The sequence below is a fragment of the Bacteroidia bacterium genome, from assembly GCA_033391075.1.
Lineage (GTDB): Bacteria > Bacteroidota > Bacteroidia > J057 > J057 > JAWPMV01.
Genome location: JAWPMV010000001.1, coordinates 6,803,479 through 7,726,224 on the forward strand (window position 1 = coordinate 6,803,479; position 922,746 = coordinate 7,726,224).

Annotated in this window: 699 protein-coding genes, 1 tRNA gene and 3 pseudogenes (2 of these 703 cut by a window edge); 330 read left to right on the plus strand and 373 right to left on the minus strand. The window is 42.7% G+C overall.

Annotated features, from left to right (window positions below; translation table 11 throughout):
- From R8P61_27240 to R8P61_27250, 3 genes are all read right to left on the minus strand, one after another.
- Nucleotides 1–1,640: the 5' portion of an SMC family ATPase gene (locus R8P61_27240; protein MDW3650801.1), read on the minus strand. The gene continues 1,435 nt to the left of window position 1, outside the view; 1,640 of the gene's 3,075 nt are visible here — the first part of the coding sequence; it begins with the start codon at nt 1,638–1,640; its stop codon lies off the left edge, out of view.
- Nucleotides 1,641–1,651: 11 nt separating this feature from the next.
- Entirely contained in the window at nt 1,652–2,872 is a 1,221-nt protein-coding gene (sbcD, locus tag R8P61_27245; protein MDW3650802.1) for an exonuclease subunit SbcD, read from the minus strand.
- Nucleotides 2,873–2,959: 87 nt separating this feature from the next.
- Complete coding sequence (locus tag R8P61_27250; protein MDW3650803.1) at nt 2,960–4,192, minus strand: pitrilysin family protein; 1,233 nt, start codon at nt 4,190–4,192, stop codon at nt 2,960–2,962.
- A 191-nt stretch (nt 4,193–4,383) separates the two neighbouring features.
- Here R8P61_27250 and R8P61_27255 point away from each other — a divergent pair, with 191 nt between their 5' ends.
- The 3 genes from R8P61_27255 to R8P61_27265 are packed head-to-tail and all read left to right on the plus strand — an operon-like array spanning nt 4,384 to nt 9,319.
- On the plus strand, nt 4,384–7,269 hold the full coding sequence (locus R8P61_27255; GenBank protein ID MDW3650804.1) for an ATP-binding protein: 2,886 nt from the start codon (nt 4,384–4,386) through the stop codon (nt 7,267–7,269).
- Nucleotides 7,270–7,281: 12 nt separating this feature from the next.
- Nucleotides 7,282–8,067, plus strand: a complete 786-nt coding sequence (locus tag R8P61_27260) for a mechanosensitive ion channel (protein ID MDW3650805.1) — start codon at nt 7,282–7,284, stop codon at nt 8,065–8,067.
- Nucleotides 8,068–8,092: 25 nt separating this feature from the next.
- Nucleotides 8,093–9,319: a M28 family peptidase gene (locus R8P61_27265; GenBank protein ID MDW3650806.1), complete on the plus strand. Its 1,227-nt coding sequence runs from the start codon at nt 8,093–8,095 to the stop codon at nt 9,317–9,319.
- A gap of 161 nt (nt 9,320–9,480) precedes the next feature.
- Here the strand turns inward: R8P61_27265 and R8P61_27270 are convergent, their stop codons facing one another.
- The 5 genes from R8P61_27270 to R8P61_27290 all read right to left on the minus strand — a co-directional run bounded on the left by R8P61_27270 (nt 9,481) and on the right by R8P61_27290 (nt 17,679).
- Complete coding sequence (locus R8P61_27270) at nt 9,481–10,791, minus strand: cation:proton antiporter (protein MDW3650807.1); 1,311 nt, start codon at nt 10,789–10,791, stop codon at nt 9,481–9,483.
- Between the two features lie 1,254 nt (nt 10,792–12,045).
- Entirely contained in the window at nt 12,046–13,623 is a 1,578-nt protein-coding gene (locus tag R8P61_27275) for a polyamine aminopropyltransferase (GenBank protein MDW3650808.1), read from the minus strand.
- Nucleotides 13,610–15,790 carry a M48 family metallopeptidase gene (locus R8P61_27280; GenBank protein ID MDW3650809.1) on the minus strand — a complete coding sequence of 727 codons (2,181 nt, stop codon included), beginning with the start codon at nt 15,788–15,790 and terminating at the stop codon, nt 13,610–13,612. Before R8P61_27280 ends, R8P61_27275 begins: the two co-directional genes overlap by 14 nt.
- Nucleotides 15,777–16,268, minus strand: coding sequence for a protease complex subunit PrcB family protein (locus R8P61_27285; protein ID MDW3650810.1), 492 nt, complete (start codon nt 16,266–16,268; stop codon nt 15,777–15,779). The genes R8P61_27280 and R8P61_27285 overlap by 14 nt, the downstream gene beginning before the upstream one ends.
- 73 nt (nt 16,269–16,341) lie before the next feature.
- Complete coding sequence (locus R8P61_27290) at nt 16,342–17,679, minus strand: hypothetical protein (protein ID MDW3650811.1); 1,338 nt, start codon at nt 17,677–17,679, stop codon at nt 16,342–16,344.
- 144 nt (nt 17,680–17,823) lie between these two features.
- Between R8P61_27290 and R8P61_27295 the strand changes: the two genes are divergently transcribed.
- The 5 genes from R8P61_27295 to R8P61_27315 all read left to right on the plus strand — a co-directional run bounded on the left by R8P61_27295 (nt 17,824) and on the right by R8P61_27315 (nt 24,564).
- Complete coding sequence (locus tag R8P61_27295; protein MDW3650812.1) at nt 17,824–18,270, plus strand: 6-phosphogluconate dehydrogenase; 447 nt, start codon at nt 17,824–17,826, stop codon at nt 18,268–18,270.
- 195 nt (nt 18,271–18,465) lie between these two features.
- Complete coding sequence (locus R8P61_27300; protein MDW3650813.1) at nt 18,466–19,146, plus strand: response regulator transcription factor; 681 nt, start codon at nt 18,466–18,468, stop codon at nt 19,144–19,146.
- Nucleotides 19,147–19,281: 135 nt separating this feature from the next.
- On the plus strand, nt 19,282–22,170 hold the full coding sequence (locus tag R8P61_27305) for a TonB-dependent receptor (GenBank protein MDW3650814.1): 2,889 nt from the start codon (nt 19,282–19,284) through the stop codon (nt 22,168–22,170).
- A 119-nt stretch (nt 22,171–22,289) separates the two neighbouring features.
- Nucleotides 22,290–24,011, plus strand: a complete 1,722-nt coding sequence (locus R8P61_27310; protein MDW3650815.1) for a T9SS type A sorting domain-containing protein — start codon at nt 22,290–22,292, stop codon at nt 24,009–24,011.
- A gap of 130 nt (nt 24,012–24,141) precedes the next feature.
- Complete coding sequence (locus R8P61_27315) at nt 24,142–24,564, plus strand: GNAT family N-acetyltransferase (GenBank protein ID MDW3650816.1); 423 nt, start codon at nt 24,142–24,144, stop codon at nt 24,562–24,564.
- Here R8P61_27315 and chrA read toward each other — a convergent pair.
- The 3 genes from chrA to R8P61_27330 are packed head-to-tail and all read right to left on the minus strand — an operon-like array spanning nt 24,561 to nt 27,936.
- Nucleotides 24,561–25,676, minus strand: a complete 1,116-nt coding sequence (chrA, locus tag R8P61_27320; GenBank protein ID MDW3650817.1) for a chromate efflux transporter — start codon at nt 25,674–25,676, stop codon at nt 24,561–24,563. The two genes, R8P61_27315 and chrA, sit on opposite strands and share 4 nt — an antisense overlap.
- A 15-nt stretch (nt 25,677–25,691) precedes the next feature.
- On the minus strand, nt 25,692–26,825 hold the full coding sequence (locus tag R8P61_27325) for a Na/Pi symporter (protein ID MDW3650818.1): 1,134 nt from the start codon (nt 26,823–26,825) through the stop codon (nt 25,692–25,694).
- A gap of 37 nt (nt 26,826–26,862) precedes the next feature.
- Nucleotides 26,863–27,936, minus strand: coding sequence for a porin (locus R8P61_27330; GenBank protein ID MDW3650819.1), 1,074 nt, complete (start codon nt 27,934–27,936; stop codon nt 26,863–26,865).
- A 720-nt stretch (nt 27,937–28,656) separates the two neighbouring features.
- Here R8P61_27330 and R8P61_27335 point away from each other — a divergent pair.
- Entirely contained in the window at nt 28,657–29,931 is a 1,275-nt protein-coding gene (locus R8P61_27335) for a DUF5690 family protein (protein MDW3650820.1), read from the plus strand.
- A 3-nt stretch (nt 29,932–29,934) separates the two neighbouring features.
- On the opposite strand, the gene R8P61_27340 is transcribed toward R8P61_27335, so the two are convergent.
- Nucleotides 29,935–30,435, minus strand: a complete 501-nt coding sequence (locus R8P61_27340) for a hypothetical protein (protein ID MDW3650821.1) — start codon at nt 30,433–30,435, stop codon at nt 29,935–29,937.
- Between the two features lie 79 nt (nt 30,436–30,514).
- Entirely contained in the window at nt 30,515–31,297 is a 783-nt protein-coding gene (locus R8P61_27345; protein MDW3650822.1) for a LytTR family DNA-binding domain-containing protein, read from the minus strand.
- Between R8P61_27345 and R8P61_27350 the strand changes: the two genes are divergently transcribed.
- The 4 genes from R8P61_27350 (at nt 31,296) to R8P61_27365 (ending at nt 36,564) form a co-directional block, all read left to right on the plus strand.
- Nucleotides 31,296–32,531, plus strand: a complete 1,236-nt coding sequence (locus R8P61_27350; protein MDW3650823.1) for a response regulator transcription factor — start codon at nt 31,296–31,298, stop codon at nt 32,529–32,531. The two genes, R8P61_27345 and R8P61_27350, sit on opposite strands and share 2 nt — an antisense overlap.
- A gap of 70 nt (nt 32,532–32,601) precedes the next feature.
- The gene (locus tag R8P61_27355; GenBank protein ID MDW3650824.1) at nt 32,602–34,056 is read left to right on the plus strand and encodes an alpha/beta hydrolase-fold protein; all 1,455 of its coding nucleotides are present in this window, start codon (nt 32,602–32,604) and stop codon (nt 34,054–34,056) included.
- A gap of 54 nt (nt 34,057–34,110) precedes the next feature.
- Entirely contained in the window at nt 34,111–34,833 is a 723-nt protein-coding gene (locus tag R8P61_27360) for a class I SAM-dependent methyltransferase (protein MDW3650825.1), read from the plus strand.
- A 90-nt stretch (nt 34,834–34,923) separates the two neighbouring features.
- Entirely contained in the window at nt 34,924–36,564 is a 1,641-nt protein-coding gene (locus R8P61_27365; GenBank protein ID MDW3650826.1) for a carboxylesterase family protein, read from the plus strand.
- A 57-nt stretch (nt 36,565–36,621) separates the two neighbouring features.
- On the opposite strand, the gene R8P61_27370 is transcribed toward R8P61_27365, so the two are convergent.
- Nucleotides 36,622–37,671, minus strand: coding sequence for a hypothetical protein (locus tag R8P61_27370; GenBank protein ID MDW3650827.1), 1,050 nt, complete (start codon nt 37,669–37,671; stop codon nt 36,622–36,624).
- 269 nt (nt 37,672–37,940) lie between these two features.
- Entirely contained in the window at nt 37,941–38,156 is a 216-nt protein-coding gene (locus R8P61_27375; GenBank protein ID MDW3650828.1) for a hypothetical protein, read from the minus strand.
- Nucleotides 38,157–38,382: 226 nt separating this feature from the next.
- Here R8P61_27375 and R8P61_27380 point away from each other — a divergent pair, with 226 nt between their 5' ends.
- The 6 genes from R8P61_27380 to R8P61_27405 all read left to right on the plus strand — a co-directional run bounded on the left by R8P61_27380 (nt 38,383) and on the right by R8P61_27405 (nt 48,670).
- Nucleotides 38,383–38,958 carry a sigma-70 family RNA polymerase sigma factor gene (locus R8P61_27380; GenBank protein MDW3650829.1) on the plus strand — a complete coding sequence of 192 codons (576 nt, stop codon included), beginning with the start codon at nt 38,383–38,385 and terminating at the stop codon, nt 38,956–38,958.
- Between the two features lie 45 nt (nt 38,959–39,003).
- Nucleotides 39,004–39,873, plus strand: coding sequence for a hypothetical protein (locus tag R8P61_27385; protein MDW3650830.1), 870 nt, complete (start codon nt 39,004–39,006; stop codon nt 39,871–39,873).
- Nucleotides 39,870–40,769, plus strand: a complete 900-nt coding sequence (locus R8P61_27390) for an outer membrane beta-barrel protein (GenBank protein ID MDW3650831.1) — start codon at nt 39,870–39,872, stop codon at nt 40,767–40,769. Before R8P61_27385 ends, R8P61_27390 begins: the two co-directional genes overlap by 4 nt.
- A gap of 104 nt (nt 40,770–40,873) precedes the next feature.
- Nucleotides 40,874–45,019, plus strand: coding sequence for an AAA domain-containing protein (locus R8P61_27395; GenBank protein MDW3650832.1), 4,146 nt, complete (start codon nt 40,874–40,876; stop codon nt 45,017–45,019).
- A 125-nt stretch (nt 45,020–45,144) separates the two neighbouring features.
- Nucleotides 45,145–45,546: a hypothetical protein gene (locus tag R8P61_27400; GenBank protein ID MDW3650833.1), complete on the plus strand. Its 402-nt coding sequence runs from the start codon at nt 45,145–45,147 to the stop codon at nt 45,544–45,546.
- A 31-nt stretch (nt 45,547–45,577) separates the two neighbouring features.
- Entirely contained in the window at nt 45,578–48,670 is a 3,093-nt protein-coding gene (locus tag R8P61_27405; GenBank protein MDW3650834.1) for a hypothetical protein, read from the plus strand.
- Between the two features lie 2 nt (nt 48,671–48,672).
- Here R8P61_27405 and R8P61_27410 read toward each other — a convergent pair whose 3' ends face one another.
- The 6 genes from R8P61_27410 to R8P61_27435 all read right to left on the minus strand — a co-directional run bounded on the left by R8P61_27410 (nt 48,673) and on the right by R8P61_27435 (nt 54,711).
- Nucleotides 48,673–50,004: a hypothetical protein gene (locus tag R8P61_27410; GenBank protein MDW3650835.1), complete on the minus strand. Its 1,332-nt coding sequence runs from the start codon at nt 50,002–50,004 to the stop codon at nt 48,673–48,675.
- Nucleotides 50,005–50,036: 32 nt separating this feature from the next.
- Nucleotides 50,037–51,068 carry a DUF1266 domain-containing protein gene (locus tag R8P61_27415; GenBank protein ID MDW3650836.1) on the minus strand — a complete coding sequence of 344 codons (1,032 nt, stop codon included), beginning with the start codon at nt 51,066–51,068 and terminating at the stop codon, nt 50,037–50,039.
- Between the two features lie 386 nt (nt 51,069–51,454).
- On the minus strand, nt 51,455–52,540 hold the full coding sequence (locus tag R8P61_27420) for a hypothetical protein (protein ID MDW3650837.1): 1,086 nt from the start codon (nt 52,538–52,540) through the stop codon (nt 51,455–51,457).
- 151 nt (nt 52,541–52,691) lie between these two features.
- On the minus strand, nt 52,692–53,267 hold the full coding sequence (locus tag R8P61_27425) for a TetR/AcrR family transcriptional regulator (GenBank protein ID MDW3650838.1): 576 nt from the start codon (nt 53,265–53,267) through the stop codon (nt 52,692–52,694).
- A gap of 67 nt (nt 53,268–53,334) precedes the next feature.
- Complete coding sequence (recO, locus tag R8P61_27430; GenBank protein MDW3650839.1) at nt 53,335–54,069, minus strand: DNA repair protein RecO; 735 nt, start codon at nt 54,067–54,069, stop codon at nt 53,335–53,337.
- Between the two features lie 60 nt (nt 54,070–54,129).
- Entirely contained in the window at nt 54,130–54,711 is a 582-nt protein-coding gene (locus tag R8P61_27435) for a hypothetical protein (GenBank protein ID MDW3650840.1), read from the minus strand.
- 102 nt (nt 54,712–54,813) lie between these two features.
- On the opposite strand from R8P61_27435, the gene R8P61_27440 reads away from it, so the two are divergent.
- On the plus strand, nt 54,814–55,203 hold the full coding sequence (locus R8P61_27440) for a hypothetical protein (GenBank protein ID MDW3650841.1): 390 nt from the start codon (nt 54,814–54,816) through the stop codon (nt 55,201–55,203).
- On the plus strand, nt 55,200–55,649 hold the full coding sequence (locus tag R8P61_27445; protein ID MDW3650842.1) for a hypothetical protein: 450 nt from the start codon (nt 55,200–55,202) through the stop codon (nt 55,647–55,649). The genes R8P61_27440 and R8P61_27445 overlap by 4 nt, the downstream gene beginning before the upstream one ends.
- A 3-nt stretch (nt 55,650–55,652) precedes the next feature.
- Here the strand turns inward: R8P61_27445 and R8P61_27450 are convergent, their stop codons facing one another.
- From R8P61_27450 to R8P61_27460, 3 genes are all read right to left on the minus strand, one after another.
- Nucleotides 55,653–57,950, minus strand: a complete 2,298-nt coding sequence (locus tag R8P61_27450) for a two-component regulator propeller domain-containing protein (protein ID MDW3650843.1) — start codon at nt 57,948–57,950, stop codon at nt 55,653–55,655.
- A 154-nt stretch (nt 57,951–58,104) separates the two neighbouring features.
- Nucleotides 58,105–58,347: a hypothetical protein gene (locus R8P61_27455; GenBank protein MDW3650844.1), complete on the minus strand. Its 243-nt coding sequence runs from the start codon at nt 58,345–58,347 to the stop codon at nt 58,105–58,107.
- A gap of 52 nt (nt 58,348–58,399) precedes the next feature.
- Complete coding sequence (locus R8P61_27460) at nt 58,400–59,263, minus strand: hypothetical protein (protein ID MDW3650845.1); 864 nt, start codon at nt 59,261–59,263, stop codon at nt 58,400–58,402.
- A gap of 404 nt (nt 59,264–59,667) precedes the next feature.
- Between R8P61_27460 and R8P61_27465 the strand changes: the two genes are divergently transcribed.
- Complete coding sequence (locus R8P61_27465) at nt 59,668–60,369, plus strand: ABC transporter ATP-binding protein (GenBank protein MDW3650846.1); 702 nt, start codon at nt 59,668–59,670, stop codon at nt 60,367–60,369.
- A gap of 1 nt (nt 60,370) precedes the next feature.
- On the opposite strand, the gene mgtE is transcribed toward R8P61_27465, so the two are convergent.
- The gene (gene mgtE / locus R8P61_27470; GenBank protein MDW3650847.1) at nt 60,371–61,819 is read right to left on the minus strand and encodes a magnesium transporter; all 1,449 of its coding nucleotides are present in this window, start codon (nt 61,817–61,819) and stop codon (nt 60,371–60,373) included.
- Between the two features lie 306 nt (nt 61,820–62,125).
- Between mgtE and R8P61_27475 the strand changes: the two genes are divergently transcribed.
- Entirely contained in the window at nt 62,126–63,556 is a 1,431-nt protein-coding gene (locus R8P61_27475) for a hypothetical protein (protein ID MDW3650848.1), read from the plus strand.
- Here R8P61_27475 and R8P61_27480 read toward each other — a convergent pair whose 3' ends face one another.
- Nucleotides 63,557–63,721 (minus strand): DUF6728 family protein, encoded by a 165-nt coding sequence (locus R8P61_27480; protein ID MDW3650849.1) that lies wholly within the window; start codon nt 63,719–63,721, stop codon nt 63,557–63,559. It abuts the gene before it with no gap.
- Between the two features lie 58 nt (nt 63,722–63,779).
- Between R8P61_27480 and R8P61_27485 the strand changes: the two genes are divergently transcribed.
- From R8P61_27485 to R8P61_27505, 5 genes are read left to right on the plus strand one after another with little or no spacing between them, the layout of a single operon-like run.
- Nucleotides 63,780–64,550 carry a hypothetical protein gene (locus tag R8P61_27485; protein MDW3650850.1) on the plus strand — a complete coding sequence of 257 codons (771 nt, stop codon included), beginning with the start codon at nt 63,780–63,782 and terminating at the stop codon, nt 64,548–64,550.
- Between the two features lie 7 nt (nt 64,551–64,557).
- Nucleotides 64,558–65,103: a hypothetical protein gene (locus tag R8P61_27490; GenBank protein MDW3650851.1), complete on the plus strand. Its 546-nt coding sequence runs from the start codon at nt 64,558–64,560 to the stop codon at nt 65,101–65,103.
- A gap of 5 nt (nt 65,104–65,108) precedes the next feature.
- Nucleotides 65,109–68,555 carry an ATP-binding protein gene (locus R8P61_27495; GenBank protein MDW3650852.1) on the plus strand — a complete coding sequence of 1,149 codons (3,447 nt, stop codon included), beginning with the start codon at nt 65,109–65,111 and terminating at the stop codon, nt 68,553–68,555.
- Between the two features lie 48 nt (nt 68,556–68,603).
- Complete coding sequence (locus R8P61_27500; protein MDW3650853.1) at nt 68,604–70,607, plus strand: S9 family peptidase; 2,004 nt, start codon at nt 68,604–68,606, stop codon at nt 70,605–70,607.
- A 16-nt stretch (nt 70,608–70,623) separates the two neighbouring features.
- Entirely contained in the window at nt 70,624–71,151 is a 528-nt protein-coding gene (locus R8P61_27505; protein ID MDW3650854.1) for a hypothetical protein, read from the plus strand.
- A gap of 81 nt (nt 71,152–71,232) precedes the next feature.
- On the opposite strand, the gene R8P61_27510 is transcribed toward R8P61_27505, so the two are convergent.
- The 3 genes from R8P61_27510 to R8P61_27520 form a co-directional block, all read right to left on the minus strand.
- On the minus strand, nt 71,233–71,547 hold the full coding sequence (locus tag R8P61_27510; GenBank protein MDW3650855.1) for a hypothetical protein: 315 nt from the start codon (nt 71,545–71,547) through the stop codon (nt 71,233–71,235).
- A 38-nt stretch (nt 71,548–71,585) separates the two neighbouring features.
- Nucleotides 71,586–72,245 (minus strand): peptidoglycan-binding domain-containing protein, encoded by a 660-nt coding sequence (locus tag R8P61_27515; GenBank protein ID MDW3650856.1) that lies wholly within the window; start codon nt 72,243–72,245, stop codon nt 71,586–71,588.
- Nucleotides 72,246–72,376: 131 nt separating this feature from the next.
- The gene (locus tag R8P61_27520) at nt 72,377–74,776 is read right to left on the minus strand and encodes a TonB-dependent receptor (protein ID MDW3650857.1); all 2,400 of its coding nucleotides are present in this window, start codon (nt 74,774–74,776) and stop codon (nt 72,377–72,379) included.
- A 121-nt stretch (nt 74,777–74,897) separates the two neighbouring features.
- Between R8P61_27520 and R8P61_27525 the strand changes: the two genes are divergently transcribed.
- The 3 genes from R8P61_27525 (at nt 74,898) to R8P61_27535 (ending at nt 78,145) form a co-directional block, all read left to right on the plus strand.
- On the plus strand, nt 74,898–75,536 hold the full coding sequence (locus tag R8P61_27525) for a winged helix DNA-binding protein (protein MDW3650858.1): 639 nt from the start codon (nt 74,898–74,900) through the stop codon (nt 75,534–75,536).
- Nucleotides 75,537–75,795: 259 nt separating this feature from the next.
- On the plus strand, nt 75,796–76,401 hold the full coding sequence (locus tag R8P61_27530) for a LysE family transporter (GenBank protein ID MDW3650859.1): 606 nt from the start codon (nt 75,796–75,798) through the stop codon (nt 76,399–76,401).
- Between the two features lie 247 nt (nt 76,402–76,648).
- A complete protein-coding gene (locus R8P61_27535) occupies nt 76,649–78,145 on the plus strand; it encodes a sodium:solute symporter (GenBank protein ID MDW3650860.1) in 1,497 nt (498 codons plus the stop codon).
- 282 nt (nt 78,146–78,427) lie between these two features.
- On the opposite strand, the gene R8P61_27540 is transcribed toward R8P61_27535, so the two are convergent.
- Nucleotides 78,428–79,324, minus strand: coding sequence for an energy transducer TonB (locus R8P61_27540; GenBank protein MDW3650861.1), 897 nt, complete (start codon nt 79,322–79,324; stop codon nt 78,428–78,430).
- 53 nt (nt 79,325–79,377) lie between these two features.
- Nucleotides 79,378–79,794: a hypothetical protein gene (locus tag R8P61_27545; GenBank protein MDW3650862.1), complete on the minus strand. Its 417-nt coding sequence runs from the start codon at nt 79,792–79,794 to the stop codon at nt 79,378–79,380.
- A gap of 195 nt (nt 79,795–79,989) precedes the next feature.
- On the opposite strand from R8P61_27545, the gene dacB reads away from it, so the two are divergent.
- Complete coding sequence (dacB, locus tag R8P61_27550) at nt 79,990–81,447, plus strand: D-alanyl-D-alanine carboxypeptidase/D-alanyl-D-alanine-endopeptidase (GenBank protein MDW3650863.1); 1,458 nt, start codon at nt 79,990–79,992, stop codon at nt 81,445–81,447.
- A gap of 112 nt (nt 81,448–81,559) precedes the next feature.
- Here dacB and R8P61_27555 read toward each other — a convergent pair whose 3' ends face one another.
- Nucleotides 81,560–82,825, minus strand: coding sequence for a 6-phosphofructokinase (locus R8P61_27555; protein ID MDW3650864.1), 1,266 nt, complete (start codon nt 82,823–82,825; stop codon nt 81,560–81,562).
- 116 nt (nt 82,826–82,941) lie between these two features.
- Nucleotides 82,942–83,622 (minus strand): FKBP-type peptidyl-prolyl cis-trans isomerase N-terminal domain-containing protein, encoded by a 681-nt coding sequence (locus R8P61_27560; protein MDW3650865.1) that lies wholly within the window; start codon nt 83,620–83,622, stop codon nt 82,942–82,944.
- A gap of 108 nt (nt 83,623–83,730) precedes the next feature.
- On the opposite strand from R8P61_27560, the gene R8P61_27565 reads away from it, so the two are divergent.
- On the plus strand, nt 83,731–85,011 hold the full coding sequence (locus tag R8P61_27565) for a DUF5706 domain-containing protein (GenBank protein MDW3650866.1): 1,281 nt from the start codon (nt 83,731–83,733) through the stop codon (nt 85,009–85,011).
- 5 nt (nt 85,012–85,016) lie between these two features.
- On the opposite strand, the gene R8P61_27570 is transcribed toward R8P61_27565, so the two are convergent.
- Nucleotides 85,017–85,463 carry a regulatory protein RecX gene (locus R8P61_27570; protein MDW3650867.1) on the minus strand — a complete coding sequence of 149 codons (447 nt, stop codon included), beginning with the start codon at nt 85,461–85,463 and terminating at the stop codon, nt 85,017–85,019.
- A gap of 102 nt (nt 85,464–85,565) precedes the next feature.
- On the opposite strand from R8P61_27570, the gene R8P61_27575 reads away from it, so the two are divergent.
- The 3 genes from R8P61_27575 to R8P61_27585 all read left to right on the plus strand — a co-directional run bounded on the left by R8P61_27575 (nt 85,566) and on the right by R8P61_27585 (nt 90,005).
- Nucleotides 85,566–85,997: a hypothetical protein gene (locus R8P61_27575; protein MDW3650868.1), complete on the plus strand. Its 432-nt coding sequence runs from the start codon at nt 85,566–85,568 to the stop codon at nt 85,995–85,997.
- 148 nt (nt 85,998–86,145) lie between these two features.
- Nucleotides 86,146–87,540 carry a class II fumarate hydratase gene (gene fumC, locus R8P61_27580; protein MDW3650869.1) on the plus strand — a complete coding sequence of 465 codons (1,395 nt, stop codon included), beginning with the start codon at nt 86,146–86,148 and terminating at the stop codon, nt 87,538–87,540.
- Nucleotides 87,541–87,731: 191 nt separating this feature from the next.
- On the plus strand, nt 87,732–90,005 hold the full coding sequence (locus tag R8P61_27585; protein MDW3650870.1) for a hypothetical protein: 2,274 nt from the start codon (nt 87,732–87,734) through the stop codon (nt 90,003–90,005).
- Between the two features lie 84 nt (nt 90,006–90,089).
- Here the strand turns inward: R8P61_27585 and R8P61_27590 are convergent, their stop codons facing one another.
- Complete coding sequence (locus R8P61_27590) at nt 90,090–90,419, minus strand: nucleotide pyrophosphohydrolase (protein MDW3650871.1); 330 nt, start codon at nt 90,417–90,419, stop codon at nt 90,090–90,092.
- A gap of 23 nt (nt 90,420–90,442) precedes the next feature.
- The gene (locus R8P61_27595; protein MDW3650872.1) at nt 90,443–91,855 is read right to left on the minus strand and encodes an agmatine deiminase family protein; all 1,413 of its coding nucleotides are present in this window, start codon (nt 91,853–91,855) and stop codon (nt 90,443–90,445) included.
- A 256-nt stretch (nt 91,856–92,111) separates the two neighbouring features.
- On the opposite strand from R8P61_27595, the gene R8P61_27600 reads away from it, so the two are divergent.
- From R8P61_27600 to R8P61_27625, 6 genes are all read left to right on the plus strand, one after another.
- On the plus strand, nt 92,112–92,879 hold the full coding sequence (locus R8P61_27600) for a geranylgeranylglyceryl/heptaprenylglyceryl phosphate synthase (GenBank protein MDW3650873.1): 768 nt from the start codon (nt 92,112–92,114) through the stop codon (nt 92,877–92,879).
- 19 nt (nt 92,880–92,898) lie between these two features.
- Entirely contained in the window at nt 92,899–93,315 is a 417-nt protein-coding gene (locus R8P61_27605) for a hypothetical protein (GenBank protein ID MDW3650874.1), read from the plus strand.
- An 89-nt stretch (nt 93,316–93,404) separates the two neighbouring features.
- Entirely contained in the window at nt 93,405–94,016 is a 612-nt protein-coding gene (locus R8P61_27610) for a fumarylacetoacetate hydrolase family protein (protein MDW3650875.1), read from the plus strand.
- Nucleotides 94,006–95,961 (plus strand): peptidoglycan DD-metalloendopeptidase family protein, encoded by a 1,956-nt coding sequence (locus R8P61_27615; protein MDW3650876.1) that lies wholly within the window; start codon nt 94,006–94,008, stop codon nt 95,959–95,961. The genes R8P61_27610 and R8P61_27615 overlap by 11 nt, the downstream gene beginning before the upstream one ends.
- 382 nt (nt 95,962–96,343) lie before the next feature.
- The gene (locus R8P61_27620) at nt 96,344–97,438 is read left to right on the plus strand and encodes a hypothetical protein (protein MDW3650877.1); all 1,095 of its coding nucleotides are present in this window, start codon (nt 96,344–96,346) and stop codon (nt 97,436–97,438) included.
- Nucleotides 97,439–97,466: 28 nt separating this feature from the next.
- Nucleotides 97,467–98,363 (plus strand): EamA family transporter, encoded by an 897-nt coding sequence (locus R8P61_27625; protein MDW3650878.1) that lies wholly within the window; start codon nt 97,467–97,469, stop codon nt 98,361–98,363.
- Here R8P61_27625 and R8P61_27630 read toward each other — a convergent pair.
- From R8P61_27630 to R8P61_27640, 3 genes are all read right to left on the minus strand, one after another.
- Nucleotides 98,360–100,123 carry an Ig-like domain-containing protein gene (locus R8P61_27630; GenBank protein ID MDW3650879.1) on the minus strand — a complete coding sequence of 588 codons (1,764 nt, stop codon included), beginning with the start codon at nt 100,121–100,123 and terminating at the stop codon, nt 98,360–98,362. The two genes, R8P61_27625 and R8P61_27630, sit on opposite strands and share 4 nt — an antisense overlap.
- A gap of 76 nt (nt 100,124–100,199) precedes the next feature.
- The gene (locus R8P61_27635) at nt 100,200–100,694 is read right to left on the minus strand and encodes a hypothetical protein (GenBank protein ID MDW3650880.1); all 495 of its coding nucleotides are present in this window, start codon (nt 100,692–100,694) and stop codon (nt 100,200–100,202) included.
- A 66-nt stretch (nt 100,695–100,760) separates the two neighbouring features.
- Nucleotides 100,761–101,375 carry a hypothetical protein gene (locus R8P61_27640; protein ID MDW3650881.1) on the minus strand — a complete coding sequence of 205 codons (615 nt, stop codon included), beginning with the start codon at nt 101,373–101,375 and terminating at the stop codon, nt 100,761–100,763.
- Nucleotides 101,376–101,632: 257 nt separating this feature from the next.
- Between R8P61_27640 and porU the strand changes: the two genes are divergently transcribed.
- The 3 genes from porU (at nt 101,633) to R8P61_27655 (ending at nt 107,480) form a co-directional block, all read left to right on the plus strand.
- On the plus strand, nt 101,633–105,106 hold the full coding sequence (gene porU / locus R8P61_27645) for a type IX secretion system sortase PorU (protein MDW3650882.1): 3,474 nt from the start codon (nt 101,633–101,635) through the stop codon (nt 105,104–105,106).
- 377 nt (nt 105,107–105,483) lie between these two features.
- Nucleotides 105,484–106,608 (plus strand): type IX secretion system outer membrane channel protein PorV, encoded by a 1,125-nt coding sequence (gene porV / locus R8P61_27650; protein ID MDW3650883.1) that lies wholly within the window; start codon nt 105,484–105,486, stop codon nt 106,606–106,608.
- Nucleotides 106,609–106,739: 131 nt separating this feature from the next.
- Nucleotides 106,740–107,480: a shikimate dehydrogenase gene (locus tag R8P61_27655; GenBank protein MDW3650884.1), complete on the plus strand. Its 741-nt coding sequence runs from the start codon at nt 106,740–106,742 to the stop codon at nt 107,478–107,480.
- Between the two features lie 215 nt (nt 107,481–107,695).
- On the opposite strand, the gene R8P61_27660 is transcribed toward R8P61_27655, so the two are convergent.
- Nucleotides 107,696–109,669: an ATP-binding protein gene (locus R8P61_27660; protein ID MDW3650885.1), complete on the minus strand. Its 1,974-nt coding sequence runs from the start codon at nt 109,667–109,669 to the stop codon at nt 107,696–107,698.
- A gap of 520 nt (nt 109,670–110,189) precedes the next feature.
- Between R8P61_27660 and R8P61_27665 the strand changes: the two genes are divergently transcribed.
- The gene (locus R8P61_27665; protein MDW3650886.1) at nt 110,190–117,317 is read left to right on the plus strand and encodes a tetratricopeptide repeat protein; all 7,128 of its coding nucleotides are present in this window, start codon (nt 110,190–110,192) and stop codon (nt 117,315–117,317) included.
- On the opposite strand, the gene R8P61_27670 is transcribed toward R8P61_27665, so the two are convergent.
- Nucleotides 117,314–117,835 (minus strand): HD domain-containing protein, encoded by a 522-nt coding sequence (locus R8P61_27670; protein MDW3650887.1) that lies wholly within the window; start codon nt 117,833–117,835, stop codon nt 117,314–117,316. The two genes, R8P61_27665 and R8P61_27670, sit on opposite strands and share 4 nt — an antisense overlap.
- Nucleotides 117,836–118,072: 237 nt before the next feature.
- Between R8P61_27670 and R8P61_27675 the strand changes: the two genes are divergently transcribed.
- Both R8P61_27675 and rlmB read left to right on the plus strand, forming a co-directional pair.
- The gene (locus R8P61_27675) at nt 118,073–121,186 is read left to right on the plus strand and encodes a DUF2723 domain-containing protein (GenBank protein MDW3650888.1); all 3,114 of its coding nucleotides are present in this window, start codon (nt 118,073–118,075) and stop codon (nt 121,184–121,186) included.
- Nucleotide 121,187: 1 nt separating this feature from the next.
- Entirely contained in the window at nt 121,188–121,937 is a 750-nt protein-coding gene (gene rlmB / locus R8P61_27680; protein ID MDW3650889.1) for a 23S rRNA (guanosine(2251)-2'-O)-methyltransferase RlmB, read from the plus strand.
- 92 nt (nt 121,938–122,029) lie between these two features.
- Here rlmB and R8P61_27685 read toward each other — a convergent pair whose 3' ends face one another.
- Both R8P61_27685 and R8P61_27690 read right to left on the minus strand, forming a co-directional pair.
- Nucleotides 122,030–122,923, minus strand: coding sequence for an MBL fold metallo-hydrolase (locus tag R8P61_27685; protein MDW3650890.1), 894 nt, complete (start codon nt 122,921–122,923; stop codon nt 122,030–122,032).
- A gap of 26 nt (nt 122,924–122,949) precedes the next feature.
- Nucleotides 122,950–125,241 (minus strand): FG-GAP-like repeat-containing protein, encoded by a 2,292-nt coding sequence (locus R8P61_27690; GenBank protein MDW3650891.1) that lies wholly within the window; start codon nt 125,239–125,241, stop codon nt 122,950–122,952.
- 92 nt (nt 125,242–125,333) lie between these two features.
- On the opposite strand from R8P61_27690, the gene murF reads away from it, so the two are divergent.
- Entirely contained in the window at nt 125,334–126,665 is a 1,332-nt protein-coding gene (gene murF, locus R8P61_27695; GenBank protein ID MDW3650892.1) for a UDP-N-acetylmuramoyl-tripeptide--D-alanyl-D-alanine ligase, read from the plus strand.
- 2 nt (nt 126,666–126,667) lie between these two features.
- On the opposite strand, the gene R8P61_27700 is transcribed toward murF, so the two are convergent.
- The 6 genes from R8P61_27700 to R8P61_27725 form a co-directional block, all read right to left on the minus strand.
- Complete coding sequence (locus R8P61_27700; GenBank protein MDW3650893.1) at nt 126,668–127,135, minus strand: hypothetical protein; 468 nt, start codon at nt 127,133–127,135, stop codon at nt 126,668–126,670.
- On the minus strand, nt 127,116–128,477 hold the full coding sequence (gene ricT / locus R8P61_27705; GenBank protein ID MDW3650894.1) for a regulatory iron-sulfur-containing complex subunit RicT: 1,362 nt from the start codon (nt 128,475–128,477) through the stop codon (nt 127,116–127,118). Before ricT ends, R8P61_27700 begins: the two co-directional genes overlap by 20 nt.
- A gap of 472 nt (nt 128,478–128,949) precedes the next feature.
- Nucleotides 128,950–129,963, minus strand: coding sequence for a hypothetical protein (locus tag R8P61_27710; GenBank protein MDW3650895.1), 1,014 nt, complete (start codon nt 129,961–129,963; stop codon nt 128,950–128,952).
- 81 nt (nt 129,964–130,044) lie between these two features.
- On the minus strand, nt 130,045–131,172 hold the full coding sequence (locus tag R8P61_27715) for a hypothetical protein (protein ID MDW3650896.1): 1,128 nt from the start codon (nt 131,170–131,172) through the stop codon (nt 130,045–130,047).
- Nucleotides 131,173–131,183: 11 nt separating this feature from the next.
- On the minus strand, nt 131,184–131,894 hold the full coding sequence (gene deoC, locus R8P61_27720) for a deoxyribose-phosphate aldolase (GenBank protein MDW3650897.1): 711 nt from the start codon (nt 131,892–131,894) through the stop codon (nt 131,184–131,186).
- A 79-nt stretch (nt 131,895–131,973) separates the two neighbouring features.
- Complete coding sequence (locus R8P61_27725) at nt 131,974–132,870, minus strand: TIGR01777 family oxidoreductase (GenBank protein MDW3650898.1); 897 nt, start codon at nt 132,868–132,870, stop codon at nt 131,974–131,976.
- A gap of 83 nt (nt 132,871–132,953) precedes the next feature.
- On the opposite strand from R8P61_27725, the gene R8P61_27730 reads away from it, so the two are divergent.
- The gene (locus R8P61_27730; protein MDW3650899.1) at nt 132,954–134,024 is read left to right on the plus strand and encodes an alanine--glyoxylate aminotransferase family protein; all 1,071 of its coding nucleotides are present in this window, start codon (nt 132,954–132,956) and stop codon (nt 134,022–134,024) included.
- On the opposite strand, the gene R8P61_27735 is transcribed toward R8P61_27730, so the two are convergent.
- Nucleotides 134,021–134,503, minus strand: a complete 483-nt coding sequence (locus R8P61_27735; protein MDW3650900.1) for a demethoxyubiquinone hydroxylase family protein — start codon at nt 134,501–134,503, stop codon at nt 134,021–134,023. The two genes, R8P61_27730 and R8P61_27735, sit on opposite strands and share 4 nt — an antisense overlap.
- A gap of 269 nt (nt 134,504–134,772) precedes the next feature.
- Between R8P61_27735 and R8P61_27740 the strand changes: the two genes are divergently transcribed.
- The 8 genes from R8P61_27740 to R8P61_27775 all read left to right on the plus strand — a co-directional run bounded on the left by R8P61_27740 (nt 134,773) and on the right by R8P61_27775 (nt 150,068).
- On the plus strand, nt 134,773–139,008 hold the full coding sequence (locus tag R8P61_27740; GenBank protein MDW3650901.1) for a CUB domain-containing protein: 4,236 nt from the start codon (nt 134,773–134,775) through the stop codon (nt 139,006–139,008).
- A gap of 161 nt (nt 139,009–139,169) precedes the next feature.
- Nucleotides 139,170–141,734, plus strand: a complete 2,565-nt coding sequence (locus R8P61_27745; GenBank protein MDW3650902.1) for an adenosylcobalamin-dependent ribonucleoside-diphosphate reductase — start codon at nt 139,170–139,172, stop codon at nt 141,732–141,734.
- A 166-nt stretch (nt 141,735–141,900) separates the two neighbouring features.
- Nucleotides 141,901–144,477, plus strand: coding sequence for a DNA gyrase/topoisomerase IV subunit A (locus R8P61_27750; GenBank protein ID MDW3650903.1), 2,577 nt, complete (start codon nt 141,901–141,903; stop codon nt 144,475–144,477).
- A 114-nt stretch (nt 144,478–144,591) separates the two neighbouring features.
- The gene (locus R8P61_27755) at nt 144,592–145,143 is read left to right on the plus strand and encodes a tetratricopeptide repeat protein (protein MDW3650904.1); all 552 of its coding nucleotides are present in this window, start codon (nt 144,592–144,594) and stop codon (nt 145,141–145,143) included.
- Between the two features lie 170 nt (nt 145,144–145,313).
- Complete coding sequence (locus R8P61_27760) at nt 145,314–146,042, plus strand: hypothetical protein (protein MDW3650905.1); 729 nt, start codon at nt 145,314–145,316, stop codon at nt 146,040–146,042.
- 74 nt (nt 146,043–146,116) lie between these two features.
- Nucleotides 146,117–146,743, plus strand: coding sequence for a hypothetical protein (locus R8P61_27765; protein ID MDW3650906.1), 627 nt, complete (start codon nt 146,117–146,119; stop codon nt 146,741–146,743).
- 141 nt (nt 146,744–146,884) lie between these two features.
- Nucleotides 146,885–147,475 (plus strand): sugar transferase, encoded by a 591-nt coding sequence (locus R8P61_27770; protein MDW3650907.1) that lies wholly within the window; start codon nt 146,885–146,887, stop codon nt 147,473–147,475.
- Nucleotides 147,476–147,545: 70 nt separating this feature from the next.
- On the plus strand, nt 147,546–150,068 hold the full coding sequence (locus R8P61_27775; GenBank protein ID MDW3650908.1) for an outer membrane beta-barrel family protein: 2,523 nt from the start codon (nt 147,546–147,548) through the stop codon (nt 150,066–150,068).
- Here R8P61_27775 and tsaB read toward each other — a convergent pair.
- Nucleotides 150,065–150,778 (minus strand): tRNA (adenosine(37)-N6)-threonylcarbamoyltransferase complex dimerization subunit type 1 TsaB, encoded by a 714-nt coding sequence (gene tsaB, locus R8P61_27780; GenBank protein MDW3650909.1) that lies wholly within the window; start codon nt 150,776–150,778, stop codon nt 150,065–150,067. The genes R8P61_27775 and tsaB overlap by 4 nt on opposite strands.
- Before the next feature lie 26 nt (nt 150,779–150,804).
- On the opposite strand from tsaB, the gene R8P61_27785 reads away from it, so the two are divergent.
- Nucleotides 150,805–152,388, plus strand: coding sequence for an NFACT RNA binding domain-containing protein (locus tag R8P61_27785; GenBank protein MDW3650910.1), 1,584 nt, complete (start codon nt 150,805–150,807; stop codon nt 152,386–152,388).
- Here the strand turns inward: R8P61_27785 and R8P61_27790 are convergent.
- Entirely contained in the window at nt 152,385–153,143 is a 759-nt protein-coding gene (locus tag R8P61_27790) for a hypothetical protein (GenBank protein ID MDW3650911.1), read from the minus strand. The two genes, R8P61_27785 and R8P61_27790, sit on opposite strands and share 4 nt — an antisense overlap.
- A 309-nt stretch (nt 153,144–153,452) precedes the next feature.
- Between R8P61_27790 and R8P61_27795 the strand changes: the two genes are divergently transcribed.
- Together R8P61_27795 and R8P61_27800 are read left to right on the plus strand one after the other, a co-directional pair.
- On the plus strand, nt 153,453–154,277 hold the full coding sequence (locus R8P61_27795; protein ID MDW3650912.1) for a hypothetical protein: 825 nt from the start codon (nt 153,453–153,455) through the stop codon (nt 154,275–154,277).
- 33 nt (nt 154,278–154,310) lie between these two features.
- Nucleotides 154,311–155,081: a hypothetical protein gene (locus R8P61_27800; protein ID MDW3650913.1), complete on the plus strand. Its 771-nt coding sequence runs from the start codon at nt 154,311–154,313 to the stop codon at nt 155,079–155,081.
- Here the strand turns inward: R8P61_27800 and R8P61_27805 are convergent.
- A complete protein-coding gene (locus R8P61_27805; GenBank protein ID MDW3650914.1) occupies nt 155,078–157,069 on the minus strand; it encodes a hypothetical protein in 1,992 nt (663 codons plus the stop codon). The genes R8P61_27800 and R8P61_27805 overlap by 4 nt on opposite strands.
- A gap of 255 nt (nt 157,070–157,324) precedes the next feature.
- Between R8P61_27805 and R8P61_27810 the strand changes: the two genes are divergently transcribed.
- Entirely contained in the window at nt 157,325–159,415 is a 2,091-nt protein-coding gene (locus R8P61_27810) for a hypothetical protein (GenBank protein MDW3650915.1), read from the plus strand.
- Nucleotides 159,416–159,452: 37 nt separating this feature from the next.
- Here the strand turns inward: R8P61_27810 and R8P61_27815 are convergent, their stop codons facing one another.
- From R8P61_27815 to R8P61_27825, 3 genes are all read right to left on the minus strand, one after another.
- The gene (locus tag R8P61_27815) at nt 159,453–160,520 is read right to left on the minus strand and encodes a branched-chain amino acid aminotransferase (GenBank protein MDW3650916.1); all 1,068 of its coding nucleotides are present in this window, start codon (nt 160,518–160,520) and stop codon (nt 159,453–159,455) included.
- Between the two features lie 25 nt (nt 160,521–160,545).
- A complete protein-coding gene (locus R8P61_27820) occupies nt 160,546–160,893 on the minus strand; it encodes a hypothetical protein (GenBank protein MDW3650917.1) in 348 nt (115 codons plus the stop codon).
- Nucleotides 160,894–161,007: 114 nt separating this feature from the next.
- Nucleotides 161,008–162,264, minus strand: coding sequence for a glycosyltransferase N-terminal domain-containing protein (locus tag R8P61_27825; protein ID MDW3650918.1), 1,257 nt, complete (start codon nt 162,262–162,264; stop codon nt 161,008–161,010).
- Nucleotides 162,265–162,662: 398 nt separating this feature from the next.
- On the opposite strand from R8P61_27825, the gene R8P61_27830 reads away from it, so the two are divergent.
- Genes R8P61_27830 through rfbA form a run of 5 tightly spaced genes read left to right on the plus strand, consistent with a single transcriptional unit; the run spans nt 162,663 to nt 167,554 of the window.
- Entirely contained in the window at nt 162,663–163,796 is a 1,134-nt protein-coding gene (locus R8P61_27830; protein ID MDW3650919.1) for a DegT/DnrJ/EryC1/StrS family aminotransferase, read from the plus strand.
- A 30-nt stretch (nt 163,797–163,826) separates the two neighbouring features.
- Nucleotides 163,827–165,170 carry a UDP-glucose/GDP-mannose dehydrogenase family protein gene (locus R8P61_27835; protein ID MDW3650920.1) on the plus strand — a complete coding sequence of 448 codons (1,344 nt, stop codon included), beginning with the start codon at nt 163,827–163,829 and terminating at the stop codon, nt 165,168–165,170.
- Complete coding sequence (locus R8P61_27840) at nt 165,160–166,119, plus strand: UDP-glucuronic acid decarboxylase family protein (GenBank protein ID MDW3650921.1); 960 nt, start codon at nt 165,160–165,162, stop codon at nt 166,117–166,119. Before R8P61_27835 ends, R8P61_27840 begins: the two co-directional genes overlap by 11 nt.
- Nucleotides 166,100–166,654: a dTDP-4-dehydrorhamnose 3,5-epimerase gene (rfbC, locus tag R8P61_27845; GenBank protein ID MDW3650922.1), complete on the plus strand. Its 555-nt coding sequence runs from the start codon at nt 166,100–166,102 to the stop codon at nt 166,652–166,654. The genes R8P61_27840 and rfbC overlap by 20 nt, the downstream gene beginning before the upstream one ends.
- A 21-nt stretch (nt 166,655–166,675) precedes the next feature.
- Nucleotides 166,676–167,554: a glucose-1-phosphate thymidylyltransferase RfbA gene (rfbA, locus tag R8P61_27850; protein MDW3650923.1), complete on the plus strand. Its 879-nt coding sequence runs from the start codon at nt 166,676–166,678 to the stop codon at nt 167,552–167,554.
- Here the strand turns inward: rfbA and R8P61_27855 are convergent, their stop codons facing one another.
- From R8P61_27855 to R8P61_27865, 3 genes are all read right to left on the minus strand, one after another.
- The gene (locus R8P61_27855) at nt 167,555–168,958 is read right to left on the minus strand and encodes a M23/M56 family metallopeptidase (protein ID MDW3650924.1); all 1,404 of its coding nucleotides are present in this window, start codon (nt 168,956–168,958) and stop codon (nt 167,555–167,557) included. It lies immediately after the preceding gene.
- Nucleotides 168,955–169,332 (minus strand): BlaI/MecI/CopY family transcriptional regulator, encoded by a 378-nt coding sequence (locus R8P61_27860; protein ID MDW3650925.1) that lies wholly within the window; start codon nt 169,330–169,332, stop codon nt 168,955–168,957. Before R8P61_27860 ends, R8P61_27855 begins: the two co-directional genes overlap by 4 nt.
- 135 nt (nt 169,333–169,467) lie before the next feature.
- Nucleotides 169,468–170,775, minus strand: a complete 1,308-nt coding sequence (locus R8P61_27865) for an amidohydrolase (GenBank protein ID MDW3650926.1) — start codon at nt 170,773–170,775, stop codon at nt 169,468–169,470.
- A gap of 158 nt (nt 170,776–170,933) precedes the next feature.
- On the opposite strand from R8P61_27865, the gene R8P61_27870 reads away from it, so the two are divergent.
- On the plus strand, nt 170,934–173,513 hold the full coding sequence (locus R8P61_27870; GenBank protein ID MDW3650927.1) for a YfhO family protein: 2,580 nt from the start codon (nt 170,934–170,936) through the stop codon (nt 173,511–173,513).
- Nucleotides 173,514–173,539: 26 nt separating this feature from the next.
- Here R8P61_27870 and R8P61_27875 read toward each other — a convergent pair whose 3' ends face one another.
- A complete protein-coding gene (locus tag R8P61_27875) occupies nt 173,540–178,306 on the minus strand; it encodes a hypothetical protein (protein ID MDW3650928.1) in 4,767 nt (1,588 codons plus the stop codon).
- A gap of 211 nt (nt 178,307–178,517) precedes the next feature.
- Here R8P61_27875 and R8P61_27880 point away from each other — a divergent pair, with 211 nt between their 5' ends.
- Nucleotides 178,518–179,426: an alpha/beta hydrolase gene (locus tag R8P61_27880; protein MDW3650929.1), complete on the plus strand. Its 909-nt coding sequence runs from the start codon at nt 178,518–178,520 to the stop codon at nt 179,424–179,426.
- Nucleotides 179,427–179,428: 2 nt separating this feature from the next.
- Here R8P61_27880 and R8P61_27885 read toward each other — a convergent pair whose 3' ends face one another.
- Nucleotides 179,429–180,649 (minus strand): acyl-CoA dehydrogenase family protein, encoded by a 1,221-nt coding sequence (locus tag R8P61_27885; protein MDW3650930.1) that lies wholly within the window; start codon nt 180,647–180,649, stop codon nt 179,429–179,431.
- Nucleotides 180,650–180,775: 126 nt separating this feature from the next.
- Here R8P61_27885 and R8P61_27890 point away from each other — a divergent pair, with 126 nt between their 5' ends.
- From R8P61_27890 to R8P61_27905, 4 genes are read left to right on the plus strand one after another with little or no spacing between them, the layout of a single operon-like run.
- The gene (locus tag R8P61_27890) at nt 180,776–181,324 is read left to right on the plus strand and encodes a hypothetical protein (protein MDW3650931.1); all 549 of its coding nucleotides are present in this window, start codon (nt 180,776–180,778) and stop codon (nt 181,322–181,324) included.
- Nucleotides 181,325–181,343: 19 nt separating this feature from the next.
- Nucleotides 181,344–181,895: a hypothetical protein gene (locus tag R8P61_27895; protein ID MDW3650932.1), complete on the plus strand. Its 552-nt coding sequence runs from the start codon at nt 181,344–181,346 to the stop codon at nt 181,893–181,895.
- 23 nt (nt 181,896–181,918) lie between these two features.
- Nucleotides 181,919–182,479 carry a hypothetical protein gene (locus R8P61_27900; protein ID MDW3650933.1) on the plus strand — a complete coding sequence of 187 codons (561 nt, stop codon included), beginning with the start codon at nt 181,919–181,921 and terminating at the stop codon, nt 182,477–182,479.
- Nucleotides 182,480–182,514: 35 nt separating this feature from the next.
- Nucleotides 182,515–183,891 carry a glutamine synthetase family protein gene (locus R8P61_27905; protein ID MDW3650934.1) on the plus strand — a complete coding sequence of 459 codons (1,377 nt, stop codon included), beginning with the start codon at nt 182,515–182,517 and terminating at the stop codon, nt 183,889–183,891.
- A 126-nt stretch (nt 183,892–184,017) separates the two neighbouring features.
- Here the strand turns inward: R8P61_27905 and R8P61_27910 are convergent, their stop codons facing one another.
- The 6 genes from R8P61_27910 to R8P61_27935 form a co-directional block, all read right to left on the minus strand.
- Complete coding sequence (locus tag R8P61_27910) at nt 184,018–185,139, minus strand: hypothetical protein (protein MDW3650935.1); 1,122 nt, start codon at nt 185,137–185,139, stop codon at nt 184,018–184,020.
- Between the two features lie 124 nt (nt 185,140–185,263).
- A complete protein-coding gene (locus tag R8P61_27915) occupies nt 185,264–187,987 on the minus strand; it encodes a TonB-dependent receptor (GenBank protein ID MDW3650936.1) in 2,724 nt (907 codons plus the stop codon).
- A 19-nt stretch (nt 187,988–188,006) separates the two neighbouring features.
- Entirely contained in the window at nt 188,007–188,960 is a 954-nt protein-coding gene (locus R8P61_27920; GenBank protein ID MDW3650937.1) for a FecR domain-containing protein, read from the minus strand.
- Nucleotides 188,961–189,101: 141 nt separating this feature from the next.
- Entirely contained in the window at nt 189,102–190,271 is a 1,170-nt protein-coding gene (locus R8P61_27925) for a hypothetical protein (protein MDW3650938.1), read from the minus strand.
- 19 nt (nt 190,272–190,290) lie between these two features.
- Nucleotides 190,291–191,451 (minus strand): hypothetical protein, encoded by a 1,161-nt coding sequence (locus R8P61_27930; GenBank protein MDW3650939.1) that lies wholly within the window; start codon nt 191,449–191,451, stop codon nt 190,291–190,293.
- A 61-nt stretch (nt 191,452–191,512) separates the two neighbouring features.
- The gene (locus R8P61_27935; GenBank protein MDW3650940.1) at nt 191,513–192,448 is read right to left on the minus strand and encodes an isoaspartyl peptidase/L-asparaginase; all 936 of its coding nucleotides are present in this window, start codon (nt 192,446–192,448) and stop codon (nt 191,513–191,515) included.
- Between the two features lie 51 nt (nt 192,449–192,499).
- Between R8P61_27935 and R8P61_27940 the strand changes: the two genes are divergently transcribed.
- Nucleotides 192,500–194,530 carry a Na+/H+ antiporter NhaC family protein gene (locus R8P61_27940; GenBank protein ID MDW3650941.1) on the plus strand — a complete coding sequence of 677 codons (2,031 nt, stop codon included), beginning with the start codon at nt 192,500–192,502 and terminating at the stop codon, nt 194,528–194,530.
- A gap of 5 nt (nt 194,531–194,535) precedes the next feature.
- Here the strand turns inward: R8P61_27940 and R8P61_27945 are convergent, their stop codons facing one another.
- A complete protein-coding gene (locus R8P61_27945; GenBank protein ID MDW3650942.1) occupies nt 194,536–195,630 on the minus strand; it encodes an adenylate/guanylate cyclase domain-containing protein in 1,095 nt (364 codons plus the stop codon).
- Nucleotides 195,623–196,699: an ATP-binding protein gene (locus tag R8P61_27950; protein MDW3650943.1), complete on the minus strand. Its 1,077-nt coding sequence runs from the start codon at nt 196,697–196,699 to the stop codon at nt 195,623–195,625. Before R8P61_27950 ends, R8P61_27945 begins: the two co-directional genes overlap by 8 nt.
- A gap of 972 nt (nt 196,700–197,671) precedes the next feature.
- On the opposite strand from R8P61_27950, the gene R8P61_27955 reads away from it, so the two are divergent.
- The 4 genes from R8P61_27955 (at nt 197,672) to R8P61_27970 (ending at nt 204,703) form a co-directional block, all read left to right on the plus strand.
- Nucleotides 197,672–200,017, plus strand: coding sequence for a PSD1 and planctomycete cytochrome C domain-containing protein (locus tag R8P61_27955; GenBank protein MDW3650944.1), 2,346 nt, complete (start codon nt 197,672–197,674; stop codon nt 200,015–200,017).
- A 21-nt stretch (nt 200,018–200,038) separates the two neighbouring features.
- Nucleotides 200,039–201,493: a DUF1501 domain-containing protein gene (locus R8P61_27960; GenBank protein ID MDW3650945.1), complete on the plus strand. Its 1,455-nt coding sequence runs from the start codon at nt 200,039–200,041 to the stop codon at nt 201,491–201,493.
- The gene (locus tag R8P61_27965; GenBank protein MDW3650946.1) at nt 201,490–203,640 is read left to right on the plus strand and encodes a c-type cytochrome domain-containing protein; all 2,151 of its coding nucleotides are present in this window, start codon (nt 201,490–201,492) and stop codon (nt 203,638–203,640) included. Before R8P61_27960 ends, R8P61_27965 begins: the two co-directional genes overlap by 4 nt.
- Before the next feature lie 76 nt (nt 203,641–203,716).
- Nucleotides 203,717–204,703 carry an MvaI/BcnI family restriction endonuclease gene (locus R8P61_27970; protein MDW3650947.1) on the plus strand — a complete coding sequence of 329 codons (987 nt, stop codon included), beginning with the start codon at nt 203,717–203,719 and terminating at the stop codon, nt 204,701–204,703.
- Between the two features lie 16 nt (nt 204,704–204,719).
- On the opposite strand, the gene uvrB is transcribed toward R8P61_27970, so the two are convergent.
- From uvrB to R8P61_27990, 4 genes are all read right to left on the minus strand, one after another.
- Nucleotides 204,720–206,744, minus strand: a complete 2,025-nt coding sequence (gene uvrB / locus R8P61_27975) for an excinuclease ABC subunit UvrB (protein MDW3650948.1) — start codon at nt 206,742–206,744, stop codon at nt 204,720–204,722.
- A gap of 289 nt (nt 206,745–207,033) precedes the next feature.
- Nucleotides 207,034–208,701, minus strand: a complete 1,668-nt coding sequence (locus tag R8P61_27980; protein ID MDW3650949.1) for a VWA domain-containing protein — start codon at nt 208,699–208,701, stop codon at nt 207,034–207,036.
- Nucleotides 208,702–208,873: 172 nt separating this feature from the next.
- The gene (locus tag R8P61_27985; GenBank protein ID MDW3650950.1) at nt 208,874–209,848 is read right to left on the minus strand and encodes an SdiA-regulated domain-containing protein; all 975 of its coding nucleotides are present in this window, start codon (nt 209,846–209,848) and stop codon (nt 208,874–208,876) included.
- A 143-nt stretch (nt 209,849–209,991) separates the two neighbouring features.
- Nucleotides 209,992–210,351 carry an Hpt domain-containing protein gene (locus tag R8P61_27990; GenBank protein ID MDW3650951.1) on the minus strand — a complete coding sequence of 120 codons (360 nt, stop codon included), beginning with the start codon at nt 210,349–210,351 and terminating at the stop codon, nt 209,992–209,994.
- A 308-nt stretch (nt 210,352–210,659) separates the two neighbouring features.
- Here R8P61_27990 and R8P61_27995 point away from each other — a divergent pair, with 308 nt between their 5' ends.
- Entirely contained in the window at nt 210,660–211,847 is a 1,188-nt protein-coding gene (locus R8P61_27995; GenBank protein ID MDW3650952.1) for a sigma-54 dependent transcriptional regulator, read from the plus strand.
- Between the two features lie 251 nt (nt 211,848–212,098).
- Here the strand turns inward: R8P61_27995 and R8P61_28000 are convergent, their stop codons facing one another.
- The 6 genes from R8P61_28000 to R8P61_28025 form a co-directional block, all read right to left on the minus strand.
- Entirely contained in the window at nt 212,099–214,024 is a 1,926-nt protein-coding gene (locus tag R8P61_28000) for an AAA domain-containing protein (GenBank protein MDW3650953.1), read from the minus strand.
- Entirely contained in the window at nt 214,024–215,157 is a 1,134-nt protein-coding gene (gene dnaJ, locus R8P61_28005; GenBank protein ID MDW3650954.1) for a molecular chaperone DnaJ, read from the minus strand. Before dnaJ ends, R8P61_28000 begins: the two co-directional genes overlap by 1 nt.
- A 5-nt stretch (nt 215,158–215,162) precedes the next feature.
- The gene (locus R8P61_28010) at nt 215,163–215,813 is read right to left on the minus strand and encodes a nucleotide exchange factor GrpE (GenBank protein MDW3650955.1); all 651 of its coding nucleotides are present in this window, start codon (nt 215,811–215,813) and stop codon (nt 215,163–215,165) included.
- 184 nt (nt 215,814–215,997) lie between these two features.
- Nucleotides 215,998–216,555: a DUF255 domain-containing protein gene (locus R8P61_28015; protein ID MDW3650956.1), complete on the minus strand. Its 558-nt coding sequence runs from the start codon at nt 216,553–216,555 to the stop codon at nt 215,998–216,000.
- Nucleotides 216,556–216,721: 166 nt separating this feature from the next.
- Nucleotides 216,722–218,032: a UDP-N-acetylglucosamine 1-carboxyvinyltransferase gene (murA, locus tag R8P61_28020; GenBank protein MDW3650957.1), complete on the minus strand. Its 1,311-nt coding sequence runs from the start codon at nt 218,030–218,032 to the stop codon at nt 216,722–216,724.
- Nucleotides 218,033–218,094: 62 nt separating this feature from the next.
- Complete coding sequence (locus R8P61_28025) at nt 218,095–218,736, minus strand: DUF4290 domain-containing protein (GenBank protein ID MDW3650958.1); 642 nt, start codon at nt 218,734–218,736, stop codon at nt 218,095–218,097.
- Nucleotides 218,737–219,019: 283 nt separating this feature from the next.
- On the opposite strand from R8P61_28025, the gene R8P61_28030 reads away from it, so the two are divergent.
- Nucleotides 219,020–221,707, plus strand: a complete 2,688-nt coding sequence (locus tag R8P61_28030; protein MDW3650959.1) for a COR domain-containing protein — start codon at nt 219,020–219,022, stop codon at nt 221,705–221,707.
- Nucleotides 221,708–221,759: 52 nt separating this feature from the next.
- Here the strand turns inward: R8P61_28030 and R8P61_28035 are convergent, their stop codons facing one another.
- The 6 genes from R8P61_28035 to R8P61_28060 form a co-directional block, all read right to left on the minus strand.
- Nucleotides 221,760–222,362 (minus strand): superoxide dismutase, encoded by a 603-nt coding sequence (locus R8P61_28035; protein MDW3650960.1) that lies wholly within the window; start codon nt 222,360–222,362, stop codon nt 221,760–221,762.
- 46 nt (nt 222,363–222,408) lie between these two features.
- Nucleotides 222,409–222,798 carry a hypothetical protein gene (locus R8P61_28040; GenBank protein ID MDW3650961.1) on the minus strand — a complete coding sequence of 130 codons (390 nt, stop codon included), beginning with the start codon at nt 222,796–222,798 and terminating at the stop codon, nt 222,409–222,411.
- 76 nt (nt 222,799–222,874) lie between these two features.
- A complete protein-coding gene (locus R8P61_28045) occupies nt 222,875–225,202 on the minus strand; it encodes a response regulator (protein ID MDW3650962.1) in 2,328 nt (775 codons plus the stop codon).
- A gap of 1 nt (nt 225,203) precedes the next feature.
- Nucleotides 225,204–225,899 carry a CheR family methyltransferase gene (locus R8P61_28050; protein ID MDW3650963.1) on the minus strand — a complete coding sequence of 232 codons (696 nt, stop codon included), beginning with the start codon at nt 225,897–225,899 and terminating at the stop codon, nt 225,204–225,206.
- Nucleotides 225,896–229,084: a response regulator gene (locus R8P61_28055; GenBank protein ID MDW3650964.1), complete on the minus strand. Its 3,189-nt coding sequence runs from the start codon at nt 229,082–229,084 to the stop codon at nt 225,896–225,898. The genes R8P61_28050 and R8P61_28055 overlap by 4 nt, the downstream gene beginning before the upstream one ends.
- A complete protein-coding gene (locus R8P61_28060; protein ID MDW3650965.1) occupies nt 229,060–229,734 on the minus strand; it encodes an AhpC/TSA family protein in 675 nt (224 codons plus the stop codon). The genes R8P61_28055 and R8P61_28060 overlap by 25 nt, the downstream gene beginning before the upstream one ends.
- 179 nt (nt 229,735–229,913) lie before the next feature.
- Here R8P61_28060 and R8P61_28065 point away from each other — a divergent pair, with 179 nt between their 5' ends.
- The 6 genes from R8P61_28065 to R8P61_28090 all read left to right on the plus strand — a co-directional run bounded on the left by R8P61_28065 (nt 229,914) and on the right by R8P61_28090 (nt 240,032).
- Nucleotides 229,914–233,153 (plus strand): HEAT repeat domain-containing protein, encoded by a 3,240-nt coding sequence (locus R8P61_28065; GenBank protein ID MDW3650966.1) that lies wholly within the window; start codon nt 229,914–229,916, stop codon nt 233,151–233,153.
- A gap of 50 nt (nt 233,154–233,203) precedes the next feature.
- Complete coding sequence (locus R8P61_28070; GenBank protein ID MDW3650967.1) at nt 233,204–234,043, plus strand: alpha/beta hydrolase; 840 nt, start codon at nt 233,204–233,206, stop codon at nt 234,041–234,043.
- 59 nt (nt 234,044–234,102) lie between these two features.
- On the plus strand, nt 234,103–234,921 hold the full coding sequence (locus R8P61_28075; GenBank protein ID MDW3650968.1) for an alpha/beta fold hydrolase: 819 nt from the start codon (nt 234,103–234,105) through the stop codon (nt 234,919–234,921).
- 20 nt (nt 234,922–234,941) lie between these two features.
- Nucleotides 234,942–236,717, plus strand: coding sequence for a long-chain fatty acid--CoA ligase (locus tag R8P61_28080; protein MDW3650969.1), 1,776 nt, complete (start codon nt 234,942–234,944; stop codon nt 236,715–236,717).
- A gap of 151 nt (nt 236,718–236,868) precedes the next feature.
- Nucleotides 236,869–238,179 carry a M20/M25/M40 family metallo-hydrolase gene (locus R8P61_28085; protein MDW3650970.1) on the plus strand — a complete coding sequence of 437 codons (1,311 nt, stop codon included), beginning with the start codon at nt 236,869–236,871 and terminating at the stop codon, nt 238,177–238,179.
- Between the two features lie 269 nt (nt 238,180–238,448).
- Nucleotides 238,449–240,032, plus strand: a complete 1,584-nt coding sequence (locus R8P61_28090; protein ID MDW3650971.1) for an amidohydrolase family protein — start codon at nt 238,449–238,451, stop codon at nt 240,030–240,032.
- 269 nt (nt 240,033–240,301) lie between these two features.
- Here the strand turns inward: R8P61_28090 and sprA are convergent, their stop codons facing one another.
- From sprA to R8P61_28105, 3 genes are all read right to left on the minus strand, one after another.
- The gene (sprA, locus tag R8P61_28095) at nt 240,302–247,705 is read right to left on the minus strand and encodes a cell surface protein SprA (protein ID MDW3650972.1); all 7,404 of its coding nucleotides are present in this window, start codon (nt 247,703–247,705) and stop codon (nt 240,302–240,304) included.
- Between the two features lie 334 nt (nt 247,706–248,039).
- Nucleotides 248,040–248,633, minus strand: coding sequence for a Holliday junction branch migration protein RuvA (ruvA, locus tag R8P61_28100; GenBank protein ID MDW3650973.1), 594 nt, complete (start codon nt 248,631–248,633; stop codon nt 248,040–248,042).
- Nucleotides 248,634–248,659: 26 nt separating this feature from the next.
- Nucleotides 248,660–249,415 carry a porin family protein gene (locus tag R8P61_28105; protein ID MDW3650974.1) on the minus strand — a complete coding sequence of 252 codons (756 nt, stop codon included), beginning with the start codon at nt 249,413–249,415 and terminating at the stop codon, nt 248,660–248,662.
- 198 nt (nt 249,416–249,613) lie between these two features.
- Between R8P61_28105 and R8P61_28110 the strand changes: the two genes are divergently transcribed.
- The 4 genes from R8P61_28110 to R8P61_28125 all read left to right on the plus strand — a co-directional run bounded on the left by R8P61_28110 (nt 249,614) and on the right by R8P61_28125 (nt 255,154).
- Nucleotides 249,614–250,717, plus strand: a complete 1,104-nt coding sequence (locus R8P61_28110) for an anhydro-N-acetylmuramic acid kinase (protein ID MDW3650975.1) — start codon at nt 249,614–249,616, stop codon at nt 250,715–250,717.
- Between the two features lie 100 nt (nt 250,718–250,817).
- Complete coding sequence (locus R8P61_28115) at nt 250,818–251,606, plus strand: DUF547 domain-containing protein (protein MDW3650976.1); 789 nt, start codon at nt 250,818–250,820, stop codon at nt 251,604–251,606.
- Between the two features lie 45 nt (nt 251,607–251,651).
- Nucleotides 251,652–253,160 (plus strand): FAD/NAD(P)-binding oxidoreductase, encoded by a 1,509-nt coding sequence (locus R8P61_28120; protein ID MDW3650977.1) that lies wholly within the window; start codon nt 251,652–251,654, stop codon nt 253,158–253,160.
- 35 nt (nt 253,161–253,195) lie between these two features.
- Entirely contained in the window at nt 253,196–255,154 is a 1,959-nt protein-coding gene (locus tag R8P61_28125; GenBank protein ID MDW3650978.1) for a 4Fe-4S binding protein, read from the plus strand.
- Nucleotides 255,155–255,475: 321 nt separating this feature from the next.
- Here the strand turns inward: R8P61_28125 and R8P61_28130 are convergent, their stop codons facing one another.
- A complete protein-coding gene (locus R8P61_28130; protein MDW3650979.1) occupies nt 255,476–256,159 on the minus strand; it encodes a DUF2461 domain-containing protein in 684 nt (227 codons plus the stop codon).
- Nucleotides 256,160–256,380: 221 nt separating this feature from the next.
- Entirely contained in the window at nt 256,381–256,749 is a 369-nt protein-coding gene (locus R8P61_28135) for a hypothetical protein (GenBank protein MDW3650980.1), read from the minus strand.
- Between the two features lie 230 nt (nt 256,750–256,979).
- Between R8P61_28135 and R8P61_28140 the strand changes: the two genes are divergently transcribed.
- The gene (locus R8P61_28140) at nt 256,980–259,268 is read left to right on the plus strand and encodes a hypothetical protein (GenBank protein ID MDW3650981.1); all 2,289 of its coding nucleotides are present in this window, start codon (nt 256,980–256,982) and stop codon (nt 259,266–259,268) included.
- A 302-nt stretch (nt 259,269–259,570) separates the two neighbouring features.
- Here R8P61_28140 and R8P61_28145 read toward each other — a convergent pair whose 3' ends face one another.
- Entirely contained in the window at nt 259,571–260,647 is a 1,077-nt protein-coding gene (locus R8P61_28145) for a nucleotide-binding protein (GenBank protein MDW3650982.1), read from the minus strand.
- Between the two features lie 130 nt (nt 260,648–260,777).
- Complete coding sequence (locus R8P61_28150; GenBank protein MDW3650983.1) at nt 260,778–261,446, minus strand: DUF2461 domain-containing protein; 669 nt, start codon at nt 261,444–261,446, stop codon at nt 260,778–260,780.
- 271 nt (nt 261,447–261,717) lie between these two features.
- Here R8P61_28150 and R8P61_28155 point away from each other — a divergent pair, with 271 nt between their 5' ends.
- Nucleotides 261,718–266,994, plus strand: coding sequence for a T9SS type A sorting domain-containing protein (locus tag R8P61_28155; protein MDW3650984.1), 5,277 nt, complete (start codon nt 261,718–261,720; stop codon nt 266,992–266,994).
- An 89-nt stretch (nt 266,995–267,083) separates the two neighbouring features.
- On the opposite strand, the gene R8P61_28160 is transcribed toward R8P61_28155, so the two are convergent.
- On the minus strand, nt 267,084–267,545 hold the full coding sequence (locus R8P61_28160; GenBank protein ID MDW3650985.1) for a hypothetical protein: 462 nt from the start codon (nt 267,543–267,545) through the stop codon (nt 267,084–267,086).
- Nucleotides 267,546–267,569: 24 nt separating this feature from the next.
- On the minus strand, nt 267,570–269,081 hold the full coding sequence (locus tag R8P61_28165; GenBank protein MDW3650986.1) for a T9SS type A sorting domain-containing protein: 1,512 nt from the start codon (nt 269,079–269,081) through the stop codon (nt 267,570–267,572).
- Nucleotides 269,082–269,216: 135 nt separating this feature from the next.
- Between R8P61_28165 and R8P61_28170 the strand changes: the two are divergent.
- Nucleotides 269,217–270,272: pseudogene (locus R8P61_28170) on the plus strand (YifB family Mg chelatase-like AAA ATPase).
- Here R8P61_28170 and R8P61_28175 read toward each other — a convergent pair.
- The 9 genes from R8P61_28175 to R8P61_28215 form a co-directional block, all read right to left on the minus strand.
- Nucleotides 270,265–271,773 (minus strand): recombinase family protein, encoded by a 1,509-nt coding sequence (locus R8P61_28175; protein MDW3650987.1) that lies wholly within the window; start codon nt 271,771–271,773, stop codon nt 270,265–270,267. The pseudogene R8P61_28170 and the gene R8P61_28175 overlap by 8 nt on opposite strands.
- A gap of 5 nt (nt 271,774–271,778) precedes the next feature.
- Nucleotides 271,779–272,147: a hypothetical protein gene (locus tag R8P61_28180; protein MDW3650988.1), complete on the minus strand. Its 369-nt coding sequence runs from the start codon at nt 272,145–272,147 to the stop codon at nt 271,779–271,781.
- A 2-nt stretch (nt 272,148–272,149) separates the two neighbouring features.
- Nucleotides 272,150–272,443 (minus strand): type II toxin-antitoxin system HigB family toxin, encoded by a 294-nt coding sequence (locus R8P61_28185; protein MDW3650989.1) that lies wholly within the window; start codon nt 272,441–272,443, stop codon nt 272,150–272,152.
- An 88-nt stretch (nt 272,444–272,531) separates the two neighbouring features.
- A complete protein-coding gene (locus R8P61_28190) occupies nt 272,532–273,602 on the minus strand; it encodes a hypothetical protein (GenBank protein ID MDW3650990.1) in 1,071 nt (356 codons plus the stop codon).
- A gap of 135 nt (nt 273,603–273,737) precedes the next feature.
- Nucleotides 273,738–273,920 (minus strand): helix-turn-helix domain-containing protein, encoded by a 183-nt coding sequence (locus tag R8P61_28195; GenBank protein MDW3650991.1) that lies wholly within the window; start codon nt 273,918–273,920, stop codon nt 273,738–273,740.
- 209 nt (nt 273,921–274,129) lie between these two features.
- The gene (locus R8P61_28200; protein ID MDW3650992.1) at nt 274,130–274,519 is read right to left on the minus strand and encodes a replication protein; all 390 of its coding nucleotides are present in this window, start codon (nt 274,517–274,519) and stop codon (nt 274,130–274,132) included.
- A gap of 30 nt (nt 274,520–274,549) precedes the next feature.
- A complete protein-coding gene (locus R8P61_28205; GenBank protein MDW3650993.1) occupies nt 274,550–274,747 on the minus strand; it encodes a hypothetical protein in 198 nt (65 codons plus the stop codon).
- A gap of 38 nt (nt 274,748–274,785) precedes the next feature.
- Nucleotides 274,786–274,935, minus strand: a complete 150-nt coding sequence (locus R8P61_28210; GenBank protein MDW3650994.1) for a hypothetical protein — start codon at nt 274,933–274,935, stop codon at nt 274,786–274,788.
- A 181-nt stretch (nt 274,936–275,116) separates the two neighbouring features.
- Nucleotides 275,117–276,367, minus strand: coding sequence for a hypothetical protein (locus tag R8P61_28215; GenBank protein MDW3650995.1), 1,251 nt, complete (start codon nt 276,365–276,367; stop codon nt 275,117–275,119).
- 141 nt (nt 276,368–276,508) lie between these two features.
- Here R8P61_28215 and R8P61_28220 point away from each other — a divergent pair, with 141 nt between their 5' ends.
- On the plus strand, nt 276,509–278,230 hold the full coding sequence (locus R8P61_28220; protein ID MDW3650996.1) for a recombinase family protein: 1,722 nt from the start codon (nt 276,509–276,511) through the stop codon (nt 278,228–278,230).
- Between the two features lie 87 nt (nt 278,231–278,317).
- Here R8P61_28220 and R8P61_28225 read toward each other — a convergent pair whose 3' ends face one another.
- Complete coding sequence (locus R8P61_28225) at nt 278,318–279,997, minus strand: ATP-dependent helicase (protein MDW3650997.1); 1,680 nt, start codon at nt 279,995–279,997, stop codon at nt 278,318–278,320.
- Nucleotides 279,994–281,739 carry an AAA family ATPase gene (locus R8P61_28230; protein ID MDW3650998.1) on the minus strand — a complete coding sequence of 582 codons (1,746 nt, stop codon included), beginning with the start codon at nt 281,737–281,739 and terminating at the stop codon, nt 279,994–279,996. Before R8P61_28230 ends, R8P61_28225 begins: the two co-directional genes overlap by 4 nt.
- A 279-nt stretch (nt 281,740–282,018) precedes the next feature.
- Between R8P61_28230 and R8P61_28235 the strand changes: the two genes are divergently transcribed.
- From R8P61_28235 to R8P61_28245, 3 genes are all read left to right on the plus strand, one after another.
- Nucleotides 282,019–282,915 carry a zincin-like metallopeptidase domain-containing protein gene (locus R8P61_28235; protein MDW3650999.1) on the plus strand — a complete coding sequence of 299 codons (897 nt, stop codon included), beginning with the start codon at nt 282,019–282,021 and terminating at the stop codon, nt 282,913–282,915.
- Between the two features lie 122 nt (nt 282,916–283,037).
- Nucleotides 283,038–283,871 carry a restriction endonuclease gene (locus R8P61_28240; protein MDW3651000.1) on the plus strand — a complete coding sequence of 278 codons (834 nt, stop codon included), beginning with the start codon at nt 283,038–283,040 and terminating at the stop codon, nt 283,869–283,871.
- Nucleotides 283,872–284,035: 164 nt separating this feature from the next.
- Nucleotides 284,036–284,659, plus strand: a complete 624-nt coding sequence (locus R8P61_28245; protein MDW3651001.1) for a hypothetical protein — start codon at nt 284,036–284,038, stop codon at nt 284,657–284,659.
- A gap of 194 nt (nt 284,660–284,853) precedes the next feature.
- Here R8P61_28245 and R8P61_28250 read toward each other — a convergent pair whose 3' ends face one another.
- Nucleotides 284,854–285,300, minus strand: coding sequence for a hypothetical protein (locus R8P61_28250; protein ID MDW3651002.1), 447 nt, complete (start codon nt 285,298–285,300; stop codon nt 284,854–284,856).
- On the minus strand, nt 285,290–285,757 hold the full coding sequence (locus R8P61_28255; protein MDW3651003.1) for a hypothetical protein: 468 nt from the start codon (nt 285,755–285,757) through the stop codon (nt 285,290–285,292). The genes R8P61_28250 and R8P61_28255 overlap by 11 nt, the downstream gene beginning before the upstream one ends.
- A gap of 125 nt (nt 285,758–285,882) precedes the next feature.
- Here R8P61_28255 and R8P61_28260 point away from each other — a divergent pair, with 125 nt between their 5' ends.
- Nucleotides 285,883–286,149: a helix-turn-helix transcriptional regulator gene (locus tag R8P61_28260; GenBank protein ID MDW3651004.1), complete on the plus strand. Its 267-nt coding sequence runs from the start codon at nt 285,883–285,885 to the stop codon at nt 286,147–286,149.
- Between the two features lie 468 nt (nt 286,150–286,617).
- On the opposite strand, the gene R8P61_28265 is transcribed toward R8P61_28260, so the two are convergent.
- Complete coding sequence (locus tag R8P61_28265) at nt 286,618–291,837, minus strand: PKD domain-containing protein (protein MDW3651005.1); 5,220 nt, start codon at nt 291,835–291,837, stop codon at nt 286,618–286,620.
- A gap of 90 nt (nt 291,838–291,927) precedes the next feature.
- On the opposite strand from R8P61_28265, the gene R8P61_28270 reads away from it, so the two are divergent.
- Together R8P61_28270 and R8P61_28275 are read left to right on the plus strand one after the other, a co-directional pair.
- Nucleotides 291,928–292,614 (plus strand): hypothetical protein, encoded by a 687-nt coding sequence (locus tag R8P61_28270; protein ID MDW3651006.1) that lies wholly within the window; start codon nt 291,928–291,930, stop codon nt 292,612–292,614.
- Nucleotides 292,615–292,792: 178 nt separating this feature from the next.
- Nucleotides 292,793–293,569 (plus strand): hypothetical protein, encoded by a 777-nt coding sequence (locus R8P61_28275; protein ID MDW3651007.1) that lies wholly within the window; start codon nt 292,793–292,795, stop codon nt 293,567–293,569.
- On the opposite strand, the gene R8P61_28280 is transcribed toward R8P61_28275, so the two are convergent.
- Complete coding sequence (locus R8P61_28280; GenBank protein ID MDW3651008.1) at nt 293,561–294,259, minus strand: MBL fold metallo-hydrolase; 699 nt, start codon at nt 294,257–294,259, stop codon at nt 293,561–293,563. The genes R8P61_28275 and R8P61_28280 overlap by 9 nt on opposite strands.
- Before the next feature lie 205 nt (nt 294,260–294,464).
- On the opposite strand from R8P61_28280, the gene R8P61_28285 reads away from it, so the two are divergent.
- Nucleotides 294,465–295,286, plus strand: coding sequence for a hypothetical protein (locus tag R8P61_28285; GenBank protein MDW3651009.1), 822 nt, complete (start codon nt 294,465–294,467; stop codon nt 295,284–295,286).
- A 13-nt stretch (nt 295,287–295,299) separates the two neighbouring features.
- On the opposite strand, the gene R8P61_28290 is transcribed toward R8P61_28285, so the two are convergent.
- Entirely contained in the window at nt 295,300–296,934 is a 1,635-nt protein-coding gene (locus R8P61_28290) for a hypothetical protein (protein ID MDW3651010.1), read from the minus strand.
- 196 nt (nt 296,935–297,130) lie between these two features.
- Between R8P61_28290 and R8P61_28295 the strand changes: the two genes are divergently transcribed.
- A complete protein-coding gene (locus R8P61_28295) occupies nt 297,131–297,823 on the plus strand; it encodes a hypothetical protein (protein ID MDW3651011.1) in 693 nt (230 codons plus the stop codon).
- Between the two features lie 329 nt (nt 297,824–298,152).
- On the opposite strand, the gene R8P61_28300 is transcribed toward R8P61_28295, so the two are convergent.
- From R8P61_28300 to R8P61_28350, 11 genes and pseudogenes are all read right to left on the minus strand, one after another.
- Nucleotides 298,153–298,458 (minus strand): M48 family metallopeptidase, encoded by a 306-nt coding sequence (locus R8P61_28300; GenBank protein ID MDW3651012.1) that lies wholly within the window; start codon nt 298,456–298,458, stop codon nt 298,153–298,155.
- A gap of 5 nt (nt 298,459–298,463) precedes the next feature.
- The gene (locus tag R8P61_28305) at nt 298,464–301,388 is read right to left on the minus strand and encodes an HsdR family type I site-specific deoxyribonuclease (GenBank protein MDW3651013.1); all 2,925 of its coding nucleotides are present in this window, start codon (nt 301,386–301,388) and stop codon (nt 298,464–298,466) included.
- A complete protein-coding gene (locus R8P61_28310) occupies nt 301,381–302,559 on the minus strand; it encodes a restriction endonuclease subunit S (GenBank protein MDW3651014.1) in 1,179 nt (392 codons plus the stop codon). The genes R8P61_28305 and R8P61_28310 overlap by 8 nt, the downstream gene beginning before the upstream one ends.
- Nucleotides 302,556–304,124: a class I SAM-dependent DNA methyltransferase gene (locus R8P61_28315; GenBank protein ID MDW3651015.1), complete on the minus strand. Its 1,569-nt coding sequence runs from the start codon at nt 304,122–304,124 to the stop codon at nt 302,556–302,558. The genes R8P61_28310 and R8P61_28315 overlap by 4 nt, the downstream gene beginning before the upstream one ends.
- 2 nt (nt 304,125–304,126) lie before the next feature.
- Nucleotides 304,127–304,447: pseudogene (locus R8P61_28320) on the minus strand (GxxExxY protein).
- Between the two features lie 112 nt (nt 304,448–304,559).
- On the minus strand, nt 304,560–305,342 hold the full coding sequence (locus tag R8P61_28325) for a relaxase/mobilization nuclease domain-containing protein (protein MDW3651016.1): 783 nt from the start codon (nt 305,340–305,342) through the stop codon (nt 304,560–304,562).
- Between the two features lie 35 nt (nt 305,343–305,377).
- Nucleotides 305,378–305,860, minus strand: a complete 483-nt coding sequence (locus R8P61_28330) for a hypothetical protein (protein MDW3651017.1) — start codon at nt 305,858–305,860, stop codon at nt 305,378–305,380.
- 12 nt (nt 305,861–305,872) lie between these two features.
- Nucleotides 305,873–307,258: a type IV secretory system conjugative DNA transfer family protein gene (locus R8P61_28335; protein ID MDW3651018.1), complete on the minus strand. Its 1,386-nt coding sequence runs from the start codon at nt 307,256–307,258 to the stop codon at nt 305,873–305,875.
- A 49-nt stretch (nt 307,259–307,307) separates the two neighbouring features.
- On the minus strand, nt 307,308–308,408 hold the full coding sequence (locus tag R8P61_28340; protein MDW3651019.1) for a hypothetical protein: 1,101 nt from the start codon (nt 308,406–308,408) through the stop codon (nt 307,308–307,310).
- Nucleotides 308,405–309,688 carry a hypothetical protein gene (locus tag R8P61_28345; protein ID MDW3651020.1) on the minus strand — a complete coding sequence of 428 codons (1,284 nt, stop codon included), beginning with the start codon at nt 309,686–309,688 and terminating at the stop codon, nt 308,405–308,407. Before R8P61_28345 ends, R8P61_28340 begins: the two co-directional genes overlap by 4 nt.
- Nucleotides 309,689–309,801: 113 nt before the next feature.
- A complete protein-coding gene (locus tag R8P61_28350; protein MDW3651021.1) occupies nt 309,802–310,083 on the minus strand; it encodes a helix-turn-helix domain-containing protein in 282 nt (93 codons plus the stop codon).
- Nucleotides 310,084–310,198: 115 nt separating this feature from the next.
- Between R8P61_28350 and R8P61_28355 the strand changes: the two genes are divergently transcribed.
- The 11 genes from R8P61_28355 to R8P61_28405 all read left to right on the plus strand — a co-directional run bounded on the left by R8P61_28355 (nt 310,199) and on the right by R8P61_28405 (nt 322,120).
- Entirely contained in the window at nt 310,199–310,702 is a 504-nt protein-coding gene (locus R8P61_28355) for a hypothetical protein (GenBank protein MDW3651022.1), read from the plus strand.
- 2 nt (nt 310,703–310,704) lie between these two features.
- Entirely contained in the window at nt 310,705–313,809 is a 3,105-nt protein-coding gene (locus tag R8P61_28360) for a type IV secretion system DNA-binding domain-containing protein (protein ID MDW3651023.1), read from the plus strand.
- A gap of 401 nt (nt 313,810–314,210) precedes the next feature.
- On the plus strand, nt 314,211–314,714 hold the full coding sequence (locus R8P61_28365; GenBank protein ID MDW3651024.1) for an ATP-binding protein: 504 nt from the start codon (nt 314,211–314,213) through the stop codon (nt 314,712–314,714).
- Between the two features lie 154 nt (nt 314,715–314,868).
- Nucleotides 314,869–315,303 (plus strand): MarR family transcriptional regulator, encoded by a 435-nt coding sequence (locus R8P61_28370; GenBank protein ID MDW3651025.1) that lies wholly within the window; start codon nt 314,869–314,871, stop codon nt 315,301–315,303.
- Between the two features lie 84 nt (nt 315,304–315,387).
- Entirely contained in the window at nt 315,388–315,927 is a 540-nt protein-coding gene (locus tag R8P61_28375) for a cytochrome b/b6 domain-containing protein (protein ID MDW3651026.1), read from the plus strand.
- A gap of 35 nt (nt 315,928–315,962) precedes the next feature.
- Nucleotides 315,963–316,442, plus strand: a complete 480-nt coding sequence (locus tag R8P61_28380) for an anthrone oxygenase family protein (protein MDW3651027.1) — start codon at nt 315,963–315,965, stop codon at nt 316,440–316,442.
- A gap of 220 nt (nt 316,443–316,662) precedes the next feature.
- Complete coding sequence (locus tag R8P61_28385; protein MDW3651028.1) at nt 316,663–317,082, plus strand: antibiotic biosynthesis monooxygenase family protein; 420 nt, start codon at nt 316,663–316,665, stop codon at nt 317,080–317,082.
- 221 nt (nt 317,083–317,303) lie between these two features.
- On the plus strand, nt 317,304–318,008 hold the full coding sequence (locus R8P61_28390) for a sulfatase-like hydrolase/transferase (protein MDW3651029.1): 705 nt from the start codon (nt 317,304–317,306) through the stop codon (nt 318,006–318,008).
- 72 nt (nt 318,009–318,080) lie between these two features.
- Nucleotides 318,081–318,920 (plus strand): sulfatase-like hydrolase/transferase, encoded by an 840-nt coding sequence (locus R8P61_28395; protein MDW3651030.1) that lies wholly within the window; start codon nt 318,081–318,083, stop codon nt 318,918–318,920.
- A gap of 88 nt (nt 318,921–319,008) precedes the next feature.
- Nucleotides 319,009–320,553, plus strand: coding sequence for a T9SS type A sorting domain-containing protein (locus tag R8P61_28400; protein MDW3651031.1), 1,545 nt, complete (start codon nt 319,009–319,011; stop codon nt 320,551–320,553).
- A gap of 22 nt (nt 320,554–320,575) precedes the next feature.
- Nucleotides 320,576–322,120: a T9SS type A sorting domain-containing protein gene (locus R8P61_28405; protein ID MDW3651032.1), complete on the plus strand. Its 1,545-nt coding sequence runs from the start codon at nt 320,576–320,578 to the stop codon at nt 322,118–322,120.
- An 18-nt stretch (nt 322,121–322,138) separates the two neighbouring features.
- Here the strand turns inward: R8P61_28405 and R8P61_28410 are convergent, their stop codons facing one another.
- From R8P61_28410 to R8P61_28460, 11 genes are all read right to left on the minus strand, one after another.
- A complete protein-coding gene (locus tag R8P61_28410) occupies nt 322,139–322,615 on the minus strand; it encodes a DinB family protein (protein ID MDW3651033.1) in 477 nt (158 codons plus the stop codon).
- A 27-nt stretch (nt 322,616–322,642) separates the two neighbouring features.
- The gene (locus R8P61_28415; protein MDW3651034.1) at nt 322,643–324,826 is read right to left on the minus strand and encodes a molybdopterin cofactor-binding domain-containing protein; all 2,184 of its coding nucleotides are present in this window, start codon (nt 324,824–324,826) and stop codon (nt 322,643–322,645) included.
- 19 nt (nt 324,827–324,845) lie between these two features.
- The gene (locus R8P61_28420) at nt 324,846–325,721 is read right to left on the minus strand and encodes a phosphatase PAP2 family protein (GenBank protein MDW3651035.1); all 876 of its coding nucleotides are present in this window, start codon (nt 325,719–325,721) and stop codon (nt 324,846–324,848) included.
- 94 nt (nt 325,722–325,815) lie between these two features.
- Nucleotides 325,816–326,139 carry a metalloregulator ArsR/SmtB family transcription factor gene (locus R8P61_28425; protein ID MDW3651036.1) on the minus strand — a complete coding sequence of 108 codons (324 nt, stop codon included), beginning with the start codon at nt 326,137–326,139 and terminating at the stop codon, nt 325,816–325,818.
- Between the two features lie 9 nt (nt 326,140–326,148).
- The gene (locus R8P61_28430; GenBank protein MDW3651037.1) at nt 326,149–326,589 is read right to left on the minus strand and encodes an SRPBCC family protein; all 441 of its coding nucleotides are present in this window, start codon (nt 326,587–326,589) and stop codon (nt 326,149–326,151) included.
- Between the two features lie 114 nt (nt 326,590–326,703).
- Nucleotides 326,704–327,252, minus strand: a complete 549-nt coding sequence (locus R8P61_28435) for a DinB family protein (protein ID MDW3651038.1) — start codon at nt 327,250–327,252, stop codon at nt 326,704–326,706.
- 79 nt (nt 327,253–327,331) lie between these two features.
- Nucleotides 327,332–327,823, minus strand: coding sequence for a T9SS type A sorting domain-containing protein (locus tag R8P61_28440; protein MDW3651039.1), 492 nt, complete (start codon nt 327,821–327,823; stop codon nt 327,332–327,334).
- Nucleotides 327,824–327,827: 4 nt separating this feature from the next.
- Nucleotides 327,828–329,900, minus strand: coding sequence for a tail fiber domain-containing protein (locus tag R8P61_28445; GenBank protein MDW3651040.1), 2,073 nt, complete (start codon nt 329,898–329,900; stop codon nt 327,828–327,830).
- Nucleotides 329,901–330,018: 118 nt separating this feature from the next.
- A complete protein-coding gene (locus tag R8P61_28450) occupies nt 330,019–330,597 on the minus strand; it encodes a YceI family protein (GenBank protein MDW3651041.1) in 579 nt (192 codons plus the stop codon).
- Nucleotides 330,598–330,616: 19 nt separating this feature from the next.
- Nucleotides 330,617–331,105: a hypothetical protein gene (locus R8P61_28455; GenBank protein ID MDW3651042.1), complete on the minus strand. Its 489-nt coding sequence runs from the start codon at nt 331,103–331,105 to the stop codon at nt 330,617–330,619.
- A 151-nt stretch (nt 331,106–331,256) separates the two neighbouring features.
- Nucleotides 331,257–332,165, minus strand: a complete 909-nt coding sequence (locus tag R8P61_28460; protein ID MDW3651043.1) for an SPFH domain-containing protein — start codon at nt 332,163–332,165, stop codon at nt 331,257–331,259.
- A gap of 221 nt (nt 332,166–332,386) precedes the next feature.
- Between R8P61_28460 and R8P61_28465 the strand changes: the two genes are divergently transcribed.
- From R8P61_28465 to R8P61_28475, 3 genes are all read left to right on the plus strand, one after another.
- Complete coding sequence (locus R8P61_28465; GenBank protein MDW3651044.1) at nt 332,387–333,190, plus strand: hypothetical protein; 804 nt, start codon at nt 332,387–332,389, stop codon at nt 333,188–333,190.
- 726 nt (nt 333,191–333,916) lie between these two features.
- Nucleotides 333,917–335,125: a hypothetical protein gene (locus tag R8P61_28470; protein MDW3651045.1), complete on the plus strand. Its 1,209-nt coding sequence runs from the start codon at nt 333,917–333,919 to the stop codon at nt 335,123–335,125.
- Between the two features lie 62 nt (nt 335,126–335,187).
- The gene (locus R8P61_28475; protein MDW3651046.1) at nt 335,188–336,645 is read left to right on the plus strand and encodes an alpha/beta hydrolase-fold protein; all 1,458 of its coding nucleotides are present in this window, start codon (nt 335,188–335,190) and stop codon (nt 336,643–336,645) included.
- Nucleotides 336,646–336,698: 53 nt separating this feature from the next.
- Here the strand turns inward: R8P61_28475 and pbpC are convergent, their stop codons facing one another.
- Both pbpC and R8P61_28485 read right to left on the minus strand, forming a co-directional pair.
- A complete protein-coding gene (gene pbpC, locus R8P61_28480; GenBank protein ID MDW3651047.1) occupies nt 336,699–339,092 on the minus strand; it encodes a penicillin-binding protein 1C in 2,394 nt (797 codons plus the stop codon).
- A gap of 33 nt (nt 339,093–339,125) precedes the next feature.
- Nucleotides 339,126–344,765 carry a hypothetical protein gene (locus R8P61_28485; protein ID MDW3651048.1) on the minus strand — a complete coding sequence of 1,880 codons (5,640 nt, stop codon included), beginning with the start codon at nt 344,763–344,765 and terminating at the stop codon, nt 339,126–339,128.
- Nucleotides 344,766–344,950: 185 nt separating this feature from the next.
- Here R8P61_28485 and R8P61_28490 point away from each other — a divergent pair, with 185 nt between their 5' ends.
- Nucleotides 344,951–346,639, plus strand: coding sequence for a formylglycine-generating enzyme family protein (locus R8P61_28490; protein ID MDW3651049.1), 1,689 nt, complete (start codon nt 344,951–344,953; stop codon nt 346,637–346,639).
- Nucleotides 346,640–346,651: 12 nt separating this feature from the next.
- Here R8P61_28490 and R8P61_28495 read toward each other — a convergent pair whose 3' ends face one another.
- Both R8P61_28495 and R8P61_28500 read right to left on the minus strand, forming a co-directional pair.
- Nucleotides 346,652–347,809: a hypothetical protein gene (locus tag R8P61_28495; protein ID MDW3651050.1), complete on the minus strand. Its 1,158-nt coding sequence runs from the start codon at nt 347,807–347,809 to the stop codon at nt 346,652–346,654.
- 4 nt (nt 347,810–347,813) lie between these two features.
- Nucleotides 347,814–348,443, minus strand: a complete 630-nt coding sequence (locus tag R8P61_28500; GenBank protein MDW3651051.1) for a DUF4230 domain-containing protein — start codon at nt 348,441–348,443, stop codon at nt 347,814–347,816.
- 134 nt (nt 348,444–348,577) lie between these two features.
- On the opposite strand from R8P61_28500, the gene R8P61_28505 reads away from it, so the two are divergent.
- A complete protein-coding gene (locus tag R8P61_28505) occupies nt 348,578–349,465 on the plus strand; it encodes an alpha/beta hydrolase (protein MDW3651052.1) in 888 nt (295 codons plus the stop codon).
- Nucleotides 349,466–349,504: 39 nt separating this feature from the next.
- Here R8P61_28505 and R8P61_28510 read toward each other — a convergent pair whose 3' ends face one another.
- Both R8P61_28510 and R8P61_28515 read right to left on the minus strand, forming a co-directional pair.
- The gene (locus R8P61_28510) at nt 349,505–352,594 is read right to left on the minus strand and encodes a hypothetical protein (protein ID MDW3651053.1); all 3,090 of its coding nucleotides are present in this window, start codon (nt 352,592–352,594) and stop codon (nt 349,505–349,507) included.
- Nucleotides 352,595–352,772: 178 nt separating this feature from the next.
- On the minus strand, nt 352,773–353,360 hold the full coding sequence (locus R8P61_28515) for a methyltransferase domain-containing protein (GenBank protein MDW3651054.1): 588 nt from the start codon (nt 353,358–353,360) through the stop codon (nt 352,773–352,775).
- Nucleotides 353,361–353,496: 136 nt separating this feature from the next.
- Between R8P61_28515 and R8P61_28520 the strand changes: the two genes are divergently transcribed.
- Together R8P61_28520 and R8P61_28525 are read left to right on the plus strand one after the other, a co-directional pair.
- Entirely contained in the window at nt 353,497–354,228 is a 732-nt protein-coding gene (locus R8P61_28520; GenBank protein MDW3651055.1) for a porin family protein, read from the plus strand.
- A gap of 13 nt (nt 354,229–354,241) precedes the next feature.
- Complete coding sequence (locus tag R8P61_28525) at nt 354,242–354,880, plus strand: hypothetical protein (protein ID MDW3651056.1); 639 nt, start codon at nt 354,242–354,244, stop codon at nt 354,878–354,880.
- Between the two features lie 34 nt (nt 354,881–354,914).
- On the opposite strand, the gene R8P61_28530 is transcribed toward R8P61_28525, so the two are convergent.
- From R8P61_28530 to R8P61_28545, 4 genes are all read right to left on the minus strand, one after another.
- Complete coding sequence (locus R8P61_28530) at nt 354,915–355,532, minus strand: hypothetical protein (GenBank protein ID MDW3651057.1); 618 nt, start codon at nt 355,530–355,532, stop codon at nt 354,915–354,917.
- Nucleotides 355,533–355,753: 221 nt separating this feature from the next.
- Nucleotides 355,754–356,473, minus strand: coding sequence for a class I SAM-dependent methyltransferase (locus R8P61_28535; GenBank protein ID MDW3651058.1), 720 nt, complete (start codon nt 356,471–356,473; stop codon nt 355,754–355,756).
- A gap of 194 nt (nt 356,474–356,667) precedes the next feature.
- Complete coding sequence (locus R8P61_28540) at nt 356,668–359,070, minus strand: LamG-like jellyroll fold domain-containing protein (protein ID MDW3651059.1); 2,403 nt, start codon at nt 359,068–359,070, stop codon at nt 356,668–356,670.
- Nucleotides 359,071–359,157: 87 nt separating this feature from the next.
- Nucleotides 359,158–361,539, minus strand: a complete 2,382-nt coding sequence (locus R8P61_28545; protein MDW3651060.1) for a LamG-like jellyroll fold domain-containing protein — start codon at nt 361,537–361,539, stop codon at nt 359,158–359,160.
- A 124-nt stretch (nt 361,540–361,663) separates the two neighbouring features.
- Between R8P61_28545 and R8P61_28550 the strand changes: the two genes are divergently transcribed.
- The 11 genes from R8P61_28550 to R8P61_28600 all read left to right on the plus strand — a co-directional run bounded on the left by R8P61_28550 (nt 361,664) and on the right by R8P61_28600 (nt 375,017).
- The gene (locus tag R8P61_28550) at nt 361,664–362,911 is read left to right on the plus strand and encodes a hypothetical protein (GenBank protein MDW3651061.1); all 1,248 of its coding nucleotides are present in this window, start codon (nt 361,664–361,666) and stop codon (nt 362,909–362,911) included.
- 484 nt (nt 362,912–363,395) lie between these two features.
- On the plus strand, nt 363,396–364,169 hold the full coding sequence (locus R8P61_28555; protein ID MDW3651062.1) for a sulfotransferase: 774 nt from the start codon (nt 363,396–363,398) through the stop codon (nt 364,167–364,169).
- A gap of 10 nt (nt 364,170–364,179) precedes the next feature.
- Nucleotides 364,180–365,175, plus strand: a complete 996-nt coding sequence (locus tag R8P61_28560; protein MDW3651063.1) for an SDR family oxidoreductase — start codon at nt 364,180–364,182, stop codon at nt 365,173–365,175.
- A gap of 61 nt (nt 365,176–365,236) precedes the next feature.
- Entirely contained in the window at nt 365,237–366,295 is a 1,059-nt protein-coding gene (locus R8P61_28565) for a DegT/DnrJ/EryC1/StrS family aminotransferase (GenBank protein MDW3651064.1), read from the plus strand.
- 8 nt (nt 366,296–366,303) lie between these two features.
- A complete protein-coding gene (locus R8P61_28570; protein ID MDW3651065.1) occupies nt 366,304–367,326 on the plus strand; it encodes a methyltransferase domain-containing protein in 1,023 nt (340 codons plus the stop codon).
- 3 nt (nt 367,327–367,329) lie between these two features.
- A complete protein-coding gene (locus R8P61_28575; GenBank protein MDW3651066.1) occupies nt 367,330–368,322 on the plus strand; it encodes a GDP-mannose 4,6-dehydratase in 993 nt (330 codons plus the stop codon).
- A gap of 17 nt (nt 368,323–368,339) precedes the next feature.
- The gene (locus tag R8P61_28580; protein MDW3651067.1) at nt 368,340–369,857 is read left to right on the plus strand and encodes a PfkB family carbohydrate kinase; all 1,518 of its coding nucleotides are present in this window, start codon (nt 368,340–368,342) and stop codon (nt 369,855–369,857) included.
- A 6-nt stretch (nt 369,858–369,863) separates the two neighbouring features.
- The gene (locus R8P61_28585; protein MDW3651068.1) at nt 369,864–371,345 is read left to right on the plus strand and encodes a polysaccharide biosynthesis C-terminal domain-containing protein; all 1,482 of its coding nucleotides are present in this window, start codon (nt 369,864–369,866) and stop codon (nt 371,343–371,345) included.
- A gap of 59 nt (nt 371,346–371,404) precedes the next feature.
- On the plus strand, nt 371,405–372,019 hold the full coding sequence (locus R8P61_28590; GenBank protein ID MDW3651069.1) for an SIS domain-containing protein: 615 nt from the start codon (nt 371,405–371,407) through the stop codon (nt 372,017–372,019).
- 165 nt (nt 372,020–372,184) lie between these two features.
- Nucleotides 372,185–374,269, plus strand: coding sequence for a tetratricopeptide repeat protein (locus R8P61_28595; protein ID MDW3651070.1), 2,085 nt, complete (start codon nt 372,185–372,187; stop codon nt 374,267–374,269).
- Nucleotides 374,270–374,426: 157 nt separating this feature from the next.
- Nucleotides 374,427–375,017, plus strand: a complete 591-nt coding sequence (locus R8P61_28600) for a DUF2911 domain-containing protein (protein ID MDW3651071.1) — start codon at nt 374,427–374,429, stop codon at nt 375,015–375,017.
- Nucleotides 375,018–375,077: 60 nt separating this feature from the next.
- Here the strand turns inward: R8P61_28600 and R8P61_28605 are convergent, their stop codons facing one another.
- The 3 genes from R8P61_28605 to R8P61_28615 all read right to left on the minus strand — a co-directional run bounded on the left by R8P61_28605 (nt 375,078) and on the right by R8P61_28615 (nt 378,424).
- Nucleotides 375,078–375,476 carry a hypothetical protein gene (locus tag R8P61_28605; GenBank protein MDW3651072.1) on the minus strand — a complete coding sequence of 133 codons (399 nt, stop codon included), beginning with the start codon at nt 375,474–375,476 and terminating at the stop codon, nt 375,078–375,080.
- Nucleotides 375,477–375,479: 3 nt separating this feature from the next.
- Nucleotides 375,480–377,954, minus strand: coding sequence for a penicillin acylase family protein (locus tag R8P61_28610; protein ID MDW3651073.1), 2,475 nt, complete (start codon nt 377,952–377,954; stop codon nt 375,480–375,482).
- A gap of 143 nt (nt 377,955–378,097) precedes the next feature.
- Nucleotides 378,098–378,424 (minus strand): iron-sulfur cluster assembly accessory protein, encoded by a 327-nt coding sequence (locus R8P61_28615; GenBank protein MDW3651074.1) that lies wholly within the window; start codon nt 378,422–378,424, stop codon nt 378,098–378,100.
- A 200-nt stretch (nt 378,425–378,624) separates the two neighbouring features.
- On the opposite strand from R8P61_28615, the gene R8P61_28620 reads away from it, so the two are divergent.
- On the plus strand, nt 378,625–380,505 hold the full coding sequence (locus R8P61_28620) for a DNA topoisomerase IV subunit B (protein MDW3651075.1): 1,881 nt from the start codon (nt 378,625–378,627) through the stop codon (nt 380,503–380,505).
- Nucleotides 380,506–380,913: 408 nt separating this feature from the next.
- Nucleotides 380,914–383,955: a serine hydrolase gene (locus R8P61_28625; GenBank protein MDW3651076.1), complete on the plus strand. Its 3,042-nt coding sequence runs from the start codon at nt 380,914–380,916 to the stop codon at nt 383,953–383,955.
- An 85-nt stretch (nt 383,956–384,040) separates the two neighbouring features.
- Here R8P61_28625 and R8P61_28630 read toward each other — a convergent pair whose 3' ends face one another.
- Both R8P61_28630 and R8P61_28635 read right to left on the minus strand, forming a co-directional pair.
- Nucleotides 384,041–384,346: a type II toxin-antitoxin system RelE/ParE family toxin gene (locus tag R8P61_28630; GenBank protein ID MDW3651077.1), complete on the minus strand. Its 306-nt coding sequence runs from the start codon at nt 384,344–384,346 to the stop codon at nt 384,041–384,043.
- Entirely contained in the window at nt 384,310–384,621 is a 312-nt protein-coding gene (locus tag R8P61_28635) for a hypothetical protein (GenBank protein MDW3651078.1), read from the minus strand. The genes R8P61_28630 and R8P61_28635 overlap by 37 nt, the downstream gene beginning before the upstream one ends.
- A 133-nt stretch (nt 384,622–384,754) precedes the next feature.
- Here R8P61_28635 and R8P61_28640 point away from each other — a divergent pair, with 133 nt between their 5' ends.
- From R8P61_28640 to R8P61_28650, 3 genes are read left to right on the plus strand one after another with little or no spacing between them, the layout of a single operon-like run.
- Nucleotides 384,755–385,843 carry a complex I subunit 1 family protein gene (locus tag R8P61_28640; GenBank protein MDW3651079.1) on the plus strand — a complete coding sequence of 363 codons (1,089 nt, stop codon included), beginning with the start codon at nt 384,755–384,757 and terminating at the stop codon, nt 385,841–385,843.
- Between the two features lie 2 nt (nt 385,844–385,845).
- Entirely contained in the window at nt 385,846–386,244 is a 399-nt protein-coding gene (locus R8P61_28645; protein ID MDW3651080.1) for a hypothetical protein, read from the plus strand.
- Nucleotides 386,244–386,951 (plus strand): NADH-quinone oxidoreductase subunit I, encoded by a 708-nt coding sequence (locus tag R8P61_28650; GenBank protein MDW3651081.1) that lies wholly within the window; start codon nt 386,244–386,246, stop codon nt 386,949–386,951. The genes R8P61_28645 and R8P61_28650 overlap by 1 nt, the downstream gene beginning before the upstream one ends.
- Before the next feature lie 299 nt (nt 386,952–387,250).
- Here the strand turns inward: R8P61_28650 and R8P61_28655 are convergent, their stop codons facing one another.
- The 3 genes from R8P61_28655 to R8P61_28665 form a co-directional block, all read right to left on the minus strand.
- Complete coding sequence (locus R8P61_28655) at nt 387,251–387,958, minus strand: hypothetical protein (GenBank protein MDW3651082.1); 708 nt, start codon at nt 387,956–387,958, stop codon at nt 387,251–387,253.
- On the minus strand, nt 387,939–388,481 hold the full coding sequence (locus R8P61_28660) for a hypothetical protein (GenBank protein MDW3651083.1): 543 nt from the start codon (nt 388,479–388,481) through the stop codon (nt 387,939–387,941). Before R8P61_28660 ends, R8P61_28655 begins: the two co-directional genes overlap by 20 nt.
- A 136-nt stretch (nt 388,482–388,617) precedes the next feature.
- Nucleotides 388,618–389,283 carry a nitroreductase family protein gene (locus R8P61_28665; protein ID MDW3651084.1) on the minus strand — a complete coding sequence of 222 codons (666 nt, stop codon included), beginning with the start codon at nt 389,281–389,283 and terminating at the stop codon, nt 388,618–388,620.
- Nucleotides 389,284–389,352: 69 nt separating this feature from the next.
- On the opposite strand from R8P61_28665, the gene R8P61_28670 reads away from it, so the two are divergent.
- From R8P61_28670 to R8P61_28700, 7 genes are all read left to right on the plus strand, one after another.
- Nucleotides 389,353–390,144 (plus strand): SDR family oxidoreductase, encoded by a 792-nt coding sequence (locus R8P61_28670; GenBank protein MDW3651085.1) that lies wholly within the window; start codon nt 389,353–389,355, stop codon nt 390,142–390,144.
- A gap of 67 nt (nt 390,145–390,211) precedes the next feature.
- A complete protein-coding gene (locus tag R8P61_28675) occupies nt 390,212–390,778 on the plus strand; it encodes a hypothetical protein (protein ID MDW3651086.1) in 567 nt (188 codons plus the stop codon).
- Between the two features lie 38 nt (nt 390,779–390,816).
- Nucleotides 390,817–392,424, plus strand: coding sequence for a glycosyltransferase family 39 protein (locus tag R8P61_28680; GenBank protein ID MDW3651087.1), 1,608 nt, complete (start codon nt 390,817–390,819; stop codon nt 392,422–392,424).
- Nucleotides 392,425–392,430: 6 nt separating this feature from the next.
- On the plus strand, nt 392,431–393,387 hold the full coding sequence (locus R8P61_28685) for a glycosyltransferase family 2 protein (protein ID MDW3651088.1): 957 nt from the start codon (nt 392,431–392,433) through the stop codon (nt 393,385–393,387).
- Nucleotides 393,353–394,207: a lysylphosphatidylglycerol synthase transmembrane domain-containing protein gene (locus R8P61_28690; GenBank protein ID MDW3651089.1), complete on the plus strand. Its 855-nt coding sequence runs from the start codon at nt 393,353–393,355 to the stop codon at nt 394,205–394,207. Before R8P61_28685 ends, R8P61_28690 begins: the two co-directional genes overlap by 35 nt.
- Before the next feature lie 62 nt (nt 394,208–394,269).
- Nucleotides 394,270–394,749, plus strand: coding sequence for a peroxiredoxin (locus R8P61_28695; protein MDW3651090.1), 480 nt, complete (start codon nt 394,270–394,272; stop codon nt 394,747–394,749).
- 99 nt (nt 394,750–394,848) lie between these two features.
- Nucleotides 394,849–395,904: a DUF1611 domain-containing protein gene (locus tag R8P61_28700; protein ID MDW3651091.1), complete on the plus strand. Its 1,056-nt coding sequence runs from the start codon at nt 394,849–394,851 to the stop codon at nt 395,902–395,904.
- A gap of 212 nt (nt 395,905–396,116) precedes the next feature.
- Here the strand turns inward: R8P61_28700 and R8P61_28705 are convergent, their stop codons facing one another.
- Genes R8P61_28705 through R8P61_28715 form a run of 3 tightly spaced genes read right to left on the minus strand, consistent with a single transcriptional unit; the run spans nt 396,117 to nt 400,420 of the window.
- Nucleotides 396,117–398,456 carry a putative porin gene (locus tag R8P61_28705; protein ID MDW3651092.1) on the minus strand — a complete coding sequence of 780 codons (2,340 nt, stop codon included), beginning with the start codon at nt 398,454–398,456 and terminating at the stop codon, nt 396,117–396,119.
- Nucleotides 398,457–398,513: 57 nt separating this feature from the next.
- A complete protein-coding gene (locus R8P61_28710) occupies nt 398,514–399,326 on the minus strand; it encodes a purine-nucleoside phosphorylase (GenBank protein ID MDW3651093.1) in 813 nt (270 codons plus the stop codon).
- A gap of 35 nt (nt 399,327–399,361) precedes the next feature.
- On the minus strand, nt 399,362–400,420 hold the full coding sequence (locus R8P61_28715) for a M42 family metallopeptidase (GenBank protein MDW3651094.1): 1,059 nt from the start codon (nt 400,418–400,420) through the stop codon (nt 399,362–399,364).
- A 154-nt stretch (nt 400,421–400,574) separates the two neighbouring features.
- Between R8P61_28715 and R8P61_28720 the strand changes: the two genes are divergently transcribed.
- The 5 genes from R8P61_28720 to R8P61_28740 all read left to right on the plus strand — a co-directional run bounded on the left by R8P61_28720 (nt 400,575) and on the right by R8P61_28740 (nt 405,575).
- Entirely contained in the window at nt 400,575–401,366 is a 792-nt protein-coding gene (locus R8P61_28720; GenBank protein ID MDW3651095.1) for an OmpA family protein, read from the plus strand.
- 126 nt (nt 401,367–401,492) lie between these two features.
- Nucleotides 401,493–403,832 carry an MMPL family transporter gene (locus R8P61_28725; protein ID MDW3651096.1) on the plus strand — a complete coding sequence of 780 codons (2,340 nt, stop codon included), beginning with the start codon at nt 401,493–401,495 and terminating at the stop codon, nt 403,830–403,832.
- A 5-nt stretch (nt 403,833–403,837) separates the two neighbouring features.
- Complete coding sequence (locus R8P61_28730; protein MDW3651097.1) at nt 403,838–404,335, plus strand: acetyl-CoA carboxylase biotin carboxyl carrier protein subunit; 498 nt, start codon at nt 403,838–403,840, stop codon at nt 404,333–404,335.
- A gap of 112 nt (nt 404,336–404,447) precedes the next feature.
- Complete coding sequence (locus R8P61_28735; protein MDW3651098.1) at nt 404,448–404,963, plus strand: GNAT family N-acetyltransferase; 516 nt, start codon at nt 404,448–404,450, stop codon at nt 404,961–404,963.
- 300 nt (nt 404,964–405,263) lie between these two features.
- Nucleotides 405,264–405,575, plus strand: a complete 312-nt coding sequence (locus R8P61_28740; protein MDW3651099.1) for a gliding motility-associated C-terminal domain-containing protein — start codon at nt 405,264–405,266, stop codon at nt 405,573–405,575.
- Between the two features lie 56 nt (nt 405,576–405,631).
- On the opposite strand, the gene R8P61_28745 is transcribed toward R8P61_28740, so the two are convergent.
- A complete protein-coding gene (locus R8P61_28745) occupies nt 405,632–406,345 on the minus strand; it encodes an RsmE family RNA methyltransferase (GenBank protein ID MDW3651100.1) in 714 nt (237 codons plus the stop codon).
- Nucleotides 406,346–406,394: 49 nt separating this feature from the next.
- Here R8P61_28745 and R8P61_28750 point away from each other — a divergent pair, with 49 nt between their 5' ends.
- The 8 genes from R8P61_28750 to R8P61_28785 all read left to right on the plus strand — a co-directional run bounded on the left by R8P61_28750 (nt 406,395) and on the right by R8P61_28785 (nt 416,942).
- On the plus strand, nt 406,395–407,969 hold the full coding sequence (locus R8P61_28750; protein MDW3651101.1) for a hypothetical protein: 1,575 nt from the start codon (nt 406,395–406,397) through the stop codon (nt 407,967–407,969).
- Between the two features lie 180 nt (nt 407,970–408,149).
- Nucleotides 408,150–408,929 (plus strand): uroporphyrinogen-III synthase, encoded by a 780-nt coding sequence (locus R8P61_28755; protein ID MDW3651102.1) that lies wholly within the window; start codon nt 408,150–408,152, stop codon nt 408,927–408,929.
- 150 nt (nt 408,930–409,079) lie between these two features.
- Entirely contained in the window at nt 409,080–410,090 is a 1,011-nt protein-coding gene (locus R8P61_28760; protein ID MDW3651103.1) for a type IX secretion system membrane protein PorP/SprF, read from the plus strand.
- Between the two features lie 194 nt (nt 410,091–410,284).
- Nucleotides 410,285–411,367, plus strand: coding sequence for an SUMF1/EgtB/PvdO family nonheme iron enzyme (locus tag R8P61_28765; protein MDW3651104.1), 1,083 nt, complete (start codon nt 410,285–410,287; stop codon nt 411,365–411,367).
- Between the two features lie 137 nt (nt 411,368–411,504).
- Nucleotides 411,505–412,284, plus strand: a complete 780-nt coding sequence (gene gldL, locus R8P61_28770; protein ID MDW3651105.1) for a gliding motility protein GldL — start codon at nt 411,505–411,507, stop codon at nt 412,282–412,284.
- A gap of 93 nt (nt 412,285–412,377) precedes the next feature.
- Entirely contained in the window at nt 412,378–414,027 is a 1,650-nt protein-coding gene (locus R8P61_28775) for a GldM family protein (GenBank protein ID MDW3651106.1), read from the plus strand.
- A gap of 87 nt (nt 414,028–414,114) precedes the next feature.
- On the plus strand, nt 414,115–414,963 hold the full coding sequence (locus tag R8P61_28780; protein ID MDW3651107.1) for a hypothetical protein: 849 nt from the start codon (nt 414,115–414,117) through the stop codon (nt 414,961–414,963).
- A 305-nt stretch (nt 414,964–415,268) separates the two neighbouring features.
- The gene (locus R8P61_28785; GenBank protein MDW3651108.1) at nt 415,269–416,942 is read left to right on the plus strand and encodes a GldM family protein; all 1,674 of its coding nucleotides are present in this window, start codon (nt 415,269–415,271) and stop codon (nt 416,940–416,942) included.
- Nucleotides 416,943–417,363: 421 nt separating this feature from the next.
- Here R8P61_28785 and uvrC read toward each other — a convergent pair whose 3' ends face one another.
- From uvrC to R8P61_28805, 4 genes are all read right to left on the minus strand, one after another.
- The gene (uvrC, locus tag R8P61_28790) at nt 417,364–419,178 is read right to left on the minus strand and encodes an excinuclease ABC subunit UvrC (protein ID MDW3651109.1); all 1,815 of its coding nucleotides are present in this window, start codon (nt 419,176–419,178) and stop codon (nt 417,364–417,366) included.
- Nucleotides 419,179–419,212: 34 nt separating this feature from the next.
- On the minus strand, nt 419,213–421,528 hold the full coding sequence (locus R8P61_28795) for a transglycosylase domain-containing protein (GenBank protein ID MDW3651110.1): 2,316 nt from the start codon (nt 421,526–421,528) through the stop codon (nt 419,213–419,215).
- 339 nt (nt 421,529–421,867) lie between these two features.
- Nucleotides 421,868–422,437, minus strand: coding sequence for a hypothetical protein (locus tag R8P61_28800; GenBank protein MDW3651111.1), 570 nt, complete (start codon nt 422,435–422,437; stop codon nt 421,868–421,870).
- A gap of 94 nt (nt 422,438–422,531) precedes the next feature.
- Nucleotides 422,532–425,249, minus strand: coding sequence for a tetratricopeptide repeat protein (locus R8P61_28805; GenBank protein MDW3651112.1), 2,718 nt, complete (start codon nt 425,247–425,249; stop codon nt 422,532–422,534).
- Nucleotides 425,250–425,326: 77 nt separating this feature from the next.
- Here R8P61_28805 and R8P61_28810 point away from each other — a divergent pair, with 77 nt between their 5' ends.
- The 10 genes from R8P61_28810 to atpG all read left to right on the plus strand — a co-directional run bounded on the left by R8P61_28810 (nt 425,327) and on the right by atpG (nt 432,509).
- Nucleotides 425,327–426,238, plus strand: a complete 912-nt coding sequence (locus R8P61_28810) for a M23 family metallopeptidase (GenBank protein MDW3651113.1) — start codon at nt 425,327–425,329, stop codon at nt 426,236–426,238.
- Nucleotides 426,239–426,322: 84 nt separating this feature from the next.
- Nucleotides 426,323–426,763, plus strand: coding sequence for a polymer-forming cytoskeletal protein (locus R8P61_28815; protein ID MDW3651114.1), 441 nt, complete (start codon nt 426,323–426,325; stop codon nt 426,761–426,763).
- Nucleotides 426,763–426,975 (plus strand): AtpZ/AtpI family protein, encoded by a 213-nt coding sequence (locus R8P61_28820; protein ID MDW3651115.1) that lies wholly within the window; start codon nt 426,763–426,765, stop codon nt 426,973–426,975. Before R8P61_28815 ends, R8P61_28820 begins: the two co-directional genes overlap by 1 nt.
- A gap of 15 nt (nt 426,976–426,990) precedes the next feature.
- On the plus strand, nt 426,991–427,365 hold the full coding sequence (locus R8P61_28825; protein ID MDW3651116.1) for a hypothetical protein: 375 nt from the start codon (nt 426,991–426,993) through the stop codon (nt 427,363–427,365).
- Between the two features lie 46 nt (nt 427,366–427,411).
- Nucleotides 427,412–428,530 (plus strand): F0F1 ATP synthase subunit A, encoded by a 1,119-nt coding sequence (gene atpB / locus R8P61_28830; GenBank protein MDW3651117.1) that lies wholly within the window; start codon nt 427,412–427,414, stop codon nt 428,528–428,530.
- Between the two features lie 29 nt (nt 428,531–428,559).
- The gene (gene atpE, locus R8P61_28835; GenBank protein MDW3651118.1) at nt 428,560–428,799 is read left to right on the plus strand and encodes an ATP synthase F0 subunit C; all 240 of its coding nucleotides are present in this window, start codon (nt 428,560–428,562) and stop codon (nt 428,797–428,799) included.
- A gap of 85 nt (nt 428,800–428,884) precedes the next feature.
- Nucleotides 428,885–429,379 (plus strand): F0F1 ATP synthase subunit B, encoded by a 495-nt coding sequence (atpF, locus tag R8P61_28840; GenBank protein ID MDW3651119.1) that lies wholly within the window; start codon nt 428,885–428,887, stop codon nt 429,377–429,379.
- Between the two features lie 24 nt (nt 429,380–429,403).
- On the plus strand, nt 429,404–429,946 hold the full coding sequence (atpH, locus tag R8P61_28845) for an ATP synthase F1 subunit delta (protein MDW3651120.1): 543 nt from the start codon (nt 429,404–429,406) through the stop codon (nt 429,944–429,946).
- Between the two features lie 89 nt (nt 429,947–430,035).
- On the plus strand, nt 430,036–431,613 hold the full coding sequence (gene atpA / locus R8P61_28850) for a F0F1 ATP synthase subunit alpha (protein MDW3651121.1): 1,578 nt from the start codon (nt 430,036–430,038) through the stop codon (nt 431,611–431,613).
- Entirely contained in the window at nt 431,613–432,509 is an 897-nt protein-coding gene (atpG, locus tag R8P61_28855) for an ATP synthase F1 subunit gamma (GenBank protein MDW3651122.1), read from the plus strand. The genes atpA and atpG overlap by 1 nt, the downstream gene beginning before the upstream one ends.
- Before the next feature lie 233 nt (nt 432,510–432,742).
- Here atpG and R8P61_28860 read toward each other — a convergent pair whose 3' ends face one another.
- The gene (locus tag R8P61_28860; protein MDW3651123.1) at nt 432,743–433,708 is read right to left on the minus strand and encodes a transposase; all 966 of its coding nucleotides are present in this window, start codon (nt 433,706–433,708) and stop codon (nt 432,743–432,745) included.
- Nucleotides 433,709–434,051: 343 nt separating this feature from the next.
- Here R8P61_28860 and R8P61_28865 point away from each other — a divergent pair, with 343 nt between their 5' ends.
- The 8 genes from R8P61_28865 to R8P61_28900 all read left to right on the plus strand — a co-directional run bounded on the left by R8P61_28865 (nt 434,052) and on the right by R8P61_28900 (nt 442,103).
- Nucleotides 434,052–435,299 carry a hypothetical protein gene (locus R8P61_28865; protein ID MDW3651124.1) on the plus strand — a complete coding sequence of 416 codons (1,248 nt, stop codon included), beginning with the start codon at nt 434,052–434,054 and terminating at the stop codon, nt 435,297–435,299.
- Nucleotides 435,300–435,369: 70 nt separating this feature from the next.
- A complete protein-coding gene (locus tag R8P61_28870; GenBank protein ID MDW3651125.1) occupies nt 435,370–435,852 on the plus strand; it encodes a sigma-70 family RNA polymerase sigma factor in 483 nt (160 codons plus the stop codon).
- On the plus strand, nt 435,849–436,436 hold the full coding sequence (locus R8P61_28875; protein MDW3651126.1) for a hypothetical protein: 588 nt from the start codon (nt 435,849–435,851) through the stop codon (nt 436,434–436,436). The genes R8P61_28870 and R8P61_28875 overlap by 4 nt, the downstream gene beginning before the upstream one ends.
- A 155-nt stretch (nt 436,437–436,591) precedes the next feature.
- On the plus strand, nt 436,592–437,704 hold the full coding sequence (locus R8P61_28880) for a helix-turn-helix domain-containing protein (GenBank protein ID MDW3651127.1): 1,113 nt from the start codon (nt 436,592–436,594) through the stop codon (nt 437,702–437,704).
- Between the two features lie 108 nt (nt 437,705–437,812).
- Complete coding sequence (locus R8P61_28885; protein ID MDW3651128.1) at nt 437,813–438,226, plus strand: DUF1761 domain-containing protein; 414 nt, start codon at nt 437,813–437,815, stop codon at nt 438,224–438,226.
- Nucleotides 438,227–438,357: 131 nt separating this feature from the next.
- Nucleotides 438,358–439,200 carry an alpha/beta hydrolase gene (locus R8P61_28890; protein MDW3651129.1) on the plus strand — a complete coding sequence of 281 codons (843 nt, stop codon included), beginning with the start codon at nt 438,358–438,360 and terminating at the stop codon, nt 439,198–439,200.
- 74 nt (nt 439,201–439,274) lie between these two features.
- Nucleotides 439,275–441,281, plus strand: a complete 2,007-nt coding sequence (locus tag R8P61_28895; protein ID MDW3651130.1) for a S41 family peptidase — start codon at nt 439,275–439,277, stop codon at nt 441,279–441,281.
- A 6-nt stretch (nt 441,282–441,287) separates the two neighbouring features.
- On the plus strand, nt 441,288–442,103 hold the full coding sequence (locus tag R8P61_28900) for an MBL fold metallo-hydrolase (GenBank protein ID MDW3651131.1): 816 nt from the start codon (nt 441,288–441,290) through the stop codon (nt 442,101–442,103).
- A gap of 29 nt (nt 442,104–442,132) precedes the next feature.
- On the opposite strand, the gene R8P61_28905 is transcribed toward R8P61_28900, so the two are convergent.
- Nucleotides 442,133–442,759, minus strand: a complete 627-nt coding sequence (locus R8P61_28905; protein MDW3651132.1) for a DsbA family protein — start codon at nt 442,757–442,759, stop codon at nt 442,133–442,135.
- 149 nt (nt 442,760–442,908) lie between these two features.
- Here R8P61_28905 and R8P61_28910 point away from each other — a divergent pair, with 149 nt between their 5' ends.
- The 7 genes from R8P61_28910 to R8P61_28940 all read left to right on the plus strand — a co-directional run bounded on the left by R8P61_28910 (nt 442,909) and on the right by R8P61_28940 (nt 450,393).
- Nucleotides 442,909–444,105, plus strand: a complete 1,197-nt coding sequence (locus R8P61_28910) for an acyl-CoA dehydrogenase family protein (protein MDW3651133.1) — start codon at nt 442,909–442,911, stop codon at nt 444,103–444,105.
- Between the two features lie 26 nt (nt 444,106–444,131).
- Nucleotides 444,132–445,241 carry an acyl-CoA dehydrogenase family protein gene (locus R8P61_28915; GenBank protein ID MDW3651134.1) on the plus strand — a complete coding sequence of 370 codons (1,110 nt, stop codon included), beginning with the start codon at nt 444,132–444,134 and terminating at the stop codon, nt 445,239–445,241.
- Between the two features lie 137 nt (nt 445,242–445,378).
- Nucleotides 445,379–446,041 (plus strand): hypothetical protein, encoded by a 663-nt coding sequence (locus tag R8P61_28920; GenBank protein ID MDW3651135.1) that lies wholly within the window; start codon nt 445,379–445,381, stop codon nt 446,039–446,041.
- Nucleotides 446,042–446,071: 30 nt separating this feature from the next.
- Nucleotides 446,072–447,289: a S41 family peptidase gene (locus R8P61_28925; protein ID MDW3651136.1), complete on the plus strand. Its 1,218-nt coding sequence runs from the start codon at nt 446,072–446,074 to the stop codon at nt 447,287–447,289.
- 27 nt (nt 447,290–447,316) lie between these two features.
- Nucleotides 447,317–447,901, plus strand: a complete 585-nt coding sequence (locus R8P61_28930) for a hypothetical protein (protein MDW3651137.1) — start codon at nt 447,317–447,319, stop codon at nt 447,899–447,901.
- Between the two features lie 13 nt (nt 447,902–447,914).
- Nucleotides 447,915–448,430: a GNAT family protein gene (locus R8P61_28935; protein MDW3651138.1), complete on the plus strand. Its 516-nt coding sequence runs from the start codon at nt 447,915–447,917 to the stop codon at nt 448,428–448,430.
- 115 nt (nt 448,431–448,545) lie between these two features.
- Nucleotides 448,546–450,393 (plus strand): CotH kinase family protein, encoded by a 1,848-nt coding sequence (locus R8P61_28940; protein ID MDW3651139.1) that lies wholly within the window; start codon nt 448,546–448,548, stop codon nt 450,391–450,393.
- Here the strand turns inward: R8P61_28940 and R8P61_28945 are convergent.
- Nucleotides 450,390–451,010: a bifunctional precorrin-2 dehydrogenase/sirohydrochlorin ferrochelatase gene (locus R8P61_28945; GenBank protein ID MDW3651140.1), complete on the minus strand. Its 621-nt coding sequence runs from the start codon at nt 451,008–451,010 to the stop codon at nt 450,390–450,392. The genes R8P61_28940 and R8P61_28945 overlap by 4 nt on opposite strands.
- Nucleotides 451,011–451,091: 81 nt before the next feature.
- Here R8P61_28945 and R8P61_28950 point away from each other — a divergent pair, with 81 nt between their 5' ends.
- On the plus strand, nt 451,092–451,976 hold the full coding sequence (locus R8P61_28950; GenBank protein MDW3651141.1) for a hypothetical protein: 885 nt from the start codon (nt 451,092–451,094) through the stop codon (nt 451,974–451,976).
- Here R8P61_28950 and R8P61_28955 read toward each other — a convergent pair whose 3' ends face one another.
- From R8P61_28955 to R8P61_29005, 11 genes are all read right to left on the minus strand, one after another.
- On the minus strand, nt 451,977–452,249 hold the full coding sequence (locus R8P61_28955; GenBank protein ID MDW3651142.1) for a hypothetical protein: 273 nt from the start codon (nt 452,247–452,249) through the stop codon (nt 451,977–451,979).
- 22 nt (nt 452,250–452,271) lie between these two features.
- On the minus strand, nt 452,272–453,204 hold the full coding sequence (locus R8P61_28960; GenBank protein ID MDW3651143.1) for an NAD-dependent epimerase/dehydratase family protein: 933 nt from the start codon (nt 453,202–453,204) through the stop codon (nt 452,272–452,274).
- Between the two features lie 113 nt (nt 453,205–453,317).
- Nucleotides 453,318–454,991, minus strand: a complete 1,674-nt coding sequence (locus tag R8P61_28965; protein ID MDW3651144.1) for a DUF3556 domain-containing protein — start codon at nt 454,989–454,991, stop codon at nt 453,318–453,320.
- Between the two features lie 955 nt (nt 454,992–455,946).
- Nucleotides 455,947–457,470 carry a hypothetical protein gene (locus R8P61_28970; protein MDW3651145.1) on the minus strand — a complete coding sequence of 508 codons (1,524 nt, stop codon included), beginning with the start codon at nt 457,468–457,470 and terminating at the stop codon, nt 455,947–455,949.
- Between the two features lie 357 nt (nt 457,471–457,827).
- Nucleotides 457,828–458,487 carry an endonuclease V gene (locus R8P61_28975; protein MDW3651146.1) on the minus strand — a complete coding sequence of 220 codons (660 nt, stop codon included), beginning with the start codon at nt 458,485–458,487 and terminating at the stop codon, nt 457,828–457,830.
- 25 nt (nt 458,488–458,512) lie between these two features.
- A complete protein-coding gene (locus R8P61_28980; GenBank protein MDW3651147.1) occupies nt 458,513–458,914 on the minus strand; it encodes an ACT domain-containing protein in 402 nt (133 codons plus the stop codon).
- On the minus strand, nt 458,915–459,904 hold the full coding sequence (locus R8P61_28985; GenBank protein MDW3651148.1) for a tetratricopeptide repeat protein: 990 nt from the start codon (nt 459,902–459,904) through the stop codon (nt 458,915–458,917).
- Nucleotides 459,905–460,021: 117 nt separating this feature from the next.
- Nucleotides 460,022–461,227 (minus strand): serine hydrolase domain-containing protein, encoded by a 1,206-nt coding sequence (locus R8P61_28990; GenBank protein MDW3651149.1) that lies wholly within the window; start codon nt 461,225–461,227, stop codon nt 460,022–460,024.
- A 130-nt stretch (nt 461,228–461,357) separates the two neighbouring features.
- The gene (locus R8P61_28995) at nt 461,358–462,812 is read right to left on the minus strand and encodes a glutamate synthase subunit beta (protein MDW3651150.1); all 1,455 of its coding nucleotides are present in this window, start codon (nt 462,810–462,812) and stop codon (nt 461,358–461,360) included.
- Nucleotides 462,813–462,816: 4 nt separating this feature from the next.
- Nucleotides 462,817–467,364 (minus strand): glutamate synthase large subunit, encoded by a 4,548-nt coding sequence (gene gltB, locus R8P61_29000; protein MDW3651151.1) that lies wholly within the window; start codon nt 467,362–467,364, stop codon nt 462,817–462,819.
- Between the two features lie 394 nt (nt 467,365–467,758).
- The gene (locus tag R8P61_29005; protein ID MDW3651152.1) at nt 467,759–468,772 is read right to left on the minus strand and encodes a glutamine synthetase beta-grasp domain-containing protein; all 1,014 of its coding nucleotides are present in this window, start codon (nt 468,770–468,772) and stop codon (nt 467,759–467,761) included.
- 836 nt (nt 468,773–469,608) lie between these two features.
- On the opposite strand from R8P61_29005, the gene R8P61_29010 reads away from it, so the two are divergent.
- From R8P61_29010 to R8P61_29035, 6 genes are all read left to right on the plus strand, one after another.
- A complete protein-coding gene (locus R8P61_29010) occupies nt 469,609–470,937 on the plus strand; it encodes an ammonium transporter (GenBank protein ID MDW3651153.1) in 1,329 nt (442 codons plus the stop codon).
- Nucleotides 470,938–471,080: 143 nt separating this feature from the next.
- On the plus strand, nt 471,081–472,091 hold the full coding sequence (locus R8P61_29015; GenBank protein ID MDW3651154.1) for an outer membrane beta-barrel protein: 1,011 nt from the start codon (nt 471,081–471,083) through the stop codon (nt 472,089–472,091).
- Between the two features lie 167 nt (nt 472,092–472,258).
- Nucleotides 472,259–473,512, plus strand: a complete 1,254-nt coding sequence (locus R8P61_29020) for a hybrid sensor histidine kinase/response regulator (GenBank protein ID MDW3651155.1) — start codon at nt 472,259–472,261, stop codon at nt 473,510–473,512.
- Between the two features lie 57 nt (nt 473,513–473,569).
- Nucleotides 473,570–473,986 carry a response regulator gene (locus tag R8P61_29025; protein ID MDW3651156.1) on the plus strand — a complete coding sequence of 139 codons (417 nt, stop codon included), beginning with the start codon at nt 473,570–473,572 and terminating at the stop codon, nt 473,984–473,986.
- Between the two features lie 3 nt (nt 473,987–473,989).
- A complete protein-coding gene (locus R8P61_29030; protein ID MDW3651157.1) occupies nt 473,990–475,753 on the plus strand; it encodes an ATP-binding protein in 1,764 nt (587 codons plus the stop codon).
- A gap of 15 nt (nt 475,754–475,768) precedes the next feature.
- Nucleotides 475,769–476,506: a response regulator gene (locus tag R8P61_29035; protein ID MDW3651158.1), complete on the plus strand. Its 738-nt coding sequence runs from the start codon at nt 475,769–475,771 to the stop codon at nt 476,504–476,506.
- A 12-nt stretch (nt 476,507–476,518) separates the two neighbouring features.
- On the opposite strand, the gene R8P61_29040 is transcribed toward R8P61_29035, so the two are convergent.
- The 7 genes from R8P61_29040 to R8P61_29070 all read right to left on the minus strand — a co-directional run bounded on the left by R8P61_29040 (nt 476,519) and on the right by R8P61_29070 (nt 483,740).
- Nucleotides 476,519–477,457: a sugar phosphate isomerase/epimerase family protein gene (locus R8P61_29040; protein MDW3651159.1), complete on the minus strand. Its 939-nt coding sequence runs from the start codon at nt 477,455–477,457 to the stop codon at nt 476,519–476,521.
- Nucleotides 477,458–477,511: 54 nt separating this feature from the next.
- On the minus strand, nt 477,512–478,816 hold the full coding sequence (locus tag R8P61_29045; GenBank protein ID MDW3651160.1) for a Gfo/Idh/MocA family oxidoreductase: 1,305 nt from the start codon (nt 478,814–478,816) through the stop codon (nt 477,512–477,514).
- A 274-nt stretch (nt 478,817–479,090) separates the two neighbouring features.
- Complete coding sequence (locus R8P61_29050) at nt 479,091–480,431, minus strand: hypothetical protein (GenBank protein ID MDW3651161.1); 1,341 nt, start codon at nt 480,429–480,431, stop codon at nt 479,091–479,093.
- A gap of 18 nt (nt 480,432–480,449) precedes the next feature.
- Complete coding sequence (locus R8P61_29055) at nt 480,450–481,244, minus strand: hypothetical protein (protein ID MDW3651162.1); 795 nt, start codon at nt 481,242–481,244, stop codon at nt 480,450–480,452.
- A complete protein-coding gene (locus R8P61_29060; GenBank protein MDW3651163.1) occupies nt 481,234–481,836 on the minus strand; it encodes an RNA polymerase sigma factor in 603 nt (200 codons plus the stop codon). The genes R8P61_29055 and R8P61_29060 overlap by 11 nt, the downstream gene beginning before the upstream one ends.
- Nucleotides 481,837–482,161: 325 nt before the next feature.
- Nucleotides 482,162–483,316 (minus strand): hypothetical protein, encoded by a 1,155-nt coding sequence (locus tag R8P61_29065; protein MDW3651164.1) that lies wholly within the window; start codon nt 483,314–483,316, stop codon nt 482,162–482,164.
- 229 nt (nt 483,317–483,545) lie between these two features.
- Nucleotides 483,546–483,740, minus strand: a complete 195-nt coding sequence (locus R8P61_29070) for a hypothetical protein (GenBank protein MDW3651165.1) — start codon at nt 483,738–483,740, stop codon at nt 483,546–483,548.
- Between the two features lie 453 nt (nt 483,741–484,193).
- Between R8P61_29070 and R8P61_29075 the strand changes: the two genes are divergently transcribed.
- Both R8P61_29075 and R8P61_29080 read left to right on the plus strand, forming a co-directional pair.
- Nucleotides 484,194–486,737 (plus strand): zinc-dependent metalloprotease, encoded by a 2,544-nt coding sequence (locus tag R8P61_29075; GenBank protein MDW3651166.1) that lies wholly within the window; start codon nt 484,194–484,196, stop codon nt 486,735–486,737.
- A gap of 167 nt (nt 486,738–486,904) precedes the next feature.
- Entirely contained in the window at nt 486,905–487,273 is a 369-nt protein-coding gene (locus R8P61_29080) for a DUF559 domain-containing protein (GenBank protein ID MDW3651167.1), read from the plus strand.
- A 364-nt stretch (nt 487,274–487,637) separates the two neighbouring features.
- Here the strand turns inward: R8P61_29080 and R8P61_29085 are convergent, their stop codons facing one another.
- The 22 genes from R8P61_29085 to R8P61_29190 form a co-directional block, all read right to left on the minus strand.
- Nucleotides 487,638–488,090, minus strand: coding sequence for a GreA/GreB family elongation factor (locus R8P61_29085; protein MDW3651168.1), 453 nt, complete (start codon nt 488,088–488,090; stop codon nt 487,638–487,640).
- Between the two features lie 38 nt (nt 488,091–488,128).
- A complete protein-coding gene (locus tag R8P61_29090; protein ID MDW3651169.1) occupies nt 488,129–490,231 on the minus strand; it encodes an adenylate/guanylate cyclase domain-containing protein in 2,103 nt (700 codons plus the stop codon).
- A gap of 88 nt (nt 490,232–490,319) precedes the next feature.
- On the minus strand, nt 490,320–491,051 hold the full coding sequence (locus R8P61_29095; GenBank protein MDW3651170.1) for an L-type lectin-domain containing protein: 732 nt from the start codon (nt 491,049–491,051) through the stop codon (nt 490,320–490,322).
- 403 nt (nt 491,052–491,454) lie between these two features.
- Nucleotides 491,455–492,090: a 3'-5' exonuclease gene (locus R8P61_29100; protein ID MDW3651171.1), complete on the minus strand. Its 636-nt coding sequence runs from the start codon at nt 492,088–492,090 to the stop codon at nt 491,455–491,457.
- Between the two features lie 175 nt (nt 492,091–492,265).
- Nucleotides 492,266–494,272 (minus strand): adenylate/guanylate cyclase domain-containing protein, encoded by a 2,007-nt coding sequence (locus R8P61_29105; protein MDW3651172.1) that lies wholly within the window; start codon nt 494,270–494,272, stop codon nt 492,266–492,268.
- A gap of 74 nt (nt 494,273–494,346) precedes the next feature.
- Nucleotides 494,347–496,737 (minus strand): adenylate/guanylate cyclase domain-containing protein, encoded by a 2,391-nt coding sequence (locus tag R8P61_29110; GenBank protein MDW3651173.1) that lies wholly within the window; start codon nt 496,735–496,737, stop codon nt 494,347–494,349.
- Between the two features lie 19 nt (nt 496,738–496,756).
- A complete protein-coding gene (locus R8P61_29115) occupies nt 496,757–498,844 on the minus strand; it encodes an adenylate/guanylate cyclase domain-containing protein (protein ID MDW3651174.1) in 2,088 nt (695 codons plus the stop codon).
- A 46-nt stretch (nt 498,845–498,890) separates the two neighbouring features.
- Complete coding sequence (locus R8P61_29120; GenBank protein MDW3651175.1) at nt 498,891–500,930, minus strand: adenylate/guanylate cyclase domain-containing protein; 2,040 nt, start codon at nt 500,928–500,930, stop codon at nt 498,891–498,893.
- Nucleotides 500,931–501,022: 92 nt separating this feature from the next.
- Entirely contained in the window at nt 501,023–503,101 is a 2,079-nt protein-coding gene (locus R8P61_29125) for an adenylate/guanylate cyclase domain-containing protein (GenBank protein ID MDW3651176.1), read from the minus strand.
- Between the two features lie 23 nt (nt 503,102–503,124).
- Complete coding sequence (locus tag R8P61_29130; protein MDW3651177.1) at nt 503,125–505,200, minus strand: adenylate/guanylate cyclase domain-containing protein; 2,076 nt, start codon at nt 505,198–505,200, stop codon at nt 503,125–503,127.
- Between the two features lie 75 nt (nt 505,201–505,275).
- Entirely contained in the window at nt 505,276–506,244 is a 969-nt protein-coding gene (locus R8P61_29135) for a HAMP domain-containing sensor histidine kinase (GenBank protein ID MDW3651178.1), read from the minus strand.
- A gap of 1 nt (nt 506,245) precedes the next feature.
- The gene (locus R8P61_29140; GenBank protein ID MDW3651179.1) at nt 506,246–507,400 is read right to left on the minus strand and encodes an FIST C-terminal domain-containing protein; all 1,155 of its coding nucleotides are present in this window, start codon (nt 507,398–507,400) and stop codon (nt 506,246–506,248) included.
- A gap of 20 nt (nt 507,401–507,420) precedes the next feature.
- A complete protein-coding gene (locus R8P61_29145) occupies nt 507,421–508,563 on the minus strand; it encodes an FIST N-terminal domain-containing protein (protein ID MDW3651180.1) in 1,143 nt (380 codons plus the stop codon).
- A 273-nt stretch (nt 508,564–508,836) separates the two neighbouring features.
- Nucleotides 508,837–509,988, minus strand: coding sequence for an FIST C-terminal domain-containing protein (locus tag R8P61_29150; GenBank protein ID MDW3651181.1), 1,152 nt, complete (start codon nt 509,986–509,988; stop codon nt 508,837–508,839).
- A 368-nt stretch (nt 509,989–510,356) separates the two neighbouring features.
- Entirely contained in the window at nt 510,357–512,045 is a 1,689-nt protein-coding gene (locus R8P61_29155; protein MDW3651182.1) for an adenylate/guanylate cyclase domain-containing protein, read from the minus strand.
- Between the two features lie 45 nt (nt 512,046–512,090).
- Nucleotides 512,091–512,468, minus strand: coding sequence for a response regulator (locus tag R8P61_29160; protein ID MDW3651183.1), 378 nt, complete (start codon nt 512,466–512,468; stop codon nt 512,091–512,093).
- 21 nt (nt 512,469–512,489) lie between these two features.
- Complete coding sequence (locus R8P61_29165) at nt 512,490–512,867, minus strand: response regulator (GenBank protein MDW3651184.1); 378 nt, start codon at nt 512,865–512,867, stop codon at nt 512,490–512,492.
- Between the two features lie 201 nt (nt 512,868–513,068).
- Nucleotides 513,069–515,099, minus strand: coding sequence for an adenylate/guanylate cyclase domain-containing protein (locus R8P61_29170; GenBank protein ID MDW3651185.1), 2,031 nt, complete (start codon nt 515,097–515,099; stop codon nt 513,069–513,071).
- 66 nt (nt 515,100–515,165) lie between these two features.
- Complete coding sequence (locus R8P61_29175) at nt 515,166–517,400, minus strand: adenylate/guanylate cyclase domain-containing protein (GenBank protein MDW3651186.1); 2,235 nt, start codon at nt 517,398–517,400, stop codon at nt 515,166–515,168.
- 66 nt (nt 517,401–517,466) lie between these two features.
- Nucleotides 517,467–519,695: an adenylate/guanylate cyclase domain-containing protein gene (locus tag R8P61_29180; protein MDW3651187.1), complete on the minus strand. Its 2,229-nt coding sequence runs from the start codon at nt 519,693–519,695 to the stop codon at nt 517,467–517,469.
- Between the two features lie 165 nt (nt 519,696–519,860).
- Nucleotides 519,861–521,918: an adenylate/guanylate cyclase domain-containing protein gene (locus R8P61_29185; protein MDW3651188.1), complete on the minus strand. Its 2,058-nt coding sequence runs from the start codon at nt 521,916–521,918 to the stop codon at nt 519,861–519,863.
- A gap of 9 nt (nt 521,919–521,927) precedes the next feature.
- A complete protein-coding gene (locus R8P61_29190) occupies nt 521,928–522,983 on the minus strand; it encodes a Fic family protein (GenBank protein ID MDW3651189.1) in 1,056 nt (351 codons plus the stop codon).
- Nucleotides 522,984–523,277: 294 nt separating this feature from the next.
- Here R8P61_29190 and R8P61_29195 point away from each other — a divergent pair, with 294 nt between their 5' ends.
- Nucleotides 523,278–524,414 (plus strand): CotH kinase family protein, encoded by a 1,137-nt coding sequence (locus tag R8P61_29195; GenBank protein MDW3651190.1) that lies wholly within the window; start codon nt 523,278–523,280, stop codon nt 524,412–524,414.
- A gap of 34 nt (nt 524,415–524,448) precedes the next feature.
- On the opposite strand, the gene R8P61_29200 is transcribed toward R8P61_29195, so the two are convergent.
- Entirely contained in the window at nt 524,449–526,350 is a 1,902-nt protein-coding gene (locus R8P61_29200; GenBank protein MDW3651191.1) for a CocE/NonD family hydrolase, read from the minus strand.
- 269 nt (nt 526,351–526,619) lie between these two features.
- Nucleotides 526,620–527,336, minus strand: coding sequence for an L-type lectin-domain containing protein (locus tag R8P61_29205; GenBank protein MDW3651192.1), 717 nt, complete (start codon nt 527,334–527,336; stop codon nt 526,620–526,622).
- Nucleotides 527,337–527,557: 221 nt separating this feature from the next.
- Here R8P61_29205 and R8P61_29210 point away from each other — a divergent pair, with 221 nt between their 5' ends.
- The 12 genes from R8P61_29210 (at nt 527,558) to R8P61_29265 (ending at nt 540,529) form a co-directional block, all read left to right on the plus strand.
- The gene (locus R8P61_29210; protein ID MDW3651193.1) at nt 527,558–528,739 is read left to right on the plus strand and encodes a cytochrome-c peroxidase; all 1,182 of its coding nucleotides are present in this window, start codon (nt 527,558–527,560) and stop codon (nt 528,737–528,739) included.
- 452 nt (nt 528,740–529,191) lie between these two features.
- Nucleotides 529,192–530,292 (plus strand): DUF5009 domain-containing protein, encoded by a 1,101-nt coding sequence (locus R8P61_29215; GenBank protein ID MDW3651194.1) that lies wholly within the window; start codon nt 529,192–529,194, stop codon nt 530,290–530,292.
- A gap of 29 nt (nt 530,293–530,321) precedes the next feature.
- A complete protein-coding gene (locus R8P61_29220) occupies nt 530,322–532,136 on the plus strand; it encodes a gamma-glutamyltransferase (protein MDW3651195.1) in 1,815 nt (604 codons plus the stop codon).
- A 307-nt stretch (nt 532,137–532,443) separates the two neighbouring features.
- Nucleotides 532,444–533,121: a response regulator transcription factor gene (locus R8P61_29225; protein ID MDW3651196.1), complete on the plus strand. Its 678-nt coding sequence runs from the start codon at nt 532,444–532,446 to the stop codon at nt 533,119–533,121.
- Entirely contained in the window at nt 533,118–534,407 is a 1,290-nt protein-coding gene (locus R8P61_29230) for a HAMP domain-containing sensor histidine kinase (protein MDW3651197.1), read from the plus strand. Before R8P61_29225 ends, R8P61_29230 begins: the two co-directional genes overlap by 4 nt.
- A gap of 77 nt (nt 534,408–534,484) precedes the next feature.
- Entirely contained in the window at nt 534,485–534,805 is a 321-nt protein-coding gene (locus R8P61_29235; protein MDW3651198.1) for an RNA-binding protein, read from the plus strand.
- A gap of 40 nt (nt 534,806–534,845) precedes the next feature.
- Nucleotides 534,846–535,232: a TraR/DksA C4-type zinc finger protein gene (locus R8P61_29240; GenBank protein ID MDW3651199.1), complete on the plus strand. Its 387-nt coding sequence runs from the start codon at nt 534,846–534,848 to the stop codon at nt 535,230–535,232.
- A gap of 48 nt (nt 535,233–535,280) precedes the next feature.
- Complete coding sequence (locus R8P61_29245; protein MDW3651200.1) at nt 535,281–535,646, plus strand: RNA-binding protein; 366 nt, start codon at nt 535,281–535,283, stop codon at nt 535,644–535,646.
- 233 nt (nt 535,647–535,879) lie between these two features.
- Nucleotides 535,880–536,914: a hypothetical protein gene (locus R8P61_29250; protein ID MDW3651201.1), complete on the plus strand. Its 1,035-nt coding sequence runs from the start codon at nt 535,880–535,882 to the stop codon at nt 536,912–536,914.
- A gap of 197 nt (nt 536,915–537,111) precedes the next feature.
- Nucleotides 537,112–538,557 (plus strand): hypothetical protein, encoded by a 1,446-nt coding sequence (locus tag R8P61_29255; protein ID MDW3651202.1) that lies wholly within the window; start codon nt 537,112–537,114, stop codon nt 538,555–538,557.
- Between the two features lie 3 nt (nt 538,558–538,560).
- The gene (locus R8P61_29260) at nt 538,561–539,574 is read left to right on the plus strand and encodes a hypothetical protein (protein ID MDW3651203.1); all 1,014 of its coding nucleotides are present in this window, start codon (nt 538,561–538,563) and stop codon (nt 539,572–539,574) included.
- Nucleotides 539,546–540,529: a succinylglutamate desuccinylase/aspartoacylase family protein gene (locus tag R8P61_29265; GenBank protein MDW3651204.1), complete on the plus strand. Its 984-nt coding sequence runs from the start codon at nt 539,546–539,548 to the stop codon at nt 540,527–540,529. The genes R8P61_29260 and R8P61_29265 overlap by 29 nt, the downstream gene beginning before the upstream one ends.
- A 119-nt stretch (nt 540,530–540,648) precedes the next feature.
- On the opposite strand, the gene R8P61_29270 is transcribed toward R8P61_29265, so the two are convergent.
- Both R8P61_29270 and R8P61_29275 read right to left on the minus strand, forming a co-directional pair.
- Nucleotides 540,649–547,659, minus strand: coding sequence for a hypothetical protein (locus R8P61_29270; GenBank protein MDW3651205.1), 7,011 nt, complete (start codon nt 547,657–547,659; stop codon nt 540,649–540,651).
- Nucleotides 547,660–547,739: 80 nt separating this feature from the next.
- Nucleotides 547,740–548,570: a hypothetical protein gene (locus R8P61_29275; protein MDW3651206.1), complete on the minus strand. Its 831-nt coding sequence runs from the start codon at nt 548,568–548,570 to the stop codon at nt 547,740–547,742.
- A 536-nt stretch (nt 548,571–549,106) separates the two neighbouring features.
- Between R8P61_29275 and R8P61_29280 the strand changes: the two genes are divergently transcribed.
- Nucleotides 549,107–551,668, plus strand: a complete 2,562-nt coding sequence (locus R8P61_29280; protein ID MDW3651207.1) for a DUF5686 family protein — start codon at nt 549,107–549,109, stop codon at nt 551,666–551,668.
- Between the two features lie 231 nt (nt 551,669–551,899).
- Here R8P61_29280 and R8P61_29285 read toward each other — a convergent pair whose 3' ends face one another.
- The 4 genes from R8P61_29285 to R8P61_29300 form a co-directional block, all read right to left on the minus strand.
- Nucleotides 551,900–554,953, minus strand: a complete 3,054-nt coding sequence (locus tag R8P61_29285; protein MDW3651208.1) for a hypothetical protein — start codon at nt 554,951–554,953, stop codon at nt 551,900–551,902.
- 103 nt (nt 554,954–555,056) lie between these two features.
- A complete protein-coding gene (locus R8P61_29290) occupies nt 555,057–555,773 on the minus strand; it encodes an SDR family oxidoreductase (protein ID MDW3651209.1) in 717 nt (238 codons plus the stop codon).
- An 84-nt stretch (nt 555,774–555,857) separates the two neighbouring features.
- On the minus strand, nt 555,858–556,580 hold the full coding sequence (locus tag R8P61_29295; GenBank protein MDW3651210.1) for a class I SAM-dependent methyltransferase: 723 nt from the start codon (nt 556,578–556,580) through the stop codon (nt 555,858–555,860).
- A 126-nt stretch (nt 556,581–556,706) separates the two neighbouring features.
- On the minus strand, nt 556,707–557,633 hold the full coding sequence (locus R8P61_29300) for a hypothetical protein (protein ID MDW3651211.1): 927 nt from the start codon (nt 557,631–557,633) through the stop codon (nt 556,707–556,709).
- A 95-nt stretch (nt 557,634–557,728) separates the two neighbouring features.
- Between R8P61_29300 and R8P61_29305 the strand changes: the two genes are divergently transcribed.
- Nucleotides 557,729–557,977: a hypothetical protein gene (locus R8P61_29305; GenBank protein ID MDW3651212.1), complete on the plus strand. Its 249-nt coding sequence runs from the start codon at nt 557,729–557,731 to the stop codon at nt 557,975–557,977.
- Here the strand turns inward: R8P61_29305 and R8P61_29310 are convergent.
- The gene (locus R8P61_29310) at nt 557,948–558,730 is read right to left on the minus strand and encodes an outer membrane beta-barrel protein (GenBank protein MDW3651213.1); all 783 of its coding nucleotides are present in this window, start codon (nt 558,728–558,730) and stop codon (nt 557,948–557,950) included. The genes R8P61_29305 and R8P61_29310 overlap by 30 nt on opposite strands.
- Nucleotides 558,731–558,829: 99 nt before the next feature.
- On the opposite strand from R8P61_29310, the gene R8P61_29315 reads away from it, so the two are divergent.
- The 3 genes from R8P61_29315 to ung all read left to right on the plus strand — a co-directional run bounded on the left by R8P61_29315 (nt 558,830) and on the right by ung (nt 560,567).
- Nucleotides 558,830–559,279 carry an NUDIX domain-containing protein gene (locus R8P61_29315; protein MDW3651214.1) on the plus strand — a complete coding sequence of 150 codons (450 nt, stop codon included), beginning with the start codon at nt 558,830–558,832 and terminating at the stop codon, nt 559,277–559,279.
- A 63-nt stretch (nt 559,280–559,342) separates the two neighbouring features.
- Entirely contained in the window at nt 559,343–559,855 is a 513-nt protein-coding gene (locus tag R8P61_29320) for a hypothetical protein (GenBank protein ID MDW3651215.1), read from the plus strand.
- 28 nt (nt 559,856–559,883) lie between these two features.
- Nucleotides 559,884–560,567: a uracil-DNA glycosylase gene (gene ung / locus R8P61_29325; GenBank protein ID MDW3651216.1), complete on the plus strand. Its 684-nt coding sequence runs from the start codon at nt 559,884–559,886 to the stop codon at nt 560,565–560,567.
- 20 nt (nt 560,568–560,587) lie between these two features.
- Here ung and R8P61_29330 read toward each other — a convergent pair whose 3' ends face one another.
- On the minus strand, nt 560,588–561,979 hold the full coding sequence (locus tag R8P61_29330) for a polymer-forming cytoskeletal protein (GenBank protein ID MDW3651217.1): 1,392 nt from the start codon (nt 561,977–561,979) through the stop codon (nt 560,588–560,590).
- Between the two features lie 197 nt (nt 561,980–562,176).
- On the opposite strand from R8P61_29330, the pseudogene serA reads away from it, so the two are divergent.
- Nucleotides 562,177–563,403, plus strand: a pseudogene (gene serA / locus R8P61_29335) (phosphoglycerate dehydrogenase).
- Nucleotides 563,404–563,466: 63 nt separating this feature from the next.
- On the opposite strand, the gene R8P61_29340 reads toward serA, so the two are convergent.
- The 8 genes from R8P61_29340 to R8P61_29375 all read right to left on the minus strand — a co-directional run bounded on the left by R8P61_29340 (nt 563,467) and on the right by R8P61_29375 (nt 571,158).
- A complete protein-coding gene (locus R8P61_29340) occupies nt 563,467–564,228 on the minus strand; it encodes a hypothetical protein (protein MDW3651218.1) in 762 nt (253 codons plus the stop codon).
- Between the two features lie 152 nt (nt 564,229–564,380).
- Nucleotides 564,381–565,400 (minus strand): Holliday junction branch migration DNA helicase RuvB, encoded by a 1,020-nt coding sequence (gene ruvB, locus R8P61_29345; GenBank protein ID MDW3651219.1) that lies wholly within the window; start codon nt 565,398–565,400, stop codon nt 564,381–564,383.
- Between the two features lie 79 nt (nt 565,401–565,479).
- A complete protein-coding gene (locus R8P61_29350; GenBank protein ID MDW3651220.1) occupies nt 565,480–566,814 on the minus strand; it encodes an alkaline phosphatase D family protein in 1,335 nt (444 codons plus the stop codon).
- A gap of 10 nt (nt 566,815–566,824) precedes the next feature.
- The gene (locus tag R8P61_29355; GenBank protein ID MDW3651221.1) at nt 566,825–567,340 is read right to left on the minus strand and encodes a shikimate kinase; all 516 of its coding nucleotides are present in this window, start codon (nt 567,338–567,340) and stop codon (nt 566,825–566,827) included.
- Nucleotides 567,341–567,383: 43 nt separating this feature from the next.
- Nucleotides 567,384–568,247, minus strand: coding sequence for a DUF4943 family protein (locus tag R8P61_29360; GenBank protein MDW3651222.1), 864 nt, complete (start codon nt 568,245–568,247; stop codon nt 567,384–567,386).
- Nucleotides 568,248–568,321: 74 nt separating this feature from the next.
- Nucleotides 568,322–569,515, minus strand: coding sequence for a hypothetical protein (locus R8P61_29365; GenBank protein MDW3651223.1), 1,194 nt, complete (start codon nt 569,513–569,515; stop codon nt 568,322–568,324).
- A gap of 21 nt (nt 569,516–569,536) precedes the next feature.
- Nucleotides 569,537–570,148, minus strand: coding sequence for a DUF3137 domain-containing protein (locus R8P61_29370; GenBank protein ID MDW3651224.1), 612 nt, complete (start codon nt 570,146–570,148; stop codon nt 569,537–569,539).
- Complete coding sequence (locus R8P61_29375; GenBank protein ID MDW3651225.1) at nt 570,145–571,158, minus strand: PorV/PorQ family protein; 1,014 nt, start codon at nt 571,156–571,158, stop codon at nt 570,145–570,147. The genes R8P61_29370 and R8P61_29375 overlap by 4 nt, the downstream gene beginning before the upstream one ends.
- Nucleotides 571,159–571,200: 42 nt before the next feature.
- On the opposite strand from R8P61_29375, the gene R8P61_29380 reads away from it, so the two are divergent.
- The gene (locus R8P61_29380; protein MDW3651226.1) at nt 571,201–571,704 is read left to right on the plus strand and encodes a cupin domain-containing protein; all 504 of its coding nucleotides are present in this window, start codon (nt 571,201–571,203) and stop codon (nt 571,702–571,704) included.
- A gap of 147 nt (nt 571,705–571,851) precedes the next feature.
- Here R8P61_29380 and R8P61_29385 read toward each other — a convergent pair whose 3' ends face one another.
- Both R8P61_29385 and R8P61_29390 read right to left on the minus strand, forming a co-directional pair.
- Nucleotides 571,852–573,327, minus strand: coding sequence for an alpha-L-fucosidase (locus R8P61_29385; GenBank protein MDW3651227.1), 1,476 nt, complete (start codon nt 573,325–573,327; stop codon nt 571,852–571,854).
- An 81-nt stretch (nt 573,328–573,408) separates the two neighbouring features.
- Nucleotides 573,409–573,867 (minus strand): peroxiredoxin, encoded by a 459-nt coding sequence (locus tag R8P61_29390; protein MDW3651228.1) that lies wholly within the window; start codon nt 573,865–573,867, stop codon nt 573,409–573,411.
- A gap of 189 nt (nt 573,868–574,056) precedes the next feature.
- Here R8P61_29390 and R8P61_29395 point away from each other — a divergent pair, with 189 nt between their 5' ends.
- Nucleotides 574,057–574,485 (plus strand): GNAT family N-acetyltransferase, encoded by a 429-nt coding sequence (locus R8P61_29395; GenBank protein MDW3651229.1) that lies wholly within the window; start codon nt 574,057–574,059, stop codon nt 574,483–574,485.
- 151 nt (nt 574,486–574,636) lie between these two features.
- On the opposite strand, the gene R8P61_29400 is transcribed toward R8P61_29395, so the two are convergent.
- Nucleotides 574,637–575,923: an aminotransferase class V-fold PLP-dependent enzyme gene (locus R8P61_29400; protein ID MDW3651230.1), complete on the minus strand. Its 1,287-nt coding sequence runs from the start codon at nt 575,921–575,923 to the stop codon at nt 574,637–574,639.
- Between the two features lie 90 nt (nt 575,924–576,013).
- On the opposite strand from R8P61_29400, the gene R8P61_29405 reads away from it, so the two are divergent.
- A complete protein-coding gene (locus tag R8P61_29405) occupies nt 576,014–576,553 on the plus strand; it encodes a GNAT family N-acetyltransferase (protein MDW3651231.1) in 540 nt (179 codons plus the stop codon).
- 4 nt (nt 576,554–576,557) lie between these two features.
- Here R8P61_29405 and R8P61_29410 read toward each other — a convergent pair whose 3' ends face one another.
- Complete coding sequence (locus R8P61_29410; GenBank protein MDW3651232.1) at nt 576,558–577,421, minus strand: N-acetylmuramoyl-L-alanine amidase; 864 nt, start codon at nt 577,419–577,421, stop codon at nt 576,558–576,560.
- Nucleotides 577,422–577,589: 168 nt separating this feature from the next.
- Between R8P61_29410 and R8P61_29415 the strand changes: the two genes are divergently transcribed.
- The gene (locus tag R8P61_29415; protein MDW3651233.1) at nt 577,590–578,927 is read left to right on the plus strand and encodes an amidohydrolase family protein; all 1,338 of its coding nucleotides are present in this window, start codon (nt 577,590–577,592) and stop codon (nt 578,925–578,927) included.
- Between the two features lie 121 nt (nt 578,928–579,048).
- Here the strand turns inward: R8P61_29415 and R8P61_29420 are convergent, their stop codons facing one another.
- Together R8P61_29420 and R8P61_29425 are read right to left on the minus strand one after the other, a co-directional pair.
- Entirely contained in the window at nt 579,049–579,840 is a 792-nt protein-coding gene (locus tag R8P61_29420; GenBank protein MDW3651234.1) for a membrane or secreted protein, read from the minus strand.
- Nucleotides 579,841–580,072: 232 nt separating this feature from the next.
- A complete protein-coding gene (locus R8P61_29425; GenBank protein ID MDW3651235.1) occupies nt 580,073–581,125 on the minus strand; it encodes a DUF547 domain-containing protein in 1,053 nt (350 codons plus the stop codon).
- Between the two features lie 126 nt (nt 581,126–581,251).
- Between R8P61_29425 and R8P61_29430 the strand changes: the two genes are divergently transcribed.
- Together R8P61_29430 and R8P61_29435 are read left to right on the plus strand one after the other, a co-directional pair.
- Nucleotides 581,252–582,895, plus strand: a complete 1,644-nt coding sequence (locus R8P61_29430) for a T9SS type A sorting domain-containing protein (GenBank protein MDW3651236.1) — start codon at nt 581,252–581,254, stop codon at nt 582,893–582,895.
- 190 nt (nt 582,896–583,085) lie between these two features.
- Nucleotides 583,086–584,741: a T9SS type A sorting domain-containing protein gene (locus tag R8P61_29435; protein MDW3651237.1), complete on the plus strand. Its 1,656-nt coding sequence runs from the start codon at nt 583,086–583,088 to the stop codon at nt 584,739–584,741.
- A 36-nt stretch (nt 584,742–584,777) separates the two neighbouring features.
- Here the strand turns inward: R8P61_29435 and R8P61_29440 are convergent, their stop codons facing one another.
- Together R8P61_29440 and R8P61_29445 are read right to left on the minus strand one after the other, a co-directional pair.
- Nucleotides 584,778–586,265 (minus strand): HAMP domain-containing sensor histidine kinase, encoded by a 1,488-nt coding sequence (locus R8P61_29440; protein ID MDW3651238.1) that lies wholly within the window; start codon nt 586,263–586,265, stop codon nt 584,778–584,780.
- A gap of 9 nt (nt 586,266–586,274) precedes the next feature.
- Complete coding sequence (locus R8P61_29445) at nt 586,275–586,979, minus strand: response regulator transcription factor (protein ID MDW3651239.1); 705 nt, start codon at nt 586,977–586,979, stop codon at nt 586,275–586,277.
- A gap of 168 nt (nt 586,980–587,147) precedes the next feature.
- Here R8P61_29445 and R8P61_29450 point away from each other — a divergent pair, with 168 nt between their 5' ends.
- Complete coding sequence (locus R8P61_29450) at nt 587,148–590,609, plus strand: T9SS type A sorting domain-containing protein (GenBank protein MDW3651240.1); 3,462 nt, start codon at nt 587,148–587,150, stop codon at nt 590,607–590,609.
- 413 nt (nt 590,610–591,022) lie between these two features.
- Here the strand turns inward: R8P61_29450 and R8P61_29455 are convergent, their stop codons facing one another.
- Nucleotides 591,023–591,886, minus strand: coding sequence for a hypothetical protein (locus R8P61_29455; GenBank protein ID MDW3651241.1), 864 nt, complete (start codon nt 591,884–591,886; stop codon nt 591,023–591,025).
- A 321-nt stretch (nt 591,887–592,207) separates the two neighbouring features.
- Nucleotides 592,208–592,990 (minus strand): RDD family protein, encoded by a 783-nt coding sequence (locus tag R8P61_29460; GenBank protein MDW3651242.1) that lies wholly within the window; start codon nt 592,988–592,990, stop codon nt 592,208–592,210.
- Between the two features lie 87 nt (nt 592,991–593,077).
- On the opposite strand from R8P61_29460, the gene R8P61_29465 reads away from it, so the two are divergent.
- Genes R8P61_29465 through R8P61_29490 form a run of 6 tightly spaced genes read left to right on the plus strand, consistent with a single transcriptional unit; the run spans nt 593,078 to nt 599,545 of the window.
- On the plus strand, nt 593,078–594,079 hold the full coding sequence (locus tag R8P61_29465) for a stage II sporulation protein M (protein ID MDW3651243.1): 1,002 nt from the start codon (nt 593,078–593,080) through the stop codon (nt 594,077–594,079).
- 39 nt (nt 594,080–594,118) lie between these two features.
- Nucleotides 594,119–594,796 carry a hypothetical protein gene (locus R8P61_29470; GenBank protein MDW3651244.1) on the plus strand — a complete coding sequence of 226 codons (678 nt, stop codon included), beginning with the start codon at nt 594,119–594,121 and terminating at the stop codon, nt 594,794–594,796.
- Between the two features lies 1 nt (nt 594,797).
- Entirely contained in the window at nt 594,798–596,015 is a 1,218-nt protein-coding gene (locus R8P61_29475; protein MDW3651245.1) for a hypothetical protein, read from the plus strand.
- Between the two features lie 44 nt (nt 596,016–596,059).
- On the plus strand, nt 596,060–597,160 hold the full coding sequence (locus tag R8P61_29480) for a MoxR family ATPase (GenBank protein ID MDW3651246.1): 1,101 nt from the start codon (nt 596,060–596,062) through the stop codon (nt 597,158–597,160).
- A 17-nt stretch (nt 597,161–597,177) separates the two neighbouring features.
- Nucleotides 597,178–598,512 (plus strand): DUF58 domain-containing protein, encoded by a 1,335-nt coding sequence (locus tag R8P61_29485; GenBank protein MDW3651247.1) that lies wholly within the window; start codon nt 597,178–597,180, stop codon nt 598,510–598,512.
- 49 nt (nt 598,513–598,561) lie between these two features.
- The gene (locus R8P61_29490; protein MDW3651248.1) at nt 598,562–599,545 is read left to right on the plus strand and encodes an aldo/keto reductase; all 984 of its coding nucleotides are present in this window, start codon (nt 598,562–598,564) and stop codon (nt 599,543–599,545) included.
- Between the two features lie 3 nt (nt 599,546–599,548).
- Here the strand turns inward: R8P61_29490 and R8P61_29495 are convergent, their stop codons facing one another.
- Together R8P61_29495 and R8P61_29500 are read right to left on the minus strand one after the other, a co-directional pair.
- Nucleotides 599,549–600,727, minus strand: a complete 1,179-nt coding sequence (locus tag R8P61_29495; protein MDW3651249.1) for a hypothetical protein — start codon at nt 600,725–600,727, stop codon at nt 599,549–599,551.
- A 194-nt stretch (nt 600,728–600,921) separates the two neighbouring features.
- A complete protein-coding gene (locus R8P61_29500) occupies nt 600,922–601,260 on the minus strand; it encodes a helix-turn-helix transcriptional regulator (protein ID MDW3651250.1) in 339 nt (112 codons plus the stop codon).
- Between the two features lie 195 nt (nt 601,261–601,455).
- Here R8P61_29500 and R8P61_29505 point away from each other — a divergent pair, with 195 nt between their 5' ends.
- Genes R8P61_29505 through R8P61_29520 form a run of 4 tightly spaced genes read left to right on the plus strand, consistent with a single transcriptional unit; the run spans nt 601,456 to nt 607,836 of the window.
- Nucleotides 601,456–604,848 (plus strand): ThuA domain-containing protein, encoded by a 3,393-nt coding sequence (locus tag R8P61_29505; protein MDW3651251.1) that lies wholly within the window; start codon nt 601,456–601,458, stop codon nt 604,846–604,848.
- Nucleotides 604,849–604,905: 57 nt separating this feature from the next.
- Nucleotides 604,906–605,679 (plus strand): 5'/3'-nucleotidase SurE, encoded by a 774-nt coding sequence (gene surE, locus R8P61_29510; GenBank protein ID MDW3651252.1) that lies wholly within the window; start codon nt 604,906–604,908, stop codon nt 605,677–605,679.
- Entirely contained in the window at nt 605,676–606,773 is a 1,098-nt protein-coding gene (lpxB, locus tag R8P61_29515) for a lipid-A-disaccharide synthase (GenBank protein MDW3651253.1), read from the plus strand. Before surE ends, lpxB begins: the two co-directional genes overlap by 4 nt.
- Before the next feature lie 4 nt (nt 606,774–606,777).
- Nucleotides 606,778–607,836 carry an FAD-binding oxidoreductase gene (locus tag R8P61_29520; GenBank protein MDW3651254.1) on the plus strand — a complete coding sequence of 353 codons (1,059 nt, stop codon included), beginning with the start codon at nt 606,778–606,780 and terminating at the stop codon, nt 607,834–607,836.
- Here the strand turns inward: R8P61_29520 and R8P61_29525 are convergent.
- From R8P61_29525 to R8P61_29535, 3 genes are read right to left on the minus strand one after another with little or no spacing between them, the layout of a single operon-like run.
- The gene (locus R8P61_29525; GenBank protein ID MDW3651255.1) at nt 607,831–609,282 is read right to left on the minus strand and encodes an ATP-binding cassette domain-containing protein; all 1,452 of its coding nucleotides are present in this window, start codon (nt 609,280–609,282) and stop codon (nt 607,831–607,833) included. The two genes, R8P61_29520 and R8P61_29525, sit on opposite strands and share 6 nt — an antisense overlap.
- Nucleotides 609,283–609,294: 12 nt before the next feature.
- Nucleotides 609,295–610,593 carry a replication-associated recombination protein A gene (locus R8P61_29530; GenBank protein ID MDW3651256.1) on the minus strand — a complete coding sequence of 433 codons (1,299 nt, stop codon included), beginning with the start codon at nt 610,591–610,593 and terminating at the stop codon, nt 609,295–609,297.
- A 54-nt stretch (nt 610,594–610,647) separates the two neighbouring features.
- A complete protein-coding gene (locus tag R8P61_29535) occupies nt 610,648–612,729 on the minus strand; it encodes an ATP-binding protein (GenBank protein ID MDW3651257.1) in 2,082 nt (693 codons plus the stop codon).
- Between the two features lie 206 nt (nt 612,730–612,935).
- On the opposite strand from R8P61_29535, the gene gcvT reads away from it, so the two are divergent.
- Nucleotides 612,936–614,036, plus strand: coding sequence for a glycine cleavage system aminomethyltransferase GcvT (gcvT, locus tag R8P61_29540; GenBank protein MDW3651258.1), 1,101 nt, complete (start codon nt 612,936–612,938; stop codon nt 614,034–614,036).
- Nucleotides 614,037–614,135: 99 nt separating this feature from the next.
- On the opposite strand, the gene R8P61_29545 is transcribed toward gcvT, so the two are convergent.
- Complete coding sequence (locus R8P61_29545) at nt 614,136–615,686, minus strand: glycoside hydrolase family 92 protein (protein MDW3651259.1); 1,551 nt, start codon at nt 615,684–615,686, stop codon at nt 614,136–614,138.
- Nucleotides 615,687–615,730: 44 nt separating this feature from the next.
- Here R8P61_29545 and R8P61_29550 point away from each other — a divergent pair, with 44 nt between their 5' ends.
- Nucleotides 615,731–616,270 carry a GNAT family N-acetyltransferase gene (locus tag R8P61_29550; GenBank protein ID MDW3651260.1) on the plus strand — a complete coding sequence of 180 codons (540 nt, stop codon included), beginning with the start codon at nt 615,731–615,733 and terminating at the stop codon, nt 616,268–616,270.
- A gap of 119 nt (nt 616,271–616,389) precedes the next feature.
- Here the strand turns inward: R8P61_29550 and R8P61_29555 are convergent, their stop codons facing one another.
- The gene (locus R8P61_29555; GenBank protein MDW3651261.1) at nt 616,390–617,070 is read right to left on the minus strand and encodes a hypothetical protein; all 681 of its coding nucleotides are present in this window, start codon (nt 617,068–617,070) and stop codon (nt 616,390–616,392) included.
- A 511-nt stretch (nt 617,071–617,581) separates the two neighbouring features.
- Here R8P61_29555 and R8P61_29560 point away from each other — a divergent pair.
- Nucleotides 617,582–630,919 (plus strand): PKD domain-containing protein, encoded by a 13,338-nt coding sequence (locus R8P61_29560; protein ID MDW3651262.1) that lies wholly within the window; start codon nt 617,582–617,584, stop codon nt 630,917–630,919.
- 417 nt (nt 630,920–631,336) lie between these two features.
- Here the strand turns inward: R8P61_29560 and R8P61_29565 are convergent, their stop codons facing one another.
- Nucleotides 631,337–631,882 (minus strand): hypothetical protein, encoded by a 546-nt coding sequence (locus tag R8P61_29565; GenBank protein ID MDW3651263.1) that lies wholly within the window; start codon nt 631,880–631,882, stop codon nt 631,337–631,339.
- A 140-nt stretch (nt 631,883–632,022) separates the two neighbouring features.
- On the opposite strand from R8P61_29565, the gene R8P61_29570 reads away from it, so the two are divergent.
- Nucleotides 632,023–632,107 (plus strand) — tRNA-Leu (locus tag R8P61_29570).
- A gap of 34 nt (nt 632,108–632,141) precedes the next feature.
- Here R8P61_29570 and R8P61_29575 read toward each other — a convergent pair.
- From R8P61_29575 to R8P61_29595, 5 genes are all read right to left on the minus strand, one after another.
- Nucleotides 632,142–633,683 carry a C1 family peptidase gene (locus R8P61_29575; protein MDW3651264.1) on the minus strand — a complete coding sequence of 514 codons (1,542 nt, stop codon included), beginning with the start codon at nt 633,681–633,683 and terminating at the stop codon, nt 632,142–632,144.
- 99 nt (nt 633,684–633,782) lie between these two features.
- Nucleotides 633,783–635,336 carry a caspase family protein gene (locus R8P61_29580; protein MDW3651265.1) on the minus strand — a complete coding sequence of 518 codons (1,554 nt, stop codon included), beginning with the start codon at nt 635,334–635,336 and terminating at the stop codon, nt 633,783–633,785.
- 206 nt (nt 635,337–635,542) lie between these two features.
- A complete protein-coding gene (locus R8P61_29585; GenBank protein ID MDW3651266.1) occupies nt 635,543–636,655 on the minus strand; it encodes a DUF819 family protein in 1,113 nt (370 codons plus the stop codon).
- Nucleotides 636,656–638,260 carry a M1 family metallopeptidase gene (locus R8P61_29590; GenBank protein ID MDW3651267.1) on the minus strand — a complete coding sequence of 535 codons (1,605 nt, stop codon included), beginning with the start codon at nt 638,258–638,260 and terminating at the stop codon, nt 636,656–636,658.
- Between the two features lie 526 nt (nt 638,261–638,786).
- Nucleotides 638,787–639,275, minus strand: coding sequence for a hypothetical protein (locus tag R8P61_29595; GenBank protein MDW3651268.1), 489 nt, complete (start codon nt 639,273–639,275; stop codon nt 638,787–638,789).
- A 57-nt stretch (nt 639,276–639,332) separates the two neighbouring features.
- On the opposite strand from R8P61_29595, the gene R8P61_29600 reads away from it, so the two are divergent.
- Nucleotides 639,333–642,146 (plus strand): TonB-dependent receptor, encoded by a 2,814-nt coding sequence (locus tag R8P61_29600; GenBank protein MDW3651269.1) that lies wholly within the window; start codon nt 639,333–639,335, stop codon nt 642,144–642,146.
- Here the strand turns inward: R8P61_29600 and R8P61_29605 are convergent.
- The 7 genes from R8P61_29605 to R8P61_29635 all read right to left on the minus strand — a co-directional run bounded on the left by R8P61_29605 (nt 642,143) and on the right by R8P61_29635 (nt 648,252).
- Nucleotides 642,143–642,685 carry a hypothetical protein gene (locus R8P61_29605; GenBank protein ID MDW3651270.1) on the minus strand — a complete coding sequence of 181 codons (543 nt, stop codon included), beginning with the start codon at nt 642,683–642,685 and terminating at the stop codon, nt 642,143–642,145. The genes R8P61_29600 and R8P61_29605 overlap by 4 nt on opposite strands.
- A 130-nt stretch (nt 642,686–642,815) precedes the next feature.
- Entirely contained in the window at nt 642,816–644,240 is a 1,425-nt protein-coding gene (locus tag R8P61_29610; protein MDW3651271.1) for a radical SAM protein, read from the minus strand.
- 16 nt (nt 644,241–644,256) lie between these two features.
- Nucleotides 644,257–644,916 carry a DUF1361 domain-containing protein gene (locus R8P61_29615; protein MDW3651272.1) on the minus strand — a complete coding sequence of 220 codons (660 nt, stop codon included), beginning with the start codon at nt 644,914–644,916 and terminating at the stop codon, nt 644,257–644,259.
- A 91-nt stretch (nt 644,917–645,007) separates the two neighbouring features.
- A complete protein-coding gene (locus R8P61_29620; GenBank protein ID MDW3651273.1) occupies nt 645,008–645,754 on the minus strand; it encodes a hypothetical protein in 747 nt (248 codons plus the stop codon).
- Between the two features lie 84 nt (nt 645,755–645,838).
- Nucleotides 645,839–647,215 carry a cell envelope integrity protein CreD gene (creD, locus tag R8P61_29625; GenBank protein ID MDW3651274.1) on the minus strand — a complete coding sequence of 459 codons (1,377 nt, stop codon included), beginning with the start codon at nt 647,213–647,215 and terminating at the stop codon, nt 645,839–645,841.
- Nucleotides 647,216–647,311: 96 nt separating this feature from the next.
- Complete coding sequence (locus R8P61_29630; protein ID MDW3651275.1) at nt 647,312–647,629, minus strand: transcriptional regulator; 318 nt, start codon at nt 647,627–647,629, stop codon at nt 647,312–647,314.
- Nucleotides 647,626–648,252, minus strand: a complete 627-nt coding sequence (locus R8P61_29635; GenBank protein ID MDW3651276.1) for a hypothetical protein — start codon at nt 648,250–648,252, stop codon at nt 647,626–647,628. Before R8P61_29635 ends, R8P61_29630 begins: the two co-directional genes overlap by 4 nt.
- A 163-nt stretch (nt 648,253–648,415) precedes the next feature.
- Between R8P61_29635 and R8P61_29640 the strand changes: the two genes are divergently transcribed.
- From R8P61_29640 to R8P61_29650, 3 genes are all read left to right on the plus strand, one after another.
- Nucleotides 648,416–650,476 (plus strand): CARDB domain-containing protein, encoded by a 2,061-nt coding sequence (locus R8P61_29640; GenBank protein MDW3651277.1) that lies wholly within the window; start codon nt 648,416–648,418, stop codon nt 650,474–650,476.
- A gap of 87 nt (nt 650,477–650,563) precedes the next feature.
- Nucleotides 650,564–651,625 (plus strand): 23S rRNA (adenine(2503)-C(2))-methyltransferase RlmN, encoded by a 1,062-nt coding sequence (gene rlmN, locus R8P61_29645; GenBank protein ID MDW3651278.1) that lies wholly within the window; start codon nt 650,564–650,566, stop codon nt 651,623–651,625.
- A 120-nt stretch (nt 651,626–651,745) separates the two neighbouring features.
- Nucleotides 651,746–652,390 carry a CoA pyrophosphatase gene (locus R8P61_29650; GenBank protein ID MDW3651279.1) on the plus strand — a complete coding sequence of 215 codons (645 nt, stop codon included), beginning with the start codon at nt 651,746–651,748 and terminating at the stop codon, nt 652,388–652,390.
- On the opposite strand, the gene R8P61_29655 is transcribed toward R8P61_29650, so the two are convergent.
- Both R8P61_29655 and R8P61_29660 read right to left on the minus strand, forming a co-directional pair.
- Nucleotides 652,350–653,417, minus strand: coding sequence for an alpha/beta hydrolase (locus tag R8P61_29655; GenBank protein MDW3651280.1), 1,068 nt, complete (start codon nt 653,415–653,417; stop codon nt 652,350–652,352). The genes R8P61_29650 and R8P61_29655 overlap by 41 nt on opposite strands.
- 27 nt (nt 653,418–653,444) lie before the next feature.
- On the minus strand, nt 653,445–656,192 hold the full coding sequence (locus R8P61_29660) for a pitrilysin family protein (protein MDW3651281.1): 2,748 nt from the start codon (nt 656,190–656,192) through the stop codon (nt 653,445–653,447).
- Between the two features lie 190 nt (nt 656,193–656,382).
- On the opposite strand from R8P61_29660, the gene R8P61_29665 reads away from it, so the two are divergent.
- The 3 genes from R8P61_29665 to R8P61_29675 all read left to right on the plus strand — a co-directional run bounded on the left by R8P61_29665 (nt 656,383) and on the right by R8P61_29675 (nt 661,663).
- A complete protein-coding gene (locus tag R8P61_29665; protein MDW3651282.1) occupies nt 656,383–659,145 on the plus strand; it encodes a DUF1553 domain-containing protein in 2,763 nt (920 codons plus the stop codon).
- Between the two features lie 2 nt (nt 659,146–659,147).
- Complete coding sequence (locus R8P61_29670; GenBank protein MDW3651283.1) at nt 659,148–660,644, plus strand: DUF1501 domain-containing protein; 1,497 nt, start codon at nt 659,148–659,150, stop codon at nt 660,642–660,644.
- A 98-nt stretch (nt 660,645–660,742) separates the two neighbouring features.
- Complete coding sequence (locus R8P61_29675) at nt 660,743–661,663, plus strand: TIM barrel protein (GenBank protein MDW3651284.1); 921 nt, start codon at nt 660,743–660,745, stop codon at nt 661,661–661,663.
- Nucleotides 661,664–661,697: 34 nt separating this feature from the next.
- Here R8P61_29675 and R8P61_29680 read toward each other — a convergent pair whose 3' ends face one another.
- Nucleotides 661,698–663,806 (minus strand): adenylate/guanylate cyclase domain-containing protein, encoded by a 2,109-nt coding sequence (locus tag R8P61_29680; protein MDW3651285.1) that lies wholly within the window; start codon nt 663,804–663,806, stop codon nt 661,698–661,700.
- Between the two features lie 229 nt (nt 663,807–664,035).
- On the opposite strand from R8P61_29680, the gene R8P61_29685 reads away from it, so the two are divergent.
- On the plus strand, nt 664,036–665,982 hold the full coding sequence (locus R8P61_29685; GenBank protein MDW3651286.1) for a hypothetical protein: 1,947 nt from the start codon (nt 664,036–664,038) through the stop codon (nt 665,980–665,982).
- Nucleotides 665,983–666,054: 72 nt separating this feature from the next.
- Here R8P61_29685 and R8P61_29690 read toward each other — a convergent pair whose 3' ends face one another.
- Nucleotides 666,055–666,810: a class I SAM-dependent methyltransferase gene (locus R8P61_29690; GenBank protein MDW3651287.1), complete on the minus strand. Its 756-nt coding sequence runs from the start codon at nt 666,808–666,810 to the stop codon at nt 666,055–666,057.
- Nucleotides 666,811–666,934: 124 nt separating this feature from the next.
- On the opposite strand from R8P61_29690, the gene R8P61_29695 reads away from it, so the two are divergent.
- Complete coding sequence (locus R8P61_29695; protein MDW3651288.1) at nt 666,935–669,154, plus strand: carbohydrate binding family 9 domain-containing protein; 2,220 nt, start codon at nt 666,935–666,937, stop codon at nt 669,152–669,154.
- Between the two features lie 11 nt (nt 669,155–669,165).
- On the opposite strand, the gene R8P61_29700 is transcribed toward R8P61_29695, so the two are convergent.
- Nucleotides 669,166–669,891: a tetratricopeptide repeat protein gene (locus R8P61_29700; GenBank protein MDW3651289.1), complete on the minus strand. Its 726-nt coding sequence runs from the start codon at nt 669,889–669,891 to the stop codon at nt 669,166–669,168.
- A complete protein-coding gene (locus R8P61_29705) occupies nt 669,888–670,448 on the minus strand; it encodes a sigma-70 family RNA polymerase sigma factor (protein MDW3651290.1) in 561 nt (186 codons plus the stop codon). Before R8P61_29705 ends, R8P61_29700 begins: the two co-directional genes overlap by 4 nt.
- A 144-nt stretch (nt 670,449–670,592) precedes the next feature.
- On the opposite strand from R8P61_29705, the gene R8P61_29710 reads away from it, so the two are divergent.
- From R8P61_29710 to R8P61_29720, 3 genes are read left to right on the plus strand one after another with little or no spacing between them, the layout of a single operon-like run.
- A complete protein-coding gene (locus tag R8P61_29710) occupies nt 670,593–672,050 on the plus strand; it encodes a hypothetical protein (GenBank protein MDW3651291.1) in 1,458 nt (485 codons plus the stop codon).
- Nucleotides 672,051–672,058: 8 nt separating this feature from the next.
- On the plus strand, nt 672,059–673,105 hold the full coding sequence (locus R8P61_29715; GenBank protein ID MDW3651292.1) for a T9SS type A sorting domain-containing protein: 1,047 nt from the start codon (nt 672,059–672,061) through the stop codon (nt 673,103–673,105).
- A 48-nt stretch (nt 673,106–673,153) separates the two neighbouring features.
- On the plus strand, nt 673,154–676,183 hold the full coding sequence (locus R8P61_29720) for a CHAT domain-containing protein (GenBank protein MDW3651293.1): 3,030 nt from the start codon (nt 673,154–673,156) through the stop codon (nt 676,181–676,183).
- A gap of 167 nt (nt 676,184–676,350) precedes the next feature.
- On the opposite strand, the gene ggt is transcribed toward R8P61_29720, so the two are convergent.
- Nucleotides 676,351–678,057, minus strand: coding sequence for a gamma-glutamyltransferase (ggt, locus tag R8P61_29725; GenBank protein ID MDW3651294.1), 1,707 nt, complete (start codon nt 678,055–678,057; stop codon nt 676,351–676,353).
- Between the two features lie 352 nt (nt 678,058–678,409).
- Between ggt and R8P61_29730 the strand changes: the two genes are divergently transcribed.
- Nucleotides 678,410–680,566, plus strand: a complete 2,157-nt coding sequence (locus R8P61_29730; GenBank protein MDW3651295.1) for an MAC/perforin domain-containing protein — start codon at nt 678,410–678,412, stop codon at nt 680,564–680,566.
- 385 nt (nt 680,567–680,951) lie between these two features.
- Entirely contained in the window at nt 680,952–682,094 is a 1,143-nt protein-coding gene (locus tag R8P61_29735; GenBank protein ID MDW3651296.1) for an alpha/beta hydrolase-fold protein, read from the plus strand.
- Between the two features lie 86 nt (nt 682,095–682,180).
- On the opposite strand, the gene R8P61_29740 is transcribed toward R8P61_29735, so the two are convergent.
- On the minus strand, nt 682,181–683,587 hold the full coding sequence (locus R8P61_29740) for an aminotransferase class V-fold PLP-dependent enzyme (protein MDW3651297.1): 1,407 nt from the start codon (nt 683,585–683,587) through the stop codon (nt 682,181–682,183).
- Between the two features lie 177 nt (nt 683,588–683,764).
- Here R8P61_29740 and R8P61_29745 point away from each other — a divergent pair, with 177 nt between their 5' ends.
- The 4 genes from R8P61_29745 to R8P61_29760 all read left to right on the plus strand — a co-directional run bounded on the left by R8P61_29745 (nt 683,765) and on the right by R8P61_29760 (nt 689,872).
- Nucleotides 683,765–686,140 (plus strand): TonB-dependent receptor, encoded by a 2,376-nt coding sequence (locus tag R8P61_29745; protein ID MDW3651298.1) that lies wholly within the window; start codon nt 683,765–683,767, stop codon nt 686,138–686,140.
- 190 nt (nt 686,141–686,330) lie between these two features.
- The gene (locus tag R8P61_29750; protein MDW3651299.1) at nt 686,331–687,416 is read left to right on the plus strand and encodes a histidine kinase; all 1,086 of its coding nucleotides are present in this window, start codon (nt 686,331–686,333) and stop codon (nt 687,414–687,416) included.
- 15 nt (nt 687,417–687,431) lie between these two features.
- A complete protein-coding gene (locus R8P61_29755; protein ID MDW3651300.1) occupies nt 687,432–688,190 on the plus strand; it encodes a LytTR family DNA-binding domain-containing protein in 759 nt (252 codons plus the stop codon).
- A gap of 116 nt (nt 688,191–688,306) precedes the next feature.
- Nucleotides 688,307–689,872: an SAM-dependent methyltransferase gene (locus tag R8P61_29760; protein ID MDW3651301.1), complete on the plus strand. Its 1,566-nt coding sequence runs from the start codon at nt 688,307–688,309 to the stop codon at nt 689,870–689,872.
- Nucleotides 689,873–689,876: 4 nt separating this feature from the next.
- On the opposite strand, the gene R8P61_29765 is transcribed toward R8P61_29760, so the two are convergent.
- The gene (locus R8P61_29765) at nt 689,877–691,184 is read right to left on the minus strand and encodes a hypothetical protein (protein ID MDW3651302.1); all 1,308 of its coding nucleotides are present in this window, start codon (nt 691,182–691,184) and stop codon (nt 689,877–689,879) included.
- A 108-nt stretch (nt 691,185–691,292) separates the two neighbouring features.
- Between R8P61_29765 and R8P61_29770 the strand changes: the two genes are divergently transcribed.
- Nucleotides 691,293–691,928 (plus strand): CoA pyrophosphatase, encoded by a 636-nt coding sequence (locus R8P61_29770; GenBank protein MDW3651303.1) that lies wholly within the window; start codon nt 691,293–691,295, stop codon nt 691,926–691,928.
- A gap of 36 nt (nt 691,929–691,964) precedes the next feature.
- Here R8P61_29770 and R8P61_29775 read toward each other — a convergent pair whose 3' ends face one another.
- Entirely contained in the window at nt 691,965–692,633 is a 669-nt protein-coding gene (locus R8P61_29775; protein MDW3651304.1) for a polysaccharide deacetylase family protein, read from the minus strand.
- Entirely contained in the window at nt 692,633–693,493 is an 861-nt protein-coding gene (locus tag R8P61_29780) for a hydroxymethylglutaryl-CoA lyase (protein MDW3651305.1), read from the minus strand. The genes R8P61_29775 and R8P61_29780 overlap by 1 nt, the downstream gene beginning before the upstream one ends.
- 169 nt (nt 693,494–693,662) lie before the next feature.
- Here R8P61_29780 and R8P61_29785 point away from each other — a divergent pair, with 169 nt between their 5' ends.
- Nucleotides 693,663–694,220 (plus strand): Uma2 family endonuclease, encoded by a 558-nt coding sequence (locus tag R8P61_29785; protein MDW3651306.1) that lies wholly within the window; start codon nt 693,663–693,665, stop codon nt 694,218–694,220.
- Between the two features lie 3 nt (nt 694,221–694,223).
- Here R8P61_29785 and R8P61_29790 read toward each other — a convergent pair whose 3' ends face one another.
- The gene (locus R8P61_29790) at nt 694,224–694,631 is read right to left on the minus strand and encodes a GNAT family N-acetyltransferase (GenBank protein MDW3651307.1); all 408 of its coding nucleotides are present in this window, start codon (nt 694,629–694,631) and stop codon (nt 694,224–694,226) included.
- A gap of 125 nt (nt 694,632–694,756) precedes the next feature.
- Here R8P61_29790 and purL point away from each other — a divergent pair, with 125 nt between their 5' ends.
- From purL to R8P61_29805, 3 genes are all read left to right on the plus strand, one after another.
- Nucleotides 694,757–696,928 (plus strand): phosphoribosylformylglycinamidine synthase subunit PurL, encoded by a 2,172-nt coding sequence (gene purL, locus R8P61_29795; protein ID MDW3651308.1) that lies wholly within the window; start codon nt 694,757–694,759, stop codon nt 696,926–696,928.
- Between the two features lie 189 nt (nt 696,929–697,117).
- Nucleotides 697,118–698,413: a dicarboxylate/amino acid:cation symporter gene (locus R8P61_29800; protein ID MDW3651309.1), complete on the plus strand. Its 1,296-nt coding sequence runs from the start codon at nt 697,118–697,120 to the stop codon at nt 698,411–698,413.
- Between the two features lie 122 nt (nt 698,414–698,535).
- Nucleotides 698,536–699,141, plus strand: coding sequence for a hypothetical protein (locus R8P61_29805; protein ID MDW3651310.1), 606 nt, complete (start codon nt 698,536–698,538; stop codon nt 699,139–699,141).
- A 3-nt stretch (nt 699,142–699,144) separates the two neighbouring features.
- Here R8P61_29805 and R8P61_29810 read toward each other — a convergent pair whose 3' ends face one another.
- Nucleotides 699,145–700,449: an energy transducer TonB gene (locus R8P61_29810; GenBank protein ID MDW3651311.1), complete on the minus strand. Its 1,305-nt coding sequence runs from the start codon at nt 700,447–700,449 to the stop codon at nt 699,145–699,147.
- 160 nt (nt 700,450–700,609) lie between these two features.
- Here R8P61_29810 and typA point away from each other — a divergent pair, with 160 nt between their 5' ends.
- Nucleotides 700,610–702,409 carry a translational GTPase TypA gene (gene typA / locus R8P61_29815; protein ID MDW3651312.1) on the plus strand — a complete coding sequence of 600 codons (1,800 nt, stop codon included), beginning with the start codon at nt 700,610–700,612 and terminating at the stop codon, nt 702,407–702,409.
- A gap of 118 nt (nt 702,410–702,527) precedes the next feature.
- The gene (locus R8P61_29820) at nt 702,528–703,127 is read left to right on the plus strand and encodes an SPOR domain-containing protein (protein ID MDW3651313.1); all 600 of its coding nucleotides are present in this window, start codon (nt 702,528–702,530) and stop codon (nt 703,125–703,127) included.
- On the opposite strand, the gene R8P61_29825 is transcribed toward R8P61_29820, so the two are convergent.
- From R8P61_29825 to R8P61_29840, 4 genes are all read right to left on the minus strand, one after another.
- Nucleotides 703,124–705,046 (minus strand): DUF3857 domain-containing protein, encoded by a 1,923-nt coding sequence (locus tag R8P61_29825; protein MDW3651314.1) that lies wholly within the window; start codon nt 705,044–705,046, stop codon nt 703,124–703,126. The two genes, R8P61_29820 and R8P61_29825, sit on opposite strands and share 4 nt — an antisense overlap.
- 19 nt (nt 705,047–705,065) lie before the next feature.
- Entirely contained in the window at nt 705,066–706,952 is a 1,887-nt protein-coding gene (locus R8P61_29830) for a DUF3857 domain-containing protein (GenBank protein MDW3651315.1), read from the minus strand.
- Between the two features lie 347 nt (nt 706,953–707,299).
- The gene (locus tag R8P61_29835; GenBank protein ID MDW3651316.1) at nt 707,300–708,916 is read right to left on the minus strand and encodes a hypothetical protein; all 1,617 of its coding nucleotides are present in this window, start codon (nt 708,914–708,916) and stop codon (nt 707,300–707,302) included.
- 4 nt (nt 708,917–708,920) lie between these two features.
- Entirely contained in the window at nt 708,921–709,541 is a 621-nt protein-coding gene (locus R8P61_29840) for a sigma-70 family RNA polymerase sigma factor (protein MDW3651317.1), read from the minus strand.
- A gap of 208 nt (nt 709,542–709,749) precedes the next feature.
- On the opposite strand from R8P61_29840, the gene R8P61_29845 reads away from it, so the two are divergent.
- Nucleotides 709,750–711,198, plus strand: coding sequence for a DEAD/DEAH box helicase (locus R8P61_29845; protein MDW3651318.1), 1,449 nt, complete (start codon nt 709,750–709,752; stop codon nt 711,196–711,198).
- 585 nt (nt 711,199–711,783) lie between these two features.
- On the opposite strand, the gene R8P61_29850 is transcribed toward R8P61_29845, so the two are convergent.
- On the minus strand, nt 711,784–711,951 hold the full coding sequence (locus tag R8P61_29850; protein ID MDW3651319.1) for a hypothetical protein: 168 nt from the start codon (nt 711,949–711,951) through the stop codon (nt 711,784–711,786).
- A 177-nt stretch (nt 711,952–712,128) separates the two neighbouring features.
- On the opposite strand from R8P61_29850, the gene R8P61_29855 reads away from it, so the two are divergent.
- Nucleotides 712,129–713,223, plus strand: a complete 1,095-nt coding sequence (locus R8P61_29855; protein ID MDW3651320.1) for an endonuclease/exonuclease/phosphatase family protein — start codon at nt 712,129–712,131, stop codon at nt 713,221–713,223.
- A 26-nt stretch (nt 713,224–713,249) separates the two neighbouring features.
- Here R8P61_29855 and R8P61_29860 read toward each other — a convergent pair whose 3' ends face one another.
- From R8P61_29860 to R8P61_29875, 4 genes are all read right to left on the minus strand, one after another.
- Nucleotides 713,250–715,166, minus strand: coding sequence for a hypothetical protein (locus R8P61_29860; GenBank protein ID MDW3651321.1), 1,917 nt, complete (start codon nt 715,164–715,166; stop codon nt 713,250–713,252).
- A gap of 127 nt (nt 715,167–715,293) precedes the next feature.
- On the minus strand, nt 715,294–717,213 hold the full coding sequence (locus R8P61_29865; GenBank protein ID MDW3651322.1) for a tetratricopeptide repeat protein: 1,920 nt from the start codon (nt 717,211–717,213) through the stop codon (nt 715,294–715,296).
- A gap of 44 nt (nt 717,214–717,257) precedes the next feature.
- A complete protein-coding gene (locus R8P61_29870) occupies nt 717,258–718,310 on the minus strand; it encodes a substrate-binding domain-containing protein (protein ID MDW3651323.1) in 1,053 nt (350 codons plus the stop codon).
- Between the two features lie 116 nt (nt 718,311–718,426).
- Complete coding sequence (locus R8P61_29875; GenBank protein MDW3651324.1) at nt 718,427–719,926, minus strand: NADH-quinone oxidoreductase subunit N; 1,500 nt, start codon at nt 719,924–719,926, stop codon at nt 718,427–718,429.
- 87 nt (nt 719,927–720,013) lie between these two features.
- Here R8P61_29875 and R8P61_29880 point away from each other — a divergent pair, with 87 nt between their 5' ends.
- The gene (locus R8P61_29880) at nt 720,014–720,964 is read left to right on the plus strand and encodes a phosphoribosylaminoimidazolesuccinocarboxamide synthase (protein ID MDW3651325.1); all 951 of its coding nucleotides are present in this window, start codon (nt 720,014–720,016) and stop codon (nt 720,962–720,964) included.
- A gap of 3 nt (nt 720,965–720,967) precedes the next feature.
- Here R8P61_29880 and R8P61_29885 read toward each other — a convergent pair whose 3' ends face one another.
- Nucleotides 720,968–721,561: an outer membrane beta-barrel protein gene (locus R8P61_29885; protein ID MDW3651326.1), complete on the minus strand. Its 594-nt coding sequence runs from the start codon at nt 721,559–721,561 to the stop codon at nt 720,968–720,970.
- A 427-nt stretch (nt 721,562–721,988) separates the two neighbouring features.
- On the opposite strand from R8P61_29885, the gene R8P61_29890 reads away from it, so the two are divergent.
- From R8P61_29890 to R8P61_29930, 9 genes are all read left to right on the plus strand, one after another.
- Nucleotides 721,989–723,095 carry a glycosyltransferase gene (locus R8P61_29890; protein ID MDW3651327.1) on the plus strand — a complete coding sequence of 369 codons (1,107 nt, stop codon included), beginning with the start codon at nt 721,989–721,991 and terminating at the stop codon, nt 723,093–723,095.
- A gap of 597 nt (nt 723,096–723,692) precedes the next feature.
- Nucleotides 723,693–724,877 carry a GTPase HflX gene (gene hflX / locus R8P61_29895; protein ID MDW3651328.1) on the plus strand — a complete coding sequence of 395 codons (1,185 nt, stop codon included), beginning with the start codon at nt 723,693–723,695 and terminating at the stop codon, nt 724,875–724,877.
- A gap of 93 nt (nt 724,878–724,970) precedes the next feature.
- Nucleotides 724,971–725,489, plus strand: a complete 519-nt coding sequence (locus R8P61_29900; GenBank protein ID MDW3651329.1) for a DUF2480 family protein — start codon at nt 724,971–724,973, stop codon at nt 725,487–725,489.
- A gap of 62 nt (nt 725,490–725,551) precedes the next feature.
- On the plus strand, nt 725,552–726,559 hold the full coding sequence (locus tag R8P61_29905) for an SPFH domain-containing protein (protein ID MDW3651330.1): 1,008 nt from the start codon (nt 725,552–725,554) through the stop codon (nt 726,557–726,559).
- A gap of 227 nt (nt 726,560–726,786) precedes the next feature.
- The gene (locus R8P61_29910) at nt 726,787–729,957 is read left to right on the plus strand and encodes a T9SS type A sorting domain-containing protein (GenBank protein MDW3651331.1); all 3,171 of its coding nucleotides are present in this window, start codon (nt 726,787–726,789) and stop codon (nt 729,955–729,957) included.
- Between the two features lie 106 nt (nt 729,958–730,063).
- On the plus strand, nt 730,064–733,204 hold the full coding sequence (locus R8P61_29915) for a T9SS type A sorting domain-containing protein (GenBank protein ID MDW3651332.1): 3,141 nt from the start codon (nt 730,064–730,066) through the stop codon (nt 733,202–733,204).
- Nucleotides 733,205–733,430: 226 nt separating this feature from the next.
- Nucleotides 733,431–736,586 (plus strand): T9SS type A sorting domain-containing protein, encoded by a 3,156-nt coding sequence (locus tag R8P61_29920; GenBank protein MDW3651333.1) that lies wholly within the window; start codon nt 733,431–733,433, stop codon nt 736,584–736,586.
- Between the two features lie 115 nt (nt 736,587–736,701).
- Complete coding sequence (locus R8P61_29925) at nt 736,702–738,561, plus strand: serine hydrolase domain-containing protein (protein ID MDW3651334.1); 1,860 nt, start codon at nt 736,702–736,704, stop codon at nt 738,559–738,561.
- 270 nt (nt 738,562–738,831) lie between these two features.
- Nucleotides 738,832–739,443, plus strand: coding sequence for a diheme cytochrome c-553 (locus R8P61_29930; GenBank protein MDW3651335.1), 612 nt, complete (start codon nt 738,832–738,834; stop codon nt 739,441–739,443).
- Nucleotides 739,444–739,485: 42 nt separating this feature from the next.
- Here R8P61_29930 and R8P61_29935 read toward each other — a convergent pair whose 3' ends face one another.
- On the minus strand, nt 739,486–741,063 hold the full coding sequence (locus R8P61_29935; protein MDW3651336.1) for a neutral/alkaline non-lysosomal ceramidase N-terminal domain-containing protein: 1,578 nt from the start codon (nt 741,061–741,063) through the stop codon (nt 739,486–739,488).
- Between the two features lie 186 nt (nt 741,064–741,249).
- Here R8P61_29935 and R8P61_29940 point away from each other — a divergent pair, with 186 nt between their 5' ends.
- Both R8P61_29940 and R8P61_29945 read left to right on the plus strand, forming a co-directional pair.
- Complete coding sequence (locus tag R8P61_29940) at nt 741,250–741,789, plus strand: heme NO-binding domain-containing protein (GenBank protein MDW3651337.1); 540 nt, start codon at nt 741,250–741,252, stop codon at nt 741,787–741,789.
- 3 nt (nt 741,790–741,792) lie between these two features.
- The gene (locus R8P61_29945) at nt 741,793–743,151 is read left to right on the plus strand and encodes an ATP-binding protein (GenBank protein ID MDW3651338.1); all 1,359 of its coding nucleotides are present in this window, start codon (nt 741,793–741,795) and stop codon (nt 743,149–743,151) included.
- 3 nt (nt 743,152–743,154) lie between these two features.
- Here the strand turns inward: R8P61_29945 and R8P61_29950 are convergent, their stop codons facing one another.
- The 4 genes from R8P61_29950 to R8P61_29965 all read right to left on the minus strand — a co-directional run bounded on the left by R8P61_29950 (nt 743,155) and on the right by R8P61_29965 (nt 750,179).
- On the minus strand, nt 743,155–745,044 hold the full coding sequence (locus R8P61_29950; GenBank protein ID MDW3651339.1) for an ABC-F family ATP-binding cassette domain-containing protein: 1,890 nt from the start codon (nt 745,042–745,044) through the stop codon (nt 743,155–743,157).
- Between the two features lie 719 nt (nt 745,045–745,763).
- Nucleotides 745,764–747,071 carry an amidohydrolase family protein gene (locus tag R8P61_29955; GenBank protein MDW3651340.1) on the minus strand — a complete coding sequence of 436 codons (1,308 nt, stop codon included), beginning with the start codon at nt 747,069–747,071 and terminating at the stop codon, nt 745,764–745,766.
- A 16-nt stretch (nt 747,072–747,087) separates the two neighbouring features.
- Nucleotides 747,088–748,422, minus strand: coding sequence for an amidohydrolase family protein (locus R8P61_29960; GenBank protein MDW3651341.1), 1,335 nt, complete (start codon nt 748,420–748,422; stop codon nt 747,088–747,090).
- Between the two features lie 29 nt (nt 748,423–748,451).
- Nucleotides 748,452–750,179, minus strand: a complete 1,728-nt coding sequence (locus R8P61_29965; GenBank protein ID MDW3651342.1) for an amidohydrolase family protein — start codon at nt 750,177–750,179, stop codon at nt 748,452–748,454.
- A gap of 171 nt (nt 750,180–750,350) precedes the next feature.
- Between R8P61_29965 and nuoK the strand changes: the two genes are divergently transcribed.
- The 3 genes from nuoK to R8P61_29980 all read left to right on the plus strand — a co-directional run bounded on the left by nuoK (nt 750,351) and on the right by R8P61_29980 (nt 754,515).
- Nucleotides 750,351–750,656, plus strand: coding sequence for an NADH-quinone oxidoreductase subunit NuoK (gene nuoK, locus R8P61_29970; GenBank protein ID MDW3651343.1), 306 nt, complete (start codon nt 750,351–750,353; stop codon nt 750,654–750,656).
- A 26-nt stretch (nt 750,657–750,682) separates the two neighbouring features.
- Nucleotides 750,683–752,833: an NADH-quinone oxidoreductase subunit L gene (nuoL, locus tag R8P61_29975; GenBank protein ID MDW3651344.1), complete on the plus strand. Its 2,151-nt coding sequence runs from the start codon at nt 750,683–750,685 to the stop codon at nt 752,831–752,833.
- Between the two features lie 62 nt (nt 752,834–752,895).
- A complete protein-coding gene (locus R8P61_29980; GenBank protein ID MDW3651345.1) occupies nt 752,896–754,515 on the plus strand; it encodes an NADH-quinone oxidoreductase subunit M in 1,620 nt (539 codons plus the stop codon).
- Between the two features lie 317 nt (nt 754,516–754,832).
- Here the strand turns inward: R8P61_29980 and R8P61_29985 are convergent, their stop codons facing one another.
- A complete protein-coding gene (locus R8P61_29985; GenBank protein ID MDW3651346.1) occupies nt 754,833–755,681 on the minus strand; it encodes an alpha/beta fold hydrolase in 849 nt (282 codons plus the stop codon).
- 113 nt (nt 755,682–755,794) lie between these two features.
- Here R8P61_29985 and rfaE2 point away from each other — a divergent pair, with 113 nt between their 5' ends.
- Nucleotides 755,795–756,274: a D-glycero-beta-D-manno-heptose 1-phosphate adenylyltransferase gene (gene rfaE2, locus R8P61_29990; GenBank protein MDW3651347.1), complete on the plus strand. Its 480-nt coding sequence runs from the start codon at nt 755,795–755,797 to the stop codon at nt 756,272–756,274.
- Nucleotides 756,275–756,372: 98 nt separating this feature from the next.
- Here rfaE2 and pdhA read toward each other — a convergent pair whose 3' ends face one another.
- On the minus strand, nt 756,373–757,404 hold the full coding sequence (gene pdhA, locus R8P61_29995) for a pyruvate dehydrogenase (acetyl-transferring) E1 component subunit alpha (protein ID MDW3651348.1): 1,032 nt from the start codon (nt 757,402–757,404) through the stop codon (nt 756,373–756,375).
- A gap of 158 nt (nt 757,405–757,562) precedes the next feature.
- Here pdhA and recF point away from each other — a divergent pair, with 158 nt between their 5' ends.
- The 3 genes from recF (at nt 757,563) to R8P61_30010 (ending at nt 760,806) form a co-directional block, all read left to right on the plus strand.
- Entirely contained in the window at nt 757,563–758,696 is a 1,134-nt protein-coding gene (recF, locus tag R8P61_30000) for a DNA replication/repair protein RecF (GenBank protein ID MDW3651349.1), read from the plus strand.
- A gap of 5 nt (nt 758,697–758,701) precedes the next feature.
- Nucleotides 758,702–758,989: a DUF721 domain-containing protein gene (locus R8P61_30005; GenBank protein ID MDW3651350.1), complete on the plus strand. Its 288-nt coding sequence runs from the start codon at nt 758,702–758,704 to the stop codon at nt 758,987–758,989.
- A gap of 272 nt (nt 758,990–759,261) precedes the next feature.
- Complete coding sequence (locus R8P61_30010) at nt 759,262–760,806, plus strand: PQQ-dependent sugar dehydrogenase (protein MDW3651351.1); 1,545 nt, start codon at nt 759,262–759,264, stop codon at nt 760,804–760,806.
- A 2-nt stretch (nt 760,807–760,808) separates the two neighbouring features.
- On the opposite strand, the gene rsmA is transcribed toward R8P61_30010, so the two are convergent.
- On the minus strand, nt 760,809–761,570 hold the full coding sequence (rsmA, locus tag R8P61_30015; protein MDW3651352.1) for a 16S rRNA (adenine(1518)-N(6)/adenine(1519)-N(6))-dimethyltransferase RsmA: 762 nt from the start codon (nt 761,568–761,570) through the stop codon (nt 760,809–760,811).
- 102 nt (nt 761,571–761,672) lie between these two features.
- Between rsmA and pdxA the strand changes: the two genes are divergently transcribed.
- The 3 genes from pdxA to R8P61_30030 all read left to right on the plus strand — a co-directional run bounded on the left by pdxA (nt 761,673) and on the right by R8P61_30030 (nt 764,411).
- Complete coding sequence (gene pdxA, locus R8P61_30020) at nt 761,673–762,719, plus strand: 4-hydroxythreonine-4-phosphate dehydrogenase PdxA (protein ID MDW3651353.1); 1,047 nt, start codon at nt 761,673–761,675, stop codon at nt 762,717–762,719.
- A 6-nt stretch (nt 762,720–762,725) separates the two neighbouring features.
- Entirely contained in the window at nt 762,726–764,027 is a 1,302-nt protein-coding gene (locus tag R8P61_30025) for a hypothetical protein (protein MDW3651354.1), read from the plus strand.
- Between the two features lie 108 nt (nt 764,028–764,135).
- Nucleotides 764,136–764,411, plus strand: coding sequence for a GlsB/YeaQ/YmgE family stress response membrane protein (locus tag R8P61_30030; protein ID MDW3651355.1), 276 nt, complete (start codon nt 764,136–764,138; stop codon nt 764,409–764,411).
- On the opposite strand, the gene R8P61_30035 is transcribed toward R8P61_30030, so the two are convergent.
- On the minus strand, nt 764,408–765,952 hold the full coding sequence (locus tag R8P61_30035) for a hypothetical protein (GenBank protein ID MDW3651356.1): 1,545 nt from the start codon (nt 765,950–765,952) through the stop codon (nt 764,408–764,410). The genes R8P61_30030 and R8P61_30035 overlap by 4 nt on opposite strands.
- A 144-nt stretch (nt 765,953–766,096) precedes the next feature.
- Between R8P61_30035 and R8P61_30040 the strand changes: the two genes are divergently transcribed.
- Nucleotides 766,097–767,833, plus strand: a complete 1,737-nt coding sequence (locus R8P61_30040) for a M3 family oligoendopeptidase (protein MDW3651357.1) — start codon at nt 766,097–766,099, stop codon at nt 767,831–767,833.
- Here the strand turns inward: R8P61_30040 and R8P61_30045 are convergent.
- The gene (locus R8P61_30045) at nt 767,826–768,329 is read right to left on the minus strand and encodes a hypothetical protein (protein ID MDW3651358.1); all 504 of its coding nucleotides are present in this window, start codon (nt 768,327–768,329) and stop codon (nt 767,826–767,828) included. The genes R8P61_30040 and R8P61_30045 overlap by 8 nt on opposite strands.
- Nucleotides 768,330–768,532: 203 nt before the next feature.
- Between R8P61_30045 and R8P61_30050 the strand changes: the two genes are divergently transcribed.
- Complete coding sequence (locus tag R8P61_30050; GenBank protein ID MDW3651359.1) at nt 768,533–770,203, plus strand: S41 family peptidase; 1,671 nt, start codon at nt 768,533–768,535, stop codon at nt 770,201–770,203.
- Between the two features lie 584 nt (nt 770,204–770,787).
- Complete coding sequence (locus R8P61_30055) at nt 770,788–771,414, plus strand: TetR/AcrR family transcriptional regulator (protein MDW3651360.1); 627 nt, start codon at nt 770,788–770,790, stop codon at nt 771,412–771,414.
- Here R8P61_30055 and R8P61_30060 read toward each other — a convergent pair.
- From R8P61_30060 to rpoN, 4 genes are all read right to left on the minus strand, one after another.
- Nucleotides 771,389–771,802 carry a hypothetical protein gene (locus R8P61_30060; protein MDW3651361.1) on the minus strand — a complete coding sequence of 138 codons (414 nt, stop codon included), beginning with the start codon at nt 771,800–771,802 and terminating at the stop codon, nt 771,389–771,391. The genes R8P61_30055 and R8P61_30060 overlap by 26 nt on opposite strands.
- A 3-nt stretch (nt 771,803–771,805) precedes the next feature.
- Nucleotides 771,806–772,312 (minus strand): GNAT family N-acetyltransferase, encoded by a 507-nt coding sequence (locus R8P61_30065; GenBank protein MDW3651362.1) that lies wholly within the window; start codon nt 772,310–772,312, stop codon nt 771,806–771,808.
- A 1-nt stretch (nt 772,313) separates the two neighbouring features.
- A complete protein-coding gene (locus R8P61_30070) occupies nt 772,314–772,922 on the minus strand; it encodes a hypothetical protein (GenBank protein MDW3651363.1) in 609 nt (202 codons plus the stop codon).
- Between the two features lie 81 nt (nt 772,923–773,003).
- Nucleotides 773,004–774,494, minus strand: a complete 1,491-nt coding sequence (gene rpoN / locus R8P61_30075) for an RNA polymerase factor sigma-54 (protein MDW3651364.1) — start codon at nt 774,492–774,494, stop codon at nt 773,004–773,006.
- A 436-nt stretch (nt 774,495–774,930) separates the two neighbouring features.
- Here rpoN and mscL point away from each other — a divergent pair, with 436 nt between their 5' ends.
- Nucleotides 774,931–775,335 carry a large-conductance mechanosensitive channel protein MscL gene (gene mscL / locus R8P61_30080; protein MDW3651365.1) on the plus strand — a complete coding sequence of 135 codons (405 nt, stop codon included), beginning with the start codon at nt 774,931–774,933 and terminating at the stop codon, nt 775,333–775,335.
- Nucleotides 775,336–775,594: 259 nt separating this feature from the next.
- Nucleotides 775,595–776,725 carry a thioredoxin family protein gene (locus tag R8P61_30085; protein MDW3651366.1) on the plus strand — a complete coding sequence of 377 codons (1,131 nt, stop codon included), beginning with the start codon at nt 775,595–775,597 and terminating at the stop codon, nt 776,723–776,725.
- 7 nt (nt 776,726–776,732) lie between these two features.
- Here R8P61_30085 and R8P61_30090 read toward each other — a convergent pair whose 3' ends face one another.
- Together R8P61_30090 and R8P61_30095 are read right to left on the minus strand one after the other, a co-directional pair.
- Nucleotides 776,733–777,449 carry a pyridoxine 5'-phosphate synthase gene (locus tag R8P61_30090; GenBank protein MDW3651367.1) on the minus strand — a complete coding sequence of 239 codons (717 nt, stop codon included), beginning with the start codon at nt 777,447–777,449 and terminating at the stop codon, nt 776,733–776,735.
- A 77-nt stretch (nt 777,450–777,526) separates the two neighbouring features.
- Nucleotides 777,527–779,035 (minus strand): trypsin-like peptidase domain-containing protein, encoded by a 1,509-nt coding sequence (locus tag R8P61_30095; protein ID MDW3651368.1) that lies wholly within the window; start codon nt 779,033–779,035, stop codon nt 777,527–777,529.
- Between the two features lie 404 nt (nt 779,036–779,439).
- Between R8P61_30095 and R8P61_30100 the strand changes: the two genes are divergently transcribed.
- Both R8P61_30100 and R8P61_30105 read left to right on the plus strand, forming a co-directional pair.
- Nucleotides 779,440–781,044, plus strand: a complete 1,605-nt coding sequence (locus tag R8P61_30100) for a BamA/TamA family outer membrane protein (GenBank protein ID MDW3651369.1) — start codon at nt 779,440–779,442, stop codon at nt 781,042–781,044.
- Nucleotides 781,045–781,272: 228 nt separating this feature from the next.
- Nucleotides 781,273–782,064 (plus strand): 2-phosphosulfolactate phosphatase, encoded by a 792-nt coding sequence (locus R8P61_30105; protein ID MDW3651370.1) that lies wholly within the window; start codon nt 781,273–781,275, stop codon nt 782,062–782,064.
- Nucleotides 782,065–782,211: 147 nt separating this feature from the next.
- On the opposite strand, the gene R8P61_30110 is transcribed toward R8P61_30105, so the two are convergent.
- Nucleotides 782,212–782,508, minus strand: a complete 297-nt coding sequence (locus R8P61_30110) for a hypothetical protein (GenBank protein MDW3651371.1) — start codon at nt 782,506–782,508, stop codon at nt 782,212–782,214.
- 532 nt (nt 782,509–783,040) lie between these two features.
- On the opposite strand from R8P61_30110, the gene R8P61_30115 reads away from it, so the two are divergent.
- Nucleotides 783,041–784,567 (plus strand): PKD domain-containing protein, encoded by a 1,527-nt coding sequence (locus R8P61_30115; GenBank protein ID MDW3651372.1) that lies wholly within the window; start codon nt 783,041–783,043, stop codon nt 784,565–784,567.
- Nucleotides 784,568–784,775: 208 nt separating this feature from the next.
- On the opposite strand, the gene R8P61_30120 is transcribed toward R8P61_30115, so the two are convergent.
- The 11 genes from R8P61_30120 to R8P61_30170 all read right to left on the minus strand — a co-directional run bounded on the left by R8P61_30120 (nt 784,776) and on the right by R8P61_30170 (nt 797,060).
- Complete coding sequence (locus R8P61_30120) at nt 784,776–785,726, minus strand: nitrilase family protein (GenBank protein ID MDW3651373.1); 951 nt, start codon at nt 785,724–785,726, stop codon at nt 784,776–784,778.
- Between the two features lie 8 nt (nt 785,727–785,734).
- Nucleotides 785,735–786,265, minus strand: a complete 531-nt coding sequence (locus R8P61_30125; protein MDW3651374.1) for a hypothetical protein — start codon at nt 786,263–786,265, stop codon at nt 785,735–785,737.
- 9 nt (nt 786,266–786,274) lie between these two features.
- Nucleotides 786,275–787,006, minus strand: a complete 732-nt coding sequence (gene bla, locus R8P61_30130; protein ID MDW3651375.1) for a subclass B1 metallo-beta-lactamase — start codon at nt 787,004–787,006, stop codon at nt 786,275–786,277.
- Nucleotides 787,007–787,013: 7 nt separating this feature from the next.
- A complete protein-coding gene (locus R8P61_30135; protein MDW3651376.1) occupies nt 787,014–787,601 on the minus strand; it encodes a DJ-1/PfpI family protein in 588 nt (195 codons plus the stop codon).
- A 172-nt stretch (nt 787,602–787,773) separates the two neighbouring features.
- Nucleotides 787,774–788,124, minus strand: a complete 351-nt coding sequence (locus R8P61_30140) for a Dabb family protein (GenBank protein ID MDW3651377.1) — start codon at nt 788,122–788,124, stop codon at nt 787,774–787,776.
- Nucleotides 788,125–788,222: 98 nt separating this feature from the next.
- Nucleotides 788,223–789,413, minus strand: coding sequence for a retropepsin-like aspartic protease (locus R8P61_30145; protein MDW3651378.1), 1,191 nt, complete (start codon nt 789,411–789,413; stop codon nt 788,223–788,225).
- Nucleotides 789,414–789,476: 63 nt separating this feature from the next.
- Nucleotides 789,477–790,322 (minus strand): SDR family oxidoreductase, encoded by an 846-nt coding sequence (locus R8P61_30150; GenBank protein MDW3651379.1) that lies wholly within the window; start codon nt 790,320–790,322, stop codon nt 789,477–789,479.
- 479 nt (nt 790,323–790,801) lie between these two features.
- Nucleotides 790,802–791,551 carry a LytTR family DNA-binding domain-containing protein gene (locus R8P61_30155; GenBank protein MDW3651380.1) on the minus strand — a complete coding sequence of 250 codons (750 nt, stop codon included), beginning with the start codon at nt 791,549–791,551 and terminating at the stop codon, nt 790,802–790,804.
- Nucleotides 791,552–791,553: 2 nt separating this feature from the next.
- Nucleotides 791,554–793,677, minus strand: a complete 2,124-nt coding sequence (locus R8P61_30160) for a histidine kinase (protein ID MDW3651381.1) — start codon at nt 793,675–793,677, stop codon at nt 791,554–791,556.
- Between the two features lie 293 nt (nt 793,678–793,970).
- Nucleotides 793,971–795,863 carry a sulfatase-like hydrolase/transferase gene (locus R8P61_30165; protein MDW3651382.1) on the minus strand — a complete coding sequence of 631 codons (1,893 nt, stop codon included), beginning with the start codon at nt 795,861–795,863 and terminating at the stop codon, nt 793,971–793,973.
- A gap of 39 nt (nt 795,864–795,902) precedes the next feature.
- A complete protein-coding gene (locus tag R8P61_30170; GenBank protein ID MDW3651383.1) occupies nt 795,903–797,060 on the minus strand; it encodes a dienelactone hydrolase family protein in 1,158 nt (385 codons plus the stop codon).
- Between the two features lie 101 nt (nt 797,061–797,161).
- Here R8P61_30170 and R8P61_30175 point away from each other — a divergent pair, with 101 nt between their 5' ends.
- Nucleotides 797,162–798,163 (plus strand): 2-oxoglutarate and iron-dependent oxygenase domain-containing protein, encoded by a 1,002-nt coding sequence (locus R8P61_30175; GenBank protein ID MDW3651384.1) that lies wholly within the window; start codon nt 797,162–797,164, stop codon nt 798,161–798,163.
- Nucleotides 798,164–798,210: 47 nt separating this feature from the next.
- Nucleotides 798,211–798,549, plus strand: a complete 339-nt coding sequence (locus tag R8P61_30180; GenBank protein ID MDW3651385.1) for a hypothetical protein — start codon at nt 798,211–798,213, stop codon at nt 798,547–798,549.
- Nucleotides 798,550–798,784: 235 nt separating this feature from the next.
- On the opposite strand, the gene R8P61_30185 is transcribed toward R8P61_30180, so the two are convergent.
- The 8 genes from R8P61_30185 to R8P61_30220 all read right to left on the minus strand — a co-directional run bounded on the left by R8P61_30185 (nt 798,785) and on the right by R8P61_30220 (nt 807,942).
- Nucleotides 798,785–799,564, minus strand: a complete 780-nt coding sequence (locus tag R8P61_30185) for a GNAT family N-acetyltransferase (protein MDW3651386.1) — start codon at nt 799,562–799,564, stop codon at nt 798,785–798,787.
- Between the two features lie 4 nt (nt 799,565–799,568).
- Nucleotides 799,569–800,315 carry a nuclear transport factor 2 family protein gene (locus R8P61_30190; GenBank protein MDW3651387.1) on the minus strand — a complete coding sequence of 249 codons (747 nt, stop codon included), beginning with the start codon at nt 800,313–800,315 and terminating at the stop codon, nt 799,569–799,571.
- Between the two features lie 7 nt (nt 800,316–800,322).
- Nucleotides 800,323–801,105 (minus strand): hypothetical protein, encoded by a 783-nt coding sequence (locus R8P61_30195; GenBank protein ID MDW3651388.1) that lies wholly within the window; start codon nt 801,103–801,105, stop codon nt 800,323–800,325.
- Nucleotides 801,106–801,107: 2 nt separating this feature from the next.
- Nucleotides 801,108–801,644: a DinB family protein gene (locus R8P61_30200; protein ID MDW3651389.1), complete on the minus strand. Its 537-nt coding sequence runs from the start codon at nt 801,642–801,644 to the stop codon at nt 801,108–801,110.
- Between the two features lie 36 nt (nt 801,645–801,680).
- Nucleotides 801,681–802,391: a DUF1080 domain-containing protein gene (locus R8P61_30205; GenBank protein ID MDW3651390.1), complete on the minus strand. Its 711-nt coding sequence runs from the start codon at nt 802,389–802,391 to the stop codon at nt 801,681–801,683.
- Between the two features lie 81 nt (nt 802,392–802,472).
- Nucleotides 802,473–804,743: a DUF5916 domain-containing protein gene (locus R8P61_30210; protein ID MDW3651391.1), complete on the minus strand. Its 2,271-nt coding sequence runs from the start codon at nt 804,741–804,743 to the stop codon at nt 802,473–802,475.
- A 155-nt stretch (nt 804,744–804,898) separates the two neighbouring features.
- Complete coding sequence (locus R8P61_30215; protein MDW3651392.1) at nt 804,899–806,344, minus strand: S41 family peptidase; 1,446 nt, start codon at nt 806,342–806,344, stop codon at nt 804,899–804,901.
- 353 nt (nt 806,345–806,697) lie between these two features.
- On the minus strand, nt 806,698–807,942 hold the full coding sequence (locus R8P61_30220) for an erythromycin esterase family protein (protein ID MDW3651393.1): 1,245 nt from the start codon (nt 807,940–807,942) through the stop codon (nt 806,698–806,700).
- 128 nt (nt 807,943–808,070) lie between these two features.
- On the opposite strand from R8P61_30220, the gene R8P61_30225 reads away from it, so the two are divergent.
- Both R8P61_30225 and R8P61_30230 read left to right on the plus strand, forming a co-directional pair.
- Nucleotides 808,071–808,634, plus strand: a complete 564-nt coding sequence (locus R8P61_30225) for a sigma-70 family RNA polymerase sigma factor (protein ID MDW3651394.1) — start codon at nt 808,071–808,073, stop codon at nt 808,632–808,634.
- Nucleotides 808,635–808,795: 161 nt separating this feature from the next.
- Nucleotides 808,796–809,257: an Hsp20/alpha crystallin family protein gene (locus R8P61_30230; GenBank protein ID MDW3651395.1), complete on the plus strand. Its 462-nt coding sequence runs from the start codon at nt 808,796–808,798 to the stop codon at nt 809,255–809,257.
- Nucleotides 809,258–809,579: 322 nt separating this feature from the next.
- On the opposite strand, the gene R8P61_30235 is transcribed toward R8P61_30230, so the two are convergent.
- From R8P61_30235 to R8P61_30245, 3 genes are read right to left on the minus strand one after another with little or no spacing between them, the layout of a single operon-like run.
- Nucleotides 809,580–809,897, minus strand: a complete 318-nt coding sequence (locus R8P61_30235; protein MDW3651396.1) for a hypothetical protein — start codon at nt 809,895–809,897, stop codon at nt 809,580–809,582.
- A 39-nt stretch (nt 809,898–809,936) separates the two neighbouring features.
- Nucleotides 809,937–811,244, minus strand: coding sequence for a M24 family metallopeptidase (locus R8P61_30240; protein ID MDW3651397.1), 1,308 nt, complete (start codon nt 811,242–811,244; stop codon nt 809,937–809,939).
- Nucleotides 811,245–811,284: 40 nt separating this feature from the next.
- Nucleotides 811,285–811,722, minus strand: coding sequence for a GNAT family N-acetyltransferase (locus R8P61_30245; protein MDW3651398.1), 438 nt, complete (start codon nt 811,720–811,722; stop codon nt 811,285–811,287).
- A gap of 168 nt (nt 811,723–811,890) precedes the next feature.
- On the opposite strand from R8P61_30245, the gene R8P61_30250 reads away from it, so the two are divergent.
- The gene (locus tag R8P61_30250; GenBank protein ID MDW3651399.1) at nt 811,891–815,070 is read left to right on the plus strand and encodes a HEAT repeat domain-containing protein; all 3,180 of its coding nucleotides are present in this window, start codon (nt 811,891–811,893) and stop codon (nt 815,068–815,070) included.
- A 38-nt stretch (nt 815,071–815,108) separates the two neighbouring features.
- On the opposite strand, the gene R8P61_30255 is transcribed toward R8P61_30250, so the two are convergent.
- Both R8P61_30255 and R8P61_30260 read right to left on the minus strand, forming a co-directional pair.
- Nucleotides 815,109–815,600, minus strand: a complete 492-nt coding sequence (locus R8P61_30255; protein MDW3651400.1) for a YdeI/OmpD-associated family protein — start codon at nt 815,598–815,600, stop codon at nt 815,109–815,111.
- The gene (locus tag R8P61_30260; protein ID MDW3651401.1) at nt 815,597–816,445 is read right to left on the minus strand and encodes a sterol desaturase family protein; all 849 of its coding nucleotides are present in this window, start codon (nt 816,443–816,445) and stop codon (nt 815,597–815,599) included. The genes R8P61_30255 and R8P61_30260 overlap by 4 nt, the downstream gene beginning before the upstream one ends.
- A 236-nt stretch (nt 816,446–816,681) precedes the next feature.
- On the opposite strand from R8P61_30260, the gene R8P61_30265 reads away from it, so the two are divergent.
- A complete protein-coding gene (locus R8P61_30265; GenBank protein ID MDW3651402.1) occupies nt 816,682–818,577 on the plus strand; it encodes a SulP family inorganic anion transporter in 1,896 nt (631 codons plus the stop codon).
- Nucleotides 818,578–818,635: 58 nt separating this feature from the next.
- Here R8P61_30265 and R8P61_30270 read toward each other — a convergent pair whose 3' ends face one another.
- Nucleotides 818,636–819,415 (minus strand): nuclear transport factor 2 family protein, encoded by a 780-nt coding sequence (locus R8P61_30270; GenBank protein ID MDW3651403.1) that lies wholly within the window; start codon nt 819,413–819,415, stop codon nt 818,636–818,638.
- Nucleotides 819,416–819,600: 185 nt separating this feature from the next.
- Nucleotides 819,601–820,446, minus strand: a complete 846-nt coding sequence (locus tag R8P61_30275; protein ID MDW3651404.1) for an AraC family transcriptional regulator — start codon at nt 820,444–820,446, stop codon at nt 819,601–819,603.
- A 141-nt stretch (nt 820,447–820,587) separates the two neighbouring features.
- Here R8P61_30275 and R8P61_30280 point away from each other — a divergent pair, with 141 nt between their 5' ends.
- From R8P61_30280 to R8P61_30290, 3 genes are all read left to right on the plus strand, one after another.
- On the plus strand, nt 820,588–821,565 hold the full coding sequence (locus R8P61_30280) for a phytanoyl-CoA dioxygenase family protein (protein MDW3651405.1): 978 nt from the start codon (nt 820,588–820,590) through the stop codon (nt 821,563–821,565).
- Between the two features lie 71 nt (nt 821,566–821,636).
- Nucleotides 821,637–823,316, plus strand: coding sequence for a sodium:solute symporter (locus R8P61_30285; protein MDW3651406.1), 1,680 nt, complete (start codon nt 821,637–821,639; stop codon nt 823,314–823,316).
- A gap of 11 nt (nt 823,317–823,327) precedes the next feature.
- Nucleotides 823,328–824,122, plus strand: a complete 795-nt coding sequence (locus R8P61_30290; protein ID MDW3651407.1) for an SDR family NAD(P)-dependent oxidoreductase — start codon at nt 823,328–823,330, stop codon at nt 824,120–824,122.
- Nucleotides 824,123–824,170: 48 nt separating this feature from the next.
- Here the strand turns inward: R8P61_30290 and R8P61_30295 are convergent, their stop codons facing one another.
- The 3 genes from R8P61_30295 to R8P61_30305 form a co-directional block, all read right to left on the minus strand.
- Nucleotides 824,171–825,022 (minus strand): hypothetical protein, encoded by an 852-nt coding sequence (locus R8P61_30295; protein ID MDW3651408.1) that lies wholly within the window; start codon nt 825,020–825,022, stop codon nt 824,171–824,173.
- Between the two features lie 183 nt (nt 825,023–825,205).
- On the minus strand, nt 825,206–825,532 hold the full coding sequence (locus R8P61_30300; GenBank protein MDW3651409.1) for a hypothetical protein: 327 nt from the start codon (nt 825,530–825,532) through the stop codon (nt 825,206–825,208).
- Between the two features lie 10 nt (nt 825,533–825,542).
- Complete coding sequence (locus R8P61_30305) at nt 825,543–827,288, minus strand: hypothetical protein (GenBank protein MDW3651410.1); 1,746 nt, start codon at nt 827,286–827,288, stop codon at nt 825,543–825,545.
- A 385-nt stretch (nt 827,289–827,673) separates the two neighbouring features.
- Between R8P61_30305 and R8P61_30310 the strand changes: the two genes are divergently transcribed.
- On the plus strand, nt 827,674–828,612 hold the full coding sequence (locus tag R8P61_30310) for a glycosyltransferase family A protein (GenBank protein MDW3651411.1): 939 nt from the start codon (nt 827,674–827,676) through the stop codon (nt 828,610–828,612).
- Between the two features lie 10 nt (nt 828,613–828,622).
- On the opposite strand, the gene R8P61_30315 is transcribed toward R8P61_30310, so the two are convergent.
- The 7 genes from R8P61_30315 to R8P61_30345 form a co-directional block, all read right to left on the minus strand.
- Complete coding sequence (locus R8P61_30315; GenBank protein MDW3651412.1) at nt 828,623–828,979, minus strand: DUF2834 domain-containing protein; 357 nt, start codon at nt 828,977–828,979, stop codon at nt 828,623–828,625.
- A gap of 34 nt (nt 828,980–829,013) precedes the next feature.
- Nucleotides 829,014–829,682: a Crp/Fnr family transcriptional regulator gene (locus R8P61_30320; protein ID MDW3651413.1), complete on the minus strand. Its 669-nt coding sequence runs from the start codon at nt 829,680–829,682 to the stop codon at nt 829,014–829,016.
- A 34-nt stretch (nt 829,683–829,716) separates the two neighbouring features.
- The gene (locus R8P61_30325) at nt 829,717–832,290 is read right to left on the minus strand and encodes a DUF4132 domain-containing protein (GenBank protein ID MDW3651414.1); all 2,574 of its coding nucleotides are present in this window, start codon (nt 832,288–832,290) and stop codon (nt 829,717–829,719) included.
- An 11-nt stretch (nt 832,291–832,301) separates the two neighbouring features.
- The gene (locus tag R8P61_30330; protein ID MDW3651415.1) at nt 832,302–832,835 is read right to left on the minus strand and encodes a hypothetical protein; all 534 of its coding nucleotides are present in this window, start codon (nt 832,833–832,835) and stop codon (nt 832,302–832,304) included.
- Between the two features lie 532 nt (nt 832,836–833,367).
- Nucleotides 833,368–834,069, minus strand: coding sequence for a YjjG family noncanonical pyrimidine nucleotidase (locus R8P61_30335; GenBank protein MDW3651416.1), 702 nt, complete (start codon nt 834,067–834,069; stop codon nt 833,368–833,370).
- A 35-nt stretch (nt 834,070–834,104) separates the two neighbouring features.
- Entirely contained in the window at nt 834,105–834,590 is a 486-nt protein-coding gene (locus R8P61_30340) for a DUF3806 domain-containing protein (protein ID MDW3651417.1), read from the minus strand.
- Nucleotides 834,591–834,617: 27 nt separating this feature from the next.
- The gene (locus tag R8P61_30345) at nt 834,618–835,229 is read right to left on the minus strand and encodes a hypothetical protein (protein MDW3651418.1); all 612 of its coding nucleotides are present in this window, start codon (nt 835,227–835,229) and stop codon (nt 834,618–834,620) included.
- A gap of 116 nt (nt 835,230–835,345) precedes the next feature.
- On the opposite strand from R8P61_30345, the gene R8P61_30350 reads away from it, so the two are divergent.
- The gene (locus R8P61_30350; GenBank protein ID MDW3651419.1) at nt 835,346–836,572 is read left to right on the plus strand and encodes a M14 family metallopeptidase; all 1,227 of its coding nucleotides are present in this window, start codon (nt 835,346–835,348) and stop codon (nt 836,570–836,572) included.
- 116 nt (nt 836,573–836,688) lie between these two features.
- Here R8P61_30350 and R8P61_30355 read toward each other — a convergent pair whose 3' ends face one another.
- Both R8P61_30355 and R8P61_30360 read right to left on the minus strand, forming a co-directional pair.
- A complete protein-coding gene (locus tag R8P61_30355; GenBank protein MDW3651420.1) occupies nt 836,689–837,228 on the minus strand; it encodes a hypothetical protein in 540 nt (179 codons plus the stop codon).
- A gap of 454 nt (nt 837,229–837,682) precedes the next feature.
- The gene (locus R8P61_30360) at nt 837,683–838,795 is read right to left on the minus strand and encodes a hypothetical protein (protein ID MDW3651421.1); all 1,113 of its coding nucleotides are present in this window, start codon (nt 838,793–838,795) and stop codon (nt 837,683–837,685) included.
- A gap of 99 nt (nt 838,796–838,894) precedes the next feature.
- Between R8P61_30360 and R8P61_30365 the strand changes: the two genes are divergently transcribed.
- The 3 genes from R8P61_30365 to R8P61_30375 all read left to right on the plus strand — a co-directional run bounded on the left by R8P61_30365 (nt 838,895) and on the right by R8P61_30375 (nt 841,732).
- Nucleotides 838,895–839,689, plus strand: a complete 795-nt coding sequence (locus R8P61_30365) for a LytTR family transcriptional regulator DNA-binding domain-containing protein (GenBank protein MDW3651422.1) — start codon at nt 838,895–838,897, stop codon at nt 839,687–839,689.
- Between the two features lie 108 nt (nt 839,690–839,797).
- Nucleotides 839,798–840,589 (plus strand): hypothetical protein, encoded by a 792-nt coding sequence (locus tag R8P61_30370; protein MDW3651423.1) that lies wholly within the window; start codon nt 839,798–839,800, stop codon nt 840,587–840,589.
- Between the two features lie 105 nt (nt 840,590–840,694).
- Complete coding sequence (locus R8P61_30375) at nt 840,695–841,732, plus strand: S41 family peptidase (GenBank protein ID MDW3651424.1); 1,038 nt, start codon at nt 840,695–840,697, stop codon at nt 841,730–841,732.
- A gap of 10 nt (nt 841,733–841,742) precedes the next feature.
- On the opposite strand, the gene R8P61_30380 is transcribed toward R8P61_30375, so the two are convergent.
- Nucleotides 841,743–843,968: a TonB-dependent receptor gene (locus R8P61_30380; protein ID MDW3651425.1), complete on the minus strand. Its 2,226-nt coding sequence runs from the start codon at nt 843,966–843,968 to the stop codon at nt 841,743–841,745.
- A 224-nt stretch (nt 843,969–844,192) separates the two neighbouring features.
- Nucleotides 844,193–845,257: a serine hydrolase domain-containing protein gene (locus tag R8P61_30385; GenBank protein MDW3651426.1), complete on the minus strand. Its 1,065-nt coding sequence runs from the start codon at nt 845,255–845,257 to the stop codon at nt 844,193–844,195.
- A 113-nt stretch (nt 845,258–845,370) separates the two neighbouring features.
- Here R8P61_30385 and R8P61_30390 point away from each other — a divergent pair, with 113 nt between their 5' ends.
- Nucleotides 845,371–846,513 carry a DUF819 family protein gene (locus R8P61_30390; protein ID MDW3651427.1) on the plus strand — a complete coding sequence of 381 codons (1,143 nt, stop codon included), beginning with the start codon at nt 845,371–845,373 and terminating at the stop codon, nt 846,511–846,513.
- Here R8P61_30390 and R8P61_30395 read toward each other — a convergent pair whose 3' ends face one another.
- Nucleotides 846,514–847,209: a DJ-1/PfpI family protein gene (locus tag R8P61_30395; protein MDW3651428.1), complete on the minus strand. Its 696-nt coding sequence runs from the start codon at nt 847,207–847,209 to the stop codon at nt 846,514–846,516.
- Nucleotides 847,210–847,429: 220 nt separating this feature from the next.
- Here R8P61_30395 and R8P61_30400 point away from each other — a divergent pair, with 220 nt between their 5' ends.
- On the plus strand, nt 847,430–847,672 hold the full coding sequence (locus tag R8P61_30400; GenBank protein ID MDW3651429.1) for a UPF0175 family protein: 243 nt from the start codon (nt 847,430–847,432) through the stop codon (nt 847,670–847,672).
- A gap of 1 nt (nt 847,673) precedes the next feature.
- Nucleotides 847,674–848,150: a DUF3368 domain-containing protein gene (locus tag R8P61_30405; GenBank protein MDW3651430.1), complete on the plus strand. Its 477-nt coding sequence runs from the start codon at nt 847,674–847,676 to the stop codon at nt 848,148–848,150.
- A gap of 8 nt (nt 848,151–848,158) precedes the next feature.
- On the opposite strand, the gene R8P61_30410 is transcribed toward R8P61_30405, so the two are convergent.
- The 12 genes from R8P61_30410 to R8P61_30465 form a co-directional block, all read right to left on the minus strand.
- Nucleotides 848,159–848,938, minus strand: a complete 780-nt coding sequence (locus R8P61_30410; protein MDW3651431.1) for an alpha/beta hydrolase — start codon at nt 848,936–848,938, stop codon at nt 848,159–848,161.
- Between the two features lie 254 nt (nt 848,939–849,192).
- Complete coding sequence (locus R8P61_30415) at nt 849,193–850,716, minus strand: hypothetical protein (protein MDW3651432.1); 1,524 nt, start codon at nt 850,714–850,716, stop codon at nt 849,193–849,195.
- A 165-nt stretch (nt 850,717–850,881) separates the two neighbouring features.
- The gene (locus tag R8P61_30420; GenBank protein ID MDW3651433.1) at nt 850,882–851,841 is read right to left on the minus strand and encodes a hypothetical protein; all 960 of its coding nucleotides are present in this window, start codon (nt 851,839–851,841) and stop codon (nt 850,882–850,884) included.
- A gap of 31 nt (nt 851,842–851,872) precedes the next feature.
- Nucleotides 851,873–853,165, minus strand: coding sequence for a tetratricopeptide repeat protein (locus tag R8P61_30425; GenBank protein ID MDW3651434.1), 1,293 nt, complete (start codon nt 853,163–853,165; stop codon nt 851,873–851,875).
- Between the two features lie 46 nt (nt 853,166–853,211).
- A complete protein-coding gene (locus R8P61_30430; protein MDW3651435.1) occupies nt 853,212–853,961 on the minus strand; it encodes a hypothetical protein in 750 nt (249 codons plus the stop codon).
- Between the two features lie 37 nt (nt 853,962–853,998).
- Entirely contained in the window at nt 853,999–854,667 is a 669-nt protein-coding gene (locus R8P61_30435) for an outer membrane beta-barrel protein (GenBank protein MDW3651436.1), read from the minus strand.
- A gap of 73 nt (nt 854,668–854,740) precedes the next feature.
- Complete coding sequence (locus tag R8P61_30440) at nt 854,741–855,478, minus strand: hypothetical protein (GenBank protein MDW3651437.1); 738 nt, start codon at nt 855,476–855,478, stop codon at nt 854,741–854,743.
- Nucleotides 855,479–855,859: 381 nt separating this feature from the next.
- Complete coding sequence (locus tag R8P61_30445) at nt 855,860–856,705, minus strand: hypothetical protein (GenBank protein MDW3651438.1); 846 nt, start codon at nt 856,703–856,705, stop codon at nt 855,860–855,862.
- A 244-nt stretch (nt 856,706–856,949) separates the two neighbouring features.
- Nucleotides 856,950–857,744 carry a PIG-L family deacetylase gene (locus tag R8P61_30450; GenBank protein ID MDW3651439.1) on the minus strand — a complete coding sequence of 265 codons (795 nt, stop codon included), beginning with the start codon at nt 857,742–857,744 and terminating at the stop codon, nt 856,950–856,952.
- Between the two features lie 2 nt (nt 857,745–857,746).
- The gene (locus R8P61_30455) at nt 857,747–858,982 is read right to left on the minus strand and encodes a hypothetical protein (protein ID MDW3651440.1); all 1,236 of its coding nucleotides are present in this window, start codon (nt 858,980–858,982) and stop codon (nt 857,747–857,749) included.
- 178 nt (nt 858,983–859,160) lie between these two features.
- On the minus strand, nt 859,161–860,333 hold the full coding sequence (locus tag R8P61_30460) for a serine hydrolase domain-containing protein (protein MDW3651441.1): 1,173 nt from the start codon (nt 860,331–860,333) through the stop codon (nt 859,161–859,163).
- Nucleotides 860,334–860,670: 337 nt separating this feature from the next.
- Nucleotides 860,671–861,051, minus strand: coding sequence for a hypothetical protein (locus R8P61_30465; GenBank protein MDW3651442.1), 381 nt, complete (start codon nt 861,049–861,051; stop codon nt 860,671–860,673).
- A gap of 329 nt (nt 861,052–861,380) precedes the next feature.
- On the opposite strand from R8P61_30465, the gene R8P61_30470 reads away from it, so the two are divergent.
- A complete protein-coding gene (locus R8P61_30470; GenBank protein ID MDW3651443.1) occupies nt 861,381–862,592 on the plus strand; it encodes a radical SAM protein in 1,212 nt (403 codons plus the stop codon).
- Nucleotides 862,593–862,653: 61 nt separating this feature from the next.
- Nucleotides 862,654–864,276: a hypothetical protein gene (locus R8P61_30475; protein MDW3651444.1), complete on the plus strand. Its 1,623-nt coding sequence runs from the start codon at nt 862,654–862,656 to the stop codon at nt 864,274–864,276.
- Between the two features lie 23 nt (nt 864,277–864,299).
- On the opposite strand, the gene R8P61_30480 is transcribed toward R8P61_30475, so the two are convergent.
- The 5 genes from R8P61_30480 to R8P61_30500 all read right to left on the minus strand — a co-directional run bounded on the left by R8P61_30480 (nt 864,300) and on the right by R8P61_30500 (nt 868,586).
- Nucleotides 864,300–865,661 carry a hypothetical protein gene (locus tag R8P61_30480; GenBank protein MDW3651445.1) on the minus strand — a complete coding sequence of 454 codons (1,362 nt, stop codon included), beginning with the start codon at nt 865,659–865,661 and terminating at the stop codon, nt 864,300–864,302.
- Between the two features lie 117 nt (nt 865,662–865,778).
- Nucleotides 865,779–866,171 carry a hypothetical protein gene (locus R8P61_30485; protein MDW3651446.1) on the minus strand — a complete coding sequence of 131 codons (393 nt, stop codon included), beginning with the start codon at nt 866,169–866,171 and terminating at the stop codon, nt 865,779–865,781.
- 12 nt (nt 866,172–866,183) lie between these two features.
- The gene (locus tag R8P61_30490; GenBank protein MDW3651447.1) at nt 866,184–866,714 is read right to left on the minus strand and encodes a hypothetical protein; all 531 of its coding nucleotides are present in this window, start codon (nt 866,712–866,714) and stop codon (nt 866,184–866,186) included.
- Between the two features lie 263 nt (nt 866,715–866,977).
- Entirely contained in the window at nt 866,978–867,796 is an 819-nt protein-coding gene (locus tag R8P61_30495) for a hypothetical protein (protein ID MDW3651448.1), read from the minus strand.
- A gap of 151 nt (nt 867,797–867,947) precedes the next feature.
- Complete coding sequence (locus tag R8P61_30500; GenBank protein MDW3651449.1) at nt 867,948–868,586, minus strand: class I SAM-dependent methyltransferase; 639 nt, start codon at nt 868,584–868,586, stop codon at nt 867,948–867,950.
- A 289-nt stretch (nt 868,587–868,875) separates the two neighbouring features.
- Here R8P61_30500 and R8P61_30505 point away from each other — a divergent pair, with 289 nt between their 5' ends.
- The gene (locus R8P61_30505) at nt 868,876–869,973 is read left to right on the plus strand and encodes a helix-turn-helix domain-containing protein (GenBank protein ID MDW3651450.1); all 1,098 of its coding nucleotides are present in this window, start codon (nt 868,876–868,878) and stop codon (nt 869,971–869,973) included.
- 93 nt (nt 869,974–870,066) lie between these two features.
- Nucleotides 870,067–870,837 carry a type II CAAX endopeptidase family protein gene (locus R8P61_30510; GenBank protein ID MDW3651451.1) on the plus strand — a complete coding sequence of 257 codons (771 nt, stop codon included), beginning with the start codon at nt 870,067–870,069 and terminating at the stop codon, nt 870,835–870,837.
- Nucleotide 870,838: 1 nt separating this feature from the next.
- On the opposite strand, the gene R8P61_30515 is transcribed toward R8P61_30510, so the two are convergent.
- From R8P61_30515 to R8P61_30535, 5 genes are all read right to left on the minus strand, one after another.
- Nucleotides 870,839–871,198, minus strand: coding sequence for a DUF6713 family protein (locus tag R8P61_30515; protein ID MDW3651452.1), 360 nt, complete (start codon nt 871,196–871,198; stop codon nt 870,839–870,841).
- Nucleotides 871,199–871,282: 84 nt separating this feature from the next.
- Nucleotides 871,283–872,161, minus strand: a complete 879-nt coding sequence (locus tag R8P61_30520) for a pirin family protein (GenBank protein ID MDW3651453.1) — start codon at nt 872,159–872,161, stop codon at nt 871,283–871,285.
- Nucleotides 872,162–872,381: 220 nt separating this feature from the next.
- On the minus strand, nt 872,382–873,248 hold the full coding sequence (locus tag R8P61_30525; GenBank protein MDW3651454.1) for a helix-turn-helix transcriptional regulator: 867 nt from the start codon (nt 873,246–873,248) through the stop codon (nt 872,382–872,384).
- 104 nt (nt 873,249–873,352) lie between these two features.
- Nucleotides 873,353–874,183, minus strand: coding sequence for an alpha/beta hydrolase (locus R8P61_30530; GenBank protein ID MDW3651455.1), 831 nt, complete (start codon nt 874,181–874,183; stop codon nt 873,353–873,355).
- A gap of 8 nt (nt 874,184–874,191) precedes the next feature.
- On the minus strand, nt 874,192–875,028 hold the full coding sequence (locus tag R8P61_30535) for a MaoC family dehydratase (protein MDW3651456.1): 837 nt from the start codon (nt 875,026–875,028) through the stop codon (nt 874,192–874,194).
- A 131-nt stretch (nt 875,029–875,159) separates the two neighbouring features.
- Here R8P61_30535 and R8P61_30540 point away from each other — a divergent pair, with 131 nt between their 5' ends.
- Nucleotides 875,160–876,077 carry an alpha/beta fold hydrolase gene (locus tag R8P61_30540; protein ID MDW3651457.1) on the plus strand — a complete coding sequence of 306 codons (918 nt, stop codon included), beginning with the start codon at nt 875,160–875,162 and terminating at the stop codon, nt 876,075–876,077.
- A 161-nt stretch (nt 876,078–876,238) separates the two neighbouring features.
- Here R8P61_30540 and R8P61_30545 read toward each other — a convergent pair whose 3' ends face one another.
- From R8P61_30545 to R8P61_30565, 5 genes are all read right to left on the minus strand, one after another.
- Entirely contained in the window at nt 876,239–876,784 is a 546-nt protein-coding gene (locus R8P61_30545) for a GNAT family protein (GenBank protein ID MDW3651458.1), read from the minus strand.
- Nucleotides 876,785–876,839: 55 nt separating this feature from the next.
- Nucleotides 876,840–877,475, minus strand: a complete 636-nt coding sequence (locus R8P61_30550) for a hypothetical protein (GenBank protein ID MDW3651459.1) — start codon at nt 877,473–877,475, stop codon at nt 876,840–876,842.
- A gap of 56 nt (nt 877,476–877,531) precedes the next feature.
- On the minus strand, nt 877,532–878,029 hold the full coding sequence (locus R8P61_30555; GenBank protein MDW3651460.1) for a hypothetical protein: 498 nt from the start codon (nt 878,027–878,029) through the stop codon (nt 877,532–877,534).
- A gap of 2 nt (nt 878,030–878,031) precedes the next feature.
- Nucleotides 878,032–878,370, minus strand: a complete 339-nt coding sequence (locus tag R8P61_30560; protein ID MDW3651461.1) for a hypothetical protein — start codon at nt 878,368–878,370, stop codon at nt 878,032–878,034.
- 202 nt (nt 878,371–878,572) lie between these two features.
- Nucleotides 878,573–879,199, minus strand: coding sequence for a hypothetical protein (locus R8P61_30565; protein MDW3651462.1), 627 nt, complete (start codon nt 879,197–879,199; stop codon nt 878,573–878,575).
- A gap of 173 nt (nt 879,200–879,372) precedes the next feature.
- Here R8P61_30565 and R8P61_30570 point away from each other — a divergent pair, with 173 nt between their 5' ends.
- A complete protein-coding gene (locus tag R8P61_30570; GenBank protein MDW3651463.1) occupies nt 879,373–880,176 on the plus strand; it encodes a head GIN domain-containing protein in 804 nt (267 codons plus the stop codon).
- 88 nt (nt 880,177–880,264) lie between these two features.
- Here the strand turns inward: R8P61_30570 and R8P61_30575 are convergent, their stop codons facing one another.
- The 7 genes from R8P61_30575 to R8P61_30605 form a co-directional block, all read right to left on the minus strand.
- Nucleotides 880,265–881,731 carry a S41 family peptidase gene (locus R8P61_30575; GenBank protein ID MDW3651464.1) on the minus strand — a complete coding sequence of 489 codons (1,467 nt, stop codon included), beginning with the start codon at nt 881,729–881,731 and terminating at the stop codon, nt 880,265–880,267.
- Between the two features lie 190 nt (nt 881,732–881,921).
- Nucleotides 881,922–882,611 carry a fatty acid desaturase gene (locus tag R8P61_30580; GenBank protein ID MDW3651465.1) on the minus strand — a complete coding sequence of 230 codons (690 nt, stop codon included), beginning with the start codon at nt 882,609–882,611 and terminating at the stop codon, nt 881,922–881,924.
- Nucleotides 882,608–883,489, minus strand: coding sequence for a 4-hydroxy-3-methylbut-2-enyl diphosphate reductase (locus R8P61_30585; protein ID MDW3651466.1), 882 nt, complete (start codon nt 883,487–883,489; stop codon nt 882,608–882,610). Before R8P61_30585 ends, R8P61_30580 begins: the two co-directional genes overlap by 4 nt.
- Entirely contained in the window at nt 883,482–884,195 is a 714-nt protein-coding gene (locus tag R8P61_30590; protein ID MDW3651467.1) for a lycopene cyclase domain-containing protein, read from the minus strand. The genes R8P61_30585 and R8P61_30590 overlap by 8 nt, the downstream gene beginning before the upstream one ends.
- Nucleotides 884,196–884,198: 3 nt before the next feature.
- Nucleotides 884,199–884,669 (minus strand): hypothetical protein, encoded by a 471-nt coding sequence (locus R8P61_30595; GenBank protein MDW3651468.1) that lies wholly within the window; start codon nt 884,667–884,669, stop codon nt 884,199–884,201.
- A 20-nt stretch (nt 884,670–884,689) separates the two neighbouring features.
- A complete protein-coding gene (locus tag R8P61_30600; protein MDW3651469.1) occupies nt 884,690–885,538 on the minus strand; it encodes a phytoene/squalene synthase family protein in 849 nt (282 codons plus the stop codon).
- Nucleotides 885,539–885,646: 108 nt separating this feature from the next.
- Nucleotides 885,647–886,165 (minus strand): RNA polymerase sigma factor, encoded by a 519-nt coding sequence (locus R8P61_30605; protein ID MDW3651470.1) that lies wholly within the window; start codon nt 886,163–886,165, stop codon nt 885,647–885,649.
- Between the two features lie 320 nt (nt 886,166–886,485).
- Between R8P61_30605 and rsmD the strand changes: the two genes are divergently transcribed.
- Together rsmD and coaD are read left to right on the plus strand one after the other, a co-directional pair.
- Nucleotides 886,486–887,031, plus strand: coding sequence for a 16S rRNA (guanine(966)-N(2))-methyltransferase RsmD (gene rsmD, locus R8P61_30610; GenBank protein MDW3651471.1), 546 nt, complete (start codon nt 886,486–886,488; stop codon nt 887,029–887,031).
- A 127-nt stretch (nt 887,032–887,158) separates the two neighbouring features.
- Nucleotides 887,159–887,635: a pantetheine-phosphate adenylyltransferase gene (gene coaD, locus R8P61_30615; protein ID MDW3651472.1), complete on the plus strand. Its 477-nt coding sequence runs from the start codon at nt 887,159–887,161 to the stop codon at nt 887,633–887,635.
- A gap of 48 nt (nt 887,636–887,683) precedes the next feature.
- On the opposite strand, the gene aspS is transcribed toward coaD, so the two are convergent.
- Both aspS and R8P61_30625 read right to left on the minus strand, forming a co-directional pair.
- The gene (aspS, locus tag R8P61_30620; GenBank protein MDW3651473.1) at nt 887,684–889,453 is read right to left on the minus strand and encodes an aspartate--tRNA ligase; all 1,770 of its coding nucleotides are present in this window, start codon (nt 889,451–889,453) and stop codon (nt 887,684–887,686) included.
- Nucleotides 889,454–889,629: 176 nt separating this feature from the next.
- On the minus strand, nt 889,630–889,989 hold the full coding sequence (locus R8P61_30625; GenBank protein ID MDW3651474.1) for a hypothetical protein: 360 nt from the start codon (nt 889,987–889,989) through the stop codon (nt 889,630–889,632).
- A 262-nt stretch (nt 889,990–890,251) separates the two neighbouring features.
- Here R8P61_30625 and R8P61_30630 point away from each other — a divergent pair, with 262 nt between their 5' ends.
- From R8P61_30630 to R8P61_30640, 3 genes are all read left to right on the plus strand, one after another.
- Entirely contained in the window at nt 890,252–892,558 is a 2,307-nt protein-coding gene (locus R8P61_30630; protein ID MDW3651475.1) for a carotenoid oxygenase family protein, read from the plus strand.
- A gap of 280 nt (nt 892,559–892,838) precedes the next feature.
- A complete protein-coding gene (locus tag R8P61_30635) occupies nt 892,839–898,256 on the plus strand; it encodes an AAA family ATPase (protein ID MDW3651476.1) in 5,418 nt (1,805 codons plus the stop codon).
- 17 nt (nt 898,257–898,273) lie between these two features.
- Complete coding sequence (locus R8P61_30640; GenBank protein ID MDW3651477.1) at nt 898,274–899,356, plus strand: adenylate/guanylate cyclase domain-containing protein; 1,083 nt, start codon at nt 898,274–898,276, stop codon at nt 899,354–899,356.
- A gap of 1 nt (nt 899,357) precedes the next feature.
- Here the strand turns inward: R8P61_30640 and R8P61_30645 are convergent, their stop codons facing one another.
- From R8P61_30645 to R8P61_30655, 3 genes are read right to left on the minus strand one after another with little or no spacing between them, the layout of a single operon-like run.
- Entirely contained in the window at nt 899,358–900,515 is a 1,158-nt protein-coding gene (locus tag R8P61_30645; protein ID MDW3651478.1) for a hypothetical protein, read from the minus strand.
- Between the two features lie 21 nt (nt 900,516–900,536).
- Nucleotides 900,537–901,256, minus strand: coding sequence for a 3'-5' exonuclease (locus tag R8P61_30650; GenBank protein ID MDW3651479.1), 720 nt, complete (start codon nt 901,254–901,256; stop codon nt 900,537–900,539).
- 42 nt (nt 901,257–901,298) lie between these two features.
- Entirely contained in the window at nt 901,299–902,927 is a 1,629-nt protein-coding gene (locus tag R8P61_30655) for a S41 family peptidase (protein MDW3651480.1), read from the minus strand.
- Between the two features lie 72 nt (nt 902,928–902,999).
- Between R8P61_30655 and R8P61_30660 the strand changes: the two genes are divergently transcribed.
- From R8P61_30660 to R8P61_30670, 3 genes are all read left to right on the plus strand, one after another.
- Entirely contained in the window at nt 903,000–903,521 is a 522-nt protein-coding gene (locus R8P61_30660) for a hypothetical protein (GenBank protein ID MDW3651481.1), read from the plus strand.
- 65 nt (nt 903,522–903,586) lie between these two features.
- Complete coding sequence (locus R8P61_30665; protein ID MDW3651482.1) at nt 903,587–904,642, plus strand: outer membrane beta-barrel protein; 1,056 nt, start codon at nt 903,587–903,589, stop codon at nt 904,640–904,642.
- Between the two features lie 49 nt (nt 904,643–904,691).
- Nucleotides 904,692–905,531 (plus strand): outer membrane beta-barrel protein, encoded by an 840-nt coding sequence (locus R8P61_30670; protein ID MDW3651483.1) that lies wholly within the window; start codon nt 904,692–904,694, stop codon nt 905,529–905,531.
- Here the strand turns inward: R8P61_30670 and R8P61_30675 are convergent.
- Nucleotides 905,498–906,268 (minus strand): DUF4905 domain-containing protein, encoded by a 771-nt coding sequence (locus R8P61_30675; protein MDW3651484.1) that lies wholly within the window; start codon nt 906,266–906,268, stop codon nt 905,498–905,500. The genes R8P61_30670 and R8P61_30675 overlap by 34 nt on opposite strands.
- A 46-nt stretch (nt 906,269–906,314) precedes the next feature.
- Entirely contained in the window at nt 906,315–907,130 is an 816-nt protein-coding gene (locus R8P61_30680) for a DUF3822 family protein (GenBank protein ID MDW3651485.1), read from the minus strand.
- Nucleotides 907,131–907,386: 256 nt separating this feature from the next.
- Here R8P61_30680 and R8P61_30685 point away from each other — a divergent pair, with 256 nt between their 5' ends.
- On the plus strand, nt 907,387–908,001 hold the full coding sequence (locus R8P61_30685) for a hypothetical protein (GenBank protein ID MDW3651486.1): 615 nt from the start codon (nt 907,387–907,389) through the stop codon (nt 907,999–908,001).
- 119 nt (nt 908,002–908,120) lie between these two features.
- The gene (locus tag R8P61_30690) at nt 908,121–908,906 is read left to right on the plus strand and encodes a hypothetical protein (protein ID MDW3651487.1); all 786 of its coding nucleotides are present in this window, start codon (nt 908,121–908,123) and stop codon (nt 908,904–908,906) included.
- Nucleotides 908,907–908,909: 3 nt separating this feature from the next.
- On the opposite strand, the gene R8P61_30695 is transcribed toward R8P61_30690, so the two are convergent.
- The gene (locus R8P61_30695) at nt 908,910–909,878 is read right to left on the minus strand and encodes a calcium/sodium antiporter (GenBank protein MDW3651488.1); all 969 of its coding nucleotides are present in this window, start codon (nt 909,876–909,878) and stop codon (nt 908,910–908,912) included.
- Nucleotides 909,879–910,291: 413 nt separating this feature from the next.
- Here R8P61_30695 and R8P61_30700 point away from each other — a divergent pair, with 413 nt between their 5' ends.
- The 3 genes from R8P61_30700 to R8P61_30710 all read left to right on the plus strand — a co-directional run bounded on the left by R8P61_30700 (nt 910,292) and on the right by R8P61_30710 (nt 913,862).
- Complete coding sequence (locus R8P61_30700; GenBank protein MDW3651489.1) at nt 910,292–910,951, plus strand: hypothetical protein; 660 nt, start codon at nt 910,292–910,294, stop codon at nt 910,949–910,951.
- A gap of 73 nt (nt 910,952–911,024) precedes the next feature.
- A complete protein-coding gene (locus R8P61_30705; protein MDW3651490.1) occupies nt 911,025–912,269 on the plus strand; it encodes a nicotinamide-nucleotide amidohydrolase family protein in 1,245 nt (414 codons plus the stop codon).
- Between the two features lie 45 nt (nt 912,270–912,314).
- Entirely contained in the window at nt 912,315–913,862 is a 1,548-nt protein-coding gene (locus R8P61_30710) for a dihydrolipoamide acetyltransferase family protein (protein MDW3651491.1), read from the plus strand.
- 66 nt (nt 913,863–913,928) lie between these two features.
- On the opposite strand, the gene R8P61_30715 is transcribed toward R8P61_30710, so the two are convergent.
- Nucleotides 913,929–915,407: a hypothetical protein gene (locus R8P61_30715; GenBank protein MDW3651492.1), complete on the minus strand. Its 1,479-nt coding sequence runs from the start codon at nt 915,405–915,407 to the stop codon at nt 913,929–913,931.
- A gap of 492 nt (nt 915,408–915,899) precedes the next feature.
- Between R8P61_30715 and R8P61_30720 the strand changes: the two genes are divergently transcribed.
- From R8P61_30720 to R8P61_30750, 7 genes are all read left to right on the plus strand, one after another.
- On the plus strand, nt 915,900–917,888 hold the full coding sequence (locus R8P61_30720; protein ID MDW3651493.1) for a caspase family protein: 1,989 nt from the start codon (nt 915,900–915,902) through the stop codon (nt 917,886–917,888).
- A 56-nt stretch (nt 917,889–917,944) separates the two neighbouring features.
- Nucleotides 917,945–919,108 (plus strand): amidohydrolase family protein, encoded by a 1,164-nt coding sequence (locus R8P61_30725; protein ID MDW3651494.1) that lies wholly within the window; start codon nt 917,945–917,947, stop codon nt 919,106–919,108.
- A gap of 54 nt (nt 919,109–919,162) precedes the next feature.
- The gene (locus R8P61_30730; GenBank protein ID MDW3651495.1) at nt 919,163–919,774 is read left to right on the plus strand and encodes a DUF3109 family protein; all 612 of its coding nucleotides are present in this window, start codon (nt 919,163–919,165) and stop codon (nt 919,772–919,774) included.
- Nucleotides 919,775–919,815: 41 nt separating this feature from the next.
- Entirely contained in the window at nt 919,816–920,388 is a 573-nt protein-coding gene (locus tag R8P61_30735; protein MDW3651496.1) for a Maf family nucleotide pyrophosphatase, read from the plus strand.
- A complete protein-coding gene (locus R8P61_30740; protein MDW3651497.1) occupies nt 920,388–920,834 on the plus strand; it encodes a nucleoside deaminase in 447 nt (148 codons plus the stop codon). Before R8P61_30735 ends, R8P61_30740 begins: the two co-directional genes overlap by 1 nt.
- A 373-nt stretch (nt 920,835–921,207) precedes the next feature.
- Nucleotides 921,208–921,906, plus strand: coding sequence for an energy transducer TonB (locus R8P61_30745; GenBank protein MDW3651498.1), 699 nt, complete (start codon nt 921,208–921,210; stop codon nt 921,904–921,906).
- Between the two features lie 370 nt (nt 921,907–922,276).
- On the plus strand, nt 922,277–922,746 hold the beginning of the coding sequence (locus tag R8P61_30750; protein ID MDW3651499.1) for a TonB family protein. The gene runs 751 nt beyond the window's last position; only the first 470 of its 1,221 coding nucleotides appear in the window; its start codon is at nt 922,277–922,279; its stop codon lies off the right edge, out of view.

The following is a 922,746-nucleotide window of genomic DNA, read 5'->3' on the forward strand; positions in this document are numbered from 1 at the left end:
AATATTTGCTGCTTGCTAAGCAGGATTTGTTCCCGCAAACTTTCTACATCCAATTCTGTATCGGATGAAGTATAAGGAGAGGGGTGATGGACAGAACCACATAAAGGACAGGACTCGCCATCTTTCAATTCTTGGGCATATTTCAATAAATGTATTTGCCCCAATCCTGCTTCTAACTCCTGTTCATGCGCTTCATACTGCTTTTGCAGTTCGCTCAATCTTTGCTTACCAAGTTGAAGTAGTTGATCGGTTTCCAGTTTATACTGACTGATGTGAAGAGGCAGACTTTTTAATAAGGCTGCTTTTTCATCCGCCAGATCCACTTCTTCTTTTTGGATTTCCTCGACTTGTTTGCGATTCAGTTCAAGTTCCTTCTCTCGGCTTTCTTTCTGATTAAACCAATCTTTGAGCTTGATAATTTGCTCCATTTCGGGCCTTTCCTCTCTCAGCTTTCTGATCTCAGCACTTTTATTGGTGAGATCAAGTCGCATTTGTTCCAGGTCCCTCTTTTGCTTATGAGTGAATTCCTCGCCATTTCCGATTCGCTCTTCCAGTTTGCCTATGTTTTGGGCAGATTCTTTGAGCTGTATGACCAGTTCAAATTCTTCTGCTCGTTTCAAATATTGCTCGCGGCTTTCATAATTTGTTTTTACTTGCTGAAAGGCTGCTTCAGCTTTTTCCAATTCTTTAATGTTTTCATCTCTATCCTCTCTTTTCAATTGGAGGTTCTGCTCATTTTTGGAGAAGGATAGCGCATCTTCTGCTCGTTTATCGAGTAGAGGTTTAAAGTCAACCAGACAGGATTCATAGTTTTTAAGCTTCTCTTCTCTTTGCTGAAAACTAGCTTCCTCATTTTCCAATCCCTGCACGAGCAACTTTTGCTTTTCCAGCTCTTCTCCAAGGGCTTTTATTTCCTCAAGCTTATTGAGTTCTTTTGCCAATTTTTCCTGCTCGGATTTTTCTTTTTGAAGTTGAGTTTCAAGCTCTTTCGTTTGGCTTTGCAAATTGCGAAGTGCCTCTTCTGTGATATTTTCGAGTTGCAATAAGAGGGTTTCCTGTCGGGTGATATTTTCTTTATTCTTATTGTCTAAAGAGACCGTTTTCCGATAGAGCTCAAATTTTTCCAGTTTAAAAATCTCTTTGAGCATGCGCGTTCGTTCCGTTTCTGTCAATTGCAGAAACTCCTGAAACTTGCCCTGTGGGATGATGATGGTTCTGCAAAAATTTTCATAAGACAGGCCCGTAATCTCTTCTGCATTTGTAAGCTTGGAGGGAATAAGCTGCTCCCCTTCATACTCATAGACCTTGCGCTCCATAGTTCCGACTTGCTCAAAACGTTTGGAGTTTCGTTTTCCTTCTACCGAAAATTTATAGCGCTTCTCTCCATGGCTGAAATCAAATTCGATGTACAATCTTTTTGATTTCAGATTCATCATATTATAACCTCTTTTATCCTGTTGATTGAGGCGGCTGGATTGACCATAAAGGGCAAAAGTAATGGCTTCAAGTATAGAAGATTTACCCGAACCGGTCGCACCAAAAATCCCGAATATTTGTGCCTGCGTAAGTTGAGTGAAATCAACTTCCTGCATGCCTTGATAGGAATATAGACCTTCTATTTTTAGGTGAATGGGAACCATAATAATGGGATTTATTCTTCGTCCTCTGCCAGAACTTCTTTCAACAAAGCAAGAATACGCTCATTGGGTGCTTGCTCATGTTTGTAATGGAAATAGTCAGTGAATAGCTCTTTGATATCTTTGGATAGATCAACCTCTATGCCTTTGCTCAAGCCTAATTCGGGATTTGCGATGCGGGGAATTATCGAGATAATCCCATCATGGCTTTCATGAAGGGCTTTTCTCTGATCTGCATTCAAATATTCATCTGAAATCAGGGTCAATTCTACCCAGCTATTGGGATGCTCTTTCAACCAATTGATGGCCTCTTCCGTACTCTCTGCGGTATGGCGCAAGAGCTTTCTTCCTTTGGTCAAAGCGATACGTTCGCAGTTTGCAATTCCGCTATCTCCAAATTCGAGCAACATCACATATTTTTCCTGCCCGGCCTCACTCATAGAGTAGGCGAGGGGGCTACTGGAATAGACTACCGGAAAGGGTTCTTTCTGGACATATTGCTGACGGTGCAAATGCCCAAGAGCAGCATACTGAATTTCCTTGGGAAGATTTTCGGTGAAGATTTCCTGGGCACCTCCAATCGTAAGAATAGGCTTCTCATCATCGGGCTCCTCAGGTTTCACCTGCCCCTTCCGAATCATAAATAAATGCGTCATCAGGATATTCACCCCTTGATCATCACAATACTTTTTCGCCAATTTCCCCCAATGTTCTGAAAGGATCTGCCTGAGACTTTCCTCTGCCTTTTCATGGCCCAGATATTTTTTCAATCGGAGTTCATTAGCATAAGGAGTAAGGAGTAAGCGAAGAGGCTTTTCCTGATGAGGAAGTTTTAATTCAATAAAACCTTCATCACTTTTCAAGACTTCAATTCCATTGGGTAGGGCAAAGGGACGAACTTTGCTATTGGGGTAGCCGGACAGAATGATTCCACATTCCTGGGCGAGGGGAACCGGAGCTTCAATTCGATCCGGAGAATCATGATTTCCTGCAATACCTACCACTGCCCGCTGTCCATCATTGGCTAGTCGCTTGAGGGTTCTATAAAATAATTCCAGGGCTTCTATAGAGGGATTGATCTGGTCGAATAAATCCCCTGCGATGAGTACTGCATCTACGTTTTCCTTTTCTGCAATCTCGCATATTTCTTCCAGCACCTTTTTTTGCTCCTCCAGCCGAGAAACATGATCGAGCCGCTTGCCCAAATGCCAATCTGCTGTATGCAATATTTTCATACAGCAAAATAGCTAAATGAATTTTCTAAAGATGGCTGTGAAAAAAAATGTGGATAATTTCGCAGGAAAGAAATTTCGACTAAAATCCTATGCCAGTTTCCTATAACTGATTTCGCTTAAGGTATCTTCCTGGAAAACCTCATTGGCTGCTTCCATAATCTCTTTTGCTCCTACTTCATTGATGGTTTTGAGGAAATCGGAGAAAGAGGTCAGTTTGCCAAAATCCAGAAGATCATTTGACATACCGAGCATCTGTGTAAGCAGGTTTTCATATCCCAGGGTCAACTGTCCCGCCAATTGTTTTTTCGCCTGGCTCAATCGCAAACTTCCCAGGGGACTTTCCCGCAACTGTTTCAATTCTTTAAACACCAGTTTTCGGATCCGCTGGATGTTTTTGTCTTCACAAGCGAAGTAAATTCCCCACATGCCGGAATCCAGATATGGAGAATAGAAGGAATTGATGTTATAGCTCAATCCGTATTTCTCCCTGATATTCAGGTTAAGCCGCGAATTCATCGCGGGTCCTCCCAGCATATTGTTGAGTAAGAGGAAAGGAACATAGAGATCCTTTCTTAAGGCATAAGCCCTCCCACCAATAATGGTATGCGCCTGATCCGTTTCAATCTTTACCTTCTTTTCGCGAATAGGAGCAGTAATTGGACTCAATCTTTTTACCTCACCATTAGGTATTTCCAGGTGCTTGAGATATTTATCAATGATTTTCTCAACCTGTTTGGGTTTTACATTCCCCACGATTCCAAAAATGACCTGATCCTGCACAAAGGAATTACTCAAATGTTCTTTGAGTGCATCCTGCGTAATAGAGCGGATGCTGTTTTTGGTGCCCAATATCGGATGACCCAAACTATGCTTGGGAAAGATCAATTCATCAAAATCCTCAAAAATGGCCTCATCCGGCGAATTTCTATACATGTCAATTTCCTCCGAAATGACCTGTTTTTCTTTATTGATTTCTTTTTCCGGAAAAGTAGAATGAAAGGTAATATCTGTCAGTAATTCACAGGCCCGATCAAAATAATCCGACATTAGAGAAGCATACAGACAAATCTTTTCTTTGCTGGTATAGGCATTTAGATCGCCTCCAACTGACTCCAGATAATTGAGAATATGGAAGGTTTTGCGCTTGGCAGTCCCTTTAAAAATCATATGCTCGATAAAATGAGCGATGCCCATTTTACCTTCTGTATCATCCCTGCTACCCGAATTGATCACATATCCGCAGTGGACTGTGCGCGTATAAGGTATGTATTTATACAGGACCCGTAGTCCGTTGTCTAGTTCGTAAGTTTGAATATCCATCACAAATCTACCACACAAAATAAGGGGAATTGTAGGAATAATGCAGCATTATTTTCCCACAATTTCAAGGTATACGAGAATTTAGGGAAAGCTGTTTTTATTCAAAAGCGGGCTGTATCTTTTTTTGTAAAATTACATCAAAAGCATATAAGCTTTTCCCAATTCCTGATCCTTATGTAAATTGGAGCAGCATGATTGCAGAAGAACAAGTAAGTGAGAAGCTCACAGATCTCTTGCCAGAAGGCCAGGGATTGGAGCAAGAGTTGAATTCCCTGGCTCAAAAATGGGTTGAGGAAAGTCTTTTTGTATTGCTGGATAGTTACAAAGGTTTCTTTAAAAATGCACAGACCATTTTTGAAAGTAACTATGATAGCATCCCCAAATCTTTCACCTCATTAGGGACTGGCAGGATCAGAAAGATCGCATTCAGGACCCTCGAAGATTTGGAGGTGGTAGCTCAGGAATTCAAAGAGGTACAAATAGCTGTCATTGAGCAATACATCCAGGTAGGACTTGCTCATTATATGAAAGGTCTCGATGAACTTGTGAGAAAGGTCCCTGAGCAAGTACAGCTTACCTTCTCTGAAGATGATCTGCGGATTCATGAGGCCGATCCCGGTCGAATCAAATGGAACAAACGCTGGAAGAATGTCAAAAAGAGCATAGGCATTTCTCCCAGGGAAGAGGTACTCTATCAGGTATTGCTGAAAGCAGAGATCAATCAGGTGTATCTCAAAAACCTTCTTTCTTACCTGAAAGCTATAGGAACCAGCTCAGAAGAAATTTGCGATGAGTTTATCCTAAAAGTACAAGACAACTTTCATCAGATAGAACTCCTCTATGATGCCAAAGAAGGAGAAGAACATTTGCTGAAAACAGGACGCAAAAAGATTTCTTCCAATTTCGCCAGCCTTTTTTCTCTGCTTGATGATTTTCAAAAGGGCTACTATACCTGGTTGGAAGAATTTCACTCTATTTTCCAATTCCGTTTCAATTCGGACATCAGAAAACCGGGCTTGAGCAAATTTGTAGACCTGGAAGGAAAAGAGGCACGACTCTGGGAAGAAGAGATCAAAAACTATCCGGCCAATTGGAACTATAATCAACATGTCTTCCATAACCACATCAATGGGTCGATGGAGTTGTGGAAAATCCAGCTTCATCTGGGACGTGTGAGTGATCAGATTGAATCAGGCGTCAAGAAGAGCTTTCTGGAGATTTGCGATAAAAGTATTCAGAAGAATCGGGCGATGATCAAACGGGTGGAAGAAATCATACAGAAAGAAGAATGGGATAAATTGTCTCAGATGGGCACCCATATCGAAGATATGGTTTTCTTCCAGCATGAGGGGATGATAGAAGAACCCATGGCTTCTCTCAGGTATGTCTCTGAGCGTATGCCTTCTTCTATTGAGTTGATTCCCATGGAAAACCTGGAAGCTTTCAAGGCGGGAAAAGTAAATAGAATCGAAACCCTGCCAATTGCCCTTTCCAGCATTGTCAATTTTGTCGTCCGGACTTTCTATATAAATCCCATTGCTAACTATCTGCAGAAATTGCCGGATAGACTAAAGCGGGTTGGCTACCAGGTACAAAATAGCATCAACCTGATCTCCCTCAATTTGGTAGATGAGGCAGATTCAGAAAAAGATCTTTATGACAAGAAGCGCCTGAACTCAGTTCTCAAGCGTTCTATCCAAAAACTGGAGAATGCACAAAAGCTTCTGGATGAGATTGAAGCAGAAACGCGCTCATTTTTGGATGAAAGTGAATCCAAAACTCGCAGCGAACTTACCCCCAGAGAATTGGTGGATCATGCCGCTCAGTTTGATCGGGAGATCAAAGATGAGGAACGTTATGAAGGATTGCTCTGGTTACTCAATGTGATCGGTACCTGGTTTAATAAGCAATATAAATTACTCGGAGCCCTCTGGACCAGTACACAAGATGAACTGGATTCGGTAGAAAGAGAATCTGCTGCTGCTCCTCGTGAAAATATCTACGCTCGTCTCCGCAGCTTTGTGGAGGAAGTAAGTCCGGTAGAAGCATTGGAAAAACTCATTCCTTATTACTATCGACAATTGTTTTTGGGAAGACCCAGTGTGAGTCGTTCATTTCTGCCTGGAAGAGATAGAGAAATGGAGCAAGCCCGAGCGGCAGCCAGAAGGATGCAGAACAAAACGGGGGGAGCTATGATGGTATTGGGAGAACCCTTAACTGGTAAAACCACTTTTTGCGAACATACTGCCGAGTATCTTTTTGAAGGTAAGGTCTATCGCATCAACCCGCCCTTAAATGGATCCATTTTACTCAAGGATTTTACCCATGCTTTCAAACAAGCCGTTCAGGGCAGTGGGAAAATTGAGCAACTGATTGAGTCAACTATACACGGAAGCGTATTTATTCTCAATGATTTGGAACGTTGGTGGGAAAGAAGCCCAAAAGGTTTTACGGTTTTGGATAAACTCGCCAATCTCATCGATACTTATGGCGATGAATATTACTTTATTATCAATTGCAATATTCACACCTTCAACCTCATTTCTCGAATGGGAAATTTCTCTGAGCGTTTCATTACCAGCATCAGATTGGCACCCATGTCGAGGGAGAATATCCAAAGAATTCTACTTTCCCGGCATTACTCAAGTAGCCTGAAATTTATTTATAAGGGACAGGAAGAAAGCCTGCTTAGCAATCGTAAATTGAATAGGCTCTTTCGCAGATATGCAGATATTTCAGCGGGAAATGTGGGCTATGCTTTTCTGATGTGGCTGGCAAATATGGAAAGCTTCAAGCAGGAAAGACTCACCATAAAAGAACCCAAATACCTGGACATGCCAACTTTGTATGATCCGGACTGGTTGATGATGATGTACCAAATCCTGATTCATCAGCGGCTTACCAAAGAGCAGATCAAACGCATATACAGAACCAAAAGTTTGACAGAGATAGAAAACATCCTGGAAAGACTCTTGCGGGCGGGTTTAATTCGCATTCATCAAAACAATGCTTATACCCTCAGTCCCTACATCTATCCTTATCTGGTAAGACAACTTTCTGAAAACAAAATGATATAAAGGGGCAGGAATATGAATGAGCAAGTAATACCGATAGATTCGACTACCAATATATATTTGACGAAAGCCTATCCCTGGGTGGATTCGCTTTTATATAATCCGGGCCAGGTTTCGACTTTGACCTATATCAATCTCCTGTTTTTGGGAGCATTGCTTTTTGCCATATTCTTCCTGATGAGGAAAATGGTGATTCCTTTGATCAAAAGAAGAAGTATCAAATCAGCTTTTGAAAGAGCTCTGCCGGTTGTTGAGGCGATTACGGCCATTATTTTTTCCATTATCAGTATTTTCTATTTGGTTCTTCCTTATCCTTTATTGGGATTAATCATATTAGGAATCGTTATAGCTGGGATTTGGGGCTTTTTGAAAGACTATTTTTCGGGCCTGCTCTTTCGATTTGCCGACAATTTTCATCCCGGCCATCGTATCAAAGTCGGAGAACAAAGTGGAGTGATCAAGCATCTCGGAAGATTGGCCGTCGAGATAGAAGTAGAAAATGGAGAATTGCTCATTATGCCATACAATCGATTGGCAAATACTTCTCTATTAAGAGAATCTCAATCTGAAAAAGTCCTGAGTTATGCTTTTGAATTGGATCTTCCAGAAAAATTGAAACATCCCGATCCTAAAGTTTACCTCAGAAATAAAATTCTGAGTTTGCCCTGGTCAGTCGCTGCGAAAGATCCATTTTTAGAAAAAATATCCGTTGGAGACTCACGTCGGTATCGGGTTGTATTGTATGCATTGAGTGAAAAGTACTTCCCCTTGATGGAGGAAAAATTGAGGAAAGAGGTTTAAGCATTTCCTTCTATAAACTACTACTATGAAAGAATCCTATACAGCCTATGTAGAGGGCGCAATTTCCCTTACCCGCCATGTTTGTCAAACCTGGACCAGTCGCTTGACTGGAAGTCAGGATTGCCTCGAAAGTGCTGATTTCATTGAGGTTGAAATGGCCAAATGTAGCGATCGGGTAGAAAGCCAAAAATTTGAAGTGCATCCAGGAGCCTTTCTCGGGTATATCCGAATTTTGGTAGCGCTTTATCCCATCTCTCTTTTTGCTTTGTGGAAAGGTTATTATTTATTGCTGATGTTGCTGGGACTCTTTTCAGTTATCCTGGTAGTAGCCGAATTCTTCATTTACAAAGAATTTGTTGATCCTTTCTTCCCCAAAAAAATGGGAAAAAATGTAATGGGCATATTGGAACCAGAAGAGGAAGTCAAACAACAAATTATCATCAGCGGACATCACGATTCTGCTCATATATTCAACTTTTTCGTCCACCAACCCAAACTTTATGCCCTGCGCGTACTCGGTAGTATGTCGGGGACTTTTCTTCTGGCCATCTTTGGTGTGCTATTTTTTCTCTGGGATTTTATGGGAGAAATTCCGGAAGGCATGATCCTGACCGCGAAAATACTTTTTGGCCTATTGGCAATCTTCGTGATTCAAATGTGGTTTTTCTATTCCTCTAAAGGTACTCCCGGAGCTGGAGATAATATGGCTTCCTCAGCAACAGCGATGGAAGCAGGCAGATTTTTTAAGGACCAAAGAAGTGGAGGAAAAGGGCTCAAACATACTCGCCTGATTTTGGCAAGTTGGGATTCAGAAGAAGCCGGCCTGAGAGGGGCTCGTGCCTATGTGCGAGAACATAAAGAGATCTTGCAAGCCATTCCGAGTTACAATTTCAATATCGAATGCCTTTACGATTCAAATCAGCTCTTCTATTTGACTACAGATATCAACGGCTTCGTACAATTATCTTCGGAAATGGCCCAGGAATGCAAAGATGTTTCTACGGAATTGGGATATGTTACGGATTTAAAGCCCATCGTTTTTGCAGCGGGGGGAACGGATGCCGCGGAATTTGCCAAGGAAGGCATAGAAGCAACGACCATATTCGGCATGGGTTGGACACCGGAAACCAAATCAGATGCCTATCATACCCTTAAGGATACCATCGAGGCTGTCGATCCGAAAGCCATCGAAGCGACCCTGGATATCATCGCACATTATGTGAGGAAAAAGGATGAGGAAGTAAGCTCTTAATCGAAGATTATTCCATATGTCTTGATTGCTATCAACTCCCGATGATCCTCAGGATGGGCGGATGAATAGCAGAGAAGACTTTGGTTTATTTGGTCCTATTCTTTATTCTCGAATTAGACGAAGGATCGCCCCTTTTCTAAAAAGGGGCAAAATCCTCAGAACTAATTATCCTGAGAATATTTCTCTTCCACCAATTTGGATTGAAATCCTTTATAGATGCGATCTGCTGGAATCACCAAAGGATCTTCCTGCTCAGAAATCGGAACTTTCGCGCTATTCCTTCCATTCACAATCAGGGCAATAGCCATGATGATACTGGTTGCCATGATCACAAATAGTAAGATGCCATCATTGAAATTGTCAATGGCGATATCATCCGGAATGGAGATAAAGAGTAGAACAGTGATCAATCCTCGAGGTGCGATAAATAGCTGAGGGAAAGTATCCTTGATACCCATCAATCTGAAGATGATCCATCGGACCACATAGATAGAGAGGAGTATTGTTCCCCCAACTTTCAGCACTTCCATACTTAACAGAGAAGCCAGGCTGATCGTTATACCGAATATCACAAAGAAGAAAGTCCGTACTACAAAAGCCGTTTCGACAGTAACCGTATGGAAATCTCCCTCTACTTTATGGATCGTTTCTTTATCCAGCCATTTGCTCAACCTTCCCCGGAAGAATAAGTGGCTATTGCTCATGAATAGGCCAAATACCAGGATCATGATCAGCGGAGAAAGGTGATATGTCTTTCCTATTCCATATAATAATGTCAGGATAAAAATGAGGAGAAAGAGCTTTACATGAGACTTTATGTTCTGGAATAAAAAGATCAGAAGATAGCTGGCAACAAGAGAAATCCCTATCGTGATCAGAAAGCTGGCTCCGAAATTAAAGATTGCATCGGAATTGCCACTTTGCGGATCATGTTGGGCATGGATCAAAGCTTCTATGAAATAGAAGAGCATGATTCCCAGAATGTCTGAGAAAGTACTCTCATAAATATGAAACTCTTTTTTATCCTGTACCAAACTTCCGACACTAGGGATGATGATGGCACTACTTAGGATGGAAAGGGGAGTTGCATATAACAAAGAAGTCATCCAATCGATTCCTTCAACGAAATAATGGATGATAGCCGCTGCTGCAAAAGTCGAAGCCAATAAGCCGACAAAGGCTCCCAATAAAGATTTCCAAATGGTCGGGAGTTTGTCCCGTGTCAATTCGAGTTCCAAAGCCGCTTCCAGTACGATCATGATCAGGCCGATGGTACCCATGACGCTCAGGATATCATTCAAAGGTGGCACAGATATACCGAATTGGTCTGCGGCAAATTTTAAGCCTATACCTGCGAAGATCAATAAAAGGACTGCAGGAATATTGGTTCTCTCTGAAAAGGAATTGAAGAGAAATGAAAGGATCACTATTGCGGAAATAATAATGATCGATACGTTAGCGTCTATTTCCATACTATTTAGATGTCGAAATCCAGCTAAAGATACTATAAAAGCTTGATATCAATAAAAGATCTCTTTGCTCTTCTATAAAGTCAACATTCCCCAATAGTTGTCATCTCGAAGCTTGGTTCCGCAATGGCTTGTGTGCTGAGAGATCTTGTATTTTGAATCGAAGTAAAAACAAGATCCTTCGGCGCTCATGTGTTATCGCGCCTTCCCACCTCAGGATGACAGATTCATTTGGCTTTCATCGTACAAAAACCTTGTCATCCCGGCCTTAACACAAGAGCCGGGATCTCTAGCAATCTCAATTATAGCTAGAGATCCCGGATATCTGATAGATTCCAGGATGACAGATTTGTTTGGCTTTTCTCATACAAGCAACTTGTCATCTCGAAGCTTGGTTCCGCAATGGCTTGTGTGCTGAGAGATCATGTATTTTGAATCGAAGTAAAAACCAGATCCTTCGGCGCTCATAGATCCTCGCGCCTTCCCACCTCAGGATGACAGATTTGTTTGGCTTTTCTCATACAAGCAACTTGTCATCTCGAAGCTTGGTTCCGCAATGGCTTGTGTGCTGAGAGATCATGTATTTTGAATCGAAGTAAAAACCAGATCCTTCGGCGCTCATAGATCCTCGCGCCTTCCCACCTCAGGATGACAGATTTGTTTGGCTTTTCTCATACAAGCAACTTGTCATCTCGAAGCTTGGTTCCGCAATGGCTTGTGTGCTGAGAGATCATGTATTTTGAATCGAAGTAAAAACCAGATCCTTCGGCGCTCATAGATCCTCGCGCCTTCCCACCTCAGGATGACAGATTTGTTTGGCTTTTCTCATACAAGCAACTTGTCATCTCGAAGCTTGGTTCCGCAATGGCTTGTGTGCTGAGAGATCATGTATTTTGAATCGAAGTAAAAACCAGATCCTTCGGCGCTCATAGATCCTCGCGCCTTCCCACCTCAGGATGACAGATTTGTTTGGCTTTTCTCATACAAGCAACTTGTCATCTCGAAGCTTGGTTCCGCAATGGCTTGTGTGCTGAGAGATCATGTATTTTGAATCGAAGTAAAAACCAGATCCTTCGGCGCTCATAGATCCTCGCGCCTTCCCACCTCAGGATGACAGATTTGTTTGGCTTTTCTCATACAAGCAACTTGTCATCTCGAAGCTTGGTTCCGCAATGGCTTGTGTGCTGAGAGATCATGTATTTTAAATCGAAGTAAAAACCAGATCCTTCGGCGCTCATAGATCATCGTACCATGAAACTACTCCCACTGACTCCAACTCGACTCATAATACTGAACCAGCTTTTGATTGTGGATCTGATTGATTTCAACCTCCAAAGGCGAAGTATCCTCCGCAAACTCAAAGAGATTGATCAGCATGCCTTTTTTGAGGTATTTTAGCTGAAAGTCGGTCTTTCCTCCAAATAAAACCTTTCCGATTTCTGATTCTGCCTGCAGCTTCAAACTGTCTTTCAATTCCCCAGCATTTTTTAGCTTGCCCGGAACCTTCATGCCCAGGTTGAATCCCCATTGCCCAAAGGATGGTACATTGGCCGAGTAGGGGAGAACCACAGGAAAAACAGTTTCCAGGGTTTTATTGATACACCAGAAAGCCGGTCTCGCGAAATAGGGAGAAGTAGATTGTGTAACCACCACGCCACCTACACTCAAACGGCTATGAATGATCTCATAGAATTCCCGGCTGTAGAGTTTTCCCAGATCGGTATTATTGGGATCGGGCAGGTCGATCAAAATGAGATCATAGATCTCCGAACTTTGCTCCAAATATTTATAAGCATCCCGATTATAGATCTTCACTCGAGGATCATCAAAGGCATTCTCATTGAGTTTGCGGAAAATAGGATGGCGTTTGCCCAAGCGGGTAATTTCCGGATCAAGGTCAATCACTGAAATGCTGTCGATCTGCTCGTGCTTTAGTAATTCCCTTGTTGCCAATCCATCGCCCCCTCCCAATATCAACACCTTTTCGAGATTGAGGGCAAGAGCTGCCGGAATATGGACCAATGGTTCATGATAGCGATACTCATCTCTGGAGGAAAACTGAATATTTCCATCAATAAAGAGTCGGGTATCCTGGTTTCTCTGGGTGATGACAATTCGTTGATAGGCCGATTGCTCACTCATCATGATGGGATCGCGATAGAGAAATTGCTCAAAGAAACCGGTGAGTTGCAGAGAATAAGAAAAACCGGTGATAAGCATGGCGACTATTCCTATGCAAATCCCACCCAATAATTTGCTATGTTTTAGTTCTTCCTGAAAGAGATAAATATTCAAAATAGCAACTGCAATATTGAGCAGGCCGATCACAAAGGCCGTTCGCATGACCCCCAGCAAAGGAAGGAGAATCAATGGAAAGGCCAGAGAGGCGATCAATGATCCCAAATAATCAAAAGAAAGTACCTTGGCCATGGCATCTTTCAGGCTCTCATATTGCCGTACGATTCGAGTAAGAAGAGGAATCTCCAAACCTATCAAAGTTCCTAATAAGCTGATGATGATAAATGCGACCAAATAGAAATAAGGACTCAGCGAATAGACCACATATAATACCAGGGAGGAAAAGCCTCCCACCACCGCGAGTAAAATTTCAAATCGGATAAACCAGTCAAGCAGATTTCTTTTGAAATACTTTGACAGAAAAGATCCTAGTCCCATAAAGGAGAGGAAAAGTCCAATCACAATAGAAAAGTGAAGGATGCTGCTACCCTGAAAATAGGAGGAAATCGTACTGATCAGCAGTTCATATAAGATTCCACAAATGGCGATGATGAGTACCGATCCCAAAAGAATGGGAACCTTATTACTTTTTTCCACGCCTGCTGATTTGGAAGATGAGGTCATAACTTATAGAATTCAACACATCAAACTCGTCTTTCATTTTGATCCATTTCGGGAAATTGAGTTTGGAGCTCCCTTTTTCGATATCATAGATCACCGTATAAAAGAAAGTATCATGTTGAGGACTAAAGTTGTAATATAGGGAATAAGGCAGGGCCGGGGGAAATAAAATTCCTCCACCAAGAAAGAGGGTTTTGTCCTTCCGCTTCTGTGCAATAGAAATCCCTCCTGTCCAGACGAAATATTTGGTTCCGTATTTTTTGCTCAGCCTTTGCATATGATTGTGATTGATGCTCACCAGAGAAAGCTGATCATAGCGATTTTTTTCTTCCACCCATTCGGTCAGCAAACTCAAATCATTGAAGATATCTTCATCTTCTTTTGTCAAGGAATGTTTGCTTAAAATCCGGTGTTTGAGTCCCAGTTTATTGGCGTGTTTTTCCAGAAGATCGATATAACTGATCTCGGCTTTTTCGGAGGAAAGGTATCGGACTGTCTTTTCCTTCCTCTCATCGATTCGCTGAAAACTGGGATTTACAAAGACCACATCTTTCAGCCCCAAACGAAATCCTTTCAGTTCGGCTTTCTTCTCACTATGAGCTTTTTTTCGGCCATATCCTTCTCCGCTTCTTGCTTTCCCCATCCGTAGATTTTCTCCCAATTCCTGTCGGAACATCCGATCTTTCATCAGATCGCTAAAGGCAAATCGGATGTAATTATTGCTTTCAGGATTAAGACTGTCTCCAGCTATTTGGAACCAGGAAATGCTATCCACAAAAAACTGCCCTAAATCCTGTAGAAGATCTCTACCCATCAGGATCAATTCCTTATCCTCGGGATATTTGATATGTTGCTGCCAGGTATGGAGACTTGCCAAAATGCATAACTCCTGATCAGGCATTTTATTTATGATGTGATTGAGTTGGCGGCTTTCCCCTCTTACTTCTTCATGATCTACATGAACATCCCAGAGCCTGCCCACACTGGCATATTTAGCCAAACCATACAAAGACTGCACAACGATCTTTTCCAGAAAAGGATCATCCGGAAAATCTTTCAATAAACTATAGGCACAATAAATAGCCTTTTCATATTGTTGCCTTTGTAAGTAGAGGTAAGAACTTTCATAGCGCGCAACCTTCTGAATTCGTGCAAATCGCTCTTTCTCCAGTACCCAGATTTTTCCTTCTTTTTCTCCATGTTCGGCGATAGCCTCCCGAATGATTTCCTGCCTTTTCTCCGGACTGGGATGGGTGCTGAAAAATGAGAATTCCAGTTCTTCGTTTTCTCCACTGGAATTGAGGGAATCTTCCGTCAGATAATATTCGTCTGGAAATTTCAGGGTTTTACTTTCAAGGAAATCTCTTTCGAAGGGAATATTGGAAAAAGGCATTTCTGAATCTTTCAGGATATCAAATACCTCTATGGCTTCTTCATTTTCATAAGGAGAATTCAGGAAAAGCTCCAAACCGACCAAATCTGCTTCTTTTTCCTTATCCTGAGAGTAATTATTATTCTCAAGTATATCCGCAATATCACTCCGTTTTATGGGTTGGTCCTTTTTGAGTTGTACGCCCTTTTTATGGAGGAAAATATCCAGGGCATGCTGACGAGTAAAATGACTGATCTCATGAGTCAGGATATAGGCCAGTTGAGCTTCACTTCCCAATTGAGCGAGTAGGCCCAAATTGACAAATATTTTCCCATCTGTCGAGGTAAAGGCATTTACGCTTGGAGATTTTACGGTATAAATTTTAAACTTCTTTCTAAGTTCGGGATCCTCCTTCAAGAGAATATCTACAACCTCATTGAGGTATTGAGAAACGGGATCATTGTACAGAATCTTTCCACTGAGCAGCAATTCATTTACATAATAATAACTGCCCTGATAGAATTGTTTTTTTGCATTTCTAACGCTCGCCTTATTATCGGAGATTTCATTGAGTTGACGCTCGTATTTCTCTCGGGAGGAGTAGAGGAAATCATCCGGAATCTTACCGGAGGATTGTAGGCGCTGATAGCTGTTTTGTGAAAATGCAGATGAAAAGAAAAAGAAAAAAGCCAAAGAAAGAGCCCATCGCGAATGGCGATTATATTTACCTGAGCAAATGGAGGAAGAGTTTCCGGGCTTATTTACAATCATCTACACGCTCTTCTACGTTGAATACGGCTTTTTTGATGTTTCCTTTTTCAATTTGAATTACGTGGTAAGGGTAAGTAATGGCCATAGTAGTCATACAGCCTTGTCCGGGAGAGCTTTTTACGACAGATGCATAAACAGTTTCTCCGGCGATTTTGGTATCGGCGATCTCGATGGAATATCCGCCCGAGTTTTTTGTCCCCATACAGGCGGCAAGCACCGAATGCACAGAAAAGTTTATATCAGGTCTTTCGGGAGTCGGACTTTGATTGCTATTCGCTCGGCTCCAGAATTCTGCCCAATCAGAGGCATTGTTTATCAATATATTCTCTTCTGTATCCAGACCAGAGAAAGCAGCCTTGCTGATATCGGTAAATGAGATCGTACTAGCAGCATCAGGCGCATCCGACATGTTCTTTTTGCTCTTGCAGGAAAACAGGCAAAGAGAAAGAATCAGTATGCTTAGGAAATAGGTCCTCATGAGTAAAGCTTGGTTTAGGTTTTCAAAAGTAAATTACAGAAAAAAGAACCTAATGCAGAATTGTCCAGCGAAATCAAGCTAAATATTCCTGCATGTAGGCATAGGTAGGAGTGAATTTTCCTTTCCATAATATGCAGGCATTCGCGATTTCCGGAGGAAGATTTGCTTCCTCGAATTCGACAGCTTGAAGATTTGCTTGTAGCAAAGGTTCAACTAAAGGCTCAAAATTTTCGGAGAACTGATTGGAGGCATCTGCTGGAAATTCACAAGGAAGATTGGTCACAGCCATTACAGCAAATCCCGTTCCGTCAAAGCCTCTTTTACTTTCATTAGTAAGAGGATTGTAGATAAAGACAGGATCGTCTGTCCAGGTTTCAGCTGAAAACTGTATAGCTCCTTCCGGATCACAAGTTATATCACCAATTACTTCCAGTACTTGATTTTTCTGATACCAATCCTTTGCCTGCTCTCTGCTGATCAATCGTGGATACTTCGGTGACCAAATGATGCAATTCATCCACATTGTGCAATAGGGATATACCTGGTCCATGTTGCTTTCGAATAGTTCGGGTTGTTGGAGGTATAAATGAAAGAGATCTTTATGGCTGAGTTTGCCATGCAAAGATTGATGAGAAGCTTTCAATCTATACATATCCGGTATATCGAGTACTAGTTTGTAAATGAAATGTCGAGAGCCATTTTCAAAAGTATCTTTCAATTCAGAGAGAGAAATTTCCTTTGTCGGCAAGCGATCAATGATTTCCTGTGCGCCGGTACTAGTCTTTCCGTTTCCTAAAAATGCGATGATCAAAGGCGGCTTTGAGGCATTTGTTCCTGCTTTCTCAATTTGCGAAGCCAGATCATCCAGCTTTTCGTACAACTCTCCCATATCCTCATAGTCTACCGATTGTTTGAGTTGATTGGGCGGGAGAAAGTCGCTTCGCTTATCCAGGGTCCAAAGGCTATCGGCCATGCCTGCATAGCCCGCGAAATAGGTAAAAGCTGTTAGGACTCTGGGGCCGTTTACATGGGTAATTAATTCATAGTCGATCAGGCTACATTTCTTATCGACCAAAGCCTGAAGCATGGGGCGGTTTTTGATCTGGCCTTTGTGGGTATGACTAAAAAAGAAATAGCATTTTTCATCCAGCAGCTGAGCAATTTCTACCTCCTTCAATCCAAAAATAAAATCAGCAGAAGAAAGGTCTTCCTGGATGATTGCACCGGCTGCTTTATAGGCCTCATCTTTAAACCTTCTTTTCCTTTCTCCCGTCTTTGGATGAAGAGCAGATTGGACCAAACAAGTGTATCCTTTCTGGCTGATCTTTTGCAAGAGGGAAGGGGAGATGGCAACGCGCTCTTCTCCTTTTTTGCTGAGATCTTCTCTCCGGATACCGATGCTGTATTTCATAGGGGGATTTTTCCGCGAATCTAAGGAAAAGCAGCTATTATAAGGAAGCATTTCTCCGGAACTTTCAACAAATCTGGAAAAGCTTTCAATTATAAGTTACTTTTGTAATAAGCCAGAGTCAAAAAAACAATGTAATCAATAGACATGGAGGAAAAAGATTATAAAGTCGAAAATGTTGAGACTCCCGAGGAGCCAACAACCATGACAAAAGTCAAGAAAGGCGTAAAAGGATTTTTTCGCAAGTTTTTACTGTGGAGCCTGATCATACTTGTCGTAGGTGGAGCGGGATATCTGTCCTTCGCTCGCTGGGCCAATTTCAGTAGCGGAGCTCGTTCAGGGAAAGTGATAAAATTTAGCAAAAAAGGCGTAGTCTTCAAGACCTACGAAGGCGAGATAAATACCGGTGATTTTGCCGGAGGAATGTGGGAATTTTCTGTATATCCCGGAAATGATGATATTCAATCAGAACTTCAGGATGCGATGGAAAAAGGCTACGAAGTAAATGTAAAATATAGTGAGCGTTTTGTTAAGATTCCTTTCTGGGGAGATACCAAATACTTCATTTATGATGTTGACCGGGTCGTTCCATAGGTTATTTTTAGATTAACATTTCGTTAAAACAGAGGGAATCCAATATTACGCAGGTATTAAGGATTCCCTCTCTGCCTTTTACAGGCCGATTTTTTCTCTCCAAAAATCCCCGCTTATCAAGACCCTAATTTGGGCTTGTTGAAACTTTATGCTGCTTTTATTTGTATTAGGTTTGAATTGATTGCCTATATACCAATGAGTGCACAGAAAATACTGATTGCGGATGATGAAAAAGATATCCTTGATCTGCTTGAATATAATCTTGAGAAAGGTGGATATGAGGTACTTCGTGCAAACTCTGGGAAGGAGGTATTAGACCTTGTAAAAGATCAATCCCCTGATCTGTTTCTTCTTGACATAGGTATGCCAGACATAGATGGCATACAGCTGTGCTACCAATTGAAAGAGATGTCTCAGCATAAGACCAGCATCATAGCATTCCTGACTGCAAAATTGGAAGAATATGTGGAGGTCGCAGCTTTCGAAGCTGGAGCAGATGATTTCATTATCAAACCGATTAAGCCACGTGCTCTCCTGGCACGGATACGGAATCTTTTTAAGAGAACTTATACAAAAGTCGCAGAAAGAGCTGAATTAAAAATCTTTGACCTTAAAATAAGTCCGGACTCTTATACGGTCTCTCATGCCGGAGATGAGTTTAGTTTATCCAAGCTTGAATTTGATTTATTGTATTTCCTGGCTTCCCATCCGGGCAAAGTTTACAGCCGTGAGCAACTATTGTCATCAGTATGGCCAGATACAATTGTCCAACTAAGGACGATAGATGTGCATATTCGAAAATTGCGCAAACTCATTGGAAAAACCTATATAGATACTGTAAAGGGGGTTGGTTACAAATTCAAAACAAACCGGTAATGTTTCGATAATTCGCCCTTCACATAGCCTTCAAATAGGGTCCCGATACTTAATAATCACTTCATCAGAAACTCATTTTTTCTTTACCGCCTTGTTGAACCTTTGTAAAGATTATTGTTCAACGAGCCTAAAAAAATGAATCTGAAAAAACTTTTAATCTTTAGTTGTCTGTTTTTGTCTTTGCAATTCTTTCTGAATGCTCAGAATGGAATTATCAGAGGAACAGTAACAGATGGCGAATCTGGTGAAGCATTGCTGGGGGCAACTGTGATTGTCTTTCAGGATGGCCAGCAAAAAGGAGGAGCTTATACCGATCTGGAAGGTAAGTTCAACCTCAAACTTCCCGCCGGGGATTATACTGTACAAAGCCGCTTCATTTCATACGTAACCGACACTTCCGAAGTCATTTCATTGGCTGCTGGAGAAACCAAGGTAATGAATGTCTTGATGTTGCCTGAAACTGCAGCCAATGAAGATTTGGCCGTAGATATCGTAGCCAGAAAAAATCAGGCAAGCAATGTTACCCTTTTCAACAAAAAACGTAACGCTATCCAAACCATGGATGGGGTTACTTCCGAACTCTTCCAAAGAACCGGAGCCAATGATGCGGCAGCGGCTGTATCTCAGGTTACGGGTGTTACGGTAGAAGGAGGAAAATATGTGTACGTAAGGGGATTGGGAGATCGCTACAGCAAAACCATTTTGAATGGTGCGGAAATCCCTGGATTGGATCCCAACAGGAATACGGTTCAGATGGACCTTTTCCCCTCCAACCTCATTGACAACATCATTGTCTACAAAACTTTCACTCCTGACCTTCCCGGTAGCTTTACGGGTGGATTGGTAGATGTAAAGACCAAAGATTTTCCGGATAAATTTACCCTCAACGTTTCAGCCTCTAGCGGCTACAACCCCAATGCAAACCTCAATGACAATTTCATTGGAGACATTGAAGGTAGCAGAGATTGGTTGGGTATGGATGACGGAAGCAGAGATCGCCCCTTTATCGCAAATGAAAATGGGAATCTCACAACCATTCCTAACTTTGATACAGACAATGAGATAAAGCAGAACATTGACGAAATTTCAAAATCCTTTGATAAAAACTGGGCGCCTGTAGTAAATCCATCCGGATTGAACCAGTCTTACAGAATTTCAGTAGGTAATCAGTACTTATTTGGAGAGAAAAACAGAGCCTTTGGATTTATTGCCAGCCTTTCTTACAACAATTCATACAGATACATAGAAAACCAAATTGAGAACCGTTGGAGAAATACCAGCAATGCTCAGATTGGTAATATCGCAAACTCGCTCAACTCGGAAATCAACCTTGCAGGGCCTGCTGCTGAACATGAAGTACTTTGGGGCGGTTTGATCAAGCTTTCTTATAAGCCTAGTGAGAACCACAAAGTTTCTTTCAACTATCTCCACAACCAAAGTGGAAACAACAAAGCAAGGACCCTCACAGGAGGTATTCCTAAAGACGATCCGGCCATCACCTTTGAAACGCGTGTAGTTGGTTTCCTTGAAAGAGCCATTGATGTGATGCAATTGCAAGGAGAGCATGCTTTTGCTGAAGGAAAGCTGAAAGCTGATTGGAGTGCTTCTTATGCGATCTCTTCTCAAAACGAACCTGATTTGAGATTCTTCTCAAACAGCCTTATAGCAGAAGATGGAGTTACAAATTATGATGTGGATATCTCTATCTATCCTGAGCCCAACCGTTTCTGGAGAGAGCTGGAGGAAACCAATGGAGATTTCAAATTGAATTTTGAGCTTCCCTTCCTGATCAAGGAAAATGAGAGTAAGCTGAAATTTGGAGGAGCTTATACCTTCAAGGACAGAACTTTCATGGAGAATCGCTACAACATTGCCCTGGGTTCTGATGCCGAAGGATATGAAGGAGATATTGCGGATTATTTCAGAGATAGCAACTTGGGAATTGTTGACACAGTGACTCGTAGAGGCTTTACCCGCTACGATCTGGGACTCTATTATCAGGATGCATCTGAAGCCAGAAACAACTATACCGGTGAGCAGGACATTACTGCTGCCTATGTTATGGGAGTTTTAGGTTTGACTGACAGATTGAAAGTTACCGTAGGTGCGCGTTTAGAATCTACCTTCATTGAAACCATTGCCGGAAACGACTCAATCGGTAGAATTGAAGAGAATGACCTGCTTCCTGCTTTGAGTGGAGTTTTTGCTCTGAATGATAAAATGAACCTGAGAGCGGGATATAGCAGAACTCTGGCGAGACCTACCTTCCGTGAGTTTGCGCCTTTCGCATCCTTTGACTTTGTAAATGACGCCCTGCTCGTAGGTAATCCAAACCTGCAAAGAACCCTGGTAGATAATGCTGACTTGCGCTGGGAATGGTATCCTACCTTCAGCGAATTGGTTTCTGTGAGTTTGTTCTACAAAAACTTTAGCAATCCTATAGAAAGGGTATTGGACCTTAGATCTCAGAACCCTCAGTTTGAATTCAGAAATGTAGATAATGGGCTTGCCTATGGATTGGAAGTCGAATTGAGGAAAAATTTCTCTTTCCTGGCTGAAGGTTTAAGAAAACTAGAGTTGGGTGCCAATGTTGCCTTGATCAATTCAAGAATTGACATTGCTCAGCAGGAGCTGGAAGGCATTCGTGCGATTGATCCGACAAGAGAGGCAAGACGCCCGATGTTTGGACAGTCTCCCTATACAGTAAATGCTGAACTGGCCTATATCGATCCGGAAGTTACCGGCCTTAAGATTAGTCTGAACTATAACATCTTTGGAGAAAGAATCGCAGTAGTAGGGGGAACAGATCCCAATATCTTCGAACAGCCTAGAGGATTGATGAACTTCACCCTCTCCAAAACTTTCAAAAGATTTACTGTTACTGCCAGAGCAAGAAACATTCTGGACCCAGCGTATCTCCTTACCCAGGAATACAATCCAGAAGGATCAAATAACAATCCATTTGTATTCAGAAGCTACCGTTTAGGAAGAACCTTCACGCTGGGAGCGTCTTTCAAATTATAAAGGAAAAGCCACACAGGGTTTAAATCCTGTGTGGCTTTTATACTACACCTGACAAACGAAACGAACCTCCTGAGTTATTCAGGGGTTGAAGAATAATTTCTTACTAAAACTATCGACTAATGAAGAACATTCTTTCTACTTTCCTATTGTTAAGCCTTTGCAGTTTTATGTTTGGGCAAACCAATCCTGAAAAGACAATCACAGGTACTGCTGCTGGTACGGGTACTACCACCTGGTCCAGTGATACTACCTACATCCTGGATGGATTTGTCTTTGTTAATTCAGGAGACACCTTGACTATAGAGGCAGGTACAATTGTTAAAGGTCTGCCAGGACAGGGAGCCAGTGCATCTGCGTTCATTGTAGCACGTGGGGGCTATCTGGACGCTCAGGGAACAAAAGAAAATCCCATCATTTTTACGGCTGAATCTGATGACACCGATAACCCTATTGACTTAGATCCAAATACAACCGGACTTTGGGGAGGAGTGATCATTCTTGGAAACGCCTCTACGAATACCGTTCCCGGAGAACAAGCGATTGAAGGGATTCCTACCACGGAGACGCGAGGACTTTTTGGAGAGCTAAATGGTACTACGGATGATGCCGACAACTCCGGTATCATCACCTTTGTATCTATTCGTCATGGTGGAACTAATATTGGTGGTGGAAATGAGATCAATGGATTCACCATGGGAGGTGTTGGAAGTGGAACTACCATTGATCATGTAGAAGTTGCCTTTAATCAGGATGATGGTTTTGAGTGGTTTGGTGGAACGGTTAACTGTAGCCACCTCATTGCTGCTTTCTGTGGAGATGATTCTTACGATTATGACATGGGATGGAGAGGAAACGTACAGTTTGCTTTCGCTATCCAGTCTCCTGATGCCGGTTCAGATCGTATTGGTGAGCATGATGGAGGAACCAGCCCTGAAACAGGTGCTCCTTTTGCGACTCCTAAATTCTTCAACGTAACCTACATTGGTCGTGGAGATGAGCAGGGAAAGAGAATGCTTACCTTCCGCGATAATGCAGGGGGTGAATACCACAATTCTATTTTTATTGATCAGGATAGAGGAGTTGATTTTGAAATTTTGGGGAACGGTTCAGAAGATAGCTTTGATCGCTTGCTGGCCGGAGAATTGAAATTGCAAAACAACATCTGGTGGAACATCGCAGAAAATAATGCGGATGACATCTGGACCGTTACGCTCGGAAAATTCGGCACCAATGGTCCTGATTCTACCGCTGCAAAAGCAGATTCTTTGGCTCAATTGGCAGCTGGGACTGATTCTGTAAGAGCTATGCTGGCAAGAACAGGTCAAGTTGTTGTTGACCCTGGTTTTCCCGGCCTGGACAGAGTTGATGGAAACAATGGCCTGGATCCTCGTCCAAGAGCCGCTGAAGCGATCTTCGGTCCTATCATGACTCCTATCCCTGCTGACCCATTCTTTACGGAAGTGGATTATCTGGGAGCCTTCGACATTGATCCAGCTGCTTTCTGGGCCAATGAATGGACCTATATGGATCAGCTGGATTACTTCCCCATACCATTAGGTACACTTACCAGTATTGACGAAGAAGATCTGATCAAAACAATAAAAATCTTCCCGAATCCTAGCCACGGACAATTCACAATTTCGGCAACTGAATTGACAGAAGAAACGGTATCCATACAAGTATTTGACATTGCTGGTCGTCTGGTTTTCAAAGGCGAAGAGCGTCCGCTTGTTGGTGAGATCAATAAAAGAATTAATCTTTCTGCAGAGCCTGCTGGTATGTACTTCGTGAAAGTACAGCAAGGTAAAAAACTTGCAACCGGACAACTGAGCCTGCAATAAGGTTTTGGTTTAGATCTGGGACAATTATCAATGAGGTCAGCCTTTTAGAGGCTGGCCTTTCTTTTTTGCCCTTTCCTCAGCTAGCTATTTCCAAAATTGTACGATCTTTAGCTATAAAGCCTACGGAAACATGGAAATATTGGCCAGAAAAGCTCAGGAAAGGGATTTTGAATACCTCTTGAAAATGGATAAACATGTGGAGGAAAGTTGGGTAAGGAGGTGCCTTTCATTGGATGAATATATCATAGGAGAGTTTGGCGGTCAGGCTCGAGCCTTCATGAGATACAGCTTCTTCTGGGGAGATATCCCCTATATGGATATGATTTGGGTGGAGGAAAAGTTTCGGAAGAAAGGAATCGGTTCTGTTATTATAGAGTTTTGGACGAAAGAGATGAAGACGCTCGATAAACGAATCCTCATGACCTCAGCCATGAGCAATGAACCTCCGCCATTGGCCTGGCATAAGCGAAATGGATTTGTCGAATGTGGCCAACTTTGCTTTGGAAGTTTAGAGCCAATTCCTGAAATATTTTTGCTAAAAGAATTGAACTAAATAAAACTGAGCAGCCAACCTAAGACTGCTCCCATCAAAACGATATAGGGAGCCCCAAATTTTTTAGGTCCAAATTGCATAAAAGCTCCTACGGCCAAAACCAATAATGCTCGCCAGTCAAAAGGAGTAAAAACACTTTGTTGTGTCAAAGAGATTAAAACGGCTGCCATAATCCCAAGTGCACTGACATTGACTGCATCCAGAAAAGCTGCTGACCATTCAGAACTTCTCAATTTTGGGATCAAAGGATTTAATACATAAACAAAACAAAAGGAAGGTAAAAAGATCCCAAGTGTTGCCAGTAACGCTCCCCAATATCCTCCGACCTGATAGCCAACAAAGGTTGCGGTAGTAAGCACGGGTCCGGGAGTAAATTGTCCGGCAGCTATGGCATCCAGTAATTGTTGTTGCGTAAGCCATCCCAGATTTTCAACCAACTCTCCTTCCAGATAGGCGACCAGTACATAGCCACTTCCAAAAAGGATCGCTCCGATTTTTAAGAAACTCAGGAATAGCGTCAGGAGTTTTTCATTGGATACCTGTGTGATGCTAAGGATGGGTAAAGCAAATAAGGCAATGGAGTTAAGTTTATTGGCTGCTTGAATCGCAATCATTCCTATAAACCCGCCCAGGAGAATGGCAAAAACTTCATTTAATCCCCAGAGTCCTGCTGCTGCGACTCCTATCCCCAAAATGAGATAAGCTTGCTTTTTTAAGGCCTTCTTTCCCAGTTTAATCAGAGCAGCCAGGATAAGCACCAGAACAGCCGGTTTAATCCCCATCAAAAAAGGCTCAACCTGTGGCAGGTCTCCGTAGGCAACGTAGAAGACTGCAAGTAATAAGGTCATCAATGCCGCAGGGAATATGAAAGAGGCTCCAGCCAGTAACATTCCTGCCAGACCTGCACGATGCAGGCCCAAATGCATGACCATTTCTGTAGAATTCGGGCCTGGAATAAGATTGGTGGCCCCCATGAGATCGAGGAAGTGTTCGCGGCTCATCCATTTGCGTTTGCTCACGAACTCTTCCTCCATCATGGCTATATGTGCAGCCGGACCTCCGAATGCACTCACTCCTAATTTTAGGAATAGGCGAATGATCTCAGGGTACATGGACGAAAGTTAAACTTAGGTTGTCAGGGAAATCAATACAAAAGGAATTACGAAAAAGAATATCACTACATAGCCAACGCCATACAAACGATTCTTTAAAGTCAGATTTCCAAGTCCTTCTGCCAACATAATCGGAATGCGTCTTACCGCATGTATCGGGAATAATATCAACACTCCAAACAAATTGAAGAGCAAATGGGCAAAGGCACAAGCCAGGGCTGCATTTGCTGCTTCACCTCCCAAAAAGAGGGCAGCCATAAGGGCTGTAGTAGTAGTGCCAATATTTGCGCCCATCAGAAAGGGAAAGGCCCTTTCAAGGGTGATTTTGTCAGTGGCAACCAAAGGAACCATCAAGGAACTTGTTACAGAGCTCGACTGAACTGCAGTAGTACTGATTAGTCCCGTCAACAAAGACATAAGAGGTCTTCCGAAAATGTATTTATTCATGTTCTCCTCAATCTTTCCAACCAGGAGACTTCTCAATATCTTACTCAGGAATTGCAAGGAAAAGAATAAAGCAAACAAACCTAAAGGAAGGGTGATATAAGGATTCTTTCCGCAAAGCTCTATGATTCCTTTCGCCGTATCTTTTACAAAAAAGATCGCACTTCCTACTTTCTCTCCTTCCTGAGGACCGATTACTTCCGCCAACCAGAGTGAGGCTGAACTTAAGGCTCCAGTTGTAACTTCAATTGTAAAAACAATTATTACGGTTATGATATTGAAAAAGTCATGGACACTTGCCCCCGCCACAGCTCGTTTGTATTCTTCCTTGTTTCCAATATGACCCAGAGAGACAATAGTACTGGTTACTGAGGTACCAATATTGGCTCCCATGATCATAGGTACGGCATCAATTAAACCCACTTCACCGGAAGCCACCAGTGCCACGATTAGGGTTGTTGTGGTAGAGGAACTCTGAATAATAGCCGTAGCAAGCATCCCTATAAATAGGGAGACAAATGGATTGCTTGTAAGACTGACTAATTCTTCGGCAAATCCTTTACCAAATAATTTAAAGCTGCCGCTCATTAAGTTCAGGGCAACCAAAAATATGAAAAGAATAACCAGAAGCTGACCAATTTTATAGGCCAGATTCATGGAGTTAATTTCTGATTCTTTTAGACCGGGGTTTGTATTAGCAGACATATATTGTTCTTCTTAGCGCTAGATTAGTATTGTTTAATTAGAATTGAGTTTCTATTTGAAACCTTCCAACCACTGTTTCCTGATCGCCATAAGCAGAATGGGTTACATCAGCCTGGACTTTCAATTTATGACCATGGATATATTTAGAGATTCCAAATGTGAGATCTCTTTGATTTTTTCTCAAATCCATGATGTCTTCATGCGGTCTCAAGATGGAATAACGAGCGGCTAGCTCGATGTTATTTTTAAACACGTAGCTGGTTTGAGAAGACAGGCCATAGCCTTTAAATACATACACCGGTTTAGCTGTCAATTCTTCGGAGTCAGTGGTAATAGGATCGTTGGCATGTTTGATGGCATACTCTCCTGTCAAAGAGAATCCCCTGTACTTGAAGACATAATCAATGAATCCGGTATGGATGTCTTTGAGTTCATCAGAAAGAAAATAACTTCCCAATTGCCCCTGAGAGCGTGTGGTATTATTGTTGAAATTATAAGCAGCTCCTATGGCTAGTTTAGGCCTTGACTCTCTGGCCAGGTCCCCTTGAAAATACTCTCCTTTTTTATTGAACAGACCGAATGGCAGGGCTTCCAATCTATAAGAATAGGAAAGACCACCATCTTTGGTATTCGGGTTTTTTGCGATGTTTCTGTTTTTTCCTTCTCCCGAGGTCAGGGCGAACGTATTGCGGACTACAAAATCTCCTTTGGTTGAATGGCTCAACCAAAAACCTGCATCACGATCCGTAGTGAATTTTGAGTTTACAATCGAACGGTCTACAAATTGCAGATTTGCCGATGAAACAATACGCTCACGGTTACCAGGCAATTTGGTTTGACCAAAACCCAATACCCAGTTTCCTGCAAAATTCCATCTCAATACCATATCAAGGATAGGACCGGGATTATCAGTATCATCTCCTCTTTGCGTAGACTCAATATCTCTATTGGTCAGTCCCAATTCTACTTTATAAGTAAAAGAAGGATCAAGGATAAATCCTGAAGCTTTGATCCGTGAACGACGAATCATAAGAGAAGCAGTTCCTCCGTCAGTGCTACCCACCACCTTCTCATACATTGCAAGAGATTGAATCCGAAAATTCAATTTCATAGAAAAAGATTTATCAACCGGGCTGATCAATATTCCTTTTCCGAATGATGCTTTAATCGAGGGAAACTCTTCGGGCATTTGTTGGGGACTAGGGGATTTTGTGGTATCCGAACCTGATTGAACGTTGCTCTTGTTAAGACCGAGATTCTTATAGTTTTTATTGGCTGAACTGAGTGCTTCTTTATTTAATTGTGCACTTACAGTAAAACCACACAGCATTAAGCTAATAAAAAGTGAATAAAATTTAGTCATGATGTTAAGAGAGATTTGATGCTTGGTGTAGTAGTTTTCGATCACTTTTTTTGATCATAGCCGAAAGTATCAGGACTAAGTCAATGAAAAATGATTCAAAAGTTAAATAGATGTTAATTATATGTTTAATAAATTATATTAATGTTAAGTAATAGGCTTTTTGAAATCGATGGGATGAGACGGTTGTATAAGTAAATGGCTTAAATTGAGGTTATTATGGATTTTTGGATATTATATACCTTAACATTTAATTAATCTAGGGCTGGCTGGAATGAGATCTATGTTAAATTAAAATGAAGGCTTACTGTGAGAAAATTCAGCAGAAATCTCAATGGATTTCCTATGTGTTTTTTTAGAATTTTTTTTCTCTTTAGCTAAGCTTACTCTCGCTTTTCTTTCTATTTCCTGGGAATATTTTGATTAGCTACGTTTAAATCCCACCTTATAGATCATTTATCCTAAAGCTCTATGACCAATACTCGAATTCGGGAAAGACTTGAAAAACTGAACCCCAACTGGCTTTCCCTTTTTACTATGCTGATGGCATTTTCCACATACACTTTTATGTATGCCTTCAGAAAGCCTTATACTGCTGCTACTTTTGCTGAGGCTCCCGGCTTTTTGGGATTAGGATTTAAAGAGATATTGGTCATATCACAGGTTGCCGGTTATGCCTTGTCCAAATTCATCGGAATCAAGGTCGTCTCAGAAATGGATAGTGGAAGAAGGGCAAGGATTCTTTTGCTCTTGATAGGAGTTGCAGAATTGGCCCTACTGGGATTTGCCCTCGTACCTCCTCCTTATAGTTTTGTTTTTCTCTTTTTGAATGGACTTCCTTTGGGAATGATCTGGGGATTGACCTTTTCTTATGTGGAGGGGCGAAAACAAACTGAGGTTATTGGCCTGGGGCTATGTGCCAGTTTTATATTTGGTTCAGGCTTTGTGAAGGATGTAGGGAAGTTGTTGATGGAGGCTGGTATCAGTGAGTATTGGATGCCTTTTACCACAGGACTGGTATTTAGTCTGCCCATCATTATTGTCGTTTATCTGCTCAATCAGGTTCCTCCGCCTACTCTGGAAGATGAAGCCGCTCGTACCAAAAGAGTTCCTATGTCTGGTGCCGAGCGAAAAGCTTTCTTTAAGAAGTTTGCTGTGGGACTGATATTGCTGATAATTGCCTATACGGCTTTATCAGCTTATCGGGATTTTAGAGATAATTTCCTGGCGGACATCTGGGGAGAACTTAGCGGGGATGATTATAATTTTTCCCAAACCGAAACCCCTGCCTCTATTATCGTCCTTTTGTGTCTGATGTTGCTTGTATTAGTAAAGGACAATTTCAAAGCCCTCATGTATAATCATGTAGCCATCTTTTTGGGCTTCGTAATGGCAGGACTTTCGACCTGGGCCTTTCAGCAGGAAATGATCAGTGCTTACCTCTGGATATTGATGACAGGCATTGCTACTTATGTAGCCTATATTCCTTTCAATACTATCCTTTTTGATCGCATGATCGCCACCACCCGAGAAGCCAGCAATGTGGGCTTCCTCATTTATTTGGCGGATGCTTTTGGCTATCTCGGCAGCGTATCCGTTTTGCTGTACAAAGACTTTGGTGCCCGCGACCTGAGTTGGGTAGAATTCTTTACGCAATCCAGCTACGCCCTGGCCTGGGTAGGAGGGATAGGAACCCTCCTGGCCATGGGATACTTTGCGAGGAAACTGCGGATGGAAGAATCCTAAGGATTATTTAAAGACATGCTTGAAGTGTCTTTCTGTAAGTCCTTGATCTATCAGCCACTTAGCAAAATCCTCATGCTTTCCTGCTTTAGCATGATGAAGTAGGGTAAACCCATGGGGACCATAAGATTTCAGGTAGTGTGGATAGGTCTTGATGAGAGATTTGACCAAATCCAGATGTCCCAGAAAACAGTGATTGAAAATATCCAGCCGAGCACCTCTTTCAACTAGGATATCTGCAATATCTTTCCTACCCATATGAGAAGCGCCTCCCATGGCAGTTTCAAAATCTCCTTTCTGAGACTGATTCGCGCAATTGAGAATCAGGGGTTTTTCCGTGATGATCTTTTTTACTTTGTCGAAATCATTGTGGGCTGCAAAGACAAATTCCTTGATCTCTTCCAGAGAAAAGTTATTGGCAGTTTTGTCCTGGCTAAAACCTGAAAAGCCTGCGCTTAAGAGGCCTGCTCCCAGCAGGCCTTTTTTGAGAAATGTTTTTCTTTTCATGTGAAATTGCTTTTTCCCAAAATGGAAAAAGCTTTTTATCTCCCAAACGAAAAATCAGCAGGATTTCGTGAATGCGGCTCTATTTGTCGTGAAATCCCAGGGTCTCAAGGATATGTAAATAGGAACCACCAATTTTCAGTTGATGACCCGAACGAAGGAGTAGATAATTTCCTTGTTTATCCTTCATATGTCCTTCGATTTCTGAACGATTGATCAGGTACTTTCTATGGATACGGAGGAAATCAGGAGACAAGTTTTTTTCCATATCCTTCATGCTACTTCTTTTGATCAACATATCACCTGCTCGAAACAAGCGCAAATAATGATCATCGGCTTCGATCCAATGAATAGAACTAATCGGGACTTGCATCTTCTTCCTTCCCAGGCTGGCCTGTATCAAAGCAGGCGCAGGCTCATTTGTCTTTTGACTATGCGCATAAATCCAGATTCCGATTAGCACGATTATATGAAGTAGCGCTTCTCGACTAAAATAATTGCGGGCATATGGGGCACTAAGGATTTCCTCATAATATCCGAAAAGGTAAAGAGAGGCACTGGAACAAAGGTAAAATCCCGTGATCAAAAGGGGAATGAGCAAGACCGCACTCAGGAAATAAAGATTCTTTTTTCTTGTCAGATACTTTCTGGCCAAATACAAACTCAAAGGAAGCAATGGAAAAAACAGCAGCATAGAGTTGACCAGATAGAAGATGGATCGTAAGGGTTTGTAATGCTCATAAGCGCCATAGCGGATGGCGTTCTGGATCATCATAAGAATAAATGCTAATCCCAGGAAGAGATAGGCATACCTAAGAAATTTTGCTTGCTTGATTGCGGATAAATCAACTCCCATTTTTTGCATGAGCAGAAGTATTAAGGGTTTTCAGAAGTTAGGATTATTGCTCGAATCTGTCTGTGGCTTTGATGGGAAAAATCAGAGTTTGGTAGAATTCTTAATCGGCATCCGCCTGAAATTTTGCTACATTTATTCCATGTTATTGAAGGGGAAAAAGATCAGATTTCTGCTATGCCTTATCCTCTTATTGGCGTGTAGTAATATATCTGCTCAATATCTGTTTGAGGGCAGGGTGAATCTGGATGCTAACTGGGATCGAGTAATCTACTTGTCTCAGGTTTATAGCTATAGTGATCTCTATGCGATTGATCGGGAAGCTGTGATCGATAAGGCGGAAATAGATGAAGAGGGGAGCTTTCTGTTTTCCGGCAATGCACTCCCTTCGCAAAATGCGATCTTTCGTCTGCATCTGAGTAGAAGCCCGGAAGAGATCGATTCTTATATCTATAGCCTCTATGAAGAGGGCCCCAACTTCATTCTTTTCGTAGCAAACAATCAGGATACGATTCGCTTTCTGGATTCGGGTACAAAAAGAAGATTTGGCAAAATTGAATCCACAACAAATGAGCAGGCTGGAAAATGGCTGGAATTGGAGGCCCTGAAGTTAAATGCCTATAAGTCTTTTTCATCCGTTTCCAGTGAGGCAAATGAAAAGCGCTTTCGCCAGAAACTAAGAAAAGAATTGAAGGCCTTCGCGAATAAATCTGAGGATGCTATGGCTGCTATGATGAGCATCGAGCACCTCATTCAAAGGGATCGCGAAGAGTATCGATATTTCCTTGAAGACTTTAAACAGGACAAAGGCTTTTACCAAAGACTTATGGATCGACTTCAGCAATCCTATCCCCATAGTGATATGCTCAAGGTCTATAAAGAGGAACTGGATTTCGCGGAAAAATTGTTGGGCAAGAATGATAAATCTGAAGTCTTACCACTTTGGGTCTGCGGATTGATCGGAGCTTTGATTCTCCTCTTACTTTATATGGCCTGGAGATTAGGCAAACTTCAAAAGGAATTGGAGTCCCTTATTTCCCCAAAAATCGACCTCTCCAAATTGAGCAATCAGGAAGAAAAGATTGTGAAACTGATTTCAGAAGGAAAAAGCAATAAAGAAATCGCCGATGAGCTTTCGGTCTCCCATAGCACCATTAAAACGCATGTAAACAACATTTACGCCAAATTGCAAATTGCGAATAGAGCCGAATTAAAGGAACTCTTGAAAAAATCCACCGGGGTCTAGTACCTTTTTCCACCGATAGAAATGCCTGTAAATCCTGATTTGATCCTGTATTTGTGGGAAAAACAAAAACATGAAATCAGGAATTATCGCATGCGTATTTTTATTCATTTCCCTCTCTTCAATTGCCCAGCAAATTGATTCTATCTCATTTGCTTCTTCACATTTGGGAGAGGAAAGATTGATCACCATTTGGAAGCCGGCTGATTATTCTCCCGATAAAAAATACAGCAGCATCTACACCTTTGATGCGGAATGGATGTTTGGATTGCTAACAGGCATGGTGGAATATTACAGTGGGGAAGGTTTGGAGAAAATTCCTCCAAGCATTGTCGTCGGCATTCATTTCAAAGACAGAAATGAAGATATGGGACTTGACTGGGATAGGGGAGGCCTGAATGAGCAGGGCCGCAAGTTCAAAGCCTATGTGGAAGAAGAGCTCATCCCACATATAGAAGCTAGTTATTCGACCTCTGGTTTCTCCAGTATTTTCGGTCACTCTAATTCATCGACCTATCTCAATTATTTCCTATTTCAGGAAGCACCTACCTTCAATGCATATGCACCCATCAGTCAGTATTTGCTGCCGAGAGATAGCAGCCAAATAGCAAAATGGCTCCCTAAGCACATTTGTAAAAAATCTCTCTACTACTTCCTGACTTCTGCAGAAAAGGATGCTCCCTTTCGCCTGCAATCTGGCAATGATCATGAAAGGCTTTTTGAGGAGTTAGCTCCCGAATTTTCCTTTGAGCATATGATCCTTCCCAATGCAGATCATTTGACCATGGCAGCTCAGGCCATCCCATTTGCTCTTGAGGCCTTGTATAAAGATTTTCTGCACATGGATGAGTCCCAGGCAACAGCAATTGCCAATGAGGTGGAAGAGAAAGCCATCCCTTATGTTAGTCGAAAATTGAAGAGGGTAGGAGAGATATTCGGTCTGGAGATGAAATGGAATATCAATGATTATTTTTTTGCCTATGAGATGGCTTCAATACAAAATGATGAGCCTTCAGTTTCCGAAATCACCCAGAAATACAATCAGGAGAATCCGGAAGATAAGTCGATGTATTTCATCGAAGGCCAGGTCTACGAATCCATGAAAAGCCTGCAGAAAGCCAAATCCAGCTATCTTCGCAATTTGCAAATCAATGAAGAGGCCGGATACTTTAGCCACTTTCGCCTGATAGACCTCCTGGATCGAAAACTGAATGAAGCGGAACTTGCCATAGAGGTGGCTGAATTGGGAATCGCGAAAGAACTGGATATCAAACTTCATTATCAATTGGCGAAAGTAGCTGCTAAACATCAGGTGAAAATGAAGTTGGGCTTGAAGCATCTCAAAACATTCGAAGAAAAATATGATTCGTCTATGGGGATAGAGCGGGAGTATATTCATTTGAGGAAAGGCCAATTATTAGGAGGACTTGGACAAAAAGTTAAGGCCCGTGCCGAATTTGAGGAGGCCCTAAAACTCAATCCTGATTTTGAGGCTGCGAAAGAAGCTTTGCGTAACTTCAGTCACTAAGTCTCATCGATTTTCTCTGTAAATTCAGGATGAGTTAAAAACATCACACTTATTATGAAGTACAAATTTCTCATGCTGAATATGCTTATAGCGATAAGCATTGCCTGCAATCCCACCCAACAAAAGCAGGAAGAAGCCCACCATCAGAATGAAGAACATTCACCTAGACATGATGAAAAGGCACATCCCGGAGGCGCCAATGAATACATGCATCAATCCTCTGTAGATAGATTGGTCGAAAGGTTTGAATCTGATGAAAGAAATGCCTATCAGAAACCAGATGAAGTCATCAAATTTCTCGGCGACATTCAGGGAAAAAAGATCATGGATATTGGTGCCGGATCTGGCTACTTTTCTGTACCTCTTGCTCAGGCCGGAGCTAAGGTGATTGCAGCAGATGTGGACGATGAATTTCAAGCTTACATCAAACAAAGAATTGAAAAAAACGGCCTGGAAGATTTGGGAATAGAATTGCGCAAACTTCCCTATGATAGTCCCTCTTTAGAGGCCTCTGAAGTAGATATGGTATTTATTGTTAATACCTATCACCATATAGAAGATCGAGTGCCTTATTTTAAGCAAGTACTTAATGGAATAGCAGATGGTGGAGAGCTGGTGATCATAGATTATTACAAGCATGAAATCCCGGTTGGACCCCCACATGATCACAAGATTGCTAAAGAGGTGGTACTGAAGGAATTGAAAGAAGCCGGTTTCACCCAAATAGAGGAGAATACGGAATTGCTTGAGTATCAATATATCCTCCGAGCAAAATAAAAGAGATCGCAATATGCAAATTAGAGATCCCCGTTTTCGACGGGGATTTTTTGTATCTTGAAAAAAGGATTTATAAAAACTACTCTACATATGGCTTCAAAGCAGAACCCTGTAGTTTCCACTTCACTCGGGAAACTGGAAGGAAAATGGAATAAAGCGGGAAGTATCGCCAGTTTCAATGGCATTCCCTTTGCAAAAGCACCAGTCGGCGATCTCAGATGGAAAGCTCCTCAAGCTCTTGAGGCTTGGGAGGGAATTCGCTCCGCCCATAAATATGGCAATTTTGCCTGGCAAAGAAGGGTCGAGATGTTCGAGTTTATGTTTGCCCTTATGGAAGGACAAGGCTGGAACCCCATCAAGACCTGGTTGCTGAAAACCCTTCTTCGAATTGTACCGGCTCCCAAACAAAATGAGGATTGTTTATATCTCAATATTAAAAGCCCTGATCCAGCTCCGGGAACTAAGCTTCCAGTGATGGTATGGATACATGGAGGAGATCATCAGGATGGAGGAAGTGCAGAGCCATTTTATGTGGGAGAATCATTGGCAAAAGAAGGCACTGTATATGTCTCCATAAATTATCGTCTGGGACTCATGGGATATTTTGCCCATCCTGAATTAAGTGATGAATCCGAGCAGGGAGTATCCGGCAATTATGGAACCCTGGATCAGATTGCGGCTTTGAAGTGGATAAAGGATCATATTGCAGATTTTGGTGGAGATCCTGATAATGTCACCATCTTTGGTGAATCTGCCGGGGGAGAATCTGTAGCTTATATGATGAGCTCTCCTTTGGCTCGGGGACTATTTCACAGAGCCATTATGCAGAGTCCTGCAAATGGAGGCCAAATGACGCAACTCAAGCAGGAGTTTTCCAAGTATATGAGTTCTGAGGATCAAGGGAAGCATTTTGCCAAAACGGCCGGAATCAGTGGAGCCAATCAGCTCGAACAGCTCCGTGCGCTACCAGCCAAAGACCTCCAGAAAATTTGTTCTTCCATGTCTGAATGGGGAAGTTTCTATCCGACCATAGATGGCTATGTTTTGCCTGAAAGTCCGCTGGCTGCCTTTAAGCGAGGAGCTCAGGCGAAAGTTCCCCTAATCATTGGCAGCAATAGAGATGAAGGTACTTTGATCCACTTCTTACTGCCGGGACCTGTACCCGAGTATCGCTACGAGGATTTAAGTGGAGATAAAATGATGGAATGTTTAAAAACAGAATTTCAGGAAGACGTTCCTCGGCTAATGGAATTATATCCGGGCATAGAGCATAGAAAATTTGAATCCGAGCAGGAACTATTGGGGCATGTGATGTTTGGGTCGAAAGCCCGTTACTATGCAGAGAAAGCTTCCGAATCCGGACCTGCTTCTTATTTCTATATGTTCACGCGAGTACCTCCTTCTGAAAAACAGACGGCAGGCTCCTTCCATGCTGCCGAAATCTCATTTGTCCACGGTACCGACTCGCCTCTCTTGCCCATGGATGCCGAGGATAAAAAACTTTCCCGATCTATGATCAAATATTGGACACAGTTTGCGAAGAGTGGAAATCCAAATCTGGAAGGAGAAGTGCAATGGGATACTTTCAACTCCTCAAATCCTCAATGGATGGAATTGGGAGTAAAGGGACATAGCATGAAAGACTCTGATCGAGAAGAGCAATTCAATATTCTGAATCGCCGCATGGAAAGGCAGCTGAAACAGATCGAAAATGTTAAAGAGAAAGCATAAGGATTTGCATAAAAAAAGGGAGAGCTATTAGCTCTCCCTTTTTTAGTGTTGTTGTTCTTAGCTGGTTCTGATTACCTGGATCAGAATTACCAGGAAGATACTTACTACCAGGCCGAGGCTAGCTTTCCATGCATCACCTGCGAGATTTAAGGTGGTCTTTCTACTGAGTTTTTCATCAAGCCTATATCTGATTGCCAGTTCACGACCTGCAAGCAAACCAATAAATACCCAGGTAGTACTCATAGGCACATCATTGAGTTCTTTAAAGAAGAAAAGAACAATTCCATAGATAAAGTCAATGATGGTCGCCGAACGAATATCCGTCGTATTACTTTTAGACAAAACGATTCCCTGAATGGCTCCTCCTCTTTGATAAAAGATATAGCCTAAAAGACCCAAAATGATTCCTAAAGAAATAAGCATTTCAGTTCCACTTACCTGACGTGGGAGATAAGCATATATATTGGCAAAGTCCTGAATCAGCCATTGGGACCAGAGGAAACCGGTAGAAACCCATTGGGCAGCGGTCCAGATTCTAGCTTCCCTGCTACTGAAATTCAATTCGCTACTTGCAAAGCGCTTTTCCAGGCTGCGCGAAATGATAATATATATAATAGCTGCTGCTCCAAAGGCTACGGCATAACCTAATAGAGATTTTACCAGCATCTTGCTAAATGAAGGTGCCTGAAAAAAAGTAATCAGCATATCAAAAATCCCATTTGATTGGCTGAAATCTACTCCCGCAGTACCAAAGAAAGACAGAATCAGGAAAGTCGTACTTACGGGAATACCAAAACGGGTGATTGTCAAAAGCACAACCGGAGGAAGTAAGTACCACCAGGAAAGAGGTTCAGGCATGGGATAGGCTGGATTTTCAAAACCGCCTGACCCCAGCAACCTGCCGTAGGAAACATCCCCATCATTTATCATCCATCCATAAACCAGTGCAAAAGTCAGAATACTGCCTGCATACAGCCAGAGGATATACCAGGGACGCCTTTCATTAGAACTCAGGAAAGTTCCCAGCGTTTGAATTACATCATTACCAACAACAGAATAAGCTGCCATGATGAATCCGGCATACATGACAAAAAGAGAAAAATCCATAGCGAATGATTTTGGGGTGTGAGGCCTGCTTTAAAGCTAGTTAAAAAGTATCTGCTTAGGTTGAAGCGTATATTTGATTACCAGAAATTTCATCTTTTCAGAATGAACCTCAAGATACAATCCCCTTCAGGGAAATGAAATACCTCTACTATACAGCTTTATATTTTAGGTGTTTAAGGAATGGAAAAGCTTCTCAAGACCCCTTTAATAGCGGATTATTAGTACTACACTTACAATTATTTCACATTAACTTAATATAAAACAGAGGCCTAGCTTTCCATCTTCAGCGAATCAACATGGTAATAAATTCCATCAACCGGATGTACTTCATTCAGGATAGAGGGGGAGGGCTGTTTTGGTAAAAACAATTCAGGACTTCCGCTCTCAGGTATTCTATCCAATTTCTCTTCAGAGAAATTACGAGGTTGAAGCAGGAAGCTGATCAATATCAGTAATAGGCAACTCAGCAGGAAATTTCCTTTCATAAAGTGCTTGTTTATAAAGGCTGCAAAAGTAGAGAGGGTGTGTAAAGAATAGCTTAGGCAAATGTTAAGTTTATGTGTAGAAGAGCCCGCCGAAAGAAAAATCACATTTTTTTCAATATGTATGCAACCTTTATACAAACAATTCCTTCTATCCCGTGTATCTTTTATGAAACGCTCTTAAAAGAGATACTATAGAATTAGGAACTTAACACAAGAATTAATTTGCATGCAAACTGCTACCTTTTCTGAAGTAGAGCTTATAGAAGGATGCTGTCGAGGGGAGGCAAAGTATCAGAAAGCCTTATATCAGCGATTTTATCGCTTGATGTTCGGAGTATGCTTGCGCTACACAGACAACCAGGAAGATGCACAGGATATTTTGCAGGAAGGATTTATCAAGGTGTTTAAAAACATCCAATCCTTCAGGAGGCAAGGGTCATTTGAGGGCTGGGTGCGCAGGATTATGGTCCATACATCCATAGAGCATTATCGGAGAAACTCCCGATACTTTATGGTGGACATCGAAGAAGCCAGAAGCCTTCATTTCAATGCGGATGTATTGAGCAATATGAGTAGAAATGAAATATTAGACATTATACAGCAATTGCCCGTGGGATATCGAACCGTCTTTAACCTTTATGTAGTCGAAGGCTATCCCCACCAGGAAATCGCAGATATGCTGCAAATATCAGTCGGAACGTCAAAGTCTCAATTGTCCAGAGCCAAACGAATATTACAGGAAAAAATAACGAGAATGAACGAGGATGATAGTAGGAAAGTAGGGAATGGAGACCTCGTTTAGTTTTAAAGAATTCGCGTCAAATGAATAAGCAAAAAATAAGAAGTTATGCCGAGAAAAGATGACATACAGGGATTGCTCAGTGAACGCTTCCAGAATTTCGAAGCGGAACCACAGATCGATCTTTGGAAAGGAATCGAGGCTGAACTTTACCCGGAGAAAAATAAGAACCGCAAACTGTGGCCCTATTTCTCTGTAGCAGCTTCCATTACCATTCTGATCTTTGCCTGGTTCTACCTGAGTACACCAGCAGAAACAGAATTAGATCCGGGATCCGGTTTCGCTGAAGAGCAGATTTCTACTCCAATAGAAAGAGAAGATCCTGCTACTAAGGGAGAAACAGGAATCATCACGAATGAGGTAGTTCCACAATTAGCTGAAGAAAAGATCACACCCAATACTATCAAGCAAGAAAATCAAGATCAGCTAATAGAAGTGAAGGAAGCCAGTCCTGCTTATAAGGTCGATTATAAACCTCAGCCTTTATTGAAAAAGCAGGAGATTATGGACAAAAACCTGGCTTCTTCAGATGTGCTTCCTCAAGAAGAAAAAATTGAAGTAAAAGAGTCTCAAATCGCTTTGGATATAGCGCCCATCGAAAAAGAATTCATCGCCATGAGTACTGCCGATGTCCGTCAACCCGAAGTAAGCAAAATACCCGTCAGCAGAGCTTTTGACTCACCGGCCGAAGAGTCAGAGGTGAATACTGACAGAAGTCTAAACTTAAAAGATCTTTCTTTCAACAAGATCGTTAGTCTGGCCTCTAATGGAATAGACAAGATCAAAAATGCTTCCCCTGTAAAGGTGTATGAAGAAAAAACTGAGAAAGGAGAATCCAAAGTTTACGAACTCAACCTTTTTAAATTTTCAGTCAGTCACAAGACGCAAAAGCGTAGAAACAAAAAAGTAAGATTATGAAAATCAACAACATTTATATCACAGTAATGATGAGCATCATCATGTGTGTGTTTCTCGGGATGAGCAATGTAGCGGCCCAGGATAAAGAGAAGAAGGATGAAAAGACCGAGCAGGAATCAGAAGATGATTCTACAACAGAAATCAGAGTAGGGAATAAGAAGATCATCATCATCGATGATGATGACGAAACCAGAAGAGTAGTTGTAGAAACCGATGATGATGACGATGATTATGATGAAGAATATGAGCACAAAACGCATCGCCGTAGAAAAGGATCTCATGTAGATGGCCTGGGACTGGATATCGGTATCACCAACTATTTCGCCAATGGCAACTATGGAGTTAATGCCGTTCCCAATGACAACTTCGAATTGAGAGATTTCCGTCCGGCTTCTCACGTAGCTCTTCACATCTTCCCTACAACCGTAAGTTTGATCGGAAGAGGTGCCGTAAACCTCAAGACAGCTTTGACTGTGGACTGGTCTTACTATCACTTTGTAAATGATGTAACCATCGTAGAAGGACAAGAAGAAATCGCTTTCGAAGCCTCTAACGTTTCTTTCGAAAAGAACAACCTGATGGCTCGCTACTTCCAGATTCCGCTCCTGTTGAACTTCAATACCATACCTGGTTCAGATGATGGCTTGAGAGTTTCCTTCGGAGTATATGGGGGTGTATTGTGGAAAGCCCGCACCAAGCAGGTAAGCGATGAGAATGGGAAAGTAAAAATCAATGGAGACTTCTACCTCAATCCTTTCCGTTATGGATTGACTGGACGGATCGACTTCAGATGGTTTGACCTCTATTTCAATTACAACCTGAGTGAAATGTTTGAAGATGGACAAGGCCCTAGTACACAAACATTCACGGCTGGTATCAATGTAATCCACTTCTAAAGATTTCGACTTCGAAATTTCATACATAAAAATGGCGGCAAGGATTTCCTTGCCGCCATTTTTATTATCTCTTCATTTTGTACATTTGATGCAGCAAGATTCGCATGCGTCAGATTATACACACTTACAAACTTCGCCTCACCAATCTCAGCCAGGGAAATCGATCGCTGAAATTGGGGAGATTGAGTAAAAGACGTGATATAGACCTCAAAGATCTGGGATTTCTCGATTCGCAATCTGCGGAAGAGCTGCTGAAGAAGATATTAGCAGGGAAAAGTGTAAATCTGATCAGGAAACTGGACCCGCGCCATGAACCCACCAATCTTGCAGATAGAAGACTCAACAATATTTATCGATCTGTAAATACCCTTTTCGAAGAGACAGGGACTTATGATCTTTTTATTGGATATCCCTTTGTGGAGGGAAAGTTTATTGATGGGAGTATTGTCAGAAGTCCGGTTCTGCTTTTTCCGGTGAGACTGATTAGAAATTTGCAAGGGAGGCCTAGATGGAGATTGGAATGTGTGGAGGGCGAAAGTGTTCAATTTAATCGAACCCTATTTCTGGCTTATGAGCAATACCAGCAAAGCCGGCTGAAAGACGAATTCTGGGAAGAAGAGATCGACCCAAATAATGATTGGCTGGAATGGATCAACGAGCTATATCAAAAAGTAAAAGCCTATGAGTTGGAGGTGAATTTCAATTCACGGCTTTTTGACCAGCAGCTGGATACTTTCCCCGACTACCTCAAGGAGAAAATGGAGTCCTTTCGCTCAGGAGTTCTGACTTTTCAATCTCAAGCGGTACTCGGCATTTTCCCTCAATCTGACTCTGCACTCTTACAGGATTATAACCACCTCGAATCCCATTTGGATGACTTCAAAATGGATGAGTTGTTTGGAAGAGGGGAGGGGATAGCAAGTCCTGATCAGAAAGCAACCTATATAAAAGAAGAAGAGCGATACTTCGTGACCCAGGTGGATCAATCTCAGGAGGCCGCATTATTGCGTATCAAACAAGGTGAATCTCTGGTAATTCATGGCCCTCCCGGAACGGGTAAGTCTCAGGTCATCGTCAATATCCTGGCAGATGCTATGGCCCATGGAAAGAAGGTGCTCCTGGTTTCTCAAAAACGGGCAGCATTGGATGTGGTGTATAAACGTATGCACAATCTGGGGCTATCAAGATTTGCGGTTCTCGTACATGATTATCGACATGATCGGGCTGACATTTACCGCAAAATCAAAAAGCAGATTGATGAGCTCGAGAGTTTCCAAAAGGAGATTCGCGATTTGAATATCACCCAGTGGGAACATGAATACAAACTCATTTCCCGACAAACAGATCAGGCTAGCAGGGATTTTGAAGATCTCTATGATGCCTTGACTCGCCGACAGGATTGTGGCCTATCAGCCCATGAACTGTATCTTCGATCCCGGATAGGAGGCAAATATTTTCCATTCGAAGAACTCGCCCGCCGGATCAATTTGGATCAATTGGCAGTTCTGCTTGAGAAGCTGGGACAACTCATAGACTATGCGGAATTTTTTGAAGAAGAACACTCCTGGTCCAAACGCATTTCTTTCCGCTATTATGGATATGAAGATCAGGAACGCATAGCTGGCTTATTGGAAAAGATTCCTATACATGTGGATCAACTCCATATAGAATACCTCCGACTGAGTCAGCAATTAGGCACCCGCCTCTTGGAAGCTGAATTGAATGCCGAAAGAATAAAGGCTTTTCGTCAGGTAGATATCTATGTCAACAATCACCGGATTCGCGAAGACATGGAGGCCATACATAAGGAAAAGCATAAGCCGGAATCTCTTAAGAAAATCCTTGTAAAATTTGAGGAAGGCATTGATAAGCTAAGGGATAGAAAATACCTGGATGATGGAGATTGGAAGCTCTATGCCGAGCTCATAAAGCATGCAGATAATTTCAAGAAACTTCAGAAGAAATCCTTTCGCATACTCCAATTTGATTTCCTTCGCGCACGCTGGTTTTGGAAGCGGATCTGCAAAAGAAATGAGATCAAACTGGAAGAACTGACGTTTAAAAAGCTTTACAAAGAAGTGGGTCATTTTAAGCGGCTCCACAGACTCTATGCGAAGTATATCGATGATGCCTTTCTCGGTGACTTTCCCCTGTTGGATACACAAGAGGAAAAACAGAAATGGTTGAGGGCAAAGGAGCAACATTTAGAAGCTTATTCCTTCACCCGCAACATTAGCTATTTTCCCAAGCATAAACCGAAATTCAACTTTGGAACCTTTGAAAGCGAGGATTGGAGCCAAAGCATGTTGCAAATCCAGGCGTTGGAAAATTTCAACAAATCTCTGAGTAATTTCGGCCGGGACTGGCAAACGTATTTACATCGCGATCAGATCGGAAAGATTCAGGAAGGAATCAAATCTCCGGAAGAACTAAAGCCTTATTTCAAATCTTTACTGTATCACTTCAAAAAAGATTTCAATGACCTCAAAAATCTGGATGCGCATTTGGCCAGCTTTAGTCCTACTGAAAATCAAGTTTTGGAAATCCTTCGTCCTCAGATAAATAGGACGCTTGAGGAAAAGAGTTTCTTGAATCAGATCAGACAATCTTTTTATTATTACTGGATCGAACATGCAGAACGGATTCAGCCCATACTCAGTGAAGTTAGCGGAAGAGGCTGGAATAGAAAGACAAAGGACTATCAGAACAAGCTTGAACAAGGAAGGCAGAAAGTAACCGAACTTATCCAAAGGAGGATTAAGGAAAATATTATCAGCATCCTGGAATTTAACCGCCTGAAAAATCCCATTACCTATCGTCAGATTCATCACCAGGTCAGCAAAAAAAGGCGGCTTTGGTCGGTGCGTAAATTGGTAAGTGAAAGCTGGGAAAGTGGACTTCAAAAACTCATGCCCTGTTGGATGGCCTCTCCGGAATCTGTAGCGGCTATTTTTCCGATGAAAGCAGATTTTTTCGATGTAGTCATTTTTGATGAGGCTTCTCAGTGTTTTGTGGAAAGGGCCATTCCAGTAATGTTGAGAGCAAAACAATCCGTCATCGCTGGAGATGACAAGCAGCTTCAACCCCTGGATTTGTATAAAGTAAAATATGAGGATGCTGATGCCGAATTTGTGGAAGATGAAATAGCCCTGGAAGTGGAAAGTATTCTGGATTTGGCGAAAACCTCTCTACCAGAGACTCAATTGAATTGGCATTATCGATCTCGGGAAGAGGCTTTGATCAATTTCTCCAATCAGGCATTTTATGAGGGAAAGCTGCAGGTCATTCCTCCAGCCGAGCATGACGCACTTTCACAACCTCCCCTTCAATGGATTTCTGTAGAAGGTTTGTGGCAAAGCAATCGAAATGAAGTTGAAGCTCGCAGAGTTATTGAATTGGTGTTGAAACTCATTCAGCGCCCGGACAATCCTTCCATCGGTATCGTTACCTTCAACTTCCATCAGCAGGAACTTATCAAAGATTTGCTGGACCGTGAATTGGAGTTTCTTTCTCAGGAGGACAAGAAACTTTTCAACCTCCTACAGGCCAGTATGCAGAAAAGTGAAGCGGAGGAATATCAGGGGCTTTTTGTAAAGAATATTGAGAATGTACAGGGGGACGAAAGGGACATCATCATTTTCTCCATCGGCTATGCGAAAAATAAAAAAGGCAAACTGGTCAGCAATTTTGGTTTGCTCAATCAGGCGGGCGGAGAAAATCGATTGAATGTAGCCATCAGTCGCGCCCGAAAAATGAACTATGTAATTTGCTCTTTCCTTCCGCATGAGCTAAACGTCGAGCAAGCGAAACATGATGGCCCTCGCTACCTCAAACAATACCTGCAATATGTGAGGGCAATCAGTGATCATCAAGATGAAGTGGCCCTATCTTTATTAGATGCTCAAAACTCAAAGGATTTGTATAAATTTTCTCCCAATCCCATTGCTGACTTTATGAGCACGAGCCTGGAAAAGCAGGGATATAAGATTAGCCGAAATTTGGGCGATACTTCCTTTAAGCTGGATATCGCGGTACATGATCCTGAAAAAGAAGGAGAATATTTACTGGGAATAGAATGTGAAGGCAGTCAATATTTCAGTGGAGAAAGTGCTAAGGAAAGAGAAGTTTATCGCCCCCTTTTGCTTGCTTCCAAATCCTGGATGGTGCATCGGGTATGGGCAAGAAATTACTGGCTGGATAAAGAAAAAGAGCTGGAAAAGATTCTAAAATTGCTGGAAAAAGAAGAATAGGAGGAAAAAGGAGAATTCTTGAAATGTTTTTCCTAAATCCTCGTACAATATATAAATGGTCTTTTTGACTTTTTGTCTCGACTACTTTATACTAGATTATAGCGTCTAATTTAATCGTATCAACCATGTCTATAGATAAGAGATCCCTTGTATCACTACTCATCCGCCTATCAAAATCTGACGAAAGAATCCACACCAACGAAGCCCGCTTCATTATGGATATAGGCACACAATTAGGACTGGATACTTCCGAGATCACAGAAATTGAAAACAATCCACAAGATTATCCACTAGAGCCTCCCAAATCTGAACAAGATCGGGTGAAGATACTCTATCATCTATTGTTTATGATGAAAATGGATGGAGAGGTTTCAGATGATGAATCCAAACTCATAAATCAAATTGGACTTAAACTGGGATTTAGGCCGGAAATGGTAAATGCCATGATTAAGTTGATCCATGAACATGTAAACACCGATGTTCCTCCAGAGAAAATGTTGGAGATTCTTAAAAGATATCTAAATTAAGTACAATCATTGTCCTTGATCCTAAAACACAATGCCCCAAAGTCCTAATAAGAAGGCCTATAAAGTCATATATCAAATAAAAGCCTCCGGAAAGAACGGAAGGCAAGGAAATTCCGGGAGGGATTATCCTGCAAATCACTATCGGGACGAAGTTTCTAAACGAAAACTTCATGGCGATCCAGGTTTTCATGGAGAACCTGGGAGTCATGCGAAAAACATCTTTATCAGTGCAGAAGTCTGGCAAAAAGATATTGATCCCAATTCGGAATCCAAAATCCCCGTTAAACTCAGTATTCATTACTTCAAGGGACAAATACCTTTGGATCGGAAAAAGGTATTTCTTGAGCTAGCAATGGGGGAGAAGATAGAGATTATCGCACGTGGAGGGGACGGTGGTAAAGGAGGTGATGGAGGACATGGCCTAAATTCTCGGGTTCCACATAGTGCTCCCACGAATGGAGGAAATGCTGGCTCTGGAGGGAATGGTGGAGACGGAGCTCATGTCAGAATAGAAGTTCCTGAATCCCAAACATATTTACTTAGCTATTTTGTTTGCGATGTTTCTGGCGGAGAAACTGGCAAAAAAGGATTGGGGGGAAAAGGAGGCGAATATAAAAATATACATGCCTTAAACGCCTGGCATAATAAAGGGAAAAGAGGAAAAAATGGATCACATGGATTTGATGGAAGAGAAGGGAAAGTAGAATATCAGCTTACTTCTACAAAAGTAAATAGTCCCGAAGTTTATAGCAGGATTCACGAAATAGAAATTGAACGATTTGAGTTTGAAGAAGCTTTTCCTGATGGCATTTATGAGTTCGGAGAGGAAGTACAGATCAGGCATATCGGGATAAAGAATCTTTCTGATATGCCCACCCCTGAGAAAGTCCCTATATGCCTTAGAATCCGTGAGAATGAATGGATCAAGCCTAGTAAGCCTTATATCATCATACCAGCTGGTATAAAAGAAAGAAAGCGAATAAATTTCTTTGATCCTATTTCTTTCCAATTGAGGCATGTAGATCCGCATTTAATTCAGGAAGAGGCACTTATCAAAGAAGTAAGCCTTGAAATTGAAGCTTTCCTTCCCGGAACGGATTTAGAATTTCCTTTAGCCAGAATCCAGCAAACCCTTAAAGTTCAGTATCCGGTCAGGTTGAAATACTTCCGGGTAATCAGAAGTTTGGCACCGGGAGAAAAAGGAAGGATTTCCTGGAGAACCCTCAATCTGATCAGTCCGGAAATTGATTTGGATATTCATAGGCAGAGGATGATGCAAGCGCGTTTTAAGCTTGGAGAATGGGAGGAAAATCTAGCTCAGGAGCAGCCGCTTCAGTTATTAGACCCTCTATTTAAACCGATGTCTATCATTGCCTATCGCTTGTTTGAGATAGATAAGGCAGAAGAATATAAAGATTCCGAATTCTTCTTACAGGTAGAAGGAGAGGCGGATGAATTACAAGATGTAAAAGCCGAGCTGACACTGGAAATAGGGGCTGTGGATAGTCCGCTAAAAGCAAAACCTATACAGATCATTCCGTTTCATATTCGTATAACACGGACTTATAGAAAAACGGAAGCCTCGGATGTACTCCTGGTCTTTCATCACGACATCGATGTGCCGAGTTTGGAGGAAATCAAGAAATTCTATGCAGCTATCGGTTCAAGCATAGACTATTGGGATCTTTCTTATTATGGATTTCTTGATTTGGAGAAGGGCATGGAAAATGGGCGATCTATTTTGGAGGATTTCGAAGGAAAAACCATCCTCATCCTGAATTTCCCTTTCCTCAACCACCAGAGAGAAGAAGTGCTACCATCTTTTTTCCTCAAGCCAGCTCAATTCCACCGCGCAGTGAATGAGTTTGGGATCGAATTTCTCATCATCGGCGAATCACAGTGGCGGCAGGCTACTTTCGTTCAATGGTTCAATCTCCCCAGCATCGCACGAAAGATTTTTAATCGCTATAGATCAGTACAGGACTTTCTGACTTTCCTGGATAATCGAGTGCATGAGATAGCTGATGGGAGTGATGGCTTTTTGCAAAGGCCTTTAGGTATGCTGGCTTTTCCGGAAGACAATATTTCCCATCGCTCCTATGAAATTCTGATCAAGAAAGATGAGTTGCCTCGAAAATATCTCGCCAATTATTCAGAGGAAACCCTGGTAGTAGTTTGTCGAAATCTGGCCCGGGAAATGGAAAGTCGCTTTCCGAAAGAGCAATTCTTCTTTATTTATGAATATGTACAGGAATCGAAAGAAGGCTTTTGGGGAAAGATAGAAGTAAAACAAGGTCCTCATAAGGTGCATGGAGCCAATATGCTTGCCTGGCATTTGGAGAGAAGTATATACGAAGAAACGCATGATGAGACTACTCCCAGTTTGGGCTTCTTCTTATATCTGAGTCTGAGCAATTGGGAGTTTAAGGAAATGTTGCAGGAATTTCTGGCGGGGAAAGCGGGATTTCTCGAAACCGATCGGGCCATAGATGATGCCAGGGACGCAATTCTTTACAGAATCGTATTGGAGTTTATCAATTTGAAGCATTTCCATAGCATTTCTCAAGACGAACTCAAAGAGCAATTGGGATTCTTCAATATGGTTTTTGAACATAATATTGGAGGCTTTGATATTCGATCTCCTCAGACACGTCTGTTTGGTGAATTATGTGTGCATGTCCTTGCATTCATCCAATCGCAAAAGAGTACCAAAGAAAAACTCTACCTCGATAAAGATGATTACCGCTTGTCTCGTTTGATTCAGGGATTGCTTGAATCCTGGGTGGATCGGAATTTTGATGTTTCTCGTGAGTTGAAGCGGATGGATAAAAAACTTTGGCAACGGAACAAAAGAGATGGGAAGGCCTTTAGACTTTCCTTGAGGGAAAGGCGACAAACTCGACTTAGAAATTATGAGTTGAAGGCGATTCGGGAAGGGAAGTCTTTTGCTGAGGCTGCCAGGCAGTATTATCTGAGAAATGTCCAGAATATTTCTGTACAGACCAATTCCATTTACCCTAGACAAAAGTTTGAAGAAATCTGCCGACAATGGAATGAGGTTACGGAAAGATTTGAGGAAATCTCTCAAAAAGAGATTGAGATGCTGGAAATGCTTAAGAAATAATCTTATGTAAGCAGGCTTTCTTTCCCTTCTGTATGTATCCCTTCATAAAGCAGTATCCCCAGGCTTAGCATAATCGGTACGATAAAATAATAATCGATGGGAAGAGCCAGGAAGCTGTAAAAAAATGTCAACATGAGTTTCAGGCTTCCCAGGAGAAAAAGACGGTCGCGGATTTGGTCCTTTTTTCTATAGTACAAAAAGACAAATCCCAACAATAAAATGACTGAGCCGATGAACTGGAGATTCTGAACCGCTCCAGCCTGAGCCTCTGCATCACCTGGCCAGAACTCATAAAAAAGAGCTGCTAAACCTGTGCCTCTATACAAGGCTCCTGGCTTTCCATTGGGACCAAACCAGGGCTCAAACGTCCAGTTTTTCATCGTTACAATTCCATGGTGTTCCAAACCTTGCATAGGCATGGTCCAATCCTTACTCAAAAAAGGAATCACATATAAAATCAACATACCAGCCAGTACGAAACTTCCCAGCTTTACTAAATCAACTTTAGGATGCTTAAGGAGAAAGGGAAGAAAGAGTAGGGGAGCCCAAAAAAGGAGGCTGTAACGAGAAAGTAAGCACGTCAGAAGCGCCAGGCCAAGGAGCCAGACATTTCCGGTCGTTAATGCAACTGCCAGGAAGATATAATAACTGAGGATAAGGAGTTCGACGGTATGGCTAAAGACTACAAAATTATTTCGGACTAAGAGGTAGATAAACAGTCCGGGTAGGATCGCAAGGATACTACTTTGGAAAATGCTTCTTCCTTTTTTGATGGCGATATGGGTGAAAAAAAAGCTGGCAGCTAGCCAAAGTCCCAATACCCACCATCTGTCATCGAAGCCCATGGCTTCTGGTACTACAAAAGGCCCCCAATGTAAAGGCATATAAGGAGAGCGTAGTTCGTAACCAAAATCATGAATAGGCGCATAGGGAAATTCGCCTTGCATAAACCTCCGGGCCATGATTTCAATTTGGGGGATAATATCCGAGTTTTGAGGAGCTATGGCATATTTCTCAAAAAGAGGAAAGAGAATAGGTAACAAAATCAGGATGCCTATAAATGGGAGAGCATATTGGATGATTTTTGCCCAAAGAGGTGCTTGTTCAGCGTTTGAATAGCTACTCTTTTCGATGGCTGGCTGAAAACTTTTCCTTATGGCATATATCCCCATTCCAATTCCTGAGAAAAAAATCAAGCAGGACTGAATCAGGTTCGCATCTGCTTCTTTAGCGGGTTTCCACCAACTTACCAAACCAAATTCCAATACACATACAAGGGCCAGTAAAGTCCATTGGATTTCTTTTGGATGCTTTTGATATAGATTTTGGAGCATAGCTAACTTTCAGCTCTCAATAAGGGGTGAAATTATTGCTTTAACAAGGGCATGTCCCATTTGATTTGGTTCCAGGGACTTCTTTTATCCGAAAGCAGTCGATGAAGGGTCTTTTCATACAGCTTTCCTTTTTTGCTATAATCAATGGCAGACCAAAATTCACGGCCCATTAGATAAGCTTCTCCCATGTCTTTCCAGGAATCATAGCGACTTTGCAAAGCTGTCGCTATTGAATTGAGGTTCTCCCAGGCAGTTTCTTCATCCAGATATCCCGCCAAGTAACCAAGTCCGCAGTTTTCCATGTATCGCAATTGATCCCAGGCCATAAAGCCCTGATTTTTAAGCTTGCTACCTTCTTCCTCGATCATTTCCACTCTTGCTTTTTCTTCAGCTATCTCAGCTTTCGTGGACATGGCATGCTCTCCTCGATTTACCTCTCCCAGATAGTCCTGAATTTCGCTTTGAGAGCTATTCATGATGCGCTGGATGAGTTCGAGAAACTCGGTCCTATGTCCCTCAGTAATCAACCAATCCTGCACTTCGTCAAAATCCTCCTGATCCTGTATATCCCATTCTTTTTTCAAGCGCTTTCGGGCATACTTCATGGAGCTATTGCTGAGTTGCGCGCCGCCGAGTACATAGAGCTTACGGTTCTGAACCCGATAAAGCAGCGCAAGGGCAGCCATGCTCCACATATTGGGGCTGTTTTCTTTGGCTTTGCTATACCTGCGAGGAAGCATGGCAGTTCGTAAACCTGCCTTGGCTGAATTTCGAATCTTGTTAAATCGAATGAGCCACCAAAGTGCTCCCAGCGTGATCAGGCTATACAAAGAGCTATAGAGCCAGCCACCCATTTTATGGAATTCTGTTCCGGCCCAAAAGAGTACCAGGCCTGCGCCTATAAAGCTGGCTAGTACTTTTACATAATATTCGGGATTACGGAGCCCTTGCTCTTTTCCTTCAGATCCGAGGATCTTTTTTTGCCTCACGGCTCGTAGACCCAGATAGAAAAGGAAAATTCCCAGGGCAGCGATGAGGTAAGGAGAAAAAGCAGGTTCGTTCATGTGAAAAGCCGATTTAGCTTGCTTCGATAAAAATACGAATAATATTTAGAGGTGAATGGAAACCTTCCAATCTGAGACCTCAAACAGCCTCTCATTGCGATCCCAATCCTCGGGAGAAGCAATCTCCTTGACTCAGATAAGGTTTTAGTATTTAAGGGGATTGCTTCGGACAAGTTTTGTGCTCGCAATGACAGTTCTGTTATAGAGCAAAAAAAGGAAATGAAGCCCATAATCTGTCATTGCGAACGCAGTGAAGCAATCTCCTTACTTCCAAATAAGTAGGTTGATATCAAGGGGATTGCTTCGCCCAACATTTTGACTCTCAATGACACCGCGGTGTAGATCAAAAAGAAGAGCTCAGCCTGAGCGGAAGGGTAGAGGAGGGCTTAATCCAAATAATCAATCCTGATATCATCAATATGCATCTCCGTACTCGGACCTACCAGGAAGCCAATGGCATTGCCCATGAAGGGTTCGAATTCGAGGATGTCGTGATAAGTTTCATTTACGTAAAGATGGTAGAAATCTCCCGTTTTGCGGATGGTAATTTTATTGAAACCGTCGGGATTGAGGCTGGGGATTTTGTTTTGTGAAGAAACACCTACGGACCAGTTTCCGATGACTCCCGTTCTTTCTCGGTTGAAGCCGAGGAAATAAAAATTGCTGCTATTGTTGCCGCCCCATTGGAACATACTCGTACCGGTTCCGGATACGATTTTGATGTTTGTTTCTATCTCAAAATCTCGTGTCTGATCTATAATTTGATTTCTTTGGACAAAAATGCCTGATTCTGGAGACTTAGACTCAAATATGTACAGTCCATCTCGAATTTCTGCTCTAGATTGAGCTGAATTTCCAACTGTCCAGTTATTGCCATTATCGTCAAAACTTTCGTCCAAAACACTGGCAGTCGAAGTCGTGCTATTGTAGGCGGGCGAATTTTGGGCCCACTCAGGAGTTTCGGCCTGCTCTTCCAAAAATAGTTCGTCCAAATAATAATCCCGTTTGAAGCCAGTCAGGAGAGAGCCGTAAACCTGCTCTCCGGTAGAACGCATCATGCTGGATATATTATTATTGGGCAGAAAGTCATCTCTGTGTTGAAGACGATCCAGAATGCAATGTCCCAATTCATGGAAGACGAGGATCTCACGATGATATACATTGTTTTGCCAGTTGGCAGAAGTAGTATCCAATTCTATATGGGGGACAAATACATTGGCATTGTTGACGGGAGAGGTACAGAGTCCTGCGGCTTGTCCATTATTGAGATTTTCTCCAAAATCAACCCGTAGATTTTCAATATTGATATCGAGGCCTCTTTTACTGGCCTCAAATTCAAATGCATCTATATAAGGTTGAATGAGTTCGGGTACTTCATAAACCGGACCGGGAGCCGGACCTGGATCGCTTTCACAAGCCATCAAAAAAAGAAGTGAACTAAGTACCAGACTCAATAAGGAAGAATGCCGCATAAAAGATATAGATCAGAAGATTTTCAGCTATTTGACTAGCTCAAATCCAATACGTTTAATCAGGGTATTTCAATAGTAACGAAAATAAGGGAGAATCGGCTGCAGGCCAAACCACTTTTTCAATAATAATACACGCTTGTCCAGAATTCTCCTAAACTCCCACCCGAAACTCATCCAGGTACTCTGCCAGCATGTCGAGATTGCTATCAAAAGTCCGTTTATCCAGGTGGGCCTTTGCCATTCCATAATTTCCGGCCAACATTGCCTGAAAAAAAGAAGCAATCTGGACAGGTTTTGCCCTTTCGACGACAAATCCCCTTACTTGCCCTCGGTACAAGGCATCCGAAATGATATCTTTCACGCTGTCCTGCATGATTTCCAGCCTTTTTCGGAAGCCTTCGTCCAGAGGAGACATCTCCAAAGCGAGATTATGAACGGGATCTCCGAGCATCAGGTCCTTCGCTTCGGTTGTGAGCTTGATACCGCTTAAAATAGACTGTAGAAAGCTAACAGGGTTGCCTTCATACTCCAAAAGTGGAAGATAAGGCTTGAGATATTCGGGCTGAATGACTTCTTCCAGGATAGCATACCCCAAAACGGTCTTATTTTTGAAGTGATAGTAAAGGGCACCTTTGGTGACATCCATACTTTTCATCACTACATCAGCTCTCAATCCTTGAAAACCTTTCACGCGCATATCTTCATAAACGCGTTCTAATATTCTCATCCGGGTATCCATATTCAGCAAAATAAGACCATACTTGCTGGTATGCAAAAAATCGACCAAAAATTACTTATTCTCCAAATACTTCTGCAAAGACTTTCATGGTTTGTGGGTATTTGAACCCGTCAATATGAAACTTGTAGTAATCAAAGAGGGTCTTAATGATAAAGCGTTTCATATTGCTGTCGAAAGTAATCTGCTGACAAGAATATGGAGACGGAAGTTCGTCGAGATTGCTATGCATGAAACGATGAAGAAAAGGAGCTACTTCATCTTCATTTTGTTTGGCTTTAGAAAAAATACCAGCACGTATGTCGAAGCTCAACCTCTGTGCTCCCTCACTTTGATCGTGAGGGAAAAAGCCTAAATGCCGGGTATGATGCAGGAGAAAGTAAATGAAGATTTGAATCAGTCTTTTCTCAGATCGATCCAGTTTCGTGATGATATTGTGCAGGAAATTGTAGAGGGCTTCATTTTTCTCCTCTTCTTTTACGGTATCGTAAAAGATTTCCAACATAGCCAGGCCCAGAGAAAGTTTGACGGGTTGGGTCTGCACCTCATTTAAGTAGACCGAGATCTTACTTTCCGTGATCTTGTGCAGACTTCGATTTTCCTTATTGAGAAAGACACATTCGATGATGGAAAGGGGCTGGAAGTAACTGTGCCGACTCTTGGCACGGGTCGAGCGATAGCCTTTGATCAGAAAACTTTTGATCCCAAAATCTTTGGTATAGATGGTGGTGATCAGGTTGGCGTCCTGATGTTTGAGCGTTCGTAATACGATTCCTTCAGTCTTACTTATCAAGTTGGAAAATGAGTTTGTGCTGGAACCTAAAATTAGCAAAAATTCGGCTCTAAAGAATATTTACTGGTTCGACTTAGCCTTCAAGCTATAATTGGCACCCGAAGCGATCAAACTGGGACGGAGTTTATAAGCCAGATCCAGAATTTCTTTTTCCTCTTCATAAATCCCCAGCAGTTTGTCCCGATCTTCTTCTGTATTGATAGCCTTTACTTTACTGACCATAGGAGAAAGTGCATTTTTTGGGAAAAGGATGACTTCTTCTATTTCATATCCTTCCCTTACACTTCCCAAAAGGTCAAGCGGATTGATCAAAACACTTTCTTCTCCTTGCTTGAGAATTGGCGCCAGGATCAATAGCTGAATAGGGTGAAGGAGTTTTTCAATTAAGACTTTATTGGGAACAAGCTTTCCTCTTTCTTCCAGAAAAAACTTCCGCTGATCGGCAGAAAAGGCATTATTATACACCATAGCCTCACTTAACAAAGCCGATATCCGCTTATTGACAAAGCGGGTATCATTGAGCTTTTCCCCAAATTGATCATGAATGAGAATAGCTTTCTCTTCAAATTTGAAGTTGTGGACCAGATCGCGAATCAGCATGCGATCTTTGAGGTTATCTTCTGTGAGGTAAAGGAGCTTCAAAGGATATGGGATTTAAGTGTAAACGAAATTAGGGATTTTAGGGGAGAAATGAACTTTAGGGAATAAATTCATACCTTAATCTCTTAGGCCTAATATGAGAGCATGAGCCACACTGACCAGGACAAAGGAACGGAATACGTATTGCGAATCGCGTTGGGGGTCATAACTCTTCTGCTCATCCTTCCCTGGATCAATTCCATCCTCACTTATTTTTTGGGCTTCTACCTTTTTCCTTCTCTGTATGGCTTTCGTTCGACTACCCTCTTTTACCTTCTTTTGTTAGCCTATTATATATACCTGCTGATAGGTGTCGAAACCATCGGACGAAAATCGAAAACCCTCTGGATTATCCGCTTCATTCTGGTGGGCTTTATCTCTATGCCCATATTCTGGTATTTTTTCGTTTGGAGGAAAGAAGAATACGCCCTCTTTTCGGAGGAAGAAAAAGCCGAGCAATTGAGGGATGAGCTAAATACTGTCGAAGAAGAATGAATTTTAGTGAATCGGACATACAGCTCTATTTCCCCGACTTCATTGCTAAAAGCCTCTCTTTTGATAAAGAAGCATATTTTCGGCAAGAGAATTTTAACAAAGCTCAAACCGAAGAATCCCTCGCCTCTTTAGTAGGAAAGAAAACCGTTTTTGAGTCTCTGCTTCTTTTCTGGATAAAGGCCTATCAAAAGGTATTGATATGGGAGGAGATTCTAGAGGAATGGGAGATCTTTACTCCGCCTATGTTTGTTGTGGATGCAAAGAAGACTTCCGGAGAAGTATTCTCAAGATCGATAAACGATATGTTTAAGAATTTACCCTATCCTCCTGATTTGCTTTTGCCCCCTTACAAAGCCTATCAACTCAAAGATGCCTGGGATCAGCGAATCTATCTGCTTGAAAATGAAGATAAATACCAATTGGTATATTGGGATACAACTTCTTGAAACTTAACGAGCGATCACCGAAAACTTGCCTATACAGGCATTGTCGCCATTGTCATCGGCAATTAAGGCCAGATAAATCCCGGAACGGACCTTTTCCCCTCGCACATCTCTTCCATCCCATACGGCAGTTCCTCCCTGCGACTGAATTTCGCGCACCAATAGGCCGGAAACTGTTGTGATTTTTACAATGGATCCTGTACCAGAGCCTCGAATCGTGATCCCGGATTCTGTATCGGTAAAAGCAGGATTAGGAAAAACAAAAACATCATTACATTCTCTTGATCCGGCAGTGGCATCTCCCTGAAAGCTGATCAGTCCCAAAGAGGTAGCAAAAAATACTTCTCCTGTCGTTTGATCTACTTCGACATCATTCACGACATTTGAAAGAAGCGGGCTGTTTTCTACAGTAAAAGTTTCTATTAATTCATCCCCATCTTCCGAAACCAGAAAAACACCATCATTGGTTGCCAGCCATTTGCGATTGCCTCCATCTACTGCTATGGCATTGATGGTAGCTTCTCCCAAAAGAGGGCGACGATCAAAAACAGGAGGGCGAGCATCAACAATTTGTCTTTGAGAAATGGAAAAGGGATCGAAGAATACCACCACTCCCTGCGTGGTTCCCACCCAAATAAATCCATCCTGGTCTTTGGCTAAAGAGGTAACGGAATTGCTTGGAAGATCGCCTTGATTGATACCAGATTTCAAGGTCAGGGTCCAGTCATCAGAGACATCCAAAGGAGATTGTGCATCATTGTAAACCAAAACACCTTGATCTTCATTGATGATCCACTTACTTCCAAAATCATCCACAATCATATCCACAAAGTGATCATTATTGGGGATGCGGCTGGAATTGGCTGTAAACCATTCGCCTTCCGGGCTCTTTACCATGAGCGGAATTTGGGAAAAATCCAGACTTACCCAAAGATTTCCATTCAGGTCATAGTCCATTCCACTTACCCGGGCATTATCGAGTTTGCTGATATCGCAAGGAGGAGCGATTACAGAGAGATCTGCATTTTCACAATTGTAAAAAGCCTCTTGAATCCCATTTTTTAGCTCAACCAAACCTGTTCCCCAGGACGCCATCACAGCTTTACCTGCTGAATAATCATAAATTCCTCTAGCGAAACTGGTGCTAACTGTAGGATCAAGCGCTCCCGACTCTCCAGACAGTCTTTCCCATCCATTGTCTCGCGTATAATAATATACGCCAAGTCTATTGGGGTCCGTATTGAAAGACTGATTGTAGCCTTTGGGGGCAATGTAAATTTCACCATTTCCTACAGCTATCCGGATGCAGTCATTGGTAGCAGGTCCGGTAGGCGAAAGGCTGAATTTTTCACCATCCAGAAATCCCAGTACACCCTGCCCATTGGTACAAGTGATGTATTTGCCCGGGGAAACAAAGTGAACATCTGTTACTTGTTGTCCATCGCTGAAAAAATCTCTCCTTGAACCATCAAACCCAAAAATCGAACTACGGGTAATGCGCCAGACAGATACGGCATCTTCAGAAAGGGTAAATCCATCTACTTTTTCATTGGAAGGATCAAAAGGTCCCCAGCTTCCATTTTCCCGAATCAATAAGGCATTGGGCGTACGCATCATCATGACGCTGCTATTGGATTCGATCTGCAAAAGATTCAAACTGGAGGTCAAGCCGTCCCGATTATTTTCATCCCGCCAAATAGAGGGGTCTTTTAAGTTGGGGAAATCAGCTGGAGCGGAGTAAAGCCCAAAGTCTTCCAGCAATACCCAAATCCGATTTTCCAGGACACTTACTCCGATCACATTGATCTGTGAAGGCAGGTTCGCAAACTGAGCGACATCTGTTTCTGGTAAGCCATTATTCAGATCATAAATCACCAAACCAAATTCGGTAGCGATATAAAGTTTATCGGACCTTCCGGCAAAGGCATTGATACGTTTTTGGGTGAAAAAGCTGTTTCTCTGAATATCTGTGAAGTATTCAAATTGCCCGGCCTCGCGAAAGACATCTATCATACCATCCGCATAGCCCACAAAAACTCTATCTGCATCGGTATGATAAAAGATGGTGGTAGGATTGATTCCGCTTAAGCCTTCTATGGTTGAGAAAACCTGTGTTTCCCGATTTTCTAGATCATAGCTAAACATGCCTCCTCGGGTGATGGCATATACGATCCCATTTCTGTCAACGGATTTAACACTGGAAGTATGGCTGAGGTAGGAGGTCCAGCTTTCAAGTTCATTTCCCTGTCCTAAGCTAATCAGGGAAAAAGCCAGTATACATATACTGAGAAATAATTTCTTCATGTCTTTGGGCTTCTATGCTTAAAGCATTGCGCAAATCTACAAGAAAGATTGGCCCCTTGCTAGGGATAAATTATTCTCAAAAAAGTCCTGAAAGACGCAGGGCCAGGAAAACCTGGCCCTATTGCGATAGTCGCATTAATGCGAATTGAAGAAATTATTTTAACGAGTAGCGAGAAACGCCTCGATCGTAATCAAAATGCTTTTCCAAAATCCCGCGCGCATAGAGTTTTTGGAGTTTTCTTTCTGCCTGTGAAGGAGAAAGATAGGACCCGGCCGCCAATTCATCCGCAAAAATCTTACCGCCATGATGCTCAATCGTTTCCAGTAGGTCATCTTCCGGCATGATACCGAGATACTTATAATAGAAGCGCGCTATATAGGTTCTAAATGTCTTCACGAAAATAACAGAACTGGGTCACAAAAACTGCACAATAATCATTCCTTAAACTTCAATCACAGGGCCGACTGTATTGTAATTCTAACATTTCATTGAAAAGGAAACAGGAATCTTCTGCGACCAGCCGAATGGTATTTTGAGTTGTTTCTATTCGAAAGTTAACCAGCTTGCTCATTTGGCCACTTTTAAAAGTGTACTCATACAATTCTTCTCCTCTTTCAAAGTTTTTGCTCTTCAATCGTCCGCTATGTTTTTCAAAGGTATAAATGATGTTTCGTTCGCGATCTACATGATAGGCCCGGTCAAAATCATAGTATTTGATGCGGGGAATAAAGGAGCTTTCGCGGAAATAATTGGGCTCTCCAACGATATCCAGTGTTACGACTCCTGTGCGATAATCGATTTCATAATTACTGACCGCCAAAAGGCCCTGCTTCTGGGATAAGACCCATACTGCCCTTTCTTCCAGGGTTCTGACTCCTTTCTTGGATCTTCGCAGGACATAATAAATTTCGTCCTGGATGACATTATCATACTTTTTGTCAATCAGTAGATGATAATGTCGATCAGAGAATTTTACCAGGGTATCTCCCAGATCGGCCTGAGGATCGAGAAAGACATGAGCATTTTGCAACTGCTGCCCAAACTCAACATAATAGGTTTTCGTATTTCCTTGTAACAAAAAACCACTTCCATAGCCCTCAAAGATATTATAGGAGAAAGGAAACATGGGAGCATTATCTCTCAAGCTGGGACTTGGGCTAAAGTGATACCAATTGTTGGCATCCAGGAATACGGTATCCTGCACCAACTCGAAGGGAGCCTGGTTTATAAAGGTTTCATTGCAGGAAGTATGAATGAAACCCATGAGAATCACAATGGCAAGTAACAGGATTTCCTGTAGCGAACGATTCATGGATAGGGAATAAATACCCTTAGGTCTGGGAATAAGCTTAACAAAGCTACGCCTTGTGGCTTTCTTTAACAAAATTGCAAAGCACATTCGAACCTGACACAATCTTAATACGAATGAAAATCGGTGGAATTATTATTAGGAAAGATTTTATCTCAAGTTCTCCTGAATTATTTGGCTTTTTACAGAATGATGTCGAATGGGATAGGAGGATGCCTGATAAATTACTATTTGGATGTTAAGTCGAAAATGGGCGAATGAACCTTAGCCTCAAAGCCATTAAATAAGGAGAGAAAAGAATCTCATTTTCTGCTTTTCTATCCTCTTTATCTGCAAATGACAAAATTGAAGAAACACATATCCAAAAATCCTGTTTACCTTTAAAGTCTCAGTAAAAATCTTATTCCATGGAATCCATCATCCGATTAGAAAATATTCGCAAGACCTATCAAATGGGCCAAATAGAGATTCACGCTTTGCGGAGTGTCTCTTTAGATATTTATCCTAATCAATACCTGGCCATTATGGGTCCTTCCGGTTCAGGAAAATCAACCCTGATGAATGTCCTGGGTTGTCTGGATACTCCGTCAGATGGAAACTACTTTCTAAATGGAACCAATGTAAGCAATATGGATGATGCTGATCTTGCGCACATACGCAATAAAGAGATCGGCTTTGTTTTCCAGACCTTCAATCTCCTGCCTCGCTCGACAGCCCTTGACAATGTAGCTTTACCACTGGTTTATGCAGGATTTAATAAGGGGAAAAGATCTGTAAGAGCTCAGGAAGTTCTAGAAAGTGTTGGATTAGGAGATCGGGTACATCACAAACCCAATGAACTCTCAGGTGGTCAAAGACAAAGAGTAGCCGTCGCACGTGCACTCGTAAATAGCCCTTCTATCATTCTGGCGGATGAGCCTACAGGTAACCTTGATTCCAAGACTTCTTACGAGATCATGGCATTGTTTGATCGTTTGCACAAACAGGGCAATACGATTATTGTGGTTACGCATGAAGAGGATATCGCTCTCTATGCACAAACTGTCGTCCGACTCCGGGACGGAAATATTGAATCTATAAAAGATAATGAAACCCGTACGCAACCCTAGTTTATAGGGGAGGAATAGGCGTGCCCAAATGAAGACCTGCCTGGTTGATTGTATTGACCAATGGCAGCAGGATTTTGCTGGCCAAACCAAAGAGGAGTAAGTAACCGACTATGTCGGTAAAGGCTGTGATCAAAATAGAAGAGGCTACGGCCGGGTCGACCCCTAACCTTTCCAGCATAATCGGAATAAATGAACCGGCAAATCCTGCCAGAATCAAATTCCCAAACATTGCACAGAATACGACGACTCCTACCATGATCTCTAACTCAACATTGTCTTCCAGTTGAGGATTGAAATTGGCATTATATAAGGCAACAGCCATTGCGGCTATGGCTCCGATCATAAATCCATTCATTGCACCTACCGCAATTTCTTTCAAAACTACCCGTAGAGCTTTTCGGGGAGGAATACCATCATTGGAAATCCGCAAGATGGTTACGGCCAAAGTTTGAGTAGCCCCATTTCCTCCTACTCCCGCAATAATCGGCATAAGAGAAGCTACAAGGGCAATCTTTTCAATGGTTCCCGAAAAGAAACCGACCACCAGCATTGCTGTGGAGGCTGTTACCAGATTGACCAACAACCAGGGAATTCTACTCCTGACGGAGTCAAACCAGCCCCCGCGAATTTTTGCGCCTTCTGATACACCGGCAAACTTCAGGGTATCTTCTGTATTTTCTTCTTCTATAACATCCATCACATCATCAAATGTGATGCGACCCAGCAGCCTTTTCTCCGGATCAACTACCGGGAGAGTCGGAAGATTGTATTGAGACATGGCTTTGGCAACTTCCTCCTGATCGGTATCAACCGAAATAGAAATGATGTCCGGATCCATGACGTTTTCTACGATCTCATGATTTCGGGCAAGAAAAAGTGAACGAAACGTAAGATAGCCTTGCAAACAGTGATGGTCGTCAACTACATAGATGGTATAAAAATCATCCATGTCTTCTGATTGCTCGACTACCTGCCTCAATGCCTCTAGCTTGGACATTTTCAAGCCAACAAATACAACTTCAGGATTCATCAATCCCCCCGCGCTCTCCTCATCATACTCCAATAGCTGGGTGATGACCGTTTCTTCTTCATCAGGAACGAAAGAAAGGATACGTTCTTTGGTTTCTTCCGATACCTGGGCTAATAGGTCTGCTGCATCATCCGGCGCGAGTTCTTCGATCAGTTCGGAAGCAACTTGTGGACGCAATAAGGATAAAAGCTTACCTGGATTGGTTTCATCATCCATCTCAGAGATTGCCTCGGAAATGAGGTCTCTGGGAAGCTCTCTTACGATCTGTTTTTGGAGATCCTCAGGAGATTCTTCGAGGAGCATGGCAATCTCCGTAGGGTGTAAGGCACTGATCAACGCCCGAACATGGGTGCTGGAAGTCTTCAACAGGCGTCTTACCCGGTCGACTCTTTTTCGTGGATCAGTGTCTTTGTTTGCCATAGGAAGAGAAAAATCCTAAGGAATGGGTATTAAAATTCAAGTGGAAATTATGGGAGCAAATTACTCTTTTCATTGAGAAAATAACGATCGAAAATCAATTTTTCTGTCAATGAGATCGAGATTTTTACTTATGCAAAATCAGGGCCGAAAATTTCCTCCTTCATTTCCAATAAAGTCCCAAATAAAAGACTTATTGCCGAAAGAATGCAAGAGAAATAGATGTATATGAAGCTTTGAACTAATATCAATCTATTGTTTCTTGATTTTATTGTGCATTTTGTATTGAAAAGAGAAAATAAATAGAACATGAAGTCCCCGGATCTTTGGAATATGGTGGAAAAGTTGGAGAATCGTGAGCTGAGTCGATTCCGGAAATACCTTTCTTCCCCTTATTTCAACAATGATGAAAAACACCTTCAGTTATTTGAAGCCGTTTATGAACAGGTGCAGGAGGGGAGGTGTGATCGCGAAGCACTGGACGCAATTTTATTTCCCTATAAACCCTTTGCCTATACCCGCATCACCAATTTAATCTCGGACCTCAAAAAATTGTTGGAAGGCTTTTTCCTTCAGGAGAATTTGAAGGCTGATCCCATCAGGGAGGAAAGCATGCTGATGGAAGTAATGAATGAACGAGGCCTGAATAAGCTTTTTGGACAAAGCCACACACGTCTGCAGAAAGCTCTGGATAGCACTTCCGTTTCCGCAGAAGAAAATTATCTATATCACTTTTCCTCTGCTTCTCTTGCCTATGAAAATCAGGCGGAACCTGCAGAACTGGATAAAAAAATAAAATCTCTTCATCTTTTTTATGTCATTGCTATGTTGAGGTCTGTTTGCGAAGACCTGAGTCAGGGACCTTTGATAGCAAGCAAAAATGAGAGAATTCCGCATCGATTCTTTGTAGACTATATCGGGAATAATTATCAGTTGTATTGGAAAGAGCGGGAATTGCGCATGTTAATTCGAATACTCCGGATACAGGTCGAAGCTTTTGAGGCCAAACATATTCAATCCTTTTCCAAAGATTGGGAAGCCTATGGTTCTGATTTATCCGATTCTTTTCGAGCCGAATTGATCCGACTTATAGGTAGATCGGAGGAGAAATGGAGAGAAAATGATACAGGAGAAATACAAAAAGAATACCTGAATTTTTATAAAGTGCTGATTGATGGGAACTGGATTTGGGAGCCTACCCAACTGACGAAAGCCTTCGCCCGACAAATCTTTCAATTGGCTTTGCAGGAAAAAGATGCGGAATGCCTCAATTCTTTTCTCCTGAAAATAGAAGGGATTCAAGAATCAGACATCTATCAATCAGGCAATGCCTATTTTCAGGCGGCCTATCTGCATACATATCTGGGAGAATCGAGAGAAGCAGGAAAGACCTTGCGAGATGCATCTTTTGAAGATGCTGTCTTTGGAGAGGATATATTTCGTCTGAATATCCAGCTGAAATATGACTTATATGAAGATCAGGGCTTAGAGAATAGCCTGAATGAATATCAGAAATTATTAAAACGGAATAAAGTTCCTACAGAAACTCGAGAGAACTGGCAGATACTTGAAAAGTTTATTTCGAAACTGCTAAAGCTTCGAACCAGGGCTCAGATCACTCAAGCGGGGCAATTCACAAAGAAGAGAGAAAAATTGGCTGCAGATATCATGCAAGCTGGTGAGTTCCCGATGAAGCAATGGCTACTGGACAAACTCATGAAGATCGGAAAGAAAGGCTAACTACCTTAGGATCGCTCTAACGATCAAGAAGATAATCGCCAGTAGAAAAACCAGGATTGAGATTTTGTTGATCCCATGCATGGCTCTCAAATTGAAATTTTCAGTATCACCTTCTTCTTGCTTCTTGAAAGTGATGTATCCCAGAATTTTCTTCAAAACTTCCATAATCTTCTAACCCTTTTGAGGCTTTTTATGTTTCTTGCAAAGTAGGAAATAAATTCCATTGACTGACAAACAAAGCATAGCTGATTGGATCGGACTCCTTTACCAGGAGCGTAAACTGATTGACTTCCTCCTGGTTCAATCAAAAGAGCGCATACTATTCAGTCAGGATGAACTCCTGCCTTTCTGCCGAAATAATCCTGAAAGATTTCAAAGACTCCTGGATCAGAATCTCCTCATAGAAAAAGGAGGCCGCTTTGCTGCTTCTGCTTATTTATTTGAGTATCAGGGGAAAAGTTCAGATCGATTTTCTACAAATGGATATATGCAATTGCTTATTGAGCAGTTGGGAAACCTACAGAAGGCTAGTGAAGAAAGAGAATCTGTCTGGAAAACATGTTTATATCAATTGGAAGAAGTTTTGTTCAGGAAGGCGGAAGAACTTTCCGTGAAAAGGGATCTCGCAAAGATCCTCGAGTTTCAACAACAAATTCGGCAATTGCGAATCATGCTCCTGGAGGAAAAGAGAGACTTTATGCTGAAGGAGGAATTATCAATCCTTCATCTCGAACTCAGACAAGTCTTGAAGGAACTGGAACATAGCATGCAAAGGATTAGTCAGGAAGCAGAGCTTCCTTTTAATCAAAAGTTAAGAGGCTTGAAAGAAGCAATTGATCAGGAGTTGCCAGCAGTGAAAAGGAAGCTTAAAGAAATGCTGAAAGATCAACACAGTTTTTTTCTGGATCAGGCATTACAGATAAAGCCAAGAATATCTTCTTCTCACTTGGAAGAAGAACAGGCACTATATACATTGACAAAAAATATCCGCTAAACAACGGATGGAACTACCAAAGGATACTCCTCAGATTTTCGAATGGCTCAGCAAAGGGCAATTCCTCAATTCGCATAGTACGAATGAGGATCAGGAACGCTATTATCGTGTGTTGGAAGAGCATATTGAAGCTTATCGTAACTATTTCCAGCAAATCGGTTTCGAGCTGGAGGGCGGAAAAAATTATTTCTACCTGAGTCGAAAAGAATCGAAATCCAGTCTGGAAGATAAACTGCAAAAACTCTCCCGTTACATAAATATCCTTGAGTTTTGTCTGGATGTAGATCCACTTTTTGGAAGAGGTAGTCGCCTAAAGTTAGAAGTATGGTCCGCCAAAATTTCAGAAGATATTTTGCTGAAAAGGAAATTGAAAAAACTGGAGGCCAGAGGGGAAAATGAATATGAAAAACTGAGGCGCATCCTGGACCTCATGTGCAAAGACGGCTTTCTCGAAATAGAAAATGAGCAAGAGAAAATATATCGGGTATTGGCTGCCATTCAATATCTCCAAAACCTAATCGATCAAATCAAGCCAGAAGCATATCATCCTTGAAAGAATTGAGAAAAATAATCCTGATCAATAGTATCCAAGCTTATGTAGAAATTGAGCTTGATACGGCTATTCATTTTCAGGGAGAAGCGGGAAGTGGAAAAACGGATTATTTACAGCTGATTTCAAGTTTCTATACAGGCAGTTTAAAAAATCCTCATTCTCCGGAAAAAGGAATTAGCTATTATCTGCCTCACAGCAATTCCTGGATTATATATGAAGTAGCAGGAGCTAAAGGACTTTTTTCTGTTGCCTTCCATAGAGAAGAAGCGGTTCCAAAGGCATACTTCCTCAATGGAGATTATGAAAAGGAATGTTTTTTCAAAAAAGATAAAGCTCTCGGATGGAAAGAAGTTCAGGCAATTTTGAAAAAACGCAAACTCCACCAGGCCGGCCCCTTTGATTTGGAAGGAAGCTATTGGCAGATTCTTAGTGGTAGCTATCAGGCAAAGGATAAATCGGACTTGAGGAGATACACGATTATGAACTCTTCTAATGCAGATTTCATTCCCCGTGTACTAAGAAGTTTATGGATAGAAGGTCAAATTTCTTTTGAATTGCTAAAGGAAATTTCTTGCTCCCTGGAAGAGGTACAGGATGCCAGAATAGATTTGGAGGAGATAGATAAAGCTTCCAAAAGCTTGCGAAAAGATATTCGCAGTATCAAATCATGGCAAGGCGCGGAAGTAGATATCCAGGAATTACTCAAAGAGGAGAAAAGCCTGGAGCTACTAACTGAAAAAGCAGAAAAGATATTCCAGGAACTTCCCTGGGCTATAGACCTGCATAAAAATGAAAAGCAAGCCTTGAAATCCAAATACGAAAAGGCTCAACAATCATGGGAAGATGTCCAGACGCATGCGGATGAAAGTAGAAGAGAAAGGCTCGATGCGCTCAAAACATTCTACTTGAAGAAGGGAGAATTGAACTATAAATTATCCCTGGCCAAAGAGAAAGACCTTTACTATCAAAAGCAGGATATCCAACAAAAGCTTCACCAATTCTACGAACTCAATCTACGGAAACAGCAAGCAGACCTCCTAAGAGATATGGGGCAGGAAGCAAAAGCCGATCCCCAAAAAACAAAGACCTGGTGGGAAGCCAGTCTAAAAAAAGAAAAAGCATTAGCCGAACTTTCTGAAAAAGCCCTGAGCCAAAAAGAAAGCTTATTGAAGAAATGGGCTTCCGCCAGGACAGATCTTGAATCGGAAAAGAAGTCGCTTAAAAGCCTGGAGGAAAAAAGCGAAAACCTGGCCAAAGCAATGCGAGAGCTAGAGACGGAAAGGGTAAAACTGCTTGGTGAGAACCTGGATTTCTCCAGCGGAAAATATAGGCGCCAAATCCAAAAGGCCCAGGAGGAAAGCATTGAGTTAAAACTTCAAATTCGCTTGAGTGAGGAGCAGAGCAGTGCCTTGCAAAAACGCAAGGAAAAGGAATTTGAAGACCTTGAAAAAGAAGCTAAGGCAATAGAGAAAAAGAGCTTGAATCTCCTCAAAGACAAGCGAAACGTTCATAAAAAGCTAGAATCGCAGATTGCGAATAGTGGAAGGGCCTTTATGGGATGGCTGGAAAAGAATTATCCCGACTGGCAGCAGAGTGTAGGGAAGTTGCTGAAAGAAGAAGTCCTGCTCAGTCCGTTTCTCAGTCCCGGGATCGAACGCATAAATGAACTCTTCTATGGCATTCATCTCGAGCTTTCCGAACTACCTGAATCCAGCTTGAGTCTCGAGCAATTACAGAAGGATAAAGAGCTGTTGGAAAAGGAGATTGCTCAATTGGAAAAAGAACTTGCGCAAAGGCAGCAAACTTATACGAAACAATTAGATACACGGGAGAAATACTATCGCCAAAAATCTCGGGAACTAAAACGCCAGCTTCAAAAAGATGAGTATGCCCTCCAACAATTGGAACTGAGTATAAAAAAGAATGAAGCCGAGATAGACAAGGGAAACCTTCGAAGAGATCAACGCAAAGAAGCAGCCCTGATCAAACTTTCTTATCGAGAGGCTGATTTGGTGGAGGCGATTAAAGAGGCTGAAAAAAGCCATTTACAAGCCCTAAAGAAATGGGAAGAACAAAAAGAGAAATTAGATAAAGCGGAAGAAAAAGCATTCAAGAAATGGGGATCAGATACTGAGAAAGAAAAGGCGAACATTCTTACTGCCTGGCAGACCTTCCAGGATACCAATCCCAAAACTTCTGACATAAGCCATCTGGGGCCGGATATTTTTATTTGGGAAAAATTGCAGAAAGAGCTTCAAGCATATGAATCGGACAAAAGCCAGTTTATAGATCAGTTGGAAGCCTGGGAAGTGGAGGCAGATAATCTGGATATACAAATAGCCAATAGGGAATCTATAGAGAAGCTGAGTGAAGGGGAAAGAAAAAGAAGAAGAGAACTGCTTCAGGAAGAATGGAAGGATGCTCAACAGGCATGGAAGCAATGGCAGAGCCTCGATGAGAAGCTTTCTATATGGCTGAAAGACAATCCGAAAAATATTGATAAGCTAAAGGGAGTTGAAGAGGGTGACATAGAACCCTTAGAAAAACTCTTGACACAGCTAAAGGAAATCCAGAAGGAAAAAAATCTTCGGGAACTACTTCTGAGGAAAAAATTAAGGCAGGCCTTATCCTGTTTTTCAAATGATAATGCCTTCGAACTTGAAGTATACCTGGAAGATGAGGCGGCAGAAAAAAGGCAGCTGACCCAGTTGAAAAAACTTGCCTTGGAAGGCAAATCAGAAGAAATCATCCAAGGCATCCATCAACGACAATCGGAATTTCTGGCTTCTGTCAATGAGCTTTTCTCCAGGCTGCAGCCAGACCTGGCCAAATTGGAGGCCCGACTGGATAAACTGACTAATAGCCTCCAGGAACAGTTTAGTAAGTATTTGGAAACAGAATCGCAATTTGCGATTAGCCATTCGCGCAAAGGAATCTTCCGAAGCCTCACAAATCTTCGAAACTTCTACCTCGAAAATAGAGACCAATTGGGAGGAAGCTCGCTTTTCAATCAAGGGGATAAAGTAGAACTCAATCGACAGGCTTTTGAACTATTAGAAGAAGTAGATCGGCAACTTCAAGCGCTTCCTGACAAAGTTCTGAGTCCCTTTCAAATCCTTGAACTGGAATGGGAAGTTGAAGGCGAAAAGCGACTCAAAAACTTTGGCCAACTTTCCCCTAAATCAAAGAGAGCTATTCATAGCTATCTGGCTAGCTATCTTTTTCAGGAGATCATGGCAGGGGAAAAAGAACTTTCCCTTCATTTCTTCCTGGATGATATCCACGAATTGGATCCCACATTCCTCCAATACCTGCAAGAGCAATTAAAGCAATCACATATAAAGCTTTGCTCTGCCTCCAATCATACAAGCGAATATATTTCCTCCGAGAAACAGCTTCAGCTAAGTGTATCAGAGCAAGGAGAAACTCTCATTATGCCAGCAGAAGCATAGTTGCTCTTCTGTAAATTCTGTATCTTGTTCTTAAAGCAATTACCAGACATGAAAAAACTACTACCTCTATGGGCATTGATCATGGGCACTTGCCTGATCCTTTCCGCCCAAACAGAGTCCGCATCCTGGACCCTGGAACACGCAATGAAATTTCGCAGAATTTCCGGAACCACCTTCAGCCCGGATGGCAAGCATGTCGCCTATGTCGTGCGTACGCCCGTAATGGAAGGGGAAAAATCGGAATACCGATCCAGAATATGGGTAGCCGCTACAGATGGCAGTATGAATGTACCTTATACCCATTCGGAAAGTTCCTCTTTCGCCCCGGCCTTTTCTCCTGACGGAAAATACCTGACTTTCTTAAGCGGAAGAGAGGATAAAACCCAGATTTGGAATATGCGCCTGATGGGGGGAGAAGCGGAGGCTATCACAGAAATGGAAAAAGGAGTTTCTTCTTTTCAATGGTCGCCTGATGGATCGCGCATTGCATTTAGAATGACAGATTTGGATACAGAGGAGGAAAAGAAGGCGAAAAAGGAAAAAAGAGCTGTGATTCTGGTAGATCAGAATTTCAAATATTCTCATTTGTATACGCTCGCCTTTGATGAAAATTCGGAAGAAATGGAAGTACAGCGCTTGACAAATGGAGAGTTTAGCGTTGGTCCCTTTGACTGGTCGCCAGATGGCAGCCAGATTGTTTTTGCTCACCAAAGCGATCCCCGGATCAATACGGGATTCGTGGATGTAGACATTTCTATCGTTCCTGCAGATAGTGGTGCAGTTAGAAGCATCGTTGCACAGCCGGGAGTTGATAGCAATCCGAAATATTCGCCTGATGGAACTCGAATTGCTTTTCAGAGTAGTGGAGGTACTGTGGAAAGGGTGGGTTTATCTGATCTGGCAACAGTTTCCATTAAAGGAGGAAAAATCAGATATCTACCAATTAGCAGAGATCGCAGAGTAAACCTCCTGGATTGGAGTCCGGATGGCTCTGAACTTTACTACAATGAAGCCGATCGTACCAATAGGGCCCTGTTTTCTATCATGGCAAATGGAGGGAAAAGAGCGGCCCTGAAACATACACCCACTAAGGGGGTTTCAGGCTCTGTTGCTATGGACAAAAAGGCTATGCAAATCGCATATGTATATGAGACTCCTGACAAGCCCAGTGAATTATTTCTTTTGAACCCTAAGGACAATTCCAGTAAGCAATTGTCTCAGGTAAATGCGGATGTCGAAATCCCGCCTATGGGCAAAACAGAAGTCATTTCATGGAAATCGAAAGACGGGATGGAGATCGAGGGCATTCTTACCTATCCAGTGGCTTATGAAAAAGGAAAAACCTATCCGCTCATCCTGCAAATTCACGGAGGGCCCGCAGGAGTATTTTCTGAATCCTTTACCGGTAATCCCAGCATTTATACTACTCAGTTTTTTGCCGAAAAGGGATATGCCATCATTCGCCCAAATCCCAGAGGCAGTACTGGCTATGGAAAAGACTTTAGGTACGCGAATGTAAAAGACTGGGGCTATGGCGATTATGAGGATGTGATGAGTGGAGTGGATAAGGTCATTGATATGGGAATCGGAGATGCAAATCAGATGTTTGTCATGGGCTGGTCCTATGGCGGTTATCTGACAAGCTTTCTGGTGACTCGGACAGGCAGATTCAAAGCAGCCAGTATGGGAGCGGGTTTGCCAAATCTCATCAGTATGACCAGTACGACGGACATTCCGGATTATCTGGTCGCGCATATGGGAGGAGAAGAATTTTGGGATGACTACGAAACTTATGAGAAACATTCGGCCATGTACCACATCAAAAATGTAACCACTCCTACGCAAGTAATTCATGGCGCTCGAGATTTGCGGGTACCTACTTCTCAGGGGCAGGAATTTTATGTGGCGCTTTCTCGAAGAGGGATAGATACTGAAATGATTCTTTTGCCTCGGACCCCACATGGACCTCGTGAGCCTAAATTACTGATGGAGGTTTCTCCTCGTATTCTGAATTGGTTTGAGAAGTATAAAAATCAAGATCCTGAACGTTAATTTGTATCTTCGCGATATGCGAATACGACTGTTTTTACTCCTCTGGCTCATTTCTCTCAGCTCCTTTGCCCAGGAATCGGAAAAATCTTTCCCCGATTCCTGGCTAGGGGAGTGGGTAGGCGAATTGGAAATCTATGGCCCTCAGGGGGTCCTCCAGACCCTGGAAATGGAACTACATATCTCCGAGCAGGAAGGGGAGGGGAGCTGGGGCTGGACCATCATCTACAAAGGAGAAACTACGGACGAGCGCAACTATGAACTCCAGCTGAAAGATCCTGCCAAATCTCATTATGTAATTGATGAAAAGAATTCCATCCTATTGGATGGCTACTTCCTGGGGAATACCCTTATTACCCGCTTTTCCGTCAACCGTTCCTTGCTAATGATTAATTACAGCTTTGCGGATGGGCAGATCATTTTTGATGTCTTCTCCGGCTCATTGGATAACAGTATAAAAACAGGAGAAGAAATCACAGAGGTAGAAGAGATTCGTTCGTATCAGATCGGGAATCGCCAGCGAGCGATTTTGAAATTGAAGGAGTGAAAAAATGAAGAAAAAGGAATGAGAAGTGAGAGCTCTACTTCAACACCAACACGCTAAAACACAAACACGCTAACACCTTCTTTATTCTTTGAGAAACTTTTCGCCAAGATTGCTCAGCAATTTCCCTAACTCTTTCCGCTTAACCTGAGTGGATTCCAGTTTTTCGGTCTTTTGGTCCAGCTGCTTGAGCACCTTTTCTATCTGAGTATTAAAGTCAGCCTGCGCCTTTTCCAGATCAGCTTTAAAATCGGCTTTTATCTGAGCCATCTCTTCTGCTGAGTTTTTCTCCTGAGCAGTTAGTCTTTCTTCCAGGCTATCAATGCGAGCAAGCAAGTCATTCATCTCCCCTCCGAAGATGATCTCTTTGATCTGTTGTAACTGACCTATGGAATCCATATTCGCGTTCTTAATAATTCTGGTAAAATTGATTTACCTTATTTCATCAGTTTTAGAAAGGTTTCTATATCTACTATACCGGTCTCGGGTAGTTTTCTCTTTTTTTGAAAAGCTGCTACAGCCTGCTTGGTTTCCTCCCGGAAAATACCATCTATACGGATCTCATTTCCTTTTTTATACAGGCGATCCTGAATTTCCCTGACCGTAGCACTATTGTCTCCGATCTGGGCAATGATGGGATTGATATCTGTACTCAATTGAGAAGTAGAGGCTGAGGCTTGACTTGGAGTAGCAGGCTGGGATGATTGTATGCCTTTCTCCCAACGCGCAATTTCCTCATTACTCATGCCTTTCTCTTTCTGCTCCGCAGATTTTAGCAATTTATTTTCCAGATGTTTGGCAGAAGCAATCAAACTATTATAGGTCCGACCGAATTCTTTTTCCTCTGGATCAGTCATATCTGCCATCTTCACATCTACTCGATGTTCTTTCCAGATATGTCTGGCATAACTGCCTACTTCTTTCGCATTCAGATAATAGCGACTCACCACCTCCGGATTATGATAATTGGGATCGATGGATTCATTGACCTCATAATCATAGTCCGCAGAGACATTATGCTTATAGTAACTCCAAATTTCGAAGAAAGCGATAAGTGGAAGCGTAATGATGATTACGAGATAAAAAAGCCGCTTCATCTAAGAATCAGATTATCAAAAACTTACAGACTGATACGAATGCTATAAATTAAGGATAAGCTTTTGTTATTAGCAAATAAAATATACGATATGAGGATATTTTAGCTTTTACCAGAATAAATCCACAAGTTCTAATAAGTGATGACAATTCCAATGGTCGGTTGAAAGATCCCGAGATCGTCTTCCAGGAATCTCATTTGATATCTACTGGGATCATTGGGATCGATGACAAACTGATCATTTGCATCGCGCTCAGGGAGATAGATCGGAGGACCTGGAATAGAGTATCCATATATGTTCTGTACATCCAGAAAGAGGTTGAAACTCCATTTGTTGAAGAACCACTTTTTATCAACCCGGATGTCTAATTGATGATAATCTGCCAGGCGCAGAGAATTGATCTGCTCATAGTCAGGAAGCTCTGCAAGATTCAGATCCCATACTGATCGTAAACTGGATACATCGAGATTAGCAGGTGTATAAGGAAGGCCCGTAGTCAGGCGCCATTTAGCACCTATTTCCCAATTCCCTTTAAATTTCTTGCCGGCAGTAAGGGCTACGATATGCCTACTGTCCCAGGACGAAGGGACAAAATTCCCATTTTTATCCGTGAACTCACTCCATCCAAGTGTATAGGCAATGATTCCATAAAATCCTTTAAATAAACGCTGTTGAATAAGTACTTCCATTCCATAGGTTCTACCTTCAGAACCAGAGATGGCGGGTTCATTTCCAACTACCCCAAAGTCGCTGCCCACATTGGCCAGAGAAATAGAATCATTGGTCAGAAAAGGATAATTAGAATAGCGTTTGTAGTATCCTTCGATAGAAATCTTGGAGTTTTGAGGAGTGGTAAAAGAAAATCCTCCTACGAATTGATTGTTTCGGATATAACTCAGGTCCCTGTTTTGGAGTTCCTGAGAATCTGTATCTCTATATCCCAAAACGGTATAGGGAGGAATTTGATAGAATATACCTGTATTGAAGTTGGCACTCAATCTTGGAGTTAGCGCAAATGAAGCAGAGAAACGGGGAGAAAATTGCTCAAAAGGATTTCTCATTTCCGCATTGAAACTGCTTCCATCTATCCTGCTTCCTAAAGAAAGCGTCAACCTGTCTTCGATAAAGCTTTTGCTGATCTGGGCGAAAGCACCATATTTGGAGAGATTGAGCTCAGAATCAAAATCTATGGTGAAAAAGGGGCGACGCCAAAAGGTTGAATTATTGTATTTGGCATATTCATAATTCACCCCATAATTCCACTTAAAGCCTTTCGCTCTACCGGTATATTCTGCACGCAACTTATTCTCGATTTCCTGAGAAGTATAATCCAGAATCTTTTCATTGCTTTCATTATTATCGATGAACTTAAAACTCCGATTGTTGAGCATATTTCTACTCGCGACCACAGTCCAGAATCCCTTATCTCCATAATATTTATAGCTCGCCCCTATGGTATAGTTCCACTGGGTCTGGACAGGAAGATTGGCCAGGGTATATTTCTGAAAATCGGTACTGTCGGCTTCCAGGTTGAGTTGGAACTGATCCAATGCTCCCAGGCTGACGATATTCAACTCATGACGCTGTCCAAAACGAAATTTATGTTTGTACTGGTAGTCATTATAGGTGGGGAGGAAAGGAAGTCCCAAAATTTTGAATAGGAATTGCAAGTAGGAGCGTCTTGCCGAAAATAGAAAAGAAGAATTCTCACCACTCGGGCCTTCAACCGTCAGGGCCAGATCACTGGAACCCAGGGTAGCCGTTAATCCTACTCTATCATCTCTGGCCTCTCTCTGCCTGAATTCAAAAACCGAACTAAGTGCATTGCCTCTGTTTGCAGGAAAAGCACCAGAATAAAAATCTACCTCTCCGATGAAATCCACATTGATCAAACCAACAGGCCCACCGGATGCTCCTTGCGTAGCAAAGTGATTAATATTAGGGGTTTCAATCCCATCGATATAAAATCGATTTTCATTAGGCCCACCTCCTCGAATGAGGATGTCATTTCGAAAGCTAACCGTACTTGCCACACCGGGAAGGGACTGGATCACTTTAGAAATATCTCGATTTCCTCCCGGATTTCTCTTGATCTCACTGGTCCCGATAGTTCGAAGCGATAAGGGAGTTTCTTCTTTTACCTTAAATGGGGAGGCAACTATATCAATGGAATCTGCTGTCAGTATTTCTTCGGTCAGGGAAATCTCCAATACATAGGGCTTGGAATTACTGACCTGTACCTCGTATACAATTTCCGTCTTGAAACCACTGTTTCTGACTTCAACATTAAACAAACCCGGCTTCAGTCCCTGGATCTCAAACTTTCCCAGGCTATCGGTATAAGTCCCGAAATTGGTCTCCTGAATTTGAACGATGGCAAAGCCTATGGGCGAACCATTAAGTTCATTGATAACCCGGCCTTTGATGATTCCATTTTGGGCGAAAGTCTTTCCCCCGAAAAAGATGAATGCTAAACAAAAGCAAAAATATATGAAAAGAGAGCGATAACTCGCTTGAACTGTCCTAAACATTTACGACCTTATTTTTAACGAAAAAACCTGCAATCAAAACAGAACAACCCGTAAAATGTTCAGCGCAAAGCTTTTTTTTTCATATTGGTACAATTACGTAGTACTTTCTCGTTAATACAGTATGAATTACCGCCTGCTCAAAGAAATAATTTCCCTGCTCGAAAACTATGAAGATGAAAATCCCGGAAATTCAAGTGAATTAGACGGATTTAGTCGTTGGCTCAGTACCAAAGTGGAACATGAGACCAAAGACGCCCGACTCAAGGAAGCTGCAGAACAAGGAGACACAGCAATTACCATGTTGATATCCTATCTGTATCGCTACACAAAAAATTATTCAAAGAAAGCACTCGAAGACACTCCTTTGTCAACTTTTGATGATTTTGCCTTTCTTGCGACCCTTAGTTATAGTGGTAGCCTGACCAAAACGGAATTGATCCAAATGCACTTGCTGGAGATTACTTCCGGGATAGAGATCATCAAAAGGCTCAGTAAGTATGGCTATTTGACCGCTTTTCAGGATCCAAACGACAAGCGCTCCAAACGAGTGAAATTGACGCCTATGGGGCGTCAGGTTTTGGAAGAAGTAATGGAGAAAATGGACCAGGCAGCCTTTATTTTTTCTGGTAAATTGAGTCTAAAGGAAAGAGCGGACCTCCTTCCAGTTATGCACAAGCTGCATGATTTTCACTCAGAGATCTTCCGAAGAGATCGCAAGAGTAGTTTGGACAAAATAAAGGACAAGTACTTACAAGCCTAAAATCTTCCCCCATTTTATCTTGGCTTCAAAGCAAAAGCGTATGTTATAATTTGAATAAAAAATGCGCTTCATTTTGGCCGCTTTTCTATGATTTCGCAAAAAATCAAATCTGTCTGGCCGGATTATTGGAGTTAAGCATGCAGATTTAAGGATATTTGCAATAAAAAGTGCTTATGGAATTTGAAGAGATGCACATATCCTACTTTCTTTACGGCTGCTTATGGATCTTTTACCCATAATTCAAGGTATACTCGCGGGAATGTTCATTGCGCTCATGTTGGGGCCAGCATTCTTTATCATTATCCGCACGAGTATAGAGAAAGGTTTTCAATACGGGGCACTCTTTGCCTTCGGAGTCTTTCTCAGTGATGCCCTTATTCTGTTTACGGTATTTCTAGGTATGTCTGCATTCTTTGAAAGCATGATCTTTCGAAGGGTCTTTAGCATTATTGGAGGTGCGCTTTTATTGGGGATTGGTATTTACTACCTCAAAAGCAAGTCCACCCAAAGTTGCAAAGATCAGACAGAGAAGATGATTCCCGATAAAAATCATTTCCTGACCTATCCCCTGAGAGGTTTCCTCCTCAATATTCTGAGCCCTACAGCATTTTTGCTATGGATCGGTATGGTAGGAACCATGCAGGTAAATCACGGTTTCGAATCACAGGGAACGATGCTTTTCTTTCTGAGTACCCTGGCTACCATGTTTTGCCTCGATATGATCAAAGCTTATCTCGCTGATAAGTTGAGGTCCTGGTTTGGGGGAAAGCGTTTGACCATGATGAATCAGGCATTCGGAGTCATCATGATTCTGATTTCCATGAGATTACTCTTCTTCTTTTTCTTTCCCGAGACAATGGTATAAGACGCTGGGAGGTATTAGCGTGTTTGGGTATTAGTGTGTTAAGGTTTGTGGTACTAAAATCCAAATCCAACACACCAACACAAGCGTACGTTCAAAGGATCGTATTTAAACTTTTAATAACCCCACTAACACCCCGACATCCTAACACACAAACACCCCAAAGGCTTGTAAGTGTTCCAGCCTTCTGGTTAACTTGTAGTTCTTTGTACGAGAACACTCGAACACCAGAATACAAGAACACCTCCTAATGGACGTCTATACTACTCTCTCAATTGTAATTGCATATTTCGGACTACTATTCGTGGTTTCCTGGTTGACAGGACGAAATGCAGACGATAGTACTTTTTTCTCCGCCAATAAAAGTTCGCCCTGGTATTTGGTTGCTTTCGGTATGATTGGAGCGACCCTTTCGGGCATTACCTTTATCTCTGTGCCCGGAGCGGTAGGAGGGGGGCATTGGGCTTATTTACAATTTGTATTGGGAAATACGGTCGGCTTCATCCTGATCGCCCTGATTTTACTCCCATTATACTACCGACTCAACCTGACTTCTATTTATGGCTATCTCGAACAAAGATTCGGTTTCTATGCCTATAAAACGGGTGCTTTTTATTTTCTCCTGAGTCGGGTTATTGGGGCGAGTTTGCGGATGTACATCGTGGCTTTGGTTCTACAGCTGGCACTCTTTGATCAACTGGGAGTTCCTTTCGCCATGACCGTTCTGATTTCTATTGCACTCATTTATATCTATACCTTTAGAGGGGGAATAAAAACAGTAGTTTGGACCGATACCTTGCAGACCTTTTGTATCCTGCTGGGAGCAGGGATTACGGTTTATATCATCGGAGATAAACTCAATATGGGCATAGGCGAAATGATTTCTACCGTTGCGTCTAGCGAGTATGCAGAAACCTTCTTTTGGGACATCGCCCCTGCCAATAATTTTTTCAAGCAATTTATCAGCGGGATATTTATCACCATCGCCATGGTTGGCCTGGATCAGGACATGATGCAGAAAAACCTGACCTGCCCCAACCTGAAAGATGCGCAGAAGAATGTATATAGCTTTACCTCTGTCTTTCTGATCGCCAATATATTCTTTCTTGGTTTGGGTGCTTTGCTGTATATCTATGGTTTAGAATCCGGCATCCTGCAAATGGCCGAGGGAGATTGTAGTTGGTTGATTAAAGATCCGACGAGCGGAGCCATGGTATGTTTGGAAAAATCTGATCAGTTATTTCCCATTATATCTCTCAACTATCTAGGACCTGTGGCAGGAATTGTTTTTGTGCTGGCGGTAATCGCTGCAGCTTATTCCAGTGCAGACTCTGCTTTGACGGCCTTGACCACTTCTTTCTGTGTAGATATCCTGGATTTTGAGAAAAGGGATGATACGGAGCAAAAAAGAAAGACCCGTTACCTCGTCCATGTGGGATTTGCCTTCATCCTCTTTTTGGTCATCCTTGGCTTTAATGCCTTGAGTGATGATGCAGTTGTTTATGAAATCTTCCGTCTGGCCGGCTATACCTATGGACCTCTGCTCGGGATGTTTGTATTCGGGATGATGACGGATCGAAAAGTGAATGATCAGGCTATTCCATATATCTGTATCGCAGCTCCGGTACTTACTTACCTCATCAATTTGGCAGCTGCCAGCATGGATTTTGGCATTGGCTTTATGTTGTTGGTGGTGAATGGAATCTTAACGATTGCATTGCTCTACGCTTTCCCCGCGAAATCATAGCAGATGATACTTCTCCTTTGCCATGAAGCCCCCAAAAATCCTTTTGCCATCCCGACCTCAGCGGAGGCACCTCGATACCTTGATTTCATTATTCAATGAGATAAAAAGGAGAAAAAGAAAGTAGGTGAAAGGAAATTAGGCCCTTCGACTTCGCTCTGGGTGACACATCTGTGTAATAAAAATCTGTCATCCCGGCCTTAAGCCAAGAGCCGGGATCTCTAGCTAAGAAATGAAGAGCAAGAGATCTCGGATATCAGATTGATTCCGGGATGTCATCTTTGATTAATTCTTCAACTCAAATCGAAAGGGAATATTCATAGCAAAAGGAACAGGCTCCCCTTTCCAAATAGCTGGAACAAAATTAAGCTTTGAAGCCTCTTTTTCAACCTCTTTCAAAAGGATCGGATGAACCTCTTTTATGGCTCTATGGGAAATGTAATTCCCATATTTATCAACAATGATTCTCAATACTACCGTCCCACTTATCCCGGCATCCCTGGCAAGTTGAGGATACTTGAGCACCTTCATAATCTCTTTCAGGTTCACGGGTTCAGGCTCTGAATCAACGTTTTTGCAAAATGTATTCGGAAAATAAGGCGGTTCGCCTATCCCATAATCTCTTTCCCCAGGAAAACAAAAGCAACAAAAATGAACTTCTTCCCCAAATATCAGCGGTAAATCAAAACTAGCTGGGACCTCATACTCAAGGACTTCTTCAACCGAATCAAGCTCAGGAATAATGTATGCTTCTTCAATATCAATAATAGCAGCTACTGACTTTGGATCAAGTATATATTGATCATTTGCTATTCCATCCATCCTGATTTTATGGCGAACTTGAGGCGCAGGTATTTGAAAATTCAGGAGATGTACTTTTGTGCCTTGAGATAAAGCACCGTTGGGTGCAGGAAGGTGCTCAGGAGATTTATAAGGAATTTTGGGCCATCTGCATACTGAAGTTGACATATAGGATCTTTCCTTCTCCCCCACATAAAAATGCAAAACTGCTAAAGGCAGATAAATGGCTAAGCCCCCGACAATAGCGAGGGCAGTCATGCCATACCAGATTTGGTTTTTCTGGAGTTCTTTTCTCCCGTAAACGGGATCAATTTCTTTTGTAGGTTGTGGCTTGCCGTTTTTCAGGACCTGCCAATAGTACCGAAGGAGTGAGGTGATCATGCTTTCTCATTTATGCAATGGAACAATTCAATTCCATGCAGGAGAAAGCGAACCTAGTTTACATCTGAACTGAGCTCATGCCAGATAACAATGCGATTGTTCGATTTTTCATGGATGGAATTACGATGCTTGGGAAGGGGAGGCCTTGGACGAATCGGCTCCGCAAATACACGTGAGCTGTTCATGTGAGTGCTTGTTTGCTGTCTGGGAAAGTTGTGAAAGGAAACTCCTAGTAATAAGGATATCCAAAGTGTAATGCAGGCAAACATAGAACTGAGGGCCAGTCTGTGGAAATTGCGATCCTTCTTTTTCAGGTATTCCCGATAGGCTGGACTTCTCAACGCCATCTCTACCTCCCTCGTAATGGCTTTCATATTACGGTTGCGAATATGGGTCAAGGTTCGGTTAAAACCTCTCCATCCTTTAGACAACAATCCATAAGCCAGGTAAATGAGATCACGAATAATCATTTGGATAATCTAGTGATACGAAAATCCCATTTTCCCAAGTAAATTGAAAAGAACTTTGCTCCCAAAGCTTACCATTGTCGTCCCCATGTAAGAATCTCGAATGGATTTTTTCCCGGGGTTTGTCAAACAGCTTCAGGTTTATTATCTAGACTGCAGATTCGCCCCTATTCCACATATTTCTCTAGAAAAAATCCTATGTATCGACTCATTCTACTTGTTTTATTTTGGATTCCTTCGCTACTTTTTACTCAAAATTCTGCTATTCAATCCGCAATTAATACCTTAGACCGCGATCCCGACATGCGCTCGGCCAATTGGTCTTTTACGGTTTTGGACCTGAGTAGTGGTAAGACCATCGCAAGCCACGATCCCTATTCCAGCTTGAGCACAGCTTCCAGCTTAAAGGCTATTACCACAGCTTCCGCACTCGCTATTTTGGGACCTAACTATAGATATGAAACCTTCATTGAGCATGATGGGCGTTTGGAAGGAGGAATCCTGGAGGGAAATCTATACCTCAGAGGCTCAGGAGATCCCAGTTTAGGTTCAGATAGATTTGGAGAGGAATTGGCGATGGATAAAGTGCTGAATAAGTGGGCCTTGAAATTGAAAGATTCGGGCATACGAGAGATTAGAGGAATGATCATAGGAGATGCTCAGGCATTTTCTACCCAGCTTACACCCGATGAATGGGCATGGGAAGATATTGGAAACTATTACGGAGCGGGAGTAAGTGGGCTAAATCTGCATGAGAACTTATACTACCTCGATTTAAAACCCGGCCCATCTGTCGGTTCTGGTACGAAGGTGATTCGCACTCGTCCGGCGATGAACATCAGTTTTGAAAATGAGTTGAGAACGGCAGGTTCCCGAACCGGAGATAATGCCTATATTTTTGGAGCTCCCTATACCCGTATTCGATATATAAGAGGGACGATACCCGCGGGGCGATCTGTCTTTACTATAAAGGGTTCTATTCCTGATCCTACTCAATTTGCAGCAGAACGCCTGAAGATGGCTTTGGAGAAATGTGGAATCATTGTGGAAGGAGGTGCAAGCTCAGTTAGACATGAGCGTTTGCAGGGAAGGTATAGAGAGAGTAGGAGGAATGTATTGCTCAGCCACAATTCTCCTCGCATGTCTGAGATCGTTTACCATACCAATATGAAAAGCGTCAATCTCTTTGCAGAGGCATTGGCACGAACCATCGCTGTCCATAATGGGAAGTTTGGCGGAAATGAGGAAGCCGTTGATGAAATTATGAACTATTGGTCCGCAAAAGGAATAGATACCAGAGGCATGAATATGCGAGATGGAAGCGGCCTGTCTCCCGGCAATGCAGTTTCCACCTATCAAATGGCGAGTATTCTCCGATATGCTTCCCGTCAAAGTTATTTTGAGACCTTTGAAAAATCTCTTCCCCTGGCCGGCAAATCCGGTTCTCTGAGAAGTATGATGAAAGGGACGATTGCAGAAGGAAAAGTTCGGGCGAAAAGCGGCTACATAGCAGGAGTTAGGAGCTATACAGGCTATGTTCGTACCAGAAGCGGGCAACATTGGGCCTTTAGCATGATCGCCAATAATTATAGCTGTAGTGCAGGAGCTATGAGAAGAAAACTTGAGAAACTCATGGTCGCCATGGCAGGGCAGTAACAAAACAATTGGCATCCCGACCTTGCGTAGGGACCTCAATTACTTGCTCCAAACATCATTAAAACAAAAAAAGCCGCTAGCATGCTAGCGGCTTTTTTTATAGCGATCTTCTTTATGAAGTTTCGATCGTATTTTCCAGCGGTCTCAAAAGACTTGGATCGAAATCCCAGTTGAGAATCTTGTAGAAATCATATTCTTCAGGATCGGGAACCAGAATTTTTGCTTTCTCATAATCAGGCTCACAGAGCACATGGAAATCACTAAAGACCAGTTTGGCGAATTCATTGTCGATGTCAACCAAACGGGGAGGAATCTTTCCACTCTCATCTTTCAGATCATTCAGATACAAAGCCTGAATATCTGCTCTGGAACTGGTAGAAACGATACAACCTGTTTCGCCTCTGTCAAAGAGTTGTTTTACTCCCATTCCCAAAAGCGTACATAGAGTGAGATCATAAGCCACTGGACGGGTACAACGAAGTTCATATCCCATTTCTACCGGACGACTTTTGATCGAAATCCCCAATTCTTTGAGCTTCTTTTGTACGAGTACGTTGAAAATATGGGCTTTACTCACGTTTCCAAGTTCGGGGTGTCCGTGCTCATCATAGGTAAAAGCAATGCCGGAATTTCTGATTTGGTCGTCACTCAGGAAGTGAAATACTCCTTCACTTACCATAGCTACCCCATGACCGATACCTTCAATGCGTCGCTTCATCATAGCGGAAATAATCAGCTTGGTGATCTTATCGAAAGTAATTTCAGTCTTATTGAACATCTCCGGGATGATCATGATCGGAAAGTGGCAGCTTGCACCGATTTCAAAAGCAAGGTGTCCGGCTGAGCGACCCATAGAAGACATTACAAACCAGTTTCCGCTGGTACGCGCATCTTCATATACAGTATTCCCAATTTCCACTCCCGCATTTTTGGCAGAGTTGAAGCCAAAGGTAGGTGTACGACCGGGCAAGGGGAGGTCATTATCGATGGTTTTGGGAACGTGTATATTTTGAACCTTCAGGTCATTTTTCTGGAGGTATTCTGCTAATCGGGTAGCGGTAGAAGCAGTATCATCTCCACCAATAGTTACCAGCAGCTTGATATTGTTATCTTCAAAAAATTTGGAAGAAAATTCGTGATCTTTGGGTTTATAACGACTCATGCGTAGCGTAGATCCTCCTCTAGGGAAAATTCTATCTGCATAGTGAAAATTGATGTGGACCGTTTCTGCTTTACCATTGAACAGATTCTTGTAACCGTCATGGATGCCTACGACACGGTAGCCGTCTTTCAGGAACATCTTGGAGATGGTGCTGATCACAGTATTGATCCCAGGGGCTGGACCACCGGCGCATAATATGGCTATTGACTTTTGCATTTTATAAATAGGATTAAAATAATCAAGCCTTAAATATCCTGATAAAAGAGGATATTAACAATTCAATTTGAGGAAAGCAGTATTCTTGATTTTTTGTTTTGTAAACGGCCTTTTTTTTAAAGGATTTGCAAAACTTTCAGGTCAAAGATAAGCAAGGAATTGGGAGGGATTTGAGAACGACTCTCTTCTCCCCAGGCAAGTTCAGAAGGTATGTAGACTTCCCAGTGGTCTCCAGGCTTCATCAAAGTCAGGGCTTCCTGCAGACCCGGAATCATTTCCGAGAGTTCCAATTCGCGGATACCAGGAGGTGTAAAGACTTCGCCATTTAGGAGGCGACCCTGATAATCAACTTTTACTGTATTATTGATTTGGGGGGGATTTCCATTGCCTTCTTCCAGTATCTTATATTGTAGTCCACTGGCAAGCGTCAAGACATCTTCCTTTAACTCATTTTGGCTAAGGAAGTCTCTTTGAAGGTTTTGATTCACCCGGGCTTTTTGTTCGAGGGCTTCCTGATTATCCCCATTGAGTTGAGCTGCGTAGAAATCCAGAATCATTTCGATCTGTTTATCGCTCAGTTTTAAGGAATCCTTCTGGTATTTATCACGAAATCCCTGATAAATGAGATTGGAATTGAGAGATAAGCCCTGATCCATATAATGTCGGGCAATGTCAGCACCCAAGGCATAGGAAACACTGTCTATGCTTGTTTTTATTTGGACATTATCCGGATGCTCACTTTTGCAGGCAAATAATCCGAATGTCAGGAAAATCAGTAAGGTTAAACGATGCAACATTTATACTAAACTGCTTATCGAAGCGACAAAATAGTAAAAGATCGGCTTCCGCTAAAGTATAAAGCAGTATTTTTGATCTTAGTTTTTAGTCATTAACTTAATGGCATTATGAGCATGGACTTGCAATTGCTAAAAAACGCCGAATCCTTTGTAACAGAGATGCTTGATGAGCATCTGTCCGAGAACCTGACTTACCATAACCTTGACCACACGAAAAATGTGGTAAAGATGGTAGAAGAAATTTCACAACAGAGTGAAGTGAATGCTGAAGAAATCTATCGCCTGAAACTAGCAGCCTGGTTTCATGATGTAGGGTACCTGCACAATTATGATGGACATGAGAAAGAAAGCATAAGAATAGCCGAAGAATACCTTCGTTCTAAGAATGCAGATGAGGAGCTTATCAAAACGGTAAGCAGATTGATAGAAGTAACAGAATTAGAGGTGATGCCTGAGACTCTATTGGAAAAGGTTATCAAGGATGCAGATATGTTTCATCTGGGTAGTCCCAAAGGACTGGTTTATACAGAGGAACTAAGAAATGAATACGAGCATTTTAAGAATACCGTGTACACGGATGAGTCATGGGACAAATTAAATTACAAGTTCTATCGTGACCACGACTACTACACACAGTACGCCAATGAGAAATTTGGGCAGTACAAGTCTGAGAATACCTTGCTATTAAAAAAGAAAGTCAAAAAAGCTAAAAACAAAGTGCAGAAAGAGAAGGAAAAGAAAAACCGCCTGTCAAGAGCTGCGCTGGAAATCCAGGTGAATAGCCTGGAAGAGAAGCTGACAAAGACTAAGAATAAGCTCAAGAAAACCGAGCAGCTCCGCCCGGATCGTGGGATCGAAACCATGTACCGGACAACCTATCGTACCCATATTGCCTTGAGTTCTATCGCGGATAATAAGGCAAACATCTTGCTTTCCATTAGTACCTTATTGATGGGTATTATTTTTACCGAGGTGATCAATGGAATTGGGGAGTTGAAGGAATTGGATAACATCATTGCCTTTCCCATAATGGCTGTCATCATTGTCTGTATGGCAACGATCATTTTTGCGATTCTTGCTACCCGACCCAAAGTAAATTCCGGGGTTTTTACACGAGAAGACATTATCCAGAAGAAAACCAATCTGCTTTTCTTTGGAAATTATCATGGGATGCCCCTGGATGATTATTTATGGGGAGTAGGGGAAATGATGAAAGATGCTGAATATCTATATGGGAGTATGTCGAAGGACCTTTTCTTCTTGGGGAAAGTACTGGCGAAGAAATTCCAATATCTGCGAATCGCTTACAACATATTTATGTACGGGATCATTGTCTCTCTAATGGTGGCCATGCTTGCATATTTGGTTCCTTATCTCTTTAGTAGCTGATCCGCTTAAGGCAGAATTTGCATAATCATATCCCATTCATAGCCTCTGCTTTGTAGGTAGCGAATGATCTTCTGGCGACTTTCAAAAGGAGCAATGGCAGCCCATTGTTTTTGTTTCTTTTCAACTAGACCTTCCAAAATTTTCAGGTAATCCTCTTCTTCTATTTCTGAGGAAAAGGCTTCTGCTATGAGGGAATCACTGACACCTTTCTTTTTCAATTCATAGCGGATTTTCGTTCGGCCCCATTTTTTTACTGTAAATTTCCCACGGGTAAAACTGCGAGCAAAACGAGCCTCATCCCACATCCGATCAGCCGCTAAAAGTTCCATAATTTCCGGAATATCTTTCGGCTCAACTTCCAGAGAAATCAATTTTTCTTCAATTTCCTTGCGGGAACGATCCTGGTAAGCACAATACTTATATATACGGGGAAGGATATCCCTGTTTTTCATAAAGAAAGTTTAGGCTCCGCTTTTTAAATTATTTAAAAAAAGAAAATAATCTGTTTCACTTTGCAGTTTACTATATTTGAACGGCAATCAAAATTCCAAATAATGTTTAAGACACGATTTTTACTTATCGCTATAGTCCTTGTTGCCATACTCGGCACCTCATGCAGAAAGTATGAAGAAGGGCCCAATTTCAGCCTTCGTTCAAAAACAGAGCGCGTAAGCAATGATTGGAACTTCCAAACCATCGCTCGTAACAACATTGATGAATCAGATCTTTATGAAAGATTCAATATGGTATTTACGAAAGAAGGTAAGCTCACCTGGACCATCAAAATGGTAGACCAGGATGAATTTTCAGAAACAGGGAGTTGGGAATTGGCGAGTGTGAATGAGCAGGTGAAAATCACCTTTGACGAAAAGGATATAAATGGAGAAACAAGATTGCTATTTTTGGATATCCTCCTGCTGGAAGAAGACCAGATCAGGTTTCGATATTTGAGAGAAGGAGATTTCTACAATGTCTTCCTCAATTAGAGATTGAAAGAAACATCGCAAACAAGAAATACAGGCGCTTCTTTAGAGGCGCCTTTTTTCATGGAAAAACTTTACCTTTGCAGCCCAAAGGAAGTCGATCTCGTACTTCCTCATCAATCATATATTCAAACCATAAATACTCATATTCATGTCTCAAGCTTTTCGGATAGAAAAAGATACCATGGGCGAGATTCAGGTTCCTGCTGAGAAATATTGGGGGGCCCAAACCCAGCGTTCTCTTCAAAATTTTAAAATCGGTGGTCAGAAAATGCCGATGGAAGTAATCAGGGCCTTTGCTGTCTTGAAAAAATCTGCGGCACTTACCAATTCTGAGTTGGCAGGATTTTCCGAAGAAAAAGCCAAAGTTATCCAGCAGGTGTGCGAGGAAATTGAAGCCGGAAAGCATGATGAGCATTTTCCTCTAGTGGTTTGGCAAACCGGTTCTGGTACCCAATCCAATATGAATGTAAATGAGGTGGTCGCAAATCGCTCTATCGAAATTATGGGAGGAGAGATCGGCAGCAAAAGCCCGATGCATCCCAATGATGACGTGAATAAGTCTCAGTCCTCAAATGACACCTTTCCTACGGCTATGCACATTGCTTCCTACCGCATGATCGTAGACCATACCTTGCCACGCATGCGCAAGCTACATGCGACCCTGGCTACCAAAGCAGAGGCCTTTAGCTCGGTTGTTAAAATCGGTCGTACGCACCTCATGGATGCTACACCCTTGACTTTGGGGCAGGAATTTTCTGGCTATGCGGCTCAGCTAAAGAAAAGTATCGAAACAGTAGAAGATTGTCTCAAACATTTATCTGAGCTTGCGTTGGGAGGAACAGCTGTAGGTACCGGACTAAATACACCCAAAGGATATGCAAATAGAGTAGCTGAGCATATTGCTTCTTTCACAGGACATCCTTTCGTTAGTGCCGAAAATAAGTTCGAAGCTCTATCTGCACATGATGCGATGGTGGAGGCTTCTGGTGCCTTGAAAAGAGCGGCAGTTAGCTTGATGAATATAGGCAACAACATTCGCCTATTAGCTTCTGGTCCTCGTTGTGGAATTGGAGAAATCAACATTCCCGCAAATGAGCCGGGATCTTCTATTATGCCGGGTAAGGTAAATCCTACACAGGCAGAGGCTTTGACTATGGCTTGTGCTCAGGTAATCGGAAATGATGCAGGCGTAGCAGTAGCAGGTTCGCATGGCCATTTCCAACTCAATGTTTTCAAGCCCATGATGGTTTTCAATGTCTTGATGTCAGCTCGATTGATAGGCGATTCCTGCGAATCTTTCAATGACAACCTCGCTGTTGGAATTGAACCCAATCAAAAGAGAATCACCGCAAATCTCAACAATAGTTTGATGCTGGTTACAGCATTAAATACACATATTGGCTACGATAAAGCTGCAAAAATTGCTAAAACTGCGTTTGCAGAAGACAGCACCTTGAAAGAAGCAGCGATTAAGTTGGGATATCTCAACTCTGAAGAATTTGATAAAATCGTTGTGCCTGAAAAAATGGTAGGAGAAAATTAGGATTTGAGCCAACTTCAGCCTCAAATTCTTCGTAATAAAGTTATAAGGATGCTGCTACTGCCTTTGTGCGGTAGCAGTATTTTTTTCCTCTTTAGCTAACGTCCCTACTACCCAGGTAATATTGTTCAACAATAAGCTTCGCCTCAAAGGTGAAAAGAAGATATTTTATGTGAATGAAGCTTTTTTTCTAAATGGGAAACCTCTCCAAAATAGCAGACGCAGTATTTTACTCATTTCCGGTGAGGTTGTTGATACGTCAACTTCATAAACATAAAATCCTGCTCTCATTTTGGGTCCTCCTATTGCTGCTAATGTCCGGTTCTTTAGGTGAAGGATTTGGAGCTGCGTATCTTTTTTTGGAACCCGAATATATGGGGGCCGAAAGTTTTTGGAGCTTTTTCATTCTGGGTTCAACATTAGGAATGTTCCTCTTTGCCTACATGATCACTTTCTATATAAATGAAAGTTATCGCTTTCACTTTGTGGCCTTGAGTAGAAGCCCTTTCTATACTTTCTCCTACAACAATTTTATCATTCCCTTCATTTTCCTGGGATTGTATTTTTATAATTTTTGTTCCTATCATTCCGGATTATCGGGGGGATTGAGTGAGATATTATTTGATAAACTGGGAGGCCTGGTATTGGGGATGTTTGTTGTATTCCTTATTTCAGCCACTTACTTTTTCGCTACCCGGACCCTGATTCACTATTTCGGACAAAAACTGGAAAAGAAATTTGAAGAAGGTCGAAAAGAAAGAGCCAGTCGTTGGATTATTTTAGGTAAAGCACGAGCAGGACTTCGTACGCCTCAACGGACCGATAGTTATATCCAGTTTCCTTTCATCATCCGAAAAGTACGTGCCTTAAAGCCCCGTCAACTCCGGGCTCTGGTTCGTTCGCTCAATCAAAATCATGGAAAACTTATCCTGATCCAGCTGATGATTTTCATTTTGGTTGCAGTCTTGAGTGTATTGGATGATAGCCCGGTTTTCCAGATCCCGGCAGGAGCTTCCCTTCTTCTCCTACTTTCTTTGGCGGTTCTGATGGTAGGCGCTGTAGGTTTCTGGTTTAGAAAATCAGGCATACTGACCCTCTTGGGAGCAGCTATGCTGATCTACTTTGCCAATAATGGAACCTTTTTTACCGGAGAAAATCAAGCTTTCGGCCTGGATTATCAAACAGAAGCTGCTGCCTATGATTTTGAAAATCTGGAAGAGCTGAATAGCGAAGAGAATTACCAGGAGGATCGTGCGAAAACCCTCGAAATGCTGGAAAACTGGAAAGCATCCTATGTTGAAAAGCATGGAGAAGGATTTAAGCCGAGAGCGATATTTGTAACAGCATCCGGAGGAGGATTACGATCTGCTTACTGGACCTTTAGAGTCATGCAGCATCTGGATAGTTTGTCTGAAGGAGAACTTCTGGACGAAACACGCCTGATGTCGGGCGCTTCCGGAGGCATGTACGGTTTGAGTTATTTTCGGGAATTGTATTGGCGCCGGCAATTAGGAGAAACCAATTGTTTGCAGGACGAAGGCTATGCAGAAAATATTTCCAAAGACCTCTTAAACAGAATATTCTTTAAGAAATATGCCGGTCTTATTTTACCAGATCAGTCGGTTGAAATAGCGGGTAAAGTTTATCCAAAGGAAGTCGGCTATTCTTTCGATGATCAGTTGGCCCAGAATATTCCCGAGTTTGCAGGAAGAAAGCTGAGCGATTACAGCCAGCCGGAAAGTGAAGGAATTATTCCCATAGTGGTTTTGGAACCTACCATTATCAATCAGGGGCGTAAGCTGTATATCTCTTCAAGCCCGGCTTCTTTTCTTAGTCGACCAAATCATATTACAGATCGAGCTTTTTCTCGTTCTTCAGGAGTTGAGTTTCGGAGAATGTTTGCTTCGCAATCTGCGGACAGCCTGCATTTTACCACTGCTTTGCGTCTCAATTCAACCTTTCCCTTTATTCTACCCATTGTAGAATTGCCGAGTGAACCCGCTATGCAGGTATTGGATGCCGGAGCCATGGACAATTATGGAACCCAGACAGCAGTAAAATATCTTTTTGAATTTAAGGATTGGTTTGTGGAAAACACTTCCGGAATCGTCTTCATACAGATTCGAGATCATCGACGAGATGATCCCATTTTGGAGCCTTCTCCGGAAGGAATATTTAGCAAACTGGCGACGCCTCTCGGTGGAGGCTATGCTTCCATGATCGAAGCCAAGGATATGTCCAATGACTACCTACTGGAATTTGTTCGGGAGTGGTATGATGGAGATTTGGAATTCATTCCTATCGCCTACAACAAAACCAATAACGAAGACCGAGCATCCATGTCCTGGCACCTGACCTCCAGAGAGAAACTTGACATTGCAAGCTCTTTGCAAGATCCAGTAAATCAGAAGGCTTTCTCTATGATCCAGAGTTTGTATATGCCGAGATTGTTGGCAAGGAGGAAGTAAGACGGTCTTAGCGGTGTGTTTGTGTTTTAGCCTGATAAAAAAGCTACTCTAATACCCCTAACACACAAACACCCTAGTACTACATTAAAGCTCACTATACTTCGTATTCGATCCCTTAGACTTATCCACCGGATACTTAATCCCATTCTTCACAATCTTTTCTTCGACAATTTTTTCCACATCCAGTCCATAACAATCCGCCATAAGAAAAGCATAGGCAAAGACATCGGCTAATTCTTCTTTGAGCTTGGGCAGATCTACTTCCGAAGGATCTTTCCACAGAAAAAGCTCATTCAGTTCAGCCGCTTCTATAGATAGAGCGAGGGCTAGATCTTTCCCATTATGGAATTGTTTCCAATCGCGTTCGTTGCGAAAATCAATCAATTTTTGCTGGAGTTTTTCTAAGGGATTCATCCTGCTAAGGAACAGGAAATTTGTTAGCGGGGCAAGTTTCCCTTTGCTGCTTTTACCTGGAACTCAAAATAGGCTTCGGGAGCTGGTAGGGGACGGACAATCTCTTTACCTGAGAATGCACGGGCCTGGAAGAAATATCGAATCGAACTGCCTTTCTCTTGATAAGGAATGTAGGCAAACCAGGTGTCCGGATCTTTGCTACTGGAAATCATGGGCACTTCTTTGAAGAGCTGATCATCTTCGGTTTTGTAATACAAAGAAGCATATTCGATACCGCTTTGATGTTTTATGCGGGCTTCCAGATAATGATCGCGTTTTGCGAATGTCTGGTCCTCCATAGGACTATGCTGGATCAGGAGAGGTTCACGAACTCCGATATTGGCCGTAACACAGTGGAGAGCCCCCGCAGATTTGATAAGCTGTATAGAGTTAATCCCAATGACCTTATAGCCTGGCAGCGCTTCTCTCAGTATCTCCAAAGCAACACTATCCATAGGAGAATCATACTGAGGGACCAGGAGCATTTTGTTTACAAAAACAGAATTGGTGTAGGTCTGGTACCAGGCACCTGGGCTATCAGGATAATAGCTGCCATCAGCAGGCATTGGAATTCGGACAATCTTCCAGGCTTGTCCGCTGGCAGTTGGAAAATGCTCCAATAAGTATTTTAGATTTGCTTCTATTTGATCCCCATCTGCGATACCCTCAGGATACTGTCCCAAAAGAATGGTTTCCTCATTCAGGAATTTCAAATGCATGTCCAGGTGATGGATGGGATCAAAGGGGAGTTTGGGTAAAGTCAGGTATTGATAGATACCCATTCTCTCCTCAACCAGCTTTTGTATATCCTTGGGAGATTTGAAGTTATGTGCAAAACGACTTAGGCCCCCATTTTCATCCAGAAAAAGGCGAGTAGAAAGCGCAACTCCTCTACCATCTGTCATGAAATTTCCTCCTATATGTACCAGATCATTGGGATATTTTTCCATATCCAGCCGGCCTATTTCCAATTTACTACTGAGTCTTTCCGGCATTCGGTCATCATGGGGTCTGGGGCGATTGTATATCCAGTCCACCAATTGTAGCTCTCCCACTTCCTCCTGGTATGCACTGACTCCGGCATAATCTCGGGTCCAGATGCTATTGAAGGGGGCGTGGAAATAGGAAATATTTGCCAGATCGACTCCTCCTTCTTGCAAAAAATCCTGTACAAAAGTCGAATCTCTACAAACGATGAGAATTTTAGCTTCCTCTTTTCCATGCCTCACAATTTCCCGCAAGGTTTCAAATTCCCTTGCCCAGCTAACAACCAGGTATTCGGTCTCTTCCCATTCAGCCATCATCCGGACTGCTGGCGGATTTTCAGGACTTTGACTGAAAAGCGCGTAAGGAAAGGATAGAAATAGGGTAAGAATGAAAAGAAAAGCCTTCTTCATGAATAAAAAACGTGAATGCCTAATAGGAGGTTTGGCTAAAATGTGTGTAACAGATTCTATTTCTTAGAACGAAACGGAGGCATAGAATCTTTTAAAAGGCAAGGATAATTGAAATATACGAGACTTCATCGGCACTACCCAGACAAAATTTAAGCTTGTTAGAATCGGATTCAAAAAAGAGTACCTGTCTGCCAAATTTTCTTAATTTCGCAGTATAAGCTTACATTAAAGCGACCAGGGCAAGAGGAAACTTCCTATGCACAAAACCCTTCTTACACAACTCAATCAATTCAAAAGCTACGGACGGAAAGCTTTTGCGGTCTTGCTCGACCCGGACTATATTTCCAGGCATGACCTGGGTCCATTCTTGACGCGCGCAGAGGCTTGTGAAGTTGATATGCTCCTGCTCGGGGGGAGTTTGATGGTGGATGGGGATATTGATGAAGCTCTCCGTGAGTTGAAACGCCAAACAGATATTCCCGTTGTACTTTTCCCTGGCTCCATTCAGCAAATTTCTTCTGAAGCGGATGCTATTCTTTTGCTTTCTTTAATTAGTGGAAGAAATCCCGAATTACTAATCGGGCAACACGTAATTGCCGCACCCAAATTGAAAAAGAGCGGCTTGGAAATTCTGCCTACGGGCTATATGTTGATTGAGTCAGGTCGTACCACTACGGCTCATTATGTCAGCAATTCTTTACCTATCCCTTATGATAAAGCGGAAATAGCAGCCTGTACAGCTATGGCTGGAGAGATGTTGGGATTGAAACTCATTTATATGGATGGAGGAAGTGGAGCCGAAAAAAGTATCAGCTCCCCGATGATTGCTGCAGTATCAAAACAAGTTGACTTACCTCTCATCATCGGAGGAGGTATACGCTCAGTAGAGGATGCATCCAGAATATGGGATGCTGGAGCAGATATGATCGTAATTGGAAATGCATTGGAAAAAGGAGAGAGTTTTGAACTCCTGGAAGCTGTGGCAAGCTGTAAATCCGGAAAAAACCAAAAGAAAGCAATATAAAAAGAGTATCTTCGGATATATGAAGTATCTGGCAATATTAACAACCCTCATCGGACTCGCATTTCTTACTTCCTGCGGTCCTACTCCCCCTACAGAAGGCGAAGTTATGGCCCATATAAAGGGTACCTATTGTACTTCTGGGCATAAACTGACCCTGGGAGATATGACATATAGAAATGACTGGACCCAAAAAAGTGCCCTAGGTTCCGGCATTTACAGAGAGTACTGTAAAGGCGCCTATGAACTGGTTCTGGCAGACAATGTATGGACCATCAATTTCAACAAGGCCGATAAACTACAGACCTATCTCAATTCGGATTGCTCAGGTTCTGTCGTGGCCTGGAACCCTGAACAGGGATATGTTTTAGGAGATCCTGGATCTGTCATCCGAGACCTTTTCAACAAAGCTGACCTCAGCAAAGGCCCCTGTAACTAAAAGCATCCACGGAAATTTTGGGATAAGAGCTGCATCTGGTAATTTCGACTGAAAATTACCAGTCATTACCTTCTTATAGCTTTAGATCAATGAAAATAATTTGTGTCGGCAGAAATTATGTAGAGCACGCCCGGGAATTAAATAATCCTGTGCCTGATGAACCTCTGATTTTTTTCAAACCAGATACCTCCGTCCTGCGGAACAATAAGGATTTTTACTATCCGGACTTCACCAAAGATCTTCATTTTGAGTGTGAAATGGTGATTCGTATAGCTCGGGAAGGGAAGTTTATCCAGGAAAAGTTTGTACGAGACTATATAGATGGAGTGGGCGTAGGCATAGACCTTACGGCCAGAGATGTACAATCAAAAGCTAAATCCAAGGGTTGGCCCTGGACCCTGGCAAAAGGATTTAATGATGCGGCTCCGGTTTCCAATTTTCTGCCTATCGAAGACTTTCCGGATTTGCAGAAAGTAAATTTTCGCTGTGATATCAATGGTGAAATCCGACAAGAGGGAAACACCGCCAACATGATCTTTCAGGTTGATACCCTCCTTGCCTACATCAGCAAATTTATTACTGTCAAAAAAGGTGACCTTATCTTTACCGGTACTCCTAAAGGAGTAGGACCTCTCAAGGTCGATGACCACATTGAAGCCTATTTGGAAGGACAAAAACTCATGGATTTTCATGTCAGGTAAATACTGGATTAGCCTCTTCGCCTGTTTCTCCCTTGCCTTAGTATTCTGGGCCTTTGGTCCCCAGGAAGATGATTATGTATTTCCCATCAAAACTCACCGTGCACTTTCCGGCACATTCGGTGAATTGCGGCCCGATCATTTTCATTCGGGCATAGATATCAAAACCGGGGGAAGAAGTGGCGCTCCTTTATATGCTATTGATGATGCCTATGTGTATCGGATAAAAGTCCATCCTTATGGATTTGGAAAAGCCATCTACCTCAGACATGCAGATGGTCGTTTTTCTGTTTTTGGCCATATGTCCCGCTTCAATGATGAACTGGAAGACTATGCCTACGAACGGCAAATGACAAGTAAAGAATATACCCAGGAAATTTACCTGAGCAGGAATGAATTGACGGTGGAAAAAGGAGAGCTCATTGGCTATAGTGGCAACTCAGGTTCCTCCTTTGGCCCTCATTTGCATTTTGAGATCAGAGATCCGGAGGAGAGAATCATGAATCCCCTGGCCTGGTACAAGCCCAATGTTTCGGATACAAAGAAACCCATAGTTCAGAATATAGCCTTTGAACCCATAGATGCAGATTCACGTGTAAGAGGAGAATTCAGAAAACTGGTTCTTACGCCTGAAGGGAGCAATGGAAATTATCGGATTCCTTCCATCATTTCTGTTAAAGGAAGAGTAGGCATCGAATACCGGGCCTATGATCTTCTGAATGCAGCTGGCAATCATTGTGGAATCAATCGGGCGCGTATGTATCTCGATGGAGAAATGATCTATGAGTTTGATTTGCGGAAATACGCTTTTGACGAAAAAAGATACATCAATCTCCATATTGATTATCAATACTACCAGCAAAAGAGACAGCGTTTTGAAAAAGCCTATCTCGACTTTGGCAATGAATTCCCTGCGAATATCTACGACCTGGGAAGAGGAATGATCGAATTACAGGATGATCAGGTTCACGAATTTCGTTTGGTCCTGAATGATCTGCATGGAAATACAACTACGGTACAGGGGAAAATGAAAAAAGATCAGAGCGATCCTTTAGCCCAAAAACCAAGCTACTACCAAAGTCCTCGAGTAAGTCATGAGGTCAAAAGGAATGTACTCCGATTGACTGCCAGCCGTGCACATAAAAGTTATGAAGAGGGTTTGATCTACGAAAACCAATATGGAGAAAGTAAGCGCATCATGCCTGCCTATGTAAAAGGGGGCAAAATGGTCTTTCTACTTCCTCTCAATCGATATGACTATCCCAAAGTCATCCGTGATGATATTGGCAAACTGGATCTGAAAATGAACTTTCAGGAAGAGATTCTTCCGAATAAAAATAATCTTGTCAAGCACGAAGGGGTTCAGCTTTTGTTTCCCTATGATGCCGTATTCGAACCCCTGCACCTGGAGGTAAATAAAAAGCCGGGCAATTCTAGCATGTATGGAGATGTGTATGAGGTTGGAGATAAAGAGATACCCTTATTCAAATCCTATCTGGTAAGTTTTAAAGTAGGAGAGGAAATCGACCGCACCCATTTGGTAGTCGCCCATAAAGTCAAAGGAGAATGGAAATTTCTCGGAAATACTATGGGAGAAGATGATAATGTATATGCCAGTACACGGGAGTTTGGATCTTTTAGCTTGATGGCGGATAGTACAGCTCCAATCATCGAGCCAGTCAATTTTAGCAATGGAAGCAGCATATCACGCTCTCAAAGAAATCTGGTCTTGCGGGTAGATGATAGTTTCTCTGGCATAGCTCATGAAGATATCTACTGCACCCTGGATGGAGAATGGATGCTTTTCGAATATAATTTCAAACGCAATACCATTACCCACGACTTCAGAAGAAAACGACCCGCTCCGGGAAGCTATACCCTGAAAGTACAGGTGCAGGATGAAGCCAGCAATGTCAAGATCAAAGAATACAGGATCAGAATCCAATAATAAACCTCTTATCGAATCTCCTTTAGGTAAAGATATTTATTGGGGGTAAGTAGAAAATACGAGATTCTGAAACATCTTCCGCCTTCCCTTCTTGATAGGAATGTCCTTAAAAAGGAATAGAGAAACCTATTCTTGCAGAAGCTGCTTTCCTCCCATTTTATGTTCTGTCTATATTAACTAATTGATTATTAGAATTTTACGGTACATGGCTTCTAGCGATAGATGGTTTTCTTCCTCAGTCATTTTTGTTCCGAAAGAATGTAATAAATCCATTTCCCCTTAACATTGCTGTTTGTCAAGAATGAAGAATAATCAATTCTGAAAATATTCGATTTATCGTCTAATTCGAATTGTTAATCAAAACTTTTATTCTTCCTTGTTGATGAAAACGTATTATTGGTTGGAAATTTGGACCGATCCTGGCAAACACGAGAAAGTGAGTAAAATTATGGATCATGCTCCCGCTAAAGAGCCTCGATCTATTTTGAAGTTTTTCGAAGAAGAACAAAATGAAGAACCCCAGTGGTATAAACTGGAATCTTTTCTGGATATCATAGATGAGAAATATGCTAAACTGGCGAAAACAGGGATTGAGCGCAAGGATATATCTATATGGATAAATTGTGCCTATGATGATGAAAGCTGTGACATTTCACTTGATCCTGCGACTTTGTTGCGCCTGGGAGAAGATGGAATTCGGCCATGCATTACCTGTTGGAAAGGAGATGCCTGGGATGACTTTTTAGAGGCAGATCTCAAGCCCAGTGCTCGACATGTAGATATTGAAGATATCTGGATCGAAAGAGAAGGAGAGGGGGAGCAGATGATGTCAGGGAAGGCCGAAGTTACTATTGGCTTTGATGATGGGAGTGTATGGACCGCAAATTTTGTGACCTTCCAGTATATGAGAAGCCTGCTCAGAAACGGGATCAACAATGGGAAATACCTGAAAGGGAGTTATTTCTGGGATAAAAACAGTATCCTGATCGGTTCCTTGAAAAGGGTTCATATAGAGAAAGTGATCATAGAACTTTTGGAACAACAGCATTTTGAATCTGCTTTTGTCCGAAAAGATGTGCTGAATGAATCGGATTCAGAAGTGGGTCTTACCATGATGGAGCTAAGCATCATCCATGAAGAAGGCCTCGAAAAGTCTATAGAAGAAATATTGGGGATCAATGAGCACTACATTCTCAAATCCAACAATTTCTGGAGCCTTAAAAAGGTGAGAGAAGAAGGCGAGCCATTTGTTGATTACCTCAGCTACTTTTTGGACCTTCTGGAAGATAAATACGCGGAACTTGCAAAAGCGGGAATCCAGCGAAAAGATATTCAGATCAATTGGACTCACCAATACGAAGGAAGTTGTAATCTTGAATTGAGGCCTGAAATTCTGGAAAGAATGGGGAAAAATGGCATCGGTCTGAACTTGAGTTGCCGTCAGGCTGCTCCAAGTATTGCCCGCTGCTTGAATTAGGCGCGGAGGTACTTTACCTTTGAAGGCAATGAAACTTGCCTTAACTGAGCGTCAGCGAGCTTACCTGGACATGCACATTTCCATACTCTTTTTTGGATTTGCAGCCATCCTGGGTAAGCTCATTTCTTTGCCGGGTACTACTATCACGTTTTACAGAATGCTGATTACCCTGATCAGTTTATGTTTCTTTCCCGGACTGATCAAAAAATGCCTTTCCCTTCCGAAAAAGACCCTGATCCGATATGCTGGAATAGGGATTCTCATGGCTTTGCACTGGATGTGTTTTTTCGAGTCCATCAAATACGCCAATGCGTCTATCGCCGTTACCTGCATGGCATCGGTAGCTTTCTTCACCTCACTCATCGAACCCATATTTTTCAAGAAAAAGATTCGCCGTCTGGAAATCATGCTGGGATTGATTGTTATCGGCGGTATCCTGATGATTTTTGGATTTACGGGAGAAAAATATGCCCTCGGAATTATACTTGCGCTTATCTCAGCCTTGTTGATTTCTTTGGTGAGCGTGCTAAATAAACAGGCAGTAGCAGACCATGATGTCTATTCCATTACGGCGGTTCAATTCGCGGCAGGCGTTCTGTTCCTTGCGCTACTCATGCCTTTTTATATGCAAGTCTTTCCGGACTTGCCTTACCTCCCCAATGGCTGGGATTGGATATGGTTGCTTGTCCTTTCCCTCCTGGGAACCACTTTGGCCTATACCTTAAATATGCGATCCCTCAAGCATCTTTCGGCCTATATCACCATGCTCTCGATGAACCTCGAGCCTGTCTATGGAATCATCCTTGCCTGGTTGATTTTTAGAGAGGATAAAGACTTGAATTTGGGTTTTTATATAGGGGCTCTTATTATTCTAATAGCCGTTTTTATCCATCCGATGTTAGATAAAAAGGGCAAGGAGAGCTAGTTTCTATTCCCATTCGGAATTCGCGAACCACTACCAGGCCTTCCACCAGGGTTTGTTCTACCGCCCGGAGCACCTGTTGCACCTTCAGCAGTTTCTTCTTTCGGTGGAGGGGGAACAGCAATCCCCATGATGACTTCATGATCTTCAAAATCCCAGTTTTCCCGTATGGAAACGGCATTGGCATCCTGGTAAATTTTTTCCGGTAATCGAGGAGGATTGATAGAACCAGGTGTCCAGACACCATTTTGATCCTCATCTGCTATGATGCGAAATGTATAAGATCCTTTGGGAATATTGGTGAAATTGAAAACGGTATCCTGCAGACTTCTTACAACTTTGTTTTTATCCATAAACTGCAGAATCACAGGACCCCGATATAGGCTATCATTGAAAACGAGCTTTCCACTGATCGTTCCATACTCTTCCTTATCAAACCATTTCATCGTATAGCCATAGGTACTATCACTCAGGGTGCTATCACTTTGCTCGAAAAATGTACCATCGACTTCCAAACGATAGGCTTTTTCCGGGTCCAGATCTTTGGGTGGTTTAATCCACATGTTTATTCCGTCTTCTTCCCATTCCAGGGGATAGCTTTTCCTCAAACTATCTACAGAGCCCGTATCACGTAAGGCAAAGAATTTTCGATCTGCCTCAAAGACTTTTCGATAGGGCAGGAGTTCCCAGACTTCTTTTTCCAGATTGAGTTCCGGCTTTTTCAATAAAGGGTTTTCCGGATCCCGATTTCTATTAGGATTAACCAGCAAAACACTATCCATGCTATTTCCCAAACTATCCTCAACAGAACTAAAATGCAGTTGACTATAATTTTCCTGAGCAATGGGCATATGGATGATCAGCTCTTTATCTGCCTTATTTCTCCAGAGGGTATAATCGGTCAATTCGAGGCTGTCCTGTCCGAGTGTATCTGTGCGATAGAGCTTCATGGCATCCAGTCGGAGGTTTTCACTCACAACCAGAGCCAGTGTATTAGGGTGAGTCCACAGATAACGCCTGAGTTGAGGAGGGCTGTCATCCGGGAGGAATGAATACAGAGTATTTATAGTCTCTTGACTTTTGGTGGTATCCTTGATGTTGAAGCTGGGTAAGGAATCCTCCATGATTGCTACCTTCTCGGAAGGTTGACTATAGGTATTGCTTTGGTCGGCGTCATTCAATCCCAAAATTCGATACGGAGCATTCCGCAAATATTTGAATTCAAATATCCCTTCCTCATTCGCTTTGCTCACATAGGCAGGACGTATTCCCAGAAAATCATTGTCCTTGATACTATCCGCATCGAAAAGGAGTACTTTCATTTCTTTTTCTCCAGTTCCCGCGACAGGACTCAGAATTTTCCCCTTGATCTCCATGCTGTCCAGCTGATCCCCTGTGCTGAATGCCAGGGTAAAAGCTTCCGCAATTTCATTTCCTTCCGTATTGTCTTTCACCCCTGTAAGGGTGATAACATAGGTGGTTGCAGGCCGAAGATCTTCGACAAATTTAATCGTGATCCTTTTTGCATTATCACTACGGATGATCTTGGGTCTTTTGACTAAAGGGGAGATAAATATTTCCTTGTCGAAAGTCGGTGCACGAACGGCTTCATCAAAAAGTATTTTGATTTCTTTGCCCTCAAAATTCAGGGATTGATTTTCCGGGACGGTTTTACTCACCTTGGGAGCGACTTCATCTCGGGGGCCACCTGTAGGAGAAATAGGCTTGGCACAAGTCGCCCAAAATAGACTTAGGACTGCCATAGCAGCTATAAAAGCAGAAAATCTGGATATGTGTGAGGCTTCCTTCAAATTCTTTTATTTCATTTTCGCCTGCAATTTATCCACTTCTGATAAAAAAGAGGCCAATAATTCCTAAAACACTGCCAGAAATCATGGCGGCAGGCTTTATCCAGCGACTAAATGTAGTGGGATCTTCGCCTTTGAATACCTCCGGACTCTTCCTGATTATCTTCCGCAAAGTTTTACCGGAAAGGGTGTCCTGATACACCAGATTTCTTTCCTGTCCACTTATGTTTATCGGAATCTGTATATCTCGAAGGTAGCTTCCTTTGCCTAAAGGGTTGTATAAGATGCTAAAACCATTGATTTGCAGGACATCCTGCTCAGTACTATCGACCATAAGCTTAGGTAAATAATCTTTGAAATATCTTCCCTCGATAGATTTAAAAGACTGGGGATGCAGAGATTCAATTTCCTGTAGCAAAGTCCGATAGATTTCCCCATTGTGTTGCTGAGCCGAGCTATGCGTAGGGAAAAGACAGAAGACTATTCCTAAAGAAATAAAGGAGATCCATGTTAGCAGCCTATCCATGGAGCCGAATATACAAAAAGGCCTTGCATCCTGAGATACAAGGCCTGTATGATTTTGTCAGCTAAACTATTTTTCGAGTTTCTTAAGCAAATCCTTATTGGATTGCTCAAGGATTCTCAGCTGGTCTGCATATTCATTATTTTCCTCAATATTCGATTCAAGCTCTTCGAGTTCTTCAATTTGTTGTGGGATAGCAAGCTCCATTACTGCTATTTGGGTATCCAGCTTTCTGATCCGCTCATTTAAAGCCCTTACTTTTTCTGAATCCTCTATGGGAGCTTCTTCCCAATCTTCCTCTTCAGTATTGTCATCCATCAGGAGTTGACTGATCTCTTTGAGCAGCTTTGTTCTTTTCAATTGTAACTGCTGCAATTCCCTGCTTTGGAGGTTGTACTCGGTACTGGATTTTTGAAATTGATTCTCTAGATAAAAGAGGTGCTCATCAGTCTGAATTTTCCCTTTCTCTAATTGAGTGATCTCCTTTTTGATCTCATTTCTCGCGCTTTCCTGACGAGCTTTGATTCTCTCTAAAATCATTGCCTCTTCTTCTGCTTCAAGGTTTTGAGGGAGTTCCTCCAGTTCTTCATCCTGAACTGTTTGGAGCTTTGTGTCCTGAGCCTGGATAGAAAAAGAAAAGAGTGTGAAAAGAACGAAAGGGCAAAGCAAACGAATGAGTTTCATATAAGTCTTGAAAAGGAATCAAACAAATAATTTTCTTCAGGGGTTAAAGCTATGGATATTCAGAATGTTTTACTACGCAAAATTGGATAATTTATTACCTGTTGTTTTGTGTGGATTCTTTCCTGAGCGCTTTACAAAGTCGGCTGCTTTACATATTAGGCTTTGGGAATATTAGTATATTAGTGCGTTATTTTTACCCACGCTATCTCTGAGATTTTTTCTTATTTGGGACCATTACCCATGCAGACCCTTTGATTATGCGAAAACTGTCTTTACTTATTATTGGCCTTATTCTGGGCGGACTGCATCTGTCTGCTCAGGACTATGCTGCAAACTCTGTACTTAAGGATGGTACCTGGTACAAAATTGCACTAACCGAAACAGGCATATATAAGCTTGACGCAGATTTTTTCTCTGATTTGGGAATAAACCTTTCCAGTATAAATCCTCGAAATATTCAGATTTATGGAAATGGAGGAAGCATTCTTCCCCAGAGCAATAGCGCATATCGACATGATGACCTGGTAGAAAATGCAATTCGCGTTGTGGGGGAAGATGATGGTAGTTTCAGTGGACAGGATCATGTGCTTTTTTATGGCGAAGGTCCACATACCTATGCCTACAATTCCGAAGCCGAACGTTTTCAGCATAAATTTCATACCTATTCTGATACCAATTTCTATTTTCTGAGAATTGGTGAAACAGAGGGTAAGCGTATAGAAGAACTCGCATCCCTAAGCAATCCCACGATCCTCAATCCTGCTTCAAGAGGAATGGACTACCATGAGGTAGAAAAAGAAAATCTCATTAAATCCGGTCGGGTTTGGTTAGGGGAGAAATTTGACCTGGCAACCAGCCGTGTTTTTTCCTTCTATATGCCCGACGCGAAAAGCGGCGGAGACATTCGAGTTTCATTAAGAGTTTCTGCCCGTTCTGATGTAGCCTCTTCTTTTCAAGTGAAAGCAAAAGGAGATACCTATTCTACGGTCAATTTGGCGGCAACCAATATCGGAAACTATCAGGCCCGTCATTATTGGTCAAGAGCTGCTTCCCTGGTCATCCCTCCTTCCGCTATATCGGATGATGATTCATTGCGCATCGAACTTTTTTATAATAAAGGGAGTTCTAGTCGATCTGAAGGTTGGCTGGATTGGTTTGAAATAGATTATGATAAAGAGCTGGATGCTGGCAATTCGGTCATGTATCATTTCTCAGTCGTAGATGATGCGATGGGAGCCGGACAGATTGCGGATATCTCTATTGCAAATAGTGGTTCAGCCTATCAGGTGTGGAACATTAGTGATCCGACTTCAGTAAAAGCACAAGCATTTACTGCCAATGGAAATACACTTTCGTTTGGAGCATCTGCAGAAGGGATCAGGAATTATGTTGCTTTTTCAACTACAACGCATGAACCCATTGCTGCGGAACGAATCGATAATCAGGACCTCCATGGAAGTCCATTGGTAGATTATATAATTATCACCAATCCTGCTTTTCTATCGGAAGCAGAAAGATTAGCCCAATTCCATAATACCCATTATGGAAGAAGTACATTGGTTACTACCGTCCAAAAGATATACAACGAATTTTCCAGTGGAAAGCAGGACGTAACTGCCATACGGGATTTTATCCGAATGTTTTGGGTGCGTTCAGGAGGGATTTCTCCGGGCTTCGTCAATATGTTTGGAGATGGAACCTATATCTATAAAAATGTCAACCAGAATATAAACGCTTCTACCAATTACCTGCCGACTTACCAAAGTCGGGATTCCTGGGATCCTACTTCTTCTTACACCAGTGATGACTTCTTTGTCATCATGGAAGATGATGAAGGTTTTTGGGGAGAAGCATCCGGAATAAATGGAGATGTTCGTTTTGATGTAAATACGATAGACATTCCCATTGGTCGTTTGCCCATAGAAAATAAAGAACAGGCCCAGATCATTGTAGACAAGATCATTCAGTACGCTACGGATCCGGATGGAATCGGCAGGGGAGAATGGCGAAGTCGTATCATGTTAGTGGCTGATCACAAAGAAGGCGAAGGTAATACGCACGTTCGTCAGGCAAATGGCTACAGCAGCCAGATCAATGATGCCAATGCCTGTACCCATCTCGAAAAAATCTATATGGATAATTACGAGATGATCACCACAGCAGGAGTTACTCGTTTCCCGGAAGGGAGACAAGCCTTGTTAGATGGTTTGGATAAAGGGGCATTGATCGTGAATTATACCGGTCATGGAGGGGAACAGGGTTGGTCCAATTCGAGGATATTGGAAAACCCGGATCTTATCAAGATGAAGAATGTGAACAAGCTCCCTGCTGTCATCACAGCAACATGTGAGTTTGGGCGCTATGACAATCCGGAGAAAAGATCAGGAGCGGAAATCATGACGATGATGGAAGATGTAGGGGCTATTGCACTCTTTACCACAGTGCGTTTGGTTTACTCTACTCCCAACCAAACCCTCAATGCAAATTTTTACCGTAACTCCTTCACTTTTGATCAGGATAAAGGAAGAATGCCTGCCATGGGAGAAATCATGATGCGGACGAAAAATGCCACTTTCGTCAGGGGAAATCTGGCAAACATCAATTCCAGAAACTTTACCCTTCTCGGAGATCCCGGACTTCTTTTAAATTATCCAAAACTCAAAGCAAGGATCACAGAGATCAATGGCAGCCAGGTAGTACCTGGTGTAGCAGATTCCTTGAAGTCCCTTTCCAAAGTAAGCATCAAAGGGGTATTGGAAAATGAACTGGGAACTGCACAAATCAATGCCTCTGGAGATATGGATGTGACAGTATTTGATAAACCAAGCCGTTTCACCACCAGACTCTCCAATTATACATTCCGTTGGGAGAAGAATAGAATCTTTAGTGGAAAGACGACTGTGGAAGATGGAGAATTTGAATTCGAATTTGTTGTACCTATCGATGTCTCTTATGAGGATGGAACTGGAAACATGCGCGTTTATTTTTTCAATGACAGCATAGACGGATCAGGATGTTATGACAATTTTTATGTGGGAGGAACCGATGCAAATGCAATCAATGACGACCAAGGTCCTTCGGTTGAGCTCTTCATCAATGATACCAGTTGGGTAAATGGAGGAATCACAGATAAAGATCCCAAAATCTTTGCACGCATATTTGACGAGAATGGAATCAATACGGTGGGAAGTGGTATCGGTCATGAGATCACGGCGGTTTTGGATGAAGATGAATCACAGGTCGTCATTTTGAATGAATTTTACGAAGCTGAGATCAATAACTACAAAAAGGGAAGTGTCGAATATCAGTTGAGAGATTTGGCTATAGGGGAGCATAAGCTTCGCATCCGTGTTTGGGATGTGGCCAATAATGCTGCTGAAGCGACGACCAGCTTTATTGTTTCAGATAATGCCGTAATGGCCCTGGACCAAATTCTCAATTATCCCAATCCTTTTATAGACGAAACCCGCTTCCAGATCGGACATAATCAGGCGGGACAAAATCTGGAACTGGAGATTGAGATTTTAAATACTCAGGGTCAATTGGTGAAAGTACTGACTGCAGACTTCCAGGCCAGCGGTAACTACTACAAAGAGTTGAGCTGGGATGGGCGTTCTGACCAGGGAACTCAAATTGCCGATGGAATCTATATTTACCGGGTGAATTTGAGAAATGCCGAAAATGGAAAAGAGATCAGTACGGTAAATAAAATGGTTCTTTTACGGAAATAGCCTCAAACCCAGGAAAGAAAGAGACCTAAATTCAGGCCTATTCTTTTAAATAGGAGTGGATCTACGTATTTAGCTAAGTAGGGGATAGGGTAAAAATTTTTGCCCCCGCAGCTTTTTCTTGAGCAATTGCGTTATTAAATACAAAATTGTCCACATCAATGTTGATTTTTTGGGAAAAGGTTTATATTTGTTCCAAATCTAAAGTAAGGTTTCACTGATTCTTGCTTCGCTTGAGAAGCAAAAATTATATTACATTTATAAATATTCCAGCTAGTAAACTGTTTGCCTATGAGATAATTGCTACAATTGAACATCAAATTATTTTTTTTAGGTAGCACTTATTTATTATGAGGAAATCATTCATTCTAATAGCTTGCTTGGGGATCCTGCTTGGGTTTTCAAATAGAGTTTTAGCCCAAAATCCTACTACCGGTGCTGAGAGAACCACGAAAACGATCACTACTGCTGTTCCGTTTTTGCTGGTGGCCCCTGATTCCCGCAGTGGAGGTATGGGTGAAGCTGGGGTAGCCATTGCGGATGATGCAAACGCCATGCATTGGAATCCTGCACAACTTGCATTTTTGGACAAACGCATGGGTTTTGCGATGTCTTACTCTCCTTGGTTGAGAGCTTTGGGAATTCCAGACATCAACCTGATGTACCTTTCAGGCTATTTCAATACAGGAGGAAAAGGAGTTGTTGGAGCATCTCTTCGCTATTTCTCTTTAGGAGAAATTCAGTTTACAGATAACCTGGGGCAGCCAACCGGAAGTGGTAAACCCAATGAGTTCGCGCTCGACCTTGCTTATGCACTGCCATTGACTGGCGATCTTTCCGGTTCTATCTCTCTTCGCTTTATCCACAGTGAGCTGGCTTCTAACAACAATGTGCCAACTGCAGATGCAAAGCCTGTGAATTCAGCTGCGGGAGATATCGCTTTTGCGTACAAAAAAGATTTTAAAATGAATGGCGGAAATGGCCCGATTCCTGTTCGTTTCTCGAGTGGAATCAACATTTCTAACATTGGACCTAAGGTCTCATATTCAGCATCTACTGCCAATAAAGACTTCATCCCGATCAACATGAGATTAGGATATGCCTTTAAATTTTTGGTTGATGACTATAACTCTATTACCTTTACCAATGATTTCAATAAATTATTGGTACCTTCTGAAGGTGGAAGATCTGACAAAGCACTGCTGAGTGGGATCTTTGGAAGCTTCGGAGATGCAGAAGGAGGTTTTGGAGAGGAGATCTCTGAATTTAATACATCTGTAGGATTTGAATACTGGTATCGCGAGATTTTTGCCGCGAGAGCAGGTTTCTTCTACGAAGATGCAGAAAAGGGTAATAGAAAATTCATCACCCTTGGAGCTGGCATCCGTTACAATGTATTTGGTTTGCACTTTGCTTACCTGGCGCCTCTGCAGCAAAATCACCCGCTGCAAAACACATTGCGCTTTACATTGACATACGATTTCGAGTCAGCTGGAAACGAGTAAATCCGTGCAACTACTTGGATACATGTTTTCGAACATGAAAAGGGAACTGTGGCGGTTCCCTTTTTTTAATGTCTTAAGGCGCTGATCGCGATCAGCGCCTTAATTGTTTTTAAGGAATTAAGACCTGAGCTATGTTTCGACAATTTGGATTGATTGGGGAAAAACTGGGTCACAGTTTTTCGAAAAAGTACTTCAGTAAAAAATTTGAAGCTCAAGACATTGATGCAGCCTATGAGTTATATGAACTGGCTGAGATTGGAGAATTTGAAAAGTTGAAGAAAACACCTCATCTGAGGGGTTTGAATGTTACGATACCCTATAAAGCAGCCGTTATTCCTTTTTTGGATGAATTGGCACCCGAGGCTGCTGCTATCCAGGCTGTCAATACCATCAAATTTGAAGATGGCAAGCTCATCGGATTCAATTCGGATATCTACGGCTTTTGGAACTCTTTGCTGGATTTTACAAAGGGAGCCGAAATATCGGGGGCCATCATTTTAGGAAATGGAGGGGCGACCCGAGCGGTTATCTATGTACTGGAAGAAAAACTGGGCGTAAAAAATATCAGAATCGCCACTCGCAATCCGCGATCTGCAAATCATCTCTCATATCCTGAGTTAGAGAGTTTGGAGATCGAAAAATTCCCTTTGATCATCAATTCAACTCCTCTGGGTATGTACCCCAATACAGAGGGATGCCCGACTTTCCCCTACCATAAACTCAGCGAGAAACACTGGGCATACGACCTCATATACAATCCGGAAGAAACCTCATTTATGAGGGCTGCTGCCAAGCATGGAGCCCGAAGTAAAAACGGAATTGATATGCTGATCGGTCAGGCTGAGAAATCCTGGGAGTTCTGGAATTCCTGAATACTCTTCATCGTAATGGTAAGTGAATTATTGTCAGGGTGTGCGAGACCGAACCATCTACAAAGAAACTAGCCATCCTGGTTTTCTGTGATTCCTGCTGATTATTTAATAAAGTAATTGAGGTCCCTCCGCAAGGTCGGGATGACAGGATTTTAAAAAATAAAAAAGCAGTGTCATTAGAAAGGACACTGCTTTTTTTATGCTTAATTCTTTTTTTATCGAATTCTAGACTGCAAATCCTGTACGGTCATCAAAACATCTTCACGAGACATTTCTCTGAACTTTGGTGGAAGCAATTCTTTCGAAGTACACTCCAATACTGCAGCATATGTCATCAGCTCAATTTCTTCCGGATAAGTAGGTGGCAGGAAGTCATGGAAAACCTGCGCAATGATATCCACATTTACTTTATCCAGTCCTAAACTGGCTGCTTTGAATTTCGCACGGGTCAGAGCTGCCTCCATATCCGCACCGGACTTGATCGGAATATCCTCAAAGAAGTCCTCATCAAATTCGTCCATGTTCAAATAACTAAGTCCTGTCTTTTTCAACATGACATCCAGAAGCTCACGCTTGTCTTCAATTGATTCAGGGTAGAAAAGTCCGATATGTTCTTCTGCACGACCCTGGCGTTTAAAGTCAACTGGCATAAGGTCGGGCCTCGCAGTTACCAGGAACCAGATGACCTTTCCTCTATTTTCTGAGTTAGACATGAAACTGGCCAACATAGAGAAGATCCGGCTGTTTACTCCACTACCTCCGGAATTGGACCGATTGCCCAAATAAGCATCGGCTTCATCAATCATTACGGCTACAGGAGCCATGGCTTTCAGAATTTTCAACACCTTTTGGAGGTTGCCTTCTGACTGACCAACGTACATACCCCTGAAGTTTTTGAGCATGACCATTGGTACTCCTATATCATTGGCAAAAACGCTAATCATAAAGGTCTTACCCGTACCTACGGGCCCTGAGATCAGATACCCCATTGGCATCACATCGGACCTGCCATTTTTCAAGGCATTGGCCGCATCAAGGAGATGCTTTTTCGCCTGCGTATGACCGGCCACATTTTTCAAGCTGTATTTGGTCTCAACAAACTCCAACAAGCCCCCCGCTTCCTGCTCGATCATTTCCTTCTTCTGTTCTGTCAGCTCTTCATTCGTGAATTTGATCTTGTTTCGAGCTGCCTCATTCATGATCGTATTCAGCTGAACGAGGCTAAGACCTGCTGTATTTTTCGCAAAGACCTCCGCATTCATTTCAAAATGCTTTTTGCTGTCTTTGTGATTTTTGTAGAAATCCTTGATGAATACCAGACGATCTTCCTCTTTAGGATAGGGGAGGGATACGTCAAAAGTAAAAGGATTGCGAATATACTGCGCATTGAGGTTCATGAGGTTTTCCGTCATGACCACAATCGTCATATCAGCATCCAGGAATTTCTTTTCCTTGGCCCACTTTTGCATGAAGACCAGCAGCATATGTTCTTCCGGACGGTAACTGGAATTTTCCGTCATCGGAATGAGGGTCTCTGCATAGTCAATTACAAATGCGATGGACTTGGGCTTAGAGAGATTGGCTTTCAATTTCGCCAGTCGGGCTTTGAGGGTTTCCAGGTCCCCTTTTCTTTTCTTGGCGTCCTCATCAAATTCTGGCAGGGTCATTTTGATAAAGCGGTCAATGATGTCTCCATCTTTGACAGGCTCATCAGTTTCTACCACATTAGAAGGACTTTGAAGATTTGCTTCGACCTCAGAAAACCAGGCATCAATAAAGTCCTGATTGACCATGAGATTGAAATAGGTATCCAGGGTGAAAAATGATCTTGCAGGATTTCGGGTCAATTCTGCAAAATTATTATCTGTTAACTCATCAAAGAGTCTCAGGGTTGATACAAATTCTTTGCGGGTTTTACTGTCTCCGCCAAAAGTGCGATCGTCCTTAAATCTTATCCCTGCTGCGCGATCATAATAAATTACTATGTCTTTGTACTTAAAGAGTTCCTCATTGAGGAAATCTTTAATGAGATAGTAACTGTTCTTTTTATCGCGATTGACCCTCACATAGTCATTGATGTTTCCGTGAAGGATAAATTGAGATACATTTTGAGATAGGTACTTTCTTTGAATATCCTGAACCCACTCAGGCACAACCACCTTGGGTTTAGTCGTCTTAGCTTTAGCCATATTGTGTTTGAGAAATGATTTATATACAATTAACTAGATGGGGAAAAATACTAAAAGTCTCGAAAGGAGCGTATTTTCACTAAGAGCCTTTACGGGAATTTTTCCGTCTGGATGATAAAGATACAAAAAGGCTCGAAAGGTTGGTGATTTTCCCAATTCTCACGCCAATTTCTGTAAATTAAGGGTAAAAGAAAGCTTTTTCTATTTATTCACGTGCTTGATAAGCGAAAATATGCTTTTTTCAGGCCTGGAATTATTTCCTGACTTGGAAGCAGTCGCTTATCCTTTTATTTTGTTATTTTGAAATAAAGCTGATCAAAGATGACTTTCTCGGCATAGATCAAGTCCTAGAAATAGGGACTTTTTTTTCGTCTTTGAACAGATTTAAAGGGGTTATAAAATTGTTTATGGCTTTGTTCAGGCTGAACTAACGTCTGTAATAACCATTTAGGCCTGAACTCTTGGATTCACGAGTACGTAGTATTTTTTTTGTATTCGGCTAAATTCTGCAGAATTACTTATGCCAGCTAGATTTAAACCGCACATTTTTCTTGCCTGTACATTAGCAAGTGAGGAGGGGAAGAGACGATTAGACCCTGCTCAACATTGCGATGACATACTTAGGGTTCTTCAATATTGGATAGATAATGGAGGATGCGAAGTCTTACAGGCCAGACCTGGCTCTAAACTGTACCTGGAGGATGTTCTTGCAAACAAGAACAACAGAAGAGAAGTGGTTGGAATTCACCTCATCGGAGAATTGCAAGATGAGAGCCATTTGCTTTTTAGATCGAGATCCGACCAGCAGTCATATAGCTTTGAGGAGTTTGGAAATAGCCTCAAAGAATTTCCCAAAATTCAGTTTCTATTTTTAAGTGGGATTAATGATCCCAAGCTGATCCACCAGATCCATGCAGCCGGCGTGCCAGCTGTATTTTCTATTAAGGATGCACGACTTTCTCCTACGATAGTCGAGGCATTTTATCTTCAAATGTTGAGGGGGAAATCTGTAAAAGATTCGGTATTAGGATTGGACAGTATTCTAAAAATAGAAATATCCCGACACGAAGTAGACTTTAGTTACCAGTATGGACCCTGGAATGGAAATGATTTACCAAATCCGGGTGCATATGGGTTTTATTATAGAAAGGACAAGTTTAAAAATTTGGGCTGGCGTTTGCGTAGCCCATTACTCATTCCAGGAGCAGAGAAGGATGAAATTGATTCCTACCTGGTAAAACTTTCCCATGAAGATCCTATTGGACGTCTGTTGAAGGAGATTGAAAAGGAAGATGCTTCCAGTTCTAGCTGGAAAGAGCAAGAGAGGGCAATAGATGTGCAGGATCATGTAATCGCAGAAACATTAGATACAATTGAAGAAATAAGTGAGATTGAGTCTGATGATGCAAAAATTGAGGATTTAGCGGAAAAAGCTGAATCTACAGAAGAGGTAAGAGAGGAAGTTGTTTCAGAAGAAACAAGCGAAGCAGAAATAGTAGCAGAAGAAGAGGAAGCTACAGAAGCAGCAGTTGAAGAAGTTGTTTCGGAGGAAGAAACGGAAGCTGAAATCGTAGCAGAGGAAGATGAGACTACTGAAGAAGTTATCGAAGAGCCGGTTTCGGAAGAAGAATCCGAAGCAGAAATAGTAGCGGAAGAAGAGGAGACTGATGAAGAAGCAATCGAAGAACCCGTTTCAGAAGCCGAAGCAGAAATAGTAGCGGAAGAAGAGGAGACTGCTGAAGAAGCAGTTGAAGAAGTTGTTTCGGAGGAAGAAACGGAAGCTGAAATCGTAGCAGAGGAAGATGAGACTACTGAAGAAGTTATCGAAGAGCCGGTTTCGGAAGAAGAAGCCGAAGCAGAAATAGTAGCAGAGGAAGATGAGACTACTGAAGAAGTTATCGAAGAGCCGGTTTCGGAAGAAGAAGCCGAAGCTGAAATAGTAGCGGAAGAAGAGGAGACTGCTGAAGAAGCAGTTGAAGAAGTTGTTTCGGAAGAAGAAGCCGAAGCAGAAATAGTAGCAGAGGAAGAGGAAACTACAGAAGAAGTTATCGAAGAGCCGGTTTCGGAAGAAGAAGCCGAAGCAGAAATAGTAGCAGAGGAAGAGGAAACTACAGAAGAAGTTATCGAAGAGCCGGTTTCGGAAGAAGAAGCCGAAGCTGAAATAGTAGCGGAAGAAGAGGAGACTGCTGAAGAAGCAGTTGAAGAAGTTGTTTCGGAAGAAGAAGCCGAAGCAGAAATAGTAGCAGAGGAAGAGGAAACTACAGAAGAAGTTATCGAAGAGCCGGTTTCGGAAGAAGAAGCCAAAGCAGAAATAGTAGCAGAGGAAGAGGAAACTACAGAAGAAGCAGTTGAGGAAGTTGTTTCAGAAGAGGAAGCCGAGGCGGAAGAAGTAGTAGCGGAAGAGGAAGCTACAGAAGAAACAGTTGAAGAAATTGTTTCGGAAGAAGAGACGGAAGAATTAACTGAGGAGGAGGAAGAAAACATAGGAGGAAGGAAAAAATCTAAATCTTCCAAGAAGAATAAAAGATCGGAAGCCAGGAAAAAACGAAGAGCCAAGCGTCAGAAGAGTTCTAAAAAGGGCTTGCCAACGATCAAACTGGATGTCAGAGAGATTGTTGAGTCTGATGAGAAAGAGGCACTGGCTATAACAAATGAAAAGCTAGAAACTCCCTCTATCGAAACCCATATCGAGGACGGAGCTGAAATAATAAATCCTTTGGTGAATCAGGAAATCCTGGAGGATGCAAAAGCCGTTGAAGAGCTTTCCGAAGCTGATACAGAAAAAGGAAATGAAAAATCCGAAGCTGTAGAAGCTAGTGAAGATTCTAAGGCTGAAGAAGAGTTGATCGAAGAACCAGTTTCGGAAGAAGAAGCTGAAGCAGAAATAGTAGCGGAAGAAGAGGAGACTGATGAAGAAGTAATCGAAGAGCCGGTTTCGGAAGAAGAAACAGAGGCTGAGATCGTAGCAGAAGAAGAGGAGACTGCTGAAGAAGCAATTGAGGAAGTTGTTTCGGAAGAAGAAGCCGAAGCAGAAATAGTAGCGGAAGAAGAGGAAACTGATGAAGAAGCAATTGAGGAAGTTGTTTCGGAAGAAGAAGCCGAAGCAGAAATAGTAGCGGAAGAAGAGGAAACTACAGAAGAAGTTATCGAAGAGCCGGTTTCGGAAGAAGAAGCTGAAGCAGAAATAGTAGCAGAGGAAGAGGAAACTACAGAAGAAGTTATCGAAGAGTCGGTTTCCGAAGAAGAAGCCGAAGCAGAAATAGTAGCAGAGGAAGAGGAAACTACAGAAGAAGTTATCGAAGAGCCGGTTTCCGAAGAAGAAGCCGAAGCAGAAATAGTAGCTGAAGAAGAGGAAACTACAGAAGAAGCAGTTGAGGAAGTTGTTTCAGAAGAAGAGACAGAAGCGGAAGAAGTAGTGGCGGAAGAGGAAACTACAGAAGAAGCCGAAGCAGAAATAGTAGCGGAAGAAGAGGAGACTGCTGAAGAAGCAATCGAAGAACTCGTTTCAGAAGCCGAAGCAGAAATAGTAGCGGAAGAAGAAGAGACTGCTGAAGAAGCAATCGAAGAACCGGTTTCAGAAGAAGAAGCTGAACTTGAGATAGTAGCAGAAGAAGAGGAGACTGCCGAAGAAGTTATTGAAGAGCCAGTTTCGGAAGAAGAAGCTGAACTTGAGATAGTAGCAGAGGAAGAGGAGACTGCCGAAGAAGTTATCGAAGAGCCAGTTTCGGAAGAAGAAGCTGAAGCTGAGATCGTAGCAGAAGAAGAGGAGATTGTTGAAGAAGCAATCGAAGAACCCGTTTCAGAAGAAGCAGCAGAAATAGTAGCGAAAGAAGAAGAGACTGCTGAAGAAGCAATCGAAGAACCGGTTTCAGAAGAAGAAGCTGAACTTGAGATAGTAGCAGAGGAAGAGGAGACTGCCGAAGAAGTTATCGAAGAGCCGGTTTCAGAAGAAGAAGCCGAAGCAGAAATAGTAGCAGAGGAAGAGGAAACTACAGAAGAAGTTATCGAAGAGCCGGTTTCCGAAGAAGAAGCTGAAGCTGAAATCGTAGCAGAGGAAGAGGAAACTACAGAAGAAGTTATCGAAGAGCCGGTTTCCGAAGAAGAAGCCGAAGCAGAAATAGTAGCAGAGGAAGAGGAAACTACAGAAGAAACAATCGAAGAACCGGTTTCCGAAGAAGAAGCTGAACTTGAAATTGTTGCAGAGGAAGAGGAAACTACAGAAGAAGCAATCGAAGAACCGGTTTCCGAAGAAGAAGCTGAACTTGAAATTGTTGCAGAGGAAGAGGAAACTAGAGAAGAAGCAATCGAAGAGCCGGTTTCCGAAGAAGAAGCAGAGGCTGAGATAGAAGAGGAAGAAAAGATTCCGTTCGGTGAATACAGCATTCAGGAACAATTCCCTGATAAGGATATAGAAGCCGATAAAGAAAAATTAAAATCCTTCCTCGCTGAGGAACCCAAAGCAGAGGAACAAGAAGTCAATGTCTTCCAACCGGTAAACGGCAAAGAAGAAGTTGAACTCATATCAGAATCTATCCTCGAAAGAGAATTTGAACCCGTCAATGAGAGACTGGAAAGGGAAGAGCTAGGATATGGGGAGATAGAGGAAGAAGTACAGGAAGTAGAGCCTGTTTTGAGTAGCCCGGTACCAGCAGAGGTTCAGAAGCCTCAACCCAATCCTCAGAAAAGAAGACCTACTCCCGCAAGGAGAGAAGATTCCGGCAGGCCTTCCAATAGGAAGCGACCGGTCAAAAATCGAGTTAATAAAGACATTAGTTCCGCAATTCCTAAAGATCAGGAATTGATGGTTCAGAAAACCCGGAAAAAACGGGTACGTACCCTGGGAATTCTTGGTGGCTTGGTAGCTGCTTCTCTTGCAGGGGCGATGTTTATTTTCGGAGGAGATATTTTTGGACCGAAAGAAGAAGGAATTTTTGCTGCTAATGATGGTTCCTACCACGTTCTCATGCTGCCTTCCTATAATGTCCAAAGCTGTGAACAGGGAGATAATGTATTTGTCGAAAGTTTGCGAGCACGTTTCAAAACACTCAATGGAGAAGAAAACGTTCCGGTTGATTCTCGTTTCGTCGATGTATTGGATTGTAGTGAAATTCAGTCTGTCGCACAAAAACTGGGTAAAAACTGGAATGCGAATCTGGTAGTATGGGGGGAATATGAAGCGAATAATGATTTTACCCTAAATTACTTCACGACCAGCAAACAAGGAGAAAATCTCTTTATGGATGGAAATGTTGGACAGACTACCATCTCCGCAGATTTGATCGAATCTGATCCCGTGCTTGCAAGTAAAAGTCTGGAAAATATTCTCTACTGGGCACTTTCTTATGCTCAGATGGGTCGTGAAAATTATCCGGAAGCCGAACGCTACCTGACCCGGATAAAGCCAGAAAATGAGCTGCAAAGCTCTAGTGTTAGTGCCCTTTTAACCAAATGCTATATAGAGTCCGCTCAATACGAAAAGGCAGTTGGGAATTATGATAATCTAATTGCTCAAAATCCAGCTGATACCAAGGCATATTTTGAAAGAGGAAAAGTCCTGGCTCAAATGGGAGAATTCCCAAGAGCCCTGGAAGACTATAACCATGTCCTCGATCAGGAACCAGAAAACATTCATGTGCTGATGAGCAGAGGGATTTTATATGCGGACCGTGAGCAGTACAATCGTGCGCTTCGTGATTTTGGGAAAGTATTGGATTTGGATGCCAACTTTGCCCCGGTCTTCGTAAATCGTGCCGAAGTCTACATCGACCTCCAGCAGTTTAGCCGAGCGATGAAAGATTATGATTTAGCTATCGAAGCGAATCCTTCTTATGCGCAAAGTTATTACCATAGAGGGATGCTGCATCAGAAACTGGGCAATGATGAAGAAGCGAGAGCTGACATGGCGAGAGCTTTGCAATATCAGTCTGACTTCACTGCTGCGAAATTGTTTGAAGGAGATCTACTGGCAGAAAGAGGTTCAAATAATCGGGCAATCAATGCCTACACACAAATAATTGAGAGCGACCCTTCAGCGGAAGCTTATCATAGAAGAGGGAAAGTTTATAGCGAAGTAGGAAACCATAGCCTGGCTATTAGGGATTTTTCTGAAGCCCTTCAACTTCGTGAAAATCTGGTGGAAGCCAGATTGGATAGAGGGATTGCCTATACAAAATCCGGATCTCTGGATAGAGCTATTGAGGATTTTGGTAGAATTCTCCAATTGAGGCCTTCCTATTCAGCTGCTTATATAGAGCGTGGGAAAGCATATATTGGAAAGGATGAAGGAGAATTAGCCTTATCTGATTTCGAAAATGCCCTCAAGATCAATCCACAAAATGATGAGATTTATCTTCACAGAGGAATCCTCTTTTTCAAAAAAGAGCAATATGAGGAGTCCCTCGATAACCTGAATGAAGCGATTCGGTATAATTCAACTTTCGCAGAAGCCTATATGTATCGAGGCCTTGTGAAAAAAGCGATGAATAGAAATGGAGATGCACTCAGAGATTTTAATCGTGCGATTCTCCTGGAAAATGAATTAGGAGATGCTTACTTCCATAGAGGAGTGATCTATCGTGAGAGAAATAACCAGCGCAGAGCTATACAGGATATGGAGTCTGCTGTTGGAAATGATACCCGTCAAATAGAAGCTTATACCTACCTCGCAGATATGTACAAAGATCATATCGATGGGGGAGAGGTTGTGAAATTATACTCTCAGGCTTTAGCCCTGGATTCAACACGCGCGGATATCTATTACCATCGTGCCAATTACTATTATGAGTTGAAAGACCTCAAACATGCATTGGCCGACTTTAACCGGGCCGTTCAGTTGAGTCCTCCTGAAGATGAAATTATTTATTTCTACAGAGGAAAAGCCAATGCAAAATTGAACAATCTCAATGATGCACTATTAGACTTCAACTCTCTCTTAAGAGCCTATCCGGACTCTGCCCGTTTTTATTCTGAAAGAGCCTTGCTTTATCAGGACATGGGTAAGATCAAAAAGGCAGAAGAAGATTTTGAAACGGCTCTCGCCCTAGAGCCCAATAATCCCGAGATTTTCCTAAGTAAGGGAATCCTCTATATGAACCGTCAAAACTATGACCTCGCATTGGGAGAGTTTGACGCTGCCATTTCTCTTGACCCCAAATACTCTGAAGCTTACAATCGGAGAGGGGAACTGTATTTTGAAATGGAAAAATATGATAAAGCCCTCGCGGATTATAACTATTCGATAGAACTAAATCCGAGAAATGCGGCTGCTTTTAATAATCGGGGAAACCTCGCCAGAAAAGCAGGAGATTACCGCAGAGCCTTCCGGGATTACTCGCAGGCAATAGAATATAATCCGTCTTTGAGTGGTGCTTACTACAACCGCGGATTTATCAGAGCTATGCAAGAGGATTATGCCGATGCTGTTACGGATATAGAAAAGGCCCTGGACCTGGGACCTGCGACCGGAATCCGCTATGGCTTCCTGGCCAAGATCTATGCAAGGCAGCAACAAGATGTTCTTTTCTATAAGAATATCGAACTGGCCCTGGAAAATGATTATCCAACCATTGAATTGGATAAGGATCCTGCTTTCAGGCCTTACAAGACTCAGGAAAGATTTAAAGAATTACTGGAAACTTATCAGAACTAGTCAGAAATTTCTTCACCCATCAATTGATTGAAGAAATTTTCTAAGTCAGTATAGCTACCCGAAAATTCTGCGATGTAGGATTTTCGGCTTTGCATTTCTTCGGTTTTGCGAATATCCTCCAGCTGATCGGTATGGTCCCGGAGGTGACGAAGTAAGGCCGCACTGGCTGCCAGATAAATCTGCCTTCCGGCCTGATCCTTTTTATTTTTCTTGAGTTTCAGGCGTTCCAAATAAGGGGTTTTCAAGCTTTCCGGATCTCGGCTTGCTTGAATATATTGAGAGACTTCTGTCCCAAAAATATCTTCTATTCCCGCTTTCAACTCTTCCTGTATCCTTGGAACCTGATGCAAGGCTCCGGCCATCAGGATTCTTTGATCCTGTACTTTCCCTATATGCCAAAGGATATTTACGGTTTCTATGGCGTGATGCAAGGCCGACATTTCGGTATTGAGCTTCTGATCCTTCATTTGATCTCCGGCAAAACGAAGGGCTTCCAGTATATTTCCTAATTGTTCCATATCTAATCCATCTAAAAGGGGTGTTCAGGGCCAGAAAAAGTGAACGAGCGAAGCCCTGAGGTGTATCAATAAAGTAAGCTTTTCCGAAAGGAGAAAATTCTTGACCCTATTTTGCTGCTAATTCTGAGAATTGAGGTTTTTTTAGCAGAAAGGAATAGGAATTGAGTATATCTAATTACCTTTGTTCCCGGTGAAATTTGGACTTTGCCGCAGCACAAATAGCTTCACGCATCGCAAATGAACTATAATAAGATAAACAACCTGGTTGGTTGGAGTGTGTTTTTAGTTGCACTGCTGGTATATCTGGCAACCGTAGCACCTACAGCCAGCTTTTGGGATTGTGGGGAATTTATTGCCTGCTCAAATGAATTGGAAGTAACACACCCTCCGGGAGCTCCCCTCTTTTTATTGTTGGGGAGGATATTGGCTATGTTGGCCCCCAATCCGGAGACCATTGCTTTTATGGTCAATTTGTTGAGTGTGCTGGCAAGTGCGTTTACGGCATTGTTTACCTGCTGGACAGTTACGATGCTGGCGAAAAAGGGATTGAAGAGAAGTAGTTGGTCGGAGAAAGAAAAAATACTGGGCGGCATGGGTGCTGGAGTTATTGCGGGATTGAGCTGTATTTTCGCTGATTCTATTTGGTTCAATGCAGTAGAAGCAGAAGTTTATGCCCTGAGTTCATTCTTTACAGCGATTGTGGTTTGGTTGATGTTTAAATGGGAAGCCAGGGCTGACGAAGCCGATCATTTGAAATACATCATCCTGATCGCCTATGTGATGGGCCTTTCAACTGGAGTCCATTTGCTCAATTTGCTGACTATTCCAGCTCTCGCACTCGTTTATTTTTTCCGCAAATATGAATTCAACTGGAAAGGAATCATGGCTACCCTAGCCATTTCAACCGGAATTCTGGCTTTCATTCAATATGGAATTTTGCAAACCATGATCAGCCTGGCTGCTGATATGGAGCTGCTCTTTACCGGGACCCAGACCAGAGCAGGAGTAGATACGGGTGGATTGGGAATGGCCATGGGAACTGGAGCTACGGTATTCGCCATGATCATTTTTGCTTTACTGGTAGGCCTGATCGTGTATAGCCAGATTAAAAAGAAGGTGATCCTGAATACGGTTCTGCTTTCTACGGTCATGATACTGGTCGGCTTTTCTTCCTATTCCATCATTTTCATCCGTTCCAATGCCAACCCTCCGGTTGACATGAACAATCCGGAGAATGTCTTCACTTTCCTCAGTTACATGAAACGGGAACAATACGGAGACAGACCCCTCCTCAGAGGACCGATGTACAATGCACAGGTAAAGTTTGACCGCACAACAGGCTATCCGATTTCTGATACAGTCGGCATGAAATATACCTTGCTGGATGGCTCAGGAAAATATGTAGAAGATATCCCCAAAACAGAATATCAATATGAAGATAAGAATGTAGTATTCTTTCCTCGTATGTATAAAACGGATCGTTATGCCATGGGGCCCTATGGCTATACTAACTTTGTAAAAAACAAAGGACAAAATCCGAATAGCCCCTATGACGATAAGCCCACACGTGCCGAAGATCTTCGCTTCTTTTTTCAATACCAGATCGGACATATGTACCTGAGGTACTTCTTCTGGAATTTTGTGGGAAGGGAAAGTGATATTCGCGATGATAGATGGGAATCGGGCCTTGAATTTGCCGATAGCAGTCGCTATATCTATGAGCGCAAAAATAATAAGGCCAAGAATCATTATTTCTTCCTTCCATTTTTTCTGGGCCTCCTGGGAATGGTTTGGCATTTTATCGCAGCGAAAAAAGATGCGAGTATAATCGGCCTTCTTTTCTTCTTTACAGGCATTGCCATTATCGTTTATCTCAATCAATATCCGGCCCAGCCAAGGGAAAGGGATTATTCTTTTGCCGGTTCATTCCAGACTTTTTGTATGTGGATTGGACTGGGGTTCTTATTCTTGCAGGAAGTATTCAGGAAGCATCTGGGAAATAAATCCTTTTATGTGGCTGCTGCCATTGCCCTGATCGCGCCTGTCCTGATGGCGACTCAGAACTGGGATGATCATACGCGCAAAGGAAGATATATCGATATCGAATTTGCCAAGAACCTTCTGAATACTTGTGAAGAAAATGCCATCTTATTTACCGGTGGAGATAATGATACCTTCCCGCTGTGGTACATACAGGAAGTAGAGGGCTATCGTACAGATGTACGTGTGGTTAACCTGGAACTATTGATTTCCGATTGGTACATCGATCAAATGCGTTCGGAAAGAAATGGAACTCCCGGTATCCCGGTGAGTATAGATCAGAAAGATCTGACGGGAGATGCAGGATTGGTGATCAATGGTTTTCAATCACAAAAAATCGCTCTTCCACTAGATCCGATTGAATTGGTCAAAAAAGGGATCTTCAATGCACAGGAAGCCAGCCTGGCTGATTCCGTTATGATCTGGGATTTCAAGGCAAGGGGAAGAGCCGACAATCCCTATATCCTGAGAAAAGACCTCATCATTATGGATGTGATCAAAAATGTGGCTATGGATGGCTGGAAACGTCCCATTTATTTCGCCAACAATATGCAAACGGACAATTACCTCAACCTTATGGATTTCTTCCGGGTTGAAGGCCTGGCATATCGGGTAGTTCCTTTGAAAAAATCGGATAAAACCCTCAATGATCGCTATACGCATGGTACGCTGAGACCTGATATTCTGAAAAGAAATATTACGGAAAAGTTCCTTTATACAGGCTTGGATAATCCGGATGTGTACTTTGATGAGCATATCCGCAACCTGGTCATCAATAATTACCGCAATAATTTTCTCCGCCTCGCGGCTGCTTATGCTGATGGATATAGTAGTCTGGGCAAAGAAATAGCAGAGATAGATAGTTTGATGAAAGAGGAAGGAGCAGATGTCGAAGCATTGGATCATAGTCGTCTGGCAAAAGCTGCCAAAAGACAATCTTATCAGGAACAGGCTGCTGAAGCCATAGCCTTCTCACGACAAGTGATGCCTACAGATGTTGAGCCACAAGGGAATCTCTACCTGGGATTGCAACAAGCACAGGTCCTGGAGACCCTTAAATTGATGGAAGATGCCGCAAGAGAATATGATGAGGTGGCGGAAGTAGGGATCGAGCAATTGCAGGATGATGTAAATATGGGCCAGCCCATTGATCAGAATAATCTCTCTATGCAGATCACTTTATTGGCGATCCGCCATTACATTGAAAATGGAAATGAAGAGAAGGCACAGGCTCTGGCTCAGCGAATTGAAGAGGTCAGTGCATCCCCGATAGGTAAACTGGTAATCGAGCAATTGAAAGGCGGTCAATAAGATGTCAAAAAGTAAGCAACAACATTTGGTCTATGGCATGCATCCCGTTTTGGAAGCCATTTCTGCGGGGAAGTCAGTAGAAAAAATCTGGGTAAAGCAAAGCATGTCTGCCGATCGTCTCTATAGTATTCGAGAAGCTGCAAAAGAAAAAGATATACCGGTTCAATTTGTTCCCGAAGTTCGTCTTCAGCGTTTCGTTCCCAATGGCAATCACCAGGGAGTAGTAGCTATGCTTTCCTCGGTTAGCTATCAGGAGTTGGAGCAAATTATCCTTCAGGTGCAGGAGAAAGGGGAGAAGCCTTTGTTTGTGATGCTGGATGGGGTAAAGGACGTGCGCAACTTTGGCGCCATTGCCCGTACGGCCGAATGTATGGGAGCACATGCGATCATCGTTCCTTCTCAGGGATCAGCTGCCGCCAATGCAGATGCGGTCAAGGTATCGGCAGGTGCGCTAAGCTATCTTCCAGTCTGCCGTGAAGGCAACCTGGTCGATTCTCTCCTGCTTTTACAATCTTATGGGATCAAAACCTATGGCTGTACAGAAAAGGCTTCAGAGACGCTCTATACGGCTGACTTTCGGGAAGCTTGTTGTTTGATCTTTGGTTCGGAAGAAAAAGGGATGAGCAAACAAATTCTCAAACGATCCGACCACCTGATCGGCATTCCTCTTCAAGGTGAAATTTCTTCCCTCAATGTTTCTGTGGCTGTCGGGATGGTCTTATCGGAAACACTCAGGCAAAGACGGGCCTAAACGGATTACAGGGAAACTTATTTTTAAAGAATGCGCGCTGGGGATGAAACGAAAAAACCCTAAGCATAAAAGATGCGCTTATGAAAGTCAGCTTATAAAGCTCCTTCTGATTTTTTCTGCCAGTACCGCATCAAACCTGCTACACTCATATAGGGTGGGTTAGCAGCTTCGTACTTTTTGATTTCAACCTCATCCGTAACGCCTGCTTCTCTCAATTGCTCGCTGGTATAGGCTAAAAAATCCGGCGTAATATCTTTTACTTCTCTTCCGGCTTCCCATTGGGGCTTCATCCATTGGGCCCAGTCATTGATGATAAATTCCAGTCGATCCAGATGTGCTATTGGGTTTTCTTCAATCCCAAAATGTGTGAGATACAGGAGACGAGGATTTTGCTCCTTCAAAATTCGGATAGAATTCATCCAGGCTTCTACATTAATATCCGGGGGAGGGCAGGGGGGAACAACCGGTCCATTGGGAATGCGGCAACCACCTACATCTCCACTAAAGATGATGTCATCTACTTGCCAGGCAATGTGATGGTTAGCATGGCCGGGCGTATGCCAGGCTTTAAAAGTCTTTCCTCCAACTTCTATTTCCTGCTCATCCTCAATGGCAATCAACAATTCCTCCGGAATGGCTTTCATAATTCCCCATAAAGGTTCCATCATATCCCCATAGATGCGCTTCGCAGAACTATACAGACGTTCTGGATCGTGCATATGTTTCCAACCCCTTGGATGGACATAAATGCTTGCTCCTGCTTCTGCAAAGGCCCAGGCAGCTCCTGCATGGTCAAAATGGATATGAGTGAGGAATACATGCTTGATATCCGAAACTTTGTAGCCAATTTTTTCCAACTCTCCTTCCAGATGCGCAAAACGCGAATGAGGTCCGGTTTCAACTAATACAGGGCCATCGGCTGTCTCATAAACATAAACAGCAATAGAGTTTGGGACTTGGAAATGCAGGTCGAGGGTATGAACCATAGGAATCAATATATTTTGGGCGCAAGTTAATTCCTATGGATCAATTTTGATAACCATTGTTGACCTTCACTGCGTACCCGCACATAATAAATGCCTCCGGCCAGAGAAGTCAGGTCAATATCCAGTCGCTTATTATTGCTGCTTTCTCGATAAACTTCCTGTCCCATATTGTTGAGCAGGCTGATCTGTTTTTCGGCAAACAAAATCTGATCTGAATCAAAAATGATCCGCACCCGATCTGAAGCTGGATTGGGAGCCAATCGGAAAGGTATATCTTTTGTCAAATCCGGAAATCCTAGCGAAGTGCTATCTTCCTGATCGCTGATTTCAACGGTATTGAACATATGAAGGCCTCCTCTTTCACTACCGATAATGAAGGTGTAATTGCCGGAAGTATCCAGAATGGCAGCATCTATGGCAGCTTCATCTCCAAAATCTCCATCAAAAAGAATAAAAGAAGGATTGAGGGTATCTGTAAGTGCGCCCGTCAGGTCTTCATAGACTTCGATATATCCATCTTCTGTCGCGAGGATCAATTCAGTGGTATCGTCATTGTCATAGTCAATGAAACGAGGCTTGGTTCTTCCGTAAAACTCATAGCCGGTGGCAATGAATTTTATGTTGATGCCTCCCCATTGCGCAGTGATTTTGCTAAAGGAGAAATTGCTTGAATCTCCAATGTTTTCGTAATAGGCAATCTTTCCAAAGCGATCTCCCGCAAAAAGATCAAGATCACCATCATTGTCATAATCGAAAAGCTCAGGTGCACTCAAGGTTCCGATATCTATAGGAAGTCCGCTAGAATTTAGAATACCCTGGCCTTGTAATTGCAGATCGGCATTTTGTCCGGGAGCGGCTTCATTTTTGTAGTAAGTCAGGGTTCCCAGTGCATTTCCCATAATCATATCCTCATCTCCATCTCCATCCAAATCCCCAAAGGTCATAGCAGCATCCTCAAATTCGAGGAAACGAGTACTTCCATCCATATAATCATCATCTACTAAAGTAAATTCCGGGCGAGTGAGACTCCCGGTATTTTCGAATAGTTGGAGTTGGTAGGTAAAAATGAGGGAGTCAGAAGTTTTCATGATCAAGCCTCTACTCCCAACAAGGAGATCTTCCAGGCCATCATTATTATGGTCAAAGAACACAGGTAAAGAAAAATTCCCAACATCTATATGTTCTTCGGCTATAAATCCTCGGCCCTGAAATCTAAAATCAGGGAAATTATTTTCGCCAAAATTCTTATAGAATACTACGCCATTTTTATTTTCTCCCCCACTAGGTGCATGAGAGCTTGCAAGCAGATCCTTTTTTCCATCATTATCCACATCTGCATAATAAAGGCCTGGAAAAATCTCCACATCTATAGCAGAATCATAGCTGGGGAAATTGGTGAAAGCTGAATCCATAAAGGCCCAATCTTTGGTCCCATTATTTATGACTCCGCTGACTGTAGGAAAGGAAATATCTCCCAAAATGGCATCATAGAGGCTGTCTCCATTTAAGTCGAGGATCAACATAGTTGAACCTACATGGCGCGGATCGATCAAATCCGGATTAGCACCTCCTCTAGGACAATTAACTGTATCTGCTACAAAAAGGGTATTATCCAGATTACTTTCAGAGAAATTACCCCAGCAGTTGGTGGCCATCTGAAACACCATGGTATCGCATCTTCCAAATCGATCCATGGCCAGATTTTGATGATAGGCCCAGAAGTCAAATCCATTTTGCGTGCTGACGATATCCAGATCTCCATCAAAGTCAATATCTATGATACCTGGCATATCGCTATTGATGATAAAAATTTCGCGGGGAGTATTAGGATCCACAGCCTGAGGGTTGACTTCTTTGAGGGGATCGTATTTCAGCACAAAGCCCAAAGAATCTCCATTGAAAATGGTATTCTCATACACTTTGAAATGCTGCCCGACTGAGCCCGAACCACAAATTATATCTGCTCTGTCATCACAATTGTAATCCACTACCTGTGCCCATTTCTGGCATTCGCAATCTTCAAAATTGGCAATGAATCCTGGGTCAAAAACGATGGGATTTGAAGCTGTATCATCGTAGATATAGGGCGTAAACTTTCCTACCTGCCCATCAAAAACAAGTATATCCAGGGTGCCATCCAGGTTGACATCTATGTTGAAAAATTGGGCGTCATTCATTCCTCCTGCCCAGGGATAGAGCAAACGTTTTCCATCCTGATCGATGACCGGGATATTATTGCTGCGCTTGTAATTCTGGGCCGAAATTTGAATAGCTTGAAAAGAAAACAGGATTGTTAGAAGGAAGAAAAGTTTTTTCATCACGCATTTTTGTTGGAAGAAGTTTTCATGGTTTCATTTCAACTAAGCTGAAATGCAATCTATAAATAAGATTCTACTATTTTTGTCACAAATTGAACCTATTTATCCCTACTATGGAAGGTCCGGAATTGTTCCTGCTCTTTAAAAGATTCCCAAGTATCTGCACCGATACAAGAAAGATAAAAGAAGGAGACCTCTTTTTTGCCCTCAAAGGAGATCGATTTGACGGCAACAAATATGCTGAGCAGGCTTTGGAGAAAGGAGCCGCAAGGGCCATCATTGATGATCCGCAATATGCGAAGGAAGGGGATGATCGCTTTGTATGTGTTGAAAATGCGCTCAAAGCCCTACAAGAGCTCGCAAATACCTATCGGAAATCTTTACGCATTCCTGTACTGGGAATTACGGGTAGCAATGGAAAGACCACGACTAAGGAATTGATCAATGCAGTCCTGAGTACAGAGAAAAAAGTATTTGCAACACAGGGAAATCTCAATAATCATATTGGCGTTCCCCTAAGCCTCCTCAGTATTCCCGCAGAAGCAGAAATCGCCATCATCGAAATGGGAACTAATCAGCCAGGCGATATTCAGGAGTTGGTGGAAATTGCTATGCCTGATTTGGGACTTATTACCAATATCGGTTCGGCCCATTTGGAAAGACTCGGAAGTGTCGAAGGCATACGGGAAGAAAAAGGCGCTTTGTTTAGGAAAGTGATGAAGCAGGGAGGATTGATTTTTCTGAATAAAGGCGATGATCATCTGAATCAATTGGTCGGAGACTATCAAAACATCAGAAGCTATGGAAGTCCGAATGCCGACTATCAGTTTGAGATAGAAAGAAATGAAGCCTCAGGTATGGATATGCTCGTTCATGCAAAAGCCTGGGAGCAAAGCCAAAGTTTTCAGTTGCAGCTAAGCGGTTCTTACAATGCTTTGAATGCACTGGCAGCTATCGCCGTAGGAGAGTATTTTGCTTTGTCGAGGGAAAGTATAGCCCACGGACTTTCATCCTATGTTTCCAGCAATAACAGAAGCCAAATTCTACAGAGAGAGAACTATCAGATTTATCTGGATGCCTACAATGCCAATCCTTCTTCGATGAAGGCTTCCATTGAGAATATGTTTGAGATCAGTAAAGGAAAACTCAGCTTGATCCTGGGAGATATGTTTGAGTTGGGCGAAAAGGAAGAAGCGATGCATGCAGAACTGGGAAGTATGATAAATACCCATGTTCCCTATCGATGCATTGGAGTAGGCAGGCTGATGAAAGCTGCCATTGAGCAGATTGATCAGGATGCACACTGGTTTGAGACTGTAGAAGAGGCTCAGCAAAAAGTTGAATCTCTGATCGAGGGCTCAGATTTAGTGATGATAAAGGGTTCCAGAGGTATGGCTTTGGAGCGTCTGCTAGATAAGATTTAGGCTTAGTTAAGGATGCCTACTTTTTCTATCCCACAAAGTTTTTCCTCCCGCATATATTGAGCGACCGAAATGGCATACGTACCAGCTTCGGTGTAAGGAATTTCAATCAAATCATTCAGATCAAAGAGATAGTTAGCTCCACTGGCTTCTACGCTCCATTCTCCCATAGGATCACTTAGGACCTCATTGTGGACAATCTCAGTTTCTTTCCCCTGGGGATCTGTTATCCGTATTTGCAAATAGATATTCTGGAAGCGGTATTCCGGATTAAATTTAAGGTGCAAAGAAAGCTTCCCGGGTCCCTGAAGTTCTTGATCAGCCTCAATTACCTCCTTTACTTCCCAGCAGCCATCCTCAAAACTCCTGCTACTCAGATAATCTCTGTTGTCGCAGGATACCGCCAAGGAAGCCCAGGCAAAGAGGATGATCAGTGCATTTGAAAGAGGAGATTTATTTGCCTTTCTGGTCATTTCTGTTCTGAGGTTTTCTTCTGGGCCCTTTATTTTGTGGGCGATTTTTATTGGGTCTGGAACTGGAAGAATTGCGGTTTTGGCCACCGGATTGTTGCTTCCCGGGCCTCCCTTTGTTCCCGCCTTTATTTCCAGCAGATTCTCTTTGAGAATTGGGCTGGTTTCCTGAGGCTTGTACCTTTTTATTTCTATTGTCTTTTCCCTTGCGGAAATTTCTGTTTTTATTTTTGTGGTGGCCCTTCTTACGCTTGTTCCTTCTTTCAGGTGCAGGAATATTGGTTCCTACGACATCCACAAAGTCATGGTTCAGGTCAGGTCGGGTACTCTCGACAGTTTCGATTTTTGCGAAAGTAGCCTGGGGTTTCTCCCCTTTGTCATTCATGGCTTTGATCCGACTCACTTCCTCTACATCTATGGGATACCAGGAGGTTTCGCCTACATAGCTAAACCACATCTTACGCTTGAAGATGTCTGTCTTCTGGAGAGTCGCTTTTCCTTTGGCTGTCTCAATGAAAGTCACTTCCGGAAACCCTTCCAGGGCATCCATATATACGTCCAACTCATAATTGAGGCAACATTTCAATCGCCCGCAGAGTCCGGATATTTTCATGGGATTGAGGGAAAGATTTTGGTAACGGGCAGCTGAAGTACTGACTGTTTTGAAATCAGTCAGCCAGGTAGAGCAACAAAGCTCCCGGCCACAGGCTCCAATACCTCCTACCAGACCAGCCTCATACCTCAGGCCGATTTGTTTCATCTCAATACGAATTCGGAATTCCCTCGCCAGAACTTTGATCAGTTCCCGAAAGTCCACCCGATGATCGGCTATATAATAGAAAATTGCTTTCGCCCCATCTCCCTGAAATTCGACATCACTGAGCTTCATATCGAGCCCTAATTCTATGATCAATTCTCTCGATCTGGTCAGTGTTTCCTGCTCTCTGGCGCGTACTTTTTTCAGCAACTCCAGGTCTTCCTCATTGGCTTTCCGGTATATTCTGGGAAGTTCTTTGATAGGCTTATTGACCCCTTTCTTTTTCATTTGCAGCTCAGCCATCACTCCACCCAAAGAAAGGATTCCCACATCGTAGCCGCGATCACTTTCGACAACTACATTATCTCCAATATAAAGTCGCAATCCATTTACATTTCTATAAAATGATTTGCGTGTATTTTTAAACCTGATTTCGTAGACATTATCAACTTCTGTATGGCCCGGAGGCAGCATATTGTCTAACCAATCAAAGGTATTCAGCTTATTACATCCACCGGTAGCGCAACCTCCCTGTCTTCCGCATCCATCAGAGGAACAAGTCCCGCTACTACATGATCCACATCCCATAATTCTCCTTGTATATATGTTAAAAGAGGTATGTGCAGCTCAAAAAGCGGCAGTGAAAACATCTATGAAGGAAGGAAAATATAAATACAGGAGGATTATCAAAGAATCCTCGTGATGAGATCAGAAATCAAATAAAGCAGTTCATATGAAAAGGCTTTGCTTGCTTAGGGTATTAACTTAACCCGGTAACGTATTTATATAAAGCTTTCTAAAGGAAAGCAAGAAACTTCAAATCATAGATGGTATCACATCATACCATCGAATCGTTTACACTCTTGTGTTGTGCTTTAAAGAACGATGAACCGGGTTTTTTTACCGAATGAATCCAATAGATTCTATTCACGATTATAAATTCCCAACGTTCATTTTATCTATGTTAAAGTAAGGATTTTTTTCCTTGGGTTGCAAACAGCAGGGATATTTAGGCATTTAAGCTGTAATCGCGAAATGCAAATTCCATACATATTGCGAATTAAACCTCTTCTTCTTTCTCCAGCTGTGTTTTCAGGAAGCGCATATACTTTTTGCTGTTGAATTTTTCTTCGTACAGATCAAAAAGTTCATGAGCAAAATCAGAATTAGTGGCATTTTTCAATTGGCTGAATATCTGGCGGGTGATGAATACGTCATGAGGACCATCTTTCAAATCTTTACTGGCGAGTTCCAGTACCTGTCTCAGATTTTCTTCTTCCTGTCCGGCCTGATTATTTTTTCCCTGGAGTAAAGCCCGGCTAAAATAGTTTTGCAGATAGAGGTAATAATAGTAGGAAAACATCGCATCCTGATTATTCACATTGAGTTGATCCAGGTAATTTTCCGGGACTTCTTTATTGTAGGCCTTTGCCAATTTGAGATAGCCTTTTTGATAAAGGATCTCATTTCTTTCAAAGTGAACAAACCATTCCGGCAAGTCTCCAAATATTTCTTTTTCGTTCAGGTAATTGAGTTCCCGAATAGCCATGGAGTCGAGTTGCTGGCCGAAACCGTTTAGGTCTTCTGATACGAGAATACTTCTCCGGGCCCGCAAATGGACATCTCCAAAAATCTCTGATTTCTCGAGGTAATAATCGCAAATATTTGCGAGCATGCCTTTATAGCGAAGAGAATCGAGTTCCCGATTAAGGGGCGAGTAGTGGAGATTGACACTCAAAGAGGTGTCTCCGGGCATAAGGAGCACTTCAAGAGCTTCATCATTGATATACAGCCTGGCGGGTCTGGGGCTATTTACGGCGAAAGACATGAGAAACTCATTGGAAGCCATACTATCGGCTTCGACCAGGGTTTTTTGTCCTTCCAGAATATTGTTGTATTCACCAAAGACCTCATGAGGCCCACCAAGGCCATCAATGAAGACTTTTACGTAGGTGGTATCGTAGAATTCGTAGCTGGGATTGAAGCCGAGGGTATTCTTTGCCTGATAGGTCAATCCGTATACATAAGCTACCATAGCTCCTGCGATTATCCAGGGTATGACGGCATGTTTCATTAGGTTAATTTGAGTTTAGCTACGAGTTTACAGCAGAGTTTCAAAAATTTCAATACGCAAATGAGGATTACCCTACAAGCCTTACATACTTGATCGCATAATGCGATGAACCTTCAAAGAAAGGTCTGTGAATACCATTTGTGCGTTTGCATTGCCAGAAAGGTATCTGTGGCTATCCTCTAGTTCCCGGGTAATGAGTTCTACTTTAGCAGGATTGACAACTTGAGAGAATTTTTCCTGAAAACCTTTCTCTGCTTCGGTCACTAAAGCGAGTTGAGGAAGCCCCACCTGGTAGAGAAAAGAGTCTCTCATCTTCTTAACCGCAAGCTCAAGAAACAACTTTTGAAATTCTTTATTTTCCTGATAGATCTTTTCGATTTGCTCGAGAATTTTGTCAAACTGACCGGTATAGACAGCCCTCAGCCAATTGGCATATCTGTCTCCCATCTCCTGGCTATGCTCACTCATATACTCACTGGCAGTGGAGATACTTCCTTCGGCAATGCGGGAGAGTTCATCCGCTACACTTTCATCCACTCCTTTTACCTCCATCAAATAATTTTTGATCTGCTCGGCTTGTATCCGGGCAAGGGGAATTCGCTGACAACGAGAATTGATAGTTGTCAGGAGTTTTGAAGGATCACTGCAGGTCAGGATCAGTAGTGTTTTATCCGGAGGTTCTTCCAATAATTTCAAGAAAGCATTGGCTCCTTCCGTATTTATCTGCTCGGCATTCCAGACGATGACAACTTTATAGGGAGCTTCGAAGGCTTTGAGGAAAATACCTCTTTTGAGCGCCCGGATTTCATGCACGCTGATAAAGAGCTGTTTGTTTTCTCCTCCCAGTGCTCTTTGCCATTTTGCATAACTCAAATAGGGATCCGCCGCAAAAGGTTCGCGAAAGTGCTCATAATAATCAGCACTCAAATAACGCTTGCCTCCTTCTGTTTTGGAGATAATGGGCAGGATAAAGCGGACATCCGGATGGATGGCTTTACTGATCTTGATACAATTGCTGCATTTGCCACAACTGTCATTCTCTTCAGGTTGAAGGCAATTCGCGAATTGCGCAATGGCATTTGCAAAGCCCAATTGACCAACTCCTGCAGGGCCTACAAGCATCAGGGCGTGTGCAAGTCGCTCACTTTTGATCGCGTCTAACACCCGTGATTTTGCTTCCTCCTGACCGATGATATCTTTAAATCTCACTTCTTATTGACTTAAGCTCCAAATTTGCTAATCGCTTCTTCTACAATTTTTTCTGTACCCGATGCACCGATTCTGTTGGCGCCCAGTTCTCGAACGCGCAGGGCATCTTCCAAATTTCGTATGCCTCCTGAGGCTTTAATTTTTACTTCTGCTGCACTATGTTTACGCATGAGAATCAGGTCCTCATCCAATGCCCCGATGCTGCTAATATTTCCCTCTATATCTTTTACATAGCCAAAGCCTGTCGAGGTCTTTACATAATCAACTTTCAAATCGCTACAAATCTCACAGAGACGAATTTTGTGATGAGCGATGGGAAGAAAGGCATTTTCGAAGATTACTTTCAGGATTACCCCTTCTGCCTGACAAACATGTTGAACCGCTGCTATATCCGCTTTCACATAGCCCCAATGTTCATCCAGAACTTTGCCTACATTGACCACCATATCAATTTCTTCGGCTCCTTCTTTGATGGCTACCGTAGTTTCATAGGCTTTTACTTCACTGGAATGATTTCCATGTGGAAAGCCGATGACCGTACAAACTTTTACCGGAGAATCTTGCAGTAACTTTGCCGCTAGTGGTACCGCATAAGGTTTGATACATACGGATGCGACCTGGTACTTTTTTGCCAGTTCTATACCTGAGATCAATTGCGCCTCCGTAAGGGTAGGGTGCAAAAGGGCATGGTCAATCATTTCTGCAATTTGCCTGGCTTTCATGATTTGAAGTTACGAGAAAGGAGCTTAAGCTCAAATGGAATGAGGGAGAAATGACTTCGGCGAGACAGGAATTTATGCCTTAAACCAAATCCTGAAGGGCAAGATCAAGTTCGGAATACTCAAATATGTACTTTTCTCTTTGAAGGACGCGGGGAATGGCTTTCTGCCCACCCCAAAGCAAAAGAGATCTTTCTCCTAACAGAAATTGAAGTGCAAATTTGGGAGCCGGGAATGGATCGATTCGATTGAGCGTTTTAGCGAGCTTATTGGAAAAAGTTTTTTGCTCGGTTACTTGTGGAGATACAAGGTTTACCGGACCATTTATATTTTCATTTTCCATACAAAAGATCAGGGATTTGACGATGTCGCTTATGTGAATCCAGGGAAAGCCCTGCTTTCCACTAGCCAAGGTTCCTCCCAGATAAGCTTTATAGATCGGAATCAATTGCTTCAAGGCACCCCCGCCTTTCCCTAGTACAATACCTATCCGAGGGTTCACGGTTCTGCAATTCGCTTTTTGCGATTCTTCTTCCCATTCTTTACACACTTTTGCGGCAAAGTCCTCCCCGGCTTTTCCTTTCTCATCAATCTCCTCATGGTTTTTGACCCCATAGTATCCCACAGCCGAAGCAGAAATAAATACTTTGGGTTTTTTGGGGCTACTATTGATATATTTTACACAGGCCGCAGTTGCACTAATGCGGCTATCCAGGATTTCTTTTTTACGGCTCTCTGACCATTTGCCTTCTGCAATACTGGCTCCCGCCAGATTTATGATCACATCATAAACTCCGATTCCCATAGGCATTTCCTGGCCATTCCACTTGAGGTAGGTGATATATCGATCCTTGCTTTCTCGAGCACTTCGACTGAGTATACTGACTGTATGCCCCAGTTCTGTGAGCTTGGGAACAAGGTGTTTACCAATAAATCCGGTCCCCCCGCTAATCAAAATATTTAGGCCAGAGTCAGACATTTTTAGGGATTTTCAGATGAAGAATATATAATTTCAGGCTATACAAATATTTGTTATTTATTACCTACTTTCCAAATAAAATAATGTTTAAACTATATAGTCCTGGGCCAGTACCGGTTCCGAATTTTGTGCAGGATGCTTTATCCAAAGCGGTTATTCACCACAGAAGTCAGGAATTTGAAGACTTTTATGAAGGCTTTTTGAAAAGTCTTTCCTACATCTTTCAGACCGAACATCAGGTCTGTGCCTGTATGGGAAGTGGCACCTATGGGGTGGAAATGGCTATTTATAGCATGTTTCAGCCTGGAGAGAGGCTGGTAGTGAGTGCAAATGGTAAATTCAGTAAGCGTTGGGCTGATTATGCCCGCTACCTGGGGATGGAGGTACAAGAATTGGCAAATGAATGGGGAGAGGCTCCTGCTTTGAAGGAAGTTATGGATAGCCTGGAGGAGAATCCGCATTTGCAAGGCCTTATCCTGACACATTCTGAAACTTCAACAGGCTCTTTACTGGATTTAGAAGAAATTGCCTTTGAGGTTAAACGAAAATATCCTCACATCCTCATTCTGGTCGATGGAATTACAAGTATCGGCTCCCTGCCTTATTTCCATGATGATTGGGGCATTGATTGTAGTGTGATAGCTTCTCAAAAAGCCCTCATGAATCCGGCTGGCCTGGTAGCCTTTGCCTTTAGTCCACAAGGCAAGGAAAAACTTCGCGAAACTCATCCTTCCGATTTTCAAAATCTCTACAATCACCTCAAAGCTGCTCAAAAGAATAGTTCGGCATTTACTCCACCTGTGCAATTGCTCTTTGGGGTGGATGCTGCCATGAAGCATATGGAAGAAGAAAGCTTGCCTGCCATTTGGAACCGGGTACAACAGACCGCTCGCTATTTCAGAAAGGAGATAGAGGAAATGGGAGGAAAGATATTTCCCAGCCGGCCTACGGACTCATTGACTGCCTTTAGCTTTGAAGGAAAAGATAGTACGGCTATCAAGGAGTTTTTGGAAAAGGAATATAAACTCATCCTTTCCGGAGGTCAGGGTGAATTGAAAGGGATAATCCTTCGGGTATCCCATATGGGATTATTTACACAGAAAGACATGGAAGAGGTCATAAAGGCCTTGAAAAATGCCCTTGAACAATCTTAGCTAGCTCCAGCCAACCATTGTTTTTGCTCTTGCTCCTGGATAAATTTCTTGATTACATCCATAGCATCGGGAGCCGGTTCATTATGGTTGAGTTTTTTGAGTTGTAAAGACTCAATCATCGAACGTAAAGAGGCATCCAGGTGCATTTCCTGTAAATATTTCTTATAGCGCTCTAAAATCCAGAATTCGAGGGTATCCTCGATTTTATTCATAAACTTTAGGGGAAGAAAGGCAGAAAAGAAACCAAATATATGTCCGAGTACGTAAAATGAACGTGCGTACCAGGCCGGACTTATTCCTCTTTTTCTGAGGAGGTCGTGTAGAAAAGCTGTATGGCGAGATTTTCTTTCTCTAAGGTGCCTGATCTTCTCTTGGTCAATCCCGAATTGGCGATACCAGCCCAGTCTCATATTTTCTCTGGCATGAAGATCACGGATAAAGAACTCTGTACGCTTTTTTAAATCTATATTAGACGGCATGTAGTACTTTTAAATTGGCATCTACTTATAAACTTACAAAAGATATTGAAAGTTTAAAAATTAAAAAAACCACATAGGGTTTATTCAATATCTTACGATTTTGTAAGTTTTCGGCTTTATTCTTGCGAAAATATCCCAGAGTCCTGTACTTTCAGGGATTAGGAAGGTTAAAACAGCACCCAAACATGTTCAAAGCGCAGTTTTCATATCTAGTACGACGCATCGCAATATATGTAATTTTATTCATATGTTTTTCCTCCCTTTCTCTGATGCAGAAGGGACTGATCGCGCAGAATGAGTATTCTGCCTATTTCGAGGAAGCCTATGAGAAATATCCCAGCGTCCCACAGGGACTTCTGGAAGCGGTGGCCTACACCAATACCCGCATGAAGCACCTGACCAATCAGGAAAGTTGCCAGGGGCTGCCCCAATATTATAGCATCATGGGGCTGGTGGCAGATGGAAAGGGATATTTTGAGAATAGTTTGCAAAAGGTAGCTGAAAGATCACCCTACACAGAAGAACAGATCATAGAAAGTCCACGAATTGCGATTCTGGCTTATGCAGCTGCTTATTCCTATGAACAAAGAAATAAACGATTAACTACTCGTAATGTAGCTGCTCACCAGGGAATCGTCGAATCTTTAGGCGAAATTCCAGATGATGGCTCTGCCCATAACCGCTATGCTCGTGATCAGCAGTTTTATTGCGTACTAACGGAAATGCAGGATCCTCATGTGGGAATGCGAATGAAATCCCGCCAACTCTTCAATTTTGAATCCATTTTTGGCAAAGAAAATTATAAGGTGCTAAAAGCTCCGGAAGTAAAAGTGGAAAAGGATGGAGTAAGATCAATAGATGGAGATGAATTTACGGTACCTGGAGTTCGTGCTGCGAATTGTACGGTTTCCAAGAGCAAAGCAGACTATAAACCCGCCATTTGGAATCCCGCCAATAAAAATAACTATGGATCGAGAGGAGGAGAAGAGGTTGAGTTTATTACCATTCATACGATACAAGGATCTTATGCCAGTGCAATCGCCTGGTTTAGAAATAGAAATGCGCGCGTTTCTGCCCACTATATCATTCGAGCAATTGATGGACAGGTAACCCAGATGGTCTGTGAAGATGACAAAGCCTTTCACGTAAAAACCGATAATGCGAAAGCTATCGGGATTGAGCATGAAGGTTATATCGAAGACGGAGCTGCCTGGTACACACAGGAAATGTACAGGAGTTCCGCAAGGCTGGTAAATGACATCGCTCACCGTCGCAAGATCAATACCTTGCAGACTTATGGAGGCCCACCGACAAATGGAGTATCTGTCTTAGGAAATACCTGTTGGAAAGTAAAAGGGCACCAGCACTTTCGGGGAAATAATCATATCGATCCGGGACCTTTCTGGGATTGGGACCTCTATTATCGTATGATCAATGAGACGCCCAAGCCTACGACTTTCACCTCCAAAAAAGGAGATATCTATGATAGTGGCGGCGCAAGTAGAAACCACGGAGATCAGGAACGCAAAACTTTTCTGATCAAACCGAAAAATGCTTTTACCATCAATCTTTCCTTCAAAAGTTTTGAATTGGAAGGAACAAAAGACAAGCCCTATGATTACCTGGACATTTATGATGGACAGGATGTAAACGGAAAATTTCTGGGCAGATATACAGGAGAAGATCTTCCTCCAGAGCTCATCGCCAAAAGCGGAGCTGTTTTTATGGAATTTCGTTCAGATTGTCAGGTAAACAAAAAAGGCTGGCACATTGAGTACAGCGCACGTTCCAAAAATCCGGATTGTCCGGCGCCCAGGGATCTGATTGCAAAGAACATTTTCCCCATGGGTGCTACCCTGAGCTGGAAATCCAATAATCAGGCAGATGAATACCTGGTTTACCTCAAACGCAAACTGGAAAAGACCTGGACTTTATACAGAACTAGCAGGAACTATGTCAATGTCACCGGATTGAGTGCCAATGGATTTTACCAATGGCAAGCAGTTGCGGTATGCGATGGAGATAGTTCGGCTTTTATTGGGGCAAATTTTATTACTCCGAATGTACACCGGGGTTCAAAGCCGCAGCAGTATACCATCCGGTTGAATCGGGGAAGATTCAATGATTCGGGTGGAAAGATTGCCGGATATGGGAATAACGAAAATTATGTCTACCGTATCATCCCTCCGGATAAGGGCAAGGTAGAAATGATTTTCAGCAGTTTTGATACGGAAGATGAACTGGATCAGTTGGTCATATATGATGGACTCACTCCTCAATCAAAAATACTGGGTACTTATTCGGGGAGTAGTATTCCTCCCACCATTCGCTCATCCGGCAATGGCCTGACTTTGAGATTCACATCTGACAAACGAAGTGCGGGCAAAGGATGGTTGGCAAGTTGGAAAAGCATAGGAGGAAATGGAAATACAGGAGAGCCTGATCCTTCGCCTCCCATAGTAGACAATGGAGGAAACAATAATAATACGGGAAACAATTCGGGAACTCCACCGGATTCTGGCAACAATGGAGGAAGCGATAATGGAAATACAGGTGGGAATACAGGAGGCCCTTCAACACCACCTATTACTGATCCTGATCCTCCCCTTACTCCTTCAGATCCGCCCGTAGTTATTGATAATAGCAACTTTGATCCGAAACTCAGCTACCATACTGCAGCTCCGCGAACGGAGCCTGATTTAGCTTCTTCTTACAGCAAGAGTTTTACGCTAAAGTTCAATGATAAAGACAGAAGTGGCCGAGGTCTGGCAAATAGATTTTTTACGATTGCTCAGCAAGATGGAGACGCATATCGTTCTCATCCGGAATCCGGTTTCTTCAATGAAAGTTTTGATGCAGGACTGAATGAGGATTGGAAGAGTGTTGCAGGGAGTTGGTCAGTAAAACAGGGAGTCCTGAGCCAAACGGATACCAAGCCTTCCAATACTAATCTTTATACAGCTCTCAGACAAACTGATCGAGACGTATATGTATACAGTTGGAAATCGAAAATGAGTGGGGATGGGAATAATCTCCGTCATGGACTGCATTTCTTTGCGAATAAGCCTAAAAATCCAGATCGGGGGAACTCCTATTTTGTCTGGATCAGAGATGGGGCAAGGGACTATGTGGAAATCTACAAAACTGTCAATGATCAGTTTGACAGAAAAATCCGCAAGGAGATTCAGCTTAAAAGCGGCCAGGTTTATGATTATAAAGTCATTTACAATCCTAAAAAAGGACGGATAGAAGTATATGTGAACAATAAATTCACTGCTTCCTGGGTAGATCGATATCCTTTGGCAAACGGGCAGTACATTTCTCTGAGAAGTGGAAACTGCATCGTAAGCTATGACGATATCCGAGTGTACAAATCCCGACCATCATCCGTAAAAGTGAGTGTGGACGAAGGAAGTAGAAGTATGCTGAAAGGAAATGGCAGATTTCAGGTCTATTCCTTGATCGTAGATAGAAATATACGTTGGTCCAAAGAGGGAGATGCTGTTTCTCAGATTGGAACGATTGCGGCTCCTCCTGCACAGCCCGATCCAACACCTCCGCCAACAGATCCTGATCCGGAACCTCAGCCTACAGAACCAGAACCAGATCCGGAGCCAGCACCTACTGAGCCAGATCCTTCAGATCCTCCTGCAAATACCAATGAAATTGCATTTAAACTCCCGCATGGAAGCAGTGGGCAGACTTTCTTTCTGCCAGTAGATAATCGTTTAGGAGAATGGCGGGCGAATGAGGAGCTGGGCTTTCTGTATGAAGACTTTAGTGCGGGCAGACTTACGCAGGATTGGACACCAGCTAAAGGAAAATGGTCTCAGGAAAATGGACTTCTGTATCAAAGCGATGTTGGAGAAAGCAATTGCAACATTTACATCCCTGTCAATCAAAAAGGCAATCAAAGCTATTTGTATCATTTCAGAGCCCGTTTTCTAACAGAGGGATCAAACAAGCGATTTGGGCTGCACTTCATGGCGGAGAAAGGTCAGTTTGAGGGTGAAAATGGAGCAGCAGACAATCGGGGAGATTCTTACCTGATTTGGTTCAGACATCACAAAGACAAAGCCGATAAAGTTGAAATTTATCATTCCGAAAAAAATATCATGCCGGGACCTAAAAGATCTGCCTTACTACCGGATCAATTCGAACCTCTGGAATGGTACGACATCAAAGTTCTCTATGATGCTCAATCGGGAGTCATTACGACTTACCTGGAAAATCAGGAAGTGCTCAGTTGGAAGTATAGCAAACCAGCTTTTGACAAAGGAAACTTCCTTTCTCTTAGGGTAGGGGATAGCCAGGTTCAGTTTGACAATATCAGGATGTACCAATTGGCTCCTGATACCCGCATCAATCTGAGTTTGGGAATAAACGGAATGATCAGGGGCGATAGTCGTAGCAATACCGAAGCCCGCGTCCTTTCAATCAATCGTGGCAACAGTGGCAAACGCCCCTGGACGAGCCTAAAAGAAGAGGATGTGAAATTGAAATAAGCTGATTGTTAAGGTTTTCCACACTTATCCACATTTTTGTGAATAAGTAAACTGTGAAAAATACAACATCGGAGCTAAACTAGTAGTTCTGAATCCTACCTGGAATCAATTTTTTTTTGTACCATTTCATAACTGTGAACGATTTATCGCTTGATAAAACTATGACTCCATCCCAAACCCACAAAACTAAAGACGCTGCTCTCACGTCATACTCTTACGAAGAGGTCCTTGCTCAAGCCATTGATTATTTTAACGGAGACGAACTCGCCGCCAACGTATGGATCAACAAATATGCTCTCAAGGATTCTTGGGGAAACATATATGATCGCACACCAGAAGACATGCACAACCGTCTGGCTTCGGAATTACATAGAATTGAAAAAAAATACCCCAAACCCTATTCAAGAGAAGAGATTTATGAAGCCTTAAAAGACTTCAAGTACATTGTTCCTCAGGGAGGACCGATGACGGGTATCGGCAACCAGTTCCAGGTAGTTTCTTTGTCTAATTGCTTTGTGATTGGACAAGATGGTTCTGCTGATTCCTATGGAGGGGTGATGAAAATCGACGAAGAACAAGTACAACTGATGAAACGCCGTGGAGGAGTAGGACATGACCTGTCTCACATCCGTCCCAAAGGGAGTCCGGTTATGAACAGTGCCCTGAGTTCTACCGGAGTAGTTCCTTTCATGGAGCGTTATTCAAATTCTACCCGCGAGGTTGCTCAGGATGGCCGCCGCGGAGCTTTGATGCTTTCTATTTCGGTTAAGCACCCGGATGCTGAGCATTTCATCGATGCCAAAATGGATGGAACCAAAGTTACCGGTGCCAATGTATCCGTTCGGATCGACGATGCTTTCATGAAAGCAGTCAAAGAACAAAAAGAGTACAAACAACAATATCCCATCGATGCTAAAAAGCCGATGGTAAGTAAAGAAATCAATGCCAAGGCTTTGTGGGACAAGATCATCCACAATGCCTGGTCTTCTGCTGAACCAGGTATCCTCTTCTGGGATACCGTGACCCGCGAATCTATCCCCGATTGCTATGCAGATCTTGGTTTTAAAACCGTTTCTACGAATCCATGCGGCGAAATTCCTCTTTGTCCGTATGATTCCTGCCGACTCTTAGCAATAAACTTATACAGTTTCGTAGAGAATCCTTTCACCCCAGAAGCAAAATTTGACTTCGAAAAGTTCAAGAAATACGTTTACATGGCGCAGCGCATCATGGACGACATTGTAGATCTTGAAATGGAAAAGATTGACAAGATTCTGGAGAAGATCAATTCTGATCCTGAAGGAGAAGAAATCAAGCGAACAGAAAGAATTCTTTGGGAAAAAATAAAAGACAAGTGTAGAGAAGGAAGAAGAACAGGAGTAGGTATCACAGCAGAAGGTGATATGCTGGCTGCACTTGATCTCCGCTATGGTACTGACGAGGCCCTTGCTTTCTCAGAAAAAGTACATCGCACCCTGGCTGTAAATGCCTATCGTTCTTCTGTTGATATGGCAAAAGATCGTGGAGCTTTCCCGATCTTCGATGCCGAGAGAGAAAAGAACAACCCTTTCATCAAACGTCTTCGCAAGGCCAACAAGAGCCTCTATGATGATATGGTGAAATATGGTCGTAGAAATATCGCCTTATTAACGGTAGCTCCTACAGGAACCACTAGTCTGATGACCCAGACTTCTTCAGGTATTGAGCCCGTATTCCTGGTTTCTTACAAGCGTCGTCGTAAAGTGAATCCTAATGACAAGAGTGTAAAGGTTGACTTTGTCGATGAAGTAGGAGATGCCTGGGAAGAATATCATGTATTCCACCACAAATTCCTGACCTGGTTAGAGGTTAATGGATTTGACCGCGAAGAAGTGGAAAAACTCGATGAAGAAGAATTAACTCATTTGATAGAGAGGTCACCCTACTTTAAAGCCACTTCTAACGATGTGGACTGGGTGAATAAAGTGAAAATGCAAGGTGCAATTCAGAAATGGGTGGACCACTCTATCAGTGTTACCGTAAACGTACCCAATGATATCTCTGAGGAAATGGTCGCCAAGATCTATGAGACAGGTTGGGAAGTGGGTTGTAAAGGAATCACCATCTACCGTGATGGATCTCGTTCTGGTGTATTGATCGCTGATAATAAGCAGGAGAAAGAAGCCAGTGAGTTCCAGGAAACTACGGCTCCCAAGCGTCCTGAAAAACTGGAAGCTCAGGTAGTTCGTTTCCAAAACAACCTGGAGAAATGGGTAGCCGTTGTTGGCTTGCTCAATGACAGACCCTATGAGATCTTTACCGGACGTGCAGAAGATTCTTTCTCTATCCTTTCTCAGGTAGATCAGGGATGGGTGATCAAGAGTAAAGACGAAAAGGCACGCAATCGCTATGATTTCCAGTATGTAGATAAAGATGGTTATAAGATCACTATCGAAGGACTTTCACGGACCTTTGACAAAGAATACTGGAACTACGCCAAGCTGATTTCAGGAGTATTGCGTCATGGTATGCCATTGCCATTCGTAGTACACATGGTAGGTACTTTGCACCTGGATGCAGAATATCTCAACACCTGGAAGAACGGAGTGGTACGGGCTTTGAAGCGTTTTATCGCAGATGGAACCGCTGCGGTTGAAAATGCTTGTACAGAATGTGGACATGATAGCCTCGTGTATCAGGAAGGATGTCTCACCTGTAAGAATTGTGGCTATACAAAATGCGAGTAATCGCATTTTAAGCAATAGATAATCTAACACAAAAAAGCTTTATGGGCGGGAAACTGCTCATAAAGCTTTCCCTGTCTAATAGGATGGTAGAAATTTTGAAATTATAGGAGTTTTTTTTACCATCAGCGACTAGAGTTGCGTTTATAGATGATATAAAGGAGAAACTATGAGTGATAAGTCCCCAAATGGTCAGAACAATGGATCAGAAGCAGTAAGTACACCTGTTGCGGGAATGTATAAAGATTATTTCCTCGATTACGCCTCATATGTAATCCTGGAAAGAGCTGTACCTATGATTGAAGATGGGTTTAAGCCGGTACAGCGGAGAATTATGCACGCCATGAAGGAAATGGATGATGGCCGTTTCCATAAAGTTGCAAATATAATTGGGCAAACCATGCAGTTTCACCCCCATGGGGATGCTGCCATAGGTGATGCCCTGGTCAACCTCGGACAAAAAGACCTGCTCATCGATTGTCAGGGAAACTGGGGAGATACCCGTACAGGTGATAGAGCGGCTGCCGCTCGTTATATCGAAGCAAGGCTTTCCAAATTTGCGCTGGAGGTTTCCTTCAATCCCAAAATCACGGATTGGCAGGCATCTTATGATGGAAGGAAAAAAGAACCGGTTTCTCTTCCTGTAAAATTCCCCATGGTGCTTGCACAGGGAGTAGACGGGATTGCCGTAGGTCTTTCCACCAAAATCCTTCCGCACAATTTTCAGGAACTTATTAAAGCTTCCATCGCTGTCCTGAAAGGTAAGCGGACCAAATTAATGCCCGATTTTCCTAATGGAGGAATGATTGATGCCTCTAATTATAATGGAGGAAAAAGAGGGGGAAAAGTCAGGTGCCGGGCGAATATAGAAGTAAAAGATAAAAGCACCCTGCTGGTCAAAGATATTCCTTATGGAGTAACTACTACTGGATTGATTGACTCCATTATCAAAGCGAATGATAAAGGAAAAATCAAGGTCAGAAAAGTACTCGATAATACAGCAGCTGAAGTCGAAATACAGATTGATTTACCTTCCGGTGTTTCTCCGGATGTTACCATTGATGCGCTATATGCTTTTACAGATTGCGAGGTTTCAATCTCTCCCAATGCCTGTATCATCATAAACGAGACGCCTCACTTCCTGACGGTCGATGAAATCCTCAATCTTTCCACGGATCATACAAAAGAACTGCTCCGCCTGGAATTGGAAGTACGGCTTTCAGAATTGAAAGAGAAATTACTCTTCTCATCTTTGGAAAAAATCTTTATTGAAAATCGCATATATCGGGATATCGAGGAGTGTGAAACCTGGGAAGCGGTTATCGAAACCATCGACAAAGGATTAGATCCTTACAAAAAGCAGTTTTATCGGGAGATAACCGAAGAAGATATCGTCAGATTGACGGAGATACGCATCAAGCGAATTTCAAAATTCAATGCCTTCAAAGCAGATGAGCTTATTCGTTCCCTCGAAGAGCAAATCGCCGAAATTGAGCATCACCTCGCCAATTTGGTAGAATATGCCATTTCTTATTTTGAAGACCTTTTAGCCAAATACGGAAAAGATAAAGAACGTAAGGCTGAATTGATGACTTTCGACAATATCCAGATTACTCAGGTCGCTGTTGCGAATCAAAAACTGTATGTCAATCGCAAAGAAGGATTTGTAGGCTATGGCTTGAAGAAAGATGAATTTGTAAGAGAGTGTTCAGACCTGGACGATGTGATCGTCTTTAGAGGGGATGGAAAATACCTGGTTACCCGTGTGCAGGATAAAGCTTTTGTGGGGAAAGATATCATTCATGTGGATGTCTGGAAGAAAGGGAATGAACGCAAAGTATATCATGCGGTCTATCGCGATCCTAAAGAAGGGAAAAATTACATCAAGAGATTTGCTGTAACGGCTATCACCCGGGATCGAGAATATGACGTTACCAAAGGAAATAAGGGCTCAAAACTGCTCTATTTCCAGGCACACCTCAATAGTGAATCAGAAGTCATTACAGTTAACCTTACGCAAAGTTGTAGAGCCAAAAAGAAAGTCTTTGATTTTGACCTTTCCACACTCGCTATCAAAGGCCGGGCTTCTCAAGGAAACGTACTGAGCAAATATCCAGTTAGAAAGATCATCCAAAAATCTGTTGGAGCTTCAACTCTGGGAGGAAGGAAGATATGGTATGATGAAACGGTAGGTCGTCTGAATGTAAATGAGAGAGGAACCTTCCTTGGTGAATTTGATACAGAGGATCGCATCGTTACCATCTACAAAGATGGAAGCTATGAATTGGGCAATTTCGAGCTCACCAATAGATATGATCTCGGAAAAGTCAGTTTCCTCGTGAAACTTTCCAAAGAACTGGTCTTTACGGCTGTCCACTATGAAGGGAAACAAAAGGAATATTATGTGAAGAGGTTCCAAATCGAGACTAGTACCATGGATAAAAAATTCACCTTCATCAGTGAAGAAGGGGGATCTAAATTGGTATTCGCATCGATAAAAGAAAATCCTCACGTTAGCTATAAAGTCGGTAAAGGAAGAAACAAAGAGCTGGTTGAAAAAAGCCTGGCTGATTTCATCGATGTAAAAGGCTGGAAAGCAATGGGGAATAAGTTGGATAGAAGGCAGGTAAGTGCAGTGAAAGAGTTGGTCGTGAAAGAAGCAGAAAAAGAAAGCCTGAAATCCGGTGAATCTATCGAATGGTCAGGAGATGATCTGAAACCTGATGGACAGGCCGAACTATTTTAATTGTTTGTCAGCTTATAATTATTGACTAATTTAATCGCCAGATCATTTTGTGGCGTAGATAATGTCTCCATGGCATAGAGGAGAAGGAAAATGTACCTGTGAATTTTTATTGTTATGCGTGAAGGAATCTTCCTAATAGCTGTATGCTTGCTTTTTTCCTGCTCTGGTCCAAGTACTCCCAAAGGCTTAAAATCTCAAATCGCTGATCTTGAGCAAAAAATAGATAGCCTTGAAAAGCAAAATAGCCGCGAAAATGTGGCTGTTTTAAACGAAAGTCGCCAGAAACTGGCTATGACTTATGAGAGCTATGCGGATGAGAATAAGGATACAGATAGTATTCAGTCTGAAGAATACCTGGCACTTGCCGCCAGTCTTTATCAAAACACTTTGCAGCAACTCGACAAAGCTTTGGCTTTGAATGATAAAATTATTGCGGATTATCCCGAGAGTGAAAGGGCCATTTTTGCCCTCTTCAATAAAGGCTATATCTACAATAACTATATACGGGATACCAGTATGGCGAAATCGATCTATACAGATTTTATTGCCAAATATCCCAATCATAAGCTGGCTACCGATGCCAGCGTGGAGTTGCAGTTTTTGGGTAAATCTGCGAAAGAAATGCTGGAAGAAATCCAGAAAAGGAATCAGGAGCAGTCAGAATAAGACTGAAAGAGAGAGCGAAAAGTTCGCACTGTTTTATCCAATCTAAATCCCTACATTTGATTGAAATTCATTTAGGGGATTTTACCGAGACTTACATACAAGAATAGGGATTTCGAGCGTTAGTATATTGCTCGACTTCACATGGGTTGATTAATTGTAAATTGATGAGTTTGAATAAGAACGCTTTTTTAGTGCTCTTCATACCTTTTCTTCTCTTTTGGGCATGCGAACCTCCGGGCTTTGATCCGATTCCGCCCAGAGAAAGAACCTACTTGCATGTTCTCAATGCAAATCCTCAATTGCCGGGGGTAGATTTGGAATTCAGAACCTTTGACGAATCTTCACTGATTGCTCAAAATCTGGGTTTTACCCGTTCATGGCCTACTACAGGATATGCTTCTCTGCTTACCGGTGCAGATCCGGAAAATATCAATACTTCTGATAGCAATCGTATCGTATTCATGGATGTTTATCTTCCGAATACTTCGGATTCTGTGGTTCCTACCAGATCTCTCAATCTGAGTGTCGATGGTCGTTCTACCATTTGTTTAATTGATAGCTTCGGCAAACCTCTGCTGGTTAAGACCGTTGATAATTATGCACGACCTGTAGGCAATATCTCGAATGTGCGCTTCCTGAATTTGAATTTTAATGCACTTTCGGTAACATTAGAAACGAAAGAAAGCGGTTTAGAGATAGAAAGGCTGAATTTCCTTAACTATTCCTCCTTTAGTCAAATAGATGCGGGAGCTTATACTTTTTATTTCCGGGATGATTTCTCAGGAAATATTTTGGACTCAATCAGCAATTTTACGATCAAACCGAGACATACATACAGCTTTTACTTTACGCAAGACGGCGGGAAGAATATCGGGGGAGTTGAAATTTTAGAACAATAAACTGAACGCTTATCAATAACCTGCAATCATACCTAAAGATCATTGGCCTGGCTATTTGTCTGACTCTGCTATCCTTGCCCGCTGTGGCACAGCATGGGCAGAGCAAAATTCAGTATAAAGGAGGATGGGGAAGAGCGATGTTTGGAGGAAACTTTCTGAATTTTGATCAGCTAAATCAGAATTTGATTGCCAATGAATACGCATCTTTGCCTTCCAGCCTGCTTTCTGTAGGATTGGGACTTTACAAAGAAAGAGGCCGTTTCATTTATGGCGGTGAATTGTACAACTATATGATTAGCGAAAGCGACCTGGCCAATCAGGATGCTTCTATCGCCTATCATTACGCCATTTTCCGTACCGGTTGGGTTGTCTACCGTCAGGAAAATTCCTTACTCGTTTATCCTAATATTGGAGTAGGTGGCGGATTGGGTATACTAAAGACTCGTCCCAATACGGAGCCTTTACCCGAAAGATTTAATTCGGCAGGACTGATGTTTGATGCTGCGATAAGTTTGAGCAAATTCAAACCCCTGGACCTTGATGGAAAATATCAATTGGAGCTGGGCGTGAGTCTGGGATACATGCGTACCCTCGACAATATGTGGAACATCACGGGCCTTACCCAAACAGATAACTCCATTTCTGTAAATCCGGATGGCTTTTACTTCAAACTTAGCCTCGGAATGGGAAGTCTTCGATAAGTGTGTAGCAATTCTTTATATTTTTTACATTTTTTTCTCCAAAGTCTGAGTAATATTGAGGACTGAGGCGTTAATAAGGCAGGATTCGCAAAAAAAGAACAACATTTCTGTCTGTTGATCCCTCTTTAAAGCTCTGTATTCTTGGCCTATAGAATTCGTGATATCATCATTGCATCTCTGGCACTCATCCTTTTGAGTCCGGTTTTTTTGTTGATCTGTATCAGCCTTTGGCTGACACAGGAACGAATCTTTTTTGTCCAGCAAAGGCCTGGCTTGAATGAAAAGCCTTTCTTCCTCATCAAATTCAGCACCATGGATGATGTAGAGCCAGGTAAGGATGAATTTGATATGCAACTGGATAGACTCACCTTTATAGGGAAATACCTGCGAAGCTGGTCTTTGGACGAATTACCCCAACTGATCAATGTCATGAAGGGAGAAATGAGTTTGGTTGGACCGAGACCTCTCCTCATGGAATACGTTCCCCTCTACACCGAGAAAGAACATAAACGTCATGCAGTTTTGCCAGGGATCACCGGTTGGGCCCAAATAAATGGAAGGAATGCCCTCTCTTTCAAACAGAAGTTTGCCCATGACCTGTGGTATGTAGAAAATCGATCCTTTTGGCTGGACTTCAAGATCATGTTTCTGACTTTTTGGAAAGTCCTCATTCGCGAAGATATCCACGCAAATGATTTTACGACCTCTGCCCGCTATGATGGGACCAATTAAGCATAGCTAAAAGAACCCCTTACTAAATTTTGTGAATAATTTAATCCTATATTCACAAAACCCTTTTTACATGCATAAACTAACTACCTTACTACTAATTCTCCTGTATGGAGGAGTTGAGCTAGTTGCACAATCCGGAAAAATCTCAGCAAGAATAAGCGATGAAGAGGGTTTGCAAAATTTTGCTTTTGCAGAAATCGCCTTATACCAACTCCCTGATAGCAATCTGATAGATGGGACCCTGGCAGATTCTATAGGTAATTTTTCCCTCAAACGCATTCCCAATGGCAGTTTTTATCTTGCTATTTCTTTTTTAGGCTACGAAACGACTTATTCTTCCAGTTTTGAGGTGAAGGCTGGCCAAAGCCTTGATCTGGGGGTATTCAAAATGAAAGCCAATGAGTTGTTATTAGAAGAAATAGAGATCAGTGGCCGGAAAAAATCCAGTTTTCACCAGGCAGATCGACAGATTTTTTCAGCAGATCAATACAGGCAAGCACAAGGAGGATCGGCCAGCGACCTCTTGAAAAATCTTCCCAGCCTGAGCATGGATGCTTTGGGAAATATCTCCCTCCGGGGATCAAGTGGTTTCATCTTGATGGTAAATGGGAAAAGGCTGGAAGGAGACCCTTTGGTTTTTCTCAATCAAATTTCTGCCAATTCGATAGAAAATATTGAGATCATTACAACAGCTTCTGCCAAATACGATCCTGATGGTAAGGCAGGTATTATCAACATCCAGACTCGGCAAAGTGCTTTGAATGGTCTCTATATTCTGGGAAATCTACAGCTAGGTTTGCCCAGTATTGAAGATTATGACAATAAGGAGCAAGCTCGAAGATACGGAGCCGATGTAACAATCAATTATAAAAACGGGAAGTGGGACCTGGCAACTGGCCTGGATTACAGAAGGAATGACATAGGAGGAAGAAGAGTTGGTTATGTGAATACCTATCAAAATGAAATATTAACAGAGTTTCCTTCCTATGGGGAAAGGAGTTTTGATCGTGAATCCTATAGTGCTCGCTTCTCTGCAGTTTATTCCCCAACTAAAAAGCAGTCAATTTCCACTAGCATATATGCCGGAAAGCGAACCCAATACCGAACGGCAGATATCCTCTATGATTTCCAGCAAAGAAGTTTTATCCCGGAAGAAAATTTTTTAGGACCACAAGCTTACTGGGACCTTTATCAGTCTCAGGGGCGGGTATTGGAAGGAAGTCAGCAAATCAGTGAATTAACCTACTTCAATGAAAATCTCAGAGTGAGGAAAGGTGATTTTCTGATTGGCGCCCTGGACTATGATCTGAAGTTTACGGATAACTCAAGCCTGAAATTGTCGGGCCTGTATGAAAGAACTATTTTAGGTGGCCCCACAGACAACAACAGTCTCGCCTGGCCCAATACGAGGGATACCCTTCAACTTCAGGTTAATGATAATGACAATCCCCTGGATGGACTACGTTTGCAGGCAGATTATAGCAGGAAATGGGGGGATTTGAATTGGGAAAGTGGTTATCAATATCGCTACCTTTCCCATCCCGGAGACTTCATTTACCTGGATAAGAATCTCCAAACGGGGGAGTGGATTCCCAATCCCACTTTCACCAATAGAATTGAATTGAAAAGGACGATCCATTCCATTTATAATCAGTTCAGTGGAAAAGAAAATAAACTTTCCTATTCAGGAGGTTTGCGGCTGGAATATATGGATCGAGAAGTTCGCACTGCAAGTCCCGATACCCTATATTCTCTGGATCTCCTGAGCCTTTTCCCCAACCTTAGCCTCAGCTATGATCTGGGCGATGGTTTCTTATTAAAAGGAGGATACAGTAGACGCATTCAGCGCACGACGACTTTTAAGATGACTCCTTTCCCTGAAAGAGAGCATTCAGAAACCCTGGAGCAGGGAGATGCCGAACTTTTGCCAGAATTCGTAAATCAAATTGAAGCCGGTTTGGTAAAAAACTGGGGAGAGGATAATGCATTTCTTAGCCTCTATTATCGGAAAGTTCGAGATGTAATCAATCGGGTGAATAGCATTTACAACGACAGCATCCTAAATCGGATCTATACCAATGCTGGAAATGCCCAGGCATTTGGGCTGGAAATGGGAAGTAGTTTTCACCTTAGTCCCAAATGGAACCTATATCTCGGAGGCAATGTCTATAATTATCGGATAAAAGGGGATCTCTTTGGAGAAAGGATCAACACTTCAAATACGATCTTTAGTTTCAATGCAAGTAGTTCTTATCAATTCAGTTCGAGCTTCGATATTCAGGCAGCCTTCAATTACCTTTCTCGGAGGGTAACAGCTCAGGGAGAAGATTCCCGTTTTTACAATCCCAGCCTGACGATTCGCAAATCCTTTTTGAACAATCGCCTAAGTTTCAATTTGCAATGGACTTTTATCGACATGGGCATACTTGAATCCAATGAGCAAAGAATCACAACCCTGAGAAACAATTTTTATACGACTACCAATTACATTTATGAGGTGGACGTAATAAGAGTAGGCCTGACTTACCGTCTCAATCAGGCATCTAAAAAAGTAAAGCTGATAAAAAGTGAATTTGGGGATAAAGAGTTTTAGAAAAACTTCTTTTTCGATTTAGTCGCTACGAAGCTTTTTAAATAAAATGGCTCGAAACTTCCCAAATCCTCGAAATCTTTTTTCTGGAATTTTGCATACAAGGCCGACCCCATATCACTTGCAGAGGAAAGTCCATTATCGAGGATGATAGCATTTGAAGATTGAGATAAAATAGGCCTGCATTTAGCGGCTCCATCTCCAAGGAAGATCACTTTATGCTCGGATAAAATCTCTTCAAAAGCGCCATTTTCAATGATTTTTGCCTCAATCGGCATTCGCGAATCCAAATTTGAATCAAAAACCTCACAATAGACTTCCATACGCCTGGCATCCAGCATAGGGCAGATAAGCGCATCCAGCTCACGTGCCAGTTTTTGTGCTTTTAGGGCCAACGTATCCAAACTTCCCAGCGCCAGCAAGGGTTTATCCAAAGCCATACACAATCCCTTGGCAGTAGATACGCCAACTCGCAAACCTGTATAAGAACCCGGTCCTTTGCTTACTCCTATGGCAGAAAGTTCAGCAGGTTTTATCTCCAGATAGTCCAGCATTTGCTCGATCATAGGCATAAGCAAACGGGCATGACTTCTGGCCCTGCGCATATCCATCGCAGCCAGGAGTTTTTCTCCCTCGAATACTGCAATTGAGCCAATAGCTGTAGCCGTCTCAATCGCCAGTATTAACGCTTCCCTTTCATCGGCTTGATTCATCTGACAAAAGTAATGAAATTTGCCACATGCATTTTCATCACTATACCCTCCTTCATTTGGCAAAGGCTCTTCAGGAAAAATTCCTGGGGGAGGAGATCTATTCCTGCCTTTCGCAAAATAAGAATGAGCTGGTGATTGAATTGGAAAGCGGATATTTACGGATCGGCTGCCATACACCTTTGACCTATCTGATCCCCGTAGACGATTATAGTCGTGCAAGGAAAAATGTGGTGAATCTTTTCCCTGAGATCATAGGGGCAAAAATCGAAGGGATTGAGGTCGTTGAGTATGAGCGGGTGATGATCCTTGAGCTGGATGGGAAGAGACGATTGATTTTGAAAATGCATGGGATCGGGGCCAATGTATTGCTGGAGCAGGAAGGGGCGATCACTCGCCTGTTTAACCAGCAAAGAGAAGAGGATTGGCAATACCGTCCCCAGGCAGGAGCCTATCATCCTGAATATATCGAGGAAAATCCGGAACAGGATCAGGCATCTATCCTGAAAGCCCTCCGAAAAATTTCACCCATTTTTGATAAAGAATTTGCTGCCCGAACCTTATTTCATATGGATTCGGGCAACTCTTTTTCTGAAGCTTATCATATCGTACAGGAGGAGGTAAAGGAGGCTGTATATTTTGTAAGTAAAAGGAAGGAGAAAGTTAAATTCCTGCTCTTTCCGGAAGCGGAAGGCCTTGGAATTGAAAAAGGGATCATTATTGCCCTGCAGACCTTCCAGAAATGCTATTACCAATTTCAAAGCTATCAGCGAACCTATAAAAGTCTTTCACAGCGATTGCAGAAACCCCTGAAGAAGTTTCGCAAGGTCTATGGCTCTTACGAAAAGAACATTTATAGCCTGGAGCATGACCGAAATCCGGAGGAGTTGGGACATATTTTGATGGCGAATCTGCATGCAATGGAAGCTGGACAGAAATCAGTGAGTCTGCCGGATTTCTATGGAGAGGGAGAAGTGAAAATCAAGCTAGACCCTAAACTTAATCCTCAGGATAATGCACAGGCCTATTACCGAAAGCATAAGCAACGGAAGGCAAAACTTGTCCATTTGAAAGCTCAGATGGATGAGGTAGGGGAGAAGTTACTGGCAGCAGAGACAGATTGGGAGGAATTGCAGGCCTTTACCCATCCCGATGAATTGAGACTGGAAGGAAATAGCTTCAATACGGATGAGTTGAAACGGATGCGAATCTTTTTCAAGGAACAGCAAAAAGAGGAAAGTCAGAAAGCACGAAATCGATATCCATATAGAACGTTTCAGAAGGAAGGCTACGAGATTTTTGTTGGGAAGAACGCCCGTAACAATGATGAGTTGAGTTTCAAATTTGCTTCTAAGGATGATCTCTGGCTGCATGCCAAAGATGTAGCCGGTTCTCATGTGGTGATTCGACAGAGGGCAGGAAAAGCCCTCCCGGGAACGGTGCTCGAATATGCGGCACAATTGGCTGCCTTTTACTCCAAAAGGAAAAACGACAGCCTGGTACCGGTCCTTTATACCCCCAGAAAATATATCAGAAAAAGAAAAGGAGATCCTCCAGGCAAAGTAGCCGTTGATCGGGAATCCGTCATTATGGTAGAACCTATCAGAACCTAAACTTTGAGAGATTCTACTTCTGCTTCTTCCTCCATTTTAGCCTCCTCAAAGACGAGCCAGGGAATGCTGTAATGCGAAGTTCTAATGAGGAATTCGGGCAGATACTGAGAAAGCTGTAGCCAAAAATCCGGTCCGAAGCGTACATAAGAAGCAATCCGAGCGGCAGAGGTAAGAAAGCCCCAAATAGCTGCATAAAATGCACCAGCTTTCACATATTTAGGAATAAACATGGCGATCACTACCAGCATATCCATGGCACCAGCAGCGATCAGGAATTCTGAGGTCCAGGCTGCTTTCATTCCCAGAAATCCCAGGCTGTTTGATACCATCTCATGAAAATGAGGCGGCTGTTCGTAAATAAATCCCAAAGCATACCATCCGTGTCCCAGAAAGGTCAAAGCTATGGCCAGGCGAAAATAGGCATAGAGCCTCTCTTTTGATTCTGATTGTAGGGCAATAGCCAGGAGAGCGGGACTACTGAATTGTAGGGTCAACTCCACCAATTGAGCGATTTGATATCCGGAGCCGATAAATTTAATTATCGCAAGCAGGAAGAAAAATCCTGAGGTTCCCATCAATCCATAAAAGCTTATTTTACTTTCTTTCATCCATACGAAAAGCAGGCCCAAACCAAAGATCAGGAGAAAAACAGGATTGCTGCCCTGAATGAAATGTTTATAGGCACTACCCAGAATTTCGGCGGAGCAGGTGATTCGCAGAATGAGAATAAGGTACTTGGAGGCTTGTACAGGCACGGATCTTAAATTATTAGAGAAGGAAATTAAAGAAGATAATTCACAATTTGGAACGTCCTGCTTATTCTTTGCTGGATAATTAGTGCACTTTGTCGGGAAAAGGAAAAGGATTGGCTTTGAGCCAGCTGTAAATGCAGCACTTAGGGCTCAGATTCCGTCTAGCTTATGAATTTCTACTACATTTAAGGGAAAACACAAAAAAGAGTTTACAGGAATTTAGCCCATTATGGATATGCACAAATATTTCTATTTACAATTCAAGCTTTTCCTGTTAATTTTTGGAACTCAATCATTTATCAAAAAGAACTTATGCCGATACGTAGGATTGCATATGTAAGGCTCCTATTGTTCTTATTCCTTCTCATCGGAATAGCATCAACACTGGAAGCACAAAACAGAGTATATGAAGAAGATGTCATCTACCTGAAAAATGGAAGTGTCCTCAGAGGGGAAATCATCGAATATGAAGTGAAGGATTATGTAAAAATCCGCCTTCGTGAAGGAACGATATTTTCCTACAAAACCAGCGAAATTGAAAAAATCACGCGAGAGGCTTCAAAATTTACTCAATTAAAACTCAGGTATCGTCCGGGATTGACTCCGATTAGGTATATGGAGGAAAAGAAATTCTATCCACATATTTCCTATGCGTTTACTTTCAATGAAACCGGCGACAGGATTCTGACAAATTTCTCTACTCATTTAAGGGCCCTATACAATTTCAGCCGCTTTTTTCAGGCAGGGCTGGGAACCGGTTTTGATTTTTATGAAGGAGGTCTGGTAATACCGGCTTTTATCGAGATACAGGGAGATTTATTGAAGCAAAAAGCTACTCCTTTTTATTTGCTACAAGGAGGTTATGGCTTTGGAACAGGTGGGACGAGGGATCATATTGTATTTGATGGAGGTCTGATGGCACATGCTGCTTTGGGGCTGCACTGGTACACTGCAAACCGTCGCTCCTATTATATCAGCTTGGGCTTCAAGATTCAAAACACCTATCAGGAGTTTCGTGAATTTCCCCCCAACTTTTTCTGTTGTGGTTTTCCGGGAGGAGCTGTGCCTGATCCTCCTTTGGTTATTGGTACAAGACGTTACCAAAAGATCGTCTTACAGTTTGGTTATAACTTTTAGGGCATGTCAGTATCAATCACTAATTCCCCAATCATGAAACGATTAAGCTATACAATTCTCCTGTTTTTCCTGACTTGTTTTATGGCCTCTGCCCAGACCACAGGAAAAATGGAAGATGTTATTGAGTTAAAAGATGGACATGTGATCTATGGATGGATTTTGGAACAAGAAGCTGGAAAGCATGTGAAAATAGAGCTGGTAGGAGGAAGTGTTCTCATCATTGAACAGGAAAAAATCGAATCAATCAGCCGCGATCCCAGTAGATTTCTACGAGTAAAGCGGACGTATAACTATAGGCAAAAGCCGATCTTATATCGCGAACGTGGAGCCTATATGTACCTGAGTTCACATTTCTCCTTTAGAGATGGGAGTGATCGTGATCGGTTGGATGTGGGGATTCATATTCGCACAGGTTACCGCATCGATCGTCTCTTAGGGCTGGGAATCGGGGTAGGAGTAGATAATTATGAAGGAGGGACCTATATGCCGATATACCTGGATCTGAGTGGAGACCTGATGAGAAGTCGTGTTACGCCCCATTATCATGTGTCAGGAGGTTATGCTTTTGCGGTGAATCCCAATTGGCCAAATTCACAAATTGAGGGAGGGCTTATGGCCTTTGCTGCAATTGGATACAAGATTCATACACAGGGAAATCTTGAGTGGACGGTCATGGGAGGATATAAATTCCAGCAGGCAAGCGAAAGACCTAATGCCTTCAGAGGGGGAGTTGTCCCTGGTGAATCTACTTTTCGAAATGTAGAGTATCAGGGATTGACTTTACAATTTTCAGTGGGATTCTAGGATTCCTTGTTCTCACTTATGACAACCTGTTTTTCAAAGGTTTGGCCTTCCCATTCGAGGGATAGCTGGTAAATACCAGGTTTCAATCCACTCCAGCGAACCTGTCTTTTGAATTTTCCCTGGATGTTTCCATAAGTCGCTTCGATCATGGACCTTCCTTGATCGTCGGATAGTTTCATATTGATCTTTGCGGGATGTTCTGATCCTTCAATATTCCCTTCTATAAATAGATGATTGATGGCCGGATTTGGACTAATTTCCAGAGAGCTCCAGATATTGGATGCAATGTCTGGTGCTTCAAATGTAATCGGATCAGATACCGCGGAGCAGCCCGCTTCATTCTTGACGATGAGGGTAAATTCTCCATATTCTTTGGGAATAAGTACGTTGCTGTTCCCATTGGGAATTGCCTGGCCATCATTGAGCCAAATGTATTCATGATAATCTTTCGCAAGCAATTTATCTCCATCCTGCACAAGCTCAGGCTTTGTGGGTGATTCAGAGATTTGGAGTGGGACTTCAACCTCACTTTTACATTCACTTTGCTCAACAATATATCTGACTTTTTGACCTCCGGCTTTTAGTTCTTCCGGAATCAAGAGCCCGGATGCCTGAATGCCTCTTCCTTCATAATATCCTCCCAATGGTTTGCCGCCTTTTATAGAAATGGCAGGTGATCCCAGGCATATAAGATCTACCTGGCGATGGCTAATCTTTGGACTCTCTTTTACAACAATTTCCTGAGCAACCTCTCTCTTGCAGCCCTCTTCTGTGGTATAGATATATTCGATTTTATGTGTTCCTGCACCTACATTCCGGGCAAAAAACTTTCCTTCACTTACTCCACCGCCTCTATATACCCCTCCCAATGGGCTTGCCTGAGTTAATTCAATTTCATTTTCTGTATCACAGACCGCATCCAGTTTCTCAAAGGAAAGCTTGGTGTCTGGTCCTACACTCAGAAATTTGCCTCCATCAATGCTCAGCATCTTCGGATCCGTACTTCTCAGTCTCACTTTATAGTTTGAGCTCTCTTCCAGCTCTTTGGGAATATTTACCCTGACTACTCCACTCGTATCCTGACTTCTTATCGCTCCGATTCGTCTCGCTTTCTTAAAATTCCCTGCTTTATCTGATATCTCAGCAATGATCTCATTGCCTTTACCCAGAATCAATCCCTTAAATTGAAAAGGAATATCAAAACTTTCCTCTCTACAAAGACCCGCCTTATCCCAATCGCTGATCAGGGCAGCTTTTTCTGTACTGACGGTCAAATCTACCTGAATGAAAGAACGGGATTGTTTGGGATCATTGGAAGATATCCATGCATTTCCCTGATAACTCCCATTGTCTATGCCTTCTCCACTTACGATCAGGGAAAGCATCTGACTTTCTCCCGGAGGAAGCACACCCTGAGTAGGCATCATTGCTTGCATCCAGGGCACAGAAACATCGGTGTACAAGCTGTAGTCGAGTTCTGTATTTCCTTTATTCTCTATACTGAAATTGATTTGCTTAAATCCATTTGCCATGAGGGTAGCCGTAAATTCCTTGATAGGAATATGAATTTCAGGCTTTGCTTCCAGCATGACTTCGATAGGGACATACACCAATTCTTCCCTGCTTTTACTATCCTTGATCCGTAAAGTATCACTGTAGATGGCAATCGGTAAAGTGTCTACACGCATCTCCAGAGGAAGCTTCATACTTTCTCCTGCCTTTAAGGTCCCGGATATCTTTTCAGGATACAGCCAATCGTAAGAATGCTGACTGTACCAGGAAATATCCTCCGAACTCAGGTTTTCTATTAAGAGCGTGTCATGACCTTTATGATTGAGGAGGGTGCGGCTAAAAAGCTCATAAGGGGTGACCTTGATCTTTTCTTCGATCTCTTGCTTCTGGCTGGATCTTTCCTGCGAAGGATTATCCTGGGCCTGAATAAAGCCCGCCCATAAAAAGCATAGAATCAGGATTTTGGTCAGGGTCATGTTATAATGCTTAAGCACTAAAATTGGCGAGTCAAGCTTGATGTACCAAAACGAAGCCAAATGTTTTATTACAGAGAATTTTTTAGAAACTTATTTCGTATATGATAAAACTTATACCCTTAATTGCAGCCTTTCTTAACTTTAGTAGCTTACATTTAAGGGAGAAAGCCGTTTATCAATTATTATCGGCCTATTTCTTACGAGAATTGAAGAAAGAATCTTCTTTCGATAGGCCCACATTTCTTGCCAATACATATGAGTATCCAGCATTCTACCTTTTATACAACGCCATCAAGTCTTATTCCATATATATTACTCCTCTGTCTTTGTTTTCAGACACCGATAATAGCATGGGGGCAAAATGAGCAAGCTTCTTATTTTGGGGATGTACACAGCCCAAAAGGGGATCTTCACGTACTTCTGATCTTTGTTCGCTATAGTAGTGCTGATTTGATGAAAGGTTCCAAAAACTGGCCAAATGAAAGTAAGGAGGGAGTCTTACCCAAAATGGCAATAGGAGAGCTTAATGATCTCTTCCACCCTGATCCCAGTTTGCTGGATAGTATTACAGACCGGTTAAATGTCAGTGACTTCTACTATACCATGTCTCATGGGAGTTTCCGCCTTACTGGAGATGTTTTCCCCATTCAGGTGCCGGTAAAATTAATAGGAGAAAATCGGGGCAACTTCTTTGCCCGACAGTCACAAATGAATCAGGCAGCTATCAATTGGATCGCGGAGAATTATCCGGATTTTGATTGGGGTAAATATGATCAGAGAAAAAACAAACCCGCTTATAAGTTTGATAATTCTGAGACGGGTCCGGATGGCGTTCTGGATTATGTGATCTTTATGCACCGTGCGCCCGGCAGTACAGGTATGGGCAGTAGCGGAGGCTTAAGTATTCCCGGCTCTGAGCTCAAGATTCGAAATGGCCATACAGGTATTCGATCCTATTCCAATAAGGAACACAACTGGGAATATTTCAAACATGAGTTTGCCCACAATCTCTATGGATGCCCGCATTATCTGGGAGCCAATGGAGCTGATGGAGATAAATACTATCCCCAAAAAGGCTGGGGCATGATGGCTGCCTGGCATTCGCCCTTTTTTACTGCCAATGCCTGGGAATCCTGGTGGATGGGATGGATGGATATACAGGAAGTGAAAAAGGAGGGAAGGTATAGATTAAAAGATTTTCTGACGGAGAAAGATGCAATCCGGATTCCTATACCGGGAACTCAAGATTACCTCTGGTTGGAAAATCATCAGAAAATTGATCAATGGGACGATAAAGTTTTCTTTAAAGACGAGAGTAAAGGAGAACCGCAATCTGCGAAGGGGATTTATGCCTATGTGGTTGCTGCTCCCGGAGCTGATCGTAACAAGCCCAGGCTGAATCCTTTTAACCGCAAGCACGCCAATATGATCAAGATGCTCAATGCCGAAGGGAATTACGATTATAAATTGACGGGTGAAAGTATGCATACAGGCTATTTCATGAGCCCTGTTCTGGAGAAAGTAGCTCCCAACCCCATTTCGGGACAAAATTCCTTCCAGCGGATTCGTTTGGATTATGATGCTAATGGAAAGATTCAAGTGGGCATGGCCCATGGGAATTCAGATGGAGGTAGCAAAGAAAGTAAGGAACTTTGGACAGAGGTCATCGATGGGAAAGCCGTTTGCCATATCGGATGTACCGGAGATGAAAATGATGCCTTTGGGGAAGGAGATGAGTTGAGTCTTTCGGGGCATCAACCCATCGTCAACTATCCCATTTATAACAAAAAGAAGCAATCACTTTCCCCATATATACTCAATGGCATACAGATAAAGATCGTCAAAGAATACGAAGACGGAAGCTTTGATCTGGATATAAAACTGGATGATTGGGAGATTCGCAATTCGCAAAGATGGTGCGGAAACATCCTTATTCCGGCTTTTGAAGGCCTGCGAAAAATGGTGTTGACAAAGAAAAACAAGATCGAGCTGGATCTTAGTGGGACGCCTATTCGGATAGATAAACATCCTGAAACAGGCACCTTCGCAAATCCCACTTTTCTGGATATTCAAAAAGGAAATGAGTGGATTCTTGAGAAAAAATCTGTCCTGAATATCAAAAGACATTCTAGACTTCGACTCAAAGAAGGCGCGATCATTCGTTTGAAAAAAGGAGCAAAATTGATCATCGAAGACAAAGGAAGTCTGGAATTAATGGAAGGAAGTAGACTGATCCTGGAGAAGGGAAGTCGATTGATCCTGGAAGAAGGATCAAAATTGGAGGAAGGAAAAGAAGGACTTATAGAGCAATCAAAATCGGCCAAAATAATAAAGCAGAACTCCTGATAAGAAGTCCTGCTTTATTTTATATAAAACCGGGATGCTAAACTACATGCATCCAGTTGTGAATATCTTCTGCTTCACCGGCTTTGATAGCAGCCATATGAGACTTGAGCCAGTTGCCTACTTTTCTTTCTGAAATCGGAGGCAGGATCATATCCTCACCAGAGAATCCGATTCTTGCGATATGAGAGATGACAGCTGCTGTACCCACTCCAAATGACTCCTGAAGACGTCCTTCATGATAAGCCGCCTGTATCTCGTAAATAGAGATGGGCCTAACCTCCAGTTTGTATCCTTTATCTTTCAATAACTGGATTACACTGGCACGGGTGATGCCTTCAAGTATAGTTCCGGAAAGTTGTGGAGTCAATACGGTATCATCAACCACGAAAAACATATTCATGGTTCCACATTCCTCTACATACTTCAATTCTTTAGCATCCAGCCAAAGGACATTGTTGTAGCCTTGTGCCTTAGCCAGTTTATCTGGAAATAGCGCTCCGGCATAATTACCAGCTGCTTTGGCCGCTCCGGTACCTCCGGCTACAGCTCTTACGTGATCCTTGCTTACAAGCAAGTCTACAGGCTTGGCATAGAATGGGCCTACCGGACAGGTAAAGACCGTGAAAATATATTCTGAAGAAGGATGTACACCAATAAACTCATCAGAGCCAAAATATAAGGGTCTGAGGTAAAGCGAGCCTTGCTCAGCTGAGGGAATCCATCCGCTGTCAAGTCTGATCAACTCTTCCAGACCATCGATGAAGATCTCTTTAGGGATCTCAGGCATGCATAGTCTATAAGCGGATCGGTTCATCCGTTTCCAGTTTTCTTCGGGGCGAAAGAGAACCGCTTCTCCCTTGATATTGCGAGTAGCTTTCATCCCTTCGAAAACGGACTGGCCATAATTCAGGGCAGTCAGACTAGGAGCTAGTTGCAGTTTACCATAAGGTAGAATTTCCGGACGCTGCCAGGCACCGTCTTTATATTTTGCAACTAACATGTGGTCGCTGAACACTTTCCCAAAAGGAATATTGTTCATGTCCACCTCGCTCAATTTAGATTGGGCGATTCGCTGAACGCTGATGTTTTTTTCCAGGGTTTCCATATACAGGGATTAATAATTTACGTTATCAGTTGATGAAAAAACTACCATTGTAGTCCTTCCCTTTGTATTTGAGCACAAAAGCCCATCTACCATTGCCTTTTAAGCCTTTTTTAGGAATTCTGATTTTATCCACCCCGGATTTGTTACTCACTCTTCCTTTGATCCAGACTTTCTTTTTATCTGGATTAAAGAGGTGCAATTCGATAAAACCAGGGGCATTGATATCATAATTGATTTCCATGTAATCCCCATTGGGAGTACTCGCTTTGATATACAATCTAGGGTCTGCCTTAGTAGCAGCATAGGTGCTTTGCCCATAGACAAAGCTTAGACTTGCAAACAGGAGGGAAACAACGATGAGTAATTCTTTCATAGCTACAAATTAAAGAATAAGAAAGCTGTGTTCAAACCTTCCAGTACGCTGGAGGGCTGAGAGGGGAAAGATTCGTAAGAGAATTATCTAGCTAACGAGTATGAAGCGCCTGGATTATGAGATAAATCCTTTTTCTTTCATCCAGGAAATCACCATTTCGGTGGCCCCACTTCTTTCCGCTATGAAGTCTTTATTGATACGATTGATAGCTGCACGAAGTTCTGCACTTTCCAGCAATCTTTTCAAATGACTTTTCATAGTATGGATGTCCTTTATTTCAAAACATCCCCCCGCTTCTATCATTTCAGCAGCTTCTGGAAACTTATCATGAATCGGACCAATCAAAACGGGACAGCCAAATGTAGCAGCTTCCAGGATATTATGGAGGCCCGTTCCCCAACCGCCTCCTACATAGGCGATATCTCCATAGTGATAAAGCCTGGAGAGCATCCCGATATTATCGATCCAAAGGATGCGATCTTCATCTTTGAGTTCAGAAATTTTGGAAAAACGCTGGCTGATTCGTGGGTATTTCTGCACCCAGGCACTAATTCGTGATTCGCGAATTTCGTGAGCAGCCACAATCATACAAATATCAAGATCTTGACTCAGCTCTTCAAAAGCCTGCATGAGCAACTCTTCTCCTTTAGGCCAGGAACTCCCGGCTATTATACAAAGTCGATCTTTTTTGAATTGCTGGATTTCAGGTATTTCAGAAAAGGCCTCTTTATTTGCCCGTACACGATCATAGCGAGTATCTGAACTTACCATGATTTTATCTGTTCCTGAAAAGTCCTGAATCAGCTCCTTGCTTATTTTGTCCTGGGTAAAGATCATGTAAAATGAACGAAATACTCGTTTGTACAAAGTAGCTAAGGGGCTGGTGAAAAATGAACTTTTTTCCCTAACTCTGGCTGACAGTAAAACGGTGGGTATATTCCGTTTTTCCAGTTCATTTAAATAATTGATCCAAAGTTCGTACTTGACAAAGAAGACCAGATCCGGTTTTAGAATCTCGACAAATTCCCGGGCATTTTTTGCAGTATCGAGGGGGAGGTAGCAGATGTGATCCGCATGCGCATAATTCTTTCTGATCTCATAGCCTGAGGGGGAAAAAAAACTAAGCAAAATCCCGATCTCAGGCTGATTACTTTTCAGGTATTCTATGAGATTTCTGGCTTGCTCAAACTCACCAAGTGAGGCACAGTGAACCCAAATCCATTGAGATTTTTGAGGAAGGTTTTCTCGTAGGGAATTATTCCAGTCATTTCTCCCTTTCACCCACTTTCTAGCCTTGGGATGAAAGGCCGCTGCCAGATGAAGCGCCCATCCATAAAGGTGTATACCCAGGTGATAGAGAAACTTTGTCATAGTAAATGCTCTGCAGGCATAAGTAAGAAAAATGCAGACATCATACAATTAAGTATAGAGAAAGTATTTGCTGAGCTCTGGGAAACGCATGTAAATTCTGCAATGGCCGGGGCTTATGGTCATTTTTACTACTATTTTGGAGCATTTTGAATGATGGAAAGACGTAATAATTGTTTTGTGACTATTAGTATATACCCCGTTTTTTATCCTAAATTCGTGCTTTGAAATATTGTTAAATACCGGGTGTGACGGAAACACAGCTCTAGTAACCATTCAGATATAAAGAATATCTGTTGGCGAAGTATGGCCTGCTATGTCGGCTATATTTGCTACTTTAGCACCGCCCCTCGTTATTTCTCATTCCTTTAAACATTCACCCTGATTAGTTTTACCAGCGTATGAAGATTCGGATGGTTGACACCATTACACAGTACGAAAAAATTAAGGAAGAGGTAGATTCGGCAGTCAGCGAAGTAGTTCAATCAGCTATCTACATTAATGGACCCGTTGTCCAGTCATTTAGAAAAGACCTTGCAGACTTTCTGGATGTTTCACATGTGATCGCATGTGCAAATGGTACAGATGCTTTGCAAGTGGCTCTAATGGCTTTGGACCTAGAGCCAGGAGATGAAGTTATTACTCCTGCCTTCACTTATATTGCTACGGTTGAAGTTATAGCACTTCTCCGTTTAAGGCCTGTATTTGTAGATGTTGAGCCGGATACTTTCAACATGGATGTGAGTAAGATTGAGGCGGCCATTTCAGATCGGACCAAAGTCATATTACCTGTACATTTATTTGGGCAGGCAGCCAATATGGCACCGATTATGGAGATTGCCAGGAAACATGGATTGTCTGTGGTTGAGGATACAGCTCAATCCATAGGTTCTGATTATCATTTTCCGGATGGGAAAGTTGTCAAGACAGGCACCATAGGAGATATTGGAACAACTTCCTTTTACCCTAGCAAAAATCTGGGAGCCTATGGAGATGGAGGAGCCATCTTTTCCGGAAATGATGAATTGGCGAAGAAAATACAGATGATTTGCAATCATGGATCTACCAAAAGGTATTACCATGATTCTATAGGAGTAAATAGCCGTCTGGATGCCATTCAGGCAGCAGTTTTGCAAGTAAAACTCAAGCACCTTGATCGATATAATGCTTCAAGGATAGCTGCTGCAGATAGATATGATGCCTTATTGGCTGATGTTGATGAATTAGAGATCCCTAAAAGGGCATCTAACAGCAAGCATGTCTTCCACCAGTATACCTTAAAAGTAAAGGCGGGAAGGGACTTGAGAGATAAGGTAAAAGCCCAAATGGATGAATGGGGTATTCCTACCATGATTTACTATCCGCTTTGTTGTCATGAACAACCAGCTTATTTGGATTATGGATTTAAAAGGGGGGATTTCCCGGTATCAGAACAATTAACTGCAGAGGTACTCAGTTTACCTATGCACTCTGAACTTGACGAAGAACAACAAAAATATATCGTGGATCATTTGCTCCGCGCTTTACGAACATAATTTTATTATTCACTTAAAAACGGAAATAATATGAAAGTTGCTGTAGTTGGAACCGGCTACGTAGGATTGGTCTCCGGAACATGTTTTGCCGAAGCAGGTAACGACGTCCTGTGCGTTGACAACAACCAGGAAAAGTTAGCCAAGCTGCGTGCAGGCGAGGTGCCTATTTACGAGCCGGGTTTGGAAACCTTGTTTGAAAGAAATACCAAAGAAGGTCGCCTCAACTTCACTGATTCTCTAGCCGAAGCTGTAGAATTTGCTGATATTATCTTCTTAGCTCTACCCACCCCTCCCACAGAAGATGGATCTGCGGATCTGAAATATGTTTTGGGAGTTGCACATGAGATCGGGAATCTGCTCACAGATTACAGAGTTCTCGTCAACAAAAGCACAGTACCAGTAGGAACTGCTGACAAAGTAAGAGCAGCTGTTGCTTCTCAGACTGATGTTGAATTTGATGTGGTTTCAAATCCAGAATTCCTTCGTGAAGGATTCGCCGTACAGGATTTCATGAAACCTGAGCGTATTGTTATCGGTTCTCGTTCTGAAAGAGCTATTGAAATGATGCGCAGATTGTACAAGCCTTTCGTTATGTCCGGAAATCCAATTCTTTTCATGGACGAAAGAAGCGCAGAAGTTACCAAGTATGCAGCTAACTCTTTCCTCGCTACCAAAATCTCTTTCATGAATGAGATTGCGAACCTTTGTGAAAGAGTTGGAGCAGATGTGGATAACGTAAGAAGAGGGATCGGAACAGATTCACGTGTTGGAAATCGTTTCCTTTTCCCTGGAGTAGGATACGGTGGATCTTGTTTCCCCAAAGATGTATCTGCACTTTATAAGACTTCTCAGGAATATGAGTACAATTTCTCTATCCTGGATTCCGTAATGAGAGTGAATGAGATCCAAAAAGGGATCATGGTTGACAAAATCCTTGAGCACTACAATGGTGATTTGAAAGGAAAAGAGTTTGGTGTTTGGGGATTAGCCTTCAAACCTAATACTGACGACATCCGTGAGGCACCCGCATTGGTTATCATCAAAAGATTATTGGACGCTGGAGCAAAGGTAAAAGCCTATGATCCTGAGGCGATGGAGAATGTTAAGCGTTACCACTCGGATTTGGAAATCGAATTTACCAACAACATCTATGAAGCGGCCAGTGGCGTTGATGCCTTGATCCTGGTTACTGAATGGAATGAGTTCCGTACTCCGGATTTTGACAAAATCAAATTGGGTATGAAAGCTCCTGTGGTATTTGATGGAAGAAACGTATATGAACTGGATACTATGTCCAAGCTTGGATTTGCGTATTTCTCTATCGGTAGAAAATCCATAACTAACTCAGCAAGTATTACTGCGAATGAGCAATAAACCAAAAGTATTGATTACAGGGGGAGCCGGATTTTTAGGCTCCCACCTCTGTGATCGTTTTTTAAAAGAAGGGTATGACGTTGTTGCTATGGACAACCTCATCACCGGAAACCTTGCCAACATAGCTCATCTTTTCGGTGTTGACGGTTTTAAGTATGTAAAACACGATGTAACCAACTATACCTTCGTAGAAGGAAGATTGGACTATATCCTGCACTTTGCATCTCCAGCTAGTCCGATAGATTACCTTAAACTTCCTATCCAGACACTCAAAGTGGGCGCGATGGGAACTCACAAAATCCTGGGATTAGCCAAAGAAAAAGGTGCCCGGGTATTGATCGCCAGTACTTCAGAGGTATATGGAGATCCCCTGATTCACCCTCAAACTGAAGACTACTGGGGAAATGTAAATCCCATTGGTTTCAGAGGTGTGTATGACGAAGCCAAACGTTTCATGGAAGCTATGACGATGGCTTATCATCGTTATCATGGAGTGGAAACGCGGATCATCCGTATTTTCAATACCTATGGTCCAAGAATGAGACTCAATGATGGACGTGTACTTCCTGCATTCATGGGACAGGCCTTAAGAGGAGAGGATATCACCGTATTTGGTGATGGAGGTCAAACCCGTAGTTTCTGCTACTGTGATGACCTGGTTGAAGGAATTTATCGCCTTCTCCTAAGCGAAGAAACAGAACCCGTTAATATTGGTAACCCTTCTGAAATAACTATTTTAGATTTTGCCAAAGAAATAATCGAACTTACCGGCTCAAAAAGTAAGATCGTGTTCAAAGACCTTCCACAAGATGATCCAAAAGTACGTAAGCCTGATATTACAAAGGCTCGCAAAGTACTGGGTTGGGAGCCCAAGATCAGCCGTTCAGAAGGTTTAGCGAAGACGCTCGAATATTTCAAAGAGCAAGTTCATGGGGTTCCACAAGTATGAAACTTCCCTTCCGGATCTTTTACTCATTGAGCCGGATGTATTTTCAGATGATCGAGGCTTTTTTATGGAATTGCACAATCGGCATTCCTTTGAGAAGATTGGCCTCGATCATCTTCATTTTTTACAAGACAACCTTTCATCTTCCACCAAAGGCACTTTGCGGGGCCTGCACTTTCAGGGCCCTCCTTTTGAGCAGGGAAAACTGGTAAGTGTACTGCAAGGAGCTGTATTAGATGTTGTGGTTGATATAAGGAAAAATTCTCCGACCTACGGAAAATCTTTTGCGGTAGAGTTAGACTCTGTCGAAAGAAAGATGCTCTACATTCCCGGAGGCTTTGCACATGGTTTTCAGGTGCTTTCTGAAAGCTGTCTGTTTTTTTATAAGTGCACCCAGGTGTACAATAAAAATTCAGAAGGCGGCCTTGCCTGGGATGATCCGGCACTGGAAATTCCCTGGAGAGACATTCCTCCGACCCTGTCGGATAAAGATAGACATCACCCAAAGCTGTCTGATTTTCAGACTCCTTTTGTCTAGCTTTCTTATTAATTTTCATCCATGAAAGGAATTATCCTCGCAGGTGGGTCTGGTACTCGCCTCTACCCGCTGACCATAGCTGTAAGTAAACAGATCATGCCTATCTATGATAAGCCCATGATCTATTATCCTTTATCAACTCTGCTGGCTGCCGGAATACGAGAAATTCTGATTATTTCTACGCCCAGAGATCTCCCGTTCTTTAAGCAATTATTGGGAGACGGTTCCCGGATAGGTGCCTCTTTTTCTTATGCGGTTCAGGAGAATCCTGAAGGCCTGGCTCAGGCATTTATCATCGGAGAGGAATTTGTAGGAGGAGAAGCTGCCGCCCTGATTTTGGGAGACAATATCTTCTATGGAGAACAATTGGCCAATACCCTATTCGAAGCCAGTCAAAAGGTAGAAGAAGAAGGGGGCGGTCGTGTTTTTGCCTATCATGTCTCCAATCCGAGAGCCTATGGAGTGATCGAGTTTGACAAGGAAGGCAAGGCAATCAGCATAGAGGAAAAGCCGGAGCATCCGAAATCTTCCTATGCAGTTCCCGGGGTTTATTTTTATGGATCGGATGTCATAGAAATTGCCAAAAATCTGAAGCCTTCTCCAAGAGGAGAGTTGGAAATCACAGATGTGAATCGGACCTATCTGGAAAGAGGAGATTTAAAAGTTTCTATTTTGGGTAGGGGAACAGCCTGGCTAGACACAGGCACGCATGATTCTTTGATACAGGCGGGAAACTTTGTTCGCATTATAGAGAAGCGGCAGGGATTAAAGATCGGTTGTATCGAGGAAGTGGCTTATCGTATGGGATATATAGATGCCGATCAGTTACGGGAAATTGCCGCACCCCTTGTTAAAAGTGGCTACGGCAAATACCTCATGGAATTACTCGATGAGGCCTGATCACTTCAGGTACGTATTAGGATTCACTCTTTTGCTATCTTTTAGAATCTCAAAATGCAAATGGGGTCCGGTAGAAGCTCCTGAATTACCACTAAGGCCAATTACTTCTCCTTGTTTTACGGTTTGACCTTCTTTCACTTTCATATCTGAAAGCTGAGCATACATGCTTTCGAAGCCGTCGGCATGCTTAAGTCGGATATGTTTTCCATACCCTCCTTTTTGCATTTTTGCAAAAACGACTGTCCCACTTGCACTTGCTTTTACTGGAGTGCCTGTTTCTGCTCTAAGGTCAATCCCAAAATGCCATTTCTTCACTTTTTGAATGGGATGGATTCTTTGTCCCCAATCAGAAACGATCTCAACTTTATCCAGGGGATAGATAAAACCATCTTCTTCTTCAAGCTGAAGACTGAGATCACTTAACAGTAGATAGTACTGATCAAGACTAGCTTGAAGCTGCTCTTCTAAGTCGATCTTTTCCTCAAGCATTTGTGGTTCCAGTGCCAACTCGCAAGCACTTCCAAACATGAGTAGAATTCCCATCAGCGAAGGTAGAATCAAATACCTCAAAGACTGGGTGGGTGTTTTTAATAACATATTGATACGATGTTTAATAGGTGAATAGGCAAATGAATGCAGGGGGAATGCATGTTTTGTTGAATCCTTGTGTACCAATTTTAAAAGCAATCGAGAGTAAGCAAATTTGTTTTCCTGATGGGCAACAGCCGCATCGGCCAAATATTCGTGTAGGTCCTTCATCTCTCTTTTGAGCAAGGACATAAGGGGGAGAAACCAAAAAATAATATGAAGTGCGTCCAGAAATAGCAGGTCCAGGCTGTGTCCTTGCCTCGCATGAACTTCTTCATGTTTGATGATTCGTTCTTGATCTTCCTGATTCAATTCCTGAAGTTCTTGCCCGATGAATATGTAATTGAAAGCGGAGAAGCTTTGAGTCTCAGAGCTATTTACCCAAAAAAGTCCCGATTGGTATGAAACTTTACTTCTGTTGATCAACTGAAAAAGCTTCTTCCAGGAAGTCAAAATCGGAACAGCGATGATACCCAATCCCAAAGCATATATGAATTTTACGAGTAGGCCAAGATTCCAAAGAGAAACTTGTGTCGCCTCACTGGAAATAATGGTCTTTTCCCCTTCATCTTTCCAGACCATCCATTCATCTTCCAGACTTTCGACAAAGCTATATCCTTCTGCCAGACTTGTTCCCGGCTGTAGATTCAAGCTGAAGTTCAGGAGAGGATAAATGAGTGCAAGGCAAAGGAAAGTCAAGAGGAAAATCCGATTTGCCTTGAACTTTGTGTGCTGCTTCAGGAAAAATCTATAAAGGATATAGACGAGGGAAATCCCTATGGAAGCCTTTAAGAGATATATGAAAAAGTAGCTCATGATTTATCCTCCTTTTTTTCGCCTTCATCAATCAGATTCAGGAGCTCTTCCAATTCATTTTTCCCCAATTCCTCTTCCTTGACCATATAGGATACGACAGACTCTATAGATCCTTCGAAATAATTGCTCATCAACTTTCGAAAACTAAATCTTCGATATTCTTCTTTGCTGATTAGCGGATGGTACTGATAAGAACGACCATAAGCCTTATGCCCGATAAATTCTTTTTCTTCCAGTATTCTGACAATGGTAGAAACAGAAGTGTAGGGTGGGGCAGGGGGAGGCATTTCTGCAATGATCTCTTTGACGAAGGCTGCTTCCAGCTTCCAAAGGATCTGCATGATCTTCTCTTCAGCTTTGGTTAATTGTTCCATGTCCCAAAGCTATAACTTAATTTTACGTTAAACAACTTATTTTTAAGTTGATTCATAAAATTTATTGAAAATAAGTAGGGGCAGCTCATGAGCTGCCCCTAGCAAAAAACGGTATATTTCAGGTGGATTACCGCCCTATTTCATCCGCATATAATCCAATGCCATACGTGATAAGCTTCTGACTCCCAGTACAAAACCTCCTTCGTCTATGTAAAAGTCAGGGGTATGGTGAGAAGCTACATCCTGGGCGCGCTTTCCTGCTTCCATTCCTCCCAGAAAAAAATAAACTCCGGGAATTTCTTTTTGAAAAAATGAGAAATCTTCAGCTCCAGTAGTCGCATTCATTTCGATTACCCGATTCTTTCCTGCCACATTTTGTAGAGTGGGAAGCATCATTTTGGTAAGGGCTGGGTCATTGTAGGTAACAGGTGCACCTAAAGGAATATTCACTTCTGCAGTAGTGCCCATACTCTCCGCGATATTGGTAGCGGTGAGGTGAATCTGTTTATGGATTTCCTTTTGCATAGTGGAGTCCAGGGCACGTATAGTTCCTACCATCCGTACTTCTTCAGGGATGATGTTATTTCGAACTCCCCCATGAATCGCCCCGACAGTTACAACTGCTGCATTTTGAGTCAGAGGCATGCGACGACTCACGATGGTTTGCAGTCCGGTAATAATATGGGCGGAAGCAATGATGGGGTCTGCGCCGGCCCAGGGAGATGAACCATGGGTTTGCTTTCCCCGAACAATAATTTCAAAAAAGTCTGCACTGGCCATGATCCCACCTGAGCGATAGGTAATCACATTGACGGGAACTTTGCTGCTGATGTGCAGGCCAAAAATCACATCCACATCCGGATTTTTAAGCGCCCCTTCCTTGACCATCAGTTTTGCACCTCCTTCTTCACCTTGAGGAGCGCCTTCTTCCGCAGGTTGAAAAATGAATTTTATTGTTCCGGGGATTTGTTCTTTCACTTCGCTTAGGATGCTGGCCACTCCCATCAGGATGGCAACATGGCTATCATGTCCACAGGCATGCATGACCCCTACATCCTGGCCGTCAAAGACAGAAGTCACCTTTGAGGCAAAGGGAACAGGCGTCCGCTCCACAACTGGCAGGGCATCCATATCTGCACGCAGGCCTACCACAGGTCCGGGTTTTCCTCCTTTTAGAATACCAATCACTCCTGTATGTGCGACAGCTGTTTGAACTTCGATCCCTAAGGATCTAAGGTGTTTGGCCACATATTCAGCTGTTTTAAATTCCCGATTGGAGAGTTCCGGATTCTGGTGGATATGTCGTCTCCATTTTACCACGGACTCCTCTATTTCCTGAGCGAGTTTATCGATACGCTCATCGAGTTCGTCATATTGAGCGTGTAGCTGTATTGCTGAAACACAGAGAATCAGGCAAAAGAGCTTTCTGAGTAATGAGTTCATAAGTTATTATTGATGTAATCCCTGAAAATAAAGGAAGGCAAACTTGCATCCAAATTCCGGCAAGGTCGCAATTTTGCCTTTTGCCACAATTTTGCCCCCTTTGTTTTGACCTGAGTGGAGGACGTATTAGTTTAGGGTTTTCTAGGAAAAAATCCATTATGGCAAAGAAATCACCCAGGCGTAAGAAAGCAGCGCCTAAGGCCCAAAAGACTTCCCCCAAAGCAAAAGTGGCTGGCTCAGGGATGAAACCCTGGCAGAAGAAATTACTGACACATGGAGGAATCCTCCTGCTTTTTTACATCATCGTCATCGGATATTTCAGACCTATAGTCTTTGATGGACAGGTTGTACGCCAGCATGATATCATAAACTATCAGGGCATGGCAAAAGAAACCATCGACTATCGGATGGAGACAGGTGAAGAGGCGCTTTGGACGACACGCCTTTTCAGTGGGATGCCGACCTATCAGACTTCCACCCGATATACGGGTAATATCTTTTATCTTCTGGATAAATATGTTTTTCGCTTTGGCCTTCCCAGACCTGCGAATTATGTCTTTATCACCTTTGCCGGATTTTATCTCCTTCTACTTGTTTGTGGCCTCAATCCCTGGCTGAGTGCCCTGGGGGCTGCCGCCTATTCCTTATCCTCCTATTTCTTTATTATACATGGTCCGGGGCATACCTCCAAGGCCAATGCTATCGCCTATATGGCACCTGTAATAGCGGGGATCATTCTGACATATCAAGGGCGATTATTATTGGGGGGAGTGGTGACGGCCTTTTTCCTGGCCATGGAAATCTATACGAATCACTTACAGATTACCTACTTCCTCGCAATCATGATTGCTGGATTGGGGATCAGTTATGCTATAGATGCTTTCCGAGAAAATACTATGCCGGCCTTCCTCAAGGCTTCCGGAGTTCTCTTGATAGCAGCTATGGTTGGTGTGGGACCTAATATTGCCAAACTCTGGACTACCTCAGAATACGCATCCGAAACTACCCGGGGAAAATCTGAACTCCCCAATGCAGAAGGAAAACTGGATTCAGGACTGGACCTGGAATATGCCTTCCGTTGGAGTTATGATGTGCCCGAGACACTTACCCTCATGATCGCCAATAGCTATGGAGGAGCAAGTGCAACCAAAGTTACAGATCGAGATTTTACCAGTAGATTTAACCAAAGAGAAATCCAATTGCCGACCTATTGGGGATCTCAACAGATACACTCAACCGCAGGGCCTGTTTATGTTGGTGCCCTGGTATGCTTCCTCTTTGTGCTGGGTTTATTCTTGGTAAATAGCCATCTGAAATGGTGGCTGCTGGGATTGACTTTGCTTTCCTTTATGATGTCATGGGGACGAAATTTTATGGGATTCAATGAATTTCTGTTCAATAACCTTCCCATCTACAACAAATTTCGGGCACCGGCTATGCTGCTCGTAATCGCAGAATTTACCATGCCGCTACTTGGGGCATTGGCGCTACACGAAATTTTCAGCAAAGAAAAGAGTCTGGATAGAAAGAAAGTTGAAAGAAGTATCTATATCGCAGCAGGTCTTACAGGAGGAATTTCTCTCATTTTTGCCCTGATGCCGGAACTCTTTTTCAGCTTTGAAGGTCCCGGAGATGGGGGCTATCTGAATAGAGAAGGAGGGGCTGCTATGCTGGAGATTACCCGAGAGTATCGAGTCAAGATGTTTACGAGTGATGCCTGGAGAACCTTTGGTTTTATAGCTGCGGGTGCTGCCTTACTTTGGCTCTATATAAAAGGGACGATAAAGAATAGAAATCTTGTTTTCGCTGGCTTGGCAGCTATCATTTTGCTGGATATGATTCCGGTGAATTGGCGCTACCTCAATAATGATAATTTCGAAAAAGAAAGAAATTTCCAGGCTGGATTGAATCCTACGCAGGCGGATCAGTTTATTCTTCAGGATCAAGACCCTAACTATCGAGTGATAAATCTATCCGTAAGCACCTGGAATGATGCTATAACTTCCTATCATCACAAATCTATAGGAGGGTATCATGCGGCAAAACTCGGACGCTATCGGGACATGATTAGTCGACATCTGGGTGGAGAAGTGAATGAATTTATTAGCCTGATTCAATCGCAACCGGCTGATTCGGTCTTCCAGGCAGGCATGTCAAGGCTGCAGGTGTTGAATATGCTCAACACTCGCTACTTGATCATTAATCCCAATGCCAGGGCAGTACAAAACCCTTCGGCCATGGGCAATGCCTGGTTTGTATCTAATGTGCAAAAAGTGAATAGCCCATTAGAAGAGATCAATGCCCTTCAGAATTTTGATCCTCGACGCACGGCAGTAGTCGATCAAAATATCTTTGAGGGAGCCTTTGGAAAACAGTTGGAAGGATTCACACCAGCCGGAGGAACTGCCAGAATTACGCAGACCGCGTTTGCCCCTAATCACCTGGTTTATGAATCCAATTCGCAAGCAGATGCTTTAGCCGTTTTCTCAGAAATCTATTATGATCAGGGGAAAGGATGGCAGGCCTATATCGACGGTCAGCCAGTGGATCATATGCGGGCCAACTATATTCTGCGTGCCTTGAAGATTCCTGCTGGGACGCATAAAATTGAATTCAAATTTGAACCTAATTCCTATTATATCGGGAATAATATCTCTTTATTCTTCTCCATTCTCCTTTGGCTGGGAATTGTCTTTGTAGTGTATAAGGAATTGAGGAGGAAAGAAATAATCAAATAGTTAGCAACAAAGCGGAGGAAAATTCCCTAAGGGGAGTAAACCTCAAGAAATACAGGCCCTTTGATCTTTCTTTTAAAGATCAGGGCCTTTTTCTTTTGTGTTAAGCTGAGATCTTTTACGTCAATACTATTGATCCCTTTATCCCTGATCTGCTCCCAGGAAGGCTGTAAAAGCTTCAGAATCGAAGCCTGCCAGTAGGGGCCTGGCCTTTTGCTTCTTAGATTGGCAATTACCCAGGATAGTTTCTCTTCTTTCTTTTCAGCCAGAACCTCCTGCTCATGCAATTGAGTTAAGGCTCGCCAGGAGGCTTGCCAAGCTGGATCAATTTTATAATTCGCCAACCCTTTCCTCAACTCCACATATTTAGCTTTTTCCGCAGTCCAAATGATGGCCTCTGGAACGGGATGCAGGTAGAGACTATCGAGATAATGTAAGGCGTGGGCCATCGTCTGCTGCTGAAAAATACTACTGCTAATCCCCAGGCTTTTCAGGTCTGTTTCCATTGCAAGGAGGGATAGAGTAAAGGCAGGATCAATATCCTTAATACCTTCTTCTATAAAAGCACCATTGGATGTTTGTTTTGCACGGAGTCGATATGCCAAACGTTTTTCCAGTTCATTCAGATAGGAAATCTCCAATTCGCCTTCATAAACCTTTTGGATCCAGGATTGGAACTGAGGATCAAGCTTATCCATTTCTTTCAGAACAGAGATCGCAAAAAGGGCCTCTTGTATAGAGTGGGGATCATGGACATTCACATGGGCAATGAGACTCGGCAAAGAGCGAATGGCAAAAAAGGCAGGATCTCGACTGGCTCGGAAGCGAAATTTCTTTCCTTGCTCTTTGGACTGCAGGTCAATGCGGTACTTTTTCTGCTTGTTGGGAATGCTATAATGCTTGCGCCCCCAAGCATAATTTTGAGCCTGAACAAAGAGAGGAGACTCAAAAGATATCTCGTCTTCCTCGCTTCCTCCTGAAAGCCTGAGTTCATAAACCCCTTCTTTTTCGGGTGCTGTAATTCTGTTTTCCAGCTTGCTTGCTTTGTCCTTTTCAATTTCTACAGAATAGCTTTCTGATTTGTTGTTCAGATGAAGGTCCACCCCTAATTTATTGAGCGTACTGGAAAGTGATAATAAGGTAAAAGACAAGTCTTTAGTTTTGCCTGCCTCAGCCACAGGATCATGCTCCTGGAGTACGATTATAGCTAAGGAATTGGAGTCCTGAAATTCACGATAGGCGAAGGAATTATGTTCATCCATAATCAGGCTCATGAACATCTGAGGATTAATTCCTTTTGTTCTGTTAAAGGGCAGGATTCTTCGCTCTCCTTCCTCAAGGAATTCAAAAGCAAAGGAACTTTCTTGCTTCCAGGCATTTTGACTCTCCCATTTATCCAAAGCCCAATCTACCTGCCTTTGAAAATTGAGATTGACATTGGCAAAGAGATTGATCCATCGGTGGGGAGGAGGGATAGATCTGCGATCGCGGGGGAAACTCAGAACACCATTAGCAGTTTGCTGGAAGAATTCTGAGGCTTCTCTATGATCTGTATTCGGTAGCCAGGAAATAGAGGGATACGCATACAAAGGAAAACTTAAGCTTTCTTCCCAAATTTTACCTCCTGCCAAAGCCGCTCTTGCAGGTTCGAGGTACCGCCTGCTCTGCTCCTGATTTTTTCTTTTTACTGCGCTTGGAAGCCCAAATGAGAAGTCGGCTAATCCCGGGCTGTTTGCAGGGACTTTCGCATAAAAAGCATGCAGGGAAGTCCGGGCTTTCTCCTGAAGTTGGAGGGCTACTGAATGCTTCTCAGAAGCTTCTAAATGATAGTCAGGTTCTGTACCAAGAACGCTTATAAGTTGAGAGACCCAGGTCGCTTCATTCCTGTATATAAAAGAAAAGGAAAGACTGAGATTTCCGATATGATGTTCATCCAAAACAAAGTTTACTTGCTGTCCTTGTTCTCCCGCTTTTAGCAATCCTCTTGTCAAATTCTTTCTGCCTCTATTGATTTGGTATTGTATATCGATTCCTTCCACTTTGCTTTTCAAGGATGCAATCAGGCTATCTCCGGGTCGATATACTTCCTGATTTAAGGAATAGGAAAAAAATTCAGGAATATCGCTATGACTCTTTTTTTTCGCTTTCAGTCGGAAATAATGACGTTTTTGTAGGAGCCTTTTTTCTTTGAAAGGAAGAATCATACGAACCCGATACATTCCAGGCTTCCACTTCTCCGTCTGAAAGGAAATTTTTTCGATACCCTCTTCTGAATTAAGGCTATCCATATAGACGGTATCGACAATGCCCCAGCTTCTGAAGTCATCTTCAAAGCCATAGACATCATCGGGAAAATCTTTCCGATAATCCTCTTCTGAAACCAAATGAAGGTCGGGAATCATCCAACGCCTTTTTCTGTAAATCTCTTTCGGATTTTCCAGGGATTCTATGATGACTTTCCCCTTGAAAGGAAGGTCTTCTCCCAATAAGTTCCGAACCTGAAATTCCAACTTCATTTCTTTTCCTTTCTCCACTTCATCTCCTCCATGGATAGCAAGAGATTTCCCACTTTCACTTATCAGAAGATTATAGCTTTCGATCATCTTTTCTCCTTCCGGATCAGTTGCCACCAGTCGAACTTTGTAAAAGTAGACGGGACGCTGAGCTATGGGGTGACTGGGATCGGGGCGGGTATGGAAAGCAAGTTGAAATTTCCCCAGGGAATCAATGCTTGCATTTCCCTGTTTCACCAGAACTTCCTGATGATGCGGAATGGGTTTCCACCAACTATAATCTCCCCAATCCGGAAATCGAACATCCCGGGTAACGAGATATCGAAGGTCTGCATCCTCCCAAAGAGTTTCAGGAGGCCCCAGCATTTGTCCATATAGGCTAACGGTATCTTTGGGGGCATATGTTTTTTTATCCTGCTGTATCTGCAATCCATAAGGGGATTGATTTCTTTCGACTATATCTATGCCGGCATAAGCAGCTCCGCAAAAAATATAAAGCTTTCCCAGCTGCACATGTAGGGGTAGGGGATAAAGCGCTTCGAATACTCCTTCTGCATTGCTACGAACGGATAAGGTGTCTAGGGAATTTCCATCTTTCGATATGACAAGCTGGAGGCTGCTATCTGCAATAGGAGAAGTATCCTGCTCAAGTGCTCTTCGGATCAGTCCTTTGATGGCGATAAACTCTCCCCGAAAATAGGAGGGACGATCTGTGAAAACATGTGTCTTGGTATTTGCTTTATATAATTTGGGTTCTAATGCTGGGATTCTCAATCTTTCAGTCAGGCTGTCATTCTGCTGGCAAAGGTTTAGTTTCAGGTTTTTGCTGAATAAAGGCTTACGTGCAAAACCTAGTCTTCCTTTGGCATCCGTTTCCAGCTGAATGGTTTTTCCCTTGTCCTTAAATTCGACTTTTACCCCTTCCAGACCTTTTCCGTTTTCCCGGTCTTTTACATAGAAAAATACACTGTCCGCTCTTTGTAGATGGGAGCTGTACAATTGACTGATCTTTATGGGTAAAACTGAGATAAGGCCCTTTTCCTGGTCGAAGTCTTTTCGATTTGAAGCACATAGGGCATAAGTTCCAGTAGGTAATGAAGGAAGTGCAGCTTCGGTTCGGTGAAAGTGAAAATCTCCATCAAAGGCCAAATAGATATCTCCTTTTTTGCTTATCGAAAACTGACGGGCAAAATCCCATCTTAGTGCAGAAGTTTTGAGTTCCGTAAAAGTATCTTCTTTTTCGCTGCTAATCCGATAGAGACGAAAGTAGAGGTGGTTTAAATTGCGATAATTCACCTGCATACGAAATGCTTTCTTGGGCAGGTTGACCTCCTCTGCTGCGATCCGGAGGGCCGGTTTTTCTATCAGAGCAATCAGGGCTTTACATTTGGCAGCTCCCCGACTTTTGGGAAATTCCTGGATGGTAGCCGTAGAAATTTCCCAGGCTTGTTGGTAGTCCCATTTATAGGCATTTCCTCCCAAAGGCTGGAAGTCTCCAGCTATGCTGGTATATACCATGGCCATTTCATATTGAACATCCGCCAGGGCAGAATTGCCGGGATAGGTCTCCATCATGTGTCTGAGGTTACGCACATATCTTCCCGCTTTATCCAATCCACTCGAATATTTCCTTAGCCACTTGATCATCCGTAAGTGTGAATCAATGAGGGCATTATGCGCCTTCTCTTCCAATTGATAGCTGAAAAGCTCTTTGTAAAGATTCAGGCTGATATGGGTATGGTTGAGTGAATCGAGAAGGGGAAAGAGTGCAGAAAGATAGTTCTTCGGGGGCATGATAAGTCCCTGTGCCAGCATCCGAAACTCGGCGGGTGCCGGATTTAGTATACAACGAGGGTCCTCAAAATAATCCAGCGCCCTGTGAACAAGGAAGTCATATAAAGTCGGCCTGAATGAGGGATCTGTATTTCCCGTTCGGGGGAGCTTAACTTTTGATAAATCAATTTTCTTTAGTTCTTCCGAATACTCCAAAGATTGCAGATACAAGGCAGTGGAACTTTCGATGAGTTTAGGAGCAGACCAGCTTTTGAGATCTCCTTCTTCTTCTGTAAGGATGGGTTGAGATTTGAGTGCTTCCAGGTTTTCAATGAAATAGGCGTAATAGAATTCGGCCAAAAGGCTTTGAAGCAGGCTTTTTTGTGGACCGTCTGCTTGCCGAATCATTTCCTGCATCAGACTTGCTTTACGATTGAGGTCTTGTTGAGAGGCAAGCAGGGCATAGCTCTCCGCTAAACTTTGATTGAGGGCCGGATAGCTTTGGCTCATAGACTTTTTGCCCGAAAAAAGGAGGACAAAACATATGAGGCAATAAAGGAGAAATGAATTTGGGCTTTTTCTCATGATTGGGAACAGCTTTCCGGAAAAGTCTAGGTAAATGAAATTAGTATATTAATTTTAGATTCCTACTTTTGAAAACGCCACAGATTGGCAAAAGTTTATCTCATCTCGTTATATCATCAATGACTTGCTCCGGAAGATGAAAAAACTACCTATGCTCTTTAGCTCTCTATTTTTAGTGGCAATCATCGCCTGTGAAGAAACTCCTGCTGAACCGGAACCTCCCACCCCTCCGAAAAGTGGAATAAGCAGGGGAGCTGGAGATATTTCTTTCAGTGATTATAGTCCAATTAGTAATCGTCCCTTGAAGGTTTGGTATTATGCTCCCCAGGATTCCATCAAGGAGCTGGAAGTGGTCTTTGTGATGCATGGTTTGGGACGAAATGGGAGGGATTATCGAGACAATTGGATAGGATTGGCCAATCAATATAATTGTCTAATTCTGGTTCCGGAATTTAGCGATGCTCAGTATCCGGGAAGTAGATCCTATAATCTTGGGAATCTGTTCGATGAAAATGATCAGCCCAATGCAGAGGAGGAATGGTCTTTTTCAATAATGGACGCTTTGTTCTCTCATATTCAGGAAGAGTATTCGGTTCGCGCGGATTCCTTTTACCTTTTCGGCCATTCTGCTGGTTCGCAATTTGTGCATCGATACCTGCTATTTCGCCCGGAAAACAAAGCGAAAATGGCAATTGCTGCAAATGCGGGATGGTATACCCTGCCTAAACTGGATGAGGCTTTTCCGTATGGATTACAAGATGCTCCTGCAACAGAAGAGAACATCCGGAAAGCATTTGCCAAGCGAATGCTGATTCTCTTAGGAACTGAAGATAATGACCCCAATGCTTCCAGTCTGCGTAAAACGCCCGAAGCAAATGCACAGGGAGCCCATCGATTTGCCCGGGGCAATTTTTTCTTTCAACTGGCGAGAGACCAGGCGACTCAGTTGAATACCCCTTTCAACTGGAGCCTGCAAACAGTTGAGGGAGTCGGACACTCCAACTCCCTCATGGCAGCACCTGCTGCGGAACAGTTTTTTAAGTAAATTTATTGAGCTGCCGCTTTGGCTTTGGCAGCTTTTCTTTTGGCTTTCAATTCGGCATGGTAGTCTTTGAAAAGGCCACGTGAGATCATTAGCTTCATGATCTCATTGGTCCCTCCATATATACGAGCTACCCGGGCATCTGCATAGCGACGGGCAATCGCAAATTCCCACATATAGCCATAGCCTCCATGTAATTGTAAGCAGCCATCGACAACTCTTGCCTGCATATCAGAACCGGAAGATTTGGACATCGAAGCTTGTATGGCTGTTAATTTCCCCTCTGCCAGCAGTTGGGTACATCTATCGATGAAGGCCTGATGCATTTGGAGATCCATAGCCATCTCCGCCATTTTGAACTGAGTATTTTGGAACCCACAGATCGGCTGCTTAAATGCTTCGCGGGTTTGGGTATACACGATTGTATCTTCGATCGCTCCTTCCGCAGAGCCTACACTTTGCAATCCGATGGTATGTCTTTCTCTGGGAAGCTCTGTCATCATATGGATAAATCCTTTTCCCTCGATGCCCAGCAGATTTTCCTTGGGAACTTTTACGTCTTCGAAAAACAACTCACAGGTATCCGATTCTTTCAGCCCTAATTTTTTGAATGGTTTTCCTTTCGAAAATCCTTCCATACCTTCTTCCACAATGATGAGGCTGATTCCTTCTTTGGGAGTCCCGGGATTTGTCTTACAAGCCACGATACAGAAATAGGCATTATATCCTATGGTGATAAAAGTCTTTGATCCATTGATCAGGTAATGATCTCCCATATCTGCAGCAGTGGTTCGAATTGCCTGTACATCTGATCCTGTACCGGGCTCAGTCATTCCCAGACATCCTACCCACTCACCACTTGCCATTTTTGGAATAAATTTCTTCTTCTGTTCTTCGGTCCCAAGTTTCAGGATATAAGGAGCAATGATATCAGAATGCATAGAGAAACCTGGAGCATTGGCACCCAGTCGAGAAAATTCTTCTATCAATAAAGCTGCGAAGGTGAAGTCTAATCCACCGCCTCCATACTCTTCTGGCATATCCAGACAAAGCAAACCCAGCTCGCCGGCTTTTAACCAGGCATCCTTATCGCAGTAGCCTTGTTCTTCCCATCTTTCTCTGTGTGGCTCTATGAATTGTTTGTAGTATTCATTGATGGTATCCTTCAGCATTTGATGTTCTTCGCTGGCATAGATGTCCCGTGGTAGTTTTATATCTGCGTACATATCTGAATTTTATAAATAATTGTGGCTAGCCTAATATACTACATCGTCCTATTTTTTTTGTTAAAGCACTTTAACAAAGCTTTGGACCTTAGCTTCATTTTTGAGTCTATACATAAAGCAGAACTTATGGTACACACAATTCTCGATTACAGTTTCGGACGAAAGGGATTATATGGTCTCTATTTTTTTGCCGGAGGTGTGGCTGCCCTTGCTAGTATCTATTTCTATGGTGTATTTGTGGGAGAACTTCCTCCATCGCCATTAATTATCCTTGTATTTCTGTTTATGATCCTCCTTTTATTTTCGAAAGAAGGGATTCGGATCAATACCCAAAAGCAAAACTACCAGTATTACCTACAGCTTTTTTCTTTGAAATGGGGGAAATGGGAATCCTATGAGTCCTATTCTGATATTCTCGTTTTGCGAAGCAAGGAGCTGGAGAGTAAATTTCACCGAAGAAGGAAAGGTCGACTCATTAAAATAGATGCTTTATACGAAGTTTACCTGGCCAATAGGAGTCATTTTGAGATGATCATGATCAAGCAATGTACTGAACGATCCGAGGCGGAGCATTATGCGCATGAGTTTGGGAAAATGACACAAAGAGCCTGGGTACAATACAATCCTGGCTTTAGAAAAACGCAAAAAATATTAGGAGGATATTCACCCGTATAATTTTGAAACACACCCTATCATGAAGAGTTCTATACTTGATTTTAAATTCTCCATTATTGATACCCTAAGCTTCAAAACATTTGCTGCCTTCCTTTTTGGAGTAGCTTTCTTCTATTACAATCCCCATGCAGAGCTTCCAGATAGAAATCTGATGTTCACATCAATCTTCGTCCTGGTAGGCATATTATTATTCGCTATTAGCTTCGGGGTACGAATTGATACGGAGAAAAGAAGGATAAAACACTATATGAGTCTTGCTTTTATCCGCCTTGGATTTTGGAAAGACTACCATGATAATTATGATATCGTTTGTTTGCGCTCCAAACAAAAACATCAGGCATGGTCGGAGGGACGAAATCGTGATATAACGGTTTCAGGTGCTTTAAAACATGAAGTCTATCTCGCAGACCCCCGTCATTTTAACCTCATCCTTTTGCGCTCCTTTAAATCCAATATCCACGCGGAAGAAGCCGCCGATGAACTGGCGGAAAAAATGGGCCTCGAATGGGTACAATATAATCCCGCTCGACAAAGGCCGCGAGTCAGACTGGGAGGCATAATGAAAACATGACATTCACCTAAATAAACACAATCATGAAACACAATCACATCCGAAGCTATAGCTTTGGCAAAAGAGGCTTGCAAGTCCTCAACTTTTTTGGTGCAGCTTTATTTGTTTTGTCTTTGCTCGCCTGGGGAATCAGTTATGAGCGAATGGAAACTCTCCCCCTTTTTCCTGCAATTTTGACAGTTTTAGGTTTGGGATTACTTCTTTCCCGGACTGGGGTGAAAGTTGATCCTGGTGGGGATCGATACAAATACTATTTTCGTTTTCTGGCCCTGACTTTTGGAAGCTGGAAATCCCTGAAAACGTATGGGGAAGTTGTTTTGCTGCGCAGTAAATATCAAAAACAAAAAGCTCGCTACCGTCCTGAGAATGTAGTGTATAATCTATACCTGGGAACCCAAAACCATTTGAAGCTTTTATTCATTTCATCCATTCAGTCGCTGGAAAAAGCAGAGTTGGAAGCTTTGCAGCTTGCCCTGCTATTCAAACGAGATTGGGTAGAATATAATCCGGGCTTCCGTAGACCTCGCAGGATTTTGGGGAATGCAAGTACGGCCGGGCTTGCCATTCCCCCTAAACATCCCTAATATCAGGTTCCATTTCACCAAAGAAAGAAATACCCATGTCAATCAAAGGAAAACTCAGCCTGGAAGAATTGATCCAGGCCGTTCAGGAAGAGCAAATCGAAACAGTAGTAGTTGCTTTCACAGATCATTATGGAAGACTTGTAGGGAAGCGTTTCGATGCTGAATTTTTTCTGGAAAGTTGTGCCCAGGACGGTACCCACGCTTGTGATTACCTCTTGACTACGGACATGGATATGGAGCCCATACCCGGTTATGAATTTGCGAACTGGGAATTGGGATATGGGGACTTTCATTTGGTCCCGGATTTCAATAGCCTACGAAAAGCGAGTTGGCTGGATAAATCTGCCCTGATTCTTTGCAATCTTGAAAATGAAAAGACGCATGCTCCCGTTGCAGAAGCTCCGAGATCTTTGCTCAATCAGCAATTGGTTCGAGCTAATAAATTGGGCTATGGCTGTTTTGCTGCCTCTGAACTGGAGTATTATCTGTTTGAAAATAGCTATAGGGAGGCTCATGAGAAGCATTACCATGAGCTGAAGCCTGCCGGATGGTATCTGGAAGATTATCACATCCTTCAGGGTACGCGAATAGAGCCCTTTACTGCAGCTGCCCGTAGGCATTTGAAAAACTCAGGTGTGCCGGTAGAGAATTCGAAAGGAGAATGGGGACTGGGTCAACATGAATTGAATATTAAATATGCTGAAGCCCTGGAGATGGCTGATCGACATGTGGTTTACAAGCAGTGTTTGAAAGAGGTCGCGGATGGCATGGATTTATCTGTTTCCTTTATGGCTAAATTTCATGCAGATAGGGCCGGTTCCAGTTGCCATATTCATATGAGTTTGTGGGAAGGGGATGAAAATGCCTTTGACGGAGATCAGGAATTTGGTCCGGTGAAAGGTTCCGATGCTTTTCTGTGGTTTCTCGGAGGATGGATCAAGCATGTGGAGGATGTGATGCCTTTTTATGCTCCGACCGTAAATTCCTATAAACGCTATGTGGATGGAAGCTGGGCGCCGACTCGATTGGCCTGGAGCTATGATAATCGTACGGCTGGATTTCGAGTAGTGGGCAGGGGAAAGAGTCTTCGGATCGAATGTCGGATTCCAGGAGCGGATTGCAATCCTTATTTGGCTTATGCGGCTTCTTTGGCTTCCGGTTTGGCGGGAATAGAAAATAAAATTGAACCTCCGGAGATTTTTGAGGGCGATATATATGCCGCTAAGGATTTACCGAGGGTTCCTTATTCATTGGCGGAGGCTACGGAGAAATTCGCAAATAGCGAATTTGCCAAAAAATCCTTTGGAGAAAGCGTGGTAAAGCATTATGCGCATTATTTCCGCACAGAATATGAAGCCTATAATCAATCCGTGACAGATTGGGAGCGCAAGCGATATTTCGAGCGGATATAATCATAAAGAATGGCTCCCGATCCTGCGGAGGGATCTAGCTGCTTTGACTTCGCTCCGTATGACACTATTTAAAAACAAAAAACCCGCATACGATATGCGGGCTTTTTGTTTTATGCAAGATCAGCTTTACTGATATTCAGCGATCTTTATATTTCTTTGATCCCAATACTCATCTGTTTTAAAGCTGTACTGGGTGGGTGCATATTCTCCAACAATATCAACCTTTGCTTTTGAAGGAACCTCCAGTCCCATCAGGTGATAAGATGCATTTACATACATTCTTCTAATGGCTTCGCTAAGCATGTCGGAAGATGAGCCTACGGTTGAGGCAAAAGATTGACCTGTACTTCCTCCGGGCAGGGTATAGCTTTTTGTCCAGGCAATAGGCATCATAGGATCATTGGGGTTAATGACAGATTCATCTCTCATTTTCTTTTCCGTAGCCGCTTCTGTATCGCTATCTTTCATCCCAAAGAAGATATCTGTTTCATCATATTCTCCGGCTCTATTTACCACTTCTCCAAGTACCAAAGCCTGAGCATCTCCGGCCATAGGGAGGCGAATTCCATAGACATCTGTCGAACCCCAGATTTCACCGTCCGCAATTCCTGTCAGGATGGGATGGGTTCCTCCAGCAAATACTCCTCTAGTACTTTGGTGTTTATGATGGCCATGGTGAGAAATCCATTTTTCACCCAATACCAGGCGACCAAATCCACCGGCCCATTCTTCCATTTCCCCTTCATAGAAATTACCATAATGTAGCCATTTGCTGGTCGAATCTTTTACATGAAATGCATGGGTAGCTGTCCGTATACCGATTACAGGTTTTCCCTTCATAAGGTAGGACTGAATATGATTCATCTGCTCATCGGGAAGTTCGCGAAAACGGGTAAATATGATAGCTAAATCTGCATTTTCCAGAGCCTCCAGGCCGGGAATATTATGGAGATAATTGGGATCTACAATGCCGGGATTTTCCGGGTCCTGTGCAAAAAGTACGGTGCAGTCGAACCCATGTTGTTCGGCCAGGATATTTGCCAGCATAGGCAAGGCTTCCTCAGAACGATACTCTTCATCTCCGGTAATAAGAACAATGCGCTTATTTTTTGCCATATCAGCATTAGCACTGACAGAAAGCCATTGGGGAGGTCCCGCAGGTGTTTCTTGCTGGCTGGTTTCGGGGCTGCTCTTACAGGAAAAGAGCATCAGGAGCACAAGGCTCATTAGGTAGTTAGTAGTTTTCATATGTAGAAAAGGCTTTTATAAATTCGAAATCATAAAGAAGAACTAGCTCAAATATAGTTCTTAGCTCAGTCATTTAATATAGCTTTTTAGGATATACTAAATTTGTCAGATTCCTTGTGAAGGATTAAAATAATAACTGGAGGAATACATTGGGGCTCATCCCAAGCATGGTCTTGTCCACGCTGATCAATTTAGGGGCATTATGTCCATAGCGGGCGCGGACAATAGAATATCTTCTGTCGAGGACATTGTAATGGTTGAGGAGGTTGAGTATGGAAAGGCCTGTTTTTGCTTTGAAGCGTCCAAACTCCCATTTATAACTACCAGAGATATCTACTCTTTGGAAGCTAGGTAGTCTGCCGGCATTCAATTCTGAATAGTCAATATCAATCAGAGTTGGGCCAGAGGGCAGAGGTCTGTATTGGTAACCTACTATATCGGTATAGGGCCTTCCTGTAGCATATTGCAAGGTGGCAGAGAAATCCCACTTCCCGACATTCAGCATATTGACCATTTTGATTTGGTGCCTGATGTCGTGGTTGGCAGAAAAATCCCTTCCTTCATTTAATCCATCAAATTGATAGCGGATATCTGCAAGGGTATAACTGATCCAGCCTGTATACTTTCCTACTTTCTTTTGAATAAGCAAATCCAATCCTCTGATCTTGCCATTTCCATGCGTATGCAGGGTATCATTGAACTGTTCGTTGAAAATGGGATCGAAACTGACATCATACATGCTCAAGCCCCGCTGATTCTTTCTGTAAACTTCAACATCCAGGAGGAAGTTGTCAGTCTCATAAGCAGCACCCAATAAGCTCTCGTCTGAACGAAGAACAGGAAGTATATTTCCATCAGAAAGTGTCCAGAATTCTTGTCCGGTTCTGAAAGGATTACTGGCCTCAATCCGATTTACAAATTGATGATGACGTCCGGCCGCAGCTTTCAGTTTCCAGTTTTTGTCAGGTCTGTAAATAATAGAAACTCTCGGCTCAACAAAAGACTTTGCCAGCTTGTCTGAGAATGAATGTCTCAAGCCGTGCTGGATGGTCAGTTTTTTATTGAATTTGAGTCTGTATTGTGCGTAGAAAGAAAGGATGTTGGCAGCTCTGCTGATCCCTCTTTCCAGATCGAGTTCTTTATCTGTTTCCCCTTGCAGGCTACTATTTATCTGTTGGGTGTTTTGAACAGAGACATAATTGCTCTGTACTCCAAATTCCAGCAATTGCTTATCATCAATTTCCCAGCTATTATCAAATCTTAAGCTAATGTCATAAAGATTATTGCTGATCTGCTCATTGAAATTGCTTTCATTATCCAGGGTGTCAATGGCCTGATCCTGGAAGGTATATTCATTTGTATAGGTAGAGTAGGAGAGATTTAATCGGCTGTAATAGCTATCGTTCCATTGCCTTCTCCACCCCAAAGCCGTTCCTGAATTCCTGAGATCCAGAAAATCAGTTGTATTATAATCGACCGGAATTTCATTGACCGCAAACTGGCGGAAGTTGTACTCCAATTGATCGTCTGCGCGATAGTGGCTGACTGTCAGATAATCTCTATTGCTGGGTCTATACGTGAATTTCAGATTGAGGTCCGAGTAGGAGAATAATGGATTGGATTCAAATTGATTATTTCCTCTGCTCAGATTTTGGGCGAAATTGATCAACCCTTGTTGATTGACATTATTGAACAGGCTTTTGGACAAAGAGGATTCTCCCAATTCGGAATAGGATCTCCTACCGGCGATCAGTAATGCACCTTTTCCTTTCAACAAAGGAATTTCTGCAAAAGCACTTGCATTTAAGAGATTGAGGCCGGCTCCTAATTTCAATTCATTAGACTTGAGCGGCTTGCCCGTTACTTCGATGACCCCTGAGGCTCTACCTCCATATTTGGCATCCATTGCACTTCTGTGTAGTACCACTTCCTGAACTGCGTCTGAATTGAAAATACTCAGAAGTCCAAAAAAATGCCCTGCCTGGTAAACCGGCATCCCATCAAAGAGAATCAGATTTTGGTCAGGTGTACCTCCTCTTATATTCAGGCCACTGGAAGATTCGCCTACACTGCTAACTCCCGGCATCAATTGCACTACTCTGAAAACATCAGATTCACCCAGACCGCCTAGCAAGCCGGTTTTGGATGGGTTGATACTAATTGATCCATCTGTATTTGAAACCGAAACACTTTGATTGCTTCCTCTTTCAATAGTAATTCCCTCAAGTGAATGACTGGAGGGAAGTAATTCTATTTGTAATGCCAGATTTCTTGGCAGGTCTTTGACCGCGATCACATAGGACTCATAGCCCACATAAGAAAATTCAACGCTGTCATTCAGGCCTGCAGAAAAGTTAAACCTGAAATTGCCATGGGTATCGGTATTTACTCCTTGCGTTTTATTCTTTATCCGAACAGTTGCCAGTTCCAGTACCTCATTGATATCCTTGGCTTTTACCTGCCCATAGATGCTTCTAAGGCCGGGACTTTTACTGGCTTTGGTAGAAACAGATTTGGGAATAAGTAGATCTTCAGATGAAGTTGTACTGACAATGATAATATGATTCCTCCCCACGGCCTCATAGTCGAGATTCTTGCCCTTCAAAAGGGTATTCATACACTTATCCAGACTTACCTCATTGAGCTTTGCTGTCACCCGGTGGGGATAAATAAGGCTATTATCAAAGGAACAGATAATTCCATGCTTCGATTCGAGGCTTTCCAGCACTTCAGAAAGAGGAGCGTTTTTTACGTCCAGGCTAATACGACTATTGGACTGTGCCCAAATGAAAGGACCAGTCCATAGAAGTACAAGGGTCAATACGTAACAACGGGCCAGTTTCTTCATGCCCCAGAGAAATCGATTTTTATGGAGTCGGTAATATACGAATTTGCTTTTCAGCATCATATATTATTTTCGCGCCTCCAATGACCTTGGTTAAATTTTCTAATTCGGTTTTCAGGTCGTTGCTGAGTACAGTGTAATTGTACTTTTTGCTTATACGGTCATTATCGATTTCAAGATCTATGTTTACATCAAAAATTCTTTCAAATTCTGTCGCAATGTCAGATAGCGGATCATTTCGGAATCTGTACTTGCCACTCATCCACTCAGGAGAAGTGCCATCCAACTCCATTTCGATCTTATTCAGGCTCCCCTTTTCATCAAGCAAAGCAAGTGAACCTGGCGTCAGAACCTGCTCTGAAGCATTGTTTAGAGTGTTTACCCGAACTTTACCTGTATAGCAAGTAGTTTTAAAACTATTACTTCTTGCTTTTACATTAAAGCTGGTTCCTAATACTTCAACATTACCTCGGGGAGTAATTACCGTGAATTTCTCTCCTTTCTTTACTTCAAAAAATGCCTCACCGCTAAGGTTAACGGTTCTGTTTCCATCCCAATCATCAGAAAAACTTACAATGGAACCCGCGTGCATATGCACTAAAGATCCATCGGGAAGTGTAACTGATTCAGTTTGAGCTGCAAGGGTCTGATAGGTTGATGTATCCGGGAGGAATACAAATAAGGCAAAAAGTAGAGCGACAGCTGCTACTGCAGCATAGCTCCATCTGGGCAATACAAATTTCCTAACTGGAGCGTCCATTTTGACAACAGGCGCTTCAGTTAGCTTTGCAGATAAGTCATTCCAAATATCAGCAGGCTCTCGAGTTGCAGGCAACTCCAAGGCTGAACTGGTATCCAGAATGCGCATATATTCGATATATTCAGGGCTTGCCTTCCACTCCGCAAGCTCTGCTTCACTCAACTCTCCGCTCGTCCAACGAGCAAGAAAATTTTCATCAGGCACGAATCTGTTCATAATCTTTTGGTATTCTGGTGTTTATCTGGTGTTTATATGGTTTACAATCCATAAATAAAAAACCCTACCTGATATAGTATTCTTGACGGAATCACTGTATGAACGGTTTCAATCGTGGGTTAAATATGCGAAAAATCCGGGCTATTCGCATCTATTTATCTCTTTATCTGGCTTAATCACCAACATAAATTGGAAATCTTTGCTAATGTTGGGGAAAATATTGACACCTCCTTCCATTTTGCAGAGAGCAAAATCCGTTTTCATGTTTTTTGAGATCCCATCCATGACCTCTGCGAATGCTTCATATTCATCGAAGCGTTCATAAATTCTTCGTAGTCTTCGGAAATATTTAGAAAAACTCAGGACCTGATTTTGAACGGGAGAAAGTTTATCAAAATTGAGCCTTTGGGCGAGGGTGAGGTAGCCCCAATTTATGGCTGGACTGAGTTCCGTATGTATGCCGCCAAATTGTGCATAGAAATTTCCTTTACGGAAGCGTTCATGCTCTTGCAGAAGCCTGAAATTCTGAAATAATCGTTCTTCGCGCTTCTTTTGATCACTATGGGCGTAAATAAAATCTCGTAATAAAGGTGAATCAAAGCCCTGGACCGTATTATCCAGAATCATTTTAAAGAGCCAATACTGATTTCCCCAGTATCTTCTATAGGCTCTTCTTCTTATTTGAACTTCTTTATGGAGTTGGCGAAAGTATTTTCTAAGCTCTTTATCATTTTCCGGAGTAAGTTGATAGCGCATCAGTTGTTCCATCTTTTCCTTTACCCCCGAACTCAATACTTTATTAGGGATGAGCTCATTCAGGGTGTTGACGACCAATTGAGGAGATTGCTCCAGGTCGATCCCAACTACCTGGATTCTGTCGAGGGGAGGAAAACGGAGATTATATGCATAGATTTTTCTAAAAAGCTCAGTAAGCCCATCAGGGCAAACAGGGGGATTATACAAAGCTTTTTTTAGATACCATTCCTTTCCGGTTTTCAGGTACTGATTGATCATGTAGGCATAGGAATAACCTCCTTCTAAAATGAGATTTTTGACCCCTGCATGTCTATGCAAAAAGACGAGAAACTCATATTGGATCTGCGTATTGATGTCCAACCAATGTTCTTCCGCAGTGAAAAAGAATTTATACTGAGCCAGAACAGAATCTAGCATAGGGAGACTATCCATCTTTTGAAGATCGTAGGTATTGAAATAAACTACCTGATCCTCAGGAAGCTGGACTGAGGGAGTTTGGGAATACAAGGAAGCAAAGCAACTACTCAGAATTAATCCGAAAATGATTCTAGTCATCCACATGTATGCATCATACTTATTCGCAACCTTCTTGTTCCAGATCGGGATCTATTAAAATGATGTATTGAAAAGTCTTACTCAATTCTTTAAAAGGGGTCTTATTACCAACCATGCTAAAGAGAACAATGCTATCAGAAAACTTTTTTTCTGCCAAACTCATCATACTTTCCAGCATTTTATATTCACCCGGTTTTTGATAGTCGGAATTTAGTTTCCTAAAGTAGCGAGATATCGTCAATACCTTTCCTTGAACCGGAGAATCTATCGAATAATTGAGGCGATTGGCCAAAGTCGGGAATTCCCATCGAGAGGATGTATTGATATCTGTATGCAGGGCACCAAACTGCGCATAAAATTTGCCTTTTTTCATTTTTTCCTTTGTCAGAAGAAAGTTCGCATACATCCTTTCCTCTCTCTTTTCCCAACTCTTTTTGAAAAAAGTAGCATTAAATATCGTGAAGCGGTAAGCCTGAACTGTATTTTGGGTAATCATTTGAAAAATCTCAAAATCTTTTCCCCAAAAGCTTCGATATTCCTGCTCTTTACGTTTGATATCCTTATTTAATCCTTTGAAAAATTTCTTTACTTCCGCCTTATCATAATACGGAGATTGATGGAGCTCAAGCAGTCGTTGAGTTCGCTTGGCAATCCCAGAAGGAATTTCTTTTGCCGGCAGCATACTATTAATGCTCTGCAAAGAGAGAATAGGGGAGTGCTCGAGATCAATGCCGTGAACCTGAATCCATTCTTCTTTCGGCAAAGTCAAATTGTAGGCTCTGATCCTCTCAAAAAGTTGCCGCTGATCTTTGGGGCAAATCGGAATATCCTCCAGAACTTTCTCCAGCAATCTATAGTCTCCGGTTTCCAGAAATTTATTGATGAGAAAAGCATAAGAATAGCCACCTTCCAATAAAAGATTTCTCACTCCCGCTTTTTGATGGAGGTATTGCAGAAAACTAAATTGAAGTTGACTGTTTACTGCTTTCCAATGCTGTTCTGCTGTAAAGAAAAACTCATTCTCTCTCACCGCTGAATCAAGGAGTCCAAAATTTTGGTGATTGCTATCTGCGGAAAGATTAATAACACGGGAGTAGTTCTCAAAATAAGAACTATCAATTCCCTGACCTGCGACTAAGAAGGGAATGGAAAGCAGCAATAGGGAGGCCAACTTTTTCATTCATTTCCAAGATAGCATTTTCGCAGGGGAAAATCTACTTCAAAACGACACGTTTGATAAATTAATCTGTATCAAAAATCCCAATATAGGGAGGCTTCCCTGCTACGCGGGACGCTCTGTACATTCCTTCGCAATTGAAGGCCAATTCTATATTCCCGGACCTGTCCACAGCGATCAATCCTCCTTTGCCTTGCATGGATTTGAGTTTGATATGCACCAACTCATTAGCAGCTTCTTTTAAAGAAACTCCTTTATATTCCATAAGAGCCGAAAGTCTATGTGCGGCAACTGCTCGCATAAAAGGTTCTCCATGACCTGTACAACAGACGGCACAGGTTTTATTATCTGCATAGGTTCCCGAACCAATTATGGGGCTATCTCCTACGCGACCGTATTGTTTGTTGGTCATACCTCCTGTAGAGGTAGCTGCTGCGAGGTTTCCTTCCTGATCTAGAGCTACTGCCCCAACTGTGCTAAAGTTTCTTTCTCCCTTGTCTGCATGATCCAGCATGGTTATGGGAGTATCTTTGATTCTCAGCCATTGGTCATAACGGAGCTGATCGAAAAAATAGTCAGCTTTTTTGAAGGGTAGTTTATGAAGCCGGGCAAATTTTTCAGCCCCTCTCCCAATCATCATTACATAAGCCGACTCTTCCATTACCTTTCTGGCCAGGCTTATGGGATTTTTTACTCCTCGAATTCCTGCAACTGATCCTGCTTCTAAGGTATCGCCTCTCATGATAGAAGCATCCAACTGATGTTTTCCATCCCCATCAAAAACGGCACCTTTGCCTGCATTGAAGAGGGCATTATCCTCCAGGATTTTTACCGCAATTTCAGTAGCATCCAGCGCACTTCCTCCCTGCTCCAGGAAATCATAGCCTGCTGAAAGCGCTTCTTCCAGTCCTTTCCTATACAAGACCTCTTTTTCCTGAGGCATATGAGAACGTAAAATTGTACCCGAGCCTCCATGAATGGCTATTGCAAATCTTTTCATCTGGCGCGAAGATAATGATCTTTGCCCATTGCCTGGAAATTTTCCTAACTTATGGCAAAGTTTCACTTCTCTATGCGTATTGCTCCTACTACTTACATACTACATAGTTTATACAGACTTCTTTCCCGAGGCCTGTTTCTTTTTTTAATGATTGCTTTTCTCCTGCCTCTTTCTGCTCAGGTGGATAGCCTAAATCAGGAAGAAATTCCTCCTGGATTTTCCTTGCAGGAAGGCAATTATAGTTTGTCCTTGCCTAAGGTTATGCAATCCGGAAAAGAAGCGAGGGCTTATATAAATATCAAGCAAGCTCCTGCAGATTTGACGGAGATTGATATTGAGGTAGGTGGCGAACAGCAAACAGTCACTTTGGCCGATGGCAAAGGAGGGTTTTCCTTTATTCCTGAAAAAGACCAAAAGGAATTGGTATTTCGCTCCGGAGCGCATGAAAAGAAGATAGCAATCCCCGTAGTGAACTTTCCCCCCTGGATGTCCATCCTTCCTCCTCTTATGGCGATCATTTTAGCTTTGATCTTTAGAGAAGTTGTTGTTTCTCTCTTTCTGGGGATCTTTGCGGGCTCTGCAGTATTAGCTTTTTATGCAGGTGAGGGAATAAAAGGCGTCCTGTCCGGTTTTCTGACAGTAATAGATACCTATGTTATAAATGCTTTGATGGATCAAGGCCACCTTTCCATTATTCTTTTCTCTTTATTGATTGGGGGAATGGTAGGAGTGATCTCCAAAAATGGAGGTATGCAAGGCATTGTCAATCGCATTTCTAAAATAGCGACTACTGCCAAGACCGGACAATTTGCTACCTGGCTATTAGGGCTGGTGATTTTCTTTGATGACTATGCCAATACGCTGGTGGTCGGAAATACCATGCGTTCGATTACGGACAAACTGCGAATCTCCAGAGAGAAACTGAGTTACCTGGTGGATTCAACTGCAGCGCCTGTTGCAGCTCTGGCTTTTATTACCACCTGGATCGGAGCAGAATTGGGATATATACAAGGAGGAATTGAAGGACTGGAGAATTTTCCGGAAGGCCAAAGTGCTTATGGGATTTTCATCAATTCGTTGGGATACTCTTTTTATCCCATCATGACCCTGGCATTTATGTTGATGCTCATATTTACCGGGAGAGATTTTGGGCCGATGCTCAATGCGGAAGTCAGGGCTCGGGAAACCGGAGAAGTAAGTCGTCGGGATTCTTCCGGCTCTGAAGAAGATACGCTTAAGCACTTTCAACCTCTGAAAGATATTATCCCTAAAAGCTATAATGCGCTGATCCCGATTTTGGTGTTGGTTATAGGAGTGATTTTAGGTTTGTTTTACACTGGGCATGATGCGGAGGTATGGAATGATGAATCCCAGGGCTTCTTTACTAAGCTTTCGACCATCATTGGTAATTCTGATTCCTATGCAGCTTTGTTGTGGGCTTCTCTTTCTGCTGTAACGGTAGCGATTCTCATGACATTGGCTCAGGGCATGATGTCCCTTCTTCGAGTAATGGATACTATGGTTCATGGTTTCAAAGCCATGTTTGCAGCCATTATCATCCTTACTCTGGCCTGGTCTTTACAAGGAGTTACAGAGGATATGCAGACTGCCGGCTTTCTAACCGAACTATTGGGAGATCAACTTTCCCCTGCATGGATACCAGCCATTGTTTTTGTATTAGCGGCTTTCATCTCATTCTCAACCGGTTCCTCCTGGGGAACCATGGCGATCATGTATCCATTAGTGCTGCCATTGACCTGGGAAGTAGGGATGTCGCAAGGACTGGAAGCAGAGGTTACGCTTCCCTATTTGTACAATGCAGTTTCAGCGGTACTGGCAGGCTCTGTTTTGGGAGATCATTGTTCCCCCATTTCGGATACGACCATTCTGAGTTCGCTGGCATGTTCCTGTAATCATATAGATCATGTAAGGACCCAATTGCCTTATGCACTTACAGTCGGTACAGTCGCTCTGCTTGTTGGGACAATACCCAGTGCCTTTGGATTTCCGATAGGCTTGAGTTTCCTTTTGGGGCTGGGGATTCTTTTCGCTGTAGTACGTTTTGCTGGAAAGCTAAACTAAGAGGATCAAGAGGCAATTTTTCCAAGAAGCTGGTGAATGATGATTTTTTCTCTTTTACCACGGACCTCTACTTCTCCCAGGCTTTTAGCTGATACCAAAGTAGAAACCTGTCGATAAACGGCATCACTAATCAGGACAGAGTTGGGCTTGTCTTTGGTCAGGCCTTCGATTCTCTTCCCTGTATTAACTGTATCCCCAATCACCCCATAATTGATTCGGTCGATAGATCCCATATTTCCGGCGATCACTTTGCCGGCATTTATACCTATACCCAGGTCTATAGTAATTCCGAATTTCTCTTTCAGAGATTTGTTGAGTTCTTCTCGTTTTTCCAACATTTCCAGGGCACAGAAAACGGCATTTTGGCTATTGTTCGGATAGGCGAGGGGAGCGCCAAAAGTAGCATAGACTTCATCTCCTATGAACTGATTGACAGAACCATTATGGCGATCAACTACTGTTGCCATGGTCGAGTAATATTCATTCAGGAGCAGGACTACTTTTTCCGGGGCCAATTCTTCACTCAATGGCGTAAACCCCCGAATATCACAGAAAAGAATCGTTGCCTCCAGAAGTTCACCCTGAATAATGGGACCTTCCTGGCTATTTAAAGCAGAATCAACGACTGGCTTTGGAACATACTTGGAGAAAATAGAAACGGTTTTCTGCAATTCGTCCACACTTCTTTGGAGATCTTTTAGCAATAATTGATTTCTTTCCGCTAAATCATATAACTGCCTGGCATTTTCTATATTCATGCGAATCTCGTCCTTATCCCAGGGCTTGGTGATATATCTGTAAACACCTCCGGCATTGATCGCATTGATGACGGCTTCTACATCTGAGTAACCAGTAAGGATCATCCGAATAGGTTTGGGAAATTCTTTACGAATTGTATCCAATAACTCAACACCGGTCATTTCGGGCATTCGTTGATCGGTAATGACAAGCTGAATTTTATTTTTACGCAAGTAATCAATGGCCTCGGGGCCATTATTAGCCGTATAGATATTGTATTCTCGGCGAAAAGCTGCTTTGAATGCAAAAAGATTTTGTTCTTCGTCGTCGACAAATAGAATTGAAAATTTACCTCTATCCATGATCCTGATGACGTTGATTGACCGGCAAGGTAATGATAAATTCCGTGCCAATCGAGGGGGTACTATTTACTCGAATTTCTCCTTGATGTCTTTCAATAATTTCTTGTGAAATTGAAAGTCCCAGGCCTGTTCCTTCTCCAACATCTTTAGTGGTGAAGAATGGTTCAAAAATATTCTTTTTGACCTCTTCGCTCATGCCTATACCTGTATCCTTGATTGAAATAAAAATCTTATCTCTGTTTTGCTCTGTTTTAATATAAATGTCTCCTTTTCCCTGGATAGCCTGAATGGAATTGGTCAGGATATTCATAAAAACCTGATAGATTTTACCAGGGAGGCATTCGGTGAGTGTTAAATCATCATAGTCCTTGTGTATTCTTATTCTTTCTTTAAAGCGATTATTTAAGAGGATCAGGGTTGAATCCAGTCCCTTATTAATATCAACGAATTTAAAGTCAAATTCATCTAATCTGGAAAAATTTCTTAATCCTGATATAATTTCGCTGGTTCGGGACGCACCTTCTTTGATATCTTCTATAAGTTTATCGATCTCCATCAATAAAAAAGTAAGATCCAGTTTCTTGGCTAGCGCGTTTGCCTTTTCTAAATTTTCTTCTGCTGTTTCTGGTTGTATTTGCTGGTAGGCTCTTAATATAGATTTTAGGTCTTCAAGGTCTAATTTTATGGAATCTATATTAGATTTCACAAAGTTAACAGGATTATTGATTTCATGCGCAATCCCTGCCGTCATTTGACCAATCGAAGCCATTTTTTCCAAATGAACCATTTTACTTTGCGCAGCATCAAGGCTATCCTGTAGGTGAATTGTTTCGGCTTTTTGAGTCTTCAATTCCCTTTTAGTATACTCAAGCTTTTGTTTGATACTTTCATACTTTCCAGCGCTTTCCAGAGCATAGGCTAATTGAGTTGAAAGTCCGGAAAAGACTAAAAAATCAGTTTCTGAAAATGGCCTGGCTTCCTGCTTTGCTTCAAGATAGATGATGCCAAATTGATCCTCAGAAGTCTTTATAGATAAACATAGGACGGATTGAGGACGATTTAGAAGCACATAAGGATCCGATTGGAAAAGTTTCTCTGTATGGAGGCTTGAAATATTCAGATTTTTCCCCTCTTCTAAAGCATAAGAAAGTAGCTTGGCCGGAAAATCTTTCTCAGGATTTGAATGTCCCTCCTCATGGGCCATGATTTCCCGTTTATCTGAGCGCAACTTCAACTTGAATTCTTGTGAATCATCCCATAACAAGATAATCGCATAGCTATTATCTGCATAGCTCATAAGGGTACTCATGATGTTATCCAACAAAAGGGAAAGCTTTTGCTGATGGGCTAATGAAAGAATGCTTTTTCTAATAGAAATCATGGTTTGGATGCAGTGATCCACAGAGAGGAAATGGCCTATATTAAATGTACGTATTTTAGTCGAGATACATTTTATTTGAGAAGGCTAAATTTAATTCATTCGCCAAAAATGTTTTGGTTGACGTCTTTTATGGGATGTAAAGGATGTTGTTATCTTAACTTCCTATTTATCTCAAGGGGAATTTAATTTTGATAAAGCAGGATAGAATTGTCGATTAAGCCCTTCAAGAGAAAGGACTATTTTCTATATTTATAGTAAGATTTCAATTTATCCTCAATCTAGCTTGTTATGAATTACACGCTGCTGAAGAATCTTTGGAAGAACAAGTGCTTCCCGGGAATTTCTTTTAGCTTTCTCTTCGCCGTTTAAGGCCATTCGATTTTGATGAATTTGCCCTAATTAAGCCTTGTGCACGTGCACATTATAAATTATTTTGCTATTATTGTCTAGGATAGGGCAATTTTTCTCCCATAGTGAAATGTTTTTTATCATTCATTTTACATGAGTGATTCATTACATAAAATACATCAGGGAGTGATAATCATCTTTCTTCAAAAGTAGCCAGTTTGATGATTTTCCTCTTCAAATTGTTGTTGACAATCGAGTTCTGATTTTCTTTATCAAAAAGGATATACCTGAAACCGAACATTAAGACTTGCTATGAATTCTACTACACGCATATTTTCTACAGTTCTAGCCAAGAGGAAATGGTTATTATTAGCAATAGTGGCGGTGCTTGCCTGTCTGTGGATCGCAGGATTTAGTTCGGGAGCAAAAGAAGAAGTCCTCCCAGAGGTCGTAGATTACAATTTCCACATCCGTCCCATCCTTTCTGATAAATGCTATACCTGCCATGGTCCGGATGCTAATAAAAGAGAAGCAGGATTGAGATTGGATAAAGAAATGGCGGCCAAAGCAGAGTTAGCGGAATCTCCCGGGAAGTTTGCCATAGTTGCAGGAGACATTTCACAATCAGAATTGGTCCATCGGATTTGGACGGCTGATGAAAACGAACTCATGCCTCCGCCTGAGTCTAATTTGAAACTGACAGAAAGAGAAAGAAGGCTCCTCCAAAAATGGATCGAAGAAGGAGCCGAGTTCAAGCAACATTGGGCCTACATTGCCCCTCAAAAAGAGAAATTGCCGGAAGTAAAGAAGACTTCCTGGGTGAAAAATGAAATCGACCCCTTTGTCCTGCAAAAACTGGACGAACTTGGTTTGGCTCCTAATCCTATGGCAGATAAAGAGCGGCTGCTGAAAAGAGCGGCATTTGACCTTACCGGTTTGCCACCTGGGGTAGATATGCAGGATCGCTTTTTAGCGGATGAAGGTTCAGATGCTTACGAGAAGGTGCTGGATGAATTGATGGAAAGCAAGCATTATGGAGAAAAGATGGCTTTGCATTGGTTGGATGTGGCGCGATATGCAGATTCACATGGATATCAGGATGATGGATTGCGAACGATGTGGCCCTGGAGAGACTGGGTTATCCATGCGTTTAATGAAAACTATTCCTACGAAAAATTCCTAACCTGGCAGCTAGCCGGAGATCTCCTTCCTGATCCCAATAAAGAGATGTTGCTGGCAACGGGTTTCAACCGAAACCACAAGATCACACAGGAAGGAGGCGTAATCGATGAAGAATATCGGATTGAATACGTAACGGATCGAACCAATACCTTCGGCAAGGCATTTTTGGGATTGACATATGAATGTGCCAAATGCCATGACCATAAATATGATCCCATTTCTCAGCAGAATTATTTCGAGGCTTTTGCCTTTTTTAATCAGGTGCCAGAGAAAGGACTATTTGGAACCATAGATGCCAACTTTGCTGATCCTCCCAATATGCAGATCAAGACGGAAGATGTGGAGGAGCTTCTGCACTTTGTCAACAAAAAAGATAGCATGCCTGTCAAAGTCATGATCATGCAGGATTCTGTAGATATGCGTACGACACATATTCTGGATCGCGGAAATTATGATTCACCTACGACAAGGGTCAAGCCTTTTATGCCGGAATTTATTTTCCCTTTTGATAGTACAAAGTTTGAGCAAAATAGATTGGGATTGGCGAAATGGTTGCTGGCGGACGAACATCCGCTTACAGCACGTGTTTTTGTCAATCGGATTTGGCAGGAAATCTTTGGAACAGGCATCGTCAAGTCTTCCGGAGATTTTGGGATGCAGGGAGATTTGCCCACGCATCTGGAATTACTGGATTATCTGGCGGTCGATTTTCGGGAATCGGGCTGGGACATAAAAGCCCTCATGAAAAAGATTCTTATGTCGGCGACCTATATGCAATCCTCCGAAACCGATAAAAGGAAATTGGAACGCGACCCCGACAATCTCTATTTCTCTCGTTTTCCTCGCCGTCGCCTCAATGCCGAATTTGTAAAAGATCATGTGCTGGCAAGTAGTGGTTTGTTGAATCCGGAAATCGGGGGACCTAGTGTGAAACCTTATCAGCCGGATGGCATTTGGGAGTCTGCAACTTCGGGTAGAGGTTTACTCCAAACCTATATACAGGATCATGGAAATGACCTCTATCGAAGAGGGATGTACACCTTTATCAAACGTACGGTTCCGCCTCCATCCATGCTCATGTTTGACGCTTCCAATCGGGATCAATGTGAAGTTCGACGCTTACAAACCAATACGCCTCTTCAGGCTTTGGTGATGTTGAATGATCCTCATAGCCTGGAGGCTTCTCGAGTATTGGCTGAAAAACTCATGCAAGAAGCAAAGCCTTTAGATGAGATGATACAATTAGCCTTTCGCCAAATCGTCTGCCGTAAAGTAAAAGCGGAAGAACTGGAAGTGCTTCAGGAATACTACAAAGAAATGAAAACAAGCTTTGAGGCAGAACCTCAAAGAGCCGATAGCAATCTGATGGTGGGAGAATATCCGCGTTCGCAAATTGAGGATGTTCCCTCTCTGGCTGCTCTGATGCAGGTCATACACACCATTTATAATCTCGAAGAAAGTATCAGTAAAACCTAAACGCTCAACATTTTTCCGATTATGGCTAATCCCTTATTCGAACATAAACTCAATACCAATCGACGGCACTTTCTGAGCAAACTCAGTTTGGGCGTAGGAAGTCTGGCTTTAGGTTCTCTTTTGGTACCTGATATATTTTCGGGCAAAGAAGGAGCAAGTGATAGTTTGCCCTTGGGCTTTTCTCATTTTGCTCCCAAAGCCAAGCGTGTCATTTACCTCTTTCAAAATGGAGCTCCTTCCCAATTGGAAAGTTTCGACTACAAACCCAAGCTCAATGAATTGCATGGGCAGGAACTCCCAGAATCAGTGAGGAATGGACAGCGTTTGACGGGCATGACTTCCGGGCAGAAAAGCTTTCCTTTGATCGGCTCAAAATTTGGTTTCAAACAATATGGTCAATCCGGAGCCTGGGTGAGTGATCTCTTCCCCAATATTGCCAAGATCGTGGACGATATTTGCATCGTTCGCAGTATGCATACAGAAGCGATCAATCATGATCCGGCTTTGACCTTTATGCAAACTGGCGCACAACAAGGAAACCGACCCAGTATCGGTGCCTGGATGAGTTATGGATTGGGGAGTGAAAATAAAAATCTGCCTTCCTTCTGTGTTTTGCTTTCGCGGGGTAGGGGAAATGGGCAAGGGGTTTACTCTAAACTCTGGACCAATGGCTTTTTGGATAGCATCCATCAGGGCGTACAATTTAGTAGTGGAGAAGATCCTGTTCTCTACCTTAACAATCCCAAAGGAGTAAAAGACAGCGAGCGAAGAAATATGCTGGACAAACTCGATCAGCTCAACTCTATGAGTTATGAAGAGTTTGGTGATCCAGAAATTCATGCCAAAATACAGCAATACGAAATGGCTTATCGCATGCAGACGGCGGTGCCAGAAATTACGGATTTAAGTAAAGAACCCGAGCACATCATTCGGATGTATGGGGCGGATTGTCTCATTCCCGGAACCTATGCAGCCAATTGTTTGCTGGCTCGTAAACTTTCGGAATCAGGTGTTCGCTTTGTGCAGTTATACCATCAGGGTTGGGATCAGCATGGAAACCTGGTGGGCGAAATGCCTCTTCAGGCTGAGGATTCCGATCGTGCATCGGCAGCTTTGGTGATGGATCTCAAACAAAGAGGCTTATTGGATGAAACCCTGGTAGTATGGGGCGGAGAGTTTGGCCGAACCAATTATGGACAGGGAGCCTCAAGTCGTGAAAACTATGGGCGTGATCATCATCCAAGAGCCTATAGCATTTGGATGGCTGGCGGAGGTGTAAAGCCGGGTGTGGTGTATGGGGAAACCGATGAAATCGGATACAATATCGTGAAGGACCCGGTGCATGTGCATGATTTCCACGCGACCATGATGCACCTAATGGGACTCAATCACGAACAACTTACCTATAAGCATCTTGGACGTAGATATCGTCTGACAGATGTACATGGAAAAATCGTACCGGGGATATTAGCATGAGTAAAGCAGGATATATAATTAGGCAAGTCGCCTTCGTTTGTCAGATTCTTATTTTGTTTCTCCTTTTTTTTGAGGAAAAGGTCGAGGTACCTCTTTTGCTTCAACCGTTGGGGAGATTGCATCCTTTATTACTGCATTTACCGATTGGTTTTCTGGTATTGCTGGGCTTTCTGGAAGTGATAAAAAAGGAATTCTCAGATGAAGCCTTTTGTAAGCTAAGGAGCATTCTTTTGCATGTCATTGTTCTGACGACTTCGGTTAGTGCACTCATGGGATTTTTCCTTTCTCGCGAGGGAGGCTATGGAGCCGATATGATGGACCTGCATAAATGGACAGGCGTAGGTTTGAGTTTTCTGGCCTATGGACTACTGTATGTGGATCAATTGGTTCCCAAACAAAAATGGATCTATCCTGCGGGACTCATCAGCTCTTTGGTTCTTCTGATTTTTGCCGGACATTTTGGTGCGAGTTTGACACATGGAGAAGATTTTGTCTGGGCGCCTTTACAGGAAGAAGAAGTACAAACCTATGATCCGGAAGCTCCGGCCTATCAAACAGCCATTTACCCTATACTAGAAGCCAAATGTGTCACTTGCCATAAAGAAGAGAAGAGTAAAGGCGATCTCATCATGACTTCAGTAGAAGCCATTTTAAAAGGAGGGGAAGAAGGCCCCATTTGGGAAGCTGGTGATACGGAAAATAGTCTGATAGTTCAGCGCATGTTGTTGCCAGTAGAGGAAAAGAAACATATGCCACCCCGAGGAAAATCTCAGTTGGAGCCGATGGATATTGCCCTCATTTCAGCCTGGATATCTGAGGGAGCAGATATGGAAAAGCCTCTGAAAGCTTTTGAAGAGCAAAGTGAGTTTGCCGCCCTGGCCGAAAAGAAAATCGACCGTTTATATGCCAGTCAGGAGAAGGCCTATAGCTTTGAATTTGCTTCGGATAGAGTAGTGGAGGAAATCAATACGCCCTTTCTGACTCTGGGAAAAAGCAGCTATGATTCTCCGGCTTTATTTGCCAGTTTCTATGTAGCTCAGGAATATGATCCCCTGAAGCTGGAAGAACTAAGCAAAGTTAAAGAACAACTTGTTTCCCTCAATTTGATGAATATGCCCGTCGGAGATGAGGTTATACCCACTATATCGCAATTTGCGAATCTGGAAAAATTGAACCTCAATGGGACGAATGTTAGCGGCGCAAAACTTTCGGAGCTAGCAAAGCTTCCCAAACTCAAATCTCTGGCTTTATCCAGCACAGCAGTTGATGTAAGTTCGCTTCAATCAGTTTTACCTCAATTCCAAAAGCTGGAAGAAGTCTTTCTTTGGAACACTTCTTTTAAAACAGAAGACTTTCAGGGCTTGCAGGAAAGCTATCCGGCTATTGCCTTTTACCAGGGTTTCCTCCCTGACAATACAGAGCGCTTGAAATTATCCATGCCTTCTTTACTCAATAAAAAGAGTGTATTAGCATCCACCGATAAAGTTCGCTTTAAAAATAGCTTTCCTGGTTCTCAAATGAGATACACAATAGACGGAAGCGATCCGGATAGTAGTTCGACCTTGTATGAAGGCCCTTTCGGAATCGAAGGAGTTACGGAAGTTCGGGTACGAGAATTTATGGAGAATTGGGAGAGCAGTGATGTGGCCAGCTTTACCTTTTTTCCTCGAGGGAAAATAGCAGATGCCAGCTTTCTGACCTTCGAACCCAATCCCAAATACAAAGGAAATGGAGCCCAAAATCTTCAGGATGGGGAGAAAGGAGAAGCCGGAAACTTCACAGCCAAAGAATGGCTGGGTTATCAGGACAGTCCTTTCGGTGCTGTATTCAAATTTGATCAGCCGACAGAATTGAGCCGACTTTCACTCAGCTACGCCCTCAATTCCAATGTCTATATCATGGCGCCTACATCGGTAGAGATTTGGGGCGGAAAGGATGAGAATTCACTTCAATTACTCAAGAAGCATAACCTACCTCGCGCCAAAGACTATGAGCCGAATCGCGTAGCCGGAATAGACCTGGCTTTTGATCCGGTTTCTTATACGACTTATAAGGTTGTTGCAAAGCCCTTAAATCCCATGCCTTCCTGGCATAGAGGTGCAGGAGATAAAGGATGGGTCTTTGTAGATGAGGTGTTTTTGTATTGAGTAATGAGAATTAACCTCAATCATTCCCTTTTTACTAATTACTTAAGTTTGGCCCTATTTTTTACGGTTATAGGATATGCCTAAATCTTGGAATGAATATGAGCTAAGAAAAACTATTCAAGAATATTTCCTGCTGTTAGAAAAGAACCAATCAGGGTTAAGCTTTAATAAAAGTAAAGTATATAGAAAATTGCACGAGGATATACCAACTCGTTCAGTAAAATCTATTGAATACAAATTTCAAAATATTAGTGCTGTTCTGTATGAAGAGAAAATTCCCTATCTATCTGGATTAAAACCAAGGTTTAATTACCAAAAATTAATGAGACTAATTGTATTAGAGGAATTAGGTAGTTTAAAAATTAGACCAAAGGAACCTTGGGAGATTTTAACGGATAAGCTAAAAGAAATCAAAGTGAAGGAGCCATTAAAGGTCTTGATAAAAGGTTCCGGAAGGTTTGGTTTAACGATAGAAAAAGAACTAGGCATTTTACAAAATAGTGATAAGAAGGCTGACTTTATGGGAATTGAGTTGAAAACCAAAGCAGGTAAAACTCACCAAACGCTTTTTGCTAGAACTCCCAGTGAATACTTTGCTGTTAGAAGTAAGAGCGAGTTTTTCGATTCCTTTAGCTATTATGATAAGAAGAATGATAGGAAAGCTTTATATACATCTGTATCATCGCTTGGAGATTCCCTGGGTTTCACCTTGGTAGCTTCCAGGAACTGTATAGAAGTTTATAAGGATAATAATTGCTTGATGAAGTATAGCTTAGGGAAACTAGAAGAAGCTTTGTTATCAAAACATTCGCAGACGTTTTTTATTACGGTAAAGAGTTTAAGGAAGGATGATATTGAGCGAATGGAAATACAGAAAGTAGTTTACTGCAAGAAACCTTCTATTGAAAACTTTGTAGAATTGGTTAAAAAAGGGAAGGTTCATCTAGATTTTACTCTATCAGAAAAAAATGGGAAAATAAAAGATCATGGATTTTTATGGAGAATACATCAAGAAGCTATAGAAGAACTATATCAATCCAGAGATGAAATTCAACTAATTTAAGTCTTCATAGCAATCCCTAAAACCTCTTCTCCTTCAAGAGCGCCTGATAGGCATACATCTCATCCCTGAGTCTCGCAGCTTCCACAAAGTTCAACTCTTTGGCAGCAACTTCCATTTCCTTTCGGATATTTGAAATCTTCTTTTTGATTTCATCACCGTCCATGTACTCCGCAGCTTCTTCCGCAACCTGACTTACGTTTTGCTCAAACTCTTCATAGCTGGTGGAGCGATTTCCGAGTGCAGATTGGAAGATGTCTTTTTTAGGGCGAATGACAGTTTTTGGGGTAATGCCGTGTTCTTTATTATAGGCGATCTGTTTTTCTCTTCGATAATCGGTTTCATCCATGAGTTTTTTCATAGAATCGGTGATCCGATCTGCATACAAAATCACTCGGCCTTCGGCATGACGTGCCGCACGACCAGCGGTCTGAATAAGAGCCTGCCCAGATCGTAGAAAGCCTTCTTTATCGGCATCCAAAATGGCGACCAAAGCTACTTCCGGTAAGTCTAGCCCTTCTCTCAAAAGGTTTACCCCCACTAACACATCAAATTTCCCTTCGCGGAGCTCTCGGAGGATGTCCACCCTTTCCAAAGAATCAATATCCGAATGCAAATAACGCGTCTTGATATTGAGGTCGAGGAGATATTGGGTGAGTTCTTCCGACATGCGTTTGGTCAGGGTCGTAACCAATACACGGAAACCTTGCTTTACCACTTCATCTACCTCTTCCAAAAGATCATCTACCTGGTTACTTGCAGGTCTGACTTCGACCGGTGGATCCAGGAGTCCTGTGGGTCTAACGATTTGTTCTACAACCACCCCATCGGCTTTCTCCAACTCATATTCTGAAGGAGTAGCGCTCATGTAGATGGCCTGATTGACGATGGAATTGAATTCCTCAAATTTTTGAGGGCGGTTATCCAAAGCGGAAGGCAATCGGAAACCATGTTCTACGAGGCTGAATTTTCTCGATCTATCGCCATGATACATGGCTCTAACCTGGGGAATGGTTACATGACTTTCATCTATCACCAGCAAAAAATCCTCCGGGAAATAATCGATTAAACAATGCGGACGGCTGCCTGGCTTCCTTCTGGATAGATATCGAGAGTAGTTCTCAATTCCCGAACAGTATCCCAACTCGCGCATCATCTCCATATCGAACTCTGTACGTTCTTTGAGTCGATTGGCTTCCAGGAACATTCCCTGAGCTTCGAAATGATTGACCTTTTCAACCAAATCTTCCTGAATTTCTACCAAAGCCGTATTAAGTGATTCTCTTCTTGTTACGAAAAGGTTGGCAGGGTAAAGGGTGAAGTCCCGCATTTCTTCCTTGCTCTTTCCACTTTCCGGATCAAAGCGCTGAATCCTTTCCACTTCATCCCCAAAAAACATGATCCGTATGCCCCAGTCATCATAAGCCGGATAAATATCGACCGTATCTCCATTAACCCGAAATTTTCCTGGCTCGAGCTTGGTCTGGGTACGACTATAGAATAATCGCACAATGCGATCGAGGAATTGATTCTGGCTAACCTGCTGACCGACATTGGTATAATAGATATTTGAGAGGAAATCCTCTGGTGCACCGATGCCATAAATACAGGAGACCGAGGCAACAACAATCACATCTCTGCGGCCAGAAGCCAAAGCTGTGGTTGCTCTAAGTCTGAGTTTTTCGATGTCTTGATTGATCGAAAGATCTTTTTCAATATAGGTATTGGAGGATGCGATATAGGCTTCCGGTTGGTAGTAATCATAGTAGGAAATGAAGTACTCCACCATATTGTCTGGAAAGAACTCCTTAAATTCTCCGTACAGCTGAGCTGCCAGGGTTTTGTTATGGCTGATGATGAGGGTAGGGCGGTTGAGTTCTTTGATCACATTGGCAACCGTGAAGGTTTTACCAGAACCGGTTACCCCCAGTAATACCTGGTGGCCTTCTCCATTTTCCACTCCTTCGGTAAGTTGGCGGATAGCTTCAGGTTGATCCCCTGCAGGTTTGAAGGGAGATTGTAAGTCGAAAGTATGTTCAGACATAAAAGAAAGGCTCGCGTGTTTGTTTCCCAAATTTACTGAGAAATACGGACAAATCTGTGCATAAAATAGCCGAGCAAGCTGGGCTGTCTTCCCGGAATATTAACAATGAAATGGGAAAAATATTCGGGATCTCTTGCTCCTGCTAGAGATCCCGGATAAATTTTGTCCGCAAACTCTCAAAATTTTCCGGGATGACGGCTTTTTGCGTGGATTTTTAGTGTGTTAATTTTGCATCCTTAAGCGGCAATCCTGATCAGCTGTCTAAGATTATTCGATAGGAAAAATTGGCTTATTGCCTTCTCACACTATTCGCCTCCATGATCAGGACGCTCTTGGCATTTTCGGGCTGGACATGGGAGTAATTTCCTCCGCCTCTTCTTGCGAGTTGAGTCAACTCTTCGGCTACTCTGATATTTTCTAGTTTGTTGAAGAGGAGAACACTAAGGGAAATGGAATTGAGAGATTTCTTGCCTACATATTTCAAGAGACCATCATTGACATCAAAGGCTCCGTCTGAGGCCATGATGATACGGTTATTGCCTCCGGCAATGAAATTCCGTTCGGCAACTTTATAGGCTTCTTTCAGGCCTTGCATGGCCTTGGTTTTGCCTCCGGGACGCATAGACCGGATGGCAGATTTAATTTCTGCTTTGAATAAAGCAGAAGTGGGATTGAGAATAACGCGGGCATCTCCTGAGTAAATGATGATAGATACTTCATCTTCCGGGCGCATTTGATCCACGAGGAAGCTGATAGATTCTTTGAGGAGATTGAGTTTTTCGGGTCGATCCATTGAGGCAGAAACATCAAGGAGGAACACCATATTATTGGAGGCTGCTCCTTGCAGGCTATTAGGGCCTGGAGTTTTCTTTTTCTTATCTGCCAGCATCTGGACTTTGTCAGGAGTAATGACTTTAAATAAAGGCACTTCTTCCATTTCTTTCACGAATACACGATTGGCAAATCCGATGAAGCGATTGTAATAAGCGGCAATCCCGTATTTGTGGTGGTTAAACACAGCCAGCATGCGCTCATTATAGAAATAGTAGGAATTACCATAGACTTCAAAATCTTCCGGCATCCAGCCTTTTTTCGTGTATTCATCGGCGCGGAGTTGAATTTGCTCCGCATATTTGATCATGTGGCCATAGCCACTGCTTTCTACATTATAATACAGGTCTAGTCCCAGGAGATTGGCTCGAGAATTTTCTTTCATACGCTCAGCTACCTCAACAGAGGCTTGCAGCATTCGCGAAAGTTGAGGCAATTTCTTGGGTTGTTCATCTCTTACAGCAAAGAGAATTTCCCGGCTGTAATTCATGATATTCTGCAAACTCTTCAAGGCTGGAGGAATGGGCTCAGATAATTGCTGACACAGCCTTTCCATCTGATCTTTTTGAAACTGAATTTCTCCATACAGTTTCTCCATCTCTTTCAGAATCCCATAGACATGTGTGAGTTCCTTATCCACTCGATATTGTCTGATCCTCACATATTGACTTAAAGAGTCAGTCAGGCCTAATACCGAAATCAAAGAAAAATATAGTTCATCACGATATTTATTGAGAATACTTCTTTGAGGCATGGGAATGTAGCCATTGCCTACAGAAGTTTGTTCGTATAGCTCCCTAAGATCTACGGTGATTCCCCCCTCTGCTGGCTTGGTCGCACAGACCGCTTTCAATTTAGAATTGAAAGCAAAATCACTGACAAACTGACGAGTTTCGAATTTGAGGCTGGAGGATTTTCCCAGCTTATAGAGATTGGCTTCCTTATTGAATCTTTCAAGCTTAACATGAAGATCCCAAAGTAAATGAATAGTCTCGTTGGTAAACTTGACGTAGGAATTTACTGCCTCGTGCTTCTTGTCTAATCGAGAATCACGGGTATTTTGCGCATTTCCTACCAGATTTGCCGCCAGAACAATAAATACAACTACCCAAATGCGTCTACACATAGCCTTGCTAAGATTCAATAATAAGCGTTACGTTCAATTTTCTATTGAAAGTGGATAATTGGGGGAAGATTCAGGTTGGCAATATATACAGCTCTACAGGATAAACGCATCAATCCTGTTTCAATGGTAAATAATAGCCCTTTCCTTTACGATAACATAGTAAGTTTGGTCATTACTCCTTTTGCATATATGTGTATTTTCGTAAGGTCCCAGGTCCCAGACTTCCTTCATTTGAAATGTAAAGATTTCCCTCTTCATCAAAGCACATTCCTTCTGGTTGTGGAAATTTCTTAGAAGGGAGATGTTTTGCCTGGGTGATTTGTTGTAGTCTATTAACTACAAGCAGCATATTACCATTGGAAGCCAGTAAATATATCTCTTTTGTCTTAGGGTGAACAGCGATTGCAGAAGGTCTGAAATGGGAACTTTTGTCCGGATTAAACTTATCTGCAAACTTCTTTTCACTTTTGGACTTTGAATTTTTCTTGAGGAATTTCTTGATATCATCAAGATCTATAACCAGGAAAGGATTGGGCCTAAGGCTTCTGGTTTCCGGATCCCATGATACAATTACCTGTTTGTCTTTATACTTGATCCCCATCAATTTATCAGATTCCTTGCTGGATATAAGGAGCAAGCGAGATTCAGGATCATAGCCCAATCCCTCTGTATCATTTGAGGTAGAAAGGGCCGTCTCATGAGATTCTGTAACGGGAGAATCCGATCGGTAATTATTTACTTCATACACATCCCCATCACTTCTTAGTACATAGGCCGTTTCTCCCAAAATTTCTATTCCTTCAAAATCTCCTGTACGTCTGAATCTATGTTTTGAAACAATCTCTTTTGTATCGGTATCCATGATGAAAATCAGGCCCTGCTCATCCTGAACCATAGCTAGTTCTTTCATGCTAATGGAGGCCAGTCCCGAGACTTCCTGCAGAACGGATGGAAGATCAACGGCCCATTCAGGTTCTGATAAATCATAAGGAAAAGCAGCTGCGGTCAGGACTTTCCTATCATCCATACCTCTACTCTTACTTTCTTCTTTTTGAGAGACTTCTTTACCTTTTGATTTCCCTCCCTCCTCACATGCTCCCGTCGATAAGAGAAGAATGCTGAGAATGCTGCTGATTATGAATTTCATAGATTTCCTTTCTATTGGGTTGTTGCAAGTATAAAGTTAATAAAAAAAGGCGCATACCTCCCTAAAGAGATATGCGTCTATCTTTAAAAGAACGATTTTAAAAGAGCGATAATTCCTTTACGCTAAAAGTAAAGGCTGGATTATTATTGTAAATTCTCTAATTCAACTTTCAAGGCATTCAAAAGAAGGTCGCAAACTTCTTCAAATTCTCTCACCAAATCCATCAACTTTTCCTTCTCTTCCGAACAGGTAGAAATGTGCTCAATATCCTTCATAAGCCTGATAAGATCAGGATTACCTAAAATATTGATGGAAGACTTATACTTATGAGCTGTGGCACCCAAAGGGCCATATTCCCGTGATTGTAGTTGTCCCTTCATTTCCTGTAAAACATCCGGTGATTGATCAACAATGAGTTCCAGAATTTCTATCATAAACTCATTGTCATCGCCGGTGAGCGATCTTAGGTGTCCGAAGTCGAGCGAAAATTTTTCTGCCTGCATATCTGAAAAGTGCTGGATTAACAAATCCCCTGGGGGAGCAATACTATTTTTGTCTGGCTCAGAAGTTCTTATTCAGAGCTTCCCAAATATTGGATGTGTTTTGAAATAAAACAAAATAAAAATATTGGATATTTTACATGATAAAATAATTGATATACAGAAGCAATCGCATTGAAATAAGAGGGCTTGGTTAAAGAGGAAATTATTTTCTGCACTGTAATATTTGCTGTATATAAGACTTTGTTTTGCGAAATAGCTCGGATAGATTGCACACTCATTTAAAAAGAAGACCAATAAGGAAACTTCCCATGCAAAGAAAATTTCTCAATAAAGTATTTGTTATTGAAGACGATATGATCTTTGGTAAAATCTTGCAGAGGGCTCTAATGCAAGAAGATAATTACGATGTTCATGTCTTTCAAAATGGACAAGACTTCTTTGATAATATCCATCTCAACCCGGATATCGTGAGTATAGATTATAATCTTCCCGATATGAATGGTCTGGATATTCTCAAACAGGTTAAAAGATACAATGAAGATATAGCAACCGTAATCCTTTCCGGACAGGATAAAGTTGAAGTTGTGGTTGAAGCCTATACAAATGGTGCAAATAACTACATCATTAAAAATGAAAATGCAGTCGTGGAACTCACCAATGTGGTCAAGAATCTCGGGAAGAATGTGAGTTTGAGGAAAGAGGTAGAGGTGCTTCGCGAGGAGATCATTGACAGAAATAAATACAACAAGATCGTAGGAGAAAGTCAGGGAGTATTGAAGGTCTTGAAGATGATACAGAAGGTGGAGAAGAGCAATATCCTTGTATTGATTACAGGGGAAAGTGGAACCGGAAAAGAGGTTATTGCCAATACGATTCATTATAGTTCTCCCATGGCTCGCAAGCCGTTTGTTCCTGTCAATGTAGCAGCTATTCCCGCCGATCTAATTGAGAGTGAATTATTTGGGCATGAAAAAGGAGCTTTTACCGGAGCCACCGGTCGTAGAATTGGGAAGTTTGAGGAGGCAAATGGAGGAACAATCTTTTTGGATGAAATTGGGGAAATGGAGTTAGGGCTTCAGACAAAATTGCTGCGGGTATTGCAGGAAGGAAAGATCACAAGATTGGGATCCAATAAGGAAATACCCCTTCAGGTAAGGGTCCTGGCTGCGACGAATAAAAATCTGGGAAAAAGGGTGCGTGAAGGATATTTTAGAGAGGATCTTTATTATCGTCTGCAGGGATTCCTGATTCATCTCCCTCCTTTGAGAGAAAGAGGAAATGACATTGTGATTCTGGCCAAGCATTTTCTGGAAAACTTCTGTAAGCAGAATCGCATGCAGACAAAGGTGATCACCAAAGAGGCTTTGGAGTCTATGATGGCACACAGCTGGCCTGGGAATGTGAGAGAATTAAAGGCTTTGGTCGAAAGGGCAGTCCTGATCTCTGACAACAATCAAATTGATGTAGATGATCTGATTTATTCAGACACGATATAATAATGACTCGGAAAATAGTAGATGAAGGGACCTTTAGGTCCCTTTTTTTGTGGAAAGAGTAATTAAGAACAAGGATTAACAAAGACCTTCGGTCTCATTACAAGGGGACGGAAACAGCCCTTCCCTTCACCATTTCTTGCTCTTACTTTCTGATAAAAAGGTATATGCCTTCGAGGGTGTTTGCATGTTTAGAGTTGAAGTCTCAGATGATCCCCTCAGAAGTACAAGAACACGAGAACACTCTTTTCTTTCTACTCCATCCATTCCCAGGCACTGTGGTAGGCATTTATTTCCTCAACATAATCGAGAAAGGCCTGGTAAAAGCCATGCTTACCCAGAGTGGCACTATCACCTATCACCACCAATCTTTTTCTGGCTCGTGTAAGAGCCACATTCATCCTACGAATATCCTTGAGAAAGCCAATCTCTCCTTTAGCATTTGATCTAACGAGGCTGATATAGATAATATCTCTTTCCTGTCCCTGGAAACCATCGACGGTATTTACATTGATGTATTGCTGAAAAGAGCTCAGCATCGGGCTGCTTTGCAGTTGATTTTTTAGCGTTTGGACCTGGGCTTTGTAGGGGGAAATGATGCCTATAGAGAAAGCTTTTTCAAAAGTCTCCGGTACTTCTTCATGGAGTTGGTTGAAAGTAAGAGCCAAATGCTTGAGGAGCAATTGGGCTTCTTCCGGATTAAAGGTGCTTCGGCTATTACTATTGACTTTCTCATCAAAGCCACAGCCAGCTGTATCGATGAAACTAAGCGCAGGGAAGCTAGATCCCAGGAGTCGATATTTTACACTTGGATCTGCTTTCAGTTCTCCATGATAAAACTGGCGTGCAGAAAATTCCATGATCTGCTCATTCATACGGTACTGTTGATCGAGCATGACATCGACTTCCTTACTTTCAATCACATGCTGAAAGAGGCTGATCCCCAATCCCTGTTTTTCTGCTTCGAAACTCTTGACAGTAGGAGGGAGCTGTTGATGATCTCCAGCCATGATGACACGACCCACTTTCTGAATAGGAATCCAGGTAGCAGGAGCCAAAGCCTGTCCCGCTTCATCTATCAAGACTGTATGGAATTTTTTCTTTTGTAGCTGGTTGCTAGCTGCTCCACTGAGGGTAGCCGTGATTACAGGTGTTCGATTGATTACCTGATGAAGGATATAGCCTTCCAGTTTTTTTGCATGTTGTTTGAGTTCCCGGGCTTCCTGCCGGAGTTCCTGCCTTCTCCTTCTTTGTTCCGAACCGAAATTCCGTTTGAACTTCAAGGCCGTTTTTCTGACTGCTTCAGCCTCTTTTCGCATTTTGCGAAGCGCAGGATAATCCGGATGCTCACTGATGGCCCCATCGAGGGTATGTTTTTGAAGGGCTTCATCTACCCGGGCCGGATTTCCCAGACGTACTACATCCATTCCCATCTCAATACACTTCAAAGTCAGGAGATCAACGGCCGTATTGCTGGGGGCACAAACGAGAACCTGATGTTCATGCCTCAGAATTTCTTCAAGAGCATAGATCAAAGTCGTGGTTTTTCCAGTTCCGGGAGGGCCATGGATAATCGCGACATCCTTGGCTTCCAATACCTTTTGAACCGCTCGGTTTTGAGAGGCGTTGAGTTGGGGATGCTTAAAGGTAATTTCCCATTTATGAAATTCGGCTTTTCGACTTCCTAATAAAGTCTCGCGGAGCTCTCGGAGTCTTTGGTTGTCCCCGGGTTTTTGGAGATTGTCTAAAGCCGCTCGCATTTGCTGATAGGTTTTGTCATCAAATTCGAGGTCCATCCCCAATTTTGCTGCATGCAGCCAGTCCGGAATACTCTCACTGCTGAGGGCAATCTTTAATCGCTTTTTCCCCAATAAAGAAATAACTCCGGTAAGTCTGCCTACTTCCTCATCAGCTACGGTCCCAAAAACGGATACAACACTCCCTGATTGAAAATGTCCTCTGGGTTTGGCCTTATCTTCGGGAAGGTCAATCTCGAGGCTATATCGTTCTCCCAAACCCAGCATGATATGCTTGAGATGTAGCGGATACCAGCTTATTCCTTTCTGGATACGTTCTTTGAGAGATCGATCAAGAACCAAAGACTTATACAGCTTCAGGTCTTCTTCCTTTTCTATTTGGAGAAGTTTTAATTGATGGGCAATACTTTCTTTGCTATCCATCAATTGCTAAAGAATTCACGGATTTTGGCAAACAGCCCTTTTTGTTCGGAAGTAGGTTTCGGCACAAAATTGTCCGAGTTTGCGAGCTTTTGGATAATCTTTTTCTCTTCGGAGCTCAGATTTTGCGGAGTCCAAACATTGATATGTACCAGCAAATTACCTACCCCATAGTTGTTGATATTGGGTAAACCTTTGCCTCTTAAACTTACCACCTTGCCTGCATGTGTACCGGGATGGATTTTGATGCGAACTTTTCCATCAAGGGTGGGTACTTCAACTTGTGTACCCAGTGTTGCTTCAGGAAAGCTAATAAACAGCTCATGCAGAAGGTTATCTCCATCTCTTTCAAAGTGATCATGGGCTTTTTCCATAATCTGTACAATGAGATCTCCGGGACTTCCTCCTTTCAAACCTGCGTTTCCTTTTCCTCTGACACTAAGGCTCATACCTTCCTGCACACCCGCGGGGATTTTTACACTCACTACGGACTCTTCCTGAATACGGGCTTTCCCCTCACAGGTACTACATGCCTTGGAAACGATTTTCCCATCTCCCTGGCAAGTAGGGCAGGTTGAAACCACGATCTGCTGGAAGAAGCCTCCTCCCGCTTGCTGGCGTATTTCTCCTGCACCCTGACAAGTGGGACAGGTATTAAATGCGCTACCCTGATCTGCTCCGGTACCGGAACAGCTATTACAGGCATTGTAGCGATTGAGTTTTATTGTTTTTTCTACTCCCTTGGCAATCTGTTCCAGGGTGAGGGTGAGTTTTATGCGAATGTCAGAGCCTCTCTGTCCTCTTCTCCTTCTCGATCTTCCTCCGCCACCAAAGAAATCACCGAAGGGGCTATTGCCGAAAATATCACTGAAGATATCTTCAAATCCCTGTCCGCTGAATCCTCCTCCGGCACCACTTACTCCCGCATGACCAAATCGGTCATATTGCGAACGCTTTTGGTCGTCGCTCAATACCTCATATGCCTCCGCAGCTTCCTTGAACTTCTCAGCGGCACTTTCTTCGGGGTTGATATCCGGGTGGTATTTCTGGGCCAGTTTGCGATAAGCTTTTTTCATCTCATCTTTGCTCGCCCCTTTGTTTACACCCAGGACCTCATAATAATCTCTTTTAGCCATGAGGATTATTCGCCAACTATTACTTTAGAAAATCTAATGATGCGGTCTTTAAACTTATATCCTTTTTCAACCTCGTCAACCACTGCTCCTTTTTTCTCTTCTTCTTCTACGGGAATGCTAGTGATTGCCTCGTGTATTTCCGAATCAAAGTCTTTACCTATACTATCGATAGGCTCAACTCCTATTTTTGAAAACTGTTTTCTGAAATTGGAAGAAACCAGTTCGATTCCTTCTTTTATAGCTGTCAGATTGTCAGTTCCTTCTATTGCTTTCAGGGTCCTGTCAAAATTGTCGAGGATGGGAAGCAATTGAAGAATCAAATCCTGATTGGCGAAACGGATGCCATCTGCAAGCTCTTTGGTTTTTCTCTTACGAAAATTGTCAAAGTCTGCCTGCAAGCGCAATACACGTTCGCTTAGCTGTTTTTTCTCTTCTTCTGACTCCCGTAATTTTAGTTTAAGCTGCGCTATCACTTCAATCGCCTCATCAACACTGGCTATATCTTCTACTTCTTCAGCCTTATTATCCGCCTTCTCTTTTCTCCCTTCAGCTTTTTGCTCCTGACTTTCTTCCTGGAGCTTAGCTGACTGTTCGATTTCCTCTTCTTTTTTGGATTTTTTAGCCGACTTTTTACTCGCTTTGGTCTTATTTTTCATAATGCCTTAGGCTTTTTCCTTTTTAAAGCTTTTCGCTTGCTAATTTAACACAATTTATGCCAATGACATATTGGCAAATATTTCTGTCAGTCTTGTCATGCCTTAGATTTTGCCAATTTTTTAATGCAGAAAAGATCAAGTAGAAGTATACTTGATCTTTTTCTGTGATTTTATGTAAAAGCGCTTAGCTGCTTTTATAATTCTTTTGAAATTGTTGCCAGGTCTGATTGAGATATGCATCTTCTCCCAGGAAATTGAGAATCATAAGCATCTCATCTGGTTTATGATAACCCGGGACATTGGTAATCAGTTTCGAATTGGAATCCAGAAATGAGGTAGTCGGATAAGAAGGTCTTCCCTGCATAAGAGTTACCGCCCACTCATGAATACCGTTTCTGCCTATCTCCGGGCGATGCTTATAGGTTTGCCCATTGATGGTGAACGTGGTGGTGGTTTTCTCTGCATCAAACTTTACCGCATGAAAATTGGCATTGATGTATTTGATCACTTCCCCTTTAGAATAGGTTTCGCGATCCATTACTTTACACCATCTGCACCATACAGTTGTAAAATCTACCAGGATTTTCTTTCCATCCTTTTTTGCCAGTTGAACTGCCTCCTCCATACTCAACCAGGTGATACTTTCCGGCTCATTCTCTTCTACCGGCTGAGCATTGAAACCGGAAAATAACATCCAGGATGCTATCGCGATTCCAGCAAGTATTATAGATAATTTTTTCATGAGAGTATTTTTATTCAGCTACCAGAATTTAGCTTAATAGTAAGACAGGGGAAAGACATTTTTCCCGCATGTTAAACACAAAATTCGAAATAGCTTTGTATGTAATCCCTTGCTAAACAAAGATACGAGATTTTTGGAAATGGGATTTGTCGGCCAGTTAGCAAGCTTATGCTTTGCGCTTAATGTGTGCCCCAAGTGCCTGAAGTCTTCCTTCAATGTTCTGGTATCCTCGATCGATCTGCTCAATATTGTAGATGTTTGAGGTTCCCTGCGCAGACATGGCTGCAATAAGCAGAGAAACTCCTGCACGGATATCCGGACTAGACATCGATATTGCACGTAGTCTTTGCTTTCTTTCCAAACCAATCACGGTAGCTCTATGGGGATCACAAAGGATGATCTTGGCTCCCATGTCGATGAGCTTATCAACAAAGAAAAGGCGACTTTCAAACATCTTCTGATGAATCAATACTGATCCGCGACATTGAGTAGCAAGTACCAGGACGATACTCAATAAGTCTGGAGTAAATCCAGGCCAGGGGTGGTCTGAGATCGTCATGATGCTTCCATCAATGAAAGTCTCGATCTCACAAACCTCTTGTTCTTCGACCACGATATCATCTCCCTCAATCTTCAATTTGACGCCCATGCGTTTAAACATCTCCGGAATGATACCCAGAGAATCTACGCTGGCATTTTTGATACGGATACCACTTTGGGTCATGGCTGCCATTCCAATAAAACTTCCTACCTCAATCATATCGGAAAGCATCCGATGCTCGGTGCCACCCAGTTTTTCTACTCCTTCTATGGTCAGAAGATTGCTTCCTACGCCACTGATTTTTGCTCCCATGCGATTGAGCATCTTGGCGAGTTGTTGTAAATAAGGCTCGCAGGCGGCATGGTAAATGGTGGTTTTTCCCTCAGCCAGAGACGCTGCCATGAGGAGGTTTGCCGTACCGGTAACTGAAGCTTCATCCAGCAACATATAAGTGCCTCTTAGTCGATCTTCTCGACTAACACGAAAGACTCCACTTTCTTCTTTGTATTCAAATTGGGCTCCCAATTGCTGGAATCCCCAAAAATGGGTGTCCAGTCTTCTTCGACCAATTTTATCTCCACCAGGACGGGAAATAAAGGCTTTGCCAAAACGGGCAAGCATTGGACCTACCAACATGATAGAACCTCTAAGGCGGCTGGCACTTTGGTGAAATTCTTTGCTTTCTAAATAATCGAGGTCAACATCATCCGCCTGAAAGGTATAGCTATCAGGACCGTTTTTTGTAACCTTTACTCCAATATCTCTGAGGATTTGAATGAGTCTGTTGACATCTACAATATCCGGTATATTGTCAATTTTTACTGGCTCGGCAGTAAGAAGGGTAGCACAAAGGATTTGCAGGGCTTCATTTTTAGCGCCCTGAGGGATGATGCTTCCAGAGAGCTTATGCCCACCTTCCACTTCGAAATAAGCCATGTTTATCTAGCTTTCTGAGATGAATTATGAATGTTTACCTGAGAATAACGTAGGCAAAGAGATTAATAGTTTCTTCTATGTCTCTTATTCTTGCGATTTCTTTTGTTGTTATTGCGGTTATTCTTCTGGTTTTTCTGTTGGTGATGATGATGAGAAGGAGGTGCTTTGTATATAATGAGCTCTTCTCCTCTTACTTCCAGTTTGCCATCAGATAGGTCTCTGATGTGCTCTGCCAGTACAGATTCTGGAGTACTTTCGCGATCCATATTCCGCAGGAACATTTTCATGGTATTCGCGATGATGTTTATATATTCTTTCTTGATAGGGCCATCTTCCATTTTGGTGGCCTCATCAATCATGAGTTGTACATTCCAACCATATCTACGATATCTGGGTTTGCCTTTAGGATATCCCAAACGCTGCATCCTTTTTTCTTCAGGATCAGGTTTCTCTGGCATATTAAAAGAGGTCTCAACATCCAGATCGTATTCTGCGATCATATATATATGGTCCCAAAGCTTTTGCTTGTAATCAGGTATTTCTCGCAGACTCGGATTGAGGTTGCTCATAATACGCACGATCTCATGGGCAGTTTCTGTCCTGAGTTCTCTATCCTCAATGGTTTTCATGTACTCAACCAGAGACTGAATATTTCTTCCATATTCACGCAAGCGCAAAGGTGCTTCGGAAATCGAATACTTCATGTTAATTGTTAAGTGTAAACGGAGAAGTGCAAACTGCAAAAAAACGCTGTGGGGTAGGTATTTTCCTCTTCCTTGTCTTTCTCCGGTCGCAAATTGCTAAAAAAAGGGCACACTTCAAAAAGCCATTGCCCCGATTCTCATTACTCTCATACGACAAGGAGCAATTTTAGATTCAATTTAATAGAAAGTAACACAGCTGTATATGATTAAATTTCATAAATTATCCGAAGGCCCAAAATAAGGCTGAATATTTGCTCAGCCAGTGTAAAATCCGGATTTGCTTATGTATGAAAACCCTGTTCAGGAAGCCCAAAGAAGAATTGATATATGCAGAAAGAAAAAGTCTGTCAGATTAGATTTGGCTGGCCTGGACCTGGAGAGCATTCCCGATGAGGTTTGGGAACTGGATTGGTTGGTGCAGTTAAATGCTGGACAGGCAGCAGTAGAAGAAGATGGACGAAAGACTTACTATAAGAACAGGATCAAAGATCTTTCACCCAAAATATCCCAACTCAAAAATCTACGATTCCTGGACCTGGGAAATAACCGCCTGCAAAGCTTGCCTGAAAGTATAGGCGAATTGACAGAACTTGAAGGCTTATATCTGGAATACAATCAGCTGATCGCGATTCCCGAATCTATAGGGAACTTATTGAAAATGCGGAGATTAGATCTTCGTTTCAATCAACTCTACCAAATTCCTTATAGCCTGGTTCAGCTTCAATTTCTGGAGAAACGAAAAAAAGGAAGAAAGAGAACCGGACTGGGATTATTTGGAAATCGCTTTGGTCTTCCGGATGAAATTTTCAGTTACAATCCGCCTGAACTCATTTATTATCTTCTGGAAGTACAGGTAGCCCTAAAGAAAAGACAAGCAAAGCCTTTGCATGAAGCAAAACTGATCTTTATCGGATCAGGAGAAGTAGGGAAAACCTCTTTGATCAAAAGATTGCTAGGAAAGCCTTTTGATGAGGATGAAAAGATGACAGAAGGAATCGTGATTTATCCCTGGCAGGCCAAAAAGGGAAGGCATAATATCAAACTCAATATCTGGGATTTTGGAGGTCAGGAAATCATGCATGCCACGCATAGATTTTTCATGACCCGTCGATCCATTTATGTATTGGTCGCCAATCCGAGGATGGAAGATAAATATGGCGATACCGAACTGGAGTATTGGCTCAAACTGATCCATTCTTATGCCGGTTCGGAAATCCCGATCATTGTCTGCATCAATAAGTGCGACATCCATAAGATGGATTTTGGAAAAGGAAGTATCAAAGACAAATATCCCAATATTGTGGGCTTTGTTGAGACCTCAGCCAAAAAGGACATCGGGATCGATCGCCTGGCACGTTTGGTGGGCCTGGCGCTCAAACAAAAATATATGCGGCATGTAGATGATATCATGCTAAAAGGAGATTTGGCCATCAAAAACAAGCTGGAAACGGAGAACCGGGATTATATGGCCTATCCGGACTATGAAGCCTTATGCAAAGAACTTTTCCCCAAAATGCAGGCCTTCCAAAAAGAAAGGCTCTTGCGCCTGCTTCACGATCTGGGAATCATGCTCAATTTTCGAGATGACGAAAAACAGGCATTGGCGGATACGCAGGTATTGAATCCAGAATGGGTAACCAAAGGCGTATATAGCATCATTACTTCTCCCAGACTTATCGAGTGGAAAGGGATACTCAATCTCAAGCAGGTAGGGGAGTTGTTGGATAAAAGGAGTTATCCCGGTCGAAAAGAATGGCAATTCATTGTGGATATCATGGAGAAGTTTGAACTAAGTTTCAGTCTTCCTCATGCCCGGGGCAAATATTTTATTCCCGGAGCCTTTCCAAAAGATCGTCCACGTCGAATGGTCTGGAAACATCCCATTCCCAAGCTTCTTCGCTTCCAATATCATTATGATGTATTGCCGGATGTCATTATTTCTCGTTTCATTTCCAATGTCCACAACCTGGTCAAGGAGCGGAACTTCTGGAGAAATGGGGTGATGATTTCGGAAGAAGGAAAAGAGGCGCTGATTCGTTCTGATCCGGCCGACCGCAGGATTTATATTGCAGTAGGAGGGGAGGGGAATAAAAGAAGTCTCTTAGCAATCGTCAGAAGTGTCTTTAAGCAGATTCATGAAAACCTGGAAGGGATACAGGTGAAGGAATTTATTCCCCTGGATGAGGAGGGCAAAGCCCTGGCGGATTATGAGGCCTTATTGGCACATGAGGAATTGAAAGAGGAATACTACCTGAGTCCGGTTTTGAAAAAGCGCTTTAATGTAAGCCTTCTGCTGGATGGCTATGAATCTCGGGAAAGTAGGGAAGATCGCAGAAAGCGGATAGATGAAGAAAGACAGCACAGCATGACGGAGGAATTGAAAGCCCTCTTTATATCAAAAGCCGAGGAGAACCCTAAGAATAAAATCCTCTTTCTGGCCGCGCATCCCACGGATGAAGGGCGCAATCGCATGGATGAAGAGCATAGAGAAATTCAGGAGAGTTTGCTTCGATCAAATCGGAGACAGGATTTTAGTTTCAGCAGTCGATTTGCCTTGGATAGGAGAGGATTGAGTCGAGCTATTTTGGATGAAAAGCCACAGATCGTTCATTTTTCCGGGGGAGGTGAAAAAGGAAAAGGTATTCTGATGCAGGACAAAAGGGGGAATTTAAAGCCTTTGGGGAAAATTGCGCTGGCCGCTTTGTTTGAACTCTTTGAAGGGGAAATCGAATGTGTCCTCCTCAATGCCTGCTTTAGTCAGAATCAGGCACAAGAAATCTCAAAATACGTTCCTTTTGTAATTGGTATGTCAGCCAGCATTTCGGATGAAGCTGCCATTTTATTTGCCAGTGCTTTTTATGATGCGATAGGAAATGGAAGGGATATTCCCTTTGCTTTTCGCTTTGCGCGAAATAGTCTCGATTTGGAAGACATGCCAGAATCGGCTTTGCCCATCATGATAGAAGGATAAAAAAAGGCTGCGAAATGATCGCAGCCTTTTTATTTGCATATTCCGAACAGGATTATCCTGCGAATTTTTCAGCAACTTTGTCCCAGTTGATGACATTGAAAAATGCAGCAACATAGTCAGGACGACGGTTTTGGTAATTGAGGTAGTATGCATGTTCCCATACATCTATTCCCAATAGAGGAGTACCTTTTTCATCAGCAACATCCATCAAAGGATTGTCCTGATTTGGGGTAGAGGTAACTGCGACCGAACCATCAGCTTTTTTGATAAGCCAGGCCCAACCGGATCCAAAACGAGTGCCAGCAGCGGAAGCAAAAGCCGCTTTGAAATCATCAAAGGAACCAAAAGCAGCATTGATAGCATCAGCCAAAGCACCTGTAGGCGCTCCACCTCCATTTGGGCTCATTACTTCCCAGAATAGGCAGTGGTTGTAATATCCTCCTCCATTGTTTCTTACTCCAGTAGAAGCAGAAGAAACATTAGCAAGAATATCTTCGATGCTTTTTCCAGCCAGGTCTGTGCCCTCGATGGCAGCATTCAATTTATTTGTATATCCGTTATGGTGTTTTCCGTGATGGATCGTCATGGTGCGGGCGTCGATATGTGGCTCAAGCGCATCATGTGCATAAGGAAGTTCGGGGAGTGTAAAAGCCATTGTATTTATATTTATAAATGTTTGAACTTGAATTGAGTTAGCGAAATTAATTTTTTTGTTTAAACGCAACAAATTCCTCGTGCATGAGCAGAATAATAACCGCTGCTACGGCTCCACCCATCACATCTGCCGGGTCTACGGTTGCAATTTCATCTTCGAACCAACCTTTATCCCCTTTGAACACTTTTTCTCCTTCAATTGTTGCAAGAGGTTCCTCTAAAAATTCTTTGCTTCCTTTATAGACCTTATTGCCTTTTACAGTTGCAAAAGGATCTTCAAACCAGGATTTCTTTCCCAGATAAATTTTATCGTCTTTAATGCTTAGAAATGGCTCTTCAAACCAGCCTTTCTCCCCCCAGAAGACTTCATTATCAACCAAAGTGGCAAAAGGTTTTTCCCGCCAGTTCTTTTCGCCTTCGTACATTTTGATTTCCATGAGGGGAATCTACGAAAAGCTGAGCGGATTTTGCATGAAAAATCCGGAGAATAGATAGAATTGTTGAGAACTATGCTTAGCCTTCGGTAAGCTGATTCTCTTCCAATATAGATTGGAATTTTCGGATCATGGCCTGAACCATTTCTTTCAGAAGGAGCACCAGGTCTTTCAAATGCTGATGATCTGCCTTTTCCTCATAGATGGCATCGATCTTATGAATGATTTCCTTGGCACTTTGATAATCGATATAAATGAAGTCCTGCTTAAGTTTTTCTATGGCTTTATTCAGGCCATTTATTGAGCCCTTTGTGCAGGCATCTTCTATCAGTTCCAGAGATTTTGGTGCTTGAGAGATAAAGGTTTGTAGGTATTGGATAACGAATTGCTGACTTCCTCCGGACAGATTGCGTAAGTATTCGAGGTCAATGCGGTCAATTTCATCCCGATTATCATTAAAAAGCTCTGGTCTACCAGATTCGATCAGTCGCTTCATACATTCGAAGAGTTGTATAGGATCAAAGGGTTTACTTTGAATAGCATCCATACCTGCATCTCTGGATTTATCGATGACGCTTGCCATGACATTTGCCGTTAGTGCGATAATGGGGGTTTCCTGATTTTTATTTTCCTGATCTGCCCGAATCATTCGACTTGCTTGGTATCCATCCACATTTGGCATTTGAATGTCCATGAGAATGAGGTCGTATTTCTTCTCCTGGCATTTATTGAAGGCATCCTGGCCGTCTTCTGCCAACTCCAATTCGATCTGCCAGCGTTTTAGGGTCTTTTTGCCTACCATTCGATTGATTTTATTATCATCAACCAGAAGGATCTGTTTCCCTTCAAGACCGGATAATTCAAATGGATTTTTATTTTCAGCTTCATCCTGCAAGGTTTTATTGCTGAATTTGCAACCCAGGGTAAAAATAAAGCTACTCCCTTTTCCAACTTCACTTTCTGCCCATATATTTCCTCTATGCAACTCAACCAGTTTTTTTGAAATGGTTAGGCCAAGGCCTGTGCCTCCAAACTTGCGACTGGTGTCGCTACTCGCTTGCGCAAAACTTTCAAAAATGCTTTTCAACTTTTCCTGAGGAATCCCAATTCCCGTATCCTGAACAGCTATCTTTAATGTAATATCTCCATCTTTCCCTTTTTCGATCTGCGCCAGGACCTTTACTTCTCCCTGAGAAGTAAATTTGATGGCATTGCCAATCAAATTGATAAGAATCTGATTGAGTCTGTGAGGATCTCCAATCAGGAATTCCGGAACATTACTAACTATTTCGAAGTATAATTTCAGGTTCTTTTCCTCCGCCTTTGTCTGCAGCAGGCTTACCACAGTTTGCAGAACTTTTTTCAACTGGAAGTCAATCATTTCCAGAGAAAACTTGCCGGATTCTATTTTGGATAAATCGAGGATGTCATTGATGATTTTGAGCAAAGATTGGGAGGATTGCAAAATGAGATCAACGGTCTCTTTTTGTTCTTCTTCCAGTTGAGACTCTTTCAAAAGCCTTGAAAGGCCCAGAATTCCATTCATCGGAGTCCTTATTTCATGGCTCATATTTGCCAGAAATTCTTCCTTGGCAACCTTTTCTGCTTCAGCTTGTTGTTTGGCCTTGACGATTTCCTGGACGAAATGCCTGCTTGCAGATACATCCCGCGCATTGACAAATAGGAAACCATATTTATGGACTGTCTGGACATTCAGCCAGATATAATCATGCCGGGTATTTCTAAAACGACTCTCAAAATTTATATGCTGATCTCCCTGATCAAAGAAGGTCTTCAAGAGGCTCTTTATGCCATCCAATTCTTCTGGATGCATCAGGTCAAAGAGGCTCAGTCCGATGAGATTTTTCGGTTCGTAGCCGAGAATCTCTGATACTACCGGATTGATCTCTTCTATTTTCATGGTATCGACCGATACCATAGCATTTATATCTCCTGCATTGTCGATACGCAAGGCATAATTTTCCAGTTTTTTATTTTGAGAAAGTAGCCGCTGTCTTTGTCTGTACAACTCGAGGTAGGTATCCAGTTTTGCATTGGTTACCATTGGGTCGAGGGGTTTATAGAGGTAATCAATTGCTCCTGCTTGCAAACCCTTAACGGCATATCTGCTTTCTTTACTGATAGCTGTGACAAAGATGCAGATAATCTCCCGGGTCTTGGTATTGGATTTGAGAAGTTGAACCAGCTCAAACCCATCCATTTCCGGCATTTGCACATCAATGAGAGCTATTGCGAAGGGGATTTCCCAGGCTAACTTGAGGGCTTCATTGCCGGAAGAGGCGGTATAAATTTTAGTTTCTTCTCGCTCAATAACGGCTTCCAGTGCCACAAGATTTGCGGGAATATCATCAACCAGGAGGATATTGATTTTTTCTGAAAAAGACATATCAGAAACTTGTTTTTTGATAAATGGAATAAGCCTTTCGCAGGATTTTCAGATGCTTTTTCAGGGGAGAAAATCGGAGATCCTCAACTCGACCCAAAACCAGAAATCCCATAGGACTCAGGCTGTCGAGCAGTTTTTCCAGGATTTGCAATTGCTTTTCAGGAGGATAGTAGAAGAGTACATTCCGGCAAAAAATACAGGAAAAGGTATTGGGACTGGCTCCCTGTATGATATCGTGTCGGAAAAAATTGAGCTTTTGAAGAATGTCTGCTTTTAGCTCCAGGTATCCAGGACCCGTGGTGAAATAGTCCTCAAATGTCCCTTTTACTCCACTTTCTTTGAAATTGCGCTGATATTGCTCCCGCATCCTTATTCCCAGGCGCCCATTTTTTGCCTGTATCAAACGATGCTGGTAGGTATCTGTGGCGAGGATATCAGTCTTGTTCAGGAGGGCCGCTTCTTGTAAAAGAATGGCCATAGAAAATACTTCTTCCCCAGTCGAACAACCGACATGCCAGATCCTGGGATGAGAAAATGTTTCCAGATAAGGTATGATTTCCTGTCTGATGAGATGGAAGTATGTCGGATCTCTAAACAGTTCGGTCAAACCGGAGATAAGCCCTGACTGCGAATTAATTTCCGGAGAGGTATGGACCGCTCTTTGTGTACTTCCTATGCTTTGTGTTTGTGTCATCATGATTTTTTAAGTAGTTCTTTCATTCGTTCCAATAGCAGCACTGTATCCAGAGGTTTGGACAGGTATTCATCCGCGCCTGCGTCGAGGCAATTTTGTCGATCCTCCGTCATAGCTTTAGCGGTAATAGCGATGATGGGAATCGATTTAAATTCCTCCATTTTTCGGATCCTTTGGATTGCTTCAAAGCCATCCATTTCCGGCATCATTATATCCATGAGGATGATGTCTGGATGGAGTCCCTTTTCCAGTTTCTCTAATGCTTCTTTCCCATTTAGTGCTGTTTCTACTGCGATGCTATTGCTCTCCATGATGGCTGAGATGGCAAAAATATTTCTCATATCATCATCTACCAGAAAGACATTTTTCTCTTTCAATATGCCCGGATCTGTGGAGGGCGTATCAACTTTTTTAGCTTTGGAAATCTTAGGCTTTGCAGCTTTGACGTTTTTCCTGGGTTTGGCTTTCTTTTCAATGACTTCTACTTCCTCCTGCTCATATCCCAATTGGAGATTTATCTCATCTATCAATCTGCGAGAAGATTGAGTAGCTTTCGAGATAATGGTTCGGGTGTACTGGTTGATTTCCTGTTGGATATCTAAGCTGAGATCTTCTGCCGTATGGATGATAACAGGGATCTGCTGAAAGCCTTCCATTTGGCGAATCTCTTTCAAGACATCCAATCCGGTCATGTCGGGAAGGTTGTAGTCAAGGATGACACAGTTTACTGTTTTTTCATCAGCCAAAAGAGTCAGGGTATCCTGCCCATTGAAGGTTTGGCTATAGTGATAATTATGGCGATTCAGCAATTGGCCAAGGGCCTTGTTTTGCAATTCCTGATCTTCAACGATTAGAATATTTGAATTGCTTCTGTCAGTGTTTTTGGATTTGGGGATCACAGGCTTGAAAAGAGATTCCTCATCTCTCGGATTTTGCTCCCCACTAACTGCATTCAAGGGCAGGTAAAGACTAAAGGTACTGCCTTTATGCTCTTCACTTTCCAACTGAACTTCTCCTCCCAATAAATGACTTAACTGGACACAAATCGAAAGCCCTAGGCCCGTTCCTCCGTATTTGCGACTGGTCGAACCATCTGCCTGGCTAAAGGCTTCGAATATTTTGGCTTGTTTTTCTTTAGGGATTCCAATACCGGTATCGGATACCGCAAATGAAACAATGCGATCTGTATTTCTGAGACTTTCGTTTTTATAATTAGCAGAACTGTCGGCCAACTGGATTCCCAACTTTACCGTGCCCTCCTTATTTGTGAACTTGCAGGCGTTTGAGAGTAGATTTTTGATGATTTGTTCCAGTCTTACCCTGTCACTTTCAAAATGATTGGGCAACTTCTCATCTATCTCAATTTCAAAATTGATTCCTTTTTTATCCGCGACATGCTCAAACATCATTTCCATGTCTTTTGCCACCTCTTCAAATCCAACCGCTTCCATCAAAAGGTCCAGTTTCCCGGCTTCAATTTTGGAAAGGTCGAGGATGTCATTGATGAGGGTAAGCAAATCACTTCCTGCCTTGTGAATCACCTGAGCATGCTCGACATCCTTGTCATTGAGACGCTCGCCTTTATTGTCCGCAAGTATGTTGGCAAGAATGAGAATGCTATTAAGCGGGGTCCGCAATTCATGGGACATATTGGCCAGGAATTCAGACTTATAGGTATTGCTGGCTTCTAGTTCCTCTGCTTTTTGGGTCAGTTCTGCTTTCGCGGATTCAATTTCTTCATTCTGCTCGATCAGCGCCTTTTTCTGAACCTCTAACTCCTGCGTTTGAGCTTCAAGTTCGGTATTGGCTTCCAGTAAATTTTCCTGTTGTTGTCTGAGGGCTTGCTCTGACTCTTTTAGCTGATCTGCCTGTGCCTCCAATTTCTGGTTGTTTTCTTCCAGGCTTACTTTCAAGGCGACTGACTCTTCCAGCAATCTCCGGGTTTTTTCCTGAGCTTCTGCATTGGCGAGTGTACTGGCTATTCTAAATGAAGCTTCTTCGAGGAAGTTGAAATGCTTTTCTTCAAAGCCTTCAAAACTGGCAAATTCAACCACTCCTACCAGCTTTTGATCAGCGATCAGTGGCCAGGCCAGTACTTCTTTAGGATGTGCACTACCCAGACTTGAAGAAATGAGGAAATACTCATCTGGAAGATCTTTTACAATAATATATTTCTGTTCCAAAGCTACCTGACCGATAAGGCCTTCTCCAAAGGGTATCTTATTCTTGATGAATTTTCTCTTTTCATATGCGTATCCGGCCAAAAGTTGAAGCATAGGCTCCTCCTCTTTTTCAGTCAGCATGAAAAAGGTGCCCTGCCTGGCATTTAAATGCGTGGAAAGAAGATTGAGAATCTTTTCAATGTATTTCTCCCAACCAATTTCCTGTCCCAGGGTATTTATATCAGCTAATAGACGACTCACTTGCGCAACTCCCTGACTGGAATATTTTTCGGCGGCCTCACGCTCTACATTTTCTTTGAGGAACTGTCGCATTTCCAGCAAGGCTTCGCTCAGAGGGTCCTGGCTGTTTATCAAAATTTCCGAATCAAAATCTCCTTCTTTGATGGTATGAGCGATCTTGAGATTTTCGGATAAAACAAACTCAGCTCTTAAGGCTCTGATTCCATCATGGATGATCTTTTTCTCAGAAAAGTATCCCCACAATCCACAAATGGAAATGATCAATCCTGCCAAACCTGCATGTATAATGAAGGTGGTCAGATCCATATAGGGGAGCTGGGTGAAGTAAATCCCGTCAACCCCTGCGAATTGCATATAGGCAAAAGCCGCATGATGAACGACAATGATTACAAATAGCGGCAATTGTAGCCGCCAGTTGGAATAGGTAATCATCAGGGTACAGGCTACAAATGCGAAAAAGTGCATTTCAAAAAGCCCATGCATCTGATAGATATATTGAGCCATAAAAATGGCCAGGACGGCTGAACCTACGTATTGGTATAAATTTGATTCTGGAAGTAATTTTTTCGTGCCAAAGTAGGCTATTAGAGACATGCTTCCGACTGCTATGGCTACCAACCAGGTGTCATAGACAAAGGCCATTAGTATCCCCAATACAAAACTCCCCAGCAAAAATTTCTGAAGGATGTTGTCTGAGCGTTCATTGGTTGATACAAAGAGCGCCTTTTTTTGTTCGGCGCTTAATGTGAATTGTTCACGTTCCATAAAGAAGGAATTGTGTGTTCATTGTTAGACCAGAAAAAAAGCGATGATAGCGGGTCATTTACCTCTGGCAATTGACAACCGTAGGCCCGACTTGCATAAAAGTCCCAGACGGGAGCCTCATTTCCTCTCAGGAGAAGATTTATGCTGATCTCGGCATAATTGCTACCCGGAAAGGTGCAGAATCTGGCTTTGTTGTAATTGCCCCGATAGTAAAGGGCCTGATTCGCATCGATGATAACTGCCTGAGGGGAAGCATAAACTCCGGTTAGCAATGACCACTTTCCCTCTGTATCCTGGTGAACAGGAATATTTTTGCTCAATAATTTTCGTGTTCTTTCTTCCGAAGCTCCCTCCGGAATGATGATTCTGAAATCCAGTTCTTCTCCGAAGTTTTTTAACAAATACTTGAAGTGATTTGCATTGAAGCGAGAGCAGGGACAATCGGGATTGAAAAAATGAAGAAACTGTGCTTTCTCTGGATTCCACTGGCTGCTAGATAAGGGCAGTTCTATACAACTACCTATAGCAACCTCTTCATAATCATCAGGAATGGGAGTTGGCAGGCTATAACGTAACTCTTCCTGCCAGAATATGTAGATAATCCCAGTGAAGAGTAAAGCAAGCATCCCAAGTACGAAACCTTTTCGCATGTATTACGCGGTTTGCAATAATACAATATGAGTAATATGCACCTCATAAATTGTACAAGCTGTGTTCCGATGTAACACGCGTAAGTTCTGTTAGCAAATTGCAAGCTTAGTAGTTCTGAATAGGAGATAGCTGTTGAAACTTCATTTGGCTCTAAGCGAAAGCCTGTATATTTTTAGTTATGAAATCCGGGAACCTACTACACTACTTTTTCTTATGCTCCCTTATCGGTTTTACGCTAGGGTGTGAGTCTAAGAAGGAAAATAAATTTCCACTCTTTACCTATGCGGATTCCCTGGATTTTCAGAATACCCAGAGTATGGAGCCTAAATTGATGGAAGGCTTTGAAGTTTCCTTATGGGCTCCGGAAAAACTATTGGCAGGTCCGGTCGGAATATCGATAGATCATGATGGAAGCGTTTACCTCTCTGAAACAGCAAGGCGAAAAAGTTCAGACATTGACATCCGGGCCCATCGGGATTGGATGACGGATGATCTGGGTTTATACAATATAGAAGCAACTCGCGACTTTCACCTAAACAAACTTGCCACCGAACTGAGTGATCAAAACGGCTGGCAGGAAGATTTGAATCAGGATAGCATCCACGATTTTCGGGATTTAGAAGTGGAAAGCGAAAGGATTCGGGTGATACGAGACGAAGATGAAGATGGAAAAGCAGATGTGTCTCATGTATTTGCTGAAGAATTCAGAGATATGCTGACTGGAGTAGCGGGAAGTGTCTTGGTACATGATGGAAAAGTCTACCTCACAGCTGCTCCCGATATGTGGCAATTAGAGGATACTGATGGAGACGGAGATTTTGACAAAAAACAATCGCTGAGTCATGGATATGGGATTCATATTGCTTTTGCCGGACACGATATGTCGGGCTTGACCCTGGGTCCCGATGGTAAGATCTATTGGTCTATAGGAGATATTGGGGTGAATACGAGTGATGCAAATGGAAAAAATTGGCCATATCCTCATGAGGGTGCAGTTATGCGAATCAATCCTGATGGGACAGAGTTTGAGGTATTTGCACATGGTCTCCGAAATCCCCAGGAACTGGCTTTCGACAAATACGGTAATCTTATATCGGTTGATAATGATGGAGATCATCGGGGCGAAAGAGAGCGCTATGTTCATATACTGGAGGGCTCCGATACCGGCTGGCGTATTCACTGGCAATTTGGCAAGTACAATGATCCCCAGAATGCTTACAAGATCTGGATGGATGAGAAACTCTATTTGCCTCAATTCCCCGGAAGACCTGCCTACGCATTACCACCATTAGGACTTTCTCCAAATGGGCCTGCAGGATTGGCCTACAATCCCGGTACGGCCCTCAATGAAGACTGGGAGGGTTACTTTTTTGCCTCTTATTTCACCGGTTCTATAGCCAATTCCAAAATTGAAGCCTTTAAACTCAGTCCCAAAGGTGCCTCCTTCCAATTAGAGGATGAGAAATTTGTTATGAATGGTATACAATCCACCGGAGTTAATTTTGGACCAGACGGGACTTTGTATATGGCTGATTGGCTGGAAGGCTATGCGAAAAAAGATATAGGTAGGGTATGGAAACTGGATACAGAAAATAAGCATGCATTGCGTCAGCAAACCCAGGAAATTCTTGCCAAAGGTTTCGGCAAATTAGAACTAGAGGAGTTGGAAAAACTCATGGCACATCCGGATATGCGTATTCGTATGGAGGCTCAGTTTGAATTGGTAAAAAGGAAAGAGTCGACGACTTTGCATAAACTTCTGGATTCCCACGAAAACCAACTGGCTCGCATTCATGCCATTTGGGGCATTGGGCAGTTGGCCAGAAGAAATATTTCAGAGGCTGAGCCTCTGCTTTCCTACCTTGATGATGAAGATGCAGAAGTTCGGGCTCAGCTAGCTAAAGTTATCGGAGATGCCCGTTATACAGCTGCTTTCGATCCCTTACTTGAGCAGTTAAAAGATTCTTCTGCAAGGGCTCAATATTTTGCGGCTGAAGCTTTGGGGAAAATTGGGAAAGCCGAAGCTTTTCAAGGACTGATAGATTTATTGGGCCAAACCGGAGAAAATGATCCCCATTTGCGTCATGGAATTGTGTATGCGCTCTCTCGCATAGGCGTAGAGAAACAATTGGGAGAGCTTTCCTCTCATCCTTCTGAGGCAGTACGAGTAGGAGCAGTTGTCGCCTTACGGGAAATGCGCTCTCCTCAATTGAGTCAATTCCTGAAAGATGATTCCTGGATGGTTATGAATGAAACTGCTCGAGCCATTTATGATGATCGATCTGTTGAGGAATCTCTTGAGGATTTAGCGGCGACTTTAGGGAAAAGTCCGGTCAAAACGGAAGCTTATGTCCGCAGAGCAATCAATGCAAACCTCAGGCTAGGAGGACTTGAGGCTGCCAATCGACTTCGAAACTTTATAGATGATAAAAGTAATGCTGATATACTCAGGGCAGATGCTGTTTGGGCCCTGGCATATTGGACAGATATTCCGGTCTTGGATAGATTGGAAGGTATCTACCGAGAAACGGCTTCTCATTCCCCCAGTGAAATTCTGGCTGCTACGGAAGGATTAGCTGAAATGCTGATGAAGGAAAAAGGAGATATGAAAATTGCTGGAATTGAAATGACAGGAAGGCTGGGAATGACGGAAAAGGATGCAATCTTATTTACGATAGGGACAGATAAGAAAGAAAGCAATGAAGTCAGGGGAGCAAGCTTGCGTTCCCTGATTCGGATGAAAAGTCCCCGAGCAGAATCAGCGATAGAAATGGCTTTGGCTGATAGAGAGGAAAGTCTGAGAAAAGAGGCTCAAAGCCTGATCAATGAATTGGAAATCAAAGAGTCAGAGAAACTGGCGCTTCTGGCGAAAGCACTGGAGTTTGGTAGTACAGGCGAAAGACAAACCATTTTTAAGGGCCTCGGTAAAATTCATACAGAGGATGCCCTGCAATTAATTGCCAGTTGGATGGATAAATTGGAGGCAGGAGAAGTTGCGGATGAAATTCAATTGGATGTCCTGGATGCAGCTATTGCGCAGGAAAATAAGGAATTGGGCCAAAGGGTTAAAACATATTATGAAAGCCTGAATGCGCAGGATGATTTGGGCGAATTTCGGGTGAGTTTAAAAGGAGGCAATGCTCGGAATGGGGGCCGTATTTTCTACATCCACGAAAGCGCCCAATGTATGCGTTGCCATCAATTGGAAGGGGATGCTGTATTGGCAGGACCGGGTTTAGGAGGGATTGCTTCTAAACTCAATCGCCAGCAATTGCTGGAAGCTTTGGTCCTCCCCAGCAAGAGAATTTCTCCCGGCTATGGAAAAGAAGGTCTGCCATCCGCGATGATTCCCATGCAAAATTTCCTCAATAAAAATGAGATCCGTGATGTGGTCGAATTTTTAAATAGCCTGAAATAAATATTAGCTACTGGTCGATTGCCAAAATATCCCTAATTTTGCCCTCCTTCATGGCCGGAAAATTGGGAAATGCATCCATGAAAAACCTGGGAAATAATATGTTTAAAATCCTGCTCATACTTTTTGTCCTTTATGGACTCCTGGTCGCATTATCCTATCTTTTTCAGGACAAAATGGTCTTTCTCCCCACCAAATTGAAAGCCCAATATGCATTTAGCTTTGAAGAAAATTTTGAAGAAATCGTCCTGGATAGATCCGGCGAAAAATTAAGTGGCGTTTACTTTACCCAGCCTGATACCAGCCGAGGATTGATCCTGTATTTTCATGGAAATGCAGATGATCTCCAGCGATGGGGAAATTATGCGGTAGATTTTACCCGTTTGGGATACGAAGTAATGATGATCGACTATCCGGGCTATGGGAAAAGTGAGGGTAAGCCTACGGAGGAAAATTTCTATGAAAGTGCCGTCATTGCCTATGAGTGGGCACATGCCAAATATGCCCCTGAAGATATCATCATTTATGGACGGTCCATTGGTTCAGGGCCGGCAAGCTATCTTGCTAGTCAGAAAGATGCAGGATTACTGATCCTGGAAACTCCTTTCTTTAGCATGAGAGATGTGATCAATCGACGCTTTCGGCTATTCTTCCCTTATCAATTAAAATATCACTTCCCGGTTTTTGAGTACCTGCAAAAGCGAAAAATGGAAGAAGCCCATATTTTCCAGGGAACTGATGATGAAACGGTTCCATATGCCTCTGCAATTAAGCTCCGACCTTTTCTGCCCGATAATTCCCATTTTATTACCATAGAAGGAGGAAGGCATAAAAATCTGGCCGAATTTGAGGAGTTTCATCTGGGACTTCGGAAAATATTGCTTAAGGAATAAAGCTCTTATCCCTATTTTTCCTAAATTCATTGGAGATATAAAGAAGCATGGACTGGATAATGACTACTCTACTTATTATAGGAGGTATTTACCTTCTGCTCTGTGCTTTCTTTTATTTCTTCCAACATCTCTTTTTCTTCCGTCCTGAAATTCTTCCCAGCGGCTTTTCCTATAAATATCCCTTCGATTTTGAAGAACATACTTTCGACATGGAGGATGGGGGAAGCGTCAATAGCATTTATTTTAAAGTGCCTAATAGTCGAGGGGTTGTTTATTATTTAAAAGGCAATTCCAAGAGCATCAAAGGCTGGGGAAAATTCGCCAAGGATTTTCTGGGCAATGGATTTGATTTTTTTATGTTGGATTACAGAGGATTCGGAAAGAGTAGGGGAAAGCGTTCAGAACGGATACTATTCAATGATGCCCAGCATTTATATAAGTGGCTGACTGAACATTATAGAGAAGATCAGATCATTGTCTATGGTCGGTCTCTGGGGAGTGGAATAGGAGCAAGGGTTGCCTCATGGAATCGCCCCAATATGCTGATCCTGGATTCTCCCTATTACAATTTTATCCATAATATGAGTCGCTATGGATTTTATCTGCCTTTAAAGTGGATTCTGAGATACCGACTCCGTACGGACCAATTTATCAAATCCATGAAGTGCCCCGTGCATATCATTCATGGAACGAAAGATTGGCTCATTCCCATTTCCAATAGCAAAAAGCTTCAGGCTTTGGACCCGGAAAAAGTCAGCCTATACGAAGTGGAAGGAGCCGGCCATAATAATCTTCCTGACTTTGGAGAGTACCATCAATTGCTCTACGACCTGATGGATAAGGCTTTCAAAGGCGAAAAAGTTACCTATAATAATTAACCTCACTTAAGCTAGCTGCTTTGAACTGGACCCGCACATTTGAAGTACTTTCTTTTCAATCCACCCACTGCCCAAATTCGCAGGCTTTATTGTCACGGAAAAAGAAAGGCAAGTGGAAAGCCTTAAGTACGGAGGAGTGTTTGAAGAAAAGAGATCGATACAGTGCAGCTCTTTTGGGCCTGGGATTGAAGAAAGGAGATCGGATGATCATTGTGCCGGAATTGGCTAGTGTAAAATGGGTATTGCTCGATATGGCTGCCCAACAAATAGGCGTGATCGTAGTTCCTGTGCATGTAACCTTCACTCCAGATCAGTTTGATCATGTCGCTCAGGAAACGGAAGCCAAGGTTGCTTTTTTTTCCCATGAAGAAGATCGGAAAAGATTGCTGGGAGAAAATGGGAGGAAGATGAAAAGTTATGTAGCACATGGCAAAAAGTCTCAGGAAAATAGCCTGGCTTTTCTTGCTTCTATTGCGGAGGATATAGAGGAAGAGCTGTTAGAAGAACTTCGCGCAGAAATAGAAAAAGATGACCTTTCCTGCATCCTCTACACTTCAGGCACAACCGGAGTTCCCAAAGGCGTCATGTTGACCCACGACAATATTGTTTCCAATGTCAAGGCTGCATTGACGCTTCTTCCAATAGCACATTTAAAAAGATGCCTGAGTTTCCTTCCTTATAGTCATATTTTCGAACGAACTACCATCTATGGATATATAGCCTCAGGTGCGACTTTGTATCTCCCTGCAGATCGGGACGCACTTTTATTTGCCTTTAAAGAAGCGAGGCCTCACTATTTTACAGCTGTTCCCCGAATTTTAGAGAAAATGGTCGAAACCATCCAGGTTTGGAAAGCTGAGCAAAATGTCCTGATCCGAAAGACTGTGGACTGGGCTATTGAGATTGGAAAAAATTATAAAGAAGGAGCGCGCGTCAGGCCGTTTTTCTGGATGCAAAGGCAATTGGCCAAGCTTTTGGTTTTTCGAAGATTTCGGCATGTGAGTGGAGGGCATGTAGAAGCCATATTTACAGGTGCTGCTTATCTTCAACCGGATATAAGCCGGATTTATTCTGCTGCCGGAATAAAGGTTCGTGAAGGCTATGGAATGACCGAAGCTTCTCCCATCATTACTATGAATCGTTTCAGTCCGGGCATGTTTAAATTGGGAACCGTAGGGCTGCCTATTCCCGGAGTAGAAGTTAAAATTGATGATCCGGATGAGGAAGGAGAAGGAGAGATTTTGGTGAAAGGCCCCAATGTGATGAAGGGCTACTATAAACGACCGGAAGAAACGGCACGTGTCCTTTCAGAGGATGGATGGCTTAGAACCGGAGATGTAGGCAAAATTGTCAAAAGAGGCTTCCTCAAAATTACAGACAGGCGCAAGGATATATTCAAAACTTCGGCGGGCAAATACATTGCTCCTCTGGTACTGGAAAATCATATACAGCGATCCGATTTTATTGAGCAAAGCATGATCGTGGGTTTTCAACGCCCTTTTCTTACGGCATTGATAAAACCCAATTTCGAAATGCTACGTTATTGGGCTTCTGAGCACCAGATCCACTGGACCAGCCCTGAGTATATGGTCCTCAATATAAAGATCAAGGGAAAGATTCAGGAAGAGGTCGATAGGCTCAATGAGAATCTTCCCAATTTCCAGAAGATCAGAAAATTTCACCTCTTTCATCAGGAACTTACGCCTGAATCCGGTCTCCTCACCAATACCCTCAAGTTGATGCGACAAAGGATTATAGATCGTTTTGGCAAGGACATCGATGGGATGTACAAGTAAAGCGGGAAATTGCTAGTTTGGGATTGAGTTGGAAAGGAATGAAGAACAAGAACCGAGAATTGGAAAATTGAGCTGGAATAATCCGGATAAAAGGCTTGATTTATCCTTGTTAATGCTAGCCTTTCCATCCCTACATTTAATTTACCTAAACATGATTGCTAATATTTATCGCTATCGAAAGCTAATGCTTCTGGGACTTATTTCCCTTTTTACCTTAAATCTATCTGCACAAAAACTGGACAAGAAAGAGAAGAAAATGGTTCAGTATGTCGATGAACATATGGATGAAGCCATCGACTTTTTAGAAAAAGCTGTCAACATCAATAGCGGTACCCTTCATAAAGAAGGAGTCCAGGAAGTTGGGCGATTATTCAGGCCTGAATTGGAGGCATTGGGGATGGAGGTGACATGGGTAGATATGCCCGAAGAGGTGAACCGAGGCGGACATATGATTGCCGAGCACAAAGGGAGCAAAGGAAAGCGAGTGCTGATGATCGGGCATTTTGATACGGTTTTTGAAAAAGATAGTCCCTTTCAGAAATGGGAGAAGGTGAGTGATAAAAAAGCCAAGGGACCAGGTGCCAATGATATGAAAGGAGGAGACGTAGTGCTCTTATATGCCCTGAAAGCTTTGCATGCAGCAGGTGCTATGGATAATACCCAAATCATCGTCGTATATACCGGCGATGAGGAAAAGCCAGGCTCTCCGCAGACGATCAGCCGAAAAGACTTGATCGAAGCTGGAAAAAGAAGCGATATCGCTTTGGGCTTTGAAGGAGGAAAAGCAGGAAGAGCAGTGGTAGCGAGAAGAGGTTCAAGTGGATGGCAGTTGAGTGTAAAAGGGACCCGCTGGCATTCCTCTCAGATATTTAGCGAGCAGGTGGGAAGTGGTGCGATTTTCGAAATGTCGCGTATTCTGAATGCTTTCCATGAAAAAGTAAAAGGAGAAGAATACCTTACCTTCAATCCCGGAGTAGTATTGGGTGGAACAGGGGTGAATTTTGATAAGGCCAATTCCAAAGGAACGGCTTTCGGCAAAACCAATGTAGTTGCCCAGAGAGTAGTGGTAGATGGAGGAATCCGGACGATCTCTCAGGACCAATTGGACAGAGCTAAAGCCAAAATGAAAGAGATAGTAGAAAATGGAAATCATCCCGGTACTTCTGCAAGCATAGAGTTTTTCGAAGGCTATCCCGCCATGTATCCCAATGAAGAGAATTATGAATTGCTGAAAGTCTATGATAAGATTAGCCAGGACTTAGGCTTTGAAGCCATTGAGCCCTATGATCCGGGAGCTAGAGGAGCAGCTGATATTGCCTTTGTTTCCTTCATTCCTGCTTTAGGAGGATTAGGCTCTTATGGAGCTGGAGGGCATACTTTCAATGAAACCGTCGAACTGGATACTTTTCATATTGCCGTGAAGAGAGCGGCACTATTGCTGTATCGTTTGACACGAGAATAAAACAAAAAACCCTGTCATCCCGGAATCTATCAGATGTCCGGAACCTCTTGCTAATAGATTTTGGCTAGAGATCCCGACCCTTAGATTAAGGCCGGGATGACAGATTTATTTTGATACTTGTATCGCCCTGTCTGAAGCAGGAGCTCATTCTTCTCTTAGGTACATTCCTGAATTTTTACTTAGGATTTACATCATTTTACAATGATCAGCTCCTAAAGTGAAAAATCTCTGATAACTTATTGTTCCCAAATCTTTAAACCCACACTCCTATGAACCGCTTTCTGAAATCTCTTCTGCTTCTGACCTCTCTGGCTTTGGTTATTTCAACTTCCTTCGCTCAAACCAATGCGACCTTCATCAAGGCTGGTAAAGTCTTTGATTCGGAGAAAGGGGAAATGCTTTCAGACTATATCATCAAGATCGAACGGGCCAGGATTTCAGCATTTGGACAGGATATAGAAATCCCGGAACATGCGAAAGTTATAGATCTCTCTGATTATACCTTGATGCCTGGCCTCATCGATGGCCATACTCATCTGATGACCCTTGACAACCTCAAGGACGAAAATCCGATGGCAGATAAACTCTTGTTCGAAGGAGATGCCCTGCGAGTATTGAGAGGAGCCAAACGAGCCAAGTCCTGGTTGGAGAATGGATTTACCAGCGTAAGAGATTTGGGAGATTCCGGACCTTTCCTGGATGTCGCATTGAAAAGAGCGATCAATGAAGGAACAACAGTTGGACCTCGCATGTATGTTTCCGGGCCTATCATTGCTTCTGAAGGAGGGCAGGTGAGAGGTTTGATGAAAAGTCACAGGGATGTGATCGCGGATGAATATACCATCGTAAGAAGTGTGGATGATGCCATCAATGCCGTGCGTGTTCATCTGAATTATGGGGCTGACCTCATCAAGATTTGTGCAAACAATACCCCCAATAATACCAGCCTGACTATAGAGGAAATGAAAGCCATCGTTAAAATGGCCCATCGCTATGGCAAAAAAGTTACAGCCCATGCGACCAATGATCTGGCCATTTGGGAAGCAGTGACTGCAGGCGTGGATGGTATCGAACATGGCTATTCGATTTCAGATACAACCCTGGAATTGATGGCTGAGAAAGGAGTGGTTTTGGTCCCGACAGATATTTCCATTCCTCTTTACCATAAACTTTATGACATCATTGATTTCAAATGGAATCGAGAAAAACAGATCGAAAGAGCGAAAAAGAATCTAAGCGACCGTTTGCAAAGAGCGATCAAAGCCGGAGTTACGATTGTGACGGGTTCGGACAATTACCTGGATTTTGAAATGCCTCAGGGAGAAGCTGCCAAAAATATACTGTTGGCTTATCTGGAAGAAGGGATGGAACCCCTGGACATCCTTCGTTCTTCTACCTATCTGTCTGCAAAATTTATGGGAAAAGAAGATCAGCTGGGAGTCATAAAAGAGGGTGCCTTTGCGGATTTGATTGCTGTAAAAGGAGATGTGGAAACAGACTTTGAGCATGCTATGTTTAATCTGGTTTTTGTCATGAAAGGGGGAGAGATTTATGTAGATACGGAGGCATTTGTTGAGGAAATAAAGGTAACCAAGGAAATGCTTGAAGCCTATGTAGGGAGATATGAGCTTTCTGAGGATTTGGTGATTATCGTTTCTAAAGCAGGTATGCAGTTGAAAGCAAAGGCAGAAGGACGAGAAGAATATGACTTTACACCTAAATCCTCAAAGGTCTTTTATGCCGAAGCCGCAAACATTCAAATCACCTTTAATACCAATGAAGAAGGAAAAGTAATAGGCCTGACTTTATTGGCCGGTGGAGAAGAAACTACAGGACCGAAAGTGGAGGAATAGGAGAAGTGTAAGTATCAAATTCTCAGGTATATCCATACTGTCATCTCGAAGTTTGCAAGTGTATCGGCGCACCTGTCCCTCGCTTTCCCGCTTCGAAATGACGGTATTTTTAGACGAAAATCCTTGAATTTGATATGCTCCTAAAGACGATCTAAGCCCAGCATATTAAATATCTAGAGGATAGCGGTTTTAGTATAGGCAAAGACTAAAAACAAAAATCCCGAAACCTGCCTTAGACAGATCCCGGGATTTCATTTCTTATGTTTTTCCTATTGTGCCAGGGTAAATCTCAACTGGAAACCTCCGCTTGCGAAGGAAGTCCGGAAGGAGTTACTGACATAAGGATTGTTGACGTTTCTTTCGAAGAAAAGCTTCACATTCAATCGGCTATTAACTACATAATCGATAGAAGGTGAGAGGATAAAATTGAAAGCTCCCCGTGTTGTCTCAGGATTCCTTGCAGAAGCCAATTCATCAACTGTGCCCGAAGGTGTCAGGAAGCGATTGGTTTCACGCGTATCTCTCAGGGTCGCACGGAAGCTTATGTTCAAGCTATTGTTCAAACTCACGGGCTTACCTCCCAGGGTAAAGTTCCAGTTCAGCTTATCCTTTCTCCAACCAAAGAGAACCGCTATATCCTGATTTTGCAATTCCGTCAATACCAGGTTACCTACATTGAAGCTGATCTGCCTTCCTTTTTTATAGTCAATAGAAGCAGTCGCTCCATTTTTGAAAGTCATGGTAAGACCCAATAGAGGAGAGAATTGCTCCTGAATCTGCACGATTCGATAGTTATCCAATGCATAAAAGTTGGATACATTTCCGAAGTCATCCGGCTCCAAATCGTCGAAGGCTGAAGAATATCCAAATCCACCGGGATCGAGCGATTTCAGGTTGTTGTTGAAGGTACCGATCGAATAGGTCGCTCGATAGGTATGTTTAAGCGCAATTGCATTAAAGGTATTTTTCAGATCAGGGAAACCGGTCAATACATTATAGTTCAAACTCCAGTTGGGCAAGGGAATCCTCGGTAAGCTGGATAAGGAAATTTTATCTGCTTCATACACCCCATAAGCCGCAAGCAAAGAAGGAATCAATACGTCCTGATTCGTTCCGGGATATCCATTTGCAAAGCCTCCTTTGAGAGGTTCATTTCCGGCCCGGGGATCAAGCTGCCCGATATAAGGGTTCTCTGCTGCCAATCGCTGTGAAATGGCAACCCGATTTTGGGAGAACTCATCAAAGGCCAGCGATTTTTCTCCACCTGTTGTGAATAGTCCTTCCTTAAAGGCTGTACCGATAAAGATATAGGACATAGAAAAACTACCGTTTCTCAGTGGATCAAAATTATCGTAGTTCTGACTGATCGGATCCCAGCGGAAATACTCACTTCCATTTTGCGTGATGCTTCTATTCGCAGTAACATCTATTCTGAAACCGGGGAAGAGTTCTATAGAAGCTCTACCCGTCAGATTGTCCTGCTGATTTTGCATATACAGAGAAGTCAGATTGGTATCCTGGGTGATCCAGAAATTCTCCGCTGCTATCGTTCGAATATCGGCCTGACTACCGAGTATAAAGCCTGCCGTTGGCGCGAGAATGGAACCCCGTTGGCCCGTTACGGGATTGATATAATCCCAGTCGATCCCAAAGTTATCAGTTTGAGGAAGATAACCCGGCAGGATGGTACCATTGTTACTGGCATAGGTGAGGTCTACATTTTTGACACTCAGAGCCAACTTGACAATCTCTTTACCAATAACTTTCAGGAATTTCAGCGGATCTTTTTTGACCGTATCCTCTTCTGCAGCAATATCTGCTTCTGGAGCTTTGGGTTCTTCTCTTTGACCCGGACGTTGCCTTTGCGGAAGATTTCTTCCCTGATTTTTATTCTTACTTTCCTCTAATATGGTCTTGATGGGTTTAAATTTCTTGTAAAAACCATCCAGATTTATTCGAGCATTGGCCTGTACATTTTGAGAGTTACCAATGGTATTTCCCAGTTCCGGATTGGTTTCCGGAGCCTGTTGCCAATTATAAGTACCACTATAATTTACCGTACCATTCAACCAGTCTAAGGGCCGTATTTGACTAAAGGGTAATTGATAGGCAATATTGAAGTTATGGGTAAAATTGGTGGTTCGACCCATATTAATGAGGTTGTTATGCCCTCTCGCTCTATCTCTACCTAAATGGATCAGATTATCGATCAGGGTACCTACCGAATCCCTTTCTCTTTGGGAAGCTGTTTCCCAAAATCCTCTTACCTCATCTACCCTTGATACATTATTGGCTGAGTAGGTGAATTGGAGGTTTCGGGTGAAATTCCATACCAGATTATAGGTCCTGTTGAGGCGGAAGTTTTTGGCGAAAGTTGTATCCACAAATCCTCCGAAAAGAGAGGTCGGACGCATTTGTCGTGCTTCAAACTGCCTGTCTCCTGCAATACTCACAGAAACCGAGGTAGGCACCGGACTGAAGTTGATGAAATGCAGGAATTTAAGTTTATCAAAATTCTTGAAGGGCTGTACCTGTACCTGGGGGAAATTGTATCGATAATTGATCATTCCCCGGTGTTGGGTATTCAATCTCGACTGGATCACCGAGTTTCGAGAGAATTGCTCATTGAAAGCATAAGTGAAGTCAAAGTTTGAAATATCCCAGGGCCAGCTTTTTGGGGGCTTGGCCGGTTTTCCGGTTTCTCCGGGCCTTCCCTGTGATTTTCCTTTTCTCCAGTTATTGAAAGAAATGGATCGGGTCCGGGTGTAGTCCTGAATCTCCTGCAATTTGGCTCGGGCTGATTCCTGGTCTAGTGCCTCGATCAATTTATCGGTTCGTACATCCGCTTCCTGTGGGTTGAACTGGGGATTGATAAAGTGCTCTCCATAGGTAGCATATACCGGAAGGCTGAGTCCCCATTTCTTCGGGAAGAATTTATCCAGGGTAATATTAGCGGAAAGGTCATAGCGATAATTATCCTCCAGTGGACGATTGGAAATCTTTTGTCCCAATGGGCCAAAGCCGGAAGTCTTGAATGCACCTGATGCACTGATAGAGCCCAGATCTGCCAATTGAATGGTTGTATTCAAATTCGCCGCATATCCTTTTTCCCGATCAAAATTTGTCAACCGCAATTCATTCACCCAAACCTCTAAACAAATCCGTTCACCAGTAGGATCTTCCGGATTTCTCACACCGATCATGATATTACGAACATCACTAAGTTTGGGCGTACCTTTTACGTAAATCTTATGCCCTTCTTCCATGGTTGAGTCTCGATACTCATGTCGATAAATCAAGCCGGTTTGGGCGAGATTTCGGTCATTTTTTGCTACAGCAAATTGAGAAAGGGCAAAGTCAAACTCATTCTGCAACAACCATATATTGTCCCGGGTTTGAACACCATCGATGGAAGGCGTCAAAGGGATTTCGTATTCATAATAGTTGAAATCATTATCCAGCCCCAGTCGAATAAAGGCTACCGCATCTCCTCGATCATTGAAGTTGGACGGTCGTACCCCATCTTCGACAGGCTCGGCATGCATAAAGAGCCGGAGTCGGTCATATTGTCGCATGTCATAGGTGACCGTTTTAAACATGGCGCGACCATCTCCATCTTCGAGATCGCAAATATTCAGGGTTAGTGAGCGTTCGTCCTGAAGGAAACCCTGATTGGTATTTCCATTGAGGCTCTGTTGCTCGATACCCGGAGGCAGTACATAGTTGAAGGGCTGCTTGGAAGAGTTCTCTTCCACTGAAACTGTACCGATGTCAAAGCTTGCAAAAGGAGGCTCTGCTGGAGGAGGGGCAATTCCATCTCCTCTTAAATCTCCGGCAAAACGACGCCACTGAGCCGCGATCAATTGGAACTCTGTCATCCGCAGGATCACATCTTCCTCGAAATCGGTCAAATACATACGCATGAAATTGATCGATTTGAAATCTGCGATATCATTTACAGCTCTACCTGTACTGATGGGAATTCTAAACTGGTACCAGGTAACCGGAACCGGACCATTAGGTGTATTTGCATCAGAGTCGATACGGTCCACAATGAAGTTTTGTCCGGGGACCATAGAGCCGGGGCGTAGCTGGATTTTGTATTCCCAGTATTGCTCGGCAAAGTTTAAACTCCCGTTTTCATTCAAGTCTTCTGAATCCGGTTGCTGAGTTGCCTGGGTAACGAAATTGGTTCTTTGTTCCTGAACGGGGGAGTTGTTCTCCATCCCGTTGAACTCAGAATATCTTTCGAGAATACCGGCAGATCTATTTTCATATTCCTCATTTCTAAAGTGGAGGAAGTCATCCGAACTGGGGTCAGTCTGTAGCTCCGAGAAAGCGGCGGGACTCAGGTAGTTTCTCAATGGCCCCAGAAAATTGTCCTGGAAAAAGGTGTCCTCTGATACAGAATTCAACCCATCCAATCCAATATCCTGTGCCTGTCTTTTATCGGGATCATTATCGAAGGCATTTGTAGAGGGGTTACCGATTGAGACCAAACCATAAGGAGTAGGCGTTACATTCGGATTGTCATTGGGTCCGGGAAGACCATTTTCTCTACTCAGGTTTTGATCTGGTAGAACGTCTTCATCTATTAGTCCCAGGTTGAAGTAAAACTCACCTCCCGCATGATTGGGATTTTCCATGAAAGGGTCCATCAACCAGAACTCCACAAATTCTACATTGGTAGCTTCGAAGTCATTGTTAACGTCAATTTCTCTCATTACCCCTGCCCAGTTTTCTGTTGGGCTGGTAAAATCTCCACTATTGGCATCCAGTTTTTGCTGGTCTTTTTGATAGTTGTAAGGTCCCCTTTCTGTCGGCTTATAGTTGAGGTCAAAAGTCAACTGTAAATTTTGTCCGAACGGTCGGGTGGAGGTAGGGAACAATTCAATAGGATCTACCTGACGCGTATAGTTATTGCTTCTATCTTCATCCGGAATTTCTATCCCAAATCCCTGATAAAAGGTTTGGTCAATCTGATACCAGGCAAGTTTCGCCCGGGTATAGTTCTCGGCCAAACTATCTCCCATATAGATTTCTGCTGGATTTCTCAAGGTTTCATTTCCGTCAGGGAAAGAAGCGAGTTTCCATCTTTGTTGTCCTTGCAAACTGAAAGGAGTCGCAGCAGCCTCAAAGTCTTCCAGATAGACAACTCCTCTATCTTGCGAATTTCGGATGGCCTTTGGAACACCGGGAATAAATTGAGCCCCTTCAAAGGCAAAATCTATGTTTGATTTTTCTTTGGTAGTGATGAGGGGAAGTCGGTCTATAGCTTTGGTCAAAAAGTCAGATTCTCCGCTATAGGTTGCATCCAATCCCCAGAGGGTATTATTGGTAGGTTCATCACCCAGGGTCAGCTTTTGGTTGAAAGGCTGCTCCCTCAGGTTCATGGCAGTCAGCCCGAAATTTATGCGATCATTGGGCGCATATTCTGCTCTTGCTCCCAGCAGGGTTTTGGTTTGAACCTGGTATAAAGAAGAACTTTCGTAGTCAACTTTGATTTCCCTTCCAGAAGTCAGGATGGATTGATTGATGATGGTCACCTTTCCACCAAAATAGTCTACCTGATAATCGACATTTTCTGTCAGTCTTTGTCCACCGGCTGTAACGGTCACACTTCCTTCGGCGAGGTTGAATGTATTTAGCGGAATTTCGGCCCCTCCCGCAGAACGATAATATCCTTCCAGGGTGAAGCGGTTAAGCTCTGGAAAATTCTGAATGGCATTGGCCTGGGTTTCATCATACAATTGCTGGAAAACATATTTGGTAACCTCATTCTGATCATTTTCCAGCTGATTCGCCAAATGCGAACCAAAGGGTTCGAGTTTGGGGAAGATGACAAGGCCTCGATCTGAACGAACGGTAACTCCTTCTATATAGTCGAAGAAGTTATCCGGATTGGGTGCAGTATTGTTTGTCAAACGGTCAACCCCCATTACCTGGATCAACTGGCGGTTGGCCACAGCACCAGTTGGGAGGAAGTTGATCTTACCTGCACTGGTTCCTGATTCATATCGGATGTCCAGGAAAAAGTTTTCTGACTTTAGTCCATAGCCAATGTTATAGATATTTTTCATCATCAGGTCCCAGGCCGGATAAGGACTGACCCGTAGGACTGATGGTCTCAACATCTTCACAAAGATCACATCCGAATTGGTCGGATTGGCTGGGACATCATCTCCAAATTCCCCCACCTGAAAGTTTTGACCATTCAGGGTATAGTCAAATGCTACGAAGAGCACCTGACCATTGGGGACAGGAGAATTTAGTGAGATATACCCGAGCTGCGAATTTAACTGATACTCGGTCTGATCCAGTCTCCGCATATTACCCAGGATCTCAAAATCCTCGGTATTCCTCATCTGTACTCCTAATGATTCGATAGCTGATTTCGCAGAGCTTTGTTGGCGTGCTGCAGGAGAGTTAGTTAGAAGGTCAAACAGATTATTGGATTCGTTGTCCGGAAGTCTGACGGAGGTGCTTTGAACAAGGTCTTCATTATAGACCCTACCCTGACCACCGGCTACCGGATTATCATTTTCACCAAGGTCAACAAAACCTACGGCATTTCTTTGGTTTCTGGTTGCTCCCTGCTGCTGTACCCAGACTTCTACCCGGTTGATACGAAGGGTAGAGGAGATGACAGGGAGAGTTCTGAGTGCATCCTCATATCGCGAACGGAAATAATGAGAGAGGAAGAAGTGTCGGTTGGCATCATAGTCTGCAGCTTCCTTTTCAAAAGGAGTTTCGACTGCTCCACCTCCTGCTACTGCAATACTTTCAACTTTGCCTCGCTCCGTAGAAGCAATGGCTGTAACGTAAACAGGCCCAAAGCGCAAACGCGTTTTTAATCCAAAAAGATTTTGGCGCCCCTGGATAAGAGAGTTGCCCAATTGCATGTTTACATTACCCGCTTCAATATCTTGAAGAATCTGATCTTCTGTTCCCTGATGCGCTAGCTTCAATTCGTTTTCAAAATCGAAAGTAGCCTGGGTATCGAAGTTTACATTCAGTTTGAGTTTTTCTCCTATCTGCCCAATTACCCCTAGCTGGATCTGCTGATCGAAATTAAAGGTAGTGGTACTTTGTTGACGGAGTGGAATAGACGGATTCTCTGTCTTATTATTATCAATTGAGAAATCAAGAGTGGCATAACCGGTCGGTCTGATTGAGATCGTTCCGCCTCCAAATACATCAGATAGTTCGTCGATGTTGATATCCAGAGAAAGTCCCCCGCGATTTTCTTCATTTGAGGATGATGCTTGTTCCCGGAAATAGTCTGTTACTCCTTTTTTTCTTCTGTACTCAAGGTAATCTTCAAATGAGATGGTAGAAGGTGGACGGAAATTGATCTTTCCGATCTTCTCATAGATATTATACCCGCCCTCTTCATTGAGTTCGAATGTCTGCTGGAAGTTTCTGGGATTCTTAAGGTAAAGAGGCGTAACACGATCCTGACGTGTAGGATCCCCAACTCTGTTATTAGGGTTTTTTTTCTTCTTTTTGGAAGTATCCTCTACTGCGATTTGGTCCGGGGACCAAAGCTCCAAAGAAGCCTCTTCATGATAGGCAAGGGGCAACTCTTCTTCACGCTGCTCTTGAGTACCGTCTGGATTATAGAAAATAGATCCTATAGCCCAGAGCAGCACAGTGATGCTGATCTTAGACAAAGCGATTACCGATTAAGTTCAGAACTAATTCTTATTTCTTAATAAAATTTCAGGTAAAGCTATGCTTCATAGGCCGCAGTGTGGGAGAGTTGGTTCTTGAATGATATGGGCAAAACTAAAAAATAACCCGTATAAATAAAGGGTAAATCCATTACTCTTGAAATAATTGAGATTGAAAATGAAAATAGATCCCTAAATCCCCAAAGCTATTTCGTTTTGAATATTACAGCGAAGGTAAGTAAAAACTTTCTTTGGACAAGTAAAAGCTTACTATACAGTAAATTAATTCGTTTTTGGTGAAAGTTCGTGTTTTGCGAATACCATTCATGAATGGTCAAGGATTGCGTAATGCCTGTTTAATGATTTGTTCTACAGACAAATCTCCTCCGGCTTCTGAAAGGATTTTATCGATGCGTTTACTCATCTGATTTTTGGGCAAACCGAGGTTAGCAAGCGCAGTCAAAGCTTCCTGTTTTTTGCTGCTTTCTGCCAGCTTTTGTCCTACGCCCGGACTTACGATTTCTCCGTCTAGTTTGATCTTATCCTTGAGTTCCAATACAATACGTCCTGCAGTTTTAGCTCCGATTCCTTTTACCCGTTTTAGTGCCATTGTATCTTCTGACTGAATGGCCATGTACAATTCTTCAGGCGAAATGCTGGAAAGAATCATGATTGCTGTATTTCCGCCAACTCCGGATATGCCGATCAATTGCTCAAAGAGAACTTTCTCCCGGGCATTGCTAAAGCCATATAATACCTGTGCATCTTCTCTAACCTGAAAGTAGGTGAGGAGTTTTACCTTCTCTTTTTCTTTTATCTGGCTAAAGGTATTGAGGGATATTTTTACCAAATAGCCAATGCCATTACATTCAATAATGGCAAAAGAAGGATCGATCTGTGCGAGTTTTCCGTCCAGGTAAGCGATCATACTTCTGTATTGTTAAAGCTTTTGGCTTAGTAGTAGCCGCCTATGGTAAAGGTAATTCCAACCATCAATCCTACACTGAGGGCATTGGTTTCTGCTCTCGAACTGGACCAGAAGGGAACAGTAGTCGTAGAGCCATTTTCTGTAAGCTGGTAACTTACGTCTTTATCTTCGACATCATTGAGGCTGTAATCCAGGCGAAGGTGAAGATTCATAACCGCTTCAGGAGTCAAATATATATCTACTCCCAAATCACCAACTACACTATAATTGATGTCATCGTAGGTACTGAAAGTCGAAGGGAAATTGCTGAAATTATCAGGAATGCCAGGATCAAATTCGGGATTGTCATTATAAGCAAGTCCACGAGAAAGGAAAGAAATCTGAGGACCTGCATACAGGCTTAGCATAACCTTATTATTGAAAGGGTCGGCATTGTAACCAATCATGATAGGAATCTTTACATACTCCAGGCGAGTTACGTATTCATTTCTGAAGAAGTCATCTCTTTTGTCCGTATATCTTCCCCCTTCCTGCGAATACATCACATTGGCACGTATCCCGAAATTGTCATTGAAATTGTAGCCCACGATAGCACCAGCAGCTACTCCACCTAGTACTTCTGTTTGATAAATATCTTCAGCCAAATCCATATCATCCTGATTTAACAGTAGAGATCCTTGTGGCATAAAGAAGCCTCCCAATTTAAAGCCTTCCTGTGCAAAGCTAAATTGAAAAGAAAAGAACAGAATTGTAGTTAAAATAAAAGTCAGCTGCTTGTTCATAGGTCATAGTTTAGTACTTCCAAAAATAGAATTATTTTGACTCGGATCAAAGGGGAGAGGGGAGAGTGTTAGTGTGTTATAGTGCCAGGGTGTTGTAGTTTTCTTTTCAAGAAAATTACTACAACACTAAAACACAACAACACTTTTTTTATCTCACTTTCAGCCATAACTTAAGCTGTTCAATTAAAAGAGGAAACTATGTCAAACTCCTACCAGGGCATTGGTCTCATGTCGGGCACATCTATGGACGGTTTGGATATCGCCTGTTGCACCTTTATTGAAGAAGGAGATAGCTATAGCTTTAGCCTGGATGCTGTGAGGCAGGTGGATTTTGGAGAAACCTGGACGACTCGACTCTTGTGTTTGATGGACCAAAGTGCAGAGGTCTATGCGAAGACAAATGTCTATTTCGGACATTGGATGGGAGAGCAGATTCGGGACTTTATTAAAGACTTTAAGTTAAAGCCCGATTTCGTAGCGACACATGGGCAAACCATTTTTCATCAACCCCATAAGAATTTCACCGCCCAGATTGGAGATGGCGAAAGCATTGTCTCTTATTTGCCCTGTCCCCTGGTGAGCAATTTTCGAAATAAGGACGTTGCACTGGGAGGAGAGGGAGCGCCTCTGATTCCTTTAGTAGAAAAATATCTCTTTCCCCAATACAAACTCTTTCTCAATCTCGGCGGCTTTTCCAATATGACCTTTGGAAAGCTTGCCTTTGATGTTTCACCCTGTAATATTGTTCTGAATCACTTGTATAGAGAATATGCACCGGAAGCGGAAACAGATTATGATCCCGAAGGAGAGACGGCCCGTTCTGGTCAATTGATTCCTGATTTGCTGGAGCAATTGAATGCCCATGCTTATTTCGCCCAAGAAGCCCCAAAATCTCTCGGATGGGAATGGGTCTTGGGTGAAGTCATGCCTGTACTTGCGACTAGAGAAGAGCCAAAAGCCGACCTTATGCATACCTATGCTTTGCATGCCGCACAACAAATCGCGAAAGCTGTGGAAGCATTGGGCGCAAAAGATGAAAAAATCCTGATCACCGGAGGGGGAAGACACAATACATTTCTGATGGAATTGATCGAATCAGAACTAAAGCGTCACCAAATCGAGGTAGATGCATCTATTTCTACTGAGATCATTGATTATAAAGAAGCAATTGGTTTTGCTTTTTTAGGGTTAAGAACCCTCAGAGCCAAACCTACAGTCATGGCATCGGTAACAGGAGCAAAAATTGAGGCAAGCTGTGGTTCGATCCATCTACCCCCAAGCGGAGCAAGGGCTTTTCTGTAATTATGTAAAGCCTGCGACATAATAGAGCAGGGCTTGGGTAAGTTGGCCGACATTCGGAACCTGATCGGGATTCTACTTTTACCGACATAATCACTTCACGATGAAAAAAGTTGTATGGATACTGGCCGGGATGGGAGCTCTTTTGGGCATCCTGTACTATATGGCGTTTCCATCTTACGGCTCCGCACCTATGGGTAATAAAAACAGCAAAGCGCCCGATCACCAGATTTGGGATCAATTATTAAAAGCACATATAAAAGCTGATGGTCTGGTAGACTATCGAGGATTTCAGGCAGACAATGCCCAGCTCGAAACTTACCTGGATCAACTTAGCAATAATGCTCCCACCGATGCCTGGACAGAAGCGGAGAAACTGGCCTACTGGATCAATGCCTATAATGCTTTTACGGTAAAAGTCATTGCCGATAATTATCCGCTCGAAAGCATACGAGAACTTCATCGAGTACCAGGAGTGGCAACTGTCTGGCATGAAGAATTTTTTAAAATTGGAGGCCAGGCGACCAGTTTAAATCAAATTGAACATGGAATCTTGAGAAAGGATTTTGTTGAGCCTCGTATTCATTTTGCCATCAATTGCGCTTCTATGTCTTGTCCGGTTTTGCGTCCGGAGGCATATACAGTAGAAAAACTCGAAGCTCAACTGACAGAACAAGCCCGACTCTTTTTACAACAAGAAATAAGAAATCAGATCAGTCCTGAGGTGGCGAATCTATCCAGCATATTTTCCTGGTTTAAAGGAGACTTTACCAGAGAAGGAAGTTTAGTCGATTATATCAACCAATATTTGGATGAAAAACTTCCGCAAGACGTTGAAATTCAATTTCTTGAATATGATTGGTCGATCAATGCTCATGACCTATCTTTATAAAAGACGAAATATTCGCAAAACAATTGAACCACGCCTAATACGATTATGCACATTGTTATCATTGGAAATGGAATTGCCGGAATCAGTGTGGCAAGACATGTCCGAAAGCTGAGTGATGACGAAATCACGGTTATCTCGGCAGAGACCGATTACTTCTGGTCCCGGACCGCACTCATGTACATTTACATGGGGCACATGAAATTTGAACATACCCAACCTTATGAACCCTGGTTTTGGGAGAAAAACCGCATCAATCTGCTTCGCAACAAAGTTGACAAACTCGAGCCAGATAGTAAGAAACTCTTTTTCGAAGATGGGACAGAATTGAGCTATGATAAACTGGTCCTGGCCACCGGTTCAGAGCCCAATAAATTTGGTTGGCCGGGTCAGGATCTTGAGGGGGTACAAGGAATGTACAGCAAGCAGGACCTGGATAATATGGAGAAATATTCTGAAGGCCTGGAGAGAGCAGTGATTGTAGGAGGAGGATTGATTGGGATCGAAATGGCGGAGATGTTTCATTCTCGTCACATACCGGTAACCTTTCTGGTGCGGGAAAAAAGCTTTTGGAATGGCGTGATGCCCCCTGAAGAGTCCGCGATGATCAATGAAGAGATCAATGATGCACATGGGATCGATCTTCAGTTGCAGACAGAATTGAAAGAAATTCTCAGCGATGAAAATGGTCGGGCAAGGGCAGTCATCACATCCAAAGGAGAGGAGATTCCCTGTCAGTTTGTAGGCCTGACCGCCGGAGTGCATGCGCGGACAGAATTAGCCGAAGGAACTGGCATAGAGAAGGGAAGGGCATTTTTGGTGGATGAATACCTCGAAACGAGTGTAAAAGACATATATGCGGTTGGGGATTGTGCAGAACTCCGGAATCCTGCACCGGGAAGAAGGGGAGTGGAGGCCGTTTGGTACACAGGCAAATTGATGGGTCCTGTGATTGCCAAAACCCTGACGGGAAATCCTACGGTCTATACGCAGCATGAGTGGTTCAACTCTGCCAAGTTCATGGATATGGAGTACCAGGTCTATGGAACGGTGAGAAATCATGTGCAGGAAGGTGAAAGACATTTATTCTGGAAACATCCGGAACTTAATAAAGCGATTCGTATCAATTTCGATGCGGAGCAAGGAAACGTTTTGGGATTCAATCTTATGGGTATTCGCTTCCGTCAGGATGTGTGCCTGGATTGGATTGAGCGGAAAGTCCATGTAGAGGAAGTCTTATCGGAACTTTTTCGCGCCAACTTTGATCCTGAATTCTTTGAGCAATACGAGGATGAGCTCATCCGAACATATAATGAGCTTTTCCCCAGTAAAAATGTAGTGCGAAAGAAGCAATCCCTCAGGCCAATCAGCAAAAGCATAGTGGTCCTGGCTGTCGTGGCGGTAGTGCTCTTTTTAGTTTCTCTGATTTTTGCTCAACCCACAGCGGGGATAGTCAGAGGGCTGGCCAGTTTCTTCCTGATGGTAGGCCTGATAAGGACGATAGAGTTGCTGTATACCGGTTATTCGAGGGGCTTTGAAAATGTGAGGTTCACCTAATTCTTCTTTCAACAAAAAAATACTTGCAAATAGATATGCATACTATCAAAAAAATAGGACTGGGTCTTTTTCTTTTGGCGATGGGGCTCTTTGTGCTGCAGCTCTTCCTGACCGGCTATAAGATCAATGATGAGACCTTGCCAAAAGTGGAAGCGGCCTTGGGTGAAAAAGAATATACGCCTTATGTCGTTCAGTCTCTGGCCCAATGGAAAGACAAAGCTTTAGGAGGAAAATTCTCCTATTTGCCCACCATAAGCGAAGCTTTGCAAAATGCGAACTACGAGATCGCACAGGTATATGGAATTCCTGCTGATCAAATTCCCAATCTGGTCAGTAGCCTGACGAAGGAAGAAAATGGAAAGTTTAAGGTTACGGCCGAAAGTCATGCAGCCCTGAAAGCTCTGCTTCCCGCTGAAGTGGGTGAGTACGTAAGTGGAGGCACGACTTGGCTGATTGATCGTGAGTACGATGACAAAGCGGCATTCACCCAAACCCTTACAGATGAACTATCTAAAAAAGGGAATGAGTTTGCCGCCAACTACCAGGTTTCAGAAGGCTCAATTAAGGACATAAAATTTGAGATCATAAAAGCGACTTCCGGAGGATTCTTTTGGAACAATCGATGGATCTTTTTCCTTCTGATCATCGTTGGGGGTACGATTGGCGCCCTGATGTACATATATCCGGCCTTCTTTGACGGAAATCCAGGTATCAAGCATAACCACATTTATTTCAATTCTGCTACCAATCAGGGATTGATTGGAATAATTGCAGCTGTGTTCCTGATCACTTTTTACATTCTGCTCTATTTCAATCATTTCTGGATAGCGGAATGGATCAGTCTGGCAGATCCGATCGCCAAATTGATCAAAGGACAGCCTGCAGATCGTTGGTTTATGTATGGCTTCCTCTATACCCTGGCTATTTGGGTAATGGGTATTCGGATGTTTGCCAAATATCGCCATAGTCGCTACCATCAAGTGCGTACGGCTTCAATCATGTTCTTCCAAACGGCTTTTGCATTCATTATTCCTGAAATTCTGGTCCTCTTGAATCAGCCCTATATGGACTTGAAAAATGCCTGGCCGCTGAATTACAATTTCTTTTTCGACTACAATATTGACAATCATATCACCGCTGGAAATTTTGGAATCTGGATGCTGGGTTGGGGAATAGCGCTCTTCGCTATTGGGGTGCCACTCTTTACTTATTTCTATGGAAAAAGGTGGTATTGTAGTTGGGTTTGTGGATGTGGAGGATTGGCCGAAACATTGGGAGATCCTTATAGACAGCTATCGGATAAGACTACTGAAGCCTGGCAGATCGAGCGCTTTATCATTCATGGAGTATTGGCTTTTGCGATAATTATGACAAGCCTCGTTTTGTATAGTTATTTCAGTGAAAGTGGAGTCAATTTAAGTTTCAATAAATGGTCTCTACTAGCACTGGTTTGGGCAGTTGGAGCAGGACTCTATGCCTTGCACAGAAGAAAATTCCCTCACATGAGTGGAAGAAAGGTATTGACCGTTGTCCTCGTTTTTGCAGGAGCATTTACCTTGGGAGTATTTACCAATTTCTTCCCCGTCAGCGGAAACAATATCACCTTCAATAGCTTTGATGTGAGAAGTGTATATGGATTTGCGATTGGGTCGATTTTCGCAGGAGTAGTTGGAACGGGTTTCTATCCGGTCATGGGTAATAGAGTATGGTGTCGTTTTGGATGTCCATTAGCGGCTTACCTCGGTTTGGTCCAGAGATTCAAATCTCGTTTCCGTATTACCACCAATGGCGGACAGTGTATCTCTTGTGGTAACTGTTCTACCTATTGTGAAATGGGAATTGATGTGAGGGCTTATGCACAGAAAGGACAGAATATCGTTCGTTCTTCTTGCGTAGGTTGCGGTGTATGTGCGGCTGTTTGTCCCAGAGGCGTACTTTCTTTGGAAAACGACGACAATACGGATACTAGCAGAATGAGTGATGTGAGATACTAAGCTAAGCTTTAACATATATCAGGCTGGCAGCGATGAGTTGTCAGCCTTTCTCTTTGCCACTTTTTTACGGAAAAAAGTGGCGCAAAAACCGGCAAGATTTTAAAGCAGCCCGCATACCGCCCCGACCACCATATCTTACGGGCCCTCACGCTTGTGTAGGTGCTGGGTAGGGTACAAAAAAACAAACATCCAGGCGCGTTGGAGATGGAACGAGAATTTAGGGGATGGAATGTGCGTAGGCTGGCTCTTCTCGTTCCGACTTTTTGCTCCACTTTTTGAGAGAAAAAGTGGAAAGAAACTCAAAATGAGAAATCAAAAAAACTAAACGATTCTATTCCCATTTCCATCAGTCGTCAGCACTTCACTCATATGGTCAAGGAAGGGATGCATAGCGAGAAAAGTATCTCGAATCTTCTCAGCGAAATCGGGAGCTAATACTTCTTCATCACTGAAGTCTCTGTGTAAGAGAAATTGCTTGTGTCTAAGGAGGTCAATCGCAGGATGATCTTTAGAATAGCCTTTGGGCGCAGTTTTAACTTTGTCCCCCGTCAATCTGCCAAATATGTCTTGAAACTGCGACTTGGCAAAAATCCTGCGGTAAGGTTTATCATCTGCAGCGATGTCTTCCCGGATACGTCTCATATCTTCCGAATTGGGACCAAAGAAGCCTCCGGCGGCATAGCTGTTGCCGGGTTTGATATGGAAATAGAATCCACCCCTGAGCAGAGCAGTAGCTCTTTTGAAACGACCACTCCAATGAGATTTATAGGGGGATTTATCCTTGGCAAATCTAACGTCCCGATAAATTCTGAATAAGACTTTTTTACCCGACATAGGGACCAAATTGTCTTCTTCTATCATAAGGTCGTACAAGTCTTCGGCAAAAGCGACCATTTCCTTATGGCTGGACTCATATCTATCCTTATGTTTGGTGAACCATTCACGATTATTGTTTTCCTCCAGGTCATTGAGAAAGTCAAAGGTCGCGGAAGTGATTTGGGACATGAATATTTATACTTAGATCTTTTTTTGTCTGAAAATATTGGGCAAATATCAACAATCTATTTGATTTAATAATAATTGGGTTTGTATGAGATTGCAATCAGGAAGACTTTCATAAAAAAAGAGAAGAAATTCTCGATAACTCTATTTGGGTTTAGAGCAAGGGAGAGAATTTCTTCATTAGTGTGAATAGTGTGCTCGAATTGCTGTAGAAGGGTAGAGTTTTAGATATCAAACTTTACACGGAGCCATGCCTTTAATCTATAATACCCATCTGAGCCTATAGCTCGGCCGACGAGGAGGGCCAAATCAATCCGATAGAATTTGTATTGTGAGCTATGATTGCCAAATCTAACTACAGGAAAATATCGATGATAATCAGCTTCTGATTGATGTAAAGAAAGGAGAATTTTAGGGATCAGGTACTCCACCTTTTTTTCCGGCACACCATATACCATACTTAGCTGGCATTTTGCTAACCACACTTGTTCATCATATAGAGGGAATTCAAGAGGGTATTTCAAATTTTTTTGATAATAAGACTCAAAGGGGCCATCCCTGAGTCTGATGCGGATAAATTGTCTATTATACATATGGATTTAGATTTACACGAGAGAAATATTAAGAGTTTTTCCCTCAACCTAAATGTAGTAGTTGTGCTTTGCTAATGGTAATTATAACCATTAGTTAAATGAATAGTTAAATCTCAGGAATTTCGCAAAAGCTATTATTGTTTTTAGCTAAATGAGTTTTTTTCGCTAAATTCTCTATATAGCTTTTCCCTGACAACAAATTGCCCTTTGTTGATAACTTGCTCGTGCACATGAAAAAGACCATTTTTTTGAAGGAGGAAAATTTCGTTAGACTCAGACAGGGATTGAACGAAAAGCTTAAAAATCACTCTGACAATAAAAATTTAGGAAAATCTGATAAGTTGGCCTATGAAGGGATGGCAACTTATATCAGAGAGGAACTAACTTTATTATTGAAATCTCCGGAATATAATCGGCTTCGAACCCATGAATCCCAAATAAGTTATCATAGTCTATGGACTATACTCTATCAAACGGAAAAGGATCCATCCAAGAGGAAAAGAATGAACAGGATGGTAGTTATGCTTCTTATTCTTTTTGTATTTAAAAGAATTCCCGAGGACATGTTAATTGAAAAAGAAGAGAAGCTAAAGCAGACGGAAAGGAACTATTTCGGCAAAGCTACACTTACTAGTGAGGGATTTCGATATTATGAGGAATTCTCCTTAAAAAAACTGAGGTCGTCTATCCGAAAAGCAAGAGGAGAAATTAAGATTATAGATACTTTTCTGGATAATTGGCGAAAATTAAGAGCTGCTTTAAAGGAAGCAAATAAACAAGGGTGCAGAATCAGAATATTACTTAATGATCCCGGATTTTCTCCCATAGTAGCTAGAAGCATTAGGATTTCTGATATAGGAGGTGGAGAAAAATCCTTAGAATCATCTCTTCAAAAAATCAGAAATGAAATCAAAGATTGGGAAAATCCTGATTTAGTGGAAATTTCTTTACATGATAGTTTGCCTGGATTTAATTTGTTTGGGGTTGACGATATTTATTATATAGGCCTGTTCTGGCATAATACAGAAGCTACTGAAGGACCATTTATGATGGTGAGTAACGCTCAATTTAAAACGAATGTAAATACTCATTTTGAAGATTTATGGGAATATGCAGGCAGGCGAGGAGCAAATACCAAAGGTGGACAAGGTAAAAAGCTAAATCAAAAACTATCTCCTTATGTTGGAAACTGGTTGTTGTACTGTAATAAAGTAGGCAAAGATGAAGAAAGCTTTAATCTTCGCAATATGGAGCATGGGAAGGTTGTCGAAAACTTGTTGAATGTTACTGAAATAAATGGTGAACTATCAGTTAGTTTTGTTTCATATTCTAATGGAGTTTTTAGAGGAAAAGCTTATTTGTGTGAGAGTAATGATTCTTTTTTGGAGATACGGTTAATATCTAAACAAAATGAAGATACACTGCATTTTTTGTTTCATATCGGAAATGGTTTGGAAAATCATCTAATCGGGATTTATAATCATATGTATGTCAAAGCGCCAGTATTAGGCACCGGATTGACGGCTATAGTAAAAATAAATCCCTTTAGAGATCAGGTAGAAGATCTTGGCTCATGGAAGCCTCAAGATGTGGAGGAAATACAGGATCAGAATGTCCAAAAACTACTGCGGTATTTAAGATTCCCTTCTGGGGCAAGATTGGAAACTTTGCAGTCATTTGAGCATCTTCAGAATTTTAAACGATTCAATCTGCCTTCCTTGTTTTCGGGAGTTTATAAGATTTATTCTTACCAGGGAAGTGAAAGTAATCCATATCACCGCTTTATTTCAGAATCCTTAATCAAGATAGACGATTCGCATCAGGTCTTTCACAAAAGGTGTGCGAGTAAATATTCTGAAACAAATGAATACTCCCATTCTGTAGGTCGTGTGCAAGCCTCGAAAGGTGATTCGCTAATTATTAGCATGAAGAGTAAAGATCATGGAAGAATGGGATTTTTTGTAATTAACATCGGTGATTATAAACCCCAAAGTAGAACCTATTATACAGGGGTATTTACGGGAGTAGCTTTAAGAAACCGAAGAGTAGCTATTGGCAGTCGTGTTATCTTGGAATTTCTTGGAAATGATTTATCACTCTATGATCAGAATTCTATTAAAAGATATTCCATATACAAAGATGAAATACAAAGTATACCTGCCGAAGTGAGGGAAAATTTAATGGGGAGGGTGAATAATCTGGTAGGTTTTTTAAAAACACATGGAGCAAGTTCTAAAAAGGCTTTGCTTAAAGAGTCACATGAAGGAGTTGATATGAAACAGGTGTTTTTTGATTCCGCCTGTCAAAGAGCCTTAAGTGATGATGTAAATCAGATAGGAATCGCTGCTAAAATGTATGAAAGAGCTGTCCTTCATGGCTTTAGGCCTATCCATTCTTTTGAAGAAAAATTAGAAGAGTATGAACAGGAAGGTTGGATCAATCAGACTATAAAAAATGGAATTCTTTCAAATAATACTTACAAAAATCTTATGAAAGCTTACAAAGATATGTCTAACTAATAATGCAGATTGGAGCATTTTTTCTAGGCTAGAAAATATGATTTTGTTTCAAAAACCCTCCAGATTTGAAGTATTTAAATTAATTATTTAAATGTTCTAGTATTTCTTTCATGTGGAATGTACTGCTTATACGAGAATTATGTCTGATGACCAACAATACTAGATTATAAGCTGTTATTTAGCATATTTTAGACTAAATATAAAAATAAGTCTATATGAACTTAGCTTACATGTATTTCGGTGGAGGGGCCGATTAAGAAAGGTAAAGTGGAATTGATGAATTACCCCTCTGTTCGATTCTACTATACCTTCTTGCTCGCTAATTTATATTTCCAAAAAACTTGAGTTTCCATTACTGCAGAACCAAACTCTTCTAGTCTATAACTATATCTTTTAAAGTCTCCTTCGACCGCTTCGTCAAGCAATTTTATAGAAGCTACTTTTTTTGATGGAACACCATCCCTTCTTTTTTCTTTTACACTGACAAGAAGTAGATCCCAGGCTTTTGGCAATATTAAGTCAAATCGGATTTTCTTAGCAGTATTCTTTAAAGTAAAATGTGATTTCTTTTTGGGAAACATACCTTCCCAATGACAAGTGTAGGTATAGGTTAATTTTTCACCTTTAGAAAGCTGGTTTCTGAAAAATATTTTAAAATCTTTTTGATTAGGAGCATCATATATGATGTCTGTTGCTAATTCTTTATTGTATTTATCCCAAGCTTTTAGCTTGAGTGCTTCATATGAACTGGTTGAGGTATCGCTAAATATTCTATGTTCCCTCGAACCTACATTATCATGTTTTGCTTCTAATTGTATCATACGGGTTATACTACCATCTCCATCTTGATTTTCTATTTTGATTATGTAATGGGTAAATAAATCAACAATTCCCTCTGGATCTTTACGAAAAAGTGATTTTTCGCGAATTCCCATTTGATTTATTTTACGACCCATTTTGTTTGAAAGTACGCGGAACGATTTTTTTAGCTCAGTAATATTTAAATTAAGTGGTACAGTATCTAGTGTCTTCAGTTCGGAAAACAAACCCAGCTCCTCATCTTTAGGTTTGGCAAGTATGACCCTCTCTATTGAAAGAATTCCAATTATTAAACCTAATGCAAAAAGTAATTTGGGATTTGCATGTGAATTTAATTTGTCTATATCCTCATTTCTAACAATGAAAATGCAAAAGTCTAATTCTTTGGCCTTAGATAAAAAAAAGTCTATCTGAAAAGTATTGTCGAGAAATAAATGGAATTCATTAATACTTGGTTGTAAATCCTGAGATTCCAAAAGGGAAGCAATCGTCTGGGTAAACTTACCTGTCGTATCAGAACTAATGATTGCAATTTTTGGAAATTGAGCAGATGAGGGCATATGTATGGGAGGAGCCGTTAGATTACATTTGACTAATATTTGAGATAAGATATGAATATTATTCAAGAGCTTGAATAACATTTATGCTTTTCTTTCTATATAAGAAAATTGCTTGTCAAAGAAGATAAAGCTATCCCCCCAGCACGCGATCCAGAAAAGCATTCATGTCGTCAGCTACTGCAAACTTCTTCAGCATGGCTTCAATCAGATCATCTTTCAGTAAGGTCTTTTCATCCATTTCAAAACCATAGTAAAATCCTTTGTGAAAAATCAAGGGCTGTTTCTCAGCTGCTTCCCTAAATTCTTTATCAATCCGCTTGTGCTTATCTCCCAGAATTTCCCCATAAACAGAAAGGAATTTTTTGTCGGTCGTCAACTTTTCGAACTCCTCCATATTGTTCACTATTTCGGTACGGACCCGATGGAGGTTTTCCTTCTCCAGCATATAACTGCCCGTATACAGTTTTAGACCTTTGTGATTGACCTGTAGAAAAATGCCAGGGCGGGTGTATTCCTTCTTGCCATAAGCAGAGATCATGGCTTCAAGGTGAGTTTTGTAGGGCGTTTTGTCCTTGCTAAATCGGATATCCCGATTGATTCGCAAAATGAAATCTTTGGCATCATAAGGTATGCTTCCCCATTTATCCTCGAGGGTATTGATGAGGGCTGCTACAAATTCGCGGAAAGGGATTTTTACTTTTTTCTCGTAGAGTTTCTTATTCGCATGAAACCATTCTTTATGGTTGTTTTGCTCAAGCTCGCTGAAAAATCGGATGAAGTCCTGGTCGAAGTAGGCCATGTGTCTGAATTTATGTTGTAAATGATGTTACTAATCTACTAAAAATGAGTAGTAAAGGCATGTGTTTGTGCTATTTGATTTAGCTTTTTTGCTCATTTTTCTTTCATAATGGGGAAAGCGCATTTTCTAAATGGATAGAGATAATCTGATTTTTTCATTAAAAAAGAGTTAGTAAAAACCGTAATTCGGATTTTCCATTTCATGTATTATTTGAATATTGTTTGTAGGCTTAGTGCCGCCAGTGAGGTTCAATCCCGAACAAAATCAAATAATGATTCGCGACAAATCATGGAAACTTGCTCTCATCTTTACTTTTTATGTATTCAGCCTGTCTGATAGCCTTTGGTCACAAATGACCTATCCCGGCGATGTCCAATTGCTGGGCTCTGAGGAGATCGTTTTTGACTGGACTACAGATGCTTGTGAACAGGAAAATATCCCGGATGCTCCTGCAAGAGCTTTTCGGGATGCTGCTGGAAATGTCAACCTGAGCATTTCCCATTACCACAATTATCGCATGCTTGGGGCTGACTTCAATAGTCTGGTTCCGGATTGTAGTCCGACCATGATTTCAGATTTCGACTCCATTCCTCAAAATTTTAATGATTACGAATGGATCGTAAGTACCTACACCCATGACGGCATCAATGTCATGGCGGTGGTACACAATGAACATCACGGCTGGGAATATGCCGGACAGTGCAATGATAATTCCAGTAGCTCCAATTTGAATTGCTGGTATAATACCATGACTTATGCACTTTCGACCGATTCCGGGAAGACCTTCACCCAGGCAGCTGCACCGGATCATTTCCTCTTCGGGGCTCCTTATAAACAGGATACGACGGGTTCCGGAGCGCACGGAATTTTCGAAGGAAGTAACATCATCAAAAGTCCCAAAGACGGTTTCTATTATCGCCTGGTAAAGACAGAGTCTATCGGCCTGCAAGGGGAAGGAACTTCTATAGTCAGAACGGACGATCCCTTTGATCCTCAAAGTTGGAGAGGTTGGGATGGCGAGGGCTTCAATGTAGAATTCGTCAATGCCTATGAACATCCGGAAAGAGATCCTGCAGATCATGTGCTGGCCAGAATAGGGCAGGGCTTTATAGAAAAAATGAATCTCTCAATCTCCTGGAATACTTATTTCAACAAATTCGTTCTGGTAGGGGCCGCACAGAAAAGCAATGTTTGGGGGATTTATTATGCCTTATCTGATGACCTCATTCACTGGACTGCTCGAAAGCGGATCATGCAGGGCAATATGATCATCGACCCAAACCGAAGCAATACAGAAGATATTTTGGGCTATCCCTCTCTCATCGACCATACAGATACAACACGAAACTTTGAAGTGAGTGGACAAGAGGCTCACCTCTATTTTACGCGCTGGCGCCAAAGCAATGGATTGTATGACAGAGATTTGGTACGCATTCCGATCCGCTTCAGTAAACTGGAAGTAAGTGGCTGGACCATCAATGGCACAGGCCAATTTTATGATGCGAATCCCGGTGATGGAATTTGTGCTACTTCTGCAGGGAAATGTAATCTGAATGCGGCCTTTCAGGAATCGAATAGCCGCCTGCCGGGTGATTCAACATTTGTAGCGCAGCTGGACTTTAATACAACAGCTCCCAACATCAAAGCCCAGGATCAACTCTTTGGTTTGACTTATCCCCTGGTGCTGGACGCTACAGATCTGGCAGCATATTCAGCAAATACTACTGATGTTGGACAAGCGATGGATTTGACTCCGGGAGTTACCATCAATTTGAATGGAAATGGAGGAATCGCTTTCGGAGGAAAAAATAGTGGAATACGAGGAATTGCCTTAAGGAATATGTCAGGAGCTGCCGTTTATTTCTCTGCAGATTCTGGTTTTGTAGAAGCTTGTGTGCTTGGATCGTATGCGGCTGGTACAACGGATGAAGTAAGCGCAACGGATGGAAAAGGAGTAAAAATTGAAAATGCTTCTTATGTGCGAATCGGAGGACCTGATCCCGAGGACAGAAATATGATATTGGGAGGAGTTCAAATTATCGGTTCCTCTGCTAGCCACAACAAAGTCGAGGGGAATTACATCGGGACGGACATTCAGGGAGATTCTGTTTTTTATGTGAATTCCAATGGCGTGAGCGTAGAGGATGGAGCCAGTTATACGACTATAGGAGGAAATGATGCAAACAGAGGAAATGTAATTTCCGGACATACCGCTCCTGGGATCGCTCTAAATGGAGCTACTTATACCGATATCATCAATAACCTTATTGGAACAGATGCGAGTGGGACCAAAGATCGGGGAAATCAACGAGCAGGTATCTCTCTGGGAGATAATAGCGAACACATAAATATCATCGGAAATGTAATTGCCAATAATTCTGGAGATGAAGCCGGTATTTGGGCAGTAGCAAATATTGCGAATGTTAGTATAGAAGGAAATTTTATCGGTACAGATCGAAGTGGAATGCTTGATCTCGGAAATGGAGATACTGTGAGCTATGGAGCGGGAATTACTTTTGGAAGTGGTGCACATAATGTGCGAATAGGAGGAACGAATTCCGGGCAGGGCAATGTGATTGCCTACAATCGGGGCCATGGCATCTGGATGTATGGAAATACCGGTAATGCCATCAGTATTTTGGGGAATAGCATCCACAGCAATGGAAGACTAGGCATCGAATTGCCAGAAGTATATTTCCACGATCCCATAGATGACCTGGATGCGGATGGTGGAGCCAATGATTCTCAGAATTTCCCGGAAATACATTCGGCTAGCTTACAGGATACAACGAATGATCTGACCCTCATAGGAGAATTCCACAGTGAAGCGAATAAGACCTTTCACCTGGAATTTTTCCTTAATGCGACTTGTGATGATTATTCTGCAAATGATGGCGGTTTTGGAGAAGGGGAGGAATTGCTGGGAACGGCTTCGGTCACAACAGATGCTAATGGAGACGCAAGCTTCCATTTGAGTTTTGATGGAAGTAATGCTGCGGGGAAAGTAGTTACGGCAACAGCGACCAGTCCGGATCAGAGTACTTCTGAATTCTCACAATGCGTAGCCGTCGCTGCTCCGGAAGCAGAAATGGAGCTATCGACCCATGCATTCCTGGAGACTGTAGCCATGGGAAGTACGGGGACTGATACGCTCATTATTTATAGCATAGGGACAGATGAATTGGATTGGTCCATGCAAGGAACTCAATCCTGGCTCAGTACCCAGCCCTCGAGTGGTAGCATCGCAGGAGGCGACTCTACTTTGGTACTCATTCAATACGATGCAGCCAATCTAACTGATGGAAGCTATAATGATACCCTTTCCCTGCTCAGCAATGATCCCAATCAGCAATTGGTGGAATTGCCGGTGGAAATTTATGCCCAGGCTCAACCGGATATTTATTTTGCCTTTGATACCATAGAGGTTTCCATTCCTAAAGGAGGATCTTTATCCAAATACTATGAGCTGGAAAACAGAGGCTCCGACCCTTTGAGCTGGCAATTGGCAACTCAGGCAGGCATTAGCTGGCTGCATCAGCTTCAGCCCAATTCGGGAAGCATTGATGGGAATTCGACTGGCCAATTTGGATTGAAATATCAGGATACTTCTTTGGTCGCAGGAGTTTATTATGGTGCGGCATGGATTAGCTCTAATGATCCGGATGAAAGCCAAACCCTTTTTACTATCGAACTGACAGTTACAGAAGATTCTACTGCTGGGAGTGGAGGAAATGACGATAAATTTCCAGATGTGCAGATCAATGTGGATACGCTTTTTGCAGTGCTTCCTCAGGGAGGCAGCCAAAGTCTATCCTTCGATATTTTGAACCAGGGCGATACAACTTTGGATTGGAGCCTTCAAGCCAATGCAAATATTTTTTGGATCAATCTTTTGCCCCCAACAAGTGGCTCTATCCCGGCAGGCGGACAAGCAAATGTTCAGCTACAGCTAAATGCTGCCAATGTTACCCCTGGAAACTATTATGCTTCCCTTTTCATCAATACCAATGATCCCGCTGAACCACAAGTTGGGCTAGTAGTGAAAATGAAAGTGGAAGACAATGGAGGAGGAAACGGAGGCAATCCGGAGCTTTTATTTTCTTTAGGAAAAAGCGGATTCTGTCCGGGTGAGCAAATACAGATCAATTATCAGATCAAAAATGCCAGCCCTGGTCCGAATAATCAATATCAGCTCTTTGCTTCGGCTCCTGACGGAGATTTTAGCGAGCCCTTTATGCTGGCTAATATCACATCGCTGGATAGCCTGGGAAGTTTTCAGCTTATGATTCCAGAAGATGCGCCTCAAGGCTCAGCCTATAAGTTGAGATTGCATAGTACCCAACCCGCTTTGATATCACAAGAAGTAGGCGGTATCTCCATTTACAGTTTGCCTTCTGTAAGCCTGGCAGGTTTCGAGGACGTTTGCCAAAACCTAGCCGCCTTCCCATTGACTCAGGGACAACCTGCAGGAGGAGAGTATCTGGGTAGTGGAATAAGCAATGGAGTATTTGATCCTTCGCAGGTGCAGCCAGGTGTTTACACGGTTATGTATAAGTATATAAACAATGAGGGATGTGCCGCAGAAAAGGAAGAACTCTTGAAAGTTGTCGCTGCACCTGAAGTGGACTTTCCCCTGAATAATGAAATCATCTGTGATAATCAGGATCCTATTTTATTAGATATGGCCAGTCCAGCAGGAGGATTTTATAGTGGAAATGGAGTCGAAAACGATATCATAAATCCTGCATTAGCAGGTGTAGGAAGTCATCCGATTCGCTATACCGTAGTACAAAACGGCTGTAGAGATAGTGCAGAAGTAATCCTTACGATTAGCGGAGCACCCAGTGTCTCTTTGGCTCCTTTGGAAAACCTTTGTTATACAGATAATGAAATCAGCCTGCAGGGCAGCCCGGCAGGAGGAACTTATACAGGACCCGGAATCAATAATTCCACTTTCAATCCTATCCTTTCAAATCCCGGCATTCAAATTCTCAGCTACGAATACTCTGACGGAAGTTGTAGTAATACGGCCAGTATTGAAGTGAATGTAGTGGAAAATCCGGCTATTCCCCGCATAGAACAAGTAGGGGATAGTCTCCGAATTTCCGGGACTTATGAAAAAGTAGAATGGTATCGGGATGGACAGTTTTTGGAGGGTGAAAATGGAAATGCAATTTTCCCCCAACTAGGAGGAAGCTATAAAGTCATCGTTTTTGGTGCGGCTCAATGTAGTTCGCAGTCCGAGGATTTCCTCTGGCAGGCAACTTCTATCGATGAAGAATTGCAAAAAGCCTGGAGCATGTATCCCAATCCAGCTAGTGATCAATTGACCATAGAGTGGGATAGAAGTCTCTTTGATTTTGAGGAAGAAGTATCGCTCAGGGTGTTTGATAATATGGGTCGCCTGCTGTATCAATATCAGTTAGGAAGAACGAAATCAAAAATTCGCATTCCTATTGATCAATGGCCTTCAGGGATCTACACGGTGGAGATACGAACAGAAAACCGTATGGCGCAGCGGAGACTGGTTGTGGATGGGACAAAGTAAAAGATGACCTAATGAAAAAGCCCCGAAGAAATGCTCTTCGGGGCTTTGTGTTTTAGTATTAATCAAATTTGTTTCCTTACGATTTTGTATCAAATCTTTTTATAGGTGATTTGTAATGGGAAGGGATCTTGTCTGAGAAAGCTTCCTGGCATTTGAAGTACTCCCAGGCGACCTCTTTGTCTTCCACCGCTGCTGCTGGATTTGAATAAACCAGTATCTCCTCCTGAGCTTGCGGTACTAGGATAAGTAAGCACACCTATGCCACCAAATAAAGAATCGCTAGGGGGAGAAGTTGGCCATGCATCCCATATGGAATCACAATAACAAGAGCACATGCTCAAAAGGCCTATACCTTTAAAAGAATCTTGATTTCCTTGCCCTGTTCCCTGTGTTTCGAATTCAAGAAAGTATTTGAATCCATTGGTGAGCTGTTCTATTCCAGTGATCTTAAATAAAATGGTATCATTGAAAACGGCCTGACCAAAAGCGCTAGCAGTGCTTAGGCAAATGGAGATCAGGCAAAGGCTGCATATATTGATTATTTTTTTCATTGAATTTTGCTTAAAAGTTGGAGATTATTCTCGAATGAGGACCTTGCGTGCATAGCGAATCTCTTGGTTCTCATAAATATTGAGGGTGTAAATTCCGGCAGGTAATTTCTTGTTGATGGAGAAATTACTTCCTCCAGGGATGTTTTTATCCACCAACATTCTTCCCTGCATATCGCTCAGCTTTACTGCATAATTCTTTCCTGCTTCTAGTGCGTCACAGGAAATGGGTGAATATGCGCGATAAGGATTACTCATGTTGCAGCTGAATTGAGGAAGTTTTGGGCGAATGGAAGTAGCTGTTTCTTCAGACCAGAAATGCTGACAACGTTTACTGTTTGTACTATTTTCCCAGGCTGATCCATTCCAGATTTGCTCTCCGGCTTCTTCTATGAGGTTGAAATTGGCATCGTAACGGGCCAATGTGCGGAGCTCTTTCACCCAGGCTGAAGAATTTGCATCCCAGCTCTGTCTGACATCGAGTCGATTTCCTCCATCATTTTCAAAGCCTTGACGATAGCTGTTTACCCAGGCATTATTTACCCAATCCTGTCGATTCCAGCTGATCCAAATTCCCTTGCGGGTATAATCATAGGATTCGCGGCTTTCATCCTTCCAGGAATTTGCCTGGCTATCCCAGCTTTGTAAGAGCATTTCGGACCAGTATCCTCGATTGTCATAGCTGTATTGTTCTCGAAGAACTCTTTCGAAGCCATTGCTTGTTTTTTCCTCATACAGATAACCGTCCCAGCTAAAGCCCTGACTCCCGTAAATGGCCGACTCACGACTCAAGGTGTCCCAGGCATTTCCATTCCAGCTTTGCTCATAGATTTGGGTAAAGAAACCTAGATCATTATAGCTAATCTCTTTGCGGGCAGTATCTAGCCAGGCATTGTTTTCCCATTTGGCTGTACGTACTTCCCCAATATTCCCGTCCTGATCCAGAATCCTTTCTTCTTTCATCAGGTTTGTCCATTGCCCACTCATGTCCACTTCCCGGATGGTAAAACTCATTTGTATTCCATCCGAATCATAGGCCGTGAGTTCTTCATAATCATCCTGCCAGGAACTGCTGGCAACATTCCATTTCTGAAAGAGATAGGAAGTGATTTGGCCATTGGTATAGCTAAATACTTTTCGGCTAAAGTTCTCATAGATAGGGCCCGGTCTTTCTTGCTTAAATACAACCTCAGAGATTTGACCTTCCATGTTGTAGGAATAATAGGCCTTGAACTCCGAGCCGAATTGCTGACCTCCTGCGATTCCTACTCCACATAGGGAAGAATCGAGCCGGAATGAGCCTAAATCTCCATTCGGATCAAATGCATTTCTCAGGTACACTCCGGACCAGAAATAAGGCGGAGTTTGTCCATTGGGGGCGAAATTACCACTGCGTAGTAAGTTCAGGCGAAAGGAAGGGCTTTGTCGGTCTGCAAATTCTTCGCCCTGCGCAAAAGTAGCAGGGATCAGAATAAGAAAAGACAAGATTGCGATCCAACCTATTCGCCACATGCTAGTCATAAGGTTTGGCTGTTTCATAAAGACAGAATTATGCGATGAATTGATAGAATAAGTATACAATTTTTCTTTAGTAGCCTGACAAGTGAAAAATGTAATGTTGACATAGGTCTTTTATTTGGGGTCTTATAGAATAGCAGCTTTAGAAAACACAATATGTTAGTTAGGACTTTCGGGAGTGCGGTTGAAGGAATTCATGCCTCCCAGATCACGATAGAAGTTAATGTTGCTCCAGGGCAGTTCGGCTTGGTCATTGTCGGTTTACCTGACAATGCGGTTAAGGAATCCTGGGCTCGGATTCTGACTGCTTTCCGGAACAATGATCTCATTTTCCCCAGAAGTAAAGTGGTTGTGAATATGGCGCCTGCGGATATTCGGAAGGTAGGTTCGGCTTATGACCTGCCGATTGCACTTGGGGTTTTGGCGGGAGATGGGCAAATCCGTTCAGATATGATCGGGGATTATGTGATTATGGGAGAAATGTCGCTAGATGGGAGTTTGCAAAGCCTTAGAGGGGCGCTTCCCATGGCGATTGAGGCTCGAAAAGCAGGTTTCAAAGGAATCATTCTTCCCACCCAAAATGCAAGCGAAGCAGCTATTGTAAATAAACTGGAGGTGATCGGGGTTGAGAGTTTTGTGGAGGCTGCACAGTTTTTGAATGAGGAAATAGCCATTGAACCTACGCAAAGAGATACACGGGAAATCTTTTTTCAGCAACAGAGATCTTTTGAGCATGACTTTGCAGATGTAAAAGGGCAGGAAAATGTAAAGCGTGCACTCGAAATTGCGGCAGCCGGAGGACATAATGTGATTATGATCGGGCCTCCCGGTGCAGGTAAAACCATGCTTGCCAAAAGATTGCCGAGTATTTTGCCTCCTTTGAGTCTGGAAGAAGCTTTGGAGACCACCAAAATCCATTCTGTAGTAGGGCTATTGTCAGAAAAGGCTGCTTTGGTTGCTGAGCGTCCTTTTCGAAGTCCGCATCATACCATCAGTGATGTGGCATTGGTTGGGGGAGGAGGGAATCCGCAGCCGGGTGAAATCAGTCTGGCCCATAATGGCGTTTTGTTTTTGGATGAATTGCCGGAGTTTAAGCGATCAGTTTTGGAGGTTTTGAGGCAGCCGCTGGAGGAACGAAAGATTACGGTATCCCGAGCAAAAAGCACCGTAGATTTTCCCTGTTCATTCCTTCTTATCAGTTCCGCTAATCCTTGGGGGTGTGTTGCCATTCTGTCATCAATTCAGAGGAATTGAGAAAAAATGGGGTGGTAGCCGGAGAATAGAGGAGGATTATCTCTATTTCACCTTCCGGGTCAATCACAATGGAATCGGTTACCGTTTCTACAAATGATCGTTTCTCTTCAAATGACATCTGGGGCCATTGGTCATAAAACAGCTTCGCGTCAGCGAATACCTGATCGCTTGATTCCAGCTGGACTTTTAGAGCGGTAATCTCTCCTTCCAATAAAGATATCTGAGTTTTGATTTGTTCAGCTTGTTCATAGACGGGTTGATAGTGTTCTTGGAAGGCGTTTTCCGGGATGTGGTTGTTCACCCGTAGGTCAATGATGGTGTCGAGTTTCTGTTTGAGCGTCTTGTATTCTTTCTGAAGAAGGTTGAGTTGGTCTTCTCGTTCGGTGATCATCTCAATGGCTTTACTGAGCCAAACTTGGATTTGTTCATCCGTTACCAGGAAGGATTCCAGGTGATGATGGAAGATGTCTTCTAGGTCTTCTTCTCTGATCTTGTTTCTACACTGGTAGCAGATGTACTTGGGTGAATTTGATGGTACATACATCTTGTGGCCACAACTACACTGGACAATACTGGTGAAGAGATGAGTTCCCTTTTTGGTTCGTGGTTTACGGCTAGCAGTTTGCTCATCCATGATGGCATTGACCTTGTCCCACAGTTCTTCTGAGACAATGGCTGGTGAGTCAACGATTATCCACTCTTTAGGATCTTTGAGATCCCATTGTAAACCTTTACCCCTACTTTTGGTGTAGTTCATTCTCCGTTTACCTTTGGCTACCGGATCACGCAATAATCTATCGACTGAGCTATCAGAGAACTTTCTTCCCTTCCGCGTACGATAGCCTTGTTCGTTGAGCAGTCTGGCAACGGTCTTTTTGCGTTTGTGCTCAGCGTACAACTCAAACATGAGTTTTCTCACCGGAGCTTCGTTATCATCAATAACGAGTTTCTTATCAACATACTTGTAGCCATAAGGCGCTTGTCCGCCGGTCGTTTTACCAAGTTGTGCTCTGATCGGAACTGAAGCCGCGACCCTGGCTGAGATTTCTTCACGTTCCCATTGAGCCATGGCTGCAATGATAGTGTAGAACAAACGGCCGGCAGGACTGGAGGTATCAATCTTTTCTTGGAGCGATACCAGATAAGCATTATAGGATTCAAAGTGCTCAGAGAATGTGAGGAGTTCAGAGGTATTCCTGGCTAATCGAGCCAATTTAGAGAAGATAAGATGGGTAATGCGACCATGAGCGACATCCGCCAGCATTCTTTTCGCCTCAGGATGATCACTGACTGATTTACCACTGACACCTTCTAAGTGATAGACCGTGGTAATCTCCCATCCATTAGCTTTGGCATAGGCTCTTGCACGTTCTTCATGGTGTTCAGGGCTTTCTCCTTTGGCTTGTTCTTCGGTGGATACACGTATCCATATACCAACGCGGGCTGATTCCTTGTTCATATATTTTAATATTCCTTGATGAGAAATTTAGGATCAACCTTGAGGACTTCGGATAAGGTTCGTACCATACTTAAATTCAGTTTGCGTTTGCCGTCTAGGATGTCAGTTACTCGACCCCGATGACCATTAAAGGCTAGCTTAGCCAGATCAGCTCGGCTGAGTCCCATCTGTTCCATCCGGTATGTGATCATCTCAATTGGGTTGGCTTCAGTCAGTGGATACTGCTTGCGTTCATACTCTGAAACCAAAAGCGTTAGGATGTCGAGTTCGTAGTATTCCGGGGTGCCTTCTTCGGCATCCCAAATCTCTTCGATACGCTTGGAGGCTTTATCGACATCAGCATCAGTTAATATAGGGTGAATGACGATTTCCATATCTACACAGTATTAGGATCAATTTTGTCATAGTCAGCATGGGTACCCACAAAGCGCACATACAATCGGCCACCGTTGTAGTGAATAACTACCACCAAGCGATAACTTCCTCCGCCCAGGCGAAAGACCGCTCGATTGTTAGGTAGTATGCTGGCTGATGGGTACATGGCGCGTAAGTCATTGGGTGTTGTCCAGTTTGCTTGTCGGACTTCCTTTATCCATTCGGTAAAGGTTGGTTCAGCATTGGGATGGGATCGAAAGAAATCCCGAATCCGTTTTTCGGTAATGATTCTCATGTATACGGAAGGGTTTAAGTTTTGTTCCCATATTGGGCACATTTAATACAAAACACTCCACCGGGACTGGTATCCAGGTGGAGTGAGATTAGGACTGGTATTCGGCTAACATGCCTTGAGCACGCAGAACCGTCTTGAGCTTTTGAATAGTGGTGCCTCTGATTTGACCTTCAGGGCCATCGTACTGATCAATGACCTGCCGGTTGGTATGTCCAGCCAGGATGAGATCAACCGCTTCTTTCCATTTGGCCAGAAATTGAGCATCGGAGAGAGACATAGCGCTATCCTCCTGACTGCCCTGATAGAAACCGATGGGCATGCCGTGCGTGTGGCCATTTGAGGCATAGCTAGGGGTAGCGCTACCCCTAACGCCACCTGATTGGGTCGCCAAGGCACGATCCACGTAATGCTGGACAATGAAGCAGATCAAAAAGGCAATCGGATAAGCAAACCAGACCAGTCGGATATGGCTCCGTCGCTTGACCGCTACTTCCTCTTCAAAGCGTCCCTGATCAGATTGATGCTCTGCCATAGCTGAGTTCATCAACGTGGTTTGTTGCTGTCTAAGCGCAGAAATATCTGCCGTAAGCGATTGTTGGTACTTACGACCATCTGCCGTGAGATACCCCTTCCAGCAGTAGCCTTTGATACCACAGGAGGTCAGTTGAGTAAGGATGGTTTCCCTTTCCTTGATAGACGCTTGAAGCTTATCAAAGACATGTTCACTGCGGTTCTCCGTAATAGCTTCGGTGGTGATGACGGCCACGTAATCTACCCCCTTGAGATTGGCGTAGATGTCCAGACACAGAAAGCCAATGAGTACTAGGACAACTGCAATAAACATTGGCTCATGGCCTTTGGTCTTGTGATCACGACCAGCAATGTAGTCGAGGATGGTTCCTGTCAGGGATGACATGAGGAGATAGACAGTGATCGCAATTGCGGAAGTGGTAATGATCGGGAGGGCTGATGAACTCCACGGCGTGAATCGTTCCAGAAGCACGCGATAGAAGTTAATCGACATGAAGGCGTTGTAGGCCAGGATCAGTATGGCCATGATAATTCCTGAGCAAAAGACCCAGAAATATCTCCGAATAGTGAGAGAGTTTTTCAGTTTTCCGGTGAAGGCCAGGAAGATGACTTGGAATTGATCAAACATGGGCCACCTCCTTTCTCGTTAAGACGGGAACCTCTGCCTTGCAGAGGCTATCCCAAATGGTTAGCTTTGTCATTGACTTCGGTCATTAAGGCCCCAGTTGTAACGTTTAGCCGACGAGCACTGGGGTCATTAATTTTACAAATCTGTTGTTGTCTCCTCGATAAAGCGGTCAAAGTCTTCCTTTTTGATTACAATCCGACCTTGTTTTTTCTTAGCTGGTAATTTCTTGCCCGCTAATCCTCGCCGTATCCAGGTGTAAATAGTTCTCACGCTAACTCCGGCCATTTTTGCTACTTCATTGGGAGTTAGCTCTGTCATACTAATTAATTAGTCTTACATACTATGAATCATTTGAATCATTTGAATAAAGGTAGTCATTTTGTTGCTGGTGTCCAAAGTCATCATTCAATTTCCCCAACCAATTACCTTTCTTCACCCACATATTCATTCTCTTTTTCTTTTATATATTTTCTTTATATAGCATTCCCTTTTTCCCACTTTTTACGGAAGAAAGTACGCAGAAATGTTTACCGAATGACACAATACTTGTTTCCTTTTTTCACAATCTGGACTGAATGTGTTGAAGATTTTCCCACTAATCCAAAAAAAAGTTTGTGGTGATATTTCCGTTGATTTGGTGTCATGAGAGGATTCCCCTTCTCGTCAGTAACTGTGATAATATTACGGTTAATTAAGCCAGTAATGGCCTGAGAAATGGCTTTGCGTGAGAGACCAGTCAGTTGACTTAATCTCACCTGTGAGAGCCAGACTCGTTTCCGTCTTTGTTTATTTTTTTTATCTATGAGATACCCCAGAGTTTGGCGAACTACAACCAGGAGAACTTTGAGTTCCCCTGGCTTGAGGTCGCGTAGGTACACATCAAATACCTCATTTGGTACGGGAGTAGTGTAGCGCATACGCTGATTATGTAATTAAGCTGATAAGGTTTAGTCAATGACGAGAAGATCGTCGCTGGTATCATTTTGTTCTGGAAGAACAATGAAATCCGTATTGGGAAGGAAGAAAAGCTTGAGATACTTTCCCCCATTATCCGTTACCTTAATTTCACCAATTTTGAACCAACGGGTTTTATCTTCGCCGTTATGACGGTATTCTTTTTTGGAAAAGACTTGATAGAACTTCATGGTTTTGTGAGCACACCCTATAGTTGATAGCGTATTAATTAGTTAGTAATTTCAGCACGCTGAAAAATGGCAAAGAGTCTCATCAGAGAAGCAACCTCTTCCCGTGCCGTAGTTTCGTCAAGGTTCTCATTAAAATCTTCACTCATAATCCGTATATATTCCTCAATGGTTTCATCGGATGGAGTCATCGTAATGAAAATTAGTGTAGTAATCTGCTTGGCCAAGCATGATTTGAGTATGAGAGTTGGAAGCCTTCCAAGACATGGTTTACCCACAAGTAAAAAGCCCTTATCAGGCAAGGGCTTTGATTGTATTCCCCAATTACTCCGTACTTTCAGACTCTTCCCTTTTTCCTACTCCACGTTCTGATTAGCTCAAGTCCTCCCGCAGCCGTACCGTTACACCCGAAATAGGAATGACATATCCATCTTCATCCAATTCAAGTAAACGACTAAACGAATACTTAGTCTTTGCAAAGAATTTGAAACGTTTATCCAAAGTAATATAGCGGTAGGTGCTACGGAAGTCAGATATAGGAGCAAAACCATCTTTAGCCAGGGCATACCAGAGCTTGCCGGATTTCGTCCTTCTGCTCATCACTAATGGCTCATTGTATTGCTCATTTAAGAAGACATACATATGATCCTGGTCTGATGGCTCAATTTCAATAACACTAATACTTTTGTTCCAGAACATGAGGTTATTTTTTGGCTTAGGTGGCACTAGGGTAAATCTCAGATGAGCATCAAGTTCGAGTTGGTCATAACCCCACCAGTGCATGATTTCTGTCTCAGAGCTTTCTGAATCAGGTTTAGGTGGAGCCACCTCAAAACCATCGAGAGTTAATTCTTCCTTTAGCGCCATGGTAATGAGATGTTCAAAGAATGGTAGTTGGTATTCTCCTTTACGCCAAAGATCATATTCATACTTGAATTGCTTGCGAAAGACGTCAGTCAATTGATCTTGTAATTTACCAGAGTTGGTGGTTCGTGAACCCAGGGTATACGCCAAGTGCTTACCTTGTCTGAAGGTGAGGGTTTTGAAAAACTTCTCCAGTAATCGGTTAGTGAATGCATAACCAAAGACACTTTTCCTTCCATTAAGACGTCCAGCTTTGTAGTCTCGGCAATAGGTAGTCAGTGTCTTTCTAAGTTTTCTTTTCTCAACATCTATGAGGCAATGAAAAAATCCAGGTGCTCGCAAAGCATTCTGGATTGAGATGGGTAGTGGTTTTTTGATCAGAATAAATTCTCCATTTCCCTCCTTATTTATGTGATCAGCAAAAGGGCCAGAGATAATGGTATAGACATCTTCAGGAGAAAAATCGGTTGGTACCTCATGGAGATTCCATCTGGTATCAAAGTCTCCGTGAGCGTAAAAGAGCGGATCAAGAATAACCTTTTTGATAGTGATGCCAATGTCAGTCAAGTTGAGCAAACAGATGAAGGTGCGGTAGGCTTCCCATGAATGAGTGATAACCGTATGCGGATACTTAATGGGATAGATGAGATCCGATAAAGGAATGCTCTGCTTGGGATTTTGGCGTAAAAGATGATACGCAATCAGGAGTTTTCTACCCGACCAGAATGGATTTATGGTGCTGTTAAGGATGGCAACCATAAGTTTCAACCAAGACTTTAAGTATATCCCACAATCCCCAAAAAGATCATTGCAAACTGGGAATAGTGACGGTATAACGTGACAGCGTATCGTTATGTGATATGCTTAATTATGAGCACAACCCGATAGCACTTCAAGCATATGCAAACATATGAAAGTGTACGGTATTTCCTCTATGCCAGGAAATCCAGCGATTCAGAAGATCGCCAAATGGCTTCTATCCCCGATCAAATTGAAGTCATGACCCAACTTGCCAAACAACGTGGCATTACTATTACTGACATCATAACCGAATCAAAATCAGCCAAGCAGCCAGGACGTCCTGCGTTTAATGACATGATGAACCGGATTAAGTGCGGTGAAGCTGATGGCCTTTTGTGTTGGAAACTTAATCGACTAGCTCGTAATCCTATTGACGCAGGTGAAGTAAGTTGGCTCCTTCAACGAAGCGTCATTAAGCATATCCAAACTCATGGCCAGGATTACAAACCTACGGATAACGTCCTGATGATGCAGGTCGAGTTTGGGATTGCCAATGAATATGTCAAGAACCTTAGCGCTGACGTTATTCGGGGGTTATCTATGAAAGCGAAGCGAGGCTGGTACCCTAACAACAAAGTTGCTTTGGGATATATCCATAATGCGGGGTATAAGTTGGGAGAACCAGAAATTATCCCTGATCCGAAAAAATATGACCTGGTCAAACATTTGTGGGAACTCATGCTCTCCGGTCAGTGGAGTATTCGTGAACTACAAAAAGAAGCCTATCGGATTGGATTGGTTAACTCAATGGGTAAACCACTTAGTAAAAGTGTCTTTTACCGGATGTTTAATAGCCAGTTTTATGCCGGGTATTTTGACTGGAATCATGGTGAAGAAGGGGTGATTCGCCATAAGGGGAAACATAAGCGTATGATTACCCTGGAAGAGTATGAGCGTGTTCAGATTCTGCTCGGCAAACGTGGTAATCGCATTCGTGGCTCACAGAAGTATGAATTTCGGTACAGAGGACCGTTTAGCTGTGGTGAGTGTGGTGGACATATTACTGCTGAACACAAATTTCAGGTCATTTGTACCCGGTGTAAGAAGAAATTCTCTGCCAAGACTGAATCAAACTGCCCTGTATGTCAGACTAATATTTCTGAGATGATAAATCCCAGTGTAGTGGATAAAACATACTATCGCTGCACCAAAAACGTGGGTCCATGTTCTCAGCCCTGTATAGAAGAAAAGGACCTTGAAGAAAAGATAACTAAAGAACTCAGAAAAATCTCTATCCCTAAGCGGGTTGCCGTTCTCATACAGAAATCGATTGAAAACGTAAAAGGTTCACCAAACCTAAAAATCAAGGAAACCCTTCATCAGAAGCATACCCAGGATAAAAAGAGCCTAGCCAATCTCATCAAGATGAGAATCGAAGGAGAGATTGACCAACGAACCTTCCTTCAGTATAAGGCTGATCTGGAAGTATCACTGATAAAAACTGAAGATAGCCTTCAGTCTGAAGATAAAAAGCAAGCATGGAAAGGTAAGGTGTTTCGCGATCTCTCTATAGCTTCCAATATCCCTAATGATCTATCAAAATTGAATAATTCGGAGGTAAAGTCAGTAATTTCTGAAGTTGCTTCGAACCTAGTGATTGTAGACCGAAAACCCTTATTTTACTTCAAAAAACCGTATTTAGTGTTCCGAGAACTGTATGAGAAGAATAGGGCCAAAATTGATAGCTTCGAACCTAAAAAAGCCCTTGAAAAACAAGGGCTTTCAGGGATGAAGTACTGCTACTTTCCCATAGGGCGGGCTGAACGGGACATTCTTCGAACCCTATACTTAGATTCAAATGATATAAACCCCTTAACTTAATTATTACGCTTAACCAGTTACTTTTATACACTAGATACACTTATGACTGATATGACCTAGCCCCCAACTCTGATCTTGAATAAGTGCTTAAAATGGGCTATCATTCCTCATTTCTTGAAGTTCAGGGTCTCGTCGCCACCATAAAAACTCTGAAGGCCTTCCATCCTTAACTTCAATCTCTGTGCTTTGATACTTTTTCTTATGCCGTTTTGTGCTGGTGCAAAGTACAACGCACTGTTTAGCTCTTGTAATTCCTACGAAATGTAAGGAACCGTCTTGCTGTAGGCGAATAAATTCCGTAGTCCAGGGATTAGTAGATTTATCTACAACTTTTTTTGCAGGAAGACCCCATTCATACAGATCCAAGTGAAAGACGATCTCAAACTCAAGCCCCTTTGATTTATGGAGGGTCATAATATTCACCTGATCCTTCTTAGCGGACATATATCTTTCCAATTCTGGATCGTCATTCAGGCTAACCTTTAGTATTTCTATGGCTTCAAGGGGATCTTCATGTGGTAAAAGTTGCTCGCCAACCTCTTTAAAAAGGTCAATATGATTGAGCAGATTTTCACCACCATCAAATTTTTCCTTAAGATCCTTAATAAGTTTATCTGCCTTATGGGCTCTTACCGGCTGATGATCCCGCCAGATAAACTCTTCAATTGTTCCATACCGAGACACTTGACCGGATACAAGATGCTCCAGTATGCGATTGAATAATCCGGCTGGAGCATCTGCTCTTTCCGAAAGAGGAGTTTTCCTTGAAACCTTGAATTTGATTTCCAGCCCTGAAGCCAAAACATCAAATTTGATGTTTTGATGCACCAACACTGCTACTTGGTTTCTGTCTTGCACACCGAACTTTCCCATGTATTGCGGTATTGCGTCATTGAGCCATTTGGCAATATCGACTTCAGATCCTGTTACCTGTTTTTCAAAAACTCGGATATCAGCATCTTCTTTCGGATGCTCTCCACGCAAGTCCTGACCAGTAAAAAAATACCACGCGTAGTTATTGATTGATCTATGACACCTATGATTTAGCGATAGGTTGAATCCAGCGAAATCATCATGTTCATTAAGTTCCTTAATACATTCGGGCAGACTGAAAATTGCTTGCTTAATATCGCCAACAGCGATTGCCTTGATTCCTAGTTGATGAAGTTCAAGGAACAGTTCATGTTGATCACGCTTTGAATCCTGATATTCATCCACAAAAATGTGGGAGTATCGAGCTTTGATGTAGTTTCTACAAGCGGCTGAACTTTTGAAGACATGGAGGGCCAAGAATCCAATAGACTCAAGTACAAGAACACCTTCTTGGTACAGACCTTTAAACGCCTCAACGTGTCCCTCTAATATGTCTTCATCTTTCTGGATTTCCGGTAGTGCATTTAATTTCTCTTTCCATTCGTCACCTAAGGCCTTCCTTTCAACTATTTCAAACTCATTTGCGGGAGGGCCGAAAATCATTTTTCCAAAAGGGATAATGATTTCAGAAATGAAGAATTTATGAATAGTCCCGAAGAATGAACCCTTCTTATCAAGGCCGTCCCCAATACAACGGTGTTGTAGTTCTGCGCTAGCTTTGTTAGTGTATGATATGGCGATTACCCCCATATAATGAGGAAGATCCTTGAGGATGCCGCGGATTTTCTCTGAAATCGTATAGGTTTTACCGCTCCCAGGGGCCGCCACGACAACACAACTGCTGTCATGGTTGATTACGTTGGATTGTTCATCGGTTGGTGTCTTTTTCTTCATTGCGCTTCAACAATTTCCTTACAACGCTTTAATGGCTCTACAACTTTTTCGGTTTCAAGCGCGTTTAACTCCCCAGATTTTGCGCTGAGGAACCCAAACATATTTACACCCTTCTTGGCTGACATCAGCTTAACGTATTGATCATCAGTTTTACCTGTACCATAATGATTTTCAATAGCTTGTTTCAGTGGCGAATTAACTAAATCTGATTCCAGGTCTTTGTTTGCCAGATAGAAGTCAATTTTACAAAAGGCATCCCTAAAACCATTTATTGCGGTTTCCACTGTAGGATCATCCGGGTTATCAATGTCATTAACAGTCTGGAAAGCAGAATCAATTTGGTTCTTGATTTCCTCAACTTCTACACCATTGGCATTGTAAATATTTTTTCCAACAGAAATACCCCTTGCGTACTGATTCCCATTATTCTTTTTAATTACATCTAGATCTGTTCTAATCACCCAAGGTATATTTAACGAATTGAATAGCTTTATGTATGCCTCGAATCCAATTCCTTCAACGCTCAGCACGCTGATATTATAGAAATCTAAGTCAATCCCTATTTGGCTACCTAATGCCTTGTAAAACATAACTTCAGAAACACCCTCAACCAGTAATACAGCACTACAAAAGAAGGCTTCTGCTGGAAGGATATTCATCCGGTGGGCAAAATCAATGACTGCACCTCCGATATTTTGACCACACCCATCACTCGCAGCCTTTGTATCGGGTTTATTGTTGTATAGCTTTACAATCGAGTCAGGAGAAAACTCACTTGCTATTTGAGGAGAATGGCTTGAGATGAAAAGTTGACTCGAAGTATTGTTAACGAAATAACTGGCAAGCTTCCTCTGTTGGTGAGGGTGAAGGTGGGCTTCGGGTTCTTCTATACAGTAAATGGTTACCTCTTTATCAAAGTCCTCCTGGATCTTATTCTTCGTAGCCCACAAAGCAAAGTAGATCTGATTATTTCTACCAGCCCCTCCAATCGATAATTGGTTATCATTAACCGAGTTGGCCAACTTAATATTCTCAATGAAGTCCTTTGCCTCAGCTTCAACCACCTCGAATACTACTTTATTCCCATGATGGTGGTAAGCGAGCTTCTCCAATTCAGTGTTGAGATGGTCAGTTGAATTTTGAATGTAGGAGAGTTCTTTTACCAAGCTATTTATTTCTCCTAGCTTATTTTTAAGCTCAGCTTGTTTGGTGTCGTCGGCATCGACTACCGCCTGATCGGTCCGTAAAGTCTTTGCATCTTCTAAGAGGTTTTTCTTTTCTCGGCGAATGTAATCGAATAGATCCCGGTTACTATCAATGTACCTCAAGTTAAGAACACGTAGATAATCAGGACGACTGATCGGAGTGAAATTAGTACCATCAGGAGACGCGCTGATTCGAAATGGTTCGTCATTGTTGCCCCGGAATCCTTCATATCTCAGAAATACTTCGTGAGTATCGCTACAATACTTACCTAACTTTGCTACAAGGCAGTCTTCCGTAACATCAATTAGTTTTAGTGTTATCTCGATGGCGTCTGTTTGCTCATGCACGTAAAAGTCAGAATCATCAGGTTTGAGATCTTGATAGGATAATCCAGGATCAAGCAACAAGCGAAATGCCCGAATAAAGTTTGTTTTTCCAATATCATTTGGACCTATGATCAGGGCCTGTTGTGCAAGGTTAATAGTTGCATCCTTAAAATTGCGGAAGCCTTTAATGGTAATTTTTGAAATCTTCATAGGCACGACTACACTCGGTGTTGACTCTTTTGAGAAAAAGGAAATTAATTTCTTATAAGGTATAATTCGGCTCAATAAAGAAAAGGTTCGATCCACCCACCTATACCTAGCTCTAATCGAAACAAAATATTCACATATTGATCTGAAACTGGGCTTCATCTTAAGGTATACTGAAAAGCAAGTGAAGCGTTCGGCGACTAAACGAGGATTCTGAAGATTCCTCGTTCTTTTCATTTGTCAGAAAGCTGATCTCCATTTTTTCACCAAAAATTTATCGTCATGAGACAGCAAAGACAAGCTGGCCAGAAGACTGGTCAGACCGTAGACGTGTATCAGTTTATTACTGATCAGATTGTGAAAGCCTTGGAACAAGGACGGATTCCCTGGAGAAAGACCTGGCAAGGGGTAGGTTATGCCAGAAACTACGTTACCAAGCATATCTATACCGGTATTAACGCCATTCTGACTAATCTTAGTCCGTATGAAGTCCCCTACTTTATCACCCTCAAACAAGCCAATGCTTTGGGCGGTAAAGTCAGACGTGAAGCCAAGAGTCTTCCGATAGTGTACTGGAAGATTTCCTACAAGGACCAGGAAGGCAATATTGTGGTAGATGAAGATAGGTTTGGTCAGGACGATCTGACCAAGCTCTTCTTTGCCCGGTATTATCGGGTCTTCAATATCTCAGATATTGAAGGGATAGACTTTCAGTTACCAGAGACTCCTCATACTCACGATCAGCTTGATCAGTGTGAACGGATCATTGCCAGCATCCCTAATCCACCTACAATCAGATTCGGTGGTAGCGAGCCCTACTATGCTCCACCCATTGATACCGTGCAGATGCCGGTACTCAATCAATTTGAGAGTCCTGAAGCCTACTATGCGACCTTCTTTCATGAGCTGGTACACAGTACTGGGCATGTATCGAGGCTGATGCGCGAAGAAGTGATGGGAACAGTGAAATTTGGTTCACTGATCTACTCCCAGGAAGAGCTGACGGCTGAGATCGGAGCGGCCTTTCTCTGTCGGGTGGTTGGGATTGATAATCCCGCCACCTTCACCAACTCTACCGCCTACATCCAAGGCTGGTTGAGCAAGCTCAAAGATGACAAGAAGTTCATCTTTCAGGCGGCGAGTAAGGCGAAGCGAGCTGTAGAATACATTTTGCCATAAACCTCACATACCCTGGATTCTTGAGTCCAGGGTTTTCTTTGTGTGAACTGAAGATATTGAAGTCCGGGAATTTCCTCTTAACTTTTCTTGCAGCATGAAGGACTTGAAACAACACTGACATTATGAACTGGGAAGAATATGAAGACGTAACCAAATACATCTACGAGACCCTAGGCCATAAAAAGGGAGTTAAGATCGTTGGGCATGGGAAAGATTGTAAAGTAAAAGGCACATCAGGCGTTTTCCATCAAATAGATGTGCTGATCAGTTACAATGATGGAGATAATGACTACTTGATAGCCATAGAATGTAAACACTGGAAAAAAACGGTAAACAAAGACGTCGTTATGAAATTGGTCTGTGTTATTGAAGACGCCAGAATCCATAAGGGTGTAGTCGTTTCTCAAAAGGGTTTTACCAAGGATGCAAGGTTGTTTGCTAAGTATAAAAACATAGACCTGACGGTGCTCAGCGAGCTAGATGAAAAGGATCAAAAGAAAGAGGCGCAAGAACCGAGCTTTGAAATCGGGACGCTCATCGTTATGAACAAGGTTGAACGAAGTCGCCCCGAGATATTGAGTATAACGTTTGATCCACGAAAACCAGAGCTCTCATCTCTACCACCACATCTTTTAATCTTAAGGCAAAAAGATGGCAAAGACACCCCACTTAATCATTACATCGCGACTTTTAAAAAGCAGCTGCATAAGTTAGAGGCGGAGAAAATACTTCAGGAGTATTATGATCTCAAAGAGGGTCATTTGATTAATAAAGCAACCAAAGAGATAGTGCCAATTAGAGGCTTCACCTTGAAAGGCAAACTAACCGTAAAGAACATAAGTGGAAACCGGCAGATAGACATTGTGGATGAAGTTTGGATGAAAATGAAAGTACTGTTTGAAGGCAAATCTTATACTATTTCTAAGACGGGTATGATTAAAGAAGATAGGAAGTAGGGTAGCCTAATTTTTAATGATACCAATTCTAATCTGCCTATTCTTTATCCTCCATTTGTGAATATTTTTCATAGACCGATATAAAATCATTCTATTTATAGTCCCGGTAAAAATATTTTTTCATTAATAATATATTTTATACATTTGGACAAAATATAGACAAAATGAATAAGATACGTTTCAGTGCCATCCTTTTAATAGCTTTATTGCCTTCATCTATATTGTATATCTCAGGGTGTGCTCCAACTTCTCAAAAAATAAGTACACAAACTCTTTTAGTTGAAAGAAATAGCTTGACAATGAGCGCGTTAGAGGGTGATTGCGATGATATTAACGCGGATGTGTGGAAAGAAGATTTGAATTCATTCCTTGATAGCTACAGAAGAGATATAGTTCAATTTCAAAATCAGGCAAAGAAAAAGAAGAATAACTCAAATATACTGACGATCATTGGGACTGCCATAGGATTAACTGGCGGAGTCGTCGGAATTGCAGACTCAGATAGCGAAGCCAAGGTAGCTGAAATTACAAGCCTAACGACAGCCGCTCTTACATCAACTGTGGGGATTGTTGATAGTGGAGTTAAATCTGAAAAACTTAGTGATTGTGCTCAAGAGATAAAAACGGCATTAGACGAGTTTGTAGCAAAATGGCCAATTACTGCAGTACCACGAAATTGTAAGGAGGCTGATGAATATAAAGAAGATAGAGTTAATTTAGCTAAGAGGATTACTGAGGCGAATGATTGTACAACCCCTAGTGCCCAGAAGGTTTTTTCATCTCAGTAAAATTCTCTAAAACTCTTTTTGAGGATTAGTCTTGCCTGGTTGAGCATAGCCAACCCTTTGGCTATGCTGTTAACCTACTGTGAGCATTAGTTAAAAATAGGTGTAATAGCCCCCATTTCTGGTGGGGGCTATTATTGTACTAAAAACCTGGACTACTACATCCAGGCTTTCAAGTGGGGTGGTTATCAGATGTATTAATCTGTAACTAGCTCAAGTGTTCTACGCTTGAGCGCCATAGTAATCCGCAAAGCAATATATTGCTCAATAGACTCTTTCTGTATAACGACTGCATCTTCACCTTCAGGTATATTCAAATTAACTTTATCTTCTGAATTTAGAATATGTCCCTGGACATAATAATCTCCAGCACTATTTTGTGAGATAGGTGAAATAAAATTAGTGTCTTCACAAGTTGGGTAAGTAGTTTTGCACACCATATGAATCCGGTTGGCGATATATCGCTCCATGAATCCTTTCGGGACAACTACAGCATCTTCGCCCTCAGGTATGTCTAGAGCTAGTTTGACTTTTGTGTCCAAAATAAAACCCTGGATGAGATAATCTTCCAGGTCATTTTGGTAAATCGTAGGGCATGAAGAATCTTCGCAGCCCAACGTCGCATGAATAATTTTAACTTTCATCTGTTTGATCTTTTCTTGTTGTTTTTACTTTATGTTGAATTATCTCTTCAATAAATGCTTGGAAGTCTGTTGAGTGAACTTGCTTAACTTCTTCCCAACGCTCTAGAATTGACTCATTGGTGAATAATCGATAAATATCTTTTTTATCTCGCTCCCATAACTCACCCTCGATATGTCCTTTCTTGTGTAGATAATAGTTCTCGAAGGCTTTATTAATCCGAAAAGTATTGATTGATCGCATCAAGTAGTCATCTTTTGGGATACCTTTTTCCTCAGCAAGCAGAGTGAGAATACGCGGATTATCAAGCATAGCTTGGCGATCACGTTGAAAACCTTCAAATTTTCTCACCAGAAAATCAGCTAAGCGTAGCTTTGTATTTCGTCTCAATTCTACTAACCCCAAGACAATAGGGATTATCAGTAGTATTATTTCAATGTTGATCCCGAGTAATTCCATAAAATCACTCTAATTATTCCATACCGCAAAGAACTCGACTAACTTTCCTGTGAATATAGTTAAATCAATTTTTTGCGACAAATATGTCGTATTTTTAATTTTATATTTCCCTCATCTTGCCCTGCATGGGCCCTCAGGATGAAATACAGCTATTTTTAGATACTTTTGGGAAAAGAGTGAAGGAGCTAAGAAACCAAAAAGGGCTAACGCAACATGATTTGGCAGACCGCTCTTATATGGATATTAGGCAGATTCAACGAATAGAAGCTGGAGATATTAATACGTCGATTTGGAATGCACATCTAATTGCAGAAGGTCTGGAGGTACCCATAGATAAGCTATTCCTAAATAAGCTAGAGGATAGCCAAAGTACCCCTCCTCAATCAGACTGAAACCTGGTAGAAATTTCTAATGGAGTTTACTAGATCTATTACCCTTACAGAAATTCGTTCTTTCTTTTTGTCTGAAGAACTGATATCACATCTACTTCAAATCATTTGTAATGAAACAGTCTCAAGACATGTATCAGTTAGTAAATGCTGACATTTAATTTCTTTGCCCATTTCAATGAATAGGTAAAAAGCCTCCCTCCTTTTTAGGTAAATATTTCCCAGTCACAATCTGTTGTAGAAACTCCTTGTGATAAGAAGATTATAGGAGATCTTTGATTTAGGTAAGATCGTGGGCCCTTCGGATAGAGGAGTTGATCGAATGATTTCAGCAATGAAGAATAACCTTATTTGGATTAATACTCTTGGACTACACATTTTTTTAATTTCTTTCACTTAGTTATATAGAAAAAGCCGACCCCTAAAGGTCGACTTTTGATTTCCCTTGATGAGCTAGTCATCTAAAAGAATTTAATGCTCGACTACAAACTTCATATGATGACGATCTTTATCATTACTCAATACGATGAGATATATTCCTTCGGGAAATGATTGTGTATCAATTGAGAATGATTCTGCCCCGCTATGATTAGAGATCTGACTCTTCTGGGACACTAATTGTCCAACCATGTTGTATACACTCACTACTGTTCGGCGTTTATTCTCCTGAGTGTAGTGAATATTAATTTGATCATGAGCAGGATTAGGAAATATATTAAGAAGAGAAAACTCATTGTATTTCCAGTAGACCTCAACTTTGGGGGTATAGTTAAAGTTTCCATCTTGATCGGTTCCTCTTCCACGATATATTGCATAGTTAGTGCCTACCGCTGCATCATAGTGTATAAAAGTAACTGGATATGCAATGCCAATGTCTGGTGAAATAGTCTTTTGTTCTATCTCTTTCCAGATGATTCCGTCTCTAGAGTATTCCAATGTTACTTCTTCATTGTCTTGGTCGAATACGCCTACCAATTCGACTTCAGCATCCGTAGTATTAATAGCATTTGCGGTGATGGAGAGCCAGGAGACGGGAAAAGTTGTTGAGTTAACAGTAAAAGAATCAATAGATGAGCAACCAACTTGGTCGCTGACAGAAACGATATATATTCCGTTTGTTAGACTATCAAGATCTTCAGTGGTTTCCCCATTACTCCAATCATAGATAAATGGCGCATAACCACCATTGACGATTAAATCAATCTCGCCATCAGCGCTACCAGCTCCAGTGTTTGGAATCGTTATCGCGCTCAATCCAATATCTGATACAACTGTAATAAATACCGCGGTATCCTCTACCCCACAAGCATCAGAGGCTGTGAGCATCAAGGTATACGTTCCCGGTGTTGAGTACGTTGGATAAATCCCAGGAAAGCTGGTAGTCGTTACATTACCTTGTCCATCATCCCAAATATATGGGCTGCTAGACGGCGTATTGGTAAAGACGGTATCCATCAGACCAACACAACGTATCAGAGGCAGCGAAAACTCCGGTACCGGACGCGGCGTCACCTTGACCACTATCGTGGTATCAAAGGTCGCCGCTTCACAACCATTGTTATCACTGACCAGCAATGACACATCATAGGTACCTGGATCAGTGTAGGTATGCGTAGCACTGGCTGTGGTAGCAAAGGTACCATCATTCCAGTCCCACAGATAGTCAATCCCTGCCACACTCGAAGCCGCAACCGACAATGTTGTACCAAGGCACAATTCACTATCAGATACATTGGTCAGACTGACCTGGCTAGCCGCGGATGGATTGACGTTAATACTATGGGTAATTACTGTTCCCGCACTATTACACTGTCCGCCATTGATCGTCACGGTTACCGTATACGTTCCGGCTGTAGCGTAGGTATGCTGACGCGAGATGGCATTGCCACTCGATAGCACAGTCCCATCGCCAAAGTCCCAGACGGTATTGGTCGGCGTATTGACGAGATAATCACTGCTCACTGCCAGATCTACCGGCGCTCCCACACAGGTTGTGGTCGGGGCCAAGGTAAAGACAGTTGCACTGGTCGGCGTGTAGGTAGGATCAACGACCCATTCTACAAAGCCATCATTGTCAACCTCGTCTATTTCGACTTCATCATTGTTGGGATCAAGCGCCAGACGCATAAAGTAAATGTCACCTGGCACAAAATTGCATGGTACCGCAAAGGGCACACTCGATGCATTGGGCGGAGGTGATTGTCCCACAGCTAGCGGAGCAAATTTCTTGGTACCGACCAATTGCTGGGTACCAGCGACGGTCGGCTGTGTTCCAAGATAAATACTCACTACCAGACTATCAGACGCATCCGCAATCCCATTGTTGATCGCCGTAAAGGTAATCCCAAAGGATTCACCCGGCTCGATCACTCCTGGACCAGCTCCCGAGGTACCTGCTCCTACCGCAGTAAGGGCATAGTTAGCTCGGGTTGGACTCGAGACAATGTTGTAATTGACTGCCGCACCGTTATTCCAATCATCCGGAGCTTCAGGGATCACATCTTCGTGATCGACCATCAGCCAGAGCTTGCCTTGATTGGCGGCTCCATTGGCGCCTGGTATCACACCATACGTCGCCAGCTGAGCTTGCGTCGGTAGGGTAAAATTGAGCGTACTGGATTGGCTAGAGCCGGTGGTCATGTTGGACAGTTGCGTGGTCGCAACCAACAAGTCACTGGTCGAATCAGGCGTCGAACTATTGATTGAGTAATATACTCTCACATTAGGATCAACGGCCATCATTTTCCTCGTGCTTGTTACTGGCTTGCCTCCCCCGGTATTACCTTGGAAGTTTGAACCAGCGCCATAATCAACGGTAAAATCCATGGCCACGGCTTCGCCTGGTGTGTATGAGCTCTTGTCGAGCGACACATCAGACACAAACAAATCCCCTTCCGGAGATGTCTGGCTTGTCACCGTTACCACTTCAATCACAGTCGAAGCCGCCTGAGTAATCACGGACCAATTGTTGGTCTCGTTACTCTCGGTGACTTGTCCCGAGGCATCAGTCGATACGTGGACCACATAGGATCCCACTGGCAGATTAAAGGCGGTCATGTCTACTCCCGTAAAGGCATAATTGTAATTGCCTGAAGGAGCTAGACCTGGTACCTGAACGTGCCATACGCGGATCGCCTGATCGCGAGGAAAGACACCCGGCGTCGTAAACGTACTGGGTACGAACCACACATCGGTGTAATGGGCTCCGGCTGCACCGGTAGCGCCATTGACATCCAGTATGGTCAGACCATTGGCTGTACTGGCACTGGGCAACGTCGTCACTGTGAGTGCCCCTACTGACGTCAGGTCAGGTAGTGGACCTGGTGCAACTGTTGTCTGTGCGGTCACACTAATCACCACATCGGCATTGGCATTGTCCCAAGCACGCACCCAGATTTTGTCTCCGGCATTGGCTGCCAGAGTCGCTGTCGAGGTATTGCCCGCATTGGTAAAATTGCATGATTGCAACGTCAGTGCATTAGCATTGGGACCAGTATAGATCGCCATTCGTAGATCATTGCTGGGTGTATTGCCTACTTCCGCCGCCGTAATGGTATACGTCTCGGTCGTAGCGACATCACCCACAAACCATACGTCCTTGGCATTGGCCTGACACGCAGGTCGCGCTGGAGCGGTGGTAACGGTAGCACAGGTAATCCCGGCTATGCCCGCTACATTGCTCGTAGCTGTTCCTGGTGTAAATGAGGCCGCCGTGGCTGGCTCATCATGAGGATTACCACTGGCGCAGGTTGCAATCGTTCCACCCACAACATTGACGAGCTGTGAGCTGGTCTTTTGACATCCGGTCGCATCAGTCGCGGTGACATAGTATCTGGTTGTTACGGATGGGCTAACGGTCTGGTTGGCACCAGTAGCCGTGTTGTTGCCCAGCCATTCCCACTGATACGTGATTGGCGCATTACCACCCACTACTCCAGCATCAATTGTGGTGCTGTTACCAGACTGTATTGTCCTGGTACTACCAGGAAAGAGTGTCATGGTATTGGGGTTGAGGGTAATGGTTACCGATTCTTCGTCACAGTTGGTGTTATCGGCTGATACTTTGTAGGTTGCCGAGCTACCGCTAGAGGGCAAATCTACCGTTTGCGGGCTCGGACACCCTGCACACCAGACCGCTCCGTTCGCATCTTTCCAGTCATAACTGGCAGCGCCCGTCGCGGTCAGCACAATCTGCCCACCGGGACATGACGTCAACGAACTCGCCGACAAGGTCACAGGCGCACCCGCTCCCCCACCGGAGGTGTTGGTTGCAGTACAGGTTGCATTGGGTGACCAATAGTAGCGCAGCGTATAGGGCTGAGCCGAAGTCGATCCACCAAAGTTTCCCGTCTCTACTACCTGAATGATCAAGCCATTACATGTAGCCAAAGCTGCATCAAGACAATAGTCTATCAGCTTGCCACCACTCGTCTGACGTGAGGACAAAACATTGCCATTGAGATCAGTAACCACTACATCAAGATCTGGCTCGCCAAGTAATTTGACGGTCAGCTTTCCATCGGTAGTCGCACCATAGAGGTCAATGTAATAGAAATCCTTATCACCATTCGTCCAGTCAACGTAAGCACGCAGTTCATTAATCCCAGAATTCGCAGTACCAACAGCAGGATGAGTAATATTGGCCTGATGACCTGCCATCTCTACTGCAGCAGCAGATTCGTTGGGTTCGAACATTACATCTGTATATTCCAACAACGGTCGATAAGCTCTAATTGACTCACGTACTCTAGTTACCTGTCCATTGGTGAACATACTCAAACAATTATCACTAGCATAGGACATGTAGTTCATAGCCATTGCTGGATAAATTTTTGGAAGAGGAAAACCCACCGATGACAGTGGCCATGGCTCACTAGAGTTAGCACAATTGTAGCCATCTGAAATAGACTTCCCCCCTAACCAACCTTCTGGTGTTGTATCATCAACATGATCACTATTTTGAAGACCATTCTTACCAAAGGTATGTAACAGTCCCAACCAATGTCCTACCTCATGAGTTGGAGTTGAAGTGAGCTGTAACACTGATTGATAATTAATGACCACACCATCCAGAGATGAGTTGGTTGAGCCACACCAAGGGAATTCAGCGTAACCACCGATGGACGGGTAATCATTGATATCAGGATCAATCTGACAACCTCTTAAATCACAAACCCAAATATTGAGCAATTGATCAGGCTCAACAACATCACTACCGCCTGTGGTAGACGATTTAACATTATCTGCACTAGGATTCACACAACCAGCTGTACCATCGGGGGCACGGTAGATCTGAGTGGAAGGGACTGTCATTACACCTCCTCCACCTGGAAATGAAGAGACTGCCGCCATCACGAATTCAATATTCATGTTGCCATTTAATGCAGCGTTTTTTTGAGAGGTGTAATATGGCGTCGTTATAATATCAGTGGGATCAATATCATTGTATTGTTGGTTCATTTTAGCCAACAAATCTTGACATTTGACCACCCAATTATTGGCAGCAATATCACCCGGAGGTAGCACCACATGAAAAGCTACCGGTATGGTAATCTTTTGTGATCCAGGTATTGCTATCGCAGCGATTGACGAGGGTGGATTAATTCCACATCCCGTCTGCGCAGATGAAGTATTGATATCAAGACAGAAACCAACCAATACCATGAATAACCATAAAGTTACTTTCTTCATAAGACCAAATATTTTCTTTTATATGAGAGAACAAAAAATGCTCCGCAGAGGAGCTTTACTTTGAAATATATTTATCATAAAATATACTGCATGTCAAAAAAAACACTGTTCGCATTTTTATTATTTATCCTAATAATTCCTCTCACACCCGTAACTACTTATGCACTGAGCCCTCTACAATCATGCGAACCACCTGGTATTTCTACCACTGAATCCTCTTCAGGCCAGTGGATATATGAATACGCTCATGGCGGTCTGCTACTTAATTTAGACTTAGATTTGGGTGAAGAAATCCATCAACAGCCTGCAAATAATAACTCTCTATCACCACGCAATCTTAATACAATAAAGGCTCAATACGTAGTTGCGCTTTGGGGCGGGCCACAAGATGTTAAGCTTTACAAAAAGATGAAAACTTCATCTTTTAAGAATGAATCAAAGTATACTGATTTCAATAAAGTTGTTTCCGTTAAGGATGGACAGAGTTTTATTTTTCCTACTACTTTCAACAACCAAAAGATTCAAACTTATCAATGTGGAAAATACTCTGTAGATGACTACCTATACCATCTCCTTAGCTCTGACACCACACCTCACCTTGCCCCTCACGTAACTCAAGCAGAGTTTACCGAACTAATGACCGAATTCGTCACAGCTTATGAGACGAAGAATGATATTACTAATAGCGAAATCGATATGACCTTCCCTGCCATCGAAACTGAGTTTCCATTTTTCTATAGAATTTGGCAACAGATAAAAAGTGCATTGAGATTTTAATAGAAATTACGAACGGCAAAGAACAAAAAGCTGTTGAATTGTTTTTTTTTCTACTTCTAAAAACCGAATCAACATTCTTTACTTACGCCATCAATGAGAATAGTTACCAGAATGATTTTCTTTTCAGAATATTCTGAGAATATTTTGAAAAACTGCCTTTTTACCTATCTTAATTACAATGGGAAAGCAGCATCAAAACTTACAGAATCTCACGTTGGAAGAAGCCTCCCGGCTCATTGATAAAAGTATTAAAAGTCTTAAGGATAAACATCGCATCTATATGGGTGAGATTGGAGAAGCAATCAATTATCGTTATTTATCCAAAGCTCGAAACATTAAATATCATCAGAACAAAGGAACTGAAAGAGTTGGTGGAAAAGACCTTCGACAAGTATTGACAGATATATTTAAGACATACAATCTGACATATGATGAAGTCAATGACGACATTCTTTTTGATGACACAGGAAATTCTCAAATGAATGGTACCAATATACGAGAACCAGTAGCATGGTATGTTTTTAATTACTTTACGCAATCAGTAAATAATCTCAATCGAGGGCTTATCATCTTCTATCCTCGAAAAGTAGAATTAATTGTAATTACCCCTAATGATTTTAATTTTAGAATAGCGTGGACAGGTGAGTATAGTTTTCGTGAGCCTTATCTTTTTCTTCATCTACAGATGGCGGATAAGCCTCATATCAAATCAATGTTTACCCTTTACTCTGGCATTACGAAACATTGGCATTCATATTTTATTGGAAATTTCTGTGGTATTCGTGGAGATGGAGCAATGATTGCCGGAAAAGGGTTGTTGGAAAAAGTTGCTGATGAAGAAGCCGCTATGAAAAAAATCAAAGAGGAAGTTGATCCTCGAATTGTACGTTTTGTTGACAATTCAGTAATCACCACAGAAGGTAAGATGATTACGTCCTTGGAGATGCTATCTTAAGAACTGTTCTTTCAATTTCCTTCTCGCATCTTCCCATATCGGTTTACCATGACCGAAACAAGCTTTATGAAAATCAAACTGAGTTACTTTATAAATAGATTGTATAGCTATTTCGGGATCTTCGTTCACTGGGGAGAGACCCAACTTCATGACGTTAGCGCATATGTCTCCGGCAATTAGTATACCTTCTTCTTTAAATAAGAGTGAAATATGGCCTAATGAATGACCAGGTGTATGAACTATATAGATACCACCCAACAGAGAAATTTCATCACCGCTATTGAGTTTTTCTTCAACGGGGGTTGGAGCGATATTTATAGGCACTCTTTGTATTTTTGTAAGGTATACCAATCGATTTATTATTCCTGGTGTAACTACATAAGGCACTCTTCCAGCCCGACCCTCTTCTACCAATTCAGCATCATTGGTATGCATAAATACCGGGGCATTAAAGTATACTTTCGCTTGATGTAGTTCCCCAGTATGATCAGGATGACAATGGGTAACAATAATTCGATTCACATTTTTTCCAGAAAATCCCAATTGATCTATTCCTTTGAGAAGTGTTTTAAAGCTACCACTATAGCCAGTATCGACTATGGTTAATCCATTATCTTCCAAGAGAATGAAGGCATTCACATACTTTAATTTTACCTGGAAAATTCGATCAGAGATTTTCAGAATTGACATGAAATGAGTAAAGCGTTATTCCCAAAGCTGAATTTACCGCTTTTTCTGATCTCTCTATTAATTCTCGAACTTTATCAATAATTTCTATCAGCTATTATTCTCACTCCTTTGAATTTCCATGTGATTTTCGCTGTTTTACTGACAGCCATTGGCTTAGGTTTTGTGGGATAGGGGTAGTATTCTAATTTCACTTCAGTTTTTCTGTATGCGAATTCTATATTCTCTTGGTATTATAGCGATTGTCATCATAGCTTTAAATTTTGCCTACACACGGTTTATACAAGATGAGGATAGTTCTTCTAATGGCAAAGCTGTTGTGCAGAATGTTGCCGATAAAGGTGGTAGGACTATTACCCTTCGTTACCTGAACAAAGCTGAGAATAGATATATCCACGAACCGATTCTGATTCCTTTTGCCCAGGATAAAGAGATAACCCTTGATTTTCGGAAAATAAATATGTATACGATTCACTTTGCTAATTCGGATGCTTCAAAAAGTAATAGTGAAAAAATAGGACGTTATGCTGAGATCCTATCAGGTGATGCGTTAGTGACTTCAAAGTATCATGGTAATAAGGTGCTCTGTAAGCAAGGCTGTACACTGTATGGAAAAAGTGTATCCTTTTTTCGTTCTCAGCATGATGTCGTAAAGGTTCGCGTTGCCTATTGGAGAAAATCAGATAATTTCATACCAAATACCAAGCATAATGTATGGATTAACTGTAATAGTAAGAGTTGTGAAGAAAGCACTACTATCAGATCACGAGAACCGCGATCATTTGATTTTACCTTTCCATCTAATTCACGGAAGAAGTATGAGCACAACATTGTATTTCCCAAGTATTTTCGTAAAGTAAAAGTAACTGGAGTAAAAGGTACCCTAAAAGTATATTGTTGCTCCCGAATACATACTCTATCTCCTGGACAATCAGCTTGGATTAGGAATTCAACTGGTTCACTTATTTTGAAGCTTGCTTCAGACGACCCTCAGGCTACACTCAGTATAGATGTCGCAAAGGTTCAATAACATCCTGCTCTGATTACTTGCGAGATCTTCCGTTACCTTGTTTGAGGGTTGGATTTTTGGCAGTAAAGAAATCATAGATCTGCACAGCTAATAGAATAAGAGCAATAATGAATACGAGATTGAAGGCGTAATCAAAGATTTTCCAACCAAACAGTATCCATTTGAGGAGTTGTAAGGCCCAGTACACGACAAAGAGGATAATGGCTCCAACGACAGAACCCCAGAACATATCTTTAAGGTGATGAGTGGGAATATTTTTTACCAAGTGGCTAAAGGTCGCTTCACGTGCTTGGCGCAAGTTATTGGTCATTGAAGAGAGGTGACGATGAGCGTCTCGTTCTTGTTGGATAAAAGGAAAGATTGAAGTGGTAATGGTTTTTTCCTTCCAGATCGGCCCTGAAGCTATATGTTGGGTAAATTGGTTAATATCAGCTCCATAGCTATCCCCCTCTATATCGGCAGTGAAGTTTTTGAAATGTAGTTTTACAGCTGGACCAAAGTCAGGATCATTAGGAAAAACCGGGTAATGAAGGATTGTCCATTTTAGTTTTTGACTAGCTAATTTGTGTGCATCAAAAGAATCAAGAAGAGTATTCGTCGCTAAAAGCTGTCCGAGATTATGAAAGGTCTGTTTGGCCTTTGATTGAGGAATAATGACCTGTTTCGCTTTTTCATATTCTTTCAATACGGGCACACGATATTTGTCTTTACGAGCAATGAGACGGCCCTGGATAGTTGGATTGTTCCCCAGAGTTTTATCGTTTGCAATCAAGATGCAATACTCTAATTTTTGATTGAGGAGCTTATCTACAGTATTAGCAGCTTCATTATCTTTTCTTAGTCTCACTTCAAGTCTAGCTTTTTCAAATAGGGTGTCGATTCTTTTAGGGAAATATCTGACGGTGGTAGTACAGATATTTAAAGCTTTACTCACGTTGCCCAAAAGAAACTGACACCGGGCTTGCATATTGAAAGCATCTCCAGCGTGTTCTTTGATGATATTTAATGCAATTTCTCCTCCTAATGCCGTCTGGCTACGTCTAGAGGTATCACTGGACTCAGCCAGGGCATATTCCCCTGCCCGTCTGAAGTAGTTTTCAGCCTTGGTGAGATTGGCATGGTGGGGTGAGAAGAAGTGGATTATGCCCATACGATAAAGAGCAAAGTAATCCGCCGGTTCGATCTCGATAGCTTGACTGAAGTTACGATACGCATCATGGAACCGGTCTGGGAATTTGGTGCTGTTATGGAGATGTTTGAAGCCTTCTTTGAGTTTATATTCTCGTTCTTTTTGACTATCAGGAATCGCAAGTCTTTGGATAACGGATTCCAAATATTGATTGGTTCTTTTTGTTTCTTCAACCAGAGCAGCACTGTCGCCCATGATCTGTGAAAGCAGCTCAATCATCACCTCCTGATTATTCCCTAGTCTAGTAAAACCAGCTTGAAGATTTTTCGCGACTACCTCGGTACTTCTAGTAGTGGCGTGGAGCTGTGCCCGAGTGCTTTGGGCGATAAGTTCAGATTGATCATTGATAGCACGCTCTAATTGTTCTTGCCCGCGAGTGAGGTCTTTGAGGTACCGTCCATTTTTGATTTGCTGTTCCCATTGATCAGATGAGGTTAAATCGGGCCAAAATGTTGACATGTGTGCAATGGTTTATATGACGGAGTGGAAAGACCGTTAACTTACATATTTTGAGTTAACGAACCAACAATAATCACCCACAAAGATCATGCAAATCATTCTTTTCCTTTAGATGCCACATGTTTTTACGAACTCGCCCGAATTCGGATAAATAACAGAATACTAGATTCATTGTATTGTTGTAGGAAGGCGATATATGCTACTATCATACTTAATGATAGAAGGTTCTCTACAAAACGGCGATATAGAGTTTAAGGCTTTAAACAATAGTTATGAATTACTTGAAGGACACACATTCCCTGAAGTTGATCCGGGGATTAGAAGTGAGCAGAGGGATCTTCGGGATGAAGGTATTCGTTCAAATCTAAAAAATCAACGAATTGACGAGCAAATGAAAGCCTATATTGATGCAGGCATAGCTACTGAGGTTGATTTCCTTGAACGAGATTCTAATGACGTACACTCTTCAAAAATTGGAGACAAGATATTTAGCCTTAAAATGAAATATCGTGAGCAAGGTCTTGATTTTCAGACTGCCTCAGTATGGAATGAAACTGGTGATGTAACTGGTTATCGATGCTTTACTATCAATAGGGAGCTATCGCAAGAACAGATTGAACGTCAAGAAGAAATCGAATTTATTGCAGAAAAAAGATATCAAAGAGGTTGGCAATATGAAATTGAAGAGAGAGAACGCGGCTATCAGGGCGAAGTAGAAGCTGGAAATATGGTCTATTTAGGACAGCTCAGCGACGCTGAATATTTTTCAATTAGACGTGAGCTTGCTATTCCATTTGGTGATATTGAGACTTTGCCAACTTTTGATGAATTAGGAAATCCAGAATCAGATCAACAAAAAGTTTTTGTCTATGTAAACCCTCAAAACTAATCTATGTTTGCTAGTCAAACTTTTAGTAACTCACTAATGAGCTGATCGAAATATTCGTGGATAATGTATAATCAAAGGACTAATCAAAAACAAGCCTGTCAACACTTTGACAGGCTTGTTTTGTTTTTCTTGAGAAACGTAGACATGAAAGACTTGCCCTGCACACATCTGCTATTGATTGGTGTGCCTCTGGCTTGAGATCCATCTGTTGTTGGGTAAGATGATCTCAGCCACCCCGGCGCCTTTCATGTGCAAGATAGCCACCTGACAACACATTGATGTCGTGTCGGTGTCTGGTGGCATCTTGGCGGGGAATTCCCCCTGCACCCCTAAGATTTTATTGTTTTTACCTTCAAGAATCTTTCTGCCTCTTCATAATCTCCCAAATGTGCACGCATTAAGCTCTTCCAAAGGCGACCATGGTTTGGGACAAAACAATGAAGTATTTCGTGCACAATAACATAATCCACCACATCATTGGAGTATGAGAGCAACTCGTGGTTGAAGGTGAGATGTTTTCGAGTAGAACAAGAGGCCCATTTCCTCTTCATCGGACGCACTGTCGTAGAATTGATATCTGCATCAAGTTTCTCAGCCCAGTGATATACTCTTTCTTTAAAATCAGCTTTAGTCACAAGTCTTAAATCTTATGCGCTTTCTTAATGATGGTGAATAGATGCTCCACAATATCGGTCGCTATATTTGGATCATCTACCTGCGACAACACTGCAAAGGTGACCTTCCGACGTAATTCCCTATAATCCCGCTCACTACTTACCCAGTTCACATGCTCAGTAAAGGCTCCCTTTATTCTTTTGCCTACTTCTTCGGCTTCTCCCACACCCACATCAAGTAACGTTCGATAGAAAAAGAAAGTAAGTCCATCAAAGCCTTTTTTAGACTGCTCCCTTCTGCGGCGGTTATCTTCTTCGATTTGTTTGAATAACTCTTGAAGGGCTTCAGAAGTGGTCATTTGCCGATTCTCAAAGCTTTCTTTAACTGTCTGTGCTCTGTCTGACATGGCAATAAGGAAGGGATCACCACTTTGTTCTTCTGCATTCTTTTCAATACTCTTTACCAAGTTAATGACCTTGGTATTATCGCCACCGGTTTTCTTTTGGATCTGCGAAATGGTGTCTTCATTTATTTCATAAAATTCATTGACCATTTCAATATCCGTAGCCCCTATTTTCTCTTGAACAAGCTCACTGGTCTTTTTTTGGAAATCCCTATCAACGTATACCCGTTTGGCATAAGCCCGGCTTACAACCTGGTAAATTGCACTCAGCGTTCCATAATCATCAATGTATGACCGTAAAAAGGCATCAGGAGAAATAATTTCGTAGAGCATTTCAATCTCTTTGTACTCTTTGAAAAATTCTTTTCGTCGGTCTTTATCACGGAAGTATTCGATCAGACTATCAACATCTTTATCATTAAAATTCTGTTCAATTAATGCCAGGTACTGAGGAGCTTTATCCCGCATTTTCGAGGCGAACAGTGTTTTGAGTAGTTTGATGTCTTTTACAATGGCGTTGATCTCTTCACTATCGAAGGCCAGGGCAGCTTCCAACTTGTCAAAGATCCCGACAAAATCTAATACGAATCCATGAGGTTTGACCATTTCCTGATCCTCATTTTCGTACGGCCTATTAACGCGGGCAATTGCCTGGAGAAGGGTGTGGTCACGCATGGGTTTATCAAGGTACATGGCGTAGAGAATGGGGGCGTCAAAACCAGTAAGAAGTTTTTCGGTCACGATGAGGATTTTCGGTTGCTCTCCATGTTTGGTGAATTCCCGGCGAATACGCCGCTCTTCTCGTTCGTCTATATGAAACTCCTTGAGAAGTTCTTTATCGTTGTTATTTCCAGTATAGACGACAGCTGAATAGTCTCCGGGCAGGTATTTATCAATCGCCTTTTTATACAAAGCACAAGCTTCTCGGTCTACTGCAACCAGAAATGCCTTATACCCTAATGGCTCAACATTCAGCTGATAGTGCTCGGCAACATACTTAGCCACCTTTTCAATTCGATTTCTCCCTTTGAGGAAATTCTTAATATTGACAGCACGATCCAGAATTTTGTTTAGCTCCTCAATGTCTGCCACCCCTTCTGATTCTGCCAAGGCCAAAAATTCATTTTCAAGGTCTTCTACTGGGACCAACATTTCATTGGGAGCCAGATTGTAGTACAGCGGAAGTGTTGTTCCATCAGCAATACTGTCTTTGATTGTGTATTTATGGAGATAGCCCTGGGCGTCATCAACGCCAAAGGTTTTGAATGTACCTTTCCCGTAGGCAGTTTTATCAATTGGTGTCCCGGTAAAGCCAATATATGTGGCATTGGGGATACCAGCCATGAGATAGTTACCCAAGTCGCCTCCAGTAGTACGGTGAGCTTCATCAACCAGTACATAAATATTGGACCGGGTGTTAACGTTAGGCTTGAGATCACGGAATTTATGAATCATAGTCACGACGACACCGCGATAGTCATCACGTAATATCTTCTGAAGCTCTTTAATGTTGTAAGCATGTCTAACATTATTCAACCCCAAAGATGTCAGATTTTTAAGCATCTGGTCTTCTAACTCATTGCGATCAATCAAAAGAAGAATGGTAGGCTTTTCAGATTCAGGAGCCTTGAATAGTAATTCTGCTGCCTTGATCATCGTAAATGTCTTTCCACTACCCTGAGTATGCCACACCAAGCCTCTTGTTTTCTTGGCATCATGCGAACGCTCAACGACGGCCTCAACCGCCTCAGTTTGATGCTGGCGAAGAATGTACTTTTGCATCATCTCATCCTTTTCGGCGAAGATCACGTAATCCTTAACCATTTTAAGGAGTCGTGTCGGTTCACAAAATGATTTTACTTTAGATTCAAGATGTCCGATTTGCTCATCCTTCCAGTTAAAGATATTTCGGCGTACCAAATTCCAGGTTACACCATATGCAAAGCCTATTGATTCTGTTGCAGTAAACAACATTTGAGGAACGAACAATTCTGGAGTCTCACGGTGGTAGCGACGAATTTGATCAACCCCAAGTGCAATGGCTTCGTCTTTGTTGGCATTTTTACACTCGATGACTAAAATCGGCATACCATTAACCAGGAATACTACATCTTCTCGTGTTCCATATCGTCCATTGTTCCAATAGAATTCTTCGGTTACATGAAGTGTATTGTTTTCAAAATTGTCATAATCGATGAGTTTGAGATCGTATTCACGATTTTCTCCAGGATGAAAAAATGTAGCCTCATTACGGAGGTATTGGTGAAAATTTTGATTGCCCCAGATATCGTGATGGAGCCGAGAAAAATCTCCAATCAATGCTCCTTTTGACTCAGTATACTCTGGATTTAGTTGTATAACTTTTTCATATAGGTGATCAGTAAAAAAGGCTGAAGCGTTTTTGGCTTTTTCTGCTGGAGAAGTTTTTGACTGATCAAAACCGCGAAAGGATTCTGCTTCAGAGCGAGGGACAAATGTCCACCCAATTTCCTTGGCATATTTCAAGATGCGAGCTTGGACAGTTTTATGTTCTCCTGGTTTAGGCATAGGCTTCAGACTTTTCTAGTGTATCAAAATCTAAATTACTTACCGAAATTTCTGCGGTCATTAGTTTGTGGAGAAGAGTGCGAAATAAGGATTCAAGAGATTTCTTTTTTTTCTTGTGAACAGATAATTTATCATCAATGGAATCTAAAATTTTAGTCATTTTTATTTGCTCTTCTAGACTTGGAACTGGCACTAAAATACTTCTAAAAGTGTTCCGATTTAATGTTGGGACTGCAACCCCAGATTTGTACTTTTCCAGCTTCAAATTGTTAAGCTGATAATAGCAAAATTTAGGATGGTTCCCGTGAAAATCCTTCACATATAAAACAACATTATGGGCCCAAAAGTCATTAGAATAAAAAGTGGCTTTCCCAGCAGAAGAACCACTCCTTGTAACTGTAACTCCTGGCCCTGTTACATTGGCCTCGTTATGGTATCCAATTATTGAGATTGCTCCAGCAACTGGTATTTCTCCCTTTATAAATTCTTTTTTCGTCAGATCTTTCCCCCTTTGGAGGGTGGTAAATTTATCAAACATTACCAAAGTCCAGCTCTCAGGTATTGGGCCAATCTCTGTCATCTTCTTTGGCTCACTCTTTATTCCCTCTGTGAACAATTTATGCACCAAAGCTTTTTTCAACTCTGATGTTAATTCAATCAGTTGATCTTGCAACTCAATAGCTTGCTGAACTGTAGAAAGGACATATGCTATTCTTCTTTGTTCAAAAATACCTGGAGTGGGAAGCTCTATTTCTTGAAAGTTACTTTTATTCAAGATCGGAAGCGTGGTCTTAACTGAAGCTTGGACCAAAATAGGTCGGTTATAGAGAACTAAATAGTAAATAAAATCAGGATCATAATTTTCATTACATATAATAGCGTTAATCTGTTGGTTAAACGCTGAAACTTCATCAGTTGTCATGCCAATCTTTCCAATATTTCCAATGCATCCCACAAGAACAGCGTTTTTTGGTAAAGTCCTAGCCACTTTTATTCCTTCTTCCGTCAGTAGTTTGTGTGAGGTTTTAATAGATTTCCCTCGATCCAAATCTTTGGGAGAAATAAGTTTATACGAACCACCATAGAATTCCTTTTTTTTGCTACTAGGGGTTGTACCAGTAAGAATTCTCCCGAAATCTTTGATCTTATGCTTGACCCATTTATCTTTCATATACCTAGCTTTTCCAAAATTGAAAATATTTGTCTATTCACATCCTCAGCATCTTCTTCAAGAGTATTTATTTCATCTATTATCTCTCTAATTGGTCTATACTCCTCTGTCTCCCTGGCATGTATATACCGGCTCGGTGAAATATTATAGTCGTTTTTTGCAATTTCTTCTTTGTGTACTATTCGACTTAATTTCTCTTCCTCATCTTTCCAGTTTGTGAAAATGCTACTGATGAGTTTGATTCCTTCATCAGTGATAAAGTTTTTAGGATCTCCTTTTTCGAAGACTTTACTTGCATTAAGTAGGAAGATTTTATCCTTTCGCTCAGCCGGTTTATCCTTTTGAATGAAGACAATAATCCCCGGCGCTGAAGTGTTGTAAAAGAGGTTTTCCGGTAGGTAAATTACCCCCTCGACCAGATCATTATCTACAAACCACTTACGGGCATCTTTTTCTTTGTTCGTGTTGGCATTACCTGATCCACGAGATGCCGCCCCGGTATCAAGGACTACAGCAGCCCGACCATTTTCCTTCAAGCTAGCATAAATATGTTGCATCCAAGCCCAATCAGCATTACCTCCAGGATTTTGACTAAAGCGGTCATAGGGATCATTTTCAAAGAATTCTTCTCCAAGATATGGTAATGAATCCCTATTTTGATTCCACATGGGATTAGCAACTACTCGATCAAATTTCTTAATTCTGTTTCGGTCGATTAATTTTGGATTCTTCATCGTATCTCCCAATTCGATCTCTCCCTCCATATCGTGAACGATCATGTTCATTTGAGCCATTGCCCAGGTCTCGGGGGTAAATTCTTGCCCATACAATTTTAGTGGCGATATTTTGCCTTTACCAGCAAACTTTTCACCCAGGACAATCTGATTTTTAATAAGGAGCCCACCCGACCCACAAGTGGGATCATAAATTTCCATTCCGGGCTCAGGGTCCATTATTTTCGCCATAATAATCCCAACCTCGGTGGGAGTATAAAACTCACCCGCACTCTTTCCGCTGTTTTCTGCGAACTTACGGATAAGGTACTCGTAACTTCGGCCGATAACATCAGGCTCAACATCCTTGATACCCAGCTTCTTTTCGCTAATTTTTTCAATAAGATTTGAAAGGCGATCATCATCAATATCACGCTGCCCATGCGTGGTAGCATTGAAGTCCACACGATCAATTATTCCTTGGAGGGTTGGGTTTTCTTTGGCAATATCACGGAGAATGGTAGTGAGTTGCTCGCCAATTTTACTCGCCAATTTTCTAATCACTGACCACACTGGATCGTCATGATTATCTGGGGTCAAAGGTAGGTAAAAACGAACAAGATCATTATCAAGTTTTACCAAAGCAAATGCCTTTTTCCTGGAACCAACTTCTTTTGCAATACGGTCTAGTTCGTCATCAAATACATCACAGAGACGTTTAGTAAATATAAGAGGAAGAATGTAGTCCTTAAACTTGGGGGCATCTTTCGCTCCTCTGATACTACAGGCTGCACCCCAAATCCATGATTCGAGTGATTTTTGTTCCGTTCCGTTCTTAGTTGTATTCGCCATATCTATTTCATAATCACTTCAAACACCAGATCGTGCTGATCTGGATTCGAGTTTTTTCCTGGCTGTTCAAAATTGATCAACGCACCAGCCTGAGCCTCTAATAGCTCCATGTAATTTCTCAGCTGTTGTACTTCTAGTTTGCCGACATTTCCAACCGCCTTCAATTCCAAAACTACAATCTTTTTGCTAGCTTTTATCACAATGTCCGAAAATCCCTCGCCGACATAGTATTTTTTGTAGGTCATCTCCAGAACCTTCTCTCGTTCATGCTTGTATCCGGCCAAACGGAGACCAACTTCCATGGCTCTTTGATCCACCACTTCACGATGACCAGAGCTTTACTTTTTATATGCATCACAGGCAATTTTCTCCACATCTTTGAGCACCTTATCCATACCAGAAAGTATCTCACGCAACTAATCCCTGGATAGTGCACTACCGGATGGTCTCAATCTCTAATGCTTTCTTTTTGTCGAAAGAATCAAGCTGTATTCCAAGCCGCCTCAGGCGATACTTCCTCCCATCAACTACCACTCCCTGAAATTTTCCCTTCCGGTGATACGAATCAAGTCCGTCAGCTTTAAGTTTTTCCTCAAAGTCAGCGATTGACTTGGATTGTTCTAAGACAGTCTGGACTCGCTGAAAGACTTTTTCCTTGGTGGTCTGCTGGCCGGTATTTAGTTTGTACCAATACTCCCGGTCAGAGAGTTGGGGCGAAGTAGCTCGACCATGAGCAACTACTGACTTACTCAGTTCTGGGTAATATTCCTGCTGGTAGTCCTGGGTGTGTTGTTTGAGCTCACCAAAAGCCTGCTTAGACAACCGCATAGCTTTACCAGATTTATACTCCACGCCACTGACACAGAGATGGACATGATAATGATCTTGGGACAGGTGAATAACACCCATATATAAGCCATTGGGATTGCGCTTGGCTATGTACTCCCTGGTCATGTCTTCTATCCCTTCCAGAGTGAGGTAAGGCGTATCTTCAGGGTGCCAGGAAAGAATTTCATGGGTAAGGATGACACTATTTTTGCGGCGGTGTTGCCGGTAGCTTTCATTGACTTCAAATTCATGAACCCAGGTCTGAATATCATTACCTGAGAGATTATGGAGCATGATCCGGCTATCAGGTACTCGTTCTTCGCTGTGGATCATGTAATTGAGTAATTGACGGAAGGCTTTGTTCTTCCGTGATTTAACTTTGATGATCATGATGATGGTCTATGCCATCAACTAGGGTGTGCTCATTATGATAGTTTTGGTGGGTGGTGGAAAGCATCGTGAATGATGGTTTCCATGTGATTGATCCTCTCAGCCAGATCCAGGTAAGCCTGGTTGAGTTCTGGTAGATTTCGCTTGTGAACATGCCGGGCAATCATGCGAATGTCGGTCTGACACAGACGCAGGCGTTGCTCCAAGCGACTGACTGGTTCACGGTCAGGTACCAGGTAGGTCTGATTGAGATAGGATAAGGCTGCGTGTTTGATGAACGATGGTAGTGAGTAATGATGTTGCTGGGCGGCGTGAGTCAGTTTCAACCAGTCTGGTTTAGCCAAAGTAATGGTTACCTCTGGTCGTTCTTTGCGTTTTTGTTTGCGGTACTTACGTTGATATTGACGTTTGTATTCTTTTTTGACAGCTTCGATAGCTTCTTCATTCCCTGATTCTAAAACTCCTGATTGCTCCAAATATTCCCACATACCGGTATTCCGGCGAATAGGTTTAGGCATAGAAGGATATGATTAGGTGTTGGATAATTGAGTAAGGGCTAACAGTCCTCGTTGTTGGTAGTAGGGTTTGAGGTTTAGTAACATGGGCGGATAGTTTCCCGCCATGAGTAAGCCTTGATTCTGCTTCATGGTGCGGACTTCATCGCGGGTGATCAGTGGTCTGGTCTGAGTGCGTCCCTGGTTATCCTCATACTGGTAGCGTCCTAGTCTCTGCTCCAACTCTTCCGACGATCTCCCAGATTGTCCGGTGAAATAGAGCTTAGCAAAACAGTTACCTGCAATCGTGCTGGCCTCGTATGGCCCGAAATTGTGAACGAGCTGGCTCATCTGCTGTATCCCAAGCAAGATTCCGGCTCGGTACTTTCTCACATTACTGATCACATTGCCCAGTGAAGGCAAATACAACACCCCTGCTTCATCAATCAAACAAAAGACATCCTGGTGCCAGGGTTGTGGCATTCGTACCAGCAATTCCCCGAATAGTTGCTCAAAGAAGAGCGATGATAGCATTGCGTAGTAAGCTTGATCGGTAACGGGATTCTGGATGAACAGTACTGTTTTCTTTAGACGAAATTCGTGCAGAGCAATCGTGTCATGATTGGTTACCTCAGCCACGGCCTCATCGGTGAAGATGTGTAATGCGCTAGATACAGTTGCGATAATGCCCGCTTTGACTTTGTTATCATAGGCTTGGAAAGTCTTGAACTCAGCGCGGAGCGACAAATTATCTGAAGCTTCAACTTTCCTGGTGAAGAAGGCTTCATCACCACTGAGTTGATTGAGATAATGACGCACCTGGCGGAAGGTCTGGCGTTCACGGACTTCAGCTTTGACTAGGGTAATCAGGAGAGTAAGTAAGGCCGTGGCTTGCAGGTTCCAAAAGGGATCACCCTTAACCCCACCTAATGCCGTCCGAATCACCAGACTGGATACCTTGTTAATATCACTGGATGACCTGGCCCGGTAAAGAGGATTGAAACGGTCTGAATGTTTTGGATCGGCGAAGTTTAAAGTCTTGATGATATATCCTCTTCGCTTGAGAGCTGGGGTGGTCAGTTGTGCCAATTCACCACTGGGGTCATGGCAGATATATGAAGCATTCATTCGTAATAGGGATGGAACAAAGACCACTGATGATTTACCAGATCCGGTTGATCCGATCAGGAGGGAATTTTTGTAGGAATCTTCCACTGACAGACTCTTTTCACCCGTCAGACAGAAGCCTTTAAGGTTGCGTTTCAGTAAACTCTTGGGACTACCAAATGAAGCTCCGTAGCCTTGTTTTTTCTTTGGGAGACCATTGGGAAATATCCAGGTAAACAGTGCTTCAAAAAATTTTTCAACGAAAAAGAAGGCCGTATCTACAATGCCTTCAATAAGTCTCAGAATATGGTGCATAAGCCTTGCGCTATGCTTGGGTGTGCAGTATTTATTATATCATAGTAACCTATTCAGGTAGTAGGCCCATTAATCCTCTTATTCCATTTTCCGAAAATTCTTTAGGAATTTTTGTGCTTTGTACTAAATACTCCAGCGTTGCAATAGCAAAATTCACCAGCATTGCATTAGTTGAGACGAGATGATTGCTATATGACCAATCAGTGTTAGTATCAAAATTCATAAATGCTTGTTCTTTAAGGATTATTGGAACTTTGTGTGCGAAATTCGGCTTACTCAAAATTTTTCGTACCAATTCGAGAAACTTTGGCCAATTAGGCAATGAAAGATCCTTTGGTAAATATTCGTCATCTCCCGATTGCTGTGAAAATGCTCGTTTACGTAGCTGATCCCAGTAGGCGTAATTCTCCACTCCACCCCAAATAATAGCTTTTAAATCAGCATCCAATTCATCTTTTGAAAATGAAGTTAAGCTTTGGTTGAAAAGCATCACCACAATTTGGTTCAAGCTAATTGCAAACATCGAAGCACTATCAAGTATGAGGAGTCTATGGTCAGGATTATCTGGATTTAATTCTCTCCACATAGACCGTAAGTTGCTCACTAAAGTTCTCAACTGGACATTGGACTCAGTTTCATTCCAAAAACCAGTTTGGAGATAGTCGATGAGGGTTTCTAGCCTAGGATACTTCCTTCTCAATGCAAAGTATTTATCCCAGTGATCTCCCATTGCCAGAGCACTATTATGCACATTCAGGTAATCAGCTGTCGCCTTGGAGAAAGTTTCAAAATCTGTAACACTAAATAAGTGAATTCCTAGTTCTTCGGCTACAAGTTTATGGTCTTTTTCTAAATTATCCTTTCCCAAGATAATTGTACCCTTTTTTGCATTATAAAAATCCATTACTCCCTTAATCCAAAAAACACGAGTAATAGCAGATATTTTTTTGCTTGATTTACAATCGTAAATGAAAGAAAATAGCTTCCCGTCAGTGTTTGGTACCAAACCGAGCACATCGAGATCGGTCAATTCCTTACGAGAAGTGGAAATCTCTTTTCTTGATTGGAGTTTTACCTCCATCTGAGGGTACCACTCTTTCTGGATCAAGTAACGAACAACATCTTCTTTTATAAATTTATCTTTAATCATGCATTTGCTGCTTTAATAAACAAATTTTCCAATTCTTCCTTATGCTCTTCTGAGAGTGGGACTGTCTCGGTTTGACGCAATTTAGCGGCTGAAATTATTGACTCAATATACGTTTGCTCTTTTTGCAGAGCAATTTGTGCCTCTTCGTTAATCTCAAGTGAAGAAAATCCCCCAGTGTCGAGCATCTCTATAGCTGTGTCTAATGCTTGACGATTCTCTTCGTTTTTAATGAGTTGAAATTGATATCGGTTACCACTTGTCTGAACTAATTTGCCCACTTTCATGACACTAAGGTTTCGATATTGCTCCATAGCTTCAGAATTTGACCCAATAAACCCTCTGCTTCTCAAAGCGTTAAGAATGGCTCTTGGATTACGGATTCGATATTCCTTTGGCAAAAGCTGCCCTTGCCTAACAGCAGCAATCAACGCCATAGCTCGTTCATATATAACCCTATTAGCAGGATTGAGCTTTGTTGATCCAGGTGCCGGAGTAAAGAGAAAGAAATTTTCCCCTTTGTGTTTAGTAGTAATTGAAGGTGGTTTTACTTGTCCATCTTGTGCTAAGCGCTTAAGAAGATTTATTTCATCCTGTGTAACTTTTACGCCATTAATTTCTTCCCTAGTTTCAATTAAGGCTAAAGGCCATCCTTGGGCCTCTTCAATAAGTTTAAGAATCTTTTGAATCTGACTTGAACCTGATTTTGCTACCAAATCGGCATAGAGATCTGCATTTTGAGCAAAAAATATTGGAGACAATAAGACATCTTTGCCACGAGCACGTTTGGTTAGAAGGTATCCTCCCTGTTGACCAATATCAAGCCCACGTTTTACGAGATTTTTCTCTGCGCCTAGATCATACAACGTATCGGAAAAAGTCGGCGCTTGAGAGAGTTTAGTGAGAATAACTAAAGCTAAGTCTTCCGATTCATTATATTGAGTCTCATTTTCGGCATACTCACCCACACGATCATAAATATCTTCAAAAAAAGGAACATCCGGAATTACTGTTTTAATACGAGTTCCTTCAGTATCTAATTTCACAAATTCTATTTCGGCCAGAGCATACAGCAAATTGGGTAATATTATGCCGGGGATGTTGAAGTAATAGGGAGCCGCAAGCTTAAGAATTTCAAACTTGATGGGAGGTAAATCACGGATATGCAAGGAAAGGTTTACCAGCATTCCCACTTTTGTGAGTTCATCATATTCTGGAACTTGTGTTCTACCGAGCGAGGTTGTTATATCATAAGAAACTGATGCTTTTTCTGAACGGTTCATTTGGTTTTGGGAAACATGTTGTTTGTTGTTTGTGAAGGCGCAAGTGTATAATTTTCCAAAATTAGACAAATAATTAATCAAGCCCATGAGTGAACTAGTAAATATATTGACCATTACCGCACGATTTGAATCACAGGCAATGAGTTAAGTACCTCAGACCTTTTAAAAAGCACCCTTCCCCCAAAACGGATAAAGGGAATCTTTCCTTCTCGTTTCTTCGCATGAATATTTTGCGGAGTGGTCTGGAGAAGTTCAGCCACCTGCTTTACGTTGAGCAATTCCTCTAGTGGTAGTTGTCCCGGTATGGGATGATCCTCAAAGTATCTTTCGATCTCTTGGCGGAAGATGTCTCTGAGTTCTTGTTCACTGAATTGGGTGAAAGATACTTTTTCCATAGTGTTTAGTTTTTTGGCAATTACTCAATCTAATGAGGCAGTAGAAACCATCCGCCTTCCTCCCTGCTCCTTTTTTTCATATCTTCCAGACCTCTTTACGCCCTGAAACAACCCTATGGCCAAATACATCTCATCCTGGAATCAATTAGTCGAAGGAATTCCTTACACTCCAGGTGAGTTTTTAACTGCCACAGAGCGTCTCATTGTGTCCCGACAATTGCCCAATGTCAGCATGAGGCGCGTTACGCATGGCAGAGGCAGTTTAGGTAGACGACAGTACCTTCGGGTAAAACACCGGTCTACCTATATTGATATTGGTGCTATGCCCTATGGTGATGGCTTTGCCGTGTCATGGGTACATGAATCAGATCGCAGTGGAGACTTTTACGCGAGGATTTTCAATTTCTTTATCTGGCTATGGGGACTTATCCCCGAAATAGGCAGACGTGCCAATCCAATTATCAAAACCGCTAGGGATTTTGCTCAAAAGGATAAGCGGACACTTTATCACATTGATGATGAAATCATGTTTCAGAAGATGGTGCATGACTGTGTCGTGAAAACCTTAAATGATATTACCGACGGTCGTGGCAGTCGTGGCCAGCGTCCAATATATTAACTATGTCTACTCACCATAGCGACATACTATCCAAACGATTCTATGACTGGGAAGTCTGGGGACGAGGCTGGTTTGTCCATGGTGAACCGATCTTCCCTGAACCCCCGTTTACCCCTTTCCCTGGTCATAGTATTGTCGCTACTAAACCTAAAGACGATACTTTCCGGCACAGTATCAGTAGCTACATTCTCTCTGCTATCAAGAATAGGATAGTAGGTAAGCCGGGAGATAATAGTGAAGAGGAACAATCCGTGGCTTTACCGAAGATATTTCCCGTTGTTGAAGAGTTGACAGAACTGGTCATGGCCATACCGCCAGACTTTACGGTATCTCCATCGGTCATGGAGCAGTTCTTGGTGATGATTGCGAGTACCAAGTCTCCTGTTTCCTTTGAGATCGTTGGTACCCATCAGCATATATTCTTTCAGTTTACCTGTCGGCTGTCTGAGGCAGGCTATGTCAGAAGTCAGCTCAAAGCCTTCTTTCCGCAAGTAGTGGTACAAGTTGCTGATGGTTCGTTGTATGGGGCTTTAGCCAGAGAAGAGTGTCTCAGTGTTACCTTAGAACTAGGACTGACGGAAGAGTTCATGCGTCCTATCAATATGCCAACCCAATTGGACGTTGATCCCTACACCGCTATTGTTGGTATATTGGATGACTTGGACGAACATGAGGTAGCTGCTATTCAGATCCTGTTTCATGGAACAGAACGTCCCTGGGCTGATAGTGTGATCCGGTCAGTAACCACCAGCCGGGGAGAACCGTTCTTTCTCGATGCACCTGAGATGACCACGCTTGCCAAGGAGAAAGTAAGTCAACCACTGATGGCCGTCAATGTACGTTTGATTGCCCAATCAAGAGATGAAGCGGCCTATGATCTGGCCGCATTACTAGGGAATGCTCTGGTGGCAGGTACGGAACGAGTGGGATCAAATGCTCTGCAAGCCTTAGAAGCTGACGGCTTGGAGCATGTTAAATTCCTAACGTCATTGATCGAGCGTACCACCTATCGCACTGGAATGATTCTTAACGTCAGGGAATTGATGGGCTTGGTCCATTTGTCCGGGAATCTGCCGTCGAATAAGCTGGTACAGTTTAGTAAGAGTAAACGAGCACCAGAGATAACAAATATTGAGGAATATGTTATTGGCTACAATCCTCATCAGGGAGAAGCTCATACTGTAGGGCTACCGTTGCCGGTACGACTTCGTCATATTCACCTCGTTGGTGCTACGGGGACGGGTAAATCTACCTTACTCGTCAATCTCATCCTTCAGAACATCCTCAATGAACCTTATGGCGGAGCCGTCCTTGATCCCCATGGTGATCTCATTGACGACATTGTCGCTCAAATTCCAGAACACTTACAGCATAAATTTATCCTGATTGATCCCAGTGATGATCTCTACTCCATTGGGTTTAATCTGTTATCCGCTAACAGTGAACATGAGAAAGTTATGTTGGCCTCTGACTTGGCCGCTAGCTTTAAGGCCCAGACGACCAGTTGGGGTGATCAGATGGATACCGTCCTTCAAAATGCCATTGCAGCTTTCCTTGAGAGTAGTCGCGGCGGCACTCTGATTGATCTGCGACGATTTCTGGTAGATGAGAAATTCAGGAAGCAGTTTCTCACCACGGTTACCGATCCCTTGATCGTCTCCTACTGGGAGAAAGAGTTTCCCAAGTTACGTTCTGGCTCAGTGTCATCACTGTTGTCCCGGATGCAGTTGTTTCTGCGGCCCAAGCCCGTCCGCTACATGCTCATGCAAAAAGAGGGGCTGGACTTTAATCAGGTAATGAATGACGGGTTAATCTTGTTAGTCAAACTCTCACAGGGTCTCATTGGTGAAGAGAATAGTCATCTATTAGGATCAATGATCCTCACCAAACTCTATCAGTCAGCCTTAGGCCGACAAGTCTACGACAAACACGAACGGGTGCCTTTCTTTGTTTACCTGGATGAGTTTCAAAACTTCATTACCCCTACCCTGGAGGGGATACTCTCAGGCGCAAGAAAGTACGGCTTAGGTCTCGTCTTAGCCCATCAGTCGATGGATCAATTGTATCGCCGCAGTCCGGCCGTAGCCAATTCCGTGATTGCTAACGCAGGTACCCGGATATGTTTTCGTCTCGGGGACAATGATGCCAGTAGTTTGCAGAATAGCTTTGCTGACTTTGATGCCAATGATCTGTTGTCGCTCAAGATCGGTGATGCCATAGTTCGTGTGGGTACCAAAGATCAGGATTTTAATCTCAAGACGCTGTTACCGGACAAGGTACCCCTGGCCACTGCCAGAGGGCGGTATCTGTCAGCTCTCCATATATCCAGTCTCACCTTTGGCACACCAATTCGGGAACTGGAAGAGATCCTTCAGCGAGAGTATGCGGGTGATAAAGCTGACAAGTCATCTATCTTTGAAGAGGTAGATTTTACCGAAGTACCCGACGAACCAGAGGTAAAACCAACCAGCAAGCCAAAGCCACCCAAGGAACCCCGATTTCTGTCTGCGCCACCACAGACCAAGACCAAACCAGTTGAGACCACCACTGATCCTGAAACAGCGCGGGAGGAGATCATTAAACGTGCCAAGCAAAAGGCGGAAGAAACTGAGCATCGGAGCCTTCAGATGCACATCAAAAAGGTGGCCGAAGGAATGGGATATTTGTCTGTCATGGAAGCCCCCACACCTGACAGAAAAGGTCGAGTTGATGTCCTGTTAACCAAAGACAAACACACCATTGCCTGTGAGGTAGCCGTAACCACCACCAACCAGCATGAACTGGGTAATATTCAAAAGTGTCTGACAGCGAAGTATTCCCTGGTGGTGGTCGTCTCAGAAAAGCCTAAGCGATTGGAGAACATAAAATCCTTGGTGGCGAAGTCAGTCTCCAAGACCGCCCAGAAGCGGATTCACTATGTGAATAAGGATGGTTTCTTTCAGTTACTCATGGAGTTGAAAGTTAAGTCGAAGAGTACGGAAAAGACGATTAAGGGTTATCGCGTGAAGTCTTCATATAAGGCGGTATCTGGGAAAGATGCACAACGGATGCAGGAACAATTGGCAGATATTTACATGAAGTCCAAAAAGTCAAAGCCCAAAAAATGAGTTGAGCTTGCTGAGCGTTTTGGTAAACGGTGGCTTCTTCCCAAGATTCCGTTCAAGTCGCCACAAGGTATATTCATCTACCCCAATCCGCCTAGCTACTACCTTCTGAGCTACACCTTCATATCGCCTATATCTTCTAATTTTATACCCCCATGATTCGTCATCCGACTCAGGATAATACCCTAAAAAGTTAATGATCTTTGGCCAGTTATGAATATGTGGTTCATTGTGATTTAACTCCCAATTAACCAGACAATCAGGGGTAATACTGAGTTGTTTAGCTACTTGTGTTTGATACAATCCCCGATCCATTCGCACTTTTCGCAAATGATCACCAACGGTATGTAAACTGGCTGGATAGCCGTATGGAGGCGGTTTTTGAGCTTTAATAGACAAGTGGCATTTTGGCAACACAACCTTGTCTCTGCGGATATTTCAACCATCCGACCCGAGACTGTATTTGCAATCCCATGCAAATCCAAAAATACATGGGGAAGATATCCGGTCCACTTATGGATCGCATCGATATGCACATTGAAGTTACTCCCGTTCCTTTTGAAGACCTTTCTTCCATGAGCAAAGGAGAAAGCAGCAAAGTTGTCCGGCAAAGGGTGATTGCTGCTCGTGAAATCCAGCAAGAACGCTTCAAAGATTATCCCGGCATCTATGCCAATGCCATGATGCCTAATCCCATGTTACGCACCTATTGTAAGATCAATAAACAGGGCGAAGCGCTATTGAAACTTGCGATGCAAAAGCTTGATCTTTCAGCCCGAGCCTTTGATCGGATTTTAAAGGTGGCGAGAAGCATAGCGGATTTGGCTGCGGCCAAGGATATTTCTCCTACGCATATTGCGGAGGCGATTCAGTACCGGTCGCTGGATCGGGAGGGGTGGGGGAAATAGGGAAGTTTTTGAAAGGCCTGCTAAAGCCTGTACTGATGAAAAAATGGATAGAGTTGTTTCTCGAATCTAAAGATTGATGTAGCCAAAATTGGCAAATTGCTATCTGTTTATTAAGTATCTTTGACCAAGTTTTAATCAGAAAAACTGGCAAAATATGAAGTCTTTTCTAGATGAATCAACGGGATACCTAACCCACATTACAGCACTTTTATTGAAAAGAGAATTATTTGAAGCCATCAAAAAGTTCAAAATTAATATCACTCCAGAACAGTGGGCCATACTCAATAGATTAAATGAACATCAAGGACTTACGCAAAATGAAGTCGCCAAAATTTCTTTTAAAGACAATGCCAACATCACCCGAATTATTGATAGGCTTGAAGCTAAGGGTTTGGTAGAAAGGAGAGCAAATCCCAAGGATCGAAGAATCTGGAAAATCTATATTACAGATGAAGGGCGAAAAGTTCGAGATTTAATCGAACCCCTGGCCATAGAAGTTCTTAAGAAAGCTACCAAAAATATAGACTCAAAAGAGGTAAAACTATACAATGAGGTGGCCAAAAGAATCGTGGCAAATTTGGAGAGATAATTTTTTTATCTATATATTTGTCACGACAAACATTGTCTAGACAATGTTTTTGGTATCAAGAACTATCTCTTAAACATTGGGTTAATGTCTCGAATACCAATTAAAAATGACATAACTGAAAAGCACTCCAAAGGGGTAATAACTATTCATTGGATAACGGCAAGCTTAATTTTTGTCTTATTCCCACTGGGTAAATACATGGCGGATTTGGCTCCAGAAAACAAACTGGATCTTATCAAAATACATGCAATTTTGGGGATACTAATCTTTAGCCTGACAATCGCCAGAGCGGTTTTGTTTTTTACAGTTAAGCGTCCGAAACACTTAGATACAGGATCAAAATTCAACGACTTATTAGCTGTGTTGATTCACTATTCCTTCTATTCATTGCTGCTGATCCTTGGGACTTCAGGGATTGCAACTATGATATCAGGGGGCTATATCGATGCATTAACAGCTGAACCCGTGATTACAGATCTTATTCGACCAAGAACTGAAATAAGCGCTTTGAAGTATCACAACATTTTAGCCGGGACGCTGATCATTCTTGTTTTCATGCACATCGCTGGTGTAATCAGATTTAATATCAAACATAAAACCAACGCTCTAAAACGAATTACTTGAAAAGAAAGCTGGCAATTGGCCTGAACATTCTTCCTATGAAAAGATTAATATTTTCCATCCAATTATTAGGGATTATCAGCATCGCGGCCTTTGCAGGAGCCATGATTATGCTATACACATCCCTCGTGTCTTTTTGGGAGCAAATACCAGCGGAAGATTTTTTCAACTGGTATTCGAATTACTCCTCAGGAATTGAAGCTACTACAGGCCCCCTGGTAATGCTAAGTTTATTCCTGCCTTTGCTTGCCATCCTCCTGGTAAGGAAGATTCCTCAAAGCAGAATCTATTGGCTTATTTCATTCTTGTTATGCATCGGAATTATGGCAATTACCCTGAGTTACTTTGTTGAGGCAAACACCTCTTTTGCCACAAGATCAATTGAAGCTGCTCATCTAAATGAAAGTATACATAGATGGGGGGATTTGCATCTCCTTAGAATTTCCATGGCCTTGATTTCTGCCGTATTTGCGGGTATTGGGCTTCTAAAATATTTGTCTAATAGCAATGAGGATTAGCATATCTCAGGCTAAGAGAAAAGCATAAATAGGTTTACAGCTACTATGAAAATTGAAAAAATATGGCCCTTTGCTCCTGGAAAATCAACTAAATCATGGAATTGGCAGCAATTCTACTCAAACAGCAATTTCAGCATCTATGTAGTTTCGCAAATTTGAGGGAGTAGCCTGCAGATTGATCAATACTAAGCTAAAAGAAACATGCGTAAATCTATTTCATATGAAAAATATCAAAACAATATCAAGGATTAACCTGATTGCTTTTTTCATTGTTTTAATTTCTTGTAGCGATGGAAAAAATACAGAATCACTAAGTGAAAACAAGTCAATTATGGAAAAGGAAAAATCAGAATTTATCACTCTAATTAACTCTTTTGAAGTACCAAGTGGGAAATTAGAAGAGTCAGTGAAATATTGGGAAGCTTGTCGGGACTTTCTGAAAGTTCAGCCAGGATATGTCTCTACAAAACTTCATCAATCCCTAAAAAATGATGCTAAATTTCAATTGGTAAATGTCGCAATGTGGACCAGTCCTCAGGCTTTTATCAATGCCTCTGATAAAATGAGAAAGGAACTAGGAGTTGCAGCTGTGGAGGGGCTGAAACCTAATGCATCTCTTTACACAGTTATAAGGGAATAGTAACGGGATATAACAGAAGGAAGACTTCGGCCTCTCACTGAAATTGCTTCACAGAAATTCAATTCGCCTTGTTCAGTGCTATACTGTTGGATTATTCCTTTTCCTTCTTCCTCATTCCCCCTTTGTCAAGTCTTTATCTAGTGAAAAATACAGGCAGATCGACAAAGAAGCTGTAAATTATAGGCCATTGCTATAAGAATTCCTCAAAAATCTACAGCTATATGAAGTCTCTTGCTTCTATCATTATTGCGTGCAGAAAACTCTGCCTTTTTCTCCTGACTTCCTTCTGTCTCTTTCTCATGCCACTACAGGCACAGGATAAAAAACCCAACATCATTTTTATCATGTCTGACGACCATACGACTCAGGCAGTGGGCGCCTATGGAAGTCGCTTGGCGCGCCTGAATCCCACGCCTGTCCTAGATAAATTGGCAGCAGAAGGCATGCTCTTCGAACGGGTATTTTGTACAAATTCAATTTGCACACCTAGCCGTGCGACCATTATCAGCGGACAATACCCACAAACCAATGGAGTGCTCGACCTTGATCACCAACTTCCCATCGAAAAACAATATTTGCCCATCGAGATGAAGAAGCTGGGCTATACGACTGCCATGGTTGGCAAATGGCATTTGAAAAATGAGCCCGCCAATTTTGATTACTACAATGTGCTGGTCGGCAAAGGAGGACAGGGAAGCTATTTTGATCCCGTTTTGGCAGATAAGAATAAAGGCAATTGGCCGGATAACAAAGTCGCGCATACAGGCCATTCCACAGACATCATTACAGATCTTAGCCTGAATTATCTCGAGAACAGGGATCGATCCAAGCCCTTTTTTCTCATGCATCACTACAAGGCGCCTCACGATAATTTTGAATATGCCCCCCGCTATGAAGACTACCTGGCCGATGTCGAAATCCCTTAACCCAGCAGCCTATATTCACAGCCCTTTTGGGGTTCGCTGGCTACCCGAGGAGAAGAAGATGCCCTCCGACATTTGATTGGTACTTCGGTATCTCCCAGACATAAGCGCCGCAACTACGTCAACTTTTACAAATACCAGGACCTGGCTGAGAAAGAAGCAACGCATAAGGCGTATCAAACTTATCTGAAACACTACCTCCGTTGCGTAAAAGGGGTGGATGATAATTTGGGCCGACTTTTTGACTACCTGAAAAAAGAAGGTTTGTGGGAAAATACCATCATTATTTATACCGGAGACCAGGGCTTTATGCTGGGAGAGCATGACCTGATTGATAAACGTTGGATGTACGAAGAGTCTATGCGTATGCCTTTCCTTGTGCATTATCCGGAAAAGGTTAAGGCAGGTGCTCGATCAAAACTTCTAATTAACAATGCAGACTTTGCCCCGACTATGCTGGAATTGGCGGGAGGGAAAGTTCCGGACTATATGCAAGGCATGAGTTTCAAGCAGGAATTGCTTGGTCAGGAAATATCCAATTGGCGAGATGCGACCTATTACCGCTATTGGATGCACATGATTCATCATGAAGTGCCCGCTCATTTTGGCATCAGAACGGATCGATACAAACTGATTTTCTACTACAGCTCCCATTATCGATCAGATGAGGAATCGCAGAAGTTTTACTGGTGGAAACAGTATTCACCTGTGAAATCGACAGCTCCTATTGCCTGGGAATTTTACGACCTGGAAAATGATCCGGACGAATTGCACAATCGCTACGATGATCCGGCTTATCAGGACATTATTGCTCGCTTGAAAGTTCAACTAGCCAGGGAGCGTGAAGATTTGAAAGAAGGCGATGAGAATTTTCCCAAGATCAGGGAGGTTGTGGAGAGGAATTGGGAGAACTGAATCGGAGGGTAATCAATATCCCAAATATTCTTAAGGATTAGATGTATAAGAAAGTATATTGGGGAATGAGCTACTCCTAAACCAAGCTATGGATACCAAGATTATTTATGGATTACTCTTTTGCCTGTTTTTCTCGGATATACTCTTTGGACAAGAAGTTAGACTGGATTCTACTTTTGGAACAGGAGGGAAGGTAAGCTATGATTTTGGTAATGCTTATAGTAATGCAAGGGATGTTCTGATTCAGCATGAAGGGAAGATCGTGGTAGGTGGGTATACATTAACGGCGAATAATTCAGACTTTTCTATCCTTAGATTATTGACAAATGGACAGATTGATTCCTCATTTGCCACAAATGGTTATAGGCTTTCAAACTCCCAATTTGATGGGAATGATTATGGCTTCTCCTTTACTCAGCTGTCTGATAGTAGTTTTATTTTGACAGGAGCGTCTCAGACTACTCCAAGTAGGCCTTCCAGTGGAGTTGTCCGATATGATACCAGTGGCGTTCAAAAAATGTTTGTGAATTTTAACGTTGGACCATTAGCTGACTCAACATTCAAAGCAGTAGTTCTTCCAAACGGGAATATTTTAATCGGAGGCTGGGATGGGCTGAATATAGACTTTTGCTTACTAGGGATTTTACCAAACTTATTAGGACCAGATCCCATCTTCGGCACAGAAGCTAAAGTATGTATAAGTGATTCAGAAATGTCGAGAATGTACGACATGGCTTTACAAAGTGATGGTAAAATCCTTGCTGTTGGGGAAAGTAAATTTAGAGGAGAAAAAGACTTTATTATAGCCAGATTTAACTCTGACGGTTCATTAGATTCGAGTTTTGCTGTTCATGGAATTTTTAGACAAGACTTCAATTCAAATAAGGAATCAGCTTTTGTTGTTCTCCCTACTTTCGGAAGTAAAACACTAATAGCTGGCACAGGTAGTTTTAAGGACAGTTTAGGATTCAATATGATTCGTCTGAATTCCTCTGGGCAGCTTGATACGACCTTTGGGGATTCTGGAATAGTTCGAGAAAGTTTTACTCTATATCCCGGAGGTAAATCACTGATCAAATTACCTGATGGGAAGCTTATTGCAGTTGGCTCAAGGTATAACGGAGCAAGCGAAGATTTTGTGTTGGCCGGATTTACTATTGATGGGATTATCGATTCCACTTTCGGCCAAAACGGAATGCTCCTAACTGATTTCGAAGGGACAGATGATAGAGCTTATTCTGTAACCTATGATTCTTCGTCCCATTCCCTTTTTGTAGTAGGGGAAAGTGTAGATGATACGAGTGCAGTATTTGCCATTGCTAAGTACAACTTGGGAGCTCGAGTCGGGCTTGAAACATTCCCTTCGATTATTCAGGAAGCGAAACTGTATCCCAATCCAAGCAAGAGCGGTAGCCAGTTGAAATTTTCACTTCAAAATTCATCTTCTCTCACAATAGATATCCTTGACCTTCAGGGACGATCCCTTCGCAATATTATAAGAGATCAGTTTTTTTACTCAGGAGCTCATGAGGTAGATGTAGCGATGGATGAAATCCCTGCAGGTGTGTATACGCTTCGAATGCTGAGTCGAGCGGGTTTTTCGCAAATAGTTCGCTTTGTTAAATTGCCTTAACCAGCTAATCCCAATCCAAGCTATGAGTACAAAGACTATTTATGGATTACTCATTTTCCTGTTATACTCGGATATACTCTTTGGACAAGAAGTTAGACTGGATTCTACTTTTGGAATAGGAGGGAAGGTAACTTTTGATTTTGGTAATGCCTATAGTTACGCAAGGGATGTTCGTATGCAGTATGCAGGGAAGATAGTGGTAGGCGGATACACCGAAAATCCAGCCAATGATGACTTTGCACTAGTACGATTTGATCAAAATGGAAGTATCGATACGACTTTTGGAATAGGTGGATCTACCACTACTAATTTCCAATTTAATGAGGATGATCAAGCTATGTCCCTTGACATAGCTTCTGATTCAAGTATAATTTTAGTAGGGCCATCTTCCAGAACTTTATCGAACAGCCTGGGATTTTCTTGGTACTATTCTGATGGGAGTATGCGATTCCAAGGAAATATTTCTGCTGGGCCAATATTTGATACTACTTATCAAGTGCTAATCCAGCCAGATGGAAAGATTATTCTTGGAGGCTTTTCATTGTTTAATTCTTTTTTGATTTCAAGAAGATTAGTTAATCCCTTGCAGATAGATTTCTCTTTCGGGGATGAGGGGATTGCACAGATAGATTGTTGCGGGATTAATACAAGTTTAGATTTATTACTTCAACCGGACGGTAAAATACTAAGTATTGGAGTGAATAAAGGCTTCAGTTCTGGAAATAGAAACTTCTCAGTAGGAAGATTTAACTCAGATGGCAGTACCGATTCAAGCTTTAATTCTGTAGGGGTATTTACCCAGGATTTTGGATTCAATTATGAATTGGCCTTCGCTGGGGCTTTAACTTCAAATGGAAAAATCGTTTTGGGCGGATTAGGTGAGTATGATGGGGCATTTGGATTTAATATGATCCAGTTATCGTCCCATGGACAATTAGATACTACTTTTGGAAATTCTGGGATCCTGAGAGCTGATTTTGTGCCTCATTTAGGAGGTGAGTCCTTAGTAATACTTCCTGGGGGAAAAATCATAGCGGTTGGGACCTATACACAAGGCCCTGATGAGGATTTTGCTCTATTGCGTTTCATGCCAAATGGGATAGTAGATTCCACTTTCGGCCAAAACGGAATGCTCCTAACTGATTTCGAAGGGACAGATGATAGAGCTTATTCTGTAACCTATGATTCTTCGTCCCATTCCCTTTTTGTAGTAGGGGAAAGTGTAGATGATACGAGTGCAGTATTTGCTATTGCCAAGTACAACTTAGGAGCTCGAGTCGGGCTTGAAAAATTCCCTTCGATTATTCAGGAAGCGAAACTGTATCCCAATCCCAGCAGGAGTGATAGCCAGTTGAAATTTTCTCTTCATAATTCAGCCTCTCTCACAATAGATATACTTGATCTTCAGGGGCGATCTTTTCGCAATATTACAAGAGATCAGTTTTTTCACTCAGGAGCTCATGAGGTTGATGTAGTGATGGATGAAATCCCTGCAGGTGTGTACTCGCTTCGAATACTGAGTCGAGTGGGTTTTTCGCAAATAGTTCGCTTTGTTAAATTGCCTTAGCCAGCTAATCCTTTTCCCCTACAAAAATCCATCTTCCGTCAGCCACAGCTGCTCAATCCGATACATGTGAAAGTGATCGTGCATGTGCAGGTGGCGCAAAAGAATATAAGCAGTGTATAGTTTGTACTCGGGATGTTTTGCCTGCTTTTTCCAAATGTGCGTGTCAAAGCCGGAAACGACTTCTATCAGGGAAGTTCTGAGTTGCTGAAAGCGGGCGATTTCTTCCTCCATGTTCAGGCGCATGAGTTCGTCAACCGGGGTAGTGGTGCCCGGTAAATAATGCTCGAACTCAATATTCTCCTCTTCTTTGAAGGTTTTGAATCGATTCAGGATCATGGCTTCTGCCTGTGAGAAATGACAGACGTGTTCGTGGATGCTCCACTTGCCGGGAATTCGCTGAACTTTCAGGGATTCTTCCGGAATATCTTTCAGGAGGTTTTCCAGAATGAGGGGTGTTTTCCTGAGGCCATCAATCAGGATGTCTATGTCGGTCATGGGTCGAAGTGATTTTGTAGGCGAAATTTAGCTTTTATTTGGATCGGCAAGCTTCTTAATCGGCAGATTTCTGATACGTTCTCCCTGCAATTGATAGAGCGCATTGCACAAGGCAGGGGCTGCAGAAGGCAAGGTAATCTCTCCCAATCCCTGTGGAGAGATCTTGCTATCAACTATCTCAACGATAATCTCTGGACATTCTGCCATGCGCATCATGCGATAGGTATCAAAGTTTTGATCCACAGCCCTGCCTTTGTCGATCCGCACTTCTCCATACAAGGCATTATTGATGCCGTCTATGATACCTCCTTCTATTTGGGCCAAAGCTCCGGAGCGATTTACCACGATGCCGCAGTCTACAGCTACATATACTTTATCGATGCTAAATCCATTTGCTGTCTTGCTGACTTCCGTAATCTGGCCGACGTAGGAGCCAAACATGAATTGAGCTGCAAATCCGAGATACCTATTTGTGCTTTTTCGATCGTCCCAGGAAGAAAGTTTTCGCACCCTTTTGATGACTTCGCGTAATCGCCCCGTTTCATAGCTTTCATCTCCTTCATCATTCATGGGCAATTCCTGGCTTTCTTCTCCCATCATCTTCAAACGATATTCTATAGGATCTGCCTCAGCTAGTTCTGCCATTTCGTCCAAAAATCCCTGAACTACAAAACAAAAGGCATTGTGTCCGGGACCTCTCCAGGCACCCGTCGAAATGGCCGTATCGATAGGCGTATATTCCACCTTGAAATTCGGAACAAATGAAGCCGGGAATACATAGGGAAAGACTTCACTCAAATGAGGCGACACATTCGATTTTCGATACAAATAGCGGGAGGTGGAAGAGGCATTTAAGTACCAGGCGGACAAATTCCCTTCCTCATCTAGCGCTCCTTTCAATCGATACCTGCCCATCTGACGGTAATAATCATGGGCAATATCATCTTCCCTAGTCCAGAGTATCTGAACCGGATGCTTCAATTGTTGGGACACATAAAGGGCTTCGGCGATATTATCAATCAACAACCTTCGCCCAAATCCTCCTCCATTTCTTTGCTGATGGATGATGTATTGTTCAGGGGAAATGCCTGTGCTTTCCTGCAAGGTTTTGGATCGGGGAAAACCCGGCTGTTGAGTAGCTCCCCAACACTCGGTTTTTTCTTCGCCCACATCGGCCGTATAGTTATGGGGTTCCATAGCCACATGTGCTAAAAAAGGGACCGAATAAGTCGCTTCAATTTGTCTGGAATGCTGACGAAAAGCTCTATTTACATTTCCATCATTACGCACCTTGATTTCTCCCGGTCGATTGATGTTTGCTTCCATCTCTTCTGTCAACTCTTCTGTGCCTCTCAAAAGCTCAGGCGCTTCTTCCCACTCGACCTTCAGGAGTTTTCGAGCTTTGATGGCTGTCCAGCTATCCTTCGCAACTACGGCGATCCCATTTCTCATGCGTGTGGGATTATCGTCTGCCGGTATTTCCAGGACATCAATGACGCCTTCCATATTCTTGCATTCCGTGGCATCAAAGGATTTGACCTTCCCTCCGAAAACGGGAGATTTAGCAATAACGGCCACATAAGCTCCCGGAGGTTTTGCATCTATCCCATACAAGGCTTTGCCGGATACAATTTCATGCGCATCGACAGTAGGAATACTTTTTCCGATGAGTTTGAACTCAGCCGGATCTTTTAGGGGAACTTCCTCAGGAGCTTCAAAAGTAGCCGCCAGCTCTGCCACGTCTCCATAGCTAATGGATCGGCCGGATACTTCATGGAAAATCTTGCCTTCTGAAGTGGTACAACTTTCAGCTTCTACCTGCCAGGTTGAGGCTGCTGCTTTGATAAGCAAATGTCGGGCAGTCGCGCCTACTTTCCGCAAATTCTCCCAATTAGAGCTGATGGCTGTACTTCCCCCAGCAAATTGACCACCTAAATCAGTATTATAACCGGCATGCTCTACTTTAACATCCTCCCAGGCGACATCCAGTTCTTCCGCTATGATCATGGGAAGGGAGGTCATGACTCCCTGCCCGATTTCTGGATTTTTGGCGAGTATGGTAAATGAATTGTCAGAACCGATGCGCAAAAAGGCATTGATCGCATATTCCGAAACGGCTGCTGCTTTGGCTGGCGTACAGGATAATTGAAATTCCAACAAGAGGCCGGTCGAAAGGAGCCCACTGATTTTAATAAAGTTCCGTCTTTGCATAGCGTGTAGGGTAATAGCTTTATTTCCATTCAGATTTCGCTGCGGCAAAATCTTTTTTAAATGCGGGGTTTTCCCACATAAGGCTGAGCATTTTATGGGCAAGGATTCGAGAAGCCTCTTCATCACTGGGGTAATGAATGCCCATAATTTCTCTGGATTCTCCTACTTCATACGCAATATTTAGAAAGTCGATTCTTTTTTCCGGAATTAGTTCGCTCCAAACATAGGCTTGAATGTAGGCCCAGAGGGTATGACCACTGGCAAATGAAGGAGAGGACATATTGGCTAAAGGTTGGAGCCGCTTGTCTAAATGATAGGGCCTGGGGCGGAGTAAATGAAATTTTACTGCAAACTCCATGACGCGCATATCTTTGGTAACTCCTGCCAGTAAACGAGCCGTTGCGGGATAGTTATTAGCTGTGACCTGAGATCCCATAACTGCCCTGCCTTCATAAAATAAATGCTCTCTATTCTTTTCGTAACGCTCATGATTTTCCAGAATATCGATATGGGGCCAGTAGCCAATAGGAGCCAGGAATTCTTTAGATCTTTTTATCTGTGCCTCGGTCCGTTTGTTTTGCCATTCCAGGAGAAACTCCAATTCTGCCTGGGTTTGTTCAGAGCTATTTGCGGGATATTTCATGGACTTCTTCAGCTGGTCTACCTGCTCATCTGTCAGGTATTCAGGAGCAACCATTACATAAATAAGGGCATAACTATAAAGACTACTGGGGAAACTGATTTCATCAAAATGAGCTTTTGCAGGATTGGGTTCTGCGCTTAAAGCAAGCAAATCTTTGTAGTGATTTTTGGCAGCTTCTAAGGGATGAATACCCTGAGCTGAAAGCACATAAAATGATAGGATAAACAAGAGGTATAGCGTGAATTTTTTCATGATAAAAAGATATTAAATCGTATATCGTTAATAGGCGATATGTAAATGTAATATCTTTTATTACAAATCAAAAGGGGAGGAGTTGAAAGCTGGTTTAGCTAACTAATGAATCTTTAAACTGCTGCAGGAGCTCTCGATTGAGGTGGTAGAAAGTAAATTTGTCCTGTATACGGGTGGTGAAGAGGCCGCAGTCTTTCAAAATTTTGACATGCTGGGAAAGGGTGGATTGGGAATAATCAAACATTTCCCTGAGATATTTATTGCAGGTAACATTATCGAGTCCGGTTTCCTGGTCTTTCTCACTTAGAAAGCGAACCAAAGCAACCCGAAGAGGATGGGATAATGCATTCGCGATTTTTGCGATCTCATGATCTTGTTCTGTAATGTAGTCGCTTTTGATTTTAGACCGTATCCTCATGCTGTAAAGCTACTGTTTTTCCACAAACTCTTTAAACTGCTGCATCCATTTTTCTCCTTGTTTGCGATACACACTGGGAAATAATATGGCTATCAATTTGGGCATAAACCATTCCATGCGAACGTACTCATATTCATAATCATAGCGTGTCCGATTCCTGTCTAAAGCAGTGAATTGGCATTTCATGGTATTGTCCATGTGTTTGTGAGAGTAAAATGCTTCGAAGGAGTGCGGAAGCTTATTGGAAGTAATGGTTTCCGTCAGCAGCATTTCCCTCCCTCCATGTTCATAAAACATCTGGGAAACTGCCCCTTCTTTACCCGCCTTACCACTCACTAATTCTTTTTTGACAAAGCCATCCTGGTATTCCGCCAAATAAGCAGGGTCGGCAAAGAATTTTGTAACCACTTCCAGGGGTTTATTGATTTCTTTAGAGCCTTTGTACTTCATAGCTTAAGTCTATTTGGTTAAAAGCAGTCTATAGTACTACCTAATATATGGAAAAGTGTTGAATGCCGACAAATCTCAAAGATCTGCCGGCACTTCTCAGATAGTTATTCTGTACTAAAATAATTTTGCTTTGGGAGGCTCAATACCTTTCACCCGAAAATAGATTGCACACTGACCTCTATGGTGAGTTTGGTGTTCGAAGGCTTTATTCAACCAGGCTTGACGACTGATTTTGAAGGGACCTCTTTCGATCACCTCATCCAATTTCGAAGCATCCATTTCTTCGATGCTTTTTATGACATAATCATAGCATTCGGTCACGATTTTCTTTAGGGCTTCTTTTTCGTGGTATTGTTCTGATTTTTCCAGATTCACATCGGCATAAATCCGTTCCGCTCCAGTACCATTAGAGGCTAAACCGACATTGCCCTGAGAGATGTGTAGCATCTGCACTGAAAAGGAACGTATGCCTTCAACGGGTCGATAAGACATAGCATCTGCCGGCATAGCATCCACATATTCCAGTGTATAGGTTTTAGCGCGCTCCCAATCTTCGATCATCAATTGTTTTGTCGCTTCCTCAGGAATGGATTCCTGGGCAAAAGTGGGATTCGAAATACCAAAAAAGGGGATTAGCAGGAGAAATAGGGATAGTCTTTTCATCGTAATGAATTATAGGTTAATGAAAATATCTCCTCCTGATGTTACAACATTAATTTACGCATTATTTCTGGATTAGGCCTTAAAACCTCTTTTGGAAACGAAAGCTATTCAGAATTTTCCCATTCCCATCTTTCAACAAAAGCATATAGGTTCCCACTGCGTAGTTGCTTACATCAAAGGTATGCTCGCTATTGCTTCCTATTTCTATAGGCAAAGCTTTGCTAACTTTTCGTCCCCTCATATCTATGAACTCAACAGCGATTTTTCTTCTCTCTTCACTCTCTATTTCCAGGATCAGTTTTTCTCGTGTAGGATTGGGATAAAGCCTGAAAGTCGCTTTCCCTAATAAAGGATCAACAGAAGTTGCCCAAAGTTCATCGGGCTGCTGAAATCCTTGTGCGAGGATCAGATCACTTCCACTTGCTGTAGCAATGACACTTTCTCCCAGGGTAGAACTGAGTTGATCATTATTCGAACCTCCTGAGCTGATGACGGATCGGCTGATGCTTTGGCCCTGACAAAGATGAAGACTCAGGAGCAAAGCCATGCTAAGCATTGATTTGAAAAACATAGGATTATTTTTTTAGGAGTGCTTCTAATTGAGTTAAACGGTCTTCCAGACTTTTGATTCGGGCTTCTTGCGTTTCTATGACATCCTGTTGCTCTTGCATGGCAGAAACCATGATCGGAATCAGGCCGGTATAGTTTAAAGCTTTGAAATGGAATCCCTGTCCTTCTTCGGTATCCGATTTCGCTTTATCATAAGCCTGAAAAGAATCATTCACCAATTCTGGCAAGAGATTTTCAATATCCTGAGCTAAAAATCCATGCTGAATGCCTTCGGGGAGGTTCATAAAATCATACTCCTCTCGTTTATACTCATAGCTTTTTGGCCTCAATTTCATGATTGTTCCCAGGCCATTTTGTACCTCGATGATATTCGACTTTAAACGAGCATCAGAAGTTTGATAAGCACCTGTTGCATAGGTATTCCCACTAAAATACCCAGCATATCCATTGGAAGTAGGGGCATAGGCATATACTCCGTAGTTCGCATTGGAAGCATTGTTAGCATAGCCATAGAGGCCATAGCTTAAGTATGAATCAGCATCTGAACTTCTGCCATACACATTATAGAGTCTGGGGAAACCAGAATTGGACTGTTGAGAAAGACCGACCCTGAGCCCATAGTTGTAAGTAGTAGAGGTTGTAGTTCCAAGGTTGTTGTAGAGGTTCATAACCCGGGTACTTTGTTTCCCATTTATTTCCACTGCATAAGCGGGATTTGCATCATTGATTCCCACTCGTCCTCTTGCATTGACTGAAAATATGTCTCCGGCATCGCTATGATACACATTGAATTGGGCGTTGGCTAAATTGGTATCTGTCCTTGCAGCGATGTCCCAGAAATTATTATGAATCGTATTATCCATAGTGATTCTTGAGAAATCAAATTGAGACTCTGTCAGTTTCATATGGCCGGTTCCCGTAGCGCTATTATCCACAATATGCATCCTTGCCTCGGGACTGAAAGTACCTACACCGATTCGTTGCTGTCCTGAAAGTTGCACCTGGAAAACAGGCAGATTATCTCCAATCCAGTTAAAGGCATCCGCCGTATCATTATACTGAATGCCCCAGCTGGAGAAGTTGGGGGAATGGGCGACCAGCATACGTGTGCTATTATTGGTACCTGACTGGAACATTTGGATCATAGGTGCATTTGAACCATTGGAATTCGCAAAACGCAAACTTCCCTGATCGTCTTTCAAAACGATATCTCCGTCTGCACCATGTACCTGGAATTTATCGCCATTTCCTACTGTGAGTGTCGCGATAGGGCTATTGTCTCCGATTCCGACTTTTCCAGTATTGAAATAGAGATTGCTCCCGGAATTATTCCAGGGAGAGGAAAATGAAGCCAGGCTCACCGATCCTCCTCCGAGGGAAAGACTCAAGGTATTTCCGCTCAGGGACATGCTTTGGATTTCATTGGTCGTGCTGGCATCTGCATCATTTACATTGTCGGTAGAGCTGATGGTGAAATTGGGGTAAGTTCCGCTGATGCTGGTCGCTCCATTTCCAGTTAGACTTACACTCTGATCGGGAGCCTCATTGGTGATCACATTCCCTACTACGCTGATCCCCGTTCCTCCTGTATAGGACCGCTCATCTTTGGGCACCCAGGCAGTCCCATCCCAGGCCAAAACCTGCTCATTGAATGGAGGCAAATCACTTACATCTCGCAAATGATTGAGCTGCATATCTGTGGCCACTTTCGCATAGGGCACAGATTCAAAAAGACTTGTATCTAAGGAAACTCCATTCAGTTCTACAATCAGGTAATAATCGTCCTCATTCCAGGCGATGGTATTAAAATCTCCCGACTCAATGAGTCCTTTTCCTATATCCAGATTTACCAGGCCGAGATTATTGGTATTAGGAGTATGTTTTTCCTGATAGACCAAAGTACCGGAGGGACTATTTGCTCGAATTTGAAATCGTAGGTTGATTTGGGTATTGCTGAGGATCGCTCCTCCATTATCACGGGCTACAGCCTGATAGTGAAAGGCTCTATTGCTTTGAGCAATTAAGGCGGGCATAGAGAAAGCAAAGGCAAGCGTAAGGAGAAGTAGGCGGCATCTCATGGGAAAATTTTTATGATGTTCGATTTGTTAGTTGACGGGTATAATAGAAAATAGGAGAAAAAGACAAACTTCTTCTCCTACTAGTGAGCTTTCCCTTGCAAAACGTTACCGTTTTCTTTTAGGGAGTTAGAGCTTCTTTAAAATGAAGGACAAATTCCAATTCAAATTCATCGGCAATGGCCTGTTCCTTCAGATTGGTAAAGACATTGGGGGAATTGAAATAGATACCATATTGGGTTCGATCTATGGTCATACTTCCTGTAAGCCTATAGCTGCCTTGATCCTCAGTAATCTCTATTTGAATCTCTGCAGGATGACTTTGTTTTTTAATGATCAGATTTCCTTTGAGCCTTTGTTTGCCTGCTGTAAACGGGCTGGTCTCAGTCAGGACGAAGGACGCTTCCGGATACTTCTTTACCTCAAAGAAATCTTTGGAACGCAAATGCTTTTGAAGGTCCTTGTTTTCTGCTTCCAGGCTTTTCATATCGATGAGAATATTAGCTGAAAGCAGGCTGCCATTTTCCAGTCTTAGTTGGGCATATTCGGCTTCCAGACTTCCTGAGAGGGAGTAGGCATTGAAGGCTGCTTTACCCGTCCAATTGAGCTGACTCTTTGTGGGCTCCAATTCAAAGTTTTGGGCCAGGCTAAGTTGAGTCAGAATAAAAATAGTGCTGATTGAGAGAATGATATTTTTCATGATAAAATTGTGTTAGAGATTATTCGTAAAGTTTGCCGACCGTATCCAGTTTGCCGATGCCATAGACTTTTTTACCGCTTGAGGTTTTGCCGATGACATACCACATGGCCCAACCTCCTACAAGTCGACTGTCTCTTCTCCAGTTATCGACAAAGGTGTAGGGTTGACCGGCCTTCATTTTGCCTTTGGGAATATTGTAAAGTTTGCAGAAATCTTTGGCGGACATAGCTACTCTGAGGTTCCATTGGTTGTTGTAAAAAATGTAGGCCCCACCTTCCAGAATCTCCACATCCTCTGTTTGAGACATGAGACTGGTATTGTGTTTCCAGAAATAGGTGCCGGCTTCATCAGGATCCGTAGAGGCAAGCACAGGGGATGGAAAGTGTGATACATTGAGTATCGCTTCCATTTCTGCAAATTTGTCCGGTAGAGGAGCTGTCTGTGGGTCTTGAGCAAAGATGCTGAGGGGGAAAATGATCAGGATGATCCATGTGTTTATTCGCTTCATAATGATTGATTTTGAAGCAAAGAAAGGGGCTATATACGCTCCTGGCGTCCTATTTGGAGAAATGAGACCTTTTTGAGGGCCTTGGGTACAAAAGAAAAAGGGCTTGCCTTTCGACAAGCCCAGCTTTCTATGTGTGAATCTAAACGCTATGCTATTCTGCTCCTGTATTGATTACAGGATTTGTGGCACTATCCGAACAAAGGACTACCATCAGATTGCTGACTATATTGGCTTTTTGAGCATTATTCAATTCTACCAATCCTTTTTTGTCCAGTTTCTCGATTGCCATCTCCACCATGCCTACTGATCCTTCAACGATCTTCTTACGGGCAGCTATTATAGCCTGCGCTTGCTGACGCTGTAACATAACTGCAGCGATCTCGGGAGCATAAGACAAATTGGACAGACGTGCTTCCAGAACTTCGATACCGACCATTCTGAGTCTTTCCTTCAACTCTTCTTCCAAGGCCTTGTTTATTTCATCAAATCCCGAACGAAGCGTAATGGTATCTTCATTTTCTGTCAGGTCATCATAGGGATAACTATGAGCGATTTTTCTCAAAGCTGCTTCTGCCTGAATCTTCACAAAGTTCTGATAAGAAAGCTCCGTATTTTTTGAAGCCACTCCTGAAGCCGCATTTATAGTACTTGCTGCTTCAATATCAAAGATAGCTTTGTAGGTATCTACTACTTTCCAGACAACTACAGCGCTGATGAGGATAGGGTTTCCCAATTCATCATTTACCTTGATAATCTGTGATTCCAGGTTTCTCACCCTAAGAGATACTTTCTTTTTGGAATAAAAAGGGTTGACCCAGAAGAATCCATTGTTCTTTACGGTTCCTTTGTACTTACCAAAAAAGAGCAATACCCGCGTTTGATTAGGCTGGACAGTAAATAGTCCAATTAGCCAGATGAGACCAACAAAGCAGAGGAAAAATAAAAGCCCTGCTAAAGCCGGTGAGCCTTGAAAAATTAATAGTAAGGGTGAAAAAATTAAAGCAAGTGCGATAAATAAATGGAGGAATCCATTGTTTTTCAGATTGCGAATTTTTTCCATGGTACGAGTGATTAAGTGTATGTTTCAGGATAAAGATAGTTTAGTATGTTGAATAGTTGGAATTCTAAGAAAAAATCTTTTCAAAACTGCCAATCACGCTTATTAAGTAGGAAGTACACAGCTCTTCGCAAAATCCGAACGGATAAAAATTTTGCCTATTTTTTCCTCTTCAGCCTTCCTAACTTGTAGGTAACATTAACCAAAACTTCTATCATTCAACTATGAAAAGACTCATCATCACAGTCTTCGCGCTAGCGTTGGCTTCCTCCCTCTTCGCACAAAATTCCAAAACCAAACTCTTCGGTATGCCGCTTAAACGCACGGGAATCTCCCTGGGTATAGAGTGGGATAAGGTCCAGAATTTCAGTGCTGTGAGTTTTGAAAGAATGGCGGGTCTACCCAGTCTTTCAGAAGATTTGGGCCTGGATACAGATCAGGCCGACATTTACAGCGGATATTGTGAAAATCCGCATTTGCGCCTTCAAGCTGCCTGGATGACAGCAAATCCTAAAGTAGAACTCCATACTTCTTTATTAGTCGTTGCCAATCGTTATGATGGGCTGACCTTTTATGGAGAAAGTTTGAGTCGCTATGACAATTACCTCACCATGAATTCCTGGGGAAATGAAATTGCTCTGGATGTAGCCCTGGTAAGAAGATTGGAAGCAGGACCTTTTGCCCTTCATGTAGGAGTTGGTGGAAATACCGGATATAGTTTCCTCAATACCATCGATATCACCGGAAGCCTCCAGGCAGAGTCCAGCATTTCTTCTTTAAAATCGTCCGGAATCGGCAGATTGAATGAATCGGATTATGGCGATTTTCACATTTATGATGTGGAAGTAGGAGATGGCATCTCTCAAAGACTTTATGGTCAACTCGGATGGTCCGTTACCATTGCGAAAAGAGTTGAGATTGGCATGGAAGGCCGTTGGGGCTATGGCTACCGCTGGCACTTCGATGGATCACCCGTCAGCACCAACCTGAGATCACTAGGCGGAATTGCGCGTTGGGTACTGAAATAAACAGACGTGACGCTAATAGGATGAGCCCGGATCGAGCTATACGCTCGGTTTTGGGCTTTTTTGTTTTAGAAAGTGCTAGGGTGTTGTAGTGTTATAGTGCGGTTGTTGATCATTTCTTAAACTTTAACACTACAACACTCTTGAACTACAACACTTCTCTTTCATTTAGATTTCCCCTCCCATTCCCACTTATCTATGTCGAAAAGAAAGATTCATTTGCACGAATAATAATAGTTCCTGAACGAATACTTTCTTTTTGGCAACCAATTTGCATTTGTACTATAAAATGAGGCTTGATGTTTATACATTTATTATGTAAAGTCCGAGAAAGACTACGTCAGTTTTTCTGTGACTACCCGAAGATCAAATTTTTGAACCTCTTAACACCCTTTATTATGGACCGATTGTTTTTGAAACAAGTACGTGCAGAAGGAATATGGAGCAGACGGAATTGTTCAGAAATTTACTCTCTTTGAATTCAGCCCACCTTAATGCATTGTCAGCGAGGCGGATAAACAGAGATGAATAAAAGAGAGTAATTCCAAGAACCTCTCCGTTCATCTTTCGCCAGAAATCTACAGGAGTAGATAAGCTGAAATGAAAGAATCAACATATTGACAATGACCAGAAACAGTTTCTGGGGAATTCTTTGCCAAAAAGACGGGGATATGCATTGTTCAGAATCCCGAAGACTGGCCTGAGAAAAAATATTCCCTATATTGAAATATGTTTCTGCTTTTGCAGTATTCTGCCTTTGATTTTAGACTCCTACAGTCTCCACATGTACTTGTTCCTCCGATAAGAAGCTGGCCCATGGTGCAGCCCAATCAGGAGTTTGTCAATAATTTTGGCATCATCCGGGAATCTTATAAAAGTGTGCTTTCTCCGCACTTGCTCCCGGAGGATAATGTATACGTAGATTGTCGAAACAGCCTCAAATTTTCAGATCTCGATCTGGAGGATGATCCTGTTCGCATAAGCGTAAAGATGAGACGCATGGTATTTGACGGTAGGGGAGGCGTGAAGTTTTTTGTCGGCATGGTCTTGCATATGCCGGAGGACATTCCCTTTCCGGAATTGGAGGATGCTCTTCAGTTTGCTTTGCATAAGAAAGTGAGAATTTCTTCTCCCAGTCAAACAGAAAAAGAAGTGAACCTGGCCAATCTTTCTCCTTCTTTCAAAAATCTATACCTACACTCGAGTAGTATTGGAAATGAAGCGTCGGCTGAAGGATACCTGGTCCGGCAGCAAGCTCCTTTATTACTGCTGGATTTATCTTTGAGGGAATTTGAGCATTTTAAGCTAAAGGAGAAATATCAGGAGCATCGCTTTCCTCCGGACCTTCAGCTTTATTATTGTCGAAACCAAATTGCTCAAAAGGCTTTCCACAGTTTCCTGAGCCTTAATTTGGATAAACATGCCTTGAACCGCTTGAATAAATACTACCTCTCCCAACTCAATGGCGAGATAGAAAACTTTCGGAGCCTTCAGTATTTCACGAAACAGGGAATCGCATTTTCCGAACGAGCTAAATTTGAGCTTGATAAGACCTATAGCCGCCTATTTGGCCAACTGCAACCTGAGCAATGGCAAGGAGTCTCCGCAATGTATCAGGCACTCTTTCCCCAACAAATAGAAGCGCTGAAAAATGACTATAAACTTCTAGCTGACTTTGTCGATAAGCAGGCAGAAGTCCAGATTAAAAAACAGCTGAAAGAGATATTGATTGGAGGAGATTTTGACGCGAGTTTTAAACTGGCGGATTCACATAAAGAGCTTTTTGACGAAAGGGGTCAAGGTAATTTGGCGATCCTGGAAGCGAGATATCGCAGAATAGAAAAGGAATTTTTGGAGGGGGTTGTCGAGAATGAAGATAGATGGATCGAGAAAAACCGCATATCCAGTGCCCTGTTGAATCTTTTCCGAAACATTTGAGTAAATTATTGAAAAGGAGCGACTGCTTCTTTCAATGCCAAAACCTACATAACCTAAGCACTATGAAGAAGCTGCTGCTATCTTTTATTCTCATTTTACTTATTTTTTCTCTCTCTGCACAAGAAGGCAAAGACATCAATATTGGTAAATCTTATGTATTAAAGTCTGAAATCCTGAAAGAGGATCGGCCATTCTCTGTGTATTTGCCTGCGGGCTATTCGCCTACAGGAAATCCTACACCTGTTATGTACCTCCTGGATGGAGATTACCATTTTCATCATACAACGGGAGTTGTTCATTTTCTCTCAACGCAGGGACGTATGCCGGAGATGATCGTAGTTGCTATCCCTAATACTACAGATCGTACTCGTGATCTAACGCCTGAGATTCTGAAGGATGAGCAAGCCAAAAAGAATTTCCCCACAGGTGGCCAAGCCAATAAGATGCTGAGCTTCATCAAAGATGAGCTCATTCCCCATATAGCCAAGCAATACAATACGAGCCCTTATACCATGTTGATCGGACACTCTTTTGGAGGAATTTTCGCCGTAAATGCCTTCCTTGAAGAACCCGACCTTTTTGATTCCTATATCTCCATTAGTCCCAGTATGTGGTGGGATAATCAGAGTTTGGTGGAGAAAGCTGAAAAGTTTTTGGATGAAAAGCCGGAGCTGAATACCTACTTCTACATGACAATGGGAAATGAAGGAGGGACTATGTTGGGAGGAGCTATGAAGCTGGCGGCCTTATTTGAAGAGTATGAAGGCGAAGATTTCAATTGGGATTTCAAAGTGATGGAGGAAGAAACCCATGGTTCAGTTCCTCATAGGAGTACTTACTATGGATTGGAGAAGATTTTCAAGGAATGGTACAGCGCTGATGTGGTAGAGCTTTATCAGACAGGGGGAATGGAGGCTTTAGAAAAGCACTATGCTATGATTTCAGAAAAACTGGGATATAGCTGGAAGATAGATGAAGCCCGAATGAATACATTGGGTTATCAATTGATTGGCAAAGGCAAGCTTAGGGAAGCCAAAGAGGTTTTTGCCAGAAATATAAAGGAACACCCCAAATCTTTCAATACCTATGACAGCATGGCCGAAGCCTATATGGCCAATAAGGAGAATGATAAAGCCATTGAGTATTACAAAAAATCTCTGGCAATCAATCCTGGCAATGCCAATGGAGTTGCGATGCTGAAAAAGCTGGGTCTCGACTATGACCCTATGTCCATGAAACTGGATTTGTCTGCCAAGAAGCTGAAGAAATATGAAGGTAAATACAAAACGCCTATGGGAGTTGTTGAGGTGAGTGTCGTTGATGATAAGCTCATGGCTAAAGTCAAAGGCGGATTTCCTCAAACAGAAATGATTCCTTTTCCGGATGAAGTATTCCTCGTCAAATCCTTAAACTCTGTGGTTCAGTTTGAGGTGAATGATAAAGACGAAGTTAATAGCTTTACCGCCCAGCAAGGCATCGGACAGATGATGAAAGGAGTGAGATTGGAAGGAGCGGAATAAAGAATTAATTGTATAATAAAAGCGGGTACAGCTGATCAGATGTACCTGCTTTTTTACTTTCCTTTCTCTACAATTTCGAATTCTTTTTCTAGTATTTCACCAAACTCATCAACGCAAACCAATTTATGCAATCCTAACTGCGGTGCCAGGGGCATTTTATGTTCGTCGCGTGTCTCCCCGAGGAATTCTCCATTTAGGTGCCAGAACACTCGTACAGAAGAAATCTTATGTGCGAGTTCAAAAATTGCATTGCTGCGTTTTCCATCTAAGCCATAGGGGATAAAGATTCTTGCATCGTGCCGAGGGTAGATCCAATCCATAGATGGATTCTGAGTGTTTGCATTACTTACTTCACAACCTTCTCTGAAAGGCGGTGGAGATTTGTAAGCCAAATTCCCTTGAACATAAAACCGTTCCATAGCTGGAGGTAACACAAAAAAGGGCGTGTGCTTGATCTCCGAAGGGGAAATACAAGAGCTATTTACCTGCCAGTTAAGGGAAGGATCCAGATGGAAATTTTTATGATAGGGACATGCAAGCGTTTTTAAACCTGATTTTTGTACCCAGGAGCTATCCCGGGATTCACAAATCGTGGAAGCCCGATATCCACTTTCTTTGCAGACGGGAATTTTTGCCATTTCGTCGAAAGGTTGGAAGAACCATTTATCAGAACGAGGAAGGGCATTGAAAATATCAAATAAAATGGGGGCAGCTGCATGCAAGCCAACCAGGCCAGGTCTTCCTTCACCGTCAGCATTTCCGGCCCAAACGGCTACTACATAATCGGGAGTACAACCCACGGCCCAGGCATCTCTGAAGCCAAAGCTTGTACCCGTTTTCCAGGCAATATTTGCTCGGTGCGACAGCTGGTCTCGAATCTGATCTTCATGGGGTCTCAAAACTTTTTTCATGGCTTCAAAGGTGTGCCAGATTGCTGAAGCGCTTAAGGGAGGATGCTTGACAAGTTTTTCTGAATGCTCAGAGGCCGGAATGGTGGTATAAGAATTTCCTTTCAAATAATTAGGTGGCCGATAAATCTCCGGGTCGTATCTACCGTTGTAATGGGGGTAGTTTTTGAGGGTTCGGGCCATTCCTCCGTACATTTTTGCCAGGTCCCAAAGGCTGGTTTCTGCTCCTCCTAAAATCAAGGTGAGTCCGTAATTTGCGGGAGCTCGATCCAGGGTACTCATGCCGACTTCTTGGAGTTTATGGTGGAATTTAGCGATTCCGTAATCTCTGAGCATATGAACAGCTGGGACATTGAGAGACTGCGCTAACGATTGATCGGCCTGCACGGCGCCTAAAAAGCTTCGGGTAAAGTTTAGGGGGCGGTATCCATTAAAATTGGTAGGGATATCAGGAATAAGGGTTTTGGGGAGAATTTCACCTTCGTGCAAGCGAGAGGCATACAACAATGGTTTCAGGATGCTACCGCTACTTCTTCGCGCCTGGATGATGTCTACAAACCTTCCGTCATCTCCTTTTCCCTGAGGGTTCATGATGTTGCCCGCATAAGCTTTGATGTCTCCACTTTCTACTTCTATGATTAAAGCTGCTGCATTTCCTATGGCATTTTCCCGAAGAATTTTCCCATGGCGTTTTAGAACCTGGTTTACTTTAAGCTGCAATGGTTTGCTGAGAGTTGTATATACCTGGGCACTACTAGCATCCTTTTTTGAACTGTTATGGGTTTGAAGTAGATGAAGTGCGTCCTGAGCAATCGGAAATGTTTTTAAAGGAAGAGGTTCAAATACCGAAAAGGACCACGTAGTTGAATCAATCTCTCCATTTATGTAAAGTTTTCTTAAAAGGGTATTCCTTTTTTTCAATAATTCTTCTCGATTACGATTGGGGTTCACCAATGCGGGACTATTTGGGAGTACTGCCAGCATGGCTGATTCTGCCCAACTTAATTTGGAAGGTTCTATTCCAAAATACCGCCAGGCAGCCGTTTCTAATCCAACTACATTTCCTCCAAAAGGGGCATAGGTACTATAATACCTAAGTATCTCCTTTTTGCTATACCTCAATTCAAGGCGTATAGCTTTTAGTAATTCCAAGATTTTTTCGCCATAGGTTCTTTCTTGCCCTTTTCGAGAAAGTCGGATTAGCTGCATGCTAAGTGTGCTAGCCCCGCTAATAATTTTCCCTTCGCGAATATTCTGATAAATTGCTCTTCCCAGTGCTAGTATATCGACCCCTATATGATGTTCAAAGCGTTTGTCTTCATACGTTTTAAGGCAAATGACAAATTTCTTTGGCACACGTTTAATTAATGGAAATCGCCATTGCTCATCCTTGGCAATAGTTGCACTTAGCAGTTCTCCATTTTCATCATAGAGAACGGATGAATTAGGTTCAATAAAAATAGGTTCAGGAAGGCACTGGTAAAACCAAAGGTTAAATACCAATGACAAAACTATCAGTAGCTTCCATTTTAGGTGCATTCTATCAATCTATATTTTAAGCGAGCAAGTAAATTATTTGGTAATTGAAATTCTTCTTCTTTTACCTCTAATATACATTGAGCTATTGTACTTGGCCTTTAATTCAATTGGAGGAAACTCAAATTCTCCAATGTATCCTGAATTTAATTGGACATAAAAGATTTTTTGAAAATCTGCTTCTTTACCCAGGTTGAAAAAAGTGCTTACCATTTGATCCTTAACTAATTGATGAGTTGGAATACTTCCTGGATTGCATTCCGTTGAAATGATTTGAAAACCAGCAGGAAAATTTTGAATCAGGATAAGGTTATCTATGTCTTTCTGATTTCTACTTCTGACTTTTACCTCTACGATTACATCGGTTCCCTGATCGAAAAAATTGCCCTGGACTTTTTTCCATGTATTTCGGTTAGAATTACACTGCCCCTCATAATAGCTAACTTCCATGTTTAATTCTGATGAGCTCACCGAATCTATGCTTTCCTCCAGATTAATCTGTGGGGAGATCGCTTTAGATCCTTTGTTCTTGAGTTCTAGGGTTTGAATTTTTTGGTTGCCAAGTAAGCGATAAAAATTACCACTTTTAGTACTAATATTTATCCAGGGACCTGCATTTAGGCGATAATCAAACTCCAATGGATTTAAGAAAGATTCAAGGGAATTATAATTCAGGATCGCGATCATGCTCATTGCCATTTCATGACTATTTAATTCATCTTTGCTCAACAGCTTATCTTGTAGAATTTGTAGAAGGGAATCTGCTGGTAAATTATTTCTAATAATGCCCATACTAAATAGCATCAGCGCTTTATCACGGATTTCAGATCCCATGTTTGTTTCCCAGAAATCCATTATACTAATTCTAGCTGAAGAGAAATCACTAATAATACCCTCAGCCTGTTGAGGGCGGCCAATCTCATGGTATGCTGCTGCTAATAACCAATCAGCAAGTGGATGCTCAGAATCCCCAAAATTCAATTGATTCATGGATCTGACTGGTGCCTCTTTTGCAAGAGCTAACAAATACAAGCGGTAGGCCTGCATCAAACGGTCGTTTTGATCCCAACTATATGCCTTTCCTTTTTGAAAGGAAATCCACCTTTGAAAGAAAAAAGGATCTACTTTATATCCTGCCTTTTCAGCCTCCAGCATAAAGTGTCCGGCATAATTCGTCAACCAATCATAATTCTGATATGAATTTTTCCAATAACTAACGGCCCCATTTTCTAATTGATATTCTTGAATCTTTGCAATGCTTGAGTTAATTGCGTTTACATAAGATTTTTGTACCTCTTTATCAATCGAAGGATTAGCAGCTAAATAAATTAGAGGAAAACTTTTTGAAACAATGATCTCAGCATTTGTTTCTGGAGAATTCTTTAATTGAGATAGTCTTCTGTTCCAACCCCGTAAGATAGGGGGATTAACTTCAAGGTATAGATTACTGTTTATGGATTCTTTTGCCCAGGGAATTGTAGCCTTCCAGCTTTCTCCAGGGCTAATGGAAGGCGGATTAATTATTTTACTCTGAACTCTGTTTGGAGAAACAACATTTAAGGCAGTCTCATAACTATCTTTGTTTGAACCGGACCTGACGTTAATTTTTATTCCAGCTGACCCTGTTTTGTTCTTTGTTTTTAAGTTAAAGAATATGGTTTCTGTGCCTGATTCTGAAAATGAAACAAGCTGATTCATTTTTCCATTTGACTCAAATAAACCTGTTGGCTTAAGAAATACTTCCACATCTTTGATTCCATCAACATTGGCAAATACCGTAACGGGGACACTTATTTCCTCATTTGGTCCCATATTGCTCGGTAATTCGCCTAAGACCATCAATGGCAAAGATAATCTGCTGATTTGCTCATCGGATCCATAGGCTTTTCCACTACGGGCGATAAGCATGGTTTTCAAGGTACCTTTTGAGTTCCCAATAGGAATTTTATGGATTCTCTTATTATTTTTTCCCGCTTCTAAAAAGAATGGCCCCTTAAATATTACTACAGGTTTAAATCGGTCTATATCAGCATCCGGTGGTTTCTCTCCCATATCACCTCCTCCAATACTTACTACATTATTTACCGGAGAATTTAAACTGAGGTATTTGTACATATCGAAACTTCGAACCTTTAAGGCTTCTTTCTGGTAGAATGTTTCATAAGGATCAGGGGTTTCAAATTCAGAAATGTCCAACAAACCTTTATCTACTATAGCGAGTGTATAAGTCATGGCTTTTCCAGACCTTTCACTCACTTGAATTGATGCCACTTGATTAGGGCGAAGTTGATTGGGCATACTTATTTCCGGCTCCAGAATAGTATTAGGGTCTTCTACCTGAATGGGAATAATTCCATAAAGCCGAATAGGACGGTCATTTTTTGTCTCTTTATGTCCTTGAATCAAGGTCACATGAGCATATACATTGGGGGACATACTTAAATCTGTCTGAATTCTTGTAGTATTCAATCCAGCATGGGTCTTTTCCCAGAATGAATGTAAAACATTATTTCCTGATTCAAGGCTAATCAGTGCACGTCCATTTTCTGTACCTTCAAAATTGAGTTCAATTTCTTCCCCAAGTTGATATTTGGTTTTCGAAGAAAAAACGTTCAGGACTAGTTCTTCGTTTTCGAGATCAAGCCTTCCTTCATTATCTATTGATGACAATAAAAGCCTGCTTGTATGATTGCTTGATGGATTGCTTACAATTAATTCAAAATAACCTTTTTCACGAATAATAAAGTTCCAACTGGCTCTACCCTTGGCATCCGTTATTAGTTTCTGGCTTAATGATTTATAAGGTTTCGAATTGTGGGCACTGTTGAAATTATTACTACTTCCTTTATAAGCTGTAGAAGTCTGATCATGCCATATGTTTGGGGCGATGCTATTAATATTGACTTCAACTTCTCTGTTTTTTACTCGTCGCCCTTTTGAATCAACCACAACAATATTTGCCATATATTCCATCCACCCGTTTAGGTGGGCTCTTTGGTCTTCCATAACCAGCGTTTTGGGCGGACCTGTCGGAGAAAGGTAGACCCCAACATATTCCGAATGCTGATATACCTTTCGGGTATATCTTCTAAAACTATATCGTCCTCCAGGTTCAAATACCCTGACCTTGTAAATCTCTGAAAGAATACCTGGCCACTTTCGGGCTTCTGGTTCTGATTTTGAAAAGTTTTCTTCAGGTATCCCCGCGTCCAGGATCCCTTGATCATTGGTATGATTCTCAGCCTGTACGGTAGAGAAATATTCTCTGTATTCGCCAAATCTGACATCTTCAAACGAATAATCCGGGAAGGATTCAAAGGAAGTAACCAGCCTTTTTATGGTTACTTCCGTTCGGGATTTTAAGTTTTTTGCGGCGGCTCCCCCATTTAACCAACTAATTCTTAAGGGTTCTTTGAAGGGATCACCCTTAAATTCTAACCGACTAGGGTAGAAGGTCTCAACTTTCAATAATTTATCGAAAACAGTTCCTCCTACTCTTATTCTGAACAAATACTTTCCGGGAACTGCATTTGGACTGGTATACGGGTGGAAAGCGTACACCCCATTTTTCCCTTGATAGGTTTGAGTCTCACTTATCAACAGCTTAGTATGAGGATCATGAAATTGCATGATCACGGGATGCCCTTTTGGTAAGACTTTCTCTTCATCCTCTAAGATGAAACTTATATGCATAGTGTCACCTGGGCGCCATAAGCCTCTTTCTCCGTATATGTATCCTTTTAGCCCCCGATGGTATGTATTACCTCCTATCTTGAATTCAGTTAATTCAAGGGCATTGGCATTGTCGAGTTTCAGATAACCTCTTTGTTTGTCTTTTTTTGCTATCAGTAGAAAAGGCTTATTAGGAATGAGGTTGGGTTTTTTCGGGAAATTGACCACCGCTTTCCCTTCTGCATTTGTTATTCCGTTAGCAATAAATTGCTGTGTATAGTCATAAAGTTCTATTTCAACTCCCTTTACAGGTTCTGTGGTATTTAAATCTGTTACGAAATAGTGCCCTTCATCTTCCCCTTGTTTGGCAATAATTCCCAGGTCAGAAGCTAAAAAAAGGTAGCTCCTAGAGGGTTTTCGACTGGTGTAGTACAATTCATAGCAGGGTTCACTTCTTTGGATTGTCCTCGGTGAGAATAAAATATCATTAAACGAGTCATCATCTTTCCAAACGGTATCTTCAGCGGAAGTATACCTATGTTTATACCAAATTGAGGGAAGTTTTAGCATATCTGCATGCTTCCCGTTTTCCTCAATCACTTCATTACATTGTCCTACATAATGTTCACGGCGATATCCTAAGGTGATCTCATATATTGCTCCTGGGTCAAGATTGACATAGGCTGAAAGATCCAGGGTGAATGGTTGTAATTTTGTGAAGTCCCGACTTGCATAATCTGTTAGAGCAACTGTTTTTCTTAATGCAAGTTTACCAACACGCAGGAGATCTTCATCGTAACGATAAGTGCTGTATTTTGATTCTATACTAACCAGTTCTTGGGTTTGAAGAAACTGGGGAATATTGTTTTCAAATATTTTTATAATCCTAATATCAATTGCCTTCAGATTTCGAGCTTGAAATCTGATAGGGATTAAGTTGCCGGAGCTCGGAATAATCGAATGATGTGGATCACCCAACAATACTACTTCAGGCTCTTTGGATCCGAATGCGAGGGTTTTTGTAAATACTTTTTTTAATGGTGCACCGGATATAGTTTTAATTCCAGGCCTTACCAATAATTTAAAATCGCCATCCAGGTGTTTAGATGGATAGACATGTATACGATTACCCTCTATTCGTGTAGTGGCTTCAACATCAGCCAATTCAATTAAACCTTTTAAGTCCTGATCGAGATCAAGTAGGTCAGAAAATTCAACAGTCAGGTATTGGTCAGGTGCAAAAAAGCTATGTACTTTATGAACAACAAATTTGTCCTTTGAGGGAATTAGAAAATTCTGGCTACCTTCCGTGTCTACGCCCACTTTATTTCCATCCCAGCTTATGGAAAGCTCTTGATCCAAGTCTCCTCGTTTTACTTTCTCTATACTAAAATGATGGGTTTTAAGATCTTTCTGGTGATTCCAATTTATATTCAATTCATCCCCCTTAGCGGTTTCAGCTTGAAGGACGAATTTCACCATAGTTGTGTCAGATTGCTCAGACAAACTAATAACTCCTTCAAGTATTTGCCACTTTTCTCTTCCCTGCTGGCTAGCCTTTAGGGCTTTGAATCTTATATCCATTCGTTTAGGTCCGGTCCAAAAACCAAACTTAAAGTATTCGGGGGCCTGGGCGATGAGATTACTTACCTTTAATTTTCCCTTGTAGAATTGAGCTTCATTTAATGGGGTAGATGGCTCAAAAGCAATGGTTCGTTTATCTATCCAGAACGCTTTTCCCTTTATTTTTGGATCAAAATGAAAGAGTTTTTCATTGATATCCTTTCCTAATTCTTCGGAACTAACCATATCCTCAAGGAATCTCACCTTTAAGATAGAATTAGATGAAAGTTCTCCTGCAGTATATGCGCTTAAGTATGTATCAAATGCAGGATCATAATTCATGTATTCTTCTAAATCGCTGTCCCTATTTAGAATAAGAAATACGGAAAGAAATAGGAGGGCAATAAGGCCCACAGTTAATTTTTTGGTAGTAGTATTCATAACAGGTAAGTCTTCCATTAGATAAAATACCTATTAATATGGGAAACTCATAAATTCCGATTTGATAAAAGGATTTAATTATTCGGAATGATTTTTTTTCTATATTATTAATCTTGAGCTACTATTTCCTATATAAGTAGGCTTTTAGTTAAACAAGGTGATTCAATCATCTACATATATCTGTCATGAAATATGAGCTGATACATGATACCGTAGCCAGCCAGGTATTTGTGAAGGCTTCTATAGAAGCGAGGACTCGACGCAAAGTGGAAAAATTAATCCATGATCGTTTTGAGGCCCATCAACTCCGTGGGGTAAAGCTTAGCCAGGATGATGTCGATGAAATAGGTAAATATCTTGAAGTTGTAAATATTAGTCAGGAAGAAAGAGATTTTGTAGATGAAAGTAAAAGATCTCTGGAAAGAGCCAAATTGCGTTTGCGCTTAGTTATAGGAATTGTAATAGTTGTATTGCTTTCCATTTCAGGTGTTGCATTAACTCAATGGCAAATTGCCGAAGATAAGACCGAAAACCTGACGGAAGCTCAAGAAGAAATTAAACGACAGAATATTGAAATAACAGAAAAAGCCGAAAACCTGAATTCGATAAATATAGAAATAACAGAAAAAAATGAATATGTAGATTCAATAAACGCTAAGCTAGAAATTTCATTAAATGAAGCAAATACCCTTAAGTTACTAGCAGATCAGAAGACTCGGGAGGCAGAATCAAGACTCAAGGACCTTAATCTGGCAAACCGTAATAGAATTAAAGACCTGGTAAATCGCTTGCCCGATGCCTTAAATGCAAGAAATTTTGACGTGGCTACCTTGATAGCTTCTGATGTCTATGAAATAAAAATTGATAAGCAAGATGTGCTTTCAGAACTGCAAGAAGTAGCAGAAGTCATATATTTCTTGAAAGAGGCAGAGAAGTATACCAAAGCAGTTGAAGTTGTTATGAAAACTTCACACAATTATGATTTTTCTCCCCCTAGGCCTGCATTTAAGGATACGTTGAATTGGTTGGAGATGGCCCTAAATCAATTAATATCGAAGGCTGATAACTCAGAATTGGAGAACAAATATTATCCTAAGATGATTCCAATCAAAGGAGCGCGGTTTCGCATGGGGCCGGGAGGAGGGAGAACAAGAGATGCGAAAACGATTGAAGTTGAGGTTTCTGATTTAGAAATTGCAGATACAGAATTAACAGTATTTCAATACTTGTTTTATTGTTTCGCTACAAATACTGATCCTCCGGAAGGTCCAGGATTCAATAATTGGGAACATGATTATCCTGTTGCCTACATTAGTTTATTAGATGCTGCGCGATATTGTAATTGGCTAAGCGCTAGAAAAGGGCTGAGCTCTTATTATATGATTGAAGATGATGATGATCAAGGATTTAGTATAAAAATATCAGCAGCCAAAGAAGGGTATAGATTACCCTCTGAGGCTGAATGGGTATTAGCTGCTAGTTATGGTAATAGTAGGAATATTGATACTGGAGTAAGAGATTATAAATACGCTGGATTATTTCCATACAAGAAGAAAAAATTATCTGATTATGCATGGTTTGAGCAAAACAACGTACAAAAGGTCAGGACTAAAGGTTATATTTCTTACCGGAAAAGAATCTATGACATGAATGGAAATGTTGCTGAATGGTGTTGGAGTAGATTCGGACCTTTGAAAGAGTATAATCAAAAGGTCTCAGAAGTAAATTCAGAAACAGAGGTTGTGGTAAAAGGAGGAAGTTGGGCAAATGATTCGAGAAGATTAGAAATAAGCAATAGATCTACTCATTTCCCCAACTACAAAGACGACAAAATCGGCTTCCGTGTAGTGAGAAGTGTTCCTGAAAGCAAATAAAGTCAAGAGGCTCTACTCCAACCTAATATAATGCTGAAACTTATCGAGCATTTTAAAATCCAGTTTAGGAGAGGCTTTCAATTCAGCGAGCAGTCCATCAAAATCTTTGCTGTGTACAATTTCTACACCGTTTATTCCTTTCTTGTTTTTGGGATCTAGCATCTGCATTAAGCCATATATACTTTCTTCTGCGGAAGATTTAGCCGTTTCGAAAATGTCTTTTTTCAAAGCTTCTTCAATGAGTTCTATCCTTGCAGTTTTTTTAGTTCGACTAATTAGTTTAATAGGAACCTGATTTTTGGCTTTTTTCTCATCCATAGAAAGATTGGGATTTTGGACTTTATCCTTGATCGATACTTGCAAGAGTTCAAAACCTGGAACTCCATTTGTATACGGACCTTGGGGCGGAATAAACCAGGGATTGATATCGGCAGCTAGAATATATGGGTCAAGGCCAGTAATTTGCACGATACCATTAGAGTCAGGTTTGAACTCTTCATTTCCTATGGTTTTTAAGTTATATCCAGCTTTTATCCATCCTCTGCAGAGATAATGTATGTCAATTCTATCTAGAATTTCTGACGCATATTTATCTTTTTCATTAGCTAGTATTGTTTTCCTATTCCCGTTTTCAATAAAAGTTGCCCAGTCTAGATTTGGATTCATCAACTCTTTAAAGAAGTTAATTTCTTCTTCTCTTTTTGCTTTTTTTAGCCTGGGGTTTTTACTGGCTATTCTCAACAGATGCACATAGGTGATCCTTTCCCGCTCTTCCGAATATTCCTCAAAATATGTATAAACCTCCTGCCATACTTTGGCCCTTTCTCTCACTTTTAAATCTTGCCTGTTTCCAAACAATTCTTTTCTGTGAATCTGAAAGAAGAATGGAATCTTTTCTCTGAATGCATTAAAGCTACTCTCAAACGCCTCATCACTATTAGTTTCAAAACCTTCTCGTAATGAATGAATAATTTCACCATAGAACTCTGCACTCATCAATTCTCCAATATCCTTTACTTCTTCTATAGTAAGTGCAGAAGTTCCCAAGCTAAAAGTGGTCTTTACGATGAGTCCTAATCTATTGAGGAAAAATACCAGGATGATTAGACCGACTAATATTCCGCCAAGTATTCGAATTGGACTGCTAAAAAATCCTAAAATCTTTTTCATGGTTCTAATTATTAGTAGGATTAAGGTCACCTAAAGACTTCCTCAATACGTTTAAGCTCTCTTGAAAATATTTTGCCTGATCTAGTGAGATGGGTTCAAATTCAAGGATAACTTCTTTGAACCCCATATTTTTGAATAAGGTGCTTAAAAATAGTCGGGTTTTTTCTTGCCCATTTTCTTCGATATCTACAAAATGTAAATCTCTTCGTATTTCGACTTCAGCAAGTCGAGAAAACGTCTCGATATCTTCGATCTTGAGCTTCCCCTCTGTTAGAACTGTATCTACCTGAAATTTATCAGGAGGGTAAGAGAAATTGAGAATTTCTACGGGGGGAAGTTGAACACGAATAGATTCTCCATTTACTTCTACATCCTGGGGCTTCAGTTTATTTAGATCTATACCTATTTTGACCCGTGCCTCGGTTTGAGCGATAAAATGGGCATCACTCAATTTGATAAAGGCAATTTTCTTTTCCTTAAGACCAAATATATATTTACTGAGGACATATTCTACGGTAGCCAGCTTAGCGGATGCCTGGACCTTACTCACGATCAATCCTCGCGGATCGGAAGGCCCGCAGCCAAGTAGTATCCCTGCCAATGTCAGGCAGAAAAGGGCGTTTCTTATCTTCATGTGGCGTATGATTATTGTATGTGTCTGGGTAAGATAAGAAAAGCTCCAGAAATCTGCTTCATAGTTTGGAAATATTCGGCCATGGTGAGAGAAAGGGCAAATGTGTATCTTGTTAGATCAAATTACCCAATACCATGAATCTAGCCAGCTGGAAAGAAAACGGAAAATACTTCACCTATAAGGGGCAGTATCAAATATTTTATCAAGAGGCCGGGACTGGAGAACCTCTCCTACTGCTCCACGGATTTCCTACTTCTTCCTGGGACTGGAACAAGGTCTGGAACAAATTATTAGCACAAAGATTTCAGCTAATTGCGCCGGATTTTATCGGCTTTGGCTACTCAGATAAACCTCGTGGCTATGCCTATTCGATTTTGGATCAGGCAGATATTGTGGAAGAGCTGATAGATAAAATGGGGATTAAACAGGCCCATGTACTGGCACATGATTATGGAGATACGGTCATGCAAGAGCTCTTGGCCCGGGATATAGATCGACGGGAGAAAGGAGAAGAGGGGATTAAATACCTTTCGGTGGTTTTTCTCAATGGAGGACTTTTTCCAGAAACTCATTTGGCAAGAAGAATTCAAAAATTGCTCTTGAGTCCAATAGGATTTATGTTGACCTGGTTTATGGGTAAAGGGAAATTTCATCAATCATTTGATGAAGTTTTCGGACCAAATACCAAAGCCAGCCAGCAAGAGATCGACGAGTTCTGGGAATTGATCACGGAGCAAAAAGGGCAGCATAACTTTCACCGCCTCATCCATTATATGACGGATCGTATCAATAATCGGGAAAGATGGGTGAAATGTCTGCAGGATTCCCCGGCTCCGATTCGGGTGATCGATGGAGCCTATGATCCGGTTTCCGGTGCGCATATGGTAGCCCGCTATAGAGAACTCGTCCCCAATCCAGATACTGTACTTTTAGACAATATCGGCCACTATCCACAAACCGAGGCTCCGGAAGCTGTCCTGAAACATTATTGGGAATTTTTGGAGCAAATAAAAGCCCGATAAGCAACAAATACTTATCGGGCCAAAAGGAATGATTCCTTTTTATTCTGGCATAATCTCCAAAGCCGAACTTCTCACCATATCCTGAAAAGTTTTAAAATCACCCTTCAGAAAGGAGTCGATCTCTGTAGTGACTTCGCTCAACTGTTTTTCAACTTTCGACAGCGCTTTTTCCTGGCTTTCACTTGGGCGCACCATAGCAGAGAAGAAATAGGTACCAATGCCCTTCAATCGTCCAATCAGGTCATCCGTATCGCCTACAATTCCTTTCTGAGGTTTGGCCATGATCTTTCCATTTAGCATCATCATTTTCTCCTGAAGCTCTTTAGCCGCTCCGAGGATTTTTCCCGCTTCTTCATCCTCTCTCCCTTTCAGAAATGCCATTAGTTTTCCTAGCCCTTTAGTGGCTTTGTCCATGCGGTTGAATTGCTCAGTCGCTTTGCCAATAGCCGTTTGGTATCGATCTTTCAAAGACAGCTGAGTTTTGAATTCTTCCATGCTGATGCTCATGTGCGGATCTGAAAGCACTTTCAAATTCTGGCTGGTTACATTCTCTCCAATTTTAACTTCAACCAAATAATCTCCGGGCAATATTTCTGTACCGCTGGAGAAAAAGCTGGCAAAGGGATCGGGTGGTCCGGGGAAACGAGCGGCTTCTTTCTTCATATCCCAGGCCAAACGATTTACTCCGGGCATAGTGGTAGTTTTTAACTCCCGAACTACTTCTCCTTGAGCATCCTTGATCGTGATAAAAGTAGAGTCTTTGGCAGAAGCTGTTTTGGACCAAAAGGAAAGCATAGCTCCCGGAGCTCTGTTTTGTCCGGCAAATACATCATTAGATCCGGAGAAAAAGGAAGGGAATCCTAAAGCTGCCTGATAAGCATCCGGAGGACTGAACATATGCAATTCCGTATCTGCCATCTTTTTCCCCATACTTGCCATTTCTCTTAAAGGACGAATATCATCCAGAATCCAAACCGAGCGCCCAAAGGTACCCACGACCAAATCATGTTCGCGAGGATGGATCACCATGTCCATGGCTGAAGTCGTAGGGAAATCAGATTTCCATTTCGTCCAACTTTCTCCTCCATTGATGCTGACATATAAACCGAATTCAGTCCCGAGAAAAATGAGGTTCTCTTCATCCGGGTCTTGAGCCACGCTTAAAGTATAGCCCCAGACATCACCGATATTGGTCATCCTTTTCCAGCTCTTTCCATAATTGGAAGTCTTGAATAAATAGGGCGACCAATTGTTGCGACGGTGATCATCGAATACGACAAAAGCTTCCCCTTCTCTATGAGTCGAGGCTTTAATCTGAGCTACCCATGAGCCCTGGGCTAACTCCCGGATATTACCGACGACATTGGTCCAGTTTTTTCCGCCATCTCTGCTGATCTGAACATTGCCATCATCTGATCCTGCCCAAATCACATCCTTTTCAAGGGGACTAGGTTCTATGACAGTCAAAGTAGTAAAGTTCTCAGCAGTTGAATTATCGATGGTCAGACCTCCGGATTCGTATTGCTTTTGTTTTTCAGGATCGTTGGTGGTTAGGTCAGGAGAAATGATCTCCCAACTGTTTCCTTTATCCTGACTTTTGTGGACAAACTGACTGCCAACATAAATGGTAGAAGGATCAAAAGGATCGATGGCCATGGCAGAGTTCCAGTTGAAGCGCAATTTGGTATCATCCGGATCGGCGGGTTTGATGATGCTGATCAGACCGGCCTGTTTATCATAGCGCATAAACATTCCCCCCTGAAAAGTAGAGTATCCATAACGATTATCATCTGGATCAGGAATGACATCAAAACCATCTCCAAAGCCTACGCTTTGAAAATCACTATTGCCGATATTTCCGAGCAACTGCCATTTGTAGGCAGGACCTGACCAGCTGCCATTGTCCTGCAATCCTCCCAATACATTATAAGGAATTTCATTGTCCACGCGGATATGGTAAAACTGTCCAAGGGGAAGATTATGGTGAAAGCGCCAGGATTTTCCTCCATCTGTGCTACTATACAAACCTCCGTCATTTCCGTCGAGGATATTTTTGGGATTATCAGGATCGATCCAAAAGGCATGATGATCACTGTGAACTGAAAACATACCCATCAATGGACGAAAGTTCTTTCCACCATCTTCACTCACAGTAGTCTGAGTAGCAAGGCTGTATACCCGGTTCTCATTTTGCGGATCAACATATATTTCTGCATAATAAAAGGGGCGATCGCCTACTTTGTCCGAAGTCATGCGAAAGGAAAGGCCGCCATTATCAGAGCGATAAAGTGCTGTTTTTTCCGATTCGACCAGGGCATACACCACATTGGGGCTACTGGCAGAAATGGCTAATCCGATACGCCCCCATTCTCCTTTGGGAAGCCCATTAGCTGCGACCCGTGGTGCCCATGTTTCTCCTCCGTCCATCGTTACATGAATGCCTGATCCTTTTCCTCCAGATTTGAAGAAATACGGCCAGCGCTGAAATTGCCACATAGCCACGATGAGCTTATTCGGATTCTGTGGATCCATGACCATTTCGGCAACCCCTGTAGTATCATTTACCGAAAGAATCTGTTTCCAGCTTTCCCCACCATCTACGGATTTATAGACGCCTCGCTCTGTAGTAGGTGCCCAGGCAGGACCTTGCACCCCTGCATAGACCACATCAGGATTATCCGGATGAACGATGACTCGATGGATGTTGCGAGAATCATTTAGGCCCAGGTGTTTCCAGGTTTTTCCTCCATCTATAGACTTATACATTCCATTTCCACTGGATTGGCTATTGCGAGGGTTCCCTTCTCCTGTGCCGACATAGATGATGTTGGGATTCTTTTGGTATATGCTAATGTCTCCGATGGAGGCTACTTTCGCTCCATTGAACATCGGCTTGAAATTGATTCCGCCATTTTCAGATTTCCAGACACCTCCTGTGGCAGTCCCAATGTAGATTTCGGCTTTATTTCTCTCAACTACGTCAATAGAAGTGACCCGCCCGCTCATTCCCGCCGGTCCGATATTTCGGAATTTCAGGGCATTCAGTTTGCTCATGTCCAGCTCCTGGCCCGACAAAGCCATGCATGCCAACAAAAAGATTGTTGTGAATAGTGTGTGTAGTTTTCTCATCGTTTAGATTATCTGCGTGATTAGAGTTAGAATGGGTTTTGCCACTTTTTAGAAATACGGCGCAAAATCGAAACGAAAAAACAAGCCTGCTCAAGTCCATCCGCTGAGTTTTCGTTTCATCCCCAACATGCTTATCTAAGATTAATCTCTTTAAAGCGGTTTTAATTTAATAAGAATTTTAACTTCCCTTTTTAGCGAGCAGACTTGCGAGTGCTTTTTTTCGTCCACTTTTCATTTCTACGATTTTTTCCCGATAGGAAAGGATTCTCAATTCGCGAAATGCATGGAGGAGTTCATTCTTCTGTAGGACATAATCGGTATTCATTTTATTTCCGAGAATTTCATGATCGTCTGTATAGACGGTTTCATAAAATAAGAGCCCCCCTTCCTTTAATGAATATATGATCTTAGGAAAGAGTTCGCGGAAAAGGAAGTTGAAACAGATGATGACTTGATATCCCGCCTGCGGAAAATCTTGTTCTGCGAGATTGACTTGATACCCCTGGATATTCAATCCATCTTTCTTTGCTTCCTCATTCAACCAATCAATCGCTAAATCAGAAACATCTACCGCATCGACCTGAAAGCCGAGTTTTTCCAAATAGAAAGAATTTCGCCCAAATCCGGAAGCAATATCCAGAGCGCTTCCTTTCTCCAACTCCTGCAAAATATCTTCATGTTCTAGTAACCAATCTGAAGCCCCACTTTTGTAGCTGCTCAGTTTCCTGTTTCTATATTTTTCATTCCAACGCTCTCTATCCGTCATGATTTTTTCTCAAAATAGCTTCGAATTTATGTACTAAAATGCCGAATCATCGTTATAAGCTAACACATCTGTCAAGTCCGGGTAATGAAAAAGAATGCTTTGATCGTATTCTTTCGTCCATTTATACTCGAAATTTATGAATCAATTTACCAAAATAATATCCAGCCTCATCTTTATAGTGCTGCTGGGTTCTTCATGGGGGTTTTCTCAAAATGTATCTATTCAAATTGAAGGAGGGGTTTTTCTGGGGAGTCCCTATACCCTGGAAGGAGTTCCCGAAGGTTCCACAGGAGGTCCTCTGATTGGACCTCATGGAGGCCTGTCTTTTTCCTATCATTTTACAGAAAGAATTTCTGCGAGACTGGGGATGCATTATGCGAGGAAGGGGTCAGAATATCTGGTGCCTATTTCTGGCAGAACTCGTGTTGAACGAAGCATTTTTGGGCTGAACTTTGAAATCCCGTTTAACCTTAATTATGAAGGTACGGCAGAAGGGGAGTATAACAATGAATATATTGACCTCCCGTTAAGTTTTGTCTTTAGAAATCGCAAAGGAAATCTTGCTGTAACAGCAGGGCCATATGCTGCATACTTATTGAAAGGCTTTCATAAAGGAACTGTTAACGTTCGGGTAGCAAATCTATTTAATGTAAACGATGAGCCATTTGATCAAAGCGAGCTTATCAGATCCTGGGACTATGGGGTGCATCTTGGGACAGAATTTAGAATCTTAGATAGATTTTATGGATCCGCAAGCGGAATGTTTGCACTCGTATCTGTTTTCTCCGAAAATCCAGAAGGACTGGAAGGAGTCTACCGCAACATCTTTATGCGTGTGGGATTAGCCTACAGAATCGGAAAAAATTAGGATATTGCCTGTTATGAAAGCAGGTGTCATCCCCGATTTCGATTATCAGCGATTTTCTCAATTGAGCCCTAAAGTGCTCAACTTGCTCAAAGATCGCGTATCGAAGTCGGGGGATTTTATTTCTCTCCCTACTCTTCATCTGGAAGATGACATTGAGAACTATGGAAAGCAGCTAAAAATCTTTCGATGTCCAGGCAAATTGGAAGCCGTATGGGATGCCTATACAAAAGGAAAACCACAGGAAGTCTGGAAAGGGCCAATGGTAAATTTTCTGTTCTCATTTTCCGAACGAGACAAAAAACTCTATTATCCGGACGATGAGATGCCTTTATTTCATGTGGGGCAGCAGTTTTATTGCTGGTTAAATATTATGGGGCCGAGGTTGGTGGTAGGCTTTCGATTGATGAAAGTAGATGAAGAGAAGAAAGAATTGGAGATCGCTTATCTGAAAGGGGGGATGTATAGGGGAACGCAAATCCTTTCCTTTGCTCAGGAAGGGGAAGAGACCACCATAACGCATAAGAGTTATTTCCGCAGTGCCAATAGATTGATGGATGCGACTTTGTATCCTTTCTTCCATAAGCTGACAACGGGGGAGCATCACAAAGCGGTAAGAGAAAATTTATTACAAAAAAGTAGGGCTAGCTCATGAGCTACCCCTATCTATATATATCCTAATATTTATCCTAGAAAGTTACTCCGACCGTAAAGGAGGTATTATAATTCACTCCGCTGATCGGTGCAAAAGATAATTCGTTGACTCCTTCCCAGAATCCGGTTTTGAAATCATCAAAGGTGGCATCAAACTCAACTCCTACCAGGAGGATTTTGAAGAGCCTTGCGTTTACTCCTCCAACAACTCCCAATCCGGCTCTTGTATTGCCATTTTGGATATTGTCAAAGTTTTGCTGAATGACGTCTTCGCCTACTACGGTAATCGGGATGAATACGCCTGGATAGAAATCCAGAAAAGCGACCTTAAAGTGTTTTTCAATACCAAATACTCCAGTCAGATCTCTTCTTCTTGCATCATAATCCGTGGTGATTCCATCTCCTACGGTATAGTTGATGTTGTCGAGACCTACTCCTGCACGAAAGGCCCAATTCTTTTTGGTAAAGTAACGGGCATTCAGCAAGAGAGAAGTACTTCCTGCATAATCAATATTTGTATTTCCAGCATTGGTATTATCGATATTGAAATCGCTAATATTTACAACTGCGGAAAAACGTTGGGCTTGGATGGGGGAGAATGTGAGTACGAAAAGACTCACACAGGCTACTAAAGTTTTGAACAAAAATTTCATATCTCTTTTCTGTGTTGTTGACATTCTTACGGCAAAGACCTCGCCTGAATTGTAGAGTTGCGTATATAAACAGCCCACTTCTTTCAAACGTGTCAATGTGACAGCTTTTCGTGTTGGCTTACTTCTGGATGAATTTCCTCTAAGCCAATTTTTGTTCTACTTTGATCTGTGAGGAGTGCAGTTTTGGAGATAATTTTTCTTGAGGGAATGTGTTTTCCTGTTTAGACCTTCTCTTTCTTTTCGTATTTCTCGGCCTTGATGTGAATGTTGAATACCTTATCCGGATACTGTGGGCCGGAAGTTATTTTTGAATCAATGGATTTGGGATGATAAATAGCACAAAGGGTATTGGAAACGTGGTAGATATGTTTGCGTGCTTCTCGGGGAGCTCCGTCCATCATTCCTGCCAGCACTTCCCATTGAGGTTTTTCAAAAGTATTGCCGTAGTCATGCCAAACGATCACAGAGTTCTCATCTTTCAATAATTTGAAGGCATTCTCCGTATCAATTCTCACGCCTTTGTAGGAATGATCTCCGTCGATAAAAATGACATCAAATTTCTTCCCCAGACTCGAGAAGTCAAAGGTATGCGAATTGGCCTGGACGTGATTTACATTAGGAATCCCTTCTGAAAAGAAGCGTTGAAAGCGGGCATCTTCTGTCCATCCTCCTTTTTCCATCTCATCATCCGGCAAGCTTACCGAAGTACATGAATTGGCAAAAGCAGCTACATTGGAAATGCTTTCTCCTCTCCAGGTCCCGATCTCCATATAGTCGCATCCTGCTCTTTCCTTTACCAATAAATTCAATAAAGCAATATCAATTGGTCTGGAAGTACCATCCAGGTAAGTGTAATTGATCACCTGGGACTCAAATCCCGGGATCAAGTCCATGACATTTACATCCGGGAGCCCATGTTTAAGGTGAGCATATGTTTTCAAGACGTAGTTTTTCTTGCTCTGCTCATTTGTGAAATGATATAAATTCTTCAGAAAGGAGCTCAAATCCGTAAAAAGGATTTTCAGGAAGGCAAAAAATAGCTGCGGTTTGTTCATATAAACGAAAACTAATGTCAGGCAGCGAATTTATACATTATTGAAGGAGAATCGCTAATCCAGAACAAATTATTGAGGCCTTATTCTTTCATGAATTTCAGATAGCCGATGTTTTTTTCATCCTCTACCTGGATGATATAGATACCTTTTGGAAGCTCTTTTACTGAAATTTCCAGCTGTTCGCGAAAGGCAGTTTCCTTTTTCAAAACTTGTTGCCCATTCGTATTAAATATGCTGATGTTAAGCTTGCCAGAGTAAAAAAGGGCTTTTCCCAGCAAAAAGGAGTGCCGTACAGGATTGGGATAGAGTTGCCATCCAAATGGGCTGAGTTCCTGGCCATAACTGGAGGCTAAAGAATCAACCATGACTAGCTGACAAAAAGTATCTAAGCAGACATTGAGTTCATCGTAAAATTTCTCGACCGTCAAACAAACATTGTAAGAGCCTGGTAGAAAGTATTGGTGGTCTATGGTATCTGTTTGAAAAACAGATCTCCGGTTTCCGTCGCCAAAATCCCAGCGCCATCTATCGATGCCACTATCAGGCCCAATAGAAGCATCCATAGCCGTCAACACCAATCCATTGCTGGTATAGTCAAAGTTTGCCTGAAGGGTAGTCGTATCACAAGGGGAGGCAAACTGACAGCTTTCCGGATTTACCTGAAAAAAAGAGGTATCCGGGCAGCCCAATGCATTTGTTCGAACAAGCTGAAATAAAGTGGTATCAGTAGGAAAAGCTTGTGGATTCGGACAAGTTGTACAGCTCAATCCAGGAGCTGGAGACCATTGATAGGAACTTGATCCATCGTCTCCATTGAGAATGGCAGTGTCTCCGGAACAGATGTTGAAAGTTTGGAGGTTGTTGTAATCTGCTAGAGTCCTTATTTCATTGATACAAAGTTCACGACTATAAAACCTAATATCATCCATTTTCCCATTAAAAAAATAGAGAGGGCCTGAGCTTGTGAATCCATCATTTCGTCCCAGATTTCCATTGTTGTTGCTGTAAACCATATTTCCCCCAGTTCCGCTATAAGTTCCACAATCATTATTCCCGTTATAATAAATATCCATATCCAGAGGACCTCTGATAATAATTGCAACATGGGTCCAGCTAAAAAGCGGGGCTACACTCGTTCCAAACTTGGTTCGCCTGCCTGCGGGACTCACTGGACCTCCGTCTCCATAAAGAGCACCGGTAATTCCATTTTGATTGCTTACATAGATACCTGTCCGTTGATTTTCAATAAAGTCGTTTCTGAATATGAGATTGAAATCGTGATCTGCCAGTTCGATCCATGCAGTCACTGTAACCGGAAATTGTTGAGGCTTGAATTTTTGATTACTCAATAGATCTATGTAATCATCCACTCCATCAAATTGATAAGCAGAATTAGCGTTCCCAAATCTATCAGTTGTTAATGTTGCTCCAACAGGGGTCCCATGATTCCCATTAGCTGAAACATCCAGAGCATTCCCATCCAAGGGGTAGTGAGCGATAAGACTATCTTGTAAACTAAAAGAGGGATCACAGACACTTAGATTACAATTTCTCACATGCACTTGATAAAAAGTAGTATCTGGACAGCCGCGTGAATTTGTTCTTATAAGTCTGTATGTGGTAGAATCATTTGGACTGGCCGTTGGAGTAGGACAATTCGTGCAACTAAGCCCTTGACTTGGAGACCATTGATAGCTCGCAGATCCATTATCCGCATCCAATATATTTTGAGAGCCCTGGCAGACATTTAAGGTGCTAGTATTTTGATAGTTGGCTAAAAAGCGTAACTCATCAAGACTCAGTTCCCTATTATAAAAGCGAAATTCGTCAATTTTCCCCTTGTAATAAATCAAGCCCCCAGCTCCATTCTGATCATCATCTCTACCAAAGTTTCCATTATTGCTGCTATATGCGAGCGTGCTACCAAATCCACTATAAGTTCCACAATCAAAGTTCCCATCAACATATACATCCATATCTTGTGGCCCTCTGATGATCACGGCTATATGTTTCCATTCCAAAAGAGCCAGGGTAGTGGATCCGCTTACTGATCTACGACTATTGGGGCTAATCACACCTCCATCTCCGTAAGCTGCAACTGTTCGCCCATTTACCATATTCAACCAAATCCCATTGTAGCGATCCTCTTCAAAATCATTCCTAAATACCAGATTGAAATTATAATCCTGCAACTCTATCCAGGTAGAAATAGTTACTGGAAATTGTTGGGGCTTAAATTTTTGATTAGCAAGTAGGTCTATATAATCATCAATTCCATCAAATTGATAGGCAGAATTAGGACTGCCAAATCTATCAGTTGTCAATGCAGCCCCATGTACTGATCCATGATTTCCATTGCCTGAAATATCGAGGACATTGCCATCAAGTGGATAGTGGGCGACAAGGCTATCTTGCAGGCTTAATTGTGCCCATGAAAAATTAAAAAAAAGAAGTAGAATAATACCTGGAACAAATGTTTTCATGATTCCTGAATGTGATGCCTGTACAAAGGCGTTTTTTACTTGAAATAGCTGAACTAGATTTTATTCATTTGATAGCGGAATTTCCTCTTACTCCTTAACAAACTTCAAAAAACCCGTTTTTTCTTTATTTTTAATTTCTAAAATGTATAAACCGGATGCTAGATTTTGAATGTCGATTTCTAGCTTGGCTTCAAAAAAATTCTCTTGGATATCAAGCTCTTTACCTCTGAGATTGTAGACCTTAAGTTGAATTTCCCCTTGATAATCCGCATGTGCTAACATAATGCTTCTTTTAGCAGGATTGGGGTAGAGTTGCCATCCAAATGGGCTGAGTTCTTGACCATAGCTGGAGGCTAAAGAATCCACCATGACTAGCTGACAGAAAGTGTCGAAGCAGACATTGAGCTCATCGTAAAATTTTTCTATGGTCAGGCATACATTGTAAGAGCCTGGCAGAAAATATTGGTGGTCTACGGTATCTGTTTGAAAAACAGACCTCCGGTTTCCATCGCCAAAATCCCAACGCCATCTATCGATGCCACTATCAGGTCCGATGGAGGCATCCATACCCGTAAACACCAATCCATTGCTGGTATAGTCAAAGTTTGCCTGCAGGGTGGTCGTATCACAAGGAGGGATAAACTGACAAACTTCAGGAGTTAATTCGAAAGACAAGGTATCTCGACAATTGAATCCATTATCACGAATGACCTGATATAGAGTGGTATCTGAGGGATAAGCCTGAGGATTAGAACAATTGCTACAACTGAGGTCTTGAGCCGGAGACCAACTATAAGTGCTGGATCCATTATCTACATTCAAACTAGCCGTATCTCCTGTGCAAAAATTCAGAATCGTATAATTGCTGTACTCAGCCAATTCTCTGATTTCATAGATACAAAGTTCGCGATTATATAGTCGGACATCATCTATTTTTCCATGTAGGTAAAGGTCATTTCTGGATGTACCTACTCCTAACATGCCATCAACCAAAGAATAAGCCATAGGACCTCCTGATCCACTATAGGTTCCACAGTCGTTTACCCCGTTTATAAAAATATCCATGTCAAACGATCCTCTGATAACCACTGCTACATGATACCATTGATTGAGATTGAGGGTAGTCGTTCCCGTCTTTGACCTTCTCCAATTAGGACCTGTTGGTCCTCCGTCTCCAAAATGAGCAGAAACTTTTCCATTGACGATATTCATCCAGGGACCGTGATAGGTGCCTAGTATGAAGTCATTTTGGAAAACATTGTTCAGGTCATAATCTCTGATTTCTACCCAGGCCGCTATGGTAACAGGCAAGGCAGGTTTGAATTTGGGATGATTGGCTTGGAGGCTAATAAAATCATCTACTCCATCCAGAAAATAGGCTTCATTTGGATTGCCAAATCGATCTGTAGTCAATACTGCTCCCGTAGCAGTTCCGTCATTCCCAAAACCTGATGCATCCAGGAAATTTCCATTGACAGGATAATGAGCTACCAGGCTGTCTGTAAGGCTGAAAGACGAATCACATGGATTACTTTGACAATTGAGGACATTCACTTCTACGCTAAAGGTGTCAGGACATGCATTTGAAATGCTTCTTATAACCTGATACTCGGTAGAGACTGTTGGATTAGCAATAGGCGTCCGACAAGTAGTACAACTCAATCCTGTGGAAGGAGACCATGAGTAACTATTAGCTGCACCGGCATCAATATTGGCAGAAGTACCTCCACATATACTATAACTTCTTTTGACAGTTATTTCGGACAGCTTCTCTACTTCTTCTGGTCCCAAAGCACGATTATAAAATCGGACATCATCTATTTGGCCATTAAAGAAATTGAGCGGGCCCGGACTGGCAAAATCATCTGATCTACCCAGGTCTCCATTTGACGAACTGTACGCTAAATTTCCGCCGGAACCTGTATAAATTCCACAATCATTTTTGCCATTGATGTAAATATCCATATCCTGGGCTCCGCGGATTACTACCGTAACGTGCGTCCATTGGAATTGTGGCAAAACGCTCGTGCCTCTTTTGGATCTCCGACTAGTGGGAGAAACAGCATTCCCATCTCCAAAGCCTGCAGAGATAATCCCACCTGAGGAATTCATCCAAACCCCGTGATAAAAATTCTCTTCGAAATCATTTCGAAAGACCATGTTGAGATTATAATCATGGAGTTGTATCCAGGCGCTTATGCTGACAGGTAATTGCGGTTTGAATTTTTGGTTGGCTGATAATTCGACATAATCATTGAATCCATCAAATTGCATCGCCGCATTCGGATTGCCATAACGGTCTGCTACCAGAACTGCACCTTGAAGGCTGCCATGATTTGCATTGCCGGAGATATCGAGGGCATTGCCATCAAGTGGATAGTGGGCGACAAGGCTATCTTGTAGCGTAAGTTGAGCTTGTGCAATATGAAAGAATGAGCATACCGCTAGGAGAAGTATTTGTGTTTTCATGAGTAAAAAGGATCTAGTTGGCTGGCTGTAAAAGTAAGAAAGATCAATATTTAAACTAAACAAATTCCTGTAGAATTCTGAGAATCAACAATCTTTTTTAGCTTTGCTCCTCCTATAGAAACGGATGAATAATCTTCTCAGGCAGATCTGGCAAAAAAACCTGATGCGTATAAAGCAGGTATTTTTTATTTCGCTGGATTTCCTCCTGTACTGTTGCTTGCCTACCCCTGAAATTGATCTCTCTTCGAGTTCGGATAAAAGACTGGTGCTTTTTTTAGGAGATAGCCTGCAAGCTCGTATCCCCCGAATGGCCAAATGGCTGCAGAGAAAAGGAAATTATAGCTGTGTTCTGATGACAGCTCAGGGGAAGGGTTTTCAGATTTTCAATACGGAGATTTTTTCTGAGGTCCTTAGCTATCGATCTTCCTGGGATTTGAAAAGGAAGTTAAAGGGCTTAAAAGGAGTGGATCTTATCCATGCCTTTACCATACCCAGTCTTCCCATCAAAATAGCCATTGATCATGCGGATAGTCCCGTGATCATGGATATGCAGGATATGTACGTTAGCTACTTTGGCTTGAAAAGTCCCAAGCTGTATATGCGCCTTGATATGCCAAATGAAGCCTATTCAATTCGCAATGCGCATGGATTGGTAAGCCATAGTATCGAACTCATTAATGCCTGCAAGGAATACGAAATTGAGCAAAGACCGCCCACCTTATTCTTCCCGGTATATGCAGATGAAGATTATGCGATTGAGCCAGAAGAAATAAAACCCCTGGATGAAATTCACATTGTATACGCAGGTTCTATAGCGGGCTCTTTTCAGGACGATCAGCACTTTGGGAGTATGAAGCTGTTCTGGCTGATCGAAGAGTTTGCCCGGCAAAGGATTCATTTTCATATCTATCCTTCCCCCAATATGCGTTTTCGGGACCTTATCTTATCCGAATACCATAAGATTGAGGCAGAAAATCCTTATTTCCATATGCATGAATCGGTCAAACAGGACCAGTTGGCAAAGGAATTGGGACAATATAGTTTCGGATTATTGCCTTTCTTTCTGGAAGATACCTCCCGAACTTTCAACAAATTGGGGAGGGGGAGCAGCCAGAAGTTGTACAATTATATGGAGGCAGCTATACCCGTGATCATCTCTGAAGATTTAGCTTTTCAGGCATGGATGGCTGGGCGTTATGGAGGAGGAGTAAAAGTGAATAAAAAAGACTTTTACCAGATGCGGGAAATCATAGAAGGGATTGATTATGTAGAAAGGCGGAAGGAGATTCTTAAGAATCGGGAAAAGGTCTTTTTGGGGGCTAATATTCCTCGCTTGATTGATTTTTATGAGGAGATTCTTGCTAAGGGATAAAGTTTGATCTTTAAAGAAGTGTTATGGTGTCTTTTTCTTCTTTTCCTTAGATGAAAAGAAGAAAAAATCAAGCTGCTGCAAAGCCAGCACACAGTCCGGCCCCCGCACCCGATGCAGCAGCGGGCCCCCCTCGCGCAAAGGGAAGTGTTGGCGTGTTAGAGTAATAGCGCGTTGGAGTTGAGGTGAATCTAAGTAATAACAATCGCTAGCACCCTAATACACTAACACCTTCCCCTCTTCCCAAGCGCGTTGGCCCTGCAGAGTCCATCGGGAAAAGAGGCGGCAAGTGAGGCTGGCTTTGGGCTCTGCGATTTTTGACTCCAGCTTTTTCTAAAAAAGATGGAAAAACATCTCAAAAAGTGTAATCAAGAAAGAGGGGAAAGAATTACCGAATTACTTTTTAGGAGAAAATCCTACTTCTTATAGTTACCGTAATAAAGAAGTAGAAAAGATTGACTAATTTTGCAGCAAATTTTAAGTATATATGAATGATGGCAATGTCCCTTTGATCGGGGTAGCCTGGTGGCCTCATAGTGGAGGCAGATGGTTTTGCAGAAGTATATTAAATCAGCATCCTAAGGTAATGGGCGCTACCTTCGTGCACCCCTGGTTGTTCTACTCTACAGATATGACCATGGAGCTGGACATAACAGCTCAGGTGCATAAGGCTCGTTCTCTACCAGAATTGAAAAAACATTTGGCAGCTCTTAAAGGGAGCATAGATGCAGGAAGAGTTGAAGGCCTAAGAAGCTATTTTCAATCCATTGCTGACAATTATTTAGAAGAGGGGGGAGAGAAAAGTCATATTGTAGGAGAAATGTGTTTGGGTTCACCTATCCCCAGAGCGCTTGAAGTGGAGGCTTTATTCAAGGCATGGCCCAATTTTAAGCTCATTCATTTGGTAAGAAGTCCTCTGGAAAGCTTTCAGTCATTTGCAGTAAGACATGAGATGGACAGCGATCCGATCAAGGTAGGTGGTAGCTGGTTAAGCTTGAATGCGGGCATTCAGGCCTTCTTTGAAAACAATCCTCAATATGCGAAGCAGTATCATATGGTGAAATATGAGGACCTGCTGACAAATGCAGATGAGACCATAGAAAAGGTATGCGAGTTCACAGAATTAGAAGTGGATCAGTCTCTGTTTAGCAATATGAAACAACGCTGGGGAAGAAATACCAAGCCTGAGACACCTGCCTCGATCTCAAATCAGATCAAAATGGTAGCTGAGACAGGTCTGAAACATTACGGATATTTATAGCAATTAATAGATGGCAGAAAAACAATTTCACAACGTATTCATTACCGGTGGAGCTGGTTATGTAGGCTCTGTACTCGTTCCCAAGCTTTTGGGCAAAGGGTATAAGGTGAGTGTAATTGATCTCATGATCTATGGGGAGGATGTCTTGCCGGAGCATGAGAATCTTACAAAAATCAAAGGAGACATCCGTGACAAAGAATTATTAGCCAAATCAATCCCCGGACATGATGTAGTAATTCACCTCGCTTGTATTTCCAATGATCCCAGTTTTGAATTGAATCCTGAGTTGGGAAAGGAGATCAATCTGGATGCTTTTGAGCCTATGGTCAACATTGCCAAAGATGCCGGAGTAAAGCGATTTATATATGCTTCTTCTTCTTCCGTATATGGGATTAAAGAAACGCCCAATGTGACGGAGGACATGGAATTGGAACCGCTGACGGATTACTCCAAATTCAAAGCCATGTGCGAGGATATTCTGGCGAAATATCAGTCAGAGGATTTTACGACCGTTACCATACGCCCGGCGACTGTATGTGGATACTCTCCTCGCCTTCGCCTCGATCTGGTAGTAAATATCCTCACCAATCTGGCTATCAATAAAGGAAAGATTACGGTTTTCGGGGGAACGCAGCTTAGGCCAAACTTGCATATTGAGGATATGACAGATCTTTACTGCTATCTACTCGAATTACCAAAAGAGCAAGTCGCAGGTGGGATATACAATGCAGGCTACGAAAACCATCCGGTTGCTGAACTTGCAGACATTGTAAAAGAGGTGGTCGGACCCTCTGTCAATATCATTACCACTCCGACAGATGATTTGCGCTCTTATCACGTTTCCTCTGAGAAGATCAAAAAGGAACTGGACTTTGTGCCAAAGCATACCATTGGAGATGCTGTGAAGGACCTAAAGAAAGCGTTTGATGATGGGAAAATTCCAGATTCACTTTCTGACCCTAAATACTTCAATGTAAAATTGATGCAAGACATCGAACTCGAATAATATGGAAGGGATCAAGCAAAAAATACCTTACGTAAATATCGGTGGTCAATTCGCTGGACCCATGAAGCAAGAAATCATGGATGCGGTTGAAAAGGTCATGTCCAGTGGATGGTTTATTTTGGGCCCTGAGGTAAAAGCTTTTGAAGAATCTTTTGCCCAATTATGCGAAACGAAATATGCCGTAGGAGTTGCTGATGGAACAGACGCCCTGATCCTTGTCATGAAAGGCCTTGGACTGGAAGCAGGGGATGAAGTGATCGTTCCTCCCAATTCTTATTTAGCATCTGCTTCCTCCGTAGCATTAGCGGGAGGTACACCGGTATTTGTTGATGTCAATCAACATTACAACCTTGATCCCCAAAAAATAGAAGCAGCTATCACTCCCAAAACCAAAGGGATCATGGCCGTACACCTCACTGGCAGACCAGCAGATATGGACGGAATCAATGCCATAGCTGACAAGCATGGACTCTGGGTGTTGGAAGATGCTGCTCAGGCAGTAGGTGCTACCTATAAAAACAAATCTGTCGGAGGATTGGGGAGAGCAGCAGGCTTTAGTTTGCATCCCCTGAAAAACCTGAATGCAGCAGGAGATGCTGGAGTGATCACCACCAATGATCAGAAACTCTATGAATGGCTGCTAAAAGCTCGGACGCATGGACATCGCAATCGAGATGAATGTGAATTCTGGAGCTTGAATTCAAGACTGGATGCCCTTCAGGCAGCTATTCTTAATGTTAAATTGAAATACCTTCCCGCCTGGAATAAAAGACGCAGGGAGATTGCTGAGATATATCAATCGCGGATTGCGAACTATGTCTGGGTACCTACCGATAATAAAGATGAAGCGGCTGTATACCATACTTTTATCATACAGACAGAAGAAAGAGATGCCTTGAAAAGCTTTCTTGAGGAACAAGGTGTGGATACAAAGATCCATTATCCTGTGCCCATTCACTTACAGGAATCTGCTGCCTATTTAGGGGCTAAAAAAGGAGATTTCCCCATTACAGAAAAGCAGACAGATACTATCCTGAGCCTTCCTGTCTTCCCCGAACTTACAAACGATCAGGTCCACTACATTTGTGATCAGATCCAGGCATTCTTTGAATCAAAATAGCAGTTTACATGGCGTATTTGGAAAATATACTTGATCGCTTCAAAGAGGTTTATGAAAAAGATCGGGCAAAGTACATCCCCAAATGGGTAGCTAGTTGGTCTTACCAGGATAAGAAGCAAACCAAATACGAAGGAGATTTACCGCAGGATTTTTATGAGTTCAATGGAGCCGAGGACTTTCGGAAATGGTTTCATTGGCAATTTTCTGTAGACCGTCCGGATTATTTCAAAGATCCACGTTTGGAAAAATGGCAGGAACTCTCCCGATCATTTGATCAGAGAATATTTGCTACGCATAAGCTCGAATTTCCTGATGTGAAGACCTATGATGCAGTAGTAGGGAGAAATAATTCGCAGGATTATCTCCTTACACATCTCTATCCCGTTCCGGATAGGTATCAAATAAACAGAGTACTCGATTTTGGTGCAGGCTTTGGCCGACAAGCCAATCTCTGGACCCAACTCAATGATGAATTGGTGATGGTATCTATGGATGCTATTCCCAAATCCTATTGCCTGCAACATTTCTACTATAGCCAGGCAGAGTATCCTTTATACGAATATGCTGAAGACCCTGACAACTTCAGGCTTGACCTGGATAAGAAAGGGATATATCACCTTCCTACCTGGCGCCTGGATTTGCTGCCAGACAATTCTTTTGACATGGTGCTCTGTGTACAGGTCTTACCAGAACTTGGAGGGAAATTGGTCAGACATATGATAGAAAATTTCTATCGTATCCTGAAGCCTGGCGGTGCGCTTTACCTTAGAGATAATGACGAAGCCTGGAAGCCTGCCAATAAGATGAATCTGAATCACTATTTGCCGGATCATGGCTTTGATCTGGAATTCAGAGCACATGTGGTAAATAAGAAGGATATCCTGGGGATGCCGAGGATCTGGCGAAAAAAGGATCCAAGGGTAATGGCCAGTCGGGTTCGTACTCAAAAACAAAAATTAAGAGATCTTGCCTGGGAAGCCGATGCGCTCAGTCAGGGAAGATTGCGAAAACTCTATAAAAAATTCTTTTAGCGAATGAAAGCACTCGTAACTGGTGGATGTGGCTTTATTGGGAGCCATTTGGTAGATGCCCTTCTTGAGAGAGGCATGGAAGTTCAGGTCATTGACAACCTTTCCACAGGCAGACTCCTCAATCTCGAACATCAAAAAGAAAACCCTTTACTGAAGGTTAATATCGCAGAGCTTGCCAATTATGGAGAAGTTGATCATCTCTTTGAAGGTGTGGACTGGGTCTTTCATTTAGCAGCTTTGGCTGATATAGTGCCTTCTATACAAAGGCCTTTGGATTATCACAAAGCCAATGTTGATGGAACCATCAATGTGCTGGAAGCTGCCAGAAAAGCCGGAGTCAAAAGACTGGTATATGCTGCCTCTTCTTCCTGCTATGGTATCCCGGATAATTATCCTACACCAGAAACTGCAGAAATTCGTCCGGAATATCCTTATGCAACCACCAAATGGTTGGGAGAACAATACGTACTCAACTGGCACAAGGTCTACAACATGGCCAATACAGCCTTACGTTTTTTCAATGTATATGGGCCACGTTCCAGAACTTCAGGCACCTATGGGGCCGTATTCGGAGTATTCCTTGCCCAAAAGCTGAATAACAAGCCTTTCACGGTAGTTGGAGACGGAACGCAGACAAGAGACTTTACCTATGTTACCGATGTAGCCGCCGCCTGTATTGCAGCTGCTGAGAGCGAAAAAGCCATTGGTCATACCATGAATGTTGGGAGCGGAGGCCATTACTCCGTCAATAAGCTGACCCAACTGCTGGGGGGAGAGGTTACGTATATCCCTAAAAGACCGGGAGAACCGGATTGTACTTTTGCGGATACCACTAAGATCCGGCAAATGCTGGACTGGGAGCCCAAAGTGAGTTTTGAGAAAGGCGTAGGGATCATGATGGAGCATATCGATTATTGGAGAGAAGCTCCACTTTGGGAGCCTGATAGTATAGCAGAAGCCACCAAAGACTGGTTTAAATACCTGGGGGATAAGTAGGAGAGAAGGTTGATACTATGAAAGATAAAATACAGGAACTCGAGCAACTTGCAGAGATCATCGAACAATTGAAGGGTGAAGGAAAAACCGTGATGCATTGTCATGGCTGCTTCGACTTACTTCATATTGGACATATAAAACATTTTGAGGCTGCAAAAGCCGGAGGAGATATATTGATCGTTACCCTTACTCCGGATCATTTGGTGAATAAAGGTCCGGGTAGACCTGCCTTCAATGAGCAAATGAGAATGGAAGCTTTGGCTTCTCTGGAAGTGGTGGATTATGTGGCTTTGAATAAATGGGCAACTTCTATTGAAACCCTAGAACTTCTCAAGCCGAGTTTTTATGTAAAAGGTTCTGAATATAGAGACTTCGAAAAGGACCTTACCGGAAATATCCAAAAAGAGGTTGATGCGATTCGCTCTGTAGATGGAGATATCTATTTTACGGATGAAATCACCTTCTCTTCCTCGAAACTCATCAATGCTCATTTCAATCCCCTGGGAGATGAGGCCCAAAGGCATGTCAATATGCTCAAAGGCAAATACGGAGCAGATGATATCATTGGAATTATCGATGGTCTCTCTGATGCCAAAGTTCTCGTTATCGGAGATACCATCATCGATGAATATTTTTATGTCAGACCTCTGGGAAAATCCTCTAAATCGCCAACTCTTTCCACCCTCTACAAAAGAGCAGAGAAATTTGCCGGTGGAGTATTGGCCATTGCCAATCACCTGAAGGAATTTGCCGGAGATGTACATCTTGTGACCTGTCTGGGAAGAGAAAATGATCAGATGGAAATTATTGAGCCTAAATTGAGCGCTGAGATTTCCACCAAATTTTTCTATCGGGAAGATGGACCTACGCCTACCAAGCGGAGGTATATGACAGAGTTCCTCAATTCCAAGATTTTTGAGGTTACTTATATGAAGGATAGCCATATCCCTCAGGATCTCGAAAAGGAAATCATCAGTTATCTTGAAGGGATCATCAAAGAGTATGATCTGGTCATGATTTCTGACTTTGGACATGGCCTGATTTCCCCTGCTTTGCAAGACTTTTTATGTAAGACAGGAAAATTCGTAGCAGTAAATGCCCAAACCAATAGCAATAATTTCGGGTACAACTATATCACCAAGTATCGGGATGCCGATTACATTTCTATAGATGAAAATGAAATCAGACTTCCTTATGGAGATAAATATGGCGAACTGGAATCTTTGATTACGCGCTTGCATGAAGATACAGCTTGCCCCTCTATCACCATTACTCTGGGACAAAAAGGAGCCGTTTACTCCAAAGATCAGCAATTCAATTTTGCACCCGCCTTTGCGACTAATGTGGTCGATTCGGTAGGTGCGGGAGATGCTGTACTTTCGGTCAGCGCCCTTTGTGCCCTCAAAGCTTGTCCCGGAGACTTATTGCCTTATATTGGAAATTGCGTGGGAGCTTTAGCCGTTCAGATTCTAGGAAATGAGCGCCCGGTAAATCGAACTGAATTGAATAAGATGATCAGCCACATGTTTAAATAGGCGATCATGGGAATAGTCCAGCGACAAAGTTTTTGGAACCTTATCTACACCGCTATCGGGGTTGTCCTGGGAGCTGTAAATAAACTTTTCCTCTATACGGAGTGGCTGAGCAAAGGAGAGTTTGGGCTGATAGAACTCCTGATGGGAGCAGCTATCGTTGGAACGGAATTTTCCCTCCTGGGGGCGGGAAAAATTACCACCCGTTTTTTCCCCTACTTCAAAGACAATAAAGAAAAACAAGGCAAGTTTGTCAGCTTTGTAGCGACCTATGTCTTGCTAGGTTTCCTGCTTTTAGTGGGTATTCTTTTATTGGGGAAAGATATGGTCGTTGAGCAATATGCGGAGAATTCTCCCTTATTCGCTGCCCACTTTCTCTATCTACTTCCATTCTGCTTTGGCTATGCCAGTTTTCGGGTCTTACAAGCCTTTTCCCAGGCATTGCTTAAATCTGTCGTACCCAATTTCGCTTTTCAAGTAGCCATGCGGGTGTATCATACCCTGATCATAGTCATTTACTATTGGGGATGGATGGATTTTGACGCCTTTCTCCTGTCCTATGTATTTGGCTATTGTATTCCCAGTATTATCATTGCCAGCTATTTGATTTGGCTGGGGAAACTTTCCTTTAGTTTCAGCCTTGATTTCTGGGGCAGTCGATTGGCAAAAATTGTCATTGTTTATGGGCTTTTTGTCCTTTTATCTGATGCTTCGGTAGTGATTTTGGGGAAAGTGGATATCCTCATGGTGGGAGATATTCTGGGAGAAAGTCTGGCAGGCTCCTATGGGGTAGCCCTATATATGGCGAATCTGGTCACTACTCCCAAAAGAGCAATTTCGAATATAGTGGCTCCCTTGATTGCCATCAGATATAAAGAGAGGAACTGGAAAGAGATCGGAGAAGTCTATCAAAAGAACTCTATGGCAAATCTCTTGATTGGAGGATTAATATTAATTGGGATATGGGCGAATATCGATAGCTTTTTCGAGCTCTTGCCCAAACACATCGACGGAAGAGATGCTGCAGTAATTCTGGGGATTGGATTCCTGGCCAATATAGCTACCGGACCCAGCAGACAGATTATCATAGTCTCACGGCACTTCCGTTTTGACCTCTACCTCAATGTGATAATGATGTTTGTGGCTATCGTCGGGAATGCTAGCCTGATTCCGATAATTGGTTTAAAAGGCGGGGCACTGGCAACTGCAGCTACCCTTGTCTTCTACAATATTGCTTCCGTCGTTTTTGTCTATGTGAAATTTAAAGTCTTTCCGTATACCTGGCATACCCTTCTGGGAGTGGGAATCTTGCTAGTCGTATTGGTCTTCGGTTTGTATACGCCTATGCCTGAAAATCAAATTTGGGCGATTATACTACGTTCAGCTAGTATGAGCTTCATATTTGGCATCATAGTTTATGGATTGAAATTGCTGCCAGAAGCCAATCAGTTGGTCGATAAGTACCTGGGCCGGAAAGGAATGCCCTCATAATTCCCCCTAAATGCCGCAAGAAAAGCGTAACTTGCGCTTCAAATTTTTAAAGAATAGTAGTGGATATAAAAGAGTTTAGTAATACCTATTTCCAACGTTTTCAGGAAGCTATGGAAGGGATTGAGGCCTCAGATGGGCAGGAGAAAATGCCCTATACCGATGCCATGGTGAAAGTGCAGGAACTTCTGAAAGTCGTGCAGGAAAATAAAAATAAGATCATGATCATTGGCAATGGAGGGAGTGCCGGAGTTGCCAGTCATATGAGTGTGGATTTCTGGAAAAATGGAAATGTACGGGCCATGACCTTCAATGATGCGCCTACCCTTACCTGTGTTTCTAATGACTACACCTATGAGGATGTCTTCCAAATTCCCATTCGTCAATTTGCAGTGGAAGGAGATGTGGTCATTTGTATCAGTAGTTCCGGAGGTTCTGAGAATATCAAAAGGGGAGCTATAGCAGGCAAAGAATGTGGATGCCATGTCATCACCTGCAGCGGCTTTAATCCTGAAAATCCCTTGCGCAGCATGGGAGATCTCAACTTCTATGTTCCTTCCCATTCTTATGGATTTGTGGAAACCCTGCATCAGCTAATTATCCATTCTTTCCTTGACGCAAAGATGTACTGCATTGACAAAAGGGATATTTTTATGCGCAACATGGAGATGGTTTAGGCCATTTTGTCGGGTTTCGCGCAGGATCGATTGGGAAAAAAGAAAAAAGAAGATATATTGATTTAGAGCTAAAAAAGTTCTGGAAAACGCCCGTTACCGAATACCTGTCTCACGGGAAAATTTTGAGTTGCTGATCTGTCTGAATTAAATTGATCCAAGATAGGGATGATCACCTACTGCCAAAAATTAGGTCCTGTAATACTTGTCATTCTTCTTTTGCACCAGGTAGCCTTTGCCCATGGTCCCGATTCGGAAGTGGATAGTCTCAAGCATGCTTATGAGATTGCTCCTACCGATTCCGCAAAATATGAAACTGCAAAATTGCTGATGCGCCAGTTTTTTGAAAATGACGCACAGCAAGGTTTGACTTATGCAGTTATGGCTTTTGATCTCGCCAAAAAACTCGGCAAAACAGATCGATATGCTTTTCATCACAATACCAAAGGACTCTTTCTGGTTAGCCTCGGCAGGTACCAGGAAGCCGTTGATGAATTTGAGCAGGGACTAAAGACCGTCGAACTGATAAGCAAGGAAAAGAGTAAGGCCAATTTTCTCAGTAGCCTGCATGGAAATCTGGGATTGGCTTATGGACATTTAGGAAAACTGGAACAACAGCAAGCCGAGTATATGCAGGCACTGGAGATTGCAGAAGTCCATGGTTTTCAGAGTGCGCAGGCGATATTTACCAATAACCTTTCAAAACTATACCTCGACCTGGGCAATCTCCCGGAGGCAAAGATTTATGTTTATAAGGCACTGGACATCATTAAAGATGTGGATATCCCGGAAGCAAAAGTACTGCCTTATCTGAATTTGGGCTCCTTTTTCCTTGCCCAAAATCAGCCTGATTCTGCCACCAAATATTTCGAAATTGGCCTTAAACATTCCGAGGCTTCAGGTTCATTATTTGATAAAGGAGCTGCTTTGATTCAGCTTAGCGAACACCTGACCGAGCAGGGGCAATATGAAAAAGCCTATTCATATGCCAATCGAGCCATGAAAGTAGCGGAGAAAGTAGGGAATAAGGAACTCCTGATCCTGACTGATCTCGCGATGGCGCGGGTGAAGAGAAAAATGGGCAAACTCCAGGATGCTAGCTTTTGCGCAAATCGTGCCCTGGGAAATTTGGAAGGAGAATCTCCGCTAAATGAGATAAAGATCTATGAGGAACTTGAGAAAATTGCCTTAGAGAAAAAAGATTTCGAGCAGGCTCATGTTATGCAGAAAAAGATTCTGGTGCTGAGAGATACACTTCTGGACCTGGACCGGCAAAAATACATCGCCAATGCAGAGAATCGATTTAAATTAGATAAAATGCGGATTGAGGGGCTTGAGAAAGACCGGCAAATCAGTGAACAAGCGATTAAGCAAAGAAATATTGTTCTGAGTTTTTCCTTGCTAGCACTTTTCCTGGCCGTCATTGCAGCCGCTTTCCTCTTCAGAAATATCCGTCAGAAAAGACAGTATCATATTGCACTGGAAAAGACCGTTAGGCAACGCACAGAAAAGCTGAGTGAATTAAATGCGGAACTGGAACAAGCCAATTTCGAACTTAAAGGATACAACCGAATAGTCTCCCATGATCTCAAGGCTCCTTTACACAATATCAAAGCCCTCCTGGAGATTTTGGAAAGAGAGAACAGCGGATCGGAAGAGAATGTTCGGAATCTGATGTTTATCAATCGTAGTACAGATCAAATCCTGAAACTGCTGGATGATATATCTTCTTTCTACAATTTTGATAAGAGTCAATTAAAAAAGGAAAGCTTCTCCCTCAATACCTTGATGGAGGAAGTAAGCCTCGCATTAAGACCCCTCCTTGAAAGCCAGAAGGCTAATTTCTCTTTTCCTGACTTACCCCATGTTCATTCCTATTGGACTCCTTTATTCCTGACATTTAAAAACCTGGTTGAAAATGGAATTAAATACAATGAGTCAAATGCTCCCCAGGTGAAAATAGATTATCGGGAAGAAAAACATGCCCATGTTTTTTTCGTTACTGATAATGGAATCGGAATTCCCGGAAACCATTTTGAAAAAGTCTTTGAAGCTTTCAAGAGAGTTTCTCCTCATGGAAAATATAAAGGTTCTGGATTGGGATTGTCGATCTCGCAAAAAATGGTACGAGAAATAGAAGGAAGCTTGCTGATTAAAGAATCTTCTTCAGCAGGGACTAAATTTGAAATCAGAATTCCACGCAAAAATGAAATGCCGGATTCCACCAGCAGAAAAGCAAAACTCGCCCATTAAGTGTCAGCTAACTGACCCTAAAGCCGCGATAATTTTTGTGAATTTGCGCTACAATAGAACAAATCCCCCATTAAATACTTTAATTGTTTTAACCGTTAATCCTTAGTCATTTATTGTTGGGTTAATAGCCCTTCTCACAATCAAAATTAATATCCTTATGAAAAAGTTTCTAACACTCGCTTTACTGGTTTTTGCATCTTTTGGGCTTCAGGCTCAAGCTGAAGGCGAAGAATTGAAATTCCCCGGGGTAGACAAAAGTGTAATGGATATGGCTTACTATCCACAAAGAGCTGCTTTTAGAGCCTTTGCCAAAACAGAAGAAGATAAAGCCGCTGCACAGCCCGTTATGCGTGTAGTGTATTCTCGTCCTATGAAAAATGGAAGAACCGTTTTCGGAGAACTTCTGAAGTATGGCGATATGTGGAGAGCTGGTGCCAATGAGTCTACAGAATTATTGTTGATGAAAGACGTAAAAGTTGGTGGAAAAACATTGGAAGCCGGTCGTTATACCATTTATGTGATTCCTAGTGAAGAGGAATGGGAAGTTCACTTCAGCACAGATACGGATGGATGGGGACACTATGCCTTCAAACCTGAAGCTAGTTCCGTCGCCTCTATCACGGTGCCTACTGCTTCAACACCTTCTGAAGTAGAAGCATTTGCGATCATGTTTGAAAAGTCAGACGATGGTGCTCATATGATTATGGCATGGGACAAAACCATGGCACGTGTACCATTTACTTTCTAGGCTTTGCGATAAAGCATAAAAAAAGGGAGCCCTAAGGCTCCCTTTTTTGTTTTGAATCCTTTAGTTTTTGATAGCTTCCCCAAGCAGATTTCCTGTCATGGAAGAAAAGCCACCCAGCAATCCGCCGGTACAAGCTGTGAGCCCAATCATGGCCCAGGCAGGAGAAACCGCTGAGCTTGCACCTCCGCTCAGTAACTCAAATATTTTCTGACTTAGCAGAGAGGCGTTTTGACTGTCCAGCCACCAGGACATTGCTCCCCAGACTATTGCAATAGCGAGAAAGCCTGAAAGAAATGCATAAGCTGGAGCTTTCTTTTTCCCAAAAAGCCTGCGTGGCCGTTTTTCACTCATGATCACCCCAACCGCCAAAGCGACAAGGACGATGATCCACCAGTCAAAGAATTTTAATCCAATAAAGGATAAGGCCGCTATCGATAGGGTTCGTAAGAGAAATTTCATTGTCTATTCTTTTAAGGGGCCGGAGCTAATCGAGACTTCATACAGACGCTTTTCTTCCTGAATATCTGCAGGATTCTGCATGAAATTGAGTTTGTAATAATTTCCAATCGCCCAATCATCGATAAAGCGATCATAATTAGGATCGCCGGGATTTCCACTTTGTCCTCCCGGATAAATACCATAGGCCTCAACCTTATCGCCGAGGGAAACGACCATCCGCCAGGAAGGTCCATGAGAGCCAGAGATTGCATTTAGAGCTGTCCCTGTTCCTGCTGTTGAGATTTTCCTTCGACTGAAAGGAGCGATCGATCTACTCAGGTGATTGATGTTCGTAGGACTATGACGCTCCCAGTTCCAATTGGCAATATCAGCTTCATCCGCTATCAAATTATCAAGGGCTCGATGGAAAGCAGCATTGATAATATAAGTCCGATCAGGAATGACTGAGTCTGCCCGAGTACTGTCTTTTTCATTTTGGTAAAAAGAGTAAAGGGCACTATCTCGCAAGATCCGAATCGTAGTGGTAGAACTTGGCCAGACCAGAGAAATCTCATCTTGTCGGAACTCATCCTCCCAAACGCCAAAGAAAACCTCTCTCCACCAACGATTGTAGAGAGTTGGACCATTTTTATCTCTGTCAAATCTATAATCCCAATTTTTAAGAGACTGGTAAGCTGCCAGCTTTTCTCCCTGAAGAGAAATAGTATCCAGATTTTCTAAGAGAGTAGGTAAGATGTCCGCTGCCTGATTGCTATAGGTGTCTTGCTGAAAGCTTTGCATATCGCGAACACTCACGCTATCTGCTTCCGTAAGCAATTTATTGATCCTTCTTCCTCTATATCCATCAAAATTTCCGGTATAGTAATACGGATAAAGGGGCGAGGTAGGATGCTGATTGGCTGAACTCACAAAGCCCTGGGGAGGATTGAGTACATGAGGATTTTGATCTTGCGGAATATAGTCGTTCCACATGTGTTCCTTACGACTTGCATCCATGATAAAGCGGCCCTGTTCTTCCCATTTATTCACATACTTCCCTTGCTGCCAGATGGCGATATTTCCACTGGCATCTGCAAATACAAAGTTTTGTGCCGGGCACTGATAATGCTGTAGGGCATCGACATAATCTTCATAATTTTTTGATTGAGCCAACTTTAGAAAAGTCAGACTCTCATTGGACTGCTGATGCGCCATCCAGTTGAGGGCAAGTGGCAAAGACTGTTCGCCGAAGTTGCGGTCGTACATGACCGGCCCAACATGGGTGAAAAGCAGGGTGTCTACAAATTGGCCGCCTCCTTTAAATGTGTGAACTTCTTCACGTACACTTACCGGAAGGGTCTGATTGTCGTATTCGTAGTATTCCCGTTTATCAGATGTGAATTTTACCTGATAAAGATCGGCTACATCCTGACCTGCATTGGTCAATCCCCAGGCAATGGAGTCATTGAAACCAATTACAACCCCTGGTGCACCGGGTAAGGAAACTCCATAGGCATTGAGCTGAGGAGAATTTACCTGAACCTCATACCAAATAGAGGGCAGGCTCATATTTAAGTGGGGGTCATTGGCTAGCATGGGACGACCGGTGATGGTCTTATCTCCGGAAACCGCCCAATTATTAGAACCCACAAAGTATTCATTGGGATCGGGAGCAGTATTGGCACCTGCAATCAGCATTTGACCTGGGTCATAATCTGCAGGCGCTGGAGGAGATAGTTTTTTGATACGCCTCCTTCTGATTCGAACGGGATCTGGAATGATCGGTTTGTCATCATAGGGGTACTCCGGATACAAAATATTGAATCGTTCTCTTCCCCAGAGTTTGATCGCATTGGTATAACCAATATCATTGACTCGAAAAGCCAGACTATTAGCCATGTATTTTAGCAAAAGAGCTGATTTATACACAGACCATGCTTCTGGCTTATAGCCGAGCAATTTGTATTCTATCGGTAGGTCTTTCTCTGATAATTGTTGAATGTAGGCATTTACTCCGGCCGCATAGGATTCCATGACGTCCTTTGTTAAAGGATTTTCCAGCATGGCTTTGGAGGACTTTTCCGCTGCGAATGGAATTCCTTTTCTACGATTACTTCTGTCCATTTCCAGCACACGCTCTCCTGGTCCCGGTCCCACAATCTCAGTGAGCCTTCCTGCAGCAGCCATTACCTGAAATTCCATTTGCCATAGACGGTCCTTCGCCGTTATATAACCTTGTATATAGGCCATGTCTTCGAGAGAGCTGGCGAAAATATGGGGAACCCCTCTTTCGTCATACACCACTTTTGCATCCTTGTCGAGTGAAGGAAGAGACAAATTGAGTGGAGCATGTTGATCCTGAGACACTGCATTTTGCCAAAATCCCCTGAAAGGATTGAGGAAATCACCCAAGGCGGGAGCAGGGCCTGCCGGAAAGTATAGGGCAATTGCAATAGCAGCAGTAAATAGAAGCGAGATGAAAAACTTTACCCAACGCATACAGTCGGCAATATAGATTTATGTTAGTCCCTTTGTCTTTGGCTATGCCTTTTTCCTTCGATAAAATGGATCGAAGGATTTACAAAATAAAAAAACCATCCCGAAGGATGGCATTTTATTTCAAAATTCTATGAATTATCGAATTAAACGGAGAAACTTTCTCCGCAAGCGCAGGTTCTGCTGGCATTTGGATTGGCAAAATGAAAGCCTTGTCCATGAAGGCCACCGGAATAATCCAGCTCAGTACCTACCAGGTAAAGCAAACTCTTCATATTGACAAATATCTTGATGCCTTTGTCCTCAATCACCTGATCGCCGGGCAGTTCCTGATTATCAAAATCCAGTTTATAGGTCAATCCGGAGCAACCGCCTCCTTCTACACTTACCCGCAGCCCATAACTCTCATCATAGCCTTCTTTATCTCTCAGGCTTCCAATGTGAGTAAAAGCGTTTTCCGATACCTTGATCATCGGTTCTTGTTGCATATCTCTTCTTTAAAAGGTTTCCACAAAGGTAAATAGGTTTTTTCAATACTCCTTGTACGATTTTTGTCTGGATAAAGTTAATGTGAATAATTTGTTTAAATACTAATTTTTATTGCATTGTATTTCTTTTTATTTTCGCTTTGCTTAGTTTTTTAGCGAACCAACACAGAACAAAAAATCTCAAAATGGCTAAAACTCCAATTTATAACGAGGATAGTATTAAGTCGCTCGATTGGCGCGAGCACATACGCTTGCGTCCGGGTATGTATATCGGAAAGCTGGGAGATGGATCCTCTCAGGATGATGGGGTTTACATTTTGGTGAAAGAGGTGATTGACAACTCGATTGATGAGTATGTGATGGGACATGGAAAGAAAATTGATATCAGCATCAAAGAGGGGGAAGTTGTGATTCGCGATTTTGGGAGAGGGATACCTTTGGGGAAAGTGATTGATTGTGTATCAAAAATAAATACCGGAGGTAAGTATGATTCGGAGGCTTTTAAGAAATCTGTGGGATTGAATGGGGTAGGTACAAAGGCTGTCAATGCCCTTTCAGATTATTTCAGGGTTGAGTCAGTGAGGGATGGAAAAATAAAAGTAGCTGAATTTGAAAAAGGAGACATTGTCAAAGACCATAAAGTTAAAAAATCCAAGGAGGAAAATGGGACAACGGTAATTTTCAGGCCGGATAAAAGCGTATTTAAAAATTATAGATTCAGACCAGAGTATCTGGAAAATCAGATCTGGAATTATGCCTACCTGAATTCAGGTCTTTCCCTTTTTATGAATGGGAAACGCTTTTATTCAAAAAATGGACTGCTTGACCTCCTTCAGAATAAAACAGATCCCGAAGCTATTCGCTATCCGATCATTCATTTGAAAGGATATGACATTGAAGTGGCCTTAACCCATGGCAATAGTTATGGAGAGGAATATTATTCTTTTGTTAATGGCCAATACACTTCTCAGGGAGGAACTCATTTGCAAGCCTTTCGGGAAGCGATTGTTAAAACGGTTAGAGAATTCTACAATAAAAGCTTTGATACTACGGATGTAAGAGCTTCTATCATTGGAGCCATCAGTATTCGTGTACAAGAGCCTGTTTTTGAATCTCAAACCAAGACCAAGCTTGGCTCCCTGAATATTGGCCCGGAAGGTCCAACGGTACGGACCTTTATCAATGACTTCCTGACCAAAGAGCTTGACAATTATCTGCACAAGCATCCCGACGCAGCAGAGGCCCTTTTGAAAAGGATTCTTCAATCGGAAAGAGAGAGAAAAGAAATTGCCGGGATTAAAAAACTGGCAACTCAGAGAGCCAAGAAAGCCAATCTTCATAATAAAAAACTCAGAGATTGCCGGGTTCACTATAGCGATAAGCGCAAGGATGAGGAGAAAAAGCTTAGTACCACCCTGTTTATCACGGAGGGTGACTCTGCCAGTGGTTCTATTACCAAGGCACGAGATGTAGATACCCAGGCTGTATTCAGTTTAAGAGGTAAACCTCTCAACTGTTTTGGGATGAGTAAGAAAGTGGTCTATGAAAATGAAGAACTGAACCTTCTCCAACATGCCCTCAACATTGAGGATGGTTTGGAAAATCTTCGATATAATAATGTAGTGATTGCAACGGATGCAGATGTAGATGGAATGCACATTCGTTTGTTGCTACTTACCTTCTTCCTGCAGTTCTTCCCGGATCTTGTACGCGGAGGGCATCTTTTCATTTTGGAAACACCACTTTTCCGGGTGAGAAATAAAAAGAAAACCTTCTATTGCTATTCGGAAGATGAAAAGCAGAAGGCGATGAAAGAGCTGGGAGGTAAGCCGGAAATTACCCGATTTAAAGGACTGGGAGAAATCTCACCCAGCGAGTTTGGACAATTCATTGGCGAAGACATCAGGCTGATGCCAGTGATGATTCGCCCGGATACCGGCATTGCTGATCTGCTTAAATATTATATGGGTAAGAATACGCCGGATCGTCAACAGTTCATTATCAAAAACCTTCGTCACGAAAAAGATATCGTTGAAGAGAAGGAGCAAGAACTGGAACCCGCTTAAAAAGGAGTTGATCTTACAAGACTCAGAAAATTCAGCCTGAAATATTGACCATTCACGCAAAACTCCTGACAGCTTAAGGGGAGAAAAAGTCCATTCCCTGCATATTAAGGACATTTTTAGGCGTAAATAAACAACCAAAGAGGTGTCGATATCGTATATAAAGTAGCTGAAAAGTGGTAGTATTCTTACACGCTGCCTTACAAACCTCTAGAATTAATTTAAGAAACAAAGAACCCATCTCTGGAATTCGCCTGAGATATACCGTTTATTTTATTTGAAGTTTCGAATGTAGCCCGATTCTTGCACGGTATTTATCGATAGGTAATTTTCAGAAAATTGGAATAAGTCTTTTCGTCATTGCTTTGAACGAGCAAAGAGGCTTCTTGTGCCATTGATTGATGTATAGAAATGCGTAATAGACTCCATGTATTTGGTATGTGGATCGCTGGCTCCATGGTGGCGCTAACAGCGACCTTATACTCTCCAGAAGTAAAGCATAGGACCGTTCCGGTTGCTTTCCTTCAGGCAGAGAGTCGTTGGGCAGATTCTATTGTCCAAAATATGAGCACATCTGCCAAGATCAATCAGATGTTTATCCTGGTTGATTCGGCGAAAGAAGATGTGGCTGATACCAGTCTGTATACCTTCCTCCAGGAACATCAGCCGGGAGGACTACTCTTTAGAAATTACGACCTCAAGACTCAATATTATTCAACAAAAAAAGCGCAGGAAGTAAGTGATGTTCCTTTGCTGATTGGCTTGGATGAAAGGAGTGAAGATCCTAACTGGATTCATTTGCCGGATGCACTGGCACTTTCTTCCATTGAAGATGAGGAACTGCTCAAAGAATTAGGGAAAGGCCTCGGAAAACAAGGCAAAGAATTGGGCCTGGACTTTTTGTTAAGCCCGGCATTTGCACCTGTCTATACGGCCCAAAACCGCAATAGATTGTCTGGAAGGGAGAAAATCCTGAATAAGGGTATTAGCAAGGAAAAACTTCTGGCTGTCCCTAAAGAGGTCAAGGCATTCTTCCCCGGCATATTTGATAGCTTAAAAATCAGAGAGGAATTAGCTCCTTATAAAGCTTTGGCTAAAGCAGGTGCTCCTGCTTTGATGTTGGAGCGAGAGCAACTTTCGCCCATCAAAACTCATTTCCATAAAAAAGGTCTAATTCAGGAATCTTTAAAAGATGAGATCGGTTTTGAAGGATTGTTGATGGTCGACATTTCTGACCTGAATACACAGGATAAGAGTGAATCTTATTTGCGTAAAGCAGTGCAAGTAGGTGTGGATTTATTGATGATAAATAGAGTTCAATTGCCGGATGCACACTTCATAGTTCAGGACATGCTAAATCGAGGTGCGATGGATGTCCAGGATTTGAACAAGCATGTAAAAAGAAGCTTGTTAGCAAGAACCTGGACAGCTAAAAAATCTCATCAAATAGGAAGCGGAGAAGAAGATTCACTTAGCATTGATAAAAGTCAGATTGCTTATCTCAATCAGCGGATATCAAATGCCAAATTGACCTTGCTTCGAGACCGAGAAGGTTTAATTCCCTTTTCTCATTTACGAGACAAGCGAATCCATTTGAGTAGCCTGGGAGAAGAAGTTCCGCACTTGCTTTCAGGTATGAGATCTTATGGACCGGTAAGTAATACCGACTTTAGGCCAGGAGAGAAAAGTCCCTGGGCTGCTTTACCCGTCAGAACATTACGTACCTATAATCCTGTGATTCTTTCATTGTCTGGTCAGGTGCCGGATGAAAGAAGAGATACTGCATTCATCTCCTCTGTAAAAAAGCTTACAGAGGAAACAGATGTAATATTTGTCAACTTCGCTTCTACAGAAGCTTTGGAAGTAATGCCTGAATTTTCCCAGGTATTGCAGGTCTATGGTTCTGACTCTCTTTCTCAGGCACAAACGGCTCAGCTTCTTTTTGGAGGAATTGCGGCAGCGGGTAAACTTCCTGCAGAAGTAGGACCTTATGCCTATGAATCGGGATTGAAGACGGAAATAAGCCGCTTGAAAACAAGTAGACCGGAAGCAGTTGGAATTGATTCAAAAGAGCTGGCTGTCATTGATAGCATCGTATATGAAGGTATAGGCTCCTATGCCATGCCTGGTTGCCAGGTGATGGTGATCAAAGGGGGAAATATAATTTTCAATGAGAGTTATGGCCATCATACCTATGCTCGGAGGAGAGGGGTATTTCCAACGGATATTTATGATCTCGCTTCTGTTACCAAAGTAGCAGCAACTACTATGGCTGCCATGCATATGTATGAAAAAGGCAAGCTGAAGCCAGAGCATAGATTGGGAAGGTTTTTCCGCGATCAAATCGTAATGGTTGATTCCATTAGAGTCCTGGACACCCTGTTTGTAGGGCTGGATAGCGTAATGCGGCAAGATACTGCCTTGCTTGCTAGTTTGGAGCCCAAGGTCGATACACAGTCTCTCTTTGTGAAAGTGTGGATGGGTTCTCGTCCAGGTCCATGGTTAGATACCCTGGAATTGCCGGGAGATTCGGTGATATTGGTGAAGTCTGTTAAGGCAGGTAAGATGAAGAAGCGAGGTTCTGTTTTCCAGGCCAGAATTGGAGAGATGATGTCTCATACTTCCGGTTTGCCAGCAGGATTGCCAATTCGTCGCTTTACCAATTACCAAAGTAAAAGAAGAAAAATAGGCAAGTACGACAGGTACTTTCAGCCGAGAAGAGATAGCTTGTATAGTATACAGGTTGCAGGAGGATTTTACCTCCGAAATGACTACCTCGATTCCCTTTGGCAGGATAGCAAACTGATCGAAATGAGTCCTGCAAAGGAATATGAGTATAGTGATGCCAATATGATTCTGATTCAACAGGCAATAGATTCAATCAATCGTCAGCCGATGGATAGTTTCTTGCAGCGCGTTTATTATGAACGCCTGGGAATGCAGAATACAGCTTTCAGACCTAGAGAAAGGTTTGAAGAAGATCGTCTGATCCCTACAGAATACGACGCTCGCTGGAGAGGTCAGCTATTGAGGGGATATGTACATGATCCTACTTCCGCATTGATGGGAGGAGTCGCTGGGAATGCGGGCTTATTTGCGAATGCTGGCGACCTGGCCATACTATTCCAAATGTTGCTCAATGGAGGAACATATGGAGGCGAACGCTACTTGAGTGCTCGTACGATCAAGACGTTCACCCGAACTCAGGGAGCTCATAGAGGTTATGGCTTTGATAAGCAGCCCGGTGGGCCCTATATCATCGCGGAAAGTGCTTCGCCTCGTACCTATGGACATACCGGATTTACAGGTACCTGCGTATGGGTCGATCCGGATGAAGATCTCATCTTCATTTTCCTCTCCAACCGCATCCATCCTAAATCCAATAACTGGAAACTCAACCAGCTGCGAATCCGTCAACGGATTCACCAGGCGGTTTATGATGCTTTAGACTAAAGCATCAGCGTTTTAGGGTGTTAGTGTGTTAGCGCGAGTATCAAAAAAACCTCGTACCCTAATACCCAAACACCCTAACACATTTTTAAAAAGGAAGCTCACTCTCGTGCAAAACGAGCAGGATCAATACCCGATCGGGTAGGACTTGAAAAATAACACGAAAATCTCCGGCAAGGGAAGCGATCCGATAGTTTTCAGATCCATTTTTTACTCCTTCACATACAGGAAAACGTTCGGCGAATAGAGGGATTTCCCCAAAGACAATATCAAGGAAATCATTCATGAGTTCCTCTGCTTCTCGGGTTGCGCCTTCTTCCAGTAGGTGTGAATAAATGGAATGAATGTGCTCGGAGGCTAATTTTGTAAGTACGACTTCTCTTCTTTCAGCCATTTAGGGTAGCGTGCGAAAAATTCCTCTTTAGTAAGCTCTCCGCTTTCTTTTGATGCACGGATCAGCTCGTTAAATGATGTTAAATCCATAGCTTTTCCACTTCCGTTTGAAATGCGACTGCTTTTAAATACTAATGATTTTTCTGTCTCTTTGGCGCGGCTAACCGCAGCAAGCAGGTGATAGACTTCTTCTGCCAGCTCAGGATGCGTTACGGCATCTATTCTGATTTCAGTAAGCTTGCCAGAGGTGTCTTTAATTACCTGAATTCCATCCATGCAACAAGAATTTATTTCTAATATACGGATTTTAACCCGCTTATGAAAGCAGTGCTAAAGTATATATCTTTGGTACAAATCTGCTGCCATAGAACCTATTTTAATCAACATATCTTACGGTTTTTACCTGCAATTGTTTCTCACGCTAAATGTCGTTCTGATTTATGCGCTGGTAGCAGTATATGCAGAGCGGAAGATTTCTGCCTTTATTCAGGACCGTCTGGGGCCAATGGAAACGGGGCCTTATGGCTTGTTTCAAACCCTGGCAGATGTCCTCAAATTGGTATTAAAAGAACCGATCATCCCGAGTCTGGCAGATAAGAAACTTTTTTTGCTGGCACCGGCTATGATCTTTGTCTCGGTGTTTGCAGCTTTTGCCGTTTTGCCTATAGGTCCGGGGACAGCAGGTTCTGTAACTTCTATTGCACTTCTTTATATCATGGGGATTGTTGCGATAGATGTCATAGGCTTATTGATGGCAGGCTGGGGCTCCAATAATAAATATGCCATGCTGGGATCGAGTAGGGCAGTGGCACAAATCATTTCCTATGAAGTACCTGCTTCCCTTGCTTTGTTGGTAGCCATCATGATGTACGGGAGCCTGGATTTGCAAGAACTTTCCGCAGCTCAGGGTATTTATGCCAGTGAGCCTGTTTATTTTCTGGGAATTTGGGAGGTGACAGAAGTCGGTGGCTTTTTGTCCTGGTCCATTTTCCGCTATCCACATCTCCTAATTGCCTATATCATCTATTTTATAGCTTCTCTGGCGGAATGTAATCGAGCTCCCTTTGATATTCCTGAAGCAGAATCGGAATTGGTAGCTGGCTATCATGTAGAATATGGCGGATTTCAATTCGCCCTGGTTATGCTTTCCGAATATGTGAAAATGTGGATCGTTGGGCTCGTGGCTGCTGTAGTTTTTCTGGGAGGCTGGAATACAATTTTACCCAACCTTTATTTCACCGAAAGTTTTTCACTTCCATTAGCTGATTGGACCTCTGGACCTGCGGATACAGCATCCGGGGCTTTTTGGGGGGCTTTCTGGATATTGGGAAAAAGTCTGCTTGCCGTATTTGTTCATATGTGGATCAGGTGGACTTATCCGCGTTTTCGGGTGGATCAATTGATGCGTTTATGCTGGAAAGTGTTAACCCCGATTGCCCTGGGCCTCTTTTTGATTAGTGGCATCTGGAAACTTTGGGAAGTATATCAACATATCTAGATATGGTGGATACCAAACAACTAAAGGAAAAATACATAGGTTTTAGTAATAAAGAACTGATACGTATAGTGCGAAATCGTACAGATTATACGACTCAGGCAATAGAAGCCATTCAGGAGATTTTGGAAGAAAGGGCCCTCGAAACAGAAGAGATAGACCTCATTTTGGATGAGATCATTGCGGAGGATAAAGTTGAGCAAGCGCTGGAAGAGGAATCCCTGAACTATTGGGAGAAATTGTTGTTGGTATCTATACCTATCATAGGTTTTATCCTGTACCTCATTTTCCGCCTGCGAAATAAAGAGGTTAAATACAGTAAAAGAATTGCTAAAAGTCTCACGTATTCTTTGCTTGGGACTATAATTTTTGCAGTTTTCATTATCGTCTGGATGAATCAATAATGCCAAGAAGAAATAGCTATATCGGAAGTATTTGGGGAGGATTGAAAAATTCCTTTTCCGGCCTGGGGCTGACTTTCCGCCACCTCAAAAAAGGCTATAAAACCCGTACACCTGTCGGGGTGGAAAATGAACGCTATTTTGAAGAAGCAGATCAGAACGTAACCATCCAGTATCCGAAAGAGAAAATTCCCATTCCGGATTTGGGGCGTTATCGTCTCCATATGGAAACAGATGATTGCATCGTCTGTGATAAGTGTGCGCGCATATGTCCGGTTGATTGCATCGATATCGAAAGCTTTAAGGCTGTTGATGATCTGGGCTATACTTCTGATGGTTCAAAAAAGAGACTGGAGCTTCCGGTTTTCGATATTGACATGGCCAAGTGTTGCTTTTGTGGCCTGTGCACCACGGTTTGCCCCACCGAATGCCTGACGATGACCAAAGTATATGATTACAGTGAGTACGATCGGGACAATTTTATGTACCATTTTGGTGCAATGAGTCCTGAGGAAGCTGTTGTAAAAAGGAAAGCCGCTGAAGAAATTCAATTGGCAAAGAAAGCTGCCAGGTCTGCTGAATTATCTGATACCTCCGCTCCCAAACCCAAATTGGGCAAGCCGCTCATGAAGAAACCGAAGATGGGCAAACCGCTCATGAAGAAGCCAAAGATGGATTCGCCTTCTTCTCCTGATAAGGGGGATGAATAAAGCAGGAAGAATTTAAGAATAACGAACAAGGAATGGAGAAGTGAGATTAGAAGTGTTCTGGTGTTCTTGCTTGGGTCAAAGACAAGTCCAAAGACTCAACCCCTATACACCAACACGCCAATACTCCAACACGTTTTAAGATACCTCAAACAATCCTGTCATTGCGAGCCTGTACTATAGGCGAAGCAATCTCCTTGAAATCAAATAAGCTTTTTAAATCAAGGGGATTGCCGCGCTCTTGTTAAGAGCTCGCAATGACACGATGGTTTGTATGTAAATAAGATGTTTTATCTATCTCCCTACGTCCAGGCAGGCTGCAATTGAGTTGCCTCCTTCATGATATGCATGATGCGCTCGATGGCTTCGATATCATTGCCATCAGGTAAGGCATAGCAAATGCCTTCTTCCAAATCATAATCCTGAAGCATTTCCAGAAAAGCGTCTCGGATAAATTTCCTGACTTCATGGAAGGCATTTCCAACTTCCTCTAAAATCTCCAGCCTGCTTCCCAGCAAATAGATGATGTCCTCAAAGTCTTCACTCATGCGAATGTCATCTTTCCCTCTTTGCTGATAGGCTTCGATTTTGGCTGCGAGGTAATAAGCAGCGGGAAATATTTTTATGGCTGTTCCGTCTGGAAGCGGATATGAATTAGCGTGAAAGACTGCTTCTTCATACCATCTATTGGTATACCCGAGGCTTTCTGTAAACATGGGGAGCAAATTTACGGTCAGCTCAGCATGTATCCATGCGTGTTTTTTTCCGCACTCTTCTTCTGGTATATGTATGAAGCCTTTTTTCTCTAATTGTTGTTCCCAGGAGTAAAAACCTCCCAGAGTTGGAGCGGTAATTATGATATCGATGTCGTCTGTAGGCCTGTTTTCATAGGCCGCATGATCTGTGACATAAAGTTCCAGTACGGAGCCTCCCACAAAGACCACGTTATTCAACATTTCTCCCAATACAGTTGCCAGGTTCTGAATTTTATTAATGTTCCTGCTCGGCATAGACCTGTTGCTTAATCTTTTTTTCCAACGCCTCTACTGCGATTTTGTGCTCTCTCGCTCTACCCACACGAATGGCATCAACAAGAGCCAACATTTCGTATAGATTCGGGTCTGTTCGTATGGCTTTTATGATGGAGGGATAAAGAGGGACGATTGACTGTCCACGCATATTTCCTACAGGACTGGGCCATACGTAGGACTCCCTTTCTGAGACGATCAGATCGGACATAGGCTTAGCAGAATGTGCCGTGGGTATACCACGGACCAGAGAACCGGGTTGAGCGGGGAATACATATTTTACTCCATGCTCGAGGAACTCCAAAAGCGAGGTGCGGAACACTTTTTTCTTTGAGCTATCAACCAGTCTCGCAATTTTCGAACGGTTGAGAGCCTCCGCGACCTCGGATTGACTCATATGCAAGGATTTTGCTATATCCGAATAACGCCAGGCCTCATCACCCAAGGATACTACCTTAAGTAAAATGACTATGTCCTGGGGTCTCATTCCATTGTGTTTGCGCATAGCGAGGGTATCTAAATCGCGATTTGCGATTAAAATAGTAAACTATAAAGACTTTTTAATACAAAAATCAGCCCAAACCTAATTCAGCTAAGAGAAATTTGGACTAAATACGAAGAGATATTCGGAAATTCCGCCTTTAGGAATAAAAAACGGCTACTTCTTCCAAATTTTTGCGCGAAAGGTCAGGAACCAGGGCTTCTTCCGGAGGATAGCCTACGGGCATTAGCAAAAATGCCCGTTCGTTGGAAGGCCTGCCGAGAACTTTCCCCAGAAAATCCATAGGGCTAGGCGTATGAGTCAAGGAAACCAGGCCGGCATGGTGAACAGCCGTCAAAAAGAATCCTGCTGCCAATCCTACAGATTCATTTACATAGTAGTGTTTGCTTTTTTCTCCATTCTCCAGTCCATAGGTTTGTTTAAAAAGAATGATCAACCAGGGAGCGGTTTCGAGAAATTCTTTATTCCAATCGGTCTCAAAAACTTCCAGATCTTTGAGCCAATCCTCGGACATTCGCCCATGGTAGTTTTTATATTCCTCTTCTTCTGCGGCAATTCGAATCTTCTTTTTGATCTCCGGATCAGAAACAGCACAAAAAGTCCAGGGCTGCTTATGGGCGCCTGAGGGAGCAGTGGAACCGGCCAGGATCAATTTTTCAATGACCTCTTTGGGGACAGGCTTATCCGAGAATTGTCTGAGACTTCTTCTTTGTTCTAGCCAAAGGTGATAGGTTTCTGCCCTCCTTTTCATGATGGGGGCTTCATAACTTTCTTTTTGATAAGGAATGAATGAAGATACTTCCATGAAGATTGCTTTCTTTTTATTCGGGATTCTGCGGCTAATTTCCGTATTTCAACGCAAAGCTCAAATTACATGAACATCTCTTTATTAGGAAAGCGTGCCTTCGTTTGTGGTAGTACCCAGGGAATCGGTCGTGCAGTAGCTGAAGTTTTGGCGAAACAGGGAGCCTCTCTAACCTTACTGGCCAGAAATGAGGAAAGCCTGAAAGAAGTACAGGCATCATTGACTTCAGGTCCCGATCAGCAACACGACTATCTGGTAGTTGATTTTTCTGATCCTGAGGGATTGAAGCAGAAGGTAGCAGCCTATTTGGATGCAAAAAAAGAAGGAATTCATATCCTGATCAATAATACGGGGGGACCTAAAGGAGGGCCTCTCATAGATGCGAAAGTTGAGGAGTTCTTTGGGGCCTATCGTATGCATCTGGCTTGCAATCATTATTTGGTTCAGGCTTTGGTTCCCGGGATGAAAGAAGCAGGCTATGGCCGAATTATCAATGTTATTTCTACTTCTGTAAAACAACCCATTCCTGGATTGGGGGTCTCTAACACCACAAGAGGAGCAGTTTCTTCCTGGGCAAAAACCCTGGCAGGAGAACTGGCACAATTTGGAATTACGGTAAACAGTGTTTTGCCCGGATTTATCAATACCGGACGCCTGGATTACGTAATACAGACACGCGCCGATAAAGCTGGTCTGAGTTTTGATGAAATGAAGGAAAGTTTTGCCAGCTCTGTCCCGGCCCGTCGAATCGGAAAGCCTCAGGAAATTGCAGAAGTGATCGGCTTTTTGGCTAGTCCCGCTGCTTCCTATGTATGTGGGGTAAATCTGCAAGTAGATGGAGGGCGTACACAAGCCCTTTAGGCCCAATTAGGTCTCAAGTTGAGGAAACGAGATAATACTCGTAAATTCGAAGCGTTACAATCTGAACATGAAAAGAATAATACTTCCCGTTCAATGCCTGCTCATCCTTGTATTCTTACTTACAGGATGTGGTTCTGTTGACCTCTCTTTGATCAATGAGGTGAAAAGATTTGAACCGGAATGGATGAATTTGAGTGAAACGGTGACTTTCATCGAACGCAACCTCAATCTCACCCAAAGGAGGTACGCCAAAGACCTCAAAGAAATCGAACCTTTCATCAAAAATCCTCAATCCAATCAGCGAAATGATCTCTATGGACTCAGATCCCAATACGAGAATATGATGGAGAAGAGAGATGAACTTCAGACAAATTTTGATACCCAGAAAGGAGACTTTGTCTCTACGGTTTCGGAATTTAATAGCTGGGTAAATGATTTGATGAAAAATAAACTGGGAGAAGATGAAGCCTATACCAGTTTTCGCGACTATCGGCAGAAGCATGAAACGATGAAAACTGAAATGAGAGATTTGCAAAACAATCTCATCAAGAATATTCAGGAACACAATGCTATTCTTAAGCGGATCACAGGCAAATTGAAACTCTACAGCAATTTCGATATCAATCCTAAATAATCCACAGGACCATTTCCTAACCCCCTAATTCGGATTCCTTGCAACTCATTAGCTATCTCAGGGAAAACCCAAAGGTGCTTTACTGGATTTGTGCCATACTTGTCCTTCCGGCACTGTTTATAAATCTGGGGCTTACGGCCATCTGGATGGACGAACCCACCCGAGCCCTTGTGGCTATGGAGATGATGCTCTCCGACAATTATGTCACCCCGACCCTCATGGGGGAATATTACTACAACAAACCCCCGCTTTATAATTGGATGCTTATAGGCTTGATGAATCTCTTTGGGGAGAACAATGAATTTATCATCCGCATACCTGCTGCCTTATTCCTTATCGTGTATGGAGTTACGATTTTCCTTACGATCCGAAAGTATCTCAATTGGAAGATAGGCTTTATGACGGCCCTCATGCTGATCACTTGCGGAAGGATGTTGATCTTCGCTTCCTATATCGGACATATCGATATTTTCTACAGCTGGTTGACTTATATGAGCTTCATCGCGATTTACGAATTTTACCAGCGCGAGCAATATCTCTTACTTTTCGTAGTATCCTATTTCCTGGCTGCTTTAGGGTTTATGTGTAAAGCCTTGCCAAGCATAGTTTTTCAGGGAGGAGCCTTGCTGGCATTTTTTATCTACAACAAAGATTTTAAACGACTTTTCAGCTGGCAGCATATTGTCGGAGGAAGCCTCTTTCTAGTTATAGTTGGGATTTACTTTTATGTCTACAATCAATACAATGGACTGGATGTCTATTTCCAAACCTTATGGTTTGAATCCAGCCGCCGAACTCCGATTGAGAAATCATTTCTTGAAAGCATAGGCCATTTATTCAGCTTCCCTTTTGAGACCATCTATCACCTGCTTCCCTGGACTTTGTTTGTAGTTTTTTGCTTTCGAAAGGGATTTTTTAAAAATCTTTTCGCCAACTCTTTCCTAAAGTTTTGTGTCTGGATTTTTCTAGCGAATGTACTCGTTTACTGGGCCTCTCCCGATACACGCCCCCGCTACCTTTTCATGCTCTATCCTTTTATGTTTTGTGTCCTGGCTTATGCCTATGAATCGAGTTTAGAGGATAGAAAAAAATGGGTGAACATCTTCTACTATGTGACTGGAGGTTTAGCGGTAGTTTTGGGATTAGGGGTTTGGGTCGTGCCTTTTGTGGAGGTTTTGCAAAGCCTGGATTTATTATACCTGAAAGTCGCTTTGGTTTCCCTGCTTATCCTGTCAGCCGCTTATCTTTTATTTCGGATGAAAGAGCACCGCTTTGTGCTGCTTGCGATTTGTTTATTGGGAATCCGCTTTGGCTATGACTTCTTTGTTTTCCCTCACCGGCAAATGACCGGTACTTTTGATGGATGGAAGCAAAACGCCCTGGACATTGCGGAGATGACAGAAGGGCAGGAGCTCTATGTTTATCCAACTTTTGAATTCAATCAGGAACTGATCTATTATATCACCCGAGAAAGGGAAGAGATTTTACGCGGAAAAGAAGAACTTCTGCCTGATGCCTTTTATCTTTGCACCGACACCATTTTACAGAGCATGCCTCATGAAGTCTATTATGACTTTATCGAAAGAAGGTATATGACCCATGTAAGTTTGGTGAAATTTACGGGTTTGGAGAATAAAGATCAGTAGTCAGCTATGTGCAAGATCTCAGTAGTCATCACGCTTTACAATGAGGAAGAAAATATTCAACCTCTGTTAAAAGCCTGTTCCGAAGCATTAACAGATATTTCCTACGAACTTATCCTGGTAGATGATGGGAGTACCGACAAAACGGTTTCGGAGATCCATACGCATGCCTATGAGCAGGTCAAACTCATAGAACTGATGCAGAATTATGGGCAAAGTACAGCTATGGCCGCAGGTATAGATGCAGCCAAAGGGGAGTATGTCGTTACCATGGATGGAGATTTGCAAAACGATCCTAGCGATATACCTGCCATGCTGGAAAGGATTGAGAACAGCCGCTACGACATGATAGCGGGGAACCGGGCCAATCGTCAGGATGGATTTATCCTGCGCAAGCTACCCAGCCAACTCGCCAATCGCATGATCCGCTTTCTCACAGGCGTAAAGATCAGAGATTACGGCTGTACCCTCAAGATATTTAAGAGCAAGATCGCCAAAAACCTGGGCTTGTATGGAGAATTGCATCGCTTCATTCCTGTATTGGCAAAGCTTCAGGGAGCAAGAATCGCTCAGATGGATGTGAAACACCATCCTCGTCAATTTGGCGTTTCCAAATACGGCATTGGCCGGACCTTCAAAGTAATCAGCGACCTTATTCTGGTCCTCTTCTTTCAGAAATACCTGCAAAAGCCCATGCATATTTTTGGGCTCTGGGGTTTTCTCATATTTGTTGCCGGTGTGCTCATCAACTTTTATATGGTCTACCTCAAAATCCTGGGGCAGGACATTTGGGGACGTCCCCTCCTGGTCTTGGGATTGATGCTTACCCTGGGAGGGATTCAACTGATTACCATCGGTCTGATCGTGGAGGTCCTTATGCGGACCTATTATGAGTCCCAAAACAAAAAGACCTACGAAATCCGCGAAATCTATGAAGGTAGCGCCAAAGACAAAAAAATGGCTTAAGGCTGCTGCCAAAATTCTGGGAAGTGCCATTTGCTTGTATTACCTCTTCACTCAGATAGAGTGGGAGAGTATACAAGAACAACTATGGGCGATCAGCTTGCCGGGCTTATTGCTTGCGAGTATTTTCTATTTGGCTTCTCATTTCCTTTCTGTTAAACGCTTAGGTCTTCATTTCTTTGCCGAGAATATTGAACTGAGTTACATTCGCAATTTGCGACTCTACTTTCAGGGCATGTTTTACAGCCTTTTTTTACCCGGCATTATCGGAGGAGACGGTTATAAGATGTATTGGCTAAAACAGAAAAAAGAAGTCCCTTTGAAACAATCTTTTCGCAGCCTGTTGATAGATAGGCTAAATGGTTTGTGGGCAATTTTTCTACTATCAGCTGTCCTGATTTCTTTGATTGATCTACCCTTTCGTTTTCAGCTTTCCACAGGAATTGTAGTAGGTACGCTCTATTATGCTGCACACAGAATTTTGAAATTCTATTTTCCTCAATACCTCAAGGTCCTCTTTCCTGCAAGTTTTTATTCTGCACTGATTCAGGCTTCTTTACTTCTCTGTATTTTTTGCCTGCTTTGGGGCTATGGCATTCAGGAGGATTACCTTAGCTATGGACTGATATTTTTTGCCGGAGCATTGGCTTCTGTAATTCCCATTTCGATCGGAGGCCTGGGATTTCGGGAGCTCACCTTTTTATATGGAGCCAGCTATTTTGGTCTGGATGAAGGACTGGCCGTTAGCTTGAGTTTGCTCTTTTATTTCATCACCCTTGCAGTCTCTCTGATTGGTATTGCTGAATTGTGGAAAAATGATTGAGGGTCAAATGAACAAAGCAGCGCTTAGCTGAGTTTTCAGAGAAACAATCACCTTATTAAAATATGGCTGTAGTAGGAACAATAAAATTACTCCCCACTGGCTCTTCTGTACCTGATGTTTCTCTTACAAATCAAGACGGTAAAGCGATCTCTCTGACTGATTTTAAAGGTCAAAAACTGATCGTTTTTATCTATGCAAAAGGAGGAAGTGGTACCTGCCTGAAAGAGACGCTGAATATGAAAGAGGGATATGAAAGCCTAAAAGCCAGAGGCTATGAAGTTGTAGGCCTGAGTCCTGATAAGGAAAAAGCGCAGAAAAGAGAAGTCGAGAAAAGGGAATTGCCTTTTGATCTCATTTCTGATCCGGAAAATAAGTTGATCGAAGCCTTGGGTGGATGGGGCTTGAAGAAAATGTATGGGAGAGAATATATGGGGGTGATTCGCAGCACTTTTCTAATCGATGAGGCAGGCAAAGTAGAGCATGTGATTGAAAAGGTAAAGAGCAAAGAGCATGTAGAGCAAATCCTGCAATTACTCCCTTAAAGAGTGTTAATTCACGCGCAAATACTCTCTAAATAAATTTATTTTCAAAAAAAGTTGGAACATGGTGTTTCTAATTTTCCATCCTCCTATATTGGTGTTATGGATGGAAATGCTATTGTCTTTACGAACGGAAAATTGCAGGACAATGCGGCCAAAACTACCCATGGTCTCATTCGAGGTTCAGCCCGCTACAAGGTGGTGGGAGTGATCGATCCTGTTCATGTCGGCAAGGATGCCGGAGAATTATTGGATGGTGTGCATAGAAACATACCCATTTATCCTAGTGTCTCGGATTTCCTGAATCAATCAGAAGAAAAAGCGGATTACTTCATCATCGGTATTGCCAATGCCGGAGGAAAGCTTGATCCCCATTGGATGCCTGAAATTGAGCGTAGTTTGCAAGCTGGTATGTCTATCGTGAATGGCATGCATGAATTTCTTTCTGAAAAATCAGAAGTCGCTAGCCTTGCCCAAAGCCACAATGCCAGCCTGATTGATGTGCGTAAACCTAAAGTACGCGGAGATCAGAAATTTTGGTCGGCGGAGATTTATGAAGTAAAGTGTCCGATCATTCCGGTTATCGGGACAGATTGTGCGGTAGGCAAGCGTACGACGGCTCGCTTTCTGATGGAGGCATTGGAGGAAAAAGGAATCAAAGCACCTATGGTCTATACCGGTCAGACCGGATGGATGCAGGGCAATGATCATGGATTTGTATTTGACTCTACCCTCAATGATTTTGTCTCCGGGGAACTTGAGCATGCGATCGTTTCCTGTTATCGAGAAAGCAAGCCCGATATGATATTGGTGGAAGGACAATCTGCTTTGAGAAATCCCAGCGGACCCTGTGGCTCTGAGATGTTGATCTCTGGAAATGCCTCTGGCGTAATCCTGGTTCATCCCGAAGGAAGAACCTATTATAAAGGCTGGGATTTCACGGGAAAGAAAATCCATTCTATAGAAAGTGAAATCGAATTGATCCGCATGTATGGAGTTGAAACCCTGGGTGTGGCTTTGAATACAAAACTTGTGAACCTGGAGGAAGCTAAAGCGGCTCAGGCACGCTATACAGAAAGCCTGGGGATTCCTGTTGCCTTACCTGTTGAAGAAGGAGTAGAGGAATTGCTGGCACCTTTGATGGCCTTGTTGAAATAGGAAGGGAAGTGTTCTGGTGTTCATGTTTTAGTTCAAGACTAAACAACAACACACCAATACGTTCTATAGTCCTTCCTACAAGCCTGTCATTGCGAGCCTGTACTACAGGCGAAGCAATCTCCTTCGATCCAATTGCATGTGATGTTCAAGGGGATTGCTTCGCCCAAAGTTTGGACTCGCAATGACAGGACTGTTAAGTTTAATTCTCTTTTCTAATCGTAGAAGGTCCAGCTGGCTCCAAAGCTGAAGGTGCGCTCCAGCATCGGATAAAAAGGAGTGGTATAATACCCCAAATAGGGAAACTGCTCATTTACATGCTGGAAGCGAAACCAAACATAGGTATTGCTTCTGGGCGGATGCAAGACAAAGAATGCATGCACCCGGGGATAGTCAGGAACCAGATAGGGCGTAGGGAAAAACTCACCACTAATGGGATCTACTGTTTGCCCTGCAAAAGAAGAATTGTATTCCAGTTCCACACCTATCCGCAAGCGCTTGGCAATTTTGATATTGCTCCTTTCAAAATAAAGGCTGGCGCTTCCGTAGAACTCCGGTATGGATTCTCCATATAATTGAAGCGGCACATCTCCTTCGACACTTCCATTTTGAACGGCAACTGAGGACTCCAGATAAAAATGTTTAAGCACATTTTGCCTCATCCGCGCTTCCACCCCAATCCAGGTAAGTGCCTGTCCATCTCCTGCCTGACGAACTTCCATACTATCCGAATAGTAAATCAGATTTCCTACCCGAGATAGGAAGGCCTTTATCCCATAATAATTGGGAAGCAGGGTATCCTTATTTACGATTTGGGCCGGGCGGTTATAGTCCAGGCCTATAGAGAGGTGATTGACTTGTTGATTGTTGACAATGGGATTTCCTCGGAACATATTATCCTGAACACCCACATAATATTTTTGGAAGAAAGTCGGATTCACATCTTTTACCTCATACTCTACATTTAGTACCAGGGGTTTGAACTTTTCTATTTCAGGTGAATCCGGATATTTCTCTTTCTTTTTCTTTTCCAGCAACTCTTTGGGCAGATCCATTTTGCTGGTATCGGGTTCCGAGCTGATACTTCCTTTGCCCTTGATTCTGTATCCTTTATTATTAGCTACGGGGAAAATGCTGCCTTTTAATGAAAAACTACGTTGAACATCAAATAGGTCAGAAAAGCGTTGATGGAGTTTTGCCTCTGCTTGTAACCAGGGCATTTGGATGTCTCCATTTACATACTGATCTGTATAATTTTGCTCAAAGTTGATGCTATCATTGCTGAAGGTATATCTTCCATATTTTATTCCTCCATCCAAATGAAGCCTATAGCCTTTTTTATTCTGGATCGTATAGCTGGCTTCCCCAAGAAATTTGAACTGGCTGGTTATGAAAGATTCTGAAATGGTATCTCCATCTGTTACCAGGCTGGGAATGACAGGAACTAAATTTTGGGCGAGCGCAGTATTGTCAAAGGTATTATCCCCAAATCGCTGGTACCCATTTTCAAAAAGAATCTGATTCCTGAAGGTCAATTTGTTTGCCTTCTCCACACTATCACTGACTCCCAACAGGTGGAAATAATGGTCAATATAAAACGTCCGGGCAATCTTAATTCCATCCGCATCAGTAAGAGAAGTCGACCTGTTTTGCTTAAAGAAAGAGTTGTTGTACAAAACCCGCTGATCATTGTTAAGTAGATCAGGAATAAATCCTCCGGCAGTAGTTGGATAAAATCCGTCAAGATTTGCCCGGGGAACACCTCCATTATATTGGTCATTGAGCTGATTGAAGGTACCATTGAAGAATAAATAATAGCGCTTATTCTTTGTATGGTAGTTTCCACTCAGGTACAGATTATAGTGATCCGTAACAAAGTCCCGATAAGCTCCTTCTGTTTGTCTTCTTTTTAAATAGAAAACAGCATTCCAGAGGGGAGTGATATTCTGGGAAAGGGTTACATCCGTGATCTGCAATTCTCTGGCTCCCTGAACATAGTTGACCCGAATGTAGGGGGTATGGGTATCGAAATAGATGACCTGCTGTTCAGGATTGACCATGTAGGGATTGTAGCGACCGAAAATGGGATCAAAATAATAGGGCTGATCCGTGAATCGCTCATTGAGTCCATGATAGGATCGCAGGTAGTATTTTCCGACCTGTCCCAAAGACTGGGTAAAACCGTCGCGACCTTCTATTTCATCCCAAAGGTAAGCCTTTTCATAGCTGGTCCTGTAGCGTTCTGAAAAAGGAAGATGTATGAATAAATCTCTTCGATTTATGAGGCGGGTATTGGGTTTGATTTTTGGTTTTTGCAGAGAATCTCCGCCTGTACTGTCTGGATTGGAGAAGGTAAAACCGCCAGCTCCCTGACCCTGTCCAAATCCACCGGGAGTACCCCCAAAGCTCCGGTTACTTCCAGAAGGATTAAATCCTCCGGAAGAAGAACCTCCAATAGGCCTAATCTGAGCATGACTTTCCCCTAAAGAAATAAAGAGGATAAGCGATAAGCCCAGCCATAATATCCGGAAGTATGTAGGATATAGATTCAACAATACATCTCTATTTATGCAGCAAAGTTACTACTTCCTGGAAAATGGTTGTATCAGCTCCTAGAGTTCTTTGATCAAAGTCGAAAGAAGGTGGGTCAATTTAGGTTCAGCTTCATTGGCCACAGCTATGACATCCTCCAGAGAAATGGGATGCAAATTGTCAGGGTCACCAATATCCGTAATAACGGAGATTGCACATACCCGCATATCCATATGACGCGCAACGATCACTTCAGGAACCGTTGACATACCTACTACATCTCCTCCGATGATCCTCATGTATCGGTATTCTGCACGTGTCTCGAGATTGGGACCGGGAACGCCAACATAGACTCCGATATGCGCACGGATATCATTTTCTTTGGCAATCTCCAGGGCTCTTGCACTCAATTCTTTGTCATACGGTGCACTCATGTCGGGAAAACGCGGGCCGAATTCACTGATATTCGGACCTGTCAGGGGATTGGCAGGTTGAAGATTGATATGGTCATCAATCACCATGAGATCTCCGTTTTGAAAACTCAGGTTGACAGCTCCTGAAGCATTTGAGATAAATAGCGTTTCCACTCCCAGCATTTTCATCATTCGGATCGGGAAAGTGATCTCCTGCATATTATAGCCTTCATAATAATGAAAGCGTCCTTGCATGGCCACTACTTCTTTATCACCGATTTTTCCAAAAATGAGTTTCCCAAAATGACTTTCAACGGTTGATATGGGAAAATGAGGAATAAAATTATAAGGGAGTGCTTTATCCTGATCTATTTCTTCTACTAATCTCCCCAGGCCTGTACCTAAAACTATTCCGATTTTTGGCCTGGATGAGATTTGCTTGCTGACATATTCAAATGCTTCCTGAAGTTTCTCCTGCATGAGTATTTATATTGTAATAAGTGATGAATCAGAGCTTACCATTGGTAGTCAAAGCGGTCGAGTTCTTCTACGCATTTTGCCAATAGATCAATACTTCCCATAATGTCCTCCTTATGGCACATTTCAACTACCGAGTGAATGTGGCGGGTTGGAATAGACACACAGCCCACTATTGCTCCATCTCCACTTCTCTGAATCGCCCCGGTATCCGTTCCTCCGCCTGTCAATAATTCTTTTTGGAAAGTGATTTCATTTCTACCTGCAACTTCTTCCATGTAGCGTACCATACGAGTATCACTGATGACAGATGAGTCCATGATTTTTATCGCAGTTCCTTTACCCAGGACGCAAATATGTTCATGCTCTCCGGCTCCGGGAAGGTCATTGGCGATAGTTGTATCCAGTCCAAAGCCAAAGTCCGGATTGATTTGACGAGTTGCGGTGATCGCTCCTCTCAAGCCGATCTCTTCCTGAACAGTAAATACAGCATAAAAGTCATAGGCAGGTGTTTCCATTTTTCGCAAAGCCTCGATGAGGATGAAAACGGAAACTCTGTTATCCAGAGATTTGGTACAAACGGTTTCTCCGATTTCAACTAAATCTCTTTCCCTCGTCACTTTATCCCCTACAGATACCAGTTCTTTTACTTTCTTTCCAGGCATCCCAAAGTCTATAAAGTAATCCTTGATCTTGGGAGCTTTATTTCTTTCCTCCGGACTCATGATATGGATAGGCTTTGATCCCATAACACCCAGGACATCTTCCTTCCCATGAACAATCACACGTTGGGCCGTCAAGGTTTTGGGGTCGAAACCTCCCAGGGTATGGAAGCGAGCAAAACCATCATCATCCACATGGGTAATGATAAAGGCGATCTCATCCATATGAGCCGCGGCCATAACTTTTTTGGATTCTTTTCCTTTCTTGATGGCAATAACATTTCCCATGTTATCGACTGAAACTTCATCAACGATACCCTTGATTTCTTCCAGTACAATCTCACGTACTCTTTTCTCATCTCCAGGAGCTCCCGGAGTGATACACAACTTTTTTAAGAGTTCTATATTCATTTCCGCTTTTCTGTTGGTTTTCATACGATTTAAATCTTGGCAAAGTAAAGGCAAAAGGAATCAAAAGAAAAGCCCCTGTCAGAATAAAATGAGTAAAGCTGAACTTTTTGGCTCTCTGTAGTTTAGGCGAATTTTTATAGCGCTAAAAAATGGCTATTTTGCCTTTTTACCTCAAATTATGGAGATACTACGTCCCATTTCCTTCCTTCTGCTCGGGGCAATTGGCTTGAGTTCCTGTGTATGGAAACCAAGTTATGACCGACAAAGTTTTCTGGCGGACTCACTTCGATACGAATTAGCTAGAGAAAAGAAGCAAAGGATCGAGCTACAACAGTATGAAGAGGAACTGTATTATCGCTATGTAGAAAAAAGTATTCAGAAAGAAAATCAAGAGGTCCGGCCGAGGAAACAAGTGGATCAAGGATTGGATTTGCCAGATGTGAATACCTTACCTCCGCCAAGCAAGGTAAATACTCCACAAGGTCCGAGTAGGGGAGAAGAAACGGAAAGTTCGTCCTCTGAGGAAGATAACGACCTGCGCGATCTCAATGAAATGATCGCTTTCCCCAATATGAGAGTAAGACCCAGTGGAAACAGTAAGATCATAGATATTCCTCAGGGCGCATTTTTTGCTCCAGGAAGTTCAGATTTGACGGAAAAGGCGAAGGAATACCTGTCTGTCTTTGCAAAAGAAATGGCAGGAAGAGAAGACTATGTGATTGACATTGAGGGCCATACAGATAATACAGAAGAAAGCAAGGAAGAAGGCATCATGGATCGTTGGGATCTGAGTGCTATAAGGGCTACCCGGGTATTGCGAGAATTGGTCAAACAAGGAGTTTCTCCTCACAGAGTGATTGCTTCAGGGAGGGGACAGTTTAAACCTCGGGTTCCCAATGAACCTTCCAGCAATAAAATAAAGAATAGAAGAATAGAAATACGGATTACTCCTTTGCGTCCAAATCCCTAATTTTCAGGCTTTTTCGCGAGCTATTTAAGCAGTCTTTCCTCATAGAATGCTGTAGAATTATTTTACCCAGGCACTTTTCCATATCTGGTATAGTGTCCAAGGGAAAATTTACTACCTTTGCTCCTTATGAACCCCGTTTGGCAGGCCATTGCACGTTTTATCATTCGAAAGCGAATACCTATCCTTATTGTGCTGGGGATCCTGGTCGCCTATATGTGGTCAGTGCGTGCCACAGAATTGGTTCAACGGGTCGCAGATATTATTCTTTCCGACGAAGCCGAACTGGAGGGCTACAATAAACTCAAAGAACATTTTGGTGATGATGCTACTGTCATGGTAGTAAGTCTGGATGGAGACATCTTTGAATACGAAAGGTTTTCAGCTCTCTATGATCTGACTGAAGAGTTGGAGCAGATAGATGGAGTGGAAAATGTGATCAGCCTCACCAAATTGTATGATATTGTAAAGGATACTGCTCGTCGGGGTTTTGCGCTAAAACCCATTGTTGCCACTCGACCTTCCTCCCAAACAGAAGTTGATAGCATCGCCCAACGGATTCGGGAATTATTCTTTTATGAGGGACTGATTCTCAATGACAGTACCCAAACAAGTTTGCTGGCAGTCTCTTTTAATGGAGAGTTGCTGGATACGGATTTTAAGATTCCCCTTTTCCACAATACAAAGGAACCCATTCTCAGGTATGCTGAGAAGTTTAATATAGAACCTCGTTTTGCAGGCATGCCGGTCCTTCGGGTCAATATGCATGAAAATGTAAAGCGAGAACTCTTCCTGTTTCTTGCGCTGGCATTGATCGTGACAGCCATAAGCCTTCTTCTATTTTTTCGCTCCTTTTATAATATGGTCTTTCCGCTTTTAGTAGTGGGAAGTGTAATTATATTTTCAGTGGGACTCATCGGTTTGTTTGGCTATAAAATGAGCCTGATTACCGGCATCATTCCCGCCCTGATTACCGTGATCAGCATTCCAAACTGCGTGTATCTGGTTACCAAATACCATATAGAATTTAAGCGGACCGGGAATAAATTGAAATCCCTGATCCTGGTGATAGAGAAGATCGGCATTGTTACGGTTATGACCAATGCCACAACCGCCGTAGGGCTTGGGGTATTGGCATTTACAGATATAAAACCCTTGCAGGAGTTTGGAGTGGTTGCGGGACTGAGTGTGGTCGCAGCCTTTTTCATTTCACTTCTCCTGATTCCAATAGTGTTTAGCTTCCTTCCCCCTCCGACTGAAATGCAGACCAAGCATTTGGAAAGGCGGTCTCTGGGATTTATCATAAAAAGTCTCAAGAATATTGTAGACAATCACAGATCCCTGGTTTATGTAGTAACTGCAATTTTGGTCGTGTTTTCTTTATGGGGAATGAGTCGGGTACAACCGATTTCCTATATCGCTGATGATGTGCCTGAGGACAGCAAGATCCTGCAAGATTTACGCTATATAGAAAACCGCTTCAATGGAACCATGCCTTTCGAAATCCTCATTGACACCAAGAAGAAAAACGGGGTGATCAGAAGGCGGAATTTGCAATTGATTTCTCAACTGCAGGACAGCCTGTCAAAATACGATGACCTTTCCCGAAGTATAAGCGTAGCGGATTTCTCCAAATTCTTCAATCAGGCCTTTTTCGAAGGCAATCCCATTTTCTACGAACTTCCCAGCAGACATCAATATCCGATGATCCGGGACTATGTGAGAAAGACAGATGTGTTTGATAATGAAGCCTTATCCAAAAGCCTGACGGATGATGATTTGCAACTTACCCGCGTGTCAGCTTCTGTTAGAGATATTGGCTCTTTGGAAATGAAACGTCTGGCAGATTCGGTTCGAAAGGATGTTGCGGCCATATTTGATGAGGAACAATATGATACCTATGTAACCGGTACTTCCCAAATCTTTATCAAGGCAAATGAGGCGCTGATCGAAAATCTATTATGGAGTTTGCTGCTTGCCTTCATTGTGATAGCCATCATCATGGGACTTCTATTCAAGTCTCTACGCATGGTTCTGATAAGTCTGGTTCCCAATATACTCCCATTGCTCATGGTAGCCGGAGTTATGGGCTTCACGGGCATTCACCTCAAACCCTCAACCGCCCTGGTATTTGGGGTAGCATTCGGAATAGCAGTTGATGATTCGATACATTTTCTGGCAAGATTCAGGCTTGCACGGAAATTGGGAGATAGTGTTAGAGGGGCTGTTCGAAACTCTTTCCAGGATACGGGAGTTAGTATGATCTATACCTCTATTATCTTATTCTTTGGCTTTGTATCTTTTACCGCCTCAGATTTTGGAGGGACCAAATCTCTGGGACTATTGACGTCAATGACCCTGGGGATCGCCATGTTTAGCAATCTGTTGATCTTGCCTTCTTTGTTGATCACCTTTTCACAAGAAGAGAAACAAGATCCTGAGGCAGAACTTGAACCCTTTTTCTCTTAAACACCATGACAGAAGCAAATATTTCCGGAAAGACCTTCGTAGTAAAAACAGGAAAAAAAGGATATGTGATTAATGGATCCGAATTAGATCCTGATTTGAAAAAACTACATCCTCGTCTCTGGCATGTTTTGCATAAGAATAGTTCGGTAAAGGTATTTGTAAATAAGGTTGATAAAGAAAAACGCACGGTTGAGCTGGTAGTAAACGGTAAAGCCGTAGAAGTAAAGCTCAAGACCCGAGCTGAACAATTGCTGAAATCCATTGGAATGGAAGGTGCGATGGTAAAAAAGGTCGATTCCCTGCGAGCTCCAATGCCTGGTTTGGTTCACAGTATTCATGTGCAGGAAGGTACAGAAGTAAAAGAAGGAGAGGCGGTCATGATTCTGGAAGCCATGAAGATGGAAAATGTCATCAAATCTCCTACCGATGGCATCATTAGCAAAATCCATGTAAATGAAAAAGACTCTGTAGAAAAGAATGCAATCATGCTAAGCTTTTCCTGAGCAAGTTCTCTTCAAAAATTCTGTCCCATCTTTTCAACTGAAAATATATGTTCCTCTCATAGCCGACATATATAATTTTTCATATATTTGTATATCAAATGTGTGTCCGATTATGTCGAATAGAGTACCTGTGCTGACTTATTATCTGGAAATGCTTGAGGCTCCTGAAAATTATATTTCTCCTCCAGATCAAAAGTTACATATTCTTCAATCAGAAAATCCCTCAATAGATTTTTATCTATACATATATAATAGAGTAGGTTCAAAGTATAACTGGGTGGACCGAAATATCATGTCTCGCGAAGAACTGGCAAAAATCATCAGTTCTGAGGGAGTCGAGATTCATATATTATATGAGTCTGGTTCTCCTGCAGGTTTTGTCGAGCTGGATTTTAGACAGGAAGGTGTGTGTGAGTTGGCTTACTTTGGGCTTCTACCTGAGTATACGGGTATGGGCCTGGGTAAATACTTTTTAGGTTGGGCGATCCGGAAAGCCTGGACCAAAGATATCAATCGTCTCTGGGTTCATACCTGTGAGTTGGATCATCCTGCAGCACTCCCCACTTACCAAAAGGCAGGCTTCAAACTTTATGAGGAAAAAGAGGTGATGCAGGAGAATTCTGACTGAAGCTGACAAAAAAACTGGACACCTTTGTCCTGAGCAGCATACAATTTCCACATGCTATTGGGAGGTTCATCCCTGAAAATTATCCGTTCAGTAAAGACCGAATCACTTTACGCCAAACTAAGCGTAATATTGTAGTGTTGGATCAGGTTAGATTTCAACATTGTCCGGAATACTGTCATGCCCCTGGCAGCTCCGAAGTTATTTCTCATAATATCGAGAATCCTTGTTTTGAAGATGAAAAACTGGCTTAGCGTTTCTTGGTTTACTGGACTTTGTCTCTTGTTGATTTTAAGTTCTTGGGTGAATCCAAAATCCCATTACTCCACATTTACCTCCTGTATATCATATATTCCAACTGCTATCTCTCCAAATGGAGATGGTATCAATGATCAATTCCGCGTACAATGCGAATGTGATCTTGAAACCTATTCCCTGCAGATATTCAATATTTCTGAAGAAGTAGTGTATGCTAGTTCAGATGCGAAAGCTCAATGGAACGGAAAGTTTAAAGGAACTCCCGTGCCCATAGGTAAGTATACCTGGATCATTGAGTATCAGGCTCAGAATGGCCAGAAGGCTTTGAGAGAGGGAGAGTTGGTCTTGATTAGATAAAGATATTTGTTTTCATACGACGAGGGGCTGTTCTCTAGGGGGCAGCCTCATTTTTTTTAATATTCCCGGATAAGTTTTAAGGAAGAAAGGGCATAGATAGCGGCAGTTTCCGTACGTAATCGACTTTCTCCTAAACTGATCAGCGGGATTCCTTTCTTTTTGGCCTTTTCACATTCTTCCGGGCTAAAATCTCCTTCCGGACCGATAATCATGCATATTTCTTCGCTGGCTTTAAGGGTATCTGTATGATGCTGGATCAGATCTTCAGACTCACAAAAGGCCATGAGGCTATAGGCATAGGATTGCTCCTCGACAAAAGAAGAGAAGTCTTTTGCCTCAAGTAATTGAGGAATCCGTGAACGCTTACACTGTTTGCTGGCTGTAAGAAGGAGAGTCTCCAGACGGGGCCTTTTCAGTTTACTTTTGAATTGATCTGTACGCTGACAGATGATCGGTTGTATTTGATCTACTCCCAATTCTACAGCCTTTTCCAGGGCCCATTCGAAGCGGTCCTTTAGGCGGAGAGGGGAAATAGCAAGTATGATTTTACCGGCTTTTTCGCCCCATTCGGGGACTTTAGACAAAATATGAAGTGTACAGGCTTTGGGATTGGCTTCCTCAATTCGGCAGACATACATATTCCCTTTTCCATCAATGCAATGAATCTCATCTCCGGATGTATGTCTAAGTACCTTTATACAGTGACGGCTTTCTTGTTCATCCAGACGTGCCTTTACTTCATCTTCGGTTTGCAGGAGAAAGATTTGCATAATTTTCAGAAAACGTGATAAAGGTATAAAGTTTTTTATTTTTACGGCGATGCGCAGGTCTATATATCCGATTTTCCTTTTCCTATTTAGCCTGGGATTGCTATGCATTCCCGGACCTGCCTATTCCCAGTCCCCTGCTTCCAGCAAGACCTCACCTGATATTAGTCCCCTTTTCCAATACCTCAAGCTCTCCAATAAATGGAAAGAACCCAATGGAATAGAGTGGGAGGTTCCTTTTCAATTTGAAGAAAGCGATCCCCGATCTCTCGTTTATGATTTTCGGATATGTACAGGGCCGCAAGATAGTGTCTATTTGTATTTTGAAGGCCTTGCCTGGGACGCAGAGCTTGAAATAGACAACATCTACCTGGGAACCCACAATGATCCCTTTAAGCCCTGGATCGTAGCGCTGGCAAGCTCCTGGCTTGATAATAGAAAAGTTCAGCTCAAGCTCAGCCTCTCTGCAGGCAGTACGCATCCCAATTATCCCAAAAGTTTTTTGGGAATTTATCGCTCTGTGTATCTATTGGGCCTGGAAGAAAAAGAAAAGCTTACGCGAAATATTCTGCCCTTGAGCAAAAGCCCGGATACCCTGGCAGTTGTAGCTCCTTACTATCAGGCAGATTCCTATATTTTTGATCCGGCTAAAGCTGCAGAAGCGCTTTTGCCTGCCTGTGAAAGCGGGATTCGCGATCTGTACTTTCCTTTTGAGGCTGGAAGAGAATTACAAGCCTTTGCCAGGGAATTAGGATTTAGAGAATACAAAGAATATGACCCTGAACTTACCTATGCCCTGATCAATCAGTATCCTTATGATCGTTCGACTTTTAGCTTCGCGAACAGATTTTGGCTGGATGAAAGCGGTAGAAGACAGGCGGATTATATGGTGTTTGTAAAAGGCGAAAGATCTTTCTTCGAGAAATGGTCTCCCATGTTAGAGCGGTCAACTTTCCTCATACTGCTAATTCTTTTTCCCATCATCAGCCTCTTTTTGATCAAGCTGGCCAATCCCGGCTTTTTCTACGGCTTGCAAGGCCTCCTGATCAATCCTAAGCTTTACATCAGTTCTTCGACAGAGGTCGCTGCCTTTTCCAACCAGGGCCTGCTGTACATTCTTCATTTGCTAAGTATATGCAATGTGGCGGTATGGCTGAGCCTGGGAGTCTATTATATGCAGAGCATCAACAATTGGGAATTCCTGCATATCTTCCGTGAAGAAAGCTTACTTGGGCTTCTTTTCAATGAAGAAGATAGCCTCTTATTCATATTTGCCAAAAGTTTTTCCTTGATGTTGATCTGGTTTGTCCTGAAACAAATTTTGCTTGGTTTTCTCGGCGGGATTTTCAGGATAAAAGCCATGAGACTGGAAATTCTGGGACTGGAAATAGTAGCAGATTATCCCCTTATTCTACTTTTGAGTACTCCATTTGCCCTCTTTTTGTTTATGGATAGTTTTTGGGGAAGAGCCCTCTTTTTCCTGGCCATTTTTATTGCCTTAATTTACTACGTCAGAACCCTGTACGTGCTCTATGTTGGACTGGATCGATTATTTTCCTTTTCCTACACAGTGAAATTTTTGTATATTTGCAGCCTCAATGTAATACCCTATTTCATTCTGCTTTAATAAAGTAGCATAGAAACAGGCTCTGATGGGCAGGCATTTAGCATTCCGATGTATGAAATGCCGAGGATAGGAAAACAGATACGTACACGCATCAAGACCTCCCTGGTAGGACCTGTAATCTGCAAACTTCAAGCAAAACGAGATAGCGTTGAAAGCTAAAAAAATCTTGGCAGATTAAATATGAGTGAGCAGCAAGTAGTAAGCAATCCGGTAAAGAGTATTCTCATTTCACAACCCTCGCCAACAGATCAGAATTCCCCCTATTTCAGACTTGCTAAGAAATGGAATATCAAAATTGATTTCCGGAAATTCATACAGGTAGAAGGGGTAAACCTTAACGAATTTCGAAAACAGGGACTCAATCCTCTGGACTTTACGGGTATTATTTTTACTAGTAAAGTAGCCGTTGATCACTTTTTCAGGTTGATCAACGAGATGCGGGTAGAGATGCCTGCAGATACCAAATACTTTTGCGTAGGTGAAGCAACCTCCAAATACCTCCAAAAATATATCGTCATCCGCAAGCGTAAATTGTTTGTAGGAGAAAGAAGGGCTATTGACCTTATGCCTTATCTCACAAAGCATAAGAATGAGAAGTTCCTTTTCCCTTGTAGCAATGTGCACAGAAAGGAACTTCCCAATCAGATGATCGAAAAGGGAATGGATCTTATCGAGGCAGTTATCTATCGTACGGTCAATGCAGATCTCTCAGATCTGAAAGACATTTATTATGATATGATCTGCTTTTTCTCCCCTTCAGGCATAAAATCTCTGTATAAGAATTTCCCGGATTTCGAACAAAACAAAACCCGGATCGCGGTCTTCGGTCCTACGACTGCAAAAGAGGCCAGATCCCATGATCTCAGGGTAGATGTCGAAGCTCCTAAACCCAATATGCCCTCCATGACAGCCGCTATAGAGCGCTATCTGAGAGATATAGGGCAGGAGGACGCTCTGTAACTTTTTTTGATCCTTGTATTAGGGGAAAAAAGGGGTGAAAAAAAACTTAGTAAAAAAGTTCGGATTCTCGGTAGGGTAAAAGCCGCTTATTTGGTTAAATTAAAATAAAAGGGCATCTTTATAGGATATATTTCCCTATCACTAACTAACATGAGAATCTTTGTTTTAGTAGCTATTTTGCTGGGTGCCCTGACTTTTTCTGCGGTCGGACAGACGTTTGTACAGAACACGATGCATCCGTTTAGTCGTTTTCTTTACAATCCCGCTGCAGCTGGTACAAAAATGCCAGGTACAGAATACAGAAGTACTTTGACACTATTAGGACGACAGCAATGGCTGGGCCTCGATGGAGCTCCCCGATTGATCAGTGCTATGTACAGCACACCCCTTCAGGGGATCAGTAGTGCAGTTGGCGCATCAATTATTCGCGATGAGCAAGGACCTCTTTCGACAACTGGCCTGAATGTTGCGTATGCATATCAGTTGAAATTCGGAGAAGAGTCTGGTGCAGCCAGATTGAGTTTTGGAATAAATGGAGGATTTTTACAAAAATCATTAAATGGAGAATTCATTTATGATAACAGAGCCGGAGATGATCCGGTAGTTCCTCTAGGTACCTTTTCATCAAGTACAGTTGTTCCAAGTCTGGGTGCCGGGATCTTTTATACCGGAACTGATGACAAGTTCTTTGTTGGTTTATCTGGTCAGGATTTACTTGAACCAGAAATTGAAGACCTCCTCCTTACTTCCGGAGTTGGACCAGCTTCAAAGGTGGCACGAAGTTTCTATTTAATGGGTGGTTACACTTTTGATCTGCAAAATGATATGAGTTTACAACCTGTGGTGATGTTAAAAACAGATGGAGTTGGGCAGCCACAGTATGATGTAAGTCTATACTGGAGATATAAGCCGATGGTCTTTGGAGTTTCTAACCGCTTTAATACAAATTCTTATGAGTCTGTAAGTGGAATTTTAGGCTTCAATGTGCTGGATAGGACATTTGTGGGGTATTCATTTGACTTTACCGTTAACGCCCTAAGTAGGGGAAGAGACGTTAACTCACATGAAATAATAGTATCATGGGCCTTTCCGGGAGCTAGTTCAAATCCTGGTAAACTTCAGGATATTGATTCTGAAAGACTCAAAGACCCAATCAACTAAGCGTTCTAAAGTGTGTTAACATTTGTGTGATATTACTTTTAAATAATTCAATAATCTTTATAAAATAGCGTAGTAAATAATGAAGAGGTCAAAATATAGAGCGGCAATTTATATTAGATGATCTTTTTACTTCGTTTTTTTTGCGAGTTAATCATTTCTACTGGATAAATACTTATTTGAAACTTTTCGCAGATATGAAAAAGGCATTTCTCTCACTCACCGTCTTGGCATTCATCGCTTCAGGCTGTGGGCTTTTCGGCGGCAAAGGAACTGGACACCATGGTGAACTGACTGGCGTAACAGACAGACTCGAATGGGATCAGTACCAGCCTATGGGCATGGTATTCGTAACCCCTGGTAGTTTCCACATGGGACAAAATGACCAGGACGTTCCTTACTCCCAAATTGCCCACAATCGCCAGATTACGATCAGTGGGTATTTCATGGATGAATTTGAGATTACTAACAATCAGTATCGTCAATTCGTTTATGGACCTTCTGCTAATGAAGCTAATGCATTCCAGCAAAACGGTGCCCTTGACACTATAGACCCCATTTTGCAGGAAATCATCATTCCCGACACTACTGTCTGGATTCGTGATTTTGCATATGCATACAATGAGCCACTAATGGAAAACTATTTCTGGCATCCTGCTTTCGACAACTATCCGGTTGTTGGAGTAAACTGGTATGCTGCACAGGAATTCTGTAAATGGCGTACCCTTCACCTGAACCAGTACAGAGAAGAGAAAGAATTGCCTGCAATGCCTCGTTTCCGTCTCCCTACAGAAGCTGAATGGGAATATGGTGCAAGAGGTGGATATGAGCACAAAATCTTCCCATGGGAGAGCCCATATCTAAGAAATAGCAAAGGGTGTTTCCTTGCAAACTTTAAACCTGGTAGAGGAGATTACATTGCGGATAATTTTGAATATACGTCTCCTGTTGGAGCTTACTTCCCCAACGAATACGGACTCTGGGATATGCCTGGAAACGTTGCAGAATGGTGTGAAGATGACTTCGAAGAAACAGGTTACAGATATGCACATGATCTAAACCCTGTATACTATGATCGCGATCGCTTCCCGGATGAAGTAAGAATTCCCGGTGGTGGCAAAATCCGCAAAGTTATTCGCGGTGGATCATGGAAAGATATAGGATACTTCCTCTCTTGTGGTACTCGTTCTTTCGAGTATGCAGATACAGCTAAGTCCTTCATTGGATTCCGTACTGCAGTAACAGTTATCGGACGCTCAGGCGCCGCTGGTAACTTCTAAAAAGCAAAATTTCATTGACAGATATTTGAAGAATTAGTAAGAGTGTTGTCTTGTTCGCATGAGGCAAGCAACACTCCTTCAATATCATCTCATAAACAAAAATCAATCATCATCAGGCAAAATTTAAGGAAAGTAAAATGGCAAGAAAAAAAGGTTTATTAAAGTCGCGTGGAGCGCAGGTAACCATGAACTTCATTTATGGTGCCGCTGCAGCAGTGGTAATCGTAGGAGCCCTTTTTAAAATATTACACTGGGAAGGGGCGAATGAAATGCTGATCATCGGAATGTTTACAGAAGCATTCGTATTCTTGATCTCAGCTATCGATCCACCTTCAGAAGAATATGAATGGGAAAGAGTATATCCTGTCCTTGCTGATGACTCTATGGTAGGTGATACATTAGTTGATACTACCTGGACGCAGGATGTAAAAAATCTCGACGGCGCTGTATTTGGAGAACTCTCCACTACACTTACCGGACTCAATGATAATGTATCCAAGCTTTCAAGCGTTACTGACGCTGCTGGTGCAACCAATGAGTATGCAAGCAAAATCAAAGAAGCTTCTAGCAAAATCGAAAGCCTGAATCAAAGCTATTCTATCGCTGTTGATTCTATGTCTGGATTCGCTAATGCTGCAACTGATGCGCAAGCCTACCACGAGCAGGTTCAAACTATCACTCGCAACCTGAGCTCTCTGAACTCTATCTATGAGCTTGAATTGCAAGATGCCAAGACTCACCTGAAGTCTTTGAACCAGTTCTACGCCAGCATGGGTGAAGCTATGCAAAGCATGGCTGAAGCTTCTACGGATGCTCAGCAATACAAAGAAGGAATGGAAGTTCTGAACAAGAATTTGCAGCGCCTGAACAATGTTTACGGTAACATGCTTTCAGCTATGGCTGGTGGTACCAACTAATGCATCCTTTCTCTAATATATTTATTAACCTAAATCAGAAAGGAATAAGTTATGGCATCAGGTAAATTATCACCAAGGCAGAAAATGATCAACATGATGTACCTCGTGTTGCTCGCACTACTTGCCTTGAACGTAAGTGCCGAGATTCTGAATGCCTTCCAGGTATTCAAGGATAAACTGGGCACATCAGCTCTGGAAGCAAATGCAAATTCCGGAGACTTCATGGCATTGATGAAAGAAACCATCAATGAAGAGATCAAGAACGAAGGAAAACGTTCCAATGAAGGCTTGCTGGATACCCTGGATCAAATCAAAGGGCAAACCAGCGAAATCATCGGCAAGATCAATGGACATATTAGCCACCTCGAAAATGAGATCATCAAACGTGATCCAGAAACCAACAAATTGGTAAACCTCGGTGAAACTGAGAAGAACATCCAATATTGGTTAGGACAGGGAGATTCTCAAGAGGCCAATGACGGAAGAGGAGAAGGAGAAGCATACAAGCTTCACCAGGAGTTGGATGGTTATGTAAAATATCTGGTTGACATGTATAATGCTCAACTTAAGGACCAATCTCAAAGACTGAATCTTCCGGAAGAATTGCTCACTTCTGATGCAAAGCCTGAAGACACTCAGGACGGAGAACCCAAAACCTGGGAACTCTTTACTTTCGAAGGTCCTGCTATTGCAAACACTGCAATGCTTGAGAAAATCAAACTGGATATCTACGAAAAAGAAAAATCACTGCTTGACCTGCTCAACTCTCGTTTGGGAGTAGCAACCTTTAAAGCAGATAAAGTTGTTGATATCAACGCACCAATTTCTACCATCGTTCCTGCTGGTTTGCAATTCCAAACCAAGCTATATGTAGCGATGTCTTCCAGCCAAATCCAACCTAAGTTCTCTAGTAGCTCCGGTTCGATCAAAGTTGAAGAAGATGGTGGTGCATTGTTGACCATTGGGGCAAGAGGCGGCTCTATCCCTAAAGGAAGAAACGAAGGAAAACAGTCATACACTTATACTGTTCAGGTACCTAAGGCTACTGGTGGATTCGAAACCATCAATAAAACAGCTGAATTTGTGGTTCGTAAGCCAGAGGTTGTAATTACTTCTGCTGCTATCCAGATCCTGTACTCTCAGTGTGGTAATGATGTAAACATTGATGTTCCTGCTTTGGGAGATCAATACAATCCCTCTGTTTCTGTCAATAATGGATCTGTGATTCCTAATAAAAAATCCAAGAAGAAATTCCGGATTGTACCTACAGGAAGAACTGCAAGAGTTGCTGTTAGCAGTGTTACAAATGGACAGAAGCTCCTGATTGGAAACGTGGATTACAAAGTAATTCGTCCTCCCAAACCAGGAATCGATATGCGTGTAAACGGAAAACAAGTTAAAGGACCTGTTTCTAAATCTAGTAGGGTTCAGGTAAGACTTACTGCTGATGCTGACTTTGCATCTGCGCTTCCTCAAGACGCAAGATATGGAATTGGTAGTGTTGAAGTTAAAGCTCAGCTTTCTCTCGGACCACCAACCACAGTGAATCGTGTAAATACAGCTGGTAAAGATGCCTTGAAGCCCATCAACATTACTATGGGTACACAAGTAAGGCAGGCGCGCGCAGGTACCGCTGTTTACATCATCCTGAATGATATCTATAGAACAAATTTCCAAAACAAACGCATCGTGGATAAGCGTTTCTCTGAAGTAGAGAGAACTCTCCAGGTGGTTGTTAAATAATCTAGATCTGTTGATCAAATACTTTATTGAAATATGAGAAATATCCTGCTTGTCACCATCCTAATTACGGCGTTCAGTCTCCCGGCTTTGGCACAGTTCAAGACTGAAGAAATCCGTCCTGAAGACCACTTTTGGCGTCGCAAGGTTGTAAACCGCATTGACCTCAATGAAAAGGTAAACAGCCCCCTGATCAAACGCGAGAGCAGCTTCTACACAGGAGATAATACTCCTTATGCAGAAACTGATGGATTGATCATGACCCTGTTCAATGGCCTAAAGCAAGGTAAGTTCGTGGCTTTTGACCCCGATAGCCTTGAGAAGCCTATGAGTTATGATGAGGTACTGCAAAAGATCCAGGAGATCGAAGGTAGCCTCGAAGGAGAAGATGATTTTGATTCCGGAGCAGAAGACGACTTTGGTGATGGAGAAGATGGAGAAGGATTCGATGACTTCGATGGGGATGAAGAAGATGACTGGGGATTCGGTGATGAAGGTGATGACGGATTCGGTGGAGACGAACTTGGAGACTCCATTGACGAAGTTGGCAAATCTGCATTTGGTGGAGGTGATTTCGATCCCGCTCCATTTGAAAATGTAGTTCACTTCATCGAAGACAGAATTTTCGACAAGACCCGTTCTGATATGGTGTATGACATCCAGTTGATCGATATCATTTGGACTGATCCAGGCGAAACGCTTCCTGAGAAGCAGCTGATCACTTTCCGTTATGATGATGTTCGCGAAACCCTGGAAAGTGCACAGTGGAAAAACCGTTACAATGATGCTGAGTACAAAACATTGCGTGAAGTATTCGAGCTGCGTTTGTTCCACAGCTATATCATCGACATATCTGGAGAAGGTATCCGCTCACTACATGAATCTGAATACCGTCGTCAAAAGATGGTTGAATTCGAGCACCACCTCTGGAGCTACTAATAGCAGGAAATGATTAAAAAACCCGGCACTGAGAAGATCAGTGTCGGGTTTTTTTATGTGTTCTGGTACTCCTGTGTTCTCGTGTTCTAGTGATTATCCCGAAATCAGAACCCAAAGAACAGGAGAGTGCTAGAACACCTGAGCACTAGAACACAATTTTCCTCCCTCTCCTGTAACCTTTCTGCCCTCCACCATTATGGGAGTATAGCATAATTCAACCACTCATACGAATTTCAAATAAAGTCGAAAAGCCAAGAATCGACCTGGGAGAAGTATGCTCATTAACGAACCATCAGAAAGAAATTATGGCAAATCAAAAAGTATCACCCCGGCAGAAAATGATCAATATGATGTATTTCGTTTTGCTGGCTATGCTCGCAATGAATGTAACCAATGAGGTACTGGATTCTTTTGAGTCGATCCGAGAACGTCTCAAGATTTCAGCGACTCAGGCAGAAAACAACAACCAGGGATTTATCTCCATTATGAATGCTGAAATCGAGCGGCAGATGGAGATCGAGAAAAAAGAAGACAACAAAGGTTTGATCGATACACTGGCCATCGTCCAGGGTATGACAAATGAACTAATGAAATCCCTGGATCAACATGTCTTGGAAATGGAGAAGCTGGCGAAATATGATCCGGAGAAGAAGGAGTTTACCAAGAAAGATGAACTGGACGAAAACTATGTGTATTGGATGGGCGAAACAGAAGAAGCGAATCAAAGAAGGGGAGAGGGAGAAGCATATGACTTGCGGGAAAGTCTCGATCAGTACGCACGGGCATTGACATCCATTTACAACTCACAGGTGAGGGATTCTATGCAAAGAAATCCCTTGTTAAGACAGGATCCTAAAGAAAGCAGTAAAGACCCTGGCAAGCGTTGGGAGCAATATACCTTTGAAGGGCCTGTAGTTGCCAATCTGGCAACTTTGGAAGCTTTACGGGTAGATGTCCTCCAACAGGAGAAAGAGTTATTGGAGGTGCTTAATAATCGTATAGCAGGGAAGATAAATATCATCGTCGATAGTATCGTAGCAATTAGCTCTCCCCTTGCCCAAATCGTTCCTGCAGGTCTCCCTTTTGAGACCCAATTATCCGTAGGGATGGTATCTCGTCAGGTGAAACCCAATTTCAGCAGTCCTTCTGGTAGAGTGAATGTAGATGAGGGAGGAAATACAGCGACTTTGCAAGTGATGGCAAACGCCAGCAATATCCCTGCAGGGAAAGCAGAGGGCATGCAAAGCTATACGGCTAATGTGTATGTACCCAAACCTGATGGGACTTTTGATACTTTGCAGGTTCGTCAGTCCTTCAAAGTTACCAAGCCGGAATTACAGGTATATTCTTTGGCCGTAAACAACCTTTATCGCAACTGTGGAAATGGTTTGAATATAGATGTGCCTGCATTAGGTGTACATTATGATCCTGTAGTAACAGCAAGCAATGCCCAGGTAACGCAGGCCAATGATTCTAAAAAGAAGTTTTTGATCATCCCTAATGGCAGAAGTAGTGTGGTAAGTGTTAGCTCCAGGACTCAGGGAAGGACGCTAAAGATCGATGACAGAAAATACAATGTGATTTCCCCGCCTAAGCCCGAGATCGATTTCCGGGTAAACAGAAGGTCTTATGTAGGCGGTGCTTCTGTTCCTAAAAGCAGTAGCTTTCATGTGAAACTGGTACCTGATGCTGAGTTCAAGCGCTTACTCCCCAGAGATGCTCGTTACCGCATTACCAAAATCAGTATAAAACTTAAAGATGGGCTAAGACCCCCACGTACCCTACGCACAATCAATGTCTCCAATCAAAATGCTTTGGAAATGATCAGTTTGCCGGTTCCTGCAGAAATCAGACAGGCTAGAGCGGGTGATAGAGCATTTTTCGTAATCGAAGGAGTAGAGCGAATCAATTTTAGAGGAGGAACAGAGGAAGTGAAATTATCAGAAAGGGTGAGAACCCTGGCCGTGGACCTTCGATAAAAACCTCGTCATCTCGAAGTTTGGATTTGCGGTGGCATGCAGTGCTGAGAGATCGTGTATTTTATCTCGAACCGAAATACAAGCTCCCTCGGCACACAGGAGCCAAAGCGCATCCTGGCTTCGGGATGACAGGATGTTTTCGTCATCTCGAAGTTTGGATTTGCGGTGGCATGCAGTGCAGAGAGATTGTGTATTTTATCTCGAACCGAAATACAAGCTCCCTCGGCACACAGGAGCCAAAGCGCATCCTGGCTTCGGGATGACAGGATGTTTTCGTCATCTCGAAGTTTGGATTTGCGGTGGCATGCAGTGCTGAGAGATCATGTATTTGAATCGATCCTGAATACAATGTCCCTCGGCACACAGAAGCCAAAGCGCATCCTAGCCTCAGGATGACAGAATGTTTCAAATGAAATGGAATTTAAATTACTCCCTCTTCAATGGCTTTGAGAACAAGCATTGCGCGATGCTTACCTAGTTTGGCTTCCAACTCTTTTTGGCTGGCGGCTTTGAGCTTTTTAACTGACTTGAAGGTTTGCAAAATTTCCTGCTCCGCCTTACTCCCAATGCCTTTGATTTTAGTGAGTTTAGACCGCTGACCATCTGCTTTACTTCGGAGGTTTCTATGGAGGGTAATGGCAAAGCGGTGCGCTTCATTTCGAAGCTGCTGTAATAAGTATAAAGCCGGACTCTTTTTATCAATATGGAGAGGAATGCTATCTCCGACCCGGTAGATTTCCTCCAAACGTTTAGCTATACCGATAATCGGAATTTTATCAATCAAGCCCAGTTTCCGTAAAGAATTAGCCGCACTGCTCAATTGCCCTTTTCCTCCGTCTATCAGAATCAATTTGGGTAAAGGTTGATTTTCATGTAAGAGTCGCTTGTACCTCCGCTCCACGATCTCTTCCATAGAAGCAAAATCATCGGGACCCTCTACCGTTTTTATTTTGAAATGACGATAATCTCGTTTCGAAGGCTTCCCGTTTTTAAAGACCACACAAGATGCTACGGGGGAAGAACCCTGAAAATTAGAGTTATCAAAACACTCGATGTGGTCAGGAGGCTCAGTCATACGAAGTTCTTTCTGCAATTCGTCTACCATGATTTCAGCCTGACTTCTCCTTTTTTTGAAGGTCTGGGTATAGAGTTTTTCGGTTAAAAGGGCCTTACAGTTTTTTAGTGAAAGTTCAATGAGGTGCTTTTTATCTCCTTTCTGTGGGATGGACCAATTGATTCCTTCGGGAATTGCAGCACTGCTCAAGTCGATATTCGCCACCCAATCTGTGAAGAATTCCTGTTCCTGGTCAGCCAGCATTTGAGCCATCCCCGCCATGAGGATTTCCTCTGCTGTCTCCTGATTTTTCTGTTTGAATTCGAAGGAATGGGTTTGAACAATGGCTCCATTTTGAACCTTGAAGTGATTGACGACTGCCAAATGTTGTTCAACTAGAATTGTTATCACTTCCAGGTCATTGACCGAAGAGGAAACAACTCTACTTCTTCTTTTGTAGGCTCGAAGTCTTTCCCATCTTTTCTTAAATAACTCTGCTTTCTCAAACTCATAATTCCCTGCAGCTGCTTGCATCTGTTCTTCCAGCTTTCGCAAAACAGGGCCCAGGTTTCCTCTGAGAATATGTTTAACCTGATCAATCCCTTCCATATAATCCTCTTCGGATTGCAAACCCTCGCAGGGAGCTTTGCAGTTGCCTATCTGGAATTCCAGGCATTTTTTGAATTTGCCTGCCTGTATGTTAGCATCAGTCAGGTGGTAATTGCAGGTTCTGATCTTAACGAAATCCCGGATCAGTCGAAGCATGGTTTTCATATTGGTCACACTAGGGTAGGGACCAAAGTATTGAGAACCATCTTTTATGCGGTTTCTTGTGCTAAAGACTCGTGGGAAACGCTCATTTTTAATGCAGATATAAGGGTAGGTTTTTCCATCCTTTAGAAGGATGTTATATCGGGGCTGATGCGTTTTGATCAGATTGTTTTCTAAGAGGAGGGCTTCGATCTCGCTATTGGTGAGGGTATAGGCGAGGTCTTCGATCCTTTCTACCAAATGCTGTATGCGGTAGCTATGCTTTCTCCCGGACATAAAATAGCTGCTGACCCGCTTACGCAGATCTTTGGCTTTTCCGATGTAAAGGATTTTCCCCGATTTATTGAGGAAACGATAAACACCGGGTGCTTGTGGTAGATTTTTTACTTTGTCGAGAACAGCCGTACTCATGAGGGCCTCCTAATTAGGCTAGGGAACAGGGAAATTAGTCGAAACTATTCAGATCATCTGAACTTTGTGGTAGATTTTTATCCTGAACCAACAATGTTTTTCCTTCTTCATCTCCATCATTGAAGCAGTCGAAGTTGGTTCCATATCCCCGAGGTCTACGGAAACGTGCCTTCTCAAGTTTCAAGCTAGGATCATCATCCACCTTCTGAATAAAGTTTGCCCAAATCGGCATTGCCATATTGGCTCCCTGTCCATTTTTAATATCTCTGAATCGCATCCTGCGATCTGCACATCCTACCCAAACACCAGAAACCATTTCCGGAGTAACAGCTACAAACCATCCATCTGCATGATTCTGCGTAGTTCCGGTTTTGGCACCGATTTCCTGGGTGAAATTATATTCGGTACGAAGGGCATGTGCTGTTCCAGCGGCTTCATCGACTGTACCTTTGAGTAACTCCAGGACACCATAAGCATCCTTTGCATTCATGCCTTCTTTGCTATTAGGCGAAAACTCAACCAAGACATTTCCTTTGCGATCCTCTATACGGGTAACAAATATGGGCTCATTGCTGATCCCCTGATTTGCGAAAGTCGAATAGGCTCCGGTCAACTCAAGAACAGAAAGATCGGCCGTTCCAAGACACAAAGCATAAACAGCTTCGAGGGGACTTTGGATCCCGACTCTTCGTGCAAATCGAACTACATTTTCCGGTCTTACTCTGTCCATCAGACGAGCAGTAACCAGATTGGTAGAAGTTGCGAGAGCTGTACGCAGGGTCATTTTACCTCCATACTTGCCATTTGCATTTTTAGGTGTCCAGGGAGTTCCTTTTCCATCCGTATCCGGGAAGGTCCAGGGTTGATTCAATTCTTCTGTACAGGGAGAAAGGCCCGCTTCTATTGCGGCTCCGTATACAAAAGGTTTGAAGGTAGATCCTACCTGTCTTTTACCTGTTTTTACATGATCATACTGGAAATAGCGATAATCAATACCTCCTACCCAGGCTTTCACCTGACCATTTCTTGGATCAATAGAAACAAATCCAGTTTCTAGATAACGACACATATACTTAATAGAATCCAGAGGACTCAAGGTCGTATCTATTTCTCCTCCCCAACTGAAGAGGGTCATTTCAACTGGCTTATCAAATTCTTCTTTGATTTCCTTTTCTGATTTCCCGGCTTTCATCGCTCTGCGATAGCGGGGAGATTGTATGGTGAGATCCTCAAGAATCTTGGGATCGTATTTATAGGGCTCTTGCCCGTCGATATGCTCGTCAAAGTCTTGTTGCAGTTTAGTCAAGTGCTCTCTAACCGCTGATTCAGCATGTATCTGCATACGTGAATCCAGGCTGGTAAATACCTTTAACCCATCAGCATAAAGGTTGTATTTACTACCATCTGGCTTGGGATTCTTTTCCGCCCAATCCTTCACAAACTCTTTCACAATCTGACGAAAATAAGGAGCAGTACCCTGATAGTGCATTTGGCCTTGAGCTACCGTAACGACCGGCAATTGCTTGATGCTATCGACATCAACTTCTGCAGGATTGAGAAAACCATGTTTTACCATGAGATTGATCACAACATTTCGGCGTTCTTTACTTCGCTCTTTTTTGCGGATCGGATCATACACTCCCTGGCCCTTTAGCATACCTACAACCAGGGCAGATTCCTCTATGCTCAACTCAAGAGCCGTTTTACCAAAGAGTCTTTTTGCTGCCATTTCTACTCCATAGGCATTACCGAAAATGTTGACCGTATTCAAATAGGCCTCCATGATCTCTTGCTTGGTGTACTTTTTCTCTAAAATGGCGGAAACGATGATCTCTTTAACTTTTCTGAAAACCGTACGCTCTCTGCTTACAGCATTGAAGAGGTTACGAGCCAACTGCATAGTGATGGTACTACCCCCACTGGTTGTTCCTGAAAGGTTACGTTTGACCAAAGCTGGAATGGACCAGTAATCCACTCCACTATGATCATAAAAACGTGCGTCCTCCGTTGCGACCAGGGCATTGATCACATGAGGAGACACTTCGTTAAGGTGTATATTCACCCGATTTTCACGGGCGAAGAAGTTGTCCAATACAATCCCATCAGAGGATAGCACCTGCGTAGATAGGGTGGACTGAGGATTTTCGATTTCGTTTAGGGGCGGAAGATACTGTGTAGAAAACAGTATGAAGCCCAAGACCAGCGTTGCCATGCCGGCAATTACTCCCAGAAAGATTTTCCTGGGAAGCTTGTGCTCGGGCAAGAATTCAATGCCTATCCGGGGGGAAGACGGTTTTAGGCGTTTACTCTCATGGCTTATTTCCTTTTCTAATACCGAAAGTTCATTCATGGAAAAACGCTTTTCTTGCGAATTCAAAGATACCACATAATTATAATATATGGTAGAAAGTGTGGATTAGTACCCTACAAATGTGGATAAGGTGTAGGAAGGAGGCTGTTTTTGTCGTCCTTTCGAAGGCAAAGGAGAGCTTGTCTTATTTCTTCGGATAAAAAAATTCGCCAAATCAAATCTCTTTGCCCGAGCAAGGAATTTTCCTTATTCCGCTGGAGGGAGAGGAAATCCATCAATATATGATCTCCATTCTCATGCCAAAGCAGTCAAAATCCAGGAATTATTTCATGAATCGTAAGAAATGGATCTCATGTGCTAAATTCAGTACAGATAATCTCATTTTTGTTCATCGCGATTCTTTTTCCACTCCATTCCTTTTTTCACCAAATAAAGTAATGCTGAGAGCAAAAGAATGAGCTGGGAAATGTAGCTGAGCATACTTTTTAATCCAGTGATCCGGGAAGCATCTGATACTTTTTGTGCATCCAGATCAGGAAAGGCAGCCAGCATTTCAAGGGTGTTGAAGTTTTCTATATAATCAACCAGCATCAATAAAATGGGGAAGAGGGCCAGATAGATCCAGTTTGATTGAGGAGGGCTAATTTTTTTGAGAAAGAAAGCGGTGAGTAAAATGAAAAAAGATCCATAAGCCCAGGGAAAAATCATATCCAGAACTCCCGTAATATTCTTGTGTATTTCCCGTCCTTCTTCTGTGAGTAGGCTAAAGAATTGATGAATTTCCTGCTGGTCATAATTTTTCCGTAAATCTACAATCGGACTGTCCTTTCCTGTGAGGGAATTTATTTCCGTTTGGTAGCTCTGGAAAAGGTAGAGGCAGATGATAAAAGCCAAAAAAGCAGGCAGGATGAATTTCCAGTTAGAGCTAGTAGTGAGTAGCTTTTTCATAAAACGTATTTCGGTTTAGAGCAATCCGAATAAAAACAATAAAGCCCGGATCTGAAAATCCGGGCTTTATCTTTAGGATCAAAATCCTTCTATCTTATTTCCCATTTATAATGTATTCGTAATAATTGATGTAATCAACCATTCGTTTCTGCCCATAGGCTACTTTGAAATTGCTATGGCTGATGTAGAAGACCTTTTCATCCGAACTGGAAATGATCTCTCCAGAGGAGGGGTCTGCTGTGAATGCATCAACATATCCACTGGCATCTTCTACACTTTTAAAAGTACTGATATAGGGGAGGAGATGCGTTTGCTTATACAGGAAGGCAAATACTTTGAATCTGCTTTGTGCATAGGCTTTTTTGTTGAACTCATTGATGAGTTTGGTAGCATCAGCCTTGGAAATTTTTTCCTTTCTCACATACATCAGGACAAATATCTTATCCGTTGGTTTTACCTCGGTGGTAAATCCGCGATAAGCGGGATTATTAGGATCTCTTTTGGGATCGAGATCGACGGATTCAGATTCCCCGGTAGCTTCACTGATCGGCTTTTTATCTTCCGGAATTCCATTCTGGAGATAATTGAGGGTTTTCTGTGCAATGGGAGTAACCTCATGTTCCGGATAGGTATTGACCACCCGCGTGAGGATATTTCTCAAACTATCCTCATCCCCGGTAAATCCATAGGACATTCCTCGAATGTAGTGGAGTTTTGCCAGGTCAATGGCTGGATTGTCATTGAACTGAGATTGCGCCAGCAGGTATTCACTGAAACCTAGAGAAGTTTCATATTGCTTGTCTGCGTAGGCATTAAAGAGGCCTTCATATGCATAAATATAATCCTCTTCATCCTTTTTCAACTCATTGGGGTCTTTACCCAGAATGAGGTATGCATAAATGGTTTTAGGGTATTCATTGATGATAATGCTTCGGTGGACCCTGGCCAGTTTATCTCTTTTTTCAGAGTAAAGTTTAAATAAGGCATAACGGGTACGCAAGGCATATTCAGATTCTTCAAAACGGTCCAATAAGGTATTGAAGGTTTTGATCGCGGAATCAGGCTCATCAAGTCTTTGGCTATAAATCTGCCCCAGTTTGTAAAGGGCTTCCTCTATCATGCCCAAACTCTCTTCTTTCCTTTCCTCTGTGTCGGGAATATCTACATAAAATTTGTAGTTATCTCCATACTTCTCAAGCATGACACTATCAACGGCAATGGTACTACTACCTCCAGGTCCAGCTTCTTCATTATCTCCTCCTATTCCCCCAATTGCAACAGATGTTTTATTACTTCGTCGCCAATGATCTGAATTTTGCCGGTTTCCCCATAACTGTTGAAATTGTATTCGACCATTGCTCACAGATCCGGGATTGTCAAAATACCATCCGCCTGATCCTCCTTGCTGATTATTTCGATTTCTTTGTTGTTGTTGGTTCTGGAGTAAAGGATTAAAGAAAGGGTCATTATTTTTTAATGCTTCCTGTTCTTCCAATTGTCTGGCCAGTTCCTCTTTTTTTCGCTTTTCCTCTTCTTTCACCAAAACATCCACAATCTTATCTACTTCTTCTTTGGGCAAGCTCGCCAGATACAGCATACTGTCCTGATAATGGATGGTATTGATCTGGGTAATGTAGTTTTTGAGGGTTTTTGCTAAAGTGGTGATCTCCTGATATTCGGGAGCATCCTGATTGATAGAGGTAGCGGCACTATCATAATAAGCCTGAGCTGTATTGTAGTCCTGAAGTTCGTAAAAATGAATCTGGCCGATCTTATAATAGGACAGGGCTTTCTGCCGCTGGTTATTCATATTCGATCGGATAGACTCCCTAAGGTATGCAATAGCTTCGTCCTGATTGCCTTTTTTGAGTTCCAGCATCGCAAACTCATAATAGATGCGGTCCTGGTATTCTTCATTCTTCTCATCTTTCAGCAGCTTTTTCAAGTAATCCTGGACAATTTGATCATCATCCTTACCTTCCTGAAAGTCTACATATAAGCGGGCAATCTTCATTTTGGAAATGAAGGTCAGGTAGTAAGTTTCACTGTACTTACTGACCAGTTCAAACTGCTCCAGAGCTTTAGGGAAATTTTCTGTGGCATCATATAATTGCCCTAAAAGGAAATGGGCCCGGGCTTTTCGCATCCGACCCGTGATATATTCTATATGTTCGGTAAGAATTTTTAGGGCAGTGGGATAGTCTTCTTTATCTATGGCGAGTTTGGTTCTGAACAGTCCGAGTTCGTCCAGCATTTTATCTTCCAAAATCACGCTATCTGCATAGAGTAACCTTTCGTCCACAATCTCCGAAGCCACCTCAGGGTTTTCCATTTGGTACTGGGTTTGAGCAATCCAGAACCAGGCCTCAGGTGCGAGTTTGGAGTCGGGGAAAGAGTCCAGAACAAAATCAAAGTTCTGCAAGGCTTTGTAGTAATCCTGCCTGTAGAACCAGCTTTTTCCATTCAGGAGACGGCACTCATCTATGTAGTTTCCATTGGGATGTTTGAAGATCACACGGTCATTTTTCTTGGCGATCTCTTCAAAATCATTTTCAAAGCTTTTTACTTCATCCTTAGATCCGTAGTAAACAACCTCAATAAATCCCTGTTCAGGATATGAATATTGTGATTCAAGCTTCTTTAGTGTTTCTTCATAGAGGTAATTGGCATTATAATACCCGTTGAAGTAGGACAGGGAACTATGATATACCCGTGCAGAAAGAGTCTCTTTCTCTTTTGAGCAGGAAATACAAAAAAGCAAACTTAGTATTAAGAGAAAATTTGTAAGTTTGCCTACGCTCGGTCGTGTCATGTTTACAAATTAAGAAGATTCTTTTTAGAAAAAGAATGCACAAATATATCCATATCCTGTAGCAAGCTAAAACGTTTATGTTGCGAAACTTTTACAAGCAAATAAAAGCGCGATTAACCAAACAATACAGGGTAGAACTAATTGATGATCTCACCCTTTCCCAATCGAAGCAGCTCTTTCTTAAACCTATTACGGTAGGATGGGTTGTGGGTTTATTGTTTTTAGGAATCGTAGGTGGGACAATCGTGATGTTTGTCTTCACACCTGCCTTGCACCAGTTAATCCCAAATTACCGCCCACCTGCAGAAGTAGCGCAGGAGAAGGCGGAGATTGATTCTATGGTGAATGAGATGGAGAAAAAGATCAATGAGTTTGAATTGTATGAAGCAAGTCTCAAGGCCGCTACGGGTACAGATACTTCTGCATTCAATTTTGATCAGAGTCGTTTGGATGAGCTTATTGAGGCACAAGGCAACATTGATCCGGGAACAGGATCTGAAAACTTGGGGGAAATTGTGGAATATGCAGGAAATCCCGATGAAAATGGTGCAGGTCCCACGCAAGTTGTTTATATTACAAAACCGGGTAAAGCCGAGATAGAATCTCAGCAAGCGCTGGTAAATTTGTTCCCCCCCCTCATGGGAACAGTAGAAGATACATTCAGGGTAGGTTCTGGCCACCTGGGGATCGACATTAGCTCAAAGGAAAATTCAATAATCAAGTCTATTTCGGAAGGATTTGTCGTAATTTCCGAATATTCCGTAGAAAATGGCTGGGTTATTGGTGTAGTAAGTAAAGGCAACGTATTGTCCTTTTATAAGCACAATAGCCGCTTGCTCAAAAAAGTAGGTACATACGTCTATAAAGGGGAACCCATTGCGGTCATTGGTAACACGGGGGAAAACTCTACAGGCATACACCTTCACTTAGAAATATGGCATAATGGAATTCCGGTAAATCCGGAGAATTATATAGAAATTAACTCATAGTCAAAACTTCATATGTTCGGAAACAAAAACGATAGTAACCGCACCTCAATGAACTCCTCTAGCTCTTCATCCAAATCATCAGAAATGCGCCGTAATATCATTTCTGAAGGCACAGTCGTCGTAGGTAACATCAATGCAGAGGGCGACCTCCGCGTAGAAGGAAAAGTTATCGGTACCCTGGTTTGTAACTCCAAGCTGGTTGTTAGCGGAACAGGTTATATCGAAGGAAATGTTGATTCTCGTGTAGCTACAGTTGAAGGCGAGATCAAGGGAAACGTGGTTACCCGTGAACTTCTGACCATTGACAAAACAGGTAAAATCTTCGGAGACATTTTCACCCAGAAGCTGGTTGTACAAATGGGTGCTATCTTCACCGGTAGTAGCAAAATGGCCGAAGCTGCCAAAGATATGCTCACAAAAACTCCTGAGCGCGCGAAGGATTTACTGGCCAAGTCTAGCAGCCGTCCGGTAAATACACCTCCTTCTTCTCAGCAGCGTCCAGAGAAAGTGGGCAAAGCTAGCTAATGAAAGAAGACAAAAAGAAAAAAGACGTCACGCAATCTTATATGAAATATGCAGGCCTGGGCTTCGAGTTCCTGGCCTGCGTTCTTGTGTTCATGGGTCTGGGCTATGGCCTGGATCAATGGGTCGGCACAGAAAAACCCTGGTTTTTATTGGTCTGCCTTGTTTTTGGATGCGTTGCGGGTATATATTTGCTGGTCAAAAGACTTAGTTAAGCAAATTACCTTATTGTGAGCATAGCTCGATTCATCCTTTTCTCCCTCCTTATTGCTGCCTTCCTGGTACTTACCGCTTATGTGGCCCAACAATACTGGCTTCCCAGCATAAGTTTTCCTGCAATGTCTATTGCAGTTTTGGTGAGTCTTATCACTACCAATCTTGCCTATTCTATCAATTTTAAGAACCTTTTTAAAGGCAACAGAAGCTTCATTTCTGCCTTGCTTGTGGCTATGACCAGCAAGATGATCATCGGCATCATATCTATCCTCTATGTAGCCATTCAATACACCGATCAAATAAAAGAATACGTTACCGCATACTTTCTTTCGTATTTTGCTTTCACTGCATTTGAAGTTTATAGCTTAATGCGTAAATTGCGCGCCTAATTCAGTATCGCTATATATAAAGCACGAAAAACACTCTTAGATGATTGTGCGTAAGTTACTCTTAATCACGTTATTAATAACGTCTTTCTCTGTAGGCAGCCTATTCGGAAAAGAAGGTGATGAACCTGAAGAATTTGATGCCAAAACCACCATTCTTCATCACGTCCTTGACACCCATGATTGGCATATCACAGATATTCCGACCAGTGATGGATATAAACCCATAGCATTGCACCTCCCCTGGTTCTTTTACAGCAGCCAGGATGGATTTCAATTTGTGGGGAGTACAGAGGGTCTGGTCGAAAAAGGCTACATGGCATTTCATGACCACCTCTATCCTTTAAAAGATGGAGTAAGTGTTCCTATGGATGATCAAGGCCATCCGGACTTTACCGACAAGGAATTTGAAGAATGGGAAAAAGAGAACATTGACCACGAACATGCGGTCTATGATCTGTCAATCACCAAAGCTAGTTTGCACATGCTGCTGGTTGGTATTGTGATGCTCTTCATATTCAATGCTGTTGCGAAAGGATACCGCAGAAATAAAGGAAAGGCGCCTTCTGGCATCCAGTCCTTTTTTGAGCCCATCATCATCTTCATTAGAGATGAGATAGCCAAACCTTATCTTCATGATAAAGCGGCAGGATTCCTTCCTTATCTACTGAGTTTATTCTTCTTTATCTGGTTTGCCAACCTCTTCGGACTGACTCCTTTTAACTCTAATGTTATGGGGAACATTTCCGTTACGGCAGCCTTGGCACTACTGACCTTTATTCTGGTCAATGTAAACGCCAATAAAGATTACTGGATCCACATCTTCAATACACCCGGTGTACCCTGGTGGTTGAAATTTGGATTGCCCCTGATGCCTATCGTGGAAGTGATTGGTGTATTCACCAAGCCTTTCGCCCTCATGATTCGTCTTTTTGCCAACATCTCAGCAGGACACTTTATGGTACTGTCCCTGATCTGTATGATGTTTATTCTCGGTGAAAACGGGCGGCAACCCGGAGGAGCATTTGCGATCATGCCGATCTCCATCGGATTTACCATTGCCATTTATGTACTCGAAGTCGTAGTGGCAATCATTCAGGCATACATCTTCACGCTTCTTACTGCAGTATTCATTGGGATGGCTGTAGAAGAGCATGATCACCACTAGTCAATAGTAACCTTTTTATATATAACCCTATGGGAACTTTTGGAATTTTAGGCGCTGGTATCGGAGCAGGACTTGCTGCGATTGGTGCAGGAATGGGTATCGGTAGACTTACCGCTTCCTCAGTTGAATCTATCGCACGTCAGCCAGAAGCTTCTGGTGATATTCGTGGAGCGATGATTCTGATGGCAGCCTTCATCGAGGGTGTTGCCCTTCTTGGAGAGGTAGTTTGTCTGTTGATCATCTTCCTGAACCCACAAGGCGTCGCTTAAGACACTGAGCAGGATTCCTGGGGAATGCCCAGGGACCTGCCTGGTTTTTACTTTGAATAATAATTAGACCCTATACTATAGATATATGGAACTGTTAATGCCCCAATTGGGATTGTTCACCTGGACCTTGATCATCTTTCTGGTCTTCTTCTTCATTCTGAGGAAAATGGCCTGGAAGCCCATTCTTAATGCGCTTAGTGAGCGTGAAGAAAGCATCGAGAACTCTCTACAGGAAGCTGCCAAAGCACGTGAAGAGATGTCTAAACTCAATGCTGAGAATGAAGCTTTGCTGAAAGAAGCGCGTCAGGAAAAGGACAAAATCCTGAAGGAAGCCAATGCAATGAAAGACCAGATCATTGCTGACGCTAAAAAAGCTGCTGCTGATGTGGCAACTGTAGAGCGTGAAAAAGCCAAAGCTCAAATTGATGCTGAGAAAAATGCAGCACTTGCTGAGATCAAACAGACTGCTGCTACAATAGCAGTACAAGTTTCCGAGCAGATCCTTCGCAAAGAATTCTCAGATAAAGGCGCTCAGTCTGCTTTTGCTGAAAAGCTTATCTCTGAACTAAACAGCAACTAATCCAATACTTCTAATAGAAAAATCATGGTAGAAGATAGAATTGGATATAGATACGCGAAATCCATCTTTGGACTTGCCGAGGAAAAGAAGATGCTCGACAAAGTGCAGACGGATATGGAGACCATTTCACAGGTTTGTACAGCAAGCCCCGATCTGGTAGCTATGCTCAATAGCCCTTTGATCAGCATGGGTAAAAAAGAAAATATCGTTAAGGCGGTATTTGAAAAGATTTTTACTTCTGAATTGGCTCCCTTGCTTACCCAGATGTTGGTGAGAAAAGGACGAGAAATGTATCTGCCTCATGTAGCAAGTGCATTTATCAAACTGTATGATGATTCCAAAGGAGTTGAAAGGGGCACCCTGGTTTCTGCACACAAACTAAGTAGCAAAGAAGAGAAGGCAATCCAGACTGCGATGGAAGAAAAGATCGGTAAGAAACTTGATTTGACGATAGAAGTTGATCCTGAGCTTATCGGTGGCTTCGTATTGAAAGTAGGAGATAAACTCTTCGACGGTAGTGTTTCTTCTTCCTTGAGAAGGATCAAACAAGAACTGACAAAAAGATAAAAATTGACCGGCTTAAAGCAGATTGAAACACACAGATTGTAAGCCGGCACTTTATATAAATATTCAAAATCCAATAATTCTAATTTAATATGGCAGCGGTTAGACCAGACGAAGTTTCTGCAATCTTGCGAGAGCAGCTATCAAACTTCAAATCCGAAGCAGAACTGGAAGAGACCGGGACGGTACTCCAGATCGGTGACGGTATTGCCCGTATATACGGCCTGACTAAAGTACAGGCTGGTGAGTTGATCGAATTTGAAACCGGCCTTAAAGGCATGGTACTTAACCTGGAAGAAGACAATGTAGGTGCGGTACTCTTCGGTGATTCTGAAGGAATCAAAGAAGGAGACAATGTACGCCGTACCGGTAAGATTGCTTCTTTGCAAGTAGGTGAAGGTCTTTTGGGAAGGGTTATCAACCCACTAGGTGAGCCTATCGACGGTAAAGGACCTATTTCTGGAGAACTTTATGAGTCTCCTTATGAGCGTAAAGCTCCCGGGGTAATCTTCCGTGAGCCTGTTACAGAGCCTCTTCAAACAGGATTGAAGTCTATCGACTCCATGATTCCTATCGGTAGAGGACAGCGTGAATTGATCATTGGCGACCGCCAGACTGGAAAGACTGCGATCGCGATTGATACAATCATTAACCAAAAAGAATTTTACGATAAGGGAGAACCCGTATTCTGTGTATATGTAGCGATTGGACAAAAAGCTTCTACTGTAGCACAGGTAGTAAAATCACTGGAAGACGGAGGAGCGATGCCTTATACGGTTATCGTTGCTGCTCCGGCTTCAACTCCCGCTCCTCTTCAATTCTTCGCTCCATTTGCGGGTGCTGCGATTGGAGAATTTTTCCGCGATACCGGTCGCGCTGCTTTGGCCATCTATGATGACCTTTCCAAGCAAGCGGTTGCTTATCGTGAAGTATCCCTCCTGCTTCGTCGTCCTCCTGGTCGTGAGGCATATCCCGGGGATGTATTCTATCTTCACAGCCGTTTATTGGAGCGTGCTGCAAAAGTTATCAATAATGATGAACTGGCCTCTCAAATGAATGATGTTCCTGAGTCTTTCAAAGGAATCGTAAAAGGAGGAGGATCGCTTACTGCACTCCCAATTATCGAAACTCAGGAAGGGGACGTTTCTGCTTATATCCCAACCAACGTAATTTCGATTACAGATGGGCAGATCTTCCTGGAGTCTAACCTTTTCAATGCAGGTATTCGTCCCGCAGTAAACGTAGGTATCTCAGTATCTCGTGTGGGTGGTTCTGCACAGATCAAGCCTATGAAAAAAGTTGCAGGTACCCTAAAACTGAGCCTTGCTCAGTACCGTGAATTGGAAGCATTTGCGCGTTTCGGTTCTGATTTGGATAAAGCAACTCAACTTCAGCTGGAAAGAGGAAAGCGTAACGTACAGCTTCTGATCCAAAAGCAATATAGCCCGGTATCCGTTGAAGAGCAGGTAGCTTCTATCTATGCTGCATCTAAAGGATTTCTGGACAATGTTCCTGTAAATAAAGTAGACGCATTTGAAACGGCACTTATTCAGGAATTGAAACATAATCATGCTTCTGTATTGGAGCAAATCCGCGATAAAAAGTGGACAGACGACATTCAGGCTAAACTATCTGAAGTCGCAGGAGAAGTTGCTAAATCATTTGCATAATGGCGAATCTTAAAGAAATACGACTGCGCATCAAGTCGGTACAGAGTACACAGCAGGTGACCAAGGCCATGAAAATGGTTGCAGCCGCCAAATTGCGTCGTGCTCAGGACCGTATGTTGCAGCTTCGTCCTTATTCTGCCAAACTCTCCGAAATTATCGGCAATGTGGTTTCTTCGGTAAATCCGGAAGAGATCCCAAGCAAATTGGTGGATGTTCGCGAAGTAAACAATATTCTTGTTCTGGTCATTACCTCAAACAGAGGTCTGGCCGGTCCTTTCAATGCCAATATCATCAAAGAAACCGTGGCATTCCTTAAGGAAAAGCATGGCGGTGATTTGGATGCCGGAAAGGTGCAGTTTATGTGCCTGGGGAGAAAAGGACATGAATTTTTCAAGAAGAGAGGCTATGAAGTAAATGGAGATAATTTTGATGTCTTCACTAAACTCTCTTTCGAAAAGGTCAATGAAGTAGTTGACCTTGTATTTGGAAAATTCGAATCAGGAGAAGTTGACAAAGTATATGTCGCTTATAATGAGTTCAAGAATGTAATGTCTCAGATCAAGCGGGTTGAACCTCTGCTTCCTTTAGCCGTCAGTAATTTGGGCGAAGAGGAAGAAGAGAGTAGTACCAAAGCTGATTATATCTTTGAGCCAGACCGGGAAGAAATCCTGATGGAACTGATTCCTAAGGCACTTAGAACTCAGGTCTTTCAAGCAGTATTGGAATCCAATGCTTCTGAGCATGGAGCGAGGATGGTAGCGATGGATACCGCTACAGAAAATGCTGAAGATCTGCTGAAAAGTCTGAAAATTAGCTATAACAAAGCCCGTCAGGCATCTATTACGACTGAGATCCTTGAGATCTCTGCTGGTGCAGCCGCACTGGAGGCGCAATAGATTCGAAATCGAATTAAGAATTATTGGATATATATGCCGATACCGAAAGGTATCGGCATTTTTGTTTTTTGGGTCATCTCGAAGTTTGGGCTGAGGATGACACGACTTTTCCTTATTGGCCTTAAACAGAATTGTCATCCCGGCCTTAATTCAAGAGCCGGGATCTCTGGTAAATATAAGTAAGCAAGAGGTCCCGGACATCTGGTAGATTCCGGGATGTACTGTAGTAAAAGTCAAATAAAATTGGGATTAAATTGAGTTCTATTTTTAGCTACAGCAAAAGCCTGTCTTAAGAGTTTATGAGCAACCGCAACTCTAATGACTTTATGATGTTTACCCTTTTGCTTCATGTTTTCTACCATAGATTGACAAAGAGGATTTACTTTCATCGCGGAAAAGGCTCCCATATAGAGATACTTTCTTGCCAAGGCCTGCCCCATTTTTACGATCCTCTCCTTTCCCTTTACTGAGCTACCCGATGTGAAAATACGAGGACATAATCCCAAATAAGCGACCAATTGTTTGGCAGACTCAAATCGGCTAAAGTCATGGGTAATACAGATCAACAAACAAGCGGTCTTAGGTCCTATACCTGGGATGCTCATAAGCGACTGATAGCTTTGTGAACAATGCTCTTTACTAAGGCTGAGCATCTGTTGCTCCAGCCGCTTGATCGAAGCTTGTAGCTGTTCGATCAGATAAAGCTGCTGACTTCTCACCAAAGGATCCACAATAGGAACTTGATCCATAGCCTCGAGCTGATTACGAAGCATCTGGAGCTGTTTTTGAAATAGGTTAATGCTAGTCAAAAACTGCTGTAAGCGGAGAAAAATAGCCGCTGGAGGCTGCCAGAGCTTAATAAAGCTTCGGTGATCCCGTCCATATTGAGCAATTAAGCGCGCGTCTTGCTGATCGGTCTTGGTTCGCCTTAATTGCATCTGACTGTAGCGGCGAATGACCAGGGGATTAACTACACTTAGTTTAATCCCATGCTGATGTAAACTAAAGGCCAGGGATAAATAATAGGGACCACTTGCTTCCATGACACAGAGATCTCCTTGAGAGAGGACTTCGATAAATTTACAATGGCCCGAAGCAGTATTGGAATAGCTTTTTACCCAGCTTTTCCCACTATCATTAAGACAGACTACTTCAAAGCTTTTTTTGGCAATGTCGATTCCATATACGTTATTATCCATAATCCTATATTTGAGCAGCTCTGATTCGAACTTATCAATCCTACATTCTGGCTCTTAGCCTACTGTACTGTTCTAGTTTTGGATCAGAGGGAGAGGGAAACCAACATCCCGGACGGTTTTTTAAACCAATGACACTTAACGGATTTATCCCCTCTCCTTTTGCTGCTTATTCAAATACCACAAACTAAGAATTCTTTTCTTCCCTAGCTCTTAGGCAAGTATAGGATGACAGACTTTTTCGGGGCGTATTCCCTCCTGGAGCTAAGCGCATAATTGATCCGGCTATCAACATTTTTCTCGAAAATTTCGGATATTCATACAAACTACCTCAATACACCACATCATGAATTGGAACATCTCCCAAAAGATTGCATTCCGCTTTTTTGCCGTTTACATTTTCCTTTTTACCATGTCCAACCAGTTTGTGGCATCGGGGATTTTTGACAAACTCTGGCGAATTGTTGTGCCCTGGTTTGCCAAAAACATCCTGAAGCTGGAAAAAGACATCACTGTATTTACCAATGGCAGCGGAGACACTACCTACAATTTTGTAAGCCTTTTGGTATTTGTCCTCATCGCAGCTATCGTGACGGTAATCTGGACAGCCATTAATCCACAAAAACCTAAAGACTCGAAACTGTTGGATCCCCTGGTGGTTTTGGTGCGCTATTATGTGATTTTCCAGATGGTTACCTATGGATTGGCCAAACTCTTTTACCTCCAATTTCAGGAACCGATGATCTCCCGCCTGATCCAACCTTATGGAGAATCTTCGCCGATGGGATTACTATGGACCTTTATGGGTTTTTCTAAAGGCTATACCATTCTTGCAGGAGCAGCTGAGTTTTTAGGAGGAATTCTTCTCCTTTTTAGAAAGACCCGTACCCTGGGGGCAATGGTAGTTTTTGGGGTGATGCTCAATGTCATGGCGATGAATTTCTTTTATGATGTACCCGTCAAAATCCTTTCTTCCCATCTTGTTTTCTTGAGTGCTTTTCTTTTGGTGCTGGATGGAAAACGTCTCCTTAATTTCCTGATCCTGAATAAAGAAGTTCCCGCCAGAGAAATCCAACATTTTATCACAAATCCCAAAATCAGACGGATCAAAGACTATATCAAATGGGGACTTATTAGCATAGGACTTGGATTTTCCTTTTACCAAATGACAAATTTTGTGAAGCAATTTGGCCAAGCAGCAGAGAAACCCCCGCTCTATGGTTTGCATGAAGTGGAGTCTTTCGAAAGAAATGGGGAAATCATTCCTCCATTAACCACAGATAGCACACGCTGGGATAAATTGATTGTACAAAGAGCCGGAAGTGCACGCGTCCATTTCATGCCCAACAATCGCAAGTTTTACGATTTTAAGCCAGATAGTCTTGAAAATTTTGTCCTGATCAACATCAGCGGGGATACGACTGCTATGATAGACACGCTATTTTTTAGTCAGCCAGATAGTAGCCTTTTAGAACTGGAAGGAATAGTGGCCTCTGATACATTGAAGATACGTCTGAAAAGCCGTCAGAAAAACTCTTTCCTTTTAATGAATCGTGGCTTTCACTGGGTGAGCGAATATCCCCATAATCGATAATCTTAAAAAAAATCTACCTCTTTGTCATATTCCTCAATCCTTTAGTACTAAATAAGTAGAGACACAGGAAATGGATAAAGAGGCAGAACATATATTTCTTCAAACACTGGAAAAAGAGAAGGATCGCATCTTTCGAATCTGTAATACCTATGCGGATGATGCTGAGGATGCCCGAGATCTCTTTCAGGAAGTAGTATATAATTTCTGGAAAACTCTCCCCAATTTTCAAGGAAAGTCCAGCATATCAACCTGGCTATACCGAATTGCCATCAATGTCTGTCTCAAGCAAAAAGCCCGCAAGCGAATTGAAACCATTCGCCATGTGGAAGTAGAGAATTTTGAGGAACGTGTACAGGCAAGTCCACATTTGGAAGCCCTTTACCTGGCGATAAAGAAATTGGATAAGGTGGATCGTGCATTGATCATGCTTTATTTAGAGGAATTGCCCTATAAGGAAATTTCTCAAATCACAGGGCTCACAGAAAACCACATTGCGGTAAAAATGAAAAGAATTCGAGAAAAGTTATCCAGACATATCAAAGCTTTTATATGATGGATCAGGACTTAAAAAACATATGGAAATCTGCCACTCAAGATGAGTTGGTTAAGCTCGATCAACATAAACTGATAGGAGACATGGAAAAACAACATCTGAAATTGGAAAAAGGCATTCGTAAACGAGACCGACTGGAAATTGGGGTAGCTATAGCTCTTATGCCCTTCTTTTTGGCCGCTATATTTTTTCTGTCAAGTACCTTGAGCAAGCTAGGAGCATTTCTCATGCTACCTGCTCTGGGATTCATCATTTATCGCTTAAAGGCTGTGCGTAAATACGAGCCTACTGCCTTTAGCGAATCAACCCATGATTACCTGCATAAGCTCAAGATCTACTATACCATGCAGAGAGATTTGCTGAAAGAAGTTGCCTATTGGTATCTGATTCCTCCTTTTATTTGCATCAGCATGATCTATTGGGGGATATCTTCAACTCCTACAGAAAAATTTATCAATATCGGAGTGGCAGCGGTAATTTATGTAGGGATTTACTTCATGAATCAGGCCGCTGTGCGAAAGAAATTGGATCCCTTTTTAGCGGATATTGAGGAGCAACTCCAAATGTTAAAAACAGATAATTAAATAAGAAAGGAAGCAATTAGCTTCCTTTTTTTATAAACTCAGAAGTCATTTAAAGCTAGAGCCCACCTCTTTCTCTTGGTCCCAATCTGTAATTTTAGAGAGAATGATCATACCAATGTGTAAATTCACTTCCGGACCTATATTTGGAGGCATCGATGGAACTGATTTACAAGTTTGGCGCGTATCATGGCATCTTTCTGGGAATTATCCTCTTCAATTATCAGAGGGAAGGGAAAACAATCTCTAATCGTATCCTGGGGACTGTAATCTTGTTCTTCTCTTTGTGCCTGCTCGAATGGCTTTCGTATTCAACAGGTTTTGCCGAAGAATATCCGCATGTCTTTCTGGCCAGCAATCCCTTATTGTACGCCATAGCTCCCTTACTTTATCTCTATGTAGAAAGTTATCTGGATCGAGCATTTCGATTTGATGGGAAGGCCCTTGCTTTGTCTTTGGCTCCCGGCTTACTTTATATGCTTTTTGCATCTCCTTTTTATTTTTCTTCAGCAGATGAAAAGCTGCAAATTATCCAGCAGGGGAAATTGTTGGAATATATTATCGGAGGCGAAACCTGGTCTTTATTTTATGTTTTGCTGGTAGTGGGCTTTTGTGTGTATAGCTTGAAACGTTTAGGAAAATTGGAGGAAAGTGATCCTCCGGGAGCTGCGAGAAGGATTTGGTTGAAACGCATTATCTGGGCCTACATTCTTTTTGCACTATTAGGCTTTGCTGACTGGGGGATTGCTCAATACTTTCCAGCCTTAAATGTTCCGCGAGGCCTGATCACTTTGAGTATACAAACCCTGATTATCCATGCCACGGCATATTTAGCCATAATAAATCCTCAGGCCCTGCTATCGTTTGAGCAGGACTTTATCCAGAAAAAAGAAGAGAAGTATCAAAAATCTCAGCTGGATGAAGGGAAATCCCAGCTACTTACAGAAGAAATTCGAAACATCCTCAAGGATAAGGATATCTACCTGGACATGGATCTATCTCCCGCATACTTTGCCCAAAAACTAGGGATAAGTAAGCACCAACTGTCCCAGCTACTCAATCAAAAGATGGAAACATCTTTTTCTGACCTCATCAATTCCTATCGGATTGAAGAGGCCAAAAGGCTTATTCGGGAAGAAGGAAATGAAAAATTGAAGCTCTTGCATCTTGCCTTTGATTCCGGCTTTAATAATAAGACCACCTTTCTCCGCAATTTTAAAAAATTTGCAGGCATGACACCCGCCCTTTACAGAGAGAGCCTGAAAAAATAATAGGAAGTGGTAACAGACAATTGGTTGTGCCCTTTTAGAGGAGAGAAATGCAGAAACTTGTATCGCATCTATTGATAAACAGATGCAATCAAATTTCAAGCTAACAAAATGGACACTGTACAAGCATTTTCTCCAAGTATTTTGGGCATCCTACTCGCTGCCCTTTCTTCTTTCATCATTGGTGGTTTATGGTATTCGCCTGCCTTATTCGGGAAATCCTGGATGAAGCTCAATGGCTTTAAAGAAGAGGACCTAAAACCTCAGGCTCGCATTTTTATCTCCACTTTTATTATACAATTACTAGGAGCTCTTTGTCTGGCTTTTTTTCTGGGGAAATCGGACCTTATGTTTAGTGCCATAGTCGGATTGCAGGTGGGCTTATTATGGGTAGCTGGAGGAATGGGAGTAACCTATCTCTTCGAAAGAAAACCCTTAAAGCTCTGGCTGATTAATGGAGGCTATCATATTATCACTTTTATCCTTATGGCTACGATAATCGCAGCATTTCAGTCCGCTCCCTAGAGGAAGTTCTCCTACCTACAAATTTGAGGCAGTATAGGGCCTATTCATAAATCAAGATATGGGCCACAGAAGGGCGAAAGTATCTGATCAATTGCCAGCAAATCTGTATCTTCGGCATTCAGAAAATGCCCATGCTCAAAAAGCTCATTACTCCCAAAAGTGTCGGAAGCTTCCTCAATTTTTTAGCTTTGATTTGGCCCTCAAAAACAGGGGCTATTTCCTTCCGCTTATTCTGTACTCCTCAGAAAGGGCGTAGCTATACGAGCAAAGATGAACGCTTTCTTTCGAAAGCAAAACAGGAGAAAATAGCCTTGTCAGATTTCGAAATCCAGACCTATGAATGGGAAGGAAGTGGCAAGAAAATCCTGCTGGCCCATGGTTGGGACTCTAATGCAGCCCGCTGGAGAGGCCTGATACCCGTTTTACAAAGAGAAAATTATAGCATACTTGCTTTGGATGCACCTGCGCATGGAAGATCAGGTTCCAAGCTGGCAAATGGAGTGATCTATGCGGAGGCGATTGGCAAAGTGATAGAGAAACATAAGCCCGACTATGTTTTGGGGCATTCGTTCGGAGGTATGGCCGCTGCATTTTACTTTGCTGATCCCACTGTTCCGTCAGTGGAAAAATTGATTCTGATGGGTACTCCTTCTCGCCTGTCTACAATTATGGAAAACTTTAATGAGGTGCTTGGGCTAAATGAAAGAAGCCAAAAGGCTACTGCCCGGATTTTCGAAGAAAAGATAGGTTTCCCGATTGAATTTTTTGCGGTAGAGAGATATATCAAAGAAGCGAAAATATCCGGCCTGGTCATGCATGATGTCGGCGATCCGGTTGCCCCTTTTTCTCAAGCCATAGCAATTCAGGAAAACTGGGCGAACTCAACTTTTTATCAAACAGAAGGATTGGGCCATAGCATGCAGGCAGGAAGCGTATTTAAGCGGATTATTGCTGAGTTAAAAGGAAGGGGATAATTGTAAGTCCCTGATTTTTTTCTTTCATTGGGGTTAAGGGAAAGCTTTTTTGTAAAACCCATCAACCTATGATTATGCAAATCTTGTCAACACGAATTGCACAAATCCTTTGTGCCTTATTTTTTGTTTTCCTCCCACTTTTCTCGATTTCTCAGGATATAAATCCCTACGAAAAGAACCTGCATCGATTCGATGAAATGATGTATGTCCTGACCTCAAAGTGGGTAGATAATGAGGAGAAAGCCTGGAAAGAATATCTACAAGCTTTGAAGAAGGAAGGTTTTGAGTTCAAAGAAAACCCCTCCCATTCCTTACAATATTTTCATGATTCTGTTAGCCTGGAAAAGGGGATCCAGCTGAAAAGCTATATCACCTCATCAGGAAAAGAATGGGCCTATGTCCTTTCAGCAGATAATACAGAAGAGATGGTTACTCAATATAAAGCCTATCAAGGTGTGTGGACCCGCAATAGAGAGAAAGGGATAAGGGGAATCGGGGAAAATGCATCCCGTGGAGCGAACAGGAAGTTCGGACAATATATTATGTATCACACGGGAGAAACCCTATCCAGTATTTTTGCTTTTGTCCTGCGCGACAATAAAATGATGGTAGTAGGCATGCAACTCGATTTTCCGGTTCAGGAAAAGTATGACGAACTCAGTCATGAAAAGCGCATAAAAGTCAGAGATAAATATGAGCGCTTTCAAATCCTGTTGGATAAGTTTTCTGATAGTTTTATTCATCCGGATTCATGGCTTAAAAAGCCCCTGAGAGGAAAGCAATTGACAGCCGAACAAAGACTCTATGGATTTACCCAATTCTGGACAGAGGTAAAGTACAATTTTGCCTTTTTCGATCAGGTCCCGGACCTGGATTGGGATAAAGTCCTCTACGAATATTTGCCCATCATCCAGCAAGACCAAAGCAATGAGGAATATTTCAGAACCCTCAAACTGATCTGCGCGAAACTCGGAGATGGACACACCAATATTTATCCCCCAAGAGAAGAGCTTGATTGGCCCGGCATACAGTTGAAAAATTTTGGAGGGAAAGCTTATGTTGTCAATGTGAAAAAAGACTTTGCGGAGGAAATCCCTCTGGGAACAGAAGTCCTTTCTGTGGCGGGAATTTCAACCGATACCTACCTGAAAGAAAAGATTTTCCCCTACATCAGTTCCTCTACCGATCACATCCGATACAATTGGGGGATACGGGATATGCTGGATGGGAAAAAAGGGACAGAAGTGATGCTAGCGCTAAAATTGCCGGACGGAAAATTGAGGGAGAAAAAAATGATTCGGAATAAGGAATTAGGAGGAGACTGGGTAAAAGGAAGGGACCAATGGCAATTATTCAACTTAACCATTACGGAGGATAATTTCGCCCATGTCAAACTCAATAGCTTCGGGCGTGAAAATATTATAGAGGAGTTTGAGAAAAGGCTGGATAGCATCAAAGCCTGTAAAGGCGTGATCATTGACCTGAGGGGAAATGGAGGGGGAAGTTCAACGATTGGCTATGCGATCCTCAATCATTTTACAAAAAAGCCCTATAAAGGCTCTCTTTCTCGGACCCGAGACCATAGAGCGGCTCACAAAGCCTGGGGCAAATTTGTCGATGCAGATACGCCTTTGGAAGATTTGAGTGAATTCGACCAAAGATCAAGGCTTACTTTCAAAGGAGAATACTGGCATGAATTCGAGTTAAGTGAATATCAATCTGATGTCGAAGAAATCATCGACTTGCCCGTGGTGGTATTGATAGGCAATAATACGGCTTCTGCTGCTGAAGACTTTTTGGTGGCTTTGGATCAGGTAGGAATCGCCAAACTCATTGGTTCCCCTACTTTTGGGAGTACCGGCCAGCCTTTAATGATGGATTTGCCCGGAGGAGGAAGCGCTCGTATCTGTACCAAAAGAGATACTTATCCGGATGGGCGGGAGTTTGTAGGCTATGGGATTCAGCCTGATTATAAAGTTGAACAGAGCGTTGAGGATTACCTGACAGAAAAAGATGTGGTGCTCACATATGCGGTCGATTTTCTAAAGAAAAATCCAGGCTTTGCCAAAGACAAAAAATAAATCCTTATGAAAAGATTTCTCCTGATTTTAGCGACACTTCTTTTTCTTTCGGGAGAAATCTTTTCCCAAAAAACCGACAAACTCGACTTTGTTTATGTCGGTAATATGGGCGTTTTGATCAGCAATGGAAAACAAAGTCTGGCTATAGATGCCTTCCATGTTTTCTACAATGAAGCTTATCTAAATCCTTCTCCCGAACAGGTGCGAAGCTTGATGCAAGGTCATTTTCAAAATTATCCGGCAGTCGAAATGGCACTTTTTACCCATGTGCATGGAGATCATTATTACAAAGGATACGGAGCGGACTTTGTTGAGCTAAATGAAAAAAACTGGTTGGTGGCAGCTAATCAAAGTTGTCAGGAAGCGCGCGAAATCCTAATGGGAAAAGGGAGTGGGCAAATCAAAGAGGTGCCTTATGATCATTCCGAACTCTTGCTGGAGAAAGGAGATATCAAAGTAAAAGCCTTTCGACTGGACCACGCTAATCCTTCCCGACATAGTGGGACCCAAAATGTAGCTTATATAGCTACAGTAGGAGGCTGCAAGTCCTTACATGTAGGAGATACGGAATGGGATGCAGTCGAAAATATTTTTCCCCGACATAAAGTTTTAGAAGAAAAAATCGATGTGGCAATTCTTCCTTATTGGATGCTGCTCTACGATGATCCCCTTGGGCATGTGAAAAAATACATCAATCCCCGCAAAATTATCGCCACCCATATTCCTCCCGATCTCTCTGATTCAGATGCAGAAAAGATGAAAGAGCTCTTTCCGGGGATTGTATTATTTCAGAAAATAGGAGAGGACAAATTATCCTGGTAGCTAAGGATTGCTATTGTCCGATATTAGAATCAGACCTGCGCATACAAGCCTTCCAAATCTTTGATCATATCTTCCCCGCTTCGATAGCCTCTGCTCAATAGATAATATTGATCCTCTTTTTGTGCGACCATACTGGGAAATCCTCGGATGCCCATACCTGCTGCCAATTGGAAATCTGCTTTGGTGTTCTCCTTCATTTCCTCTGACTCAAAGAGCTTTTTGAAAAGAGTTGTGTCCAGTTCAAATTGCTCAGCTATTTCCAGATAGGTTTCGACCTTGCCGGTATCTTTATTTTCCTTGTAAAAGGCCTTTTGAACGGCATGATAAAAATCCAGGGCTACTTCAGGCTTTAAGGTACGAGCGGTTTCCACTCCTCTGCATGCAGGTTCTGTATCATAAATGAAATCTCCCTGTTCGAGAATATCATAAGAAAACTCCTGTCCACTTCTCGCTTCCACATGATCCCAATGTTCCCGAAGGAAATTTCCGAGTTCAGACATGGTTTCAGTTCCATTAGGACGTAGGCCTCCCAGGACCAGTTGAAAATCCAATTGAGGAAATGTTGCCAGCACTTTCTCCAATTCCGGCCCAAAGCCATAACACCAGGAGCACATGGGGTCTCCTACATATATCAATTTATTTGCCTTCTCTTCCATATTAGCTGCAATTACAGATTTATTTATCTCCCCAAAAGTAAACCCTCAGACATATAACAGGTTTAAGAAATCCCAGCTGGCTGATTCGCAATTTCCCTTTCCTCTTAGGAATGATTAATTTATGAGAAACCAATTTATTAAGAGAATTTATGAATCCTACTATTGCGGGCGATCTAACTGCTTTTCGTGCAGAAACCCATGCCTGGCTGGATGAAAACTGTCCACAGAGTCAGCGTGCACCAGTAAAGAATGGCTTCGAAGATATTTTTGCCGGGGGACGTAATCCCCATTTCCATAATGAAGACCAGAAAGTCTGGTTCGAACGCATGCGAGATAAAGGCTGGACTGCTCCGACCTGGCCCAAAGCCTATGGAGGTGGAGGTTTGAGTCCTCAGGAAAATAAAGTGCTGGAGGAAGAAATGGCTAAACTGGGTTGTCGTAAACCTTTGTGGAGCTTTGGCCTGATGATGTTGGGGCCGGCACTTCTGCATTATGGATCAGAAGAGCAAAAGCAAAAATACATCCGTGAGATTGTAAACGGAGAGATCTGGTGGAGTCAGGGATATAGTGAGCCGGGATCAGGAAGTGATTTGGCTTCTCTCAAGACCAGTGCGGTCGATATGGGAGATCATTATGTAGTAAATGGTCAGAAAGTATGGACTTCTTATGCGGATAAATCAGATATGATTTTCTGTCTGGTAAGGACTGATCAGGAAGCACCCAAACATTCCGGCATTTCCTTTTTGCTTATCGATATGAGATGGGAAGGAGTAAGTACCCGTCCGATCAAATTGATTTCCGGCAAATCTCCATTCTGTGAGACCTTTTTCGATAATGTAAAAGTGCCTAAAGAGAACATTGTAGGGGAAGTAAATCAGGGTTGGAGCATTGCCAAAAACCTGCTTACCCATGAAAGGACTTCTATTGGTTCACTCTTTAGCAATATTTTCCCCATCCATGAATTTGCCAAAGAAAAAGTTGGTCTGGAGAGTGGAAAACTGGCTGATCCGGTTTTGAGAACAGAAGTAGCGCGATTGATGATCGACTCTCTGGGCTTAAAATATGCGATTGAGCAAACCATAGATGAAGCAAAGGCGGGTCAGCAACCCGGAGCCAAGTCTTCCTATTTCAAATACACAGGTTCGGAATTGAATAAGACCCGAAACGAACTCATGGTAGCTTTAGCGGGCTATGAAGGTTTGCATTGGGGAGAAGATATCAAAGAAGGCAAGATCGCGCGTGATATGTGTCGTACCAAAGGAAACTCCATCGAGGGAGGAACTTCTGAGATTCAATTGAACGTCATTGCCAAGCGTGTACTTGGACTACCCACATTTAAAGGATAATCACCGGAATCAAATAAGAATAACAAATGGCTTTAATACTAAGCGAAGAAGAAAAAATGCTCAAATCCTCCGCGAAGGAGTTTTTGGCAGAAAGAGCTCCGGTGGAAGCTTTGCGCCGATTGAGAGATAGCCAGGATAATTATGGCTATGATCGTAGCCTGTGGAGGGAAATGGCTGAAATGGGCTGGACCGCTCTAACGATAGATGAAGCCTATGGAGGGCTGGGTTTTGGCTATGTAGGCCTCGGACAAATCATGGAGGAATGTGGCCGCACCCTGGCAGCTTCTCCTATGGTTTCTACCGCCTTATTGGGAACTACCGTTATCTCTTTGGGAGGAAGTGAAGCACAAAAGCAGAGTTTACTCCCCGAGATCATGGAAGGCAATATGATTACCGCTCTGGCTTTCGAAGAAAAAAATTCACACAGACCTTTTGATGTATCTACTACTGCTGAAAAGTCTGGAGAGGGCTACAGGATCAGTGGGAAAAAAGTCTTTGTTCTGGATGGTCATGTTGCAGATAAGCTCATCGTATCAGCTATTGCCGATGGAGAGCTAAGTCTTTTCATTGTAGATGCTAAAGCTTCCGGAATCAGCATAGAGCGTAAGTTCATGATGGATAGCCGAAATGCTGCGACGGTAAGCCTTGAGGGAGTAGAAGTAAAAGCAGATGATAGAGTAGGAGGGAAGGACGTTCTGGAGAAAAGTCTGGACATCGCGCGTATCTGCCTTTCGGCTGAGATGGTAGGCTCTATGCAAGAGGCTTTTGATCGGACAATTGCCTACCTGAAAGAGCGTCAGCAATTTGGGGTGCCGATTGGAAGCTTTCAGGCACTACAACACAGAGCGGCTCATATGTTTAGTGAAATTGAACTTTGCAAGGCGATGACTTTGAAGTGCCTGCAAGCCATTGATAAAGAAGATAAACATCTGGCAGCAAAAGCCAGTATGCTCAAAGCCAAAGTAGGGGAGGTCCTCAAATTGGTGAGCAATGAAGGCGTGCAGATGTTTGGAGGAATCGGGGTAACCGATGATGAGGAAATAGGCTTCTTTATGAAGCGTGCCCGTGTTGCCCAGCAAACCTTCGGGGACTATAATTACCACCTCGATCGCTTTGCCAGCATAAATGGATTCTAGCAAATAGATATATACTATCACGAAAAGGTTGAGGTGAGAGTCTCAACCTTTTTTTATTTTAGCCTTCTGATTCCAAAACCGAACCCATGAGATTTTATACGTGTCTATTTTGTTGTCTGCTGTTGATTTCTTGCCAAATGCCAGAAAAAGAAAAGAAATCAGAAGTGGCGGATAAAAATTCTGAGCAGCTTGAGCAAACCCCTATCGAAGAAATGCCGACTATCTCTATACCTGAAGGGATGGAACTTTTGGGGGAAGCAGAAGGCGATTTGAATCAAGATGGTATGCCTGAACGAGTTCATATTTATGATACAGGAGAAGAAGTCGAAATGGGAACCAAAAGAATGCTCTACGTATACCAGGCAGAGGGAGATAAATGGGAGATCTGGCATAAAAGTTCCGGAGCCGTTTTACCCAGTCAGCATGGAGGAATGATGGGAGATCCTTTTGAAGCTGTTCGCATCGAACGCGGATCTCTTGTCCTTGACCATTTTGGGGGGAGTAGGGAAAAATGGAATTATACGCATCGGTTCCGCTATCAGGGAGGTGCTTTTGAGTTGATCGGGGCAAGTGTACGATTTGGGGCTCCCTGCGATTATTGGGATCACTTTGATTATAACCTTTCTACCGGACGTATAGATATAAAAATGGAAACAGAGGATTGTGATAATGAGGACAAGTCTAAGCAGAAATCCTTTACATTCACCGAAAAGAAAGAAAAGCTACCTCAAATGGATGGCTTTTATCCCGGCAATAATGAGGTAGCCCATAGTGAATCCGGCGCCTCTTTCTATTATTAATCCACAAAGATCATTTACAACAAAGCTCACATGATAAAAAAATCGATCCTGATCATCACTTCCCTTATACTGGGATTTTCCAGTCTTTCCGCTCAATCTCTGTACGAAAAAGATTTTGAGTACTTTCTGAAAACCCTGGAAGAAAATTATGCCTATTTCGAAGGCCGGGGAACCAATTGGGAGCGGGTGAAAGAGATTTACATCCCTCGAGTAGAGAAGATCAAGGATCTGAGCAATTTTATCCGGCTGATCGAAGAGATATGGAATGAGTTATACAATGGGCATATGTCCATCAATTTCAATTTGCCTTCTTCCAGCCGATTGCTTCCTCAAGGGGCTGACTTTTGGGTAGAATACAGAAATGGGGAATTTGTGATTGTCGATCTACGAGAGGGATTCAATGCAGAGGAAGTCGGCTTAAAAGCGGGCATGAAGGTTACCCATTTCAATGGGGCTTCGGTCATCCTTGCCTTGCAAAAATACCTGCCCAAATCCTTTACCGATTATGATGCCCGAACGTATGAACATGCTGCGAATGTGCTACTGGCCGGAACCCATGACCAGGACCGAAAGATCACAGCCGTTTGGAAAGGCAAAAGCAAAGACTACTTTCCGGATGTGACACCCAATAGAACCGCAAATTTCCAGATGCCCGGCTTACTTTCCACCGAAAAAATGGAAGGGAATATCGGCTACATACGCATCCACAATAGCCTGGGAAATACCGAATTGATTAAGGAGTTTGATAAGGCCCTGGACGGTATGATGGATACGGAGGCTTTGATTATAGATCTGCGAGAAACAGCTTCCGGAGGAAATACCGTAGTGGCTCGTGGATTGATGGGAAGATTTATTTCGGAGGAAAAGCCGTATCAAAGACACCGTTTCCCCTATGAAGAGAAGTTTTTTGGGATCAAAAGAAGCACCATGGAATACGTTTCTCCGAGAGGAAAAATCTATGATAATCCTTTGGTCGTTTTGGTGAGTCATTGGACTGCCAGCATGGGAGAAGGGATAACAATCGCTTTTGATGCGATGGATAGAGCAAAAATTGTAGGTACCAGGATGGCGGGATTGCTGGGAGCCATCGACTGCTACCAAATGAAAGAAACTTCCATGCAGTTTTGCTTCCCCACCGAACAACTCTTTCACGTAGATGGAACTCCTCGGGAGGATTTTGTGCCGGAGTACTTGATGAAAGGGAGTAAAGATGCCTTAGCCAAAGCCCTGGAATTGCTCAAGAAATAAATGATTTTGCTTTCCTAACTTAGACAGATGAAACTCCCTTGCTTATTCTTACTCTTATTTTTTTTCCTCTTTTCCTGTAGCCCAAAAGAAAAGGAAAAACGAATACTCGGACACCATTTGGATGACTTTCAGGCTTGTATGGATGATCCGGACGAAAGCTTTGATAATATCAGGGATCTTTCTTTGGGCTATTCGCTTTCCTATCCGGAGTACTGGGAGCATGAGACTCGCTCAGATTCACTTTTTGAGGAAATCTCTGCCTATCGACATATCATAGACACCCTCAACTTTGAGATTCTGGATAGTCATAGCATGGCAGTTTCTTATTATGTAGATGAGATTGAGGATTTGGATGAATTTATAGAGGGGTTCATGGGAGCTTTTTCAACAGGTAGACTGCCAATAAATAAAGGGAAAGGCATAGCTTTTGGAAAGGAATGTTATTGGATATTGATTGAAGATGATATGGGAGACTATAAGAATAAAGTTCTTACGCTTATATTTCCGACAAAGGATAAAAAGCATGTAATAATTTATAATTACGCCGCATATTCTACTGATCAATGGTATAACAATATTTGCAATATGCTAGGGTTCAAACAGGATGTTTAGAAAATTTCGATCCATGAAGATCAAAGAGAATCAAGTCTTGCTCCGCTCCCTGAACATGGCGGATGCAGCACCTATGGCTCTTTTGGCCAACAACAAAAAGATTTGGGACAATGTGAGGGACTATATGCCTTATCCCTATCATGAGCAAAATGGGATAGAATTTATAGAAATGGTCCATAAAGAAGATCGTCCATTGACCTTTGGCATTAGTTACAAAGGCCGACTTGCGGGAGTAATTGCTTTGGTAGCCCAGGAAGATATTTATCGGAAAACAGCTGAAGTCGGATATTGGCTGGGAGAACCATTTTGGGGGAAAGGAATTGCGACACAGGCCGTGAAAATGATCACCAAATACGGTTTCGAGCAGATGGGGTTTATCCGCATTTATGCAGGGATTTTCGAATATAATGTAGGCTCGATGCGGGTGTTGGAGAAGAATGGATATGTTAAAGAAGGCATCTTTGAGAAAGCCCTCATCAAAAATGACCAAATCTGGGCTGAGCACCGATACGCTATTCTAAAGCCGTAATTGTCAAGTAAATTTGTGGATTAGATAGGATTTCTTCACAAGTTGTAATATATTGCTATTCAAAGGATTGACTTCCTTTTGGGGTAAAATAATAAACATCTTTGTTCCAGATACTATGCGAAGGACGCTTTCAGGCCTACTACTTCTGCTCATTCCCTTTTGTATTTTTTCCCAAAGCATTTACGATCTGAGTCCGATTCGGTCGATTCAGATTCAATACTATAATCCTGCCTATGATTCTATTCTTCAGTCTCATTGGCAGTTGCAGGATGGGCATCGGGAAATGGCGCGCCTGACGATGGATGGGATTTTGTACGATAGTGTCGGGATTCGGTATAAAGGAAATTCTACTTTCGGCATTACCCAACAACAAGGACTGCCCAAATTTCCCCTCAATATCGACATGAATGAGTATGTCAAAGGGCAGAAATTGCTGGACTCCAAAAAACTCAAACTTGCCAATTCCATTTTTGATCCCACTTTCGTCAAAGAATATTTGGCCTACTCGATCTATCGGAAGTACATGCCTGCTTCCCGGGTCAATTATCTTAGGGTAAATACCAATAATTCATATACCGGATTGTACGTTAACGTAGAACCTGTCAATAAGGATTTTCTCGAACGACATTTTGATTATAAGAAAGGAACCCTCTTTAAGTGTGATCCTATCGCTCAATTTGGTACAACTCCCACCTTAGAGCCGGATCTCAGCTGGCTGGGCACTGATTCGACGGCTTATTTTCAGGGCTATGAACTTAAGTCAGATGAGGGCTGGAATGATCTGGTGGAACTGATAGATGTACTTAACAATCGCCCCAATGATATCGAAACCGTCTTAAATGTCGATCGGGTGCTCTGGTACCTCGCTGTATCTATGGTTATCCCTAATCTGGATATGTACAATGGCTATTTCGTACACAATTTCTATTTGTATAAGCATAAGAATGGTCTCTTTCAGATCATTCCCTGGGACCTGAGTGAGTCTTTTGGAGGAATATTGCTCAATCTGGATTATGTAGATGAAAATGATATTGTTCAATACAGTCCCTTTCATGGTGGAGACCCTTTCGTCAGCCGGCTTCCCCTCGTTCATAAACTCCTCATTCAGGAAGAATATCGTTTGCGGTATGGTGCACATTTGCGAACGGTGATCGAAGAGGTTTATGATACAACTTTACTGGCTACTGAAATCAATCAGATACAGGCAAGTATAGAGTCTCTGGTTATGTCAGATGTGAATCGGGTATTGCCGGATGATGCCTTTAGAGGAAATGTCAGGGAAAACCTGGACTTGCCTATCGTAGAGCTGGGAGGTATTCTCAACATTGTCAATCAGCGCAAACCTTTTTTATTGGGACATCCAGAAATTGCCAAAATAGCACCTCAGATTACAGGAGTTCGTCGCAATATAGAAAGTCCCGAACCCGGAGAAAGTGTGTGGGTAAGAGCTAGCATTGATCAGGCCACAGAAGTATCCCTGATGACGACCATTTCCGAGTACAATTCGCATTTTCTGTCTACGCCTATGTTTGATGATGGACAGCACCAGGACGGAGCGGCCAATGACGGAATCTACGGGGCTGAAATCCCGCACAAGGATTTGGGAACAATTGTCAAGTACTATGTCAAAGCCAGAAATGTTGATGCGATGATGCTGAATCCTCGTCGGGCAGAATATGAATTCTATTCCTATGGTTTGGGAACGACCGGCATCGCTGATGAGCAATTAGAGCCTTTTCAGGTATTTCCCAATCCTGCTAGCAGCCGTATTCAGTTAGATGCAGGGGAGACTTCTTTTTTGAAGGGGAAGCTGATGTTACTGGATTTGAGAGGAAAGCCTGTTTTTGAAAAAGAGATTTCAGGTGCGCCTGGCAGTTTTACTCTGGATCTGCCTCAATTGGCCAAAGGGATTTACCTCATTCATATGGAAGGGAAAATGCCTCAAAGGCTTATGATCCGCTAATCCTGTTTTTTCTGTTCTTCCAGCCAATCCTGGGTGATCTGGTCAAGCATTTTTACTTTGTATTCAAAATCTCCTTTCAGGCGATCTCTGATCTCTTTCATATTGTCGAGTAGCTCCTGCATATTTTCTGTGTCGGGAATTGCTTCAGTGAGGTATTCTCGCATCCGTTTCGAAATGGTTGGAGATTTACCATTGGTGGAAATGGCGATTTTTAGATCTCCTTTTTTTACGACAGAGCCTAAATAAGCATCGCAAAGTTTTGGGGTGTCGGCTACATTGGTGATTATATTACGATTTCGTGTAATAGTTTTGATGCCTTCATGTAACTTCGGATCATCTGTAGCTAAAATCACCAAATCTTTATGGTCCAAATCCCTTTCTTCGAAAGGCCTTTCTATGAGTTCTACAAAGGGATGAGCTTCTGCCAATTCACGTATCTCCTCTTGCAAAATTTCTTTAGCAACAAGGGTGATCCGGGCACGAGGACAATTTTTCAACAAAGCTTCCAGTTTTTCCAGTCCTACATAGCCGCCTCCGACCACCAGGGTGTGGATTTGATCGAGTTTGATGAAGATGGGGAAAAGGGTATTTCCGGAATCCTGGTCCATGAAGCTCATATGAAATCTTATTTTATCTCGCTGAGAGGGTTAAGAATTGAAAACTTAGTCCTAAGTTCACAAAAATTAGAAGCTTTAGCTATGCGAATTCAAATTCTTCTTTTGTCTTTTTTCCTATTGGGCCTGCCTCATCTCTTTGCACAGGAGGAAGCTACAGATTTTAAAAAGCTGACCCGCGTCCCTAAATCAATTCCAGAAATATCCGGGATTTACATTCAGGGAGATAGCATTTGGTCGCATAATGACAGTGGAGGAGATCCGGTTCTCTTTGCTTTTGACGTAGAAGGAAATTTGCTGGACTCAGTTTATATAGAAAAAACCCAAAATCAGGATTGGGAAGAGTTGACCCACGATGAGCTTGGGAATGTGTATATCTGCGATTTTGGGAATAATAACAACCAAAGGGAAAACCTGAGGATTTTCAAGTACCATCCGGATCAGGGCTGGTTGGGAACCATCTTCTTTAAGTTTGAGGACCAGAAATCTTTTCCACCTGCTTCTGATCAAAGGAGGTTTGATGCAGAGGGAGCCTTTTGGTATGAAGATTCCATTTATATCTTTAGTAAAAACCGCAGTGGCTTCTATACCTATATGTATGTGATCCCGGATATCCCAGGCACCTATACGGCCGTTTTAAAGGATAGTATTGATCTTAAAGACCGCATAGTTACGGCAGCTTCTTTGAGCCCTGATAAAAGCAAGATGGCTTTGCTGGGTTATACCCTGGACAGGAAGCATGGTTTTCCCAAATTTCTATCCAGCCTTTTTGTCTTTACGGCTTTCACTCCCGGTAACTTTTGCGATGGAGAGATGCTTCGAATAAAACTTCCGCACCGACAATTTGAGGCGCTAGATTTTAGAACGAATGACCTAATCTACCTTGGGGCAGAAAAAACACCTATTCACAAGCCGATACTTGGAGAAGTTGATCTCACCCAATTGAAATACAGTCCTGCAAAAGAGTAGCTACCAGGTCTTATACCAAACGCGGAATACCTGGTACCAGCGTTCGGTTTGATTGTAGGGAATTTTGAGTTCCGGATCTTCGCTTCCTTCTTCGCTCGGATTATGGATATTGGGGAGAAGAATGGTTTCGATATTGAGGACTTTGAGATTGGGCTCTGTCTCCATCCATTCATTCATTTTTATCTTGGTTTCTTCCAGGGCTTCCATTTCTCTTTTTCCGAAAATATTGGGCCCTGCAGTTACACGGGGAACAAAATCTTTGAAGGTGATCATAAGCAGCTAAATTATTGAATACCTATCCGGAAAAATCCTCTTTGATAATTTTGCGAATGCCTTCCAGATAAGGCGTTGGTTTCATACTAAATTCCAATTCGAATTTACTACTATCAAAAATATAATCGCGATCGTACTGGTAATTCATTTCGGGTAATTCTCGCATGACAGGCACAAAGATGCCAATGAGTTTCAGCATGAAATTGGAGATGGTGCGCACTTTCGCCTTTACCCCAAATTCTTTCGCGATCAATTCTACCCATTGCCTTCCCGTAGGAGGCTGAGGAGCGGTAGGTAAGTGCCAGCTTTCTCCATATGCATCAGGTGTATTCCCGAGTAGGGCTGTAGCTTTAGCTGCATCAGGAACATAGGTATAGGAATGCTTATAATCCAGGTCTTTCATCCACATAGCTTTCTTCCCTTTAGACAAGGGAGTAATCACAGTATCTCGCAAGACTCCATTTCTTTCCAAACCCGGCCCATAAAAATCAGCTGAACGAGCGATCAGGGCTTCCAAACCCTCTTCTCGAACAGCCATCCAAAGCATATCCACAATTTTCTTTCGAATTTTTCCTTTTTCACTGCTGGGATTATGTGGCGTTTCCTCATTCATGGGAGCGAGATGACGAGGATCATACATATAGATATTGTCGAAGAAAACCAGTTTCGCTTTATGGGCAAGACAGGCATTAATGACATTCTTCATTGTAATGGGCCACATGTCGGCCCAGACTTTTATAGAATAGGGATAGCCGACGATGAGGTAAACAATTTTGGAGCCTTTTACAGCTTCCATCACTTCTTCAGCTTTTGTCAAATCTGCTTTTAAAACTTCATCTTCGGGATTTACTTTTTGGGGATTTCTGCTAACCAGTCTGATTTTATCGGTATGTGCTTTCAGGGCTTTCGCCAATTCGTTGCCAACGCTACCGCCGGCTCCAAGGAGGGTTTGCATATAGAGCTTTTAACATAAAGACTTTCGCTACTTGCGAGAGTTTGAATTAACAAAATAAAAGCCCGCTGCCTCCAGCTTTTCTGCTGAAAGTTTTATTTTCATATGGGCCAAAGCTAAAGTTGTTTTTCAAATTGATTCTCTTCTGGCCAGGGTTGAAGGTCAACAATATTATCTATCGCTACCTGCCCTTCCTCCATGAGGCCATCCTTCGCATCCCAGATTCTCCAGTTCATAAAAGGAATCCCCAGAGGCTGAGATTCAACGAAGATGCATCTCAATTCTCCAGACTCCCAATTGCATCGTTTTTGAAGTGCTTTTAGCATTTGTTCGCTATGGAGATGTCCGTCTCCGAAATTCCATCCCAATGCGACTCCCGCTACTAATTCCCCATCTCTCCAGGTATATTCTTCAATATTATCTACTGCCTTGGGGAGTAAGCGATGTAAGGCCCGGGCATGCATATGCATCATGCGAAAACTAATTACCCGTGACAGTAGCATCTCTTTGGTCGATTCATCATAAAAGAGGTCTAGCTGCTTACCTACAGTCTTGGAAGCTTTCACCACATGTTCATCTATTTTTTCTTCTGCATTTCCTTTAAACAACCAAATACTATAGGGCCAGTTACCGGCATAGTACCTCATCGAAATGAGGAAGGAAACAGCTCTGGGGTAAAAATTGCCCAGCAATTGTAGGGCTAAGAGACAGATCAATAAAGCCGTGATCAAAACAGGCGAACTTATCCCAAATATGCTAAGCTCTGCATGCTGGCCAAATAATACATAGGCGCCATAAACCATCATGAAATTCCATTCTATGGGAACTCCCATGGGAATGTTGGAGGTGATAAATAAATGGAAGAGAAACATGACGATCAGGCCGATTTGTACGACTTCCGGACTTCCTCCAAATAAGAGAAGCAAGGGAAAGCCGTATTCCAGTGCAGTCCCTACATGGGCAAGAAAACCACTAAAGCGACTCGCCCGGAGGTCTTCAGGATAATTTTTATAGAGTTTTTTCTTGATCCAGTTGATTCGCATGACGGCGCTATTGCTAAGCATGACGCCTATCACGCCTGGAAAATGGCGATTCAGTTTTGAAGTCGCAGCCCAGAACCATACGCCCCACCAGACGATTTTTGTGCCTGCTATGGCATCCTCTGGAAAGAGAAAACAAAAAGTTGCGATCCAATAATGCTCAGCCCTGGCTGCGAGGAAAATGGTTCTATCTAATAGGCCCAAAAGGGGCAATAGGATCAGTGTGGGAATCAATAGGTCAGGTGTGCCAATGAGATCGGGTGCAATCAGACATCGAATAATCAGGCCTATATGCAATAGGTAAAGTCCTACATCGAGGATATTGCGCTTATCTCCCCCAATCAAGGGAGCATCCGCCAGTAATGGCAACTTGATGGTTGAAGGTCTGGCAAAATGAAGGATTCCGCCAAAAGGGGGAAAGTAGCGAGCGGTCAAGGGTCCACTTCCGGAAGCTAAGCCAATTCCCTCAAACAACATACTCCAGAGGATGGCTTTCAAAAAGGCTTCGGGATGGTACCACCAGGTCGAAATGGTATCCAGGCCACCTAGTTTAGTTGAGAAGGAACAGAATACGGCCCATAACCAGACATAGAGAAGGATCTTCAGGATGTAAAATCCATAAACACTAACAGGGGCACCGTATCCCTGGGTGGCCCAGGCCTGACAGAGCATTTTAACTCGGATTGGGAAGGGTTTTTTCTTCCATTCATCAAAATCGAAAGGAAAGGGCTGAGGGGCTAGTAGTTTCATAGTTCGTAATAGAGTTCCAAACTAATATTACGATAATTTGAGGAATCTTTGGGAATTAATTCCGCATATCTGGCTTTTCTTATTTGAAGGAAGGGCTATGTTTTGAGGTGTATTTCCACCTTTTTTAATAAAGGTGGAGCCAAAAATCGCAGAGCCCAAAGCCAGCCGCACAAGCCGCCCCATTTCCCGATGGGCTCTGCAGGGCCAACGCACTTGTGAAGGGATTGGTTTGTTTCGAATGGTTTATAAAGGCTATTCTAATGGTGTCACAATGAGCGAGGTCGAGCTGTTTCACTCTTCTTTATTTTTTCTTATTGGGTGAAATATAGTCTGAGGTGTATTTCCACCTATTTTAATAAAGGTGGAGCCAAAAATCGCAGAGCCCAAAGCCAGCCGCACATGCCGCCCCATTTCCCGATGGGCTCTGCAGGGCCAACGCACTTGTGAAGGGATTGGTTTGTTTCGAATGGTTTATAAAGGCTATTCTAATGGTGTCACAATGAGCGAGGTCGAGCTGTCTCCCTCTTCTTTATTTTTTCTTATTGGGTGAAATATAGTCTGAGGTGTATTTCCACCTTTTTTAATAAAGGTGGAGCCAAAAATCGCAGAGCCCAAAGCCAGCCACACATGCCGCCCCATTTCCCGATGGGCTCTGCAAGGCCAACGCACCTGGGTAATGGGCATGGGGTTATGTTGATTAAAATACAGAAACCTAACACTCAAACACCCTAATACATTAACACCTTTCCCCATTCGCGCCGGGGCCAGGCTGCTGGAGGGGGGCGGATTGCGGGAGGCTTTGAAGCAGCTTGATTTTTACGATGTCTGTCCTGAATTATATTGAAGGATTTCATCTAAGGAAAAGAAGAAGGAAACAAATATCGACCTATCTATATCGACCGACCTAAAGGCCTCACAAATTTCTATGAAACCATTTTTTAGAAAACAAGCTTTCCTATAGCTTAAAGACCTTATCCAAATAACTTTGTTCCGGTATACGATTTTTACTGGCTTTACTTACGACTACATAGACCAGGCATGCAAATAGAAAAGCCGGAATAATTTCATGTATATCTTTGAGGCTTTCATAACGAAGCCTGAATCCGAAACGCCAGACGATGGTACCTATAATCCCACAAATCATGGATGTAATGGCTCCCAAATCTGTTCCCCATTTGAGGTAAAGTCCTCCAAAAATGGCAGGAAAAAAACTCGCAGCAAATACAGCTCCTGCAAAAGCGGTGAGTTCAACTATGCCTGCAGGAGGATAGAGGGTGATTAAAAAAACCAGGCCACAATAGCCCAACATCGCCCATTTGGTGTTTTTGATAATAGTTTTTTCTGGGATAGGTTTCCAGACATGCCAAATGTCTTTCACAAAGGCAGTTCCTACAATCAAAATAACAGAAGCCAGAGAAGACATGCCTGCAGCAAAAAGGCCTGCTACACAAATCCCGCTAATAAGTTGATTATCTATTTTCTCCAACATAAATCCAATCACCTCATCTGTATGGTTAATCAGATAGGCTGCCTCTTCTGCGGTAGCCATACCATGAACCAGGGCTCCCAGGCCCATCACACAGATCAAAGAGACTCCTAGAAATACAGGCGTCCAGATCATGGCGAACTTCATGCTTTTGGCATTGTCTACTGAGTAGAAACGGATAAGTGATTTTGGATCGGATATCTGCTTCATGCCGATGGAGAGTCCGATTCCCAGGATATAGAGGAAAGAAACCAGAGAACCGAAAGTAACCAGACCGGAGCCCATAGGACTTCCATCTTTGCTCACATGGTCGATATCCGAAATTTTAGTCATCAACTCATCCACCCCTCCTACATAAATGAAAGGTAGCATGACCATCAGAATCGCGACAGCAAACATAATGATCCCTTGTACAGCATCTGTCCAGAGTACACTATACATCCCTCCCCACATGGTATAGGCGCAGGTTATGAAAAGGATAAGGAAAGCACCCCAGGCATAAGGGATGTCCATGACGGATTCCAAAACATGCGCACAGCCTTTGGCTATTCCGACCATGTACCAGATAGTGGCAAAGAGGATGGTGAAAGCAGAAAGGATACGTATGGATTTGGCGAAACCACTCCTATAGCGCAGGTGAAAATAGTCAGGCACGGTAAAAGATTGGAGGATGCTGGATTGATTTCGCATCCGAGGGCCTAGCAGTAGCCAGGCTATGATACAGAATACGGCCCAGATCATGCCGACCCATGCCCAGGAAAGCCCATATTGAAAGGATTTTCCAGACATACCTATATAGGTATTGGTGCTCGCGGAGGTAGAGAAGAAAGCCAGGGAGATAACCCAGCCAGGAATCTCTCGTTTGGCGATATAGTATTCTTTCAAGCCGCTGGAGGCTTTCTTTTTAAAATACCATCCGACATAGAGACAGAAGAAGATATAAATGAGGGTCAGAAGAATGACCAGACCATTTTCAGCCAGATATTCCATCATGATTCTTCCTCCTCTTCTTCAATGGTGAAGTCCATTCGTGAAACAATGAAGGCATTTGTAAGTACCAGGAGAAGAATGCCCCAATAGGGAAATCCGGTCCAGAAATCCATAGTAGTAGTTTTGGATTAAATATACAGGAATTATTTGAGAGACATTTTGACACGAGGTCTTCATCACAAAAAGCTGTGTCATCCCGACCAGAGTGGAGGGACCTCATTTTTTCAGCCTAATACTTTCCCCAACATATGAAGAATTATGAGAAAGGCGGTGGGTGAGGGCTTAGGTCCTTCACGGGGCTCAGGATGACACGGATTGTGTAAGACAAAGGCTCAGAAATGAGTATTTAGTATGCCTGACCTAGGTTAGCAAAATCATAGACTCCTCGATCTCTCCCCTGGAAAATTTCCGTGCTGCCTGATCAGCTCTGCGGATCGGCTCCGGAATTCGGTACTGCCCCCGTATTGACTGGGCGATCTGAAGGGTCGAGCTTTGATTGATGCGGAAGCCTGCGCTGGGGAAAATGGCTTTGATGCCTGTCTGAGAACGTAGGACAGAGCCTATCCATTTGTCTTCTACGATGAGCTTCAGAAAAGCAGTTTCCTTTTCACCCAACTCACTAAAATCCATCTTGACTAAGGTATCTTTTGCAATACCCATACTGCAAAGATTTGCCTTGATCCCGACCCAGCTTGCAAGACCCATGCGACGAGGGTGTGCAGTCCCATGTCCGTCGATGATCAATAGCCGAATCTCATCCGAAATCTTCGCCTGTAGTTTCCGAATGGCTGCCAGCAAAACGGGCCCTTCCCTGAAGGCAAAAAATCCCGGTTTATATGGATGCTTAACCTCTTCCTTACTCAGGTAAATTTGAAAAATTTCTTTTTCCCATTCCATCAAATCCATTGCAACATAGGCCTCATTATCAAGGTATTGAACATCCAGAGTACAGATTAGGTCGCCTTTACTAAGTGTGAATTCCTGATCTTCGTCTGGAATTTCCTGAAGAGCTTGTAGCATTTTAAGCTCTTTTTCATAGTTCATATCAGGCTGCATCTTCGGAGAGCTTTTTAAGGACTTCCAATGCTTTCATGGTATCCTTTTCCCCTACAAAAATATGGTCGTGGTAGTATCCCGCCACTACATTGCAGCTAATATTTGCCTCTCCTAAAGCTTGTGAAAAAGCCGCGGTAAGTCCGACAGCGTCCAGGGCAGAATGAATTTCCAGACTGATCCAGGAAGCCAGAAATTCATAGGCTATTTTGTGCTGCTCAGCTATTGCCTGAGGAAGGATATAAGTGACCCCTTCTTTCTCTATAAAGCTACCGATAGCATGTTTCTGCAAAGCTGGTTTGGCTTCTGGAAATGAGCAAAAGATATAGCTCCCCTCATTGAGATAAGGTTCCATTGAGCTTAGCATCTTATCGAGATCTTTTTCTCCGGCCATCTAGCTTTTCTTTTTTTCCCAGGTTCGTGAACTAATAAAAGCCAGGGGTTTGGTATAAATCAGACTGCGTTTGATCTCCTGATCATCTGGATTGATTTGCAGGGATTCCTTGAAGTAATTTTTTGCCTCCGCAAAGCGCTTATTTTTACTAGCAATCTTACCCAGAAAGTACAGGGTTTGAGCCAGGTTGTTTCCCGGGTTTTTGCGCATGTTTGGCAATACGTAGAGTAAGTCTTCTTTGGCTTCTTTGTACTTTTTGAGATGAAAGTAAATCAGTCCTCGCATGGCTTGCCCTACCTCCAGGCCCGGGCGCATATCCATGAGTTTATCAATGGATTTCTCTGCTTTTTTATAATCGGCATGATCAAAGGAAATTCTTGCCTGGTAAAAAAGGGCTTTGATGTCATTGGGATTAAGCCTTAGCGCTGCTTCTACTTCCCTTTCTGCAGCTGCTTGTTCGTCATTTTGCAAGTGGTGCTCACACTGTTTCATATGACGTTCTACTTTGAAGCTGATGTCAGGACTGCTGGCAGCTGATGCAGTTTTTTGTTTCTGTTCGTATTTATGCTCAAGTGCTGAAAATTTTTCCTTATCCATGAGTTCACCATGTACAACAGCATCCATGAATTCTTTTGGAGGTAGATAGCCAAAAGAATAAACGTAGGTACAGATCATCATAGGGGCGGCATAGTGAACCCCTTTGTAACGAACATGTATTTCTCCATTGTCTCCAGCAAACTTATTCCCTGTATTGTATACATCATCTGCGTACCATGATTCTGATTCCGGGTGTTTTTCGATAGTCGGTTCATGGAAACCTCTGGTAAAGTTTACGCCATATTTATAAGGTTCTGAACACCAGAAAGATAATTTGTTGAAAAACTCCGGCGGAACTTTCCCCTTGGGATACTCATGAGGGGCTTCGAGCCATCCAATGGCTTTAACAGGAAAAGAATAGTAATAATACTGTTTAAGATCAGGTCTATACATGTGTGAATCAGATTGTGGGAGGACTGAAGGAAAGATAGCGTAAAATTAAATATTTGGAATGAAAGATGGAGCAAGAAAGTTCAAATGTAAGTTTCAAGTCTAAGCACAATGAAGTATCTACAAATCTTGAAGAATTTGCTCGTATAGTTCCAGCCATTCGAAAAAATCCGGAACTAATGTGTTTGAGTATGAGCAGGCCGAATTGAATAAAGCGCACACAGCCAGTTTACGATCCGGATCGAGAGCAATTTCACTTCGGAACTCATTTACGTAGCCACCATGATAAAGGAGGGGCTTGTCTTTATAACTCAGAAACCGGAAACCCATAGCATAATGAGAGCTGCTGACGCCCTGCCATTTATTGAAAAAGAGGTCTTTGTCTGAGGTATTGATATAGGGATGGTAAACTTCTGCCAGTACATCCGAACTCACTACATCGGGGCGATTGCCAAATAATACCTGTATCCATGCTGCCATATCCGAGATAGAAGCATTGATTCCTCCGGCTGAAATGGCATTGTAGTATTTAGGAGTTATGGAATCCTGAACCCAGGCTTCCTGCTTTCGATTATATTTGTGAGGGATGGCCTTGTTTCCATGCTGCTTTATGCCTTTGATGTCAGTGGAAGCATCCTGCATACCTGCCGGACCGAGAATTTTCTGTTCGAGCAGGCTTTGGTAGGATAAACCACTGACAGAGTCCAGTACCTCCTCTATCATGGCAAATGCCGCATTTTGGTAGGCATAATATTCGCCCGGATTTCCTTGTAGATAGACATATTTAAAATCCTCCGCTACTTCTCTCGGGCTTTTGAGGGCTTCTATTTGATTGGTGTAAATGTGTCGGGGAAAGCCTATGCTATGGGAAAGCAAATGTTGTACTTCTACTGCTTCCGTTTGTTCCCGGGTTTTGAGTTTGAAGTAGGGCAATATATCTGTTAGAGGAGTATCCCAATCCAGTTTACCTTCCTCTACCATGATGCCTGCCAATACAGCTGCAAAGGCTTTGGAAAGGCTGCCAATCCGAAAAACTGTTTCATTATCGATAGAATCAGGTCTTCCTAATTCCTTTAATCCAAAACTTTCTTCAAACCAGATGGAGGAATCTTTGACTACTATAATAGCTGCGCCTGGACAAGCGGCATTGTTGAGCTGATTCTGGATATGGTTTCTGTAGTGTTGGAAGAATGTGGCTCTTTGTTGTAGAGAGGCATCTTCAATTTGCTCAATGAGCTGCTTTTTTTCCTGATTGACCTCCAGCCCCCCAAAAAAGGCGAGTATAATAGCAGCAAGTGCAATCCCTGAAAGAATGAAATATCGCATAGGTTCCGTTCAGGGAAATTAGGGAAAAAAGGGAGTAATGCGAAGTATTTGAAGGTGTTAGTGTATTAGGGTGTTAGAGTGAATGTAGATTTTCGCTAATACCCTAATACTCAAACACCCTAACACCCCTCTACGCAAGCTGCGTAAGAGACTCCTGCTTGGAAGGCAAACTGCTACTGCCGGAAAGATAGATATCCACGGCTCTGGCAGCTTCTCTTCCTTCGGAAATGGCCCAGACAACCAGAGATTGTCCTCTTCTCATGTCACCAGCAGAGAAAACACCTTTTACAGATGTTTGGTAAAAGTCTGTGCTGACATTACCTCTTTTGTCCAGTTCTACTCCCAGTTTTTCGAGTAGACCTTCTTTCTGAGGGTTGAGAAAGCCAACTGCCAAGAGTGCGAGATCACAAGGGAGAACTTTCTCTGTTCCTTCAATTTCTTTGAATTCGCGACTACCGGGTTTCCACTCAATTTCGACCGTACGCAAAGCTTTGACATGACCCTTTTCGTCTCCGATAAATTCTTTGCTGAGTATGGCCCAACTTCTATCGCATCCTTCATCATGAGAAGAGGAAGTTCTAAGAACCATCGGCCAAAGAGGCCAGGGATTGTCCTCAGAACGATTGAGAGGGGGCTTGCTCAGGAGTTCTATTTGGGTGATGGACTTTGCACCGTGACGATTGGATGTCCCTACGCAGTCCGAACCGGTATCTCCTCCTCCAATGACCACGACATGCTTATCGGCAGCAGATATTTCTCCCAGTTCTTCTGTCCATTCCCCGGATACTTTTTTATTCTGGCGCGTGAGGAATTCCATAGCAGCATGGATTCCTGTCAATTCCCTACCGGGAATGGGAAGATCACGAGGGATGGTTGAACCGCCACAAAGGAGTACGGCATCGAAATCTTCTTTCAGGCTTTCTATGGAAACATCAACACCTACATTGGTATTGCATTGAAATAGTATGCCGCTTTCTTCCATCAATTTGATCCTTCTTTCTACTACCCATTTCTCCAACTTGAAATCCGGAATCCCATATCTCAGAAGTCCGCCCGGAGAAGCAGCTCTCTCAAAGACAGTAACTGCATGGCCCGCTTTTCTCAATTGAGCTGCTGCTGCCAATCCTGCCGGCCCGGAACCTATCACTGCGGTCTTTTTTCCACTTTCTGTGACTTCAATGGGCTTTACCAAATCCAGTTCAAAGGCTTTTTCAATGATGGATTTCTCAATATGCTCTATAGCTACCGGATCTTTATTGATTCCCAACACACAAGAGCCTTCACAAGGGGCCGGACATATCCTCCCGGTAAATTCGGGGAAATTATTTGTGGAGGAAAGGATGGAGTAAGCTAACTCCCAATTGCCTTCATAAACTGCGTCATTGAACTCAGGGATATTATTTCCCAGGGGACAACCGCTATGGCAGAAAGGGACTCCACAGTCCATACATCTTGCTGCCTGTTTAAGGGTATTTTCTTCCGGAAATTCTTTATAGAATTCCTGGTAGTTTTTGATCCGTTCTTCGGGTTTCTCCTGCCTGGGGAGTTCCCGGCCAAATTCCATAAAACCTGTTGGCTTACCCATTTTTCTAGCTTACTTTTTGAAAACTTCCGTTGTTGCCGGCATTTAATACGGCCTTGTAATCTCTTGGCATCACTTTGACAAAGTGTCTGAATGCTTCTTCCCAATCTGTGATGAGCTTTAGGGCTCTTCGACTGCCGGTGAAGGTATAATGCTTGTCGATCATAGATTTCAATAGTTCTTTATCCTCAAAGGATAAGGGATCCAGATCAACGAGTTCTTTATTGCAATTGACTTCGAAATTATTATCCGGGTCATAGATAAAGGCAGTACCCCCACTCATTCCTGCGGCGAAGTTTCTACCTGTTTTTCCTAAAATGATGGCTACTCCTCCGGTCATGTATTCGCAACCGTGATCCCCAACTCCTTCAACTACGGCTTTTACCCCACTATTTCTCACACAGAATCTTTCGCCAGCAATCCCTCTGATAAATGCTTCTCCACTAGTGGCTCCATAAAAGGCTACATTTCCAATCAGGATATTTTTAGAAGGCTCAAAAGGAGATATTTTGGGAGGGTAGACGATGATTTGGGAGCCTGATAATCCTTTGCCCAGATAATCATTGGCTTCACCTTCCAGTTCAAATCGAATTCCCTTAGCTGAGAAGGCGGCGAAGCTCTGGCCAGCAGAGCCATAAAATTTGTAGTGGAGGGTCGCCTCTTTCAGCCCTTTATCCTTAAATCTTTTACTGATTTCATTGGAAAGCATAGTTCCAACGGCCCGATCTGTATTCTCAATCTCAAAGCTTTCAAAAATTGGATTAAGAGATTCCATGGCAGGAATTGCCTTCTCGATCAACTGATGATCCAGAATATGGGCCAATCCGTGGTCCTGCTCGGTGCTTTTATAGAGTCCTGTCTGGTCAGGATTGGGTTCTTTGTATAAAACCGGGCTTAGGTCAAGTGTTCTAGCTTTCCAATTGCTGATGTTATCACGCATTTTCAGCACATCCGCCTGTCCGACCATTTCATCTACCGAACGGAAGCCCAACATGGCCATGTGCTCACGAAAATCTATGGCGAGGAAGGTGAAGAAATTGATTACATCTTCCGGTTTACCTGTAAAGAGTTTTCTCAGATTTGGGTCCTGAGTTGCTACGCCGACAGGGCAGGTATTGAGATGGCATTTGCGCATCATGATACAACCTTCGACGATAAGTGCAGCGGTAGCAACGCCCCATTCTTCAGCACCCAACAGAGTCGCGATGGCAATATCTCTTCCAGTACGTATTTGTCCGTCCGTTTGGATACGGACACGACTTCTCAATTTGTTTTTGACCAGGGTTTGGTGAGCTTCTGCGAGACCAAGTTCCCAGGGAAGTCCTGCATGGCGAACAGAACTGAGGGGAGAGGCACCGGTTCCCCCATCATGTCCGGAAATGAGGATATGATCGGCATGTGCTTTTGCAACTCCGGCTGCAATGGTTCCAACCCCCGCTTCAGAAACCAGTTTTACACTGATTCTGGCAGCGCGATTGGCATTTTTTAGGTCAAAGATGAGTTGGGCCAGGTCTTCTATAGAATAGATATCATGGTGGGGTGGGGGGGAAATGAGGCCTACACCGGGAGTAGCATGCCGGACTCTTCCAATCCAGGCATCAACTTTATGACCGGGCAGTTGGCCGCCTTCTCCGGGCTTTGCCCCCTGGGCCATTTTGATTTGGAGTTCCTCCGCATTGCTCAGGTAAAATGAGGTAACCCCGAAACGTCCGGAAGCTACCTGTTTGATAGCCGATCGTTCCCAATCTCCATTGCTTTTTCTTTGAAAACGAATGGGGTCCTCTCCGCCTTCTCCGCTATTGCTTTTAGCGCCTATGCGGTTCATGGCGATGGCAAGTGTGCTGTGAGCTTCGTGTGAGATAGATCCAAAGGACATGGCGCCTGTGGCGAAGCGCTTCATGATGTCCTCTACTGATTCGACTTCTTCTATAGGAACAGCTGTCCTTTCCGTAAAATCCAGCAAACTTCTCAGCGTAATCGCCTTCTCCATCTGCTGATTGATCTTATTTGCGTATTTCTTATAAAGCTGGTAGTCGTTCTTTTTACTGGAATGCTGGAGTAAATGAATGGTTTCCGGATTAAAAAGGTGGGCTTCGCCCATTCTTTTCCACTGATATACTCCCCCTACTTCCAGACGAGGAAGCGGTACAGGAGCTTGTGGATAGGCCAGTTTATGGCGAACCAGAATTTCTTTTGCCAACTCTTCAAAGCCCAAGCCCGATATTCTGGATATGCTACCACTGAAACAAGTATCTACCACTTCTTTATGCAATCCCAGGATTTCGAATATTTGAGCTCCGTGGTAGGACTGGAGGGTAGAGATTCCCATTTTTGAAAAGACTTTGAGGAGCCCTTTCTGGATCGCATTTGTATAATTTTTATGAAGTTGTTTCTCAGAATATCCTTTGAATGCAGGATGGGTCTTTTGTAAATGGCTGAGGCTATCAAAAGCCAAATAAGGATTGACGGCGATACTTCCGTATCCAATCAATGTAGCGAAGTGATGGACTTCCCGCACATCCGCACTTTCGACAATCAAGGCTGTTACGTGCCGGATATTTTCTTTGATCAGGTAATGATGAATAGCTGCTGCTGCCATCAAAGCAGGAACCGGAGCTTTTTTCTCTCCCGCTTTCCGATCACTCATGATGAGGATATTGGCTCCTCTTTTTAAGGCATCATGGGCTTCTTTACAGATGCGTTTTATGGCATCTTCCAGCTTTTCATCCAATCCAAAGACCAAATCCACCGTTCTGGCCATGTAGTCTCTGTGATTGATATGCCTGATTTTATGTAGGTCAGAGTTACTAAGTACGGGATTGTTGATAGCAATGTGTTTACACTGCTGAGGCGTTTCTGCCAGGACATTTTTTGCACCTCCAATCCAGGTTTGCAATGACATCACCATCTTTTCGCGTATGGGATCGATGGGAGGATTACTTACCTGGGCGAACAATTGCTTGAAGTAATTGCTGATGTGTTGACTTTGGTCAGAAAGGGCAGCCAGGGGCGTGTCAGATCCCATCGAACCGATAGGTTCTTTCCCTGCTTTCCCCATAGGTCCCAGGACAACTTTGAGTTCTTCGGAGGTGATACCAAAGAGTTGTTGTTGCTGAAGAATATCTCCTTTGAAAGGAGCATATGGTTCTTTGTGATTTTGCTTAGGGAGGTTGGCGAGGGTTTCCTTATGCTCATCCAACCATTCCTGGTAAGGTTTTCTGGAGCAGATATCCGCTTTGAGTTCTTCATCGCTAATGATCCTTCCCTGAGAAAGGTCCGCTACAAATATTTTTCCAGGCTGCAGCCTGCCTTTTTTTATCACCTTCTCCGGATCCAGTTTCAGAGCACCTGCTTCTGAGGACATGATGAGTCTATCATCACTGGTTACGGCATATCGGGAAGGTCTGAGACCATTTCTGTCAAGGGTGGCTCCAACGATATTTCCATCTGTAAAGCAAATAGAAGCGGGGCCATCCCAGGGTTCCATCAATGTCGCATGGTATTCGTAAAAGGCTTTTCGAACCGGATCCATCTGTTCATTTCCTTGCCAGGCTTCCGGAATGAGCATCATCATCACATGTGGAAGGGAGCGCCCACTCATCACCAGGAATTCGACAATGCTGTCCAGATTTCTGGAGTCAGATTGTTTGGGATCACATATGGGCTGCATAGCGGCCATTTCCTCCCGGGTAAAGAGCGGAGATTCCATCAGGAATTCTTTTGCCTTCATCCAGTTTACATTTCCCTTGATGGTATTGATCTCACCATTATGGGCGATATAGCGAAAAGGTTGGGCCAGGCGCCATTTAGGAAAGGTATTGGTAGAAAAGCGGGAATGAACCAGAGCCAAAGCTGATTCTACTCTTTCATCCTGTAAGTCAGGGAAATAAGCTCCTACCTGATCCGTACGAAATTGCCCCTTATATATGATGGTTTTGTAGGAAATGGAGGCGATATAAAAATCATCGCCTATATTTTCTATACTTCTATTGATTGTATGTGAGGCTACTCTTCTGAGGATGAATAGCTTTCTTTCCAGTGTCTCTTTATCCCAAGTTTCTTGTCCTTTGAGGAAAAGATGTTCGATTTGGGGTTCCTTTTCGAGTGCTGAAGCCCCAATCTGAGCTTCTTCTGCCAAGGTAGGTAGCTTGCGATAGGCAAGTAAACTAAATCCCAGTTCCTGCAAGGTCTTATTGAGAATCAATCGCGCTTCCTCTCTTTGTTCCTGATCTTTGGGAAAGAAAATGACTCCAACACCATATTTACCAAATTCCGGTAGATGAAATTCCATTTCAACAGATAGTTCCCGGAAAAATCTGTCCGGAACCTGGATGAGGATACCGGCTCCATCTCCAGTTTGGGGGTCATATCCACAGGCTCCTCTATGCTCCATATTTTCGAGCATGAGTAAAGCATCTGCAACGTTTTGGTGTGATTTCTCTCCCTTCAGATGGGCTACAAAACCAATTCCACATGCATCATGTTCGAAAGACGGATGGTAGAGAGAATGTTCAGGATTGTTGGAGACTGTAAGTCCGCGTTGATCACTAGTCATTGCTTCAGATTTGGATATCAGTCAGCCGGTCACTTTCTGAAAAGTTCAAAAAGCGTTATGTCTCCACGGAGGAGATCAAAAAAATACCGGATATCTCTGGAGCCTCCGGTCTGTTCTAAATGGGATTTGGGATGAAAATCTTTTAGAGCAAGGAGGCTCGTAGACCTTATGTTACCTTTGCAAATGCTAATTTATAAAAAAAATACTAAATATTTAAATTATTAATAAAAATGAGTGCATGATATTGTGAAATATGTAATGATTATTAAGGCTTTTTTAATTCTTTTCATAGCCTTTTGGATTTACAGGCTTGGGAAGTGAAGCCATAAAAAAAGGCCCTCCTTGCGGAGAGCCTGATATACTTAAAGATGGTTTTCTTTCTAAAGCATCAGAACTATGCTTTGCTAACTGTTCTGATGATAGCCGCAGCAACTTTGTAAGGATCTGCTGCTGAATTTGGACGACGGTCTTCCAACCATCCTTTCCAGTCATTTTCTACTGTGGCAATTGGAATACGGATAGAAGCTCCACGGTCAGAAATTCCATAGCTAAACTTATCGATAGCCTGGGTTTCGTGCAATCCTGTCAGACGAAGGTGATTTTCAGCACCGTAAACGTCGATACATCTTTGGATCGCTTCATCAGATGCAAAAGATTCACATATTCTGTCATAATCTTCTTTCTTACCGCTAGTACGTAGCAGGGTATTAGAGAAGTTTGCATGCATTCCGCTTCCATTCCAGTCTCCCGATACCGGCTTACAGTGCCAGTTGATGCTGATGCCATATTTTTCAGCAGTTCTTTCCAGCATGAAACGAGCAACCCAGATTTGATCACCTGCTTCTCTTGCTCCTTTTGCAAAAATTTGGAACTCCCACTGACCTGCAGCAACCTCTGCATTTATTCCTTCTACATTGAGACCTGCTTCAAGGGTAGAATCAAGATGCTCTTCTACAATTTCCCTTCCATGTGCATTAGAAGCACCTACACTACAATAGTAAGGTCCTTGTGGTTCCGGATATCCATTTTCTGGAAAGCCTAAAGGCTTATTGGTTTCATTGTCCCAAAGAAAATATTCTTGCTCAAATCCAAACCAGAAATCGTCATTGTCATCGTCTCCGATAGTAGCTCTTCCATTCGTAGAATGAGGAGTACCATCTGCATTTAGTACTTCAGTCATTACCAGGAATCCATTATTGCGGTCCGGATCCGGGAAGATTGCAACGGGCTTAAGTAGACAGTCCGAAGAGCCCCCTTCGGCTTGTTGTGTTGAACTTCCATCGAAAGACCACATTGGGCAATCTTCCAATTTGCCACTAAAGTCTTTTAGGATCTTGGTTTTGCTTCTTAAACCTTGAGTAGGCATTGAACCATCAAGCCATATGTACTCTAGTTTGGATTTTGTCATTTTTGAATAAATTTAAATTATGGGACTTCAAATTTAACAGATTTATAAAATAAATGTCAATTTATTGAATATTTTTCTATTTTCTTTGTGGCAATTATTGACTTTTGCTCTTATTTCAACTTTTGGGATAATTCTTATTATTTATCCTTCCTTCCCAGCCTCAATGCTCCTATTTAGCTTCTATCTTATATATCTGCGTAAAATAAAGGCGGAAATTACACACTGATTGACTGATATATATTAGATAATTGGCCTAAATATTTCATATCCGCGCTCTATCATAGCCTTTTTTGAAATTTCGCAACAAAAGAACGCACTTTTTCTTAAATATCCTATACATCAAGGCTTTTGTGGTGTAAAAAAGTGAAATTGTGAAGAATTGATTGTGTAAAATGGGGTTATTCCTTCAGTTGGTACTTAAAATTGTGAAGAATAGGTCATTATTCTGCTTGCAAATGACCTTGTATGTAATTTTTTCCTAATCTCCTTATTTCTATTTATTACCCTTTAAATGGGTTTTTTTTCTACAAAAGCTAAGCACTTCTTTCAAAATCTGTATATATCGGCGTGGAATAATTTCTTATAAATACCTGTTTATCAGATATTTATTTCTGTTTGTGCCTCCAATTCTCATCTAAGCCTTTTTATTTAATCTGAATTTAGAGGATACACGGATATCCTTACCCGTATTTTAATATTTGCAAAAAAATCATAATAAATTTAAATAATATTAAAAATATGGCTGTATTATTGAAAATAATTTATAATATTTGCATTGTGTTAATCGACTATTAACAAATTCATATTAGAACTACAGAATTTTTCAAGAACTCACTATGGACAAATTAGATTCTTTACAACAGGTCTATGAAGCTAAGCTGGCTGTACTGGAGCAAGGTATTGGAGCTGCCCAGGAAGCTGCAGCAGTAGCAGACATGACCGCGGACAACGTCTGGATGATGTTGGCTACTGCATTGGTTTTTATCATGCACCTGGGATTTGCAGGGGTTGAAGCCGGTTTTGGTCAATCCAAGAATACCGTAAATATCCTGTTTAAAAATACGCTGACACCTGCAATCGGCCTGGTAATGTATGCCCTATTTGGATTTGCAATGATGTATCCGGGAGCATGGACCCTGGATGGGATTCTTGCTTTTGGATTTGGTCTGGATGTACCACTTACAGATGAAGGGGCTTTGGATATGACTTATAATGATAGTTATACTTATTGGACTGATTTCCTTTTTCAGGGAATGTTTGCTGCAACGGCTGCGACCATTGTTTCCGGAGCAGTAGCAGAACGGATTAAACTCAGCAGTTACCTGGTTTTTACGGTATTGTTCGTAGGATTTGTATATCCTATTATCGGTTCCTGGCAATGGGGCGGCGGATTCCTTTCGACACTTGGCGGTGATGATGGAGGATTTTATGATTTCGCCGGTTCTACGCTTGTTCACTCTGTAGGGGGATGGGGAGCTTTGGTTGGTATCGCACTTCTGGGTGCCAGAAAAGGAAAATATGTTGATGGGAAAGTCATTGACAAACCTGGTTCCAGTGTTCCTTTAGCGGTTATTGGTGTCTTCCTTCTTTGGTTAGGATGGTTTGGATTCAATGGTGGATCTGTACTTTCTGCTGATGCTGCAGGTACTTCTTTTGTATTGGTTACTACTTCACTTGCAGCTTGTGCCGGTATGTTTACAGCAGTAATTACGGCATGGTTTGTATTTAAAAGACTGGATTTGGGAATGGCACTGAATGGAACCCTGGCAGGTCTGGTTGGTATTACCGCCGGAGCTGACCTTATGAGTCCCTGGGAAGCTATGTTTATTGGGGGAGTTGCTGGAGTTCTGGTCGTATTGTCTGCGATTACGCTGGACAAATTCTACCTGGATGATGTTGTTGGAGCTGTCTCCGTTCACTTGACTTGTGGAATCTGGGGAACACTCGCAGTGGGTATCCTGGGTAGCAAAGCCGGACTGGATCAGTTTATCTGGCAATTGACAGGTGTAGGTGCCGCAGCCGCTATGGCCTTTGGAAGTGCTTTTGTCATCTTCTTTGTTCTCAAGAAAGCCTTTGGAATCAGAGTTACCGAAGAGCATGAAGAAAGTGGACTTGATAGCCACGAGCACGGTATCCGCGGATACACCATTATTTATGCAGAATAGTTAGTTTTAAAAATAAGAGTAGCAGGGAGAGTAAAGAAAGCTCGCCCCTGTTGCTCATCTCCTTTGCCCTTTTCGAGATGTAAAAATTAGGCCCTCACCCCAAATTACTCATCACGTAATTAAAGCCTAAAAACTTACATACAATGAAAATCATTAGAACATTACTTCTAATCGGGCTCCTTATGCCTGTAATTTCCCTCCAGGCCCAAGACGAAGAAGAAGGTAAATTAAACATCTCAGGTTCCGTTGACACTTATTACAAGTACGATTTCTCCGGAAATGCTAATATCGGAACCAGTTTCGCAGACGAGCAGAATTCTATCTCCATAGGTATGCTTGATCTGATTTTTGAGAAATCATCTGGAAAATCCTCCTTTGTGGGTGAAATAGCTTTCGGTCCCAGAAATGCGGCCTCTGCAGGACCCGGCGAAGACGGGAGTTTCGCACCCAGAATTCAAAACCTCTACTTTTCTCATCAGTTGACAGACGAATTGACCGTGACAGCAGGATACATGGGGACATTTGTGGGATATGAAATCATTTCCCCAACCGGAAATTTCAATTATTCTACTTCCTATCTGTTTACAAACGGCCCTTTCCAAAATGCAGGAGTAAAATTTGAATATGAAATCAGCGATGGGGTAAGCATTATGGCAGGTATTTTCAATCCCTGGAATGTATATGTTGCTCCTTCAGATATCGGTCCCAGTAGCTTTGGTGCTCAACTGGCTCTTTCTCCAGTTGATGGATGGGATGCTTATATCAATTTCGTAACAGGAGGTGAAAGTGGTACCGAAGTAGATCTGACTACGACTTTTCAATTGAGCGATGACTTCATGATAGGCTTGAATGCTGCCAGTTTTAACAATGGTCTTGAAGGCGATCTGGAATCTTCCTTTGCTGGCGCAGCACTTTATTTGAATTTGAGTGTTTCAGAGCTCGTTTCCCTGGGTACACGCTATGAGTACTTCAGTACCAATGCAGACTTTGATGTAAATGCAATTACGTTTTCGGCAAATATTGGAAAAGGTGCCTTGACCTTTATTCCCGAATTGAGGTTTGATGCCGCCAGTACAGAAGCATTTTTAGATGCTGATGGGGCAGCTACAAAAACAGCAACTCAAGCGGTTATTGCAGCTGTTTTCGCTTTCTAAATAAAATATCGGATATCGTTCAGGTTTAGGTTGCCCTTTTATAAGGGCAGCCTTTTTTTCTTTGGATCAGTAAATATATTTGATTTTTGAAATGGAAAGTACTGTAAGCTGTAGTAAGGGATTGTCCTAGATTACTCTGCATCATGCCTTAGATTAGCAAGGTGTATATGACTCTCAATAATCAGAAATACAAAGTCTTTATTGTTGATGACGATCCATTTATTCGTCGTAGCCTGGAAATAAAACTCCATGACAACGACCAATACGATTTGCAAAGTTTCAATAGTGGAGAATCTTGTATTCAGGCGCTTGCTGAAAATCCCGATTTAATCATCATGGATTACAATATGGGCGAGCATGTGATGAATGGAATGGAGGCAATGATCAAGATCAAAGAACTGAGACCTTCGGTAGAAGTAGCCATTCTATCTGCTCAGGATGAAATCCCTGTTGCCGTAGATATTCTAAATAAAGGGGCTATTGAATACCTGAGTAAAGAGCATGTGCTGGATTATGGAATAGAGCGCTCTGTCGCAGAAATAATCCAAAAGAAGGAGTTGCAGGATGAGTTGGTTCGAAAGAATGGAGAAATACGGGAGAAAAACAGGGCGCTGGAAATTGCGCAGGAGGAAGTCCTCAAGGCCAATAAAGAGTTGAAAGAACTCAATGAAGAACTGGATAGAAGGGTGAAAAAGCGGACAGCCGCTCTCGTAAATTCGCTGAACAAACTAAAAGACTCAAAAGAGGAACTGGAGAATTTTGTATATCGAGCATCTCATGACCTCAAGGGGCCTACCGCTCGTCTTTTGGGATTGATCCAACTTTCTCAAATGCTGCCTGATGATCCCTCCAATTTAGGCTATATGGAGGAAGTCATCAAAGGCATGGATAAGATTGTAGAGAATTTCATTTACGTGCATACCCTGCATAGAAATCCGCTCAACAAAAAGGCCATTGATCTTGAGGAATTGGTTGTGGAAAGTTTCGAAAAGCTCAAACTTATTCCCAAAGCGAAGGGGATTCAGTTGAAATATGAAATAGAAGGGGGAAAATACTTTGCCTCTGATCCGCTCCTTTTGAACATCATCCTTCAGAATTTACTGGAGAATGCAATTCATTTCCATAAAGGAGAAAACTGTGCAGATCGATTTGTGAATCTTCGACTTATACAGGATACAGAAAAACTGATCCTGGAGATAGAGGACAATGGGCAGGGAATTGGAAATGATATTCAGCATAAAATATTCCAGATGTTTTACAGAGGCTCCCAGGAATCTCACGGAAATGGTCTAGGGCTTTATTTGGTCGAACATGCAGTCAAGAAGCTTGAGGGGAAAATCTCCATTAAGTCTGAAGTTGGTCGATACAGTAAATTTCGAATTCAGCTCCCCTTAAACTTAGCATCAGAATCAACAAGCTGATTACAATCAGCAATTCCTTTACCATAAAAGATAATAGTTCTCATCCAAAGCGAATAGATGACTTTCAACAGCAACAAACCGATTCTCCTTCTGGAAGATGACCTGGTGGATGTAATGACCTTTAAGCGTGCCGTAAGGGATTTGGCCGTGAAAAATGAATTGATTGTCAAGGGAAATGGGGTGGAAGGCCTCGAATTTCTCGAAAAAGCGCTTGAAATCCCGTGTATGATCCTATTGGATCTCAATATGCCTAAGATGAATGGGCTCGAATTTTTAGAGGAGATCAAAAAGCATCCTCGATTCAGGCATATCCCGGTCATCATTCTCACGACTTCTAAAGAGCAGACAGATCGGATGCAAAGTTTTCAATTGAGTGTCGCGGGTTATATGGTAAAACCAGTAAACTACCAGAATTTCATAAACATGCTTAATACCATTCATCAATATTGGTCACTAAGTGAGTATCCGGAATAAAACATGTTAAAGTTCTGGGAATTTGCAATCAATATGGGGAGTTCGGAGGGAATGACCCAACAGGAAAGGGCACAAATCAGCTTCTTTAATCTAATTTGTATCATCAATTCTTTGGTCCTTTTGGGACTAAGTGTCTTTAACCTCTTCAGCCAGATATACCTTGTCTTGCTCCTTTTGCTTTGGCAAATTTTCGTTTGTGTACTCTGCCTTTACTCAACTGCAAATAATCGATTTGTATTTTCCTATAGGTTTTGGGGATTAAACGGAATAATAGGGACCCTTCTAGGTCTTTATTTTTTGGGGGAAAGCTCAAATCTTGAGATGCTGTTTGTACTCTATTTTTTGATTCTCAGCATTTTCTCTCAATCTCAAAAGGAAACTTTGTTATGGCTGGTGGCTTGTTTTCTGGGAATCTCTTGCAGTTTTCTTATATACGAATTCTTTTCCCCCATCGTCAAATACCCATCCAGCATACTTGTAAAGCTTCCCAATCTGATTTTCTTCCTGGGAATCATTTGTCTACATAGCCTGTTTTACCGAAAAGATACGATCAGAAATCAGCAGCTTTTACAGGAAAATGAAGAGAAATATCAAAGAGAATCAGCCAAACGAAAACAATACTCCCGGGAATTTCAACTAGCCCAAATAGAACTAAAAGAAAATGAGGAGAAGTATCAACTCCTTTTCGATAATGCCTCTGATGGGATTATGCTCCTGGATATACTGGCGTTGAGAATCATTCTTATGAATGACAGTTTCTCTCGACTTCTGAATAAGGAAAAGAAGGAATTGATGGAACTTCCTCTCTCGGATATCATGGATATCTATTTCCCGGAGATAGAGAATAAAGAACAGAAGCTGTTGAGTTTGCAAAAAAGCCTTTCTAAAGGAGAAATTCTGGAGGAAAAGATTTGCCTTTCAGATGAGCAAGGGAAGCGGCTGCATTTACAGCTTTCTGCTATCCCTATGCCGAGATCGCACAAGCACCTCTTAGCCATTTTTATTCGTGATCTCTCTCATGAGGTTCAGGAAGAGGAAAGAATGAAAGCCACTCTCGGAGAATTACAAGAAGTAAATGAGGAGTTAAAGAATTTTGCTTATATCGTTTCTCATGACTTAAAAGCCCCTTTGCGGGCCATAGGTTCTCTTGCTGATTGGTTGGAGGAAGATCATAAAGAACAATTGAATCCGGAGGGACAGGAAATCGTACGTTTGGTGAACTCCCGGGTGGAGCGAATGCACAATCTATTGGAGGGTGTTCTTGCGTATTCCCGGGTGAGTAGAGATAAAGAGGAGAAAGTAGATATCGATACAAAATTGCTAATTGATCAGGTGATTGATAGCCTGGCACCCGAGGAGCATATTGAAATCCTTATTGAAGGAGAATTAGCAGCTTTACATTTTGACCGTACTCGGCTTTTTCAGCTATTTCAAAATCTCATTTCCAATGCAATCAATTTTATGGATAAGGCCCATCCGTTTATCCAAATCGGCTGCGAAATACAAACTGAAGAGGTGCGAATTTGGGTTTCAGATAATGGACCTGGAATAGAAGAAAGTTATTACCATAAAATCTTTCAGGTTTTTCAAACGCTTCAGGCGAGAGATACTTACGAAAGTTTGGGAATGGGGCTTGCTATCGTCAAGAAGATAGTAGATCGATATGAAGGAAGGATTAGCCTTCAGTCTGAAATAGGGGCAGGCTGTTGCTTTGAAATATTTTTTCCCCGTGAAACCGTAGAGGTCCGATCCAGGGTTTCGGTCTGATCAAAATTTAAACAGATGAAGATTCTATACATAGAAGACGATCAGATAGATCAGATGGGCTTTAGCCGCCTCTGCAAAAAGTTGAATGCTGAGATTAGTTATGTTATCGTTGATAGCCTGGAGAGTTTGAAGAAACTGGAAGAGCTGGATTCCTTTGATCTCATTTTCTCAGATATTTTTCTGGGAGATGGGGATATCAATAAAGTACTGGAATTGTTGGGGGAAATTCAGCCTTATATTTTAAGTGGGGAAGCTGATCCTGGCTTTATTCAGGAATTTGTCAAAGCCCCTTTTAAAGGAGTCTATGAGAAACCTTTGACAAAAGAAATTCTGGAAGAGGTCATGGGGCTTAAGTCAGAGGAAACAGAATCGCTAGTAGAGGAAATACGGGAAGAAGACTACACGGCCATCAAACTGGCAAATTTACACCGACTCAGTAAGGGGTCTAATAAGGAAATGATTGAGTTGATGGAAATTGCGCTAGATCTTTTGCCACAAAGACTTGAAGAATTAGAGGAAGGATTTGAAGAGGAAGATTGGGGGAAAGTCCATTTTAGCGCTCATTCGGCGAAAGGAGTAAGTCGCCTGGTAGGAATTCCTGTCTATAATGAACTGGCCGAACTGGATCGCAAAGCAAGAGAAGAAGCTCCTGATCCGGAAGAGTTATTCCATATCTATCAAGGCCTGCTCCCTATCATGAAGCAAGCCTTTGATGAGTTAAATCACTTGAAAAATAAAGTTAGCCTGGCCTGAACATAAGGCTAATTAACGGCTATACACATCATCCATTCGGCGGGAAATGTCAGCCAGTCTCTCGCGATCTCCTCCGCGCATTTCGGCAGATCCCCATCCTGTATACCCCACTTTCTTGAGTGCGGCATTTACCTTTTCCCAATCGCTATTTCCTTCTCCCAATTCGACATTGAAACCTTTCCAGATTCCTTCATCGGTTTGTTTCTTCCGGCTATATTCTTTGATATCCACCTTCATGATTCGGTGTCCCAAAGCTTCCACCCAATGATGGGGCCATCCATAACGAACGATATTACCCACATCAAAATACCAGCCGATCATGTCGCTTTCAAATTCGTCGATATAGCGAGCAGCTTCTACCGGGCTGATCAGGAAATTGTTCCAAACGTTTTCTATCGCAATCTTAATTCCGGTTTCTTTGGCTATGGGTAAGAGTTTTCTGATCTCATCCTGAGAGCGTTTGTAGGCATCAGCATAAGAAATATCATCATTCACCACTCCCGCAACCAGCAAAACCGTAGTCCCTCCATACCTTTTACAGGCCTTAAGGGCAGTTTCCATAGAGGCAGCACATTCGGCCCGTACAGCAGCATCCGGATGTGATAAAGGTTTTTTCCAATGGACAGAATTCACCACACCGGGGATTTCCAGGCCGCTGGCTTCCTTCGCTTCCAAAACTTCTACTTCATCCAAATCATTGGGACTGTCCAGCTCTATTCCATCAAAGCCCAGTTCTTTGACCAGTTTGAATTTTTCCATGACGGAGATTTCCTCCTGGATCATTCCCCATTTCAGGCTCTTTTTGGTAAGGCCTTTTCCTGCCTTTACAGGCATTTCAGTTGTAGAATTTTCGGAGGCTTTTTCTGCTTGAGCTGTCTGGCAGGAATTAAGCAGAAGACTGGCTGAACCCAATCCCAGGGCAGCCTGTTTGAGGAAAGATTTTCGATCCATAGTAGTAGTAGTAAAATTAGCCTGCGACCATAAGCCGCAGGCTATATGCTAATCTTATCTAAACTCAGTTAAACCTGGCTTGGCAACTTCTGCTGTCGGCCAGTCAAATTCCCAGTTGTACTGGTTGATGTTTGGTCCCAGTACTTCTTCAGAATTGAGGGCTTGTTCCCAGGTAATCGTTTTGCCGGTATAAGCTACCATGCGGCCGATAATGGCGAGCAGGGTACTATTGGCCATATATTTATCCAGGATTTGCTCTCCTTTTCTGATGGCTGCAAAAAGCTCATCATGCTCTGTTTGGTACATATTGTTGGACTGTCCTCTGTATTTCCAGGTTTCAGTACCTACAATCTCATGTTTACGACGGATACAATCTGCGACTGCATGTCCTTTGGTCCCCAACATTTCTACATGATAGGCTCTATCAGTATCTTTTTGCTGTCGGGAGAAATGGAAGCCTTTGGCTCCATTTTCATACTCATATACAAGGGCAAAGTGATCGTATACATTTCCGTATTTATCTTCGATTCTGCGCTGGCGTCCACCGGTACCGCTTACTTGCTTGGGAGTAACATCTCCCAAAGCCCATGACATCATATCCAAACTATGAATCGCTTGCTCTGCAATATGGTCTCCACTCAACCAGTTGTAGTAAATCCAGTTGCGAAGCTTATTCTCCATCTCAGACCAGCCTTCCTTACGGGGTTTTTCCCAAAGGTATCCGGTATTATAGGTATTGTAAATGGCTTTGATGTCTCCAATGCTTCCATCGAGGATACGAGAGAAAGTCTCTCTTTTTGGTTCGTGATATCTCCAGCAAAAGCCAGACATAAGGGAAAGGCCTTTTTGTTCGGCAGCATCAATTACCTTAATCACTTTTCTTACTCCTGCAGCATCAACAGCCATGGGTTTTTCACAGAATACATGTTTGTCTGCATCAATACAGGCTCTGAGATGATCTGGACGGAAGGCTGGAGGAGTAGCGAGGAGTACTACATCTACCCCTGATTCCAGGAGTTTTTTATATCCATCAAATCCTATGAACTGTCTTCCTTCATCTACTTTTACCTTATCCGGGTGAGCTTCTGTCAGGTTTTTGAGAGAGCTTTCCATCCGGTCAGGGAAAATATCTGCCATGGCCCAGAGAACTACATTGGGATCGGCATTAAGGGCCTGATTGGCTGCCCCTGAACCGCGACCCCCACATCCGACGAGGCCTACTTTCAGGGTTTCACTATTCATTTCAAATCTGGAAGATCGTCCGAGTGCAATGTTGACAGATAAACCTGTTGCCGCTGTGGCAACGCCTGCCTTTTTGAGGAAATTCCTACGAGTAGTGGTTACTTTATTTGGTTCCATGTTAGTCAGTTATATACATTTTATTACCTAAACTATTAAAAGATTGACTGGACTGCAATAAAAGTCTTTATATACAGAGGCTGTCAGGATCAAAATCCAGGTTGCATTTTTGAGAAAAGAACGGGGGCGGGGAAAGGCAAAGTACAATGAAAAACATCTATGTGCACGTGCACACTTGCAAATATAAGATTTTAAAATGAAAAAAACGCGAGAACTTTCGTCCTCGCGTCAATTCTTACGCTTGTTTGTGAATGAAACGTAATAGGTTCGATATCTATTCGTCTTCGTCATGATCCCAATCATCTCCAAAGTAGAGATAGTTGGAAGAACGAGATTTATCTTTTGCTTGTCCTTTCCCTTTTACATCCATTCTGCTGATGGCTGTATCCAGGCTAATGCTTCGGGTATCATAAGCCTCCAGCACTTTTTGCGGGACATTGATTTCGACAGAAGAAGGGGCCTCACATGCGTTACAGCCGGGAATACCAATCTTTACTGAAAGCCATTCGTCAGTCCCCAAATCTCTGAGGGTGCGTCCATATTCAATCATCGCCTTCTGGACTGCGGGAACCAAAGCCTGATAAACGCTATCTACAATTTTATCATGTCCGCCCGCTTCGATCTTCTTTCCATCAACGATTACCACAGAACCTTTGCCCTTATTTCGGCTTGAATGAAATCCTAGTATGGAACTTTTTACATCAAGGTTATAAACGGCCCCATAGCCAGATAGAATTTCATAATTGACGTTTGCGCGCGAGCTTCCGGTCAATCCAATGGCATATTGTCCTACGATCTCATTTTCCTGATTGTTCAAAGTGGGACTTACCCTGTATTCAGAAACTACATCCTGAAGGATTTGACCCAGGATTTGATAGGACATTCTTTTTTTATCATCTGCCGGCAAGTTCTCAATGCTCAGGGCTTTTTTGAATCCATCTTCAGAGAGATCTTTGCTCCTGAATCTATCTACATCATTTTTGGAAACACTGACGGTTATAGTACCAGGTTTGCGTTCATTTTTCGTTGTTGTGCTCAGTCTTCCGGTAACTGTTACGCTTGCGACCCGAGCTCTGCTGCTACTTCTACTATTTTTATTTCCATAGATCAACATGATCTTCTCATTTTTGGGTAGCTCGCTGGCCAGGTCCCCATAGTTCTGAAGAAAATAGGTCATCAAGTCGATCTTGCTCTGGTCGATTTCGTCCTGAGACATTTTGTCTGAATCTGAATCTGAATCTGTATCAGCATCTGGGGCAACTGCATCTTCCGATTTTTTTACTTCACCATTTTGCCTGATGTAAACGTTCTGCCCGCTCCAGGCTCTGCCATTCAAGCTGATGAAATTTGAGCTATTCCAGTAGAATAGGGGAGTCCGCATAAGGATTCCAAAGCCTTCGATGTACTGTGCATCTGTGCTGCTGGTCCGGACATTGAGTTGGTCTGTATTGGGATTACCGCTACGGAATACCTCATTCAATACCTTTTCCATCATCTTGAGATTTTCTTCCATCCTGGAATCTTTGTCCTGAGCTTGCATCGGCTGCAGTGAGACAAAAGCTAGCATGATGAGAGAAAGGATTCCTGTTCTGCTCATTTTTATTAGTCTATTCATTGTTCTGAAGTTTTTCTGTTAATCTCCTAATTGAGCTCTAAGCTCGGTAAGCAGGTATTTGGTTTCTTCCTGCTGTATGTCGTTTTGTTCTATGATATGATTGAAAGCAACTTCCATAAGTTTGAGGTCCTGTTGCCTTTGTTGTTCAAGAAATTGAGAGAAGTCCGTCAGCAATTGTTCTGTATAAGCTTGCTGGTATTGCTGGGTCTGACTCAGCATATTGACGACCATCTCATAATTCGCATCTCCAATATCTGTTTTCAGTTGAGCCAATTGTGTCTCGCTCATTCCGGGAGCTGTATTTCTTCTGGCCAGCTGTTCTTGTCGGCTTTCGAGCTTTTCTAAAGAAGTGCCCAATTGATAGACTGCCTGAAAGAGAGAGTCACTTTGATTGCTTTGTAGGAGCATATCATTTTGCATTTCCAGCATAGCAATTTTGTCTTTGAGTTCTTCTTCATTTCCTGTAGGAAGGGGAGCTCCAAATTGTATACTAAAGGTCTTTTCTTTGAAACTAACCTGGACTCCAATCAATTTGGCCGATATCATCAAGGCTATACCTGCAGCTGCTGCATGTAGCCAGCGATTCTGGAACCATTTTACAGGGCTTTTCTCCTGAATAATGATATTGGGCATAGGAGGTGTTTTGGGATTGGGTACCTCTTGCATCAATTCACGGGTGCGCTGCAGGGCTTCCCATTCGGCTTGTGCCTCGGGATTTTCCTTCAGGTACTGTTTCATCTGCTCCGCTTCTTTCCCCTCCATTTCCCCGTAGAGAAAACTCATCCATGCCTCCGGACTCGGTTTAAAAGTCATATCGTAAACTATCTTGTGTAATCTGTTTTCTTTCCAAATACAGGCGCATATGTTGCAGGCCTGCGTACAATCTCGATTTGGCTGTATTCTCGGATATCTCAAGAGCTTCCGCTATTTCTCTGAATTTCAATCCCTGGTATTCTTTGAGGATTAAAACGGCTCTTTGCTCCGGCGCCAACTGATCCAATGCCCGTAACACCCAGTGTGAAATATCCTTTCGCAATGTATGGCGATACGGCCCTGTGTAGGTGCTCTCCATCTGCTTCAATTCTGAATCCTCTGCATCGTATTCCCGGATATAGCGGGTATCGCGGGTTTTGTTTCTGCGGTCTTCTTCGTAACAATAATTTGCTGCTATTCGGAAGAGCCAGGATTTGAATCTCGATGGATCGCGTAGCTTCTCGATATTCTTATGGACTGATATAAAAGTTCTTTGAGCAACTTCCTCAGCTGGATTGTGCGGATTTTCTGTTCGGCTTCCTCCTGCAAAGTATTTCCAGGCAAACTGGTAAACATGGGGGTACCAATCCTGCATCAGCTCTTTGAAAGCTGTCTGTGAACCTTTTTTGACTTGAGCTATCAGTTGCTCCATGAGAATATCTTCGTAGCGTCGATTTACTTATTGGATGCAGGTACTTGAAAAAAAGTTTGAGTGGAGAGGAAAAAAATTGAAAGTGTTATGGTTCGGCAGTGTTGTAGTGCTTGGATTATATTAAGATACTAACAACTAAAACACTTCTCAACCCCAACACACCAACACCTCCCCATAACAAAAAAGCACCGGACAAAGTCCGGCGCCATTTCTAGTTTGGTGTGAATTAAAAGGGTTTCTTAAACGAGCTTGCGTGTTTGGGTGTTAGTGTATTAGTGTTGTTGAAATAAACGCTAACACCCTAACACGCGCTCACTCTCATACGCTAATATGCTGCGTAATATCTATTTATATAACGGCTTACCTGGTCAAATATTGGTTTGGTAAACTCTACGAATAAATCTTGTGGCAGAGGATCAGGAGCTGGTCCACGTTTCTTTACACATCTTCTGTCTTCACTATCCAGGGCTCTTTCATCTCCATTGAAGAATCCCCATACATCTTCGTAAACAAAGGTTCCTGCGAATTTCTCCTGGTCGATCAATGAACCATCATAGCTTTCTATTCTCACATCCAGCAATCCACTGGAAGAAACTTCTTTTTCAAAGATGTGTACACTGGCTTTTACGGTACCAAGGACATCTACAACTGAGTCTTCTGCAACTTCTACTTCGCCGATTTTTACATCTTCCTTCACTCGTTCAACGATTCTTTCCTTTACATAAGCCTGACCTACTACAAAGTCATCGAAGCGCATACGAAGGATATGGTCTGCATCTACTCCTCTGCGTCCATAATTATCCGGGGTAATAAAGCGAACAAAAGGTCCTCCTGGATTGTCGCGGATAAAAGCAGACAACTGATTTTCAAAGAATTCATTGCTGATTTCAAACATGCGTGAGTGCATGGGGATCGGAGCAATTTGTACCGTTACGGTAGCTAATTCACGTGCTTCTTCGATCAAACTCTCAGCTCTGCGGTAATTGTCTTGCAGACGAAGTGTTCTTTCAAACTGGTAGAAAGCATCTTTTGCGGCTTGTCTGTCTCCCTCTCTGCCAGCATCCAGGGCATCCTGGCCCAGGGCGTAGCGTACTTCTGCTGCTTTCAGTTTTGCATCTTCATACTCAGGGTAGAAAGATTCAGCATTGCGAATCACTGACTTGGCTGCGGGAGAGCGTTGGATTTCTTTATGCACACGATTCAAGCTTGCATAGTGATCCATAACATCTTCCCAACGGTAGGGGGCATTACTAAGCTTATCGTTTCTGATCTGCTCTTTTATATAAGCCAGGTACTCTGGATAAGCCAGTTTTAGGGTCTCAATAGACTTTTTGTTGCTGGGATTCTTCCGAAGGCGTTCAATGGAATTCAGAACAGCTGTCCGATATTCGCCTTTTTCGTAAGCTTTCTTGGTGCTTTTGCATCCAACAAAAGAAGAGCCTAATAAGAACAAGAGGATAAAGGGTACAATCTGTTTCATAGCAATTGTCTTAAATGGTGGTTATGATGGGGTGTACCCCGTTTTTGTGTGTGACGTTGCAGTTCGTTTAAGGAATTGAGTATACGTGCCAGAATAGTTCGAATTCGTGTATCAATTTCAAAAGGGAAACTACGAAATTTACGGAAGACTCATGAAAAAACAGGGACAATCTGATGATCATCCCTGCAAGTTAAGGCGTTTAAATATGCATTTTTCTTAGGCTACCTTATCATTCGATGTTGTAGAAATCCTTGAGGGATTCGAAACTGACCGGATCTCCGATCTTTTGTACCTCAATCATCATTTCTGTGTAGTCAGGTCTGCTGGAAGTTGCTTCGCTCATCTGCATAGAGTTTTCCATTTGATTGATGGCCTGAACTTCCTTCTTTTCTTCGCGGGCGATTGCATGTGCTAATACTTTCATCTGTTTGTTGTTAAATTGTTTGTTGTTGTTTATGTCCACAAGATGCAGGAAGTCTTTTAATGTATTATAGGTAAATGATTAGCTGGTAGGAGATTTTGAGTGGTTGGTAGGGGTGGCTTAGTGTGTTCAGGTGTTCTGGGGTTCTAGTGTTCAGGTGTTTTTGAAGGGAGAGGTGTTTCAAAACTAAACTACCACACTACATTACCACAAAACATCCACGAATTGGCTTCTACAGCAAAGTTGTTGAGAAAACAGGCATAATTAAAAAGCGTAACAATAACCCTTGCGCACAAGAACACGAGAACACGGCTTTCCCTTTTGCCTATAAAAAAGCTGCTTACATAGTACTTGTCCTATAATATATCGAAGAAGGTAAGCCAGACTACTTTTAGCAGAAAAACATTGCGTATTTTCGAAATGTAATTCTAACGATTCTAATCTAAATCAATCCTAATGAAGCACTTACTCGAAGCAACCTGGATGAAATTCCTGATTGCCATTCTATGTCTTGGGCTATTTGCACAACCTCTTAATGCCCAATCCAAAAAGAAAAAGAAGAAAAAGAAAGGAGAACAGACGGCAGTTACTGTTCCTTCAAAGCCCAAACCTCCTAAGAAAAAGCCTTCTGCCCGTAAGGATAGCATCATGGCTTTTTCCAAAGTTATTCCTAACCACGCTAATACTGACGAAGGACTTTTTACTATTCATGAGCTTAATGGAAAGTACTACTTCGAAATCCCTAAGGATATTTTAGGAAAAGAGATTCTGGTAGTTAGTCGTATTTCCGGTACAGTAAATGGATTTAGTTTTGGAGGAGCTGGTCAAAAAACCCGCCCACAGCAGGTGATCCGCTGGGAAAAGAAAAACAACAAGATGTTGCTTCGTTCTGTTTCCTATTCCAGTGTGGCGGATTTAGATGAGCCGGTGTATGAGTCTGTTCGAAATAACAACTTTGAACCTATCGTAGCCGCTTTTCCTATTAAAGCTTATTCAAAAGATTCCAGTGCATATGTTTTCGAAGTAAATGATCTCTTTGAAAAAGATATCGCCATGATTGGTGCTTTGAATGATGGCCAAAGAAGAAGGTTCAAGGTGAAAGGTCTTGATCCCAGAACCAGTATGATCAACTGGATGAAAAGTTTCCCTCAGAATACTGAGGTAAGACACATCCTCACCTATCGTGCTTCTGATGTTCCCACCGGGACACAAACTGACCTGTTAACGGTAGAAATGAACCAATCCTTCATTTTGCTTCCTGAGAAGCCGATGCAGCCTCGCCTAAGTGATGCCCGTGTTGGATATTTCTCCCTATCTCAACTGAACTATAGTTCTGATAAGCAAAAAGCTGCCAGGCAGACTTTCATTACTCGTTGGAGACTGGAGCCTAAGGATATGGCTGCCTTTAATAGAGGAGAATTGGTAGAACCTATAAAGCCTATTGTATATTATATCGATCCTGCGACTCCTGAAAAATGGCGTCCTTACCTTAAGCAGGGGGTTGAAGATTGGCAGCAGGCTTTCGAGCAAGCTGGCTTCAAAAATGCCATCATTGCCAAAGATCCTCCTACAAAAGAAGAAGATCCGGATTGGAGCCCTGAAGATGTACGTTATTCTGTGATTCGCTATATCACTACCGAGATTCAGAATGCACAGGGACCACACGTTCATGACCCACGTACCGGAGAAATCCTGGAATCTGATATCATGTGGTACCACAACATCCTCAACCTTCTCAGAAACTGGGGATTTGTACAGACTGCTGCAATCAGTGAAGATACGCGTAAAGCAAAATTCACAGATGAGTTTATGGGAAGACTGGTTCGATTTGTTGCTGCCCATGAGGTAGGACATACCCTCGGACTTCCTCACAATATGGGATCAAGTTCTGCTTATCCTGTTGACTCCCTGAGAAGCAAAACTTTCACCGATAAAATGAATACCGCTCCCAGTATCATGGACTATGCACGTTTCAACTATGTTGCTCAACCGGGTGATGGAGTAACCAGCATTTTCCCTGATATCGGTACCTATGACTTGTGGTCCATCGAGTGGGGATACAAGCCTATCCCCAGTGCAAATTCTGCGGAAGAAGAAAGAGCTACCTTGAATAAATGGATTATTTCTCATGCCGGAGATAGACTATACCGCTTTGGTCGTGCAGGTACTGATCCTAGTTCTCAGACTGAAGATTTGGGAGATGATGCGATGAAAGCCAGTACATATGGTATCGCAAACCTGAATCGTATCCTGGACAATCTGGAAGAGTGGTCAACTACTCCCGGAGAAGACTATTCAGATATGAGAGAGCTATATAATAATATATATGGCCAATGGCGTCGTTATATGGGCCATGTTGCCAATAATGTAGGAGGAGTGTATGAATTCTATAAGACCTCTGAACAAGATGGTGCTGTCTATGAATTTGTGCCGAAAGAGAAGCAAGCGCGTGCGGTAAAATTCCTGAATGAAGAACTCTTCGAAACGCCTAGCTGGATCATTCGCGACAATCTTACCAAGAAGTTTGAAAATGCAGGTTCTGTTGAACGTATCACCAATATCCAGAAAGGTGCTTTGAGAAGCTTGCTGGATCCGGGTCGTTTGGCTCGCCTGATCGAATCAGAAGCCAATAACGGAAACAGCAACTACACCATGATCGATCTATTCAAGGATCTGCGTGGAGGTATCTGGTCCGAGTTGAGAACAGGTGAATCGATAGATACTTACAGACGTAATCTTCAGCGTGCACATGTTGAGCAACTGGAGTCGCTGATGACCAGAGAACAAACTCCTATTCCTCCGCAATTCCGTGCTTTCGTTAGACGTACCAATGTTGATGTGAGTACCTCTGATATTCGTCCGGTAGTTCGTGCTGAATTACGTATTCTTCAAGGACAAGTAAGCCGTGCAGTCAGGAGAACTTCTGATTCTATGACCCGTTATCATTTACAAGATATGGGGGAAAGAATTGAAGCTGTACTGAACCCAGATAAAGACTAGATAATTACTTATTGAAATATCTGCCGGGGTCCGTAAGGACTCCGGCTTTTTTTGTGAGCCTCGGGGAACTCACCCCCGTCCCCTCTCTTAGGAAGAGAGGGGTGGATATTTGGATGCGGATGTTGTTATGAGAGTTGAGTGTGGGGTCTTATGGGGGAAAGGGTTTTATGGATTATAAAAGTATTAAGAAGTTGGCCAGGGAATTGAGGAAGAGGCAAACTCGAGCAGAGGCTGTTTTTTGGGAAAAGGTGAGGAATAGGAGGTTTAGGAAGTTGAAGTTTAATCGGCAGTTTGTTATAGGATATGGCTTGGAAGAAGGAGGAAGAGCATATTTTATTGTTGACTTCTATTGCCATGAACTGGAGCTCATTATTGAGATTGATGGTAAGATTCATGAGAAACAGATAGCGTACGATGCACGTAGGGAAAGCATTTTGGAGAGCTTAGGCTTTCAAATTCTGCGATTTAAGAATGAAGAGGTTTTGTATTCTTGGGAAGGAGTGAAAAAACGACTATCCACATTCATCGATTCTTAGGAATCGGCCTGCCGCGCATTTCCATCCTGAGGGGAATGAGTCCTATGCAAAGGAGTCAAATAATCTCCAAGAACCTCAAGATTCCTCAACACATCAAATCCTGGGATTGGCCTGCCGCGCATTCCCATCCTGAGAGGAATAGAGCTCGTACAAAGGAGTCAAATAATCTCCAAAAACCTCAAGATTCCTCAACACATTAAATCCTGGGATTGGCCTGCTGCGCATTCCCATCCTGAGGGGAATGGGGCTCGTGCAAAGGAGTCAAATAATCTCTAAAAACCTCAAGCTTCCTCAATACATCAAATCCTGGGATTGGCCTGCCGCGCATTCCCATCCTGAGGGGAATGGGGCTCGTGCGAAGGGGTCAAATCACCTCCAAAATCTCGATCTCCCTATTCATAAAGCTGATGCTTTCTCCGGCTTTTTTCCCGAGAAGAGCCTTTCCGAGGGGAGAGGCAAGTGATAATACGAAACATGAATTTCCTTCAAACTCTACCTTTCCTAGTGGAACAGAAAAGTAATAGAGATTTTCATTGCTTTTTACCAGACTGCCCAGCACAATTTCCTCCTGATTCTTCCCCGGCTCACATTTTCTCAGCAAGACTTTCATTTGGTTCAATTGCCTCAACAGTAAATTGTTTTTGTCAATCTCCCGCTTATTCATTTCACGCGAAGTCTCAAATTTATCTCCCGCGCTACTTTTGGTATCCTCACTATTTGCCGCCTGAAGCTCGGCCACATATTTCTGGATCCGATCTACCTTATCTGCTAAAACCTGCAGGCACTGTTGATGTATATGTTGTTTAAGTGAAAGCATCTGAATTTTCAGCTAAATACAATGATACAGAAGATTCCTTATTTCTGCATCATCTCCACTCCCGACCAATTGAGGGGAACGCCTTCTTTGCTCAAAGAAAGGGCGCGAGAGAGGTAGAGCTTACTGGCTTTGTCTTCGGGATTGAGGGAAAGGACTTCTTTAAAGGCCTGAATAGCCAACACAAAATTCTGTTCATAATAGGCGGTCATCGCTTCCTGAAAAGTTCGGCTGAGGTTGAGAAATTTCTCCTTTTCTGATGCTGCCAACCAGGATTTGCTCTCATGAACATTTACTGCTTCCTTGCGGCCTTTCACCTGAACTTTACCCAGAAACCTCACCAAGTAATCATCAGGCTCTTCTACCCCGGAAAGCGTCTGTTCTGATAGGACAATAGAAGTTCCATAATGCTTGGTCAAGCCCTCCATGCGAGAGGCTGTATTTACGGTATCGGCCACTACGCTAGCATCCATTCGATCTGCATCTCCGATCACGCCCATCATAAGCTGACCGGTATGTAAGCCGATTCCGATCCTTAAGGCTTCTTCTCGACTTTCATTGAATTCCTCAAGGGTTTGCAGCATCTCCCGAGCAGCGAGCAAAGCATCTTCTGCTTTTTCCGGGAATAATGCCATGATTCCATCCCCATAATACTGATTAACAAAGCCATTATGTTTTTGAATGGCCGGGCCCATTCTGCCTAAATAGGTGTTGAGGAAGTCAAAATTTTCTTTGGGCGTCATTTTCTCAGATAGGCTTGTATAATCTCTGATATCTGAAAAAAGGACAGTGACTTCCTTTTCCACTCCATCACCCAGATTTACATCCAGCACATTGGTATGTCCCAAAGACTTGATAAACTCATGCGGAACAAAGCGTTTGAAGGCTACATTGAGGCTGGAAAGTTTTTCATTGAGGGCTTCCTGAGCGATCCGTTTTTCTCTTTCTGCATCCACTTTCTCCTGCTCTGTCTTTCTGATTCTATATCCCAGTCCCAATGAAAAGAAGATGATCTCAACGACTATGGTAGAAAGGAAGATCATAAAGGTATAGGAAAGCTCGAAAATATGTCCGAGCACTGCCAAACTTAACCCCAATACAATTACGCTTCCGGATCCTCCAATGAAATAAAAGGCCAGGCGATCTTTGGTCCGCGTCAAAGCCACGAAAAAAATGAGGTTGAGGATGACATCCAGCAGCAAAAGGCCAAATTCGATGCCCAATCCTAAGGGGATATTGAAGCTGGTGTAAAAGATCGTTTGTGTGACGATTAGAAATCCACTCTTAATGATAATCACCCAGCTGAGAATTCGGTCCCATTTGGGCAAGAGATTTTTGAGATCAAGAAAGCTTTTGCCGAAAAGGTAATAGAAGATATTGATGGCCGAAAAAGCCAGATGACCGATGGGTACCAAATAGCGAGGATCTCCAAAAGAGGGATAAGTCATGGGCCCCACCGCAAAGAGAACAAATGTCCCCACACAAAGCAGATAGAGGGCATAAAAGAGATAGGCCTTAAAACGAACCGTAATAAAAAGTACCAGATTGTAGAGACACATTATCCCGAAAATTCCCAGAAAAACCAGAATCGTATTTTCCAGGGGAATATGATCATCATCTTTCCACTTAAGCATATCATAGAGCTTAAGATTGACCGGTATGGCCTGATGGTCTATTTCCCAAAGTTTCAGGTACAAGGTCTGAGAACTATGTGCTTTGAGGTATAAGGGAAAATGAATAAAATCTCCCTCATTTACTTCCTTCATTCTGCCTGGCATATTTCTCCCCGAATGAAATACGCTCTCATTCCCAATGGAATCGATGAGATATAAAGTAGCCATTCCCATGGCCTCATTAAAGAGCATCCAATCTGTATGCTGATCCCCTGGGTTGGACAGTTCTACTTTCAGCCAATAGGTATAATCCGGAGATAGGGGAAGGGAGAGTTCGGATAAAGCTTGATAAGAAGAATGATTTTTCGCCTCTTCAATCTCCAGCTTATTCTCTTTGTCCGTGAGAATTTGGACATGCTTATTCAGGTATATGACTTCTTCTCCTGCTTTCAATGCGACCTGGGCATGAAGCGACAAGCCTATTGAAAAGAATAGGAAAAAGAGGAGTCCCCAACTGAGTAAGCGATTCATAATGACGTGAATGGCATGTATTCCTTTCTATAACGATGAAAGTTTATAGTAAGAGGTTGCAAAGGTAGGGAGAAAATGAATGAAAGGACTATCGATCTTTATGAACTTCTGTCCTCCATCTGGGATTGGGTTCTGTGACTTTGGGGCCTTCACTGAGTCGGTCAAAACAGACCTCATGGATGTTGTAGTACCTACCGGTGGCCGCCGTCATACCCCAATACACCAATTCATTTCCGCCAAAAACATCATTCAAAAGATCCACCTGAGCCGAAATCACTTCTTTGTGATCTATCTCAACTGAAAGTTTCTGTTCCTGTGGATTCCAAAGCACCCAAAAGCTGTGGCGGGTGCAGTCCTCGATATTGGGGATGGTATTGGGGCCTGCGAGGTCATTGAAATGTCCCACGCGTCCATTGAGCATGATGCTAAGGTGGTCTTCATCCGGATCATTGAGGTGATAATTGAGCCAGGTATCGATCTCGATGCCTACGGAGGGTCGCAATCCGGAGAAACCGATACCTTCGCCCACATATCCCAGCACATTTCCTTGCGGACAAAAGAGAAATACCATACCATCTGCCCCCAGCTCGTCCTGACATCCGAGCATAATCGAAAGTTCAACAGCAAAGGGTTCTAGGAGGCTTACAGGTTTTTTGTACCAGATCGAACCGGAAGAATATCGTTGTTCTTCTGTCAGGCGAAAACAATCCTCATCGGTGAGGTAGGTATCGCCATTGATAGTAAAATCATCCAGAAAAGGACGTTGCGCAAATACGCCCAATGAGAGTAAGAGGAAACTGATGGAAAGCAGACTTCTCATAGCTAAATGGGTTAAGACAGGATGTGTGTGCGGCGGGCAATAGGAAGTTAGTAAATTTTGTGGAATCAGGCTCAATTATCTGCTTTGCAGGAAGAGGAATTGATGAAGGAAGGGAAGGGGAAATAAAGTAAAAACAAGGAATAAGAAATGATAAGGAAGTGTTCAGGTGTTCTTCTGCGCTCGTACTCCGGTTGCAGGATGAAACTCATGTGAAGACTTAATTCCTACAAGCTAACAACTCTGTCATTGCGAGCCTGTAATGCAGGCGAAGCAATCTCCTTCGATCCAATTGCTTTTGTGGTTCAAGGAGATTACTTCGCCCAGAATTTGGGCTCGCAATGACAAAGTTGTTTAAGCAAGTTTTTTTTTACAAAAAGGGAAGTCGGAAAAAGCTTAAATCCATCTATTGCGAAGAAAAACCGCTGAGAAAACTATGAACCTTACTTTTTGGGGTGCGGGAAAGCTTTTGCATAGTCGCAAAAGAAAGGGGAGGAAGAAGGTATTGAGATTGAAGGTCCTCAATCATTTTCAGCCAAAGTCGGGAGGTCATTTCAGAGTCGGCCAGAGCCCGGTGAAATACATCTTCGGCCTGTATGTTTCGATAGGCGACCAGTGTCCCTAGTTTATGATTGGGAGCTCTTTGGTAGATGCGTCTGGCCAGCAACATGGAACAGGCGATGTTTCCTTTGAAATGAATGCCTACTCTTTCCAATTCTGCTTCCAGAAAACGTTTATCAAAAGAAGCATTATGAGCGACCAAATTGTCATCTCCGATAAAATCTGCAAAGGCTTCCATGACCTCTTCACAGGCAGGTGCATCTCTGAGCAAGTCATTGCTGATGCCGGTATAGCTTTCGATAAAACCGCTGATGCGAAAGCCGGGATTCATCAATTGCTGGAAGCGATCTACCACAACTCCCGCTTTGATTCGTACCGCCCCAATTTCTATGGCCCGATCTCCATAATTGGGAGAAAGGCCCGAGGTTTCGAAGTCAAAAATAACGGCAGTATCAGCAGATGCCTCAGGGAAATGGTGCATAGAGAATCAATTCTGGAACAATATACGAAATCTGCATACAGAAAGATGCTGGGATTGGGTATGTGTTAAATATAGAACATTATGAAGTAGAATTAACGCTCAAAACAGGAAGGGAATTTTGACCTGAATATTGGCGCGGCGTAGGAAAGCAGGGGAAAAATGGGCCAGGAAAATATTAGAGTTTTTCAAGTAGTTCCTGGAAGCGCGGATCATCTAAATATGGCTTTAGGAATCCCGAATTCCTAATTAACGAAAACCCTAAATCTTTCTCTCGAATGGCCTTGTCAAGGTATACCCATGCAGAATCAGATTCTCCAAAAGCCATATAAATATTGGCAATATCCAGGGATATTAAATTGGGCTTATAGGTTTCCAGAATTTTTTGGGCATCCTCTTCCTTTCCCAAATGGAACTTTGCAGCAGCCAGACCATAAGCTGCATAGCCTTTTAAAGAAATCAGCTCTTCAAAAATCGCTTCTGCTTCCTTATACCTTTCCAAATGAATAAGCGCTTCTCCCCGGTGCCGCAAAATACTGGACAGCTTGGGATTATCTTCCAAAACGTCATCCGAAATGGCTAATACTTTTTCAAAATCTCCTGTAACCAGGTTCAAGCGGGAGAATTCAATTTTCTTATTGAGAGAAAAGGGATCATTTTTCGTCATTAGCTCAACTAAACTCAGGGCTTTTTGGGGATTCCCTGCTAAAAGGCTCAGATATGCTTGTATTTCATTAGGCTCAACTATTCCCCTTTCAACTGCAGCTTGATATGTTGATTGTGCGGCTTCTTTATCCCCCTTATACCAAAGGAGATATCGGGCATATTCAAGATATGCTGTGGGAAGATTTGGGTTTAATTGGATAGCTTTCTCTAAATGTAGAGGCACTAAGTCATAAAAGGCCTTTCCTCCGCCATAAATCCCTTTAGAAAAATAGGCCCTCCCGAGCTCAACCCATGCAGAATAATAAAGGGAATCAATTTCAATCGCCTTCTTATAATATTCAATGGTCTTATCTGCATTTCTGGCTCCTTGATTTGCTGATTCCAGCCCCTTTAGGTACCATTCATGAGCCAGAACATTAGTTGTTTGAGTAGCGAGCAAGGCCTGGCTTTCTCCAGGCAGTAAGGTGATTTGTAAACGGTCAATGATTTTATGAGCAATATCTTCCTGAATGGCAAAGATGTCTCCCGGACGCTTATCATATTGGTCGGTCCAAAGGGTAGATTCGTTTTGCGCATCTATCAATTGAACATTAATTCGGATTTTATCTTTGGTTCTACGGATAGAGCCATCTAGCAAAACCGTAGCTGACAATTTTGATCCAATCTCTTTCAGCGATATGGATTGGCCTTTGAAGGAAAAAGAAGAACCCCGACCAAGAACGCTTAAGCCTTTAAGGCTTGCTAAAGCATTAAGGATTTCTTCAGCCGTTCCATCACAAAAATACTCCTGATCTTTTCCCGGACTTAGGTCTCGAAAGGGGAGGACTGCAATGACCGGCTTTTCTGAAACTTTCTGCCTTGCTTTAGGACTATTTGGCTTTGTTGGCCAAAAAATATAGCCAACAATTCCCAGCAATAATAGCAAGGAGGATATACCTAATATTGGAAATCGCTTTACTATGCTCCTACTTTTTCCCTTCGCCAACTTTCCTTGCATGTCCCGCTTTCGAGGCACCACAAATCCCTCATTGGCCAGCGCAAAAACCTCCATGGGCTTCTCCACATTTTTGAACTGAAATTTGCCCAAAGAAGCCATCTCAAATTCGGGATGGGATTTGACATCATGGATCACTCTTTCGGTAACGAGGATCGATCCCGGCACACCCATAGACTCAACACGGGAAGCCAGATTTACGCCATCTCCATAGATGTTGCCCTCAGTGAAAACAATGTCTCCGATATGGATGCCAATGCGTAAAGGAACTTGAGGTTCTTCTTTAAGACTTTCCTGAATGGATTTGGCCGCGTGCATAGCTTCGACAGCTGAATTGAAAACTGCCAGACAACCATCGCCTCGAAATTCGAGAATTTCGCCATTGTTTGCCGAAGCCTGCGCCTCCATGACTTCACTGAATCGATGCACTTTTTTCAGTCCCTCCTTTTCATTTCGCTGCATCATAGCGGTATAACCGACAATGTCAGTAAACATGATGGCAGCAAGACGACGGGATTGGGGCATGGCTTAAAGATAGAAAAATATTGAATCGCTTATCAATTGAGCTACTATAAGTTTTATCGGGAATAGATAGGATTTTATTTCTCTTTTTCCGGGAATAGTTGGTTTAATTCCTCCATCCAGTTTTCGACTAACAATAATTCAGATCGTGTGTGTTTGGTCTCTACACTTTTTTTCATCAGAAATAATTCTCCATCATCCGTGACCTGGAAGGACCTTCCTGAAATATCCAGGTATTCTCCTTCCCATAGCACTCGCGGACTCGCCGGATGGAAACCATTAGTCCAATCTATCGCAACAGAGATCATTTGATTAAAATCAGCGGAGCGGAAAAGGATCTCGTTTCCATGGGAAACCCAAAGAGGTTCCGAGCCTCCATCGTTGGAAATTTTTATTTTTTGGTTATTTCTGGGGAAGGACTGTACATAGATTTCAGAGGTTCCTTCGGATTCGTCTGATTCATAAACCACATACTCTCCATTGGGAGAAAAGTCCAGGAAAAACTGATTTTTTGGAGAATTAGAAATAAGGAAAGGTTTTGCCTGTGGGTCAGATACATTCAATGCCCATAAATCTAACATACTATTGCCATTCACATCTTCATTTTCAAATGCAATATATTTTTTGTCGGAAGACCAGCTACTTGGGAAGACATAATTGTCTTTTTTGATAAGCGTATCTAGCTTTGTGCCATCTAAGGTTTGATCGATAATTGCCCAATGAGATCCCATTTCTATTGAATAGGAAATGGACTTAGCTTGGGGAGATAATATAGTATGGAATTTTGTTTTGGTAAGAAAGGATGGAATTTGTCTTTCCAAATCGTATATCCAGATTTCATGCACCTCACTGAAAAAAGATTTTTGGAATTGGTAAAGCAGGAGATTTTGGTCCTGTGCAAGTATAAAAGGTAAATAATGGTTAGCTGGCAAAGCCAAATTTCCTACTTCTTCTCCCTGGCGGTTGATATATACAAAGCTTCCTTTATCTACAGAGCTACCCGAGACATATAACAGATCCCCCTCTCTGGAAACCGCATATTGAGCCCCATTTCTTACTGACTCAGTACGCACACCCTCTATAACGGGTATGGGAGAGCCGATCAGGCTCAATTGATCAGGGTCAAATCTGGCGGCCATTAATCTCCCCCATTGTGCAAAAATCAAATGTCCGGAAGTCAAATAACTTGGGCTTGAACCTCCAGATAGAACAGGAGTTGATTTTCCTGAAGTAAGATTGATCGCATAGATTTCATTTGCACCATTAGAAAGCAGTATATGGTTGGGATCAGGCAGTGAGGCGAGCCAGAGTTTATTTGCAGAAAAAGGAGAAGTATTAAGCTTGGCGGGAATAATTAGCTTTTGGGCTTGCTCTTCATGTGCAGAGATGCGGACAAGTTGTTGGCCTTCATAATCTACAAAAACGATTTCATCATTTTCCAGCCAAATGCCTGAATAGGGATCTGTTACATCAGTAATTGCTACAGGCTGTGTTCCTGAAAGGGCTACTTTGTACAGCTTCTCATTTGCATAAAATCCAACCCAATCACCATCTGTCGAAAAAAAGGGAAAATACGCACCTTCTGTGCCTGGGATAAGCTGGGTTTCGTAGGAATTCAGCGGTCGTAGTCCCAATTGGGTTCCGTCAGGAGTTTGAGCAACATAGACGATAATCTTCCCATCAGCAGAGATATCGAATGCACGCTGCCCAATGCTATGATGCACTGAGCCAATGAGTGCCAATGAGGCTTTTTCAGGAAGGGAAATAGTAGTACGCCTAAGAGGCTTTTCTACAATCCTTCTTGTATCAGGCTGAATAAACCAACCCATAAATCCTCCTAAGAGAATTGACGAAATCAATAAGCTTATGAGAAAGGTATAAGAAAGCAAAAAGTGGCCTTTCTTGTCGTGGGAAGGGCTTTTGCCTGTTTTGAATTTTCCTGTTAGCTCTGAGCGCTTTGGAACTGGAAAACCCTTATTAGCCACTGCAAATACGCTTACGGCTTCCTCTACATTTTTAAATTCAAAGGAACCCAGGGATAGCAGCTTAAATTCTGGCTGGTTCCGTATTTTACTATATATCTCATGGGAGAGCAGAATCGTCCCTGCTATTCCCATTGATTCGATACGAGAAGCTACATTCACACCATCACCGACGACTTTACCCCCTTCAAAAAAAATCTCCCCTACATGCAGACCTATACGTAAGGGTACGCTTGGCTCCTGTTTCAATTTTTCCTGAATCTGCATAGCACAGCTTGCTGCCGCAGATGCGCTATTGAAGATACTCAAGCTTCCATCTCCATAATACTGTAGCACCTCTCCCTGTTTTATCTTCACTTCTTCTTCGAGGACACTCTGGTGTCTGTTGAGTGAGACAACTGCCTTTGATTCGTCTTGCTGCATCATAGCGGTATAGCCGACAATATCAGTAAACATGATGGCGGCAAGACGGCGGGATTTGGGCATGGATGGGTTTTGTTTGAAGTTACGGAAATCCCACGCGATCAAGCAAATTCTTATAGTGGGGATCGTCATGCAAAGGCTTGGTCAAAGGGTCCATCTTTAGCCAAAGCATTTCGACTTCATGATCCTCGTAGGATTTTTCTAGCCATTCGAAGGCAGTATTCGAATCTCCAATATTTGCATAAATCAATCCAAGAAAAAATGCAGGACTGCCAACCTTTGTTGTATTCCAATTTTCCTGAAGCTGTTTGATGATCAATTCTGTCTCCTTTCTTTGCCCAACTTTGTAGTGTGCTATTGCCTTTTCAGCTAACATATAGGGAGTGTTCATATTTACTCGCATCTGTTCTAGTCCATTTTCGAGCACCTGAATAGCTTCCCCGTATTGATGCAGTTCTAAGTATATTTTTGCCAGGAATTTATAGGTGTCATATTCAAATATGTTCAAGGATTGAGCATACTTTAATTGTTGGATTGCCTTTTGAAAATCTCTTTTGTAAAAAAGACTCATTCCTTTCATTACTTCAAGATGTGGATCAAGTGGGTTGATAATTGAAAGCTCGGCCAGAAGTGTATCTACTTTTCCTAATTGGCCAGCATACATATACAACAAACTCCTTGACGCAAAATAATCTTCTTCCTGATGTTTTTTTGCCTTTTCAAGAGCCTTTTCAGCTCCTGCAAAGTCCCAGTCCAACCATAAGCTTGAATAGGCCTGGTATACATAGGCATCAGAATTATTGGTGTCGAGGGAAATTGCTTTTTGCAGGTAAGGAGATGCTTTTGCTTTGGCAATACCGGGCGTTAAATCTCCCAATGCGGTTCCCCTACTCAAATAGTAATAACCTAGTTCGCTATAAATTGTAGAGAGAGAGGGAGCCAGTTTAAGTGCCGTTTCCAATAATTCACTCGCGTGCTCGAATTCTGAAAAATTCCCATTGGTCAAAATCTTGCGTGCTTTCAAAAAGAGGAGATAGGCTTCCGGATTGAGTTCAATTTCTCGTTTTAAAACCTCCGATTCCTCTGAACTAAGCTTTGCATCAAGTTTTCGGGAGATTTCGTGAGCAACCTCTTGTTGGACTGCAAAGATATCCTCCATGCTCCGATTGAACTCTTCCGCCCAAAGGAGGGAACCACTTTCAGCATGTACCAATTGAGTCGTAATCCTTACTTTATCTTTATCCCTTCTTACACTGCCTTCCAGAATATGGGCCACTCCGAGCTCTCTGGCAATTTCAGTCAAGCTTTTTGCACTCTTTCGGAAAGAAAAGGAGGAAGTCCGGGCAATTACCTTCAAATCGCTGATCCTGGCCAGATTGGTCAGGATATCCTCACTGATTCCATCACTGAAGTATTCCTGGGTGGAATCATTGCTCATATTTCTGAAGGGAAGGACGGCTATAGACTTTTCTATATGGGAAACAGTTTCCCCTTCATTTTTATCCCCAAGATTCAGAAAATTGACCAGTCCCCAAATCAGCAAGCCTCCAATTACTAGTCCTAATGCTGATTTCAAAATCGGCATACTCGTCTTGGAATAAGAAATCTGATCAGTCGGATTGTCAATAGCGTTAGCCTTGCCTTTCATTTGCTCAGCTTTAGGCACCACAAATCCCTCATTCGCCAAAGCAAAAACCTCCATGGGCTTCTCCACATTCTTGAACTGAAATTTCCCCAAAGAAGCCATTTCAAATTCGGGATGAGACTTCACATCATGGATCACTCTTTCCGTCACGAGGATCGAACCCGGCACGCCCATGGACTCGACACGTGAAGCCAGATTTACGCCATCTCCGTAGATATTGCCATCGGTAAATACTATATCTCCGATATGGATGCCAATGCGTAAGGGTACATTGGGTTCTTCTTTAAGACTTTCCTGAATGGATTTTGCCGCATGCATGGCCTCGACTGCGGAATTGAAAACTGCGAGACAACCATCCCCTCGAAATTCGAGGATTTCACCATTATTTGCTGAAGCATTTGCCTCCATCACTTCGCTAAAGCGATGCACTTTTTTCAGCCCTTCCTTTTCATTTCGCTGCATCATGGCGGTATAGCCGGCAATGTCGGTAAACATGATGGCAGCTAGACGTCGGGATTGGGGCATAGATGGGTGAAGTATCTAAAACGGTATTCTTGGCATTGTTAAATTACTATTTACTGACTTTCTCAACAAATGGGCCCCATCGGGGATCTTTATGCATAAAACTAAAGGCTAATTCAAATGGGGCGAAAATGATGCCCGGGTCATATTGCTTAAAAGATCGTTCTAACCATTCAAATGTTTTTTCTACATCTTTGCGATAGCCATAGACCTGTGCAATTTGATAAGCTAAGGAAGAGGAAGAACCTTCGATAAGCTCCTCAAGATAAGTGTCAGCAGCTTCTATATCTCTTTTTTCCCAGGCAACAATGGATAGCGCACATTTTCTCGCACCCTCAAATTTCTCCTTTCGGGCAATAACTTCCGCCTCCTCCAATTTTCCTTGCTCGACCAGGCAGATGGCTAAAGCATAGTTCAAATAACCTGCTTTTGGTTGGAGCATTAACCACTTCCTGAAGGAATCTTCTGCAAGATCAAACCGATGTGCGATATTATTTCCCCAGGCTTTGTTGGCAATGCTTATCCAGGATAGTGGATCGAGTTCCTCAGCTTTATCCAGTAAAGCCAGGCCTTCTTCGAATTCATGATTGAAGCATTTTGCAAGCCCTGTGATACTTATTGCATTGGCATCACCTGGAGCTAATTCTATAGATTTTAGTGCATAAAACAGCGCAGAATCACTTTTGCCTAGCATTTGTATGTAAGTATTAGCCAGGCTTGCGTATGCATATCCTAAGTTTGGACCGAGTTTTATCCCCTTAAGCGCATGTGTTTTTGCGAGCTCATGTAACTTTTTAAAGTCTCTTATGCCTGTAGGAGAATTGCCTCTTCTGGCAAAATCTCTGTCGATGTGTCCCAAGAGAATCCAGGCAGGCGCATAGGAAGAATCACGTTCCAGGCTCCTTAGCACAAGTTCCCGGGCTTTACTGGCATTACTCTCTGTATCAAACTGATGTTTGGCTTGCAAAAAAAGGCGGTAGGCATCTGGAGCCGTTTTTTCGACATTCCATTTATTGGCTTCAATGAGGTTAAGCTTTAGTGATTCCATCACTTCCCGGGCAATATGTTCTTGTATACCGAATACATCCTCCAAGGGCTCTTCCCAATTTTCGGCCCATATGGATTTATCCAATTTTGCCTCAATAAGCTGAACAGATATTTTGACCCTGCCTCCGTACTCTTTGACACTGCCTTCTAAGATATGGTCAACGCCCAGTTTGTTCGCTATCGTAGATAAATCTACCTCTTGTTTTTTGAAGCTAAAGGAGGAAGAGCGAGAGCTTACCTTAAGTTCTGATTCCTTGCTCAAGAGATTTATAACTTCTTCTGCCATTCCATCTCCCAGAAAAGCTTGATCCTGTTTAGGACTCAAATCCAGAAAAGGCATGACGGCTATAGAAGGAGTTTTCGTGGTATCAGGAAGTACCTCTTCACTTCCTTTCCAGTAAATATTCATCCATATTCCTCCAGCTATCAATATGCCAATAAAGCCGGATAAGATGCCTCGAATTAAACGGTGTTTGCCTTGAGTAGCATTTTCTGTTAGGCGTGTTCCTTTACCCGCTAGCTCATCGGGTTTGGGTACAATGAATCCCTCATTGGCCAATGCAAAAACCTCCATGGGCTTCTCTACATTCTTGAACTGAAATTTGCCCAAAGAAGCCATTTCAAATTCGGGATGAGACTTTACATCATGGATAACTCTTTCCGTAACCAAAATCGAACCTGGAACCCCCATAGACTCGACACGCGAAGCCAGATTTACCCCATCTCCGTAGATATTGCCATCGGTGAAAACGATATCTCCGATATGGATGCCAATGCGTAAAGGAACTTGTGGCTCTTTTTGCAAGTTTTCTTGAATAGCTTTTGCGGCATGCATGGCTTCTACGGCAGAATTGAAAACTGCCAGACAACCATCCCCTCGGAATTCGAGGATTTCGCCATTGTTGGAAGCTGCCTTTGCCTCCATCACTTCGCTAAAGCGATGCACTTTTGCCAGTCCCTCCTTTTCGTTTCGTTGCATCATGGCAGTATAGCCGGCGATGTCGGCAAACATGATAGCGGCGAGACGGCGGGATTGGGGCATGTTGGTTAGTTCTAATTCAAGTTAGTTTTTTCAGTTTATGCCCCCAAATTTTCCTTGAAAATGGAGGAGTAGCCTCTTATTTCATGCTGGAATTACGATCGAATTAATTCCAATATAGCCTCTACATCAGCATCATTCAGCTGTCCAAAAGGAGATTGGCGAAGGTAAGCTTCAAAGCGAGGGTCATCCTGGAGAATGTCAAAGACAGGATCAATCAGCAAATGAATATCTGTTGCGGGGAGTTTGTTTATAAGTATTGCAAACATGCGGTCAATATCATGATTTGCACGTGCAAGCAAAAGATCTTCACTCGGAAAGGAATTTCCTTCCACAAGGTACTTCCTCAGCTGAGGAACATTCTCCTGAGTACAGTAACACTTAAATAACATAAACAAAGAAGACTGAGTTGAGTCAATTTGCCAATTCTTATAGTATTCAGCTAATTCATCACACTTCCCCTGAGCAGAAAGAATCACTCTTCCATGCCATAAAATGGTCTTGTTATTGGGAAAGAGTTTTAAGGCTAGATCAAATTGCTCTTTTGCCAATTCATACTCTTGATTTTGGGCCAACATCCGGATATATACACCATGAATGACCGGAGAAAAAGGATTTGTTTCCAATGCTTTCCGAATCAAAAACATAGCTTCCTCTTCTTTTCGAAGCCCGTGAAGCTGTATCGCAGCTCGTTGAAGGGTGTATCCATCCTGTGGATCGATTTCCAGAGCCCTCTTGAAATATGAAAGGGCTTTATTGAAATGACCTCTTTGCCTGGAAACAGAGCCCATGATTTCATAGACCCGTGCAATATTTGGATTAAGCTGAAGCACTTCTTGAGACAGCTCGAAAGCTCTATCATAATACTTCAAGGAATCCGGCACAAAATTGTAGTTTCTTAGCAGATATATAATATTTGCTAACTCGGCTTTTGCATGTGCGAAATGAGAATCTAGTTCAAGGGCCTCTTGAAAGAGTTTTTCTCCAGCTTTCAGACTTTCAAAACTTCGGTCTTGTATCACCAGCCTTCCTCTGAGGTATAATTGATATGCTTCAAGATTATCAGTGAGTTGTTCATTCAGTTTCTGTTCCTCTTCTGGTGAAATCTTGTTTTGAAGCTCTCTTGCAATATTGCGTGCAACTTCCTTTTGGATAGCAAATACATCCTTTAGCTCAAAATCATATTGCTCTGCCCATACGTTTACATCTTCTTTAGCATGAACCAATTGAGTGGAAATACGAATCTGATCGCCCTGTTTTCTAATACTGCCACGTACCACATAATTGACATGAAGTTCCTCTGCAATTTCTCCGAGGTTTTTGTCGCTGCCTTTGTATCTCATGGCAGAAGTCTGGGAAATGACTTTCAGACCACTGAGCTTGGAGAGTTGGATCAAGATATCTTCCGTAATTCCATCACTGAAATAGTCTGTATCTGCTTCTTGGCTTTTATTGCTGAAAGGAAGAACCGCGATGGATTTTTCCAGCTGTTCTATTTCCACATCCATTTGCTTTGTGGAGCGAGAGAAGATTCCCCAGCCAGTAAGGCTCAGAAGTAGCAATCCTATTGCCAAGACACCCATTACTTTGGGCAATTTGTGCTTGGGAGTGCTCGAAAATGAAAGATCAACTTTCTCTCCTTTACCCTGCATTTGCTCTGGGCCGGGCACCACAAAACCCTCATTCGCCAGGGCAAATACCTCCATGGGCTTTTCTACATTCTTGAACTGAAAATTCCCCAAAGAAGTCATCTCAAATTCGGGATGCGATTTTACATCGTGGATGACTCGTTCGGTAACCAGTATCGAACCCGGCACACCCATAGACTCTACACGTGAAGCCAGGTTTACACCATCTCCGTAGATATTGCCATCGGTGAAAACGATATCTCCGATATGAATACCGATGCGTAGAGGTACTTTGGGTTCCTCTTTAAGACTTTCCTGTATGGATTTGGCCGCATGCATGGCTTCTACCGCGGACTTGAAAACGGCCAGACAGCCATCTCCTCGAAATTCGAGGATTTCGCCATTGTTGGAAGCTGCTGCTGCTTCCATCACTTCGCTAAAGCGATGCACTTTTGCCAGTCCCTCCTTTTCGTTTCGTTGCATCATGGCAGTATAGCCGGCAATGTCGGCAAACATGATAGCGGCGAGACGGCGGGATTGGGGCATGGAGGAAAGATATAAAATACTTTTTAATTAGGGCTTTTTAATCTTTCTAGGAGTTGCTGGAATTCTGGATCTTTTCTATAAGGATCAAAAAACATTTCTTTTCGCAAGACGGACTCTAAAGTCGCCATCAATCCATATTCAGACTTTGTTAAGGATTGAGGTGTTTTTATATATTGAGATACGGCAAGATCGAGGTAGTGGAAGAGACTGTCCTCCTGATTTAATCCAGCATAAATGACAGCCAAATCTTTATAATAAGTCAATCTGGGTATCGCCGGGAGTTCTTCTATTTTCTTCAAGGCCTTTTCTCTTTGTCCCGTCTTTCCATAACAATAGCCTAATGGAGCGTGAAGCCAGGGAAGTAAGTAGATAGATTCAAAAAAGGAAATAGCGGTTTCATAATCTCCTTCAGCCTGGGCAATCATTCCTTTTAGTTGGGTGATAGATATTTGATCTTCCGGGAATAGTTGAATCACTTTGGAAAGCTGTTTTCTGGCTTCTTCAAATTGCCTGTTTTTGATTAATAGAGTTATATAGTTGTATTGATACACATATAATAAAGGATCCAACTCTGCTGCTTTCTTTCGTAATTGCAAGGACATTTCATAATCCCCAATACCATCAAAATAGAAGGCAGCTGCATGATTAATACTTGCATCATTCGGTGCAAGCCTTAGTGTTTTCTCAGTCACTTCTTTTTTCTTCTCTAAATCTCCATTCATATGAAAAATCCCCCCAAGTACAGAAAGGGCATTCACATTTTGCTTGTCCAGATCAAGTGCTTTCTTTGCCATTTGTTCGGCCAATGCAAACTTCTTTTCTCTTTCTGAAAAATTGGTTTCTGAAATCTTTGTCGCCTGTATAAAATAAACCGTTGAGAGGTGGGAATAGGCGTTGGTGAAACTACTGTCCAGGGCAATAGAAGATTGTAAGAGTTTTATACTTCGCTCCAATTCCTCTGGTCTACGATTATCGGCTGCTCTTTTCCCTTTTATATAAAGTTGATAGGCTTCTGGGTTGGCAGTTGCAGAAGTTTTTAATTCTGAATTTTCTGAAGGAGTAAGATTGATTTGCAATGCCTGCACAATTTGTTGAGCCACTTCGCTTTGCACCTTAAAAATATCAGCTAAATCCCTATCGTAATTCTCCGACCACAATTGTTGATCTTCTTCAACATGTATAAGACGTACATTGATGCGAGCTTTACCTTCATACATTCTGACACTTCCCTCTACTATGTGTTCAACCCCCAGTTCTTCAGCTATTTCCGGAATCTTTTTATCTGATTCTTTATAATGCATGATAGAGGTTCTCGATATTACCTTTAGCTCCTTAAGTTTAGATAAATAAGTGAGGATATCCTCAGTCATGCCATCAGAAAACATATCGCCCTCGGAATCCTTATTTATATTGACAAAGGGGAGAACTGCCAATGATACTTCCAGTTTAATATCAGATGTATCTTTTACCTCTTTTGATCCCCATATCCCTATCCCGCTTGCACCTAAAAGGGCCAATAAGGCAATAAATATTGCTGAGCGGAATTTGGTTTTTTTCTCCGCTAATTTGCCGCTTAGCTGATTCCTGGGAGGCACCACAAAACCCTCATTTGCCAAGGCGAACACCTCCATAGGCTTCTCCACATTCTTAAACTGAAATTTGCCCAGGGAAGCCGTCTCAAATTCCGGATGACTTTTTATGTCATGAATCACACGCTCTGTAAATAAAATCGAACCTGGCACGCCCATAGATTCGACACGAGAGGCCAGATTTACGCCATCTCCGTAGATGTTGCCATCGGTGAAAACGATATCTCCGATATGGATACCGATGCGTAAAGGAACCTGAGGCTCTTTTTGCAAGTTTTCTTGTATAGCTTTTGCGGCGTGCATGGCTTCTACGGCAGAATTGAAAACTGCCAGACAGCCATCCCCTCGAAATTCGAGGATTTCGCCGTGATTAGAAGCTGCTGCTGCTTCCATCACTTCGCTAAAGCGATGTACTCTCTTTAAACCCTCCTTTTCATTTCGCTGCATCGTAGCGGTATATCCGACTATGTCAGTAAACATGATGGCAGCTAGACGGCGGGATTGGGGCATGGAGACCTAAATTGACAGTATCCTCCGTGAAGATATATAAAAAACCTTGGATAGAAGAGGACTTCTCTTTTTTCTTTAGGAGAACGGAATCGAGAAGAAAAAACTACTCCCTTTTCCTATTTCACTCTCGACCCAGATTCGCCCTTTGTGATGCTCCACAATTTGCTTGCAAATCGGCAAACCGAGTCCGGTGCCTTTGGGTTTGCCAGTCTGATTGTCTTCGACTTGTTTGAAACGTTCGAAGACTTTGTCGAGCTGATTGGCGGGGATGCCGGAGCCCGTGTCTGTAAGCTGGAATCGAATATTCTTTCCCTGACCTTCCGAGGAGGAGGGAAGAGTTACTCTGAGCCTAACCTGACCCGCATCTGTAAATTTTACAGCATTAGAGATGAGGTTGATAAGGACTTGTAGCAAGCGATTCTGGTCGCCGGTTATCTGAGGTAGATCATGAGGAATTTCTTTAATTAATTTCAGCGAAGGTTTTTGTATAAATAGGGAAGAAGTGGCATTGGTGGCTCTTTCAATAAGGTCGGAAGGTTGGAATTCGTCCATATTCCAATCCATTTTACCGGACTCGATCTTGGCGAGGTCGAGCAATTCATTGATCAGGGAGGTTAGCCTGCCTCCTTCAGAGATGATGACTTCATTATTTTTGAGGATTTTTCTCAGGATGTTATGTCGTTTGGGGTCCTCTGTCAAGAAGGGAAGTAGGCGCTTTTCTATGCGTTTTTGGTTGATTTTAGCAAATCCTATGATAGAAGTAAGGGGAGTGCGCAACTCATGATTGACAGTTGAAAGGAATACAGATTTTGCCTTATTGGCTTCTTCAACTGCCTTACGCTTTTCGTCTAATTCATGAATGGTTTCCTCCAGCAAAATGGCAGTAGTTCGCTTGACTCTTTCGGTACGCTGTAGTTTAAAATTGGCAATGGTTAGTTCTTTATCAACAGCTTTTAGCGATTTCTCAAGTTCCTGTCGTTCTTCGGGCTCCAGGTTTTCCTGCTTTTCAATCCATTCCAGGATTTGTTTGAGGTGCGGATTCATATTACTCTTTTTCTTTTAGGGCAAGCCAGCTACAGGTAACACCATGAAAAGCTGCATGTCCTCCTGTTGGGGTTCCAAATTCCCCGCAGGAGAAAAAGCCAATCAAAGGTAAATCCCAAACGGCCTGAATACCCAGAATTTCCTCTTCTACAAGAGGTCCCAGGTTTGCCAACCTTCCAATGCATGAAAATACCATGAGAGCCTCTGCTTCAGGAAGGGATTTCTTTTGGGCTTCACGAGCACTTTCTATCACAGCCTGAACGATATCAAAGTCGGGGGGAAGGGAAAATCGAACTTGAGAACCTTGTGGGACATGTCCCCCACATTGAACTGCTCCAGTTTCACGATTGAATAAAAGAGGAGGATTCATAAGCGGATCCCCATTTGCCTGGATAACCTGCAAAGGATAGGTGACGCCAATCTGGTGAAAGATGTCTTTTTGGTCTTCCATATTGACTTCCAATCCCGTAAATTTTCTAAGTACGTCCAGGGCCGGTTGGTCATCTATAGTGTAAATCCAGCTCCCATCGCTTTGGGTTACGGTCTTGGGTGTTCCCACTGCCCTCCAGCCTGATACTGCCAAGTCTGCAATTTCAATCCTATCCATATCCAGAATCAGACAAATGATCCCTCTTTGGCTTTCCTGTTTTTCGGTAAATACCAGGCAATCATCCTGTATAGGTTTGCCTCCAGCAATTCCTCCAATCAGTCGGGCATTTTTTCCTGCAACAGAAGTAATACCTTCTACCAGGGCTTCACCCGGAGTATCTTGAAAAGAGGCTGCTGAAAGAATATATGCAGGCTGGTCGAAAAAATTCTGGCCTGCTTTTGCAATTAGTTGTGTTTTGGCTATGGTTTGTTCGAATGATTCGCTCTCCACCTCTTCCAATACGATACGAAAGTATTCGGGATTTAAATCCATAAGCATCACAACCACCTGCTCATCTTTTATTCCTTCTTCTGAGAACATTCCCGGAGGATAGGCCCCAAAAATGGCGATCTCTCTTTCCCTCAATACCTGAACGATTTCCTTATGATCGATTTGAGATGGCATAAGGACCATCGCAAGACTTGGACGAAAGCCATCGTCCATGGCAATTGAAAGTGCCAATTTTAATTCATTTGAGTCCTTCCCAGAAATTGATTTAGCCTTCATAAGGGGTATATATTCTTGTCTTATTTTTCTTTTAATCCTACCCAGGCGCAGGTCAGGTTATGGTATTCATGGGTTCCGTGGGTCGCTCGACCAAACTCTCCGTAGGTGAATAAACCTGCCATAGGTGCATCGTAGGTATTCCGCACGCCCTCTATTTCCTCACTGATTAAGGGACCTAGTGCCGCATGACGTCCAACACAAGAAAACATAATAAGCGCATCTGCTTCAGGAAATTCATTTTCTTTTACCCACTGACAGTCATTTACCACTTCTTCGATAATGTCAAAATCAGCCGGAAGAGAAAGTTGAATCTGGTTCCCTTCCGAGACGCTTCCATTGACTTTTATAGCTCCTTTTACCCAATCGATAAGAAGGATGGGTCTGATAATTGGATTTCCTTCATTCCTATGAAGCTGTAAAGGAAAGACATTTGATTCATCAGGCGAAAGAACATCAATGTCATCCACTCGCTTAATCTGATTACCCGTAAATTTTTGAACAAGCTCAAGTGCAGGCTGATGGTCAATCTCGTAAATCCACCAGCCCTCAGACTTGGTTATGGTTTTACGGGTCCCAAGTGGTTTCCATCCATTTATGGCTCGACCTTGCATAGAAATTTTGGTCTGATCAAAGGCCAAAATCAGGATTCCCTGAGAACTGATCCCATCATTGGAAAATACATATGTTTGCTGTACCCGTAAATCATCCCCTGCCATCCCTCCGAAAATCGTTGTATCCTTTCCTGCTGCTGCTTCTATCCCACTTATGACCAATTCTCCATCAATCGTAAGTCCTGTGGCCATGGAGAGAAAGGAAGGCTTAGGAATATCCTGCATAAGTTCCTGGGACATTTCTTTCGATTTCAGACGGGCATCTCCTGTTACTTTGTCTTCAAACTTTAGTGAGAAATAGCTGGGATTGAGTTCCAGCAAGAGCATCACAATGCCTCCATCCAGAATCTCACCATCTATAAATTCTCCTCCTGTTGTAGCCCCAAATATTTGGATGTTTTTTTCATTAAGCAGTTCACAAACGGACTGAATATCCTGCTTATAAGATAGAAAGACCATTGCCAGGTTGGGGGAAAAGTCTGGAGAGATGGAAGTTTCCACGGCAGAGCGTATCTCATCCAGAGAGGTCCCTTTGAGGGATTTCGTTTTCATTGAAGGGCGGTTAAAATGAAGTCAATTAAGAAAAGTTTTCCTTTTTAGGACGCTATATCTTTTTTTCATTAATTTATATTAAATATAGTAAATGATTGAGTCTAATCAGTTGCTTGGGATATACAATCAACCTAATTTTTGTTAAGCTATCTCCGAATGATCAGGAAGCTGCCTCACTACCTAATGGGATGAAATTGGGGAGCTATATTTTGTCCTTATTCTTGCACATCTTGCTTTCCTATCGATTCCAGGATCTATTGAAGTCGTGGATTCCTACAATTTCTTTTCTTTAAATGCGACCCAACTGCAGGTTGTACCATGATGGCCTGCATTTCCGCCTATAGGTGTTCCGAATTCTCCCAAACTGAAAAAGCCAACCATGGGTACCCCCCATACATCTCTTAATCCATCGAGTTCCTCTTCAATCAACGGACCAAGATTACTCAATCGACCTATACAAGAGAATATCAGCATTGCGTCAGCTTCTGGAAGCCGAGTCTTTTTCACTACATGAGCACTTTCTACCACCGTTTCAACAACCTCAAAATCCGGTGGAAGCGAGAATAGGACCTGAGAACCCTGCTGGATTGGGAAACCAAAGAGAACAGCTCCATTTTCACGATTAACCATCATCGGAGGATTCATCACCGGACTCCCTTTGGATTGGATAATTTGCAAAGGATATAAACTGCCTATCTGCTGGAAGATGTCCTTTTGGTCATCCAGGTTAAGCTCCAGACCCGTAAATTTTACCAGCATATCCAGGGCAGGTTGGTCGTCAATTGTAATAATCCATGCGCCTTCACTTTTCGTAACGATTTTAGGGGTACCTGCTGGCTTCCAGCCTGAAACGGCCAAATCTGCTACCTCTACTTTATCCTGATCTATTATCAGGCTGATGATTCCCTTATCACTTTCCTGCTCATGACTAAAGACCAGACATTCATTCAGCACCGGTTTCCCTCCGGCCATTCCTCCAATCAGGGTCGCGTTTTTGCCTGCAATGGAGGTAATGCCTTCTGCCAGCACGGACAAGGGAGTATCATTATAGGAAGCAGCGGAAAGGATAAAAGCGGGGCGGGAGAAGTTTTCCAGACCTGACTGGGCAATAAGTTGTGCTTTTTCGAAAGCTTGTTCATATGAATCTACCTCTTCCACTACGATCCGAAAAAAATCCGGGTTCAAGTCCATAAGGAGGATGACCACCTCATTGCTCGCTAGTCCTCTATCGGTAAATTTACCGGGTGTATTGGCACCAAAAATGGCTATATCCCTTTTCTTCAAAAATTGAACAATTTCTGTATGGCCTAGTTCAACGGGCATAAAAACCACAGCTAGAGTCGGCTGAAAACCATCAACCATGGCTTGCTCAAAAGCTGTCTTAATTTCATCAGGGTTCGGGCCGTAAATAGATTTAGCTTTCATTATATGCAAGATTTTGTTTGTTATTTCTCTTTTAGCTTCTTCAACAGCAATTCAGCTTGTAGTATTCATAGCCTTTCTTGCCGGTATGGTGCTCTGTGATTTGCTTGCAAATCGGCAAACCGAGTCCGACTTGTTGGAAATCTTCGAAGATGTCATTGAGTTGGTTGGCAGATATGCCGTAGCCGGTGGCTGCTAGATATATTTGTAGGGAAATCTTATGAGCTTTTCCTACTGTCTCGCATCAGAACAACTCAAATCAGGATAGATATTCAACCTTTCAGGAAAGTTGAATTAAGGCTAATCCCATAAAAAAACTACTCCCTGTCTACCTGAATCTTTCCACTATAATTCAGCAGGGGAACATGTTATTATTTTGAACTCATCTTTTCCACTCCTGTCCAATTATCCGGAACTCCCCTTTGTAAAAAGCCCTGGGTTCTATGGAGCAGGAGCTTGGCAGTCATATCGCTCGGATTTATGTCCAGAACAGACTTGAGGGCATCTACTGCCTGCTGGAAATTGCGGTCATAATACTCCCGCATAGCTTTTGAGAAGGTTTGTGAGCTCGCGACTTTTTTCTCTACCTGTTCTGGGGAATCTCCATCAAAGCACTCGTACAAGGCTACCGGATCTTTTTTTCCCTTTACCTGTACCTGGCCGAGGTAGCGAAAGTTGAAACTATCATCACCAGGGACAGCTTCACGAGCCGTGATTTTTTTCATGCTTTCTCCACTCAATAATATGTTGACCTGATAATATTTGGTCAGGCTTTCGATACGGGCAGCTGTATTGACCGTATCAGATATAGTGGCAGCTTCCATGCGCTGTATATCTCCAATAATGCCCATGATCAGAGGTCCGGTATGCAGCCCCATGCCTGTACTGACGGCTTTTCGATTTCTTTCTGCCCTTTCCGCATTATAGATGCTAATGGTTTGCTGCATCTGAATGGCCGCACGCAAGGCATCATAGGGATTCTTGGGGAATATAGCCATGATGCCATCTCCCAGGTATTGGTTGACAAAGCCCTTATTTTCATAGATGACCGGACCTATACGGCTGTTGTAGGCGCTGACGAAACGGAAGTTATCTTCAGGGCTCATACTTTCAGCCAAGCTGGTATAGCCCCGGATATCACTGAAAAATACCGTTACGTCTTTTTGCACCTGATCCCCCAACATGACTTCGGTAAGTTTTTCCCGACCTAAGGCACTGATAAATTCGTAGGGTACAAATCGGGTCGTAACCTCATGTATTCTTCGCATGGCTTCTTCTTTTTCCTCGGCTTCCTGAATACGCTTTTGGAATAGCATGGCGCTTTCTATGGCTGAGGCCGATTGCAAAGCAAGGGTGGTAAGCAGTTTTAAGTGACTGGATTTGTATTCGACCGCTTCATGGGTTACAAGAAGAATCATGCCCAGAAGTCGATGTTTGACTTTTAAGGGCGCATAAAGCAAGGAATTAACTGGCTCCTGGTCTTTTCCAAGTGCTGTATGAATATCATTGCGAATATTGGCCTGGCCGCTACTGAGAAATTCTGTAAGCAAAGCTTCTGAGTGGAGATCTCCTTTTGTGAAAAATGTCTCTCCTTTCGAAGCCAGGATATGTGGCTCAGCATCCGTTTCAGGAAGGAAAATTACCGCTCCTCCGCTGGCTTCAATCAATTGTTGTACTTCCTCCAGGGCCGTTTGGGCAATCATTTCTGCATCGAGGGCACTAGCCAGTTTTTCAGAAAAATTGTAGATGAGGTTGATTTCTCTGTAGAGATCCAGTACTTCACTTCCCATCTGCTTTTTCTCAGATTCTTTTTCGAGCAGGTGATTCAATAAGGCAACGATACTCCTTCCATCTGAATTACTGTAGACCCAACCCAGGGTCTCATTTTCATGAATGACAGGGATTTTTTCAGATGAGTCTTCTTGGGGGGCTCCCCATACCCATTTTCCCTGTACATCCTGAACACTAATGGAAATATTGAGGTCTTGTACGATCTCTTGGAGGAGAGTCGCAGTTGGCTTGCGTTTATGTAATAAAGATTTTAGGCTAATTTTGGGCATGAGGCTGTTTACATTTTTCTGTTAACGCTGGCTGTTCTCCATTTCTCAAATTCCCATTACATCTTCTGCGATACTAAGCAGTGCGTCAGGATCGAAAGGCTTGGTCATGTATAAATCGGCCCCTACTTCCAAGCCTTCCTTTCTATCCATTTCCTGCCCCTTTGCAGTAAGCAAAACAATATACACCTCTTCCATTCCCCACTTTTGCTTGACCGTCTGGCAGACTTCGATGCCATTCAGCAAAGGCATCATCACATCCAGAAATACCAATTGTGGTTGTTTATCCTGGATGATATCTAAGGCTTCCTGACCATTTACAGCCTGAAGGAGTTCGACACCTTCATCCTCCAAATCCTCAAGCGTTTGTTCGAGGAGCATTCGGATATGAGGTTCGTCGTCTACGATTAACAATCTTTTTTCCATCATTGATTCCATCTTTTGGGCTTAAATGCCCAGGATTTCTTCGGCCAGAGTTGATACTTCTGTGGGGTCAAAGGGTTTGGTCAGATATCGGTTGGCTCCGGCTTCCAAGCCTTGCTGTCGATCTGCTTCCTGCCCTTTGCCTGTCAGGAGAATGATATATATATCGTCCAGATGTAACTCTTTTTTGACCGTCTGACAGACTTCGACTCCACTCATATGGGGCATGTTGAAATCAAGTAAAACCAATTGGGGTTTTTCTTCCTGAATCGCTGCCAGGGCATCCTTTCCATTGCTGGCAAAGTGTAGTTCTACTCCCTCATCTTCGAGTTCTTCCAGGGTCTGTTCGAGCAGATTGCGAATGTGTACTTCATCATCTGCGATCAATATTTTTTTCGTCATGGTTTTGCGGCCAGTTAATTTGGGTGCAAAAGGATCAGCTTATTCTTAGGAAAGGAATTTACAGCTTCTTTCAAACAGATGGCAGATGCTTGAATAGACTGTATTTTCTATATCATTAAAAGATACAGATTTTTCTGTTCTCAAATCGAAAATTTAGGGAGCTATGGGAATCTTGAATGATTTATTTTGCAATCCTTCCTACTACTTACTCACTTTCTCAACAAATGGCTCCCATCGGGGGTCGGCTTGAATGGAATGAAAGGCTACATCCACAGGAGCATAAAGAGTGCCTGGATCATGATTCTCATAAGATTTTTCCAACCACTCAAAGGCTTTATCAGCATCCTGACGATGGGCATATACTTGTGCGATCTGATAGGAAGAAGAAGATGAAAAGCGTTCTATAAGTTCCGCAAGATAGCTGTCTGCAGCTTGTTGGTCTCCTTTTTTCCAGGCAACAATGGATTGTGCACATTTTCTATATCCCCCTAATCTCTCTTTGCTAGCAAGAACTTCCGCCTCCTCCAGTCTTCCTTGTTGAATCAGGCATTGAGCCAATTGATAATGAACACCCCCCGTATTAGGTTGTAGCCTAATCCATGTTCTGAAGGAAGCCTCTGCAATATCAAAACGATGCGCAGTAGCATTTCCAATGCCTTTAGCGGCAAAACTTGTCCAGGAAAGGGGATCGAGTCGGGCAGCTCTGTCCAGCAAGGGAAGCCCTTCTTTAAATTGGCTATTCTTGCATTTCGTCATTCCCGCTACTCCTAAGGCCTGGGCATCTCCAGGGCCTAGCTCCATGGCTTTTTCCGCATAAAAAAGGGCAGAATCTTTTTTGCCAAACATTCCCGAATAGATGAGTGCCAGGTTAGCATATCCATAGGCTAGCTTTGGGCCAAGCTCTACTCCTTTGCGCGCATGTTTTATGGCAAGATCATATAAATCCTGATAATCCCGGATACCCGTAGGAGAGCCTCCTCTGCTTGCGAAATTCCCATCTATTTGGCCTAATAGAATCCAGGAAGCTGCGTAGAGGGAATCTCGTTCTATGCTCCTTAACACAAGTTCACGAGCTTTACGGGCATTGCTTTCTGTATTGAATTCATGTTTGGCTTGTAAAAAGAGTCGGTAAGCATCTGCTTCTGTTTCTTCGACTTGCCACTTCTGCGCCTCAATCAGATTTATCTTCAGCGCTTGCATCACTTCACGGGCAATATTTTCCTGGATGTCAAATACATCCTCCAATTGTTCTTCCCAACTCTCTGCCCAGATGGTTTTGTCTATTTCTGCCTCGATAAGCTGAACGGATATTTTGATCTTGCCACCATACTCTTTGACGCTGCCTTCTAAAATGTGGTCAACCCCCAATTTATCCGCTATGGTAAATAAATCTACTTCCTGCTTTTTGAAACTAAAGGAAGACGAGCGGGAACTTACTTTGAGCTCTGATTCCTGGCTTAAGAGATTGATGACTTCTTCTGCCATGCCATCTCCTAAAAAGGCCTGATCCTGCTTGGGACTCAGATCCAGAAAAGGCATGACGGCAATGGAGGGTGTTGCTGTGGTATCGGGTTGGACTTCTTCACTTCCTTTCCAGGAAATATTCATCCATATTCCTCCTGCTATGATTATACCCACAAAGCCTACTAATATCCCTCGAATTAAGTTCCGATTGTCCTGATTTCCATTTTCTGCCAAACGTTTTCCTTTACCCGAAATTTCTTCGGCTTTGGGTAAGACAAATCTCTCATTCGCCAAGCCATAAATGGGCATGGGTTCAGCCACATTCTTAAATGAAAAATTGCCCAAAGATTCCAGTTGGAATTCAGGTTTGTTTTTGATTTGCTGGCGAATGCTGCTGGACATCAAAACTGCTCCAGCTGTGCCTATAGACTCAATGCGCGAAGCAATATTTACCCCATCTCCAAAAGTATGCTCTCCGTCTATCGTAATCTCTCCCATATGGATGCCGATCCGAAGAGGAACTTTCCCGCGTATAGCTTCCTGAATTTCCTTTGCACAGCTAACGGCAGCAGAAGCACTATCAAATATGCTCAGGCTACCATCGCCATAGGTTTGGAGGAGTTCGCCGGAATGGCTGGCAATGCGATCTTTAAGGACGGCCTCGAAATCTTTGACAGCGCTCATGGCTGAATCGCGATTGCTCTGCATCATGGCGGTATAGCCGACGATGTCAGTGAACATTATGGCAGCAAGACGGCTTGTGGGCATGTAATTACTCTGAGGTTAATGTCTTAAGTTAGCAAATCACCAGCAATTTTAATGTGATGATAGCATTTATCCCTTCGGCTTCATAAACTTCTCTACAAAGGGCTGATATTCCCGTAAGGGTAGGAAGGCATATTCGAAATCGTAACTGGTATTATAGTAAAATCTTCCTGCATCAAAAGCCTTAACTAAATTCTCTACGGCTTCAGCTTTTTCTCCTAGAGCGGTCTGAATAATGGCTTGCTGATAATATGCCCTTGGGAATTGTTCTACTAATTCATCGAGGAATTGTCGGGCCTTATCTTTTCTACCTTCCTGCGCGTGTATCCAGCCCATTCTAGCGAGACTCCAGGAAGAATTTATTCCGTTTTCCACCAGGTATTCTCCTAATTTTAATGCCTCATCATATTGTCTGGCATGAACCAATGCTTCAAATAAAAGGGTCGAATCATGTAACAAACCTTCCTCAAAATCTGCAATGAGTTCTTCTGCTAACGCTATCTGGCTAAGGCTATCTCCATAAATGGCGAGATAATTGGCCGCAGAGTGTTTGCGCCAGCCTAATACATTTGGAGGGTACTCATATTTCTCCAATTCATTTAGAAAGTAGCTGATACTATCTGCTTCTCCGCGCTTGGCATGATAGAGGCTTCGACTAGTGATGGCATTAGTAGCATAGGTATCCATGGGGACATAGCCCAAGACTTTTCGAGCTTCTGTATCCTTGTCTTTTCGTATTAAATGAAACGCATAGACCCCATGCCACCAGGTATGTGCAACATAATCATTTGGATAATTGGCTGCTTCGATATGGGACATTGCTTCAATTCCTTTCTGAGGAAAATTTCTATATATACACATAAGTCCCATTAGCATATTATTGAATAGATGTCTGGGATCTTTTTTGAATATGCCTTCAATCTCTGGCATTGCCTCATGAGCTTTTCCCGAAACAAGCTTTTTGTTAAAGTCCTGGTACAGTTTTTCATATCCATGTAAGGAAGGAAATCGTCTGTCAATCAATTTGACTACTGAATCTGCTTTACCCCAGATTCCCAAATTGCTCCAACTCCATACATAAAATTGGTAGGGCGAAAAAAAGGTACTATCCAAACTGATAGCTTTTTCAAGCAGTTCTCGGGATTTCAGGTCATCTACATTCCAAAATTCCGAAAAAGCGCGATAGGCTTCAAATGCTTCTAATTTAGGAGCGATTTGATCTGTTACGATTGCGCTACTCGAAAACCTGGTTTTCTTAGCAACAAAAAATCCTAACATTCGTGAACGCAATTCCCCTACTAATTTTCTGGGCTCATCATAAGCTGCTTTAATCTCAGGAAGCACCATGTCCACATCCCCACTTTTTAGATCAATGATCTGACTTTGAATGGATAAAGAATCGCCTTCCTTATAAATATTTCCCCTGATCAATTTTTGCGCTCCCGTACGCGCTCCAAAATCCTCGCTTTGGGCATCTGTATCTTTTAAGTTCTCTCGAATGGTGGTATAGCTCACTACTTTTACATCATCCAGATTCATCATGCCCTGTATGACATGATCGGCAGCCATATCTCCCAGTACATCAAATTTGGGATCATTGGTTTTGTTTTCGAACGGCAGGATGGCGATGCGTGAGGCTTTGATCTCTTCCAGCTTTTCAGTTTCGGTTGGTGTATGAGCAAACATCCAAAACAAGCCTGCACCCAGGACCATGGTTAAAAAACCCAAGCTGGCGATTCTAAAAAGAGACTTTGTTTCCCGATTGTTTACTTGTTCCCCTTTACCTTTCATTTCTGAGGGCTTGGGAACACTAAGCCCCTCATTCCCCAAAGCATAAACGCTCATGGGTTCAATTACATTCTTAAAGGAAAACTTTCCCAGCGATTCCAGTTGGAATTCGGGCTTGTTTTTGATTTGCTGGCGAATGCTGCTGGACATCAATATGGCTCCATCTATGCCTATAGACTCAATGCGCGAAGCTATGTTTACCCCATCTCCAAAAGTATGCTCTCCGTCTATGGTGATCTCTCCCATATGGATGCCGATGCGTAGGGGTACTTTCCCGCGTATAGCTTCCTGAATTTCCTTCGCACAGCTAACGGCTGCAGAAGCACTATCAAATATGCTCAGGCTACCATCGCCATAGGTTTGGAGGAGTTCGCCGGAATGGGAAGCAATGCGATCTTTGAGGACTGCCTCAAATTTTTTTACAGCGGTCATGGCTGAATCGCGATTGCTCTGCATCATGGCAGTATATCCGACGATATCGGTAAACATGATGGCAGCGAGACGGGTGGTGGGCATGTAATTACTCTGAGGTTAATGTCTTAAGTTAGCAAATCATCAGCAATTGTAATATGATGATTGCATTCATCCCTTCGGCTTCATAAACTTCTCTACAAAGGGCTGATATTCCCTTAAGGGCCGAAAAGCATATTCATAATCGTAGCCGGCCTCCCAATAATTCCCTCCCCTGTCAAAAGCCTCGACCAAGTTCTTCGTGGCTTTAGGATGTTCTCCCAAGGCAGTTTGAATCATGGCTTGTTGATAATGTGCTTCTGGAAACTGGTTTTCTAATTGAGCAAGCAACTGCCGGGCCTTATCTTTCCTACCTTCCTGCGCATGTATCCAGCCCATTCTGGCCATTCGCCAATAAGGATTTCTGCCATTTTCCACCAGGTATTCTCCTATTTTTAATGCCTCATCATATTGTCTGGCATGCACCAAGGCTTCAAATAAAAGGGTCGAATCTGTCAGTCCCCCCTCCTCAAAATCCGTAATAAGTTCTTCTCCCAAAGCTATCTGGCTAAGGCTATCTCCATAAATGGCTAGGTAATTGGCAGCAGAGTGTTTGTGCCAGCTTACATAATTTGGCGGGTACTCATATTTCTCCAATTCGTCTAGAAAGTAGCTGATGCTATCTGCTTCTCCGCGCTTGGCATGATAGAGGCTTCGACTATTGAGGGCGACAGGGTGATAGGTATCCATGGGTACATAGCTCAATACCTCCCTGGCTTCTGTATCTCGGTCTTTTCGTATCAAATGAAACGCATAAATTCCATGCCACCAGGTATTTGAAACATAATCATTTGGATAATTTGCTGCTTCGATATGGGACATTGCTTCAATTCCTTTTTGAGGAAAATTTCTATAGATACATATAAGTCCCATTAGCATATTATTGAATAAATGTCTGGGATCTTTTTTAAATATGCCTTCGATCTCTGGCATCGCCTCATGCCCTTTTCCTGAAACAAGCTTTTTATTAAAGTCCTGGTACAGTTTTTCATATCCATGTAAGGATGGAAATCGTCTGTCAATCAATTGGACTACTGAATCTGCCTTGTCCCAGATTCCCGGATTGCTCCAACTCCATACATAAAACTGATAGGGCGAGAAAAAGGTACTATCGATACTGATAGCTTTTTCGAGCAGTTCCCGGGATTTAGGATAATCTACCAACCAAAATTCAAAAAAAGCATCATATGCTTCAAATGCTTCTAATTTAGGAGCGATTTGATCTGTTACGATTGTGCTACTCGAAAACCTGGCTTTCTTAGCAACAAAAAATCCTAACATTCGTGAACGCAATTCCCCCACCAATTTTCTAGGCTCATCATAAGCTGCTTTAATCTCTGGAAGTACCATGTTCACATCCCCACTTTTTAGATCAATGATCTGACTTTGAATGGATAAAGAATCGCCTTCCTTATAAATATTTCCCCTGATCAATTTTTGTGCTCCCGTACGCGCTCCAAAATCCTCGCTTTGGGCATCAACCTGCTTCAAGTTATCGCGAATGGTCGTATAGCTCACGACCTTTATATCATCCAGATTCATCATGCCCTGTATGACATGATCGGCAGCCATATCTCCCAGTACATTAAATTTGGGATCATTGGTTTTGTTTTCAAAAGGCAGGATGGCAATGCGTGAGGCTTTGATCTCTTCGAGTTTATCAGCCTGGGTATTAGAAAACATCCAAAACAAGCCTGCTCCCAGGACCATGGTTAAAAACCCCAAGCTGGCGATTCTAAAAAGAGACTTTGTTTCCCGATTGTTTACTTGTTCCCCTTTACCTTTCATTTCTGAGGGCTTGGGAACATTAAGCCCCTCATTCCCCAAAGCATAAACGCTCATGGGTTCAGTTACATTCTTAAAGGAAAACTTTCCCAGCGATTCCAGTTGGAATTCAGGCTTATTTTTGATTTGCTGGCGAATGCTGCTGGACATCAATATGGCTCCATCGATGCCTATAGACTCAATGCGCGAAGCTATGTTTACCCCATCTCCAAAAGTATGTTCTCCATCTATGGTGATCTCTCCCATATGGATGCCGATGCGAAGAGGAACTTTCCCGCGTATAGCTTCCTGAATTTCCTTCGCACAGCTAACGGCTGCAGAAGCACTATCAAATATGCTCAGACTACCATCGCCATAGGTTTGGAGGAGTTCGCCGAAATGGGAAGCAATGCGATCTTTGAGGACTGCCTCAAATTCTTTGACAGCGCTCATGGCTGAATCGCGATGGCTCTGCATCATGGCAGTATATCCGACGATATCGGTAAACATGATGGCAGCGAGACGGGTGGTGGGCATGTAATTACTCTGAGGTTAATGTCTTAAGTTAGCAAATCATCAGCAATTGTAATATGATGATTGCATTCATCCCTTCGGCTTCATAAACTTCTCTACAAAAGGCTTATAGTTCCACATAGGCCTAAAGCCATATTTTCAAAATAGAAATAATCAGGTCAGTTGAGGTCAAAAGCCTACCTCATGCAAAAGTTTTATATACCGAGGGTTTCCATGCAAAGATTTCAAAGCGGGCTCCATTTTTAGCCAGGTCATTTCCACTTCATGGGCTTCATAGGATTTTTCTAACCAATCCAGGGCAATTTCCACTTTCCCAATCCCTGCAAAGGCCTGCCCAAGAAAGAAAGCGGGATCTCCTCCCGATTTTGATTCCCATTGTTTTTGGAGTTGTTGAAAGATCTTTTCAACTTCCCCATCCTTGCCTTTTTTGTGATAAGCAATAGCTAAATCTGACAATAGGAAAGGAAAGGGATTCCCTGCCCGTTCAATTCCTTTTTCAAGGGTTTTGATAGCGTTTTCAATCTCTCCATTGTGCAGATATGCTTTACCTAAATAGCGATACGCATCAGCAAAGTCCGGATGTTTGTGAACCACATCCTGATAGTAGGGAATGGCTTTCTCGTATTGGGCACTAATAAAATACTTGGGCCCTTCTCTGAACTGATAATAGGCGTTTAGGGGATCCAGGATAACGACTTGTGCTGGAAGATTTCCAATTTTTTCCAAAGCACCCAACTTAGAATATAGGGTATACAAATACATTTTTGAGATCTGATCCCCTAAGGAAATGGCTTTCTTGAAGGCAGCTTCACCAGAATCAAAATCCCATTCAAAAAAAGTAAAGACCAGCCCTTCTATGGAATATATCGAACCGTAATGACTATCTATTTCTTTTGCCTGGTTAAGATAAGAGAGGACTTTTTCTTTGGCTTCCTGGGAAGAAAATGAGCCGAATAAGGTCCCCCTCCAAAAATTAATATGAGCCAGATCACATAGAGCAGGAACATAATTGGGTTCCTTTTCAAGGACCTGCTTCAGCATAGATTCGGCTTTGTCTGAAGCTTCCGAATCTCCTAGCCAGGGATTCTGCTTGGCTTGCAGATACAAGGCATAGACCTCTGGATCATTTGTGTAGGACTTTTCCAACCGTTCTTTCTCGGCTACACTCAATTTTTGATTAACTGCCGTGAATACTTCTTTGGCGATCTCACTTTGAAAGTCAAAAACATCGGATGTTTTACCCTCATAGGGAGAAGGTGCCCATTCCAATTGGTCTTTTAGGGTATTGGTAAGTTGAACATTGATCCGCAACTGATCCTTGCCCCACTGAACACTTCCCTCTAGAATATGGCTTACGCCCAATTCTTCGGCAATTTGATCCAATGGGACTTGCTTTCCCTTAAAATACATAGATGAAGTGCGGGAAATTACTGTGGCACGAGGAATGGCAGAAAGTAGGTTTCGAATTTGGTCTGCAATCCCGTCAGAGAAATAATCTTGTTCGGGATTGTTATTCAAATTATCAAAGGCTAAGACTGCAATAACCGGAGAATTTGTTTCTATATCCTGGCCTGGGGAATTCCCTAGATCCGAAGCAAACCAGATTCCTATTCCGAGGAGAATAGGGATGAGTCCTATAGCGAAGAGCCTGACCCATCCGTTCTTATTATACTTACGAAGCCCTTCTCCCAATTGATGCCCTTTGCCTGTCATCTCGGATTTTTTGGGGACCTTCATGCCCTCATTCCCCAAGGCATAAACGCTCATGGGCTCCATGACATTCTTGAAGGCAAACTTCCCCAGTAATTCCAATTGGAATTCAGGTTTGTTTTTGATTTGCTGGCGAATGCTGCTGGACATCAAAACTGCTCCAGCGGTGCCCATGGATTCGATACGCGAAGCTATGTTTACCCCATCTCCAAAGGTATGTTCTCCATCTATGGTGATCTCCCCCAAATGAATGCCTATGCGAAGCGGCACTTTCCCGCGGATGGCTTCCTGTATTTCCTTTGCACAACTAACGGCTGCAGAGGCACTATCAAATATGCTCAGACTTCCGTCACCATAGGTTTGGAGGAGTTCGCCGGAATGGCTGGCAATGCGATCTTTGAGAACCGCCTCGAAGTCTTTGACTGCGGTTATGGCCGAATCGCGATTGCTCTGCATCATGGCAGTATATCCGACGATATCGGTAAACATGATGGCAGCGAGACGGGTGGTGGGCATGGATTGAAATTATATTTTTCTGTAGGCTGTGCTTTTGCCTTTTCCTGTTTTTTCTATGAGGGATTCACTTTCCAGTAAGCTTAGGTCTCTTTTTAAAGTACTCAGTGAGGCTTCCGGAAATTTTTGAACGGCATCGCCTATTTTGATTACTCCTCTATCTCGAATGAAGGTAAGCATTTTCTCCTGTCTTTCGTTTAAGATTCCTCCAATATTCAAATAGTTTGAATATTTCCGTTCGAGTTTGTGTATTAAGGAGTTTAGGGATTGGAAAAAGAAAAACATCCAATCCTGAATAACTTCTTTGTCAGTAGCTCGGTGTTGTTGAGCATTCATCAAGGCTCGGTAATAGCCAGATTTTTTTTCTTCTACTATATGTTCAAGAGATATATACTGGACAAAGACATAGCCGGCTCGCAATAATAAAAGACTTGTTAGTAGGCGCGATAATCTACCATTGCCATCCTGAAAAGGATGAATGGATAAAAACTCATAGATAGCTGTTCCGATTACAAATAAAGGGTGAAAATTATCTCCAGAAATATGTTCCTGAACCCATGCGATCATTCGCTTCATTTCTATGGGAGTGTCTTTGGGCTCGGTGGTTTTAAACAATACTCTCTTGCTGCCATCTGGATAGCTGGCCACAACCTGATTTGAAAATTGTTTGTACTTACCTCGATGGTGTTGGTCTTTTTCGCTAAACTTTAGTAATTGATTGTGTAGGGTAAGAATATTAGCTTCAGTGAAATCAATGAAATCGTATTGAACTAAAATCAATTCAAGCGCCTCATAATACCCTACTACTTCTTGTTGTTCTCGGGTCTCAAGTGAAGTGATTTCAACTTCCCTCAATAATTTTTCAACTTCTGCATCTGTTAATGTAGCACCTTCAATTCTTGTCGAAGAGCCGATGCTTTGTACACTTGCAATGGACCTGAGCTCCCTGAGATAGCGATTGTCTTTTTTTTCTAATAGCTCCCACCTTCCCTGGAACCTATCTATCCGAGCAGCCAGGGTAAATAACTTTTGGGAAGTTTTAAGGTCAAATTGAAGTTTGTCTTCCATATGTTGAGCCAAGTGTGGGCTAAATTGAGCTGAATATTTTAAATATAGAAATAAATGGGCTAATATGAGCTGTAAAATATAGAAATGAGCTAAAAAGACCTGAATTTGATCTGTGGATATACCTAACAGAAATCCTACTCTCCAATTTTTCCTTCCCTGGGTTTTCAATTGAGCATGCTGAGTTATCTTCAAAAGTAAATGAGAATGTCATTCCCCGCTTAGAGATTGAGTAAAGAGAAGAATTTCGGTTCTTTGAAATTTCTGTCCATCTTTAGAGAGAAAGAACCATACAAAATGAAACGCCTATTGCTCTCCTTCATCTTCCTTTGGATAAGTATATCGCTTTTCGCCCAAAAAGAAGAATCCACATTCCCTACTTTTCACTTCCACCTTCATGCCCTCGATTTTCAAAAACTGATTGAAAGCAAAGGCCAGAAGTTTGAAATCAAACCCATACAGGCCCAGTTGAATGAGGAGGAAATTCAGATCGAAAAGATTCGCATCCGAGGAAAATCTTCTCTCCACTTCAGTCGGAAGAGTTTTAGCATACATCTGTCAAAAAATAAGGAGCTGAAATTTTCCTCTTCATCCAAAGCCTTTCGAAAATTTTACCTGATGAGTTTGTCCATGGACAAATTTGATTACTACAATCGGCTGGCTTTTCAGTGCATGGCTGAGATCGGTATTTTCCCTTTGGACTACCGCTATGCTCAGCTGATGATCAACGAAGAAGATCAGGGGACCTATTTTTTTGTGGAGAAGCCGGATGAATATGTTCTGAAGGATCTCAAAGCAAGTTACCTCATGCGGAGGGGAGAATATAGCCAGGCAGATGATATCGAATGGGCAAAAGGACTCTCTAAGGCTGAGGCAAAATCCTATCAGAAAAAATACCTGGAAATCAAACGAATCTGTAAGCAGTATGAAGGAGGAGAGCTTCAGGAAAAATTGTCCGCATTAATCGATCTTCCTGCCTACATGAAATGGCTGGCCTTCAATTATTGGATCAATAATGGAGACTATAATGATGAGATTTTCTTTTATGTGAAGCATGAAAACTCTGTTCCCCTTTTCTCTATTCTTCCCTGGGACTATGATGACATTTTTGCGGAAGGTCCGCATGAGGGTTGGACAATCCGAAATAAACGAATCAAGGATGCGCTGATCTTTTCCAGTGAGGATTATTTGGGCAGGAAAATCGCCAGCGATCCCATGCTTTATGCTCAATACCTCGAAGTGCTGGAAGAAGTGATTGCGAAACTTTCGGAGGAAAAACTGAAAGAGATTTTCGGAGAAATTAGAGAAGAATTGAAGGAATTGGACAAGTACCAGAAGGGAGATCTCCTGATGGGAAGACTGAAGGACTTAGATGAAAAGTTTGAATTTATGATGGCCAAACGAGCAGAAATGCAATTGATGATGAAGAAATAGATTCCTCATCATCAATTGCACTCATTGCTAAGGCTTATCGTTCGATCTGCTTCTGAACGATCGGTAATCTAATGCTGCTAGGGTGAGCTGCGCTATGGAAAATTTTATTGCGAGCAACAACCGCATCTTTTTCATCGAAGTTATTTCCACCTGTATTCAGGTTGCGGGTGAATCGGGGGAAATTGCTGCTGGAAATTTCGATGCGAATGCGATGCCCTTTTTCAAAATAGTTACTGGTCGACATGGGCGTCATTTCCAGTTTATAGACTTCGCCCTCTTCCATAAAAACTTCCTTATCATAGCCTTCTCTGAATCGAGCTCTTTGAATGGTTTCATCCAGATTGTAGGCTTTCCCATCTGGATACACATCCAAAATCTTGATGGTGAAATCTGTATCCCTGGCATCTGATCCTACAAAAAGGCTCGTTTCGATAAAACCACTGACTTCTATGCCTTCCTCCAGAGGTTCGGAAGTATAGACCAGGATATCATTTCTGACTTCCATTTTTTGTTGGTCGAAAGAACCGCCCTGAATGGCATTGCCTGTACAACAAACATTTCCACCATAGGATTTTACCGGATTCATGGGATCATAGGTGAAAGCATCCTCCGGGGATTTTTTGGAGGGCTTATCGGTCGAAAGTTTGCCATCGCCATAGAGACTATTGGCACTGCCCCCACTGGACAAATAAAAGCTTGTCATCTCAGCTGTCGCGGGTGGCCATTGTTCGGCCTGGTTCCACTTGTTGATGCCCATGGTGTAGTATTGGACCCGAGGCGTTTTTTCTTTAAAGCCATTTTCTTCTCCTTTCAACCACATATCGAACCAGGCATAGATTTGCTCATCATAATTGAGGCGGGCATCTCCGACTGATCGTTCGCCGACGATGGTATTTTCAGTGGCACGTGTATAGCGACAATGTAGGGTAGGGGCAATGACGAGGTATTGATTGTCGGCCACTTCTTTGTCTTCGATATTATTGCGGACGTGATTGAAAAGGGCCAGATTGGGGCTGATAGAAACGTCATACCAGGAGGCGAACCAAAAACTGGGAACGCCAAACCCCATATCGTCATGGTACAAACCGCCTTCGTACCAGCCTTTGTCATTGGGTTTGCGGAGGATCATTTTGTCGTAAACCTCGGCTTTGCCGTTAACGTTTTTGATGATTTCAGTAACGGGCAGGTGCTCCAAGGCTATGGACATATCCACTGGCGGATTTTCGGGAGCCAGATCATAATATCGCGAAATGCGAATCAGGTCTTCCTGAGAAGCCCCAGCGGGAATGCGCGGTTTGAATTTGTCATGTTCTACCCCATAAAGCCAGGAAGTAAAGAGCATCTGTTGAGCGCCTCCTCTATACCAATTGCCTTGTTCGAAGTATTTACCTACTCTTCCCACACCGGCTCCATATCCTTGTGGAACCATGGCTGCATGTGCGGGGTGATCCAAAGCTGCAACCGCCATTTGCCATTCGGCTGTAGAGGAACAACCTAGTGTACCGATTTTCCCATTAGACCAGGATTGTTCTTTCATCCAACTAAAAGCATCGTATCCATCTGTCAGCGGAACTCCCAGTATGTCCCATTCTCCTTCAGAAAAATAGCGCCCTCTTTCATTCTGAACCACATAGGCATAACCTCTCTTTACCGCTTCATACGCTCTTTGAGCTGTACGTGTAGTTTTCTTCCCATCTCTCCATGTATTGAAATTGTAAGGCGTACGGGAGAAAATAATAGGCACGGCTTGATCTGTCTTGGGACGATAAATATCTGTAGCGAGCCTTTTACCATCGCGCATGGGCATCATGACTTTCTGGTCGATGATGGCGATCTCTTCCAGCTTTTCCCAAATGTCGGATTGAGCCATTGATTGGGTAAAGCTGCTAATCAATATGCAGATAAGGACTGCGTAGTAGTGAATAGTTTTTTTCATAAGCGTGTTGATATTTCTAATCTCTATAAAGATACTAAATGGATTTTCTTGTTCTTTTTTGGCAGCAATTCCTTCGATTCCTCAGGACAGGAGTCAGCAAAAACTGCCAAGCTTTTAAAGCAGCCCCTTTGTCCAGCCCCGACCACCAAAACTTACAGGCCAGTGTGCTAAGGTATATTCGTATGGTTTATTTGTATTATTAGATCTACTCAACCAAAAATACCTGCACTTGCGCTTGATACTTGCTCTTGTACTTTTCTTCCTCTCCTTTACCTCACCAACTTCTCGATCTCCGGCGGCAGTTTGCGATCTCCCCACTCGAAGCAAACCTCATGTACATTGCTTGCCCTGCCGGTAGCTGCAGTCATTCCCCAATACACATAAGATTTCCCCTGAAAGACATCCTGAATCAGATCAATATTCTTGCTGATGATTTCTTTGCTGTCGAGCTTAACAGAAAGCCATTTGGCAACTGGATCCCAGGAAACGCCAAAGCTATGTCGTTTACAATCTTCAATATTCTTGATTTTGTAGGGTTGAGTAATCTGGTAATAATGGCCTACCCGTCCGTGAAACATCAGGGCCAGATGATCCTCTGCTGGATCGTACAAATGATTGTTTTGCCAGGTATCTATTTCGATGCCCATAGAGGGAACCAAACCGGCAAATCCCTGTCCTTCTCCTACGTACCCGGTTTGAGATCGACGAGGAGTCATGACGAAGACCATTCCATCTGCTCCTTCTCCATCATTGCAGCCTGCTTTTATCATTAGTTTAAAACTGAAAGGCTTTCGCAAATTGACAGCATGTTTGTACCAGATAGAGCCCGTAGAATAAGGTTCATCTTCGGTTAGTCTCAGACAATTTTCCAGGGTACGATAGGTTTGTCCTTGCGGAATAAAGTCCTGAATTCGCGGACGCCAGTCCGGACTTCCCAGACTAAGCAAAAAGAGGAGTAGGAGAGAAGCAGGAGTAGAAAGGGTCATGACAGCCAGGATTTAGGATTGAGCTTTCTTAAGATACAAAATATCCCAGAGGATTGTTTGTTTATTCTGCTGGATAAAGAGAATGAGAAAAATCAGTTCATAGAAAGAAAATAAACCCCAAATCCTGTGTATTTTTAAGGATAGACATGAGCTACGGAGCTACCCTTTTTCCCAAGATTCTACCCTTTAGCAGGACATCCCTGTTGAAAGGCCTGAACTGTATGATTCTTTTTTCTCTGGCTATGCTTGCCTTTTCTTGCATGGAAGAGGAAGGAAGGAGAAAAAATCGCCCTTCCAAAGCCGAAAGGCATAGACAACTCAGAGATTCCCTGGCTCATTTCTCTGCCTTACCCCAAAAGGTGAAACATCCTGCTGACAATCCATCTTCTCCTGAGAAGATCAAGCTGGGCAGAATTCTCTTTTTTGATCCCATTTTATCCGGTAATAAGGATGTGGCTTGTGCTACTTGCCATCACCCCTCCAATGCCTTTGCGGAAAGTCTGGACATCTCCGTGGGAGTAAATGGGCAGGGCTTTGGGCATAAAAGAAATTTCCAGCAACCCAATGATATTCCCTTTACCAAAAGAAATTCTCAGACGGTATTAAATACAGCTTTCAACGGCATCAATTTCCGAAACCGATATGATCCTGCTCTGGCGCCTATGTTCTGGGATGTTCGGGCAGAAAGTTTAGAAAAACAAGCCCTGGAGCCCATAAAATCCCTGGAAGAAATGAGAGGAAGGGCTTATTCGGAAGATGCGATCCTGGAGGAAGTCATCCATCGACTCAAAGAAATAGAAGAATATCAGGAGCTTTTTTCGGCTGCTTTTGGAAGGAAACATGCGATCACTCAGGAAAACCTCGGCAAGGCTATTGCTTGTTATGAACGTACTTTATTGACCAACAATTCTCGTTTTGACCGATATATGCGAGGAGAAGAATCAGCCATTTCCCTTTCGGAGAAAGAGGGCTTTGATCAATTCATTCAATCAGGTTGTGGGAGTTGTCATAATGGGCCGATGTTCTCGGATTTTCAGGAGCATATTCTGGGGGTGCCCGACAATCCAAAATTGGGCTATAGCGATAGCGGGATTGATAGCACTTACGCCTTTCGAACTCCCAGTCTTCGCAATTTGAGATTCACCTTCCCCTACATGCATAATGGTAGCCTCAAATCCCTCGAAAGAGTCCTGGAATTTTATGAAGACATAGCGGGAGGTAAGGAAAGGAATCCCCTTGTCAGCAAAGCCATGATTGATCCTCTGGCCCGTGAGATTGATTTACGAGTAAAAGAAATGGGCCCCATCATTTCATTCCTCAATACCCTCAATGATGAGAGCTTTGATAAGACAGTTCCGGAAAGGGTTCCTAGTGGATTGTCTGTTGGGGGTAATATTCATTAAGAGTTTCTTCTTCTTTTCCTTAGATGAAAAGAAGCAAAAATCAAGCTGCTGCAAAGCCTCGCGCAGTCCGGCCCCCGCACCCGATGCAGCAGCGGAGCCCCGGCGCGCAGAGGGACGATGTGTTAGGGTATTAGGGTGTTAGTGTATTGGCGTTGAGATTTTATGAATTAATCTTTGATTGATTCCAATTGCTGTAGCCGCAGATTGCTATCTGCGGCAATGAAATCCCGTATCCGCCCATCCCACCACCCAGGCGTGCAGGCTCGGCAGCGCCAATCGGGAAAAGGGGCGGCTGAGGGTGGCTGGTTCTTGGCGCTGCGATTTTTGACTCCATCTTTTTCTAAAAAAGATGGAAATACACCCTAAAAACCCCCTCATCAAAAAACTAAAAAACAGCTAATTGCTAAATAAGCTCCTTATTTCGTAGCTTTTAAAAACAGAGAAAGCTCAAAATGGAACTACCTACTACGCAATCCAATCGTTTGTTGTCCCTGGATTTCTTTCGGGGAATGACCATGTTTTTACTTATTGGCGAATTTACAGGCATATTCGAAGCGCTGGTCGATCCTGTTTTTGAAGGGGGAATCATTCATGCTTTTGCCATGCAATTTCATCACCATCCCTGGAACGGCTTACGATTCTGGGACCTGATTCAGCCTTTTTTCATGTTTATCGTAGGCGTAGCCATTCCTTTTTCGGTGAGAAATCGGGAAAAGAAAGGGGAAGATAATTCGAGCTTAACGAAGCATGCCTTCAAACGAGCTTTATTACTCTTATTGCTCGGTTGGGCCTTGTACTGCATTGGTCCGGGAAGGATCACCTTTCGCTTTCAAAATGTCCTCGCTCAATTATCAGTTACCTATTTGGTCGCCTTTTTATTGAGGAATAAAAGCTGGCAAATCCAGCTGGGCATCAGTTTAGGTATACTACTATTAACGGAGATTATTTACCGGACTTTTGGGGTAGCGGGTTTTGATCAGGCCTATACGCCGGATCAGAATTTTGGTGCATATGTGGATCTCCTCATTTCGGGCGAACTTTCCGGTGGACATTGGGTTTCTTTTAATGCCATTCCTACAACGGCACATAGCATTTGGGGCGTATTGGTGGGTATGCTTTTGATGAGCGATAAAAGCAGTAAAGAAAAACTGAAGGTCTTATTGATTGCAGGTTTTGCAGGAGTGGTTTTGGGTTATGCACTTGATCCCATAATTCCTATCATCAAAAGAATCAGTACAAGTTCATTTGTAATTGTAAGTGGAGGCTGGTCTGTTCTGGCAATGGCTTTATGTTATTGGCTGATCGATGTAAAGGGAGTTAAGAAATGGGTGCCTCCTTTTGCCATCGTAGGTATGAATCCCCTCTTCATTTACCTCTTTGCGCATGTGGGAGGAGCTGCTTTGATTAAAAGTATGGTTAAACCTTTTACCTATGCATTCTCAGGCATCATTACAGAAATAGGCGCCGAGATTTTGACAACCTCCATCGTCTGGTATCTGCTCTGGTACATCTGCTATTGGCTGTACAAAAAAGAAATATTCATCAGAATTTAATCCCTTTCTCCCTGGACAATACTATAGACATGAATAAGCTAATCATTTCCGTCTGGCTGCTCCTTTTCCTTGTAATTCTTCCTTCCTGCGATGCTTCAAAAAAAGCGCTCCAAAATAATTCATCTACAGCTTTGGCCAAGGTAGATCTTTCGCCCTTGAAGTGGGGTAAAGGAGAATTGCAGCGCTATGTCCAAATGGATAATCGCGCTTTTCCTGACAATCCCCTGGCAGTTGGGAAAAATGGAGCGGTGACCAATACCTTTCATGCAGCCGCTTCTCGCGCAGGCTTTGAGGCCCTGAAACAGGGAGGGAGTTCGATGGATGCTGCCATGACGACAGCTTTGACTCAGGTTACTTTAAATGCCGGAGCAGTTATCAGCTTCTTTGGGATTATGAATCTGGTGCATTATGATGCAGCTAGTGGAGAGATTGTGAGCATGGATGCGACCTGGAATTCGGTGCAAAATGAAACTGAACCCATGAGTATCCCGGGGAAAATAGATATCAACGACAAATTTAAAGTCAGTGAGCCTAGCGGAAGAACGGCTTTGGTAGGAGGATTTATGAAGGGCCTGGAAGAAGCACATGCACGTTATGGGAAATTGCCCTTTGAGGAAATTTTCAAACCAGCTATTCATTTAGCAGAAGAGGGATTTGTGATGTCAGAAGCTACAGCCAATATGTTTGAACGCAGGGATGATGTGATTCGAAGACTAGCTGAAACCAAAGCAACTTTAGTAAAAGCCGATGGAAGTGCCTATCAAGCGGGCGATCTTTTTAAACAGCCTACGCTTGCTGGAACTTTGCGCAAAATTGCCCAGGAAGGCTCGGATTATATGTATACAGGAGCCTGGGCGAAAAAGGCGATTGAAGCTATTCAAGCTGATGGAGGAAAAATGACGGAGAAAGATCTTGCAGACTACAAGGTGATCTGGAACGAACCTTTACGGGCACAATATGGAGACTATGAAGTGGCTGTCTTAGGCCCTCCTGTTATGGGCTCGGTCAATCTGCTGGAAGCCTTGAATTTGGCCTATGAAACGGATATTGCTGGCAGCGGTCATTGGTCGAAAAGTGGCGAATCACTGCGAAAGATATCGGATGTTAGCAATTTCTATACCCTGAGTTATATCAATTCAGCTATGCAGGGCATCATTTATCCGGGCATCGACCTTTCTATGGAGTCTCGCGTTCAAAAAGAAACCTCTAAAAAGTTATGGGCCAGTTTTCAGGAAGGTAAACGCCTCATGCCATATGCCGATCCCAATCCCAAGCATTCGGATACGGTAGTGGCCATCGATAAAGATGGCAATATGACTGCAGTTACGCATTCTATCAATTGCATCGTCTGGGGTTCAACCGGGATCATGGTAGATGGCATATCCATCGGCGATGCTGCCTCCTTTCAACAACAACAATTGAATCAAATTAAGCCCGGTGATCGCTTACCTTCGCCTATAGAAGTTGGAATCATCTCGAAAAATGGAAAGCCTGTGCTTCCTTTCGCCTCCATGTCTACCGGTCTACATCAGCAAAGCGTCCAATCCATTCTGAATTTCATGGCTTTTGATATGAATGTAAAAGAGGCAGTAGATGCTCCTTGTATCTTCCTTCCCAAAACGGATTTATCCAATCCTTTGGCTCCTAAATTATATGTACAGCTTATGAAAGGAAGCTTTCCAGAACAGGTAATGGAAGAAAGTGGCTTGCCTATTATTGAACTTCCCGCTTCCGAGAGAAGATACAATCAGGGGCTATGGATTGGGATTTATCGCGATCCGGACACGGGAGAGTTGGAGGCTTGTTCGCCGCCCTATGCGACGGGCAAGGCTCTGGCGTATTGAAAATATTCAGCATAAGGGAGTTAAGTTGAATGAGCAGCATTCGAGAGGAATTGACGGGCATGAATTTGCTCCTAAATATCGCTTATAGCATGGATAGGCGAGAGATCTTTATGGGGGGATAGAAAAACCTTTGGGTTCCTATTAAGGCTAAGGATTTTTCAGGTCTTCTCTAATCTTGTTCGATACCCTGCTTTCATTCGGTAGAAATTCCGGAGGATTGAATAGGAGAAGAAATTTAGACTGCTTGTGTGTAAATCCAATTTTTATCCAGAATTTGGATTTAAACTTGTTGAAACCCGGAAATTCCATGAAGATTCTAGTTGTTGAAGATGAAAAACCTTTGCTTGACGCAATCATCAGGTATTTTAACAAGGATAAAGTTATCTGTGAACGAGCGGAGGATTTTGATAATGGATCTGAAAAGATTGCCTTATATGATTACGATTGTGTGATTCTGGACTTAGGTCTTCCAGATGGACATGGATTAGATCTGGTCAAACAACTAAAAGAAAAGGAAGATGATACAGGGATAATCATTATCTCTGCTAATGGAACGCTCGAATCAAAGATTGATGGATTGCAGATAGGAGCGGATGATTATATCACCAAACCTTTCGCCTTATCCGAACTAAATGCAAGGGTAAAGGCCATCATAAGGCGGAAACAGTATAGAGGAAAGAGCCTTTTCAAAATGAATGAAATAGAGGTTCATATAGAAGAAAGGCGAGTAATCATACTTGGGGAAGAGTTGAAGCTTACCAAGATTGAATACCAGCTTCTTCTTTACCTGATGAGGAATAAAAACCGAATCATAACCAAAAACTCTATTGCTGAACACCTCTGGGGAGATCATATGGACTATGCGGATTCCTATGATTTTATTTATTCGCATATGAAGAATCTCCGTAAAAAACTCCTGGCTTCAGGTTGCCAGGATTATATAAGAACCATGTACGGGGTGGGTTATAAAATGACGGAAGGGTGAGACTAAGTACCATAAATACCCAATACTACATAGGCGCTTTTGTATGTATTCTGATAATCCATGGCCTGATTTCTTATGGGCTGGTAACCTATTTTGTTCACCAAAGACTTGAAAAAGCGCTCTTAAAGGAAAAGCGAACCATTCAACGAGCGATAGATGAAGCAGATAGTATCCCTGATTTTCCGGGTTTTGGTGAAAATGAGTTTAGCATTTCCCTCCAGTATAGTCCTGTTGGAAAGAAAGATATATTTAAAACAGTAAGCCTTTATAGCTCGCGAGATGAAGAGGAATTGGAATACTATGAACTGGCAACTCAAGTTAACAAGGCAAGCTCGGTTTATGAGGTCAGGATAAGAAGGTCTTTGGTTCGAACGCAAGAGTTGATTCTGAGCCTGGTTGCTTCCAGTTTTTTTGCCCTTTTATTAATTCTTTTGTCCTGGTTCCTGTTCTTCAGAAAGCTGGATTTAAAGCTCTGGTCACCGTTTTTCAGTATGCTCCATCAATTGAAGAATATTGACTTAAGAGAAGGCGAGGAAATCAATCTTCCAGAAACCTCGATATGGGAATTTCAACAGTTAAATAATGAAGTCAACAAATTGACAGAAAAGCTGGGGAAAGACTACATGGGACAAAAGCATTTTATAGAAAATGCCTCTCACGAACTTCAAACTCCATTGGCCATTATCAAAACCCAACTGGAACTCATCCTACAATCCGAAAAACTGGACGAAGTAGAGCTTCAGCAAATCGCATCTTGCATAAATGCAGCAGATCGCTTAACCCGAATTAATAAGTCACTCATCAGTATATCTCGGATCGAGAATCTTAATTACATCGAAAAAGATAGGATTTACCTTGAAGAAGTGATTGAGCATAATATGAGCATTTTCCGGATGGAAGCTGAAAGCAAGGAAATAACCATTAACTACGAAATCAATAATCCTTGTGAATTGTTGATTAATGAAACCCTGGCTCATATGCTCGTGCGCAACCTGATCCAGAATGCCATTCGCCACAATATAGAAAAGGGGGAAATTTGGATTATTCTTAATGCCACCTCTCTTATCATAAAGAACACAGGAAAAGTTACAGATACTCCCTCTGAAAAATTCTTTGAGCGCTTTTATAAAAGCTCAGAGTCGGAAGGCTCAATTGGTTTGGGCCTGGCAATTGTGAAAGAGATTTGTGAACGCTACGGTTTTCAGGTTTCCTACGATAGAAGGGATTCTCTTCACGTCTTTTCAATCGACATTCCCTCCCCCAAAAAATCTCCAGAAAAAAATTGAAAAACTCATATTTCTCCAGATTTCATCCAGAATTATTTTTGTGATTGTTTTTCACAAAGGACGTTAATCTGAGAAATATGAAAATTAAAGTGTCCAACCTTCCGTATTCAACCAGCTGGTTCGAATTGCATGATTTGTTTAATGGTTTCGGTGACATAGTCTCCTTGAGGATACAGAATTACTATCAACATAAGTCTGTTGCGAAGATTGCGATTATAGAAATGCGTAACACAGAATGTGCTTTTGAAGCAATTGAAGGTCTTAATGGGGATTATTTCAAGGGGAATATTTTGATACTTGATATTTACGAAAATCAGGGGAAGGAAGAATTACTCACTTTCCTGAGGAGAAGAGTTCAGGGGTTTTTCGGGAGTAAGACAAATCGATATTTAGCTTAATAGCATGACTCTAAAGTTCAATAGTTAACATCCAAGATATATGGAAAACTACCATATCAGATATAGCGATACGGATTTAGCTTATTTCAGTAAAATAATCCGTACGAAGATCAATGAGGCAGAGGAAAGCCTGGCCCAGCTCCTGGATTCATTGGAATCGTCTAATGATCAAACGACTTCGAGGATAAATGGAATAGATGACTACGCTGATTATGCAGATCGGGAATTCCTCTACGTCATGATTGCCCGACAAGAAAAATTTATCTACCAATTGGAAGAGGCTTTGCGAAGAATAGGCAATAAAACCTATGGAATATGCTCCCGAACAGGGAAACTCATAGATAAACGAAGATTACTTCTGGTTCCTCATACAACGATGAGCCTGGAAGCTAAGGAATCAAGATCGCGAGACAGTCTTGCATCATAAAAGACACTTATTAAATCACTTAGCTATTGCTCTAAAATCAGAAATAAGATGAAAATCAATGTATCAAACCTTGACCTTTCTGTATACAAAAGCGATTTGCAGGAATTATTTGAGGAGTTCGGAGAAGTAAGTAGTATCCGAATTTTATCTCCTTACCTTAACAAGCAAAGATCAAAAATGGCAATCGTGGAGATGGAAGATGTCCTAAGTGCGATGGCGGCAATAGAGGACCTTAATGGCGAGCTGTATATGGGTAGGCCTATTGCCGTCCAACCCGAAAGCCGAATCCTTAGTGCCCCCAGACAAGCGCTGGTTTCACAAAGCCTCGATATAGAAAACGATGAGTATGATGATTTATGGGAGCCTGGATATGAAAAGATTAAAAAGAAGGATTACTCGAAATACCTGGAATAGGAATCTTTAGGATTTTGCCCATAGCAGTTCGTGCTTTATAGTCATTGCCATTGATTAAACAGGTGGCTAATTACCCTGATAGAATTTGCATATTAGGGACTTCGTATGGAAACCAGGCAACTGCCTGGTTTTCTTTTTTGCAAGGATTCAATTTTTTCCAGGCAAATAGTATTTCTCCAGAATTTAAACAGAATTGATCTCCTTATTCGAGGGTAATTTAAGATTAACTCAAAATGAGGAAATACAAACTTCTGGTCCTCACAGACCATGCTTTGCATAGAAGTTATGAATCCCTGTATCCGCTTCTTTCAGAAATGGCTATGCATCCTTTATGTGAGCGTATAGACGTAGCGAGTAGAGGTCTACCAGAAAATGATTCTTTTTTTCACGAACATAATTCGGAGGAAATTTTTGTTCATCAGCTAAAAGAAGGATTTGAATTTTCTAATCGGAGACAATTTTTCGGGGCTAAACCTGAGCGGAAGCGTCCTGGATCATATGATTGGATATTACTGAGAATACCTCGCCCCAATCCAGAGCCATTATTTAAATTTATTGCCAGCGTATGGGGAACAGAAAAGGTAATCAATAACCCCTTAAACATCCATGAATTAGGATCGAAAGCTTATTTGTTGAATTTCAAAAAGCTTTGTCCTCCTATGCATCTGACGTATCACCTTGAAGAGATCCTTAAATTCCGGAAGAAATATCCCATTGTCTTGAAGCCGCTCTTTCAATCCGGGGGAAGAGGAATCATTAAAATTGCTGGTAATACCGTATGGGAGGGGAATCAATCCCTCTCCCTGGAGGCCTATTTACCTACGCTGGAACAAAACTCCAGAAATGGCTATTTAATCATGAAATATCTGGAAAATGTGGATGAAGGCGACAAACGTATCATTGTGGTTGATGGAAATATCATGGGTTCTGTCTTAAGAGTACCTCGTGATAACTCATGGCTCTGCAATGCACATCAGGGAGGAATTTCCATTCTTAGTCGAGTAGATCAGGACGAATTGAAAATAATAGAGAAAATAGACCCTGTGATGAAAAAACATGGGATCATATTTTATGGGATAGATACTTTAATGGGGGATCATGGGAAACGGGTACTATCAGAAATCAATGCTTCAAATGCAGGAGGTATTTTACCCGCCGAAATAGTATCCGGAGAAGCCGTGATTAGTCGAACCAGCAAAGCATTGTGGGAATATATACTCTCTAAAGAAAAAATAAAGTTACAGATTCTAGACGCTAACACTCTGTAGTTGTTCATCGGTATGGGCCATTATGGCTCATACCCTTTAAGCCTAATCCGGACCCTTTAGTATAAAATTTCCTTTTACTATACATCAAACCAAATATCCGATAAGCCAATAACAATGCTTAAGGCCCGGGCAATTTTTTTGATGGGAGATTTAATTATGCATTCAAATTTAATTCAGCAAGCATAAAAAATTTACGAATGAAAATCCCTATTATTCGGGCTGTCAATCCTGGAGATTTTGAACCCAGTAATCATTGGTATCCAAAGGCATTAAATGCCCAAATCCATCCGATGGTAGCTTATTTCATGAATTTGAAAGCAGAAAAAGTTATCAAAAGGTACTGCCACCTGAATCCAACTGTTGATAAAAATAAATTAGAAGAAATTATCTCGTACAGGCCCAAATTTTTTCTGCATGCAGGAGTTGATCTATTTCATGTAACAAATACTGCTGGCAACAGAAAGATGGTTGTGATTGAAACAAACTCTAGTCCTTCTGGCCAAAAATCTTTACCTCTTCTTGATGACAACTTAGAACAGGGAGGATATTTGCGATATGTGGAGCAGTCTTTTCTCCCTTATTTAAAAGCTAAAAGGCCGAAGATCAAGGGAGGCTTAGCTGTTTTGTATGATAAAAATGAGATGGAGGCTTCAGGATATGCACATGCTATGGCAGATGTATTTCAGGAGCAGGTCTATTTGGTTCCCTTTTTTCGCTTCGATGAAAATCCACCGGTAAGGTTTACAGATCATGTAATGGAGATACGCCTGGATGACAATAGCTGGCTCCCTATTAGAGCCGCCTTTCGCTATGTTACCCAAAGGCCCTGGAATCGCATCCCGGTTCATACAAGGACGGTCATTTTGAATCCTATTATTACTTGCCTCGCAGGGGGTAGAAACAAAATGATTGCAGCCAAAGCTTATGATCTTTATAATGCGGAGATTGCCCCTTATGGATTACAAATTAGAACCCCTGAAACCATTTGGGACGTCAGAAAAAATGAAATTCCCCTTTGGGTAAAAAAGCTGGGAGGACAGGCGGTAATCAAAGTCCCTTATGGAAATGCAGGGCAAGGAGTTTATACCATTGTAAATGAAGGGGAACTTTATGAATTCATGGAAATGGATTTCTCCTATGATATGTTCATCGTTCAAAGTCTGATTGGGAATTATCAATGGAGCTCGACGGGGAGCAAAGGAAAGTTTTTCCACGTAGGCACGATGCCTGACCGTCGGAATTTTTCTTATGCAGCAGATATCAGGATGATGGTTCATGCAACCAAAGAGGGCATGAAACCACTTGCAGTTTATGCGAGAAGAGCAAGATTACCATTAGTCGATGATTTAGAGGAGGGAAAGAGCTCCTGGGATATCCTTGGAACCAATCTTTCTATCAAACAAGATGACGGTACCTTTACGACGGACAGTTCCCGCTTAATCATGATGGATCGAAAAGACTTCAATCGGCTGGGGATCAGTGTAGATGATCTCATCGAAGGCTACATTCAGTCAGTGCTTGCGACCATCGCCATTGATAAAATGGCCATCACCTTAATCAACCAAAAAGGTCGATTCAAATCCCGTCTGTTTAAATCCCTAAACGATGATCCTTCTTTAGTAGAAGAGATTACATTAGAATAAATTATGGATAGGCAATATTCTTTCTTGGTCCTAACGGACCACGGGCTACACCATGAGCGTAATCCCATTTATAGCTTGCTCCCTCAATTGAGGAAGCATCCCCAGTGTAGCGAAGTGCATGTTGCGAGTAGAACTAATTCCAGGAATGAGAATTTCTTCCAGACTTATTCTTCCTATGTATGTGAAGTACTAGAGATAAAGGAAGGTTTCCGCTTTGATGAAAGCGGAAAACAATTTTTTGATACAGGGATTGTGCGAGAAGTTGATTCCTATGATTGTATTCTTATGCGCCTTCCACGGCCCGTGGAGCGACAATTTATGGAGTTTGTAGCAAAACTGGATCATCAAGTGGTTTTCATCAATCATCCTTTGGGTATAGAGGCAACCAGCAACAAGGCATTTTTGACAAATTTTCCCAAATTATGCCCCCCGATGAAACTCTGCTTTAGTATCAATGAAATCCTAAAGTTCGCCTCGAATTTTCCCATTGTATTGAAACCCCTGAAAGAATACGGAGGAAAGGGCCTCCTGAAAATTGAGCATGATTCACTTTTTGAAGGTGAAACAGAACATCCTACCATAGACTATTTGCTCAAGCACGAATCCTACATCAATACGGAGGGATACCTTGCCATGAAATTTATGAAGAATGTGAGGGAGGGAGACAAAAGGATCGTATTGGTGGGTAGAAATATCATGGGAGCTTCCTTGCGTCTTCCCCCGGAGGGTTCCTGGATATGCAATGTAGCCCAGGGAGGAACCTCAATTGCAGCAGAGCTAACTCCCGGAGAGAAAGAAATTATCTGGCAGATTCTTCCCTTCCTGGAGGAGAGAGGAGTTTTTATCGCGGGGGTTGATACCTTATTGGGAGATCATGGGAAACGAGTCTTATCAGAAATCAATACCCTGAGCGTTGGTGGTTTCCTCAACATTCAGGAGCAAAGCGGCCAGCCTGTTTTAGCGAGAACGGTTCAAAATATCATTGATTATGTCCATCAAAAAAGTAGAAATAGATAAAGATATTTCCATGATTCTGAAATTTGATCTTGAGCAAACCCCCAGGCAGTCCATTAGACATTACTGGTTAAAGATCATTTCGGATGGATTGGGCAGTCCCATTTGTGTTCCTGTAATGGTCGCCAGGGGAAAAAAAGACTTCCCCATTCTGGGTCTTACTGCGGCGGTACATGGAAATGAATTAAATGGGATTCCTGTGATTCAGCGCCTGTTTAATGAGATAGACGTAAGAGAATTAAAGGGCACAATTGTCGGTATTCCCGTTGTGAATATTCCCTCTTTCACCCGAAAGAAAAGAAGATTCAACGATGGAGTCGATCTAAATCATATTATGCCTGGTAAGGTGGATGGAAATGTAAGCGAAGTATATGCGCACAGGTTTATAGAACGCCTTGTAAAGCATTTTGATTATCTGCTGGATCTGCATACGGCCAGTTTCGGACGCATCAATTCCTATTACATTCGAGCAGACATGAAGCATCCCATTACCCGAAAATTGGCATTGTTGCAAAATGCGCAGATCATCGTTCACAATCCACCTTCAGACGGGACCCTCAGGGGAACTGCAGAATCCATGGATATTCCTGCGATTACGCTTGAAGTAGGAAATCCAAATACCTTCCAGAAGAAACTCATTCGTAGCGGGGTCGAAGGAATCCATAATGTTCTTTCCTACCTGGAAATGACCGAAGATGAAATCGAACAACCAGAAAAGGAAGCGGTGATTTGTAAACGTTCTTATTGGATTTATACCGACACAGGAGGATTACTTACAATCCCTGTAAATCTTACGGATCATGTCAAAAAAGGAGATTTAATTGCTAGTCTTAGAGACGTTTTTGGTAACCTCAGCCGAGAATATTTTGCTCCCGAAGACGGTGTTGTAATTGGAAAAAGTATTAGCCCAGTGAATCAATCCGGAGGAAGGATTTTGCATTTGGGAGTTTTGAAGTAGATATAGCGCAATATTTAAAGATCGAGCGTAAAGCTAAAAAGAAACTGCACTTCCCCGGGAGGAGAAGTGCAGCAAATCACAATACGCATACATCTATAATAGATTCTCTTGAGTCGTCATCAATTGTCGAGGATGTAGACCCGCTCGGCTTTCACCCAATTGGCGCTTTGAGCACCCAGGAAGTACAAGCCTTCGGCCAATCCATTGATGTCTAACTCTATATCGTTTCGTCCAACTTCAAGCAGGACGGTTTTCTCTAATACTCTTTGGGCAGCTCCATTGACCAGGCTGATGGTAACTTCCAGCGGTTGACTCACGACAAACTCAACATGGAGGATATCATCCTGACGTAAGGGAATCGGATAGACATTGAATTCCAGTAATTCTCCATCCACTTTCTCAAATTCAATCACCACTACATTGGAGAATTGCTGACTGTTGTCCTCACCGATGGCTTTCACCCGATAGTAATATTTAGTTTCTACCAGTCCTGTATCCAGGTGTGAATATGTCCTCGGATCAGGCGTATCTCCCAGAGAAGCTTGAGTATTGATCTCCTCAAAGATGATACTATCAACAGATCGTTCGAGTATGTATTCCAGCATGTCGTTTTCAGATGAAATCGTCCATTCCAACAATACATCATCTCCCACAATCATTCCTTCCAACCAGAGGTCTGGTGCATTCGGCATTGGGATTTCCCCAGCACAATTACACATTCCGTCTTCTACATCATCAGTCGTCATCGGATCTCCATCATCACAGGCTGTTCCGGCAGGTGGACAACTAGCCCCTACACAATTACAGTTCGCATCGAACATATCATTGAAGGTAGTCGAGTCCCCATCATCACAGACGGTTCCCAGCGGAGGACAAGGCTCACCGACACAATTACACATGCCATCTTCCATGTCATTGATGGTGGTCGAATCGCCATCATCACAAGTCGTTCCAACAGGAGGACAAGTTGCTCCCACACAATTACAGTTTCCATCAAACATGTCATTGAAGGTCGTACTGTCACCATCATCACAAGCTGTTCCCAGCGGAGGACAAACTTCCCCTACACAATTACAGAACCCATCTTCCATATCATTGATGGTAGTTGAATCTCCATCATCGCAGCTAGTGCCCATTGGAGGACAGGGGGTTCCGAGACAGTTACAATTTGCATCGTACATGTCATTGGTAGTCGTCGAATCTCCATCATCACAAGTGGTACCTTCCGGCATACATGGATAGGTGATATTCTTGAGGATCCTCGGGATCAGTTGGCTCGCTTCATCATCCAGATAAACAACTGTACCCGCACTTCCTGACTCATACCAGCTCAAGGTGAAGGGGCGGTTGTTGTCAACAATGTCAAGACAAACGCTTCCGATCAATAAGGAATCCGGTGCAGCTGCAACAGAATCTCCCAATCCCGGTACCGCCAGTTCAATATTATATGAGGCTCTTCCTCCCGCTGGAGTTGTTACGGTTGGGAGTAGGTAAACGGGAGGATCACTGATGTTATCGGATGAATACAAAGGATTCGCCAATACATCCGGATCAAAGTCAAACATAAGGTTTGAGCTTCCCAGTTTACCCGGTCCGTCATATGCCATAAAAATATCTACACAGAAGGTGTTCCCATCTGAAGTCGGATTGCCAAAGCAGAGATCAAATTGGGTAGCCGGAGGCACTGCTACAGGAGTTCCCGCACAATTACACATACCGTCTTCCACATCATTGATCGTCATAGGATTGCCATCATCACAAGTAGTTCCTGCAACAGGACAAGGAGTTCCTACACAATTACAAAGACCATCGTAAAGGTCATTGAAGGTTGTTGAATCCCCATCATCACAAGTCGTACCCGCTGGAGGACAGGGAACTCCTATACAATTACACATGGCATCGTAGGCATCCATGGTAGTCGTTGAATCTCCATCATCACAAGGAGAGCCTACAGGCGGACAATTTGCCGCTATATTCAATCCTTTAAGGGTACCAGCATTCAGAATAGTTGATTCATCATCCAGATAAACAACGGTTCCAACTGTTCCTGATACAAACCAATCTACGAGTACTGCCTGGGTCGTATCCAGACGGTCCAGACAAATGCTACCAATCAGGATTGAGTCCGGAGCTACTGCTACAGAATCACCAAAACCGGTTACCGCCAGTTCGATATTGAATGAACCGCGTCCTGTTGAAGGGCTCGTAACGGTAGGTGTTATATAGAAAGGAGGATCACTGATATTATCAGAGATATATACTGCATTTGCCAAAACAGCCGGATCAAAGTCAAACATCAGGTTTGAACTTCCCAGATTACCCACTCCATTGTAGGACATATAAATGTCTGCACAGAGATTGGTGGTGGTCAAAGTTGGATTGGCAAAACAGAGATTAAACTCAGTGGCTGGTGTTCCCGGAGGGGGTGGAGGTAATGGCGTTCCCGCACAATTACACATACCATCCTCAACATCATTTATGGTATTTGCATTTCCATCATCACAAGTCGTACCTGCGGGTGGACAAGGCGTACCTACACAATTACAATTCGCATCATACATGTCATTGCCGGTCGTTGCATCTCCATCATCACAAGTAGTTCCCTGTGGAGGACAGGAGAAGTCATAAACGAGTGGCTTTAACGTACCTGCAATCAGAAGAGTAGCCTCATCATCGAGATAAACTACCGTTCCTATGGTACCAGACACAAACCAGTCCCAATTAACCGTTTGAGTTGTATCGAGAAGATCCAGGCAAATTCTACCAATCAGGAGGGAATCTGGAGCTACTGCTACAGAATCTCCAAAGCCGGTAACGGCCAGTTCGATATTGAATGAGGCTCTCCCCGCAGAAGGACCCGTAACTGTTGGCGTAATATAGAAAGGAGGATCACTGATGTTGTCAGAAACATACACAGCATTGTTAACCTGAGCGGTATTGAAATCAAACATCAGGTTGGCACTTCCCAGATTACCCACTCCATTGTAAGACATAAAGATGTCTGCACATAGGGTAGTAGCTGTATGAGAAGCATTGCCAAAGCTGAGGTTAAACTCAGTAGCTGGTGTTCCCGGAGGGGGGGGAGGTAATGGCGTTCCCGCACAATTACACATACCATCCTCAACATCATTTATGGTATTTGCATTTCCATCATCACAAGTCGTACCTGCGGGTGGACAAGGTGTCCCTACGCAATTACAATTCGCATCATACATGTCATTGCCGGTCGTCGCATCTCCATCATCACAAGTAGTTCCCTGCGGAGGACAGGAGAAGTCATAAACGAGTGGCTTTAACGTACCTGCAGTAAGGATCGTAGCCTCATCATCGAGATAAACTACCGTTCCTATGGTGCCGGATACAAACCAATCCCAATTAATGGTCTGAGTTGTATCGAGCAGATCCATACAGATTCTACCGATCAATAAAGAATCTGGAGCCACGGATACAGAATCTCCAAATCCAGTAACAGCGAGCTCGATATTGAAAGAGCTTCTACCTGCAGATGGACTGGTAACTGTCGGTGTGATATAGAAAGGAGGATCACTGATGTTGTCAGAAACGTATACAGCATTGTTTACCTGAGCGGTATTGAAATCAAACATCAGATTTGCACTTCCCAATCGGCCATCTCCATTGTAAGACATAAAGATGTCTGCACATAGGGTAGTGGCTGTATGGGAGGCATTACCAAAGCTGAGGTTAAACTCAGTGGCTGGTGTTCCCGGAGGCGGTGGAGGCAATGGCGTTCCCGCACAATTACACATACCATCCTCAACATCATTTATGGTATTTGCATTTCCATCATCACACGTTGTACCTGCGGGAGGACAAGGTGTCCCTACGCAATTACAATTCGCATCATACATATCATTGGTCGTGGTAGAATCCCCATCATCACAAGTGGTTCCCTGTGGAGGGCAAGAGAAATCGTAAACCAATGGACGCAAAGTGCCTGCTGTCAGGATGGTCGTTTCATCGTCAAGATACACGACTGTCCCTACCGTACCAGATACAAACCAATCCCAATTGATGGTCTGAGTTGTATCAAGTAAATCCAGGCATACCCGACCGATCAGGAGAGAATCTGGCGCAACTGCCACAGAATCTCCAAAACCAGTTACGGCCAATTCAATATTAAAAGATGCTCTCCCTGCAGAAGGACCCGTTACCGTTGGCGTAATGTAGAAGGGAGGATCACTGATGTTATCAGAAACATACACAGCATTATTAACCTGAGCCGTATTGAAATCAAACATCAGGTTGGCGCTTCCCAATCGGCCATCGCCATTGTAAGACATAAAGATATCTGCACAAAGCGTAGTGGCTGTATGTGAGGCATTGCCAAAGCTGAGGTTAAACTCAGTGGCTGGTGTACCTGGAGGGGGTGGGGGCAATGGCGTTCCCGCACAATTACACATACCATCCTCAACATCATTTATGGTATTTGCATTTCCATCATCACAAGTTGTACCTGCTACTGGGCATGGAGTACCTACACAAACACAATTCGCATCATACATATCATTGGTCGTGGTAGAATCGCCATCATCACAAGTGGTTCCTTGAGGAGGACAGGCAAAATCATATACCAATGGACGCAGCGTGCCGGCGCTAAGAATGGTGGTTTCATCATCGAGATAAACGACTGTCCCTACCGTACCAGATACAAACCAATCCCAATTGATGGTCTGAGTTGTATCAAGTAAATCCAGGCAAATCCTACCAATCAAGAGAGAATCTGGCGCAACTGCCACAGAATCTCCAAATCCGGTTACGGCCAGTTCAATATTAAAAGATGCTCTTCCTGCTGAAGGACTGGTAACAGTCGGTGTGATATAGAAGGGAGGATCACTGATGTTGTCAGAAACGTATACAGCATTGTTAACCTGGGCCGTATTGAAATCAAACATCAGATTTGCACTACCGAGTTTCCCATCGCCATTGTAAGACATGAAGATGTCTGCGCAAAGCGTAGTGGCTGTATGAGAAGCATTGCCAAAGCTGAGGTTAAACTCAGTGGCTGGCGTACCCGGAGGGGGTGGAGGCAATGGCGTTCCCGCACAATTACACATACCATCCTCAACATCATTTATCGTATTTGCATTTCCATCATCACAAGTCGTTCCTGCTACTGGGCATGGTGTACCTACACAAACACAATTTGCATCATACATATCATTGGTCGTGGTAGAATCGCCATCATCACAAGTGGTTCCTTGTGGAGGACAGGCAAAATCATATACCAATGGACTCAGCGTACCTGCACTCAGGAGAGTTGTTTCATCATCGAGATAAACTACCGTTCCAACGGTACCAGATACAAACCAATCCCAATTGATGGTCTGAGTTGTATCAAGTAAATCCAGGCAGATTCTTCCGATCAGAAGAGAATCCGGAGCAAGCGCTACAGAATCTCCAAAACCAGTTACGGCTAATTCTATATTATAAGAAGCCCTTCCAGTGGCCGGACTGGTAACAGTCGGGATGATATATACTGGAGGATCACTAATATTGTCTGAGATATAAACGGCATTATTGACCTGAGCCGTATTGAAGTCAAACATCAGGTTTGCACTTCCCAATTTTCCTGCTCCGTCAAATGACATATAGATATCCGCACACAGATTTGTTGCTGTATGACTGGCGTTGCTAAAACTTAAATTATAAGTAGTAGCAGCTGGCGCTGGCGGCGGTGGGGGTAAAGGCGTTCCCGCACAATTACACATACCATCCTCAACATCATTTATCGTATTTGCATTTCCATCATCACAAGTTGTACCTGCTGCCGGACAAGGAGTACCCACACAATTACACATCCCATCTTCCAAATCATTGAAGGTGGTTGAATCGCCATCATCACAAACTGTATTGACTGGAGGACAAGGCGTCCCTACACAATTACAATTCGTATCATACACATCATTGGTGGTAGTCGAATCCCCATCATCGCAGACAGTACCTGCCGGAGGACAAGCGAAGTCATATACTAAAGGAGTAAGTGTTCCTCCTGTCAGGATCGTTGTTTCATCATCAAGATAGACAACCGTTCCAACGGTCCCTGAAACAAACCAATCCCAATTGATGGTTTGAGTAGTGTCCAGCAAATCCAGACAAACTCTACCGATAAGTAGAGAATCAGGAGCCACAGCTACAGAATCTCCAAAGCCGGTTACGGCCAGTTCTATATTGAAAGAAGCCCTGCCTGCGGAGGGACTGGTTACGGTCGGTACGATATAAAAAGGAGGATCACTGATATTGTCCGAGATGTATACGGCATTATTAACCTGAGCTGTATTAAAATCAAACATCAGGTTTGCACTTCCCAGTTTACCATCTCCATTGTAAGACATGAATATATCTGCACAAAGCGTAGTGGCTGTATGGGAAGCATTACCAAAGCTGAGGTTAAACTCAGTCGCCGGATTTCCCGGAGGAGGGGGAGGTAAAGGTGTTCCTGCACAATTACAGAAGCCATCTTCCACATCATTTGTGGTATTTGCATTGCCATCATCACAAGCCGTACCTGCGGGAGGACAAGGAGTCCCTACACAATTACAACTTGCATCATACATATCATTGATAGTGGCAGCATTACCATCATCACAGGCGGTTCCTTCCCCAGGACATAAACTGTATGATATGCCTTTTAAAACGCCCGGACTAAGGATAGTCGATTCATCATCGAGATAAACGACAGTTCCGATTGTACCGGATACAAACCAATCGAGATTGATCGTTTGGGTACTGTCAAGAATATCCAGGCAGATATTTCCTATCAAGGTAGAATCGGGGGATCCTGCGATATTATCCCCAAAACCTGTTACTGCCAATTCTATATTGATAGAGGCTCTCCCTGTTGTAGGTTGACTCACATTGGGAACCAGGTAAAAGGGAGGATCAGAAATATTGTCTGACGAAAGGATTGGATTACCGACGACTGCCGGATCAAAATTAAACATCAGATTACAGCTCCCCAATTTGCCGGGATCTGTAAATGACATATATATATCAGCGCAAAACCTGCCATTAGCGGCCGTAGGATTTGCAAATGAAAGGTTTACATTTTGAGCGAATAAGCCAGATACAAGGAAGAATAGAACAAAGCCTAGTATACCTGCTTTTTTCATAAAGAATGAGTTTAGAGAAGCGGTATGAATGGGGCCCGGGAACGGGCTACCCATTCATACCAGAAGCAATACAGATATTCTTAGGGTAGTTGGGCTGCTCTCGAGTTATTGACTCTCCAGTAGTCATTTTTATCGATCGCATTCACAATACCATCCAGATTAAGGTCAGCCTTGATTGTACCATATTGGTAGGTCTGGGCATTTTCCAATCTCCAGTGGTCGTTTTTATCCACTACATTGATAGAACCGTCCTGACTGGCATCTCCGGACCACATACACATGACTCCGTTGATGTCTCTTTGTGCCTGTCCCCCATTGTTATAAGTTGCTGTCGAGTTCAAAGTGAGATCCAGGGTAGGTTCCACTGAGAGATCGAGGGTATTGGCACTCATTACAGAAAGGTGGTTGTAGTGAGCCACTTCTACATAATAGTCTCCATTTGGTGCAACAGGAAAAGTTACTTTTGTATCTCCGAAAGGATCGATCACGTTTCCGTCAGCTTGTAATAAGGCAACTGCAGAATCTACTTTTACAGTCGCGTTGCTTGGGTCGCGGATGATCACTTTGATCCAATCTACGATGGCTTTCGTTCCTGTTACATTAAATGCTCCAGGATAAGCACTGGCACCCATGCCATAAGGATCTGTCGTGCTGATTAGGCTCTGAGACCTTAATTCATCTTTCATAGAACCATTGTCATAGGGTCCTTCCAAAAATACCTTTAATACTACAGCTGTTAGACCAGCCTTCTTTACAGGATTGGGAGAAAGTGAAAATTCAGGGCCGCTTATATAAGCCTCCTCTGGTGAAGGAAATCCACCATTGGAATTAGCTTTTGCAAAGACAGCCATAAGCATGGGGGCGAAGATCAAGAGAATGGCAAGTGATTTTGTAACAGGTTTTGAGAACATTTGCTTGCTTATAGAAGATGATTCTTTTTTCGTTTTTAATTTTTTGAAATTAAAGAACTGAGTTTGTTTGTTGTATGTATGGAACATTTTCTTGACAAAGTGCGTAGGCAGGTGCCAAATTTTGCTCCGAAAAGAACAGATAAAGAGCCTCATAGGCTCAGTTTCTGAAACGCTTGAAAATCGTTTGATCGGATAGATGGGATAGTTGTAAATGAGAATCTTTGAAGGGATGGATTACAGTAGAGCAAGCAATAGGAGAAGTAAAGATTCCCATAACAATAATAAGAAGCAGCAACGGCAATTAAATTGCCAAACAACAGGTCAAAGAAAATTTGTAATTCGTTTTACGGAACAAGTATAGGCAATTAGGATCGGCTCGGGATTGACTATTCCCGTATTTCTAAAGGGCATGTAAGATTCTCCTAAAAATGGTTTGACCGATCACGCGAGAATGATTTTGTAATTATTTCCACCCGCTTACAACTAATTGATAAAGCTGAACGTCTAAGAATCATGAGCCAACAAAAGCGGGCCATATGAATCAGGTTTTACGAGCATTGTCAAGGCTATGGCTTGGCTTATTTATTCTTGTTCTGGCAAGTAGCAATCTCTCTGCGCAGAAAATTTTTGGTAACATTATCAATGAAGAAGGCAAGGCAATTTCCTTTGTGAGAATTTATGTAGAGGATTCACGCTATGGTGCCATTTCCGATGCCAATGGTTTTTATGAATTGGAAGTAAATGAGGGAAATTATCGCCTGATCTTCCAACACCTGAATTATGAAACCGTTTCTCGGGATCTCCAAGTAAAAGAGGAGCTGGAATTGAATATTCAAATGAAAGCCAGCGACCTGCAAATGACTGCCATTGAAATTCAGGCAGGGAAAAGAGATCCCGCCTATGCAATCATGAAAGAAGTGATCGCGAATAAGAAGAACAACCTGAAGCAGTTCAATTCTTATACCTGCCAGACCTACCAAAAAATAAAACTGGAAACTGACACCCTCCCGAGTAAAAAGGAACGCAAACAGGAAGCTGATACCCTGGGAATATCCCTGGAAGAATTGCCGGCTTATGAAATGGATTGGAATGTCTCAAAGCTGATCGAAAGCCAATCGACCATTTATTTCAAAAGACCCAACTCCTATAAAACGGTAGTAAATGCCTTCCGGGATTTTAAAGCCAAGAACTCGACTGCACTTACTGTTACTGTGGTAAATGGAGATGCAACCTATGGGGATTACGATGCAGATATACAGGATCCCTATTTATTCTACACAGATGTTTCCGATGCAGATATAAATTTTTATCGCAACCTGGTGAAAATTCCGGACCTCGGAGATCGTCCGTTCATTTCCCCCCTCAATTCGACTGCCTGGAGATTGACCTATAAATATAAACTGGAGGAAACCTTCTTTGAAGAAGGAAGAGTCAATTATAGAATCAGCGTAAGCCCTCGGAATCGAGATGGGCCCTATTTCAAAGGACAACTATGGATCGAGGATCGGACCTGGGCAATCAAAAAAGTAGAATTGGATGTATTGAAAAGTGGGATGTCCTTTTATGAGGCTTTTAGCATAAGACATAAATACGAGCGAACGGATGACAATAGACGGATTTTGACCGAAGAAGAATATCTCTATGAAATCAAAGAGGGCAGGGGCCGATTCAAAGGAAGTTCATTGGCCATCCATAGCGAATATGAGTTGGATGTAAAGATTCCCAAAAAGGTATTTAAAAATGAGCTGAGGAGGACAGAGAAAGAAGCCTTCGAAAAGACCGCCGATCAATGGGACAAATTGCGCCCCTTTAAGCTAAACTCTCTGGAAAATACCTTTGTCAAAGATCAGGACAGCATCAACCAGTATTTTGCAAGTGCGGAGTATTTGCAGAAAGCGGATTCCGGATACAATCATGTGGGCATTCTGGATATTCTCTTCAATGGAGTCAAACACAGAAATCGCCTCAATGGCATTGACTTTTATATCAATCCCCTGGTTGAGCAAGTTCAGCCTTTAGCAGTAGGAGGGTATCGACATCGCCTGGGAGGAAATATCAGTAAGACTTTCAAAAGAGGCTACCGGATCGGAACCTATGCAGAAATTGATTATGGTTTTAAAAATGAGGACCTAAAAGGGCGGGTGAACCTCAACTATATGTACAATCCCCGAAAGTTCGCGACAGCCTGGATACGCTATGGGAATGAATACGAAATGATCAATGATTTCGAGACCATACAAGCCATCTTTAGTCGGGGCAATTACTTGAATAAGGTTTCATATGGAGTAAGGCATCGAATGGAAGTTACGCATGGTTGGATGTTGGATGTGGACCTGGATTTTGCGGACTATCAAGCCATCGATAATATAGCCTTGTCAGATTGGTCCCAAAGCCTTTTCGGAGAAACCAATATCCCACCGACCTTCGATCCTTTTCGCCAGTTTTTGATTGAAATTGATGTGAAATATACGCCCCATCAAAAATACCAGATGGAGCCTTATCGCAAGATCATTTTGGGGAGTAAATGGCCGACCTTTCGCCTGAAGTATAAAAAAGCTATACCCGGAGTATTTGGGAGTGAAATCAGCTATGATTTTCTTGAGCTCGGATTGGACCACGAATTCAAACCCGGTACCATGGGCATTTCTCGTTGGGTAGTTCGAACTGGGCGTTTCCTGTCCTCGAATAATGTTCGTTTCACTGACTTCAAATTCTTTCGAGGCTCTGATCCCATTTTATTTTTCAATCCCTTGCAGGCCTTTCAATCTTTAGGCCTGACCATCAGTACCAAAAATGCCTACTTCCGTGGCAATTATGTGCATGATTTCAATGGAGTATTGCTGGATAAAATTCCCTTGCTGAAACGAACCCCCCTAATGGTCAGTGGAGGTGCAGGGATGCTTTTGATCGAGGATGGAAGTTTCTTTCACAGTGAAGTTTATGGAGGCCTTCAGTGGCCCTTCCGTATTCGCAGGCAACGCTTCAAGATAGGAGGCTATTTTGTTACCTCCTATAGCAATCAGGAAGGAGCGATTGGTTCGCAATGGAAAGTCGGCATCAGCTTTTATAATGCTGTGAGAAATCGCTGGGAATATTGATTGTATACAATTTATGTCATGCTGAGCGGAGTCGAGGGACCTAATATTTGAGCTCGTTTAAAAAACAAGATCTCTCAGCTCGCTAGTCCAACTCACTGTCAAGCTTCGAGATGACTATTTTTATGTCATCCCGGCCTTAACCCAAGAGCCGGGATCTCTCGCCAACAAAAAACAATCCCGAATACCTGCTTAACAGATATCCGGGACAGCAAGTCCTGAAGGTGCACCTTCTTAATCCTCTTCGCCCATCGTCTTGGGCCATTCCATCTCCTTGAGACTCTCAAATCGTTCCTTCAATTCCTCATAGCGATCAAAAGCATCCTTGCCCGGCGCCTGATCCGCGCGGAGCAACATACTGTAGAGATAGCCTAGCTGATCCACCAATTGAGGAATCTGATAACGACCTTTAGCAGTGGTCAGTTTATTCTTGACCTCATCTATCTTATCAATGGCTTCTTTAGAAGCATCTACTTCTTTTTCTTCCTTAATTTTCTTCTCATAGGATTTCTTCTCTTTAGCCAACTCTTCCTCTATCTTTCTTGCCTCACTCAAGAGATCTCTGATTTTTAAACTTAATTCCTCCTGAGCTACCAAGTCTTCCTGACTGAGGCCGGCTTCACTGAGACGAGGATCTAATTCGATTGCAAAGCTTTTCGTCAGGCTTTGCTCTCCTGCTTTCATCTTCATGCTATACGTTCCCGGAAGCAATTTCGGGCCGCCTCTACCACTACGAGAAGTCTGCTTATGCCAGGGACCGACATGACGCATATCCCAACGGATGCGGTGATGGCCGGGCGTAGTTTTGAGATTGGTGAAAGCGCCTACGGGTCCAAAACCGGTAGCCATGCTTACTCCTTCTTTTTTTGCAGTATCCTTTTTCGCTTTGGGAGGCGTAAAAGTCTGAACAACTTTCCCATTGGCATCCATGATTTCGATTTTCAATTCTTTGGTCGTATCTGCCAGATAATAATCGATATTCATACCGGGAGAAGGATAGTTGGGAACAGCGCGAGAAGAAGTTCCTCGATAAGACATACGAGTCGCTGTGCGCGGAGCAAAAAGTGTAACAGCTGTTAGCTCAGGTTCCATTTTATGCAAAGGGCTCAAATCATCTATGATCCAAAAGCCTCGACCCATGGTTGATACAACCAGATCTTTGCGATAAACCTTCATATCTGTAATAGGCGTCACAGGAAGATTTTGCTGAAATTCCTGCCAGCTTTTTCCGTCATCCATGCTGATAAACATGCCGAATTCTGTACCTGCATATAGGAGCCCTTCTCTATCGGGATCTTCCCTCACTACGCGTACCGGATAATCATTAGGAATGCCATTTTCGCCTGAACTAATTCTTTTCCAGCTACGTCCATAATTTTCTGTCTTGTAGATATAGGGTTCCCAATCTCCTAATTGGTATCTCAGCACGCTTACATAGGCTTTGGCCGGATCATGAGGAGAAGGTTCCACACAATCTACGCGACCTCCATCCGGCAATTTTTTGGGAGTAACATCCTTCCAGTTTTTACCTCCATCTTTTGTCACGTGAACCGGACCATCATTGGCACCTACCCAGATCAATCCTTCATTGATGGGAGATTCTCGGATATCATAAATGGTAGAGTAAAATTCTTCCCCTGTTATGTCTCGGGTAATCGGACTACCGGAAAGCACTTGAGTTTCCGGAGTAAAAGCTGTCAGATCAGGCGAAATGATTTCCCAGGTCTTCCCATCATCAGTACTCTTATGGACGAATTGGGAAGTATGGTAAATCACATCCGGATTGTGAACAGAAACATGAATAGGAGAAACCCGCTGAAAACGGAATTTCAAATCTCGGGGATTTTGTCCGTACATATTAGCAGCACCTACATAGTACTGCATTTCCTGTCCGGTCTTCTTATTGAAGACTCCGAAACGACCTTTGCAATTGGAATAAATGATGTCGGGATTGCCCGGCTTGGGTACAGCAGGCCCTGTCTCACATCCGCCTATGGCTTTCCAATAATTGGTGCCACCGGAAATGGAATTATAAGGAGGTAAACTCGGAACGGTAATCGTGCTATTGTCCTGTTGTCCGGCATAGAGCCAATAGGGTTGTTGATCGTCAACTTCTACCTGATACAGCTCTGCGGTAGATTGATTGTCCTGACGGGACCAGGTGCGCATATTGTCTCGACTAATATTGGCACCTCCATCATTGGCCTGTACGCTGACTAATGTATCATTTGGATTGATCCAGATGTCGTGATTATCTCCATGAGGAGTTCTGATTCTTCTCCAGCTTTTCCCTCCATTTCCTGAGTACCAAAATCCGGTAGAATTTACATAGAGAGCGTTTGGATTTTGGGGATTAACGTCAATGTTGCAATAGTAAAAAGGTCGGTCGAGCAATTCTTTCTTGGTACTTACCAATTCGAAATTTTCACCTCTATCGGTAGACTTGAATACTCCTCCTTCTCCTTGTGGAGCTTCTACCAGGGCCCAGAGGATATCCGGATTGGCTGCAGAGACTGCCATGTCTATTTTTCCAATCAATCCCTTCGGAAGGCCTTTCCCTACTTTTACCCAATTATCTCCACCATCCACAGATTTATAAATACCTCCTACAGTTCCCCCACTTCTGATGGTCCAGGGCTTTCTTTCAACCTGCCACAAGGAAGCATAAATCATATTTGAATTGTCAGGGGCAAATTCGAGATCAACCACCCCGACGGTATCAGAATGGTAAAAGACCTTCTCCCAATTTTTCCCTCCATCCGTAGTGCGATATACTCCTCTTTCCGGATTGGCTTCAAAGGCCTGTCCGATAGCAGCGACAAACACCCGATCGGGGCTGGAAGGATCTATTTCTACCGCTCCAATATGACCGGTATTTTTCAGACCCACATGTTCCCAGCTCTTGCCGGCGTCTGTTGATTTATAAACTCCTTTTCCCGTGATGACATTACTTCTGATTCCATCAGATCCTGTCCCGACATAGAGGACTTTGGGATTGGATTTCGCAGCTCGCAGGGCTCCAATAGAACCTGTTTCAAAATATCCATCGGAGATGTTCCTCCAGCTATAGCCATAGTTCGTCGTTTTCCAAACACCTCCTCCGGTTGCGCCCATATAGAAAGTATTGGGCTGACTTTCGACCCCTGTTACGGTGGTAGACCTTCCTCCTCGGGTTGGACCAATATTCCTATAATCGAGATCCTCTAGCAGATGTTGATTTTCCTGTGCGAATAAGAGGACAGGAAAGAGGCATAATAAGCCTATGCAGTAGTTCTTAAGCGTGCTCATAATTTGCGTTAGCTTTTAGGGACTTAGAGTTAAGCATGAAAAATAGTAGGAGCAAATTTCCGGGGTGGGATTTCGCCCAGCTAAAGGGAGTATTCGACAAATCCTATAATCCCTGCTCATTGGGTAGTACCATCATGACGGGTATGCGGACGTGCGGGGGTTGTTCGAGGATGAATTTCAGGCAGCGAGAAATATCTTCTGGTGCAAGAGCATCTTTGATACCCAACATGTCTTTGGGATGAACTTCAAAATGGTTTTGGAGTTCTGAATCAACCAGTCCGGGCTCAATGACACTGACTTTGATATCGGTACCTGATACTTCCATACGGAGTGCTTCTGAAAGTGCCTCTATGGAAAATTTGGTGCCTGCATAAACGCCAGCCGTAGGGCGAACTTTGGTACCCAGAATACTGGAAATATTGACTAGATGTCCTTTGCCTTTATCCTTGAAATGTTTCAAAGAAGTATAGGCCATTCGGGTTGCCCCTTCTACATTGATACGAATCATTTGACAAAGGACTTCAATATTGACCTTTTCAATGCTTCCTGTATGCATAACCCCTGCATTATTGACAACAATATCGCAGGAACCAAAGGTTTCAACGGCATGTCTAAGCAGCTTGGCTGGCAGTGCAGGTTCGGATATATCACCTGCCATAAAGGCAAGTCCGGGAACTTCTTCTGCTAATTCTTCCAGGCGGGATTGTCTTCTTCCGGTTGCGAGGATTTTGACCCCTTCTGCAGCAAGATCGCGTGCGATAGCACGACCGATCCCACTGGAAGCTCCGGTTACGATGGCTACTTGATTGGCTAATGACATATTGTAAGTATGAGTTTCTTGTTTGAGGATAATATAAAGTCAATTTTTTCCGAGGATTTTGCAAGCAGAAAAGCGGATTTTGACTTAAAGGCGGAATCGAAAATGCTCTTTTGCCTGCTTTCTCCGGATAAAACAAAGTCCAAACTCAAATAGGTCGAGGCTGACACTTACTTCTGGATGAGCAATGATCTCCTTCCAGGCTTTTTTCATTCCTTCTGACCAATAGATATCGTCAAATATGATCATACTTTCATCCGGCATATGTGGCAGCAACAAATGGAAGTATCTAAGGGTCGCATCATGGGTATGATTCCCATCAATAAAGACATAATCTGGCTTCAGCTCTGACAGTGATATTTCAGTCTTTAGCAGGCGGTCAAATTCTCCGATATACTGATTGGCTTTTTTCCCGAAACGCTCAAAATTGGTTTTTGCAATTTCTGCCAGACCAGGATCTCCCTCCATCGTATAAAACTCTCCTCCTTCCAGTGCATGCATTTGGTACAAACTGGAAATACCTATATGCGTCCCAAATTCGAGGCAGCGACTGGGTTGATAAAATTGGCAAAGTCGAAAGAGGAAGTCTCCGCTTTTTCTTCTACGGGAAGCTTTTCGTACCAAATCTCCCAGAGCCCTGGCTTTTGTGTCCGGCCCTTTATCTCCGGAGCCTGCTCCAAAGTCCTGAATTTGCATCTCTCTTTGATCTTTGATCAATTCTTTCCTCAATTGCTCAATAGCAGCAGTTTCCTCAGAAAGATTCGCTCGCAATACCTGCTGATACCATTCAAAAACGAAGGGCGAATGCAAGCTGTAAACACTTTTACAAGTGTACAGATGAAAGAGATAATCTCGAATAAGGCTGATCATAGAAAAGCAAAAGAAAAAGGAAGGGGAATATACCCTTCCTTTTCAGTATGTATGATGTTTTTTGTCTTATTGTTGGCTGGTAACCTTGTAGTCAAAGATCACACGATCCTGAATAAGGATACCTCCTCCGTCATCTACCAGTCTGTTGATCCGCATGATCGCAAATTGAGGTTGTGGGGCTTTGGTCAGCCTCACGATCACATAATCTCCTACTTTCAAAGGAGGAGTTTTGCTGAAAGGAGCCGGATCGGAGAAGAAGGCCTGAGAAAGTGTCTCATGAGTAGCTTCTTCATAGTTGAATCTATCGGCATTGGTTACCACAAAAACTGAATCTTGTCCCAGCAGCATATTGTTGGGAGATTCAAATTGAGGAGCAAATATGCCTCTACCACTTTCAGAAACTTCTTTGATATCAAAGTCCAGCTCATTGTTGTCATTGATAGTCGGCAACATCTTGCGAGCTGTGAAATTGAAGGCAAAGCGATTGGGTACCAAATTGGTCAGGACGGAATCATTTTCAAATTCCAGTACCACAAATTCGGCAGGAGGATCTTCAGGAGGAACAACACTTACCCAAAAGAAAGTACTGGCACTAACTCCTTTTGCATCAATTGCACGGCAGGTATATTTAATGCGATAATAGTCTTCTGCTGCAGTAGGAGGAGTCCCACTGAATATAATGGTTTGAGAAGTTCCGGAAATACTCTGAGGAGCTTCAGAAAAACTCGATACCAATGCATTGTCGGTATCGAATATCTCGCCATCTACTTCGAAGCTGGATAGAGCTTCATTGTCTGCGAGTTGAAGAGTAACCGAGAAAGTTTCTGTCTTTTCGATCAGAAAATTATTGTTCTCAGGGCTAATCAGGGCAATCGCTGGTGGAAGATCTTCCGGTGGAGTCGGATTTAAGGGGTCTTCCTCACAGGATGTGGTTAGGATGCCGGAAAGCATCAAGCCGAAGATGAGAACGATTGTAGTGAAAAAACGGTTCATGTTAGTCGCTTAGGATAGAAGTAGAAGCTTGCAAGCTTGTAAAATTGCTACTAATTTTCAAAGCTTGCAGTTCCCAAGTTAAAAAATGCTTTGCTTTGCTTCAAAAAATAGCCGAAAAATTGAAAAATTTCCTTTTCCTTATTTTCCTTTTGCTGATTATCTCATGCGAATCAAATAGTAGCCAGAAGTCTGACTGGTCTGCAGTTGACAGAAAGATTCGTGAGAAAGATTCTATCAATGCGGCAAAACTGGCCAAAAAAGCTCCTGAAGCAATTCAGGAATTTAGCGGTTACCCGGATATCAAAAGAGATAGCCTACAAAAAGATACTGATCCCAATCTGTAGCGGCTCAAATACAGGATTTAGAAATCCTGCTGGCGTTTGTGGATTGATCACAGTCCCCCCATTTTCATTAAATACATCTGAAAACCTGTAATCCAGATACAAAGCGATCCATTTGAATCCTACTCTGGCAAAGGCTCCATATCTAAGACGCTCAAACTCGGCTTTATCCCCCTCCAGTGCATGAAGATCTTTTATTTTTTCTCTTACCCGTAGCCCATTTTCGTCTTCATATTTGATTTTATAGGAAGCCGCCATCAGGTAACTGGCATATGCTCCCAACTCTACAAAGAAGCGAGGATCTCCATCTTCGTCTCTGGAGAAGTTGAAATAAAAGCTTAAGGGAAGGTCTATATGAGTAAGACTATGCTTCTCAAGACTTAGATTGGTGCTGTCATTGGCAAAGGTCGGAAAGCGCTTGAGATTGGTTTGGTTGTAGTTGAATCCCGTCCAGGAAATACCCGGTGCCAAACGAATATTGGCCAGCTGTCCACCCAAAGGAATTCGAATGCCCCCTCCGATAAAGAAAGTACCAGAACCTGTTCCATTGAGAGGAATGGTATCTGCGGTCCCATTAGTTGTCTGAAGCGTACGATTGAAAACCAGGCTGAAACGACGAGCCGCATCCACGGGTAGATTATCTTCTGATTTTGCTTCCGTTTGCGAAGTCTCGGTTGTATCGCTAATAATCTCCTGCGCCTTCAAGCTCCCTAAACCCAATAAAGCGATCAGCAGGAAATGGATTATATATCTCATTGTCTTAAATTTCGGGCAATTTACTCGATTATTGAGTGAAATCTAATGCAAAAACAAATAAGCACTGAGCTTTAATAACTTCTCGCCTCTATGAATAGTATGTCTGCGCAAGTAAATCGTTTTAATCTCAGGATCTATGGGGTTTATGTCGAAGAAAATAAACTGCTCCTGAGTGATGAGCTTCGTTTTGGGAAATTGATGACGAAACTGCCCGGAGGAGGCCTGGAGTTTGGCGAAGGAATAGAAGATGCCCTTAAACGAGAGTGGATGGAAGAATTGGAGACTGAAGTTGAAGTAGGAGAAATTTTGTATGTAAATCCCTTTTTACAAGTTTCTTCTTTTCGGAAAACGGATCAGGTGATTTGTATGTATTTCAAGGTTTTTCCGATCAGTGAGCTGAAGGTTACGATTAGTGAAAAGAAACATGATTTCCCCCTGAATGGAGAGGATCAACAGTCTTTTAGGTGGAAATCTTTAACTGAACTCGGCGCAGATGATTTTACCTTTCCCATAGACCAGGCCATGATCCCTATCCTGAAGTCTTTGTAGAAATGTTGGAATTTATAAACAGGATAGAGATGCAAGTGGTTTTAGCTATATATTTGTGATAGCATGAATAGTCGAAAAACATACCTGGCTGTACTGGCTTTTCTCTCTTTGAGTCTTTCCGTTTTTGCCTGTCCTTGTGAGGAAGGGCAAGGGCCGGAAGATTTTATTGCGGGTGCCAATCAGATTTTTATAGGAAAGGTGATAGGCGTAAATACCAATTGGATCAGCGGAGGCATGAAGTACACTTTTGTGGTGGAAAAGACCTGGAAGAGAGGATCTGATAGTTTGCTTGTCGTGAATACTGGCTGGGAATATGAATGCGGTTCTCAATTTGAGGATGGGAAGAAATACCTGGTTTATGGCCTGAAAAAATTTAGTTTGAAGACGAATGAGTGCATGGGGAGCAAAGCCCTGGAAGATGCCGGGCCTGACCTGGAATTACTGGGAGAAGGGAATGCCCCGAGAAAGTCGGCCATGGTTCCTATCGCAGGTTGGGGCATGGGTGTGATGGTGCTACTTGCGATACTCTTTTTGGCTTTTGTAATATTTAAGAATAAACTCAGGCCCTCATCCTGACCTCTACTACTTACGAAATAGAAAATACATGTCTCACCCATCAGATTCCGTACAGATTGAAGCCGGATGGAAATCGGCTCTCAAAGAAGAATTTGCCAAAGCCTATTTCCAGGAACTCAAAAACTTTTTGCGCAGTGAAAAACAGGCTGGCCAGCAGATTTATCCACCCGGCAAACTGATTTTCAATGCCTTTGATCTGACACCTTATGATCAGGTAAAAGTAGTGGTAATCGGGCAGGACCCTTATCATGGTCCGGGACAGGCTCATGGCTTATCTTTTTCGGTACCGATGGGCATAGCAACACCTCCTTCGCTTAAAAACATTTACAAGGAACTGAATACAGATGTAGGCATCCAGATTCCCCAACATGGCAATTTGGAAAAATGGGCAGAGCAAGGAGTACTTATGCTTAATGCGATGCTGACTGTACGGGCACGTCAGGCAGGCTCTCACCGTAAGAAAGGCTGGGAGAACTTTACCAGTGCAGTGATTGATGTGCTGAATCGGGAAAAAGAAGGGATTGTATTCTTGTTGTGGGGAAGGTATGCACAGGATAAAGGAGCACTGGTTGATCGAAATAAGCATTTGGTATTGCAAGCACCTCATCCTTCACCCCTCGCCAGAGGAGGTTTCTTTGGCTGCAAGCATTTTTCCCAAACCAATGTCTACCTCCAAAAAACAGGAAAACCTGCCATAGACTGGCAGGTGTAATCCCATTTATATTTTCTAGATCAGGAACCGACCTTTATTTCCTCAGTCTGAGTGGAGTATTGAGAACTGAGGGATAGGGTATAGTTCCCTGCTGGAATATCCGTGAGATCAAGATCAAGCTGGTTGATTGCTTTATCGCCTGCCAGATCAAGTTTCTTTACTTCTGTACCCTGCTCGTCTGTCAGACTGAGTTCCAACTTCTCCTGAGCGGGATTTTTATATCGGAGACTTAGCCTGCTTTCCTCTAGCTCCGCTACCTGCAAAGCAATGCTCTTCTCATCATTTAGCACCATCTCCACTACAGGACCATAGTTTGCCTTTCCCTGACTATTGGTCATTTTGAGGCGATAATAGACCATGCTTTCTCCTTCATACCTTAGTCCTGCATCCAGAAATTTGTATACCTGATCCTCTTTCTCAGAAGCTTCCAGTCTGTCGAGCGAACTAAAATTGTTGTTGTCAAAGGACCTTTGTAGTTCGAAATAGGAAGCCCTGGAACTATTCTCTACCTGCCATTTAAGCTGGGCAAAATCTTCGATGAGTTGAGGCCTGAAAAATTGAAGAACTACCGGCTTCGAACTTTTGAAGCGAGATGCACAGTCCTGAGCCTCGAGGTTTTTATCCAATTCTCCTCCAACGCTGCTGAGCAAACTTCCATTATTATTGAAGCCCTTGTGGCTTATTTCTGCAGCATTTGGAGCTACAATATTGCAATGATTCTGAATGTTTGCTTTTGGTCCCAAAAGTACTTTTTCATAAGATTGTACTATCCCAAAGTTCGTAACTCTCCCATTTATTACAGTGCTCTCTTCCAGGACGAGTCGACCTTTATTTTCAATTTTGCTTTCTTTTCCTAGGTGTACGCTTCCTTCAAAATGAACATCTCCATAATTCTGGATATTCAGTTTTGCATGTAGCTGACTGATATTGGAGAGGAAGGTAATAGAGGCATCCAGGCGATTCAGAATATCGAGTTTTGCATCTCTACCTGGTGCGTGCCTGAATTCTATCTTTCCTTTATTATCCAACTTCAGACCCTTGGCATTGAGGATGTCTTCTATGACGATAAGGCCATGATTATCGATGCTACCTTCTGCCTCCCAAAGACCTATAGGCTGGAAAATCGCGTTTTTATTGACCCTGATAAGGGCGCCTTTTGGCAATTTTTCAATCCTCCCCGTAAATACTTCCCCCATTGGAATACAAAGAGTATCTCCTGCCTGAAGACTTATAGCTGCTTCATTTCCCGGATAGGGAACATTACAACTTGTATTTTGAGAAGGCATACCGACAATCCCATTCCAGATAAGAAGACCTGAAAAGCTGATTCCTACCCAAACTCCCAACAAACCATTGAGTTTTTGAGTGATTCTCTGCTTTGCATTTAATGTGAAAGTATTCTTTCTATCCATAAAGGTGTTTTGATTTATCTAAATTTCCATAACAAAAATAAAACATATACCCTAAGTATATAGCCAGCAGGCGGCTCGAATCTTTCAAGAGTAAGGAAATACCGAAAAATGGAGATAAATGGAGAGATTTGGGCCTTCAATTTTGTGGATGGAAAATTCAGCAATATCCTTACCTTTGCAGCCTTGATAACAATGACAACATGAAAGTCTCTTTTCCAAAAAACAAGATTAAGGTTCTCATTCTGGAGAATATCCACAAGCAGGCGGAGCAAATCTTTGAGACGGAGTCTTATGAGATTGAGATTATCGGCCGTGCACTTTCAGAGGAAGAACTCTGTGAAAAGATCAAGGGGGTATTCATTTTGGGCATCAGGTCCAAAACCCATGTTACCCGCAAAGTATTGGAGTCTGCTAACCGCCTCATGGTGGTAGGTGCTTTTTGTATTGGAACCAATCAGATTGATCTGGAAGCCTGTGCTGAAAAAGGAATCATTGCCTTTAATGCACCCTTTAGCAATACCCGATCGGTAGTAGAACTGGCTATAGGAGAAATCATCATGCTGATGAGGAGAATTCCTCTTATGAGTTCTGGTATGCATTTCGGTAAGTGGAATAAATCTGCTAAGAACAGTTTCGAGATCAGGGGAAAATCCCTGGGAATTGTCGGCTATGGAAATATCGGCTCCCAGCTTTCTGTTTTGGCTGAATCGATGGGAATGAAGGTCTTTTATTATGACCTGGTGGAGAAGTTGGCCCTGGGAAATGCGACTAAAGTGGATTCTCTCGATGAACTTCTTTCTAAAGTAGATGTATTGACCCTCCATGTGGATGGTCGGCCCGGCAATAAGATGATCTTTGGAGAAGAACACTTCAAAGCGATGAAGAGCGGCTCTGTATTTATCAACCTGTCTCGGGGCTTTGTCGTTGAAATCGAAGCTTTGGTAAAGTATCTCAAGAATGGACATATCAGGGGAGCAGCAATAGATGTCTTTCCGCTGGAGCCAAAGAGCAATGAGGAAGAATTTTTGTCAGAATTGAGAGGATTGGAAAATGTGATCCTTACGCCTCATGTTGGAGGAAGTACTGAGGAAGCACAGGTGAATATCGCCGAATATGTTCCCGCCAGGATTATTGACTATATAAATTCCGGAAGTACTTTCGGCAGTGTCAATTTTCCTAACCTACAATTGCCAGCTCAAAATAATAGCCATCGCCTCATTCACATTCACAAGAATGTTCCGGGTATTTTGGCACGGATCAACCAGTTTTTCTCTGATCATAATATCAATATCGCCGGTCAGTATCTGAAGACCAATGAACAGATTGGATATGTGATCACGGATTTGGAGCAGGCCTATCCGGAAGAAATTTTAGATGGCTTGAAGGAAATAGCAGGGACGATCCGATTCAGAGTTTTGTACTAAGAGAAAATTACAGATACAAAAAAGGGGACTCATGTGAGTCCCCTTTTTCATTTCATATGAACATTAAAAAGCATATCCGATAGCAATATGGGTTTTGACGATGGGCCAAGGTAAACCAGTACCTCTGGCATCCAGACTATTTCCATCATTGCTGAGTTGAGCATTTACCAGGGGTAGGGCAGAAATAGCATCGCTGATATCATCAATTAATTGAGGAATATCATCCTGTACAGGTCCGTCGACCGTACCTCTCAGGCGACCGCCCGCAATGGCTAGTCCCAGACCTGCATTCCAGTCAATCAGGAATCCGCTATCCCATATTTTTTGGACCCCTATAGAAAAACCACCTCCAAAACCACTGAAATTGATTTTAGCATCGATGGTTGAGTTTTCTTCTCCATTAGTAGGTTCATAGAGGAAATCTCCGTCTGAGCTATAATTGTAGTACCGAAGGAAAGGCATGAGATAGAAACCATTGCCTACACCACTTTTTCTGCTGGTATAATAGCGCAATTCAGGAGTAATCACATATCCATTGAATTTGCCGGAAGTAAAATTACCAGTGGCTGTAGTTGCTCCATTGGCATCAAAAGTTACATCTGTGTTTTCCAGGCTTCTGGGAATAAAGAGTTTTATCGTACCCCCAATAGTTGTCTGTTCTCCTAATGTTCTTTCATAGCCAAACTGAAAAGCAGAAGGCAGAGGAGCCGGACTTAATTTAAAAGGTGCCCATTTAAAGTTCTGATCCTGGGCAAAGGATTGTACGCTTATCAATAAAGCGAGTACGATGAGGGAAATGGATTGCTTAAGGTGGAAATTCTGCATTGTCTGTTGTTGTTAAAAGTAGATTTGTGTTAAACAGGATGATACAAAGCTAGGGGCAAATTGGGGAATAGAAAACCTCATTGAAAAGGAATCGCTCACGCTTAACAAGCAGACTTGCACACTGAGTTTCTGAGGAGGAGAAAATTAGGGGCTTAGGTGAAAAGCTTACCCTGAGTTGGGTCCGATCCGGGCATGCGATCGAAGTGATGATAGGCTCTCTCAGTGGCCATACGACCTCTGGCTGTTCGTTTGATAAAGCCTTCCATAACCAGATAGGGTTCATAGACTTCTTCAATAGTTTCTGCTTCTTCTCCTATGGCAGCTGCAATTGAATTCAGCCCCACAGGTCCTCCTTTAAACTTATCGATGATCGTCAGCAGAATTTTATTATCCATATCATCCAGACCGGCTTCATCTACTTCCAGAGCAGTAAGGGTAGTCTTTGCGATATCCAAATCAATATTGCCATCTCCTTTTACCTGGGCAAAATCCCGGGTTCTACGGAGAAGTCTATTACCAATCCGGGGCGTTCCTCTGCTTCTTCTCGCAATCTCCAGGGCAGCATCAGCTTTTATGGGGACATTCAAAACAGTTGCTGATCGCTGCAAAATCCGCTGCAGGGTTTCCGCATCATAGTACTCCAGTCGAAAATTGATCCCGAATCTTGCCAGCATAGGGGAGGTTAGTAAGCCTGCCCGGGTAGTAGCTCCTACCAAAGTAAAAGGATTGAGAGAAATTTCGATGCTACGAGCATTGGGACCCGTCTCTACCATGATGTCGATTTTGAAGTCTTCCATGGCGGAGTAGAGGTATTCTTCAATTACGGGAGAAAGGCGATGAATCTCATCAATAAAGAGCACATCCCCTTCCTCCAGATTGGTGAGCAGACCGGCCAAATCTCCTGGCTTTTCCAATACCGGGCCTGAAGTTGTCGTAATCTCCGCGCCCAATTCATTGGCGATGATAAATGAAAGCGTCGTCTTGCCTAATCCCGGAGGTCCATGTAACAGAACATGGTCCAGGGTGTCATTTCTCATCTTGGCAGCTTCAACGAAGATCTTGAGGTTGTCAGTGATCTTTTTCTGGCCCGTAAAATCCAGCAATTCCTGCGGTCGGAGTTGCTTTTCTTCTTCAGAAGGAGTGGATGTTGGATCGAGCCATTCGTTTCGCATAAGCCATTGATTTTTAGCAAAAGCAATTTACAAGCGATTTTTCGCAAATGCAATTAGCATAATGCTAAGTTTTTGTGATTTATTGAGCTTCGAACTTAAAGGACCATAGTTCCTTTCCATCTACATCGAAGTATTTCAATTCTGCCCTTCTCTCGGTACGCTTTCCACTCAATGTCAGGGTGGAAAAATTTCTTTGGCCAAAAAATGAATCTTTTACCCGCAATGTATTAGGTTCATCGAGGGCACTATTGGCACCTGAAGTCAAAGGAGAAGAAGTAATATCATAAATCTTAATGCCATTTTTTTCGAAGAGAGAAAGCTCTGAATGATGACGATCTCCGGTAAGGAAGATGACGTTTTTAATGCCTTCCTCTACAATGGTATTCAGGATGCGGCTTCTTTCAGCAGGTGCGATATTGGAGTAGTTTTCATACAAAGCGGCATCATTTACAACCTGCCCGCCTATCATGACAAATTTGAATCTGGCTTTGGAGCTAATCAGGGCATCGAGGAACCATTCGAGTTGTTCTTCTCCCAGGATACTTCTTGGTGCGCTTTTCTTTCTATTAGGATCACGGAAATAGCGATCATCCAGGATGAAAAATTGTGCATCTCCCCATTCAAAAGAAGTTGTAATACCTCCCATTCCGGGTAATCCATAGGAAGGATTTCCCCAAAATAATTGAAAGGCCTTAGTGGTCATATTCTTACCCCAATAGGTATAATCACTATCATTCGGTCCGTAATCATGATCATCCCAAACAGCATAATTGGCTGTAGAAGCAAGGAGAGGCTGCATTTCTTCTATCTGACGGGTATGGGTGTATCTGTGCACAATTCCCGTTGCAGAGTTCCAATCAGCCTCACGGAGGTAGGTGTTATCTCCCAACCAAAGCATGAGGTCAGGATCTTTTTGGAGAATGCTCTCGAAAATGCGATAGTCTGATCCATAGGGTTTGCCCGGACGATCATAAGCTTCATCATTGATATAGACGCAGCTTCCCATAGCCATCGTAATCTCCGGAGGATCTGTTCTCCATTGCCAAAGTGGAGGAGTTTGGAAAACCATATCATAAGGCCTTTGCACTTCCTTTCCATTGATAAGGAGCCTATAGCTATAAGTTATACCGGGTTGAACCTGGTCGGCGATAAGGTGTGCAGTGAAAGCCTGGTCCTGGCGTGTCTGGTATGCAGGAGTACGATAGATGGGAGATCCCTCACCTGCCGTATATTCTATCTGAACGATAGCCGTTCCATTGGTTTGCACCCAAAGCATGACTTCTCGCATTTCACAGTATCCCACCATAGGTCCTGAAACGAGGACATTATCTGTCGGTGGTAGGCCTTGAGAAAATCCGTTTAGGTGAAAGATCAGGCAAAGGCTGAAGAGAAGAAGACGCTGTTGTATTGACATATATTTTAGGTTATAGAGATGTGTTCAATAGGATGTTATGGATAAAGTCAGGATGCTGTTGTTCAGGCTCCAGATGATACTTTGCCCGAAGATAATAGCTTTCCCTTTTTTCTAAGAGATCTGCAATAAATTCTTTGAGTTCCTCATCACTCAAGTCCCGGATGAGTGGACGCGCTGCTTTTTGAGGAAGTAATCTTTGATAAATGCTTTCAAGGGGTGTTTTCAGGTAAAAACTTTCACCCGCTTGATTCATCATTTTCATATTGTCCCCGAAACAAGGCGTACCTCCGCCACAGGCAATAAGGAGTTTATCGGGATTTGCCATGATCAGGCTCTGCAGGGCCTCTCTTTCAAGCTTTCTGAAAAGTTCCTCACCTCCTTCGTCAAATATAAGTGGAATGGGTTTCCCTGCACGTACGACAATGTAGTTGTCCAGGTCAATAAACGGAACTTGTCCTGCATCCTTTACTGCCCTGCCCAGGGTGGACTTTCCCGATCCCATAAAACCAATGAGAAATCCTATCATGCGGACAAAGGTAGCTAAAATGAATATGACAATACAGGCAGAACTACATCCAACTCAGGCCTTTGCCGGCCAAAGGATTTTTTCGGATGGCGTCCATCCGGGCAGCGGAATCAGCAGGAACTTCTTCCCACCAAATATTGTAGGCTTCCTGAGCCGCTTGTATTTGTTCTACTGAATTGAAGCCGGAGGGATTCCCCCTGCGAGTGCCGAGGACAGGTGCCCGGGAGGGAGGACTTAGGTTGAAATAATCGTCATTGCTTTTGAGTTCCTGCTTTCGCAATGCTTCCACCAACCAAAGAGCCACCAGGCCTGCACGTATGCTGTCCGGGCGATAAGTACTTCGAAGATTTCTTGGGTAATTTTTGATAAAGGTACTATCAGCTCCCTGATTCAGGAGGATAGGCACATCCTCCCAACTGATTTTGGGTAAAAAGGACCATGACCATTCATCTGCTGAAATAGCTGCGATTACCTGACTTATGGGAACCACTGGATACATTTTTTCAAAACGCTCAGGATCGGGTGGGAGAATATTTTCCAGAAATAATTGGACTTCAGTTGAGTCGCTAATTTCCAATTTCGCTTGATGTAAATAATCAGAGCCATCTTCACTCAGGGCTTCTTTATAATGTGCTCTGCTTGCCTGTACCTGGTAGGCATATTGCTCATCAACTTCCAGTAAGAGGCTGCAATTCCCTTCGGTACTTGTATAACAGCTTTGCAAAATTTGAGCTGCACCTCCTTTAGCGGCTCTTAATACATCAACTTTGACACTATCAAGATTTTCCCCTGTAAATATATCCTGAACCTCAACCTTGATATGCATTTGCCTGGGGCCACAGGAGCTCAGGGAGATAAAAAGGAGAGGGATGAGGAGGAAAAAGGAAGTTCTTAATTGACTAATCATTTCGAATCGTAATATATTCTCTTTTTTCGCCATAACTCAAGCGCTTCTGATTCAGACTAATACGAAAAATTGTACTATTCAAAGTCCAGGGTAAGCTTAAATCGCAAAATGCGATTATTCCCTGCATCTGCAACATAAACAATCTGATCCAAATAGGCCACAGCTTTGGGAGTATTGAACTGTGTCAGACCCTGGCCTCTGCCTCCGAAAGAGGCTCGTATATTCTTGTCAGATCTCGATCCGGAAGGAGGGTTTGCTCCCTCTAGTCCTAAACCGTTGAATTGAAATAAAGAATCTTTTTCGCTATCGACCACAAAGATGTAATTCGTTCCATCTCCTGCTACGGTTACATCTGTAGGTTGGGAAAACTTATTGGCTTCGTAAAGAAATCCATCTGCACGAGAAGTATCTCCCACGATAAGATTGGCAACATTGTAGGAAGAACCAAAATCACTTTCATTGAAATTGATTTTCTGAACTCGGAGGGCATTGGTCGCAGAAAAACTGCTGAAGAAGAAATCTCCGGCATCTCTCCGATTGTCGATAGCAGGACTTTGGGGAGGTTGAGCCACAGAGGCAATGCTTTTGGGATCTTTGAAATAGTCCCTGAAGAGGCCCAGATTAGTGGTTACAAATATGGGAGTAACCAGGGTATCCGCATCAAATAATAGTACTGAATTATCTGGACCTCCAAACTGATTAGGAGAATTGGAGATTCCTGAGCGCACGACATAATATTTATTATCCGGCATAGGGGCGATGGCTTCAAAAGCAGCCATTTCATCATTGCTGGTGGGCGTACTTGATTTGAAGAAAAAAGGATGAATAATCGTATTGACTATTCGAGCATTTTCCAATCCGTAGTCTCCGGTTTTATTTAAATCAATCCGATAAATAGCTGGCAGGTTAAATGGGGTGCCATTGATCACAGTGTCTTTTCTGCCAGTAGCGAGGATATCCAATTGTCTGTCCTGGCTAATTTTCCCCAAACCCGGAACGCTGAATCTCCCTAATTCATTTCCTGCCTGATCAAAAGAGATAATTTCCTCTGAACCCGCATCTGCAACATAAATCAATTCATCCCAACCCGGAATGATATCCACCGGATCTACAAATCCTTCCCAAACGGGTTGGATAGGTACATAGGCTACCGTCTGATCGTCGAACTGAGGTTCATCCAGAAAATCTGTAGGGGTTTCCACGCCAAAAAACCCATCACAAGAAGTGAAAAGGAATAACAATAGGAGGCTATAGGATATTGATTTCATGTTTCTTATCTCGGTTGATTTTTATGAATTGGGGAGCGGACCTTCCGGATGTGAAGAACCTATTTCCACCAATTGCTCAAGCAATTCGGCAAAGAGTTCATACAGATCATGCAGCCTGTTTATATTTGATATCAATCCCATGATCTTAAATTCCAGAACACTTAGTCCTTTTTGCTCTTCATCCAGCTTCCAGTCTTCATCTACGATATTTTTTAAATGGATATCTGGTTGCCAGTGAATGAGTTCTCTTAGTCTTTGATTATTGAAAAGGGCTTGTAGCTTTCGCTCATCATTCCCCTGAACGATAAAGGCATCATCAAAAGCCGGATAGCCGATGATCACATCCTGCATACCCATCATTTTTTTGATGCCCTGGTATAATCCTTCCCGATAAATCCGAAAGTAAAAACTATCCGAATTGAGATAGGCAGCTCTCACGCGGGTGATAGTCGCTTTTTTTCCTCTTTTCGGAGCGTCTATTTTTATGATCCAGTTTTTATAGATTGCCCGAATCGTAGGGGTTTTTCTCAGGCCTCTTGTTTTCTCATATTTGAAGTTGGCTCCTGTTTCCAGTGCGAAATTTTTCCAGTTCTTTTGCCAACCGGGCCTTAGGAAAGAGAAAGCGCGACTCATGAGTCTCTGTTTTCGGGATTGATTCTAAATGACAAACCGACCCGGTGCACATTCCCCAAAAACTCTAAAGGATCCAGGGCATAGTCAAATATCAAGGGATGCCTGCCTGCTCTCATGCGCAAGCCTATACCTGCAGTGGGATAGTTTTGATCGGCAACATTGATTTTATATCCCGCCCGAAGAAAGAGAAGATCTTTGTATGAGTACTCTAGTCCCAGGCGAATATTTTCCGAATTATCATTAGGGTGATTGAGCTGTAACATAGCTGTGATGGACTGATCCTGAGTTTCATTTTCCCAGGCTTTTATCGACACGCCCAATTTGAATAGGGCAGGAGCCGGATAAGAATCCAGGCTAATCCCTTTGCGATTGAAGGTTGTATCAATTTCTACTTCTCCACTCAAAGTAGAGTTGGGACCAAAATTTTCCAGCACAACTGCAAATCTCAGGTCCCGGAAATCAGTTTCATACAAAAATCCGAGATCGACAACAAAGGTATTGGCTTGAAATTCTGCCAATTGCTCATGTACATATTTAGCATTTACTCCCCAGCTAAATTGATCGGTCAGGCGTTTGGCATAACTCGCTCCCGCAGTTAAATAATAGGCATAGAAATTTTGTCCTGTTCCTTCTGGCTGGAAGGTTGTTCGAACAGGCATTGGGCCTGAGTTTAATCCACTCAAACTGATGGCAAAATTTCCGGCATTTTTGGTGGGAATATTTGCAGCTAGGAAGGCATAATTGATATCGGCCACCCAAAAGGTATTACTGGCCCCTACACTAAACTGATCTACCTCGGCCAAACTGGCAGGATTATTTGCGATGGCATAAGCATCCCCGGTAAGGGTATTTGAGGCCCCAGCTAAGGCGGCTGCACGTGGGCTTACTTCTATTTTTAGAAAAGTAAGGGCCGATATTCCGGCTCTCTGCCCACCCAATTGGGGGAAGAGTTGTGCAGACAAAGGCAGGCTGCTAATAAGTAATAAGAGCAAAAGGGTATATCTTTGCATAGGCTGCTATTTCGGTATGCTGGCGCAAGTTACGGAACCCTTATGAAAAAGGCTCAATATTGGATAAAACATCTCAGTCTAAATCGCCATCCGGAAGGAGGTTATTATGCAGAATTATTCAGAAGTGAGGCAAAAATCCCAAAGGAGGTCCTTCCTGCACATTATACAGGGGATCGCTCAATGGCTACGCATATTTATTTTTTGCTTGACAAAGAGGGTTTTTCCGCCTTTCATCGCCTGGATTCGGATGAATTATGGCACTTTTATCAAGGGAATCCCCTTCTACTGCATCTCATTTTTGAAGATGGGAGTTATGAGCAAATCAAATTAGGACCTGATTTTGAAGCGGGCGAAAGTTTTTATGCCCGGGTAGCTGGGGGCGTTTATTTTGCTGCAGAAGTAGAAAAAGATCAGGAATATGCACTCGTTGGATGTACGATGGCTCCCGGATTTGATTTTGAAGGCTTTGAATTGCCGAAAGCAGATACGCTTATCGGAAAATTTCCTCAGCATGAGGAATTGATTGAGAGGCTGACGAGGCATTAGACTCATTAAACCCACCGCCTCAAGCCCACACTCCCTTTTCCGTACCGGATAATGGAGTGCACGCAAGCCAGGTATGAAAGGATTGTGGACCTCCCATTTTTTATAAAAAAAGGGGAGGTTTGGAAAGCGCGGAGGGGTTCAGGGAGCTTACTCCTCCGGTGCCATATAGACTTCCCAGTTGGCAATCATAGGAGGGCCTTTGGCAGAAACGAGGTCCAGGATCAATCTATGCGTATAGGCAGGTTTATCCAGTTTGATGATTCTTTTGTATCCAATTGAGCAACCCCAATCCAATAAATCCCATTCTCCTCCGACTCTGGCAGCTACATAAAATGAATCAACCCTTTGTCCTAAAGGAACATATTCCTGCAAAAGAATGCGGTTAAACTGCTTGGGAGTACCCAGTTCCAAAATTGCATAATTGCTATTGCTGGATTTATCGGTTGCCCAATAGGTATCGTAATTTCCATCATTTGCTTGTGTGCCGGTATAATCAGGATGACTTTCGAAGGTGCTATAGGTAGTGACTCTCCTACCTTTTGCAATATCCTCCGGAAAATCTTTTGCTATTGCGGCGGCAAATTCCATCAATCTGGCAGAATCAACAGCTGCGATTTTCCCCCGGGTATCAGCAGGGACATTAAGCAGTAGGTTTGAATTTCGCCCAATAGATTTATAATAGATATCCATAAGCTGCTCCACAGATTTCAACATCGTGTCCTGCTCTGGATGATAATACCAACCCGGACGGATAGAGACATCCACTTCGGAAGGAACCCAATGGGTACCATCATAATGTCCGGTAGTCAATTCTTTATAATCGGGATAACCAGGATAAACTTCTTCTCTACGAAGCAAAGACCAGTTCTCTTTATTTGCAAAGCCTTTTTCATTTCCAACCCATCTGATATCAGGGCCACCGTCACTAAAGATGAGGGCATTGGGCTGCAACTCATGTACCAAAGCAAAAGTCTCGGGCCATTTGTAATAAGCCTTGCGATCCACTTTTCTCATTTCTTTAGCACCCCCATAATATCCATCTCCTCCATTGGCTCCGTCAAACCAAAATTCGAAGACATCTCCATAATTAGTCAGGAGCTCGCGAATTTGATTATGGAAATACTCCAGGTATTCGGCTTCTCCATATTTCTCATGATTCCTGTCCCAGGGAGAAAGATAGAGGCCCATTTTGAGTCCATATTCTTTGCAGGCTTCGGCCAATTCTTTAATTACATCTCCTTTCCCTGCTTTCCAGGGAGAATTTTTGACAGAATGCTCGGTATAAGCAGAAGGCCACAGGCAGAAACCATCGTGATGCTTGGCTGTAAGGATAATTCCTTTCATTCCCGCCTCTTTGGCTATTCTGGCCCATTGGCGTGTATCCAGCTCTGTCGGATTGAAGGTTTCCGGAGATTCGTCTCCATAGCCCCATTCTTTATTGGTAAAGGTATTCATGTTGAAATGCACGAACATATAGTACTGCATCTCATGCCAGGCCATTTGTGCCTGAGTGGGTAAGGGACCTAAAGCTACTGGGGGATCAACAGGGGGAGCTTTTTCTGTTTCCGTTTCGCAGGCCCAAAACATACTACATAATGCGATCAGGAGAACAAATCTGGACATAAGGTTCTGGTTAAATTCTGTATCCTTTCAAAGGGTCTGCAAAATTATGCAAGAGAAAGGCAGAAACGCAAGTATCTTAAATTAAAGGGATTGGATTACCTCGAGGGCTGAGTCAATATGTTTATTGATATTTAATCCGGAGGCAAAACTATGCCTTACGATCCCTTCTTTGTCAATAACGAAAGTTTCTCTTCCCGGGAACAGGCCAAAGAGGGATTTTTTTACCCCAAAGCTTTCTGCTACGGAAAGATCTTTATCACTGAGGAGTTGGAAAGGGAGTTTTCTGTTTTGGATGAATTTGCTATGAGAAGTCGCTCCGTCAGCACTGATGCCAATGACCTCGGCTCCTGCTTCTGTAAAAGCTTCATAACTGTCCCTGAATCCACAGGCTTCTTTTACACAGCCCGGTGTTTCATCTTTTGGATAGAAATAGACCACTAAATGTTTCTTCCCGGTAAAATGGGAAAGACTGACCATCTCACGATCCTGATTGGGCAGATTGAAATCGGGAGCCTTATCTCCCACGGATAATTTTGACATGAATTGCTAGGCTTGAGAGGAATTGATACTTAGATACAATAGGAATAAAGGATGTTTTGTTTAGCTGCTTTACTTTTCAAGTAGAAAAGACAAATATAAATAAGTGTGTAAGAAAAATTAGAAGGGGATAATATTCTACTTTTTGAAGAACAAAGACTAACTTGCAGTTCTTGCAGACATTAGAAGCACATGACGCAAATTATACCACTGGATCGATACAATTGGGAGCTATGCCTGGACATTAAATTGAGTCCTGAACAGGAGACCTTTCTGCCTCCCGTTCTCTATTCTCTTGCACAGGCAAAATTTGAGAATCTCACCCCTTATGGCATTGTAAAAAATGAGAAGATGGTGGGGTTCCTGATGTATGGTGAATTTGGAGATATTTGCTGGGTTAATCGCATCCTGATTGACAAAGACTACCAGGGGATGGGTATAGGAAGTAAAGCCCTGGGGACTCTTCTTGATAAGCTACGGTTGAATTATCGTTGTCGTGAAATCAGGACTTCTTACAGCGCTGATAATAAAGCCGCCTCAGAATTTTTTGGCAATATGGGATTCCGCGAATTGGGCGAGCCCGTGAATAATGAGATCATAGCAGTCTTTGAGGCTCGGTGAGCCTTCCGCTGCAAGCCCGTTTCCCTCAAGAAGGAAACGACCCGCTGATGGCAGCTGGAGTAAAAGCAAATATCATTTATTTCTTTTTTGGCTCGAGCGCACTCCATTATTTGAGCAATAAGGGAGTGTGGGGCGGAGGCGGTGGGTTCCGTCAACTCCCGACCTGCATAATCGCAGCTACAAACTTATCCAAATCCTGGATGCTGGTATACAGATGGGGAGTTACTCGTACTCCCTTTACAGATTTGCGATTGATGGCTACCGTGAAAATTCGGTGCTCCTCAAAAAAGTAGGTAGACAACTCATGAGGACTCATTCCCTCAAGAGCGATATTGGCGATGGCACAACTCCTTTCTTTATCGACCGGCGTATTGATACGGACTTTTGGCAGTTCCCTGACTTTATCTGTCCAGTATCTTTGTAGATACCTCAATCTATCCTGTTTTCGCTCACTTCCGATCATTTCATGAAATTTGAGGGCACTGGATATCGTAAGGGGAGTGGTAACTGGACGGGTACCAATGTGCTCGAATTTCCGAATGCTGTCTTTGGGTGCAGCAACATCCCCATACAAAGGCCAAATCTTGGGTATATGTTCCTTTTTCATATACAACAATCCCGCACCAAGTGGACAACACAACCATTTATGTAAACTGGCCGCATAATAATCTGCGCCAAGATCAGGAATCTTGAAGTTCAGTTGGGCAAAAGCATGAGCACCATCGACAATCACTTCTACGCCATGCACGTGTGCCATATCGCATATCTTTCTGACGGGAAGGATTTGACCCGAAATATTGATCAGATGACTGACCAACATGATACGCGTTTTGGGAGTAATGGCTTTCTCATAAATCCCTAGAATCTCTTCATCACTTTTGGGATGCAAAGGGAGCTCCACATATTTCAGAACAATTCCTCTCCTCTCTGCCTGTTGTTTAAACTGCTCCTGCATACTTCCATAATCCTGGTCGCATAAAATAACTTCCTCTCCTTTCTCAAAATCCATCCCCATGATTACTGTGTTGATGGATTCAGTTGTGTTGCGGGTAATCACAATTTCTTCATGTGTACAGCCTGCCAGATCGGCCAGTTGTTTTTTGACATTGAGGTGATCTTCGAATTGATCGGTTCGCATATAATAAGAAGGAATGTGATTGATCCTTCGGATATTGGCGATTTGTGCTTCCATTACTTCGGTTGCCTGGGGACTGAAATATCCATTTTCCAGGTTGATGAAATGAGGACTGGGGTTAAAGGCCTTTTGCACTTGATACCAGAAGGTGTCGTCTCTGGCAATTTCTTCTGAAGAGAGATGCGCCCTTTTTCTCAGAGCTGCTTCTATATGTTGGGTATGAGATTCATGGAAGAAAGGAAGACTTAGGCTTCCCAATGCAAAAGCTCCCATATTTTGTATAGCTGTTCGGCGAGTGTTCATGATAAGTAGTAGGTAAAAGTCTATAATCAATATACAATCAAGAGAAGAGGAGACAAAGCCTTAAGGCAGATTTGATATATTAGTGCTAGTATGACTGGAAAGAAAGATATCATTCTGGAAACCCCACGTTTGCTGCTCAGGAATTTTTTGGTTTCTGATGCTGAGGATATGTATAAGTTGAACAGCGATTGGGAGGTGATAAAATATACGGGCGATACGGCTTTTGACTCCCTGGAGGCGGCTAAAGATTTTCTCCGAAATTATGATCCTTATTCGAAGACCGGTATGGGGAGATGGCTGGTGATTCGCAAATCAGATCATACTTGCTTAGGATGGTGTGGATTAAAATGGCATGAAGGAGATTGGGTGGATCTTGGCTATCGCTTTTTTAAGAAATACTGGAATCAGGGATATGCTAGCGAATCTTCGATTTACTGTCTGGAATATGGGTTCTCAGAGCTGGAACTGAAGGAGGTATTTGCTACGGTTATGCCTGAAAATGTTGGCTCTGTTCGTGTGCTTGAGAAACTGGGTTTTCAATTTATCAAAGAGATAGATGAAGACTTGATGGGGAAATCTCTGTATTATGGCTTAAATAAAGAGACTTGGGAAACTCAGAACAGATTTTGAAAAATCAACTTATGACCTCTTCCGGCTCCATTTCTTCTTCTTCTGTAAACGCCAGGTAATTTTTGTGTACGTAGCCCAGTAGATTTATCCCATTCCGACTAACCGCGACCCAGTTGGTAAGTTCGGCTCTCTTGTAAATGGTAGATAATACATAAACTTCTTCGCCAGGATTCAATGCATCTACTTTCTGTGAGGAGCTATGGCCCCAGCGCCTGACATTCAAGACATCATGAGAAGCTACATTGATCACTTTATGCCTGAATTTTTTCTCAACATCCAAATCCACACAAGAACGGAGGGTTCCGACATTAAGCGTTGGTCCCGGATCTATCTTGCGGCCCCTTGAGATGTCATCATGGCCCACGATATTTCTAATTGGATACTCCGCCGTCAGAGTTTCTATGAGTTCCTGCAATTTTTCGATTTGAATCCCCTCATATGTTTCCCAATACTGATTCCTTCGATCTGGAGTTCCGTTGGGGTGATCTGCTTTGAAGGCCTTTGCTGTGGGAACAATCTTGCTGCCGATTTCTGAACGAAAAGTCCCATCCTGAATTTTATTTATCGGGCCATAGTTAGACAAAGAGATTCCTATGCTATGAGCGTTTAGGCTTTCCAGGCCCTTCCAATTGCTATAGCCGGCATGACCGATCCTTTTATTGAATGGAGCGCATTGATACAAATCGCCATTTCTATCAATGACAATATGATAGCCAACTCCGGGCCTTTCTCTCCTCAGGAAGTTGATGGTTGAAATAGCACTGGCTCCGGCGGTATTATGGACGACGATATAAGTAGGAAGAATGGTATGGCTATGATTGAGTGCTTCGCGTTTAGCCTGCCTAAGAAAGTGATTCTGAATATCCATTAACAAGTAAGCTTTAGGTATAGTAGTAGCATGGTGTTTCCTGAGGAAACGCTTGACTTGTTAGGGAAATAGATTAGTCTTTGACTTCTGGTCAAGGTAAATATTTCATTTTCTAATGGCAAGTCTTATCCAATATGGCTAATTTGGTTTACCCAAAAAATTAGATCTATGAGAAACTACTATCAATCCCTTTTTTTATTTATCGCATGTTCCTTTCCTTTTCTTATCCAAGCCCAAACCAAGGCATTGGTGGGAGGTACCCTTATCGATGGCTATGGAGGAAAGCCGATTTACAATAGTGTAATAGTTATTGAAGGGGAAAAAATCACTGCCGTAGGGGAGGAGGGGAGTGTTGAAATTCCGAAAAAAGCGGAAATTATTTCGACCGAAGGAATGAGTGTGATGCCCGGTATGTGGGACATGCATGTACACCTGATGATCAATGGTCATTCAGATTATGCGCATTGGGATACCGCTTATCCTGCTGTTTTTAAAGATGTCATTATGCCAGCCTCTGCCAAACAACTCTTATATGCTGGAGTAACCAGTGCTCGAGATTTGGGAGGGCCTTTGGAGGAAAGTCTGGCTGTCAGAGATGCCATCAATTCCGGGAAGATGGAAGGCCCAACTATGTATATGTCTGGACCTTTTATTCAGAAGAAACCTTATCCCGGGACAGAAGCTTTCCGGTGGGGAGTAGAGGGAGCGGATGATGCCAGAGAAAAAGTAAGAACCCTGGCCGAAGCGGGCGTGGATTGTATCAAACTCATTGACCAGGATCAAATGACAATGGAAGAGGTGAAGGCCGTCGTCGATGAAGCTCATAAGCATAATTTGACGGTAGTGGCTCACTCTCATCGGCCAGAAGAAATCCGAATAGGATTGGAAGCGGGAGTTGATTGCTTTGAACATACCGGACTCTCATCTGCTCCTGAATATCCTGCTGATGTCATCGAGATGATCAAGGAAAGAACTGCTCAGATGAATAAGGGCCCACTCTACTGGACACCCACGGTCGAAGGACTTTACAATTACGAATACACCCGCGACAATCCGGAAGCGCTTGACAATGACTGTTGGCATATGGGCATGCCCAAGCATATCATAGATGATATCGAAGCCTCCATCCAGAAGCCAGGGGAGTTGCCTTATTTCCAGTTGACTCCCAGTCGTCGGCCCACCCTCCAAAGAAAAGTCAAACAATTGATCGCAGCTGGAGTGGTACCCATGATTGGTACCGATAGTGGTATCCCTATGAAATTTCATTGCCAATCCACCTGGCATGAGCTGGATGTCTGGGTAAATGAATTTGGCATTGATCCGATGTATACGATCAAAGCTGCAACCTACTGGCCTGCAAAATTGATGGGGGTAGATGATGAAGTCGGGACGATTAGCGAAGGGAAATATGCAGACATCATAGCAGTAAAAGGAGATGTGCTTAGGTATATATCCCTATTGCAAGATGTGAAGATGGTCATCAAGCATGGGAAGAGGTATAAATAGAAGGGTGTTGGAGTTGGTGTGTGCTAGGGTGCGGGAGTTTCGTACTATTACTAACACCAACACGCTAACACCCCAACACATTCAATAAAAAAGGGAGGAAATTTTCCTCCCTCTTTTATTACTAATCATGCAAATTCCAATTCCTCGTCCATATCTCATGGATCGGATTTCCTTTGCTGCTCTTTCCTTTGTGGCTCCAGTCATCTCCTTCGAGACTGGCTTCAAATTCCAGGCTTGCGCCTACGCGGCTTCCATCTCTTGAGAAGAATTCGATATTCTCCGTATACTTCCCATCTTTTACCGTATAGGTTCCGCCTCCTGTACCAAAAAATTGCTTGGTTTTTGCATTGATAGCTGCCCATTGAAAACGGGTTCCTGTCAGCATTTTGATGGTCTTTCTGGGACCTGGACGAGATTGGCGCATTTCTCCATTTCTATATCTCCCACTGATTCGGTATGCGCCGGCCATTTCATTTCCACTATCATCTACACGGCTCATTTCTACCTTGAAAGGACCTTCCGGGCCTTCGCCAGATACAGCAAAAGTATTCTCATCAGGCATTTCAATTTTATAGTCATAGTTCGTGCCGACGTTGGAAGTATCCTGGGTGTCAAAGTCAACTCTTCCGGTCAGGCGATCTCCGTCAATTTTATAAGAGCCACCACCTGCGGCGATAAATTGCTTTTCTTCCAAATTGTAAACAGCAAACATAGAATAGTCATCAGAAATCAACCTCATGACTTTTACTCCTTCCGGCGCTGTCTCTCCATTCATGCTACTGACGAACCAGGCACCCTCGATATTTATTCCGGTGCTAGATTCCGTTGAATTTTGGGGGGAATTGACCCAAATAAATCCCACTGCAGGGATCAGGAGTAATACGAATAATAATTTGAGCTGAATAGATTTCATGTGTTTGAAATTAGGTTCTTAATAATTGCACTTCGGGTGAAGCAAGCTTAGGTTTCTATTTAGAATAATATAGGAGAATTTGAGTTCGAGTGAAAATAAAATAGCTGGCTGTAAGTCTGGGCTCTATCAATTCTCTACTTTCCTCTATAAATGAGATTGACACTGATGAGAAAACCCGGACTAGATCGAAGGATCAAGTCCGGGTGGAAAAACTAAAACAAGATTGGATATATTATTCGTTCAAATTCCAGTTATAAGCTTTGAAAGTGATCTCTGCATCTGGATTGAGTTTTACTTTGGAGTATTTGTTGATGTAATCGATGAGGCTTCCTTTTTTTGTAAAATCTCCTTTATACCATTCGAAAATTTGAGATAGTTCCGCTTTCTCAGGGGTGATTTTATTGTGTCTGGAATCATTGATATAAATGGATGCCAGGCTACCCATTTGAGCAGAAACATTGGCTTCTGTAAAGGCTTTGTTCAACAATTTTGGGCAGGAGAAAGAAGCACAATTCACAGCGAAGTGAATGCGAGAATCAAAATACTTGGCGCGTAGGATGTTGTGCTCAATATCATTGAGGCTATAGGTGCTGCCTCCGATTTTGATGAATTTCTTGTCCCAGGGTTTTCCCAAATTGGTAATGCTTTTGAGTGGATAATTATCTAAAATGGTTTTAACGGTAAAAGCATTATAAGCATTGATCCAATAGGCCCTGATCTTATTTCTGCTCCAATCTGCTTTGGGAGGATTGGCAACCAACAGATCGAGATAGGCCTGGAAGCTGGACATTTCAGATTTAAATCCTTTATAATTTACCTTGCCGGAAGGGCTGACATATTTTTTGAGGAGTTTGTCCCAGGCATCATGAGAAAGCGTCTCTTTGACAGCCTCTTCTTCAATGGGTTCTTTTTTTACCTCTTCTGTTTCAGGAGTTTTTATTACCTTGACTTCCGTTTCCTCCTTAGTTTCTTGCGGGGTGTTCTCAACTGACGTTTGAGTTGTTTTTGGTTCTTTCACTGGAATCTCTTTCAACTCCAGGGGTTCTTTTTGTACATCTTTTAGCTCAGACTTTGTCTGCTCTTTTGGGCTTTCCGCTTCGAGCATTTGTTCATCAGCGGCTTCCTGTACAGTTGTGGGCGTTTCATCCTGATTGTGGGTCAGTTGAACATCCGGGATCGTGATCTTTTCTTCGATCGTGCTTTGTTTGTTATCAACTTCTTTCCCCTGACAGGATATGAAGCTGAAAATGAGGAGTGAAGCAATGAAAATTACTGTATTTCGCATGTCGTTAATATATTGAATGATCTTTTATTTATGTTAGGGTAAAGCAAAGTAAAGCCCTCTCAGCTAAAGTCAAGGTCGTTAGCTTGACAGAATTACATAAGCCTTTAATCTAAAACCTTTCCTTATATGAAATTACTTAACTATTTATCAGGAGCCCTCCTTTGTTTGGTGTTTTGCTTCTGTAATAATGCATTGCAAGCACAGTGTACCCCTGATAGTTCCATAACAAGTACAGGGATATTTCCCGATACGCTGGTAGGAACCTGTGCAGGTCTTCCTTATGAAGAAGTAATCAACCTTGTGATACCCAATGATACCATCGTGGGAGGATTTCCTGCAACAATAGATTCACTAGTATTGGATTCCGTTGCAGGTTTGCCTCCAGGACTTAACTTTTTCTGCCTGAATGGAAGCTGTTCGATAGCTGGAGGATCACGTTCTTGTGTCCTGGTTTCGGGTACACCAACTACCCCAGGAGTTTATCCTATTGATCTATATATAACCGGTCATGTTGTTGTTTTTGGGGCTCCCATTGCGCAGCCTGATACCTTGTTTGCTTTCTATACTCTGACTGTAAATCCTGGTTTGATAACCTCAATCAGTATAACAAATGCGGCTTGTGGCGCCAGCGATGGTTCTGCAACGGCTATGCCCTCAGGTGCAGCTCCATACACCTACGCCTGGAGTACAGGTGCGACTACAGCTACTGCAAGTGGATTGGCTGCTGGTCTTTATTCAGTTACAATTACAGATGCAAATGGTTGTGAGGTAACAGAATCATTGGAAATACAAAACATAGGGAATATTCCAGCTATTAGTGTAAGCAGTTCTGGCTGGGTAGGATGTTCTGAAACGGGTGGAGGAGCGATAGACCTGACAATTAGTGGAGGAATGGCAGCTTATTCTTATGCCTGGTCAAGTGGAGAAACTACAGAAGACCTGAGTGGTCTGGCTGAAGGGATGTATACCGTTACTGTTACAGATGCAAATAATTGTACAGACACGGAGGTGATCAATATCACCCAGCCAAGCGTGATGGACCTGGCTATTGATAGCCAAACGGATCTACTATGTGCGGGAGATAATTCTGGTACAATTACAGCTAGCTTGAGTGGAGGTCAAACACCTTATACCACAAGCTGGGATACCAATCCTGTTTCTACGGGTTTGAGTATTGGGAATCTTTCCGGTGGAACCTATACCCTCACCGTTACAGATGATTTGGGTTGTATCAAAACAGCTGCAGCAACATTGACCGAACCTAGCCCAATTGTCCTAAGTGTAGCTGATACTTCTGAAACCGCTGCTGGTGCAATGAACGGTTCTGCAACGGCTACAGTTAGCGGAGGTACTCCTCCTTATACGTATTCCTGGGACAATGGAGCTGATAGCTCAAGAATTGATAGCCTTATTAGCGGCACCTATATTCTGACGGTTACCGATGCTAATAATTGTGTGGTGAAGGATACAGTAGTAGTACAACAATGGGCTGTGGGGATTGAAGATGAATTGGCTGCGGGGATCAACTCACTCAGTATTTATCCCAATCCAAACCAGGGACAATTTAGCCTGGACCTTTCTCTGCAAAATCCTGAATCTGTTATCATCAGTGTATTTGATCTGAGAGGACAAAAGGTCTTCGAAGAACAGACCGAAAGAGGTCTTCAATTTGAGAAATTGATTCAATTGAATGATGCCGGAAAAGGGATGTATGTATTGCAGATACAAAGCCCCAGAGGCCTGGCTATCCGGAAATTTGTTATAGAATAAATAAACCTACAGAAAAGCGGTGAGGTCTTCGGATTTCACCGCTTTTTTTATAAAATAAATTGTATATTTGGTTAATTTACGCTAAAGCGCTGATGAAAGAATTCAGCCAAATTCCCACCTAAGCAAACGCATTTTTTTAGTTTTTTATCCCCCATTGGATATAAGGCATTACAATTTATTGACCTAACTAATGAAAACGGTTACCATTTTCTTTAAGGAAATTCTGGTGCTTGCTTGCTTGCTTTTTTGCACCAACTTACATGCTCAAATTTGTGTTCCTGATACCTCGGGAAATGCTCAGGGCATTTTCCCTTCAACTCTCCCCAATATATGTTTAAATGAAAGCTATCAGGCGACAATCACTGTTAGAGTACCCGCTGATACGAATATCGTAGTTGGAGGCACAACTTTTTTTGCAATTATTGATTCTCAGGTGATTGATAGTATCAAAGGTCTGCCTCCGGGCATAACATATTCCTGTCAAATGTCAGCTTGTGTAATTTCAGGAGGTTCTGAATCCTGCATTCTGGTTTCAGGTACTGCCAGTCAGGCAGGTACCTATCCCATAGATATTATTTCAACGATCTACGGAACAGTAAGCGGAGTACCCAACACGCTGGTAGATACACAACAGGCATATTATACCATCATCGTTAATACACTAACCGCTACAACTGCCTCTACTCCGGCAGATTGCGATGCGATGAATGGAACTGCCAGTATTACGCCCAGTGGAACGGCACCATATACCTATAGCTGGAATAATGGAGGAACAACGGCTACAATTTCTAACCTTGCTACTGGGCAATATACCGTGACAGTCACGGATGCAAATGCCTGTTCGATTACGGAGACGGTAAGTGTTGGAAATACAGGAGCTGCCCCTCAAATCACAGTAGATAATGTAAGCTGGACGGGTTGTGCGGAAGATGGTTCGGGACAGATTGATTTGACGGTTTCAGGTGGAAGTCCGGCCTACACCTATGCCTGGTCTTCTGGTCAGGATACAGAGGATCTCAGTGCGCTGCCTGCCGGAAATTATCAACTGACTGTTACTGATGCACTCGGTTGTATAGCTATGCAAAGTGTGGAACTTACTGCTCCAGCTACGCTAACAAGCCAGGTATTGATTCAAACCAATAACCTTTGTTCAGGTGAAAATAATGGGTCTATTTCAACCACCATCACCGGAGGAGTCACTCCTTATATGATCAGTTGGAATACGGCTCCTCCTGTAACAGTGGAGACAATCAATAATCTTCCAGCAGGTCAATACACCATGAGAGTTGAAGACGCTATCGGCTGTGTGAAATTATTGAATACAACGATCACTGAACCTCCGGCTCTTGGGATTGTCTTTGAGGATAGTTCTGAAACTGCTGCAGCTGCTATGGATGGTTCTATAGAAGCCGTAGCAAGTGGAGGTACGCCGCCTTATACCTATGCCTGGTCTAATGGAGAAAGTACGGCCTTTATTGATAGCTTGAGTTCTGCCAGTTATAGCCTGACCATAACAGACGCTAATAATTGTGTGTTTACAGATTCTGTGCAATTGGGACAATGGGCAGTTGGAATTGAGAATGAATTCGAAGCAGCTATTTCCGATCTGAGAATCAGTCCTAATCCCTCAAGTGGAATATTCAAGCTGGATCTGGAATTAAGCAAACGACAGGAACTAAAACTGGAAGTTCTGGATTTGCAAGGGAAGCTTCTTTTCGCCAAATCCTTTCCTCAAAGCCTATTGCTTCAGGAAGAAATAAAGCTCGATCGTTTAAATAGCGGTTTATACTTTGTCAGGATAAGCTCTCCGCTGGGTTCTACCAGTAGAAAATTGATGCTTAGATAAATGAAAAAAGGAGAGTCAGATGACTCTCCTTTTTTCTTAAACTCCATTTGCCTGAAGTTGATTATAGAGGGGAAGAGAAAAGAAAAATTCCGCTCCCGAATTTCTTTTGTTGCGAACGTTGATATGCGTTTCGTGGAGTTCGAGGATTTTTTTCACGATGGCTAGTCCCAGACCCACTCCCTCATTGGGTGTGTCATCGGGAGATTTGCCTCTTTGATAGCGTTCAAAAATAAAGGATTGTTTCTCGGCGGGTATTCCCGGACCACTGTCCAATACGCGTATGGTTACACCTTCTTCTCCGTTCTCCAACTGCAGACTTACCTTTCCTCCTTCAGGCGTAAATTTAATCGCATTGTCCAGAAGGTTTTGCAAAACCCTTTCGACCAAAGAAATATCAGCAAAAACCAAAGGAAGCTGATCCGGATGAATAAGTTCGAGGCTGATATTTTTTTTCTTCCCCAAAACCTCATATTTCAATTTTACATCATGAGCTAATTCCGTCAAAAAAAAAGGTTCTTTTTGAGGCTCAATCTGCATAGCATCCAACTTCGTATATTCAAAAAGCTGCTGAATAAGGCGATTGAGTCTATGGCTGCTGCTGGTGATGATATTGAGATACTTCATGCGTTCCTCCTCTCCCAATTCCGTATTCTTGATCATCAGGGTTTCCACATATCCCTGCATGATGGCAAGAGGAGTTCGCAGGTCATGAGATACATTGGCAATCAATTCCTGCCGTAGTTTCTCCACAGATTTGATCTGTTCGATATTGGCTTCCAGCGTATCGGCCATCTCATTGAATGTTTCTGCCAGAGGATGCCAATCCTGAGCTGCGTGCTCATCTATTCGGGCATCCATATCGCCCTCTTTAAATCTGGTTACAGTGGCAAGAACTTCCCGCAAACTTCGGGTTACGTACCAAAGTGCGAACAATCCCAGGGCCAATGCCAGAAAAAGGGAAAGAAAGAAGTAACGGGTGCCCAAATTTATAAAATAGTCGCTTTCGAGGACCCCCGCTACTCCAGCTCTTTTTTCGCTAGCCAGTATGATATAAATGTATCCTTGCAGCTTTTCATCCTGTACAATCTTGGCCGCAGAGAACACATTTTGTTTTTCCGGATGTCTGGGATCGTCTCCCATGATGAAGGGTTTTTCTTCGCTGGCAATAAATTCTTTTAAAGGAGCCAGACTGACCTTCTCCAGTTTGACCACTTTGTAAGGGGCAACATAGGTGATAATGTTTCCGAGCGTATCCAATAGGTAGACTTCTACTGAAGGATTGATCATCATCATCGAATGCATGATGTCCTGCATCGCAGTCGTATCTACCTGCCCGTCCTTGTAAATGGATTTATTTTCCGCAACTGTATACTCCGCAATATTTCCATACAGCTGCTGATTGACTTCGTACATATAATCCCGCTGGATCATGCGCGAGATGAGCAAATAGACCAGCCCCAGACTTGCCAGTGCAAAGAGGAGGGTCATAGCTACCTTGAAAAATAAGGTGTTTTTGAGATTCATGAGAACTTCTTAAGCATTTTCGTTAAAGCGATACCCTATGCCCCAGGAGGTAAGGATATAGCTGGGCTGATTCATATCAGGCTCTATTTTTCTTCTTAGGCGATTGATGTGAGAGTTGACTGTATGTTCATAGCCGTCAAAATCATAGCCCCATACGAGGTTCAGGATGCGACTTCTGTCAAAGCTTTTCCCTGGATGAGAGGCAAGCAAACTCAGGAGCTCAAATTCTTTAGGTGAAAGGTCAATTCTTTCTTCCCTGATGCTAACAGCTCTTTTTTCCAGGTCAATTACCAATTCGCCAAATTGAAGCTTCTGTTTGATCTTTGATTCCTCCTCGCTGGATTTGAGGACTTCCGTTCTTCTTAAAATGGATTTCACCCGTGCCAAAAATTCTCTGACACTAAAAGGCTTGGTCATATAGTCATCAGCCCCCATTTCCAGTCCCAGTACTTTATCGATTTCTTCTGAACGTGCCGTGAGCATCATAATGGGAGTACTTTTCTGTTCCACACGAAGAGTACGGCAAATTTCCAGTCCATCTATACCGGGAAGGTTCAGGTCAAGAATCACCAGATCAAATCTTTCAGCCCTTGCCATTTCCAATCCTTTCTTCCCTTCGAATGCGGTAGAAAGGGCGTATTCATGGTCTTTTAGGTGGATTTCCAGCAAAGAAACGATGTCCGGATCATCCTCAATGATCAATATCTTCTTCATTTTTTGATTTTTCATGCTAAAGTACGCCTCTAATTATCACAAAAATATCACAGAGATGACAAGTATTCTGTTTAATGATGATCCAATCGTGATCATTCTGTGATAATGTAACGATAATTTTGGTCCCTCATCCAATTCTCAAAGCTCAGCACATTTTAAGCTACGCGTATGAAACGAATTTATTCTTTTCTTCTGGTAGCCCTGTTTTGCAGTTTACCCTTTATCTATGGGAAACTTGTGGAACAGGCTAAATTTCTGGACCATCGTTCAGAAACCAGAGTTGCTGCGGTAGAAGTAGATCTATCTACTCCTGCGGCATTTTCAAACACCCTGATGACTTGTGATGGGGGTATGGTAAGCACAAGTTCTGGAGCCGACACAACCTATGTATGCTATGACGGAACAGATCAAATCATTGCTTTCGACAGCACCAACACAAGTATGGACAATTTCCAGTACGTAGTTACCGATGCCAATGGCGTTATCCTGGGGCTTCCTCCGGCAGATATGGTGAATTTCACCGCCGCAGGACCTGGAGAATGCTGGGTGTGGGGACTATCCTATACTGGAAACCTGACCGCTATGGTTGGGGATACTGCAACAAGCATCAATCTGTCTGATGATTGTTTCGACCTCTCCGACAATTTTGTAGTAGTATTGAGAGACACTGTTAGCGGCGGTATCGTCAGTTCTGCTTTTGGAACAGATACAGTCAATGTTTGTATCGATGATGCTACAGCTGCTATTTCATTTAATAGCACTGATGCAGTAGGACCCAACTTCCGGTATGTAGTTACGGATGCCAATGGAGTTATCCTTGGGCTTCCTCCTGCAAATATGGTAGACTTCTCAGGAGCCGGAATCGGCGAGTGCTGGGTATGGGGTCTTTCTTATTCAGGCATGCTAACGGCTCAGCTGGGAGATACGGCTACAGCTGTTGATTTGACCGATGGTTGTTTTGACCTCTCCGACAACTTTGTAGTTGTATTGAGAGATTCAATGCCCATCGATGGAGGCCGGGTTTATACCGAGTCTCAAATGGATACAGTTTACGTTTGTTATGATGGCAGTCAGCAAGTAATTGCTTTCGACAGTTCCATGACCAGCGGACCTAATTTCCAATATGTAGTAACGGATGCAAATGGAACTATCCTGGGATTGCCACCAGCAGACATGGTTGACTTTACAGCAGCTGGTCCTGGTGAGTGCTGGGTTTGGGGACTTTCTTACAGTGGAAACCTCACTGCACAAGCAGGAGACAATGCGACTCAGGTTGCGTTGACTGACGGATGTTTTGAGTTGTCTGAAAACTTTGTAGTAGTATTCAGAGATAGTGTAAGTGGGGGTATCGTGAGTTCTGCTTTTGGAACGGATACGGTTCATGTATGTATCGATGATGCTACACCTGCAGTTTCCTTTTCAAGCATGGATGCGGTTGGACCTAACTTCCGGTATGTCGTTACAGATGACAATGGAGTTATCCTCGGACTTCCTCCTGCAAATACGGTAGACTTCTCTGGTGCTGGCATCGGCGAATGCTGGGTATGGGGACTTTCCTACTCTGGCATGATCACTGCTCAAGTGGGTGATACAGCTACTTCCGTCCCTTTGACTGATGGTTGTTTTGACCTTTCTGACAACTTTGTAGTTGTACTGAGGGATTCCATGCAGATCGACGGTGGACGTGTATACACAGAAGCTTTGCAGGATACGGTTTACGTTTGCTACGATGGTACGCAGCAGGTGATTGCTTTTGATAGCTCTATGACTGCCGGACCTAATTTCCAATATGTAGTTACTGATGCAAATGGAACCATCCTCGGATTGCCACCTGCGGATATGGTTGACTTTACAGCAGCTGGTCCTGGCGAGTGCTGGGTATGGGGGCTTTCCTATACCGGGACCATCACGGCTCAAGCTGGAGACAATGCGACGCAAGTTGCCTTGACCGATGGATGCTTTGAGTTGTCTGAAAACTTTGTAGTAGTCTTCCGAGATTCTGTAAATGGGGGTATGGTAAGTACTGCTATGGGTGAGGATACGGTAAGCGTTTGTATTGATGACAATACGGCAGCTATTGAGTTTGCCAGCATGAATGCTACAGGAGAAAACTTCCAGTATGTAGTAACTGACAACAATGGTATCATCCTCGGATTACCACCCGCAAATATGGTAGACTTTTCCGGAGCCGGTATCGGTGAATGCTGGGTGTGGGGACTTTCCTACACTGGAAATCTCACAGCTATGACCGGACAAGATGCAACTCAGATCGATTTCTCTGATGGTTGTTTTGACCTCTCCGACAACTTTGTAGTTGTATTCAGGGATTCGATTCCTGTAGATGGAGGTATGGTGCTGACTGAAAGTGGTAAGGATACTACCTATATATGCTACGATGGTACTCCACAAGTGATTGCTTTCGATAGCGCAGGAACTGCCGGACCTAACTTCCAATATGTAGTTACAGATGCAAATGGAACTATCCTGGGATTACCACCTGCAGATATGGTTGACTTTACGGCTGCTGGACCTGGTGAGTGCTGGGTATGGGGACTTTCCTATACGGGTACTATTACTGCCATGGCCGGAGACAATGCTACGCAAGTAGCCTTGAGTGATGGCTGTTTTGAATTGTCAGAAAACTTTGTCGTGGTATTCCGCGATTCAGTAAGTGGAGGTATGGTAAGTTCTGCTTTCGGGCAGGATACCGTGAATGTGTGTATCGATGATTCAACTCCTGCAGTGGCTTTCGCAAGCACAGATGCAGTAGGGATGAACTTCAGCTATGTAGTGACAGATGCCAATGGAGTAATCCTCGGCCTGCCACCTGCGAACATGGTTGACTTCTCTGGCGCTGGAATTGGCGAATGTTGGGTATGGGGACTTTCCTATTCAGGAGAAATTACCGCTCAATTGGGAGATACTGCTACAGCGGTTGATCTGGCTTCCGGTTGCTTTGACCTCTCTGATAATTTTGTAGTAGTACTTCGCGACTCTATGGAAATTGACGGAGGAATGGTACTGGCTCAATCAGGAGTTGATACAGTTGAAGTTTGTATTGATGGTTCTGCTCAGCTGGTACGCTTTGATAGCACCGGAACTTCCGGAGCCAATTTCCAATACGTGGTAACTGATGCTTCAGGAAAAATTCTTGGATTGCCTCCGGGTGATCAGGTTGATTTTGGTCCTGCGGGTGTTGGTGAGTGCTGGGTTTGGGGATTGTCCTATACGGGTAATCTGACTGCAGCTGTAGATGACAATGCCTTGGAGGTAGCTCTTAGTGATGGCTGCTTCGAATTGTCAGAAAGCTTCCTCGTCGTACTGAGAGATTCATCTTTCTGTAATGTGGGCATCGAAGACGAATTGGGACTTGAGGATTTCAAAATCTATCCGAATCCGACTACGGACAAGGTGGTGGTTTCTTTCCTCTCTATCCAGCCGATTCGTGAAGATGTAGAACTTCGGGTTTATGATCTGAAAGGACAGCTCCTGGATAGCAGAAGCGTAGCACCCACAGGCTCCAGCAGTTTCGAAGCTGAGGTCGATTTGAGCAGATTCGAAGATGGATTATACCTTATCCAAATTCAAAACAATCAAGGAGTATATCATCAGAAAGTCATAAAAAGATAGTTTTAGTTTTGGTTTAAGGTTTGCCTTTGGCAAAGATGTGTCCCCGACCCATGGGGTCGGGGATCTTTTCCTCAAAACAATACGTGCTGAGCAATTTAGAAATCCCCACCTCTGGTGGGGGTTTTCTTTTTGTCCTGGAACAGTTTATCAACTCTGATTGAGTCCGAAGGAAAGTTCAAGTATCAAAACCAGACTCAAATAAGTATGATACTTGAACTTAATTCGAATGGAATAGTAGCTAGCCTTAGCTATAAAAACTCTTTTCTCAGAAAGACATTCCTCCAAACAAAAAATCCCCAGTCCTCTCGGACCAGGGATTTCCCTTTTAAGGGAAGTGTGATGGTAGTAGTAGTATGTTCTCTTTTAGCGTATTGACAGCTTATCTTTCGTTTCGGTAATGGCGGGGGAGGGCATTACTCATTAGCGATATACTCAAATACCTGAGAGCTGGCATGCTTGATACCCGGAGCCTGGTTGAGCACTCGGTTCATTTGTACCAACATACCATTGTTGTCATAGACGTAGGACATAACTCCCATTTGAACACCGTTTTCTTTCCATTCGGCTTCAATAGGATTACCCGCTACATTGTAGACATAATTGTACTCTACTACATTATTAGTTTCAGTTTCTGTTTTTACCTGCACAAGCAGATCCATATCATTGTATGCATAAGAAACTTTCTTTTTCGTCATTCCGACAGCATCTTCTTCAGATTCACTGGTGGTTCTCCCCAACTCATCATAGGTAAATTTCTGAACTTGTTTCACCTGGTTGTTTTGAAGAAATTTGATTGCCACCAATTGACTGTCCGCATTGTAGATATATCTTCTGGATTCTATGAGCATGACATCATCTTTATTGATCATCTCATAGTTTTTGACCTGATAGATATTCTTGTTCCCATCAAAGCGATAGCCTGCTTTATAGGATTTGTTATAAATCTTGTCTTCTTTCAATTCCCACCGTAAAACTCCCCGATCATTATAATCAAACTCACGAATCTGGCTAGTGTCATTTTTTCCAAGCTCTACAAACTGGATCATTTGTCCCTCTTCGTCAAAAAGAAAGGTGCGGGAAGCATCATGCTTGGCGCTGAGAGAATAAAGACTGGAAAAAGATTTTACATTGATGGCTTTGATGTTGTTACGACGAACAAAACTGCCATCGAAATCCTTGGGATACCAGGATGACTCAGTGATTTTAAAGGGGAATGATTGACCATAAGATACGGTACATATAGCCAATGAGATGAACAGAGTAAATATATTCCTCATAGAGAAAGCAAGGTTAACGTGCTTAATGGGTAACTAACAACTTTTTACAATTGGCCTTCTGGTTGTATTAAAGGGGGGAATTGGGCGATAACTTTTTGTATTGTTCGTGTTAGAAGGAGGTTGGATTTTTGTCCGTCTTATATAAAAAACGAATAAAAACTTTACGCCCTTAGAACACAATACTTTAGGTTAACGCAATGAAGATACAGATTTATTAGGCATAAATTCAAGTGCTATTCAAAATTTTATTTTTTCGAAGTATTTAACTAACAGATAATTATGCTCGTGCTAATTAATTTAGCTGGAAATCTGCACTTCTGCCTATTTTCTCCCAAAAATATGATTATAATCTTGCAATAAAGTTTGCAAAAACTGACGGGGAGGCATGTCTGACTGAATCTTTGCTACTGATTTTACTTTTTCTGATAGTTTTCTGAGCAAACGAGGATTCGAGCTTTTAATTCCTGCATCCAGAACTTCTTTCAGGATGGAGACATCTCTATCTGAAAGTCTTTCGATTTCCGGGAACTTTACTACATAATCCTGACCCGTTTCTACAAAAATAGTATCCCCAAAAGTTGTAACGAGTTTTAACTTGACCACCGTAGTACCTGCAGCTAAATCTCCCAGTCGTTGGTTGTTTTTTGTGATGCCTATGGCAATCAGTCCGACCACTCCGGGAATAAACACACCAAAGCCCCCACCGAAAATGCTGAAAATGTATAGAGAAAACCATACATCAATCATTTTCAGTACCCAGCGAATCAAATAATTGGAGAGGGTTGTAGACTTGCCATCCACCCGTATGGTGCGCAGTTTTAAGGCCATTTTCCCCAGGGTTTGCCCATTGAATAAAAATTCCATCAATAAGCTATAGGCAGCAGCAGGTAGCGTAAGTATCTGAAAGATGGCATTTTGTTTATACCAATAATCCCCTAAAGATTCATCCCCCATAGGACTCGTATTTACCAGATACAAGATCAGGAAGAGGTATAACCAATACAGAATGAAATCTATAAGTCCGGCAAGAATTCTTTCCCCCATATTGGCCACTGGGTATTCCAGTTCAATATTTTGGGTGGTAGGGATAATGATAGTTTTCATGGAAGAATTTTCCTAATTTCACTTTTCAACATACAGCCTGGTCGTCCCATGAGCTTTGACCCAGGACAAATATAGCACAATTATTAGATGAGAGAGCCAGCTTTTCTGCGCCGAAATAAAGATAAATGGCTGGAATATGAAAAAACCTTGTCCTCAGGATATCAGGGAAACTTAGCTCCTGACCGTCTCGCAGAACTTTATGTCCAACTTACCGATGACCTTGCCTATGCAAGGACATTTTATCCCCAAAGCCAAACGGTCAAGTACCTCAATGGTCTTGCTGCCAGGACGCATTTAGCCATCTATAAAAACAAGCGCGAAAAGAGCAATCGATTTGTCAACTTCTGGAAAACAGAATTGCCCCTGATTTATCGGAAGACCCATCGATATATGCTCTACTCTTTTGTCCTCTTTACTTTTACTTTTTTTGTTGGTTTTATCGCAACCCTCGAATCCGATACCTTCGCACGTGCGGTTTTGGGAGATGGTTATGTGGATATGACAATCGAGAATATCGAAAAGGGAGATCCCATGGGCGTTTATAAGGATGACCCTTCCTTTCCCATGTTTGTGTCCATCTCTCTAAATAATATCCGAGTGTCTTTCTTTGCCTTCGTATTGGGCATATTTATATCCTTTGGAACCATGTATATACTCTTCCAAAATGGGATCATGGTGGGCGTATTCTTTGCCTTTTTCCATACCAAAGGTTTGATATGGGAAGCCCTGCCTGTAATATATATTCATGGTACGCTCGAACTTTCAGCTATCGTAATTGCCGGAGGCGCAGGTTTCTTGCTGGGAAATAGTATCCTTTTTCCTGGCACCTTTACTCGACTTCAATCTGTACAAATGGCTGCAAAAGATGGCATCAAAATTCTGATTGGATTAGTTCCGGTATTCCTTATGGCAAGCTGGTTGGAATCTTATATTACGCGTCTGACAGAAATGCCTTTGATCGTGAAGCTCCTGATAATTCTGGTTTCTCTGGCCTTTATTTTAGGGTATTACGTAATTTATCCCATCTATTTGGAGCGGAAAATGGGGCAGATAGCGATAGCCGATTTTTGGGAAAAAACAGCCGAATAGACAATCGTGAAAACAATAAAAATTCTACATATCCTGTGCATGTTTATATTCTTTTCTGGCTTTGAGCTGGAAGCGAAAGAACCTATACAGGATTTTGATAAAGAAAAGCTGGAAGAACTATGGGGAACGGAAGACTTTGATCAGGAAAAGAAAAATGAAGCTGTTCCTTTTTACGGGAAAGAACCCCTACGAAAAGGCTCTCCCAGCAATCAAAGTGGGAGCGGCAATGATCGAAGCATTTCTTCCCGCTCATCTTCCAGTAGCATAGGAGGTGCTGCTTCAACTTTCATGTACCTGATTGCTGCTTTATTTCTTTGTCTGATCGTGTATCTGGTCCTGAAAAGCACCCTCGGAGGCTCAGGTTTGAAAATTCAGGGCGACCAAATTCCCGAATTAGAAGAAGGAGATATTCAATCTTTGGATACGCGAAGCCTTATCGAACAAGCCCTGGATAGAAGCGACTACCGCCAGGCCATTCGTCTTCAATACCTGGATGTGCTCAAAGGGCTGGATGAAAAAAAGTGGATCCATTGGGAGCAGAACAAAACCAATCAGGACTATGTGAAAGAGTTGAATAAATCTAAACATGGGGAAGTCTTTGAGAGATTGACCTTCCATTTCGATTATGCCTGGTACGGAGATTTTCGAGTGGGAAAAGACTTATATGATAAGATTGCCCCGGGATTTAGGGATTTTAAAAAGAGATTAGGAGCCTAAGATGAAGTTTGATAAAAGAACATATCTCTTTATGGGTACTGGAGTCGGATTGATTCTGGTCTTCTATTTCATTGCCTTATTATTTCCGGGGAAAAAGCAGGTGGACTGGAGAGAAAACTTTGAAGGAGACAGAAAAGAACCTTATGGTAGCTATTTATTGAAGAATAGCCTTGCGGATCTTTATGAGCTGGATTCTGTGATCGTGAAAGAAGCATCCATGTTCGAACTCATGGCCCTGCAGGAGCAAAAAGGGGTGAGTATGTTTCTGATGAATAATAAAGTGAATTCAGATTATCTGGAAGTAGAGGAGATGATGCTTTTTGCAGAAAGAGGAAACCACCTCTTTATTGCAGCACGAGAGTTCCCCTACTATTTAGGAGATACCCTTAATTTTGTGATAAAGGAATATTCAGAAGAACAGGATTCTATCCAGTTGCGGTTATCGGAAGACTCTGAGCTTCAGGCTAAATTTCCCAGCTATGGAATGAACTACCTCATACCGGGTATGGAGAAGGAGCTGGAGGTGCTGGTAGAAGACGAGCAGGGAAATCCTACCATGATAAAATACCTGATTGGGAAAGGTAGTCTTACCATCAGCACGACTCCCCGTATTTACTGCAACTACTATATGGTGCAGGATAGCAAAAGGGAGTTTATTTCAACCGCCCTCTCACAATTTCCGGTGCAAGAGGAATTGTGGTGGGATGAATACTACAAGAAAAACAAGTTCAGGTTTCGAGGAAGCTCCGGAGGAGGTGGGGGAGAAAATTCCGTCAGCACAATGGATTATATTTTCTCTCAGGAAGGACTCAAATGGGCCTTTTGGTTGAGTTTGTTGGCGCTGGCGGTTTATGCCATCTTTGAGTCAAAGCGCAAACAGCGAATTATTCCGGTCATCGAGCCCTTACCCAATTTGACCCTGGACTTTACAGAAACGGTTGGCAGGCTTTATTTTAAGTCTTCCGCACATAAAGAAATTGCCGAAAAAAGGGTCCGGGCTCTCCTGGCCTACATTCGCGAACACTACTTTTTGAAAACCGATAAATTTGATGAGAAGTTCCTGGCTTCCCTTTCGGCCAAGTCCAACATTTCTCTAAAGGATGTTCGGGTACTTTTCAGAAGTATAGAAAGAATCAGAAATGCACCTGAGATCTCAGAATCTCAATTAATAGAAATCAACCAATCCATAGACAATTTTTATTCTCTAGGGGCACGATAAGATGCCCATTGGAAGGAAAGCACAGTGTATAAACAGAAAAATCTATGTCAGAAGAACACACAAATCAGGAATTATCAGGGACAGAAGAGCCGACAAACCTTAGCCCACAAACAGAGCAAACAGCTGTAGAACAGGAAGGCGTGAAGCTAGAAGGAGGAACCGAAAATAGCCCTGAAAATGAGTATGCCTTGCGAACCCCTCTGGCCGCTTTCAAGACTACGGTTCAAAAAGTTAAGGATGAGATTGGCCTGGTGATCGTAGGGCAGGAGAAGATGGTGGAACTGATGATGGCAGCTATGCTTGCTGAAGGTCATATATTGATCGAAGGAGTACCGGGAGTCGCAAAAACCCTTGCTTCCAAACTTCTGGCAAGAACTCTGGAAATTCCTTTTTCCAGGATACAATTTACACCGGACCTAATGCCCTCAGATGTGCTTGGAACATCAGTCTTCAATGCCAAAACCACGGATTTTGAATTCCGTCCGGGCCCCATCTTTTCTCAAGTCGTCCTGATTGATGAGATCAACCGTGCTCCCGCCAAGACCCAGGCAGCTTTATTTGAGGTAATGGAAGAACGTCAGGTTACTATGGATGGAACCCGACACATAATGAAAGCTCCTTTCCTCGTTATCGCTACCCAAAATCCCATTGAACAGGAAGGAACTTATCGTCTGCCCGAAGCTCAATTGGATAGATTTATGTTCAAAATTGAAGTGGGATATCCCAGCCCGGAGGAAGAAAGCCGTATCCTGATGCACCACCACAACCGCAAAGGGATCAATGAAATCGAAGCAGTCAATGCGATTCTTTCTGCTGAAAAAATCCTCGAACTCCAGGCATTGGTAAAAGAGCTACACATAGAAGATAAACTGATGAACTATATCGTTCAGATTGTCAATAATACCCGAAACAATAAAGACATCTACCTCGGTGCTTCTCCACGTGCCTCCCTCAACATCATGATGGGAGCCAAAGCCATCGCAGCGATGCGAGGAAGAGATTTCGTTACGCCCGAAGATATTCAGTTTGTAAGCGCGCCTGTATTGAGACACCGCATCGTTCTGACACCTGAAAAAGAAATGGAAGGTGCCAGCACAGAGTCTGTCGTAAAACAAATGGTCGAACAAGTAGAAGTTCCGAGATAATCATTTAAGAATCCGCTTTGAATACATTTTTTAAAAGTCTGTTTCTTCGACCGAGGCTCTTCATAGTCTGGGGGGGACTGATTGCCTTTTTTGTCAGTGCATATCTATTCCCCTTACTTATACCTCTGGCCAAGATTGCGACCATGGTTCTTGCGGCATTTTGCTTTCTGGATGCAGCTCTTTTGTATTTGGGGAAAGGCAAAGTTGTAGGGGAAAGACTTACTCCGGAAAGGTTCTCAAATGGTGATATCAACCTCGTCAAGCTGAAACTGAAGAATGAATATAACTTTCCTGTTCAGTTGGAAGTGATAGATGAGGCACCTGATCAGTTTCAACTCAGGAAATTGAAGTTCTTCTCTAATCTTAAATCAGGAGGAGAAGATCAAGTCGAATACGAACTTAGACCGGTCGAAAGAGGGGAGTACCATTTTGGAGGATTACATGTATTTGTTTCTTCTCCCTTAGGTTTGTTGAAAAGACGCTTTACTTTTGGACAGGATCAGATGGTTCCAACCTATCCCTCTTATATCCAGATGCGCCGCTTTCAGTTTCTCGCCATTTCTCAGAGGCTCAATGATGTCGGAGTAAAGCAAATCCGGAGATTGGGAAACAGTACCGAATTTGAAAAGATAAAAGAGTACGTAAGAGGGGATGACTATCGCACGATCAACTGGAAGGCTACCGCTCGATCCGGAAAATTGATGGTCAATCAGTACATCGATGAGCGGGCCCAATATGTTTACTGTCTCATTGATAAAAGCCGGGGTATGAAAATGCCTTTCGAGGGCATGAGTCTGCTGGATTATGCCATCAATGCCTGTCTTGTACTTAGCAATATTGCCCTCTATCGTCAGGACAGAAGTGGATTGATCACTTTCGCAGAAAAGATTGATGCTTGCTTACCGGCCACCAATAAAATGACCCAGATGAATCGGATTCAGGAGGTGTTGTATAATCAGAAAACCCAATACCTGGAAGCCGATTACGAACGTCTATATACCTTTGTCAAACATAAAATTTCCCAAAGGAGTCTCCTGATCCTCTTTACCAATTTTGAAACCCTGACTGCCGTGAGGCGCCAATTGCCTTACTTACAAAAAATCGCTAAAAACCATCTGTTGGTGGTCGTGTTTTTTGAGAATACCGAACTCAGTGGATTGCTTGAGTCAAATCCTAAAAACACCGAGGAGATTTACATCAAATCCATCGGGGAAAATTTTGCCTTCGAAAAGCAACAAATTGTTAGAGAGTTGGAAAGGAATGGAATTATATCCATCCTTTCACCCCCACAAAGCCTCACAGTCAATACCATCAATAAATACCTCGAGATAAAATCACGGGCCATGATCTGATTGAGGAAAAATCCGTAGTTTTGGGACGCTTTACTCAAAAAAACCTTCAATGAACTACAGAACCCTCGGCAAAACCAAATGGAAAATTTCGGATGTATCCCTTGGCACCTGGCAAGTAGGTGGCAAATGGGGGCAGCCCTTTGATCCAAAACGTGCAAATGAAATTATCCGCACAGCTATAGACAATGGAGTCAACTTCATAGATACAGCGGATGTATACTCAGATGGATTGAGTGAGCAGGCGGTTTCTAAAGCCGTCAAAGAAACCAGTGAAAAAGTATTTATTGCAAGTAAATGTGGCCGAAGATTGAGCCCGCATAATGCCGATGGCTACAATCGGGAAAATATCACCCGATTTGTGGAGGAAAGTTTGCAGCGAATGAAAATTGATACCATCGACCTCATTCAACTTCATTGTCCTCCAACAGAAGTCTTTGAGCGTCCTGAAGTCTTTGGGATTTTGGATGACCTGCGTGAACAGGGAAAAATCAGAAGATATGGAGTGAGTGTTGAAAAAGTCGAGGAAGCGATGAAAGCCATTAAATTTCCCAATGTGGCTACGGTTCAAATCATCTTTAATCTCTTTCGCCTGAAACCAGCTGAGGAATTTTTTGCAGCCGCACAAAAAGCCAATGTGGGCATACTTGCTCGCGTTCCTCTGGCCAGTGGGCTGCTTTCCGGGAAAATGAACCTTGATACCAAATTTGGCGAGCACGATCACCGAAACTTCAACCGCAATGGCGAGGCTTTTGATAAAGGGGAAACCTTTTCAGGAGTCGATTATGCCCTGGGATTGAAGGTGGTGAAAGAATATATCCGCCTTTTTGGGGAAGAATACCTGGTCCAACATGCGCTGAGATGGATCCTCATGCATGAGGCCGTTTCCTGTGTGATTCCTGGCGCAAGTTCTGTAGACCAGGTACTCTCCAATGTCATGGCTTCTGAAATTCCAGCCTTACCTGAATTGGCGATGGAAGATGTGCTCAAGGTTTATGATACACATGTACGTGAGCATGTCCATCACCTTTGGTAAGCTTTATACCCAGGCGATCAATTTCTGATTTTTGACCCTTCTGTATGACCAGAGTAGGCAGAGGATAAATGCCATATTTGTCAAAATGACCTGCAGCCCCAATGCCTGATGATATTTGAACATTCCCAATTCAGCGGCTTTCAGCATCGTGGACTGCATAAGCCCTGTCAGGATAAATGCAGGGAAAATGAGTAGTATTAAGCTAAGGAAGTAAATGCTGAAGTTTTTTCTGCTTTTGTTTATGGAATGGCTGATGGCAGGGAGACTGTTATGCGGCTTGGTATAGAGGTAAACTATTCCACCGATCCAGCATAAACTTACCAGCCCAATCGAAATCCCACTCATCAGTTCGGTGCTAAGGGGAAGTCCGAGGTATTTCATCAAAAAAATGCTGCCATCACCCAGGATTCCAGTAGTAAGTTTAAGTAAAACGTATAAAAATGCTCCTGCCAAGACACAGAGTTTAAGCCGTAGGTTCAATTTGCTTTCCAGATTTTTCTCCCCCAATATTCTATAGTTCCAAAGCTCTTTGAAAAGGAGTATACCGGGCGAAAGATAGAATGAAAACTTCCAGATTAACATATGCCACCCAGTTGAAACAGAGCTACTGCCCGGAGTTCCCAGAAGGGAAGATAATCCAATCTGGAATAAAACCGGCAAGGGCAATAGTAAAATCCCTACCACAAAGAATGCCGGTCGTTTTATAAGTACAGGTATAATTTTGTTGTATAGCCTGAAGGCAAGGTTTTTAAATTGGAAGAGGACATACAGAAATAATACGCTCAGGCCTACACTACATCCATAAAGAAGAAAATTTGCCATTTCTGGTGAAAAATTACTTCCCAGATGGATAAAAGTATTGATGTATAAGGTATTGAAAAAGCTTGAGATCAAAGTCCAGAAAATCAAGCTGAGCGAAATGATCCAGAAATAGTTGATCCAGATATTTTTCTGGTTGGCCTGATAATATTGATCTATCAGTTTTTCGGTATCTCCCAGACTTTCCAGGCTCAATTCATAGGCTTTTTGGTCTGAGTGATCTTCGCGATTTATTTCGTAGGCATCCCTCACATGACTTTCCAGTTCATTGATATTGTCATAGGTAAAGGCTCCGCTTTTGCTAAGTCTGCTGCGTAAAGAATGGAGTGCAAGTTTTATCGAAAAAGAATCGGGGTCTTTCATAAAATTGGAAGGATGATGCAATCGTCTCGTGATTCGATCACAATATGTTGTTCAATGAGTTGAATAATAATTGTTTAAAATTCTCAGCTGGAAGTCTACTCAATTCCAGGCAATCAGTTTTTTATTTAGGGCCCTTTTGAAATTCCATTCACAAGGATTGATCTATAGAAAAATGTATTAGCTTTTCATAGGAGTTAGCTTAAATGGGCTTTCCAAAGCTTATCAAGCATCCCATTGATGAGCTTCCATTGCTGAATCTCCTGCTCCTGGGCTTTTTTGCCTGATTTAGTAATCTGATAATATTTTCTCCTCCTGCCATTTTCTCCCGCTTTCCATTGAGAACTGATCAGGCCTTTCTTTTCCAGTTTGTGTAAAACCGGATAAAGCATGCCATCAGTCCAGGTGATCTTATCACTCGAAAGTAATTTTACCTCCTGAATGATTTCGTATCCATAACTCTCTCCCTTACTGAGGATGCCCAATATGACAGGGATAGAGCTGGCGGCTGTTAAATCTTTAGATATCTTATCCATACCTTGTAGTTCTATGTATATACGCAAGTATACATAGAAGTTCTGGGTATGGCAAGGAGTTTATGAAAAAATGTGTTGTTGTGTTGGTGTTTATCATGGATAATAACTCCTGCACCCCAAGACCTCCGTTGCTTAATCCCAAAAACCGCAGTAATTTAGTATGAATATAAAGGACCTATACTCACGTCTACCTAAATGAAAAAGTTTTTAATCGTTCTCGCCATCTTGGGAGCAATAGCAGCAGCTGCATTCTTCTTCCTCAGAGATACCGGAGAAATCAAGGTGCTCATTTTCTCCAAAACGGAGGGCTTTCGACACGAATCCATAGAGCCCGGAATTGAGGCCATCAAAAAGATGGGAGAGGAAAAAGGCTTTTCCGTAGCTGCTACAGAAGATGCTGCGGTTTTTACGGAAACAGAACTCCAAAAATATAATGTCATCATTTTCCTGAATACCACAGGAGATATACTTGATCAGACTCAGCAAATTGAACTCAATCGGTTTATACAAGCCGGAGGAGGTTGGCTGGGAATCCATGCGGCGGCTGATACCGAATATGATTGGCCCTGGTATGGAGGCCTGGTAGGTGGTTATTTCAAAAGCCATCCCAACAATCCCAATGTTCGCGAAGCCAGCATGAAGGTGCTTGACCAGGGACATCCTGCTACAGAGGGATTACCTACGGATATGAAGCGTACAGATGAGTGGTACAATTACAAAGCCATAGACCCGGATATCAATGTGCTGATCAATTTGGATGAAAGTTCTTATGGAGGTGGAGAAAATGGAGAAGAACATCCCATTACCTGGTACAAAGAATACGATGGTGGCCGTACTTTTTATACTGGTTTTGGACATACCAAGGAAAGCTATCAGGAACCTGAATTCCTCAAATTGCTTTGGGGAGGAATCCAATATGTAGCAGGAGAAGGTCAGCCCGTAAACTTTGATTTGGCAACGGCTGCTCCAGAAGAAAATCGCTTCCGCAAGATCGTTCATGCACAGAATCTCTTCGAACCGATGGAATTGGTGATGCTTCCTAATCGCAAAATCCTTTTTGTAGAAAGAAGAGGAGGCGTCAAAGAATATGATCCCAAGACCAAAGAATTACGATTGGTAAAGGAAATGGATGTCCATTTCGGACATGAAGATGGTTTGCTGGGATTGGCACTTGATCCCAAATATGCTGAGACCAATCAAATATATCTTTTCTATTCGCCTCCCGGAGAGGAAGCCAAGCAGCACGTCTCTCGCTTTATCTATAAGGACGGAGAACTGGATTTGGCATCAGAACAAGTAATCATTGAAATTCCTACCCAAAGGCAAGAATGTTGTCATGCAGCAGGCTCTTTGGAGTTTGGTCCCAATGGGAATCTCTTTATCTCAACAGGCGACAATACCAGTCCTCGTGAGTCAGATGGATTTTCGCCTAGCGATGAGCGGGAAGGAAGAGGACCTTTTGATGCCCAGAAATCTTCTTCTAATACCAATGACCTCCGAGGGAAAATTTTGCGTATCAGACCTACTGCCGATGGATATGAAATCCCGGAAGGTAATCTATTCGCTGCTGACGGATCAGAAGGTAGACCGGAGATTTATGTGATGGGTTGTAGAAATCCTTATCGTATCAGTATAGACCAGCATACAGGAGATCTTTTTTGGGGAGATGTAGGGCCAGATGCGGGAAATCCTATGGAGAATCGAGGACCGCAAGGGCATGATGAAATCAATCGAGCCAAAGGCCCTGGTTTTTTTGGTTGGCCCTATTTCGTAGGAGACAATAAAGCCTATAATGAGTTTGATTTTGCGGACAGCCTTTCTCTGGCTGCTTATGATCCTTTGAAACCGATCAATAATTCACCCAATAATACAGGAGCCCAGGAATTACCTCCTGCTCAGCCTGCAATGGTTTACTATCCTTATTCAGCTTCTCCTGAATTTCCCTTAGTGGGAGATGGTGGACGAAATGCCATGGCTGGACCTGTGTTTTATCTGGAAGATTATCCTGAAAACCCCTATAGATATCCAGAATACTATGATGGAAAATTCTTTGCCTATGACTGGATGAGGGGCTGGATCATGGCCATCAGTTTTGATGAAAATGGTGAGATGCTTCGGATGGAGCCCTTTCTCCCGAATATGAAATTTAATAATCCGGTAGACATCATCTTCGGACCAGATGGTGATATGTGGATGCTGGAGTATGGGACAAACTGGTTCGCCCAGAATACTGATGCCCGACTGGTCCATATCGAATATAGCTCAGGTAATCGCGAACCGGTAGCTGTAATCGAGGCGGAAAAAAGCATCGGTGGCCTGCCGCTCAATCTACAGTTTAAAGGAGAAAATTCTATAGACTATGATGGAGATGTACTCACTTATGCCTGGAGTTTTACTTCGGATGAAGTGCAGAGTACGGAGGCCAATCCTCGCTTTACCTTTGAAAAGGCAGGGACTTATAATGTGAAACTCAAAGTTTCCGATCCGGACGGACTGGTACATCAATCAAGCTTTCAGGTAATGGTAGGAAATGCACTTCCAGAGATCAAGTGGAATATTGCAGGTAATCGTTCCTTCTATTTTGAGGGCCAAAATCTGGAGTATGAAGTTGAAGTATCTGATGAGGAAGATGGAAATATCGTGGAAAGCAATCCTTCGGCCATTACCGTTAGTATGGATTATCTGGCGAAAGGATTTGATATCAATGAAATCAGCCTGGGGCATGAAGCCATGATGGAAAAATCAACGGCCCTGATAGGTAAACAATTGATCTCAAATTATAACTGTAAGGCCTGTCATCAGGAAAAAGAAAAATCTGTCGGACCCACATATACTCAGATTAGCAAGCGTTATAAAGGAGATGATACAGCTATTAAGAATCTGGCCCAAAAGGTGATCAAGGGAGGCAATGGTGTATGGGGCCAATTGGCGATGGCTGCCCATCCTCATGTATCCACAGGAGAAGCCGAACAAATGATTCGCTACATTCTTTCTTTGGAAGGAGAAATTGCGATGCCATCACAGCCATTGAGTGGAAGCCTTGCTCCTGATTTCAAAGAAGAAAATGAAGAAGCAGTATATGTCCTCATGGCCAGCTATACGGATAAGGGAGGAGTGGAGATTGGACCTTTGACCGGAAGAGAAACCCTTATCCTAAAATATCCCAAAATCCATGCGGAGAGCGCAAAGAGCCTCAAAAAGGTGATGAAATTTGAAGTTACCCCTGAGATGGCAGAAGGGATGATCGATGAGCCCATGGAGATTTTGATCGGACGGGATCAGGGATATGCAGAATATGAAGCTTTTGACTTCACTGGTATCCAATCCTTTGACCTTATGGCTATCGCCAACTCCATGTTCATGGATGGAGGAAGTATAGAGTTCAGAATTGATGCTCCTGATGGGAAAGTAATTGGCAGAAAGGAAATAGAGACGAGTCTGGACTTCGATCCGGTTCTGGTACCTATGGCTATTGAGTCGGTAGAGGGTATGCATAAACTCTATGTAGTCTTTCATTCAAATGGAGATGGAATGGCTTGTGTGCTCGACTATTTCTTGCCAAGGATTACAGCTGCACCTGGTTCCTGATAAAGAATATGAGAAAGGCATTGGTGACTCAAAGGGCTGAGTCCTATCTTTGCCTCAATGAAAACGAGACCACATATTCTTATATCCAATGACGATGGGATACTGGCACCCGGTATCCTGAATCTGGCAGAGATTGCCAGCGAGCTGGGCGACATCAGTATTGTTGCTCCTGACAGTGCCCAAAGTGGTATGGGACATGCAATTACCATCGGCAAACCTTTGCGGGTTTATGAAGAAGATTTGCCCGGAGGTTTGCACGGCTTTGCGATCAATGGTACGCCCGCAGATTGTGTAAAACTAGCAACAGGCGTTTTACTGGATAGGGCGCCTGACCTAATCATATCAGGCATCAACCACGGGGCCAATACTTCTGTTAGTACTATTTATTCTGGTACCCTGTCCGCTGCCCGAGAAGGAGCCATTCAGGACATTCCTTCCATTGGTTTCTCTCTTTGCAATTTTCAGCATGATGCAGATATGAGCGCAGCCAAAGCTATTGCGCGTATCATTATCAAAGAAGCACTGGAGCAGAAAATGCCTGCCGGCCAGTGTCTGAATGTAAACATACCTGATTTACCTTTGGACAAACTCAAAGGAATCAAGGTGACCCGCCAGGCAGAAGGTCGTTGGACAGAAGGTTTTGACGAAAGGGTAGATCCTTTTGGACGAAAGTACTACTGGATGACCGGAGAATTTGTACTGACGGACAAAAACAATGGGACGGATATACATGCCATCGAAGCGGGTTATGTTTCCGTAACACCTATAAATCGCGACATGACCAGACATCAGGACCTTCCTTCTTTGTCTGAGTGGACGCTCGAAATATGAAGCTCTATTTCATAGCCGGAGAAGATTCTGGAGATCTTCACAGCAAGAACCTGGTCAGGGCTTTGAAAGCCCAGCTACCCAGCTTGCAAACCCGTGGAGTAGGAGGGGACAAGATGATTGATGCGGGCACTGAATTGATCGCCCATATCAAGGACATCAATTTCATGGGCTTTTGGGAAGTGCTGAAAAACCTTTCTACCATTCGTCGCCTGTTCAAAAAGGTGAAAGCAGACATTCGTATCTGGAAACCTGATGCAGTCGTTTTGGTGGATTATCCCGGCTTCAATTTGCGCATGCTTCCCTTCCTCAAAGAGTTGGGCTTGCCGGTTTACTATTACATCTCGCCTCAACTCTGGGCCTGGAAAAAAGGACGCAAAGAGATCATCCGTCAATACGTAGATAGGATGTTTGTGATCTTGCCTTTTGAGAAAGATTTTTATGCTAAAGAAGGCATTGAAGTTGATTTTGTAGGTCATCCGCTATTAGATGAATTGACCTATAAGCCAGCGGACAAAAAAGAGAGCAAAACCATAGCATTATTGCCAGGAAGCAGGTCGCAGGAGATCAAACGTATGCTTCCCGTCATGCTCAATATGACACATCATTTCCCCGGCTATGATTTTGTGGTTGCAGGAGCTCCTTCTAAAACAGAAGCTTTCTATAAAGATATCATCGGAAATAAACCGGTCGAGCTGCGGATGAAGCAAACCTATAAGATTCTGGAAGAAGCAGATTTTGCATTGGTTACTTCTGGAACGGCTACTCTGGAGACAGCTCTTCACGGCGTACCTCAGGTCGTTTGCTACAAAGGCTCTTTCATTTCCTATCAAATAGGGAAAAGACTGGTTAAGGTGAAATACATCTCTTTGGTCAATCTCATTCTGGATCGCCTTGCGGTCAAAGAATTGATCCAGGGAGAATTCAATGTAGCGAACTTGAAAGCTCAACTGGAGCTCTTGATGGATGAAGGGCATAGGTCAAAGCTTCTAGATGATTATGAGGACCTGAGAGAGAAGTTGGGCAATGAAGGGGCTTCAGAAAGATGTGCAAAATATCTCCTGGGTTATTTGGGAGATGCTGTAGTTCAATCCTAAGCTTATGGAGCGCAAGAGATTCCTGATTGTTGGTGGTGGACTGGCCGGTAGCATGCTGGCTGCTCGACTTTGCCTAAAAGAGCAGGAAGTAGTCCTTCTGGATGATAGAGATCCCCATGCGGCTTCAGCAGTAGCTGCCGGACTCTTCAATGTTATTACGGGTCGCTTCGGAGCTAAGTCCTGGATGGCCGATGCCCTGGTCCCTGAACTCCGCAATTTTCTCGAAATTCCCGTTTTCCAAGAACTGAAATCTTTCGTCCACGACAGCCTCATTTACCGACCTTTTAAAACGGCAGAAGAGTACAACAAATGGACTGCAAGGTCTGAAGAAGATGCCTATAAAGACTGGGCAGATTTTCTCTCCTTTCCTCAATACTCAGACTATATAGAAAATCCCCTGGGAGGCATCATGATCAAGCAATGCGGTTGGTTGGATATCCCCCATTTCCTGGAGCGCTTGCAGCAAATTCTCGTCGATCAATTCCAACTGGAAATTCAGTATGTAGCTTTTGAGGAAGCAGGGCTGGATTTAGGGAAGATGACCTATGGCGATTTTGGTACATTTGATGAGATCATTTTCTGTTCGGGATACAGAAGTAAGGATATTTCCCTTTTTTCTGAACTCCCGATTATTCCCAATAAAGGAGAAGTATTATTGCTCGAAATCCCTGATCTTCGGATTCCTTTTGTTCTGTCTAAAAAAGTTTATCTCATCCCTCAGGGAGATCAAAAGTTCATCTGTGGCTCGACTTATAAAAATCAATTTGACGATCCCCATCCCACACAATCAGGCAAAGAAGAAATCTGTTTTCATCTGGAAAAGGCCCTCAAAGTTCCTTACAAAGTCCTGGAACAAAGAAGTGGGATTCGACCTACTACGCCTAATCGGCGACCGGTATTAGGAACTCACCCTGCGCATGATCACCTTCATTATTTTGGAGGCTTTGGAACCAAAGGCGTTTTGCTTTCTCCTTACTTTTCGAAAAAGATGGCAGAGTATGTATGCGGAGGAAAAGAAGATTTTCTGAAAGAGGTGAGTATCGGGCGCTACCTTTCCTCATAATCCCAACTCCAGATCCACACAATCCGGCGCTTCTTCCTGAAAATGCGAGATAAAGAGAAGCGTATGTCGCTCCGACAGGACTTTATCCAGCAAATATCTACTCCTGTAAATGCTGATTTCATCCAATCCCTGAAAAGGCTCATCCAGTAAAAGCACAGGCGCTGCTTTGACCAGGGCTCTAATAAGTAAGAGCAAACGCTGAGTTCCGGTTGATAGTCTTTCGAAGGATTGGTCAATGATGCTTTCCAATTCAAAATATTGAAAAAGCAGTCGAGCCAACTCTTTGTCTTTTTCTTGAGCTTTTGTTTTCAGGTAGAAAGTATCCGTCATGCCGGTCAAAACCAATTCCCAGGCAGAAATATCTCTATCAAAATAGGCATGGAGTTCAGGAGAAGTAAATCCGATTCGTTTTTTTACGTCCCAGATGCTTTGGCCACTTCCTACTTTTTGGTCGAACAAGAAAATCGAGTTTGCATAGGCCTGGGGATTGTCCGCATAAATGAGGCTGAGCAAAGTGGATTTCCCGGAACCATTCGGCCCGATGATTCGCCATTTCTCTCCGGCTTTCACTTCCCAATTCAAGTCCTTGAGAATTTGCTTGTCCTTATATTGAATATTTACCTCCTCAAATCGGATGATGGAATCGAAGGTTTCTGCCTGTTCTGATTCTTGGTACTTCTTTTTTATTTGGGTCAGGGCTTCCTCATTGATAGAAGGATTATCCTTCTTTTTTAGGAAATTTTTCAGTGGGCCAGCTTCAATTTTTTTATTTGGATAAATATGCAGACGATGATTGATGCTTTTGGGTAAATCCCGATAGTGGCCAGCCAGAACCAGGCTGATATCTTGTGTCTCGACTAAATTATCTAATAGCTCATTTAGAAATTGACGACTTCCGGTGTCCAGACCTATATAGGGATTGTCGAGAATGAGAATCTTGGGCTCCTTTAGCATCACTTTGCAGAGCAACATCTTCCTGGTCTGCCCACTTGACAATTTGATACGCTCCAGTTCGAGTAGGTCAAATATACCAATGGACTGAAGCAGGCCTTCATGCTTACGGATGTCAAAACCTCCATGTTCCAAATACTGCCTGACTGTCAGATGTCCATCCGAATCAAAGGCATTATATCTTTGTTGATAATAATGAACGGCGTTTACACTCCGAAAAAGTCGACCCGTATCCATAAAAGAGATCATCTGGATAGCAGCTTGTCGTTCATCAAAGCTGGGATTATCGCCGAGGAAAGGATAAGTGCGGGAACCAGAAATCAATCTGTGCTTTTGTGCAAGTGCTTCTGCTAGAAAAGATTTTCCTGTGCCCGCATTTCCACTGATTACCCAATGTTCTCCTGGTTTTAATCTCCAGGAAAAGTTTTCAAAAAATATCTGAGAGCCCAAGGCTATAGAAGCCTGATCCAAAACGATCCGATCTTGTGTATGCATAGCGCCTGGCTGTCAGTCTTTGTATTTCTTACCCCATTTATCATCGAGATACTTGCGTATCTTTTTCTCCGATCCAATATCCTTGGGACGGTAGAAGGTCTTTCCACTCATTTCTTCGGGCAGAAATTCCTGGTGATCTTTTTCTCCGTCGAAGTCGTGGGAATATTTATAGCCTTTCCCATAGTTCATATTCTTCATCAGTTTGGTCGGAGCATTTCTTAGATGAAGGGGAACGGGATGGGTAGGAGCATCTTTTACGTATCGCATAGCCTCATTGATGGCTGTATATGCGGCATTACTTTTCTCAGAGCTTGCGAGATAAGTGGCGCATTGAGAAAGAATGATTCGGCCTTCCGGCATACCGATCACATTGATAGATTGGAAACAGGCATTGGCCAGAAGGAGAGCATTGGGATTAGCATTGCCGATATCTTCTGATGCCAGGATGATGAGGCGACGCGCAATAAACTTGATGTCTTCTCCACCGTCCAGCATACGAGCCAGATAATAAACGGCTGCATTGGGATCGCCTCCCCGGATGGATTTTATAAAGGCCGAAATGATGTCATAATGTTGCTCTCCGCTTTTGTCATAGAGGGCTACATGTTCCTGAGCTGCGGCCATCAAGGCCTCATTATTTAGCACAATTTTTTCATCTTCATCAAAGGTATTGACAAAGATTTCCAATAAAGCCAGGCTCTTTCGTGCATCCCCTCCTGCTATCTTATATATGGCGTCAATTTCTTTCAATTCGATATCTCGTTCAGAAAGCACCACATCTTTCTCTATGGCATAGGTCAAGAGTTCTTGTACTTCTTCCAGACTCAAAGACTGGAGGGTATAGACCTGACAACGAGATAAAAGAGCCGCATTAACTTCAAAACTTGGATTTTCTGTGGTTGCGCCGATGAGGGTAATACGCCCTTTTTCGACTGCGCCCAATAAAGAATCCTGTTGCGACTTATTGAAGCGATGAATCTCATCTATGAACAGGATGGTCCCGGGTCTGCCTTCTGCAAATTTGATTACGGCTCGCACGTCCTTTACTCCTGAGCCTACTGCACTCAATTGACGAAAGGGTCTATCAGCAGACTGAGCAATGATTTGTGCCAAAGTAGTTTTGCCAATCCCCGGAGGCCCCCAAAAAATCATGGAGGGAATTCTTTGAGCGTCAATTGCCCGACGAAAGGGGCTACCTTCCTTGAGCAAATGGGTTTGCCCAATTACTTGTTCCAAACTTTGGGGCCTGACTCTCTCGGCCAAAGGGGCCAGATGAGAGGAAGCCGGAATATGTGGCTGAAAGAGGTCCATCTTCTCAATAAGAAGGGAAATTTACGAGAAAAAGAGGAGGGAAAGAAACGAAGCCTAGCTCTTCACTTTGGAGGCATAGGAAAGGATCTTTTGCTTGAGGTCTTTGGGGACGAAAGGCTTACTGGAATAATCGTTCATGCCAGCATTGATGACTTTGTCCCGCACTTGCTCAGAGACTTCAGCACTCAAGGCAATTATTGGTAAGGTGTACCCCAGGGCTCGGATTTCACGGCAAGCATCTATGCCTCCCATAACCGGCATTTGCAGGTCCATTAGAATGAGGTCGAAGTGTTCCCGCTGAATGGCATCGACTGCTTCTTGCCCATTTTTGGCAACGGTGGTTTCAAAGCCCCATTTATCGAGAAATTTACAAGCAATCTTTACATTGACGACATTGTCTTCTGCTAGGAGAATTTTCAGATCGCCTTGATGCTCGACTTCAACAGCATGGCTAGAAGGAATAAAACTTGTTTCAGCTATCTCTTCTCCCAATTCAAGTGGGATATTGAAATAAAAGGTAGTTCCAACCCCGACCCGACTCATCACTTTGATTTCTGAGCCCATGAGTTCCAGGAGCTTTTTGCTAATAGCGAGCCCCAGGCCAGTCCCTCCGTATTTGCGGGTGGTATCTGATTGGGCTTGCGTAAACTGATCGAAGATATGCTCTAGTTTCTCTTCGGGAATTCCTATGCCCGTATCGGTAACCTCAACTTTGATCCACTCGATCTTTCCTTCCGTTTTCAACCTCCTTACCCGTACGACAATTTCTCCTTCTTCTGTAAACTTCAGGGCATTGCCCACTAGATTAGTGATGATTTGTCCCAGTCGAGTAGGATCGCCTTTCACCCAATGGGGGAGAGGTTCCAGAATTTCAGCACGTAAATCCAGTCTTTTTTCCTGTGCCTGATAGGCGAAGGTATTGATGATATTTTGCAACTTGCCTGGTAAGTGGAAGGATACACGTTCCAATTCTATACCACTGGCTTCAATTTTTGAAAAATCAAGGATGTCATTGATCAGGTAGAGGAGGCTTTCTGCGGAATATTGCAGGGTTTGAAGCGTGTCCATCTGATCCTCTCTGGGTTGATCCTGAAAGAGGAGATGTGTAGATCCGATCACTGCATTCATGGGCGTACGGATCTCATGCGTCATCACAGAGAGAAATTGAGACTTGGCGAGATTGGCTTGCTCAGCATCTTCCTTAGCCTTGAGTAATTCCTGCTCTGCTATAAATTCTGTCGTGATATCCTGGCAAACTCCATAAATCCTGTTGATGAGCCCTTCTTCATACTCTCCATATCCTGTAAACCTTACATATCTATGGTTGCCTTTGAAGGTCGTAATCGCTCCCTTCAGGTCAAAAGGGATGCCGGAAAGGATACATTTTTGAACTGCTGCTGTAACCTCTTTGCGCATTTCTTCGGAGAAAGATTGAATGACATCATCTCTCTCAAGTGGTCTGCAATTATCAATTTCCAGGAGATAATATAGCTGGCCAGAACCCCGGAGTAGGTTGTTTTTGATATCGAACTCCCAACTCCCCATATTGGCCATGGCTTGAGCTTTCTCCGAAACCAGTTGGGCTTTTTGTAATTCTGCATTAACCTGCAACAAATCTTCCCGGTTCTTTATCAGACTGTAGAGGATAAGATAAGAGACTCCAAAAACGACCAGAAACAAACTCAGAAATCCTATTCTGTCCTCCGTTGTTGCTTCAATGAAATAAAGGGTAACGAGTGTACTTATCAGGTAAAATAGATGCTGATAATGCATCATTTTTCTGTTGCCGATAGAATATCCCCAGGCAAATAAGGCAACAAATATCCAAACTTCGAGGCGTTCGTTTAGCCCATTGAAATACAGACTTCCGTTTATCCAGATGGCCATGAGTAAAATCACAGAAAAGAAATAGGGATTGTACCTTTCCCAATCTTTTCTGAAGGTGAAGATGACTGCTAAACATTGAAGTAGGACCATGCAAATTCTTACTATGGAAGAATCTATGAATCCGGGGAATAGTTGAGGTAAGGTAAATCCCTCAACAGCAGAGGCCGCGGCTCCCAAGAGAAAGGAACCCCGCATAAAGCTGCGTCTATCGCCTAAAAAGGCATCTATCAATTGGAGAATTTTACCCACAGGAAGCTTAAGTATTCTTGGTAGAGGGGGCAATATTGGAAAAATAGGATAATTTATCTTATGAGAATTCACAAGATACTTACAGCCTTTTTCGTCTGCTGAGAGATGAGCAAAAGGAGACAAAATCCTAAAGAAATCGATTTCGGACTGGTATGTTCGAGGGGTTTATATAAATTTGCGTTCTATCACTCAGACCCCTTAGAAATATGTCAAAGCAAACTGAACTATACAATACCCATAAAGCGCTGGGCGCCAAGTTGATCCCTTTTGCAGGTTATGATATGCCTGTCCGATACACCTCTGACAAAGAGGAACACCTTTCGGTGAGAAATTTTGCCGGAATATTTGATGTTTCTCATATGGGAGAGTTTATTATTCGGGGCCCAAAAGCTTTGGAGTTGATCCAAAAGGTTTCGTCCAATGATGCATCCAAGCTCTATGCGGGCAAGGCGCAGTATTCCTGCATGCCAAACCATGAAGGCGGGATTATTGATGATATCATTGTTTATCAGATCAAGGATGATCAATATATGATCGTGGCGAATGCTGCCAATATCCAAAAAGACTGGGACTGGATCGTTGACACTAATAAAGGTATAGGTGCAGAGCTGATCGATATTTCTGAGCAATCTTCTCTACTGGCAGTTTCTGGTCCAAAGGCTGAAGCGGCTCTTCAAAAATTGACAGATTGGGATCTCAGTGAATTTGGTACCTACGAGTGCCGCAAAGGAACCTTCAATGGGGCAGAGAAATCCCTGATTGCGACTACCGGATATACAGGTGAAAGAACCTTTGAGGTATTTATTTATAATGAGCATGCCAAGCGCATGTGGGATGATATTGTTTCTGCAGGAGAAGAGTTTGGCTTGATTCCTACTGGATTGGGTGCTAGAGATACCCTACGCCTGGAAATGGGTTATATGCTCTATGGAAATGATATCGATGATACCACCTCTCCACTGGAGGCTGGTTTGAGCTGGATCACCAAATTGAAGAAGGGACCTTTCAATGGCTCGGAAGCTATCTCTAAATTGAAAGCTGAGGGATTAAAGCGTAAGCTGGTTGCTTTTAAGATGACTGAAAGAGGTATCCCACGCAAGGATTACGAACTGGCCAAAGATGGAGAAATCATTGGAAAGGTAAGTTCTGGATCTATGAGTCCTGCCCTGAATATCGGTATTGGTATGGGCTATGTGCCGATAGAGCATAGCAAGGCGGGTACTGAGATAGAAGTGATGATCCGTAAGAAAGCGGTAAAGGCAGAAGTTGTACGACCTCCTTTTTTCAAGAGAGAGGAACTGGGCTAGGCTTGCTCGAAATCAAAGTTAGACATCCAAGATTTTTTTTATTGTGAGCCCTGATTTAGGGTGCGGCAATCCCCTTGATTCAAATTATAAATAAACGTTTTATTCGCAGATAACTTCCAATTTCCCTCCCTGGAGGATATCGGAAATCTTTATTTTCAGGTTTTCCAACTTCTTTCCATTGAAAGTAACTGAACTGACTCCTGCGGACCCCTCTGCGGGGCAATCACAGCTGAACTGAAATTCATTTGGCTTAGCTTTATTCAAAACCCAGGAAGTAAATACAGGCTTTTGCAGACCAAGATATTCTACATCAGTATCCAGGGCTTTTAATCCTAAATAACGCAAGACCTCGAGACTTGCTTTTTCTGCCAGATTCATATTTCCCCCACCAAAACCAGAGCTATCCAAATCAGAGGAAGGCCGAATCGCATCATGTTCCTTTGAAAAATGGATATCTTCTTTATTCTCAGGGAATAGCAGATGGAGGAATTTTTCCTGAGGGGAATTCCCATTCTCCCACATACTCAGGTCTCCATAAAAATTGCCGCTTTCCTTTCTTTCGGGAATTCTTTCACCTGAAAAAGAAGGATAAAGCCCATCTGTTCCACTAAAAGTTCGGGGAACTAAACTTGCCCAGAAGAGGCTTTGGTAAAAGTTTTGGATTTCTTGAGGAGAAATCTGGTCCTTTTGCTCAATGGATATCCTGCCTAATAGCTCCTCCCAACTTGCTCTACCTCTTTCTTTTACGCCCGCTATATCCCAATCCGGAATTTCTTTTTTGAGATGTAATCGTGCATCCTGTAGGTCCCAATAGGATCCTGCAATTTTGAATTGGAGACTTTCTGAGCTGTCTAGCGGAAATTCAATATAAAATCCTGCATCGGGATTTGTGCTGATCAATTGTGTCTCTTTGGGCTCTTTGAGTCGGGCTTGCCAGATCCCATAGCCTGTATATATATTATTTGTCTGGATCAGGTAATACATGTTTAAGCCGGGGAATAATGCAGGCATTGAATCCTGAACCCAAATTTCTCCAGAGGCAGGGTAAAAATTGATTTTTGTATAGCTACTGCTTGTATGTGGGCTAATGCCCAGGACCAGGGTGTCCTTTTTGAGGGAATTGAGTTGAAATAATGCGGATCTGCTACTAATGGCAAATTCCAATGTGCTATTTAACTCCGGTAGATTTCCCTGAAATGACACAGGCCCTCCAAAATCTTTATTAAGTGCCTGGGCTCGAAAAGGGAAAGATTTGTCTTTGCTTTGGTTTCCTAATCTTAGCTTAAATGTACCATAGTCTGCAAAGCAACGTTTGAGGTTCCAATGAGTAGGCCTGATCGAAAGGATGCTATCCATTGGGTAGCTAAAATCTCCGAGGCAATCTTTGTAGTCAGGGGAATTTTGGAAAGTCCAATGGGTTTGGCCAAAAGGAAGGCCAAGCAGAGGGATTTCGGGAGCAGGAACGCTTTCTTTTAATTCACGAATTGAATTTTCCCAGGCTAAAGATTGTTTCTCCATGAAGGGATCTACATACTCAATGGGAGCTTTATCTTTTTCACTCAATTCTCTTTCTGTGCAGCTCCCGAAAAAAAAGCAACAAGAGACGGCTATAAGACGGATTATCTGAGCGAAGTTTTGTATCTTATTCATGATAACGATCCTTTCCCTAAGACTAATTTATTTGATTTTATTGTATGAACCTGAGAGAGATTCACATTACCGATGCAGAAGCTTATATAGAGTTGCTTTCTCAACTCGAACGTGAATCTCCTTATGTGTTGTTGGAGGAAGGTGAACGTAAGACGGGGATATTTGAGCAAATGGATGAAATTCGGGAAATTGAAGCTTCCGATAATCAGATCATTTTTGTTGTTGAAGATCGGGACAAACTGGTTGCATGGTGTGGAGCTTTTGGCGAAAAGTACCGACGTGTCCGGCATACGGTTCTTATCGGAATAGGTGTTTTGGAGGCTTACCGAGCTCAGGGATGGGGAACCAAGCTTTTTGAAGCTTTGGAAGAATGGGCCTGGAAACAGGATGTCCGAAGATTGGAGCTCCTGGTTCAAACTGAAAATAAGGCCGGGATTGCGTTGTATAGAAAAATGGGTTTCCAAATCGAAGGGACCAAACGTGAATCCTATAAGATAAATGGAGGTTTTATGGATGAATACCTGATGTCCAAATTGTTGGTCGTTCCTGATCCTCCCCGCAAGAGTAAATTCCCTAAATGGTAAAGTTGTAAAAAGAAAGCGGTGACCGGGCGGCCACCGCTAAAAGTCAATACACGCTAGTTAAATACTCTTCGTGATTCAAGGTTGACAATAAATTAGCACACAATATACAAAGTTTTGTATTATCTTTTGATAATCAATTCTAATTCTTTAATCAATTCGGCTAATTTTTTTCTTTCTCCTTCCAGAAGTTTCGCCTGACTCTCCTGATCGTCCTGGTTTTTCAGGATTGCTTTTTTGGTCTCCTCTATCTGCTTTTCCAATTTTTCAATTTCTTTGACCATATCTTCTTCCTCCTTCTGGAGATCCTTTTCCTCCTTTTCTTCTTTCTCAATCAATTCTTTCTGAGCAAGGATTTTTTCCTGCACTTTGATAGTTGCTACTTCAACTTCAAGGGCATATAAAAATTGCTCGGCTCTTCGCATCTCATCCGGAAATTTTTCTGAACTCCAGAAGTTATTGTTTCCAGGGGAAAGGAATAGAGATACACTTGAAGAGTTATTTCCTGAAGACTCAACGCGATAATAATAATTTAAGGTCGCATCTGAGACTTCGGACAGGACTACGGCTTCATACATATACAAGCCTTTCTTCATGCTCTTGGGTTTCTTCTGGCCAATCTTCTCGAATTTGCTTCTCAGGGCTGCTTCAAGATATTGAGCCTCTTCCTGTATTTCTATGCTGATCCCATTTGCATTGGGAGCAATTCTTTTGTCGAAGTTGTACATACCTTCCTGGCCGAATAACAAAGAACTGCTAAAGAAGAAGGCAAGACTGATAATAGTAATAAGGCTGTTTCTCATTGTAAAGTATTAAATGTGGGCTTTTTCATTCTTATGACGAATCGTCTAATTTCAGGTCACAGTAACTTTTTTCCAAGCTTTTCTGTGTTAATAGAGCATAACCTGCTCATGTCAGAATAATGCTGCTAAAGCAACCAGCATTCCTACATACTCTCCAGACAACTGAATTCAGAACTTTGCATTCCTTTGCCTAAATATTTCTCTTCTTTTTTGGACCAATTTCACAAAGCCTAAAATCATAAATCCTTCAAGTGTCTGATTGCCTGTGAGTTAGAAGGTTTGTCTGGATAAGAGGGATGATGATTTTCTCCAATACGTTACTTCCTGTCGCTTTCTCTTCCTCTATCCATCATTACATAAGGTCCAAAGCCTCCGCAAACAAGGGAGGCCGATTACTTACATAGGGCTGCCAAGAATCACGGCTAATTGGTACTTTTGAAAGGATAAATTCCACCAATTGAAATAAGTAAAACCGAATAGGATAGACCAAATTTTACCTAATAAATCGGATATGAAAATAGTATTGAGAAATGCATTTGCTTCAGTGAAGACGATACTCCTGTTGGGGGTATTCTTTTCTATGGCAGGCATTCAACACAGCTATGCTCAAGTTAATGCTAATTTCTCCCTGTCAGCTACTTCTGGATGTAGTCCTTTATCAGTCACAGGTACAGATCTATCCACCGGCACGGTAAATAGCTGGTTATGGGCCTTTGGGAATGGAAATACCTCTCGGGTCAATTCGGGGGTTATTACTACTTACACCACTCCCGGGACTTATACCATTAGCCTAACGGTCAGAGATACATTGACCGGGGATATAGACACCCACACGGAAACCATTACAGTTTTTGGTGATCCCACGGCGGGTTTTACTGCTGATGTAACGAGCGGTTGTGCTCCGCTGGATGTCACCTTTACAGATGGCACTACTCCGGGAGATGGAACTTTGACCTCCTGGCTCTGGGATTTTGGTGATGGTAATTTAGGAAATACACAAAATCCGACGCATACCTATGCGTCTTCTGGTGATTATACAGTCACCCTGATTGTTCAGGATGTAAATGGTTGTCAGGATTCTCTGGTCAGGAATGATTATATAACGGTTACCGAACTGGCGACAGTAGATTTCAGTGCGCCTGTACAAACGGGCTGTGCACCTCCACTCCTGGTTGATTTTACGGCAAGTGTTACCCCTGCTGATCCAACCTATACTTATCTATGGGATTTTGGGGATGGTGCAACTTCAAATCAAATGAATCCTTCACACTTCTATTCTACGAATGGAAGTTTTACGGTTTCTCTGACTGTTACTGATCCGGGAGGCTGCCAGGAATTGGTTACAAAACCCAATTTTGTCATTATCGATCAACCGATCGCGAATTTTACAGCACTCAGTACCAGTGTTTGTGCAGGTTCCGTTGTCAGTTTTATCAATGGTTCAACAGGAGCTGATTCTTATACCTGGACCTTTGGGGATGGAAATAGCTCAACAGATGTCAACCCTAATCATACCTATGGCGTTCCGGGTACATATTCGGTGAGCTTATTGGCCAACAATTCAGCAGGTTGTAATGATGTAGTGGTACAGACGAATTTGATCACAGTGAATCCGGCTCCTTCGGCCGCTTTTTCCGCTACCAATAATATAGGATGTGAAATTCCTCTTACGGTCAATTTTACAGATAATTCCAGTACGGATGTGATTGCCTGGTCCTGGGATTTGGGGAATGGAGTCATTTCTCCTTCTCAGAATCCAATTACGACCTATTCAACACCTGGATTCTATGACATCAGTTTGACGGTAACGAATACGAATGGCTGTCAGTCAACAGCTACTATTCCAAACTATGTCCAATTGGGAGCTCCCGATGCAGAATTCATTGTGGGACCGACGGAAGGCTGTATGCCTTTGACGGTAAACTTCATAAATACGAGTACCTCTCCTTCCGATCCTATTGTATCCTATGCCTGGAATTTTGGTGATGGAACGATCTCTTCATTGGCCAGTCCTTCTCATGTCTATACCGCAGTTGGACTTTATACGGTTTCTCTGACAGTAACTACAGCCAGTGGTTGCCAGGATCAGGAGATTTTTGCTCCTATAGAAGTAGGGGAGAGACCCAATGCAGATTTTAGTGCAAGTCCTCGTACGGCTTGTGTAAATGAGCAAATCAATTTTACGGATCTCACTACCGGAAACGTGAGTGACTGGTATTGGGATTTTGGAGATGGAGCAGGTTCTAATCAACCAAATCCAACACATCAGTACCAGGATACCGGCCTTTTTGATGTTCGTTTGATTGTTGAATTAAACGGATGTAGAGATACTATAGAAAGACAGGATTACATTCAAATTCAGGGACCGGTTGCGGCCTTCCTGATGTCGCCAACTGCAGCCTGTGATCCACCAACGACAGTAAGTTTTTTCGACAACTCCATCAATGCGAGCACTTATCTCTGGGACTTTGGAGATGGGAATACTTCAACTCAGGCCAATCCAAGCCATACCTATAATACAGTCGGAACCTATACCATTACCCTGACAATTGTAGATAATGTCTCAGGTTGTACCGATCAGATACAGCAGGATCTTCCTGTTACCCGCCCGCAGGCTGCCTTTACCGGTGATTTGACAAAGGGTTGTGTAGATATGACCGTCAATTTTATCAATGGCAGTATAGATGCATCTGCTTATGTATGGGATTTTGGAGATGGAAATACCTCAACTGCAGCAAGTCCTACTCATACCTATACGAGTCCTGGAAATTATACGGTGATGTTGATTGCATCGGATGGCGCATGTTCTGATACCCTGATCCGAAATAACTACATAGAGGCAGTTGCTACCAATGTAGATTTCTCGGTTGATGTAAGCAGTGGATGTGCGCCATTGACGGTAGAGTTTACCGATCTTTCCACGCCTTATCCCGGAGCGAGCATCAACAATGTTACCTGGTTGTTTGGAGATGGAGGAACTGCTACAGGCAGTCCGGTTACCTATGTATATAATAGCGGAGGGAGTTTTGATGTAACGCTCAGGGTAGAGGATTCAGAAGGTTGTGTTACTGAACTTAGCCGATCAGGATTTGTCGCACCAACTTTACCAGAAGCAGAATTTACAACTACAGATACAGTTGCCTGTCCGGGCTCACGGGTAGACTTTACCAATCAGTCTCAGGGGAGCATAGTTAGCTATCAATGGGATTTTGGAGATGGAAGCCCTCTGGCCTCCACGCCCAACCCCAGTCACTTATATACAACGAATGGTTTTTATACCGTAACCCTCACCGTCACAGATGTAAATGGATGTACGGATACAGAGAGCAAAGTTAACTTTCTGAATATAGGCAGACCGACGGCAAGCTTTGTCGCGGATAATACAGTGGCGACCTGTCCACCCATGACAGTGAATTTTACTGATCAGTCCAGTCCGGATGTAGTTTCCTGGTTATGGGATTTTGGAGATGGAAGCACTTCTGTTTTAGCAAATCCCTCCAAGATTTACACCATACCCGGCGACTATGATGTAAGCCTGATGGTGACCAATGCACAAGGATGTACAGATACCCTCTTGATGGATGATCTCATTGATTTGAATGGTCCTACGGGTGCATTTACCTTTACCCCTAATGAAGGTTGTAGGCCCCATACGGTAAACTTTACGGCTACAAGTCCTACGCCCGGATGGACCTATACCTGGGATTTTGGAGATGGAACCGGAGGAAGTGGAACCACGATCAGCCATGAGTATCAAACGGATACGACCATCAACCCCCTCATGTTTGTCGAGGATGATCAGGGATGTAGCGTTTTGGTTACCAATCCCAATAGTGTCGTGATTCGACCCTTACCAGAGCCCAGTTTTATCAGCAATATTACAGAGGTTTGTTTGGGTCAATCTGTGATCTTTACCAATACTTCTACTTCAAAAAGATCCATTACAGATTTCTTGTGGGATTTTGGGGATGGAAATACTTCTACCTCTATCAATCCTACCCATGCTTATGCAGATACGGGAACCTATGATGTCTACCTTCGATTAACTACCGTTGATGGTTGTATCGATACAAGTAGTGTACCCCTTACTATTACTGTGACAAATCCTCCGGATGCGATCTTCACGGCTTCTCCCAATGTGGGATGTGAGCCTTATTTCGTAAGCTTCACCGAAAGTTCTACCGGAGACTATCCTTTGGTAGATTGGGCCTGGAGTTTTGGAGATGGAACTTTGGGAAGCGGGCAGGTTATTGCTCCTCATCAATATACGACTGCTGGCAATTATACAGCTACCTTAAGAGTTACGGATAATAGAGGATGTTCGAGTACCCTTACTCAGCCGATTACGGTTAATCCTCTGCCTCCTGTAGAGTTCTCTGCTTTTAGGTATGGATGTGCTCCGATTACTGTGGCCTTTACAGATGAGACCATTCATCCTTCAACATTGGTTTCCTGGCTTTGGGATTTCGGCGATGGAAATACCTCCACCGTTCAAAACCCTAATCATACGTATACGACGGATGGAACCTATACGGTAAGTCTTACAGCTACGGATATCAATGGCTGTACCTTTACTACGATCAAAACAGATTACATAAAACTGGAGCATCCGCAAGCCAATTTTGTCTCAAATGCGGGCGTAACTTGTCCTCCGCAGGTGGTGAACTTTGTTGATACTTCCGTTCCGGATACAACGATTAGCTGGCGCTGGGATTTCGGAGATGGATCTCCGGTTTCCAATGCTCAGAATCCGACACATACCTATTATTCCAGTCCGGATACCTTCGATGTAAGCCTCATTGTAACCAATATTTTTGGCTGCGCAGATACTATTGTGAAGCCACAGCATGTCATTACCTATGAGCCACCGAATGCGTCTTTTACCATTTCTGATACTTCTGCTTGTGTACCTCAAAATATAGTGGTTGCCAGCACCAGTACCTCCAATGCCAATGGAGTCGCCATTAACGGATATTTCTGGGATTTCGGTACAGGTAGTGGATTAAATTCGCCAACGGCCAGTTTCTTATACAGCACTGCAGGAACTTATTCTATTAGCCTGGAAGTTACGGATGCAAACGGATGTAAAGACACAGCAAGTAAAGTGGTTTACATTCACCCGAATCCGGAGATAGATTTTATTGCAGGTGATACGGTTGGTTGTGCTGTTACAGCTATCAGCTTTACCGGAGTATCTACAGGAGTAAATGCTCCAGTACTTTGGGAGTGGGATTTTGGAGATGGGAAAAGTGGAACAGGTCAGAATCCTACCAATACCTATTTCAATGATGGAACTTATAGTGTCAGTCTAAGGGCAACAGATGCAAATGGTTGTCGGGATTCAGTCACCAAGATAAACTATATTGAACTTGACCATCCAACTGCCGACTTTTCTGTAGATCAATTGCAGACCTGTCCGGGGACGGCAGTTACGTTTAGTGATCTTTCGACCGGAAATTTCCCTATGAGCAGTTGGATTTGGGACTTTGGGGACGGTAGTCCACTTTCATTCGCCCAAAACCCAACGCATACCTATACTGTAGGAGGGACCTATACGGTAAGTCTGGTAGTATCTGATGGAATAAATTGTCGGGATACCCTTACCAGAAATACCTATATACAAGTCTATGATCCTCCGGTAGCAGCATTCAATGTTACTCCGAGTCAGGATTGTATTCCGATGAATGTATCTTTCTCAGATGTTTCTACCAATGGAACAGCAAGTATCGTTTCCTGGGCCTGGGATTTTGGAGATGGAGGAACCTCTTTGGTGCCAAATCCAAATTATTCTTATGCTACAGCCGGAACCTATACGGTAAGCCTCACAGTAACCGATGGAAATGGTTGTCAATCGACGATTTCCAATACCGTAGAAGCTTTACAAACGCCCATTGTGGACTTCATGGCTGATCAACCTTTAGGTTGTGCTCCTCAGGGAATCACCTTCTCAGACCTGACCGTCAGTCCTTATGTGAAAACTTCATATTTCTGGGACTTCGGAGATGGGACAACTTCTACTTCACCTGGTCCCTTTCATCAATACAATAATGATGGAGTATATACGGTGAAATTGATCGTAGAGGATCAAAATGGATGTAGAGACTCGCTTACCAAAAATAATTATATCAGACTTTCGCATCCGGTATCCAATTTTACCTGGGATGCAACAGAAGTTTGTCCTAATGTACCCGTAGGTGTAAGCTTTACAGATGTCTCTATTCCTGATACGACCATAGTGGCCTATGTCTGGGATTTTGGAGATGGGACTACTTCCACTGAAATCAACCCTTCACATTCTTATAGCACTCCCGGAAATTATAGCGTTTCTCTGCGAGTCATCAATGTATTGGGATGTACAGATGATACAGTCCAATCGAACCTGATTGAGGTCCTGAATCCTCCAGCGACGGATTTTTCCATGACTGACTCCGCCAATTGTACCCCCTTAACTATCCAGTTTGGAGATCTTTCGGTACAGGGAGATACAGCCATTTCTTCCTGGAATTGGAACTTTGGAAACGGGGATTTCTCTTTGAGCCAAAATCCGGTTTATACCTGGAATACTTCAGGCGTTTATACGGTCAGTTTGACAACTCGAGACCTAAACGGCTGTGAAACTACAGATAGTGTGCAGGTGCACGCCTTCAATATGCCTGAAGCTAATTTTACTTCCTCTCAGGAAGTCGGCTGTGCACCTCAGAGTGTTTCATTCACCAATACTTCTACTGCACCTTATACCCTGACTTTTTTCAAATGGTATTTTGGCGACGGTGACAGTGCGGTGAATATTGAAAATCCGGTTCACGTATATCCTGTTGATGGCGATTATACAGTAACGCTCATCGTGGGAGATGTAAATGGTTGTACCGATACCTTAGAGAGAACCCATTTCATTCGACTCAGCCATCCAGTAGCTGACTTCAACTTTGATCAAAGTCTGGTTTGTCCAGGAATACCGGTGGGAGTAAGCTTTACTGACACTTCCGTACCGGATACAACCCTATCCACCTGGAGCTGGGATTTTGGAGATGGAACTACTTCCAATTTGCAAAATCCTACCCATTCCTATAGTGCAGGAGGGACCTTTACCGTCAGCCTGATCGTGGAGAATGTATTAGGATGTAGAGATACTTTGATTAGAAGTAGTGCGATTCGCGTACATGATGCTCCGCTTAGCTCATTTACTCTTTCCGATAGTACGGGTTGTGAGCCATTGAGCATAGATTTTACCAATACAACTACCACTGTAATTAATCCCGTTGTTTCCTGGGATTGGCAATTTGGAGATGGAAATAGTTCTTCGCTGAATTCGCCTTCTCATGAATTTGTCAATCATGGCAGCTATACTGTAAGTCTGACTGCAACGGATAATGAAGGCTGTACGGCGACTTATGCAAGGGATGTACTTGTATATGAAAATCCGGTAGCCAATTTTACGGCTAGCGATAGCCTCAGTTGTGCTCCTATCGATATTACATTCATCAGTAGTTCTACAGGAGCAGCAGCTTTGTCTGCCTGGCAATGGGACTTCGGTGATGGCAATACTTCCACTGCGCCCGTTCCGGTAAATACCTATGCAGCAGATGGAATATATGATGTGAGCCTGATTGTAACGGATATCAATGGCTGTACGGACACGCTTGATAAGCCTCAGTATATTAGGCTAAGTCACCCTCAAGCTGAATTTACGGCTGATCTGTTTGAAGTTTGTCCAGGCGAAACCATCCAGTTCACGGATACCTCAGTGCCAGATACAACATTAGCGACATGGAGCTGGAACTTCGGAGATGGAAGCACTTCTTCTGTGCAAAATCCTTCTTATAGTTATTCGACTCCGGGAACCTATACCGTTGAATTGACCATTGAGAATATATTGGGTTGTGGAGATACGGAGACGAAAACAGCCCTTATACGAGTACTCACTCCACCTACTGCAGACTTTATCGTTGCAGATACCATTGGATGTACGCCCTTCCTGGCGACATTCACCGACAACTCACAGGGAAATCCAGATCCGATCGTGAGTTGGCAATGGGATTTGGGAGATGGCAGCACTTCAAGTGCACAGAACCCATTTATCACCTATTCAACTCCTGGTATCTATACCGTGAATCTGACCATTACAGATAGTAAAGGATGTACGGCAACAACAACGAAAAATATGGAAGCAGCTACCTTACCAGTTGCTAACTTCCAGTCCAGTGATTCAGTGGGTTGTGCAGCTTTCATCACCTTTACCGATCAAAGCCTGACAGACTACGGCATTGCCAATTGGATATGGGATTTTGGAGATGGAAATACTTCCACTCAGCAGAGCCCAACGCATAGCTATTTTTCAACCGGTATCTATTCTGTTTCTCTGATGATTGAGGATATAAATGGTTGTAGAGATACCCTGAGTAAGCCGAATCATATCAACCTGACACGTCCGGTTGCGCTCTTTGGCCAAAGCCAGGAAACCATCTGTCCGGGCAGCCCGGTTGAATTCAGAGATGTGTCGATTCCAGACTTCCCATTGGTAGGATGGAATTGGGATTTTGGAGATGGAAATGTTTCGACCAATCGAAATCCTTCCCATGTCTTCACGACTCCGGGGGTTTATACCGTTACGCTGACCATTACCAATAGCAAAGGTTGTACAGATACGGAGACGAGTACAGTTACAGTCCTTACGCCACCTATGGCTGATTTTGGTATACCTGTAGTACAAGGTTGTGTGCCCGTAACCGTGAACTTTGCGGATAGCTCCATTTCAAATAGTGGACCTATATCTAGTTGGAGTTGGGACTTTGGAGATGGTAGTACCGGAAGTACGCCTAATATCACGCATGTATATAACAATCCCGGTACCTACCATGTGACTCTGACAGTTAGTGATGGAAATGGATGTACGGATGATACTGTAAGACAAGTTATTGTAGATCCCCTGCCAACAGTTGCATTCATTGCAGATCAGACGGTGGGCTGTGCTCCGGAAACGATAAACTTTACGAATCAATCCACAGGCGTAAATGCTTTGGTGAGCTTCTTATGGGACTTTGGAGACGGCAATACTTCGACAGCAACTTCTCCTTCTCATACTTATGCAAGCGATGGATTGTATACGGTGAAATTGGTTGTAACCGATATCAACGGTTGTCAGGATTCATTGATAAGAGTGGATTACATTCGCCTAAGACATCCACAGGCAGAATTTACTTATACGCCAGCAAGAGGATGTCCGGGAACAGAAGTTCAGTTTACCGATACTTCTCTTCCGGATACGACTTTGAATTCCTGGTTGTGGGACTTTGGTGATGGCAATACGTCCACACTTAGAAATCCTGCACATGTATACGCAAATGCGGGTATGTATACCGTGAGTTTGACAGTAGGCAATATACTGGGATGTGGGGATACGGAAACCAAAGTGGATATCATTGAGATTCTGCAGCAGCCTAATGTATCCTTTACGCCAGCAGATACGGCGCAGTGTACTCCCTTTGCGCTGCAGTTTATCAATACATCCACTCCTGCAACAGCACCCATCATTGGCTATCAGTGGGATTTTGGAGATGGATTCAGTTCTACCCTCCCAAATCCAGCGCACACCTTCAATACGGCCGGTGTGTATGATGTGCAATTGATCGCCGTTGATGCTAATGGTTGTTTGGATTCTGTGAGCAATCAAATCAATGCAAGGCCGCTGCCAATTCCGAATATCACGGCCAGCGATAGCCTGGGTTGTTCACCTAAGCAGATCAGTTTCTCTGATCAAACCGTACACAGTGCAGTTATCACTGCCTGGAACTGGGACTTTGGAGATGGAAATACCTCTGTGGTACCTTTCCCCGTCCATACCTATAATGCAGACGGAGTATATAGCGTGAGTCTGACCCTTACGGATGAGTTCGGTTGTGTAGGTTCAATCACCAAACCAGATTGGATCAATCTTTCTCATCCTGTAGCAGACTTCAATACCAATTCGGTGCAGGTATGTCCAGGTACGATTGTGAACTTCGGTGACCTTTCGACAGTAGATACGACAATCATTGGCTGGGCCTGGGACTTTGGAGATGGAAATACTTCCAATCAGCAAAACCCCATTCATACCTATACGACACAGGGAAATTATAATATTAGTCTGACGGTAACGGATGTATTTGGATGTAGCCATACTGAAACAAAGAATAGTTTCATACAGGTCTTGGATGCACCGACGGTCAGTTATGCCGTGAACCTGCCCGCAGCTTGTACACCTTTTGAGGTGACATTCACCAATCAGTCTACTCCCAACTCAAGCCCAATCGTAAGTTGGCAATGGGACTTCGGAGATGGAAATGTTGATAATATTGCGAATCCCGTACACAGCTATCAGACACCAGGAGTATATACTCCAGTATTGACAGCAACTGATGGAAATGGATGTTCGGCAAGTTTCTCTCGTCAAGTGGAAGCATGGAGCCTGCCAGAAGTGGCTTTCTTTAGCCCGGACACGCTCGGCTGTTCTCCATTGGATGTGGCCTTCTTTGACCAAACGACAAGCAGTAGTCTGATCACTTCCTGGCAATGGGACTTTGGAGATGGTACGACTTCTAATTCGACCAATCCGGTCCATACCTACAATGCAGATGGAATCTATGATGTTTCTCTGATTGTTCAGGACTTCAATGGATGTACTGATACGCTGGAAAAGGAGCGCTATATCAAGTTGACCAATCCAGTTGCGGAATTTAATTATACACCAAATATCGGTTGCCCCGGTACAGAGGTTCAGTTTACAGATGCTTCTATACCTGATACAACCATTGTCCAGTGGAGATGGGATTTCGGAGATGGTGCGACTTCTCTCCAGAGAAACCCGCTCCATACCTATCAGGTGCCCGGAATCTACTCTGTAAGTCTGACGATCACCAATGCGATCGGTTGTACCGATATTCATCAGAAAAATAATATCATAACGATAGTTGTTCCCCCGGAAGCTGACTTCCTCTTGCCAGATACCTTGAGCTGTACGCCTTTTGCGATGCAGTTGAGAGATCTGAGCCAAACCGTATCCGCTCCGATTGTGGATTGGAATTGGGACTTTGGAAATGGAGACGTTTCTAATGCGCAGGAGCCGAGTTACAGTTATTTGGTCCCCGGAAACTACACCATAGAGTTGACGGTAATCGATGCCAATGGTTGTAGAGATTCCGTGAGCAAAGAAGTGGTAGCAGCATCTGCTCCAATTGCAGAGTTCGGATCTCCGGATACGGTAGGTTGTGCTCCACAGCAGGTGAGATTTGAAGATCAATCCGGTGGTGCTTATCAATTGGTAAGTTGGGAATGGAACTTTGGCGATGGGAATACTTCCATCCAAAGGAATCCGGTACATACCTATACACAGGATGGCAATTATACCGTTAGCCTGATTGTAACAGACCTTAATGGTTGTTCAGATACCCTGATTCGTCAGGATTATATCAGACTCAGCCATCCTCAAGCAGAATTTGTGGCGGATCAATTGGCAGGATGTGAAAATACGCTGGTGAACTTTACCGATACCAGTATAGGTGATACGACTTTGGTTAGATGGAGATGGGACTTTGGAAATGGCATACAATCGGTATTACAAAATCCTTCGCATACTTACAGAAGCTTCGGTCAGTTTGATGTGAAACTGGTCGTCACCAATGTACTGGGATGTAGCGATAGCGTTACGCATGTCCGGGAGATCGATATATACGAGCCTCCGGTAGCAGCTTTCGTAGCAACAGACACGATTGGCTGTGTGCCGATTCAGATAGATTTTGAGGATCAAAGTAGCAGTCCATTTGGTATTGTGAGTTGGGAGTGGTTCCTGGATTCTACCCTTGTAGGACAAACACAGCAGATCTCTCAGTACTTCCCGAATGTTGGAGATTACGAATTGAAATTGCGAGTAGTGGATGCTAATGGTTGTGTGGACTCAACGATACAACTAATTCAGGTGAAACCTATTCCAGTGTCTAATTTTGTAGCATCCGATACACTAGGCTGTGCTGAGGAGACGATTGGATTTACAGATCTGAGTGTACACACGCCTTCACAATGGTTGTGGGAATTTGGAGATGGAAATACTTCTACGGAACAAAGTCCGGTACACACCTATATCAAAGACGGTGTTTACAATGTCAAACTGAGCATCACGGATCAATTTGGTTGTTCGGACGAGCGCGAAAAGATTCGATACATTGAGTTGGATCATCCTACGGCTGACTTCATCGCCACTTACGATCCGGGTTGTCCACCGCTGCCAGTGAAATTCCAGGCAACTGGTTCCGGATTGACAGGCATTGCAAATTGGAGATGGAACTTTGGAGATGGTAATGAAGGGAGCAGCAGAGCAGATACCATAGATTATGTATACCAAACGGCAGGCATTTATGATGTTACCCTGACAGCTACAGATTCGCTGGGTTGTTCAGTAAGCATCACCAAGCCTGAGCTGATCGATGTGATTGGTGATATCATTCCTGATCCGATAAGCGTCCACCGGGTGAGTACCATTGGCAATAATCAAATTCTCATTCAATGGGCCCCACATAATGATGATGACTTCCTGTCTTATACCATCTACCGAGATGATAGTACAGGGTTTGCACCGGTACATACGAGTTTCTCTCTGAATGATACCATGTTTATCGATAATACAGTAGCTGCCAATCTGAACAACTATTGTTACAAAGTGGCTGTTACCAATTATTGTGGATCAGAGTCTTCGCTCAATTTGACACAGGCTCATTGTACAGTAGAATTGACTGCTAATCCTACACCGAGCCAGATCATTCTGAGTTGGACTCCTTATCAGGGATGGCCAGTATCTCAATATGAGATTTACAAGGTTGATTCTTATGATCCGAACAATATGACCTTCCTGGGAGTAGTGCCGGGTGTTGTTACCCAATTCTCAGAGGCTTTGGAAGACTGTTTCAGTGATTTCTCCTATCGCATCAAAGCAATTGGAGGAGCCAGCCACCAGGTTTCATTTAGTGATACCAGCCAGGCAGTCAATTTCCTCGGAATTATCGGACAAGCTAATGAGGTCGTAACTGCTACGGTAGAAAATGATCTGAATGTGAAAGTGAGTTGGAAGCCCTTTACCGTAGAAGATGTGGCCCTGATTTATGTGGAGAAGGAAGATGAGACAGGTGTGCAGACGATTACTGCTACCCTTCCTCCAAGCAGTACAGAATTTGTCGATCAGGATGTGTATGTAGACGAACAATCTTATATCTATCGGGTATATGCTCAGGATAGTTGTGGAAACTCAACTCCGATCAGTAACCTCGGCAAAACGATACTTCTCAGCGTTGAGAAAGATTTGACAGGTGTTTCCCTTAACTGGAGTGCTTATGAGGATTGGAGATTTGGTCCGGATCGATATGAGATTCAGGTTAAGAATGATACAACAGGTGCCTGGGAACTGGTAGATGCCGTTCAGGGAACGCAGACCAGCTATCTGGATACCAAGACACGATTGGATCAACCTGAGTATTGCTACCGAATCCGAGCGATAGAGCGAGGGGGTAATGATGCCATCAGTGTGTCCAATGAAGATTGTATAAGTCTGGGAGATGATATTTACATCGGTAATGCTTTCACTCCGAATGGAGATGGAGTCAATGATGAGTTCAAAATTCTCGGCATACAGGTACAAAACTTCAACCTGAAGATTTTCAGTAGATGGGGAACTCTCCTCTTCGAAACCAATAGCATCGACGATGCCTGGGATGGAACCTATAAAGGGCAACCAGTCGATGAAGGAGCTTACACATTCGTAGCTACAGGAGTGAGTTATGACGGAAAACGATTCCAGTATACCGGAACGGTTACCGTATTGAGATAGTCAAGGTTTTTATATAAACCTGAGGGGGAGCCGATAGGCTTCCCCTTTTTGTTTGAGAATGGTTGATGGTGAGGCTTTGAAAGTTTTATCGAAAACATGCACCTGCATGATTTTAAATTAAGTTCAAGTTCAAGTTCAAGTTCAAGTGTCAAGTTCAAATATCAAGTTCAGGTATTAGCATGATTTGGGTTTGAACTTGACACTTGCATTTGATCTTATCTTCATTTCAATCAAAAGGATGAAGAATGAGCGCCGAGGAATCTTGTAGTTAACTTCTGGGAATACAGGGTTTCTCGGCGCTCAAACCTTCCCGCGACCCAGGCTCGAAATGACCATTGTCTGGTTTAGGATTCAAAAAGAAAGCCCCCACCAAAGGTGGAGGCTATTTTTATACTAAACGACTAGAAATTCTAGCGATCAATATTTCAAATCTCCCATATCCATCGGTCGCAATTTCCAGCGTTTACCAATCTTGTATTTATCCCGTCCGATATACCGAATGATCAGCCCACTGATGAGAATTCCGGTTGCAATCAGGATGCTACTGGCATCGGGTTCCTGATTTTCCAATAAGGTATTGGCAGAAGTAATCAAGATGAGAACTCCTCCTCCTACCATGGCAGTTCCAGAGTACATATTTCGGAAGTAATGCCAATAGGTTTTCTCTCCATTATAAATGGCTTTGATCTCTTTCAAGGGGACATAATCCCGAAAAACATTATTGGTTGCATCCCCTTCATTTTCCATTTTTACAATTTTAACCAGTACCACACTGGAATCATTTACGGATTCTATATAACCCGAATACCTTGCCTGGCTATCATTGCCTTCAATCCTGATAAAATCTCCGGCTTTGAAAAATAGTCGTTTGAACTTCTTGGCATTTTCCAGGGCAAGTACCTTTTGAGCACTTAACTGAGAACTGCACAGAAAAAGGGAAAGCAATAAAATGATCTTGTACATGAATTGAAGCGATTTAGGCCTTGAGCTTAAGATGTGGTTCCTTTATTAGAATAACAGCAATCTTACTGACATTCCCTCTTATATCCGAAAAAATCTTGCATAGAATTAGAAAAATTCTCCTATATTTGTCCTCGAATTTTGCGGATGTGGCGGAATTGGTAGACGCGCTAGATTCAGGTTCTAGTGCCCATTGCGGGCGTGAAGGTTCGAGTCCTTTCATCCGCACAAATGCCAGCCTTCAGGGCTGGCATTCGTGTTTTTACAACTGTCGCCTTGTTTCGATAATGAGGGATACTAATTCTCCCGAATCTTTCAGGGAATTGAAGGCGATCTTCCCATTTTCGTACTGGACATTCCGGGCTGATACCATCTCGCTTCCCAGAGCTTGCTGGACCCTCCGTGTAAGCGTCCCGGAGGCAGCTTCTATTTTTTCCTGAATGCTGGAAATGTTGAGAGGGTTCTTGGCAAAAATCACGCAAAGGTAATCCCGATCAGAATCACTTTCATCCAACTGAATATAATGTCGACTGTCCGGCACATTCATCGGAGCAGATGAACCATCGAGTAAGGCATTTCCTCCATTTTTTTGAGGAAAAAGCTGGACGGTTTTATAGCTGGCATCCGTTCCTAGTACATATACATAGGCGCCATTTGCAGTGGAAAGTTGTATGCGAAATTTTGTTCCTTTTGCATAGCGTTCTTTGGTTCTGTAAAGGTTGCCATATAGGCGGGCTTGCATCTCATCGCCATCAGACCTGATGAGTTTTACCTCACCTGCCAGACCAGATATAGAAGCACTGGCGGTTTTAGTATAGCTGTTTTGCGTTTGTTTTTGATAGGATTTTGGAGCAGACTTTTTAGGACCAGGCTTATTAGCTTGTGTAGCATTAGGTCTGCTTTTAGGAGAAGGATTCTCTTTGCTCGCGATTTGAGGGCGAGAACCCTGAGTCGGGGATCCTTGAGAGCCCATAGGAACATAGGCGTATTTGGCGAAGTGCACAAAATCATCATATTTCACCCAGATGAATCCGCCATTTCCCCAGCCTTGCCCCCAACTATTCATGATTTCAAAAGCGCCTCCAAATTTCTTATTGTCATAACTGACTACACACATCGCATGACCAAAGTATTGGGTGGTATTCAGTTCCTCCGCTCTGTTCCAAACTTCCATGCCATCGGAGCGCTCAAAAGAAGGCGTGCATTTCATCCCAATTATGACCGGACTCCCGTCAGCAATGGCTTTCTTGACAGACAGCAATTTGAGCTTTTGGGGATCTTTCAAAAAAAACAGGCGACTGTAATCATCTATGGTATATCTTTTTGCTACGGGATAAAGACTGGAAGGAATACTTCCCGAGCAGGCATAATCGAAATCTCTCTTGGGCACGACTCCACGCTCTTTCAAACTTCGCAGGGCTTTCTCTATGCTGGTCGGAGTGAAGCAGGATTGATCTGTGCTGATAAGTCTGTAGGTGAAAGCGGGCGAAAATGCATTTACATTGACCGCTCCCCCTTGCTTGATATTGCTGGCTTTATTGTAGAGAATCGTTCGTGCTGCATAGGCACTCGACCAACCTACACAATTGTTGTATTGTCCCTGATTTTGTGGTTTGGGGGCATAGGCTTTGAGAGAGGCTTTATTCGGTAGGCGGGCAGCTGTAGCATCCCTAACCAGAGGAACTGTAATGGCAGAACCTTCATAAGCCACATCATCAAATTCAAGTCCTCCGGCATATTTTTCCTGAGCCATCAGAGGTGATAGTAATATGCAGCAAAGCAGTAGCGAAAAGTAGCTTTTCATAAGGTGGAAGTTTTAAGGAGTAGTGCGGTGGTGTTTTAGTGTTGTAGTTGGCGTGAGGCTAGCTCTTGAACTTCAACCCTACAAAACTATAACACTGTCTCAGTTAACTTTAAAATAAAAATCCCCTTCGATAGAAGAATTTTCCCAGGGGATTTGGGCACCATTGGATTTTATTCGAACCTGAGTTCTGACTTTTTTAAAGACGTCTTCAATTTTAAGGCCGGGAACAGTCAGGGCATTGAGGAGTTCCTGGGTATATAGACCATTTGCTCCCATCCCATCAGCCGCGACAGAACCCGGAGCCGTTGCAAAAGCAATGAAGGTTCCGCTGGGAGCTGCTGTAATATTGAGCCCTTCGCCAGTACGACTTCTCAGCGCCCGGGTATAAGGATTGTTTCTGCAGGCATCCAGAATTACAATATTCATGCGATTGTCTGCATCTTCCATTTCACCCATCACCCGATAAAGTTCGACGGATTCTAATTCGACATCCAGTTCTCGTTCTATTTTGGCACCTACTGGAATAAGGTAATTATTCCCGTTTACCTGCATCCCATGTCCGGCAAAATAAAAGAGACCAATGCCTCCGTTTTGGCTAATGGCTTTCCCAAAATCCCGTATTGCAACTTTCATGTCGCGTTGACTGATGTCGGTATGTAGCATCACATCAAAGCCCAGAGCTTTGAGGGTTTGAGCCATAGATTCCGCATCATTAACCGGATTTCTTAAGGGACCATTATTATATCCACCATTTCCGATGATCAAGGCAGTCCTTTTTTCATCTGCTTTCGCAATGTTACTGAAATTGGCTTGTATACTTTTGCTACTGGAGGCACTCCTTCCGGCTGCATTACTCACAAAGACCTGGAGTTGATTTTTACCTGGTTTTAAGGAAATTTCTCTTCTCAGGCTAAAGTTGCAGGCTTCACTTGGAACAATCTTAAAACCTCGACTTCCCTGTTGCACCTCTCCATTAACATAAAATTCTACCTGCTCCACTTTGCTATCGCTCTGGATGCAAAGGGATACTTCCATTTTAGAATCATTAACCTGAACAGAAGCCTCAACAGGATTCATCCAATTGATGCTTGCTTTTTGGGGCCCCTGCTGCGCATCTATTGGATCAGCATTAGCGGGAGCGGCCTGGGTAAATTGACCGTTTTGCCACTGACCACTTCTCTTTTTTCCAGAAGATGCGATAAAGGTTCCAAAGCCATTTCGCTGATCGTTTACCCAATCTCCTACATAGCTTGATCCATCCTTCCAATAGTAAGTGCCGGTTCCCTGGCGTTTTCCATTCATAAATCCGCCAATGTATCGATCCCCACTTTTATATTCCTTACTTCCTGTTCCCGTCATGCGATTGTTTACAAAAGAACCTCTGTAAACATTGCCATTGGGCCAGGTGTAGGTTCCTCTTCCATGTTTGGAATCTTTCTGCCATTGACCATTGTAATATGCGCCACTGTCATATTGGAGTTTTCCTTTCCCATGCTTCATTCCCTCTCTCCACTCACCGCTATATTGAGAACCATCTCGATAGACATAGGTTCCCTGACCGTTTTCACAGTTTCCACTTACACAGGCACTATTTTGGGCAGAAATAAAAGAAAATGAAAGAATGAGCAAGCAAAAGCTAAGGGACTTTCGCATAGATGTATGCATTTGATATGAGCATGGAGCCGGATTTTTTTAAAAAATACCCTGTTTGCGAGCTATGATAGCTCAACCTTTTCCCTGTCCGACCCCTAAATATAAGAACTGAATAAACAGATTATCACGTATTCAAAAATATTCGAATTTCGTCATAGTCGCAAATCCTTAAGAAAGCACTTATGGCCATTCACGAAGGAATCTAATCAACTCAGGAGATTGAAAATCAGGATGCCTACAAAATTCCCGATTGCGAGATTGATAACTCCGAGGGTCATTCCTGAAAGAACAATCTCTCGATTCTTCATGGCCGTGGCAATAGGTCCGATAAAAGGAGGACCAAAAATTCCGGCAGAATGGGTAATCAAAACGGTGTCGGCATCTATCTTGAAAAGCCAGGCAAAAAAGCTATGAAAGCAAACCGTTCCAAAGGCAATGGTCCCCATAAAGGCAAGGGTTACCGGCACGGCCTGTAGTACCTGAACAAGGTCTACCCTTGAGCCAACAGCGACACAAAAAATCAGGAAAATGTATTCACCGGTATGATAACTCATAGGGAGCTTCTGTATACGGGGGAAAGTGGAAGCGGCAATTCCCAAAACAGCCAAAGCGATAACCACAAAAGTCTCCTCCAGTTTGCCGAAGAACAGGAAACTCATCCCGATGCTTAGGCCCACAACCAGAATGGCCCATCCGAGAGAAGTCAGAATACTTGGGAGGGACCAGGATTTTTTTTCTGCTGTTTCTATTTCGGCCTCTTCTGTTAAGTCTTCATTTTTTTGGGGGAAAGCCGGGAGAAATTTGAGTAAAAGTTTTTGTGCGGCCGTTAATACAAAAATGAGGTAAAGTCCACTAAAACTCAGGTCGCTCAAATTCATCGTATCAAAGAGTTGTGAGGGAGCCTTGATCGCAAATTGAACGGCCGACATATTGGCGGTGCCTCCGGTATAAACGCTGGATGCCATTGCAGCCATAGCTTTGGGGAGCTCGAAGAAGTCCTGCCAGATAAAAGAAGCTGCAACTGCCATGATGGCCACACAGATTACCCAAATGATAAAAGATAAAAGGGTTTTGCCTGCCAACCTTGCCCAATCCTTGAGTTCGCTGGGAAAGAGCAGCAAAGGAATCGCGAGGGCCACAGCAGCTGTTTGCGTTAGCTCACTCATGTGGAGATCGAGAGGAAGTATGTTGCCGAAAAAAATACCCAGGGCATAGCACCAGAAAGCCGGACTTAGCCAGGAAATCAATCTTATCCTTGATTCCGCTCGAATCAAGATCCCAGGTAACAATACAAAAATCAGAAGGGAGAGAACTGACATTTACTTTTTACTAAATGAAGCGAGTACACGGCTATCCGGATCAATTTCTACTGAGTCAGGAGCCTTTTTCATCGGAATTCGAAAGCTGTGCATTTTCTCAGTTAGCGGAAAAGAGTGCCTGCTAGCCTTATCTCCCGTTTTTACTTCAAATTCTATATCCAGATTGAAAACATCTCCTGTTTGCTCTTGCGTGCAGCTAAGGAGCAATTCTTTCTTGGCATCATCATAGGACCATGTCCAACTGAGTGCTGGATTGTAAGCTCTGTATAGCCATTGCTTGAAAAAATTGTCTAAATCTTGTCCACTAATCTTTTCCGCGATCTCCTGAAAATCAGAACTACTGGCATTGCTACCGGCATAGGTTTTATAATAGGATCGGATGATTCTCCAGAAAATCGCATCTCCAACTTCCTCCCTTAGCATATGAAGTACCCAGCCTCCTTTTTGATATGAATTGGCATTGAGGAGAGCCATAAGATTGTCGGCTTGCTTAGGGACAACTCCACTGGGAGGAGCCTGGCTAAGTACCGTCTCTCTATTTTCATTCATGCTCTTTTGTAAGGCCTCAAATCCATATTTATTTTCCAGGAATAATGCCGTGAAATAGGTGGCAAATCCCTCACTAAGCCAGATATGTTGCCAATCTGACTCAGAAGCTGAGTTTCCAAACCACTGATGAGCTACTTCATGGGCGATCAATCCTTCCGAACTTCTTTTTCCATCCACAGAAGCCTCCATGTAAAAGATATTACTGGCATTTTCCATGCCTCCAAATCTGGTTTTCGATTGGACGTTGGCCAGTTTTTCGAAAGGGTAGGGGCCTACGTTTTCGATCATGAAATCCAGGACTTCTTCTGCCAGGGCATAATCAAAAAAACCTGCTTCGCGATCTTGTGGGTATACCCAGGAAGAGAGGGGAATTCCTTCTTGAGTTGAAAGATACTGCACCGCAAATTCGGCTATCCCGATCACCATGACTTTGGTGGCAATCTGAGCCTCGCTTTCCCAATGGTAGAACCTTCTGTTTTTATCCAGATCACTTTCTTCCTTTAATCGACCTGTACCTACGACCTGATATTTTTCCGGAACGATCACTTTGAATGCAACCGTAGCCTTGTCTGAAGGATGATCCACTACGGGAAGCCAATTGCGAGCCCTGTTTGGCCAATTATCTCCGAAAAACGTACGATCCCCATGCTTGTTTTTGCTAATGATCATGCCATCGGCAGGGACGCCTTCGTACTCGATCTCTATAGGATTTGCTGAATCGAAATTTTCTGGCAGATCTACCTTAATGACATCATTTTCATAGGTATAGGTCAGGGGACTGGATAAATAAGTTACAGCCTTTAGCTGCATGCCAGTTGTACCATTGGTTTTCTTTATGAGGTCCAGTTTCAGCGTGCCAATTGTGGGTTCTCGTTCCAAAAATATTTGGGCCTTTCCAAAGAGAGCATCTGCTTCGTCAAAAAACTCCAGTGAGAAACTGTAGTGCTGGATATCGATGCCAGGATCAGGCAACCATTTAGTTTGTGCTTTTGCTGAATTGAGCAGGCAAAAACTAAGAATAATGAGAGAAATAAGCCGAAAAGAAGTCCAATTCATAAAGAGGAAATTAGCTAAAATTCGAAAAATTCTGGGATTGCGATACACCAAACCTAAAGATATTTGTGGGAAACCCAACCTTTTTTGTTAATTAGAGTTTAAAGGAATAGACAAGAGTTCGTGTTTTCCCCCATAAAAGACAAATCGAACTCTGCGATCATTGACAAGCACTGTACTTGAGACACAATATCTACCCACACCAGAACATGCGTCTGTTCTTTATTGGTTACTAAGAGCCTGCAAAACTATCAACGAAATTTAAAATTTTACTCGGTTTCGATCCGTCGATTCTGAGTGCATAAATCATGGTTGACCTCTGTGTACTCACCTGTACATACGTCAACGCGTTCTTGTTAAAGTAAGCAGTTACCCGGATACTTTGGTGTCCGGGTTTTTTTGTAGGTGAGTTTTTTGCTTTTAAAAAGAAAGCTCAGATAAAAGTTCAATTGCAAGGTTCAAGTTCAAGCTCAAATCCCTTCTCTGAACTTGCATTTGACTCTTGAACTTATTTTTAGTTTACCTAATCCTAGGCATCCAGACAATCCAGTATGCTTTTCAGGTGTACAATGGCTGGCAGGAGATTTTTCTCCTCAATCATTTCATTTTCAAGATAGGCCGTTTGTAGGGCTGTAACGATAAAGGCCAATACATGAGATTGGTTGTGGGCTTCGATTATTTCCAGCAAAACATCACCGGATTCATGAACATCCTGAGTTGTATCTATGATTCTTTCATTGTCAAATTGCTTGCTCAGCAATTGACTTTGGGTAATAATGGGAAGCTTTTCTGCATTTTCCGACCTCCTCAGCATCACATAAGCCATCGTAATAATCATTAGATAAGTGGAGGTCTCCAGGCTATTCCATTTATAGGCTTCAACTAGTCCCCGAATGTATTGATTGATCTCTGGTTGCTGCTTGTCGAAGTTTTGCAGCATTTTTCCGATCTTCTTTTCTGAATAATTATCGAAAGTTTTTATCGTAAGATTTACGAGCTCTATGGGAACGCTTTGCATATTCTGTATATTTGCACGGCAAGTTAACGATATTTGCCTGACACTAGCTCAAATCTTATGAAGCACGTCTTCTTTTGCCTCATCCTAAGTGTTTTCTCTTTACATGCCATAGCCCAGTTTGGGACACTGAGTGGTAGTGTAAAAGATGCTGAAACCGGCGATCCCATGGTCGGTGCAACTGTAACGGTTGTTGGAACCTATAAAGGGGCCTTCACAGACAATGCCGGTAACTTCCGGATTTCTGGTATAAAGGCCGGAGATTATACGGTGAAATTTACCTTTGTCGGTTATTCAGAGAAGCAATACAATGGGATTACGATTCCTGCTGGAGGTACAAAAAACCTGAAGGTAGAGCTGAAATCGACCGTAACGACTTTAGGTGAAGTAGAGATTGTCGGAGAAAGAGGCCTGTTGGATCTGGAATCTGGCCAATCCAGTACCAAAATATCTGCGGCAGAACTGGGCGAAATGAGTGTTAACAATGTGCAGGATGTAGTAGCTATGCAGGTAGGAGTCCAGGAAAATCCTGATGGAATTCAGATTAGAGGAGGCCGTGTATATGAAACAGAATATGTGGTGGATGGAGTAAATGCCCAGGATCCCCTGGCAGGAACAGGTTTTGGAGTCGAAGTAAATGCGAAGGCTGTTCAGCAGGTAGAAGTTATTACCGGAGGGGCAGATGCCGAATATGGAGAGGGAAGTTCTGGTGTAATCATAACCAAGATAAAAGAAGGAGGAAAGGTTTTCTCTATCGGAGGAAGCTACAGAAGAGATAATTTGGGTTTCGATCCGAATGGAGGCATGAGTTGGAATACAGATGAAGGCGATTTCTCAATGGGAGGACCTTTAATTCGAAATAAACTCAGCTTCTTTTTCTCGGGAAGTGTGCACCTGAGTGATACCTATTTTGGTTCTCAGGCTCGTCAATTGCATTCCTCTTTGTTTGCAAATGATTCGCTTTGGGCGCCGCGTCAGGACAATCGCTGGTCCAATACTTTGAAATTGGCGTATACGATTCGTCCGGGTTTGAAACTTACCCTGACCAATCAGCATAGTTTAAATATCAATCAAAGTACCCGATCTCTCCAGATTGTGGGGAATGATGCAGTTGTGACACCGGGTTTTCAGTTTCCCTTTAGCCTCAACCTCGACAATGCAAATACCTATACCCACCACTCTAATTTGAGTGTGCTCAATTTGCGGGGGATCATCAATAAACAATGGTCTTTTGATGTAACAGCTGGTCGCCTATTCACCAATTTACGGGCGGATGCAAATGGTCGACTTTTTAGAACAGAAACCGTAGATCAGATACTTGATCCCAGATCTATTGTTACCGACCCAATTTCTGTATTCAATCCTGATGCGCCGGTTGTTTATGTATTCCCGGGTCCGGGCCTGATCAACAATGGAGGGATTGCTACCCTTTGGCACGACCACTACGCAAAAGAACATACCTTCAAAACCAAGTTTACTTTCGTCTCCCAAAACAAGGTGCACTACCTGAGTTTGGGACAAGAACATAAAGAGCAGGAATATCAATGGATAGATGTAACGCAGCCCTGGGTAGGTGCTCCCATTCGAATCAATGATACCCTGACTACTCCTTCAACCCGCCTGGGAAGAAGTAGCGATTTCTGGCGAGTGAATCCTTCTCGCGGAGGAATCTATGTTTCTGATGAAATTCGTTACAAAGGAATCATCGCTGTGATCGGAGCTCGGATCAATTACTGGGCGCCGGGAAAATTTGTGGATGAAAGTGTTGAAAATCCTGCTGCTCCTATTTTGGATGCCATACGGGAGGACTATCGGGAGGAAACGTTTGGACTGCTGGGAAGAAGATGGAAAGCCCGCTTGCTTCCACGTTTGAGAGTATCTTTCCCTGTTACCGACAATAACTCTCTCTACTTTAACTATAGTCATGCGATGCGCCTGCCGCATCCCCGCTTTGTATATGCAGGATTGGATCCCGTGTACCAGGATCGTTCCTTCCTTTCCAATCTGGGTAATCCCAACATCAATCCGGAAGTTTCGGTTTCCTATGAAGTGGGACTCAAATCTCAGCTTTCCAAAGATGTGGCTTTGACCATCACAGCTTTCAATAGTGATCGCTTTGATTACATCGTCAGTAGAAGGGTAGAAGTACGAGATGCAACCGGTCGTTTCGTAGAAAAAACCTTCTTCATCAACCAGGATTTTGCCAGAATCAGAGGATTGGAAGTCGCCTTTACCCAAAGGGTCGGTAAGTGGTTCAGAGGAACCATCAGTGGATCCTATCAGATCGCTACCGGAAAATCCAATACAGCTGCAGAGTCTGCCTTACAAGTTCGTCAACAAGGCTTTGTCAATACCACCAAGGAGCAATTTCTTGCCTGGGATAGACCTTACGATTTGAAATTACTCGTGGTTTTGACACCAGATTCTACCAACAGACTGGGTAATTTCCCTTTGAGAGGATTTAGGGTTACAGCTAGTTCGACCCTGAAGTCAGGTCTTCGTTATACGCCCTTCAGACTATTGCGCATCAATGAGCAATCTGGTCGTCCCGAATATGAGCGTATAGATGATCAGCCTTTCTCCAAAATCGGATCTCCCTGGTTCTGGACAGATATCAAAATCAGCCGCGACATATTTATCGGAAAAAGAGCAAGAGCTTCTCTGAGCTTCGAGTTAAAGAATGCCACCAATTATCGCTCTGCTGCCATTGTAAATGGAGTTACAGGCCGGGCTTATGAATTTGGTGATCCATTGCCGTTGAACTTCCGTGACCCGCTCTATCCAAATCCCCAGGACAGAGGTTTGCCCCCTGATAATCCAGCCAGATTTCTGGCGCCTCGTCAGAGTTTGTTTGGATTGGAATTCAGGTTCTAGTAAACCCAATCTCTTAAAGAAGGACCATTTCCTTTTCCGAATCGGTCTTTTGTGTACTTCTTTCGGATAACAGAAAGAGGTTCATGCATGCATCTGTATAGAGAAAGTCTTTTGATTGAGACTTTACTTTGGCCTTTTTTGTATTCCTGATAAAGGTATTTCCATAAGCCGGGTAGTAAGAGGGCTGAGGAAAGGAAAAGGATACAACTTGCTTTCCTGCTGCCATTCCCCAATAAATAAGCCTGCATCCCCAATTCTTCTTCTGTGCTCATTCCATATCCCAGGATCAGGTGTTTCAAGTCATGTTCTTCAAATTTGGGGATCAGTTCTAACTGATGCTGGTCGAGCATATGGGCCAATTCGAATCCGATAGTATGCACTGGCAAGTCTCGCATATCGGCCAATTTTTGTTGATAATATGTTCCTCCCAGCAAAAACTGCAAGGGTTTTATGACTCCATATAGTTTGCAGTTGTCAATGAAACTTTCTGCAAGCAGGCGGAGGATATTTTTATTCTGAGAGAGGGATAGATTTAGCATATTTCCTACCATTTTTTCAACTCATTGTTGCGCAAGAGTCGATATAAGTGAAAATGAAATTTCAGGCTATAGTAGGCGCGGAAAACACGGTCGAGGAATGAGAAGAGTAAACGTAACAGCATGGGAATTTTCATGATTGTAAATGCAAAGTCTTGGCAGAGTTAATTTTTGAAGGAGTATCAGGTCTTTCTTTTTGGTAATTGACCTTGCTGAGGATGCTTTCCAATACCGGCAACATTTTATTGAGTGCTCCAGAGTTGATCAGCACATTCCACATCGGTTCCAGTTTTTTCCATCCTCCCGAATAGGCGAGATGTTTGATTTTGTGTTTGAGGTTTTCATGGGCAAATGAAGCTTTGAATATGTTTTTCCATGTGTAAAACTCCTTATAAGCCCACCAGTATCCATCTTCCAGTTCTTTAGCTGAAAGCCTGCGTGTTTCGTAGACTACATGTCGAGTATCATAGAGGTCCCAGTCTCGGGTGAGGATGCGATCCTGGGCTTCCATTTCTTCAAATAATGCAGTTCCCGGATAAGGAGTAAGCACATGATAAGTTGCAGTGGTCAGGGAATTTTTTACGCCCCAATCAACCGTTCTTTTAAACACATCCGGGCCATCATCATCGAGACCGAAAACAAAGCTCCCATTGATCATGATTCCGAGACTATGCAAGCGGGCGACTGCTGCTTCATAATCCTTTTTCAGGTTCTGTTTTTTGTTGCTTTGTTTAAGGTTTTCGGGAGAAAAGGTCTCAAATCCTACGAAAAGACTTCGCAATCCAGCTTCAGCCGCTTTTTCGATCAGATTTCCTCGTAAAATAGAATCCACAGTTGCAGCCCCCTGAAAGACTCGATCCATGCCTTTCATCCCTTCAAATAATTCGGCCGCAAACTTTCCATTCCCCAGCAGATGATCATCCAGAAAATACAGATGCTTACCGGGCAATCGATCTATTTCGGCCAGAGCTTTATCCACTTCCTGCACATAAAAACCCTTTCCTCCTTCGAAAAAAGCATCCTTGTAGCAAAAGCTGCAATGATGTGGACAACCCCGAGTCACTACGATGGAATTGGGCACCAGGTATTTGTGGCGCTTGATCAAATCCCGACGAATGGGCGGAACTCCGGTAAGAGTTCTTTTGGCTGAAAAATAGGTCTTTTGCGGCTGACCTTTTTTGTAGTCCTGCAGGAATTGGGGGAAAGTCTCCTCTCCCGGACCGATGAAGATGCTGTCAGCATAGGGCTCGGCTTCTTCAGGCAGAGAACTCACATGCAAACCTCCCAGGCAGATGTAAGCGCCTTTGGCTTTGTAATGCTCGGCCAGTTTGTAGGCCCTGGATGCATTGGTGATGTAGACCTGAATAATTACCAGATCGGGCTCATCATCCAGATTGATATGCTCGACATGTTGATCTTCGAGGATGACGTCCCAGTCATCCTCAACATAGGCGGCCAGGGTGGCGAGTCCCAATGGAGGGAACAAAGAATATTTGATGGGCCTCCAAAGGGGACTCCTGGCTTCAGCTAAAGCGGGTAGAATGAATTTGATGGTCATGATTGTGCTGTAGTTATTAGGTGTATTGGTATTTGTTTGCTTTCAATTCTCTCAGGGCAAAGGCCAGGTAGGCCACTACCAGAAAGGCACCGAAGGCGAGGGTAAATCCGAGGGTATGTTTGTCGGGATGAAGAATGAGCTCTACGATGTTTTGTAAAAGGGCATCAGGACGCGTCATCAGGTCCCAGGAGTTCCAGCGTTCGAACCTGCCGAGGTAAACGCCAAAGCTACATAGGAAGAGCAGGGCAAGGGTTCCGAGCCAGGAAACGGCTTTTCCCATTCGGTGGAACATATATTCCTGCATTTGCTGTAAAGAAGCCAATCCCAGCAAGAGTCCGGTCCATGCAAAAGAGCTAATCAGGGTCAAATCCAGCCAGAAAGGGGCTGCAGAACGAGGCTTAAGGTGAAAATAGTCGGTAATGATGTAAGGGGAATTTGGCAAGAACAAAAGCCAGAGACAAAAGGCCGCCCACATGATCCATCTTTTTTGGACGTTGAAAATGACGACTGCGGTGGAAATGACATAGGGAATCCAGGCCAGGAATAAGTTCCAGATCAGGAAGGCGAAATAAAATTGATTCGCATGCTCAACACGTACCAAATAGATGCCGATACTGAGCAAAGTTGCGAGTATAAGGACCAGGCCCTGCGATTTGTAGGGATATTCTTTTAGCATAATTTTTGTTTACAATTGAAAGGAAGAGGGGAGTGGAGAGGGTTCGGTACTTAAAAAAACTCCATCTCCCCTTCCAAACATCCTTAAATTTTTATGTTGCTTGTTTTTCAGTTTTCGATTCAGAAAATGGATCGTAAGAATGGCGAATGGGTTTTTCTCCACTCAAATCGACATAGTGATAGCTTAGTTGATCCTTGAGGTCAAACTTTCCATCCTTATTGCTATCGGCCAGTGTTTTGAAATATATTCTTTCCGGGCCGGGCAGAAATTTCCAGGAAAGAATTTCTTCCTGCTCATTGCTCAGTTTCATAAAACCCGAACCATCACCTCTGCTTAGATATAGACTTGATACATCTTCTCCATTCCAAAGTTGGTTTTGATTGCTGTCCTGATCAATGAGTTCGTATAGGATATAGTCTTTGCCATTTTTTTCATACAGGCTTTCCAGGAAATTGATATCAAAGATTTTCACTTTCTCCCTTGTCAATGGCTGAAGATGATCTGAGTCAGAATCCTGAAAAACCAAAGCATCTATTTCTCCGCTTATCTTATTCCCAAATCCGTGAGACACATTAAAATCAGCTTCTGATGAACCGGATGAAAATCCTTCAAACTTTTTATAGCTTTCGTTGTAGTGAACTTCTCCCAGGATATGGATCAATTTCCCTCCCGGATGAAATTGAATAGGTAGGTCAGCGATCTGTTTACGCTTCTCGTCCTTATTTACAACCTCCTGAATAGTAGAAGGGGCCTCAGCATAAACAATACTTTTTGATTCTTCTTTGACACAGCCGCTCAGGAAAACCAGGAGCAAACAGGCGAAAATTATTTCTTTCATTTTCTTTTTCTTAGGATGTTCTTTCCCATGCCTCCCCTAAGGGAGGCATAAGAGTATGTTATTTCTTGTTTTATGAGAAGTTTTCTATTCTTCCCCTATAGCCATTTCTTCTAATTCTTCTTCCTCTTTCTTCCCCAATCCATACCAGTCAATTTTGCTGGAGAGCGCCATGACCAGAGCCAGGATGATAAAGAGACAGAGGCTACCTACTAGCAGGGCATAATTTTCCAACTGCAAGAGGACATAATTGACTCCGTAGAGGATGATAAGCAAACCCGCCAGCAGAGGTACAAGCCCTTTATCCTTGATAATGGATTTCGCATAGCCACTAATCAATCCCACAATTGCTGTTGCGCTAATCAGGAAGGCCCAGTTGAAACCAATATGTTCTGATAAGGAAAGCAAGAGTCCATAAAAGAGAACCAGTGCCAATCCGACCAAAATATACTGAATGGGGTGAATGCGTTGTGCATTTTTGATCTCGATAAAGAAGAAGATCAAAAAGGTCAAAGAAATACAAAGGATGGCATATTTAGCCGAACGCATTGACTTTGCATACTCATCTACTGGAATCATGAGGTGTACTCCGAATGCAGATTGAGAAGGGGTATGACTATTACCGATCCATGCTTGTGGGAAGTTGCGGTTGAGGTCGAAGATTTTCCAGTTGGCTTGAAAATGCTCTTCTGAGATGTCGTGCGAATCCGGAATAAAGGCTCCCTTAAAACTGGGGTCTTTCCAGTCCGCATGCATATTTACTTCGGTTTCCTTTCCTAATGGGACGAAATAAAGACTTTGACTTCCATTTAGCTTAAGGTCCATTTCAAAATAAGGAGCCTTACTTCCATCCAGTTTCGCCCATTCAATGTCGGTATTGATGCCACTTCGAGCAAGATCAATCCTTTTTAAGCCTGCTTCAAATTCATATGCTGTTCCCTGCAGATCGATGACCACTTTGTCCTGAATCCCGCGCATATCACTGATCCCTACTTCGATATAGGCTTCATCCCAAAGTACATGAGAAGGATCAATATCAAATTTGGCGAAATCAGGCCACTCAAATTCTCCATCTATGGAGATATGTGATTCATAAACGACTACTTCATAGATTCCTCTTTTTCGATTTTCGGGACTTACTTTGGCATCCATGGAGAGTTTTTTCGGAAGAAAGTGAGCGACTGCTGTATGCTCTCTGGAAATTCCTTTTTCGTCTACTACATAATAGACATAAGGAATATTCAGGTAAGGCCCATTGATTTCCTGGGCATTGGACCAGGATTGAGAAACTTCCTGGACGGCTGTGTCGCGGGCATAGGATCTTTCACGGATCAAATCCTGCACCATAGCAGTAGGGATCAGCAGGATGAGTACCAAAAATCCAATGGTAAAAATGCGTAAAGAGATAGAGCTACGAGCCCATGTTCTGGCCCGGCTGATAGGAGATTGATGTGTATCAGGCATGGTTTTATGGTTTATAATGAAACCTAAAATTCGTTGTTTTAATCAATACCTTGCTTCGCTTTTGAGTAAGCGTAAGGATCTGTTGTTTATTCGCAGCTACTCGCTAATTCCTTTGATAATGTCCTCTAAAGCAGTGAGATGCTCTTCAAAGGCCTTCTTGCCTTTATCCGTCGCTTTGTAGCTGGTCAGGGGTTTATTTTTGATGAATTCTTTTTTGTCAATAATAAATTCTTCTTCCTTTAATTTCTTAACATGACTCGCCAGGTTTCCGTCAGAAACCGCTTTCTCTTTGGTGCTAAGCGCCTCTTTCAAACGGGCATAACTCACCCATTCCTCCACCATCAGCAAGGACATAATCCCTAGCCGAAGCTTACTCTCAAAGAGTTTATTAAATTTCCTAAGTGCCTCCTTCACCTTTCATATTTATAGAACATTATGGCCCCGTACAGGATATGGAGAAAGCCAAATCCTATGGCCCAAAATATAATTCCATATCCGGGCATCATCCCCGCTAATAATCCGAGTCCAATTTCGCTAATTCCCAGATAACGTACCTCCCTTAAGGTATATTTTCCCGCATTCATCAGAGCCATTCCATAAAAAAGCAGGGTCGCTGGTGCTACATGCCCCGGATGGCCGTACCAGGCAAGTTGGACACAAAAGACGGCTCCTGCAACCAAAGGGATGATCAGGTTGAGCAACAATCGTTGTGTAGGTTTGCTCCAGATTTGTTTGCCTACTCTTTTGGTTCGTCTAATTGTGAAAAAAGATGAAACTGCAACGGCTGCCAATAGAATGACCATGGCTATGGCGATCAATTCGAAAAGCTGTTCACGTGTGGCATTGCCGTAAACACGAGCCCCCCATTGATAGATGTTTTGCGAACTCAGGTAATTGTAAGTATAAGCAGCACCAATCAGGGCGACCACTCCGGCTCCTATGCCCGAGAGACCACTCAAAGACACAAAGCGTGTGGAGTCTTCCATCATGCTTCGGATCTGTTTTATGTCTTCTAATTGCTTTTCGTATTCGTGCATAACAAAGTACTTTGTGATACAAAGTTAACAAACGGATTTGATTTTACAAGGTTTCAGGGCGAATAGTTTTTTTTTCTGTTTTAGCTGTAAGGATGATGGAATAATTGAATCTCAGTCGTTTGGGGAGAAAGCTCATTCATAATAGATCAAACACAGAACGCACATGAAAAAATCGAGATTCTTTATTCATCTCATTCTTCTGATCTTTCTGGGATTCTCAACGACTTCCTGCAAGATTGTAAAGAATGTAGAAGATATTACAGAAAACGCCAATGAGATCCTGGAGCAATTGGCGAGTTTAAGCCGAACCATTACCTCCAAAGTAGAAACCGGTGAATTGGAAGAAAGCCTGGGAAACCTGGTGGACGACCGCATTCAAAATCTTTCCAAAACGATAGAGGACCTTCTCATCAATGGAGGAGGATTTCTTTTTGATGAGGTAAATGGTACCCTCAACAATACCTTTGACAATCTTGGGGGCCTGGTCGATGATATAAAAACAGGCATTCTGGACGAATCCGTTCCTGCTATCATCACTCAGCTATCCGGTGAACTCATGGTTCACAGCAATGCCCTGAGAACACATGCCGAGGATTTGATCAATCTCACCTTCGGCAACACCTCTATCATTATCTCTCAGGCTACCGATGCCCTTTTAACAACGATTGCCTGGGTAATAATGGGAGTAGGACTTTTATTGATCATCGTTTTCCTCATTATTTTCGGATCAAAAATGTCCAAAGGCATTCAGACCCTGGTGATCGTATTGATCTCCATTTTTCTGGCTGCACCTCTTTCCTTTTTATTTATTCCGCCGGTGAAAGGCTTTGTACTAAAGTCATTGAATGTCGGGGAACAATTTGAAGCCAGAGGGATCACTCCCAAATTGATTGCCGCGAGTCCGACGGAATATGAGATAGGCACAAATGATAAGCTGACCGTATTCGGGATTCATTTGGAACAGCTCAATATAGACAGCATAGAAGTAGGGCTCTATCAATCTGGCAGCCGCAAGGTGAACTTCAGTAAATCTTCCATTAAAGTGATTACAGCCAATAAGATTATTCTGAGTGATTTTGATAAGTCCAACCTCAATTGGAAGCCCATTAGCTTCAAGGAATTTAATAGCTCCTATCAGAATATGACGCGGACAGCCTTACCGACAGTGAAGTACAATAATTACATCAAAAACATTTATACAGATCGGATTAAGCACAAAATCGAGATTTTCAATAGACCTGTGGGCAATCTGACTCCCATTTCCAGTCCTGTAAACAGACCAGTTCTTTCGCCAGCCACAACAGCAACTTTATCTAATCCCCTGAAAGTAAATACAGATCGCCTGATGCTGGATCGATTCAAGATTAAGGAAGGAGATTATGAATTGCGGATTAGCCGAAAGGGGAGTGGAGAGATTGTTCAGGCAGTACAGCATGTGCGTATTTCCTATCCACCGCCACCACCTCCCAAGCCGGATGTTTATCCCATTCAGATCAGTTGGGAGAATGGTAAGCCGACCAAAGGAGAACGGGCAAAAATCCGAGTGAGATTGGGCGTACTGGAAGGACAGGAAGCAAAGAAAAACATCACCCTCAATTTGAGTTCCAATCCAGCTATCGGAGGATTAGGCAATATCAATGTCAATCGTACAGCCCTTAACAATGTCGGTAATGGCATCCTGACGCTTACTTCTCGTCAACTGACCGTCAATCGCGCAGGGAACCACAATATTCGTTTGAGAGCGGATTCCCAAAACCGAATAGCTGAATCCAATGAAGGCAATAATGAAAAGAACCAGAATCTGCGAGTTGGAGACTATAAGTTTACGGCTACCGTTCGCTTCAGCACCTTTACCTCTCATCAAAATATGGACGATCCTTTTATTGGATCGGATACGGACGAATACCGAATTGACCTCAATACTTCGGTAACGGGTAAAAGCGAATGGAAGATCAATTATAACAAAGATGGGGAGCCGGGAAATAACTATTCCATCAACCAAAGCAGAACCTTCAATTCGCTAAATGAAGGAGACAAGATCAGAATTTATGTAAGCGGGAGAGAAGCGGATAGTGGCTTTAATGGAGGAGATGATCAAATGGGAAATGCAAGTACTACGGTAACGATTCGGAACGATGAAAGCCGAACTGTTCCCATTCTCTTAAAGGCAGACAAATTCACGATACGTGGGGAAGTTGTGTATAGCAAAGTCAGGATAAATTAATTATCAGCCAAAATCCTTGACCAGCGGCCGTGCGAAAGTACGGCCGCATTTTGTATACATAGTTTTTCTTGAGATTAAGCCCTAATTTTGCAGGCGAAAGATTTGGCATTGGCAAAAATCAAAAACATACGAAGTCTGAGTCTGGATCAAATCCAGGAAATTCTCAAAGAATGGGGCGAAGCAAAATTTCGCGCCAGGCAAATCTATGAGTGGCTGTGGAAGAAAGGGGCAGGAAGCTTTGAAGAAATGAGCAACCTCAGCAAAAGCCTGCGTGAGAAGCTGAGCCAGGAGTTTGTCATTGATAAGATTCAAATCGAGGACAGGCAAAGGAGCAATGATGGAACCATAAAATATGCCTTTCGCCTCTCCAATGGGAGTCAGGTAGAAGGGGTTTTGATTCCTACTCCGAAACGAGTTACGGCCTGCGTTTCTTCTCAGGCTGGTTGTAGTCTTGCCTGCAAATTCTGCGCAACGGGTTTTCTCGACCTCAAGCACAATCTACATCATTACGAAATCTTCGACCAGGTTCAGATGCTTCGGGAAGAAGCTGAAAGGGAATATGGTCGCTCTTTGAGCAATATTGTCTATATGGGTATGGGGGAGCCTTTGTTGAATTATCGCAATGTGCTCGGTTCAATCGATAAGATAACCTCAGAAGAAGGTTTGGGGATGTCTCCGAAACGTATTACGGTTTCCACTGCTGGTGTGGCCAAGATGATCAAGCGTTTGGCAGATGATGACATCAAATTTGAATTTGCCTTGAGTCTACATGCTGCAGATGATGAGACGCGCAGCAAAGTTATGCCCATCAATGAGAGCAATTCATTAGAAGCACTCAAAGAAGCCCTGATCTATTTCTACGAGAAAACGAAAACAAGAGTAACCTACGAATATTGTATCTTCAAGGACATCAACGATAGCCTGGAGCATGCAAAGCGCCTGGCAGAATTCAGCCGCATCATCCCTTCCAAGGTAAATGTCATCGAATACAATACCGTGGCTGAAGCCGGCTTTGTCAATACCACCCGCAAACGTATGGATGCCTTCATCAAATACCTCGAAGATGATGGAGTCATCGTCAATGTCCGACGTAGCCGAGGCAAAGATGTAGACGGAGCCTGCGGCCAACTGGCCTTAAAGAATTGGTAGCTTTAAACAATTTTTATTTACTGAGTTTAATGGTAAGGTATGGCGTTTACATTATAATAGTGTAGCGGCCACAAAAATTCGAAGAAAGACTTAGTAATTCTTATCTATTCAAAAGACCTAATGGAAATCTTTCCTCAATTCATCCCCAATCTAAAACAGCGACTACAGGAACCCTTGCCGGGCCTGGAAGTTCAGATGCGTATGGTTCCTGATGAGCGAGGAAGAAAGATTACAATTCCGGATAATGCGCGTAAAGCAGCTGTCATGCTTCTGCTTTATCCGCACGAAAACAAATTTCATATTCCCTTTATCCAAAGAGCCGAAGATGGTCGCGTACATGGAGGACAGATCAGTTTTCCTGGCGGTTCCCATGATAAGACCGATCCTGATTTCGAATTCACTGCTTTGCGAGAGGTGGAGGAAGAGATTGGCGTCCAAAGAGACCGGATCGAAGTGCTTGGTCCTATTTCTCCTATTTACATTCCTCCCAGCAACTTTATTGTTGAGACTTTTGTGGGGGTGGCTAAAGAAAGACCCACCTTTAAACCAGATCCTGTAGAAGTGGCTAGAGTAGTAGAGATTGAAGTTGAAGAATTTCTCAAGCCAGAAAATATTGGCATTCATCGAGTTGACGTATTTGCCGGAAATTTTATTGATGCTCCGGGCTATACTCCTTATGGCAGCAATTTGATTTGGGGCGGAACTTCCATGATCATTGCAGAATTTATGGAGCTTGTGGAGCAAGTGAAGTCTTTATCTCGATAAGGCTTTCGACAAATTTGTCATTTTCCTCATAAACGGGAAGATGCCCGGAGTTTTCAAACCAATAAAAAGCTTTTTGAGGGGCCTCCAAATGATTCAGGTATTCTTCTGCCAGAATAGAGGGCACATGGAAATCATGTCGTCCACCAAATAAAAATACCGGAAGCTCAACTTTAGGTATGTTCCTGAAAAAATCCAGTTCCAGCAATTGAGGGAAGACTTTTTGATCCATTTCCCTTCCTTTGGATGTATAGGTCAGAATTTCTAAAATGCTCATCTCAGGAGAATGAAGGACACATTGCTTTAGTTCATCTCGTATTCCCTCCTTATAGCTACTGCCTTTGTATTTCTGTAAAAGCTCTCTTTGCTGGGCCAACAACTCTCTGGAGCTGCTGTAAAGATTTGCATTCATTCCTCCTAAAACTTCCAAGGCATCCTTGTCATTAGCTTCCTTTGCTTTCTGCAGGCAATACGCATAGGAAATGCTATCAGCTTTTTGTTGATGAACAATCTGCCCCATACCGATATAAGCCTTGTATTTTTCCGGACTTTGCTGCATAGCTTTGAGTCCCAAAACAGTTCCCCAGGAATGACCGAGTAAATAGACATCCACATGTGGGATATTGGCTTTCAGGGCATCCGTCAGGGCAAGTAAATCTTGAGTGAAGTTATCTATAGTAAGTTGAGCGTCCTTTAGCTTACTTGACCTACTTTTTCCTACGCCCCGCTGATCATAGCGAACCACCGTAAACTCATCCAGCAAGCCTTCATCATAACATCTGCCCAACATCATATCCGAATAGCCAGGACCTCCATGTATCATGAGTAAAATGGGATTGGAAAGATCATTTCCTCTGGCTAGTACTCCCGTTTTCTGCCCTCTGATATCCAGATAAAAAAGCCGATCTATGCCACTGGAAGATTGAATGCGTGTCTTGCTGAGTTGACGGTATTGGTAGAAGTTTCTAAGTAAAAAGCTCATGGCCACGAGGACCATGAGCGTAATAAATACATAGAGAATTCTTTTCATATAGCTTCTGATCAAATCTATAGATGATTATCTATTTTCGAGGTCTTTTTGGGACTTTAGAAAATCTCCCGCCTTGACCATATGAACTTTGTTTGCGTCCAGGTACTTTCGCATGGCCTGGTTTACTTTGGAGGAATTAAGTTTAGAAATATTATCAGCTAATTTTTTATCCCAAAAAAGATCGCGTTCATATCCTAAATATTGATTTAAATGTCGTGAAATAAAGTCATCCTGGTTTAGTTGATTTACATCCCTCATTTGCTTCCATGCTGTTTTAGCTTCTTCTACTTCTTCTTCACTGAATCCTTCTGAGGTTACTTTTTCAATTTCTTCTTTAAACGCTTTTTCCAATTTCTCCACATTTTCGGGTGCGTATATCGCAAAAGAAGCGAATGTGCCAATTTTACTGCTAGGAGAAGAACTGAAGTTCCCTCCAACCCCATAACTTAATCCTTCCTTCTCCCTGATCCGTTTGACAAGGCGAGATTGAAAACCTGTACCAAGCATAAAGAAGCCAAGCTCTAAAGCGGGATTATCTTTACTCTCTGGATCGAAGTCAAATTGTTGAATACCAAAAAAGAAAGCATTCGCCTTGTCGGGGGTTTGGATATTTTGGTTGAAAATAGGAAGCTCACTCAGTTCATTTTGGATTTCTTCATAAGCAAGCGGACTCTCCCAATTTCCAAAAAGTTTTTCTAAAAGCTTCTGTGTCTCAGCCAAATCGAAATCACCCACCATACTCAAACGAGCATGTGAGGCACCGTAGAAGTCTTTGTGGAACTTTTTAACTTCATCGAGTTCAACCTCTGTTATCCATTGGATTTCCTCATCAAAATTCGGAACATATCTGGGATCGTCTTTTGGATAAGGGGTCAAATAAGCCTGGATGGATTTTATGGCCTTAAATTGAGGTTCTGTCTTTTGTGATTCAATTATTGAAATTCTTTCCCGCTTAAGCTTGTCAAATTCATGAGCAGGAAATGCAGGGGTTTTCAGGATTTCTGCGACAAGTTCCAGGGTTGAGTTAAGGTTTGGACGACTGCATTGGATGCTGACGGAAAGCAGTTGATTTGAGCCAGATATAGAAACCGATGCTTTTAAATTATCCAATGTATCTTTTAAATCTTCCCTGTTCATCTTGCTTGTTCCTTTATCCAGCATTCCTGCAGTAAGGGAACTAATCGTAGATTTTCCTTTAAGATCATCCAGTCTGCCATTTAGGAGGTTCAGATTGATGTGAATGTTTTGGCCACGAGTCTTTTTAGTTAGAAGGGCAAGTTTCATCCCATTGCCGAGAACATTCCTGCTTGTATTTGCCTCTATATTTTCGATCGTCGGTGCAAAGGCTTCCCCCTGAGCAATATTCTCCTTGCCTTTGTAGTTTTTTACAAGCTCCTCAATTTCAGGAGCTTCAGGTATCTCTACACGATCGGGATTTTCGGTTGGAATAAAGACTCCTACCGTTCGGTTATCTTCTTTGAAATAAGTCCTTGCAACTTCTTGTACTTCTGCATAGCTAATGTTTTCTATTCTATCCCGGTTCAGGAAGAAAAGCCGCCAGTCTCCCATTCCTATCCAATTACTCAATTGAATGCATATATCTTCAGAGGAATTCAGGCTTTGTTCTATATTTTTTAACAAGCTTGTTTTTGCACGTTTTACCTCTGCTTCTGTAGGAGGCTGATCTACTAAATTATCAATGGAGAGTAAGAGTTGCTCCTTAAGTGAATCGATATTTGCATCTTCCAGGCCCAATACAAAATAGCCTGATAAGCCCGGTTCGGCCATTTGCAAATTTAATCCCCCAATTTGTGTGGCAATTTTAGTCTCTACAAGGGCTTTGTACAGGCGACCTGAGGGTTGATTGGTTAATATGCGGGAAACTATGTCTATCCCCGCATAGTCTTGATGATAACCTGCTGGAACATGATAGGCCACCATAGATACTTTGATTGCCCCGGTCCGCTTTAGCTTCACAAACCTTTCTCCGTCCTTCGTAGGATCTTTCGTGTATATTTCAGGTAATACGCGTTCAGGTTTAGGGATAGGAGAGAAATGTTTTTCTACAAGTGCAAGGGCTTCTTTTTCCTCAATTTTGCCGGTTACAATTAAAACTGCATTATCAGGCTGGTAGTATTTTTTATAAAAGGCTTGCAGTCTTTCAATGGGAACATTCTCGATATCTGAGCGACTACCTATGGTAGATTTTCCATAGTTATGCCAGTCATATGCAGTGGAAATAACACGTTTTAAAAGGACTCCTACCGGGTTGTTTTCGCCCATTTCAAATTCATTTCGAACCACTGTCATTTCCGTTTCCAGTTCTTCCGCAGAAATATTTGAATTGACCATCCTGTCTGCTTCCATTTCCAGGATTGCATCAAGGTTATCCTCTGTTGCAGGGAAGGTCTCAAAATAATTGGTTCGGTCAAGCCAGGTAGTTCCATTCCAGCGGTTCCCACGTTTTGAAATCTCTTCTTTGATATCCGCATATTTTTTGGTGCTTTTGAAAAGCATATGTTCCAGCAAATGTGCCATGCCCGTTTCGCCATAGTTCTCATGTTTCGAGCCAACGAGATAGGTGACATTCACGGTTATGGTTTGCTTAGTAGGGTCAGGGAAAAGCAGTACTTTTAGCCCATTGTCAAGCCGATACTCTGTGATGCCTTCGACCGTGGCAATCTTTTTAGGTTCACCTTCATCATGAAGAGAAGGTGATGCCCATGTCCCTATGGCAAATAGAAGTAGAACTGTTAACAGTTTTAGTATTTTCATTTTAGGTGGTATTGGGGGTTGTTTCTTAGATAGTATCTCAGTAAAAAATAATTCATTTTTTATGATTTAAGAAATTTGGCAACAGAATTCCGTGATTTTGTGTTTGTCTCAGTGACTTCCTGGAGGATTTTATCCTTTCCTTTCTCCCCTGATTCATTTTTTTTAATTTATGAATCCAAAAATTACTACTATGCCGGCCCTCAAACTTTCCGGATTTACTAGCTACCTGATTGGAACATCTGTCCTAATCCTTGGCATAGGCCTTTCTGCATGCAATTCCGGCCCCAAAATAGATTACAGCACCCAGGTAAAACCCATCCTGAACAAGAATTGCATCCACTGCCATGGCGGAGTAAAACAAAACGGAGGCTTTAGTCTATTGAACCGGGAATTGGCTATGGCTCCAACGGAATCCGAGCATCCAGCCATCATCCCTTTTGATGCGGATAATAGTGAGTTGATCAAACGACTTACTCATTCCAATCCCGAAAAACGCATGCCTTTTGAGAAGGATGCTTTGGCAGAAAATGAGGTAGAGATTTTGAGGCAATGGATAGAGGAAGGGGCAGAATGGGGTACACATTGGGCCTATGTTCCGCTAAAGGAGGTAGAGGTGCCGAAGGAAACCTTACGAGCTGATATAAATGGAAGTGAAAATTGGGGGGCTAATAGCATCGATGCCTTCATTGCTCAAAAAATGGAGGAAAAGGGACTGAGTCCTAATCCGGAAGCGCAGAAAGAAGTGCTGCTAAGGCGACTGAGTTTTGACCTGACGGGATTGCCAGCTTCGGATGAATTGAGGGAAGCTTTTCTACGAGAAGAAGATCCCATTTCCTACGAGGTAGTAATTGATAGTCTTCTGGCTTCACAAAGCTATGGAGAAAGATGGGCCGCGATGTGGATGGACCTGGCACGCTATGCAGATAGCAAAGGCTTTGAACGTGATTTTTCCCGTACGATTTGGGAGTACCGCGATTATGTCATTCGGTCTTTCAATCAGGACCTGCCCTATGACCAATTCATTATCGAACAAATGGCAGGCGATCTTCTTCCTACTCCCACAGATGCTCAATACATCGCCACAGGCTTTCACCGAAATACCACCACCAATGACGAAGGGGGAACCAATAATGAAGAATTCCGCACCTATGCCATCATCAATCGGGTGAACACGACCTGGGAAGCCCTCATGGGAACTACCTTCAGTTGCACCCAATGCCACGGCCATCCCTACGATCCTATTCCCCATGAGGAGTACTATGAATTCATGGCTTTTCTCAATAATACCCGCGACAATGATACCCATCCTGACTATCCCTGGTTGCGCATGTTTTCAGAAGTAGAAAAGGGAGAATTGGCTTCCCTCAAGAAATGGGTGGGAGCACAAAGTTCGGAGGAGAAAGCAAGTAAGATAGAAGGCTTCCTCAAAACCTGGCAGCCGGTTAGCTATTCTTTGGAAACAGACTCCATGGTCAATGCGGCTTTGTACGACACCAAATATTTGGGCTTTCGATACAAAGGCATGGCTCGTTTTAGACATCTTGACCTAAGTGGAAAGGATGCTTTCTTGATGCGGGTTCTCAGGAATGGAGATGGGGGCAAAATTCGGATTCATATCGATGCTCCCGCTGGAAAGAAAATTTTGGATGCCAAACTGGATAAGTCAAAAGCCATTGCTGATTTCTACCAATTTCCCATTGAAAAAACGACTGGAACACATGACCTATATATCTTCTATGACAATCCTCGTATGGCAAGCAATCCTGATGCGATGGGCTTCCAATTTGATTGGTTCACATTTGTAGAGGATTTGCCGGGTAAAGGGACGGCTTCCTATGCTGAAAATGAAAAGCGCTTTTGGGAACTTATGCAAAGCAAGGCGGATCATAGCCTGATCATGCGAGAGAATCCGGAAGATCGCAGGCGTAAAACCCATGTTTTTGATCGAGGCAATTGGCTGGTAGCTGAACAGGAAGTTCAGCCCGATGTGCCCGGTATTTTGCCTGACTTCCCAGCCGATGCTCCGCGAAATCGTCTGGGACTGGCTCAATGGATCGTCAGTACGGAAAATCCCCTGACTGCCCGAACCATAGTCAATCGACTTTGGGAACAAATTTTTGGACAAGGATTGGCAGAAACGCTTGAAGATCTGGGTAGCCAGGGCATTCCTCCCAGCCATCCGGAACTTCTCGATTATCTGGCCTGGAACTTTATGCATACCCACAATTGGAGCATAAAAGGACTATTAAAAGAAATCCTGCTCTCAGATACCTATCGACAATCCAGTGTGGTGGATGCCCAAAAACGGGACGCTGACCCTTACAATAAATACTATGCCCGAGGAGCTCGTGTCAGACTTTCTGCTGAGCAAATCAGAGATCAGGCTCTGGCCGTAAGTGATTTGTTGAGTGAAAAAATGTACGGCCCGCCCGTCATGCCATATCAACCGGAGGGAGTGTGGGCCGCACCCTATAATTCTCAAGCCTGGAAGATAAGTGAAGGAGAGGATCGTTTCCGTAGAGCGCTTTATACCTTTGTCAAAAGAGGATCCCCCTATCCGGCCATGGAGACTTTCGATGTAGCCAATCGGGAAGTTTGCAGTTCGAGAAGGATTCGGACGAATACGCCTTTGCAAGCCCTGCTAACCCTCAATGATCCGGTTTATGTGGAAGCTGCACAAAACTTTGCAAAATGGATAGAGAAACAAGGCAATTCATCACTGGAAGAAAAGATAAGCATAGCTTATATGCGAGCGGTAGGAAGAGCCATACCAGCAGATAAATTGAAAGTCTTTGGGGATTTATATGAGGCTTCAAAAGAAAATTATGAGCAGGATGAAGAGGAAGCAAAAGAGCTCTTGGGCGAATGGGAAAATGAGGAAGTAGCCCATGCTGCTGCTATGGTCATGCTGGCCAATGCCATGTTTAACCTTGACGAATTTCTTACCAAATAGCCATGAGCAAGAAAAATCATCAATTACCCAAGGAAGCCCTTCATAGAAAGTTGGAGCTGGAAAGCCGGAGGGTGTTCCTCAAGAAAAGCGGTTGGGGACTCGGAGCCCTGGCTTTTTCGGCTATGTTTGGAGGATGTGGATTAAAGATGGAGGAAAATATCCCCACAGCCTTCGATCCGGGCAATCCTTTGGCCTCAAAATTTCCTCCTTTCAATTCCCGGGCGAAATCAGTCATATACATTCATATGGCGGGAGCTCCTTCCCAGTTGGAGCTTTTTGATTACAAGCCTACGCTCGCCAAACTGCATGGACAAGCTTGCCCCGAATCTTTATTGGCCGGCAAGCAGTTTGCTTTTATTCGTGGTGTGCCGAGCATGCTAGGCCCTCAGGCGAAATTCAAGCAAAGAGGAGAATCCGGAGCCTGGATTTCGGAACGTATGCCTTTTTTAGCAGAAATGGCCGATGACATCAGTTTTTTGAAAGCTGTCCATACCGACCAATTCAATCACGCACCCGCACAATTGCTCATGCATACAGGAAGTGCACAAATCGGGCGACCGAGTATAGGTAGCTGGGTTACTTATGGACTGGGTACAGATAATCAGGATTTGCCGGGATTTGTGGTTCTGACTTCCGGGGGAAATAATCCGGATGCCGGTAAGCAAATTTGGGGCAGTGGATTCCTGCCATCTGTCTACCAGGGCGTTCAATGCCGAAGTAAAGGCGAACCCGTCCTTTACCTCAATGATCCTAAAGGCGTAAATAGAGACATTCGAAAAGCTTCTATCGATGCCATCAATGAGGTCAATAAAATGACCCATGAAGAATTTGGTGATCCAGAAACCCTTTCCCGTATTTCTCAATACGAACTGGCCTTTCGTATGCAAACGGCAGTTCCGGGTGTGATGGATATCAATACAGAACCAGATTATATCCATGAAATGTATGGAACGGAACCCGGCAAAGTTTCCTTCGCCAATAATGCATTGCTCGCCCGCAAACTGGTCGAAAATGGGGTTCGTTTTATTCAGCTTTTTGATTGGGGTTGGGATACACATGGAACGGGTCCGGGTGGAGCCTTAAACATTGGCTTTGTTGATAAATGCAATCAAACGGACAGACCTGTAGCTGCCCTCCTGAAAGACCTCAAGCAGAGAGGTTTGTTGGAAGAAACCCTGGTCGTCTGGGGCGGAGAATTTGGGCGTACCCCCATGCAGGAAAACCGAAATGGAGTAGGGCAGAAGTGGGCCGGACGCGATCATCATCCAGATGCCTTTACCATGTGGATGGCCGGTGGTGGCATCAAAGGCGGCATCAGCCATGGCGAAACCGACGAACTCGGCTATAGCGGCATCGCAGGTCAGCAATCGGTTTACGATATCCAAGCAACCATCCTCCATCAATTGGGATTTGATCACGAAAAGTTCACCTATGATTTTCAAGGTAGACCCTTTCGTTTGACCGATGTTGAGGGGGAGGTGATAAGAGAGATAATTTAACGACGTATTAGCGTTATAGGGTGTTAGAGTATTAGTGTGGGAATTTATCCTCACATAAACGCTAATACCCAAACACCCTAACACACAAACACTGCATTATGAGCAACACCCGCAGAAACTTCCTCAAATCTTCCCTCGGCGCAGGAGCATCATTTGCTCTGGGCGCAAGCTCCCTTTTCGAAGAAAACAAAGCTCCCTTTCCCATATCCCGGGACTTTACACTCAAAATCTACGCGACAAACTGGGGCTTTGAAGGCGATACTATGGCCTTTTGTAAAAAAGCCAAGGAGTCTGGTTACGATGGGGTAGAAGTTTGGGCTCCGCGGGGAGAGAAAAAAGTGAAGGATTTTATGGAAGCGGTTGAAAAGCATGGCTTGTCCTACGGTTTCCTTGCAGGGAATTGGGGCAAGACCTATGAGGAAAATCTCAAGGCCTTTCAGGATTATGTGGACTATGCGCTTGAGATGAAACCGGATTTTCTCAATTGTCATTCAGGCAAAGACTATTTTAGTTTTGAGCAGAACCAGGCTTTCATTGAGCATACCACTAAGCGCCATAAGGAAAGCGGTATTCCTATCAGTCATGAGACTCATCGAGGGCGTATTCTTTTTAATGCTCCTTTGGCCCGGAAATTTATCAAAGCCATGCCGGAACTGCGATTGACCCTGGATATCTCTCATTGGACGGTGGTGCATGAGTCATTACTGGAGGATCAGCAGGAAGCAGTTGATTTGGCCTTGGAACGAACAGACCATGTACATTCGCGTGTAGGTTTTCAGGAGGGGCCGCAAGTTCCGGAACCTCGAGCACCGGAATATAAATCAGCCCTGGATGCGCATTTTGCCTGGTGGGACAAAGTCGTGGAACATAAATCCAAAGCAGGTGAAACCCTGACCATGACTACCGAATTTGGCCCTCCCGGATATATGTGGGCCTTGCCTTATACGAAACAGCCTTTGGCAAATTTATGGGAGGTCAATGCGCACATGAAGGATTTGTGGCGGGAGAGGTATGGGTAGTGCGAAACCATATGAAAACTGATTCTTTTGAGAATCAATTAGAAACCTCCAAATACGGAATCCCCCAATCCTGTCCATCAAAGGAGGGGAGATGCATATTCAGTTGGTGAAGGTATTTTTGGAAGCGAGGATTCCCTCGTAAATCATGCCAGAAAGGATCAAATCTGATATACCTTAAGGAAGCAAAATCCTGAGATTGAATGGCTTCTTCCAAATGTTCGAATACTTTATCCGTTTCGCCCAAACTCTTGTAGATGATTGCAAATGCATAGGGAGAGGCCGACCAGCTGGCATCATGTTGAAATTCTAACAGCTTTTTTCTAGCACTGACAGAATCTACTTTTGCCAAAAACTGGAGGTAATGCATATAGTATTGTGTTGACTTTATGGATTTGATAATAGGAAGAAGAGGCTCATATTTTTTTAACGCATGTTCATAGTCTCCCATGCGGAAACTTATAAGTGCAGAACACCAAATAGCCAAAGGGTCTCTTGGAAACAATGATTCAAGTTCGATCAGAATTTTTTGAGAGGAGAGGGTATCTTCTGAATAAAAATAGTACAGACCAAGTTGAATATGTGCCATTGCATTTAGGGGATCAAGATCGAGATTCTTTTGGCAATACATTAGTGCTGAATCTGTAGAAGAACCCTGGAACAAAGAATTGAAGAATAGTCGATAGTATAGAGAGCTCGAAGATGGATTAAGTTCTAATGCCTTCCGTAATAATTTTTCTGCTTTTTGGTAATCATTATCGAAGTCATGATAAACAAAGGTCATCGCTTCAAAAGCTTGATCAAGGGTGCTATCTAGTTCCAATGCTTTTTCAGCAAGCTTCCGAACCTCGGCTGCAAGCTCATGGTCTAAAACTCTGGCAACAGGTTGGTATAACCTGAATTTTGCCATACTCAATTGAGCATATGCTGCTGCAAAAGTTGAATCGAGAAGTATTGCATTTTCAAATTGTTCAATTGCTTGTGGGAAATAGGCCAAATTGGAATAGTGAAGTCCTCTTAGGTATAGGTCATGAGCTTCTTTATCATCCGTAGGCGGTTTGACAAGCTGAAGATTCTCAGAGAAGTTAAATCTTAACTCTAATTGTCCGACAATTGCCTGGGCAATTTCATCTTGAATAAGGAATATATCTTCCAATCGCTTATCGAAACGATCTGACCAAATCTGGGATTCGTTTTCAATATCTATTAGCCTGACATGTATGCGTAAACGATTCCCGCTTTTTTGGACACTCCCTTCCAGGACATTTTTTACCCCCAATTTCTCTCCGACTTCTGTTAAATCTACTTCATCACCTCTAAATTGGAATGAGGAAGTTCTGGCGGATACTTTAAGACCTTTAAGTTGGGTCAAGGCATTAAGTACTTCTTCTGCCATACCATCGCTGAAATATACTTGAGAAGAATCTTCGCTGAGATTTCGAAAAGGGAGTACAGCAATAGATTTTTGTTTTGGGTTAATTTCATCCTCACTCGTATTGCTTGTGGAATTGAAGGCATGAGGCCCAAAATTCCAGCTTAAGATTCCCAAAAAGGCAATAACTGTTGCAATGATCCAGCTTTGCTTCAATAAAGAGAACTTTTTGTGCTTTAATTTCCCCTTCATTTCTCCTCTTCTGGGCACCACAAAGCCTTCATTACTTAAAGCAAAAACCTCCAGGGCTTCTTGTACATTTTTGAATTCGAACCTTCCCAGGGACTGTGTCAGAAATCCCGTTTTATTTTTCAACTGATTCTGAATAGATTTCGACATTAAAACCGCACCGGGTACACCTAGTGATTCTATTCTCGATGCAACATTGACCCCATCTCCAAATATATTTCCTGCCTTATATACGACATCTCCTAAATGAATCCCTATGCGGACGGGAACAAAAGGCTCTGCTTGAAATGCAGATTGCATAGCCATAGCACATGTTACCGCACTGGCAGCGCTTTCAAAGGTTAGTAGGGCTCCATCCCCAAAGTATTGGACAACCTGCCCTTTAGCTTGTACGGTTTCTGCTTCTAAAACCAATTTAAACCGGTTCATCACATTGAGGGCAGTTTCTTCATTCTGCTGCATCATGGCTGTATAGCCTTCGATATCGGCAAAAAGAATGACTGCTAATTTGTGATCGGCGGACATGGGGCATTAGTGAAATCGGGTTAACTCTAAGATAGGCATTTTATTCAGGATTGAAACTTGTTACATTTCTGCTACGGCCTAGTATGCTCATTCATTCTTAAAGGGTTCTGCACCTCTTGAGGCGCCTATTCCATCACAATGTTAGTGCAATCCTTTTACCCTTTGTCAGCTTTTCCTTAAATTCTATTACCTAACATTCGCCTTCCCTCAAATCCTAAGAAACACTCCAATGAAAAGATTACATCTTGCGATCTATCTATTGTCCCTATCCTGTTTTTCAGCCTTGAGCCAGAATCATCCCCTTGATCCGCTTAGCTGGCAGGAATACTGGACCGTCCTGGAAGTTCTCCGAGCTGAGGGACACTTGACCGATGGCACCGGCTTTTCCATGATTAATTTACGAGAACCCGATAAGCAAGCGGTTTGGAAATGGAAAGCAGGCGAGCCTTTCGAAAGAGGGGCCTATGCTACTGTACACGAAGGCAAGACCGCTTATCATGCTGAAATCAACCTGAAAGAAAAGAAACTGGATATCTGGCGGGAATTGGAAGATGCTCAGCCTACCTGGCTGGGACAAGAGTTTGGAAGCATGGTGGATACCATCAAAAAGCATCCCGAAGTAATTGCCGCCATGAAAAAAAGAGGCTACGATGATTTACAATTCATTGATCTTTTTGTATCACCTCCCGGATATTACGGTACGGAAGAGCAGAAAGGCCGGCGCATAGGGCATGCGGGATTTATTGATGTGCAAGGTGTCCGAAACAGCTGGAGTAGAGGAATTGAAGGTCTGGTTGTAGTAGTTGATCTTCGCGAGCAAAAGATCTTGCGCGTAGTAGATGAAGGAGTCGTGCCTCTACCTGAAGAAAATATAGATTATGACCCGGCTTCTATCGGAAAAACCCGTGAAGTTCCCGGACCCATTCATATCTCCCAACCGATGGGAAAAGGATTCAGCCTCGACGGACACATAGTCGAATGGCAAAAGTGGCGATTTCACATCAAAGCGGACCATCGTGTGGGCATGATCATTTCTACGGTAACTTATGGCGAAGGGGAAGATCGTCGCCCCATTCTCTATAAAGGGAATTTGTCAGAAATATTTGTGCCCTATATGGATCCCGCTTTTGACTGGTACCACCGCAATTTCCTGGATGCTGGAGAATATACCCAGGGAGGACTCTGCAAGCCTTTACTCAAAGGCCTGGATGCACCGGATTATGCACACTATATGAATGCACTGGTTTGTGGGGATGACGGTAGACCTGTCCCGGTTCCGCAGATCATTGCCATTTTTGAACGCGAAAGCGGCGATCCCAGTTGGAGACATTATTCTTTTGACATGGAACCGGAAAGTCGTAAGAAACGCGATCTGGTCGTTCGCTCTGCAGCCGTTCTAGGTAATTATGACTATGTATTCGACTGGATTTTTCAACAGGATGGTTCCATACGGGTTCAATTGGGAGCAACAGGTATTGCAGAAGCCAAGCCTGCGATTCAGAAAGACGCCAATGATCCCAATAGAAAAGACGATGATCTCTACGGGCGCTTTGTCGATCCTCATATCGTAGCGGTAAATCACGACCATTATTTCAGCTACCGCATCGATCTGGATGTGGATGGAAGCACCAATAATCTGGTTATGGATCGCCTACGCCAGCGGATGCTCCCAGAAGAACATCCTCGTCGAAGTGTATGGGTACGAGATCCTATGTTTCCCAAGCGAGAAGGGGATGTCAAAGTGAATATTGATCTTCACAAACCTGCCCTTTGGCGGGTGTTAAGTACCAGTCGGAAAAATCACGTGGGCTATCCTACCAGCTATCAACTGATGCCGGGAAAAACCACCAATACCTTGCTGAGTGCGGATGATTTTCCTCGTCGTAGAGCGGGCTTTATCAATCACCACCTTTGGGCAACTCCTTATGATGTCTCAGAGCAATTTGCAGCCGGAGATTATCCGACCCTTTCCCTTCCGGATCAGGGCTTACCCAGTTGGGTAAAAGCCAATCGGTCTATTGAAAATACGGATATCGTACTTTGGTATACTATGGCAATGCACCATATGGTACGGGCGGAAGATTGGCCAGTCATGCCGGTGCTTTGGCACTCATTCGAAATAAGGCCCTTCGATTTTTTCAATGGAAATCCGGCTATGGATTTACCGAGAAATTAATCCTGGAGTATTAGAATCAAGCTAAAAATTCTAAGGAAACTTCTTGCATGTTTATGCCATGCGAGAAGTTTTCTATTTCCCAAAAATCATCAAATGCTGTCGCGGCAACATATCTTTATTTTCAAGTAAGCTTAATCCCACCACTTTCATCTCCTTTACTGCCTGAGCTTCCGTCATTTTATGTCTGGGCTTAATGGGAACTTCAGGATCTTCTCCTCGATATTCGACCAAGGCCAGTTTTCCGTCTGGCTTCAGGGCTTTTACGATACTCTCCATCATTTCTTTGGGGAATGAGAATTCATGATACACATCAACGATCAATACCCAGTCTACAGAATTGGCAGCCAACTTGGAGTCCTTTTCCCCGCCTAATACATACTCCACATTTTCAATTCCATTTTTCTCTTGTTTTGCCCGCATGATCTGAATCATTTCCGGCTGAATGTCCTGAGCGATTACTTTCCCTTCAGAAACCATAAGCGCCATCTGAAAAGCGAAGTATCCCGAGCCTGCTCCAATATCCGCCACTACATCTGTGGGCTTTAATCCCAAAGCCTTGATCATCACACTTCCTTTTTCTTCTGCTTCTCGTTCCGGTCTTTCCAGCCAGGGAGCACCCAGATGCCCCATGACCTGAGAGATTTCTCGCCCCTGGTAGTATTTACCGGTTCCGTCATAACTGGCGGGACCTCGGGTGTACCATTTGGTTTTTGTTGCTTTAGTTGCACTGTCTTCTGAAGCGGGAGCTTGCTGGCTGACCTGAGAGGATTGATTGCAGGCAAAGAATCCTGCGAGAAGAAGGATATAAAGAGGAGCTTTCATATTCATATAAAGCAAGATTTATCCATGATTGTTTCCCGGATTCGATCAGGAATTTCAAAATAAAGATATGCTGTGGCAAATCGTCTGCAAGCCAATTGTCGAGATTGAAAAAAATATCCTATTTGTTAGTATGCATCTCTTGTCTCTCAGGAATCTTTTCCTGCTCCTTTTATTTTCCTTTTTAACTGCTCAAATAAGTTTGGGACAAAGCCTTTCGCCCAAAAATATCCAGGCTTACAAGATTCAGGAAAGTGAGGCTTTGTTTTTGGATGGCCGATTGGAAGAAGATTTTTGGAAGCAAATAGAACCTGCCTTTGACTTCCTTATGCAAGTTCCGGTCGAAGGAGGTGCACCTTCTGAAAGATCAGAAGTACGGATCGCTTATGACAAAAACAACCTCTATATAGCTATCTATTTTTTTGATTCGGAGCCGGATCAGATTAAAGCTTTTCAGAAGAAAAGGGACGCCTCTTTGAGTACAGACGACCGCTTTATGTGGATTCTGGATACCTTTTCAGATGGTCGAAATGCCTATTACTTTGCGATAAATCCGGCAGGAGCGATGCAGGATGGTTTGCTTACGATCGGGCAAGGGAGTAGCCTGAATCTGAACTGGGATGGGATTTGGAGGGCCTGGACCCAAAAAAGGGCGGATGGCTGGTCAGCCGAAATCCGAATTCCCTTTCGGACCCTCAACTTTGATCCCAATGCAGATCGCTGGGGCATCAATTTTCAACGTACGATTAGGCGAAAAAATGAAGAGATTTTGTGGAGCGGGCATTTGAGAAGCCAGGGACTAAACCGACCGCAAAATGCAGGCACTTTATCTGGCCTTTCAGAGATTTCTCAAGGCATTGGTTTGGAATTTGTTCCCTATGCTGCTGGAAGAAGAAACCAGACCATTAGACAAGGGGAACTCCAAACAGAATATTCAAGTGATTTGGGCTTTGACGTCAATTACAATTTGACTCCTCAGCTAAAAGCCTCGATTACCTACAATACAGACTTTGCAGAAACAGAAGTAGATAATCGTCAGATAAACCTCACGCGATTTCCCCTGGTTTTTCCAGAGAAGAGAGATTTTTTTCTTGAAGGCTCCAGTACTTATTCCTTTGCCGCAGCAAGTGGTGTTAGGCCATATTTCAGTAGGACCATCGGTTTATCTGGAGGGCAAACGATTCCAATTATTGGGGGAGTGCGACTGCTGGGTAATGTGGGAAAGAATAATATTGCGGTTCAACATGTGAGGGTCGGAATAAAAGAGCAACTATTCCATGAAGACTTTAGCGTGGCCCGGATTCGAAGGAATATAGGGAAAGAAAGTCGTATAGGATTGGTGTATACACGCAGAACAACCGAAGATGGTCTTGCGAATCAAATCCCATATACAGTTCGGCAAACCATAGGAGCAGACATGGAATTGAATACCTCAACTTTCATGGGGGATAAAAACCTTCAGTTCCAGGGCTTTTTCGTCTACCACAATCCCAAGACAATTGCAGATACCAATAGCCAATTTTTTGACCGAACTTCTCGAGGATTCCGAATCAATTTTCCCAATCGACCCTGGTTCGCTCATGCTTCCTATCGGGAATTCGGGACAGCTTTTGAACCTGCATTGGGTTTTCATCCAAGAGTGGGGTTTCGCCGCTTCCAGCCTTCAGTTGGTTTTAATCCTCTTATAGAAAAAAGTGAGCTCATCAGAGACATCAGCTATGGACTCCGCTTCGAACATTTGATGGATATGAATTGGCAACTCCTAACGCAGGAGATTCGCTTCGAATTTTTTGATTTGACTTTCGAAACGGCAGATCGCATATCTTTTAGCCTGAGTCGGGAATTTGAACGCCTTACTTCCGATTTTGATATCCTTCGAAATCAATCGATCATTATACCTTTGGATGATTATGTAAACTGGGTAGTTAATCTAGAATTGCAGAGTGCTTCCTATAGACGACTTTCTGCCAGGATTGATCTGGATGCCGGAGAATTTTGGTCAGGGACAAGAAGGCAGGCAGCTTTGGCAATCACAGGAAGGCCTACGCCAGGAATCAATGTTACGGCCACTTACATTCTGACGGATGTTTCTTTGGAACAGGGAGATTTCCAAACCAGCTTGTTTCGTTTGAATAGTAGCTTTGATTTTACTCCCTTCATCTCCTTTGCATCCTTCATACAATGGGACAACCTGAGCAAAAGACTAGGCATGAACAATCGTTTTCAATGGATACTTTCTCCTGGCAATGAGTTTTTCATCGTCTATACCCATAATTGGCAAGAACTGCTCGAGCGATATACAACAGAAAATAGCACAGCAACTATGAAACTGGTATTAACGCACAGGTTTTAAGGAAAAAGGCCTCAAATCGCCTCCAGGAGCTCCAGGGCCTTGTTCTTGTAAGTTCTGCTCTCTGTTGTAAGCATTCCCAATATCTCTTTTGCTTGCTCTGTATTTCCTTGTTTCAGATAAGCCAGGGCAAGCTTCCACTGGGCTTGAAGATAAAAGCTGCTATCTTCTCCGATCTGCTGTAAAACATCCATGGCAGCTTCGTCATTTCCGTTTTTGAGTTGAGCAATGCCCAGATGCAAACGGGCGTAGGGCTTTCGGTCAAAATTTTCCTCTTCTAACAATCCCTCTAAAATTGGGATAGCTGCTTCATACTGTTCCTCATTGTACAGACCATTAGCAATCAGGAAAAGAGAATCGCTATCGCTATTTCCTCTTTCCAAAGAAAGGGGATCAAACTGCTCATAGGAAGCATATAATTCTGAAGGATTGAGGGAGGGAGCTTTATCTTGAAACAAAAAGAAGATTAGCAGAAGAGTGATCACGGCTGCAGCCACTAGATAGGCCCTTTTCCAGAGAGGTTTTAGCTTTTTGGGGTTTGATTGATATTGCTGACGAAAGGATGCTTTCAGTTCCTGTTGTCCGAGGGCTTCAATGGCATCCTGAGCCGTTTGAAAAAGTTCCACTTGCTCTGCAAAAGCAGGATCACTTTTGTAGAGCGCCAGAAATTCTTCAAGCTCTTTGCCTGAAAGGCTGCCGGCATGGTATGCCTCAATTCGTGCTAATTCTTCCTGACTCAAATCTTTTTGCCTTTAAGTAACTTCATCAATTTCTCCATGCATCGATAGCGCAAACTTCCAGCAGTATTGGCATTCTTAACCCCTGCTCTTTCTGCAATTTCCTTCATATCCTCATAGCCCCAGAAATAGCGATCCATCAATATTTGCTTGCAGGGTTCTCCCAATTGATCAATATAAGCGATCAAGGCATCAAAGCGTTCTCCGGTGATCAGACTTTGCTCAATACTAGGCGCTTTATCTGATAAATCGGGCAGTTTCTCTGCAGCAATTACTCTATTAGTCGATTTTTTTCGGATACAATCAATGCACCGACGGCTAAAAATGGAATGAAGGTAGGTGGAAAGCTTGCTATCGCCTCTAAATCTGTCCAGTAAAACCTGTTTCCGTAAAGCCAAAATAGCATCCGAAAAAGCATCAAGCGCCTCATCCTCAGAAAGTTGATGCTTGAGCATGGCCCCACGCACCCAGCCCTGATGTCTGGAAAACAACAGATGTAGACTTTTTTCTTGCCTTGAGCCTCCGCTACGGATTGACTGGATGATTTCCCCGTCTGTCATAAGTCTTGAATTTACACAGGGTGCACTATTTTTAAAATTTTTTCTTTTGGCTGTTGATTGAGCTGAGGATGCAGACGACTCAACATTATAGAAACGATTAGCTCCCCCTTATTCCACCGTTCAACCATTTTAATCTGTAAAACAATGCTTAGAATTATTACCGTTCTCGCCTTGCTCTTTAATCTTGCCTGGGGAAATAACATCCAGATCGAAAATGTCAGTCTGGTAGACCAGAATATGAGTGATGATTATTACTTTGTAGAATTTGACCTGAGTTGGGAAAATTCCTGGCGCACTTCAACCTTCGAAAGCAACTATGATGCAGCCTGGGTGTTTGTGAAGTTTACCCCTAAGAATCAGCAATTATGGGAGCACGCGACCTTACATTATGTCAATGGGACCAATGATGGACATCTGGCTCCTTCCGGTGCGACTATCAATACGACTTCAGATGGCGTAGGAATATTTATTTACCGCGATAGTGATGGGATCGGAAATGTAAATTATCAGAATGTTCGCCTTCGCTGGGATTATGGAGCCGATGGGGTAGCTGATGATGAGGTTTTGGAAATATCAGTGTTTGCAGTAGAAATGGTCTATGTTCCACAAGGAGCCTTTTATGCTGGAGACGGTCAGCAGGACTTTGGACAATTGGAGGCAGGAAATAGTGGACAACCTTTCCTTATTACCTCAGAAGCAGCTTTAACCCTTGGAGGTACCAATGTGAATAATTTGAGCAATAACAATACGATCAATATGCTCAATGATGATGATTTTGATTATTCCACTACCCGGACCTTGCCTGCAGATTTCCCCAAAGGATATGACGCTTTCTACTGCATGAAATATGAAGGCTCCCAACAGCAATACGCGGACTTTTTGGCCCATATTACCACTGATCAAAGAAATACTAATGACGGCCCCCTCTACGTAAATGCGGTAAATGTATTTCCGATAGAGGATGGGAATCACTATGCAATCGCCGAACATCCCTGGAGAGCCATGGATTACCTTAGTTGGGCAAATATTGCTGCTTTTCTCGATTGGTCAGGTTTGAGGCCTTTGAGTGAATTGGAATATGAAAAAGCCTGTCGGGGTCCAGAAAATCCGGTAAACAATGAGCTAGCCTGGGGAGATGATTCCTGGTATATAGAAGGCTTGTACACTTTGCAAAACGCTGGTACTGCAAATGAGACGATTGTGGGTCTTGGGGAAAATGTAGGGAATGCAAATACCCTTTCCATTTATTCTGGTGCAGATGCACCTATGCGTTGTGGAATCTTTGCCGCAAGTGCGATCAATAAAACCCGCAAAGAAACCGGAGCGACTTATTGGGGGATCATGGAAATGAGTGGAAACTGCTATGAAGCAGTTATTTCTGTCGGGAATTCTCAAACCCGTGACTTCTCCGGGAGGCATGGAGATGGCAATATCACATCGACGGGAAATGCAAGTTTTGTCCTGCTTACAGACTGGGCATTTGTCAATACCGTAGGGGTAGGATTCAGAACCTCTGAAATCAGTACACGCTACCAGGCCAATTACAATGATCCCGATCGAGCAAAATGGATAGGTATCCGTGGGGTAAGAACAGCTGAATGATAATCGGGATGAAATACAGGTGGATAAAGATCTGGCTATTGGGCAGCCTGATGGCCGGATCAACTCTCCTGGGACAAAACAATCCTATTTTTAATGGGGGAGATTCCCAGGGATACGACCAGGCCCGAATTAGTCAGAACAATAATAATCTGATTTTTGCGGGAGGAGAAGAAGATGGTTTTGCTCGGATGCGCTTTGCTCAGGCATCCAATAATCGAATATTTGCAGGAGGTTTGGGGCAAGGCTATGTAAGCCATTATTACTTGCAGGCAAGCAATAACCAAATCTTTAGTGGAGGCGAAGATGATGGAGTGGCTAGTCTTCGCTTAGCGATGAATAGCAATAATTCCATTTTTACCGGAGGAAGTGGGCAAGGATATATTTGGGAGGGATTTACACAAAGTAGTAACAACAGCATTTTCGGAGGAGGAAATGAAGACGGTTATAGCCACGTCCGGATCGAAGGGCTTCCTGCCGCTTTGAATCCCATTTTCCCGATAGAGTTACTTAGTTTTGATGCATGGGCAGAAGGAGACTACGTCCAAATTGAATGGCAGACTGCATCTGAAGTCAACCATGATTATTTTCAAATAGAACGAAGCCAGGATTTGGTGCTGGCGGAAAGTATTGGCCTTGTGCCCGGTAAAGGAGGACCGCAGGAGATTAGTTCCTACGAACTAAAAGATCCTGAGCCTTTGTTTGGCTCATCTTTCTATCGTCTGCAAAGCGTGGATAAAAATGGAGAGTTTGAATTTTCTGCCTGGGTAGAGGTTTATTTTGAACGAACAGAAAATATGTTGGTCAGCCTTTTTCCCAACCCAACTCGCTACCAATTGAACATTTCGATTAGTCAAATGCAAGAGGGGAAATATGAATGGGCTGTGTTTGATCTCATGGGAAGACCTATGGGAATAAAGAAAAAATTTGAAGCCATAGATGGAGAGTTTCGGAGCAGTTTATCCCTGGGAGAACTACCTTCTGCCATCTATGTATTGAGATTGCTGGATATAGCTTCTGGAAAAAGCTATGCGTTCCGCATAAAAGTCATGCGATAAAGCTGTAAATTCTAAGGGCTGGTTCGTTTTGATCTATATATGGGAAATATGTCTGAGCTCTCGAGAACTTTTATCCTGTTTTACTTGCTCTTCTTTTCTTCTCTTTTTATTGGGGGAATATATGCTCAATCAGCAGATACCACCCTTGCCCGGAATTATCAACGTAAGGGACAAGAATTTGCGCGTCTGGCAAATTATGATAGCTCCCTTTTTTATATAGAGAAAGCACACAGACTCTTCAAGGAAGCTGGGCGGACATCCGTTTACCTGTATTTACAAGTCTATCAGGCGGAGGTTCTGAATAGTGCAGGCGAAAGAGATAAATCCTTGCAGTTGCTCCTGGAGACACTGAAAACTTGTGAAAAAGAGCTGCCTGCAGATGCATATCCGATCAGTGAGGTTCATAATCAACTTTCCATTCTTTACTATACTCAGGGAGATCGGGAGAAATGTTACTTCCACATCGAAAAAGCCTATGAGATAGAAGGGGGAAAGGAAAAACCGGCCAAGCCTTTGATAAATATACTCGTCAATAAGGCTAACTATGATTTTAAGTACGGTTATTTCAAAGCTTCCATCCCTCTATATGAAGAAGCCTTAAGATTGTATGAGAAATTGGAGCTGGATGATCTGGGTATGCTGACGAGAATTTATGGCAATTTGGGAAATGTGTATGAGCGCATAGGGGAACAAAAACGAGCAGAAGCCCTTTTACTCAAGGGCCTGGAGATCAAGGAATCCGTTCTGCCGCCCGGCCATCCTTCCATTGCGATTAGCCTCATGAATCTCGCCAATACCCAAAGAGGTATGGGGGATTTGCAAAAGGGATTGGAAACGCAACAAAGAGCTCGAAAAATCATGTTGGACTATCCCAAGGCTCAACAAAGAAACCTGGCCTTTCTGGATGCTAATATGGCCATGAGCTATGCGTCTTTAGGCAAGTTCGATCAGGCAGAATCTCTGGCTCAGGAAGCAATAGAAATAGCAGAATCTTTATATCCTTCAACTCATCCGATGATCACCCAAATATCCATGCGCATGGCTCATATTTTTGGCTACCGCAGTAAGGAAAAGGAATTTGAGATGTATCAAACGGTACTTGCCAGGATCGATGAGAAAACGGCTCCTTTTATTAAGATTCGGGCCCTGGAAAATATCGGAACCAATCTCTATCAGCAAAAGCAATATACAGCTGCTTTGAAATACCTCGACCAGGCCGAAGCTTTACTGTATCAGGAGAAAGGGGTTGAGGAAGCAGGAAGAGAAGCTTTTAACAAGATAGATGATAAGGAACAGCTTTTTTGGATCCTCTGGGGAAAGGCTTTTTCTTTTAGAGCCTTAGCCCGGGAAGGGGAAGAGAAAGAAGCAAATCTGAAAAAGGCACAGCAATACTATAATCAGGTCATTGAAATGCTGAACCTCACTTATGAGGACCTTCGATACGAAGCATCACGCAAAGCCTTTTTATCCGGATATATCAAAGAAGTAATTGAAGAAGCAATTTGGGTGGAGGCTGAACTTCATACCCTCAATCCCGCTTTAGGTTCATTGGAACATAGCTTTTCCCTGGCAGAAAATCGGAAATCTACCTATTTGCTGGAGTCCATTCGTAATACCGACCCGGAAAGATTTGCCGGCATACCCGCTGCGATTCTGGAAAGAGAAAAACAAATCCTCTCGGATCTGGAAAAGTTGGGAGGGGAAATTCAGGCTACCTTAGCTTCCGGGGATAGTAGTAAAAGGCAAAATTTACTGGCAGAGGAAAGGCAGTTGACGGGTTCTTATGATTCTCTGGTTCGACTAATTGAAACAGAGTATGCAGATTATTACCGCATCAAGTACAAACAGGAAAGTATTTCTCTCAAAAGCTTGCAAAATAATCTCAAGGAAGGGAGCCTTTTGTTGGAATATTATGAAGGGGCGGAGCATCTCTTCCTCATTGCAATCGATAAGCAGAGCTTTAATTTTTACTCACTGGAAAGAAGTTCGGAAACGGATTCTCTGCTTGATGTATTTCTGACCTTAAATAGCAATAGGGAAAAGATAGAAGCTTTGGGTTCAGGAGAGGATGCGATCAAATCATATGTATCTCAGGCCAAAAAACTCTATAATCTTTTGCTGAAAGAGGCTCTGGAGGGGAAAGAATACCAGGAGCTTATTATCGTTCCGGATGGTAAGTTATCTTATTTGTCTTTTGATCTGCTTTTGTCCGAGGAAATGGAGGCGAAAAACTGGAGAGACCTGGATTATTTATATCATAGCTATCGGATTCAATATGCATATTCGGCCACTGTACGCTATATGAGATCAAAATCAACGAATAGGGCAAATGACCTATTTGCAGGTTTCGCTCCAAAATACGGCTCAGAATTATTTTCTGAGGCTCGGGATTTAAAACGGATGTACCAGGATCGGGTAGTGGGGGAGCTGAGGTTTAGCCAGGATGAAGTAGCGAGTATTGCAGATTATTATGGGGGAAACACCTTTCTGGGAAATGCGGCAACCGAAGGGGCATTTAAACGAAGGGCCAAAGACTACCAGGTACTTCATCTGGCTATGCATGCATTTGTCAATGATGAGGAAGCCATGTACAGTGGGCTTTTATTTGCACCTCCCGGGGACCAGGATAGTTTGGAAGACGGATTCCTCCATGCTTTTGAGATTTACAACCTTGACCTGGATGCAGAACTAGTGATTCTATCCGCCTGTAATACAGGACAAGGACAATATCAGCAAGGAGAAGGAGTCGTGAGCCTTGCACGAGCTTTTGCATATTCAGGTTGCCCAAATATCCTGATGTCTCTTTGGCAGGCAGATGATGCTGCTACCCGACAACTTATGCAAGCCTATCATAAGGAATTAGCGGCAGGCAAAGGTAAAGTTGAAGCTTTACAAATTGCTCGGGATTTCTATCTGGAAAACTCGGATTTGACCCATCCTTATTATTGGGGTGCTTTTGCATTGATCGGGGATGATACCCCTTTGGAAAAAGGAGTTTTTCCCTGGGGATGGGTATTATTGGGAGTTGTGATAATTGGGGGTGGTTTATTTTGGAGAAGGCAAAAGATGTTAGCTTAAAGTAGACGCAAAAAATCCTGTGTCTTCCCGAGTCCCGTCGAAGAATCTAAGCTTTACCCAAGCGCCTATCCTATATCTTTTCAGGGATGAGGAAAGGAGATAGGGGGAGAATGAGGCCCTTAGTTCCGCTCAGGATGACAGGATTCCTTTAGATGATATGTTGTGTATTAATATCCCTTGGTTCTGGCATCAGGCCTGCGAGGGTCTGATGCGCCATATAGCAAGCCATCCTTGATCATGATCGACTGCGTACTTCCCATAGCATTGCGTTCGGTCATCTTATGTCCCAAAGCTTCGAGAATCGCGCGCGTATCTGCATTTAGATTTTTTTCTATATACAGGATATCCGGAAACCATTGATGATGGATACGGGGAGCATGTGTAGCCTCCGCAACGTTCATCTCATGCACGAGGCTATTGAGGATGACCTGTAATACGGTCGTGATAATACGGCTTCCCCCAGGGCTTCCTGTAACCAAAAAGGGCTTTCCATCCCTGAATACAATGCTAGGTGTCATAGAACTCAAGGGTCTTTTCCCCGGCTCTACTTTATTTGATTCTCCCCCGATCAAACCAAAGGCATCTGGTGAACCGGGCTTGGCAGCAAAATCACTCATTTCATTATTCAGCAAAATGCCAGTTCCTTTAGCCACCGCTCCATTTCCAAAACTAAAATTGAGGGTATAGGTATTGCTGACCACATTGCCATATTTATCTACGACAGAAAAATGCGTAGTCTCCTCGCTTTCATAATCCGTAGGATTCCCAGGCATAATCTCAGTCGAAGGACGGGCTCTTTCCGGATCAATACCTGTTCGCAGATGATCCGCATAGGACTTGTCCAGCAGTTCCGCGACAGGTACATTCCAAAATAAGGGATCACCCAGGTGCTTGCTTCTATCGGCATAGGCGAGCTTCATCGCTTCTGTCATCATATGGATACTCGCTGCAGAATTGTGCCCTGATTCTTTGAGGGGATATTTTTCGAGTATGTTGAGGATTTGTAGGAGGTGAACGCCTCCGGAACTCGGAGGAGGCATAGAGGCGACTTGGTAGCCGTGAAATTCTCCCCAAATCACATCCATGAATTGAGGGCTGTAATCGGCCATGTCTTCCATGCTGATCAAGCCTCCATTAGCCTGCATATCAGCTACGATCAATTCTGCAATTGGACCTTCGTAAAAAGCTTTGGCTCCCTGTTTGGCAATCAACTTGAGACTTTTCGCCAAATCTGCCTGCACCAACAAATCTCCCGATTCATAATATCCTTGCTTTCCTCTATAGAAAATCTTTTCTGATTCCGGCCATTTTCTGATTCTGCCTTCCAGTGCCTTTAATACCCGTTCCAGATCATAGGTTACTGCAAAGCCTTTTTTCGCCAATCGGATAGCAGGCGCTAATACTTCTTTGGGACTCATCGTACCATATTTCTCCAATGCGAAGAGAAGACCTGATACGGTTCCCGGTACTCCGCTTGACTGATAGCTGGAGTTGATGAGGGCTCGATCTATTTCTCCATCTTTCCCCAAATACATATCTCGACTGGCTTTTCCCGGAGCTCTTTCCCGATAATTGATGGCTTTGGTTTCTCCACTATTCGCTTCATGCACCAGCATAAAACCACCACCACCCAAATTTCCTGCTCTGGGAAGAACAACTGCGAGCGCAAATCCCACCCCTACAGCCGCATCTACGGCATTTCCTCCCTGCTCCAGAATCTCTATACCTACTTGTGTAGCAAGAGGATGCTGACTGGCTACCATGCCATTTTTTGCAACAATGGGATGATGTAGGGCTTTAGAGGAAAAGATGGGAGACTGAGCCCTGAGAGAAAAATTCAGGACAAGTGTTACGATAAGAAGGATCCGCAGCATAGTAGTTTTTTAGGCTAAATGATTAAGTACAGAAAGATACCGATAGAATTTCAATCGGGACAAATAGTGGGTGAAAATTGATTGCAAAACCTACTAACTAGCAGAAATTTCCTCTGAGCAGTCTTATTCTTTCTACCAAAGTAGCCAGCGGCCCCTTTTCATACTTTGCATGAGAAATAGGCGTATTTGCAGGCATAAAATCAACCTCCGCGAAATATTTTTTGTGATCCTTTTCCCTCGAATAAAATTGGATGCAAGGAAACTGAAACACTTCCCTGGTCAAGCAAGAAGCATGCGTTTTCAGAACTGATAAGAAGGCAGGCATTCAATCACACAATTTACCCTCACTCTTATGTCAAATACAGATTCAACAAACAATTCGACAAGTGATTCAAGCGTAGTCCGTTATTGGATTCCCGGTTTGGATGTATTGGGAAAAGGCTATGACGTTTTTGGTCGTTATGCACATCCGTCAGCTGTGTACAATGCACAGATTTTCTCAAATTTCACCCAATTAGCTGGGACTCCTTATCCGGCAGAGGTATCCGGGAACAACTATGATGTACCCGAGCAAATTATGATTTTAGAAGAACATACTTCGGAAGAAAGCTATACGGAGGGAGCTTCTATTTCAGAATTTCAATCGGCCCTGGACCTGAAAGTGAAAATGGAAGGCAAATACAAGTACTACTCGGGAGAAGCAAAATTTGGCTTTCACCAAAGCAAACAGGTCAGTAAAGAATACTACTATACCAGTTTTTCAGCTTTGGCCAGGGCCTATAGACTTTCTCTTCCTGTAAATTCTGAATTGCGGAGCATGCTTGATCCCGATTTTGCACATGAATTAAATAAAGGAGGCAATGACGCAGTTTCTATAGATGCCTTTTTTGCTAAGTATGGAACCCATTTTCTTGCCGAAGTAGTCCTGGGAGGGAAGAATACCTATTATGCTACGGTAGATAAATCTTCCATAAATTCCAGTTTGAGCGTAGAGGCTTCTGTCAAAGCCAGTTACAATAACATAGTTTCAAGCGCAAAGGTATCGGTAGATAGTTCGTACTACAGCGATTCCAGTGTTGCTTCGACGCATTCTGAGACAGGTATAGAAACCATTGGTGGAGATGAAACAAAAGCGCCCCTCATGCTGACGGATACCGATGCCTATGAGGAATGGTTGGAAACCATAGCAGATGATCCCGCCCTGGTGGATTTTACTAAAAATTCTCTTCGGACGGTTTGGGACCTTATCGATCTGAGTCAGGATGATGCGGAGGGGACTTTGGCCGAAAGAAAAGCAAAATTAGAACAGCGGTTTAATGAAATTTCAGGGAAAAGCAATGCTACTCTGACTCGAGGAACCGTTAAGCATGGAGAGGCTATCTATCCTCCATTTGGAGAGCTTGAAAATTGGAACCTTTTCATTTCTCCTGCGATTATTGGGATGAGTGAAGGAAGTAATGAAAGCGATGCTGATAATGCCTTACTTGAATTTGACTATGGGGTAGACAGAAGCTATCCGGATCATTGGCAGGTGAAAGCAAAATACCGATACCGCACGGCAAAAGGAGATAAAAATAAGATCAAATGGTATTATGATGGCGTAGCGAATTATATCCTGGTTCCCAAATCGATCTATGAACACCTGAGTCTGACCTATAATACATACGATTCTGCATCAGGCATCCTTTCCTGGACAGAAACCACTGAAGATGATGAAACCATTATCACCGACAAATATCAGTTTAGTGAGGATAATCACACAATTACGGGAATTGAAAATGAGGAAGAGTTCTATGAAAATGTATACCTGAGTGGGGATGTATTCTACCAATACAAGAAAGTCTCCCAATTGGTGGAAGTTGAGCAGGACGAAAGCCCTTACTTGAACCCTCCAGATACCCTAAACGAATGGAATCGAATCTTTGCCCCCGTGAAATTCAGGTTTACAGAGGGGGGCGATAAAGACGAAGATAATGCATTGATAAAATGGGATTTTTATGAATTCACAATCCCCGGAAGTTTACAGATCTTTCAACAAGTAAACAGCAATTGTACCTACAGAAGAAGTAATAGTGCAGACAAGGTAGAAACGAAGAAAGTCGCCTATCAAATTCTTTGGGTCCTTGCGGATTATTCCTACTGGACAGGTGCTTATGGAAACCAGGATTTGCAATTGCCTCCCAGTGACCAGAAAATCGATGATTGGGAATTGATAGTCAGTCCGATAAGCATGGGGAATCAGGATGAAAAAGAGGATGATGAACTCAAAAACTCTTCACTCCTTCAAACCCAATGCGTCATCACGCAGGGAGAATCTTACTGGAATGTCGATGGTTCGTACTTATGGGTCGATAAGCAAGGAGATGCGTCTACGATAAGTCGAGAAAGTTCCCAAATGGAGTGCATGTTTATTCACAGCAGTATACTGGAAAACATTGAGCTGCCGGAAGAAATTGTGGTCGCTCAAGAGGAAGTCGAAAGTGAAACCGAAGAAGCGGTTGTTGCATAGAATGCTCCTTCAAAAGCTGGAATTCAGCATGTTTCGCTTGTGTCAATATCTGTGTGCAAGAAAAGAAAGGTGCTGAATTCCACTTTTTATACTAAGCCTGAAAAATAAACAGCTCTGCCTGCTTAAAGCTGAGATCAAATTTATTTGAACATTTATAGAAGAAATGGATGGATTCGTGCTATTAAATCTGCCCTTCGCGAACTTTGTTTTGTATTTCGTAGGATGCAGGGCTTTTTGACAAAGGCATTGATATGTTTGAGTACCAGAATCTGTGAAAATAATATTCCCTAAAATGAAAAATTTAATCTTATTACTAGTTGGGGTCTTGTGCTATTCCTACAGTTTTCCTCAATCGAAGGAAATCGTACTAGGAAAAGTTGAGTCCTTGAATTCTACAATATTGGACGAAGAAAGAAAGCTCTGGATCTATGTTCCTGAGGGAAATGACCAAAGTGTTTTTACCAAAGAAAGGTATCCAGTAGTCTACTTATTGGATGGCGATGGACACTTTTTCTCAGTAGCAGGAATGCTTAGACAGCTAAGTACTACCAATGGAAATACCGTTTTGCCTAAAATGATTGTAGTAGGCATCCCCAATACCAATCGGACGAGAGATTTAACTCCCACTAAACCTGAGCCTGGAGATGACCCCTTTATGAATCCAGCCATGCTGGCACATGCAGGGGGAGGAGGAAAATTCCTGTCTTTTCTGGAGCAAGAATTAATTCCCTACATCGATGAAAATTATCCTACTGAGCCGTACAAAATACTCATAGGGCATTCATTTGGTGGACTGGCAGTCATGAATATCCTGCAAAATTCTCCAGAACTATTTAATGCCTATGTATCTATAGATCCTTCTATGTCCTGGCATAAGCAAAAACTGCTTCAGGAAATAAAGCAAAATGATTTTGGGGATGCTTATAGAAATCGGAGTTTGTTCATGGGCTTTGCAAATACCATGACTGATGGCATGGATACAGCGACTGTGAAAGATGATAAATCTCCCATGACCTATCATATCCGTTCCATACTCGAACTCAATTCATATCTCAATGCAAATAAGAGGCAGCTGGATTACAAAGGAGTATACTATGCCGATGATGACCATGGTTCTGTACCGCTGATTACCGAGTACGAAGCCTTCCGCTATATTTTCAAGGGGCATGGTCTGACACTGAAGCCTCAGGATGTTATGGATCCCAATAGCGATTTGGCAGGAAAGTTCAAGAATCACTATAGCAAACTCAGTGACAAGTTTGGCTACGAGAAAAAGCCTGGAGAAGCTTACCTCAATATGATGGGATATCAACTCATGAGCATGAAAATGTACGATAAATCAGAGGCGCTTTTTAAGTTGAATATTCATTATTACCCCAATAGTTTCAATGTCTACGATTCATTAGGGGACTTATATGTTGCTAAAGGAGAAAAGGGAAAAGCCATAGAAAATTTTAAAAAGGCTCTTTCGATCAATAGTGAATCCAAAGCTTCTCAGGAAAAGTTGGAAAAACTTGAGAGCGAGTAAAATGGATTTTTAAAAAATCGAAGAAAGATATTTTTGGTAAACGTTACGGGAGGTCGGCTGTCAAAGGCTTGCTTCCCGTTTATCATTCAGCCAACATTATTACTTTTTAGCTGTTCTAAAGCAGCTGCAAATGATTTCACCGATCGATCTACATCCTCTTCCGTAGTTGCCCAGGAACAAACACTGATGCGGATGATTCTCTTTCCATTCCAGCTTGATCCTCCTACCCAGCATTCCCTCATTTCCTGAACCTTAGCGATAACGGCATCTGTCATTGCATCATTTTCGCAAGCAATCATTACTTGATTAAATACCACTTCATTCAAGACCTCAAAGCCCTCGATCTGACTAAGTCCTTCGGCAAATTGCTGGGCTCTTTCGTACATACCGTACACCATTTCATCTATACCTGCTTTCCCCAGGTACCTCATCACTGCCCAAAGTTCTATAATCCTTGCTCGCCGAGACATTTCCGGCGTATAGAACATCCCATCTCTTTCCTCACTCAAAATGATATAGCCTGCCGTCATGTGCAAAGCAGAAACCAGGGCTTCTTTATCCGCGCAAATAACAATTCCACTATCATAAGGCGTATTCAGGGTTTTGTGCCCATCTACAGCCCAGGAAGTGGCCAGATTCATGCCCTGGGTCAAATGACCTAGCTTTTCCACAGCAACTGCCCACAAACCAAAAGCACCATCTATATGTACCCAGGCATCCGCCGATTGTGCTTTTTTACAGGCAGCTTCCAAAGGATCAAAGGAACCGCTATTCACATTGCCGGCTTGTAGAATGAGGATTGTATGCGCATCCAGTTCCGGCATTTTTTCTGCTATCATTCTTCCCTGTTCATCAACTTCTACCCATTCGATGTTTTGCTTGCCTAATCCCAAAATAGAAATGGCTTTCAAAACAGTCGAGTGAGCATGCTTGCCCGTTACGATTCGTATGGGAGGAGCGCTGTGCAAGCCTTGTTCATTGATGTCCCAGCCTTGTTTTTGCAGGATACGATAACGAGCGGCTGCCAGCCCACAGAGGTTTGCCATAGAAGTTCCACTGACAAAGCCAGCCACGGTATTTTGGGGAAGATTAAAAAGTTCCTTCAACCATCCTTCTACCACAGCTTCAAGTTTGGATACAATAGGCGAAATGACGTGCATGGCCGTATTCTGATCCCAAAAGGTGCCAAGCATTTTGGCTGCCTGACCTACAGGAACCGAACTCCCATTAACAAAGCCATGATAACGTCCGCCAATTTGTGCCATAGTAGCGGGCGCTCCATACGTATGGAGTTGCTTCAAAACTTCTGAAGCATTTCCAGATTTCTGAGGAAGGCTTTCTTCAAAATGAGTGAGATCTGCTAGGGCTTCTTCACTGGGATAGATATTTCTATCATAAACCTCATCGATGTATTGAAAGGCATATTGAAGGGCTTCTTCGAATATCTTTTTCTCCTGCATTTCGGAGAACATATTGGCTTGCGTTTGATTCATTTGTTGATGAATTATTTCTTAGGTCAAATGTACTGAGCGCTTTCGAGAATCTTTTCAGTTTTTTAGTCAGCATTTCAAGCCGGTCGATCCGCATTCCAGCATTTTTAACTCTTATAGAAGAATACTTCTTTTCAGATTTGGAGCATCGAATTTGTAATCACAATCAATTATCCAAACATGAAAGCTATCTTCTTATCCATTGTTGTGTACCTGTCTGGGGTTTTCTGTTTTGCACAGACTGGCAGCATTCAGGGTACGGTTACAGACCAACAATCAGAAGGACCCCTCTTTGGCGCAGTAGTCGAGGTTTTGGGAGTAGAACCTGTTTTGGGAGCTGTAACTAATGAAGAAGGATATTTCTCATTGAAAGGAGTACCCCTGGGAAGAAATGCAATTCGGGTGAAATTTTTAGGGTACGAAAGCCTCACCCTTCCCAACATTGAGGTAAGCTCGGGAAAAGATGTAATCCTCAAGCTCAGTCTCAAAGAAAGCCTGGTCCAGTTGGATGAAGTCCTCATTGTTGACGAGACCATCAAGGACAAGGCCCAGAATGAAATGGTGAGTATTTCAGCTCGCCAATTCAGTTTAGAAGAGGTTAACCGTTATGCAGGGGGGCGTAGTGATGTGGCTCGTCTGGCTGCCAACTTTGCCGGGGTTTCTGCTCCGGATGATTCCAGAAATGATATCGTGATTCGGGGAAATTCGCCTACAGGCATCCTCTGGCGTGTCGAAGGTATACCCGTACCCAATCCCAATCACTTTTCTACCTTTGGAACTACCGGAGGACCTGTAAGTGCCCTCAATCCTAATGTGCTGCGAAATTCTGACTTTCTCACTTCTGCCTTCCCTGCCGAGTACGGAAACGCCAATGCCGGGGTATTTGATATTGGTTTCCGCAATGGCAACAGAGACAGACATGAAAGAACCATACAAGTAGGCGCATTCAGTGGACTGGAAGCTATGTTCGAAGGTCCTGTCAATAAAAATGGAGGTTCTTATCTGGTCGCAGGCCGATATTCTTTTGTCGGTTTGATCGGGGCGGGAGCTACTTCTGCCGTTCCCAATTATCAGGATATATCCTTTAAACTGGATTTTGGAAATAGTCCTGCCGGTAGATTTACCTTCTTTGGGATAGGAGGAAGGTCAGACATTGACTTCCTGGGATCTGAAATTGATTCTACGGATCTCTTTGCAGCAGAGGATGAAGATGCTTTTTACACAGGAAGCTTTGGGGTAGTTGGATTAAAGCATAATCTGCTATTAGGAAACAAGACCTATTTGCGGACGGTCATAGGAGCTTCAAACAGAGGCAACAGCTTTGAGCAGGATCGTTATTTCAATTTGGGAGAGGCAGATGAGTTTAAATTGCGGATCACAAATGCAGAAAATGATGAGACGCGTTACACAGTGAGCTCGTTCCTCAATACCAAACTCAATGCAAGACAAACCCTGAGAGTGGGAGTCCTCTACGAGAATTTTCAAAGCAATTCATTTTTAGAGGATAGAGTAAATGCTCCGGATTTGGATGGAGATGGCGAACCGGATTGGTTTACAGTTTATGACATTGATGGCTCCTTTAGCCTCATTCAACCCTACGTCCAGACACAATACAGAATCACGGAAGATTTGACCTTCAATGCGGGTGTTCACGGACAGTATTCCAATCTCAATGATCAATTCGTAGTAGAACCGCGAGCTTCTTTAAGCTATGACATCAATGAGAAAAATAAACTGACCCTGGGCTATGGAATGCACAATCAAAGCGGCCCTTTACCCATCCTTTTCCTGAATGAAGAAATCAATGGAGAACTTCTAAGGACTAATATCGATCTGGATTTCATCCGATCTCAGCATTATGTGCTGGCTTATGATGCAAAATTGAGTTCGGATTGGCGAATTAAAACAGAAGTATATTACCAGGACATTGATCGTGCACCCATAGAAAGGACGCCTACTTCTTATTCAGTTCTAACTGAGGGAGCAGATTTTGTTTTCTCGGATGATAAAACGTCCCTAATAAGTGAAGGAACAGGTTTTAATCGAGGGCTGGAGATAACCGTCGAAAAATTCTACAGCAAAGGATATCATATGCTCTTTACGACTTCTATATTCGAAAGTAAGTATACGGGGAGTGATGGTGTAGAGCGAAATACCCCTTTCAACAATGGCTATGTCATCAATCTTTTGGGAGGAAGAGAGCTTAAAGTTGGAAAACGAAATGCCGTGGTAATTGATTCTCGCTTAACTACTTCCGGAGGAAACTGGTATACGCCGGTAAATCTTGAAGCCTCTCGTGAACAAGGCCGGGAAATTCGTGAAGATGGAAGAGCTTTTAGTGAGCAATACGATGCCTATTTTCGCTGGGACCTGAGAATGGGATTCAAGCTCAATAGTGCGACCAAAAAACTTTCGCACCAATTCTATATCGACTTCCAAAACCTGACAGACCGAGACAATATTTTCGTTCGTCGCTACAATCGCCTTACCAACGAACTCAATCAGGTCAATCAGGTAGGACTCTTTGTGGACTTTTTATATCGGGTGCAGTTTTAGAAGAGTGCGGGAGTGTTGTAGTTCTTAAGTGTTAAAGTTTTCTACAAATCACTTTACAGAACTACAACACTAAAACACTCCCGCATTTTTTAAATGACGTACAGTTTCAACGCAGAGACACAGAATCATTTCGCCTGCTGTCTCCGCGCTTTTTCTCAAAATGTTATATTGATGGGATTCTTTTTAGGAAATGCTTAAAGCGAATATAAAATACCTGGCCTTTGATGATCGAAAGTTTACCCTTTGGGGTATTCCTACGATTACGGTCCTCATACCCTGGATCTTTTTTGCGATTCCCCTGGAGGACTATCCTGAGGTAGCACATCAAAAGTTGCCGGAAAGTTTTGTGTATTGTGCTTTCTTCTGGCTGACCAACCGCTATTTACTGATCAAGCTAAGGGAAAGGTATTCAAGTCTGGATCAGGCCGTAAAGCGTATACTCATTCAATTCGGATTTATCCTTTTGATTACGCCTTTGGTCGATGTAGTATTTGGACTAGTCATCAAAAGTTTTTACGGTCTTTTTGGAATAGAAGAGCTTTGCAAGACGACTTTTTTTCAAGGGGCTGTTGCCACCATTTTTGTGAGCATAACGGTTCTCGCTTTGTATGAAGCGATATACTTTTTCTACAAATACAAAGCGGCAATCATTGAAAAGGAGCAATTGCAGCAGGCGCATATCCAGAGTCAACTGGATAATTTAAGAAATCAGATCAATCCACATTTCCTTTTCAATAGCCTGAATACCCTGATGAATCTGATTCCCACGGATTCAGATCGCGCGATGAACTACCTGAGCAAATTGTCGCGATTTTACCGCTATGCTGTAGGGAATCGGGAGCAGGCGAGTGTTCCGATTCAAACCGAACTGGAAAATCTGGAACTCTATTCAGACCTGTTACGAGAGCGTTTTGGGCCGAGTATCGAGATCACACTTCCGGAACAAATACAAATGTCTGGCTATTTGCCTCCTTTGAGTCTTCAGATGCTGCTGGAGAATGCCGTCAAGCACAATATCGTGTCGAGGAGCAAGCCCCTGAGAATCGAAGTTGTATTCGATGAGACCAGTCATTATATCTGGGTAAAAAACAATGTGCAGATGAAAATTCAGGCCATAGAATCCACCGGCATGGGGCTTAATAATATTCGAAAACGTCTGGCCTTTTTTACCAATCAGCCGCTACAGCTTCTGGAGACGAAGTCGAGTTTTGAGGTTGGCCTACCTATAATTGAGGCGCCACAAAAAGTATCCGAATCAATCCCTCCTTTAGCCTAAAAATTCAGGAGTAGAATGAAAGTAATTCTCATAGAAGACGAAATAAATGCTTATGAGTACCTAAGAAGCATTTTGCCTAAAACAGGCATGGATATAGAAATAATTGCACATCTGGATAGTGTTCAGGATTCGGTCAATTGGTTAGATCAGCATGAAGCTCCAGACCTCATCTTCCTGGATATTCAATTGGCTGATGGCTTGAGCTTTGAGATCTTCAATCATGTGGAAGTCAAGGCGCCCATTATTTTTACGACAGCCTATGATCAGTATGCCATTGATGCCTTCAAGTTCAACAGTGTTGATTATCTCCTTAAGCCGATTCATGTCGATGATTTGAAAAAGGCCCTGAAAAAGTATACTGATCACTATCGGGAAGACAGCCAGGAACTCCGCCATCAATTGCAGGCCTTAATGGGCAATTTTAATCAACAAAAGAAAAATCGTTGTTTGGTAAGAAGAGGAGATCATTTTGAGTTTGTGGATGTATCGGAAATTGCATTTGTCAATTCAGAAGAGAGCATTACTTTTCTTCATACCCGGGATTCCCGCAGACATATATATAACCACAGCCTGGAAGGCTTGATGGCCTCTCTGGATGGGCAGAAGTTTTTCCAAATCAATCGCCACCAGATCGTTAATATCGATAGCATCCAAAAGATTTACCCCTATTTCAACCAGCGCTTGAAACTGGAACTGAATACTTCGGTAGGGAATTTGGAATTTGTGGTGAGCCGTTCGAAGCTAAACCAGTTCAAAAGCTGGGTGGATTCATGAAAACCCAGATTGCTGAATAAAGGGTATATTAAGCACAAATCATTCTTTGTTCGTTTCTGCTAAATCTTCTTTAGTGTAAACCAGCCGAGTGTGGGATCACTGAATACCCTAATACTATGGAGCAGAAACGATATGAGGTCGAATCCTCGACCCTTTTTTCCAAAAGTAAAATCTGGCAACTCAATCGAGATTACTATGATAAGGAGGGTTTAAAAGCCTGGCAGACAGGAGAAGTGCCGCATTATCTGACAAGTAATGCGATGGTAGGGAATACCTATGCAGAGTTGATTTTTGGTATCCTCAAAGATTTGGGGCGCATGGGCAAGGTTCAGGAGAAGGTGTATATCCTGGAAATGGGGGCTGGACATGGAAGGCTATGTTTTCATATTCTCCTGCAGCTGGAAAGACTCTTACGGACTGCTTTGATTCCTTTACCGGCTTATTGTTACATCTTGAGTGATATTGCTGAGGATAATTTGCTCTTTTTGGAAGAGCATCCTCAATTCTCCGAATTTTTGGAAAATGGGCGTATAGATGTGGCCTTTTTCGACAGTAGCCAGAGTTCAGAGATTGTGCTCCGTAAAAGCGGGATAAACATACAGGCTCAGAGCCTGAAGCAACCCATAATTGCGGTGGCCAACTATTTATTTGACTCACTTCCCGTTGATCTTTACCAGATCAAAGAGGATGAATTGCTTTCTTGTTCTGTCTCTTTGAGCTCGGATCGAAATCCAGCAGATTTGACAGAAGCAGGCTTGCTGAAGGAGTTGGAAATCAGTTTTCAAAAAGAAGGACTTGAGCCAAGCTCAATCGTCTATGAGGATCCGATTTTGAATGAAATTCTTCATGAATATCGGGAAATGCTTCAGGATAGCCACCTCTTTTTTCCAGAAAAAGGGCTTTCCTGTTTGAAGAAGCTAAAAGCTTTGTCTCAAAATGGACTCATTTTGATCTCAATGGATAAAGGCTTCCATAATTTGCATGATTTGGAGGGCAATAAAGAGCCTCGGATGGCTACTCATGGGAGTATGTCCTTTTGGGTAAATTATCATGCTTTTGCCACTTACTGTCAAAAAATGGGAGGCAAGGCATTATTACCTACAGGTTCAAGCTTTCGATTGGAACTTCCTCTCCTGCTCTTTGTAGAAGAGGGGGATTCATTTGTAGAAACTCAATTGGCCTATCAGCGATTTGTCAATGATTTTGGACCGGATGACTTCAATAGCCTGAGACGCTATGCGCTAAAAGGTCTGGAGAAAGCGAATATCTCAGAGCTATTGGCATTGATGCGATTTGGGGTATACGATGCGACCCTTTTCAAAAATATCCTTCCGACCTTAAAGATTCTGAGTGGGAGAGTTACTTTCAATGAACGGGCGCATTTGGCCAGGACTATGCATAAAGTTTGGGAAAATTATTTTGAGATTCATGAACCCCAGGACCTGGCATTTGAAATGGCCAGTATCTTTTATAGTCTGGGATTTTATAAAGATTCCCTGGTATTTTTCAAGCGCTCCATCCAGGAATTTGGCTATACCGCAGACACCTACTTCAATAGTGCTCTCTGTTATTATCAATTGAGAGAAGACCAACTATTTCTAAAAACTGTGAAGGAGGCAAAACTTGCCTATCCGGATTTTGCGAAATTTGCGGAATTGGACAGGCTGGACCTCAGTGCCTGATTTGTTAGGGAGATTTTGTTCGAAAGGAAATTTCATAGGGTTTCAGTTGAACTCCATTTGCCAGCCTAAAGCCCATACCAACCATAAATTGGTATTCTTTGCCCGCTTCCAATTTTACTTCATAGATAGCTCCTTTATTATCCTCTGTAAATCGAACTCCCTCTATTTGTGGTAGATAATCCCGACCTTTTTCTCCATATCCTGTTGAATAATAGCCCGGCTGCATTTCATGGGAAAAAGCAATTCTGATTTCGGAGATATTGGGATCGACTTCCTGACTTCCATTCTCAAAATTTATCAATTTAGTGACGGTTGGCCTTCGGGATTCATAGTCCGCTTCATATTCTGCAAGTGGCTTTTCGAAATAATGGGTTCCATCCACAAAGTTCCATACGCTTTCTTTATCCTTAAAATCTAGTTCGATCAGCGTTTTGATAGCTGCTTGTTTATCTTCTGCTGCCTCATAATATTTCTCAGCAATTGCATAGCCCATATAGTAACCGAGGTCGCGCATCTTGAATTCATTTTCAAAATTATTCCAAAGCCATCTGTCGTAATAGTAAGAGAACATCTCTTGACTAAAAACCGTTTTTACCCAATCATCATTCCGCTTACCGAACTCAATTGCTGGTGTCGGGGAAGCTTTCGCTGAAGCTTTTACGGCCATGAATTCAGCAAAGCCTTCATACAAAGAGAAGGTGAGTAAGTCATACCCATAGTCAAAGACTTGTTGGGTATGTACATATTCGTGGATGTTGAGAAATACGATTTCTTTGATCGGCTCAGAGTCAAAATAATTACGGAGATAATCGAATCTTGGCTCAAATTCATGGCTAAGGGTATTTTTATTGGTCATGGCCAATTCACTTCCAATCAAGACCAGACTGTCGAGGGTAGTTCCGGGTGTGCGAAAGGCTCCTACGGTAAAATAGATTTGTGCGGGTTTAAGATGAGGATATATCTTTTTCAATCCCTCCAATCCTTTGGAAATTTCCTCTGCATAGTCTATTGCTTTTAGGGTATTGGGGCGAATGGACTCCCAAAAGAGCGGATGATTATTGATGGCGTCGATGTAGTCTTTATCTGAATATCGCCTTGCCTGCCGGATTGCCGTCAAACCCGGACTGCCTTTGTCGAAATAGAGTTCTTGTAATAGCTGGTATTGTTTCGCGCTATCCTGGGTTGCGATGATTTGGTCATAAGCTTCCCAAAAATGATAGACATCCGAGCTGTAAATTTTCTGTGTGTTTTCCTGGGCCCATACTTTAGAAGCCAGCAACAATAGAACAATAAGACTAAAGTGAAATTTCATGCGATCTTTTTTAATTAAAGGGACGGATGCGTAAGTTCCCCACCCAAAAATGAAATAACCAGAAACTCTTTTTGGGGTATATAGGGTAAGACCTTTTGGAAAATACATATGTTGCAGCAGCCCGATAGATTTTTTCAAGAACTTTCATCTGCTCTGGCCGGGCCTTTACCCGGATGGGAAGCACAGATTGGAATGGCTTCGAAATACGGCAAAGCCAGTCGAGTTCAAGTACCTAATAATCCCCGTGAAGGAGGCGTCCTGGCCTTACTGTATCCCAAGGAATCTGACCTTCATATGTGCTTTATGGAGCGCTCACGAGATGGGGGAGTACATAGTGGACAGGTAAGTTTTCCTGGAGGAAAGCGAGAAGTATATGATCGAGATTTGGCTGCTACCGCACTCCGAGAGGCTGAAGAAGAACTTGGCATACCTGCTCATCAGGTAGAGCTACTCGGTCAATTTTCTCAGCTATATATCCCTGCTAGCAATTTTATGGTTTCTCCCTTCGTGGGCAGTTTGGGATTCCGGCCCGACTTTGATTTGGATGAACGGGAAGTAGCCAACTTGATTGAAGTCCCTCTCCAGAGATTATTGGAAGAAGAAAGTCAGGAAATTGAAATTAAGATTCGGGAAGACTTTAGCGTAGAAGCTCCTGCCTGGCTCATCAACGATCAGATCATTTGGGGTGCAACTGCCATGATGCTCAACGAACTCCTCGTCATCATCCGTAGTCTTAAAAAGTAACTCTAACACAGACCAACCCTAACACGCTAACACCTCCTACAGCATTTCCCGTTCAATTTTCATCAAAGGAGGCTGCGCAACTATAGACTTAAACGTATAGCCTTCCTGAGAAAAGTGCTCTAGAACTTTCGGAAGTGCCAACTGTAATCGGGGCCAGGCTTTTTCATAGTCATGAAAAAGAACAATGGATCCGGGCTGGGCATGTTTCAGTACTTTTTTTGTGCAACTTTCCGGGCTCTTTCGAGTATCAAAATCTCCACTTATTACATCCATCATGATGATTCGATGGGTTTGTAGAATTTTCTCCGCCTGAATATTGGTGATGGAACCATAAGGGGGACGAAAGAGGTCGGTCCGATAACCGCTGTATTCGGTGATGGTCTTTTGAGCTTTGAGAAAGTTTTTGAGGTATCGTTTCGTCTCAGTTTTCCTCCCTTTTAAATGGTTTTGTGTATGATTCCCCAGACTATGTCCCGCATCGATGATCTTATGAACGATCTCCGGATGCTTCCTAACTTTATCCCCAATCAGGAAAAAGCTTGCTTTTGCATCATATTTCGCCAACTGCTCCAGCACCCATTCGGTAATATCGGGGGTTGGGCCATCATCAAAACTGAGGTATAGTTCCTTTTTCTTTGTATCAAATCGCCAGATATAGCGATTGTATATCTGCTGAACAAAAGGAGGTATTTTGTTCCAATACATCAGACCTGAGGAAGAAATATTTGAGGTACGAGATTGCCGGCTTCAGCCAGAACGTCCATATCCAATCCGCTTTCTATTTCCTGTGTCTGGCAATAGGCAATCAGGCTTTCGGTAGCGATATTTCCAACCAACTCATCTTCGGCAAATGGACAACCCCCATAGCCTTGTAGAGCTACATCAAATCTTTTGCAACCTGCCTTCCATGCCGCATCAATTTTTTCGATTCTCGTTGTAGGGTGAGAATGAAAATGAGCTCCTAATTCTGCTTCGGGGAAGGTGTTCATAAGCTTTGAAAACATCTCTCTGATAAGGCCAGAATCTGCAATTCCGATCGTATCGGACATATTGATAATTCGGATACCCAAATCCTGCATTTCGCCCACCCATTTTTCGGCAACTTCCGGACTCCACTCATCTCCAAAAGGATTGCCAAAGGCCATAGAGATGTAAATGATCAGCTCCTTATCAGATTTGACACAGAGTTCCTGGATCTCTTTTACGAGTTCCAGTGAATCCGTGATACTGCGACGGGTATTCTTTTGTTGGAAAGTTTCTGAAATAGAAAATGGATAGCCCAGATAATCAATTTCCGGATATTTGCAGGCATCCACAGCCCCTCTTAGATTGGCTACAATAGCCGAAAGTTTTGTCGGACCTGAAGTATCCAATTGCGCAAGAACTTCTGCTGTATCTGCTAGTTGTGGTACAGCTTTAGGTGAAACAAAACTTCCAAAATCCAGGCTGTCGAAACCTGCTTTTAGCAAAAGATTCAGGTAACGGGCCTTGAGCTCGGTGGGGATGGGATGCTCGATGCCCTGCATGGCATCCCGGGGACATTCTATGATCTTTAATTCCTTCAATACAGTGTTTTGTTGCGTCCACAAAGGTAGGGAAAATCAGGCATAGCTTAATAATTATGTCTGGAATGTTGACATGAGTATGGGAATTGGGGTCTTAGAATATACAGAAGCGCTAGAATGGAGATTTTATCTGTTAATCATTTTACCCCCAGAATTCGTATCTTTAGGTATGGCAGTGGAACTGAAAAAAAGGAAGATTTCCCGTGAAGCCTATCATGTGATGATAGACGCAGGAATCTTTGGGCCTGAGGATAAGATCGAATTGCTCAATGGAGAGATCATCGATATGAGTCCAATAGCTAGCCCTCACATGTCAGCAGTCAACAGATTGACACATTTATTTTCTCTGGCATTATCAGGTAGTGCAATTGTAAGCGTTCAAAATCCGCTTAATCTTGGAGAGTTTTCTGAGCCAGAGCCTGATCTAGCTATATTTAAATTCCAGGAGGATTTCTACGAAAATGCAATTCCTACGGCAAATGATGTTTTACTTCTGATTGAAGTTGCAGATACTACCTTAAAAAAAGATAGGGAAATAAAGCTCCCGCTTTATGCAGCCGCAGGGATACCTTTTCTTTGGATAGTTGATCTTGAAAATCGACAAATCGAAGAATACAGCCATCCCGTAAATGGTATTTACCAAAATCGACTTATTTGTAGGAAAGGCGATGTCTTGATTCTTGAAGAATTAGATATCGAAATTATGTTTGATGACATTTTGCCTTAATTCTCAATGCTCATCCCCTTGATAAATCCATAAAGGTTCTGTTTTTCCTGCCCGTACAAATCCGCACTTTTTATAAAAATCTACAGCTTTTCCATCAGCTACCAGGGTTTGCTGATGAAAGTCGCCATACTTCTCCTGCATCTTTTGAACGATCATGCGTCCGATCCCCTTCCCCTGATACTCCGGATGTACCAAAAGATGCGCATAATAGACCACCAAATAGCCATCAGAAATGGCATTTCCCATACCGATCAAACGTTCTCCTTCCCAGGCACTGATCAGACTGTCCGAATTCATCAGGGCCTTATAAAGCTTATCTGGTTTCTTAGCAGAAGACCATTCCAGGGCATGATAGAGCTCCAGAATCAAATCCTGATCAATTTCTTTGTCTTCTCTGAGTTTAATGGCCATAATTTCTCACTTATTAAGGCTTGAAGATAGAAAAAATCAATGCGCAGAGGACTTTATCTTCAAAATTCCGGTATAAGTTCAGCAGTCCGTATATTTACTAACCTAAGCCAAACTCATAGCGAGCAATGTCTGAAACTCAAGTAAGCCTTTCCACTACAGAAAAACTCGGTCTTCTTCCCGAAGAATTTGAACGTATCAAAGAACTTTTGGGCCGGACTCCTAATTTCATTGAACTCAGTGTATTCTCAGTGATGTGGAGTGAGCATTATTCTCATAAGAATTCCCTGCTCCAGCTCAGAACCTTAGCCATAGCAGGCGAAGAAGGTGTTGGTTTGATAGATCTGGGAAATGGATATGCCCTTACGATCAAAATGGAATCTCATAATCAGACTTCCGGAGCAGGCGTAGCAGGGATTCATAGAGGCATTATTAGGAAAGGAGGCAGACCTATTGCCACACTTAACTCCCTTCGTTTTGGAGACATTGACCTTCCTGACACCCAGAACTCACTTAAAGAAGTGGTAAAAGGGATCGGAGCATGTGGGAATTCTATAGGAGTACCGACGGTAGGAGGAGATCTTTATTTTGATCCTTGTTACAACGCTAACCCATTAGTAAATACCCTATCTATAGGCATAATGAAGAAAGGACATTCGTCGAATGCTCCGGCAATAGGAATTGGGAATCCTGTTTTCATGGTGGGAGCAGCAACAGGAAGAGAAAGGAAATTTGGGCTGTCAAGCAATTTAGGAGAAGCCAAAGAAGGATCAGAGGAAAAATCTTCTTCCGCTCAGGCCGAAGCTCCTTTCAATGAAAAACTTCTCTTAGAAGCTACTTTGGAGGCCTTAGAGACAGGGTCCATAGTAGGGGTTCGGGATATGGGGGCTGCAGGAATTTGTACCGCAACTTCTGAGCTGGCTGCAAAAGGGAAAGTAGGCATGGATGTGTGGCTGGAAAAAATTCCTCTTCAACAGCATGATATGCTTCCGGTAGAAATCTTATTGTCTGATTCTTCTGGACGTATGTTGTTTGTAGTCGAAACAGGGAAAGAGCAACTATTTCTTGATGTTTGTGAAAAATGGGACCTCAATTGTACTCAAATCGGAGAAGTGACGGACAGTGGAAAACTTCGGTACCAAATGAATGCTGAGCTACTAGGAGAAATCCCGGCTGAAGTTTTGGTACAGGGAAGTGGGGCCCCTGTTTATGAGCGCGCGCAAAAAGAACCTGCATACATGGCAGAAGTTCGTGCTTTTGATCCCCAATCAATTATCGAACCGATTGAACATGACAGAGTAATACGGCATTTGTTGGAACAAGTGAGCATCGCTTCTAAAGGCTGGGTGGTTGAACAATATGACTCCCAGTTGGAAGACAGTAAAATTCCCAGCCATATACCTGCTGATGCTGCGATTCTCAAAATGCAGGGGATGAAGACGAAAATCGTAGTGAGTGCTGACTGCAATGCTCGCTATGTGCATGCCGATCCGGAAAAAGGAGCTATGCTAGCGGTTTCGGAAGCTGCAAGAAATATCGCTTGCACAGGAGGGAGACCTTTGGGCGTTAGCAATTGTCTCAATTTCGGCGATCCTTATAATCCGGAAGTTTATTTCCAGTTTGCTCAGGCAATCAAAGGTGTGGGAGCTGCCTGTAGAAAATTTGACACCTCCATTACTGATGCAAATGTCAGTTTGTATAATGAGTCTGAAAATGGGCCTATATTCCCAACCCCTATGATTGGCATGTTAGGAGTCATAGAAGACACGCATGAAGGCGGGATGAGTATGGATTTCAAAGCCAAAGGAGACCAGGTTTATTTGTTGGGAAAAGTTGTTGAGGATTTAGGCTCTTCAGAATATGTATATAGTTATCACCAAAGAAAATTGAGCCCGGCCCCTTATGTCAACCTGGATGAAGAACATCTGCTTCAGCAAATACTTCTCAAACTGATTGCTGAAAAAGCGATTTCTTCTGCCCATGATATTTCTGATGGAGGTTTGATTGTAAGTATGCTTGAATCAGCTTTTGTAAATGAAATGGGATTTAACTTAAAGTGCCCGGAAGGTATCCGGAAGGACGCCTTTCTGTATGGAGAAAGCGGGGGACGTGCAATAGTGAGTGTAGCTACTGCTCAACTGGCAAAGTTTGTTAGCATCACTGCAGCTGCGGGTATAGATGCCACGCATTTAGGGACAGTTACCGGAGAGCATATCGTGATTGATGGACAAAAAATGGCTGAAATCCATGAGTATAAAAGACTTTACAATCGAGCATTGCCAAAGAAACTCGAGCCTTAGACTTCATTTCCTTCTCCTAAAAAAGCCCGATTGTATAGCCTTTGACAGTATCATTGAAGCGGCTTTGCTAGCTTAGTACTCATTCTGAGTCGTGGTGGCTGTATTGCTTCCTTTTTTCGATTCCACGAATAATTCATATTTTGGAGTCTATTTCTATTACACTACACAATAGCCCTTAATTTTAAGATTATGAAGCTCTATACAAAGATCCTGATCGGTATGGCCCTGGGGATCCTGGCAGGTTATATCTATAATGTTGCCGGATGGCAGGATTTTACCATTTATACTGATTGGATCGGAACCATCTTTATCAACCTGGTAAAAATGGTAGTTATTCCCTTGGTTGTTGTATCCCTGATTTTGGGAGCGGCAAGTTTGGGCGATATCAAGACTGTAGGGAAAATGGGAGCCAAAGCCTTTGGGTTTTTCATGTTTACTACTGCAGTTGCTGTATGTATAGGCTTGATTGTGGGGAATGTAATGCGTCCGGGAGATGGCTTGCCTGAAGATAAGAAAGAGGTACTGATGGCTAAATATCAGGACGAGGCAGCCGAAAAAACCCAAACAGATGGGGCCAAAGAGTTTCAGAATAAAAGCTCGGCAGAAAAATTATTTGACCTTTTGGTCAGTTTCGTACCAACGAATCCCCTAAAAGCCATGACAGATGGCCAAATGCTGGGAGTAATATTCTTCTCCCTGTTTCTGGGAATATGTATGACCCTCATTGACCCGGCTAAAGCAGCTCCCTTGATAAAGGCTTTTGATGGCCTCAATGATGCGGTGATCAAAATGGTAACCCTGGCTATGGAAACAGCTCCGTATGGGGTTTTTGCCTTAATGCTGGGAGTTGTCGCGAATCTTGGCCTGGATATTATGGGGCCACTGATTTTGTATGGATTGGCAGTATTGATTGCTTTGATCCTGCATATAGCGATCACGCATGGTAGTTTCATCTTCTTCTATCTCAAAAAGAGTCCGGTTCTTTTTATACGTGCAATTAAGGAAGCCATCGTATTTGGATTCAGTACGAGTTCAAGTAGTGCGACCCTTCCAATCAGTATGAACCTGGCCGAGAATAACCTGGGAGCCTCCAAGCAGGTAAGTTCCTTCGTATTACCCCTGGGAGCAACGATCAATATGGATGGGACAGCAGCCTATCAGGCAGTAGCTGCACTTTTCATTGCTCAGGTATTTGGCTTTGATCTTGACATGACGGCTCAGCTTACGATTATCCTTACCGCTACGCTCGCCTCTGTAGGTGCAGCAGGTGTTCCAGGCGCGGGCATGATTACCCTGGCCCTGGTATTATCTACTCTGGGTATTCCTGAGGCAGGTATTGCATTGATCTTCGGACTGGACAGACTACTGGATATGTGTCGTACAGTTGTAAATATCATCGGCGATTTGACCCTGACAGGAGTTATGGCCAAATCTGAAGGTGAGGAGTTGAATATACGCCTGGATCGCGATGTGATCCCAGGATAAACTATATTTCTTTTTCCGAAATACTTAGTTTTTGGAAAATTTATTACTTGTGTAAGGAGCATACAGTAATGCGGTAGCTTCAGGAAGAATATGGGTCTTTATTGAGACTTCGATTTAAGACCATGAAGTTCTTTTTAGTTTCTATCGCATTCCTTGTATGTTCTTTTACTTTTCCTAAATACATAATAGCCCAACAAGGACCTGCACAGAATCTACCGGATTCTGAGGTAGAGGAATTGCTGGAAACAGAACTCGCGTACCAGCCTGAAATGCAAGATTTTGGGCAGGCTAAAGCTGTTTTTGTTGACTTTTTGCGAAATTCTGACACCCTCTCTCTAGAATTGAAAGAGCTAACTCGCATGTACCAACAACTGGAACTGTCGGGAAGGTTGGTGATTGCCTTTGCAGACCCTCAAAAAGCAGACCTTATCAGTCTGGAAAGTCAGTGGATTGATTTCCGGAGTCAGGTGCAGTCTTCCTTCGATCGCTCCTGGGATCAAAGTGAGGGAAGAATGAGTAGGGGAAAGTTTCTTTTTTACGAAACCCTTATTGCCGAGTTTTCTCCGAAAGCAGAGGTGCTTATAGAAGCGATGTGGGCGGAGGAAGATGACTTTTTGGAAAAACACCGAGAAGATACGGTGATTGATCTGAAGATTATTTTCAGAAAAGCTTATGGGCAGTTAAGAAAGCTTGAAAACGAAGCCGCCTTTTTGGTAATGGATGAATAAGAATTAGTCGATGAGCTTGAAGGTGATACGAACCACTGTATAGACGGGGACGCTCACCCCGTTTTGAACACCGGGAATCCAGCGTGGCATTTTCGAAACCAGTCGCAATGCCTCATCATCACATCCATATCCCAGGCCTTTTAATACTTTTAAGTCTGAGAGACTTCCATCAGCTCTTACCACAACACGTACATGAACAGTACCTTCTATTCCTGCGCGACTAGCACGCTCCGGATAGACAGCATTCTTTCTCAGATAACGTCCCATGGCTTTCACCCCTCCCGGAAAATCGGGTTTCATTTCGGCATTAAAATAGGCTTTGCCCAGAGGTTCCTCATTTTCTACAGAGGTACCCACAAATTCTTCTGGCTCGCGTTTGGGCTTTTCTTCATTAAGATCCTCTACTGAAGTTTCAGACTCTGTATTTCCTCCGTCATTCCCACCGAGGTCAGAAATCAACAGTTCATCATCTTCTTCTTCTGAAGTTTCTTCTTCTTCCAGCTCTTTGAAATCAGGATCTACCAGCCCAAGTTCTTCATCAGCATCAAATACTGGCTTATTGATCAGGCCTTCATCTTCTTTCTCAGTAAAAAGATCAGAGATGGTATTTTGATTTTGAGGTCGGCTGACTGCGGCACTTTTATTAGAAGGAGAAATGCGTAAAACTTTAGAGTATGAGTCGTAAAGGTTTTTATCTGCTATAGATGCATACAAATGCAGGGTAAAGGTCCCTGATCGAGAATAGGTAAAGACACTATTTCTGTCCACCTTTCTCCTGTATCCATCTCCAAAGTCCATGTAATAAAAAACCTCGGGATCGTAGTCTTCGATGAGGAATTCCAGTTTGCTTCCTGCTTCCCTTGAACCTGCAATGTCCACACGCAAAACGGGCAGACTTCCTTCTGCTTCCTGATTGCTGGTTTCTTCCTCCCAATTTGTAAATTCCTGATTCCCGTGATCCGCAACAGTTGTTGCCCCGGATTCAATCTGATTAGCAATCTTATCTCTTAGTAAAATATAATCGGAATCATTACGCAGCGTATCCATGCCAAAGGGATGGGAAACGATGATCTCAGGAGCCCCATGATCAAAGAGATTGATCACTTGCGAATAACTCAATTCTTTCAGAGAAAATTTTTGCTGCTTCTGTGGCGCGCGGAAAATATTGGCCAATGACACACCCAGGCCTAATACTGCCAGAATCAAGGCAATATAATAACTCCGCCTCTGGAGGCGTGCAGGGCGAAAGTCAGAGCTTGGGGGAGTTATACTGTTCTCTCTGTCGAAAGAAGGCCGATTATGTGTCATGTTAGAATTGAACCCAAAATCATTCAAATATAGAAAATATTTTGCGGAAATGGAATATTATTTGACTCAATATATCGTTCCTACTCAACAAATGAATTGAAATAAATTCGCTTATCCTGTTTAGATACAGTACCTTTGCAGCCGATTTGAAGGAGTATATATGCAAGAACTGAGAAATATAGCAATTATTGCCCACGTTGACCACGGAAAAACAACCTTGGTTGACAAGATGCTTGTCCATGGACAGTTGTTCAAAGCCCACGAAAAAGTAGGCGAACTCATCCTGGATAGCAATGACCTCGAGCGTGAACGAGGTATCACCATTTTGTCTAAAAATGTGTCGGTCCGGTATAAGGATGTAAAGATCAATCTTATCGATACCCCGGGTCACAGCGACTTTGGTGGTGAGGTGGAGCGTGTCCTCAATATGGCGGATGGCGTTTTGCTCCTGGTTGATGCATTTGAGGGACCTATGCCCCAGACCCGTTTTGTTTTGCAAAAAGCATTGGAACTGGGACTCAAGCCTATCGTGGTGATCAATAAAGTAGATAAGCCCAATTGCCGTCCGGAAGAAGTACAGGAAGCTGTATTTGACCTGATGTTTGAATTGGATGCTACAGAAGAGCAGTTGGATTTTCCTACGGTTTTCGGTTCTGCTAAAAACAATTGGATGGGAGAAGGCTGGGAAGAACCTGCTGATGATATCTCCTATTTGATGGATCAGATTCTTACGCATATTCCTGCTCCTGTGAAAAAAGAGGGGATTCCACAGATGCAAATCACTTCTCTGGACTTCTCTTCTTATGTAGGAAGGATCGCCATCGGTCGTGTGGTGAAAGGTGCTTTGAAGGAATCTATGCCGGTTGCTCTGATGAAAAGAGACGGTAGTATGAAGAAGACCCGTATAAAAGAACTTTTTGTTTTTGAAGGCCTGGGTCGTCAGAAAGTATCTCAGGTTGAGTCGGGGGAAATTTGTGCCCTGGTTGGTTTGGAAGATTTTGAGATTGGGGATACTGTTACAGATCAGGAAAGCCCTGAGGCACTTCCTCCTATAAAGATCGACGAGCCGACCATGAGTATGCGCTTCACGATCAATGATTCTCCTTTCTTCGGAAAAGAAGGAAAGTATGTGACCTCTCGACACATCAAAGAGAGACTGGACAAGGAGCTGGAGAGAAATCTGGCTTTACGTGTAGAGGCCACAGAATCCGCGGATTCTTTCCGGGTATATGGAAGAGGGGTACTTCACCTTTCTGTCTTGATTGAAACCATGCGTCGCGAAGGCTATGAACTTCAGGTCGGACAACCGCAGGTAATTATAAAATTGATCGAAGGAAAGAAACACGAACCTTTCGAGGAATTGACGATTGATCTGCCTGAGCATGTATCAGGAAGAGCCATTGATTTGGTCACTCAGCGGAAAGGTGAGTTGGAAAATATGGAATTGAGAGGAGAAAGAGCCATCCTGAATTTTGGAATTCCTTCCAGAGGAATCATCGGTCTGAGAAGTGAACTGCTGACTCAAACTGCTGGAGAAGCAATCATGTCTCATCGCTTTCGCAGCTTTGAGCCTTTGAAAGGAGAGGTAGAAAGAAGAAGAGTTGGTTCCTTGATTGCTCATGAAACCGGAACTTCTTTTGCTTATGCATTGGATAAACTACAGGACAGAGGAAAATTCTTCATTGGTCCTCAGCAAGATGTATATGAAGGACAGGTGATAGGGGAAAATAACCGTGCGGATGATCTTGTCGTAAATGTAACTAAAGCGAAAAAACTGAGTAACGTCCGGGCTGCCGGATCAGATGATAAAGCCAAGCTTGCACCCCCCATCAAGTTTACCCTGGAAGAAGCCCTTGAGTACATCAAAGGAGATGAATATGTAGAAGTGACCCCGGAATCAATTCGTCTTCGAAAGATATATCTGAAGGAACACGAAAGAAAAAGACTGAAGCCCGCTTAATAAATAGCTATTGGCAAATAATCTGAACAAAGACTCCTTTCCTCAAAGCAAACTATGGGATAGTTTGGATTTGATATATTGGTTTGTTTAGAGAAAATTTATTGCGAAATTTAGAAATATGAAACTCTTCACTATTCTCCTCGCTAGCTTGATCAGTATTCCTATGGTCCAAGGACAAGGCTTTGGCGACAAAAAAAGCAAAGCTCGTGAATTGTACTATAAGTACGAAAGAGAAGATGTGAGCATGTTTCGGGATCGGGTAAGCTTCCAGATGCCAGAGCCTGAAATTGAGCGGGAGAAAGAACCTCTCTTAGATGAAAATGGGGAGGCTTTGCCAGAGCCACAAAGCTTGAGTTATGTGTTTACACCCGGCAAAAAGGTGCATGTTGAAGCGGACTATCGCCTGGAAGCCCTGGTAAATGCAGATATAGCGATCAAGTCAAGAATTGAAACACTCAATGGATATCGCATCCAATTATATGCCGGTAGAGGAGAATCAGGGGCTCAGCGGATCAAGGGTCGTTTCTACAATCTTTTCCCTGATTATGCAGCTTATCTTACTTTCAAATCTCCCAATTATGTGGTTAGGGTAGGGGACTTTCTGGATAAAGAAGATGTAACCATATTTACCCGCCAGATCAGGGAGCACTTTCCCGGTGCATTCCCGGTGCCGGATCGGGTAAAAGTACCCAAATACCGGCCGGGAATGGAAGATTAGGACCTATTGGCCAATACGACCTGTAGTCGGTCCAGTTTGTTTATTTTCTTATAAAAATCTCTGTACTCATTGTAGCGTGCTGCGGGCAGAATCATTTTCTGCATGCGCATCTTACGGGTGTACCTAAGGGTTTGAGGATCCAGAATTTCGATATTCACCTCATAGCTGCCAAAATCTTCTTCAACTTTGACCGGTACTTCAGGCATGCCTTCGATATAAAAATTTTCAGGAATATGATAGATCAAGGTATCGGTATCCAGATATGGATAGCTCAATTCTATGTCCTGACTTCGGTTCTTATCGGATTTGGGAATCGAAAAAGGCGCTTCTACCTCTCTCAAAGGAAGGAACAATCTGTTTCCGGATAAGGATGCCATATTTCTGGCCCGTATATCTGCATGTACCATCATGCCCGGTCTTTTTCTTTGGGCCTGGTCTTCAATGTTGAAACCATTGATGTCATAGCTCCCCAAATCAATGGTATTTCTCAACCAATCCTTTTGGTCGGATTCAGATAGGGCCATGACACCTCCCCGAATTACTTCCTGCTGATAACCACTGTATAATACATCAATTTTGGCATTGGCATTTCCTTCTTTATCCAGGTGAAATTCTGCACGTCTGAGTTGCCCATTTTGGTCGGGTGTACTGGAAGGTGTTTTTACCAAACGTCCTCCTTCTGGAGTAAAGAGAAGAATGTCTCTATCCTCCGTAGAACGTCCCAGATAACCAGTGGGATTATAGCTGCTTGTACATTCCAGCCAGGTTGTGTCCTGCTTTTGAGGAATACAAAGAATGACATGATTGAACTGAGGGGCACTGAAATCCCTGTAAAAAGGAGGTGGATTCTTGGCCGCATAGATAGAACCAACATAAGAAGTAATGCCAATTTCCTTTAGCATACTTTTCATATAATTGCTCAAAGCTTTACAATCCCCATAGCCATTTTTGTACACATAGTTGGCATCAAAGGTTTGTAGCCCTCCTATACCGAGTTGTACGCTGACGTAACGGGTGTTTTTCTGCATATACTCGTAAAGGACTTTGATCTTCTCCTCCGGGTCCTGGATGTTGTCCGTCAGTTGGTGGACTTTTACTTTCATTTCCTCCGGCAATACATCTCTGTCTTTATTCAACTCATAATAAAAAGTCCCCAGATCTTCCCAACTTTTATAACTCCCTTTCAGGTCTCCGGCTGAAAAAGACTCGGGAACCATGCGAATAAAAGGATTGTTTCCACTGGGAGCATAAGCTTCATTTTCATAAGGTTTCCTCTTCTCAAAAGTCCATGAGAAAGTCTTATTTCCCCCATTCTCTCCGGTAACGGGTTCTTGCTCTACTTTATGGGTTTTGTAAAGCAAACCCACTTCTGGACTTACTTCTACAAAAAGTCTTGAATAAAGGACCGATACATATTCATCCGGATACAAACCCCAATAAGGAGGAAGGATATAGAGGTCGCGAGAATTTTGTCTGCTGTGATAAACGATGGTATAGGGATAGTCCGTATGTCGTAAATCCAGATATAGGATCTTATCATCCTCATAGATGGAAAAATCACTGATAGCACTTCGAACCAACTGATCCTTCTTTTTGAGCTTTTTGACCAGCTTCCCACGGGAATTATAGACTTCTCCACTGATATCCGGTTTGCTGTAAAAGCTTTTGTCAAAACCTTCTCCTTTCACAGCCAAATGAGCTGCTTTTTCATTGAGAATGGTGATCACCTCGGTTTTCTCGATGACTGATTGCCTGGCAGAATTCACATAGATATTGAAGCGTCTGTCCTGAACAATGGCATTGGCATCTTTCTTCAAATCCTCGGGGATTTCATCCAGACTTTTGATATCCTGACCGAAAACAGAAGTACAAAGACTTGCTGTGAGGAAGAGAAAGAAAACTAATTTCTTATTCATCATAAATTTAAAAGTCAACTGATTAGGTCTTTTTAACTAGAACAATTTGCTCTCCGTGCTTTTTGATTACCTGATCGTAAAAAGCCTTGATCTCTTCATATTGTTGAGGAGCATAAACATTGTCTTTGATCTCCATAATAAACTGGACCTGCAACATATTTCCCATGGCCTGAGCCTGATATTGAAAGACCATTTTTTTATCTGAGGTAAGCATACGGATAGGCTGGGGAGTGCTTTCCACCTCAAAGCCCTCGGGCAAAATGTAGGAATATGTCACCATTTTGTGGCGTCCGTATCCAAAGTCGATGGGATAAACTCTTTTCTCCGATGTAAAAGGATTGTCAGTAATGGTTTCATCCAGGAGAGGTTTCAAATAAATCTTCCCTCCGATTGATCCGGCAACATTATCATTGATTTCAAAGTCTGATATGGTAGTGAAAGCCTGGTAAATGGCTTCTTCATCCCTTACTTCATAATCAATCAACTCTGCATCCTCAAAGCCGGAAGTCAAATCTTCTTTGAAGTATTCGTCCCTGTCTTCTACTTCTTTTAGTGTGTTCCTTTCAATCAAGGCACTATATTCTTCATGCTTACAGGTAATATTCCCTTCAATACTGCCATCTGCAGCGAGTTTCAGGTTTGCAGATTTGATGGACTTATACCGATGTTTAGGAGTCAAGGAAAGCCATTTATATCCATCTTCTCCTATCATGAATCCTTCTTGATTCAGGTCGCGAAAAGGAAGCATCCCCAGCGGCAAAGATTCTCCTGTAGCATCGAGGAGCAGATATTCCTCTCCTTGCTTTACCGCAACAATGATGTGGTCGAACTGACGAATGGTGGCAAAAAGTCGTTGAACATTTCCATTGCCACGAGTAGAGATAAGCATAGGATTCGCTTCAAAGCCTGCATCCCGCAATAAAGTCAGGAGCAAATAATTGATCGCTGTTCCATTGCCTTTTTTGTCTTTGATGAGGTTTTTGCTTTCCGGATAAGGATAAAGGCTGAGACCGCCACTCCATTCGAATTTTTTCTGAACGTGATGGAAAATTTCGGACAATGCTTTGGCTTCATCTCCAGACAATTCTACAGAAGCCAATTCATTTTTGGTGGCTCCATTAGTTTTATAATAATCTCCCATATCACGGTTCCACGCAAAGGAGATCTGTCCCCAGGTTCTGACATAATCTTTATACAGTCCTCCGGGTATGCTGATATTTTGTAGCTGGAATGTCAAATGAGAGGCATAGTCGCTCATATTGGCTACGAAAGCCTCTTCTTTTAAGGGAGCGATTTTTTCTGCCTTAAAAGTTTCCTTGACAAGATCAAGGGTACCCTGAGCAGTAGTTTTAGAAGTCCGTTGGTTGCTTCTGTCAACTCCTACCAGATTCCCTTTTGAAGTAGTTTGGTACCTGAAACCTTCAATTACTTCTTTCGAAAATTCAGAATAGAGGACCGGGATATCTTTTTGGAAATACCAATCGCGGATAAAGGTAAAATCTTCAGAAGTCAGGAGGTAGCGGATTTCAATAACGGAGCCCGGTTTGACATTGGGCATGGAAAACTTCTTCTGCCTCCAGTATCCGTCAACGTCTTCATCAAAAATGTCAGCATTTTTAATCTTCTGTTCAATCACTTTGCCATTTTCTTCATAATAAGTCATGGCTTTGATGGAACTGATGTATTGGGTGCGGCCTTTGGCGAAATAGGGGAGCTCAATGTCAGCATGCTCCTGGCCAGACTCTGTCAATACTTTTATCCGGAAATGTCGCTCTTCAGCCAGTTTCAGGCCTGCAGACATGGTTACGTAGGTATGCCCGACATTCATTAAGTATACAGCATCAGCTTCGGGAAAAGCCTCAATGCTTTGCATTTTTACCTCTGCAGTAGAAACTTTCCCAAACTTCATGTTGTTGGGCTGTTGTGCGAACGAAAAAGTGAATAGGAACAAGGAAAAACCGATACTGAAAATCAGTCTACGTGTGGTTTGCATAGAATAGGTGTTAATGTGTTAACATGACGGCTTACTAAGCCTTTCAAAAAAAGACAATCATGTGATCAGGTTTCCATAAAAAATATAAAAGGGAAATTGAGCATGGTTGTGCGATGGTTGTGTAAGCATGATTTAAATATACTGATTATTCTATAAAAAAGATTCGAACATTAAACTATTTATCAGTTTGTTGAGAGTTTGGTAAAAAAAGAGTCCTGTCAGTATTGACAGGACCCATCATCTATGTATAGTAAGAATGTTGTCTAAAGGGATGTTGGCTCAATTTTCTCCAGCCAGTTTTGAAGGTGTTTTTTGAGCGAAGCATGATCCGAGAAACTACTTTCCCGTTCCTGAAACTTCATGCGGAGATCGGAAGGTATCTGGCGAAAATCCAATAGGTAAAGATTTTCTTCCTGATCCGATACACAAAGTAGATTTTGGGATGTTGGATCAAAACGAAGCATATATTTTCCTTTTTCAGCTTCAATATGTTGACAGCTGAAAACGGTATTGATGCCGGGATGGATCAGCGAAATTCTACGATTGTCCTCTGCTAGTTGTTCTCCAAAAGCAGTATCCTCTTGAAAATTGAGATCAACTTTGATTTGCATCATCGGATAGTCAAGCTTTCGTCCCAACTGATTTATCCCGAGTTTTTTGATAATAAAGCGGCGATAAACCCCACGAGTAGCCAGGCTATCACTTTTTCTGTTTTTAGCTTCCCATTCGGCCAATTCTTCTTCATAGGCTTTCAGAGCAGTTTCTCGTTCAGCCAGTTTCTTTTTTGCCAATTCCTTTTGAGCATTGTACTCCGCCAGGGCTTTTTTATAAGCGGCCAGTTTTTCCTCATAGGCTGCATGAGCACTTTCAAAATTGCGAGCATTCAATAATGGTCTGGCCACAAATTCCCCTCCGCCTTTTAATTCCAATAAAAATACTCCGGCGGCACGATAGGGTTTGACATGAGCGATTGCCGCTTCGCCAGGCAAAAGACCTTCTTGCCAGGGGTCGGAAAAAGCAGGCAGTTGGATGTATTCCCAGATGAGGTTTTCTTTTCCAGAAAGCAAGGCATAATCTTCCGCATTGCTCAGTGCTATTTGAAAGACGCGTCCCGGCTTTTGGTTGGGAATGCGAACATTGCGCGTCAGGAAGGTATCTGCTTCTCTATCGAGGATATATTCTAACTCTGGCTTATCCGGTACTTCACTTTCTTGCTGACTTTCTCTCAACAAATCCTCTCCTTCAAAATTCCAGTTTCTGGCTAGGGTATCTAAATGATAAACATTATAATCCGCTCCTTTATAGGGAGAGAAATATTCTACTTCCAGGGTTTTTCCTTCTTTCAGGTAGACGGGCTTGCCTTCAGAATATGCCAGAATTTCCAACATACCGGCAGATTCCAGGGTATAGGATTTTCCAGCCGAATCATAGTCCATAGGAATTCCTGCGATAAAAATATCTGCCGCATCTCTGAATTCTCTATATCTGAGTTCTACTTTGCCCGAAACCTCCTCATTATTTTCATCCACAAAAGCCTGAACCGGAACATGGATTTGAGTTCCATTTTCATAGGTGAAACTTCTGGGCTGTTCAGGATTCAGTCCTTCTTCGAGTAAAGGGATATCTTTGGGAGGGATAGGGGGTAAAATAAAAGCTGCTTCCGATGAAGGAGTTTTCAGGGAACTCTGATAAACGAGCACACTTACGGAAATCAATGCAACGAGGACCGCGAAATACCTGGGATTGCGATACAGATTTCTCCAGAACTCATAGCGAGACTGAAGCTGGTATTGCTTATGCAGGCTATCGAAATCCTTGTAAGCATCTATGCGAGCTTTTGAAGGAGGATTGTTGTCTATATGTATTTTATATTTAGACATGTTATCAATGCTGAGAATCTTGTTTCGGCAGGCTGAGATCAAAATCTCCCTGCTTCGTTTTCAGGTCCAACATTAGCTTTTTCATTTTATTGATCAGGCGATACATTCGCACTTTCGCATTGTTTTCTGTGATACTATAAACCGCTGCAACTTCCTTGAAAGACATTTTTTCAAAAAACCGCAGTTCAACGAATTGAATCTCATCCGGACTCAATCGCTGAAAAGTTTTCAGCAAAGCCTGCAGATTGGCTTCGCTATGATCCTCTTCCACTTCCTCTGCCATATCAATCAAATCTTTCCCTTCCATGCTGATCACACGTTGGGATTTAGTGTTTCTGAAAAACTGGTTGATTTCATTGATGGCTATTCGATATAGCCAGGCTGAGAAAGGAACCCCTTGAAATTTGTACTTCTTCAGACTCAGCATAGCCTTGAGAAATACCTGCGAACATATATCTGCCGTGTTCTCTTCATCAGCAACTCTCTTATACACAAAGAGGAAAATTTGCTGATAATAGCGCTCATATATCACCCCAAAGCGAGCTGGATTTTTCTTCGCTTCCTCGATTTGCAGGTATTCTTCCTGCATCTCTTGTTGGGATATACTTCGTTTTCTTAGCGCCAAGCTTACGTGTGCTTTTTTTGTCTTAATGCAAGAACCGTGAAAGGTTACAAAGTTTTTTGAAAAATGTGTTAGTGTGTTTGCGTTTTAGGGTTCCAGAGTAGATAGAAATGCTTCCATTCTCTACCTCTAACACGCCAAAACCCTAAAACCCTAACACACATATCCGCTTTGCGTTGTTTAATCCTCTCCTTTCCCCTAATTTTGCAGCATGAGATCGAAAAGGGGATTTAGCAGATACGAACTGGATGAAAGAGTTTTGGCGGCTTTGCCTAAGCTGGGGTACAAATATCCTACCCTGGTGCAGGAGAAGGTAATCCCTTTATTTATCCAAAAGAAAAATCTACTGGTTGAAGCGCCTACAGGCACAGGGAAGACGGCTGCTTATGGCCTTCCGCTGATATCCCGCCTCAATCTTTTGAAGAATAGTACACAGGCTTTGATACTGACTCCCTCCCGTGAATTGGCAGTACAGGTACAGAAAGCTTTGCAGTCTTTCTATTCAGGAGATAAACTAAAGGTGGGAATTGTGGTAGGAGGGACCAGCATGAAGGAGAGTTATGACACCATCAAGTCTTCCCCTCATATCCTAGTTGCTGTACCGGGAAGATTGAAAGATGTGATGTCTGAAAAAAGCTATGACTTTTTATGGCGAGATATCAAGTTCCTCATTGTGGATGAAGGAGATAAAATGGTAGAAGCCGGATTTCAAAAAGATTTTGATGAAATCCGTGAACGTATCAGAGGGACTGCACAGGTGGGATTTTTCTCCGCGACCATTTCTCCTGACAGTCAGCTGCTCATCAAGGAGCGGGTGAAAAAACTGGAGATCGTGAGATTGAGCCCCAAGCAGATGCTGAAGAATATTCAATTCAGTTTTCTCAAGGTGCAAAGAGGTAAGCGGGAATCCTTTTTGGTTTCCATGCTCAAACAGGAGAAAGTAGAGAAAGCCCTGATCTTTGCAGGTAGAAGACAGGACATAGCCCCTCAATTGGGATTCCTGCGAAACTGTGGACTAAAAGCTGAGGCTTATCATGGAAACCAGGAGCAAAAGGAGCGGGAACATATCCTCAAGCGTTTCAAAGAATCCTCCATCAATTATCTATTGGCAACTGATTTGGCAGCCAGAGGACTTGATATAGAAGACCTCCCGGCTGTGATCAATATGTCCATCCCTTCTGAGTACGATTACTATTTGCATCGTGTGGGCCGTACAGGGCGTGCAGGAAACAAGGGAAAGGTTTTTAATATAGTAAGTGGCGAAATGGAATTGGTGCGCTTAAAACGCCACCATAGAGTTATGGAGTTGCGGATTCAGGAAATGCAGGTTGAGCTCCTCGATAAAAAAGATCTCATCCAATCGAAAAAAGAAACCTGGGTCAAATACCATTTTTCCCGCGGCAAAAAAGATAAGATCCGTAAAGGAGATGTGGTAGGCTTTCTTCTGAACCATACAGCGCTATCCAGTGAGCAAATCGGTACCATCAGTACCTTTGATAGCTATACCGTTGTTGATATGCCGCAAAGCGCTTTCCACGAACTCAAGGATCAGGAAGGATTGAAAATCAAAGGCAAAAGCCTGAAAATCCGTAAATACTCTCGCGGTGAGGAAGAGAAGAAGGCGAAGGCAATTAAGAAGTTGAAGCAGGATCGGAAATAAGACCCTTTATTTTTCTTACCCTTTGGATTAATTTTTCTCTCGATGATTCTTCTTCTTTTCCCTTAGAAGAAATCCTTCAGTATAATTCAGGACAGGCATCGCAAAAGATCAAGCTGCTGCAAAGTCGCCCGCAGTCCGGCCGCCGCACCCGATGCAGTAGCCTGCTCCCGGCGCGCATAGGGAACTGTAGGCATATTAGTGTGTTTGGGGCTTAGAGTGCTAGCGTTTTTTGTATTCGAATCTACCTATTCCACTCCCCATGCGCGCAGGCCCTGTAGAGCCCATCGGGAAAAGGGGCGGCATGTAGGGTTGGTTCTGGGCGCTGCGATTTTTGACTCCATCTTCTTCTAAAAAAGAGGGAAAAGACCCCCCAATAAAATCTGAAAAAAGGAAATTCAGAATAAGGAACAAGGAATGGAGAAGTAAGAATGAACGTGTTCTTGGGCGCTAGTGTTCTTGTTGGAGCAAGGAACTATTCTGAAGATCTCCAACACATAAGCCATCTCCCTCGCCTTGTGCAGCGCCTTAGCCCCTTTGTACATTTATCACAAAATAACCAGAACACAAGAATACCAGAACAAGTTCCTAACTCATAAACCCCCGCCAACCTTCCTCAGCAATAATCTCTTTTACATCCTTATGATTCAAGACTTCCTCTTTGGGGGAAGGCTCAAATTGAAGCAGAAAAATCCCGAGGAAAAGAAAACTTGCCGGATAGCAAATATCCAGCATCAGGCGGAGAGTGATCCGCATTTTGGGAGCAAGCCGTGTCGATTGTGAAAGTCGGTTTCGGCCCAAGAAAAAATTACTTTACTATAAGCTAGGCAGAAATAGCGGAAATGTCGAGGCAGTTTTTATAGCGCCATAACATGGGACTCTGTTCAATTTCCTATCTTTGGCATGAAAAAAAAGCACCAAGCAAGCTGCACTATGAAATGGATGAAAAAAGTCTTTTGGGTTTTACTGGCTGTGTTCGTCGGCTTTCTACTTTATCTGGGAGGGATGATTTTTTATGCTAGCAGTACTGACTATGTACCAGAAGCTGTCGAAATTCCCCAATTACATGGAGAGGCTATTAAAAGCTCTGTTCCGGATACCCTGAACTTCCTCAATTGGAACATCGGATATTGTGGCCTGGGAGAGGAGTCTGATTTCTTCTATGATGGTGGAGAACTGGTGCGAACGCCCGAAGCCTGGGTAGATAAAAATGCAGAAGGGATCAGAGAATATCTGAGAAGTTTGTTGGGCGAAACAGATTTCTATCTGTTACAAGAAGTAGATGTAGAAGCAGACCGAAGTAATAATAAGGATCAGATGAAGTTTATTTCGGAAGGTCTGAACGCTTATGTTTCTGCTTTTGCCCCCAATTATAAAGTCGGTTACATCCCCATTCCGCTTACTGAGCCTATGGGAAGTGTGTTGGGAGGTCTGGGCATGTGGAGTAAATATTATCCTGGCAAAACCAGCCGTCATGCCTATGAAGGTAATTACGACTGGCCGACCTATCTCTTTTTTCTGGATCGCTGTTTCCTCCAAATGAGATTTCCCACTTCTCATGGCAAAGAACTGGTGCTTATAAATACCCACAATTCAGCCTTTGATGATGGAAGTTTGAAGGCCGCACAAATGGCGATGCTTAGGGAAGTAATCCTTGCCGAGTATGCCTTAGGTAATTATGTGATTGTAGGAGGGGACTGGAACCAGTATCCACCGCATTATATGGGGGTAGGGGAAATGGGCCTGAGAAAAGATCAACAGGACGAAAAACTCTTTGTTTCTCCTCAATTTCTGAGCCTGGACTGGACCTGGGCATTTGATTCTGAAGTAGCAACAAACAGAAGCCTGATATCACCCTATGATCCGGATACGACCAAAACGGGCATCATTGATTATTACCTCTTGTCGCCAAATGTGGAATTGCTGGAGGTGAAAACAGATGATTTGGACTTTGCCTATTCTGACCATCAACCAGTACGTTTGAAGGTAGCTTTGAAGGGAAAGGCAAAAGAAGAAAATCCCGAATAGCCTTTCGCTATCCGGGATCATGAGGATCATTCTTCACAAAATCCATCGATCAATTTTAGACCATCTTTCTTGTCCAGATACGCCTGGTCGATGGATTTCATTTGGTCTAAATAGGGTTTGGCCGCCTGGCAGTCATTGATTTGCTCTCCTTGCGGATCAAAGCTGTAAATAGCCATACTTTCCAAGGCAATCAGTACAGACTTTTGCTGCCTTTCTTTTAACTCATCTACCTTAGGCAAAAAGATGCGGATGATGTCCTGAGATACAGGTACCGCTCTTTCCAGGCCCGGTCCGTCTGTCCCATCTGTTCGGGCAAGGCGGAGAGCAATTTGCAAACGTCTTTCATAGGGATAGAGATAATCCTCTTTCAGTTCATGGATGTCGCTGTAGGCACGTTCTGCGAGTTCATAGTTTCGGGAATTGAATAAAGCATCGGCGTATTTTCTTTGATTGCGTAGACTGAGGTTATCCTCAAAACGGAGGGCTTTCTCCCGATAAAAAGCTTCTTTTTCATAAACAGCCAGTACTTTCTCATCCAGTTCCTGGCTGTCTTTGCTAAATATTTCCATTTGATCCTGAAGCAGCTGAATTTCGTCTTTCAAGTCCGCAGCTTCTTTGAGTTGCTCCTGTGTAGGATTTTCTATCTGGGCCAGCTGATTGTAGGACGCTATAAATTTTTGCAACTCTTTATAGGAGGTCTTTCCAGAACTTTTCAACTCTTTCAATTTCTTTTCGATTCCTTTTGCCTCAGCAAAATATTCATCAGCAATTTCTCCATACAGGCTTACTCTTTCTTCATTCAAGTCAATAGCCAACTGATAGTAATCCTGAGCAGCCTCGGGTGATTGTAGCTGCCTGAGGATATCACCATAGGTTTCATAGTCTAGGCTAATTCGGTATTCGGCTTTGACTTGTTCAAAATATGCTTCCATAGCAACTTTGGCCTTGCCCCATTTCTTAACTTTACTCAACCCAATCCCTTTGAGTCTTTTCAAAACCTTATCCTCAATACCTTCCCCTTCCAGTTCGCTAATCAGTTTTAAGGCAGGCTGATATTCTTCTGCGAGAAAGAGGAACTTTGCGTAACGAATTTTTGCTTCCCGATCATTTTGACGGAGTTTCAGATAGGTGGCCATGTCATTTTTGGCCTTTTCATATTTATCGGGGAAGCTTGACCTAAGGTAAATCTCAGCCCTGACACGGAAGGCATCCGGATATTTTGGATCATCTGCAAAGGCTTCCTGGATATATCGATAGGCTGTTTTGAGAGAACCCTCCCTGTTGAGGTGTTCATAACTGCTGTTCCATCGATCCAGGTAGAGTTCGGCAATGTCCACATAGATCTTGGGACTTTTGCTTAAAAGCCTGCTCAGTTCAAGTCCTATTTCTTCTGCAGGTTCGACCACGCCCAATTTTTGGTAGAAATCAAAAAGGATCAGGCGAGGGGAAATGTCTTCGGGTCTTTTTTCAGAGATATTGCTAAGGATGGCGCGTGCGCCGGCATTGGATTTTTGTTTGCCTTCCAGGTTTAGCCGCATGATGGCCAGTTCCAATTCCAGGTCTCGTGCTTTGCCGTACTTGATGGCTTTATTGAGCTGGGATTGGGCGAAAGAAAGATCCCCTTTCAATTCATAATAGTGTGCAAGGCCCACCCAGGCATAGGGGCTTTTTTCTTTGAGTTCAATTTTTTGCTGAAAGAGGGCTTTTGCCTCTTCTGTTTTTTGGGTTTTGAGCAGGATTAATCCCTGCCAATAATGAGCGAGATCCTGTTTTTTGGGATCTTCATTCAGAATTTTTTGGAGTTGGATTTGGGCAGCGGGAAAGTCCTTATTAAAGACCAACCATTCGATCTGGTCCCAGCTATTTAACTTTTTTTGTGCGAATAAGGCATCCGGAAATACCCAAAGGATACAGATACAGAGTAGGGAGCTAAAATGTCTCATGTCGTTTCGTTTAGAAGTGATAGCCTTCCGGTGGTATCTATAAGATAGGGGATTTGGAAAAATTCCATAAAAAAAGTCGGGCCTGACAAAAGCCAGGCCCGACGGGACAAATATTTTTTCTATTTACTTACTGCGCGCAGTACTCTGAAACAGACTTCAGAGCGGCACGAGATTGTACATACTCAGGCTTAATCGCACTGATTTTTGCAATGTACTCTTGTGCTCCAGAGCAGTTGTAATCATCAGGATTGTTGTCTCCTACTGGATCAAAAGCTTTCAAAGAAAGTGCTTCTAGAGCTACCAATACCGTTTGTTGCTGTCCAGGCTTAAGGTTTCCTGCATTATCAGCAAATACGCGAACGATGTCTTCAGCTACAGGAAGAACCAACCAGTTGTTTACTTCTGGCTCCATTTCTTTATCCATCAAAGAAGCACAACGCATTCTGTATTGATAAGGAAGCATATAATCTTCTTTCAGACCGTGCATTACTTTGAATGCTTCGTCAGCAGCTTTGTAATCTTTGGCTTTATAGTGAGCCATAGCGAGCTGTCTGTAAAGACTCATAGTAACCGGGTCAGCCATTTCTATAGCTTTTGCACGATAGTGAGCTTCCATTTTATATTCTGGAATCGCACTGTCTTTTACTTTGTTAGACTCATTCAATTTAGTTTTGGCTTCTGCCTGAGCTTCTGCAATCATAGGCTTCAGGGCTCCAGCTCTATCGGCATCTTCCTGTGTGATGGTTCCCGCTTGTTGCTTAGCCAGGATCTCACGATATTCTTTTGTCAGTCCTCTGCTCTTTGCATCTGCAGCTTTAGCAGCATCTACAATAGATTTTCCGTCTTCCAGAATCTTTTCTGCATTTCCAGCATAGGATTCAGCGATGTCCTCGAAGATATTTCCTCTTTCAGAATCTTTCTGCATTGCTTTTACATAATTAGCATCTGCATTTTCCAGATCTTTCATAGATCTGTAGATATCTCCCATAGCCTCATAGTCAAGACCGATGGTGTACTGCTCTTCGATATTGGCAAAGTAGTCATCCATTGCAGCTTTTGCTTCTGAAGATCTTCCGAGTTTGTTCAGAGACATTCCTTTCAGACGACGAAGTACACTGTTTTGAACACCTTCTCCCTGCAGATTATTGATAAGTCCCAAAGATTTCTCATAATCTTCAGTTAGGAAGAGGAACTGAGCGTAACGGATACGTGCAGTTTGATCTTCACCTGTAAGCTCGAGGTATTTCTGGATGTCATTTCTGGCTCTTTCATAACGATCACCAAGCGCAGAAATCAGGTAAAGCTCAGCACGTACACGGTAAGCAGAAGCGTAGTTAGGATTGGTTTCAACCGCTTTGTTGGCGTAATCATATCCTACTTTGAAAGCTCTTGCTTTATCTTCCGGAGTTTCAGCATTCTTTCCTTCTGTATAATATAGCTCTCCAAGAGAAGCCATAGCAGGTACATAGGTAGGAACTTTTTCTAAAGCAATTTCATATTCTTTAGTCGCCAGTTCGGGTACCCCTTGAACTTTGTAATAGTCAGCAAGTTTGATGTAGGTACGTGGGTCCTCATCATTTACTGTTCTATAATCATAAAGAATAACTTTTGCTTTGGCAGCTTCTTCTGATCCACCCAGAAGATAGGCATCAGCAATAGCAAATACCACATCGGGGTCTTTCATTTTACTTACTTGCTGAGCTTTTTCCAACAAGGCATACGCATCTGTATACTTGTTGTTTCTCATGTTCATCATCCCTTTACCAGCCATATTGATCGCACTATTCTTTTTATTGGAAAGTGCATCATCAAAAGCGGCTTCGGCACCGGCATAGTTGCCAGATAGGTATTCGATCATCCCCAGCCAGTAGCGGATATGATCCTCGTTCTTTTGCTTGGATCCCAAAAAGCCATTCAGCTCTTTTTTTGCATCTTCATATTTCTCTTGAAGAATGAGGTCCTTTGCATTACTTAGGTCAGCTTGTGCAAGTAGTCCTGTTTGGATCAGGCCCAGAATAGCACAAACAATCATTACACGTTTCAACATAATCGTAACTGTTATAGAATCTATACTACTTTTGGTCTTAAAATTTATTTTTTTGATTTCAATGGATTACGGGCTCCTTCTTTAGGTGGTAGTTTCACCCTCCGGGGGATACCGTGGAATGCGCTGAGTCCTGCTTTGTGAACGATTCTCTGTCCCACAGGGCCGTCAAGAAAGGAGACCAATCCTGTCCCGAGCCCAAAACTGGTCTCGCGCAATATCGTAAATACCGGTCTTCGTAGGGGATAGCAACCCTGATTGAGGAAACTCTGCCAGGGCCCGAAAAACTGCTCTTCATAAGCACATGGAACCCCGGAATCAGGCTTTTCTATTCTTAAGACGTTTACATTGGATAAAAAGTCTCGCATTTCTTCATCATCTACGTCACTTATCCAAGATACGCCTATTACCCCGATGGAATTGGTATTTTCTGCGACATATTCCAAGACCGAGGGGCTGTTTTTCAACGCATAAACGTTGTCTTGTCGTATATTTTGCCCTACAAGGACCGAATCTTTCAAAAAACGAATGGTACCGGAAGCTGCATGGTCAAATACGATTCTTATCTCGTCGGTGAGGTTGGAACCAGTAATATCTGTCCATGATTTATAATCTCCTAAAAGAATCTTTCTCATGGCATCCCGAGTGAGATCCTTGGCACTATTTTCTTTATGGCTAATTAGGGTGACGCCTTCTGTGAATATCTGACTATGACGAGGAGCGATAGTTTTACTCTCCAGGATTTCTTCCTCCTCTTTCGTAAGCATGCGGGTTGCTATGGTCAGTCTGATTGAATCCCCGGTGATCATAGAACGAATAGCCTCTTCTCCTGGCATATACAGGGGATGTACACTAGCATTCGGGTAAAGGCCCTGAAATTGCTCTATTTCTGCTTCAATAATCGGTAGTAGTGATTCGTCCACAGTAATGTAGATTTCTCCGGAAGTTCCAGTTTCACTTGCCGGGGGTACATAGGTCTTTTTGCGTGTTTCTTTTTGTGGATTTTCCGTCCCAACCCTTTCATCGGGTGCACCTGCCTGAGAACAGGAGAATATCCCGAGTGAAAATCCCACAACCGTAAGCACAAGAAGAGATTTCATCTTTTTGCTGGGATGTAAATCGCTTATGGTAAACAAAGATAACAAATTTTCCTGATAAAATGCTGTCAATATTACTTCTCAAATCATTGACTTCCTAGAAAAAAGAGGGTTTCATTCTATGAATTCCATAAAATTTCCTGCATAAGATTAAGGAATTTATCAAAACCATAAGTCCCTAATACTAAAACAGGTATGGAAATAATTGCCGGAAGGAGTAGGAAGCGTTGATTCTGTGGGAGTATTTTTTCCAGTTTTTGTTTGCGAAAAAAGAGGTAAATGAGGGGAAGTAAGTAGTAATAAATAGAAATCAGGGTATTGATTATAGCACCCAAAAGCAGGATTATCCAAAAGGAAGTTTCGGCTCCCTGGCTTTGCTCAAATAAAGAGACAAAAACATACCACTTTGCTGTAAATCCAGCCGTAGGTGGTAAACCTATCAAGCCAGCCATTGCTATAGCCAGTAAAACCCCTGCAAAGCTCGCATGTTTTCCCAATTGCCCCCAATCGATAAATTCCTCACTTCCGCCTAGCTCACTGAAATGATCCGCCAGGATAAAAGCAGAGAGATTTAGAAGGGTGTAAACGAATAGATAGAAAAAAAGACTGGGACCTCCCAAACCTTTAAGGCAAATCAGTGCCATGATCATAAAACCACTATGGGCAATCCCCGAAAAAGCCAGGAGCCGCTTGATGTTTTTTTGCCGTAAAGCGAGCAAATTCCCAACAGTCATGCTCAATAAAGCTAAACTGCCGAGTATGTATAGGAGGTAATCATAAAATGTGGCCTCCTGAAAAAGTTCGAGGAATCTGTAAAGGGCAATAAAAGCCGCAGCTTTAGGAGCGACTGAAAAGAAAGCTGCCAATGAATAAGGAATGCCTTCGTAAATATCTGGAGCCCAGAAATGAAAGGGAAAGGCTGCCAGTTTGAATAAAAAGCCCGCAAAGATGAGACTGAAACTCAGGATCAGGGCCTCTACAGGGATTTGTTCTAAAGCAGTGAGGAAGCCTTCAGAGGCCGGATTGAGAGAGCCGGTAAATCCATAGAGCCATGAGATGCCGTAGAGCATAATTCCCGAAGCCGTTGCACCAAAGATGATATACTTTAAAGCCGATTCGGCTTGTTTGCTTCCTCGGTCCTGCCAGGCTGCAAGGATATAGGAACAAATAGAAACTACTTCCAGTGATAAATAAAGATAGAGCAGGTTTTGGGCCATGCTCAGAAAATTGAGGCCCAGTATCAGTCCTAGTAATAGTAGGGGATATTCGGCTCCTTTATCCTGAACCTCCTTTCTCCTCCTCTCCACAAATAAAAAAAGCAAACAGATGATCCCGCTTCCTGCAAAGAGGAATTTGCCAAAGGAACTCAGGGCATCTTTTTTAAGGTTTCCTTCAAAGAGGAGGGTATTCGTTTCGAAGTCCTGAAAAAGCAGGCTACCAGCCAAAGCAGCCATAGCCAGCAATACAAAGAGAAGATTGTGTTCTTTTTTTCGAAGGATTTCCAGGAAAAGCAGGACTAATATGATCGCAAGCAGGCTGTATTCTCCCCAGAGATATGAAAGACTCTGGCCAAGATCTGCTAGTTGATACTGGATGATTTCCTGAAATTGCTGATCCATAGCTGGTCAAAGATACACATTCACTTATTTTATTCGCTAGAAGAACTATCTTTGCCCTAAACAAAACATACAAGACTAATAGGCTTTATGGCAAAAGCGATCAAATCCACTGATTTTAATTTCCCCGGACAAAGAGGAAAGTATGAAGGCAAAGTAAGAGATGTCTATAACATTAGCGAAGAATACCTGGTAATTGTTGCCAGTGATCGTATTTCCGCTTTTGATCATATTTTGCCAAGAGCTATTCCTTTTAAAGGACAGGTACTCAATCAGACCTCATCTTTCTATTTTGATGCTGCCAAAGACCTGGTGCCCAGTCATGTGGTTTCCGTACCTGATCCCAATGTTACGATCGGTTTGAAATGCAAACCCATTCTGATTGAAGTGGTCGTCAGGAACTATTTGGCAGGACATGCCTGGAGAACCTATAAATCCGGTTTGCGGGAACTTTGTGGAGTTGCTTTGCCAGAAGGACTCAAAGAAAGCGACAAACTTCCAGAGCCCATCATTACGCCTGCTACCAAATCCATGATCGGACATGATGAGGATATCAGCGAAAGAGAAATCCTGAAAAGTGGTTTATTGGAAGCAGAAGAATGGGCGCAGGTAAAACATTATGCCCTTGAGCTTTTCAAGAAAGGAACTGAACTGGCTGCCCAGCAAGGATTGATTCTCGTGGATACCAAATATGAATTTGGAACCCATGATGGAAAAATCTACCTCATTGATGAGATTCATACCCCTGACTCTTCCCGTTATTATTACTCGGATGGATATGAGGAAAGACAAGCACAGGGGGAGCGCCAAAAACAACTCTCCAAGGAATTTGTGAGAGAATGGCTTATGGCCAATAACTTTCAGGGGCTTGATGGCCAGACCATGCCAAATATGCCAGATGATTTCGTCGGTCAGATCACGGACAGATACATCGAGCTATTCGAGACGGTTACAGGACGAGGCTTTGAGAAAGCCGATACCAGCAATATTGAAGAGCGCATCATGGACCATGTAATACCCGCTTTAAAAGACCTGACCTAAGGCCTATAATTTTATCAGTTTAGTCGATAGATAAACACCCAATTGGTATTGATTGCCTTCAAAACTATTATGGCGTGAAGCAGAGGTTAATGCCTGGTAATAGCGTATACCTATCTTATTACGACTCCCCAGTGCAAAAGCGCTTCCTATTTCCATGCCTGCTTCCCATTTTGCCAATCTTACAGGCCTGTAAGAGGTCGGAATAATTCCTTCGATACTTACCACCTCATCCCTTTGCGCGAGTTTGTATCCGATACTGGGTCCAATATGTAACTCCAGCCAACTAGTAGGACCATAAATCAATTCGATGGGCATTCTAATCATTTGAGTATTCATGTTTATCGCCCCAAATCCCTGAGTATTTTGTAATCTTTCATAACTGTACCTGAGTTCAGCCTGAGTAGCTAATTTGCCCCCCAGAGATTTTTTGATAAAAATTCCTCCATGAAAGGAAGCCAAAGGACTTACGGTGATATCATCACTCATAATTTCTGGAAGCATGCTTCCAAGTTTCAGGCCCAAATGTGTTTGGCCCATGAGGAAGCCGCTGGAAAGAAGAAGACTCAGACAGCAAAGGATCTTAGGTAGAATTTTCATAGCCTTGGTTTTGTTGAAGGTTTTCTAAAAAACGTTTCGGAATAAAAATTCGCTGCTTTGTATGCAATTAACATTTTTGTAAAAAAGCCCCCCTCCTTATATAAAAAATGAAATGAATGAATGGGCTCGAAATCGACCTTATATTTAAGTGAGGATATATTTTGTACAAAAAGTCAAAAAATCCTTTGATTATTCAAATGCTTCATATAGATTTAGGTTAATAAATTGATAATAAGATCATTTATTTCGTTCTGTATAAAATCTCGGGCGACCGATTTAAATAGCCCCCGAAATCGTCTGGGTTGCTATTGTCGATTACTACTTGCAACCAGAACGACGACGATTAGGATTACTACTACTCTAGTGTTATACCCCTCTATCTGAGGGGTTTTATTTTGCCTGTTTTATTACCACAAATTTTCTCGTTTTGGCTGATAAATTTCGTGTCTTGGTGGCTCCTCTGGACTGGGGGCTGGGACATGCAAGCAGATGTATACCCATCATCAGAGAACTTCTGTATCAAGACTTTGAGCCTGTACTTGGAGGGACTAAAGAAAGCCTTTATTTGTTGAAAGAGGATTTTCCCGAGCTAGAATATCTGGACTTGCCTGCTTATAATATCCATTATTCGGAATCTGAGAATCAACTTCGGGAATTGACTACCCAGGCACCGCGAGTATTGGGAGTTAAATATTTGGAAAAGCGTTTATTTAAAAAACTGATACAAGCTAGAAACCTTGATGCAGCCATCTCTGACAATAGATATGGTATTTATACTCAAAAGATTCCCTGTATTTTCCTTTGTCATCAATTGAGCATTCAATCTCCTGCTACACCCAAATGGTTTCTAAAAGCATCTAATCGGCAACACAGAAAAATGATCCAGAAGTTTGCCGAATGCTGGGTCCCGGATTATGCAGGCGAAAATAGACTGGCGGGCGATTTATCCAAAGCGAACCTAAAAATCCCGCTCCGATACCTGGGGCCATTGTCCAGATTTCAGGCCCTTGAGGCTAAGAAGGGAAAAGCTGAAGGAAAAATCGATGTCCTGATCGTCTTATCAGGCCCAGAGCCTCAAAGGAGCTTGCTAGAGGCAAAGCTTTTGGAGCAAATACAGAAGATTGATCGGCATTTTACCCTTGTGCAGGGCAAAGCGGGAGAAGGCAAGGAGCAGCAGAGAGAAAATTATAGGATACTAGCTTTTATGAATACAAAGGAATTACAAAGAGCTTTTCAGCAAGCAGCTTGTGTGATTTCCCGTACGGGCTATAGCAGCCTCATGGATTATGAAGCTTTGGGACTCAATCGATTGATTCTTATTCCCACTCCCGGCCAACCTGAACAAGAATATTTGGGAGAAATCTGGCAGAAAGAAAGAAAGGCTATTGTTCAGTCTCAGAAGGAACTTGATTTGGGAATAGCCCTGAAAGAAGTACATGACTTAGCTGAAAGGCCAGCGAATGTAAATGCAGGCAAAGCATTGAAGGAGGCTGTATCAGCTTTAAAAGAAAGCCTAATTTCCTTGAAAAAATGATTTCAGACGATTAAAAAGTCCTGTTTTTTTTAGGATATGACTTTTCGCTTCCGACCAGTGGAGGTGCTTATATTTTCTCGCTTTCTCAATATGATTCTCGCAAAACCAATGATAGCCCGGTGGATGGCCTATCATTCTTCGCTCTTTCATTCGATCCTTTTCCGCCTGTTGTTCCTTAGTCAATTTGAAATACACACCTGATCCGCCACTTTTGGAAGGGCTGAACTTTTTGCGACAGATCGAACATAGAGGAGGTTTCATGAAGAATTTGATTAAAGGAGGTGTCTAGCTTGTTTTGATATCCTGAACATTTGAGTCATTGCGGGCCTGTATTACAGGCGAAGCAATCTCTTTGACTCTCAATTGTTTTTAGCGAAGGAGATTTCTTCGCCCGAATTTCTCGCTCGCAATGAGAACTTTGCTGTGCGCTCACATCTAAATCTTAGTTACACAAATCTTCGGAATCGTAACCAATAATTGGAGGGGAAATTTCCAGCTTTGACCAAAGCCTCAAGAAATACCCTTTCTGGCTTCTTTTTTGTAACTTGCGCATGCTACATCCGTAGGCAAAAAGGCACAAGCATGTAGCCAATTTATATGATAGAAAAACAAAAGATAGGCACGCAGGTCGGCGTAGAAAAGGCGATTCTTGTAGGGGTATGTACAAGAGAAATGACATTTGAGCAGTCGAGAGACTATTTGGATGAACTGGCTTTCCTTGCCATGACTGCAGGAGCAAAGGCTGTGAGGAGCTTCATTCAGAAACTGGATAAGCCTATCAATTCTACCTATGTAGGCACAGGTAAACTGGACGAAATAAAAGAGGCCATCGAAGAAAATGAGGCCGATATGGTCATTTTTGACGATGACCTGAGTCCTTCTCAAATGAGGAACCTCGATAAGCATCTGGGAATAAAAGTCCTGGATCGCTCCTCTCTTATCCTTCATATTTTCTCCGAAAGAGCGCAAACCTCCCAAGCCCGGGTACAGGTAGATTTGGCCCAATACCAATATCTTCTCCCCAGACTGACAGGGATGTGGACTCACCTTTCCCGTCAAAAAGGGGGTATCGGTTTGAAAGGTGCGGGTGAAAAAGAGATCGAGACAGACCGTCGAATCATTCGCCAGAAAATCTCCCAACTAAAAACGCAGCTAAAAAAGATCGACCGGCAGGATGCCATACGTCGCAAAAACCGTTCGGAATTCGTACGTGTAGCATTGGTAGGATATACCAACGTAGGTAAGTCCACCCTGATGAATATCCTGGCGAAAGCACAGGTGAAAGCTGAGGATAAACTCTTCGCAACTTTGGATACAACTGTGAGAAAAGTCTCTATCAATGGGATTCCTTTTCTCCTTTCCGATACCGTTGGTTTTATCCGTAAACTGCCTCATCACCTGGTAGAATCTTTCAAAAGTACCCTGGCTGAGTCTCAGGAATCTGATATCCTGATCCATGTAGTTGACGCCTCCCATCATCAATTTGAATCTCATATTGAAAATGTGAAGCAGACCCTTCGCGATCTGGACTTTAACAAAAAGACCGTGCTCACGGTTTTTAATAAGATCGACCTCCTTTCCGAAGAAGAGCGCAAAGCCCTTCAATCCAGCTTCTATGCACAGGAAAATGCTCCCGTGTTATTTGTTTCAGCTGGCGCCAAGATGAATATCGATCAACTGAGAGAGACCCTGACCGACTTGCTCGTTGAGAAATACAATGAAAAGTCGCACAATGGACAGCATTATCTGCTGCAGAATTATCAGTATTACAGGATGGAGTAGGAGGTGCTGGCGTGCGTGGGTGTTAGCCTGTTAGAGTTAATGCCCCACTTAAACGCAAACACCCTAAAACCCTAACACCTTAAAACGTTCACTATGTCCGAGATCGTAAATAGAATAGCCAATAGCCCCATCATTACCTTCAAGTTGGAGAATTATCACGCAGAAGGTGAGCGGGTTTTAGTTGATATCAAGGATCAGCTTTTTCATGGGATGATTCTGAGAGAAAAAGACTTTCGAGCCTGGGTTCGTGAGCATGACTGGTCTCAATATCAGGACAAGCATGTGGCGATTGGTTGCTCTGCAGAAGATGTAATCATACAGGTTTGGGCATGGATGCTCCTGGAAGTAAAACTCCAACCTTTCGCCAAAAGCGTAGTCTTTGGTACGTTGGAGGATCTGGAAGTCTATTTGTATATGCAGGAGCTGGATAAAATAGATTTCAGTGAATACCAGGACAAGCCAGTAGTGATCAAAGGTTGTAGCGATGTCAAGGTGCCGGATGCCATTTATGTGGAGGCTACCAGACGCATGCAGCCCTATGTAAAAAAGCTGAGTTATGGAGAGCCTTGTTCGACCGTTCCCGTCTACAAAAGACCAATAGAAAAGAAATAATATTCATAAGAAAAACCTTATATTTAGATTCACACGATAACATTTCATTAGAAAGCAAAAACATGGGACTATTTGATTTTATCAAAGGGCAATTTATAGACATCATTGAGTGGGTAGACTTCTCACGTGATACCATTATGTGGAAGTTCCCTGATCAGGATAAAGAAGTGAAAATGGGGGCTCAACTGACTGTTAGAGATTCCCAGGCAGCAGTTCTGATCAATGAGGGAAAGATGGCAGATGTTTTTGAAGCAGGTCGTCACGAACTGACTACCCGCAACATGCCAATCATGACAACCATCAACTCCTGGAAATATGGATTTGATTCACCTTTTAAAGTAGATGTCTACTTTTTCAACACGCGTCAATTCACGGACAACAAATGGGGAACTCCCAGTCCGGTAACTATACCTGATAGCAAATTTGGTCAGGTGGAATTTAGAGCCTTTGGTTCCTACAATTTCCGCATAAACAACTTTGAAAACTTCTTTAAAGAAATAGCAGGCACAACGCCTAAAGTTAGCCTGGACTCCGTAGAAGGAATGCTGAGAGGTAAACTCGTAGATCGCTTTACGGAGATTGTTGCTGAAATGGCTGAGAACGATTTCTCTTTCGTTCAAATGCAGGCCAATAAGACCGAGTTTGTACAAGCTCTTTTGCCTCGCATTAGCGATTTCTTCGATCAGTTTGGAATTGAAATTACAGACTTCTCTATTCAGAGCATTACCCTCCCACCAGAATTGCAGGAATTCCTCAGAAAGGATACCCAAATGAATATGGTAGGAGATCTGGATCGTTTTATGAAATTTCAGGCTGCAACTTCCATGGAAAAATCTGCCGAGAATCCGGGCGGAAGCTCTGGGATGGATATGGGAGCAGGATTGGCAATGGGACAAATGATGATGAATCAAATGAACCAAAGCAATAACAGTGGGGGAGGAGACTCTTCAGCTCAAAGCAGCGATGAGATCATGTCTCTCCTGGAAAAGCTCGGGAAACTCAAAGAGTCAGGCATTCTGACAGATGAAGAGTTCAACGCCAAGAAAAAAGAATTACTCGACCGCCTCTAGGTCTCAAGATATTTTCAGATTTTTGGAGAAGCGTAGCGCGAAAGTGCTGCGCTTTTTTTCATGGGTAGCAAGACCGGAAAAGCCTTTAGCTATTTTTCCATCTATAAAATGCGAATTGAGACCTTTGTAGCTGAAGATAGAAGAGATAAATATTTTATATTGATAACTAGAATCGAGTCTCCTGGATGATATGCCGATTTATATCATCTACCTAAAGCTTGCAAACCATGAAAAAAATCTTGAGCCTTCTCTCCATCCTTTTTTTTTGGTATTCAAGCTATGCCCAGAACCTTGGCCTGGCCTGGGGATACACCCTGGACAATCAATTGGAATCATTAGGTCAGTCGGTCCTTGTGGATCCACTTGGCAACTCATATATAGAAGGAGTTTATAACGGAAGCCTGGACCTGGACCCGGGACCCGGGATTCAAATGACAAGCAACGATACTGCAAATTATTCTTTGTTTATAAAAAAGATGGATGCTTCAGGGAATTTTCTTTGGGGTCATAGTTTTGGAACAGGAATCAATCCGATTTTAGCGGGAGTTGTATCAGGGAAAAATATGGCAATTGATGGGTATGGGAATGTGTTTTATACAGGGATATTTACGGGCACTATAGATTTTGACCCAGGGCCCAATGCCTTCAATATGACAGCCAATAGCCCGGATGGCTTTGATCATTTTATTCTGAAATTAGATCCGAATGGTAATTTTCTTTGGGCCAGGTCAATGGAGCGAAATTCCCATGAACAGATTGCGAAAATTAGTGTTGATGGGAGGGGAAATGTTTACCTGGGAGGTCAATTTTGGGGAAATGTGGATTTTGATCCGGGGCCCGCTACTTTTTTTATGAATGCCAGATCTAGTGGAAGCTTCTTTATGCTCAAACTGGACCATAAAGGAGACTTCTTGTGGGCAAAATCCATAGGGAATAGCCGCAGAAATAAATTGGGAGCAATAGAGGTAGATAAGCAAGGCAATCTGTATATGTGTGCGGGTTTTAATGGAACCCTGGATGTAGATCCAGGTACGGGTGTTTTTGAGCTTATGTCTCATAACAACTCTCAGAACATTGATGTTTTTGTGTTAAAACTGGATACTTCCGGGGATTTTCTCTGGGGATCTATTGTAAGAAAGGGGGGAGGTACCTGGAATAATATTTTTAATCTCGTGATTGATCCTGACGAGAATGTGATTGTTGGAAGTTCTTATTATGGAGCGGCAGATTTTGATCCCGGGCCAGGCCAGTTTTCGATGGCTACCAGCGGAAATGGCACAGGTTTTACTGTGAAACTAAATAAGCGGGGAGAATTTATCTGGGCAAAACAATTGGAAAGATTTCCGAATAGTAATTCCTCTGATTATGCTACTATAGATATTATTCATTCGGATCCTTTAGGCCATATTTACCTGATTGGGACTATGCTTGGAGAAATGGATGTTGATCCGGGACCAGCTGTATATCGGCTGGGCGCTACACATGTCAGAGGCGGTTTCCTCATAAAATTAAGTCCTTCAGGTGATTTTATATATGCCATTAATCGCCAACCTGTACCTGGATTCGATATATCTGATATGGGCATGGATCCCCTGAATAACCTGTATTTCACAGGACGTTTATTTGAACGTATGGATATTGATCCTGGCCCGGATTCGCTTTTCCTGGGTCCAGATAGTTTAAATGGCGCTTTTTACCTGCTAAAATGGACGCAAGATTCCTGCTCGGATATGCTTGCGATTATTGACAGTTTAGAAGCATTAAGTTGCAATAATGGACAGGGCTATGCCTCAGGGCATGCGTTAGGAGGAAAGGCTCCCTTTTCTTATGAATGGAATAGCAGCCCTCCCAGTACAGATAGTTTCGCAAGCTTCAATATAGGAGGAAGCTATGAGTTTAGTGTGACAGATAGTAGAGGCTGCAATAGCACTTCCCAGGTGCTGCTAAATGGACCGACTAGCCAAAACGGTCAGGATTTGGTCGTCAATATTACTTCTACTCCCTTCCGAACAGGTTTTCCTGCTACGATTTGGCTAGACGCCTTCAATGATGGATGCCAGCCCGTAACTGGAGAAGTGGTACTTGTACTCGATCCATTCTTAAGCTATAATTCTTCTTCGCCTCCTCCGGATACAATCATCGGAGATAGCCTGATCTGGTATGTCAGTAATATGAACTTTGACAGCCCTCATTTTATGGCTGCCGTAGATGTGACAGTTAGTCTGAATGCTGGCATTGGAGAAAGGATATGTCTGGATGCAGATATCAGTCCCAAAACCAATGATACCAACACAAAAAACAATAGCCGTGATTATTGCCGGGACGTAATCAATGCCTTTGATCCTAATGATAAGTTGGCTTCTCCACAGGGATTGTGTGAGGAAGGCTACATAGAGGCAAATGAACGTCTGACCTATACGGTACGTTTTCAGAATACCGGAAATGCTAATGCGATCAATATTTTCATCCTCGATACCCTGGATCAGGATTTCGATATCAATAGCCTCAAAGTTGTAGGCCAAAGTCATAAACCTATGATCACTGAGATCCTTTCAGATCGGGTGCTGAAATTTCGCTTTGACAATATTTATCTGCCGGATAGCACTACGGATGAAAAGAATAGCCATGGCTATGTGATGTTTGAAGTAGCTCCATTGGCTGGGCTTCCTGTGGGAACAGAACTCACCAATGCTGCCGGGATATACTTTGACTTTAACGAGCCGGTGATTACCAATACGGTACTCAATACTATCACCGATGTTCTTCCTTCTTTGGACACCTCTTATGTAAGTGCAAGCAGTTGTAACAGCTATACCCTCAATGGGAGGACCTATATGCAATCCGGAAGTTTCGTTCAGCAACTATCCGGAATGGGGCCCTGTGATAGTGTTGTCATACTGAACCTTAGTCTCCAGCCGCTGGATACGAGTGTGACTTTGATTAGCAAAACTTTGACAGCTAATGAAGGAGGTGCACATGGCCTCAATGTGAGTTACCAATGGGTGGATTGTGATAACAATAATTCGCCTATCAACGGAGCTACCCAACAAAGCTTTACCCCTCAAAGAAATGGAAATTATGCCGTAATTATTAGCCGGGATAACTGTTCCGAGTTATCTGCCTGCACCAATGTCTCCGTACTAAGTATTGACTCGGACTTTCAGGCTCAGTTGAAGTATTATCCAAACCCCACCCAGGCCAGGGTGATATTTGAATTAGGAGGATTTTATCAAGAAGTAAGCCTGAGTATCCAAAACGCTACGGGACAAAGAGTAGGAGGAGAAAGACATTTTGGGATAAGTACCTTAGGATTGGATCTCGCTCATCCTGCGGGTATTTATTTTGTACAGTTAGTGGCAGATGGGAAACAAGCAATAATAAAATTGATAATTAATTGAGTCCTGCGCTTTTTCTATTTAGCCCGATGGAATACAAATTTCGCTTGAGCTAATAAGGTAAAGGAATCTTATATTAAGGCAAATCCCTGTTTTTGATTCCCCAGGCATGAAACGCTATACCATTCTTCTCAAACTGTTTTTTATCATCTGTTATGCCTTTCCGCAGTCCCCACAATTGGGATGGTCCCGAGCTTTTGGAGGTTCGGAGGTTGATTTCGCTCGGGCCGTTGAAGTTGATACCTCCGGAAATATTTATATGGCAGGCTTTTTTGAGGGAAGTGTAGACTTTGATCCTTCTGCAGGCGCAAATATTCTCAGTGCAGCGCCGGGAGAACGAGATATTTTTATTCAAAAACTCACGCCTTCCGGAGATTTACTGTGGGTAAAGCAAATTTCTGCAGGAAGTCGGATTGATACTGTCATAGATAAAATCATTCAAGTTGATCTTGCGGGCAATGTTTACCTAAGTGCTTCTTTCAGAGGAATGGTAGATTTCGATCCAGGCCCCGGAAATTTTATCCTCAATAGCACCACAGCTTTTGACTATGATTTTTTCTTGCTAAAACTGGATAGCTCCGGGAATTTCCTCTGGGCTACACAAACGGGAGCTCAGCAGAATGAAATTTTCTCCACGATTGCCCTGGATGACTCCTCCAACATCATCCGGATGGGATATTTTTATGGTACCCTAGATTTTGATCCTGGGCCGGGGGATTTTTCCATTACGGCTTCAAGCGGAGGAGATATCTTTTTTCAGAAATTGGATAGTGCGGCTAATTTCCTTTGGGCTAAAAGTCTGGGAAATTCAGAACAGAATTATATAGGTGCTCTTCGAACAGATGCAAGAGGGAATATTATTGCTTCGGGGAGTTTCAAAAACAGTATGGACTTCGATCCTGGAGTGGGAACTTTTATGTTGAATGCCCTCAACCTGAGCTATGATATTTTTACCCTAAAACTGAGTCCGGAAGGGAATCTTCTCTGGGTCAGTCAAATTCAAAGCGAAAATTCGGAATTTCACAGCAATCTTGAAGTAAATGCGCAAGGGGAAATCTATTGTACGGCGAGCTTTAGTGGATCGCTCGACCTTGATCCTGGCCCTGCGGTGTATGGGCTGACTTCCTCAAATAACGGATTGAATTTCGATGGCTTTCTGCAAAAAATCGATAGCCTGGGGAATTTCATCTGGGGAAAGCAGTTCTCCGGTACATCCGGCAACTTCAGTTCCTTCTATCCTCAATTTATACGATTTGATGCAGATGAATATATCTACCTGAATGGCTATGTCTGGGGAGAGGTTGATTTCGATCCTGGCCCGGGGATGAGTATAGCGGGAGGCCCCAATGATAAAGCAAATTTCCTCTTGAAATTAACCGATAATGCTGATCTCATTTGGAGCAGGACCTTTGGAAAAGATATTCCTGAACTGGTCAAGGATTTAGTAATTGATAAAGAAGAGGCCATCTATTTGGCGGGAAGATTAGGCGCTGCCTGGGATATCGATCCCGGCCCTGGAATTGCCTACTTGAGAAGCCCGAATCAAAATTCGGATATCTTCCTACTAAAATGGGAGCAAGACAGTTGCTCAGGCTTTCGCCTTGCCATAGATAGTGTCAATAATATTCAGTGCGGAATTTCGGGTTTGATAGCTAGTCATGGAGAAGGAGGCTTAGCCCCTTACACCTATATATGGAATCCCAACCCTCTGGGACAGGATTCAATCCTGCGAAGTTTTGATCCGGGCATTTATGCGCTCATGATTTCGGATTCCTTAAACTGCTCCACGGGAACGAATGTATACCTTCCTGGTCCGGAATATCAAAATCAGCGGGACATGGGAGTAAATTTGATACTCCCTCCCTTACGAGCAGGAAGGAGGCAGACCGCATTTCTGGAGGCCCGAAATAATGGATGTGTATCTGATAGCCTGAGCCTGAAATTTGTGATGAGCGACCCGAGAATCAGTATCCATTCAGTTTCTCCTCCAGCCCAATTTATACAAGGTGATACCCTGATCTGGACGAAGAATGACTTTGACTATGATGAGGGGCTTTTGAGAATTGCCCTGAATCTGGATGTTTCTGTCCCGCTAAGCAATTTATCAAATGCTTGTTTTTGGGCGAAAGCTGAGGCCTTTAGCGGCGATGTCGATCCCTCCAATAATGAACAAATGATTTGTAAGCCGATCCTTAATTCTTATGATCCCAATGACATACAGGTGTATCCAGCAGGTCATTGTGAGCAAGGTTATATTCTCAATGATCAATTACTGAGCTATAAGATTCGATTTCAAAATACAGGCAATGCCGATGCTCTGGATATTTTTATTTTGGATAGCCTGGATACAGATTTGGATTTGGAAAGTTTTCGCTTACTTGGCCAAAGTCATGATCCTTTGATTGTGGAACTACTTCCGGATCGGGTATTGAAATTCAGCTTTGACAATATACATCTCCCTGATAGTAGCAGTGATGAGCCCAATAGTCATGGCTATATCCTTTATGAAATCGCTCCCGAAGACAGCCTATTAGCAGGAACAGAAATCTTCAATCGTGCAGGGATATATTTTGATTTCAATGAGGTTGTCCTTACCAATACCGTTCGAAATACAATTATAGATCAGCTTCCCAGATTGGATACCGCTTATTTAGAGGTGAATAGCTGTGATAGTTTTAGATTAAATGAAATCAGCTATGAGCACTCGGGCTTATTTTACCAATACCTCAGCGGCATGGATAATTGTGATAGCGTCCTGGTATTAGACCTGCAAATTGAGCAGATAGAAAACGGGATAGAACAGATTGGAGGAAGCCTTCAAGCCATAGAAGAGGGAGCCAGCTATCAATGGCTGGATTGTGATCAGGGAAATCTCCCTATCGCAAATGCGACAAATCGAAGTTTCAGTCCTTCTCAGAACGGAAACTATGCTGTTCAAATAATAAAGGGAGCATGTTCGGAGATTTCGGACTGCATCAATATGACCCGCCTTGCTATTGATAAGGATTTTCAGGAACAGCTCAAGTTATACCCCAATCCGACCCGAGACGAGCTTAGACTGGAATTTCTTAGCATACAAAAAGAGCTGGAAATCAGGATTTATAATTATGCAGGTTTGTTGCTGCAAAAGGAAATTTTTGAAGAAATCGAAAGTACCCGAATTAGCTTGCCCCGGGCAGCTGGCATATATATAATTGAATTAATAGGAGAAAATCAAAGAAGTCTGCACAAGATCTGGAAGCAAAAGTAGAGCCTTGCAGACCCAAAATCTTTTCTCCCTTTTATAGGTATTTTTTTTATCCGTGTGTAGATTAAATAAGTACATTAACTTAAGCTAAATCGATCGCGCTCATTTCTTCCCTCAGTTCTCCTCTCCTTTCTGATCCTCATCCTTTTACTGAAAGAAGAACCAGGCCCCAACCTTTGATGGGTTGATATACGTCATCTATTATAACCACACTTCAAATTTTTTAACCATGAACAAATTCCTACACTTCCTCGTCCTCTTTTTTTTATGCAGCCTCAGCTATGGTCAATATGTCGGCCTGGATTGGGGATATGCCCTGGATAATCAACAATACACGACTGGAACAGCTATTCAGGCCGACCAGGCAGGCAATACTTTTATCGCTGGGCTTTATGAAGGAAACCTCGACCTGGATCCCGGACCGGGAACCCATATAGTCAATTCCGGATCAGGATTTACTTCCTTATTTATCAAAAAAGTGGATGCCTCAGGAAATTTTCTCTGGGGGCATAATTTTGATCTCGGACTTTTTACAGATTCTTTAGCAGGGAAGAGTATCGGAATAAATGGAAACGGAGATCTCTACCTTACCGGCCTTTTTAGTGGTACAGTGGATTTTGATCCAGGCCCGAATACTTTCAACCTTACGGCAAATAATACCAATTGGGGCGACTTTTTTGTTCTAAAGCTGGATGGGAATGGCAATTTTTTATGGGCAAAGAACTTCGGAGGAACAGATTATAGCGAGCGGGCAAGCCTAAACGTTGATGCTTCAGACAATGTGATTCTGGCAGGCTATTTCTACGGAACTATAGATTTCGATCCGGGGGCAGGTTCTAGCGTCTTGAATGCGGGCAATAATGGCAAATTTTTTATTCAAAAGTTGGATAGTAATGGGGATTTTCAATGGGTAAAAGAAATTGGGAATGGGAGTTATAATAGTTTGGGAGGATTTCAAATGGATTCCCAAGACAATCTTTTCTTATCTGGAAGGTTTAGTGGAACTCTTGATTTGGATCCTGGTGCGGGGACTTCTAATGTAGTTAGTCTGGGAAATGGAGCGGATGTCTTTGTTCTAAAACTTGATAACGCAGGAGATTTTGTTTGGGGAGTAAATGCTGTGTCGGGAGGAAGCCCCTGGGGAACCAATACCCTGGACGTAGATCAGGCGGGCGTTGTCTATCTTGCAGGAGATTTTCAGGGAAGCCCGGATTTTGATCCGGGAACAGGCGTTTTTACTATGACTTCCTCTAGCAATGGTAGCCGCAATGACGGTTATCTGCTAAAGCTAGACAATCAGGGAGCTTTTGTCTGGGCGAAACAATTTAGCGGAGTATCTATTCCTGGTAACAATAGCTATGTCAATCCGCAAATCATCCGGCTAGACCAATCCGGCCAAGCCTATATGTTTGGGTATTATCAGGGGACGATCGATTTTGATCCCGGACCGGGAAGTACAAATCTCACTCCTCCAAACCGGTCAAGCTTTTTTATTGTTAAATTGAATCAGAGCGGAGACCTTAACTGGGCCTTAAGCCTTGATTCTGATGCTTACAACCTTATTCGTGATGTAAGCATTGATACCCAGGATAATATTTATGTAAGTGGAGGCTTTTTCCAAAGCCTGGACATTGATCCGGGGCAGGGGAGCTTTACCCTGAATAACAGTGGAAATACTTCTATGTTTGCCTTCAAATGGACCCAGGATTCCTGTTCCAATCTTGCTGCAATTATTGATAGTGTGGCGGATGTAACTTGTGGAGGAACAGGCTTTGCATCAGGCTATGCTTCGGGGGGAACAGCTCCCTATATGTATTCCTGGAATAATACTCCTGCGAGTACAGATACCTTTGCAAATTTCACTACTGCAGGGACCTATGAGTTTACCGTTACTGATGCGAGCGGATGTAGCAGAACTTCCAATATTTTGGTAAATGGACCTACCAGCCAAAATGGGCTGGATTTGGTCGTCAATATTACTTCTACTCCCTTCCGAACAGGTTTTCCTGCCACGATTTGGATAGACGCATTCAATGATGGATGTCAGCCCGTAACGGGAGAAGTGGTACTTGTACTCGATCCATTCTTAAGCTATAATTCTTCTTCGCCTCCTCCGGATACAATCATCGGAGATAGCCTGATCTGGTATGTCAGTAATATGAATTTTGACAGTCCGCATTTTATGGCTGCCGTAGATGTGACAGTTAGTCTGAATGCTGGCATTGGAGATCGGATTTGTCTGGACGCAGATATCAGTCCCAAAACCAATGATACCAACACAAAAAACAATACCCGTGATTATTGCCGGGACGTAATCAATGCTTACGACCCTAATGATAAGCTAGCTTCTCCACAAGGATTGTGTGAGGAAGGATATATAGAGGCAAATGAACTCCTGACCTATACGGTACGCTTTCAAAATACGGGAAATGCAGATGCGATCAATATTTTCATCCTCGATACCCTGGATCAGGATTTCGATATCAATAGCCTCAAAGTTGTAGGCCAAAGTCATAAGCCCATGATCACGGAGATTCTTGCAGATCGGGTGTTGAAATTTCGCTTTGACAATATCCATCTGCCGGATAGCACCACAGATGAAAAGAATAGCCATGGCTATGTGATGTTTGAAGTAGCACCATTGGCTGGACTTCCTGTGGGGACAGAACTTACCAATACTGCCGGGATATACTTTGACTTTAACGAGCCAGTGATTACCAATACCGTATTCAATACTATCACGGATGTTCTTCCTACTTTGGACACTTCTTATGTAAGTGCGAGCAGTTGCAACAGCTATACCCTCAATGGGAGGACTTATACGCAATCCGGAAGTTTCGTTCAGCAGCTATCCGGTACTGGTGCCTGCGATAGTGTAGTCATATTGAATCTTAGTCTCCAGCCGCTGGATACGAGTGTGACCTTGATTGGCAAAACCTTGACAGCTAATGAGGGAGGTGCACATGGCCTCAATGTGAGTTACCAATGGGTGGATTGTGATAACAATAATTCGCCTATTAGCGGAGCTACCCAACAAAGCTTTACCCCTGAAGTTGATGGAAACTATGCTGTCATCATTAGTCGGGATAATTGCTCTGAAATTTCTGCCTGTACCAATGTATCTATAGTCGGAATTGATCCGGATTTTCAATCACAAGTGAAGTACTATCCCAATCCTTCGCAGGGAAGGGTAGAGGTGGAATTGGGAAGCCTGTACCAGGAAATCAATATGAATGTACTCAATGCTTTGGGACAAAAGCTGATGAGTGAGACATATAGGGCTGAAAGTACGCTGACCCTTGATCTACCACAACCTAAAGGAATTTATTTTGTGCAAATTGAAGCGGATGGGAAGCAGGCGGTGATAAAAATCATAAGAAATTAAGAAAAAAAGATAGATCATAAGGGCAGCTTTTGGGCTGCCCTTTTTTTTTACGTTTAACCAATTTAAAGAGAAGGCGTAAATTAGAGGAGATAATTACTACACACTACACTTAGCGATGAAACGCCTACTACTATTAGTTACCCTATCATTCTTTTCTTTTTTCTCCTTTAGCCAAAGCCCTATAGACAGTGCTGCTCTGGATGCCTTCATGGATGGTCAGATCCAAACCCTGATGCAGGAATTGGACATCAATGGAGTGACAGTTTCTGTTGTAAAAGGGCAGGAACTTTTCTGGAGCAAGGGCTACGGATGGGCAGATGAAAAAGCAGGAATAAAAGTTGACCCTGCCGAAAGCCTGTTTCGTATGGGATCTATTTCTAAAATGTTTGTCTGGACGGCTGTCATGCAGCTCTATGAAGAAGGAAAACTAAATTTGGATGCCGATATCCGAAGCTATATCGAGGATTTTGAAATAGATGATAGCTATGAGGAAGTGATCACGATGAAGCATCTGATGAGCCATTCGGCAGGATTTGAGGACTACTACATTCAGTTATTTTCTTCTGATAGCCTTCCTCCAAATTCTCTGGGTGAAGAACTCAAAAAGCATAATCCGGGCAGGATAAGGCCGCCGGGGGTCCATTCTTCCTATTCAAATCATGGGACGGGAATGGCCGCTTATATTGTGGAAAGGATTTCAGGATTGAAATGGGAAGATTATGTACAGGAGCGGATATTTGATCCGCTTGGGATGACGAAAAGTACCTTTGCCTATAATCTCCCCCCAAAATTTAAGCAAGCACATTCGCAGGGATATACCCATAGCGAGGGGAAATATAGCAGCCATTCTTTCAAAGGAGTTCCCCTTGCACCTGTAGGGATTGCTTCGACGACAGCAGAAGATATGGTGCCCTTTATGGTCGCTCACATGAATCATGGGAAGTATGAAGAGGTAGCGCTACTCGATTCTACCACTTCCGGACTTATGCAAACTCCATTGCATGTTCATGCAGAAGGATTGAGAGGCATATGCTATGGCTTTTTCGATCATAGCAGAAATGGCTATAAGATTGTAGGACATGGAGGAGCTACCGAATACTTCTTCAGCTATATGTTGCTCATGCCAGATGAAGATGTAGGGATTTTCATTTCGACCAATACCCAGGGAGGAGTTGATTTGATCCGGAAAGCTACAGATGCATTTTTTGATCGCTTTTACCCTAATACTACTGAGCTGAATGAAATAGAATTGTCTGAAGAAGAACTCAAGGCATTTAGTGGTTCTTATCTCAGCAACCGCAGGCCTCACAATCGCTTTACCAAAATCATAGGTTTGCTCAATACACCTACAGAAGTTTCGGTTCGAAATGGAAAGCTCTGGACAGATGGTTCGGATCCCCAGAGCTGGATACCGATCGGCCCAACTTTATTCCAGAATAGCCAAAGCACGGCAAGACTGGCATTCGAGAAAGATGATTTGGGAGAATATGCATACATGTATATGGATGCTTCGCCTCATGTCGCTATGGAAAGGGTCAGTGGGATTGAATCCCGCTCGCTCAACATTTTCATATTGATCATGAGTTTGGGGCTGGGAATTTTTGCCCTTATCCTTTGGCTCATCAACTTCTTTCTCAAGCGATCTTATGGCCTGAGTTCAGAACGGCAATTGCCCATTGCTTCCAAATTTATTACGATGGTGAATGTCTTGCTCTTGCTAGGATTCGCCTTTGCATTCGGACTGACTTTGGATTCCATTTTTGAAGAAGGCGTAAAAGACAGCCACTATCTCACCTTTGTGATTTCTGCGATTTTTGGACTCTTTACCCTATTTCAATTTGTCCTTGCTTTAGGGCATTTCCGGAAAGATGTGAAAATTCGTTCGAGTATTTTCTACCTCATCCTTTCTCTGGGGATGCTGGGCTTGCTCTTTATGATGAATTATTGGAATCTCATCGGCTTCCAATTGACCTAAAAGGAAAATTTAAAAGATTATTTAAAAATAATTTGCCTCATTTCAGGATGAGGCATTTTTTTTTGCTTGAAATATTCAGGATAAGAAAGATTTCGTTAGAGTAACAATATCAGACCTATCTCTACTCGCCTATTCTGATTATTGCAGAGGAACCTCTGTGATTTTTCCCATTCAGAATGACCCAACCTATAGCTTACTGTGCAGACCTATGGATGTTGTGAATAAAACACAGTTTTCTTTTCACTAGATATACAATTAATCACTGCACTTATGAGAAAGTTGGAACTGATTGCGGCCCTTCTTTACCTATGCCTGGTATATCTCTTTACGTCTTGTGGACAGGTTTCTCCTGACCATAATTCACCCTACAGCACAGAGCCTGAAGTTTCTGATATAGAAGCTTCTATTGAGAGAGGTCGATACCTTATCACCCTTATGGATTGTAATTCATGCCATACGCCCAAAATAATGACTGAGCAAGGTCCGGTTCCTGATCCTGCTCGCATGCTTTCAGGGCATCCGGGCGATCAACCTTTTATAGGATTTGAGAAAGAGGATGCGCCAAAGGGAAATTGGCTTTTATTCAATTCGGATTTGACAACTGCCATAGGTCCTTGGGGAGTTTCTTTCTCTGCCAACCTAACGCCTGATCCCAGCGGATTGGGGAATTGGACTTATGAACAGTTTAAAATGGCTATCACAGCGGGAAAACACAAAGGGATGGAGAATGGCAGGAGTTTATTGCCGCCCATGCCCTGGCAGTCTTATGCAGAGCTCAAGGAAGAAGATATTAGAGCGATCTTCGATTATTTACGGATCATAAAACCCATCGAAAATATCGTTCCACCTCCGATTCCCCCTGCGGATCTGACAATGAATTGAACATATGAGGCTGAAGTGAGGCTGGGTCTTCGGACTCAGCCTTTATTTTTCTACTCCCAGTATCTTTTTCATCTCCCGGTATAAAATAGGCCCGGTTTCCGGCCCGAGAGAATTGACTTCTCCGTAGGGAGGATCTTCGTATCCATAGATATGTGGAGGCTCTTCATCCCATTCACTTTTGGGTATCGCATAGCCAATCATATCATTTGAGAGACCCATGACAAATTTGAACTCAGATTTCATATAACTCCTGACTGAGGGAGTTTCTATAGCGTCAATGAGGAAATCTCTTCCCTCCGGTGCTTCGACACCTCCATTAACAATTTCGGGATATATTTCTGCGGGATGATGAAGAAATTCGGCCGGGCCCAGTCGCCAGTAAGCGAGTTCAGAGCGCATGGTCCAGAAGCTAGTGAGTCCTCTGTCGAGGACACCGAGGCTCAGCGCCAGTTTATATAAGGGATTGCTCAGCGGAAGCTCGATACTATTTGCCTTTACATAAAGAGCTGCTTCTTCAAGCCCTTCTTTCTCCCGACTTCCTGCTACCGCTTTCAGAACCAGTTCGGCAATAGCTATCCCCTGTGCCTCCGTTTTTTCATATCCGGGAGCTTTGAGGCTATCAGCAGTATGAGGATGAGGTATACTAAAGGTCGGATGGGTAGTCATCAATCCTCCTATAGATCCATTTGCGAAAATGGCTATTCCTCCCAGGCCTTCCATGACCAGAGAATCCTGATAATAAGTTCCTTTCTCCACCCCTTCCCGAATGTAGTGTGGAAAATCTGAGCTGATTAAAAGGTTTTTGTTCCAAAGAGTCTCCGGATGATTGGCCCAACTGATGAGCGTGCCAAGGGTCGTATCCTGTACTGCATCACTGACATGCATCACTCGTATTCCGGGATCGAGTACCAAAGGCTTGCGAGTGTCGGTTACATAAGGAATGGCTCCCTCCAGATCCTGAGAGAATTGAATGCGGGCAGCTTGCCTGTTTTCATAAGCCCTGATGATAGAATTTACCGTTTGCTCAATTACAAATTGTCGATACACCGGATCTACGCCGGATTTAGTATAGCTCTCTCCCCAAAGTCCAATCAGGTCAGGTCCTTCATGCGTATGTGTACTGGAAACAATGATGTAGTCTATCTTTAAAGAATCCTGGACTCGTTTTCTTACTTCAATGATATCATCATTGCCATAACCTATCATGTCCAGAACCGCCCATGCAAGGACAAAATCTCCATCATCAATGACCATAGCCCTGCTCCATAAAGGATCATGAATGCCCTGGGCCGGTCGCTGATTCTGAAATCCTGCCATCCATACTGGATCAAATTTCCCATTTCCATTTTTGTCTTCATAGCTGTCCCCATCTTCCGGATTGTAACTGGCATCCTCGTTTTTGTCTTCCCAACTATCGGAGACAAGTGGACTAATCTCAAGGGCAGAAAAGCCAACCCTAAGTGGTTGAGGCTTTTGACTTTGATGTTGAATATCTATGCTATAGCCCGTATGTCGATCTTTGGTTTGCTGTTTAACCCAAAGAAAAGTCGTCAGGAGGAGACTTAGGAGAATCAGTACTGAGTAGATCAGCACCTTTTTCCATGTAGCAGTTTTTTTCATAGCGAGAATATAGGGATAAGTTTTCTTTTCGCTTAGAATATAGGGCTTATTCTATGTAGGGGGCAATTTTCTTGAACTATTTCCATTTGATTACATCTAGAGGCAGATGCAATGTGAAACTATTTTTTGAAGTGGAATATCCATATTTCTGCCTTAGTTTGGGGTGTATAAACAAAACATACAGCTATGAAAGGAATCGTTTTTACAGAATTTTTGGAAATGGTAGAAGACAAGTTTGGTTTTGAAATCGCTGATAGCATTGTCAGTGAATCCAAACTGGAGTCAGGGGGAGTATATACGGCTGTGGGAACTTATCATCACCGTGAAATGGTACAATTGGTAAGCAAGCTGAGTCAGAAGTCTAAAGTGCAAATCCCTGAATTGCTCAAAACCTTTGGAAGGCACCTATTTGGTCAGTTTGTAAAGGGCTACGGGCGTTTCTTTACCAAGACGCAAAATTCCTTCGAATTTTTATCGGGAATCGAAAACTACATACATGTAGAAGTTCGCAAGCTATATCCTGATGCTGAACTCCCCAAATTTGAAGTAGGGCTGATAGGAAGAGATCATATGGAATTGATCTACAAATCAGAGCGTGGGATGGCAGATTTTGCAGAAGGATTGATCGAGGGTTGCATCGCGCACTTTGGAGAAGATATTAGCATTAGAAGAGAAAATATAAATAGAAGCCAGGAAGTTAAATTTTTGCTGGATAGAAAAATGTAGTATATGGAATCTCCGGAAATACTCAAGAATATAATACGTAGGGAAAGATTGGCCCGAAAATCGGCTGAGCAGATCATAGAGCAAAAAGCCCTTGAGATTTTTTTGGCCAATGAAGAACTCAAGGCACTCAATCAGTCTCTGGAGGAAAAGGTCATGGTCCGAACCCAGGAAATTGAAGCTTCATATCAAGCCCTGCAAATGGCCAAGATTCAGGCAGAGCTGGCAACCAAAGCAAAGTCCGAATTTCTCTCAAATATGAGTCATGAGATTCGTACTCCTTTGAACGCTATTTTGGGCTTTACGGACCTGATTATTCAGCAAAATGAGGATGATACCACCGGAGAATTTGCCAGCACGATTAAATACGCTGCGGAAAACCTGATGAAGGTGATCAATGAAATTCTTGATTTTTCGAAAATTGAAGCCGGGAAGGTGACCTTCGAACAGATTGATTTTGATTTCAATAAATTGATCGATGGCTTGAAAAAGATTTTCGCTACGAGAGCAGAGGAGAAGTCCCTGGATTTTTCTATTGAAGTAGATCCCTCTGTTCCCAATGTCTTGGTAGCAGATGGGACTAAGCTGAATCAAATTTTGATAAACCTGATTGGAAATGGCTTTAAGTTTACCGAGAAGGGGCATATCAAGGTTAAAGTAAGTTCAGAGCAAAACCTGGGCTTACCTCTGATGCTTCGTTTTGAGGTAGAAGACACCGGTATAGGGATTCCCAAGTCCAAGCAATTGGAGATTTTTTCAAATTTTACTCAGGCAAATAGTTCCACTACCCGGGTATATGGAGGTACCGGTCTGGGATTGAGCATTACCAAGAAGTTTATCGAACTGCAGGGGGGTAAAATATGGTTGGAAAGCGAAGAAAATAAAGGCTCTACCTTCTTCTTTGAGATTCCGGTAAAGGTGGGGAAACAGGATAAGCTGGTTGGGAAGAAGTCTATTCAGTTTGACAACAACTTATTTAAGGACATAAAAATTCTTGTAGTCGAGGATGTTGCGGTCAATAGAAAACTTATGCATCAGATCTTTCGGAGGAAAAATATCGAGGTTGATTTTGCAGTTGATGGAAAGGATGCGGTCAAATCACTTGCTGAGAAAGCATTTGACCTGGTTTTTATGGACTTGCATATGCCGATCATGGATGGAAAGCAAGCGACGCAAATCATCCGAAATCCGGTTTCTCCTGTACTCAATCACGACATTCCTATCATTGCTTTGACAGCAGATGCTTTTGAGGATACAAAGACGGAAGTTCTGGAGGTCGGGATGGATGGCTTTTTGACCAAGCCGATTGATGTGGAGAAGCTTTATATGACTCTTTATGATCTTTTCGTCCTGAATCAGGATTGATTATCAGGCAGATTCGATGATCTCCATCAGCTCCAGCCAGCGATCTGATTTTGTATCAAGATCTGCATTGAGCTTTTCCAGTTCCTGGGAGAGTTCCGCCAATTTCTCAAAATCGCTACCGCCCGCATTCATCAATTGTGTGATCTCTGCTTTGCGAGATTCCATTTGATCGATATCTCCTTCCAGCTGTTCAAATTCCCTTTTTTCATTAAAGGAAAGCTTACGTTTGTTGTTATTCTTGGGCTTTTCCGAACTATTCTTTTCAACTTTTATCGTCGCCTCTTCTTTTTCCGCATCCTGGATAGCTTTCCATTCCCGATATTGAGAATAGCTACCAGGATAATCTTTAATCTGCCCTTCTCCCTGAAATACAAAAACATGGTCCACCAGTCTATCCATAAAGAATCGATCATGGGTAACGACTAGTAGGCAGCCTTCAAAATTTTCCAGAAATTCTTCCAATCGCCTCAAGGTGATCAAATCAAGATCATTGGTGGGCTCATCCAGGATGAGGAAATTTGGATTGGTCATCAGGATACGCAGCAAGTGAAGCCGCCTCCTTTCTCCTCCGCTCAGGGTCTCAACAAAATTTGAGTGCATGGAGCGGGGAAAGAGAAAATGCTCCAGTAAAGTAGCCGCAGAAACGGTCTGACTTTTACTCAATTCTACCTGCTCTGCAGCTTCAGTAACTACCTCGATGACACGCTGATTATCCTTAAAAGCAAATCCGCTTTGCTTGTAATATCCATAAACAATGGTATCGCCCAATCTGATTTTGCCCGAGTCTGCCGCTTCTTCTCCCGTGATCATACGGAGGAAGGTGGTTTTTCCGACTCCATTGGGACCAATGATGCCTATTCTATCTCTTCGGGCAAAGGTATAGGTGAAATTGTCCAGGATATTGAGCTCTCCGTAATTCTTGCGCAGATTTTTGATCTCCAATACTTTTCCGCCGATTCGTCTTCCCTTTACTTGCAGCTTTACATCCTGATTGGGAGCTCGATATTTGGTTTTTTCTCCCAAATCAAGGGCAGCACTTATGCGAGATTTTGATTTGGAAGTTCTGGCCTTTGGAGAACGGCTGAGCCACTCAAGTTCTGTTTTGAAGAGACTTTTCGCCTTCTCAGTCTCAGATAATTTCAGAGAATCTCGTTCTGCTTTCTTTTCCAGGAAGTAGGCATAATCCCCTTTATAAGAATACAATTGTCCCTGATCCAGCTCAACAATCTCATTGGTGATGCTATCGAGGAAATAACGGTCGTGAGTCACCAGAAATAGACTTTGCTTACTGGTCGAGAGAAATTGCTCCAGCCATTCGATACTTTCGAGGTCAAGGTGGTTGGTGGGCTCATCCATGATCATGAGGTGAGGGTCTCCCATTAGGGCCTGAGCCAGAGCTACTCGCTTTCTTTGTCCACCTGAAAGTTCGGATATGTAGGTATCGAGGAAATTTACTTCCAGTTTCCCCAGAATCTGCTTGATCTTTACTTCATAATCCCAGGCATTGAGGGCATCGATTTCTGCCATGACTTTACTCAAGGCTTCTTGTTGCGCTTCATCCTGAATATCTGCATTGAGCAACTTCTCATATTGCTCAATGAGTTTTAGTTCCGGTAAGTCAGCGGAAAAAACACATTCAGCTACAGTAAGGTGTTCGGGTAGATCTGGTTCCTGGGGTAAAAAGGCTACTCGTATCCCTTTCCTCACACTCACCTTACCTGAATCTGGCGCTTCCAGTCCCGCAACAATTTTCAGGAGCGTTGATTTACCACTTCCATTGACTCCAATCAGGGCGATTTTCTGGCCCTGGGCAATCCCAAAACTCAAATCCTCAAATAAGAATTTATCCCCAAAGGATTTCGAAACTTGCTCTATGGAAAGGTAATTGATCATAGGTAGGTAATTCAGGCGCTAAGTTAGGGAAAGATTGGGAGTGTTAAGGCGTTAGCGTGTTTGGGTGTTTGGGTGTTAGAGTGTTAGTGTTTTAGAGAGGGTGTGTTCAGGTGTTCTCGTGTTCTGGTATTCTTGTTGGAGAATTGGATTCTCTACTTTACCCTAACACACTAGAACCCTAAGCCCCTAACACATAAAAAAAGGCCGATGAATACTCATCGACCTTCTGGTTTTTGGTAAGTTCTAACGATAGGTTTTTTCCTTGATGTGTCCTGCTAAATCCCCATTGAATAGCAGACTCTGACACATTCCCCGAATATTATTATGGTGTTTTAGCTACAAAGGTTACCATTGAACGGGGGGTTTAGACCGCAAATAAGAATGAGCGCTTTCAGGTCAGGTTTGAATAAGAACGAGTCATCTCGTCTTATCAGATTTGCTGTCGGTGTCAATACAGCAGGTCGTGAATGCTTGGGGAGTCGATCTTGCTTAGAACAAGCAATTGTAAACAGGTTATAGTGTTTGTGATCGTTATTACAAAGGAAAGCCAGAGCGATGGGAAATTCAATCTGTTATTCAAATATTATTAACATTCAAAATATTTGGTTTATTGCGAAATATCGTATTGATTCCCTGCGATTCAGGCAGATATAGCGTAAAAAAGTGACGAAGGCGGGCCTTGTCTTACAAGGCCCGCCTTCTGTAAGGTTTCAGAATAATTATTTCTTTGTACCTGGGTCTCTTTCAAGGAATTCATCATATAGCCTGATTTGGCGGCTATCGATAGGAATATTCCATCCCTCGATGAAGAGGTGAGATATTGTCGTTTTTGTCTCAAAAGGATCTCCATCTGATACAAAGAGGGTAGCACTCTTACCAACTTCAATGGAACCTAATTGCTCGGAAACGCCAAAGATCTCAGCAGGAATTATAGTTACTGCTTTGAGCGCTTCTTCGGTACCCATTCCATAAGCTGCAGCAAAACCCGCATTGAAAGGGAGGTTACGAACGTTCTCCGAATCATCGGTACGGATAGCCACTTTCACTCCGGCTTTCTGCATGAGTCCCGCATTTGCATATGCTTTGTCATATCTATCAGAAGAACGGCGTGGAGTCTGAAGTACAGGACCTGTGATTACCGGGATTTTGGACTCTGCCAATTTTTCGGCTACTCTCCATCCTTCAGCAACTCCGGTAAAGATGGCATCTACTCCTTTATCCGTACACCAGCTAATGGCAGAAAGAATATCTGAGGCAGAATTTACTTCGATCAGCAATTTGGCTTCTCCTTTTACAACAGGAACTAAAGCTTCCATTTCCGGATAATAAGCAGGCTCTTCAGCTTTGCCGGCTTTATGTGCATCTGCAACTTCAGCAAATGCCTTGGCCTGATCCCAGACTTCATTTAGCTTTTTGAGCTTTTTATCGAGATCTTTTTTCATGTCCTCTTCACTTCTCCTGTCAAAACGACTTCTGCGACCCGTTGCAGGGAAGAGAAGGCGTACCGCTTTGAAGCCGGCATACATTTGCTTTGGCGTATATCCATGAAGATTGATAAGAGCTGCTGTACCGGGAAAAATCCCACCTGTTGGCTGAGCCAAAACAGTTGTAACTCCATTTACACGGGTAACCGGAATAGCTACTGCATTAGGATTCACAGCCGTCAGTGCCTGCATATGTGGATTAAGATCTCCTACTTCTCGGAAGTCATTGGTCAAAGAGATAGAACTAATTTCCGATAGACCCAGGGTAGTACCACCATCGATCATACCTGGATAAATATGCTTTCCACTGCAATCAATCTCTTCAGCTCCTGCAGGAATTGAAACAGAAGCACCCATAGCAGTGATCTTTCCATCCTGAATAATAAGGGTTCCCGTTTGCGTACCATTGGTAACTGTATGAATGGTGGCATTCTTAAGGGCGAACGTTCCATTCTTCCCTTTGCTCATCTGAGCCTGCAGACCTCCCATGCCGAGCATGAGCAGACTGCAAAGAAGGATATATGTATATGATATTTTTCTCATGATTTCTTCTGACTGATTATTTATTCACCATAGTTGAACCTTCCATACAGGCATCACGATCTCTTTCAAAATATAGGATCGGCATAACCTTTTCTTCTGGATTGACAGAAAGACGCATGTCATCCGCATCTTTGTTGATGTCAAATCTGATTACTCCATCTACAATGGTTTTTTGTGGAATGGCATAGATAGAAAGCGGATGGTTCTTGAAAATAGCGATATCTCCATCTTTTCCTTTTTCGATAGATCCAACACGACTGTCAATACCCAATTGAATTGCGGGATTGATCGTAATCAGTTTGAGGGCCTCATTATCTGTCAGGTTTCCATAACGCTGAGTTTTGGCAGCTTCATGATACAGATGGCGAATCAATTCTCCTGAGTCAGAGTTGATAGAAGTTACTACACCATTTTTTGTCAAAATAGCAGCATTGTATGCAGTTGAGTAGTATACCTCAAACTTGTAGGCCCACCAGTCTGCAAATACAGAGGCATGTGCCCCAAACTCTGCCAATTCAGGAGCTACTTTGAATCCTTCATTGGTATGTTGGTAGGTGATGTTGTTTACCCCAAAGTCTTTGAGCACATTCATCAACATCAAAATCTCATCAGCCCTATAACTATGGCAGTGGATGAGAATTTTTCCGTCAAGGATGTCAGCCATTGTTTGGAGGCGAAGAGAATATTCAGGAGCATCCATTTCAGGATTGGCTTCATACTTTTTCCAGGCCGCCTTGTATTGCTGAGCTTTGGCAAAAGCCTGGCGAATTACCTGCTCAACTCCCATACGTGAACTTGGATTTACACCACTTCTCTCTCCATGACTTCTCATGGGATTTTCTCCCAGCGCAAATTTGATGGTTCTGGGGGCTCCTTCCATGCGAACATTGTCAGGATCCATCTCACCCCAGCGGTGCTTGATCGTTTCGCATTGTCCTCCGATAGCATTGGCAGAACCGTGCATGGCATGAGAAGCGGTAACTCCACCTGCCAGCGCTCTGTACAGGCTAATGCTGGTTGGTTCTACTGCATCTTCTGTAGACACTTCGGGTGTGATAGGATTAGAGCCTTCATTGACGGCACTCAATCCTGCATGGGAATGTGCATCAATGATTCCTGGCATTACATACATGCCAGTAGCATCGACCGTTTCAACTCCCTTGGGAGCTCTCAGGTTTTTTCCAATACGATTGATCTTTCCATCTCTGATCAGGACATCCGTATTTTCCAGATCCCCTCCTGTGATGGTGATAACCGTTCCGTTCTTTATAAGTAAGCTTCCTTTCTTTGGTTGAGCCTGAAGACTCACAGCCATGAGAAAGCAAAGGGCAAATATTATATGCTTATACATGATTTTCTTTTTTGTTTAGCTAAATGAGTTTATTCAGGCGTGGAAGTTCTTTCCCCTTTGATCGGAAAGGAGCCAAATGATCCCACTTCCATATCTCCTTCAAAGCTTTCGCCATCCAATACTACAGATATTTCAATGGTGATGTTTTGCCCACCTCCATCAATGCTCATGCTAAAGCTGAGGTCATTTCCGTCCAGGATGACATTGTCCAAATCCTGTACTTCTCCAGGCCCCTGGTCACTTTCAAGTGTTCCAACAATGCTTCCATTTTCTTCTGTGAAAGTAATGGTACCTGTTCCGCTTTGACCGGGAGTTTCTGCTTCAAAGCTCCATTCTCCAAGTACAGCAGCCATATTGCTTTCCCCACTAGGTTCAGCACCTCCTTTAGACTTTTTCTTCTTTTTGGCCTTAGCTTCATATTTGTACATGCTACCATCAACAAAGACATAGCGAACCTGTGATTTCTCATTGAAATAAGGCATATCCGAAACAACCAAATTGGCCATTTTTCCCTTTTCAACAGTTCCCATGACAGAAGATAGTCCCAGCAGTTCTGCCGGTCCGGTTGTCAAGGCAGCCAAAGCGGCATCTTCGCTCAGTCCATGCTCGATCATGGTTCGAAGGTTACTTTTTATATCCTTTCCGCTTACTTCCAGGTTTGAAAGCCCAAAGGTGATTCCTGCTTCCTGAAACATAGCTGCCTGAGCTGCATATTTTTTATACCATTCAGCTTTTCGGGCTTCAAGAGCTTCAACCTCTTTTTCACCCATAGTCATCTCTTTGCCTTCTTCCTTATCTTCCTTCTTTGCTTCTGGCTTTTTGGGCAGGTCGGTGGAAAGAAAAACAGTGGTTCCACTGCTCTTGATTTTGTCAATCAGTTCCCAACCCTCTTTCAGTTCAACCAGGGTCAAATTGAAGCCCAGTTCTTTTTGCAGTTTGAGGGCACGGAAGGCAGTTGAAAGATTTTGTGTGTGGAAAAAGATGTTTTGCTTTTTATCAATGCTGGGATAAAAGGCAGTCAATACGCGGTCATTGTTTGGACGAGCTTTGCCGATGGGATTGCTGGTATATTTTTCGGCATGCGATTTACTGAGCTCTGCATTTCTGTAGAGGTCTCTGAATTTCGCCATAACTCCAATGACGGTTCCCGGATAAACTCCCCTGTTTCCCTGTAAGGTGCTAAACAAAGAGGTGTTTTCCATGAAGATCATATCATCAGCACTTTTGCCATCCAACAAGATGACGGCTCCCTGACCCGGAAGCGGGTTTCCATGGGGTACTGTATGAGAAGCTGTAAATCCCAAAGCTCTCATCGCAGAAATAGATTTGTCATCTGCCTTGAGCAATTCCTTCACACTTCTCTCAGGCATAATTCCCGCGATATTATTCGGGGGATTTCCCGGTACTTCTACGCGTGGACGATTTCTGTCTGCTTTGGGTTTAGGTACTCCCGTATGCGAAACACCTTCAATAAATCCGGCATAGACATACATAGAGTCAGCCTTGATGCGCTGTGCATCTGCAGGGATGGATACATTGGTCCCTACTGCCATAATAAGACCGTCCTTGATTACTACAGTCCCCATGCCCAGGCTTTTGCCGGGTGCTTGCATGATATTTACATTGGTGAGGGCGTAGGTACGATTGACGGGTTTAAGATTGCCGCTACCTTGAGCAACAAGCTGCTGGACCGGTAACCCCAGAAATAGGCATAAGGCCAAACTGAGGAAACAGGTGCTACGTAGCAATAGTTTCATACACTTTGATAGTTTTTGTGGTCAATTCGAATTAGATATAGACTATAATAGATAGAATATAGATTAGCTATCCTCAGAAAATTAGTTAACACAATACGGGCTTACAAGGTTTAAGAGTAATCGGCAGTATTTTTTATGCATAAGCTCGTATATTGTCGGCAAATCAACACAATGCTTTCACTGCCTGCATTTTTGATAATAAGTATCCTGATATTCTCTCTGGGCATCTTTTTGGTCCTGAGTAGAAGGAATGCGATCATGGCACTCATGGGGGTTGAGCTTATCCTTAATGCTGCCAATATAAATTTCGTGGCTTTCGCCCAATATGATCGTATCGACCTGGATGGGCAGATGGCTGCTTTATTTGTGATGGTGCTGGCTGCTGCCGAAGTTGCTGTAGCACTAGCGATCATTTTACAAGTGTATCGCAAGTATGGAAATATTGACCTGGGAAAAATCAGCAAACTTAAAGGATAGGTCCGCTTGAAGCAGGATTTTGCTCTATGAATCAAAGCTATTCAGAATTGACAGCTGCATTAGGCGCTAGTACAGAAAGCCTACTGGCCTTTGTCGCTTTAGTTTTGCCTCTGATTAGCTGCATGCTGTTGCTTTTCTTTTCAGAGAAGCTTCCCCGCAAAGGTGATTTTCTGGGAATTCTCACTATCGGCAGCTCCTTTCTTATTTCTCTTTTCATTCTGTTTCAAACTTCTTCAGATGGGCTTCATCATGTTCGATTGAACTGGTTTGAGTTGATGTCACAGGACCAGCTATATAGATTTACCCTGGGACTGCGCATAGACTGGCTGGGAGCTATGATGATGAGCCTGATCAGCGGGATTGCTTTGCTTGTACATATTTTTTCTCTGGAGTATATGAAAGGAGATCCCAATTATGGGAGATACTGGGCCTATTTAGGGCTCTTTTGCTTTTCTATGCTCGGTCTGGTCATGGCCGATAATCTGCTCCTCATTTTTATGTTTTGGGAAGCAGTAGGTCTGAGTTCCTATTTTTTGATTGGATTTTGGTATGGGAAAGATGCGCCAGCACAAGCAGCTCAGAAAGCCTTCATTGTCAATAGAGTAGGGGATGCGGGTTTCTTATTGGGCCTGATGGTGCTTTTTAGCATGTTTGGAAGCCTTGACCTGGAAGCTTTATCACAGCTTTTTCTGAATAGCAGTTTTGAAAATGGACTATGGCAGAGTCAGATTTTATTGGAGAATGGAGAAAGTATTCAGCATTCCCTTCCGATCATTTGGCTAAGTATTTCGGGCTTACTACTCTTTTTGGGAACAGTCGCGAAATCCGCTCAGTTTCCCCTGCAAATCTGGCTACCGGATGCGATGGAAGGTCCCACTCCCGTTTCAGCCCTTATTCATGCGGCTACCATGGTTGCTGCAGGCGTTTACCTATTAGCCAGAATTTTCATATTTCTTAGTTCAGAAGTCTTACTAATTGTAGCCTTGGTCGGAGCAATAACCGCCTTTATGGCTGCCATTGCTGCTATGACTCAATGGGATATCAAACGGGTATTGGCATATTCAACTATTTCCCAATTGGGATATATGGTGATGGGCATGGGATTGGGGGCTTATGACATGGCTCTTTTTCATCTTTTTACCCATGCCTTTTTCAAAGCTGCCCTCTTCCTCTTAGCCGGAATAGTCATACATCAATTGGCCCACAGCAATAGGAAATTACTTTCCGTAGGATTTATTCCCCCTGCCCAGGATATGCACAATATGGGAGGGTTGCGTAAAAGCATGCCTCGCACATTTATTTTATATATGATTCCTATGCTGGCTCTGGCCGGTGTTCCTTTCTTTTCTGGATTCCTATCCAAGGATGGGATTCTGCTGGCTGCCTGGGAAGAAGCCCTTCGTTTGGGAGGAATTTATTACCTGATTGCAGCTTTAGGATTTATAAGTGCGGGATTGACAGCCTTTTATATGGCAAGGCATGCGATTCTGATTTTTGGAGGCGAAAGCCGGGAAGGAGCTCCCAAAGATCCGGGTATGCTTATGCTCTTTCCGGTAGCAGTTTTAGCGATAGGCTCCTTGGGGTTTATTTTTTCCCTCAATCCCTTTGATGGCAATTCTTCCTGGTTTATACAAAATCTGACTGTTCCTGCTTCTGTGCTTCCTCAAGGTTTTGGAACCCTCATGCAGGCTTCTGGAGAGGGCCATCTATTTATAGGAATGATCTCTACTTTTATTGCTTTCGCAGGTCTTGGCTTGGGATATTGGCAGTTCCACAAGAATCAGGCTAAGGATCTTTTTCCGATTGGAGAAAGGCTGAAGAATATTTCTTTCAATCATTTTTATCAGGACAGAATCTACAATCTTCTCATTATCCGACCAACCTTATGGCTGGCGAAATATATCGATCTGTTTGATCGGAAATTGGTGGATGGAGTGGTGAAAGGAATTTCAGTTGTTCAGATTCATGAAGAAAAAGAATTGCCCTCTATTTCTGCTCTTGCCCGAAAATTTGATGAGGGGATAATTGATGGAATTGTAAAAGCTATTGTCTCGCTTTTCGCCGGATTGGCTAGAAGACTGAGGCATTTCCAAAGTGGGCAAGTGCAGCAATATTTAATCTGGGGAATGGTGCTGATGGGACTGACTTTTGTTTTAAGCTATTTTTTTATTCTCTGAGATAGATAAATTTGAACTATGAAGATTGAGGTTCATATAAGGAAAGGAGGAAAAAGATGTCAATGATATCTTTACTCGTATTCTTGCCTCTAATGGGTATGCTGCTGATGGCGGTATTGCCAAGATCTGCTTCCTCTTCTCATAAGTGGTTGGCACTTGGTATTTGTGTGGCCCAACTGTTGGTCGCTGCTGGATTTATTTTACCCGCTTTTCTTGCCAGTCAGGCTGCTGAAAATGGGATATCGAGTTCTGCAACTACTTATCATCTTATTGAATCCCTCAATTGGCTTGACATAAACCTAGGTACAATTGGGCGAGTGGACATCGATTTTTCGCTCGGCCTGGATGGGTTGGCCATGATGTTGGTCCTGCTTTCGTCTTTTGTCTTTCCCATTGCTATTCTTTCTTCCTGGAAAACTGAGAAGAATCCCAAGGGCTATTTTATGCTCTTCATGCTGATGAATCTCTCCACCTTTGGAGTGTTTACAGCCATGAATTTTTTCCTCTTTTACCTCTTTTTTGAGTTCATGCTCTTGCCCATGTTCTTTTTGATTGGTTTGTGGGGGGGAAAGCGCAGAGAATATGCAGCCCTAAAATTTTTCATCTATACCCTGCTCGGTTCTCTGCTAATTCTGCTTGTCATGGTGGGCCTTCTCTTTAGCTTCCAGACAGGAGCGGAAGTATATACCCTGGACTTTATCCAACTCGCCCAATTAGATGCGAATGCGAATTGGTTGAATTTGGTTCCTGATGCGATCTTTTCAGTGGATAATGAAATTCTGGGATTTCCAGCCAGAAGCTTCGCTTTTGTATTCTTGCTGATTGGCTTCGCGATTAAGATTCCTGTTGTGCCGCTGCATACCTGGTTGCCGGATGCACACGTAGAATCGGGAACTCCTATTTCGGTAGTTTTAGCGGCTTTATTGTTGAAAGTCGGTGGCTATGGTTTCTTCCGTATTATATTCGGCATTTTTCCGGATGCTGTGATTGAATTTTCATGGTGGATAGGTCTGCTGGGATTAGTTTCACTAATCTATGGAGCCTATGTTGCTATGGGACAAGAGGATTTGAAACGGATGATTGCCTATTCTTCTGTATCACATATGGGTTTTGTCTTATTGGGGATGGCTTCTTTGGAAAGCATTGGCTTGCAAGGAGCCGCTTTTCAATTATTTACACATGGAATCATCTCTGCTTTATTGTTCCTGATCGTGGGAGTTCTATATGAGCGTGTAGCGGATCGACAAATCGAAAATTTTCAAGGACTTTGGGATTTGATGCCTCGCTACTCGGTAGTCGTTATCATTGCCTTCTTTGCTTCTTTGGGATTGCCCGGTTTGGCCGCTTTTATTTCTGAAGTATTGGTCTTTATGGGAGCTTTCCAATCAGAATCTTCTATGGGAGGAATTCCTCGATGGATGGCTATCGTAGCTGTACTCGGTGTGATCCTCAGCGCTGTTTATTATCTGAGGACTTATCGAAAGATGTTTTTTGGAACCTTCGATGAGGGAGATACCAGTAATTGGGAGACGAAATTGCTGGATTTAACTACCCGAGAATATCTAATGCTCATTCCCTTGGCTATAGCTATTATTTATTTTGGCTTATTCCCCTCTGGTATGCTTGACCTATTGGATGAGGATATGGCGAGATTGAGTGAGTTTTTAGGGAGGTTTAAGTAATTCTTTTTTTGTAAGATTTAAAGCTTATTTACTGGGTTCTCTTCCCACTTTTTTAGAAAAAGTGGGGCAAAAATCGCAGAGCCCAAAGCCAGCCGCACTTTCCGCCCCGTCTCCCGATGGGCTCTGCAGGGCCTTCGCGCTTGGGGTGCGGGAGGATTGTTATTTGGGAGAGATCGCTTTTTATGGGTTCTTTTCCCACTTTTTTAAAAATTGGGGCAAAAATCGCAGAGCCCAGAACCCAGAACCAGCCCCACATGCCGCCCCGTCTCCCGATGGGCTCTGCAGGGCCTACGCGCTTTGGGGGGCTAGGAAGATTGTTATTCTGGAGAGACCATATCTTTTCCTTTCAGTTCTAAAAACTGATTTAATAGCTTGCGGACCTCCTTTGGTTTGAGGTCTACGACGAGGTGACCGGTTTCGATGAAGTCGCCCTGGGCTTCTGGAATGAGTTTCTGAAATCTCTGGATGCCTTTGGAACTGATGATTCCGTCTTGTCTTCCCCAGATGATTTGCCATTTAATCTGATGCTCCTGTGTTCGTTTTTGCAGTTTCTTTAGGGGAACTTTTAATCCGGAATAAACCAGCATATAAGTTCGTAGTGCTTTCCTCAATTTAGCAGAGCCGAAATTCCCATACATGAAATCATGGGTAAAGCGATCGATAAGTTTGAGTCGATAGGCAAATCTTGAAGCATAGATGATAGGAGCCGGGAAGCGTAAAAATCCTTTCAGGACCTGCTTACCCAAGGGATTGAACATGGCAAAATTTTGTAGGACGTTTCTACTAATCCCATCCGGAGAGATCAGAATGACATTTTCAGGGGGATCTTTTACCATGCCAACCAGATTCATAGCCATTTTCCCTCCCATACTAAAGCCCAACAAATTCAACTCTTTATTGGGATAGCGTTGGCGAAAAGAGGCCCACATTTTCCGCAAAAACTTCTTGTTCATGGGCTTATGCTTTTTCTTCCATTCTGAACGCCCGAATAAAGGCATATCAATGCAGACGATAATCCAGTTATCGGGTACCTTTTCCCAAAGCCTGTCAAAAAGATGCTTGTCCTGCAGATAGCCGTGAATACAGATGAGTACATGCTCGCCTGATCCTTTTTCTTTCCCCGATATTTTTGCTTGAGTTAGCGCTATCTCAAAGGATTTCCACATAGGACAAATTTCATAGAAATTTGGATAGTGTTCAAGTATTCATGTATTCTGGCGTTAAAGATTGATTGTGTTTAACTTGAGGACTGAAATACGAGAACACCAGACCACCTCATATGACTTCCTCCCACAAAATACTTTCTCTTCCCGATCTGCTTCGCAAGCTCAATACCTGGCGGATCAGAGGAGATAAGGTCGTCTTTACTAATGGCTGCTTTGATCTGGTTCATATGGGGCATGTGCAGTATCTGGAAGCTGCCAGGAGTTTGGGGGATCGTTTGGTTTTGGGCTTGAATTCGGATAGCTCGGTGCGGGAATTGAAAGGAGATTCTCGGCCCATTGTAGATGAATGGGCTCGTGCAGGTGTATTAGCTGGACTGACAGCCATAGATGCGATCTGTATTTTTTCGGAGGAAACGCCTGCGAAATTGATCGAAGCAGTAGGTCCGGATATTTTGGTAAAGGGGGGCGATTATCAGATTTCAGAAATTGTAGGAGCTGATTATGTCTTGGCGAATGGGGGAGAAGTACAACGAATTGATTTTTTGCCCGGTCATTCGACGAGCAGGATCGTGGAGAAGATTAAGAAGGAGTAAATAACTTCGCCTGAAGGCCCAAGCTCCATCACCCTAAAACATGTTATAAAAAAAACGGGAGCCCAAAGGCTCCCGAGTAATCTGGATTGTGGTTGTGATTAGTCCATGATATAGGGATACTCACCCACATATACATCTTCGTACAATGCGCTGGGATCTGGATAAGGAGATTCTTCGGCAAAAGCTACACTTTTTTCCACTACCTCTTTTATCCTGTCAGCGATATCGTCAATTTTCTTTTTGTCAACCTTGGCTTCCTCAATCATGTATAGGTGAAGCTTGGCAATAGGATCGCGATCGCGGTATTTATTCAACTCTTCACGAGTCCTGTATTTCATTGGGTCAGACATGGAGTGTCCTTTGTAGCGGTAGGTTTTCATTTCTACCAGATAAGGACCCTTTCCACTACGGACATGCTCAACTACTTCTTCCATTTCTTCCATGACAGTCATCAAATCCATAGCATCGATGGGCTTGGATGGCATATCGTAAGAAAGACCTAGTTTATATAGTTCCGTTACGTTGGAGGTACGTTCTACAGAAGTACCCATCGCGTAATTGTTGTTCTCAATCACAAAGATCGTAGGAATTTTCCAAAGCATGGCCAGGTTGAAAGCTTCATGCAAAGCTCCCTGACGAGTTGCTCCATCTCCCATCATACATACACAAAGGGTATCTTTTCCTTTATACTTCTCAGCAAAACCAATACCTGCACCTAAAGGAATCTGGCCACCTACAATTCCGTGTCCACCTACAAAGTTGTGCTCCTTGGAGAAGAAGTGCATAGAGCCTCCTTTACCTTTAGAACAACCTGTAGCCTTTCCATAAAGCTCTGCCATGCAAGCATCAGCAGAAACTCCACGAGCCAATGCCGGACCGTGATCGCGATAAGCTGTGATCATATGATCATCGGGACGGATAACTTCCTGCAAGCCAGTAGAAACGGCTTCTTGTCCTATATATAAATGACAAAATCCCCTGAATTTTTGCTGCATGTACAGCTGGCTGGCTTTTTCTTCGAATTTCCGCTGAAGGAGCATGGATTCATACCACTCCAACAACTTCTCTTCACTATACTTAGCTTTGGTAGATTTAGAGCCTTTTTTGGCTCTGGCTTTCGTTGTCGCCATATTTAATATGGAATTGAATTTCTCTCTAAAATCAGAACGTGAAATTGCCTATTCTTGCCATGAATTACAAATAAATTCGCCATTTTTGGAATCGAAGTCGGCCAGGCTACATGAGGCTTTGTCGATTTTGATCTGACATATCAAAATCCTGAATACCTTTGTATATCCAATCCCTATATCTCAACAATTTTAGAAATTACGAGGAGCTAAAACTGGACTTTAGTTCGGGGATCAATTGCTTTTGCGGACCCAATGGTGCAGGTAAGACCAATATCCTGGATGCAATCCACTATTTGGCACTTACCCGGGGATTTAGAAACAATCAGGACAGGCAAGCAGTCAAGAAAGGAGAGCAATACTTTCTGGATCAGGGAGAAATACAGCAAGGGGAGCATAGTTGGCAGGTGCAATGTAATTTTGCTCAGGGAAAAGGAAAGCGGCTTATCGTCAATAAAAAGACTCTTCGGAAATTGAGTGAGCATATCGGACGTATCCCTTTAGTAGCCATTTTGCCACATGATACCGAACTTATAAATGGCCCCTCCGCCGGACGCAGGCGGTTTCTTGATGTTCTCATCTCACAGTATGATTCGGCTTATCTCAGGCATCTGATTCAGTATGATAAGATTTTGGCCCAAAGGAATGCTTTGCTCAAGCAATTTGCAGAAGATAGACGCTGGGATGAGGAACAAATGGAGCTATGGGATGCTCAGCTTATCCCACATGGGATAGGAATTCATGGCGGACGCTCTCAATTCATCGAGGATTTTCAACCGATTTTTGCTGAGTATTTTAAAGAAATTGTGGCTGAAGATGAAGTGCCTCGTTTGACTTATTATTCACAATTGGAAGAAAATACAGAGGCCGGCTGGATCGATTTGTTGAAAAACAATCGCATGAAGGATCAGGTCAATCAATATACAGGTGTGGGAGCGCATCGGGACGATCTAAGGTTTTATATCGATGAGCAATCGGTCCGCAATTTTGGATCACAAGGACAACAAAAGACCTTTATTATTTCTCTTAAACTGGCTCAATATCAGTTGCTGGAAGCGCATAAAGAGATTAGTCCTGTCCTCTTGCTGGATGATATTTTTGATAAACTGGACGATCAAAGATTGGGGAGAATTGCAGCGATACTGGATCAAAAGTTGAAGGGACAAACCTTTATCACGGATACTTCTTATGAGCGGCTCGCAAAAGTATTTGATACAAAATCATCCGGCGAGTTACGATTTTTTTCAGTAAATAGCGGAGAGGTAGAATACCTGGATCAAGCAGAAACATCTTAGGGCAAATGGCAGATAAATATATGAGCCTCGGGGAGGCGATACAGGCTTTTCTGGATACACATGGTATCAAGGATCAAACCAGTGTACAGACCGTGATCAATGAATGGGAACAGATCATGGGGAAGCCTATTGCCCAGAATACAGAAAAGATGTGGTTCAATAGAAATACCCTTTACATCAAGATGAAATCCCCGGTTTGGCGAAATGAACTTCAAATGGCCCGATTGAAAATAAAGAAAATCGTCAATGAGAAGATGAAGAAGGAGTTGATTAAAGAAGTGAAAATCATGTAGATTCTCGCCAGTTTTTTAGGGGAAAGCCCAGCATACCTAAGTGCTGAAATATGATCGCTGTATAAAGATTGAAAAAAAACTCCTACTTCGTTTGTCGAAGCGAACAATCATCCTCTAAAAAGCAGAATTAGCATCTTCAATTCTGCTCAACAAATTTCCCCACCCATTCCGACTTTCTGAGAAAAAGTGTCTCCTTTCAATGAAGTAGTTCAAATCTGTACTACAGCAAAGACCTGCATTACTATAAATTAAATACTCGGAAAAAGAAGAAGATGAAATTTCTCAGATTGATTCTGTGGACTCTAATGCTTGTGAGTTTGGGTAGGCTTTCTGCCCAAACCGAGGATCCCTATCGAGATTTGTATACAGAGCATTGTGCGGCTTGTCATGGCAAAAATATGGAAGGAAGTGCACATGCTTCTCGACTTCTGGGTGCACAACTCAGGCATGGGGAGAAATTGGAGGACTTAAAGAGAGGGATAGGAAAGGGATATTTGGATAAAGGTATGCCTGCCTATCAGGAAATGCTTTCGGAAGGGGAAATCAGTGGGATTGCCATTTATATCTCGGAAAAGAGGAAGTCCTTTTCTATGAATGATTATAAGATCAAAAAGAAATTACAGATTCCGACAAAGACTTTTGAAAGTGAGAAGCTAAACTTTCGACTAAAAACCATGATCAAGGATCTGGATCCATGGCCTTATTCAATTGCCCCATTGCCTGATGGCGGATTTTTGCTTTCAGAAAAAATGCGAGGACTGAGTATCATTTCCCCTGAAATGAAACAGTCTCAACTCATTGAAGGGCTTCCGGAATTTTCTTCTCAGGATGAAGCAGAGAAAGATAGCCTTGGACTGGTGTATGGCCTGGGGTATATATTAGATGTCGCCCTCCATCCTGACTATAAAGAAAATGGATGGGTGTATATCAGCTATGGAGATCGCTGTAAAAAGTGCAACAATCTGAGCAGGTATTATTATGATGGATATGTCTCCATGCTTCGCATAATCCGGGGACGTATCGAAGACCATAGATGGGTGGATCAGGAAGTGATTTGGGAGGTGAAAAAGGAGTTTTATACGCCGATGGCAGAAACAACTTTAGGAGGAAGGCTGACTTTTGATGGGAAAGGGTATCTGTATTTCAGTTTGGGAGCCAAACTTTACCTTCCTCACAATCCTTCGACCGTAGAGTCTTTCAATGGGATTCAAAGTCTCAAGCAACCTTACGGCAAAATTTACAGAATACAGGAGGATGGTCGCGTACCGAGGGACAACCCCTTTGTGGGAACAAAAGATGCTATTGAAAGCATTTGGACCATCGGTCATCGATCTCCGCAAGGGCTTGAATATGATCAGCAAACCAACAGTTTATGGGGAACAGAAATGGGGCCTCGTGGAGGAGATGAAGTAAATTATTTACAGAAAGGGCTCAATTATGGATGGCCACTGGTATCTCAGGGAGTAAATTATACAGGGACGAAGGTAGAGTTTGGGAAATTGATGAAAATGAATCCCGATGAAATGGAGCTCGAGGAGCCTGTAGTAGATTTGACTCCTTCACCAGCTGTTTCCAGTTTTGCGATTTGTCGTTCGGATAAATATCCTTTCTGGGAAGGGAATTTAATTGTAGGAAGCCTGAAAGCAACTCAATTATATCGTATGGAAGTTCAGGAGGGAAAACTCATACAACAAGAGCTATTACTCGATGAACTTGCCCGAATCCGGGATGTGGAAATGGGCTTTGATGGCTATCTCTATCTTTTGTTAGAGCATGTTAATGGCGGTCAGATTCTGAGAGTGGAAGCGGTAGAGTAGATTTAGCTTAAATTCCTTGTAAGCATTAAATACTCCTCTACGGAAAGAGTCTCTGCTCTTCGGGTAAATAGTTCATCAAATTGTTCCCGATTCTTAAACTCAATCGTTTTTAAGGCATTTCGCAGGGTTTTTCTACGCATGCTAAAGGCCTGTTTGACTACTCGTTTTAGCTGAGGAAATTCAATTTCCGGCAATTCATCTTTCCTTTTCAAACTCAAAACCCCACTCATCACTTTTGGGGGCGGACGAAAAACTCCCGGCGGGACTTTAAATTCATATTTGAGGTCAAAATAAGCGCCTAGTAATACACTCAGTATCCCATAGGTTTTGCTCCCCGGACCTGCGCAAATTCTCCGTGCAACCTCATCCTGTATCATAAAGGCCCCACTTTTGACATAGGGCAGGTTTTCTAATAATTGAAAAAAGAAGGGAGAGGAAATATTGTAGGGCAAATTACCTACAAAATGGCTATCAGCCGGAATGTCCTCCTGCATCTGCCACTTGAGTACATCCTTGTGGATGATTTGCTCTTCTTTCATCCCCAGCTGACCCAAAAGATATGTTACTGCATCCGGATCTATTTCTACGACTTTAAAAGCGGGATATTTAGGCAGAAGAAACTGGGTCAGTACCCCTTGCCCCGGACCGATTTCTATCACGGTATCCGTCGAATCTGCGGGACAGAGATCAACGATCTTTTGAGCGATTCCCAGATCGGTGAGGAAATGCTGTCCCCAGAATTTCTTTGGTTTTAGATTATGCATGGGATATTGTAATTTGCCTGAATAGTCAGGAAGCTGGACAAAAATACAATTTGATCCTGCTCAATGACAAAATGGAGCGCTATATTTTAAGCCAAAAGCCTAATGAGTAAAAATCAACAGAAACTGAAAATAGGATTTACCATAGGAGATGTGAATGGAATCGGTCCTGAATTGATTCTAAAGGCCTTCGTAGATTCGAGATTGAAAGAGTTTTGTGTGCCGATCCTGTATGGTTCTTCTCGTGTGATCAATATATATCGCAAGGTACTGGATATCCCCAAATTCCATTATGTGGTGGTACCTGGTCCCAAGCAGGCGCAGTACAATAAATTTAATATCATAGAGTGTGTACCTGATCTTGAAAGAATTGAGATTGGGAAACCTTCTGCCAATGGGGGAAAGGCTGCTTATCTATCTTTGAAAAGAGCCGTAGAAGATGCCCAGCATCAGGAAATAGATGCCATCGTTACTTTGCCCGTTGATAAAGCTACCTTCCAGAAAAATGATCCTGAGTTTTCTGGCCATACGGAATTATTGGGGAAAGCTTTCAATGTAAAGCAAAACCTGATGTTTATGGTGTCGGAGGATATCAAAGTAGGAACCGTTACCAATCACTTACCTCTAAGTGCTGTGGCGGGAGCTTTGACAAAAGAACGCATCATGGAGAAGGTTGAGCTTATGCACAACTCTTTGAGCAAAGACTTCAATATCCAGCGTCCGATGATAGCTGTATTGGGATTGAATCCTCATGCTGGTGATGATGGATTGATTGGACCGGAAGAGCAAGACATCATTAGCCCGGCGATTATGGAGTTGGGGAATAAAGGAATCCGGGCATACGGCCCTTATCCTGCAGATGGCTTTTTCGCTTCTGCCAATTACAAAAAATTTGATGGCGTCATGTCTATGTACCATGACCAGGGCTTGATTCCCTTTAAACTCCTGACGGGATACAGAGGGGTCAATTTTACGGCTGGTATTCCGGTAGTCAGAACCTGTCCGGATCATGGAGTTGCCTATGACATTGCGGGAAAAGGAACGGCAGATCCTGAAAGTTTACGTCAGTCCATCTATACAGCAGTTGATGTATTCAGAAACAGGCTAATGAATGCAGAGCTGGAAGCCAATGCCCTTAAAACGGAATCCTGATCTTTTATGCTGGTACGGATCAAAGATTTATTCTTAAAACACTACTTACTGATACTTACGCTGGCGGCCTTGCTTATGGCACTGGCTGATCGTAGCTACCGCGAAAGGAATCGAATCTGGTCAGATGGAGAAGGCTATTACCTCTATTTGCCCGCGGTCTTTATTTATGGCTTCGATGCGGATAAACTGCCCGTCAAATCGCCAGATAGATATAAGCCTCATGAGGAAAGCAATAAGCGCTTTACCCGATATTCGTCCGGAGTAGCCATTATGATTGCTCCCTTCTTTCTCCTTACACACGCCCTCACAAGTATAGGATTGTTTGAAGGACCTGCAGATGGTTATTCGGTAGTTTATAGCAATGGAATCGCTATCGCGGCAATTTTCTATTGTATGCTGGGCTTTTGGTTTTTGCGGAAAGTGCTGGATGAACATTTCTCTAAATGGACAACGGCTCTGACCATATTCGGGCTTTACTTTGGAACCAATATGGTCTACTACTCCTTTATGGAGCCCGCCATGTCGCATATATATTCCTTCTGTCTATTTGCGATATTACTCTATGTGACACCAAAAATCTTTCAGAATCCCAGCTTTCGAAATCTTTTCCTCCTGGGCATTCTTATTGGCTTTATTACCCAAATACGTCTAACCAATTTCTGTATCGCCCTCTTTGTCCTCTTTTTCTCCATCCAGAAGAAGGAGGACTTTGTCGATCGTTGGGACTTTATTCTCAAACATTATAAGGCGCTACTCTTATTGATTCCCGCTTTTTTCATCCCCTGGATTCCTCAGATGATGTATTGGTACCATGTGACAGGTTCGCCATTGATCTTTTCTTATGGCTATACTCCGGAAAGTTTTTTCCCCTACAGGAGCCATCCCAAAATCTGGCGAGTATTGATCGATGTACAAAACGGCCTTTTCATTTATGCACCTATCCTCTTTCTCAGTTTGCTGGGAATGATACAAACCTCCTATAAGAATATCCTGAATGGACCTCTGATCACGCTGATCTTCATACTCTTTACCTATATTTTTGGCGCATACTCAGCCTGGTGGTTTGGGGGAGCTTATGGCCATAGGGCTTATATTGAGTTCTTCCCCTTTATGGCCATTCCAATGGCCTATGTGATTGATCATTTTAAAAATATTCAGATCGTTTTCAGAAGCGCTATTTATGTGGTATTGCTATGGTGGGTAGTATATAGTGTCCGATTGACCTATCTGTATCAGGGCCCCTGGGATGGGGCAAACTGGAACTGGAATACTTTCGAACAAGTATTGGACAAGGCCTGGATTTTCTGATTTTCAGACATTTAACAAAAATTTAATCCGCTTACTTTCCCTGAAATTCGTATCTTATCCTTGATGAGTTCGATTGAACACATCAAAACGGATTAAAACACTACTAATATGTTTTCACTACTTATTTGGGGACTCATCGGATTAGCCGCTGGTACCATAGCCAAAATGATTACCCCTCAGGATGAAAAAGGAGGATGGGTTTCCACGATTATCATAGGAATTGTTGGTTCTATTGTGGGAGGTTTTGTTGCGGGATTCTTTGGCCTTAATGCAAAATTGGGAAGCACCTATCTGGGAGACCTTATTATCGCTACAGGAGGCGCTGTTCTGGTACTGTTTATCTACCACAAATACCTTAAGGATAAGCTGAACCTTCCTATTTAGTCAACAACATCTATTTTTGACATTTCTCCAGCTTCAAAATCGAGGCTGGTTTTGGGATTAAAGAAGCTTTGTGTAAAAGCTTCTGCTAAGCCTGTATTCTCCTTTTTCGCCTGTATCCACAGGTCGAAACGGATAACTTCATGGCTGATGGCTTTCCAACTATCAGAAAGCCTCATCCATTGTTCCAATTCATGCATTTCATCATCTCGAGTCTGAAAATCAAAGGCGTGTTTTTCCAGCAAATAGAGATATCTAAAAATTTTTGCATGTCGATCTTCTCCCCTGTATTTCGCAAGATGCTTCCGCAAAGACTCAATACGGGAAGCAGCCAGGTCAAACATGTCCATATCCAGCAAAAGCATAATTTCATAAATGCGCATACTGCTATTCCAGCCTTTTTTATCGGCTAAAATTTCCTGTAAAAGTCCCAGGCTTTGAAAGGCTGCTTTGCAATCTCCTTGCAGATGTTTCAGACAGGCCTCCAGATAATAGGTGAGTTCTATGCTCTGGGTTCTGCGTTTTTGGTTTCGAAACCACTGGAGCTCCAATAGCATTTGCTCTGCTGCTTTCCATTCCCCTAGATAAAGCTGAATAAAAAGAGCATAGAGAGAGGCAGAAAAGTAATTGTATTTTTTAGGATGATAGAGTTCCCGGGCATTAAGGGAAGCTTCCAGAGCTGCCGGGAAATTATATACCAGGCATTCTACGGCTGCTAATTTGAGATAGGGCGTGCCTAATCGATTTTTCGATCGGAGTCCTTTATTGCTGGAGACCAGATCAATCAATTCCTCCAAAGCTCCTTTCGCCTGCTCATAGTCTTGTATCCCTTCATACATAGAGACCAGAAGATTGAGGTAGAAATAATGGGTGCGGAGGGTATAGGCTACTTCCAGCCTTTTCTCAAGCTGCTTTGTTTTTTCCCTAAGCCACTCAATAACTTCTTCCGAAAAATGACTGTGATTACGCGTCTTTAGGTTAAACTCATCAAAAATGCCTATCCCCAGGACATCGGTTTCATACTGCTCGAGTGTTTTGGCAATTTCTCCCGAATATTCCCATGTCCCTTTTTGCCGGGAAGCCGCGATATTTTGGAGGTAGATAAGGGGGGGTAAACGAAATTCCGGAAGACCGGCTTCCTCTGCCTGATGCTCACACTTTTCGAAAAGCTCTCTGGCGATGTCTTCCAGGCCTCTTTTCCTCAGCATCAAAGCAGAACTTATTTGTTTGATTATCCTGACTACTTCATAGGCAGCCGGATCTTCTTTCAGTACATTATTGTTTTGGAGATTTACGCCCAAAATCAGGGTTTCCTGCATTTTTTCGAGTAGGCGGGCCTTTAGCATAATAAAGGCTTTTGATTTGGGATTGCCGTACAACTTTTCGGAAGCATCAGCCTGTGTCAGATCGGGCTGTTTTTCGAGGAGTTCAAGCAGTGCGAGTGCCTTATTACTCCCTTTTCCATGAAATGCGTTTAAAAAACTCTTGAGGTATCTCAACTCCTGCCGGGAGAGAGAATTAAAAATTGCCTGTATTCTTTCCAATTTGAAAAATTAAAATGGGTAAATACACGACGTCCTTATCAACAAGATACAATTTTTGAACAGATTACGCCAGAATCTTGCATAGAAAAATAACATGCCTCGGCTTAGGACATTTTTTGTAGCTTTGTCCCAAATTTCCTGAACATGCAAGAATTCTTACAGATAAAAGATAATAAACTCGCACGCACATTTTTACCGACAGACTTTGAGATCACAGACTGGGAAAGTATAAAGATCTATTATGACCAGCTTATGGAAGCGGAGCCGGATAGTGTAGAAAAGCTGGAAAAGTACCTGAAAAAGCGCAATGAACTGGATGGGATTGTTTCTGAGGAGTATGCATGGCGCTATATTCGCATGACCTGCAATACGCAGGATGAGAAAATAAAAGAAGCTTTTCAGTTTTTCGTAAAGGAGATTATACCCCATGTCTCTGTATGTGAGGATAAACTCAATCGAAAATTGGCCGCCAATCCCTACTTCAATGAGTTGGATAATAATCTTTATTTGACCTATACCCGTCAGGTCAAACGCGCAATAGAAATGTTTCGCGAAGCAAATATTCCGCTTAGTACAGAAGTCCAAAGCCTTTCGCAGGAATATGGAAGTACGATGGGAGCCATGACGATTGAGCATGAAGGAAAAGAACTGACCTTGCAGCAAGCAGGTAAGTATATGGAAAATCGGGATCAGTCAGTCCGGGAAGAAGTTTGGAAAAAGCTGGCAAAAAGAAGAAGTCAGGATTCCGAAAAGTTGCAAGAGCTTTTTGACAAATTGCTGCAAAGAAGGAATCAGATGGCTAAGAATACAGGCTATGATTCTTATACTCGATATAAGTTCGATAAGATGGGGCGCTTTGACTACCAGCCCGCGGATACCAAGGATTTTCATAATGCTGTAGAAAAGGTAGTCAAACCTATCTATCAGGAGCTTTTACAGGAAAGAAGAAGATTGCTGGGACTTTCAGAATTAAGACCCTGGGATCTCAGTGTAGATATATTCGGAGAGGTTCCTCTCAAGCCATTCGAAGGCGCCGATCAATTGTTGGAAAGATCTGTAGAAGCCTTGACCCATGTGCAAGAAGAACTGGGCGAAATGATCCGCATTATGGATAAAAAGGGCTTTCTAGATCTGGATAGTCGGGTCGGGAAAGCACCGGGGGGATATAATTATCCCCTCATGGAAACAGGTATTCCCTTCATTTTTATGAATGCTGCAGGAACCCAGACGGATGTAATCACCATGCTTCACGAAAGTGGGCATGCAGTACATTCCTTTGTTACCCGAAACATCAGCCTGAATGCACTAAAACAACCTCCTTCTGAAGTGGCCGAGCTGGCTTCTATGAGTATGGAGCTTTTGTGCCTGGATTATTATGATGCTTTCTATAAAGATCCGACCTCTTTGATTCGTGCTAAAAAGGGACAATTGGTACGTTGCATTACCATTTTTCCATGGGTAGCTACCATAGATGCCTTTCAGCAATGGCTCTACGATAATCCTGAGCATACGCATGAAGAAAGAAATGCTGCTTTTGATGAGCTGTATATCCGCTTTCATGGGGAAACCGTGAACTGGGAAGGATTTGAAGATATTCGCAGAAATCTTTGGCTCAAGCAGATGCATATTTTCGAAGTACCTTTTTACTACATCGAATATGCGATCGCCCAATTAGGTGCATTGGCTGTATGGAGGAACTTTAAGCAAGATCCCAAAGGGGGATTGGAACAATACCTCAGCGCTCTCAAACTGGGCTATACGAGGACTATTCCGGAGATTTATAAAGAAGCAGGTATACGTTTCGATTTTTCTGAAGACTATATGCGAGAAGCCGTAGAATTCTGTTTGAAAGAATACCAGGATTTATCAGTCGTCAACTAGATCCTTCGATCTCGACAAAAACCGAACTGGTTTTGTTATTGTAGAACATAAAGATCTCTATATACTTCCGCTTTTTATTATTAAAAGCTTTTGCACGGACTCCTTTCTCGCTGAACTCCCGGGCTACCGTCTGGGCCAGTTCAGGATTTTCTTCCATATGGGGTTTATTTGCCGAGTTTGTGATGGATTCCTTAAAGAAGGCGAAAAGGATTCTTCTTTTGTCAACACTCCAGCCTATATGCTGCTTGCGGATGTGGTAGATCTTTCCTTTTTTGGTTGTAATGATAATTCTTAAGGTATAGGTCGAGTCTATTTCCTGACGAAAAAAAGTAACCGGACCTTCTCTGTTCTCAAATTTCATCCCGCTTTCGATGCGACCGGGCATAGCTCGTTTGATAAGTTCTTTCTCTGACATCCCAACCCTTAGCTCTAAAACTTGCGTATAGAGTAAAGGTGTACATAGGAGGAAAAAGGCAAAGATGATACTTGTCCTCATGAGATTGGATTGATGTTTAAAGTAGCTTGTCTGGATTTCCTTGAATACTGGTATCCCCACACTCAAAACTTAATAAAAGAATATTGTAGGAATATTGCATGTTGCATTCCTGAAAAAATCTCATTAGAAAGGGAAAAAGGGCGTAAATTTGTGTAAACCCAAAGAAAAAAACGTACCTTATATCTTTGCTGAAGATCGTATACATGAAAGTTATCTCAACAAAACGATTCTGGTTTCTTCTGCTCCTCAGTGCCACATTCCTACTAGGATTTCGTGCAGGTGATCTCTTCGAAATTGCCAAAAGCATGGATATTTTTGGCAAGGTCTATACAGAAATTAATACAGTTTTTGTCGATGAGACCAATCCCACCGAACTCATGCGGACAGGGATAGATTCTATGCTTAAGAATCTCGATCCATATACCAATTACTTCAGCGAAAGTCAGATTGAAACCTCCAAAATCTTTAGTACCGGTGAGTATAGTAGCATAGGGGCAGAAGTCGGCTTGAGGGGAGAAAGAATACTCCTGCTAGAGCTTTTTGAAAAAAGCCCTGCTTTTGAAGCGGGACTTTTGGTCGGAGATCAGATCATGCGTATCGATCAGGAAGAAGTGTTTGAGTCGGGCATGAGCCTGGATGATGTAAATAGTTTATTGTTAGGCGAAAGAGGCTCTAAGTTGACCCTTACAATAAAAAGGCCGGGAGAATCAGAACTGAAAAGCATAGAAGTAAGTAGGGGAGGAACGGAGACCCAGGCTGAGAATGTACCTTATTTTGCCATGGCTACGCCCGAGGTTGGATATATCCTCCAAACCGGATTTATGAGCAATGCGGGACGGGAAGTTGCAACAGCCCTCAAAAAACTCCAGGATGAGAATGCTGAAATGAAAGCTGTAATCCTTGACCTGAGAGGCAATCCGGGGGGACAATTAAATGAAGCCGTCAATGTTTCTAATGTCTTTGTTCCGCAAAATGAGCTAATTACTGAAATGAAAGGCCGGAGCAAAACCTCCAAAGCCAAATTTTATACCCGTATGCCAGCCATAGATGAAGAGATTCCTGTGGCAGTTTTGGTAAATGGGAACTCTGCCAGTGCATCCGAGATCGTTTCCGGTTCTATACAGGATTTGGATAGGGGAGTGGTAGTAGGCCAAAGAAGCTTTGGTAAAGGCCTGGTCCAGAATTTTCGTCCCTTGAGCTACAATACACAGATGAAGGTGACGATCGCGCGCTATTATACGCCGAGTGGCCGCTGTATCCAGGCAATAGATTATTCCAATCGGAGCGAAGATGGCAGCGTGAGCAAAGTAGCAGATGAACAAATATCCGAATTTAAGACCCGAAATGGTCGTCCTGTTTTCGATGGAGGAGGAGTAATGCCTGATCTTCCGATCGATAAGAAAGAAAGACCGCCCGTCCTCAAGGCACTGACGGAACAAGGATTTATCTTCGATTTCGTAACAGTCTTTGCCCAGGCAAATGAGACGATAGAAGGCCCTCGCGATTTTAGGCTTACCGATGAGATTTACGAGGACTTCAGCAAATTTGTAAAGGAAAAAGGACTTCAATTTTCTACACTTTCAGAAAGTCAAATAGAAAGCCTTCAGAAATCTTTGGTCAGGAATGGCTATGATGGAGACATGGAAGCTCTTTTGGCAGGCGTAGAAGAAAAGCTGGAAGCAGAAAAAAAGCAGGACCTCTTGCGTCATAAGGAAGCCATCAAGCGTGAACTAAAGCGCGAGATCATCAACCGATATTATTTCAAGCAAGGAGTTCTTGAATCCGCATTTGTTGACGATCCGGTGATCCTAAAAGCCGTTGAGACTGTCCTCGATGAAGAGGCGTACAAAAAAATCCTCAGTGGGCAGAACTAGTTGTTTTGTCTGAATTCCTGATCAGTGTCAATTCTCCCCAGCTAGTCAAATACGCAAACTTTTAGGTTAGCATACAAGACCTAATTAGGCTCTTTGCTCTTTTGTTAAAGCAAAGAGAGCTAGATAAAGGAATGTTGTAATGCTTTGATAATCAAATGCTGAGGTTATTTTTTGAGATAAAACAGGATTTCCTTTATTACTGGACAGTCCGATTATAAATTCTCGAAATATTCGAAATCCCAAATATATTAGGTCAAAGCTTTTATTCATGGCCTTTTTCTTGCTAACAAAGTGGTAGGAAAAGCATTGCAGCGCTCAGGAAATGAAAGGAAATATTCAGGGAAATTTTAAAAGAATCAACCATTGCGTCCAGAGATTTAGTAAATTGTACTTCTGTGTTCCGATATGGAACACCATTTACCTTCATAAGCAAGAATACCTTCCCATAATTTTTGAAAAGAGAGCCCCGAATTCTTCAGAAAATCCTGATATGATTTTCTCTGGATACAATTCTTGGGCTTGTGGCCTTGGTTTTATACCTTAGGTCAGGGTAACTAATTTAGGTTAAATAGGTCATTTTTTAGATGCCGAAAACAAAAGAAAAAATCCTTGATGTGGCCCTTGTCCTCTTCAATCAAGATGGACTGGCAAACGTCACCTTACGGAAGATTGCCGGATTTATGGGGATTAGTCAGGGGAATCTCAATTACCACTATAAGAAGCGCGCAGATATCATCGAAGCTCTGTATTTTCGATTTGCGGCTGCGGTTGATAGTAAGATCGCCGAAATCATCCAAAGAGATGACCTCAATTGGGGTTATTTAAAGGTCTATATGGCCGAGATGATCGGTGTCTTTTTTGATTATCGCTTTATTTTCCTGGATTTCAGCCATTTGATGCGGGATTATCCCAGAATTAGAGAGCATTATATCGAGGTTCTTGTCAAGCGTGATCGAGAATTTCCCGGTATGTTCAAAATTCTGGCGGGAATGGGAGTATTCAGGAAAGAGGCTTTCCCGGGCCAGTTCCGTCGACTCTATCAGCGTATTCAATTACTCAATGATTTCCTTCTTTCTCATTCAGAAATCAAAGGCCAATTGGAGAGAAAAATGGTAGCAGAGAAATATGTGAATATGATTTCTTCTGAGATCTATCCCTATTTGGTTGAGGGCATTCAGGAAGATATCAGGAAGGATTTGAGTCCGGCTTAGCTTTCCACAAGCTTAGTAAGCCATGAAAGGACACGCCTGCAAGCATAAGATATAGCCCCATACGGCTAAATGGCCTTTCTATTTCACTACTAGGCATTTCATGAAAAAAGCTGTAGAGAAAAGAAGCTGTGGCGAGAAACATGAGAAAGGAAGAAAACAATTGGATGTACTCCTGGGGAATCCGTTTATATGGGCGAAGATAAGTTCCCATTGAAAGGTGGATCAGGCTCGTGAGCAAGAGATAAATATGCTCCGCTCTAAAGACCATCCGTTCAAATAATTCCAAATCCTGAAGGCCATTGAAAGCATGCTGCATATACTGCCCACTCAGGATAAATATGATCAGGAACAGGATCCCGCCAAAGAAGTGTAGTTTCTTAAGAAGCATGCCTTATCTTAGCTTATTTATTCTATAAAAGACAGTAGCTTTTCCGTCTTCCATTTTTCGTTCAAGAAAGTGCATCCCGATTCTTTGAGCCAGTTTTTGAGAAATTTTATGAGGCTCGTCCATCGCTGCCAGAAGATAGCTGAAATTCAGGTCTTCAAATGCATACTGGACAATTCTTTGAGCCGCTTCAGTTGCAAAACCCTGACCCGCATATTTTTCAAGAATAGCATAAAGCAATTGAGGTTGAGGCTCCTCAAAAAAATTCCAAAGTCCCACAAAGCCCATTATTTCCTGCCCTCTTTTTGGCTGGATCTTCCAAAGGCCCCATTTATCCTGCTGAAAATGCTGAAGATTGATACTGAGAACTTCCTGGCTTTGTTCAAGGGGAAGAAGCTCGTCATCCCAAAGGTATTTACGGATATAAGGATCAGTGAATAGCTGATGCAGCTTGTTCAATTCATCTTGTTGAAAAGGGCTAAGTTCCAGTCTTTGTGTTTTCAGGAGAGACATCTTAGTACATTTTTTTCTTTAGACACATTTCATGCACCCACTGGGCGTGTTCCTGAGGACTTTTGCTGTCGTATTCTTCAAAGGTACTAAAGGTTCCCGGAGCAAAATCATAGGGATTGCTGCTGGCTACATAAGGACCGGCTACCCCTGCTTCCCATAGCCCTTCGGCAGCAAGTTCTTTGAACTTAAATACGTAGAAATAGAGTTTTTCTTCCTTCTCCTTTATTTCATGAACAATCTCGACTTTCTTCATGAACTTGATTTTTTCTGGTCTGCCCCCCAATTCATTAGGATGAAGTAGCCAATAGACCAATGCGGCTTCTGCGCTGGAAATAAAATTGTCGTATTTCTCCGGAAAGAGATGGAGTTTGTCATGTCCGTCCAGTACAACATACAGGAAGGTTCTGCTGGCAGCATCATCCGCCAATTCACGGATCAATTGTGGATCAGGATCTTTGCCATTTTCGACCGCTTCAATCAAGGGCTTGGCTTTTTCAAAGATTTCCAGATCTCGTTTCTGCGTATTTTTTTTCAGCTTCCATTTCCGGTAAGCGACATAAAAGAAAAGGGCGCTTACGATTCCTCCCATTATGGATGCTAGCGTGCTCATACCTTAGCTAAATTTTCAGCAAAGATAAGCAGCTTTGGGGAATGCATTTCCCTAAAATAAAAATGATCTAATCGCAGGGAGTTAAACTTCTTTTCTCAGACGGGCTACGGGCACTCCCAATTGCTCGCGGTATTTGGCAACAGTACGACGAGCGATATTATAGCCTCTTCCTTTGAGTTGAAGGGCGATCTTGTCGTCGGATAGGGGTTTGCGTTTGCTTTCGCCAGAAATAATTTCCTCGAGGGCCTTTTTAACCTCACGATTGGAAACCATACCATCTTCCGTTTCAATACCCTCTGTGAAAAAGAATTTCAGGGCATAAATCCCAAAGTCTGTTTGCACATATTTACTATTGGCTACCCGGGAAACGGTAGAGATGTCCATCTGGATCTTTTCTGCAATGTCCTTCAGGATCATAGGCTTGAGTTTTTTCTCATCTCCGCCAGAAATGAAAAACTCTTCCTGTTTTGCCGCAATTGTCTCCATTGTATTGAGGAGCGTAAATTGGCGCTGTCGAATGGCATCTATGAACCATTGGGCGGCTTCGATACGAGACTTTACAAAGTCCAGGGTCTCTTTTACCGTTCCATTCTTTTTGGATTTGTCCATGCCTTTGTATTCGCTGTACATATTGATGTAGCTGCGACTTACTTTTAGGTCGGGAGCATTGCGGCTATTGAGACGTATGTTGATTTTGTTGTTTTCGGTAGTAAGGATAAAGTCCGGGATGATGTATTCATGCTTGATCGAACTTTGAGATTCGCCCGGCTTTGGATTGAGTTTGGTGATCAGGTTATAGATGTCCCTGAATTCATCTTCTGTAACTCCAAGTCTTGAACGGAGTTTAGGGAAATGCTTTTTCGTCAGCTCATCGAAATATTTGTCAACCAGTTTGATGGCTATCTGGATAATAGGTGTCTGAGGCTTGCGCTTCAATTGAAGCAAGAGGCATTCCTGCAAACTTCTCGCACCTACACCTGGAGGATCAAATCTTTGAATTTTTTCCAGTACCCCTTCTACTTCTTCTATGGTAGTAGAGATATTCTGACGAAAGGCCATGTAGTTGACAATGGCTTTGATGGGATCTACAGATCCGCGGCCCCGCAAATATCCATCTTCATCTATATTTCCGATAATATGTTCACCGACGACCAGTTCTTTTTCTGTAAGGTTGAGGAGGGAAAGCTGTTCATCCAGGAGGTCATAGAGGGATTTCATCTGAACGATAGGCGCTTCATATTCATCTTCATCATCTCCTCCCTGGGGTAAGCGGGTACGATAATCATAACCATCATTGGCTAGATAATCGTCCATATTCAGGTCCTGGCTAAGCTTGTCATCCTTTTCTGGTGGGCTTGGCTCATCATCTTTGCGATCCAGATCCTCGTATTCATTCTTAGGCTTCTCATCTCCAAATCCCATCTGAAGGTCTTCCAGGGCAGGATTTTTTTCCAACTCCTCCTTGATTCTTTGTTCCAGGGATGCCGTAGGCACCTGCAGCAATTTAATAAATTGAATTTGCTGAGGCGAGATTTTTTGTAGCAGTTTAAGTTGTTGATTCTGCTTTAGCATACCTGAGATAACCTAGATTATATTTTTGTTCTACCTAATAATTGTTTCCCCTTTACGAGATACGAATTGATAACTATCTATTTCAAATCCTTTCACTGATCGGAAAAAAATCCTTCCCCAGTGGGGAAATTTCCGGAAATTTAAAGGTAAGCAACAATTTTACAATTGATGCAAGGTGAATGTGAATTTAACCGTAGTGTTAGAAATATCCGGATTTTGATCGAAAAGTAAAGCGACTACTTTACTAGACAGTTGCTCAAACGTAATTGAATCCTTTTGAGGACACTAAAATTAGAGAATTCTTTCTTTAAAACCAATTTATGTCAAGGATAATAAAGTTTTAGCGCGCTAAAATGTGCAGAAAGTGGTGTTTTTTCTATATTAAGCACTCAGACTATGAATATGCCGCACATATTTAACTATTAACCTAAAAGCAATGATTAAAGAATTCAAGGATTTTATCATGAAAGGCAATGTCCTGGATCTGGCAGTAGCTGTGATCATCGGGGCAGCATTTGGAACAATTGTAACTTCTTTCACCAATGATATCCTGATGCCTCCCATTGGTCTCCTACTTGGCGGAGTAGATTTTAGTGATCTCGCGATTACCTTACAAGACGGTGTACCTGCAACTGCTACAGCTGAGGCTATTCCGGCCGTACAGATCAAGTATGGACAATTTATCAATGTGGTGATCAACTTCCTGATTACAGCATTTGCGATCTTCCTGGTAGTTAAGGCTTACAATGCTACTCAAAAGCCTGCTGAGGAAGCTGCTCCTGCTGGACCCTCAAATGAAGAAGTGCTATTGGGAGAAATCCGCGACCTATTGAAAAAATAAGTAAGACTTTTCAAAAAAAAGGGGGACAGTTATCAAATTGTCCCCCTTTTTTTATATAATGAATATGCGGCGACAATCTTTCCCGCTTGATCTCCGTACGTAGCATAAGAAGTCTTTAAATTGGCTTTTTGTCATGCTTTCAAGGAAATATAGATCGCTCTTGCGAAGGCATGGATATTGCTGCCCATCATATAAATTCACTCGTATAATGTTGCACTTGTCTCGCGTTTTACTCCTTCTCCTTACTCTTTCATTTGGTATGAGTTCCCTCACTTCTGCGCAAGGTATTGACTTTGTAGAAGGTAGTTGGGAAGAAGTCCTTAGCATTGCTCGTAAAGAGCGCAAACTGGTTTTTCTGGATGCCTATACTACCTGGTGCGGACCTTGTAAAGCCATGGATAGAAATACCTATCCCAAATCTGAGGTAGGAGATTTCTTTGGAGAAAATTTCGTCAGCTACAAACTGGATATGGAAAAAGGGGAAGGTCCGAGAGTTGGGAGTGAATATAGTGTGATTGCATACCCAACCTTACTCTTTATCAATTTCAAGGGAGAGGTCGTACATAAGGTGATGGGTTACAGAGGCCCTAAAGAATTGATCACGGAGGGGATGACAGCTTTAAGTCCGGCAAAGAATAAAGCCAATATCGAGCTGGAATACGAATCGGGAAATCGCGAAGCTGATATCATTTTGCAATATGCCCTTCATCGAAAAAAATCCGGGGCTGATTATCGTGACTATGCAGATGAATATTTCGCAACTCAGGAAGAAAAGGATTTATTACAAAAGAAAAACTGGCAAGCGATTCAGGAATTATCCCATAGTATATCAGGCGTTGAATATCAATTCCTCACCAAGAAGTACAAGAAGTTTGCAAAGGTGTATGGCGAAAGGAAAGTCTTGGATAAAATCTTTGAAGTTGCTCGCGCTGCTACCCTGGAGTCCGGTCTTACTGGCAATCCATCCAAATACAAAGCGGCATTAACCTTAATCGAAAGACGGATCAATGATGAAGGGCAAATGGCCAATCGCCTAAAAATGACCTTTACTGAGGCTCGGAAAAATTGGGAAGTATATGCTGAAAGGGCCATCTATCATTATGATACCTATAAATCCGCTCAAGCAGAGGACCTTGATCATTCTGCCAGCATCTTTGACAGGCATATTGAAGATCCCGGCAAGCTGGAAATGGCTCTTCGTTGGACCCGCCAGTCCATCGCTATGCAAAATGAGGCATATAATAATGAGACCCAGGCGAGAATCTTATTCAAACTGGGGCGATATGCAGAAGCTCTGCGCTCGGCCAATAAAGCCCTGCAAATCGCACAGATCAAGGAGCAGGATACCCGCGTGATCGAGTCTCTGATCGAAAAAATCAGCGAACGCTAGGGAATTCCTATTTCCCAAGACAAGCCTGGTATTTTTTGATCGTTTCTTTAAATCCCATATACAAAGCATCTCCTACCAATGCATGACCGATAGATACTTCGGCCAGATGAGGAACTTTTTCTGAGAAATAGGCCAAATTCTGAAGACTTAGATCATGTCCTGCATTTATCCCTAGTCCTATTTCATGGGCGAAGGCTGCCGCTTTGGCAAATGGACTAACTGCCTTTTCCTTATCAATCGGATAGCCCTGGGCATAGGGTTCCGTATAAAGCTCAATTCGATTCGTCCCTATTTCGCGAGCTAGCTCAATCATATCGAGATCCGTTTCTATAAAGATCGAGCTTCTGACACCTGCTGCCTCCAGCCTGAGAACGATATCCAAAAGATAGTGCTTGTTCATTTTTGTATCCCAACCAGCATTTGAAGTCAGGACGCCCGGAGGATCAGGGACAAGTGTACACTGTTCCGGTTTGACTTCTTCTATCATTTGGAGGAATGATTCAGAAGGATAACCTTCTACATTTAGCTCCACATCCAGCACAGGTTTCAGATCATAAATATCCTGTCTTCTTGCATGTCGTTCATCGGGACGGGGATGGAGGGTGATGCCATCTGCACCATATGCGACGCAATCTTTGGCTACCTGAACCAGATTGGGCTCATTTCTCCCTCTGGAATTTCTTATCAGCGCTACTTTGTTCAGGTTTACACTTAAATGGGTCATAGGTTAGGATTTATAAGCCTGCAAAAATAAAAAAGCGGATCAAACTGATCCGCTTTTTATCATTTATTTTTTATGTCTTACCAACTAAAGCTGAAGGAAGCCATTGCTCCTTTGCTGTAGAGGCCGCGGAAAGTGACATAATCTCCTGATTTATCAAAAGCCTCTTTGAGATCTTTGAGGCTGTAAACTTTCTTGCCATCAACTTCGGTGATCACAAAACCATCCTGAATACCCCCCGTTTCCATTTCTTCTCCGGCTTCCATCACCATAATTCCATTTTCTACATCAAACTCCTCGTATTCACTCAATCCCAATAAACGGAACTTGCTTTCATTATACTCCAGGAATCCGAGGCGATTTACTCGCTCCCATTCCCCTTCTATAGACTTCAGTAATACGGAGAAAAGTCTTTTTTGATTTCCTCTGTATGCAAGAATTTTTACTTTATCTCCCGGACGGTATCTGCTGACCTGTTCCTGAAGTTCAGAACTATTACTTACTTCGATCTCATTTACAGAAACAATCACATCTCCAACCCGAATACCGGCATCATGCGCTCCGAGTTCCTGCCGCACATCTGTGACATAGGCACCTTTTAGCATACTCAGGCCATGTTGTTTAGCGAGTGTAGCATTTACCTGCTGTATAGAAACTCCCAGAAAGCCTCTCTTTACTTCTTTAAAGGTCAGGAGGTCTTCCATTACTTTCTTGGCGATAGTAGCTGGTATAGCAAAAGAATAGCCTGCATAGTATCCGGTACGGGAAGCAATGGCGGTATTTATTCCAATGAGTTTTCCTTCTTTATCTACCAAAGCTCCTCCGCTATTTCCTTTGTTTACGGCAGCATCTGTCTGTATAAAGGATTCGATGGCATATTTGGAGTCATTTTGAAGCAGGTTGATATTTCTTCCTTTGGCGCTCACAATCCCCGCAGTAACCGTTGAGGTCAGGTCCATAGGATTTCCTACTGCCAGTACCCATTGGCCTACCTGCACCTGATCAGAATCACCGAAAGACAGGAAGGGCAATTCTTCGCCTTTAATTTTCAATAAGGCGAGGTCGGTTGCCAAATCCGTTCCGATTACCTCTGCTTTAAAGCTGCGGTTATCAAAAAGGGTAACTTCTACTTCATCTGCATCTTCAATCACATGATTATTGGTGGCGATATAGCCATTAGGGGAAATGAGTACTCCCGATCCGGAAGCCATTCCCTGTGGACTTTCTCTTCTTCCATCCTCATCCAGATAGTTTCTGAAAGGATTGCTGAAAAAGTCTGCATTTCTGTTAGAAGAGTGAGCCTCATAGCGCGAACGGATGTGTACGACAGCCGGGCGTGCCAGACTTGAGGCTTGAACAAAATCGGGTAAGGAAGTACCTACAGGGGCATCCTGATCTACAATTCTCTCTTTTGTCTCTGTATTCTCAGGTATATAGTGAGAAAAACTGGTGGGAAGGCTCTCTTGAGGGAAATAGTAATAGGTGGGTGTTTCGAAATAGTTCTTATAAATAAGTGCTCCAAGGGTAGAGCTGAACAACATCAAGAGAAGCGCACCTCCAGCATAGAGGGCAAATTTCTTTAAGGTCATAATTGACTCGTTAAGGTTAACTTCTATAATCTAACGGAAGTGCAGGTACAAGTGTTCATCCTAATATAGCTACTGAGCGCCCAAACTACAAGGATTTATTCATGGATGGTTGATGTTTGATCTTGCATGGATGTATAGAGAGGCTGATCTTTGCATGATTTGATTGGAGAGCATTTCGTACTTTTAGCATAAATATCCTCTACAGGCGTTATTGGGGAGGATTTTCTTGAAAAAAGAGCCTGATTTTGTATCGATTCTTCCTTTTGTTTACATGTTTGATTATTTCCGCTCTTGTAGCAGTACAGGGGCAGGATAGTTCATGGACAAATTCGGAAATTCTTGGGATTAGCGAAGCCAAAGATGCAAAGAAATTATTCGGGCGATTAAAGCGATCCTCAGACTCTTTGGCAGTTCATAGGGTATTGGATGAGTGGATAGGCGAAAAGCAGCAGAAAGGTCTGCTTGAGTATACCTATTCGATTTTATCGCAGGATCCTTATCGCATCCAAATTTTTGAAGGTCCATATTATTACTACAAAGCCATCCAGTTAGTAGGTATAAATGAATTGTATCCCCAGAGAGCAGGTATAGACAGGCTTTATCGAAAGCAGGAAGTTGTGAATTGGACAGATTTAGAAGAAAAAATGGAAAGCTGTCTGGATCAATATCAAAATGAAGGGTATCCCTTTGCCTCTTTTCAGCAGACACAGTTTAAGTATATCGCACATAAGGGCGATAGCGTCGGAGTGGAAATTTCCTATGTCTTTGATTCAGGCCCTCTGGTTCGGATTGATTCTGTAATTGTAAAGGGGAAGATTCGGGAGAACGCCAATTTCGTTTACAACCTCAGCGGTCTCAATCCCGGAGATATTTATAGACATAAACTGGTACGGGATGCTCCACGGATACTGAACAATAGTATCTACTATGAAGAGGTGAAAGATCCCCGGGTAAAATTTCGATCTGACAATAAAGCAGATATACAACTGGAGCTGGAACAGAAACAAACCAGCCGACTGGATATCCTTTTGGGGATCCTTCCTCCTGTCGACAATACCCAAAGACTTCAGTTTACCGGTTCTATAGATGTGGCCCTGTTAAGTCCGATTCGCAGAGGCGAATTGCTGGAATTTAAGTTTGAAAAACTGACCCAGAGTTCGCAACAAACGCGACTGGCATTGATGATGCCCTATTTGCTTCGAACCCCTCTGAGATTGAGTGGGGCTTTTGAACTCCTGAAGCAAAATGAAGATTTTCAAAATCAAAGCCTGGATTTGGCTGCTCAATATGATTTTTCCCCTTTCCTTTCGGCCAGCTTTTACCTCAATACAAAAAATACCCGCTTGCTGGGAGAAAGTCTGGTAGATACCTCTCTGCTCGATTTTCCTCAATTGGATTCAAGAAGGAGGATGCTGGGACTGGGACTCAATTTTGAAAACCTTGACTATCGACTCAATCCATCCCGCGGCTTGCATACTTCCCTCAAGATTGGACTGGGAACCCGCAGTATTCAGGAAAATGTGCAGATCAGTCGTACGCGGCCGGAAGTATATGAAAATATAGATCGCGAACAGCCCAGTCGAGAGATCGACTTTCGTTTCAAGTGGTACCAGCAACTCATTCCCCGACATGTCCTGCATATCGCCAATCATACCTATTGGCTGGACATAGAAGACATCCTTCGAAATGACCAATTGCAGGTGGGAGGAGCCCGGAGCATACGAGGCTTTAATGAAAATCAATTCTTTACCGACTTTTACAGCTTCTTCAGCCTGGAGTATCGCCTGCAACTGGAACGAAATTCTTATGTCTTTGTCTTTGGAGACTATGCCTATCTCGAAAACAATGAAGCAAGTAGCATAAGTCGCCCTATCAGCACCGGAATCGGTATGAACTATGGCACCAAAGCCGGAATCATTTCTATCAGTTATGCCATCGGGAAAGCCGAAAACATTCCCTTTCAGGCCGCAAGAGGTCGGGTGCATATTGGACTGATAAACCAGTTTTGAAGAGAACGTGTTAGCGTATTTGGGTGTTAGCGTGTTCATGAAAAGAAATCTAGTGTTTTAGTGTTGTCGTGCGGTAGTTCGAATACAGCTGCTCATACTACAACACCAAAACACTACAACACTCCCACCAGAACCCAAGAACACCTGAACACAAGAACACTTCCCCAACACGCTCATATGCAGCGAATTATATAAATACTGGATTTTTTGTAGTTTTGCGATATGAAGATGAAAAAGTTTGTACATGTTTGCCTGACACCTGCACTCATCGATGAATTTGATGTGTCAGAGGCGATTGTAGTGGTCATTGATATCCTCCGCGCGACAACTACTATGTGTGTGGCTTTTGATCATGGAGCAGAATTGATGGTGCCAGTTGAGCACATTGAAGAAGCCAGAGCGTATAAGGATAAGGAATATCTGATCGCTGGAGAAAGAAGTGGAGAACAAATTTCTGGATTTGATTTTGGAAACTCGCCTTTCTCATTTACTCGTGAAGCAGTCGAAGGAAAGAAGATTGCCATCACAACGACCAATGGTACCCGTGCGATGAAAGCCGCTCAAATCAGAGGAGCAAAAGAAATCGTAGTAGGGTCTTTCTGTAACATCTCAGCACTTGCTCGCTGGCTGGTAAAACAAGACCAACATGTTTGCCTGCTTTGTTCCGGATGGAGAAATCATGTAACCATGGAAGATGCTATTTATGCAGGAGCGCTTTCCCGCAAATTGCGTCATCATTTCCAGCGTTTCCAGGATACAGCTATTGTGGCTGAAACCCTTTTCCAATCCGCCAACATCCGTAAGAGATACTTCTTTAGAAATAGCTCTCACTTCAATCGCTTGATTCACCTCAACCTACAGGAAGAAGTGAAATATGCGATGCGAAGAGATACACATCCGGTAATTCCGCTCCTGATCGGAGATGAATTGCACGACATTAGCAATCAAACAGATTATAAGGCTTTTAAACAATCTATCCTGGATAGACAGGAGATTGAAAAAGCGCATATCAAAGAATAATTCAATTACTTATTCTTGAAATACAAAAGGCTATCCAATTTGGATAGCCTTATTTTTTCATTGGCAGTATATGGTGGTCTGCCTTGTATGTTAACGAAAACCTTTGTTTTCCTGTTTGTCGCCCTTTACATAGAGGAAAATCAATGTTTATTTGGTCGAAATACCACCGCTATTGCCATGACCTTGACTCCGCCTGAATGAATACTCCAGGTAATCCCACTCATCGGTATCACGGTATTTCATTTTCGCCAGTACCAGTATCCTGTTTCTGTCTATAATCCGAACTCTAATTCGGTACTGAACGAAATCTTGATTGTAGCTAGCCAGATAATCATTGCCTCGCTTCCTCAGGGTTTCTCGCCCCCATCCACAAGGTCCATCATAACAATTTTGATATACGACGATATTCTGTCTGCGATCATCAATAAACAGTTGGGTAATCATGGAGGAATTAGGCCGGGTATTTTCCCAATAGGAAACGCCTAATCGATTATTTTGAGCTTGGAGAGAAGTATTAGAACAAATAAGTAAAAGTATAAAGCATAAGGAAAGAGCGAGATAGATTCTGCAATTCTTCATAGTGTGTAAAACATTAGGGCGGAAAACATCGGTTTCCGATTCTGTTCATACATATTGCATCTACCTACAATTCAAAGGTGCATATCAGTTTCCTTTAATGAAAAAAGAAATCTGGAGGTGCCTTACATTACGCGGTTTGGGAGCGCGTTCGGTAAACTGTCAGTAATTATGCATGAACGGTCAAATCTGTACTGCCAAATCCATACCAATTTATTTAGATGTCATTTTTAGCCATTTTCTGTGAAAAAAATTTCATTCGACATTGAGAAATATTTTAAATTTCATATTGCATGCCTTGGTTTTTTTGTGGCTCTTTCCTTGTATTTTGGCTGATTTTGCAAGAAGTCTCCACTAATTCCAAAGAATGTAGTAATATTGATCCGTCGTGGAATTAATCTTGAGCGCTTTCAAAATGCGAATTGGATATACCTTTCTTTTGTGTTGCCTTTTTCTCTCCGGGCAGGCACAACTTTTTCCGGATTTAAAATTTCAGCGCTTTTATGACAATGTTGGGATCGATAAAGCCCGTACATTGATCAAGTCCACAGATGCCAATCTGATTATGGGGGGAGAAACCATCATGCATGACTCCATCGCCAGTGGATGCGGCAATATCTGGATATTGAAAGTAGATACCCTGGGCGAAATCTTGTGGGAGCGTGAGATCAAAATGACTGGCTGTGAAGAACTCCGGGATATGGTTAATACCGATGACGGGGGAATCTTGTTTACAGGAGTCAGTAACTCTCTCATTCCCCATGAGGAAAAAGGAGATGATAATTTCTGGGGAGATGCTTTTCTGGGAAAACTGGATTCGCTTGGGCAGGTCGAATGGCTCCAGAGTTATGGAGGCAGTCAACTGGATATGGGCAATGCAATAGCCAAAGGGAGATATCGCGATTTTATGGTAGCGGGAATTTCTCACTCCCCCAATGGAGTAGCTAAAAAGAATATCGGTATGGCCGACATCCTGATTCTGAAAGTTGATAATCGGGGCAATGTCCGCTTTAGCCAGGTGATCGGCGGCCAGCAAAATGACTGGGCCAATGGGATCAGTACAGCTGAGGAAGGGGGATATATCCTGGCTGGGATGAGCAATTCTCCGGAAATGGGAAATGAAGCGCTTGGCCTATATGGCAATGGACTCCTAGCACGCTTATCTGTTACTGGTAGATTGATCTGGAAAGAAACCTATGCTTGTCCCTTTGGGGGATATCTGAGTGAGGTGTACCAACGGCCGGATACCCGTATCATCGCAGCAGGAAATTATCATACACAAGTTAAGGCTCAGGAAATCTGGTGGATGATGTTGACGGCCGAAGGGAAAGTGATTCGAGAACAGTTTATCGGAGGACCGGACAATGATTATTTGTCGAAAATGATTCATGCTTCTCTGGGAGGATATCTATTGGGAGGATATGCCCTCTCTGGTTCCGGCTCCGGGAGCTATGCTATGGGAGGGGATGACTTTTTCCTCTATCGACTTGATGAAGAGGGGAGAGTGATCTGGAGAGAAAGTTTTGGTGGACCTGACAATGAGCGCTGTATGGATGTGATTGAATACAGTCCAGGGGTTTATTATGCAATAGGGGAAAAGAAAAACTATTTCACTCATAAGAAAAGCGGAGATAATGATTACTGGCTATTGCGGGTAGAGGAAAGGGAGAGTAAAGAAATAAATGCCTCCATTTATGTTCGAGCCACAGACTTTAGAATAAATAGAGATACCCCCACTCGATTTAGGGCCCGCTGTGAGTATGGGGAGAAATTCTTCTGGGATTTTGGAGATGGGACGACTTCAGAGGAAAAGGATCCTCTCAAGACTTATACCCTTCCCGGGGTATATGAAGTGAAACTTACAGTATATGTAAATGAAAGCAGTTCCCAGACAGTCATGCTGGAGCAGGAACTTCAGGTTTGGTAGGGAGAATTGTAAGTGTTCTAGTGTTCTCGTGTTCTTGTTTTGCTTGGGGCTACTCGGAAAATTCAACGCCAACAATCCAACACACCACAAACAAGCTTGTCATTGCGAGTCCTAACCTAGGGCGAAGCAATTCCCTTGAAAGCGAATCAGTTTTTTGGTCAAGATGATTGCTTTGCTTCCCTCACAATGATGACACCCTTAGTGTTTCCTATCCTTTCTTCTTCATCCAAACCGGATGCGTATTCGATTGATGATCCTGGCCAATTATATCCCGATATAGTTCGGGCCTTCTTGCTTTTCGGTAGCGATGTCCTCCTGCTAGCTGGAGTTTCGAAGGATCAATTTCCGCTATACAAATTTCATCCTCAAAACTATGCGTCTCCGCAAGGATCTCACCATAAGGATCCAGGATCATAGCATTCCCATTCTTTAAATGTTCTCCATCGTAACCGATCGGATTACTAAAGACATAGTATACGCCATTGTCATAGGCTCGAGCCGGTAACCATCGCAGCAGCCAGCCCCTTCCTTTAGGACCTCTGAATTCCTGTCGGAGAGAAACCGGATCAATATGGCGGTTTTGCCAGAATTTATCTTCTACATAGCCGCGGCCCGGCATAGCAGAAGGAGTACATCCAGTCACATGAGGCGCAAAAATGATATCAGCGCCAAGGAGTGCGCTAGCCCGTACATTTTCAATGATATTATTATCATAGCAAATGAGGATGCCACATGTCCAGCCCAATAGATCAAAAACTACATACTCGTTTCCGGGCTTGAGATATGGATTGATGAAGGGATGGAGCTTACGAAATTTTGCCTTAAGGCCACTTTCGTCCACACAGATATAGGTATTGTAAAGATTGCCATCTTCTTTTTCCACCAGACCTGCAAGCATAGGCATCTGGTACTTTCTTGACATCTCTATGAGCGCGAGCGTACTGGGACCATTAGGAACTTCCTCTGCCAACTCCAGCATTTCGGCTTCTGAGAGCTCTTTGGTAAAGGTATAAGCCGTGATACACATTTCATGGAAGCTTAGCACCTCCGCGCCTTTTTGCTTCGCTTCTGCGCAGAGCTTATCCATTACAGATAAATTATAGGCTTTGTCTCCATCTTTGGGCTCAAACTGGGCTGTGGCAATTCTCAGTGTTTTCATGTGAAATCTTAATCTATGGGTTCTTTTCTTATGGTTTCGAAGCTCTGTTCTATTTCCCGCATGGTTTCTACGGTAAAGATGTTTTTGAAGTAGAAGTCAAATGTCAGGCTATCCGTGCCAAAGCCGTAGATGCTGTAATCGTATTTTTCATCGTATTCAAAGCTTTCTCCCCAACCCCTTATGAGAAAAGATTCTGTATAGACGGAAGTAGGCTCAAAGGAAAATCTCGCTAAATCCTGTCCCAATCTCCAGTCAATGCTGTAAAGGGTATCTACCAAAAGTTTACGAACAGCAATCGTATCCGGATCTTTGATGAAAGTAGTATCCACTGTTATGTAGAAGGTGTCTACCGTTTCCATTCTATCAAAATCGAAATAAGAAGTCACATAGCTCTTTTCCGTTCGTTCCGTTTTACCGACGTAGTAAGCTTCCAGTACAAGAGGCTCAGGTGGACTTGGGGGCTCTGTTGTGCTTTCTTCGCAAGCAAAGCATAGCGCCAGTATACCCAGAAGGAGAAGCGACTTAATTGAAGTTTGCATGCTTATAAATTACTTTTTGCTAAACATGTCGATGGTGTAATCCAGCAAATCAATCCCACCTGATTTTCCATGACCCGGAATCACCCATACTGCATCGCCAAACTTTTTCTTTACTTTCCCTATTGTAAGAGGCCAGGCTTCCACATTGGCATCATCCAGATTTCCTTTTCCTGATTTCAGGGACTTTACCATACAGCCTCCAAACAATACTTTTTCCTCCGGCAACCAGGCAACCATATTATCGATCGTATGTGCCTCTCCGGGAAAGAAGAGTTTTACCTTACTATTCCCGACACTTAGATTTTTTTTCTTCTTAAACGTGTTTTGCGGGGCTTCCAGCTTTTCCTCTATCGCCAATTCGCGGGTAAGGCTCGTTGACCAGGATGGAACTCCCATATCATGAAAATGATTGAGTCCTCCCAAGCAATCATCATGGTGATGGTTCACAACTATCCCGACGATCTCTACCTTCAATTCTGCCTTTAGCCAATCCAATAATTCCTCCGTCATTTCAGACTCCATTGGCGTATCAAAGATCATCGCTTTGCCTTCCGATACATAGACCATCCCATTGGAATAAAATCGGCCATAGGGCTCGACGGTTGCGTAGGAGCGATGAACATAGACCTTGTCGGTGAGCTGCTGAATTTCCAAATCATCTGAAAGTCGGATCAACTCCTGATTTTGGGCTAAACTCAAAATGGGGAAAAGAATAAGGATCGTTAGCAGCAGTTTTTCCATAAAGGAATTAGATATTAAAAGTGATGCAGTCTGTTTTCTGATGGGGGTAGTCCATGCTTTTTCTGATTCGCTCTTTCGCCTCATGATCTACCAACATTTCACAGATATACAGTCCCAGATCCAGAGAAGAAGCTACTGCTCCTGCTGTTAGGGTGTATCCATCTCGCACGATCCGATTTTTATGCACTTCCCCCACATAGGGTTTCAGACTTTCGTATTCGTTGAAATGGGTAGTGGCATGTTTCTCTTTGAGAAAGCCCGCAGCTCCCAAAAGCAGACTGCCTGTACATATAGACGACTTGTAGGGAACCTTAGTTGCAGATTTGATCCAATTCATAAAATCACTGTCATCTTGGAGTTTTCGTGTACCGAAACCTCCGGGTACAATGATCATATCATAGTCGGAAAGATCGGGCCTTACTTTCGTAGCCTGCATCTCTGTCCCAAAACTGTCTTTGGCTGTAGGATTGTAAGCGCAAAGATCCCATTCGAGATCAGGGATGTAATCATAGGCCTTCAGGCGTGTTACAGGGTCGTATATGCCGATCAGATCCAGCCAGGTGATTCCATCAAATATGATAAAGGCTATTTTCATGTGTTGAGTGATTGAATTTGGGGTATAAAAAATGAAGTTCAAGTTCAAGTGTCAAACTCAAGTCCAATGTGTGAGGATTATAATTGATTGAACTTGTACTTGATACTTGAGCTTGAACTTTTATGCGAATATATCCAGCAGATATTTTCGTTAAGCTAGTCCTGCGCTATTATTAGTCTGTCCAGTAATCGACAACTAACACATCATCCAGGTGTGGTCCCAGTACATCTCCAAAAGCTTTGTGATCGGGATGCGGGAGGTAGATGGCCCGGTCTTCTTCGCTATCAAAACTCAGGAAGAAACAATGAGTGAATCCTTTGTCCAGTCCTTCCGGGCTGTTGTTGGTCCCCCACTCATATCCTTTGATCTGAGGGATTTTGGAAGGAAGAGCTGAAAAGGCTTCTTCGACTTTGGCAATATCGGCTTCCGTACTGCTCTCTTTAAATTTGAATAGCACTACATGTCGAAGCTGCTTGCTCTTGGTTTCTTCTGTTTGAGGAGCTAGCTCAGGGGTAGATGCCATTTCTTTATTTTCTGTAGATTTTGGGGAAGTGCAGGCGAAAAGTGAAGTCGCCAGAATTAGGATCGTTAGTAGTTTTTGCATAAAGATTCTTATATGATTTAGGGTAAAGAGATCAAGTCCGCTTTCTGATATGGGAAAACAAAGCTTTCCTCTTTTCCTTTAATCCTAAGGTACAAAGTTTCCGCCTTTTCGCGACTTTTTGCTAAAAATTCCCTCAGGGCACAAAAATCTGAGAAAGAGTCGACGGATTGCTCATTGATAGACAGGATTTCGTCCATGATCTCTATATTCTGCTCCCCAATCTGACCCGGTTTGAGTTGAATGATGCGGTAGCTATCCTCGACTTCATAGATGGCAACTCCATAGGCGCGATAATCTTCCTTATCAAATTCCTCTTCATAAGCTTTCAGCAGGTATTCTTTTTCTGAAGAATTAACTACCAATTCATAATTTCTGAAAAAACTGCTTCCGATACGAGCTTTATATTTAAGGTTTCTGGTAAGGTTGATTTCAGGAGGGTAGGGCAGGCGAATGTTATCAATCTGCATGTCAATCCCTTCATAGAGATCATAAGTCGTATCATTTTTCCCCAAACCGCTAATGGATAAAGAAGAGATGCCCACACTCTTATCAGCTTTCATGCCGCTAAACTTATGTCTGTACTCTCTTTCTCTCAGTTTCAGTTCTCCCTGATAGCCAAAGTCGATCTTCGCACGTACCGGAAATTCATTGAGCTCAAAAGTCATGAAGCTGCTGTTATTTGAGCTGAAAGTAATAGGGAAAGAGATTCCGCCATTATCAAAGGCAGAACTGGAGATCTGAATTTTTTCTCCTTTGAAGTCAATCAGCCAATTGATCTTATTGATCACCGAAGCGCCTAGAATCCCATCAACATCTTCTTTACAGGGAAAGAAGTTTTTTGTGTCAATCAGGTAAACCCCTGTATTCTTAAAATGAATCTTATCTATAGAAATGTCTTTGGCGGTAGATTCTTTTACGACCGTTTTTCGATTGTTCCCATCACTGATATTAGAGCCCTGGCGAAATTTGATCCCAGCCTTATCCGCAAAGTCCTGGTTTATACAACTGTAACTGGCTCCATTATCAAAGAGAAAATTTCCTTCGACGCCGTTGAAGTTTGCTTTTACTAAAACCAGGCCCCGATAGGTTTCAAAAGGAATTTCTACTGTATCCTGAATGCGATTCTCCAGAAAACCTCTGTCAAAATTGTTGATGTTGATACAGGAATAGGAACAAAATAGCAGGAAGATGAGGAAAAACTTATTCATAGAAATACTGATAATTCAGCATAAAGATGCAGAATTTTACCCAAGGTTTAAGGAGAAAAAGCTTTAGCTGATATTCAGAATCTTTTCCGTAGCATCCCAAAGTTTTTTCGCCACTTCTTCATTTTCTGTTATGGGTTTGGGAGAAGTGATCTTCTTTTTCACCAAATACTTTCCACTACTTTCTGCTAAGTCCGGAGAACTTGCAGCATAGATAGTCGTAGCGGCTCCTTGCTCAGGGCTAAGGAAAAACAAAGGGCCTATCATTTTGATGAGAAAACGCATGAAGGCAGGTCCGGTAAAGCTTTTGATCATATTGGTGTATACTACTCCCGGATGCAGGCTATTGGCCGTTACCTTGCTTCCTTCGAGCCTACGTGCCAATTCATTGGTGTGAGAAGTGAGCATACTTTTGGAATGCCCATAACTCCCCATCTGGCTGAATTTATTTTCAGAATTCAGGTTGTTGAGGTCGATTGTGTTGAGCATGGCATTGGAGGAAACATTGACGATGCGTCCCTGATCAGATTTCTTTAAAAGGTCCAGCAGTTCATGGGTCAGAAGAAATGGGGCGAGGTAGTTGATGCCAAACATTTTTTCATGGCCATCTTTGGTGAGTGTTCTTTCGGAAGCCAGGTATCCGGCATTATTGATCAGGATATCCAGTTTGTCATGCTTGGCTTTAAAATCAGCGGCCATTTTCCTGACGGAGGAAAGATCTTCCAGATCACTGATCATCAATTCGATTCGATCATTGCCAGTCGAACTTTTGAGTTCTTCCAGCACCTGAGCACCTTTTTGGGGATTACGTCCGCTGATGATTAGCTGAGCTCCTTCTTTTGCCAGGGCTCTTGCAGTTTCTTTTCCTATGCCAGCTGTGGCACCTGTGATGAAAACGACTTTATCTTTCATAGTAGTTCTTTGGGCATTTAAGGAATCTAAGCTAAGCAGCAGCATTCAATTAAAAAACCCAGATTTTACGATTCGTCGAATAAAAAAGGCTGGATGAGCCTATTTAGAGGGAAGTGTATTTCCTATATAAAGCTGAATTGCAGATTTGTTAATCCTGGAAACACTTATAAAGAATACTCCTACACTTACTTTCCCCACATTTCCATCTATCAAATATGCCCGCACAGTAGCAGAATATGACCTAATATTGGTCTAGCATTTGAGATTAAATAATCAATTAAGATAGGGTATAAAGCTATGTAGCCTGGTAATAGGGACCCATTTTCGGAAGGAATTGATTACAGTGCATTACCCGTAATCTATTACGGTTCCCTAAACCAAAAAAAGTTGTAATGCAGGTTACCTGTCGGAGAGTAATTTCTGGCAGGTTTTTTTATTTCCCTTATGCCAGATTTCTTGTCTGACATAAGGGAAACTTCTTAAAACATGGTGTAGCGTTTCATCTCACTGATCAGTACATCTTTCTTTCGAGCTGAAACAGAAACAGATTTATTGTTTTTCAGTTCCAGCAAATTATCTGATTTATTGAGCTTTACGACATGAGACAGATTGACTATATAGGAATTGTGGGTTCTTACGAAACCGGCATCCAGCAAAATTTCTTCATAGTTCTTTAGATTTTTAGAGGTAAAGATGACTTTATCCTTGAGGCAAATTTCGGTATAAGCACCTCTGGCCTGTAGGTAATAAACATCTTCCAGATCTATAAAGAAGAGATTACTTTTATCATTGACCACGATCTTCTTCCTGCGGCCATTAGGAGGATTGAGGTTTTGGATTAAAGCATTGAGTTGCTGGGTTTCCATTTCTTTTTGCTGCAGCTCTTTTACTTTGGCGATCGCACTTTCGAGTGCATCCGGATCAACAGGTTTGAGCAGGTAATCAATAGCGCTAAACCTGAAGGCATGGATCGCATATTTATCATAGGCTGTAACAAAAATTACGTGGAAGGACCTTTTTTTTAGTTGGGAAAGGAGGTCCAATCCGGTTCCATCATCCATTTCGATATCCAGAAACAGGAGGTCAAATTCATGTTGTGGGATGGCTTCCAGTGCTGATGTTACACTATCTGCTTCTCCTACTACTTCTACTTCCGGGCAATGAATCTGCAAGAGTTTCTTCAGAACTTCCCGAAGGTTCTTTTCATTTTCGACGAGGAATGCTTTCATGACTACTGGATGATTTTAGGTAAAACTAATAAAGTTTCTGTTCCGCCATGTGCTAATTCTCTGGCTTGATAACGAATGTTTCCGCCGTATTTGGCTCGAAGCATATTGATCCTTTCTTCGATAATAGTAGTCGAGACAGAATGATGTTCTCTTTTTATCTCACTCTTTTTGCTTTTGCTCAGACCTATTCCATTGTCGAGGACCTTTACATTGATAAATCCTTCTTCAACCTCTTCCATTTCCACCCTCACGATACCATCGTCCTTTCTGTGGATCTTGCCATGTTCGATTGAATTTTCAAGTAGAGGTTGGATCAAAACGGGCGGAATCTTGGTTTTTTCTTTACAGATTTCATCCGCTACCTCAATCTGGAACTCAAATTTGCTATCATAACGCAGCTTCTGAATGGTCAGGTAGTTTTCCAGCGTATCGAGTTCTTCTTCTACAGAAATAAGCGGGGCAATACTCTGATCCAAAATCTGCCGCATCAGTTTGGCAAATTTCGCGAGAAAGTAAGCCGCTTTATTGGGTTGGTCGCTGACCAGAAGATAATTTTGAATAGCTCCCAGGGCATTGAAGGTAAAATGCGGATTCATTTGGGAACGTAAGAGCCTATGTTTGAGTTCGCTCGATTTCTGCTTGGCCTCGAGGATTTTGTTTCGGTTTCTCTGGAAGATGGCAACAGAAATAAAGAGAATGATCATGATTACCAGAACGGCAAAGCCCAGAATCCGCTGAAAGACCAATTGCTGGCTTACTTTTTCCTCATTCAGTTTTGCGATTTCGACATCTTTTTGGGAAGTCTCATATTTCCCCCTCAAATCCTCCAGGGTTTCCGCTAATTGCTGGCCCGCCAGGCTATCTTTTAAAGCTATCTGTTTTTTATAATACTGAAGTGCTTTGTCCGGCTGATTATTTGCCAGAGCTACCTTGTGTTTCAATTCAAAATGCTCAGCTTTGACCTCCATACTTGAATTCTCAAGCATGATCTCAGATCCCATATCCATGTATTTGAGTGCTTTTTTGGGCTGACGTTTTGCTAAATAATATTCAGCGAAAGCTTCATAAAGCTGTAGGTTTTTAACTGGACTTTTTACGTATTGAGCAATGGAATCTGCCTGCTGAATGTATTGAAAGGAGACGTCAGCCTGGTTTTCTTCGAGGTAGATACCTGCGAGGGAAAGATATCCCATAAGGCGGATTTCATGCCTCTTCTCAACTTTCGTTATTTCAATGGATTCTTCAAAGCATCTTTTGGCCATCTCCAAATCTTTCTCCTCCTCATAATAATACCCAAAGTATAAGGATGGAATCCCCTTTCGGCCAAAGCTGCTGGGTAAACTGTCGGAAAGATGAGAGGCTTTCTGAAGATTTTCCAGAAGTAGATCTTTGTAAGGCCTTAATTCCTCAGGACTCAACAACATTTTTTTCTGATTGATGATATCTGCATATACATCATAGTATTGAAGATAAACTTCCAGTAAGCCGCTATAGCTATCATTTTCTCTTAGAAATTTTTCCTGTTCGAAAAGGGTTTTTATACTCTTTTCGTATTCCGACATTTCTCGATAGGCTTCAATTAGTTCAACGTACAGCCGATCTTTAATTCGAGTTCTATTATTTATCCAAAGATCATTGTCTTTTGGATTGAATTGATCAATGTAAGATATCCCTCGCTTCGAACAGGCAATCGCGAGTTCATTTTGGTTGTACTCATTGTACTGCATAGCAGCATTATAGGTCGTCATGGCAGCCTTGAGGTACCTTACCTTACTCCTTGAGCGGAGGTTGAGGTCTTCTGCCTCCCGCATTTTAGAAAAATAAATGCTGGTGTCCTCATAAAAATAAGTGGCTCCAAAATAGGTGGTGAAATAGGCTTGCATCCCCAATGAGTCAACACTGGCAGAGAGCCTTATTCCTTCATTGGCATAAATACGAAGGGAATCATCATTATTGGTCTTTGCGCGATTGTAGTAACTACAAATGCGAAAAGTTGCCTTCAGTTTCTCCGGAATATCATGCTGAGTCCGAAAAACTAGCTTGAGGCTGTCGAGATCGTATTTTTTAGCGTGGGAAAGATTTAGAGAAAGAGCAAGAAAAAGTAGTGAGCATACTAGTGGCCGCATAGCTAAAATAAATCAATGTTTCATTCCCCCCATTATGGCGGTAATGGAAATTAGATCGAAATATTGAGTTGTAATTTAGCAACCCGAGTGTTTCTTGACCTGGAGTTCTCGGACGCCATGCAGGTTTTTTAATCAGCCCTGATTAGCATATAGCTAGAGGGCAAAGCATTTCTTCATTACTTACAGTCCTAATCTAAACTGCATTAATAACAGTTTATTGCTGTATCAGCACTTAATATACGTCTTTTGTATTATTTATTCCTTAAAATTGTCATATTTCTTATTCCCATGCCCTAATTCTCCAGTTTTGTTTTTGCAGCATCTAAAGACCAGCAGGTATATAAAGGGTAGTATTTTGACCAGTCTTTTTGGGGACAATTTTTATCTATATAGCTCAATACTTCCTTAGGCAATTCCTCCCAGTTTTTGCTCAATTCTTCGATCATGCGGGCAGCCAGGAGTCGGACTTGTTCATTTTCGGAAGCAAAGCCCTTTAGAAGAACCGGCATAGCCTCTTTGCATATTCCTTTTGCACAAAGACTTTGGGCGGCTGTCATTCTTACCACTTCGATTTCATCGGATAAAAGATGGATTAAAGCCCTTTTACTATCTTCTTCCTTCCATTCGTGCATTTGGTAGTTGAAAGCGGCCCAATACCTGAGCACCGGATTTGGGTCTCTTGCATGTTTTTGCAAGGCTTTTTCATTCCATTTTCCCGGGATTTGAACCTGGCTCAAATGCAGGATATCTGCCAGGGGATATTCCTGCTCATTTTTTAAGACTTCATAAATACTTTCTCCTTTTTCCCTGGCCAATTGGTGCATATAGGCCTCCGGGATTAGGCCCGAGTCAAAAGTTCTCATAGACCAATCCTCTTGCGCTTTCCGCATGCTTGTTAAGATGTCGATATACGCGGGATTTCCTGCGAGATTGTTGGTTTCATAGGGATCATTTTCTGTATCATAAAGTTCTTCCGCTTTTCTTCTGGATAGCCACATACTCTGCTGGGCAGGAGTGAATTTTCCCTCTGCTTTAATTCTTCTCAACTCTTTCATGATCTCTGACTGATCGGTATAAAAGTTGTCCTGGATTAAAGGAAGATGAGGAAGATAATTTCGGATATATCGATACTTTTTTCCTCTTACGGTTCGGGCAATTTCATAGGCTTCGTCAACCCGATCAGCATGACCAAAGGCATATTCCTGGGTCTTTTTCTCTTTTCCGAGAAAGGGAATTCCTTCCATATAGTCTGGAATGTCTATGCCCGCTAAATGAAGGACTGTGGGCGCAAAGTCTGCGAAATTTACCAATTCAGAATTGCTACTTCCAGCTACGAGACCCAATTCTTTTTGCCATTTTTTAGGGGCTCGTATTATCAAGGGAACCCGCAAACCGGAATCGTATAAAGCTCGCTTGGAACGAGGCATGCCTGTACCATGATCACTATAGTAAAAAACAAGGGTATTTTCTGCTAAACCATCTGCTTCGAGTTCCGCGAGAATTCTGCCTACTTCCCGATCCATCAAAGCAACACATTCATAGTATCGGGCCCAAAGCTTCCTGACTGTAGGGCTATCGAAATGGTAGGGTGGGATATTCATCTTATCCGGATCCTGTTTCTCCGCATTTGTCAATTTAGAGCCGTAGCGTTTGTGGAAGGCTTCGTCAGTCCCGAATATCTGAGATTGATGGGTAGTCATAATATTGAAAACAGAGAAAAAGGGCTTGCCTTCGGGACGATTTCTCCAGTGGGCTTTGGGGCTTTCGTCATCCCAGATATCTCTGTCAACAAAATTGTAGTCCATCTTACCTCTATTGCTACAATAGTATCCAGCTTGTTGCAGATATTTAGGAAAGGGGCGAATCTTTTTGGGAATTTCGATTACGGATCGTAGGTGCTGAGTGCCCAGGCTGGTGGCATAAACACCGGTAATCAAGCAGGATCTGGAAGGAGAGCAGACAGGAGCAGTTGCAAAGGCATGGGTATACTTTACTCCTGCACTGGCCAGCTTGTCGAGATTGGGAGTGTGGGCGAGCGCATCACCATAAGCTCCGATAAAGGCATTCATATCCTCGCTGGTAATCCAAAGGATATTTGGTTTTTCAAGTTGAGGCCGAAAATTGGAAGCAGTATTTATTCCTAAAATAGCAATGAATAAGAAGCAGCGAAGTAGATGAGTCAACATAAGATGATTGATTTAGGCCAAATCAATCTAGGAGCTTTCTTATTCAAATACAAAGACTTCCAGGCTATCAGAACTCATAGCTTCTATTGTCTCTTTCTTTCCTTTCAGAAATTTGTCAAAGAATTTAGCACTATAAGTATAAGTGATTTCTATCGGCCGTGAAGCTATTTTCTTTTCTTCCTCATTATCTGCAAAGCGAATATTACTGCTATAAAACCCACTGTGATTGGTGTTTCCGATTAACACCCGATAGGCTTCGGATTTGACCTTTTTGCACAGACCTTCTCTTCTGTCAAATAGAATTTTATAGCCAGCATGATTTTTATAGTCCGTCAGATCTTCTACAAAAAGTAAAGGCTGCTCCATACCTTCTTCCAAAGACTCGGGCGGAGGAGTTCCGTCCAGATTGATGCAGGCTTTTATGCGTTGGTCTGCCCTCGCAGCATAGACAGCCGCAAATCCTCCAATAGAATGTCCCATAACGCCAATATTGTCAAAGTCGATGATAGCTTCCAGCTCTTCTTCTTTGGCTAATTGATTGAGGGCAAAAATCAGATCCTGTGAAACAAATCTTAGCCTGTCAGCCTTTGCCTCCCGGTATCCTTCTGCCGTGATTTCTTCCGGGATTTTTAAGGTCTTCAGGCTATCGTGAAACTGAAGATTGCTTACGCTTACTTTTTTGTTCTCTCCGAGTACATACTCACTCTCGTATTTAACATTTACCCCCATAACGATATAGCCCTCTTGTGCAAATCTCTCCGCATAAGTGGTATAATAGCTACTATGAGCTCCTAGTGCAGGAGCAAAAAGGATCAGGGGATATTTTTTCTCTGCTTTTAAGATGGGAGCGCCCAGCAGTCCTTTTGTTTTTATTTCATTCACCAATTGAAAATCTTCTTCAGACCAGGAAGTTAAATGAGGTTTTGCCTCTTCCAAAAAAGGCATATAGGGAGCTTCCTTAAATTCTTTTGTCAGCTTGTCATGTGTCGGGTACCACAATTGCACCAGCACTTCTCTGTATGCTCCTGCTTCATAAATCTCATCTGCACGATTCCAATCGGTCCAGCTATAATAGCGACTCCCAACTTTTTCCGGATGAGAATCATAAGGACTCTCTTGTAAATGTTTGTCTACGCAGGAGGGTAGTAGCAAGACCAGGACGAAAGCCAGGGTGAAAGTCTGAAGTAGGGAGTTCATGCCTTATAATATAGGTGTATGCAGAAAGAGGTAGGGAACTGAGGGAAAGTTGGAATTGGGAGAAAGAAAAGGAGGCTGTATTTTTAGGTAAATGATTGCTTATGTCGGAATCTCTTCGTGTACCTCTGATAGATGTTTCTCCTTTGCTTGAAAAAGGAGGGGATAAAAAGCTTGTTGCTCAGGAACTTTCTACTGCCTGCCGGAAATTTGGATTTTTCTATGTGGTGGGACATGGAATTTTAGAATCGCTACAGGAAAGGATAGAAGTTTTGAGTGCCCAATTTTTTGCCCTGTCCCATGAGGAGAAGATGAAGATCAGGATGGAATTGGGAGGGAGAGCCTGGCGGGGCTTTTTTCCAGTTGGAGATGAATTGACTTCTGGTAAGCCAGATATGAAAGAAGGCCTGTATTTTGGCTCAGAACTGGGGGAGGAGGACACTCGGGTGAAAGCAGGTCTCCCTATGCATGGAAGAAATCTATTTCCCGCAGCAATCCCCGAACTGAAAGAAGTTGTGCTGGAATATATGGATGCCGTGAAGCAATTAGGCCATCGACTCATGGAAGGGCTTTCCCTGAGTTTGGGTCTGGAGGAGAGTTATTTCGAAAGACATTTTACCTATGATCCCCTGACCCTATTCAGAATTTTCCACTATCCGGCTTCTACTCCCAAAAGCCTGGAAGAAGAACTTTGGGGGGTAGGCGAGCATACAGATTATGGAGTACTCACGATTCTCAAGCAGGATAGGGTAGGAGGACTACAGGTAAAAACTCAAAATCAATGGATCGAGGCTCCCTATATCGAAGGATCGTTCATTTGCAACATCGGCGATATGCTGGATCGCATGACAGGAGGATACTATCGTTCGACTCCGCATCGCGTGCTCAACCGCAGTGGAAAAAGTCGCTATTCCTATCCCTTCTTTTTCGATCCTAATTTCCATGCAGAAGTTAAGCCGATTGATCTGGCACATGTTGAGCAAAAGGTTGATGATAAATCGGAGCGTTGGGATGGTGCCAGTGTACATGAATTTGAAGGCACTTATGGGAAGTATGTTTTGGGGAAAGTTGCGAAGGTTTTTCCGCAGTTAATAGGAGGGATGTAATCTTTCTTTTTTCTGAGATGAAAGTGGTTTCTTCTTCTTTTCCTTAGATGAAAAGAAGCAAAAATCAAGCTGCTGCAAACCAGCCACACAGTCCAGCCCCCGCACCCGATGCAGCAGCGGGGCCCCGTCGCGCCAGGGGAAGTGTTGACGTGTTAAAGTTGATTATAAATCTGAATCTTTCCCACCCACTACCCAAGCGCGATGGCTCGGCAGCGCCAATGGGGAAATGGGGCGGCGAGTGCGGCTGGTTCTTGGCGCTGCGATTTTTGACTCCATCTTTTTCTAAAAAAGATGGAAGAACGATCAAAAAAAGTCAGAACAAGGAACAAGGAACAAGGAACAAGGAACAAGGAACAAGGAACAAGGAATGGAGAAATGAGAAGTAGAGTCCAAACACCACTCTAATACGCAAATACCCAAACACCTCTCCCCCAGGCGCGATGGCTCGGCAGCGCCAATCGGGAAATGGGGCGGAGAGTGTGGCTGGTTCTTGGCGCTGCGATTTTTGACTCCATCTTTTTCTAAAAAAGATGGAAGAACAATCAAAAAAAGTCAGAACAAGGAACAAGGAATGGAGAAATAAGAAATAGAAGAAAACTACAACACTAAAACACCACAACACTATCCTTTCCTCTCCATTAAACTCTCCACATAAAAGCCAATTTTCTCAAAACCAATACGCTCATAAACCTTGATCGCAGCTCCATTATCCGCTTTAACATTGAGACCGATATAACGGACAGTCTTTTGCAATTCATAGCAAAGTTGCTGAGTCAACTTTCCAGCAATCCCCTTGCCTCTGTGATCGGGATGCGTGGTGATATTGCCTAAAGCAGCTGCCTGATATTCTGCGGAGTAGACATGGATACCTGCGATTCCTGTAAGCTTTCCCTCTTGCCAATAGCCCAGGTATTTTCCAGTTTCCAGCATACGGGGATCAAACCAATTGCCGGGATAGGATGCTTGGTAAAGGGAGTAGATGGAGGGAAGATTTTCCTCTGACAAAAAGCGAATATTTTCATCATCAATTGGCCCCACTTTTTTGGCTAAGGCCATCTTTGTATGTAAGGCAGGATGATGTATGCTAAAATCCTTCTCGAAGAAAGGCTGGATAGATTCACTAAGATGGCTGTAGAAACTATTGGGTAAGAATGATTGTATTTCCTCGAGTAAAGTCAAAGCCATTGCAGGATCTCCCTCATGAAAGAGCAGGAGGGTAGGCGTTTTCATGCCTACATAAAGGAGGGCAAGTGCCTCTATTTTATCCTTGGACTTTAAGGCATACCAAATGGTCTTGGGCCAGAAGAAATCGTCCAGGTCGCCGTAGAGATAAATGTATAATTCAGGATTTTGGGACAGAAAAGGAAGGAGCTCTTTTTTGTCATGAACCATGTAGAGCATAGAACTAGAAATTGAAATCCAGACAGGCTTGCCATTGACCGGACTCTTGCTTTTCCCAAACGATCACATAATGGCCCGTGCCCGTACTTTCGTACCTGCCAATTTCAAAGAGAATATCGTCCTGTACTTTCAATTGCTTGACGGGAATGAGTTGGATTTCCCAATTAGGATTGGACATATAGGCATATCGATCAATGATCTCTTTTCTTCCGACATCCACTCTGCCGCCATTTACATAAACTGCCTCGGGACTGTATACTACTTCTATCAGCTGGGCATGATCGTGCGCATTGGAATATTTCATCCAGGCTTCCGCATAGCTATTTATCATTTCTGTTAAGGGAGTCTCTGAGTCTGTTTCAAGCTGGTAAAGGATCTGAATCTCTCTCAACCATTTACCACTGATCCTCTTCCAGCCCACAATGGATGCATATTTCCCATTTTGGCTTTTGTAAATCCCCATTTCGAAATAGTTGTTTTGCCGATGAGGAATGAGAGCGAGCTGCTCATAAGACTGGATATTTTTGATTTGAGAGCGATATATCAAGAGTTTGCCATAGGACTCATCTTTCCCCTGAAATACTTTGCCTTCCAGAAAAAGGCTGGCTTTCTCCCAAAACTGCTGAGAATATTTACCATCATTAAAGTCCTTGATCCAAACTTTGTGAAGACTTTGAAAATCTTGCTGGGCGTGGAGCATATGAAAGCTGGCTCCAAAGAATAAAGCGGTAAGTAGTAGGTAGCGTATCATAATCCTATCAATGAGAGTTAAAGGTCGGCAATTCTTCTGCTTTGATCACACAGGTCGTATATCCATTGGTAACCAGGGCATGTCCCAGGCCTACGCGTTTATGCAGGTTTTTGAAATAATGGGCATCAGCCATACTGGGACCCATGGCTCCCAGGTAATTTTCTTCGGGTTCTCTGTAGTGATTGTGTAGGTGATAAATGAGCTCCCAATCTTTTTGTGTGAGACTATCTACCTGATCCGTTACTGCATAGGGCTTGGGAGGAAAGGGAGCATCACTGGCTGAGATATACACCCGAATCAAATCAGCCTCTTCATTATTCAGGATAAATCCATGAAACTCTGTCGGATGACTGAGGAGAGGAAAACGACTGATTTGATAATTGAGAATCTGGGCTTCCAGATAATTGATGTCGCGTATCCTTCCCGCATATCCCTGATGGACGATCTGCCAATTGTCCAGGCTATCGAGGGGGAGATCACTCTTTGCTGTGACACTGCGCTCCCGCTTCAACATAAATTCCAGGCTATCCGGACCGATAGCTCCTAATAAAGAATCACGAAAGATCTGTATGGCCTCCGGAATTTGAAAATCCGTTTCCCAAAGTCCTGCTTCATCTGAAAACTCCCAGTATTGATGAATTTCAGGCCCTTCTTGCTGAAGGACGAAGGGCTTAAGAACTTGAAAATCGGGGAGTGGGCGCTTGCTTTCTTCTTTCGTCCCCTCACAAGAAATAAACAGGATACAAATCGAAAGGAGAAAGAGGCTTTTGACGGTGTAGTGTGAAAGCATGACTAGGTATCAACTTGAGAGATAATCTTATCTACCTGTTTACGGTGTCGATCGAAATGAAGATTCAAAAAACTCATTTGCTGAATAATCTTGATCCGGCCGACATTGGGATTGTTGAAAAATTCGGCATGAATGAGTTCTTCGCTCATGGGCTCAAGAATCTCCTCTAGCTTTTGACGAGTAGCCGTCCAACTTTCCTTTATTTCCTCATAATTTCGAGGCTCATCTCCTCCCATCAGGCGCTTGGGTGCCCGGTATTTTGCAAAGGGAATGCGGAGAGCATTGTGCAGAGCGAAAGATTTAAACGAAGTCATGAATCCACTTTTTTTTAAAGGAGCATTATGACTTAATTTTTTCTCGAGATAATTGATCGTAGCCAACTCGATTTTCTCCAAATGATCCAGTACCTGCAAAACACACCAGGTGCTTTCATCCGGTCTTTGGGATAAGGTCGGATTTGAATAACTATCCAGTTTTCTGAGGAGTTCTACTTTCTTTTGCTCGAAGGAATGGAATTCTTTTTGAAGGGAAGGGTTCATATGAGCTCATTAAGGCTAAACAAGTATTGATCGTGCCTATTCCTGCTTCTTTTCTCCACTCAAGGCAGTAATCTCAGTTAAAAACACCTTCCTAAACTCGACCTCTGCTCCTTCTGCCTGCAAAGCGATCTGCCCGGAGCTGGCTGTACTTTCGTAGCCATAGTTCACCAAATCTCCATTTACCCAAACCTTGATCTCATTTCCCAGGCATTCGATCTTCATGGCGTTCCACTCGCCCAAAGGTTTTTCGGAGCCATCTGTCAGATTCAGGATACGCCTTTTCTTTCCTTCACGGATGCCCCATTCCTCTTTCGGGCCACGGCGGGCTTCCATATCCGGAACTTTGATGTCTTCCACAATGCACCAGAAGTCGCCGGCATTTTCGTGATACATTTGAACTTCTATAGATTTTGGAAACATCTCATACAATGACCGGGGAGTTGAGGCATGAACGAGCACCCCACAATTGCCGGGATCATTGGCAAAGCGATACTCTACCTCCAGCCGATAATTGCTGTAAGAAGAATCACTAATCAAATGCCCATTAGGAAGGCCGAGGCTTATGAGTTTTCCATCTCTTACCAGGAAGGGTTTTTGTAAACTACTATCACTTTCGAGATCCGGTACATCCATGTACCAGCCACTCAAATCAGTGCCATTGAAGAGGCTTTTGCTTATAATTTCAGGCTCTGATTCACAAGCCACAAAGAGCAGGAAAAGAGGTATGATATATGGGGATAATCTCATGATTGGGGAAATGACCCGTATATAGTCAAAAAAAGCACAAACTTCCAGTTTTGAGCCTGAAAAGCCCGATTTTTTACAAATTTAGAGGTTAATCCAATAGGTCAATTTGAATACAAGTGCCCGATTCTTGCTACCAAAATCCTGTGGGAAATAGTTCTCTGTATAAACAATGAAGAAATCCGATGCAGGTTGATAGCGCCATTGAAAGCGTGCATTGAGATTTATGTTATCAATCAGGCTATTGTATTGAAAATAAGTAGTGAGGAAAATCGCATCCGTTAGGGTCAGGTCTATCCTCGGCCCAATGAGAAAGAAATCCTCTTGCCCGTAATTGTCCGGAAGGTCAAGTTTATTGTAATCAAAAACCAATGAGATATTTCCATAGGGTTGATATCTGGCATTCAATCTGCCACTCAAATTGAGCCGGGTTCCATTATAAAGGCCTCCGTATCTTCCTTCTAATGCCAGATTGACGGTCTTGCGGGTATCACTTTGAAAAGAAAAACCAACATTGTTCCAGGAATATTCTTCTCCAGCGAGGTACTTATCATAGGCTGGATTAAAGGTTGGATTAAAATCAAAGGTCAATTGCTGATATGTCCGGCTATACCCTACGGCCAATTGAGTTGTATTCTTAAAGCTAAACTCATAGGTGAGCAGATAAGATTGATCAGTCAAAGTTCCTCCAGGTATATAATTTTGATTGGCTTCATAGGCCGGCCCCAGAAATACCAGCGGTCCCTTTTTGGGATAATGTTTATATGATCCCTGGCTAAAGAAACCGATCTGTCCGGGATAAACGGATTGTCCGGGAACAAAACCTACCTCTGCATTGAAGTTGTCCTGTACAACGAAATTACCAACAAAAACATCCCATCTCTGACTGGCATATCTCCAGAAAGTGGACATAGAAAAGCTTTTATCATCATAGATGGGATCAAAGGACTTTCCGAAATAAGAACTATGGTACCACTTATTATCCTTACTTCTAATCTCTACATCCGCAGCCAGGACTCGATTGAAGTTATTTCGGATTCTTCTAAAACCATTGCCTGTTACGGGAACTTCTGGAAAGATGGTTGGGTGGAAGAATTCGCTCGTATCATTTTCTCCTACGCCCAGGCTTTGTTTATTCACCCAACTCAGAGAAACACTGGATTGCTGCCAGAGATTGCGTTGAAGAGTAGCGACCGTATAATTCTGTGCAGGCAAACCGATCGACTCTTCTGCCTTGGTTTGCATATTCAGAACACTCATTCGCCAATTTTCATCCAAAGATCCACTCAAACGCGCACCATATAAAATGGGGAGCCTTCTGAATAGCCCCGAACTGTCCTGAGCAATACCGATCCTACGGGAGAAAAAGGGACGAACCATAGGAAATCCCATATCAGCAAAGAGGTCGCTGTTTTCAAGAAAGAACTGCCTCCGCTCCGGAAATTGGACTTCAAAACGAGTCAAATTGAGTACCTGTTGGTCTACTTCAACCTGTGAGAAATCCGGATTAAAGGTCAGGTCCAGATTCATCGAAGGTGTCACACTCACTTTTGCATCAAATCCCGCCTGGAAATCCGATGCCGGCTCTGCTTCGGGATCGAGTTTATTTATAGATCTGTTTCCCGCTATATAGGGGATTACCGAAATATTGGTTTTAGCAGGAGGAATGGGGTCATCCCATACCAACTGTCCTGCAAAGGCCATAGAAGCAGTATTGAACTGAATGGGAGTTTGTATCCATGAAGATTTCTCATTGCGTTTCAGGTCTTGTCTGTCGAAAGCAATGTTCCATTCTTTGAGATCACTCTTATAGCGAAAACTCTTAAAAGGAATGGCCATTTCTACCGTCCATTTATTGGGCTCCCGAACTACTTTAGAATACCACTTATTGTCCCAGAAGGTATTGAAAGAGCCATCGCTGGATCCCCCGCCTGACATCACCCCTTCCATTTGTACGCCTGCAGGAGTGAGGGTAAAGAAGAAACCATTTAGGTAGTCATTGAATGGGCCAATGACAAAACCAACATTGTCATTGAGTGGATAATCAAAGTCTCTTCGCAAAGAGGTGATGATATCCGGCGTTTCATCATCTTCACATTCAAATGAAGCGTAGAGAAAATCATCATCGAAGGTTACTCTGGCAATGGTTTTGACAGAAGGCTTGATTGTATCTACCGGAAAATTGAGGTACCAGTTATCAGCGACTTGTGCTGTCTGCCAGTCTGCTTCATCGAGTACACCATCAATGGTGATTTTTCCTTTTGCCTTTTTGATATGAATTTTTGTGCCGGGCTTGTTTTGGGCCAGCAAAAACACGGGTATGAAAAACAGTAGGATGAATAAAGATCTCATCATTCCTTATAGCTTATCGTCAGATGTAAGTTCTGAAACAACGACCGGTCCGCTGGCATTGTTCCCTGGAAATTTTGCGAAGCTAAAACTAATTCAAGGAAAATTCTACTGAAATTTTTTCATAGGCATAAAGGATGATGGCCTTCGTCGAAAAAGCCTTATTGTTGTCTGTTTCTGATAAATTCGAGCGTGCCTTCCAGTACATCATCTACCCCATTATTGCGAACTTCTTTTATAGGAAAGTCTGGGCGAACACCTATGAGGTTTCGGCTACCATTTGGCCTGATTATGAGGGCCTTGGGAAAGGTGATGTTAATCCGGGAGTGGGGGAGAGGAAATTGGTGAACGGCTCCAAAACTTGTCGGCGTGTCAGCTGTGATTTCTCCCAAAATAGTCCCGAAACCATAATCTTTGATAATGGCGGCTGTTGATACGGTATTCGAATAGCTGTAGCGATTGATGAGGACGTAAACTTGTCCATGATAGCGTTGCTGAACGGGAAGGGGTTCATAGGTGCCAAAGGGAATCTGAAATTGCGCGCCATTTTTATTTTCAAGAATCTGGCTACGCATTCCCTTCAGATTTTCCTGCTCCACTCCTTCCCAAAACTTTTTAGTAATCTCCGAAGTCCGCACATGAAATTCAGAACAGAACCAGAAAGCTTCATGTGCAAAATAGGATAACATATAATCACTGAAAGAATTATCTCCGCCTGGATTTCCTCTTAGGTCGATGATGAGATGTTCGCTATTTGACGATAGAATTTGCGCAAAACTTGAATCAATAAATTGGACGAATTCGCTTTTGTCAAAGGTATTGTGCTCAGAAGTATTTCCATCAGCAGATTGATTTAGGAATAAGCCCGGTTTGAGGTAGGCAATGTCTTCGATGAATTTAAATTCCCGACTTAAGTCGAAGAGATATTCTTTTTTTTCAAAATGTTCTTCCACTTCTGCTGCTGCTTTTGCTTCAAGCTGTATCGAGTATTGCTTCTTATCTGCTTTTCTTATCAGCTGCAGTTCAAAGCGCTTTACTTCGTCATACACCAACCAATATACTCGCGCAAATTCCAATTGATTGATTAGGCTATTTTTCAGGTACTGACTTTCGCCCGAAAGATGCGCATACATATCTGCCATGACAGATGCTATGGGTTTTCCATTGATCGAAACAAGTTCGTCTCCTTGCTCAATTTCTTCTCTTTCAGAATAGTTCTCGTTGATGAGTACTCTTTTGCCTTCCATATCCATGGAAAATGGGAAAAGGCTTCCTCCTTTTTGAATATAAGGGCCATAGTTTGTTTGGAAGGGAAACTCACTGGAACAATGGGCCAATTCTGAGAGAGCTACAAAAGGCTGAACCCGGCGGTGGAAATCCAGCATATCAACGGAATCCGTCAATCCTGCTTTCAATTCTTCTAAACGCTTATCAAAGACCACTTTCTCCGTATTAACATAGAGATCATAGTGGGTTTGTTGTAGGGTAGTGTATAAATAGTCCAGATCTTCCTTGGCCTGTTTAGCAGATATTTTATTGGGTTTGGCTTGAGCAAAGAGGGAAAGGCTCAAAGCCGAAAGTATAATACTTAGTAGGAATCGTCTCATGTATTTATTTTTTCAGAAGACGATTGGGGAGGGAGTTTGTTAACAAGCTTAAGATAAACTAAAACTGGTCCAGCTAAATAAATCTGTCATCCCGGCCTTACTCCAAGAGCCAGGACCTCTAGCTGCAACAATTAAAGCTAGAGATCCCGGACATCTACATAGATTCCGGGATGACAAGCTGTTTTATTCTCAATGTACATTGTCATCCCGACCGTAGTGGAGGGACCTCAATTACCTTTTAGCCATTATTAATGCTACAGGAGAATAGATATGTTTGTGAAAAGAGCTTTAGACCCTTCCACTTCGGTCAGGGTGACACGAGTTGTTTGGAAAGTGAGGATAAGTCATTCCCCTTACTCCAACTGACTAATAAAATTGGGTAAAGAAACCTCGTCCAGAAAAATCAGTCCATCGAAATGCAAAGAAAGGTTCATATACTTATCTCCACTCAAATTGATAAAGGTATCCTCCACTTCGATTTTATGGAAGAGCCATTCATTTCCTTTACCCGGCTTTTTGGGAATCTTTAAATAGGTAGCAAAGGCATCTATCTCCGCCATGGCATGTTTGAGGTTGAGTTTGCTGTCCTCTGGCGCTTCTATTTTCTTTTCTTCGCGATAATTACCTGCATACCTCCCGCTTCTCGCAAAAACTCCAATCGAAGACATGGTATCTCCATAGGTCTCTTTTAAGAGTTCGCCCATCACCAGTTCTTTCTCATTGTATTTAGCGATGTGATAATTATGTCCGATGATGATGATCTTTTTCTTTGGGTAAATTTCTTCTGCTAACCAGGCTACATTACTGGCCATGATAGAGTCTCGGGCTGCCCATCTTTTGTTCCAATCCTTGTCTTTGACAAAGTCCAGATAATAGCTGAGGTAGCCGATACGGTTTTGAAGAACCCTTTGGGTGAGTTTATATTTTTTGGTCTTTTTATAGGGAGACTTGCGCTTCAGTTCAGCAGCCAGTTTGTGATAATCTCTGATTAGAGATTCCGTCTCATCTTTCAATTCTTCATAAGGTTTTCGCTGGCTAAGAGATTTTGAAAGGGAACTAAAGCGATTTTCAATATTTGTATATCTCGCGGAAGGAATCAGGGCCTGACCAGCACATTCCTGGAGTAAATATTGAAAGGATCCCCCTGACCTTTGCACATCAAAACCGGCAATCTCAATTTCCTCCTCTTTCACAAAGGCCATCAATTCTTCGAAAGCCGAGGTTTGCCAAATGCCAAAAAGACCTCTCGTCAATTCAGCAGCTGTTTTGGTTGCCTTCTGGCAATTGGGTAAAATGAGTTCACCGATGCCCGACTCAAATAAGATAACATCAAAGTCCAGTTTTTTGTGAAGACTCCTGATCAGGCTGTTTCTGACTTCAAACATTTCACGTGAGCCGTGATTTGCTTCTCCGATCAAAACCAATCGGGATTTTCTTACATCCTTGAGTACGTTCTTCCAGTCTGTTAATTGGAAGTTCTTGTCACGAGAGAGAACCGAAGTGTGTTTTTTGATAAAGAGACTAGCTTCTTTACTGAGGTTTTGTCCAAAAACCGGCGTGCAGAAAGCTAGCAAAAGGACGAATTGCAGGGCTTTCATAAGATTTAGGTATTAGGCTTGTTCATTTATTGACAAGGAAAGCAGATCGAGGTTGCGGCTTTGGTCCAATTGACCATCAGGAAAAATAAAATAAAGTAAAATTCAGGCTGAAACGTCAGCAAGTATATATGAGCGAAGAGAGTGCGCGGAGCAAACAGTCAATCACGCAGATCATAGAGGAATATCAGGCTCCCCTGAAATCCTTTATTAGATCCCGTTTGGCTTCGGAGGAGGACACAGAGGATATACTTCAGGAAGTTTGGTACCAGCTCAGCAAAAATCTTCCGAATGGAAAGATAGAGAATACACGAGCCTGGTTATATCGGGTAGCTCGCAATAAGGTCATAGATTCTTATCGTAAGAAATCGGCTGATTGGCTGGAGGATTATGTGTATGAAGAGGAAGAAGGAGATGCCTATCTGATTGATTCTTTATTGGAGTCGGATGAAAGTCCGGAAATGGATTTTCTCCGGGAGCAATTCTGGGAAGATATGTACGAAGCCCTGGATGCCTTACCCGAAAAACAAAGAGAAGTCTTTATCCTCAATGAATGGGAAGGAGTAACCCTAAGAGAGATTGCCGAAAGGAGAGGAGAGAATCTCAAGACCATTATTTCCCGAAAAGGCTATGCAGTTCGACATTTACGGGAGCGATTGCAGCTGATTTTTGAGGAGTTTTTTGGAGTAGATTAAAAAAAGTGAAAATAATTTAAAGTAAAAGAAAGAGTAGTACGACTGTATTAGTGAACGTGTTAATGTACGAGGGTGTTAGTGTGTTAGAGTAGTTTTAAAAAGCGCTAACACCCTAATACACAAACACACTAAAACTCACTAAAAATTTAATTTTAAAAAATATGTTTAATCACTGGAAACATGGATGGCAATGGCCCGAAGATGATGAGCAAATGCGTGAAAGAGGACGCAAAGCAAGAGCCAGAGCAAAAAGAAAATTCAAGCATTTTATGAATGAAGGAGGAAGCTGGAGAAGGCCCAAATACAATATCCCTGTGAATGTCATTGAGAGGGAAACCGAATATGAATTAATGGTTCATGCGGTAACTTATCCTAAAGAGCACATCAAGGTATCTGTGGTAGATGATATGCTGTATATCAGCGGGACGCGCGAGCCGAAAGAGGACAGGCCCAACTTTGTGCTACAGGAGTATCCCATCAAGTCTTTTGAGCGTTCTTTCGAACTGAGTCACAAAGTCGATAAGGACAATATTTCAGCGAAGTTTGTAGACGGTATCCTGGTCGTTACCGTACCCAAAACAGAGGCCGCTCAAAAGCCTGAAGTCAACATTGACATTCAATAGGGTTTGAATAGATTGATGCTTATTATGATGCGAAAGGGACAGACATGGATCTGTCCCTTTCGCTTTTTATTTCCATCACTGTATACCCAAATAGAAAAAATTGTCATCCCGGCCTTAACACAAGAGCTGGGATCTCTAGCAAATCTCGAAGTTTGAAAGTGTGAGGGCTTGCAGGGCTGAGAGATCGTGTATTACAGAGATCCATTTGGTACAGGATTTCTCGGCACACAATCCTCGGCGCATCCTATCCTCGAAATGACCAAAGGCCCCGTCATCTCGAAGTTTGAAAGTGTGAGGGCTTGCAGGGCTGAGAGATCGTGTATTACTGCAATCCATTTGGTACAGGATTTCTCGGCACACAATCCTCGGCGCATCCCATCCTCGAAATGACCAAAGGCCCCGTCATCTCGAAGTTTGAAAGTGTGAGGGCTTGCAGGGCTGAAAGATCATGTATTACTGGCATCCATTTGGTACAAGATTTCTCGGCACACAATCCTCCGCACAGCCCATCCTCGAAATGACCAAAGGCCCCTGAGAAGACAGACAATTGAGCTGTCCGGGGGAAAATAAACTTGTGATGCTTATCCAGCCGGAAAGAAGGAGCTTTGCCAGATACATGCACCTTTAGTGCAATGATCATAGCACAGAAACCCTTTCCCCGGATTTTTTCGGCCTTATTTTACTTTATTACCAGCACTTTTCTATTTACCGGATAGAGCCATTCTATTCCTCGGGTAGTTACGACAGCATCATCTTCTAAAGGGATTCTCAATTTCTTCCCGCCCCATTCCGGGATTTTGGTGTAGGCGAAAAGTTCTATGGATAATAGATTGCCGACTTTCAACTCATATCCTAATCTGACAGGATTGAAGAAAGCAATAGAAGGTCCGATCCCATGTCCCCAGTTTCCTACGGAATGGCAACCGATGATTATATCTGTTTTGTCTGAAGTTCCCGGTTTATTAAACTCTTTCATTTGCGCAAAACCTCCTGCTACCAGAGCCTCATAAATATCTTTCTCAGCCTGTGCTGCAGTAATGCCTGCTTTAATACTATTCGTAATATGCTGACGGGCCTTAAGTCCTTGTTCATAAGCATATTTGATGCTTTCAGGTACTTCGGTCTCTCCTTCCTTCAATACATAGGCAACTCGCTTCATATCCGTATAGAAATTCATCAATCCTACTCCCCAATCCAGCATAAGAATATCCCCTCTTTGGATAATGCGATCTGTGGAGGTGGCTTCTATGCCATTGGGGCCGGTTATATAGACGGAGGGCATACCAAAGGAAGATCCCAGATTATTTGCATGAAGTTGGTCCAGCATCCACCAGGCTACATCTTCCAAAGTAGTAACTCCAGGAGTGATAACCTCATTTGAAAAAGCCTTTTCAGCGATCTGGTAGGAAAGTTCTCCGGCTTCGCCATAAGCTGCAATTTCACTGGCTACTCTTCTTGATCGGAAGTCAGAAGTGAGCTTTTCGGCTGAAGTAAAACGATCGACATATTTCTTTCCCAATATTTCTGTCAATTCCAGGTATTCTGAATGAGAAAGTCCATCTGCGCCTCCGAAGTTTTTCGAAATGTTCAGGCCAATCTTTTGAGGATCTCTTTCCTTTACAAAATCCGCCAATTCTCCAGCCCCGCCGAAATAGTCATACAATCCTCCTTCTTCCAGGAGGTATCCACTGATTCCTAAAGCAGCCCTTTCGATCCTGTCTCCTCCTTTATCTGTAAAAATATAATAGCCATTCCCAGAAGTATAACCAGCTCCCATATCCTGATACAAGGGGTCATAATTTCCTTCGCGATTGGTGATGATCCACATATCGATCCCATTCTCCCGCATGACTTCCGGTAAAATGAGGTCAAATTTATCAGAACGGATCTGGTTCATCTTTCTCCAGCGACGATGAGCCTCCTGTCCTGCCAGATCATTAACACAAAAAAGGATAATTCCCAGGATGATAGTAGATAGACGTAGCATGTAATAGTATTTTTCGGTTTCAAAATGTGTCAGAACTAAGTTAAGGGGAATAAACCCATTCCCAAACTTCTCCATCGTCCGGATCTATGACGGAGCCGACGAATTGAAAGCCATTTTTTCTCAGGATTTTTGTGGAGGCATTTTCCTCCATCAGGGTTCGTGCAGTGATTCGCAAGCCGGGATCGCTTTGCAGGGCCAACTCTAAGAGTTTTCGGCACATTTCACTTGCTACTCCTTTCTGTCTATGGGATTCAAAGGTTCCATAGGCGATTTCAATTTGATTGTCTTTGGGCTTTCCTTTAAATGCTGCTGTACCAACAAGGATTCCGTCCAGTTTCGCAAAGTATCCATGCCAGGGGGGCGTAAATCCAATTTGCTGATAATAGGATTGAGTAAAGTTGAAAATAGCCCTGGCTTCCGGATTTTTCTCGAAATCTTTGAGCTGTTCCGGCCGATTGCTAATAGGGATAAATTCCATGTTTTTGTTTTCCATGACTAAGCAAAAATAAGGAATTCAAAATAGGGATAAATCGACGAGCTTCTTTTCATAAAGTGTCATTGTAGAGGCTTTATATAAATTTCATTTACTGGCATCGACATTTTGTTTAATTTAGGCGAGAAGCAAATGCTCTACAATACAGCTATTATGACTACTAATTCTACCATCGGGACAAAAGTGTCCCGTCTTTCCTCAATTTTTATTATTTCTGTCTTACTCCTCTTTTTCACTCAAAGTTGTGAAGAAGAAGGGCCCTCCCTAAGTTTGAAAAAAGGAGATCACATCATTCTTGTTGGAAATAATTTGGGTTCACGCATGATGAACTATGGTTATTTCGAAACAGAGATGCAGCTACGATATCCGGATAGTGCATTATATATCCGAAATATGTGTGATGGGGGAAATACTCCCGGATTCAGGCCTCATTCGGGAAGAGAATCTCCCTGGGCTTTTCCCGGAGCAGACAGTTTCCAGACCGAGCTTGCCAATCCTTCTGGAAGTGTTGGGCATTTCGAACGGCCTGACGAATGGATCACCAGGCATGAGGCCGATATTATTTTAGCCTTCTTTGGCTACAATGAATCCTTTCAGGGAGAAGCCGGACTCGAAAATTTCCGCGGAGAACTGGATGCTTTTGTTAAACACAGCCTTTCACAAAAATACAATGGAGAATCAGCCCCACAATTGGCACTCATTTCTCCCATTTCTTTCGAAGACCTTTCTTATAAGGTCGATCTTCCCAGTGGAAGAGAAGAAAATAAAAATCTGAAGCTCTATACCCAGGTGATCAAGGAGGTAGCTGCAGCCAATCAGGTATTATTCCTGGATGCATTCGGACCTTCCCGGACCTGGTTTAGTACTGCTCAGGACATGACGATAGATGGTGCTCAAATGAATGATGATGGGTATAAAGTCTTTTCCGAATTTCTGGCCGATGGAGTTTTTGGGAGTAAAGAATCTCCAGCAGAAGCACACAGGCAAGCGGTTCATGAGGCTGTACAGGAGAAAAACTGGCTTTGGCACAATGACTATAAAATCCCTAATGGGGTTCACGTATTTGGAAGAAGGTACAATCCCTTTGGACCTGACAATTATCCCGATGAATTGAAAAAGATCCGTGAGATGACAGACATCCGGGATCAGGCTATATGGGCCGCTGCAAAAGGTGAGAGTATGGATGTTGCAGCTGCTGATGCAAATACCCATACTCTGGGTGTGGTAGAGACCAATTACAAAACTGGAGATTACGGAAGAGGAAGTGCAGGCTATTTGTATGGGGAGGAAGCCGAAAGTAAACTGACAGTTCCGGAAGGCTATAAGATTGAACTCTTCGCTTCGGAAAAAGAATTCAATGACCTGGCCAATCCCATGCAGCTTTCTTTTGATAATAAAGGCCGCTTATGGGTGGCTGTGATGCCTACCTATCCTCATTGGCGTCCCGGCGATCCCAAGCCAAATGACAAATTGATCATACTAGAAGATACAGATGGAGATGGCAAAGCAGATAAGCAAACTACTTTTGCAGAGAATCTCCACATACCGGTAGGATTTGAATTTGCGCCCGAAGGAGTCTATGTATCACAGGGAACCAATCTGGTCCTCCTTACAGATACAGACGGAGATGATAAAGCGGATAAGAAAGAAATTATTCTAAGTGGATTTGATGACCATGATACGCATCATGTGATCAGCGCATTTACTGCAGATCCATCTGGAGCTATATACATGGGAGAGGGAGTCTTTCTCCACACCAATGTTGAAACGGCTTATGGTCCGGTTCGCGGAACGAATGGAGGATTCTTTCGCTATAATCCGCAACGGCATCATTTGGAAAGAACAGCTCAGCTGTCAATTCCGAATCCCTGGGGAATCGCTTTTGATGAATGGGGGCAGAATATTTTTGCTGAAACTTCCGGGCCGGCGGTTCGCTGGATGATGCCAGGGACGATCAAACCCTTATATGGAGTAGCTACTCATAAGTCTTTTGACCTCATCAAGAATGAACATAAAGTAAGGCCTACCTCAGGCCTGGAGTTTATCCATAGCCGTCATTTTCCGGATGAAGTTCAGGGAGATATGCTGATCAATAATGATATTGGTTTTCTGGGAATGAAACAGCATTCTTTCAAAGATGAAGGAACCGGATATGATGTAAACTTTCGCCAGAATCTGGTGGAAAGTAGCGACGGGAATTTCCGTCCGGTGGATATGGAATTTGCGCCTGATGGTTCTTTGTATTTGATCGATTGGCACAATGTATTGATCGGCCATATGCAGCACAATGCGCGTGATCCGCTGAGAGATCATGTTCATGGTCGTATCTATCGGATTACCTATCCATCTCGTCCATTGGTGACACCTGCTAAAGTGGCAGATGCCAGTATCGATGAATTGCTGGACAATCTGAAACTGCCGGAATACCGCACTCGATACAGGACAAAAAGAGAATTGAGAGCCAGAAGTCCCAAGCAGGTACTAAGCAAGTTGGCAGCCTGGGCAGATGGTTTGGATAAATCAGATGCTCGTTATGAGCACCATATGCTGGAAGGACTTTGGGTAAGCTGGGGGATGAATCAGGTCAATCAGAACCTCCTGAGACAAGCTCTTTCTGCTAAAGACTTCAGGGTTCGTGCTGCTGCCGTAAAGGTCTTGCGGTATGTAGGACATCAGGTAGAAGATCAGGGGGATTTACTCTTTGCTGCAGCCCAGGATGATCATGGGCGGGTACGTCTGGAGGCTTTAGTGGCTGCTTCCTGGTTGGATAAAGAGGCAGGAATGGAGATAGTCAATGAAGCTGCGAAGAAGCCATTGGATGAATGGATCGTCAATGCACATGTGACAGCTTTGGCTCACCTCAATGGGGAAGCTGTGAAAGCAAGAGCTCCTAAAGAGATTAAAACGCACTTAGAAGGCGCTGATAAAGATTTGTATGTAAAAGGGAAAGAAGTATACCAAAGAGATGGGCTCTGTTCTACCTGCCATCAGGGAGATGGTAAAGGACTGTCAGCAGCCGGATTCCCTCCTTTGGCCGGTTCCCCATGGGTTACTAAATCGGAAGAATTGCTTATCAAGCTCAGCCTGAAAGGCTTGATGGGACCGATGGAGTTGATGGGGAAAAAGTACAATGGTCTTGTGCCTATGACTCCGCATGAAGGGCTTCTCAATGATGAGGAACTTTCGGCAGTATTGACCTATGTGAGAAACTCCTTTGGGAATAAGGCTCCTGTTATCAGTGCTTCAAAAGTGAAAGCCGTAAGAGAGCAGGTGAAAGATAAGAAAGGCTACTATACGCCTGCGGAGTTGTTGCAGCAGCATTCGATTAATTAGCAAATATTGTTGGAGTAGGGGCAGCTCATGAGCTGCCCCTACTCTTTATCCCAAAATCGTTTCCCTTTCAAAACCTTGTCCATCATTTTTGCGATACGCTCCACTTTGGTCTCCTCTTTCTTGGCATCATAAATCCAGTCCAGATAAAGCTTTCGATCTCCTTCGGTTAACTTCATGAAATTCTCATAAGTTTTTTTGGGTTCCAGTTCGAAACAATCCATAATTTCCTGAGGAATTTCCAAATGAGATAAATCCGGATATAAAAGCACTTTAACCATATCTCCGGCTTCCTTGCCTATTTTCTTTCGAATCTCTTTACGCACAGAAAGGAATAGCTGCCCATTACCCATAGGCATTAATTTGAATCTCTTTAATTCATAGTCGTCAATCCACCCTCTGACAGTCACCCAACCAAAAGGAGCTTTCCTGTCTTGCGGAATCTCCGGGATTTCTGCATAGGTCCAGCCTCCTTTGCCGGGCCATTTCTTTAAGAGGCATTCTCTATCGACTGCGGCTTTCTCGTCTTTCATCTTTTTTCTTGTTCTGCTTGCCAATCAGGGGCTTTCCAAATATGTTGAAGTCCTTGCTTCCAGTTTTTCGCCTGTTTTATATCCCTCCATAGAGCTACCCATTCCATAAAGGTGATCTTCCAGGGATTGAAGGTATTCACGTTTTTTGTCAGTCCATAGACTACGGCTTCTTTTTCCTCTGCAAAAGTCCCAAACATACGATCCCAAATGATGAATAAGTTTCCATAATTCTTATCAATATAATCGGGATTGCTGCCATGATGAACCCGATGGTGGGAGGGGGTGTTAAATATCCATTCTAAAGGCCCCAGTTTGGGAACGGTACGTGTATGCCCCAAAACACCCACCAAAGTGGCTATGGCTCCAGAAACAATTGTAATTGTTGGGTCGAGAAAGAGCAAGGGGAGAAACAGGAAGAAGGGTACCTTTGCCAGGGGCCCAAACCAGGCCTGACGAAAAGCTACCAGAAAATTCATTTCCTCGCTGGAATGATGATTCATATGAATGGCCCACAGAAAGCGTGAACGATGCGAAGCTCTGTGAAACCAGTAAAAAGTAAAGTCAATCAAAAAGAAGGAAAAAAGCCAAACGGCCCAGGTAGGGAGGTAGAGCTTTAGATCGAATAGGCAGAATTGATAAAGGAAGAGGTAGAAGGCGAAGATAAGCGCCCGGGTGAAGAGAATCATAAGGGTATTTCCCAAAAATAATCCCCAAGTTCCCCAGGAATCCCCCCAATTGTAATAGCCGCGTTTTTTCCATGCCGAGTAAATCGCCTCCAGAAGAATGAGGAAAAAAGCAATGGGCAGACCAACTGCATATACGGTATTCGCACTTATATTTTCCATGCCAGATCAACAAAATAACAGCTCTCGCTGGATTTTCGAAAAAGAGAGGTATTTCCTTTTCGGATAAATTGAAGGATAATTTTTAAACAATTGCCGGATTGATCATTTCTTTATGTAAAGCTGTATACCCGGGCTCCACTTTTGCTGGGTTTGCAGAGGCAAAAATGAATTTTTTTGATTTTTGTTCAATAAAAGGCGTAAATGCCGCTGCGTTTAAGTTCAAAATATAATTACCCGTGAAAAAATTCTTTGATTTTTCCTTTTTCAGAAATGATCTGCTCGGTGGGATAACAGCAGGTATCGTTGCTTTACCCCTGGCTTTGGCCTTTGGGGAACAATCCGGCCTCGGAGCAGCTGCCGGACTTTATGGGGCTGCTTTCCTGGCATTCTTTGCGGCTATGTTAGGTGGGACCTCAACCCAAATCAGTGGACCTACCGCGCCTATGACGGCTTTGAGTATGCTGGTCATAGCAGGAATTTTACAGACCTTTGAGGGGGATTTAGACGCTGCCCTGCCCGTTATTTTGATGGTTTTTATGTTAGCCGGACTTATTCAGATAGGGATGGGTGCACTGAAATTGGGGACCTACATCAAGTTTATTCCCTATACAGTTGTATCGGGATTTATGACGGGTATAGGCGTCATCATCATTATTACACAGCTTTTGCCTGCCTTAGGTTATAATTCAGGCAATGATGCACAAGTGATAAATAGCTTCAAGCCCCAGGCGGAAGAGTTGATTTTGAATCGAATCCTGGCTGAGGAAGCGGAAGGAGGGAAATTGGTGATGGAGAATTTTGAGGGTACGATCAGTCGATCTGAAGAAGTCTCAGATGCAGCCATTTTAAGAGAAGCTGAAGTATTGGCCAGCAATTCTTCCAAAGGTGTGATTGGCTCACTCAAATATTTGCCCAAGGCCCTGGGCAATATCAATTGGACAGAATTATTGCTGGCTCTGATTACCATATTCATTATCTACGGCTTTAAACGGATTACTACAGCTATTCCGAGTACACTTATAGCCCTGGTGGCGGTTACGGGAGGAGCTATTGCGCTGGGAATAGATTACCTCACCATTAGAGAAATTCCTTCCCAAATCCCGATGCCTGAGTGGCGAATATTTACGGAATTTAATGCATCCGCTCTAGCTCCCTATATCGTTACGGCTTTTATGCTGGCCTTATTGGGGGCTATTGATTCCCTGTTAACCTCAGTAGTAGCTGATAACCTGACCAAGACCCGACACAAACCCAATCGAGAACTGATTGGGCAGGGGATAGGCAATAGTATTTCCGCACTTTTTGCCGGCTTGCCAGGAGCAGGTGCCACGATTCGTACGGTTGTCAATATTCAGGCAGGCGGGAAAACCAAAATTTCAGGCATGGTGGCCGGATTATTCCTCCTGATTATTCTTATTTCTCTGGCACCTATTGCTTCTATGATTCCTGCGGGAGTTTTGGCGGGTATTCTGCTGACGGTTGGAATCGGCGTAATGGATTATAAAGGATTGAAAGCCCTTCCTAAGATGGAAGGTTCCGAAAAAATCATTTTGATCACGGTATTACTGCTTACGGTCTTCTGGCAATTGGTCTATGCAGTAGGAGTAGGTCTGGTAATGGCTGCTCTCGTCTTCCTGAAGAGAATGAGTGATATTTCCGCAGATACCTTAAGAATCGTTGACCTGGAAGAAAGTCATGAGGCAGAACCGCTTTGGGAGGATGAAGTACAGATTGCTGATGAAATCAGAAGTAAAGTCCTGTTCAAACACCTTGATGGGCCTATGTTTTTCGGTATCGTCAATAACTTTCGCAACGTAATTGCGAACTTGAAAGACTCTCATTTATTGGTAATTCGAATGGAAAAGGTACCATTTATAGATCAGTCTGGCATGTATGCCCTTGAATCGGTCATCGGAGAATTGCATGCTAGAGAGGTGCTCGTGGTGCTTTGTGGGGTAAATGAGCAGGTCGCGGGCTTTTTGAGGGACATGCTCATAATCCCCGAGGTGGTAGAAGAAAAGCATGTGTTTGACACCTTCACGGATTGCACTGTCTGGTTAAAGGATATACTCAGCCAGGAAGGGGCTCTGGATGAAGAATTGAAGTTGCTGGCAAAGAAACTGGAAGGATAAAAAAAGAAGCGTGGCTCAAAAGGCTGCGCTTCTTTTTTGACCTTAGGTCTAGGTCCGGCTAAAAGTGCGGATGCACATTGGCGACTTCTTCCAAAGGAGTTATGGGTTGAACGACACTCCAATGCTCCAGAATTTTGCTGGTTTCGTCCATCCTGAACCAGTCGAAAACTACTCGTTCCTCCTCCCCAAAGAAATGGGAATGCGCCATAACGAGATCGCCCGAAGCCAAGAGGGCTTTATTGTCATGCAACATCCGGCCTCCGTGTTTTTTAACAATATGTTCCTCCAAATCAGCATGGCCTTTCAATTCTCCTTCCGTTTCATGATGGTAGATATACTCGGAACTTACAAATTCTTTGAGTTGATCGATTCTACCTCGATTCAGGACATGATCCAAAAAGCGCTTTACGCCTTGCTTATTGGCGGCAACCTTTTCGGCTGAAACCGCTTTCTCACCATCTCCTCCTCCGGCTATCGCTTTCTCCAACTGATCCTGAGGCATAGGCGCCAAAGCATCCCAATGTTCCTTTATTTTCCCATCTTCTACTCTCCACATATCCACGCAAAGCAGAGGAAGATCACCCAAGGGATTGGGGGCGGTGTAATAGCCGTGATACACCATGATGTCCTCGTCTGAAATCCACCTCACGGCCTTGTAGCCAAAATCAAATTGCAGCATCTCCTTGATGTGTTCGATGCCGTCTTTGGCCCAGGGATTATGTTGGATGAAATCCTTTGCGAAGGATTTCTCTACTACTTCTTCATCCTTGGTTTCCAGGATAGCTCCCATGCCGTCCCACACCAATTGGATGTTTTGTTTTTCTGCTTGACTTAACATTTGTAAAAGAATATTTACTTAGATGATAAAGGCCTTCAACTGAAGCCCAAACATCAGCAAATAGCATGTTTTAGTATGAAAAAAACAAGTAGTTATATTTTTATTTCCTAGTATGTAAAATATGACTAAAGTTGATTATCAATACTTTAGGAATGTATTTTTTTTGAATAAAATCTGGAATGATTTCATTTAAAATACGCTTCCCTAAAAGCGCTGGGGTTTTCTCCGGCTACTTTTTTGAAGGTTCGATTGAAATAAGACAGGCTTTCAAAGCCGCTTTCGTAACAGGCTTCGCCTACTCTTTTACCAGAAAGTAATAAGCGTTTTGCCTGGCTGATTCGGTATTGATTGAGGAATTCTATGAAGGTGCTTCCATGCGCCTTTTTGAAGTAGCGACAAAAGGCTGCTTTGCTGAGCGTAGCAAGTTCCGCAACCATGTCGATCGATATTTTCTCAGCATAATGGATGTCTACAAAGGCATATATCTTTCGGAGTCTTTCCTGTTCCTTTTTGCTATAGGAATTTACATAATCCTCTTCATGCAGCAGCTCAAATTCTTCACTTTCAGATAAAAGCTGGAAAATATGTAAGAGCTCGAGAAATTGATCAAAAGCTGAAAGTAAATGAAAGCTTTTTAAGCGTCTTCCAATTTCTTCTTTGGTTTGGCCAGAAAATGCTATCCCCTTTTGGGAGCGCTCAAACAAAGTATAGATCTGCTGTAGTTCCGGAAATTTTTGAAAAAATTCCTGTTTAAAATAGGGATGAAATTGCAAAACGACTTTTTCATAATCTCCCTTTACCCCATAGTCAAAATTCAGGTGGGGAATATTAGAGCCAATCAGGACCAGGTCATTGAAAGTATAGGGAGAAATATGGTCTCCGACATGCCGGTTTCCATTGGTTCCTTCTATATAAACCAATTCATATTCCGGATGAAAGTGCCAAAGGAAAACTTCACTCAGCTGGGGATTGCGCAAAAGTCGGAAGGAACTTCCTTCATCAGGTCGAATACTTTCAAACTGGGTTTTCATGAAAATATTTGTTCTAAGTATGCAAAGTTCGGGTATAAAACATTGAAAATATCAATATAGTTCAAATTTTGGCAAAAATTGGAGTGGAGATGACTCTATGCTGAGCCTAGCTTTGTATTAAATCATTAAAACAATCTCAAAATGAAAAATACAAAGCAAACCCCTGCCATGATTCCCGATAATGCACATACGGACATTCCCGGGAATCCCTCTACAGCTACTTCAAGTAAGATCAAACTCAGTGATCGTTCCAATGGAAAGCCTTTACGCGTACTCAGCGAAGAAGACTGGGCTTTCTGGAAACACATGGGATATATCGTCATCAAAGGAGCTGTTCCAAAAGAACAAGCTCGGGCGACCGCAAATTTTCTCTGGGAATTTGAAGAAAAGAGCCCCGATAATCCTGCCTCCTGGTACACGGCCCCTCGTGCAGAAATGAAAATGAAAGAACTCACAGGTACCGGTATGGTTGAGGTTTACAATAACCAACACCTTTGGAACAACCGCATGAGCCAGAGAGTATATGATGCTTTTGTTGATATCTGGGGAACGGAAAAACTTTGGGTAACCATAGACCGTGCAAATTTGAATTTCCCCATGCGTCCCGGACATGAATACAAAGGTTTTATTCACTGGGATTACGACCCGGAAACTCTTCCTCAAAATGTACAGGGAGTTCTGGCTTTGGAGGATCAGACAGACGAAAATATGGGAGGTTTCCAGTGTATCCCCTGGCTGTACAGAAACTACCATGAGTGGAAATTGACCCAGCCGGATGACCGCAATCATTTCCAACCGGATACCACTGGTCTGGAAGATGAAATTGTGAAGGTAAAACTGGAAGCCGGCGATCTTCTGATCTTCAACTCTACCCAGCCCCATGGTATTCGCCCCAATCTTTCTACAGATAAAGTTCGAATTGCTCAGTATATCTCCATGATGCCAGCTCAGGAAGAAAATGACTCACTTAGAGACTGGAGGGTAAATAGTTGGGAAAAGCGCATTGCGCCGGAGGGATATGCATTTCCCGGCGATCCTCGCAACTGGGAGCAAACTAAGTATGAGACAGCAGATCTAACAGAATTAGGAGAGAAACTGCTCGGTTTGAAAAAATGGTAAATTAATCACAACAGAAGGGATGGAAGCTTCCATCCCTTCTGTATATTTAGATTTAGAAAAAATACTACTCTATGCTCGACGCACTTAGCTTATGGGATATAGTCATTATCCTCATCTACTTCGGAATCATTCTGTATATCGCCAAATGGGCCTCTGGCAGCGAAGCTGAATCAGGGGCTTCGGTCGATTATTTTCTGGCGGGGAAAAGCCAAACCTGGTTGGTGGTTGGGGCTTCCTTATTCGCTTCAAATATCGGTTCGGAAATTATCCTGGGAGTCTCAGGCGCCGGTGCAAGGGGAGATATGCCTATGGCCAATTTTGAGATTCTGGCCGCTTTGGTTCTGATCCTTTTGGGCTGGGTTTTTGTGCCCTTTTACTTACGAACCGGAGTATATACCATGCCGGAGTTTTTGGAAAAACGCTATTCAAAAGCCTGCCGAAATTACCTTTCCGTGGTATCCATTCTCGCCTATATCATCACCAAGATTTCCCTCATTATTTTTGCAGGTGCACTGGTTTTTGAGGTAATCGGAATTCCCTTTTGGACAGGAGCTATAATTACTGTTTTATTGACAGGTTTCTATACTGTTTTGGGAGGATTACGAGCGGTAATTTATACCGATATGGTACAGGCCTTTATTCTTTTGGCCGGAACCATGGCTGTTACCTTTTTCGGTCTGTATCAATTGGGAGGCTGGGGTGAAATGATGGCCATTCTGGATAGGGCTGCAGAAGGAGGGAATAGTCCGGCATCCAGTGAATTCTTCAATTTATGGAGGCCGATGAGCGATACTGAATATCCCTGGACCGGTATGCTCTTTGGTGCACCCATACTTGGAGTCTGGTACTGGTGTACGGATCAATATATCGTACAGCGCGCCCTTTCAGCCAAAGACATCCCCAATGCTCGGAAAGGAGCCCTATTTGCCGGCTATCTAAAATTATTACCAGTTTTTATCTTCTTTATCCCGGGAGTAATTGCTTTCGCCCTCATGCAAGAAGGGATGCTGGAATTCTCTATGGAAAAAGCAGACCAGGCTCTGCCTGCTATGATCACCAACTTTCTGCCTTCTGGTTTAAAAGGACTGGCCATTGCAGGTCTTCTGGCGGCACTCATGAGTTCCCTTTCCTCTGCCTTCAATTCCAGTTCAACTCTGCTGACTATAGATTTTTACCAACAAAAAAATCCCAATGCGACAGAGAAAGAATTGGTGAGATTTGGACAGATTGCAACCGTCGTTTTAGTGATTGTGAGTTTGGGTTGGATTCCATTTATGGAAACCCTCATGGGAGGAGGGATCTTCCTTTATCTCCAAAGTGTTCAAGCTTATATTTCGCCTCCAATCGCAGCCGTTTTTCTCTTCGGTTTATTCTATCCCTGGATCAATGCCCGCGGTGCAATCGTGGCTTTATGGTCAGGTTTTGCAATCGGTGTGTTTCGTCTGGTAGTAGAATTTATGAGCAAAGAAGGAGCAATTACGATTAGCGAAGGCTCTCTCCTGAGCATGTTTTTAGGAATCAACTTCCTTCATTTTGCTTTCTTCCTTTTCATTTTCTGTGCAGCAGTATTGATGCTGGTGAGTCGTACTAGTGAGGCTCAGAATCCCGAAGATTTGGCAATGCTTACATTCCAGAGAAATGGAGATCGAGCTGGATTTAAAATGAATACAGATGTGCGACTGACCTTATTATTAATTGGTCTGGTTTTGATCCTTTGGTGGGCATTTAGTCCGCTGGGATTGGCAGCTTAAGTCTTCTTGATATGGATCTGAAATTAACAAATAAAACCGCCTTGATTACGGGTTCTACTTCCGGAATTGGCTATGCAACTGCTAAAATGCTGTCTCAGGAAGGGGTAGAAGTTATTTTGAATGGAAGGAATCAAGCCAGTCTGGAAAAAGCCGTTAAGAAATTGAAGGCTGAGGTAGAAGGAGCGAAAGTCAGTGGGATTGCTGCTGATTTTGGGGTGGCTGAAGAAGTAGATGGGCTAATAAAAATGCTCCCGGATATCGACATCCTCATCAACAATGTCGGTATCTATAGCAGTACTTCATTTTATGATACTACAGATGAGGATTGGTTCAGGCATTTCGAAGTAAATGTGATGAGTGGTGTCCGACTTTCCCGAGCCATTCTTCCCAAAATGCTCGATCGAAATTGGGGAAGAATTATTTTTATTTCCAGCGAATGTGCGACCCTGATTCCTGAGGATCTGATTGCCTATAGCATGACCAAAGCGGCATTGCTCTCTGTTTCACGTGGACTCGCTCAACTATGCAAAGGAACTGAAGTTACTGTCAATAGTGTCTTGCCGGGATCTACCCTTACAGAAGGGGCCGAAAGCTTTCTGGAAAAGCTGGCTAAGAAAGAGGGAAGTACAGTTGAACAAGCAGAAGCTGATTTCTTTACCAATATCCGAACCTCTTCTCTATTGGCTCGTTTTGCCAAAGTCGAAGAAGTAGCCAGTACCATTGCATACCTGAGTAGCCCGTTGGCAGTCGCGACCAATGGAGCCTCTGTCAAGGTAGATGGAGGAAGTACGGGAGGGATTTTGTAAAATTATACTCATAGGGACAGATTATAATCTGTCCCTATGAAGAATTCTTTAAGCTGGCTCTTTCACTGCCACCAATTCCAATATGGTTTTTGAACTGTCAATATTGGTATAATCAAGCTTTACGAAGCCATATTCCTGATTGAAAAGAGATACCAGCTGAGTAAGCCCTAAATCGCTTGTAGCACTAGCATGTATTTCAATACACTCGATTTCTCCCAATGCTGTTTGATATAGCTTCTTTTCTTTGATCTCATACTGATAGGTGTTTTCGATCACCCCTTCCCATTCCTTCCATCGTTCATCTCCCCAGGCAGCTCCAATGTTCAAAGACCAGTCCCAGCTATTTCCCACTTCATAAGGAGCCTGAACAAAAGGAAAAGGATTGAGTTCAAGGATGCGAAAATATTTATCCCGGGGAGGATGTATCCAGGTGTTTTTTTCATTTTCAATGACTCCGGACATGGAATTGAAAGTCGAATTCCCGGAAACATCCGGATAGTCATAGGAAACAATGGTCTGATTGTAGTCGGGTATGCTTTCGACAAAAGGACTGAGACCACTTCTTGACTTAATGATTACCTGTTTAACTGCGGCTTCAGCATCCGGCTCAACAAAGTGCCAGGAAGTAGCCCATTTCTCCGGATCTCTGCCGTCTTTGAATGATTGTTTTTTGCCTTCTTTGGTTTGGTGAAAGAAATCATAGGCAAATGCCCGGCCGGGTAGATAAATACGATTGTTGTCTGTAAAGCGATTTTGATCTGTATAGGTAGAATCAAACACTTCTACATAAATGCCATCTTCTTCTATCAATTGGTAGGCAGTAGTTTCCGTTTTTTCGGTTGTAGACGGTTTTTCGCAGGCAATAAAAGCGAGTAAAACCAGCGTGATGTATTTCTTCATGTACGTTTCAGGAAATTAGGTTTAAGAATATATCGATATAGATTTAGCAGGAATAAAATCAAAATAAAAGCGGGAATCGCTACTAAAAAGAGCCAGAAATTAAATTCCATATAGCTCATGCCCAGGAGATTGGCCATGTTGATACAGAAATCTGTGAAATAAAAGTAGGTCGATTTAAGGATTTCAGCCATGTCTTTTTCGAATAAGGCCCCAGAAAAGAAGGAGCATAAAAAGGGGAGCAAGAATTACGTAAATCAAGAGATTTATGGCCTGATAACTCATGCCCAAAGGATTGTTTTTGAGCCATTGAATATTGGCGACATAGTAGGAAGAAAGTTGAGGATGATTCTCCCGAAAACTACCTGCATGTGGGCAGCCTTTGTCGTGGCAATAACGGCTGCAGTCAACGTTGTCATAAGCATGAGTAGGAGAGGGACTACATTCATTTATCCCCACCATAAATAGGAAGGGGAGAAGTATAAAGCCGATAATTTTTAAGCGAATTGACATCTGCTTATGCTTAAAAATGAAGAAGCTTATACTTTTTGGCGAATGCATAAACCGCTTCAGGTGGACCAAAAATGAACTGAGCCGTTTGATCACCAGTAAATATATCGACGAAACGTTCTTTATAGCCTTTTTCCATGAGGATAAAATGCAGGAGTTCCATGATTGGGCTTAATTCATACCAATCTCCGCTATCCTCAAGTTCTATGATATAAGCTTTCTCATTTTCAAATGCAGTGAGCTTGTAGCTGTATTCATATTCGGAGACTTCTTCGACTTCTAGCCAGACTTCCAAATCCTCCAGGCTTCCCTGACTGTTTTTTGCAAACTCCAGCATTAGGCTGTCATAATCTAAAGGAACTATACTGGCTTCTACATCAAACCATAGAGAGATTTTTGCGGCTTCAAAAAGTGTATTGATTTTGCCTTGACTTGTCTGTTCTTGAAAGGCCTTTGCCCGTTCGAAAACATCCTGAGAAAATGTTTGGCTAATCACTCCCATGCGTAGCGCATCAGCTGCCAGTTCTTCAAAACTCATAACTTGGAAGGCATAGGATTGCTGAAACGCTTTAATTAAGTCCTGATTCTTTAGGAGTTGATCCAGCTTGTCAATCAGGTCTTTTTGATTTCTGGCAATTAGCTTTGATACAAAAGAATCCAGTTCATAATCTTCAAATGAGTTCTGCTCAAATTGGAGAATAATTTCATGGAGAATTTCCTCTTCATCAGTAGCATCAAATACATGAATCATAATATTTGTATAAGCCAGGGGACTTTTTTGAAAATCCAGGCCTTCTAATAGTTGCTGCTTATACTTTTTTGCATCTATTCGCATTAATGCCAGCTGAACCCATCCCTTAAATTCCTCTTTTTCTGAAAGCTGTTCTGCTATGGGAAGTATTTTTTCTCCCTCGTACTGAAGCATAAGGGAAAGAATATTTTGTGCTGGATCAACATTTTCAAGCACTTTCCCATCCAGAAAGTCTTTCAATCCATATTGATTTTTATCCAACATATCCCAAAAGAGCTGAAGTACTTTCTTTTTGGCTTCTTCATTGCCATTTTCTATATATTTCTCAAGGCCAAAAAGGATATTGTTATTTTGCCATCCCCCTAATTCAAAGTTTCCAGCCAGCATATTTTCGCAGATAAAGTCGAGGGCCTTCATACTCCTTCCATCTGTACCTAGCCAAAAAATTAATCGGGGCACTTTAAATGCTTTGCCTTTAATCAATAAATTTTCAAAAACTTCCACATAGCCCGGGAGTTTTGAATAGCCAGCTAACTGGACAATGCTAGAGAAATCTTCTTCTTTATTCAGGTTGGCAAAAATGGCTTCTACTAGAACCGCCTCCCTAACCTGATAGGATTCGGGATCGTCATAGTCTCGATCTATGTGATTATAAAGCAGCCTTCTTTGCTCAGCATCTTCTCCTTTAAGAATCTCTATTAATTCTGGGATCACAGATTTATCTCCCCCTTTATATTTCTCAGGAGCTGATTTGTTTGCCTCGATTTTTCTTAGCTCTCTTTCGAGTTTTTCTCTTTTTACTTGTATGCTTTGACGTAGTTTACGTAACTCATTTTTTTTAGAGATGACCAAAATATCAGGCTTGTAATCTGCTTCTTGCATTGCTTTCGTTCTGTCCAGCTGAGCCCTCACCATCTCCTCCAGAAATTTGTCCAAATCCAGGGTGTCAGATTGCGAGTAAAGAAAGAAGGGGAAAATTAAAATGAGAAATGAAAGGATTGGTTTCATAATGTATTTCAAGGCTGCATGATTCTACCGTAAATTATAAATAATTATAGACGAAAGCCCAATTTGCGGTCTTGATTTTGCATATGCTACCCAGGACGAATTATACTGTTTCTCGTGTAGTTTGAATTAGTAGATTTTTCTACACAGTTCAGGAGGCAAAATGTACCGCTTAGTGAGAAAAGTTTCCTTTCCCGTGAGAAAGTTGAAAATATACTCATAGAGGCATGTACTTTTATGTAACACTCAGATCAAAAATACGGACCCAAAAAAACCCTGAAAAGAGCTTTAACTAAAATAGCGCTTGAGATATTGATGTCCGGAATATGTCCAAATTTTGGCAAAAGCATCTCAGCCAATTTTACTGATTAAGTCAATAAGAAAGGGAATGGGAAAAAAGAGTTCTCCTAAAGTAAGCCTTGTTACTGTAGCATATAATCGTGCGCATCTGATTGAGCGCTCAATCGAGAGTGTCCTGAAGCAAACCTTCAAGGACTGGGAGCTTATTATTGTTGACAATGGCTCCACAGATAATACACGTGAAGTCCTGAAAAAGTATAAGGCTTCGAAATACAAGAAGAAGATTCGGATTTTTCATCTGGAAGAAAATCGTCGCTATGCAGGAGGAGTAAATTTTGGGATGGACCAAATCAGAGGGGAATGGTTTAGCTGGCATGATGATGATGATGAGATCATTCCAGAGGCGCTGGAAACTTTATTAAGAATTCCGGAAGAAATTGATCCGACCATAAATGCAGTTACTTGTAATTGTATCGACACGACTACCCAGAAATTTTCCGGTCATGGACTGAGTGAAGATGGCTTTCTCAGCTATGAGGATATCATGACCAAGGTAAGTGGAGAATTTTGGGGAATCACCAAAACCGAACTACTTGGAGATAAGCGGCTCAATGAAGATTTGGTGGGCTTTGAAGCCACCCTTTGGAACCAAATTGATCGGATTGCTAATCGCTACTATATCCATAAGCCTTTGAGAATTTGGTACACCGATCATGCAGGAACCATCTCCAAGGCACTCCGCAAGAAAAATGTTACTACCAAAGCAAAAATATACAGAGCCCTGATCAATGAAGGCATGTACTGGGAAGATATGCGCAAGTATCAGCCGAGTAAGTATCTTTCTAAATTGGCGAAAGGAATGGTATATCTGTATGGAGATGGCGATGCTCCCAACGCTAGATTATACGAGCAGCAATTGAAAGGGGAGTCCCGCAGCATAAGGCATGCTTTACTTTCAAGGGTAGCAAAATCTTTACCGGCCGGCCTGCTGAAAGGTCTCATACAGGCAGTACCTACCAACGATTAAATGCATTTTATCAATATACTGGGTCTTGCGAAGTATCGTGAGACCCTGTTTTTTTGTCTTCTCTGAGGTAAAGGAAAAAAGGAAGGCCAAAAGCAATTCCAAAAGCAAAGGTCATCAACCAGACCAGGGGCCACTTCTTTATGCCCAGTTTCTGGCTTTCCCTATAGGACCAGATCAAAAAAAGGATTAGCACAAAAAAGAGGTCCATCATAAAGGCGGAGGAAACATGATTGGCAAACATAAGTTGCATCGTTTCCAGGGGGCGTGCATACAAAAGATAATTCCCAGTCTCGATAGATTCCAGTAACACAAAGATATTGGGTAGGACAAAGCCGAGGATGCTGAGGAGAAGATAGCTTCTTTTCATAGAAAATTGTTTCCTCAAATCTAGCTGTCTCTCTTTAGGTATCTCCTTGACTTTTGTTAAGAAAATCTTTTTCCATCCTTCTTTTTTTGATCCGACTCAAAGATTCCGGAGTAATGCCCAGATAGGTGGCCAAATGGTATTGTGGAATTCTTTGAAGCAGGCCTGGATTTTCTTCCGACAGTTTGAGGTAGCGTTCTTCAGGCTTGAGGGTAATAAAGGAAGAAATGATGTCCTGGTAAATGATAAGTTCCTCTTCCATCATGATACGGGCAAGGGCTTCAAACTTTGGGGAGAACGCCAGCAGTTTCGCAGCCGCTTCCATTCCGATTTCTACCAATTGACTATCCTCTATACATTGCAGACTGTGGCGGGACGGAAGTTGGCGGGTAAAGCTTTCGTAAGAACTTATAAATTGATTCTCTGTATAGAAAAAAGCGGTTTTTTCTTCTCCTTCTATTTCATAGTACAGCCTCACACAGCCCTTGAGATTAAAGTAAAAGCTCTGAGAAATTTCCTTCGTTTTGAGGATGATGCTTCCTTTTGAAAATTCCCGTAAGCCAACTGCCTGCATGAGAAACTCTTTTTCTTGCTCATTCAGGGCTAAAAATTGGTTGAGGTGATCCAAAAAGGGCTGCAAACTCATAGGAGCAAGATAAAAAAGTGCTTCCAATATTTCATGAATGAAATATGGCCTGAAAAGCATAGGGACAGATAATTATCTGTCCCTACAGTTTTTTTTATCTTCTTATCTGAGAGGTGATGGTCGAATCTTTGATTTTATCATCTTCTGCCAGGAGGAAAGCCTTGGACAAAATGATCGATAATCCCTGATCTCCTTCGAAAGGAATGAATACTTTTTCTGAGACAGATTTTTTCTGACTTCGATCCGGCACGATGCAGAGATATTGATCATTGGGCTCCATGAGGATATTGGTGCTACCCATGTGGATTTTGTAGGTTCTGATTTTGCCTTTTACGGTCAGGAATTTTTCCCCTACTTCTGCTACCTCTTTGATTTTGAGACGCGGGACGAGATTCTTGAGTATCGACTTACGGTTCTTGGCTATCTCCGATAAGTCCCCAAAGGAATAGCTTTGCCAATAGGTCTGCATCTGTGGTCGCCCTCCATTGTCATGCCAGGTCGGATCATTTCCTACACTGGCTACTCCTACAAATAAATCTACATCTCGCAGAACTTCCGAAAACAATACCCGTGGCACATCTACCAACTCCACAACATCTCCTGTATCGATTTTGATAAAGCGAATCTGATCCGTACTCATGTATTTCCAGATCCCCGAATCATTAAATTCGTCATGTCCATCGACGGCCTGCACCCAGAATTGTGCTCGTAGGTTGTGTTCAGGTATGGGCAATTCACAATAGTCATCATAGCCCCCGTCCCAGGCTCCCTGTAAAGCCGCTTTCCACATGCGTCCTTTGGCCAGATTTACATATTGATGTTGTTTTAGAATGTGGGTAGCCATGCGATTGCTATAGGTTCGGGTATTGATCTCAGCATCTGTGAGGAGGTAAACTTCTCGAAAGGCTTGCTTCATAGGCTGCTGAATTTCTTTTTCGATCAGGAAATTTCGCCAGGCCTCTATCCCATCTACCGAATCCAAAGCCGGATGCCACAATGAAACCTCTGCTTTTTCAGTAATCTTGACTTCTCCTTTTTCCGGATGTATCCATTTCCCTTCCAAATAAATGGCAGGAGTCATCTTTCCTTCATGCTCGAAATTCCATATCAGCTTTTTAGCGATACTGGACATCAACCCATGATCCAGAAAATGCTTGCGGAAAGTCTCCATGTCCCACTTTCTATCGACTTTGAACATGCGATCTATACGCTCCTTTTGAGCAGAAGTACTCTGCTCAATCTGCTTTTTGCTTTGCTTGAGTTTTTTCAGCTTGTCTGGATATTTCTCCTTGACCAAAGCAGGGACAGATTTTTGTCGCTTCCCATCTTCTTTTAACCAGTAAAAATCAGTTCTGCCGGGCTTGGTGATCTCAATTACTGCTGTAAAAGGATCGAAGTTTACTTCCTTTCGCCCATCTACCAATCCAAAATTATCTACTGCCAGGTCTTCAATCTCATGGACGGAAATGCCTTTCTCTTTGGCAGCTTGATTCAGGTATTTATTGATGATTTTATTGGCAGAAGGCTGTTTGATCTTCATTTTAAGGCGAGAAAGCCTGCCGATTCCATCCAACCCTCTCGATTTGAATAGACTATAAAAACAAGCATTGCCCAAAGCGGGCGCAATGGGACCAACTCCAGGGACTTTCTTATAACATCTTTCCCCTAATGCACTGAGGTTGCTGAGTGTTCGAGCATCGGAGAAATGAGAACTCATCCAGATTAAGCCTTTCAGGTTTACGGCATTAGGAGGACTCAGGAAGCCGTAGAAGTGATTGGGCCTATATGAATATCCAGTAAGCTGTACCTGGTCCCTCAAGCTTTCCTTGAGGCCCAGAACGAATTCCATCCATTCATTGATCGTATTTCGGAAGCTATCCTTTCCCAATTGCTCGATGAGGGCTTTGCTGTCTTTGAGGTAGCGGGCACTAGGTTTCGAAGAGCTGGCAGATTGGGTTTTTCTAAGCAGGAGGAACCATACGGACTGTTCGAGATCATTCGGCCAGTTTTCTATAGACAAATTGACCTTGTCTTTGAGCGGGTCATTTCCCTTGAGGTAATATGGAACAATGGTGGGTTTTCCATCCGACTTATTCCCAAGTACCTGATCTATACGATCCAGGACTTTCACTCTTTCCTTCTCATATTGGTACTCCTGATAAGCGTCTATCTTTTTTCGAAAATGTATCAGATATTCTCCTAGCTCTTTCGAAATGCTCGTTTTTTTATACTGTTTGAGGAGTTGATTCAAAAAGGAAAGGATGGGCCAGCTAAAGAGATTTCCCCAATTTCGATATTGCCTGCTCATGAAGATGCTGAGTAAACGTTTTACTTCCTCATCTTCCCAGCTGATTTTAATTCTGAAGAGTTGTTTGAAATAAGCTTCAAGAATGTAAATCCTTCTATAAGGATTATCATTATAGTTTCTCTTTTTGAGTTTATAGTAAGCATAAATCTCATCACATAAATAGAATAGAAAAGCTACTTTTTCCTTATCTGATAAAGGCTTTATAATTTCTTCCCAGGCTGTTAATTCTGTTGCCTTTAAGGAAAAGAGGTATTGACGATCTTCTACTTCTTTGAAACTTTGTTTTATGATAACTGCGTAGGGGCTTTCCTGGCTTTCTTCCAGACCGAAGAAATTCAAAACATTTTTTAGTATTTCCATGATTGTGTTGATTATCCTCCGACCAGAGGGGTAAGTTTGATGAAGCTGATTTCTGTGTTTTCGTTAAGCATAACCGCCTGATCCAGGCTTTCAGATTGTATGGTATCAACCAGGACAAAGAAGCCGTTTTTCTGAAAGGCATCCAGGGCGATATATACCTGCTTTTCTGCATCTATGGGCTTGGGGCGTTTGAGCTTGTAGCCATTGATGCTTTGCTCGGCTTCACTGGGTTTAACCAGGCCTTTGAAATACTCCGGCAATCTTTCATTATAAAGTCTAACCTCTTCCCGTACGCGCGCACTAATGATTTCTCTTACGGTGCTCTTTTCGCTTTGCATGTCCAGGCTCAGTTCGTGAATGACTTGACCCGTAAAGCTTTCGTCTTTGATGGTAATGATCATATCTGTGTTGATTATGCTTGTTACTTGATTGAATTCAGTTTCATATTTATTTGGATAAATCAATTCGTCTTGCCCAAGCTTGATGCCAGATTTAGACATGCCAAATCCAGGCTCAATCCTGAGTTGCCGATAAGTATGATACATTTGAATGGCTCTACCCTTAGCCTCCTATCCAGAAATGGGATAGAATTGTTTCATGCGTTGGGTTAAAGAAAATGAGATGGGAATATTGTGTTCTCCTCTGTACTTTTCTTGTGTTAAAGATCGGGAAAATCCGAGAGATTTCAAAAGGATTTTTGAGTCTTGATGGACCCTTCGCCTCAGGCCTACACTCCCTAGGCCTGCGGAACAATGGAGTGCGCGCAGGCCATTAAAAACAAATCTTGTCATTCCGAGGCTAGGTTAGGAAAGGCTCCTGCGTGCCGAGGAATCTTATCTTCTGATCGTCTCAAATAATACATGATCTCTCAGCCCGCATGCCCTTTCACAATCAAACTTCGAGATGACCTGCGGCCTGGATTGAGGCTTGTTTCTCTCCCGAGAGAAACGGGGCCTGCAGCGGAAGAGTCAATCGCTTTTCCTCTTACCAAAGATCTTACAAAGACTGAATCCTGCCAGAAAGGCGATCAGTAGCCAGACAAACATTCCCAATTGCGGCATTAGGATTTCTATGGTCTTAAAGTTGATTTGTTTTTAAAAATTGCGGGAAGGCATCAATATGCTGAATTTCAAAATCTGGTTGTACCTCGGATTGATTTGATCTACCATGGCTCACCCAGCAGGTTTTTATCCCGAAATCATTTCCTCCCTGTATATCGGAATGAATGCTATCTCCCACTATGAGCATTTCTTCTTTGGGAGGGTTTTGGGGAATGGAATCGTAAACGGCTTCAAAATATGCTCCATGAGGTTTGGCTACTCCGATTTCATCCGAAACAATGATGCTGTCGAAGTAGTGGCTCATATTCAGGCGATTTAAGCGTGCCCGTTGAACTTCCTTCAGTCCGTTGGTTACGATGCTGAGGTGGTAGTCTTTTTTTAGACCCGTTAATAAATCCGCGACTCCCTCATAGGCTTCACTTTTCAGGATGAGATTGTCGAGAAAAGCCTTGCTAAACGTCTGGGCAGGCAATTCGCTTCTGCCGATTTCCTGAAAGAGGACTTCAAAGCGTTTGTATCGGAGGGTAACGGCATCGATTTTCCCTTGTTCGAAGGCCATCCAATGGTGGTGGTTGACTTCCTGGTAGATCGCATGAATTTCGTCTGTGCATTCCACTTCATGCGCTTCAAAACTTGCCCATAAAGCGGCTTTGGCAGCACCGCTAAAGTCTAATAAAGTATTGTCGACATCAAAAAGAAGCCAGGATAGCTTTTGCATCTTGTGTTTTTAGATCGATAGATTTCCAACAGGGCTTAGAGTACTTCCCTGATCTTATTGCTAATTATACTAAAAAGTCCCCATTGTTCTTTGCGAACAGCTTTCTCAAGCAAACTGAACGGAAAGACGGTAAGGCTATTTTTTTCGTGATATAAACCGGTTTCCCGACCATATTGATCTGTGATGATCTTCCACTGCATGCCAAAGCTATCTTCGAGATACTTCCCCCAGGCAGCAGCGAGTGCATTATTGATGAAATTGGTTTCAATGCCATATTTCTCCTGCAGATTTTGTTCCTGTCCGATTTTTAAAAGGGCTTCGACATTGGCGGGAGCAAAGGGATGCTCAGGATCGGATTCAGGAAGTCCTTGCAGTAATTCTCCTGCTAGCCCCTGAAGGTTTTCCAAATACTCTACCTCTTCAGGCTTCAGATCCTCCAGATCAAGTTTCTTTTTTCCCTCTTCTGTAGTTTCCTGCTCGCTGTATTCCTGTCCGTCCGGACCGATGATATTTTTAGACATAGTGTAAAGGTAGAGATAAATCTAGCGCTAATATCGCTCTCCTTTCCATTTCTCCTTTTTGCGTTTTTTCAAGACCTTGCCAAACTCATTTCCTTGAGGAATTATTCGTAGGATACGCTTGGCAGGAATCGAATGAGAAAGGACGATTTGATAATCCGAAAGGGAAGTCCACATATAGTCATGAGAATTCATGCTTTCAATGAGGGATTTTGGATCATTGTTTTGGGCCAGCTTTGCTTGCTCCATGCAAATTTTGTACATCTCCTGCCCATCAATGATGCCTTTGAGGAGTTTTTTCTGACTGGCAATTCGATAGCCCAACTCAAAACTGAGGTTGTCCCGAAATTTCTTTCCTAATTCCTTGGTTGTACTGATCTCCTTTTCAAATTCTGTCCAATTGGTCGCCCCAAACCATTGCCCGAAATAAGCTGGCATATCATCATCTGTAATGCGGAAGAGTATGCCATTGTATTTCATCCGGCTTCTTACCTGATATCTATTGAAAAAGTGGACCCACCAACGATCGAGTGCATGGTGACCGGTCAGGGGAAAGCAGAAGAGTCCTTTTTTATTCTTCCGTATCCCGTTTTTAAGTATGTTTTTCGTTTTACTTACCGGTGTCCAGTGTACTGCTAGCATGTATGTGAAGTGAATACAAATTTACGAATCCATCCGGGAATTGTTTGGCCTTGAGCATATAGAGGATTACCTTAAGAGGAATCGACACATTCTATACCCAAGCTAGCGCTATTCTTATGAAGAAATATCTGCTAATCTTTCTGCTACTACTGGCTGCTTGTTCTCCGAAACTCAAGCGGCATAAATTCCCCACCAAAGTAGACACGACAACAAAGCCGGTTTCCTATCAGGAAAAGAAAACATTTTCTGTAGGAGGAGTAATGGCTAGCAATGACTTTCCTGCGGCTCGCCTCAATGATTTTACACAGATCAATGATTCAACTTTCGAAGCTACCATACTTCCGGAAAATGAACCCATAAATCCAAGTCCCTGGTATGCTTTTAGGATTTGGTCAGAAGAAAAAGAAAAAGTGTATGTCAAATTGAATTATCCGGGGCATAAGCATCGCTATAATCCCAAACTAAGCAAAGAAGGAGATTACTGGCAGCCCCTGGATAGTATGGATATTGAGCTGGCAGAGGATAAGTCTCATGCGATCCTCAAACTGAAGATCGGAAAACAGCCTTTATGGGTAGCTGCTCAGGAAATAGAAGACCATAAAAGGGTAGGGGAATGGGTCAATGAAATGGCGGAACATCGGGCGGTTACAGCAGGCGCAGCAGGGAGTAGTGTACAGGGGCGTTCGCTCTATTTTATGGATATGGGTTATCGGGAGAAAAAGAAAAAGCCAACCGTCATCATCATCAGCCGACAACATCCACCAGAAGTGACAGGATTTTTAGCGATGAAAGCTTTTGTCGAAACCATTTTGAAGGAAGGTACTGATAATGGTTTCCTAAGCAAATATCGGGTGCTCGTTTATCCGCTTATGAATCCTGATGGAGTTGATCAGGGGCATTTTCGACACAATACGGGAGGGATAGATATGAATCGAGACTGGGCCTTTTATCACCAGCCTGAAGTTCGGCAGGTGGCAGAGCATATGGTGAGCCAAACCGGCGAGCATAAAAATAGAGTAGTGCTGGGCCTGGATTTCCACAGTACCTATAAGGATGTATACTATACCAATAATGAAAGTCTGAGAAGTTGGATTCCAGGCTTTACTGCAGATTGGTTATCCCGGATTTCAACCGAGTTGGGACTGGAGGATATCAATGAAAGACCTAGTGGATTGGGAGCACCCGTATCCAAGGGTTGGTTTTTTCAGCAATTTCGGGCAGAGGGAATTACCTATGAAATAGGAGATGATACGCCCCGCGATTTCATCCGCCAGAAAGGAGAGATTTCCGCTCGCGCCATGATGGAAGTATTGATGAGCCGGGCAGAAGAGTGGAGACTATAAGAAATTGAAGAACTAGTAAGAAGAAGCTAAGAAATAAGTGAGGTACAAAAGAGGCCACGGATTCTTGGCTAAATCTTTGATGCTTCTAATTCTGGTTTTGCCATTCATCTACCTGCCTAGTCCCGAAGAAATCGATTGCGAAATTCTCCCCAACTAAGGACCTGATTATTTCGAATGAATTTTCCGTTTTGGTTCTTCAGGTATTCTTTTTCCCCTTCGATAACTCCTTTTACCCGCCCCCGGTCAACTTGTAGCCAATACTCTCCGCAAATAGAGATACTGTAATCACTATTTCTTTCTTCATCATGTCCTCGGCTACTGCTTCCCCGAGCAAAAGCAATGACCCAGACACTACCTTTGGGATAATTGCTGATAAAGGGACGACAGAGGTCTCCATTGTCTCCCCAGATGATGAGAGATTGTCGATCTTCTCTTCCCTGAAGGACTTCCATGACTTCCACTTCCATGGACATGGGTTTTCTGTTATCATAAATATTTTTGAAACTCGTGTGGCGTTTAACCCTGACCAGGGCCACCAGCGGAGCATCCCGGGACACATCTAAAAATGAGCCACCCCAGGTACAGGAACATTTCATAGACTCCGTGGGAGCTTGGGAAAAGAGCAATGCAAGGAGAAGGACGATGCCTGTTTTCATGCGTTTCTGTTTGGGTTGTTAGTATTGTCAATGTTGAGCTGAGCGCATGCGGTTGATAGATCCGGATTCTAAAGAACTTGCTCTAAAGGTTTAGCTCTTGAGCGGCATGCCTGGATATTTGAGACTGTATTACCTTTTGTTTTGACGAAAAAATAGGTCGAAGTATCAATGGCCCTCTATAAAAAAAGTCCAACAAATACGACACACTTATCCCAATGTCTTGACTGCTTAAAGAAAAGAATTGAGGTAAAATCTTAGCGCATCCTGCTAATCTGTCAGCACCTTGTATCGATTGATGGAATTTTCCCTGAGAGGATCTTGTGTTTCCTGATTCTCTTGAATACCTATTTAAATATCGAAAAAAATAAGCTATCCTCAAATTCGGAAATTGTAGGCATTCAGAATAGATCTTCCTTCTGAGTGGACAAAATCCTTACTTAGGTTGCTAAAACTTCTACTGATAGTGTCTTTTCCAATGCCTATCCCAGAAAAAGAGGAGGATCGCATAAACAGGAAGTAAAACGGGATAGGCAAAAATGAAGATGAAGGAATAGGCATGATTCATTTTGCTGGCTTCGGGTCCTATGGCCCAGTCTATAATTTCAAAACTGATGACATATCCCAGCAGTATGAGGAAAGGGATGAGTATACTGCCAGCAATATATACCCAGGAAAAACGCTTTTCCTTTGCGATCTGTCTATATTTCTTAATCCCATAAAGATGCAATAAGAGTAAAGCCAGCGTCCATAGCCCTGCCATTACTTCCGGGCCTATTTTGATCAGGGTCCTGGCAAGAGGACTGATTTCTGGTTCAAAATCTATCGACAACCAATCTGTAGGTAGGTCTTCAAACTTCCAGTAGGCCTGCTGATTCAGACTTCCACTATCCGGAACTCCCAAACTGCTACTGAGATTTCCTGCCGGAAAATTTCGCCCATCTATCCAAATCTCTAAACCGCCAAAGGAACGCCAATATCTAGCAGGAGCCAGGGCATATTTATAATTATAGACACGTACCCAGTCCATCATCGAAGTGCCTGCTTCGGCCTGGTATTCTACCTTGATGACATGATTCCCTTCTGTGATATCACTTTGGAAGAATTTGAGTTCGCGGATGCTGACTAGAGAAGATACCTGATCCATATGTGGATCTTTTAGCTCGATTTCCCTATACTTATATCCATCGATTTCCTTGATCTCAAAAAAGTAATCAAAACCTGCAAAGGGTTTCTCATCCAGTAATTCATAGTCTTCTGGAACCCGATCAATCTGAATCTCTTTTCCATCTATCCAAATTCGAAAGCCTTTCAGGTATTCAGAGGCATAAAAGAGAAAAGGGATTTCAATACCTGTACTTCTTGCATGAATATGGTATTCAATTTTGAAGTTTGCAGGCCCCATCTTCTCCGAGAAATCAATCCATATTTTTTCTCCTAAAATATCTACTTCCTCATGCAAAAAGGGAGAAGAGCTCCAGGTCCCTTCAACAAAAGGCTGAGCCATATTGGCAAAGGATAGCCTGTAAGAGAGCAAGATCAGGAGAATTATAAAGGGATATTTTTTCATCTGTGCATTTTCCTTTTTACAATTTGGAGAAAAGAAGGAGGAATGAAAAGCAGCCTTTCGGGAAATAACTGATCTTTTTAATTTTGTTGAAATTCGTTCATGAAGAAACCGGTCTACTATAAGAACTGGTGGATATGGGTCGGAGTTCCCGTTATCAGTGTATTGGCAACCTTTGTTGGAACCCCTCATACCATTTTTGATCCCATTTTGTATGTGAAAATGGGCTTGAATCTGGCGATCGTTAGTTTCGTCTGGTTATTGGCATATGCCTTTACCCTTTTCATGGATAAACGAATGCCCTGGGAGTCCACCTCGCATCTCAAAAGATGGGTCTTTCAACTAGGGATATTTATTCCTCTGGGAACCAGCATAGATGCTTTTGGATTGATCTTACGAAATCAAATCATCGAATGGCCCTTTTCCTGGCATCTCTTTTTTTATACCGATTTCCCCATCCAAATTTTTTTCACCAGCCTGATCTTTTACCTCTACCAGCAGGCCTATCTGAAATACCGGGAAGAAAAGGCAAAGCAGGAGGAAGTCGCAGAAAAATCCTGGAATAGCTTCCGGATAAAAAGAGGGAAAAAGACCTATGTGATTCCGGTGGAGGAGATTGCCTATTTCTACCGAAAAGATCAGTTCAATTATCTCTGTAAAAAGTCGGGAGAAGCCTATATGGTAGACGAATCTCTGAGTGCTATAGAGCAAAAGCTGGATGCCTCCTCTTTTTTTCGTATCAATCGACAATTGTTGGCGCACCGAACTTCTATTTCCTCTTTCAAAGTCCTTCCCAATCGGCAAACAGAACTTGCTGTAGAACCAGAAATGGACCCCCTTCCTCTCCTCAATAAAAACCGCAGCGCCCAATTCAAGCAGTGGGTGAAATTGGATTAGAGATATTTGTCCGCTTCATGTATATGAATGTCCGCTTCATGCTAAAAACGCCTTTTCAGAAGAAACTGTAGTGCTTTTGTCAGGGTATTTAAGATCAAAATTAGTAGCATGAACCTTAGAAAGAATTTTATTTATCTCATTATCCCCTTATTATTATCAAGTCCATTGACACTCCGTGCACAGGAAGAAACTTCAAAAAAACTCTTCCTCCGATTGGGAAGTCTGGACCTCCATCTACTTGACGAACAAGCCAGCCCGATCCTCTATCAGGGAAATGGCATTCAAGCCCAAATAGGCTTTGAAAAACAAAAATCCCTTAATAGCTGGGCCTACAGTTTAAGCATAGGTCAAATGAAACTACAGCCCGATGATCCTGAAGTGCGCTTTGGCGAGGGGGAAGCAGGAACTTCCGCTATGGCCGTTCAGCTTGCTTATCTGAGAAGAATTCCCGGGAGTGGGAGCTTTGCCTGGAGCTATGGGGCGAGACTTCAAAATGAACTTTTGCTGGATTTTGAAGCCATTGGTGATTTTCCCTGGATCTTTGCGCAAGGAGGAATTTTTGCCCAGACTCAAATGGAGTATGCTGCAGGCGAAAAGCATCAAATTTCTGGCGGTATAGCACTGCCTGTATTTAGCTGGATCATTGATATGCCTTATAGTCAGGTGCCTCGAACCGAAGGAAAGGCTCCCGGAGTAGGATCAGCAATAACAGAGGGCTTCCGCATACCTTCCTGGGCGACATATCAGAGAGTTGATCTTTCCTTGGGATACCAATTTGATTTTGCTGAAAAATGGAGTTTAGAAGCTCTGTATCAATGGGCCTGGTTTCACGACAAAGAACCGCGCAACCTTTGGGCCTATCAGGGCAGGCTGGGACTCGGAATCAGTCATCGTTGGTAATGATTTGAGGAGGTAGAAGGTTGATGACCAGGCCTCCTTTATTTGAAAAGTTACATACGCACAACTGTGAATATTTAAGCATTTCTCAACAAATAAACAGAAAACATGAAATCCTATATCTATATAAGCATACTTATCCTTCCCATTTTACTCTTTGGTGCATGCAAAGAAGTTCTGATCCCCACTCCTGAAGCCAATACCATACTCAATAATTATGATGTCTTTGGTCAGGATTTTCAGGAAAAATATGGCCTGTTCAAAGTCAAGAATTTTGATTGGCAAGAAGAATTGAAAATTCATCGGGCAGATTTGGAAGCCAATCCTACAGAAGCAGGTTTATACCAAACCCTAACGGATCTCATTGATGTGCTGAATGATTCTCATGTGGCACTCGAACTGCCTGATCGATCTTTTCCCTTTTATGATGGAGGAATCTATGGCCGTTTGGAAAGAGCGGGCTTTCAGGATACTGATCTGAATCTGGTAAGAAGTAAATATGTCAATGTGATAGACAGTATTCCGTATTCGCTATTCTATGGAAGCATTGAGGGCAATATCGGTTACCTTTATCTTTCCGAGATTAGCGACGATCCCAGCTTTTATGAAGACCTCATGCCAAGCATTCTGGAAAAATTGAAAGATACCAAAGGCATGATCATTGACATACGTGATAACAATGGAGGCGAAGATGAGGGAGGACGGACACTCGCCAGTTTCTTTGCCAGTAAAGAAGCTCCCTATATGATCTCCCGATACAAAACAGGTATAGGGCCTGATGATTTTGAAGAGGATCGGCTCTGGACCCTGAGTCCATATGAGGGAGAGCGCTATGAAAAACCCCTGGCTCTTTTGACCAATCGATATAGTGTAAGTGCTGCAGAGACCTTTAGCTTCGCCATGAAATCCCAAGAACAATTGGTGCATGTCGGAGATACAACAACGGGTGCTTTCTCCGATGCCGTTACCCGCCAACTTCCCAATGGATGGCTATACAGTATATCTGTGGGCGACTATCGAGATGCAGAGAACAAAAGCTTTGAAAGCATAGGTCTTGCTCCGGATGTGCTCATCAAAAATACAGCTGCTGATCTGGCAGCGGGTGAAGACAAAATGCTGGAAGCTGCTATCCAGGCTTTACAATAAGCCCTTTCCCCTAAAATTTGTACACAACTCCAGCTTTGAGGAAAAATGGAGTGCCCGGCGTAAAATGAATTTCTGTAACAGGTTCTGCTTCTTCATAGAGGCGGGACTCTGTTGCAAATTGGGCTTCCTTCCATTCCTGATTAAAGAGATTCTCAACACTCAGCTGGAAGCCCCAGGATTTCTGATCATAGGCAAGATTCAGGTCATTTAGAAAATATCCCTCTGCTGTCAGGCTGTAATCTTCATTGGCGGCTCTATCGGCAAGATAACGATAGCGAAGACTGGCAGAGAAAGCTCTTCCCAATTGGGCCGTAATGCCTCCGGTACTCGTGAGACTGGGAGCCAGGGGAATATGATCATTGCCTGCTTCTGCTTCCAGACTTCTTGCATGGGCATAGTTTACATTCACATCTGTATACATGCGGGGGGACAATTGCCATCTCATGCCGAGATCAATGCCTTTGCGCATACTTTTACCCGAAGGCTCGACGACTCCTTCATCCCCTACATAGACAAATTCCTGCTCCGAATACAGGCCCCAGACTGCCAGATCGATATATAGGCCCGGAATAGCCTGCCAGATAGCTCCCAAATCACTTCCATAGGCAGCAGGCAGGATTTCTCTTCTTTGGGTGACTGAAACCCGTGTATCATTTGAGTGAAAGCTTTTGCCACTCTTGAGGTAAAATTGCCACTGAGGATTGGGACTAAAGATCAGGTTTAATTTAGGACTTGCGATCGTTTGTTTGAGCTGCTCTTTTTCATAGGCTTCCATCAATAAATCCTGCGCAGAAAAATTGAAATGATCTAGTCGAAGGCCGGGATTGAATAACCATTTTCCATTATTCAGGGAAATCTCAGAATAAAGTGCTGTATTTTCTTCGAAAATATTATGGAAACTTCTCCGCTCAAGGATTTCTCTTCGATTGACTGTGTGGCTGAGTTCATTGTTTCGAGAATTGTCTTTTCGCAGGCTAATGCCTGATTTCCACTTTCCTTCCCAGCTTCCCAACTCAAAAAAACGATGGAGGCTGGTGTTAAATCCAAAGAGATTGCGGTTTTCCTTTTGTCGGATTTGATCCCCTCTTTCAGGATCATTGAGGAAAAAGGTGAAATTGGAATAGAGTTCGAAATTGTACTGCGAGAACCAGAGTTGAGACTCTATGAATTGTTTTGGGCTCTGCAGGCTTCTCAGGCTAAGGGAGACATTGCTTCTGGACGTATAGCCTCCTTCTGTATCATCGATGGCTCCAAAACGCCCTATCTGGCCGGAATCGATAGCTCTTTGCGGAATTTGTCCCGAAGCATCCCAGGAACTACTAAAAGTGGAGGCTTGAAATTTGAGGTTATGATTGCCAATCTGGGTGACATATTTGCCAAAGAGATTGAGGCGTTTGAAATCCTGAGGAGATTCGAAAGGACCAGCACTTGTCAGGTATTCGCTGGCGATATAGGCCTGAGAGTTTTGCTGTTGAGGAAGCAGATTGAAGATGGCCATCATTCTCCTTGTATCAAAGCTTCCCACTTCCAGCTTCAATTGGCTTTCTGTTATTTTATCATAGGTTTTGAAGTCTACATAGCCTGCTGTGCTGAAATTCCCTTTGTCTGTGTAATACGGACCTTTCCCAAAATCAATCTTCTCTATGGTTTCGGGAATTAAAAAATGAAGATCTGCATAACCTTGTCCGTGTGCATGTGATACCATATTTACGGGCAAACCATCAGTATTTATCTGGATATCTGTTCCATGGTCGATATCAAAACCTCTGAGAAAAATTTGTTCGGCCTTTCCCCCTCCGGCATGTTGGGCAATGAAAAGGCCGGGAACTTTTTTGAGAATATCCTGGGAAGAACGTACCGGATTTAAAGCAATATCTATTTGGGCGATCTCATTGAGGGTATTGGTCTGTGGGCGGATTTCGATTTGTTGTAGTTGTAAAGGGGCCGGGGAAAGTTTGATCAGGTAATTCCGGGTATTAGGATCAATGATCAGGAATTTCTCTTCATATCCGAGATGACTGATACGGATGCTATCTCCTGTTTGTACTTGTTTCAGAATAAAACTTCCTTCCAAATCGCTATGATGATGTTTGTTCAAGCGTATTTGTTGAATGAGGACATTTTCGAGGATTTCTCCTGTGTGTTTGTCCTGGATTTTTCCTTTGATTTCTTCTTGAGCAAAAGTGGAGTTGAGGCAAAGAAATAGAATCAGAGTTAAGAGGAATGATATTCTCATGTTTGACTTTTGGCCTACTTACGAGAAGGAGTCCTTGATCGGATTTGTGAGGGAGGGATTTAATGAAAAATAAAAGTGAAGGAATGAGGATGGGATATGAGAATGGCTTGAATATGAGGGAATTATTTAGCTGCTAAATTTTGCTTTATGTAATGCATTCAAAGTTGCTGATTGATACCAGCAACTTTGAAAGAGGAGCAATTTATTCGAAATCCGTAGAGACTTTATTCTCGCATCGACATCAGGCTAAAACAGAGGGTATCAATGGCTCCTCTTTTGGGAGAGCGACCTACGTTCGTCAGGATAATTACAGCTTTATCTTGTTCTGAATTCAGGGCCAAAGAAGATTTGAAGCCTCCGGTTCCTCCATTATGCCATAAAAAGGGCGATTTCGCAGGTTTTTTACGGATATGCCATCCCAGCGCAATGTCCATGCTTTCTGAATGAGAAAACTGGGTTTCTCCCATTTCCGCAAATGAGTTTTTGAGGATTTCGAAATTCCATTTTACCCATTTGACCAAATCTATAGTATTGGAAGAAATCGCTCCTGCAGGGGCGACCACCTGAAAATCCCAGGCTGGGGTTTCTTTCCCTTTCTTATTTCTCCCCCTAACAAAGCTTCCCTGAAGTTTAGCTCTATCTGTACTGCTTTGTTCCATACCCAAGGGGCCAAAGATGTTCTCCTGCAATAGCGACTCATAGTTTTGACCAGAAACTTCCGATAGTGCATAACCCAAAAGCGTCATGCCGAGATTTGAGTATTTGTAGGCTTGACCGGCCGGATTTTCCAGAATCAAAGATTCCTTCAGATAGGCTTCAAATTTCTCTTTGCTGTATTCTTTATAGGGATTTTTTGCATTAAAAACGGTGGTTCCCAAATTGTCAGGATCGGAAGGTAGGCCGGAGCTATGAGAGGCTAGCTGCCTAAAGCTAAAGTCGGGATTTCCTTTGAGTGCTATGTCCAGGTTCTCTCTGACTATTGCATCCAGATCTTTAATCTTCCCTTCCTCTATCATAAAGAGCAGGAGTTGAGTGGTAAATACTTTGCTCAGTGAACCAATTTGAAAAATGTGATCTCTGTTATTTACTTCCTTTATTCCTGATTTCTCCTTCCTTAATCCAAAGTAAACTACCTCTTCCCCTTCAACAATGGCTATAGAGAATTCGGTATGAGTGGGAAAAGCGGAAAGCTGTTTTTCAATCAGTTCTTTTTCTTCCGGGCTTATACTGATTTGGGCGAAAGTAAATCCATAATAAAGGAGTAGAAGGGAAAGAAATATTGTTTTCATAGGAAAGCGTTTATTTAAATTAGACGAAAAAACGGGATCTTGATAATCAATCGAGCCTTTGGTTTGCATATCTAAATTTTTTCCCCCTCTTTTCAGGCCCAATTCCTCATCTCATGCAAGACGTTCTGTCGGTTTTTATAGTTGCAATCACTCTTCTCGTTGTACTTTTTCTGGATAGAAGTCAGCATAAAGGTATCAAGAAAGTTCTGGAGTGGATACCAGCTATACTTTTCGCCTATGTGGTCCCGGCTCTTTTTACCCATATTTTCCAACTAGACCTGTCAAAAGTTTTTCTCCATGGTTTAAGCAAGCAATTCATCATGCCTTTGGCAATAATAGCAGTGATGAGTGCCTTATCCTTTCGTCAACTTAAAGCAGTAGGATGGAAGCCGATTGGAGTATTCGTGAGTGGATCGGCTGCTGTTGCGCTTTTGCCTATTCTCCTTCTGATGATTTTCAATAATCTGGGAGAGGGATTTCGGGAAGAAATCCTGGAACATGAGTATTGGAAAGGGCTGGTAACGATTGTAGGAAGTTGGATAGGGGGAAGTACTAGTCAATTGGTCCTGAAAGAATTGGTGGAATGTCCGGAGGAGATTTTCCTGATTATTCTGGTGATGGATAATGTATTAGTAAATCTCTGGACCATTCTGATGTTTCAGTTTATTAAGCGCAGCGATCAGCTCAATAAAAAACTGGGAATTCCTCAGCAGGAAATTGATTTCATTCCAGATGAACAAATGAGTGGTGGTAAGGGCATGAAGCCTGTTTTGTTGACTATAGGGGTTTGTACGCTGGCTGTATTACTATGCAGTTTTTTCATAGATAGTTTCCTTCTGATCATTCTTGTTCTTTCATTTTTGGGATTAGCGCTGGGCAATTTCTTTCCCAAATGGGATCATGCTTTTGTGATCAAAGGTGGGGGCTACCTGATCATTCTGATTATGGCGATCCTTGGCCTTAAGCTGGACTTTAGCAATTTCTCTATCCCTGCCTATGTTCTCATTTTTTCTGTGATATGGCTAATCCTGCACTATGCGGTGATGATGCTTACTGCCTACCTCATGAAACTCGACATGGCCTGGGTACCCATTTCAAGCATGGCAAATGTAGGCGGTATCTCCACGGCCCCGGCAGTAACCAAGGCATACAATGAAGAATTGATGCCTCATGCCATCCTCTTGGCTATTCTGAGCATGGTAAGTGGAACTTATTGGGGGATGTTGACGATCTATCTTTTCGGATTATTCTTTTAGCTATTTCAATTTTGAGATCGTTCTGGCATGTTTGATCATTTCCCAAAGGGAGAGGTCTTTTTTTGCGTCCCGAGCCATTTGTTCTTCAGCCAGTTTGATAATCTCAGGATCAGCATGGCTAAAATTACCGGAATCATAGAGCGGATCGGGATCGTATTCTATGGCTAATTGTGCGGCTTTTGCAGCATCTTCACCTTCGAGTTCGGTAACTAGATGCAAAGCCATATCTATGCCTGCTGAGACTCCGGCTGCCGTAATATATTTTCCATCTCTGACTACTCGTTCCCGGACGGGAGTAGCACCATATTTGGAGAGCATTTCCAGGGGTTTCCAGTGGGAGGTCGCTTTACGTCCCTCCAGTAAATTTGCGGCTGCAAGGATGATAGATCCTGTACAAACAGAAACCGTTTTTTTCGTATGCTGATCTACTCTTTTTATCCAGTCCAATACTTTTTTATTGGCGGCTTCTTTGATAAAGGCGATGGTAGAACCCGGAATGAGCAGGATGTCTGCTTTTTCGACCTCATCTATGCTGTATTTGGCATTGAGGTGGACAAATTGGGAGTCGGCGGTGATTTCGCCTTTTTCTTCCGCGACCAGTTTGATCTCGGCATTTTTGACATTGCGAAGAACTTCATAGGGACCGATGGCGTCCAGCATGGTCATTCCGCGGTAGATATATATGATGATGTTCATTAGGAATAGTCATAGGGTTTTCAGCAAGTTAAAGAATTTGCAGAAGCCCATGTTGACATGGGGTAAGGATTTGGGGTCAGATAATATATAAAGATCCAAGCGAAGGTTTTTTAAAGTTGAATGGTTCCTTCGCTTATGTTTTTAGTTCTACCTCGAAATCAAAATAAATATCCCTGTGGCTAAAAACTCGTATATTGGTTTAAGTAATCTTTTTGGCAGTATGCGGAATCTAGTCGTTTCAGCTGAGTTATTAGAAGAACTTCAATTGAGTCCTTCAGAACTTCTTATTGAGCTTGCAGTCTATCTTTACGACAAAGAAAAACTGACCCTGGGCCAGGCAAAAAAACTTGCGGGCCTCAATCAAATTGCTTTTCAAGCTGAACTCGCGAAAAGAGATGTTTACCTAAAATACGATGTAGATGACCTGGAAACAGATCTTAAGAATCTGAATCTTCGGGATTGAAATGTTAATTGTTAGTGACAGCTCACCTATTACAAATCTAATTCAAGTTGGTCTTTTAGATATCCTCAAAAAACTCTTTGGGGAAATTACTATACCAGAGCAGGTATATTGGGAACTCGCTAATTATGAAAAGCAAAAGACTGAAATAGATGTACGTTCCTGGATCCTTATTAGGAAAGTTTCTAATGAAAATGAGGTCTTGACTTTTGAGGGAATCCTGGATTCCGGGGAGGCAGAAGCGATAGTCTTATCTCGCGAATTAGGTGCAGAAAGATTATTAATAGATGAGAAAAAAGGGCGCGAAATTGCCCAGAAACTTGGTTTGAAAATAATCGGCTTATTAGGAATACTTGTTCTTGCTAAGCGAAAGGGGCACATTACGCTTTTAAAGCCTATACTAGAGAAACTGGTAAAAGAGGCTAACTTTTATATTCATCCGAAATTATACGAGAAAATCCTTAAAGAGGACTCTGAATAGTTCCCCTCCTAAATCAATCCTTTTAAATATCCAATCACTTCGCGGTTAAAAACTTCCGGCTGCTCTACATTCACCACATGCCCACATTGAGGAATCACAAATAAGGTGGAGGAGGTATGGTTCCTGACCAGTTTGCTGATGGAAGGTAAAAACATATAGTCCTCCGATCCCATGATGTAAAGAGTTGGTATGCCCGAATCTTTAATCCTAAAAAAGTGAAGTAGAGGATTTACCTGAGAGACCAGGGTAAACCATCGTTTAAATTCCTTTGTGTAAAGCTTTTTAGCCTCGTTTATGAAGAGATTGCGGGATTCCTTATGCCGCTGCCGGGGCATGATGATAAAAGCAAAAAAACGGTACAAGAATAGATAAGGAAGGACCGATTGTAAAAGCACTCCCATGCGCATGAGAATTTGGCCTCTAACATTGATCTTCATTACCGCCCCTCCCAATATCATACTACTGGTTCTTTCCGGATGCCGCTCACTCATTTCTCTGATGATGATGGTTCCCAGTGAGATCCCAACATAATGAGTTTTGGCTATGCCTAAATGATCCAGAACTTCAATCACTTCATCTCCAATCACGTCGAAGGTATATCGCTTTAGCTTCTCGTAAATGGCTTGTTTGGATTTGCCATGACCCCGCAGGTCGATCAGCAAAACATTGTAGTGCTTGCGGAAGTCTCTGATTTGTCTAAACCAGATAGAACTGCTTCCTCCTGCGCCGTGGATAAAGGTTACCCATTCGGCTGAGGGGTCTTTTTTATAGGTGGTATAATGGAGCAATATTTTGTATTAGAAGTTGGATGGAAGGCAAGGATTGCCCTCTCCTGAGGGCGCTAATTTTCTTTGATAAGAGCCTTGACATAAAAACCTATGGGCCTTACTATTTGTTCATCTGCTCTCCTATAAAGAGAATAGCATATGCCTATCCCGGAAAAGAGGCAGGCTTTAATTTTCCTTCTGAAAGAGGTGAAGAAGTACTCCCGATTCATCTAAGATGAGCCGGGAGCTTATGGGTAAAATGAAACGTCAAACAGTTAATAGGCCACTTTATTTATAAAAAATACACGCCTCTTTCGCTGGACTTCCGGGTCCACTTTATTTTTGATCTTTTGGGTGCCGAATGCCAGGTAATAATTGTCATACCAGTAATTCAGGCTGGAATGGGATCGTTTGGTTTGATCGCCTTCATAAGCGGTTAGGATTTGTTCGCTATGCTTGTCACGTAACTCCAGGCCATTTTCGTAGAGGAGTGATTTGCTTATGATTTCATTATTGCTGGCAAATACCATATTTATTGCCTGATCATTTGATTCATCTACATTGATAAATCTTGTTACAGTGAAGGGTTTGGAAGAGGGCCACATTTTGAAGCTTCGGTCCCAATTTAACTCTCCATCGAAGCTAAACTTAGCCAGGACCGCATGGGTATATTGAAAGCCATCAAAAACGGTTTCTGTTGTGGTCGTAGTAGTAGTAGTTCCATCCGGACAAACTGAAGTAGTGGTTTCACATTCGGTCCGGTAAGTGGGATAATAAGCTTCTCCCAGGAATAAAAAGCCATCCTCCAATTCTCTGATTTGATGAGAGGCAATCCGGTACAAAGATTTTAGCTCTTTTCCTCTGGCAGCTTTTCTCTCTTTTTTTCGTTCTCGTTTGGCCAGTTTTTTGGGGCTGAGATAGTTGAAGAAATTCTCCAGCTCATCGAACTTGTAAAAACGGATAAAATTTTCCTCGTCTTCCTCATAGGAAGCAATGAAGAGTCCTTCTGATTCCGAACCATATTTTCTTGCATAGGTTCCTGTAAGGATCAATTCTCCCTTTTCGGTTCTTGAAGCCGAGGCTCCTTTGAGCATTCTTCCGGAGCTTTCACTAAGCTTGATCAGGGACTTTTTTTCTCCCCTTTCATCCAACTTCAGCATATAAGTATCCGCTGTTTTTTTATTGATCTGGGCCTGTATATAAACAAAGACTTCCTTGCTTTCCTCCATGAGTTGCAGGCTTTCTATTCTGATTCGTTTTTGGGCAATGCCTGCTATTTGGATAGGAATGAATTTGGAATCTTCTGTTTGCAAATGTCTCACATGGATGTAGGCTCTTTTTTGTCCACTTGCACTCATAAATGCATAATCCCCCATGATCTTCATGTCTTTCACCCAATGCTTCCTTCCAAGTTTTCCTTCGATCTGATGTTTTTCCCTAGTCTCAGTATCTAAACTCAAAAGGGTATAATCTCCGGTTTTTTTGTGAAGGAAAAGGCTGTAATTGATGTGATCGAGGGTATAACTATCTCTGATGATATATTTCTTGTTCAGCTGTAAGCGTTGAAAGCCTTGTGATTTCATATTAGCGTCAAAGAATTCATATCGCCATTCTTTTTCAAAGTTTTCTTTTTTCTCACTATGCGAGCGCATGAGAAAGCCTTTATCACCCAAAGGCAAGATCTGCTCATTTGTGAAGCCATCTTTCAGTTCGATTTCCAATCTCTGCTCATATGCCACTTGAGAAAAAGCAGGAGATAGAGCGGAAAGGCAAAGGAGGAAGAGGAAAAATTGTTTCATAGGGCATGCATAAAATGATCAAATGAGCTTTTCAGCCATTTAACATGCCAATTAGTGGTGGGAAGATAAATCTCCTAAAAAAGAAGCAGGATTCCCAGTTCAGATGAATAGCTGATTGAGATAAGATACCTTCTGTGAGGAATATGTGGATATGCGTGTCGGGCTTTACAGCTCGAAATAGGCTTTTTCTTGCGGGTAGTCAACAATCAAGCGAGAGAAATACTTGAAGCAGGAACCTCCGATGGCGCCTTCTATGGGTTCATCCATCCATTGAGACATAAACTCAGTAAAGTTTTTATCAGCCCGTCTGCTAAACCAAACCGGGCCTACTATATGGCCAGCAATTTCCATTTCAGGAACCTGAATCATGGCTTCATCCAGGGTGAGGTCAGCGCCTTCCAGATAGGGCCAGTCAGGATGCTCAGCTCTCCATTCGTCAAATATCGTAGCAATCATAAAACTGGTGGCAGCCTGATCGGCTCCTCCAAAATGTGCCTTGGCCGAATCACTTAATGGGGCATTGGCTCCTGTATCAAAAAGAGTCTGGATGATTTTTCCATCCACCTTTATGGGGATTCTGGGGAAATGCGTAGCATGTTGCCCCTTCCCATTGGACATAAAGCCCAGGTCAACGATATGCTTTTTATCTAAATTGCTCCAGTCTACTTCCTCCATGAGGTAGAGTTTTTCTTTCTGGTAGTCAAAATTCCAGATTTTATCTGCAAACCAATGAGCCCCCAGCATACCATCATATTTTGAGCCTCCTCTTTCGCCCCTGTAAACAAAATGAGGTCCTACAGGGGTTGGATGACCTTTTTGGCGGAAAAGATCTATCAGGTTAATCATTTCCATCATATTCTCACCTTCTTCAAGACTATCTATTTTGAGTCCCAGCTTCTCTGCGGCTTCCGGGTAAATCAACTTTCCTCCGCCTGTATCTGTATAAAAACTTACGGTTTCTCCCTCTTTGCCTTTTGTGTCAAAAAAGACCCTGTGCTGATCAAATCTGGCTTCTGTAAGCTCTTTTTGCTTAAGTGGAGTACTTTCCGGGGAATTGTTTTCACTATTCGGGGTACTACAGGCCAGACACAGAGGGAGGAGGATAAGTAGGAGGTGGAACTTCATATGGGTGTGTATTGATGTAGATTTTTATGGATTATATAAGGCCTCTCAGGCTTTGCATTTTTCGTATAGCTACTGGCTCGCCCTTATTTACGGATCGTTGTAAATATTCCATGCCTTTTTCCCTTTCCCCAACTTCCAACAAGAATTCTGCATAATGAAAATCCAGCAAATCGACGGGCTGGCTGATATTCTCATAAGAAAGCTCGAAATAGCCTCTTGCTTCTTCTATCTCACCCTTTGCAAGGTGGTAGAGAGCTAGATTTCTAAATGAATAGGCGACATCATTCTCATTACTTAATAAAGCTTCCTTGATACAGGCCCTGCCTTTGTCGGGGAATCCCATTCTGATATAGGCATATCCCATATTATCATAGGCATAACTAAAGTCGGGATTCAATTCCAGCGCTTTTTCGTAACAGGGAATACTTGCTTCATAATTTCCATTGAGGCTTTGGTAATAACCGAGGTTATTATATACGATCGATAGATTTATCTCATCTGGAGCCAGGTCAATTAAGGATTGCATTGCCTCAATGGCTTTGTCGTATTTTTTCTCCTGAGAAAAATCAGACGCCTTCTGAAATTCCAGGCTAAATTTTATATCTGCTCTTGCGGTAAGATCAGTATCTGAATCATTCAGGAAGCGCAGGGCAAACTGATAATCGATGCTAAAGTCCGAAGGTAATAGTTTTATCCAGTCAGGATCTTTTTCTTCTTTTAACTGGGTATATAGAGCCAGCGCATAGGCCATAATCTCATCTGCCGCTGCTCCCGGACTCATCCACTTGCTATCCCAATACTCGTAATTGGGCTTGCCATAGGAATAAACATTCCTCGAAATGAGCACTCCTAATCCAAAATAAACGCCGGCTATGCACATAAATGGGCCGATATCGTCCATCACTTCAAAAATCAGGGCACTCCCCAGCATTTTTATCTGCAGGAACTCATACATCAGGAGGAAAATGAGTCTGCGGGGTTCCTGAAGAAGGTTTCTGCTGATGAAAAGGGTAAAGCTGTCCTCTTCCTGAACTACGTGGGTCTCGTAATTTCGCTTACGAATCGCTTTCGGGACCTCTTTTCGCTTCAGGTCTTCTATATAGGCGAATCGAATGTGCTTCGCATTCAATTGAAATAGCTGACTGAGGTCCTCTATCAACTGAGGTAGTCGAATCTTTTTATCAGCAATTACATGCGGAAAGAAATCGGCATTGATGATTACCGGAGAACTATCCTTTGCGGGTAGGCCAAATATTTGAATAAAGGCAGCGAAATTATCGTCTACCCATTGTTTATCCTCTGGATTTAGCTGAAATGTATTCATCCCTCGATTCGACCCCGATAAAAATGATGAGATAAATTTATCAATTCTATCTTATATGTTCGGAAATTTCTTTCCAGAGTTGCCCTTCTTCCAAGTCTTCTTCCATAAATTCCTGATAAGTCAAGTTTTTATTATCCATGCAGTATTTAGTCAGGATCAAAAATCCTATGTGTAATTTCAGACTCCCTTCCTCATCTTTCAATTTCACAAAGACATATGGATCATCTGCTGCCGCTTTGTAGGCAGTGTAAAGTTCTGCTAATTCATATTTCTCCCCTAAAACTACATAGTCTGCATAACCTTCCCATTTCCATTCCGGATGCCCTCCCAGGGGATTTGATCCCCAGAGGCCATGATGATGAAATTGCAAATTGTGAACCATCACATGGGCGAGGAATTGCTCATAAAGGAAAACATGTCCTTTCCAGATCAGATACTGATTCCCAGGGTCGGTTTCAGCCTGGACTACATTGATATTACTAAAGGAACGAATGACATCTACTCCCAGGATTGATTCGATGAGATGGGGATAATTAGATCCATCTTTTAGACATAATTGAAAGCTGAGTTGCTCAGAGAATAAAGGAGAGGCTTCAATGCGGGCCTTACTGTTCCGAATAATTTCTGTGAGGGCTGGATCGAGTTCCTGTTCATGGTAGATTTCTACTCCTTCTATCGTACTGTGATGTGCATAGGAAAGGGAAGGATTGAGCATAAATCCAATCAAGAGGATAAATGCAAAAACACTTGCTACCATTCCCCTGAATAGCCATTTTTTTAGCGAGGACCTTTTCATAATTTTTTTCTTATCAGTCTATAGAGAAAGAAAAAACTTAACGGGGCAGGAAAAAATAACTAATTCCGAAGTTAAATGCCCTGGGTAATAGGCTCCCCTGGCTTATCCGATAATCGGAAAAGTTGGACATATCATTGGTTCCTAATTCAAAACTCATTTCCAATGCCAGGTAATTGCTATTATGAACGGCGAATTCTTGTCCTAAAGCAAGCCCAAAGCCCAGATCAAAGGTGTTTTTAGGGGTATAGCTAGGGAGATTTTCAAATCCTTTATGGGGGTGAGAAATAAGCATTCCTAAATAGGGTCCCATTCCCAGATAGAAGCCCCTTATTTTGAGCGGATGGAATCGCAACATAATAGGTATTTGGGTAAAGCTAAAGTTTAAGTTCTCCCCAGGAATCAGGAGAATACCTCCTCTTCCAAATGGCGAAGGTTGTAAAATAGTGGCCGCTCCTTTTTGGGTATAGTAAATACCTGTTTTAAGGGAGATTTGAGATTTGAGTTGGTAGCGCAGATTTAGGCCTAAGCGAGGTCCTAAACTATTTAAGATTTCTCCCCGGAATAAACTACTGGTTAAGTCGACCGGAGGTACTTTTAGGAATCCTCTTACGATTCCTGCTTCCAGTCCCATATGTAAGTTGGTTTGGGCGGAAGCAGTTTGCATCACCCACAAAAGGCAAAGCCCGATAAGTAGCGCTTTTTTCATGGTTTTCGCTTGATTATTGTGTTAAGCTTAAACTAGCAAAAGCAGCTACGAAAAGAAAGGCAAATGTTTTGTCCTAGATGTTACCGGCTTGCTCAAAAAAATGCAAGATCTCTCTCTGGTCCAGGAGTTTTTCCACATAAGCCTTTGCGGTAATTGAATTCAATCCCGGGCTTTCTACCTGCAGAAAGCGGAGGGATCCATCCTTCTGTGGAGCGATCAGGATGGTCTGCCCAAAGCGGAGGTCGAAGAAACGCATATTGATCACTGCATAGTTGTTTCTATCTCCCGTCATCATGGCGAGGAAGTCGATATTTTGCTTTTGGGTTTTGAGGGTTCCTTCACAGATATAGTGAGGATGATTGCGAGACTCTGCATAGGTCGTCGCATGTGAATAATTGACGGTATCAATAAAATCGGTGAGTAAGACAAAGGTAAAATACACCTCCTGCAAGCGTTCTTCACCAAGGTAAACGGCATTGTGTTCTCCTTTATTGACAATAAAACTTTTGCTCATAAAGGATTTTCCTGCCTTTCGGAAATAGGAACTATTGCTTCCTCCTGTGCCTGGCGTATCGTAAAGTGCCACGGGAAATACGCCTGCATGTATAGGTAGGCTGTTATCATCTGTCTCGATATACTCCATATCCTCCTCCAACAATTCCTGGTCCCATTTCTGAGGATCATTTTGCGCATGTGCATGCTTTTGGGCTTTTTCCCAGGTCCAGTAAAGAGGAGTGGTTGATTGAGCGGGGAGAAAGCAGAGGGGAGATAGGAGGAAGAGTAGGAATGCAATTTTGGAGAAAGATTTCATGGTAATAATAGTCTTAGTGTTTTCCTATTAGATGGAAACACGAAAGAAAAAGTTCGGTGGAGGGAAGATTTTTTTTACAAATTTTCTTTTCTAGCCGTATGCGGCTTCCTGGTTCGGCGGTAATTTGATTTCCTTCCAAGTCGATAACAAAGAATTGCCAGTATAATGGATAGGAAGGAAACGGAGCCTGCGAAAATAGAGAGGATAGCCGAAATCCCTAAGGTGATCGAGGAATAGAAAGATAAATTTTCCCAAAACTCTCCTCCTCTCCTATAACTTATGATAGAAGAAATAATAGCGGTCAATGCGAGGATTCTGTCTAAGAGGAGTGCTCCAAATATGAGGGTTTCCATGATAGGAGCAATTTAGGGAATAATCTTCTTATCGTTTATAAGTCCCATCAGGCAAAATGGTCGGGAAATGATATTGGGGATCGCTGAGCAGTGCATATACATCTGCATCCATTTCCTGCAACTTTTCGGGCGTATTTGCTCTCCATTCCTGGCCAATTTCTGAGAGCCGATTTGCCTGAGCCCCAAGAAGAGAAGTCAATGCCCAATAGTGATATTCAGTCAGCATGCAGGAATAGTCACAAGTTTTGTCATCATAAGTATACCATGCATCATCCGGATAGGGATTGGGGATTTGGGTAAAGCGACCTCCTCTTGCCTTATCCATGGCATGGGCCAGTTTGCTACCTGCCTTTTCTCCAAAAATAGCCGGATAAGCTTCTGCATAACCTGCATGCGTAATGATATGAAGGACTTCTTCCAGGCTGGCATCAAATGGACCAGATAATGATTGTCGGACAAAATCTGGATGCGTTTCATCATTCCCCAAATCCTGCCCTTCCCAGCCATTTGGAATATTTACGCGCAAATCCTTTTCTTTCTTCCACATGACCATAAAGGCTTTCTGCTCTTTCATTTTTTCCAGTACCAGAGAATTATCTACTTCTCCATCTTCATCATTGTCCAGGTACTGCGCCATAATATTGGCTGCGTGGAGCAGTTTTTTGTCTTCAACTTCTGCGACTGCATAAATGCTTATCCCAAATACTTCGACTTTCCTGTTATAGCCTTTCAGCACGCCATCCTCATTGGCGACAATTGTAAAATTGGGATCATCGCCGGGGAGAATTTCCTGAGGAGAGCCGGGGCCTTCAGACTCGCAGGATAAAAATAGCAGGAAACTTAGGAGGTGGAATAACATAAATCGAAATTTCATAGGGTTTCTGTAAGCTAATGAGTTTTTAGGACACAGAAAGTTATTTTCTCCCCTATGATGAGTTCCAAAAAGAAAGTAGCGACTGGATTTTATCCTGTCGCTACTATATTTCGCATTTAGTAATGCTACTACTTAACCTTAGATTCTCAATTGTATAAGCTATAAATCGAGAAAATTGTTTTGAATTTTTTTCTTTATCTGGCAATATTCTGACAGGGGAGAAAAATCACAAAGATGCTTAAGCCTAAAGTTCAGTTTGTAAGTTGTATTCTGTATGAAATTTTCGGAAGTACAATACATTTTCCTGATCCTCCTGTTCCAACTTTATCCAGCGATCAATTTCTTCTTCCGAATATTGGCTTTGATAGCAAGTTATGGACTCGAGTGCTTGCTGCTCTTCTGCTTCACTAAATGAGATCCTATAATTGAACTCCTCATCTGCCAGATAATTTAAGTTCCAATCCCAATATTTTGCGGCTTGTTTCTTTGTCCATCCGTAATAGTACAGATCAACTTCCCTGCTTAAGCCTTCACGCAAGTAAATCTCTGTCGTAATGATGCCGACCATGCGATGATCAGGATGACCCGTATCGCCATCTGGTCCAAAGGTGAGAATCTTGCTCGGTTTTATTCTGTCAATTTCTTTTTTGATCAGGGTTTTCATCAGGTCCAACTGGCCATAATATTTCCCCATGTCCTTCATTTCCAATTGATCCTTTAAGCCCAGAAAAACCGGGGGATTGATGCCCAGTTTTTCGCAGGAACAAATGGCTTCTTTTTTTCTGATCTGTACCAAAGAATCCCCGGCGGGAATGCCTGCATGCTCCGTTACGCCAAGATCTCCATTGGTTGCAATGATGAGGTGTACAGGATGTTCTTTAGCATATTTTGCCAGGACTGGGCCTATGGCGGTTTCATCATCGGGATGTGCAACTATGAGGAGGAAGCGCTCTTCTGTAGTTTCGGTATTTTCCTTTACCTCTGTTTGGCAGGAAAGGAGGAGGCCGAGGAATAAAGAAGCAAGGACCAGATTTTTCATGTTTATAGGGATTTGCCTTTTCTCAATAGACGAAAGATTAAATAACCGAAAAATAATGAGACTAAGAAGGAATAGAAATGGGTCCACTTTCTCCAATTAGTTTCTTCCGGCATCAAATCGGCTTGCAGGACCTCAAGAGAATTACTCCAGGTGATAAAGGCATCGGCCATGATCAACTGCCCAAACAAATAGCTTTTTTGTTCTTCTCGCTCTCGGCTCATTCCAAAGGTCTCGATACTATTGCGAAGTCCCTTGGCAATCTCATATTCTCCATAAATCTGCATTGTTCTTCTTCCGACGATAGAGGCCGCTCCTCCAATACTCAGGATGACAGGCCCTGAATCTATGTCTCCCCTGCCAGAAACTCCACTTGGATATTCTCGGATACCGGGCAGACCAAAACGATAATCGATGAAGGCTTTTTTGTAGATATCAAACTTTTCCCGGGCATATACGGAATCAACTTCCTGCAAAAAATTGAGAATCAGACTCTGGGAAGATCCTCTGGAAGCTTCAATAAATCGGTTTTGTCTGCAAATCCAGGAATGAGAGATAAGTCCCAAAGAATCTTCATGTCGTTTTATCTCTTTCAGCCAATTGTTGATAGTGGCTTCGAAGCTATGAGGATAAAGGCTTTCATACTGAGACATGGCAGCCATTGCGACTATATTATCTGCCGGCCAGCAAGCATCCTTATAGGAGGGGAGATATAAGGTTTTTGATTTTTCTTTACTCTCTCTTAGGTGCTCAAGCTCTTCATATACCGTCTGTAGCCACAAGGTATCTCTTTGGTCTTCCGGCAAAGCTTTCAAATAGCGAATCGCCACATAATTGGTCCATCCCAGGTAGAAAACTCCATTTCTGGGGGAAGCCAATCCCCTGAAAGGCGCTTTTCCTTTATCAGATCGTAATTCGGTGATTGCCCACTCAACTTCCTTTTGCGCTCTTTGGGCCAGGTCGCTTTGTACGGGAACTTTTTCCAGCACTTCTATCCATGACAATCCATAAAGGGCATTGAGAAAAACATAGCCTTCCGGATAAAGTCTTTGCATTTCGACTGCCGCACCTTTATGCATTTCTGATTCGAGATGGTTGAGTTGGAATAAAAGATCCTGATTGATCTTTTCTTGATCAAGGGAAACAAAGGCAGGCTGGTAATAGAGGTTGAGATTGAAAAGGAAGAGGAGAACAAGAATTCCGCTAAGCAAGCTGGCCAGGATTCTTTTGAGGAATTTCATGTTTTCTTTGGTCGTGATTAATTCCGGGAATTAATTTTCTTACGCGCTCTAGTCTTTTAGGTTGGTGTGGGCGGTGAAAGGATATGCTGAATAAAGCATCAGCTCTGCTGTCATAGCGAGCCAGGACTTCAGGGGAAACAAACTCCCTGGCTCGCAATGACAGGGCTATTTTCTATTTTCAGGGATCCAGCAAATCATTCTCATACTTCGCGATGATATTATGGATTTGCCGGTATTGCTCCCAAAGGGCGTCATTGTCTTCTGCGTTGACATTACAAAGAATGATTCTCCCGATTTGGGTGTCGGCATTGAACTGGATATCTGTCTGTGCACCGGGATCGCTGCCTCCATGACCGATATTTCGGCTTTTTTCGCCCATGCCCCAAAAGGCACGAATATCATTATCATCTCCTGGCAAAAGTAGTTTGGCGTATCTATAACTTAGGTAGGTGCTTTCTCCTCTAAATGCCCGTATCATCTCTGTGAGATATTTTTTGAGATCATCTACATTGCTCACGAGGCCTCCATCCGGATAGGTGATTAGGCCGTATTTGGGGACGATGAGTTTGCTTGGGAAATAAAGCGTACTCTGCTCTTCTTTAGATAAGTTTTCAAATGACCAGGCGGTGTTTTTCATTTTTAAGGGCTCAAAAATGTATTTCCGAGTGAAATCTTTGAAAGACATTCCACTGCTTTGCTCGACAATCAGGGCTGCAACTGCTGCATTAAGATTGCTGTATTCTTTCTGAGTGCCGGGAGCTGATTTGATAAAGTTTTTCTTTTTATACCATTTACCTCCTTTGCTCAAAATCTTTTGTACAAAATCTGCCAATTCCATTTTTTCATGCGAGCGGATAAAATCCAGATAATCCGTATGCATACCTTCTTTGTCCTCCGGCTCAACATTCAGGACATAGCTTTGTCCATAGTATTTCGTGTCCAGAATGCTGGAAGTATGATTGGCGAGATGTCTTACCAGAATCGGCTGATCAGGGAAATGGGGATTATGTATTTCAAAGGGGAGGAAGTCATTGATGGGACTGGACATTGTCAGATCCGTATGCTCAATGGCTTTGATTAATGCCAGACCGGTTACGGTTTTACTGACAGACCCCAGATTTTGCAGGCTACTCGAAGAATAAGGAATTTTATTTTTAATGTCGGCAAAACCATGCGAAGATGTAATGAGGTTTCCCCCTCGGTTTATCACAGAAATAGAAAAGCCTGGTAAATCTGATGACTCATAATGAGCTTTTAATTCTGCATGAAGTTTTTGAAGATTATCCTGTGCGTGTGTGGAAAAGATAATCAGGCTAAGGAGTAGACTCAGGGAAAGAGATAGAATTTTCATGATGCCAATATTAGGATGTGAGGACTAAAGCGGGCATTGTGTGTTTATAAGATACCCAAAGTTCTGGGAAGGGTTGCACCTTTGGAAAAGAGAAGACCGCAAGTTTCAAGATCAAAAAAATCCTGATTCATGAACTCGATGAATCAGGGGATATGTTTTTGAAAATATAGTTTGTCAGGATATCTCAGAAGGGGCATTGCATTTCTTTCCTCTAAAGAATTTACTTAAAGCAATGGATTTCCAGAACTCGGTAAATCAGGGCGCCGATGCTCTAAACAACCACTTGATCCACATCAGGATCGAAATCAGCATAGGGAGAAGCTTTTCTGACCAAAGCCTATGAGATAATTCCGGATAGGCTCAAGATCAAAACGGTGCTTAATAAGACACTTAAAACAAGTCCAAATAGTAAAAAACTCCGGTACAAGCGTTTCAAATAACTCCAGGGAGCAAATCTGAAAATACTGACGATAAGCGCAAGGAGGAGGCTGATAATAGGGATTAAAAATGCCTGGAGTACCATGCCAACTATAAATCCATCTGTGTCATCGGGATTATCTCTGGCAAAATCATATGGGAACATGATCACATTAGCAATTACAAGGATTCCCATAATTAGGATTATTCGAAGGTTGACACGAGTGATACGCGAATGCAAACTCTCCTCCCGCGCTTCAATCAATAAATCTTCAAGTTCTTGTCGACTCTTGTCTTCCATTTAATTCAATCCTCATAAGTTCATTTAGAGACCCTAGCCTGCATATTTCTCTAAATTCAGAGAAAGAGTTCAGGAAATAGTCGATGAAGAATCATTAGGAAGCTTAAAGATATTAGGATTGGGGGAATAGAAAAATTCTTTCTTCTTTTCGATTTTTGGAAGAATAATCATGCACCTACTAAGGGACTGCTAATATTTCCTTTCCTATAAAAAAAATAAATTCCACTACATTTAATCATCCTCAGAGATGATCCTTGTCCTTTATTGTTAATCATTTGGGTGATTATTTCCACTCAAGTAATCCTTTTTCACCTAAAAAAGGAAAGAATATGCTTTATGTAAAAGACGAGAAATCACTAAAGAAATCCCTGATTCCTTCCTTCCCATCTCCCTTTCTTCCGGAAAATGCCTGGGAGAAAAAAGTACTCAAGGGGAAAGTTGTTCAGACTTTCCTTAAACGATCATTTCAGGCAGTGGGCAGTCCCCTAAAGGTGTATAAAGCCTTGAAGGAATTGAACAAACGGGGAGCCATTGCCAATGATTATCCCGCCTTTCAGAAAGTGGCCAAAGTTGATGGGCGCTATTATTGGCGAATGGGAAATCCCGGATATCCATCCAAAGCCTTTCAGCGAGTTTTTGATAATGAACTTAATCGGGTAGCTCCTTTTAAAAAGAGCAGCGGCTTGCGAACCATTGTACTCGCCATAACAAAAAAATGTCCACTTGCATGTGAGCATTGTTTTGAATGGAATAACCTCAATAAGAAAGAAACGCTTAGTCTTTCTGATCTGATCAAAATTGTTTCCGACTATCAGGAACATGGAAATACCCAATTCCTTTTGAGTGGTGGAGAGCCTATGGTCAGAGTCAAGGATCTCTACAAATTGCTGGAAGCGGTAGATACAGAGGCTTCAGATTTTTGGATCTATAGTTCTGGCTTTGGGTTCACGAGAGAGCATGCATTTGGCTTAAAGGAGCGGGGCCTGCGCGGGGTCTTATGGAGTCTGGATCATCATGAAGAAGAAAAACATGATTCATTCAGAGGCTATCCCGGTGCTTTCCAGGCCGTAATGGATTCAATTGGATATGCTAAAGAAGCGGGCCTGGTTCCGGGTTTTTCAGTCTGCGTACGGCCAGAATACATAGAACCAGAAGACATCGAGCAACTTATGGAGCTGGCCAGGCAGTTGGGAATGGTTTTTATTCGGATTCTGGAAGCGCGACCGACGGGAAGATACCAGGGGAAAGCTGTTTCCCTTTCCGAAGAACAAATCGAGCAATTAAAAAAACTTTACTTCCGCTATAATACCGATCCCGAGTATTGGGACTATCCCATTCTTGACTGGCTGGATCATCAACAACGATTGGCGGGATGCTATGGGGGAGGCAATCGCTACCTGTATATAGATACAGATGGTGCCATTCATGCCTGTCCTTTTTGTAGTCGAAAAGCCGCGAATACCCTCAAACAAAGTCCGGAGGAAGTTATCGAGGCCCTGGAAAGCAATTCCTGTAGTCTTTTCGGTAAAAGCCTCATATAGACATACCTAAGAATAAGACATCCTCCTCCTCTCTTTATCACTCACTTTAATCAAAATCCTTATGTACACGCAAAGTAAGATCTATAATATCCTGACAAAGGGAGTATTATTCCTTCTGTTGTTTAGTCTAAGTTCTTGTTTTTACTATCGGAAAAGAAAAGTTCAACCCATTCCTCCGGAAGCATGGAAGAGCGTGATTCTGGAAAATGGTAAAGAGAATAGAGTATCTAGCCGTATTAGGATAATAAGTGGAGATTCACATTATGAAATGGTAAGCATGATATATACTGGAGATAAACTAAAGGGCTATTTAAGACCGGTGGAATCCTTCGAAATGCCTAAGTATAATGGTTTTCGTGAAAAAAAGATTCCTAAGGATCTCAGGTCTATAGTTAAAAAGACCTTGTATGTGTATACCGATAAAAGTTTTGAGGAAGGTCCTGTAGAATTAGATATTAAAGATTTCGGAGGCTTTATGAAAATTAGAGATGACGTTGCTACAACTCTGGTAACAAGTGTAGGGACAGTTATTTTAGCCGGGGCTGCCACTGTAGTTCTTATTTGCCTAAACTGCCCCAAAGCCTATGTAGTGGATGAAAGCGGAGAAAAGCATTTTCAGGGCGCCATGTTTACTGGAGCGATTACCAAATCAAGAGAAAGGATAGACTTATTGCCCATTGAGACCTTTATAACCGATCAGGATAAAGTATCTGTTCATATTGCTAATGAATTTGCCGAAGTTGAGCACCTCAATCAATTGGAACTCCTGAAAGTAAAAAAGCAGAAAAATACGGAATTGGGTTTTGGGCTAGAGGCTGAATTGTTTGAATACAGTTCCAGGGTCTCTCCCATTGAGGCAAAGTCTATAGATGGACGGGATTTTCTGGAAGTCCTTGCTGAAAGCGATGGTGAAGCCTATGATTTTGATGATCCGAGGCAAGGGGATGAGCTCAATACAATTAGCCTGAAATTTGAAAAAGCTGCATTTACACAAGACAAAGTCAAGCTCCTCATTCAATCGAGGCAAACAGACTGGATGTCCAAAACGGTAGGAGGCTTTTTTAGCCTGTATGGAGATACGTATGACAAAGTGATCAAGCGTATGGACAAAGTTCCTGCCGGATTTTTTGAGAAATATAATGCTAAACAAGGCATATCGATGAATGCCTATCTGAAAACAGACAATGGCTGGCAAGGCCTGGGGAGCGTTCAAAACGTTGGGATATTTAAACAGAAACTCATGGGTATTGACCTGGATTTATCTGAGATTTCTTCTGAGGAAATAGAGATAAAATTGGAGAGTGCTTTTAAGTTTTGGGAAATTGACCAGGTCGCCTTGACGGAAGATTTTCAAACCTTGAAAGATTACGAAGTCGTACCTATGTTGTCTGCTATAAATGATCAGGGACAAGATGTAGCTAGCCTATTAGAGAAAATCGACAAAGATTATGCGATTCAGGATGGGCCTGGAACCTATATAGATCTTAGCTTCAAACATACGGCTGATTCAGATGAAATCTATGTATTAAGTGGTAGCGGATTTTATTATGAAAAGCGGGAATTTGAACATGAAAAACAGAAAGATGCCTTAAAAGCACTTCGGTCAAAAAAGGAATTAGCTGCGGATGAACTTTCCCGTCTATTGTATGAGGAATTTCCCAGTCTTCAGGCAACCCGCCCATAATAAATATCTGATCATGTCAGGGATCAATTTCTGAAAATGGTTCCTGACATGATCATCATTTCATCATCTTCTGAGGTTCCAAATTTGATGGTCTTATTTGTCATATTTGAATAGACCGCCTCTCCCCTCAATCCTGTTCCTCCTTTAAGGATAATAGGGGGATTGAAATCTATCATAGGCGGATGTTGCCAGTCTCTGCTGAAATAGATCAGCTCTCCATCTCTGGGGCCTCCTTCCAGATAGATTCTAAACTCAGTATTTCTTTTATGTGCATGGCTAAATAAAAGGATGAGCTGTACTTCGTCTTCAAAAATATGAGTATTAGAGATTGTAGTAATTTTCTTTGGAGGGAGTTTGAAATCTTTATTGTTAATAAACAGATTTTCTGCCTCATACATAACCTTTTCTTTGGCTAAGGTGTGGAGGTTTACCCAGGCTTCTCCTATCATATCTTCCTCTCCAAAATTTACATAGTGCGTATTAAAATCGATCCCATCATTAGCTGGAAATTTTAATGCTACACCCGGAGGGTAAAAATAGTCTGCAAATCTATACTGCGAACCAAATATGTAAATCCTATCCTTCATTTGACGAAGGGTAGACAAAACATAGCGACCATTATTTCTATACAGATCTCGGTAGACTCGAGATTCGGGTTTATCTCCCGGATATCTATGCATGAGAAAATGATGACTTCCTATTTTCATTGAAATCTCAAATCCCGAAATATAGATCGCTTCTTCATTTTCAAGGGGTTCATAGTAAAAGAGTTCTCGTTCTGTTCCCGGCTTTATTCGGAACGGCCCCATGTGAAATTGTATTCCCTGTGGAGGGGGATCAAGGGGCTTGGCTGCCGTTTGTGGAAGCTCTACCTGACTATGGTCCAGCAAGAGACTATCATCCGCTACCCAGCCAGTTTTAGGTGCTCCCTGTATGATCCATTCTTTTATATAAGCCAGCTCCCCATTCGTAAGAAAAGGCCCACCCAAAGGCATCATTTCCCCATAATGCGGATGATCCTGATAAAAATGTTCTGCATTTGGGGCATTTATCTTTTCCCATAAGAAACTCTCTTCCAGACTTTTGATTCCTTCCTTTCGCAATAACCATAAGCCCTCATTTTCTGCTGCAGAATTAAAGGGTTTGCGATTTAAAAGGTTTTCATAGCCTGTTTCCTTGTTCAGGATCAAATCAGATTCTTGTGCAAAGCGACTATTGGGAGAATGACAGGCAACACATTTGGGCTCAAATATGTTGTGTTGGATCAATTCCCAACTTGAGTTGGGGATAAAGGGATCAACAATGATGGGGTCATGCTTGCAGCCATTCAGAAGGCCAAAAGCCCAAACGGCTAAAACAATGCATGAAAAAAGTCTTTTCTTCATGATGCAAAGCTTTATCCTGCCTGGAACGAGGAGTCAAGCAGTTATATAAGTCAAAAACTGTAAGTTAATTTAGAGACTTCCTCTCCTTAGCTCCTATGACAAAAATCAATCTGAAGCTCAACCAAATAAATGGAATCGAAAACGGGCTAAATTCAGGATCAAGATCAGGAGAAGAAATATGAGAGACAGAGAATAGAAAAAAAGAAAACTACGATACAATCGATCTAGATAAGTCCATGGACTGAATTTGAGGAGACTGACTAGCACCGAGATAGCCATGGACGCTCCAGACAAGATTACCCCCTGTATCAGTAAAACCGCACCTAATGCTTCGGGTGTATCAGTCTTTATCCGTGCATAATCAAAGGGGAAAAGGATGAAATTGATCAGGGCAATAATAGCGATTAGGATAAGGAATTGTTGATTTCCTTTAGTCAATCTTGCCTTTTTTGCTTCATCACGAGCTTCAAAAAGTAGGTCTTCTAATTCTTCTTGGTCCTTTTCTTCCATGAATGCTTGGTCTCAAACGTCCTCTAGCAGTTTTTGAGTTTTACTCCAGAGCCAGGGAATGAGTTTGGGAAATCGGCTATGGATGATCCATATACATGCCAAAATAATAAGAAATATACTGCCATTTACCTGCCAATCTTCCCAACGTTTATATCTCGGGAAATAGTCTACAGTTCTCCACTGACTGACCTCAAATTCAGGGGCTATTTCGCATCTGTCCTCACGACATAGAATGGTGTCTGTACCTATGATCTGTCCATCTACATAGAGGGGCATGGTAGCAATTTCAAAAACAAAGGGCTTGAAAGGATGATTGCCAACCAGATTCATTTGCGTCCGGAAGATTTCAGGATCCCTGATGAGAATAGAGTCCGGAATCTGTAGTTTTTCTTCCAGGGTGCGGGCATTTGCACAAGGGCATCCACAAGCCTGACCCATGATAACAATGGCATCTTCTGACATTTCTGTCCAGAGGTATTCCATAGGGTAGGGAAGATAAGCGGCTATTACAATAGCAAGACAAAGAGAAAAATAGAGTTTCATGCATTCATTTTTTAGAATAAATGCATAGATATTTTTCGGACCCTAATGGGCAAATCAGGTATATGACAACGTAATTTAGGAGTAGGATAGGTCTTGAGTACTCCTCATCAAATATCCTAAAATATTGCTGTTCTTGCAAATAGAGATGAGCAGAGCATTTGTCTCAGCGAATTTTGACTCCCACTTTTTCTGAAAAAGGGGAATATGTGTCTCAATTCACAGGCTTTCATTTTTATAAGTAAAAGCCGTAAACAAAGCCTGATCTAATTCTTCCTTTGCAGCAATAACCAGCTATAAAATTGTGTGCTGGTATAGACATCATCCCAGACATTGTGAATGTCTCTTTCAAATACGGTAAAGATGTTTTTGTGCTTGAGATATTCCTGAGAAAAAGTTTTGGCCGTATTCATGCGAAAGAATTTCTCGGCTCCCAAAGCTTCAATTTTCTCTACAGCTTCTTTGATTGGGGGAAAGACCAGACTTGGGTCTTCATTCGCATGTGCCACCCAAAAGGAAAGCTCTTTCATGGCCGAAAAATCTTCTACCATCCAGACCCCACCTGCCATGGGTGCCACAGCAGCAAATACATCGTACATACTTGCTGCCAATCCCCAACTTCCCATCCCCCCACGACTCAAGCCCGTCAGGTATATTCTTTGTGCATCAACCCGGTATTTATCTTTCAGTTCCTCAATTATGTCCCGCAATACCTCTTCCTCTTCAAAATATTGTCCATCTCGAATATGGGGACAAACTACAATGAAAGAATCCAGGAGCATCTGATTGAGTCTTTTGCTCATATCCGTTTCCTTTTCCAGCATCATCGGAATTTCTCCCATTGCAATACCACTTACCGGTCCCCCGACGGCTGCACTGCCTTGTAGAAACATAAGCAAGGGATAGGAATGTGTGTTCTTTTTATAGCTCTGTGGTAGATAGAGCAAAAATCCATCTACCTGGCTGTCGGGATAGGATCGTTCTAATGTGATTTGTCTTCCCGGCTCGGCTTGATCCTGAGCAGCTAGCTGAGCAGTTGATAGAGCAAATAAAAAGATGAGGAGAATGATGGATGAATGTTTCATGGGTTTGAGCTTTATCCTAAGTTATCATCTTTTTGGGAAGATGTGGGATGGGGAAAGTATTCTGGTGTTCTAGTATTCAGGTATTCTGCTCATATTTTAGAATAAAATAGAAACGAGAACACATGAACACCAGAATACTTGAACACATCCTCTACTTCAAAACCTCCGTCAACTCAGATCCCCCTTTTGCATCCTGAAGCCGGACACTTCTGTATTTCTCAGGCTTTGACCTCAGGTAGCTCAGATAGGGTTTTGCGCTGGGGAAAGAGGCATTGTCCGCATAAATCAAGGCTCCTTTTTTTAGGCGAGGCTCAAGTAGCTCCATCAAGGGCAAATAGAGGTCATTCCATCCGTCCATGAGGAGGAAATCGATCTGCTCAGGAGTTTCCTTTAGCGTTTCCAGGGCATCCCCTTCTCTCAGGTCTATCCACTCTGCCAGTCCTGCTTCTTCAAAATTCTGCTGGGCAAGTCTGCATTTTCCCGGAAGTAATTCAGTTGTGATCACCTTAGCTCCATTTTCCCTTGCAGCAATAGCGAGGTAGAGGGTGGATATACCAAAGGAGGTTCCAAATTCGACGATGTTTTTGAATTCTTTCTCAAGAAGGAGTTTGTACAAATACTCTCCCTGATCACGTGAAATTGCAAGGTAAGCATCCTTCATATCTTCTGGCCTCAAGGGGCGAAAAACTCCTTTGCTAAGGCCTTTGAAGATAGTGAATCCTTCGGAAGAAGCTTCATCATGAAGCCTGTTTAGGGTAGTGTATACCCGTTGATCTGAAATTATACTCATTAACTGTGTTTGGTAAAATGAAAAAACTCTTTTGGGTAGTTCGTCAGTTTGTTAGCCTTTTTTCATTTTAACAAGAGGAGAATTTTTTGAACGAAAAGTCAAAAATCCAGTCTTTGTCTATAAAAATCAAGTAGTCATCTAACTCATAGTAAGTCACTTTTTTATGACTAAAATTGAGTATCAGTGTTTTAGGGATGAATATTTTTTGAAATTTTTTTCGATCGCTTTCTTCAGTAAATTAAATCAGGTGTTTTGGGCCCAAAGAAGGTCCGAACTTCAATCCTTGATCATGTCATATTCCCTGGCAAGCATACTGGCAATTCTTGTGAGTTTTCAACTCGCCTTTCTGGCAACTTTCCTGCTTACTAACAAAAAAGGGAATCAGCTCAGCAATGCATTATTGGGGATATTATTTGCACTGATCGCCCTCAATCTGACGGACCTGGCCCTGCAGTTATTTGATCCTGCTTTGGCTCCTTTATTTTTGGCTAAACTAAATGATGCCTTTCTCTTTGTCTTTGGTCCCCTGATCTATTTGTATACCAAGTCGATCATCTACTCTAATTTTCGACTCACTCTTCGGGACCTTATTCATCTGATTCCGGCTATTTTGGTCTTGATAATTTTTTTCCTTCCCCAGGAATCAGCTCCTGCTACCCAGGTCCAGGGGGCCCTTCCTCTTTCTGTCCAAATCTACAATCTCATCTTGTACCTTCATTTGTTTGCTTACTATTTATCCTCCCTATCCCTACTCAAAACATATCGTCGAGAAATCAGAGAAAACTATTCCAATCTAAGCGAGCGGAATTTGAGCTGGCTGGCTTTTGCCATCAACAATTTTGGAATCATGATCCTCTTTTCTTTGATAATGACCCTCAGTCCTATAACTGGCTCTCCCTTGGTGATTAGCCTGGGCTTGTTTGGGATACTCTTGTTTATATTCTATTTCATAAACCGGGTGATTTTTAAAGCGCTTCGTCAGCCTGAACTGTTCTCCGGAATTCCTCAAGCTCCCTCCCGGAAATATGCCTCGTCCAAATTGGTGCATGACGAAGCTGAGGAAATTAGCACTCAACTTATCAAACTCATGTCCGAAGAGCGCTTGTTTCTAAATCCTGATTTGACCTTGGATCAGTTGGCTAAACGTCTGGGGTATCCAGTCAAAACACTCTCACAGGTTATCAATCAATCTATAGAGAAAAGCTTTTATGATTTTGTGAATGAATACAGAATCGAAGAAGCACAGAAGCTCTTAAAAAATCCGCCTGATCCCCGAATGACCATACAAGAAGTGATGTATGATGTGGGCTTTAGTTCGAAATCTTCTTTCAATACTGTTTTCAAGAAATTGACTGGAAAAACACCCAGCGAGTTTCGGAAATCCTAATCTTTGTTCAATAATATTTCGTTCGAATTCCGGTATTCGAACCATTGTCAGGCTTCCTATTAGCTATTTGAGGAAAACAAAAATTGAATTCCTATGAATACTTCAAATAGTTCAGCAAGTCTGTTCTCTGCTAAAATCGGTCAGAATCTTCATCAGAATACTTGGGCGAAAGTGGCTGAAATACTGGGATTATTTCTGCTCGCATTTTTAATTCTGGGGATCGGTAGTCCCTATGTAGCAGAAAACCCATTTTACACACAAATTTTAGTCTGGTTCGCCAATGTTGCCATGATCATCTATGTTTGGATGGGGCTTAGGCTGAGAGGAGAAAATTGGAAGGCCTTTGGTTTTAGTTTTACCTGGCCGGGCTGGAAGGAGGCATTGAAAATCTTTGGCCTTTCTCTCCTGGTATTTATCATTACTACAGCAGTTTTTGTTCTGGTCGGGGGTTTTCTTTCGAGTATGGGAGATGAGATCGAAAAAGCCGATATGAGTTCCTATAATTATCTGGCTGGAAATCTTCCTTTGACCATACTTGCACTGCTTGGGGTTTTTATCGTTTCCAGTTTTGGGGAGGAAGTGGTCTATCGGGCATTCCTAATGAATCGAATAGGGGAATTGGGAAATAATAAAAAATGGGCCTGGTTCTTAGCCGTACTACTCAGTTCTATAATCTTTGGATTAGTGCATGCAAGCTGGGGCTGGATGGGGATGGTTCAAACGGCTTTTATGGGACTTTCTCTGGCCTTGTTTTATTTGTTCTTCGGCCGAAAATTATGGATCAATATAATTGCTCATGTCTATATGGATGCAATTCTGATCATACAAATGTATATGCCTGCACAGGATATGGGAGTAGTTTAAATTAAACCTTCATTAGCAAATCCAAAGCCCCGAAACCTGCACAGCCAATAATGATGGTCCAGGAAATCCAGTCTTTGAATTCATTGTTTTTGTGTTTGAGAAAGAGGAGGTGGAGAAAGAGATGTATGATAAAAAAGTAGTCCAATCCCCGTATCAGGCTCTCTGGATCTGGCAGGCTTTGCAAATAATGTATGGGGAAGTAATACAAAGGGATGTGGATGAACATGAATATGGGGAAGGCGACTTTTTCATCCATCATTGAAAGTCCCGGGAAAATGCGCCACTCTCTGCAGCGAATCGCATCCATTTCATGCATGAGGATAAAGGCAAAGGCGAGGTAAAAGAAAAAATGTTCGAGCATAAGGCAAAAAATAAAATCTGACTTCCTGAAAATAAAAAAAGCGACTTGAGCTATCAACTCAAGTCGCTTTTTGAAAGCTTTACTTTAGACATTCATCGGCACTTCCATCAACAATACTTTGGCATCGCTATTTGCTTTCACTTCGATCTTATCGGTATTCCAGACCCCAAATCCATCTCGCTTGTTCAAGCCTTGTCCTTCGATACTTACTTCTCCCTCCAAAACGAAAGCATATACGCCATTACCTGATTTGTTGAGTTTATAGGTATCGCTTGCACCCGACTCGAAATTTCCAATCTGGAACCAGGCATCCTGATGAATCCATACGCCCTGATCCTCGGCATTTGGAGAAAGGATTTGGTAAAACTCATTCTGCTTTTCTACTTCTTTGAGAGAAAGCTGGTCATAGCGAGGCTCTACATTCTTTTTATTCGGGAATATCCAGATTTGCAGGAACTTCACTGCTTTGTCAGGGTTCTTATTGTATTCGCTGTGAAATACGCCTGTACCAGCACTCATTACCTGTATATCTCCTTCTCGGATGACAGCTTTGGTACCCATGCTATCCTGGTGCTCAAGGTCTCCTTCCAATGGGATGGAGATGATTTCCATGTTATCGTGGGGATGGGTACCAAAGCCTTTCCCTTCGGAAACTACATCATCATTCAGTACCCGTAGCACCCCAAAGTGCATGCGCTCCGGATTGTAGTAATTGGCGAAGCTAAAGCTGTGATGGCTGTTCAACCAACCATGATTAGCCTGTCCTCGGCTTTCTGCTTTGTGCAATACAGTGTTCATTGTTCTTTCCTCCTTATTTGGTAAATGATTGAATCCTATTTGTTTGATCATTTGATCGTAAGTCGAGTGTTTAAGCTTCACTTTTGAAATTCCTGCCAGTGGAGAGGCCATGCTAGCAGCAGCTCCTGTGAGTAGGCTTTTTTTGAGAAATTCTTTACGATCCATTTGTATAAGCATTTATATTTTCTTCCCACTTTTTCTCTCAAAAAGTGGGGCAAAAAGTCGGAACGAACCATCCAAGGCCATCTCACATTCCAACCTCCCCGCGTTCGTTCCATCTCCAGCGCACGTTTTCAGATTACTGATCTCGTTGCATTACAAAGATCATAGAATTACTTCTCAGAAAGAATATGAGAATACGTGAAAGACTTATGAAAATCCGACTTTAGGCTTGTTTGCGGAATTGAGAAGGGGAAATACCTGTACATTTTTTGAAGAATGCACTGAAGTTGGCGGGTTCAGAGAAGCCAAGTTCGAAGCCGATTTCTTTATTGGAAAGCTCAGAGAAATAGAGCATACGTTTGGCGGCTGTAGTGATTCGGGATTGGATGTATTCTTTGGCTGTTTTTCCGATAAGGGATTTGATACTACGATTGAGGTGATCGGGGCTGATGTGCAGAGCTTCTGCGTATTGAGAGCTGGCGTGCCAGGCTTTATACTTTTCCTCGACCAGTTCCTTAAAGCCTCGCAGGATGGAATTTCCCGCTTCCAGGCTTTGGGTATTGTCAAAAGGCAGGCTACAGATATTATTGCAGTTGATGAGGAAAAGTTCGACCAATGCAGCTATGGCTTTTTCTTTAAACTTATCCTGTCCGTGATAATAAGCGAATATTTCCTGGCAGTAATTTTCCAGTTTTTTGACCTGGGTTTCATCCGCAAGTAAAGGAGGATTTTCTCCATAATCCCTGAACAGATTGAGATCATCTATGAATCGCAAAGGGATATTATTTTCGACCAAAAAATCTGCGGAAAATACCATGGCAAATCCTTGAGGGCGATCCTCTTCAATGATTTGGTGCACCTGCCCCGGTCCAATAAAAAAAATCTGCCTTTCCCCTAGTGCATACTCCTTAAAATCGATGAGGTGTCTGCCTTTTGCCTGTTTACTGAGAATAACGGTATAAAAATCATGGCGATGAGGCGCATCGGCTTTGCCTTCATGCTTATCATAAATCTCTTCTGTACGGGATATACCAAAACTCTTGAGCGGATCGGCTCTGTTTACATTTTGATATGTTTTGATGGGATTCATGAAGAAGTCTTCTGCTGTTCTCGTGCTCTGGTGTTCAAGGAATTTAATTCTATAGAAAGATACACAAGAAGAGCTGAACACTAGAATACTTGCGCACATATTTCTTAACAGCTTTCAAAGAAGTCCAGGCTGATGGGCCAAAGGCTTTCTCTAAACTTTCTCCGAAAAAATCCGAAGTGCCCGATCTCCTCTTCATGCTGCAACACCTTTATTTCTTTATCTGCTGCCGAATACCATTGATGCATACGCTGGATAGCTGCCTCGGTACCAATGGGGTCATCATAGAGCCCCAGACTGAGTAATTTTCCCTTGTAATTTTCGTAGAAAATCTGCTCGTCTCTGCTTTTCATTTGAATTCTGAGATCCGCTTCCTTTCTACGCTGCTTCCACTCATTTATCACTCCTTTGGGCACATCTTCGAGTATGCCCAGACGCTTACCGGGGAAGTATCCAAAAATAGCCGTCATAGCTGGTAGAAACAGATGCCAAAGAAAGAAAATTTTCCCCCTTTGCCCCGGCGCCCAGTCTTTGTAGTAGGCGGTTTGGCTGGCAATTGTCAATAGGCCATCGATTTCCAGCAAACTCTCTGACATGCCTGTCAAGGTTCCTCCAATGCTATGTCCTAACACAAAAAGCTTATGTCGAGGGAAGACTGAACGTGCGTGAGAAATGACCGCTGGAAAATCTTTCTCTCCCCAATCCCGAAAACTGGTCTTGAAGCCTCTGAGTTTCCTGGGTCTTGATTCGGCTATTCCTCGATAATCATAGGTGAAAACTTCGTATCCTTCTCCAGCCAGCCAATTGGCATAATGGAAGTATAATTTTCGATCTACAGCGGTGGCAGAATTGATGATGAGTACTTTCCCTTCCTCTTTTTTCGCAGGAAAATGAGAGGCTGCAAGTTGAAAACCGTCATTGCATGGAATTTTTAACATAATGGGAGTTAGGCGAGGCTTCCATATAATACCAGCTTCCCTTCTGAATTGTGAAGGGTAAAGCCTGTAGTTTCTTCCTTTTCGAATAAAGCAAATTTCTGCTGGCTGGGCAGAAATACCGGAGATTTGAAGGCAACTTCGATATAACTCACGGGTTTTTGTAAATGAGTCTCTGCTTCTATTACAGCTTTGGCAACAGAATACCAACCATGAGCGATGGGACGTTTGAATCCCATCAGTTTGGCGAAAAAGCCATGCGTATGAATGGGATTGCTATCTCCGGATACTTTCGCATATTTTTTTCCGGTATTGCCTGCAATATCCCATTGCTGACTCAGGATGGCTTCGGGAAAAACGAGGGCTTGTTTTTCTTTCTTCTTGCCTGCTTGTTTGCCTTTTCTACGAGCCATATATACACTGGAGCAACTCACAACCTTTTGATTTTCCTGAAAAAAATGCACTTCACATCTGGGAATGAGTGCGCCTTCGCTTTTCGGTTCTACCTCTATGTTGACTTCTATGTCAAAGGCTTTATTGGGAGACCAGGGCGGCTTCTCTTCGAGTATATTTTCGAGGTGTACCATGCCGGGCAAGGCAATGCTAAAGTCCTTATCCAGCATGACAGCGATTTGGGCTCTTTGTGCGAGGCAATAGAGGTAGCTTAGGGGAGCTCTATTAACTGAGCCTAAAAAATCCGCGTATGCATGCATACTATTTAAATCAAGCCTAAGCCCGGAGAAGGTTTTTTGTAGGGAAATCCCGGAGGGCTTAATTTTTACTCCTCTTCCCATACTCAGGAGAGTAGGAAACAACATTTGTGAAAGCCTGGGGAGTTTGTGAGGCATATTGATATTATTGAGCTTGATCTATATTAGTTTTTTTCTTTTTGATCCTGCTTAAACCTGTATAATTTGTCTGTAGAATTAGACTTTCAATGGGTAAATCGTATCCTGCCCTGGATAAGTAAGAAGAAAATATGCATGCAGGCTTTCAGAATATAGAGATCCGGGATGAGGAACTGGAACTAAGTTTTCCCCTAAAGATTTTTTATCCCTCTAAAGCTAAGTCCCAAATCCAACAGTTTGGACCTTACCAAATGGAGATTTGTGTGGGGGGAGAAATTGCGGGGGAAAATTTGCCTTTGGTAATCATTTCTCATGGATCAGGAGGAGCTGGCCTGGTGTATCGGGATTTGGCGATGCATCTGGCGAAAGCAGGTTTTGTTGTTGCATTGCCTCAGCATCCCTTCAATAATCGATTTGATAATAGCTGGGAGGGAGATATCCGGAATTTGATTCACCGACCCAGACATATAAAAATGACAGCTGATACCCTATATGCAAAAGATGACTTAAGAGACAAATTAAAGGAAGATAGTATCGCTCTGATCGGACATTCTATGGGAGGCTATACGGCTCTGGCAGTTGCTGGAGGAAAGCCCAATACCGGGCATATGATCGAATTCTGTAAACAGCCTGAAAACATACAGAGCCCGATGGCGCAAAGCATCCTGAAACATGATCCGGTGGCTCAGGATATCTCTGTAGAGAAAGATGATCGGGTAAAGGCTGTGGTTTTGATGGCGGCCGCAAGTATCGAATTCAAATCCTCATCTGCATTGGAAGAGGTTGATGCGCAGGTGTTGATGTATACTCCAACTTTGGATGAGTCGGCTGTAAAGCAGGCAGAGATCGTTGAGACCAATTTGAAAAAGGAATTACTGACCCATAAAGTCATAGAAAAAGGAGATCATTATTCATTTTTGAGTCCTTTCCCCGAAAGAATACGGCCCCATGTAGGTCCGGCAGGGAGGGATGCTCCGGGTTTTGATCGATCGGCTTTTCATGCGAAGATGCATGCGGAGCTGGAGGCTTTTTTCAAGGAGCATTTGTAGGGGAATAATACACACATATTCGTGTCATTCCGAGCCTGTCGAGGAACCTCAATCAGCTGGCAAAAATTATTAATTGGATAAATAATTAGGATAGCTTGGGGGAATAAATGTAGGCCCTTCCACTGCGATCAGGGGGACAGCTGTGCATTAAGCAATATGTGTCAGGGAGTAGCTTTAGGATTGAGGCTTGCATAAATGTCGATGTTGATAAAATCTCCATCCTTGAACTCATAATCTCGCATAGTGCCTTCATAGGCAAAGTCCATTTTTGCCATACCTCTTTTGCAATTTTCGTTGCTGCTTTCCACAAAACCCTCGATGCGCCTGAGCCCGATTTCCTCAAAGGCATACTTCATAATGGCAGGCATGGCTTCTGACATGATCCTTTTTCCCCAATGCTCTGGCAATAACCAAAATCCAATCTCGGCTCGCTTATGTTCATGGTTCATGTCATTTAAACCTCCTGCTCCATAAAAGCTGCTATTATCAGGCGAACAAACGGCCCACCAGATGCCTTCCTTTTTTTTCTCCAGTCCTGCGTACCAATCCATTTGTTCCTGGGTAGCTTCCAGCGTATCATAGCTGACGCCATAGTATTTGATGACTTCCGGATGGGAAAGTCCATGGAAGATGTGAGCTATGTCTTCGGGAAGGATTTGGCGAAGGAGTAAGCGCTCGGTTTTTATTTGCGGAAAGGGTGTGAACATGCAAGTGTTTGTGTATGAAAATTGGCAGATTACAGCTTGTCTTTGCGTTTATAGCTTAGCCATGTTTTAGTTTGGAGGATGTAATCTGTTTATCTGTGATGCCCAGTCTTACGGCAAGACCATGGCAGAGGTTTTTGCTCAACTTCAAAATAGCTTCTTTCGTTTCGACTTCGCCTCCAGCATGTATGCTGGTTTCTTGTATCGCGAAAAGCCTGATCCTCTCTCTATCTCGGGTTTTTATAAAAACAAGAACTTCAAACTTTGGCTTTAAGCGGTGATAATATCCCCGGATATTTTGGAGTCCTTTATGCATCAGCAATTCATACTCAATTCGGATGAGATCCGATTGGAATAGGCGCTTATTTCTGCCTTTGGTAGCAAGGTGCAGAAATTCAATGTTCCGATCATAATGCAGGATATTTCTTCGAGTTGCATTGATCCTTTTGAAAATCTCCTTGTACACTCCCATAACGGTAAATCCAAACAGGAAGGTCAGGGCAAGAAATAAACTCATGTAATCCCCCTCATTGGATATTTTTAGGTAGGCGATCCCCAACATAAACAAAGGAATGGAACCGATAAGAATGAATCCTAAAAAGTGGGTATAATCTCGTCTGGTCCAGTGATAATGTAGCCTGAAGCCATCATCATCGGACGCGATTTCGTATGATTCGTAATATTCGCTGGGCATTGGTTTTATGCTTCCGGGTTTTTAGGGTTTATTCGTTGTGCAAAGCAAGTAGAAAGTTAAGCAACTACTTTATGCTTTCTATATCCACTCTTTCTCAAATTAGCATAAATTTCCCGCAACAAATTTTCTGTCCAGTTCTCAAGATCCAGAGTGAATATCTGTCCATCATCCACGAATATGTTTATTCGCTGTTTTCGTGCATCTTCCCAATAATCTTCAAAGGAAATTCTCGATTCAGATCGAGTAAGTTTTAGCTTTTCAAGCTTGAAATTTGCCGTTCTAAAGGAAATAGAAAGTTCATTCTCATCAATCTCTAAACTTCTTATGGGTTTGCTGAACAATGAATCAAGCAACTTTTTCAAGTTGGAACCCCAGGCAAAAAGAGCTAGCAGAGCAAAAAGAAAACCTAAAAGAGGGCGGTTTTCTACTTCCATGATCTTCAAGCCTTCCCTCAAACTAAAGAAGAGAAACAAAGCAGTGATTGAAAAAACGGCAAACCATATGTAGGGCTCGTATTTATGGTTTCGATCAGCACGATAAGTAAGCGGATTCATGGCTAAATAACTCTTCTCGGATAATTCATGGCTTCGATGGTAGACCAGATTTCCTTCACGCTATCTGTTCTCCATAGCCTGAGATCATTATCCAATTGGAATTTCGAACCATCGGGATGGACGAATCTAATAACATGCATAGTGCTTTCTCCTTCAACAACTTGATAATAAATCTTGATATGTGAGCGGGGAATTTGTACCTCTCCTAACTGAAAATTTTTATGAAAATATTTTAGGGAAGCACTCCTTTCCCTGATTTCTAATTCGTAGACTTTCTTTTTGTGATATACCTTTATTCCGAATCGAAAGAGAATAATCATTAAGGGACTCAAAAGTATCATGAAGAATACGGCTTTCCCATCACCCGCTTGGTAAAAGTTAATTCCTGCGTATAAGAAGAGAAGCGGGAGGGAGAAGAAAAATCCTAAAAAAAGATAAGTCCAATACTGAACGAATCTAGGACTACCTCTGGAAATAAAAATCATGGTTCTGCACTTTCAATAAAGAGTGCTTTTTCGAAGAAAAGTTGGAGAAAATAGAGCTTTACCAATAATATAATTTCGGCTCCTTTTTTCTTTCTGCAAGTGCTTGTTTAGCCTCTGCTGTAAGAGGTGTCCAGGCATATCTCATCGCCTTTGTATAAGTAAGTATATCCAGTATGCGGATGAGGTCGCCATAGTTCGTAGTGGGTGTGAGGGAGAAGGAAATTGCAGGACTATTAAATTCCGAATAAGCAGCCAGGTTTTGAGTTAATAATTGTATCAATTCCCTTTCACTGTACCATTCCAGGCAATCTGAGTTTAGTCCTATTGGAGGATTTGTTTCCTGATAATTATCGTCAAACTCTTTGGTGAGGTATTCAGCTAGAAAATGAACGTAATACTCACCATCCTTATCTACGATAATATTGATTTGTCCATAGTGTAAGTGCTTGATTTCAATTCCATGGATAAACTCAAGATTTTCCGGTTTTGGAGCCATAGCAAATTTGATTTCTCTTAAATTCCATCCATTTACCTCATTATAAATTAGCCGGGCATCAACATAAATAAGTAGGAGTAAGAGAAGATGTAGAACAAGGTTTAATACATTTATTTTGGGAGGTCTCGATTTTCTGGAACCCCTTCTTGATCGGATTTCCTTTAGCTGTTTCTGTCTTTTCTTATTCATGATTGCCTTTATGTAAAGGAGTTGGTAGAATTCTTCTTTCCATAGGCTTCCTTTATTTTTCTCGGTCGAAATTTTCCATGGCTTGTAGGTAGCTGATTGATTCTTCGTATATTTGTCGTACCCCAGAAGAAATACGATTCCCCCGATAGACTTAATTTTTACACAAACATCGTATGAAACGTATTTTTTCTCTTTCAACAACTTGTATTGTCCTTTTGATGGCCCTGTCCTCTTGTAATGGGACCTGGTTCAATGTGCCGGACATCATTCCTCCCATTCCTTCAACAACAGTTATTAGCGTACCGACCTTTGATGAGATCGAAGTGAATGCCCCTGTGCATTTGCATTTGACTCAGGCCAATACGCAAAAAATCGAAGTCCTCGCGGATAGTTTCTGGACCGCACGTTTGGATGTGCAGGTAAGTGGCAATGTGCTCAGCATAAACTTCCTTCCAGATTCCAGCAATAATCAGCCCGATTCCATTCCGCAGTATGATGTAGATGTATTCGTGGAAATCCCGAATTTGACTCGGGTGCAAACGCGTACGGCTACCAAAATCGAGGGAACCAATCGCTTTAATTTGACAGATGTGCTGTTTAAACTGCGCGGTGCTTCAGATGTGAGTTTTGAGGCAGATGCTACCACCTTTGATCTGGATGTGGCAGGCGCTTCTCAATTGGTATTGGACGTGGATGTTGATACCCTTTATACGCGTATGGGATTGGCCGGTCGCATGGAAGCCATGGGAGATGCAGATGTCCACGAATTGAAAATCAGAGGAGCCAGCGAAGTGGAGAGTTTTGACCTGCAAACCAATAGTACCTCTGTAAACATCATTGGAGCCGGAAATTGTGAGGTGAATGCCCAGAATGATCTGGAGGTAAGTATCACCGGAGCGGGTATTGTTTACTACAAAGGAAACCCAACCATCACCCAAAGTATCACGGGTCTTGGGCAAGTGGTGGATGCGAATTAGAAATTTTTTAAAAAAAATAATGATATAGTAGGGGCAGCTCATGAGCTGCCCCTACTCTCATGATCTCATGAGCTGCCCCCTACATTTTTTAATTTCGCGCCAATTCTAGCGCCTTTTCCATTTCCGTATCTATACCCTTTAGCAGATCATCTACAGATGGCTTTACTTCCACATCCGGTTTGACTCCTTCATTGGGGCGATCTTCCGTCGGGTAATAACCGATTAGCGGGATGTCGACCTCTATCCCGGAATTAGGGAGCTTGAGAAAGAAGATTTGTCCAGCTGTTATTCCCTGCATATTTCCCCCACTTTCCTGCCCAACTATTGTCGCTAATCTATTTTGTTTGAGGTAGTGCAAGAGGAAGAAGCTCCCGGAACTATTAGAAGCATCGGCCAGGACATATACTTCTCCCTCAAAGGCTTTGGATTTTGGCTTGACTTCCTGTTTGATAAGACCTTTTCGATTGAAGGTGTAAAAGCCATTGGACATTTGATAGGTTCGATTGGAGACGTCCATCATTCCCTTATTCCAGGTTCCGATATAGGGCCGAAGTTCCTCCGAGACAGTTTGAGCTTTAAGTGTTTGTTGAAAAGGGCCGCGTAGAGCAGCTTTTTGGGTGAGGTAGCCGAAAAGGAACTCCTGCACAGAAGAATTTCCCCCTCCGTTACCTCGTATATCCAGGATGAGCTTGTCTATGTTCTTGCTTTCCATTTGGGCAAAAGCATCTTTGATAAATTTTCGCCAGTTCAGACTCATTTTCCAGGTTACGAAAGTTCCCAAAGTCAAAACCCCAACTTCATCGTCCCTGATCTCAAATTTCCAGTAGTCATCATAACTTTCGATCTGTTTGCCATATCTTTCCCTAAGTCTTTGAAAGCGTTCTTTGCGGCTAAGGGGCTTTAGGGTAAAGCTGGATGCTTGGCTGTTTTCATAGGAGGCTGTTCTGACTGTCAAACTTTCCCCAACTTCAAATACTAGCGGATAGAAAATGTCAAAAGCATTGTAATTGTCCTGCCCAAACACCTGCAGCTCGAAATAGCGTTTTCCATCATTATTCCCATCCGAGTTTACATAGGGGAGGAGGGAAGCTAGAATTTCTTCAGTCGAAACCCCATCAATGCTAAGTACCTGATCGCCACTTTTGAGTTTGGCTTCCTCAGATAAATTCTGATGTACAAATATCTTCTGATCGATGATCCAGAAGGTAAAGGGCAATTTGTTTTCTGCTTCTATGAAATGTGTGCGAATCTCTTTCTTCTGGTTCCAGTAATTGGCGTAGGTGTGACCGCATTTAATCCTGGCTGTGAAGGCTGAGATTTTTGTGTAAACTTCCAATGCTGTCTGCTCCTGATTGAGACTTTCTTTTAGTGCGGCAAAGTCCTTTTCTCGTGTTTCTTTATCATCGTATTTGTACAGGGCAGGATGAAGTTCCTCAAGGGCTTGCTTGAGGATGGCATAATCCTCCTGGAGCTTATTGGCCGGGATGAGTTCCTGAGCTTTAGCGGTAGAAATGAAGAGAATAAGGAAAGTGAAAATAGCTTTGTTGAATTTCATTATGATTTATTTGGAGCTTGTGAATTGATGAGTCCAAATAGGATGAAATTCAGCTTTAGATCGCCTCAAATGATTTGATACGGGTCTCATTTCTTGTTTTGAGACTTATTGGGTGCTTTTGCTACTTTTTTGAGGATGTCTATTTCCTTTACCCTAAAGATATAAAACACCTTTTCCCATGGAATAGATTCTAGCCCTCCTTCATCTTCCACAATTTCCACCAGGGGGTTACCGGCGAATCGTGATGCTCGTAATGATAGCCGAAGAAGTAACAAGAGAGGAAGGCCCAGATATGATTTTTCTTTTGGCTACGGGAATGGTGATGGTTATTGTGCTCTCCTTTATGCGGGGTATAGGTGCCGAAATAAAATAATTGGAAAAGGCTCAGAAAGGAAGGAATGATCCAGAACAGAATGAGATTTTCCTGTGGTAAAAAAAGCTTGGCTAGATTGAAGGAAATGGCTGCGAGGAGAATTTGTTTCCAGCTGATATACTCTGTAACAAAGTCCCAAAACCAGCGAAAGAAATTGGGATTGCCGTTGTGGAAATCGGGATCATGCTCTGTACCTACATGCTTATGATGTTCATAGTGTTTGGGACGAAGAACTTTATAGGAATTGAAGATGAAGAGGGTTGTACAAATTTTGCCTATGGCATGATTGAGTTTAGCGTTTTTGGGGGCAACTGTTCCATGCATGGCATCATGTGCCGTAATGAAGAGGCCGGTAAAGAGATGCATTTGAATGAGCATACGAAGCAGGGTCCATCCACTTAAGAGCTCAGCATCTAGCAGGAGGTTGAAGGCGAGCATAGCAGACCAAAGTAGGATGATCCCTATACCAATCCAAATACCTGTAGTGGGAGCCTGAGCTGTCTTCATATGACTTTTAGCCTTGCTTGTTCTGTGATAGAGGAATAAGACTCGATTTTCTCTTTAATGGCTTCCATGAGCCATTGGGGAGTACTGGTTGCTCCGCAAATTCCGACATTTCTCATTCCCCTAAACCATTCTCTCTGCAATTCCTCTCTGCTGGATACAAAATAACTATTGGGATTGTGTTCTCTACAAACTTTGTAGAGCATCCTTCCATTGGAGGATTTTTTCCCTGAAACAAAAATAATGAGCTCATGCGCTTTGGCAAAACTTTCCAGTTCAAGATCCCGATGGGAAACCTGCCGGCAGATGGTATCATGTGCCTTTACTTCCAGTCCGGCTGCCCGCAATTCTTGCAATACCCGATAAAAGGAACGCTTACTTTTTGTGCTCTGGCTGTATAGAGTAACTCTCCGGGGAAGTTTACGAAAATCCAGTTCAGAGATATCCTGAAAAACGGTTGCATCATTTCCGGTTTGTCCCGCTAAACCTATGACTTCGGCATGCCTTGCTTTTCCGTATATGAGGATGTGTTCTTTCTTTTCATAAGAAGTCCTGATTCTATTTTGAAGTTTGAGAATGACCGGACAGGAAGCATCTATGAGTTGCAGCCTGTTTTGAAGGGCAATTTTATAAGTCTCGGGGGCTTCGCCATGTGCCCGAATCAGGACCTTGGCATCATAGATATTTTTGAAGGTATCATGATCTATGATTTTTAGCCCCATCCTTTCCAGACGTTCCACCTCCATATCATTGTGGACGATATCTCCCAGACAATACAGGCTATCTTCCTGACGAAGGATTTCCTCCGCCATTTCGATGGCGTAGACTACGCCAAAGCAAAAACCCGAACCGGGATCGATATGTACCTGAAGATTAGGCATAGTTTTTTTCCAGAGGAGCCTTATTTGCTTTACGAGCTGTCTGGCGGGCTTTAAAAATTTCGAAAAAATGGGTAGTAAGAAGTAACAGAAGCATCATATACATGCTGTCTTCTACCGGGATTGTATATATACGTGTCGCGAGGTTTTCCAAATCATTGTATTGTACAACGGGAAATGCTGTGAGCATTCCATTCACAATCATAAAAGGAACAAGAGCCACCAGATATCCCATATAAAATCTACCCATCCAGGGACTTTTCCATACTTCACTGTGGAGGAGGAGATAGATAGCAGTCGAAATAAAGGTTACTGCCGTGTACATTCGTTCCCAAAACACAATTCCTATCACCAAAAGTATCAAAGCCAAGACCCGATTGATCGTTTTAGCATGGGATCCTAAGAGATCTTTTTTGACATAGGCATTCATACAAGCATAAATAAATATGCAGGCATAGGGAATGGTAAAGAAGAACAACCATTCACCTAAGGGAAGCCCAAAAGCGGAAATTCCGGAAAGGTATTTGGGATTGAAACTCCATACGCCCCATTCGGTAAAGAAGATGTCCCAGATGATAAATGCTCCACCAGCTATACCTGTAGCGGCAAATAATGGGCCCCAGCTTTTGTAAAAGGCTACTTTTTTATCGAAAGAAAGGATAAAAGGGCCCAGGATGCTGCCAAGATTTATTAGTAAATAAGTATACACAGATTATGGATCATTTTGGGTTAAGCGATCTTTGATCTGATCGAGTACTTCTTCGCTGATTCTTTTACTCTCTTCCAGAAACTCAAGCATGAAGCTTAGGTGAGCATCTTTTAGCTTAAATTCTGCGAATCGATGGATCTCCTTTTTTATGCATTCAAGATCCTCATCCAGCTCCTCACTCAGATCAAGAAATTCAGGGGTATTATGTTGGACCGTGAATCTCAAAAATCGCATTTCTATATTCTCTGGCTCCGTTTCGATGGCTTCCCGAAACATTGCCATTGCTTCTTTTATATAATTCCACTTTTTATGTGGAATCCAGGAATCTTTGGCTTGCAAGGCTTTAGCAGCAGCTTTGTAAGCAAAGAGTACGCCTGCATCTTTTTGATAGTCCTTTACTTTTTCCCAGAGGTCTTCCAACTCTTCCAAATCAGCAGTTGCTTCCTTATAGAGCTGTCGAACCAGATCCAGCATATTGATTTGCTTAGGGAAATTTAACTTAAAGCCTGGGGGGCGGGCTTCATTTGCCTTTCCAAATAGGTCCTTAATAGGATCAACAGCTTTTGTTTGTCCGGTACCCGAATCCTTTCTTTCAGGATTCTTGCAGGAGGAAGCTTTGTGATCTTGTGGAAAAGCTTCAAATAATATCTATATGCCAGGTAAACACCTCGTCTCGCTCCTTCAGGCAATTCGACGATACCGGTATAGGCATGATCAAAATCAGCCTGTATATCTGTTTCAATTTTTATCTTTTCTTCCAGATTGAATTCATGGAAATCTACGCCCGGGAAATAAACCCTGCCTCTTTCTTCATGATCACTTTTCATGTCCCGGAGGAAGTTTACTTTCTGAAAGGCTTTGCCCAGACTCTGTGCCGGTGCTTTCAGGCGATCATATTCTGCCTGATCTCCTCCGCAAAATACATACAGACACATGAGGCCTACTACCTCAGCCGATCCATATATATAAGTCTCGTACAAATCCTGAGAATATTCTTTCTTCTGCAAATCCATCTCCATGCTATACAGGAAAGCATCGATCAATTCATGGTCGATGTTGTATTCATTTACTACGGATTGAAAGGAATGTAAAACCGGATTCAGGCTGATCCCGGACTCGATTGCCTCATAGGTATCTGTGCGGAATTTATCCAGGAGGAGTTTTTTATCGAAGCCATGAAAAGTATCCACAATTTCGTCTGCATATCTGACGAAACCATAGATGGCGTATATGGGAAAATGAAATTTCTTATGTAAGGTCTTGATCCCTAAGGTAAATGAAGTACTGTAGTTTTGAGTAATTACCTTGCTACAGTCCAAACATGTTTGCTTGTAGAGTTGCATAGCTTCTTGTCTTAGCTTTTCCTGAGGTAATATTAAACCTCGGGGCCCAAAAATTGTTCCCTTCTTATAGGAAATTAAACAAATTAATGAATTTGTCTATGTAGGCACTTAGGCTTTTTTATTGGATTTGTAGCTTTTGAGCTGCCCCTTTAACTCCTTCCTGGCAATGTGAATTCTATTCTTAACGGTGCCGATGGGAATATTCAGGATATCTGCAATTTCAAAATATTTATACCCTTGAAAGTGCATCATAAAAGGCGTCTTGTGCTCATAATCAAGGCTCTTGATTGCTTTCTGAATTTCATCCATCGCAAGCTTTACTCCTGCATTATTGTCGATCGTATGACTAGACGAATTGATGAAATGCATATTGTCAGTTGTGTCGATAAAGGTCTTTCTTTTTACGAAGCGATGATAGTTCGTAATGAAGGTATTCTTCATGATCGTATACAACCAGGCTTTGAGGTTTGTGCCGTCCCGAAACTTATCTCTATTAGAGAGCGCTTTTACCAAAGTATCCTGAATTAAATCATTTGCTTCTTCGAGGTCGCGAGTCAGTTTGAACGCGATGGGTTTGAGTGATGGATGCAAATTTACTACGGCGGTGTTGAACTCTATGGACGTCATAACTTATTGAAGTTTCTGAAAGTATTGATACAAAGTTATTAACTAAAAGCTACTTTCCAAATATTTTGTTTAAATTTTGTAAAAAAAGATTAAACAAACTAATATACTTTTCTCTATATAGGCTTTCTAGGCTCTTGAGGCCGATTTTTGCGCCTAAATTTCTAATTTACAGTCGGTTGAGATATGGTAAAACAAATATATTGATAAGAATATATATGAAAAACCTTGTCTTTAAAGGGGATAAATAGGGAAAATCATATATTTTTGTCTAAGCAAAATTAAACAAAAGCTAAACAGAAAAATTTGACTTTAGGAATACTATATTTGTAGGGAAAATGAGAATCATCGGAGGAAAATATGGAGGCAGAAATCTACAGGTGGGCAAGGGCCTTCCTGTAAGGCCTACAACTGATCGAACCAAGGAAGCATTGTTCAATATTTTGGAGCATCGTGTTGATTGGTCGGAGACTTCTGTGCTCGATCTGTTTTGCGGAACAGGTAATATCAGTCTGGAATGCGTGAGTAGGGGAGCAGCTTCAGTGCTCTCTGTAGACAGGCATCGGAAGTGTATACAGAGTATCAAAAATAATATGAAGACCCTGGGAAGTGAGGAACCCAAACTGATTGCTTCAGATGTCAAAAAGTTCCTGAAGAATTGTGGTGACAACTTTGATCTGATCTTTATGGATCCTCCCTATGCCATGGCGGGGCAGGAAGCTTTGATCGAGATGATTTTTGAAAAGAATATATTAGCTCCGGAAGGGATATTGATTCTGGAACACAGCAGTACCCTTAGTTTCTCCAGCTTAAACAATTTTGTAGAATTGAGAAAATATGGATCTTCCCATTTGAGTTTCTTCGAATGAACATTCAGCTCTCTTTGTTCTCTGTTTAAACACTGATTTTAGGCTATTTGAAGGAATTCTTTTAACTTCTTTCTATAAGTACTTTCAGGCGAAAACTTATCTTTACCAGTAACCCAAAGCTATCAAAATGAAAAGAGCGATATTCCCGGGATCTTTTGATCCTATCACAGTAGGTCATGTAGAAATCGTCAGGCGGGGCCTGGCCATCTTCGATGAAATCATTGTTGCTGTGGGTGTGAATCAGGCAAAGAATTATTTTTTCAATCTTGACGAACGTGTCGAAATGCTTGAAAGAAGTTTTGCCGATATGGAGCAGGTGAAAGTCGCTTATTATTCCGAGTTGACAGTAGAGTTTGCCCGAAAGGTTAATGCAGATTTTATTCTTAGGGGCTTGCGCTCACCGCAGGACCTGAGTTATGAGCAGCCTATCGAATTGATCAATAAGCACATGGCGCCTGAGATAGAAATTGTCCATTTGTTGAGTAGCCCTGAGACTGCGGCGATTTCTTCTACCATCGTTAGAGAAGTGATCAAGTTCAAAGGAAGGGTCGATGGCTTGCTCCCCAAAGAAATCATGGATTACGTTCAGGATTTGAAATATTAAAAAAGGCCAGACGATTTGTCTGGCCTTTTTTGTTAGGAGCGTTTCGCTCTATGATTTGATCTGGATTCCCAATTCATCCAGATTATCAGTCGGTACTTCTGCAGGTGCATCCATCATAAGGTCGCGGCCACCGGCAGTTTTAGGGAAGGCCATCACATCGCGGATACTTTCCCCACCTGTCATCAGCATCACCATACGGTCAAGGCCAAACGCACAACCACCATGTGGAGGAGCTCCATATTCAAAGGCCTTGAGCATAAATCCGAATTTGGCTTCCTTCTCTTCCTCTGTCAATCCCAGGATGTCGAAGATCTTGTCCTGTACATCTTTCTGATGCACCCTGATGCTACCACTTACGATCTCATTGCCATTGATGACCATATCATAACTCTGAGCAACCACTCGCTGAGGATCGCTGTAAAGATATTCCAGGTCCTGCTCACGTGGCATACAGAAAGGGTGGTGGGCGAATGTCAGCTCGCCGCTTTCTTCATCCTCTTCAAAGAGTGGGAAGTCAACTACCCAGAATACAGACCATGCATCTTTGTCTATCCATCCTTCTGCATTGCCCAGATGTAGCCTGAGATCGCCAAGTATCTTGCGGCATTTTCCTTTGAGAGGATCAGCGACTATAAACACCGCATCTCCCTTCTCTGCTCCGGCAAATTCACAGATGCTTTGCAATTTCTCGGGGCTGAAGAATTTATCCACGGAAGATTTGAAGCTTCCGTCTTCATTCCATTTAATATATACTAAACCGGTACCTCCTCTATGAGGCTCTTTTACAAAATTGGTCAATTTGTCCAATTGCTTGCGGGAATAACTGGCCAAACCTTTGCCTACCAGACCAGCGATCAAACCTCCGCTTTCCAGTAGCTTATTGAATACACCAAATTCAGTCCCTCCGACTACTTCATTGAGTTCGACAATCTTGCAGCCGAAACGAAGGTCAGGTTTATCTGTACCATAGTATTTCATGGCATCTGAATGACTCATATGCAGGAAGTCTGGCAAGTCTACATCGAGCACTTGCTTGAATACATACTTAGTCATGCCTTCGAAAGTATTCAATACATCGGCTTGTTCTACGAATGACATCTCACAGTCAATCTGGGTAAACTCAGGTTGACGGTCACCTCTGAAGTCCTCGTCGCGGAAACATTTGACCACCTGAAAGTAGCGGTCCATACCCGCTACCATCAATAGCTGCTTCAGGATTTGAGGAGACTGAGGCAGGGCATAGAAAGTGCCTGGATTCATGCGAGAAGGAACCAAAAAGTCTCTGGCACCTTCGGGAGTTGATTTGATGAAAAAAGGAGTTTCTACCTCTACAAATTCCTGTCCAATCAGGAATTCTCTCACTGCTGCTACAATTTTGGAACGGGTAATCAGCCTTTGTGTCATCAAGGGACGTCGGATATCCAGATAGCGATATTCCATACGGAGGTTTTCAAGTCCGTCCGTTTCATCTTCGATGAGGAAGGGTGGGAGCTTGGAAGTATTGAGGACCTCAAGGCTACTGGGAACCACCTCAACTTCACCAGTGGGGAGTTTGGGATTTTTGCTTTCCCTCTCAGCCACTTTGCCTTCTACCCGGATCACAAATTCGCGTCCAAGCTTTTTGGCCTCAGCATAGATCTCAGGGAGATCATCTGATTTGATCGACACCTGCGTCACGCCATAGCGATCTCGCAAATCCACAAAAAGGATATATCCCAAATCCCGGCTTTTTTGTACCCATCCGGTGAGGGCTACTTCCTGTCCAACATGATCGGGGCGCAAGGCACCACAGTTGTGAGTTCTTAATGCGGTTTTCATTTCAATTAGTGGATTATAGATTAATGGAAAAGAGGTGTCAGGACACAATCAAACCCCAAATTCCACGAATCCTCGGTTCAAATCGAGGGCAAAATTAGTAGAATAAGTGGTTCTTACCTAATGGCTATCAGGGATTTTAACAGAAAAGGTCGGAGGCGCCAAAGCTGTGGATATGCTTACAACTTTGGCGGAAAATCGTATTCGGCAAATACGATCTCTTCTTTTTTGTGAACAACGGAAAAACCGAGCTTGCCATCTTCCTCATAGACCTTAGGGGAAAGATCAGGATTGAGGGTAGCAAAATCTGTAACCGCTTTCTTGCGGATATCGGATTCCAGGTGGTAAATGTTCATGAGGAAATCGTCCAAACGATTGTCATCGCCCGTCATAAAAGCCAAAGCTTCGGGCGACATTTGCATGCCCAGATCTGTGATCATCATATGCGCATCACTCAACTGATACTGGCGATCTTCGCTTCGAGGGAAGCGAGGAATGGCAGCTTTGATCAGACGGGTGAGACGTTTAAACTCAGACATGGATAAAAATCGTTGAAAATATTACTGGATTCCAATATGCAAATTTTTCAATCAGACTTCCAATAAAAAACACTTGTAGTACGCAGGCTTATTCCAAAAGTTGTTTTATAAGGGCTTTCCTCTTTTGAGATGGCAAGAGATGCTCTATGTCAAGGGGGTAAGTTTTGCTTTTTCTAGCCGATAGACCCAGCTTAAGATAGAGATGTTCAAATATCCCGAATATTAGCTATCTTGAAGTAACCTATAGCGTAACAAAAATACTGTGCCCGAACAATTCACTACAAAACTGAAGCCCAAACCGTATTTCGCAGCCAATCGAACGGAATGGAAAGATCTGAAACTTGAAGTCTTCGAAGGAAAAATTCCCGAAGATTGGTATGGCCATGTTTATTTCAATTCTATGGTCGGTACGGTTAATTCAGGGGGCTTGCCCTATAAGAAAGAAAATAAGCCCGAATTCATCTCGGAGTATAGTAGCCCGACAATGAATGGAGACGGGATGGTATATCGCATGGATCTGGACAAGCAAGGGGAAGTATACCTTTCTTCCGGCCTGATGAAAACCCCAGACTATTGGGCGGATGAAGCGACCAGCCAAAAATCCGGCAGATATAGTCGCTTGAGATCCTTTAGAAATATGGGGATTGCACGTATGTCTTTTGCCTTAGGTCAAAGGAATATGGCAAATACGGCATTTGTTCCTTTTAAATTTAAGGAAGAGGAGCCTACCCGCATATTTGCAACCTTTGATGCGGGCAGGCCTTATGAGTTTCATCCGGAAAGCTTTGACATGCTCACTCCCCTGGGCTGGAACAAGGAATGGGCTTCTGCAATGCCTCCTGCTCTCAAAGTACCTTTTGAAGTTACTACCGGGACGGCCCATCCCGTCTTTGATCCCCGGACCAAAGAATTTTTTACGGTAAACTATACCAAGTCTATGGAGACCAGTGCTCATCATGAGGTTTTCCATAAGGCACAGCGATACCATAAGGAGGTGGGAGAATACCTCGCTGACTTTACCCGAGAAAATGAACACCACCTTGATCCTGAACATGATAAATATATCCTGAAGGACAAGGATACCTTTGAGCATGTGGGGAAAAAGTTTGAAAAGCACCTCAAAGGCCTGCATGGAGGAGTGAGAAAGAAGCTGAGTATCTGGAAATGGTTGATCCATCTCTTTTGGGACATCATAAGATTTCTGACCCCTCGGGCTTTTGAGACCGAAGATGCTGTGATTTTAAAACGATGGACCGGTAAACAAGGGGAAATGGAAAGCTGGAGAGTCCTTGACGAAGAAGGTAAATCCCTAAAGATTTACCAGACCATGCACCAAATGGGAATCAGTGAAGACTACATAGTCCTGATTGATTCTGCTTTTAAATTCGGATTGGATTTGATGATCCTCAATCCTTTCCCTCATATAGAAATGTTGGATCGTTTGATCCGCTATCTGACTTCGGGGCCTATGGAACCCATTACCTCTACCTATATCATCAAAAGATCAGAGTTAGAAAATGCACCTAAAGGAAAGGATGGCATCCGTACAGTAAAATGTAAAACGGTAAACCTCCCTGTTGAAGCCGTACATTTTATTGCCGACTACAAAAATGATCCTGGAAAAATCACCCTTCATCTAGCCCATAATAGTGCGGCTTGTATCGCAGAATGGGTGAGGCCCTATGATTTTATGAAGCTTTCTGATGAGGACCCTAAGCAGGGACCCTTTGAATCCGAAATCGGACAGGTAGCTGCTGGCCAAATGGATATAGGGAGAATAGGCAAATATGTCGTTGATGTGGAAAGTGGGGAATTTACCATACAGGAAGTTTCGGTCGAGGGAGATGTCGAAGCTTTGGTAAGAACCGGGGATCCTAGTGCCATCAAGGGACCCCATACCTGGGGAGTCGGATTGTATACCTATCGGGATGCGTTTACGGCTGATAATATTCCAGATAAATTGACTGATACCTATTGGGGATGTTTTGGACTAAACCCCAATGCTATGACAGAATTTATCTATCGATTGTATAAAGACTATCCCAATCGAGGCATGTTACCCCCCTCGAATCTGGACCTGGAAAAACTCCTTGAATATACAGCTGTAGGGGTTCCCTGTAATATTGTCCGTCAGGACGTAGAGACTATGGAAATCAAGGATTTCTACTTATATGATGTGGACATAGCCAATACAACCAGCGTGCAATTTGTACCGAGGAAAGATCCTTCTCCTTCTATTCCTCCCAGCAGGGATGGGTTTATCGTATGTGCGCTGCAAAATGGTGTAGGAGTAGCTCCTGAAGACCATTATAAAGCAGAATTCTGGGTCTTTGATGCGGATAATCTGAATCAGGGGCCAATCTGCAAGTTACGTGGTGAAGGGGTGCAGTTTGCTTTCTTATTACATACAGCCTGGATGCAGGAAGTAGGCTACACACCTTCAGAATATAATATCGACATCAGGAAAGATTATAATAGCATCATCAAAAAAATTTGGTGGCCCTGGAGGAGAAGGAGGTTGCAAGGCTTTTTTGATAAGTATGTATATCCTCATTTTCCAAATGAGTAGCGACTGACTTTATTTTGAAAAATTTATGGTCAATTGAAGAATTATCAATACTTTTTAGACAGAAAGGAATAAAATCGAATGCTTTAACGTAATTTATTAAACGATACTTCAATAAAACTTCTTGCCGCATATTCCAACTCTACTCCGAAATACTTCCTGTAACTCTCATTCAATAAGCTAAATCCATTCTTTCTATTGGGAAAGAAATGAATAATTGCTTGTTAAGTATTTGGCAGAAGCTGGTAATAGAATACTGCTAATCGTTTAAACCGGTCAATATATGAGCCTCCATATCCCTGGTTATAAGCTTCAAGAACTGATTCGAGAAGGCCTGGAATCTTCTGTTTACAAAGCGATCCATCTCGCCAATGAAAGTACTTGTATCATCAAGGTGCTTCACTCAAGAGTGGGACTCCAGGCTTTGAGAAATGAGTTTGAATTGATTCAATGCTTATCTGATCTTTTTCCCTATTCTGCCTGGATAGATTTGGAAGATCGGATTTGCCTGGTGAGGAGTTTCGTAGAGGGAACCCGACTGCAAGAGATCTTGAAATCAGAGGAGATCGGGATAGATTCCTTTATGGCATATGCCCGTTCTATTAGTCGGCAATTAGGCGAGATTCATGGGCATGGATTTATCCACCGGGATTTGAATCCTAATAATATTATTGTTACCCCGGAGGGAGAAGTCTTTATCATAGACTTTGACTTGAGTACCCGTTTGGACCTGCAACTTTTTTATCAGGGAAATCCGGAAAACCTCAGGGGAACCCTTCCTTATCTTTCTCCTGAACAAACAGGGAGAATGAATCGAAGGGTAGACTATCGAACTGATTTCTATGCATTGGGTGCGACGCTTTATCATATGCTTTGCGGAAAGCCTATGTTTGAGAGTGAGAATCCAATGGAATTGGTTCATCACCATTTGGCAATTACTCCGACGAGTCCACATACCATCCGACCCGAGATTCCCCTATTTTTATCTCGGATCGTCTTGAAATTGCTAGAGAAGGATCCGGAGTCCAGATATCAATCTGTCTCCGGTATCCTTCACGATCTAGCCCTTTTTGAAAAAGACCTGACTCAGGCTTCAACGCTGGATGACCATCCCCTTGCCAGTAAGGATGTGTCTTCCCGATTTATTATTCCTGATCGCCTGTATGGAAGGGAAGAAGAACTTGAGCTCCTAAAAGTCAGCTTTGAACAGGTTTGCTCTCAGAGACAGCGCCTGCTCATGGTCTCAGGCCCTTCGGGTGTGGGAAAATCAGCCCTGATAGGAGAGTTGTACAAACCTCTGGCACAAAGTCGGGGATTCTTTCTCAAGGGAAAGTTTGAATTACTTCAGAAAAATGTTCCTCACTTTGCCTGGGTGCAGGCCTTTAACCAACTGGCTGACCTTCTCCTTTCTGAAAGTGAAGAGGTGTTGGAAAGTTGGCGAAAGAGGATATTGAAGCAAATGGGCCCCGTTGTCGGAGTTTTGGTGAATATGGTTCCTCGCTTCGCCCAAATTCTGGGAGAACAGGAAGAAATCCCACAGAACAATTCGCAGGAGGCTCGTAGTCAATTTGCATATGCAATGCGGCAATTTATGAAAGCCATGGCGAGCCCGAAACATCCCATGGTCATATTTCTGGATGATTGTCAATGGGGGGATTCTGCTTCTATGGAACTCATCAAAAACCTCCTTGCAGATACGGATGATCATTGTTTGCTATTGATTACCGCTTACCGTTCAAATGAAGTCGGGGTAGATCATGTCTATACCCAAATGCTGCAAGAGTTGGATAAAGAGCTGGCAAGTAATTTCCTGGGTCGAGAGGACTTATTGGAACCTATAAAAATAGAATTAAAGGACCTGATTGAGGCTGATATACAAAGTATGTGTATGGATATCCTCAGCCGATCCAGGAGAGAGGTAGAAGAGCTTGCAGGCCTGATTTATAAAAAGACTCGTGGAAATGCATTTTATACCAAAAGATTTCTAGGGGCACTATATGAAAACAAACAACTAAGATTCAGTACAACTCAGGCCATTTGGGAGTGGCAGTTGGATGCCATCCGTCTAAGTGATGCTACCGAGAATGTGATCGAGTTGATGGGGGAGCAGTTGATGCAATTGCCGGAGGAAACCCTGGCTGTTTTGCAATTGGCTTCATGTGATGGGACGGATTTTGAATTAGGAGCACTGGCCTTAATTCAAAATGAACATCTCTCAAAGCTTGAACAAGCATTAAGACCCGCTTTGCTGGATGGCTTCATCCGACCCAAGCAATCCTTGCTCGTACAACAAGGAGATCGAAATAAGCCTGATTCTGTCAATCGCAACTTTTCTTTTGTACACGACCGTATCCTTCAGGCGGTATACGAAAGTATTCCGGAAGAAAAGAAAGCGCGACATCACCTGAGCCTCGGCAAGTATATGCTGGAGCATCTTTCGGAAGAATTGAAGCGGGAGCGATTGTTTGATTTGGTCAATCAGGTGAACTATAGCCTGCAACTGGATGAGACGGAAATCAGTAAAGATCACCTTTTGAGTCTGAATTTTCAGGCAGGTAAAAAAGCCTTAAAGGCAACTGCATTTTCTCAGGCGTATGAGTATTTCAGTATTTGTCAACATCTGATCCCCGATGGACACTGGGATTCGCATTATAACCTGAGTCTTTCATTATATCAGTCCCTCGCTGAGTGTGCGGCTATTATGGTCTTGGGGGATAAGTTGGATGAGTACCATGAGCAGATTGTGGAGCACGCCCGGGATCTTCTGGATACCGTAGATACTACCCTGCTTCGGGTGCGCTATTTATATGCCGCAAAAAATGATTTTGCTCAGGCAGGAGAAGAAGGCTTAATTCTTCTCAAGAAATTAGGGATTGAAATTAATGCTGCTTCCGGTCAGGAGGAGATCATTGCCGAGATGGTTCAAACTCAGCAAGTTTTTGCTAATGTTGAGATTGAGAATGTCTTTGATCTTCCAGAAATGACTGACAAGGAGAAAATAGCCAGCATCCGTCTACTGCAGGCGATCATCAGCGTGGTTTTATTCTCCAATCCCAATCTCTTTCCTATAGTCATTTTAAAATCGATCCGCATCCTCCTCAAATATGGAATGGTCGCTAGTGGCCAATATGCATTGTCCAGTTACGCGATCATTGTACTGGGGACGATGGGTGATCTCCCTTCGGCAAAGCGATTGGAGACCCTGGTTCATCGTTTGGTGAGGGAAAGATATCCCCTGGAAAGTCGAGAAAATAGCCGAGCCCTCTTTAGCCTGGGCTTTGGGGTAAAACACTGGTTTTCCCATCTGAACGAATCCATCCTTCTTTGTAGAAAGTGTAGCCAGGTATCCAAGGAAATGGGAGATGTGGAGTATGCAGGATTTAATCTGAATCTAAGTGTTCAGTATCCATTGCTGAGTGGACATCCACTCAGTCAGGTTCAAGCTCAGATTCTTTCTGCACTTGATAGCCATAGGCAGATGAGCCAATATATGACCGCGAGTTTTCTTGAGGTTTTTATGCAGGCAATTGAAAATCTGATGGGAGAAAGTGAAGAGGTCCTGGTCTTGAAGGGAACAAGCTTTGACGAGGAGGAAAAATTAAAATTCTACCAGGAGGTGGGTAATTATTCAGGCATCGCGAATGTCTTTTTTCTCAAGACTATGATCGCCTGTTTGATGAACAGGCCTGAATTGAGCCTTGCTCTGGCTCCGCATATGTTGCCATGTTTGCCAGCGGTAATGGGTGCGCCTTATGTACCATTCTATAAATATTATCTGGGCGTCTCCTATTTTATGGCAGCTCATGTTGCCAATGGAAAAGAAAAGAAGAGTATCCTTACAGATGCTGAGGCAGTTATTGCTGAATTTAAATCCTGGGCGGAATTTGGTCCTGATAACTATGCTTCAAAATATGAGCATTTGCTGGCAGAAAAACTTTGGATAGAAGGGGAATATGGAGAAGCTAGAGAGGCTATGGAATCAGCTTTGGAAAAAGCAAGGGCCCAAAAATTTACGCACGAAGAAGCCCTGATTTGGGAAAGACTGGGACGCATGATGAAAAGCCGGGAAAAAAATATTCCCGCAGAGCATTACCTCAAGCAAGCCCTGGAAGCCTATCAAAAATGGGAAGCAAGCGCTAAAATTATAGCCCTGAAAGAAGAGTTCCCGGAATTGGGCCAGAGAAATATGGGATCCTCAGAACTGGAGAGCATTAAGACAACAAAGTCAAAATCTGCCAGTTCGGATTATATGCAAAATCTCGATATTCAGAGTGTTTTTAAGGCTTCAACAGCTTTGGCCAGTCAGATCAATTTCGATTATCTGCAAGAGAGTCTGATGAGGATTGTTTTGGAGAATGCAGGTGCAGAAAGGGGATACCTGATCATGAAAGAAGGGGATGGGTTCCAATTGATTTCCCAGGCGCAAATTGGAGAAACGGGATTCAAGCATTTCAAGATAAGCCTGCCAATGGATAGCGAAAGGAATCTGGCTATATCCGTTTTGAATTTTGTCCTGAAATCTCGAGAATTTGTGGTCTTAAACGATGCCCAAAGTGATAGTCGATTTATTGCGGATGGATATTTGAAATCAGGAGCAGTTAAATCTTTGCTTTGCTTGCCGATCGTTCATAAGTCGGAAGTGAAAGGTGCATTGTATTTGGAAAACAACCTGACCACCGATGCTTTTCAAAAGGAAAGAGTGGAGGTTCTTCAATTGCTTTCGGGCCAAATCGCTGTTTCTCTGGAAAATGCAGCTCTTTATGAAGATTTGGAATCCAAGGTAATGGAACGGACTCGTGAAGTCTGGACCCAGAGTCAACAATTGGCAACTCAACGGGATGAGTTAGCTGAAAAAAATGATACGCTTGAAAATACCCTGGAGCAACTCAAATTTGCTCAATCTCAATTGGTCCAATCGGAGAAAATGGCCTCTTTGGGACAACTTTCGGCCGGCATCGCTCACGAAATCAATAATCCTGTCAACTTCATCCTTAGTGGGATCAACTCCCTCAAATTGAACCTGAGTGAGGTTCAGGAGATTTGGACCGAAATGGAAAAACTGGAGGATAATTTTAATGCGGAGCAGATGAAGAAAGTCACGGATTTGAAGAATGAACTGGATTATAATTATCTGATGGAGGAAATTGAATATCTGGCAGAAAGTATTCAAAACGGAGCCAAGCGTACCTCCGAGATCGTCAAAGGCTTGAGGACTTTCTCAAGAATGGATGAAGACGCACTCAAATTGGCAGATATACATGCAAATCTGGATTCTACCCTCCTGATGTTGCATTCTCAATACAAGGATAAAGTAAGTATAAACAAAGACTATCAGCAGATTCCCCTGATTGAATGTTATCCGGGTAAAATCAACCAGGTTTTTATGAATATTCTCTCCAATGCCATTCAGGCGATTCCGGAGAAAGGCAATATTCAAATCAGTACGAGAAAAGTGGAAGAGGAGGTCGAAATCCTGATTAGTGATGATGGTACAGGAATACCTCTGGAGGTCCAGACAAAAATATTTGATCCTTTCTTCACGACCAAAGATGTGGGAGAAGGGACTGGATTAGGACTTTCGATCAGTATGGGCATCATCAATGATCATAAGGGAAAGATTGTGATAGATAGTACTCCGGGTAAAGGAAGTACCTTTTCAATCGTTTTACCCATTCGTCAGGCAAGAAACATAGAGCGTTAACAAGGAACCCAATTATTATGGCAGACAAAGATTTTACCATTTTATACGTGGATGATGAGATGGACAATCTCCGGGTATTTAAAGCTGCTTTCCGAAGAAAGTACAAAGTTGAGTTGGCCAGTTCTGCGGAAGAGGGAATCAGAATACTCAAAGAAAAGCCTATAGATCTGATCATCACAGATCAGCGTATGCCCGAAATGACGGGAGTAGAATTCCTGAAAAAAGTTGTTCCCTTATATCCGGATACTGTTCGAATGGTCTTGACGGGTTATAGTGATCTGTCCGCGATAGTTGAAGCCATCAATTTGGGGCAAATCTATCGCTATATCGGTAAACCCTGGGATGAAGAAGAACTCAATGTAGCCATAGAAAATGCGCGTCAGTTGAGTGGCCTAAAGAAAAAAAATCGAGAATTGCTGGCCGAACTCCAGCATAAAATGGAGATACAGGAGAAGACCCTGCAAACGTTCAAACGCTTCGTGCCGCCTAAAGTTGTCGAAGAATGTCTTTCTAATGCTCCCACAACCATCTTCGAAGGCGAACAAAGGCATTTGACAGTCCTCTTTTGCGATCTGCGAGGCTTTACCTCTATATCTGAGAAGTGGCAACCCACTCAGGTCGTCTCTTTCTTAAATGACTACTATGAGTCTATGACAGAGGCCGTAGAAAAGTATGGCGGAGTCGTTATGCAATATATCGGAGATGAAGTCTTTGCCGTTTTTGGGGCTCCGATTTCAATTTCTGATCATGAATTGAAAGCTGTAACTGCGGCCCTGGAAATGCGGGAACAAATGGATAAGGTCAATGCCAAATACCGGGAGACCCTGGGCTTTGATCTGAGTATAGGAATAGGAATAAATAGTGGAGAAGTAGTTGCGGGTACCCTGGGGACACATTCCCGGCTAAGTTATTCGGTAGCCGGAGATGTAGTCAATACCGGAAAGCGGATCGAAAGCCTGACCAAGTCAACTCCCAATCAAATTTTAGCACACGAATCTGTATACGAAAAGGTTCGGGAAGTTTTTGAAGGGAGAGCACTTGAGCCCGTATATGTAAAAGGCAAAGAGCAGGCCCTGAATCTCTTTGAAATCCTGAAATAGCTTAGTTGATAAGGACTTTGTGGAAAGTTCTTTCATCCGAAAGTACCTCAGTCGCTCCTTCCAGCAATTTGTCTATTCTCTCCGTATTGTCGAGGTTGTCTATCCAGATTTGCTCATATGCACTATCCTGATAAATCAAAACCGGATAATTGAGATAGGCTTCCCCTTCTGCCGTTTGGCCCTGGGTGGGATCTAAAATGATGCTATGCCAGCCCTGGTTTTCTTCTGTGCTGATGAAATGTGGGCTAAAAGTTGGTCCTCCTCTAGTGAGGAGCTTTAATCCGCCATCCGTCTGCTCAACAACGATAAAGCTACATCCTCCCGAACCACACCAGAACTGCCCCCGCAAACCGCAAAGATATTCGTCCTTTCCATCTCCATTGAGATCAAAGGCCTGATACATATAGGTGAAATTTTGCTCCTCGGCTATGCTTTTCATCCATTTGTGGAGCTCAGGGTTTAGCTCGTCTTCGACATCTGTCTGTTCTTCTTCTTTTTCTGCGTTTTGCTGGATGCGTGTTTGGATGAGGTCGAATGCTGCTATGAGTTTTTCTTCTTCCTCAAGTTCTATCTGCTCCTCTTCCAGGATATTTTTCTCTGCATCTATCAAGCGAATGAGGGATTGATCCTTATCGAAATAATAGCGGTATTCAGAAATTTTAGTCTTTTCAGGATCAAAGATTTCCGTATCGATTCCTTCCTTGATGATGCTAGGATCCGTCTGGTACATGGGCCGATTGTAATTATGCCTTTGTTTGAAAGCAAAGAACAGTTTTCCTTCTTTCACATAATATTCCTCTATTTGTTTACCCATTTCGCCCAAGAGCGTGCTCTGTACTTTTCGCAACTCACCGATTGTATTGAAAAAGGCAATGATTTCTCCTCCTTCCGTCGATTGATCCATAAAAGGAATGGTATCCATATACAACTCATCAGCATTGATGGCTGCAAATTCTTCCTTGATAAGATCGATGGGGGTTATGGCGCTGTCTGCCATGGCTAAATCAGAAGCAGGATCTTTCCTCAACTCTTGACCTTCATTCTCCTCGGCTGGAACTTCAGAAATAGGTTCTCTTTGAGATTCCTGAGAAGTATTGCCCAGAAAATCGCAGGCAGAAATAAAGCATATCAGGATCAGCAGATATCCTTGAACTTTCATAACGTATGTGCTTATGTCAAACTAAGCTTCTTCTGGTATCAGGGGAAAGCGGGACATCCTGAGTAAGACCTGTGCGGTTACTTTTACGTCTTTCTCACAATAGACCTGAATCCGATCATAGTCTTTTTCTTCCCAGAATACTTTTCCTACCTGGCTACCATCAATATCGTCCTTGGGGGAGGGGATGCCTAAGACTGCCGTAAGCAAGTCCAGGCTAGTATAGGCCTTGTAGTCACCAAATTTCCACAATTCCATGGTGTCGATGAAAGAGACCTCCCAGGGTTTTTTGCCCTGAGTACTCAATACATAGGGCACCCGCAATCCATGAATGAGATAACGTCTGCCTAAAAACGGAAAATCAAATTCTTTACCATTGTGGGCGCATAGGTTGCGACCTGGTTTGGCTGCGGTATATTTATCCAGCATTTTCCCAAAATCCTCTAGCACCTGATGTTCATCCGGGCCACAGTATGATTTTAGGGTAATCTCCGGAATTCCTTCTTCATTGAAAGTGAGGTAACCGGCTGAAATACATACGACGCGAGCAAATTCGGCATGTATGCCCGCTTTTGCTCCAAATAACTCTACAGAAGTTTTATCCGGTTCCTGATTGGCATAGCGTCGGGACTTTTTGTCCCAAAGCCCCTGCATTCGTTCGGGCAGTTCCTCATAGGACTGAACGACAGATGCAGTTTCTATATCGACAAAGAGTATATTTTCGAGTTGACTTTGTTTGTACATAGTTTTTGTGTGATACCTACCCTTGGCGTTTAGAGAGACCGATTACAATTTACCGGTCTCTTCCAGTTGCTTAGCCTTAGGTATGAGGCTGATAGCTTCTTTTATGACATTGTCAACCTGATGGAATACCGGGAAGAATGCTGCATCATTGTGCAAGCGGCGCCCGATATAGGCTTTTATTCTGTTGTCGATATATTTCTTGGATTTTTGATAATCTGAAGCCACATATTCTACTCCTTTGTCCGTCGCATAGGAAGTGAATTCATTGATCAGCCCATTGCTGACATTGAATCGCTTGACAAACTTCTCAGGCTTATCATAGGTCTTTCTGAGAGAAGAATTCTTCTCTACGTATTGAAAGGCGAACTTTCTGAACATATCATTGATCCGTAGATTGGTGAAGTACTTGCTGCCTCCTACGGTATCGTCCGGAACAAAGACATCTGGGAAGATGCCTCCTCCTCCATATACAATCCTGCCCGAAGCTGTACTGAACTTCAGAGAATCTGGAAATTCTACTTTGGACTGATCAAAAATTTCGCCGGACTTGAATCGCTCGGCAATTTCATTTCCATATTCTTCATCCGTTTTGTCATAGGGTTTCTGGATACAACGACCACTAGGAGTGTAGTATTTGGAGATCACAATACGGATAGCAGAACCATCTTCAAATTTCTCCTGAATCTGAACCAGACCTTTACCAAATGAACGTACACCTACAATCAAGCCTCTATCGTGATCCTGGATAGCTCCAGATACAATTTCACTGGCAGAAGCAGAACCATAGTCGATCAATACAACCACAGCTCCTTTTTCAAAAGAACCAATAGAAGAAGAGGCATGGTATTCCTGTTTGCTTTGCATGATCCGTCCTTCAGTAGAAACGATCATCTTGCCAGCCCCGAGGAATTCGTCCGCCATTTTGTAAGCCATATTCATATATCCACCTGGATTGGAACGTAGGTCCAACACAAGATTTGTCATGCCCTGATCGATCAGCATGCTCAATTTTTCCCTAAACTCAGCATAGGTCGTCTCTGCAAATCGGGTAACACGGATGTAACCGGTTTCCTCATTGAGCAGATAAGCATAGTCTACACTATTGAGAGGAATTCTGTCTCGTGTGATGTTAAAATCAAGCAAATCTTTGCTCCCTTTTCTCAGGATAGTAACTTTTACCTCTGTTCCTTTCGGTCCTTTGAGGTGTTTCATGACCTGGGTATTTGTGATGCCAATACCTGCCACATCTTTGTCATCTACTTTGACAATTCTGTCGCCAGTCATGATACCCAACTTTTCACTGGGACCTCCAGAGATCGGCACAGCTACATATATGGTATCATCGAGGATGTTAAATTCTATTCCAATTCCATCAAAACTTCCATCCATTTGCTCCTGCATCTGCTTCATATCCTTGGAGGGGATATAAAATGAATGAGGATCCAGGCCTTCCAGCAAACCATTGATTGCATCGTCTACCAATTTGTCATGATTGGGTTTCTCAACATAATTATTTTCAATGAACAACAAGGTTTTTTGGAGCTTCCTCATTCCACTATCAATTTCCGCAGCAGAACTTCCCGGCACATTCCCCTTAATTTTAAAGCCTGCAAGTAGCCCGACAATGATCAGGGCAAAGCCAAATAGAAAATACTTGATGGATTTATTCATAGAGTCAAATTTACGGGAAAATAGGGGAATTTAAAATGTGAATTGGCAGGGAGTTTGAGGCATTTTGCCGATATGAGAAAGATATTTTGGCTCGCTCTGAGCCTTCTGCTAATACTAGCCTGTAATGGTCCTACGAAAATCACCCAGAAAGGATTGGCTTATGCACGCCTGGGTGATCCGATGCCCGCCAAGGGCTTGACGGAACTTGCAGGCCTGACCGCACGAGATACCCTCTACAATGAAGGGGGCTTTTCCTGGCGAGCATTGATCCTGAATTATGGCAATGGAGAGGTCTTTATCGAAGAAGATTTCGGACAGCAGGGATTGATCAACAGGATACGGATAGAAACTCCCCAACTGAAAGCGAGTAAAAAACGCCTGGTGGGGATGTCATGGTCTGAGCTTCTTCCAATGAAAAATAATTGGGATGCTATTTATCTTGTAAACTATGGAGTCTGGGATGTAGTATCTGCTTCCCAAAACAGAATCCATTATTTGCTGGAAGAACAAAGGGATACAGCAAGTTTTGACTGGCAAGGAGGAATTAATAGCATTCTCACAGACGCAAATGTCAAAGCAATCGTTGTTATGTAGGAGAAAAAGAATTTTCGCCTAAAAAGATGAACGTCTTTCCCTTAAAAAACCCAAGCTAATTTCACGTGCGAAGACATATTGCGGTTCTGATAATCACTTGCTCAATCCTGTGCCTGCAGGCGCAAACGGAATTGCGTTGGCCTGCTCAGGCGGGTTTTAGCTTTTCCGGTATATCTTATACAGGAGATTATTCTGAGGGAGCTTCCTCCCTTTCCCGGGTCTATCCCGGAGCCAATTTTTCAATACAGTCCTCCAATCCGCGACCACTAAAACTTCAGCTGAATGCCGGCTTTGGGAAATTTGCGGAGCAATACGATACGGATTCTCCCAATATCCCACCCGGAGTTGAGATCCCTACTTTTATTGAAACCAGTTTTATCTATGGAGACTTAAGGCTGAGGTATCACTTTTTCAACAATAAGAACTTTCAACCCTATCTCTCAGCGGGTGCCGGGATTATGTTTTTTAGTCCCAAAGATCAGGATGGGAAAAGGCTCGTTAGAAGAACCTCTACTCGCCTGGAAGGAGAAGATTTTAATGATATTATTCCTGAACTGCCCTTAAGTGCAGGATTTTATTTTCATATGACTCAACAGGTGTGGATGGATATTTCCTATACCTACCGATATACACCAACCGACTACCTGGATAATCTGGGTTTGGCAGGAGAAAATAACGGCTTTGATGTGTTACACTCCATCAATCTGGGGCTACATATCACCCTGGGACCCAAACCAGAAGTCTCTCAAGCAGTATCGGAAAGTCCTGTACTAAGTCCTATGGAAGAGACGGATAGCATGGCGGTGAAAACGGAAGGGGAAGCAACAACTGAAGTCGATTCAGAGGAAAACAATTCAGCTGAAAAACCCATGAGTCCTGCCTTGAAAGAGGTCTTAGACACTGCGGCAAAAGACCAGGAAGATTGGCTAAAAAAAGCGGAAGAAGCCATTGAGAATGATGATTTTATCTATTATCGGGTAAAGCGGGGAGAGGATTTGGAAAAGCTTGCAAAGAAATTTCATATAACGGAGGAGATGATTCGCAAAATAAACTTCCTTTCTTCTCCCAGAATTAAAGCAGGTAGTATGCTCCGACTTCCGAATATGGGGATAGATTATTAGGCCTTGCTTTTCCTGCTAAATAGCTACCTTTATATCTAAAGAAAATTTAATGAGACCTCTGGCTTTTTTGCTGTGTATGATTTGTGCATCCGCCTTGTCCGCTTTCGGGCAGGATACAGCAAAATCCGCTCCCTTACAGCTAGGGATCGGTCTCAGTGCCAATTCCTATATTGGAGATTTGAATTATCGCGATGATTCTCCTTTGCGGGCTTATCCAGGGGTCAATTTTTCTCTTCAGTTTGATACTAAAAAAGCCTTTGGTCTTCAGGTGAATTCAGGTTTCGCGCGCATTACCGAACAAAATGATGCAGCTGCCCTGGATGGCATTGGCGAGTACAATCCCAATCGTTTCGTCCAAACCTCATTTTTCTATCTGGACTTGAGATTGAGGCGCTACTTCCTGCGAAAACAAAATATTAGACCCTTCCTGGCAGCCGGCATAGGCTTTGTCTCTTTTAATCCAGAGGATGTCGAAGGAAACTTTTTACTGGAAAATATCTTTACTCGCCTTCCAGAAGAAGAAAATTATCTGACCCTGGTAGCTCAATTTCCCTTACAAGCAGGTATTCAGATTCAACTCAATCCCACGATGAACCTGAATCTATCAGCCGTTTATCGCTTTGTTTCTTCAGACTATGTTGATAATATTTCTGCTTTTGGGCGAAGGAACGGCAATGATGCCCTGCTTTCAGCCCAGGCCGAACTGCTCTTTTCTATTGTAGGTAAAGAGAAAGAAAAAGTTCCTGTGATCCCCAAAGAAGAACCAATGCCCTTTATTGCGAAAAGTTATGATTTCCTGATGTTATGGGAGGAAGAAAATATTCGCGACCTGAGCAGGCAAGTCGAACCCGTTGATTACCCCAAATCCAAAAAGCATAAAGATTTATAATCCTCCTGCCAGATGAAGAATTTTCGCCAGATAAAAAAGGTAGACCAGGAAATTCCTTTTAGTTGTGAAGCCGTTTTTCGAGCCATTTGAATTTTCTCCTTTTCAAGTATGGCTATTTCCTGATCCCAGCCGCCATTAGGGTTTTTGTGTGGATAGCTTAGAATTTCTTTATCCCCAATGATCAGGTGATCCAGATAATCTGCCGTTTTATGCCCCCAAAGCTTTTCGATTTTGCTATGTAAGAACGGGAATCTATCATCCAGGCGATAAATGACCTCACAGGCATGGTAGTCGGATTGAAAATTCTGCTCATAGGACTTATGGACATTTTCGGAAGGCGGCATTGCCGAATTTCCATCCACCAAATTCAAAAAGTGTTTTTTTTCATCCTGCTCTACCCAAACTCCTCCACTGCTCTGGTAGAGAAAATGACTGAGTGGCTGTTCCCACAACTTTTGCCCAGCCTTGGCATCAAATATATAAATGCCTTTGGTCATGGGAAGGCCCGGGTCTTCAAATCCATTTAAAATCAATTTGCCCTGACTACAGGCTTGCAATTGATACCACCAACTCAATTCCTCCTCAATCGTCCAAATTTCACCACTTTTCAGGTCGAGGTAGATCAATTTCAGGGTTTTATTTTCCTTATCGCGGAGCTCAATTGCCAGGGCATCTTCGGAGTCATCGCAGATCACCTGAGCCAATTGCTCTTTAAAATTGACCTTCTCTACCTTCATAGACCAAAGGAAGTCGAAAAATGGGGAAGAGACAAGTTCAAATATATCAATTGAGGTAGGTATACTTCCACCAGGGACTTTCGGAAGGATCTTTTCTACTGCGGTGTTTGAGGCTTGGCGGGAATTTGATACGAGGAAAATATTTTTTCAATTCTTCCCAGTTTTTGCTCTTTTCTTCCATCTCCCCAACCAGATAGAGGTCAACCTTGGCACCTTTATGTAAAAGAGTAGAACTCAATTGAATGAAATACACCAGGTCCAGCACATTACGGTAGGGATATCGCTGGATAAATTCGAGCTTATCTCGTTTAAAGCCTGAAATATTGACATGTTCATCCATGAGATGAATCAGGATCAGAGGCTTTAGGGAATTGTGCAGAAGATTTCCCAGCCGAAAGGAAAGTTCACTCCCGGAAGCCAATTCATAGGTGGGGAGATATTCATTGAGGAGGTCGATCCATAGTTGAGGAGGGATGAAAAGGCCCGCGATATCGGACTTAGCGATAGAATGATAATAAATATCTTCTTTTCCGATATCCTCATTCAACATAAAACGGGCAAAATCGTATCGTTCCTGAAGGAAATCCTCCTGATCTGGAATCAGGCAAAATTCTGTATCGATATAAACTTTGATGGAGGCAAAACTGTGAGACAAAAGTTTTTCCTGTTCGAATGCATACCGTAGAAACAAAACATCTACCGATTGCTGGGAGTTGTAATACTCTTTGCAATACACCAGCTCCTCTCGAGGTCCGAGTAAGGCAAAATATATCCTAAGCGGCTGGATGAAAATCACCAGTCGGCAGGTATTGTGAGCAAAGAAACCCTTTGTTTCCGCGTGAGCGGTAGATTCGAAAAGCATTCCTTTTGAAAAAAATCTTGAGTCGGGAAATATCGACACAGCTTTTTAGAAATTCAACACGATTAATAGTATATATGCAACACATACTCATCCGCACTATACTTTTTCCCTTCTGGGTAATCAAATAAGCAAGTTTTTGCGTTATAGTGTCAGGAAGGGTATCTCTTTATTTAACTGTAGAAATGTCAGAAAGACGAGTATTTCTCTTCGAAAAAAGACGTATCTTGACCTTATCCTAATTTAATATATATATCCTATGCGAAAGATAATATTAGGTCTCCTTATCCTTTTGGGGCTGGGAGCCACAGAGCTCGAAGCACAAATCGCCGATAAATTACTACCCTATTCCGGTCTGAACTATCAATTCGTCAGACAATTTGATCTCCTGGGCAGTGGCCAGGAATTTCAGAATAGCTATTATACATTTGGTTTAGGTACTTATTATGCCGCCGTTCATAGAAATGATGTCGTAAGTGCTGGTCTGGATGCTGGTGTGAATTTTGGATTTAGCTTTCCACGCACAGCAACAGGAACCCGTGCAACCATCTTTACTCAGGTGCCCGTTTTGCTGATGGGTAGAGTAGGAGCAGGAGCAACTAAATACAATGAACAAGGCATTGGTTTTGGGGCGGGTATCGGAGGTACTTTCACCTATTTCAATAACTTTGATAGCCGTTCCGTAAAATACCGAACCAGCTTTGTAAATCCTGCGGTAGCAGCACAGGTGATGCTGAGAAACCGGGGAGGAGTACTGATGATCAGAGGTACCTTCTCGCTATCACAGGTTGAAAGTGATTTCAATTTTGATGATGGAACGACTTTCCGTTTCGGACTGAGTAGTTGGGGAATTGGTATTCTGACCAGTTTCTAGGAAGTCCCTATAAAAGAACAAAAGCTCCATTGGCAGGTTTTGCTAATGGAGCTTTTCTTTTGTTCCATTTTGTTTTTTGTGAAATTCTGTGCCTATTTCCCTTATAAATTGTAAATGCTATGCGAAAACTACTAATACCCATAATTTCCCTTTTGTTTTTCTTTTTTGCCTGTGATATGGCTAAAGAAAGTACCCAAAGTGATTCAGCAACGCCTATGCAGGAAGAAATCAATCCTGCAGCCGAAGGCTTTGATATGGCCGGGTCAGATAAAGAAGCTATTGCTATTGCTGATGAAGTAATGGAAGCAATGGGAGGTCGGAAAGCCTATGATAATACTCGCTTTCTTTCCTGGAATTTCTTTGGATTTCGCAAGCATGTTTGGGATAAACATAGTGGAGATGTGCGCATCGAAAATGTCCGAAATGGGGAGTTGTTCCTTATGAATATCAATAGCATGAAAGGACGGGCCTTTGTGAAAGGGGAGGAAATTACAGAAGCTGATTCTTTGGGGAAAATGATGGAAAAGGCAAAATCAGCCTGGATCAATGATGCCTATTGGTTGGTAATGCCATTCAAACTGAAAGACTCCGGAGTAACCTTGACCTATGCAGGAGAAGATACTACCCAGAGTGGAGCTACTGCAGATGTTTTGGAACTGGTTTTTAAAGAAGTGGGAGTAACACCTCAGAACAAATACCAGGTCTGGGTGGAAAAAGAACCGAGACTAATCACCCAATGGTCTTATTATCCGACTCAGGAAGATGCTGAGCCCCGTTTTATTACGCCCTGGATAAATTATGAGAAACACGGGGATATCCTTATATCCGGTGATCGTGGGGAGCGGAAGCTATCTGAAATAAGTGTGAGCCAGGAAATGGACGCTGCTATATTTACGCAGCCCTAGGGATTAAATATAGATCCCAATCAAATTTCCCATAAAAAGGAAGTATAGTAATAGAAGTACAAGGCCTTCCCAGCGACTTACTTCTCTGTCGAGTACGACAAAGAAAAAAAGCAGGGAAGCGATAAGCATTACGGGTATACTAAACTCCAGGATGCTTGCTGGGACAACTATTTCTCCAAATAGTCGGGGTATACCCATGACGGCAAATACATTGAAGATGTTTGATCCCAAAACATTTCCAACGGCCATTTCCCCATTTCCCATTCTCACGGCTACGATGGATACAACCAGTTCAGGTAAGGAAGTGCCAATAGATACTGCGGTTAGGGCTATCAATTCTTTTCCGACCTCCATGATTTCGGAGAGTCTCACAATAGCCTGTACATTATATTCCGCAGAGAAATAAATAATGGTACTCGAGATCAGTAGAATAATGGGCTCCTTCCAGGACACGATCTGTTTGTTTTCCTCGTCCGGAACATCTATTCCCAGACTACTTGCTTCCTCATTTCGGCCCAATTGCAAGACATAAATAAGATAGACCAGCATACCTGACAGACAGATAATTCCCTCAAAAAGAGAAAAATCCCCATCCAGGACGCAAACAAAAAGGATAAAGGCCGCGCCAAGAACCATGGGCATATCTACCCGCATGACATCAAACTGTAAGGTAATCTTGTTTCCCAGGATACCTACGATAGCCAAAACCAGACAAATGTTGGCAATATTGGAACCTACTACATTGCCCAAAATGATCTCTGAATTGGGCGGATCTCCCAGAATCGCTACCATGGAAGTAACCAGTTCTGGTAGAGAGGTACCCATAGCAATCAGCGTAACACCCACTATAAAAGGAGGTATACCTACGGCCAAACCAATCCGCTCAGAGGCTTTTATAAAAAAATCTGCTGAGAAGATCAGGGTTACAAGGGTAAGTATAAAAATCAGGCTCCAAAAGAGGATGTCCGGCATAGAAAAAGCTTTGCAAGATCAAGGTACGCAGCTTAATAAACTGTTGTTACAGCTTTGCTGTTCAATTTTTTAAGACTGCTAAGATATTCAATTGTTTCGGTTTTTTGCCGAAATAAGTTTTTGGCGATAAATATGAGCTTTCTAAGCTACTTAGCTAAGCTTGGAAAGAGGATTTATCTGCATTTTTGGTCAAATTCTTAGCTCTACGTTTTTGACGCTAATATCCTTTTTTGTCATCTTTTCTTTATTTTTCCTCAAATTGGCCTACTTTTTTTGCTAATAGTTAATTTTTATTTCGATTATCTCTTTGCCCTAACACTTTCATTTGATCTCTTGCGTTTATTAAATGGATATAGAATAAAAGTTTTTTAATTTTGTAAGAGCTACATAAACACTGGCGAGACCCATAGCCAATGAAAGCTAAAAGTATCCTACTGTACCTTACCTTGTTACCCTGCCTATTATTTAGTCAGGACCAGACATTGGTGGGCCTTAACTTATCTCCTCTTCTAATCAATACGGTAGACCTCCAATTGGAAAGGCATATTATGCCAAATTTGGCTCTCCAATTCGGAACCGGTTTTCGTCTCCAGTCCAGAGACGGTTCAGATCCTGTCTCTCCAGGATTTTTGTCTGACTATGTAGCCTTAAGGAATAGAGCCGCATATGCAAGTCTGGGAGTAAGGTTTGCCCGACCGGATGAATGGGATTATCCCTATATCGCCTTTGAGGTCGTTACTTCCTACTTCAATGAGTTGATTGTACCTCCTGCCGGGGATGGAATCCCCGCTATGCCTCCCAGAAATGTAAAGGATTTTAAAGTAGGAGTAAATGCCAATATAGGCTTTATGCTTCGATTGGCGGACAAACTTTACCTGGATATGGGGATTGAAATGGGATATGCCAGTCCCCGACCCAAGCATGATGTGCTTGCATATTATTTGCCGGGTATGGGCATCAGTACCTTTGGCCTCGGAAGAATTGGAGTGGATGGCGGCTATTTTCAACCAACCCTTGCCATCAAATACCTCCTGAAAGAAGACAAACGTATTCGCATCAGACGAAAGATTTAGGTCCATTTCTCCTCCTCATAATTTATTTTTATAAATCAGCCATTAGCTGGGAAGTTTTCCCGTAATTTGCGCCATGCCAGGAATATCCCTCATTACAATTGGAAATGAGCTTCTTCGTGGGCGGATCGTCAATACAAACGCAACAGAAGCTGCCAAAATCCTCAGAAAATATGGATTCTCCCTGAATCGGGTACTCAGCATATCTGATACGAGAGAAGCGATTCTACAAGCAGTCGAACAGGAGCTGCTCGAGCATGAGATCGTGATTCTGTCAGGAGGATTAGGCCCTACACGAGATGATATTACCAAACATACCCTGCTCGAATGGAGCAATAGCGAATGGGTATGGGATCCCGGGACCCTGGCGTTTTTGGAGAAAAGATATGAAAGACGCAAAAGAGCTTTTACAGAGCTTACCCGTCTTCAGGCTCGAGTGCCCTCAGCCTGTGAAGTGATCCACAATCCCAATGGTACAGCACCCGGTATGATGTTCAGACATAAAGGCCGTATGCTATTCTCTTTCCCCGGAGTACCTTTTGAGATGTTGTACCTATTGGAGCATGGGGCTGTACCAAAGATCAGAGAAGCTTTTCCTGCTTCTTTTTACAAAAGTGGGCTAATCCGTGTTGCAGATATCGCCGAATCAGCAGTGGCAGAAAGGTTGGATGAATTAGAGCGGGCATTTCCCGCTGGAATGTCTTTAGCCTACTTGCCCCGGCATGATGGGCTTTGGCTGGAATTGAGTATCCAAAGGCCGGCAGCGGAGGAAACTCTGGCTCAGCAAATCCTGGAGGATGAATTGAAGAAGATGACGGATATTATGCAGGACAAAGTGTATGCTAAAGGAGACCATCCGATCACAGAGGAGATGAGAAGGCTATTTACACAAAATAATTTGACCCTGGCAGTAGCCGAAAGTTTGACCGGAGGTAATGTTTCAGCCAAACTTGTAGAGGTCTCTGGAGCCTCAAATTACTACAAAGGATCTGTAACAGCTTATGCTGTGAGCGCAAAAGAAAAAATTTTAGGACTTCCATCGGAGCTTATCGAAAAATATGGCGTAGTTTCTGCGGAAGTAGCGAAAGAAATGGCTATTGGGGTCAGGAAACTCTTACAAACAGATATTGGATTAGGAACTACTGGTTTCGCTGAAGACAATGGCGAAGTCAAGGCACATGCATTTCTGGGATTTGCAGACCAGAGACATGCCGACTCGAAAGAAGTAAGACTCGTGTACGATCGCAAGGTAAATATAGAACGCTGTTCAAATTATCTGATCCAATGGTGTTTGAAAAAAGTAAGAGAGACTTTGGACTAAGACCCCAAATTTGCATTTTTGTAAGGACTCGTTAACACAAACAGAATGGCAAAATTCGAATTGAGTATGCCCAAGATGGGCGAAAGCATTATTGAAGCAACCATCCTTAGCTGGACCAAGGAAGTAGGTGATATGGTTGAACTAGATGAAACCATATTGGAAATCGCGACAGATAAAGTTGACTCTGAGGTCCCTTCTCCAGTCGAGGGGAAGCTAATCCAACAACTATATAAAGAAGGAGATGTTGTTCCGGTGGGAGCAGTTATAGCCATTATTGCGGCAGGAGGAGAGGAAGAAGAGGAAGTGAGCACTCCCGTTGAAGCGGAAGAAGAAGAGGCTCCGTCTAACGGCAAGGCCCATGAAGCAGAAACAGAAGAAAGCCTGGCTGCCCGGGAAGTTCCTTTTGTGCCTTCTACTGAACCGGTTTTGGAAAAAGTCGGAACTGCAATTCCCGAAAATCGCTTTTATTCTCCCCTTGTGCTGAACATTGCTAAGAAAGAGGGAATGAGTATGACCGAACTGGAAGGCCTGGCGGGAAGTGGAAGAGGAGGACGAGTCACCAAAAAAGATATTCTGGCCTATGTTAATAGGAGAAACTATGAAGGGGTAAGCGAAGAAAGTGCAAAAGAAGCAGATGTATTTCAAATGCGTCCGGACAAAAGTGCAAAGCCTGAAGAAAAAGTGATCACTTCAACAGTCGTGCAGGAAAACGATATGGAGGATATTGTGAACCGCATCATTTCCGAACCACAAGTGGAGGCCGTGCCAGAGATCATGAATAAGATCGGCAATATAGAGGAGGAGCCGAAAGTAGAAAGCGTGGAAAAGAAGCAGGTGGCAAAACCGAAAGCTCCTGAAGCGCCGGCCAAAGTAATGCCTCCCGGTAATTATGAAATTGTGGAGATGGATCGCATGCGCAAGTTGATCGCCAAAAACATGCTGGCTTCAACCCAGACTTCTGCACATGTAACCTCTTATGTTGAAGCCGACGTTACCCATATCGTCCAATGGAGAAATCGGGTGAAAGCAGATTTTCAATCCCAATATGGAGAGAAACTCACCTTTACCCCCATTTTTGTACAGGCTGTAATCAAGGCTCTGCGTGAGCATCCTATGCTCAATAGTTCTGTTCACGAAGATCAAATCCTTGTCAAAAAAGATATCAATATCGGCATCGCAGTAGCCCTGCCAACAGATAATCTCATTGTACCGGTTATCAAGCATGCAGATCGACTGAATCTCGCCGGCCTGACAGCTACGATCAATGACCTGGCCCAGAGAGCCAGGAATAACAAACTTAAGCCCGAGGATCTCGAAGGCGGCACCTATACCTTATCCAATGTAGGAACCTTTGGGAATGTCATGGGAACCCCCATCATTATGCAGCCTCAGGTAGCCATACTTGCTACAGGAGCGATCCGAAAGATCCCAGCTGTGGTAGAAACCCCAACGGGAGATGTAATCGCCATCCGTCAGAAGATGTTTATGTCTCATTCTTATGATCATCGCATCATAGATGGAGCTTTGGGAGGTCGCTTTGTGAAAAGAGTAGCTGACATCCTGGAAGCCTGGGATTTGGATCAAAATATCTAAGAAGATTTATATCAATAAAAAAGCGGCATTGAATCTTCAATGCCGCTTTTTTTGTAGAAATATTTTTTATTCCATCAAGGCTACCTTCACTACAGAAAACACCTTGCCGCGATTCTGCATATAGACCATCAAAGCTTCTTTGCTATTGATCTGCTGACAGAAACGGGGAAAAAATTCATTGCTTTCACTGTATTCGCGGAAGAGAGCTTGTCTGTCTGATACTTCCCCCTCAATTCCGATGGTATTGTAATAGACATTGAAGCGATTCCGATTAGGACGATATTCGTAGAATATGTGTGTACCCGAACTGCTAAAGGCATTGAAATATGACAGATTGCTGGGGTCCTCAGAGATTTGATTCTTGTCTACAATGGAGTGCCATTCGATCTCTCCTTCTCCCGAAATACTCGTCAGGATCACTTCCTCAAAATGAAAGAAGTCCCGGTCTACCCAATATCCATAGATATCCCGATAGGTTTGAGAAGTAACAAAGAATTTCTCCGCGATTAACAAAATCCCTCCATCCGATCTCAGGACGATACCGTCTTGCGAGTCCAGTCTGAAGTTTCTCAACTCTCCGCCTTTTTTTACTTTTCCTCTGGAGAGGAAATTTCGTAAGAAACTTTCATCAAAACGCTCATGGGCATTGATCAGCAAATCTCCATCAATGGAAATTTTCTGCATAACCGTACCCGCGATTTGCTCTGAATTTCTATTTGAGTAAAATCCGGCGACATACATATTTTCATCCCGATCCAGTCTGAAAGCCAAATCAGTGATAAAACGGTCTTCCAATTCAATGGGAAATTCTGCTCCCTCTTCTGTATCCAGATCGTAGCGATAAATGAGGTATTTGGACGCTTCGGAATCCCGAATATTGTTGTTTCGAACAAACTGTCCCAGAACAAAGATATTTCCACTATTACTCACCCGTAGGCTGCGCATGCGGAATCGATTGTCTGGATAGCGGATGGTGAATTCTCCATTCTGAACCAATTCTCCTTCATCATCAAAAATGTAGTACAAAATCTCCTCAGCCTCTCGGTTGTTCTGGAGATTTTTGAAGGCCATAAGCTTCCGCTTATTGGGCGAAAGGATATACTGAAGGTCTACTTTGTGTTCGCGCTTGTTGGGGTTGATGGCAAGGATTCTTTCCTCTTCCAGCAATTCCCCATCCATATCATAAGAATAATAATAGGTCTTGATGATCCCGTCTTTGGGAACAAATTCAGAAACGAAGACAAAGATGTAAGGTCCTATTACGGTAACGAAGTCTACATTCTTTCTTCCGTTTTGCTCTAAGACTTTTTGAGTCCATTCCTTCTCCAGATTATCATCGTATTTCGTGATACCTAGAAAACGACTGGATACATTACTTGTAGGGCCCAGGGTAACCAGACCTCCATCGATTGGAGAATATTCAAAGAAATCTGGTTTGGGGTCTTTACGTTTTAGGTCGAGTCTGGCTTCTATATTTTGTCCAAAGCCCAGATTTAACTGACCCAGGATGAGGAATATGACTAAATAAACAGCTCGGTATTGCATAGATTATAATACTTGATTGCTTTTCAGGATTTTCACTGATCGAATAAGCCTGAACACCCCATACGTAATCAAAACTAGCCCCACCAGGTAATTGAACTGGTCGGGATGGTCTTTGAAATATGTAAATTCAAAACTGAATATGTCACGAGGTGCTGGAAATAAGCGTTTGATTGCAATGAAAAGCCCTGATCCAATAAAAAAGATACTCATAAAGAGTCCTAAGTATCCAACGATTTTTTGCATAGCGGGGTTCCTGTATTTTTTAGTTCTTTCTTTTGTTTTGAATATTCGTGTTCGCTTAGGGTAAAGCTGTGTCCGAGAAATTAGCAATAGGAAGGCTTAATCCCTAATTAGCATTTGTGAAAACTTTTACATTTTGGCACAATAGGTCAAAATTCATAGAAAAGAAACAAAATTCATAGAATTCTGTGCTATATTTATTTAACAACTGCTCTCGGATTATAGCTTTTTTTATTTGAGAAAAGAACGTCTATGAAACAGATATGGCTCATACTTGGAGTTATTCTCTGTACCTTTAATGTATCAGCGCAAGATGTTTTTACGCAGACTTTCGGTGGTAAACAAAACGAACATGGGATCGATATTGTTGAGACCCGGGACAATGCCTATCTATGTCTGGGGACCACTGATTCCTATGGTAAAGGGAAAAATGATATCTGTGTATTCAAACTGGATGCTTCCGGTCGGGTAATCTGGAGGAAAGTGCTGGGAGGAACCTATCACGATCGCGCCAATGATTTACTCGAAACCCGTGACGGTAATTATGTAATTGCCGGATACACCAAAAATGAAGACAGTGGGCACAATGATGCCTGGGTCTTTTCTCTCAACCGACACGGAGAATTGATGTGGTCTCATACCTATGGAGGGAATAAAGAGGATCACGCAAGAGCTATTACCCAAACTTCTGATGGGGGCTTTCTCCTGGCTGGTTTTTCTGAATCCTATACCAAAGGCTCCAGAGATATCTGGGTGATCCGACTCAATGCAGTGGGAGAAATGCTTTGGCAAAACAATTATGGTGGAAAAGGAGCTGAGGAAGCCTATGATGTCGTCCAGACCCGCGATGAAGGCTTTATTATTGGGGGATATCAACGCTATGACAGAGAGCAATTGAAAGCCGATATGTTGCTGGTCAAGATAGATCGCAATGGGAAGGGGATCTGGCGAAAATCATTTAAGGCAAAAGGAAATGATGTGATAGAAAAGGTAGTTGAGACAAATGGAGGGGATTATTTGGCTGCTGGTTGGGCCTATTCAACAAACAACAAAAGCCTGGATGGGAAATTGTTGAAAGTGAGCCCTGGTGGAAGACTAATATGGGAAAAATATTACGGAGGTGCCGGTAAGGATGCGATCTATGACATAGAGGAAAGCATTGATGGAGATTATGTGATGGTAGGCCAAACAGCTTCCTACAGTAATTCAGATGATGCCTGGTTGCTTAAAATCAGTTCTCAGGGACAAATCAGGTGGCAAAAAAGCAGCAGTGGAAAGAAAGATGATTATGCCCATGCGGTAGCAGCTACCCGCGATAGAGGCTTTGCCCTAATCGGAGGAACCAAAAGCTACAGCAAAGGAGGAAGAGATCTGCTTGTTTTCAAAACGGATGCAAAGGGCAATTTCAGCCAGGGCAGTTCACTTATTGCCCAAAACCTGCCGGGAGGAGAAAAAACGCCTGAATTTGATGATGAAAATAATTCCTCCAAACCCAACCTCTATGTGTTGGCCGTTGGAGTTTCTCGCTATGAAGATCAGACGGTCAGTCTGAAATATGCGCATACGGATGCCAGCGCTATGGCGGATCAGTTTGCTCGCCAGCAAGGCAAAGTCTTCAACAGAGTCCAGGTGCGCAAACTCATGAACAAACAGGCTACCCTGGTAAATATCCAATCCGGAATTTCCTGGCTGGAAGAGAAAGCTGGACCTAAAGACATGATTCTGATGTTCATTTCGGCACATGGAGCTTTGGATGATAAAGGAAGTTTATACATTCTCCCTACAGATTTTGAAGCGAGCAACCTTTTCGCAACAGCTCTCAATATCCAGGACCTGACCGAAGGAGTAGGAGGGAGCCTGAGTAAAAAAATGATCTTCCTCGATGCTTGTCATAGTGGGCAGTCCGCCTATGACCTGCTCGAATTTGCCAATATCAATTCCTTCAACCTCAATGCAGCTGTCGAGGATATGGTAAAGCAGGAGTCCGGTTTGAGTGTGATGACTTCTTCCAGTGGAAAAGAGTTTTCCTATGAAAATCCAAAATGGGGACATGGTGCCTTCACCAAAGCTTTATTGGAAGGATTTAGAGGGGCCGCGGACTTCAATAAAAATGAGGTAATAAGTCTGGGCGAATTGAACCTTTATGTGATGGAGCGGGTTAAAGAATTGACCTCCGGTAGACAACATCCATATATGCCCATCAATCTCTTTGGGAACATACCGCTTTTCAGACTAGAATAGGAAAAGCTTGATGCTGAGGGTTTTTATACCAATATTGTGAATTAAGCCCCTGGCATATGCCCAAGATCAGCGCCGATTACATGTATCATCCCCCACAGGGATTATTGAGAAATCATTTTCTGGAAGTAGACGATCAGGGCAAAATATTGCGCCTTGAAAAAGAGGATGGAGACCAGGATATTATCCGCTACAGGGGGATCCTTTGCCCCGGGTTTATCAATGCCCATTGTCATTTGGAACTCTCCTTTATGAAAAAACATATTCCGCAGGGCCTGGGGATGACAGGTTTCATCGGAGAGATATTTGCCAAGAGATTCAGTTTTACCGATGCAGAACAACTAAATGCAATTGATGGAGAGATGGAGAAGGTTTGGGCAAAAGGTACTGTAGGGATAGGGGATATTTGCAATACCCTCAACAGCCTACCGGCTAAACTGAAACATAAGTATTTATTTACCTATAGCTTCATTGAGTTGTTGGGCCTCGATCCTATGCGGGTTGAGGCAGAGATGAATAAAGGCCAAGATCTGATCACAGATTTTGAAACAGAAGGTCTGAAAGCATCCATTAGTCCCCATGCACCTTACTCCATGAGTTCTGAATTGATTCGGGAGATCTCCCGTCAACATCCCGAAAGAATGTCTCTGCATTTGCTGGAATCTCAGGAAGAGCGCGAACTCTTTGAAGAGGGGAGGGGAGCCTTTGTTGATTTCTATCGAAAAGTAAACTTGCCCTATTCCGGTTTTGGAACCAATAGCGCACTTAGGCATGTGATTCAGGAAATATCAACAGATCAGGCCATTCTCTTTGTGCACAATACCGAAATCACAGAAGAAGAACTAGATCAGATTTTGAGCTATTTCCCGCATGCAAGTTTTTGCTTGTGCCCTCGTTCCAATTACTACATACACAAGCGCTATCCCGATATTAGAAAGTTTGAGCAAATGACAGAAAGGATTTGCCTAGGGACCGATAGCCTCGCAAGTAATCATGACCTCGATGTTTTTGAGGAGGCCAAATGTGTGCATAAACTGGAGCCAGATATTCCCCTTGAAAAAATTTTAGGTTGGTTGACCTATCAGGGGGCAAAGGCAATTGGAATCCAGGATCAATTGGGAAGTTTTAAACTGGGCTCCAAACCAGGTGTTAACCTTATCCAGAATTTGGATATGGAAAGTCTGCGTTTGCTCGATAGCAGTAAAACGGAAAAACTTTTTTAGGAATTTGAGGAATTCAAGTGCTTTCTTCTAAGTGAGATAATATTATTTTTGTACATGGGCAGACGAAAAAAGAAGCAAGCATATTCCGGCATCATAGAGATCGATGACAAGCTCATCAGCGCCGATATTACCGATGAACTTTTTGCTTGCGATATAGCCAAATGCAAGGGTGCATGTTGCGTGGAAGGAGACCTGGGAGCTCCCTTGGAAAAGGAGGAGCTACAAATCATGGATGAAATCTATGAAACTGTAGAACCCTATATGCGAGCTGAAGGGAAGAAGGCGGTTAAGGCGCAAGGGACCTATGTCAGGGATTTTACGGGCAATTTTTCTACAACCCTGATTGAAGGGAAAGAATGTGCCTATGTAACCTTTAAAAATGGGATTGCCTTATGTGCGATCGAACAGGCTTTCAATGATGGTAAGCTGGACTTTCAAAAGCCTATATCCTGCCATTTGTATCCCATAAGAATCAGTAGCTTTAAAGAAGTTGACAGACTCAATTATGATCGTTGGGACATCTGTTCTGCTGCCTGCAATAAAGGGGAAAGAGAAGGGATTCCCGTATATAAATTTGTAAAGAATGCCCTCATCCGAAAATACGGGGAGGAATTTTATGAAGTATTGGCTGCAATAGCGAAACGACGGGAAGAGGAAGAGATATAAAATTGCCTCAAAAGGCTCTCAAATTCTTTTATCTTTGAGCTATGATAAAATTGAAAGCGCCATTGATTCTGGGCAGCCAATCTCCCAGACGGCAACAACTACTCGAGGAAATCGGACTGGATTTTGAAGTGATCGTAAGACCTGTAAATGAATATGCACCTGCTGAAATGCATCCTCGAGCAGTAGCAGTTATGATATCCGAAAATAAGGCGAAAGCCTTTGACGACCTTTCTCCTGAAAATATTATCGTTACCGCAGATACCATTGTGGCGCTTAATGGTGAAGTAATGGGAAAACCGAAAGATGAGAATGATGCCCGTGATATGTTACAAAAACTTTCAGGACGTTCGCATGAAGTGGTTTCAGGGGTAACGGTTTTCCACAAAGGAAAATTTAGCTCTTTTGCCGAATTGACAGAAGTGACTTTCCGCAAGCTATCCGATTATGAGATTGGCTACTATATTGAGCACTATGAAGCGATGGATAAGGCGGGATCTTATGGGATTCAGGATTGGATCGGTAAAATTGGGATTACGCGAATAGAAGGCGACTACTACAATGTAGTGGGCTTGCCTGTGTCTCGCCTCTACCAGGAGCTTTTACAATACGCCTAATGCTTTCCATTCACAAAGACGAGTATTTCATGCGACAGGCCTTCCTCTTGGCTGAGAGGGCCTTTGAGGAGGACGAAGTACCTATTGGTGCAGTTGTAGTTTCCAATTTTCAAATTATCGGAAAAGGCTACAACCAAACTGAGCGTTTGCAGGACCCTACTGCTCATGCCGAAATGCTGGCAATAACTGCGGCTTGCGATTTTCTACAAAGTAAATACCTTAGAGATTGCACGCTTTTCGTTACGGTTGAACCCTGCGTCATGTGCGCGGGGGCAATAAAATGGGCCCAGCTAAGCAGAATTGTTTATGCAGCTCGCGAAGAAAAGTCTGGATTTAGCAGACATCAACCCCTCTTGATTCATCCCAAAACCCAACTCTCTCAAGGAGTGATGGAATATGAATGTGCCGAATTGATGACAAAATTTTTCAAACAAAAAAGAGCCTGACCCTCCTAAAGGCGATCTGCTATTTTTTGCAAGTTTATTACGTTTCCGTATTATCACCCTTCCTTTCACGCTATTCAAGGGCTTTCCTAAACTAAACTCCGAACCAAATTGTCCATTCGCGCAAAATAGCTGGGCTGCCAAATATTTTTGGCCTAGTTTTAGATTAGTAGAAATAGGATGACCCTTTCAAAAACCCATGTCTCAATAGTAGACCCCATTTTAGACGAAGAGAATTAGAAGACCTGACCTAAAGGCAATAATTCTCTCAGCTCAAAGTAAGGAAATGATATCCGATAGGAAGGAAATAATAAATCAAGAGCAGACAGAAGTGCTCACGCAACGGAAGATCGTATTGCCAGTAATATTATTGGCTATGATCTTACTCCTGTTTACCGTGGGTATGTTGGTCTGGGTTCCTGCTCCTGTTTCCTATAAAAATGTCAGCCTCCAGGAACTCAATGCCCAAAAGGTAAAGTTCCTCACCGAAAAACAACAAATCCACCTCGTTTTTAAATACGAAGCACATACAGATACCATTCGGTCTCTGGAAGAGTATTATCAATACCTCAAAATGCAAACCCAGGAAAAGGGGATGAAGTTTGCAGAATTAGCTTCGGAAGAACACTTTTCTCCTTCGCCTTCAAAAAACAATTTAGTTAGTGCTGAAGAAAGTATGACAATTGCTGAGTTTTTTGCCAGCAATTCCTCTGCTGATGAAAGTATGATACCTGAAGGAAGTTTTCGGGGAGCAGATTTCCAGGATACGGATTTAGCCATAGAATATGATCAGCCACCTCTATTTCCAACAGGAAAAAGAGGGCTGGAAAAATATATCGCTCGAACCAAACGCACTCCTTATATAGCAAAGACCCGCAAAATAGAGGGTCAGGTAAACCTAAGATTTATTGTAAATGTTGATGGTAGCATTTCCGACATCCGCATTATGAAAGGGATGGGATACGGCTGTGATGAAGAGGCAATACGCATTGTAGAAGAAATGCCTGCCTGGATGCCAGCTACCAAAAAAAGTAAAGCTGTAGCAGTGTATGAAGCACTAAGCATTGAGTTCTAAGTACATATCGATATTTTATTGACGTAAACCTTACACGTCCCTCTCCTTTTGAATCCCTGATTTAAACAAGTCAAAGGGCACATACCTCCGTTCATACAGGATGTATTTTAAGTCTTCCCATTAAAGCCGTACTTAGTTTTGTTCGAAAAACTATTCGCGGCACCGTACCATTTGCGAAAAGTGGACAATTAATTAATTAAGTACTGGTTTTACCCTAAACGAATTACTGATTTTCTGGCTAATCTATAGCCTGTTTAGCAAGACGATCTATTTCCTTGGTCATATGAAAAAAGCAACAAATTCGCCCCATCGTATTGACGATTACTTGCAAAGAATTGAGGAACGGGAGAAGGCATCGCGGAGAAAAAAGATGATTGTACTAGGGCTCGGTTTAGTAGCTGCCTTGTCAGCTGGAGCGCTATATTTTATCCTGGGATCCAACAAAGAATTGAAAAAATATTCTATCCAGGAATTGAGTAAAGAAAAAGTTACAGAAATCTTTGATGAGGATGACTCCCGAATTGTTGTTGCCCACGCCTTGGGAACAGATACCATCCAGAACCTGAATGAATATCAGAGTTTGGTTGATCTGTTTGAAGGGAGTGAAATTCAACCTGCATTTTACCAAAGCTCTCAGGACGGGAGCAGTGAAGAAGATGGCTTCGATGAAGGCCCACAAGAAATCCTGCAGAAATTTTCGATAGATATATCCGGAAGCAGGGCAGAAGGAAATCAACTGATCTTCACCATTGAAGATTATGATCCGGATATCAATTACACCCTTTCATTCGGGACAGGATACAAAAGAAAGAATGTCGGTAGAGTTAGCCGCTATACCTA

Bases quoted from the DNA above. Each gene is read 5' to 3' on its own strand.
- R8P61_30330 (MDW3651415.1), bottom strand. From the start codon at position 832,835: ATGTATCATACTTATCGGCAACTCAGGATTGAGCCTGGATTTGGCATG.
- R8P61_27745 (MDW3650902.1), top strand. From the start codon at position 139,170: ATGACTCCATCCCAAACCCACAAAACTAAAGACGCTGCTCTCACGTCA.
- R8P61_27730 (MDW3650899.1), top strand. From the start codon at position 132,954: ATGTTTAAACTATATAGTCCTGGGCCAGTACCGGTTCCGAATTTTGTG.
- R8P61_28335 (MDW3651018.1), bottom strand. From the start codon at position 307,258: ATGCACCATATTCTGAGACTTATTGAAGGCATTGTAGATACGGCCTTC.
- R8P61_27340 (MDW3650821.1), bottom strand. From the start codon at position 30,435: ATGAAAAGAAAAACATTTCTCAAAAAAGGCCTGCTGGGAGCAGGCCTC.
- R8P61_27885 (MDW3650930.1), bottom strand. From the start codon at position 180,649: ATGTACGCAGATATAAAACTACCACGGGACATCTATGCCAGCGAAGAA.
- R8P61_27700 (MDW3650893.1), bottom strand. From the start codon at position 127,135: ATGACCAGAAAGGCAAATAAATCTCCTCTTTCAAATGCACTGATCATC.
- R8P61_29035 (MDW3651158.1), top strand. From the start codon at position 475,769: ATGAAGATTCTATACATAGAAGACGATCAGATAGATCAGATGGGCTTT.
- R8P61_29925 (MDW3651334.1), top strand. From the start codon at position 736,702: ATGAAACGCCTACTACTATTAGTTACCCTATCATTCTTTTCTTTTTTC.
- R8P61_27815 (MDW3650916.1), bottom strand. From the start codon at position 160,520: ATGGAAACCCTGGAAAAAAACATCAGCGTTCAGCGAATCGCCCAATCT.
- chrA (MDW3650817.1), bottom strand. From the start codon at position 25,676: ATGTACCCTGAGATCATTCGCCTATTCCTAAAATTAGGAGTGAGTGCA.
- R8P61_30735 (MDW3651496.1), top strand. From the start codon at position 919,816: ATGATAAAATTGAAAGCGCCATTGATTCTGGGCAGCCAATCTCCCAGA.
- R8P61_29945 (MDW3651338.1), top strand. From the start codon at position 741,793: ATGGAATCTCCGGAAATACTCAAGAATATAATACGTAGGGAAAGATTG.
- R8P61_30300 (MDW3651409.1), bottom strand. From the start codon at position 825,532: ATGTCAATTCGCTTAAAAATTATCGGCTTTATACTTCTCCCCTTCCTA.
- R8P61_28205 (MDW3650993.1), bottom strand. From the start codon at position 274,747: ATGAAGTTCTATCAAGTCTTTTCCAAAAAAGAATACCGTCATAACGGC.
- R8P61_27570 (MDW3650867.1), bottom strand. From the start codon at position 85,463: ATGAAAAACAGGGATATCCTTCCCCGTATATATAAGTATTGTGCTTAC.
- R8P61_29005 (MDW3651152.1), bottom strand. From the start codon at position 468,772: ATGACAAAATCCAAACTAGAGTACATATGGCTTGATGGTTCAATGCCT.
- R8P61_28410 (MDW3651033.1), bottom strand. From the start codon at position 322,615: ATGACCGACATAGACATCCTGATTGATGGCCTCAGGAAAACACCCCTC.
- R8P61_30625 (MDW3651474.1), bottom strand. From the start codon at position 889,989: ATGTCTGAGTTTAAACGTCTCACCCGTCTGATCAAAGCTGCCATTCCT.
- R8P61_28980 (MDW3651147.1), bottom strand. From the start codon at position 458,914: ATGGCCGGAGAAAAAGATCTCGATAAGATGCTAAGCTCAATGGAACCT.
- R8P61_27660 (MDW3650885.1), bottom strand. From the start codon at position 109,669: ATGGCTAAAGCTAAGACGACTAAACCCAAGGTGGTTGTGCCTGAGTGG.
- R8P61_30305 (MDW3651410.1), bottom strand. From the start codon at position 827,288: ATGAAACCAATCCTTTCATTTCTCATTTTAATTTTCCCCTTCTTTCTT.
- R8P61_28970 (MDW3651145.1), bottom strand. From the start codon at position 457,470: ATGATGGAATATCTGGCTGAAAATGGTCTGGTCATTCTTCTGACCCTC.
- R8P61_29675 (MDW3651284.1), top strand. From the start codon at position 660,743: ATGAGCAACACCCGCAGAAACTTCCTCAAATCTTCCCTCGGCGCAGGA.
- R8P61_30725 (MDW3651494.1), top strand. From the start codon at position 917,945: ATGCCCAAGATCAGCGCCGATTACATGTATCATCCCCCACAGGGATTA.
- R8P61_30440 (MDW3651437.1), bottom strand. From the start codon at position 855,478: ATGAAATCTTTCTCCAAAATTGCATTCCTACTCTTCCTCCTATCTCCC.
- R8P61_29790 (MDW3651307.1), bottom strand. From the start codon at position 694,631: ATGGCCATTAAACTCAGAGAAGACAAAGAAATTGATCAGGATTTGATT.
- R8P61_30055 (MDW3651360.1), top strand. From the start codon at position 770,788: ATGCCGAAAACAAAAGAAAAAATCCTTGATGTGGCCCTTGTCCTCTTC.
- R8P61_29930 (MDW3651335.1), top strand. From the start codon at position 738,832: ATGAGAAAGTTGGAACTGATTGCGGCCCTTCTTTACCTATGCCTGGTA.
- R8P61_29985 (MDW3651346.1), bottom strand. From the start codon at position 755,681: ATGTGGAAATCCTTTGAGATAGCGCTAACTCAAGCAAAAATATCGGGG.
- R8P61_29245 (MDW3651200.1), top strand. From the start codon at position 535,281: ATGAAAATCAATGTATCAAACCTTGACCTTTCTGTATACAAAAGCGAT.
- R8P61_30485 (MDW3651446.1), bottom strand. From the start codon at position 866,171: ATGGAAGAAAAGGACCAAGAAGAATTAGAAGACCTACTTTTTGAAGCT.
- R8P61_27900 (MDW3650933.1), top strand. From the start codon at position 181,919: ATGAAACACAATCACATCCGAAGCTATAGCTTTGGCAAAAGAGGCTTG.
- R8P61_28085 (MDW3650970.1), top strand. From the start codon at position 236,869: ATGATTGCTAATATTTATCGCTATCGAAAGCTAATGCTTCTGGGACTT.
- R8P61_29720 (MDW3651293.1), top strand. From the start codon at position 673,154: ATGTCTGAGCTCTCGAGAACTTTTATCCTGTTTTACTTGCTCTTCTTT.
- R8P61_27895 (MDW3650932.1), top strand. From the start codon at position 181,344: ATGAAGAGTTCTATACTTGATTTTAAATTCTCCATTATTGATACCCTA.
- R8P61_29760 (MDW3651301.1), top strand. From the start codon at position 688,307: ATGGAGCAGAAACGATATGAGGTCGAATCCTCGACCCTTTTTTCCAAA.
- R8P61_28650 (MDW3651081.1), top strand. From the start codon at position 386,244: ATGCCAAGAAGAAATAGCTATATCGGAAGTATTTGGGGAGGATTGAAA.
- R8P61_29615 (MDW3651272.1), bottom strand. From the start codon at position 644,916: ATGCTAAAAGAATATCCCTACAAATCGCAGGGCCTGGTCCTTATACTC.
- R8P61_29030 (MDW3651157.1), top strand. From the start codon at position 473,990: ATGTTAAAGTTCTGGGAATTTGCAATCAATATGGGGAGTTCGGAGGGA.
- atpG (MDW3651122.1), top strand. From the start codon at position 431,613: ATGGCGAATCTTAAAGAAATACGACTGCGCATCAAGTCGGTACAGAGT.
- R8P61_28120 (MDW3650977.1), top strand. From the start codon at position 251,652: ATGCACATTGTTATCATTGGAAATGGAATTGCCGGAATCAGTGTGGCA.
- R8P61_29070 (MDW3651165.1), bottom strand. From the start codon at position 483,740: ATGAAAGTATTAGCACATGCAATCGCCCGCGAAGAAAAGAAGGAAGTT.
- R8P61_28215 (MDW3650995.1), bottom strand. From the start codon at position 276,367: ATGGTTGCCATCCTTAACAGCACCATAAATCCATTCTGGTCGGGTAGA.
- R8P61_29255 (MDW3651202.1), top strand. From the start codon at position 537,112: ATGAAAATCCCTATTATTCGGGCTGTCAATCCTGGAGATTTTGAACCC.
- R8P61_27300 (MDW3650813.1), top strand. From the start codon at position 18,466: ATGAGTGCACAGAAAATACTGATTGCGGATGATGAAAAAGATATCCTT.
- R8P61_28450 (MDW3651041.1), bottom strand. From the start codon at position 330,597: ATGAAAAATATCATTCTCTCAATCAGCACTATTTTTATTCTGACTCAA.
- rfaE2 (MDW3651347.1), top strand. From the start codon at position 755,795: ATGACTTCCTCCCACAAAATACTTTCTCTTCCCGATCTGCTTCGCAAG.
- R8P61_28890 (MDW3651129.1), top strand. From the start codon at position 438,358: ATGCTCAAAAAGCTCATTACTCCCAAAAGTGTCGGAAGCTTCCTCAAT.
- R8P61_30295 (MDW3651408.1), bottom strand. From the start codon at position 825,022: ATGAAGAAATACATCACGCTGGTTTTACTCGCTTTTATTGCCTGCGAA.
- R8P61_27655 (MDW3650884.1), top strand. From the start codon at position 106,740: ATGTTTCGACAATTTGGATTGATTGGGGAAAAACTGGGTCACAGTTTT.
- atpH (MDW3651120.1), top strand. From the start codon at position 429,404: ATGGTAGAAGATAGAATTGGATATAGATACGCGAAATCCATCTTTGGA.
- R8P61_28930 (MDW3651137.1), top strand. From the start codon at position 447,317: ATGAAACTCCCTTGCTTATTCTTACTCTTATTTTTTTTCCTCTTTTCC.
- R8P61_28570 (MDW3651065.1), top strand. From the start codon at position 366,304: ATGGCGTATTTGGAAAATATACTTGATCGCTTCAAAGAGGTTTATGAA.
- R8P61_28795 (MDW3651110.1), bottom strand. From the start codon at position 421,528: ATGAATGAACTTTCGGTATTAGAAAAGGAAATAAGCCATGAGAGTAAA.
- R8P61_30655 (MDW3651480.1), bottom strand. From the start codon at position 902,927: ATGAATAAATCCATCAAGTATTTTCTATTTGGCTTTGCCCTGATCATT.
- R8P61_30475 (MDW3651444.1), top strand. From the start codon at position 862,654: ATGTACACGCAAAGTAAGATCTATAATATCCTGACAAAGGGAGTATTA.
- R8P61_29850 (MDW3651319.1), bottom strand. From the start codon at position 711,951: ATGCGGATCACTCTCCGCCTGATGCTGGATATTTGCTATCCGGCAAGT.
- R8P61_30415 (MDW3651432.1), bottom strand. From the start codon at position 850,716: ATGAAACAATTTTTCCTCTTCCTCCTTTGCCTTTCCGCTCTATCTCCT.
- gcvT (MDW3651258.1), top strand. From the start codon at position 612,936: ATGTCAAAGCAAACTGAACTATACAATACCCATAAAGCGCTGGGCGCC.
- R8P61_30125 (MDW3651374.1), bottom strand. From the start codon at position 786,265: ATGCAAACTTCAATTAAGTCGCTTCTCCTTCTGGGTATACTGGCGCTA.
- R8P61_30595 (MDW3651468.1), bottom strand. From the start codon at position 884,669: ATGCTGGATCTGGTTCGACAGCTCTATAAGGAAGCAACTGCTGATTTG.
- R8P61_30045 (MDW3651358.1), bottom strand. From the start codon at position 768,329: ATGAGGACAAGTATCATCTTTGCCTTTTTCCTCCTATGTACACCTTTA.
- R8P61_27735 (MDW3650900.1), bottom strand. From the start codon at position 134,503: ATGCCGTCTAATATAGATTTAAAAAAGCGTACAGAGTTCTTTATCCGT.
- fumC (MDW3650869.1), top strand. From the start codon at position 86,146: ATGTCTCAAGCTTTTCGGATAGAAAAAGATACCATGGGCGAGATTCAG.
- R8P61_27665 (MDW3650886.1), top strand. From the start codon at position 110,190: ATGCCAGCTAGATTTAAACCGCACATTTTTCTTGCCTGTACATTAGCA.
- R8P61_29135 (MDW3651178.1), bottom strand. From the start codon at position 506,244: ATGAATCCGCACCTCAAACAAATCCTGGAATGGATTGAAAAGCAGGAA.
- R8P61_29045 (MDW3651160.1), bottom strand. From the start codon at position 478,816: ATGGAACCAAATAAAGTAACCACTACTCGTAGGAATTTCCTCAAAAAG.
- R8P61_28625 (MDW3651076.1), top strand. From the start codon at position 380,914: ATGCGTAATAGACTCCATGTATTTGGTATGTGGATCGCTGGCTCCATG.
- R8P61_29490 (MDW3651248.1), top strand. From the start codon at position 598,562: ATGAACTACAGAACCCTCGGCAAAACCAAATGGAAAATTTCGGATGTA.
- R8P61_29810 (MDW3651311.1), bottom strand. From the start codon at position 700,449: ATGACACATAATCGGCCTTCTTTCGACAGAGAGAACAGTATAACTCCC.
- R8P61_28515 (MDW3651054.1), bottom strand. From the start codon at position 353,360: ATGACGGATAGAGAGCGTTGGAATGAAAAATATAGAAACAGGAAACTG.
- R8P61_29140 (MDW3651179.1), bottom strand. From the start codon at position 507,400: ATGAAGGCTAAATCAATTTCTGGGAAGGACTCAAATGAATTAAAATTG.
- R8P61_28430 (MDW3651037.1), bottom strand. From the start codon at position 326,589: ATGAAGTACAAAGGCTCTAAAGAAATCAATAAACCCCTGGAAGTGGTT.
- R8P61_28135 (MDW3650980.1), bottom strand. From the start codon at position 256,749: ATGTATAATAGACAATTTATCCGCATCAGACTCAGGGATGGCCCCTTT.
- R8P61_30640 (MDW3651477.1), top strand. From the start codon at position 898,274: ATGGCAGACAAAGATTTTACCATTTTATACGTGGATGATGAGATGGAC.
- R8P61_27605 (MDW3650874.1), top strand. From the start codon at position 92,899: ATGAAGTATCTGGCAATATTAACAACCCTCATCGGACTCGCATTTCTT.
- R8P61_29860 (MDW3651321.1), bottom strand. From the start codon at position 715,166: ATGAGACATTTTAGCTCCCTACTCTGTATCTGTATCCTTTGGGTATTT.
- R8P61_28045 (MDW3650962.1), bottom strand. From the start codon at position 225,202: ATGTCTTTTTCAGAAAAAATCAATATCCTCCTGGTTGATGATATTCCC.
- R8P61_30250 (MDW3651399.1), top strand. From the start codon at position 811,891: ATGACTACTAATTCTACCATCGGGACAAAAGTGTCCCGTCTTTCCTCA.
- R8P61_30545 (MDW3651458.1), bottom strand. From the start codon at position 876,784: ATGTTCACACCCTTTCCGCAAATAAAAACCGAGCGCTTACTCCTTCGC.
- R8P61_27520 (MDW3650857.1), bottom strand. From the start codon at position 74,776: ATGTTTAGGACAGTTCAAGCGAGTTATCGCTCTCTTTTCATATATTTT.
- R8P61_30605 (MDW3651470.1), bottom strand. From the start codon at position 886,165: ATGACGTCCATAGAGTTCAACACCGCCGTAGTAAATTTGCATCCATCA.
- R8P61_29410 (MDW3651232.1), bottom strand. From the start codon at position 577,421: ATGGATATTCAGAATCACTTTCTTAGGCAGGCTAAACGCGAAGCACTC.
- R8P61_29445 (MDW3651239.1), bottom strand. From the start codon at position 586,979: ATGAAGAAGATATTGATCATTGAGGATGATCCGGACATCGTTTCTTTG.
- R8P61_27515 (MDW3650856.1), bottom strand. From the start codon at position 72,245: ATGAAGCGGCTTTTTTATCTCGTAATCATCATTACGCTTCCACTTATC.
- R8P61_29465 (MDW3651243.1), top strand. From the start codon at position 593,078: ATGAGAGAGCCAGCTTTTCTGCGCCGAAATAAAGATAAATGGCTGGAA.
- R8P61_28385 (MDW3651028.1), top strand. From the start codon at position 316,663: ATGAAAAATATCAAAACAATATCAAGGATTAACCTGATTGCTTTTTTC.
- R8P61_27620 (MDW3650877.1), top strand. From the start codon at position 96,344: ATGAAAACGTATTATTGGTTGGAAATTTGGACCGATCCTGGCAAACAC.
- R8P61_28200 (MDW3650992.1), bottom strand. From the start codon at position 274,519: ATGCGCTACACTACTCCCGTACCAAATGAGGTATTTGATGTGTACCTA.
- R8P61_29185 (MDW3651188.1), bottom strand. From the start codon at position 521,918: ATGCCCACCACCCGTCTCGCTGCCATCATGTTTACCGATATCGTCGGA.
- R8P61_29915 (MDW3651332.1), top strand. From the start codon at position 730,064: ATGAAACGCTATACCATTCTTCTCAAACTGTTTTTTATCATCTGTTAT.
- R8P61_30470 (MDW3651443.1), top strand. From the start codon at position 861,381: ATGCTTTATGTAAAAGACGAGAAATCACTAAAGAAATCCCTGATTCCT.
- R8P61_28190 (MDW3650990.1), bottom strand. From the start codon at position 273,602: ATGTTTGATCAATTCCAAGTCATCTTCCTGGCCTTCACCGGAAAACTG.
- R8P61_27325 (MDW3650818.1), bottom strand. From the start codon at position 26,825: ATGTCTGCTAATACAAACCCCGGTCTAAAAGAATCAGAAATTAACTCC.
- R8P61_29550 (MDW3651260.1), top strand. From the start codon at position 615,731: ATGAACCTGAGAGAGATTCACATTACCGATGCAGAAGCTTATATAGAG.
- R8P61_27930 (MDW3650939.1), bottom strand. From the start codon at position 191,451: ATGAAAAAGTTGGCCTCCCTATTGCTGCTTTCCATTCCCTTCTTAGTC.
- R8P61_29980 (MDW3651345.1), top strand. From the start codon at position 752,896: ATGATATCTTTACTCGTATTCTTGCCTCTAATGGGTATGCTGCTGATG.
- R8P61_29370 (MDW3651224.1), bottom strand. From the start codon at position 570,148: ATGAGTCGCGCTTTCTCTTTCCTAAGGCCCGGTTGGCAAAAGAACTGG.
- R8P61_29935 (MDW3651336.1), bottom strand. From the start codon at position 741,063: ATGAAAAAAACTGCTACATGGAAAAAGGTGCTGATCTACTCAGTACTG.
- R8P61_30515 (MDW3651452.1), bottom strand. From the start codon at position 871,198: ATGCTCGAACATTTTTTCTTTTACCTCGCCTTTGCCTTTATCCTCATG.
- R8P61_28195 (MDW3650991.1), bottom strand. From the start codon at position 273,920: ATGACAGAGCTAACTCCCAATGAAGTAGCAAAAATGGCCGGAGTTAGC.
- R8P61_28910 (MDW3651133.1), top strand. From the start codon at position 442,909: ATGAATCCTACTATTGCGGGCGATCTAACTGCTTTTCGTGCAGAAACC.
- R8P61_28400 (MDW3651031.1), top strand. From the start codon at position 319,009: ATGGATACCAAGATTATTTATGGATTACTCTTTTGCCTGTTTTTCTCG.
- R8P61_28305 (MDW3651013.1), bottom strand. From the start codon at position 301,388: ATGCCTAAACCAGGAGAACATAAAACTGTCCAAGCTCGCATCTTGAAA.
- R8P61_30430 (MDW3651435.1), bottom strand. From the start codon at position 853,961: ATGAAAAGGTCCTCGCTAAAAAAATGGCTATTCAGGGGAATGGTAGCA.
- R8P61_28765 (MDW3651104.1), top strand. From the start codon at position 410,285: ATGAAAAAGGCATTTCTCTCACTCACCGTCTTGGCATTCATCGCTTCA.
- R8P61_29190 (MDW3651189.1), bottom strand. From the start codon at position 522,983: ATGGAAGACAAACTTCAATTTGACCTTAAAACTTCCCAAAAGTTATTT.
- R8P61_30540 (MDW3651457.1), top strand. From the start codon at position 875,160: ATGCATGCAGGCTTTCAGAATATAGAGATCCGGGATGAGGAACTGGAA.
- R8P61_28435 (MDW3651038.1), bottom strand. From the start codon at position 327,252: ATGAAAAGACTATCCCTATTTCTCCTGCTAATCCCCTTTTTTGGTATT.
- R8P61_30165 (MDW3651382.1), bottom strand. From the start codon at position 795,863: ATGTTGACTCATCTACTTCGCTGCTTCTTATTCATTGCTATTTTAGGA.
- atpF (MDW3651119.1), top strand. From the start codon at position 428,885: ATGGAACTGTTAATGCCCCAATTGGGATTGTTCACCTGGACCTTGATC.
- R8P61_29280 (MDW3651207.1), top strand. From the start codon at position 549,107: ATGAATCAGGTTTTACGAGCATTGTCAAGGCTATGGCTTGGCTTATTT.
- R8P61_28140 (MDW3650981.1), top strand. From the start codon at position 256,980: ATGAAAAAGACCATTTTTTTGAAGGAGGAAAATTTCGTTAGACTCAGA.
- R8P61_30220 (MDW3651393.1), bottom strand. From the start codon at position 807,942: ATGAAAGCCCTGCAATTCGTCCTTTTGCTAGCTTTCTGCACGCCGGTT.
- R8P61_28775 (MDW3651106.1), top strand. From the start codon at position 412,378: ATGATGTACCTCGTGTTGCTCGCACTACTTGCCTTGAACGTAAGTGCC.
- R8P61_29555 (MDW3651261.1), bottom strand. From the start codon at position 617,070: ATGAGAAACAGCCTTATTACTATTATCAGTCTTGCCTTCTTCTTTAGC.
- R8P61_28690 (MDW3651089.1), top strand. From the start codon at position 393,353: ATGAAGGTAGCGCCAAAGACAAAAAAATGGCTTAAGGCTGCTGCCAAA.
- R8P61_28815 (MDW3651114.1), top strand. From the start codon at position 426,323: ATGCGCCGTAATATCATTTCTGAAGGCACAGTCGTCGTAGGTAACATC.
- rfbC (MDW3650922.1), top strand. From the start codon at position 166,100: ATGGGGTTCCACAAGTATGAAACTTCCCTTCCGGATCTTTTACTCATT.
- R8P61_30350 (MDW3651419.1), top strand. From the start codon at position 835,346: ATGAAGAAATATCTGCTAATCTTTCTGCTACTACTGGCTGCTTGTTCT.
- atpA (MDW3651121.1), top strand. From the start codon at position 430,036: ATGGCAGCGGTTAGACCAGACGAAGTTTCTGCAATCTTGCGAGAGCAG.
- R8P61_28630 (MDW3651077.1), bottom strand. From the start codon at position 384,346: ATGGCTGAAAGAAGAGAAGTCGTACTTACAAAATTAGCCTCCGAGCAC.
- rsmA (MDW3651352.1), bottom strand. From the start codon at position 761,570: ATGCATAATCTAAAACCAAAGAAATTCTGGGGACAGCATTTCCTCACC.
- R8P61_30185 (MDW3651386.1), bottom strand. From the start codon at position 799,564: ATGCTCTACATGGTTCATGACAAAAAAGAGCTCCTTCCTTTTCTGTCC.
- R8P61_27635 (MDW3650880.1), bottom strand. From the start codon at position 100,694: ATGGATAGGCTGCTAACATGGATCTCCTTTATTTCTTTAGGAATAGTC.
- R8P61_27670 (MDW3650887.1), bottom strand. From the start codon at position 117,835: ATGGAACAATTAGGAAATATACTGGAAGCCCTTCGTTTTGCCGGAGAT.
- R8P61_27590 (MDW3650871.1), bottom strand. From the start codon at position 90,419: ATGAATCCCTTAGAAAAACTCCAGCAAAAATTGATTGATTTTCGCAAC.
- R8P61_28240 (MDW3651000.1), top strand. From the start codon at position 283,038: ATGAACTGGGAAGAATATGAAGACGTAACCAAATACATCTACGAGACC.
- R8P61_30315 (MDW3651412.1), bottom strand. From the start codon at position 828,979: ATGAAAAGAAGCTATCTTCTCCTCAGCATCCTCGGCTTTGTCCTACCC.
- R8P61_28860 (MDW3651123.1), bottom strand. From the start codon at position 433,708: ATGGATAATAACGTATATGGAATCGACATTGCCAAAAAAAGCTTTGAA.
- R8P61_29110 (MDW3651173.1), bottom strand. From the start codon at position 496,737: ATGCCCAAATCCCGCCGTCTTGCCGCCATCATGTTTACTGATATTGTC.
- R8P61_29470 (MDW3651244.1), top strand. From the start codon at position 594,119: ATGTTTATATTCTTTTCTGGCTTTGAGCTGGAAGCGAAAGAACCTATA.
- R8P61_29785 (MDW3651306.1), top strand. From the start codon at position 693,663: ATGGCAGTGGAACTGAAAAAAAGGAAGATTTCCCGTGAAGCCTATCAT.
- R8P61_28670 (MDW3651085.1), top strand. From the start codon at position 389,353: ATGAACATCTCTTTATTAGGAAAGCGTGCCTTCGTTTGTGGTAGTACC.
- R8P61_29250 (MDW3651201.1), top strand. From the start codon at position 535,880: ATGAGGAAATACAAACTTCTGGTCCTCACAGACCATGCTTTGCATAGA.
- R8P61_29425 (MDW3651235.1), bottom strand. From the start codon at position 581,125: ATGCGAAATACAGTAATTTTCATTGCTTCACTCCTCATTTTCAGCTTC.
- R8P61_29240 (MDW3651199.1), top strand. From the start codon at position 534,846: ATGGAAAACTACCATATCAGATATAGCGATACGGATTTAGCTTATTTC.
- R8P61_29500 (MDW3651250.1), bottom strand. From the start codon at position 601,260: ATGGATAAGATATCTAAAGATTTAACAGCCGCCAGCTCTATCCCTGTC.
- lpxB (MDW3651253.1), top strand. From the start codon at position 605,676: ATGAAGCTCTATTTCATAGCCGGAGAAGATTCTGGAGATCTTCACAGC.
- R8P61_28210 (MDW3650994.1), bottom strand. From the start codon at position 274,935: ATGACTCCATCCGATGAAACCATTGAGGAATATATACGGATTATGAGT.
- R8P61_29235 (MDW3651198.1), top strand. From the start codon at position 534,485: ATGAAAATTAAAGTGTCCAACCTTCCGTATTCAACCAGCTGGTTCGAA.
- R8P61_28545 (MDW3651060.1), bottom strand. From the start codon at position 361,539: ATGAAAACACAAATACTTCTCCTAGCGGTATGCTCATTCTTTCATATT.
- R8P61_27540 (MDW3650861.1), bottom strand. From the start codon at position 79,324: ATGATCACCTCACTCCTTCGGTACTATTGGCAGGTCCTGAAAAACGGC.
- R8P61_30530 (MDW3651455.1), bottom strand. From the start codon at position 874,183: ATGTTAAAAATTCCATGCAATGACGGTTTTCAACTTGCAGCCTCTCAT.
- R8P61_29115 (MDW3651174.1), bottom strand. From the start codon at position 498,844: ATGCCCCAATCCCGACGTCTAGCTGCCATCATGTTTACCGACATTGCC.
- R8P61_29520 (MDW3651254.1), top strand. From the start codon at position 606,778: ATGGAGCGCAAGAGATTCCTGATTGTTGGTGGTGGACTGGCCGGTAGC.
- R8P61_30345 (MDW3651418.1), bottom strand. From the start codon at position 835,229: ATGCTAGCAGTACACTGGACACCGGTAAGTAAAACGAAAAACATACTT.
- R8P61_28330 (MDW3651017.1), bottom strand. From the start codon at position 305,860: ATGCCTAAACCTATTCGCCGGAATACCGGTATGTGGGAATATTTGGAG.
- R8P61_30490 (MDW3651447.1), bottom strand. From the start codon at position 866,714: ATGAAACTCTATTTTTCTCTTTGTCTTGCTATTGTAATAGCCGCTTAT.
- R8P61_30675 (MDW3651484.1), bottom strand. From the start codon at position 906,268: ATGAAGGTAGAGAAGGTCAATTTTAAAGAGCAATTGGCTCAGGTGATC.
- R8P61_28460 (MDW3651043.1), bottom strand. From the start codon at position 332,165: ATGGAAAAAATTCGCAATCTGAAAAACAATGGATTCCTCCATTTATTT.
- R8P61_30565 (MDW3651462.1), bottom strand. From the start codon at position 879,199: ATGAATAAGAAAAGACAGAAACAGCTAAAGGAAATCCGATCAAGAAGG.
- R8P61_28760 (MDW3651103.1), top strand. From the start codon at position 409,080: ATGAGAATCTTTGTTTTAGTAGCTATTTTGCTGGGTGCCCTGACTTTT.
- R8P61_29865 (MDW3651322.1), bottom strand. From the start codon at position 717,213: ATGTTGAAACGTGTAATGATTGTTTGTGCTATTCTGGGCCTGATCCAA.
- ruvB (MDW3651219.1), bottom strand. From the start codon at position 565,400: ATGCGAAACGAATGGCTCGATCCAACATCCACTCCTTCTGAAGAAGAA.
- R8P61_29745 (MDW3651298.1), top strand. From the start codon at position 683,765: ATGAAAGCTATCTTCTTATCCATTGTTGTGTACCTGTCTGGGGTTTTC.
- R8P61_27270 (MDW3650807.1), bottom strand. From the start codon at position 10,791: ATGGAAATAGACGCTAACGTATCGATCATTATTATTTCCGCAATAGTG.
- R8P61_27510 (MDW3650855.1), bottom strand. From the start codon at position 71,547: ATGGATTCCATAGGTCAGTTACAACAGATCAAAGAGATCATCTTCGGA.
- R8P61_30030 (MDW3651355.1), top strand. From the start codon at position 764,136: ATGTTTTCACTACTTATTTGGGGACTCATCGGATTAGCCGCTGGTACC.
- R8P61_29290 (MDW3651209.1), bottom strand. From the start codon at position 555,773: ATGTCATTAGCCAATCAAGTAGCCATCGTAACCGGAGCTTCCAGTGGG.
- R8P61_27335 (MDW3650820.1), top strand. From the start codon at position 28,657: ATGACCAATACTCGAATTCGGGAAAGACTTGAAAAACTGAACCCCAAC.
- R8P61_29020 (MDW3651155.1), top strand. From the start codon at position 472,259: ATGACTCTCAATAATCAGAAATACAAAGTCTTTATTGTTGATGACGAT.
- R8P61_28710 (MDW3651093.1), bottom strand. From the start codon at position 399,326: ATGCAGGAGAAACTTCAGGAAGCATTTGAATATGTCAGCAAGCAAATC.
- R8P61_28955 (MDW3651142.1), bottom strand. From the start codon at position 452,249: ATGATCACCTTCAAAGATTTTGTTCCCCGTGTAACTGCAGGGCCCAAT.
- R8P61_28255 (MDW3651003.1), bottom strand. From the start codon at position 285,757: ATGGAATTACTCGGGATCAACATTGAAATAATACTACTGATAATCCCT.
- R8P61_30335 (MDW3651416.1), bottom strand. From the start codon at position 834,069: ATGCAAAAGCTATCCTGGCTTCTTTTTGATGTCGACAATACTTTATTA.
- R8P61_30240 (MDW3651397.1), bottom strand. From the start codon at position 811,244: ATGCTACGTCTATCTACTATCATCCTGGGAATTATCCTTTTTTGTGTT.
- R8P61_28950 (MDW3651141.1), top strand. From the start codon at position 451,092: ATGCGAATTCAAATTCTTCTTTTGTCTTTTTTCCTATTGGGCCTGCCT.
- R8P61_27595 (MDW3650872.1), bottom strand. From the start codon at position 91,855: ATGAAGAAGGCTTTTCTTTTCATTCTTACCCTATTTCTATCCTTTCCT.
- R8P61_27450 (MDW3650843.1), bottom strand. From the start codon at position 57,950: ATGAAGAAATTATTTCTCAGTATATGTATACTGGCTTTTTCCCTGATT.
- R8P61_28030 (MDW3650959.1), top strand. From the start codon at position 219,020: ATGTATGAAAACCCTGTTCAGGAAGCCCAAAGAAGAATTGATATATGC.
- R8P61_29830 (MDW3651315.1), bottom strand. From the start codon at position 706,952: ATGAAGTTTGGGAAAGTTTCTACTGCAGAGGTAAAAATGCAAAGCATT.
- R8P61_29025 (MDW3651156.1), top strand. From the start codon at position 473,570: ATGACTTTCAACAGCAACAAACCGATTCTCCTTCTGGAAGATGACCTG.
- R8P61_27295 (MDW3650812.1), top strand. From the start codon at position 17,824: ATGGAGGAAAAAGATTATAAAGTCGAAAATGTTGAGACTCCCGAGGAG.
- R8P61_28915 (MDW3651134.1), top strand. From the start codon at position 444,132: ATGGCTTTAATACTAAGCGAAGAAGAAAAAATGCTCAAATCCTCCGCG.
- R8P61_28520 (MDW3651055.1), top strand. From the start codon at position 353,497: ATGAATCAATTTACCAAAATAATATCCAGCCTCATCTTTATAGTGCTG.
- sbcD (MDW3650802.1), bottom strand. From the start codon at position 2,872: ATGAAAATATTGCATACAGCAGATTGGCATTTGGGCAAGCGGCTCGAT.
- R8P61_28040 (MDW3650961.1), bottom strand. From the start codon at position 222,798: ATGGAAATCAAAATGTACGAAGGCGAAAAGAACTGGCGGGAAAAACCT.
- R8P61_30195 (MDW3651388.1), bottom strand. From the start codon at position 801,105: ATGCTTTCACACTACACCGTCAAAAGCCTCTTTCTCCTTTCGATTTGT.
- R8P61_29900 (MDW3651329.1), top strand. From the start codon at position 724,971: ATGTCCGAGATCGTAAATAGAATAGCCAATAGCCCCATCATTACCTTC.
- R8P61_28355 (MDW3651022.1), top strand. From the start codon at position 310,199: ATGGCCAAATACATCTCATCCTGGAATCAATTAGTCGAAGGAATTCCT.
- R8P61_28235 (MDW3650999.1), top strand. From the start codon at position 282,019: ATGAGACAGCAAAGACAAGCTGGCCAGAAGACTGGTCAGACCGTAGAC.
- R8P61_29165 (MDW3651184.1), bottom strand. From the start codon at position 512,867: ATGACGAAAAAAATATTGATCGCAGATGATGAAGTACACATTCGCAAT.
- R8P61_29210 (MDW3651193.1), top strand. From the start codon at position 527,558: ATGATTCTTTTTTCTCTGGCTATGCTTGCCTTTTCTTGCATGGAAGAG.
- R8P61_28220 (MDW3650996.1), top strand. From the start codon at position 276,509: ATGCAAACATATGAAAGTGTACGGTATTTCCTCTATGCCAGGAAATCC.
- R8P61_28755 (MDW3651102.1), top strand. From the start codon at position 408,150: ATGAGTGAGCAGCAAGTAGTAAGCAATCCGGTAAAGAGTATTCTCATT.
- R8P61_29435 (MDW3651237.1), top strand. From the start codon at position 583,086: ATGAAAACGGTTACCATTTTCTTTAAGGAAATTCTGGTGCTTGCTTGC.
- deoC (MDW3650897.1), bottom strand. From the start codon at position 131,894: ATGAAAGCCAGGCAAATTGCAGAAATGATTGACCATGCCCTTTTGCAC.
- R8P61_30740 (MDW3651497.1), top strand. From the start codon at position 920,388: ATGCTTTCCATTCACAAAGACGAGTATTTCATGCGACAGGCCTTCCTC.
- R8P61_29440 (MDW3651238.1), bottom strand. From the start codon at position 586,265: ATGAATCTCAAAAACACCTTATTTTTCAAGGTAGCTATGACCCTCCTC.
- R8P61_27740 (MDW3650901.1), top strand. From the start codon at position 134,773: ATGCAGAAGGGACTGATCGCGCAGAATGAGTATTCTGCCTATTTCGAG.
- R8P61_27490 (MDW3650851.1), top strand. From the start codon at position 64,558: ATGGAACTACCAAAGGATACTCCTCAGATTTTCGAATGGCTCAGCAAA.
- R8P61_27410 (MDW3650835.1), bottom strand. From the start codon at position 50,004: ATGCTCCAAAATCTATATCAAAAGCATCCAAAAGAAATCCAATGGACT.
- uvrB (MDW3650948.1), bottom strand. From the start codon at position 206,744: ATGTCTGAACATACTTTCGACTTACAATCTCCCTTCAAACCTGCAGGG.
- R8P61_27310 (MDW3650815.1), top strand. From the start codon at position 22,290: ATGAAGAACATTCTTTCTACTTTCCTATTGTTAAGCCTTTGCAGTTTT.
- R8P61_30460 (MDW3651441.1), bottom strand. From the start codon at position 860,333: ATGAAAATTCTATCTCTTTCCCTGAGTCTACTCCTTAGCCTGATTATC.
- R8P61_28870 (MDW3651125.1), top strand. From the start codon at position 435,370: ATGGATAAAGAGGCAGAACATATATTTCTTCAAACACTGGAAAAAGAG.
- R8P61_28960 (MDW3651143.1), bottom strand. From the start codon at position 453,204: ATGCAAACCCTCCTTGGAGCCGGCGGTAGCGTTGGCAACGAATTGGCG.
- R8P61_28675 (MDW3651086.1), top strand. From the start codon at position 390,212: ATGAAAAGAATAATACTTCCCGTTCAATGCCTGCTCATCCTTGTATTC.
- R8P61_28735 (MDW3651098.1), top strand. From the start codon at position 404,448: ATGTCGAATAGAGTACCTGTGCTGACTTATTATCTGGAAATGCTTGAG.
- R8P61_28290 (MDW3651010.1), bottom strand. From the start codon at position 296,934: ATGTCAACATTTTGGCCCGATTTAACCTCATCTGATCAATGGGAACAG.
- R8P61_30025 (MDW3651354.1), top strand. From the start codon at position 762,726: ATGCTGGTACGGATCAAAGATTTATTCTTAAAACACTACTTACTGATA.
- R8P61_30505 (MDW3651450.1), top strand. From the start codon at position 868,876: ATGTCATATTCCCTGGCAAGCATACTGGCAATTCTTGTGAGTTTTCAA.
- R8P61_29620 (MDW3651273.1), bottom strand. From the start codon at position 645,754: ATGAAAGAAATAATTTTCGCCTGTTTGCTCCTGGTTTTCCTGAGCGGC.
- R8P61_27370 (MDW3650827.1), bottom strand. From the start codon at position 37,671: ATGGATTTTTCTCTTTTTGTCATGTATGCCGGATTCATCATGGCAGCT.
- R8P61_29010 (MDW3651153.1), top strand. From the start codon at position 469,609: ATGGACAAATTAGATTCTTTACAACAGGTCTATGAAGCTAAGCTGGCT.
- R8P61_28130 (MDW3650979.1), bottom strand. From the start codon at position 256,159: ATGTCCCAAATCACTTCCGCGACCTTTGACTTTCTCAATGACCTGGAG.
- R8P61_30120 (MDW3651373.1), bottom strand. From the start codon at position 785,726: ATGAAAACACTGAGAATTGCCACAGCCCAGTTTGAGCCCAAAGATGGA.
- R8P61_28660 (MDW3651083.1), bottom strand. From the start codon at position 388,481: ATGCGCAAACACAATGGAATGAGACCCCAGGACATAGTCATTTTACTT.
- R8P61_30310 (MDW3651411.1), top strand. From the start codon at position 827,674: ATGGGAAAAAAGAGTTCTCCTAAAGTAAGCCTTGTTACTGTAGCATAT.
- R8P61_29040 (MDW3651159.1), bottom strand. From the start codon at position 477,457: ATGGATCGAAAATCTTTCCTCAAACAGGCTGCCCTGGGATTGGGTTCA.
- R8P61_30340 (MDW3651417.1), bottom strand. From the start codon at position 834,590: ATGTCTAAAAATATCATCGGTCCGGACGGACAGGAATACAGCGAGCAG.
- R8P61_27385 (MDW3650830.1), top strand. From the start codon at position 39,004: ATGCCGAGAAAAGATGACATACAGGGATTGCTCAGTGAACGCTTCCAG.
- surE (MDW3651252.1), top strand. From the start codon at position 604,906: ATGAAAACGAGACCACATATTCTTATATCCAATGACGATGGGATACTG.
- R8P61_29050 (MDW3651161.1), bottom strand. From the start codon at position 480,431: ATGAATAGACTAATAAAAATGAGCAGAACAGGAATCCTTTCTCTCATC.
- R8P61_29380 (MDW3651226.1), top strand. From the start codon at position 571,201: ATGAAAAAGGCTCAATATTGGATAAAACATCTCAGTCTAAATCGCCAT.
- R8P61_29060 (MDW3651163.1), bottom strand. From the start codon at position 481,836: ATGGAGCAACTGATAGCTCAAGTCAAAAAAGGTTCACAGACAGCTTTC.
- R8P61_27390 (MDW3650831.1), top strand. From the start codon at position 39,870: ATGAAAATCAACAACATTTATATCACAGTAATGATGAGCATCATCATG.
- R8P61_28165 (MDW3650986.1), bottom strand. From the start codon at position 269,081: ATGAAACAGCCAAACCTTATGACTAGCATGTGGCGAATAGGTTGGATC.
- R8P61_30090 (MDW3651367.1), bottom strand. From the start codon at position 777,449: ATGACCCATTTAAGTGTAAACCTGAACAAAGTAGCGCTGATAAGAAAT.
- R8P61_30275 (MDW3651404.1), bottom strand. From the start codon at position 820,446: ATGAAAACCCAGTTTGAAAGTATTCGACCTGATGAAGGAAGTTCCTTC.
- R8P61_30005 (MDW3651350.1), top strand. From the start codon at position 758,702: ATGGCAGATAAATATATGAGCCTCGGGGAGGCGATACAGGCTTTTCTG.
- R8P61_30720 (MDW3651493.1), top strand. From the start codon at position 915,900: ATGAAACAGATATGGCTCATACTTGGAGTTATTCTCTGTACCTTTAAT.
- R8P61_29580 (MDW3651265.1), bottom strand. From the start codon at position 635,336: ATGCGAAAGTCCCTTAGCTTTTGCTTGCTCATTCTTTCATTTTCTTTT.
- R8P61_30105 (MDW3651370.1), top strand. From the start codon at position 781,273: ATGAAAAAGTTTGTACATGTTTGCCTGACACCTGCACTCATCGATGAA.
- R8P61_28665 (MDW3651084.1), bottom strand. From the start codon at position 389,283: ATGGAAGTATCTTCATTCATTCCTTATCAAAAAGAAAGTTATGAAGCC.
- R8P61_27945 (MDW3650942.1), bottom strand. From the start codon at position 195,630: ATGGATAGAGGTAAATTTTCAATTCTATTTGTCGACGACGAAGAACAA.
- R8P61_29215 (MDW3651194.1), top strand. From the start codon at position 529,192: ATGGAACTACCTACTACGCAATCCAATCGTTTGTTGTCCCTGGATTTC.
- R8P61_30290 (MDW3651407.1), top strand. From the start codon at position 823,328: ATGGATCTGAAATTAACAAATAAAACCGCCTTGATTACGGGTTCTACT.
- mscL (MDW3651365.1), top strand. From the start codon at position 774,931: ATGATTAAAGAATTCAAGGATTTTATCATGAAAGGCAATGTCCTGGAT.
- R8P61_29650 (MDW3651279.1), top strand. From the start codon at position 651,746: ATGGAAATCTTTCCTCAATTCATCCCCAATCTAAAACAGCGACTACAG.
- R8P61_30680 (MDW3651485.1), bottom strand. From the start codon at position 907,130: ATGCTTTTCGAATCTACCGCTCACGCGGAAACAAAGGGTTTCTTTGCT.
- R8P61_29750 (MDW3651299.1), top strand. From the start codon at position 686,331: ATGCTTAAAGCGAATATAAAATACCTGGCCTTTGATGATCGAAAGTTT.
- R8P61_29565 (MDW3651263.1), bottom strand. From the start codon at position 631,882: ATGTACAAGATCATTTTATTGCTTTCCCTTTTTCTGTGCAGTTCTCAG.
- R8P61_29870 (MDW3651323.1), bottom strand. From the start codon at position 718,310: ATGAAATCTCTTCTTGTGCTTACGGTTGTGGGATTTTCACTCGGGATA.
- R8P61_28225 (MDW3650997.1), bottom strand. From the start codon at position 279,997: ATGAAGAAAAAGACACCAACCGATGAACAATCCAACGTAATCAACCAT.
- R8P61_28180 (MDW3650988.1), bottom strand. From the start codon at position 272,147: ATGGAAATCGTCATTCACCCTATATTAACTGATGCTGATGTCGATAAA.
- R8P61_27285 (MDW3650810.1), bottom strand. From the start codon at position 16,268: ATGAGGACCTATTTCCTAAGCATACTGATTCTTTCTCTTTGCCTGTTT.
- R8P61_28465 (MDW3651044.1), top strand. From the start codon at position 332,387: ATGAAAAGACTCATCATCACAGTCTTCGCGCTAGCGTTGGCTTCCTCC.
- R8P61_28230 (MDW3650998.1), bottom strand. From the start codon at position 281,739: ATGAAGATTTCAAAAATTACCATTAAAGGCTTCCGCAATTTTAAGGAT.
- R8P61_30285 (MDW3651406.1), top strand. From the start codon at position 821,637: ATGCTCGACGCACTTAGCTTATGGGATATAGTCATTATCCTCATCTAC.
- R8P61_28160 (MDW3650985.1), bottom strand. From the start codon at position 267,545: ATGAAAAAAATAATCAATATATGCAGCCTTTGCCTGATCTCCATTTGC.
- porU (MDW3650882.1), top strand. From the start codon at position 101,633: ATGCGAAAACTGTCTTTACTTATTATTGGCCTTATTCTGGGCGGACTG.
- R8P61_30500 (MDW3651449.1), bottom strand. From the start codon at position 868,586: ATGAGTATAATTTCAGATCAACGGGTATACACTACCCTAAACAGGCTT.
- R8P61_28555 (MDW3651062.1), top strand. From the start codon at position 363,396: ATGAATGATGGCAATGTCCCTTTGATCGGGGTAGCCTGGTGGCCTCAT.
- murA (MDW3650957.1), bottom strand. From the start codon at position 218,032: ATGGCTTATTTCGAAGTGGAAGGTGGGCATAAGCTCTCTGGAAGCATC.
- R8P61_29315 (MDW3651214.1), top strand. From the start codon at position 558,830: ATGTCTGCGCAAGTAAATCGTTTTAATCTCAGGATCTATGGGGTTTAT.
- R8P61_28745 (MDW3651100.1), bottom strand. From the start codon at position 406,345: ATGCAAATCTTTCTCCTGCAAACCGAAGATGAAGTAAAGGCACGTCTG.
- R8P61_29200 (MDW3651191.1), bottom strand. From the start codon at position 526,350: ATGAAAAAAACTATTCACTACTACGCAGTCCTTATCTGCATATTGATT.
- R8P61_30690 (MDW3651487.1), top strand. From the start codon at position 908,121: ATGCGAAAACTACTAATACCCATAATTTCCCTTTTGTTTTTCTTTTTT.
- R8P61_27840 (MDW3650921.1), top strand. From the start codon at position 165,160: ATGAGCAATAAACCAAAAGTATTGATTACAGGGGGAGCCGGATTTTTA.
- R8P61_29715 (MDW3651292.1), top strand. From the start codon at position 672,059: ATGAAATACAGGTGGATAAAGATCTGGCTATTGGGCAGCCTGATGGCC.
- R8P61_27525 (MDW3650858.1), top strand. From the start codon at position 74,898: ATGAATTACCGCCTGCTCAAAGAAATAATTTCCCTGCTCGAAAACTAT.
- R8P61_27505 (MDW3650854.1), top strand. From the start codon at position 70,624: ATGCGAATACGACTGTTTTTACTCCTCTGGCTCATTTCTCTCAGCTCC.
- R8P61_29605 (MDW3651270.1), bottom strand. From the start codon at position 642,685: ATGCTAAATCTATCCCTCTCTCAGAATAAAAATATCCTCCGCCTGCTT.
- R8P61_27575 (MDW3650868.1), top strand. From the start codon at position 85,566: ATGTTTAAGACACGATTTTTACTTATCGCTATAGTCCTTGTTGCCATA.
- aspS (MDW3651473.1), bottom strand. From the start codon at position 889,453: ATGAAAACCGCATTAAGAACTCACAACTGTGGTGCCTTGCGCCCCGAT.
- R8P61_28965 (MDW3651144.1), bottom strand. From the start codon at position 454,991: ATGAAACTACTAGCCCCTCAGCCCTTTCCTTTCGATTTTGATGAATGG.
- R8P61_28585 (MDW3651068.1), top strand. From the start codon at position 369,864: ATGGGAATAGTCCAGCGACAAAGTTTTTGGAACCTTATCTACACCGCT.
- R8P61_27640 (MDW3650881.1), bottom strand. From the start codon at position 101,375: ATGAAACTCATTCGTTTGCTTTGCCCTTTCGTTCTTTTCACACTCTTT.
- R8P61_29340 (MDW3651218.1), bottom strand. From the start codon at position 564,228: ATGCAGAATTTCCACCTTAAGCAATCCATTTCCCTCATCGTACTCGCT.
- R8P61_28345 (MDW3651020.1), bottom strand. From the start codon at position 309,688: ATGAACCGTTCAGAAAAAGCATCAGTTTCTTATGATATAACAACCTCG.
- R8P61_28720 (MDW3651095.1), top strand. From the start codon at position 400,575: ATGGAGATACTACGTCCCATTTCCTTCCTTCTGCTCGGGGCAATTGGC.
- R8P61_28070 (MDW3650967.1), top strand. From the start codon at position 233,204: ATGGCCGGAAAATTGGGAAATGCATCCATGAAAAACCTGGGAAATAAT.
- R8P61_27290 (MDW3650811.1), bottom strand. From the start codon at position 17,679: ATGAAATACAGCATCGGTATCCGGAGAGAAGATCTCAGCAAAAAAGGA.
- R8P61_28375 (MDW3651026.1), top strand. From the start codon at position 315,388: ATGTCTCGAATACCAATTAAAAATGACATAACTGAAAAGCACTCCAAA.
- ggt (MDW3651294.1), bottom strand. From the start codon at position 678,057: ATGCTGCGGATCCTTCTTATCGTAACACTTGTCCTGAATTTTTCTCTC.
- R8P61_29205 (MDW3651192.1), bottom strand. From the start codon at position 527,336: ATGACCCTTTCTACTCCTGCTTCTCTCCTACTCCTCTTTTTGCTTAGT.
- R8P61_29265 (MDW3651204.1), top strand. From the start codon at position 539,546: ATGTCCATCAAAAAAGTAGAAATAGATAAAGATATTTCCATGATTCTG.
- dnaJ (MDW3650954.1), bottom strand. From the start codon at position 215,157: ATGGCTAAAAGAGATTATTATGAGGTCCTGGGTGTAAACAAAGGGGCG.
- R8P61_30200 (MDW3651389.1), bottom strand. From the start codon at position 801,644: ATGAACCCTTCCCTTCAAAAAGAATTCCATTCCTTCGAGCAAAAGAAA.
- R8P61_30230 (MDW3651395.1), top strand. From the start codon at position 808,796: ATGTTTAATCACTGGAAACATGGATGGCAATGGCCCGAAGATGATGAG.
- R8P61_28260 (MDW3651004.1), top strand. From the start codon at position 285,883: ATGGGCCCTCAGGATGAAATACAGCTATTTTTAGATACTTTTGGGAAA.
- R8P61_27960 (MDW3650945.1), top strand. From the start codon at position 200,039: ATGGCTAATCCCTTATTCGAACATAAACTCAATACCAATCGACGGCAC.
- gltB (MDW3651151.1), bottom strand. From the start codon at position 467,364: ATGACTAGTGATCAACGCGGACTTACAGTCTCCAACAATCCTGAACAT.
- R8P61_29095 (MDW3651170.1), bottom strand. From the start codon at position 491,051: ATGAGAAGTCTGCTTTCCATCAGTTTCCTCTTACTCTCATTGGGCGTA.
- R8P61_27260 (MDW3650805.1), top strand. From the start codon at position 7,282: ATGAATGAGCAAGTAATACCGATAGATTCGACTACCAATATATATTTG.
- R8P61_27405 (MDW3650834.1), top strand. From the start codon at position 45,578: ATGCCCCAAAGTCCTAATAAGAAGGCCTATAAAGTCATATATCAAATA.
- R8P61_27805 (MDW3650914.1), bottom strand. From the start codon at position 157,069: ATGACCCTGACCAAAATCCTGATTCTATGCTTTTTATGGGCGGGCTTT.
- R8P61_29475 (MDW3651245.1), top strand. From the start codon at position 594,798: ATGAAGTTTGATAAAAGAACATATCTCTTTATGGGTACTGGAGTCGGA.
- R8P61_28880 (MDW3651127.1), top strand. From the start codon at position 436,592: ATGGAACTGATTTACAAGTTTGGCGCGTATCATGGCATCTTTCTGGGA.
- R8P61_28285 (MDW3651009.1), top strand. From the start codon at position 294,465: ATGCGAATTCTATATTCTCTTGGTATTATAGCGATTGTCATCATAGCT.
- R8P61_30560 (MDW3651461.1), bottom strand. From the start codon at position 878,370: ATGATACTTTTGAGTCCCTTAATGATTATTCTCTTTCGATTCGGAATA.
- R8P61_30600 (MDW3651469.1), bottom strand. From the start codon at position 885,538: ATGCAACTCTACAAGCAAACATGTTTGGACTGTAGCAAGGTAATTACT.
- R8P61_29300 (MDW3651211.1), bottom strand. From the start codon at position 557,633: ATGAACCGTTTTTTCACTACAATCGTTCTCATCTTCGGCTTGATGCTT.
- R8P61_28810 (MDW3651113.1), top strand. From the start codon at position 425,327: ATGTTGCGAAACTTTTACAAGCAAATAAAAGCGCGATTAACCAAACAA.
- R8P61_28455 (MDW3651042.1), bottom strand. From the start codon at position 331,105: ATGAAGCGAATAAACACATGGATCATCCTGATCATTTTCCCCCTCAGC.
- R8P61_28010 (MDW3650955.1), bottom strand. From the start codon at position 215,813: ATGAAAAATAAGACCAAAGCGAGTAAAAAGTCGGCTAAAAAATCCAAA.
- R8P61_29160 (MDW3651183.1), bottom strand. From the start codon at position 512,468: ATGGAAAAAAGATTGTTAATCGTAGACGACGAACCTCATATCCGAATG.
- R8P61_29695 (MDW3651288.1), top strand. From the start codon at position 666,935: ATGCATCTCTTGTCTCTCAGGAATCTTTTCCTGCTCCTTTTATTTTCC.
- R8P61_28885 (MDW3651128.1), top strand. From the start codon at position 437,813: ATGGACACTGTACAAGCATTTTCTCCAAGTATTTTGGGCATCCTACTC.
- R8P61_29765 (MDW3651302.1), bottom strand. From the start codon at position 691,184: ATGAAATTTCACTTTAGTCTTATTGTTCTATTGTTGCTGGCTTCTAAA.
- R8P61_29420 (MDW3651234.1), bottom strand. From the start codon at position 579,840: ATGAAATCTATTCAGCTCAAATTATTATTCGTATTACTCCTGATCCCT.
- R8P61_29220 (MDW3651195.1), top strand. From the start codon at position 530,322: ATGAATAAGCTAATCATTTCCGTCTGGCTGCTCCTTTTCCTTGTAATT.
- R8P61_29875 (MDW3651324.1), bottom strand. From the start codon at position 719,926: ATGGATCAGCAATTTCAGGAAATCATCCAGTATCAACTAGCAGATCTT.
- R8P61_30395 (MDW3651428.1), bottom strand. From the start codon at position 847,209: ATGAACATCATCATATATATCTACCGCGGAATGACCATGCTGGACGCC.
- coaD (MDW3651472.1), top strand. From the start codon at position 887,159: ATGAAAAGAGCGATATTCCCGGGATCTTTTGATCCTATCACAGTAGGT.
- R8P61_30205 (MDW3651390.1), bottom strand. From the start codon at position 802,391: ATGAGATTATCCCCATATATCATACCTCTTTTCCTGCTCTTTGTGGCT.
- R8P61_28550 (MDW3651061.1), top strand. From the start codon at position 361,664: ATGAATAATCTTCTCAGGCAGATCTGGCAAAAAAACCTGATGCGTATA.
- R8P61_29610 (MDW3651271.1), bottom strand. From the start codon at position 644,240: ATGACCATCAAATTCATTCTACCCGCTTTAGCTGAAGCCAGGAGTCCC.
- R8P61_29770 (MDW3651303.1), top strand. From the start codon at position 691,293: ATGTTGCAGCAGCCCGATAGATTTTTTCAAGAACTTTCATCTGCTCTG.
- R8P61_28415 (MDW3651034.1), bottom strand. From the start codon at position 324,826: ATGCAAAGACGGAACTTTATTAAAATCAGTGGGCTCCTTTCGACCGGC.
- R8P61_28945 (MDW3651140.1), bottom strand. From the start codon at position 451,010: ATGAGCTTCATGGACCAGGATTCCGGAAATACCCTTTTCCCCATCTTC.
- R8P61_28245 (MDW3651001.1), top strand. From the start codon at position 284,036: ATGAATAAGATACGTTTCAGTGCCATCCTTTTAATAGCTTTATTGCCT.
- R8P61_29065 (MDW3651164.1), bottom strand. From the start codon at position 483,316: ATGAAACAGATTGTACCCTTTATCCTCTTGTTCTTATTAGGCTCTTCT.
- R8P61_30710 (MDW3651491.1), top strand. From the start codon at position 912,315: ATGGCAAAATTCGAATTGAGTATGCCCAAGATGGGCGAAAGCATTATT.
- R8P61_29530 (MDW3651256.1), bottom strand. From the start codon at position 610,593: ATGGACCTCTTTCAGCCACATATTCCGGCTTCCTCTCATCTGGCCCCT.
- R8P61_29125 (MDW3651176.1), bottom strand. From the start codon at position 503,101: ATGCCCCAATCCCGCCGTCTCGCCGCTATCATGTTTGCCGACATTGCC.
- R8P61_29455 (MDW3651241.1), bottom strand. From the start codon at position 591,886: ATGAGGAATATATTTACTCTGTTCATCTCATTGGCTATATGTACCGTA.
- R8P61_28525 (MDW3651056.1), top strand. From the start codon at position 354,242: ATGAAAGCAGGTGTCATCCCCGATTTCGATTATCAGCGATTTTCTCAA.
- R8P61_29845 (MDW3651318.1), top strand. From the start codon at position 709,750: ATGAGATCGAAAAGGGGATTTAGCAGATACGAACTGGATGAAAGAGTT.
- R8P61_28925 (MDW3651136.1), top strand. From the start codon at position 446,072: ATGATAAAAAAATCGATCCTGATCATCACTTCCCTTATACTGGGATTT.
- R8P61_27460 (MDW3650845.1), bottom strand. From the start codon at position 59,263: ATGAATCGTTCGCTACAGGAAATCCTGTTACTTGCCATTGTGATTCTC.
- R8P61_30155 (MDW3651380.1), bottom strand. From the start codon at position 791,551: ATGAAAGCATTCCTCGTCGAAAATGAAAAGAACCTTCGGGAAGTTCTG.
- dacB (MDW3650863.1), top strand. From the start codon at position 79,990: ATGTATCGACTCATTCTACTTGTTTTATTTTGGATTCCTTCGCTACTT.
- R8P61_29960 (MDW3651341.1), bottom strand. From the start codon at position 748,422: ATGTATAAGCATATAATATTTGCCCTTTGCTTTCTCATGGCTGTGAGT.
- R8P61_29595 (MDW3651268.1), bottom strand. From the start codon at position 639,275: ATGCAAAGCGTTCCCATAGAGCTCGTAAATCTTACGATAAAAACTTTC.
- R8P61_28490 (MDW3651049.1), top strand. From the start codon at position 344,951: ATGAAATATGAGCTGATACATGATACCGTAGCCAGCCAGGTATTTGTG.
- R8P61_30010 (MDW3651351.1), top strand. From the start codon at position 759,262: ATGAAATTTCTCAGATTGATTCTGTGGACTCTAATGCTTGTGAGTTTG.
- R8P61_30095 (MDW3651368.1), bottom strand. From the start codon at position 779,035: ATGACCTTAAAGAAATTTGCCCTCTATGCTGGAGGTGCGCTTCTCTTG.
- R8P61_28485 (MDW3651048.1), bottom strand. From the start codon at position 344,765: ATGAATACTACTACCAAAAAATTAACTGTGGGCCTTATTGCCCTCCTA.
- R8P61_27910 (MDW3650935.1), bottom strand. From the start codon at position 185,139: ATGAAAACTACTAACTACCTAATGAGCCTTGTGCTCCTGATGCTCTTT.
- pdhA (MDW3651348.1), bottom strand. From the start codon at position 757,404: ATGGCGACAACGAAAGCCAGAGCCAAAAAAGGCTCTAAATCTACCAAA.
- R8P61_29260 (MDW3651203.1), top strand. From the start codon at position 538,561: ATGGATAGGCAATATTCTTTCTTGGTCCTAACGGACCACGGGCTACAC.
- mgtE (MDW3650847.1), bottom strand. From the start codon at position 61,819: ATGGCAAACAAAGACACTGATCCACGAAAAAGAGTCGACCGGGTAAGA.
- R8P61_30685 (MDW3651486.1), top strand. From the start codon at position 907,387: ATGCGAAAGATAATATTAGGTCTCCTTATCCTTTTGGGGCTGGGAGCC.
- R8P61_30575 (MDW3651464.1), bottom strand. From the start codon at position 881,731: ATGAAATTCAACAAAGCTATTTTCACTTTCCTTATTCTCTTCATTTCT.
- R8P61_29170 (MDW3651185.1), bottom strand. From the start codon at position 515,099: ATGCCCACAAGCCGTCTTGCTGCCATAATGTTCACTGACATCGTCGGC.
- R8P61_28035 (MDW3650960.1), bottom strand. From the start codon at position 222,362: ATGGCTTTTACACTCCCCGAACTTCCTTATGCACATGATGCGCTTGAG.
- R8P61_30700 (MDW3651489.1), top strand. From the start codon at position 910,292: ATGAAAGCTAAAAGTATCCTACTGTACCTTACCTTGTTACCCTGCCTA.
- R8P61_27875 (MDW3650928.1), bottom strand. From the start codon at position 178,306: ATGAGCCAAAGCTATCCGGCCCTCAATCAAAGTTTAGCGGAGAGCTAT.
- R8P61_27830 (MDW3650919.1), top strand. From the start codon at position 162,663: ATGAAGATTCGGATGGTTGACACCATTACACAGTACGAAAAAATTAAG.
- R8P61_27630 (MDW3650879.1), bottom strand. From the start codon at position 100,123: ATGGCAGTCCTAAGTCTATTTTGGGCGACTTGTGCCAAGCCTATTTCT.
- R8P61_28000 (MDW3650953.1), bottom strand. From the start codon at position 214,024: ATGGATAGCAAAGAAAGTATTGCCCATCAATTAAAACTTCTCCAAATA.
- R8P61_29640 (MDW3651277.1), top strand. From the start codon at position 648,416: ATGAAAAAATCGAGATTCTTTATTCATCTCATTCTTCTGATCTTTCTG.
- R8P61_30050 (MDW3651359.1), top strand. From the start codon at position 768,533: ATGAAAGTTATCTCAACAAAACGATTCTGGTTTCTTCTGCTCCTCAGT.
- R8P61_29130 (MDW3651177.1), bottom strand. From the start codon at position 505,200: ATGCCCCAATCCCGCCGTCTAGCTGCCATCATGTTTACTGACATAGTC.
- typA (MDW3651312.1), top strand. From the start codon at position 700,610: ATGCAAGAACTGAGAAATATAGCAATTATTGCCCACGTTGACCACGGA.
- R8P61_27710 (MDW3650895.1), bottom strand. From the start codon at position 129,963: ATGAAACATGCCGTCATACCCTGGATAATCGCAGGAGCTATGGTAGCT.
- R8P61_27280 (MDW3650809.1), bottom strand. From the start codon at position 15,790: ATGATTGTAAATAAGCCCGGAAACTCTTCCTCCATTTGCTCAGGTAAA.
- R8P61_29705 (MDW3651290.1), bottom strand. From the start codon at position 670,448: ATGACAGACGGGGAAATCATCCAGTCAATCCGTAGCGGAGGCTCAAGG.
- R8P61_30180 (MDW3651385.1), top strand. From the start codon at position 798,211: ATGAAAAGAAGCAAAAATCAAGCTGCTGCAAACCAGCCACACAGTCCA.
- R8P61_29805 (MDW3651310.1), top strand. From the start codon at position 698,536: ATGAAGTTCTTTTTAGTTTCTATCGCATTCCTTGTATGTTCTTTTACT.
- uvrC (MDW3651109.1), bottom strand. From the start codon at position 419,178: ATGAGTACGGCTGTTCTCGACAAAGTAAAAAATCTACCACAAGCACCC.
- R8P61_28940 (MDW3651139.1), top strand. From the start codon at position 448,546: ATGCGAAGGACGCTTTCAGGCCTACTACTTCTGCTCATTCCCTTTTGT.
- R8P61_28565 (MDW3651064.1), top strand. From the start codon at position 365,237: ATGAAGCAAGAAATCATGGATGCGGTTGAAAAGGTCATGTCCAGTGGA.
- R8P61_30730 (MDW3651495.1), top strand. From the start codon at position 919,163: ATGGGCAGACGAAAAAAGAAGCAAGCATATTCCGGCATCATAGAGATC.
- R8P61_27475 (MDW3650848.1), top strand. From the start codon at position 62,126: ATGAAGTCCCCGGATCTTTGGAATATGGTGGAAAAGTTGGAGAATCGT.
- R8P61_29375 (MDW3651225.1), bottom strand. From the start codon at position 571,158: ATGCAAAGATATACCCTTTTGCTCTTATTACTTATTAGCAGCCTGCCT.
- R8P61_28050 (MDW3650963.1), bottom strand. From the start codon at position 225,899: ATGATGACACAAACACAAAGCATAGGAAGTACACAAAGAGCGGTCCAT.
- rpoN (MDW3651364.1), bottom strand. From the start codon at position 774,494: ATGCTAAAGCAGAATCAACAACTTAAACTGCTACAAAAAATCTCGCCT.
- R8P61_29350 (MDW3651220.1), bottom strand. From the start codon at position 566,814: ATGTCAATACAACAGCGTCTTCTTCTCTTCAGCCTTTGCCTGATCTTT.
- R8P61_30210 (MDW3651391.1), bottom strand. From the start codon at position 804,743: ATGATGAGATCTTTATTCATCCTACTGTTTTTCATACCCGTGTTTTTG.
- R8P61_30060 (MDW3651361.1), bottom strand. From the start codon at position 771,802: ATGCTTCTTAAGAAACTACACTTCTTTGGCGGGATCCTGTTCCTGATC.
- R8P61_29175 (MDW3651186.1), bottom strand. From the start codon at position 517,400: ATGCCCACCACCCGTCTCGCTGCCATCATGTTTACCGATATCGTCGGA.
- bla (MDW3651375.1), bottom strand. From the start codon at position 787,006: ATGGAAAAACTGCTGCTAACGATCCTTATTCTTTTCCCCATTTTGAGT.
- R8P61_29910 (MDW3651331.1), top strand. From the start codon at position 726,787: ATGAAAAAAATCTTGAGCCTTCTCTCCATCCTTTTTTTTTGGTATTCA.
- R8P61_30245 (MDW3651398.1), bottom strand. From the start codon at position 811,722: ATGGAATTTATCCCTATTAGCAATCGGCCGGAACAGCTCAAAGATTTC.
- R8P61_27925 (MDW3650938.1), bottom strand. From the start codon at position 190,271: ATGACTAGAATCATTTTCGGATTAATTCTGAGTAGTTGCTTTGCTTCC.
- R8P61_28350 (MDW3651021.1), bottom strand. From the start codon at position 310,083: ATGGAAAAAGTATCTTTCACCCAATTCAGTGAACAAGAACTCAGAGAC.
- R8P61_27600 (MDW3650873.1), top strand. From the start codon at position 92,112: ATGCACAAAACCCTTCTTACACAACTCAATCAATTCAAAAGCTACGGA.
- R8P61_28440 (MDW3651039.1), bottom strand. From the start codon at position 327,823: ATGTTTTTCAAATCAATGCTTAGCATGGCTTTGCTCCTGAGTCTTCAT.
- R8P61_28475 (MDW3651046.1), top strand. From the start codon at position 335,188: ATGAAGAAGCTGCTGCTATCTTTTATTCTCATTTTACTTATTTTTTCT.
- R8P61_30040 (MDW3651357.1), top strand. From the start codon at position 766,097: ATGCAAGAATTCTTACAGATAAAAGATAATAAACTCGCACGCACATTT.
- R8P61_30370 (MDW3651423.1), top strand. From the start codon at position 839,798: ATGAACCTTAGAAAGAATTTTATTTATCTCATTATCCCCTTATTATTA.
- R8P61_27610 (MDW3650875.1), top strand. From the start codon at position 93,405: ATGAAAATAATTTGTGTCGGCAGAAATTATGTAGAGCACGCCCGGGAA.
- R8P61_27380 (MDW3650829.1), top strand. From the start codon at position 38,383: ATGCAAACTGCTACCTTTTCTGAAGTAGAGCTTATAGAAGGATGCTGT.
- R8P61_27865 (MDW3650926.1), bottom strand. From the start codon at position 170,775: ATGAACTCATTACTCAGAAAGCTCTTTTGCCTGATTCTCTGTGTTTCA.
- R8P61_29495 (MDW3651249.1), bottom strand. From the start codon at position 600,727: ATGAAAGACCCCGATTCTTTTTCGATAAAACTTGCACTCCATTCTTTA.
- R8P61_28325 (MDW3651016.1), bottom strand. From the start codon at position 305,342: ATGATCATCAAAGTTAAATCACGGAAGAACAAAGCCTTCCGTCAATTA.
- R8P61_29270 (MDW3651205.1), bottom strand. From the start codon at position 547,659: ATGAAAAAAGCAGGTATACTAGGCTTTGTTCTATTCTTCCTTGTATCT.
- R8P61_29825 (MDW3651314.1), bottom strand. From the start codon at position 705,046: ATGATGAATAAGAAATTAGTTTTCTTTCTCTTCCTCACAGCAAGTCTT.
- R8P61_28750 (MDW3651101.1), top strand. From the start codon at position 406,395: ATGCGCAGGTCTATATATCCGATTTTCCTTTTCCTATTTAGCCTGGGA.
- R8P61_28655 (MDW3651082.1), bottom strand. From the start codon at position 387,958: ATGCCGAGCAGGAACATTAATAAAATTCAGAACCTGGCAACTGTATTG.
- purL (MDW3651308.1), top strand. From the start codon at position 694,757: ATGTCTGAAACTCAAGTAAGCCTTTCCACTACAGAAAAACTCGGTCTT.
- R8P61_27935 (MDW3650940.1), bottom strand. From the start codon at position 192,448: ATGAAAAGATTTGCAATAGCCATTCATGGAGGCTCGGGTACAATTTTA.
- R8P61_27395 (MDW3650832.1), top strand. From the start codon at position 40,874: ATGCGTCAGATTATACACACTTACAAACTTCGCCTCACCAATCTCAGC.
- R8P61_30670 (MDW3651483.1), top strand. From the start codon at position 904,692: ATGAGACCTCTGGCTTTTTTGCTGTGTATGATTTGTGCATCCGCCTTG.
- R8P61_29145 (MDW3651180.1), bottom strand. From the start codon at position 508,563: ATGAAAACGAAATCCCTCAAAGGGACCTCTCTGGATGAGATACGCTCT.
- R8P61_27250 (MDW3650803.1), bottom strand. From the start codon at position 4,192: ATGGATATTCAAACTTACGAACTAGACAACGGACTACGGGTCCTGTAT.
- R8P61_30550 (MDW3651459.1), bottom strand. From the start codon at position 877,475: ATGCCCAGCGAATATTACGAATCATACGAAATCGCGTCCGATGATGAT.
- R8P61_28500 (MDW3651051.1), bottom strand. From the start codon at position 348,443: ATGAAGATAAGAAACGCCCTTTTCTGCCTGACATTGGCAGGGATACTA.
- R8P61_28620 (MDW3651075.1), top strand. From the start codon at position 378,625: ATGGCTAAAACTCCAATTTATAACGAGGATAGTATTAAGTCGCTCGAT.
- R8P61_29400 (MDW3651230.1), bottom strand. From the start codon at position 575,923: ATGAACACTCGCCGAACAGCTATACAAAATATGGGAGCTTTTGCATTG.
- R8P61_29385 (MDW3651227.1), bottom strand. From the start codon at position 573,327: ATGTCCAGATTTGTTCTCCTGATCGCATTATGTAGTATGTTTTGGGCC.
- R8P61_28865 (MDW3651124.1), top strand. From the start codon at position 434,052: ATGAATTGGAACATCTCCCAAAAGATTGCATTCCGCTTTTTTGCCGTT.
- R8P61_27955 (MDW3650944.1), top strand. From the start codon at position 197,672: ATGAATTCTACTACACGCATATTTTCTACAGTTCTAGCCAAGAGGAAA.
- R8P61_27465 (MDW3650846.1), top strand. From the start codon at position 59,668: ATGGAATCCATCATCCGATTAGAAAATATTCGCAAGACCTATCAAATG.
- R8P61_28530 (MDW3651057.1), bottom strand. From the start codon at position 355,532: ATGAAATTTTTGTTCAAAACTTTAGTAGCCTGTGTGAGTCTTTTCGTA.
- R8P61_29685 (MDW3651286.1), top strand. From the start codon at position 664,036: ATGAAAAGATTACATCTTGCGATCTATCTATTGTCCCTATCCTGTTTT.
- R8P61_30150 (MDW3651379.1), bottom strand. From the start codon at position 790,322: ATGAAAGATAAAGTCGTTTTCATCACAGGTGCCACAGCTGGCATAGGA.
- R8P61_27920 (MDW3650937.1), bottom strand. From the start codon at position 188,960: ATGAACAGATTCGTGCCTGATGAAAATTTTCTTGCTCGTTGGACGAGC.
- R8P61_30270 (MDW3651403.1), bottom strand. From the start codon at position 819,415: ATGTTAAGTCAAGCAGAAAAACAAAACATCCAATTGGTGTGGGACGGC.
- R8P61_28470 (MDW3651045.1), top strand. From the start codon at position 333,917: ATGTTTCTGCTTTTGCAGTATTCTGCCTTTGATTTTAGACTCCTACAG.
- R8P61_29080 (MDW3651167.1), top strand. From the start codon at position 486,905: ATGGATTATAAAAGTATTAAGAAGTTGGCCAGGGAATTGAGGAAGAGG.
- R8P61_29150 (MDW3651181.1), bottom strand. From the start codon at position 509,988: ATGAAAGCTAAATCTATTTACGGCCCGAACCCTGATGAAATTAAGACA.
- R8P61_30110 (MDW3651371.1), bottom strand. From the start codon at position 782,508: ATGATTACCCAACTGTTTATTGATGATCGCAGACAGAATATCGTCGTA.
- R8P61_28310 (MDW3651014.1), bottom strand. From the start codon at position 302,559: ATGAAAGATAAATGGGTCAAGCATAAGATCAAAGATTTCGGGAGAATT.
- R8P61_28175 (MDW3650987.1), bottom strand. From the start codon at position 271,773: ATGAACAAGGAATCAGCCCGCGTTGGTATATGGATACGTGTATCCACC.
- R8P61_27445 (MDW3650842.1), top strand. From the start codon at position 55,200: ATGAATTTTAGTGAATCGGACATACAGCTCTATTTCCCCGACTTCATT.
- R8P61_30645 (MDW3651478.1), bottom strand. From the start codon at position 900,515: ATGAAAGTTCAAGGATATCTGCTGATCCTGATATGCTTTATTTCTGCC.
- R8P61_29710 (MDW3651291.1), top strand. From the start codon at position 670,593: ATGCTTAGAATTATTACCGTTCTCGCCTTGCTCTTTAATCTTGCCTGG.
- R8P61_28125 (MDW3650978.1), top strand. From the start codon at position 253,196: ATGCATACTATCAAAAAAATAGGACTGGGTCTTTTTCTTTTGGCGATG.
- R8P61_30405 (MDW3651430.1), top strand. From the start codon at position 847,674: ATGTTAATTGTTAGTGACAGCTCACCTATTACAAATCTAATTCAAGTT.
- R8P61_27555 (MDW3650864.1), bottom strand. From the start codon at position 82,825: ATGCAAAAGTCAATAGCCATATTATGCGCCGGTGGTCCAGCCCCTGGG.
- R8P61_28635 (MDW3651078.1), bottom strand. From the start codon at position 384,621: ATGGATGGAATTCAGGTAATTAAAGACACCTCTGGCAAGCTTACTGAA.
- R8P61_29275 (MDW3651206.1), bottom strand. From the start codon at position 548,570: ATGTTCTCAAAACCTGTTACAAAATCACTTGCCATTCTCTTGATCTTC.
- R8P61_27810 (MDW3650915.1), top strand. From the start codon at position 157,325: ATGAGTATCCAGCATTCTACCTTTTATACAACGCCATCAAGTCTTATT.
- R8P61_27530 (MDW3650859.1), top strand. From the start codon at position 75,796: ATGTTCATTGCGCTCATGTTGGGGCCAGCATTCTTTATCATTATCCGC.
- R8P61_28145 (MDW3650982.1), bottom strand. From the start codon at position 260,647: ATGCCCTCATCTGCTCAATTTCCAAAAATTGCAATCATTAGTTCTGAT.
- R8P61_27800 (MDW3650913.1), top strand. From the start codon at position 154,311: ATGAAACGATTAAGCTATACAATTCTCCTGTTTTTCCTGACTTGTTTT.
- R8P61_27400 (MDW3650833.1), top strand. From the start codon at position 45,145: ATGTCTATAGATAAGAGATCCCTTGTATCACTACTCATCCGCCTATCA.
- R8P61_28315 (MDW3651015.1), bottom strand. From the start codon at position 304,124: ATGGCGAATACAACTAAGAACGGAACGGAACAAAAATCACTCGAATCA.
- R8P61_29740 (MDW3651297.1), bottom strand. From the start codon at position 683,587: ATGAATCAAACGCAAGCCAATATGTTCTCCGAAATGCAGGAGAAAAAG.
- R8P61_29415 (MDW3651233.1), top strand. From the start codon at position 577,590: ATGAGAAACTACTATCAATCCCTTTTTTTATTTATCGCATGTTCCTTT.
- R8P61_28605 (MDW3651072.1), bottom strand. From the start codon at position 375,476: ATGAAATTTCTCTTACGAACCCTATCGATAGCGGCCTTATCCTTTATT.
- R8P61_27365 (MDW3650826.1), top strand. From the start codon at position 34,924: ATGGCTTCAAAGCAGAACCCTGTAGTTTCCACTTCACTCGGGAAACTG.
- R8P61_28425 (MDW3651036.1), bottom strand. From the start codon at position 326,139: ATGAGGATACGGTCTAAAATCAAAAGCGACTACATTACAGAACAAGAT.
- R8P61_27860 (MDW3650925.1), bottom strand. From the start codon at position 169,332: ATGGAACAATTAACCAAAGCTGAAGAGAAGATCATGCAGATCCTTTGG.
- R8P61_29885 (MDW3651326.1), bottom strand. From the start codon at position 721,561: ATGAAAATTCTACCTAAGATCCTTTGCTGTCTGAGTCTTCTTCTTTCC.
- R8P61_28935 (MDW3651138.1), top strand. From the start codon at position 447,915: ATGAAGATCAAAGAGAATCAAGTCTTGCTCCGCTCCCTGAACATGGCG.
- R8P61_27425 (MDW3650838.1), bottom strand. From the start codon at position 53,267: ATGAGAATATTAGAACGCGTTTATGAAGATATGCGCGTGAAAGGTTTT.
- R8P61_29310 (MDW3651213.1), bottom strand. From the start codon at position 558,730: ATGAGATATATAATCCATTTCCTGCTGATCGCTTTATTGGGTTTAGGG.
- R8P61_29105 (MDW3651172.1), bottom strand. From the start codon at position 494,272: ATGCCCCAATCCCGTCGTCTTGCTGCCATCATGTTTACTGACATTGTC.
- R8P61_30385 (MDW3651426.1), bottom strand. From the start codon at position 845,257: ATGAAAACAATATTTCTTTCCCTTCTACTCCTTTATTATGGATTTACT.
- R8P61_28985 (MDW3651148.1), bottom strand. From the start codon at position 459,904: ATGTATAGACCTGATCTTAAACAGTATTATTACTATTCTTTTCCTGTT.
- R8P61_28725 (MDW3651096.1), top strand. From the start codon at position 401,493: ATGAACCCCGTTTGGCAGGCCATTGCACGTTTTATCATTCGAAAGCGA.
- R8P61_27615 (MDW3650876.1), top strand. From the start codon at position 94,006: ATGTCAGGTAAATACTGGATTAGCCTCTTCGCCTGTTTCTCCCTTGCC.
- R8P61_28150 (MDW3650983.1), bottom strand. From the start codon at position 261,446: ATGGCCTACTTCGACCAGGACTTCATCCGATTTTTCAGCGAGCTTGAG.
- R8P61_27480 (MDW3650849.1), bottom strand. From the start codon at position 63,721: ATGGAAGTTTTGAAGAAAATTCTGGGATACATCACTTTCAAGAAGCAA.
- R8P61_29800 (MDW3651309.1), top strand. From the start codon at position 697,118: ATGAAGCTCTATACAAAGATCCTGATCGGTATGGCCCTGGGGATCCTG.
- ung (MDW3651216.1), top strand. From the start codon at position 559,884: ATGTCTCACCCATCAGATTCCGTACAGATTGAAGCCGGATGGAAATCG.
- R8P61_28420 (MDW3651035.1), bottom strand. From the start codon at position 325,721: ATGAAAAAATTCACGCTATACCTCTTGTTTATCCTATCATTTTATGTG.
- R8P61_27675 (MDW3650888.1), top strand. From the start codon at position 118,073: ATGAACTATAATAAGATAAACAACCTGGTTGGTTGGAGTGTGTTTTTA.
- R8P61_30525 (MDW3651454.1), bottom strand. From the start codon at position 873,248: ATGAATCCCATCAAAACATATCAAAATGTAAACAGAGCCGATCCGCTC.
- R8P61_27420 (MDW3650837.1), bottom strand. From the start codon at position 52,540: ATGCGGCATTCTTCCTTATTGAGTCTGGTACTTAGTTCACTTCTTTTT.
- R8P61_27905 (MDW3650934.1), top strand. From the start codon at position 182,515: ATGTCAATCAAAGGAAAACTCAGCCTGGAAGAATTGATCCAGGCCGTT.
- R8P61_27350 (MDW3650823.1), top strand. From the start codon at position 31,296: ATGAGCAGAAGTATTAAGGGTTTTCAGAAGTTAGGATTATTGCTCGAA.
- R8P61_27355 (MDW3650824.1), top strand. From the start codon at position 32,602: ATGAAATCAGGAATTATCGCATGCGTATTTTTATTCATTTCCCTCTCT.
- R8P61_28360 (MDW3651023.1), top strand. From the start codon at position 310,705: ATGTCTACTCACCATAGCGACATACTATCCAAACGATTCTATGACTGG.
- R8P61_30365 (MDW3651422.1), top strand. From the start codon at position 838,895: ATGAAGAAACCGGTCTACTATAAGAACTGGTGGATATGGGTCGGAGTT.
- R8P61_28895 (MDW3651130.1), top strand. From the start codon at position 439,275: ATGCAAATCTTGTCAACACGAATTGCACAAATCCTTTGTGCCTTATTT.
- R8P61_29655 (MDW3651280.1), bottom strand. From the start codon at position 653,417: ATGAAAAGAATTCTCTATGTATTTATTACGCTCATGGTCCTCGTGGCC.
- R8P61_30570 (MDW3651463.1), top strand. From the start codon at position 879,373: ATGAAACGTATTTTTTCTCTTTCAACAACTTGTATTGTCCTTTTGATG.
- R8P61_28595 (MDW3651070.1), top strand. From the start codon at position 372,185: ATGATCACCTACTGCCAAAAATTAGGTCCTGTAATACTTGTCATTCTT.
- R8P61_30520 (MDW3651453.1), bottom strand. From the start codon at position 872,161: ATGGATCGTAAAGAATTTCTCAAAAAAAGCCTACTCACAGGAGCTGCT.
- R8P61_30555 (MDW3651460.1), bottom strand. From the start codon at position 878,029: ATGAATCCGCTTACTTATCGTGCTGATCGAAACCATAAATACGAGCCC.
- R8P61_29430 (MDW3651236.1), top strand. From the start codon at position 581,252: ATGAAATTACTTAACTATTTATCAGGAGCCCTCCTTTGTTTGGTGTTT.
- R8P61_27565 (MDW3650866.1), top strand. From the start codon at position 83,731: ATGAGCATGGACTTGCAATTGCTAAAAAACGCCGAATCCTTTGTAACA.
- R8P61_30660 (MDW3651481.1), top strand. From the start codon at position 903,000: ATGAGAAAGATATTTTGGCTCGCTCTGAGCCTTCTGCTAATACTAGCC.
- R8P61_27330 (MDW3650819.1), bottom strand. From the start codon at position 27,936: ATGAAATTGAATTTTCGGATTCAATCTCTTGCAATGTATGAGAAGGTG.
- R8P61_28730 (MDW3651097.1), top strand. From the start codon at position 403,838: ATGACAGAAGCAAATATTTCCGGAAAGACCTTCGTAGTAAAAACAGGA.
- R8P61_29055 (MDW3651162.1), bottom strand. From the start codon at position 481,244: ATGACTTTTAAACCGAGTCCGGAGGCATGGATGAGTTTTCTCTACGGG.
- R8P61_29755 (MDW3651300.1), top strand. From the start codon at position 687,432: ATGAAAGTAATTCTCATAGAAGACGAAATAAATGCTTATGAGTACCTA.
- R8P61_28575 (MDW3651066.1), top strand. From the start codon at position 367,330: ATGAAAGCACTCGTAACTGGTGGATGTGGCTTTATTGGGAGCCATTTG.
- R8P61_28990 (MDW3651149.1), bottom strand. From the start codon at position 461,227: ATGCGATATTTCATTCTTTCAGGGATTGCACTTGCTGCTATTATACTC.
- R8P61_30745 (MDW3651498.1), top strand. From the start codon at position 921,208: ATGATCTTACTCCTGTTTACCGTGGGTATGTTGGTCTGGGTTCCTGCT.
- R8P61_27775 (MDW3650908.1), top strand. From the start codon at position 147,546: ATGCATAAACTAACTACCTTACTACTAATTCTCCTGTATGGAGGAGTT.
- R8P61_28800 (MDW3651111.1), bottom strand. From the start codon at position 422,437: ATGAAAAAGCTACTCACTACTAGCTCTAACTGGAAATTCATCCTGCCT.
- R8P61_30695 (MDW3651488.1), bottom strand. From the start codon at position 909,878: ATGCCGGACATCCTCTTTTGGAGCCTGATTTTTATACTTACCCTTGTA.
- R8P61_29405 (MDW3651231.1), top strand. From the start codon at position 576,014: ATGACTGGAAAGAAAGATATCATTCTGGAAACCCCACGTTTGCTGCTC.
- R8P61_28580 (MDW3651067.1), top strand. From the start codon at position 368,340: ATGAAAGATAAAATACAGGAACTCGAGCAACTTGCAGAGATCATCGAA.
- R8P61_28805 (MDW3651112.1), bottom strand. From the start codon at position 425,249: ATGACACGACCGAGCGTAGGCAAACTTACAAATTTTCTCTTAATACTA.
- R8P61_30320 (MDW3651413.1), bottom strand. From the start codon at position 829,682: ATGCTTTTCAGGCCATATTTCATTCATGAAATATTGGAAGCACTTTTT.
- R8P61_29950 (MDW3651339.1), bottom strand. From the start codon at position 745,044: ATGATCAATTACCTTTCCATAGAGCAAGTTTCGAAATCCTTTGGGGAT.
- R8P61_28090 (MDW3650971.1), top strand. From the start codon at position 238,449: ATGAACCGCTTTCTGAAATCTCTTCTGCTTCTGACCTCTCTGGCTTTG.
- R8P61_27440 (MDW3650841.1), top strand. From the start codon at position 54,814: ATGAGCCACACTGACCAGGACAAAGGAACGGAATACGTATTGCGAATC.
- atpE (MDW3651118.1), top strand. From the start codon at position 428,560: ATGGGAACTTTTGGAATTTTAGGCGCTGGTATCGGAGCAGGACTTGCT.
- R8P61_28645 (MDW3651080.1), top strand. From the start codon at position 385,846: ATGGTGGATACCAAACAACTAAAGGAAAAATACATAGGTTTTAGTAAT.
- R8P61_29575 (MDW3651264.1), bottom strand. From the start codon at position 633,683: ATGAAAAGCTACTTTTCGCTACTGCTTTGCTGCATATTACTATCACCT.
- R8P61_28265 (MDW3651005.1), bottom strand. From the start codon at position 291,837: ATGAAGAAAGTAACTTTATGGTTATTCATGGTATTGGTTGGTTTCTGT.
- R8P61_28065 (MDW3650966.1), top strand. From the start codon at position 229,914: ATGAAATCCGGGAACCTACTACACTACTTTTTCTTATGCTCCCTTATC.
- R8P61_28390 (MDW3651029.1), top strand. From the start codon at position 317,304: ATGAAGTCTCTTGCTTCTATCATTATTGCGTGCAGAAAACTCTGCCTT.
- R8P61_29120 (MDW3651175.1), bottom strand. From the start codon at position 500,930: ATGCCCCAATCCCGCCGTCTCGCCGCTATCATGTTTGCCGACATCGCC.
- R8P61_29880 (MDW3651325.1), top strand. From the start codon at position 720,014: ATGGCAAAAGCGATCAAATCCACTGATTTTAATTTCCCCGGACAAAGA.
- R8P61_30425 (MDW3651434.1), bottom strand. From the start codon at position 853,165: ATGAATACATTTCAGCTAAATCCAGAGGATAAACAATGGGTAGACGAT.
- R8P61_29320 (MDW3651215.1), top strand. From the start codon at position 559,343: ATGAATAGTCGAAAAACATACCTGGCTGTACTGGCTTTTCTCTCTTTG.
- R8P61_30435 (MDW3651436.1), bottom strand. From the start codon at position 854,667: ATGAAAAAAGCGCTACTTATCGGGCTTTGCCTTTTGTGGGTGATGCAA.
- R8P61_30535 (MDW3651456.1), bottom strand. From the start codon at position 875,028: ATGCCTCACAAACTCCCCAGGCTTTCACAAATGTTGTTTCCTACTCTC.
- R8P61_28715 (MDW3651094.1), bottom strand. From the start codon at position 400,420: ATGAAAACCAACAGAAAAGCGGAAATGAATATAGAACTCTTAAAAAAG.
- R8P61_28875 (MDW3651126.1), top strand. From the start codon at position 435,849: ATGATGGATCAGGACTTAAAAAACATATGGAAATCTGCCACTCAAGAT.
- R8P61_28340 (MDW3651019.1), bottom strand. From the start codon at position 308,408: ATGATTAAAGATAAATTTATAAAAGAAGATGTTGTTCGTTACTTGATC.
- R8P61_29355 (MDW3651221.1), bottom strand. From the start codon at position 567,340: ATGATAGGATTTCTCATTGGTTTTATGGGATCGGGAAAGTCCACCCTG.
- R8P61_27375 (MDW3650828.1), bottom strand. From the start codon at position 38,156: ATGAAAGGAAATTTCCTGCTGAGTTGCCTATTACTGATATTGATCAGC.
- R8P61_28505 (MDW3651052.1), top strand. From the start codon at position 348,578: ATGAATCTAGCCAGCTGGAAAGAAAACGGAAAATACTTCACCTATAAG.
- R8P61_30145 (MDW3651378.1), bottom strand. From the start codon at position 789,413: ATGAATAAGTTTTTCCTCATCTTCCTGCTATTTTGTTCCTATTCCTGT.
- R8P61_29505 (MDW3651251.1), top strand. From the start codon at position 601,456: ATGAAAAAGTTTTTAATCGTTCTCGCCATCTTGGGAGCAATAGCAGCA.
- R8P61_27360 (MDW3650825.1), top strand. From the start codon at position 34,111: ATGAAGTACAAATTTCTCATGCTGAATATGCTTATAGCGATAAGCATT.
- R8P61_29360 (MDW3651222.1), bottom strand. From the start codon at position 568,247: ATGATTAGTCAATTAAGAACTTCCTTTTTCCTCCTCATCCCTCTCCTT.
- R8P61_29680 (MDW3651285.1), bottom strand. From the start codon at position 663,806: ATGTCCGCCGATCACAAATTAGCAGTCATTCTTTTTGCCGATATCGAA.
- R8P61_30635 (MDW3651476.1), top strand. From the start codon at position 892,839: ATGAGCCTCCATATCCCTGGTTATAAGCTTCAAGAACTGATTCGAGAA.
- R8P61_30400 (MDW3651429.1), top strand. From the start codon at position 847,430: ATGCGGAATCTAGTCGTTTCAGCTGAGTTATTAGAAGAACTTCAATTG.
- R8P61_30325 (MDW3651414.1), bottom strand. From the start codon at position 832,290: ATGGAAATACTAAAAAATGTTTTGAATTTCTTCGGTCTGGAAGAAAGC.
- R8P61_28560 (MDW3651063.1), top strand. From the start codon at position 364,180: ATGGCAGAAAAACAATTTCACAACGTATTCATTACCGGTGGAGCTGGT.
- R8P61_30705 (MDW3651490.1), top strand. From the start codon at position 911,025: ATGCCAGGAATATCCCTCATTACAATTGGAAATGAGCTTCTTCGTGGG.
- R8P61_27500 (MDW3650853.1), top strand. From the start codon at position 68,604: ATGAAAAAACTACTACCTCTATGGGCATTGATCATGGGCACTTGCCTG.
- R8P61_30235 (MDW3651396.1), bottom strand. From the start codon at position 809,897: ATGATCATTGCACTAAAGGTGCATGTATCTGGCAAAGCTCCTTCTTTC.
- R8P61_27890 (MDW3650931.1), top strand. From the start codon at position 180,776: ATGGTACACACAATTCTCGATTACAGTTTCGGACGAAAGGGATTATAT.
- R8P61_27940 (MDW3650941.1), top strand. From the start codon at position 192,500: ATGGCAAAGTTTCACTTCTCTATGCGTATTGCTCCTACTACTTACATA.
- R8P61_29155 (MDW3651182.1), bottom strand. From the start codon at position 512,045: ATGCCCAAAATTAGCCTAAAATCTTTATTACATAAACGCAAGCCAACT.
- R8P61_29955 (MDW3651340.1), bottom strand. From the start codon at position 747,071: ATGAGAAAAATATCATATACATATATCCTTCTTTGCAGTCTGCTCATG.
- R8P61_27835 (MDW3650920.1), top strand. From the start codon at position 163,827: ATGAAAGTTGCTGTAGTTGGAACCGGCTACGTAGGATTGGTCTCCGGA.
- pdxA (MDW3651353.1), top strand. From the start codon at position 761,673: ATGAGTAAAAATCAACAGAAACTGAAAATAGGATTTACCATAGGAGAT.
- R8P61_28615 (MDW3651074.1), bottom strand. From the start codon at position 378,424: ATGATCAAGGTATCGGAAAACGCTTTTACTCACATTGGAAGCCTGAGA.
- R8P61_28700 (MDW3651091.1), top strand. From the start codon at position 394,849: ATGGATGGAAATGCTATTGTCTTTACGAACGGAAAATTGCAGGACAAT.
- R8P61_29965 (MDW3651342.1), bottom strand. From the start codon at position 750,179: ATGAAACTATTGCTACGTAGCACCTGTTTCCTCAGTTTGGCCTTATGC.
- R8P61_27855 (MDW3650924.1), bottom strand. From the start codon at position 168,958: ATGAGCTACTTTTTCATATATCTCTTAAAGGCTTCCATAGGGATTTCC.
- R8P61_29545 (MDW3651259.1), bottom strand. From the start codon at position 615,686: ATGAATAAGATACAAAACTTCGCTCAGATAATCCGTCTTATAGCCGTC.
- R8P61_30480 (MDW3651445.1), bottom strand. From the start codon at position 865,661: ATGAAGAAAAGACTTTTTTCATGCATTGTTTTAGCCGTTTGGGCTTTT.
- R8P61_29460 (MDW3651242.1), bottom strand. From the start codon at position 592,990: ATGAAAACTATCATTATCCCTACCACCCAAAATATTGAACTGGAATAC.
- R8P61_30420 (MDW3651433.1), bottom strand. From the start codon at position 851,841: ATGAAGTTCCACCTCCTACTTATCCTCCTCCCTCTGTGTCTGGCCTGT.
- R8P61_30355 (MDW3651420.1), bottom strand. From the start codon at position 837,228: ATGAAAACAGGCATCGTCCTTCTCCTTGCATTGCTCTTTTCCCAAGCT.
- R8P61_27690 (MDW3650891.1), bottom strand. From the start codon at position 125,241: ATGAAAAAACTTTTCTTCCTTCTAACAATCCTGTTTTCTTTTCAAGCT.
- R8P61_27545 (MDW3650862.1), bottom strand. From the start codon at position 79,794: ATGATTATTCGTGATCTCATTTACCTGGCTTATGGATTGTTGTCTAAA.
- R8P61_30070 (MDW3651363.1), bottom strand. From the start codon at position 772,922: ATGAGCACGCTAGCATCCATAATGGGAGGAATCGTAAGCGCCCTTTTC.
- R8P61_30085 (MDW3651366.1), top strand. From the start codon at position 775,595: ATGAGTTCCCTCACTTCTGCGCAAGGTATTGACTTTGTAGAAGGTAGT.
- R8P61_30215 (MDW3651392.1), bottom strand. From the start codon at position 806,344: ATGAGACGATTCCTACTAAGTATTATACTTTCGGCTTTGAGCCTTTCC.
- R8P61_27315 (MDW3650816.1), top strand. From the start codon at position 24,142: ATGGAAATATTGGCCAGAAAAGCTCAGGAAAGGGATTTTGAATACCTC.
- R8P61_29090 (MDW3651169.1), bottom strand. From the start codon at position 490,231: ATGAATCGCTTACTCAGTTGGGGACTCCTCTTTTTCCTATTCTTTTCA.
- R8P61_27970 (MDW3650947.1), top strand. From the start codon at position 203,717: ATGCCTAAATCTTGGAATGAATATGAGCTAAGAAAAACTATTCAAGAA.
- R8P61_27345 (MDW3650822.1), bottom strand. From the start codon at position 31,297: ATGCAAAAAATGGGAGTTGATTTATCCGCAATCAAGCAAGCAAAATTT.
- R8P61_29225 (MDW3651196.1), top strand. From the start codon at position 532,444: ATGAAGATTCTAGTTGTTGAAGATGAAAAACCTTTGCTTGACGCAATC.
- R8P61_28060 (MDW3650965.1), bottom strand. From the start codon at position 229,734: ATGCGAAAAGGTTTCGTACTTGGGATGCTTGCTTTACTCTTCACTGGG.
- R8P61_29600 (MDW3651269.1), top strand. From the start codon at position 639,333: ATGAAGCACGTCTTCTTTTGCCTCATCCTAAGTGTTTTCTCTTTACAT.
- R8P61_30445 (MDW3651438.1), bottom strand. From the start codon at position 856,705: ATGAAATTTCGATTTATGTTATTCCACCTCCTAAGTTTCCTGCTATTT.
- R8P61_29395 (MDW3651229.1), top strand. From the start codon at position 574,057: ATGACGCAAATTATACCACTGGATCGATACAATTGGGAGCTATGCCTG.
- R8P61_30175 (MDW3651384.1), top strand. From the start codon at position 797,162: ATGTCGGAATCTCTTCGTGTACCTCTGATAGATGTTTCTCCTTTGCTT.
- R8P61_30585 (MDW3651466.1), bottom strand. From the start codon at position 883,489: ATGCCTAATCTTCAGGTACATATCGATCCCGGTTCGGGTTTTTGCTTT.
- R8P61_28995 (MDW3651150.1), bottom strand. From the start codon at position 462,812: ATGGGTAAGCCAACAGGTTTTATGGAATTTGGCCGGGAACTCCCCAGG.
- R8P61_29365 (MDW3651223.1), bottom strand. From the start codon at position 569,515: ATGAAATCAATATCCTATAGCCTCCTATTGTTATTCCTTTTCACTTCT.
- R8P61_29775 (MDW3651304.1), bottom strand. From the start codon at position 692,633: ATGTATTGGAACAAAATACCTCCTTTTGTTCAGCAGATATACAATCGC.
- R8P61_29330 (MDW3651217.1), bottom strand. From the start codon at position 561,979: ATGGATAGAAAGAATACTTTCACATTAAATGCAAAGCAGAGAATCACT.
- R8P61_29855 (MDW3651320.1), top strand. From the start codon at position 712,129: ATGAAATGGATGAAAAAAGTCTTTTGGGTTTTACTGGCTGTGTTCGTC.
- R8P61_29560 (MDW3651262.1), top strand. From the start codon at position 617,582: ATGAAAATAGTATTGAGAAATGCATTTGCTTCAGTGAAGACGATACTC.
- R8P61_27725 (MDW3650898.1), bottom strand. From the start codon at position 132,870: ATGTCTGACTCTGGCCTAAATATTTTGATTAGCGGGGGGACCGGATTT.
- R8P61_28155 (MDW3650984.1), top strand. From the start codon at position 261,718: ATGATTCGCGACAAATCATGGAAACTTGCTCTCATCTTTACTTTTTAT.
- R8P61_27985 (MDW3650950.1), bottom strand. From the start codon at position 209,848: ATGAAATTCATAATCAGCAGCATTCTCAGCATTCTTCTCTTATCGACG.
- R8P61_30160 (MDW3651381.1), bottom strand. From the start codon at position 793,677: ATGCGGCCACTAGTATGCTCACTACTTTTTCTTGCTCTTTCTCTAAAT.
- R8P61_30380 (MDW3651425.1), bottom strand. From the start codon at position 843,968: ATGAGAATATCATTCCTCTTAACTCTGATTCTATTTCTTTGCCTCAAC.
- R8P61_28920 (MDW3651135.1), top strand. From the start codon at position 445,379: ATGCCAGAAAAAGAAAAGAAATCAGAAGTGGCGGATAAAAATTCTGAG.
- R8P61_28405 (MDW3651032.1), top strand. From the start codon at position 320,576: ATGAGTACAAAGACTATTTATGGATTACTCATTTTCCTGTTATACTCG.
- R8P61_30450 (MDW3651439.1), bottom strand. From the start codon at position 857,744: ATGAAAAATCTGGTCCTTGCTTCTTTATTCCTCGGCCTCCTCCTTTCC.
- creD (MDW3651274.1), bottom strand. From the start codon at position 647,215: ATGCCTGATACACATCAATCTCCTATCAGCCGGGCCAGAACATGGGCT.
- R8P61_28905 (MDW3651132.1), bottom strand. From the start codon at position 442,759: ATGGAAGAGAAGGCAAATAAATTGATATATGTAGGAGACCCCATGTGC.
- R8P61_28370 (MDW3651025.1), top strand. From the start codon at position 314,869: ATGAAGTCTTTTCTAGATGAATCAACGGGATACCTAACCCACATTACA.
- R8P61_28185 (MDW3650989.1), bottom strand. From the start codon at position 272,443: ATGAGAATCATTACCGAAAAACGGATTCGGGATTTCTTTCGATCCCAT.
- R8P61_28115 (MDW3650976.1), top strand. From the start codon at position 250,818: ATGAAAAAAGTTGTATGGATACTGGCCGGGATGGGAGCTCTTTTGGGC.
- R8P61_28250 (MDW3651002.1), bottom strand. From the start codon at position 285,300: ATGAAAGTTAAAATTATTCATGCGACGTTGGGCTGCGAAGATTCTTCA.
- R8P61_29585 (MDW3651266.1), bottom strand. From the start codon at position 636,655: ATGTCAGTTCTCTCCCTTCTGATTTTTGTATTGTTACCTGGGATCTTG.
- R8P61_30510 (MDW3651451.1), top strand. From the start codon at position 870,067: ATGAATACTTCAAATAGTTCAGCAAGTCTGTTCTCTGCTAAAATCGGT.
- pbpC (MDW3651047.1), bottom strand. From the start codon at position 339,092: ATGCACCTAAAATGGAAGCTACTGATAGTTTTGTCATTGGTATTTAAC.
- R8P61_29525 (MDW3651255.1), bottom strand. From the start codon at position 609,282: ATGCATACACAAGATCGGATCGTTTTGGATCAGGCTTCTATAGCCTTG.
- hflX (MDW3651328.1), top strand. From the start codon at position 723,693: ATGATAGAAAAACAAAAGATAGGCACGCAGGTCGGCGTAGAAAAGGCG.
- R8P61_30190 (MDW3651387.1), bottom strand. From the start codon at position 800,315: ATGATACGCTACCTACTACTTACCGCTTTATTCTTTGGAGCCAGCTTT.
- R8P61_30260 (MDW3651401.1), bottom strand. From the start codon at position 816,445: ATGGAAAATATAAGTGCGAATACCGTATATGCAGTTGGTCTGCCCATT.
- R8P61_28785 (MDW3651108.1), top strand. From the start codon at position 415,269: ATGGCAAATCAAAAAGTATCACCCCGGCAGAAAATGATCAATATGATG.
- R8P61_30170 (MDW3651383.1), bottom strand. From the start codon at position 797,060: ATGAACTCCCTACTTCAGACTTTCACCCTGGCTTTCGTCCTGGTCTTG.
- R8P61_27305 (MDW3650814.1), top strand. From the start codon at position 19,282: ATGAATCTGAAAAAACTTTTAATCTTTAGTTGTCTGTTTTTGTCTTTG.
- R8P61_27415 (MDW3650836.1), bottom strand. From the start codon at position 51,068: ATGAACGAACCTGCTTTTTCTCCTTACCTCATCGCTGCCCTGGGAATT.
- R8P61_28820 (MDW3651115.1), top strand. From the start codon at position 426,763: ATGAAAGAAGACAAAAAGAAAAAAGACGTCACGCAATCTTATATGAAA.
- R8P61_30495 (MDW3651448.1), bottom strand. From the start codon at position 867,796: ATGAAACATTCATCCATCATTCTCCTCATCTTTTTATTTGCTCTATCA.
- R8P61_28270 (MDW3651006.1), top strand. From the start codon at position 291,928: ATGTCAAAAAAAACACTGTTCGCATTTTTATTATTTATCCTAATAATT.
- R8P61_28600 (MDW3651071.1), top strand. From the start codon at position 374,427: ATGAAAAAGTTTCTAACACTCGCTTTACTGGTTTTTGCATCTTTTGGG.
- R8P61_28380 (MDW3651027.1), top strand. From the start codon at position 315,963: ATGAAAAGATTAATATTTTCCATCCAATTATTAGGGATTATCAGCATC.
- R8P61_27255 (MDW3650804.1), top strand. From the start codon at position 4,384: ATGATTGCAGAAGAACAAGTAAGTGAGAAGCTCACAGATCTCTTGCCA.
- R8P61_28015 (MDW3650956.1), bottom strand. From the start codon at position 216,555: ATGAAAAAATTATCTATAATACTTGCTGGAATCGCGATAGCATCCTGG.
- R8P61_30650 (MDW3651479.1), bottom strand. From the start codon at position 901,256: ATGTACAAACAAAGTCAACTCGAAAATATACTCTTTGTCGATATAGAA.
- R8P61_30715 (MDW3651492.1), bottom strand. From the start codon at position 915,407: ATGCAATACCGAGCTGTTTATTTAGTCATATTCCTCATCCTGGGTCAG.
- nuoL (MDW3651344.1), top strand. From the start codon at position 750,683: ATGAATCAAAGCTATTCAGAATTGACAGCTGCATTAGGCGCTAGTACA.
- R8P61_29100 (MDW3651171.1), bottom strand. From the start codon at position 492,090: ATGCACCATTTCCCTGAGGCATCTGCTGATACTGCCGTTATTTTTGAC.
- R8P61_30225 (MDW3651394.1), top strand. From the start codon at position 808,071: ATGAGCGAAGAGAGTGCGCGGAGCAAACAGTCAATCACGCAGATCATA.
- R8P61_30580 (MDW3651465.1), bottom strand. From the start codon at position 882,611: ATGAAGACAGCTCAGGCTCCCACTACAGGTATTTGGATTGGTATAGGG.
- gldL (MDW3651105.1), top strand. From the start codon at position 411,505: ATGGCAAGAAAAAAAGGTTTATTAAAGTCGCGTGGAGCGCAGGTAACC.
- ricT (MDW3650894.1), bottom strand. From the start codon at position 128,477: ATGGGATGTGGATCATGTAGTAGCGGGACTTGTTCCTCTGATGGATGC.
- R8P61_29085 (MDW3651168.1), bottom strand. From the start codon at position 488,090: ATGCTTTCACTTAAACAACATATACATCAACAGTGCCTGCAGGTTTTA.
- R8P61_29820 (MDW3651313.1), top strand. From the start codon at position 702,528: ATGAAACTCTTCACTATTCTCCTCGCTAGCTTGATCAGTATTCCTATG.
- R8P61_27755 (MDW3650904.1), top strand. From the start codon at position 144,592: ATGCGTGAAGGAATCTTCCTAATAGCTGTATGCTTGCTTTTTTCCTGC.
- R8P61_28695 (MDW3651090.1), top strand. From the start codon at position 394,270: ATGGCTGTAGTAGGAACAATAAAATTACTCCCCACTGGCTCTTCTGTA.
- R8P61_27685 (MDW3650890.1), bottom strand. From the start codon at position 122,923: ATGGTTCATACCCTCGACCTGCATTTCCAAGTCCCAAACTCTATTGCT.
- tsaB (MDW3650909.1), bottom strand. From the start codon at position 150,778: ATGAATCAAGCCGATGAAAGGGAAGCGTTAATACTGGCGATTGAGACG.
- R8P61_29480 (MDW3651246.1), top strand. From the start codon at position 596,060: ATGTCAGAAGAACACACAAATCAGGAATTATCAGGGACAGAAGAGCCG.
- R8P61_29920 (MDW3651333.1), top strand. From the start codon at position 733,431: ATGAACAAATTCCTACACTTCCTCGTCCTCTTTTTTTTATGCAGCCTC.
- R8P61_27990 (MDW3650951.1), bottom strand. From the start codon at position 210,351: ATGCAGGCAGAAAAATTTTCGCTCGACTTCGGACACCTAAGATCGCTC.
- R8P61_30280 (MDW3651405.1), top strand. From the start codon at position 820,588: ATGAAAAATACAAAGCAAACCCCTGCCATGATTCCCGATAATGCACAT.
- R8P61_27825 (MDW3650918.1), bottom strand. From the start codon at position 162,264: ATGACAAAGTTTCTCTATCACCTGGGTATACACCTTTATGGATGGGCG.
- R8P61_28295 (MDW3651011.1), top strand. From the start codon at position 297,131: ATGCTACTATCATACTTAATGATAGAAGGTTCTCTACAAAACGGCGAT.
- R8P61_29285 (MDW3651208.1), bottom strand. From the start codon at position 554,953: ATGAGCACGCTTAAGAACTACTGCATAGGCTTATTATGCCTCTTTCCT.
- R8P61_28105 (MDW3650974.1), bottom strand. From the start codon at position 249,415: ATGAACAAGCAGCTGACTTTTATTTTAACTACAATTCTGTTCTTTTCT.
- R8P61_28540 (MDW3651059.1), bottom strand. From the start codon at position 359,070: ATGAAAACATTTGTTCCAGGTATTATTCTACTTCTTTTTTTTAATTTT.
- R8P61_30360 (MDW3651421.1), bottom strand. From the start codon at position 838,795: ATGAAAAAATATCCCTTTATAATTCTCCTGATCTTGCTCTCTTACAGG.
- R8P61_29075 (MDW3651166.1), top strand. From the start codon at position 484,194: ATGAAGCACTTACTCGAAGCAACCTGGATGAAATTCCTGATTGCCATT.
- R8P61_27750 (MDW3650903.1), top strand. From the start codon at position 141,901: ATGAGTGATAAGTCCCCAAATGGTCAGAACAATGGATCAGAAGCAGTA.
- R8P61_27870 (MDW3650927.1), top strand. From the start codon at position 170,934: ATGGCAAAGAAATCACCCAGGCGTAAGAAAGCAGCGCCTAAGGCCCAA.
- R8P61_29180 (MDW3651187.1), bottom strand. From the start codon at position 519,695: ATGCCCACCACCCGTCTCGCTGCCATCATGTTTACCGATATCGTCGGA.
- R8P61_28975 (MDW3651146.1), bottom strand. From the start codon at position 458,487: ATGCTACAAGCTCTTCAGGAAATTCCAGACGAAGATCAGGAATTCACA.
- R8P61_27625 (MDW3650878.1), top strand. From the start codon at position 97,467: ATGAAACTTGCCTTAACTGAGCGTCAGCGAGCTTACCTGGACATGCAC.
- R8P61_29730 (MDW3651295.1), top strand. From the start codon at position 678,410: ATGTCAAATACAGATTCAACAAACAATTCGACAAGTGATTCAAGCGTA.
- R8P61_27880 (MDW3650929.1), top strand. From the start codon at position 178,518: ATGAAAAAACTACCTATGCTCTTTAGCTCTCTATTTTTAGTGGCAATC.
- R8P61_28510 (MDW3651053.1), bottom strand. From the start codon at position 352,594: ATGAGAAAACTACACACACTATTCACAACAATCTTTTTGTTGGCATGC.
- R8P61_30255 (MDW3651400.1), bottom strand. From the start codon at position 815,600: ATGAAAGACGAGAAAGCCGCAGTCGATAGAGAATGCCTCTTAAAGAAA.
- R8P61_27980 (MDW3650949.1), bottom strand. From the start codon at position 208,701: ATGTGTAGACGCATTTGGGTAGTTGTATTTATTGTTCTGGCGGCAAAT.
- R8P61_30390 (MDW3651427.1), top strand. From the start codon at position 845,371: ATGCAAGACGTTCTGTCGGTTTTTATAGTTGCAATCACTCTTCTCGTT.
- R8P61_29670 (MDW3651283.1), top strand. From the start codon at position 659,148: ATGAGCAAGAAAAATCATCAATTACCCAAGGAAGCCCTTCATAGAAAG.
- R8P61_27265 (MDW3650806.1), top strand. From the start codon at position 8,093: ATGAAAGAATCCTATACAGCCTATGTAGAGGGCGCAATTTCCCTTACC.
- R8P61_28055 (MDW3650964.1), bottom strand. From the start codon at position 229,084: ATGGAACGTGAACAATTCACATTAAGCGCCGAACAAAAAAAGGCGCTC.
- R8P61_28685 (MDW3651088.1), top strand. From the start codon at position 392,431: ATGTGCAAGATCTCAGTAGTCATCACGCTTTACAATGAGGAAGAAAAT.
- R8P61_28075 (MDW3650968.1), top strand. From the start codon at position 234,103: ATGACTACTCTACTTATTATAGGAGGTATTTACCTTCTGCTCTGTGCT.
- R8P61_27915 (MDW3650936.1), bottom strand. From the start codon at position 187,987: ATGAAGAAACTGGCCCGTTGTTACGTATTGACCCTTGTACTTCTATGG.
- rlmB (MDW3650889.1), top strand. From the start codon at position 121,188: ATGTCAAAAAGTAAGCAACAACATTTGGTCTATGGCATGCATCCCGTT.
- R8P61_29015 (MDW3651154.1), top strand. From the start codon at position 471,081: ATGAAAATCATTAGAACATTACTTCTAATCGGGCTCCTTATGCCTGTA.
- R8P61_28275 (MDW3651007.1), top strand. From the start codon at position 292,793: ATGGGAAAGCAGCATCAAAACTTACAGAATCTCACGTTGGAAGAAGCC.
- R8P61_27785 (MDW3650910.1), top strand. From the start codon at position 150,805: ATGCATTTTCATCACTATACCCTCCTTCATTTGGCAAAGGCTCTTCAG.
- R8P61_27585 (MDW3650870.1), top strand. From the start codon at position 87,732: ATGGGAAACCTCTCCAAAATAGCAGACGCAGTATTTTACTCATTTCCG.
- R8P61_28025 (MDW3650958.1), bottom strand. From the start codon at position 218,736: ATGAAGTATTCGATTTCCGAAGCACCTTTGCGCTTGCGTGAATATGGA.
- R8P61_30140 (MDW3651377.1), bottom strand. From the start codon at position 788,124: ATGGCATCTACCCCTGAGCTAGCTCCTCAAACAGAAGAAACCAAGAGC.
- nuoK (MDW3651343.1), top strand. From the start codon at position 750,351: ATGCTTTCACTGCCTGCATTTTTGATAATAAGTATCCTGATATTCTCT.
- R8P61_27995 (MDW3650952.1), top strand. From the start codon at position 210,660: ATGCAAAGAAAATTTCTCAATAAAGTATTTGTTATTGAAGACGATATG.
- R8P61_29590 (MDW3651267.1), bottom strand. From the start codon at position 638,260: ATGAATTGGACTTCTTTTCGGCTTATTTCTCTCATTATTCTTAGTTTT.
- R8P61_29635 (MDW3651276.1), bottom strand. From the start codon at position 648,252: ATGCACGAATACGAAAAGCAATTAGAAGACATAAAACAGATCCGAAGC.
- R8P61_27795 (MDW3650912.1), top strand. From the start codon at position 153,453: ATGCCGATACGTAGGATTGCATATGTAAGGCTCCTATTGTTCTTATTC.
- R8P61_30135 (MDW3651376.1), bottom strand. From the start codon at position 787,601: ATGAAAATAGCCTTTATCATATTTGATGGAATCACCTGGCTGGATCTG.
- R8P61_27965 (MDW3650946.1), top strand. From the start codon at position 201,490: ATGAGTAAAGCAGGATATATAATTAGGCAAGTCGCCTTCGTTTGTCAG.
- rfbA (MDW3650923.1), top strand. From the start codon at position 166,676: ATGAAAGGAATTATCCTCGCAGGTGGGTCTGGTACTCGCCTCTACCCG.
- R8P61_29835 (MDW3651316.1), bottom strand. From the start codon at position 708,916: ATGTCTAAATATAAAATACATATAGACAACAATCCTCCTTCAAAAGCT.
- R8P61_28610 (MDW3651073.1), bottom strand. From the start codon at position 377,954: ATGCGTTGGGTAAAGTTTTTCATCTCGCTTCTATTTACTGCTGCTATT.
- R8P61_30065 (MDW3651362.1), bottom strand. From the start codon at position 772,312: ATGTCTCTCCTGAAAACACAAAGACTGGAACTTAGCCCTTTTCAACAA.
- R8P61_27820 (MDW3650917.1), bottom strand. From the start codon at position 160,893: ATGAAAGAATTACTCATCGTTGTTTCCCTCCTGTTTGCAAGTCTAAGC.
- R8P61_30465 (MDW3651442.1), bottom strand. From the start codon at position 861,051: ATGGAAGACAAGAGTCGACAAGAACTTGAAGATTTATTGATTGAAGCG.
- R8P61_28445 (MDW3651040.1), bottom strand. From the start codon at position 329,900: ATGAGATGCCGCCTACTTCTCCTTACGCTTGCCTTTGCTTTCTCTATG.
- ruvA (MDW3650973.1), bottom strand. From the start codon at position 248,633: ATGATCGCTTACCTGGACGGAAAACTCGCACAGATCGATCCTTCTTTT.
- R8P61_29390 (MDW3651228.1), bottom strand. From the start codon at position 573,867: ATGTCAAAATTATCCGTGGGAGATAAGGCTCCCGATTTCAATCTGCCC.
- R8P61_30455 (MDW3651440.1), bottom strand. From the start codon at position 858,982: ATGAAATTCCTCAAAAGAATCCTGGCCAGCTTGCTTAGCGGAATTCTT.
- R8P61_30375 (MDW3651424.1), top strand. From the start codon at position 840,695: ATGAAATCCTATATCTATATAAGCATACTTATCCTTCCCATTTTACTC.
- R8P61_29660 (MDW3651281.1), bottom strand. From the start codon at position 656,192: ATGAAAATACTAAAACTGTTAACAGTTCTACTTCTATTTGCCATAGGG.
- R8P61_29665 (MDW3651282.1), top strand. From the start codon at position 656,383: ATGCCGGCCCTCAAACTTTCCGGATTTACTAGCTACCTGATTGGAACA.
- R8P61_29940 (MDW3651337.1), top strand. From the start codon at position 741,250: ATGAAAGGAATCGTTTTTACAGAATTTTTGGAAATGGTAGAAGACAAG.
- R8P61_27560 (MDW3650865.1), bottom strand. From the start codon at position 83,622: ATGTTGCATCGTTTAACCTTACTGATTTTCCTGACATTCGGATTATTT.
- R8P61_28900 (MDW3651131.1), top strand. From the start codon at position 441,288: ATGAAAAGATTTCTCCTGATTTTAGCGACACTTCTTTTTCTTTCGGGA.
- R8P61_28110 (MDW3650975.1), top strand. From the start codon at position 249,614: ATGTCAAACTCCTACCAGGGCATTGGTCTCATGTCGGGCACATCTATG.
- R8P61_27535 (MDW3650860.1), top strand. From the start codon at position 76,649: ATGGACGTCTATACTACTCTCTCAATTGTAATTGCATATTTCGGACTA.
- R8P61_29450 (MDW3651240.1), top strand. From the start codon at position 587,148: ATGAAACGAATTTATTCTTTTCTTCTGGTAGCCCTGTTTTGCAGTTTA.
- R8P61_28495 (MDW3651050.1), bottom strand. From the start codon at position 347,809: ATGAAAAAGATTTTAGGATTTTTTAGCAGTCCAATTCGAATACTTGGC.
- R8P61_29905 (MDW3651330.1), top strand. From the start codon at position 725,552: ATGGGACTATTTGATTTTATCAAAGGGCAATTTATAGACATCATTGAG.
- R8P61_29195 (MDW3651190.1), top strand. From the start codon at position 523,278: ATGAAACGCCTATTGCTCTCCTTCATCTTCCTTTGGATAAGTATATCG.
- R8P61_29690 (MDW3651287.1), bottom strand. From the start codon at position 666,810: ATGAATATGAAAGCTCCTCTTTATATCCTTCTTCTCGCAGGATTCTTT.
- R8P61_28280 (MDW3651008.1), bottom strand. From the start codon at position 294,259: ATGTCAATTCTGAAAATCTCTGATCGAATTTTCCAGGTAAAATTAAAG.